The sequence below is a fragment of the Methylomonas sp. LW13 genome, from assembly GCF_016865255.1.
Taxonomy (GTDB): domain Bacteria; phylum Pseudomonadota; class Gammaproteobacteria; order Methylococcales; family Methylomonadaceae; genus Methylomonas.
The window spans coordinates 2,017,748-2,940,493 of record NZ_CP033381.1; the positions used below are offsets into that span (position 1 = coordinate 2,017,748).

General features: G+C 52.3%; 864 protein-coding genes, 3 tRNA genes, 7 pseudogenes and 3 riboswitches (2 of these 877 only partly in view). Of the genes and pseudogenes, 467 read left to right on the forward strand and 407 right to left on the reverse strand.

The annotated features are described in order from the left end of the window. The 5 genes from JL719_RS09065 to JL719_RS09085 form a co-directional block, all read left to right on the forward strand. Window positions 1–963, forward strand: the 3' portion of a protein-coding gene (locus tag JL719_RS09065) for an ATP-binding protein (protein ID WP_033156715.1). It extends 891 nt beyond the left edge of the window; 963 of the gene's 1,854 nt are visible here — the last part of the coding sequence; its start codon lies off the left edge, out of view; the stop codon is at window positions 961–963. 17 nt (window positions 964–980) lie between these two features. Next, entirely contained in the window at window positions 981–3,161 is a 2,181-nt protein-coding gene (locus JL719_RS09070; RefSeq protein ID WP_165385941.1) for an EAL domain-containing response regulator, read from the forward strand. Window positions 3,162–3,404: 243 nt separating this feature from the next. Next, window positions 3,405–5,708, forward strand: a complete 2,304-nt coding sequence (locus JL719_RS09075; protein WP_051669987.1) for a PAS domain S-box protein — start codon at window positions 3,405–3,407, stop codon at window positions 5,706–5,708. A gap of 16 nt (window positions 5,709–5,724) precedes the next feature. Beyond that, window positions 5,725–8,223 (forward strand): GGDEF domain-containing response regulator, encoded by a 2,499-nt coding sequence (locus JL719_RS09080; RefSeq protein WP_033156714.1) that lies wholly within the window; start codon window positions 5,725–5,727, stop codon window positions 8,221–8,223. A 174-nt stretch (window positions 8,224–8,397) separates the two neighbouring features. Next, window positions 8,398–8,598, forward strand: coding sequence for a hypothetical protein (locus JL719_RS09085; RefSeq protein WP_033156713.1), 201 nt, complete (start codon window positions 8,398–8,400; stop codon window positions 8,596–8,598). Between the two features lie 3 nt (window positions 8,599–8,601). Here JL719_RS09085 and JL719_RS09090 read toward each other — a convergent pair whose 3' ends face one another. The 15 genes from JL719_RS09090 to JL719_RS09160 all read right to left on the reverse strand — a co-directional run bounded on the left by JL719_RS09090 (window position 8,602) and on the right by JL719_RS09160 (window position 22,375). Further along, window positions 8,602–9,543, reverse strand: a complete 942-nt coding sequence (locus tag JL719_RS09090; RefSeq protein WP_033156712.1) for a YbgA family protein — start codon at window positions 9,541–9,543, stop codon at window positions 8,602–8,604. Window positions 9,544–9,554: 11 nt separating this feature from the next. Continuing rightward, a complete protein-coding gene (locus JL719_RS09095; RefSeq protein ID WP_033156711.1) occupies window positions 9,555–10,073 on the reverse strand; it encodes a lipocalin family protein in 519 nt (172 codons plus the stop codon). Between the two features lie 3 nt (window positions 10,074–10,076). After that, entirely contained in the window at window positions 10,077–11,468 is a 1,392-nt protein-coding gene (locus JL719_RS09100; protein ID WP_033156710.1) for a cryptochrome/photolyase family protein, read from the reverse strand. Window positions 11,469–11,472: 4 nt separating this feature from the next. Next, window positions 11,473–11,982 carry a hypothetical protein gene (locus JL719_RS09105; protein ID WP_033156709.1) on the reverse strand — a complete coding sequence of 170 codons (510 nt, stop codon included), beginning with the start codon at window positions 11,980–11,982 and terminating at the stop codon, window positions 11,473–11,475. Between the two features lie 20 nt (window positions 11,983–12,002). Further along, window positions 12,003–12,914, reverse strand: a complete 912-nt coding sequence (locus JL719_RS09110; RefSeq protein WP_033156708.1) for a TIGR01777 family oxidoreductase — start codon at window positions 12,912–12,914, stop codon at window positions 12,003–12,005. A gap of 59 nt (window positions 12,915–12,973) precedes the next feature. Then, complete coding sequence (msrQ, locus tag JL719_RS09115; RefSeq protein WP_225893073.1) at window positions 12,974–13,609, reverse strand: protein-methionine-sulfoxide reductase heme-binding subunit MsrQ; 636 nt, start codon at window positions 13,607–13,609, stop codon at window positions 12,974–12,976. A gap of 5 nt (window positions 13,610–13,614) precedes the next feature. Next, complete coding sequence (msrP, locus tag JL719_RS09120; protein WP_033156706.1) at window positions 13,615–14,571, reverse strand: protein-methionine-sulfoxide reductase catalytic subunit MsrP; 957 nt, start codon at window positions 14,569–14,571, stop codon at window positions 13,615–13,617. 35 nt (window positions 14,572–14,606) lie between these two features. Continuing rightward, the gene (locus tag JL719_RS09125) at window positions 14,607–15,437 is read right to left on the reverse strand and encodes a sterol desaturase family protein (protein ID WP_033156705.1); all 831 of its coding nucleotides are present in this window, start codon (window positions 15,435–15,437) and stop codon (window positions 14,607–14,609) included. Window positions 15,438–15,475: 38 nt separating this feature from the next. Beyond that, window positions 15,476–15,931 (reverse strand): PAS domain-containing protein, encoded by a 456-nt coding sequence (locus JL719_RS09130; protein WP_033156704.1) that lies wholly within the window; start codon window positions 15,929–15,931, stop codon window positions 15,476–15,478. A gap of 42 nt (window positions 15,932–15,973) precedes the next feature. Beyond that, window positions 15,974–16,459: an SRPBCC family protein gene (locus tag JL719_RS09135; RefSeq protein WP_033156703.1), complete on the reverse strand. Its 486-nt coding sequence runs from the start codon at window positions 16,457–16,459 to the stop codon at window positions 15,974–15,976. Between the two features lie 169 nt (window positions 16,460–16,628). Next, entirely contained in the window at window positions 16,629–17,018 is a 390-nt protein-coding gene (locus tag JL719_RS09140) for a hypothetical protein (protein WP_084153285.1), read from the reverse strand. Between the two features lie 98 nt (window positions 17,019–17,116). Next, window positions 17,117–19,021 carry an ATP-dependent zinc metalloprotease FtsH gene (ftsH, locus tag JL719_RS09145; RefSeq protein ID WP_033156701.1) on the reverse strand — a complete coding sequence of 635 codons (1,905 nt, stop codon included), beginning with the start codon at window positions 19,019–19,021 and terminating at the stop codon, window positions 17,117–17,119. Between the two features lie 17 nt (window positions 19,022–19,038). Next, window positions 19,039–19,905 carry a protease modulator HflC gene (gene hflC, locus JL719_RS09150; protein WP_033156700.1) on the reverse strand — a complete coding sequence of 289 codons (867 nt, stop codon included), beginning with the start codon at window positions 19,903–19,905 and terminating at the stop codon, window positions 19,039–19,041. After that, entirely contained in the window at window positions 19,902–21,065 is a 1,164-nt protein-coding gene (hflK, locus tag JL719_RS09155; RefSeq protein ID WP_033156699.1) for an FtsH protease activity modulator HflK, read from the reverse strand. The genes hflC and hflK overlap by 4 nt, the downstream gene beginning before the upstream one ends. A 50-nt stretch (window positions 21,066–21,115) precedes the next feature. Next, window positions 21,116–22,375 (reverse strand): sigma-70 family RNA polymerase sigma factor, encoded by a 1,260-nt coding sequence (locus JL719_RS09160; RefSeq protein ID WP_033156698.1) that lies wholly within the window; start codon window positions 22,373–22,375, stop codon window positions 21,116–21,118. A 91-nt stretch (window positions 22,376–22,466) separates the two neighbouring features. Between JL719_RS09160 and JL719_RS09165 the strand changes: the two genes are divergently transcribed. Together JL719_RS09165 and JL719_RS09170 are read left to right on the forward strand one after the other, a co-directional pair. After that, the gene (locus JL719_RS09165) at window positions 22,467–23,369 is read left to right on the forward strand and encodes a MerR family transcriptional regulator (RefSeq protein ID WP_033156697.1); all 903 of its coding nucleotides are present in this window, start codon (window positions 22,467–22,469) and stop codon (window positions 23,367–23,369) included. A gap of 296 nt (window positions 23,370–23,665) precedes the next feature. Continuing rightward, window positions 23,666–24,475, forward strand: coding sequence for a bestrophin-like domain (locus JL719_RS09170; protein WP_033156696.1), 810 nt, complete (start codon window positions 23,666–23,668; stop codon window positions 24,473–24,475). A gap of 35 nt (window positions 24,476–24,510) precedes the next feature. Here JL719_RS09170 and JL719_RS09175 read toward each other — a convergent pair whose 3' ends face one another. Further along, complete coding sequence (locus tag JL719_RS09175) at window positions 24,511–24,738, reverse strand: hypothetical protein (protein WP_033156695.1); 228 nt, start codon at window positions 24,736–24,738, stop codon at window positions 24,511–24,513. 166 nt (window positions 24,739–24,904) lie between these two features. Here JL719_RS09175 and JL719_RS09180 point away from each other — a divergent pair, with 166 nt between their 5' ends. Next, window positions 24,905–25,153, forward strand: coding sequence for a hypothetical protein (locus JL719_RS09180; RefSeq protein ID WP_033156694.1), 249 nt, complete (start codon window positions 24,905–24,907; stop codon window positions 25,151–25,153). Between the two features lie 3 nt (window positions 25,154–25,156). Then, window positions 25,157–25,633, forward strand: a complete 477-nt coding sequence (locus JL719_RS09185; RefSeq protein ID WP_033156693.1) for a hypothetical protein — start codon at window positions 25,157–25,159, stop codon at window positions 25,631–25,633. Window positions 25,634–25,670: 37 nt separating this feature from the next. Here the strand turns inward: JL719_RS09185 and JL719_RS09190 are convergent, their stop codons facing one another. Together JL719_RS09190 and JL719_RS09195 are read right to left on the reverse strand one after the other, a co-directional pair. Then, window positions 25,671–25,904, reverse strand: a complete 234-nt coding sequence (locus JL719_RS09190; RefSeq protein WP_033156692.1) for a VF530 family protein — start codon at window positions 25,902–25,904, stop codon at window positions 25,671–25,673. After that, window positions 25,897–26,160 carry an RNA recognition motif domain-containing protein gene (locus JL719_RS09195; protein ID WP_033156691.1) on the reverse strand — a complete coding sequence of 88 codons (264 nt, stop codon included), beginning with the start codon at window positions 26,158–26,160 and terminating at the stop codon, window positions 25,897–25,899. Before JL719_RS09195 ends, JL719_RS09190 begins: the two co-directional genes overlap by 8 nt. Before the next feature lie 255 nt (window positions 26,161–26,415). Between JL719_RS09195 and JL719_RS09200 the strand changes: the two genes are divergently transcribed. The 6 genes from JL719_RS09200 (at window position 26,416) to JL719_RS09225 (ending at window position 31,776) form a co-directional block, all read left to right on the forward strand. Continuing rightward, a complete protein-coding gene (locus JL719_RS09200; protein ID WP_225893075.1) occupies window positions 26,416–26,823 on the forward strand; it encodes a DUF2750 domain-containing protein in 408 nt (135 codons plus the stop codon). A gap of 161 nt (window positions 26,824–26,984) precedes the next feature. Next, a complete protein-coding gene (locus JL719_RS09205) occupies window positions 26,985–28,685 on the forward strand; it encodes a copper resistance system multicopper oxidase (protein ID WP_051669985.1) in 1,701 nt (566 codons plus the stop codon). Next, window positions 28,672–29,367 carry a copper resistance protein B gene (locus tag JL719_RS09210; protein WP_225893077.1) on the forward strand — a complete coding sequence of 232 codons (696 nt, stop codon included), beginning with the start codon at window positions 28,672–28,674 and terminating at the stop codon, window positions 29,365–29,367. The genes JL719_RS09205 and JL719_RS09210 overlap by 14 nt, the downstream gene beginning before the upstream one ends. A 66-nt stretch (window positions 29,368–29,433) precedes the next feature. Next, a complete protein-coding gene (rlmN, locus tag JL719_RS09215; RefSeq protein WP_225893079.1) occupies window positions 29,434–30,495 on the forward strand; it encodes a dual-specificity RNA methyltransferase RlmN in 1,062 nt (353 codons plus the stop codon). 37 nt (window positions 30,496–30,532) lie between these two features. Further along, window positions 30,533–31,087 (forward strand): cyclin-dependent kinase inhibitor 3 family protein, encoded by a 555-nt coding sequence (locus JL719_RS09220; RefSeq protein ID WP_033156690.1) that lies wholly within the window; start codon window positions 30,533–30,535, stop codon window positions 31,085–31,087. Window positions 31,088–31,101: 14 nt separating this feature from the next. Further along, entirely contained in the window at window positions 31,102–31,776 is a 675-nt protein-coding gene (locus JL719_RS09225; RefSeq protein WP_033156689.1) for a hypothetical protein, read from the forward strand. Window positions 31,777–31,865: 89 nt separating this feature from the next. Here JL719_RS09225 and JL719_RS09230 read toward each other — a convergent pair whose 3' ends face one another. The 12 genes from JL719_RS09230 to JL719_RS09285 all read right to left on the reverse strand — a co-directional run bounded on the left by JL719_RS09230 (window position 31,866) and on the right by JL719_RS09285 (window position 45,445). After that, on the reverse strand, window positions 31,866–33,326 hold the full coding sequence (locus tag JL719_RS09230) for an aminotransferase-like domain-containing protein (RefSeq protein ID WP_084153280.1): 1,461 nt from the start codon (window positions 33,324–33,326) through the stop codon (window positions 31,866–31,868). A gap of 117 nt (window positions 33,327–33,443) precedes the next feature. Then, the gene (locus JL719_RS09235) at window positions 33,444–34,715 is read right to left on the reverse strand and encodes an MSMEG_0569 family flavin-dependent oxidoreductase (protein WP_033156688.1); all 1,272 of its coding nucleotides are present in this window, start codon (window positions 34,713–34,715) and stop codon (window positions 33,444–33,446) included. A 35-nt stretch (window positions 34,716–34,750) separates the two neighbouring features. Continuing rightward, complete coding sequence (locus JL719_RS09240; RefSeq protein WP_033156687.1) at window positions 34,751–35,038, reverse strand: MSMEG_0570 family nitrogen starvation response protein; 288 nt, start codon at window positions 35,036–35,038, stop codon at window positions 34,751–34,753. Next, the gene (locus tag JL719_RS09245; protein WP_033156686.1) at window positions 35,031–36,206 is read right to left on the reverse strand and encodes an MSMEG_0565 family glycosyltransferase; all 1,176 of its coding nucleotides are present in this window, start codon (window positions 36,204–36,206) and stop codon (window positions 35,031–35,033) included. Before JL719_RS09245 ends, JL719_RS09240 begins: the two co-directional genes overlap by 8 nt. A gap of 2 nt (window positions 36,207–36,208) precedes the next feature. Further along, a complete protein-coding gene (locus tag JL719_RS09250) occupies window positions 36,209–37,258 on the reverse strand; it encodes a sll0787 family AIR synthase-like protein (protein ID WP_033156685.1) in 1,050 nt (349 codons plus the stop codon). Then, on the reverse strand, window positions 37,255–37,797 hold the full coding sequence (locus JL719_RS09255; protein WP_033156684.1) for an MSMEG_0567/Sll0786 family nitrogen starvation N-acetyltransferase: 543 nt from the start codon (window positions 37,795–37,797) through the stop codon (window positions 37,255–37,257). The genes JL719_RS09250 and JL719_RS09255 overlap by 4 nt, the downstream gene beginning before the upstream one ends. A gap of 1 nt (window position 37,798) precedes the next feature. Further along, the gene (locus JL719_RS09260) at window positions 37,799–38,911 is read right to left on the reverse strand and encodes an MSMEG_0568 family radical SAM protein (protein ID WP_174843450.1); all 1,113 of its coding nucleotides are present in this window, start codon (window positions 38,909–38,911) and stop codon (window positions 37,799–37,801) included. Next, window positions 38,889–39,884: a Nit6803 family nitrilase gene (locus tag JL719_RS09265; protein WP_033156683.1), complete on the reverse strand. Its 996-nt coding sequence runs from the start codon at window positions 39,882–39,884 to the stop codon at window positions 38,889–38,891. Before JL719_RS09265 ends, JL719_RS09260 begins: the two co-directional genes overlap by 23 nt. 155 nt (window positions 39,885–40,039) lie before the next feature. After that, window positions 40,040–40,522 carry an MSMEG_0572/Sll0783 family nitrogen starvation response protein gene (locus JL719_RS09270; RefSeq protein WP_033156682.1) on the reverse strand — a complete coding sequence of 161 codons (483 nt, stop codon included), beginning with the start codon at window positions 40,520–40,522 and terminating at the stop codon, window positions 40,040–40,042. A gap of 358 nt (window positions 40,523–40,880) precedes the next feature. After that, window positions 40,881–41,405, reverse strand: a complete 525-nt coding sequence (locus tag JL719_RS09275) for a hypothetical protein (protein ID WP_033156681.1) — start codon at window positions 41,403–41,405, stop codon at window positions 40,881–40,883. 192 nt (window positions 41,406–41,597) lie between these two features. Continuing rightward, on the reverse strand, window positions 41,598–43,094 hold the full coding sequence (locus tag JL719_RS09280) for a PepSY domain-containing protein (protein WP_033156680.1): 1,497 nt from the start codon (window positions 43,092–43,094) through the stop codon (window positions 41,598–41,600). After that, the gene (locus JL719_RS09285; protein ID WP_033156679.1) at window positions 43,094–45,445 is read right to left on the reverse strand and encodes a TonB-dependent receptor; all 2,352 of its coding nucleotides are present in this window, start codon (window positions 45,443–45,445) and stop codon (window positions 43,094–43,096) included. The genes JL719_RS09280 and JL719_RS09285 overlap by 1 nt, the downstream gene beginning before the upstream one ends. 298 nt (window positions 45,446–45,743) lie before the next feature. Between JL719_RS09285 and JL719_RS09290 the strand changes: the two genes are divergently transcribed. Next, a complete protein-coding gene (locus JL719_RS09290; RefSeq protein WP_033156678.1) occupies window positions 45,744–47,138 on the forward strand; it encodes an L-lactate MFS transporter in 1,395 nt (464 codons plus the stop codon). Window positions 47,139–47,157: 19 nt separating this feature from the next. Further along, a complete protein-coding gene (locus JL719_RS24285; RefSeq protein WP_256438971.1) occupies window positions 47,158–47,286 on the forward strand; it encodes an MFS transporter small subunit in 129 nt (42 codons plus the stop codon). 3 nt (window positions 47,287–47,289) lie between these two features. Here JL719_RS24285 and JL719_RS09295 read toward each other — a convergent pair whose 3' ends face one another. Further along, window positions 47,290–48,459, reverse strand: coding sequence for a right-handed parallel beta-helix repeat-containing protein (locus tag JL719_RS09295; RefSeq protein WP_033156677.1), 1,170 nt, complete (start codon window positions 48,457–48,459; stop codon window positions 47,290–47,292). A 208-nt stretch (window positions 48,460–48,667) separates the two neighbouring features. Between JL719_RS09295 and JL719_RS09300 the strand changes: the two genes are divergently transcribed. Further along, entirely contained in the window at window positions 48,668–49,024 is a 357-nt protein-coding gene (locus tag JL719_RS09300; RefSeq protein WP_020481539.1) for a hypothetical protein, read from the forward strand. 30 nt (window positions 49,025–49,054) lie between these two features. On the opposite strand, the gene JL719_RS09305 is transcribed toward JL719_RS09300, so the two are convergent. After that, entirely contained in the window at window positions 49,055–51,085 is a 2,031-nt protein-coding gene (locus JL719_RS09305) for a methyl-accepting chemotaxis protein (RefSeq protein WP_051669983.1), read from the reverse strand. Between the two features lie 411 nt (window positions 51,086–51,496). Between JL719_RS09305 and JL719_RS09310 the strand changes: the two genes are divergently transcribed. Further along, window positions 51,497–51,892, forward strand: coding sequence for a CBS domain-containing protein (locus tag JL719_RS09310; RefSeq protein ID WP_033156676.1), 396 nt, complete (start codon window positions 51,497–51,499; stop codon window positions 51,890–51,892). A gap of 62 nt (window positions 51,893–51,954) precedes the next feature. On the opposite strand, the gene JL719_RS09315 is transcribed toward JL719_RS09310, so the two are convergent. The 7 genes from JL719_RS09315 to JL719_RS23995 form a co-directional block, all read right to left on the reverse strand. After that, window positions 51,955–52,467: a hypothetical protein gene (locus JL719_RS09315; protein ID WP_033156675.1), complete on the reverse strand. Its 513-nt coding sequence runs from the start codon at window positions 52,465–52,467 to the stop codon at window positions 51,955–51,957. Between the two features lie 260 nt (window positions 52,468–52,727). Next, the gene (locus tag JL719_RS09320) at window positions 52,728–53,297 is read right to left on the reverse strand and encodes a hypothetical protein (protein ID WP_051669981.1); all 570 of its coding nucleotides are present in this window, start codon (window positions 53,295–53,297) and stop codon (window positions 52,728–52,730) included. Window positions 53,298–53,610: 313 nt separating this feature from the next. Continuing rightward, window positions 53,611–54,057 (reverse strand): D-aminoacyl-tRNA deacylase, encoded by a 447-nt coding sequence (dtd, locus tag JL719_RS09325; protein ID WP_033156673.1) that lies wholly within the window; start codon window positions 54,055–54,057, stop codon window positions 53,611–53,613. Then, entirely contained in the window at window positions 54,054–54,464 is a 411-nt protein-coding gene (locus JL719_RS09330) for a gamma-glutamylcyclotransferase family protein (RefSeq protein WP_033156672.1), read from the reverse strand. Before JL719_RS09330 ends, dtd begins: the two co-directional genes overlap by 4 nt. Further along, window positions 54,461–54,625: a hypothetical protein gene (locus JL719_RS09335; RefSeq protein ID WP_165385942.1), complete on the reverse strand. Its 165-nt coding sequence runs from the start codon at window positions 54,623–54,625 to the stop codon at window positions 54,461–54,463. Before JL719_RS09335 ends, JL719_RS09330 begins: the two co-directional genes overlap by 4 nt. Window position 54,626: 1 nt before the next feature. Further along, window positions 54,627–54,872 (reverse strand): GreA/GreB family elongation factor, encoded by a 246-nt coding sequence (locus tag JL719_RS23990; protein WP_225893080.1) that lies wholly within the window; start codon window positions 54,870–54,872, stop codon window positions 54,627–54,629. Between the two features lie 5 nt (window positions 54,873–54,877). After that, a complete protein-coding gene (locus JL719_RS23995) occupies window positions 54,878–55,114 on the reverse strand; it encodes a hypothetical protein (protein ID WP_225893081.1) in 237 nt (78 codons plus the stop codon). 57 nt (window positions 55,115–55,171) lie between these two features. On the opposite strand from JL719_RS23995, the gene JL719_RS09345 reads away from it, so the two are divergent. Next, window positions 55,172–55,648: an FKBP-type peptidyl-prolyl cis-trans isomerase gene (locus JL719_RS09345; protein ID WP_033156671.1), complete on the forward strand. Its 477-nt coding sequence runs from the start codon at window positions 55,172–55,174 to the stop codon at window positions 55,646–55,648. A gap of 75 nt (window positions 55,649–55,723) precedes the next feature. Here the strand turns inward: JL719_RS09345 and JL719_RS09350 are convergent, their stop codons facing one another. From JL719_RS09350 to ppc, 5 genes are all read right to left on the reverse strand, one after another. Then, the gene (locus JL719_RS09350) at window positions 55,724–57,535 is read right to left on the reverse strand and encodes a TolC family protein (protein WP_225893082.1); all 1,812 of its coding nucleotides are present in this window, start codon (window positions 57,533–57,535) and stop codon (window positions 55,724–55,726) included. 6 nt (window positions 57,536–57,541) lie between these two features. Beyond that, window positions 57,542–58,852: an HlyD family secretion protein gene (locus JL719_RS09355; RefSeq protein WP_033156670.1), complete on the reverse strand. Its 1,311-nt coding sequence runs from the start codon at window positions 58,850–58,852 to the stop codon at window positions 57,542–57,544. Then, the gene (locus tag JL719_RS09360; protein ID WP_033156669.1) at window positions 58,845–60,938 is read right to left on the reverse strand and encodes a peptidase domain-containing ABC transporter; all 2,094 of its coding nucleotides are present in this window, start codon (window positions 60,936–60,938) and stop codon (window positions 58,845–58,847) included. Before JL719_RS09360 ends, JL719_RS09355 begins: the two co-directional genes overlap by 8 nt. A gap of 21 nt (window positions 60,939–60,959) precedes the next feature. After that, window positions 60,960–61,400, reverse strand: a complete 441-nt coding sequence (locus JL719_RS09365) for a hypothetical protein (protein WP_033156668.1) — start codon at window positions 61,398–61,400, stop codon at window positions 60,960–60,962. A 109-nt stretch (window positions 61,401–61,509) separates the two neighbouring features. Next, entirely contained in the window at window positions 61,510–64,431 is a 2,922-nt protein-coding gene (gene ppc / locus JL719_RS09370) for a phosphoenolpyruvate carboxylase (RefSeq protein ID WP_033156667.1), read from the reverse strand. A 112-nt stretch (window positions 64,432–64,543) separates the two neighbouring features. On the opposite strand from ppc, the gene nhaR reads away from it, so the two are divergent. The 3 genes from nhaR (at window position 64,544) to fucP (ending at window position 69,265) form a co-directional block, all read left to right on the forward strand. Further along, complete coding sequence (gene nhaR / locus JL719_RS09375; RefSeq protein ID WP_033156666.1) at window positions 64,544–65,446, forward strand: transcriptional activator NhaR; 903 nt, start codon at window positions 64,544–64,546, stop codon at window positions 65,444–65,446. A 348-nt stretch (window positions 65,447–65,794) separates the two neighbouring features. Then, window positions 65,795–67,987, forward strand: a complete 2,193-nt coding sequence (locus JL719_RS09380) for a glycoside hydrolase family 3 N-terminal domain-containing protein (RefSeq protein WP_225893083.1) — start codon at window positions 65,795–65,797, stop codon at window positions 67,985–67,987. Window positions 67,988–68,008: 21 nt separating this feature from the next. Further along, entirely contained in the window at window positions 68,009–69,265 is a 1,257-nt protein-coding gene (fucP, locus tag JL719_RS09385) for an L-fucose:H+ symporter permease (protein WP_033156664.1), read from the forward strand. Between the two features lie 13 nt (window positions 69,266–69,278). Here the strand turns inward: fucP and cheB are convergent, their stop codons facing one another. From cheB to JL719_RS09400, 3 genes are read right to left on the reverse strand one after another with little or no spacing between them, the layout of a single operon-like run. After that, on the reverse strand, window positions 69,279–70,373 hold the full coding sequence (gene cheB / locus JL719_RS09390) for a protein-glutamate methylesterase/protein-glutamine glutaminase (RefSeq protein ID WP_033156663.1): 1,095 nt from the start codon (window positions 70,371–70,373) through the stop codon (window positions 69,279–69,281). A 29-nt stretch (window positions 70,374–70,402) separates the two neighbouring features. Continuing rightward, window positions 70,403–70,999 carry a chemotaxis protein CheD gene (locus JL719_RS09395; RefSeq protein WP_033156662.1) on the reverse strand — a complete coding sequence of 199 codons (597 nt, stop codon included), beginning with the start codon at window positions 70,997–70,999 and terminating at the stop codon, window positions 70,403–70,405. Further along, entirely contained in the window at window positions 70,996–71,841 is an 846-nt protein-coding gene (locus JL719_RS09400; protein WP_308441645.1) for a CheR family methyltransferase, read from the reverse strand. The genes JL719_RS09395 and JL719_RS09400 overlap by 4 nt, the downstream gene beginning before the upstream one ends. Before the next feature lie 512 nt (window positions 71,842–72,353). On the opposite strand from JL719_RS09400, the gene JL719_RS24340 reads away from it, so the two are divergent. From JL719_RS24340 to JL719_RS09430, 6 genes are all read left to right on the forward strand, one after another. Continuing rightward, window positions 72,354–73,178, forward strand: a complete 825-nt coding sequence (locus JL719_RS24340; RefSeq protein WP_373276521.1) for a methyl-accepting chemotaxis protein — start codon at window positions 72,354–72,356, stop codon at window positions 73,176–73,178. 20 nt (window positions 73,179–73,198) lie between these two features. Continuing rightward, the gene (locus tag JL719_RS09410) at window positions 73,199–73,567 is read left to right on the forward strand and encodes a response regulator (RefSeq protein ID WP_033156659.1); all 369 of its coding nucleotides are present in this window, start codon (window positions 73,199–73,201) and stop codon (window positions 73,565–73,567) included. 31 nt (window positions 73,568–73,598) lie between these two features. Further along, window positions 73,599–73,931, forward strand: coding sequence for an STAS domain-containing protein (locus JL719_RS09415; protein ID WP_033156658.1), 333 nt, complete (start codon window positions 73,599–73,601; stop codon window positions 73,929–73,931). Further along, window positions 73,928–76,120, forward strand: a complete 2,193-nt coding sequence (locus JL719_RS09420; RefSeq protein WP_033156657.1) for a chemotaxis protein CheA — start codon at window positions 73,928–73,930, stop codon at window positions 76,118–76,120. The genes JL719_RS09415 and JL719_RS09420 overlap by 4 nt, the downstream gene beginning before the upstream one ends. A gap of 120 nt (window positions 76,121–76,240) precedes the next feature. Continuing rightward, entirely contained in the window at window positions 76,241–77,881 is a 1,641-nt protein-coding gene (locus JL719_RS09425) for a methyl-accepting chemotaxis protein (RefSeq protein WP_033156656.1), read from the forward strand. A gap of 17 nt (window positions 77,882–77,898) precedes the next feature. Next, window positions 77,899–78,444 carry a chemotaxis protein CheW gene (locus JL719_RS09430; RefSeq protein WP_033156655.1) on the forward strand — a complete coding sequence of 182 codons (546 nt, stop codon included), beginning with the start codon at window positions 77,899–77,901 and terminating at the stop codon, window positions 78,442–78,444. A 110-nt stretch (window positions 78,445–78,554) separates the two neighbouring features. Here the strand turns inward: JL719_RS09430 and JL719_RS09435 are convergent, their stop codons facing one another. The 4 genes from JL719_RS09435 to rpiA form a co-directional block, all read right to left on the reverse strand. Beyond that, on the reverse strand, window positions 78,555–78,938 hold the full coding sequence (locus JL719_RS09435) for a bacteriohemerythrin (protein WP_033156654.1): 384 nt from the start codon (window positions 78,936–78,938) through the stop codon (window positions 78,555–78,557). 24 nt (window positions 78,939–78,962) lie between these two features. Further along, window positions 78,963–80,837, reverse strand: a complete 1,875-nt coding sequence (locus JL719_RS09440) for a methyl-accepting chemotaxis protein (protein WP_051669979.1) — start codon at window positions 80,835–80,837, stop codon at window positions 78,963–78,965. A gap of 134 nt (window positions 80,838–80,971) precedes the next feature. Continuing rightward, entirely contained in the window at window positions 80,972–82,645 is a 1,674-nt protein-coding gene (locus JL719_RS09445; protein WP_033156653.1) for a formate--tetrahydrofolate ligase, read from the reverse strand. Between the two features lie 206 nt (window positions 82,646–82,851). Further along, on the reverse strand, window positions 82,852–83,529 hold the full coding sequence (gene rpiA, locus JL719_RS09450) for a ribose-5-phosphate isomerase RpiA (RefSeq protein WP_033156755.1): 678 nt from the start codon (window positions 83,527–83,529) through the stop codon (window positions 82,852–82,854). A gap of 196 nt (window positions 83,530–83,725) precedes the next feature. On the opposite strand from rpiA, the gene ilvA reads away from it, so the two are divergent. The 13 genes from ilvA (at window position 83,726) to JL719_RS09515 (ending at window position 100,057) form a co-directional block, all read left to right on the forward strand. Further along, complete coding sequence (gene ilvA, locus JL719_RS09455; protein ID WP_201799027.1) at window positions 83,726–85,264, forward strand: threonine ammonia-lyase, biosynthetic; 1,539 nt, start codon at window positions 83,726–83,728, stop codon at window positions 85,262–85,264. 584 nt (window positions 85,265–85,848) lie between these two features. Next, the gene (locus tag JL719_RS09460) at window positions 85,849–87,720 is read left to right on the forward strand and encodes a secretin GspD/PilQ domain-containing protein (protein WP_129871377.1); all 1,872 of its coding nucleotides are present in this window, start codon (window positions 85,849–85,851) and stop codon (window positions 87,718–87,720) included. 116 nt (window positions 87,721–87,836) lie between these two features. Beyond that, complete coding sequence (locus JL719_RS09465) at window positions 87,837–88,268, forward strand: tetratricopeptide repeat protein (protein ID WP_165385944.1); 432 nt, start codon at window positions 87,837–87,839, stop codon at window positions 88,266–88,268. Between the two features lie 32 nt (window positions 88,269–88,300). Continuing rightward, the gene (locus tag JL719_RS09470; protein WP_201799028.1) at window positions 88,301–88,504 is read left to right on the forward strand and encodes a hypothetical protein; all 204 of its coding nucleotides are present in this window, start codon (window positions 88,301–88,303) and stop codon (window positions 88,502–88,504) included. A gap of 282 nt (window positions 88,505–88,786) precedes the next feature. Continuing rightward, window positions 88,787–89,719 (forward strand): type II secretion system protein, encoded by a 933-nt coding sequence (locus JL719_RS09475; RefSeq protein WP_033156650.1) that lies wholly within the window; start codon window positions 88,787–88,789, stop codon window positions 89,717–89,719. 455 nt (window positions 89,720–90,174) lie between these two features. Then, complete coding sequence (locus JL719_RS09480; protein ID WP_165385945.1) at window positions 90,175–91,917, forward strand: PglL family O-oligosaccharyltransferase; 1,743 nt, start codon at window positions 90,175–90,177, stop codon at window positions 91,915–91,917. A 134-nt stretch (window positions 91,918–92,051) separates the two neighbouring features. After that, entirely contained in the window at window positions 92,052–92,729 is a 678-nt protein-coding gene (locus tag JL719_RS09485; protein ID WP_033156648.1) for a type II secretion system protein, read from the forward strand. Further along, a complete protein-coding gene (locus tag JL719_RS09490) occupies window positions 92,726–93,919 on the forward strand; it encodes a type II secretion system protein (protein ID WP_033156647.1) in 1,194 nt (397 codons plus the stop codon). The genes JL719_RS09485 and JL719_RS09490 overlap by 4 nt, the downstream gene beginning before the upstream one ends. Window positions 93,920–94,207: 288 nt before the next feature. Continuing rightward, complete coding sequence (locus JL719_RS09495) at window positions 94,208–96,022, forward strand: hypothetical protein (protein ID WP_033156646.1); 1,815 nt, start codon at window positions 94,208–94,210, stop codon at window positions 96,020–96,022. Continuing rightward, the gene (locus tag JL719_RS09500; protein WP_033156645.1) at window positions 96,000–96,725 is read left to right on the forward strand and encodes a hypothetical protein; all 726 of its coding nucleotides are present in this window, start codon (window positions 96,000–96,002) and stop codon (window positions 96,723–96,725) included. Before JL719_RS09495 ends, JL719_RS09500 begins: the two co-directional genes overlap by 23 nt. 4 nt (window positions 96,726–96,729) lie before the next feature. Then, window positions 96,730–98,382 carry a GspE/PulE family protein gene (locus JL719_RS09505; protein ID WP_033156644.1) on the forward strand — a complete coding sequence of 551 codons (1,653 nt, stop codon included), beginning with the start codon at window positions 96,730–96,732 and terminating at the stop codon, window positions 98,380–98,382. Window position 98,383: 1 nt separating this feature from the next. Beyond that, on the forward strand, window positions 98,384–99,607 hold the full coding sequence (locus tag JL719_RS09510) for a type II secretion system F family protein (RefSeq protein WP_033156643.1): 1,224 nt from the start codon (window positions 98,384–98,386) through the stop codon (window positions 99,605–99,607). Next, the gene (locus JL719_RS09515) at window positions 99,608–100,057 is read left to right on the forward strand and encodes a hypothetical protein (protein WP_033156642.1); all 450 of its coding nucleotides are present in this window, start codon (window positions 99,608–99,610) and stop codon (window positions 100,055–100,057) included. A 17-nt stretch (window positions 100,058–100,074) separates the two neighbouring features. Here the strand turns inward: JL719_RS09515 and JL719_RS09520 are convergent, their stop codons facing one another. From JL719_RS09520 to JL719_RS09530, 3 genes are all read right to left on the reverse strand, one after another. Further along, entirely contained in the window at window positions 100,075–100,719 is a 645-nt protein-coding gene (locus JL719_RS09520) for a response regulator transcription factor (protein ID WP_033156641.1), read from the reverse strand. A gap of 215 nt (window positions 100,720–100,934) precedes the next feature. Next, window positions 100,935–101,819, reverse strand: coding sequence for a fructosamine kinase family protein (locus JL719_RS09525; protein ID WP_033156640.1), 885 nt, complete (start codon window positions 101,817–101,819; stop codon window positions 100,935–100,937). Window positions 101,820–101,833: 14 nt separating this feature from the next. Then, on the reverse strand, window positions 101,834–103,495 hold the full coding sequence (locus JL719_RS09530) for a glutamine--tRNA ligase/YqeY domain fusion protein (RefSeq protein ID WP_033156639.1): 1,662 nt from the start codon (window positions 103,493–103,495) through the stop codon (window positions 101,834–101,836). Window positions 103,496–103,737: 242 nt separating this feature from the next. On the opposite strand from JL719_RS09530, the gene rpoH reads away from it, so the two are divergent. From rpoH to JL719_RS09545, 3 genes are all read left to right on the forward strand, one after another. Continuing rightward, window positions 103,738–104,592 carry an RNA polymerase sigma factor RpoH gene (gene rpoH / locus JL719_RS09535; protein ID WP_033156638.1) on the forward strand — a complete coding sequence of 285 codons (855 nt, stop codon included), beginning with the start codon at window positions 103,738–103,740 and terminating at the stop codon, window positions 104,590–104,592. A 47-nt stretch (window positions 104,593–104,639) separates the two neighbouring features. Then, window positions 104,640–104,724, forward strand: a tRNA-Leu gene (locus tag JL719_RS09540). A gap of 176 nt (window positions 104,725–104,900) precedes the next feature. Continuing rightward, on the forward strand, window positions 104,901–106,154 hold the full coding sequence (locus JL719_RS09545) for a tyrosine-type recombinase/integrase (RefSeq protein ID WP_033156637.1): 1,254 nt from the start codon (window positions 104,901–104,903) through the stop codon (window positions 106,152–106,154). Between the two features lie 129 nt (window positions 106,155–106,283). Here the strand turns inward: JL719_RS09545 and JL719_RS09550 are convergent, their stop codons facing one another. Then, window positions 106,284–106,571, reverse strand: a complete 288-nt coding sequence (locus JL719_RS09550; protein WP_051669975.1) for an ogr/Delta-like zinc finger family protein — start codon at window positions 106,569–106,571, stop codon at window positions 106,284–106,286. 151 nt (window positions 106,572–106,722) lie between these two features. Between JL719_RS09550 and JL719_RS09555 the strand changes: the two genes are divergently transcribed. The 23 genes from JL719_RS09555 to JL719_RS09660 all read left to right on the forward strand — a co-directional run bounded on the left by JL719_RS09555 (window position 106,723) and on the right by JL719_RS09660 (window position 121,528). After that, window positions 106,723–107,610 (forward strand): DUF6387 family protein, encoded by an 888-nt coding sequence (locus tag JL719_RS09555; RefSeq protein WP_033156636.1) that lies wholly within the window; start codon window positions 106,723–106,725, stop codon window positions 107,608–107,610. 109 nt (window positions 107,611–107,719) lie between these two features. Next, the gene (locus tag JL719_RS09560; protein WP_051669974.1) at window positions 107,720–107,965 is read left to right on the forward strand and encodes a helix-turn-helix transcriptional regulator; all 246 of its coding nucleotides are present in this window, start codon (window positions 107,720–107,722) and stop codon (window positions 107,963–107,965) included. Continuing rightward, window positions 107,962–109,758, forward strand: coding sequence for a phage tail tape measure protein (locus JL719_RS09565; protein ID WP_051669972.1), 1,797 nt, complete (start codon window positions 107,962–107,964; stop codon window positions 109,756–109,758). Before JL719_RS09560 ends, JL719_RS09565 begins: the two co-directional genes overlap by 4 nt. Before the next feature lie 2 nt (window positions 109,759–109,760). Next, window positions 109,761–110,060, forward strand: coding sequence for a hypothetical protein (locus JL719_RS09570; protein WP_033156635.1), 300 nt, complete (start codon window positions 109,761–109,763; stop codon window positions 110,058–110,060). Next, window positions 110,057–110,443: a DUF7673 family protein gene (locus JL719_RS09575; protein ID WP_033156634.1), complete on the forward strand. Its 387-nt coding sequence runs from the start codon at window positions 110,057–110,059 to the stop codon at window positions 110,441–110,443. Before JL719_RS09570 ends, JL719_RS09575 begins: the two co-directional genes overlap by 4 nt. Beyond that, complete coding sequence (locus JL719_RS09580; RefSeq protein ID WP_033156633.1) at window positions 110,440–110,826, forward strand: hypothetical protein; 387 nt, start codon at window positions 110,440–110,442, stop codon at window positions 110,824–110,826. The genes JL719_RS09575 and JL719_RS09580 overlap by 4 nt, the downstream gene beginning before the upstream one ends. Further along, entirely contained in the window at window positions 110,823–111,623 is an 801-nt protein-coding gene (locus tag JL719_RS09585) for a hypothetical protein (protein WP_033156632.1), read from the forward strand. The genes JL719_RS09580 and JL719_RS09585 overlap by 4 nt, the downstream gene beginning before the upstream one ends. Before the next feature lie 111 nt (window positions 111,624–111,734). Further along, window positions 111,735–112,175 carry a hypothetical protein gene (locus JL719_RS09590; RefSeq protein ID WP_174843451.1) on the forward strand — a complete coding sequence of 147 codons (441 nt, stop codon included), beginning with the start codon at window positions 111,735–111,737 and terminating at the stop codon, window positions 112,173–112,175. Next, on the forward strand, window positions 112,162–114,009 hold the full coding sequence (locus JL719_RS09595; RefSeq protein ID WP_051669969.1) for a DNA primase family protein: 1,848 nt from the start codon (window positions 112,162–112,164) through the stop codon (window positions 114,007–114,009). The genes JL719_RS09590 and JL719_RS09595 overlap by 14 nt, the downstream gene beginning before the upstream one ends. A gap of 258 nt (window positions 114,010–114,267) precedes the next feature. Further along, on the forward strand, window positions 114,268–114,582 hold the full coding sequence (locus JL719_RS09600; protein WP_033156631.1) for a hypothetical protein: 315 nt from the start codon (window positions 114,268–114,270) through the stop codon (window positions 114,580–114,582). Window positions 114,583–114,689: 107 nt separating this feature from the next. After that, window positions 114,690–115,064: a hypothetical protein gene (locus JL719_RS09605; protein WP_033156630.1), complete on the forward strand. Its 375-nt coding sequence runs from the start codon at window positions 114,690–114,692 to the stop codon at window positions 115,062–115,064. Between the two features lie 72 nt (window positions 115,065–115,136). Then, the gene (locus JL719_RS09610; protein ID WP_033156629.1) at window positions 115,137–115,499 is read left to right on the forward strand and encodes a hypothetical protein; all 363 of its coding nucleotides are present in this window, start codon (window positions 115,137–115,139) and stop codon (window positions 115,497–115,499) included. Window positions 115,500–115,576: 77 nt separating this feature from the next. After that, window positions 115,577–115,852, forward strand: coding sequence for a hypothetical protein (locus JL719_RS09615; protein ID WP_033156628.1), 276 nt, complete (start codon window positions 115,577–115,579; stop codon window positions 115,850–115,852). Window positions 115,853–115,919: 67 nt separating this feature from the next. Beyond that, complete coding sequence (locus JL719_RS09620) at window positions 115,920–116,564, forward strand: hypothetical protein (RefSeq protein WP_033156627.1); 645 nt, start codon at window positions 115,920–115,922, stop codon at window positions 116,562–116,564. A gap of 74 nt (window positions 116,565–116,638) precedes the next feature. Continuing rightward, window positions 116,639–116,869, forward strand: coding sequence for a hypothetical protein (locus JL719_RS09625; protein ID WP_129871378.1), 231 nt, complete (start codon window positions 116,639–116,641; stop codon window positions 116,867–116,869). A gap of 16 nt (window positions 116,870–116,885) precedes the next feature. Continuing rightward, window positions 116,886–117,923 (forward strand): phage integrase, encoded by a 1,038-nt coding sequence (locus JL719_RS09630; protein WP_033156625.1) that lies wholly within the window; start codon window positions 116,886–116,888, stop codon window positions 117,921–117,923. Then, window positions 117,913–118,266: a hypothetical protein gene (locus JL719_RS09635; protein WP_033156624.1), complete on the forward strand. Its 354-nt coding sequence runs from the start codon at window positions 117,913–117,915 to the stop codon at window positions 118,264–118,266. Before JL719_RS09630 ends, JL719_RS09635 begins: the two co-directional genes overlap by 11 nt. A 920-nt stretch (window positions 118,267–119,186) precedes the next feature. After that, the gene (locus JL719_RS09640) at window positions 119,187–120,023 is read left to right on the forward strand and encodes a tyrosine-type recombinase/integrase (RefSeq protein ID WP_051669967.1); all 837 of its coding nucleotides are present in this window, start codon (window positions 119,187–119,189) and stop codon (window positions 120,021–120,023) included. Then, on the forward strand, window positions 119,947–120,327 hold the full coding sequence (locus JL719_RS24005; RefSeq protein WP_230410264.1) for a tyrosine-type recombinase/integrase: 381 nt from the start codon (window positions 119,947–119,949) through the stop codon (window positions 120,325–120,327). The genes JL719_RS09640 and JL719_RS24005 overlap by 77 nt, the downstream gene beginning before the upstream one ends. Window positions 120,328–120,396: 69 nt before the next feature. Then, complete coding sequence (locus tag JL719_RS09645) at window positions 120,397–120,561, forward strand: hypothetical protein (protein ID WP_165385946.1); 165 nt, start codon at window positions 120,397–120,399, stop codon at window positions 120,559–120,561. Window positions 120,562–120,608: 47 nt separating this feature from the next. Next, window positions 120,609–120,839: a hypothetical protein gene (locus tag JL719_RS09650; RefSeq protein ID WP_033156622.1), complete on the forward strand. Its 231-nt coding sequence runs from the start codon at window positions 120,609–120,611 to the stop codon at window positions 120,837–120,839. 119 nt (window positions 120,840–120,958) lie between these two features. Beyond that, a complete protein-coding gene (locus tag JL719_RS24355; protein WP_308441640.1) occupies window positions 120,959–121,087 on the forward strand; it encodes a type II toxin-antitoxin system RelE family toxin in 129 nt (42 codons plus the stop codon). 246 nt (window positions 121,088–121,333) lie between these two features. Further along, window positions 121,334–121,528: a hypothetical protein gene (locus JL719_RS09660; RefSeq protein ID WP_033156621.1), complete on the forward strand. Its 195-nt coding sequence runs from the start codon at window positions 121,334–121,336 to the stop codon at window positions 121,526–121,528. A 91-nt stretch (window positions 121,529–121,619) separates the two neighbouring features. On the opposite strand, the gene JL719_RS09665 is transcribed toward JL719_RS09660, so the two are convergent. Genes JL719_RS09665 through JL719_RS09675 form a run of 3 tightly spaced genes read right to left on the reverse strand, consistent with a single transcriptional unit; the run spans window position 121,620 to window position 124,062 of the window. Then, window positions 121,620–123,125, reverse strand: coding sequence for a cbb3-type cytochrome c oxidase subunit I (locus JL719_RS09665; protein WP_174843452.1), 1,506 nt, complete (start codon window positions 123,123–123,125; stop codon window positions 121,620–121,622). After that, entirely contained in the window at window positions 123,126–123,731 is a 606-nt protein-coding gene (locus JL719_RS09670; RefSeq protein ID WP_033156620.1) for a c-type cytochrome, read from the reverse strand. Then, window positions 123,724–124,062 carry a hypothetical protein gene (locus JL719_RS09675; protein WP_051669963.1) on the reverse strand — a complete coding sequence of 113 codons (339 nt, stop codon included), beginning with the start codon at window positions 124,060–124,062 and terminating at the stop codon, window positions 123,724–123,726. The genes JL719_RS09670 and JL719_RS09675 overlap by 8 nt, the downstream gene beginning before the upstream one ends. Window positions 124,063–124,173: 111 nt before the next feature. Here JL719_RS09675 and JL719_RS09680 point away from each other — a divergent pair, with 111 nt between their 5' ends. Then, window positions 124,174–124,620 (forward strand): Rrf2 family transcriptional regulator, encoded by a 447-nt coding sequence (locus JL719_RS09680; protein WP_033156619.1) that lies wholly within the window; start codon window positions 124,174–124,176, stop codon window positions 124,618–124,620. Window positions 124,621–124,802: 182 nt separating this feature from the next. On the opposite strand, the gene JL719_RS09685 is transcribed toward JL719_RS09680, so the two are convergent. Genes JL719_RS09685 through JL719_RS09695 form a run of 3 tightly spaced genes read right to left on the reverse strand, consistent with a single transcriptional unit; the run spans window position 124,803 to window position 129,518 of the window. Continuing rightward, entirely contained in the window at window positions 124,803–125,441 is a 639-nt protein-coding gene (locus JL719_RS09685; RefSeq protein ID WP_033156618.1) for an MBL fold metallo-hydrolase, read from the reverse strand. Window positions 125,442–125,500: 59 nt separating this feature from the next. Further along, window positions 125,501–126,685, reverse strand: coding sequence for a 2-oxoglutarate dehydrogenase complex dihydrolipoyllysine-residue succinyltransferase (gene odhB, locus JL719_RS09690; RefSeq protein ID WP_033156617.1), 1,185 nt, complete (start codon window positions 126,683–126,685; stop codon window positions 125,501–125,503). Next, complete coding sequence (locus JL719_RS09695) at window positions 126,675–129,518, reverse strand: 2-oxoglutarate dehydrogenase E1 component (protein ID WP_033156616.1); 2,844 nt, start codon at window positions 129,516–129,518, stop codon at window positions 126,675–126,677. The genes odhB and JL719_RS09695 overlap by 11 nt, the downstream gene beginning before the upstream one ends. 139 nt (window positions 129,519–129,657) lie before the next feature. Between JL719_RS09695 and JL719_RS09700 the strand changes: the two genes are divergently transcribed. Both JL719_RS09700 and JL719_RS09705 read left to right on the forward strand, forming a co-directional pair. After that, window positions 129,658–130,353, forward strand: a complete 696-nt coding sequence (locus JL719_RS09700; RefSeq protein ID WP_033156615.1) for a DUF2914 domain-containing protein — start codon at window positions 129,658–129,660, stop codon at window positions 130,351–130,353. Between the two features lie 62 nt (window positions 130,354–130,415). Next, window positions 130,416–130,733: an H-NS histone family protein gene (locus JL719_RS09705; RefSeq protein ID WP_033156614.1), complete on the forward strand. Its 318-nt coding sequence runs from the start codon at window positions 130,416–130,418 to the stop codon at window positions 130,731–130,733. 9 nt (window positions 130,734–130,742) lie between these two features. On the opposite strand, the gene JL719_RS09710 is transcribed toward JL719_RS09705, so the two are convergent. From JL719_RS09710 to nadB, 4 genes are all read right to left on the reverse strand, one after another. After that, window positions 130,743–131,519, reverse strand: a complete 777-nt coding sequence (locus tag JL719_RS09710; RefSeq protein WP_033156613.1) for an alpha/beta fold hydrolase — start codon at window positions 131,517–131,519, stop codon at window positions 130,743–130,745. Next, window positions 131,512–132,528, reverse strand: a complete 1,017-nt coding sequence (locus tag JL719_RS09715) for a M14 family zinc carboxypeptidase (protein ID WP_033156612.1) — start codon at window positions 132,526–132,528, stop codon at window positions 131,512–131,514. Before JL719_RS09715 ends, JL719_RS09710 begins: the two co-directional genes overlap by 8 nt. Window positions 132,529–132,542: 14 nt before the next feature. Continuing rightward, a complete protein-coding gene (gene olsF, locus JL719_RS09720; RefSeq protein ID WP_033156611.1) occupies window positions 132,543–134,264 on the reverse strand; it encodes a bifunctional ornithine lipid synthase OlsF in 1,722 nt (573 codons plus the stop codon). Between the two features lie 263 nt (window positions 134,265–134,527). Beyond that, complete coding sequence (nadB, locus tag JL719_RS09725) at window positions 134,528–136,183, reverse strand: L-aspartate oxidase (protein ID WP_051669961.1); 1,656 nt, start codon at window positions 136,181–136,183, stop codon at window positions 134,528–134,530. Window positions 136,184–136,310: 127 nt separating this feature from the next. Here nadB and rpoE point away from each other — a divergent pair, with 127 nt between their 5' ends. From rpoE to JL719_RS09780, 11 genes are all read left to right on the forward strand, one after another. Continuing rightward, entirely contained in the window at window positions 136,311–136,901 is a 591-nt protein-coding gene (gene rpoE, locus JL719_RS09730; protein ID WP_033156610.1) for an RNA polymerase sigma factor RpoE, read from the forward strand. A gap of 10 nt (window positions 136,902–136,911) precedes the next feature. Next, window positions 136,912–137,418 (forward strand): sigma-E factor negative regulatory protein, encoded by a 507-nt coding sequence (locus JL719_RS09735; protein ID WP_033156609.1) that lies wholly within the window; start codon window positions 136,912–136,914, stop codon window positions 137,416–137,418. Between the two features lie 4 nt (window positions 137,419–137,422). Then, on the forward strand, window positions 137,423–138,367 hold the full coding sequence (locus JL719_RS09740; protein WP_033156608.1) for a MucB/RseB family sigma factor regulatory protein: 945 nt from the start codon (window positions 137,423–137,425) through the stop codon (window positions 138,365–138,367). 43 nt (window positions 138,368–138,410) lie between these two features. Next, complete coding sequence (locus tag JL719_RS09745) at window positions 138,411–139,817, forward strand: DegQ family serine endoprotease (RefSeq protein ID WP_033156607.1); 1,407 nt, start codon at window positions 138,411–138,413, stop codon at window positions 139,815–139,817. Window positions 139,818–139,830: 13 nt separating this feature from the next. Further along, window positions 139,831–139,968 carry a hypothetical protein gene (locus JL719_RS09750; protein ID WP_165385947.1) on the forward strand — a complete coding sequence of 46 codons (138 nt, stop codon included), beginning with the start codon at window positions 139,831–139,833 and terminating at the stop codon, window positions 139,966–139,968. 315 nt (window positions 139,969–140,283) lie between these two features. Next, entirely contained in the window at window positions 140,284–141,540 is a 1,257-nt protein-coding gene (locus JL719_RS09755; RefSeq protein WP_033156606.1) for a hypothetical protein, read from the forward strand. Beyond that, window positions 141,533–142,597, forward strand: coding sequence for a hypothetical protein (locus tag JL719_RS09760; protein ID WP_033156605.1), 1,065 nt, complete (start codon window positions 141,533–141,535; stop codon window positions 142,595–142,597). Before JL719_RS09755 ends, JL719_RS09760 begins: the two co-directional genes overlap by 8 nt. Then, complete coding sequence (locus JL719_RS09765) at window positions 142,584–143,318, forward strand: hypothetical protein (RefSeq protein ID WP_033156604.1); 735 nt, start codon at window positions 142,584–142,586, stop codon at window positions 143,316–143,318. Before JL719_RS09760 ends, JL719_RS09765 begins: the two co-directional genes overlap by 14 nt. 185 nt (window positions 143,319–143,503) lie before the next feature. Further along, on the forward strand, window positions 143,504–144,031 hold the full coding sequence (locus JL719_RS09770) for a hypothetical protein (protein ID WP_225893085.1): 528 nt from the start codon (window positions 143,504–143,506) through the stop codon (window positions 144,029–144,031). 360 nt (window positions 144,032–144,391) lie between these two features. Further along, window positions 144,392–145,663, forward strand: coding sequence for a cyclic di-GMP phosphodiesterase (locus JL719_RS09775; RefSeq protein WP_033156601.1), 1,272 nt, complete (start codon window positions 144,392–144,394; stop codon window positions 145,661–145,663). Then, the gene (locus JL719_RS09780) at window positions 145,660–147,312 is read left to right on the forward strand and encodes a PAS domain-containing sensor histidine kinase (protein WP_033156600.1); all 1,653 of its coding nucleotides are present in this window, start codon (window positions 145,660–145,662) and stop codon (window positions 147,310–147,312) included. The genes JL719_RS09775 and JL719_RS09780 overlap by 4 nt, the downstream gene beginning before the upstream one ends. A 223-nt stretch (window positions 147,313–147,535) precedes the next feature. On the opposite strand, the gene JL719_RS09785 is transcribed toward JL719_RS09780, so the two are convergent. Both JL719_RS09785 and JL719_RS09790 read right to left on the reverse strand, forming a co-directional pair. Further along, the gene (locus JL719_RS09785) at window positions 147,536–147,958 is read right to left on the reverse strand and encodes a hypothetical protein (protein WP_033156599.1); all 423 of its coding nucleotides are present in this window, start codon (window positions 147,956–147,958) and stop codon (window positions 147,536–147,538) included. 9 nt (window positions 147,959–147,967) lie between these two features. Then, window positions 147,968–148,273 carry a hypothetical protein gene (locus JL719_RS09790; protein WP_033156744.1) on the reverse strand — a complete coding sequence of 102 codons (306 nt, stop codon included), beginning with the start codon at window positions 148,271–148,273 and terminating at the stop codon, window positions 147,968–147,970. 176 nt (window positions 148,274–148,449) lie between these two features. Between JL719_RS09790 and JL719_RS09795 the strand changes: the two genes are divergently transcribed. Further along, window positions 148,450–149,073 (forward strand): hypothetical protein, encoded by a 624-nt coding sequence (locus JL719_RS09795; RefSeq protein WP_033156598.1) that lies wholly within the window; start codon window positions 148,450–148,452, stop codon window positions 149,071–149,073. Between the two features lie 81 nt (window positions 149,074–149,154). Here JL719_RS09795 and pntB read toward each other — a convergent pair whose 3' ends face one another. Both pntB and JL719_RS09805 read right to left on the reverse strand, forming a co-directional pair. Next, on the reverse strand, window positions 149,155–150,543 hold the full coding sequence (gene pntB, locus JL719_RS09800) for a Re/Si-specific NAD(P)(+) transhydrogenase subunit beta (RefSeq protein ID WP_033156597.1): 1,389 nt from the start codon (window positions 150,541–150,543) through the stop codon (window positions 149,155–149,157). A 10-nt stretch (window positions 150,544–150,553) separates the two neighbouring features. Continuing rightward, entirely contained in the window at window positions 150,554–152,110 is a 1,557-nt protein-coding gene (locus JL719_RS09805; RefSeq protein WP_033156596.1) for a Re/Si-specific NAD(P)(+) transhydrogenase subunit alpha, read from the reverse strand. Between the two features lie 158 nt (window positions 152,111–152,268). Between JL719_RS09805 and JL719_RS09810 the strand changes: the two genes are divergently transcribed. The 4 genes from JL719_RS09810 to JL719_RS09825 are packed head-to-tail and all read left to right on the forward strand — an operon-like array spanning window position 152,269 to window position 155,794. Beyond that, complete coding sequence (locus JL719_RS09810; RefSeq protein WP_033156595.1) at window positions 152,269–153,195, forward strand: GGDEF domain-containing response regulator; 927 nt, start codon at window positions 152,269–152,271, stop codon at window positions 153,193–153,195. A gap of 4 nt (window positions 153,196–153,199) precedes the next feature. Continuing rightward, complete coding sequence (locus tag JL719_RS09815; RefSeq protein WP_033156594.1) at window positions 153,200–154,126, forward strand: hypothetical protein; 927 nt, start codon at window positions 153,200–153,202, stop codon at window positions 154,124–154,126. Beyond that, window positions 154,123–154,800: an HAD family hydrolase gene (locus JL719_RS09820; protein WP_033156593.1), complete on the forward strand. Its 678-nt coding sequence runs from the start codon at window positions 154,123–154,125 to the stop codon at window positions 154,798–154,800. Before JL719_RS09815 ends, JL719_RS09820 begins: the two co-directional genes overlap by 4 nt. A 55-nt stretch (window positions 154,801–154,855) precedes the next feature. After that, window positions 154,856–155,794 carry a beta-ribofuranosylaminobenzene 5'-phosphate synthase family protein gene (locus JL719_RS09825; RefSeq protein WP_256438972.1) on the forward strand — a complete coding sequence of 313 codons (939 nt, stop codon included), beginning with the start codon at window positions 154,856–154,858 and terminating at the stop codon, window positions 155,792–155,794. Window positions 155,795–155,802: 8 nt separating this feature from the next. On the opposite strand, the gene soxZ is transcribed toward JL719_RS09825, so the two are convergent. Beyond that, window positions 155,803–156,114, reverse strand: a complete 312-nt coding sequence (gene soxZ, locus JL719_RS09830) for a thiosulfate oxidation carrier complex protein SoxZ (protein ID WP_033156591.1) — start codon at window positions 156,112–156,114, stop codon at window positions 155,803–155,805. Between the two features lies 1 nt (window position 156,115). Beyond that, window positions 156,116–156,574, reverse strand: coding sequence for a thiosulfate oxidation carrier protein SoxY (locus JL719_RS09835; protein WP_129871379.1), 459 nt, complete (start codon window positions 156,572–156,574; stop codon window positions 156,116–156,118). A gap of 122 nt (window positions 156,575–156,696) precedes the next feature. On the opposite strand from JL719_RS09835, the gene JL719_RS09840 reads away from it, so the two are divergent. Further along, a complete protein-coding gene (locus JL719_RS09840; RefSeq protein WP_033156590.1) occupies window positions 156,697–156,891 on the forward strand; it encodes a hypothetical protein in 195 nt (64 codons plus the stop codon). 97 nt (window positions 156,892–156,988) lie between these two features. On the opposite strand, the gene JL719_RS09845 is transcribed toward JL719_RS09840, so the two are convergent. Genes JL719_RS09845 through nagZ form a run of 3 tightly spaced genes read right to left on the reverse strand, consistent with a single transcriptional unit; the run spans window position 156,989 to window position 159,280 of the window. Beyond that, window positions 156,989–157,729 carry an S-methyl-5'-thioinosine phosphorylase gene (locus JL719_RS09845; protein ID WP_033156589.1) on the reverse strand — a complete coding sequence of 247 codons (741 nt, stop codon included), beginning with the start codon at window positions 157,727–157,729 and terminating at the stop codon, window positions 156,989–156,991. After that, complete coding sequence (locus JL719_RS09850) at window positions 157,726–158,271, reverse strand: hypoxanthine-guanine phosphoribosyltransferase (protein ID WP_174843470.1); 546 nt, start codon at window positions 158,269–158,271, stop codon at window positions 157,726–157,728. Before JL719_RS09850 ends, JL719_RS09845 begins: the two co-directional genes overlap by 4 nt. Next, the gene (gene nagZ, locus JL719_RS09855; protein ID WP_033156587.1) at window positions 158,264–159,280 is read right to left on the reverse strand and encodes a beta-N-acetylhexosaminidase; all 1,017 of its coding nucleotides are present in this window, start codon (window positions 159,278–159,280) and stop codon (window positions 158,264–158,266) included. Before nagZ ends, JL719_RS09850 begins: the two co-directional genes overlap by 8 nt. A gap of 62 nt (window positions 159,281–159,342) precedes the next feature. Between nagZ and JL719_RS09860 the strand changes: the two genes are divergently transcribed. After that, window positions 159,343–159,750: a flagellar basal body-associated FliL family protein gene (locus JL719_RS09860; RefSeq protein ID WP_033156742.1), complete on the forward strand. Its 408-nt coding sequence runs from the start codon at window positions 159,343–159,345 to the stop codon at window positions 159,748–159,750. A 451-nt stretch (window positions 159,751–160,201) separates the two neighbouring features. Next, window positions 160,202–161,278 (forward strand): PA0069 family radical SAM protein, encoded by a 1,077-nt coding sequence (locus JL719_RS09865; RefSeq protein ID WP_051669991.1) that lies wholly within the window; start codon window positions 160,202–160,204, stop codon window positions 161,276–161,278. A gap of 7 nt (window positions 161,279–161,285) precedes the next feature. Here JL719_RS09865 and JL719_RS09870 read toward each other — a convergent pair whose 3' ends face one another. From JL719_RS09870 to JL719_RS09885, 4 genes are all read right to left on the reverse strand, one after another. Next, complete coding sequence (locus JL719_RS09870; protein WP_033156586.1) at window positions 161,286–161,657, reverse strand: hypothetical protein; 372 nt, start codon at window positions 161,655–161,657, stop codon at window positions 161,286–161,288. Beyond that, window positions 161,654–162,016 (reverse strand): NifB/NifX family molybdenum-iron cluster-binding protein, encoded by a 363-nt coding sequence (locus JL719_RS09875; protein WP_033156585.1) that lies wholly within the window; start codon window positions 162,014–162,016, stop codon window positions 161,654–161,656. Before JL719_RS09875 ends, JL719_RS09870 begins: the two co-directional genes overlap by 4 nt. A 156-nt stretch (window positions 162,017–162,172) precedes the next feature. Further along, complete coding sequence (locus JL719_RS09880) at window positions 162,173–163,567, reverse strand: DUF6513 domain-containing protein (protein WP_033156584.1); 1,395 nt, start codon at window positions 163,565–163,567, stop codon at window positions 162,173–162,175. Continuing rightward, window positions 163,564–164,100, reverse strand: a complete 537-nt coding sequence (locus JL719_RS09885; RefSeq protein ID WP_033156583.1) for a flavoprotein — start codon at window positions 164,098–164,100, stop codon at window positions 163,564–163,566. Before JL719_RS09885 ends, JL719_RS09880 begins: the two co-directional genes overlap by 4 nt. A gap of 226 nt (window positions 164,101–164,326) precedes the next feature. On the opposite strand from JL719_RS09885, the gene JL719_RS09890 reads away from it, so the two are divergent. Then, window positions 164,327–165,928, forward strand: a complete 1,602-nt coding sequence (locus JL719_RS09890; RefSeq protein ID WP_051669956.1) for a MinD/ParA family ATP-binding protein — start codon at window positions 164,327–164,329, stop codon at window positions 165,926–165,928. A 9-nt stretch (window positions 165,929–165,937) separates the two neighbouring features. Here the strand turns inward: JL719_RS09890 and JL719_RS09895 are convergent, their stop codons facing one another. Next, a complete protein-coding gene (locus tag JL719_RS09895) occupies window positions 165,938–166,639 on the reverse strand; it encodes a ComFC family protein (RefSeq protein ID WP_033156582.1) in 702 nt (233 codons plus the stop codon). Window positions 166,640–166,709: 70 nt separating this feature from the next. Between JL719_RS09895 and bioB the strand changes: the two genes are divergently transcribed. The 10 genes from bioB to JL719_RS09945 all read left to right on the forward strand — a co-directional run bounded on the left by bioB (window position 166,710) and on the right by JL719_RS09945 (window position 176,183). Next, on the forward strand, window positions 166,710–167,699 hold the full coding sequence (gene bioB, locus JL719_RS09900) for a biotin synthase BioB (protein ID WP_033156581.1): 990 nt from the start codon (window positions 166,710–166,712) through the stop codon (window positions 167,697–167,699). Beyond that, entirely contained in the window at window positions 167,699–168,859 is a 1,161-nt protein-coding gene (bioF, locus tag JL719_RS09905) for an 8-amino-7-oxononanoate synthase (protein WP_033156580.1), read from the forward strand. The genes bioB and bioF overlap by 1 nt, the downstream gene beginning before the upstream one ends. Then, window positions 168,856–169,617 carry a pimeloyl-ACP methyl ester esterase BioH gene (bioH, locus tag JL719_RS09910; protein ID WP_033156579.1) on the forward strand — a complete coding sequence of 254 codons (762 nt, stop codon included), beginning with the start codon at window positions 168,856–168,858 and terminating at the stop codon, window positions 169,615–169,617. The genes bioF and bioH overlap by 4 nt, the downstream gene beginning before the upstream one ends. Next, the gene (bioC, locus tag JL719_RS09915) at window positions 169,614–170,402 is read left to right on the forward strand and encodes a malonyl-ACP O-methyltransferase BioC (protein ID WP_033156578.1); all 789 of its coding nucleotides are present in this window, start codon (window positions 169,614–169,616) and stop codon (window positions 170,400–170,402) included. Before bioH ends, bioC begins: the two co-directional genes overlap by 4 nt. Next, window positions 170,399–171,094: a dethiobiotin synthase gene (bioD, locus tag JL719_RS09920; protein ID WP_033156577.1), complete on the forward strand. Its 696-nt coding sequence runs from the start codon at window positions 170,399–170,401 to the stop codon at window positions 171,092–171,094. Before bioC ends, bioD begins: the two co-directional genes overlap by 4 nt. 54 nt (window positions 171,095–171,148) lie before the next feature. Then, window positions 171,149–171,544: a bacteriohemerythrin gene (locus JL719_RS09925; protein ID WP_033156576.1), complete on the forward strand. Its 396-nt coding sequence runs from the start codon at window positions 171,149–171,151 to the stop codon at window positions 171,542–171,544. Between the two features lie 253 nt (window positions 171,545–171,797). Then, window positions 171,798–172,928 carry a cytochrome c oxidase subunit II gene (coxB, locus tag JL719_RS09930; RefSeq protein ID WP_033156575.1) on the forward strand — a complete coding sequence of 377 codons (1,131 nt, stop codon included), beginning with the start codon at window positions 171,798–171,800 and terminating at the stop codon, window positions 172,926–172,928. Window positions 172,929–172,981: 53 nt separating this feature from the next. After that, the gene (gene ctaD, locus JL719_RS09935; RefSeq protein ID WP_033156574.1) at window positions 172,982–174,598 is read left to right on the forward strand and encodes a cytochrome c oxidase subunit I; all 1,617 of its coding nucleotides are present in this window, start codon (window positions 172,982–172,984) and stop codon (window positions 174,596–174,598) included. 155 nt (window positions 174,599–174,753) lie between these two features. Beyond that, a complete protein-coding gene (locus tag JL719_RS09940) occupies window positions 174,754–175,296 on the forward strand; it encodes a cytochrome c oxidase assembly protein (RefSeq protein WP_033156573.1) in 543 nt (180 codons plus the stop codon). Between the two features lie 11 nt (window positions 175,297–175,307). Continuing rightward, window positions 175,308–176,183, forward strand: a complete 876-nt coding sequence (locus tag JL719_RS09945) for a cytochrome c oxidase subunit 3 (protein ID WP_033156572.1) — start codon at window positions 175,308–175,310, stop codon at window positions 176,181–176,183. A 63-nt stretch (window positions 176,184–176,246) separates the two neighbouring features. Here the strand turns inward: JL719_RS09945 and JL719_RS09950 are convergent, their stop codons facing one another. Next, window positions 176,247–176,600, reverse strand: coding sequence for a twin transmembrane helix small protein (locus tag JL719_RS09950; RefSeq protein ID WP_308441641.1), 354 nt, complete (start codon window positions 176,598–176,600; stop codon window positions 176,247–176,249). Here JL719_RS09950 and JL719_RS09955 point away from each other — a divergent pair. From JL719_RS09955 to JL719_RS24360, 7 genes are read left to right on the forward strand one after another with little or no spacing between them, the layout of a single operon-like run. After that, window positions 176,593–177,336, forward strand: a complete 744-nt coding sequence (locus JL719_RS09955) for an SURF1 family protein (protein ID WP_033156571.1) — start codon at window positions 176,593–176,595, stop codon at window positions 177,334–177,336. The genes JL719_RS09950 and JL719_RS09955 overlap by 8 nt on opposite strands. Continuing rightward, a complete protein-coding gene (locus JL719_RS09960; protein ID WP_033156570.1) occupies window positions 177,329–177,916 on the forward strand; it encodes a redox-active disulfide-containing membrane protein in 588 nt (195 codons plus the stop codon). Before JL719_RS09955 ends, JL719_RS09960 begins: the two co-directional genes overlap by 8 nt. 4 nt (window positions 177,917–177,920) lie before the next feature. Beyond that, entirely contained in the window at window positions 177,921–179,888 is a 1,968-nt protein-coding gene (ftsY, locus tag JL719_RS09965; protein WP_033156569.1) for a signal recognition particle-docking protein FtsY, read from the forward strand. Between the two features lie 19 nt (window positions 179,889–179,907). Beyond that, window positions 179,908–180,564 carry a cell division ATP-binding protein FtsE gene (gene ftsE, locus JL719_RS09970; protein WP_033156568.1) on the forward strand — a complete coding sequence of 219 codons (657 nt, stop codon included), beginning with the start codon at window positions 179,908–179,910 and terminating at the stop codon, window positions 180,562–180,564. A gap of 2 nt (window positions 180,565–180,566) precedes the next feature. Then, a complete protein-coding gene (ftsX, locus tag JL719_RS09975) occupies window positions 180,567–181,529 on the forward strand; it encodes a permease-like cell division protein FtsX (protein WP_033156567.1) in 963 nt (320 codons plus the stop codon). A 4-nt stretch (window positions 181,530–181,533) separates the two neighbouring features. Next, entirely contained in the window at window positions 181,534–181,965 is a 432-nt protein-coding gene (locus JL719_RS09980) for a YcgN family cysteine cluster protein (protein ID WP_033156566.1), read from the forward strand. Then, on the forward strand, window positions 181,950–182,372 hold the full coding sequence (locus JL719_RS24360) for a hypothetical protein (protein ID WP_165385948.1): 423 nt from the start codon (window positions 181,950–181,952) through the stop codon (window positions 182,370–182,372). Before JL719_RS09980 ends, JL719_RS24360 begins: the two co-directional genes overlap by 16 nt. A 46-nt stretch (window positions 182,373–182,418) precedes the next feature. On the opposite strand, the gene JL719_RS09990 is transcribed toward JL719_RS24360, so the two are convergent. Then, window positions 182,419–182,604 carry a hypothetical protein gene (locus tag JL719_RS09990; RefSeq protein WP_033156565.1) on the reverse strand — a complete coding sequence of 62 codons (186 nt, stop codon included), beginning with the start codon at window positions 182,602–182,604 and terminating at the stop codon, window positions 182,419–182,421. A gap of 576 nt (window positions 182,605–183,180) precedes the next feature. Between JL719_RS09990 and JL719_RS09995 the strand changes: the two genes are divergently transcribed. Beyond that, window positions 183,181–183,720 carry a copper resistance protein NlpE gene (locus tag JL719_RS09995; RefSeq protein WP_033156563.1) on the forward strand — a complete coding sequence of 180 codons (540 nt, stop codon included), beginning with the start codon at window positions 183,181–183,183 and terminating at the stop codon, window positions 183,718–183,720. A 100-nt stretch (window positions 183,721–183,820) separates the two neighbouring features. Here the strand turns inward: JL719_RS09995 and JL719_RS10000 are convergent, their stop codons facing one another. Next, complete coding sequence (locus JL719_RS10000; RefSeq protein WP_033156737.1) at window positions 183,821–184,357, reverse strand: gamma carbonic anhydrase family protein; 537 nt, start codon at window positions 184,355–184,357, stop codon at window positions 183,821–183,823. Between the two features lie 80 nt (window positions 184,358–184,437). On the opposite strand from JL719_RS10000, the gene JL719_RS10005 reads away from it, so the two are divergent. From JL719_RS10005 to JL719_RS10020, 4 genes are all read left to right on the forward strand, one after another. After that, window positions 184,438–185,448: an SPFH domain-containing protein gene (locus tag JL719_RS10005; protein ID WP_033156562.1), complete on the forward strand. Its 1,011-nt coding sequence runs from the start codon at window positions 184,438–184,440 to the stop codon at window positions 185,446–185,448. A 1-nt stretch (window position 185,449) separates the two neighbouring features. Next, complete coding sequence (locus JL719_RS10010) at window positions 185,450–186,121, forward strand: zf-TFIIB domain-containing protein (RefSeq protein WP_033156561.1); 672 nt, start codon at window positions 185,450–185,452, stop codon at window positions 186,119–186,121. Between the two features lie 297 nt (window positions 186,122–186,418). After that, window positions 186,419–187,369, forward strand: coding sequence for a glycosyltransferase (locus JL719_RS10015; protein WP_051669954.1), 951 nt, complete (start codon window positions 186,419–186,421; stop codon window positions 187,367–187,369). A gap of 12 nt (window positions 187,370–187,381) precedes the next feature. Continuing rightward, window positions 187,382–189,421, forward strand: a complete 2,040-nt coding sequence (locus tag JL719_RS10020; RefSeq protein WP_051669952.1) for a GtrA family protein — start codon at window positions 187,382–187,384, stop codon at window positions 189,419–189,421. Window positions 189,422–189,457: 36 nt separating this feature from the next. On the opposite strand, the gene JL719_RS10025 is transcribed toward JL719_RS10020, so the two are convergent. From JL719_RS10025 to JL719_RS10050, 6 genes are all read right to left on the reverse strand, one after another. After that, window positions 189,458–190,018 carry a chorismate--pyruvate lyase family protein gene (locus JL719_RS10025; RefSeq protein WP_051669950.1) on the reverse strand — a complete coding sequence of 187 codons (561 nt, stop codon included), beginning with the start codon at window positions 190,016–190,018 and terminating at the stop codon, window positions 189,458–189,460. A 3-nt stretch (window positions 190,019–190,021) separates the two neighbouring features. After that, window positions 190,022–192,109 carry an ATP-dependent DNA helicase RecG gene (gene recG / locus JL719_RS10030; RefSeq protein ID WP_033156560.1) on the reverse strand — a complete coding sequence of 696 codons (2,088 nt, stop codon included), beginning with the start codon at window positions 192,107–192,109 and terminating at the stop codon, window positions 190,022–190,024. A gap of 42 nt (window positions 192,110–192,151) precedes the next feature. Then, window positions 192,152–192,547, reverse strand: coding sequence for a deaminase RidA (ridA, locus tag JL719_RS10035; protein ID WP_033156559.1), 396 nt, complete (start codon window positions 192,545–192,547; stop codon window positions 192,152–192,154). A gap of 1 nt (window position 192,548) precedes the next feature. Beyond that, window positions 192,549–194,732, reverse strand: coding sequence for a RelA/SpoT family protein (locus tag JL719_RS10040; protein WP_020482114.1), 2,184 nt, complete (start codon window positions 194,730–194,732; stop codon window positions 192,549–192,551). Window positions 194,733–194,737: 5 nt separating this feature from the next. Beyond that, on the reverse strand, window positions 194,738–194,977 hold the full coding sequence (gene rpoZ / locus JL719_RS10045; RefSeq protein WP_033156558.1) for a DNA-directed RNA polymerase subunit omega: 240 nt from the start codon (window positions 194,975–194,977) through the stop codon (window positions 194,738–194,740). A 475-nt stretch (window positions 194,978–195,452) separates the two neighbouring features. Further along, complete coding sequence (locus JL719_RS10050) at window positions 195,453–196,904, reverse strand: M48 family metalloprotease (RefSeq protein WP_033156557.1); 1,452 nt, start codon at window positions 196,902–196,904, stop codon at window positions 195,453–195,455. 127 nt (window positions 196,905–197,031) lie between these two features. Between JL719_RS10050 and tusD the strand changes: the two genes are divergently transcribed. The 7 genes from tusD (at window position 197,032) to JL719_RS10085 (ending at window position 201,887) form a co-directional block, all read left to right on the forward strand. Continuing rightward, window positions 197,032–197,421: a sulfurtransferase complex subunit TusD gene (gene tusD / locus JL719_RS10055; protein WP_033156556.1), complete on the forward strand. Its 390-nt coding sequence runs from the start codon at window positions 197,032–197,034 to the stop codon at window positions 197,419–197,421. A 7-nt stretch (window positions 197,422–197,428) separates the two neighbouring features. Further along, complete coding sequence (gene tusC, locus JL719_RS10060; RefSeq protein ID WP_033156555.1) at window positions 197,429–197,785, forward strand: sulfurtransferase complex subunit TusC; 357 nt, start codon at window positions 197,429–197,431, stop codon at window positions 197,783–197,785. Window positions 197,786–197,876: 91 nt separating this feature from the next. Next, the gene (locus JL719_RS10065; protein ID WP_033156554.1) at window positions 197,877–198,461 is read left to right on the forward strand and encodes a PilZ domain-containing protein; all 585 of its coding nucleotides are present in this window, start codon (window positions 197,877–197,879) and stop codon (window positions 198,459–198,461) included. A 41-nt stretch (window positions 198,462–198,502) separates the two neighbouring features. Then, a complete protein-coding gene (birA, locus tag JL719_RS10070) occupies window positions 198,503–199,492 on the forward strand; it encodes a bifunctional biotin--[acetyl-CoA-carboxylase] ligase/biotin operon repressor BirA (protein WP_033156553.1) in 990 nt (329 codons plus the stop codon). Beyond that, window positions 199,489–200,229 (forward strand): type III pantothenate kinase, encoded by a 741-nt coding sequence (locus JL719_RS10075; protein ID WP_033156552.1) that lies wholly within the window; start codon window positions 199,489–199,491, stop codon window positions 200,227–200,229. Before birA ends, JL719_RS10075 begins: the two co-directional genes overlap by 4 nt. Next, window positions 200,226–200,981: a hypothetical protein gene (locus tag JL719_RS10080; protein ID WP_033156551.1), complete on the forward strand. Its 756-nt coding sequence runs from the start codon at window positions 200,226–200,228 to the stop codon at window positions 200,979–200,981. The genes JL719_RS10075 and JL719_RS10080 overlap by 4 nt, the downstream gene beginning before the upstream one ends. 393 nt (window positions 200,982–201,374) lie before the next feature. Beyond that, window positions 201,375–201,887 carry a hypothetical protein gene (locus JL719_RS10085; RefSeq protein ID WP_033156550.1) on the forward strand — a complete coding sequence of 171 codons (513 nt, stop codon included), beginning with the start codon at window positions 201,375–201,377 and terminating at the stop codon, window positions 201,885–201,887. A 181-nt stretch (window positions 201,888–202,068) separates the two neighbouring features. Here JL719_RS10085 and JL719_RS10090 read toward each other — a convergent pair whose 3' ends face one another. The 5 genes from JL719_RS10090 to JL719_RS10110 all read right to left on the reverse strand — a co-directional run bounded on the left by JL719_RS10090 (window position 202,069) and on the right by JL719_RS10110 (window position 209,266). Then, window positions 202,069–202,704: a hypothetical protein gene (locus JL719_RS10090; RefSeq protein WP_033156549.1), complete on the reverse strand. Its 636-nt coding sequence runs from the start codon at window positions 202,702–202,704 to the stop codon at window positions 202,069–202,071. Between the two features lie 238 nt (window positions 202,705–202,942). Further along, the gene (locus JL719_RS10095; protein ID WP_129871380.1) at window positions 202,943–205,093 is read right to left on the reverse strand and encodes a hypothetical protein; all 2,151 of its coding nucleotides are present in this window, start codon (window positions 205,091–205,093) and stop codon (window positions 202,943–202,945) included. Between the two features lie 688 nt (window positions 205,094–205,781). Beyond that, window positions 205,782–207,311: a tetratricopeptide repeat-containing sulfotransferase family protein gene (locus tag JL719_RS10100; RefSeq protein ID WP_225893086.1), complete on the reverse strand. Its 1,530-nt coding sequence runs from the start codon at window positions 207,309–207,311 to the stop codon at window positions 205,782–205,784. Between the two features lie 219 nt (window positions 207,312–207,530). Beyond that, a complete protein-coding gene (locus JL719_RS10105; protein WP_033156547.1) occupies window positions 207,531–208,346 on the reverse strand; it encodes a VPLPA-CTERM sorting domain-containing protein in 816 nt (271 codons plus the stop codon). A gap of 62 nt (window positions 208,347–208,408) precedes the next feature. After that, entirely contained in the window at window positions 208,409–209,266 is an 858-nt protein-coding gene (locus JL719_RS10110; protein WP_033156546.1) for a hypothetical protein, read from the reverse strand. A 974-nt stretch (window positions 209,267–210,240) separates the two neighbouring features. Here JL719_RS10110 and JL719_RS10115 point away from each other — a divergent pair. The 7 genes from JL719_RS10115 (at window position 210,241) to JL719_RS10140 (ending at window position 220,214) form a co-directional block, all read left to right on the forward strand. Continuing rightward, entirely contained in the window at window positions 210,241–210,684 is a 444-nt protein-coding gene (locus tag JL719_RS10115) for a TlpA family protein disulfide reductase (RefSeq protein WP_225893110.1), read from the forward strand. Window positions 210,685–210,811: 127 nt separating this feature from the next. Further along, window positions 210,812–210,925, forward strand: coding sequence for a DUF4266 domain-containing protein (locus tag JL719_RS24230; protein WP_230410270.1), 114 nt, complete (start codon window positions 210,812–210,814; stop codon window positions 210,923–210,925). Then, entirely contained in the window at window positions 210,912–214,247 is a 3,336-nt protein-coding gene (locus JL719_RS10120) for a DUF3570 domain-containing protein (RefSeq protein ID WP_051669946.1), read from the forward strand. Before JL719_RS24230 ends, JL719_RS10120 begins: the two co-directional genes overlap by 14 nt. Window positions 214,248–214,668: 421 nt before the next feature. After that, on the forward strand, window positions 214,669–215,466 hold the full coding sequence (locus JL719_RS10125; RefSeq protein ID WP_033156544.1) for a hypothetical protein: 798 nt from the start codon (window positions 214,669–214,671) through the stop codon (window positions 215,464–215,466). Window positions 215,467–216,089: 623 nt separating this feature from the next. Then, the gene (locus JL719_RS10130; protein WP_129871381.1) at window positions 216,090–217,007 is read left to right on the forward strand and encodes a hypothetical protein; all 918 of its coding nucleotides are present in this window, start codon (window positions 216,090–216,092) and stop codon (window positions 217,005–217,007) included. Between the two features lie 270 nt (window positions 217,008–217,277). Then, window positions 217,278–219,395, forward strand: a complete 2,118-nt coding sequence (locus JL719_RS24345; RefSeq protein WP_269468524.1) for a cytochrome c peroxidase — start codon at window positions 217,278–217,280, stop codon at window positions 219,393–219,395. A gap of 96 nt (window positions 219,396–219,491) precedes the next feature. Further along, window positions 219,492–220,214 carry a hypothetical protein gene (locus JL719_RS10140; protein WP_033156541.1) on the forward strand — a complete coding sequence of 241 codons (723 nt, stop codon included), beginning with the start codon at window positions 219,492–219,494 and terminating at the stop codon, window positions 220,212–220,214. A 4-nt stretch (window positions 220,215–220,218) separates the two neighbouring features. Here JL719_RS10140 and JL719_RS10145 read toward each other — a convergent pair whose 3' ends face one another. Continuing rightward, entirely contained in the window at window positions 220,219–220,392 is a 174-nt protein-coding gene (locus JL719_RS10145; protein WP_225893087.1) for a hypothetical protein, read from the reverse strand. Between the two features lie 204 nt (window positions 220,393–220,596). Here JL719_RS10145 and JL719_RS10150 point away from each other — a divergent pair, with 204 nt between their 5' ends. Next, window positions 220,597–220,914 (forward strand): hypothetical protein, encoded by a 318-nt coding sequence (locus JL719_RS10150; protein ID WP_033156540.1) that lies wholly within the window; start codon window positions 220,597–220,599, stop codon window positions 220,912–220,914. Window positions 220,915–221,656: 742 nt separating this feature from the next. Continuing rightward, window positions 221,657–222,766, forward strand: a complete 1,110-nt coding sequence (locus tag JL719_RS10155) for a hypothetical protein (protein ID WP_033156539.1) — start codon at window positions 221,657–221,659, stop codon at window positions 222,764–222,766. A 118-nt stretch (window positions 222,767–222,884) separates the two neighbouring features. On the opposite strand, the gene JL719_RS10160 is transcribed toward JL719_RS10155, so the two are convergent. From JL719_RS10160 to JL719_RS10175, 4 genes are all read right to left on the reverse strand, one after another. Next, window positions 222,885–223,856 carry a 2-hydroxyacid dehydrogenase gene (locus JL719_RS10160; protein WP_033156538.1) on the reverse strand — a complete coding sequence of 324 codons (972 nt, stop codon included), beginning with the start codon at window positions 223,854–223,856 and terminating at the stop codon, window positions 222,885–222,887. 57 nt (window positions 223,857–223,913) lie between these two features. Then, window positions 223,914–224,762 carry a hypothetical protein gene (locus JL719_RS10165; RefSeq protein ID WP_033156537.1) on the reverse strand — a complete coding sequence of 283 codons (849 nt, stop codon included), beginning with the start codon at window positions 224,760–224,762 and terminating at the stop codon, window positions 223,914–223,916. Window positions 224,763–224,900: 138 nt separating this feature from the next. Then, window positions 224,901–225,437 carry a hypothetical protein gene (locus JL719_RS10170; protein WP_033156536.1) on the reverse strand — a complete coding sequence of 179 codons (537 nt, stop codon included), beginning with the start codon at window positions 225,435–225,437 and terminating at the stop codon, window positions 224,901–224,903. Window positions 225,438–225,776: 339 nt separating this feature from the next. After that, window positions 225,777–226,943, reverse strand: a complete 1,167-nt coding sequence (locus JL719_RS10175; RefSeq protein WP_033156535.1) for an aminotransferase class V-fold PLP-dependent enzyme — start codon at window positions 226,941–226,943, stop codon at window positions 225,777–225,779. A 207-nt stretch (window positions 226,944–227,150) separates the two neighbouring features. On the opposite strand from JL719_RS10175, the gene JL719_RS10180 reads away from it, so the two are divergent. The 4 genes from JL719_RS10180 to JL719_RS10195 all read left to right on the forward strand — a co-directional run bounded on the left by JL719_RS10180 (window position 227,151) and on the right by JL719_RS10195 (window position 234,615). After that, a complete protein-coding gene (locus JL719_RS10180; protein ID WP_033156534.1) occupies window positions 227,151–228,104 on the forward strand; it encodes an HpcH/HpaI aldolase/citrate lyase family protein in 954 nt (317 codons plus the stop codon). 91 nt (window positions 228,105–228,195) lie between these two features. Further along, window positions 228,196–229,377, forward strand: coding sequence for a malate--CoA ligase subunit beta (locus tag JL719_RS10185; protein WP_033156533.1), 1,182 nt, complete (start codon window positions 228,196–228,198; stop codon window positions 229,375–229,377). Window positions 229,378–229,386: 9 nt separating this feature from the next. After that, window positions 229,387–230,274 carry a succinate--CoA ligase subunit alpha gene (sucD, locus tag JL719_RS10190; RefSeq protein ID WP_033156532.1) on the forward strand — a complete coding sequence of 296 codons (888 nt, stop codon included), beginning with the start codon at window positions 229,387–229,389 and terminating at the stop codon, window positions 230,272–230,274. A gap of 120 nt (window positions 230,275–230,394) precedes the next feature. Next, window positions 230,395–234,615, forward strand: a complete 4,221-nt coding sequence (locus JL719_RS10195; RefSeq protein ID WP_033156531.1) for a DEAD/DEAH box helicase — start codon at window positions 230,395–230,397, stop codon at window positions 234,613–234,615. A 139-nt stretch (window positions 234,616–234,754) separates the two neighbouring features. Here JL719_RS10195 and JL719_RS10200 read toward each other — a convergent pair whose 3' ends face one another. Further along, window positions 234,755–235,084 (reverse strand): hypothetical protein, encoded by a 330-nt coding sequence (locus tag JL719_RS10200; RefSeq protein ID WP_033156530.1) that lies wholly within the window; start codon window positions 235,082–235,084, stop codon window positions 234,755–234,757. Between the two features lie 174 nt (window positions 235,085–235,258). Then, window positions 235,259–236,539: an NAD(P)/FAD-dependent oxidoreductase gene (locus tag JL719_RS10205; protein ID WP_051669944.1), complete on the reverse strand. Its 1,281-nt coding sequence runs from the start codon at window positions 236,537–236,539 to the stop codon at window positions 235,259–235,261. A 152-nt stretch (window positions 236,540–236,691) separates the two neighbouring features. Here JL719_RS10205 and JL719_RS10210 point away from each other — a divergent pair, with 152 nt between their 5' ends. Further along, on the forward strand, window positions 236,692–237,891 hold the full coding sequence (locus tag JL719_RS10210) for a cation:proton antiporter (protein ID WP_033156529.1): 1,200 nt from the start codon (window positions 236,692–236,694) through the stop codon (window positions 237,889–237,891). 13 nt (window positions 237,892–237,904) lie between these two features. Here the strand turns inward: JL719_RS10210 and JL719_RS10215 are convergent, their stop codons facing one another. The 7 genes from JL719_RS10215 to JL719_RS10245 form a co-directional block, all read right to left on the reverse strand. Then, window positions 237,905–239,458 (reverse strand): phytoene desaturase family protein, encoded by a 1,554-nt coding sequence (locus JL719_RS10215; protein ID WP_033156528.1) that lies wholly within the window; start codon window positions 239,456–239,458, stop codon window positions 237,905–237,907. A 266-nt stretch (window positions 239,459–239,724) separates the two neighbouring features. Continuing rightward, window positions 239,725–240,258 carry an REP-associated tyrosine transposase gene (locus JL719_RS10220; RefSeq protein ID WP_033156527.1) on the reverse strand — a complete coding sequence of 178 codons (534 nt, stop codon included), beginning with the start codon at window positions 240,256–240,258 and terminating at the stop codon, window positions 239,725–239,727. Window positions 240,259–240,366: 108 nt separating this feature from the next. Continuing rightward, a complete protein-coding gene (locus JL719_RS10225; protein WP_033156526.1) occupies window positions 240,367–241,992 on the reverse strand; it encodes a P-loop ATPase, Sll1717 family in 1,626 nt (541 codons plus the stop codon). A 205-nt stretch (window positions 241,993–242,197) separates the two neighbouring features. Beyond that, window positions 242,198–242,587 carry a type II toxin-antitoxin system PemK/MazF family toxin gene (locus JL719_RS10230; RefSeq protein ID WP_033156525.1) on the reverse strand — a complete coding sequence of 130 codons (390 nt, stop codon included), beginning with the start codon at window positions 242,585–242,587 and terminating at the stop codon, window positions 242,198–242,200. Next, entirely contained in the window at window positions 242,581–242,835 is a 255-nt protein-coding gene (locus tag JL719_RS10235) for an AbrB/MazE/SpoVT family DNA-binding domain-containing protein (RefSeq protein ID WP_033156524.1), read from the reverse strand. Before JL719_RS10235 ends, JL719_RS10230 begins: the two co-directional genes overlap by 7 nt. A 229-nt stretch (window positions 242,836–243,064) precedes the next feature. Continuing rightward, the gene (locus JL719_RS10240; RefSeq protein WP_033156523.1) at window positions 243,065–244,348 is read right to left on the reverse strand and encodes a DUF2130 domain-containing protein; all 1,284 of its coding nucleotides are present in this window, start codon (window positions 244,346–244,348) and stop codon (window positions 243,065–243,067) included. A gap of 127 nt (window positions 244,349–244,475) precedes the next feature. Continuing rightward, complete coding sequence (locus JL719_RS10245) at window positions 244,476–246,068, reverse strand: SulP family inorganic anion transporter (protein WP_033156522.1); 1,593 nt, start codon at window positions 246,066–246,068, stop codon at window positions 244,476–244,478. A gap of 343 nt (window positions 246,069–246,411) precedes the next feature. Here JL719_RS10245 and pgaB point away from each other — a divergent pair, with 343 nt between their 5' ends. From pgaB to JL719_RS10340, 19 genes are all read left to right on the forward strand, one after another. Continuing rightward, a complete protein-coding gene (pgaB, locus tag JL719_RS10250) occupies window positions 246,412–248,325 on the forward strand; it encodes a poly-beta-1,6-N-acetyl-D-glucosamine N-deacetylase PgaB (RefSeq protein WP_225893088.1) in 1,914 nt (637 codons plus the stop codon). Window positions 248,326–248,332: 7 nt separating this feature from the next. Next, on the forward strand, window positions 248,333–249,679 hold the full coding sequence (gene pgaC / locus JL719_RS10255) for a poly-beta-1,6-N-acetyl-D-glucosamine synthase (RefSeq protein WP_174843453.1): 1,347 nt from the start codon (window positions 248,333–248,335) through the stop codon (window positions 249,677–249,679). Then, window positions 249,676–250,110, forward strand: a complete 435-nt coding sequence (gene pgaD, locus JL719_RS10260; protein WP_033156520.1) for a poly-beta-1,6-N-acetyl-D-glucosamine biosynthesis protein PgaD — start codon at window positions 249,676–249,678, stop codon at window positions 250,108–250,110. Before pgaC ends, pgaD begins: the two co-directional genes overlap by 4 nt. 81 nt (window positions 250,111–250,191) lie before the next feature. Then, window positions 250,192–250,716 (forward strand): glycine cleavage system transcriptional repressor, encoded by a 525-nt coding sequence (locus tag JL719_RS10265; RefSeq protein WP_033156519.1) that lies wholly within the window; start codon window positions 250,192–250,194, stop codon window positions 250,714–250,716. A 4-nt stretch (window positions 250,717–250,720) separates the two neighbouring features. After that, window positions 250,721–251,191, forward strand: coding sequence for a peroxiredoxin (locus tag JL719_RS10270; RefSeq protein ID WP_033156518.1), 471 nt, complete (start codon window positions 250,721–250,723; stop codon window positions 251,189–251,191). 191 nt (window positions 251,192–251,382) lie between these two features. Further along, window positions 251,383–251,622 (forward strand): OadG family protein, encoded by a 240-nt coding sequence (locus tag JL719_RS10275; protein WP_033156517.1) that lies wholly within the window; start codon window positions 251,383–251,385, stop codon window positions 251,620–251,622. Between the two features lie 53 nt (window positions 251,623–251,675). Continuing rightward, the gene (gene oadA / locus JL719_RS10280) at window positions 251,676–253,481 is read left to right on the forward strand and encodes a sodium-extruding oxaloacetate decarboxylase subunit alpha (protein WP_033156516.1); all 1,806 of its coding nucleotides are present in this window, start codon (window positions 251,676–251,678) and stop codon (window positions 253,479–253,481) included. A gap of 142 nt (window positions 253,482–253,623) precedes the next feature. Beyond that, window positions 253,624–254,751 (forward strand): sodium ion-translocating decarboxylase subunit beta, encoded by a 1,128-nt coding sequence (locus JL719_RS10285; RefSeq protein ID WP_033156515.1) that lies wholly within the window; start codon window positions 253,624–253,626, stop codon window positions 254,749–254,751. Between the two features lie 14 nt (window positions 254,752–254,765). Then, window positions 254,766–255,992, forward strand: coding sequence for a glycosyltransferase (locus JL719_RS10290; protein ID WP_033156514.1), 1,227 nt, complete (start codon window positions 254,766–254,768; stop codon window positions 255,990–255,992). Window positions 255,993–256,007: 15 nt separating this feature from the next. Continuing rightward, window positions 256,008–257,081 (forward strand): glycosyltransferase, encoded by a 1,074-nt coding sequence (locus JL719_RS10295; protein ID WP_033156513.1) that lies wholly within the window; start codon window positions 256,008–256,010, stop codon window positions 257,079–257,081. Continuing rightward, window positions 257,078–257,956, forward strand: a complete 879-nt coding sequence (locus tag JL719_RS10300; RefSeq protein ID WP_033156512.1) for a glycosyltransferase family 2 protein — start codon at window positions 257,078–257,080, stop codon at window positions 257,954–257,956. Before JL719_RS10295 ends, JL719_RS10300 begins: the two co-directional genes overlap by 4 nt. Before the next feature lie 88 nt (window positions 257,957–258,044). Next, the gene (locus JL719_RS10305) at window positions 258,045–259,334 is read left to right on the forward strand and encodes a lipopolysaccharide biosynthesis protein (RefSeq protein WP_033156511.1); all 1,290 of its coding nucleotides are present in this window, start codon (window positions 258,045–258,047) and stop codon (window positions 259,332–259,334) included. A 177-nt stretch (window positions 259,335–259,511) separates the two neighbouring features. Beyond that, window positions 259,512–260,378, forward strand: a complete 867-nt coding sequence (locus tag JL719_RS10310; protein WP_033156510.1) for an FkbM family methyltransferase — start codon at window positions 259,512–259,514, stop codon at window positions 260,376–260,378. 16 nt (window positions 260,379–260,394) lie between these two features. Further along, on the forward strand, window positions 260,395–261,594 hold the full coding sequence (locus JL719_RS10315) for a glycosyltransferase family 4 protein (RefSeq protein WP_033156509.1): 1,200 nt from the start codon (window positions 260,395–260,397) through the stop codon (window positions 261,592–261,594). Next, window positions 261,579–262,418, forward strand: a complete 840-nt coding sequence (locus tag JL719_RS10320; protein WP_051669943.1) for a methyltransferase, TIGR04325 family — start codon at window positions 261,579–261,581, stop codon at window positions 262,416–262,418. Before JL719_RS10315 ends, JL719_RS10320 begins: the two co-directional genes overlap by 16 nt. Next, a complete protein-coding gene (locus tag JL719_RS10325; protein WP_201799029.1) occupies window positions 262,415–263,134 on the forward strand; it encodes a class I SAM-dependent methyltransferase in 720 nt (239 codons plus the stop codon). Before JL719_RS10320 ends, JL719_RS10325 begins: the two co-directional genes overlap by 4 nt. Next, a complete protein-coding gene (locus JL719_RS10330; protein ID WP_033156508.1) occupies window positions 263,131–264,126 on the forward strand; it encodes an NAD-dependent epimerase/dehydratase family protein in 996 nt (331 codons plus the stop codon). Before JL719_RS10325 ends, JL719_RS10330 begins: the two co-directional genes overlap by 4 nt. Continuing rightward, entirely contained in the window at window positions 264,123–265,226 is a 1,104-nt protein-coding gene (locus tag JL719_RS10335) for a DegT/DnrJ/EryC1/StrS family aminotransferase (RefSeq protein ID WP_033156507.1), read from the forward strand. The genes JL719_RS10330 and JL719_RS10335 overlap by 4 nt, the downstream gene beginning before the upstream one ends. Further along, a complete protein-coding gene (locus JL719_RS10340) occupies window positions 265,223–266,173 on the forward strand; it encodes a hypothetical protein (RefSeq protein ID WP_051669942.1) in 951 nt (316 codons plus the stop codon). Before JL719_RS10335 ends, JL719_RS10340 begins: the two co-directional genes overlap by 4 nt. 17 nt (window positions 266,174–266,190) lie before the next feature. On the opposite strand, the gene JL719_RS10345 is transcribed toward JL719_RS10340, so the two are convergent. The 6 genes from JL719_RS10345 to JL719_RS10370 all read right to left on the reverse strand — a co-directional run bounded on the left by JL719_RS10345 (window position 266,191) and on the right by JL719_RS10370 (window position 272,519). Further along, window positions 266,191–268,362, reverse strand: a complete 2,172-nt coding sequence (locus JL719_RS10345) for a YgiQ family radical SAM protein (RefSeq protein WP_033156506.1) — start codon at window positions 268,360–268,362, stop codon at window positions 266,191–266,193. Beyond that, window positions 268,359–269,162, reverse strand: coding sequence for a spermine/spermidine synthase domain-containing protein (locus JL719_RS10350; protein WP_033156505.1), 804 nt, complete (start codon window positions 269,160–269,162; stop codon window positions 268,359–268,361). The genes JL719_RS10345 and JL719_RS10350 overlap by 4 nt, the downstream gene beginning before the upstream one ends. Before the next feature lie 209 nt (window positions 269,163–269,371). Next, the gene (locus JL719_RS10355) at window positions 269,372–269,992 is read right to left on the reverse strand and encodes a glutathione S-transferase family protein (protein ID WP_033156504.1); all 621 of its coding nucleotides are present in this window, start codon (window positions 269,990–269,992) and stop codon (window positions 269,372–269,374) included. A gap of 26 nt (window positions 269,993–270,018) precedes the next feature. Continuing rightward, the gene (locus tag JL719_RS10360; protein ID WP_033156503.1) at window positions 270,019–270,480 is read right to left on the reverse strand and encodes a hypothetical protein; all 462 of its coding nucleotides are present in this window, start codon (window positions 270,478–270,480) and stop codon (window positions 270,019–270,021) included. Window positions 270,481–270,495: 15 nt separating this feature from the next. Next, a complete protein-coding gene (locus JL719_RS10365; protein WP_225893111.1) occupies window positions 270,496–271,584 on the reverse strand; it encodes a flavin monoamine oxidase family protein in 1,089 nt (362 codons plus the stop codon). Continuing rightward, entirely contained in the window at window positions 271,584–272,519 is a 936-nt protein-coding gene (locus JL719_RS10370) for a hypothetical protein (protein WP_033156724.1), read from the reverse strand. The genes JL719_RS10365 and JL719_RS10370 overlap by 1 nt, the downstream gene beginning before the upstream one ends. A gap of 255 nt (window positions 272,520–272,774) precedes the next feature. On the opposite strand from JL719_RS10370, the gene JL719_RS10375 reads away from it, so the two are divergent. From JL719_RS10375 to JL719_RS10390, 4 genes are all read left to right on the forward strand, one after another. Next, window positions 272,775–273,173 (forward strand): hypothetical protein, encoded by a 399-nt coding sequence (locus JL719_RS10375; protein WP_033156502.1) that lies wholly within the window; start codon window positions 272,775–272,777, stop codon window positions 273,171–273,173. Between the two features lie 308 nt (window positions 273,174–273,481). Then, window positions 273,482–273,868, forward strand: coding sequence for a hypothetical protein (locus tag JL719_RS10380; RefSeq protein WP_033156500.1), 387 nt, complete (start codon window positions 273,482–273,484; stop codon window positions 273,866–273,868). 113 nt (window positions 273,869–273,981) lie between these two features. Then, entirely contained in the window at window positions 273,982–274,632 is a 651-nt protein-coding gene (locus JL719_RS10385) for a DUF2760 domain-containing protein (RefSeq protein ID WP_033156499.1), read from the forward strand. Next, window positions 274,629–276,464, forward strand: coding sequence for an Hsp70 family protein (locus tag JL719_RS10390; RefSeq protein WP_033156498.1), 1,836 nt, complete (start codon window positions 274,629–274,631; stop codon window positions 276,462–276,464). Before JL719_RS10385 ends, JL719_RS10390 begins: the two co-directional genes overlap by 4 nt. A 115-nt stretch (window positions 276,465–276,579) precedes the next feature. Here JL719_RS10390 and JL719_RS10395 read toward each other — a convergent pair whose 3' ends face one another. From JL719_RS10395 to JL719_RS10415, 5 genes are all read right to left on the reverse strand, one after another. Beyond that, the gene (locus tag JL719_RS10395; RefSeq protein WP_033156497.1) at window positions 276,580–277,530 is read right to left on the reverse strand and encodes a YiaD family glycine zipper/OmpA-like lipoprotein; all 951 of its coding nucleotides are present in this window, start codon (window positions 277,528–277,530) and stop codon (window positions 276,580–276,582) included. Window positions 277,531–277,796: 266 nt separating this feature from the next. Then, window positions 277,797–279,110 carry a PepSY-associated TM helix domain-containing protein gene (locus tag JL719_RS10400; RefSeq protein WP_051669941.1) on the reverse strand — a complete coding sequence of 438 codons (1,314 nt, stop codon included), beginning with the start codon at window positions 279,108–279,110 and terminating at the stop codon, window positions 277,797–277,799. 194 nt (window positions 279,111–279,304) lie between these two features. Beyond that, window positions 279,305–281,698, reverse strand: a complete 2,394-nt coding sequence (locus JL719_RS10405; RefSeq protein WP_051669939.1) for a TonB-dependent siderophore receptor — start codon at window positions 281,696–281,698, stop codon at window positions 279,305–279,307. A gap of 291 nt (window positions 281,699–281,989) precedes the next feature. After that, on the reverse strand, window positions 281,990–282,967 hold the full coding sequence (locus tag JL719_RS10410; protein WP_051669937.1) for a FecR family protein: 978 nt from the start codon (window positions 282,965–282,967) through the stop codon (window positions 281,990–281,992). Window positions 282,968–283,025: 58 nt separating this feature from the next. Further along, on the reverse strand, window positions 283,026–283,538 hold the full coding sequence (locus JL719_RS10415) for an RNA polymerase sigma factor (protein WP_033156720.1): 513 nt from the start codon (window positions 283,536–283,538) through the stop codon (window positions 283,026–283,028). A 26-nt stretch (window positions 283,539–283,564) separates the two neighbouring features. On the opposite strand from JL719_RS10415, the gene JL719_RS10420 reads away from it, so the two are divergent. The 3 genes from JL719_RS10420 (at window position 283,565) to JL719_RS10430 (ending at window position 284,591) form a co-directional block, all read left to right on the forward strand. After that, window positions 283,565–283,840, forward strand: a complete 276-nt coding sequence (locus tag JL719_RS10420; RefSeq protein WP_033156496.1) for a hypothetical protein — start codon at window positions 283,565–283,567, stop codon at window positions 283,838–283,840. A 157-nt stretch (window positions 283,841–283,997) separates the two neighbouring features. Beyond that, window positions 283,998–284,288 carry a type II toxin-antitoxin system RelE/ParE family toxin gene (locus JL719_RS10425; RefSeq protein WP_033156495.1) on the forward strand — a complete coding sequence of 97 codons (291 nt, stop codon included), beginning with the start codon at window positions 283,998–284,000 and terminating at the stop codon, window positions 284,286–284,288. Between the two features lie 9 nt (window positions 284,289–284,297). Beyond that, complete coding sequence (locus JL719_RS10430) at window positions 284,298–284,591, forward strand: addiction module antidote protein (protein WP_033156494.1); 294 nt, start codon at window positions 284,298–284,300, stop codon at window positions 284,589–284,591. 215 nt (window positions 284,592–284,806) lie between these two features. On the opposite strand, the gene JL719_RS10435 is transcribed toward JL719_RS10430, so the two are convergent. The 3 genes and pseudogenes from JL719_RS10435 to JL719_RS10445 form a co-directional block, all read right to left on the reverse strand. After that, the gene (locus JL719_RS10435) at window positions 284,807–286,222 is read right to left on the reverse strand and encodes an SEL1-like repeat protein (RefSeq protein ID WP_051669935.1); all 1,416 of its coding nucleotides are present in this window, start codon (window positions 286,220–286,222) and stop codon (window positions 284,807–284,809) included. Between the two features lie 88 nt (window positions 286,223–286,310). After that, window positions 286,311–287,078, reverse strand: coding sequence for a hypothetical protein (locus JL719_RS10440; protein ID WP_033156493.1), 768 nt, complete (start codon window positions 287,076–287,078; stop codon window positions 286,311–286,313). Window positions 287,079–287,830: 752 nt separating this feature from the next. Continuing rightward, window positions 287,831–288,936: pseudogene (locus JL719_RS10445) on the reverse strand (IS5 family transposase). Window positions 288,937–289,068: 132 nt separating this feature from the next. On the opposite strand from JL719_RS10445, the pseudogene JL719_RS10450 reads away from it, so the two are divergent. Then, window positions 289,069–289,671 (forward strand): annotated as a pseudogene (locus JL719_RS10450) (Tn3 family transposase); the annotation flags it as partial. A 2-nt stretch (window positions 289,672–289,673) separates the two neighbouring features. Here JL719_RS10450 and JL719_RS10455 read toward each other — a convergent pair. From JL719_RS10455 to JL719_RS10470, 4 genes are all read right to left on the reverse strand, one after another. Beyond that, the gene (locus JL719_RS10455; RefSeq protein ID WP_129871382.1) at window positions 289,674–290,060 is read right to left on the reverse strand and encodes a PepSY domain-containing protein; all 387 of its coding nucleotides are present in this window, start codon (window positions 290,058–290,060) and stop codon (window positions 289,674–289,676) included. Beyond that, window positions 290,057–292,501 carry a TonB-dependent siderophore receptor gene (locus JL719_RS10460; protein ID WP_033156425.1) on the reverse strand — a complete coding sequence of 815 codons (2,445 nt, stop codon included), beginning with the start codon at window positions 292,499–292,501 and terminating at the stop codon, window positions 290,057–290,059. Before JL719_RS10460 ends, JL719_RS10455 begins: the two co-directional genes overlap by 4 nt. 187 nt (window positions 292,502–292,688) lie before the next feature. Beyond that, on the reverse strand, window positions 292,689–293,651 hold the full coding sequence (locus JL719_RS10465) for a FecR family protein (protein ID WP_033156424.1): 963 nt from the start codon (window positions 293,649–293,651) through the stop codon (window positions 292,689–292,691). Between the two features lie 84 nt (window positions 293,652–293,735). Continuing rightward, a complete protein-coding gene (locus JL719_RS10470) occupies window positions 293,736–294,263 on the reverse strand; it encodes an RNA polymerase sigma factor (protein ID WP_033156492.1) in 528 nt (175 codons plus the stop codon). 267 nt (window positions 294,264–294,530) lie between these two features. Between JL719_RS10470 and JL719_RS10475 the strand changes: the two genes are divergently transcribed. Beyond that, complete coding sequence (locus JL719_RS10475; RefSeq protein WP_033156491.1) at window positions 294,531–295,652, forward strand: sensor domain-containing diguanylate cyclase; 1,122 nt, start codon at window positions 294,531–294,533, stop codon at window positions 295,650–295,652. Here the strand turns inward: JL719_RS10475 and galE are convergent. The 5 genes from galE to JL719_RS10500 all read right to left on the reverse strand — a co-directional run bounded on the left by galE (window position 295,649) and on the right by JL719_RS10500 (window position 301,354). Then, entirely contained in the window at window positions 295,649–296,695 is a 1,047-nt protein-coding gene (galE, locus tag JL719_RS10480) for a UDP-glucose 4-epimerase GalE (RefSeq protein ID WP_033156423.1), read from the reverse strand. The two genes, JL719_RS10475 and galE, sit on opposite strands and share 4 nt — an antisense overlap. Window positions 296,696–296,710: 15 nt before the next feature. Continuing rightward, a complete protein-coding gene (ttcA, locus tag JL719_RS10485) occupies window positions 296,711–297,568 on the reverse strand; it encodes a tRNA 2-thiocytidine(32) synthetase TtcA (protein WP_033156422.1) in 858 nt (285 codons plus the stop codon). A gap of 46 nt (window positions 297,569–297,614) precedes the next feature. After that, the gene (fabB, locus tag JL719_RS10490; protein ID WP_033156421.1) at window positions 297,615–298,835 is read right to left on the reverse strand and encodes a beta-ketoacyl-ACP synthase I; all 1,221 of its coding nucleotides are present in this window, start codon (window positions 298,833–298,835) and stop codon (window positions 297,615–297,617) included. Window positions 298,836–298,845: 10 nt separating this feature from the next. After that, window positions 298,846–299,361 carry a 3-hydroxyacyl-[acyl-carrier-protein] dehydratase FabA gene (gene fabA / locus JL719_RS10495; protein ID WP_033156420.1) on the reverse strand — a complete coding sequence of 172 codons (516 nt, stop codon included), beginning with the start codon at window positions 299,359–299,361 and terminating at the stop codon, window positions 298,846–298,848. A 76-nt stretch (window positions 299,362–299,437) separates the two neighbouring features. Next, window positions 299,438–301,354: a transglycosylase SLT domain-containing protein gene (locus tag JL719_RS10500; protein ID WP_033156419.1), complete on the reverse strand. Its 1,917-nt coding sequence runs from the start codon at window positions 301,352–301,354 to the stop codon at window positions 299,438–299,440. Window positions 301,355–301,457: 103 nt separating this feature from the next. Between JL719_RS10500 and JL719_RS10505 the strand changes: the two genes are divergently transcribed. Both JL719_RS10505 and JL719_RS10510 read left to right on the forward strand, forming a co-directional pair. Further along, the gene (locus JL719_RS10505; RefSeq protein ID WP_033156490.1) at window positions 301,458–303,254 is read left to right on the forward strand and encodes an ABC transporter ATP-binding protein; all 1,797 of its coding nucleotides are present in this window, start codon (window positions 301,458–301,460) and stop codon (window positions 303,252–303,254) included. Next, window positions 303,254–304,084, forward strand: coding sequence for a PHP domain-containing protein (locus JL719_RS10510; RefSeq protein ID WP_033156418.1), 831 nt, complete (start codon window positions 303,254–303,256; stop codon window positions 304,082–304,084). Before JL719_RS10505 ends, JL719_RS10510 begins: the two co-directional genes overlap by 1 nt. Here the strand turns inward: JL719_RS10510 and JL719_RS10515 are convergent. The 8 genes from JL719_RS10515 to leuA all read right to left on the reverse strand — a co-directional run bounded on the left by JL719_RS10515 (window position 304,081) and on the right by leuA (window position 319,695). Next, the gene (locus JL719_RS10515; protein ID WP_033156417.1) at window positions 304,081–306,921 is read right to left on the reverse strand and encodes an EAL domain-containing protein; all 2,841 of its coding nucleotides are present in this window, start codon (window positions 306,919–306,921) and stop codon (window positions 304,081–304,083) included. The two genes, JL719_RS10510 and JL719_RS10515, sit on opposite strands and share 4 nt — an antisense overlap. 1 nt (window position 306,922) lies before the next feature. Then, window positions 306,923–309,067 (reverse strand): two-component system response regulator, encoded by a 2,145-nt coding sequence (locus JL719_RS10520; RefSeq protein ID WP_033156416.1) that lies wholly within the window; start codon window positions 309,065–309,067, stop codon window positions 306,923–306,925. Next, window positions 309,067–311,811: a response regulator gene (locus JL719_RS10525; protein ID WP_033156415.1), complete on the reverse strand. Its 2,745-nt coding sequence runs from the start codon at window positions 311,809–311,811 to the stop codon at window positions 309,067–309,069. The genes JL719_RS10520 and JL719_RS10525 overlap by 1 nt, the downstream gene beginning before the upstream one ends. A gap of 32 nt (window positions 311,812–311,843) precedes the next feature. Beyond that, window positions 311,844–312,464, reverse strand: a complete 621-nt coding sequence (locus JL719_RS10530; RefSeq protein WP_225893090.1) for a YfiR family protein — start codon at window positions 312,462–312,464, stop codon at window positions 311,844–311,846. A gap of 42 nt (window positions 312,465–312,506) precedes the next feature. Further along, a complete protein-coding gene (locus tag JL719_RS10535; protein ID WP_033156413.1) occupies window positions 312,507–314,576 on the reverse strand; it encodes a TonB-dependent receptor plug domain-containing protein in 2,070 nt (689 codons plus the stop codon). Between the two features lie 15 nt (window positions 314,577–314,591). Further along, window positions 314,592–316,559: a TonB-dependent receptor plug domain-containing protein gene (locus JL719_RS10540; protein WP_033156412.1), complete on the reverse strand. Its 1,968-nt coding sequence runs from the start codon at window positions 316,557–316,559 to the stop codon at window positions 314,592–314,594. A 456-nt stretch (window positions 316,560–317,015) separates the two neighbouring features. Next, entirely contained in the window at window positions 317,016–317,276 is a 261-nt protein-coding gene (locus JL719_RS10545; RefSeq protein ID WP_033156411.1) for a DUF2024 family protein, read from the reverse strand. A 697-nt stretch (window positions 317,277–317,973) separates the two neighbouring features. Next, window positions 317,974–319,695, reverse strand: a complete 1,722-nt coding sequence (gene leuA / locus JL719_RS10550) for a 2-isopropylmalate synthase (protein WP_084153271.1) — start codon at window positions 319,693–319,695, stop codon at window positions 317,974–317,976. A 160-nt stretch (window positions 319,696–319,855) separates the two neighbouring features. Between leuA and JL719_RS10555 the strand changes: the two genes are divergently transcribed. The 4 genes from JL719_RS10555 (at window position 319,856) to JL719_RS10570 (ending at window position 323,458) form a co-directional block, all read left to right on the forward strand. After that, the gene (locus JL719_RS10555; protein WP_033156410.1) at window positions 319,856–320,329 is read left to right on the forward strand and encodes an Lrp/AsnC family transcriptional regulator; all 474 of its coding nucleotides are present in this window, start codon (window positions 319,856–319,858) and stop codon (window positions 320,327–320,329) included. A 323-nt stretch (window positions 320,330–320,652) separates the two neighbouring features. Then, the gene (locus JL719_RS10560; RefSeq protein WP_033156409.1) at window positions 320,653–321,573 is read left to right on the forward strand and encodes an EamA family transporter; all 921 of its coding nucleotides are present in this window, start codon (window positions 320,653–320,655) and stop codon (window positions 321,571–321,573) included. 278 nt (window positions 321,574–321,851) lie between these two features. Further along, window positions 321,852–322,961: an NAD(P)H-dependent oxidoreductase gene (locus JL719_RS10565; RefSeq protein WP_084153262.1), complete on the forward strand. Its 1,110-nt coding sequence runs from the start codon at window positions 321,852–321,854 to the stop codon at window positions 322,959–322,961. Next, window positions 322,958–323,458 (forward strand): GNAT family N-acetyltransferase, encoded by a 501-nt coding sequence (locus tag JL719_RS10570; protein WP_051669919.1) that lies wholly within the window; start codon window positions 322,958–322,960, stop codon window positions 323,456–323,458. The genes JL719_RS10565 and JL719_RS10570 overlap by 4 nt, the downstream gene beginning before the upstream one ends. 51 nt (window positions 323,459–323,509) lie before the next feature. Here the strand turns inward: JL719_RS10570 and JL719_RS10575 are convergent, their stop codons facing one another. From JL719_RS10575 to tatA, 3 genes are all read right to left on the reverse strand, one after another. Continuing rightward, window positions 323,510–324,727, reverse strand: a complete 1,218-nt coding sequence (locus tag JL719_RS10575; protein ID WP_033156408.1) for an efflux RND transporter periplasmic adaptor subunit — start codon at window positions 324,725–324,727, stop codon at window positions 323,510–323,512. A 6-nt stretch (window positions 324,728–324,733) separates the two neighbouring features. Beyond that, entirely contained in the window at window positions 324,734–327,910 is a 3,177-nt protein-coding gene (locus JL719_RS10580) for an efflux RND transporter permease subunit (RefSeq protein ID WP_033156407.1), read from the reverse strand. Between the two features lie 298 nt (window positions 327,911–328,208). After that, window positions 328,209–328,436, reverse strand: coding sequence for a twin-arginine translocase TatA/TatE family subunit (gene tatA, locus JL719_RS10585; RefSeq protein WP_033156406.1), 228 nt, complete (start codon window positions 328,434–328,436; stop codon window positions 328,209–328,211). Window positions 328,437–329,255: 819 nt separating this feature from the next. On the opposite strand from tatA, the gene JL719_RS10590 reads away from it, so the two are divergent. Beyond that, complete coding sequence (locus JL719_RS10590; RefSeq protein WP_051669917.1) at window positions 329,256–330,332, forward strand: sigma-54 interaction domain-containing protein; 1,077 nt, start codon at window positions 329,256–329,258, stop codon at window positions 330,330–330,332. 58 nt (window positions 330,333–330,390) lie between these two features. Here the strand turns inward: JL719_RS10590 and JL719_RS10595 are convergent, their stop codons facing one another. Both JL719_RS10595 and JL719_RS10600 read right to left on the reverse strand, forming a co-directional pair. Beyond that, the gene (locus JL719_RS10595) at window positions 330,391–330,858 is read right to left on the reverse strand and encodes a cupin domain-containing protein (protein WP_033156405.1); all 468 of its coding nucleotides are present in this window, start codon (window positions 330,856–330,858) and stop codon (window positions 330,391–330,393) included. A 175-nt stretch (window positions 330,859–331,033) separates the two neighbouring features. Continuing rightward, window positions 331,034–332,473, reverse strand: coding sequence for an aryl-sulfate sulfotransferase (locus JL719_RS10600; RefSeq protein WP_201799030.1), 1,440 nt, complete (start codon window positions 332,471–332,473; stop codon window positions 331,034–331,036). Between the two features lie 142 nt (window positions 332,474–332,615). Between JL719_RS10600 and JL719_RS10605 the strand changes: the two genes are divergently transcribed. The 12 genes from JL719_RS10605 to JL719_RS10660 all read left to right on the forward strand — a co-directional run bounded on the left by JL719_RS10605 (window position 332,616) and on the right by JL719_RS10660 (window position 349,786). Then, window positions 332,616–332,759 carry a hypothetical protein gene (locus JL719_RS10605; RefSeq protein ID WP_165385950.1) on the forward strand — a complete coding sequence of 48 codons (144 nt, stop codon included), beginning with the start codon at window positions 332,616–332,618 and terminating at the stop codon, window positions 332,757–332,759. 342 nt (window positions 332,760–333,101) lie between these two features. After that, window positions 333,102–336,218, forward strand: a complete 3,117-nt coding sequence (locus tag JL719_RS10610) for a TonB-dependent receptor (protein WP_225893091.1) — start codon at window positions 333,102–333,104, stop codon at window positions 336,216–336,218. A 330-nt stretch (window positions 336,219–336,548) separates the two neighbouring features. Continuing rightward, the gene (locus JL719_RS10615; protein ID WP_225893092.1) at window positions 336,549–339,305 is read left to right on the forward strand and encodes a TonB-dependent receptor; all 2,757 of its coding nucleotides are present in this window, start codon (window positions 336,549–336,551) and stop codon (window positions 339,303–339,305) included. Between the two features lie 74 nt (window positions 339,306–339,379). After that, window positions 339,380–340,339, forward strand: coding sequence for an SMP-30/gluconolactonase/LRE family protein (locus JL719_RS10620; protein WP_033156403.1), 960 nt, complete (start codon window positions 339,380–339,382; stop codon window positions 340,337–340,339). 533 nt (window positions 340,340–340,872) lie between these two features. Continuing rightward, window positions 340,873–341,379, forward strand: a complete 507-nt coding sequence (locus tag JL719_RS10625; RefSeq protein WP_051669915.1) for a rhodanese-like domain-containing protein — start codon at window positions 340,873–340,875, stop codon at window positions 341,377–341,379. A 65-nt stretch (window positions 341,380–341,444) separates the two neighbouring features. Beyond that, entirely contained in the window at window positions 341,445–343,781 is a 2,337-nt protein-coding gene (locus tag JL719_RS10630) for a DUF1549 and DUF1553 domain-containing protein (RefSeq protein ID WP_129871384.1), read from the forward strand. A gap of 104 nt (window positions 343,782–343,885) precedes the next feature. Further along, on the forward strand, window positions 343,886–345,349 hold the full coding sequence (locus JL719_RS10635) for a DUF1501 domain-containing protein (protein WP_033156402.1): 1,464 nt from the start codon (window positions 343,886–343,888) through the stop codon (window positions 345,347–345,349). A 354-nt stretch (window positions 345,350–345,703) separates the two neighbouring features. Continuing rightward, complete coding sequence (locus JL719_RS10640) at window positions 345,704–346,090, forward strand: hypothetical protein (RefSeq protein WP_033156401.1); 387 nt, start codon at window positions 345,704–345,706, stop codon at window positions 346,088–346,090. A gap of 10 nt (window positions 346,091–346,100) precedes the next feature. Beyond that, window positions 346,101–346,691 (forward strand): peroxiredoxin, encoded by a 591-nt coding sequence (locus JL719_RS10645; RefSeq protein ID WP_033156400.1) that lies wholly within the window; start codon window positions 346,101–346,103, stop codon window positions 346,689–346,691. 2 nt (window positions 346,692–346,693) lie between these two features. Beyond that, a complete protein-coding gene (locus JL719_RS10650) occupies window positions 346,694–347,416 on the forward strand; it encodes a c-type cytochrome (RefSeq protein WP_051669914.1) in 723 nt (240 codons plus the stop codon). A 52-nt stretch (window positions 347,417–347,468) separates the two neighbouring features. After that, window positions 347,469–348,098, forward strand: coding sequence for a peroxiredoxin (locus tag JL719_RS10655; RefSeq protein ID WP_051669912.1), 630 nt, complete (start codon window positions 347,469–347,471; stop codon window positions 348,096–348,098). 47 nt (window positions 348,099–348,145) lie between these two features. Further along, window positions 348,146–349,786 carry a PepSY domain-containing protein gene (locus tag JL719_RS10660; protein WP_033156399.1) on the forward strand — a complete coding sequence of 547 codons (1,641 nt, stop codon included), beginning with the start codon at window positions 348,146–348,148 and terminating at the stop codon, window positions 349,784–349,786. 193 nt (window positions 349,787–349,979) lie between these two features. Here JL719_RS10660 and JL719_RS10665 read toward each other — a convergent pair whose 3' ends face one another. From JL719_RS10665 to cysT, 8 genes are all read right to left on the reverse strand, one after another. Continuing rightward, the gene (locus tag JL719_RS10665; protein ID WP_033156398.1) at window positions 349,980–351,623 is read right to left on the reverse strand and encodes a family 2A encapsulin nanocompartment cargo protein cysteine desulfurase; all 1,644 of its coding nucleotides are present in this window, start codon (window positions 351,621–351,623) and stop codon (window positions 349,980–349,982) included. Further along, window positions 351,610–352,527, reverse strand: a complete 918-nt coding sequence (locus JL719_RS10670) for a family 2A encapsulin nanocompartment shell protein (protein WP_020481377.1) — start codon at window positions 352,525–352,527, stop codon at window positions 351,610–351,612. The genes JL719_RS10665 and JL719_RS10670 overlap by 14 nt, the downstream gene beginning before the upstream one ends. 99 nt (window positions 352,528–352,626) lie before the next feature. After that, window positions 352,627–353,556, reverse strand: coding sequence for a serine O-acetyltransferase EpsC (gene epsC / locus JL719_RS10675; protein WP_033156397.1), 930 nt, complete (start codon window positions 353,554–353,556; stop codon window positions 352,627–352,629). After that, window positions 353,553–354,530, reverse strand: coding sequence for a cysteine synthase A (gene cysK, locus JL719_RS10680; RefSeq protein WP_033156396.1), 978 nt, complete (start codon window positions 354,528–354,530; stop codon window positions 353,553–353,555). The genes epsC and cysK overlap by 4 nt, the downstream gene beginning before the upstream one ends. Window positions 354,531–354,872: 342 nt before the next feature. After that, the gene (locus JL719_RS10685) at window positions 354,873–355,775 is read right to left on the reverse strand and encodes a LysR substrate-binding domain-containing protein (protein ID WP_033156395.1); all 903 of its coding nucleotides are present in this window, start codon (window positions 355,773–355,775) and stop codon (window positions 354,873–354,875) included. 106 nt (window positions 355,776–355,881) lie between these two features. Next, entirely contained in the window at window positions 355,882–356,925 is a 1,044-nt protein-coding gene (locus JL719_RS10690; RefSeq protein WP_033156394.1) for a sulfate/molybdate ABC transporter ATP-binding protein, read from the reverse strand. Window positions 356,926–356,981: 56 nt separating this feature from the next. Continuing rightward, the gene (cysW, locus tag JL719_RS10695) at window positions 356,982–357,845 is read right to left on the reverse strand and encodes a sulfate ABC transporter permease subunit CysW (RefSeq protein ID WP_033156393.1); all 864 of its coding nucleotides are present in this window, start codon (window positions 357,843–357,845) and stop codon (window positions 356,982–356,984) included. A gap of 8 nt (window positions 357,846–357,853) precedes the next feature. After that, window positions 357,854–358,681: a sulfate ABC transporter permease subunit CysT gene (gene cysT / locus JL719_RS10700; RefSeq protein WP_033156392.1), complete on the reverse strand. Its 828-nt coding sequence runs from the start codon at window positions 358,679–358,681 to the stop codon at window positions 357,854–357,856. 309 nt (window positions 358,682–358,990) lie between these two features. Here cysT and JL719_RS10705 point away from each other — a divergent pair, with 309 nt between their 5' ends. The 12 genes from JL719_RS10705 (at window position 358,991) to JL719_RS10760 (ending at window position 381,749) form a co-directional block, all read left to right on the forward strand. Then, window positions 358,991–359,176, forward strand: a complete 186-nt coding sequence (locus JL719_RS10705) for a YezD family protein (RefSeq protein WP_033156391.1) — start codon at window positions 358,991–358,993, stop codon at window positions 359,174–359,176. 134 nt (window positions 359,177–359,310) lie between these two features. Next, window positions 359,311–360,819: an alginate export family protein gene (locus tag JL719_RS10710; RefSeq protein ID WP_084153261.1), complete on the forward strand. Its 1,509-nt coding sequence runs from the start codon at window positions 359,311–359,313 to the stop codon at window positions 360,817–360,819. Between the two features lie 115 nt (window positions 360,820–360,934). Beyond that, window positions 360,935–366,022: a PAS domain S-box protein gene (locus JL719_RS10715; protein ID WP_051669908.1), complete on the forward strand. Its 5,088-nt coding sequence runs from the start codon at window positions 360,935–360,937 to the stop codon at window positions 366,020–366,022. A gap of 1 nt (window position 366,023) precedes the next feature. After that, entirely contained in the window at window positions 366,024–370,295 is a 4,272-nt protein-coding gene (locus JL719_RS10720; protein WP_051669906.1) for a response regulator, read from the forward strand. A 306-nt stretch (window positions 370,296–370,601) separates the two neighbouring features. Continuing rightward, window positions 370,602–370,702, forward strand: a riboswitch (guanidine-I (ykkC/yxkD leader). 62 nt (window positions 370,703–370,764) lie between these two features. Continuing rightward, entirely contained in the window at window positions 370,765–371,760 is a 996-nt protein-coding gene (locus tag JL719_RS10725) for an ABC transporter substrate-binding protein (protein ID WP_033156390.1), read from the forward strand. 15 nt (window positions 371,761–371,775) lie between these two features. Further along, window positions 371,776–372,585, forward strand: coding sequence for an ABC transporter permease (locus JL719_RS10730; RefSeq protein ID WP_033156389.1), 810 nt, complete (start codon window positions 371,776–371,778; stop codon window positions 372,583–372,585). A gap of 5 nt (window positions 372,586–372,590) precedes the next feature. Next, on the forward strand, window positions 372,591–373,430 hold the full coding sequence (locus JL719_RS10735; protein WP_033156388.1) for an ABC transporter ATP-binding protein: 840 nt from the start codon (window positions 372,591–372,593) through the stop codon (window positions 373,428–373,430). An 18-nt stretch (window positions 373,431–373,448) separates the two neighbouring features. Then, window positions 373,449–374,180, forward strand: coding sequence for an urea amidolyase associated protein UAAP1 (locus JL719_RS10740; RefSeq protein WP_033156387.1), 732 nt, complete (start codon window positions 373,449–373,451; stop codon window positions 374,178–374,180). A gap of 25 nt (window positions 374,181–374,205) precedes the next feature. Beyond that, window positions 374,206–374,844 (forward strand): urea amidolyase associated protein UAAP2, encoded by a 639-nt coding sequence (locus JL719_RS10745; RefSeq protein WP_033156386.1) that lies wholly within the window; start codon window positions 374,206–374,208, stop codon window positions 374,842–374,844. A 69-nt stretch (window positions 374,845–374,913) separates the two neighbouring features. Continuing rightward, window positions 374,914–378,522 (forward strand): urea carboxylase, encoded by a 3,609-nt coding sequence (uca, locus tag JL719_RS10750; RefSeq protein WP_033156385.1) that lies wholly within the window; start codon window positions 374,914–374,916, stop codon window positions 378,520–378,522. Then, window positions 378,519–380,327 carry an allophanate hydrolase gene (gene atzF / locus JL719_RS10755; protein ID WP_033156384.1) on the forward strand — a complete coding sequence of 603 codons (1,809 nt, stop codon included), beginning with the start codon at window positions 378,519–378,521 and terminating at the stop codon, window positions 380,325–380,327. The genes uca and atzF overlap by 4 nt, the downstream gene beginning before the upstream one ends. A gap of 120 nt (window positions 380,328–380,447) precedes the next feature. Continuing rightward, on the forward strand, window positions 380,448–381,749 hold the full coding sequence (locus JL719_RS10760) for a porin (protein WP_033156383.1): 1,302 nt from the start codon (window positions 380,448–380,450) through the stop codon (window positions 381,747–381,749). Between the two features lie 190 nt (window positions 381,750–381,939). Here the strand turns inward: JL719_RS10760 and JL719_RS10765 are convergent, their stop codons facing one another. From JL719_RS10765 to JL719_RS10800, 8 genes are all read right to left on the reverse strand, one after another. Beyond that, window positions 381,940–382,653: a rhomboid family intramembrane serine protease gene (locus tag JL719_RS10765; RefSeq protein WP_033156382.1), complete on the reverse strand. Its 714-nt coding sequence runs from the start codon at window positions 382,651–382,653 to the stop codon at window positions 381,940–381,942. Continuing rightward, window positions 382,650–383,057: a hypothetical protein gene (locus tag JL719_RS10770; protein ID WP_033156381.1), complete on the reverse strand. Its 408-nt coding sequence runs from the start codon at window positions 383,055–383,057 to the stop codon at window positions 382,650–382,652. Before JL719_RS10770 ends, JL719_RS10765 begins: the two co-directional genes overlap by 4 nt. A 221-nt stretch (window positions 383,058–383,278) precedes the next feature. Then, entirely contained in the window at window positions 383,279–384,760 is a 1,482-nt protein-coding gene (locus JL719_RS10775; protein ID WP_033156380.1) for an efflux transporter outer membrane subunit, read from the reverse strand. Window positions 384,761–384,770: 10 nt separating this feature from the next. Then, complete coding sequence (locus tag JL719_RS10780) at window positions 384,771–387,896, reverse strand: efflux RND transporter permease subunit (RefSeq protein WP_033156379.1); 3,126 nt, start codon at window positions 387,894–387,896, stop codon at window positions 384,771–384,773. Then, window positions 387,893–391,033, reverse strand: coding sequence for an MdtB/MuxB family multidrug efflux RND transporter permease subunit (locus JL719_RS10785; protein ID WP_033156378.1), 3,141 nt, complete (start codon window positions 391,031–391,033; stop codon window positions 387,893–387,895). Before JL719_RS10785 ends, JL719_RS10780 begins: the two co-directional genes overlap by 4 nt. 3 nt (window positions 391,034–391,036) lie before the next feature. Continuing rightward, on the reverse strand, window positions 391,037–392,308 hold the full coding sequence (locus JL719_RS10790) for an MdtA/MuxA family multidrug efflux RND transporter periplasmic adaptor subunit (RefSeq protein WP_033156377.1): 1,272 nt from the start codon (window positions 392,306–392,308) through the stop codon (window positions 391,037–391,039). Continuing rightward, entirely contained in the window at window positions 392,305–392,964 is a 660-nt protein-coding gene (locus JL719_RS10795; RefSeq protein ID WP_033156376.1) for a TetR/AcrR family transcriptional regulator, read from the reverse strand. The genes JL719_RS10790 and JL719_RS10795 overlap by 4 nt, the downstream gene beginning before the upstream one ends. Before the next feature lie 304 nt (window positions 392,965–393,268). Further along, on the reverse strand, window positions 393,269–394,741 hold the full coding sequence (locus JL719_RS10800) for an MBL fold metallo-hydrolase (RefSeq protein WP_033156476.1): 1,473 nt from the start codon (window positions 394,739–394,741) through the stop codon (window positions 393,269–393,271). 431 nt (window positions 394,742–395,172) lie between these two features. Between JL719_RS10800 and JL719_RS10805 the strand changes: the two genes are divergently transcribed. The 7 genes from JL719_RS10805 (at window position 395,173) to JL719_RS10835 (ending at window position 401,934) form a co-directional block, all read left to right on the forward strand. Further along, window positions 395,173–396,444 (forward strand): OmpP1/FadL family transporter, encoded by a 1,272-nt coding sequence (locus tag JL719_RS10805; protein WP_033156375.1) that lies wholly within the window; start codon window positions 395,173–395,175, stop codon window positions 396,442–396,444. Between the two features lie 74 nt (window positions 396,445–396,518). Then, window positions 396,519–397,676 (forward strand): pyridoxal phosphate-dependent aminotransferase, encoded by a 1,158-nt coding sequence (locus tag JL719_RS10810; protein ID WP_033156475.1) that lies wholly within the window; start codon window positions 396,519–396,521, stop codon window positions 397,674–397,676. 201 nt (window positions 397,677–397,877) lie between these two features. Further along, window positions 397,878–398,534, forward strand: a complete 657-nt coding sequence (ribA, locus tag JL719_RS10815) for a GTP cyclohydrolase II (RefSeq protein WP_084153270.1) — start codon at window positions 397,878–397,880, stop codon at window positions 398,532–398,534. Beyond that, window positions 398,512–399,228 (forward strand): RibD family protein, encoded by a 717-nt coding sequence (locus JL719_RS10820; protein ID WP_033156374.1) that lies wholly within the window; start codon window positions 398,512–398,514, stop codon window positions 399,226–399,228. The genes ribA and JL719_RS10820 overlap by 23 nt, the downstream gene beginning before the upstream one ends. Further along, window positions 399,225–400,265: a zinc-binding dehydrogenase gene (locus JL719_RS10825; protein ID WP_033156373.1), complete on the forward strand. Its 1,041-nt coding sequence runs from the start codon at window positions 399,225–399,227 to the stop codon at window positions 400,263–400,265. Before JL719_RS10820 ends, JL719_RS10825 begins: the two co-directional genes overlap by 4 nt. Window positions 400,266–400,446: 181 nt before the next feature. Next, on the forward strand, window positions 400,447–400,824 hold the full coding sequence (locus tag JL719_RS10830; RefSeq protein ID WP_033156372.1) for a 6-pyruvoyl trahydropterin synthase family protein: 378 nt from the start codon (window positions 400,447–400,449) through the stop codon (window positions 400,822–400,824). A gap of 12 nt (window positions 400,825–400,836) precedes the next feature. Further along, window positions 400,837–401,934: a glycosyltransferase family 4 protein gene (locus JL719_RS10835; RefSeq protein ID WP_203531408.1), complete on the forward strand. Its 1,098-nt coding sequence runs from the start codon at window positions 400,837–400,839 to the stop codon at window positions 401,932–401,934. 4 nt (window positions 401,935–401,938) lie between these two features. Here JL719_RS10835 and JL719_RS24410 read toward each other — a convergent pair whose 3' ends face one another. Further along, window positions 401,939–402,136 (reverse strand): DUF6316 family protein, encoded by a 198-nt coding sequence (locus JL719_RS24410; RefSeq protein WP_101052248.1) that lies wholly within the window; start codon window positions 402,134–402,136, stop codon window positions 401,939–401,941. A gap of 272 nt (window positions 402,137–402,408) precedes the next feature. Here JL719_RS24410 and JL719_RS10840 point away from each other — a divergent pair, with 272 nt between their 5' ends. Next, window positions 402,409–402,939, forward strand: coding sequence for an REP-associated tyrosine transposase (locus tag JL719_RS10840; RefSeq protein WP_033156370.1), 531 nt, complete (start codon window positions 402,409–402,411; stop codon window positions 402,937–402,939). A gap of 78 nt (window positions 402,940–403,017) precedes the next feature. Continuing rightward, complete coding sequence (locus tag JL719_RS10845) at window positions 403,018–403,677, forward strand: hypothetical protein (protein WP_033156369.1); 660 nt, start codon at window positions 403,018–403,020, stop codon at window positions 403,675–403,677. Window positions 403,678–403,795: 118 nt separating this feature from the next. On the opposite strand, the gene JL719_RS10850 is transcribed toward JL719_RS10845, so the two are convergent. The 3 genes from JL719_RS10850 to JL719_RS10860 all read right to left on the reverse strand — a co-directional run bounded on the left by JL719_RS10850 (window position 403,796) and on the right by JL719_RS10860 (window position 406,760). After that, window positions 403,796–404,485 carry a hypothetical protein gene (locus JL719_RS10850; RefSeq protein WP_033156368.1) on the reverse strand — a complete coding sequence of 230 codons (690 nt, stop codon included), beginning with the start codon at window positions 404,483–404,485 and terminating at the stop codon, window positions 403,796–403,798. A 185-nt stretch (window positions 404,486–404,670) separates the two neighbouring features. Next, a complete protein-coding gene (locus JL719_RS10855) occupies window positions 404,671–405,654 on the reverse strand; it encodes a lysylphosphatidylglycerol synthase transmembrane domain-containing protein (protein WP_033156367.1) in 984 nt (327 codons plus the stop codon). Then, window positions 405,654–406,760, reverse strand: coding sequence for a CDP-alcohol phosphatidyltransferase family protein (locus JL719_RS10860; RefSeq protein ID WP_051669905.1), 1,107 nt, complete (start codon window positions 406,758–406,760; stop codon window positions 405,654–405,656). Before JL719_RS10860 ends, JL719_RS10855 begins: the two co-directional genes overlap by 1 nt. A 199-nt stretch (window positions 406,761–406,959) precedes the next feature. On the opposite strand from JL719_RS10860, the gene JL719_RS10865 reads away from it, so the two are divergent. Continuing rightward, window positions 406,960–408,576 (forward strand): sulfatase-like hydrolase/transferase, encoded by a 1,617-nt coding sequence (locus tag JL719_RS10865; protein WP_033156366.1) that lies wholly within the window; start codon window positions 406,960–406,962, stop codon window positions 408,574–408,576. Window positions 408,577–408,773: 197 nt separating this feature from the next. Here the strand turns inward: JL719_RS10865 and JL719_RS10870 are convergent, their stop codons facing one another. Both JL719_RS10870 and JL719_RS10875 read right to left on the reverse strand, forming a co-directional pair. Continuing rightward, window positions 408,774–409,295 carry a hypothetical protein gene (locus JL719_RS10870; protein WP_033156365.1) on the reverse strand — a complete coding sequence of 174 codons (522 nt, stop codon included), beginning with the start codon at window positions 409,293–409,295 and terminating at the stop codon, window positions 408,774–408,776. Between the two features lie 300 nt (window positions 409,296–409,595). Continuing rightward, window positions 409,596–409,985 carry a hypothetical protein gene (locus JL719_RS10875; RefSeq protein WP_033156364.1) on the reverse strand — a complete coding sequence of 130 codons (390 nt, stop codon included), beginning with the start codon at window positions 409,983–409,985 and terminating at the stop codon, window positions 409,596–409,598. 281 nt (window positions 409,986–410,266) lie between these two features. On the opposite strand from JL719_RS10875, the gene JL719_RS10880 reads away from it, so the two are divergent. The 7 genes from JL719_RS10880 (at window position 410,267) to JL719_RS10910 (ending at window position 415,117) form a co-directional block, all read left to right on the forward strand. Then, window positions 410,267–410,698: a DUF6152 family protein gene (locus JL719_RS10880; RefSeq protein WP_051669903.1), complete on the forward strand. Its 432-nt coding sequence runs from the start codon at window positions 410,267–410,269 to the stop codon at window positions 410,696–410,698. 47 nt (window positions 410,699–410,745) lie between these two features. Further along, window positions 410,746–411,543: a hypothetical protein gene (locus JL719_RS10885; RefSeq protein ID WP_033156363.1), complete on the forward strand. Its 798-nt coding sequence runs from the start codon at window positions 410,746–410,748 to the stop codon at window positions 411,541–411,543. Window positions 411,544–411,567: 24 nt separating this feature from the next. Further along, a complete protein-coding gene (locus JL719_RS10890) occupies window positions 411,568–412,608 on the forward strand; it encodes a hypothetical protein (RefSeq protein ID WP_051669902.1) in 1,041 nt (346 codons plus the stop codon). A 7-nt stretch (window positions 412,609–412,615) separates the two neighbouring features. Further along, window positions 412,616–413,113 carry a DUF6644 family protein gene (locus tag JL719_RS10895; protein WP_033156362.1) on the forward strand — a complete coding sequence of 166 codons (498 nt, stop codon included), beginning with the start codon at window positions 412,616–412,618 and terminating at the stop codon, window positions 413,111–413,113. Window positions 413,114–413,117: 4 nt separating this feature from the next. Further along, window positions 413,118–413,594, forward strand: a complete 477-nt coding sequence (locus JL719_RS10900; RefSeq protein WP_033156361.1) for a DUF6644 family protein — start codon at window positions 413,118–413,120, stop codon at window positions 413,592–413,594. Between the two features lie 77 nt (window positions 413,595–413,671). Then, a complete protein-coding gene (locus JL719_RS10905) occupies window positions 413,672–414,247 on the forward strand; it encodes a cytochrome c (RefSeq protein WP_051669900.1) in 576 nt (191 codons plus the stop codon). 69 nt (window positions 414,248–414,316) lie between these two features. Then, window positions 414,317–415,117, forward strand: coding sequence for a phytanoyl-CoA dioxygenase family protein (locus JL719_RS10910; protein WP_033156360.1), 801 nt, complete (start codon window positions 414,317–414,319; stop codon window positions 415,115–415,117). Between the two features lie 69 nt (window positions 415,118–415,186). Here the strand turns inward: JL719_RS10910 and JL719_RS10915 are convergent, their stop codons facing one another. The 6 genes from JL719_RS10915 to smbP form a co-directional block, all read right to left on the reverse strand. Continuing rightward, complete coding sequence (locus tag JL719_RS10915; protein ID WP_033156359.1) at window positions 415,187–415,660, reverse strand: 2TM domain-containing protein; 474 nt, start codon at window positions 415,658–415,660, stop codon at window positions 415,187–415,189. Between the two features lie 196 nt (window positions 415,661–415,856). Beyond that, complete coding sequence (locus JL719_RS10920; RefSeq protein ID WP_033156358.1) at window positions 415,857–417,077, reverse strand: alpha/beta hydrolase family protein; 1,221 nt, start codon at window positions 417,075–417,077, stop codon at window positions 415,857–415,859. Between the two features lie 79 nt (window positions 417,078–417,156). After that, window positions 417,157–417,774, reverse strand: coding sequence for a redoxin domain-containing protein (locus JL719_RS10925; RefSeq protein ID WP_033156357.1), 618 nt, complete (start codon window positions 417,772–417,774; stop codon window positions 417,157–417,159). A gap of 20 nt (window positions 417,775–417,794) precedes the next feature. Further along, complete coding sequence (locus JL719_RS10930) at window positions 417,795–419,906, reverse strand: protein-disulfide reductase DsbD family protein (RefSeq protein WP_033156356.1); 2,112 nt, start codon at window positions 419,904–419,906, stop codon at window positions 417,795–417,797. Window positions 419,907–420,028: 122 nt separating this feature from the next. After that, window positions 420,029–420,544, reverse strand: coding sequence for a formaldehyde-activating enzyme (gene fae, locus JL719_RS10935; protein ID WP_033156355.1), 516 nt, complete (start codon window positions 420,542–420,544; stop codon window positions 420,029–420,031). 136 nt (window positions 420,545–420,680) lie between these two features. After that, window positions 420,681–421,016, reverse strand: coding sequence for a small metal-binding protein SmbP (gene smbP, locus JL719_RS10940; protein ID WP_033156354.1), 336 nt, complete (start codon window positions 421,014–421,016; stop codon window positions 420,681–420,683). 488 nt (window positions 421,017–421,504) lie between these two features. On the opposite strand from smbP, the gene JL719_RS10945 reads away from it, so the two are divergent. Genes JL719_RS10945 through JL719_RS10955 form a run of 3 tightly spaced genes read left to right on the forward strand, consistent with a single transcriptional unit; the run spans window position 421,505 to window position 425,401 of the window. Beyond that, window positions 421,505–421,978: a (2Fe-2S)-binding protein gene (locus JL719_RS10945; RefSeq protein WP_033156353.1), complete on the forward strand. Its 474-nt coding sequence runs from the start codon at window positions 421,505–421,507 to the stop codon at window positions 421,976–421,978. Further along, window positions 421,975–424,227 (forward strand): xanthine dehydrogenase family protein molybdopterin-binding subunit, encoded by a 2,253-nt coding sequence (locus JL719_RS10950; RefSeq protein ID WP_033156352.1) that lies wholly within the window; start codon window positions 421,975–421,977, stop codon window positions 424,225–424,227. Before JL719_RS10945 ends, JL719_RS10950 begins: the two co-directional genes overlap by 4 nt. A gap of 43 nt (window positions 424,228–424,270) precedes the next feature. Beyond that, window positions 424,271–425,401, forward strand: coding sequence for an XdhC family protein (locus JL719_RS10955; protein ID WP_033156351.1), 1,131 nt, complete (start codon window positions 424,271–424,273; stop codon window positions 425,399–425,401). A gap of 57 nt (window positions 425,402–425,458) precedes the next feature. On the opposite strand, the gene JL719_RS10960 is transcribed toward JL719_RS10955, so the two are convergent. Genes JL719_RS10960 through JL719_RS10980 form a run of 5 tightly spaced genes read right to left on the reverse strand, consistent with a single transcriptional unit; the run spans window position 425,459 to window position 432,430 of the window. Beyond that, the gene (locus JL719_RS10960; protein ID WP_033156350.1) at window positions 425,459–426,721 is read right to left on the reverse strand and encodes a condensation domain-containing protein; all 1,263 of its coding nucleotides are present in this window, start codon (window positions 426,719–426,721) and stop codon (window positions 425,459–425,461) included. Next, a complete protein-coding gene (locus JL719_RS10965; RefSeq protein ID WP_033156349.1) occupies window positions 426,718–427,596 on the reverse strand; it encodes an isochorismatase family protein in 879 nt (292 codons plus the stop codon). The genes JL719_RS10960 and JL719_RS10965 overlap by 4 nt, the downstream gene beginning before the upstream one ends. Beyond that, the gene (locus tag JL719_RS10970; protein ID WP_033156348.1) at window positions 427,593–429,230 is read right to left on the reverse strand and encodes a (2,3-dihydroxybenzoyl)adenylate synthase; all 1,638 of its coding nucleotides are present in this window, start codon (window positions 429,228–429,230) and stop codon (window positions 427,593–427,595) included. The genes JL719_RS10965 and JL719_RS10970 overlap by 4 nt, the downstream gene beginning before the upstream one ends. Further along, a complete protein-coding gene (locus tag JL719_RS10975) occupies window positions 429,227–430,450 on the reverse strand; it encodes an isochorismate synthase (RefSeq protein ID WP_201799031.1) in 1,224 nt (407 codons plus the stop codon). The genes JL719_RS10970 and JL719_RS10975 overlap by 4 nt, the downstream gene beginning before the upstream one ends. 6 nt (window positions 430,451–430,456) lie before the next feature. After that, window positions 430,457–432,430 (reverse strand): TonB-dependent receptor domain-containing protein, encoded by a 1,974-nt coding sequence (locus JL719_RS10980; protein ID WP_084153260.1) that lies wholly within the window; start codon window positions 432,428–432,430, stop codon window positions 430,457–430,459. Between the two features lie 157 nt (window positions 432,431–432,587). On the opposite strand from JL719_RS10980, the gene JL719_RS10985 reads away from it, so the two are divergent. From JL719_RS10985 to JL719_RS11020, 8 genes are all read left to right on the forward strand, one after another. Further along, window positions 432,588–433,568, forward strand: coding sequence for a helix-turn-helix domain-containing protein (locus tag JL719_RS10985; RefSeq protein ID WP_165385951.1), 981 nt, complete (start codon window positions 432,588–432,590; stop codon window positions 433,566–433,568). A 118-nt stretch (window positions 433,569–433,686) separates the two neighbouring features. Further along, window positions 433,687–434,487 (forward strand): siderophore-interacting protein, encoded by an 801-nt coding sequence (locus JL719_RS10990; RefSeq protein WP_033156347.1) that lies wholly within the window; start codon window positions 433,687–433,689, stop codon window positions 434,485–434,487. Then, the gene (locus JL719_RS10995) at window positions 434,484–435,422 is read left to right on the forward strand and encodes an ABC transporter substrate-binding protein (protein WP_033156346.1); all 939 of its coding nucleotides are present in this window, start codon (window positions 434,484–434,486) and stop codon (window positions 435,420–435,422) included. Before JL719_RS10990 ends, JL719_RS10995 begins: the two co-directional genes overlap by 4 nt. Continuing rightward, window positions 435,419–436,441, forward strand: a complete 1,023-nt coding sequence (locus tag JL719_RS11000) for a FecCD family ABC transporter permease (protein ID WP_201799032.1) — start codon at window positions 435,419–435,421, stop codon at window positions 436,439–436,441. Before JL719_RS10995 ends, JL719_RS11000 begins: the two co-directional genes overlap by 4 nt. Beyond that, the gene (locus tag JL719_RS11005) at window positions 436,438–437,421 is read left to right on the forward strand and encodes a FecCD family ABC transporter permease (RefSeq protein ID WP_051669892.1); all 984 of its coding nucleotides are present in this window, start codon (window positions 436,438–436,440) and stop codon (window positions 437,419–437,421) included. Before JL719_RS11000 ends, JL719_RS11005 begins: the two co-directional genes overlap by 4 nt. Beyond that, complete coding sequence (locus JL719_RS11010; protein ID WP_201799033.1) at window positions 437,421–439,484, forward strand: MFS transporter; 2,064 nt, start codon at window positions 437,421–437,423, stop codon at window positions 439,482–439,484. Before JL719_RS11005 ends, JL719_RS11010 begins: the two co-directional genes overlap by 1 nt. Continuing rightward, a complete protein-coding gene (locus tag JL719_RS11015) occupies window positions 439,481–440,281 on the forward strand; it encodes a 2,3-dihydro-2,3-dihydroxybenzoate dehydrogenase (RefSeq protein ID WP_051669890.1) in 801 nt (266 codons plus the stop codon). The genes JL719_RS11010 and JL719_RS11015 overlap by 4 nt, the downstream gene beginning before the upstream one ends. 294 nt (window positions 440,282–440,575) lie before the next feature. Then, window positions 440,576–441,697 carry an XdhC family protein gene (locus JL719_RS11020; RefSeq protein ID WP_033156345.1) on the forward strand — a complete coding sequence of 374 codons (1,122 nt, stop codon included), beginning with the start codon at window positions 440,576–440,578 and terminating at the stop codon, window positions 441,695–441,697. Window positions 441,698–441,951: 254 nt separating this feature from the next. On the opposite strand, the gene JL719_RS11025 is transcribed toward JL719_RS11020, so the two are convergent. The 3 genes from JL719_RS11025 to JL719_RS11035 form a co-directional block, all read right to left on the reverse strand. Next, complete coding sequence (locus tag JL719_RS11025; protein ID WP_033156344.1) at window positions 441,952–444,153, reverse strand: cytochrome-c peroxidase; 2,202 nt, start codon at window positions 444,151–444,153, stop codon at window positions 441,952–441,954. 193 nt (window positions 444,154–444,346) lie between these two features. After that, window positions 444,347–445,180 carry a hypothetical protein gene (locus JL719_RS11030; RefSeq protein WP_051669888.1) on the reverse strand — a complete coding sequence of 278 codons (834 nt, stop codon included), beginning with the start codon at window positions 445,178–445,180 and terminating at the stop codon, window positions 444,347–444,349. Window positions 445,181–445,376: 196 nt separating this feature from the next. After that, window positions 445,377–446,126: a hypothetical protein gene (locus JL719_RS11035; protein WP_033156343.1), complete on the reverse strand. Its 750-nt coding sequence runs from the start codon at window positions 446,124–446,126 to the stop codon at window positions 445,377–445,379. Window positions 446,127–446,552: 426 nt separating this feature from the next. After that, window positions 446,553–446,627: riboswitch (cyclic di-GMP riboswitch) on the reverse strand. A gap of 498 nt (window positions 446,628–447,125) precedes the next feature. Between JL719_RS11035 and JL719_RS24030 the strand changes: the two are divergent. The 5 genes and pseudogenes from JL719_RS24030 to JL719_RS11055 all read left to right on the forward strand — a co-directional run. Then, window positions 447,126–447,263, forward strand: a pseudogene (locus tag JL719_RS24030) (IS5/IS1182 family transposase); the annotation flags it as partial. A 79-nt stretch (window positions 447,264–447,342) separates the two neighbouring features. After that, a complete protein-coding gene (locus tag JL719_RS11040) occupies window positions 447,343–447,726 on the forward strand; it encodes a hypothetical protein (RefSeq protein WP_033156342.1) in 384 nt (127 codons plus the stop codon). 213 nt (window positions 447,727–447,939) lie between these two features. Then, window positions 447,940–448,326, forward strand: a complete 387-nt coding sequence (locus JL719_RS11045; RefSeq protein WP_033156341.1) for an XdhC family protein — start codon at window positions 447,940–447,942, stop codon at window positions 448,324–448,326. Continuing rightward, window positions 448,307–448,909: a nucleotidyltransferase family protein gene (locus JL719_RS11050; RefSeq protein ID WP_051669886.1), complete on the forward strand. Its 603-nt coding sequence runs from the start codon at window positions 448,307–448,309 to the stop codon at window positions 448,907–448,909. Before JL719_RS11045 ends, JL719_RS11050 begins: the two co-directional genes overlap by 20 nt. Window positions 448,910–448,912: 3 nt before the next feature. Beyond that, on the forward strand, window positions 448,913–449,458 hold the full coding sequence (locus JL719_RS11055) for a M15 family metallopeptidase (protein WP_033156339.1): 546 nt from the start codon (window positions 448,913–448,915) through the stop codon (window positions 449,456–449,458). A 636-nt stretch (window positions 449,459–450,094) separates the two neighbouring features. Here JL719_RS11055 and JL719_RS11060 read toward each other — a convergent pair. Beyond that, complete coding sequence (locus JL719_RS11060) at window positions 450,095–451,729, reverse strand: SulP family inorganic anion transporter (RefSeq protein ID WP_033156338.1); 1,635 nt, start codon at window positions 451,727–451,729, stop codon at window positions 450,095–450,097. A gap of 461 nt (window positions 451,730–452,190) precedes the next feature. Next, window positions 452,191–452,622 (reverse strand): desulfoferrodoxin family protein, encoded by a 432-nt coding sequence (locus JL719_RS11065; protein WP_033156337.1) that lies wholly within the window; start codon window positions 452,620–452,622, stop codon window positions 452,191–452,193. 469 nt (window positions 452,623–453,091) lie between these two features. Between JL719_RS11065 and JL719_RS11070 the strand changes: the two genes are divergently transcribed. The 11 genes from JL719_RS11070 (at window position 453,092) to JL719_RS11120 (ending at window position 465,467) form a co-directional block, all read left to right on the forward strand. Further along, a complete protein-coding gene (locus JL719_RS11070) occupies window positions 453,092–453,748 on the forward strand; it encodes a thiopurine S-methyltransferase (protein WP_033156460.1) in 657 nt (218 codons plus the stop codon). A gap of 428 nt (window positions 453,749–454,176) precedes the next feature. Further along, window positions 454,177–454,737: a cytochrome oxidase putative small subunit CydP gene (cydP, locus tag JL719_RS24035; RefSeq protein WP_225893093.1), complete on the forward strand. Its 561-nt coding sequence runs from the start codon at window positions 454,177–454,179 to the stop codon at window positions 454,735–454,737. Next, window positions 454,727–456,283: a cytochrome ubiquinol oxidase subunit I gene (locus JL719_RS11080; RefSeq protein WP_033156336.1), complete on the forward strand. Its 1,557-nt coding sequence runs from the start codon at window positions 454,727–454,729 to the stop codon at window positions 456,281–456,283. The genes cydP and JL719_RS11080 overlap by 11 nt, the downstream gene beginning before the upstream one ends. 24 nt (window positions 456,284–456,307) lie before the next feature. Beyond that, the gene (gene cydB, locus JL719_RS11085) at window positions 456,308–457,447 is read left to right on the forward strand and encodes a cytochrome d ubiquinol oxidase subunit II (RefSeq protein ID WP_033156335.1); all 1,140 of its coding nucleotides are present in this window, start codon (window positions 456,308–456,310) and stop codon (window positions 457,445–457,447) included. A gap of 11 nt (window positions 457,448–457,458) precedes the next feature. Beyond that, a complete protein-coding gene (cydX, locus tag JL719_RS24365; protein WP_020481307.1) occupies window positions 457,459–457,614 on the forward strand; it encodes a cytochrome bd-I oxidase subunit CydX in 156 nt (51 codons plus the stop codon). Next, window positions 457,611–457,823, forward strand: a complete 213-nt coding sequence (locus tag JL719_RS11095) for a YgaP family membrane protein (protein ID WP_033156334.1) — start codon at window positions 457,611–457,613, stop codon at window positions 457,821–457,823. Before cydX ends, JL719_RS11095 begins: the two co-directional genes overlap by 4 nt. 42 nt (window positions 457,824–457,865) lie before the next feature. Continuing rightward, window positions 457,866–459,137, forward strand: a complete 1,272-nt coding sequence (locus tag JL719_RS11100) for an NAD(P)/FAD-dependent oxidoreductase (RefSeq protein ID WP_033156333.1) — start codon at window positions 457,866–457,868, stop codon at window positions 459,135–459,137. Window positions 459,138–459,259: 122 nt separating this feature from the next. Beyond that, window positions 459,260–460,597, forward strand: coding sequence for a TolC family protein (locus JL719_RS11105; RefSeq protein WP_033156332.1), 1,338 nt, complete (start codon window positions 459,260–459,262; stop codon window positions 460,595–460,597). A gap of 10 nt (window positions 460,598–460,607) precedes the next feature. Beyond that, the gene (locus JL719_RS11110; RefSeq protein WP_033156331.1) at window positions 460,608–461,705 is read left to right on the forward strand and encodes an efflux RND transporter periplasmic adaptor subunit; all 1,098 of its coding nucleotides are present in this window, start codon (window positions 460,608–460,610) and stop codon (window positions 461,703–461,705) included. After that, the gene (locus tag JL719_RS11115) at window positions 461,702–464,977 is read left to right on the forward strand and encodes an efflux RND transporter permease subunit (RefSeq protein ID WP_129871386.1); all 3,276 of its coding nucleotides are present in this window, start codon (window positions 461,702–461,704) and stop codon (window positions 464,975–464,977) included. The genes JL719_RS11110 and JL719_RS11115 overlap by 4 nt, the downstream gene beginning before the upstream one ends. Before the next feature lie 91 nt (window positions 464,978–465,068). Continuing rightward, window positions 465,069–465,467: a cupin domain-containing protein gene (locus tag JL719_RS11120; RefSeq protein ID WP_033156330.1), complete on the forward strand. Its 399-nt coding sequence runs from the start codon at window positions 465,069–465,071 to the stop codon at window positions 465,465–465,467. 137 nt (window positions 465,468–465,604) lie between these two features. Here the strand turns inward: JL719_RS11120 and JL719_RS24045 are convergent, their stop codons facing one another. Next, window positions 465,605–465,808, reverse strand: coding sequence for a hypothetical protein (locus tag JL719_RS24045; protein ID WP_225893094.1), 204 nt, complete (start codon window positions 465,806–465,808; stop codon window positions 465,605–465,607). Here JL719_RS24045 and JL719_RS11130 point away from each other — a divergent pair. Then, complete coding sequence (locus JL719_RS11130; protein WP_033156329.1) at window positions 465,807–466,034, forward strand: DUF433 domain-containing protein; 228 nt, start codon at window positions 465,807–465,809, stop codon at window positions 466,032–466,034. The genes JL719_RS24045 and JL719_RS11130 overlap by 2 nt on opposite strands. Continuing rightward, window positions 466,034–466,369 (forward strand): DUF5615 family PIN-like protein, encoded by a 336-nt coding sequence (locus JL719_RS11135; protein ID WP_033156328.1) that lies wholly within the window; start codon window positions 466,034–466,036, stop codon window positions 466,367–466,369. Before JL719_RS11130 ends, JL719_RS11135 begins: the two co-directional genes overlap by 1 nt. 159 nt (window positions 466,370–466,528) lie before the next feature. Here JL719_RS11135 and JL719_RS24050 read toward each other — a convergent pair whose 3' ends face one another. Continuing rightward, complete coding sequence (locus JL719_RS24050) at window positions 466,529–466,759, reverse strand: hypothetical protein (protein WP_225893095.1); 231 nt, start codon at window positions 466,757–466,759, stop codon at window positions 466,529–466,531. A gap of 166 nt (window positions 466,760–466,925) precedes the next feature. On the opposite strand from JL719_RS24050, the gene JL719_RS11145 reads away from it, so the two are divergent. The 5 genes from JL719_RS11145 (at window position 466,926) to recD (ending at window position 478,329) form a co-directional block, all read left to right on the forward strand. After that, window positions 466,926–467,645, forward strand: a complete 720-nt coding sequence (locus JL719_RS11145) for a response regulator transcription factor (RefSeq protein ID WP_051669884.1) — start codon at window positions 466,926–466,928, stop codon at window positions 467,643–467,645. A gap of 71 nt (window positions 467,646–467,716) precedes the next feature. Next, window positions 467,717–469,093 carry a GGDEF domain-containing protein gene (locus JL719_RS11150; protein ID WP_129871387.1) on the forward strand — a complete coding sequence of 459 codons (1,377 nt, stop codon included), beginning with the start codon at window positions 467,717–467,719 and terminating at the stop codon, window positions 469,091–469,093. Window positions 469,094–469,199: 106 nt separating this feature from the next. Next, the gene (gene recC / locus JL719_RS11155) at window positions 469,200–472,691 is read left to right on the forward strand and encodes an exodeoxyribonuclease V subunit gamma (RefSeq protein WP_033156327.1); all 3,492 of its coding nucleotides are present in this window, start codon (window positions 469,200–469,202) and stop codon (window positions 472,689–472,691) included. Further along, complete coding sequence (recB, locus tag JL719_RS11160) at window positions 472,688–476,359, forward strand: exodeoxyribonuclease V subunit beta (RefSeq protein WP_033156326.1); 3,672 nt, start codon at window positions 472,688–472,690, stop codon at window positions 476,357–476,359. The genes recC and recB overlap by 4 nt, the downstream gene beginning before the upstream one ends. Further along, window positions 476,356–478,329 (forward strand): exodeoxyribonuclease V subunit alpha, encoded by a 1,974-nt coding sequence (recD, locus tag JL719_RS11165; protein ID WP_033156325.1) that lies wholly within the window; start codon window positions 476,356–476,358, stop codon window positions 478,327–478,329. The genes recB and recD overlap by 4 nt, the downstream gene beginning before the upstream one ends. 181 nt (window positions 478,330–478,510) lie before the next feature. Here recD and JL719_RS11170 read toward each other — a convergent pair whose 3' ends face one another. Both JL719_RS11170 and JL719_RS11175 read right to left on the reverse strand, forming a co-directional pair. Then, the gene (locus JL719_RS11170) at window positions 478,511–479,884 is read right to left on the reverse strand and encodes an ATP-dependent nuclease (RefSeq protein ID WP_033156324.1); all 1,374 of its coding nucleotides are present in this window, start codon (window positions 479,882–479,884) and stop codon (window positions 478,511–478,513) included. A gap of 2 nt (window positions 479,885–479,886) precedes the next feature. After that, window positions 479,887–480,834: a reverse transcriptase domain-containing protein gene (locus tag JL719_RS11175; RefSeq protein WP_033156455.1), complete on the reverse strand. Its 948-nt coding sequence runs from the start codon at window positions 480,832–480,834 to the stop codon at window positions 479,887–479,889. A gap of 488 nt (window positions 480,835–481,322) precedes the next feature. On the opposite strand from JL719_RS11175, the gene JL719_RS11180 reads away from it, so the two are divergent. Then, window positions 481,323–481,460 (forward strand): hypothetical protein, encoded by a 138-nt coding sequence (locus tag JL719_RS11180; RefSeq protein ID WP_165385952.1) that lies wholly within the window; start codon window positions 481,323–481,325, stop codon window positions 481,458–481,460. Between the two features lie 473 nt (window positions 481,461–481,933). Here JL719_RS11180 and JL719_RS11185 read toward each other — a convergent pair whose 3' ends face one another. After that, entirely contained in the window at window positions 481,934–483,253 is a 1,320-nt protein-coding gene (locus JL719_RS11185) for a TolC family outer membrane protein (protein WP_033156323.1), read from the reverse strand. Between the two features lie 333 nt (window positions 483,254–483,586). After that, entirely contained in the window at window positions 483,587–485,110 is a 1,524-nt protein-coding gene (locus JL719_RS11190; protein WP_101052280.1) for a DUF4301 family protein, read from the reverse strand. 358 nt (window positions 485,111–485,468) lie between these two features. On the opposite strand from JL719_RS11190, the gene JL719_RS24055 reads away from it, so the two are divergent. Continuing rightward, window positions 485,469–485,756 carry a hypothetical protein gene (locus tag JL719_RS24055; RefSeq protein WP_033156322.1) on the forward strand — a complete coding sequence of 96 codons (288 nt, stop codon included), beginning with the start codon at window positions 485,469–485,471 and terminating at the stop codon, window positions 485,754–485,756. 25 nt (window positions 485,757–485,781) lie between these two features. Here JL719_RS24055 and JL719_RS11200 read toward each other — a convergent pair whose 3' ends face one another. The 4 genes from JL719_RS11200 to dksA are packed head-to-tail and all read right to left on the reverse strand — an operon-like array spanning window position 485,782 to window position 489,968. Continuing rightward, window positions 485,782–486,672, reverse strand: coding sequence for a DMT family transporter (locus JL719_RS11200; protein ID WP_201799034.1), 891 nt, complete (start codon window positions 486,670–486,672; stop codon window positions 485,782–485,784). Between the two features lies 1 nt (window position 486,673). Beyond that, on the reverse strand, window positions 486,674–488,614 hold the full coding sequence (gene acs / locus JL719_RS11205) for an acetate--CoA ligase (protein ID WP_033156321.1): 1,941 nt from the start codon (window positions 488,612–488,614) through the stop codon (window positions 486,674–486,676). Between the two features lie 26 nt (window positions 488,615–488,640). Continuing rightward, a complete protein-coding gene (gene gluQRS, locus JL719_RS11210) occupies window positions 488,641–489,546 on the reverse strand; it encodes a tRNA glutamyl-Q(34) synthetase GluQRS (protein ID WP_174843471.1) in 906 nt (301 codons plus the stop codon). Further along, the gene (gene dksA, locus JL719_RS11215) at window positions 489,537–489,968 is read right to left on the reverse strand and encodes an RNA polymerase-binding protein DksA (protein WP_033156319.1); all 432 of its coding nucleotides are present in this window, start codon (window positions 489,966–489,968) and stop codon (window positions 489,537–489,539) included. The genes gluQRS and dksA overlap by 10 nt, the downstream gene beginning before the upstream one ends. A 110-nt stretch (window positions 489,969–490,078) precedes the next feature. On the opposite strand from dksA, the gene JL719_RS11220 reads away from it, so the two are divergent. The 3 genes from JL719_RS11220 to JL719_RS11230 are packed head-to-tail and all read left to right on the forward strand — an operon-like array spanning window position 490,079 to window position 492,300. Next, window positions 490,079–491,242, forward strand: a complete 1,164-nt coding sequence (locus JL719_RS11220; RefSeq protein WP_033156318.1) for a pyridoxal phosphate-dependent aminotransferase — start codon at window positions 490,079–490,081, stop codon at window positions 491,240–491,242. Next, window positions 491,233–491,556 (forward strand): rhodanese-like domain-containing protein, encoded by a 324-nt coding sequence (locus tag JL719_RS11225; protein ID WP_033156317.1) that lies wholly within the window; start codon window positions 491,233–491,235, stop codon window positions 491,554–491,556. Before JL719_RS11220 ends, JL719_RS11225 begins: the two co-directional genes overlap by 10 nt. Before the next feature lie 15 nt (window positions 491,557–491,571). Next, window positions 491,572–492,300 carry a DUF3581 domain-containing protein gene (locus tag JL719_RS11230; RefSeq protein WP_033156316.1) on the forward strand — a complete coding sequence of 243 codons (729 nt, stop codon included), beginning with the start codon at window positions 491,572–491,574 and terminating at the stop codon, window positions 492,298–492,300. Between the two features lie 113 nt (window positions 492,301–492,413). On the opposite strand, the gene moeA is transcribed toward JL719_RS11230, so the two are convergent. Beyond that, the gene (gene moeA, locus JL719_RS11235) at window positions 492,414–493,658 is read right to left on the reverse strand and encodes a molybdopterin molybdotransferase MoeA (protein WP_033156315.1); all 1,245 of its coding nucleotides are present in this window, start codon (window positions 493,656–493,658) and stop codon (window positions 492,414–492,416) included. After that, window positions 493,651–494,175 (reverse strand): molybdopterin-guanine dinucleotide biosynthesis protein B, encoded by a 525-nt coding sequence (gene mobB / locus JL719_RS11240; RefSeq protein WP_033156314.1) that lies wholly within the window; start codon window positions 494,173–494,175, stop codon window positions 493,651–493,653. Before mobB ends, moeA begins: the two co-directional genes overlap by 8 nt. Before the next feature lie 89 nt (window positions 494,176–494,264). On the opposite strand from mobB, the gene JL719_RS11245 reads away from it, so the two are divergent. Continuing rightward, window positions 494,265–494,744 (forward strand): DnaJ domain-containing protein, encoded by a 480-nt coding sequence (locus tag JL719_RS11245; RefSeq protein ID WP_225893096.1) that lies wholly within the window; start codon window positions 494,265–494,267, stop codon window positions 494,742–494,744. Between the two features lie 486 nt (window positions 494,745–495,230). Then, window positions 495,231–496,211, forward strand: coding sequence for an RNA polymerase sigma factor RpoS (rpoS, locus tag JL719_RS11250; protein ID WP_033156312.1), 981 nt, complete (start codon window positions 495,231–495,233; stop codon window positions 496,209–496,211). 75 nt (window positions 496,212–496,286) lie between these two features. On the opposite strand, the gene JL719_RS11255 is transcribed toward rpoS, so the two are convergent. Both JL719_RS11255 and ppx read right to left on the reverse strand, forming a co-directional pair. Further along, window positions 496,287–497,522 carry a hypothetical protein gene (locus JL719_RS11255; protein WP_033156311.1) on the reverse strand — a complete coding sequence of 412 codons (1,236 nt, stop codon included), beginning with the start codon at window positions 497,520–497,522 and terminating at the stop codon, window positions 496,287–496,289. Next, the gene (ppx, locus tag JL719_RS11260) at window positions 497,516–499,018 is read right to left on the reverse strand and encodes an exopolyphosphatase (protein ID WP_033156310.1); all 1,503 of its coding nucleotides are present in this window, start codon (window positions 499,016–499,018) and stop codon (window positions 497,516–497,518) included. The genes JL719_RS11255 and ppx overlap by 7 nt, the downstream gene beginning before the upstream one ends. A 118-nt stretch (window positions 499,019–499,136) precedes the next feature. On the opposite strand from ppx, the gene JL719_RS11265 reads away from it, so the two are divergent. Both JL719_RS11265 and JL719_RS11270 read left to right on the forward strand, forming a co-directional pair. Further along, window positions 499,137–500,042: an ABC transporter ATP-binding protein gene (locus tag JL719_RS11265; RefSeq protein WP_033156309.1), complete on the forward strand. Its 906-nt coding sequence runs from the start codon at window positions 499,137–499,139 to the stop codon at window positions 500,040–500,042. Beyond that, entirely contained in the window at window positions 500,039–500,803 is a 765-nt protein-coding gene (locus JL719_RS11270; RefSeq protein ID WP_033156308.1) for an ABC transporter permease, read from the forward strand. The genes JL719_RS11265 and JL719_RS11270 overlap by 4 nt, the downstream gene beginning before the upstream one ends. 4 nt (window positions 500,804–500,807) lie before the next feature. Here JL719_RS11270 and JL719_RS11275 read toward each other — a convergent pair whose 3' ends face one another. The 3 genes from JL719_RS11275 to JL719_RS11285 all read right to left on the reverse strand — a co-directional run bounded on the left by JL719_RS11275 (window position 500,808) and on the right by JL719_RS11285 (window position 504,254). Next, a complete protein-coding gene (locus JL719_RS11275) occupies window positions 500,808–501,542 on the reverse strand; it encodes a helix-turn-helix domain-containing protein (protein ID WP_051669878.1) in 735 nt (244 codons plus the stop codon). 62 nt (window positions 501,543–501,604) lie between these two features. Beyond that, the gene (locus JL719_RS11280) at window positions 501,605–502,609 is read right to left on the reverse strand and encodes a class 1 fructose-bisphosphatase (RefSeq protein WP_033156307.1); all 1,005 of its coding nucleotides are present in this window, start codon (window positions 502,607–502,609) and stop codon (window positions 501,605–501,607) included. Between the two features lie 139 nt (window positions 502,610–502,748). Then, window positions 502,749–504,254, reverse strand: a complete 1,506-nt coding sequence (locus JL719_RS11285) for a flagellar hook-length control protein FliK (RefSeq protein ID WP_033156306.1) — start codon at window positions 504,252–504,254, stop codon at window positions 502,749–502,751. A gap of 293 nt (window positions 504,255–504,547) precedes the next feature. On the opposite strand from JL719_RS11285, the gene JL719_RS11290 reads away from it, so the two are divergent. Further along, a complete protein-coding gene (locus tag JL719_RS11290; protein ID WP_033156305.1) occupies window positions 504,548–506,482 on the forward strand; it encodes a hypothetical protein in 1,935 nt (644 codons plus the stop codon). A gap of 279 nt (window positions 506,483–506,761) precedes the next feature. Here JL719_RS11290 and JL719_RS11295 read toward each other — a convergent pair whose 3' ends face one another. Both JL719_RS11295 and JL719_RS11300 read right to left on the reverse strand, forming a co-directional pair. Further along, the gene (locus tag JL719_RS11295) at window positions 506,762–507,343 is read right to left on the reverse strand and encodes an ANTAR domain-containing response regulator (RefSeq protein ID WP_033156304.1); all 582 of its coding nucleotides are present in this window, start codon (window positions 507,341–507,343) and stop codon (window positions 506,762–506,764) included. A 2-nt stretch (window positions 507,344–507,345) separates the two neighbouring features. Further along, complete coding sequence (locus tag JL719_RS11300; protein ID WP_033156303.1) at window positions 507,346–508,824, reverse strand: MFS transporter; 1,479 nt, start codon at window positions 508,822–508,824, stop codon at window positions 507,346–507,348. Between the two features lie 431 nt (window positions 508,825–509,255). Here JL719_RS11300 and nirB point away from each other — a divergent pair, with 431 nt between their 5' ends. The 3 genes from nirB to JL719_RS11315 are packed head-to-tail and all read left to right on the forward strand — an operon-like array spanning window position 509,256 to window position 513,097. Then, window positions 509,256–511,796: a nitrite reductase large subunit NirB gene (gene nirB, locus JL719_RS11305; RefSeq protein WP_033156302.1), complete on the forward strand. Its 2,541-nt coding sequence runs from the start codon at window positions 509,256–509,258 to the stop codon at window positions 511,794–511,796. Beyond that, window positions 511,796–512,176, forward strand: coding sequence for a nitrite reductase small subunit NirD (gene nirD / locus JL719_RS11310; protein ID WP_033156301.1), 381 nt, complete (start codon window positions 511,796–511,798; stop codon window positions 512,174–512,176). Before nirB ends, nirD begins: the two co-directional genes overlap by 1 nt. 3 nt (window positions 512,177–512,179) lie before the next feature. Further along, a complete protein-coding gene (locus JL719_RS11315; RefSeq protein ID WP_033156300.1) occupies window positions 512,180–513,097 on the forward strand; it encodes a PhzF family protein in 918 nt (305 codons plus the stop codon). 3 nt (window positions 513,098–513,100) lie between these two features. Here the strand turns inward: JL719_RS11315 and JL719_RS11320 are convergent, their stop codons facing one another. From JL719_RS11320 to JL719_RS11340, 5 genes are all read right to left on the reverse strand, one after another. Beyond that, window positions 513,101–513,616 (reverse strand): metal-dependent hydrolase, encoded by a 516-nt coding sequence (locus tag JL719_RS11320; protein ID WP_033156299.1) that lies wholly within the window; start codon window positions 513,614–513,616, stop codon window positions 513,101–513,103. 61 nt (window positions 513,617–513,677) lie between these two features. Next, window positions 513,678–515,042, reverse strand: a complete 1,365-nt coding sequence (creD, locus tag JL719_RS11325) for a cell envelope integrity protein CreD (RefSeq protein ID WP_033156298.1) — start codon at window positions 515,040–515,042, stop codon at window positions 513,678–513,680. Between the two features lie 161 nt (window positions 515,043–515,203). Beyond that, complete coding sequence (locus tag JL719_RS11330; protein ID WP_033156297.1) at window positions 515,204–516,451, reverse strand: hypothetical protein; 1,248 nt, start codon at window positions 516,449–516,451, stop codon at window positions 515,204–515,206. A 198-nt stretch (window positions 516,452–516,649) separates the two neighbouring features. Beyond that, the gene (locus tag JL719_RS11335) at window positions 516,650–516,997 is read right to left on the reverse strand and encodes a hypothetical protein (protein WP_033156296.1); all 348 of its coding nucleotides are present in this window, start codon (window positions 516,995–516,997) and stop codon (window positions 516,650–516,652) included. Window positions 516,998–517,124: 127 nt separating this feature from the next. Beyond that, on the reverse strand, window positions 517,125–518,003 hold the full coding sequence (locus tag JL719_RS11340; protein ID WP_033156295.1) for an HDOD domain-containing protein: 879 nt from the start codon (window positions 518,001–518,003) through the stop codon (window positions 517,125–517,127). Between the two features lie 88 nt (window positions 518,004–518,091). Between JL719_RS11340 and prmB the strand changes: the two genes are divergently transcribed. The 11 genes from prmB (at window position 518,092) to JL719_RS11395 (ending at window position 526,371) form a co-directional block, all read left to right on the forward strand. Then, window positions 518,092–519,021 (forward strand): 50S ribosomal protein L3 N(5)-glutamine methyltransferase, encoded by a 930-nt coding sequence (gene prmB / locus JL719_RS11345; RefSeq protein ID WP_033156294.1) that lies wholly within the window; start codon window positions 518,092–518,094, stop codon window positions 519,019–519,021. Window positions 519,022–519,023: 2 nt separating this feature from the next. Then, window positions 519,024–520,112, forward strand: coding sequence for a chorismate synthase (gene aroC, locus JL719_RS11350; protein ID WP_033156293.1), 1,089 nt, complete (start codon window positions 519,024–519,026; stop codon window positions 520,110–520,112). Continuing rightward, the gene (locus JL719_RS11355; RefSeq protein WP_033156292.1) at window positions 520,113–521,267 is read left to right on the forward strand and encodes an MFS transporter; all 1,155 of its coding nucleotides are present in this window, start codon (window positions 520,113–520,115) and stop codon (window positions 521,265–521,267) included. A 34-nt stretch (window positions 521,268–521,301) separates the two neighbouring features. Further along, window positions 521,302–521,916, forward strand: coding sequence for a MotA/TolQ/ExbB proton channel family protein (locus tag JL719_RS11360; RefSeq protein WP_020481246.1), 615 nt, complete (start codon window positions 521,302–521,304; stop codon window positions 521,914–521,916). Continuing rightward, window positions 521,916–522,347, forward strand: coding sequence for an ExbD/TolR family protein (locus JL719_RS11365; RefSeq protein WP_033156291.1), 432 nt, complete (start codon window positions 521,916–521,918; stop codon window positions 522,345–522,347). Before JL719_RS11360 ends, JL719_RS11365 begins: the two co-directional genes overlap by 1 nt. Next, the gene (gene lpxK / locus JL719_RS11370; protein ID WP_033156290.1) at window positions 522,347–523,348 is read left to right on the forward strand and encodes a tetraacyldisaccharide 4'-kinase; all 1,002 of its coding nucleotides are present in this window, start codon (window positions 522,347–522,349) and stop codon (window positions 523,346–523,348) included. The genes JL719_RS11365 and lpxK overlap by 1 nt, the downstream gene beginning before the upstream one ends. Beyond that, on the forward strand, window positions 523,341–523,532 hold the full coding sequence (locus tag JL719_RS11375; protein ID WP_033156289.1) for a Trm112 family protein: 192 nt from the start codon (window positions 523,341–523,343) through the stop codon (window positions 523,530–523,532). Before lpxK ends, JL719_RS11375 begins: the two co-directional genes overlap by 8 nt. Beyond that, window positions 523,529–524,311 carry a 3-deoxy-manno-octulosonate cytidylyltransferase gene (kdsB, locus tag JL719_RS11380; protein ID WP_033156288.1) on the forward strand — a complete coding sequence of 261 codons (783 nt, stop codon included), beginning with the start codon at window positions 523,529–523,531 and terminating at the stop codon, window positions 524,309–524,311. Before JL719_RS11375 ends, kdsB begins: the two co-directional genes overlap by 4 nt. A gap of 8 nt (window positions 524,312–524,319) precedes the next feature. Then, the gene (locus JL719_RS11385) at window positions 524,320–525,120 is read left to right on the forward strand and encodes a nuclease-related domain-containing protein (protein ID WP_033156287.1); all 801 of its coding nucleotides are present in this window, start codon (window positions 524,320–524,322) and stop codon (window positions 525,118–525,120) included. A 468-nt stretch (window positions 525,121–525,588) separates the two neighbouring features. After that, window positions 525,589–525,819, forward strand: a complete 231-nt coding sequence (locus tag JL719_RS11390) for a hypothetical protein (protein ID WP_129871388.1) — start codon at window positions 525,589–525,591, stop codon at window positions 525,817–525,819. Window positions 525,820–525,897: 78 nt separating this feature from the next. Beyond that, window positions 525,898–526,371, forward strand: a complete 474-nt coding sequence (locus JL719_RS11395) for a GNAT family N-acetyltransferase (RefSeq protein WP_033156284.1) — start codon at window positions 525,898–525,900, stop codon at window positions 526,369–526,371. A gap of 2 nt (window positions 526,372–526,373) precedes the next feature. Here JL719_RS11395 and JL719_RS11400 read toward each other — a convergent pair whose 3' ends face one another. Then, complete coding sequence (locus JL719_RS11400; RefSeq protein ID WP_033156283.1) at window positions 526,374–526,832, reverse strand: EVE domain-containing protein; 459 nt, start codon at window positions 526,830–526,832, stop codon at window positions 526,374–526,376. A 417-nt stretch (window positions 526,833–527,249) separates the two neighbouring features. On the opposite strand from JL719_RS11400, the gene JL719_RS11405 reads away from it, so the two are divergent. Next, complete coding sequence (locus JL719_RS11405) at window positions 527,250–531,065, forward strand: DUF1631 family protein (RefSeq protein WP_033156282.1); 3,816 nt, start codon at window positions 527,250–527,252, stop codon at window positions 531,063–531,065. A 27-nt stretch (window positions 531,066–531,092) separates the two neighbouring features. Here JL719_RS11405 and dnaQ read toward each other — a convergent pair whose 3' ends face one another. Together dnaQ and ppk1 are read right to left on the reverse strand one after the other, a co-directional pair. Continuing rightward, window positions 531,093–531,812: a DNA polymerase III subunit epsilon gene (dnaQ, locus tag JL719_RS11410; RefSeq protein ID WP_174843454.1), complete on the reverse strand. Its 720-nt coding sequence runs from the start codon at window positions 531,810–531,812 to the stop codon at window positions 531,093–531,095. Between the two features lie 8 nt (window positions 531,813–531,820). Further along, window positions 531,821–533,890: a polyphosphate kinase 1 gene (gene ppk1 / locus JL719_RS11415; RefSeq protein ID WP_033156281.1), complete on the reverse strand. Its 2,070-nt coding sequence runs from the start codon at window positions 533,888–533,890 to the stop codon at window positions 531,821–531,823. Between the two features lie 126 nt (window positions 533,891–534,016). Here ppk1 and cysM point away from each other — a divergent pair, with 126 nt between their 5' ends. Genes cysM through truA form a run of 4 tightly spaced genes read left to right on the forward strand, consistent with a single transcriptional unit; the run spans window position 534,017 to window position 537,622 of the window. Next, window positions 534,017–534,907: a cysteine synthase CysM gene (gene cysM / locus JL719_RS11420; RefSeq protein WP_033156280.1), complete on the forward strand. Its 891-nt coding sequence runs from the start codon at window positions 534,017–534,019 to the stop codon at window positions 534,905–534,907. Window positions 534,908–534,965: 58 nt separating this feature from the next. After that, window positions 534,966–536,288, forward strand: coding sequence for a 23S rRNA (uracil(1939)-C(5))-methyltransferase RlmD (gene rlmD, locus JL719_RS11425; RefSeq protein WP_033156279.1), 1,323 nt, complete (start codon window positions 534,966–534,968; stop codon window positions 536,286–536,288). Beyond that, entirely contained in the window at window positions 536,285–536,806 is a 522-nt protein-coding gene (locus tag JL719_RS11430; RefSeq protein ID WP_051669876.1) for a L,D-transpeptidase, read from the forward strand. Before rlmD ends, JL719_RS11430 begins: the two co-directional genes overlap by 4 nt. A gap of 12 nt (window positions 536,807–536,818) precedes the next feature. Beyond that, window positions 536,819–537,622: a tRNA pseudouridine(38-40) synthase TruA gene (gene truA / locus JL719_RS11435; protein WP_033156278.1), complete on the forward strand. Its 804-nt coding sequence runs from the start codon at window positions 536,819–536,821 to the stop codon at window positions 537,620–537,622. 31 nt (window positions 537,623–537,653) lie between these two features. Here the strand turns inward: truA and JL719_RS11440 are convergent, their stop codons facing one another. Beyond that, window positions 537,654–538,973 (reverse strand): AMP-binding protein, encoded by a 1,320-nt coding sequence (locus JL719_RS11440; RefSeq protein ID WP_033156277.1) that lies wholly within the window; start codon window positions 538,971–538,973, stop codon window positions 537,654–537,656. Between the two features lie 235 nt (window positions 538,974–539,208). Here JL719_RS11440 and JL719_RS11445 point away from each other — a divergent pair, with 235 nt between their 5' ends. The 13 genes from JL719_RS11445 (at window position 539,209) to JL719_RS11505 (ending at window position 549,085) form a co-directional block, all read left to right on the forward strand. Then, window positions 539,209–540,435 carry an NAD(P)/FAD-dependent oxidoreductase gene (locus JL719_RS11445; protein WP_033156276.1) on the forward strand — a complete coding sequence of 409 codons (1,227 nt, stop codon included), beginning with the start codon at window positions 539,209–539,211 and terminating at the stop codon, window positions 540,433–540,435. A 10-nt stretch (window positions 540,436–540,445) separates the two neighbouring features. Next, complete coding sequence (locus tag JL719_RS11450; protein ID WP_033156275.1) at window positions 540,446–541,615, forward strand: beta-ketoacyl-ACP synthase; 1,170 nt, start codon at window positions 540,446–540,448, stop codon at window positions 541,613–541,615. Continuing rightward, entirely contained in the window at window positions 541,587–542,078 is a 492-nt protein-coding gene (locus JL719_RS11455; protein WP_225893097.1) for a hotdog family protein, read from the forward strand. The genes JL719_RS11450 and JL719_RS11455 overlap by 29 nt, the downstream gene beginning before the upstream one ends. Then, complete coding sequence (gene fabG, locus JL719_RS11460) at window positions 542,075–542,803, forward strand: 3-oxoacyl-ACP reductase FabG (protein WP_033156274.1); 729 nt, start codon at window positions 542,075–542,077, stop codon at window positions 542,801–542,803. The genes JL719_RS11455 and fabG overlap by 4 nt, the downstream gene beginning before the upstream one ends. After that, on the forward strand, window positions 542,797–544,032 hold the full coding sequence (locus JL719_RS11465; RefSeq protein ID WP_033156273.1) for a beta-ketoacyl-ACP synthase: 1,236 nt from the start codon (window positions 542,797–542,799) through the stop codon (window positions 544,030–544,032). Before fabG ends, JL719_RS11465 begins: the two co-directional genes overlap by 7 nt. Before the next feature lies 1 nt (window position 544,033). Continuing rightward, entirely contained in the window at window positions 544,034–544,822 is a 789-nt protein-coding gene (locus tag JL719_RS11470; protein WP_051669872.1) for a beta-ketoacyl synthase chain length factor, read from the forward strand. A gap of 171 nt (window positions 544,823–544,993) precedes the next feature. Beyond that, window positions 544,994–545,242 carry an acyl carrier protein gene (locus JL719_RS11475; protein ID WP_033156272.1) on the forward strand — a complete coding sequence of 83 codons (249 nt, stop codon included), beginning with the start codon at window positions 544,994–544,996 and terminating at the stop codon, window positions 545,240–545,242. Between the two features lie 6 nt (window positions 545,243–545,248). Beyond that, entirely contained in the window at window positions 545,249–545,896 is a 648-nt protein-coding gene (locus JL719_RS11480) for a COG4648 family protein (RefSeq protein ID WP_051669870.1), read from the forward strand. A 2-nt stretch (window positions 545,897–545,898) separates the two neighbouring features. Then, window positions 545,899–546,276 (forward strand): ApeI family dehydratase, encoded by a 378-nt coding sequence (locus tag JL719_RS11485; protein ID WP_129871389.1) that lies wholly within the window; start codon window positions 545,899–545,901, stop codon window positions 546,274–546,276. Continuing rightward, entirely contained in the window at window positions 546,260–547,003 is a 744-nt protein-coding gene (locus JL719_RS11490) for a glycosyltransferase family 2 protein (RefSeq protein ID WP_033156270.1), read from the forward strand. The genes JL719_RS11485 and JL719_RS11490 overlap by 17 nt, the downstream gene beginning before the upstream one ends. After that, the gene (locus JL719_RS11495) at window positions 547,000–547,977 is read left to right on the forward strand and encodes a lysophospholipid acyltransferase family protein (protein WP_033156269.1); all 978 of its coding nucleotides are present in this window, start codon (window positions 547,000–547,002) and stop codon (window positions 547,975–547,977) included. Before JL719_RS11490 ends, JL719_RS11495 begins: the two co-directional genes overlap by 4 nt. 1 nt (window position 547,978) lies before the next feature. Beyond that, entirely contained in the window at window positions 547,979–548,395 is a 417-nt protein-coding gene (locus JL719_RS11500) for an acyl-CoA thioesterase (protein ID WP_033156268.1), read from the forward strand. Between the two features lie 123 nt (window positions 548,396–548,518). Further along, window positions 548,519–549,085, forward strand: a complete 567-nt coding sequence (locus JL719_RS11505; RefSeq protein WP_033156267.1) for a hypothetical protein — start codon at window positions 548,519–548,521, stop codon at window positions 549,083–549,085. Window positions 549,086–549,149: 64 nt separating this feature from the next. Here the strand turns inward: JL719_RS11505 and JL719_RS11510 are convergent, their stop codons facing one another. Genes JL719_RS11510 through JL719_RS11520 form a run of 3 tightly spaced genes read right to left on the reverse strand, consistent with a single transcriptional unit; the run spans window position 549,150 to window position 551,503 of the window. Then, complete coding sequence (locus JL719_RS11510) at window positions 549,150–549,527, reverse strand: rhodanese-like domain-containing protein (protein ID WP_033156266.1); 378 nt, start codon at window positions 549,525–549,527, stop codon at window positions 549,150–549,152. Between the two features lie 30 nt (window positions 549,528–549,557). Next, window positions 549,558–550,388, reverse strand: a complete 831-nt coding sequence (locus JL719_RS11515; protein WP_225893098.1) for a polysaccharide deacetylase family protein — start codon at window positions 550,386–550,388, stop codon at window positions 549,558–549,560. Beyond that, window positions 550,385–551,503 (reverse strand): acyl-CoA dehydrogenase family protein, encoded by a 1,119-nt coding sequence (locus JL719_RS11520; protein WP_033156264.1) that lies wholly within the window; start codon window positions 551,501–551,503, stop codon window positions 550,385–550,387. The genes JL719_RS11515 and JL719_RS11520 overlap by 4 nt, the downstream gene beginning before the upstream one ends. Window positions 551,504–551,731: 228 nt before the next feature. Between JL719_RS11520 and JL719_RS11525 the strand changes: the two genes are divergently transcribed. Then, entirely contained in the window at window positions 551,732–552,475 is a 744-nt protein-coding gene (locus JL719_RS11525; protein WP_051669868.1) for a YkgJ family cysteine cluster protein, read from the forward strand. 110 nt (window positions 552,476–552,585) lie between these two features. Here JL719_RS11525 and JL719_RS11530 read toward each other — a convergent pair whose 3' ends face one another. The 8 genes from JL719_RS11530 to JL719_RS11565 all read right to left on the reverse strand — a co-directional run bounded on the left by JL719_RS11530 (window position 552,586) and on the right by JL719_RS11565 (window position 558,095). Continuing rightward, a complete protein-coding gene (locus JL719_RS11530; protein WP_051669866.1) occupies window positions 552,586–553,020 on the reverse strand; it encodes a GNAT family N-acetyltransferase in 435 nt (144 codons plus the stop codon). 84 nt (window positions 553,021–553,104) lie between these two features. After that, window positions 553,105–553,635: an REP-associated tyrosine transposase gene (locus JL719_RS11535; RefSeq protein WP_033156263.1), complete on the reverse strand. Its 531-nt coding sequence runs from the start codon at window positions 553,633–553,635 to the stop codon at window positions 553,105–553,107. Then, window positions 553,584–553,919 (reverse strand): hypothetical protein, encoded by a 336-nt coding sequence (locus tag JL719_RS11540; protein WP_129871390.1) that lies wholly within the window; start codon window positions 553,917–553,919, stop codon window positions 553,584–553,586. The genes JL719_RS11535 and JL719_RS11540 overlap by 52 nt, the downstream gene beginning before the upstream one ends. Window positions 553,920–553,948: 29 nt before the next feature. Then, complete coding sequence (locus JL719_RS11545; protein WP_033156262.1) at window positions 553,949–554,299, reverse strand: hypothetical protein; 351 nt, start codon at window positions 554,297–554,299, stop codon at window positions 553,949–553,951. 104 nt (window positions 554,300–554,403) lie between these two features. Continuing rightward, window positions 554,404–555,837 carry an amino acid adenylation domain-containing protein gene (locus JL719_RS11550; RefSeq protein WP_033156261.1) on the reverse strand — a complete coding sequence of 478 codons (1,434 nt, stop codon included), beginning with the start codon at window positions 555,835–555,837 and terminating at the stop codon, window positions 554,404–554,406. A 172-nt stretch (window positions 555,838–556,009) separates the two neighbouring features. Continuing rightward, on the reverse strand, window positions 556,010–557,296 hold the full coding sequence (locus tag JL719_RS11555) for a hypothetical protein (protein WP_033156260.1): 1,287 nt from the start codon (window positions 557,294–557,296) through the stop codon (window positions 556,010–556,012). Beyond that, window positions 557,293–557,535 carry an acyl carrier protein gene (locus JL719_RS11560; protein WP_033156259.1) on the reverse strand — a complete coding sequence of 81 codons (243 nt, stop codon included), beginning with the start codon at window positions 557,533–557,535 and terminating at the stop codon, window positions 557,293–557,295. Before JL719_RS11560 ends, JL719_RS11555 begins: the two co-directional genes overlap by 4 nt. Before the next feature lie 56 nt (window positions 557,536–557,591). Continuing rightward, entirely contained in the window at window positions 557,592–558,095 is a 504-nt protein-coding gene (locus JL719_RS11565; RefSeq protein ID WP_051669864.1) for a methyltransferase family protein, read from the reverse strand. 142 nt (window positions 558,096–558,237) lie between these two features. Here JL719_RS11565 and apeE point away from each other — a divergent pair, with 142 nt between their 5' ends. From apeE to JL719_RS11625, 12 genes are all read left to right on the forward strand, one after another. Next, window positions 558,238–558,501: an ApeE family acyl carrier protein gene (gene apeE / locus JL719_RS11570; protein WP_033156258.1), complete on the forward strand. Its 264-nt coding sequence runs from the start codon at window positions 558,238–558,240 to the stop codon at window positions 558,499–558,501. Window positions 558,502–558,503: 2 nt separating this feature from the next. Further along, complete coding sequence (locus JL719_RS11575; RefSeq protein ID WP_033156257.1) at window positions 558,504–559,115, forward strand: COG4648 family protein; 612 nt, start codon at window positions 558,504–558,506, stop codon at window positions 559,113–559,115. Continuing rightward, complete coding sequence (locus JL719_RS11580) at window positions 559,112–559,744, forward strand: LolA family protein (protein WP_225893099.1); 633 nt, start codon at window positions 559,112–559,114, stop codon at window positions 559,742–559,744. Before JL719_RS11575 ends, JL719_RS11580 begins: the two co-directional genes overlap by 4 nt. Window positions 559,745–559,747: 3 nt before the next feature. Then, window positions 559,748–562,078: an MMPL family transporter gene (locus JL719_RS11585; RefSeq protein WP_033156256.1), complete on the forward strand. Its 2,331-nt coding sequence runs from the start codon at window positions 559,748–559,750 to the stop codon at window positions 562,076–562,078. Then, the gene (locus JL719_RS11590) at window positions 562,078–563,280 is read left to right on the forward strand and encodes a beta-ketoacyl-ACP synthase (protein WP_051669862.1); all 1,203 of its coding nucleotides are present in this window, start codon (window positions 562,078–562,080) and stop codon (window positions 563,278–563,280) included. The genes JL719_RS11585 and JL719_RS11590 overlap by 1 nt, the downstream gene beginning before the upstream one ends. Then, the gene (locus JL719_RS11595) at window positions 563,280–564,065 is read left to right on the forward strand and encodes a beta-ketoacyl synthase chain length factor (protein ID WP_051669860.1); all 786 of its coding nucleotides are present in this window, start codon (window positions 563,280–563,282) and stop codon (window positions 564,063–564,065) included. Before JL719_RS11590 ends, JL719_RS11595 begins: the two co-directional genes overlap by 1 nt. Before the next feature lie 46 nt (window positions 564,066–564,111). Next, window positions 564,112–564,522, forward strand: coding sequence for an outer membrane protein assembly factor BamE domain-containing protein (gene bamE / locus JL719_RS11600; protein WP_033156255.1), 411 nt, complete (start codon window positions 564,112–564,114; stop codon window positions 564,520–564,522). Between the two features lie 18 nt (window positions 564,523–564,540). Then, on the forward strand, window positions 564,541–565,746 hold the full coding sequence (locus tag JL719_RS11605) for an NAD(P)/FAD-dependent oxidoreductase (protein ID WP_033156439.1): 1,206 nt from the start codon (window positions 564,541–564,543) through the stop codon (window positions 565,744–565,746). Between the two features lie 219 nt (window positions 565,747–565,965). Beyond that, on the forward strand, window positions 565,966–566,811 hold the full coding sequence (locus JL719_RS11610) for a S26 family signal peptidase (protein ID WP_033156254.1): 846 nt from the start codon (window positions 565,966–565,968) through the stop codon (window positions 566,809–566,811). Between the two features lie 92 nt (window positions 566,812–566,903). Continuing rightward, window positions 566,904–567,821, forward strand: coding sequence for an AAA family ATPase (locus JL719_RS11615; protein WP_225893100.1), 918 nt, complete (start codon window positions 566,904–566,906; stop codon window positions 567,819–567,821). Window positions 567,822–567,834: 13 nt separating this feature from the next. Beyond that, the gene (locus JL719_RS11620) at window positions 567,835–569,091 is read left to right on the forward strand and encodes a DUF58 domain-containing protein (RefSeq protein WP_033156252.1); all 1,257 of its coding nucleotides are present in this window, start codon (window positions 567,835–567,837) and stop codon (window positions 569,089–569,091) included. Next, the gene (locus JL719_RS11625) at window positions 569,088–570,461 is read left to right on the forward strand and encodes a DUF4129 domain-containing protein (RefSeq protein ID WP_033156251.1); all 1,374 of its coding nucleotides are present in this window, start codon (window positions 569,088–569,090) and stop codon (window positions 570,459–570,461) included. The genes JL719_RS11620 and JL719_RS11625 overlap by 4 nt, the downstream gene beginning before the upstream one ends. Here JL719_RS11625 and JL719_RS11630 read toward each other — a convergent pair. Beyond that, entirely contained in the window at window positions 570,458–572,851 is a 2,394-nt protein-coding gene (locus tag JL719_RS11630) for a phosphoketolase family protein (protein WP_033156250.1), read from the reverse strand. The genes JL719_RS11625 and JL719_RS11630 overlap by 4 nt on opposite strands. 331 nt (window positions 572,852–573,182) lie before the next feature. On the opposite strand from JL719_RS11630, the gene JL719_RS11635 reads away from it, so the two are divergent. From JL719_RS11635 to JL719_RS11645, 3 genes are read left to right on the forward strand one after another with little or no spacing between them, the layout of a single operon-like run. Further along, window positions 573,183–573,416 carry a FeoA family protein gene (locus tag JL719_RS11635; RefSeq protein ID WP_033156249.1) on the forward strand — a complete coding sequence of 78 codons (234 nt, stop codon included), beginning with the start codon at window positions 573,183–573,185 and terminating at the stop codon, window positions 573,414–573,416. Further along, window positions 573,413–575,728 carry a Fe(2+) transporter permease subunit FeoB gene (gene feoB / locus JL719_RS11640; protein ID WP_033156248.1) on the forward strand — a complete coding sequence of 772 codons (2,316 nt, stop codon included), beginning with the start codon at window positions 573,413–573,415 and terminating at the stop codon, window positions 575,726–575,728. Before JL719_RS11635 ends, feoB begins: the two co-directional genes overlap by 4 nt. After that, the gene (locus JL719_RS11645; protein ID WP_033156247.1) at window positions 575,725–575,946 is read left to right on the forward strand and encodes a FeoC-like transcriptional regulator; all 222 of its coding nucleotides are present in this window, start codon (window positions 575,725–575,727) and stop codon (window positions 575,944–575,946) included. Before feoB ends, JL719_RS11645 begins: the two co-directional genes overlap by 4 nt. 38 nt (window positions 575,947–575,984) lie before the next feature. On the opposite strand, the gene JL719_RS11650 is transcribed toward JL719_RS11645, so the two are convergent. The 3 genes from JL719_RS11650 to JL719_RS11660 all read right to left on the reverse strand — a co-directional run bounded on the left by JL719_RS11650 (window position 575,985) and on the right by JL719_RS11660 (window position 577,962). Then, window positions 575,985–576,275 (reverse strand): hypothetical protein, encoded by a 291-nt coding sequence (locus JL719_RS11650; protein ID WP_033156438.1) that lies wholly within the window; start codon window positions 576,273–576,275, stop codon window positions 575,985–575,987. Between the two features lie 71 nt (window positions 576,276–576,346). Continuing rightward, window positions 576,347–577,300, reverse strand: coding sequence for a YVTN family beta-propeller repeat protein (locus JL719_RS11655; protein WP_033156246.1), 954 nt, complete (start codon window positions 577,298–577,300; stop codon window positions 576,347–576,349). A 68-nt stretch (window positions 577,301–577,368) separates the two neighbouring features. Next, entirely contained in the window at window positions 577,369–577,962 is a 594-nt protein-coding gene (locus JL719_RS11660) for an SRPBCC family protein (protein ID WP_033156245.1), read from the reverse strand. A 127-nt stretch (window positions 577,963–578,089) separates the two neighbouring features. On the opposite strand from JL719_RS11660, the gene sbcB reads away from it, so the two are divergent. The 3 genes from sbcB (at window position 578,090) to JL719_RS11675 (ending at window position 581,019) form a co-directional block, all read left to right on the forward strand. Beyond that, the gene (gene sbcB / locus JL719_RS11665) at window positions 578,090–579,523 is read left to right on the forward strand and encodes an exodeoxyribonuclease I (RefSeq protein ID WP_033156244.1); all 1,434 of its coding nucleotides are present in this window, start codon (window positions 578,090–578,092) and stop codon (window positions 579,521–579,523) included. Window positions 579,524–579,633: 110 nt separating this feature from the next. Beyond that, window positions 579,634–580,815, forward strand: coding sequence for a pyridoxal phosphate-dependent aminotransferase (locus tag JL719_RS11670; protein WP_033156243.1), 1,182 nt, complete (start codon window positions 579,634–579,636; stop codon window positions 580,813–580,815). 117 nt (window positions 580,816–580,932) lie between these two features. After that, window positions 580,933–581,019: transfer RNA gene (locus tag JL719_RS11675), tRNA-Leu, on the forward strand. A gap of 419 nt (window positions 581,020–581,438) precedes the next feature. Here the strand turns inward: JL719_RS11675 and JL719_RS11680 are convergent. Then, window positions 581,439–582,701 (reverse strand): type II toxin-antitoxin system HipA family toxin, encoded by a 1,263-nt coding sequence (locus JL719_RS11680; RefSeq protein ID WP_033156242.1) that lies wholly within the window; start codon window positions 582,699–582,701, stop codon window positions 581,439–581,441. Next, window positions 582,698–582,931: a type II toxin-antitoxin system RelB family anti-toxin gene (gene relB, locus JL719_RS11685; RefSeq protein ID WP_033156241.1), complete on the reverse strand. Its 234-nt coding sequence runs from the start codon at window positions 582,929–582,931 to the stop codon at window positions 582,698–582,700. The genes JL719_RS11680 and relB overlap by 4 nt, the downstream gene beginning before the upstream one ends. A 241-nt stretch (window positions 582,932–583,172) precedes the next feature. On the opposite strand from relB, the gene JL719_RS11690 reads away from it, so the two are divergent. Beyond that, window positions 583,173–583,724 (forward strand): hypothetical protein, encoded by a 552-nt coding sequence (locus tag JL719_RS11690; protein ID WP_033156240.1) that lies wholly within the window; start codon window positions 583,173–583,175, stop codon window positions 583,722–583,724. A gap of 234 nt (window positions 583,725–583,958) precedes the next feature. Here JL719_RS11690 and JL719_RS11695 read toward each other — a convergent pair whose 3' ends face one another. Next, window positions 583,959–584,132 (reverse strand): hypothetical protein, encoded by a 174-nt coding sequence (locus JL719_RS11695; protein WP_165385953.1) that lies wholly within the window; start codon window positions 584,130–584,132, stop codon window positions 583,959–583,961. Window positions 584,133–584,440: 308 nt separating this feature from the next. On the opposite strand from JL719_RS11695, the gene JL719_RS11700 reads away from it, so the two are divergent. The 5 genes from JL719_RS11700 (at window position 584,441) to JL719_RS11720 (ending at window position 590,732) form a co-directional block, all read left to right on the forward strand. Continuing rightward, window positions 584,441–587,377, forward strand: a complete 2,937-nt coding sequence (locus JL719_RS11700; RefSeq protein ID WP_051669858.1) for a UvrD-helicase domain-containing protein — start codon at window positions 584,441–584,443, stop codon at window positions 587,375–587,377. Between the two features lie 55 nt (window positions 587,378–587,432). Further along, a complete protein-coding gene (locus JL719_RS11705) occupies window positions 587,433–588,308 on the forward strand; it encodes a hypothetical protein (RefSeq protein ID WP_033156238.1) in 876 nt (291 codons plus the stop codon). A gap of 684 nt (window positions 588,309–588,992) precedes the next feature. Continuing rightward, complete coding sequence (locus JL719_RS11710) at window positions 588,993–589,748, forward strand: hypothetical protein (RefSeq protein ID WP_129871391.1); 756 nt, start codon at window positions 588,993–588,995, stop codon at window positions 589,746–589,748. Further along, window positions 589,748–590,260, forward strand: a complete 513-nt coding sequence (locus JL719_RS11715; RefSeq protein ID WP_033156236.1) for a hypothetical protein — start codon at window positions 589,748–589,750, stop codon at window positions 590,258–590,260. Before JL719_RS11710 ends, JL719_RS11715 begins: the two co-directional genes overlap by 1 nt. 25 nt (window positions 590,261–590,285) lie before the next feature. Beyond that, window positions 590,286–590,732 (forward strand): hypothetical protein, encoded by a 447-nt coding sequence (locus JL719_RS11720; RefSeq protein ID WP_033156235.1) that lies wholly within the window; start codon window positions 590,286–590,288, stop codon window positions 590,730–590,732. A gap of 300 nt (window positions 590,733–591,032) precedes the next feature. On the opposite strand, the gene JL719_RS11725 is transcribed toward JL719_RS11720, so the two are convergent. Further along, window positions 591,033–591,401 (reverse strand): type II toxin-antitoxin system VapC family toxin, encoded by a 369-nt coding sequence (locus JL719_RS11725; RefSeq protein WP_033156234.1) that lies wholly within the window; start codon window positions 591,399–591,401, stop codon window positions 591,033–591,035. Then, entirely contained in the window at window positions 591,398–591,607 is a 210-nt protein-coding gene (locus tag JL719_RS11730) for a type II toxin-antitoxin system VapB family antitoxin (protein WP_033156233.1), read from the reverse strand. The genes JL719_RS11725 and JL719_RS11730 overlap by 4 nt, the downstream gene beginning before the upstream one ends. Window positions 591,608–592,075: 468 nt before the next feature. Between JL719_RS11730 and dbpA the strand changes: the two genes are divergently transcribed. The 5 genes from dbpA (at window position 592,076) to JL719_RS11755 (ending at window position 596,986) form a co-directional block, all read left to right on the forward strand. Further along, window positions 592,076–593,464: an ATP-dependent RNA helicase DbpA gene (dbpA, locus tag JL719_RS11735; RefSeq protein WP_033156232.1), complete on the forward strand. Its 1,389-nt coding sequence runs from the start codon at window positions 592,076–592,078 to the stop codon at window positions 593,462–593,464. A gap of 212 nt (window positions 593,465–593,676) precedes the next feature. Further along, window positions 593,677–594,813 (forward strand): acyltransferase family protein, encoded by a 1,137-nt coding sequence (locus tag JL719_RS11740; protein WP_033156231.1) that lies wholly within the window; start codon window positions 593,677–593,679, stop codon window positions 594,811–594,813. A gap of 36 nt (window positions 594,814–594,849) precedes the next feature. Beyond that, the gene (gene mepA, locus JL719_RS11745; protein WP_033156230.1) at window positions 594,850–595,707 is read left to right on the forward strand and encodes a penicillin-insensitive murein endopeptidase; all 858 of its coding nucleotides are present in this window, start codon (window positions 594,850–594,852) and stop codon (window positions 595,705–595,707) included. Window positions 595,708–595,776: 69 nt separating this feature from the next. Then, complete coding sequence (locus JL719_RS11750) at window positions 595,777–596,199, forward strand: HIT domain-containing protein (protein WP_033156229.1); 423 nt, start codon at window positions 595,777–595,779, stop codon at window positions 596,197–596,199. Window positions 596,200–596,611: 412 nt separating this feature from the next. Beyond that, window positions 596,612–596,986 (forward strand): hypothetical protein, encoded by a 375-nt coding sequence (locus tag JL719_RS11755; RefSeq protein WP_225893101.1) that lies wholly within the window; start codon window positions 596,612–596,614, stop codon window positions 596,984–596,986. A 111-nt stretch (window positions 596,987–597,097) separates the two neighbouring features. Here JL719_RS11755 and acnB read toward each other — a convergent pair whose 3' ends face one another. The 3 genes from acnB to JL719_RS11770 are packed head-to-tail and all read right to left on the reverse strand — an operon-like array spanning window position 597,098 to window position 601,322. Further along, window positions 597,098–599,656 carry a bifunctional aconitate hydratase 2/2-methylisocitrate dehydratase gene (gene acnB, locus JL719_RS11760; RefSeq protein WP_033156227.1) on the reverse strand — a complete coding sequence of 853 codons (2,559 nt, stop codon included), beginning with the start codon at window positions 599,654–599,656 and terminating at the stop codon, window positions 597,098–597,100. A gap of 18 nt (window positions 599,657–599,674) precedes the next feature. After that, window positions 599,675–600,289, reverse strand: a complete 615-nt coding sequence (locus JL719_RS11765; RefSeq protein ID WP_033156226.1) for a Uma2 family endonuclease — start codon at window positions 600,287–600,289, stop codon at window positions 599,675–599,677. Window positions 600,290–600,311: 22 nt separating this feature from the next. Then, window positions 600,312–601,322, reverse strand: coding sequence for an isocitrate/isopropylmalate dehydrogenase family protein (locus JL719_RS11770; RefSeq protein ID WP_033156225.1), 1,011 nt, complete (start codon window positions 601,320–601,322; stop codon window positions 600,312–600,314). Between the two features lie 323 nt (window positions 601,323–601,645). Between JL719_RS11770 and JL719_RS11775 the strand changes: the two genes are divergently transcribed. The 5 genes from JL719_RS11775 (at window position 601,646) to JL719_RS24070 (ending at window position 605,855) form a co-directional block, all read left to right on the forward strand. Continuing rightward, window positions 601,646–602,560: an ABC transporter ATP-binding protein gene (locus JL719_RS11775; protein ID WP_033156224.1), complete on the forward strand. Its 915-nt coding sequence runs from the start codon at window positions 601,646–601,648 to the stop codon at window positions 602,558–602,560. Beyond that, entirely contained in the window at window positions 602,557–603,852 is a 1,296-nt protein-coding gene (locus tag JL719_RS11780; protein ID WP_033156223.1) for an ABC transporter permease, read from the forward strand. The genes JL719_RS11775 and JL719_RS11780 overlap by 4 nt, the downstream gene beginning before the upstream one ends. A gap of 141 nt (window positions 603,853–603,993) precedes the next feature. Beyond that, window positions 603,994–604,200, forward strand: coding sequence for a hypothetical protein (locus tag JL719_RS24060; protein WP_225892839.1), 207 nt, complete (start codon window positions 603,994–603,996; stop codon window positions 604,198–604,200). Between the two features lie 32 nt (window positions 604,201–604,232). Continuing rightward, on the forward strand, window positions 604,233–604,895 hold the full coding sequence (locus JL719_RS24065) for a hypothetical protein (RefSeq protein WP_225892841.1): 663 nt from the start codon (window positions 604,233–604,235) through the stop codon (window positions 604,893–604,895). Next, window positions 604,896–605,855, forward strand: a complete 960-nt coding sequence (locus JL719_RS24070) for a hybrid sensor histidine kinase/response regulator (RefSeq protein ID WP_225892843.1) — start codon at window positions 604,896–604,898, stop codon at window positions 605,853–605,855. A gap of 130 nt (window positions 605,856–605,985) precedes the next feature. Here the strand turns inward: JL719_RS24070 and JL719_RS11790 are convergent, their stop codons facing one another. Next, entirely contained in the window at window positions 605,986–606,660 is a 675-nt protein-coding gene (locus tag JL719_RS11790) for a response regulator (protein WP_033156222.1), read from the reverse strand. A 147-nt stretch (window positions 606,661–606,807) separates the two neighbouring features. Between JL719_RS11790 and JL719_RS11795 the strand changes: the two genes are divergently transcribed. The 4 genes from JL719_RS11795 (at window position 606,808) to JL719_RS11810 (ending at window position 611,598) form a co-directional block, all read left to right on the forward strand. Then, entirely contained in the window at window positions 606,808–608,094 is a 1,287-nt protein-coding gene (locus tag JL719_RS11795) for a hypothetical protein (RefSeq protein ID WP_033156221.1), read from the forward strand. A 366-nt stretch (window positions 608,095–608,460) separates the two neighbouring features. Beyond that, window positions 608,461–609,345: a hypothetical protein gene (locus JL719_RS11800; protein WP_033156220.1), complete on the forward strand. Its 885-nt coding sequence runs from the start codon at window positions 608,461–608,463 to the stop codon at window positions 609,343–609,345. A gap of 2 nt (window positions 609,346–609,347) precedes the next feature. Next, window positions 609,348–610,793, forward strand: coding sequence for an alkaline phosphatase D family protein (locus tag JL719_RS11805; protein WP_033156219.1), 1,446 nt, complete (start codon window positions 609,348–609,350; stop codon window positions 610,791–610,793). A gap of 52 nt (window positions 610,794–610,845) precedes the next feature. Next, window positions 610,846–611,598: a hypothetical protein gene (locus tag JL719_RS11810; protein ID WP_033156218.1), complete on the forward strand. Its 753-nt coding sequence runs from the start codon at window positions 610,846–610,848 to the stop codon at window positions 611,596–611,598. A 50-nt stretch (window positions 611,599–611,648) separates the two neighbouring features. Here JL719_RS11810 and ftsH (JL719_RS11815) read toward each other — a convergent pair whose 3' ends face one another. Next, window positions 611,649–613,580 carry an ATP-dependent zinc metalloprotease FtsH gene (ftsH, locus tag JL719_RS11815; RefSeq protein WP_033156217.1) on the reverse strand — a complete coding sequence of 644 codons (1,932 nt, stop codon included), beginning with the start codon at window positions 613,578–613,580 and terminating at the stop codon, window positions 611,649–611,651. Window positions 613,581–614,044: 464 nt separating this feature from the next. Between ftsH (JL719_RS11815) and JL719_RS11820 the strand changes: the two genes are divergently transcribed. The 7 genes from JL719_RS11820 (at window position 614,045) to JL719_RS11850 (ending at window position 623,194) form a co-directional block, all read left to right on the forward strand. Then, window positions 614,045–614,746, forward strand: coding sequence for a hypothetical protein (locus tag JL719_RS11820; protein ID WP_033156216.1), 702 nt, complete (start codon window positions 614,045–614,047; stop codon window positions 614,744–614,746). A 146-nt stretch (window positions 614,747–614,892) separates the two neighbouring features. After that, window positions 614,893–616,239: a hypothetical protein gene (locus JL719_RS11825; protein WP_033156215.1), complete on the forward strand. Its 1,347-nt coding sequence runs from the start codon at window positions 614,893–614,895 to the stop codon at window positions 616,237–616,239. After that, on the forward strand, window positions 616,236–616,904 hold the full coding sequence (locus tag JL719_RS11830) for a hypothetical protein (protein WP_033156214.1): 669 nt from the start codon (window positions 616,236–616,238) through the stop codon (window positions 616,902–616,904). Before JL719_RS11825 ends, JL719_RS11830 begins: the two co-directional genes overlap by 4 nt. Window positions 616,905–616,928: 24 nt before the next feature. Further along, window positions 616,929–617,867: a peptidoglycan-binding protein gene (locus JL719_RS11835; protein ID WP_084153255.1), complete on the forward strand. Its 939-nt coding sequence runs from the start codon at window positions 616,929–616,931 to the stop codon at window positions 617,865–617,867. Between the two features lie 281 nt (window positions 617,868–618,148). After that, window positions 618,149–621,826, forward strand: coding sequence for a PAS domain S-box protein (locus tag JL719_RS11840; protein WP_051669856.1), 3,678 nt, complete (start codon window positions 618,149–618,151; stop codon window positions 621,824–621,826). A gap of 3 nt (window positions 621,827–621,829) precedes the next feature. Then, entirely contained in the window at window positions 621,830–622,810 is a 981-nt protein-coding gene (locus JL719_RS11845; protein ID WP_033156213.1) for a response regulator, read from the forward strand. A gap of 207 nt (window positions 622,811–623,017) precedes the next feature. After that, the gene (locus JL719_RS11850; protein ID WP_165385954.1) at window positions 623,018–623,194 is read left to right on the forward strand and encodes a hypothetical protein; all 177 of its coding nucleotides are present in this window, start codon (window positions 623,018–623,020) and stop codon (window positions 623,192–623,194) included. 327 nt (window positions 623,195–623,521) lie between these two features. Here JL719_RS11850 and JL719_RS11855 read toward each other — a convergent pair whose 3' ends face one another. After that, window positions 623,522–624,064, reverse strand: a complete 543-nt coding sequence (locus tag JL719_RS11855) for a hypothetical protein (protein ID WP_033156212.1) — start codon at window positions 624,062–624,064, stop codon at window positions 623,522–623,524. 621 nt (window positions 624,065–624,685) lie between these two features. On the opposite strand from JL719_RS11855, the gene JL719_RS11860 reads away from it, so the two are divergent. From JL719_RS11860 to JL719_RS11890, 7 genes are all read left to right on the forward strand, one after another. After that, the gene (locus JL719_RS11860; RefSeq protein WP_033156211.1) at window positions 624,686–626,080 is read left to right on the forward strand and encodes a CmpA/NrtA family ABC transporter substrate-binding protein; all 1,395 of its coding nucleotides are present in this window, start codon (window positions 624,686–624,688) and stop codon (window positions 626,078–626,080) included. A 91-nt stretch (window positions 626,081–626,171) separates the two neighbouring features. Further along, a complete protein-coding gene (locus JL719_RS11865) occupies window positions 626,172–627,185 on the forward strand; it encodes an ABC transporter permease (RefSeq protein WP_033156210.1) in 1,014 nt (337 codons plus the stop codon). Window positions 627,186–627,195: 10 nt separating this feature from the next. Then, complete coding sequence (locus tag JL719_RS11870) at window positions 627,196–628,956, forward strand: ABC transporter ATP-binding protein (RefSeq protein ID WP_033156209.1); 1,761 nt, start codon at window positions 627,196–627,198, stop codon at window positions 628,954–628,956. 31 nt (window positions 628,957–628,987) lie between these two features. Continuing rightward, window positions 628,988–630,280, forward strand: a complete 1,293-nt coding sequence (locus JL719_RS11875; RefSeq protein ID WP_033156208.1) for an alginate export family protein — start codon at window positions 628,988–628,990, stop codon at window positions 630,278–630,280. Window positions 630,281–630,357: 77 nt separating this feature from the next. Further along, entirely contained in the window at window positions 630,358–631,581 is a 1,224-nt protein-coding gene (locus JL719_RS11880) for an NAD(P)/FAD-dependent oxidoreductase (protein WP_051669854.1), read from the forward strand. 12 nt (window positions 631,582–631,593) lie between these two features. Continuing rightward, window positions 631,594–634,272 (forward strand): nitrate reductase, encoded by a 2,679-nt coding sequence (locus JL719_RS11885; protein WP_033156207.1) that lies wholly within the window; start codon window positions 631,594–631,596, stop codon window positions 634,270–634,272. Between the two features lie 19 nt (window positions 634,273–634,291). Further along, entirely contained in the window at window positions 634,292–635,464 is a 1,173-nt protein-coding gene (locus JL719_RS11890; RefSeq protein ID WP_033156206.1) for an EAL domain-containing protein, read from the forward strand. Between the two features lies 1 nt (window position 635,465). Here JL719_RS11890 and JL719_RS11895 read toward each other — a convergent pair whose 3' ends face one another. From JL719_RS11895 to JL719_RS11945, 11 genes are all read right to left on the reverse strand, one after another. Further along, on the reverse strand, window positions 635,466–636,398 hold the full coding sequence (locus JL719_RS11895) for a vWA domain-containing protein (protein ID WP_051669852.1): 933 nt from the start codon (window positions 636,396–636,398) through the stop codon (window positions 635,466–635,468). A gap of 36 nt (window positions 636,399–636,434) precedes the next feature. Beyond that, entirely contained in the window at window positions 636,435–636,998 is a 564-nt protein-coding gene (locus JL719_RS11900; RefSeq protein ID WP_033156205.1) for an MxaK protein, read from the reverse strand. Then, window positions 636,995–637,978, reverse strand: a complete 984-nt coding sequence (locus JL719_RS11905) for a vWA domain-containing protein (protein ID WP_033156204.1) — start codon at window positions 637,976–637,978, stop codon at window positions 636,995–636,997. Before JL719_RS11905 ends, JL719_RS11900 begins: the two co-directional genes overlap by 4 nt. Continuing rightward, on the reverse strand, window positions 637,975–638,892 hold the full coding sequence (locus JL719_RS11910) for a hypothetical protein (protein WP_051669851.1): 918 nt from the start codon (window positions 638,890–638,892) through the stop codon (window positions 637,975–637,977). Before JL719_RS11910 ends, JL719_RS11905 begins: the two co-directional genes overlap by 4 nt. Further along, window positions 638,889–639,743, reverse strand: coding sequence for a DUF58 domain-containing protein (locus JL719_RS11915; protein ID WP_033156203.1), 855 nt, complete (start codon window positions 639,741–639,743; stop codon window positions 638,889–638,891). Before JL719_RS11915 ends, JL719_RS11910 begins: the two co-directional genes overlap by 4 nt. 16 nt (window positions 639,744–639,759) lie before the next feature. Then, on the reverse strand, window positions 639,760–640,386 hold the full coding sequence (locus JL719_RS11920; RefSeq protein WP_033156202.1) for a hypothetical protein: 627 nt from the start codon (window positions 640,384–640,386) through the stop codon (window positions 639,760–639,762). A 5-nt stretch (window positions 640,387–640,391) separates the two neighbouring features. Next, the gene (locus tag JL719_RS11925) at window positions 640,392–641,411 is read right to left on the reverse strand and encodes an AAA family ATPase (protein ID WP_033156431.1); all 1,020 of its coding nucleotides are present in this window, start codon (window positions 641,409–641,411) and stop codon (window positions 640,392–640,394) included. A gap of 371 nt (window positions 641,412–641,782) precedes the next feature. After that, window positions 641,783–642,064 carry a methanol dehydrogenase [cytochrome c] subunit gene (locus tag JL719_RS11930; RefSeq protein ID WP_033156200.1) on the reverse strand — a complete coding sequence of 94 codons (282 nt, stop codon included), beginning with the start codon at window positions 642,062–642,064 and terminating at the stop codon, window positions 641,783–641,785. 158 nt (window positions 642,065–642,222) lie between these two features. Then, window positions 642,223–642,699 carry a cytochrome c(L), periplasmic gene (moxG, locus tag JL719_RS11935; protein ID WP_033156199.1) on the reverse strand — a complete coding sequence of 159 codons (477 nt, stop codon included), beginning with the start codon at window positions 642,697–642,699 and terminating at the stop codon, window positions 642,223–642,225. A 14-nt stretch (window positions 642,700–642,713) separates the two neighbouring features. Further along, window positions 642,714–643,556 carry a methanol oxidation system protein MoxJ gene (moxJ, locus tag JL719_RS11940; protein WP_033156198.1) on the reverse strand — a complete coding sequence of 281 codons (843 nt, stop codon included), beginning with the start codon at window positions 643,554–643,556 and terminating at the stop codon, window positions 642,714–642,716. 146 nt (window positions 643,557–643,702) lie between these two features. Continuing rightward, on the reverse strand, window positions 643,703–645,511 hold the full coding sequence (locus JL719_RS11945; RefSeq protein ID WP_033156197.1) for a methanol/ethanol family PQQ-dependent dehydrogenase: 1,809 nt from the start codon (window positions 645,509–645,511) through the stop codon (window positions 643,703–643,705). Between the two features lie 506 nt (window positions 645,512–646,017). Here JL719_RS11945 and JL719_RS11950 point away from each other — a divergent pair. Both JL719_RS11950 and JL719_RS11955 read left to right on the forward strand, forming a co-directional pair. After that, window positions 646,018–646,689, forward strand: a complete 672-nt coding sequence (locus JL719_RS11950) for a response regulator (RefSeq protein WP_033156196.1) — start codon at window positions 646,018–646,020, stop codon at window positions 646,687–646,689. A 439-nt stretch (window positions 646,690–647,128) separates the two neighbouring features. Next, window positions 647,129–649,330, forward strand: coding sequence for a hypothetical protein (locus tag JL719_RS11955; RefSeq protein ID WP_033156195.1), 2,202 nt, complete (start codon window positions 647,129–647,131; stop codon window positions 649,328–649,330). A 139-nt stretch (window positions 649,331–649,469) separates the two neighbouring features. Here the strand turns inward: JL719_RS11955 and JL719_RS11960 are convergent, their stop codons facing one another. The 5 genes from JL719_RS11960 to JL719_RS11980 form a co-directional block, all read right to left on the reverse strand. Beyond that, a complete protein-coding gene (locus tag JL719_RS11960) occupies window positions 649,470–649,997 on the reverse strand; it encodes an SRPBCC family protein (protein ID WP_033156194.1) in 528 nt (175 codons plus the stop codon). A gap of 211 nt (window positions 649,998–650,208) precedes the next feature. Continuing rightward, window positions 650,209–660,618 (reverse strand): YDG domain-containing protein, encoded by a 10,410-nt coding sequence (locus JL719_RS11965; protein ID WP_129871392.1) that lies wholly within the window; start codon window positions 660,616–660,618, stop codon window positions 650,209–650,211. 26 nt (window positions 660,619–660,644) lie between these two features. Next, window positions 660,645–661,373, reverse strand: coding sequence for a SapC family protein (locus tag JL719_RS11970; protein ID WP_051669849.1), 729 nt, complete (start codon window positions 661,371–661,373; stop codon window positions 660,645–660,647). Between the two features lie 47 nt (window positions 661,374–661,420). Beyond that, window positions 661,421–663,142: a ShlB/FhaC/HecB family hemolysin secretion/activation protein gene (locus JL719_RS11975; RefSeq protein WP_033156191.1), complete on the reverse strand. Its 1,722-nt coding sequence runs from the start codon at window positions 663,140–663,142 to the stop codon at window positions 661,421–661,423. 554 nt (window positions 663,143–663,696) lie between these two features. Next, window positions 663,697–664,314: a TetR/AcrR family transcriptional regulator gene (locus JL719_RS11980; protein ID WP_033156190.1), complete on the reverse strand. Its 618-nt coding sequence runs from the start codon at window positions 664,312–664,314 to the stop codon at window positions 663,697–663,699. 109 nt (window positions 664,315–664,423) lie between these two features. Here JL719_RS11980 and JL719_RS11985 point away from each other — a divergent pair, with 109 nt between their 5' ends. Genes JL719_RS11985 through JL719_RS11995 form a run of 3 tightly spaced genes read left to right on the forward strand, consistent with a single transcriptional unit; the run spans window position 664,424 to window position 670,332 of the window. Beyond that, on the forward strand, window positions 664,424–665,671 hold the full coding sequence (locus tag JL719_RS11985; RefSeq protein ID WP_033156189.1) for an efflux RND transporter periplasmic adaptor subunit: 1,248 nt from the start codon (window positions 664,424–664,426) through the stop codon (window positions 665,669–665,671). A 3-nt stretch (window positions 665,672–665,674) separates the two neighbouring features. Continuing rightward, window positions 665,675–668,866 carry an efflux RND transporter permease subunit gene (locus JL719_RS11990; RefSeq protein WP_033156188.1) on the forward strand — a complete coding sequence of 1,064 codons (3,192 nt, stop codon included), beginning with the start codon at window positions 665,675–665,677 and terminating at the stop codon, window positions 668,864–668,866. After that, a complete protein-coding gene (locus JL719_RS11995; RefSeq protein ID WP_033156187.1) occupies window positions 668,863–670,332 on the forward strand; it encodes an efflux transporter outer membrane subunit in 1,470 nt (489 codons plus the stop codon). Before JL719_RS11990 ends, JL719_RS11995 begins: the two co-directional genes overlap by 4 nt. A gap of 374 nt (window positions 670,333–670,706) precedes the next feature. Here the strand turns inward: JL719_RS11995 and JL719_RS12000 are convergent, their stop codons facing one another. Both JL719_RS12000 and JL719_RS12005 read right to left on the reverse strand, forming a co-directional pair. Next, window positions 670,707–671,921: a PepSY-associated TM helix domain-containing protein gene (locus JL719_RS12000; protein WP_033156186.1), complete on the reverse strand. Its 1,215-nt coding sequence runs from the start codon at window positions 671,919–671,921 to the stop codon at window positions 670,707–670,709. A gap of 13 nt (window positions 671,922–671,934) precedes the next feature. Then, window positions 671,935–674,361 (reverse strand): TonB-dependent siderophore receptor, encoded by a 2,427-nt coding sequence (locus JL719_RS12005; protein WP_051669847.1) that lies wholly within the window; start codon window positions 674,359–674,361, stop codon window positions 671,935–671,937. 265 nt (window positions 674,362–674,626) lie between these two features. On the opposite strand from JL719_RS12005, the gene JL719_RS12010 reads away from it, so the two are divergent. Then, on the forward strand, window positions 674,627–674,821 hold the full coding sequence (locus tag JL719_RS12010; protein WP_033156185.1) for a type II toxin-antitoxin system VapB family antitoxin: 195 nt from the start codon (window positions 674,627–674,629) through the stop codon (window positions 674,819–674,821). Then, the gene (gene vapC, locus JL719_RS12015) at window positions 674,818–675,207 is read left to right on the forward strand and encodes a type II toxin-antitoxin system VapC family toxin (protein ID WP_033156184.1); all 390 of its coding nucleotides are present in this window, start codon (window positions 674,818–674,820) and stop codon (window positions 675,205–675,207) included. The genes JL719_RS12010 and vapC overlap by 4 nt, the downstream gene beginning before the upstream one ends. A 27-nt stretch (window positions 675,208–675,234) precedes the next feature. On the opposite strand, the gene JL719_RS12020 is transcribed toward vapC, so the two are convergent. Together JL719_RS12020 and JL719_RS12025 are read right to left on the reverse strand one after the other, a co-directional pair. Next, window positions 675,235–676,200 (reverse strand): FecR domain-containing protein, encoded by a 966-nt coding sequence (locus JL719_RS12020; RefSeq protein ID WP_051669844.1) that lies wholly within the window; start codon window positions 676,198–676,200, stop codon window positions 675,235–675,237. Window positions 676,201–676,206: 6 nt separating this feature from the next. Then, window positions 676,207–676,710, reverse strand: a complete 504-nt coding sequence (locus JL719_RS12025) for a sigma-70 family RNA polymerase sigma factor (RefSeq protein ID WP_084153253.1) — start codon at window positions 676,708–676,710, stop codon at window positions 676,207–676,209. A gap of 514 nt (window positions 676,711–677,224) precedes the next feature. Between JL719_RS12025 and JL719_RS12030 the strand changes: the two genes are divergently transcribed. Then, complete coding sequence (locus JL719_RS12030; protein WP_033156181.1) at window positions 677,225–680,392, forward strand: hypothetical protein; 3,168 nt, start codon at window positions 677,225–677,227, stop codon at window positions 680,390–680,392. 6 nt (window positions 680,393–680,398) lie between these two features. Here the strand turns inward: JL719_RS12030 and JL719_RS12035 are convergent, their stop codons facing one another. After that, a complete protein-coding gene (locus JL719_RS12035) occupies window positions 680,399–681,790 on the reverse strand; it encodes a glycoside hydrolase family 30 protein (RefSeq protein ID WP_033156180.1) in 1,392 nt (463 codons plus the stop codon). 238 nt (window positions 681,791–682,028) lie between these two features. Between JL719_RS12035 and JL719_RS12040 the strand changes: the two genes are divergently transcribed. Beyond that, the gene (locus tag JL719_RS12040; protein WP_033156179.1) at window positions 682,029–682,268 is read left to right on the forward strand and encodes a hypothetical protein; all 240 of its coding nucleotides are present in this window, start codon (window positions 682,029–682,031) and stop codon (window positions 682,266–682,268) included. 94 nt (window positions 682,269–682,362) lie between these two features. On the opposite strand, the gene JL719_RS12045 is transcribed toward JL719_RS12040, so the two are convergent. Next, window positions 682,363–682,647 carry a hypothetical protein gene (locus tag JL719_RS12045; protein WP_133120677.1) on the reverse strand — a complete coding sequence of 95 codons (285 nt, stop codon included), beginning with the start codon at window positions 682,645–682,647 and terminating at the stop codon, window positions 682,363–682,365. Window positions 682,648–682,877: 230 nt separating this feature from the next. Between JL719_RS12045 and JL719_RS12050 the strand changes: the two genes are divergently transcribed. Then, window positions 682,878–683,198, forward strand: coding sequence for a hypothetical protein (locus JL719_RS12050; protein WP_033156177.1), 321 nt, complete (start codon window positions 682,878–682,880; stop codon window positions 683,196–683,198). Window positions 683,199–683,391: 193 nt separating this feature from the next. On the opposite strand, the gene JL719_RS12055 is transcribed toward JL719_RS12050, so the two are convergent. Both JL719_RS12055 and JL719_RS12060 read right to left on the reverse strand, forming a co-directional pair. Further along, window positions 683,392–684,525, reverse strand: a complete 1,134-nt coding sequence (locus JL719_RS12055) for a methyltransferase (protein WP_033156176.1) — start codon at window positions 684,523–684,525, stop codon at window positions 683,392–683,394. Between the two features lies 1 nt (window position 684,526). Further along, entirely contained in the window at window positions 684,527–685,138 is a 612-nt protein-coding gene (locus JL719_RS12060) for a TetR/AcrR family transcriptional regulator (RefSeq protein ID WP_033156175.1), read from the reverse strand. Window positions 685,139–685,414: 276 nt separating this feature from the next. Here JL719_RS12060 and JL719_RS12065 point away from each other — a divergent pair, with 276 nt between their 5' ends. Together JL719_RS12065 and JL719_RS12070 are read left to right on the forward strand one after the other, a co-directional pair. Continuing rightward, entirely contained in the window at window positions 685,415–686,164 is a 750-nt protein-coding gene (locus tag JL719_RS12065; RefSeq protein WP_129871393.1) for an IS5 family transposase, read from the forward strand. Between the two features lie 164 nt (window positions 686,165–686,328). Further along, the gene (locus tag JL719_RS12070) at window positions 686,329–689,592 is read left to right on the forward strand and encodes a hypothetical protein (RefSeq protein WP_033158618.1); all 3,264 of its coding nucleotides are present in this window, start codon (window positions 686,329–686,331) and stop codon (window positions 689,590–689,592) included. Between the two features lie 143 nt (window positions 689,593–689,735). Here JL719_RS12070 and JL719_RS12075 read toward each other — a convergent pair whose 3' ends face one another. The 6 genes and pseudogenes from JL719_RS12075 to JL719_RS12100 all read right to left on the reverse strand — a co-directional run. Beyond that, window positions 689,736–690,605 carry an AraC family transcriptional regulator gene (locus tag JL719_RS12075; protein ID WP_225892844.1) on the reverse strand — a complete coding sequence of 290 codons (870 nt, stop codon included), beginning with the start codon at window positions 690,603–690,605 and terminating at the stop codon, window positions 689,736–689,738. Window positions 690,606–690,671: 66 nt separating this feature from the next. Continuing rightward, the gene (locus tag JL719_RS12080) at window positions 690,672–691,712 is read right to left on the reverse strand and encodes an alpha/beta fold hydrolase (RefSeq protein WP_084153415.1); all 1,041 of its coding nucleotides are present in this window, start codon (window positions 691,710–691,712) and stop codon (window positions 690,672–690,674) included. Window positions 691,713–691,752: 40 nt separating this feature from the next. Next, complete coding sequence (locus JL719_RS12085; protein ID WP_051670357.1) at window positions 691,753–692,232, reverse strand: flavodoxin domain-containing protein; 480 nt, start codon at window positions 692,230–692,232, stop codon at window positions 691,753–691,755. 418 nt (window positions 692,233–692,650) lie between these two features. Further along, window positions 692,651–694,300, reverse strand: a complete 1,650-nt coding sequence (locus JL719_RS12090) for a phage tail tape measure protein (RefSeq protein ID WP_033158620.1) — start codon at window positions 694,298–694,300, stop codon at window positions 692,651–692,653. A 17-nt stretch (window positions 694,301–694,317) separates the two neighbouring features. Continuing rightward, a complete protein-coding gene (locus tag JL719_RS12095; protein WP_033158621.1) occupies window positions 694,318–694,635 on the reverse strand; it encodes a hypothetical protein in 318 nt (105 codons plus the stop codon). A gap of 240 nt (window positions 694,636–694,875) precedes the next feature. Beyond that, a pseudogene (locus tag JL719_RS12100) lies at window positions 694,876–695,118 on the reverse strand (Tn3 family transposase); the annotation flags it as partial. A 152-nt stretch (window positions 695,119–695,270) separates the two neighbouring features. Here JL719_RS12100 and JL719_RS12105 point away from each other — a divergent pair. From JL719_RS12105 to JL719_RS12115, 3 genes are all read left to right on the forward strand, one after another. After that, on the forward strand, window positions 695,271–695,768 hold the full coding sequence (locus tag JL719_RS12105) for a helix-turn-helix domain-containing protein (protein ID WP_051670359.1): 498 nt from the start codon (window positions 695,271–695,273) through the stop codon (window positions 695,766–695,768). A 127-nt stretch (window positions 695,769–695,895) separates the two neighbouring features. Next, window positions 695,896–696,462: a glycine-rich domain-containing protein gene (locus tag JL719_RS12110; RefSeq protein ID WP_051670361.1), complete on the forward strand. Its 567-nt coding sequence runs from the start codon at window positions 695,896–695,898 to the stop codon at window positions 696,460–696,462. Between the two features lie 161 nt (window positions 696,463–696,623). Then, complete coding sequence (locus JL719_RS12115; RefSeq protein WP_165385955.1) at window positions 696,624–696,767, forward strand: hypothetical protein; 144 nt, start codon at window positions 696,624–696,626, stop codon at window positions 696,765–696,767. A gap of 110 nt (window positions 696,768–696,877) precedes the next feature. Here JL719_RS12115 and JL719_RS12120 read toward each other — a convergent pair whose 3' ends face one another. Next, window positions 696,878–697,312, reverse strand: coding sequence for a hypothetical protein (locus tag JL719_RS12120; protein ID WP_033158623.1), 435 nt, complete (start codon window positions 697,310–697,312; stop codon window positions 696,878–696,880). Between the two features lie 203 nt (window positions 697,313–697,515). On the opposite strand from JL719_RS12120, the gene JL719_RS12125 reads away from it, so the two are divergent. Together JL719_RS12125 and JL719_RS12130 are read left to right on the forward strand one after the other, a co-directional pair. Next, window positions 697,516–698,076, forward strand: coding sequence for a recombinase family protein (locus JL719_RS12125; RefSeq protein ID WP_033158624.1), 561 nt, complete (start codon window positions 697,516–697,518; stop codon window positions 698,074–698,076). A gap of 2 nt (window positions 698,077–698,078) precedes the next feature. Continuing rightward, the gene (locus JL719_RS12130; RefSeq protein WP_033158625.1) at window positions 698,079–701,045 is read left to right on the forward strand and encodes a Tn3 family transposase; all 2,967 of its coding nucleotides are present in this window, start codon (window positions 698,079–698,081) and stop codon (window positions 701,043–701,045) included. A 44-nt stretch (window positions 701,046–701,089) separates the two neighbouring features. Here the strand turns inward: JL719_RS12130 and JL719_RS12135 are convergent, their stop codons facing one another. The 26 genes from JL719_RS12135 to JL719_RS12260 form a co-directional block, all read right to left on the reverse strand. Beyond that, window positions 701,090–701,587 (reverse strand): hypothetical protein, encoded by a 498-nt coding sequence (locus JL719_RS12135; RefSeq protein WP_033158626.1) that lies wholly within the window; start codon window positions 701,585–701,587, stop codon window positions 701,090–701,092. A gap of 62 nt (window positions 701,588–701,649) precedes the next feature. Continuing rightward, window positions 701,650–702,996, reverse strand: coding sequence for a phage major capsid protein (locus tag JL719_RS12140; RefSeq protein ID WP_033158627.1), 1,347 nt, complete (start codon window positions 702,994–702,996; stop codon window positions 701,650–701,652). A 26-nt stretch (window positions 702,997–703,022) separates the two neighbouring features. Continuing rightward, on the reverse strand, window positions 703,023–703,808 hold the full coding sequence (locus tag JL719_RS12145; RefSeq protein ID WP_051670363.1) for a head maturation protease, ClpP-related: 786 nt from the start codon (window positions 703,806–703,808) through the stop codon (window positions 703,023–703,025). Window positions 703,809–704,551: 743 nt separating this feature from the next. Then, window positions 704,552–706,786 (reverse strand): bifunctional DNA primase/polymerase, encoded by a 2,235-nt coding sequence (locus tag JL719_RS12150; protein ID WP_051670365.1) that lies wholly within the window; start codon window positions 706,784–706,786, stop codon window positions 704,552–704,554. Then, on the reverse strand, window positions 706,773–706,949 hold the full coding sequence (locus tag JL719_RS12155) for a hypothetical protein (RefSeq protein WP_020485748.1): 177 nt from the start codon (window positions 706,947–706,949) through the stop codon (window positions 706,773–706,775). Before JL719_RS12155 ends, JL719_RS12150 begins: the two co-directional genes overlap by 14 nt. Before the next feature lie 82 nt (window positions 706,950–707,031). Next, window positions 707,032–707,283 (reverse strand): hypothetical protein, encoded by a 252-nt coding sequence (locus tag JL719_RS12160; protein ID WP_033158629.1) that lies wholly within the window; start codon window positions 707,281–707,283, stop codon window positions 707,032–707,034. A gap of 277 nt (window positions 707,284–707,560) precedes the next feature. After that, on the reverse strand, window positions 707,561–708,610 hold the full coding sequence (locus tag JL719_RS12165) for a hypothetical protein (protein ID WP_033158630.1): 1,050 nt from the start codon (window positions 708,608–708,610) through the stop codon (window positions 707,561–707,563). A 112-nt stretch (window positions 708,611–708,722) separates the two neighbouring features. Further along, window positions 708,723–709,022, reverse strand: coding sequence for a HigA family addiction module antitoxin (locus JL719_RS12170; RefSeq protein ID WP_033158631.1), 300 nt, complete (start codon window positions 709,020–709,022; stop codon window positions 708,723–708,725). Continuing rightward, complete coding sequence (locus tag JL719_RS12175) at window positions 709,019–709,333, reverse strand: addiction module antidote protein (protein WP_033158632.1); 315 nt, start codon at window positions 709,331–709,333, stop codon at window positions 709,019–709,021. Before JL719_RS12175 ends, JL719_RS12170 begins: the two co-directional genes overlap by 4 nt. After that, window positions 709,326–709,655: a type II toxin-antitoxin system RelE/ParE family toxin gene (locus JL719_RS12180; RefSeq protein ID WP_033158633.1), complete on the reverse strand. Its 330-nt coding sequence runs from the start codon at window positions 709,653–709,655 to the stop codon at window positions 709,326–709,328. Before JL719_RS12180 ends, JL719_RS12175 begins: the two co-directional genes overlap by 8 nt. A 44-nt stretch (window positions 709,656–709,699) precedes the next feature. Beyond that, complete coding sequence (locus JL719_RS12185) at window positions 709,700–710,152, reverse strand: hypothetical protein (RefSeq protein WP_033158634.1); 453 nt, start codon at window positions 710,150–710,152, stop codon at window positions 709,700–709,702. Window positions 710,153–710,154: 2 nt separating this feature from the next. Further along, window positions 710,155–711,228, reverse strand: a complete 1,074-nt coding sequence (locus JL719_RS12190; protein WP_033158635.1) for a tyrosine-type recombinase/integrase — start codon at window positions 711,226–711,228, stop codon at window positions 710,155–710,157. Then, entirely contained in the window at window positions 711,228–711,770 is a 543-nt protein-coding gene (locus JL719_RS12195) for a hypothetical protein (protein WP_084153417.1), read from the reverse strand. Before JL719_RS12195 ends, JL719_RS12190 begins: the two co-directional genes overlap by 1 nt. Window position 711,771: 1 nt before the next feature. After that, a complete protein-coding gene (locus JL719_RS12200) occupies window positions 711,772–712,128 on the reverse strand; it encodes a hypothetical protein (protein ID WP_084153419.1) in 357 nt (118 codons plus the stop codon). A 145-nt stretch (window positions 712,129–712,273) separates the two neighbouring features. Further along, window positions 712,274–712,350 (reverse strand) — tRNA-Met (locus tag JL719_RS12205). Window positions 712,351–712,469: 119 nt separating this feature from the next. Then, window positions 712,470–713,300, reverse strand: a complete 831-nt coding sequence (locus JL719_RS12210; RefSeq protein ID WP_033158637.1) for a heme-binding protein — start codon at window positions 713,298–713,300, stop codon at window positions 712,470–712,472. 177 nt (window positions 713,301–713,477) lie between these two features. Further along, complete coding sequence (locus JL719_RS12215; protein ID WP_033158638.1) at window positions 713,478–713,990, reverse strand: phosphatidylglycerophosphatase A family protein; 513 nt, start codon at window positions 713,988–713,990, stop codon at window positions 713,478–713,480. After that, a complete protein-coding gene (gene thiL, locus JL719_RS12220; RefSeq protein ID WP_033158639.1) occupies window positions 713,974–714,906 on the reverse strand; it encodes a thiamine-phosphate kinase in 933 nt (310 codons plus the stop codon). The genes JL719_RS12215 and thiL overlap by 17 nt, the downstream gene beginning before the upstream one ends. Next, the gene (gene nusB, locus JL719_RS12225) at window positions 714,906–715,349 is read right to left on the reverse strand and encodes a transcription antitermination factor NusB (RefSeq protein WP_033158640.1); all 444 of its coding nucleotides are present in this window, start codon (window positions 715,347–715,349) and stop codon (window positions 714,906–714,908) included. Before nusB ends, thiL begins: the two co-directional genes overlap by 1 nt. Continuing rightward, entirely contained in the window at window positions 715,349–715,825 is a 477-nt protein-coding gene (gene ribH, locus JL719_RS12230) for a 6,7-dimethyl-8-ribityllumazine synthase (RefSeq protein WP_033158641.1), read from the reverse strand. The genes nusB and ribH overlap by 1 nt, the downstream gene beginning before the upstream one ends. Before the next feature lie 62 nt (window positions 715,826–715,887). Continuing rightward, window positions 715,888–717,000 carry a bifunctional 3,4-dihydroxy-2-butanone-4-phosphate synthase/GTP cyclohydrolase II gene (gene ribBA / locus JL719_RS12235; RefSeq protein WP_033158642.1) on the reverse strand — a complete coding sequence of 371 codons (1,113 nt, stop codon included), beginning with the start codon at window positions 716,998–717,000 and terminating at the stop codon, window positions 715,888–715,890. Then, window positions 716,997–717,653: a riboflavin synthase gene (locus JL719_RS12240; RefSeq protein ID WP_033158643.1), complete on the reverse strand. Its 657-nt coding sequence runs from the start codon at window positions 717,651–717,653 to the stop codon at window positions 716,997–716,999. The genes ribBA and JL719_RS12240 overlap by 4 nt, the downstream gene beginning before the upstream one ends. A 36-nt stretch (window positions 717,654–717,689) precedes the next feature. Continuing rightward, on the reverse strand, window positions 717,690–717,932 hold the full coding sequence (locus tag JL719_RS12245) for a hypothetical protein (protein WP_033158644.1): 243 nt from the start codon (window positions 717,930–717,932) through the stop codon (window positions 717,690–717,692). A gap of 22 nt (window positions 717,933–717,954) precedes the next feature. Beyond that, window positions 717,955–719,046, reverse strand: a complete 1,092-nt coding sequence (gene ribD / locus JL719_RS12250) for a bifunctional diaminohydroxyphosphoribosylaminopyrimidine deaminase/5-amino-6-(5-phosphoribosylamino)uracil reductase RibD (protein ID WP_033158645.1) — start codon at window positions 719,044–719,046, stop codon at window positions 717,955–717,957. Further along, a complete protein-coding gene (gene nrdR, locus JL719_RS12255) occupies window positions 719,036–719,494 on the reverse strand; it encodes a transcriptional regulator NrdR (protein WP_033158646.1) in 459 nt (152 codons plus the stop codon). Before nrdR ends, ribD begins: the two co-directional genes overlap by 11 nt. An 83-nt stretch (window positions 719,495–719,577) precedes the next feature. Beyond that, on the reverse strand, window positions 719,578–722,949 hold the full coding sequence (locus tag JL719_RS12260; RefSeq protein ID WP_033158722.1) for a mechanosensitive ion channel domain-containing protein: 3,372 nt from the start codon (window positions 722,947–722,949) through the stop codon (window positions 719,578–719,580). A gap of 43 nt (window positions 722,950–722,992) precedes the next feature. Between JL719_RS12260 and JL719_RS12265 the strand changes: the two genes are divergently transcribed. Together JL719_RS12265 and grxC are read left to right on the forward strand one after the other, a co-directional pair. Beyond that, the gene (locus tag JL719_RS12265) at window positions 722,993–723,655 is read left to right on the forward strand and encodes a class II aldolase/adducin family protein (RefSeq protein ID WP_051670368.1); all 663 of its coding nucleotides are present in this window, start codon (window positions 722,993–722,995) and stop codon (window positions 723,653–723,655) included. 37 nt (window positions 723,656–723,692) lie between these two features. After that, window positions 723,693–723,947 (forward strand): glutaredoxin 3, encoded by a 255-nt coding sequence (gene grxC / locus JL719_RS12270; protein ID WP_033158647.1) that lies wholly within the window; start codon window positions 723,693–723,695, stop codon window positions 723,945–723,947. A 150-nt stretch (window positions 723,948–724,097) separates the two neighbouring features. Here the strand turns inward: grxC and JL719_RS12275 are convergent, their stop codons facing one another. The 14 genes from JL719_RS12275 to smpB form a co-directional block, all read right to left on the reverse strand. Beyond that, the gene (locus JL719_RS12275) at window positions 724,098–724,676 is read right to left on the reverse strand and encodes a PilZ domain-containing protein (RefSeq protein ID WP_033158648.1); all 579 of its coding nucleotides are present in this window, start codon (window positions 724,674–724,676) and stop codon (window positions 724,098–724,100) included. 86 nt (window positions 724,677–724,762) lie between these two features. Continuing rightward, window positions 724,763–725,953, reverse strand: a complete 1,191-nt coding sequence (locus tag JL719_RS12280) for an O-succinylhomoserine sulfhydrylase (RefSeq protein ID WP_033158649.1) — start codon at window positions 725,951–725,953, stop codon at window positions 724,763–724,765. Between the two features lie 11 nt (window positions 725,954–725,964). Further along, on the reverse strand, window positions 725,965–727,473 hold the full coding sequence (gene purF, locus JL719_RS12285) for an amidophosphoribosyltransferase (protein ID WP_033158650.1): 1,509 nt from the start codon (window positions 727,471–727,473) through the stop codon (window positions 725,965–725,967). Window positions 727,474–727,485: 12 nt separating this feature from the next. Further along, window positions 727,486–728,004, reverse strand: a complete 519-nt coding sequence (locus JL719_RS12290) for a CvpA family protein (RefSeq protein WP_033158651.1) — start codon at window positions 728,002–728,004, stop codon at window positions 727,486–727,488. Between the two features lie 28 nt (window positions 728,005–728,032). After that, the gene (locus JL719_RS12295) at window positions 728,033–728,869 is read right to left on the reverse strand and encodes an SPOR domain-containing protein (RefSeq protein ID WP_033158652.1); all 837 of its coding nucleotides are present in this window, start codon (window positions 728,867–728,869) and stop codon (window positions 728,033–728,035) included. 11 nt (window positions 728,870–728,880) lie between these two features. Continuing rightward, window positions 728,881–730,146 carry a bifunctional tetrahydrofolate synthase/dihydrofolate synthase gene (gene folC / locus JL719_RS12300; protein ID WP_033158653.1) on the reverse strand — a complete coding sequence of 422 codons (1,266 nt, stop codon included), beginning with the start codon at window positions 730,144–730,146 and terminating at the stop codon, window positions 728,881–728,883. Between the two features lie 11 nt (window positions 730,147–730,157). Next, window positions 730,158–731,096 (reverse strand): acetyl-CoA carboxylase, carboxyltransferase subunit beta, encoded by a 939-nt coding sequence (gene accD / locus JL719_RS12305; RefSeq protein ID WP_033158654.1) that lies wholly within the window; start codon window positions 731,094–731,096, stop codon window positions 730,158–730,160. Between the two features lie 24 nt (window positions 731,097–731,120). Then, window positions 731,121–731,924 carry a tryptophan synthase subunit alpha gene (gene trpA / locus JL719_RS12310; protein ID WP_033158655.1) on the reverse strand — a complete coding sequence of 268 codons (804 nt, stop codon included), beginning with the start codon at window positions 731,922–731,924 and terminating at the stop codon, window positions 731,121–731,123. Beyond that, the gene (gene trpB, locus JL719_RS12315) at window positions 731,921–733,123 is read right to left on the reverse strand and encodes a tryptophan synthase subunit beta (RefSeq protein ID WP_033158656.1); all 1,203 of its coding nucleotides are present in this window, start codon (window positions 733,121–733,123) and stop codon (window positions 731,921–731,923) included. The genes trpA and trpB overlap by 4 nt, the downstream gene beginning before the upstream one ends. 5 nt (window positions 733,124–733,128) lie before the next feature. Then, a complete protein-coding gene (locus JL719_RS12320; protein ID WP_033158657.1) occupies window positions 733,129–733,749 on the reverse strand; it encodes a phosphoribosylanthranilate isomerase in 621 nt (206 codons plus the stop codon). 119 nt (window positions 733,750–733,868) lie between these two features. Then, window positions 733,869–734,630: a DUF2231 domain-containing protein gene (locus tag JL719_RS12325; protein ID WP_033158658.1), complete on the reverse strand. Its 762-nt coding sequence runs from the start codon at window positions 734,628–734,630 to the stop codon at window positions 733,869–733,871. Window positions 734,631–734,682: 52 nt separating this feature from the next. Continuing rightward, entirely contained in the window at window positions 734,683–735,708 is a 1,026-nt protein-coding gene (locus JL719_RS12330) for an FAD:protein FMN transferase (protein ID WP_033158659.1), read from the reverse strand. A 15-nt stretch (window positions 735,709–735,723) separates the two neighbouring features. Next, window positions 735,724–736,290: a hydrolase gene (locus JL719_RS12335; RefSeq protein WP_033158660.1), complete on the reverse strand. Its 567-nt coding sequence runs from the start codon at window positions 736,288–736,290 to the stop codon at window positions 735,724–735,726. 5 nt (window positions 736,291–736,295) lie between these two features. Further along, the gene (smpB, locus tag JL719_RS12340; RefSeq protein WP_020481594.1) at window positions 736,296–736,781 is read right to left on the reverse strand and encodes an SsrA-binding protein SmpB; all 486 of its coding nucleotides are present in this window, start codon (window positions 736,779–736,781) and stop codon (window positions 736,296–736,298) included. A 100-nt stretch (window positions 736,782–736,881) separates the two neighbouring features. Between smpB and JL719_RS12345 the strand changes: the two genes are divergently transcribed. The 4 genes from JL719_RS12345 to JL719_RS12360 all read left to right on the forward strand — a co-directional run bounded on the left by JL719_RS12345 (window position 736,882) and on the right by JL719_RS12360 (window position 739,682). Next, window positions 736,882–738,240, forward strand: coding sequence for a sodium-dependent transporter (locus JL719_RS12345; RefSeq protein WP_033158661.1), 1,359 nt, complete (start codon window positions 736,882–736,884; stop codon window positions 738,238–738,240). Next, window positions 738,241–738,678, forward strand: a complete 438-nt coding sequence (locus JL719_RS12350) for a type II toxin-antitoxin system RatA family toxin (RefSeq protein ID WP_201798987.1) — start codon at window positions 738,241–738,243, stop codon at window positions 738,676–738,678. It abuts the gene before it with no gap. A gap of 4 nt (window positions 738,679–738,682) precedes the next feature. Next, window positions 738,683–738,949 (forward strand): RnfH family protein, encoded by a 267-nt coding sequence (locus JL719_RS12355; RefSeq protein WP_201799047.1) that lies wholly within the window; start codon window positions 738,683–738,685, stop codon window positions 738,947–738,949. Between the two features lie 211 nt (window positions 738,950–739,160). Continuing rightward, window positions 739,161–739,682, forward strand: a complete 522-nt coding sequence (locus tag JL719_RS12360; protein WP_033158663.1) for a hypothetical protein — start codon at window positions 739,161–739,163, stop codon at window positions 739,680–739,682. Window positions 739,683–739,828: 146 nt separating this feature from the next. Here the strand turns inward: JL719_RS12360 and JL719_RS12365 are convergent, their stop codons facing one another. The 3 genes from JL719_RS12365 to JL719_RS12375 all read right to left on the reverse strand — a co-directional run bounded on the left by JL719_RS12365 (window position 739,829) and on the right by JL719_RS12375 (window position 743,265). Beyond that, window positions 739,829–740,020: a hypothetical protein gene (locus JL719_RS12365; RefSeq protein WP_033158664.1), complete on the reverse strand. Its 192-nt coding sequence runs from the start codon at window positions 740,018–740,020 to the stop codon at window positions 739,829–739,831. Window positions 740,021–740,198: 178 nt separating this feature from the next. Beyond that, window positions 740,199–741,905 carry an AAA family ATPase gene (locus JL719_RS12370; protein WP_033158665.1) on the reverse strand — a complete coding sequence of 569 codons (1,707 nt, stop codon included), beginning with the start codon at window positions 741,903–741,905 and terminating at the stop codon, window positions 740,199–740,201. A gap of 4 nt (window positions 741,906–741,909) precedes the next feature. Beyond that, window positions 741,910–743,265, reverse strand: coding sequence for a (Fe-S)-binding protein (locus tag JL719_RS12375; protein ID WP_033158666.1), 1,356 nt, complete (start codon window positions 743,263–743,265; stop codon window positions 741,910–741,912). Window positions 743,266–743,544: 279 nt separating this feature from the next. Here JL719_RS12375 and JL719_RS12380 point away from each other — a divergent pair, with 279 nt between their 5' ends. The 3 genes from JL719_RS12380 (at window position 743,545) to JL719_RS12390 (ending at window position 745,425) form a co-directional block, all read left to right on the forward strand. Continuing rightward, window positions 743,545–743,853, forward strand: a complete 309-nt coding sequence (locus JL719_RS12380) for a DUF6156 family protein (RefSeq protein ID WP_033158667.1) — start codon at window positions 743,545–743,547, stop codon at window positions 743,851–743,853. 116 nt (window positions 743,854–743,969) lie between these two features. Beyond that, window positions 743,970–744,572, forward strand: a complete 603-nt coding sequence (locus JL719_RS12385) for a GNAT family N-acetyltransferase (RefSeq protein ID WP_033158668.1) — start codon at window positions 743,970–743,972, stop codon at window positions 744,570–744,572. Beyond that, entirely contained in the window at window positions 744,565–745,425 is an 861-nt protein-coding gene (locus JL719_RS12390) for a carbon-nitrogen hydrolase family protein (protein ID WP_033158669.1), read from the forward strand. The genes JL719_RS12385 and JL719_RS12390 overlap by 8 nt, the downstream gene beginning before the upstream one ends. Before the next feature lie 36 nt (window positions 745,426–745,461). Here JL719_RS12390 and JL719_RS12395 read toward each other — a convergent pair whose 3' ends face one another. The 5 genes from JL719_RS12395 to JL719_RS12415 form a co-directional block, all read right to left on the reverse strand. Next, window positions 745,462–746,313 (reverse strand): SIR2 family NAD-dependent protein deacylase, encoded by an 852-nt coding sequence (locus tag JL719_RS12395; RefSeq protein WP_051670369.1) that lies wholly within the window; start codon window positions 746,311–746,313, stop codon window positions 745,462–745,464. Between the two features lie 209 nt (window positions 746,314–746,522). After that, the gene (locus JL719_RS12400; protein ID WP_084153422.1) at window positions 746,523–746,675 is read right to left on the reverse strand and encodes a DnaA ATPase domain-containing protein; all 153 of its coding nucleotides are present in this window, start codon (window positions 746,673–746,675) and stop codon (window positions 746,523–746,525) included. Between the two features lie 47 nt (window positions 746,676–746,722). Beyond that, window positions 746,723–747,715 (reverse strand): helix-turn-helix transcriptional regulator, encoded by a 993-nt coding sequence (locus JL719_RS12405; protein ID WP_033158670.1) that lies wholly within the window; start codon window positions 747,713–747,715, stop codon window positions 746,723–746,725. After that, window positions 747,716–748,543: a Dag2 family anti-phage DNA glycosylase gene (dag2, locus tag JL719_RS12410; RefSeq protein ID WP_033158671.1), complete on the reverse strand. Its 828-nt coding sequence runs from the start codon at window positions 748,541–748,543 to the stop codon at window positions 747,716–747,718. It lies immediately after the preceding gene. A 28-nt stretch (window positions 748,544–748,571) separates the two neighbouring features. Then, window positions 748,572–750,473: an AAA family ATPase gene (locus tag JL719_RS12415; protein WP_051670371.1), complete on the reverse strand. Its 1,902-nt coding sequence runs from the start codon at window positions 750,471–750,473 to the stop codon at window positions 748,572–748,574. 643 nt (window positions 750,474–751,116) lie between these two features. On the opposite strand from JL719_RS12415, the gene JL719_RS12420 reads away from it, so the two are divergent. Then, complete coding sequence (locus JL719_RS12420; RefSeq protein WP_033158672.1) at window positions 751,117–751,716, forward strand: hypothetical protein; 600 nt, start codon at window positions 751,117–751,119, stop codon at window positions 751,714–751,716. Between the two features lie 46 nt (window positions 751,717–751,762). On the opposite strand, the gene JL719_RS12425 is transcribed toward JL719_RS12420, so the two are convergent. Beyond that, window positions 751,763–752,149, reverse strand: a complete 387-nt coding sequence (locus JL719_RS12425; RefSeq protein ID WP_033158673.1) for a hypothetical protein — start codon at window positions 752,147–752,149, stop codon at window positions 751,763–751,765. Between the two features lie 440 nt (window positions 752,150–752,589). On the opposite strand from JL719_RS12425, the gene chrA reads away from it, so the two are divergent. The 9 genes from chrA (at window position 752,590) to JL719_RS12470 (ending at window position 761,505) form a co-directional block, all read left to right on the forward strand. Beyond that, window positions 752,590–753,966, forward strand: coding sequence for a chromate efflux transporter (gene chrA / locus JL719_RS12430; RefSeq protein ID WP_033158674.1), 1,377 nt, complete (start codon window positions 752,590–752,592; stop codon window positions 753,964–753,966). Window positions 753,967–754,575: 609 nt separating this feature from the next. After that, window positions 754,576–755,385: an energy transducer TonB gene (locus tag JL719_RS12435; protein WP_033158675.1), complete on the forward strand. Its 810-nt coding sequence runs from the start codon at window positions 754,576–754,578 to the stop codon at window positions 755,383–755,385. A 20-nt stretch (window positions 755,386–755,405) separates the two neighbouring features. After that, window positions 755,406–756,173 (forward strand): MotA/TolQ/ExbB proton channel family protein, encoded by a 768-nt coding sequence (locus tag JL719_RS12440; protein WP_033158676.1) that lies wholly within the window; start codon window positions 755,406–755,408, stop codon window positions 756,171–756,173. Further along, complete coding sequence (locus JL719_RS12445) at window positions 756,173–756,583, forward strand: ExbD/TolR family protein (RefSeq protein ID WP_033158677.1); 411 nt, start codon at window positions 756,173–756,175, stop codon at window positions 756,581–756,583. Before JL719_RS12440 ends, JL719_RS12445 begins: the two co-directional genes overlap by 1 nt. Window positions 756,584–756,741: 158 nt before the next feature. After that, window positions 756,742–757,635 carry a dienelactone hydrolase family protein gene (locus JL719_RS12450; RefSeq protein ID WP_033158678.1) on the forward strand — a complete coding sequence of 298 codons (894 nt, stop codon included), beginning with the start codon at window positions 756,742–756,744 and terminating at the stop codon, window positions 757,633–757,635. Between the two features lie 18 nt (window positions 757,636–757,653). Continuing rightward, a complete protein-coding gene (locus tag JL719_RS12455) occupies window positions 757,654–758,364 on the forward strand; it encodes a cytochrome b/b6 domain-containing protein (protein WP_033158679.1) in 711 nt (236 codons plus the stop codon). Window positions 758,365–758,399: 35 nt separating this feature from the next. After that, window positions 758,400–758,861 carry a cytochrome c gene (locus JL719_RS12460; protein ID WP_033158680.1) on the forward strand — a complete coding sequence of 154 codons (462 nt, stop codon included), beginning with the start codon at window positions 758,400–758,402 and terminating at the stop codon, window positions 758,859–758,861. Between the two features lie 322 nt (window positions 758,862–759,183). Then, window positions 759,184–760,032: an EAL domain-containing protein gene (locus tag JL719_RS12465; RefSeq protein ID WP_033158681.1), complete on the forward strand. Its 849-nt coding sequence runs from the start codon at window positions 759,184–759,186 to the stop codon at window positions 760,030–760,032. A gap of 1,326 nt (window positions 760,033–761,358) precedes the next feature. Further along, entirely contained in the window at window positions 761,359–761,505 is a 147-nt protein-coding gene (locus tag JL719_RS12470; protein WP_165385956.1) for a hypothetical protein, read from the forward strand. A 218-nt stretch (window positions 761,506–761,723) separates the two neighbouring features. Here the strand turns inward: JL719_RS12470 and JL719_RS12475 are convergent, their stop codons facing one another. From JL719_RS12475 to JL719_RS12610, 28 genes are all read right to left on the reverse strand, one after another. Then, window positions 761,724–762,593, reverse strand: coding sequence for an AraC family transcriptional regulator (locus tag JL719_RS12475; protein WP_225892846.1), 870 nt, complete (start codon window positions 762,591–762,593; stop codon window positions 761,724–761,726). Between the two features lie 203 nt (window positions 762,594–762,796). Then, window positions 762,797–763,333, reverse strand: a complete 537-nt coding sequence (locus JL719_RS12480) for a methyltransferase family protein (RefSeq protein WP_174843455.1) — start codon at window positions 763,331–763,333, stop codon at window positions 762,797–762,799. Continuing rightward, complete coding sequence (locus JL719_RS12485) at window positions 763,330–763,947, reverse strand: TetR/AcrR family transcriptional regulator (RefSeq protein ID WP_033158683.1); 618 nt, start codon at window positions 763,945–763,947, stop codon at window positions 763,330–763,332. The genes JL719_RS12480 and JL719_RS12485 overlap by 4 nt, the downstream gene beginning before the upstream one ends. A 117-nt stretch (window positions 763,948–764,064) precedes the next feature. Continuing rightward, on the reverse strand, window positions 764,065–764,679 hold the full coding sequence (locus tag JL719_RS12490; RefSeq protein ID WP_033158684.1) for a hypothetical protein: 615 nt from the start codon (window positions 764,677–764,679) through the stop codon (window positions 764,065–764,067). Between the two features lie 100 nt (window positions 764,680–764,779). Beyond that, window positions 764,780–765,082 (reverse strand): antibiotic biosynthesis monooxygenase family protein, encoded by a 303-nt coding sequence (locus JL719_RS12495; RefSeq protein WP_033158685.1) that lies wholly within the window; start codon window positions 765,080–765,082, stop codon window positions 764,780–764,782. A 24-nt stretch (window positions 765,083–765,106) separates the two neighbouring features. Then, the gene (locus JL719_RS12500; protein WP_051670373.1) at window positions 765,107–765,751 is read right to left on the reverse strand and encodes a glutathione S-transferase family protein; all 645 of its coding nucleotides are present in this window, start codon (window positions 765,749–765,751) and stop codon (window positions 765,107–765,109) included. Between the two features lie 92 nt (window positions 765,752–765,843). Beyond that, entirely contained in the window at window positions 765,844–766,329 is a 486-nt protein-coding gene (locus JL719_RS12505) for a protein tyrosine phosphatase family protein (protein ID WP_033158686.1), read from the reverse strand. Between the two features lie 27 nt (window positions 766,330–766,356). After that, entirely contained in the window at window positions 766,357–766,761 is a 405-nt protein-coding gene (locus JL719_RS12510; protein ID WP_033158687.1) for a GFA family protein, read from the reverse strand. 97 nt (window positions 766,762–766,858) lie between these two features. Beyond that, window positions 766,859–767,530 (reverse strand): glutathione S-transferase family protein, encoded by a 672-nt coding sequence (locus JL719_RS12515; protein ID WP_033158688.1) that lies wholly within the window; start codon window positions 767,528–767,530, stop codon window positions 766,859–766,861. A gap of 86 nt (window positions 767,531–767,616) precedes the next feature. Beyond that, window positions 767,617–768,552, reverse strand: coding sequence for an alpha/beta fold hydrolase (locus JL719_RS12520; protein WP_225892847.1), 936 nt, complete (start codon window positions 768,550–768,552; stop codon window positions 767,617–767,619). A 166-nt stretch (window positions 768,553–768,718) separates the two neighbouring features. After that, window positions 768,719–769,324: a DUF6624 domain-containing protein gene (locus JL719_RS12525; protein WP_033158690.1), complete on the reverse strand. Its 606-nt coding sequence runs from the start codon at window positions 769,322–769,324 to the stop codon at window positions 768,719–768,721. Between the two features lie 112 nt (window positions 769,325–769,436). Next, window positions 769,437–769,592 carry a hypothetical protein gene (locus JL719_RS12530; RefSeq protein ID WP_165385957.1) on the reverse strand — a complete coding sequence of 52 codons (156 nt, stop codon included), beginning with the start codon at window positions 769,590–769,592 and terminating at the stop codon, window positions 769,437–769,439. 38 nt (window positions 769,593–769,630) lie between these two features. Beyond that, window positions 769,631–770,218 carry a phosphatase PAP2 family protein gene (locus JL719_RS12535; protein WP_051670375.1) on the reverse strand — a complete coding sequence of 196 codons (588 nt, stop codon included), beginning with the start codon at window positions 770,216–770,218 and terminating at the stop codon, window positions 769,631–769,633. Window positions 770,219–770,221: 3 nt separating this feature from the next. Beyond that, window positions 770,222–770,695 carry a GNAT family N-acetyltransferase gene (locus tag JL719_RS12540; protein ID WP_033158691.1) on the reverse strand — a complete coding sequence of 158 codons (474 nt, stop codon included), beginning with the start codon at window positions 770,693–770,695 and terminating at the stop codon, window positions 770,222–770,224. 24 nt (window positions 770,696–770,719) lie between these two features. Beyond that, window positions 770,720–771,352: an FMN-binding negative transcriptional regulator gene (locus JL719_RS12545; protein ID WP_033158692.1), complete on the reverse strand. Its 633-nt coding sequence runs from the start codon at window positions 771,350–771,352 to the stop codon at window positions 770,720–770,722. A gap of 40 nt (window positions 771,353–771,392) precedes the next feature. Next, a complete protein-coding gene (locus JL719_RS12550) occupies window positions 771,393–771,782 on the reverse strand; it encodes a tautomerase family protein (RefSeq protein ID WP_033158693.1) in 390 nt (129 codons plus the stop codon). 42 nt (window positions 771,783–771,824) lie between these two features. Beyond that, complete coding sequence (locus tag JL719_RS12555) at window positions 771,825–772,115, reverse strand: DUF1330 domain-containing protein (RefSeq protein ID WP_033158694.1); 291 nt, start codon at window positions 772,113–772,115, stop codon at window positions 771,825–771,827. Further along, the gene (locus tag JL719_RS12560; RefSeq protein ID WP_033158695.1) at window positions 772,112–772,801 is read right to left on the reverse strand and encodes a CTP synthase C-terminal region-related (seleno)protein; all 690 of its coding nucleotides are present in this window, start codon (window positions 772,799–772,801) and stop codon (window positions 772,112–772,114) included. The genes JL719_RS12555 and JL719_RS12560 overlap by 4 nt, the downstream gene beginning before the upstream one ends. Before the next feature lie 19 nt (window positions 772,802–772,820). Beyond that, window positions 772,821–773,645: an alpha/beta fold hydrolase gene (locus tag JL719_RS12565; protein ID WP_033158696.1), complete on the reverse strand. Its 825-nt coding sequence runs from the start codon at window positions 773,643–773,645 to the stop codon at window positions 772,821–772,823. Further along, window positions 773,633–775,123, reverse strand: a complete 1,491-nt coding sequence (locus JL719_RS12570; protein ID WP_033158697.1) for an amidase — start codon at window positions 775,121–775,123, stop codon at window positions 773,633–773,635. Before JL719_RS12570 ends, JL719_RS12565 begins: the two co-directional genes overlap by 13 nt. Beyond that, window positions 775,120–775,620: a signal peptidase II gene (lspA, locus tag JL719_RS12575; protein ID WP_051670377.1), complete on the reverse strand. Its 501-nt coding sequence runs from the start codon at window positions 775,618–775,620 to the stop codon at window positions 775,120–775,122. Before lspA ends, JL719_RS12570 begins: the two co-directional genes overlap by 4 nt. 17 nt (window positions 775,621–775,637) lie before the next feature. Beyond that, a complete protein-coding gene (locus JL719_RS12580) occupies window positions 775,638–776,039 on the reverse strand; it encodes a GFA family protein (protein WP_033158698.1) in 402 nt (133 codons plus the stop codon). Window positions 776,040–776,053: 14 nt separating this feature from the next. Next, window positions 776,054–776,779 (reverse strand): class I SAM-dependent methyltransferase, encoded by a 726-nt coding sequence (locus JL719_RS12585; protein ID WP_033158699.1) that lies wholly within the window; start codon window positions 776,777–776,779, stop codon window positions 776,054–776,056. Window positions 776,780–776,831: 52 nt separating this feature from the next. Then, the gene (locus tag JL719_RS12590) at window positions 776,832–777,491 is read right to left on the reverse strand and encodes an HAD-IA family hydrolase (protein WP_033158700.1); all 660 of its coding nucleotides are present in this window, start codon (window positions 777,489–777,491) and stop codon (window positions 776,832–776,834) included. A gap of 99 nt (window positions 777,492–777,590) precedes the next feature. Further along, window positions 777,591–778,157, reverse strand: coding sequence for a hypothetical protein (locus JL719_RS12595; RefSeq protein WP_051670379.1), 567 nt, complete (start codon window positions 778,155–778,157; stop codon window positions 777,591–777,593). A gap of 41 nt (window positions 778,158–778,198) precedes the next feature. Beyond that, entirely contained in the window at window positions 778,199–778,681 is a 483-nt protein-coding gene (locus JL719_RS12600) for a GNAT family N-acetyltransferase (protein ID WP_033158701.1), read from the reverse strand. 43 nt (window positions 778,682–778,724) lie between these two features. Next, entirely contained in the window at window positions 778,725–779,408 is a 684-nt protein-coding gene (locus JL719_RS12605; protein WP_033158702.1) for a class I SAM-dependent methyltransferase, read from the reverse strand. A 36-nt stretch (window positions 779,409–779,444) separates the two neighbouring features. Beyond that, on the reverse strand, window positions 779,445–779,846 hold the full coding sequence (locus JL719_RS12610) for a DUF4260 domain-containing protein (RefSeq protein WP_033158703.1): 402 nt from the start codon (window positions 779,844–779,846) through the stop codon (window positions 779,445–779,447). 191 nt (window positions 779,847–780,037) lie between these two features. Between JL719_RS12610 and JL719_RS12615 the strand changes: the two genes are divergently transcribed. Next, complete coding sequence (locus JL719_RS12615; protein WP_129871395.1) at window positions 780,038–780,229, forward strand: hypothetical protein; 192 nt, start codon at window positions 780,038–780,040, stop codon at window positions 780,227–780,229. A 17-nt stretch (window positions 780,230–780,246) separates the two neighbouring features. Here the strand turns inward: JL719_RS12615 and JL719_RS12620 are convergent, their stop codons facing one another. The 7 genes from JL719_RS12620 to JL719_RS24080 form a co-directional block, all read right to left on the reverse strand. Continuing rightward, a complete protein-coding gene (locus JL719_RS12620) occupies window positions 780,247–780,807 on the reverse strand; it encodes a histidine phosphatase family protein (protein ID WP_033158704.1) in 561 nt (186 codons plus the stop codon). 58 nt (window positions 780,808–780,865) lie between these two features. After that, window positions 780,866–781,207, reverse strand: coding sequence for a cupin domain-containing protein (locus tag JL719_RS12625; protein WP_033158732.1), 342 nt, complete (start codon window positions 781,205–781,207; stop codon window positions 780,866–780,868). Window positions 781,208–781,218: 11 nt separating this feature from the next. Next, window positions 781,219–781,644 carry a PaaI family thioesterase gene (locus JL719_RS12630; RefSeq protein WP_033158705.1) on the reverse strand — a complete coding sequence of 142 codons (426 nt, stop codon included), beginning with the start codon at window positions 781,642–781,644 and terminating at the stop codon, window positions 781,219–781,221. A gap of 125 nt (window positions 781,645–781,769) precedes the next feature. Next, window positions 781,770–782,111 carry a hypothetical protein gene (locus JL719_RS12635; RefSeq protein WP_051670381.1) on the reverse strand — a complete coding sequence of 114 codons (342 nt, stop codon included), beginning with the start codon at window positions 782,109–782,111 and terminating at the stop codon, window positions 781,770–781,772. Between the two features lie 29 nt (window positions 782,112–782,140). Then, on the reverse strand, window positions 782,141–782,683 hold the full coding sequence (locus JL719_RS12640) for a class IV adenylate cyclase (protein ID WP_033158706.1): 543 nt from the start codon (window positions 782,681–782,683) through the stop codon (window positions 782,141–782,143). Between the two features lie 11 nt (window positions 782,684–782,694). Next, window positions 782,695–783,210, reverse strand: coding sequence for a transglutaminase-like domain-containing protein (locus tag JL719_RS24075; protein WP_225892848.1), 516 nt, complete (start codon window positions 783,208–783,210; stop codon window positions 782,695–782,697). Between the two features lie 17 nt (window positions 783,211–783,227). Beyond that, window positions 783,228–783,809: an NADPH-dependent FMN reductase gene (locus JL719_RS24080; protein ID WP_051670383.1), complete on the reverse strand. Its 582-nt coding sequence runs from the start codon at window positions 783,807–783,809 to the stop codon at window positions 783,228–783,230. Between the two features lie 268 nt (window positions 783,810–784,077). On the opposite strand from JL719_RS24080, the gene JL719_RS12650 reads away from it, so the two are divergent. Continuing rightward, window positions 784,078–784,788 (forward strand): autoinducer binding domain-containing protein, encoded by a 711-nt coding sequence (locus JL719_RS12650; protein ID WP_033158707.1) that lies wholly within the window; start codon window positions 784,078–784,080, stop codon window positions 784,786–784,788. A gap of 28 nt (window positions 784,789–784,816) precedes the next feature. On the opposite strand, the gene JL719_RS12655 is transcribed toward JL719_RS12650, so the two are convergent. After that, on the reverse strand, window positions 784,817–785,215 hold the full coding sequence (locus JL719_RS12655) for an MAPEG family protein (protein WP_225892849.1): 399 nt from the start codon (window positions 785,213–785,215) through the stop codon (window positions 784,817–784,819). A 258-nt stretch (window positions 785,216–785,473) separates the two neighbouring features. Between JL719_RS12655 and JL719_RS12660 the strand changes: the two genes are divergently transcribed. Beyond that, window positions 785,474–785,890: a winged helix-turn-helix transcriptional regulator gene (locus tag JL719_RS12660; RefSeq protein WP_033158709.1), complete on the forward strand. Its 417-nt coding sequence runs from the start codon at window positions 785,474–785,476 to the stop codon at window positions 785,888–785,890. Window positions 785,891–786,178: 288 nt separating this feature from the next. Beyond that, window positions 786,179–787,006, forward strand: a complete 828-nt coding sequence (locus JL719_RS12665) for a spondin domain-containing protein (protein WP_051670385.1) — start codon at window positions 786,179–786,181, stop codon at window positions 787,004–787,006. A gap of 60 nt (window positions 787,007–787,066) precedes the next feature. Here the strand turns inward: JL719_RS12665 and JL719_RS12670 are convergent, their stop codons facing one another. The 5 genes from JL719_RS12670 to JL719_RS12690 all read right to left on the reverse strand — a co-directional run bounded on the left by JL719_RS12670 (window position 787,067) and on the right by JL719_RS12690 (window position 792,026). Further along, window positions 787,067–787,714 carry a methylamine utilization protein gene (locus JL719_RS12670; protein ID WP_051670387.1) on the reverse strand — a complete coding sequence of 216 codons (648 nt, stop codon included), beginning with the start codon at window positions 787,712–787,714 and terminating at the stop codon, window positions 787,067–787,069. Next, window positions 787,684–788,919, reverse strand: a complete 1,236-nt coding sequence (locus tag JL719_RS12675) for a hypothetical protein (protein ID WP_129871396.1) — start codon at window positions 788,917–788,919, stop codon at window positions 787,684–787,686. Before JL719_RS12675 ends, JL719_RS12670 begins: the two co-directional genes overlap by 31 nt. An 83-nt stretch (window positions 788,920–789,002) precedes the next feature. Next, window positions 789,003–790,760: an ATP-binding protein gene (locus JL719_RS12680; protein WP_051670389.1), complete on the reverse strand. Its 1,758-nt coding sequence runs from the start codon at window positions 790,758–790,760 to the stop codon at window positions 789,003–789,005. Next, on the reverse strand, window positions 790,757–791,479 hold the full coding sequence (locus tag JL719_RS12685; RefSeq protein WP_033158711.1) for a response regulator transcription factor: 723 nt from the start codon (window positions 791,477–791,479) through the stop codon (window positions 790,757–790,759). Before JL719_RS12685 ends, JL719_RS12680 begins: the two co-directional genes overlap by 4 nt. Window positions 791,480–791,885: 406 nt before the next feature. Next, the gene (locus tag JL719_RS12690) at window positions 791,886–792,026 is read right to left on the reverse strand and encodes a DUF1697 domain-containing protein (RefSeq protein WP_165385959.1); all 141 of its coding nucleotides are present in this window, start codon (window positions 792,024–792,026) and stop codon (window positions 791,886–791,888) included. Window positions 792,027–792,290: 264 nt separating this feature from the next. Here JL719_RS12690 and JL719_RS12695 point away from each other — a divergent pair, with 264 nt between their 5' ends. Further along, entirely contained in the window at window positions 792,291–792,689 is a 399-nt protein-coding gene (locus JL719_RS12695; RefSeq protein WP_033158712.1) for a YybH family protein, read from the forward strand. Window position 792,690: 1 nt separating this feature from the next. Continuing rightward, window positions 792,691–793,176, forward strand: coding sequence for a P-loop nucleotide/nucleoside kinase family protein (locus JL719_RS12700; RefSeq protein ID WP_033158713.1), 486 nt, complete (start codon window positions 792,691–792,693; stop codon window positions 793,174–793,176). Between the two features lie 10 nt (window positions 793,177–793,186). Here the strand turns inward: JL719_RS12700 and JL719_RS12705 are convergent, their stop codons facing one another. Both JL719_RS12705 and JL719_RS12710 read right to left on the reverse strand, forming a co-directional pair. Further along, on the reverse strand, window positions 793,187–793,558 hold the full coding sequence (locus JL719_RS12705; protein ID WP_033158739.1) for a TfoX/Sxy family protein: 372 nt from the start codon (window positions 793,556–793,558) through the stop codon (window positions 793,187–793,189). An 84-nt stretch (window positions 793,559–793,642) separates the two neighbouring features. After that, a complete protein-coding gene (locus JL719_RS12710; protein WP_033158714.1) occupies window positions 793,643–795,418 on the reverse strand; it encodes a serine hydrolase domain-containing protein in 1,776 nt (591 codons plus the stop codon). Window positions 795,419–795,710: 292 nt separating this feature from the next. Between JL719_RS12710 and JL719_RS24495 the strand changes: the two genes are divergently transcribed. From JL719_RS24495 to JL719_RS12735, 5 genes and pseudogenes are all read left to right on the forward strand, one after another. Next, window positions 795,711–796,073 carry a hypothetical protein gene (locus tag JL719_RS24495; protein WP_423246170.1) on the forward strand — a complete coding sequence of 121 codons (363 nt, stop codon included), beginning with the start codon at window positions 795,711–795,713 and terminating at the stop codon, window positions 796,071–796,073. A 165-nt stretch (window positions 796,074–796,238) separates the two neighbouring features. After that, a pseudogene (locus JL719_RS12720) lies at window positions 796,239–796,985 on the forward strand (IS5 family transposase); the annotation flags it as partial. A gap of 349 nt (window positions 796,986–797,334) precedes the next feature. After that, window positions 797,335–797,982 (forward strand): transglycosylase SLT domain-containing protein, encoded by a 648-nt coding sequence (locus JL719_RS12725; protein ID WP_084153573.1) that lies wholly within the window; start codon window positions 797,335–797,337, stop codon window positions 797,980–797,982. 18 nt (window positions 797,983–798,000) lie between these two features. Further along, window positions 798,001–798,312 (forward strand): flagellar transcriptional regulator FlhD, encoded by a 312-nt coding sequence (locus tag JL719_RS12730; protein WP_033159611.1) that lies wholly within the window; start codon window positions 798,001–798,003, stop codon window positions 798,310–798,312. Beyond that, the gene (locus JL719_RS12735; RefSeq protein WP_033159612.1) at window positions 798,309–798,860 is read left to right on the forward strand and encodes a FlhC family transcriptional regulator; all 552 of its coding nucleotides are present in this window, start codon (window positions 798,309–798,311) and stop codon (window positions 798,858–798,860) included. Before JL719_RS12730 ends, JL719_RS12735 begins: the two co-directional genes overlap by 4 nt. A 177-nt stretch (window positions 798,861–799,037) precedes the next feature. On the opposite strand, the gene JL719_RS12740 is transcribed toward JL719_RS12735, so the two are convergent. After that, complete coding sequence (locus JL719_RS12740; protein ID WP_033159613.1) at window positions 799,038–800,390, reverse strand: IS1182 family transposase; 1,353 nt, start codon at window positions 800,388–800,390, stop codon at window positions 799,038–799,040. Between the two features lie 210 nt (window positions 800,391–800,600). Here JL719_RS12740 and JL719_RS12745 point away from each other — a divergent pair, with 210 nt between their 5' ends. From JL719_RS12745 to JL719_RS12755, 3 genes are all read left to right on the forward strand, one after another. Further along, entirely contained in the window at window positions 800,601–800,945 is a 345-nt protein-coding gene (locus JL719_RS12745; RefSeq protein ID WP_033159614.1) for a UPF0175 family protein, read from the forward strand. 6 nt (window positions 800,946–800,951) lie between these two features. Continuing rightward, window positions 800,952–801,440, forward strand: coding sequence for a PIN domain-containing protein (locus tag JL719_RS12750; RefSeq protein ID WP_033159615.1), 489 nt, complete (start codon window positions 800,952–800,954; stop codon window positions 801,438–801,440). 122 nt (window positions 801,441–801,562) lie between these two features. After that, window positions 801,563–802,165: a hypothetical protein gene (locus JL719_RS12755; protein ID WP_129871397.1), complete on the forward strand. Its 603-nt coding sequence runs from the start codon at window positions 801,563–801,565 to the stop codon at window positions 802,163–802,165. Window positions 802,166–802,168: 3 nt separating this feature from the next. Here JL719_RS12755 and JL719_RS12760 read toward each other — a convergent pair whose 3' ends face one another. The 3 genes from JL719_RS12760 to traF all read right to left on the reverse strand — a co-directional run bounded on the left by JL719_RS12760 (window position 802,169) and on the right by traF (window position 807,891). Further along, window positions 802,169–805,366, reverse strand: a complete 3,198-nt coding sequence (locus JL719_RS12760) for a conjugal transfer protein TraG N-terminal domain-containing protein (protein ID WP_033159617.1) — start codon at window positions 805,364–805,366, stop codon at window positions 802,169–802,171. 63 nt (window positions 805,367–805,429) lie between these two features. Continuing rightward, the gene (locus JL719_RS12765; RefSeq protein ID WP_129871398.1) at window positions 805,430–806,881 is read right to left on the reverse strand and encodes a conjugal transfer protein TraH; all 1,452 of its coding nucleotides are present in this window, start codon (window positions 806,879–806,881) and stop codon (window positions 805,430–805,432) included. Continuing rightward, entirely contained in the window at window positions 806,878–807,891 is a 1,014-nt protein-coding gene (gene traF / locus JL719_RS12770) for a conjugal transfer protein TraF (protein WP_033159474.1), read from the reverse strand. Before traF ends, JL719_RS12765 begins: the two co-directional genes overlap by 4 nt. A 486-nt stretch (window positions 807,892–808,377) precedes the next feature. On the opposite strand from traF, the gene mobI reads away from it, so the two are divergent. Next, window positions 808,378–808,833, forward strand: a complete 456-nt coding sequence (gene mobI / locus JL719_RS12775; RefSeq protein ID WP_033159463.1) for a conjugative transfer protein MobI(A/C) — start codon at window positions 808,378–808,380, stop codon at window positions 808,831–808,833. Window positions 808,834–809,303: 470 nt separating this feature from the next. Further along, window positions 809,304–810,554 (forward strand): IS110 family RNA-guided transposase, encoded by a 1,251-nt coding sequence (locus JL719_RS12780; RefSeq protein ID WP_033159462.1) that lies wholly within the window; start codon window positions 809,304–809,306, stop codon window positions 810,552–810,554. Window positions 810,555–810,948: 394 nt separating this feature from the next. Here the strand turns inward: JL719_RS12780 and JL719_RS12785 are convergent, their stop codons facing one another. Genes JL719_RS12785 through JL719_RS12795 form a run of 3 tightly spaced genes read right to left on the reverse strand, consistent with a single transcriptional unit; the run spans window position 810,949 to window position 812,862 of the window. Continuing rightward, complete coding sequence (locus JL719_RS12785) at window positions 810,949–811,842, reverse strand: CE1 family esterase (protein ID WP_033159461.1); 894 nt, start codon at window positions 811,840–811,842, stop codon at window positions 810,949–810,951. 45 nt (window positions 811,843–811,887) lie between these two features. Next, window positions 811,888–812,493 carry a hypothetical protein gene (locus JL719_RS12790; protein ID WP_129871399.1) on the reverse strand — a complete coding sequence of 202 codons (606 nt, stop codon included), beginning with the start codon at window positions 812,491–812,493 and terminating at the stop codon, window positions 811,888–811,890. 42 nt (window positions 812,494–812,535) lie between these two features. After that, window positions 812,536–812,862, reverse strand: a complete 327-nt coding sequence (locus tag JL719_RS12795) for an EthD family reductase (protein ID WP_033159460.1) — start codon at window positions 812,860–812,862, stop codon at window positions 812,536–812,538. Window positions 812,863–812,979: 117 nt separating this feature from the next. Between JL719_RS12795 and JL719_RS12800 the strand changes: the two genes are divergently transcribed. Further along, entirely contained in the window at window positions 812,980–813,855 is an 876-nt protein-coding gene (locus tag JL719_RS12800; protein ID WP_033159459.1) for a LysR family transcriptional regulator, read from the forward strand. Window positions 813,856–814,200: 345 nt separating this feature from the next. Here the strand turns inward: JL719_RS12800 and JL719_RS12805 are convergent, their stop codons facing one another. The 3 genes from JL719_RS12805 to JL719_RS12815 form a co-directional block, all read right to left on the reverse strand. After that, window positions 814,201–814,713, reverse strand: coding sequence for a TMEM175 family protein (locus JL719_RS12805; RefSeq protein ID WP_051670539.1), 513 nt, complete (start codon window positions 814,711–814,713; stop codon window positions 814,201–814,203). 879 nt (window positions 814,714–815,592) lie between these two features. Next, window positions 815,593–816,462, reverse strand: a complete 870-nt coding sequence (gene trfA, locus JL719_RS12810) for a plasmid replication initiator TrfA (protein ID WP_033159458.1) — start codon at window positions 816,460–816,462, stop codon at window positions 815,593–815,595. A gap of 10 nt (window positions 816,463–816,472) precedes the next feature. Beyond that, a complete protein-coding gene (locus JL719_RS12815; protein WP_033159457.1) occupies window positions 816,473–816,937 on the reverse strand; it encodes a hypothetical protein in 465 nt (154 codons plus the stop codon). Between the two features lie 131 nt (window positions 816,938–817,068). Between JL719_RS12815 and mobH the strand changes: the two genes are divergently transcribed. The 14 genes from mobH (at window position 817,069) to JL719_RS24505 (ending at window position 832,247) form a co-directional block, all read left to right on the forward strand. Then, window positions 817,069–819,495, forward strand: a complete 2,427-nt coding sequence (gene mobH, locus JL719_RS12820) for a MobH family relaxase (protein WP_051670538.1) — start codon at window positions 817,069–817,071, stop codon at window positions 819,493–819,495. Continuing rightward, window positions 819,492–821,336: a conjugative transfer system coupling protein TraD gene (traD, locus tag JL719_RS12825; RefSeq protein WP_033159456.1), complete on the forward strand. Its 1,845-nt coding sequence runs from the start codon at window positions 819,492–819,494 to the stop codon at window positions 821,334–821,336. The genes mobH and traD overlap by 4 nt, the downstream gene beginning before the upstream one ends. Further along, window positions 821,333–821,965, forward strand: a complete 633-nt coding sequence (locus tag JL719_RS12830) for an IncC plasmid conjugative DNA transfer DtrJ family protein (protein WP_033159455.1) — start codon at window positions 821,333–821,335, stop codon at window positions 821,963–821,965. Before traD ends, JL719_RS12830 begins: the two co-directional genes overlap by 4 nt. Window positions 821,966–822,165: 200 nt before the next feature. Beyond that, window positions 822,166–823,287 carry an inorganic phosphate transporter gene (locus JL719_RS12835; protein WP_033159454.1) on the forward strand — a complete coding sequence of 374 codons (1,122 nt, stop codon included), beginning with the start codon at window positions 822,166–822,168 and terminating at the stop codon, window positions 823,285–823,287. A 19-nt stretch (window positions 823,288–823,306) separates the two neighbouring features. Next, window positions 823,307–824,350: a methyltransferase domain-containing protein gene (locus JL719_RS12840; protein WP_033159453.1), complete on the forward strand. Its 1,044-nt coding sequence runs from the start codon at window positions 823,307–823,309 to the stop codon at window positions 824,348–824,350. Continuing rightward, window positions 824,341–824,958 (forward strand): sigma-70 family RNA polymerase sigma factor, encoded by a 618-nt coding sequence (locus tag JL719_RS12845; protein WP_033159452.1) that lies wholly within the window; start codon window positions 824,341–824,343, stop codon window positions 824,956–824,958. The genes JL719_RS12840 and JL719_RS12845 overlap by 10 nt, the downstream gene beginning before the upstream one ends. Further along, window positions 824,951–825,151, forward strand: coding sequence for a zf-HC2 domain-containing protein (locus JL719_RS12850; protein ID WP_033159451.1), 201 nt, complete (start codon window positions 824,951–824,953; stop codon window positions 825,149–825,151). The genes JL719_RS12845 and JL719_RS12850 overlap by 8 nt, the downstream gene beginning before the upstream one ends. 299 nt (window positions 825,152–825,450) lie before the next feature. After that, window positions 825,451–825,768, forward strand: a complete 318-nt coding sequence (locus JL719_RS12855; RefSeq protein WP_033159450.1) for a hypothetical protein — start codon at window positions 825,451–825,453, stop codon at window positions 825,766–825,768. Window positions 825,769–825,793: 25 nt separating this feature from the next. Next, the gene (locus tag JL719_RS12860; protein ID WP_129871400.1) at window positions 825,794–826,642 is read left to right on the forward strand and encodes a transporter; all 849 of its coding nucleotides are present in this window, start codon (window positions 825,794–825,796) and stop codon (window positions 826,640–826,642) included. Window positions 826,643–826,654: 12 nt separating this feature from the next. Continuing rightward, on the forward strand, window positions 826,655–827,395 hold the full coding sequence (locus JL719_RS12865) for a glycosyltransferase family 2 protein (protein ID WP_033159448.1): 741 nt from the start codon (window positions 826,655–826,657) through the stop codon (window positions 827,393–827,395). A gap of 28 nt (window positions 827,396–827,423) precedes the next feature. Continuing rightward, window positions 827,424–829,703 carry an FAD-dependent oxidoreductase gene (locus tag JL719_RS12870; RefSeq protein WP_051670536.1) on the forward strand — a complete coding sequence of 760 codons (2,280 nt, stop codon included), beginning with the start codon at window positions 827,424–827,426 and terminating at the stop codon, window positions 829,701–829,703. After that, window positions 829,700–830,260, forward strand: a complete 561-nt coding sequence (locus JL719_RS12875) for a carboxymuconolactone decarboxylase family protein (protein WP_033159447.1) — start codon at window positions 829,700–829,702, stop codon at window positions 830,258–830,260. Before JL719_RS12870 ends, JL719_RS12875 begins: the two co-directional genes overlap by 4 nt. Next, the gene (locus JL719_RS12880; protein ID WP_133120690.1) at window positions 830,224–831,651 is read left to right on the forward strand and encodes an MptA/MptB family glycosyltransferase; all 1,428 of its coding nucleotides are present in this window, start codon (window positions 830,224–830,226) and stop codon (window positions 831,649–831,651) included. The genes JL719_RS12875 and JL719_RS12880 overlap by 37 nt, the downstream gene beginning before the upstream one ends. A 485-nt stretch (window positions 831,652–832,136) precedes the next feature. After that, window positions 832,137–832,247, forward strand: a complete 111-nt coding sequence (locus JL719_RS24505; protein ID WP_432205825.1) for a GDCCVxC domain-containing (seleno)protein — start codon at window positions 832,137–832,139, stop codon at window positions 832,245–832,247. A gap of 73 nt (window positions 832,248–832,320) precedes the next feature. Here JL719_RS24505 and JL719_RS12885 read toward each other — a convergent pair whose 3' ends face one another. Then, complete coding sequence (locus tag JL719_RS12885; RefSeq protein WP_033159446.1) at window positions 832,321–833,229, reverse strand: HD-GYP domain-containing protein; 909 nt, start codon at window positions 833,227–833,229, stop codon at window positions 832,321–832,323. A 207-nt stretch (window positions 833,230–833,436) separates the two neighbouring features. Between JL719_RS12885 and JL719_RS12890 the strand changes: the two genes are divergently transcribed. The 9 genes from JL719_RS12890 (at window position 833,437) to JL719_RS12930 (ending at window position 840,672) form a co-directional block, all read left to right on the forward strand. After that, window positions 833,437–834,738, forward strand: coding sequence for a tetratricopeptide repeat protein (locus tag JL719_RS12890; RefSeq protein ID WP_051670530.1), 1,302 nt, complete (start codon window positions 833,437–833,439; stop codon window positions 834,736–834,738). Window positions 834,739–834,853: 115 nt separating this feature from the next. Beyond that, a complete protein-coding gene (locus JL719_RS12895; protein ID WP_033159445.1) occupies window positions 834,854–835,177 on the forward strand; it encodes a hypothetical protein in 324 nt (107 codons plus the stop codon). A 15-nt stretch (window positions 835,178–835,192) separates the two neighbouring features. Beyond that, window positions 835,193–836,065 carry an HvfB family MNIO-type RiPP peptide maturase gene (locus tag JL719_RS12900; RefSeq protein WP_033159444.1) on the forward strand — a complete coding sequence of 291 codons (873 nt, stop codon included), beginning with the start codon at window positions 835,193–835,195 and terminating at the stop codon, window positions 836,063–836,065. Further along, the gene (locus JL719_RS12905) at window positions 836,062–836,823 is read left to right on the forward strand and encodes an HvfC family RiPP maturation protein (RefSeq protein ID WP_033159443.1); all 762 of its coding nucleotides are present in this window, start codon (window positions 836,062–836,064) and stop codon (window positions 836,821–836,823) included. Before JL719_RS12900 ends, JL719_RS12905 begins: the two co-directional genes overlap by 4 nt. Window positions 836,824–836,840: 17 nt before the next feature. Next, window positions 836,841–837,395 carry an HvfX family Cu-binding RiPP maturation protein gene (locus JL719_RS12910; protein WP_033159442.1) on the forward strand — a complete coding sequence of 185 codons (555 nt, stop codon included), beginning with the start codon at window positions 836,841–836,843 and terminating at the stop codon, window positions 837,393–837,395. Between the two features lie 2 nt (window positions 837,396–837,397). Next, entirely contained in the window at window positions 837,398–838,045 is a 648-nt protein-coding gene (locus JL719_RS12915; protein WP_033159441.1) for a DUF3047 domain-containing protein, read from the forward strand. Window positions 838,046–838,047: 2 nt separating this feature from the next. Then, on the forward strand, window positions 838,048–839,010 hold the full coding sequence (gene arsS / locus JL719_RS12920) for an arsenosugar biosynthesis radical SAM (seleno)protein ArsS (RefSeq protein ID WP_033159440.1): 963 nt from the start codon (window positions 838,048–838,050) through the stop codon (window positions 839,008–839,010). A 230-nt stretch (window positions 839,011–839,240) separates the two neighbouring features. Then, window positions 839,241–839,540, forward strand: a complete 300-nt coding sequence (gene nrtS / locus JL719_RS12925) for a nitrate/nitrite transporter NrtS (RefSeq protein ID WP_051670528.1) — start codon at window positions 839,241–839,243, stop codon at window positions 839,538–839,540. Window positions 839,541–839,607: 67 nt separating this feature from the next. Further along, window positions 839,608–840,672, forward strand: a complete 1,065-nt coding sequence (locus JL719_RS12930) for a cobalamin-independent methionine synthase II family protein (protein WP_033159439.1) — start codon at window positions 839,608–839,610, stop codon at window positions 840,670–840,672. A 166-nt stretch (window positions 840,673–840,838) separates the two neighbouring features. On the opposite strand, the gene JL719_RS12935 is transcribed toward JL719_RS12930, so the two are convergent. After that, complete coding sequence (locus JL719_RS12935) at window positions 840,839–841,333, reverse strand: MerR family transcriptional regulator (RefSeq protein ID WP_051670526.1); 495 nt, start codon at window positions 841,331–841,333, stop codon at window positions 840,839–840,841. 279 nt (window positions 841,334–841,612) lie between these two features. Here JL719_RS12935 and JL719_RS12940 point away from each other — a divergent pair, with 279 nt between their 5' ends. From JL719_RS12940 to JL719_RS12960, 5 genes and pseudogenes are all read left to right on the forward strand, one after another. After that, entirely contained in the window at window positions 841,613–843,766 is a 2,154-nt protein-coding gene (locus tag JL719_RS12940; RefSeq protein WP_033159438.1) for a dihydrolipoyl dehydrogenase family protein, read from the forward strand. Window positions 843,767–843,935: 169 nt separating this feature from the next. Beyond that, window positions 843,936–845,003, forward strand: a pseudogene (locus JL719_RS12945) (IS630 family transposase). A 15-nt stretch (window positions 845,004–845,018) separates the two neighbouring features. Continuing rightward, a pseudogene (locus JL719_RS12950) lies at window positions 845,019–845,585 on the forward strand (TIGR04283 family arsenosugar biosynthesis glycosyltransferase); the annotation flags it as partial. Continuing rightward, the gene (locus JL719_RS12955; RefSeq protein WP_033159437.1) at window positions 845,585–846,376 is read left to right on the forward strand and encodes a sterol desaturase family protein; all 792 of its coding nucleotides are present in this window, start codon (window positions 845,585–845,587) and stop codon (window positions 846,374–846,376) included. The pseudogene JL719_RS12950 and the gene JL719_RS12955, both read left to right, overlap by 1 nt. Before the next feature lie 3 nt (window positions 846,377–846,379). Next, on the forward strand, window positions 846,380–847,006 hold the full coding sequence (locus JL719_RS12960; RefSeq protein WP_033159436.1) for a TIGR04282 family arsenosugar biosynthesis glycosyltransferase: 627 nt from the start codon (window positions 846,380–846,382) through the stop codon (window positions 847,004–847,006). A gap of 36 nt (window positions 847,007–847,042) precedes the next feature. Here the strand turns inward: JL719_RS12960 and JL719_RS12965 are convergent, their stop codons facing one another. The 3 genes from JL719_RS12965 to JL719_RS12975 form a co-directional block, all read right to left on the reverse strand. Continuing rightward, window positions 847,043–847,264, reverse strand: a complete 222-nt coding sequence (locus JL719_RS12965) for a tautomerase family protein (RefSeq protein WP_033159435.1) — start codon at window positions 847,262–847,264, stop codon at window positions 847,043–847,045. Window positions 847,265–847,346: 82 nt separating this feature from the next. Then, window positions 847,347–847,949: a cysteine hydrolase family protein gene (locus tag JL719_RS12970; protein ID WP_033159434.1), complete on the reverse strand. Its 603-nt coding sequence runs from the start codon at window positions 847,947–847,949 to the stop codon at window positions 847,347–847,349. Window positions 847,950–847,977: 28 nt separating this feature from the next. Next, window positions 847,978–848,559 carry a carboxymuconolactone decarboxylase family protein gene (locus JL719_RS12975; protein ID WP_033159433.1) on the reverse strand — a complete coding sequence of 194 codons (582 nt, stop codon included), beginning with the start codon at window positions 848,557–848,559 and terminating at the stop codon, window positions 847,978–847,980. 139 nt (window positions 848,560–848,698) lie between these two features. On the opposite strand from JL719_RS12975, the gene JL719_RS12980 reads away from it, so the two are divergent. After that, entirely contained in the window at window positions 848,699–849,574 is an 876-nt protein-coding gene (locus JL719_RS12980) for a helix-turn-helix transcriptional regulator (RefSeq protein ID WP_033159432.1), read from the forward strand. Window positions 849,575–849,584: 10 nt separating this feature from the next. Here JL719_RS12980 and JL719_RS12985 read toward each other — a convergent pair whose 3' ends face one another. Beyond that, window positions 849,585–850,484 (reverse strand): LysR family transcriptional regulator, encoded by a 900-nt coding sequence (locus JL719_RS12985; protein ID WP_033159431.1) that lies wholly within the window; start codon window positions 850,482–850,484, stop codon window positions 849,585–849,587. A 136-nt stretch (window positions 850,485–850,620) separates the two neighbouring features. Here JL719_RS12985 and JL719_RS12990 point away from each other — a divergent pair, with 136 nt between their 5' ends. From JL719_RS12990 to traN, 18 genes are all read left to right on the forward strand, one after another. Next, window positions 850,621–851,166 carry a carboxymuconolactone decarboxylase family protein gene (locus JL719_RS12990; protein WP_033159430.1) on the forward strand — a complete coding sequence of 182 codons (546 nt, stop codon included), beginning with the start codon at window positions 850,621–850,623 and terminating at the stop codon, window positions 851,164–851,166. Window positions 851,167–851,314: 148 nt separating this feature from the next. Next, window positions 851,315–852,604 carry a pyridoxamine 5'-phosphate oxidase family protein gene (locus JL719_RS12995; protein WP_033159429.1) on the forward strand — a complete coding sequence of 430 codons (1,290 nt, stop codon included), beginning with the start codon at window positions 851,315–851,317 and terminating at the stop codon, window positions 852,602–852,604. A 15-nt stretch (window positions 852,605–852,619) separates the two neighbouring features. Continuing rightward, window positions 852,620–853,225, forward strand: a complete 606-nt coding sequence (locus JL719_RS13000) for a glutathione S-transferase family protein (RefSeq protein ID WP_033159428.1) — start codon at window positions 852,620–852,622, stop codon at window positions 853,223–853,225. A 31-nt stretch (window positions 853,226–853,256) separates the two neighbouring features. Continuing rightward, window positions 853,257–853,730: a nuclear transport factor 2 family protein gene (locus tag JL719_RS13005; RefSeq protein WP_033159427.1), complete on the forward strand. Its 474-nt coding sequence runs from the start codon at window positions 853,257–853,259 to the stop codon at window positions 853,728–853,730. Window positions 853,731–853,926: 196 nt separating this feature from the next. Then, the gene (gene traL, locus JL719_RS13010; RefSeq protein ID WP_033159426.1) at window positions 853,927–854,208 is read left to right on the forward strand and encodes a type IV conjugative transfer system protein TraL; all 282 of its coding nucleotides are present in this window, start codon (window positions 853,927–853,929) and stop codon (window positions 854,206–854,208) included. Further along, a complete protein-coding gene (locus tag JL719_RS13015) occupies window positions 854,205–854,816 on the forward strand; it encodes a TraE/TraK family type IV conjugative transfer system protein (RefSeq protein WP_033159425.1) in 612 nt (203 codons plus the stop codon). The genes traL and JL719_RS13015 overlap by 4 nt, the downstream gene beginning before the upstream one ends. Then, window positions 854,813–855,772, forward strand: coding sequence for a type-F conjugative transfer system secretin TraK (locus tag JL719_RS13020; protein WP_051670523.1), 960 nt, complete (start codon window positions 854,813–854,815; stop codon window positions 855,770–855,772). Before JL719_RS13015 ends, JL719_RS13020 begins: the two co-directional genes overlap by 4 nt. Further along, the gene (locus JL719_RS13025; RefSeq protein ID WP_129871402.1) at window positions 855,772–857,151 is read left to right on the forward strand and encodes a TraB/VirB10 family protein; all 1,380 of its coding nucleotides are present in this window, start codon (window positions 855,772–855,774) and stop codon (window positions 857,149–857,151) included. Before JL719_RS13020 ends, JL719_RS13025 begins: the two co-directional genes overlap by 1 nt. Window positions 857,152–857,178: 27 nt before the next feature. Then, the gene (locus JL719_RS13030) at window positions 857,179–858,003 is read left to right on the forward strand and encodes a DsbC family protein (RefSeq protein WP_129871403.1); all 825 of its coding nucleotides are present in this window, start codon (window positions 857,179–857,181) and stop codon (window positions 858,001–858,003) included. Further along, window positions 858,000–858,512: a TraV family lipoprotein gene (locus JL719_RS13035; protein WP_033159626.1), complete on the forward strand. Its 513-nt coding sequence runs from the start codon at window positions 858,000–858,002 to the stop codon at window positions 858,510–858,512. Before JL719_RS13030 ends, JL719_RS13035 begins: the two co-directional genes overlap by 4 nt. A 135-nt stretch (window positions 858,513–858,647) precedes the next feature. Continuing rightward, window positions 858,648–858,947, forward strand: a complete 300-nt coding sequence (traA, locus tag JL719_RS13040; protein WP_033159627.1) for a TraA family conjugative transfer protein — start codon at window positions 858,648–858,650, stop codon at window positions 858,945–858,947. Window positions 858,948–858,960: 13 nt separating this feature from the next. Further along, window positions 858,961–859,218: an RRXRR domain-containing protein gene (locus JL719_RS13045; protein ID WP_033159628.1), complete on the forward strand. Its 258-nt coding sequence runs from the start codon at window positions 858,961–858,963 to the stop codon at window positions 859,216–859,218. Further along, on the forward strand, window positions 859,215–861,629 hold the full coding sequence (gene traC / locus JL719_RS13050; protein WP_033159629.1) for a type IV secretion system protein TraC: 2,415 nt from the start codon (window positions 859,215–859,217) through the stop codon (window positions 861,627–861,629). Before JL719_RS13045 ends, traC begins: the two co-directional genes overlap by 4 nt. Continuing rightward, window positions 861,619–861,936: a hypothetical protein gene (locus JL719_RS13055; protein ID WP_033159630.1), complete on the forward strand. Its 318-nt coding sequence runs from the start codon at window positions 861,619–861,621 to the stop codon at window positions 861,934–861,936. The genes traC and JL719_RS13055 overlap by 11 nt, the downstream gene beginning before the upstream one ends. After that, window positions 861,914–862,480, forward strand: a complete 567-nt coding sequence (gene lepB, locus JL719_RS13060) for a signal peptidase I (RefSeq protein WP_033159631.1) — start codon at window positions 861,914–861,916, stop codon at window positions 862,478–862,480. Before JL719_RS13055 ends, lepB begins: the two co-directional genes overlap by 23 nt. After that, window positions 862,467–863,675, forward strand: a complete 1,209-nt coding sequence (locus JL719_RS13065; protein ID WP_165385960.1) for a TrbC family F-type conjugative pilus assembly protein — start codon at window positions 862,467–862,469, stop codon at window positions 863,673–863,675. The genes lepB and JL719_RS13065 overlap by 14 nt, the downstream gene beginning before the upstream one ends. Next, window positions 863,672–864,703 (forward strand): TraU family protein, encoded by a 1,032-nt coding sequence (locus JL719_RS13070; protein WP_129871404.1) that lies wholly within the window; start codon window positions 863,672–863,674, stop codon window positions 864,701–864,703. The genes JL719_RS13065 and JL719_RS13070 overlap by 4 nt, the downstream gene beginning before the upstream one ends. Beyond that, a complete protein-coding gene (gene traN, locus JL719_RS13075; protein ID WP_129871405.1) occupies window positions 864,703–867,486 on the forward strand; it encodes a conjugal transfer mating pair stabilization protein TraN in 2,784 nt (927 codons plus the stop codon). The genes JL719_RS13070 and traN overlap by 1 nt, the downstream gene beginning before the upstream one ends. 13 nt (window positions 867,487–867,499) lie before the next feature. Here the strand turns inward: traN and JL719_RS13080 are convergent, their stop codons facing one another. The 11 genes from JL719_RS13080 to JL719_RS24510 all read right to left on the reverse strand — a co-directional run bounded on the left by JL719_RS13080 (window position 867,500) and on the right by JL719_RS24510 (window position 877,481). Next, window positions 867,500–867,772 carry an HU family DNA-binding protein gene (locus tag JL719_RS13080; protein ID WP_033159592.1) on the reverse strand — a complete coding sequence of 91 codons (273 nt, stop codon included), beginning with the start codon at window positions 867,770–867,772 and terminating at the stop codon, window positions 867,500–867,502. A gap of 143 nt (window positions 867,773–867,915) precedes the next feature. Beyond that, window positions 867,916–868,686, reverse strand: a complete 771-nt coding sequence (qatD, locus tag JL719_RS13085) for a Qat anti-phage system TatD family nuclease QatD (RefSeq protein ID WP_033159591.1) — start codon at window positions 868,684–868,686, stop codon at window positions 867,916–867,918. A gap of 13 nt (window positions 868,687–868,699) precedes the next feature. Beyond that, the gene (gene qatC / locus JL719_RS13090; protein WP_033159590.1) at window positions 868,700–870,067 is read right to left on the reverse strand and encodes a Qat anti-phage system QueC-like protein QatC; all 1,368 of its coding nucleotides are present in this window, start codon (window positions 870,065–870,067) and stop codon (window positions 868,700–868,702) included. Beyond that, window positions 870,064–870,669: a Qat anti-phage system-associated protein QatB gene (gene qatB / locus JL719_RS13095; RefSeq protein ID WP_201798989.1), complete on the reverse strand. Its 606-nt coding sequence runs from the start codon at window positions 870,667–870,669 to the stop codon at window positions 870,064–870,066. The genes qatC and qatB overlap by 4 nt, the downstream gene beginning before the upstream one ends. 269 nt (window positions 870,670–870,938) lie before the next feature. After that, window positions 870,939–872,882: a Qat anti-phage system ATPase QatA gene (gene qatA, locus JL719_RS13100; protein ID WP_033159588.1), complete on the reverse strand. Its 1,944-nt coding sequence runs from the start codon at window positions 872,880–872,882 to the stop codon at window positions 870,939–870,941. 193 nt (window positions 872,883–873,075) lie between these two features. Continuing rightward, window positions 873,076–874,530: an ATP-binding protein gene (locus tag JL719_RS13105; protein ID WP_033159587.1), complete on the reverse strand. Its 1,455-nt coding sequence runs from the start codon at window positions 874,528–874,530 to the stop codon at window positions 873,076–873,078. A 230-nt stretch (window positions 874,531–874,760) separates the two neighbouring features. Continuing rightward, entirely contained in the window at window positions 874,761–875,870 is a 1,110-nt protein-coding gene (locus tag JL719_RS13110; RefSeq protein WP_033159586.1) for a helix-turn-helix domain-containing protein, read from the reverse strand. After that, window positions 875,867–876,466, reverse strand: a complete 600-nt coding sequence (locus JL719_RS13115; protein WP_033159585.1) for a hypothetical protein — start codon at window positions 876,464–876,466, stop codon at window positions 875,867–875,869. The genes JL719_RS13110 and JL719_RS13115 overlap by 4 nt, the downstream gene beginning before the upstream one ends. Before the next feature lie 148 nt (window positions 876,467–876,614). Continuing rightward, window positions 876,615–876,815, reverse strand: a complete 201-nt coding sequence (locus tag JL719_RS13120) for a DUF7706 family protein (protein WP_033159584.1) — start codon at window positions 876,813–876,815, stop codon at window positions 876,615–876,617. A 12-nt stretch (window positions 876,816–876,827) separates the two neighbouring features. Further along, a complete protein-coding gene (locus JL719_RS13125; RefSeq protein WP_225892850.1) occupies window positions 876,828–877,265 on the reverse strand; it encodes a hypothetical protein in 438 nt (145 codons plus the stop codon). Window positions 877,266–877,298: 33 nt separating this feature from the next. Continuing rightward, window positions 877,299–877,481 carry a hypothetical protein gene (locus JL719_RS24510; RefSeq protein ID WP_225892851.1) on the reverse strand — a complete coding sequence of 61 codons (183 nt, stop codon included), beginning with the start codon at window positions 877,479–877,481 and terminating at the stop codon, window positions 877,299–877,301. 14 nt (window positions 877,482–877,495) lie between these two features. On the opposite strand from JL719_RS24510, the gene JL719_RS13130 reads away from it, so the two are divergent. The 11 genes from JL719_RS13130 (at window position 877,496) to JL719_RS13180 (ending at window position 887,595) form a co-directional block, all read left to right on the forward strand. Continuing rightward, entirely contained in the window at window positions 877,496–877,759 is a 264-nt protein-coding gene (locus tag JL719_RS13130; protein ID WP_133120691.1) for a hypothetical protein, read from the forward strand. A 1-nt stretch (window position 877,760) separates the two neighbouring features. Beyond that, window positions 877,761–878,324: a single-stranded DNA-binding protein gene (locus tag JL719_RS13135; RefSeq protein ID WP_373276513.1), complete on the forward strand. Its 564-nt coding sequence runs from the start codon at window positions 877,761–877,763 to the stop codon at window positions 878,322–878,324. Between the two features lie 143 nt (window positions 878,325–878,467). Further along, entirely contained in the window at window positions 878,468–879,517 is a 1,050-nt protein-coding gene (gene bet / locus JL719_RS13140) for a phage recombination protein Bet (RefSeq protein WP_033159583.1), read from the forward strand. A gap of 94 nt (window positions 879,518–879,611) precedes the next feature. Next, complete coding sequence (locus JL719_RS13145) at window positions 879,612–879,947, forward strand: hypothetical protein (RefSeq protein WP_033159582.1); 336 nt, start codon at window positions 879,612–879,614, stop codon at window positions 879,945–879,947. Beyond that, entirely contained in the window at window positions 879,944–880,945 is a 1,002-nt protein-coding gene (locus JL719_RS13150; protein ID WP_033159581.1) for a YqaJ viral recombinase family nuclease, read from the forward strand. Before JL719_RS13145 ends, JL719_RS13150 begins: the two co-directional genes overlap by 4 nt. Before the next feature lie 351 nt (window positions 880,946–881,296). Continuing rightward, window positions 881,297–881,509, forward strand: coding sequence for a hypothetical protein (locus JL719_RS13155; protein ID WP_033159580.1), 213 nt, complete (start codon window positions 881,297–881,299; stop codon window positions 881,507–881,509). Between the two features lie 111 nt (window positions 881,510–881,620). Then, window positions 881,621–882,562, forward strand: a complete 942-nt coding sequence (locus tag JL719_RS13160; RefSeq protein ID WP_033159579.1) for an AAA family ATPase — start codon at window positions 881,621–881,623, stop codon at window positions 882,560–882,562. Window positions 882,563–882,564: 2 nt separating this feature from the next. Next, window positions 882,565–883,317 carry a hypothetical protein gene (locus tag JL719_RS13165; protein ID WP_033159578.1) on the forward strand — a complete coding sequence of 251 codons (753 nt, stop codon included), beginning with the start codon at window positions 882,565–882,567 and terminating at the stop codon, window positions 883,315–883,317. Between the two features lie 124 nt (window positions 883,318–883,441). Continuing rightward, window positions 883,442–884,632: a DUF3150 domain-containing protein gene (locus tag JL719_RS13170; protein ID WP_033158740.1), complete on the forward strand. Its 1,191-nt coding sequence runs from the start codon at window positions 883,442–883,444 to the stop codon at window positions 884,630–884,632. Window positions 884,633–884,717: 85 nt separating this feature from the next. After that, window positions 884,718–886,538 (forward strand): VWA domain-containing protein, encoded by a 1,821-nt coding sequence (locus JL719_RS13175; RefSeq protein ID WP_033158741.1) that lies wholly within the window; start codon window positions 884,718–884,720, stop codon window positions 886,536–886,538. A 520-nt stretch (window positions 886,539–887,058) separates the two neighbouring features. After that, window positions 887,059–887,595 carry a hypothetical protein gene (locus JL719_RS13180; protein WP_033158742.1) on the forward strand — a complete coding sequence of 179 codons (537 nt, stop codon included), beginning with the start codon at window positions 887,059–887,061 and terminating at the stop codon, window positions 887,593–887,595. Here the strand turns inward: JL719_RS13180 and JL719_RS13185 are convergent. Continuing rightward, window positions 887,573–887,950 (reverse strand): hypothetical protein, encoded by a 378-nt coding sequence (locus JL719_RS13185; RefSeq protein WP_033158743.1) that lies wholly within the window; start codon window positions 887,948–887,950, stop codon window positions 887,573–887,575. The genes JL719_RS13180 and JL719_RS13185 overlap by 23 nt on opposite strands. 164 nt (window positions 887,951–888,114) lie before the next feature. Here JL719_RS13185 and JL719_RS13190 point away from each other — a divergent pair, with 164 nt between their 5' ends. The 7 genes from JL719_RS13190 (at window position 888,115) to JL719_RS13225 (ending at window position 894,245) form a co-directional block, all read left to right on the forward strand. Further along, complete coding sequence (locus tag JL719_RS13190) at window positions 888,115–888,777, forward strand: hypothetical protein (RefSeq protein ID WP_033158810.1); 663 nt, start codon at window positions 888,115–888,117, stop codon at window positions 888,775–888,777. Between the two features lie 149 nt (window positions 888,778–888,926). Next, window positions 888,927–889,424, forward strand: a complete 498-nt coding sequence (locus JL719_RS13195; RefSeq protein ID WP_033158744.1) for a hypothetical protein — start codon at window positions 888,927–888,929, stop codon at window positions 889,422–889,424. Window positions 889,425–889,537: 113 nt separating this feature from the next. Continuing rightward, on the forward strand, window positions 889,538–891,301 hold the full coding sequence (locus JL719_RS13200; RefSeq protein ID WP_033158745.1) for a DUF4942 domain-containing protein: 1,764 nt from the start codon (window positions 889,538–889,540) through the stop codon (window positions 891,299–891,301). 134 nt (window positions 891,302–891,435) lie between these two features. Continuing rightward, window positions 891,436–893,088, forward strand: a complete 1,653-nt coding sequence (locus JL719_RS13210) for an ATP-binding protein (protein WP_033158746.1) — start codon at window positions 891,436–891,438, stop codon at window positions 893,086–893,088. Between the two features lie 286 nt (window positions 893,089–893,374). Further along, window positions 893,375–893,620: a hypothetical protein gene (locus JL719_RS13215; protein ID WP_033158747.1), complete on the forward strand. Its 246-nt coding sequence runs from the start codon at window positions 893,375–893,377 to the stop codon at window positions 893,618–893,620. 136 nt (window positions 893,621–893,756) lie between these two features. Continuing rightward, on the forward strand, window positions 893,757–893,969 hold the full coding sequence (locus JL719_RS13220; protein ID WP_129871407.1) for a hypothetical protein: 213 nt from the start codon (window positions 893,757–893,759) through the stop codon (window positions 893,967–893,969). A 156-nt stretch (window positions 893,970–894,125) separates the two neighbouring features. After that, window positions 894,126–894,245, forward strand: a complete 120-nt coding sequence (locus tag JL719_RS13225) for a transposase (RefSeq protein WP_117433616.1) — start codon at window positions 894,126–894,128, stop codon at window positions 894,243–894,245. Between the two features lie 159 nt (window positions 894,246–894,404). Here JL719_RS13225 and cysG read toward each other — a convergent pair whose 3' ends face one another. The 15 genes from cysG to JL719_RS13300 form a co-directional block, all read right to left on the reverse strand. Further along, a complete protein-coding gene (cysG, locus tag JL719_RS13230; protein WP_033158748.1) occupies window positions 894,405–895,793 on the reverse strand; it encodes a siroheme synthase CysG in 1,389 nt (462 codons plus the stop codon). Window positions 895,794–895,810: 17 nt separating this feature from the next. Next, window positions 895,811–896,170, reverse strand: a complete 360-nt coding sequence (locus JL719_RS13235) for a (2Fe-2S) ferredoxin domain-containing protein (protein ID WP_020481827.1) — start codon at window positions 896,168–896,170, stop codon at window positions 895,811–895,813. Continuing rightward, on the reverse strand, window positions 896,163–897,524 hold the full coding sequence (gene cobJ, locus JL719_RS13240; protein ID WP_033158749.1) for a precorrin-3B C(17)-methyltransferase: 1,362 nt from the start codon (window positions 897,522–897,524) through the stop codon (window positions 896,163–896,165). The genes JL719_RS13235 and cobJ overlap by 8 nt, the downstream gene beginning before the upstream one ends. Then, the gene (locus tag JL719_RS13245; protein ID WP_033158750.1) at window positions 897,521–897,913 is read right to left on the reverse strand and encodes a cobalamin biosynthesis protein; all 393 of its coding nucleotides are present in this window, start codon (window positions 897,911–897,913) and stop codon (window positions 897,521–897,523) included. Before JL719_RS13245 ends, cobJ begins: the two co-directional genes overlap by 4 nt. A 4-nt stretch (window positions 897,914–897,917) precedes the next feature. Then, the gene (locus JL719_RS13250; protein ID WP_033158751.1) at window positions 897,918–898,655 is read right to left on the reverse strand and encodes a cobalamin biosynthesis central domain-containing protein; all 738 of its coding nucleotides are present in this window, start codon (window positions 898,653–898,655) and stop codon (window positions 897,918–897,920) included. Beyond that, window positions 898,648–899,424 (reverse strand): precorrin-2 C(20)-methyltransferase, encoded by a 777-nt coding sequence (gene cobI, locus JL719_RS13255; RefSeq protein WP_033158752.1) that lies wholly within the window; start codon window positions 899,422–899,424, stop codon window positions 898,648–898,650. Before cobI ends, JL719_RS13250 begins: the two co-directional genes overlap by 8 nt. Continuing rightward, entirely contained in the window at window positions 899,414–900,721 is a 1,308-nt protein-coding gene (locus JL719_RS13260) for a bifunctional cobalt-precorrin-7 (C(5))-methyltransferase/cobalt-precorrin-6B (C(15))-methyltransferase (protein WP_033158753.1), read from the reverse strand. The genes cobI and JL719_RS13260 overlap by 11 nt, the downstream gene beginning before the upstream one ends. Before the next feature lie 2 nt (window positions 900,722–900,723). Continuing rightward, window positions 900,724–901,827 (reverse strand): cobalt-precorrin-5B (C(1))-methyltransferase, encoded by a 1,104-nt coding sequence (locus JL719_RS13265; RefSeq protein WP_225892853.1) that lies wholly within the window; start codon window positions 901,825–901,827, stop codon window positions 900,724–900,726. A 4-nt stretch (window positions 901,828–901,831) separates the two neighbouring features. Further along, the gene (locus JL719_RS13270) at window positions 901,832–902,500 is read right to left on the reverse strand and encodes a precorrin-8X methylmutase (protein ID WP_033158755.1); all 669 of its coding nucleotides are present in this window, start codon (window positions 902,498–902,500) and stop codon (window positions 901,832–901,834) included. 6 nt (window positions 902,501–902,506) lie between these two features. Further along, a complete protein-coding gene (locus JL719_RS13275) occupies window positions 902,507–903,328 on the reverse strand; it encodes a sirohydrochlorin chelatase (RefSeq protein WP_174843456.1) in 822 nt (273 codons plus the stop codon). Window positions 903,329–903,330: 2 nt separating this feature from the next. Further along, complete coding sequence (gene cobM, locus JL719_RS13280; RefSeq protein ID WP_033158757.1) at window positions 903,331–904,131, reverse strand: precorrin-4 C(11)-methyltransferase; 801 nt, start codon at window positions 904,129–904,131, stop codon at window positions 903,331–903,333. Continuing rightward, window positions 904,128–905,423 carry a cobyrinic acid a,c-diamide synthase CobB gene (locus JL719_RS13285; RefSeq protein ID WP_033158758.1) on the reverse strand — a complete coding sequence of 432 codons (1,296 nt, stop codon included), beginning with the start codon at window positions 905,421–905,423 and terminating at the stop codon, window positions 904,128–904,130. The genes cobM and JL719_RS13285 overlap by 4 nt, the downstream gene beginning before the upstream one ends. A 2-nt stretch (window positions 905,424–905,425) precedes the next feature. Beyond that, entirely contained in the window at window positions 905,426–906,073 is a 648-nt protein-coding gene (locus tag JL719_RS13290; protein ID WP_033158759.1) for a CbtA family protein, read from the reverse strand. 1 nt (window position 906,074) lies between these two features. Continuing rightward, window positions 906,075–906,251, reverse strand: coding sequence for a CbtB domain-containing protein (locus JL719_RS13295; protein WP_081607879.1), 177 nt, complete (start codon window positions 906,249–906,251; stop codon window positions 906,075–906,077). An 87-nt stretch (window positions 906,252–906,338) separates the two neighbouring features. Next, window positions 906,339–906,468: riboswitch (cobalamin riboswitch) on the reverse strand. 80 nt (window positions 906,469–906,548) lie between these two features. Continuing rightward, entirely contained in the window at window positions 906,549–907,532 is a 984-nt protein-coding gene (locus tag JL719_RS13300) for a hypothetical protein (RefSeq protein WP_033158760.1), read from the reverse strand. A gap of 86 nt (window positions 907,533–907,618) precedes the next feature. On the opposite strand from JL719_RS13300, the gene JL719_RS13305 reads away from it, so the two are divergent. From JL719_RS13305 to JL719_RS13330, 6 genes are all read left to right on the forward strand, one after another. Next, on the forward strand, window positions 907,619–907,960 hold the full coding sequence (locus JL719_RS13305) for a hypothetical protein (protein ID WP_129871408.1): 342 nt from the start codon (window positions 907,619–907,621) through the stop codon (window positions 907,958–907,960). 9 nt (window positions 907,961–907,969) lie between these two features. Next, a complete protein-coding gene (locus JL719_RS13310) occupies window positions 907,970–908,263 on the forward strand; it encodes a flagellar transcriptional regulator FlhD (RefSeq protein ID WP_033158761.1) in 294 nt (97 codons plus the stop codon). Then, the gene (locus JL719_RS13315) at window positions 908,253–908,861 is read left to right on the forward strand and encodes a FlhC family transcriptional regulator (protein ID WP_051670391.1); all 609 of its coding nucleotides are present in this window, start codon (window positions 908,253–908,255) and stop codon (window positions 908,859–908,861) included. Before JL719_RS13310 ends, JL719_RS13315 begins: the two co-directional genes overlap by 11 nt. Window positions 908,862–908,891: 30 nt before the next feature. Then, a complete protein-coding gene (locus JL719_RS13320) occupies window positions 908,892–909,485 on the forward strand; it encodes an STAS-like domain-containing protein (protein ID WP_033158762.1) in 594 nt (197 codons plus the stop codon). Window positions 909,486–909,497: 12 nt separating this feature from the next. Next, window positions 909,498–909,965, forward strand: a complete 468-nt coding sequence (locus JL719_RS13325) for a FlhC family transcriptional regulator (RefSeq protein WP_033158763.1) — start codon at window positions 909,498–909,500, stop codon at window positions 909,963–909,965. A 164-nt stretch (window positions 909,966–910,129) separates the two neighbouring features. Beyond that, window positions 910,130–910,390, forward strand: coding sequence for a helix-turn-helix transcriptional regulator (locus JL719_RS13330; RefSeq protein WP_203531396.1), 261 nt, complete (start codon window positions 910,130–910,132; stop codon window positions 910,388–910,390). Here JL719_RS13330 and JL719_RS13335 read toward each other — a convergent pair. Next, on the reverse strand, window positions 910,350–911,639 hold the full coding sequence (locus JL719_RS13335) for a tyrosine-type recombinase/integrase (RefSeq protein WP_033158764.1): 1,290 nt from the start codon (window positions 911,637–911,639) through the stop codon (window positions 910,350–910,352). The genes JL719_RS13330 and JL719_RS13335 overlap by 41 nt on opposite strands. 166 nt (window positions 911,640–911,805) lie before the next feature. Between JL719_RS13335 and mutS the strand changes: the two genes are divergently transcribed. The 4 genes from mutS (at window position 911,806) to JL719_RS13355 (ending at window position 918,138) form a co-directional block, all read left to right on the forward strand. Next, window positions 911,806–914,406, forward strand: coding sequence for a DNA mismatch repair protein MutS (gene mutS / locus JL719_RS13340; RefSeq protein WP_033158765.1), 2,601 nt, complete (start codon window positions 911,806–911,808; stop codon window positions 914,404–914,406). A gap of 138 nt (window positions 914,407–914,544) precedes the next feature. After that, a complete protein-coding gene (locus JL719_RS13345; protein ID WP_051670393.1) occupies window positions 914,545–916,806 on the forward strand; it encodes a CHASE2 domain-containing protein in 2,262 nt (753 codons plus the stop codon). A gap of 280 nt (window positions 916,807–917,086) precedes the next feature. Continuing rightward, window positions 917,087–917,533, forward strand: a complete 447-nt coding sequence (locus JL719_RS13350) for a FecR family protein (RefSeq protein WP_225892855.1) — start codon at window positions 917,087–917,089, stop codon at window positions 917,531–917,533. Between the two features lie 14 nt (window positions 917,534–917,547). Beyond that, the gene (locus JL719_RS13355) at window positions 917,548–918,138 is read left to right on the forward strand and encodes an OmpA family protein (RefSeq protein ID WP_051670395.1); all 591 of its coding nucleotides are present in this window, start codon (window positions 917,548–917,550) and stop codon (window positions 918,136–918,138) included. Window positions 918,139–918,191: 53 nt separating this feature from the next. Here the strand turns inward: JL719_RS13355 and JL719_RS13360 are convergent, their stop codons facing one another. From JL719_RS13360 to uppS, 5 genes are all read right to left on the reverse strand, one after another. Continuing rightward, window positions 918,192–918,902 (reverse strand): DsbC family protein, encoded by a 711-nt coding sequence (locus JL719_RS13360; RefSeq protein ID WP_033158767.1) that lies wholly within the window; start codon window positions 918,900–918,902, stop codon window positions 918,192–918,194. Window positions 918,903–918,965: 63 nt separating this feature from the next. Next, window positions 918,966–920,330, reverse strand: a complete 1,365-nt coding sequence (rseP, locus tag JL719_RS13365; RefSeq protein ID WP_033158768.1) for an RIP metalloprotease RseP — start codon at window positions 920,328–920,330, stop codon at window positions 918,966–918,968. Window positions 920,331–920,335: 5 nt separating this feature from the next. Beyond that, complete coding sequence (gene ispC / locus JL719_RS13370; RefSeq protein WP_033158769.1) at window positions 920,336–921,520, reverse strand: 1-deoxy-D-xylulose-5-phosphate reductoisomerase; 1,185 nt, start codon at window positions 921,518–921,520, stop codon at window positions 920,336–920,338. Beyond that, on the reverse strand, window positions 921,517–922,440 hold the full coding sequence (locus JL719_RS13375) for a phosphatidate cytidylyltransferase (RefSeq protein ID WP_033158770.1): 924 nt from the start codon (window positions 922,438–922,440) through the stop codon (window positions 921,517–921,519). Before JL719_RS13375 ends, ispC begins: the two co-directional genes overlap by 4 nt. A gap of 40 nt (window positions 922,441–922,480) precedes the next feature. Further along, window positions 922,481–922,746 carry the final stretch of an undecaprenyl pyrophosphate synthase gene (gene uppS, locus JL719_RS13380; protein ID WP_084153436.1) on the reverse strand. 499 nt of this gene lie beyond the right edge of the window, so 266 of the gene's 765 nt are visible here — the last part of the coding sequence; its start codon lies off the right edge, out of view; its stop codon occupies window positions 922,481–922,483.

Here is a 922,746-nt window from a genome sequence, read left to right on the forward strand (position 1 = left end):
TTGTTTCATCGCATGTGCGCCGTTTGCGATGATGCCGGCTCACCGGTACGCATCGACGGCATCACTGTGGATATTACCCAGCATAAAAATGCCGAAGACCTGCTGAAACAGCGCAATCAGGAATTACAGACAGCCCTCGACACCATACAAGAAGTCCAGCAGCAATTGGTACAGTCCGAAAAAATGTCTTCCATCGGCCAATTGGCGGCGGGTGTCGCGCATGAAATCAACAATCCTATCGGCTATATCAACTCCAATCTCACTTCATTGAAAACCTACGTGGAAGATTTGCTGGCGTTGGTGGAAAAATATGAAAAAACTGAGGGGGAATGCGCCGACGGCGAACAACTTCGGCAAATTCAGGATTTCAAGCAGCAAATCGATCTGGGTTTTTTAAAAACCGATGTGCTCGATTTATTGGTTGAGTCTCACGAGGGAGCGTCGCGCGTCAAAAAAATCGTTCAGGATCTCAAGGATTTTTCGCATGCTGGCGGTGCCGACGAGTGGCAATGGACGAATTTGCACGACTGCTTGGATAGCACACTGAATATCGTCAATAACGAAATCAAATACAAAGCCAGTGTCGTCAAAGTATACGGGGACATTCCGCGTGCCTGGTGTTTGCCGCATCAGTTGAATCAAGTATTTATGAATTTGCTGGTCAACGCCGCCCACGCCATTGAAAAGGAAGGTACGATCACCATCCGTACCGGCAGCGAAAACGGCAGCCTTTGGGTTGAGGTCAGCGATACGGGGCAAGGTATTTTGCCCGAGCACGCCAATAAAATTTTCGACCCTTTCTTTACCACCAAACCGGTGGGCAAAGGAACGGGGCTGGGACTGTCCGTTTCCTACAGCATCGTTAAAAAGCACCAGGGCGAAATTAAGGTAGACAGCCGGATCGGCGAAGGCACCACCTTTCGCGTGGTATTGCCAAAAAAAGAACAGCCGGTCGACTTATGAATTTGCCGCCATCACCAATGACCAACGATCGGCGGGCGGCTTTACTGTTTGTCGATGATGACACCAATGTGCTCAAAGCCTTGCATCGACTGTTTCGGAATGAAAATTACACGCTTTATCTTGCGGAGGGCGGTGCGGAGGGCTTGACGGTTTTGCGCGAGCATACCGTTGATATAATTGTTTGCGATATGCGGATGCCGACAATGAGCGGCGCCGAATTTTTCGCTCAAGCATTTGAGCGATGGCCCGATACCGTGCGTATCTTGTTAACAGGCTATGCCGATTTAGAATCGACTATCCAAGCGGTCAACAAAGGCCGGATTTACAGTTATTGCACGAAACCCTGGAATGGCGAAGAATTAAAACTATTGATTCATAACGCACTGCAAGAAAAACGTTTGCGTGAAGAACAGGAACGCTTATCGGCTATCATCCGGCAACAGAACGATGCACTGAAAGCCATCAACGAACATCTGGAAGAAAAAGTCGAACAACGTACAGCAGAGCTGGCGCAAGCCAATAAAACCTTGTTGCTCCACAATCAAGCCATTGAAGCCGCACGCAATGGCATCACCATTACCGATGCCAGACAAGCCGGCAATCCCCTGGTTTATGCCAACCCGGCGTTTCAACGCATTACCGGTTACGACAAAGCGGAAGTACTTGGCCGAAACCTTTCGTTTCTGCTGGGCGAGGATCATGATCAGCCTGGCTTGGAGAGTCTCCGAATTGCAATTCGCCGGAAGACAACCGGCTATGCCGTTATCCGTAATTATCGCAAGGATGGCTCGTTGTTCTGGAATGAACTGGCTATCGCGCCAATCAAAAACGCCAACGATGAAGTGACGCACTTTGTCGCCATCGTCGACGATATTACCGAATTCAAATCCAACCAGGCACAGTTGGAATATCGAGCCAACTATGATGATCTAACCGGGCTGGTCAATCGCAATCTTCTTAATGATCGTCTAAATAACGCCATCAGTACCGCGCAACGCGAGCACAAAGTATTCTGCCTGTTTTTTATGGATCTCGATGACTTTAAAGTCATCAATGACACGATGGGACATTCGGTGGGGGATGAGTTCCTAAAAATCATTGCCGGGCGACTGCTGAATTGCGTCCGAGCTTGCGATAGCGTAGCGCGATATGGCGGCGATGAATTTGTCTGTGTATGTCCAGGCATCGCTAAAACCGATGATGCTGCTTTGATCGCGGCGCGAATCATTACCGAAATCTCGCAGCCTCTACAGCTCAATGGGCATACCCTGCATGGGGGGGTAAGTATCGGCATCAGTTTTTATCCTGCAGACGGGGCGGACAAAGAGACCCTGCTTCAGCATGCGGATACCGCCATGTATGACGCTAAGGATAAGGGTAGGAATAGCTTTAGTTTTTATACTGAAGCGTTCAACCAACGCCTTATGCAGCGTTTGATGCTGGAGGAAGACTTGCGCCAAGCTTTACGATTGGAGCAATTTGTCGTCTATTATCAACCCAAGTTCGATTTGCATAGTGAACAAATTAGCGGTATGGAGGCTTTGCTGCGCTGGAACCATCCGGAAAAGGGCTTGATTCCCCCCGATCACTTCATTCCATTGACGGAAGATACTGGCTTGATTCTGCCGATAGGCGAATGGGTGTTGCATACGGCCTGTTTGCAAGCTAAAGCTTGGCAGTTGGCGGGATTACCCGCTATCAATATGGCGATCAATGTTTCACCCAAGCAGTTGCATAGTCCCACGTTTGATCAAACTATTACCCGTGTTTTACGGCAAAGTGGATTGGACGCGAGTTTTCTGGATTTGGAGATAACCGAAGGCGCGGTGATGCAAGACCCGGATAATGTAGCCATTACTTTGACCCGGCTAAAGAATATCGGCATTCGGATTTCCATGGACGATTTCGGTACGGGTTATTCAAGTTTGAGCTACTTAAAACGATTTCCCTTCGATAATCTTAAAATAGACAAGGCATTTATCAACGATATTCCGTTGGGAGAGGGCGATGTTACTTTAGTGTTGACCATTATTGCGATGGCGCACAACTTTAAACTTAAAGTGGTAGCAGAAGGGGTTGAAACACAGGCACAGATGGATTTTTTGGCGCGGAATGGCTGCGATGAAATTCAGGGTTATTTCTTTAGCCGACCGTTGCCGGCTTTGGAAGTGGAGCAACTGCTGAAAAAAACCAACTGACCGGGACAGCCAATTTCGCTTATTCGCGGATAACGGGATTTTTCATCTAATGATCATGAAATAAGCCGCGTAACTTTGGCAAATAAAAGTTTTTTGTAGCAGAAAAACCGATAATGAATGCCATTCGGCGGACTGCCCGCACGTTCCCCAGGAGACTATTTTTACCATACTGACATTAGCACCTGATTTTGAATTATAGATTATGATTAGCCCTAGTGGCTAAACCGAGGTGGGGTACTCGCTATGCTTGAATCGAAAGCTGAAACTCTGCGGATACAAAAGCTGCACGAATACTGCATCCTCGACACGCCCCCCGAATCAAACTTTGACGACATTGTCCGGCTGGCAGCACTAATGTGCGATACGCCTTTTGCGGTGATCACACTGGTCGATAGTGACCGCGAGTGGTTCAAAGCCAAAAAGGGCATAGCGGCCAACGAACAACCCAGAGACTGCGGATTCGGCACACCAACCCTATCACACCTGGATGTGTTGGTTGTAACGCATGTCGAGCATGACAGTCGCTTCGCGGCCAATCCCCTAGTGGTTTCCGAGCCGCATATCCGTTTCTATGCGGGCAGCCCGATTCTAGTTCCCACTGGTGAAGCATTAGGCGCACTTTGTGTGTTCGACGTCGTACAGCGCGAGTTAAGCGTCAATCAACTTGATGGCCTCAAGATGCTTGCCGGCCAAGTCGGTACAGCCTTGGCGCTTAGACAGAAGGAAAAAAGCCGGTCGGACATCCTGGAAAAACCCACGGCCCAAGCCTTGCCGGCTGACTTGGGCCGGCAAGATACAGCGCACAACGCCGAACATTTTAACGGCTCCATATTGGATTCCTTGTCAAAACAATACTGTGTGTTGGATGGAGCTGCCAATATCTTGAAAGTCAGCAGGCCTTGGCTTGATTTCGATCAGGCATACGCCGGGGATAAAGCAAGCCTTCAACCCGGACAGAATTATCTGGCCCTGCTGGACACCGGGCTGACCAACGATAGGGGCGGAAAGGCGTTCGCAGAGGGTATTAGGTCGGTTTTGAACGGCGCTTTATCCAGCTTTTCGCTTGAATATCCTTATTACACCGGTTCCGGTCAGTTATGGTTTGCAGGGAAAGTCATCCTGTTTCCCGACCAGAATTTAGCCCGGCTTATCGTAATCCATGACAATATTTCCGAACATAAACAACGTGAGGAGCGGTTGCGGCAAGCAGTGGAGTCGGCGCCGAATGCCATCGTGATGGTGAATGAGTCCGGCACCATTGTTATGGTGAATGCGCAAACGGAAGCCTCGTTCGGTTACGCGCGAACCGAACTGATCGGGCAGAGGGTGGAGATGTTGATTCCGGAACGTTTTCGCGGCGGGCATATCGGTTTCCGCCGGGCCTATCTTGCCGATCCGGTTTCGAGGCCTATGGGGGCCGGACGCGATTTGTACGGGCTACGCAAGGACGGCACCGAATTTCCGGTCGAAATCGGCCTGGGGCTGATCGAAAGCCATGAAGAAACCCTGGTGCTCAGTTCGATCGTCGACATTACCGAGCGCAAGCGCCTGGAACAACGATTCCGGCAAGCGGTGGAGTCGGCGCCGAATGCCATCGTGATGGTGAATGAGTCCGGCACCATCGTGATGGTGAATGCGCAAACGGAAGCATCCTTCGGTTACGCGCGAACCGAACTGATCGGGCAAATGGTGGAGATGTTGATTCCCGAGCGATTTCGCGACGGACATGTCGGTTTCCGCCGGGCCTACCTAGCCGATCCGGTTTCCAGGCCGATGGGAGCCGGACGCGATCTGTACGGGCTACGCAAGGACGGCACCGAATTTCCGGTCGAAATCGGCCTGGGTCTGATCGATGACGATAACGGCATCATCGTCCTCAGCTCCATCGTTGATATTACCGAGCGCCAGAGTGCCCACGATAAGCTGAAACAAACCCTCAACGAGAAAGAAATGCTGCTTAAGGAGGTCTATCACCGGGTCAAGAATAACCTACAGGTGGTGTCCAGCCTGATCAACCTCCAAGCCGGCAATGTAACGAGTCCGGAGACCGCCGATTTACTCAAACAAAGTGCTGATCGCATCAAAGCCATGGCCTTGTTACACGAAAAACTTTATCAATCCAAAGACTTGGCCAGGATAGATTTCAACGAATACATTCGTAGCCTATCCGACCATTTGCTGTTCGGCTACGGCGCGTATTCCGACAAGCTCAAGCTCAACATGAAGATAGACAATGTGTTTCTCGATGTCGATACCGCGATACCCTGCGGCTTGATCATCAACGAATTACTGTCCAATGCCATTAAGTACGCATTTCCCGGAGATCGGCGCGGCGAAATCGGCATCGCTTTCACACAGGAGCAAGGCGAATACATCCTGATAATCTCCGATAACGGCATCGGCCTTCCCAGCGAAATGGATTTCAAAAAAAGCAGCTCGCTGGGTCTGCAATTGGTTGATACCTTGACCAATCAACTCATGGGACAGATGAGCCTGGATCGGACAAACGGATCCACCTTTACTCTGCGTTTTACTAAAACTTGTTAAGCGGGAGGGGCTCCGCATGTTAGCCAGTAGAATTATGATCGTCGAGGATGAAGGCATTATTGCCATGGATATTCGTAGGCAGTTGGAAGGTTTCGGCTATGAGGTGGTCGCGACTGCTTTTTCGGGAGGCCAAGCCATTACGCTGGCCAATGAGCATAAGCCCGATTTAGTCATGATGGATATTGTGTTGAAAGGTGAGATGGACGGCATCAGCGCGGCGCATGCCATCACGGAGTCTCTGCATATTCCCGTGATTTTTCTGACGGCTTATAGCGACCCGGCTACCTTGTTGCGCGCGAAAGCCACAGGCGCATACGGCTATTTGATCAAGCCGTTCCGTCCGGATGAACTGCATGCTTCCATCGAAGTCGCGTTGTATAAGTATCAGCTGGAACGCAAGCTGAAGGAGAGCGAACAGTGGTTTGGCAAAACCCTGCACTGTATCAGTGACGCCGTGATTGCCACCGACGCTGAAGGGGTCATCCGATTCATGAATCCGGTGGCCGAAACGATAACGGAACACAGTCTGGAACAGGCCAAAGGTAAACGGGTCAGCGAACTCATGACGCTGATAGCTGAGTCGAGCCGCAGTGTCATTGAAAACCCGGTCCTCAGTACATTACAGAATCGGACCGTGACCGGCATTGACTGCCCCACTTTGTTCGTTAGTCAGTCAGGCTTGGAAATTCCGGTGGACGACGGCGCCGCCCCGATACTCGATGACGATGGAACCTTGTTGGGTGCTGTGATGGTATTTCGGGACATCACCGCCCGTCGGCAAATGGAACATTTACTGCGGGAAAGCGAAGAACGTTTCCATAGCTCATTCGAACTGGCCGCCATCGGCATGGCGCTGATAGCCCTCGACGGCAGTTTCCTGCAAGTCAATAATGCCCTCTGTGAAATTTTTGGTTACACGCGGGATGAGTTGTTGGGCTCCAATCTGCAAATACTCACGCATGCAGACCATCATGATAAAGTAATAAACCTTTACTTGCGGCAATTGGTAACCGATGTACTGCCGACGTTTCAGATTGAGGTGGAGTGCCTTCATAAAATGGTCGGCAAGACCATTTGGACTATGATCAGCGCCTCGCTGGTTCGCACTGCCGGCGGCGAGCCGCAGTATTTCATTGTGCAAATTCAGAATATTTCCAACCGTAAATACGCCGAACAGCAATTGATCTATCTGGCCAATCACGACCCCTTGACCGGGCTACTGAATCGCGACCAGTTTCATAACCGCCTTACTCAAGCATTATCCACCGGTCAAAGACATAACCGTAAATTGGCCGTGATGTATCTGGATTTGGATCGCTTCAAGTTGATCAACGATACGCTGGGCCATCGCTTGGGCGATTTATTGCTGCAAGCCGTCAGCGACCGCCTGAGAGCCTCGGTGCGCTCGAACGATATTCTGGCTCGGTTGGGCGGTGACGAGTTTATCGTGTTGTTGAGTGACATCAATCAAATCGACGATGTGGCCAGAATTGCCCAAAAGACCCTGGACATCCTCACCCAGCCGTTTACCTTGGAAGGCAATGATCTTGTGGTCACCGCCAGCATTGGTATCAGTATTCATCCAGACGACGGCAAAGACAGCCATTCGCTGTTAATGAACGCCGACACGGCCATGTATTTGGCCAAGGACCGTGGTAAAAACAACTTTCAGTTTTATACCCTGGAAATGACCGAAAAATCGATCGAACGCATGAAGGTGGAACGGGGTCTGAGGCATGCCTTAGCCCATGATGAATTACGGCTGCATTATCAGCCTCAGGTCTGTACCGGCAGCGGCGTGGTGGTCAGCGCGGAAGCGCTGGTGCGTTGGCAGCATCCGGAATGGGGCTTGGTTTATCCAGACCGCTTCATTACCGTGGCGGAAGAAACCGGACTGATCGTGCCTATTGGTGCCTGGGTCTTGCGTGAGGCCTGTTTACAAGCTAAAACCTGGATTGAAAATGATGGGCCGTTCGGCGGTGTAGCCGTGAACGTATCGGCGCGCCAATTCCTCGATACCAACCTGTTTCAAACAGTAAAACGAACCTTGGCCGAAACCGGCCTTAATCCCAGCGCCCTGGAACTCGAAATCACCGAATCGGCAATTATGCAGGATCCCGAGAACACTCTGCAGGTATTGCATCAATTTCAAGGGCTTGGAGTGCGGCTCAGCATCGACGATTTTGGTACAGGTTATTCCAGCTTGACCTACCTGCGCCGATTTCCGATACAAAGCGTCAAAATAGATCGATCCTTTGTGATTGATCTTCCTGGCGACGACGGCAGTAAAACCCTTGTCAGGGCCATCACCGCTCTGGCCCATGAGCTTAACTTGTCGGTCGTGGTCGAAGGGGTGGAAACCAAGGGTCAATTATCCTTTCTAACTGAGCAAAAATGCGATTCGCTGCAGGGTTACATGTTTAGCAGACCCGTGAGTGCGGAACAATTTCAACAGGATTTTATTAATTCCGGTTTTAAGACCTACCTTCCGAATATCTCAAACGATCAACCTTGAAATTAAAATTTAACAAAAACCGGTAACTTGTAAAGATGATTTAGGGGTACAGCTCTCTTGGGTGAGGCAGCAGTTCCAATATCTCGTCGATAACTGTTTGCTGACAGGCACCACCGTTTTTGCGGCAAGGATTAAACTAGGGGTCTTTTATACAGAGGACGTGGAGGCGGGATTATGCGAAGAATCAAAGCCATAAGCTGTGTGCCCTGGGTGTTGGGCTTGTGCAGCGCTTGCAGTGCGGATTGGCCGCAGCGGCTTGGTTATCATGTGCTGCAGAACGCCGGGCAATTGCAGTGCCAAAAAGCCATGGCCAACGATTGCGAACGGCGGCAAAGTTACGACGCCTATCAGCGCGAGCGGCAGCAACTCAAGTAGCCGCTAAATACTGTTCAGCAACGACAGTTCCGCCGGATGCGGCAGCATGTAATAGGAGTTGTCGATAAAGTCATCCGGCTCTCTGCGGAAATGATGGCGGAGCAGGGTGAGCGGCACAATCAGCGGCAATAAACCAATCCGATAGTTTTCGATGGTTTCCACCAGTTCCTGTTTGTCGTCACTGTCCAGCTTGTGCTTTAAATAGCCCTGGATGTGTTGCAAGACATTGACATGGTTGCCGCGGGTGGCGACGATTTTCAGACAAGTCATCAAGGCTCCGATATAGGCAGCGGCGGTGTTTTCAATGTCTGCGTTAGTGACGCCGGCAATAATTCTTCCCAGCTCGCGGGCCTGGTTTTGCTCGTGGCTCATCGCGATCAATTTATGTCGGCTATGAAAAGTGATCAAGCCATGCGCTGTTAAACCCTGTTCGCATAAGTCCTGCCAGCGCCGCATGACAAAGACGCGCTGGATAAAGTTTTCTCGCAGGCCGGGATCACCCAGTCGGCCTTCTTCTTCCACCGGCAAGCTAGGGAAAGTGCGCTGTAAATAGTCGGCAAAAATGCCGGTGCCTTGCCGCGCGGGGATGTCGTTTTTATAAATTTTGACGCGGGTCATGCCACAGCTGGGCGAATCTTTTTTCAGAATGTAGCCGCACAAGCCGCCCAGCCAATCGTGTTGCCGGGCGGAGGCCTGTTTCAAGCGTTCCGTCACGTCGAAACTATGATCCTTCACGCCGACGCAACGAATGCCGTCCGGGGTTTCCCGCAACTGTACGCAGGGGCGGGGGATGCCCAAACCGGCTTCGACTTCCGGACAGAACGCTCTAAATTCGAAGTATCGGCCCAGCGTGCGTTCGATGTAGCTGTGATATTTATGCGCGCCGTCGTAGCGCACTTCTTGGCCTAACAAACAGGCGCTGATGCCCACCGAAATTTTCTGCATACTTAATCCTGTTATTGCTTGGGGTGTTGGTCAAAAATCAGTTTGTCAGTGGCAAAACCCAGGGTTTTGGCTTGTTCAATTAAATCTTTTTGGATGCTCGGTTCCAACTCCGGGCTGCGGGCCAGTATCCATAAATAATCGCGATCCGGGCCGGCGATCATCACATAGCTGTAAGTGGTTTTATCCAATGCAATGATGTTATACGCCCCGTAAAACGGTCCAAAGAAAGACACTTTCAGGCGACCGATGTCCGGTTTGTCGATGAAGTAAGCTTTGCCTTCGGCGATTTTTCGTTGGCCTTGCTCGGCGTCGTAGCCGCTGTTTAACACTTTGACGCCGCCGTCATCGCGCAGGCTGTATTCCGCGCTGATGTCCGTCAGGCCGCGCTCGAAGCTGTGATCGAGGCGGGCGATTTCGTACCAGGTGCCCAGATAGCGGTTCAATTCGAAGCCGTCTATCACTTTCACGCCTTCCGGGATGTCGGTGCAGGCGCATAGCAAGCTCAATAATAATATGGGTAGATAACGCATGGTTTACTCCGCTGGCGCCGGGGTATTGCCCAGGGCTTTGAATTGGGCTTTGATTAGCTGGCTTTGTAAGCCGTGGTCAACTCTTGGCCGAGGGTAGTCGCCGGCTTGCGGATGCTTTTCCCATTTGTGGATGACTTCTGCCGGGAAGCGTTGCAACTCCGGAATCCAGGTCTTGATATACACACATTGCGGATCGAACTTTTTCTGCTGTAGCCAGGGATTGAATATCCGGAAATACGGTTGCGCGTCGCAGCCGGTGGACGCAGCCCATTGCCAGTTACCGTTGTTGACGCAAGGGTCGTAATCCAGCAAGCGTTGCGCGAAATAGCGTTCGCCCCAGCGCCAGGATACGTGTAAATCCTTGACCAAAAACGATGCAACTATCATCCGCAAGCGGTTATGCATCCAGCCGGTCCGGTTCAATTCGCGCATGGCCGCGTCCACAATCGGAAAGCCGGTTTGGCCGTTGGCCCAAGCCCAGAAATCCTCTTGGCCGTTGCGCCACAGCAAGCCGTCGTAACGCCTGTCAAAGGCGTGACCGAATACATGCGGAAAATGAAAGCCGATATGGGTGAAAAAATCCCGCCAATACAACTGCCGGATCAAGGGGTGGTCGGGATCGAGCTCGGCTTGGATGCTGTAAAAAGCCTCGCGTACCGAGCAACAGCCGAATTTTAAATAGGCCGAGAGCTGGCTGGTGGCGGCCATGGCCGGAAAATCGCGAACGGCAAGGTAGTTTTTGCAGTTGCCGATGATGGCTAATCGGGCCAATGCCGCTTGCCTGCCACCGGGCAAGGCGTTTTGGTGCGGCTGCTGCAGCTGCTGTATTACTTCCGGTTTGTGTCCGGCATAGGCTTTTGCCGATAGTTTACCCGCTGCCAAGCCTTGCGGAGCCGATACCGGCTGGATCCGGGCTTGCCGATGAAACGCGGTGAATACCTGATAAGGCTTGCCGTTGCTTCTTAAACCTTGCTCGGGTTCGGTCAGTAGCAGATCGGCTTGGCTGTGAAAAGCCAGATGCTGTGTTTCGCATTGTTCGCGCAGCTCGTTGTCCCGTTGCCGGCTGAACGGGCTGTAGTCGCGATTGACAAATACCGCTTCGATGCCTAAGTCCTGCTGCAAAGGCTGGAGCAGATGCGCCGGCTGAGCGTTGAAAATGTACAGCAGGGCGCCTTGCTGTTGCAGTTGTTGCTGCAAATCGCTCAGCGACTCCAGCATGAATTGCAAGCCCGGCGTGCTTTGGTAAGGATGGGTTTGGATTTGCCGGGGATCGAAGATAAAGCAGGCAATGACTTGCCCGGACTGGTTTAGTGCGGCGTTCAGAGCGGTGTTATCTTCCAGGCGTAAATCGCGGCGGAAAATGAACAGCGAGGTTTTGTAGGTTTTTTTTGCCATCGGCTCAACAGTCGCCCCAATGAATAATCATTTGTTGGCAATTAAACAGAATATTGGGGTAATACTGATAAATCACCCAGCGCAGCAGCAAATCGAAATATGCCGCTACCGTCATCAGGCGCGCCACGGCGGCCCAAACTCTGCTGGCGCCTTTGTCCGAGCAACGCCACACGGCGCCGGTCCAGTAAATCAGCGGCATCGCCATAATAATATGGATGGTCACCCAGCTGGCGACGGTGAAGTTGCCTTCGTTAATTCGGTAGTCGATGAAAAACAATACGGCGTTGTACAGGATAAAAAACGGGTAAAACGCATCTTTTAAGCGCAGATAACCCAGCCAGCTCCATTGCAGGTAAAAATACAGCGTGGCCGGCGTGCGTTCTTCCCATTCCTGGGCGGGTGAGGGCGTCAGATAAAATACCAGCGTGCCCAATGCCAGCGCGACCAACAGCGCTTCGTACCAGGTGACGAACGAGGTAAAGGCAAATAGCAGGGAAAGACTGTCGATCAACATAAGAATGCCCGTTTTTATATCTAGGGTTTATGCAAAATATCGCGCAATGCGGTATCCAGCTGTGAATATTTAAATGCAAAGCCCTGGGCCAGTAACCGCTCCGGCAGAACACGCTGGCTGCCCAAGACTAGCGCCGCCATTTCGCCCAGCAATAATTTAAGGGCCGCTTCCGGCAGCGGCAGGAGCAGTGGCCGCTGAAGCACGCTGGCTAGGCTGACGCTGAATTGTTGGTTGCTGACCGGTTCTGGAGCTGTGGCATTGTAGGGGCCGCGCATTGCCGGTTGATCTAGCATCGCTTCGACGATAGCCAGCCAGTCGTGCAGATGTATCCAGGACATCCATTGCTTGCCATTTCCCATGCGGCCGCCTAATCCCAAGCGAAACGGCAACAACATGCGTTTCAGTATGCCACCATTATCACCCAGCACCAAGCCGGTGCGTATCAGGCAGACCCGACTGCCGAATTTTTCCGCCGCTAAGGCTGCCGATTCCCAATCCGCGCACAACTGCTGGGAAAAATCGGCAATGCTCGCGCTACTTTCAGTCAGAAACTTATCGCCTTGATCGCCGTAAATGCCGATAGCGGAACCGCTTATCAGCACAGGCGCGGGCTGCGCGGAGGAGGCTATCCAGGCCACCAACTGCTCGGTCAGTTTAATCCGGCTATCGCGCAGCAACTGCTTGCGCGCCTCCGTCCAGCGTTGGTCGAAAATGCCGGCCCCCGCTAAATTGACTATCGCTTTAAACGTGGCGGCATCCGGTAAATCGGCTACGGAACTGACCGCTTGCACGCTGTTGCCGAAAGTAGCGGCGACTTTTTCGCGGCTACGACTCAGGACCGACACTGCGTAGCCTTTTTGTATAAGCTGTTTGGCCAGTGCACTGCCCAGGAAGCCGGTGCCGCCGCTGATTAAAATCGAATTTGTATTCATAAGTTCTGCTCCGGAAACTACTGACAACCAACTGCATCGCCGACTATGGGATTGCTGGCTTAATCGGCTTCGGTATCGATGGAAGTGCGGCCTTTTGGAATCATCATTTGACTTAATTGCTTGTTTTTAATCCAGATTACTGCGCGAAAACCCAGCAGCATAAATATCAGGAGCAAATAGAATAAAGGCTCTGCAAGGTTACCTTTAAGCTGCCAGAAATAATGAATCATTGCCGCACCGGCGGCGATATAAATAAATCGATGCAGTTTTTTCCAGCTCTTGCCCAAGAGTTTTTTGGATGCTTTGGAAGAGGTAATCCCCAATGAAAAAACAATGATATAGGCAATTAATCCAAACCAGATATACGAGCTTTCGAGAATATCGATACCGATCATTCGCCAGGCAAAAACCTGGTCTACCGCTAAATAAACTAGGACGTGCAGGCTGGCGTAAAAAAAAGCGAATAAACCGAATAGTTGCCGATACTCGGTCATGCCGCGCCATTTTGTGACAGTTTGCACGGGAGTAATGGCTAAGGTTATCCATAGAAATCGCAAGGCCCAATCGCCTAAACGAATATGCAATGCCTGCATTTGATTTGGGCCCAGATTATCGAAGGCAATATCGAACACTATCCAAAGCAGCGGGATAATGGAAACCGCGATGGTTAAAGGCCGCAAATTATTAATTGGCATAATCATTAGAAAAAATGCCTCAAATCCATGTCACGATACAGGTGAGCGACCTGTTCCCCGTAACCATTGAATAATTCGGTTTGCCGACGCGGGGTAAAAAAGCCGCTGCCCAATAATCGCTCGCTATTTTGGCTCCAACGCGGATGCGGTACATCAGGATTGACGTTGGCGTAAAAGCCGTATTCGTTGGGGGCAAACTTGTTCCAACTGCTAATCGGCGGTCTTCTCAGCAGTTCTATTTTGACGACGGCCTTGATGCTTTTAAAGCCGTATTTCCAGGGCACTACCAAACGCAGCGGCGCGCCGTTTTGCTTGGGTAAAATGTCGCCATACATACCCACCGCCAGTATGGTCAAGGGATGCATGGCTTCGTCGATACGCAAACCTTCGACATAGGGCCAATCCAGCATGGCCTTGCCGCGTTGCTTGGGCATGGTGTCCGGTTGTTGAATCGAGGTGAGCTTTACGAATTTGGCGTTTGATAAAGGCTTGGCGGCTTTCAGCAAATCGCCCAGCGCAAAGCCCACCCAGGGTACTACCATGGACCATGCTTCGACGCACCGGAAACGATAGATGTATTCCTGTAAGGTGTGCCGGCTCAGAATATCTTCCAACTGGTATGTGCCGGGTTTTTCCAATTCACCGCCGATCTCCACGGACCAGGGATCTATGCGCAGGCTTTGAGCCAGACTGGCGGGGTCTTCTTTGTTAAAGGCAAATTCGTAGTAGTTGTTGTAATTTTTTGCGGCTGCCGCCGGCGTCACCACTAACTCAGGCGCTGAGAACGGGCTTTTGGGTACGGCGCTCCAAAGTGGTTTTGAGTCGTCGGCCCAGCCGGTGCGGATGCTGGTGCCGGTCAGCATCATCGCCGCCATCGCTTTGATGAGGGTGCGGCGTTGCTGAAAAACCAGCGGATCGGTAATTTCACTGCCGGGGATATTTTTTATTGTTTTTATAATCATGGCTTGATTACCGGTAACTTATAGAAGAAGTTCCATTACTTTTTGCCTTTCGGAATCCAGCCCATCAATTGGCGGATTTTACGTTCGGTAATAAATGCCAGAGAAAACAATTGAATAAAATTCTCGGCCTCAATCAAATCCAATCCTATATTGGCGGGTACCAATTCCTTGCGGGTTCCAAACATCCGGTCCCAAATCGCCAGCACTATGCCGTAATTGCTGTCATGTTCCGAACGCAAAGTGGAATGGTGAGTGCGGTGCAGGGAAGGGGTGATAATAATTTGGGATATGGCGGTTTCGTTGGGGACGCGAATGTTGCCGTGATGAAAAAAGATGAAAAATAACTCGATAATTTCGATGGAAAGCACTAGATAAGCATCGACGCCGATTACTACCACGAATATACATTTGTAAATTATTTCCAGAAATAAATCGAAAACATGAAACCTAAAACCGGTGGAAACGTTAAAGCATTTATCGCTATGGTGGATTTTATGAAAGCGCCATAAGTACTCGGACCGATGGCTGGCGTAATGCCACAGGTAAATGGCCAGATCAAAAAAAGCAAACGCCAGAATCCATTTAAGCGGACCGTTACTCAGGCCGCTTAATAATCCGTAACTGGCGAATTGTTGCGCTACCAGAAATAAGGATGAGGCTCTGAGCGCGGTTAAAATTAAATTGTTGACCAAGAAAGCCGTAGTATTGGTGACAAACGACTCTTTATAGGTTTTGGCCGGGAATGGACGATAAGGTTTGGTTTTTTCTATGACCAGCAACAACACGAAAGCCAGTATCGCTAATCCGAATAAGGCTTCGTTAAAAAACAGGCTACTGTCGCCTTGGCTATTTGCAGTGGTGTTCATGGAAGTCCCCAATAATCATATATTTACTGATTGGTTTTTTAATTTCCTTGAATAGCATTTAATAAGGTAGTCAATTCCTTTATTTCGTTATTGGCATTTATTTGTTGGGTAATGTCGTATTGCACGCCCAGATAATAAATGACTCTATTTTTCTTATCCAATAGCGGGGTTATTTTCAAATGATTGTGGAATAAAGTGCCGTCTTTTTTATAGTTTCTTAAGGTGACTTCCACTGTTTCGTGGTTTTTCATGGCTTCCACAATTTTAAAACGCGCATCTTGCTCTCTGTCTTCACCTTGCAAAAACCGGCAGTTGTGGCCGATGATCTCGTCATGACTGTATCCGGTTAAACGTTCAAATGCCTTATTGGCATAGATAATCGGCGCGTCTTCAATGTCAGGGTCGGCTAGCGTCACGCCGTTTACACATTCGTCCAAAATAGCGGAAAGTACTTGCGGAATCAGTCCGCTATCTTTTTCAACAATAAAAGCCATGGTTAAACTCCGGGTTTTATAATAATTATGAGTTTGTAAATGCTAGTTGCATTCTACTAATATTAAATTCCTGATGTTTTCGACGGTGTTTTCCGCACCGTCTTCAATCGCGCAACGAATTAATTTTTCAAAAGGCCGCATGAACACCTCCAACTCCAAGAACTCAAAACGAAACGTCAAGCGGGTAGGTTGACGATCTTCCTGAACGGCTTCGAGCAGATAGCTGTGTTTGTAAGGTTGGGTCAACCCTTGAAAGATCAGCTTGGATTTGGGTTGATATTCAGTAATTTCAAAAACCGATTCTATTTCGCCGTTGTTGTCGTTACGAATTTGCTTGGCCTTGGCGCCGATGAATACTTCCTTGCCGTCGAGCGGTTCAAAATCGACTACTTCCACAGCCCATTTCGGATAGTTTTCAAAAAAATTTTCACCAACATAATGAAAAACATCGTCAACAGGTTTGTCTATATCGATGCAGGCCTCGCCGGCAATGGGCTTGTGTGAGTCAAACGGAAATTTGATGTGCATTTGATGTTCCCCCCTCGCGGAGCTTTCTTCTCAGCGTTGTTATTATTTTTCTGGACACGTAAAGCCAATAAAAAAACGGTATTTAAATCTGTGCAATTAAATCACCGTCAGGCGCTTCGGCTTTTTATGTCTAATTCTAGCCCGCTTTCTACCGGAAAATTACCAATCTCTAGTTTTGCTGGTGGCGCATGGCCGCGCAGCCGCCATAAAGCAGGTGCGATAAGCCCGAATAAATAAATAATTGCCGGTAGTTTTCGTCGATTTCAATTTGATTAATCGAGCAGTAAAACTCCAGGGAGCCAATTAATAGCAGCAGAAAAACCCCTAACGCCGCTAATGCTTCCGGGCTGTTGCTTAATTTATAAAAACTGTACGCTGCGATTTGGATTAAGCACAAATAAAACATCATTAACCGCATATTGTTTGCCAATGGACCGTACAAGTCGCTGTTATCTTCAAAAAACAGGGTATTGCCGAATATGGTGGCTGCACCGCTGATCAATAATAAAATCACCGCTACATTAAAATTAATCTGCAACAACAATTGCAGGAAATTCATGGTTTTTGTGGTTATCGATTGAGTATGCATATTGCTACCTCTGAAAAAAAGATACCCTCCAGGAGTACAGCGTTTGGAGGGTACATAGAGGAGGACTTTTAGGACGCCAATATTTGTCCTTGATCCAGGTGACCACCGGTTTCTTCGTTTATCGAGTCTTCAATCTCTTCAAACGATTTTGGTTCTTCTACTTCGGGTTCCGGTGGTGCAAGTTTTTTACCTTGTAACAGTTCGTCAATCTGATACTTATCGATGGTTTCCCAATCCATTAAGGCTTGAGCCATGTTGTGCAACACTTCGATGTTTTCTTTCAGAATAGCTTCGGCGCGGTTGTAGTTAGCATCGATCACCGCCCGAACTTCTTCATCAATAGTTTGGGCCATCTTTTCAGACATTGGTTTGGACTGCGGGCCCATGTAGCCGCCTTCGCTGTCGCCGTAATCCATCGGGCCTAAACGGTCTGATAAACCCCACTTGGTGACCATGTTTCTAGCCAATTGCGTAGCCCGCATGATGTCGTTGGACGCTCCAGTGGTGACCTTGTTTTTACCGTAAATCAAGGCTTCTGCTACCCGGCCACCGAACAAACTGGCGATCTGGCTTTCCAACTTATCCTTGGAAGCGCTGTACTGGTCGCGCTCCGGCAAGAACATGGTGATACCCAATGCGCCGCCGCGCGGCATGATGCTGACTTTGTAGACAGGATCATGCTCGGGCACGTTGCGGCCGACGATGGCGTGGCCGGCTTCGTGGTAAGCCGTCATCAACAAGTCTTCCTTAGTCATGACCATGGTGCGTTTTTCCACACCCATGATCATTTTGTCGCGGGCTTTATCCAAATCGTTCATGGTCACGACGCGCTTTTTGTTACGAGCAGCAAACAAAGCGCCTTCATTGATCAGGTTGGCCAATTCGGCACCGGAAAATCCGGGTGTGCCGCGGGCCAGATCGTTGATGTTCACGTCTTCGGCCAGCGGGACTTTGGCGCCGTGCACTCTTAAAATTTGCTCGCGGCCTTTGATGTCCGGTAAACCGACTTGAACTTGACGGTCGAAGCGGCCCGGTCTCAACAAAGCCTTATCGAGCACGTCAGCGCGGTTGGTCGCGGCGATGACGATGATGCCTTCGTTGCCGCTGAAACCGTCCATTTCCACCAGCAATTGGTTGAGCGTTTGTTCGCGTTCGTCGTTACCGCCGCCGATACCGCTGCCGCCCCGTTGCCGGCCCACAGCGTCGATCTCATCAATAAATATGATGCAGGGTGCGCGCTTTTTGGCTTGTTCGAACATGTCTCTGACCCTGGAGGCACCGACACCGACGAACATTTCCACGAAATCCGAACCCGAGATGGAGAAGAACGGCACGCCTGCTTCGCCGGCAATCGCTCTGGCTAACAAGGTTTTACCGGTACCCGGAGGGCCGACCATCAGCACGCCGCGCGGAATTTTGCCGCCCAAGGCTTCGTACTTGCCCGGATCTTTTAGAAAGTCGACCATTTCCACGACGTCTTCCTTGGCTTCTTCCACGCCAGCGACGTCGGTGAAGCGCACCTTGATCTGGTCTTCAGCCATCAATTTGGCGCGGCTTTTACCGAAACCCATCTGGCCGTCTCGCCCGCCCATCGCGGCCTGCTTGCGCATGAAATACACCAGCACCATGATCAGCAGCAGGGTAGGCGCCCAAGAGATCAGAATATTCATCAAAGTCGAGGGTTGTTGGGGCTTCTCAACTTTGATTTTCACGCCGTATTCCAGCAACTCGTCGATCATTCTTGAGTCGTTGGGGTTGTAGGTCGCAAAGCGCGTACCGTTCTGGCGTTGGCCGTCAACGTAGTTGCCGTCTATCACCACTTCCGTAACCACTTTGTTACGCACGTCTTCGATAAAGTCGGAGTACGAAATTTCATAATGCGGATCGTATTGCGGCATGTTGCGGTTCATCACCGCCGACACCACCAACCCTGCAACGATCAGGATGGAGAGAAAAATAAACATTTTTTTCATGATAGCTGTCTCCTAACTTACTTTTCGCTGGAGAAGTATTTGAAAAAGTCGGAGTTTGGTTTTAACACCAAAGTATCCTGAGTTTTTTCAAATGAGGTTTGGTATGCCTGCAAGCTGCGGTAGAACGCATAAAACTCGGGGTTTTTACCGTAGCTTTTTGCGTAAATTTCCGCGGATTGCGCATCACCGCGACCGCGAATGCTTTCCGCATCGCGCTGGGCATTGGCAACTATCACGTGTTTTTGCTTATCGGCTTCCGCACTTATTTGCTCGGCACTTTCGGCGCCTTGCGAACGGAATTCTCTGGCGACCCGCTCGCGTTCGGCGCGCATCCGTTGGTACACCGAGCTGCTGACTTCCGGCGGCAGATCGATGCGTTTGACGCGAATGTCGATCAATTCAATGCCGAACTTTTCGGCGGCCGGCGCTAATTTAGCCAGTAAGGTTTGCCTTAGTTCGTTGCGGTCTTCGGAGATCAATTGCTTGATGGTCCGTACACCGAACTCGCTACGCATAGCGTCTTTCATGATTTGGTCCAGGCGTAGATTGGCTTGAAACTCGTCGCCGCCGACCGTGGTGTAAAAGAGACCCACATCACCGATTCGCCATTTGACGAATGAGTCAACAATAACGTTCTTCTTCTCGGAGGTAAGAAAACGCTCGGATTTGGCATCCAAGGTCAGCACACGCGCATCAAATGTACTGACGTTATTGATGATGGGGGTCTTGAAATGTAGCCCGGGGGTGTAGTCGGACGTGACCATTTCCCCGAGGCGAAACAGAATGGCTTTTTCGTTTTCTTTGACGTAAAAAACCGACATATAGGCCAGTACACACAGGGTCAAACCGGCCGGAATTAAAACTTGGGTGGTTTTGCTGCTCATGGTTTGCTCCTGCTAGGACGTAATTCGTTGCCGGTTGATTTACGAACGCCGTTTTTGTCAGCGTTGTGTGGTTCTGCGCTAACTTCCGGTTCCGTATGGCTGGCAGCGGGCTGCGCATGTTGAGTCATGGTTTGCGGCAAGGGCATATACATCATCGGGCTGGATTGATCTTCGTTCAGCATGATTTTATTGGTGCTGCTGTACAGCTTTTCTTTGGCTTCCAGGTACAAACGCTTGCGGGTGATGGCTGGGCTTTTTTCGTATTCCACCAGTAATTGATCGAAACGCTCGGTTTCGCCTTTGGCTTTGGCGACTTTCTCGGCTTCGTAAGCTTCCGCTTCTTGAATAATCCGGGATGCGGCGCCGCGCGCTTTCGGAATCACTTCGTTAGCGTAGGCTTCGGCTTCGTTTATCAGGCGTTGCTTATCTTCCCTGGCCCGAATCGCGTCTTCAAAGGCGCCTTGCACTTCTTCGGGAGGTTGTGCATCCTGCAAATTGACACTGGCAATGCTGATGCCGGCTTTGTAAGCATCCATGGCTTCCTGGATTTGTTCTTTAATCTCGGCGACGATTTGGCTACGGCCTTCGGTTAACACGAAGTCCATATTGTTGCGGCCAATCACCGCCCGCTCCACGCTTTCAGTCAGTTGTTTCAACGTATTTTCGTTGTTTTTGACATTGAACAAGTAGTCTCGGGCGTTATTGATTTGATACTGCACAGCCAGACGCACGGTAATAATGTTTTCGTCGGCGGTCAGCATTAGCGATTCCTGCGGAATCACAGATGATTTGTTCACCCGGCTGGCGTCGGTGTAGCCCACTTCGATAAACCGTTGCTGCTCTACGTTGACATTGGCGACGCTTTCGATTGGCGCCGGAATATGCCAGTGTGGGCCAGGCATGGTGGTTTCCGAATAGGCGCCAAAGCGGCTTACCACGCCTCGATTGCCTTGGTCCACGATGTAAACCCCGCTGGCCAGCCAGACGACGGTCAATGTACCACCCACGGCGGCGGCGATGTTGGTTAACGAAAACATACTTTTATGATCGTTGAAGAAGTCGCCCGCTTTGCTAGAGACGTGCTTCCACTGCTTATCCAATTCCAACTTCCAGTCGGACTGCGGCGTTTGCTTACTGGTGTTTTGTTTTTCTGATGACATAATCACTCCTCTTGTAGTGTTAGCCTGACCTGGGTCAATGATTGTTATTGTTAGCCGTCCTTGGGTTCGAGAAATAGCATAAGGTCAAAGCCAAATTGTTGTTTCAGTTTTTTTAATGCTTCATTTTGAATTTGCCTGACTCTCTCCCGAGTAACATGCAGCTGATCCGCTACTGCCTGCAAGGTCATTTCCGTGTGATCGCGCAGACCGAAACGCATGGTTAAAATCGCCGCCTGTTTTTCAGGTAGCGAAGCAACTGCTTTGTCGACATATTGAGCCAGATCCTGATCAATTAGTTCATCGAGTGGCAGACTGAATTGATGCTGCTGCATTTTTGCCATCAATTCCAGGTTATCGTCATCATCTCCTATAGACGCATCCAAAGAATGCGTGGCCTGATAGTAGCTGCTGATGGTTTTAATCTCTTGCTCGGATAAATCGCAAGCCAGTTTTAATTCTGCGATGCTCGGCCAGCGCTCATATCTAAGGTAGCAACTACGCATAGCTTCGAATACGGTGGCGGCTTTTTCGGCCAAGGCGACCGGCAAACGCACAATTTTTTCTTGTTTGACGATCAGACGGGATATGGCCTGTCTTATCCAATAAATAGCGTAAGTGGAAAAGCAGATGCCGCGATCCGGGTCGAATCTGTCTACTGCTTTGATCAAGCCCACCAAGCCTTCCTGCATCAAATCTTCAAAGCTCAGGTTACTGGTTTTGTACTTGTGCGCCACGAACGCCACTAAGCCGGTGTTGGCGGAGATCATTTCCTGGCGCAAGCTTCTTAATTCCCGTTTGGCTTTGCCCAAGCGTTTTTTGAAATCTGCGCCGTCTTCTGTGTCCGTGGTCAATATGCTCTCTGCTTGCGCCGCACTGTCCAACAAAAATACCGGTAACAAGTGCAGGCTGTACAACAAGCGATTGACTGAACGGGCGATCAGGGATTGCTGGGCAAACTCCGAACCCATAAGTTGTACAACATTCTCGGCTTGTACAACTTTGCCCTGTCCGTTATTCTCACCCCAAGCAAGTTGATGGGGTCTGTTGGCTGTCTCGGTATTGACCAGTAACTGCAGTAGCCTTTTATAGTCTTCCGAGTTCTTGGCTAATATCAGATCCGAGGAGTCCACTCCCGAATCAAGGTCGTGCAAGAACCTGTTAATTATCAAGGCGTTGGTTTGCTTGTTCTCAAGCAATAACGCTAACAGATTCTGCCTGGCCTGTTCAACTTGAACGGCAAGTGAGTTAGGTTGGGATTCTGTTATCGAATCCATCTCGCTATCAATTGGCAATGCGGCTAAGTTGGACATAATCAATTCACTTGGTTATTTAAGTTGTTGGCAAATAACTTACTAGAATGTAGAATGTTTGTCAAAGTATTTTCTATACAAAAGTTGAACAATGTACTCAATTAAAGCGATTACCTCCTTAACCGGATTAACAGCGGAAACACTAAGAGCCTGGGAACGTCGCTACGCCTGCATCATGCCGGCGCGGAACAGCACGGGTCGGCGTTTCTATTCGCAACAGGATTTGGAAAAATTGACGCTATTGGTCAATCTGACCCGAAAGGGCCATCCTATCGGCAAGCTGGCGACCTTGGACAACCAGCAACTACAAGACTTTCAGAAGCAAGTCAGCGTACAACCGGCGAAAGAACAATCGCCGCTATTGGTGCAGATCATCGATTCGTTGAAGCAATACAGAATCGAACGCTGCGAACAGTTGCTGAAGAAGGCTCTGATTGCTGCCGAGCCCTTGGACTACGCCAGAGACATTTTGTTGCCTGCCTTGCAAACAGTGGGCGAACTTTGGCATGACGGAAAGTTGAACATCGCCCAGGAACACATGTTTTCCAGCTGTATCAAGCGGATTGTGTTGAGCATGGTCAACAATTTGCACCACCACTCAAAAAACAATCCGGGCATGCTGTTCGCCACGCCGAGCGGCGATCCGCACGAGTTTGGCATATTGGTGAGCTGCCTAATTGCCGCTAACCAGGGATACAACTGTTACTACTTGGGTGCCGATCTGCCAGCCAAAGATATTATCGAGGCTTGTCAGCATTTGAAGCCGGACGTCATAGTCATGGGCTTGGTCAAGACGCCGCCGGAGCAAGTGACCCTTGACGAACTACAGCTGATCATAGATTCGGTCAGCAGTGAGCCCACCCAGGTATGGTTGGGCGGCAGCGGCGCTTATTTTTATTACACGCAATTGCAAAATGATTTAAGCCACTGCGAGTTGATTACCGATATTGATCATTTCAACGCCAAGGCCCAGCAACAGCAGTTGTCCAACTGAATGACAGGTTAAACTCAGGCAGCGGACTCGCGAGGCTGCTTACCGAGCTTGGCTTGGGCCTTAATCTCTGAGTCCTTCGGCTGCGCTCAGGAGAGCCTTGTCGAAAGATATGCCAGATCAGGCGTCGACAGACTCAGCCCCAATGGTGTACCCGTGTTAAACAAGGCCGAATTAATAGCTGAAGGACTTTGCGCTTCCGGCAGATGCCGGAATGACAAATTTTCACCTGTCCTCCATAATCAAGCCACGGCAAGTTTGCCCAAATTTCCTGTCAGTTGCTTTTGCCAATTCAAATCATGAACGAGATTACTTACGACATCGATAGTTTACTGATCGCCTGTGTGTTGCTGGTATCCATGGCGCTCACTATCGAACTGGGTTATCGCTTGGGTTTACGGATTAAACCTAAGGTGGATGATAATTTCAAAGCCCATGTCAATTCGATCTCCGGGTCTTTACTAGGCATTCTGGCATTGCTGCTGGGGTTTACCTTCTCCTTGTCCTTACAGCGTTACGATAGTCGTAGCGAGGCGGTGGTCGACGAAGCCAACGCTATCGGCACCGCTTATTTGCGCGCGCAATTATTGCCGAAGCCGGTCAGTGCAGAAGTCAGCAGCTTAATACGCAACTACCTGGATTTGCGGGTAAGAACCGGCACTGTCGATCTCACTCAGCGTGGGCAGAGGGAAGCGCTGATCGCCGAGGCCGGACGCATGCAAGCGAAGCTTTGGGATTACGCCCGGCAAGTGAATGAACAGGCACCCAGTCCGGTGACCACCGGTTTGTTTATCCCCGCCTTGAACGATTTGATCGATAATTTTGGCAAACGCGATGCCGAGGTGAAGCGGCATGTACCCGAGTTGGTGCTGGCCCTGTTGTACGTCACCTTTGTCATGAGCGGAGCATTGGTGGGTTATACCAACGGTCTGGCCGGACATCGCACATCGTTCGTCACTTACATCATGGTCTGGTTGATTGTGGTCATGGTGTTCATTATTCTGGATTTGGACCGGCCGTATCGGGGCGTAATCCGGGTGAGTCAGCAGAGCATGATCGATTTACAGACTGCTGTTCACGCCACCGACAAGATCGACAACCCGCGTTGATTTGGCAGGTTGGACCTGGATAAGCTGCGCTTGGTCTAGGCTCGTTGTTTGAGCCAATACAGCGCATATATCCCGGCAATCAAGGAATATATGCTCAATTCGGTTTTCAGGTCGTCAAGCTGCTCGGAGGTCTTGCTATGCAGCACCGGCAAGGTATTCGCGGGAATTACGTTTTCTGAAAATGACTGCGGCTGAGCGTTAACGCCATTCGCACTAAGTAAATTCAACATCAAAATGCCGGTTATTATAATTATTTTGCGCATCGCTGACTCCTCTCGATAAATATTGTATCGATATAGTATCGATACAATATTTATTGTGCAAATAGTTTTTATGAGGGTGGTACGAGAACAAGCTTTGGCTGACTTTGGCTTGCCTAATCCTCCAAAATAGCCAAGCTGCCGAACATTTGGCCCTGGGTTTAGGAATATGGTTAACGACGGCTGCAAAGCAAAAATCGCGGTAGCAAGTTTGATGCTTTTGGTGGTATTTGCCGCCAATCTGCCGGCAAAAGAGCGCGCCGATGCCGGTCAGCATAAAAAGCCGGTACGCAATATGCCGGACATTGATGTTACCGATGTCGGGACTATCGATATAGAACAAGAGACTAATATCTTCAGCTCGGCAGCCGTTGCTAATCTGTCGGCAAATTACGGTTTGGCATCCGGTTGGGACTAGGGCTTGAGTTTGCTGAACGGGCAATTTGCGTCCACTGCCGCGTCTTCAGTGTCTTTTCAGCCTAACGTGATGCTGAACGTGGAAAAACATTGGCTGGCGCACGATATGCAACTCATCGCCGGTACCCAGAGCGGTCTTGGCTTGTTGACGCAAGCTACCGTATTTATGAATTTTTCCTACCTGGAATATCAGCGACATTTCCCGAATTGGGACACGGATCTGGATACAGGTCTTTATTATGCCAATGCGGCTTTGGCGGGCTTTCAGAGCGTAGGTCTGCATGTGAATATGGAAGCGCCGTTGTTCGACAAGTGGCGGATCAATGGCGATTATTTATCCGGCAGCAATGCTTTGGGGGCGGCGACGGTCAAATTGCTATATCCCGTCGTCGGCGACTGGCGTTTGGGTTTGGGCGTTCAGCGGCCTAATGTTTATGCCGGCGATCATTGGGTGGGATTGGTGGGTATTTATTGGCATTAAACAAATAGTGCCTGCAATTGCGGGGATGCAATTCTCCTTAACCCGTGTCTTTCTCCCACGAACTCTGCAAATAAAGCGCCTCAACCTTTTGCCTCGCCCACGGCGTTTTACGCAAAAACTTCAGACTGGAGCTAATACTGGGGTCTTTGGCAAAGCAGTTGATGTCGATGCGGTTGGCCAATTCCGCCCAGTCATATTTTTCTACCAAACGGGTCAGTAGCGTTTCCAGCGTGATGCCATGCAACGGATCTTGCTTGCCGGTTTTAGTCATCGGCAGCTTCGCCAGCGTTGGTTTCGGCCTTTTTCACGCGAATCCGGTTGCCGTCCATTTCCAGACCATTCAGGGTCTTGATGGCGGCCTTGGCTTCGCCGGCTTTGGGCATCTCTACAAATCCAAAGCCTTTCGAGCTGTGGGTGTCTTTATCCATCACCAGCGAACAGGACTGCACGCTGCCGTGTGCCGCGAACATGGCCCGCAATTCGGCTTCGGTCGTGGTGCGGGGAAGATTGCGTATCAGTAATTTCATGGGTTTACTTGTTTATGCTAAAGGCCCGCAACTATACAACTTATCGGATTAGGCTTTTATGCTAAATACGCCCTGTGCGGCAATTGCTTGAGGTTTTGTCGCTTACGCGACAATCAATTGCTTAGTCAACGCGCGGCGATAGGGCTTATTTGCGCGTAAACCCGACAATTCGCCGAGTTTGGCGGGCTAAATGGCGGCCGATTAGCGTGGTGCGATTATTGCTGCAAAGTGGTTTTCCATTTCCGGATCTTTACTATGCGCTACGAACCCTACCAAGAAGAATATGATGCGGCTCAATCCATGAGCGATGAAGATCTGTTGGAATATTTTATGTATCGCATCGTCGAAATGGACGAAGTCTGGGGCTTGAATGAAAGCCGGCAATGGATCTTGCGGGTGGTGGACGGCCACGAAACCTTGCCGGTCTGGCCGTACCGGCGTTACGCCGACGAGGCGGCGGTCGGCGAATGGGAAAACATGATAGGCGTGGCGGAAACGCTGGATTTTTTCATGTACCAAATCTTGAACAAGCTGACCGCACAGGGCGTATTAGTAGAAATCATGCCCCGAAAAGCGGCGGCCGGCTGTCTGATCAGTCCGCAACGCTTGTTTAGTTTTCTGGAAGGTATGCGCGATTCGCGCGACTTTGTGCTGGACGATTAACGCCGTAATCCAGAGCCTGACCGAGCTTGCGGCACGTGGGAGCACCGATATTGCGGCCGCGCTAATTAGTCACCAGCAAAACCCGCGTTGGCGTTCAGTAAAGTATCGATCCCTTTAAAAATGTTAGAGTAAACACCTGCTAATCGGTCTTTAGAGGTGTTATGCACTATTGGGATTTCTCCGGCGCTAGGTATTCGGCGGCTTGGCTATTGCTGGCTAGCTTGGTGTCCAGCGGGACCCAGGCCGATGTTTATCGTTTGTCGATCTCGGAAAAATCGATCAATCTAATCGGCGAAACCCAGCAGGCCGTGCTTGTGGACCAGGCTTTGCCGGCGCCCACCTTGCATTGGCGGGAAGGCGAGGACGTGACCTTAGAGGTTACTAATCTACTCAAAGAATCCACTTCAATTCACTGGCACGGCATCATTCTGCCTTATCAAATGGACGGCGTGCCGGGCATCAGTTTCGACGGCATTAAGCCCGGCCAGACCTTTACCTATCAATTTAAAATCAAGCAAAGCGGCACCTACTGGTATCACGGCCATTCCGGCATGCAGGAGCAACAGGGTTTGTTCGGTGCGCTGATCATCACCCCGCAACAGGAGCAGCCAACGGTAGATCGCGATTATGTGGCCATGCTGTCCGATTGGCCGCGTGCCGATCCGCAGCGGACCATGGCCCGCTTAAAAAAGCAAAGCGACTATTACAATTTTCAGCAGCGCACAGTGGGCGATTTCTTCGCCGATATTCAACGCTTGGGTTTTTGGGAGACCGTTAGTGATCGGCTGGCCTGGGGGGAAATGCGTATGGAGCCTACCGATCTGGCCGACGTGACCGGCGCCAATTACCGGTTTTTGATCAACGGCCAAACCGCCGAAGCGAAACCGCACTATCTGTTCAAGCCGGGCGAAACAGTGCGTTTGCGCTTTATCAACGCTTCGGCAATGACGCATTTTGATGTGCGTCTGCCGGGTCTGAAAATGACGGTGATTGCCGCCGACGGGCAACCGGTCGAGCCGGTCGATGTGGAGGAGTTTCGGATTGCCGTGGCGGAAACTTATGATGTATTGGTTCAGCCGCAAACCGAACAGGCTTACAGTATTTTTGCCGAAGCGATGGATCGCAGTGGTTATGCCAGCGCGACGCTGACACTTCGCGCAGACTTGCAAGCCACGTTGCCGACAATGCGCCCCATGACCTTGTTGACCTTGGCGGATATGGGCGGCGAGCATGCCGGCCACGCAGTTCATCAAGCATCGGTTCAGCCGACTGCCGACAAGGAACCTGGTCACGCGCATACGGAACACTCGGCGACACCCGTCCCGACCATGACTGAACACGCCGGCCATCAGCATGCCACTGCCGAGGCACCTCAGAATCCGCATGCCGGCCACGTCATGCCAGTGGCTGATGCCAGCGATACCGCCAAACCGTTGAGCTATAGCCAGTTAATCGCCGCGCAACCCAACCATGCGCTAATGGGGCCGCCGGATCGGGAAATCAAACTCAGGCTAACCGGCAATATGCAGCGCTATATCTGGTCGTTCGACGACACCAAGTTTGCGGATGCGGAGCCGATTCGGGTCAAATTCGGCGAGCGGATTCGCTTTACCTATGTCAACGAAACCATGATGAACCATCCCATCCATATCCACGGCCTGTGGCAGTACCTGGACAATGGCAATGGCATGTACAACCCGAAAAAACATGTGATCAACGTCAAGCCCGGCCAGACCGTCAGCGTCGATGTGCCGGCCGACGCGGAAGGCGAGTGGGCCTTTCACTGTCATCTGCTGTATCACATGGATACCGGCATGTTTCGTAAATTGATCGTGGAAAGGGCTGAGCATGAACATCGTTAAAGCCCTGTTCAGTGCTCGCAATTTGTGGGTTTGCTTGGCCTTATTCTGTTCCGTCGCTACTGCGCACGATAGCTCGATGATTTTTAATCATTTCAAGGCCGACAGATTGGAATACGAAGGTAATCAAGACTTGCATCTGTTCAAATGGGACGTGCAAAACTGGACCGGCACCGACGAAAATAAACTGTGGTTGAAATCAGAAGGCGATTATTCCGCCGATCAAAATATCTTCGGCCGCGCCGACTTGCAAGTGCTGTATAGCCGAAATATCGACACGTTTTGGGACTTTCAAATCGGTGCGCGGCGGGCGATAGAACCGGAACGTACTTTCGATGCGGTGATCGGCTTTCAAGGGCTGGCGCCGTATTTTATTGAAGTGGACAGTGCGATGTTCATTAACGAGAAAGGCAACGTGCTGGGGCGATTGACGCTGGGTTACGAAATGCTCTTGACCCAACGCCTGATTCTGCAACCGCGGGTGGAAGTGAATGTCGCTGCAGAAGATATAAAAAATCGCGGCGTCAAGGCCGGCATTACCGAGTTTGAAGCCGGCTTTCGCTTGCGTTACGAGATCGAACGCGAATTTGCGCCTTATCTGGGTATGGACTATGTTGAGGAAGAATCACTCCGCGAGCACCAACACAGTTTACGAGGTGTAGTGGGGGTGCGAGTGTGGTATTGAGGCGTTGCGGATCTGCGTACATTCGGAAAATAATACCCAATTTTCAAGCCTGCAGGGATAGGTAAAATGTCGGCATTGCCAGGAGAAGTTTTGAAACAATCTTTTTACGATTTGAATTATGCTGATTTAGAAGCCGTTATAAAGCAGAATGATTTAAATCAATCGGTAGCAGGTATTCTATTTAATTGGCATTATAAGAAAAAAGAAAGCATGCAATGCCGAGATAATATTTCAAAATCCTCATTGGCTTTTTTTGAAAAACATTTCGATTTTTCCTTGCCGGAAATCGATACCGTGCAACAGTCGTCAAAAGATCGAACAGTAAAATTTCTGTTTAAGCTCAAGGACAACCATAAAGTCGAAACTGTCCTTATTCCGTTTAACAACAAATATTCTATTTGCCTGTCATCGCAGGTTGGCTGCGCCATGAATTGCTCTTTTTGTTTTACCGGCGAACAAGGGCTTAAGCGGAATTTGACTACCAGTGAAATGGTTGGACAATTTCTGCAGGCTTGGCGTTGGTTGGCAAGCAACAGGCCAGGAGAAGAGCGGATTTTAAATATTGTTTTTATGGGGCAAGGCGAACCTTTACATAACTTTGACGCCGTTAAAAAAGCCTGTGAAATTTTTTTATCGCAACGTGGTACGTCAATTGGCGTGCAAAAGATTACGATTTCAACGGCCGGTTATATTCCCGGACTGAAAAGATGGCTCCAGGAAGTGCCCGGCGTGAACTTGGCCTTATCGCTGCATTCACCGTTCACTGAAAAAAGGAATGAACTTATTCCGATTAATAAAAAATATCCGCTCGCTGAGGTATTAACTTATATTGACGCCATACCTTTGCAAAAGAAACAATTTATTACTTATGAGTATATTCTGATAAAAGGTTTAAACGATACTGCGGATGATGCTAAAAAATTGGGCGCGTTACTGCAAGGCAAAAGGGCTTATATAAACTTAATTCCATTTAATGCTTTCCCTGGCTCACGTTACGAGAGTCCTGATCTGATTGAAGTCGAAAATTTTAAGGCAATTTTAGATACCTTTAGAATCCCGACCTTAATAAGAGGCACTAAAGGTGATGATGTATTAGCGGCATGCGGACAACTTAATTCTAAAAATTAAAAAACTCCTCCCTTCAATATTCCGGCAGGATAGCAATATGACAGCTGTACGGACCAGCCACACACATCCGCTGCAGATCGCAGAACTGCGTGCGAGTCCTGCGCATGGAAGGATCGGCATTACTTTCTGCCCCGGCAAGCACGACCACTTTGCTTACACGGGGGCCTGGGAGCGCGACCTCGGTATCGATTTGGATGCCATCGCTGCCTGGGGGGCAAAACTGGTGTTGACACTCGTCGAACCCGCAGAGCTTAAAGCCCTCAAGGTGCCGCAGATCGGGCATGAAATTCGCCGACGCGGCATCGAATGGCGCCATTTGCCGATTGCCGACTTTTCCGTGCCTACTCTGGCTTTCGAACAGCAGTGGGTCACACAAGGCCATGAGATCCGAGAGATGTTGCGCAGCGGCCAAGATGTGCTGGTACATTGCAAAGGCGGCTTGGGTCGGGCGGGCATGATCGCGGCGCGGCTGTTGGTGGAACTGGGCATGGACGCCGAAGAAGCGATCAATGCCGTTCGGCACGTGCGTAAGGGCGCCATCGAAACACCGGCGCAGCTTGCGCTGGTGCGTCGCACTAAACCCATCCCTTAAGCCGGCGCATAACGATGTGTGCCGATACTCCGACTATTGATACCACCACCCTGCAACGGATAGGCGGGCAATTGGGTAGCAATCCAGCAGGCATTTTTCAGGACAGTAACGGTCGACGCTACTACGTGAAAACACTGGAATCTGCGGCGCATGCGCGCAATGAGCTGATCGCAGCCGAGCTCTATCAACTGGCTGGAGCGCCCACTTTGACCTATGTGAGAACAATTGCGGCGGACCAGGTGGCGACAGAATGGGTCGAACTCACCAAAAAATGCATTGCTCATCTGAATGACAGCGAACGCAAACAGGCACGGTACTGGTTCGGTGTGCACGCCTGGACCGCCAACTGGGATGTCGCCGGCTACAATGGCGATAACCAAGGTGTTGCCGGTGGCAAAGTGCTGACATTGGATGTGGGCGGCGCATTGGCCTTTCGGGCTCAGGGCGATCCGAAAGGCAAAGCATTCGGTACCTGCGTCGACGAACTGGAGCTGTTGCGCCGCGATACCGATAACCCGCACGCCGTCAAACTCTTTGCCGAGATGAGCGCCGACGACATCAAGCAGGCCATAAACGTGGTGTTACGGATTCCGGACGAGAAAATCCGCCAAGTCATTCTTGACAGCGGCGGTACCCTGGCCTTGGCTGACAAAATGATTGCACGCAAAGCCGATATGGCAGGGCGCTAGTCTGTTTGTGCGGCAGCGCTAATGGATTGGTTACGAGCGGCAAAAACCCGCCGGTCGCGGTCAACATCCAATTTCATTAGCTAAGACAACTATACCCACGTTATCAAATTAACTGCAGTCACTGGATATTGTGCCAGCAAATCCCCGGCAATATCGCCCAACTTCTTCAACGCCTTTTCTACCCTGTCATTCCAAGGCACCGCGCAACTCAAGCGAATGAAATTGCCGTATTTCTTTTGCGTGGCCGAGAATAAGGGGCCGGGAGCGATGATGATATTTTCCTGGCTGGCCCGGCGGTGCAGTGCCATGGCATCGACGCCGGCCGGCAGTTCCACCCACAAGGCAAAGCCGCCTTCGGGCTGTGTTACTCGCGTGCCTTCCGGGAATAACAGGCTGACCGCGTTCACCGCCAACGCCACGTTGCGGGCATAGTCCTGACGCACATGCCGCAGGTAGCGGTCGTAACCGCCTTGCTCCAACATCTGCGCGACGATCAATTGATTCAGGGTCGGCACGGCCTGGTGTTTCATGTATTTCAAGTTTTCCACCCGTGCCAGGTAACGGCCCGGCACCAGCCAGCCCACCCGCAAGCCTGGCGACAGGGTTTTGGCGAAGGAGTTGCAATACAACACCTGGCCGTTTCGGCTCCAGGCTTTGCAAACCGAAGGCCTCCGCAAGCCAAAGCCCAGGTCGCCGTATACATCATCCTCGACCAGCGGAATCTGATGTTGTTCCAGCAAGGCCACCAAGGCTTGCTTGCGCTCGTCGCTCATGCACGAACCCAGCGGATTGTTGTAATTGGAGACAAGCAAACAGGCTTTGATCGGCCATTGCTCGATGGCCATTTGCAGCGCATCCAGCGACAAACCGTCACGCGGATGCGTAGGGATCTCCAGCGCTTCCATGCCGCAGGATTCGATGACTTGCAATAAGCCGTAAAAGGTCGGCGATTCGATAGCGATCAAGTCGCCGGGTTCGCAAATAGCCATTAACGCCAGCCTGACCGCTTCGCGCGCGCCGTGGGTCACCACAATGTCGTCCGGACTATCGGCGCATTGCAGTTCCACCATGCGCTTGGCGATTTGCCGGCGTAGTTCCTGACTACCCAGCAATTCGTCGGCGTCGAAACAGCGTTTACCAAAGCTGCGCGCCACCTTGCCGGTCGCTTGTTGCAGCGCATGAGTGGGTAAGAAATCGGCGTGCGGTACCGACGAACCCAGGTTGATCTGATACGGGTCCTTGGCGGCGCGGAGGATTTGCCGGGTCAGCGATTGGCCGGTGACCTTGGCTGGCGTCACCGGCGCATCGGAAACTTGCGGTTCCACAATCGCCTGCCGGCGAAAGCTGCTGACATAGTAACCGGAACGCGAGCGCGCCTGAATCCTGCCGCTGTCTTCCAACATCCGATAGGCTTCCAGTGCGGTTGAGATGCTGACATGCAATTGCTGACTCAACTTCCTGACACCGGGTAGCTTTTCGCCCGGCTTGTAAACACCCTGTTCGATATGCGCAATCACCGTATCCGCGACGGTTTCGTACAAGTGTTTCATGTTTTTATCCAGGTTAAGCCATGCATTTGCACTGAGCATCCACTCGTTTAAGTTCGATCAATAAGCCGTATTATAAAGCCCACTCTATGCTGGCCTTGCCGCACTGACGGCCAATTATTAAAGCTCAGCCACTGTCTTAACCGCCAATTTGCTCTTAATCACATCCGCCAAATACTCAGCATCGTCGGCAATCCCCAGGAACCGTCCGGAACCCCAAGTATGCAACCAGGGCAAGCCGATAAAATACAGACCGTCCACGTTGCTGACTCCACGATCGTATTGCGGGAAGCCGCGGCCATCGAATGCCGGCAGCTCTATCCAGCGATAGTTCGGTCTAAAACCAATGGCCCAGATGATGCTGGTGATGTTTTCGGCGTCGGCGTCGATGCGGGTGGGATCGAACTCGGGTTCCCATACTTTGCGGAACGGCGGTTCTACCGGAGCATCGATATTATGCTCGGCGATGTAACGGTCGATGTCATTGCGGATGTTGACGTAGATTTCGTCGGCATCGTCCAGGTTTTTGGTCAAATCCGGTAAAAACTCCAATAGGCTGCCGTTGATATTGGTCATGCTGCCGTAAAGTTTCACGCCTTCCAAGGCAAACTGGCGCAAATCAATTTCGTGACCACCGCTACGCCCGGTTAGATAGTGATTGGTTTTATGTTTGGCTTCGTCGCCCAGGGGATGGCGGTCTATGGTCAATTGATAAAAACCCAGGTCAAACAACCATTCCGTGGTCTCGCGGCCGCGATACATACGCGGCGAACGCGGGGCGCTACCAACTGCCAGATGCACCTTGCGGCCGGCCAAATGCAAGTCTTCCATTAACTGCACGCCGGATTGGCCGGTGCCCACCACCAGCACTTCACCTTCCGGCAGTTGCTCGGGGTTACGGTAATTGACCGAATGAATCTGGGTGATATGTTTAGGCAGGCTGTGGGCATAGTCGGGCACGATGGGAATGTCGTAGCCGCCGGTTGCTACCACCAGATGATCGGCGGAAAACTCGCCGACCGAGGTGCTGACATGCAATTGGCCTTGCTCGCCACGCCAGACCCGATTTACCGCCACGCCTTCCAGGATCGGCGGATTGACTTTTTTGGCAAATGCTTCGATGTAATCGACGATTTCGTCTTTCAGCATAAAGCCTTTGGGATCGTCGCCCTGATAAGGAAAGTCCGGCAGTTGGCATTGCCAGTTGGGGGTGACCAAACAAAAACTGTCCCAACGCTCGTTGCGCCAAGAATGGCCGATGCGGTTTTTTTCGAAGATGATATGGTTGATACCGTGTTTTTGCAGATTGTAACTGACGGACAAACCGGCCTGGCCGCCGCCGACGATAATCGTGTCATAGTGCAGGCGGGTATTTTCTGATTTTTCTTTCATGGCGTCCTCGTCTATTTGATTGGGGGTGTGTTGGTTTATTCGATGAATTCGGTCACGCTGACCATGGGGTTGTCGCTATCCAAAAATTGGCTGGCCTTGGCTTCGATTTCCGCCAGTTGGCTCATCGCGCTGGAACAGGTGTAGCCATATTTTTGCCGTACTCTTTCGCTGGCTATTTCCAACGCTTCGCGGCTGTACTCGACGAATGCCGGCAAGGGATAACTTTGTCCGGGTTGGAAATAATCCTTGATCACCAGTGACGGCGAATAACACAGGCTTTCGGTTTGGTCCGGCCAGCGGACGCGGAAGCGCATTTCAGGCATAGTGGGTTCCTTGGGCGTTGATGAGTGAACGGTAAATTTCAAGATGGGTATTGGCCGACTGCACCCAGGAAAACTCGCTGCTTAAACGCTGGGCGATTGTTGGCAAGCGAGCCTTGGGAAAATCATCGATGGCGGTTTTCATTGCAATCGAGATCGCGGCGCTATCTTCCGGATCAGTCCAGATGCAGTCCTGATCTTGCAAATAATCGGTAAACGGCGGCCGCAGCGAAACGATAGCCGGCGTGCCGGAGAGAATGGCCTCCAGCACCACTAGGCCAAAGCCTTCGGTCAATGATGGAAACACCAGTGCGTCAGCCAGACGAAACAAACTCGGCATGTCGGCATCGGGCAATGGACCGGTGATGATCAATGGTTGGCCGTGGCCCTCCTGAATAGCGCTCTCGGCGACAGCGGCGTTGAACTGTTGGCGGTAGTCGCTGTGGTCTAATAGGCTGGCGCCGCCGACGATGATCAACTGCGTATTGGGACGCTGCTGCAAAACCTCACGGAATGCCGCGAAGATACGCAAGGTGTTTTTGCGTGCCTCGATGCCGCCAACCGCCAGGAAAATCGGCCCGCCCCGCGACAAACCCAGCGATTGGCGCAGGGTTTCGTCATGGGCATGCGGTACGGGCGAATAGCGTTGCACATCAACGCCGTTATTGACTTGGGTGGCGGCAATCCGATGCTGCTTGTGCAACTTGTCCTGCCAATCGCGGCTGACGCACAAGACTCGTTGGGCGGCCACAAACGAGCGACTTTGCCAGGTCATCAACGAAACGTCGTCGAAACTATCCAGATGATGCACGGTGCGGACAAAGCCATCGATGATGCCGCGTTCGCTAAGTTCGGCCATCGCGCAACCGCTGATGGCATCCTGAGCGTGGTAAATATCGAATGTGGTGGTAGCGGATTGGCTGAAGTAATCGATATAAGCCTGGATGCGCTGGCCGACGGTGGCGACCAAATCGCCGCTCAATCTGGTTAGCGGTATCAGGGTTGTCCGGCAGCGTACGGCGCGAAAGAATTTTTTGCCGGGTTCCGCTGCGGCGATCAAGGTCACATCGTGTCCCAACTCCTGCAAGGCCTCCGCCAATTGCATCGCATGCACCACGCCGCCGCGCGGGTTAACGGAATGGGTCAGCATGGCAATGCGTAGTCTTGGCATGGCTAGTCCTGCCGGTTTGGGCCGCAGCCGATCAGGGCTTCGCTGTTTAAATCCCAGAGCAGTTGCTCTGCGTCGCCGGCTTTAAGCCGCAACCGGCCACTGTCGTCAGTCTTGCCGATGGCCGCGCAAGCGATGCCGCGCAGGCTAAACAGTTCGATCACGTCGCCGGTGTCATGGGTATCGACGCTCAGCACGAAGCCGTAGCTGGGAAAGCAGCGCAACCATCTTGCCAAATCGATGTGGCTTGGACGCGGTATGGCGTTAATATCGATCACGCCGCCCAAACCGGAGCACTCCAACAGCATCAATAAGGTGCCGATTACGCCGGCATTGCTGATGTCCTTGGCGGCATCGCATAGGCCGGTTTCGGCCAGTGTTGGCAGGATTTCCAAATCTTGGCGTAGACGTTCCGGTGGCGCGCCGGTGCTGGCGTCCCACCACAAATAGGGTTCGCGAAAATGGCCGCGCAAATCGATGGCTGCCAGCAGTTGTTGTTCCGGTTTGGCGGCGAAACTGCTCAACAGTTTTTGCGCCCGACCCAGGATAGCTACCGATAATTGCGGGCGGTCGTTACGCAAATTGCTGTGGCCGCCAACCACCGGTACGCCGTAAACTTGCGCGGCAGTGGCCAGGCCTTCCAGTATCGGCTTGGCTTGGCCAGCACCTTCGCTCCAGATCGCATCGACCACCGCGATTGGCCGGCCGCCCATCGCGTAAATGTCGCTGACGTTGACCATCACGCCGCAATAGCCGGCAAACCAGGGTTGGCTGGCGACGAAGTCATTCAAATAGCCTTCGCTTGCCAGCAACAGGAAGCCGTCGCCGTCGGGGATGGCCGCGCAGTCATCGCCCACGGGTACATCGTTCCCACGCTCCGCGTGGGAATGCAAGCTGAACCGCTCCGCGGTTCGGGACGCTGGAGCGTCCGGGGCTGGGTTCCCACGCTGAGCGTGGGAACCATAGAGTCTTCCCACCACCTCGGCGATGTCGCGCTTATGCGCCAGCCCCAAGCCTTGTTGGATGCTCTTGGTCAATTCAGTCAATGAACTCATGCCGCGATCCGACTGGTCGTTACAAAACCGATAGCGCCGTCGGCATAAGGCGGATACCAAGCCAGGTCCGCTTGCATCAGATAATGCGGCCGCCCGTGCATCGCGATTTCCTGCAAGGTTTTCCAGTGCAGTCGGCGGAACAGCAATTGGTTGCGGCTTTGCACCTGCGCCAGAAAGCGGGTGCAACCCTGGGCGTGGGCGCTGGTGACCGCCAGTTTGATTAAAGCGGCGCCCAGACTGCCTTGTTTGCGGTAGTCCTGATCCACCGCCAACCTCGATCCCCACCACACGCCGGGTTGTTCCTGATGAATACGCACAGTGCCGACAACGCGATCCGGCAGGCCGGCGACGCAGGCGATGGCGACGATAGGGGTGGCGATGTGGTCGATGTCGTCCAGATCGTCGCCGGCAAAAATACCTTGCTCCTCGCAAAACACCGCCTGGCGCAGCGACCGCATTTGTTTGCGTTCCCAATCCTCGGTGACGAATTTGATCAGGTAAGCGTTGGCAAAATACGGTTTAAAGTCGTTGCTCCACATCTCACACCTCATAACTGGCCAGTGCCGAGCAGGCTGCGCATTTGGCGCAACCGGCTTTCATGTCTAGGGATAGCAGGTTTGCTTGCTTCAGCATCGCACCCAGTTGCGGCAGGATTTTCGCCATAAAGGCAGGCGTCGGTGCCGGATGGTTTGCCAAGGGGGTGCCGCTAATCGGCACGAAAGGCACCACGAACGGGTAAACGCCTTTGGCGATCAACTGCTCGGAAATCGACAGAATCGCTTCCGGCGTATCGCCCAAGCCCGCCAGAATATAGGTACTTACCTGGCCGCGACCGAACACCGCCACCGCGGCGTCGAACGCATCCATGTAACGGTCCAGCGGCACGCTGGCCTTGCCGGGCATGATGCGTTCACGCACTGCCGGCGTCACCGCTTCCAGATGCATGCCCAAACTATCGATGCCGCAAGCCTTCATGCGCTCAAACCAGATGTCGTCATCCGGCGGCTCGCATTGGCCTTGAATCGGCAGATCGACGACTGCCTTAACGGCTTCGGCACTCTCGCAGAGCAATGCCGCGCCTCTGTCGGTGAGATTCGGCGTGCCGGTGGTCATGACCATGTGTTTGACCTGATCCAGTTCGACCGCGGCTTTCGCGACCTCGGCCAATTGTTCAGGCGTTTTACGCAAGATAGTTTTGCCCGCCGCCAGCGACTGGCCGATGGCACAGAACTGGCAGGATGTTTTGCGGTTGCCGTATCGAATACAGGATTGCAGTAGTGTGGTCGCCAACACATCGGACGAATGCAGCGTGGCGATCTGCGAATACGGAATGCCGTCGGCAGTCTGTAAACCGTAAAAACGTGGCTGGCGCGGGAATTGAACGTGGCTGACCACAGCGCCATCGCGGCGAATCTCGCTGATACCGTTGACATCGGGCCGACTGGCGATGAACGGCGATTCGCAAGCCGACACGGTGGCGATCGGTATCATCACGGTTCGGCCGGCCAAGTTAATGGCTTTGTGATCGGAAGGCCCTGCACCGCCACGCCGTCCTGTGATGCCGACTTCGCTGCCTTCCAGGCGTAAGCCTAAGGATTGCAAATCGGCGATCAGCTCTGCCACGCCGACTTTAGTGTGTGCTGATAGCGTCATCGCGGTCGCTCTCTTGGATGGGTTGAGACGAAACGGCTGGCAGGTCGCTGAACATCGGTACCGCCGGCCTGTCGGCTATGCGCAAACTAAGTAGTTCAGGACGGGCGTAATGGCCGACCGAATCCATCATCCGTTTACGTTTGGTGATTAAATTCATATCCAGATCGGCGATCAGCATGCCTTCGCCTTCGCGTAACGGTTCGACCACATGCTGGCCTTCCGGCGAAATGATGGCGGTACAGCAACCGCCGCGCAGGGCTTTTTGCAGGGTTGGCTCGGTAGTGACCGCGTCGATTTGCTCATCGTTGAGCCAGCCGGTGGCGTTGATGACAAAGCAACCGGATTCCAGCGCATGGTGGCGCATCGTTACTTCAATTTGCTCGGCAAAAATGGGCCCGACCAGGGAGCCGGGAAACTGGCTGCAATGGATTTGTTCGTGCTGGGCCATCAAGGCATAGCGAGCCAGCGGGTTGTAATGTTCCCAGCAGGCCAGCGCGCCGATACGGCCGATGCTGGTTTCGATGACTTTCAGACCCGCGCCGTCGCCTTGGCCCCAGACCATGCGTTCGTGGTAGGTCGGGGTGATCTTGCGGCGTTTCAGCGCCAGACGGCCGGTTTCGTCGAATATCAATTGAGTGTTGTACAGGCTGCCGTGGTCGCGCTCGTTGACGCCTAATACCACCACTACGCCGTGCGCCTTGGCTTGTGCGGCAACGGCATCGGTAACAGGTCCCGGCACCGTCGGCGCGTAATCGTAAAGCTTCAAATGCTCTCGGCCCTGGCTGACCGGTGGCAGCACGAAGGAAAAGTAGGGGTAATAAGGCACGAAGGTTTCCGGGAACACCACGATTTGCGCGCCTTTCGCGGCGGCGTCGCTGATGGCCTGGCAAACCTTGTCGCCGGTGGCGGTGGCGGATTCGAACACCGGCGCAATCTGTACCGCCGCCGCTCTGACGATGTTGGGATTGGTCACTTTTTTCTCCTGTGGATGATCAACAAGCTCAAAACGTAGGTTGGGCTGAATGCAATGAAGCCCAACAATTTGATTTTGTTGGGTTACGCTACGCTAACCCAACCTACATTTTGATTTTTACGACGCCCTCTCGATGAAGGGTTCGGCGTTACGGTTTATAAAGTCCAGGTATCCAGGATGAAGGCGTTGTCGCGCTGGTGCAGTAACACGATGTCTAACACATCCAATGGGCTGATCGGACGAATGCCCGGCAATAGGCTGGGCTCGCCATGGCCGTACAAAGCTTGCAGCGCAAAGCGGCAGGCATAGACTTTGCCGCCTTCCTCGATGAATTTGGCAATCTGATTAGCGTAGTTTTGGTGGCCGGGAAATGATTCGTCGCCCAAACGCGGAAAGCCACGTTGCAGACCTAAGGTGACTCCCGGACCATACAGCAGAATGGAGGTTTCGAAGCCTTTGCGTTGCAAACGGGTTGCTTGTAGCAGATTGACGAAGCCAATTGATCCTTCAAAAGCGACGGTATGGAATTTGACCAAAGCTTTCTGGCCTGGCTCGGCTTTGACGTCTTCAAATACTTTTTCTTCGAAATCGACAAAACAATCGCCTTTTTGATGTGCCGGTGAGGTGACTGCGGGCATGAAGTTCTCCTGGATGTTAGTAAAAAATGCCCTGCATCGGCGGGATGGATGCAGGGAAGTATTTTTGGCCGCCAGCGTTGTCTGGTCGACGGTGAATACTTTACTAACCTCGGAAAAAGCCAAACAGATTCAGTTACTCGCCTAATTTTTAAGTACAGATTTAGTGAAATGAAATCTGTATGGCTTGAAAAAGCGCATAACTGTTATGGTGGCATTTCGCCAAATCATTCAATTTGCGAGCGAGCCAATCAACTCAGATCATATTTTTAGATCACTAACACCGGATCAGGCTGTCTAATTGGAAATGCGGCCAGGGGCAGCGGCGCGAAGCCTGTCACTTTGCTGTTCTGCGCAAATATCAGTTAGCTGCCGGCGGAAGCGCCGGATTGCCGGTTCTCTTCGCGGTAAACTCAACAGGCACATGTGCCGAATAACCGCCTTCGGTTTGCATCACAAATTTAATTTCATCGCCGGCTATTTTGCCTTGATACCGATGGATAGCCTGTTGTGTGGGGCCTGATCCCAGCGATTCCGAGGTTTTGGTGATAAAACGCAAGGTGCCTCCGGCGATCTCGCCTTCCAAAATGCCGTTTGGGCTGCCGGTAAATGTAGCGCTGCCATATAGCTGCGTATCGCTACCGGCGAAATCGAATCGCTCTTGATAATTAGCGTTCGGCCAGTCATAGCTGACTTGGGCTTGCCATAATCCGTTGATTGCCGGCCGCTGTTCTGCGCCGCTTAACAGATCTATTAGATTCCGGGTGGCGTTGGTAAACGTCGAAAGGCCAATAACCAGCGTGCTGACCGCAATCAACAATGACAGCAGCGGGTGGTTTCTAATCCGGGTATTGATTCTGTCCAAGCGGGTTCTTGAGTCGTTCATGGTTTTAGTATCCGTAGCATTTTGGCGTTTCGGTAGAAGGGGACTACCCAGCGAGGTTAAACGTGCCGACAGAATAAGCGTTTTGGCTGACGTTTTCTAACGGTTATCGACTAAGCCGATCAGGCTTGGGGAGAGCTGATAAGGGATGGGTGGCTCCCGTCTGTTTGGAAACGACGGTATGCGTGGGTTGGCTTAATGAATAGCCAGCTTGCGCTTCGCACGCCGCCAGCCGATGACGATACCGCTCGCGCTAATCAACAAGCCGCCGGTGCTGAATACTATCAACACAATATCCCAGACCGGCCGATTGTTCAGTAAAGGCAGCCAGTCCCAACTGTGTAAAAAGGCAAATAGCCAGCGGCTGACGCGCCTACCGGCATCGAGTTTACTGAAGTGACCGGTGTAGGGGTCGAGATGCAGCCAGGTGCTGTCGGCGTCAGCAAATTCCAAACGCAGGATAGGCAAACGTTTGTCGATGTGCCCGGTCATGGTATGCGCGGCGCGGCTGTAGTAGTAAAAATCGTATTCGTTTAACACGCTTTGCCTGGCAATTTTATTCGGAGCCATGAGCCGTTCGGCTGCGGTTTGCAGGGCCGGCCACTCGAATTTCTCGAAAACCCGGCTATCAGTCTGCGCCGTCTGGATACGGCTGCGGCCCTGACCATCAAAAGCAATGTAAAAACCTTGGCAGTTCAGTACGCGCCATTCGATTTCCCGCGGCTGAAACCCGGTATTTTGAAAACGCGCCAAGGCTTCCGCTGCGGACAACGGGAAATACTGCGGCGAAATGTCTCCGCCCATGTAGGTCTGGAGCTTGGGTTTGGCGGCGGTGGAGTCGAATATTTTCCACGGATTCATCGAAAATAAGCCACTGAGTATCCAAGTGAAGGCGATTACGCCAAAGCCCAATCCCAGCAGGTGATGCCACCGCATCCAGGCCTCGCGGTATGGGGTTTTTGTGCCATGTTTGTAACGGCCCTGAAAACGCCAACGCAGTATGCCAACGATTAGGCCAAGCAAACTTAATACCGAACCGGCCAGCGCGGTGTAAATGACAATGTCCGCCGCGTAACGATCCAAAGCGCCGCCGCGAAACGGATATAGCCAATGAATCCAGGCGCCCAGCCAGTTCCAGGTGCGTTCGTGGCGAGTGGCATCGCGCACCACTTCGCCGGTAGTGTTGGAAATATAAAGCAGCGTGGCTTGCTCGTCGGCCATTTGCACGCGGTGCAGCGGCCGATGTTCGTCCAGCGCTTTGGAATGCGTCCAGGCGTCTTCGTCGATGCGATCCAGATAATAGCCGTCAGCCGTCGCCAGAAAGCTGCCGGCTGACGCTAAGGCCTGGGCCGGCGTCACCTGATCGACACGGTTCCCGGTTTCGGCATCCACGGCGATTTGGGTTTTGCCGTAAGCAAATACATAACGCGGCGCGCCGGCAACGCTGGTCAAGCGCACGCTATCGGGACTTTTGGCTTGAGCACTAGCTTCCAATGCTTGTGCAAGGTTGATGCGGCAGCGCTCAGCCGCCAAGCCAGGCAAGGCGCTCAGCTTTTCCTGTGGCGTCAGTTTGGGGTAGCCGACATACATCATCACGACGCCGGATACGAACCACATGGCCATGAAACAGCACAAGGCTATACCCAGCCAACGGTGAACCAGATATAGATTGCGCTTTAGCCCGTTGAGCATTAAAAGTCTACTTTCAATTCCATCATGAAGGTACGCGGTGCGGCGACGAAAAATAACGGGGCGTTACCGCCGCTACCCCATTCGACGTATTGCTCGTCGGACAGGTTTTTAACCCGCGCGGTGACAGTGGCTTTTGGATTAAATTTCCAGGACAGTTGGGTATCGAATACCGCATAAGCCGGGGTTTTGATCAAGTTGGCGGTATCGACGAAACGGTCGCCGACGTAGCGCGAGCCAAAACTCCATTGCCAGTCGGCATCGAAATCCCAGGTCAGCCAGGCATTAGCCACCCATTTTGCGACATTGGCCGGCCGATTGCCTTTTCTTGACACCGTGCTGGTGCCGACGGTTTCCAGGAATTTGTCGTACTGGGCATCGACGTAGGCCATGTTGCCTTGCACGCTCCATTCGTCGGTGAGTTGTACCCCAATATTGGCCTCTACACCGCCGGAGGACTGTGCGCCAATCGGTAACTGCCGATTTCGGTCCGTCGGATCGGTTATCGATAGATTTTTCCGTTCGATGTAATAGCCTGCCAGTGTCGCCGAGCCTTTGCCGTCCCAAAAGTCGAATTTGGTGCCTACTTCTGCTTGCCGGCCGGTGGTGAGATCGAAGTCTTGCAGCGCGGCGAAGGTGCCGGTGGTCAAAATCCCGGACGGCGGATCGGCTGCGGTGCTGTATTGCGCATAAACGTTAAAGGTGGAGGTGATGTCGTACATCAACGCTGCCCGCCAAGTCACAGCCGTCCAGCGGCGGCCGAAAGCGGCGGGGCTGGTGGCGGTCGGAGGCACAAAGGAAGTGCGTAGATTTTTCGCATCCAGACGAATATCGTCTACCCGCACGCCGGTGATCAAATTCAGATCGGGCACCAGGGTCAGGCGGTTTTCGGCATAACCGGCGACGGTATACAGTTCGTTGCGGGCGTTGGAGATTGGCCCGGTGGCCAGAGGGTTGTCGTAGTAGGTGCCGGTGCTGAAATTGTATGGGTTAACGATACTGACGGTGCCTGTCGAGCTTTCCATGCTGGGTGCGCGGGTTTGCTTGTTGTAGGCAATGTCGACCCCGGCCGAAATTTTCGAAGGCAGGCTGAACCAATTACTGCTATGCACGATTTCGAATCGGTTGCCGACCAAAGCCTGATCGTGATTTACCGCAAACGATTTATTGCGGGTAATCAGGGTATTCGTGCTGTTCCAGTCGTAACCTTCTACGTTTAAATACTGGCGATCCGCTTTGTAATAGTAAAAGGTGTTTTTGAATTGGGTGTTATCGGACAGTTGATAGTCGACAATGTCGCGTAACCAAAACACCTGCTGATCAAATACCGAACCACTGGCGTTATAGTTTTTAAAGCGGGTGCCGGGGTCTATTTGGCCTTCGGTGGGCCCTAAACCGGCGGTACCCCAGGGGACTATTCTACCGTTGACGACCGGATTCAGTACCGGCGTGCCCCAGTAAGAATCGCGGTCTTCCATCTGATGCTCGAAAGCGATGGTGTGCGACAGATTGGACGTAATGTCGCTTAACAAGGAAAACGACATCACGCCGGAATCGGCTTCCGTGTGGTCGATATAGCCTTCGGACCCCAAATAACTGATGTCGGCTTGCAGCCAGTTATCGGTATTGCCGAGTTGGCCGTTGAAACCGTAGGACGCCCGGCGATTTAAGTATTCTCCCAGCGAAACTAAGCCGTGATGTTCATCCGGGCCGCGATGCGCAATTTTGCTGACATAGTTGACCGAGCCGCCTACTGCACCTTGGCCGTATAAAAATGTGGACGGCCCACCCAAGACTTCGACGCGATCAGTGAGCCAACTATCGATGGGGCGGGCGGCCACGACATCATATTGCACGGTAATGCCGTTGAACAGCTGCGTGATTTGCGAACCGGTGAAACCCCGCATCGACACCGAGCCCGCCGAGCCGGGTTGCGACGATACGATTATGCCTGGGGCTCTTTCCAAGGCTTCCTGCGTAGTCTGCGCGCCGCGCTTTTCGAAAGTTGCCCGATCAATAATCGTGATCGAAGCCGGCGTTTCGCGAGGTGTCAGGCCCAGGCGGCTGCCGGTAGCGGCTTCGGTATCCAGTTGCGGTTTTTGGTTGGGTGGATTAAAGGGAGCCGTTCCCGCTACGGTGACTGTATCCAGTGTAGTGGTGGTGTCGCTGGTTTGGCTTTGGCTAGTGGTTCTGGCCGTTTTGGTTTTGCTGTTGGTCTCGCTGGTTTTTAGATCCTCGGTCGGCGATGGCTCGGCAGCGTGAGCGATGCCGTGCAGCGAAAACAGCAAGGCGGCGACGCCTGCTAGGTGGCCGGGTTGGGCAACTGGAAAATCCTGTAACTTGGTTTTTTTCATTGTTTTTATCAGGTATTTAGAAGTTAGAAGGCTTTTGGGTGGCAGCAATTAGTGTGCCGGGAACGGAAGTCCCAACACGGCGGGTGTTGCAGGGCATAAGGGCTGAGTTTTTTAATTAATCTATGTTAGATAAATGGACGGTTTCGCGGTATATGGCTTGTTTCGCCGGCTTGGTACTGATTTAGGTCCGCGGATATTGGACTTAAAGCCCACCGGCCGGCAATGCTAAAATGCCGCATGGGCCGGCGCTGCGGTAAAACGCCACTATCAAAAATTTAGTTAAACAATGGATTCAAGTATGTCGGGATTTTTTTCCAAACAACATAGCGTCGCGCAGCCCGGCTATAGCCGTTGGTTAGTGCCGCCGGCGGCTTTATCGGTGCATCTGTGCATCGGCCAAGCCTATGCGTTCAGTGTGTTCAACGATCCATTGACTCGGGTAATAGGCATCGGTACCTCCGCGCCGGAGGATTGGAAGCTGACGACGCTGGGCTGGATATTCAGCCTGGCGATTGTGTTTTTAGGGTTGTCGGCGGCGTTCGGCGGTAAATGGCTGGAAAAAGTCGGGCCACGCCTGACGATGTTCGTTGCGGCTTGCTGTTTTGGCGGTGGTTTTTTAATCTCCGCACTGGGCGTGCACCTGCATGAAATTTGGCTGATTTATCTGGGTTATGGGGTGATTGGCGGTATTGGTTTGGGTTTGGGCTATGTGTCGCCGGTATCGACGTTGATCAAATGGTTTCCCGACCGGCGCGGTATGGCGACCGGTATGGCTATCATGGGTTTCGGCGGCGGGGCGATGATAGGCGCGCCCTTATCGGTGTTGCTGATGGACCAGTTTAAATCGGCCGAATCGGTTGGCGTAGTGCAAACATTTTTGGTGATGGGCGGCCTGTATTTTTGTTCGATGCTGATAGGTGCATTGACCATCCGCATCCCGCCGCCTGATTGGCAGCCTGCGGGATGGACGCCGCCGCTGGTGCAAAACAAAATGATCACCGATAAGCACGTGCATATCGACCAAGCTTTAAAAACCCCGCAATTTTATTTGCTGTGGCTGGTACTGTGCCTGAATGTGACGGCCGGTATCGGTGTGCTGGGGCAAGCTTCGGTGATGATACAGGAGATGTTTAAAGGCTCGGTAACGCCGGCCTCGGCGGCCGGTTTCGTCGGTTTGCTGAGTTTGTTCAATATGGGCGGGCGGTTTTTTTGGTCGTCGGCGTCGGATTATCTCGGGCGTAAAAACACCTATTTTATTTTTTTCGCGGTGGGCGCTGGCTTGTATTCCACCATACCTACCATGGGTATGAGCGGCAATATGGCGCTGTTCGTGTTGCTGTACGCCTTGATCATGAGTATGTACGGCGGCGGTTTTTCGACGATTCCGGCTTATTTAGCGGATATTTTCGGCACGCGCTTTGTCGGCGGAATCCATGGCCGCTTATTAACCGCTTGGTCAACCGCTGGCGTGTTGGGGCCGGTGTTGGTGAATTACATTCGCGAATATCAAATAGGCCAGGGCGTGGCTAAGGCCGATGCCTACAACGTCACCATGTACATTATGGCCGGACTATTGGTGGTGGGTTTTATCGCCAATCTATCGATCCGCCCGGTGCATGAGAAACATCATATGAAACACGGCGATTTCGACGAGCTGGACGGTATTTATCCGGCTGACGAAGCCGAACATTAAGTAAGGCAGGGCACTTTTTATGAATAACTCCGAATCGGGCAAATCTTCCAGCCCCTGGCTGTTGGCGGTATTCTGGCTTTATGTACTGATCCCGCTCAGTTGGGGTGTGTGGTCAACGTTGAAAAAGGCCTTGGCTTTGTTCAGCTGAGGTTTAATCGGGCTGTTTGGCGATAAATTCGTAGGCGCCCACATCAAGCGGTCCTTGTTGGCGGCGTTTTTCGCTGCCGCGCGGATGGCGATAGACAAATTGGGGATTAAGCAGCATCCCGTTGGCGGCGAGTCCGGGGGAGATGCCCTGATCGATTGCCGGCGCATTAGGTTTCAGGCGGTAATCGTAACTTGCCGGATCAAGTAACACCTTGGCCTTAGCCTTGAGGTCGTGGTTTTCCTGGTTGGGGCCAATCATGGCGGTGGCTTCGCCTATCAACAGATTGTTGATTAACATCGCGGTGGCAATACTGTGATTATGCAGAAACGAGCCGCCGGGGTAATCGTTGACGAAAGTGTTGTTCACCAGATATAGCTGTTGATTCGGCTGAGTTTGGTTGTGTTCGGCGGCAAAAGCCAGCATCGCGGCATTTTCGGTGTTGGCGCTTTGATGAAACAGATTGCCAATCAAGTAGCCGGCACCGCCATCCGGTAAGTCCACCAAATAGCTGGAGCCGTTACGCTCGTCGGTGATGCGATTGTAAAGAATATAGTTTTCCCTGGCCCGCGATTTGACGTTATGGCCGGTGCTGGCATCGTGGATATAAGAATTTTGCAGGGTAAAACGGCGGATATTGCCAATGTAGATGTTATGGCCGAGTTTACCGTAGCGCGGATAATCGACGGTGTTGTCGTTAAACTCCGAATTTTCAATCAAGATGTCGCTGTCAGGGTTAACGCCGGTCAAGATACCCATCTGGTTATGATGAAAATGGCAATTCCTTAGAGTCAGATGAGTACCTTCGAAGCGGATGCCGGCACCGTTCAGCGCCGGTGCGCTGGCCCCGGAAAGTTCGATATTTTCAACGACCGTGTCATTGCCTTTTAGTACCCAAATCGCTTTGCCTTCCGCTGAATTGCCAAGTGCTTCCAGGTGGGCGCCGCCTGCCATTCCGCGTATGGTCAAGCGCTGCTGCGGCCAACTGGCGACGTCGCCCTGGTATAGCCCGGCATCGATGCTGACCACATCGCCGTCTTTGGCGAGTCTTGCAGCCGCGCTAGGCAGCTTAAGCGCGCGCTGCGGGCCGACTTGCCAATTGGTGCCGTGCGCCGGGAAGGCCAGCAGCCAACTAACCACACTGATCAAACATCCCGACAATATCAAGCGATGCATCCCGACTCCTGGTTGTGGGCAGCTGTAAAATTCACTAATCCCAAGCGCTATGTTCTGTCTGATCGGCAGCGCCTTACAAAGGCGTCGGACTGAACTTGCAATATTTAAAGTAATACTTGGGCCAGATAAGAGTATTATCCTGTCATCAGGCATATTTGCCAGACCTACGACTTGATTATAAGAATAGCGAGACGCTACTGGAGGAACTATGGCTTCACTTGATATGCAAGGGGCTTACGATTTGAGCAATGCCAAAATCAACGAATTAATTACGGAAAGCGCCGAAGGCAATTACGCCTTGGGCATTATTAATCAAAAAACCAATAAGTTTGTCGTCAAATACGTCGGCCGTTCGGAAACCGACCTAAACGCCCGCTTGAAGCAACATGTCGGCAGGTATCCCAAATTTAAGTTTAGCTATGCCGCATCGCCCAAGGCCGCATTCGAAAAAGTCTGCCAAAACTATCATGATTTCGGCGGCTCGAAAAAACTGCTGAATCATGTGCACCCGACGCGGCCAGCGGACGTCGATTGGAAATGCCCCTGCTGCAACGCGTTCGATTGAGTTTTTGAGCCGAGTATTTTCAGGCCGCGGCTAATAAGTTGCGGAGTGGTTGAAAAAGGCAAAACAGGCTTTTAAGCTCTGTGCGGATTCCGGTGACATGAATTCGTTGAATTTGACGCCGTAGTGGTGTTCGTCATCCACGGGTTTGTGCCAGACTAGGGTGCAGGTAAGCTCCAGTGGCAGTTGGGACTCGTATTGCTGAATATTGTCGTACGGAATGCGCAGTTGAATGGCAATCGAGCTGTTTAGCGGGCAGGGCAGTTCCACAGGCAGACGCAAACAGGCACCGGACATGCTGAAATCAGCAGTGACGCCGTCGAGAACCAAGTCGGCGATTTCGACATGGGCCAGCAAGTATTGGCTGCTGCGCGGAAATTTACGATTCTCGTTGGCGGCGGGGGTCGCCGTCCACTGCGCATCGAAGCTAAAGTGTTCCAGCATAGTGCGCATTTTTTCGGTCACCACGTAAAGGTCGTCACTGATGGTTCGAGTGATGTGCACTTTGGATTCGTTCTGTCCCAGCGCGTCGAATAAAGCTTCTACCCGGGTCTGCAATTGGTTGACGTTTTCCAGTTGATATTTGGACACCTGGGAGATTTGCTGCGCCGTACCCGCATTTTCTGCTATCTGACCTACAATCTCGTTGATGACTACACTGGTGGTTTCGGCTTTTTCCATGCCCTGTTTGGTGGTCTGGATGATGGAGCCCATCGCCAGAGTATTTTCTTCGATGATTTTGGTTAATTCGCCAATAATGCTGGCAATTTCGGCGGTAGCGCCGGAAGCGTTTTGCGCCAGCTTACGCACTTCATCGGCTACCACCGCAAAACCTCTGCCGTATTCACCGGCTCTGGCGGCTTCGATGGCCGCGTTTAAGGCCAGTAGATTGGTTTGCTCGGTGATGTTGCGGATGGTGGTGGTAATATCCTGAATTTGCCGATTAGCTTGGCGCAGTGCCACGGTTTTAGCTTCCGCGTTTTCCACTTCCTTCACAACTCTGCGCATTTCGTCGAGATTTTCGTTGACGGCGACAATGCCTTTTTGTGCCGTGTTTTGCGTTTGCTGGGTGCGGTGGCGAATCTCAACGGAAAAGCGTTCGACTTCTTCGGTGGTGTTACGTAATTGTTCGGTAGCGGTTTTTACCTCGGACGATCTGGCTTGTTCCGATCGGTTGGCATTGGAAATACCGCCGGAAATATTGGATATTTGGTAGGAAGACTGGCCGATTTGCTTGCTAACCGCATTGATCTCGCGCATATGGCGGGTTAGTTCCTGGCCCATGAGCTTCATGGTCGCCAATAGGCTGTTGGTATCGTTTTTCTCAGTGGCGACTTTGATGTCTAATTGGCCCTTGGCGATACTGCCGGCAATTTTCGACGCATAGCTGGGCTCGCCGCCCAACACGCTAAATAATTTTCGCGTCAGCCAGATATTGGCTGACACGATCAATAGTAAAGCCAGACCGGCAACCGTGGCGCTGACCGTAAACATCTGGCTTTGCATCTGATTTTGCTGCTGTGAGGCGGCGTTGGCTTGCTGTTCCACGCTGCCGGCAAGCTGATTGAGTTTGTCGGCCAGAATTTCCGAAGCCGCGTCGAAGCCATTTTCCGGCGCTTTCATGATCAGGTTGCCGGCTTCACGGCCTTGCTGAAAATAGGCGTTTGCCATGCGTTCGCCGGTGGCATAAAGCTCTGTCACGGCGTTATCGGCGTCCTTAATCGCCGGGTTCATGTCCGGCATCATCGCCAGTAAACTCGTCAGTTCCGCGTGAGCGGCATTTTTTTCCGCCAAGGCGTCGCTGTAATCGTCTTCGCCTACCGCTGATGCATCGGTGAGAAATTGCTGGATTTGTACGACGTGATAGCGAACATTTTTAAATGCCAGCGTCGCATTTATCAGACGTTGTTTTTCGGCTTCCGCTGTTTCCAGTTTGCCGTGGCTAAGCCACACAAACATATTGCCGACTATCAGCAATAAAGCCACCGTGGCGGTCAGTACGGTCAACAGTTTGCGTAAGGAAAAGTCCTGGGGTGCGGACTGATTACTATGGCGATCAAGCATAAGCGGTATCCATTTTCAGCAGAAACGTCAATGTGCGGTTTCACAAGTTTAGACTGATACGCGAGTTGCATAATCATTTTGCAACTTACAAAGCCCGCCGTTGAATGTCGTCGTATCCGCACGGCCGGGAACGCAAATCTCAACGGTCTGGCAGAAAATTCCTACATTACTGAAAATGGCCGTTACAAGGAGTTTGCGGGTGGGGGGGCAGCATTAATTCGTTAGCCCGGAATGGGTGGCCGACGCCGAAATCAACCGGTATTTCGGTGGCTGCTGCTTTGGAATAATAAAGCTAGCTAGTGTGGGGAATTTTTATAATAATCGCATAGGGCAGAAGTCAGCTGGTCGCCGAACCGGTCGGTCCCGAGGCTGTCCAAGTGTAGAATAAAAAATAATAACAGGAGGTACACCATGCTAGCCAAAATAGCTGTAGTCGATTACATGTCGACCAAAATCGTTACCGTTACCCCCGATACCGAAATTTCTCAGGCTGTTAAGATTTTGCTGGACCACAAAGTAACCAGCGTGCCGGTTGTGGACCAACACGGTAAGTTGGTGGGGATATTTTCCGAAAAAGACGGCATGAAGGTGTTTGTCGAATCCGCTTACAACCAAAGCATGGCTGGAAAAGTAGGTGAGTTCATGAGCAAAGACCCGCAATTTGTGAGTGCCGATGCCAGTCTGGTGGATGTCGCCAGCAAATTTCAGGAATCGCCGACCAGGAGTTTCCCGGTTTTTCAAAACGATCAGTTTGTCGGCATGATTAGCCGCGTTGATGTGTTAAGAGCACTGTTAGCCATTCGTTAGATGTGTTAGTTCAAGAGTAGACTGCCATTCCCCTGGGATGGTGGTCTGCCCCTTGTCCCGTCTTATTGCCGCACGCCTGCCGACACGTAGGTACCCATGATGGTATCGGTGCAGGTTGCGGTAATCTTCGCGCCGTTCGGCGTTACCGTGCCGGTGCAATTGCCCTTCGAAACCCAGCCGTTTTGGTACTGCGCGGTGTAATCGTAAGTCAGGGTTTGCCCGATCAGATTACCGCTGCCTTTTGATGTATAGCCCACGCCTTGCGCCAACATTCCCCAGCCCTGGAATTCAAAACTGTCGCTCTGTTGGTTGATGTGGGTGCCGCCTGCGGTAGGCGCGGCGGGGTTATACCAGTCGCCGCTGATGTTGATGACTGGCACAGGCTCCACTACTGCCGGTTTTGCCGGGGCAATCGGCGGAGAAATTGCCGTCACGGTTTGCTGTGCCGGCGGCGATTCTACGGCCTTTTGTTGTCCAGTCAATTTATCCCAGTTAGAGATAATAGCGACACTGATCGAGCCGATGACACCAATGATCGCGGCGGCGATAGCGGGATTTTGATTGGATTCGGCCATAAGTTCCTCTGTTGCTGCATAAAAATGTCCGGCCGCCTGAGGTGGCACAGTTTGAGAATTTAGCGCAGATGTAAACGATTCGGCAATCTAAAAGATGCGCTCGTCGGCTAAAGAATAAATGGGAGAGAGTTAAGAGGCTGGATCTAGCCGAGTGAAGAGGGCGGTAGGGGGCTTTTCGAGCGGGCTGGACTGGTTTGACTGGGCCTAACTGCGGTCACTACATCACCGCAGTGAGGCCCAATCGGATCTGAGGTTACAGATTATTTATCGCATTTATGCGCGGAGCCGCAGCAATCGGCCATGTCGCCGCCGTGCTTTTTGCAATGATCCGCACTGCAATCATGGGCTGCGCCGCCTTGATGATGGGCGCAATGGTGGCTGCTGCAATTGGCGGCAGCGGCGGCTTCGTGATGGGCACAATGCTCGGCACCGCATTGGTGGGCGCTGGCATGGGCATCTTGCGCGCAATGTTGGGCGCAGACTTTATCTTTAGCACCTGGGTGATCGGCGCAATGTTTCGCGCAATCGTGTTCGGCTGCGGCTTTGTCGGCACAATGTTTCAGGCAAGCTTTGCCTTTTTTACCTTTGTGTTTGGCGCAATGTTCAACGCAATTGTGCGCTGCGGCATCGGCTTTATGTTTAGCGCAATGTTCCGGAGACATGGCGGGTGCCGCCGCTGGCGCGGGGGCAGCAGTTTCAGCCGGTGCAGCGGTTACAGGCGTCACGACCGCAGGCTCAGCAGTTGCTTCGACCGGTTTTGCGGATTCGCAGCCTGTCAGGGTCAGCAAAGCCGGCAAGGTTAAGGCGATTAGCAAATGTTGAATTTTCATAAGTATTTCTCTGTGGGTGATAAAGGAGGCGCAATTGTAGGGGTAAGGTGCACGTTAGGCAAATAAAATTGTGTTATTTAACACAGAATAATTTATTGGCGAGCGCGCCTATCTGACAGTGACTGCCAAGCCGTTCCTCAATTTCCTTGGGTTTGTCACGCCCGCGAAGGCGGGAGCCGTTACATCTTACGGCGAATCCACTCTAGCGGCTGAGCTTGCGCCTTTGCGGGAGCGATAATATTTAAGGGCGGGTTGGTAATTCGACCGGGTGAGCGGTCAGGCAGTGATTCCCGAATCCAAACGGTATGCAAAATTACTTTTCCAGACAACGTAAGGTAAAAGTCACCGGGCCGTCGTTGATCAACGCTACTTTCATGTCGGCGCCGAATTCGCCGAACTGGCTGCTTGGGTAAATCTCCAGCGCGCGCTTTTGCAAATACGCGAATAATTCCCGGCCCATTGCCGGCGGCGCGGCCGAGGCAAAACTGGGCCGGTTGCCGGTATCGGTGTTGGCCGCCAAGGTAAATTGCGGTACCAGCAGCAGGCCGCCTTGAATATCGCGCAGACTCAGATTCATTTTGTCGTCCGCGTCCGCAAAGATGCGGTAATTCAAAATCCGCTCCAGCAAGCGGTCCGCTTGCTTGGGGGTGTCGGCTTTCTCGACAGCCACCAGCGCCATAATGCCGGTGCCGATCACGCCGATGTCGTTGCAGTTGACCGTGACTTTGGCTTGAGTCACGCGCTGGATAATGCTGATCATGTTTTGTCCTTGAGATGATGAAGATAGTCGCCGCTTAAGATCCGCTGCAAACCGGTCGTCGGACGGTTGTATAGGTAGGTCCAAGCGCAAACGCTTTGTCCGTCGGGCAGGTTTACTAAAAGTTGGCGGCGGATGTATTCATGCGGCTGCGGAAAATGCGTGGCGCATTCTTCGTAAATATCCAATACAGACAGTGTGTGTTCGGGGGTGCCAAGTAAGTACAGTTCGCCTTTGATCTGCGTTGTGCCGCGGGTTACGGCGCCTGGATAATTATCGATTTCATACAAATCGCCGTGCATAAACGCAGGGCCTATGTAATCGCAATCGTCTAGAAATGGGTGTTGAGTTTGATCGTCCGGGTTTCTGCGCAGCGTACCGTAGACAAACAGGTATTGCGCGCAGCTCATGAATAGATCTGATCGACCAACGCCTTGAACCAGCGTGGGCGGAACGCGATGACATACAGTAGCGTCAAACCCATCAGCGGAAAGGGGCCTATTTCGACGATGGTCAGCAGCAGAATGATCACGAACCACTTGAATCGGGTAAAGGCGGCTTGCGTACTCATCTTAATACTTGATCGCGGTAATGTAATACCGCGTTTCCTGCTCGGCATGGCGGATTGTCACTTCGTCGTCCAGCATCTTCTTCAATAAGGCTTTCGCCAGAGGTGAGTCCAGGCTGATCAAACCACCCGTAGTATCGATTTCGTCGGCACCGACGATGCGGTAGGTGATTTCCTCTCCATCCATCGTTTCCAAAGTCACCCAGGCACCGAAAAATACCTGATCGCGATTGCTCGGCTTCTCGGACACGACAGTCAACGACGGCAAGCGCTTTTGCAGATAATGAATACGCCGGTCGATTTCTCGTAGTTCTTTTTTGCGGTAACTTCTGCGTTCTCGGAACGATCACCTTCCGCAGCGGCGGCGGACAGGGCTATGGTTACGTGCTTGCGCCGTTCCCAAAGCTGTTTCAACTCGGTTTCCAGGGTCCGATAGCCTTCGGCGGTGATGTAAGGTGAAGATTTGGGGCGGGGCGGTCGCCAGCGTGACATGTTTTTTCGGGGAAAAGGTTATATGATGTCGGCTTTTTTCATCTAGCGAATACGCATATGCAAATCACAGACAAAACGGCTGTTTCCATACATTATACCTTAACCAACCAAGACGGTGAGCAGCTGGACAGTTCCAGAGGCGAGGAACCCTTGTTGTATTTGCATGGCGCGGGCAACATCATTGCGGGTTTGGAAGCCGCTTTAAACGGCAAGCAAGCGGGCGATAAATTCAACGTCACCATCGCTGCCGATCAAGCCTACGGCGAAGTCTCCGAAGAAATGATTCAAGTTGTTTCCAAGAAAATGTTCGACGGGATGGATATTGAAGTCGGGATGCAATTTCACGCCGATGTCAGCCATGGTCCGGGCATCATTACCATCGTGGAGATCGACGGCGACGATATTACCATCGACGGCAACCATCCATTGGCCGGTGAAGATTTGACGTTTGACGTGGAAGTCATGGATGTCAGACCGGCCACAGCCGACGAAGTGGCTCACGGCCATATCCACGGTTCAGGTTGCCATCACTAACCGTCGTTTTCCAACATCAGACCGGTAAGCGATAAACGCGCGGCTTTTATCGCTTACATTCACTCACTACAGTGCTTACTGAGCACTGGCGCTTAGGCCCAAATCGACTCGGCTATGTCCGAGTAAGGTGCCGGTGGCAAACGCCAGGTCTATCATCGACACTTGGTAATCACCGATGGCGCGCACTTCGCGTAATTGCGCTTCACCGAGCCGGGTTAGGGTTTCCAGTACTTCGGTCATGGTCCGCAAGCCTTCTTTAAATTGTTTCAGTTCTGCGTCGTAATTCAAACCGGCCAGTACCACGTTTTGCCGAGTGGCTAAAATGCGTTGCCAGTTCTGGCTCATTTGATCCAGCGAGTCGTAGATTTCTCGGCGCACACTCAATTCCCTGAGTTGTTGCGTCGTCAGACGTTGCATGCGTTCTTGCACGGCTCGATCCAGACGCGCACGGCGCAGCTCGTTGCTGAGTGGGATTTCCATGCGTACGCCCACCGACCAATCCGAATAATTGCCGCTCAAGGTCTGATCAAAAGCGCCACCGTAGGATGACGTGTCGCGGCCCAGTGCGGCGTAGTTGTAATCCAGCATGAACATTGGCAGGGTTTGATTGCTGAGGTAGTCGATCTTGGTCAAGTCAGCGGCCAGCTTTAATTCCAGTTCCAGCAATTCCAGGCGGCCGTCCAGCGCGCGTTGCGCCAATTGCTCGCGGTCCAGATTAAATTCCAGCAGGGTCGGCGAGGTCTCGGGAATCAGCAGCGTTTGTGAATCCAGATCCAGGTCCGGCGCGTTTAATAACAATTTCAGTTGGCGCTGGCGGGTTTTCAGGCTGGTTTCGGCGATGATCAAAGACTCCAGCCGCTCGGCCACGCCGATTTCGGCCCGGTTGATTTCCACGTTGGCTGTCAAGCCTTCCGCCACGCGCTTCCTGACCATGCTCAGATTGTTGGAGGCGTTTTCGTATTGCTGGCGGCGCACGTCCAATTCGCCCCAAGCCACATACAGACTCCAATAAGCGCGCTCAACCATGGCCAACACCCGAATCGCCTGCAGACGGGTTTTTACGTCGACGGCTTGTTGTTCGTAACGGGCGATGCGGATGCCGGCGACGTTATTGGAAATCCCGGCATCGCGCAGTAAGGGCTGGCTGATGGAAAACCGCAGCGCATTTTGATACTGGTCCGAAGCGACACCGCGAAACTGCCGTTTGCCGTCGAACGGTGAACTGACGGTAATTTTGGCGCCGGTACGCAACGGAATCACGATACCGGCTTCCATATCCAGCACCTCGGTTTCCTGCGGCACGGCGGTGAGTTTGTCGATTTCATTTTTCAGCGGCGAAGTGGGATCCACCGGCGTAAAGCTGACGACATCCAGATTTTGCGCCGGGGTGTTTTTCTTGCCGTATTTGGCCTTGGCGAAGATCAAATCGTCGAATTTGGCTTGCTCTTCGCTGACTGAAGTGGCGGCGATTTTTGGATCGGCCTGGGCGATTTTTAAATCCAGGTTATTTTCCAAAGCCATACTGCGCACCGCAGTGATGGACAATTGCTTGCTCGCTTCCGGTGCTGCCTTCGGTAATTCCGGCTTCGTCGCGCTGGGAGGCGGCAGGATAGTCGCCGACTTGGGCCGGCCTTCCTTAAACTTGGGCAAGGCCTGCTCCACAGTTTGCGGCGGCAGTTGCGAAATCGCCGGTAGCGGTAAACCCTCATCAGGTTTCAGGCGTTCTTCCACGCGCTTGACCAGTTTCCGGTCGGGGCTGGTGTCGAGATATTGTCCGCAACTGACCAGCAAAGGTATCAGCAAGAGTGCGCCGATACGCCGCCGGCAGGCTTGCAAGTGTTTGGCCGTAGCCCCTGATGGGTGTTGACGGGATGCGAAACGATTCATGAGCGCTTATTTCAGTTTTTGCCTGACCAAATCGGTCGCAGGCGCTTCCATAGTCATCTGCGGCGGAAAGGCATTCAGTTGCCGCCACAATTCGTAAGCCATCGTTACCCGGTTCAACAACACCCAGCCTTTTACTCTCACGCCTTGGCGGGCGAAGCGTTCTGTCGGCCAGGGGCGGTCGTTGGGATCGGGCACGATCAGCACCCTGAATTTACCCTTGCCGTCGTCAGTGGAGTCCACGAAGGCTACTAAGCCACCGAAGGTACCGACGGCTACTTCGGGCCAGCCGGCGAATTGCAAGGCCGGCCAGCCTTCGAATTGCAGACGTGCATGCCGGCCTGGGGTGATCAATACGGCATCGTTGCCGTCTACCCACAGTTCCACGGCTTTCACATCCATATCAGGCACCAACACCAGCAAGGGATCACCTTGTCTGACAATGTCGCTCTGCGGATTGGCCAGCAGCCTGAGGATGCTGCTGTCGCGCGGCGCTCTGATTTGTTGGGATTGCTGGCGGGAAACATCCACTTCGCTCTTTAACAGGCTGCTGCGGCTGTCTTCCAGTTCGCTTTGGGTTTTGTTGGCAGAGGCCGTCGCCGAGTCGATACGGGCTTGGGCATCGGCGCGAATTCGGCCGATTTCGGCTTCGGCGGCGCGTTGTTCGGCCAAAGCGCCTTCCAGACTGGCTTGGGCGCTGTTTAAGCTGCGTTGCGCGACGATACCGTCGCGTTGTGCCACTTCGTAATCGCGTTGGGATACCAGGCCGTCGCCGATCAATCTTTGCAGACGCTGGGTTTGCACGCTGGCCGTTTCCAGCGTGGCACGGGCGGAGGCAATGGCTTCACTGGCGGAGCGCGCACGTTGCCGTGCCACATCCAGCCGGTATTGCGCGGTAGCCACTTGTAAATCGCGGGTAGCAATCAAATTATCGATTTGCAGGCGATACGCCCGCAGCTCGTCTTCTTTGGCTGCCAATTTCGCTGCGGCTGCCGCGCGTTGTTGTTGTAAGCGTTCCAGCAATTCCGGATCGACATCGGTGATTTCCATCAGTAAATCGCCGGCCTTCACTTTGGCGCCTTCTTTGGCATGCCAACTGACGATACGGCCGGAAACCGGCGCATCCAAGTTCTGTTGGCGTTCCAGCGGCGCAAAGGCGGAGACCCGGCCGATACCGTTGATGTTTTGTTGCCACGGGGTGAGCAGCAAGGCTGGAGGGGTCAACAGAAATAACCAGACGCAAGCCCGCGCTAGACTACTGACCAGGCGAGGAGTATGGGCTGCCGATAGCGCGGACAGCCTGATCTGTAACTCAGTCATGGGCGGCTCCCGGCAAAATTATCTCGCGCCCGCAAAGTGCGGCCAATTCTTTGGATCCGGTCAGCAGCAGTAGGGTCCAGGGCGCGTCTGCGGCAAATAGTGCGGATGCCAACTGTTGCTGTAAACCGCTATCCAAGCCATCGAGTATGCCATCCACGATCAACAAAGTCGGCCGGGCGATGATGGCTCTAGCCAGCATGACTTGTATGGCTTGGCTGTGGGCAAGTGGCGAGCCGCCGGGACTCATGACGGTATCCAAATCCAAGCTAGTTAAGCCGACTTTGGCCAAGACCTCTTGGACATCGGCAACGCTCAGGTTCGCATCGCCAAGCCTGATATTTTCCAGCAGGCTATCGTGAAATATCTCCAGTCGGCTGACGACGGCGATGTTTTGCCGCAAAGTACTCAGGCGCAGCTCATCCAGTGTTTGGCCGTTGAATTGTATCCGGCCGGCTTGTGCTTGCCGCATCCCGCTGATTAGCGACACCAGCGCGGTTTTACCGCTGCCGGGACCGCCTGAAATCGCGACTTTTTCGCTAGGCTGAATGTGCAGCGCAAAATCCGAGAATAATGGCCGCTGCGCGCCGAAGCCGAATTTTAAGCCGCTGATTGTGAGTGACGCCGGACCGTTAAATTCTGCGTCCAACTCGGCCGAATCTTCTAAGGGCAAATCCAGCAAATGGCCGATCTTGTCCGTGCCGGCCATCAAGTCGTAAAAGCCTTCCAGGTGTTTGCCGAATTTGATCAAGGCTAGCAAAGCTGACGAGACGATCAGTTCCGCCGCCACCAATTGCCCCAAAGTTAAATGGCCGTCTATGACCAAGTAGCCGCCGATAGCCAACAAGGCCGTACTGGCGATGGCGTACAGCGCCACGGAGGCGATGACTTGGCCCAGCAGCACGCGGTAATGCTGGCGTTTGGCCGTTAAATAGTCCAGCGAGAGTTGGTCGGTGCGGTTGGCGGCCATCACTGCACCGTTACCGAATTTAAAGGTTTGAATATTCCCGGCAACGCTTTCCAGCCAGGCGACCAAGGCATATTTGCTGATCGATTCCTGAATCGCCGTGGTGACCGCGCCGCGGCCCAACAAAAATATTATTGCCGTGATAGATAACAGCAACACCACATCGAAGGCCAGCAGGAAGGGGTGATAGAAAGCCAGCATGATCAGGCCGACGCAAGTTTGCACCACGGTGCTCAAACCGTCCAAGAGCAGTGCAGAGCCGGCTTTCTGCAAGGTCAATACATCGAAAAAGCGATTGACCAGTTCCGCGCCGTGTTGGCTGTCGTAGGCATCGCTGCGCACCCTGGGCAAGCGATAGGCCAAGTCGGCGGCCAGCCGTACAAAAATCCGCCGCTGCACGATCTCCACCAGATAAGATTCCAGCACAAAAACCGCACCGCCGAAGCTTAGAAAGAAAAACAGTATGGTCGCCAATACGATCAAAGGTTGGCCCATACCGCCCATCGCTACGGTATTGACCAGCGCTTGCACCGCCACCGGCGAAGCCAGCGCCAACAATCCGGAGCCCAAAGCCAAACCCAACAATAACCAGAGATCGTGGCGATCAGCGCGTAACAGCTCCAGCAAGCGGCTAAATGGCGGCATGTGGTTGTGATGGTCTTGGCTGACGGCATTCTCCAGCGGCGCCTGGGCTTGCACTAAAAGCCACTCGCTGATGCCGGCGTCGCTTCGGCCCAGTAGTGCGGCGATGTCAGTCGGTTTGACGTAGCGCTCTTCGATCACCTCGCCTTGAGCAAGGGCCACTCTGACTTTGCCGCCGCGAAATCCGCACAACACTAGCCAGCCGCAGCCATCCGAGAGGCTGGTGAGCAGTGGCGTATGTGGGGATGAAGCGTTGGCGGCTGCAATGGGCGTAAGCAGCGTGCTCTCCATATTCAAACCCAAATGGTCACCGATGCGGCTCAGCGCTATCTGGCTGTCGTCACTGACTGAGTCCAGCCAATGCTCGCGGATGCCTTGGGCTTGGCCGGGGATTTCCAGCAGGTCGAATAAGAATCCCAGCAAGGTTTGCGTCGACTGCTTTCTGTGCGGGTGTTCCTTGTTTCCGGCGTTGATGCTCATACGTAACGAAATCCTATCGGTTTAAACGAATAACAGCATGGTCTTGCCGAGTATGCCCAGCAAAAGTGTAACCTTTAATGTGGTAAGTAATTTGGCCGGGCCGGCTTTGGCGCACCAGTTAAGCCAGGCAGTTTCGCATCCCTGGGCGATCACGAGGTAAGCTTTGCACGACAAGCGCCAAACGACGGTGCCGAGCAACGTTAGGCCGGACCAGAACACGATGAATTCGGCTTGGCGGGGCGTTACCCCGAACACGTGTTCCAAAAAATGCTCGAACAACATCTCGACCACCTCAATGGCCAAGTGCACAATGTGCCATAGAAAGGGTAGCAAGGTGTCGCCAAATTTATACAAAAATATCAGGGTCAAGATTGCCATGGCAGGCTTGTTTTCAAACAGCCAGCGCCCGGTGTTAATGATGATTACTCTAAACCAGTGTGCCAATGCGTAGGCGTATTGCATGGTTCTCCTCCCTTTTAGAGTCTGCCGAAAAGCCCTTTCCCCTTTTCAGGGGGGGGCGCGTCCTTCGACCCGTTCAGGACGCCGGAATTTCAGGGCCGGGCTAATAACATCAGCCGGTATTACGCATACCTGCGGCAATCGCATTGATACTGCGCAACAAGGGTTTCATCCACGGACTGTCCGCGGGATTCTCGGTATTCATTTCCCGCAGCCGCCGGATCAAAAAAACCTGGATATAGTTTAGCGGCCCCAGATAAGCATCGCGGCGGTGCAGGGAGGCGGCCAAAGCCGGATTTTCCGCCAGCAAATGGTCAGTGTTGGCTATCTCCAGTATCCACTCCACGCAGCGTTGATGCTCGCCGGCTATCAGGTTGTAAACCCGTTTGCCGGTTTCCGGGTCGTTGCACAATTGCGCGTATTCGCGGGCGATGTTCATGTCGGATTTACTCAAAGCCATTTGCGCGTTACTCAGCAGGTTGCGGAAAAACGGCCAGTCGCGATACATCCGCCGCAGGGTTTCCAGGCGCTCCGGCTTGCCGGCGCACCAGCTGGCCAGGCTGAAACCGATGCCGTACCAAGCCGGAAACGTCTGCCGCGATTGCGCCCAGGCGAATACCCAGGCTATCGCTCGCACCGAGTTTTTCGAGCGATCCAGTTTTTTGCGGTGCGAAGGCCGCGAACCGATGTTCAAGCCGCCAATTTCGCCGACCGGGGTGGCTTCGTAGAAATAATCCAAAAAGCCGGGAGTGCGCTCGGTCAGGTCGCGATAACTTTGCTCGCCGATCCGCGCCAATTCGTCCATCACTGCCAGATCTTCCGCATGATCCGCCGGGACGGCTTGCACCAGGCTGACGCTGGCTTTCAGCAAGCCGGTAACGCCCATGGTTAATTCGTAGACCGCCGTTTCCATATTGTTATACCGATAAAACAGCACTTCGCCTTGCTCGGTAAATTTGATCTGGCCGCGCACGGTGTCGGGCGGCTGGGCCAGAATCGCTTCGTGAGTCGGGCCGCCGCCGCGACCGACAGTGCCGCCGCGGCCATGGAATAATCGGCATTTCAAACCGTAACGCTCGCTGATTGCAATAATTTGCCGTTGCGCGCGCGATAAGCCCCAGGCCGACGCCAGGATGCCGCCGTCTTTGCAGGAGTCCGAATAGCCCAGCATGATTTCCTGGCGGTCATCGCTGACCCGCAACAATTCCCGATAGCACTCGGTATCGAATAGCTGGGTCAGTACCTCGGAGATGCGATTTAAATCGTCGATGGTTTCAAACAAGGGGCTGACGCCGATATGGCAATGCCAATGCCCGCCGATTTTGCCGACCAGGCCGGCTTGCGCCGCCAGCAGCAAGACTTCCAAGACATGACTGGCCGAGTGGGTCATGGAAATTACGTATTTACCAAAGCAGTTCGGGCCTATTTCCCGGCGCATTTTCGCCATCACGGTAAACAACTCCAGGGTTTCGCGGTTGGCCGGCGTCAGCGCGGCGGCGTCGAACATCAAACCACCCGGTGCGGCAATCGCCTCTGCTAACAATGCTATGCGTTGCGCTTCGTCCAGCGCCAGGTAGTCAATGTTCAATGCGGTTGCCAGAATTTCCGCGACTGCTTCGCTGTGGCGAGTCGATTCTTGCCGCACGTCGAGTTGCATCAAGTGAAAGTCGAACACGTCGGCCAAGCGGATCAGATCGGCTAATTCCAGCTCGGCGATATTGGCGTCGCCGTGGCTGCGCAAGGATGCATCAATCAAGCGCAGATCGTGTAAAAACTCGGCCACGCTGGCATAGGCAAGGCGATTGGCTTGTTCCGCTTGGCCCTGTAACTGTTGTTGCACGCGCTGCAAGGTGGATTGCATGCGATATTTCATCAATATCAGTTTGTGCCGGTAAGGTTCCTGCAAATAAGGCTTTTCCAAGTCCGTGACTGCCGCGCCCAGCAGGGCGCGGTCGGCGTGCAGGCTGTCAATAAATTCCGGCGTCAAGTCACAAAGTCCATAAGAATGCGACAACTGGCCGCGCAATTGATCCAGGCGCGCCAAATATTCCTGCATGATGGTTTGCGCCTGCATGCGCAAGGCCAGTTCGGTGGTTTCCGGCTTGACATTTGGATTGCCGTCGCGGTCGCCGCCTATCCATGAGCCAAAACGCAGGAAGCTGGGGATGCGGATTTGGCCGGCAACGTCGGCGCCGAATACATCGCTAAGCGCCCGTTGCAAGTTCCGGTAAACCAAGGTGGTAGCCTGAAATAGCGATAGCGAAAAATAAAACAAACCGGCGTCGATTTCGTCGGCTACGCCCAGTTTACGGGCGCGCACTTCGTCGGTTTTTAACAGCAATTGAATCTGTGCTTGCAGTTTGTCCAAGGCCTCGCTGCGTTGCTGGCTGCGTAGGCGTGGATCGTCCAAGGCCTCCTGGCTAAGGAAGACATTGCGCAACGCGCTTTTGACTGTGCGGCGTTTGGCTTCGGTGGGGTGAGCGGTCATCACCGGCAAATACAGCATTTCGTCCAATAACACCTGTAATTTATCGGCACTGACGCCGCTGTCGCGTAGTTTAATCAGCGTGTCATGAAACGAGCCGGGCCAATAGCGGCCGGTCTGATTTTGTCGGCGCAACGTTAGGTTATGCGATTCTTCGGCGATATTGAGCAGGCTGAAATAGCCGTTAAACACCCGCACCACTTCGCCTATTTCTTCCGCATCCAGGCCTTCCAGAATCTCCATAAACTGGCGGCGGCGGTTGGCGCTGCCCTCTCGGAGCAAGCTGGCAAACTTGCGTTGCAACTGCGCGACGGCGGTGGCCACCTCCGGTTTGGCTTGGGCGGTGAGCACTTTAGTCAAGATCGAACCGAGCAGGCGTATCGAACTGCGTAATTCTTTGTCGTCGCCGTGAGCATCCGATAAGCGATCACTGAGGATTTGGCTGGCGCCGAGGTTATCCAATTCAAACGCCGACTTGTCATACTCCGCTAATGCGGCTCCGGTACTTGGCGCGATGTCTTCGCTGTGCAGTGCTTTTAGCTTTTGCATGTGCAGTTCTCAGGGTAGGTTAGGGTTGCGTGATAGCCTAGCGCAGCATTTTGATATTGTTAAATAGAATGTTTAGAATTAATTCATCGTAAATTCCTATACATTGAGCGCTATGGAACGTATCAACTACCAACATTTGTTTTATTTCTGGAATGTCGCGCGTGAAGAAAGCATCACTCGCGCTTGCGAGAAACTGCATTTGGCGCAACCTACCATCAGCGGCCAATTAGCGGTGCTGGAACAGCAAATTGGCGAAAAACTCTTTTATAAACAAGGCCGTAAACTGGTGCTCACCGACACTGGGCGGGTGGTATTTAATTACGCGGAAGAAATCTTTTCGCTGGGCCGAGAGTTAACTAACACCTTAAAAGGCCGGCCGACCGGCAGGGCTCTGCGTCTGGTGGTGGGCGTGGCGGATGCGTTACCGAAAATGGTGGTTTATCGCTTGCTGGCGCCGGCATTCCGCTTACCAGAGTCGGTGCAGATTCTTTGTTACGAGGACAAAACCGAGCGGCTTTTGAGTGAGATGGTCATGCAAGGGATGGATATAGTCTTGTCCGATGCGCCGCTGACACCAACCAGTGGCGCCAAAGCGTTTAACCATCTGCTGGGCGAATGCGGGGTTACCGTGTTCGGCGCGCCGGCTTTGGCCGCGACCTATAGGCAAAATTTCCCACGCTGCTTGAGCGGCGCACCGTTCCTGCTGCCCACCGCCAACACTTCGCTGCGGCGCTCGCTGGATCAATGGTTCGACGCCGAAAGTATCAGCCCGGCTATCCAGGCCGAAATTGAAGACAGCGCGTTGATCAAAACCTTTGGCAGTGGTGGCGTGGGTTTGTTTGTCGCACCGAGTAATGTCGAAGCCGAAATCCAAAGCCAATACGGCGTGGAAGCCATCGGCCGTATCGACTCGGTGCATGAACGTTTTTACGCCATCACCATGCGCCGCAAACTCAAGCATCCGGCCGTGACCGCGATTTTGGAGAATGCGCGGGATAAGTTGTTTCCGGAATAACAATCCTGAGAAAACTTCATCCGGTGTGGCAGTTGCCACGAAAAACACCAAGCCAGGCTCTACGCCACCGCTGCTCTTAAAATATGAGACAGCATCTTCAGGTCTGGATAAACTATTCCGGGTCCCTGATGGGCACTTGCCGCTGACATGAGCGAATTATCGCCGGCTATGATGTGCCTATTTTTACCGATAACTACAAATGCCTTGCTATCGTTGATCGGATTTTTGCCGTGCGGCCGGCAGGTAGATAAAACGATTGAGCGGGCATCGATCAAACCTTAAATCAATCTCTTGAAAACAAAATTAGCTTTCTTAATTCTTTCCCTATTCGTGGCTTTGGAGTCCGGCGTGAGTGCAAAAGAAACAAACGACAATGTTGAAGCGCAGGTACAGGCCTTATTGGCGCAAATGAGCCTGGAAGAAAAAGTCGGACAGATGACGCAGATCGACTTTAGCGTGGTTTCGGTCGTGAATGGCGAGGTAGCCGACAATCCCATCGATCAGGCCAAACTGGAAGACGCCATTTTGAACCGGCATATCGGTTCGATACTCAACACGCCCACCACGCCGAATAATCAAACCCAGCCCATCGAAAAATGGCGGCGGATGACCCAAGCGATACGCGACGTGGCGGCAAAAAGCCGGCTGAAAATTCCGGTGCTGTACGGTATCGACGCGATTCATGGTGCAACTTACACCGAAAACGCAGTGCTGTTTCCGCAAGCCATCAGCATGGCGGCGACGTTTAATCCCGATTTGGCTTTCAAGGAAGGCGAAGTGACTGCGCGGGAAGCCAAGGCCTCGGGTTTGGATTGGAATTTCATGCCGGTGATGGACATCGGCCGGCAACCGCTGTGGCCGCGCTTGTGGGAAACTTACGGCGAGGACGTGCTTTTGGCGGTGACGATGGGCAGTGCCTATATTCAAGGTCATCAAGGCGATAATTTTGCGGACGCCGACAAAGCGCCAACTTGCTTGAAACATTACGTCGGCTACAGCTATCCCTTGAACGGCAAGGACCGCACCCCGGCCTGGATAGGCGAACGAGCTTTGCGCGAATATTTTCTGCCGGGCTTCGAAGCGGGCGTGAAAGCCGGAGCGCCGACGGTGATGGTCAATTCCGCCGAGGTGGATGGCATTCCCGGCCACGTCAATCATTACTACCTGAACACCATTTTGCGCGTTGAGATGGGTTTTAAAGGCTTTACCGTGTCCGATTGGGCCGACATCAGCCGCTTGTATACCCGCGATAAATTGGCATCCTCGCCGCGCGAAGCGGTAAAAATGGCGGTGATGGCCGGCATCGATATGAGCATGGTGCCGTTCGATTATTCGTTTTACGACTTATTGCTGGATTTAGCCAAAACCGGCGAAGTGCCGATGACCCGTATCGACGAAGCGGTGTCGCGTATTTTGCGGGTGAAATATCAAAGCGGTTTGTTTGACAGGCACGAGCCTGAGCTGGCCGTAAAAGGTAACTTTGTCACTGAGGATGCGGTGGCCGCTAACCGGCAAGCGGCGCGGGAAGCGATCATTCTGGCGAAAAATGACCAACATATTCTGCCCTTGAGCAAGCAGGCCAGCATCTTGGTCACCGGGCCGACCGCGAACTTGTTGAGCGTGATGAACGGCGGTTGGACGATTACCTGGCAGGGCGCCGCAGAGCATTTATATCCCAAAGACAAGCCCACTTTGATACAAGCCATTCAGCAGAAAACCACGGGCAAAGTGACGTACGTGGGCGGCAAAAATTTCAGCGACGAAATCAATATCGAGCAGGCGGTGACTCAAGCCAGGCAGCACGATGTGGTGATTTTGGCGCTGGGCGAAAAAACCTACACCGAAACCGAAGGCAATATCGAATCCCTGCATTTGGACCCGGTACAGTTGCAACTGGCTAGAGCGATTTTCGAAATCGGCAAGCCGGTGGTTTTAGTCACGTTCGGCGGCCGGCCGCGCATCATCACCGAAATTGCCAACAAGGCGCAGGCGGTGGTGTTGGGCTTTTTGCCGGGCATGGAAGGCGGGGCAGCGATGGCCGATATTTTGTTCGGCGACACCAATCCCAGCGGCAAGTTGCCGATTTCCTATCCGCGCGATGTTAGCGATATTGTGATGTACGATCACAAGCCGATAGAGGCTTTTGAGAGCAATCAGTATCGGCCTTTGTATCCATTTGGTCACGGTTTGAGTTACACCACCTTCCAGACCAGCGGCCTGCGTCTGAGCAAAGACAATATTGCCATGGGCGAGAATATCGACGTGACGGTTAAGGTGAAAAATACCGGCACGCTGACCGGCAAGGAGACCGTGATGGTTTACCTGCACGATGTCGCGGCCTCGGTTTCGCGGCCGGTGAAACAGCTAAAGGCGTTTAAAAAAGTTGAGTTAAAACCCGGCGCGGAGCAGACCTTGCAATTTAGCTTAACGCCGCAGGATATGTCTTTTATCGGCGTGGATATGCGGCGCATTGTCGAACCGGGCGAGTTTGAGGTGATGGTCGGTAACGAGATCGCACGTTTCCAGGTCCTCAAACCCTAAATCAATATGCAGGATTCACTCATGCCGGATCGACAAAACCTTGATAGACCCTCGCATGCAGGCTCGCTGACGGTTCTGACTTCGCTATTTTTTATTTGGGGATTTATCACCTGTCTTAACGACATCCTGATCCCGCATTTGAAGGCGGTGTTTACGCTGAGTTACACCCAGGCGATGCTGATCCAGTTTTGTTTCTTTACCGCTTACTTTCTGATGTCGGTGCCCAGCGGCTATCTGGTGGAAAAAATCGATTACAAGGGCGGCATCATCGTCGGTTTGGCGATTGCCGGTGGCGGTTGTTTGCTGTTTTATCCGGCGGCTGGCTTGCATTCTTATCCTTTGTTTTTGGCGGCGTTTTTTGTGTTGGCGTCCGGGATTACCTTGCTACAGGTTTCCGCCAATCCTTACGTGACGGTGTTGGGCGATCCGCACACTGCGTCCAGTCGTTTAACCTTGACGCAGGCGTTTAACTCCTTGGGTACCACGCTGGCGCCGTATTTTGGCGCATTGTTTATTTTGTCGAATGCGGTGAAAAGCGCCGAGGAAATAAAGCTGCTCGACGCCGAGCAATTGTCTGCGTATCAGGCCGCGGAAGCGGCGGCGGTGCAGAATCCGTATTTATGTCTCGCGGCAGTCTTGTTTTTCATGGCGGCAGTGTTTGCGATGTTGAAGTTGCCTAAGATTAACCAGCAAGCCGAGGCAACCGGCCCAAATGCAGTGGATGGCAGCGCCTGGCAATATTCGCACCTGGTATTGGGCGCCGTGGCGATTTTTGTGTACGTCGGCGGTGAAGTGTCGATTGGCAGCTTTCTGGTTAACTTTCTCGGCGAGCCGCATATAGCCGGTTTGGCTGAGCAAGAGGCCGGCAAATACGTGTCGTTTTATTGGGGCGGGGCGATGGTCGGCCGGTTTATTGGGTCGGCGGTGATGCAGAAAATCCATCCCGGCAAAGTGTTGGCCTTTAACGCCTTGGCGGCGGCTGGTTTGGTGTTGGCGACGATGTTGGGCAGCGGCATACTGGCTATGGTTACCATCCTGGCGGTAGGTTTGTGCAATTCCATCATGTTTCCCACCATCTTTTCGCTGGCTTTGACCGGCTTGGGCAGGCATACCGGCCAAGGCTCCGGCATACTCTGCGCCGCCATCGTCGGTGGGGCTATTTTACCTTTGCTGCAAGGGGCGTTTGCGGATCGTATTGGCATTCAGCAGGCTTTTTTCATCCCTTTACTCTGTTATTTATATATCGCCTATTACGGTTACCGCTGTCGCCGCTTGTAGATAAAACCGGCCTTTAACCTTTCAAGAATTTTGCCCGATTCGGCGATTGCATGATCAAATTCGGGATAGCTGATAAAGGCAATTCGCCGTCGGTGCCGCCCAGTTTTACTGCTTCCTTGGGCATGCCGTAGACCACGCAACTGGCTTCGTCTTGGGCCACGCAAAGTGCGCCGGTATCGTGTAATTCTTTCATTCCATGGGCGCCGTCGTCGCCCATGCCGGTCATGATTATGCCCAGTACGTTTTTGCCGGCAGCTTGCGCGGCCGAGCGGAACAACACATCCACCGATGGCCGATGGCGGCTTACCAAGGGGCCATCCTTGATTTCCACCCGGTATTGGGCGCCGCTGCGGCGCAACAGCATGTGTTTGCCGCCGGGCGCGATCAAAGCCAGGCCGGGAATGACCCGGTCGTTTTGCTCGGCCTCTTTAACTGTAATTTGGCACAGGCTGTCCAGCCGTTTGGCAAATGCGGCGGTAAATGCCTCCGGCATGTGCTGCACAATGACGATTCCCGGCGTGGTACGGGGTAATCGCGTCAATACGTATTCCAGAGCCTGGGTGCCGCCGGTTGATGTGCCAATGGCGACGACGCGATCGGTGGTTTCCGTCATCGAGATCAGGCTGGTCGGGGAAATGACGGCGTCGGCGGTTAATTTCGGGCTGCCATCCAGAGGTTTGCCGCTTGGGATAGCCGATTTTTTTAGTCTGGCATGCGCAGCACCTTTAATCGCATCCGCCAGCAGGGTTTTCGAATCTTGCAAAAAGCCCTTCAGGTTGACGGTCGGTTTGGTGATGATGTCGACGGCACCGGCACTCATGGCCTGCATCGTCACTTCCGCGCCTTTTGCCGTGAGCGTCGAACAGATCACGACCGGCGTGGGATGTTCGTGCATTAGCTTCTTAAGGAAGGTGATGCCGTCCATGCGCGGCATTTCAATGTCCAGGATGATGACATCCGGCCAGTCTTTTTCCATGCGGGTCAGGGCAAAGATGGGATCCGGCGCGGCGCCGATCACTTTGACGCCAGGCAGGCTATCGAGCAATCCGGTTAATACCTGCCGGACCACGGCGGAGTCGTCGACAATAAATACTTTTGTGTCTGTCATAGTGTTGCCTGTTAATGGTCTTGGATGATTTACCAGAATTCGGCACTGCTTCTGGATTTTTCATGTTCGTCGATATTTTTCTTCCAGTAGCGGCGCTCTTCATTTTCAAGAGACAGTTGCTGATTGTGGTCGATTTTTTTGATAAACACCGAATAATCAGTACCGACGAAATGGACGTTTCTGCCGATATTGCCGCCTAGACAGGCACTAAGCATAGGAATGTTTTCTTTTTTTAAAAACTCTTTGATGAATAAAACATTCACGTCGCCCACGGTTTCCTTGCGGTTTTTGTCCTCTCGCAGTTTTAATACGTTGCCGCCGCCGAAGCATTTGGCTTGTAGATTGAGCCGGTTGGCGCCCAGTTTCATCATTTCGTTGATCAGCAATTCCATCGCATAAATGCCGTAACGGCCCTCTTCGGATTCGATGATAGGCATGTTTTTGGAGTAGGAACGATAAGCCAGCAAAAAATGATTCATGCCAAATACCCGATTGATTGGGTCATATAGGCAGGCAGCCACGCACGAGCCCAATAGTGTTGAAATGACTTCCGGCTGGCGGGAGGCATAGAATTCGCCCGGATCGATGACGATACGCTGGGTATCTCGGAAGGGCAGGATTTTCATGGTTTCCGGTAGATAGAAGGCTTCAGCATTTGTAACTGTTCGGTGACCCGGTGCAGGCTTTCCGAATGACTGATGATGAAATGTCCGCCAGGCTTTAGCGCGGTAATCAGTCGTTCGACGACCTGCTTTTTGGTGTCTTGGTCAAAATAGATTAGAACATTACGCAGAAAAATTACGTCGAACCTCCCCAATGTATGCGGCAGTGAACTCATCAAATTAACCTGATCAAATTTGACGCGGCTGCGTAGTTTGTTGTCCACACGAAAAAAACCTTCCTGGCTGCGCACGCCGCGTAAACAATATTTTTCCAATAGGCGTTTGTCCATATGGTCCAGCCTATCCAGTGGATAGACGCCATGACGGGCAACTTCCAGCACTCGCGTGCTCAAATCGGAGCCGAAAATCTCCCAATTGCGCGTGCCTAGGTTCTCCGCTAATACCATTGCCAGAGTATAGGCTTCTTCTCCTGTCGAACTAGCCGCGCTCCAAACCCTAAAATGCTCGCCGCGCCAGGTCTTAAGAATGTGCTGTTGAAAAAATTCGAAGTGCTTTGGCTCCCGAAAAAAATACGTTTCATTGGTGGTCAGAATGTTGACCAGCGTTTGAAATTCATGGGGGTAATCGGGACTGACAGCCAGTTGGTAGTATTCCCCGTAATGTTCTAGCTGGTAATAATCGAGCCTTTTGGCCAGCCGGCTGGCTACCATGACTTTCTTTTCCGGCGTCAGAGCGATGCCGGCATGGTCGTAAATCAAACGTCTGAAGCGTTCGAATTCTTCGGTTGTGATCGGGGCAATAGTAATAAAACCGTCTCCGTTAGTAAGGATATGCGACGTAATTATGTCAGTAAATAATTACAGGAAGTGCTGAGAACTTAACATTAACGAAAAACCTAAGATGGTAGTGGGTTGAATGCAAATTTAAAACTCTCTACTATCTTTAACATACCCAAAACCCAGACGGAATTCCCATGCTTCGAAAACCTTATCCTGTAGCCAAGAGCCCCGGTCCACTTGGTTTTTATCTGTTAACGGTGGGGTTGGGTGTGACAGGTGGATTGTTGGCTTGCGTGCAAACCGGTTTCAGTTTGATCAGCTTGGGAGCTACTGCCGGGCTTGGTTTTGCCGGCGTCCTGATTGGGTCTACTTTGTACAATAAACAGCAAACCGCGCTGAATGAAGCTAATAACGCCTGGCGTGGCGACGAAGATTTAAAACTGCAAGAGCTTGAAGCATACGCCATTGAGCTGGAGCGGTTGTTTCTGCAAGTAGTGCCCATTTTGCTCAGACAAGTACAAACATCCAGAACGCATACCGAACAGGAAATCACCGTCCTGACCAGCCGTTTCGCCGCTATGGTTAATCAATTGGAGAGACTGATTTCCGGCGGTGCGCAGAATCGTCAAGGTCGTAGCGTGGATGTGTTATTCGGCGAAACCCGGGATGCTTTGACGGCGGTGTTAAAAGTTTTAAGTGAAATCCAGGACGTTGAGCATGCGGTAGTCGACGAGGTTCGTAAATTGTCCGCACATACCGGTCAACTGGACACGATGGCGCAGGAAGTGCGCAAGGTCGCTGAGCAAATCAATTTACTGGCTCTAAATGCGGCTATCGAAGCCGCTCGCGCAGGCGAAAATGGCCGGGGTTTTGCGGTTGTAGCCGACGAAGTCCGTAAACTGGCCGGATTTTCGTCTTCCACCGGGGAAAAAATCAGCCACGCCATTGCTGATATCAACAAAGCCATGGCCTCGACGTTGAAAATGTCCGAGGCATCCGGCTCTTCCGATGACAAAGCGATCCGAGATGCCGAACACGCCATCCGCACCGCTCTGGACGATTTGCGGGTGGCTTTGGATATGTTCAGAAACGATGCGGATCAGTTACGCGGCAACAGCGCGCAAATTCGCGACGAGATTTTCTCGGTGTTGACGGCGTTCCAGTTTCAGGATCGGGTCAGCCAAATGCTGTCGCATGTCGAACATAATCTAAACAGCCTGCAAACTGCGGTAGATGCCACGCGCAGCAGCGGCGAGCGCCAAGCAAATAGCTTGGATGTCGGCGCCACATTGTCGAGAATGGAGCTTAGTTACACGATGCCGGAAGAGTTGTTGAATCACTCTTCAAGTGCGGCGGTCAGTCACCAAAGCACTTCCGCCAACGATGAGATTACATTTTTCTAAATTTGATGAAGGATTGACTAATGGCTAAAACCATCATGATTGTTGATGACTCGGCATCCATTCGACAGGTTGTCGGCATTGCCCTAAAGGGTGCCGGCTACGATGTGATTGAGGCCTGCGACGGCAGGGATGCACTGAGTAAATTAACCGGACAAAAAATCAATTTGATCATTACCGATGTGAATATGCCGAATATGGATGGCATAACCTTTGTGACGGAAGCCAAAAAACTCCCGGCATACAAATTCACCCCGATGATGATGCTGACTACCGAAGCCGCCGACGATAAAAAACAGGCTGGCAAGGCCGCCGGCGCGAAAGCCTGGCTGACCAAACCGTTTCAAGCCCCCACTTTACTCGACGCGGTGTCCAAATTGGTGTTGCCTTAAAAACAACCCCATTGCACAAGGGGAGAAAACCTTGGCTATCCACCTAAAACAACAAAAAAAGGGTGTCACCCATCTAGCCATTCAGGGTGAATTGACCATCTACTCGGTGCTGGAACACAAACAAGCACTATCCCCGTATCTAAGCTCGGCTAAAGACGTGCAAATCGATCTTGCCGATGTCACTGAAATCGATAGCGCCGGTGTGCAACTGCTGATGTTTCTGAAGCAGGAAGCCGTCAGCCGCGATATCCGCTTTAGTCTTATTCAGCATAGCGAGGCGGTCGTTGAAGTGCTGGAACTGCTCAACCTGAGTAAGCATTTCGGCGACCCTATCGTAATCTCCGCAGATTGGAAAACATCATGAGCGAATTAGATGCGGCCTTAACGGTTTTCGCCCAAGAGGCTGAAGAGTTGTTAACTGATATGGAAGACGCTTTGTTGTCTCTGGAGAGTAAACCGGACGATAGCGAAACCATCAACAGTTTATTCAGGGCCATGCATACCATCAAAGGCTCTTCCGGATTGTTTGGTTTTAACGCCATTGTCGGCTTTACCCATGAAGCGGAGTCGGTCCTGGATAAAGTGCGTAACGGCGAACGCGGCATCGACGCGGAATTGATTTCTGTCTTGTTGGACAGCAAGGATCACACTGCTAAATTGATCGAACATTGTTTGACGCAGAAAGACTCCGAGTTACCGGCAAGCTTGGCGGCGGATGGAGAACGTTTGATTCGGCAATTGACCGGACGGCAAACGACCGACATGCAGCAAAGCGACGATAGCGTCCAGCTGGAAATTGAAGGCGGCGGTGAAATATCGGTGGACGATAACTGGCTAATTTCTCTAGAGTTTCAGAAAGATGCCTTCAGAAACGGCATGGACCCCTTGTCGTTTATTCGCTATCTGCGCACCTTGGGTGAGATTAAACAAATTCTTACTGTAGCCCCGGAAATGCCGGTCGGTGACGACATGGACCCGGAAAGCTGCTATTTGCATTTCAAAATTGCTTTTCAGAGCGATGCGAATAAACAGACGATAGAGGCGGTGTTTGATTTTGCCTCGGACGATTGCGATATCAAAATTTTGCCGCCTAATTCCAAGCTGGAGGAATATTTAAATCTGTTGAATGCCCAGGATGACAATCATGTCAACCGCTTGGGCGATATGTTGGTGCAGGTTGGGGCGCTGACTCAAAATGATGTCAACCATGCTTTGCAACGTCAGCAGGCCAATATTGATTCCGAACTGGTTATCGTCCCCGGCAAACCCTTGGGAGAGATACTGGTCGAGCAACATGTCGTACAGCAGCCATTAGTCGATCAAGCGCTGAAAAAACAGGAACAGACCAAACAAAAACTGGCAAGCGAAGCCAATTACATCCGGGTCGATGCTACCAAACTGGGCCATTTGATCAATTTGGTCGGTGAGCTGGTGATTTCCAGTGCGGCGATGAATTTGATCGTTGAGCGGCATGGCCTCAGCGATGCCGGCGACGTGGCCGCCAGCATGAATGCCTTAGTCGGCAGTATTCGCGATACCGCATTGGAATTGCGCATGGTGCAAATCGGCGAAACCTTTTCCCGGTTTAAACGGGTGGTGCGCGACGTTAGTAAAGAATTGAATAAAGACATCGAACTTTTTATCAGCGGCGGCGAAACCGAGTTGGATAAAACGGTCGTCGAAAAAATCAACGATCCGTTAACGCATTTGATCCGCAACGCCCTCGATCACGGCATTGAAAGTCCCGAGCAGCGGCTCGCCGTAGGTAAGCCGGCACAAGGTACCGTGCAACTCAATGCCTACCACGAATCCGGGCATATCGTGATTCAAATCGCCGATGACGGCGCTGGTTTAAATAGCGACAGAATACTCGCCAAAGCATTAGCTAACGGTTTGATTAAACCCGATCACGATTTGTCCCAACAAGACATTCACAATCTGATATTCGCCGCCGGACTTAGCACCAAGGATCAAGCCACCAATTTATCCGGGCGCGGTGTCGGCATGGATGTGGTGAAAAAAAATATCGAAGCCTTACGCGGCTCCGTCGAGATAGACAGCGTAGAAGGCGAGGGCACCACCATTTCCATACGCTTACCGCTGACCCTGGCAATTATCGATGGTTTTATGGTCGGCACCGGTCAGGACCGCTACATCATCCCGTTGAGTATGGTGGACGAATGCATCGAGATGAACGCCAACGAATGCGAGATTGATGAATTACAGCATTACATTAATTTACGCGGCCAGGTTTTACCGTATTTGCGTTTAGCGGATTACTTTCGGAACGGTTCCCATGACACCACTAGGAAGCGCGAGAGCGTGGTGGTGGTCAAATTCGGGCAAAGCAAAGCCGGGTTTGTTGTCGATGAATTGCATGGCGAGCATCAAACTGTCATCAAGCCTTTGGGCAGGGTTTTCGAAAAACTTAAAGGTATTACCGGCGCTACGGTGTTGGGCGACGGTAATGTAGCTTTAATTTTAGATGTGCAGGGTCTGATTGACTCGGCAACCAGTTTTAAGCACCGAAAAGTGCCAATGTATGAACAGTGAACTGTCCCCTTTAAGACCGTAGATTCTATTTTTGCCAGTGAAAGGCTGCACTTTTGTCGGGAGAATTCCCCGTTACTTGAAGGCACTCTGTTCCGGCTTTAATTTATAAGGAATAAGAAAATGAAAATGACCGTGGTAAGAAAAATGATTTTACTGGTCGTGGTGGCCATTATTGGTTTGGCGGCTGTCGCCTGGATAGGCCAACGCAGTATGACCAGTGTCTATGAAAAAACAAATTTTGCAAATTTGAAGACCGTACCGGCGCTCTCGGCCCTCGGTGATGCCGGCCAGCGACTGGGACGTTTGCGGGTTCGGGTCTATCGGCATGTATTGACCGAGGATATTGCTGAAAAGGCAAAAGTCGAAGCAACGATCAAGGATGCGCAGGATGGTATTGAGAAGGCGTTTGCACTGGTGGAAAAAACGGTCGACGAGGGCAAAGACCGCAAGTTGTTCGAGGAAATGACAAAAACCTATAAGGAGTATGGGTTGTCTATCGATAAAATTATCGAGGTCTCTCGAAAAAATAATGATGCCGATAGTCGAGCGGCGCTGACAGCGGGTGCGCCAATCGCTGAGGAGTTCAACAGCAAAATCGATAGTTTCCAAGAATATGTCATTGAAGAGGGCAAAAAGTCTGCTGACGAAGCGGCGGCTGAAAAGGAAAGCGCAACCTTTATAGTGAATGTGATCAGTGCATCGATCTTGATATTCACGGGGATTCTGGGCTGGGTAATTACTCGTGGCATTATTCTGCCCTTGAATGAACTGCAACGGGTAGTGGACGCACTGGCGCAAGGAGAATTTAGTACCGCCATTAATATCAATCGTGAAGACGAAATCGGCGTGGTTGCCAACGCCTTGAAAGATATGCGCGGGCATTTGGTCAGAGTGGTGCAGGAAGTGCGTTCCAATTCAGAGGCCTTGTTGAGCGCATCGCAGCAAGTTAGTGCCACGGCGCAATCGATGAGTCAAATGGCCACCGAGCAAGCAGCAAGCGTGGAAGAAACGACTTCGTCGATTGAACAACTTAATTCGTCGGTACAACAAAATACCGAAAATGCCCACATCACCGAACAAATGGCCACCAAATCTGCCAGCGAAGCCCGCGATGGCGGTAATGCCGTGAACGAAACGGTAACGGCCATGAAACACATCGCCAAAAAAATTGGTTTAATCGAAGACATTGCTTACAAAACAAACCTGCTATCGTTAAACGCCGCCATCGAGGCCGCGTCCGCCGGTGAGCACGGAAAAGGTTTTGCGGTGGTAGCGGCAGAAGTGCGTAAGTTGGCGGAAAGTAGTCGGGTCACCGCCGAAGAGATCAATGAATTGGCCACTAATAGCGTGGCGATAGCTGAGAAAGCCGGTGGTTTGATCAGCGCAGTGGTGCCTAATATCGCTAAAACCGCCGATTTGGTTCAAGAAATTAATGCCGCGTCGATCGAACAATCCAGTGGCATCAATCAGATCAACGAAGCCATGCGCCAATTGGATAAGGCTACCCAGCAAAACGCCGCCAGTTCAGAAGAATTAGCAGCGACCTCAGAAGAATTAAATGGCCAAGCGACCCAACTGCAGCACGCCGTGGCCTTCTTTAAATTGGAGGAGGACAAAAGAGCGCAAAATTACAGATCGACTCCGCCTGCACCTCGCCCAAATAGAGGTCCGGTAAGTCCCAGCTATGCTGCTAAGCCTGCGGCTCCGGCTTTAGCGGATGGGTCGATTAATTTTAACGACAAAGACTTTGAGCGCTTTTAATCTCTGGAGAACAGACCATGAGTAATCTGATTCGGAGAGAAACCGGCCAAGCTGTGGCGGTTCAGGAGCAGGTAGGCCAATACCTGACTTTTTTAGTGGGGACAGAAAGTTTTGCCGTCAGCATTCTGGATGTGAAGGAAATTATCGAAATTGCCAACGTGACCCGGGTGCCGTTGACGCCGGACTATATTCACGGCGTGATCAATTTGCGCGGCAGCGTGGTGCCGGTAATCGATTTATCGGCACGATTAAGCCGGCATTGCTCGGAAGTGAGCAAGCGCAGTTGTATTGTGTTGGTGGCGGTTGAAGCGGGCGAGGGTTCGCAACTGATCGGCATGTTGGTGGACGAAGTCCGGGAGATTTTGGAAATTCCGCCCGCCAATATCCAGCCGGCTCCGGATTTCGGTACCGATATTCGTACCGATTTTATTCAAGCCATGGCCCGTGTCGACGACGTATTTATTATACTTTTGGCGATTAGCCGGGTACTGTCGTTGGACGAGCTATCGTTACTAAACGACTTGGCGCAATCTCAAGACCATCTGCTCGCAAATGCGGACTAGGTTTTGATCTGGGAGCTATGCTGGAAGAATTTTCCGGCATTCTCCCAGCAGCTTGCCTTCTTCACGGCTAGGTAGCAGCACTCGTTGCTATCCTGTTAGGTGTTCTTCCGCTATTTCTGGGTTTTTAAATAAGTATTAATGGCAGCATCTTCCTCTGCCATATGAGTAATCCAGTCGCGCATGAAGCCGGACACGTCTATTTCCTGTCGTTTTTGCTGATGGATTCCAGCACTAAACGCGATCAGTTTCTCCAGCATCACATTATGCGTCTGCACATGATGTTGATATTCCGGATAGTCGTGCTGTTTCATAAAGGCTTCTTCAGCTTGAAAGTGCTCTCTAACGTGTTGATAAAGCAACATAATATTTTCGGCTAGCGCTTGCGTATCTTTCGAGCTCACCAATTGGTTTGCCAGATCGAAAATCTCTCTGTGCTGTTGGTCAACGGCTTCGTTTCCGAGCAGATATTGATTTTCCCAAACGAATTCGTTCATGTTATTTCCGTTATCTTTTGTCTGTTAGTGCATCTTAAAAAAGCCAACTTCTCGCATGAGCGTTTGGCTTTGATCGTTTAATTCTTCAGCAGTGGCGGCCAATTGCTCAGAAGCTGCCGCGTTATGCTGAATGGCCGTATCCAACTGTCCTACCGCTTGACTGATTTGCCGGACGCCGGCAGCCTGTTCGTCGGATGCGATGGCTATTTCCTGTACCAGCGTAGCGGTTTTTTGAATGCTGGGCAGCATTTGGCTGAAGATACGGCCGGCGTTTTCAGCGATGTCCAGGCCGGTATTGGCGAGTTCGCCGATTTCGTTGGCGGTATCCTGGCTGCGGGTTGCCAACTTCCGCACCTCGGTTGCTACGACCGAGAAGCCGGCACCGTGTTCGCCCGCTTTGGCGGCGACTATCGAAGCGTTTAATGACAGCAAGTTGGTTTGGTAGGCAATCGCTTCGATTAAGCCGATTTTCTCGGCGATTTTGTTCATCGCTTCCACGGTGTCTCTGATCGCCTGTTCACCGCTTTGCGCCGATTCGGCGGCGGTAAGGGCAATTTGTTCCGTAGTCTGCGCATTCTCATGGTTGTGTTCTACCGACCCGGTCAATTGTTCCAGTGCGGCGCTGGTTTGTTCAATGCTGGCCGCTTGTTCGCAACTGCTTTGACTGAGGGTTTGCGCCGCATTATTGACTTCGGTAGAGGCTTGAGCGATTTGCGCCGAACAACTGCCGATAGTGCCAATCACATCGGCCAGACGTTTTTGCATGGTCAGCATGGCGGCAAAAATGCCGACATGATGCTCTGCTTGCGGCATGCCCCGTCGTTCCAGTTTCCCGGCAGCGATATTGACTGCCAGATTATTGACCTGCAACGGTTCTCCGCCCAACTGAGCGGCTATGTCCTTACGCAGTATCCAAAATAGCGAAAAAGACAACCCCGCTACCACAATAATAAACACGCCGTTGAACAACAAACGGCGACTGGCGCTGTTTTCAATCGCCTTGGACGAGTCTATGGTGTCCTTGGCGATATAGTTTTCCACGTCTTTCAACAGATTGATCTTGCCGGTTTGCATCGCAAACCAGTGGGCGGGGTCTACCCCAAAACCGCCTTTATCGGTATTGCTAAGAGCTTTGCTGCGCATCGCCGCCGTTTCATCAATAAATTGGCCGCGCAGCGTGTGTTGTAAAAAATCCAGGTACTGCTGGGGGGCGACAGAGGCGAAAATATCCAGATAAGTATTCTGAAAAGCGATCAGCGTCACCAGTTTTTCATACATGCCGGGGCCAAAAGCGTCCTTGGCAAAAGTGTTCGCCAACACGGCCCGCTCCACGCCCGCTTGCTCCTTGCCTTTCAGAAAATTGGCATAGGCATCCAGCTTGTGATTGATTTCTACATTGGTGCTCAATTGAGGCAATTGGGCGATGATCGCCAGATAGGCGGCATTTAGATTGGAATAGTAATTGATGGTAACTTCGCCGCTGGCGCTTAAAGCGGTGACCGACTGGCGAGTCTCGTCGAGTTGGTCGATTTGCCGGTCTGCCGCCGCCAAACCAGCCGCCAGATTGGCGGCGGCTTTGGTGTCGAATGTTTTGAGAAAAGCATTCAGTTGTTTCAGTTTTTCGTCCGTGGTTAAGCGTTGTTGCCCCAGTTCTTGTTTAAATTTCTGGCCGCCACTACCCAAATGCCCGACCGACAAGCCGCGTTCTTTTTGTAATTCATGCACCAGATCGCTGGCGTACACGGAAAAGTTGGCTAAGGAGATAATCTTTGCCGCTGACCGCATCTCCACAATATGGGTGTAGACCACGAAGGAGGCCATTAGCAGTAAGCCTGCTAAGGGTATCAGCGATAGGGCCGCTATTTTGTGGTTGAATTTAACGGTTTTCAGGTCAAGCATGTCCACTCCCGGCGACTATTCATATGCTCAAGCATAGTCCAGGGTGCTTATACCTGCTACGTGTAAGGTTGAAGGAAACGGGCCGATTGCATTGCAAAAAATTCGAACAATCGACCCAATTTGCCTAGCGATATTTAGAACAAACCGCTGATCACGCCGTCGTCGCTAATATCGATACGCTCGGCGGCCGGTACTTTCGGTAAGCCGGGCATCGTCATCATGTCACCGGCAATCGCCACGATGAAGCCGGCGCCGTTAGCCAGACGTACTTCATTGATTTCCACAGTATGGTCGGATGGCGCGCCCTTGGCATTGGGGTTGGTGGAAAACGACATTTGGGTTTTCGCCATGCAGACCGGGAAATGACCGTAGTTGGCTTGCAGCGCCTTCAACTCGGCGCGAATTTTCGGGCTGGCGCTGATGTTTGCCGCGCCGTACAGCTTGGTGGCGATGGCTTCGATCTTATTCCACAGCGGTAGTTCGCTGTCGTAAACATAACTAAAACCGGGTTCGCGATGATCGACGATGTTCAGTATTTCTTGAGCCAATTGTTCCGCGCCGGCCCCACCGTGCGCCCAGTGTTTGGCGACTACGCATTTCACGCCCAAGGCTTCGCATTTCTGCTGTAGCAAGGCGATTTCGGCATCGGTGTCGAAAGTAAAGTGATTGATGCTGACCACGCAGGGCAGGCCGTAATGCTGGGTAATGTTATGCAGATGGCGTTCCAGATTGGCAAAACCTTGTTCCAGTGCCGCCAGATTTTCCTGGTTCAAATCGTCTTTAGCTACGCCGCCATGGAATTTCAACGCGCGTACTGTGGCGACCAATACCACCGCCGATGGCTTTAAGCCGGACATGCGGCATTTGATGTCCAGAAACTTTTCCGCGCCCAAGTCGGCGCCAAAGCCGGCTTCGGTGACCGCATAATCGGCCAGCTTCAACGCGGTTTTGGTGGCGGTGACGGTGTTGCAACCGTGGGCGATGTTGGCAAACGGGCCGCCATGAATAATCGCCAGATTGTTTTCCAGGGTTTGTACCAGGTTGGGTTTGATCGCATCTTTTAAGATCGCCGCCATCGCGCCATGCGCTTTCAGGTCGCTGGCGTAAACCGGCGTGACTTTGTCGGATTTGTAGCCGATGACGATGCGGCCCAAACGCTCCTTCAAATCTGCGCGGCTGGTGGCCAGACACAGAATCGCCATCACTTCCGAGGCGACGACGATGTCGAAGCCGTCCTCGCGCAAATAGCCGTTCGCCGGCCCGCCTTGGCCGATGGTGATTTTGCGCAGAGCCCGGTCGTTCATGTCGATTACCCGTTTCCATTGGATGCGGCGCGGGTCGATGTCCAGTTTGTTGCCGTGATTGATATGGTTGTCGATCAACGCCGACAACAAATTGTGCGCCACACCGATGGCGTGGAAGTCGCCGGTAAAATGAAGATTGATGTCTTCCATCGGCACTACTTGCGCGTACCCGCCGCCGGCCGCGCCGCCTTTTACACCGAAGCAAGGGCCCAGCGAAGGTTCGCGCAGGCAGATAATGGTTTTTTTACCCAACCTGTTCAAGGCATCACCCAAACCTACCGTGGTGGTAGTTTTACCTTCGCCGGCCGGGGTGGGGCTGATCGCGGTGACTAAAATCAGCTTGCCGTCGGTTTTATCGGTCAGGCTGTTGACATATTCCAGGGAAATCTTGGCTTTGTAATGACCGTAAGGGTCCAAATGTGCGGCGGGGATGCCGAATTTTTCGCCGGCCAAATCAATAATCGGGCGCATGCTTGCCTGTTGGGCAATTTCAATGTCAGACATGGTAGTTCCTAAAATACTCTGAGAAATGTTGCAAAAGCAGAGCAGCCGGCGGCTGCGATGGGCGGATATTGTAGAGTTCTAAGGCTGGGGCAGCCAGAAATTTAATGGGGAAAAGCCGGCAAGGCTTTATGGGTAAGGCGCTGCCGGCTTTTCGGCGACTGAGGTCGTCGCGTCGGACAACCTATCGCAATAGCGGGTAACGCTGTTTAGTAAGTAATGACTTCGCTGCCTTTACCGACCAACACCACATCCGCGTCGCGGATCGCAAACAAACCGTTGGTGATCACGCCGGGGATATTGTTGATGGTTTTTTCCAACTCGATAGGGTCCAGGATGCTCAAATTATGCACGTCCAGAATCTCGCAACCGTTGTCGGTGATGTAGCAGGCGCCGGTGTCTTTGTTCATGCGCAATTCGGGTTGGCCGCCCAGTTTAGCCAATTGGCGAGCCACGAAGCTGCGCGACAAGGGCAATACTTCGACGGGCAACGGAAACTTGCCCATCACGTCCACGCATTTGCTTTCGTCGACGATGCAGACAAATTTTTTGCTGGCGCCGGCGATGATTTTCTCGCGGGTCAACGCGCCGCCGCCGCCTTTCAACATTTTTTTATGCGGCGTGACTTCGTCCGCGCCGTCTACGTATATGTCCAGATCGCCGGATTGATTCAGTTCGATGACGCGAATGCCGATGGATTGCAAATGTTCGGTGGTTTTCGCCGAGCTGGATACAGCGCCTTCGATGTCTCTTTTGAAATCGCAGTCGGCCAACAGATTAATTAAATGGGTGACGGTGGAGCCGGTACCCATGCCGATGATGGGTACGTTTTTCAAATAGTGCAGCGCAGCCTGAGCGACTTGTTTTTTTAATTCGTCTTGAGTCATGGTCATGGTGATGGTCCTGATGGATTGCTCTTATAAATCTGACACGGCGTTTAACCCGTCATTGTGTGGGATAATAACCGATTGACGCTGATCTCTCAGCTGTTTTTACGCCGAACCGGCTCCAGGCAGCCTCGCCTAAACAACCCCGGAACCCACGCATGGACGGTAAGTGCGCCAGCAGTTGCCGAGGACAATAATGCAGACATACATAGAAAAGATATTGCGGGCAAAAGTCTACGACGTTGCCGAGGAAACCCCATTGGATTTTGCCGCTACGCTGTCGGAGAAAATCAACAACAAGGTGTATCTGAAACGCGAAGATTTACAGCCGGTATTCTCGTTTAAATTGCGCGGTGCCTATAACAAAATCGCCTCCCTGACACCGGAACAAACCGCTCACGGCGTCATCGCCGCATCCGCCGGCAATCATGCGCAAGGTGTGGCCTTGGCGGCAAGAAAACTGGGCATCAAAGCCCTGATCGTGATGCCGAAAACCACCCCGGAAATCAAGATCAAATCAGTAAAGGCACGCGGCGCGAAAATCGTGCTGCACGGAGACTCCTACGACGATGCTTATGCCCATGCCATGGAATTGGTCGCGGAAAAAGGCATGACGTTTATCCATCCTTACGACGACCCGGAAGTGATAGCCGGGCAGGGAACAGTAGGCATGGAAATTCTGCGCCAACACAACGGCGATATTCACGCGATATTCGTTCCGGTCGGCGGTGGCGGACTGGTGGCCGGTATCGCCGCTTACGTCAAATTCGTGCGCCCGGATATTAAAGTCATTGCAGTGGAGCCCGACGACGCCGATTGTTTGAATCAAGCTTTAAAAGCCGGCCAGCGGGTGATATTGGAGCAGGTCGGTTTGTTTGCCGACGGCGTGGCCGTCAAGCAGGTTGGCGAGGAACCGTTCCGCATCGCCCGTGAGCACGTCGATCAGGTCATCACCGTCAGTACCGACGAGATTTGCGCGGCGATTAAAGACATCTTTGACGATACCCGCTCGGTCGCCGAGCCGGCCGGCGCCCTGGCGGTGGCGGGTTTGAAAAAATACGCCGAACAACACCATCTACAACAACACACCCTGATTGCCATCGACAGCGGTGCCAATATCAATTTCGACCGCTTGCGCTATGTCGCCGAGCGCACGCTGGTAGGCGAGCATAGAGAAATTCTGCTGGCCGTCGAAATACCGGAAGTGCCGGGCAGTTTTTTGCGATTTTGCAAAGTCATCGGCAAGCGCAGCATCACCGAGTTCAATTATCGCTATTTCGACGCGCGCATGGCGCAAGTGTTTGTAGGGATCAGCAGCAGCGGCGCGGAAAATGACCGCCAGCATCTGATCGAGCAATTGACCGTAGACGGTTTTTCGGTCACCGATATGACCGGCAACGAACTGGCCAAGGATCATATCCGTTATATGGTTGGAGGGCATGCGCCATTCGAGTTGAAGGAGAGCGTCTACAGCATCCAGTTTCCCGAGCGTCCCGGCGCGCTGCTGAAGTTTTTGTTGTCGCTGGGTAGCCAGTGGAATATCAGCTTGTTTCATTACCGCAATCATGGCGCCGCCTTCGGCAAGGTGTTGATTGGCTTGCAGATTGACGGTGAGCAGCGTGGGCGTTTTGAACAATGTTTGTCGGCTTTGGGGCTGGCGTATCGAGACGAGACTGGTAATCCAGCCTATCGCCTGTTCGTCGGTGGTAGCGAATCTGCCGACGCCGGCAGCTAACATTTTTCGCTCCCGTTTAGCCTCCCAATCTTAGGAGCTATTTAAAAAATCTCCCCCAGTCTCTCGTTTCAAAGAGGGGCGCATTGTTTCGCCTTCGGTGCAATCAGAATCGCCGGAAGTTATTTTCAACTAAATCCTCAAACCAACCAACCAGGTGCTTAATGTCCTTAAGCGCTTCGGCACATTATTCCGCCAAAGTCCTTAACGCCCGGAATTATTGGCAAACATTTCGGGATTTCCTCCTAACGACAACTGGGAATTCGCCAACATACAATGCGCGCCATTTTGTGCTATGGCGATTTGAATATAAAGATGCTTCTGTCAGACCCAAAAAACCGTCGTTCCCGTCAGGATGCGGGTAGCCGGAGCCATGGAGGGCACGCTTCGACTTATCCATGCGGTTTGGGCTCGGCTAAGGACAGCTTGATCAACGGTTTTTCCAACGTGGCGGAAGCATCTTTATATTCAAATTTTAAACAGCCTGCTGATACGCAAACGACAAGCGGCTTGGGACTAATGCGTCCGGGCGCGCCAAAGTTTTCGATAAGTGCAAAACATGAATTATCAAGTTACTGAGGGTGTAATTGAAAATCGTCAAACCAAAGCACATCAGGGTGTTATGCATGCTCATGCTGCTGTCGGCAGGCTTTACCGTGCTTGCTGCCGCTAAGTCTTTCGAAATTCAGGAACTGGAGTTCAAAAACTCCCAGGTCTCCGACATCATCCGCGTCCTGTCCGAAGATGCCAATGTCAACATCGTTGCGACCCCGGAAGCCGGCAAAAAGAATGTGACGATTTTTCTGAAAAAAGTCAGCTTGGAAGACGCCATCCGCACGATTTGCCGCATCAGCGATCTTTGGTATCGCCAGGATAACGGCGATGCCGGTACCTTCAGACTGATGACCAAGGAAGAATACAGCAAAGATCTGGTGATGGGCCAAGACGACAACGTGCGCGTGTTTCAATTGCGCAACCCCAATGTCATGGCGGTGGCTATGGCTATCGAAAGTCTTTACGGCAATCGGGTGCGGGTATCTTACGGCAACGCGATGATGTTGAGCGGCATGGGCGGTATGAACGGACGCGGCGGCAATAACCGTGGCAGCGGTTTCGGCAATAACCGGGGTATGGGCAATACCGGCTTCGGTGGCGGTATGGGTGGTTTTGGCGGCGGCATGGGCGGCGGATTCGGAGGTTTTCAAGGCGGCTTTGGCGGTGGCAGCAGCGGCAATATGTACGGCGGACGTAACAACCGTTTTTCCGGCGGCATGGGCAATCAAGGCGCAGCCGGTGGTCGCTACGGCAACTTGCAACAAGGTTTTCGCGAAGAAGTACCCAAGGATTTAAGCGTCGAACAACTCGCGGAACTCGGCGCCGACGGCAAACGTGTCGATCCCGGCGAACTGTCCGAGGTGTCCGGCATCAACAAAGTGATATACGTCACCATCAACGCTGAACACAATCAATTGATCGTCAAGACCAGCGACAATGCCATTCTTAAATCCATTTCCAGCCTGGTCGAACAGCTCGACAAGCCGCAAAACCAGGTGATGCTGGAAATGAAGATTATCGACGTCAAGGTTGGCGAAGACTTTAGCTCTTTGTTCAACTTCGAAATCAAAAATACCAAGATTCAAGGCGATAGCCTCAATCCTTTGATCATGGGTGGTGCAGCGGCCATGACCGGCGGCGGCAGTTTTGTTTACGAATTTCTTAGTGATAAGGTTAAGGCCAATATCGAATTTTTGGAGAAGAACAACCGCGTCAACGTGGTTTCCAATCCCATGCTGGTGGCGTCCAATCATCGCCCGGCTAACCTGTTCATAGGAGAGGAACGCATCATGGTGCGTGGCTATTCCATCGACAACATCGATAACCTGAATACCACCCGCACCATTTCCACCCCGGAAACCGAGTTAAAGGAAATCGGCACCACCCTGGAAGTCACCCCGCACATCAATGCCGACGGTACCATCCACATCCAGCTCAGGCAGGAAAACTCAACACTAAACGAGAGAGCCGCATCCATTCCGGTAACAAATAGCACGGGTGGAGTCGTGGTTGAATTACCGGTGGATACCGTTACTACGGCCCGCATGGAAGGCGAAATCTTCGCCCGGCACGGCTATACCGTCGCGGTGGGTGGTTTGATTCGCGACAGATTTTCTCGTGAAAGACGTAAGGTACCCTACCTTGCTGACATACCGCTGCTCGGTAACATTTTTAGACAAACTACCGACGCCGACAGTAAATCGGAAATGGTGCTGTTGATTACGCCCTATGTGCTGAACCAAGGCAACGACAGCCACCAAGAATACGATCCCACAGACAAATACCACCGCTACGCGCCGGATACCGCCATGCAAGCCAAGCCGGTGCCCAAACCGGAAAATCCCGACGAGCCGGTGTGCGGCGAGTTTTGCGCGCCGCCGCGCTTAGGGGTGACAGAACAATGAGTCACAACCATGTTAAAACGCGGCGCGGAGTGACCATGCTAAGCCCCTTGTTGTTCTGGTCCCTACGGTCCTCCCTGGGAAGCCCTATTCGCCCGCATGCCTTCCCACGCAGGAGCATGGGAACGAGAGTATTCAGTCTGGCGCTGGCCGCAATGTGTTGCAGCGCGTGCCAGCCAGCTTTCATCGGCCATGACTCGGAAGCGACCGTAGCCAATGAAAACTGCTACGCCTACCGCAACGGCGACAAATTGCGCAAAATCAATTTTGCCCAGGCCTTCGATTGGTGCCATCGTGCCGCCAATTTTGGCGATGCGAACAGCGAAGCCCTGCTGGGAGAACTGTATTACCTGGGGCTGGGCGGCCCACAAGACATGACGCTGGCGGCGCGCTGGTTCGAAAAAGCCGCTCGTCAAGGCCACGCCCACGCCCAATACATGCTGTACCGGGTCTATGCCACCAGTCCCAATCTGGAACAACAGGAAAAAGCCGATTACTGGCTGAATCAGGCCCGCCATAGCGGTTACAAACTGGCCTTGCCGGCGCAATGAACACGCTTGAATTGAATGAGGGAGAAATAGAGATGATGAGAAACCATAAGCACATGCAAGCCCAACCCGTCAAAAGCAAGCTGATGGAATTGCTTGATGAAGTATTGCAGCACGACGGCTTCGGCGAAATCCGCGTCGAGGTCAAAATTCTCAAGCGTCAGCAAAAAGAAGTGATTCTGCACTGCGGCAAACAATACCGCTTTGTGGTGGATAGCAGCTTACCGGGCCAAGCTTGATGCTTCCGGTAGGCACGGTCCGAGTGGAAGGCGGGAGATTGGAATAAGGCCGCTTTAGCCTTATCAATTCCCCTCTTTAGCAAAGAGGGGCCGGGGGAGATTTTTTAAATAATCCCCCATCTTTTGCCCAGTGGGCGCGAGGAATATAGAGAATTCAGGACTAATCCGCGCACGGACGCGCATAACTAAACGAGTGTGATGGGGTCACATCAAAAAACCAAAAAATAAGATGACCAATAGGCTGCGCGAGGCAGTTGCGGCATTTAGATTTGAGAAAACAGTATGAAAGGCAAACAACTGAAAAGACTGCAACACAGACAAGCGGGTTTCACCTTACTGGAACTGCTGGTCGTTATCACGCTGATCGCGACGTTGGCGACGGCGGCATTGGTGGCGTATGACGGTATTGGCGACAGCGCGCAAGCAACTGCAGCGTCCAACAGTACCTCCACTGCTGACGGCGCGATTCGTAACTACCGTGCTGTTACGCAAAAATTCCCTGATCAATGGGATAACTTGGTAACAACCGCAGGTGCCAGCCCTGCATTCTTGTCTGATCGAACAGCTGCGCGGTTTGCCAACTGGGCGGTACCAGCATCCGCTTCTGCTTTTGGCATCGCATTGAACGACGCGATGGCGGCTGTCGGTATTACGGAAATACAGGAACGCACCATTGCAACAATAACTGCTGGTGTTGAGCCCAACCTACAACATAACGAAGGTGCGGTAAACCGCGTAAGTCCTGGTGACGCCGCCGAAAACGACTGGACGGCCGTCGCCAATGTCGCCATCCTGCCAACCTTTGGTACTGCGGCTTGCCAGGTCAACACAGTTGCACTGGGCGCTAAACTAGACGGTTCCGCTATGGCGGCTACGGACGGTGATCGTCAAAACGTCATCAACGATTCACTGGAAAGCGACCAATGCAACTTGGTAATTGCTCTGGGCTTTGGTCACGATGCCGCGCATAGCACCAGCAATTCTTCTGTGGCTATTTCGACCGCGCCGACTTTCGTGAGCCAAAACATCAATCCTGCAACCACTTATGCTCGTTACATCGCCTTGTTCCACGTCGGTCAAGATGGCGCGAATGGGGGGGCCGAGGATAACAACATCGTTGCTGGTGAGTTGTTCACCAAACCCCGTCTGCTGGCGGTGGTTGACACCGAAGGCCGTATGATCGACGAAAACATCGCCGCTCAAAATCCTAACTAAGTTTAGCTAGGTACGCCGGTTCCCACGGCCCGCCGTGGGAATCCCTGCTAGCTCTGGGCTTTGTTGCAGAGTTTAGAGCTAGCAGGTACCGGGCCTATCGCCATTTCGGACGGTCGCATTTGAATCAGGTTGGCAGTGCAAATGGCAGCCTTTAGGCATTGCCGGGTGTAAGCGTCACAGCCAATTATTAAACACCACCTCGGGAGAGATTGCCCGAGTCCGGAGGCACCGGATGGCGACGGCGTTTTACCGCTCGGCAATCTGGATTTCGCTAGTCGTAAGTGCTCGAAGTGCAGCCCTGGCGGAATGGCGGCCTATTTTCCGGCCCGTAATCCCGTTCGCCTCAATGCCCTTGAGGATACTGAGCAAGGCCGAAGGACGAATGCTTATGCCCAAGGACGTAAGAGCCGCTCATGCTTCGAAAAGCGCAACACAACCAAAACCGACAACAAACGATGAAATCGCTCGACTTCTCCAAATTTCCACCGCTCAGCCTGTTGCTATTGGGCTTGTTGCCGCTTTTGCCTTGGCTGGCGCCCTGGCATTTGCAGCCGGTAATCACCTTTCATCTGGAATGGCTGGCGCTAGCCGGCGGCTTGCTGGCTTGTGCGGCGGCATTGCCAAGCTTGTGGCGTAGCGAGCATTTGCAGCTACCGCGCACGCTGTGGTTGCCTTTAACGCTGGCTGCCTATCTGGCCTTACAAAGCAAACTGTTGCCGCAAGTTGTTGCCCCCCATGCCTATATGGGGATGGCTTACTTGGTTTGGGCTGCGCTGATGATGGTTTTGATGGCCTATTTACGGCAACAGTTTGGTGGCGAACGGGTCGGCGGCTGGCTGGCCGGCGGTTTGGTAACAGCGGCCGCTCTGGTGGCCTGGCGTGAGCTATGCGGGCGGCTATCCGGGGAAATCGGCGACTGGGGCGGCGTAGGCCAAGCCAACAACTACGGCGATTTCTTGGCCTTGGGCAGTGTGTCTTTACTGTACTGGCATGCGCTTGGTCGGCTACCTCGGTGGGTATTTGCTTTCTGCGGGTTTAGCCTGATGCTGGGCTTGAGCCTGACGCCTTCTCGCAGCGTTTTATTGTATTGGCTAGCCATCTTTGTCATCGCGTGGCGCTACCGTTCCGCCTGGTTGAAACCCATTAGTTTAGGCCTTTTCGGCTATCTGGCCTTGCAGGGTTTGTGGTCGCTGGGGGTGTTGCCAGATGCGCAACTCAGCTCGGCGGAACGCATGCTGCAACCAACCAGCGGCGCGTCGCCGCGCTGGCATATCTGGCAAGTGGCCTGGCACTTGTTTTTGCAGCAGCCCTTGCTGGGTCAGGGTTTCGGGCAATTCGACACCGCCTACTTTCAAGCTGGCCACTATATTCCGGCACTGCCTACCTATATCGAACACGCGCACAACCTGATTTTGCACTTGCTGGCCGAACTGGGTTTGTTACCGGTGTTGCTGCTGCTGTTGGCTATCAGCCGCTGGATTCGTCCGGTGTTGGCCGTGGGCGAGGGAACAACGCAGCAAGCGTTTAAGACTTGGCTGATGTTGTTGGCGGCAATTTTGGGCATTCACAGCATGTTGGAATACCCGCTGTGGTATGCGCCGTTTTTAGGGGTTGCCGCGATGGTACTGGGCTTGGGTGATGAGTTGAGCCGGCCGATAGCCTGGAAAAAAACCGGCACGGTTATCGCCGGCTTCTGCATTGCTGCCGCCGCGTCCGTGGCGGTTGTACATGAAGCTCATTATCTGCGCATGGAATTGGCCTTGTTAGCGACGGTGGCGCAACCCTCTCAGCAACGCTCCGATCATCTGGTGGATGTTTGTCAAAAAGCGGTGACGCAAGCGCCGCTGCTCGAACCTTATGTGCCGATGATTTTTACCTTTACCGGCCAACCCGATGATTTGGCGATGCGGCCGCAACTGACTGTATTGGCGGATGTTGCCGTGCGTTTTGTGCCGGCCAACAATTTAGTGTACCGGCTGGCGCTGATGCAAGCCCTGAACGGCGATCAGCAAGCATCCAAAAACACGCTGAGCCGGGCCTTGGCCGCTTATCCGAATGATGCCTCAAAGTTTATTGTCGACCTTTTCCATCTTAAAGGCCCGGACAGTGCCAAGGTTAATTTCATGTTGCCGATGCTGGCCTCCACGCTGGGTGCAAAAGTGGTCACCAGCAGCGGCGCGCCTGCCAAGCAACTTTAACTGAGACATATTTGATTGGGTGCCGATGCCGGCGTGACGCCAACTTAATGCCAGTGAATCGGAAACGAGGGCTGGCTAAGTTTTTAATTTTCACAAGCAAGTAAATGAGGTGTTTATTGTTTGTTTTTAGCGGGATGTTACGGTCCGTCGCCTGGCGCGATGTTGCCGCCGTGCGTTCCAAAACCGTGAAAATTCGGTCGCAAGCCGGTTTTACCCTGCTGGAACTATTGGCGGTGATTGCGCTGATGGCCGTGGTGGCTGGGATGGCGGTGCTGGCTTACGAAGGCGTGCAGGATCAAGGCCGCCAAGACGCTACCCGGTTTGAAATCGCGGAAATCCGCAATGCGTTGTTGCAGTTTCGCCGCGATAGCGGTAGCAACGATTTGCCGGGGCAGGGGGTTTATGTCTGCGAGGACCCGGCAAACGCCGGCAAAATCAACCCGGATTTAGTCAATTTACCTTCCGAAGCGGGCACTACCGACGCCGCAAAACTGGCCTGGTGCGAATCGCCGGCCAATTTCTGGATGCTGTTTGCCGATCCTTCCGGCAACGGCTGGAATCCGGACACCCATCGTGGTTGGAACGGCCCGTATTTGCAACGCAAAAGCGCTCTGATGAGTTATGCCGGTGTCGATAATTTGTGGGTGATTACCGATGCCTATCAAGCCAATTACCTCATGCTGGATTTGGATGACGCCGACAAAGCCCGGCTGGTCAGCCTGGGTCCGGATAAAACCGACGATAACCCAACGCCCGGCACTTGCCAGCTGGCCGGCGGTGGTGACGATACCGCGCTGTGTTTGTTGAGATGAACTTATTGATCGAAATCGCCAAAAACGCCAAAGCGCAGGCTATCACGCTCCGCCGTGGGAATCGATGCCAGCTTTTGGGCACAGCGAGTAGGGTGGATAAGCGCAGCGCATCCACCGCATGCAAACCTATCCCGGTGGATGCGCTGCGCTTATCCACCCTACCTGCGGTCGGTTCGATACATCACAAATCCGAGCGCGGCTTTACCCTGCTGGAAATGTTGCTGGTGATTTTTTTGATGGCACTGGTGGCGTCCACCGGTCTGATGCTGACCGAGGGCGTGGAAGATCAAGCTAAATACGACGAAACCAAACGCCGGATGGAACTGATCCGTAAAGCCATCGTCGGCGACCCGACTCGCACCGTGAACGGCGCGCCGGAGCTTAGCGGCTTCGTGGCCGATATGGGGCGCTTGCCCTTATGTTTGGCGGAGTTATTGAGGCTCGGTGACGAGGTGCTTCCCGCCACCGTTCCGAAAACCTTTGAATCGCCGTGCGACGACACCGAAATCGTTAGCGATTGGCATTTGGATCAAGACACCGGTGTCGGCATGGGCTGGCGCGGCCCCTATTTACAGGTTATCCCGGAATCCGGCGGCGGCCTGCGTTTTAGAGACGGCTATGGCAACGAGGGCGCGAATGCGGCCGCTGATGCGCTGGATTCAGGCTGGGATTACAGCGTAACCGCAGCGACCGCCAGTTTAGCTAGCGAAGGCATGGATTTAGCTGTTGCCACCGATGACGTGGCCGCGCCGCAACTGATTGTCAGCGCCGATTGGCAGGTGCCATTACCGGCGGCAGTGAGTGTGACGTTTGAGAATCAAAGTGGGGCACCATTGCCAACGCCCAACCCAGTTAATTTGGTGTTGCGCCTTTATTTATCCGATTTGACGGATTACATCGATTCGGACGAAGGAACCCCTGATTACTTGGTTTTGACAAAGGAATCAGTATTGGGGAGCAGTCAAAAAACCGAGAGCTTTAAGTTGAGCACGCCGCCACTTTTGCCTATCGGACAACGCGGGTATGCAATCATTTGCCACGAAGTACCGTCTGGTGACCCGGATAACTACCGAATTTTCGACGGCGATTGTGTGGCCGAAAATCCAGTTCCGGCTGTAAGCAACATCCGCAGTTTCAGTGTCTTACCCCGCCAGACACTGAATTTGGCCCTAAATTGGATCATTCCATGAGTCCACTTTGTCCGAATCGGTCCCGCCATGTGCTCTCATTGCGGGCCGTCACTGCCAATACGCTAAGGAAAAAGCCCCTTCTCCCCCTGGGAGAAGGTTGGGATGAGGGGATCAAAATATCGCTTCTTCCTTTATTTATTCCCCTCACCCTAACCCTCTCCCTGGGGGAGAGGGAATCTCCTGCTGTTAACTTAATGGCAGCGATCGAGGATCGTCGGGGCGCCAAGCGGCAGCGCCGAAAATGCCACAGTCCGGAAACCGCTAAAAAATCTCTAATGCCAAGCCTCCATGAAATTTAACCGTTTTATCCCTTTTGCTATCCCGTCGCAGTTATTAGTCTGCGAGACCGACGGTTTTTCCTTGCGCGCCGCCGTGCTGCGCCGTGCCGATCAGGATATGGAATTGCTGTATCAGGCAAACACCGAGCAGGTGGATATGGCCGAAGGCCTGAGCGATGTGTTGACTACGCTAAAAAGCCAGGGTTGGCAGGGCGGCGGTTCGGCGATTCTGTTGTCGCCGGCGGTGTTTTCCACGCTGGTGGAGTTACCGGTCAATCCTCGCAAACCCCGGCCGTTGTTGCAGATGTTGGAGCTGGCGCGCTGGGAAGCCGAGCCACTGTTGCTGCAGCACGTTACCCGCTGGTCGGTGGGGCATTTATTGGTGGGCCAAGGTTATATGACCGAGGAACAGGCCCGGGCGGTGATGGATTTGCAGCAAGGCAAATCCAGGGCCGGCGGTGGCTTGGCGTTGGCCGAGCAGTTTTCCTTGCGGCGTTTCGGCGATCTGGCGGTGGAGTTGGGCTACATCAAGCGCAGTCAGCTCAATGCTTGCTTGACTGGGCAGGAATGGCTGAAAGCCGCTGACGAAGCGATCGAAGTGGGCTGGGCGGCGCAGAGCGCGGTGGAAGATATACCCGGCACTTTCAATTGGCTGATTAGTTGCGTGCACCAAAGTTTGTTGCAGCGCTGGTCGGACGCTTTTGCGCGGCAGGGTTTGAAATTGCAAACCATGTATCCCTTGACCGGTTGCAGCGCGGCCTTATTGCCCCCGACAGAAACCCAAGCGGTGCTGCTGGAGACTCAACCCGGTTTGGGGTTTAGCACGCGGATAGCCGCTGACGGGATTACGGCCTTGCGCCACTATTTGAATCTGCACAAAGCGCCGCTGGATATTTGCCTGGAAAGCTACCACGCGCTGCATGCGCCGCCGCGCGAGCCGGTGTGGTTGGCTAGTTGGCCGCCGGCACCCGAGCTGGCCGCTAATTTGGAACACATGCTGGAACTGGACTTGCACCCGCTAACCCATGCTGTCGTTGGCGATAAGGTCTCGCCGGGCATGGCCGGAGCGGCTTACCACGCCCTGGGCTTGGCCGAAGCGGAGCGTTGCGTGGGGGTGCGCTTGGGCGGCCCGTTGCCGGCACTGCGTGATCGCTTGGAGGTGCGGGCCGCGGCGCTGGTGCTGCTGCTATTGGTGGTGGTCGGCGTGGCCGAGCTGTCGTTGTGGGCGCGCAAAAGCAGCGTTGAGAGCTACAAGCAGCAGGTGGATACCAGCTGGCAAAGTATCGATGAGGCTATTAAGCGCATCAATGCCCAAGCGGCTGAAATCGCCCAGATCAAGGACAAGATAAAGAGTTTGCGCACCGAACAGTCGCGTCTGGAAAATCTGGCCCGCTTCTACGACGAAGATATTCCGGAGCGCATGGATTTGGTCAAAGGTGTGTTGGGTATGCTGCAAACGCTGGTTGACAATGAGGTGGTGATCGAGCGTTTGGATGAGCCGGACAAGTCGGCATTAAAACCGGCCGCGGCGCCGAACGCGGCTCCGCCCAATCCTATCGACGCCAAACGCATCGAAGCGGAAAACCTGGTGCTGGAAGCCTGGGCGCTCAGCGACAGCGCGGCGCAGACCTTTATCAAACGGGTGGGTGATGCCGCCGCCCGCTGGGATTTGCAGGTTCGCGAGCCCAAAGTGACTTTCGGCAAAGGACCGCTGCAGAGCAACGGCTTCAGTATTTCCTTGCGGCTGGTCAAATTGGCCGAGCCGGACGGCAAAATCATTCGTTTATCCAATCCAAACCCCCATGAAACTACCCCCTTTGAGTAAGCGCGAACAATGGTTATCGGCCTTGGCTATCGGCGTGATCGTCATCGGCGGATACGCCGGGTTGCGCTGGGTGCCGGCCAACCGGGAAATCGGCCAATTGCAACAAACGGCGGAAGCCACCGATAAGCGCCTGCGTACCGCCGAGATCCCGGAAGAACCGGATGAGGACATCGAGCGTTTGAAGAGCCAATTAGCGGAACAAGAGCGTTTGCTGGCGGCTATCAAGGAGCAGTCGGACAGTGTGGAAAAACATCTGGCGCCGGACGACTCGCAGTTTCTGATCGTGAATATTTCCAAAGTGGCGCGCGATGCGCAGATTCATGTGCGCGCCAACGAGGTTTTCAAAGCGGCGGTAAGCAACAATGCCGCGCCGGTTGCGGCGGCACCGGCAACCACCAAGAAAAGCCGGAAAAACAAACCGGCGACGGTGACGCCGGCCGCTGCCGCTGCGCCCATCGCTGCGGTGATTCCGCCGTTGAGTGCTGGTTGGGTGGCGCGCATGTCGCCGGGGTCGTTGTTGGAAAGACCGTTGCGGCGCCTGGAGGTGGAGGGCACCTATCTGGCTTTGAACCGGTTTATTCACGATTTGGATCGGCTGCCGTTTCAAGTGGCGGTGCTGCGTATCAGCGTCGAGCGCATGCCGGCGTTGGCCATGCCCGGCTATCCGCAATCTTTGTTGGCCGAAGTGATTTTGGCGTTGTAAGCGTATGGCTATCAATGACGAACATCTCTTGGAAGCCGGTGTGCGCTGTGGCTTGATTGAAGCTGCGCAATTGGAACGCCTGCGTCTGGAAGCCCGCCGGCAACGCTTGAGTTTGCTAAGCATGGTTCAGGCCCATTATCGTTTTCCCTTATCGGCCTTGCACCGGGCGGTGGCCGAGCAATACGGTGTGCAGTATGTCGATCTGGATACGCTACAGGTGGAAAACACCTTGTTAAAAAAAATTCCGCCCAGTCTGGTACAGCGCAAATTGCTGTTGCCGGTGAGTGATGGTGAACAGGTGTTACTGATCTGCGGCGATCCGGGCGACCGGGGTGGCATCGATTCGGTGCAACGCTTGTTGGGGCAGGTATTGCCGCTGGCAATGGCCGATCTGGCTTTATTGCAATTAAAGGTAAAGCAGGCATTGGCCGGAAAATCGGCGCCGGAACAAAGCGGCGCTGTGACAGCGGAGACCGATACCGATTTGGTGGCGATGCTGGACGGTATTATCCGCGAAGCCTATTTTTACCGGGCCTCGGACATTCACTTATTGCCGGATGCGCAAGGTCTGCGGGTTCGTTTGCGGGTGGACGGCAAATTGCGCGACTTTCCGTTGGTCGCCAACGCCGGCGCGGCGGCTGCTTTGGTGTCGCGGGTCAAGGTGCTGGCCGGCTTGGATATAGCCGAACAGCGCATGCCGCAAGACGGCGGTTTTTCTTATCATTTGCCTAAGCCTATTGATAAGGGCTTTAACATTCGGGTGGCGACGGCGCCGACCCGGCTGGGCGAACGGATGACGCTGCGGCTGCTCGGCCAAGAGGCGTTCGGCTTGACGCTGGCCGATTTGGGCATGATGGAAGACGACTTACAGCATTTTCGCAAGGTGATCCACCGCCCCTATGGCATGGTGCTGCTGACCGGTCCGACCGGGAGTGGTAAATCGACCACCTTGTTCGCCGCGCTCCAGGAAATCAACCGCGCCGACATCAACATCATGACCGTGGAGAACCCGATCGAATATGTGATGCACGGGGTTTCTCAATTGCAGACCGGGCCGAAAGTCAGCTTTGCTGACGCCCTGCGCTCGTTTTTGCGGCACGATCCGGATGTGCTGATGGTAGGCGAGATTCGCGACCCGGAAACCGCCGATGTGGCGGTAAAAGCGGCCATGACCGGGCATTTGGTGTTTTCGACGCTGCACACCAACAACGCGGTGAGCGCTGTCACGCGCTTGATCGACATCGGTTGCGAACCGTTCCTGATCGGTTCCACGGTGGCGGCGGTTATTGCCCAGCGTTTGGTGCGCCGCTTATGCGGGCATTGCCGCAAATCACGCTTGGCGACGCCAGCCGAGCTGGCGGAACTGGGGCGGGATGACGATGCCGTGCAGATTTACGAACCGGGCGGTTGCGTGATCTGCCAGGGCAGCGGTTTTCGCGGCCGGCTGGGATTGTTCGAAACCCTGTGGCTGGATGAAACTCTGGCACGCTTGGTGGCGCGCGGTACCGATGAGGAAACCTTGGAAGCCAGTGCCGGCGAGCGGCTGAGTTTTATGTGGGAGGACGGCTGCCGTAAAGTGCTGTTGGGCATGACTACGTTGGACGAGTTACGCGATGTGGCGGTCCACAAAACCCGCGGTATGCGCGGCGTAAACTGAGATGGCTGAATTTGTTTACACCGCCTTGGATGAGCGCGGCAACGAGGTCGGCGGCCGCTTGCAAGCCGACGATATGGGTAATGCCGCATCACAATTGCGCCAGCGCGGTTTGCGAGTATTGGCGTTGCGGCAGGGGCGCGGCAGTAGCGGCTTTTTCGGGCAGGCCAATTTCTCGGACTGGTTGGCCTCGCAACGTTCGGTAACGAACACGGCGCTGATATTCTTTTTCAGGCAAATGAGTTTTATGCTGCGGGCTGGCTTGCCGGTGGCGCAGGCACTGGAGCTGGCCCAGGCGCAATTAACCAATCCGCGCTTGAATTTGACTTTACGCCTGATGCTGAAAGACATTCGGGTTGGCCAATCGCTGTCGTCGGCGATGAGTAAGCACAAGGCGGTGTTTCCGGAAATGGCAATCAATTTGGTGGTTGCCGGCGAAACCACGGGCGATTTGGACCAAATCATGGAAAGGCTGGCGATACATCTGGATAAAAGAGCCGCTTTGCGGGCGCAGACCATCAACGCGATGATTTATCCGGCGATTGTGGTGCTGGCGGCAATCGGCGTCGGCATTTTCATGGTGGTGAAAATCATCCCCAAATTCAGCAAGTTTTTGATGGGCAAAGGTAAAGCCTTGCCGCCGTCTACCCAGTTGCTGGTGGATATATCGGACTTCGTGCGCCAGCATGGCCTGTGGCTGGTCGGCGGTGCGGCGGCTTTGCTGCTGCTGGTGATATTGATTTATCAAACCCGTAACGGCCGTTTGTGGATAGACCGGCTGTTGCTGCGGCTGCCGGTGATCGGCTCGTTGCTGGTGACCGGTGCCATGGCGCAGATGAACTGGGCGCTGTCGATTTTGCTGCGTAGCGGTGTGACGGTGTTTGAAGCGTTGAAAATTACCGCTAATTTGCTGGGCAACCGGGTTTATGTCGATCAGTTGCTGGCCGCATCGAACCAGATTTTAGAGGGGCGGGATATTGCGCGCAGCATCGATCATCCACGCATTCCGCCGCTGGTGGTGCAGATGGTTGCAGTAGGCGAAGGGACCGGGGCGCTGGACGAGGTGTTACAGGAACTGGGGCTTTATTACGAAAAGCTGTTGGAAATTGCGATCAAGCGCCTGTCGGCCCTGATCGAGCCGGTGATGATTTTGGTCATAGGCTTGATGGTGGGCTTTGTCTATTACGCATTCTTTCAAGCCTTATTCTCTTTGGTATCGGGGCATTAAATGAGTTTGTCGAATTCAATCAAGCCGATTGCCGGCCTTGTTTTTTCAATGGCGGCACTAGCCGCGCAGGCTCTGGAAGCGCCGGCCACGCCGCTGCCGTTGACGCCTGCGGCGCCGAAGCAGTTGCGCGATCCGTTCACGCCCAGCGAACTGATGTACGAAACCGCTAGTGCGCAAGGGGGCTCAACGGCTGGCGCTTATGGGTTTATGCCGAATCAAGAAACCATGAAGGTGCCTAACCTTAAACTACGCGGCTTATTGAATCCGACCGGCAAGGCCTTTATTGCTCTTTTGGAAGTCAGCGGTGTCGGTACTTTTATGGTGCGCGAGGGCGATGAATTCAATTTCGACCCCTCGCAACCCAAGAACGCCATCCGCGTCAGTAAAATTACCCGGCTGAGTGTGACCGTTGAAACCGGTACCTTGGGTTCGATCAGAGTATTGCGCTGAGCGGTTTTAGATAGGGTTTACTGATTGAGTATGTTTAGGTTGACGGCAATGTGGGCCAATTCGGTGGTGGTCTGCACCTGCAGTTTTTTCTTGATTTGCGTCGCGTAGTTGGCGATGGTTTTATTGCCCAAACACAGGTGAATGGAAATTTTCGAGACCGTCAGGCCTTGGGCCAGTAGCCGGAAAATATCGAACTCGCGCGGCGAGAATGCATCGATCAGCGCTTGATACTGCGCATTGGCGGAAGGCTCGTCCGCGGGTTTAAGCAGGCCGGGTTCCGTATAACCTTTACCTTGCATAATGCTTTCTATCGCCGGTAACAATAGATTCGGCGCCATGTTTTTAGTGATGTAACCTTGCGCGCCGGCATCCAAGGCACGCCGTACGTAAACTTGCTCGTGATAGATGCTGTATACCAAAATCCGCGCATTAGCATCCCGCGCGACGATCCGGCGAATGGCTTCCAGACCGCCGATTCCCGGCATGGATAAATCCATGACCACCAGATCCGGCTTGGAGTCGCCATAAAGCTGAATGGCTTGTTCGCCGCGTTCCGCTTCGGCGATGACTTCGACATTGCCACTAACCGACAACAGCATGCGAAATCCTGCGCGTACCACAGCATGGTCGTCGACTAACAATATTTTTAGGGTGTTGCTCATGGCAGCGGTGGAATGGGTGGTGTCATAAATTTCGAAACGGGGCTCTGGATATAAGCTGCTGTTTCGGCCTTAAAATTGACGGCTATTATCCGGGAGGAAATTCCTGGATTGATGCGGGAAAAATTCTTTTTCTGAGCCGGGAAAATGCAGGAGTGGGAATTGCAACTGGCTATGTCAACCTATCGCTTCGGTTGGCCATTCGGCGCTGGACGCGATTAGTTTAATTCGGCCAATAACTGAGCGATCATGCCGTTGGCCTGGTTCAAATAACCGCTGCCGAACAGGTTGAGATGGTTGAGGATGTGGTAAAGGTTGTAAAGGGTTTTACGGGTTTTGTAGCCAGGGTCCAGCGGATATTCGGCTTGATAAGCCGCATAAAAATCGCGGCTGAAGCCGCCGAATAATTCGGTCATGGCCAGGTCCGCTTCGCGGTCGCCGTAATAGCAAGCCGGGTCGAAGATTATCGGTTGTCCTTGCTTATCCGAGGCAGCATTGCCGCCCCATAAGTCGCCGTGCAGTAAGGATGGGTGTGGGTGGTAGTCGCTGAAAAAAACGCCAATGTTCTCCAGCAGTTTAGAGCCTTGCGTTTGCAGCGTGCCGAGATAACCTTTGGCGGCGGCAAACCGTAATTGTTTGCCCAAACGTTGTTGTCGCCAAAACTCGACCCAATCGTCGTGTCTGGCGTTATGTTGCGGCGTGGAGCCTATGGTGTTATCGATGGGCCAGCCGAAATAGGCTTGTGGTCGCTGGTGCAGCAAGGCCAGTTGTTCTCCGAATAAGCTGGCGCTGCGGCTATGCAACGCGCCCAATTCGATGAATTCCAGCACCAGATAAGCGTGTTGTTGACATTCGCCAAAGCAAATCACCCTGGGCACGCGCACCGCGCCTATGTCGGCCAACTCGCGTAAGCCGGCCGCTTCCGCTACAAACATCTTCGCCAGGCTCGCCCGGTTTAGTTTGATAAACCAGTCGATATTGGCGGCTTGCAGCCGGTAGGCGCTATTGATGTCGCCACCGCCGATACTGCTTAGGCGGTGGTTACTTAGCGATTGGCCGGTTTGGGTTTGAAGATGGCTAACTAACGGTTGCAGCGCGACCATGGTTAATTACTTTGCTACTTTGCCCAACTGTCGCGCAAGGTCACGGTACGGTTAAACACCAGTTTTTCCGCTGTGCTGTCAGCATAGTCCAGGCAAAAATAACCGGTGCGCTCAAATTGATAACGGGTATCCGGCGTGGCATTGACCAGGCTGGCTTCCACCCGGCAATCAGTCAACACTTCCAGCGAATTGGGATTGATGCCGTCCAGGAAATTATCCAGCGTGTCCGGATTGGGGTGGCTGAACAAGCGGTCGTATAAACGCAGTTCGGCGGGCAGGGCGTGTTGTTCAGAAACCCAATGGATTACGCCTTTTACTTTGCGGCCTTCGGGGTTTTTGCCTAAGGTGGCCGGATCGTAGCTGCAACGCAGTTCGATGATATTGCCGGCGTCGTCTTTAATCGCCTCCTCGCATTTGATCACGTAAGAACCGCGCAAGCGCACTTCACCGCCCGGCACCAAACGTTTGAAGTCTTTAGGCGGGTTTTCCATGAAATCGTCTTGTTCGATCAGGATGGTTTTGGAAAAGCTGACTTCCCGGCTGCCCATTTTCGGTTTTTGCGGATGGTTGGCGATTTGATAAGTTTCGGTTTTACCGTCTTCCCAGTTGCCGATCACCACTTTTAAGGGTCTCAACACAGCCATCGCTCTGGGCGCGCGTTCGTTCAAGTCTTCGCGGATGCAGTTTTCCAAGACACCCATTTCGATCCAGGAATCGTTTTTGGTGACGCCGATGCGTTCGCAGAAATCGCGAATCGCTTCCGGCGTAAAACCGGCTCGGCGTAGGCCGGAAATGGTCGGCATGCGGGGATCGTCCCAGCCGTTGACGTGCTTTTCGGTGACCAGTTGCAGCAATTTACGCTTGCTGACGATGGTATATTCCAATTGCAGGCGCGCGAACTCAATTTGTTGCGGATGGCAAGGGGTTTGCAACTTGTCCAGCACCCAGTCGTATAAAGGGCGGTGATCTTCAAATTCCAGGGTGCAGATCGAGTGGGTGATGCCTTCCAAAGCATCGGAAATGCAATGGGTGTAGTCGTACATCGGATACAAACACCAGGCATCGCCGGTGCGTTGGTGATGGACGCGGCGGATGCGGTAGATGGTCGGGTCGCGCATATTGATGTTGGGTGAGGCCATATCGATTTTAGCGCGCAGCACATATTGGCCGTCGGCAAATTCGCCGGCGCGCATACGGGTGAACAAATCCAGGTTTTCTTCGATGGAGCGGCTACGGTCTGGGCTTTCTTTGCCGGGTTCGGTCAAGGTGCCGCGGTCGGCGCGCATTTGTTCAGGCGTCGAGCTATCCACATAGGCATCGCCTTGTTTAATCAACTGCACCGCGTAAGCGTAGAGTTGTTCGAAATAGTCGGAAGCGTGATATTTTCCGGCCCATTTAAACCCTAACCATTGCACGTCGCGTTCGATGGCTTCCATATATTCGACGCTTTCTTTTTCCGGGTTAGTGTCGTCGAAGCGCAAATTGCAAGTGCCGTTGTTTTCGGCTGCCAGCGTGAAATTGAGGCAAATCGATTTGGCGTGGCCGATGTGCAGATAACCATTGGGCTCGGGAGGAAAGCGGGTGGCGACTTTGCCGTTGTTTTTGTTGGCGGCTAGATCGGCGGCAATGATGTGTCTGATAAAGTTGGATGAAACTGGGCTATCGGAAGCTGACATGTTCGAGTAAATGGCTGTGGTTATTTATGAGGTGGGCGGCGAATATCGGGTCAGTCGCCATTTTAACGAGTTTGGTCGGAATTCGTAAAGGCGGCATCATCAGCCGATTTTGCATCAAAATTGACGCAGAATTCATCGTAAACAATTGTATTAAAAGATTTTTACTAAATTATTAGCACTCTTGTTGATCGAGTGCTAGAATTTGGTCATCGTTAATTTATTCCACCGGAAACGAGGGTGATATGAACAATAGCTTGGCTTTACCGATCAATTTATCGGTTGGGACGTTTGATTCTTATTTAAGCCTGATATCTCAAATGCCCAAACTCAGCGTTGAGCAGGAGCAAGACCTGGCGTTGCGTTACCGGGATGAAGGCGATCTGAACGCCGCGCGCGAGCTGGTGATGTCTAATCTGCGTTTTGTGGCGCATGTGGCCAGAGGCTATGCCGGTTACGGCTTGCCATTGGCGGACATTGTGCAGGAAGGCAACATCGGCTTGATGAAAGCGGTAAAACGTTTCGACCCGGACATGGGCGTGCGTCTGGTGTCTTTTGCCGTACATTGGATCAAAGCTGAAATCCACGAATATGTGATCAAAAACTGGCGCATTGTCAAAGTTGCGACGACCAAAGCGCAGCGCAAACTGTTTTTTAATCTGCGTAAATTCAAAAAGGACTTGAGCTATCTCTCGCAAGACGATGCGGAAGCGATTGCGGAAAACCTGGATGTCGATGTTAAAACCGTTTACGAAATGGAACGGCGGTTGGACGGTCGCGATGTAGGGCTTGAGCCGAGTGGCGACGACAGCGAAGATCATGTGCAAGCGCCTATCGCTTATCTGGAACAACACGGTGCCGATCCGGCTTTATTGCTGGAAAATAGTGACTGGGAAGACCGCAAAGAAGAATTGCTGATGGATGCGATGGATAGTTTGGACGACAGAAGTCGCGACATTCTGGCTAGCCGCTGGCTGGTGGAAGACAAAGCCACTTTGCACGAATTGGCGGATCGTTATCAAGTCTCGGCCGAGCGCATCAGGCAGTTGGAACAAAATGCCATGAAAAAGCTGAAAGCAGCGGTGAGCTTGGCGGCGTAAAAAATGTTTGGCATTTCTGAAAAACTGAGTATAATGCTGCTTTCTTTGCCGGGGTGGTGAAACTGGTAGACGCGCCGGATTCAAAATCCGGTTCCGAAAGGAGTGTCGGTTCGATTCCGACCCTCGGTACCATTGATTAATGCAATCAAATGCAAAGAGAAGTACAAACCCGCAAGCCGACTGGCTTAGCGGGTTTTTTATTGTGCAAAGAAATGCAGCGAAATGCAGGTGCATGCAACTAAAAGTGTGTCCTTCATTGTGTCCTTTTCTATAATGCCTCTTGCCGAGGACACAATAGAGGACACACTATGGCACTCCAACTCAATAAAGACACAGTCTACAGAGCGGCAAAAGCGCGCGATAAAGAATACTTTATCAACGACGGCGGCGGACTCTATCTCGTCGTCGGGAAAAACGGCACCAAGATATGGAAATTCATTTTCTCGTTTGAAGGGAAGCGGAAAAAACTCTCATTCGGCGTGTATCCGGATACCACCTTGGAAAACGCCAGGCGCAAAGCTGATGATGCTAGAAACAGCCTTGCCAACGGCATCGATCCCAGCGAAATCAGAAAGCAAGCCCGGGCGGAAATTACCCAAGCCGCCGAAGATCAAAGTCGAGTAAACGCCGGCCTTCCCATTGTCAACAGTTTCGAAGACATCGCCCGGCAATGGATGGACTCAGCATCCCATACAGTCCGCGCCGTGACCAACCAAAAGAAAATCCGCCGCTTCGAACTCTACGTATTTCCGGAAATCGGCAAAATACCCATAGGCGAAGTGAAATCGCCCGACATATTTGCGGTCGTCCGCCCACTCATCATCAAAAAGCAACTGGAAACCGCCCACCGCGTGCGTGCGGACATTAGCGCGGCTTTTGCCTATGCCATCGCTCACGGCTATACCGACTACGATCCAGCGCAAGCCGTTGGCGCCCAAATTCCGGCGCAAAAAGTCAAACACAACGCCGCAGTCACCGAGCCAAAGCAAGTTGGCCAATTACTGCGGGACATCTCCAACTACCAAGGCACCTTTGTCGTGCAATGCGCGTTAAGACTCTCGCCATACCTGTTCCAGCGGCCTGGCGAGATTCGACAGATGGAATGGAAAGACATCGATCTTGCGGCGATGGAGTGGCGTTACTTCGTCACCAAAACGGAAACACAACACATAGTCCCATTGTCGCGTCAGGCTATAGAGATTTTGGAAGCCATCAAGCCGTTAACCGGTATTGGCCAGTATGTTTTTCCCTCCAGCCGTGGCGATGGTAGGCCTATGTCAGATGGCACCATCCGCACCGCGCTTAAAACCCTTGGATACCAACGTGAAGAAATGAGTGCTCACGGTTTCAGAACCACCGCATCGACCTTGCTCAATGAACAAGGCTGGTCGCCGGATGCGATAGAACGCCAACTCTGCCACATGCCCAAGGACCAAGTCCGCGCTGCGTACAATCGCGCTCAATATCTGGAAGAACGCCGGCGGATGATGCAGAGCTGGGCTGATTACCTGGATGGACTAAAAGCCGGCGCTCAGATCATACCGTTTCAACGCCAGGCATAACCCCTTAACCAATGTTTTTCAAAAAAATTAAAATAGTTTTTAAAAAACCCAGCATACCCAGCACAGTCAGCACTATCAAGGCTTACAGAGGATATAACCCAGCATTCAACCCAGCACAAAAACAAAAAATCAGGGCGGAGAAATCCCGTTTAACAGTTTGTTGCGTTCGTCCTTGCTCAGCGTATTCAGCAAATTGGCCGCTAGTTGTAGCGTGGAGTTGGCCGGCGGGTTAATCCAGCGCGTGAACGACTTGGTTTCGACAAACCTTGCCTGGCATAGCGGGTTTTTGCATTCGCAATACAAGTCGACGACGGTTTTTCTTTCGGTGAGGTTGTTGCGGGAGGTGATCCGCGCTTTTTCTTGGCAATTCGGGCAATAAACGGACATGGCGGCCTGTTCCTGGATCGAAAGCGGCATTATGCCTTGTCATCCGGCAATATTGGACCCTTGCGGCGGTTTTTGATTATGATGCATTCAACCGGATAGCCCGACGGGGCGAAAAGCGGGTGTCGCTAGCCTGTTTCCGGTTTTCCCTTTTTAGCGGCTTTCACTTTAGCGGAGTGAATAAATGAAATCCAACAAACTGGATATTAGCTGGTTTGATTTAAAGAATTACGATGCCCTTTACTCAATGCAAATTGGCGGTTGGATTCATGTGATTCAGCAACGGATATTCGCTAGCAATCCACACATTGAGCTTTACACGAACGGATTTGTTGAACAGGTTAAATCAGGCCATCCGATAATAGACAGTTCGAAATATCAGGCATATTTACAGGAAGAAGTTTCAAAATCTGTCGCGTTTCAAAAACAGTATTCAACTGCTTCAGTAAACAGTATGTCGACTTACGATTTATGGCATTTAACTAGGGAATTACATCACCCAAACCCAAATGAAGAACATATCTCACAGCTTAGTTATCTATGTCAGCTAAAGTCAAAGATTGGCAGAACTCACGACAAGATGAACTTGGTGCTAAATCCTTATGAAGTCAACCTCCATGAGGCGTATTATCCAGATCAGCCGATTAACGAGGCGCATGTAAAAGTAAACCTAATGGCAACTGATGACCAGCTTAAACAAGACTTTGAAGCTTGGCTAAAAAACTATCGAAGCCAGGTTGGATCAACAGTTATTGAAACAAAGAATCAAAAGGCTAAAAAATTTAAGAAAGTGTTTGATAGCGTAGACTTCAAGAAATGGATAGATTATCGAGTTATTCCATTCATTGATTTAAAAATAGTTGAGTCATATGAAGGAAGTAAAATTAGTAAGGCAGAGTTGGCAAAGCTGTTTTTTTCTGATCAGGATACCGACAACGGAAATAAAAAATTGAATAAAACCATCGATATGTCTGAATTTATTTTAATAAATAGAGCGCATGAAACTCTAAAGGCGCAATTATTAATGGAAAAAATATCAGAAAGAAGGGCAGAAAAAATCAGCTATCAATAAAAGCTCTTGGAGTCAAGGAGTGTTTTAGCGGTAAATTTCATTCCTAAAAAATATTGCCTTCAACATCTAGCATTCAAGCCATGCATTAACTGGCGCTTGAGGGCAACAAATGGCAATAACAGAACAACAGTCAAACAATAAAAATCAATGTTTCTATCGCATTGACCAGATAGTCGGAAATCCCAAAAAATCGCCGCCAGTCGCGGCCATCATTCCAATCGGCAAGCGCACGTTTCTAAAGCGTGTCGCCGAAGGCAAATACCCAAAACCCGTGAAGGCCGGCCGCTGTTCGCTATGGCGTAAATCCGACATAGACCGGCTGGTGTCGGAAATCAGCGGTGAGGTGGCAGTATGAACGGTATGCAAAACCTTACCTTCATGGTTTCACTGCTGGACCGGGTTTCCGGTCCAACCGCCAAGATCATGTCGTCAATCGATAGCATGACCACCAAATTTCAAAACGGCACTAACAAAATTGCCTACGGTGCGGCCGGTTTGTGGGGTGTGGGTACCGCTCTTCAAGCCAACACCCAAAAGGCCATCGAATTCGAAAGCAAAATGGCCGACGTTGCCAAAATGGTCGATTTTCCGAGTCCAGCAGGAGTGAAAAATTTCGGAAACGAGCTTCTGAAAATGAGCCGGGTTATTCCGATCACTGCCAACGGACTCGCCGAAATAGCCGCCGCCGGCGGTGAGCAAGGTATTCAGTTGCCGGATTTGCCGCCCTTTATCGACACCGTCGCAAAGATGTCTACCGCGTTCGATATGGGTACATCGGCGGCCGGGGAAAGCATCGGCAAGTTAGCCAATATTTTCAACATCCCCATCAGCAATATTTCGAATTTAGGGGATCAAATCAACCACCTGTCCAACAACACCAATGCCAAAGCGTCGGACATGGTTAATTTACTGGGCAGAACCGGCGGTATAGCCAAGCAGATAGGTTTAACCACTGCGCAAACGGCGGCTTTGTCGGCTGCAATGTTGTCGCTTGGACAGCCGGTTGACGTGGCCGGCACGTCGATCAATGCCTTTCTGCAAAAACTCTACACCGCCAGAAATCAAGGCGACGGTTTTAACGATGCTTTGGCGACTATCGGCTTATCGGCTAAGAAACTGGAAAGTAATTTCCAATCCGGACCGCAGCAAGCGATTGATGATTTTCTGCAGCGGATTAGTGGCCTATCCAAACATTCTCAGGCTTTAGTCTTGGGCGATTTATTCGGTCAAGAATATTCGGACAATATCACGCTGCTGGTCGGCAATTTAGGTGTGTACCAAAAAACGCTTGGCTTGGTGTCCGACGCGACCAAGTATCAAGGCTCGATGCAAAACGAGTTCAACATCAAAGCCTTGACGACGGCCAACCGCTTGCAGCTGCTCAGTAATCATTGGGATAACGTCTTAATCTCGGCAGGCACAATATTCTTGCCGAAGATCGTGGAGTGGGTGGGCAAACTCAATAACAACCTTGCCCATGTGGCCGACAAAATTACCCGGTGGTCAACGCTTTTCCCTGAACTTACTGGCTTGGTATCCACTTTGGCGGGCGGCATTGTGGGCATTATTGCCGGGCTGGCCGGACTATCTATTCTGTCCGGTGTTGGGACGCTATTGGGTGCTGGTTTTGCACTGGCCACGGCGCCGGCCGTGGCGACGGCGGTTGCCATTGGCTCAATCGGCTGGGCTGTCTACAAGCTGCTGGATACGTGGTCGCAATGGACATACGGCTTAGGCATATTCGATACCATTGCAGCCGGCTACCAAGCCGCGATACGCGACACTACCGCGTTCATCGAAAAAACGGCATCCGCCATTGATTTCGTGATGACGGGGTTTGAAGGGCTAAAAAATTGGTTTAAAAATTTCAACTTGTGGGAATTTTTGTTGTCCGGCGTGGACGCGCTGATCGGCAAAATCAATATGATTCCCGGCATTGACATCGACTTGGGCGGCATGCCGAAACCGATAGCCGCGCCGGTCGGCTTGAATAGCGGCGGCGGCAAAGGCGGACTGATGAACAAATTCAGCACGCTGAACGACAACAAAAATCAATCGCGCAGCATCGGCACGGTGCAGATCAATAACTACGAGTCTAAACGCAGCCTGTCGCAATTGGTGGACGACGTGATGATGGCGGGTGGCTGATTATGTTGTTGACACCGAATATTCCCAGCGCTATTCTGGCCCCGCTTTCGAAAAAAACGAAAGTCGGGCGTGAGAAACCCGTGTTCAACTGGCGAAAAGTCGCCGCATTCATTCGCGGCTTTTTTATGCCTGTCATTCAGCGCGGCCTTGTGCCGTATGCAATCTGTTATGGCGGGCTGTTTTGGGAGGCCTTCGGGCCGATCGCTCCAGTTGGCGGTTTTCTCACCCCATTTCAGCCCGCCACCCATGCCGTGAGAAGCATCGGCGGCGGTTACTCAAATCAACTGGAGTCACCGTTATGAACATTCAAGTTACGGGCAAAATCCGCCCAATAACCACCAAACACCCCGACGCCGTTAACGACTTCTTGTCGCAAATCCTCGATTTGGACCGCGAGCGCCAAGCCGCCACCGATGCCGGTATTCCCGCGCTAATCCGCCTGGCCGCAATTGCCGACCGCGACACCGGCCAGGCCGATACCGTGCGCAGTTTCCTCCTTGGTCTATGGAATGGCTACCGATTCCCGTTCAATCTGGTCCGGCTCAGAGGCTTGGACAAAGGCTTATTCGATGATTGCATGGCAGTTTTGACGCTAGATGCCAGGGCAACAGCCAAGGAAGTGCATCACTACTTGGACAACGGCGACGAGCTGTTCGAGCGCTGGGCGCAAGGCGGTGTCAAATGACATTCATATTACCCGATCAATCACAGACAGAGCCTTCGCAGCTGCCACCCTTGCAGCCAATTACCCGCCAGGACAAGGCGGCACTATCTAATTTATTGTGCAAAAAATGCCGGCGCGGCCCGCTAAAGCTGGAAGCCGACTTGCTGATTCAGCGCATTAAACAGCTGGACGGTTCCGGTCACTATCTGGCTACTGCCTTTTTAAGCGCCTACCGCAATCTGCCGTTTACCGAGAGCCTTTTTTACCTGGTGAATCTGGACGCGGAAGCCTTGCGCTTGTTTCAACAAATCATCTATATGCGACACGTCCCAAGCTGGGACGACAAGGCGCTGTTCAGCTTAGAACGGCAGATTATCAGCATAGTGAAAGGGGAATTATTATGAAAAGCCAACAGGTAACGCCGGCCACAAGCGTCAGCCAAACAACCAAAGAATCGGACCCGACAAAGTCCGCTATTGATCCCCACGCCGATAAACGGCGTTGGTGGCGGTTGTCGGACCGAGATTTCAAAATCATTGTTGGATCCTTTCAACCTGTAAAAAATTGTTATCAGGAAGCGATCGATGCCGAACGTCGCGGCGAGTTGACCGAGGAAATACTGAACGCGCTTTGTGATTCGGCCTACCACTTCGACCGGATAGCGCATTTGGTGTTCCAGTTTAACCTTGGATTCGACCAGGAAATGACCCACTTTAGAACTGACTTGCCTCAGGTTTGTATTACGGATTTGGCGGACAGTTTCGATGCGCTGTCGGGGCATGTTGACTTATTGATTGAACATCAACCGACAGGCAAGGCGACACCTCACTCATTGGAAAAACTCCACCAACTATCGGGAGTTATGGCCTGCGGCGCATTGCATTGCATCGACGACTTTTACCCAAAGGATTGGATCCCGGATGGGAACATGGCCGAAACGCCGGCTGTTTCCGATCACCGCTTGTCGCCACTGGGCGGCGTGGATAGCGCCATGGCGTTGGCCGACACGGTGAACATGATGACCAACAAAGCCTTATCAGTCGTGTCTATGTTGGGCAATGCCGTTGCCGGAGACGATGACCAAATAAGGCCAAGTGACGATGACATGTATTACGCGTTGCGCTCAGTTGGCGATGAACTTACCGACATCAAAGCCGTGGTGAGTGCTTTTCACCAAGCAACGAAAAGCCAGCACGCATAAAAAAAGGCCGGCGGTTTGAGGAGGCCGCCGGCCTATTTAAAGCAAAGCACTGTTCTTTCTTTCACCGAGAACAGTTTATGGCTAATTAAATAGACACGCAAGCCTAAACTTATGAAAAGAAAACGAAAACTTCCTCCTTATGGAACCATTCTTGCCGAGCGGCAAAAATTCTTAAACCTGCCGTTCCTGGCAGTCGTTTGCATGGGGCAAGATGCCTGGAATAGCGCCAAACGATGGAACGCCCGCGGCGAAAATTGCGCTATGGTCTTACCACCCGACATAAATCCGGAGCAAGTCATTTGGCCGGTGAATGGTTGCAGTTGCGTCATTGAATGGAGCTCCGGTCCCGATTCAAAGCGGGTTGTTGCCTTAGCCAGATGCCTGTTAACTGCCGAAGCCGAGCTTGTTGTGGTATGGCCGCGCTTTGTCGATCCCAACTCGCCCGCTTTCAGCTACGACGCCACCCGTCCGCTCGGTGAACGCTGGGTGCAGTGCCGGGAAATGACCAGAGTTTATCATCGTCAAACAGGTGGTAACCATGTTGCGGCCTGAAGAGTTCTTACCTGATGAAATCAGCTCAAAACCACTAGAACGGGATGAAGAGGCCAGGCTACTGATTGAGAATGCCGCCGAAGGCGAAGCAGAACAAAGCCTGAAGCAGGCGCTTGCAATTGTTGATGCCTTTATCCAGATCGACGGGCAAAAGGCAACATCTGAGGCGCTCGACAAGGATAAAGCGGCTTGGGACACTCCGGAGATAATTGGCGCTCTGGCTACAATCAGCCGCGACGACAGGCAGTCATACACGCGCATCAAGCTTGCCTTAAAGGCTTGGAAAATATCAACCGAGGTTGATAGAAGAGTGCAGGCAGCTATTCGTACATCCGCGCCAAAATTAAACCCAATCGCCGCCATTCTGGAAAACATCCCGACATCGAGCAGTAATGAGCCGGCGTTAGAGGCTAGTGCGCTTCTCATGGCTGATAGCGATGGCCGCTTGAAGCGCAGGATAGAATCGGAAGCGGCTGTTTTAGTTGCGGTCGCGCTGAAAGGGTATGCGGCGTTTAATCCTGAATTGGGCGTTTGGTACATTTTTAACGGCTTATTCTGGAACGTGCAAGACGCCAAACAGACGATTCAGCGCGTGCTGATAAAAATGCTGTATTTGGGTTGCCATGGGATCGGCTTTCGCTCTGCTTTCCTGAGTGGTATTCGTTCTATTTTGGAAAGCGGCTATTTGCTGTCGGCACCCAATGAATCGGCAGGCTTTCTGCCGTTCGAAAACGGTTTGTTGAACATCGAGACGCGGGCGTTAGCGGGGATTACACACCAAACCGCACTAACGTGGTGTCTGCCATACGCATACAACCGGCGAGCGGATTGCCCACGCATTAAGGCCTGGCTGAAATGGGCAGTTGATGATGACTTGGACACTGTTGAACTGATTCGCGCCTTTATGGCGGCGATACTGCACCGCCGTTATGACCTGCAAAAATTCTTGCACCTAATCGGGCCAGGTGGAACCGGAAAAACCACACTATTGAATTTGATTGGTGCTTTAGTTGGAGCCGCTAATACCGTGTCCACTTCATTCAATGCGTTGGAAACCGATAAGTTTGAGCTGGCCAGGCTGTTTTCAAAAATGCTGGCCATCATTGCCGATTCCGAGCGTAACGGCGGCAGCCTGCAAAACTTCAAGGCGGCGACTGGTGGCGATCCGCTGCGCTACGAAGTTAAGCACCAACAATCGACCGGGAGCTTTGTATTCAAAGGTCTGTTCATTCTGATCAGCAACGAACATGTGCAGAACTCTGACAACTCGTCAGGCCTAGAGCGCCGGCGAATCACGGTTCATCTTAAGCGGCGCGTTACCGAGGAGCAAAAGCTTGATTGGCAAGCGCGAGGCGGTGAAGTGGCCGTGTTGCATGCTGAATTACCTGGCTTGGTGAATTGGTTGCTTGAACTGTCTCAGGACGACATTTCCCGCATTATCCGGAACCCACCAGCACGAACCAAACAGGCCAACTTTGAAGCAATGACCGAAAGCAATTCGGTTGCCGGTTGGTTGGTTGAATGCTGTATGCCGGATAAGGACGCGGAAACGCAAATAGGCGACGGTCGAAAAATAAACGAGCCGGGCTCAGAGGTTGAATTCCAAAACGCAAAAACTCAACTTTATCCGAGCTATTTGCAATGGTCTATTCGTAACGGTAAGCGCGACGTTTCGTCTACACGTTTCAAGAATTTGGTTATCGATACGGTCCAAACGCTTGGATTTGAGGCCGCACAACGCCGCGCTGCTTCCGGTCGATTCATTCGCGGGATCCGGCTTCGCAAGGATTGGGAAAATCCGGAATCAAGTTGGCTAAAGGCTGGAAAAAAATGAGGCGCTTTTTTTTCAGTGCTGGGTTTGTGTCGGGTTTAGTGCTGGGTTTGTGCTGGGTTTGTGCTGGGCTGAATGCTAGGTTAAACCCGCGCCGTTGCTGGGCTGTGCTGGGTGTGCTGGGTATGACGGCTAATAAATAGTTTTGAGGAAAAATTAAAAAATTGAATTTATAAAAAAACCGCGTTGCTGGCCAGGGCTTGAGGAGACATCGACCGCTGTGTAGTGGTCGCTGATTAACCATCAACGAGGATTATAGATATGACAACGTTTAACCCATTAGCCGAGCTTCGGCGGAAAGGCTTCGATGCCGAATTACATCAACAGCGCGTGCGCGTTTGGCCGAGGCACAAAATGACTAAATCGCTGGCCCAATTCGTAACGGCGAATTTGTCGGCCATTTCCGGCCAACTTATCGCCGAAGCCAACATGAAAGGCATCGACAACGTGTTCCTTTGGGATTTGCCGGCGCCGCAGCGCACCGAGGCCGGCAATCCAGAAGACACGACGGCCAATGAGATACCCGAGTACATGAATGGCGAAAGCTTTGCCGGTTTTAAAGCGGCGAGCGTATGACTAACACCCACACGGAGGCAATAGCGGAAACACCGAATGCAAGGCCAGGCTTGAGGAGCAGTTCCGGCTGTAAACCGGTTTCTTAATGATCTTTTTGGAGAACGAACATGGCTTTAACCGTATTACCCGTGAATTCGCCTTTGACCCAGTTGCGGGCGCAAGGGATTGACGTGAAATTTAAACGCTGCCTCTTAATGGTGTTTCCGAGACCCAAGGTTACTAATTCGATTCGGGATTTCATCACTGCCAACACTGAATCGATTGCAAACGAATTATATCAAGAGGCGTACTACACCAAGAGCAAAGACCCGCTGGGTTATCAAGAACTAGATGCGCATGACTCGCGTATCTCGTTAGGCGTGTTGTTTTGGGGCTGGTACGTTGACAGCCCTATCCGTATAGCATTGGGCGGGTTGCCTACCGACTTTCGCGACGACATTCCTGACGAGCTTTTGGGCGTGAAATTCAATCCGGGCTTTTGATTGTTTTAACTGGGCTTGAGGAGCTGTTCCGGTCGCAACCGGATTATTAATAATCTTTTTGGAGAAAGAAAAATGTCAATTACACCATGGCCTATAAATACCCCGCTGACCCAGTTGAGGGCACAAGGTTTTGATGCGGAATTCATGACGGCGCATCTGATTGTTTACCCGAAACCCAAAATAACCAATACGATCCGTCAGTTTGTCGTGGATAACCTGGAATCAATTGTGGATGAAGTGAACCTTGAGGGGTATTACCGCAAAAATCCGGACCGGTTGGGATACCAGGCTAAAAGTGGCGGCAACTCGTTGCGGTTGCAGGGCGTCTTAATTTGGCAACTGAACAGCACAATGCGCACGCATATTGGTGCGAAGCCGTTTGATGCAGTGACCGAAAGTTTTCCGGATAGCTTTAACGGCAATCTGGCTATTTAGCGTTTGGGCTGGGCTTGAGGAAAACTAGGCCGGACATTTAGCCGGCCTTAATTAACACTGATTACAAGGACACCAACATGAACCAACTAAGTGCACATCAAAAGCAGTATCTTAAAGAAACCTTCCAAAAGGTTGTGGACATATCGAGAAAAATCAAATTAGGCCGTTCTATGTCATCCGAGGAAGTCGACACCATTCAGAAGGAAATTGACGACGTGAAAGGAACGCTTTTCATGTTTAGCGACATCCATGGCAATGTCGAACACATTGAGCTTTACAAGGAAGCAACGGACATATTGGAAAATGTGCTCAATCTGACGTCCGGCGCCCGTCGATACGACCATTTGGTTTAACCCAGCGAAGCGCTACGCGGTGCATGCCGTGTAGCGCCATCAAGCATTCAATATTTTGGAGAATAACATGTTAAACGAAGAACACATCGCGACTTATCGCCAGGCAAAAACCGACATCGACTCATTGAACGGAAGACTGATAGAGAAACGCCAGGCGGTTGTCGGTGCTCAACGGCAAATCGCCGAGTATCAGCAAACGATCGGTGAGATTGGCGAACAGTTGCGGATCGAGGATTTAGCGTTGGAAAGCCCTTCGCGGTTACGCCAGCCAACCTTAACAGAAGAACAGTACGAGGCACAGCGGCAAACGGCGGTGGAATTGGAAGCGAAGTTGCCGGCCCTGCAAAGTCAAATCGACCAGGCTAATCGGGAGATACGGCGACTGGATCTAGAACTGTCCGGCCTGCATAACACGATGAATTACGCTCAAGCGCAAATCGCTGTCGGCATGGTGAATCAGTCTGTCGACCAACTGATCGAAACGGCGAACGACTCGTTCAAGAATCTGGTGATGGCGTTGATCGCCAGGGAGGGTAGAAGCCAAGGCTATACCCTTGAAGAAAAGGATTTCTTTAAACGGGAAACCTCGCACTTGCTATGCGAGCTGTTGTATCAACGGGCTTTCGGCGTGGGGCCGAACGGTTACGAGATGCCCGACCTACACCACGCCACGGCGCACGTCATCGGCGTGATCGAGACAGCGCCCCATTAGAGCCAGCCTCGGCAAGCCGGCGCCGTTCGGCTTGCTTTTTTCACCCACTTACCGGGAACCTGGAGGACTACAGAATGGATAGAGAACACAAAACAATGAGGCTCGTCGCCGGTAACCATGCCAGGGACAACGCCCAGTTGAACCAATTGCTGAACGACATGCAAGATTTTTTAATGAAGTTGCCGGGCGACGATAGCGACGTGAATCGGTTATTGGTCCAACTAAGCGAGTATAAACAGACGCATTTGACCGCCATCGCTTCCGGCCGGCATTCGCCGTTAGCCGGCAACACGGGCTATTTTTAATTGCCAAGGTTGAGCTATGACGGTTAAACAAGATCAAGACGGCACCTGGCGCGTGCAGGTAGACCGTAAAGGCATACCGCGCACGCGGCGCAGCGGCTTTGAAACAAGGGAGGCCGCCGAACTGTTCGAGCGCGATTATCTTGCTAAGTATCGCACCAACTATGAACAGGCGATGGATGAACGCAGCCTGAAAGAGTTGATTGAGGCGTGGTACATATACCACGGCATAAACTTGGCCGATGCTGAGCGCCGGCGCCGGGTTTTGTTGCAGATGGCCGTCGATTTAAAAAATCCGATAGCTAGCCAGATTACGGCTGAGCAATTTGTGATGTACCGCTTTCATGTCACGCAAAACGAAGGCGCTGTGTGCTTGAAAACCTTTAATAATCGGCACGGTTATCTAGCCGCCGTCTTCAACCGCTTAAAAAAATTGAAGGTGATTACGTATCAGTCGCCGATTTGCGAGGTGGAGTTTTTCAAGATCCAGGAACGGCAACTCAGTTATTTCAGCCGGTCGCAGATCGATGAGTTGCTGGAGTCGATCAAGATGTATTCCACAAATCTGAGCACTTGGTGGGTTACGCAAATCTGTTTGCGAACTGGAGCCCGATGGGGTGAGGCCGAGAAGTTAAAGCGTAAGCAGGTACACAACGGCCGGATTACTTTCGAATTCACCAAGTCCAGGAAAACTAGAACCGTGCCGCTTGATCCGGCGTTCTTCCATGCTCTTGACCAGTTCGCCGGCTACAAAAATCCGGACGATAGGTTGTTCACCAACTGTTTGGGTTCATTCAGGCGGGCAGCCAAGCGCAGCGAGCTGGATTTTCCTCGCGGGCAAAAGTCCCATATTTTGCGCCATTCCTTCGCCAGTCACTTTGTCATGAACGGCGGGAACATCCTGAGCCTGCAAAAGATACTTGGTCACGCCGATATCGGTATGACGATGCGCTATGCGCACCTGGCGCCGGACCATTTGAAGGACGCTGTTATGTTAAATCCGTTATCAGAAAAAACTATCAACATTCAACATCGAGGCTTATCCCATGCAGCGTGATTACATTGACTACCAAAAACCAAATGTCGTTTACATCGACGTGGACGGCACCTTGCTGGTTGATGATCGAATCAATCATCAGTTAGTCGCCTGGGCCCGGCGACAATTTGCAGACGGTAAACAAATTATTGTTTGGAGTGCCCGAGGTGCCGACAACGCCAAGCGGGCGGTCGAACTGTGCGGCATAGGCGACATTGTGTCTCACGCTTTATCAAAGCCGGGTTATGTAGTCGATGATCTTGGCATAGGGTTCACGCGGTTCATGGACATTATCCATGTTGCCGATATTGATCGACCTGTCCAGGATAAAGCCAATTCAGGAGTCAGAGTCTCTATGATTTAGCCTACATCAGCAGTAAAAGCCTTTGTAGAAGCCGGCCACAGCGCCGGCTTTTTTATGCCTTACAAACACCTGAATTTAGGTGAAATACCCAGGGTTTACGGGCTATAAGTCAGCGATAATATTGCTGCAAATTGGTGCAATGTATTAATTTTTTGAACCAAAATGGTTCAGTTATTGTTTTTGAATAATTGATGCAAATTGGTAACCTGTAGACCTTATTATTCAAGGGGGGATATGGCTTTCACTCATCCTCACCCGCGCGATTTTGGTGCAAAAATCACACGCTGCAAATGGTTTTTGCACTATTGTTGTGCAATGGGGTGATAGAAAACCACCTAAAATCAGGTGTTTAGGTGGTCAATGTGACGAAAATTAGCGTGAATTCGAAAATTCGCAGATGGAAATCAATTTCCTCTTTTTGCCATTTTCATAACTGAAATACTAGCCATAAAAAGCCGGTGTTTTATGTATGTAATTGATATTAAATAATTTAATATTCAATTCAATTTTTTGCGGTTTGCCTGTTGAATTATGCTGGTGGGCTGTAGCCCATGTTATTAGCCAATCTGCCAAAAAATGATTGGCGGATAGTGGCAAGTTGCCTATCAAATGACTTGCCACCATCCGCGAAAATAGTAGGTAGAATGCCTGTAATTGGCCGGCAGGTTTTGTAATTGTGTCCTTGGTTGTGTCCTTACTCAGCCTTTTAAAATCTTATGGTAAATAAAACAAATACTTATGAATTTTTCGATTCCGACCCTCGTGCCACCTACCTATCTTAGGTAGTCCAAAGAAATTTAAAAACCCGCTAGCCGTAAGGCTTAGCGGGTTTTTTATTGTCCAAAGACATCTCATGAAATGCCGGGACATCAGGCTAATTTAGTGACACGGGTTAAAGTGACACCAAATCGTGTCACTTTATGGTTGAAAAACTCAACACCGACAAGACCTACAGGGCGGCAAAGCCAAAAGACAAAGACCACACCGTCAACGATGGTGGCGGGCTTACGCTGCTGGTCAAAACCAACGGCTCTAAACTGTGGCGCTTCATCTATCGCTTCGATCGCAAACAAAACCGGTTAAGCTTTGGAGTCTATCCCGAAGTATCGCTTGAACAGGCCCGACGCAAAGCCGAAGAGGCTAGGAGTCAAATCGCCAACGGCATCGATCCCAGCGAGACCAGAAAGCAGGCCAAAATCGAAAGGCAGCAGGCCGCAGATAACCAAAAACGCATTGAGGCCGGCATACCTATCGTCAACAGCTGTGAGCATGTCTGCCGCGAATGGCCGGCCAGGACAGACCACACGGTTCAAGCAATCACCCAGCAAAAGAAAATCAGACGTTTTGAGCTGTATGTTTTCCCTGTCATCGGCGGCAAACCTATTGCTGAAATCAAATCGCCGGATATATTCGGCATCATCAAGCCGCTGAGTGGCAAAAACCAGCTGGAGACGGCCCATAGGATCAACAGCGAGATCAGCGCCGCTTTTTCCTACGCCATTGCCCACGGTTTTACCGATTATGATCCCGCCCAGCCGGTAGCCAAACAAATACCCGCGCAAAAAGTCAAACACAATGCCGCAGTAACCGAGCCTAAAGAGGTCGCCCAGCTGCGTCTTGCTGGCATCTATCCAGCCGCTCACCGGTGTGTTTCCGTCCAGCCGGGGCGATTGCCGGTCCATGTCGGATGGCACCATCCGGAGGGCGCTGAAAACCTTGGGATACGAAAGCGACGTGATGAGCGCCCACGGCTTTAGAGCCACGGCGTCAACGCTGCTGAATGAGCAAGGCTGGTCGCCGGATGCCATACAGCGGCAACTGTGCCACATGCCCAAGGATGCTGTCAGAGCGGCCTACAATCGCGCTCAGTACCTGGATGAACGCCGGCGGATGATGCAGGCTTGGGCGGACTATCTGGACGGCCTAAAGGCCGGCGCCGAGGTGATACCGTTTCGGCGGGCTGGTGTTCTGGGGTGCCAATATCGGGTTCTGGATCGGCGTGGTGTTGTTCGTAATCGTCGGGCTGATAGTTGCGGCTTGGACGACCAGACTATGAGGTAAATCGATGACCGAGCAAATAAACCCAAAGCCGGCGATTTTTGCGAAGGGGATTTAGGCGATGGCGGCATATTGATCGACATCAATGAGCCGCCGTTGCCCGACGCTTTGCGAGCAATGGCCAACACCTATGAACCACCGGCGCGATTCGTCGTCAAACAAGGCCAAGGCCAAGGCGAATACGACTTGTTTTCCGAAGATGGCGAAGAGCTAGACTTGGTTTGGGACTGTTATTGAAAACGCTATAATCCAACCCTATACCCATCCATTCCAATGGTGCCAGCATGATTACCATAGACGCCATCAATACTACCGAAGAGCAAGAAATACTCAGCATTGCCCAAAAGCACGGCCAAAACGCCGGCCAGCTTATAGCGGCCATCGTTCGCGGCTACCTGGAAAACCGACACGACGCCCAACAAGCAGAAGCCGTATTGGCCGGTATCGAAAGCGGGGAAAGCGCGTTATTGGATTGGGACGACGTAAAAGCCGGGCTTTATGACCTGAAAGATTAAGATCGACGGCAAAGCGGCCAAATACTTGCGAGGCTTGGACAAACCCGCCAAGCAAAGAATCGAGCAATTCATCGATCAGTTGGCGGAATTCGGATAACCCGCGCAGCACCGGCAAAGCCTTGCAAGGTAATCTGTCGAGTCTATGGCGTTACCGGGTTGGCGACTACCGTTTGCTCTGTCGCATCTTGGATGGTGAATTGCTGATTTTGATTGTCGAAATCGGCCGCCGAAAAGAAATTTACCGTTAAGGAACCTCTGATTAACAAATGCCCAAACAAGGTGTCGCTTAACGGGGAATGAGCAGGGCTAATCTACCGGTGGTTCTGGTTTATTTCTTGCTGTCAGTTAGCTGAGCCGCAAAATGGCCTGAATTAGCGGTTATTCATGTCGTTTTCATAACATCGCTCAGGCCGAATGTTCGATGGCCTACAGAGGTTCGATCATTCACGCGGTTCGATCTGTATTTATAAAACCTATATCAAGAGGAACAAACAATGGCAGAGTTTTTTATTGAGATAAGCGCGCAGGAAAATGGTGACCACCTGATTCATAAATCCAGCTGCTCTTTGCTGCCGGCTAAAGAGGCGATTTATTATCTGGGTTCAATCAGCAACGTGGTCAGTGCGGCGAAGAAGGCCAGTGAGAGATTTGCTAAGCCAACCGCTTGTTCGCAATGTTCTCCGGTTTGAGATAAAACCTTTACAAGGCGAATACGCCAGCGTATTCGCCTTAAGCGTTTGAAAAATCGGTGGATGCCCAAGCGGTAAGCACACCGTTGATTTATTGGGCTACTGCTTCGCTGTCAATCACTGCCGCGGGCCGTTGCTCACCCTTGCCGATTTCCAATAAATCCCAGAACAACAAACCGCCGCCCGCCGCCGTCATCAAGCCAAATACCATGCGCCAGACCATTGCTTGCATGAACCAGGGATGATTTTGTGCGGCAAAATAGCCGGCCCAAGTGGAGCCTTCCACCGCGCGTTCGATAAACGATTGTTCGTAGCCGGCGATCAATAAAGCCACCGTCATGCCCATCACGCCCAGGTTTAACAGTATCGAGGCGGTTTTCCAGCGCCAGCCATTGGCAAGCTCGCCACCCATCCAGACCTTACCACGCGCTTGCTGCGCCGCTAGGTAGAAGAAGGCAATGTTGATGGTGGCATAAGCCCCGAAGAACGCTAAATGGCCATGTGAAGCCGACCATTGTGTGCCGTGAGTGTATAGATTGATCTGCGGCAAGGTGTGCATGAAACCCCAAACGCCGGCACCGAGAAAATTGCCGAAGGCATGGGCGATGATCCAGGCCAGGGCAGGGTGGTTGCTGTTTTTGAAACGATGTGCACCGGCGTCGTAGATGGAATGCACTACCATCGCTACCAGCGGAATCGGTTCTAGCGCCGAAAAGAAGCCGCCGATGGTAAACCAGTATTCCGGTGTGCCTATCCAGAAGTAGTGATGGCCCAGGCCCAAGATGCCGGAACCGAACATCAAGGCCACTTCGATATACAGCCAGGTTTGTACGACTTTGCGGCGCACGCCCAGCAACTTCATCAAGCTCCAGGCCATGATGCAACCGACCAATACTTCCCAGGTGGCTTCCACCCACAAGTGAATCACCCACCACCACCAGTATTGGTCGACGGAAATATTGGTGACGTAAAACATGCCGGCCAGATACAAACCGGCCAGCGCGACCAGGTCCAAAGTCAACACGCCGGCGATGCCCGACCATTTGCCCTTGGCAAAAGTGGCGGCGACGTTATAGAAGAAGGTTAATACTACGACGACGATACCGATGTCGGCCCAGCGCGGTGCTTCGATGTATTCGCGGCCTTCGTTGATCAACCACAGTGAGGTATCGGTACCGCTGCCGATTTGAATCAGCAAGTACACCAAGACCACGACGGTGACGGCGCCGGTCAATACCCAGAACGCCAATTGTCCCCATTTCAGGCCGACGATTTCGACGCCGCTTTCATCTTCCAGAAACCAGTACACCGAGCCGAGGAAACCGTACAGCATCCATACCACCATGGCGTTGATGTGCACCATGCGGTTGACGTTGAAATCCAGGATTTCATAGAGAAAGCTGGGGAAGATGAATTGCAGACCGGCCAACAGGCCGAACAGCAATTGCGCCATAAACAACACCATCGCCACGGTAAAGTAATGTACCGCCAGTTTTTGGCCGCCGCTCAGATGGGGGTTGGTCATGAGCTCGGTATGGCGTTGCTTGCAACCGGCCCAGCAGTTCGCCGCTTTTTCTTGATAAGCTTGTAAGGTCATTTATTGTTCCTCTTCGCCCAGCGCGATGAAATTATGCGGAAAGCCATTGGTGTCGATAGACGACATCCATTTCAGGAAAGCAACGATGGCTTCCGCTTCGGGTGGTGTGATGTCCAGATTGGGCATCTTGCGGTTGGAGCCGTAGGTGCGGGCATTTTTTTCCGGATCGAGCAGGAAATTCACCATCATTTGTTCGCGCGATTCTTTAGCCCCCCAGCCTTGGTCCAGCCAGGCTTTGGTCAAGTCCGGCGCGTAGTAGGCGCCGTTGCCGAGCAGGGTGTGGCAATTCATGCAGTTCTTGGCTTGTACGGTTTTTTTGCCGTGATCGATCAGTTTTTCTGCTTCTTCTTCGCTCAAAGTTTTGCCGAACAACGGCGCGTCCTCGCCTATGGTGGGTTGGTAGCGCTGCTTGGCTTTGTCGAAACGATAGCTGATGTCTTTGTTTATCACGCTGTAGGCGGGTACGCGCGGGCCGCCGGCACTGATTTGTTTCATCGAATCGAAGCTTAAAATAACCAGCAGTACAAAAGATCCGCCGGTCACCCAGATCGCGGTTTTTTTCCAGAATGTTTCCGACGCCCAGCGGGGCGGACTTTGCTCAGTCATGATGATCTCCAGATTGATGAGAGTGGTGAGTATCTGCATCGTGCGTCGCGGCGCACAACTTCCAGATAAAACGCGGCATCCAGCCGTAGCCGAGTACCATTAACAAGGACAGCAGCAGCCAATAATCGTTAAAATGATTGACGTAGCTGAACACCCCGACGCAAATCAACAAAGCAGCGTAGATTAACCAGGCGGCGAGCTCGAATTTGCGGCGGCCGCTGATCTTGGACCAGGCATACAACGCCGCATACACGGTAGCCAGCAAGATGATCAACGCCGCACTGAAAAAGCTCAGGAAAAAATCGGATAGGGCAACGGGTTCGATCAACATTAAATTTTACCGCCGGACAGTTTTATAACATGCGTTTAAAATGCAACTTTCGGGCAAGTGTAAGCGTCATTAACATTTATTTCAAATACGGCTTTTACCAAATTCACCGACATGCAATTGACTGCACATACCGATTACGCGCTGCGCGTACTGATTTATCTGGCTATCAACACTGAAAAACGGGTAACAATTACTGAATTAGCCGATTTTTTCGGCATCTCCAGAAACCACTTGGTCAAGGTGGTACACAAACTGGGCGTAAAAGGTTTTGTGCTGACGGTACGCGGCAAAGGGGGCGGCATTTGTTTGTCGCGGCCGGCGCGGGAGATCAGTGTCGGCAATGTGGTAAGGGAAGTGGAGGGGCACTTTCAGATGGCAGAATGTTTTAATCCCAAAAAGCAGGGTAGTTGTGCGCTGGAGAAAGGGTGCGGGCTGATAGGATTGTTAGGCGGCGCTGTCGAGCAGTTTTTACAGACTTTGGACAAGGCGGTTTTGAGCGATTTGGTACCAGGGCCCCGGCCGAGTGGCTTGGATGGCGTACCGCTAAAACAGGGTTGAGGCATTGCAATGTTTAGGATGGGTAGAGCGAAGCGAAACCCATCAAGTGTCCTCAAACTGATGCGATGGGTTTCGGCTATCGCCCCTACCCATCCACCATTGTCAATAAAATCCGCTGGCAGCTATTTATCCAGAATGCTAGTTCCTCCGTTTTAACCTGTCCTTGGGCTGGTTTTTTTCGGTTAGCGGTAGGCTCCAACAAAGGGATTGCTGCGCATTTCCGCGCCAAAAGTAGACATAGGGCCGTGACCGGGGATGAATTTCACGTCCTCTCCTAAGGGCCAGAGTTTTAATTCAATCGAGTTGATTAAAGTTTGATGGTCGCCTTTTGGAAAGTCGGTGCGACCGATCGAGCCCTTGAATAGTACATCGCCGACCAGCGCCAGGCGCTCGTCCTCGCTGAAATACACCACATGGCCAGGTGTGTGTCCGGGGCAATGAATTACCAGTAACACTTCATTACCCACCTTAACCGTATCGCCGTCGTTCAGCCAACGCTGTGGGGTAAAACTCACCGATTCAGGAAAACCGAACATCCGGCATTGCTGCGCCAAGGCCTCGATCCAGAAGTTATCTTCAATTTGCGGGCCGATGATCGGCAACGAGAGTTTTTCCGCCAACTCCGCCACGCCGCCAACATGGTCGAGATGGCCGTGGGTGACCAGAATCGATTCCAGCTCCACGCCTCGCTTTTTGACTTCCTTCAGCAATACATCAAGGTCGCCGCCAGGGTCGACCAGAGCGGCTTTATTGGTTTGTTCGCAGACCAGTAAGGTGCAGTTTTGTTGATAGGCGGTGACCGGAATAATGGTGTAGCGCATGAAATTGATGTTGGCTGGAGGTTGGACTCCCGCTCGCGCGGGAGTGATAGATCAGTATCTTAGATATTTAGTAATAAATGTGCCGGCGCTTCCAGACACTCTTTGATGATACCCAAAAATTGCACCGCTTCCTTGCCGTCTATCAAGCGATGGTCGTAGGACAAGGCTAAGTACATGATAGGCCGAATCACGATTTCTCCGTTTTCCACCACCGGCCGGTCCTTGATGGCGTGCATACCCAAAATTGCACATTGCGGCGGATTCAGAATGGGCGTGGACAACATGGAGCCGAAGATGCCGCCGTTGGTGATGGTAAAGGTGCCGCCGCTGAGGTCTTCGACGCTGATCGAGCCGTTGCGGGCTTTATTGCCGAAATCGTGTATGCCTTTTTCGATGCCGGCGAAATCCAGTTGGTCAGCATCGCGCAAAATCGGCACGATTAGGCCGCGCGGTGTAGTCACGGCGATGCCGATGTCGTAGTAGCCGTGGTAAATGATGTCGCTGCCGTCAATGGAAGCGTTAATGGCCGGGAAGCGTTTTAAGCCTTCAATCGATGCCTTGACGAAGAACGACATGAAGCCCAGCTTGATGCTGTGTTTGGTTTCGAAACGATCTTTGTAGTGATTGCGCAGATCGATGACGGCACTGAGATTGACTTCGTTGAAGGTGGTCAGCATCGCCGCGTTTTGCTGGGCTTGCAGCAAGCGTTCGGCCACTTTGGCACGTAAGCGGGTCATCGGCACCCGCTGCTCCGGTCTCAAGCTGGCGACAGCTGTGGCGGACAACGGCGAGTGGGTTTCCGCTGCCGGCGCGGGAGTAGGAGCAGGTGGCGCGTCTTTCGCTTGCGTGTTTAAGAAATCCAAGACGTCGGTTTTCAGAATCCTGCCATGTTTGCCGGAGCCGGCGATGGCTTGCGGATCAAGATCCTTTTCGGCAACCAGTTTGCGAACGGAAGGGCTAAGCACGGCTTCTTCGGTTTTTTCGGTTACCTGGGCCGGTTTGGCTTGCTGGGCGTCGAGTTTGGCGAGTAGTTGGCCGCCGACCACGGTTTCGCCGTCTTGTACCACCAGTTCCAGCAGAGTTCCGGATTTGGGGGCCGGTACTTCCAGGATGACTTTGTCGGTTTCGAGATCAGCCAGATTGTCGCCTTCGTTTACCCATTCGCCCGCCTGTTTGTGCCATGCGACTAAGGTGGCATCGGATACGGATTCGGGAAGGCTGGGGACCAGTATTTCAAAGCTCATGTGTATTTCCTTCGTTGCTGCCATAGAGCGCGGCGTTTACCACGGCGCGTTGTTCATTGAGATGGGTTTTGTAATTGCCGACCGCCGGAGAAGCCGACGCGACCCGGCCGGCATAACTGATCGGGATATTCTTGTCTAGCAAATCGAAAAAATGGTGCTTGCTTTGGTACCAGGCGCCTTGGTTTTTAGGCTCTTCCTGACACCAGACAATATGTTCGACATTGGGATATTTGTCGATTTCGCGTTTGAATTGTTCGTTCGGAAACGGGTAGAGCTGCTCGATACGAATAATCGCGACATGGCGCAGTTGCTCCTGATCCAGGCGGCGGGCCTCCAACAAATCGAAATAGACTTTGCCGGCGCATAAGACTATGCGCGTGACGTGGTAGGGATCGATATCGTCTTGTTCGCCTATCACGTTCAAAAATTCGCCGTCGGTTAAATCGCTGAGTGTCGATACCGCCAGCTTGTGTCGTAGCAAGCTTTTCGGGCTCATGACGATCAGCGGCTTACGATATTGGCGCAACATTTGCCGGCGCAGCAAATGAAAAATTTGCGCCGGGGTGGTGGGTACGCAGACTTGGATATTGTGGTCGGCACACAACTGTAAATAGCGCTCCAGGCGAGCCGAGGAATGTTCGGGGCCTTGGCCTTCAAAACCGTGCGGCAGCAGCATCACCAAGCCGCTGAGTTTGCCCCATTTGGTTTCACCGGAGGAAATGAATTGGTCGATGACCACTTGCGCGCCGTTGGCGAAATCACCGAATTGCGCTTCCCAGATCACCAATTTATTCGGTTCGGTGGAACTGTAGCCGTATTCGAAACCCAAGACGCCGGCTTCCGAGAGCAGGGAGTTAAAGATTTGGGCGCGGCCCTGGTTTTCGCTCAAATGTTTCAGCGGGATGTAGTTTTCACCGTTGGCCTGATTCAGCAAAATAGCATGGCGATGCGAGAAAGTACCGCGGCCGATGTCCTGGCCGGTCAAGCGCATATTGTATTTTTCCAGTAGCAGCGTTGCATAAGCCAGGTTTTCCGCAAAGCCCCAATCCATAGGGATTTCGCCGGCCGCCATTTTATTACGGTCTTCCATTACCTTGGCGACTCTAGGATGTAATTCAAAACCTTCCGGTAAGCTTTGCAGGCGTTGGTTGCAGAACTGGAGATGATCGAGAGTTATCGAGGTGTCGGCGGGCGTGTCCCAATGTTTGTTTTGATACGGCACCCAGCGCGCCGAGTATGAATAAACGTTGTTTTCGATTATTGGCCGCGATACCGGTTGGCCTTCGTTGAGCAGTTGTTGGTAATCCTGCTCCATTTTTTGCACCATGTCTTCCGTGACCACGCCTTCCGCGATTAATTTCTGCGCGTAGATTTGCGGTGGGGTCTGGTGATCGCGGATGGATTTGTACATCATCGGCTGGGTAGCGGCCGGTTCGTCCGCTTCGTTGTGGCCGTGGCGGCGATAGCAAATCAAGTCGATCACCACATCTTTATGAAAGGTGTTCCGGTAATCCAGCGCCAGTTGCGTAACGAAAATCACCGCTTCCGGGTCGTCACCGTTGACGTGAAATACCGGTGCTTGAATCATGTTGGCAACGTCGGTGCAATACAGCGTGGAACGCGCGTCGAACGGGTTGCTGGTGGTAAAACCAATTTGATTGTTGATGACGATATGCACGGTGCCGCCGGTGGAGAAAGCGCGCGTTTCCGACATATTCAAGGTTTCCATCACAATACCCTGGCCGGCAAACGCGGCGTCGCCGTGAATTAATATCGGCAAAATTGCGTCAAAACCATCCGGGCCATGGCGATCTTGGCGGGCTTTTACTGAACCTTCCACCACCGGATTGATGATTTCCAAATGCGAGGGGTTGAAGGCCAGCGTCAAATGAATCGGGCCACCCGGTGTGGCGATATTGGACGAAAAGCCTTGGTGGTATTTGACGTCGCCGGTCAATACGCCGGGCGAGGACGTGTGAGTGCCCTCGAATTCGCCGAACAATACCGCCGGGCTTTTGCCCAATATATTAATGAGTACGTTCAAACGACCACGATGGGCCATGCCGATGACGATTTCCTTGCCTTTGTGTTCGCCGGCGCGCTGGATTAATTCGTCCAGTATCGGAATCAAAGACTCGCCACCTTCCAGCGAAAAGCGTTTTTGGCCGACATATTTGCGGTGCAGGAAGCGCTCCAGGCCTTCGGCCGCAATCAACAACTTTAAAAGCCATTGGCGCTTTTCCGGATGGCTACTGAAATCCGGTTTTGCGCCTTCCAGTTTATCCTTGATCCAACGCTTCTTCTCGTCATCGACGATGTGCATGTATTCGCTGCCGATGCTGCCGCAGTAAATTTCGTTAAGCGTTTGAATAATCGCTTTTAGAGGCAAGCGATCAACGCCGCACAGGCCGCCGGTATCGAACAGGGTGCTCATGTCCGCATCCGTCAGACCATAATATATAGGTTCCAAGTCTGCGGGGATGCTTTGCGATTGGCCAAGCGGGTTGTTAGAGGCTATCTGATGGCCTTTGACCCGGTAATGATTGATCAAACGGGCTACCGCCGATTGCTTCTTGACGCTTTGCTCGGTAAAACCCTGCATTCTGGCCAGTCTGCCTGGTTCTGCAATCGCCAATTTTTCGAAGCGTTCCACAATCACGCTGTGCGGCGTGTCTTCGGTGGCGCCACTGCGAATGTGGTCGAAGCGCTGTCGCCAGCTTGGGCTGATGGATTCCGGATTGCTCAAGTACTGTTCGTACAAGTACTCGATGAAATGGGCGTTGCCTCCGTACAATGAGGAGGACTCTTCAAATTGTTTAAGCAGGCTACTCATGCAAACATCCAGGTTTTCGGCAAGTTCAGCCGATTATGTTAGAACTAAAATGTTATATTACCAAGGACAATGTGTTGTAACGGGCTAGTGCATCAAGTGATTCCAGTTTCATTTGGTTGATTCAATATCGGGAAAAAACATGGCTGATAATAAAGTAGTTATCAAAATTAATTATGATAGGAAACACCCAAGCATAAACGCGGAGCCGCAAACGGTAACGGTTTGGCATATTCGCAGGATACTGGTTGCGGTTCTGGTGTTAGTTTTGATGCTAATAGTATTATTTTCATGGTTTGGTGGCGGCGATGAAGATACCGATACTCAGATCGATACCACGGAAAAAGTTCAAAAATTAAATACACCGGATGTTGAAATGGTTGAACGGCAGGAGCCTGCGCTATTGGAAAAGCCAGTGCCGCCGATAGTACAGCAGGCATCAGCTAACTCAGAAAGTGTTAAAAAAATAGACAGTGTTAAAAAGCCGGCGGCGATTATATTGGACCGCAAGGTTATCAGAGCCTCTTTAAATACCGAACCCAAGGATGATGAGCCCGGCGAACCGATTAAGTCGCCGCTGAGAGTTATTCCTAACCAATCCCGGGAAGTTTTTTATTTTAGTGAGATAAAAAACATGAAGGGTAGATCTTTGTTTCATCGATGGTCGCGTAACGGTCAAATCGTGCATCAAAAACAATTGGATATGAAAGATAAAATAACCAAGGTATGGTCTAGTAAAATCTTGTCTGCCAAAGATAAAGGCGAATGGCAAGTACAGTTGACGGATAAGAAAGGTAAGGTATATTCCGAGGTCAATTTTTCAGTTAACCCTGAATAATAGTTTTATTTATAAACGCCGGGTGATAGAATTGCTTGCGTTTTTTGATTAACGAGGAAAATATGACTGACTTTAATAAACTATCCGAAGCCGAATTACAGGCTGTTATTGATAATGCCGAAAAAGCATTAAAAGAAAGACAATCCAGTAAACGTAAGGAAGTTATTGCGCAAATTAAGGAATTAGCGGCTTCTATCGGTGTAACGGTCGATATTCAAGACGGCGAAAAAAAATCCGAAAGAAAAACCGGCAAAGTTGCGGCTAGATACCGTAGTCCTAACGATGCGTCCTTAACTTGGTCTGGCCGTGGATTGGCGCCGAAATGGATGCAGGAACTACTGGCCTCAGGTCGCAATAAAGCCGAGTTCGAAATTAAATAATCTTCGGATTCAAACCGTAGTCTGGTTTATCCAGTCTTTTAAACGGTTTGCTACCCAGGCTCCATCGTCCAAACATAGATCATGGCCCGCCCACGGGTGCTTGAAGATGTCGATTTGCCATTTATTATGAACGGCGTCGGAACAAGCCGGTGCGACTAAACGGTCGCCCCGGCCGTTCAATATCAGCAAGGGTGTCTCGGGTTTTTTCTGACTAGGCCGATAGCGTGCCGCTGCTTTTAGCTGTCTGATTCCATTAGCAAGGCTGATAGGCCGAACTTGCTGTATGGCGGTCCAGGCCTTGGCCGTTTCCGCGTAGAGATTTGGCCGGTTACTAACCAGCCGAAGGATTGCCAGTTCTCTGTGATACAAATCCCTTTCCAGTAATAACTGAAAAAACTGCGGATAACTCTGCCAACGCATGCGCCGATAAAACGGGCTTAAGCCTGCAAAGCTGGTGTTGACCAGGGCGGCAGCGGCGATGTCGTGCGGATAGCGCTGTAACCACTCCCAGGCTACCATGCCGCCGAGCGATAGTGCGAGTAACGTTACCGGCTTTGCCAGCAAGCCATAGTCTAAAGCCTGGCCGCGGACTTGTGCCGTTATCGCTTCGATGCTGCCCGGGCTAGGTTCTTGGTAATACCGGCCGGTGCCCGGCAAATCGATAGTACTGACGGTTGATCGCGGAAAAGCCTGTTGCAACATATCCGGAAAATTTCCCCAATGTGCAGCCTCTCGGCACAGACCACGCAGTAATAACCAATGTTGTCCGGCTGCTGCTTCAGGCATACCAGAAATCCATCGCTTGTTGCCGATTATGTTCTTGCTGTTGGCTGGTCAATGTCGCCCATTTTTGCGGATAGAGCAGGCTGCGATACAGGAAATCGAATAAGGTCAGATGCCGACGCATGATGCGCTGTTGGCGATGCGGCAACAAGGGGTGAAACAAGCCGTGACGTTGAAACAAATGCGTCGGGCTTTTACGCAGCCACAGCCAAGAGCCCATCTCCAGCGTCAACGGCAGAAACACGCGCTGTCTACCGTGCCGGTCGATAAAGTCGTCATATAGATAATCCCATAAATCGCCGCTGATGACGTATTCCTGGCTCATAGGCTCTATTTTATAAAAATGATGCGGGTAGCAGCGATCAAACAGTTGTTTTAAGCCGTACGCTTCGGCGATGCCTGGAAACGGCGTCTGGCAGGACGCATAGGGAAACCATAATCTATCGTGGATGCCAAACCCAGAATGCAGATCGATAGCAATCGATAACGGGGCATTGAACAGATGTTTATGCACCACCCGGCATAGGGCTTGGGCTTCCTTTTCCATTTTCGATTCATCGCCGCGATACCAGGGCAGTTTGGCGCTGAAACGCTGGCCGCTGTATAGACGGGTATTGCCGCTACTTTCGATAGGCGAATTGCGCATCAAATCCACGCCATGGCCGTTGCAACGGGTTCCCCGATAGACGCCTACCGGGTTGACGATGGGCACAAATACCAATCGCGAATGCTGCAAACGAGCGTTAAATTCCTGATCCCAATCCAATAATTGCAGTATGGTTTGCAAGTAGGCCAATATGACTTCCGAGCCGATTTTCTCCAGGCCATGCACGCCGCCGAAAAAAGCCAATACCGGGACGTCCGGGCTGTTTGAACCCAGGCTGAGGCAATGGATGGGAAATTGCGTGTCTTTGTAGCTTATTTGCTCGACGATCTCGCAATGGGCGCGGTCGCCGAATTGCCGGATCAGTGCTTCGAGCTGATCCAACTCCGGGAATGAACGATTTTCCATGAATTCGCGCCAATCTACCCCGCCAGTGATTTTTCGATGTAGCGCTGTCTTTTTTTGGGTGCGATTTTATCGACCTCCACCATGATCAGGCCGTCGATACAATTGTTAAAGTCCGGGTCGATATTGAAGGCGACGAAATGGCAGCCTTTATCGACACATAATTCCACGTATTGTTTATAAAGCGTAGGGACTTTGACGCCCAGTTTTTTTAGTTCGCTATTCAATATTTTGAAACTGGTGGAGTAGTCGGCACTGAATTCGGTGGCGGCAAATGCCTTGCCTTGTTGCGAAATTACGAACGGTGTTCTGGCTTTGGTGTGCTGTAAATCGGAGGCGAATTGTTGTTGATAAAAACCGATAATCAGTTCTTTGGCGGCCTGTGGATAGGCGTTGCTGATACTAACCGGGCCGAATAGGTATTTGATGTCCGGCCGTTCGCGCAAATACGCGCCGATGCCATACCAAAGATAATCCAGGCTGTGTTGCCCCCAATAACGCGGTTGCACAAAGCTGCGGCCCAATTCAATGCTGTAGGGCAGATAAGTTTCAAATTCGCTACGCAAATCGAACAGGGTTTGCGTATAAAAGCCGTCCACGCCGTGGCTGGCCATAATAGCCGAGCCTTCGCCGACTCGATATGCGCCGACGATTTCCAGATCGTTGTCGTCCCACAGCACGATATGGCTGTAGTAAATATCGAATTTGTCCAGATCCAAAGCCAGGCCGGTGCCTTCCTCGACCGTTCTGAAGGTCAGCTCGCGCAAGCGGGCGATCTCCCGCATCACCGGGCAATCGTCTTGAAACTGGTATAAAAAGATCTTTTTGCCGTCGCGAGTTTCGCCAAGCAGACGCGATTGGTACAAGGCCTTCTTCACCGCTTTGGTGTCAGAAGGATGCACTACGGTGGCGACGGTTTCGAATAGTGCCGGTTTGTTTTTCCTGCCCAGGTTTTGCACGTGCTTGCGAAAGCGTTGACTAAGCTGTTTGTTGCTTTCCTCGCTATCGGCAATAACTTGGTAAGGTACGGGTGCGCCGACCATGAATTTAATTTCCTGGCCCTTTTTGTTGAACATCTCCTTGACTAGTAGCATCGTGCCCAGCGGTTTGTATAGCGTCGAGGCGCTATAAAACAAGGCGGAGTTTTTGGCTTTGATAAAGATCGGCAGGATTGGACATTGCGCCCTGCGGGCCAGCTTGATAAAACCGGATTGCCAGGCACCGTCGCGGATGCCTTTAGGGGTGATGCGCGAGACTTCGCCGGCCGGAAAGAAAATGATCGCTTCTTCATGCTCCAGCGCATCCAGCATCACTTTATAGACGTCTTTCAGTTTTTTCTTCTCGGATAACACATCAACCGGGAGGAAGATTGATTGCAAAGGCTCCATGTGCGACAAGACCCGGTTGGCGACGATGCGCACGTCGGGTCTTACTGATCGAATCAATTTCACCAGGGCTAAGCCATCCAATGTGCCGATCGGGTGATTGGCGACGATCAGCAAGCGACCTTCGGAGGGGATATTGTTGTAACAATCGTTGCTGACTTGATAATTAAACTTGAAATAATTCAGTAGTTTGTCGAGAAACGCGAAGCCGCGTAGATGTTGGTTTTTACGGATAACGTCGTTGAAATCGTCTTCGTGGATCAGTTTTTTTAAAGCTTGTACGACCAGCTTATTGTCTTTGCCAAATTTAAAGTCGGGATAGGTTTCTTGCAGAATGCGTTCAGCATCGATCATCGCTCAGTGTCCTGGAAAAAGGAGTATGGCGGGGGATTCTAGTGAGCGAATATGTCAGAAATATGTCAGTCGTGGGCTTATATAAAAGCTGATCAATCAATGGTTGGCTGGCGCGTAACAAATTGCGCCATCTCGGGAGAGGGTAATGTCGCTGGCGTGTATTCGAAGCTGGAATTATAGTTCGGGCTATCTGATGTATGCGGGTCGGAACAGCGCGTCCGGCCCGCGTTTCATTCTTGTTTTTTACAACCTGATAACGACAATTAGTGAGCTTTCCGGCCGGATTTTTCCGGTGTCAACACGGTGTTTTGCGGTGGCTGGCTGTTGTCCAGATCCGGATAATCCTTGGTGTAATGCAGGCCCCGGCTTTCCTTGCGCTGTTGCGCGCAGCGGATGATCAGCTCGGCGACGATAACCAGATTGCGCAGTTCCAACAAATCGCTGGTGATGCGGAATTGGCCGTAGTATTCGGCGATTTCGTCTTTCAGCAACACCAGGCGGTTCATGGCGCGTTCCAGGCGTTTATTGGTGCGAACGATGCCGACGTAATCCCACATGAAACGGCGTAATTCATCCCAATTGTGAGCGATTACCACTTCCTCATCCGAGTCCCCAACTTTGGATTCGTCCCAATCCGGCAGCGGCAGAGGTTCCGGCAATTGTGCGAAATTGCGGCGAATGTCCTGATTGGCCTGCTCGGCGAACACCAAACATTCCAACAGAGAATTGCTGGCCATGCGGTTGGCGCCGTGCAGCCCGGTGCAGGCGACTTCGCCGATGGCGTAAAGGCCGGGGATGTCGGTGCGGGCGTTGGCGTCGGTTAATACGCCGCCGCAGGTATAATGCGCCGCCGGCACCACGGGGATCGGTTGCTGACTGATGTCGATATCCAGTTCCAGACATTGCATATAAATAGTGGGGAAGTGCTTTTGGATGAACTCTCGCGATTTGTGGCTGATGTCCAGGTAGACGCATTCGATACCGTGTTTCTTAATTTCGCTATCGATGGCGCGGGCGACAATGTCGCGCGGCGCCAGTTCCATGCGCTCGTCGTAACGGCGCATGAAACGCTCGCCGTCGGGCAGGATCAAATGTGCGCCTTCGCCGCGCACCGCTTCGCTGATTAAAAAAGAACGCGCGGTCGGGTGATACAGGCAGGTGGGATGAAATTGCATGAATTCCATGTTGCTGATCCGGCAGCCGGCCCTCCAGGCCAACGCAATGCCGTCGCCGCTGGAAATGTGCGGATTGGTCGAATACAGATAAACCTTGTTGGCGCCGCCGGTCGCCAGCACCACCACTTTGGCGGCAATCGATTTGATGCTGCCGGATTTGCTGTCCAATACATAGGCGCCGCATATGCGTTGCTCGCTTGCCCCCAGCTTGGTGGCGGTGATCAGTTCGACGACGTTGTGGTATTCCAGTAGGGTGATATTCGGGTGTGCCTGGGCGCGTTCGATCAACGACAGCGAGACTGCTTTGCCGGTGGCGTCGTCGGTATGCACAATTCGGCGATGTGAATGGCCGCCTTCGCGATTTAAATGCAATTGTTTGGCGCCGTCGGCGTTACGCTCTTCGGTAAAATTCACGCCTTGTTGACGTAGCCACTCTATGCTTTGTCGACCCTGCGCGACGGTGAGTCTGACTATCTCCGGATCGCATAAGCCGGCGCCGGCGATCAAGGTGTCTTCGATATGCGATTCTATCGAATCGTATTCTTCGTCAAATACGGCAGAGATACCGCCTTGGGCGTAATAAGTGCTGCATTCGGTCAATGCAAATTTGGCGAGCACTGCCACCTTATAGGTGTCGGCAAGATGCAACGCAAGACTCAGCCCTGCACCGCCACTGCCGGCGATAAGGATGTCGTAATGGGAATCAGCGGTATGGTTGGGTTGGTTTGCTGTCAGTGTGGTCAACTTTGCGGCCGGATGAATAGTTATAGCGTTTTTGAATAATATCTGGTTTTAATCTTGCGGTAATTTTTTTTGTGTTGCCAGAACTAATGAGGTTTAATTCTGTCCACTTCAATATCAAAATAGCGCAGTGAACGAACAAGAAACGAATACCGAAGATCTGGATCAAGAGCTGGTGCGCCGTGTGCAGCAAGGCGATAAATCCGGCTTCGATCTTTTGGTGATCAAATACCAGCACAAGATCGTCCACTTGGTGAACCGGTACGTCAAGGATCCGAGCGAAGCTCAAGATGTGGCTCAGGATACCTTTATCAAGGCTTACCGGGCTTTGGGAGATTTTCGCGGTGACAGCGCCTTTTACACTTGGTTGTATCGTATAGCGATTAACACCGCCAAAAACTATTTGTTGTCGCGTTCGCGCCGTCATTTTGACTACGAAATCGATGTTCAAGATGCCGAACAAGTAGAAAACGCGCCACAACTAAAAGATATAGAAACGCCGGAAAATTTGTTGATGAACGAACAAATTGTGGCGGTCATTAAATCGGCTATCGAGAGGTTACCAGAAGAGATGCGGATTGCAATTACGCTCAGGGAGTTTGAAGGGATGAGTTACGAAGAAATTGCGGAAGCAATGGATTGCCCCATCGGGACGGTACGCTCGCGGATTTTTAGGGCTCGCGAAGCCATAGACCAAAAATTAAACCCATTGCTCGACTAAAGGTGTATCGATGCAAGAACAACTTAACGAAAAACTTTCTCAACTGATAGACGACGAACTGGATAGCCAACAGGCGCTGTCGCTATTGCAGACTTTGCAGAACGACGGCTTGCTGAAAGACAAGTTGCGCCGCTATCAAATTGCCAGTCAAGTCATGAAGACTGGCGAATATTCTCACGTTACCAGCGATTTTGTGGACAAGATTCACGAACAGATTCGGCAAGAACCTACCTACTTCTTACCCCGTAAAAAATCGGCGATAAATTGGCAAAAGGCGGCTTTCGCGATTGCCGCGTCGGTGGCACTGGCCGTCGTGTGGGTCAGCAGTAAAGTGGATAAGCAAATGCATAACCCGCTTGGCTCGGTCGAGATGGTGGCTCAGGGTAAAGACGTATCAACCGAGGAAATGCATGCTCGATTCAAGGATTATCTGGAAGCCCATGACAACGCGATGTATGTCAATAGCGTGCAAGCGGGACAACCCTACGCACGGGTGGTGGGCTATCGGCAGGAATAAGCGCGTGAGAGTTTTAAAAGCTTTTTTGCTGTGCGTTGTTTGTCAAAGCGCTTTTGCCGATAAGGATCAAGTGACGGCCCGACAATGGCTGGATAATATGAACCGGGCGATGAAAACCCTCAACTACCGGGGTACCGTGATCTTCATGAAAAACGGTCAGCTCGATACGATGAAATATCAGCATAGTGTAGAAAACGGCGTCGAACAGGAGCGTTTGGCGTCTTTGAATTCGCCGATGCGGGAAGTGACACGTAAATCCAACGAAGTGACTTGTACATTTAAGGAAACCAGTCAAAAAGTGGTGAATCATCATCCGTTGGATAGTTCGTTTATCGTCAATTTGCCGCAGAACACCGCTAACCTGGAAAAAAATTATCAATTAGTTTTGTCGGGTCAGGAATCCATCGCGATGTTGCCTACGCAAATCGTCAGTGTCGAGCCTACCGATCCGCTGCGCTACCCGAGAAAAATCTGGGTGGATACCCAGCATTTTTTGCCGCTGAAAGTCGAAGTGTACAATTTGGACGGTAGTATCCTTGAGCAAGTAGTTTTCACCGATTTAATGACCGACTCATTAGCCGAGCCCCACGCCGGCAATGTCGACGACAACAGCTTTCATGTCAAACATATCCACTCCGCTCAAGCCGAACCGTTTGAAAACGCTACATTCGTATTGAAGAATTGGCCGTCTGGGTTTGAGCCGGTATTTTTTATTCGCAATTCCATCCAGCAATCTCAGAAAGCCGTAGATCATCTATTGATTAGCGACGGTTTTTCTACAGTGTCGGTGTATCTGGAAGCCAAAGAATCGCAAGGTATGAATGGTTTGCATAGTCTGGGTTCTGTCAATTCGTTCAGTAAGGTGATTGGCGATACCCAGTTCACCGTATTGGGTGAAGTACCCGCCAAAACAGTCGAGCTAATTGCTGACGGCATAGCGCTACGTTAGCGTGTCATTTTTGTAACAAATCAAATGTATGAGTGGAGATTACATGCTTAATAAGCTGTTTTATGGAGTTTTGATATTTTTATTGGCGATTGATGCAAGCTATGCGCAATTGCCCGATTTTACCGAAATGGTTAAAACCAATGGGGATGCGGTGGTCAATATCAGCACGACCCAAAAGGCTGCAGATCCGCAAGCGGGCGTCGATCAACAGCAAATGCCTGAGGATATGCCGCCGGAAATGGAAGAGTTTTTTCGGCGGTTTTTCCAGGGCCCTGGGCGTGGAGGTAATTCACCACGAGAAACCAACTCCTTGGGCTCAGGGTTTGTGATTTCCAAAGACGGATATGTCTTGACCAACCACCATGTGGTGAACAACGCCTCCGAGATTGTCGTTAAATTGAAAGATCGCCGGGAGTTGATTGCCAAATTGATCGGCTCCGACGAAAGCACCGATGTGGCCCTATTAAAAGTAGAAGCTAAGGACCTGCCGGTAGTGGAAGTCGGCTCGCCGGAGCAATTACAAGTGGGTGAGTGGGTACTGGCCATCGGTACCCCGTTCGGTTTCGATCAATCGGTTACCGCTGGTATTGTCAGCGCCAAGGGACGGAGCCTGCCGGATGGCAATTATGTGCCTTTCATTCAAACCGACGTTGCCATCAATCCAGGCAATTCAGGTGGCCCCTTATTCAATATGCAAGGCAAGGTGGTCGGAATTAACTCGCAAATCTACAGCCGTTCCGGTGGCTATATGGGCTTATCGTTTGCCATACCTATCGATGTGGCGATGAACGTGGTCGACCAAATCAAAAGTAAAGGTAAAGTCTCGCGGGGCTGGTTGGGTGTACAAATCCAGGATGTAACCCGGCAGTTGGCGGAGTCGTTTGGTATGGACCGGCCGCACGGTGCCTTGGTTTCTAAAGTGATACCCGGCGGACCGGCCGAAAAAGCCGGCATTCAAATTGGCGACATCATTGTCGAGTTTAACGGCCAAGTCATCGAAACGTCCGGTGAATTGCCGCCTAGAGTGGGCATGACGCCCATCGATGAAAAAGCCAAGGTAAAAATCATTCGCCAAGGCGATAAGCAGGATCTTAGTGTGAAAATCGGTTTGCTGCCTGCGCAACCCTCCTCTTTGGCTAACGGGCCTGCGGCTGCCCCTGAAGTGGCCGTGAACCGTCTGGGCTTGGCCGTGGCAGATTTAACCGCCGAACAACGTCAACAATCACAGGTGGAAAAGAACGGCGTAATAGTACAAAAAGTTAACAAAGGCATAGCAATGGACGCCGGCATTCAGCCAGGGGATATTATTTTGCGCATTCAAAATAATGTGGTGCGTGATGCCGCCGAGTTTAACGCTATCGTCGCGAAATTACCGGTTGAAAAATCGATAGCACTTTTGGTACAACGTAATGGCAGCCCGGTGTTTTTAGCGTTTAAAATCGAGAAATAATAGGGGTAGCTCAATGCCTATCGCCAGCGATGTAATGCAATTGATCGGCAATACCCCGGTAGTGAAATTACATAAAGTCGTGTTGGAAAACTCCGCGACTGTGCTGGCAAAGGTGGCATCGCAAAACCCCAGCGGCTCGGTTATGGACTGAATCGGTCTGGCTATGATTCAAGTCGCGGAGAAAGCGGGGCGCTTGCTAAATAGGGCGCTTTTGTCAAGGTCCAGCAAATCGTCAGGCAGTCCTGGGCGCTATGTCCAGGGTTGCCGACATGATCAAAAACCGTAAGCTTCGGATTTTGATTTGGCGGTGGAGCTAGTCGAAACTTCGGTCATCTCGGGCGGTGCGCGCACCGCATTGATGGGCGTGGAGAAAACCGTGGTGGCCATTGTTCATGACACCGGCGAGCGCTTTTAAGTATGAGCTGACGCCGTTTTATCCCGCATTCTGCTGGAGCAAAAAATAATAATGACAAATCCCAGCATCAAAATCCGTTCTACCGGACTCGGTTATTTTATTAACCGCATTCAGACCCTGTTTGTCAGCATGTTGCGTATCTGGACGATACCCATCGTCCTAATGCTCAGCCTGTCCTCCGGCTTTACGACCTATTACGGTTTATCGCATTTCATCACGCCCTGGATTGCGTTGGTGATTACCGTCGCCATTCAATCCATCATCGTTATCTGTTCTTTGGAAATGGCCGGCATTCATTGGAAGGCCAACAGGATGCGCTACTTTACCGTGGTGGCGTCTTTGGCGGTGGCGATTGCTGCTTCAGTGACTTTTTCCTATTTCAAGTTTTACGAAATATCCGAGCAGGAAACGCTGCATATCAATAGGCTGAACGAGTTAAGACAGCAAACCAAAAATTATCTGGACAGTATTCTGCAAGTTAAAAGCCAGATGCTGCACCAACAAAAACAGGATCTGGAAAAAGCCTCGCTGGATGCCCGCCAAGCCTATTTCGGCACGCATAATGAAATCGGCCCCGGCTATAAAAATCAGGTAGGCGAGGGGCCGTTCTGGCGCCATTACAATCAGATATATCAGGAAAAAAAGCAGGCCTTACAACAGCAGGAACAAGCTTTTCAGGCCTTGGACAGCAATATCCGGCTGCTGCAAAGCAATTTGAATCAGCTGGATGTAACCAACGACAAGGAAGCCACCTATACACAATTCTTAAAAAATTATCAGGATATACAGCTTGGGGTGAACCAACTTGCCAGCAGCATGGGTATGTCTTTACCCGATGCACCCTTGCTGATGACCTATAAACAGTTTGTTGAGGAAGTTAAACCCTCGTTTGCGATGTGGCGCGGGTTTTCCTGGTTTGCATTTGCCTGCGCGGCAATGGTGGATTTTTTTACGGTGTTATTGTCTTACCGTTTGGAGTTTACCGCACCGGGACCGTTGACGATCCAGGAAGAAGAACTGGTGTTTGAATGCCTGCGACAATTCACCGAGTTTCGGATCAACGAGAACGACGAACTGGAAATGGTCATCGAAAAATCCGACTTGGAAAAAGCCCGCCGTTACTCGGATTGGTCGCGGATGTTCGTGGTCGGCTTGCTGCTCAGCCGCGGTTTCTTGCGTAAAGTCGATGATAGAACCGTGGAGTTTGCGCCGAATCTTTACCCGCTGATTGCCGAAAAAATGTCCGACAAAATCGCCGCGCTTAAACAAAAAGCCGCTGCCGCAGCCGGTAGTGTTAGCCATGAATAGCCCCGGCACCGAATTAGAAGTCTGGCTGGCTGGCGGCGATTTATTTGAAGAGTCGCTGGCCGATTCAGCGGAGCAATGGATCGCTGGTTTTGACGCCGACCGGCAAGTGGTGCAGCTAAAACTTGGGCCGTATAAAAAACTCTTTTTGCGGCCAAAGAAATTCGTCAAACGCTTTTATCATCATATCCACCCACTGACGATAGAAACCTGGCAATACCGGCGCCAGGTGAGTATGTTCGACGATTTTTGCACTGTAGACTTGGCGCTGGATTTGCGCTTTCAGGCCACATTGGCTTACGTGCTGAAAAACAGCGAAATGCTGCCCACGATTAACCAACACATCAAGCAGTTGTATGCCGACATTATCGACGATGTGGTCAATCTTGAGTTGCAAAAGCTGTCTGATGGCAACTGGATTCAAACCGGTCTAATTGACACCGAGAAACGCATTGCGCTGGCTATTAACCAAGTATTAATGCAACAGCATATTCAATCGCAAGCGCTGTGTAGTCTCACTGCCAGCTTTAACGAATTTCCGAACGTGCAGTTGGGGCGAGATAGCGTTTATCTGAACGTGTTGAAAAAGACTTTTGAATTGAATGAAGAACGCACCCGCGAACTCTCCCGGCAGCAGCGGTTGCAGGAGGAAGAGGAAATACACGAAAAACGCCTGCAACTGGAACATTTGCGCCGCATATCCGAGCTGGAATTACTGATGCAGGCTCAGGAAGCCGAAAAACAGCGGCGCTTGTTGGAAGACAAACAAGATCAGCTTACTCAGCAGTTGGAACTTGAGAAGCGTTTGTATGCCGAACAGCTACGCCACGAAAACGAATTAAAGGCCATGCGTCTGGAAGCGGAGTTGCTGGCCCAGGAAACCCAGCAGGCTAGGCAAAGGCTTGCGGAAAGTCAGCAGCTCTCGGAACAATTAGCCCACCAGGCGGAATTGCACGATAAAAAGGTACTTGCCGATATTCGCTTGCAGCAACGCACGCAAAGCTTATGGCAAGAGAATGCTTCAACGAACGAAACAGGGAGTGACCATGCACAGCAATAAATTCATAGGCGTAAGTTATCGATTGTTGGTTTTATTAATGACTGCATTATTGGCGGCTTGTAGCACTACACCGCGTCCTCTGCAATTCCGCACGGAAATCGATTCGTTAGTCGCCGTTAGCGCTCCGCAAAGCAATATGCGATTCGTGGTATTGCCGGGGAATGCCGGTGCAAACGAACAGGATTTGCAGTTTATCGAGTTTAAAACCTATATCGAAAAAGTCCTGGCTAACCGCGGTTACAGCAAGGCCAACAGTCTGCAGGACAGCAACTTGGTGATGTTCTTGAGTTACGGGGTCGGTGCGCCGGAAGTCCACCAGTATAGCTACGAAGTACCATTGTGGAACGACATGGGTTATTACTATCCGTACCGCATGTCCCGATTTTACAATGGCTATTATCCCGGTTTTGGTTGGGGTTACGGCGGCTATTCGCAACGCACCGAATCCTACACGACGTTCCGGCGCTATCTGGTGTTGGAAGCCTGCGATAAAGAAGCCTATTTGCAACAGCAGCAACGCAAACAGTTATGGAAAACCAGCGTACAAAGTAACGGTTCCAGTAACGACTTACGTCTGGTGTTCCCGTATATGGCAGCAGCAATGCAGCCCTATCTAGGCACTAACACCGGGCATATGATCACTGTGGATATAGACGAAACCAATACCTTGGTACGTAGTCTGCTGGGTCCATATCAACCCAGCACACCGCAACCGCGATAAAGAAGGGATTGGGTTGTCCGCCTGCTGCTGAGCTGCATTGTAGGCAACATATTGACAACGCTTGGTGGCGGATACAGACTGAGGGTACACCCGCCAAGCTGGGGGAGGAATTTGATCTCCAGTATCCGGTTGGCCGAGCCGTAAGTTTAGGGATGAAAGTAAACAATAATAATCAGGAGAGCAGCATGAAAACAATCGTTTTGGGACTTGTCTTGGCTTTCAACAGCCTGACTGCACACGCTGCAAAATACGGTCTGGAGCCGGGCGATGCGGTACTGACCAATTGCCACGAAATTTATACCCGGGGGGTGGTTAAAGCCAAAGTCGATGACGGCTATACCGTGCATTTTCCCAAGAACGCCGGACCTATCCAGTGTCCGCCGTTTCGTTGGCATGCAGAGTTCGTGTTGCCGTTTCAATCGGTTTCGGAGTATAGCCTGAAGTTTTTGGGCGGCTTAAAACGCGACATCTTGTTTCAAGTGGGCGAACCGGTGACTTTTCGGGTCGATACCGACAGGCGCGTCGTCAAAACCAAAGCCAGCATTGATATTGACGCACAGATTACCGACATCAGCAGCAACGGCGCGATAGCCGTGAAGTTAATCAGCACTGACCCGGAAGCGGCGGCGACATTTTGGCAATGGATAGGCGGCAATTATGTCGATTTGCGGCATAAATATTTGGAACTGGAACGGGATAAAAGATCTCGCTAAGCTAAACACCTTCAGGTAATTGCCAACGCAAGCACCGGCACTCTTAGCTAACTTCTAATGGATCATCGTCCGGATGCAGAAGGAGGGAAACACATGGCTCAATTGCTAAGGGGGTATGAGGAGAATGAGTTGCTATTCAGTTCCCAAGCTTTTGATTGGCATAGGGTCCAACTGGATTTGACCACTGGTTTGCTTATTTTCCTTATTTCCCCTACGCTTCCGGTCAAACTTCACTGAAGCGGCGTCTTCCGTATGAAGATGATCGCAAAACCGGGAGTGGTCTGGGGCGGCGTATGAGTAGAGACGGTATGAATTCGACATTTTTCCATCTGACAAAAGTTGATCGAACTGCCAATCCCTATGCAAGATGACCTCAACATCACCATGGATCAGCTGCGGGTCGGGTTGTATATCCACCTCAATCTCAAGTGGTTTGATCACCCATTCTCGTTCAGCCATTTCAAGATTAAAAACGAGGCGCAGATCAAGACCCTGCAGGGTCTTGGGCTGAAATCGATTCGTTACGATCCGGCCCTCAGCGATGTCCATCCGCTGCCTAAAAAAACACAGCAGGTAGAGCAACCACAGGTTGCCGCCAAGCCGGATATTTCGCCGGCGTTGGCAGCCAAACTGGCGCTGGTCGAGCGGATCCAGCAGCAGCGCGAGGTGGCGGCGCGGATTGAAAATGCCTTTATCGATACCGCTAAAACGATACACGGCATTGAGAAAAGCCTGTTTACCATGCCGGCGGAAACCGTGCGCAAGGCTGGGCAATTGGTGGACCAAATTGTCGACTCGCTGCTTTGCGCACCGGAACTTGCTATACATGTCATGATCGGCAAAGCGGGTGCCGAGGAAATGTATTACCACTCTTTGAACGTCACCATGCTGTCCCTGATGATGGCTCGCGACATCCAGCTTCCGCAAGAACTGGTCGGCAGCCTGGGTATAGGCGCGCTGTTTCACGATATTGGCCATAAGGAAATTCCGACAAAAATTCTGATGAAAAAGGAGCCGCTTAATGAGGCTGAGCGGCATTTGTTTGAAATGCATTGCCAGTACGGCGCGGATATTGGCCAGCGGCTGGGATTGGCGCCGGCCGTGGTGACCATCATCCGCGAACACCACGAATGGTTCGATGGGACTGGCTACCCTAATAAACTAAAGGGTGAGGCTATCGGTTTGCTTTCCCGGATTGTTGTCATTGCCAACCACTACGATGAATTATGCAATCCGGTGAATATTAACGATGCGCTGACGCCCCACGAGGCGCTGTCGACCATGTTCGCCAAGTTGCGCAACAAATTCGATCAGAAACTGCTCCAGGTCTTCATCCGTTGTCTTGGCGTTTATCCGCCCGGCACCATCGTGCAGTTTTCCAATGGCGTGATCGGCATGGTCGTCACCGTCAATACCGCCAAGCCGATGAAACCGCTGGTGCTGATTTACGACGCGGATATTCCCAGGGATGAGGCGATTCTGGTGGACACGGCGTGCGAAGCGGATGCGAATATCGCAAAGGCGATCAGGCCGGCGCAGGTCCCGCGGGAGATATACAACTATCTCAGTCCGCGCAAACGGGTCAATTACTATTTCGATCCGAATACGCCTGGGCAGGAGCGAGCCGGATGATAAGCCTCGAACATCTGATGCTTGATTACAGCCGGTATATGATGTTGTTGGTTGAACCCGGTGAGTTGCGGATCATCGTTGCCAACAAGATTGTCGAGAAAATGCTGGGCTATTCGGAAGCCGAATTGCTGGCCATGCCGATCACCAACATCGAAAGTTCATTGCAAGACGTGTTTTATTGGGAGGACGTCCGTAACGGCCAATACCAGGATATCGAGACCCAGGACGGACTTTACCAATGCGCCGACGGTTCGATGCTGACGGTGACCAAATCCGTCAAAGTCATTGATCACGCAGGAAGCCCTTTGATTCTGGTGCAGGCCAGGGATGTACAGAACGAGCACAAGGCCGAGGATGCTCTGGCCCAAATATTGTCTCAATTGCGGGCGACGTTGGAATCGACAGGCAATGGCATTCTAGTCATCGATTGGCATGGCAAGATTGCCAACATGAACCGCCAGTTCAGCAGCATGTGGGGCATTTCCGACGAGTTGCTGCTGGAGGGGGAGGAAGCGGATATTCTCGAGTTTATTGCCGGGTTGGTTGCCGAGCCGGAAATATTTCGTATGCGCCTACAGGAGCTAGTCGGCAACAGCGAAACCGAAGATATTCTGAGCCTCAATGATGGCCGGATTTTCGAATGTAGATCCCGGCCGCAGTATCTAGGCGAGCACATCATCGGCCGCGTCTTCGGCTTTAACGATATTACCGAACGCAAACGGGCCGAGGAAGCATTGCGCGATTCCCGAGACGAGCTCGAAGAACAGGTGCGAAAGCGCACTGAATCCCTGCAAATGGCCAATACGCAATTGCTGGCCGAGAAGGCGCGTCAAGAGGAACTGATCAGGCAGCTTGAAGAAACCCAGATGCAACTGCTGCAATCCGAAAAAATGGCTTCGATTGGTCAGCTCGCGGCCGGCGTGGCTCACGAAATCAATAATCCCATTGGCTTCGTCAACTCCAATTTGAGCACCTTGCAAGAGTATGTCGATGGCATGCTGGCACTGCTGGCGGCTTACGAACGGATTGAAGGGTCGTTGGTAAATGAGGCCTTGCAAAATATCACGCATCTGAAGCAGGAAATCAATATCGGCTATCTACGCGAAGATATTGGCGATCTTCTCGCGGAATCCCTCGACGGCCTGCAGCGAGTGCGGCGCATCGTTAAGGATCTGAAGGATTTCTCTCACGTCGGCGAACTGGAACAGCAATCGGCGAATCTTGAGGCCGGTCTTGACAGTACGCTTAACGTGGTGTGGAACGAGATTAAGTACAAGGCCGACGTCGTCAAGGAATACGGCGGAATCCCCGAGATTAACTGCATCGCGTCCCAGCTCAACCAAGTGTTTATGAACCTTTTGATCAACGCCGTGCAAGCCATCGAGGATCACGGCCGAATTACGATTCGTACCGCGTATGACGAGCAAAATGTTTGGGTTGAGGTGGAGGACACCGGCAAGGGCATCAAGCCCGAACAGCTTGGAAAAATCTTCGATCCGTTTTTTACCACCAAATCAGTTGGCATGGGCACAGGCCTGGGCCTGTCCTTATCCTATGGGATCGTTAAAAAGCACAATGGGCGAATAGAGGTGAAGAGCGAACTGGGGAAGGGCACGTGCTTTCGCGTATGTTTGCCGCGGACTGGCTGACAGGCGCTTCAGCATTTTGCCATTATGAGGGCGTAAATATTTTTGCCAATTCCCCCCGATAAATAGCGGTGCCCATGCTACCAGACTGATTTAAGTGATAGATCAGAAGCAAGGCTGCTTTCAGAGCAATAACAGACCTTGGTGCTAAAGGTCGTGGAAGGCAGGTCTTTATCGCTTTCGTCTCAACTAGTCCTAACTAAAGCTAGAAGAATTCGGGTCAGCGTTACGGCAAAGCCCTGATGATGCGTGAGCATATCGCACAATATTCGCCGCCTTCCCAGGCGAGGGTAACCAAGCTAACCGCCTTGCTATCGGTATCATTCGTTGGATCGGTAATGAGCGATAGTTGTGTTTGCCAGTACCAATTGACCGACTCGACCGATTTCGTGCAATCACCGAACGGCGATACGACATCACCGAACAAGGTTTCCGCTTTTGCCCGCAGCGATTTCAGCAATTCCGAGAGTTCTTCCCGCTTTAAATTACTTTTTAACACCATGCCGTCTCGGGTCATATCTTGAGCATCGGTAAAGGCATTCAGCCAAGTTTCCGCATCGGCTTTATTCGGTGCTTTAAACGATAAATAGTTGTCAGCATAGGTGGGGGCACAAAAGGCCAGCGTTGATCCCAATAGCAGTCTTTTCATAATGTCTCGTTAATAGCTTGATGATTTAGTTTGGGTTGCCGTTTGCATTTGGTTGAAAACCTCTAACAGCTGAGCAATCTCTTCTTCCGTTGACCGAGAGGCGATTTGTGGCTTGCCCCGGATTTTCGCTTCGGTCCAGTCGATAGCTTCGCCTGATCCCCAGGATAGCAGCGAGGCCAAGGTAAACACCAGCAAGCTGCGTGTCGTGCCACGGGGCAAATCTTGCTTATCCAGCAAAGTTTGGGCACGTTTGGCTACCCAGATGAATACGAGGGTGGTAATGATCAGGTTCCAGATTGATGGTAAGGTAAACAAATTCACTCCAACTTTTTAACTTGTGGCAAAACCAGCCTCTGCTCTATTTAGTCAGGGTTTAGGCTACTAGCGCTTATTACTACCGGAGGCTTGGTCGTAATGCTTTTGGGCAATATGATCGATAACGACCAAGTGATAACCTTACGCTACTCACATAACTTAAAGGTATCTGAAAAATGAAAAAACTGACTTCGGCTCTTATTCTGGCTGGCTCAATATCAGGCGCGCAAGCATCGACTTTACTTACCAGCACTTTTACTGCCGATAACGCCTTTGAAGCGTACGTCAGCTCCAGCGCAAACTCTATTAGTAGCGCTGCTATCCTAAGCGGCAACAATTGGGGCAGCACGTATTCTTCGGTAGACAGCTTAACTCTCACGTCTGTCTCCTATCTGATTTTAAAAGTCACCAATCAAGGTGGCCCGGGTGCAGCATTGGGTACTTTTACGCTGTCGAATAACGAATACTTATTCGGCAATGGCGCAAATACTATTTCAACTGGCGGTACCGGTTGGAGTATGTACGTAGATTCGCTGGCGAATCCGGCATCCCCGATTGTCGCAGAAGGTGCAAACGGAGTATCGCCCTGGGGCTACCACTCCGGTATCGATTCCAGCGCGCAATGGGTCTGGTACTATAACAGTATCAATACCAATGGCGCAGGAGCATGGGGCAGTGATAATAGTACCGTTTATTTGGTCACTTCAATTACGCCAGCCGCTGTACCAGTGCCTGGTGCGATCTGGTTTATGGGTACCGGATTACTGGGTTTCCTGGGCCTGAAACGTAAACAGGCTTAATCTTCTTTGTCCTTTGCGGCTCCCCAGTTTGAGGTGACCGCCAATTATCTAAATTGGCGGTCACCGATGGGATTACTTAGGTCACCCCTGCAAAGCCTTCAACAAGCCCTGCAATTTATCGTTAGCATCTCCGAATAGCATGCGGGTGTTGTCATGCACGAACAGGGGATTGCCGACGCCGGCGTAACCTGAAGCCATCGAACGTTTCAGGACGATAGTGGCAGCACTTTTCCAGCATTCCAGCACCGGCATGCCGGCTATCGGGCTGTTGGGGTCGTCCAAAGCAGAGGGGTTGACGATGTCGTTGGCGCCAATGACGATGGAGACATCCACATGTGGAAAGTCTTCGTTGATTTCATCCATTTCAAACACGATGTCATACGGCACTTTCGCTTCAGCCAACAAGACGTTCATATGCCCCGGCATACGGCCAGCCACTGGATGGATGGCAAACCGAACTTTTTTGCCGCGACCGGTCAGCAATTTGGTGATTTCGTTGACCGTGTGCTGTGCTTGCGCTACGGCCATGCCATAGCCGGGAATGATCACGATGTCTTTGGCATCCAGCAATAATTGGGCTGTTTCTTCCACTTCAATGGGTTGTACCTCACCGACCACTTCTGCCGCTTCACCACCCGCGCTACCGAACCCGCCGGCAATCACGCTGAGAAAGTGTCGATTCATCGCCCGGCACATGATGTAACTCAAAATCGCACCGCTGGAGCCGACCAAGGCGCCGGTGACGATCAGTAAGTCATTGCTGAGCATGAAGCCGGTAGCCGCTGCCGCCCAACCGGAATAGCTGTTCAGCATCGATACCACCACCGGCATGTCGGCGCCGCCGATGGCCATCACCATGTGTACCCCAAATACCAAAGCAATCACCGTCATAATCGCCAGCGGCAGCATACCGCCACCGCTTTCTGCCGCGCTCAGAAAGCTGCCGCCCAAAATCACGGTAACGACCAGCATGGCCAGGTTTAGCCAATGCCGTGCTGGCAACAACACCGGCTTGCCGCTGATGCGACCGCAGAGCTTGCCGAAGGCGATCACCGAACCGGAAAAGGTCACCGCACCAATAAATATACCGATGTAGGTTTCCACTTCGTGGATGGTTTTTTCGGCGCCGACCAAACTGTTGGAGTGATCCATGGCGTTGGCGTAGCCGACCAATACCGCCGCCATCCCAACCAAGCTGTGCATCAGTGCCACCAGCTCCGGCATTTGCGTCATTTCCACTTTGGCGGCGGCTTTGGTGCCGATGAAGCCACCGATCAGCAAGGCAATCGTGAGTATGACGTAGGCGGTCACACTGCCGCCGAATACCGTGGCTGCAATCGCAATCGCCATCCCGGTCATGCCGTAATAATTGCCGCGCCGCGCTGTGTCCTGCTTGCTCAAGCCGCTGAGGCTGAGAATGAATAGAATCGAGGCTGCGATGTATGCCATCGTAACTAGACCGTTTGACATGTAGCTCTCCTTATTTTCTAAACATTTCAAGCATGCGGCGTGTCACGAGAAAGCCGCCGGCAATATTGATGGATGCGATCAGAATGGCCACCGCCGACAAAATTCCGATTATGGAGTCAGGCGAGGACACCTGCACCAGAGCACCGATCACGATGATGCCACTGATGGCGTTGGTCACACTCATTAACGGTGTGTGTAGCGACGGTGAGACGTTCCAAATCACCTGGTAGCCTACAAAGCAAGCCAATACAAACACCGTGAAGTGCGACAAAAACGACGTAGGTGCCGTCGCTCCGACCGCAAAGAACACCAGAGCAGCCAAGGCAATCGGCAACCATTGCTTTATCGGTTCCGGTATCAAAGATTTGGTTTCCACTGCGGCGGCTGCTTCGGCGGCTGCCGCTTGTTTGGGGGCAGCGGACAGTTTGGGCGGTGGCGGCGGCCAAGTGATATTGCCTTCCTTAATCACGGTCGCGCCGCGTATCACCTCGTCTTCCATGTTGATGACAGTGTTGCCGTCTTTGCCAGGGGTAAGGTCGGTGAGCAGATGCCGCAGATTAGTGGCGTAAAGCTGGCTGGATTGATTAGCCAAGCGACTGGGCAAATTGGTGTAACCGATAATGGTCACATCGTGCTTTACCACCACCTGGTTTTTCTCGGTGAGCGCGCAGTTACCGCCTTGTTCGGCAGCCAAATCCACGATCACACTGCCGGGCTTCATTGACGCCACCATTTCGGCAGTAATCAGCTCGGGGGCCGGTTTGCCGGGGATCAAGGCGGTGGTGACGATGATGTCCACTTCCTTGGCTTGTTGGGCAAACAAAGCCATCTCGGCTTCAATAAATTCCTTGGACATGGTTTTGGCGTAACCGCCGGTGCCGGAGCCGTCTTCCTGAAAGTCCAGCATCAGGAACTCGGCGTCCATACTCTCGATTTGTTCTTTCACTTCCGGCCGGGTGTCGAAGGCGCGGACAATGGCACCCATGCCTTTCGCAGCGCCAATCGCGGCCAGACCTGCGACGCCGGCACCGATCACTAACACTTTGGCGGGCGGGATTTTTCCGGCAGCGGTGATTTGACCGGTGAAGAAGCGGCCAAAATGTTGCGCGGCTTCTACGATGGCCCGATAACCGGCGATATTGGCCATGGAACTCAGGGCGTCCATTTTTTGGGCGCGGGACATACGCGGCACGCTGTCCATGGCCAACACAGAGACTTTTTTGGCGGCCAATTTTTGCATTAGTGCTTCGTTTTGCGCCGGCCAGATAAAGCTGATCAATTGCTGGCCTTCGCGCAGCAAGTCGGCTTCGTCGATAGCCAGTTGCGGATGAAATTCGGGAGCGCGGACTTTCATGACAATATCGCTCTGTTGCCATAATTCCTGCGCCGAGGCGACCACTTGCACGCCGGCCGCCCGATAAGCGTCATCGGAAATATTGGCATTGTCGCCGGCGCCGCTTTCCACCAGTACTTCAAAACCTAGTTTGATGATTTTTTCAGCGGCCTCGGGCGTGGTAGCGACGCGCTTTTCGCCGTCGTGAACTTCTTTTGGAACACCGATCTTCATGATTTCTCCTAAGGTTTGGAGGGGAATAACGGATTGTTGGTAGGCTGAAAAGCCAGCGGGCGAGGATAGGGGATTGACTCGGTTTTATCAATTGTTTTCTGTGAGTTCAATTAATTACGCTAGAATCCTAGAGTCTGCTTAAGCCAACTAAAAGAACAATGAAAATATTGGTGGTCGATGATAGTAAAGTGATCAGGCAGCTGGTTGCGGAATGCCTGAAAGAAATGGGGCATGCGGTGTCCTATGCGGAAAACGGTTCCGAAGCCTTGCAATATGTCGGCGACCAAGACGTGGATTTAATTTTGATGGATGTGGAAATGCCCTTGCTGAGCGGTTTCGAGGCCACGAAAGCCATCCGCGAGCTAAAAAAGGCCGATTGGTTTCCCATCATTTTTTTTACGATGCACGACGATGATGAGTCGTTCGTTAACGGTATTTTGGCCGGCGGCGACGCCTATCTGCCTAAGCCGCTGAATCCTACCCGTTTGCGATTGACAGTGATCGCGATGGAGCGGATTTATGTGATGCGGCAAAAGCTGCAAACCACTCAGCGGGAATTGCAGGCCGCCAATCGGGAATTGGAGCGTTTATCACTGCGCGATCAATTAACCGGCTTGGGCAATCGCCGCCATTTCGATAGCAATCTTGCCATGCAGTTTGCGCTGTCTCGCCGCAATAAAGCGCCGTTGTCTTTGATTATTTGCGATATCGATCACTTTAAGAAATATAACGACACCTTGGGGCACCCGCAAGGCGATGGGTGTTTGATTGCGGTGGCGAAAGTTCTCACGGAGCAATTGGAGCGTAGCAGTGATCTCATTTGTCGCTACGGTGGCGAGGAGTTCGTGGCGATCCTGCCCGATACGGCTTTGCAAGATGCCCTTAAGCTTGCTGAAAATATTCGCCGGCAAGTTTTTGAAAAAAACATCGTTTACGGCGACACCGAGACTCAGTGCGTTAGCCTGAGTTTGGGCGTGGCAACCTATGTCGGCCAATATAGAACCGCGCTGGAGATGCTGGAGGCGGCAGACGCCGCTTTGTACAAGGCCAAGCAAGGCGGCCGTAACCGGGTGGAGTTCAATTAAAACCGTGTATCGAGCCAAAGATTTTATAGAAACTGCGGAAGGATTGATTTTCGCGGTCGTTGTGCAGGGCCAGGAAAATGGGAAGGTCCTATGTTTTCTGCGTTACCTCTGTCTGGAGGGCGTTTGGCGCAAGGTCGACACCGCATTGGCGAACCAACATCTTGAGCAATATTGCCCTCAGTATCTGCATTATTCGGCACTGCTTGATGCGCATTTACACGCCGTGCCCAGTGCCGCTATTGTTCGGCATTATCAGCCTCAAAAATTATTGCAACGTTTGTTGGCTGAGGAGCCCGGCGATCCGGTATTGGCCGATTTGCATAAACTGTGCGGCTTGTTGCGGTCCAATGGCTTGGACCTTAGCCGTTTCGGCGTGACCGGCTCGCTGCTGGTGGCTATGCAAAAACACAGTTCCGATATTGATCTGGTGTGCTACGAGCGTGGCGAGTTTCATCGTGCGCGCAATATCGTCCAAGCCTTGATTGCCGAAGATCGTTGCCAGGCATTAAACGATGAAGACTGGTTGGAGGCTTACCAGCGGCGAGCCTGCGATTTTGCCTTTGACGAATATGTCTGGCACGAGCAGCGCAAGTACAACAAGGGCATGATCAATGGGCGCAAATTCGATTTGTCGCTGGCGGTCGCCGATCCGGAAGCACAGGATAAAAGTTATCGTAAACTGGGCTTCATCACTATCGACGCCGAAGTGTGTGAAGACCAATTCAGTTTCGATTATCCCGCTCGGTTTGCCATCAAACATCCCCAAGTTGATAGCGTGGTGTGTTTTACTGCGACTTACAATGGTCAGGCACAAATCGGTGAACGGATTCGCGTGGCCGGGCAGTTGGAAGTCGATCAAGACGGTGTTCAGCGCATAGTAGTCGGTTCGAATCGGGAAGCCATAGGCGAGTTTATTAAGGTCATCCGGTGACAGATCGGCATTGGCGGGCGGTCATTTTCGATATGGACGGTCTGGTTTTGGATAGCGAACCGACTTATGTTCAGGCTTGGCAGGCCGGGGCAGATGAGCTTGGTTTTGCGCTGCCGGCTGAATTTTGGGATAGCTTGTCCGGTTGTTCCGGAAAAATAGTGACTCAGCGTTTGCAGGTGCAGTGTGGTCCGGGTTTCAATCTGCACAAGTTTCAACAATTGAGTAGCGATTATTGGCTTGCGCATGTGCAGCAACACGGTATCGCCGTAAAACCGGGTTTTTTCGCCGTGTTGGAGGTATTGTCTCTGTATCGTTTGCCGTTCTGTCTGGCAACGAATAGCGCACTGGCGGCAGCGCAACAATGCCTGGCCTGGGCCGGATTGACGGATGTTTTTTCTTATATCGTTGCCGGCGATATGGTCGCCGCGGCAAAGCCGGCGCCAGATATCTTTTTGCGCGCTGCCGCGGAGCTGGCACAACCGGTCGAGGACTGTTTGGTGCTGGAAGATTCGCCGACAGGCGTCAGTGCTGCTCTGGCCGCTGGAGCGTCTTGCGTCTTCGTGCCGTCATTACAGCCGGCGGACACCTGGGCTGTCGAACACGCCGATTTTCTCATGGCCGATCTACACCAAGTGGCTGATTTTATCTCGGTCCGCCAACATCATCCGCTATAATGCCGGCTCTTTAGTATTTGACGGAATCCAGGTGGTGAAAGCGCGGTACCAATCAGTGACGGTCATAGCACCGGCTCGCTTGCATATGGGCTTTATCGATTTAAGCGGGGCTTTGGGGCGGCATTTCGGTAGCATCGGTTTGGCGCTGAACGAAATCAATACCCAGCTCAGCATAACCGCCGCGGATAATTTGCAAGTCAGCGGTCCGTCCGCCGAGCGCGCGCTGAAATGTACCCGGCAATTTTGTCAGCTGCTGGACGTTTCCGATGCACTCAATATCACTATCGACCATGCCATTCCTGAACATATTGGCTTAGGATCGGGTACGCAAATGGCTCTGGCTGTTGGTGCAGCGTTGAATGCTTTTTACGGTTTGGATCTGTCGGTGCGGGAAATAGCGCAACTCTCTGATCGCGGTGCGCGTTCCGGTATTGGTATTGGTATCTTCGAAACAGGCGGCTTGGTGGTGGACGGCGGTCGCGGACCGGACACAAAAACCCCGCCCATGATCGCGCAAATAGCGGTGCCGGAGGACTGGCGATTTATTTTGGTGTTTGATCAACGCGGCCAAGGTTTGCATGGCGAACAGGAGGTCAATGCTTTTCAGCAATTACCGCCGTTTCCGCAAGCTCAGGCCGAGCGCTTGTGTTACTTACTATTGATGCAGGGTTTGCCGGCGTTGGCTGAAGGCAATCTTAATAAATTCGGCGAAGTGATTACTGCGTTGCAGCAGGCGGTGGGCGAACACTTCGCGCCGGTGCAGGGTGGGGTGTTTACCAGTCCGGATGTTGCGGCAGCGATGGCTAGTCTGGCTGAGCACGGCGCGGTGGCGATAGGTCAAACTTCGTGGGGGCCGACCGGATTTTGCGCGGTTGCCAACCCGCAACGGGCTGAGGAACTGCTGGCGCAGTTGGAACGGCAATTTGCTGCATCGCCGTTGAGTTTTCTGGTGGCTAGCGCCCGAAATCAGACCGCCGAAATTATTCTTAACTAGCCTATGCTTCAGTCGAGCACGTGCTCGGCGTGATCTTGGTTTTGTCTATTGTCAGTCCATTCGGCACTGAGTCTATCGCCGCTATTTCCTGCTTTTAATCTAAACGTAAAAAACGGATTTTTGGATAGGCTGCCGGCCATATTGGTGGTTAGGATTAGTTGATCGTTTAATTTAACCAGTAACCGCTCGATAAAATGCGCCGGAATCAATTCGCCGTTGGCGTCGCGATTGCGGCCGTTTTCCATTGGGTGCGTGATCAGCAATTTAACTTCCGTATAGCCGTCGCGCCGTTGGCTTCTGATTTTTATACTGTTGGTCATATCAACCTGTTCCGCAGCCGCCGCGCATCACATTAACCCAGCGGCTGGTGCGCAGTAGCGCTCCGTTGTGTTCCGCAAGCAAAATCACGTTGCAAGATTCCGCTAATTTAATCCGCGCCGTGAGCTGGGGTGCGATGAGTGGTGTGAGTTCGAATTCCGCCAGCAGCGGCGTGGGATTTTTATCGGCGAATAGATACAGTTTCTCGATGCCTTCCAGCTCGCTGGTAATGCTGACCGGTACCACCGCGCCATCTTCAGCAATCTCGGGCAGGATCAAATTGAGTTGGTTGCTGCTTGTCACCGTTCGCTTATCGATAAGTTGCGTGTAAAGGGTGATGAAGTCGTCGGCGGCAAAATGCGTTGCCAACCTCTCGGCAAGGACGTTTGCGAATTTGCCGGTCAATAAAGCCGCGGTCAGCAAAATACCGGAATGCTTTAGAAATAGGCGGCGACTAGGCATAAAATTCAACAACCATAAAAAGTTTGATGTATATCAAAAAATATAAGCTTCCGTTTGTTATCTTTTGCCCCGTTGAAATTTTTTCAGCACCACCATCACAAACAACAAAAGGAAGGTACAAAATGAGTGAAGTACAAGAAAAAGATAATTTCTGGCTCTATATCGTCATTGCTGTCGTACTGGCGGCTGGCGCCGTACTGATGGTAAAAAATGCCGAGCATGATAAATATGCTACTGCGGCAAAAAATATCGCCGAAGACTCCGCCAACTCAGCTTACCGCAATGATGTACTTCACAGCGGTGGCACGAAAAGATAAGCGCTTTGCAAAGGTTCGGGAAATGTAATCTACGTTTCCCAAATTCTCGGATTTTGGCGGGGCATCCGGGCTTCGTCAAAATCCGTTTCCGTTTCTGCTAGTCGTTGAACAATACCGTTGCTTTCAGCAAGGCGATGGCATTGGCCATGCCAACTTCCAAGTTTTTCTCGATCTCGGCCATGGTGATTTCACCCTCCACCACACCAGCCGCCCAATTCGCAACCACCGAGATGTTGGCATAAGCCAAACCCAGTTCCCGTGCCAACGCGGCTTCCGGCATGCCCGTCATGCCCACCAAATCGCAACCGTCGTTAGCCATGCGTTTGATTTCGGCAACCGTTTCCAGCCTTGGCCCCTGGGTGCAGCCGTAAGTGCCTGATGGGGTGAGGGAAATATTTGCCTGTTGCGCGGCTTGAATAATTCTGGCACGTAAGGAGGGTGTATACGGTTCGGTGAAATCGATATGCGTGACATGCTCCAGATCGTCTGCAAAAAACGTATGCTCGCGGCCGTAGCTGTAGTCTATCAATTGATCAGGAATGGCAATAACGGCCGGTGCCATCTTAGTGCCGATACCGCCGACCGCCGCGACGCCGATAATCTCAGTAACGCCTAGCTGTTTTAAACCCCAGATATTGGCCCGGTAGTTGATCTTGTGCGGCGGGATTCGATGCGGATTACCGTGTCTGGCTAGGAACACCAATTTCTTCCCATTTAGCTCACCCAGCAAATAAGGCGCAGAAGGTTCGCCGAAAGGCGTGGTCAGGCGTTCTTCACCGGTGATGGTGAGTGCGTCGATTTGGGTGAGGCCGGTGCCGCCGATGATAGCCAATGTCATAGTACTTCCTTGCAGGCAAATACGCCTGGTGCATTTCTAAGATAACCCTTGTAATCCATACCGTAACCGAACAAGTAATGATTGGCGACAGTGAGGCCGATAAAGTCGGGCTTGATAGGTTTGGTGATTTGCAGGTCTTTGTCGAACAGCGCAGCGGTATAAACGGTGCTGGCGCCTTCTTCCCGGCAATATTCGACTATCGCTTGTAAGGTATGGCCTTCGTCGAGAATATCGTCCACTACCAATACCGTGCGGCCGGCCAATGGTGTGGTCGGTTTGAACAGCCAATGTATATCGCTGCCCGAGGTGGCGTTGCGGTAACGGCTGGCGTGGACGCTATCCAGATTCAACGGAAAGTCCAGACGCGGCAGTAACTTGCCGGTGGCGATGATGCCGCCGTTGATGACGCATAACACCAAGGGGTTACTGTCTTGCAGTTTGTCGGTGATCGCCGCCGCCATGCTATCCAACGCCGCTTCGACTTCGTCGGCGCTGTGCAGCAAAAGTGCTTGCTGTTTAACAATGCCGATTTCTTCAAGCATGGGATTCATAAAACTCCGTGATTTGTTTGGAAATGGTTTGCCATTTGTCGCTTTTTGCCAGGGCGTCTTTATCGAGCTGGCATTTGCCGCGCATCGCTTGCAGGCGTTGCTCGCGTTTGCTGTTTTGGCTGACAGGCAGTTTATCCAGCACTTGTTCGGCGGCTGCCGAATTATTGCAAACCAGCAGCATATCGCAGCCGGCTTGCTGGGCAAGGCCGGCGCGTTCGGTGAAATCGCCTATGCTGGCCGCGCCTTCCATACTTAAATCGTCGCTGAAGATCGCGCCATCGAAACCCAGTTCGCCGCGCAAAATGGTCTGTAACCAGAAGCTGGAAAAACCGGCCGGATAGCGGTCTGCTTGCGGATAAACCACATGAGCCGGCATGATGGCCTCCAGGCCTTGCACTATCAATTGTTTGAATGGCAGTAAATCTTGTCGGCGGATGGTTTCCAGATCGCGTTCGTCGACGGGTAGCGTCAAATGCGAATCCAGTGCCACCGCGCCGTGACCGGGGAAGTGTTTGCCGGTGGCAGCCATGCCGGCGTTACGCATGCCTTGCCGAAATGCGCCGGCCAGTTCTGCGGCTAATTTTGCGTCTTGGGAAAACGAGCGGTTACCGATGATCTCGCTGACTCCGCAATCCACATCCAATACCGGTGCGAAGCTGAAATCCACATCCACGGCCAGCAGTTCGCTGGCCATCAGCCAGCCGGCAGCTTCTGCCAACTCAGGTTGCTCGGCGTAAAAAGCCGCCGCCGGCAGGCGGGTAAAGCCATTTTGAAAGCGTTGCACGCGGCCACCTTCCTGATCGACCGCGATCAGGATGTCACCGTTGCGTGCAGCGCGGATCTGTTTGATTAAGTCAGCGACTTGTCGAGGATTGTCGTAGTTTCGGGAAAATAGGATTAAGGCGCCGGTATTGGGATGAGCGATTTTTTCTTTGTCCAGCGCACTGAGGCTGTGGGCCTCGATGTCGATCATGACCGGGCCGATAGCTTGTGGTTTCATGGTGTCAAATGGCGAAATTGGAATATACTTTTGGTGTAGTCACTACATTATATGAGGAATCCGTGCGAACATTTATTTTGTTGATCAGTTTGATGCTGTTGCCGGCGATGACCTGGGCGAACTCCGGCGAGAAAAAAGCCGACGAAAGCGCCGGGCCGGTCATTGAGTATCTGGAGATGAAACCCAAGTTTACCGTCAATCTGGCCGAGCCCAAAAAATACCTGATGTTGAACGTGCAGTTACTGGTGGAAGGTGCCGATCATTTGGAAGTCATTAAAAAGCACATGCCGGTTCTGCGTCATGAAATGATAATGATGCTTAGCGGCATGAAAAGTGCCGACCTGCAAAGCATGGAACAGCGCGAAGCCTTACGCTTGAAAACCAAACAAGTGATAACTGATCTGTTGAGCAAAATTCAAAATAGCGACGGTTTTCGTGATGTGTTTTTCTCGGAGTTTTTAATTAACTAGACGCCGCGGTCATTATTGTCCCAAACAAAACTAAGGCTTGCAGCGATGTGAGCTTTTTTTTGCGCTGTGATTTTTCCCGTTGTTTAAATGCCGTTCGCCTTCATGTTCTTGACGGTTATGAAGCTTGGATTTTTCTCGCGGTTGGCGCTCCCATTTCAATAGATAGCTCCTTGCCAGAATGAGTGTGCCAGTGAGGCCGTTTTGATAGCAACCGCCGTTACCGTCGATTTGGCAGCAGATAAATTTAGTTTAACCCGGTGGTATATTTAATCAGCGGCTTTTTCATCGTTTGTCTGGTCTTCGTCTGATGAGCGTTCAAGAGCGGATGTAAGATTAGACGCTGAACCGGTAAAGCCAATGTCGGTTGGCAAAATCTGTGCGACTATCTGGAGATTGGCGCGTGCTGGGTATAATCCCTTTGCCCAGTTATCAATTGCTTGAAGATGATGCTATGCCTAAGCCATTAATTTACAAAGGTCGCGCCAGTATCAGTAATGCAGTCGGTCGGTTTGAAAAATTGAACAGGCAGGCTGAAGACGACGGCTGGGGCAGTTTGGATGCAGCGTTGCCGCCGTTGCCCACCGAAGTCATTATCGATAGCAGCAAATCGGTGATTACCTATAACGATTCGCCGGATATTCCGTTTGATCGGTCGATAAACCCGTATCGCGGTTGCGAGCATGCTTGTATTTATTGCTTTGCCAGGCCGACCCATGCCTACTTGGGCTATTCTGCCGGTCTGGATTTCGAGAGCAAAATTCTGGTTAAGCCTGACGCTGCACGTTTGTTGCGCGAAGAGTTGGCCAAACGCAGTTATCGTTGCGCGCCGCTGGCCTTGGGAACCAACACCGATCCTTACCAACCGCTGGAACGGCAGCAGCGCATCATGCGGCAGATTTTGGAAGTGCTATCAGAGACCCGGCATCCAGTCAGTATCGTCACCAAATCGGCCTTGATCGAACGCGACATCGATATTTTAGCGCCGATGGCCGGGCAGGGTTTGGTTGGCGTCTACCTGTCGATTACCACGCTGGATAGAACGCTTGCCAGGACGCTGGAGCCGCGCGCCGCTGCGCCGCAACGTCGTTTGGAGGCATTAGCGCGCTTACGGGAAGCCGGGATTCCGGTTGGCGTGATGCTGGCGCCTTTAATCCCTGTTCTCACCGATTACGAACTGGAAAGCATCGTCAGCGCGGCTCATACGGCCGGCGCGCAAAGCGTGCAATACATTCTGTTGCGCTTGCCCTTGGAAACGGCGGATTTATTTGCAGAATGGCTGCAACAAAACTACCCGCTGAAAGCCGAGCACGTGATGAATCGAGTCAGAGACAGCCGCGGCGGCAAAGCTTACGAAGCGGCGTTTCATCAACGCCAAACGGGTAGTGGTAGTTACGCCGATTTGCTGGCGCAGCGTTTCAAGCTGATTACCAGAAAGCTGGAACTAACGGGTTCTCTACCGGCATTGCGCAGCGATTTGTTTCGTCCACCAAGCTTGGGCGGACAGCTGAGTTTCGATTTTTTCGATTGAACGCGACTTAGGCTTCCGTTTCTTCTACATCCCGGCGCTCCAGCAAGCCTTGCTCGCGGATCATCGCTTTAAAACCTTTCATCACCGGCCGGGAAATCGCGGTTTCCGCCATCAGACGTTTTTCGTAAATCAGATTTTTCAGGGCTTCGTCGTCTTCACGAGTGCGGGCGGTCGCAATCAAAGGATGTAGATCGGCTGGCAGCAGTTGCCCAGGCAAGTGTTTGACGCAGTCGTACAGCAGCGCCATCACCACTTTTTCAGTCGGCCGCATCTTGCATTTGCCGTCGATGATTTTCAGCATCACCGTCACCGCGCAATCGACGTGAATCGGACTGATGGGGTGATCTTTTACCCATTGCTGCACATGCTCAGGGGTCATCCGATCTCCTCGCCGGCTGCGGTGCGCTTGGCATAGTCCAGCAAGGATTCTTCAACCGCCGCATAGGCGTATTCAGAAACCGCGCGCACACCGATGGCATGGACTTTGGCGGTGGGACCGTCGCCGATACGCGCCACGAACACTGCGTAGCAGTCTTTAATGGTTGCCAAAATGCCGGGCATTGCGGACTCGTCGGCATGCTGGCCCAGGCAGTAATTGGCCACTTCGCGGGTTTCTAATAATTCGCAACTGGCTTCGGAGACGCTATACACGGAAAACTTCGTGGCATGGCCGAAATGTTCGTTGATGGAAATGTTGTCCTTGGTGGCGACCGCCAGTTTTAACGGAAACTCGGGCATGTGCGAGGGCTCGTTCGGGTGAATGGGATTTAGCCAAGAAACAAGCAAGACCAATACCAAATGAACTGAGGCCGAAATAGCGGGGGTTTGGCGAGACTAACGCAAAGCCGGATTGAGGCTTTGTCGAGTTTACGACAAGCGCAACCGACAAACGGCTTAGTCTTCGTGCTTTTTTAAGGTGTTGCCGGCGGGTTTGAAGGTATGTAAATCCACCGTCGGCTCGGTGCCTTGCGCGGCACAGCCCCAACTCAATTGCTGATCCTGGGTGAAGCGCTTGCCCAACTGCCAGGCTATCTCGGCTCGGGCCAGTTCCACACCCAAATAAAAGGCGTGGCCGCCGTCGGTTTCGACGTGCAGTTTGGGGTATAAATCAAATGGGTCTTGTGCGGTGTGCAGGCCATCGCGGTTAAATACATGAATGCCGTCGCTGCTGACTTGGATGCGGTAACTGGGGTCTTTAATTTCCGCAGCCAAACTTTCGATTTCCTCGCGGCTGTTCAAAAACGGCGAGCTGTCATGCACGGTCAGCAAATCCGGCGCGATATGCTTGGGCAGGGTATTGTGCCGCTTGGCGGTGTACATGATGCGGCGGGCGCTGTCGGCTTCCTTGATGGCGCGGCGCGCGTGTTTACTCACTTCCGTTGCCAGAATATGGTTAATATTCAACTCCGAACAAATCCCCAACAAAATCGCGTTGACGCCGGAGGTGTCGGCGTGGGTCAGTTCGGTGAGATTGCCGACGCCCATCATCATTTCCACGTCCGGATAGCGGCGGCGGAATTCATGATTGCGGACGATGGAGTCGGTGAAACCAAAGTGGATTGGATCGAGGATGGGATCGACGATGAAAGCGCGGTTTTTACGCTGTAAGATCGCGATGGCCTCGTCCAACGTGTCCAAGTCGCCGTGCGTTTCCGGAATCAGAATCGGCGTTGTCGCCACCTCCTCGGCAATCCACAGACTTTTGGTGGTCAGGCTCAGCATGTAATCGGCACCCGCTTGGCCGCCTGCGAGCAGATCGGCGTCTTCCAGCGAGTCGATGCTGACGGTAAAGCCTTCTTGTTTCAAGGTGAGGATGCACTCAGCCAGATGTGGAAACGGCGTGCCGGGCAGGCAGCCAATATCGATCACATCCGCGCCGTTGGCTTTGTAATAATAAGCGCGCTCAATCGCCGCCTCGACGCTGATGCTAGGCGCGTCGGTGATTTCCGCGAAAATTTTGGTTTGGTATTGGCTGAGGTCGTAATGCTGAGCGGCCAGGCCAAAATGCTGCGGCAAGTCCTTGATTTCCTCCGGACCGCGTTCGAATGGCACACCAAAGTGTTGTGCTAATGCGTAAAGATCGCCGCGGCAGCGGCCCGGTAAAATCACCCGGTCAGCGCCTTGCGCGTCCGGCAAGCGGCGGATGATCATGTCGCTGGTAATCAACGCCGCCACCGTTACGCCCATCACATACACCTTGTATTGAAAGTCGGGCTGCATTTTTTCCAATACTTGCCGGACTTGTTTCTCCGCCAGCCGGCCGGTGATGAACAGGATGCGTTCGGTCATAGACTGGCCAATCGCGTGTTGACGGCAACGATTAGCTGCTCGACATCATCAACCACTTGGGTGTAAGGAAAGCTGCGGATTTTGTCGGTGGCTTCCAGGTCGATTGGGCGCGGATAGACCATGAATTTTTTCTTGCCGGGCGCGGTGGTTTCAATCTCCGGCTGGGTGTCGCAAGGGTAAACGATGCTGGGCACGCGGCATTTGCCGGCCTGGGAATACAGGTTAGTGATCAACGAATCGGCGATGCCCAACACGCATTTGGCGATGGTATTGGAGGTAGTGGGGGCCATCACAAAGGTGTGGTAATGACCTTTGTAGAACAAACCGACCGGTGGCGCCGAGGCGGCTTTATCCCGATACACCGGCATCTTGGCGCGGATGTCGTCCAGGCGAATACCGTACATTTTCAAAACTTCCTCGCCGGCCTGACTCAAATACAAATCAACATTATCCAGCGTTAGCATGTATTCAAGACATTCTTCTATATAGTGTCCGGAGCCGGTAATAGCCCAGGCGAGACGCGGTGTGGTCATAGCATGTGTAGTCGTTTTGTGGACGGGGCATTATACGTGAAGACGGTGGTTAATCGACCATTCGCCGGCGATACGGTCCGGGCTGTCGCTTATGTGCCGACATTTACAATTTGGTTTGTTGTATGAATTCATGAATTTATAAGTTTGGGCTTACAATATTGCCCGAATTCGGCTGGTTTGGTTTGCCGATCTGTACGCGACCTAAACAGCCTATTTCATTGCCATCATGGACAGTTTATATATCTCAGAACAGGGCCCATCAAAACCGCACCTTATCGTGTTTGCCGGTGCCAAGAGCGGCGTCGGTAAAACCAGTGTGGTGGCTAATGTAGCGGCGGCAATGGCTTTGCGCGGCAAGCGGGTCTGCGTAGTCGATGTCGATACCGGCTTGTCCAATATCAATGCATTGCTCGGGCTGCGGCCGGCACATCGCCTGGAGCAGGTGTTACGCGGTGAAAAGGCCATTGCTGAGGTGTTGCTGAAAACCGGCGACGGTGTTGGCGTCGTGTCAGCTGCGCATCTAATGGGTGGTGCGCCGGTCTCCGCCGAGCAGACACATAGGCTGGCGGCTGCGTTGGCGGATCTGGAAACGCAATTCGATTATTTTTTGATCGACACGGCTGCGACGCATACCGAAACGCTGTTGCGCTTTATCGAATTGGCGCAATCAACTTTTTTAGTGGTCAGCGGTGATCCTGCGGCGCTAACCGATGCCTTTGCGCTGCTGAAGTCTTTGAATACCCGCCAGTATACGGGCAGCCTGCGCGTCTTGGTCAATCAGGCCGTGGATTACCCGGCTGCGACCGATACCTATCGGCGGTTTGCCGCCGTGGCGGAAAAATGCTTGAAATTGAAAGTGGAGTACGGCGGCTTTGTGATTCGCGACGAGAATCTGCCCAAAGCCGTGGCTTTACAGATGTCGGTTGTGGATTTGGCTGTCAATTCCCCGGCCAGTCGCTGTTTGTTGGCCTTGGCGGACAATATTATCAAGCACATCGGGTGCGAAACCGCAGGTACCGGGTTGGTGGAGTACTGGCAAAGGCTGTTAAGTGCTACGCCGACCAGGCAAATTGTGGGTGATGATGCCGATGCTGAGCCGGTTAACGCGCTAAGTCCTGCTGATAGAGCGGAAATGAGTATCAGTGAGTTGAGTCGGAGGTTGTTGTTGGCGATGAAGCGGCAACTGCTCGATCAACCGGCGCTGGAACGCTTTATCGGCGAATTTGTAGAAACCTACTGCGAGCAATTCGGCCGTTTTCCGAATGCCTTCAAGCCGCTGTTTTATCGCTGGCTGGAAACCGAAAATTATGCCGAGCCCAGATTGATTGAATTGGTGGCGACGCTGGAGGCTTTGCATGCGATGCGTTATCAACGGCCAATGTTCAGCCTGGAAGAAAATGCGGCGCGATTGGTGGCGCAACTGCAAGGACAGCAAGAACAGCATAAAAATTTGGTGGAACAATTATGCGCGGCTTATCGGCAGGCTTTTCACACCGAGGTATTCGATGCCGAGCAGATGTTGCTGGAACGCATGCAGGCCGACGATTTCACCGAACAGCATTTCGAAGAATTGCTGCAAAAATTGCGGGACGGCTTTCAGACCCGCTTTAAACGGCCTTACCAAAGTCGGCACGAGTTGGCGCTGGCGTCGGCGGTCGAGGCTTTAAATGTCATGGGCGTCGATCAACACAATTTGCAGGATGAAATCACGATGCTGATGCACGGTTTTCAGCTGTTGGGTTCGCGGCGTGAAAAGTTGCTGACCACTCTTAATGCCTTGCAAAATTCCGGTTTACCGCTGGCCGCCTCGGCCGTCCGGGATAATTAAGACGGTATTTTAGGCTCGCGCGCAAACCCATACATCGACTTTACCGACTCCGGCTTGTTTTAGCGTGGCGGCCAGCGCCGAGGCAGTGGCGCCGGTGGTCATGACATCGTCAATGATTGCAATATGTTGAAACGTCAGTGGCTTAACAATCTTGAAAGCCAGGCGCATGTTTTTCCGGCGTTGCTTGGCAGGTAAGCCGGTTTGGTGGCCGGTATCGCGCTGGCGAACGCAGCTATACAAATCCAGCGGAATGCGGAGCTGCCGGGATAAATGCCGGGCAATTTCTATCGATTGATTGAAGCCGCGTTCGCGGTAACGCTTGGGATGTAACGGTACGGGTAACAGACAATCCGGCAGCTCCGCGCTATCGGCAATATGCTCGGCCAGCAGGGCCGCGATTAAGCGGGCGTTTTTGTAATCGTTGGCAAACTTTAATTGGCCGATCAAATAGCGCATCTGGCTTTGGTATAAAAACGGCGCATAGGTCTCGTCGAAGGCCGGCGATTTTTTCAGGCAGCGGCCACAGAGTTGCGGCATATCAATCGCGGTCTCGAAATGTTCTCCGCAACGGTAGCAGCACGAAAGATTGCGCGGCAGGTCGGTCAAGCAGCCCAGGCACAAATCTAAATCGCCGCATCCCGGGCTTGCGCATAACACGCAACGTGGCGGCAGCAATTTCTTCTGTATAATGTTCAGCCAGTTGTTTACCATAATTTTAAATACAGGTTGATGAGTCGGTGTCCGACGCCGGTTTTGTCCTCACTTTTCGGAGATTATCAGAATGTCTGCAAGCCAGAAACCCTTGGAATCAAAGGCCACCATCCGTCACGATTGGCAATTACACGAAGTCGAAGCTTTGCTGGCGCTACCGTTTAACGATTTGATTTTTCAGGCGCAAAGCGTGCACAGGGTGTATTTCGATCCCAACGAGATCCAGGTGAGCAGTTTGTTGAGCATCAAAACCGGTTCCTGCTCCGAGGATTGCGGCTATTGCCCGCAAAGTGCGCGCTACGACTCCGATTTAAATCCGGAAGCTTTGATGCCGGTTGACGCCGTCTTAAAAGCCGCGCAGCAAGCCAAGGAGCAGGGCGCGTCGCGGTTTTGCATGGGTGCGGCTTGGCGTAGTCCGAAGGACAGAGACATCGAAAGAGTCGTGGAAATGGTGCAGGGCGTGAAAGCGCTGGGTATGGAAACTTGCGTAACGCTAGGTATGCTCAGCGATAAACAAACGCAAGCTTTGAAGGACGGCGGCCTGGATTATTACAACCACAATCTGGACACCTCCGAAGATTACTATTCCGAAATCATCACTACTCGCACTTATCAGGATCGCCTGGATACTTTGGAACGGGTACGCGACGCCGGCATCAATGTGTGTTGCGGCGGGATTGTCGGGATGGGCGAGTCGGCAACCGACCGCGCCAAATTGTTGTTGCAACTGGCGAATATGCCCAAGCATCCGGAAAGCGTCCCTATCAATATGTTGGTGCAGGTGGAAGGTACGCCTCTGCACGGCACCGAAGCGCTGGATCCTATCGTGTTTGTGCGTACCATCGCCGTGGCCAGAATTCTAATGCCGCAGTCGCGGGTACGCTTGTCGGCGGGACGGAAAGCGATGAGCGACGAGATGCAGGCTTTGTGTTTCCTGGCCGGCGCCAACTCGATTTTCTATGGCGATAAACTGCTGACCACCGATAACCCGATGACTAACCACGACCAGCAGTTGTTTGAGCGCTTGGGCGTTAAAATGGGCGGTTCCACCTACGCCTAATGGCCAATAATTTCTACGATTTTGCCGGCCAACTGCGGCAACTGGAGCGCGATAACCTGTATCGGCGCCGCCGGGTAGTCGATGGTCCGCAAGGCATTACGCTGAATGTCGATGGCCGGCAGCTGATCAATTTTTGCAGTAACGATTATCTGGGGCTGGCCAATCATCCCGAGGTTGCTGCAGCGTTTAAAGCTGGTGTCGATCACTTCGGAGTTGGCAGCGGTTCCGCGCATCTGATTTGCGGTCACAGTAGCGCGCATCATGGTTTGGAAGAAGAATTGGCGGCATTTACCGGAAGGGAACGAGCCTTGCTATTTTCGACCGGTTATATGGCCAATCTCGGCGTGATTTCGGCATTGTTGGGTCGCGGCGATACAGTGCTGGAGGACCGTTTGAATCACGCTTCTCTGTTGGACGGCGGTCTGTTGTCACGGGCGCGTTTTCAGCGCTATCGACACGTGGAGGTCGAGGACTTACGAGCCAAGTTGTCTACTGCCGCCGGCAAGGCTTTGGTGGTCAGCGACGGTGTATTCAGTATGGACGGCGATTTGGCGCCGCTGCCGGCGATGGTCGAGTTGGCCGAACAACATCATGCCGGCTTACTGATCGACGATGCCCATGGTTTTGGCGTACTCGGTAAAAACGGCGGCGGCATTGTCGAGCATTTCGGTTTGAGTCAGGATGACGTACCCATTCTGATTGGGACTTTGGGCAAGGCATTTGGGACCTTCGGCGCCTTCGTGGCCGGTTCCGAGGATTTGATCGAGATGCTGATTCAAAAAGCTCGGAGTTATGTCTTCACCACCGCCTTGCCGGCGGCTGTTGCCGAGGCGACTCGCGCCAGTCTGCGTTTGCTGCAAGCTGAGTCCTGGCGCCGCGAACAGCTGCAAAATCTAATCTCCCGTTTCCGGCAAGGTGCGCAACAACAAGGCCTGCGACTAATGGACTCTTTTACCGCGATTCAACCTGTTCTGATTGGCGACAGCGGCCAAACCGTGGCGGCCAGCCAGCGCTTGCTGGAGCAAGGATTTTGGGTCAGTGCGATTCGGCCGCCGACCGTGCCGGCCGGCAGTGCGCGCTTGCGGATCACTTTTTCCGCCAATCACACAGAACAGAAGGTCGATGCGTTACTGTATGCATTGGCCAAGGCTTTGCCATGACCGGTATTCATAGAGAAATATACGGCCGGGGATTACCGTTGGTCATGCTGCACGGTTGGGCGATGCATAGCGGTATTTGGCGCGAGTTTGCCAGGCAACTGGCTCGGCATCGCCAGGTGATTTGCCTGGATTTACCCGGTCACGGCCGCAGTGCCGGTTTGGATGCATATGACCTGTCGGCTATTACGTCCGCTTTATTCGATGCGATTCCGGTCAATCGCTTTAGCGTGTTGGGTTGGTCGCTGGGCGCGACGGTGGCTTTGGATATGGCGGCGCGCCGTCCGGACCGAGTGCGGTCGTTGTTTTTGCTGTCCGGCAATCCTAAATTTGTCAAAACTGCCGATTGGCCGGGAGTGAGGCCGGAAGTGTTGGATGGTTTTGTCGCCCAGCTTAGCGATGACACGAAATTGACCTTGCAGCGCTTTTTGGGTTTGCAAGTTCAGGGCTTGCCGGAAAGCCGGCAGTTATTACAGCAATTGCGCTTGGCCGTGCAGGAGTGCGATGCGCCGGCGTGTGATGCGTTGCAGGGTGGTTTGCAAATTCTGAAAAATAGCGATTTGCGCAAGTCCGTGGTGGGCTTGCACTGTCCGACCACGGTCATGCAAGGCGATAAAGATACTTTGATTCCGGTACAAACCGGGCAAGCTGTAAAAACTTTAAATTCGCGCGTCAAACTGCATCTGCTGGCAAATGCCGGACATGTGCCTTTTTTATCGCACGCCCAGCAGTTATGCGACATCGTTGCTGCGGCTGAATGAGTTTTGCCGTGTTGGATAAAGCCAAAATTAGGCATTCGTTTGCGGCGGCGGCTGGGAGTTATGATTCGGCGGCGATGTTGCAACGCCAGGTGGGATTAGCCCTGCTGCAAAAATATCCGTTGCAATCCGCACCGGGCTGGGTGCTGGATATTGGGTGCGGCACCGGTTTTTTGACGCGATGTTTGCCGTTAGATGGGCTGAATCAGTCTTGTTTGGCATTGGATATTGCATTGCCCATGCTGCAAGCGTCGCGACGGAACAACGGTGCTGTATCGGTAGAATATGTTTGTGCCGATGCCGAAAAACTACCTTTTGCGGATAACAGTCTGCAACAAGTTTATTCGAATCTGGCCGTGCAGTGGTGTCAGGACTTGCCGGCGGTATTTGCCGATGTGCGGCGATTATTGCGTCAGGATGGGCAGCTGGTATTTTCAACCTTCGGTCCGGAAACCTTAAAAGAATTGAAAGCCGCTTGGACCGGTGTCGACGACTTTGTTCATGTTAACGATTTTTATAGTGCGGGGCAGATTGGCGGTTTTTTAAGGGCTGCTGGTTTTGGGCGGGTTGATGTGGATACTGTGATGTATCGTTTATCTTACCCCACGGTACTGGCTTTGATGCATGAGCTAAAAGACCTGGGGGCGCATAATGTTAGCGATGCCAGAAATCGGCGACCCACCACCCGTTCGCAATTGCAGCGCATGATTCGGCGCTACGAGAACAGTATGGTAGGCGGTGAAGTAGTGGCCAGCTATGAAATTATTGTCGTGCGGGCAAGGTTATGAAATCCGCGTTCTTCATTACCGGTACGGATACTAACGTCGGCAAAACCTGGGCGACGATTGCCTTGATGCGCTACCTGCAAATGCAAGGCTTGAGTACGGTGGGGATGAAGCCGGTGGCCGCCGGCTGTGAATGGCATAACGGAATGCTGAAAAATTCCGATGCGCTACTGATGCAGCAATACGCTTCGGTGTCACTGGAATACCGGCAAATCAACCCCTACGCTTTTGAAGCGGCAATATCTCCCCATTTGGCTTGCGGTGGTGTGGATGTTTCAGTGGATGTTATTTCGGATGGATTTACCCGCTTACAACAACGGGCTGATGTGGTGCTGGTCGAGGGTGCAGGCGGTTGGTATTCGCCAATGAGCGGGGTTTTGGACAACGCCGGTCTGGCGCAAGCCTTGCGTTTGCCGGTGATTCTGGTGGTGGGTGTCAGGCTGGGTTGTATCAATCACGCGCGCTTGACTATGTCGGCCATACATCAGGCCGGCTTGTCTTGTGCCGGTTGGGTGGCGGTGCAAATTGATCAGGCTATGCCGGGTTTTGACGGTAATCTAACGTATTTACGTGAGCGTCTGGATGCGCCTCTATTGGGGATTTTGCCGTTTTCGGCTGCCGGTGATTTTGAGTTGTTGGCGGCTAAATTGAGTTTGCCAAACTGGCAAAAAGTTGATGTAAATCAAAAAAAATGAAGAGCAGATGTTCAAAATGACGACTCCATTACAAAAACAACCAGGAGACGTTATATGGCTTTAATTACTTGGACTGCGGCTCAATATGGCACTAATGTCGGATTTGCCGACCAAGAGCACCAAACCTTGTTCGGTTTGCTGAATAAACTGTACGATGAAGCCACGGGCGGCGCCGCGCGCGCAACCGTTGGCGCTTCGCTGGATGCACTGATTGCCTATGTGGTTGATCACTTTGCTCACGAAGAAAAGGAAATGGTGGCAAAGGGCTTTGCTGGTTATGATAGGCACAAAGCCGAGCACGAAGCGTTGATCGGTATCTGCGCGGATTTACAGAAAAAATTTCATGCTGGCGAAGCCGAAGTCACCGAAGACGTGGGGCAATTGGTCAAAAGCTGGTTGGATAGCCATATTCCTAAATTCGACATGGCGTATTCTGAAGCATTGAAGTAATGACAGCATAAATCTGTCTCTATTACGCAACAAAAGGCTTGCGAGCAGCGATGTTCCCAAGCCTTTTTTATGTGTATTTTTTACAAACGGGAAAACCTCTTCTGGTTTGTGGGTGAGTCATGGGTTAAAATTGCCCAGTTAATTTATGATAATTATCAGTAAATGGAATTGTTCGCCGGTTAAAGGGTCTTGCGACGATATTACGAAGATATAACGCATACAAGTTTATAACTACCAATGGGGAGGCTGCTCCGTGAAGAAAACAAAGCAACTGCTCGCTTGTTTAGTCCTGATGGCTTTAGGCTTGGGGACTGCGCATGCGGACTATACACTCAACCTGATGAAGGGCGTGACGCAACTCAGTAACGAGCTCTACGATTTGCACATGCTGATTCTGTGGATCTGCGTGTTTATTGGGATCGCGGTGTTCGGCACTATGTTTTACTCGATTTATCATCATCGTAAATCAAAGGGCCATAAAGCCGAGCAGTTTCATGAGAATACGACTGTTGAGATCATCTGGACCATCATACCCACCCTGATTCTGGTGGGTATGGCGATTCCTGCCACCAAAGCCGTAATCGATTTGGACAAGGTGCAGGACTCAGAGATGAGCATTAAAGTCACCGGTAAACAATGGTATTGGGAGTATGAATACCTGGATAGCGGCGTGCATTTCGAAAGCCATTTAGACGAGGCCAGCGAAAAAACTCATAGGGTCAGTTCCATGGACCCGCGTAACGTGCCCAATTACTTGTTGAATGTGGACAAGCCGCTGGTGGTGCCGGTTGGTAAGAAAATCCGCTTTCTGTTTACTGCTGGCGACGTGATTCACTCCTGGTGGGTGCCTGATCTGGGCTGGAAAAAAGACGCCAACCCCGGTTTTATCAACGAAGCTTGGACTTCAGTTGATAAACCAGGCACTTACCGCGGCCAATGTACCGAGCTATGCGGTCGAGACCATGGCTTCATGCCTGTGGTGGTAGTGGCGATGGAGCAGGATCAATACGACGCCTGGGTGAAAGCGACTCTGGAGAAACAGAACCAAGCACCTGACTTGAGCGACCAAACCCGCAACACGCTGATGGCAAAAGGTGAGTCTGTTTATCTGAAAAACTGCGTGGCTTGCCACCAGATCGATGGTAACGGCATCTCCGGTTGGTTCCCCGCTTTGCGAGGCAGCGCGAAAGTCACCGGCAATATGGATCAGCTGATTGGTTTTATTCAGGCAGGTACGAGCAAAATGCCGGCCTTCAAAAAATTGCCGGATGACGAATTGGCCGAACTGATCACTTACATCAGAAACGCGCCGGCATTGGGTAACAACGTGGGTGATGAGATTCAGCCTAATAAAATCACACCTAAATGGGACGATGATGAGTAATTCACTGATTTTCGCAATGAACTCATTTTCTAATTTTTGCTGAGGTATAAAGTATGACTGCTGTCGTAGCTGAACATGATGATCATCACGATCACCACGATCACGGCCCTGAGAAGGGCGTTTTACGGTGGATATTTACCACCAACCACAAAGATATAGGCACCTTGTATCTGGTATTCGGTCTGGCAATGTTTTTTGTCGGTGGTGCCATGGCATTGGTTATACGCTCTGAATTATTCGAGCCTGGCCTGCAATTTGTCGATCCAAACTTCTTTAACTCCATGACCACCATGCATGCTTTGGTGATGGTGTTCGGCGCCGTCATGCCGGCGTTCGTTGGCTTGGCCAACTGGATGATTCCGATGATGATCGGTGCGCCGGATATGGCCTTGCCACGGATGAACAACATGAGCTTCTGGATGTTGGTGGCAGGCGTATTGTTGTTGGCCAGCACTTTGTTCATGGAAGGTGGCGCGCCATCGGGTGGTTGGACTTTTTATCCGCCCTTGGTTTTCCAAAACGGTAAATCCTTCCCGTTCGCTATTTTCTCTGTGCATTTGTTGGGTATCTCATCCATCATGGGTGCTATCAATGTGATCGCCACCATTTTTAATATGCGCGCGCCTGGCATGACCTTGATGAAAATGCCATTGTTCGTCTGGACTTGGTTGATCACTGCGTTTTTGTTGATCGCTATCATGCCGGTGTTTGCCGGTGCGGTAACTATGCTGTTGACCGACAAATTCTTCGACACCAGCTTCTTCGATGCAGCCGGCGGCGGTGATCCCGTGTTGTATCAGCATATCTTCTGGTTCTTCGGACATCCTGAAGTGTATGTGATGATTCTGCCGACCTTCGGTGTGGCGTCGACCATCATTCCGGTATTTGCCCGTAAGCCGCTGTTTGGATATGCCTCTATGGTGTATGCGACCGGTGCGATTGCCTTCTTGTCTTTCATCGTTTGGGCCCACCACATGTTTACCGTGGGTATGCCAGTTGCCGGTGAGTTGTACTTTATGTACGCCACCATGCTAATTGCGATTCCAACGGGAGTGAAAGTGTTCAACTGGACCGCAACCATGTGGAAGGGCTCTATGACCTTCGAAACGCCGATGCTGTTTTCGATTGCGTTTGTGGTGCTGTTTACGATGGGTGGTTTCACCGGTTTGATGATGTCGGTAGCGCCGGTGGATTTTCAATACCACGATACCTATTTCATCGTTGCCCACTTCCACTACACCTTGGTGCCTGCGTCTATTTTCATTCTGATGGCTGCCGGTTATTTCTGGTTACCTAAATGGACCGGCAATATGTACAACGAGAAAATCGGCAAGCTGCATTTTTGGTTGTCAGCGGTATCGGTAAACATCTTGTTCTTCCCGCAACATTTCCTGGGTTTGGCTGGCATGCCGCGTCGTATCCCCGATTATGCGATTCAATTCGCTGATTGGAATATGGTGTCCAGTATTGGTGCTTTCATCTACGGTTTTAGCCAGCTGTTGTTTGTTTACATCGTCATCGACACCATCCGCGGTGGAACCGGCGAAAAAGTGAGTGACGAGGTTTGGGAAGATGCCAGCAAACACAGTCTGGAATGGACCGTGCCTTCGCCTGCGCCTTATCACACCTTCAGCACACCGCCGGCGAGAATCCCTACCGAGCATTTTTAAGGCTTGAAATGAGTGACTGAAATAAGCCATGTCATTTGACATGGCTTATTGGGTAATGAAATGGATACAAAAAAGAAAAACATTTTGACCGCTTTGGTGTTGTTTGCGGTGGCCTTTACGATATACGTATTTGCGGTTATTAAGGCTATCTCGCAATGAGCGACGATATTGGGCAAAAAAATATCAAGTTGGTCCGTAAGCTGGCGCTTGTCGCAATTGCCATGTTTGGTTTTGGTTATGCTCTGGTGCCACTTTACGATGTGCTTTGCGATTTAACCGGTTTGAACGGTAAAGTTGAAGGTCAATTGGTTCAGGAGGCGGCGTATCAGGTGGATAAAAATAGGGAGGTGACTGTCGAGTTTCTCACGTCCTTAAACGAGTCCACTCCGATGTTGTTCCGTTCAGAAGTGAAAAGCATGAAAGTGCATCCCGGTGAATACTACACCGTTAATTTTTATGCCAAAAATACCACTAACAAGCCTATGATTGCCCAAGCGATACCTAGTATTACCCCCGGCTTGGCGGCAGAGTTTTTTAAAAAGACTCAGTGCTTTTGCTTTTCTGAACAAACTTTTGCAGCAAACGAAGAAAAAACCATGCCGGTTCGTTTCGTTGTGGAGCCGGCGTTACCCGAACGCTATAAAACCGTCACGCTTGCATACACTTTTTTTGATAACACTAACATCAGTAAAAAATAGAGGGGAAGGATATGTCTACACACGATAGTTATTACATACCGCATAAAGCCGTATGGCCGGTTTTGGCTACCGGCGGTTTGATGATGACGCTGGCGGGGTTTGCTAATCATCTGAACGGTTCGTCGATCGGTTCCGGCATGATGCTGACGGGTTTTGTGATATTTTTGGTGATGCTTGGTTTGTGGTTTGCGTTGCAGTCTACGGAGAGCGAATCCGGTATGTACAACCACGGTGTCGGTATTTCTTATCGTATGGGCATGATGTGGTTCATTTTTTCCGAAGTCATGTTCTTCGCCGTTTTCTTCGGTGCACTTTGGTACACACGTAATTTGTCCGTGTCTTGGCTGGGTGAAACCGGCTTTCCAAGCGGGCCGGGCCGTTCGACACACGATACTTTGTGGCCGGCTTTTCAATCAGTTTGGCCTACCAACGGTCCCGGTAAAGTAGGTGGTGATTTCGAACCGATGGGTGCGTTTGGTTTACCGTTTCTGAATACCTTGTTGCTGTTGTCCAGCGGTGTAACTTGTACTTGGGCGCATCACGGTTTGTTAGCAAAAAATCGCGATCAACTGATCAAAGGTTTGATCGCTACTGTTGGTTTGGGCTTTTTGTTCGTAGCATTCCAAGCGACCGAGTATTACGAAGCCTACCATGAAATGGGTTTGACTCTGGGTTCGGGCATCTACGGTTCAACCTTTTTTATGTTGACCGGTTTTCACGGTTTCCATGTCTGTGTCGGTGCAATTATTTTATCGGTCGTGTTGTTCAGAAGCTGGAAAGGTCATTTCACCCCGGAAAACCACTTTGCCTTTGAAGCAGCCGCTTGGTACTGGCATTTTGTCGACGTGGTCTGGTTGGGTCTGTTCGTGTTTGTTTACATGATGTAACAGCTGTTAATCAAACCGGAAAAAGCGCGGTCTTTACGGATCGCGCTTTTTTTTTGTCGATTTTTAAGGGTTTGACGTTGCAGTTGCTGGATTTTGGTTGGCATGCATGCGGGCACCGATGCCGTGGGGTTGAACCATGCCTGTGGCGTACGCGATGAACAGTAGGACGAATAAGGCCAGCGAGAGACCGATACGCATGGTTAAAGCCTTGGCGGTCTTGGCCGAATCGCTGTCTTCCTTGTGTTTGACAATATGAAACAGCGCGGACCCGAGGCTGATGACGATGGCCAGGAATGCGACGATAGTGAGCGTTTTGATGAGCATGGCGGCAATAATAAATAAAAACCTGCATTCTCGGCGATTCAGGTACGCTTGCCAATAGCACATATCCACCCAGGAGCAGTCACCGATGATCAAATTTAGTATGCGGGGTATCGAATTCCGTTGTTCATTACTCGCCTTAAGCGGATACCTGCTGTTATTCGGTTTGTTGTGCGGTTTGGGGGTTTGGCAATTGGGACGCGGCGAACAGAAGTCGGTTTTACTGGCGCAACAGCAAGATGCTGTCAATGCGGAAGCCTTGGATTTAACGCCTCAAACCGGAATAGATAAGGATGTTTTGCGCTATCGGCCGGTTTTAGTGACTGGGCACTACGATATTAACCATCAGGTTTTGATCGATAACCAAACGCTAAACGGCAAACCCGGCTACCTGGTTTTAACGCCGTTTTTGCCCGATAGCGGTCAGCCTGGCATATTAGTGAACCGTGGTTGGATTCCGTTAGGCGCTTCCCGCGAAGTTTTGCCGGACATTGGTATCAGCACTGTGACGCAGCAAGTACGTGGCAGAATTAACCGTTTTCCTGAGCCAGGTCTGAAATTAAAAGGTGCGGAAATTCCGGGGGAAACTTGGCCGGTCAGAGTACAAGTAATAGATGGCCAACTCTTGGCGGATAGGTTGGGATATGCGTTGGCCGATTATCAGATCGAACTCGACTCGGCGCAGCCCGATGGCTATCAACGGCAATGGAAGATTGCTGTGGCAATCCCACCTGAAAAACATAGGGCCTATGCAGTACAATGGTTCGGCTTAGCGCTGACCTTAACAGCCCTATTTATTTGGATTAGCAGTCGAAAAATACACCGTGGATAATCAATATAAAAAAAACCGCATCACCATCGTAGTGATATTCGCCATGTCCATCGTGCCCTTTGGGTTTGCGTGGTTTTTGGCGAAAAATCCGGACATCGTTAGGCTAGGCACCAACAATGGCGTGCTGATCACTCCACCGCAAGTAACCTCGGCTGATGAATTTTCCGGTTACGACACATTTTCTGCGCAAAATATGCAGGAGTTGAAAGGCCATTGGGTGTTGGTCAATCCTGTGCCGAGGGACTGCGGGGAAACCTGTCGCGATGCCTTGTATAAAACCCATCAACTGACATTGATGATGGGTAAGGATATTGCCCGGATTCGCCGCTTGGCGGTGTTGTTTGAAAAAACTTATCAGCTGCCGGCGGAATGGCGCGATGACGGTCGCTTATTAAAAGCCTTGCCAGCCGTCTCCTTAAAGGAAAAGTTAACACAATTAAACGCGCAGCCCTTGCCGGAAGGCATGCTGATCATCATGGACCCACTAGGAAATCTGATGATGCAATACGCTCCGGGCTACGATCCTTACCAAGTCAAAAGCGACTTAAGCAAGTTACTCAGAATTTCACAAATCGGTTAGAAATATGTTCAGAAAACTAACTCTGTGCTGCGCGTTGTTGGCGCTGCTAGTCATCATCGTCGGCGCGTATGTGCGCTTAACCCACGCCGGCTTGGGTTGCCCGGACTGGCCTGGCTGTTACGGCAAGGCTTTCGTCAGTGACAGCGCGGAATTTAAAGCCGATGCGGCTGCTGTCTTTCCGCAGTATGCCTTGGATACCGCAAAAGCTTGGAAAGAAATGGCCCACCGCTATTTGGCTGGCGGCTTGGCGCTATTGGTGTTGGTTTGGTTTGGATTGGCGTGGAGGGAAAAACCGCGTTCGCCTGCAGTCATGCTGACCACTCTGGTATTGCTGTTGATAGCCGGGCAAGCCGGTTTGGGCATGTGGACGGTGACATCCGGCACGCGACCCGGCGTCGTAACAGCGCATCTGTTGTTGGGTTTTTTTACGTTTTGGACTTTAGGTTGGAGCTATTTGCGGCTTAATCCGGCTGCCGAAGCAAGGCCGGTTCGTTCCGGCCCCATCCTATTTACCGGTTTGGCGATACTGGTCTTGCTTGCGCAGATTGTGCTGGGCGGGTGGGTCAGTAGCAACTATGCCGGCCTAGCGTGTAGCGATTTTCCGCGTTGTAACGGCGAATGGTTACCGGGCGGCAATTATCTGAGTATTTTGGATCTGTTTAGGGACAGCGGTCTTTCCGCCGATGCGAAAATGGCGATACAGGCATTGCATCGCGTTTTGGCTGCTTTCACTTTCCTGGTGCTCAGCGCTTTGATGTTGTCCGCAACTTCGGAACGCCATCCAAAACCGGTGCGGTTGGCGGGAAATATCCTCAGTATGCTGTTATTACTGCAGATCGCACTAGGGATTTTTAGCGTCAAGTACCAGCTGCCTCTGGCGTTGGCCGTTGCGCATAATGCGGTCGCTGCGTTGCTGATGTTGCCGTTGCTGGGGATTCTATTTTACAGCCGTTATCGCACGGGAACCGAGGACGAAAGTGTAGCCTTCGAAGCCTCTGAGACTGTTGCAACCGAACAGGTGCCCGCGGAAGTAACTCAGGTTAGCAGCGAAGATTCTTTATATTTGCGTTTAACCACTCAGCTGAAAAAAACCAGAACCGGCCTGGGCGGGGTACTGAGCAGCTTGGCATTCGGGCAAAAGGCGCTGACCAAGGAGTTATTGGCCGACATTGAAGCCCAATTATTGATGGCCGACTTGGGCATCGAAACCACCACGCAATTGATTAAACAGCTGACCGATAGTTTGGAGCGCGATCAACTCAGCGACGGCCAATTATTGAGCCAAACCTTGAAGCAAAATTTATTAGCGATGCTGGAACCTTGCAGCCTGCCGTTGCAAATTCCCAAACAAGATGGGCCGTTCGTAATTTTGGTGGTGGGTGTTAACGGTGCCGGCAAGACAACTTCGATCGGTAAACTGGCTAAACGCTTGCAGCAACAAGGCCATAGCGTCATGTTGGCGGCGGGCGATACTTTCAGGGCCGCCGCAGTCGAGCAATTGCAAACCTGGGGCGAGCGCAACGATATTCAAGTCGTGGCACAGCATACCGGCGCCGATTCCGCATCGGTGATTTTCGATGCCTTACAGTCAGCCAAAGCCAAAGGGGTGGATGTATTGATCGCCGATACCGCCGGACGTTTGCATACCAAGTCCAACTTGATGGACGAATTGAAAAAAATCAAACGGATCATGGGCAAACTGGACGAGTCAGCCCCGCACGAGGTATTGCTGATACTGGATGCGGGCACCGGGCAAAATGCTTTGTCGCAAGCTAAACTATTCAACGAAGCGGTAGAACTGACCGGCATTGCCTTGACCAAGCTGGACGGCACCGCCAAGGGTGGCATTATATTCGCGCTGGCTAATCAACTGCATATTCCGATTCGTTTTATCGGTGTGGGCGAGCAGATTGACGATTTGCAGGATTTCAATGCGCAAACCTTCGTCGATGCCCTGTTTGTTCAAGAGTGATGCGCAGTAGCCAGATACCATGTTGAGATTCGAACACGTAAGCAAACGCTATCCCGATGCCGGCGAAGCCTTGACCGATGTCAGCTTTCATTTGCATCGCGGCGAAATGGCATTTTTAACCGGCCGTTCCGGTGCCGGTAAAAGTACCTTGCTGAAGTTGATCGCGATGATGGAGCAATGCACGCGCGGCAGCGTGTTGCTGGATGGCCAGGATATTACGCGCATCGGCGAACGGAAGATTCCCTACATGCGTCGTAATCTGGGCCTTATTTTTCAGGATTACAAACTGCTGAACGATAGAACGGTATTCGATAACGTGGCCCTGCCATTGGTGGTCTCGGGTTATAACCATCAGGAAGTGGCGCGGCGGGTGCGGGCATCCTTGGATAAAGTGGGTCTGTTAGGCAAGGAAAGGAAACATCCCTTGGCTCTGTCCGGTGGGGAACAACAGCGCGTAGGTATCGCCCGAGCCATTGTCAATAAACCTAAATTAATTCTGGCCGACGAGCCGACGGGCAACTTGGACCCGGATCTGTCCGCCGAAGTGATGTTCATGTTCGAGCAATTCAAACAGGTCGGGGTGACGGTGTTGATAGCCAGCCACGATATAGAGTTGATTAATCATCTCGGCCATCGAGTATTGACGCTCGATAAAGGCCATTTGATAGCGAGTTGACGATGAAACGCAATCACCGCAGACAAACCGGTAGCAGGCTGCTGGAATTATTCCATGCCTATATGCTCAACCATGCCCATGGACTGTTCTCCAGTCTAGGCCGGCTGAGCCGCACGCCTTTTACTTCCACCATGACCATTCTGGTATTGGCCATCGCCATTTCCTTGGCCAGCAGTTTTTATATCGTGGTCGCTAACATCCAGCAATTGACCGGCAATCTGGAGTCCAGCAATCAGATGTCCTTGTTTTTGCACGACAACATTACCGACGCTGCCGGCCAGAAGCTCGCCGAGCAAATCCAGCAAAACGGTAGCGTCATGGAAGTTAAATTTATCAGCAAGAAACAGGCGCTGGAGGAGTTCAAAGCCAATAGCGGTTTCAGCGATGCGTTGAATGCGCTGGAACGCAATCCCTTGCCGAGCGTGATTCAAGTAGTGCCGAAAAATGCGCTGGAAAGCAACGAAGACATCGAGAAACTGATGTCCGATTTTAAACAATTCCCGCAAGTCGATTTCGTGCAGGTGGATATGCAATGGGTGGCGCGCTTGCAAACCATCATGCTGATTGCCAGCCGCGGTGTGATGTTAGTCAGTCTGCTACTGGGTTTCGCGGTAACCTTCATTACCGGCAATACCATTCGTCTGGAGTTGCAGAATCGCCAGGACGAAGTGTTTATTTCCAAACTGGTCGGCGCTACCCATGCTTTTATTCAACGGCCGTTTTTGTATACCGGCTTTTGGCTGGGTTTTATCTCGGGTTTTCTCGGCTGGCTGATCATGACGATCATGCTGTTGATCCTGGAAACGCCGGTGGAGAAACTATCGACCTTGTATAACAGTTCATTCGACTTACTGTTTTTGAGTTTCTCGGAGTTTATTTTGCTATTGATGATTTCGTCCATGCTGGCGGTACTTGGTTCCTGGGCGGTGTTGCACTATCAGTTGCGGCAACTAAAACCGCAATAAGCCTATGAATTTTTGGGAAACCAAGACCCTGGCGCAAATGAGCACGGAAGAGTGGGAGTCGCTGTGCGATAACTGCGGCAAGTGTTGTTTGAACAAGCTGGAAGACGAAGACACCGGAGAAATTGCTTTTACCAGCGTGGCGTGCGATTTGATCGATTTAGAAACCTGTCGTTGCACTCGTTATAGCGAGCGTTGCACGCTGGTGCCGGAATGCATCGACTTGAAGCAACATGACTTTGCCGAATACAACTGGTTGCCGTCAACCTGTGCATACCGCTTGTTAACCGACGGTGAATCGTTGCCTAGCTGGCATCCCTTGATCACCGGGACTCGCGAGTCGGTGAAAGAGGCGGGGGTGTCTATCAGCAGTTATGCGGTTAAAGAGTCGCAGGTTACCGATCTGGAAGATCATATTATCGAATGGTTGCAGCCCTGATTCAGGCTGGCTGGGCCGCCGGTCAACTTCGTTTTCCGGCGGCTTCAGGTGTGGAAAAGCCGGGATTACCGATCCCTTGGGTGGACTTTAGCTTATCCTTTGCCGGGCAACATACCTACCGTACCCGGTTTAATTCGTTTGCAACTCACTACGACATCTTCCTGACGGCATTTTGCTTCCTGTGGGTTGCTACAGGTGTCGCAAACTGTGTTACCAGTGCTTTTTACCTCGTCGACATGCCAGCCGTAACCTTGGGACTGGCAGAATTTTTTGCTGAATCTGTCGATATTGTAGTTTTTGGCAGCATTTTCCTTGGCTTTGCTCTCAACTTGGCAGTGCTCGGGGGCCAGAGTGTTCGCCATTATGTCTCGATAAATATATTCGGTAGCCTGGACGGGGCTAGCTAACAATAAAGAGGCTAACAAGGTGCCGATAAAAGTGGTTTTCATCATATTAATCCTCGCGGTTGCCGATGACTCGGATGTTCATTAAGCGATTCTCTTCGGCAATTTGATCCTTGATGGGGGCAAATTTTTCGTTTTCGCTCATTTTTACCGCCAGGATGGCGCCAACAACAACTGCGGTAGCCAGCACCAAATACAACACGAAGTTATCTTTTTCTTGTTTTACTTCTGTCATGGTTTTACCTCTTATAATAATAAATCGGCCAGTGCCGAACCGAATTTGTATTGAAAAACCTGTTCGCCCTTTAACGGGGCCGGCACTGATTTGACGTCAATCTTAGCGATTTCTCCGATACCTATAGCATGCTCGCGCCGTCGAGCCAGATCGAATATTTCGCTGAAAGCATTGAATGCATCAGCCAGGAATTGCGTTACACCTCCATGTAAGCAGCTACGGATTGAAAACACCTGATTTAGGCATTTCTGAGCTGCTTCATGGTAGCGAATCGAAACAATAAAAGAAATGCTCGGGCTTGTCAAACAAATATCGTATCAATATTATACGTTTGCCGTTGTTTTCGCAAAGACTGTCTGCAAGTGGTGTTTGGATTTTGCACTATTATCTGCTCTCCCCAATCTGATCAGGCGCGATTTGGCGTAAAAAGCCGACGGCGCTTTATTTGAAAAGTCTGGAAAAAGCAGCATCTACCGGCGATAAAATATTCGCGAAGTTGAAATTGGCGATTATCCTGGTAGTCTTCGATGCTGTTCTTGTCTAATTACTTTACTCACAGAAATAGAAAAATCTCATATGCAAACATTGACTAGAAAAATTAAAAAATATGTGACGGTGATTTTTTTAGGTGCATTGCTTCCGGCGCTAAACCCGGCTTGGGCGGAATCCGATAAGCAACTCCAGGAAAAAACGCTTAAAGCGCGGGAATTGATTCATCAGAAAGACATGGATCATTCCGCCCATGCGGAACTCGCGGACAAAACCGAGGGATTTCGCGGCGTGTTTTACGGTTATTTGCCCTGCAAGGAAAAAGATTGTGATGGTTTCAAAATGACCTTGTCTTTGAAACAAAAGAACAATTACTTATTGGTCACTCAATACGCAAAAGCCTCTTCCAGAGAGTTTTACGAGAAAGGCAAGTACGACTGGGATGACAAAACTCACATACTGTCGTTAACCTCCAATAAAGGCGATCTGAATCGCAAATTCAGCATCAAAGACGAAGGAACGTTGATACACCTGAATAGCGACGGTACGCCCATGCTCGGCGACCAGGACGATTACACGCTGGCAAGAAGCGATAAATCAAAATCTCGGGAAGTGCATATTCATTAAGCTCTTCCCTGAAGGGTCTAGCCGGTTTTAGATGACGCCGGCTATTTAAACGATAGGCTGTCGGATGCAAAGCGCCGATACAGCCTAGAGAGTATGAAATTTACGCTAATTCAGCTAAATAGTCGTTTTTCAACTTCACATAATGTTTGGCCGAATATTCCAGAAAAGCTTTTTCTTCATCGGTCAAAGCCCGCATTTGTTTGGCGGGTGTACCGACATATAAATAACCGCCTTCCAGCTTCTTGCCGGGCGGCACTAAAGCACCAGCACCCAGCATCACATAATCCCCCAGCTCGGCATCATCCATCACAATTGCACCTATGCCGATGAGACAATAATCGCCTATCGTACAGGCATGCACCACGGCGCGATGACCGATAGTGACGCCCTTACCGATTGTCAACGGATGGCCTTGCGGCGAATAGTCGCCAGCGTGGGAAACATGCAACACCGAGCCATCCTGAACGTTGGTGCCTTCGCCTATGGTAATAGCTTCGACGTCTCCGCGTATCACCGTGGTCGGCCACACCGATACATCGTCGCCTATTCTCACATCGCCGATCACGACCGCTGCTTCGTCGATGTACACGTTTTTGCCGACCTTGGGTTGTTTGCCTTTATATATTCTGATTGCCACCGCAACTCCCATTTTTTGCCATACTTAAACCGCGATGTTACGCAATTAATCGATTCTTCTCCAGTCCAGCGAGGCTAGTAATGGCATTTATAGACGGTATCAAACGGCAACTACGTTCGGTGATCGAATGGGAAAACCCCGATCCAGATCTGTTGTTGGCACAATGGACTGAAAACGGCGACGAAATCAAAAATGCCTCCAAATTAATCGTCGGTCCGGGGCAGGGCTGTATTTTCGTGTATCAGGGCCAGGTCAAAGCGGTGATCGAAGAACAATGCATGATCAATTTAGAAACCGATAACGTGCCGTTTTGGACTACGATCAAGAAATTCATGCAGTTTTTCGAGAGCGAACATAAGGTGGGAATTTATTTCTTCCGTAAAACCAAGATTCTCGATCAGAAATGGGGCACCACTTCGCCAATTAAATATCAGGACCCGAAATATCATTTCCCGGTCGCTTTAAAAGCTTACGGCAACTACAGCTACCAAATAGCCGATGCCAACGATTTTTTCGTCAATATCGTCGGCAGCCATAACCAGATGCGCATTGACGATTTCCGCAACATTCTTTCGGCGCGGATCATTAATCCCATTTCCGATTATCTGGCGGAATGTCAGTATAGCTTTGCCGACATCGACGCCAACCGCGACGAAATAGCCCGTGGCATAGCCATTAAGCTGGCCATCGTGTTTCGCAAGCTGGGTTTTAGCATTAGTGATTTTCGTATCGAAGGTACAGATTTTGATGAAGACACTTTGCGCCGCATTAACCGTATTGCCGACCTGACCGCTGAAGCGCAAGCCGCGCAAGCGGTGGGTTTGGATTACGCCAAGGTGCAGCAGTTGGACGCTTTGCGCGATGCAGCCCGTAACGAAGGCGGCGGCGCCGGGCTTGGGATGGGGATGGGCGCGGGCATCGGCTTGGGGCAAGGTATGGCCCAGTCGCTGGGCGCGACGACTAATCAGGTTGCTGCCGATAGCAATCAAACCGTCGCCAAGTTGACCGAATTGAAGCAGCTATTCGAAGCGCAGCTAATAACCGAGACCGAATACGCCGCCAAGAAACAACAAATATTGGATAAGTTTTAGCATGGCCAACTGCACGAGTTGTTCCGCACCCTTGCCTGCCAACACACAGTATTGCAGTTATTGCGGCGTCCGCAACGACATCGATTTGCTAGGCAAGCACGACTATCAAGTCATCGATGCCACCAGCGAGCGAGTTTGCCCGAAATGCGCGCAAAGTCTGCAAACCATTAGTCTGGATGCCGCCGGTTCCCTACATATCGAGCGGTGCGCCAACTGCTATGGCTTATTTTTCGATCCCGGTGAAATAGAAACCTTGCTGGATAGCGCAGTGGCGCCTGTGGTTACCGTCAACCTGGAACTACTGGGCAATATTAATAAGGACCGCTACCCGAAAAATGCCACCGTGAAATATCTTAAATGCCCGGTGTGCCAAGTGTTAATGAATCGGGTGATCTACGGCTATCGCAGCGGAGTGATTATCGACCAATGCAGAAGCCATGGCATCTGGTTGGATGGTGGACAAATCAGTCATCTGCTGGAATGGAAAAAAGCCGGCGGCCAGATTTTGAATCAGCAAAAAATCACTGCCAAACAAGAAAAAGCCAGCTCCGAGCAATTCAAAAAGGCCTTTCGGAAAGACTATTCCCGCCCGCAACAAAGCTATGGCGAACAAAGCATCGACGGCGATTTAGTGGCGTCGGTCGCCGAAGTGATATTCAAGATTTTTGAGTAACTTTAGTGTCGCCGGTTGTACTTGGGCTGTGATTTTTTTGAATAACGCCGAAGCAGGTCGGTTTTGCGCTATTTTCAATCGGGATTTCTGTGTGAGTGCTTTGCCTTGCTAAAATCGCCGTGCCGCCATATTCTTATTCGATAAGTCGGGCCCTAAAATGCCTCGATTGAGGTTGGGTTTCGAATTCGCGTTAAAAAACCAAAAGACACCCATCCGCGGTGTTGCAATAACAAAAATGTCCGGCTCTGACAGCTCGGAAAATGCCCAAAAACAATATTTAGCGAGTAAGGATGGTTGATGAATAGTTATGCTCAGGACGGTTCCAAAATCGGCAAAATTGCCGTACTTTTGCCTTGTTATAACGAGGGGCTGTCGATCAGAAAAGTGGTTGACGATTTTCGTAAAGAGCTTCCGGATGCTACCGTCTACGTTTACGACAATCGTTCTTCCGATAACACAATTGCAGAGGCCACTCTAGCGGGCGCGGTGGTGAGATCAGAACCGTGGCCGGGGAAAGGCAACGTCGTCAGGCGCATGTTTTCGGATGTCGATGCCGATATCTACATCATGGCCGACGGCGACGGCACTTACGATTCTAAAGTTGCCGGGCAAATGATACAGCGTTTGGTGGACGAACATTTGGATATGGTTGTAGGTACCCGGCGTAACGTATTCGAAAATGCCCATAGGGCCGGCCATGGTTTTGGTAATCGGCTGTTTAATGCGATGTACCGCAGTCTATTCGGGCCGCTGTTTACGGACATTTTTTCCGGCTATCGAGTTTTTTCGCGGCGCTTCGTAAAAAGTTTTCCGGCGATATCCAGCGGTTTCGAGATAGAAACCGAAATGTCCGTTCATGCCAGTCAATTGCGCATGCCCATCGCGGAAATGCCCACCGATTACGGCGCGCGCCTAGAGGGCTCCGCCAGCAAACTGCGTACGGTTCGGGATGCGTTCAGAATACTGTTTACCTTTCTGATATTGTTCAAAGAAATTCGTCCGGCGCGTTTTTTTGGCGTGCTTGCGATGGGCCTGATTCTGATTGCGCTGGTTCTGGCTCTGCCGCTATTGCTGACATATTTAGATACTGGCTTGGTACCGAGATTTCCCACCGCTATTCTGGCAACAGGCATAGTGCTATTGGCTGGCATATTCACGGTTTGCGGTTTGATTCTGGATAGCGTCGCCCGCGGCCGCCTCGAACAAAAGCGCATGTGGTATATGACAAACAGCAGAAGTCAGGCATAGGTTGTAATCCGGATGTTTATTCGCTTCCTGCTCGTCGGCGGAGCCGGCTTTTGTATCGATGCCGGTCTGACTTTTTTGCTGACACAGCTTAGCTTGGCGCCTTGGTTGGCGCGTATTCCGGCTATTTTTTCCGCAATGCTATTTACGTGGTTGGCCAATCGGTGTTTTACCTACCAAGTCGAACATTCCCGTTCTATCCGCGAAGGCGGGCGCTATATGCTGGTGGCATTGAGCATGGCTTTAATCAATTACCTGATTTACTTGGTTTTGGTTAGTTATGGCTTGTTGCCGATGTTGGCGGTGACCTTGGCAACCGCTTGTCAGACCATTCTCAGTTTTCACGCCTATCGTTATTTCGTATTCAGTGATGCCGCCGCCGGTAATACAAACAGCGATTTGCGGCAGAAATTATCTAGCGGAACAAGTTTGGAGGGCTTTGTTAGGGCAAGCTCTTGGTATCCGGATTTGGCTGTATTTGGTATTGCCACCGCGATTCTCGCGGCGGCAATGATAGTTTTGCGCGGCTTGGACAGTGGCTTGACCGGCAGCGACGAGGGGTCTCATTTTTTGAATGCGTATCTGATCTGGTCGTATGTCACCACAGCATTCGGGCAGAATCCCATGCAGTACGCCACCGATTTTTACGTGCATTACCCCAAGATTTCGATTGGGCATTGGCCGCCGCTGTACTATGCGTTTCTGTCATTATTCTTCTTCATCCTGCCGCATGCTACCTTTCCGTTCATGCTGGTCAATTTGCTGATAGGGGCGCTACCAGCTTTATTGGTGGCACGTATTACCAGGCAAGTTCTGGGTATGCCTTGGGCGCTTTTGGCGGCGATTGCTTATGTCTGCATGCCCGTCACCATTAATAACACCTTGCGATTAATGTTGGATCAGGCTTTGGTTGGCTTGTGCGTGTTGGCGGCCATGCAGTGGAGTGGTTACACCCAACAGCCCACCTTACGCAGAGGTTTGACCTACGCGGCTTTAACGTCAGCCGCTATCCTGGTAAAAGGCAACGGCTGGTTAATGGGCGTATTCCCATTTTTCCATATTGCTCTGACGGGACGTTGGCAGATACTGCTGAATTGGCGTACATACGTATCGGGTTTCGCGGCGTTGGCTGTCGTGGGGGCCTGGACGGTAGTCACCTACAAAATATCCAGCGATGGTTTCAATTACGCTTGGGGTATGGATTACTTTGTTTTGGCTTTATCGGCGTTCCTTCCAGCCATATACGCCAATATCGGGCCGATAGGGACAATCGCGGCGCTAGTCGGGGTAGTCGTCAGTGTGAGCGGCAGGGCGGATCCTGCTATAAGGGAGGCGGGGCTTACCGGCCTGGCCATGGTGCTTGCCACTATTATCTTTCATGCCATCGTGCCGGTGGATTTGGATCAGCGGTATATGTCGTCCGCCATGCCTTATATGGCGATTTTTATCAGCATGGGTGCCGCAGCCGCAGTACGGCGTTGGCAGTGGGCATTTGCTAGGCCTTGGCTGGTGGCAACAGTCTTGATCTTTGTGTTTTGCGCTCCCGGCTGGTTTTTTCTTGTCGACCGCGCGCCAAGGTTTGATTTGCGCATGGATTTGGTAGCCGAACAAATTATCAGCCAGGCGCCGGGTACGGTGACGATTGTCGACGGGCATGCGGGTACGGAGGGTGCGTTCGCTGCCGAATTGGCGTTACGCGACAAGTTTTTGCAGTGCTACGTGGTGCGAAGTTCGCAGTTGTTGGCAAAATCGGACTTCATGGGTAAACGCTACGCCCTAAGAACGGAGTCGCCGCAAGCCGTGTTGGATTTGCTGGATCAGGTTTCGGCAAGTGCTGTGGTAGTTGCTGAAGGCCCGTTAATCGAACCGCATTTTGCCCACTCTGATTTGTTGCTTTCGGCATTGAAACAGCCGAATTCGCCGTTTCGATTAGCGCAAACTTATCAGCACTACCGGCACGATGGCCGAACCTATTTGTATCTGCGCGACACGCCGATACGATTGGATCGGGAAGCGGTCAAGCGTGTCAATTTTCCCGAAAAAGCGCCACTATGACGCATGGTAGAAAAGGCGGCTTGAGCCGGTTCTCGATTACACATTCAGCACCCCCGGCAGAAAAAACTCCGCGACCAACAACGGTTGCCGATGGATCGCATAAACCGTTCGCCGCCCCCAAATAGCATCGTCTACACCAACCGCCGTTTGCAAACCTGGCGACCAAATGCCTGTATCAGCCCGACTGAACTGTCTCTGGCGGCGCTCCAAATCCGGATAGGCGAAAATCACTTCACCCAAGGGCCTGGTGCCGAGATGGGATAAATTACGGTGGGCGATTTCGATGGTCGGCTCCGGTAGGATGGTGCGGGCCAGTACCAAGGGCTCGCCATCGGCATGCAGTAACACTTCCCGGATCAATTGGTAGCGGCAGGGCGGCAAGCCCAATAGTCGGCATTCGTCTATGAAAGCCGGCTTCCAGCGGTGGAATAACACTTTTACGCCGAAGCGGCTGCCGTGGATGCCGCGCAGACGTTTGGTCAGCGAGCCGGTTTCATTGAGCCAGGATTGCAGATCGTTCGGCAGTTGCCGTTGGCTGCTTGGTTCGTGGCTTTTCCAGATGGGCGGGCGGCTGAATAGAAAACTTTTGTCGGGCAAGCGTTAAACCTCGGCGTAATGGCGGCTATGGCCGATCCAGCGTTGGATCAGCGGTTGAATGACATTGGGGTGTTGGCTGTGGATCAATTGCGCGGCGGCTGGGATCAGTTCCAGCAGGTCTCTGTCGCGCTCTAGGTCGGCGATTTTGAACTGTATCTGCCCGGTTTGGCGGGTGCCCATCACTTCGCCGGGGCCGCGCAATTCCAAGTCTTTCTCGGCTATGACGAAGCCGTCGTTGCTTTCTTTCAGGATAGCCAGGCGTTGCTTGCCGGCTTGCGAGAGCGGTGATTGATACAGCAGCAGGCAATAGCTGTCCTGGTCGCCGCGGCCGACGCGGCCGCGCAATTGGTGGAGCTGCGACAAGCCCAAACGCTCCGGATTTTCGATGATCATCAGGCCGGCGTTGGGTACGTCCACACCCACTTCTATCACCGTGGTGGCGACCAATAAATCGCAATCGCGATTTTTAAAGGCTTGCATCACCGCGTCTTTTTCCGCGGCTTTCATCCGGCCATGCACCAGGCCGACACGCACGTTCGGCAAGGCTTGGCATAGATAGGCTGCGGTTTTCTCGGCAGCCTCGCATTGTAGAGCCTCGGATTCCTCGATCAAGGTGCAGACCCAATACGCTTGGCGTTGCTGCGCCACCCAATGTTCGATACGGCCGATGACTTCTTCGCGGCGTTCCGAGGAAATTACGCTGGTGGCGATGGGTTTACGGCCGGGCGGCAGCTCGTCGATGATGGAAATGTCCAGGTCGGAATATTGCAACATCGCCAGGGTGCGCGGAATGGGCGTGGCGGTCATGATCAATTGATGGGGCCTTAAGCCGCCGTGCTGGCCTTTCTCGCGCAAGGCCAGGCGCTGATGAACCCCGAAGCGGTGTTGTTCGTCGATGACGATCAAACCCAGCTTGTGAAAATGCACGCTGTCTTGAAATAGCGCGTGCGTACCAATCACTATATTGGCGGAGCCGTCGGCGAGCGCACCCAATGTGGCTTGCCGGGCTTTACCTTTCAATTGGCCGGTCAGAAATAAGACTTGGTGGCCGGTTTCGGCAAACCATATGCTGAAGTTACGAAAGTGTTGTTCGGCCAATAATTCCGTGGGGGCCATGATCGCGACTTGATAACCCGAGTTCAGCGCCAACAAGCTTGCCAGAGCGGCTACCACGGTCTTGCCGGAGCCAACGTCGCCTTGCACGAGGCGCAGCATGGGTTGCGCTTGACGGCAATCGCTTTCGATTTCAGAACTAACTCGCTGTTGCGCACCTGTCAGTCGAAACGGCAAGCCTTCCAGGAAGGCCTGTTTGGCAGCCTGGTTTATGTCAAAAACCGGCGACTGCCAGCTTTTATAAGCTAACTTGCCTTGCAATAGTGCCAAATGGTGGGCCAGAAACTCCTCAAAAACCAGGCGTTTTAAGGCGGGCAAGGAGCCACCGTTGATGATCTCCGCCGACAAATGCGGCGGTGGATTATGCAGGGTTTGTAGAGCGTCGTTCAGCGAAGGGTAACCATGCTCGGTCAACAAATTAGCCGGTAGCCAGTCCGTAATCGCGCTGTCGCTGGTTAAACATAGGGTTAACGCCTGTTTGATAGCTTTGCGGAGCGCGGATTGGGAAATACCTTCGGTTAACGGATAGACCGGCGTCAACGTGGTTTCCAGTAGTTGCTCGGCGGCGGAAACGATTTTGTATTCCGGATGCACCATTTCCAGGCCGTTGTAACCGTAACGGATTTCGCCGAAACAGCCGAGTAGGGTGCCCGGCTTTAGCTGCTGACTTTGTTGCACGGTGAAATGGAAAAACCGGATCGACAAGCTGCCGCTGGCGTCGGCGATGCGGCAAATTACGCTGGGACGTCCGCGCTGGATGCTGTCTGTAAATTCGACGGTGCCGCAAACCAAGGTGGTCATACCCGGCATCAACTGGGAAATGGGTACGATACGGCTGCGATCCTGGTATCGCAAGGGTAGGTGGAACAACAGGTCTTGGAGGGTATGGATGCCCAGTTTTTCCAGGCGGGCGGCGGATTGGGAACCGATGCCTGTCAAGGTGGTGACAGGCTGTTTATGCGGTTCCAGATGACTCATGAATCAACAGATAAGGCGAAATAAAACGCCTCGTTGTTTTGATCAGTAGTATTCGTTGCGCAATACCATCACGCCGTCCATTTCCACGCCAACGCCTTTGGGTAATGCCGCCACGCCTACTGCCGCACGAGCGGGGTAGGGTTGGCTGAAGTATTCGGCCATGATTTCGTTGACGATAGGGAAGTTGCTTAAATCGGTCAGAAAGACATTGAGTTTGACGATGTCGTTGAAGTCGCCGCCAGCGGCTTCGGTGACGGCTTTCAGGTTATCGAATACCCGGCGGATATGTACGGCGATGTCGCCATCCACGACTTGCATTGTTTCGGGGTCAAGCGGGATTTGTCCGGATAAATAAACCGTCTCGCCGACTTTGACGGCTTGCGAATAAGTGCCGATTGCTTGCGGGGCCAGAGGTGTCGAGATGATTTCCTTGTTCATGCTATGCCTTGATGCGGGTAATTTTTAAAACGATGGAAAGTTTTTTCAGCTTACGGATGATATTGGCCAAATGCACGCGGTCCTTCACGGCCAGGGTTAATAAATCCACCGAGACCCGGTCGTCCTGGCTGACCACGGTAATGTTTTCGATATTGGAATCCATGCTGGAGATGGTCGAGGCGATGGTGGCCAGCGAACCGCGTTGGTTTAACAATTCGATACGGATTTCGGCGGGGAATTCGCCGCTGGCTTCCGGGCTCCATTCCACATCCAGCCAGGTAGTCTGTTTTTTTCTGACTTCATTGCTGTTACGGCATTCGTGATGATGAACGACGATGCCCTTGCCGGGGTTGAAGAAGCCGATAATCGAGTCGCCGGGAATCGGCCGGCAGCATTTGGCAAGGCTGACGACGATGCCTTCGGTGCCTTTGATAATTAAAGGCGTTTTATGCGTCGATTCGTTGTCGTCGAGTTTGACGGCGGCGTTCACGTCGGTTTGGCTGATGCGTTTGGCCACCAGGAAGGGCATGCGGTTACCCAAGCCGATGTCTTCCAGCAACTCGTTCATCGAGTGCTTTTTCAAGACCTGTAACACCTGGATGATGCGGGTGTTATCGACATTTTCCAGTTGAATACCCAGGCTCTGCAGTTCTTTTTCCAGCAGGCGGCGGCCCAGATTGATCGCTTCCTGCTGGTTGAAGTTTTTCAAATAGGCGCGGATGCAGCTGCGTGCCTTGGCGGTGGTGACGTAGTTCAGCCAAAGGGGATTCGGTCTGGCCCAAGTGGCGGTGATGACTTCCACCGTCATACCGTTTTCTAGTTTGGTTTGCAGCGGCACCAGTTTCTTGTCGATGCGTGCCGAAATGCAGGCGTTGCCGACATCGGTATGTACCAGGTAGGCGAAATCGACGATGGTCGCGCCGCGCGGCAATTTGATGATTTTGCCTTTGGGGGTAAATACGAAAACTTCTTGCGGGAACAGATCGACTTTTAAGTTATCGATGAATTCCAGCGAATCGCCGGCGGATTTTTGGATTTCCAGTAAATCGCGCAGCCACTCGTTAGCGCGCGCCTGGATGGTCTCACTTTTATCGTTGTCGGATTTATATAGCCAATGCGCGGCAATCCCCGATTCCGAAAGGCGGTGCATTTCGTGGGTGCGAATCTGAATTTCGATAGGTACGCCGTAAGGGCCTATCAATATCGTGTGCAGCGACTGATAGCCGTTGGCTTTCGGCAGCGCGATGTAGTCCTTGAAGCGGCCGGGAACGGGTTTATATAAATTGTGCACGCAGCCTAAAGCCCGGTAACAGTCGTCGACCTGATGGCAATAAATGCGGAAAGCGTAGACATCAAAAACGTCGGTAAAGGAAATCCGTTTGCTGAGCATTTTTTGATAAATGCTGGCGATGTTTTTTTCGCGGCCCGCCACTGCACCGTCCAAGTTGGATTCGTTTAGACGATTTTGGATGGCATTCTGGATGGTGTCGATGATTTCCTTGCGGTTGCCGCGCGATTTTTTCACGGCATTATTGATGGCCGTGTAGCGGTTGGGGTAGAGCGCTTTAAAGCCCAACGATTCCAGCTGATGCCTGACATCGTTCATGCCCAGCCGATTGGCTATAGGGGCGTAAATTTCCAGCGTTTCCTTGGCGATGCGGCGTTTTTTATCGACCGGCATATTGCCCATGGTTTGCATATTGTGCAAACGGTCGGCGAGTTTTACCACGATTACGCGCAGATCTTGCGCCATGGCTAGGAACATTTTTCTGACGTTTTCCGCTTGCGCTTCGGCGCGGGAACGGCTGTCGATCTTGGAGAGTTTGGTCACGCCATCAACCAGTTCAGCCACTTCGACGCCAAACTGTTCCCCCAGTTGTTCCTTGCTGATAGGGGTGTCTTCGATGACATCGTGCAGAATGGCCGCCATGATGCCATGGTGATCCATGTGCATGCTGGCCAGTGTGATCGCCACGGATACCGGATGACAGATATAGGCTTCGCCGCTCCTGCGGAATTGCCCGGAATGCGCGGCCGCACCGAAATGGTAGGCGCGGATCACATCGTTGATTTGTTCTTGGTCGAGATAGCTGCGCAGGATCTCGCAGAGCTGGTGAAGAAGTTTTTCTTCAGGATGCTCGATAGCAGGTAGCGCTGGTGCGGGTTTGACAGCTATCTCGGGCATGGGTGTTAGATTTCCAGATGGGTTTCCGAAACGTAACCTGCGCGATGCAAACGGTCGATATTTTCTTCGTTGACAAAGCCTGCGGCTATTTCACGAAGTGCCAGCACAGTGTCTTTATCTTTGCCGCGTGGAACGAATTCATCGGCGCCTTTTTCCAACTGCCGTGCTCTTTTGCTGGCGAGTAACACCAATTTGAAACGGTTTTCAACATTTTCCAAACAATCTTCAACGGTAACGCGTGCCATTATTAAACCTTATCTGAGTTTGCGGGGGATCTTTGCCCGGTAGACTGTAACAGTATCGAGCGGACAAGGCTGAATTATAAGATAAATGGCGCACTTAGGCCAATCGAGGCTGCAAGCGGCTAGGTGGAGAAAGTAAAACGACAGGCAATAAAAAGCCCGCTATACGCGGGCCCGTCCTGTTTGTTGTAATTATTATTGTTATTGTGTTGGACGCCTGCCTTAGGGCAGTTTAGTCAAGCAATTACTATTTTATAGTTATTATTATCAGCCGTTTTACAGGCTGTTTCCCTCCCCCCTCAAAGATGCAACCCGTTAAGGTTGAATGCACTCCGTATTCAAGGTGGGCGCAGTGTATTTTAAAAAAAACCGGGTGTCCAACAAAAAAATCAGTTTTATTTCGGGAAATGGTTTTGCCCCGAAATTAATTTTCTTAAACAAAAACTTAGCTCGTATCAGGTTTTTCTAATGTTTGAAATTAGCGTTCCATTCGGCGCGATTCTTCCTCGCTGAGAAAGAAATTTAGCCGTTCGTTGAGGATGGCTTGTAGCTGAAAGCTGAGATCAGTCTGTTGTTTTGCCAATCTGATTTGCATGATCGCCGCTTCGGTTTCGCCGCTAGCGTAATAGTACTCGGCCATGTAGCGATGCGATTCCCCGGGCTGTTTGAGGTCGGCGAAAATCTGTGCGAGTAGTTCGTAATAATACGCCTGGTCTTTCTCGCTATCCGACAAGCTTTGTAACACTTGTTTTGCGCGTTGCGGTTGAGCGTTCTTGACCAGGCTGCGGGTATATTGAATTTTTAAGGCGTCATTGCTGGGGAAGGTGTTAATTGCTTTCTCAAATAATTTGCCGGCTTTTTCGTAGTCGTGCGCATCCATCGCTGTGCGGGCCAGCGCGGAGATATATTGCGGTTGCGACGGATATTGCTCGGTGAGTTTTTGAAAAATTTCGCTGGCTGCGGCGTATTGTTGATTTTCCAAATATACCAAGCCCATGCCATAGCGGGCGACAGCTCTTTGTTCCGGCGTGCCTTGCATTTCGAGCGTGGTGAAATGCTGTAGCGCGGTGCGTTTGTCCTGCGCAGTCAGCACGGTAAGCTTGGCCTTCGTCAACAAATACGCTAATGAATCCGGATATTGCCGGTAGGGATAGATTTCCGCTCTGCCGCGGGTGTCGGCCACCCGATTTTCCGATACCGGGTGGGTTCTTAAAAATTCAGGTACGCCTTTGCCGTAATAACGGGTGGATTGCTGTAAGCGTTCGAAAAAAGTCGGCATGCTGCGCGGGTCGTAATTGGCGCCTGCCAGGGTTTGCATGCCCACCCGGTCAGCTTCTTTTTCGTGGTCGCGGGTAAAGTCGATTTGAAACTGAATATTGCCGGCTTGGATTGCCATTAAAGCCGCTTGACCCATATTGGGTGACTGGGTGCCGATTAAAATGGCCGCTAACGTGGCGGCGACGGTTGGGATCGACAATTTACTGGCTTTTTCAATCGATCTGTATAAGTGGCGTTGAGTAACGTGGGCAATCTCGTGAGCCATTACAGACGCCAGTTCGCTCTCCGCTTCGGTCAACAGAATCAAGCCGGAATTGACCCCGATGTATCCGCCCGGGCCGGCGAAGGCGTTGATATTGGGGTCCATCACGACAAAAAAGTGGAAGGGATTGGACGGCGTGTCGCTATGTGATGCTAATTGCCGACCTATGCTTTGGATATATTGCTGAATTTCCACATCCTGATTAATCTCGGCTTGTTGATGCAAATTACGAAAAAATGCTTCGCCGAATTCCTTTTCCTGAGCGGGTGAAATGATGGCCCCTGCCGAATCGCCCATGTCCGGCAGTTGGATTTTTTCGATGTCCAAGGCTCGCGGCGACGGACAGAACAGGATCAGGCCAAGGCTGAAAATAAGAGGCTTAATTGTCATGGAATCTCGGACTGGAAGCAGTAAGTTTGGTTCAATGGCGAAACAATGCGCGGCAAAAACGGGCAGCTTGAACGTGCTCGTATTAAAATAGGCCGAATATTGAATTTAACGATTATTTTACAGCGCGATGAAATATGCCGTACAAGTTAATGCCAGTCCTTACGCCAGCAATGCCGGCCTGAACGCCTATCGGTTCATTCAAGCGGCGTTGGCGGTCGAGCACCAAATTCTGCGAGTATTTTTTTACAAGGAGGGTATCTATCATGCTTTCCGTTATGCCCAGCCGCCTGAGGATGAATTTTCGATTTCTCGACATTGGTCGGCTTTGGCTGAGCAATATGGCGTGGATTTAGTGGTATGCATCTCCGCGGCGCAGCGCCGGGGGTTATTGTGCCTTGATGAGGCGGCGCGGCAGGGTAAGCGGGATGACGACACGGCGCCGGGGTTTCGGATAGCCGGTTTAGGACAGTGGCTGGAGGCGACTCTGCTGGCTGATCGCAGTATTGTCTTCGGTTAACTGTGCCATGAAACGCTATCTATTCATCATGCGCCGCTTGCCTTACAGCGGGGGGCATCTGCAAGAAACTCTGGATGCCATTTTGACTGCTGCGGCCTTTGATCAGCACGTCGCCTTGCTTTTTGTCGACGATGCCGTGTGGCAATTAAAAAATCAGCAGCAACCTGGCGGATTAGATTTAAAGGATACCTCGGCAATTTTTCGGGCCTTGCAAATATACGACGTTAACGATTTGTACGTAGAGGAAGAATCCTTGCAACTGGCCGGACTCACATCCACCGATCTAATCTTGCCTGTCGTCAGTCTGCCGCGTGTCGAAGTTAGCCGCTTGATGCATCGTTACGACCTTATTATTTCCGATTAACGCTGCGGAGTTAAACAGTTGAAGCCGCTTAAGCTAAAATTCTTTATTCGTAATATTTACCCCACTTAAGTAGACCGAGGACGAGCACACCATGGCGGATGAAATTGAAGAAAAAAGGCGTTATTTTCGAGTCAACGACACGATAAATCTGCTGCACAAAGTCATCGACAAAAAAAATGTCGACGCCTTGAGTCATGTCTCTAATGATGTATTGGGCAATTGTTCATTGACCTCTGCCTTGGACGTGTTGGCGCAGGAAGCTCGCATGTTGTCGCCGCGCCTGGAAAGGCGCGATCCGGAAATGTTTGAATATCTGAAGATCATCGACACCAAAATCAACTTGATTGCACAGGCGATCAGCGCACAGAGCGAAGAGTTTTCCGAACACGATACCCGAGACGTCAGTCTCAGCGCCACTGGGTTAGCTTTTAGCAATGAAACACCTATAGCGGTTGGCGAACTGCTGGAATTGCGGATGCTGCTGACCTCGTGTATGGCGGTGATCGTGGCCTACGCGAATGTCGTCCAGTGCAAGGATATTTCCGGCGAAAGCCCGGAGCGGCCGTTCTTTATCTGTGTTGAGTACGTCAATCTCAAAGAAGACGATAGAGAGCTGTTAATCAAGCATGTCGTCAAGAAACAATTGCAACAATTGCGTGATAAAAACGAGTTTTAGCGGCGTAGTCCGGCTGTACTGCGCGTTCGACAGGTTGGCGATTGATCTCTCCTAAACTTAAACAACTTTTACATGTCCTGGCGGACGGCCAATTTCACTCGGGGACCGAATTGGCGGGCTTTCTGGGCGTGAGTCGTTCGGCGGTATGGAAACACTTAAGTGCGTTGTCCGAATTCGGTATCGAGTTACTAGCGGTATCGGGCAAAGGTTACCGTTTGCAAAGCCCTTTACAGTTGTTGGACGAGCAACAGATTGATCAGCACTTGGGTGGCCATGCTCGATCCTTGCTGGGTGAACTGGAAATTCACGACGAGATTCACTCTACCAATACTTATTTATTGGATAGGGCGCGGCTGGGTGCCGGCATCGGCTCGGTCTGTTTGGCCGAACGGCAAACCGCGGGGAAAGGGCGGCGCGGTAGGTATTGGGTTTCGCCGTTTGGTCACAATATTTATTTATCAATTTTGTGGCGTTTCCAGGGTGGGCCGGCTGCGATCAGCGGATTGAGCCTGGCGGTTGGGGTAGCGGTAATTCGCGCGTTGCGAGGTTTCGGGATTGTTGATGTGGGTTTGAAGTGGCCGAACGATATTTATTGGCGACAACGTAAATTGGCGGGGATTTTGATTGAGGTGTCCGGGGAAAGTAGCGGGCCTTGCCATGCGGTGATAGGTTTGGGTTTAAATGTGTATTTGCCGGTGCATGAAGGTCAGGCCATCGAACAGGATTGGGTCGATTTGCACGGTATTTTGGCCGAGTCGGTTCATGGTCAGCGCAATCGGCTGGTGGGCGAGTTATTGAATCAGTTGCTACCGGTGCTGGCGGATTACGAGACCCGTGCACTGGGGCATTATCTCGACGAATGGCGTAGCTACGATTGCATGCAAGGCAAACAGGTCGATATTTTTATGCACGAGCAGAGCTTTAGCGGCGTGGTGGCGGGCATCGACGATCAAGGTCTGTTGTTGCTGGAACTCGCCGACGGCGAAACCCGAGTGTTTGCGTCCGGCGAAGTCAGTTTTCGGCGCTTATGATTTTACTGGTCGATATTGGCAACTCACGTCTGAAATGGACCCAGGCAGAGGCCGGTGTGCTGAAACCGACGATGTTTATGGATTATCGCCAAGCGGATTTTCCGGAACGTTTGCGTGAGTTTTGGCTGAGTATCCCCGCACCCAAGCAAGTGGCTATGGCGTCGGTATCGGAAAATGCTCTGACCGTTTTATTGGGCGACATGGCGCGGGGACTATGGCCCGGTGTAGAGCTGATCATGCCGCAGTCTTCGCAAACAGCTTTTAACGTCAAAAATGCATACGCTGAGCCGGAGAAGTTGGGGGTGGACCGCTGGTTGGCATTGCAGGCTGCGCATCGTTATTATCCTGGGGATACCTGTGTTGTCGATTGTGGCACCGCCATCACAATAGATTTCATCGAGAGCGATGGCAGGCATCTGGGCGGCTTAATCAGTCCGGGGTTGTTGCTGATGAAAAAATCCTTGGCAAACAATACCGCTGCGCTGCCGTTTAGCGAAGACCAGGCAGAGACAAGTTTGGCGGTTGTCACGGCGGCGGCTATCAATAACGGTACCTTGTTAGCCGCGGCTGGTCTGATAGAGGCGGCCTTGGCGCGTCAGCCCAAAGCCTATCAGTTAGTGTTGAGTGGCGGCGATGGGGAGATGTTAGCGCGGCATCTGGCCGTTCCAAGCATTGTAGACGGCGATTTGGTCTTTAAAGGCTTGCTCAATTATTGCCAAAACGACAAAGCCTTATGAAGGTGCTGTTTTTTTTGTTATGTCTGCTGAATGTGTTGTTTTTTTTCTGGAAGCTACATTTTGGTGCGCTGACGCCATCAGTCGAGCCGGTCACTAATATTCCGGCCTTGCTAACGGTCAGAGAGAGACAATTGGCACGGCGTGGAGCACAAATTTCTGCTTATCTGGACAATGCTGCCGCTGAATTGCAAGCCAAGCAAGTGGCGGATATTTTGCAGCGCTTAAACCCGCCTCAAGTTGTTTTAGTTTTTAAAACAAGCCCTCATACGCCTAAGCCAACTGGTTCAGACAGGCAGAAAACCGCGATCCATCATTGCTATGAGGCAGGGCCGTTCAGCGATCAGGACGCATTGCGGCGATGGGCCAATACTGCGCGTTTAACTGAGTTCAAAGCCGTAAACAAGTCAACTATGGTTTCTTCGGACTTTCAGGTTTATTACCCGGCTGGAAAAGATGCCGAACAAACCCGTATCAATAAAATGATGCTAAAGGCCAAAGGATTTAACGATGTCTGGCCGGTAACCGATGGTGATATCAAAGGGGCAATATCGCTCGGCGTGTTCAATGAGCGGCAGCGCGCTATGCTATTTAAAAACCAGTTGGCCGAGCAAGGCGTCAAAGCGGAAATTAGGCAGCGCAATAAACTCCGGGATGAATTGTTTATTCGGTTCGTCGGGGGGCAGAGCGCTATTTTCAAGAATGTTGGCTATACACGAGTGGCCGATATAGACTGTGGCAATGCATTGAAATAGGCGCCAGACGCTGGCCGCATTTGCTACAGACGCTATGACGGTCGTTGCGCCGGATGAGGCTAATTTAGTTTCATCCGGCTTTTTTATGTCCGAAAAAATTACTTTAACGCAGTTCAAAAGGTGTAACGCACCGATTTGGTGACTTTTTTAGGCAAAAGGCAAAAATCACTCGTAACGTGTCGGTAATATTTACACTTTGCAATTTTTGCTCTTATAACTTATTGAAAAAAAACATAATTAATTGTGGCATTGTATTTGCTTTATTCTGTATGGGTGGGTGTTTATATATATCCACCCCCCTTCTTAGTTGGGATTGAGGAACAATTTTGACTAAGGAGTAAGGTGGTCAAAAGGATGACCAATTGTTAACGTTAATTTAAATGGGGAATATCCATGAAAACGCTTTTATCTTTAAAACTTTGGCTTGCTGTTTGCCTATTTGCGGTTTCGACTGTAAGTTCGGCAGGCATCATTTGGGAATCTACTGACGGCGATAGCAATTTTATCTCCTTCGGTTCTAGTTCATTCCCATTTACTTCAAGTGACACCTTCGGTATCTTTTCTGCTACCGCTGATCTGGCTATTGATGCACCTGTTTACACCTTTAACGGTGTAGGCACGTTTGCTTCTGCTAGCCCTTTCAAATTGGGTCTGTTGACAGCGAGCGGTTGGGTTAGCGAAGCTGGTAACTATGAATTGGGTGCCCCTAATACGTTCTTGTTGACCTTTGTAAAACCAGGCGTAGTCACCAGCAACTTGAGCTTTCTGTTTGGATTCGATCTGAAAGCTGCTGCGAATCAAAACCCTGTCACTAGTGTACCTCTCCCTGCATCGGTATGGTTTATGACAAGTGCTTTGATGGGCTTCCTGTATACCGGTCGTCGTAAAGCGGCCGTTCAAGCTTAAAAATTTTTGAGCTTTTTAAACCGGATGGAGTCGTTCTCCATCCGGTTTTTTTACGTCTGTTGAAAATCTCCGAGTACCTTTAGTTTCCCGCATGGCGGGAGCTTTTAAATCGCTTAGTGAATCATTATGGCCGTTGAGCTCCCGCTTTCCCGGGAGCGACGATTGATAAACAAGTGAGCAATTAATGGTCTTTCTTCACTGCTTTTCTGCTTAAGAACACGCCGACAGCGCTACCGAATAACCAAATTGGTGCGGGCAGCGGAACTGGCTGAACAGAGCCTGACACGGGTTTAAACGACACTAATTTCAACAAATCGCCATTCAGAAAATCGTTGTTCGCCGCCAAGGTAAAGTAGCCGGAGCTGGTCGGCGCGGAGGAGCCGGCTTTGGCGTAAAGGTTAAACTCACCCGCGCCGCCGTCCCATCTAGCGCTTTTCCCCCAACCGCCACCTTGCGTCCACTGGCCTATCAATTGTTGGTTAAAGTCCAGTGTTTCGCCTGCGCTATCCCAGGTGGCAAAATCGAAATCCGTCATCTGAAATGTGCCGTTTCCCAAGCCTCCCGTGGCGTTGGACACAGTTAATGTGAAAGCCTTGATTGCGTCATTGTTGCTGAAATCGAGAAAAGCCGAGCCTGGATTGGGAATGAGTTGCTCATCCAGGCTGATAAGGCCTTGCGCAGTGGCGGCGTTTCCGAATGCTAAGCCGCTGTAATCGAGACTAAAAGTAACTATTGCGGCCTCGGCGTTGCCGGCCGCACATAATGGGATAAGTACGGTCAGGCCGGTTTTTAAAAGTTTGTTGAGTTGCTTATTCATCGTTGTTCTGGTTTATATTGAAAAAGAGACTACGCCGGCCCGGCGGGTAGGGCGTTGCCGGGCGAGTGGATTTTGCTAATCCAGCCTTTAAATTCCCTGGCGTTGCTACGCCCGTAAAAACGGGAATCCGGTTCCTCTCCTGTGCGTCGGCTAGCGCAGGAGAGGCTTTGTTTAAAGCTTAGGCGAACAGCTTGCTGAAATGCCGGGATTGGAACATGTCCGTCCCGGCCCGCAGATGCTAACCGCCGCTGACTATCATGCTTCGTGCCTGATTCTTTAGGTTTATCGCGTTTTGCATGAGCGTTGTGCGGTTTGGATAAAGCTTGTTCGTTGCCTGTGTTTCGTAATAGAGCGCTTGCTGCAGTTTGTCTAACGCATCCGGATAGGGATTAATGACAGCTTCCTTAAGTACGTCGATAGCGTCCTGAGTATCGGCAATTGCCAATTTCAAGGTTTTGACGCTTTGGTCACCGTTCAACGTAATCGCTTTTTGATCCAAAAGATTGGAGCTGCGGATGTTTTCCAGCACGTTGATGGAGCGCAGGAACAAGGCAACGGCAATCACTTGCGACGAATCCAGTTTGCCTTGGCGGTTGGCTTTGCTGGAGGTGAATGCACCCGGAGAACTGTTAAATGCATCCGAGCTGTAAAACGCTACGGTCTCTTCCAGCGTGGTCACGCTGTTGTTGTGAAAGAACGGCGCGGTATCGGCAGCTTCTATCAGCGATGGCGTGTTAAAACGATTCAATCCCTGATGTCCCGCTGGGCGCGTCGTGGTGCCGGCCGGTGCGACACTGCCGTCGCTGTAACAGGTTTCGTTAAAGTTCGGGCCGCAATCGGTTTGTAGCGTTTGTCCGAAACCGCCATCGTAGGCCAGATTTGGATCGGCTAGATGATGCAACTGGTCGCGCATGCGCTCGACGCCGGTGTCGCGCGTTGGATTGGCATTGGTGGTGGAGCTGATGCCGCCGGCGTTGGAGTGGCAGCCGTTGCAGTTGCCGGTAGTGCCGAATAACACCGTACCATCCGCAAGTTTGGGATTGTTTTTGGTGTTGAACAACAGCAAGCCGTTTTGCACCAGCGGCGACTTGAAATACATATTGGCAAGATTGATTTCTTCGCTGCGGCCCAGGGACAGCATATAAGCTTCCAACGCATCCAGCTCGGCTTCGGTAGGCATTCTAAAGTCGATGTTTTCAGCGCGAATCAGGGTTTTGGGCAAATGCTGTTTGATAGCCCCCTTGGCAAAATCTCGCAGCGATCCGCCGTCGGGTGCGCCGTCTCCCGACCAACCGATAGCATGCGTATGTGTACCGGATTGCTGTGCTTCGGGGTCGTGAGCGTTGAAATAATCCGTATCCTGAGTGAATTCGCCGTTGCCGTAGCCTGGGTTGATGGTTTTTTCAAAGGTTAAGGTGTTGGCTATACCCAGCAGATGCGACGAGCTACGCAGTACCGGTGGTCTATCGAAGCCATCGACATTGGCCACGAATAAGCCAAACTGTCTGAGCAGCGCAGGTTTTTCCAGATCGGCTAATACCGGATTGGTTTCGGCTACAAACAGCGGATCGGTTTTCGGCAGCTTGGCGATGTAACTGGGATCGATGGTATGGTTGTTGTCCGGCCTGTGGCAGGTGGCGCAGGTACGACCGTTGCCGTTAAAGGTTTGTTCGGTAAACAGCTGTTGCCCGGCGGCGATCAGTTGTGTCAGTTGTTCTGGAGAGGTGGCAGCCGAGGCAGTCACAGCCGCTTGCGCGGTTTTGGGTAATAAAAATTCGAACGCCGCTTGTGCGGGACGGGCGTTCTTTTCTGTCGTTACGGAGCCAATCGTTGCCGCCGGCCAATAGCGCTCGGTGTAATATAGCCGTTGCAGTAAGCTTGGCGAGCCGAATAACAGGCCGCCGGTTTGCGGTGTCTCTCCGGCCTTGGCAATCGCGACGGCATCCATCGTAAAGCCGGTGAAGCGGTCGCGGTCCAGTTGGGTTGTCAGTAAGTGTTTATTTTCATGGGCTGACAATGGGCCAATTTTGACCGCTTTGTCGTTTAGGTTATTGCCGGATTTGTGATTATCCAGCAGCCAAACATCGTATTCTTCTTGATTGGATAAGCCGCTGACCGCCACTCTTAATTGGCCATTCACCAGATTCAATGCCGCTTCACCATTGGCAACGGTAAATTGCCTGGATTGCGCTCGCGAAAAACCCAAGCCGACACGCAAAACCTCTAAGTTTCCTTGTTGTTCGTGCGCACTTTTCCAGCGCTCGTAGACTTTACTTAACGCATCGACATTGCCGTGGCCGGTGAAAGGGGCTTCCGGTTTGGGGGTGAGAGCGTAGCCCAAGGCGATTGCGGCGACAAAAGCCAAAGGAATTTTTAATTGTTTTTTCATGCTTATAATCCTGGGTTGAGCTAAATAAGGCTGATGCGGCGGACAACGACGGGATTTGATAGAAAGCACGGTTCCGGATGTTTCTGATCATGGTAACCAATTAAATTGTGTTCCAGCGCGGCATCCCCCAGGCAAAAGCAATAGCTATGCCTGATTGTGTTTTATAGTTAGCCGATAGAAAAAATCCATATAAAACAATGATATGAGCTTGTTGAGTTCTGGTTTTATCAGACGTGAACAAGCATGAGCGGGTCGCTAGATGATTTTTTCGATATGTCAAACTTCTAGCTTTCGGATAAATGGGTCATATGCCTTATATCTGTGTTATATGACACAGTCATTTAGATTGTCGACGCTGAAAGTACTTTAAGCTTTCGCTAAACAGTATGTTTTAGAGGCTTTTGACAGGAAATATTTTTTTGTATTGCAAATTCCAGCATGATTCCTCCGGTTTTTTGGTGTGGACTCCTCCGGTAGGCGCGTTTTGGCTATTTAGCGTGTCGGAAAATGGGTTATTTACCTTAAATTACAGATGCTGGAAGTTCTGCGGTCGGACTGAGTGGCTTGCGGCGCAACTGTGTTCAGTGGACGTGGATCGGCTGTTCCCGATTAATGGCTGGAAAATTAATCGCTTTGAGTAGGCCGGGGTTTCGGGACATGAATCCCGTTTCCCAGCCCTTAATTTAAGCTAGTTTTCGTAGCCAAACTCGTTTATGAATGGTTGCAGCTCAGGCAGGATGGTGGTGTATTCCGCTCGATAATGCTGCCAACGGCCAACTGATGATGAATATAAAGGTTGCGCGACCTGGCTAAAACTGGGGCTGGCGATGTACTTGCCGCCTGCTTTTTTATGGAATTCGGCGACTGCCGGATCCCACTCCAAACCAATAAAATCAAACACCTTTCGGAATGCCGGTTCGAAATCAAATACCGCGTCTTCGTATCGGAACTCGATAAAACGCATCGTTAATTTCGGTCTGATAGTCAGCCACCAGTCCATGACTTGCGCATAAAACCGGGCAGTACTTTCCCAGCTTAGTAATTGCACCGTTGATGGCGTCGGCAACATGGTTTGCATGAAGCAGCTCAAGCAAACGTCGCGCGGATCGCGCAGCAAAAATACCAGTTTGGCGTCCGGAAAAATGCAGTTGATCAAGCCCAGATCGATGGTGTTCATCGTCGTCTTATCCAGCAATAATCGGGTGCCGATCTTATCGCCGTACAAGGCGCGGGCTCGGTGCCAGTAAAACGCACGTAAGTGTTCTACGCCTGCTAAATCAAGTTTGCGCAGTTGCTCGGCGACGTGACCTTGTCCATTCGACATTCGCTTAAGTTCCTTCGCCATCGAGATAACCAGATCGGTTTCGTCCGCGACAAAAATTTCCGGATGGGCGGCCAGCACTTCCTGGGTTAGGGTAGTGCCGGTACGCATAAAGCCCAACAGAAAAACCGGCGCGGGTTGGTCGGCTGGAAACTCGGTATGGGTCCAGCGTCCCAGTAGTTCGCTATCAAATTCCGTCTTATGTGTTTCCAGCATTTTTGGAACTAAGCTGGCGTCTTGGCGTTTTACTTCCGGTAGGCGCGGCGCCTGTTCGGCGGCTGCATGCAAATGCGGGAAAACCTGATCATATTGTCCAAGCTTGTCCAGAATCCGAGCCAGCTCTTTATTGGCTCGGAATCTTTCTTCGGTGGTCAATAAAGAGTTTTGCAATACCTTTTCCAAACGTTGTTTGGCTTCTTGGTTCAGGCCATCGGCAGCTTCCAGAGTGGCGAGTAAAATCGACAGTACTGCGCTGTTCGGCGCCAATTTCAATGCCTGTCTACCGGCTGCGAGGGCGGGTTTTTTCTGATTTAGACGAGAGTAGGTCAAAGCCAGCAATTGATAGCCGCGCAATTGCCCCGGATTAATTTGCACGGCTTGTTTGCATAGCGCCAGTGCACCGGGAAAATCGTTCCAATACTGCAATTGGTCGACCATATCCAGAGCCAGGCCAATGTCGCGGCTTTTACGGGATTTTTTTAACAGCAGCTGCCCGGACTGATGAAGGTGCGCCAAGCCTTCCTCGCGCTGCCCGAGCCAGCATAGCGATTGTCCCAAGCAGGCCTTGATTTGCGGATCTTTAGGGCTTTCCGCCGCTGCCTTGGTAAACCATACCACCGCTTCGCTGAAATTTTTTTGTTGGACGGCGGCCTGGCCGAGTTGCATGAATGGGGGCATGGTGTTTATCGCTATAAAATCGAATGACAGTTGTCTGAGGGGGCGTTTTTATTGTTAAGCGAAGTTGCAAAACTCGCTTAAATCAATTACGTGAGGTGCTTTAGGGGATTGCGGTTTGCTGTAATTTGTCTTGGCCTCCTGCCGCTGGGGTTTCAATACGTTATTGACGCTGATTATATCTTAGCCGCGCCAGCTATTATCACCTGGTTGTGAGCATACTTAGCGTGATGTTGGCTGCCGGTTTTTTCTGGCAATCGAAATCAAGCCTAACAGTCCGCTGCCGAGTATCCAACTCGCGGCGGGAAGGGGGACTGCTGTTGGTGTATCTACGGCAATATCGTCAATTTGCACTTTGAATTCCGCGCCGATTTCGATTATATCCTCAACGCTTTGCGCGCCATGGAAATGTATCCAGACCGCCGCGACATTCGCAAAGTCTTGATTCAGTGCCAGCGTTCCGGAAAAGCCATTTTCAACTGTCTGATAGGCTACTCGGTTGCTATAGTGGGTGCCGTCGCCATTGGTCAAATCCGGGTTCAAGGCGCTGCTAAACCCTATGATTTCGTAAAAATGAATTGCCGGATCAAAATTTTCCGGTATTGGCGTTCCGCCGGCATAAGGATTTCCTTCGGCGGCGTAAGGTGCTTTGAATTGTATGCTGTGCAGACTAAACGCGGTCGAGTCTAGGGCTCTTATATAGATACCCGGTGCATCAGCATGGTAAGACAACTCGGAATCCGTCACGGAATTCAGTGCATGTAGATGCCCCCCGGTATTGATTGCTTCCGACAATGTGCCGACGACAAGACCATTCTGATAAATGCATGCCGTGGTATTGCAAGTGCCATCGGCGCCGGGGGCGGTGTTGGCGTGGCCGTAATAGGCGCCAACCGGTAGTACCGGGTTCGGCGAAGCTCTATCGGGTTTTACGCCGAAGTCGACGAAGGTTGGGGCGGTAATCGCCGCGTCGGCATGGCTACTTGCTGCAAGCATTGCTAACCAAATTACCGCTAAAGCCGGTTTTGCTTTATTCATAAATATCTTCAGGTTGGGGGAAGAGGGAGTTGTAAAAGATTTCACAAATGCCGATAGCCTACTTAAGCCTCACTTCGGTCACGGAGTTTTCCGGCAGCAGTCCATATGCCTGCGAGGCCGGTGATAAGTAGCCAAGCTGCGCTTGGAATCGGCACTGCCGTGGAAATATTGACGTTGTCTAATTGCATGCCGAAGCTGATTCCGATGTCCGGAACGCGGGGAAAGTCGTGGTAATGGATCCAGAAGGCATTGATATTTCGAAAGTCTTCGTTGAGCAGCAAATTGCCTTGGAAGCCATTAGCGACAGTTTGATACGCCACGCGCGTCGAGTAATTGGTGCCGTCGCTGGTCGCGCCGGCAAGGCCTGGATGCGCAGCGCTATTAAAACCCAGAATTTCCCAATATTCGTTGTCGCCTAGCAAGGCTGTGTCGTCGGGGCTAGAAGAAATTGGCTCGGGTACCAAGTACTGCCCGCCATTGCCGTTATCGTAGGCGGTATAAGTTGGATTATCGCCGTAAATAGGGTTGCCGGCATTAATCGGGGCAAAGAAGTCCATGCTATCTAGGCTAAAGGCGGAACTGTCTTTAGCCCTGATATATATGCCGGTGGAATCGGCATGATATTGAGCGCGTTTGTTCCCGCTAACTGTCGCGCTATGAATATGTTCGCCGCCTCCCTCGTAAACCACTCCCACCAGAAAACCGTCCTCCTGGTAGCATGTGCCGTAAATAGCCGAGGGGCCTGGGCAGCCGCCTGTTGCAGGGTTTGCCGGAAGATCGGGTTTGCCGGCAGTTGCAGTACCTAAGGCGCTGAATCCAATCACGGTTGGTAAGGTGGGCGGCGCAATTGCTGCCAAGGACTGCGAACTCGCCAGAATAAGGCTGCTGGTAGTCAGGCAGCGAAATATCGATTTCTTCATAGTGATTTTTTCCTTGAAAAGTTTTAGAGGCATGTAAATCAAAGAACATGCCTGTCCTTGATGTGTTTTAAGGCTAGAGCTCAGTGGAATCAAACAGTGGGTCATAGGTCGCAACGTAGGATAGGCAATACGTCAAAAGCTGCCGCAATATCCGTACCATGTTCGTTAGACATTTCGTCGGCCACAATCTTATAAAGGGCTGAATCAGGGGTCGGCTGAGGGCGTGAGGTGATTCAGTCAGCAAAGGTTTGAAAGGATAATAATTAAACTATGTTATATAGCTACGTATCGACGTAATTGCGGGTGATTACTGGTATTTTAGGCTTTTCGTCTAACGTATAAACCAGTATGCCAAGCAAGTTTAAACTAGAACCCAAATAATCCATTCGCCAGAAATACACCGAATTCTGACGATTTCTAATGGATGCCATTAGAGTAACTTGTTGATATTAGTGCGATTCAGCCTCTAATGGACAATCTGGGTTGAATGCAGAGCTCAATGTCTGCAAATGAACGTTATTCGAATTGCTGATTGCGCCTATTCGAACGTATTAAAACCGTACAGCATCTAGGAGGCGGTTCCGATAGGAACACCGCAACGCTTTGATTTTGCTGGTTTACTGGGCAGATTGTTACGGTTTTTAACGAACTTCGATATGCGTATTTGTAACATGTTCACGTGCCGCAACCGGACCGGTTGCCTGGTTTTTAGAGTTTTATAATGCGCAATATTATTTGTGGCATATTACTTGCTGTAAATTGGGTGTAGCAGCAAGCATGAGCTTGGCTTATCTTGAAAGATGTCGATTGTGTATTGCTTGCAAAAGTAGTCCGTAGTCTTTTCCTGGGCCGGGAGGCGTAGGTTGTGACTGCAGATTCAAAAAACTAAACTGCAATAACAGCAACATTATAGACATACCCAGACCATGAAATTAAAAGTTGTAGCAGCGTTTTGCCTCATAGCCCATTGCAGTATGGTGTTATCCGCAGAGATAGGAAGTTCGGTGCCGAGTTGCCCCGCAACTAGCGCATATAGGACTAATCGGCTAGATATTTCCGCTTACAAGGGCAAAGTGTTATTGATAGATTTTTGGGCGACCTGGTGCGGCCCGTGCCGAAAAGCGATGCCATTTTTGAACGGATTACGTAATGAACAACTCAAGGACGGCTTTGAAGTGATAGGAATTAATGTCGATGAAGACATCGAGGCTGCGCAAGAATACTTGAAGTCCGCCGCAGTCGACTATCCGATGTCGTTTAATCCAGAAGGCGACTGTCCGCGCATTTTCGGAGTAACAGCCATGCCGTCATCATTTATCGTCGATAAACAAGGCAGAATTCGGATGATTCATTTGGGATTTCGCGACGAAGACAAAGAAGGGTTGCGCAAGCAGATTACCCAGTTATTGAGCGAATAAGATGTTGTTGGATAACAATCGGATTGTTTCGCTTATATGCAAAGGGCTGGCTCTGATTGTATTGACTCAATGTTTTGGCTGTAGCGCCGTGTCTCCTTGGGAAAGAGGTAATCTTGCCAAAGACGAAATGGCGATCACGCCGTATCCAAACAGGGAAGCTTTTCGAGATCATATTTTTACCAGCAAGGAAGCCTCGCAGGGTGGACACGGCGGTTCGGGAGGCGGCTGTGGCTGCAACTAAGCTCGAAAAAAACAAGGTTTTAGCTGCGCTGACATCTGCAGCGTTAGGATTGCCCGGGCTGGATAGTCATGCGGCAACGCCGACGACTCAGGCCGAGGCCAACGCGCAGTACGGCTATTATCAGGAAAGCGATAACCGAATGCGCGTAGAGGTATATCACGGCGATTTTGTGATTCCAATGTCGGATCGCGTGGAGTTTACCTTCAGCGTGGATCGGGATACATACAGTGGGGCGACACCGTCGTTCAGTATGCCCGAGGTGATGGCGAACCAAACGAAAATAGATCAAAACCAGAATCGTGCCGATGTGATTTCGGCTGCCTCGGGCGGAGTAGATCCGACCAAGTTGGCCGGATATCAAGGTGTAATGTCATTTAAAGAACCATTCGAAGCCTATACTGCCATAGGATCCCAAAGCCAACAGCTCGAATTGAATTTAATCCAGCAGGGTACCGCTGCTATAACGGCGAATACCGATCAACTGCTTACCCAGTATCAAGCTGCTAATCCAGCACCCGGTTTTCCGGCGGGTTGGGGGCAGACTATTTCCAGCGCAGTTACTATCGATTTTCAGGGAGTAAACGCGGCTGTTTACGGTAAGGCTGATACCAATACTGGCGGGTTCTGCCCGGGTGGAGCGGGGTGTTATCAACAAAATGGCATTGTAGTCGGCACAATTTCCGATCCTCTAAATCCCGACGGGCATCTCCATCGACAAGGCACAATTGCAGATCGTGAAATCCAATACCATGCCGACTCATCGGGCATTTATATCCGCGAATTGGATGGTAAGGCTTTTCGCGCTGCAAATATGTTTTTTAACAGTCTGCAAGCAAATGGCTCAGGCGTTAATGATGTCTGGGAAATCCTCGGTTTTAATTCGGCAGTGAATCAAAACTTGAGCACGGGTGATGGCGCAAATTACGCGAATCGAGTGGCTTATCAACAAGTTGCCACCAACCATACCGGCATTTTGGCTCTTGATTCATCGTTCTCGAATATTAATGCGCTGTGGATTCATTACAAGGGTTATATACAAGATGTGACAAATTCAGGCGCTGATTTTGAGCTGAGGGTTGACGACATCAATCTTGCGCCAGCGCAATTTGCCAACGCAACACCGGAACAAATTGCATGGCTGCAGGCCTATAGTGCATATCAGAGCAGTCTTGAAACGGCGTCTGCATCTCAGCGACAAGCTATTATTGATAATGCGGCTGCACAAAAGGCGGCATTCGAAAAGAGCGCCTTAATCAGTATATACCGCAATTTTCTGAACCAAGTTGTCCCGCCCAACACTCGGGTCAAGCAAACGTTCCAGACTCAGCCGCAAGAAACCCGCACGCAACCCGTATTCGGCGCCAAATATTATTTCGATGACGCTACTTTGGGGGTTTCCGGCGGTCAATCGAACGAGCCCGATTTCAACTCAAACTTCGGTTCGGTTAATTTCTCGCAGGAGTTTAATAACAAACTTACCACTGTTTCGGCTGGTTATAGTTACACCCATAATGATGTTACGCGAAGCGGTGGTGGGCACAGCGATCATCATTCACAAGATCCGGGTCACAATCCGGCGATTTATCCTGAGCTTGATGAGTCTAGTGAGTCCAATGGGTTCAATCTTGGTCTGTCCCAAGTGCTTAATAAGAATGCATTATTGCAACTTTCGGCCAACTACACCCGGCAAAGCGGATACCTTAGCAACCCTTATAAATATGTGTACGTACGTGGCGAAGTTACTGCCGAAGAATATTATGAGATGTTTAATTCGCCGGAAACCGTAAACTGGAGTGGCATTACAAATCTGGAAATTGTCGGTATCGATTTATTCCGAGAAGTTCGTCCAAATCTGAGGAATCAATTTTCTTTCTCTACCCGGCTGAATCAATATATCCCGGCGGTCGACGCCGCTTTGCACATGGATTATCGTTATTTTCGGGATGACTGGGGCATTGATTCCCACACTATGGAAATGAAGTGGCTGCAAAAACTGCCTTTCGGTCTCACTGTTACGCCTAGTCTGCGCTATTACTCGCAATCCCAGGCCGATTTTTTCGCGCCGTATTTTTTGGCGCCACGCGCCGACGGGATGTATTCCAGCGATTTCCGCCTTTCCGGCTATGGAGCCCTGAGCGGCGGTGTTACCGTAGCCAAGCAGTTCAATCGTGGTATCAAACTGGAATTGGGCATGGAGTATTACACCCATCAAGGTAATCTGAAATTGGGTGGGGGTGGCGAAAGTGATTACGCCGATTTTAGTTATTGGATGGCGCATGCAGGACTCAATATCGCGCTATCGGCACCGGGACAAATTTTCGGCGGTGGCGCCGGCGATCACCATCATCACCATAATCACGGCGCATCGGCCCCGGCTGGCGTGATGTTCGCGCATATGATGAATAGTGCGGACGACATCATGGTAGGTTACCGATACATGTACGCCAATCAGTCCGGTGGTATGTATCAAGGCTCGCATGCCGCCGGTGACAGCGCTGTGTTGAATTATGCTTGCGGTACAACCAGCTGTATCTCGAGGCCGACCGAAATGGGTATGCACATGCATATGCTTGATTTGATGTACGCACCTACTGATTGGCTGAATCTGATGCTGATGCCGCAGTTGATGGATATGAACATGAGCCTGGAACAATTGCCGGGAGCGGTTGCAGAGACTGCACACGGGTCCGGGCACGAAAGTCACGGTTTAGGTGACACGCTGATGGTGGCGATGGTCAAGGTGTTCGATGCGCCCGGTCATCATGTGCATGCCGGCGTGGGCGTTAGTGCGCCTAGCGGCGATGTGGACGTGACGCTGGATGGTAGAGACGAGCCGGACAGCGAGTTACAAGATTACGGCATGCAACTTGGTAGCGGTACCTGGGACTTCAAGCCGAGTTTAACTTATACCGGTCAAATTGGCGATTGGAGTTGGGGTGCTCAACTTAGCGGTACCAAGCGTTTACAGGACCGAAATCCATCGGGTTACGCCTTGGGTGACATGTTTCAGGCCACAGCTTGGGGTGGCTATAGCGTGTCCACTTGGCTCTCGGCCACGTTGCGCGGTATTTATACCGACCAGGGCAAAATACGCGGTGCGTTTAATCGAATAAGCTCTTCGGGTGCGACGGTTGACAGTCCAGCCAACTACGGCGGTAAATTCTGGGATGTTGGCTTCGGTCTAAATCTGAACGTGCCGGATGGTGCGATGGCAGGTCACAACTTTAGTGTGGAATGGCAGCAGCCTGTGGCCGACAAATTTAACGGTTTCCAGCTGGAGCGCGAAGGTGTGTTGTCGGCTACTTGGAATTATGCGTTTTAGAAAGGCCTGGTATTTTGCCACTCAGCAAATATGTAAGTGCTTTGCCTCGGTTTTTCAGAAAATAAGTGATATGGCTCAATTATTCGATTTTTTCGCCAGAGCGAAAGCCGTGGAGCCCACAGAACATATGATTTCCTAAGGATGGCATGATAACTGCTGTAGCTTTGTCGGGAAATCTGTTAGCTAAGCCCGCTTTCTAGGCGGAATTCCCTGATGCAAGTGCTGAACAAATCGTCGTACACCTCAAGAATTCGGTAAGCCAGGTTTTAGCCTCCCATGGATTGCCGTTGGTGGAGTGGAAAATAGATTTGACCAGCGCTTTTGAATGTAAATGTCCAATCCCCCGAAATCCGGACATTCAAACTGAATGACAGGCCATCGGTCTGTTGCGTAATGATTTTATCTGATGGAGATTTTATCGATGATGAACAAAGCTTTTACACTCAAGACCTTGGGTGGTTTATTTTTGGTTGGCACGGCGGCATTAGCGACTAATGCTGAAGCGGCGACTGTCGATTTCCAAGGAATGACAGCGGCTACTTATGGTAACGCCAATGAAACAACTGGCGCTTTTATCGGTGGCTGTCCAGATGCCAATTGCTTCGCTCAAAACGGTATCGTAGTGGGTACTGTGGGCGATCCTACTGATTCCGGCGCTCATTATCATCGTCAAGGTACTTCAGGTGATCGCGAAGCGCAGTACCATCCGGATTCCACAGGTCTCTATGTGCGTATGGCTGATCTTTCCAACTTCAGCCTGCAAAATATTTACCTGAACGTAACCAATGGCGAGGCGGGTGGCAATTTCGTGCTGTACGGTTACAGCAATGCTATCAACAACGGCTTGTTGACTGTTGCCGGCGGAACGAGTGGCGGTGCCGGTTCAAGCAGTGACCCGGAAGGCGGTAATACTGCACCTATCGCTAGCTATGTCGTAGCTAACGATGGTACTTTCGATCAGAACGTCACTTTAAGTGACCTGTTGGCTGCCGATTCCGATTGGGGTGATATAGGTGCGTTCTGGCTGACTTTCCAGGGCTTTAATCATAGCCCAACTGTAAACTATGCTTTGGGCAGTTATCCGGACTGGGATATTCGTATTGACGATATCACTCTGGATGCGCCTGTTTCAAGTGTGCCGGTGCCTGGCGCGGTATGGTTGTTCGGTTCCGCTTTGTTGGGCATGATTGCGCAAGGCCGCAGAAAAGCCATGATTTAAGCTGGTTATTTGAAATTCTGCTTGAACTGAAGGGCAAGGCGAGTTCGTCTTGCCCTTCTTTGTTTGTAGCGGAATGGAAGTGGTGGCTATAAATTAGTCCCTGAAAATGGCTTGCTCGCCATTACCTGAATAGCTCGAAAATAGGGTAAATGCCAGTAAATCTATGCTGTATATAACATAGATTAATTTATGGAACATTTACGACCAACAACGCGCCTGTTGGTAAAAAGTAAATTAGACCAAAGTCTTATAATTGTCGCGTCGACTGTGAAAAATATGAAGTCTAATTCGCAAAGGACGTTTTTGGGTCCGCTATCGATCTAACCAAAAACGGCATTATTTTGTTCACAAGTGACTGACCATACTTTCGGTGTTGGTCTTGCGTTCGCACCGGCGCTCTTTGGCGCCAATTCCCGTATTTAAATAAGTGATTTAACCTGTTTTTTCTTCCTGGGGTCTGATTATTGTTGGTTAAGGCGAGGCTTTATAAGGCTTTTCGCTATGGCATCGTTTTTGCTAATTCTCGGTTGATGCTTAGCGTAAGGGATCAACAATGACCTTTTTGTAATTAGCAGTCTAGTTCAGTAGTAACTTTTTAGGACATATTTTTTAGGATAAATCTGATGATAAGAAACACACTTGCCAAAGCTATTTCTTTAGCTATCGCTGGCGGCGCAATAACCCTCGCTGGCGTATCAAATGCTTCAGCCTCCACCACGATGTATAACACCAATAAGCCCATTACCAATGGTAATCCTACCGATGCGGCGGCCTTATCTACCGACGGCTGGACTCGCAATAACAATAGTACTAATACCGGAACCCCTTTGCCTTGGTTGGGAACAGTTGGTGCGGTAAGGCCGTTTGGCTACGAAGGCTTGTCGATTGCGAACTGGGCGGCGCATGTTACGGCTGCGGGAGATTCTTTGGAGATTTCGCAAGCCGATGCCGCGACGCGCTACGGGACTGCATGGGGTCCAGTGGCGGGTACAACGTACTTGGCTAATATCGATACAGCTAAAGGCGCTTGGTTCGATGGCTCTACCGGCTGGGCGCACAATACCGATATAGGCTTGTTCAAATCCGACGTTACCACCGAAGTATCCATCAGGTTAACGCCACTGTTTAATGTTTCCGAGCCCGATAAGTCGTGGAGCAATTTTGGTGTTACGGTTTTTACCGGCATGGATACGGATACATCCAAGGCTACAACCCCCAACTATAGTCACCATGCGGGTTGGAACGAGACCAGTTTTACTGCGGACAACCCCATGGGCACCACCGGCCTAACCTATTTGACGCATGACGCGACCGTAGACGCTACGAACGCATTGGTGTTTACCGCAGTTGCCGGACAGGTTTATTCAATATATCTGGGTGGTAACTCGGGAGAAGGTAACTTTAACCCGCACGCTGGGTATCGATTGAATCTTAGCACTGCCGCTCCCGTCCCGTTGCCTGGTGCTGTTTGGCTATTTGGTAGTGCTTTAGTCGGTTTGCTGGGCTTTGGTAAGCGCAATTCGAGTAAGTTTTCACGGTAAACGCTACTGTTGCAAGAGTGAATTCGCCGCTCTTGCAACGAGACTTGGCGACTTGGCGAGTTGGCTGTTGGTGGCAATGTTGCGGCATACTTGATCAAGCGACGGATAGGATTAATTTAGAGGCAAAAAATGAGATTAACCGATATTGTTATTATGTGTTGTTTGCTCGTGTCGCAGGCAGCAGTTGCCCATGGGCCTATGCCTATGCCGCTGCAACGTGTGCCGGTTCCGCCCGTGCCGGGACTTACCGATGGTCCAAATCCAATTGTTGTGGACAAGAATAAAGCGATCGCTTTAGGTAAAGCGTTATTTTGGGATGTCAATGTCGGCAGCGATGGCATGGCTTGCGGCTCTTGTCATTTCCATGCCGGCGCGGATAGCCGCGTCAAAAATCAAATCAATCCTGGTCAAAAAAGTACTCAGCCCAGCGGGCAGACCTTCGAAGCGTTGCCAACCGGCTTGGGTGGTCCCAATCACGAACTCAGCGTTGCCGACTTTCCGCTACGTCGATATAGCGATCCGCTAAATTCAGCGAGTCAGGTCACCTTTAATTCCGACGATGTAGTGTCTTCGGCAGGTACTTTTAGCGGAACCTTCATTAGTGCACCACAGTTTAGTGGCAATAACGATCAATGCGGCAGAGGCGCTGATCCGGTGTTTCACGTGAATGGTATTGGGACGCGGCGGGTTGAGCCGCGTAACGCGCCAACCGTGATCAACGCGGTTTTTAATCATCGCAATTTTTGGGACGGCAGAGCCAATAACGTGTTTAACGGCAGTAGTCCATGGGGCGACCGTGACCCAACGGCCGGTGTCTGGGAGAAAGTCAATGCGCGGAATGTTCAAAAATCACGTTTACATTTGGTCAATTCTTCATTGGCCTCTCTTGCGGTTGCTCCGCCTTTGAGTGATTCGGAAATGGGATGCCGGCAGCGAGTTTGGCCCGATATCGGAAGAAAACTATTGTTAAGGCAGCCGCTGCAGAACCAAAAGGTTCACAACGAAGATAGCGTGCTTGGTCCGTATAGTTTAAGCAGCGCTGGAAATTTGCGGCCCGGCCTAAATACCACTTATAAAGCACTAATCAAGCAAGCTTTTAATCAGAAATACTGGTCCTACAGCGGTATCGGTCCTTTCGGGGGGCGTCAGGGACAAGTACCTTACGACCAAATGGAAGCCAATTTTTCGATGTTTTTCGGTATCGCATTACAGTTATACCAAGGCACGTTAATTTCGGACCAGGCCCCAATCGATTTGACCGCACGCGATCCCGATAGCTTGGAGCCTATTTGGACTAACTTAGGGTACGATCAGGAAAAAATTGATACCCTGACACGCGGGTTTGAGGCTTTTACCGGCAACCATTGTCAACTGTGCCATGGGGGGCCGACCTTAAGCATTGCCGCGGTAGCTACCAATGCCAGTTTGGTGACGCCTACGCCGGGCATGAATTACGGACCGCTTAGTCAACCCATTCCTTACGGTCCGAATGCTATCGGTGACGGTGACGGCGGCAGAATCGGCGGTATCACACCAGCCGCGAATGTTGTGACTCGGGACACTACTCGAAATGGCGCTACCAGCTATTACAAATTGATGGACTTAGGTTTTGCCAACACTGGCGTAGCGGACCCGGACTCTGATGTGGGTGTTGATGGCGTGGACGATTTTGGTAATCCTTTGTCATTTACCAAGCAATATGTCCAATACTTGCTCGATAATCCAGCTGGTGTGCTGGATTCGGGAGTCTCGACTTTGCAAGCCTGTGACTTCATTAAAGCTTTGGCGGATAACGCGATACCGTTTTCTCGTTGGTTTGGCGTAGCTGATGGAATTATCGCAGATGGTAGCAAAGAAGGGCTGCTGCGAAACCAAAACTGTACCGTTGCCAGCTCGGCCTACATTCCCACAGCCGCTGCGGCTTTAGCGAACTTGACGACAGAAAAAATGAGTATTGCCACCAAGGCTGCGTTTAAAGTCCCAACTTTACGTAACATTGAATTGACTGGGCCCTATATGCACAACGGCAGTATGTCTACTTTGGAGCAAGTCCTTGAGTTTTATTCCAGAAAGGGTAACTTCAACAATGATAACAAGCATATCGTTGTCAATCAGATCGCTCTGTCCGGCCAGCCCGCATCGATACGAGCCGATTTGATTGAGTTTCTGAAAACGCTCACCGATGAACGAGTTCGCTACGACAAAGCACCGTTCGATCATCCTGAAATTGTCGTGCCGCACGGACATGCCGGGGACAATGTCGCCGTGACTCCAGGTAATCCATTGAACAGCAATCTGGCGATAGAAGAAACCATGACCATACCGGCAGTGGGGGCGAATGGTTTGCAAGACCCGATTCGGCCTTTCGATACTTACTTGGCACCTTAGCTGTATGTAAACAAGGTGTTAAAGATGTGGGCTGGGGCGATCAGATTTTGCGCTAGCCCACATTCAATTTGAACTTTAGATTTTAGGATTCTCAACATGGGATTTGCAAATAACGGAAGCGCTAGATTTTTTTACCCGACGGTAGTCGCAATATTGTCGGTGTTTTACGGGCAGCAGGCTCATGCGGTAAGCGTATTTAGTAATTATGCCACGCTCACTTACAGTCTTTCTTCGAGCGCTGACGGACTCGATATCGACGGATCTTTTGAAATGTTGGGTAGTCCGGACTCTTTCTTGATCGCCGACAATGGTACGGTTACGCCAAGCCACGGTGCCGGTTTGTTTCCTTTAACTCTGGACACACCCTTAAGCTTTTCTGTGAGCGGTCAAGACAATGCCGGTGAGTTTAAGTCGCAGCATTACGGTGTATTCAGTTTGAATTTTTTTAATTCCAGCACGGCTGTAATCAATGTGGATTTAACGCTGAACTATATACTTCATGCCGCAGTTGCCGGTGAGGCTGCCGACAGCGATGTCTATCTTGATTATTACAACTCAGACTACACTTTTAATGGTTTCGATAGCCTTAACGCCACGCTTTCAGTGCCTTTTTCCGAGCAGTTTACGGTCAATGGCAGTTCCGGAGTATTTAGTTTTTCACTCAATCCCGGTGAATCGGAAACGCTTTCGGCTGACGTTAAAATTGCGAGTACTATGCTGGCTGCACCAGTGCCATTACCCGCTGCGGTTTGGTCGTTTTTAGTAGGCTTGCTAGGAATTTTGGGTTTTAAAAAACGTAAACAGCCCACGATTGCTTAAAGCGTTAGGGATAAGCCGATTCATGGTTTGTTGTGCCGGATTGGATCACTCTATCCGGAAGTTCCTCGCCTGAAAAATAAGCCTGCAAATTCGCCAATACTTTTTCCCCCATCGCGGTGCGCGTTGCAATCGTGGCGCTGCCCAGATGGGGCAGATGTGACGCATTGTCCAGCGTCAATTAGCCGGTATCAAGGGCTGCCTGGATGTGCCGGCATTTACCACTTCGATCTGGCGATTTCGTCGCATGACGCCGGTATTCCCGAGATGTGGGGCAATCCCTAGGCCTCGCAACACTTTACCAAGGTATTAGTGAAAAACAGTAAACCGATGCTGTCGATGCCAATACCCTGATGAAATATGTGGAGCGCATGGGTTTTGTCGCTTGGGCACGACCATCAATCAACGCCTGACTTTACGTGGGTTTGTTGGTCGCATTGATGCTCTGCCCGGTCAGAAAAAACATCTGCACGCGCTGAGTGCGACGCAAAAAAAACCGAAGGCGTTGCTGCGCGATGCCAAGCTGGCGATTAGTAAATTGGAAAAACGCATTACTGCGTTGGCTGCGGAAGTGATGATTGGGGGCAAGGCTCACTCGGAGCTATCGCGTATTTTGAATTTGTTACCAGCAACAGGCATTAACCAAACCAGCGCCATTGCTTTGATGGGCGAGCTGTTGTTACTACCGGCCAACCTGTCCTAGCGCGAGTGGGTCAGTTTGCCGGGCTAGATCCCAAGGCCTTTGAACCGGGCAAAAGTATGCACAAGAAAATGCCGCCATCCAAAGTGGGTAACAGGCATATTGGTTAGGCATGCATATGCCGGCTCTGAGCGCCAAACAAGATGATCCCTAGGTCAAGCTTATTTCCAGCACTTGGTCGACAATGGCAGGAAGCCGTTACAAGTCGCCTGCGCTATCATGCGTAAACTACTGCATGCGATTTCACGGCATTTTAAAACACGATCAGCCATTCAATAACACACGGTTTTTACGCCACTCCGATACCGATCATCAGTGAGTAAAAAGCGATGGAATTTTGTTGACTTGGAATTGAGTATTTACACACCTAGTAACCCTTTCTATCTCTAAGGCATTTGCCGCACTTTGGGGCATTACCCGCACCTAAAGTTGATGATGTTGTCTTGCATTTGGATGGCAACGCTCTCTAAGTATGTTTGAAGGAAGCAAGTTTGCACAGCCAAGAACTTATAACGGAATAGGCCTGAATATTGCTTTAACTTAGTGGCAAACTTCTGCTGACCAGTTGTATCTGCGTCTTATTCATTTATCAAGTTTGTAGCAAAGAAAAAAGTTTCGTTGCGAAATCCAACAATACCTAAATTTCACAAGCCTTTAAACTGCCACTGTAAGTGGATGCACATTTAGTCATAACTATGCATCCCCCATCAAGAGCTGAGCTTAATCAATAAATAAGGAAAATTTAATGAAAAAATCAAAACATTTAAATGACAATATAAAATCAATGTTAATAATTGCGAATTTAATATTGTCCGGCAGCCAAGCTCTTGCATCACCGTATACTATTGAAGCCAATCAAACCATAACTGGTTTATCAAGCCCAGGCTTTGATAATATAATAAATCGTGGACTAGTAATTGGTGAAACTGATGATTACTTACCTTTATTACTAGAAAACTATGGAAGTATTTATTTGCCGTCAAAAATAACTTGTCCTGGGCAAAAATTGGTCAACTATGCCAAGGGATATATTGCTATCGGCGGATATTTTGATTGTTACAAACAGGGAGCCCAAGCGCTGATCGAAAACTCCGGTACCATTGCTGTAACTAACGCTGTTGGTGAAAATATCGCCTTAGATCCACGAACAATTGGTGGACAACTTCGCCCAGCAAAGGACTATATGCCTTGGACATATATATTCTGGGGCAAAATTGATAACAAGGTTACCGGCAAATTCATAATAGACCGCAATAATGGAGTAAATCTATGCCAATCGCAGGGTTCTGAGGCGCCTGAGATAGAAAATCGTGGATATTTTGAGATTGCTCAGGGTAGCACATGCAATTTCATATCTACCAAATCTGGCAGTTACAAGCAATTTGAAGGCGAAACTAAGGTAAACGGTACTTTCGGATCACGTTTACTTGACTTCCAGGGAGGAATTCTGACCGGAACAGGTACGATATTGAAGTTTCCTGAACAATTATGGAACGCCAGTTTTAGTATATCGCCCGGCAATTCCACATCACCTTTCGGTGAATTGACGCTAACCCCTGAAATGGGTTATTCAGTATTCGGTGACGGTACACTGAACTTTGTAATTGGTGGCTTGAACAATAACAGCAAGCTGCACGTTAACGGCGAGGCTTATATTGTTGGTAGCGCCAAAATCGCCATCAGCCTGAAAAATGGCTTTATGCCTAATATAGGCAACAGTTTCACCATAATCACCGCTAACGACATTCGCACGGATGATTTTAACCAAGCCAACCTGATTTTGCCTCAACTACCAACAGGTCGACAATGGCGTTTTGATAATGACGGCACCAGCCTAAAATTGAGTGTGATTTGATGCTTTCATATACTCGCGAGGGAAACCTACCTCTGAGCACCGCTTTTAGCCGTTCACAACAGCCCCCACGGGCGCTTTCCCGGAGGATACTTTACTTTCGAGAATAAATAATTTGATTCTAAGCTATACGATCCGGTATGTCTTTGCCGGAGAAATAAGCCTTAAGATTTTCCAGCACCTTTTCCCCCATCGCGGTGCGCGTTGCAATCGTGGCGCTGCCCAAGTGGGGGAGCAGTGTGGCGTTTTCCAGCGCCAAAAAGCCCTGATCTATGTTGGGTTCGCCTTCGTAAACATCCAGGCCGGCGCCGGCGATGCGTTTTTCTTGCAAGGCTTTGATCAAGGCCTTGCTATCTACCACATCGCCGCGCGCGGTATTGATCAAATGCGCAGTGGGTTTCATTAAATTCAAGGTTTTTTCATTGATTAAATGCCGAGTCTCGTTGCCGCCCGGACAATGCAGCGACACGTAATCGCATCGCGGTAATAGTGCTTCCAGCGTATCGCAACGCTCCGCCTTTAGTTCGTCAACGACGGCGGGGTCTGCCGGACTGGGCTTGAGATACAAAATTTTCATACCAAAGCCGTGATGGGCTTTGCGCGCCATGGCTTGGGCGATGCGGCCGAAGCCGACTAGTCCGAGCGTGGCGCCGGTCACGTCACTGCTCATCATATGCGTTGGGCACCAGCCGGCCCATGCGCCGGCGCGCACTAGTCTGTCGCCTTCGGCGCCGCGCCGTGCAGACATCAGTAACAAAGTCATCGCAATATCAGCCGTGCTTTGTGTCAACACGCCCGGGGTATTGGTGACGATTAGCCCCTGTTGTTTGGCGGCGGCAATATCGATATGGTTATAACCCACGCCAAAATTACCCAGGATTTTGCAGCGCTTGTTCGCGACATTCAGCACCTCGGCCGGCAGGGAATCGCAAACACTGGGGCACACCGCATCGTAATTTTGTAAAGCTAACCTAAATTCGTCAGCACTCAAGGGGTGGTCGTCGAGATTCAGTGTGACGTCGTAAAGCGCTTGCAATTTGGCTTCAACACTTGCCGGCCACCGGCGGCTAAGCAGGACTTTGGGTTTGTTCATGGGATTTCCTATCGTAAAACTTCAGGTACTTTCAGGTTAGAATCGGTGGTGAGGTGGTTAAGGATCGACGGCCGGGTTGGAGGTCATTATGCCGCCATTACCGTGATCACGGTCGTAGGCTTTTAAGCGTGCTGCCCGCAGGCTATTGATGCTGGCTATGTTTTCATCGTGTTGCTTTAGGGATCTTTGCCGCTGCAGGGCCAAATGTTGGTCTTTTTGCTCTTGCAAGGCCATCGCCATCGCCGGTTTTTGGTATTGCAGTTCGGCTTGGCGTTCGGCGATGTTTTGTTCTTGTGCACGCGCGTCCGTGTTCAGACGTTTCTCCATTAAATCCAGGCCGCTAGCTTGGTTTTGCAGCTGTTGCTCGGTCAGTATTCTGGCGTCATCCAGCTGCTGTTGCCTGAGCCTTAATTCCATTTCCGCGCGTTTGGCTGCCTGTTCGTCTTGGTATTGAGCGCTAATCTGTTGATTTTCGCGTAACGCTTGCTCCCGCTGGTTTTTTAGCAATTCGGCAGCCTCAATAGCTTTGTCATTTTGGATGCGCTCTAGTTCGGCTTGTTGTTTGGTTTGCTGATGATCGTGATAAAGCCAAGAGCCAATTGGAAATAGCAGCAGTGCGGCAATCGCTACTCGTTGCAACCATGGTGATACGGGATGGCGGTTGATAGTGGCGGGTGGCGATAGATCCTGCGGCAAGCGGCTGGCTGCCAATTTACGATCATAGGCGATGCGCCGATTGGCGTCGGACAGGATTACAAATGCTTCTCGGGTTCGGTTCAGTGTATCGATGCCGGCGTCGTCTTCGCGTTTTAGCAAATGGCGTTCAATATCCTTGAATGCGCGATGGATTTGTTCGTCGTCGGCGGACTCGGGTATGTTTAACAGTTGATATAGAGTTTTTGCCATATTCGCATCTCCCAACGCTTTGTCGTCTGATGATCGGTAGATAGCGGACTAGCCCCAGACAATGCCGGTGCTGAACAAAGCACCGGCAGATGGGACTATAAAGAATTGAAATTAACAGTGCAAACGTCCGCTAAAAATTTAATCGGTGACGATTGCCAGCTTTTCTTGGTTCCTACGCAGCAACGCTAAAGAACCCAGCATGCAGCCCAATACGAACCAAGTTAGCGTGGCGAGGGGCATAGATGACAAGGATTTTTCACTAAGCACCGCAACGTCTGGCTGGCCGGGTTGGGCATCTGCGGTTTTCTCCATTAGAAACTGGTAACCAATGTCGGGGATAAATGACCAGGCTCCGCTACTGATGGCGGGATAGTTCATCACGGACCAGTTCACTGCGCCAATTTCGCGCGCTTCTATGGTATTTCCGCGATTTAATCCTGAGGTGTAAATGGCTTCCATAACGCAAGTGTTGATCTGGTCGATGCTATGGTTGCCGGTTAAGCTGCTGGGTAGCCAGCATAGGCCGGGTGCTAAAAAGTCGGAATTTGGCGCCAAGCTATTTTGAGTGGCGTTTTTTAGCAATTCTTGATGGTGAACTTCAGTGGGCTCGTGTTCATGAATTTCCGCATGAGCAGGAGCGATCAGTGCTGCTAACAACAATAGGCGGTGTCTCATGATTTTCTCCTTTGGTTTTGGAGTCAGAAGATAACTCAAAAAAATATCAAGCAATAGCAATGCCCTTATTTAAAAAGTCTTTTATTTTAAATAATTACTGATGTTTTCATTGTTTTTGATGTGAAAAATCAGGTGTTTTTGGTGTGGAATGGTGCAAAAGATGGTTAGTTTTGGTGCTTAAAGCACAAAACACAGCTGCTTGTCTCGTGTTCTAAAGTACAGGGAAGTGCTATATCCGCCTGTTTTGGGCTGTGATGGGGGGCTAGGGCGGAGGGAATAACAAGCTGATCGAATGACGGGTGGCTGGTTAAGCAGGCCACCCGCCAAATCTAGGGAATGTTATTTAGCCGTTGAGCGGTAATACTCGATGGCTGCAGCTACGCCGCTGCCGGCTTTGATGTCAAAGCCATGGTCCAGCATAGCCATTTCCACGCCGGCAATCGCACCCAACAAGGAAACATCGTTCATATCGCCAACGTGGCCGATGCGGAACACTTTACCGGCTACTTCGCTAAGGCCTGCGCCCAATGAAATGTTGTATTTGTTGTACGCGGTGCTGATGACGTGGCGGGCATCTTTATCGGCCGGTACCACGATGGCAGTGACGGTGTCGGAGTCCCAACCTGCTTGCGCGCAAGTTTGCAAGCCCCAGGCCGCGACTGCACGGCGCACGCCTTCACCCAAGCGGTGATGACGGGCGTAGACGTTTTCCATACCTTCTTCCAGCAACAATTCCAGCGCTTTACGCAGGCCGTACAACATTGGTGTGGATGGCGTGTAAGGGGTGTAGCCGTCTTTATTGGAGGCTGCCATGTCTTTCAATGAGAAGAAAGACCGCGGGAAGTTGCTGTTGTCAATCGCGGCCAGGGCTTTTTGGCTGAAGCCCAGAATTGCCAGGCCGGCAGGTAACATAAAGCCTTTTTGCGAGCCGGCGATGCTGGCGTCCACGCCCCATTCGTCTTGACGGAAATCCAGGCTGCCTATCGAGCTGACACCGTCGACGAACAGCAACGCAGGATGGCTTGCCGTATCCAGCGCTTTGCGCACGCCAGGGATGTCGCTGGTGACGCCGGTAGAAGTTTCGTTATGTGTCGCCAGAATCGCTTTGATTTCGTGGTTTTTATCTTCGTTAAGACGCGCCTGCAAATGATCCAAAGGAATGCCTTTGCCCCATTCAACCTGATGAATTTCCACGTCAAAGCCCAGTTTTTTTGAAGCTTCCGCCCACAAATGACCGAACTGACCAAAGCGGTAAATCAATACCTTATCGCCTTGGTTCAGGCAGTTGGTCATCGCCACTTCCCAGCCGGCGGTGCCGGTGGCGGGGAATACGAAGCATTGGCCGGTTTCGGTGCGGAACACTTTTTTCAGGTCTTCCAAAATCGGCGCCAGCAATTTAGGGAAGATAGGCGAACGGTGATCTTCCATCGGCACATGCATCGCGCTCAGAATTTCATGTGGGGTATTGGTTGGCCCTGGAACAAATAGGTGATTGCGACCTGCCATCTGGTGTCTCCTTGGAATTTTGGAAGCTTAGAAAATCGCGGGATGTTGCCACAGAAGCCGTGATTCGGCAAGTCGTTTACTGGCGCAAACCTGCACCGAAGCTGACAAGCGCAATTGACATTGCAGGCCCTGAAAGTAAAATGTCACGTTCTTCAACCCATACATGGCGCGGTTTTTTAGCCGGCCAACCAACCGTAGGAAACATACATGAGTCACACTCTTTACGAAGCTAATGCCCAGCGCGTGCAACGTTGCGAATTGGCGGTACCGGGTTCCAGTCCGGAAATGTTTGAAAAAGCCTTAAAAAGTGGTGTGGACTTTGTGTTTCTCGATCTGGAAGACGCCGTTGCGCCTGACGATAAACTGCAAGCGCGGAAAAACGTCATCCAGGCCATCAACGATTTGGATTGGAAAGGTAACGGCATCACGCTGTCCGTACGTATCAACGGTCTGGATACGCAATATATGGTGCGCGACCTGGTTGACTTGGTCGAACAAGCCGGCGCTAAAATCGATACGCTGTTGATTCCCAAAGTCGGCGTCTACGGCGATGTCTATATGGTCGACGCGATGCTGTCGCAGCTGGAAATGCAGGAAGGCCTGAAAAACAAAATCGGCATCGAGTGCCTGATCGAAACGGCACTGGGCATGGCCAACGTCGAAGATATTGCCAAACAAGGTGCGCTTAGCGGTCGGGTGGAAGCCCTGCATTTTGGCGTCGCCGATTACGCGGCCAGCAACCGTGCCCGTACCGTCAATATCGGCGGTTTGAATCCCGATTACCCAGGCGACCAATGGCACGCAGCGATCAGCCGAATGACGGTAGCCTGCCGCGCCTACGGCCTGCGGCCTATCGACGGCCCATTCGGCGACATCAAAGACCCCGAGGGCTACAAAGCCGGTGCCCGCCGCGCGGCTGCTTTGGGTTGCGAGGGCAAGTGGGCCATTCATCCTTCACAAATCGCTTTGGCCAACGAAGTATTCACGCCGCCCGCTGCGGAAGTGGAAAAAGCCAAGCGCATCCTGGCGGCTTTGCAAGAAGCGGCCGCGCAAGGCAAAGGCGCTGCGGCCCTGGACGGTCGTTTGATCGATGCTGCTTCCGAACGGATGGCCAATAACATCGTCCGTGCCGCCGACGCGATTGCCGCCAAAACCAAATAGTCAAACCTAGGCTGGGTGGAACCCGGCTTGAAAGCGTTGCTGGGTGTATCCACCCAGCCTACGAGATTCCTATCATATCAAGAGAGATACCATGGACATTCATGAGTACCAAGCAAAACAGCTATTGGCCGATTACGGCGTGAAAATAGCGGACGGCGGTCTGGCCTATAGCCCGGAAGATGCGGTGCAACGTGCCCGCGACATCGGCGGTCACGTATGGGTGGTTAAAGCCCAGATTCATTCCGGCGCCCGTGGCAAGGCCGGCGGCATCAAAGTTTGCAAAACCCACGACGAAGTCAGCGATGCCGCCGAATCCTTGTTGGGTAAAAAACTGGTGACCCATCAAACCGGTCCGGCCGGCAAACAATGCTTGCGTCTCTATGTCGAAGCCGGCACCGATATTGCCAAGGAACTATATTTCAGCCTGCTGATTGATCGCGCCCAGGAACGGATCGTCATGGTTGGCTCCGCGCAAGGCGGCATGGAGATCGAGGAACTGGCGGAAAACAATCCGGATGCGATCAAAAAAATCTACATCGAGCCAGCCGTTGGTTTGCAGGATTTCCAGGCGCGGGAAATGGCCTTTGCGCTGGGCTTGAACGCCGATCTGATTCCGCAAGCAGTGAAATTGATTCAAGGCTGCTACCGTGCCATGCGCGAACTGGACGCCAATATGGTGGAAATCAATCCTTTGGTCATTACCGGCCACGACGAATTGATCGCCCTAGATGCCAAAATGGGCTTCGACGACAACGCCTTGTTCCGTCGGCAAAAAATCTCCGAATTGCGCGACAAAACGCAAGAAGACCCACGGGAAATGGCTGCGGCTGATAGAGGTTTGAGCTACGTCGGTCTGGACGGCGACATCGGCTGCATGATCAACGGTGCCGGCTTGGCGATGGCGACGATGGACATGATCAAACTGGCGGGCGGCGAGCCGGCGAATTTCCTGGACGTCGGCGGTGGCGCCTCGGCCGAACGCACCGAAAAAGCCTTTCGTATGGTGTTGCAGGATAAAAACGTCAAAGCCATGCTGGTCAACATTTTTGCCGGTATCAACCGTTGCGACTGGATTGCCGAAGGCGTGGTGCATGCGGTGAAAAAAATCGACATGCAGGTGCCGCTGGTGGTCCGTCTGTCCGGTACCAACGTCGAGGAAGGCCGCAGAATCATCGAAGAAAGCGGTTTGCCGATCATCACGGCAAATACCTTGGCGGAAGCCGCCGAGAAAGCGGTCGAAGCCCGTAACAAAGTTGTAGCCGCGCAAGCTTAAGGAACAAACATGGCAATTTTTATCGATCAAAACACTCGCATCATCGTTCAAGGCTTTACCGGTAAGATTGGTACTTTTCATGCCCAGGAGATGATCGATTACGGCTCCAACGTGGTCGGCGGCGTCACGCCGGGTAAGGGTGGGCAAAAACATCTGGACCGCCCGGTGTTCAATACCGTCAAGGACGCTGTCGAACAAGCCGGCGCCGAAGCCAGCATCGTGTTCGTGCCGCCGGCTTATGCCGCGGACTCGATCATGGAAGCCGCCGAAGCCGGCATCAAATACTGTGTATCTATCACTGATGGCATTCCGACTCAGGACATGATGAAGGTCAAAATCTTCCTGAGCAAATTTCCCAAGGAAAAACGCATGGTGCTGACCGGCCCTAACTGTGCCGGCACCATCAGTCCGGGCAAAGCCATGCTGGGCATCATGCCGGGGCATATTTATATACCTGGTAACGTCGGCATCGTCGGTCGTTCCGGTACCCTGGGTTACGAAGCGGCCGATCAAATGAAAGCGCTAGGCATCGGCGTGTCGACTTCAGTCGGTATCGGTGGCGACCCGATCAACGGTAGCTCGCACCGCGATATTCTGGAAAAATTCGAGCAAGATCCGGAAACCAAAGTCGTGGTGATGATCGGCGAAATCGGCGGACCGCAAGAAGTGGAAGCCGGTATGTTTGCCAAAGAACATATGACAAAGCCCGTTGTGGCCTACATCGCCGGTTTAACCGCTCCGAAAGGCCGCCGTATGGGCCACGCTGGAGCGATTATCTCCTCGGTTGGCGAGTCGGCGGCGGAGAAAGTTGAGATGCTCAAAGAGTTGGGAGTGATTATTGCCCCAACTCCTGCGGCGATGGGTGAGACAGTGGCTAAGGTATTGGCAAAGCTGTAAGTTACCCACCGCTAAAATAAAGCCCGCTTCGGCGGGCTTTTTTGTTTGTGTTGACTTGAGGTTCTTTAGCTTGCCCTGCCAAGCTGGTAACATCCCCTCTTTTGCCGTTTTGCCGGAATCATGCAATCTTCTCGTTTAGTCGAACGCCTTAAAACTTTTCGAACATTAACCCCAGAGCAACAGGTTATTATGAAGTTGCTGGCGGTTTATTACGGCTATAGTTCGCTGATCAATTTGGCGAAATGCCTGGGCAGTTTGGGTATCAGGGAGGGTGAGAAAACACTTAAGTCGGAAGCTGTCAAAGCCCGGCTAAAGCCGCTGATCAAAGCCGGTTTGCTGGAAGAAAACCTCAAATCCGGCGGCACCCGGTGCTGCCGAACCCTAGCGGAAGTGTTGACCCGCCAAGCGGTCGAAGACAAAGAGTTTGATTTGTTTGCCGGCGCCGTACAAATGAACAATCCGCCCGGCCATGGCTACTATCGTTACAGCACCGTGGACGACTGCATTCGCGAAGCGCGGATCCAATTTTATCGCGGCGATTACGCCAAAGTAGACGAGTGCCTGGAATCCGGTGCCCACTACCTCGGTAAACTGCCGCCGGTTAACGAACTGTATCTTTCCTGGTTTTTAAACCCGCTGGATGTCGCGTGGTTTACTACGCATCATCCGCAATTATTGCTGGGGCTGGCCGGGTTTTCGGGCTTACATCAACTGCTGTATCTGTATGCCGACGAAAAATTGGATGGCTTTTTAGAGCAGTTATTGTTCGTTAGCCAGGGTGTGCAGCAGGAATTGTTGAACCGCGTCGCTTTGGAGTTACGCTTGCTGCGGGGTGACTGGGATGCAGTCGAGCAACGGGTCGCAGATCAAAATGATCCTGAGCTGCAAGCGCTCGCGGCGACATTGATTTTTCTGCGCGGCGATTACGCGGCAGCGGTCAGCCGTTTCGAGGGCGCTTTGGCACAGCTACGCAAGGTTTCCGGACAACGCACTGCCTATTTTTACGGCTTGGCAGGCGTGTTTTACCCGCTGGCTATCCTGAAAAACAATGACGCCAAACAACGCGCCAAACTCAGCACACTGATCAATCAAGCGATCAAAGCCGACAATTATTGGTTGGGCATTTATCATCAGTTGGCCTTGTTTCAGCGTTTTTTACAAGGCGATTTGTCATTGCGGGAGCAACTGTTAAACACCGATTTGACCTATAAAATCAGTAGCGGCTATCGGGAAAGCGGCTACCCGGACACCTTGCTCACTCCGCCATTACTGCTGCATGTGTTTTTAACCCTGATCAAATTTTGGGTTAAAGCCGATCAATTCAATCATGTCACGCCACTGAGTCAAAAGCTGTACCGGCATCTGGTGGACAACGGTTATCGTTGGCCGGCCGCCGAATTAGCCAAGATCTTTACCCATATAGAGCCGCCGCGTTCCCTGCAATGGGATTGCAGCTTTTTCGATGCCAGGCCGGCGTTGGCGGATTTATTTGCCAGCCGCCCGGATTGGGACTTGGCACTGGATGCCTTATTAAATTTGCCCAAGGCCGAAAAAAAAGCCGATACCGCCGCGCTTATCGACAAGCCAACGCGCTTGGTCTGGTTGTTGAGTTACGATGACATTAGCCATCATCTGGACATCGAGCCGCGCGAACAAAAACAACAAGCCAAAGGCGGCTGGAGTAAGGGCAGGGCGATTGCCTTGAAACGGTTGGCGCACGAAACCAACAAGTTTGACTATTTAACCGAACAGGACATTAAGCTGTGCGCGCATATCAAGGAATACCGCGATAGCGGCTGGTACGGCAGCGGCACTTATTTTGAGTTCGACAATAGCATGCCGCAGGCCTTGCTGGGACACCCGCTGTTGTTTTGGGCCGATGCGCCCGAAGTACGGGTGGATGTGGTCAAGGGCGAAGCCGAACTGCGGGTGAAAAAACTGGCTGGTAGCGACAAGATCAAAATCAGCCTGGAACCCGTGCCCGGACACGAACAAAAATTCTATGTCGCCAAGGAAACACCCACGCGCTTGCGCGTGCTGGAGTTCACCGCCGACCATCATAAAATCCTCGCGGTATTGGGCGCCAAGGGCCTGGAGGTGCCGGTATCGGCGCAAGACCGAGTCTTGCAAACTCTGACCAGTATTTCCGGCTTGTTGACCGTACATTCGGATATAGGCGGCAGTTCCAGTAGCGCCGAGCAAGTCCAGGCCGACGCCACCCCGCGCGTGCATTTATTACCCTGGGGCGAAGGTCTGCGCGTGGCGATGCTGATCCGGCCGTTCGCCAGCGGCGGCGCCTATTATCAACCTGGGCATGGCGGCGAAAGCGTGTTAGCCGAAATCGACGGCAGCCATTGCCAGACCAAACGCGATCTGGCTTTGGAAAAACAGCGCGCGCAAGCCGTTTTGCAGGCTTGCGATGTGTTGGAGCAGGCGGAACGCGATGGTGCCGGTGATTATTTGTTGGATCAACCTGAACAATGTCTGGAGCTGCTGTTGCAATTACAGGCGTTGCCGGCCGAACAAGCCGTATTGGAATGGCCGGAAGGCGTCAGATTTCGGTTGTTGGGGCAAACCAACGGCAGCGGCTTTAGCATGCAAATCAAGCGCGACAACGATTGGTTTGCCCTGCAGGGCGAGTTGCAGGTCAATGAAGATACCGTCATCGAAATTCAGCAATTGCTGGGTTTATTGAACAATCGCGAAGGCCGCTTCTTGAAATTGCAGGACGGTCAATTCATTGCTTTGACCGAAGAGTTTCGCCGCCGCCTCGACGATTTACGCGCCTACGCGGATCTGCACGGCAAGAAAGTCCGGATCAATCCGTTGGCTGCCCTGACGCTGGAAGACTGGCAGGACGAGGCTGGCTTCAAAGCCGATAAACATTGGCAAGCGCACATGCAGCGTCTGAAGGATTCGCGAGACTATCAGCCTAAAGTACCGTCTACTTTTCAAGCCGAATTGCGCGACTATCAAATGGACGGTTATCGCTGGTTGGCGCGCCTGGCTCGCTGGGGTGTCGGCGCGTGTCTGGCGGATGATATGGGCTTGGGCAAGACGGTGCAAGGCTTGGCCCTGCTGGTTGACCGTGCCCCGAACGGCCCCAGCCTGATCGTCGCACCGACTTCGGTGTGCATGAATTGGGAAAACGAAGCCAGCCGTTTTGCGCCGACTCTGCATCCGCAAATTCTCGGTAGCGGTGATCGCCAGCGCTTGCTGGATAACCTGGGGCCTTACGATTTACTGATTTGCAGTTACGGCTTGTTGCAACAGGAACAAGTCGCCGAAATGTTGGCGAAAATCCAGTTCCAGACTGTGATTCTCGACGAGGCGCAGTGGATCAAAAACATCGCCACCCGCCGCTCGCAGGGGGCGATGAATCTGCAAGCCGAGTTTAAACTGATCATGACCGGCACGCCTTTGGAAAATCATTTGGGCGAACTGTGGAATTTGTTCAGGTTTATCAATCCCGGTTTATTGGGTTCATTGGAACAGTTCAATCAACGCTTTGCCGGCCCTATCGAACGCGACCGCAGTGCCGAGGCCCGTTTCCAATTGAAGAAACTGATCCAGCCTTTTATTCTGCGCCGCACCAAAACCCAGGTATTGCAGGAGCTGCCACCCCGCACAGAAATCCCGATTTATGTCGAGCTGAGCAGTGAGGAAATGGCCTTCTACGAAGCCTTGCGCCGGGATAGTCTGGCGGCATTGACTAGCGCCGATGCACCGGCCGGGCAAAAACAATTACAGATTCTGGCGGCCATCAGCAAATTGCGCCGTAGTTGCTGCAATACCTTGTTGGCCAACGCCGCGGTGGCTTTGCCCAGCAGCAAGCTGGCGGCGTTCGGTGACATCGTCGACGAATTGCTGGATAACAAACACAAGGCTCTGGTGTTCAGCCAGTTTGTCGACCATTTGCAATTGATTAAAAACTACATTGAACAGCGCGGCATTCGTTATCAATATCTGGACGGCAGTACGCCGGCCAAAGAGCGCCAGCAACGGGTAGACGCCTTTCAGCGCGGCGACGGCGAATTGTTCCTGATCAGCTTGAAGGCCGGCGGCGTGGGTTTAAATTTAACCGCCGCCGACTATGTGATTCATATGGACCCTTGGTGGAATCCGGCGGTGGAAGACCAAGCCTCAGACCGCGCGCACCGCATGGGCCAACAGCGGCCGGTGACGATCTATAGGATGATTGCAAAAAATACCATTGAGGAAAAAATCGTCGCGCTGCACAGCCATAAACGCGATTTGGCCGACAGCTTGTTGGATGGCGCGGATATTAGCGGCAAAGTGTCGGCTGATGAACTGCTGAATTTGATGAAAGGCGAAGCTTAAACAGGCAACGAATCCGGCTATTAGGTGTGGTTTTTACGTAGTCCATTTTAAAGCGCACCGAGATACTGGGTTCCTGGTTTTTGATTTTACGGCGCTCCCGCATTCGCGGGAACGCCGAACCGGGCTGAATTGCGCTGGCTTAATCCCGTCTTAAATTATGCTTTTTACGAGCGATATTGCGGCTGGCTTTGTTTTGTTGATGGGTCAATCGGGCTCGTTCGCCGGCAGTGACCACACCATCAGCTTTCGCTGCGGCTTCTTGGTGTTCTATGCGCATTTGTTGGTGTTCCAAACGGTTGGCTTCGCGGTCGGTCAAGGCGCCGGAAGCCTCGCCCTGCTCAATGCGTCTTTCCTGATTTTCCTGGCGCTGGTCGATGCGCGGGGTTTCGATGCCGGCGAAGCAGGGTTGCGCCAAGCCAAAAAATGCCAGCAACGCGCCCGATAGTAAAAATGTGTTGATGTTGTTCATGTGTGCCTCGGTAGTGTCGTTATTAGGTTGCCAACGTTTTAAAACCGTCGGCGAAGTCATTTTAGCCGGCAATATTAAGATCGCCTTAACGTTACGCGGCTAGCTGCACGGAGCTTAGTAAGCTTTGGATATTTGGGCGTCTTTTAATTGGCTGACTTAAAACGCCAATCAAGTTCAAGAAATCAAATAAGTAGAACTCGGTTCCTGACCGGCCTCCAGAATTTGTTTCATGCTGACCATGTCATAACCACCGGACAGCAAGACAATAAAGCGTTCGCGCAGCATGGGGCTTTGCCGGGAACGTAAGATGATATTGTTGGCGTCTTTTTGTTCCAGGATTCGGTACCAGTTGTAGATCATTTGAAAGATCCGCCCCATCGGTTCGCGGATGCGGGCTTCGTAATGACTGAAACGCGCGGCACTGAAATCGTCGCAGTTGGCAAAACCTTCCAGCGCCGCGTCGGCCGCGTAAACCCCACTGCGCATCGCCAGCGTTACCCCGGCGGAAAATACCGGATCGACAAACATCGACGCATCGCCCACCAGCATAAAGCCGTCGCCGTGAAAACGTTCGTTCATATAGCCAATGGATGAAATGGTTTTGATGTCCATGGCTTGCTCTGCGTCTGCCAGCCACTCTTGCACGCAGTCGCAGCTTTGAATGGCGGCGTCAAAGCGCTGTTGCGGCGAATCGCCCAAGTTTTTCGCAAAGCGGGTATCCAAGACCGCACCGACGCTGACGATGTCGTCGCGTAACGGAATGTACCAAATCCAGCCGCCATCAATGGTATGAATGTCGGTGGTGACCGAACCGTCTATCACGTCTCCAAAATTGATAAAACCGTGCGGGTCGCGGCGAAAGCCACCTTTGAAATGGGCAAAATGGGCGATTTTATTCAATTCCGGTAAGGGGCGTCGCCAGTTTAACTTACGGGCGATCAGGGACTCACGCCCTGAAGCGTCGATGACCACTGAAGCATGAATGGGCGCGGGGTCAGAATCATTCGGGCCGGCGCTCACGCCAATCGCTCGTTTGCCGTCGAATAATACGTCGGCCACCGCCCACTCCCGCCGCACATCAACGCCGCATTCGGCGGCATGCTCCAGCAAAATTTCATCGAAACGGGCGCGCTCCACGTGATAGGTATAGGGTCGTTCGAAATACCCCGGATATTCCGCTGTCAGCAGCAATACATCGGGTTTTTGATTGAACATGCCGAAGTTTGCGCCTTGCTTGACGGTAAAACCTTCGGCTTCGATTTTTTCCGTCACGCCCAGCCGCCGCCAAAGCTCCCAGCAAGCCGGCAACAAGGATTCGCCGATTTGAAAGCGTGGAAAGCGTGAGCGCTCGAACAACACCACGTGCTTGCCGGCTTTGGCCAAGATGATCGCCGCGCTGGTACCGGCGGGACCGCCGCCGATGACGGCGGCATCGAAACGTTCAGATTGTGACATGCTGTTTTGCCTGTGTAAGAAAAATCGGGACTAGGGGCGGTGGATTTAATTTTGTTCGAGCCACTGTACTAAGCAATGGCTTGCATCGGTTCATCGGCGGTAAATTTGCCATAATACCTGCCTTACGCGACTGACTCCAAACGATTGGCACTATGAACACGACTGAAATATTTCTGATCGCCCTGACCATTATCTACAGCTTGCCGTACCTAATTTGGCGAATCGGCCGGACCGATTACTTCGCGCCCTTGGTGGTGGTGCAAATCATCACCGGGATTTTGTTGGGGCCGGGTATCTTGGGCAGCGCATTTCCCGATTACTATGCTTTTGTTTTCAATACCCAGGTCATACAGGCACTGAACGGCATCGCCTGGTGGTCGGTGATGTTGTTTGTCTGGGTCGCCGGCATTGAGTTGGATTTGCGCCAAGCCTGGCAACACCGGCTGGAAACCAGTATTACGGCTGGCTTGGCCTTGGGTGTACCCTTGGGCTTGGGGTGTGTTGCCGCTTTGGGGATGCTGCTATTTCCGGGCTGGATGGGTGCCAAGGCCATGTCTTGGCAATTTGTGGTCGGTATCGGTATGTCGTGCGCAGTGACGGCGTTGCCGATACTGATTTTGCTGATGGAAAAATTGGCAGTGCTGCGGCAACCTATCGGTCAACGCATCTTGCGTTACGCCAGCATGGACGATATAGCGATTTGGGCGGTGCTGGCCTTGATTCTGTTGGATTGGGACCGGGTAGGCCGGCAGGGTGCGTTTTTGTTAGGTTTTGCGATCAGTGCCTACGGGATTCGCAAACTAATGGCCTGGCTGCCGGAGCTTGACCGCTGGTATGTCGGCATCATCGCTCTGGCGGCGACGGGCTTTGCCGCGGACTGGGCCGGCTTGCATTTTATGGTGGGGGCATTTTTGGCCGGTGCTATCTTGGATGGCCATTGGTTCAATCAAGCCCAGATGGACTTGTTACGCCACCATCTATTACTGACGGTGATGCCAGTGTTTTTCCTGAGCACCGGCTTGAAAACCAATTGGGCCATGGGCGGGGCGGCGGTGTTGGTGGTCGCCGGCCTATTGCTATTGGTGTCGGTGTTCGGCAAATTGCTGGGCATTCATGTCGCTGGAAAAATCCTGAAATGGCAGCGCGGCGAGGCGTCTGTAATAGGTTGGCTGCTGCAAACCAAAGCCTTGATCATGATTATCTTTGCCAACGTGTTGCTGGATAAACAAATAATAAGCAGCGAGACTTTCACTGCCTTGTTGTTGATGGCCGTGCTCAGTACCATGCTGACGGTACCGGTGGTATCGCCGAAACTGGCGCGGATGCAGGCGCTTCTTTCCCGTGCAAAATAAGTGTCTAAGGTCCTTAGTTGTCCAGCCCTAAGGTTTTCCAAAAATCCGCTTGCGTAGCGATACCCAGTACCGCCTGCGCGGCGAGTAAGGCGGACACGCTGACGCCAGCTACCCCGCCGCCTGGCCGAGTCCAATGGCCGGTGTGGAACAAGCCGGGCAGGGCGCCGACTACGCTGGGGCGATTCGGGCCGATCTGCTCCGGGGTGGGCGCAAAACCATAGGCTGCGCCTTGGCGGTTTAGGGTGTAGCGCTCCAGGGTGCGCGGGGAGCCGGACTCCACGACCAACAAATGGTCGTTCAGGCCGGGAAAATGCCGTTCGGCTTTTTCCAGCAAACGCTGCTGAAAACCGCTCTTGGCGATGCGCCAGGATTCGCCCACGTCAAACGGACACAAGGTGGTCAGCATCATGATGCTTTGTCCGGGCGGCGCCAATGAGGAGTCCGCGAAGGAGGGTAGGGTTGCCGAAAACCAGTTGCTCTGGCCGGATTGGCTGCAGGCATAACTGGCTTCGTGGTCGAACGTTTCAAAGAAAAAGCCCTCATGGGCATGATCTTGCTCAGAGATCGGCAGGTCGGTGGCGATGTAGCAGGCGAAAATCGACAAGGACGGCGAAAGCTTTGCCAAGCCCTCGCCATACCCGCTTGGCAAGTGCTCCGGGCCGATCAACAATTCGGCGGTTTGCCGGATGTCGATATTGGAAACCACCGTTTCGGCCCGGATTACCTGGCCGTTTTCCAAAACAATGCCGCAAGCTTTACCGGCTTCGACACAAATCCGCCGCACGCTAGCATTCAGCAAAACTTCGCCGCCTTGGTTTTCGATGGCGGCGGCCAGTTGATTGGCGTAATTCTGGAAACTGCCCCGGCAGTAATAGCCGCCTTCGTAGGTGTATCCGGCCATCATCGACGCCCAATAAAGGAAAGACAGTTGCGACGGCGGTAAACCCAAATAAGGCCAGAGCATCGCGCAAGCGCTTTTCAGGCGGGCATCCACCAAAAACTCGTCCAGTGCCTCCGCCAGCGTGGTGCGCCGGTAGCGGAATAAATTGCCCAGCATTTGCATCGGCGAAACCCGCGTTGCCTTACTTTGGGACAACACTTCCTCGGCCAGCATGGCTTCTTCCGCCAGGACTTTGCACAGGCGGATCAACGCCAGCAGACCTTCCTTTTCTGCCGGAAAATTTTCGGTTAAGCCGGCTACGAACGCCGCTTCGCCGGCTCGCAACGGGACTTCGAAATCCGGAAAAACCGCGCGGGCGTAAGAAGGGACAGGGATAAACAAGCTCTGTGGATCAATGCCTACCGCCCGGCAAATCTTATTCATAGTGCTGCCGTTGCCGTAGCCTTCCGGACTGCAACCACTGACCAGATGCACACCGGCATCGAAATGAAAGTGGCGGCGCTTGAAGCCATGGGCATAACCGCCCGGCCTGTCGTGCCTTTCCACCAGCAATACCGATTTGCCGGTTTTCGCCAGCAATGCGCCGGTACTCAGGCCACCAATCCCCGCGCCGATAACGACGACGTCGTAAACTTCTTTTTTCGATTCCGTGTGTATGCCGCGCATTGGCTGTCTTCTATGGAGATAAATAGCCGGCTAGCTTAGGAATAAACCAAGTGGAAAACAAGTGCTTGGCTTTACCTCAGCCGTTGCGCCATCGCGCAGAAGCTCTCGACCACTGACACTGGCTGGTCTCCAGAGAGTGCTACTCATGGCTAGAATACTGTAGTTTTGTTGCTTTAAACTGCTGAATGTAATCCGATCCTTAGGCCTCTGGTTCCCAAGCTCCAGGTTGGGAACCCAGCCATCGGAAGCTCCAGCTTCCCAAATCCTCACCAGTCTTTAACCACCTCGATCAAGCCCGCCATTCCCGCATAATTACGCGCACTGGAATAGCGCCAATGCTCAGGTAAATCCACATAACCGCGCTTGACCGGATTAAGGTGAATATAATCCAGCTTCTGCCGCATCGCTGCCTCGGATTCGATCAGCTGCGGATGGCTACCTTCCTCCCAAACCTGGTACTCGCTCTCGATCTTATGCGGCCGCTTCAACAACGCCAACAATTCCAGTACCCGCGCCTCACCGCTTTGCTGCAAATGACCAATGATTTGCTTGGCGGTATAAGCCTTAAAGCGCTGCATATCCCGGCTCAAATCCGGCGAAGCGGCGATCAGGTGCAAGTGGTTTTCCAGGATCACGTAACCGTACAACTGAAACCCGCTATCACGCTGCAAAAACCGCCAGGAATCCAGGACGATATTCACCGTCGCTGGACGGGTAAACAGAGGCAGCCAATGGTTTATCGTCACAGTCAGGAAGTGCGGACTAGGGTTTTGCAGGACTCGGTAGCGGCTGCGTGTCATGGGCTATGGTGAGTGGGGATGGAGGTTGAAGTTTGGTAAATATTAAACAGCACCAATGCGATTGATGCGGTGCACATTGTTTACCGCATCGAGCTCCTCCGACACCGGCTACAATCTTACGCCCAAAGCGCGAAAGAACATTGGGTGAATAAATACAGTTGATGTTGGACGTATTTGGCCGGCTTCAAGTCTTGTAAGATTGTTTGTGCGAGTCCAGCTCGTGGAGTCAGTTGGTCCTGTCTTTATACCTATAAGGCCTATTGCGTAAAATTCCCGCAAAATATAGTTTCGTACAGAGTCAAAATTAGCGCTTTTAGCCGAGTATAAGCTATAAAGGGATTTTGTGATTGGGTCCGTGCTTTGTTCATTTAGAGAAAAAACAATTTCTTCAAACTTTCCCGCTAAAAAATCTTGGGTGATTATACGAACTTCAAAATGGTCTTTTAATCCATAAAGAAGCCGAGATGTATGCATTAGGTCTGGCAATATTATGCTCCATTCATTTGACAACGATTGTAATCTTTCGGCTGAATAGTTATTTTCAGCTTCTTTAATTATGGTTGCAGTAATTCTTGGTTTTCCAGTACATAACTCTAAACACTCATTCACAAATACAATAATATCTCTTGGACGGAAAAATGTTCGTTCTAGCATATAATCAAAAGTATCTTTTGTATCTACATGAGCAGGGAAAACATCTTTGAATGATACGTCGCCTTTTGTGTAATGATGCTTAATTAATTTATTGATTCTATATTGTACTATTTTTTCAAGCTCTGATTTTTCCCATTTTAAGTTTAGGTAAAGTGCTTTGTATTTTTCTTCTTGAAATCCTGCTATTGTCTCTAGGTGAAGTACTTTATATAGAAGGTCGTGTCGAATTGCTAAAACTACTTTGACATTTGATAATTGTTTAAATCGATTGACAACATCAATTAAGGATCTAATCAGTTTGAACTTGATCCGGTCATCGGCCCAATCTTCGTCTAGCATGTCTATTGTTACGTAGTAAGGCCTTTTTTCATCATCAAAGATGTTATCCTCTAAAACTGTAAGCATATTCTCAAGTTCACGTATTTGTACTTTTGAAACGGCATCCAGCCCATGTTCTTTGACTTCGGCACGTTGTTCAACGGATAATTTTTTAGCTCCTTCGGCGTTAAAGGTGATATTAGAGAATTTTCCATTAACACCAGCAGTCAGGCTCTGTTCAACTCGACTAGTTAATTCATGAATCCGTTGTTCAGTGGTTAACCAAAATTTATTGCCCCAAGTTTCAAAGTAGTCAATCGCTAATTCTTTATTTCTATCTTTTTTCCTTATAATTGAACTGATTGTTCTCATAAAAGTTTTATAGGACGCTTCGTCCTTAATTTTAAATTTTGCTTTTATAAGTTCTACAACAAGTAAGTGTTTCCATAGGAGAACGTAGAATGGAGATAAATTAACACCTGCTTCTTCGAAGAACGCCAATACTTTATTGGTTGCAATGAAATTAAGTGATAAATCATGGGGTGATAATTCAACTACATTGTTATTTGAATGTGCTAAGTGATACAATAGCGCAGTTTTTCCTGCTCCAGTTCTGCCAACTATAATTCTTTTCGGGTTTTTTCTGTCAAATAGAAACTTAATGTCTCCAGTATCTACAAAACAGTCGTCAAGAAACTGAGAGTCATGTTCTGCAGCTGCTGCACCAACATTGTCGTGTTTACGAAAAACAAAGTTATCCATTCGTTTTCTTCCTAATTTAGTGTTTTTTATGCTAGGTTTTCGCTAGTTCCCAAGCTCCAGCTTGGGAATGCTATCTTGGAAGCTCTAGCTTCCTATCTACAGCCAGACTGGAAGCCGGAGCTTCCAAGACCGGGGTTCCCAAGCTGGAGCTTGGGAACCAGAGCCACCAGAGCCAGATCACCGCTCAATCCGGCACATCGGTAGATCAGCCGGGGCCGACTTGAATAATCTGATTCAGTTGCTCGCAAACCTGAGTGAACAAATCGCCCGGCAAGACCTTGAGCGGATGCGGTTTGGCTTTGCGCAAGCGCCAGTCAAAGGATTTGGGTTGGTGGCAGAGCACATAGCTGGTTTGTTCGGCTTTGCGGCCGCCGGCTTTGCCGACAGCGACCGCAAATGGATTGTCAGCGTTATAGGCGGCAGTTGTCATTGGCAGGCCGATCACCAGCGAGGTTTTTTCGTTGAAAATGCTTGGTGAAAGCACTAAAAACGGATGGATGTCGCGCATTTCCTGGCCGACTTGCGGATTGCAATCGATCCAGATGATGTCTTGCCTTTCCGGCACCCAGGCCGCTGTTTGCTTGTGGCTTACCAACGTTCGGCACCGATTGCTTCCGCGGTTGCCATGGCTTCGCCGCTGTGCCGCTCGGGATCGAAACGGGCCAAACGTTGTTCCAACGTTAAAGCTTCGTCGGCTAACGGGGTGATAATCACCTTGTCATCTTCAACGGATACCCGTACTCGTTGATGGTTGTGCAAATGGGCTGCTTTGGCAATAGCCGCCGGTAGGCGCACGCCCAGGTTATTACCCCATTGTTTGATGTCGAGTATGGCTTCGGTCATGATGTTTCTCTGGAATGTTTAAACGTGAGTATAAACATGGTTTTATATTCGGGTCAATTTTGTGAATATATCTAGTCCTCTAGTTCCCAAGCTCCAGCTTGGGAATGTGATCTCGGAAGCTCTAGCTTCCTATCCCCAGTCAGATTGGAAGCTGGAGCTTCCAAGGCCTGAGTTCCCAAGCGGGAGCTTGGGAACCAGACGAAACCAGATCGACCGGCTGGTCGATAGGTCACTCCAATTCCCCATCCATCTCTAACGCCCGCATCTCCAAGCCTTCGATTTCTTGTAACGATTTGCCGGCAATCCCTTGCAAGTCGCCGTACATGCCGACTGTGGCGTTCATCACCCGCTCAATTTGCGCTTCGCGTTTGGCCCATTGTTTCAGGATGGCTTTGCGCTCTTTGTCCAAGTCTTCCTGCATGGTGGAGAAGGCTTCGACGATGGCTTCGACCCGTTGCCGAAAGCGCGGGCCGGTTAAATATTCGTAGACCAAAGCAGTTTTGCCGTGCTGGCCTTCGGCGGCGAGGCGGGCCAAACCGATTTCCAGCAGGGTGTGGCGCAGGATAGTGGCGACCGGCAGGGCGGCGCGGGGGCTAGTGACCCAAACGCCGTCGATGACGTCGAAGGTTTCCACGTCCTTGGGCAAGGCATGGCTGACGATGACCGCCAATTCGGCTTTGGCGGCGCGCTGGTCTTCGCGCAGCTTCACCAGCCAGCCGTCGCTCCAGTTTTTGGTGCGCTTGGATTCCCACAAAATGTTGCCGGCCGGGGTGCCGTTCGGGCCGTTGACCCGTTGCAACACGTCGCCGCCGAATTCGCCCTTGGCAACCGGTTCGATATTGTCGAACGGAAACTTGGCGCGCAGCAGGTTTTCCAATTCCAGTTCCTGCACTTCGCCTTGCAGTTGCTGCGAGCCTTGTTCGGCTTTTTGTTTCAGTTCCTCGATTTTTTGCTGCATCGAGGCGATGGTTTGGTCCTTTTCCATCACCCGCAGTTTCAGGCCTTCCTCGGCTTCGCGTTTAGCTTGGCTGCGCACTTCAGCCAGATTGGTTTGCACGCGCTTTTCGATGGTCAGTTCCAGCTCGCGTTTGGCGTCGTCCAGTTCGCGCTGCTTTTTAATCAACTCGGCTTGGGCTTGCTGGGCTTCGGCCAGTTTGGCGTCGCGAACTTTCAACACTTCGTGCAAGTCGGCTAATTCGCGGTTCTTGCGTTCCAGTTCGGCGGCAGCGGCTTGTTTGGCTTTACGGGTTTCTTCCTCGATCACCCGCTGGCGCTCGGCTTGCAGTTGCTTGGCAACTTGCTCTGCGACTTGATCGTCCAGGCCGCGCTTGGCTTCGGCCAGTTGTTTTTCCTGATCTTTGATACCCTGTTCGCGCAAGGCAATCGCTTGGTCTTTTTGTTGTAGCTGTTGCTCAAACTGTTTACGGGTGGCAGCAATTAGCGGCGCGGCCAGCGATTCGGTCAACGGTACTTGCGTGCTGCAATTGGGGCAGGTGATGGTGGCTTCGGTCATGTTTAGGGGCTTTATATAGAGATTCGGAATACGCAGGTATTGGCGCCGGACACACTTGGCATTTTGACCCCGGCATCCGTGCCGGGTCAGGATTTACTGGGTTTGATGGATGGGCGCAAGCCGATATTTATCTACGCTGTCTAGCGGCTAAAGCATGGTCGCCCAAGGATTTCAGGTCGGCCAGCCCATGAATTTCGCAGCGTCCGCCGCGAGCGATATAGTCTTCCCGGTAATGGGCGATAAACTCCATCACGGTGTGGTCGATCAAGTCGGTGGCGCTTAAATCGAAGATCACGGTTTGGCCGTCGGCCAGGCTGGCTACCTGGCTTTTTAAGGCCAGAAAGTTGGAGAACAAAGCCGCACCGCTGACTTTAACAATCCAGCTGTTTGGTCCGTTGGCTTGCAGTTTAAAAGATATAGACAGCAAATTACCCAAGGGCACGCCGCGGCCGATGTGCAGCAACAATTTGGCGGCGATGCCGATCAGCACGCCGACTAACAGATTGGTGGCCAGAATCGCGAGAATGGTAATCACGAACAAAGCCAGTTGTTCCTTGCCCAGATCCATGCTTTTGGCAAAGGCTTGCGGCGAAGCCAAGCGATAGCCGGTATAAACCAGTAGCGCGGCCAGCGAAGCCAACGGTATGGTCGAGATCAAGTCTGGAAACAGCAACACAAACAGCAAGACGAAGCCGCCGTGAAAAAAATTAGCCCAGCTGCTGCGGCCGCCGGCGTCTATGTTGGCTGAGCTGCGGACGATTTCCGCAATCATCGGTAAACCGCCGATCATGCCGGAAACAACGTTGCCGATACCGACCGCACGTAATTCCTTGTTCAAGTCAGAGTAGCGTTTTTCCGGGTCGAGCTTGTCAACAGCTGCAGCGCTGAGCAAGCTTTCCAGGCTGCCCACCAGGCAGATTGAAATCACGCTTTCCCAAAACGCCAAGGCACTCAGTTTGCCAAAATCCGGCAGGTAAAAACTGGCCAACAGACTGTCCGGGAAAGTCACCAGAAAATGCGATGCAAACAAAACATCTTTAGGAACGATGAATGCTTCGCCCGGCTGCAATTGGTCGAGCTGGAATAGATGGCCGAGCAGGATGCCGGAGGCGATGACGATAATCGGCGCCGGAATCTTGCGCAGCAAAGGCTGGTGAATCTGCGGCCAGCCGATCAACACCACCATGCCGGCCAGTGCAATCAGGCCGATTTGCGGCATGAAGTAAATCAGGCTGTGCGGCAAGGCGGCGATGCCGGACAGGATGCTGGCACCTTGGCTTTGCACGCCGGCCATCACCGGCAATTGTTTGCTGATGATGATAATGCCAATCGCCGCCAGCATGCCGTGTACCACCGAAGCCGGAAAAAATGCCGCCAAGCGGCCGGCTTTGAAGTAACCCAGCACGGTTTGCAAGGCGCCGGCAATGACGATTGCCGCCAAGGTGTAGCGGTAGCCGGCCATTGCATCGCCGTCGCCGAGGGTTTGCACCGAGGTCAGAATCACTACGATCAAGCCGGCCGCCGGGCCGGTAATAGTGAGTTGCGCGCCGCCGATGCGCGATACCAGCAAGCCACCGACGATGGCGGAAATGATGCCGGCCATCGGTGGAAAGCCGGAGGCGACGGCGATACCCAGGCACAAGGGCAAGGCGATCAGGAATACCAAAAAGCCGGCGGTAAGGTCTTGCCGCCAATAATTTGCTAGCGAGGGTTTTTGCATGAATTCTCCGGGTAGGTCGCATGGCCCGATACGCACGCAGTTAAACGGGCAATGAATTGGATGAGGTTTTTATTCAATCATAACCAGTTTTTTCCGAACGTTATGAAGTTTGTGGGCGGATGCCCGTTCCGGCTTTTTGTTACGGGTATGGCTAAGCGGGTATTGAAGGCCGCAGTGGCAGGTTGGTTTTAACGTTTGCCTAGGCCTGCGACAGTACGTCGCACGGACAAATAAAACGGGCCTAGCCTGATGATTCGGGTAAAATGCGCCGGCCAATTCTGGTCTTTTTTTAACACTGAGAACTAGCTGTTTCCAGTTTCTTTTCCCGCTTAAATTAATAAATATGCACATTGTTGCTCGTGTAATTTTTGTCTTTTTCTGTTTGTTTGCCCAGCCCTTGCTGGCCGCCGATTCGGGTAACTCCAGCTTTCTGGTATTAAATTATCACGACATTCTCGAAGAAGAAGAGCGGGTGCCGCCATTTGATCGGATCGCGGTCAACAAAGACCATTTGGCCGATCATTTTGCCTGGTTGAAGCAGAATAACTATCACGTTATCAGCGTCCAGGATTTGCTGGATTGCATGAAGGGCGACAAGGTGTTGCCGACTAAAGCCGTGATGTTGACCTTTGACGACGGCTACCTGAGTTTTTATACCCGGGCCATGCCTTTGCTGAAAAAATACAAGTATCCGGCCACCTTGGCGGTAGTCGGTTCTTGGCTGGAGCAGCAGAATGTGCCCGGCGTTAAACCGTTAATGACGCCGGCGCAGATTCGCGAAGTGGCGGACAGCGGTCTGGTCGAGATTGCGTCGCACACCTATGATTTACATCACGGCATCGTCGCCAATCCGCAAGGCAATCAGCAAAGCGCAGTGACTTCGCGTTTGTACAGCAACGAATACGACGAATACGAGAAAGACGAGGACTATCGCAAACGGATTTTCCAGGAAGTGGATAAAAGCTCCGAGCGTTTGTTTCAGATATTGGGCAAGCGGCCGCGGGTGATGGTGTGGCCTTACGGCGAATATAACGCGATTGCGCTGGAAGCCACGAAATTGGCTGGCATGCGATTGACCATGGGGCTAAACGACGGCGCCAATACCCTGGCCGATGCGTATGTGATGAAGCGGATGATGATCACCGACGACGTCAACGCCAAACAGTTCGGTGAAATCGTCAAAAATCAGCGCGTGGGCCAGGAATTGCGGGTCGCGCACGTGGATATGGATTACATCTACGACGATGACGAAGAGCAGACCGAGAAGAATTTGGCCTTGGTGGTGGAGAGAATTAAAGCCAGCGGCGCCAATACGGTTTATCTGCAAGCCTATTCCGACCCGGACGGCGACGGTAATGCCGACAAGCTGTATTTCCCTAATCGGCATCTGCCGGTGCGCCGGGACATGTTTAATCATGTGACCTTGCAATTGCGCACGCGGGCAGGCGTGAGAGTGTATGCCTGGATGCCGATCATGGCCTATAAAGCCGATGTGCCGCTGAAATGGTACGTGAAAGAATGGCGCGACGGCGAGCCGCAGCTATCCCGGCATATCTACACGCGGTTGTCGCCGTTTAACCCGGAAGCGCGGCAGTTTGTCGGCGAGATATATGAAGATCTGGCCAAGCATTGCGACTTTAACGGCATTCTGTTTCACGACGACGGGATTTTGTCGGATTTTGAAGACGTCTCGCCGTTGGCGATGGACTTCAGTCGTAACGTCTGGGGCATGCCGGCCGAGTTCGACAAGATCCACGCATCCAGCGAGTTACGCTTGCGTTGGGCGCAGCATAAAACCGAGTTGATCGGTCAGTTCACCGATTATTTGACCGACAAGGTCCGGTTCTACCGGCCTTACATCAAAACTGCCCGCAATTTTTATTCGTTGCCGCTGTTAAAGCCTTATAGCGAAGAATGGTATGCGCAATCGTTCCCGGCATTTTTAAAGCATTACGACTACGTGGCGGTAGAAGCGATGCCTTTCATGGAAGAGGCGGAAAATCCCAAACAATGGTTGATAGAGTTGGTGGAAAAGACCGCGCAATATCCGGACGGATTGGACAAGATGGTGTTCGAGTTGCAGGCGGTTAATTGGAAAACCAAGCAGGATATTGCGATGCCGGTGTTTACCGAGCAATTCGAGTTATTGAAAAAGCACGGCGCCAAGCATATCGGTTATTACCCGGATAATGTGTTTAACGATCAGCCGAAGTTGGCCGAGCTGAAAAAATTCTTCCCGGTTTCGAGAAAGGATTAAACGATACATGGAAAACTTGCTAGACCAAGCCTGGGTGCAGCAGTTTATCGACTGGTGGTTGATTACCCTGGAATATTTGCAGGAAGTGCCGTGGTGGCAGTTCAACGAATGGCTGTCGCGCTTTGTGTTTTATTATCCGCTGCTAATGGCCTATGTCTGGATGTTGGGCGGCATGATTTATTACGTGCGTTGGGAGCGGAATCGCGGGAATGTGTTGTCCGATCTGCCGCAGTTACCCGAATACCCGTCCGTGTCGATTCTGATTCCTTGCTACAACGAAGGTGAGAATGTCCGGGAGACCATCGAATATCTGCTGCATCAGGAATATCCCAACTACGAAATCATTGCGATCAACGACGGTAGTAAGGACAACACGCTGGACATTTTGCACGAACTGGCCGACCAGCACCCACAAATTCGGGTGGTCAATTTAGCCAGCAATCAAGGCAAGGCGGTGGGTTTACGCACCGCGGCATTATTAGCCAATAGCGAAATTTTGATCGGGATTGACGGCGATGCCTTGCTGGCGCCGAATGCGACGGCCTGGATCGTCCGGCATTTCCTGGAAGATCCGCATGTCGGCGCGGTGACCGGTAATCCGCGTATCCGCAACCGTTCCACTTTGCTGGGCAAAATTCAGGTTGGGGAGTTTTCCGCTATCGTTGGGATGATCAAGCGTGCGCAGCGTTCTTATGGGCATGTATTTACCATTTCCGGAGTGATTGCCGGTTTCCGGAAAACTGCCTTGCACGATGTGGGCTATTGGAGTCCGGACATGGTGACCGAAGACATCGACATTAGCTGGAAGCTACAGCTGGCCGGCTGGGCGATTCGTTTCGAGCCGAATGCCTTGTGTTGGGTGTTGATGCCGGAAACGCTAAACGGCTTGTGGAAACAGCGCAGCCGCTGGGCGCAAGGTGGAGTCGAGGTCTTGCTGCGTTATTTCCGGCCGCTGTTTAGCTGGCGTTCCCGTGGTATGTGGCCACTGTATCTGGAATGCTGCATCAGTTTGACCTGGGCGTTTCTGGTGGTAGCGATGCTGGCGCTGGTGCCGTTCGAGTGGCTTAGTAGCGAACCGCAGGAGGCGCTGGAAGATTTATCGCCGCATTGGACCAGTATGTTGTTATGCGTCACCTGTTTGATTCAGTTTGCCGTCAGTTTAACTATCGATTCCAGTTACGAGCGTAAGAGCGGCGGCTCCGCGCAGCATTATTACTGGATGATTTGGTATCCGATTGTCTATTGGCTAATCAATGTCGGTACCACGATTAACGGCTGCATCAAGGCTTTACGCAAAAAGCGCGGCCAGCGGGCGGTGTGGGTAACCTTGGATAGAGGCTTGAGGCAGAAATGAAAGACATCATCATCAACCAACCGCATCTACAAAGTTTCCGGCAAAAATGCGGTTCGGCGTTTATGTCGGTCTTGAGTTGGGTGCTTTGGTTGTACTTTTTGTGGCCCCTATTTACGCTCGGCGCCTGGTTGATGGGTTTGAAAAGCCTGTCCGACGAGATCCGCTGGTTCGGGGGTTATAAAACGCTGTTGGAATTGTTGCAGTTGTACGGCGAGATCGTGGTGATCATTGCCGGCATCTGGTTGTTTTGGACTTTGTATTTGTCCTGGTTGCATGCCAGCGTCGCTCCGAAGCGGACCGCGCCTGTCACTGATCAACAGTTGGCGGTGGCGTTTAAAGTCGATGAAGCCTTGGTATTGAAGGCTCGGGCCGGCAAAAAAGTAACCGTGCACTTCGATAATCACGCGGTGATTACCGAGATAGATTCATAGTAGTCCGGATTGCTGGGTTGCGGTTCTGCTTTTCGCGGCGTTGATGTTACACTGCGCTAGGCGTATTCAAGGACTTACATTATGCAACTTGCAATCACAGTGTTGGGCGGCAAGTCCAACGGTTTTATCGCGGAAATCCTCTCGGCCCTGAGTGCCTGTCAATGCAGTGTCGTGGAACTGCGCACGTCCAACCTGACCCAAATCACTGCGGCTTATCTGCTGATAGCCGGCAATTGGAATCATATCGCCAAGCTGGAAGGTATGCTGGAAGCGATAAAAGTTCGATTCGAAATTCAGATGAGTTTTTTACGGCCGGATGAAATCCCGCCAGTATTGGAGGGGGTGCCTTACACATTGGAAACCATTTCCATGGATAAAAACGACGTACTGTTCGCGGTGACTTCGTTTTTATTGGACAGAGGCATTTCTATCGAAGAAGTGACTGCCAGCCGCCATCAAGCGGCGTTTTTTAACACGCCGGTGTTCTCCACCAAATATGTATTGCTGGTGCCGCCGGAAGTGCGCATTTTATCGCTGCGTGAAGAATTTCTGGATTTTTGCGACAGCTTGAACATCGACGCTATTCTCGAACCCATCAAAAGGTGATCTGATGACCTTAGCTACTCTCGGCTCCGCCGTTCCCGATTTTGAAATTGCCGCAACCGGCGGAAAAACCGTCAAACTGAGCGACTATCGCGGCAAAAAAGTCGTTTTATATTTTTATCCTAAGGACAACACCCCCGGCTGTACCCAGGAAGGTCAAGGCTTTAGGGATAATATCGAACAGTTCAATCAATTAAATGCCGTTATCCTCGGTGTATCCCGTGATAGCGTGAAAATGCACGAGGGATTTAAATGTAAACAAGAGTTTCCGTTTGATTTGTTATCAGATCAGGACGAGAGCCTTTGCAATTTATTTGATGTCATCAAAATGAAAAACATGTACGGCAAGCAAGTGCGGGGTATAGAGCGCAGCACTTTCCTGATCGACGAAGCAGGTGTGTTGGTCAAGGAGTGGCGTAAGGTGCAGGTTAAAGCCCATATTGCCGAGGTGTTGAGCTATTTGCAATCGGCCGCTTAATAAATCGGCGCCAGTCCATCCTCATTGATGATCTTATTCAGTTAGCGTCAGACTACTTAAGACGACCGTCTAATAATCTTGTTTTGCCTTACGCCGGCTAGGGCAATTAAACCCTGCGCCCCGCTCAGGATTGTTTAATCCGGTGGTTTTGGCGATAATGAACACAGTTTTTAATCATTTGGACGAAACACATGAACGAAATGCTGTCCTCAGGGATTGAGCTGATGTTGATAGGCATGGGTATGGTTTACGCATTTTTGGCCATGTTGATCGTGGCTATCAATGTGATGTCCCGGCTGGTACGCCGCTATTTTCCGGAAATGCCTGCCAAGTTTTCGGATCAACCTGTCGTGGCAGGCAACGATAAAGCCGTTATCGCTGCTATTACCGCAGCTGTTCATCAGTACCGCAAAAAACATAAACACGGATAATCATACCCACAAGGTAGCAGTGCTCGGCCCAAAAACGTCATTAGGAGAAAAGAGTGGAAAAGGTAAATAAGCCCCTAGGAATTACTGAGGTGGTATTACGTGACGCCCATCAGTCAATTCTGGCGACCCGGCTACGTATCGAAGACATGTTGCCAATTTGCGAGCAGCTTGATCAAATCGGTTACTGGTCTATCGAATCCTGGGGGGGCGCCACCTTTGATGCGTGTATTCGCTATTTGGGCGAAGATCCTTGGGAGCGTTTACGGCTGTTAAAAAAAGCCATGCCCAATACCCCGCAACAAATGCTGTTCCGCGGGCAAAATATTTTGGGCTACCGGCATTATGCGGACGATGTGGTCGATAAATTCGTCGAGCGTTGCGTGGTCAACGGTATAGACGTATTTCGGATTTTCGATGCGATGAACGATATGCGCAATATCGACCGCGCCATCAAAGCCGTGCTACATACCGATGCCCATGCCCAAGGCACTATTTCCTACACCACCAGTCCGGTGCATACCATCAAGAAATGGGTTGAGCAGGGCAAGCAAATTGAGGACATGGGTGCGCACTCTATCTGTATCAAGGATATGGCCGGTTTGTTGACGCCTTACGATGCTTACGAGCTGATCAGCAAACTAAAAAAAGCCGTGGCGATTCCAATCCATATGCAATGCCACGCTACCACCGGTTTAAGTGTCGGTACATACATCAAGGCTGTTGAGGCAGGCGTCGACAATGTCGATACCGCCATCTCGTCGTTGAGCATGACCTACGGTCACAGCCCCACTGAAACCATAGTGGCGGCCATGGCCGGCCAAAAGCGCGAAACCGGTCTGGATTTAGCCAAGCTGGAAAAAATCGCCGCTTATTTCCGAGAAGTGCGCAAAAAATATGCGCAATTTGAAGGCAGCCTAAAAGGCGTGGATGGCCGGATTTTGGTCTCGCAAGTGCCGGGCGGCATGCTAACCAATATGGAAAGTCAATTGCGGGAGCAGGGCGCGGCAGATCGTTTCGATGCGGTGCTGCAGGAAATTCCGTTAGTGCGTAAAGACCTGGGTTACATCCCGCTGGTCACGCCCACTTCGCAAATTGTCGGTACTCAGGCCGTGTTGAATGTGCTAGCCGGCGAGCGCTACAAAACGATCAGCAAGGAAACCGCCGGTGTATTGAAAGGCGAATACGGCGCAACGCCAGCCCCAGTCGATAAAGAATTGCAGGCGCGCGTGCTGAACGGCGCCGAACCGATCACATGCCGACCGGCGGATTTGCTGGAAGCCGAGATGGACAAACTGGTGGCAGATGTAAAAGCCAAAGCCGCGGCGGAAGGCGTGAAACTGGCCGACAGTGTTGAAGAAGATGCGCTTATTGATGGTTTGTTTGCGCAAGTCGGCTGGAAATTCATTCAAAACCGCGGTAACCCGGAGGCTTTTGAACCTAAACCGGGAGCAGAGAGCGCGACAGCGTCAGTGCCCGCCGTTACCCAGAAAGCCGTGGTCGCAGAGACCTACACTGTTAACGTCGACGGCAAAAACTATCACGTAGCGGTGGCATCCGGCGGTGCCGACTTAGTCGTTAAACCGGTTACAGTACAGTCCGTTTTGGACAGCGGCCCCATGTTGGCAGCCACTGCGCCTATCGTCAGCGGCAGTGGTGTTGTGGAATCGCCGCTGGCTGGCGTGGTGCTTAAAGTCAATGTCAATGTAGGCTCTCATCTCTCCGAAGGCGATGTCGTTTTGATTATGGAAGCGATGAAAATGGAAACTGAGATCCGCGCCAAAGTAGCCGGTATCGTCAGCGCGGTAAACGTTCGTCAGGGGGATTCCGTGGCGGTCGGCGATGTATTGGTCACCTTGTAATATTTCTTATCGTTTAACGTGGTCTCGGGCCGTTAGCTTAGGCCCGGGATCTAAGTAATTCGCTGATCAGCGATTCGCGCCACGCTACTGGCGGGTGCGATGGCGGTGATTCTGATCAAACAACCGATTGAATACATAATCCATGGAAAATCTTAGACTGTTGTGGGAAAGCACGGGTATCTATAACGTTACCGGGCCGCAAGTCATTATGATGGCGGTGGGGTTTTTGCTGTTGTATCTGGCTATCAAAAAAGGCTTTGAACCTTTGCTGCTATTGCCGATAGGATTTGGCGCGGTGCTGAGCAACATTCCGGTGGCCGGCATGATAGACGAAGGCGGCATCCTTTATTACCTATATGGTGGTATCAAGGCAGGCATCTTTCCGCTACTGATTTTTATGGGCGTCGGGGCGATGACCGATTTCGGCCCGATGTTGGCTAACCCTAAAACTTTGTTTTTAGGGGCCGCCGCCCAATTCGGGATATTCGCGACTCTATTCGGCGCGTTGGCGTTGAATGCCGTTCCAGGTATGGATTTTACGCTTAAGCAGGCGGCGGCGATTGCCATCATCGGTGGTGCTGACGGCCCCACTGCGATCTATGTGGCTTCCAAATTGGCTCCGGAATTGTTGGGAGCGATTGCGGTGGCCGCGTATTCTTACATGGCATTAGTACCCTTGATTCAACCGCCCATTATGCGCGCGCTGACCAGCGAGCAAGAGCGGCGGATAGAAATGCAACAACTTAGAGTGGTTAGCAAGGCCGAGAAAATCGTATTTCCTTTGATGTTGCTGGTGTTGACCGCCATGTTGCTGCCTTCTGCTGCACCGCTGGTGGGCATGTTTTGTTTGGGTAACTTGATGAACGCCAGCGGCGTGGTCGAAAGACTGAGTAAAACCGCGCAAAACGAATTGATCAATATAGTCACGATATTCCTGGGTTTGTCGGTCGGCTCCAAGCTGAGTGCCGAGGCGTTTTTGAAAATGGAGACACTGGGTATTTTAGGCCTGGGCGCAGTCGCTTTTTCTATCGGTACTGCAAGTGGTGTGCTGATGGCCAAAGTCATGAACCGTTTCAGCAGTACGCCTATCAATCCGTTGATTGGTGCTGCCGGCGTTTCCGCCGTGCCCATGGCAGCGCGGGTGGCTAATAAAATTGGTTTGGAAAGTAACCCGCACAACTTTTTGTTAATGCACGCGATGGGACCGAATGTGGCTGGTGTGATCGGCTCAGCAGTCGCGGCGGGCGTGTTGTTGAGTTTGGTTCGTTAGCGCCAAAACTCTGTATGAGTGCCCTGTCAGCCAAGGACCAGCCGATTAAGGTGCTTTGGCTGACATCAAGTTATCCACGCAGTAAAGACGACAGTGCATCGGTTTTCTTGCGCTATTTGGCGGAAGCTCTGGCAAACCAGAAAGTTAATCTTTATATCCTCTCACCGGATCATCCGGAAGCAATCCCTACTACGCAGCCTGACGGCATAGTTTGTCGCCATTTTCGTTATTTTTGGCCGCGTAAGTGGCAAATGTTAGCTTACGGCTCAGGGATTTTACCCAACTTGCGAACCGCGCCTTGGTTGTTGTTGCAGGTGCCTTTTTTCATTCTGTCTATGTTTATTACTGCGGCCGCGATTATGGTTGCCCGCCGGCCGTCGTTGATACACGCCCACTGGATTTTCCCGCAAGGCACGGTAGCGGTATTGTTAGGCAAGCTGTTCAAAATCCCGGTGTTGGTGACCGCGCACGGTGGTGACGCTTTTGCGTTGCGAGGTAGCGTTTTAGGGGCTATCAAACGCTGGACCATAAAGCATTGCGCAGCTTGGACCAGCAACACCGAAGCCACTGCCGATGCCGTAGGCCCGGATTTGCCCAAGCCGCAGATTATTCCCATGGGCATAGACTATGAAAAATTTGCGGCCGGCAATGCAAAAGCTATTCTCAAGCCAAACAATCAGCAAAAAACAATTCTATTATTTGTCGGGCGCTTGGTTGAAAAAAAAGGCGTGGCCGATCTGATAGTGGCGGTTGCTGATTTGCCTAAAAACCTACTTGATCGCATTGAATTATGGATTATTGGCGATGGCATCGAGCGTGAACGTTTAAAAATGTTAGCGGTTGATTTAAAGATTGAAGATAAGGTGGTTTTTCACGGCAGATTTCCGAACGCCATCTTACCGGACTACTATGCGGCAGCTGATATTTTCATCGCCCCATCAATTGTCGACAGCAATGGCGATACGGAAGGCCAAGGTGTAATTTTATTGGAAGCGATGGCTAGCGGCACTGCTGTGATAAGTACGCGCACTGGTGGCGTTGCCGAAATAATTGAGCATGGAAAAACGGGGTTGTTAGTTGATCCTAAGCAAACAAAATCGCTTTCAAAGGCGATTGAGCAGCTATTGGTGGATGAAACTTTAAGAAAAGGACTGTGCGCATTTGGGAGGCTGGCTGCCGAACCTTATGATTGGAAAGAGATCGCCAGTAAGTTTGTCGCAATTTATAGCCGACAGTCATAGAGTAGTTAAGCGGTAATGAACATCTACTTCCTGTGTAAGCGGTATTACACCAACAAAGATCTAATTCATGATCGCTTTGGGCGGCTTTACCATTTGCCGAAACAATGGGTGACCCATGGTAGCGATGTTTTTGTTGATGCCATTGACTATCGAAATAACACAGAAATAAGCGTTAACGAAGCGGGTGTTTCTTTTCATACCATTCCAGCAACGGCAAGCAAGATACCTCGATTTCTTCTGGATGCCTATCGCAATGCTTGTATTGCCAAACCGGATGTTCTCATCGCAAGTGGCGACATTTACATTGGTTACCTAGGGCTTTGGATAGCAAGAAGACTTGGAGTGCCATTTGTCTACGATGTGTATGATTATTACCCGTCTTTTCGGATCAACCGATTTAAAGGACTCGCTTTGCTGTTTGATCATACGGTTAAGAAAGCCGATTTGGTTTTATGTGCAAGCCAACCTCTGTTACAAAAAGTCCTTACCCAACTTAACCAAAATGCCCTATTAATCGAAAATGGAGTTGATACGGCCTTATTCAATAAAGGTGATCATTTACGGGCCAGACTGGCGATGAAACTGGTGACCGATATTCCATTGGTTGGTTATTTCGGTTCAATTACGCCGTCCCGAGGACCGCTTCTGATCGAAGCCTGTCGACGAGCCAGATCGGCTCTGCCGAATTTGCGTCTTGTATTGGCCGGACGAGTAACGGATGTATGCTTTGACGAGCCGTGGATAGACTATTTTGGTGAGTTGGAACAATCAGACATACCAAAACTTATACAGGCTTGTGACGTGGTATGCGTGCCGTATGCCGATGATACATTCAATAGTATGTCCGGCGCATGCAAGATTGCGGAATACCTTGCTTGCGGAAAACCAGTTGTAGCTACACGGGTTTCCAATCACGAACAGATCTTTAAAGATGCACCGTCATCTATTTGCGATCCCGATACAGTCGATATGGCAAAAGCAATCCTCTCACAGCTTCAGACCCCAGAAATAGCTTTGTTTCCAGAAGAGTTAGCTTGGCGATTAATTGGTCAAAAACTTTATGAAGCTTTGACTAAACTTGCCGGATGAAAAATCTTTTTATCGTCATTACCGACTTTAATGGCTACACGCAAACCCGGCGTTGTTTGGAGGCCTTGGCCGCAAGCCAATATCGTACGTTTACTGTTTTGGTAGTCGATCATGGCACCAATGACACCACGCGGATTGGCCTGGCTAAGGATTTTCCAGATGTGATTCGCTTGGAAGGTTCATCCGAACTTTGGTGGACTGGCGCAACCAATTTGGGGATTCGTGCGGCTATAGAGCGTGGCGCGGACTATGTGATGTTGCTAAACGACGATTGCTATGTGGCGCCGGATACTGTGGGTTACCTGGTCCAATCAACTGAAGCATATCCCGAAGCCATTATTGCTCCAGTACAGCGCGATTGGCAAAGCGGACAAATCACGTCTATCAGTCCCAGTACCTGCTTTTTGTTGGGGTTTTCCACGATAACAGGCCCCAAGAAACTCAGCGCTAAGATGCTCACCCAAGATGTTATCCCCGTCAAACTAATCGTTGGCGGCAGAGGAGCGCTAGTTCCCGTTGCGGTATTTAACAAAATAGGCTTGTTCGACGAAAAACGCTTGCCACATTATGGTGCCGACCATGATTTTTATTTACGTGCCAGAAAGCAGCAAATTTCGCTTAATGTAGCGCCTCATGTATTCGTGGATATTGATTCGCATAGCACCAGTCAGGCTAGTAATCCAGCTAGGCTTAGCATTTTTGGATTTATGCATTCTTTGACCAGCACTAGATCCCATCGCAATCTGCGAGATGTTATTACTTTATTCAAGTTTCACTATCCTGTTTCATGGCTATGCCAGCTAGGAGTAGCGCTATATTTTGTCCGCTATTTTCTTGTATATTTATTTAATCGAGCGAGGTATGTTGTTTGGTAATTAAAAGCAATTAATTAATGTATTAAATATTATTCGCTTTAATTTTTTATTGTGTAAACCGGTATTAAAATAATAGCTGGCGAAAAAATTGAGAATTCTTAAAAAATTTATATTTGAGTATAAAGAGAGTATTGTTCTAAGGCGTTTTATAAAGTTATTTAGTGTTGATGGCTTTGTTAAAGCTTCAGGGATAATTTTTTTGCCGATATATCTGCATTTGATGACGCAAGAAGAATACGCTGTATTCAATTATATGTTGTCAGTTATAGGTACTTTTGGGCTAGTTCTTAATTTTGGATTATATGTTTCTCAGATAAAGCTATATCATAGTTTGCGTAGTGAAGAAAGGGCGTCTTTATTGTATACAATTAATGTTATTTTAATTGTTTTTTTAATAATATTTCTTGCTCCATTATACTTTTTTGGTTGGGATGATGTTCTTGTTAAGAGTTTATTTTCTAAATCTATTGCTTATCATCATTATAGATGGCTAATATTAATTGGCATGATAAGCTCAGTGTACTCATGCATGTTATTGTATTTTTTTATGGCGGAGGAGCTTGTTGCTGAGCAACAGTTATATAACCTATCTCGCTTTATAATCGGCACTGTAGTTGGAGTCTGTGCAATGTACTGGTTGTCAGGTGATAAGGCTGATATACGTGCAAAAGCATATTTATTCAGTGAAATATTCGCACTTACATTTTTTTTTCATTTTTATATTAATGTTATGTGTCCAAAGGTAAATTTAGGGTTGGCAGTAAAAGCTTTGAAAATAGGGTTGCCAATAATGGGCTCGGCTATATTGGGGGTTTTTGTTAATTTTTCTGATAAATATTTTATTGAGAAATATTGCTCGTTAGCTGATTTGTCGGTTTACTATTTGTCATTCACTTTAGCGAATATAATTACTATTGTTTTTTCGGCATTCCAAAATGTTTGGCTTCCTTTGTTCTTAAAGGAAAAAGATGTGTCTCTGAATCTGGCTAAAACGAAAAAAACATTTCTAGTTTTAGGTGGAGTGTTTGTTGCTATTGCGCTTTTTATATGGTTTGGTTTGTTTATGGCGATATTCTTTGAAATAATAGATGAAAAATACTCAGGTGTCTTGCGGATTCTACCTTATGCAATGATTACATGTATTATTTCAGGGCTTACCGGTTTATTAAGTAATTATGTTATATACTGGAATATGACTTTTCTGACTATTTTATTCGGTGTGTTTGTTGCGTGCATCAGTTTGCCGCTAAATTATTTTGGATCAAAGCTCTATGGTATTCTAGGGGTTTCAGTTGTTGGTGTGCTTGTAAGCGCAGTGCAGTTTAATTTATATTATATTTTTATTCTAATCAAAAAGAAACAGTACGTGAATATTTGAATATTCGGCTTCGTATTTTCGGTCGGCGTGTTTGTTTTATATAATGGAAAGTGACTTAAAGAAATTATGGTATGCTTTTCGTTATTATTATCGTGACTAGTCGATAAGCATCTGTTGCTGGGATATTACCATATAGCTTACATTTTACTGAGGCAACTTTTTTAAGAAAAAATAAATATGGTTAAAAGTTTTATAAAAGTAATGCTATCAATTTTTTTTAAGAAATATCGTGAGCCAGAAAAAGAAAGATTTATAAAGTTGTATGATCATGGTTCTGGTAAGTGTATTGAAATGTTTTGGAGAAAAGATAGCTTTATAGAATCTGAATTATATAAGTATGGTCTTTATGGTCGATGGGAAAGGCAGTCTCTTAAGATTTGGGCTGCTTTGTCAAAACGAGCTCATTTAATATTAGATGTCGGAGCGAATACTGGTGTATTTAGTCTAATTTCTCAAAGTAATAACAGTTCGGCGAAAATTATAGCGGTCGAGCCAATACAGATAAATTATGAGTTATTGGAATTAAATATAAAAAAAAATAATTTTCCTGTCAGTGTTGAACGGATAGCGTTGTCAAATTATGATGGAAACGCATCAATGTTCATGCTGAAAGATAGATTAAATTATATGACATCTATTAACGATAATAGATATAAACTACACCCTGAGGTTGCTGGAGATACTAAAATTATTGAGGTTGTCGTTGATGTTAAGCCCTATGAGTATTTACAAAATAAGTATTCGCTAAAAAATGTTGATTTAATTAAGATCGATGTTGAGGGGCATGAATTTTCAGTTCTGGAGTCGATGTATCCTGAATTAAAAGTGAGCTTGCCGTCAATCGTGGTGGAAATAATTAGTGATGATAGTGCAAATAAAATTAATAAGTTGCTTGAAGGTTTAAGTTATAGATATTTTTCTATAGATGAAGTTAAAAATAGTTTAACTTTGGTGTCTGGCCTTTGGAATAACGATCATCAGAACTTTTTAATATGCACTCAGGGTGTTGCGGATTATTTAAATAGTGTGGGACTGATGAGGTAATAGGCATTCTTTAGGTATGAAAATTTTAATAGTATCAGATTGGTATTCTGAGAGCATGGGCTATTCAGAAAATTTCTTGCCTATGGCTTTTGGGAAGCTAAATCAAGAAGTGCATTTGGTTACTTCTAATTTGCAAGTATATGCTACCTCGACTGACTACGATAAGGTATATAAAAATAAGCTCGGAAATTCTCAAACAAAAACAGGTGTATTCAAAAATTTATATTTCACGTTACATAGAAATTATTCTGAGGTTTCTCGCTACGGAATAAATATAATTGGTTTGGAAGAAAAAATAAAGAAGTTAAATCCAGATGTTATATACTGCTTTGAGATAAACCTGTTAACAACTGCGTTATTAGCAAAGTTAAAGCCAAAATACAATTTCTGTTTATTTTGTGAAAGCCGAATGCATTCTTCGGTTTTTTCCCCGCCGACTAATTTGATTAGTAAGGTTAAGTTCTGGATAAGCAATAGGCATTTTTGGCTGGAAGATGTTATCAATAATGTTGATATATTTTACCCTATAGCGCCGGACGTTTATTTTAATATTACAAATTATTTTTGTATACCTAGTGATAAGTGTAAGTTAGCTAGTCTTTCTGTCGAAACTGGTATTTTCAATTCTGAACGAAACGAAGTCTCAGTAACAAGGTTTAGAGAAAAGCTAGGGTTTGGTGATGCCGATATTGTTTGTGTTTATACGGGGCGCTTTACGGCAGATAAAGGACCACTCATACTGGGACAAGCAATAGATTATTTACACGAAATTGGTTACGTATTTATTAAAGGATTATTTATAGGCTGCGGTGATGCTGATTATCAGAGTCAGCTTCAGAATTGCAAAGGATGCACTACACTGCCGTTTGTAGAGCCAAAAGATTTGCCAAATATTTATCATAGCTCAGATATAGGTGTGTGGCCGTTGCAAGAATCTACTAGCCAGTTAGATGCTATGGCGTGTGGCCTGCCTATTATTGTGAACGACACGGTAGAAGATGTCGATAGATTTGAAGGGAATGGTATGAGATTCAAGAAGAACGACTTTAAGGATTTAGCAAAAAAAATATTGATTTTAGTTGAAACGGAACAAAGAGTCAATATGGGTGCTATCGGCGCGAACAGAATAAAACAGAAGTATTCTTGGGAAGTTTTTGCTCAACAAAGATTAGTGGAATTTTTCTATTTTATTAATAAAAAATGTACGTTGTTGTGAAAAATTTTAATTTTTTTTTAAAAAAAATCTTGCCTCTGATTCTAATTCGTAAATTTAACCGATATTTTGGTGGTGGTATAGTTTTTGATGATGCTGGTAGTACCTGGGATGAATCCGCTTTGTTGTGCATTGGTTACTCTGCGGACGATATACTTAAAAGAGTACTGGATGCCACACTAACAGTTAAGTGTGGCGATGCGCTTTTCGAGCGTGATTCCGTGCTCTTTTATAACGTTGATTTCGTTTGGCCAGGTTTGTCGGGATTGATGTGGGCAGCGGCTCTAGCTGGAGGCAGGTTAAATGTGCTGGATTTTGGCGGTGCTTTGGGGAGTGGCTATTTTCAGCACCGGATTATCCTCAGTACATTGTCCAATGTTCGATGGAATGTAGTCGAGCAAGCCCATTATGTAGAAGCCGGAAGAACTCATATTCAGGACGACATGTTGCGATTTTATTATTCGATTGATGAATGTTTAGCTGAGAATAAGCCAAATGTAATTCTTTTATCTAGCGTGTTACAGTATCTGGAATCCCCGTTTGACGTTATCAAAAAATTGCCGTTTATAGGGGCGTCAATTTTAATCATTGATCGTACGCCTTTTTCAAAACTTGCGCAAGATAGACTGTTAATCCAGCGTGTGCCACTTTCTATTTACAAGGCTAGTTACCCGATGTGGGTTTTTTCTGAGTCTGCATTTCTAAATAAAATAAATCAAGATTGGTGCTCGATAGGCAACATAAATTGTCCAGAAGGGACGGTTTATTCCAATAAAGGCTTTGAATTCTCTTTTCAAGGTATGTTATTGCAGCGGCGTGAATCGTGATTCTTTTTAAATCATATTATTTTAAAGAAATGTACACCCCCGGATGGCTAGGTGTTTTTGTAAATCCTTTTTATTTTTCACGTTTGGGTTTATACCGCGCTATGACAGAATTCGCTCCTAAATTGAGAGGAGTTTTACTTGATGTAGGTTGTGGTACTAAGCCCTATAAACAGCTTTTTAATGTTAGTGCCTACATCGGTTTAGAGATTGATAGTGTCTTTTCCAGGCAGAGGGATATTGCGGATTATTTTTATGATGGTAAAAAATTCCCATTTGATGATGCATCGTTCGACTCAGTCCTTTGTAATCAAGTTCTCGAGCACGTATTTAATCCTGATGAGTTTCTAGAGCAACTCAATCGGGTGCTAAAGCCTAATGGTAGCTTATTGCTTACGGTTCCATTTGTTTGGGACGAGCATGAGCAGCCTTACGATTTCGCGCGATATTCCAGTTTTGGATTACGCGCCCTGTTGGAAAAACATGGGTTTAGAATCATCGAGCATAGAAAAACTTGTGCCGATGCGTCTGTTTTGTTTCAACTGACAAACGCTTTCATTTTTAAGATTATCCAATCTTTTCCAAAAATCTGTAAGCTACTTTTAACGGTTTCCGTGATGGCAACAATTAATTTATGCGGTATTTTTTTTAGTCGAGTGTTGCCTGTAAACGCGGATCTATTTCTTGATAATATTGTGTTGGCGGAAAAAATTTCTTGAATACATATGAAGGTAAAAAAATATTAATTACGGGGGGGCTGGGTTTCATTGGCTCCAATCTTGCCCGGGTTTTAGTTGAGCTTGGTGCGAACGTTACGCTTGTAGATAGCCTCATACCACAATATGGCGGCAATCCATTTAACATTGCAGATATCCGTGACCGAGTTTCCGTAAATGTTTGTGACGTACGCGATTCATTTGCGCTTGCCTATTTGCTGCAAAATCAGCATTACCTTTTCAATTTGGCTGGGCAAACAAGTCATCTTGATTCTATGGTCGATCCACGCACAGACCTGGAAATCAATGCCACCGCGCAGCTTTCCATATTAGAGGCTTGCCGCAAAGTTAATCCCGGTGTCAAGATTGTTTTTGCCAGTACTCGACAACTTTATGGAAAGCCGGATTACCTGCCGGTGGATGAGAAACATCCAATTCGTCCAGTGGATGTCAATGGCATTAACAAATTGGCCGGTGAGTGGTATCACCTTCTCTATAACAATGTTTATGATATCCAGGCCTGCGCCTTACGCTTAACCAATACCTACGGTCCCGGCATGCGCGTGAAGGATGCTCGTCAAACATTTCTTGGAATTTGGGTGAGGCTATTGATTGAAGGTAATCCGATAAAGGTTTTTGGAGACGGGCTGCAACTAAGGGATTTTAATTATGTGGATGATTGCGTTAGCGCCCTATTACTGGCTGGTGCAAGCGAGCAAGCCAACGGCAAGGTATACAATTTGGGCAGTAAGGAAGTCATTGGCTTAAAAGATTTGGCGCAGATGATGATTGAACTTGGCCATGGCGGTGTATATGAACTGATACCGTTCCCGCCTGAACGCAAAGCGATTGATATAGGTGACTATTACAGTGATTTTTCGCTAATTTCCGCTGAATTAGGTTGGCAGCCAACAATTGGTTTGCGCGAAGGATTAGCAAATACAATGGCTTACTATTCTGAGCATCATCGCCACTATTGGGACGCTAACGCATGATTTTGATGAATGACTTTAAGGCCGAGACTCCGGAGTTACAAGAGGCCATGCTGGGGGCTGCGAAGCGCGTTATCGAGTCAGGTTGGTTTGTGTTAGGCAAGGAAGTTTCTGCTTTTGAGCAGCAATGGGCTTTAGCCTGCGGCTTAGGTTATGGTGTTGGGGTTGGTAATGGAATGGATGCCATAGAGATTGGCTTACGTGCGCTCGGAGTTGGGCTCGGTGATGAGGTTATCACTACGCCTATGACCGCATTTGCTACAGTATTAGCAATTATCAGAGCGGGAGCCACGCCGGTTTTGGCCGATATAGAACCTCAAAACGCGTTGCTGTCTTTGGAAAGTGCAAGTCGTTGTGTCTCATCCAAGACCAAGGCGGTAGTCTTGGTTCATCTATACGGACAGGTTCGTGCGATGGATTTGTGGACGGAATTTTGTGCAAATTATGGGATTGCGCTTATTGAGGATTGTGCGCAAGCACACTTGGCGTCATTAAATGATAAAGCAGCTGGTAGCTTTGGGATTATTGGGGCATATAGTTTTTATCCGACCAAGAATCTTGGTGCGTTAGGCGATGCCGGCATGATTGTGACAGATGATGAAAAATTGGCTGTAAGAGCAAGCCAATTGCGTAACTACGGACAAAGTGTGCGATATCAGCACCCGGAGTTAGGCTTGAATAGTCGGTTAGATGAAATGCAGGCTGCTATTTTGGCGGCGCGACTAAAGTGGTTGCCTGATTTTACGGAGCGCCGGCGGCAAATTGCGTCGGCTTACTTTGATGGTATCAAGAATCCCTATGTCACTTGCCCCGCACTCCCCGAATCCCGATCCGCGCATGTCTATCATTTATTCGTTGTGACTTGCCCTTGCCGTGACGCACTCCAAACATATTTGCAACAAAATCAGATCCAAACATTTATTCATTACCCCGTTCCCATTCATATGCAAGAACCTTGTCGTAATCTTCGCCATGATCCGTTTGGCTTGGTTAACAGCAAACGTCACGCCGACACTTGTCTTTCTTTGCCTTGTCATCCCCAAATGTCGGATGAGGACATAGCGGCTGTTATAGCCGCTGTAAATTCTTTTCAGGGCAAATGAACGAGCATTACGTAACCTTATTTGACAGCCTCTTTTTGCCGCAGGGGCTTGCTCTGCATTTATCCATGGAGAGACATGCAGGAACTTATACCCTATGGGTCTTGTGTATGGATGATGAGGTATTTGAGACGTTGGGGTGCCTTGATCTTCCAAATGTCCGATTACTGCAATTAAGCAAACTTGAGACGGATGAACTGATTCACGTTAAACAGCAACGCACAGTAGCGGAATATTGCTGGACGCTCACGCCATTTACCCCTCGTTTTGTTTTTGCAGCTGATTCATCTGTTCAGCGTGTGACTTATCTTGATGCGGATTTATGGTTTCGTGTAAATCCAAGGCAGATTTTTCGTGAGTTTGAAGAATCTGGCAAACAAGTGTTGATAACGGATCATGCTTACGCCCCGGAGTATGACCGATCAGCAACCTCCGGTCAGTATTGCGTTCAGTTTATGATTTTCAAAAGAGACGGTGGGGAAGCGGTTCGAAGTTGGTGGGAAGCCCGTTGTTTAGAGTGGTGTTATGCACGCGCGGAAGACGGTAAGTTCGGGGACCAAAAATATCTGGATGATTGGACAGAGCGATTTTCTGAAGAAGTCCATGTCTTGATCGACAAGGAGCTTTTGCTGGCCCCCTGGAACGCAACCCGTTTTCCTCATGGCCGAGCGGTCTGCTGGCACTTTCACGAATTACGTATTTTAAAAGGCTTATCCGCGACCGGGTATGCTGTTGATTGCGGTTCTTACCCATTACCATGGGTAACGAGGCGCCATATTTATCGCGAATACTTCATCGATCTGCGCAGGGCAATTAACACCATCACAACTTTTGGGTGGGAAGTGAAGGCACAGCGCAGGTGTACTCTAAACGACAAGTTTTTTGGGCTGCTTCTTGGTTTTTGGAGGCAAGTTTGGCGAATAACCATACATTGGCAGCAGCCTTTATAAGCTAAAAATGCAGTTTTTTATCTTTGTTTACGCTTCCTGTCTGTACCAGGAAATACGGTATGTTTGGTTCTAAAAACCTGAGTTTTTTTGGCATTTGTCATTGCTACACCATCACTTTTCGGCTGAAAACTCGGCACCAAATGCTGCTTACCATTCCCAATTAAATCGGCGCGGCCCATATCTTTTAATGCTTCTCGCAACAAAGGCCAGTTTTTAGGGTCGTGGTAGCGTAAAAATGCCTTGTGCAAGCGCCGTTGCTTGATGTTTTTCGGAATTGCTATGTCCGGGCTGTTTCGGGCGACTTTGTGCAAGGTGTCTTTCCCCGAATGATACATAGCCGTAGCAATCGACATCGGCGACGGTAAAAAGGCCTGGACTTGGTCGGCTCGGAAGCCGTTGCGTTTCAGCCATAGGGCCAGATTCAGCATGTCTTTATCTTCTGTACCCGGATGGGCGGCAATGAAGTAGGGGATTAGATACTGTTCCTTGCCGGCTTCCTTGGAGTACTTATCAAACATCGCTTTGAAGCGGTCGTAAGTGCCCATGCCGGGTTTCATCATCTTCGACAGCGGGCCTTGCTCGGTGTGCTCCGGGGCAATTTTCAGGTAACCGCCGACGTGGTGGGTCACCAACTCTTTCACGTAAGCCGGTGTCTCAACCGCGATGTCGTAACGCAATCCCGATGCGATGAAGATTTTTTTGATGCCCGGCAAGGCGCGAGCGCGCTGGTAGAGTTTGATCAGCGGTGTTTGATCGGTATTCAGGTTCTGGCAAATCCCCGGATAGACGCAGGAGGGTTTGCGGCACGATTCTTCAATCTTCGGGTCTTTGCACGCCAGCCGCCACATGTTGGCAGTGGGGCCACCCAAGTCCGAGATATGGCCGGTAAAATTCGGCGAGGTATCGCGGATGGCTTCAATCTCACGAATGATGGAATCTTCCGAACGGTTTTGAATGATACGCCCTTCGTGTTCGGTAATCGAACAAAAACTACAGCCGCCAAAGCAGCCGCGCATGATCAACACAGAATGCTGAATCATCTCAAACGCCGGTATGTTGGCTTTGCCATAAGCGGTATGCGGCAAGCGCGAGTAGGGTAGGTCGAATACGCCGTCCATTTCCGGCGTGGTTAGCGGCAGTGGCGGCGGATTGATCCACACTTCGCGGTTGCCGTGGCGTTGAATTAACGCGCGGGCGTTGCCGGGGTTGGTTTCGCCGTGCATCACCCGGGAAGCGTGCGCGTATAAAATTGGATCGTCTTTTACGGCTTCGTAGTCCGGCAAGCGAATCACGGTTTGCGTGCGCTGCTTGTTGGCGATAGGTTTGAATTGAATCACCTGCTCGTTTTCAGCCAGTGCCGGTTTATCCGCGGCGGCAAGGGTTTCCGACCCGTCGCCGCACTCCGACCGTCCCTGATCGTCGCACGCCGGTTGTTCTTGATAGGGATTCACGTGAGAAATCACCGCCCCCGGTTTATCGATGTCGGTCGAGTCTTTCTCCATCCAGCCCTGCGGAACCTGTTTCACAAAATGCACAGTGCCGCGTATGCCTTTCAAATCGGCGATGGTTTCGCCTTTTGCCAAGCGTTGGGCGATTTCCACCACTTGCCGCTCGGCGTTGCCGTACACCAGTAAATCGGCCTTTGAATCCAACAAAATGGATTTCCGCACTTTATCGGACCAATAATCGTAGTGAGCAATGCGGCGTAGGCTGGCCTCAATGCCGCCGATGACGATAGGTACGTTTTTAAAGGCTTCGCGGCAACGATGGGCGTAAACATTCACTGCTCGGTCCGGGCGTTTGCCGGCCGCCCCATCGGCGGTATAAGCGTCGTTGGAGCGGATTTTCTTATCCGAAGTATAGCGATTGACCATCGAATCCATGTTGCCGCCGGTCACCCCAAAAAACAGTTTGGGTTGGCCCAGTCGTCTAAAGTCCTCGGCGCTGTGCCAGTCCGGTTGCGAGATGATGCCGACCCGGAAGCCCTGCGCTTCCAACACTCGGCCAATTACGGCCATACCAAAACTGGGATGATCGACATAGGCATCGCCGGTCACCAAGATGACGTCGCAGGCGTCCCAGCCCAGCGCTTCCATTTCTGCGCGGCTCATCGGTAATTCCGGCGCCGGACCGAAGCGGTGCGCCCAGTATTTTTTGTAGCCGAAGATGTTGGGAGCGTTGTGTATCACGATTTTATAATCCGGTTGAAGACGTTGGGGTTGTGGCGTTTTAAATCCAGCAAATAGATGGGGAATTCCAGTTGATACATCTGTTCCAGCCGTTTGGCCTTGTCGATCAATTGTTTGATGCCTGGCTTTGCCATGGCTTCACCGAAGGCAAAGCCGATGACATTGCCGCGATTGCGTACCGGCAAAAACAGCATGCGCCTGTCGAACACGCGGCCCAGGTTCCAGGCCACTTGCTGGAACATGTCCTTATCAGTGCCCCATAAATTGATCACCAGCAGACCGTTTTTGGTCAGCAAGGTTCGGCAATTGTCGAAGAAAGTTTCGCTGCTTACTTCCGGGGCCATGCCGTCGTGGTCGTAAGCGTCTATGACGATCAAGTCGTGCTGTTCGCTCTGCACCTGGCTGGCTTGATGTACATGTTGCGCGCCGCAGCCAATCTTGATTTTCAGGCGCGGATCGAATGGCAGGCCAAAATGGCTGCGTGCGACTTTTAACACACTGCTACGAAATTCCACGACCTTGAGCCGGCAATCGGCAAACTGGCGCAGCATGAATTTGGCGATAGTGCCGCCGCCCAAACCTATCATCAGGATTTCGTTGGGAGTGTCGTGGAACAGCAGGCCGGCCATCATTGCTCTGGCATACAACGAATGTAGCCGGTCGGGTTCCATCAGCAGCATGCTGCTTTGCCGGGCATGCGAGCCAAAGTGCAAGGCCCTCACCCCTTCCTTATCAACGATTTCTATGATGCCTTCGTCGTCGTGGCTTTGGTGTACCACCAGGCCTTCATATTTGTACATGCGCTGTAGCGAATGGTAAAGAGGACGCTATTTTCCTTGAAAATCCAGCGCTTGTCTTGTGAATAGTGTGTGGATGACGATTTAGTCACCTTGTAAATGTGAAGGGATATTGGCTTAACTCGGGTGATTGATGGATATGAGTGTGAATGGCTTCACATCGCGAATCTCCGGACAGGAGAAGGCAACAACAGATAGTGCGGCGATAAAAGTCACTCCACGCGATAACCTTCCTCCCTCAGTACCCGTTTAACAACCGGCCGCGACAGCATCAAACGATAGTGTTTCAAGCAGTTTTCCGGGAGCGTAATGCCGATCTTATCCGCCCAAAATTCCACGTAAAACAAAGCGGCATCGGCGATGCTGAATGCGCTCAATGCATAGCCTTCGGCTGGTAGCAACTCGTTCAAGATTGCAAAAGCTTTATTGACTATATCCAAGCCTTGGGCCTTAACTGCGTCGTGATCGGCGGGATTGGGCGCGAATTTCTCCGTGGTAAAAATGCGGGCAAAGCCTTGACCATGCAGCGTGCCGACCGCATAGTCCATCAACTCGATAGCTTTCGCATCGCCATCTGCGTCTCCTGGCAATAGTTTTGCTTTGGGGTAGCTGCGCGCCAGCCAGTAGGCGATAGCTTGGAATTCGGTCAGGGCAGTACCGTCGTTACGGACCAGGGTAGGGATGCTGGCTTTGGGGTTGATTGCCAGATAATCGGCTTGATGTTGATCGCCGGCCATTAAATTGACCAGATGCGCTTCAAAAATCAGATCCAGCTCTTCCAGTAAAATATGGATACCGGTCGTGCAGGAGCCGGGTGTCATGTAGAGTTTCATAAATTATCCTATCGGAAAAGTTTTGTTTAGCGGCATTCCAGAAAGTAAGCATTAATGTCCAGCGCAAAATTCCGCCACAGTAAGGCGATATCGCTACGCACCGCGCTCAGGTAAACCTGATCGGGTTTATGCTCGTCTGGGAAATTGGATAAGGCGCAGGAAGTGCGATGTTTATCCACTACCATCAACAAAAACTCGTCGATAAAGCCATCAAATACCGCCAATACTGATTTGGTAAGATCCGCCAAGCCCTGATTGACGGTGCTGCCGGTGTGATCAAACGGCAAGGTCTTTAATTGAGCCAGGGCGTCTTGATAGGTTTTTTCCAAGACGATCAAGATATTGCGCTGAAAACAACCATCCCATTGTTGGTGTGATAGGTCATGGGCCAGTAATTGATCGTACTGCTTCTTCATATTGGCTTTCTGCTCGATTATGAATCGACTAAATTCGCCGATGCTGTTCGCGTTAAGCGTTGGATTGTTCATGTCAAAGTCCTTTAGTTAGAGTGTTAATGCGCTAAAAACCCGGTCGCTGGCTGCCAATGCGCCTTCCAAATAGCCGCCGGACCTACTGGCTGTTTCGGTTCCGCAGAAATACAGTTTGTCTTGCCAATGGTCCAATTGCAGCGCGCGATGGCCGTAGGCGGGATGTTCGAACACCGGTATGCGATCTACAGAAGTCGCGGTAAATGGTTCCCGGCTCCAATCCTGAATCATCACACTTAGTGGATTGGCGGCGGCAGGACCGAATAAGCCGACCATTTGCCGCACGATCAGGGCCGGCAGACTGTCTTGATACTGTTCGCGAATCTGGGCTGGCAAACCAAAGAAACCAAACAGGGCAGATGTTCCAGCATCGTCGGAGCAGGCGTCATAGACTTCGGCCAAAACCGCGCCGGGGTAGGATGAAATGGCGTTGCCGGAATAGCCTTGTTGGCGCCAGAAAGCTTGTTCGTAAACCAGAACCACCTTGGCGTGCCCGGCCATCCAGGTGGGCGTGTCTTGCATCAGTGATAGCAAACCGGGTGCTAGAGCCGGTTGAAAGGTAATGCTGTTAGCCAGTAATCGCGGCGGAGCAGCCAGCACAACTTGGCGAGCCTGTATGGTACTGACGATGCCATCGCATGCGAATGTTAAATCGACATAACTACCGTGATCGCTAAGTGATAGCAAATTGTATCCAAGGCGCAACACCCGTCCCGGTATCCGTTGCAATAAACGGTCAATTAATTGCTGGCAACCGCCGGCAATCCGTCTGGCTTCAGCGTGAGTCTGAGTATCGATGTAAGTCACCGGCCGGGAGTCTGCTTGCACGTGATATAAGCTTTGGCCGCAGTCCCATTGCGGAAATAGCGTCAATCCCAAGCGCTTTACTAATGCCGAAATACGCGGTTGCTCCGTAGGCCACAGCCAAGTGGGGCCCAAGTCTGCGGTAAAACCCAGGGTAGGGTCAGCTGCGGATAGAATCCTGCCGCCACAGCGTTCGCGGGCTTCAAATACGCCAATGTTAGGTTTGTATGTCAGCAGTTTTTCTGCCAAGGACAAACCGGACAGTCCGGCGCCAACAATCGCCACGTCCAGCATGGTCATCACGCCATCTGCATCGTTTGGCGTAGCAAGGAGTTACTCTGCCATAGGGGTAATTTCGGCGCTTCGGTCGACGCGCTGGGCATGATCAATTTCTTGCGAAAAATATCCCAAACGCCGTCATAGCGTTGTTGTACCCGGATGCTCCATCCCCAAACGATAGGTAAATGTACGGGCACCCAAATATAAAGATCCGGCCTATCCGGTCCGGCGTTTTGCATGAAGTACACGGTATATTTTTCCAAAACGCTCATCGACGCAACGGTATTGCCGGCGATTTCGGACGGAATGGCTTGCGTCACGGCCTGACTGAACAGCAGTTTTTGCTGCTGGCCTTGCTGTTGAAACCCGCCAAGCGGTATGACCGGCAAAGGCCTGTCTTTCTCAGATAGATACAAAACCGGGTCGCCTTCTTCACTTTCGGTATCCAATAAAGTCATCGTTTTGCCGTCGGCGAAGTGTGCTGTTCGAGTAGACTCCAGCAACTGCAAGACGCCCAATTGGCTGCAAAAACCGGCGGTGTCCCATGCCAGTTCAAAATGAGGTGAGATACTTAGGGATGGCATACCGTCCGCCAAGCTTACGGTGGGCGCGGCCATGCCGGCGTCAAGCAAGGTCAAACGATTCTGCTTGGGTTGCTGCGGGTGGGCTGTGGTAAGGGCTAAGCAGTTTTTGAGCAGTGGGCTTAGTAAATCGCTGTTCCACACGAATGCGTGTATGGGTGTATGTTTCGTATCCACGGGCACTACCGCAGCCCGTTCGATGCTTAACGAGTAATCGCCGAGTAAGCCGTTTTGCAGATCATGCTCTACATCACCGAGTGGGTTATCCGCTAATTTTTGGGTGTCGATGCTGTAGCGATGGCCTGCTTGCAGCACTGGATGCTTGGGTTTGGGCGGTGCAAGCATCGGGCGGGGCAGAGGGAAAATGTGTTCCATCGTTGGGCTGCTAATGACGAAAGCCATCAAGCAATCAAGAATGATGCCAATTGAGCAAATCGCCGCATGCGTGTGTAGGTTGTAGATTGATAGGGATTATCGCTCTAAGGCAGCTTAGCAAACGATGTCGTGGATGCGACAAAATCGGACGATCCTGTCTGACAACACCATTAAGTCGGCGTTATCGTCCGCGCTTGCTATCCACGTAGAACACTTCTACAGTTCCCAGGTATGTTCATTATTTTGAGGAAAGTCATGCGAAATTTATTGATAACCCTGCTGTTACTACTCCCCATCACCGCTGCCGCTGAAAACGATGCGTTTAAAAATATGGATAAAGCGCAAATGCAGCAAGTGATGCAGAAAATGAAAGCCATGCAAGACTGCGTGAAGCACATTGATAAGACCGACATGCAGGCCTTTCAAGCGCAGGCCAAGCAAATGAGTGCCGAGGTGGAGCGCTTATGCACGGCGGGAAAACGCGATGAAGCGATGGCCAGAGCGATGGAGTTTGGTAAGGACGTATCGGCCAATAAAGCTATGCAGCAAATGAAACAATGCGGCGACGGAATAACCGAAGCCCTGCCTTTATTGCCTGATGCCACTCAAGGCCAAAATCAGGCCGGTTCGTCTCGGCACGTTTGCGATCACTAAGCTTTAGAGCACCAATTTGGGTGGATTTTTCGATACGGTCATTTCCAAGAGACCCGCGCCAGCCCTTATATGAGCAGCGCGTTCCTGCCGCCTTGGCGTGGCTTTTAGCTCACTGCCTGGTATCTTAGTGCTCTGGCGTTGAAAGGCGAGTTTGTCCTGAGCCTGTGTGAGTTTACAGCTGGCCGCAGTGAGCTGGCTGATCAGGCTAGGCCTGTTCTGACCGCCTGCCGCTGCCGACTGATTGTTCATTTCAGCTAGCATCGCGTAAAATCGCCAGCCATTATCACGCCCCCATTGGAGAGCAAAGCATGACATACCGTTTAGTAGTTGCATTGATGATGGTCGCAGGTTTGGCCTGTGCCGAGGAAGCCAAGGAAGAATGGAACGAAACCACTCTGAAAGATGAAACCATCCAGAAGATTCAGCAAGCTCAGTACACCTATAAAAAATGTGTAGTGGATACTATGCAAAAACCCGAGTTTGCCAAGATGGAAAGCCGCAACGCCACCGATGTGATTATTAAGTCTTGTGAGCCGACCTTGGCCGAAATGCGCAAAGTTTATACCGACGCCGAAGTGCCGGGCGTGGTGGCTGACCGGCATTTGAAGAAAATGCGTATCCAGGTAACGCGCAATTTGCTGCAGCAATTAATGTACGCGGAAGCCGCGAAGAAAGCCGGCATGCCTGGTAACTGACTCCCACTGTCCGCAATGGCATTGGCGTAAAAATTTAGCGTTATCTGTTGCGGCATGCTTGAAGATTAGACGCTATAGCCCTTGTTTCAATTAACAACCATCACTCGTTTTTCATGAATACCTACACCATCGATTTATCCTTGCGCCCGACCACCTTCGATTTGTGGCACGTGTGTTTGGCCGGTACCGCCGCACTGTTGGCTTTGATTCTGATTGTGGTTTTAGTCTCGGTATTGCTGGGCATGCGCCGCTGCAAATCCGCAGCTCCGGCAGTAGTCGCTCCCACTCCTGCGCCGCAACCGGAAGTCAAAATCGTCGAGAAGATCGTCGAAGTGGAAAAAATCGTCCAGGCCCCGGCGCCTGAGCCCGTGGTATTAAAGGAAGCGACTCCGGATGCCGCCTTGCAGTTATTAAGTTTGCTGCAAAAAGAAGCTCGGTTTATCGACTTCATCAAGGAAGATGTCAGCGCCTTTTCTGATGCCGAAATCGGTGCGGCGGCGCGCGTGGTGCATCAAGGTTGCAGCAAAGCGGTCAGCGAGCATTTCACCCTGGCCCCTGTCAGCAAAGATCCCGAAGGCAACCGGGTGACTCTAAACAAAGGCTTCGATGCCGCGTCATTTCGTTTGACCGGCAATATCGTCGGCGAGGCGCCGTTTACCGGCACTTTGGTGCATAAAGGTTGGCAAGTCACCGATCTGCGTTTGCCGAAATTGACCGAAGGCCATAACGCCAAAATCGTCGCGCCGGCCGAGGTGGAATTATGACCGCGCGTTATTCGGTCGGTATCGATTTGGGTACCACGCATTGCGTATTGTCTTATGTCGATCTGGAAGCCGGCGAGGATCAAGTGGTCCTGGATGTGTTGGCGATTCCGCAGTTGACCGGCCCCGGCACGATAGAAGACAAGGCGCAATTGCCGTCCTTCACCTATTTGGCTCATCCGGCCGAGATTGCCGAAGGCGCCACTGCGTTGCCGTGGACAGCTAAACCGGAATATCTGGTCGGCGAAATCGCCCGTAATCTGGGCAGCAAAACCCCCATCAGATTAGTGTCCAGCGCCAAGAGCTGGTTGTGCCATGCCGGTGTCGATTGCAAACAAGCGATTTTGCCGGTCGAGGCGCCGGAGGATGTGGAGCGGATTTCCCCGTTTGCCGCCAGCAAGGCCTATCTGCAACATTTGCGCGATGCCTGGAATCATCGATTCCCGGAGCACAATTTACAAGATCAAGATGTCACTATCACCGTGCCGGCCTCGTTTGACCCGGCCGCGCGTGAATTGACGGTCGAAGCGGCCCGCGCGGTGGGACTAGGGCAGGCCGTGTTGTTGGAAGAGCCGCAAGCTGCTTTGTACAGCTGGATCGAAAACAGCGAAGGCGATTGGCGCAATCATGTGCAAATCGGCGACGTGATTTTGGTCGCCGACATCGGCGGCGGCACTACCGACTTATCCTTGATTGCGGTCACCGAACAGGATGGCAACCTGCAATTGACCCGGGTGGCGGTGGGTGACCATATCTTGCTGGGCGGCGATAACATGGACTTGGCCTTGGCCTATACCGTTAAAGCCAAACTGGAACAAGACGGTGGCAAGCGCCTGGAATCCTGGCAACTACAAGCTTTGACCCACGCCTGTCGGGAAGCCAAAGAAAAACTATTCAACCAGCCCGAATTGGGCAGCATGCCTTTGGTCGTGGCGAGCCGAGGCTCATCCCTGATCGGCGGCACCTTGCGCACCGAACTGACTCGCGACGAACTGAACCGCGTCTTGGTCGAAGGCTTTTTACCGTGGGTACCGATCGAAGAAAGACCGGTGGTCAGACCGCGCAGTGGTTTGCGTACCGCGGGTTTGCCTTATGCGCAGGATGCCGGCATTACTCGCCATCTGGCTGCATTTTTGTCGCGGCAAAAAGAAGCGACCGGCGAGCTAGCCGATCATGTCTTGCCCGAACACGCCAGTTTCTTGCATCCGACCGCGGTATTGTTCAACGGCGGGGTGTTAAAAGCCGGCGTGATGGCCGAGCGCTTGATGCAAATATTAAATAGCTGGCTGCAAACCGAACAAGCGGCGCCGGCCAGACTGTTGCAAGGCGCCGACTTGGATTTGGCGGTCGCGCGTGGCGCTGCCTATTACGGATTTGTCCGCAAAGGCAAGGGCGTCAGAATTAAAGGCGGCACGGCGGCGGCTTATTACGTCGGTATTGAGAGCGCCATGCCGGCGGTTCCCGGATTGCCGGCGGAGATCGAAGCCTTGTGCATCGCGCCGTTTGGAATGGAAGAGGGCAGCGAACAGGAATTGCCTAATGACGAATTCGGTTTGATCATCGGCGAACCGGTACGCTTCCGCTTTTTTGGCTCAAAAACCCGCCGCGACGATGCGGTAGGGGTAAGGCTGGAATATTGGCAGGACGACGAATTGGAAGAACTGGACGAAATCGAAATCACCTTACCGGAAGAAGGCCGCCATGCCGGCGACATCGTCCCCGTGCATTTGTCTGTGGCAGTAACCGAAGTAGGGACTTTAGAGTTAAAAGCGGTTTCCAAACGCGATCAACAGCGCTGGAAAATTGAGTTTGATGTCAGGGCTGGCGACGCTTGATATTAACAATAGCTAGCGGCTAAACCAGAGCCGAATTTCCAAGGGCTTAACTGAAACCCGCTTTTTTCCCGGAAAGAAGCGGGTTTTTTATGATGGCTGGCTTGTATCTAAAGCTTTATTGTTGTTGGTAATAAGGCTGTGGATACTGCTGCTGGTATTGCTGGTTCTGTTGTGGGTAACTCTGTTGCGGATAAGTTTGCTGTGGATACCCCTGTTGCTGTGGGTAACCTTGGTATTGCTGATTCTGCTGAGGGTAACTTTGCTGTTGCGGGTAACCCTGCTGATACGGTTGGTTTTGCTGCGGATAACCTTGCTGCGGGTAGTTCTGCTGCGGATAACCGCCTTGTTGCTGATAAGGCTGGGTTTGCTGTTGCGGGTAGCCTTGCTGCGGTTGTTGCGCAGCACCGGCGTTTTGATTGGCGTTGATCGCCAGTTCCACCCGGCGATTGATTGCCCGATTGGCATCGCTACTGTTCGGTACTTTCGGCGAACTTTCGCCCATGCCCTGCTGGGAGATACGCATCCGGTTCACACCGCGTTGCGCCAAGAAGTTGGCCACGCTGGTAGCCCGTGCTTCAGATAAACGTTGATTGTCGGCATCGGAACCCACGTCATCGGTGTGGCCGGTGACGGAAATCGTCGACTCCGGGTAATTGGTCAACACTCTGGCGATGGGGTCGAGTGCGTGCTGGGCTTCCGGCGTCAAGTCGGCCTTGCCGAACGCAAACGTTACATCACTGGTGCTTGGCATGTTCAAGGTCAGCTGGTTTTGCGCGGTGCGCTGGACTTCAATCCCGGTGCCTTGCAGCGACTGCTGCATCTCTTCTTGTTGTTTGTCCATGTAATAACCGACCCCGGCGCCAACCGCGGCACCGGCTAATGCGCCCAGACCGGCGTTTTTCCAGTCGTTTCCGCCGAATAAAGTACCGGCGCCTGCTCCCACTGCCGCGCCGACACCGGCGCCCTTGCCTAGGTTGCTCATGCTGGACTGGCCGGTATAGGGGTTAGTGGTACAGGCTGTTAACAAGCTGGTACCGATGGCGATAGCAAGTAATTTTTTAGTCATTATTTTTCATCCTGGATGCTGTTCATAAATACGTTGAGTCGGGAGGCGTATAAATTCTATGGGTATTGCCAATAGAAGCCGGTCCCGGACCGCGTGGCGATTAAAACCTTAAAGGCTTAACTCGCACTTAAAATGGACCGGCAGGCGGGGGAATGGTTTCCTGAATGGCTTAGTAACCCTGCCCTATTTATCCCGGATGTGCCGCGGGCTAAGCGCATCGCAGCCCAAACGAGCGTGCCCTTCGACAGACCAAGCGCGAACGGGATTTAAGGGCGGGGGCAATAAATTGATTCAGCGGCCTGTGGCGGTTGTTTTTGGCTAAGTGACTTTAGAGGTTGTTTCGCCCGCCGTTTTTGCAGCCAACGCACGACGCCGGTGATATACAACACCGGGCAAGCCAAACCCGCCAGCAACACCAAAATTCGTCCCGGCCAGCCGAAAGCGTGGCCACTATGCAAAGGCCATTGCCAATCGTAAAAGACATCGGCGTTCGAGCCGGTGCCGGAATCGTAGACTTTCAGAATTTCGCCGCTGTATTGATCGACGGCAATATCCCGGTAGCCGACGAAGCGGCTTAATTCTGCGACGTCTCGTTTCATCACCCTAAACACATCCAGCCGGTCCTTCGGTGCGTTCAGCATCCATAGTCGGCCGGCAGGGTAGCTTTGCTGCACTATTGTTTCCACTTGCGCTAGGCTAATCGGCTGTTGTCCCGCTTTGGGTGGGGCGCTATCAATCGTTTCCGGAATGCCGTTGTACGCATTCGGGCGGGTGATAGTCGAGAACGGCTTGACTAAAACGTCTATTCGCTCCGGCTGCGTCATATAAATACCGGAAAACAATACCGGTATTAACACGATGCCGGAATAGAAACCGACTATTTTATGCAGATCGAAGTTGAACCTGACCGATCCCGAACGGCGCTTGAAGGTCAGCGCCTGCCTAAATTTACCGGTCAGCGGCCACCAGACGATCAAGCCGGTCAATACCGATAAAATGGAAAAGGCGCCGAGAATCGAGACGATAGTGGCGCCAGTCTTGCCCAGCAGCAAACACCAATGTAACTGCATGATGAAACTGACCAAAGGCCGGCCCCAATATCGATCTTTCGGATGCCAAAGCTGTAAACCCTTGACTTGCGCGGTATAAGGGTCGACGAAGATATAGTAGCCGTCGCCACTGTTCGTTTTACTGTCGTCCCTGACAAAATACAAAAATTTGTAAGCCACTTCGGCGTTTCGTGGGTAGTACACCTTAAAAAACAGACTATCTGGCGGTTTGGCGTTTTCCGCTGCGGCGACGATGTCGTCTAACGACCGCAAGTGTCGTTGTTCTGCGGCGGGTAAGGAAACGACGGACAACTCAGGGTTCAGTATTTCCTGCATTTCCAGATAAAACACCAGTATGCCGCCGGTCAGACCGACGACCGCCAACAGCAATCCGGCACTCAAACCTAAATAAAGGTGAACAGCCAGCCACCTTTTACGACGGGATTTAAGCTTCGTTAACCGGCTAGCACTGGCATTGGGTGCGGGAGGCTTTGCACTGCAGGACGTTAAATTCTCAAAAGCTGGTTTCATAACGATTTTTAAAAATGACTTCGGCTAAGGAACACAAGACGGTTTTCTGATTAAAAAGCGGTTTCAGCAATAACGTCATCTTGGCTGTAACTGCCGAGATGACGATACTTGACACCGCTCGCGCAACTTTATGGTCAGGAGGCGGTTCGGTCGCAAAGAACGGGAAGGACTACCGCTTTTTGCGACTTACCCGGTCAAAATTCAACCTTGACCGACCCCAAGAACGAACGGGGCGTACCCCAGGTCGCGCGCGTGCCGGACACTAACGCAAAACCGTCGTGGACATATTCCTTATCCAGTAAATTGGTAACATTCAGCTGTAAAGTAACGTTGGTTTTTGCCACTTTGCGGGTATAGCTAGCCAGCAGATCCACGACGCCATAGCCATCGAAGTTGAAATCATGAAAATCGAAGGTCGCCTTCCTGTCGCTTGCCAGTTCCAGGCCAGCACCGATTTTTAAACCACGCAAGTCTGCCTGCTGAAAGTCGTATGTGGTCCAAAAAGTGGCGGTATGATCCGGAATGCCTCTCAATCGGCTGCCGACCGGGATATTATTCGGATTGTTTTCCTTCAACACTTCGGTGTTGGTGTAAGCATAAGTGGCAATGGCATTCCATCCAGGCAGAATTTCCCCTTTGATATCCACTTCGACGCCCCGGCTACGGGCCTCGCCGGTGGCTACGCTAAAATTTATATTGGTTAAATCGGTGGTGGGAATGTTTTGTTTGGTTAAGTCATAGTAGGCGATAGTGCTGGTTAATCTGTCGTCGAAAAATGCGGTTTTAAATCCCACTTCCCACTGTTGCGCGGTCTGCGGCGGTAAAAAGGTATTGCCTTGTCCCATGCCATTGGTTGTGCCGAAATTCTCCACATAATTACCGTAAAGGCTCAGCCATTTTTCCGGTTGCCACAGCACACCCACCTGAGGTGTCACCGCATCGGCTCTTTGTCCGACCTGTTGAGACAACACATTGAATTGCTCGACATTTTGGTAACGAAAGCCGCCCATGACATGAACGTTATAAGGTAGTTTGATTTGATCCTGCAGATAGATGCCGTATAGGTCGGTAACGGTATGAAACGAATTGGCGGCTCGTGTTGTTAAGTTGATAGGCGGATTACCGGTATGGATGGGATTGTAGATGTCGATGGTGCTGGCAACGGTACTGCTGTAGCCGACGGTGTTTTCGTCTTGCAGATAATAATCACCGCCAATCAGCAGCGTGTGTTGCAAGCCCCAGGTGTTGAAATGGCCGGTCAGGTTGGTGGTCGTAAAATAACTTTCGTTGCTGTAAAAATCGCTGGTCACTAAACGCCGGTTCAGCGTGCGCTGGTCGGCTTGTAAGGTAGTGGGTAACAGTGCGGTTCTAGTTCTATCCAATAAGTTGATGCCTAGTTGCTCGCTGATCTCCCAGTTGTCGTTAAATTGGTGTTTCAGATTAAAGCCGACGAATTTATTTTCGACCGGATTCGGGTTAGCTTCCATCAAATTCCGTTCGCGCGGAATTTCCACCAAGCGTGGGTTGATCCAGCTACCGTCGGCACGGGTGCCGTCTATCATTAGGGGTCTGGAATGCAGGTCGTAATCATTGTTTTCGTGGCGGTATTCCATCTCCAACAATGCCGTGGTTCGCGGGCTGATGTTCCATTGCAGCACCGGGGCGACGAATACTTTTTCGTAGTCCACCAGCTCGCGAAACGAGCCGCTGTTTTCATAGGACACATTCATCCGGTACAACAGATCGCGATTTTCAGTCAACGGCCCGGTCGCATCGATGCTGGTACGGTATAAATCGTAAGAACCGAATTGTTGTTGCAGCGCGTAATACGCCGTATCCAGAGGCTTTTTGGTCACGACGTTAACCATACCGCCTGGCTCGACACGCCCATATAACATCGCGGCCGGCCCTTTCAGGACCTCAATGCTTTGCACATTGGCCATGGCTCGCGTGCCGTCCGCGCCACCAAAGGTATCTATCCGGAAACCGTTGCGGAAATAGTTGAAATTGAAAAATCCGCGAATTGTCACTTGGTCGCCCAAACCGCCAGCGCCCTGGCCGGTGGTCACGCCGCTGACGTATTTCACCGCTTGATCGAGTTTGATGGCTTGGCGATCATCCAATACCGCCTTCGGAATAACCTGGACGTTGAGCGGGGTTTCCATGATTGGCGTATCGGTTTTGGTGGCGAAACGGGTATTGGGTACTGAGTAGTCCTTGTTATAGGGGTCGGTGAGATCGTAACTGCGTTGTCCGGAGACGGTGACCGCCGGCAAACTGTTCACTTCTAGCGGCTTAATCGATACGGCATTATCAGCGGTGAAGGTGTAACTCAAGCTGGCGCCGCCGACCAGAATCGCTACCGCCTGCTTGGCGCTGTAAGTGCCTTGCAGCGCGGTACTGGTTTTACCGGCTAGGGTTTGCTCCGCGTAGAACAGATGCAAGCCGGTCTGCTGTTTGAGCGTTTCCAGCGCGCCGGACAGGGCTTGCGCGGGAATGTTCAACTGATAGCTTTGTTCCTGAGCCGTGGCAACCAGCGCGGTGCCGGTCAGCAGGCCGCCGACTAGCGTTCTCGAAAGTGAATACATTTGCCCTCCCGTGGTGTGTGATGATTTCACTACCCAGTAAGAGCGGTTTTCAAGGGCGAAGGCGCCACTTTTTTTTCGAGTGGTTAAAAATATTTTTCGGTAACGATTTCGCGCGCAGCGTAAATTCACTTATTTCCGTAAGACGTAAACCGCCGGCGGTATGCGGGAATGTTGCCATGGCCAGCGTTAGTGCCGGGGAAGCCAAGGGGGTGTGACGAACCGGCTTCCGACCTGAGCCCGCCGAGCGTCTTATGCGTATTTCGACCTGTTGCTGAACCGGCCCTCGCTTGCTTAGCGTTCGAATTCGATCAGTCGCTCGTTTTTTCGAACCGCCTTGATCGGCAGCGCGGCGCTGATGGCATTGAGGGCAAGGTTTAAGTCGTTGGTGGGAAAGTCGCCGCTGACTTTAAGGTTTTGCAATTGCGGGTCGGCGACGCGGAGTTCGATGTCGTGATAGCGGCTTAGTTGTGCCAGAACCTCGGCCAGCGCCGTCTTTTTAAATACCAGCATGCCTTCCCGCCAAGCGGCGACAGTAGTGGCGTCGAAACGGGTCGGCGCGGACGCCAGGCCGTGCGCATCGTATTTAATTTGCTGGCCCGCCAATAGATTTTGCGGGTCGGGCCGCCGCTCAGTGGCAACGGCGACTTCGCCTTCCAGAACGCTGACCGTGGCGGCGTTATTCAGCATGCACACGTTGAATTGGGTGCCTATATCGTGGATCTTGCCGTGGCCGGCGACGACGTCGAAGGGTTTGGTTTCATCGTGCGCCAAGCTGAATAACGCTTCGCCTCGATCCAGCACCGCTTCGCGGCCGCGCCAGCCGTAGCGGACTCGCACCTTACTGTTGCTGTTGAGTTCTATCGTCGAGCCATCGCGGAGCGCGATGTGTTGCCGTTGGCCTTTTAGTGTCGAGTAACAGTCGGTGTTTATCCAGTCCCAGGCTAGAGGAATGCCTATTGCCGCAATCAGTAACGAGGCGGCTATCGACAGCCGTAGGCCGCGGCGTGCCCGGCGGCGCGCCATTTGCGCGCGGCGTAAACCGTCCCTTGCTGCCATCAGCCGCGGGTCGGGTTGTACGTCGGCGCCGCTAAATTCCCGCCAAATCGCTTCGGCGTTTTGATAGCTCTGGCGATGGCGAGGGCTTAACGCCAGCCAATCCTGAAACGCCCGGCGTTCGCTAGCCGAACAATCGGGCGCGCTCAGTCTGACCACCCAATGACTGGCTTGTTCGTGCAACGACGGTGAAATTGGCGGGGTGATTCGGTTCATGGTGTTAGTGTATCGTATCCACAACCGGCTACGCTGGCCGGCGGAGAATTTGGCGGTATTAATCGATGTCCTGGCTGACGGATTTGCTACAGTGGGCCAAGGCCTTGATGCAATAGCGCTCGACGGTGCGCGGCGGGATCGCGAAAGCCTTGGCGATTTCGGGATAGGTCAGACCGTCGACGCGGTGTAACAGAAACACGGTACGAACAATTTCCGGCAGGCTGTCTAGCGCTTGCATGCAAATTCGCAGGCGTTCCCGGCTTTCGGCGACGGCATCGGGTTGCGGCATCGGGCAGGCTACAGCGTCCGTTTCCGATTCTTCGTCGTTGACGAAAGGGACGATTTGCTCGCGTCTGTGTAGATCGCCGCTCAGGTTGGCGGTAATGCGATACAGGTAGGCGCGGTGATTGTCGATGGCGTCGGTGTCGCCGTGCTGCAAGAGCCTGAGATAAGCATCCTGAACCAGATCCTCGGCATGTTGGCGGCCGGCCCGTTGTTCGGCGAACACCAGCAGCTCCTTGTTGTGTCGTTGGAACAGAAAGTCCAATAGGCGAATATGGCGATTGGGCATGTCGGCGTGAAGTTCAATGGTGCGCAATGGCAAGCCGAAATCGTGCCCGATTTGCGGGCGATGCGATTATTCAAGAGCTTAAGCGGTTTGACGAGCTTGAGCATACGGCCGATTTAATTGAACTGTGTTATATGCCAACGGCAAGCATCGGGAAATCGCCGACATTTCAAGCCGAAGGGCGTATCCGCCGCCAATGCTTCGGCGGCGGTGATTTAGCAGCGGACTTTATCGGGATTTTTCTGGGCCTGAATAAGGCTATTTTTGCCCATCCCCTCGAAAAGGTAAAAATTAGCAATATCTAATAAGCCGGCATGCACATGGCTTTATTTTCCACCATGTTATCTGGCATATAATCCACTCCCGCTATTACCCATTTCAACACGAGCCCTTACGTTTGCACGAGAACGCAAGCGGCAGTCAGTCTATTGACAAACGTAGCCTATCGGCTACACTTAATCCATGATCGATATAAAGAAAACCGATGTTTATGCCCAATGGCTGGACAATCTTCGCGACATTCGTGCTCGCGCACGAGTTTTGGCCAGGGTCGAACGTCTGGCTGCCGGCAATCCGGGTGACGTGAAGTCCATCGGCGAAGGTGTATCTGAAATGCGCATCGACTATGGCCCCGGCTATCGAGTGTATTTCACGCGGCGCGGCAACGAAATCGTCATTTTATTGGCCGGTGGCGATAAAAGCACGCAGACTGCCGATATCAAAACCGCTCAAGAACTTGCTCGTAACCTGTAGGACAACGCAATGACAAAAATTATTATCAGCCGCTACGATGTGGCGGAGCACTTGAGAACCACCGAAGAAATGGCGGCCTATCTGGATGCCTGCATTGAAGAAGCCGACGGCGATGCGGCCTTCATAGCCAAAGCGCTTGGCGATATTGCCCGCGCGCGTGGCATGTCGCAGATTGCCAAAGAGACCGGACTTTCCCGCGAAAGCCTGTATCGATCCCTGGACGGCGAGCATATCCCTAGTTTCGATACGATTCTCAAGGTAACAAAGGCACTAGGCATTCATCTGCATGCCGACCCGGCCTGATAAATTCAGCGGTACGAAAACGTACGTTAGCGGCTAATTTAATTCGCTTGCATGCTTTCTTAAGCAAACTGACGGACAACACCCGGCCACTCTCGTCGTCTGACGAGAGTGGCTCTACCAATAATCCGGTTTAATGGCCGATTTTCTCTTGGCTAGCCTTTTCTTTTAATCTTCCCTCGGTTGTCTGCTGGGGAAGATTAAGCTAATTCAAGGTCTTATTTAAGTGGACCTACCCCCATGCTATCTAGATATTGATTGTATTCATTCTTCCTTTGTTGTAAATCCTGCATGCGCTGATGCCGATCTTCGTATTCACGTCTTGCTGCTTCATTGCGCTGCTTAATAACTTGATCGCCAGGCAAATCAAACTCGAATGTTATAAATTGCGAATGAGGGTTTGGTAGTTTTACCCATTTTCGCATGGCTTCCTCAATGGCTGGCTTGAATAAATCTGGGTTCACATTATCGAAACGACGACCATATTCAAATTTCATTAATTTACCGGAATTTGTTTTGCCATCTGGTTTATATTCATATGTGTCGTTATCAACTATATAATGCACAGTACCTTCCATGTGACTATTCTTTGCGTTTTCTGGATATTTTGGAATAGCTAATCCGCTTTCAGTATCACATAGACAGTCCGGTGTGATATGTATTGTGTATTCAACATCATAGCCACCACCACCTGCTGGTTTTTCAATATAACGACAGTATTTTTCATTTGCGGCCAATGCTTTTTGACAGGATTCCTCTCTCGTTTTTTCTGCTTTCACCTTCTCTACTTCTGCGTTACTTTGCGCCAGAAGTTCCTTGCTTTGTTCATCACCTTGATCGGCGGATTTCTGCGCCCACTCTTTCGCTAAGGTTAGATTTTTCTCAACCCCATTTCCATTGAGATACGCATGCGCCAAACCACGCTGCGCCATTTTTTCACCTTGGTTGGCGGATAGTGTGAGTAAATCCACCGCCTTTTTGAAATCAACTGGCATGCCAGTGCCGTGGTAATACATAAAAGCCAACCAGAATTGTCCTTCTTTATTCCCTACAGCTGTTAATTTCTTGAATATATCCGCAGCCTTTTCATAATCTTTTGGAACGCCTTTACCCATAAGGTATGACAAGCCGAGATAATACTCTGCTGACGCACTACCATTTTGTGCGGCTTTTTTAAACCACTCAAATGCAACTTCGTCATCCACTTCTACACCAATACCATTAGAGTAAATATTACCCAAATACTCTTGTGAGTCCCTGTCGCCCTTCTCTGCTGCTTTCTTGAACCATTCAACGGCGTCTGGATATTTTTTGTAATTAAAATAAGCTTTACCAAGTACACGTTGCGCTTCTACATTGTCTTGTTCAGCTGCTGCTGTCAAAAGGGATATTGCTTTGTCTGGATTTTGTTCTACACCATCCCCTTTAAAATACATTTGACCCATAAATTCCTGGCCACATGAATTTCCCTGGTTGCTGGATTTCTCGCCCCATACAATAGCCTGTGCAACATTTTTTTCAATATCCTTACCAAAATAATATGCCTCTGCTAGCCTACATTGAGCATTGGCATCTCCATTTTCTGCTAATTGAGCGTCCTCAACTACCGTTGATGAATGTGCATAACTAGACACAAATAAGACAAAAAAACAATATTTTTACTTTTTGTATACATAAAATAAATGTTTTATTCAAAAATAATATGATAATCTTAATGCATTTCTAATGGTTTGTATTATACGTGGCGCATTTATTTGCTATGTCATTAATTAACTGGCTTCCAACTCCGTATGAAGATTGTATATTAATACTCCATCCAATAACAATAAACTCTCTACATTTGTCAGGTTCTTTGCAATTAATGTTTAAATTCCAAACAATAGAGTCATACGTTGCGCAATTGTTATTTATTTCAGATATTTTTATTTCCTTTAAGTTTTTATCAAATAAAGAAATAAATGCATTAATAACAGACCTTCCATTTAACAAAATTATTTTAATATTTTTGTTACAAACCTGCTCCTTGAAAAACCATGACTCATTTTCAAGAAGATTTTTCTTTTCATATGCGCTAAGCTTTGACCAATTTTTGTTTGTTGCGCTTTGCACTAAATCAAGGTGACAAGCTGTCCCATCATAATAGGAAACATCAAAGCTATTAAGAATTGGGTTGAATTTGTCAAACCATGATTTGTAAGGGTTTTTATGGAAATATTGCAAGCATCCACATTCAATAATCTGCAACTGGTGAGGTAGAGCATGTTGGATATCAGATATTCTCAAAGTTTTGTTAGTCTCTAAACGGTTATTTGGTCCCAACAATAATAATCGTTTTGAATCAAGAAATTCGCGATGACTTGGATTTAAGCCAACAGTAGCAACGGATGCGCAATAATAGTCACCAAAACCAAGAACCGGTGTCGAATCTTTTACGATCAGAGACGTATTTAAATTTTGTTTTTTTAGCCGAGTTAACAAATATTGTCTCATTTGTTAAATACTTATTCCGGTGTAAGTATTCACTTCCCCGCCTTGTAAAAGTGGAATTGATGGGGATTTATTCAATAAAATCTCCCATAACCACCTCTTTTTCTAAGAGGGGGACTGAACGGATACATTACGGTTTATCTAGCTGTGATGCAATTGAATCTAAAATTTCAGGAACACTAGAATATGATGATCTTGAATTTGGGCATGTTCCTTTTACTGCATTCAACATTTTACTGACACCTAATGCACCAGCCATTTCCTTCTGGCTTTGTGTTCGTAGACAGGTATCAATTTAGTTAGCTGCGCACGATGCGTCTTCATAACCAACTCTTATAGCATGTTTAACACAAGTAACTATCAATTCATTTTGTTCAGCTAATGCCGTAGTAGAGAAAAATCCAAATAATATTATGATATTTTTGATATAAAATAGCTTATTGTATAATGACTTCATCTTAATTTAACCTGAGTTCTGGATAAATAAACGCAGGCGGATGCTTTGTGTTTGGTACAAGATTTTTTCCTAAAACAAATGACCATAGAATAAAAAGCATCCATGGGCAGCTTAACATAAACATGCCACCTAACAGGCTGTTGAAATTTACCGATATACCTTCGGTTTCGGCGCCATTTCTCGAAGCGCCGGGTGGTCTGGAAGCCTGATTAGGCCTTAAAAACCGGTTTTGGCCGGTTATATTCGCCCCTAAGGGGGTTAAATTCCGCCTTTTGGCGGATTTTAGGCGCACGACCACCTAGGCGGTGCTGTAACGCCAACCGAAAATGGCGCCCATTCGCGTCAGGTTATAGGCGGCAAAGGTAAAAAACGTTTGTGCGGCGACTTTCTTCAAGCCCCGGAACTTGGTTTGCCGTAGCGGACCGACGGTCTTGGCCCAGCCGAAGACTTCTTCGATCCGCTTGCGGGTTTTGAGGCTTTTGCGGTAACCGTCGTGCCTCGTGGTACGGCCATCAATGGCCGAGCCTTTTTCTTTTCTGGCGACATGCGGGGTGACTTTGCGTCCGCGTAGCTTGCCCACGAAATCCGCTGTATCGTAGTTTTTGTCGGCGCCCAAGGTTGCGCCAGGTTTACTGATCGTGCGTTTGACCATGGTTTCGGCCGCCTCGCGTTCCGCGGTGCCGGTGGCCTGGGTGACTTCAACGTCGACGACTAAGCCATTGCGGTTCTCCATCAAGGCATGGCCGAGGAAAGCCAGCTGAGATTTGTCACCTTCGCTCTTTTTGTACAGCCGAGCATCGGGATCGGTGGTCGAGGCGTGGGTATCGTTGCTGCGTTTCTCGCCCTTGAAGTTGACGGTGGGATTGCGTCCACCGTCTTCCGGCGGCGGGGTCGAACCGTCCTTTTTGACGAAACTCTTGTGCGAAGCCCAGGCCTGGATCAACGTACCGTCCACGGAGAAATGTTCGTCGGAGAGTAGCTTTTTCCACTCCGCCAAGGCCAGTACCCGTTCGAAAAACAAACGGCTGATACCCAAAGGGCACAAGTGCGCTCGTTCAGCAAGCGGTCGCGGTTGGCGCTGAAGGTGGAGTGATCCCATACGGCGTCGTCCATGGTCAAGCCAACGAACCAGCGGTACAGCAGGTTGAAATCGATATGCTCCACCAACTGCCGCTCCGAGCGAATGGAGAACAGCACTTGCAGCAGACTGGCGCGCAGCAGGCGCTCCGGCGGAATCGAATCCCGGCCGCGACGGGCGTAGAGCGCGTCGAACTCGTCGTTCAATGTGGCGAGCAACAGATCGACTACTTTGCGTAGATTGCGGAGCGGATGTTTTTTCGGAATCCGCGCTTCCAGGGTTCGGTAGCTGAACAGGTCTTCTTGGGTGATGTCGGCGCCGCGCATGGGATCAATGCAGTATATTGGAGATGGTACTATTTTATCATGCAGAACAATGTCTTATGAATTACTCTCGCATCTGGTTCAACCAATCAATGCGGCTTGCGGGAGCGATAAAATCAACAGCCTGTTAAACCATCGCGTAAAGTCTTTGATACCTTAATCTGCAAGGAGTGGCCGAATATCCAGCGCATTCTGGCTTCGCTGGCACAAAAGGACGTTACTCAAGCGACCATCGTGCGTAAACTCGCCAGTTATAAGCGGCAAAACCAGACCAAGAAGGCACTATGGGAATTGGACAATATTTATCGGTCACTTCATATTCTTGATTCCATCGATGCCCCAATACTCAGGCAGCGCATTCAGAAGGCGCTTAATCGCGGCGAGGCGTATCACCGTATGCGACGAGCGATTTCCTATGTCAATGGCGGTAAATTCCGGGTAAAAACCGAAGCGGAGCAGCAAATCTGGAACGATTGTTCCCGACTTATTGCCAACGCCATCATCCACTACAACACGCTAATCTTGTCGCGGGTGTATGAGCAAAAACTGGCTGCCGGCGACCAGGATGCTATCGAGATCATCAAAGGCGCGTCGCCCGTCGCCTGGCAAAATGTGAATCTGATCGGTAAGTTTGAATTTACGGAAGAAAATGCCAAGGTTGACATCGAGGCGTTGGCCGCACGATATAACGACCCTGATTTTTGGCGAAAGTCTGTTGAGGGTTATAGCGATGCTTAATATTAGGTGTTGCTAATTTTTACCTTTTCGAGGGGATGGGCAAAAATAGCCAATAACGGCGGCGGCCGATTTTGCCGGGCGTTTTTGCCGCCAGCGTCGGCATGGCGCGGATAATATAGCTTGTCAAACCGGCTACCGGGCGGTTTGATGGTCTCCGCCGCCGCGAAGATGTCATCTAGCGGACAAAGCTGTCTTTGACTAGCCGGCGGCGCTTGGATTCGAATCTGCTCGGCATTCAGCACGTCCTGTAATTCCTCGTAAAACACCAGAATGCCGCCGGTAAAACCCACCACCGCCAATACCGCGCCCACGAACAATCCCAGGTATAAATGCACCCGCAACCAGATTTGCCGCCGGAATTTTAGCCGTCGTAAGCGTGCCGATGTCAAAATTCAACCTTGACCGAACCTAAAAAAGTCCGTGGCATGCCCGGTTGCGACCCGAAACTGCGGGTTTCCCAGGTCGAGGCCGAGTAATAGCGTTTATCGAGCAGGTTATCGACATTGAATTGCAGGCTGATTTTCGACGGTCCGGCGTTGAAGGCGTACCCCAGGGCGGCGTCGACGCGAGCGTAACCAGGCAGTTGAAAGCTGTTGGCGCGGTCGCCCTGGCGTTCGCCGGCCAGATAAACCCCGGCGCCCGTCCACAAGCCTTGCCAGCCGAGGCCGGAGAAATCGTACTTCGACCACAGGCTGGCGGCTTGCTCGGGCACGTTGGCGAACTGCTTGCCCTGAATGTCTGTGACGTCCTTGGTAAACATCGTGCGGGTAAACGAATAGCTGGCGATCAGGCTCCAGAAATCGGTAATGCGCCCGGATACATCCAATTCGATACCTTGACTGCGGCCTTCGCCGACCAGCACGTTGAAGCCCTGCGCCGCCAACGCGGCATCGGCGGCTGAGTGGCTTATGTTCTTCTTGGTCAGCTCGTAGTAAGTCAGGCCGGCATTCAACTTGCCTTCCCACCATTCGCCTTTTACGCCGGCTTCCCAGCCCTCCGACATTTCTGGACGGCGTTGCGAACCTGGAATCAGCCGGCTGGTATTGGCGGCGTTCATAGCTTTGACGTAGTTGGCGTATAGCGAGAGCCAATTTAGAGGCCGATAGAGCAGACCTACCCGTGGACTGAATTCGCCGTCGTCGGTGACATCCGCGCCGTCGCTACTGCTGTGGGCTTGGTCGTAACGAGTGCCGAACAATAGATGCCAATCCTCGGCGATAGTGACTTGATCCTGAATGTACAAGCCCCACCAAGAGGTACGACTGGTCGATACCGGGCTGGAGGCTTCCGCCGCCAGATTGATGCCGGGCCGGTCGTAGGTAATCGGCTGAAAAATATTGATGGGTGCTGGGAAACTGGTGCCGCAGGTGTCGCACAGGAAATAACTGCTGTTGGTGCGGCCGTCGGTCTTATAAAGATCGCCGCCGACGGTCAGGGTATGTTCCAGGCCGAACGTGTTGAAGTTGCCGGTGAGATTGATAATACCTTGGATGCTGTCCTCGTTGTAGTCGTAGTCGCTGTAGAACAGGGACGCGTCGCCGGTGGCTTCGTCCAGGGTATTGATGAAAGTGCCCGCCGAGAATTGGTGTTCGTAGTTGTAGCCGACTTTGGCGTTCAGTTTCCAGTTATCGAAAAAAGCGTGGGTCAGGCTCAGACCACCGTAAAGCAGGCTGGAATCGCCGTTGTCGGTGGCGCGCTCGCCTATGAAGCGGCTGATTGGCAGGTTGGCCGGTCTAGTGCCCACCGCTGGTACTCCGAAGGTGGTGGGACCATTGACGTCGTGGTAGCGAAAATCCAGATCGAGTTGGGTGCGTGGTGAAATTTTCCAGGCCAGGGACGGTGCGATAAAACCACGTTCCTTATTGACCACGTCGATATAGGAATTGCTGCTTAAGTACTCCATGTTCACCCGATACAACAAACTGCCGTCTTTGTTAATCGGCCCGCTGGCATCGGCAAGCGTGCGGTAGAGATCGAACGAGCCGAATTGCTGTTGCAACGAATAGTACGGCGTATCCAATGGCCGTTTAGTGACGTAGTTGATCAAGCCGCCTGGTTCCATGCGACCGTACAATGCACCGGCAGGACCTTTCAACACCTCAACCCGGTCGATCATCGCGAGGGAATGCGACTGCGGCAAGTCCCGAAGGCCGTCGATATATTGGCGGCTGTCGGTGGCAAAGCCACGTAAATAAGCGGTGTCATAGACATATTCTTCACCGCGCGAATCGAAATAGCCACTGACGTTGCGCAAGGCATCGCCGACCCGGATGGCTTGCTGGTCGTCGAGAACTGCTTTGGGAATCACCTGAATCGATAACGGCGTATCCATGATCGGCGTGTCGGTTTTAGTAGCCGAGCTGGCAATGGTCCGGTTATAGAAAGGATTTTGCGGGTCGTCGTCGACATAGCTGACTTTGCCGGTCACTGTGACTGGGGGTAAGGTGGCGGCGGATTGGGGTTCGGTAATTGCTTTCTTCTCCAACATTACATTGCCGGGACCGGTAAGCCGGTAACCAATGCCGGTACCTTGCAATAGATTGTCGAGCGCCTGTTGCGGCGAAAAATGGCCGTTCACCGCACTGGAACGTGCATTTTGGGCAATTTCCGCTGGAAAACCGACTTGCCAATCACTAGCGGCAATGAAGGCGTTCAATGCGTCGGTCAAGGCTTGGGCCGGGATGTTGAAGGTTCGCGTGGCGCCGGGAGTATCGGTTTGGCCGGTCTCGGCGGCATAAACTGGTAGCGGCCGAATAGCCGGCAAAGCCAAAGCGATTGCCATGGCGAGTTTGCGTAATGCGGCGGGTGGGATGGGTGGTAGCCGATGCATGAATACTCCTGGTCTGTGAACTTAATAGTCAGTGCAAAAAAGCACATGGCTACCGAGACGTTTCAGAAAAAGGAATACACAGTTGGCGAGAAAATTATTTTTTGACTGGCGAGTAGGGCGTCGGCCGGAGATTGTGGCATCGGGCGAATGATTGTCCCAATCAATACCTAATTGGTCGGGGGGCGATTTAGTTTTTCAATATCGTCAGGTAAGTGGAAATATTCACGATTTTGGCGCCGGTTATGTTCGCCAAGGTTCGCAGTAGGCTGTCGGTATCTTCCAGTTTGTAATTGCCGGTGATCCGGGTGTTTGCCAACTTGGCGTCGGCGATGGCGATGGTGCCGGGATGGTAGCGATCCAGTTCCGTTATCACGTCTGCCAAGGTTCGATCTTGAAAGATCAAGCGGCCTTTTAGCCAAGCAAAGGTTTTACCGGTATCTATGTTGCTGATTTCCGCAACGCTGTGGGTATCGATCTCGGTATGTTGGCCGGCGCTTAATTGCCGGTTTTGCCCTTGTTCGGCGCTACAAATCACTAAGCCGCTTTCGACATTCACTTGGGTAGTATCGCCGGTTTTGACGCTGAAGCGGGTGCCCACCACGCGCACTGTTCCCTGTTCTGTCGTCACAATAAACGGCCGGCTTTTGTCGGCTTGCACCTCAAAATAGGCTTCGCCGCTTAATAAGATTACGCCGCGCTGTTGACCGGCGTAATCCAGTTTTACCGCACTATCGGTATTTAGAACCAGCGCGGAACCGTCTGCCAGTATTACTCGGCGCTGTTCGCCGGTGGCGGTGGTAATGTCTGCTTGCCAGCGTTGCAAGCAGTCGGTTGAAGCCAGGAACCAGCCAACAATCAAGGTAATGCTGGCGGCTGCAGCCCAGCGCCGAACGGTCGATTTACGCTGCGCGGGCGGCCGAAGTGGGATGCTGGCGTATTGGCTTAGGGCGGCGTTCAATGCTGGCGATTGCCAGAGTTGCACCACTTTGTCGTAAGCGGTTTGATGCGTGGGGTCGGCGGCTAACCAGCAGGCAAACTCGGCTTGATCGGCCGCACCGGTTTTATGGTCTTGTAAGCGGGCAAACCAGGCAAGTGCTTGATCTTGGACATTACCCGGCGATGGAACTTCCTGATCAAAACGTAAAGGCATGGCGGTTGACGGGTTAGGCAATGGGGCGAATTTTATCAGTATTGGTGCTGTGTTCAGGAAAATCAGTATGGCCTAAGGTTACGGCTAGTCTTGCCGGCTGGCTAATAAATGAGTCAGAGCTGCCTGTACATTCTTCTCTACCGCGCTACGCGATATGTCGTAATAGGCGGCGATCCGCTCGTAATTCCAATGGTGAAATTTGTGCAACACCAGAATTTGCCTGCGCCGTTCGGATAATTGCTCAAGCGCTGCCAGCATCAATGCCAGTTCTTGTTGATCGGATGCTTGCTGCTCGGGCGTCGGGGTATCGTCCGGCAAATTGTCCAGCAGCGATATATCTTCGTCCGTATCGGCCGTTTTTGAGTCGTCGGCGCGTTGGCGAATACGTTCTTTACGCAGATGATCCAGTGCCAGGTTTTTTGCGATTTGGTATAGAAACGGCCGCGGGTAACTGATGTCTTGGATTTCCAGGGCGTGCAGCATTTTTATGTAAGCTTCATGCGCCAAGTCTTCCGCGGTTTGCGGGCAGCCGACGATGCCGAAAATAGTGTGAATCAACGAATCGCGATGGCTCAAAAATAAATCGTCGATGTTGAAGGTGAGGCTGTTCATGGCGAAGACGAGTTTGGCGTGCTTGGAACCCGATAGAGCCGATTTACAGCAATATTTGAACCAATAAACAAGTGTGTTGATTTTGAAAGACAAAATCACATGGCACCCGGCGGCAGGGTATGGCATATGCCGTTTTAATGGGTGAAATGCCTGATTTATTTGCAATCAGAGTGGACGGGAGATGTGTGCTGGAAGTGCCCACAACTACACACTTTTTCTGCGAAAACTGCTAGTCTTATCACCTCGATTAAGCGGGTGGGGCCGAGCTTGGAACAGGATATAACAACAGATCTGCGGGTGTTGGAAAGTCATTTGGACGGTATGCTCAACCGCGTCCAGCATAACAGTCTGACCTTAAAGCGATTGCAAAGCTTTGAAATGCGTTTACTGGGGCTTAGTTCGCTGGCGGAAATGATCGAGTTCATTCTCGGCGAAGCCAAGGCCTTGTTCGATTTGGACGTAATCAGTTTGTGTTTGATCGACCCGAAAAACGAAATCGCCGGTTACCTGGAAGTGGATAATTATAATTATCGGGACCGGGAAGGGCTGTTTTTAGCAAGTAGCGAATGGCAATTGCGGCATAGTTTTGGTCTGTCCGACCAGCCGTTTCTGGGGAGCTATCAAACCACGATTTGCGAGAAGTTTTTCTCCGAATCCAATCAACAAAAACCGGCGTCGGTAGTCATTGCGCCGCTGATTCGCCGGGATCGGTATTTGGGCTCGTTGAATCTGGGCAGTTATCACAACGAGCGTTTCATGCAAGGTATGGCGACCGATTTTGTCGAGCACATCGCCTCGGTCATCAGTATTTGCCTGGAAAACAATCTTAATGTCGAAACCATGCGGCGCACCAGTTTGGTCGATCCCTTGACCGGCGTGAACAATCGGCGGTTTTTGGAGCAGCGTATAGAGGAAGAGCTGGATCGCAGCCAACGCAATCGCGAACCTTTGTCCTGCCTATTTCTGGATATTGATTTTTTCAAGCGCATCAACGACGGTTTTGGACACCAGGCCGGGGATCATGTACTGGCTGTGGTGGCCGGTATCATCAAGAAATTGCTGCGCAATAACGATGTGCTGGCGCGTTACGGCGGGGAAGAGTTTGTGGCCTTGCTGTCGCAATCCGATGAAAGTACGGCCTCGGAAATTGCCGAGCGGATTCGTTTGAGTATTGCTAATTTGCAGGTGGAGTATGGCGACCAAGCCATCCCGGTGACTATTTCGATTGGTGTGGCGACTTACCAGCCTAACCGGGCGCAGAAAAAGCTTGTCGCCGAGATTGCGTTGCAATTGGTGCAAACCGCCGATGCTGCCTTGTACGAAGCCAAACGTAAAGGCAGAAACCGTATTGAGAATGGCGGGCTGGTGTTAGTAACCGAGCCTGCTTAGTGGTAACCGTTGGGATTGTTTTTCTGCCAGCGCCAGGTGTCGGTCATCATTTGTTTTAAATCCCGCTCGGCTTTCCAACCTATTTTTGCTTCGGCCAGGCTGGGATCAGCGTAGCAGGCCGCGACATCGCCGGCTCTGCGTGGTGCGATTTTGTAGGGTACCGCTTGGCCCGTCACCTCAATGAAGGTATTGACCATTTCCAATACGCTGTAGCCGTTGCCGGTTCCTAAATTAACCGCATCGCAAATAGCGGTATCGGCCGATTTACCGAGCAGGTATTGCAAGGCTTTGATATGACCTTGTGCCAGATCAACTACGTGGATGTAATCGCGGACGCCGGTGCCGTCCTTGGTGGGGTAGTCGTTGCCGAACACCGACAGGACCGGTAATTTGCCGATGGCAACTTGCGATAAAAACGGCATCAAATTATTGGGGATGCCGTTGGGATCTTCACCGATCAAACCGCTGCTGTGCGCGCCGATGGGGTTGAAATAGCGCAGTATTGCAAATTGCCAGGGCTGGCTGTTGCCGTTCAGGCTGTCGGCATTGCTGACATCGCGCAGGATCTCCTCGATAAACAGTTTGGTACGGCCGTAAGGATTGGTGGCTTGCAGCGGGAAGCTTTCCAGAATCGGTACGCTATGCGGATCGCCGTAAACCGTCGCCGACGAGCTGAATACCAATCTTTTCACTGCAAACTCGTCCATCGTTTCCAGTAACACTTGGGTGCCGTAGATGTTGTTGCGGTAATAGCTCAGGGGTTGCTGGCAGGATTCGCCGACGGCTTTCAGGCCGGCGAAATGAACCACCGCATCGATTTTATGTGCTTTAAAAATCTCGCGTAGCGCGGCTTGGTCGGTAATGTCGGCTTGATAGAAACCGGGTTTATGTCCGGTAATGGTTTCGATACGTTTCAGCGATTCGATTTTGCTGTTACTCAGGTTATCGACAACGATGACCTCGAAACCGTTATTCAGCAGTTCTACGCAGGTATGGCTGCCGATATAGCCGGCGCCGCCCGTCACTAAGATGGTGTGTTTCATCGTTGTAATTCCTGGTTAGCGCTCTAAGATGTCCAGTCCGGCTTCATCGGATACGACGCGCGGAATAGTGGATTCGGGGTCGCGGCGCAGGCCGGCAAAATCGAACAAGCTGGTATCGGCCATTTGCGACGGCGCGATATTTTGCAAACTGGCGAAAATCGTCTCGATGCGGCCGGGGAATTGTTTATCCCAAGCGTTGAGCATTTGTTTCATCGCCTTGCGCTGCAGGTTTTCTTGCGAGCCGCATAAATTGCAAGGAATGATCGGAAACTGTTTGAAAGCCGCGAAGCGGTTGATGTCTTTTTCCCGGCAATATGCTAACGGACGTATGACGATGTTTTGCTTATCGTCACTCAGCAGCTTCGGCGGCATGGCTTTCAGTTTGCCAGCGTAGAACATGTTCAGAAAAAAGGTTTCGATGATGTCGTCACGGTGATGGCCGAGGGCGATCTTAGTGATCTTATGTTCCTTGGCAAATCCGTACAGCGTGCCGCGGCGTAGCCTTGAACACAGACTACACGTCGTTTGTCCTTCCGGGATGATGCGTTTGACGATGCTGTAAGTGTCGTGCTCGATAATGTGGTAAGGCACGCCTATCGATTGTAGATATTCCGGCAGCACGTGTTCCGGAAAGCCTGGCTGCTTCTGATCCAGATTGACGGCAATAATCTCAAAATTGATTGGCGCGGTTTTCTGCAAGTTCAGCAGAATGTCCAGCATGGTGTAAGAATCTTTGCCGCCGGACAGACACACCATGACCTTATCATCGGGCTCTATCATGTTGAAATCGGCGATGGCTTCGCCAACGCAACGTCTCAGGCGTTTTTGCAGCTTGTTAAACTGGGTACGGGATTTGTGTTCTGGATCGGACATGGGTGCAGGGAAGGGCGGCTGAACCAAAGTTGCAGCCGCGCCAAAGTTAGCCGTTATAGCGTTGGAAAATCAGCGTGGCGTTGGTCCCGCCAAAGCCGAAGCTGTTGGACATAATGGTGTTCAGCGTGACGTTATCCCGATATTCTCTAACGATAGGAATGCCGGCCGCGCCTGGATCGAGTTGGTTGATATTGGCGGAGGCACTCAAGAAGTTTTCTTGCATCATCAGCAAGGAATAAATGGCTTCGTTGACGCCGGCCGCACCCAAGGCATGTCCGGTCAGGGATTTAGTCGAGCTGACCGCCGGCACGTTTTCTGCACCGAACACCTCGCGCATCGCTTCCAATTCTCGGGTGTCACCCACCGGGGTGCTGGTGCCGTGCGCATTGATGTAGTCTATTTTATCGGTGACGGTAGCCATTGCCTGCTGCATGCAGCGCACTGCGCCTTCGCCGGAGGGTTGTACCATGTCGTAGCCGTCAGATGTGGCGCCGTAGCCGACCAGTTCGGCGTAGATTTTGGCGCCGCGGGCTTTGGCGTGTTCCAATTCTTCGATGACTAACACGCCGCCGCCGCCGGAAATGACGAAGCCGTCGCGGGTTTCGTCGTAGGGACGAGAGGCCGTTTCTGGCGTGTCGTTATATTTTGAGGACAAGGCGCCCATCGCGTCGAACATCACCGACATGGTCCAGTGCAGTTCTTCACCGCCGCCGGCGAACACAACGTCTTGTTTGCCTAATTGAATCAATTCCATGGCGTGGCCGATGCAGTGGGCACTGGTGGCGCAAGCGGAGCTGATGGAGTAATTGACGCCTTTGATTTTAAAGGGCGTGGCCAAGCAGGCCGTGTTGGTGCTGGACATGGCGCGCGTCACCATGTAGGGTCCGACCTTTTTTACACCTTTGGAACGCAGAATGTCGGCGGAATCGACCAGATTGGACGTTGACGGCCCGCCGGAGCCCATCACTAAGCCGGTGCGGATATTGGACACTTGCGACTCTTCCAGGCCGGAGTCGGCAATAGCCTGTTCCATAGCCAGGTAGTTGTATGCGGCACCGTCGCCCATAAAGCGTTTAACTTTACGGTCTATCGCTTCATCCAGATCAATATTAACCGGGCCGTGTACATGGCTGCGAAAGCCCATTTCGGCATAGACCGGTGCGTGAACGATACCGGAACGGCCGGCGCGTAAAGAATCAACCACTTCGTCCCGGTTGTTGCCGATGCTGGAAACTATCCCTAAACCTGTTACAACGACGCGCTTCATGATGGTTTCCTTAGAAATCTTGGGTGGAAGTGAATAAACCGACTCGTAAATCGGTCGCCTCGTAGATTTGTTTGCCATCGACTTCCATCGTCGCATCGGCGATGCCCATGACCAATTTGCGTAGAATCACACGCTTCAAGTCGATTTTATAAGTCACTTTTTTGGCTGTCGGCAGCACTTGGCCGGTGAATTTAACTTCGCCGCAACCCAGCGCGCGGCCTTTGCCAGGGCCGCCTAGCCAGCATAAATAAAAACCGACCAATTGCCACATCGCGTCCAAACCTAGACAGCCTGGCATGACCGGGTCGCCTTGAAAGTGGCAATCAAAAAACCATAATTCGGGGGTAATATCCAGCTCGGCGATGATTTCGCCTTTGCCGTATTTGCCGCCTTCATCGGAAATATGGACGATGCGGTCCATCATCAGCATATTGGGAAGCGGTAGCTGCGCGTTGGTCGGACCGTATAATTCACCTCGGCCGGACATTAATAATTCTTCGCGCGTGAAACTGTGCTGCTTCTCCATCTTGATTTTTACCTGGTTGGTGGGTTCAAAAACTGCGGCATTATCTAATAACCGGCTTAAAAAATCAGCTCAATTTTTAGCCGGGCATGACCTCGCGCATTAGATCGTCGATCTTTAAGCTGTCGCGTTGCAGCCGCTGTTGGTAAATCAAGCTATACATTAACACCGATGCAACATACCCCCGAGTCTCCTTGTAAGGGATGTTTTCAATCCAGATGTCGGCCGGCAAAGCCCGGTTTTCCGGTAGCCAGCGCTTCACTTTATTGGCGCCGGCGTTATAGGCAGCCGTGGCTAGTGCGACGTGACCATTGAATTGGCGCAAGAGTTTTTTGAAATAAAACGTCCCGTATTTGACATTGAGTTCCGGCTTAAACAGGCTGTAATCGCTATCCCAACTATCGCGCAATTCGGCGGCAATTTGCCGGCCGGTGTTAGGCATAATCTGCATCAAACCTTTAGCGCCAGCCGGCGAGTCGGCCAATTCATCGAACGCGCTTTCCTGGCGGATCAATCCTAAAATTAAACCCGGATCCAATTGTTGTGCGGCAGCGTTACTTTGGATGGGTTGGATATAGGTCAGCGGAAAGCGCAAATTGACGTCGTCCCATTGATTAGCCTTGGCTATAGTGGCAATCGCCAAAGCCGGACAATTGGCTTGTTGGGCCAGTTTTGCGGCGACGGGTAGCTGGCGACTGTCGAGTTTGGCGATTGCGTACCACCATTGGCGTTTGGCTTCCGGTTTTCTGTCGATAGCGAGTAGCTCGGAAAATACCTGGAAATCCGGTCGATTTTGTAAAGTCTCGAGGTCGCTGCTTGATACCGTCAAAGGTCTGTCCACCAGTTCAATGGCTTGCCTTAATCTGCCGGCAGCCAGAAAACCGTAGAAACTGCGATTTTTTGCCAACTGTAGAAACAATGCATTGGCTGTTGCGCTCTGGCCGGTTTCCGCCAAGCCGCGGGCTTGCCAGTACTGCCATTTTTCCTGAGATTTTTCGTCGTCGTTAAGGCCGGTAATCGCCACAGCGACGTCTTGCCAGTTCTGCATATTCAATGCGGCTCTGACTCGCCATTCCCGGGCCGATTCGTCGCTGTTTTCCAGTTGCGACAAGCGGGCGTAAGCGCGACTGTCGTGTTTCAAGGCCAACGCGATAGCGATGCGTTTTTTGATAAAAGCGGCGGTCGCCGGCGCAATGGCGATTTGCGATTTATTGCTGTCCCAAGTCGTCATGGCCGTTTCGACATTGGTTTCCAGCCAGCGGTCAATCGCATGGGCAAACAGTTCTCCGGCTTGCTCAGGGTTCTCGCGCCAGCCTGTATCAGTAATAACGGTTTCCGGCTGTCGGTGCAGTTTTAACCAGATATTGGCCTGCTTGAGTTCTGCGTCGCTGAAAAACCGGGTCAAGTAGCTTGCCAGGCTTTGGTTGTCACGTTTGAGGGCGGCGTGAAATCGTTGGTTGATCAGCTCTTTATTAAAATACGGCGATGATTTATAAGCTTCGAACAGGACATCGCAATTATCCGGTTGCGATTTACCGCTTAACCATAAAGCGCGGGCTTGATTGAAGGCTTCCAAGGCTTGGCCGGTTTGCAATTGAGCCAGGCCGGCGTAGCATTGCAGCTCGGGATCGTCACTGCCTTGATAATTATTCAACAGCACTAGCCACTGCTGCTTTTTACCCAAAGCCAGCAACCACTTTTGCCGCAGCCCGGCCGCGTAACGGCTGGCAGCGTGCTCGTTTAAAAACTGTTTGATGTCGGCGTCGGCGTCCAAATGATTTTTTAACCATTGGTATTGCAGATAAGGATATAGCGGGTAGCCTCTTAGGCTTGAAGCCAGCGCGAAATATTCGGCATCGCGATTCTGGTCAAGTGCTTGCTCGGCACGCAAAAATAGCTGACGTTGGCTCACCAAAGAGATTTCATCCGCCTGGGCACTGTTCGGTAAAACGCCGGTCAGAGCGGCAAGCAGTAAAAAACACGGGATAACATGCATATCAATTTCCACGACAGCCGAGACTAAACCCTATGCAAGAAGTTTTTGCAAAGTGGGTCGGACCATTATAATCGTTAAACTTCATCGAATTTGTTTCATTACCTTGAAAACCTCACAGCGCGCGGCGCAAGCCGAATATTCCTGGCAGTACATCTACAGCATCGCTAAGCAGCATAAAAAACAACTGATCAACGGGCATTTGGTCGCCATCTTGGCAACAGTTGCCAGCGTACCGGTACCCTTATTGATGCCATTATTGGTGGACGAAGTCCTGCTTAACCATCCGGGTGTGGTGCTGAATAGCCTCAATCCGTGGCTGCCCGGCGAGTGGCAGCAACCTGCCATTTACATTGCCATTATTTTGCTGCTGAGCTTGCTGTTGCGCTTGTTTGCCTTGGCGCTAAACATTATGCAGACTCGGCAGTTTTCCAATATTGCCAAGGATGTGATTTTTCGCATTCGCGAAAGTTTGGTGAAACATTTGCAACACATCTCGATGTCCGAGTATGAAAGCCTGGGCAGCGGTACGGTTAGCTCGCACATGGTGACCGACCTCGATACGCTGGATAATTTTATCGGCACCACGATCAGTAAATTATTGGTGGCAGTTCTGACCGTGTTCGGTACCGCTTTAATTCTGCTGTGGATGCACTGGCAATTGGGTTTATTCATTATCTTTTTGAACCCGCTGGTAATTTACCTGGCGAGGGCCGTTGGTTCCAGGGTGAAGGAACTGAAGGCTAACGAAAACAAAGCCTACGCAATATTCCAGCAAGCTTTGAGCGAAACGCTGGAGGCGATTCATCAAATCCGCGCCAGCAACCGCGAGGAGCACTATTGTCGGCAGTTGATCGGCAGCGCACTGGCGGTTAAAAACCACTCGACCATCTATGCCTGGAAAAGCGATGCGACGGTGCGTTTGAGCTTTTTGACCTTTCTATTTGGCTTCGATATTTTCCGCGCAACAGCGATGCTGATGGTGCTGTATTCCAATCTGACCATAGGCGAAATGCTGGCGGTATTCGGTTATCTGTGGTTCATGATGGCGCCGGTGCAGGAGATATTAAGCATTCAGCAGTCTTTTTATGCCGCCAAAGCCGCGTTGGCCCGCGTCAACCAGCTGACCCTGTTGCAGCGCGAACCGTATTATCCGCATTTGCAAAACCCGTTTATCGGGCGTAAAACCGTGTCGGTCAGCGTCAAGAATCTGCATTTTAGTTACAAGGACGAACCGGTACTGAACGGTATTAATCTGACTATACCGGCCGGTGAGAAAATTGCCCTGGTCGGCGCCAGCGGCGGCGGCAAGTCGACGTTGGCGCAAACCTTGATCGGTTTATATCCGCCAGGCAGCGGCATGATTTATTTCGACGGCGTGCCGCTGAACCGGATAGGCTTGGATGTGGTGCGCGAACATGTCGCGACCGTTTTACAGCATCCCGCTTTGCTAAACGATACGATACGCGCCAATTTGACCTTGGGCCGGGAGATTGCCGATGCTGAATTGTGGCGAGCTTTGGAGATTGCGCAAATGAAGTCGACCGTTGAAGAACAGCCGCAGGGTTTGGACACCGTGGTGGGCAGGCAGGGTATGCGCTTATCCGGCGGCCAACGGCAACGGCTGGCCATCGCCCGGATGATAGTCAGCCAGCCGGCAGTGGTGATTCTCGACGAAGCCACATCGGCGCTGGACAGCGAAACCGAGTATAAACTGCACCAAGCCTTGAGCACCTTTCTGGAAGGCCGTACTACCATCATCATTGCGCATAGGCTCAGTGCGGTGAAACAGGCCGATCATGTGTATGTCTTTGAACAAGGCCAGATTTGCGAACAAGGCAAACACGATTCCTTGATTCAACAAAACGGCTTGTACGCCAAACTTTACGGTGATTATCAATAGTGTCGGAATTATACGATTTACACAGTCATTCCACCGCGTCCGACGGCGCGTTGTCGCCCACCGAACTGGTGTTGCGTGCTCAACAGCAGGGGGTTACTGCGCTGGCTTTGACCGACCACGATACAACTGCCGGCTTACAAGAAGCGACCGAAGCCGCCGCGCAAGCCGGCATCCGCTTGATTCCCGGCATCGAACTGTCGGCTAGTTTCGAAAGTCATTGTCTGCACATCGTAGGTTTAAATATCGATCCGCAGCATCCGGGATTACTCGAAGGTATTGCCAAGCAACAATCGATCCGCGACCAGCGCGCGCAAAAAATTGCCGAAAAACTGGCGAAGAAGGGCATAGCCGACGCCTATCCCACGTTAAGGCAAATCGCCGGTAACGGCGAAATCACCCGCCTGCATTTTGCCGATTTTCTGGTCAATCAAGGTGTGGTCGAAACTCAGCAGGATGCCTTTGACCGCTATTTGAGCAAGGGTAAGCCGGCTTATGTGCCGACGGTTTGGGCCGGTCTGGCCGATTGTGTCGGCTGGATTCGGGCCGCCGGCGGTGTGGCGGTGTTGGCGCATCCCTTGCGTTACAAACTCAGTACCAAATGGATTAACAAAGCATTGGTGGCATTCAAGGCGGCAGGCGGGCAGGGCATAGAAGTGGTGACGGGTCGGGCCAGCGTCGATGATATCCGCTTAAGTTATTTGCATGCCAGCAAACATCAATTGCATGCATCGATGGGCTCGGATTTTCATGCGCCGGGCAATCAATGGCTGGAGCTGGGGCGTCTGGCGGCCTTGCCGGACGGCGCGGCGCCGGTTTGGCAGTTATTTTAACCAGGCGTAAACAACCGGGCGAATTCGTCGGCGGGCAAGGGTTGATTCCAATAAAAACCCTGCGCTTTGCGGCAGCCGAGTTGATGCAGTTGCTCGGCTTGCTCCTTGGTTTCCACGCCTTCGGCCAAGGTCAGTAGGCCCAGTGTATCGCCCAATTGCAAGATGGCTTTGACGATAGCGGTGTCTTCGGCTTTGCCTGAGGTTAAATCCCGGATAAATGATTGATCGATTTTTAGTTTGTTCACCGCAAAGCGCTTCAAATAACTCAGTGAGGAATAACCGGTGCCGAAATCGTCGATGGCAAAGCTGACGCCCAAGGCGCGCAACTGGGCAATCGTATTGATGACGGCATTGGTATCGAACATCAGGACCGATTCGGTTAACTCCAGCTCTAAATAATGCGGTTCCAGTCCTGATTCCGCCAATGCGCTTTGCACCGACTCCAATAAGTTGCCGCGCTTGAACTGTAGGGCCGAGATGTTGACGGTAACCAGCAGTTTCATACCGGCGTCATGCCAAAGCTTGTTTTGCTTGCAGGCTTCACGTAACACCCAGTCGCCTATCGGGACGATCATGCCGTTGTCCTCGGCGATAGGAATGAACTTGGCCGGCGGGATCATCGGGCTGTTTTCCGGTTGCCAGCGCAGCAAGGCTTCCGCACCGATCACCGTATTGTTGTGTATGGAATATTGCGGCTGATAATGCAAGCGAAGTTCTTTGCGCTTCAAAGCCATGCGCAGGCCGTTCTCGATATTCATCCGCTCGATAGACGCCAGGTTCATATCGTTGGAAAAGAAGCGGAAGGTATTGCGGCCTTCGTTTTTCGCCGAATACATCGCCGTGTCGGCTTTGTTGAGTAAACCGTGAAAATTCAGGCCGTCATTGGGATACAAACTGACGCCTATGCTGAAGGAGGTGCAAAGCGTGACACCTTCAATGACAAAGGGTTGTGTCAGTTGATCGAGAATTTTCAGCACAATTTGCGTGATTGCGTCGATGTCGGGAATGTCGGTGAGGATAATGATGAATTCATCGCCGCCTTGCCGGCAAACCGTATCCACCTCGCGCACGCATTGCACCAGACGCTCCGCGATGCCTTGCAGTAAGCGGTCGCCGACGTCGTGTCCCATCGTATCGTTAATATTCTTAAAATGATCCAGGTCCAGAAACAGCAAACCGACCAGCGTGTTGTTACGCACGGCATGGGCCATGGCCTGGTCAAAGCGGTCGCGCAACAAGGTGCGATTGGGCAGGTTGGAGAGGGGATCGTGACGTGCCAGATATTCGATTTGGGCTTCGGCGGCCTTGCGCTCGGTAATGTCCGAAAAAATGCCGATGTAATGGCTGATCACGCCGTGGGTGTTGTACATCGCGGAAATACCCAGCCATGCGGGATAGGTCTCGCCGTTCTTGCGGGTATCCCAAATTTCGCCTTGCCAGTAGCCGTTTTCGCGCAAGGCCTGCCAGATACGTTGATAGTGGTTGAGGTCAAGATGACGCGCATCGAGAATGGAGGGCGTTTGCTGTAGCACCTCTTCGGCTCTGTAACCGGTAATCGTCGTGTAGGCCTGATTGCTGGACACGATGCGGGTATCCGGATCGCACAGGAAAATGGCCTCGCCGCTGTTTTCGAACACTTTGGCCAGCAAATTCAGGCGTTCGGCTGCCGTTTTACTGTCGGTGATGTCGGTGTGGGTGCCCAGCATGCGCACCGGCTGATTGTTGGCGTCGCGCTCGACGATACTGCCTATCGATAATATCCATTTCCAGCTATCGTCGGCGCAACGCTGCCGGTATTCCAGGCGATATTCTGCCAGTTCCCCGGCGATGTACTGCCGGTAGGCGTCGGAAACGCGCTGCCGGTCATCGGGATGCAAGCGCATGATCCAGCTGTCGATAGTGGCGTCGAAATCGGCTGGGTTGTAGCCGAGCATGCTGGCATATTCGGCGTTGATGATCATGGCCCCGGTTTGCGGATTGATGTCATAAAAACCTTGTTTGGCTGCCTGCATGGATAGCCGCAAGCGTTCCTCGCTATCGGCAAGGGCTTGCTGCGTGCTGCGCATTTCGGTGATGTCGTGCGCCAGGCCGTTCACCGCAACCACTCGGCCATGGTCGTCGAACATGGGCGACTCATTGAGGCTGAGTACACGCAGGCTGCCATCCTTGCTGCGTACTTCCACTTCGTAGTTCGGTGGTTTGATGCCTGCCAGGCATTGCTCGGTGTAGGTCCTGGCAAGCCGATTGATCGGGTTGTTGGTCGTTATATCGAAGCAGTCGCAATGTAGTTCGTCGGGTTTGTAGCCGAGGATATGCTCCACCGAAGGACCTAGATAAGTAAAAATACGCTCGGTATTGTGAGAATACAGGAAGTATTCGTTACCGATGCTTTCCACCAAATCCCGAAAGCGTTGCTCGCTTTGCTTGAGTAGCGTTTGTTGCTCTATAAGACGTTGTGTAGTGCGGTGCGAGCGCAGCACATAGCTGATGCGATGCGGCAACAGCGGCCATTGGATGGGTTTGCCGATAAAGTCGGTAGCCCCCAGCCGAAAGGCGTCTTCCACCGCTTGCGTATCCTCGATAGCCGTCATCATGACAATCGGCACCGATTTGTCGCTGGCGGCACGCATGCCTTGTAAACAACTGAAACCATCCATCTCCGGCATCATCACGTCCAGCAGAACCAAATCCGGCTCGGCGGCGATAAATTGTTCCAATCCGGTCCGGCCGTTGTCGGTTTCGATCAGTTCGTAGCCGTCGGCTTGCAAGATTTGCCTGACCAGCAGACGGACCATCGGATCGTCGTCGACTAACAGGATGCGTGGCTTGACGGACATGTCAGACTTTGTCGGCTAACAAGCGTTGCGCATTGAATGCACGGACAAATGCGGCAAATTCATTGGCGGGCATGGGCTTGTTGTACAAAAAGCCTTGCACTACCTCGCAACCGCTATCCAGCAGGAAGTTGGCTTGATCTTCATTCTCCACGCCCTCCGCGACCACTTCCAGGGACAGCGCGTCGGCCAAAGCCAATATTGCCGCGGTAATCGCCATGTCGTCTTCATTGTGCGGAAGATCGCGGACAAAGCAATGATCGACTTTCAATTCCGAGATAGGCAGTTTTTTCAAATAAGACAAGGATGAATAACCGGTGCCGAAATCGTCAATACTGATTTTGACGCCCAGGGCTTGTAATTCCCGCAAGGTCACTAAAGCGTCGTCGATATGGTCGAGCAAGATGGTTTCGGTCAGTTCCAGCTTGAGGTAGCGAGGTTCCAAGCCGATGCTGGTCAATACGTCGCGGACGTGATTACCAAAGCCGTATTGTCGGAATTGAGTCGCCGATACGTTCACTGCCATGATCAGCCCTTGGCTCAGTCCTGACTGTTGCCATTCCAAGGTTTGCCGGCTGGCATTTTCCAGCACCCAATCGCTGATTTGGGCAATCAGGCCGGAATCTTCGGCAATGGGAATAAATTGCGACGGGCCGATCAAACCCAGTTCCGGGTGCTGCCAGCGAATCAAGGCTTCGCAGCCGACGACTTGCTGGCGGCGGATATTAATTTTGGCTTGATAGTAAAGCTGCAATTCATGGCGTTCTATGGCGCGGCGCAGGCTGTTTTCCATCGCCAGTTTATGAAACGCGGCAACATTCAGCGATTTACTGAAAAACTGATAATTATTATGGCCGTGTTCGCTGGCATGGTTCATCGCAAACTCGCCGTTTTTGATGAAGCTGTCTTCATCCTGACCGTCGCCCGGATAGACGGCGATACCGATATTGATACCCAGAAACAGTTCGGTGTTCTCCACCGTAAAAGCGTGCTGCATCACCTGAAAAATCCGCTTAGCCACTTTGACGCTATCGCGCGTGTCCTCGATACGATTCAGCAACACGGTAAATTCGTTACCGCCCAGCCGGGAGACCGTCATGTCCGCCAAATCGTAATCGGCGTTGATGGAAATGTAGTCGCAATCCCGCACTTCGGCGAGCAAGCGCTCGGCGAACAATTTCAACACCTGGTCGCCGATTTTGGGGCCCAGGGTTTCGTTGATGCGTTTGAAACGATCAATACTGATAAATAAAGTGGAAATGACCGTACCGTAGCGTGTGCAATAGGCCATTGCTTGCGCCAGAACTTCCTTGAACAGCGTCCGGTTGGGCAGGCCGGTTAGCGGGTCGTAGTAAGATAAAAGCCTTACCCGTTCTTCTATGTGCCGGCGTTCGGTAATATCTTGCAGCGTACCGTGAATATGGCTTACCTGCCCATCGGCGATCACGGGTTTGCCTTGAATATGAATCACTTGGTTGGCGCCATCGCGACGAGTAATCGATAATTCCAGGCGAAAACTGCGTCGGTTTTTGACGCAAAGATCAATGGCTTGTTGCAGTTTGCCGACTTCCGATGGCTGCATGGATTTGTATAAGTCGCGGCATTTATGTTCGAACGATGAGCGATTCGTGCCGAGGATATTAAAGACTTCTTCCGACCATTGCATGTTGTCGTCGGCAATAGACCAGTACCAACTGCCCAGTTGCGCTATTTTTTGCGCTTGGCGCAGTGCCGCTTCGCTTCGGGCCAGTTCTTCTAACGTGGCGACCGAGCGCAGCAAGTAACGTAAGCGGTGCGGTAAGGTCGGCCAATTGAGCGGTTTGGAGATAAAGTCGGTCGCGCCCAATTGAAAGGCGCGATTGACCGATTCCAGGTCGTCCATGCCGGTCAGCATCACGACGGGCAGCAGGCTGTTGCCGGGCATGTTTTTGATGGCTTGCAGGCAGTCGAAGCCGTTAAGGTCCGGCAACATGACATCCAGCAATACCAGGTTGGGCCGTTCGCTGGCTGCTAATGCCAAGCCTTGCTTGCCGCTAGCCGCGCAAATGACATCAAACGCTTCTCTTTGCAGAATTTCTTGCAACATCAGACGCACCATATCGTCGTCGTCAATCGCTAAAATCAGGCTGCGGGCAGGTAATCGTTGCATTATGAGGGTTTGAGTTGCGAAAGCCGCTGGAGAATTTCTTTATATTCTGTTTGCAGGCTTTCGGCAACCCGGCTATCGAATTGCAAAGTGTTGTGCCGCGCTGCATGTTCAAGCGCACGGGCCAGTTCCGACAGGTTTAGTGCGCCGATGTTGGCCGCGGCCGATTTTAGACTATGCGCGGCATGCCGCACTGTTTCCGTATTGCGCTCCAACAGGCCGGAGCGGAGTGTGGCGATATGTTGCTCGGCATTTGTCCTAAACAAGGCCAAGACGTCGTCGACCAGCGCGCTGCCACCAATTTCCCGCAAGGTATTCAGTGCGGCCGGGTCTAGAGTAGCGGCAGTGGCTTTGATCTCGGGAGTGGCTGTATTGAGGGCGGTTGTGGGCAGAGGGGCTGCCAACGCCTGGATTTTGTCTTGCAAGGTTTTTTGTAAAAACGGTTTACTGAGATAATCATCCATACCGGCCTGCAAACAGCGTTCGCGATCACCTTCCATGGCGTTGGCGGTGAGGGCGATAATGGGGATTCGAGGCAAATTGCGGCTACTTTCCCGATTGCGGATGTATTGGGTTGCCGTGTAACCGTCCATGACCGGCATCATGCAATCCATCAGGATGAGATCGACCGGCTCGCGGTCGATAATATCGAGCACTTCCCGGCCGTTATTCGCCAGAGACAGGGTGTAGCCCAACTGGCGCAACATAGCGCTGCAAACTTTCTGGTTGACCGGATTGTCTTCGGCCAACAGGATTCGAATGGCGCCGGCAGCAGAAGCCGGCGCACTGAACGATTGCGGTTTTTGCGACATCAGCCCGAGCAGCGCATCGTGCAGGGTGCGTCTGTGCAGGGGCTTGTGAAGGTACAGATCGCAGGCGCTGCCGCGAATTTTGGCTAATACGTCCTCATCGTTGCTGGACGTAATAATGACGATGCGGATATTGGCAAATCGCCGGTCTATACGAATCCGTTGGGTTAATTCGACGCCGTTCATGCCCAGCATTTTCATGTCCAACACGGCAATATCGAAGAACAGGCCCAAGTGTGCCGACTGATCGAGAATTTCCAAGGCGTGAGCGCCATTTTTGGCGACGCGGGTAAACATGCCAAAAACAGTCAAATGATTTTCCAGGATTTTTGCATTGGTGGCATTATCTTCAACCAATAAGACCTGCTTGCCTTGCAGATCGTTGCCCGGCAAGCTTGCAGGCAGGGCTTGGCTAGCTTGGCGGAGCGGGATATGCAGGGTAAATACCGAGCCGCTGTTCGCACGGCTTTGCACTTGGATATTGCCGCCCATCAATTCGCTTAGTTCCTTGCTGATGGCCAATCCCAGACCGGTGCCTCCGTATTTGCGGGTGGTGGAGCCGTCGGCTTGACTAAAAGATTTGAATAGCCTGGCTTGCGTGTCCGGGCCGATGCCGATGCCGGTGTCGCTAATACAAAACTCCAGGCACATGCCGTCAGCGGATGGGCAGCGATCCGATTCGGCCACATTCACTTGCATTTTCACCGAGCCGGCTTCGGTAAATTTGATGGCGTTGGATAACAAGTTGGTGAGTATTTGCCGCAAGCGATAAGGATCGCCTCTGACGTCGCGCGGCACCCGCTTATCGACGGTGCACACCAGTTCGATGTTTTTGCTGCTGGCGCGTTCGAAGAACAAGGCAGCGAGTTGGTCGGTAAGATTGATCAAATTAAAATCGATTTCTTCCAGCTCCAGCTTGCCCGCTTCGATTTTGGAAAAGTCCAGAATATCGTTAATCACGGTCAGCAAAGAATCGGCGGAACTGAACACGGTTTCGGCGTATTGGCGTTGCGTGGTGTCCAGGTCGGTGCCCAACAGCAATTCGGTCATGCCCAGCACGCCGTTCATGGGGGTGCGGATTTCGTGGCTCATGGTTGCCAGAAATTGCGACTTGGCGATATTGGCGGCTTGGGCATCGACGACGGCCTGACGCAGGTCGGCGGTGCGCAGATCGACTTGTTTTTCCAGGTTGCCACGCTGATTTTCCAGTTCGGCATCGCGTTGTTGTACCCGCTCGATCATCTGGTTGAAGCTTCTTACCAGTTGGCCGATTTCATCTTCGCCTTCACCTTGGGCGCGCACCATATAGTTGTTGTCCCTGGATACCTGTTTGGCCAGTGAAGACAAACGGATCAGCGGTGCGGCAATCGATTCCGCGAGGCGTCGTCCGAAAAATACCGCCAGAATAAACGACACCACCATCACCAAAAAAATTTGGCCCAGACTGATAATCACCATCCGCCACATGGGCTTTAAGTCGAGCTGCAAGCGTAAGGTGCCGATCACGTCGCCGTTATCGTCGGGTAAGGGGTTTAAAATGACTTGGCTCAATATCCGCAAACCCTGGTTGCGTTGTTGTTGTTCCGCATCGCTCAAGGTGGCGGGGAAACTGTCCGGTGCAGCCTTGGCCGGGTAATGGGCGAAAATTTCGCCGTCATTTTTGTAGAGTTGCGCGGAGATGACTTCGGATTTGCCGCGTAAGGTGGCCAGAATCTCGGTGCCGGTTTTGGTGTCGCCAAACAGCAGCGCAGCGTTGGCGTTAAAACCGATCATTTTGCCGAGCGAACGCACTTCCATTGACAGTTCGCGCCGCTCCTGCCAGATATGCGTCATGCTGGTAATTAACAAGGTAAACAGCAGAGCCAATGCCAAAGTGATGGCTTGCAAGCGTTGCAGCTTGTAGGTCATCGGCAGATTGGCCAGTTTGTCGCGAATCATGGGTGGCGTTGAGATGTCGTCTGCATGCGGGTTTATTTACCGGCCAAAATGTTTTTAGCCAGTTTCAGCAGCTGGGCGCTGATGCGCGTGTTGCCGGCATTGGCGGTTTCTAAGTTAATCTCAAAGCTGAGCCGGTTGCCGTCCTGGATCAAACCTATGGTGCCGCCCTGGTTGATAAACCCGGCTTTGTCGCTGACGCTGACTACCGGCGAGCCTTTTAATTCGCGGGCGTAATCGCCCGGATTATCGGCGGTATCGATAAAGATCAGATGGCAGGATTTTATATCTTTGGGTGATATATTGCGGGCGATATCCAAGGGCTTGCCGTTCACCGTTTTGCCTTCCAACATCAATAAATGGTCGCCGAAATCGGTATGACTGCTCAGGCACAAGGTATAACGATTCGGTGCGGTTGCAGGCTCGGGCCATTCGATAAACTTAAAGAAATTGTATAAAAATGCCACTTTTACCGCTGCTTCGCTGGCCGCTTCGGCGTGGCATAGATGGCCGCTAAACAGCAAAGGCAGCAACAGCATTTTGCTGACTAGCGTGATGGCTGTGAATCTTGGTTTTTCCGGGGCGCACAGGTACGACGCATCGCAACTGCGATTTCGGCACAATCTTGCATAGCGATGGCGCAAGATTCGACTCATGTTCGACACCGGTTCTTCGCTGTATGCATAGTGTCCGGCCGCTTAGAAGTCCCAGCGCAAGGTGCCGTATACCTCGCGTTGCACGGCAGTGGCGGTGGAAAACATATCCGAGCCGTATTCGAAATGACTGCTGTTCAGCAAATTCCGGCCCACCAACGCCAGTTCCACGCCCGCGCCCAAGTCCCATCCCAAACGCGCATCCAGGTCTTGATAGGCTCTGGATTGCGCGCCGTTAAGGCCGGTTGCATCCGAATAACGCCAGTTCAGATCCAGCTTGAGTTGCGGGGAGAATTGGTACATAGACCAGAGCATGGCTTTATGGGCCGGGTAGCTGTCTCCGGAGATCAGCGTGGTGTTGGCAGGTGCCAGCGGAGACAGGCGGAAGCGTTCTTCTTCGTGGCTATAAGTGGCGCGCAGTTTCCAATTTTCAGTCGCTTGCCAATCGACACTGATTTCCCCGCCGTAGACTTGTACATGGCCGTAGTTGTTGTAATCCAGCGTCTGCAACATATAGCCGGCGAAGCGTTGGGTATTGGGGGTCAAGCTGGCGTAATCGTCGTAGCTGTAATGATACAAGGCTACATCAGTACTGAGTTGGCGACTCAGTTGGCCGCGCCAGCCCAGTTCGAAGCCGAGCATTTTTTCGGCGGTCAAGTCGGGGTTGCCGGTTAGGTTGCGCAGCACAGGCACAGTATTGCCACGTATCGTGTATGGCTGGGTTTGCAAGCCGTAGGAAATATTTTGCTCGACCCAATTGGGCGTGCGCACCGAGCGGGACACCGAGCCCCAAAACGAATGTTGGCCGTCGGGCGTCCACAGCAAGCGTGCGTTGGGTTGCACTTCGAATTGCGTGACCGGGTTGTGCTCCAGCTTGCTGCCCAAGGTCAAATGCCAACGATCAGGTACCAAGGTAATATCGTCCTGCCCAAACAGGCTGTAGATACGGTCGGTGCGATTGTTGGCGCTCATGGAGATTTGCGCGCTGTCCTCAAAATTATTCAGATTGAAACGCACGCCGCTGCCCCACACCAACATGTGGTTGTCGTTCAGCTTGTAGTTATGCTGAAAATCGACATCGATATTGTCGATTTGATATTCCGAATTCAAGTAAGGCGATTTCCGGCTGTGCCTGTCCCAATACATGCGCAGTACGGTATTCGAGTCCGAGCTTTGATGTTGTTCCCAGCGTGCTTGGATGTAATGGCCGGAGAACAATTGGTCCGTCGGTAATTCCCGAGAAAAGGGCGGCGCCAGCACCGGCGTCTGTTGGGATGTTAATGATGGGAAGTGTTGCAGTGCGCCATTGCTCTCGCCGAGGAATGCATCGCCCTGCAAGCTGAGTTTGTTGGTAAAGTCGATGGCTTTGTCGTAACGAAAACCGATTTTGCTCATCTCGCCTTCATCGCCGGCCTTAGTGCTGCTGCCCAGGGTTTTTGAGTCGCCGTAGTTAGTGTGGCGGCCGTAGACTTTTAGATAGGCGTCGCCGCCCAAATCGGCGCCATAGCGCAGACCGCCGCCGTAGCGTTGGCTGCCGACATGACTGGATAGCAAACCGCCTTGCGTGTCTTTGGCTGATTTAGTGATGATGTTGATGACGCCGTTGACCGCATTGGCGCCCCACAAGCTGGCGCCGGGGCCGCGGATGACCTCGATGCGTTCGATGTCTTCCATCATCACATCTTGTTGATCCCACCATACTCCGGAAAACAGCGGGTTATAGACGCTGCGGCCGTCCACTAACACCAACAATTTATTGACAAACTGGCTGCTGAAGCCGCGCATCGATACGGCCCATTTGTTGCCGTCCACTTTAGCCACGTGCATGCCCGGCACCACCCGCAAGGCTTCCGGTATCGTAGTAGCCCCGGTTCGGCGGATTTCTTCGTTGCTCAATACAAATAGGGCGGCGGGAACGTGTTTAATGTCTGTGGGCACCTTCATAACCGAGGTCACATCGAGATTCATCAATTGCTCGACGCTGAGGCCGGTCAAATCCGGTAAATTATCGCGTTCAGGCTCTTGATTGGCGGCGTGCGAGGTGGATTGTCCCAAACACAAAAGCGCTCCCAGGCCGATAGCCCAAGATTTCCGTCGATGAAACGCCTTTTTCATATGATCGGCCCTTTTTTAAAACGTCAACTGTAGTTTCAAACGAAATTCCCTGCCGTTCATCTGTAACAGGTCGAAGCGGTCGCTGTTGATCAGCATTTCATAGTGGCTGTCGAACAGGTTATAAACCCCGAAGGATACATCCAGGCCACGCATCAATCGATCCGTGCTCACATTCAGATTGACCAGATTGTAGGCATCGGCTTTGCCGCTCTGAAATGTCTTGCGGTCGCCGATGTAAATATTTTCGATGCCGAGCCGGACAAAATCGTCGAACAAAGGCTCAGCATAGTGTAATTTGAAAATATTTTGCGGCGAACCGTAAGCCCACACCCCTTGTCTGGCTTCGTTGGTAAACAAGCTGTAGGTGTAAGATGCCTTGAACATTCTGCCGCTGTCCCAGCGTTTTTCCGCTTCCCATTCCGCACCGTAGGCGTGGTATTTTCCAACATTGTCCAGCAGCGCTGTATCGGGGTTGGCTTTCAGTAACTCGGTGATGTCGTTGTAAAACAAGGAAACCAGCAGTTTCAGCCCGGCATGGGAATGCCATTCGGCAATCGCTTCGTAGCTTCTGATTTGCTCTTCTCTAAGTTCGGGGCTGACGCCGTAATAGTAGTTGTTGTAATCCAGGTTCCAGGCATGCGGGGCGCGAAATGTCGAGCTGTACAGCAGCTTGAAGGTGGTATTCTCCAAAGGGTTCCATATCAAGCCCAGACGCGGATTGAGTTGCAGGCGTTTGAGCATGTGGGTCTGATCCAGGCGCAGGCCGGCGCTGAAAACCAGATTGTCCAGTAACTGGATGTCGTCTTGAGCGTAGAGTTCGACGCGGTGGCCGCTGAGGTCGCTATCCTGATAAATCTGATAAGGGTCGGTAACATAGCCGAATTGGCGCTGGGTTTGGTCGTATTGATATTCCAAGCCGAAAAGTAGTCTATGTCCGTCGAATACGCTAGTCGTGAGTTGTGCTTCGCCGCCCCACCAGCGGCCGCTGGTTTGGTCGTGATAAACGTAATTACCGGCGTCATTGAACGGGTCTTCGGCCATGTAATCGTAGCCTTGATAAAAACCCTTAGCCATGAACGAGGTCTTCGCGTTCAAGGCTTTTTCATATTTCAGATTGGTGAAAAATTGTCTGTCGTAAGTATGCGAGGTGGGATCGTTGAAAACGGCACCGAAAGCCGCGGTCGGCACCCGCTTGTAACGATCAACAAAACCGCCGCTGAGGGTGAATTCTTCGAATTGCATCCGGCCGAACAAGCGGTCCGCGCGTTCGGTATCCATGTTATGCGCGATACCGTTGTTGGTACTTGGGTCGTCGAAAGCCGGGAAATATAAATCTTCCACGCCCTGGGTATCGAAATGCGATGCCGACACCAGCACATCGGCGCCGTTATCGAATTGCTTGCCGACACTGACGCGGCCTTTGTAGGTGTCAAAACTACCCACTTCACCGGCTATTTGCGCCCCGTTCAAGGCTTTGCCTTTTTTGGTGACCACGTTGATCAAGCCCAAAAACGCATTGGCGCCGTAAATGGTGGAGCCGGAACCGGGAATAAATTCGATACGTTCCACCAAGTCCATGTCCAGCATGAATTCCTGGCCGATATTGCCGGAGTCGAAGATGTTTTCGTTCATGCGCTGGCCGTCGATCATGAACAGCACTCGGGAATTGTAGTCGCCGGACTGAATAAAGCCGCGCACGCCGACAAAGCTATAGTTGCGATCATTGCTGGTGAACAAACCGCGCATGCTGTTCAGCGCGTCCGCCAGCGTGCGCCAGCCGAAAGTGCGTATGTCGTTTGCCGTTAAAATCGAAACCGAGCTGGGGGCTTGACTGGCTTTTTGACCCAGCCTGGAAGCGCTGATGATTTCCACATTCAGCAATTGCTCAATGGACAGTTCAGTTAAATCTTCCGATGCCTTGCCGGCCGCTTGCGCGGTAGCCAAAGGCATCAACAGCATACCTAGGACGATCAGCGCGCGCATTGAAAGTCTTGTCTAGTGGGGAGCGGGGACATGGATAATGATAAGACTCGGCTTAGTGCGCACAAACTGTCGATTAACGCGATATATAAAAACGATTATTTTACAATAGATTATTGTCGTTCAAGCTAGTTAGATTTTAATTCTGGTGTTTTTAGGCAGGGATTGGTTGGAGATGCTGGAAAAGGCCGACGTATCGTTTTGAGATAGTCTGATTGGTTTTGTTTGGGTGAACGCCATCGTTCTCCCGGGGTCGCATGGCAACGACAACCCTATTAGCTGAGGTCAGATCACCCTTTCGGCGCGTGTAATTTCGATGTTGGTAGCCGTGTCGCTGTTGACGAGGATGCCGGTGAGGTCGTTACTAATGCTTTTCGGAAAACAGGTGTTTCCTCCTACTTACGTTAAGGCCTTGCAAGGCAAGGCCTGGAATTTCTTGGCATGACAGCAATATTGCTATCAAGCCGGACAACCTTCCATTTTGTATATGAAGTAACCTTGGCGATTGATCGTGTCAATCACATTAGCCGGTGCTTGTTGAGTATGGCAAAACCGACATTCTTTGCTGGAGACTACCGCATCGCTTTCACCAATTGAAGATAGCCACTGTTTGGCATACTGAATGGCTTGCTCACTGTCCTTGCTGGCGGTAAATACATCAAAGTGCATGACGTGGTTGTCGTGTGCTTTTACATAGGTATCGTAAACGTGGATTTCCATCAAAAACTCCCGGATGAATAAAGTAAAAATTGCTCGATGCCATTAACAAAATGGCCAGATAAAAAACGTCCAATGCGGTTTTTCGGTTCGGCGTTGGTCAGGCATTCCCTGAATGTTTGGTGTTCGGAATTCTTTGACAACGTCATGAGAAAGATGCCGAGATGACGGATTTACATCCGTCATCGGCAGAGATCCGCAAAAAACGTTCCCCTTGGGGTGAAAACGCTTCAACGGATTCGGTAAAATTCTATAACAATATCGAATCGATATAAAAAAGGTTTTTCAATATCCCGATTTCAGGCATGCATTCATACCATCGCGAATGCAGTAACTGTCCATGCTCGCTGATGATATGCCTCAATATCGCCAATAATTGCGGAACTGGATGTACCTATACATGCGGCGCGTATGGTCGTCGAATGACTAGCGGCTTTACTGGAACTGAAACCGCAGCGCGACTTGAAACCGACTAATTGACGTAAAACAGCTGTTCGATAGCTAACGATGTTGGGTTTTTAAGACAGTTCTGGATCCCTATCCGTCCAAATTAAATCGAACCGGCTCGTCATAAATCTCCGATATTTTACGTGGCGGAGCGTCATAGTGCGCCGCACTTCGATACCGGCCGTTTAGTAATCGGGTACGCCGATTAGCAGCTAACGCGAGGAAATTGGCTTTGACGACCTGGAACGACAGTTTAGGATGCGGCATTTGCGGGTATCGTCGCTGGGGACGTGTTCAATTTTGTTAAATTGCATAAGCCCATATCGTCGGCCAAGCGATTGTAGCCGCTGAGCAACGCCTTGATCGATGCGCTGACGATGTTGGCGTCCATGCCGACGCCATAGGTCGTGGTCCCGTTCGCTGCCGCCAGTTCGACAAAGGCGCAGGCCTGGGCATCGCCGCCGCTGCCGACCGAGCGTTCTTCGTAACTGCGTACCGATACTGCGCCGCCGAGGCCATGCAAAGCCTGGACGGCGGCGGCTATCGGGCCGTTACCGACGCCGGTTAATGTGTGCGGTTCGCCGTCCGATTCGATTTGCAGTTGTATGCCTTGACCTTGCGCGTGCTCGAATAAATGATGGTCCCGGTAACGCAAAGGCTTTGCCGAATCCAGATAGGTCCGGGCAAACAATTGCCACAACGCTTCCGAACCGATTTCGCCGCCGTGGCGGTCGGCGTGTTGTTGAACCACCCGCGAGAACTCGATCTGCAAACGGCGCGGCAGCACCACGCCGTAATGGCTTTCCAGCAAGTGGGCGATGCCACCCTTGCCGGATTGGCTGTTGATGCGGATCACCGCGTCGTAACCGCGGCCGACGTCGGCTGGATCAAACGGCAGGTACGGCACGTTCCAGACGCTATCGGGTTGCCGGGCGGCAAAGCCTTTCTTGATGGCGTCCTGGTGTGAGCCGGAAAACGCGGTGAACACCAACTCGCCGGCATAGGGTTGGCGCGGCGGCACGCTCAAGCCGGTGCACGCCTCGAAATCGCCCACCACCTTCTGGATGTCTGAAAAATCCAAGCCCGGCGCCACACCCTGGGTGTACAGATTCAAGGCCAGCGTCACCAAGTCCACGTTGCCGGTGCGTTCGCCGTTGCCGAACAAGCAACCCTCGACGCGCTCGGCGCCGGCCATCAACGCCAATTCGGCCGCAGCGACTGCAGTGCCGCGGTCGTTGTGCGGATGCACGCTGAGGATGACGCTGTCGCGGCGGGCGATATGGCGGTGCATCCATTCGATCTGGTCGGCGTAGACGTTCGGCGTCGCCGTTTCCACCGACGACGGCAAATTGAGGATGATCTTGTTGTCCGGCGTCGCGCCCCAGGCGGCGCTGACCGCATCGCAAACCTCGACGGCGAAATCCGGCTCGGTGGCGGTGAAGGTTTCCAAGCTGTATTGCAAGCGCCAGTGGGTTTGCGGCTGGTCGGCGGTTAATTGCTTGACCAATCGCACCGCATCAATGGCCATCGCCAACACCTCGGCTCGGCTCATGCCCAACACCAGTTCGCGAAAAGGCTGGGAGGTGGCGTTGACGATATGGACGATGGCCGAGCGCGCGCCATGCAAGGCTTCGACGGTTCTGCGGAGCAACGGCTCACGGGCGTGGCTGAGCACTTCGATGGTGACGTCGTCGGGTATCAACGCCTCGTCTATCAAACGGCGCACGAAATCGAAATCGGTTTGCGAGGCCGACGGAAACGCCACTTCGATTTCCTTGAAACCGATGCCGCACAAGGTGCGAAACAGACGCAGCTTGCGTTCGGCGTCCATCGGCTCGAACAAGGCTTGGTTGCCGTCGCGCAAGTCGGTGCTCATCCAGATCGGCGCTTGGCTGATCGTGCGATTGGGCCATTGGCGGTCAGCCAATGCCGGTGGCGGGAAAGGGCGGTATTTGTGGGAAGGGTCTGTCAACATGGCTTTTAACTCCTCAAAATGGTAGCCGATAGGGTAGACCAAATCGTCCGCCAGCCGATTGCGTTTATGCGATGTAAAAGGCTGAATGTTGATAGAATATTGCTGTAAATATCGATAATATTTTATTTTATTGTTTTTTTAAATGAATAGCGGGCATTTTATGGAACTGGATCGATACGACCGGCAAATCTTGAACATCCTGCAAACCGACGGCCGCATCAGCAACCAGGAATTGGCCGACCGCATCGGACTGTCGCCGTCGCCGTGCTTGCGGCGGGTACGGGCCTTGGAGGAGGGTGGCCTGATCGTCGGCTACCGGGCGCTGCTGGATGCCAAAGCCTTGGGTTTGACGCTGATGGCCTTGATTCACATCTCGATGGACCAACACACGCCGGAACGTTTCAGCACCTTCGAAGCAGCGGTCGCCGGCATTCCGGAAGTCCTGGAATGCCTGCTGATCACCGGCCAAACCGCCGACTACCAGCTCAAGGTAGTGGTCAAAGACTTGGACGCCTACCAGGAGTTACTGCTGAAGCGCATCACCGGCATTGCCGGTGTCAGCGGGGTACATACCAGCTTTGTGTTGCGGCGGGTGGTGGATAAGACGGGGTTTTCGGTTGGGGAGGGGCTTTGACTATTCAGAACGGGTAGGCCGCTTCGTATAAACTGCGCCTAAACACGGCGACTGACAGCGGACCAGCTGTCTACACTTCGATAACTTTCGAGCAATTTTCCTACCGTTAGGCTTTCGCATGGTACCAACCTCAATCAGCGGCAACAAAAAGTATTCGCCCCGGCCGTTACGCCCGTGGCTGGCAGGGGCGCAAGTAGCAGCCGAAATTATGAATCCGGCCGTATTTAATATGGGTACACCGTTCGGGCTGAGCCTGTCGAAGCCTGATTTGGCGCGTCCCTCGACAACTCCAGGGCGAATGGTAAAAGCCAGGCGTTTTAAGAATGAAAGCTAAGGTCTGGGCCGCGTTGTTGGCCGTTTATCTGGTGTGGGGGTCAACTTATTTGATGATCCGCTTTGTCGTCGAGACGCTGCCGCCATTTTTGTCGGCCGGATTGCGTTTTGTGGTGTCCGGCTTCATTTTGCTGGCCTGGCGGCGTCTGGCCGGCGATGCCGCACCGACTTTTCGGCAGTGGCGTTCAGCTGCTGTTGTCGGTATTTTGTTATTGCTCGGCGGCAACGGCTTGGTTTGTTGGGCCGAACAAACTGTCCCATCCGGCGTCGCCGCGCTGATCATCGGTGCCGTGCCGATGTTTCTGGTAATGGCCGACGCACTCAGACCTAACGGCACCAGACCAACGCTGCGTGTACTGGTCGGATTGGTCATTGGCTTCATGGGGATTTACTTGCTGGTCGGTCCGACGGCGTTATCAGACGGTATCCCGGTAAATCTGCCCGGTGTGGCGGCGCTACTGCTCGCCAGTTTGCTTTGGGCCTTAGGTTCAATTTACAGCAAAACTGCGGATTTGCCGAAGACGGCACTGATGACAACCGGCGCGGAAATGCTGACCGGCGGCTTTGCCTTGTTGCTGGTCAGTGCGCTAAGCGAACAATGGGATGTTTTCAACCTGGCTCAGGTATCGGTTAACTCCTGGCTGGCCTTGGCGTATCTGATCGTGTTTGGCTCGATGATCGGTTTCGCCTCCTACGCCTGGTTGCTGCAAAACGCGCCGATCCCGTTGGTAGCCACCTACGCCTACGTCAATCCGCTGGTGGCGGTGTTTTTAGGCAGCTGGTTCGCGAACGAACCGCTCACGCCGCGCGTTCTGAGTGCGGCGGCGATCATCATCGGGGCTATCGTATTCATGAACAGCGCGCGCGGCTCACGGGCCAAGCCGGCAGCGGCGCGAGGAGCGAGCAAATGACGGATCTCACTTTTTAAGTCCTGGAGCGGAAGCAAACGCCGAAATGCATCCAGGCTGTTTTCCGATAAATCAATAGTATTCCGGGCACGCTTGGGTTTTGCTTTATGACGGTTTGGATTTGGCTAAGCTTGCAAGTAATCCAAGCAGGTCGATGATTTTTAGAAATGGCCCCGCCTCTTTGTATGGCATGCGAAAATCAACGTCATTATTAAGCCGTGCCAAGCGATCTATTATTGCTTGCCATTACTTTTCCCTGACATTCCACACCTAGCTTTGCCATGAAAATACTGGCTTTATCCGGCAGCTTACGGGCTGTGTCCATCAATTCCGCCGTGCTGAGGGTCGTAAAACAGTTGGCACCGGCTTCGATTGAAGTCGGTCTGTTTTCCGGGCTTGGCGACTTGCCCTTATACAATCCGGATTTGGAAAACGCGCCGCCGGCCGTTGCCCTGCAATTACGCAACGAAGTGGCCTCGGCGGATGCCTTGCTGATCGCCAGCCCGGAATATGCCCACGGCGTCACCGGCACCATCAAAAATGCGCTGGATTGGTTGGTGGCATTCGAGGGCTTTGTGGACAAACCGGTGGTGGTATTGAATGCATCGCCACGCGCCCATCACGCCGATGCCGCGCTCCGGGAAACCTTGGTCACCATGTCGGCCACGCTGATCGAAGTCGCCTCGATCGCCTTGCCGCTGCCGAGCGCCAACATTGGCGGAGCGGAGCTGTTGGCGATGCCGGAAATCGTTTCACTACTGACCGGCGTATTAACCAAAATCCAACGCAGGGTAAAGCTGTTACCGGATATGAAGTCCTTCCTGGGCTGCAGTGTTTATATCGACAGCCAACATCCGGCTATCGTCGCTCAAGCCGCCAAGTTGGCGGAGGGCTGCGCCGATGAGGAAGCCATCGCCAAACGCTGTTTCGAGTTCGTGCGCGACGAAATCAAACATAGTTGGGACTACCGGCTGAACCCAGTGACCTGCAAAGCCTCAGAGGTGTTGATCCACGGCACCGGCTACTGTTACGCCAAAAGCCATTTGCTGGCGGCACTGCTGCGCGCCAACGGCATCCCGGCCGCGCTGTGTTACCAACGCTTGACGCTAGACGGCGACCAGCCGCCTTATTGCCTGCACGGTTTGAACGCGGTTTACCTGCCGCAACACGGTTGGTACCGGATCGATGCGCGCGGCAATAAGCCCGGTGTGAACGCGGACTTTTGCCCGCCGCTGGAGAAATTGGCGTTTCCGATTGTGAATTCCTTTGAACAAGACTTGCCCGACATCCATGCGGAACCTCTAACGGCCGTCATTAAAGCCTTAACCGAACACCAAACCGTCGAGCAGGTTTATCAAAACTTGCCGGACGTTGCCGCTACCGAGCAATGACGACAAACTCGCCGTTGATCATCCGTACCGCCTTAGCGACCGATGCCGAATGCGTCAGCCAACTGATTGGCAGTGTTGCCAACCGTTGTACGATTTCCCCAACGGGCGACGGTGCCGAGTTGTTTTATTCGAGCATCAGCCCGCAAGCGATTGATTGTTACATCGCCGACGCTAATATCCTTTATCTCGTCGGTTTGCTAAACGGTAAGCTGGCCGGTGTGGTTGCAGTTCGCGATGCCCGGCATCTTTTTCATCTGTTTGTGGCGCCTGACTGCCAATACCAAGGTATCGGCACGGCATTGGCGTTGCGCGCCATCACCTTATCGTTGGCCGCATGCCCGTCGGAGACCTTCACGGTGAATGCCGCGCTATCCTCCGTGCCGTTTTATGCTCGGCTGGGATTTCAGCCGCTGGGGCCTAAGATAGAGGACAAAGGCGTGGCATTTGTGCCCATGCAATTGCCAAGCTCAGCGCTAAACGCCGCATCGTGGCGATGATAGCCATTTCTCTACCGGATGGCCCGTCCTGCCGCGGACTGCTGGAATATTTCATGATTTGCCGGCGGTTTTGTCCTTGGCTTTCTCCGCCTGTTTTTGTTGGGCTTCCACCACGCCCACGGTTTCGCCTTCCACTAACAGATCCGAGGGGCTGGCGACCAAGGTATCGCTGGCCGAGATGCCTTCCAATATTTCCAGCTCGCGGCCAAAATCGCGGCCCAATTTTACCGGACGAAACGCCACACGATGTTCCGCATCGACCACTACCACATGCGAGCCGGCTTGATCGATCACCAATACATTAGCCGGCACCACCAAGGGGCTGGATTTGCCGGCAACGTTGATGGAGATTTCCACGTAGGAACCGGGCAGTAACTTACCGTCCTTGTTGGGCAGAGTAATGTCCACCTGCCGGGAACGATTGACCGGGTCCAGAGCGCCGGCGACATGATCCACATGGGCGCTCACCGGCTTGCCTTGGGAATCCAGGACTCTTACCGAGACTTCCTGACCGGCCTTGATGTCGTCCGCGTAGACTTGCGGCACCCAAACCGTCAAGCGCAACGGGTCCGTTTGCGTCAAGGCAAATAACTCCTGACTGCCTGCGACGATCAAGCTGCCGACATCCACCCCCCGACGGGTAATCACGCCGGAAAACGGGGCAACGATGCGCCGGTAGCCTTCGATATTTTCCAGGCGCTTGACATTGGCTTGCGCGGCGGAGAAATCGGCTTCGGCTTGCAGGAACGCGCTGCGTTTTTCGTCAAATTCCTGTTGGGTGCCGCTGTCGGTGCCGTTCAATTGCGTCCAGCGTTGCAGGGTGGTGCGGGTCAGTTCCAATCGGGCTTTAACTTGAGCCAGCGCGGCGCGCGATTGTGCTAATTCCTGTTCCAGTTCGGGCACGTCGATGACCGCCAACAAGTCACCTTTCTTAACCTGATCGCCTATGGTCTTGTGCCAGACGCTTAAGTAGCCGTTGCTGCGCGCATAGAGTTGGGTTTCGGTGTTGCCACGCAAACTGGCAGGCAATACCAATTTGCGGGTCGCCTCGCCCGGCCTTGAATGAGCGGCGATGACGCTGCGCTGCTGACTCGCCGCTGTTTGCGCCTGCAAGGTTTCCGCTTGCTGCAGGTTTTGCGCCAGGCGCCAGGTGCCGGCCAGCAGGAGCAATAACAATAGCCCCAAACCCAGCCGTTTTACTACCAGCAGGGTGCGGTGCGTATGGTCGGTGGATGGTCGCGCAAAGGGTGATGAAGGGATGCTATTCATATGATTTTAGGGAGTTACAAAGGTTGTGCGATGCGAAAGTCGGTGCGCCAGCCAGCGATGAGTGCCGGCAAACACCAGCGGCACGAACAGTAAAGTAGACACGGTGGCAAAGGCCAGGCCGCCTATCACCGCGCGGCCCAGCGGTGCGTTTTGTTCGGCGCCTTCGCCCCAGCCGACGGCCATCGGCAACATGCCGACGATCATCGCAAAGGCGGTCATCAGCACCGGTCTGAGCCGGGTAGCCGCTGCTTCCAACGCTGCCGTCACCGGCGGTACACCTTCTGCCAGACGGGTGCGGGCAAACGACACCAATAAAATGCTATTGGCGGTGACCACGCCCATGGCCATGATGCTGCCGGTCAAGGCCGGGATACTCAAAGTGGTGCCGGTCAAAAACAAGGTCCAGGCGATGCCGGCCAGCGCGGCGGGCAGGGCGCTGACGATAATCAGCGGGTCCAGCCAGGATTGGAAATTGACTACCAGCAACAGATACAGCATCACAATTGCTACGGCCAAGCCGGCGCCCAAACCGGTAAACGAACTTTTCAGAGTTTCGATCTGGCCGCGCACGCTCAAATCGACGCCGCGCGGCAAATGGCTGCGGCTGTCGGCTACCAGCGTCTCGATTTTCCGGCTTACGGAACCCAGATCGCAGCCTTCAACGCTGGCGTAAATATCGAACACATTATTGGCGTTGTAATGCGTTACCGCGACCGGTAATACGGTGCGTTTCAATTTGACCAGATTGCCCAGTAATTGCGGTTGGCCGTTACCGCCGCCCACCGGCGTGCGCATCAAGGCGTCCAGATTGTCCAAGTCCAGCGGATTACCCATCACGCCGATATTCACCGAGTTACCGTTGGCCGGATTTAGCCAGAACGACGGCGCGGTCTGCATGCTGCCGCTCAGGGTCAGCAACAGGTTTTGCGCCAGATCGCGGGCCGACAAACCCAGTTGCTGTAATTGCTGGCGATTCATTTCCAAGTCCAATGCCGGCCGGTTCATGCGCTGGTAAATATGTGCATCGACGATGCCGGGAATTTGCCGCAAGCGATTTTGCAAGGCGATGACCTGCGGCATCACCTCGTCCGGCTTGCCGCCGATGAACTGGATGTCGATAGGCGCCGGTACACCGAAGTTCAGGGTCTGGCTAACCTGGTCGGCAGGTTGGAAGAAAAATTCCAGGCCGGGAAATTGTCCGGGCAGTTCTGCGCGCAGGCGCTTGATATAGTCGGCGCTGGGCGCGTGGTCGCCCGGACGCAGTGAAATCATGATCTCGGTGTCGGCGGTTTCCACGGTGCCGGAATTGCCGAACAAGGTGTTACGGGTGCTGTAGGGGCCGCCGATGATGTCGAGCAGATCGGCGATTTCTTCGGCGGGAATGATGCCGCGAATGACTTTTTCCACCGCATCGATGTGTTGCGGCATCTCCTCAATGCGGGTGCCGGAAGGCGCACGGACATGCAGGCGAATCTGCCCGGCGTCCACCGCCGGAAACAAATCTTCTCCCAATAGCGGCACTAAACCCAGCGATGCCAGGCAAAAGCCTAAAATCGCCGAGCTGTAACGCAAACGGTGTTTCAGCAAGTGGCTGGCCAGGATCAGATAGTGGCCGCGAAACTGTTCGAAGCCGCGCTCGAAGGCGTGATGCAGACGTTGAAAGCCCCGTGCTAGCGCGTTGGTCGGCGGTGCATCGGTATGGCCGTGATGGCCGGACATGACATACATCGCCAGCGTCGGCACCAAGGTCCGCGATAACACATAAGAGGCCAACATCGCGAACACCACCGCTTCCGCCATCGGCACAAACAGGCTACGGGCCACGCCGGACAGGAAAAACATCGGTACGAACACGATGCAGATGCAAAGCGTGGAGACCAGCGCCGGCATCGCGATTTCCGCGGCTCCGTCCAGGATGGCTTGATGGGGGTTCTTGCCCAGCAGCATTTGCCGCTCGATGTTTTCGATTTCCACGGTGGCGTCGTCCACCAAAATCCCCACCGCCAAGGCCAGGCCACCCATCGTCATTAGATTGATGGTTTCGCCGACAAGATACAAGGCAATTAGCGAGCACATGATAGACAACGGTATCGATACCGCGATGATGCAGGTGGTGCGCCAGTTGCCCAGAAACAGCAAGATCATTGCGGCGGTTAAGCCGGCGGCGATCAATGCTTCGTGCAGCACGTTGCCGATGGCGGCTTTCACGAACAGCGATTGGTCGAACATTAGCCGCGTGTTGATGCCTTCCGGCATTAGGTCGAGCATTTTCGGAATGGTTTGCCGGACGTGTTCAACCACTTCCAGCGTCGAGGTGCGACCGACCTTGAAGATCGAAGTCAATATGCCACGCTCGCCGTTTTGCCGGGCAATGGTCGTAACCGGTGCGGCGCCGTCGCGCACCGTTGCCACGTCGCGGACCAGCGTTGTTACGCCGTTCACGGTGCGGACCGGCAGGTCGGCGAGCCGGGGTATCGCCGCCACCGCGCCATTCAGGCTGACGTCGTATTCGTTGGTGCCGATTTTTACGGTGCCGGTGGGCAGGATCAGGTTTTGCGCGGCCAGGGTATCGTTTAAATCGGCGGGCGACAGGCCGCGCGCCAACAGGGCCGCGGCGTCGACATCCAGCGTAATCTGCCGGCTTTTCGCGCCGAACGGATTCGTCATCGCTACGCCGGGTTTGGATTGCAATGCGGTTCTGGCGATATTATTCACCAGATCGTTGACATCGGTTTCCGGGACGACGCTACTGGAAATGCCCAACTGCACCAACGGCAGATCGGCCGCCGAATATTGAATGACTTGCGGCGGTGCCACATTGGTCGGCAGCGAGCGGTAAACCGAGTTGCTGCTGGACATCACCTGGGCGATGGCGGTGCGGATGTCCGTGCCGGGGTGGAAAAATACTTTAACCACCGCCGCCCCGCCGTAAGACAAAGATTCACTGTGTTCAATGCCGTCGATCAAGGCCATGGAGCGCTCGACCGTGGTGGTTAAGCGGTCGGCTATTTCCTTGGCGGTCATCCCGTTGTATTGCCAGAGCATCGCTACCACCGGAATATCGATGGTTGGGAAAATATCGGTGGGCATTTTCCGCAACACATAGGGTGTAGACAATAGAATCAACAGCGCCGCCACAATAAAGGTATAGGGGCGGCGTAAAGCAATATTAACGATCCACATGGATTTCTCGGGAGATCCGATTGGTTAGCGAGGTCTGGCCGGTTTTAAAACTAGCGTTTATCCGGCAAAGGCAATTTAGTGCTTGTCCTAAGCAAGTGCTGTTCCAAACAATCTCCACCGGTTTTTCCAAGCATAGTGTCCTGCATGGGCTTGAGCTTACGTGAGAATCAGCAGCATAATTTTTGCCGGGCAAATGTTCCAAGCTGTTGGTGTGCAAACAGGCGGCGATCAATAGCTGTTGCTATGGCAGCAGGGCGCGGGTCTAAGCGCGTTCGCCTGAGAACAGCAAGCCGGCGTATCAGGCTTTGGTGCGGTCAGCTTTGCCTATCAAATCACCGGATAATTCTTCCTGATAGAGTTGGGTAATCGCCTTGGCCTCTTCAGCTTCTTCACTTTCCTTTACCGCTGTACGAAATCCCTTGATCGCATCGCCCAAGTCGGCGCCGACATTCTTCAAGCGCTTGGTGCCGAACACCAAGACCACAATCGCTAAAACTACTAATAGGTGGGGAATGCTCAAGCCCATGTTTTGCTCCAAAGTTGAAAGTTGCGGATATTAGATTAAGTCGCTTAATGAGTTTGACTTAGCCTTCTCACGGCGGTCTTCAGCAAGATAAGGGCCAATCTGCCGAGTGAGCACTGGAATAAGCCTAAGTGCCGCTGTGTTCCTGGCATATCAACAACACTGGTTTTAGTTACCGAGTATGGAGGCAGGCGGGTCAACGGCAACTATCCCAAAAAATGCTGATCTACCAGCATTGAATCAGCAAATGCTGCTGGTATACGAACAGGCTGCAACATAGTGGGCATGTTTAAGCAGCGATTTTGGCTGACCGGGCTTGTTGAAAAAGCCCAAGTTCATTGGATTAGCGCGAAAAAACGCAATGTCCGGCCAGTAAAATGCAGGCCTATGAAAATATGTTGAAATATCAACACTAAATCAGCAGATTATGTTGCTGTGGCAACATTTGGGTTTCGCAAAAACCTGTAATCCTTTATGATGTGCTGAAAACACGAAGTGGCATGAACCATGCTTAGAGCCTGGTATCTCGCTGTTATTATCCGAGCATTTTGTCTCCATAACATCCACTTCTGCTGACCGGACCGCCGGAAGCCAGTTTGTCCCCAAAGGACTGCTGGCTTTTTTTTGGCCTGTGCTCAGCGAAAGCGCCGGTTTGTGGACTGACTTTGGACACGGTAAGGCTGATTTTTGTTTGGTGTTTGCGTTTCGGCAGTTAACTTGTGATGCCGCGACGAATCACTATTTTTGACATCTTAGGAAAAGATCTTTCATGGATATATTTTTGAGTAACGGCATCGTTGCTCACAGTACAGGGGAAACCGTATGACATTATTGGCATTTGACGAATTGCAATTACGACAGCTGTCGCACACAGTGCGGGCCACGGCGATGGTGTTCGAGGATCCGGTTTCACGAAAACTGTTGGAGCACATCGAGCGGATCGCGCCCAGCGATGCGACAGTGCTGATCATCGGCGAGACCGGCACCGGCAAGGAATTGGTCGCCAGGCATGTTCATGCACTTAGTAAGCGCGCCAAAGGACCTTTCGGTGCTTTAAATTGCGCGGCACTCAGTGAAAACCTCATCGAAAGCGAATTGTTCGGCCACGAAAAAGGCGCTTTCACCGGCGCCTTGAATACAAAAGAAGGTTGGTTCGAAACCGCCAATAAAGGCAGTTTGTTTCTGGACGAAGTCGGCGATTTACCGCTGGGCTTGCAAGCGAAATTATTGCGGGTATTGCAGGAAAGGGAAGTGGTCAAGGTGGGTTCGCGCACGCCGTCGCCGGTGGATGTCCGAGTCATCGCCGCTACCAATGTTAATTTGGAAGAAGCGGTGGCGGCGTCGCATTTTCGCGCCGACCTGTATTACCGTTTTAACGTGGCGGCGATTCACTTGGCGCCGTTGCGGGAACGGCCGGGCGATATTTTGCCTTTGGCCAGGCACTTTCTGAAAGTCTATGGCGACCGCTTGGGCTATGGTGAAATCAAATTATCGCCTTCCACCGAGCTGGCCTTGTTAAATTACGATTGGCCCGGCAATATTCGCGAGTTGGAAAATGCGGTGCATAGGGCCTTGTTGGTCTGCCCAGGCAATCGTTTGCGTCCGGAGGACTTTAAGTTGTCGGGGGTACGAGTCTCACAGAGCGGGCCCATGGTTTCAACCTCCTCGCTGGAAAGTTCGCTACTGCGCTTGTGCGAACAAGCCCCGCCTAAGTTGTTCGACATTATCGAAGAGACCGTGATTCGCACGGCGTTCGAGTTTTGCGAAGAAAACCAGGTGCAAACCGCGCGCTTGCTGGATATTAGCCGTAATGTCTTGCGGCATAAGCTGGGGTTGTACGGCATGTTGGCTAATGGCCAGCGGAAATTGGCCGTCGCTTATCAAGAAGGCGAAGAGTAATCTTCGCCAAGTTCCTTCCGGCACCTTAGCTGTAGCGGGGTGCCGGCATCGCAATACCTTACTTTGCAGGTGCCGGGGTCGATGTAGCCGGACCGATGCCGACAATCTGTAAAACCGTGTCTTCGTCCTTCGCGCCGTCGTAATGGATTTCGTTACCGTAATGGGTGACGAAGCTGCCCGCCGGTACCGGTTGCAAATGCTCGGGGTCGTAATCGCTGCCGGTGCCAACCCACCAAGTGCCTGAAATCACAGTGATGAAGCGGTCGTTTGGGTGCGAATGCGGCTTGCTGTTGTGATGAGCCTTCCATTTATTCAGCACCACATACAGGCCGGGTTTGTTCGGATCGCCGACCAGTACCGCGCTTTCCGACCCGCTGGGATTTGCGACCCAATTAATTTGGTCCGGCAGCTTGATGGAAATGGCTTTGGGGTCAAGTTCCACGGCTGCCGCAGAGTTATAAGCTAAAGATAACGCGATTGCCAAAGCTGGTAGTGATAACTGCCGTCGAATACGTGCCTGTAACATTTTAATCTCCAAATTTAGGGTGTTAGTGCCATGGGCTTGGGGGTATCCGGTTGTGGAGTGCCAGTTCCTTTTAGCTTAATGGCAGTAACCCGTCTACCAAACATCACGACCGGATACCCCGAAACCCATGGTTTTAAAATTGCATACCGCGTGCCTGGGTTTTTACCAAGTTGTTTTAGGGCTTGTTACTGGCTACCGGTAGCCGAAACTTACTCAAATCAGGCGCACTGACCGGATTCTCACTATGCGGTGTGCCGGCCGGTACCCAGTCATAAGGTACCGGTTGGCCGCGATATAACGAGTTGTTGGCGGTGGCCCGGCCGGTCAAAGCATCCTTACCGGTACGAAAATACGGATTGATATATTCCCAGACTATGTCGCCGTCGGTTGTTACTTGAAATAAGCGTCCACTCTGGCCCTCGTCTATAAAAGTATTCCCGTTAGGCAAGCGGCGGGCAGCGCTGATATGGGTGCTACGAAACGACCAACTAGGGCCTCCGGAACTCTCCCCTGTGTATTGCCAGACAATTTCTTTCTTGATCGGATCGATTTCCAGCACCCGCGAACCGCCGGTGCGCGGCACCGGAGCCGGCGGATACCCGGCGATGCCTTGATTGTCGAATACCAGTAAATTACCGGCGCCGGGCAAGCCTTCCGGGATGATGTGCGCATCGTGCTGAGCACTGATTTGATCGACCGGGCGCGGTACCTTGCGGGCCAGTTGTTCTTCAATGGACGCGGCTGGGTAGTGCGGTCCCAGGTTCCAGACCACTTTGCCGGTCTTGCGGTCGATGATGATTATGAAATTAGCGTTGCGCGCGTCGATCAATAGATTATCGGGATGAAAACGCTGGTCGCCGGCCGCATACCAGGGGTTCGGGCCGACTACTTTTAGATTGTTGACATGCAGGTAATCGGCAATCTCGGCATTGCGGACCAATTTAAGTTCGGCCGGCGTAAAGCCAAATTCCTGCAAATGCTCCGAGGCAACCCATTTCCAAACCACTTCGCCCGCCGGATTGACTTCGTAAATCACGTCGTCCAACACTTGCGGCTGCTTAAAGCCTTTCACCGGATGCACGAGGTTAGCCAATACCACGGTATTGCCGTTGGGTAATCTGGCCCAGTCATGATGTTGTTGCGCGGCACCGCCAGGCGCTTTGTCGCCGAAGCTCCAGACGGTTTTGCCGTCCCCGTCCAGTTCGGCGATGGTTTTGGTGATCTTCTTGCTGATTTGGCCAGGCACTAGATCCGTACCTTTACCCTCAGTGGTTTCCTGCGTGATAAATACATGTCCAAGCTTGCCGCCGTTCACGGCTGGATTAATCAACGTGCTGTGGCTGGCGGCATCCGGCCATTCGTGAACGGAATTGCCGTTTAAATCGATCAGATGGGCGATGTTGTCGCCGCCGCTGAACAATACAAACGAGTTATACGCTTTGCCCGGGTCGTAGCGTGTGGTGCCGGTAGGCAACACGCTTGGTCCTGATAAGGCCGAGACGCTAAGCGCGGTACCCAGCACAATTAACGCCGCTTGCTGCCAGGTTTGGGATTTACGCAATGGCCGGTTTGGTTTGCGGCCGCGTGCGGTTACGGATGGTCTTATTTGGGTCATTGCTTATTCCTTTATGAATGGGCGGATGGCTGTGCTGGTGCTCAAGGATGGCTGTAAGCAATGATCAAGCCAACAATTTTTATTTAATCCATTTGCCTGCCGAAAACCTCCACCTAATAAACTCAAACCCGATAAAGGCCTCGTGAATCAAGGCCTTGCCATCAATGCACCGTTGCTGCCGGGAAATGTTTTCAAGCAAGCCCTGCTGCAAATTGATCCGGAATCTATCGGTTTCTGGCTGAGCTTGTTGAATGGCGGGCAGGCTGCCAGCAATTTGTATTTCTAATTCAACAGATGCCGATCAGGTGCTCAGCAAGGCTGATTCAGGCTAACAACAAAGGCTATTCATACTGTCAGCAGCTGCTGTTTGAGTTTCAGCAGTTTTACGTAAAAACGCTGAGTGATTTTTTGTTTGTTCTCGCTGATTAATAACTTGTAGAAAATTTAAAAAATAAATAAAAACATGTAGTTGTGAATTATTTTCCGAATGTAATTCGCCTGTTAGCGCTATTTGCTTACTGCTGGCATGCCTATTGCCAAATTGATATTAGAGCCGGTTTTATTTTGTTGCCGGCAGAGTTTTGATGTTGGTTCATATCGATTTTTTAACATTTGTTTAGGTGGAATAGTGAGCGATAAATTAGCAAGTGCTTTTTCAGTAAGCGCTACTCGACAGGATGGAGTTCCTCAAGCAATCAGTGCGCGCCGTAGGTTATCGACTTGCGTGGCAATGGCTATCGCCGGGGTGTCCCTGGTATCGGCATTTGACGTGGAAGCCGCACCGAAAAAAAACAGCAAAAGCAAAAGTGTAAATAGCAAAGCGGTTAGCGATTTGGAAGCGGAAAATCAGGCTTTGCGTCAGCAGCTTGCCGCCGCCAAACAACGTGAATTGGAATTTATCAAGCAAGGTGCAATAGGTGCTGCGCCAGCCGGAGCCGCGGTAACCTCTACAGAAACCACTGCCGCGCAGAATGAAGCGCCGGCTGAGGCTTTAGCCAAGAACGACGAAGACCAAAATGAGGATTTGGGTGAAGTGGTTGTGAAGGCCAAACCCAAATTGGCGAAATTACACGAAGTCGCGCAATCGGTATCGGTGGTATCCGGCACCGAACTTAATCGGGAACTGTCCAGGGACTTGGGCGACATCACCCGCCGCGCGTCCAACGTGCAATTCAATCAAAACAACACGCGCGGCGCCTCGCTATCGGTGCGCGGTTTGGGGAAAAGAAGTTTTACGGAAACCCAGGATCCCAGCGTCGGCGTGACGGTGGACGGTGTACCGTATGCCTTGACGCAGTTGGCTAACTTCAGTTTTTACGACGTGGAAGCGGTGGAAGTCACGCGCGGGCCGCGCGGTACCGAGGGCGGCTTGGCCGCAAGCTCGGGTAAAGTGAACGTCACCTCCAAATTGCCGACATTCGCGCCGACAGCGGAATTGTCCGCCGCTTATGGGCAACGGGAGTCCTTGATATTGCAAGGTGCTTTGGGCGGGACGGTGATCGATAATTTTCTGGCCTGGCGTGGATCATTCATCGTCGATAAGGCGCGGGGTTTTTATGAAAACGAATACGACAGAAACTACACACTATATAACCGCGATCGCCTGAGCGGGCGCGCGCAGTTGCTGTTTACCCCAACCTCAAACTTAACGGCACGCTTTATCGCCGACTTCGAGCCGAAGCAACCACAGGTACAAAACGGTTTGACCTTCTATCATGATCAGCCTTTTCGGTTTGCCGACGGTAGTCTCACGGATAGAAACGGCACATCCGCCTACTCCAAACTCAATGGCTATTTCAGTCATAGCAACCAATTTGCGCTGACCGATACCACCAGTCCGGGGGCGATCAGCGCCGTCGGTTCAAGAGCGGCGGCCGGCCAGTACTTTGCCAACAGAGGGTTTACCTATAACGATTATATCGGCGGCGAACAACGCGGCACCGTCTGGTTCGATCAAAACAAAGGCCAAACCGTCAATAACCAGGGCGCAGCGGCGTTAATCGACTGGGAAGTCGGCAATCATGTGTTGAGCTCCAGAACCGGGGTGCGCGAATATCGCTTTGATGCGCACAACGACGAAGGTACGCCGTTTGACATCAGCGTCGATGGCGGCGGCGGGGTTAAATACAATCAATGGACGCAGGAATTTAAAATCGTCAACAAACCGGGCGGCTTTTTGGATTACAAGGCCGGCGTGATCGGTTTGTGGACCAAGGATAATGTGGACTCGAAAGCCGGCTGGGGCGCCGACGCCGGGGCCTGGTTTGCCACCAACGGCCAGTACAATGCTTTATATAGAAACGCCGGCACCAATCGCGGCGCCGGCGAGGCTATCCTGAAAGACCTGTTGCAGGATGCGCGCACCTTCGAGTCTACCGAGATTCGTACCCAATCCGGTGCCATATACGGCGAATCGGATTTGCACTTTACCGACAATTTCACCCTTACCGCCGGGGTACGCGCCACGCATGAAGACCGTACGTCGCGCAACTTTAAGAACATTGCCAGAAATGGCGTTGGTGGCGCCTTTAATCCAGTGGCGGTGCGTGATGTGGCCACCGGCGGTTTTAATTCCGATACGGCGCAGTCGTTTACCGTCGATCAGGATGGCGACGGGGTGATCGACAAAAATCCCGATGGGTCCAATAAAACAGTGACCAACACCTTCTACGGATCGACAAGCAATTACGGAAAACTCAACGCTGCGCAAACCGGCGTGGTAGCCGGCGATACTGTGGTGAACAGCGCCGAGCAAACCGCGCTGGCCGACTCCTTGGCGGCTCGATACTTTGGCGGCTCCAGCTATTCGGCGTTGACCGCCGCGCAAAAAACCATGGTCGCCAATGCCAAAACCTTGCGTGCCTCGCAAATCGGCCGTTTGAATCAAACCGTCGAGGATAACTACCGGGATGTACTGTATACCGCGCAATTGACGCCCAGCTACAAAATCAATGAAGACCTGACGACGTATTTGTCCTGGCAATACGGCGAGAAATCGGGATCGATTGCGCCGGTCAACGGTCTGCCGTTCACCGTCAAACCGGAAGAAACTCATGCCCTAGAGCTCGGTTTTAAATCCTTTTGGCTGGATAAGTCGGTGGTGCTTAATGTCGATGCGTTTGTCATGGATATTAAGAACTACCAGCAAGCGGTTCAGGTGGTGGACCAATTCCAAACCGAAGTCAACCTGGCGCCCGGTGGTTCCGGCCTGACAGCCTACGCCACGACGCAAGGCAACGTCGGTCGGGTGCGGGTGCACGGCGTGGAGTTGGACAGCGTGATCAACACCATTCCCGATTTGTCGATCCGTTTCAACGGCGCCTATAACGTTGCCGAATATCTGGATTACAAAAATGCACCTAAACCCGATGAGCTGGGTTATCTGACCGGGGATTACGTCGATATGACCGGCCAGTATCTACCCGGTGCTTCCAAATGGAACTTTAACGTCGGTGCCGAATATTCCAAGCCGATTTTCGAGAGCAAATACATAGCGCACACCAGCTTTAATACCAACTACCAAACCGAGTTCAATAATAGCGATACCTTATCGGCCTACGGTTGGGTAGGGGATAGAGCCAGAACGGACGCGGCGATCGGTATCGGTACCCGCGACAAGCACTGGGACTTGAGCCTGATCGGTAAAAACATCTTCAACGATAGAAATCACGAAATTGGCTGGAATTCCTATGCGCCGGATCCTTATCCGCGTTGGTTCGGTATTCAGCTAAGCGGGAAAATTTAAGATGGTAGGTTGACCAAAAAACACGCTTGACACCAGTTCGTAACCTGGAAATGAAACTGTTGATTGGCGGGCAGTTAGTCAGCAAAGGCTGATGACCTTTCAACAGTTTTTCAGCTGGCGGCGTTCTCATGATGTTAGCAAGATAGATAAATTGGGTCTTAAAGTTAGTTATTAAATTCAATTGTTTAAATCTCATTAATGGATGGCTAGGCGGATGTTTATCATCCTGTGGCATGGTCGTTGCGTAGAGCGTTACAGAAAGTTCGAATGGCGGACGCCGTCTTGGCGTTGGCTCGAATTGGTTTTTGTAACATTCGCATAGGTGAGATCGTGAAGGAAAATTTAATTGGGAGTCTGTCGGCAGACAGCATTGAATCGGTGAAAGTGCCGCTGCACATTAGCAATCGGCGCGGTTTGTCGGTATGTGTGGCAATGGCTATAGCGGGTGGTTCAATGCTGATTGCTAGCGATGCGACCGCCCAAACGGCGCCGGTGAAAAAAAGCGCGAAAAAGGCCGGCAATAAAGCGGTTGCCGATACCAAAGTGAACGATTTACAAGCGCAGGTTGAACGCTTGAGCCGGGAATTGGAAGCCTCAAAACGGCGTGAGCAGGATTTACTTAAAAGAAGTGTGGCGGCCGCGCCGGCGCCAGGTATTACCGATCCGGCTGCGCAAACCAGTCAGGAGCCGGACAATGTCGTAGCCGCCGCTGAGCCGGAGCCGGAAGAGAAAGCCGACGAGCCGCAAAACCTGTCGGAAGTGGTCGTAACGTCTCGGCGTAAGGAAGAGAAGTTGCAGGAAGTGCCGATTCCGGTGGCGGTAATCAATCGGGAAACGCTGGAGCGGGATAACGTGGTGTCGGTACAAGATTTTTCCCGGCGTGCGCCTAACTTGGGTGTGACCTCGGCCAATGCCCGGCAAACCAGTATTGCTTTGCGGGGTTTGGGCAAAAACAGCGGTAACGAATCCATGGAGCCCAGTGTTGGCGTGATGGTGGATAACGTCTGGCGGGCGTGGGCGGGGGCGGCGTGGGCCAACTTTGCCGATTTGGATCAAGTGGAAGTGTTGCGCGGTCCGCAAGGTACGCTGCAAGGTAAAAACAGCAACCTGGGTTTGCTGAACATTACCACTAAAGCGCCTTCATTCAAGAACAGTTATTACGTGGATGGCTTTGCCGGGGATAGGGATACCCTGCAAGGCAAATTCGGCGCTACCGGTACCATCTTGCCGGGTTTGTTGGCGTATCGCGCTTCCGGGTTTATCGATAAGCGCGACGGCTTTGTGAAAAATTTGGATGTGCATCGCAGTGAGGGGGATTTAGGTGAAACCAATGCGTTGGGCGGGCGTTTGCAGTTTCTGTTTACGCCGAGCGAAGATTTGAGCGCGCGGTTGATTGTCGATAAAACTGCCTCGACTCAAACCATGAGCGTGCAACCCCTCATCGCCGATCCTACGCGCTTTGACGATGGCACTCTGCGAACCACTACCTTCAGCAGCCGGTTAGCCAGGGATTGGTTCAATACCCTGCGAACCAATGGTCAACCGGTGACCGTGATTGGTGATCCTAGAGCGATGGCGAACAACGAAAGGCGCCAATCGCGCGGTGATGGTTCGGGTGTGTCGGCGGAAATAAACTGGGATGTGGCGGGACATCGGTTGACCTCGATTTCCGCTTATCGGGATGCGTTGTTTGAACCTAATCATGATGGCGAGTCAAGTACCGCAGACGTTGAACGGATTTCCGGTTGGACGGTTAAAAATGAGCAATGGTCGCAGGAGCTCAGATTGGCGTCTAAAGACCCTGGACCCATCGATTACCAGTTCGGGGTGTTTGCGATGCGTGCTATCGCCAATACCTTTAATCAACGCCTTTTTGGGGTGGATGCCGGCGCGTTCCATGCCAGCAATAGCCAGTACGCGCTGTTGAATGCCAGCCCAGCGTCCCGGCAATTATTGGCGGCGTCCATGCGCGATACCATGTTGACGCAAAACGTGGTGCCTGCCACCGATAGCTATGCCGGCTACGGTCAGATCAACTGGCATGTCACCGATGATGCGACCTTGACCTTAGGCTTGCGCAATACCTTTGAACGTCGGGAAAACACCGGTTATAGCCGGAATTTGGGCGGTGTGGATTTAGATGCTTTGGGTGCCTCCGTGGGTGCCAATGCCGCGCAGATTGCTGCGGCCAAGGCTATTCGCAGTAACCGTCTGGGTCCGGAATGGGATGCTCCGCGGCAAGGTTTCGATCAGAATTCGCAAAACTGGTTGATTAACCCCAGTTACAAAGTGAATAAAGATTTGATGGTCTACGGTTCGGTGGCCGGCGGTCAAAAATCCGGGGCTGCGCAGTTCAACTTTAACACTGGGGCTACGGAAAACGTCAAACCGGAAGATGTGATGGACTACGAATTTGGTTTCAAGAGCACTTTGCTGGATCGCAAGCTGGTATTCAACGTCAACTTGTATCAAACCGACATTCAAAGTTATCAATCGCAGTTGGTGGCGCCCGATCCATTACGGGCCGGTCAATTCTTGACGCAACTGGGCAATATAGGCGGTATTCAATTACGCGGTATCGAGTTGGAAACCAATTGGGATATTACCCAAGGGTTGAATGTGTTCCTGAACGGTTCGTATAACAAAGCCATTTACACCGACTTTGCCAACGCGCCGTGCCCACCGGAAGCGAATAACAGCGGATATTGCGATCAAACCGGCAAAACCATCCCGAACGCACCGGCGTTTACTGCCAACTACGGGATAGATTACCGGGCGCCTTTAACCTTTGGTTACGGTAACGACTACGGTTTGCAGTGGCATGCGTATTTGATCGACAGCTTTAAATCCGCAGCCAACTACAACGCCAGTTTGTCGCGCTATGGCAAGCAGGACGCCTATCACGTCACCGATGGCGGGATTGGATTGGGTACTAAAAATGGCAAGTACAACCTGGACTTGGTCGGTAGAAACATCTTTGACACCATCTACTTTACCAATGCCAGTAACTTTTCCGGTACCGGCGCGGCGAGTGCTTCATTCGGCGATGCGCGTTACTACGGTGTGCACTTTAGAGCCAAATTCTAATTTGTATACTCGCCGGGCGGCCAGAATGCCGTCCGGCAAACCGATTTATCGAAACATTTGCAAAGGAAATACTTATGTTATCTAAACACTTATATTTACTTGGTTTTGGCGCGTTGATTTACGGGGCGGCCGCTCATGCCGACGACCCGGTTACGCCGGCTATTCCCGGCGTCTCCGCCGGTGGCGTGGTAGCCGAGCTAATCAAGGATGGTTTTAACGGTACGGAAGGGCCGATAGCTTACAGCGATGGCAGTTTATTGTTCACGGAAACCCAAGCCAACAAAATTATACGCATCGGCTTGGACGGTAAAGTATCGACATTTCTGGAAAGCTCCAATGGCGCTAACGGTTTGGCTTTGACGCCGGATGGCGACATCGTCGCGGTACAAACCGTAAAAACCAAAGTTGGCGTAGTTTATCCGGCCAACAAGAAAAATACCTTGGCCGAAAATTATCAAGGCACCGCATTTCAACGTCCCAACGATTTAGTGCGCGCCAGCAATGGCGGTATCTACTTTACCGATAGCGGCACCCGGCCTAGCAAGGAAAATCCCAATCCGCCACCGTCGCATCCCGGCGTGTTTTACATTTCGCCTGGCGGAGATCTTAAACAGCTGGCAACGGACATCGAGCGTCCCAACGGTATTCAATTGAGCAAAGACGAAAAGGTGTTGTACGTCGCCAATACCCAAGGCGAACATATTCTGGCTTACGACATTGCCGCGGACGGTTCGATCCAGAATCGCCGCAATTTTGCCAAACTGGACGGTTGGAAAAAAGGCGAGGACGGTACGTGGTCCAGCGGCGCCGATGGGCTTGCATTGGATAACGACGGCAGATTGTATGTCGCTTCCAATTCCGGCGTGGAAATCATCGGTGCCAAAGGTGAGTTATTGGGTGTGATTCCATTACCCAAAAAGCCGCAAAATCTGGCCTTTGCGGGTATCGATAAGAAAACCCTTTATGTCGTCGGTCGCGGCGCGGCCTACAAAATTCCGTTACTGACTACTGGTATTAGCAGCCGGCCGAAATAGCGCTGTTTGGGTGAAGTACGCAATCGCTTCAACCGGGTTCTTAACATAGCGTCGCCATAGCCAATTTAAGGTCCCACCGCAACCATTCATCAAGCTCTCGTGGTGATAACCTCTAACGGGCAAGGATTGATCCTTAGCCCGTTTTTTTTGTCCGGCGTTTTTGCCGGGCTTCAAGTTTCGCAGATCGGGAGGGTACAAAGTTCCTGCCTGGCCTATCCGCACACTACTTTTCTAAATACCAAACAACGTTAAATGGTTGGCGCGGTGCTAGCCCAGCAACAGCCCGTGTTGCGACCCTGCTGAATTTCCATCAGTTGCTTGGGCTGTGCTTGAATGTTCAGGGATTTATCAAGTGTTATCGAGAGTAGTTTGAAATAAATATCACGTGTTAAATCAATGATTAACAAGCTAGTGATGGTTTTTTATGGCGGATATATTTCGAGTGGCATGCTAGTTGCCTTTTACCAAATGAGGAACCTTATTCAAGCGCGATAAACCGTGCAGTTAGCAACTAATAACAGGAAGACATAGCAATGAAAAACACGACCACAGCGGCTCTTTTGGCTCTGATCTTGGCGGCTCCGGTAGCGTTTGCCGCCGACGCGGACGCCGGTAAAAAAACCGAGGCGCCGGCCGCGCGGCCTTATACCTATAAAACCCCAAAATTGAATCGCGCCGAAATCGATGCCTTGCTCGCCAAGCCTGAGCAAGTGTTGTTTATCGATGTGCGCCGTCCGGATGAAATCAGCAAGATCGGTACGTTTCCGGTGTATTTGAACGTGCAAATCGATCAGCTGGATAAGGTTTTGCCGTTTATTCCCAAGGAACGCTCGATAGTCACCGTTTCCAATCACGCCGGCCGGGCCGGCAAATCCGCCGACTTGCTGGCCGAAAAGGGTTTCAAGGTGGTTGGTGCGATAGGTTCGCAGAACTATGAAGAAGAGGGCGGCAAGATTACCAAAATCGTCCCGCCTGCGCCTAAGCCCGAAGAGCATGCCAAAGATCAAGAGCACAGCAAAGGCCATAAGCATAAAGGTTAATTTCCGAATGAGGTTGGGTTAAGCCCCGGCTTCGTTCCATCAAGCTGTCATTTTGGAGGAATTCAATGAAAATAAAACTATATTGCGCGGTGGTCTGGGGGTTGGCGCTGGCGCTTTCCGATGCAGCCCAGGCAGCAGAGGAAAAGCCGGCTACCGAAGCCGCTGCTCCAGCCGGACAACCGAAGTCCAAGCTCTGGTCATATCAACCGGTCAATGCGCCTGCCGTGCCTGACGTGCAGCAGAAAGATTGGGTCAGAACCCCTATCGATGCTTTTGTGCTGGCACCTTTGGAAGCCAAAGGCATCAAGCCTTCACAGGATACCGACCGCGCGTCGTTCATCCGCCGGGCTACGCTGGATGTGTGGGGTGTCATTCCCACCCCGGAAGAAGTCGATGCGTTTGTTAATGATAAATCGCCTGATGCCTACGAAAAATTGGCGGACCGCTTGTTGGCTTCGCCGAAATACGGCGAGCGCCAAGGCCGTAAATGGCTGGATTTGGCACGTTACGCCGACAGTACCGGTTTTCAAAACGATAACGACCGCTTGAACATGTGGCGTTACCGCGATTACGTGATCAACTCATTTAATCAGGACAAACCGTACAGCAGATTTATTCAGGAGCAATTGGCCGGCGACGAATTGTGGCCGGGCGACGAACAAGCCCTGGTGGCCACCGGCTTCATGGCGCAATTCCCGGACAACAGCAACTCCCGAGACTTGGTACAACGCAAATACCAAATCACCACGGACATTACCGATACCGTGGGCAAGGTGGTGCTGGGTCAAACCGTGGAGTGCGCGCGTTGCCATAACCATAAATTCGACAAGATCAGCCAGAAAGATTATTTCTCGCTACAGTCGTTCTTTGCCAACATCGCGCCGGTAGACAACATCCCTGCGAAGAAAGGCGAGGTGGAAAAAGCCTACGAACAACAGTACGCCAAATGGGAAGAGGCGACTAAAGAGATTCGCGCCAAGAAAAAAGCCATTATCGATACGCACAGGGAAGAGGCACTTAAATATCACAAGGAACGTTATTTGACCGACTCGCGGGAAGCGATCTTTAAACCTAAAGAGCAATGGAACGCTCGCGACCGTTGGGTTAACCACCGTTTGGCCAATGTGACCGACGAAGGTAGCTTGGAATCTTATTTCCGGGAAAAAGGCGAAAGTACCGATGCTAAAACGCGCGATCCAAAAATCGCCGAGCAATGGGCTGAGTTGGAAAAACTGGATAAAGAACTTAAAAAATTCAACGATCTGAAACCGACCACATCCTCCAACACCATTTCGGCGATGACCGAACTGGGTCATCCGGATGCGCCGCCTAGCTATGTATTTGCGGTGGGCGATCACGAAAAACCATTGGAAGAAGTGCAACCGGCGTTCCCGGAAGCGATTACCGATGAAAAACCGGACATCAAACCTTTACCGTTTTCATCCGGTCGCCGTTCGGCGCTGGCGAAATGGATTACCAGTCCGACCAATCCATTGACCGCTCGGGTATTTACCAACCGGATTTGGGACCAGTATTTCGGTAAAGGTATCGTGACCACCGTCAGCGATTTCGGTAAAGCCGGTCAAAAACCGACGCATCCCGAGTTGCTGGATTACCTGGCCTCCAAATTCGTCAACGACGGCTGGAGCGTGAAAAAACTGCATCGTGAGATTCTGCTGTCCAGCGTTTATCGCCAATCGTCGGATTATCGCGAAGACGTGGCCAAAGCCGACGCCGAAAACCAATGGCTGGCAGTGTTTCCACGCCAACGTTTGGAAGCGGAGCAGGTCAGGGATTCCTTGTTAGCCGCAGCTGGCAAGTTGGAAGAGAAAGTGGGCGGACCTAGCGTGTACCCGCCGTTGCCCAAAGCGATCAACACCGCCAGCGGTAACTTCCAAGGCGATCCGGCCTGGAAAACCTCGAAGGATGTGCATGATCAGAACCGCCGCAGTTTGTACATCTTTACCCGGCGCAGTATCCCTTATCCGATCCTGGATTCCTTCAACATGGCGTCGCCGCAGGAAGCGCACAGCAAACGCGAGGTTACCACCACGCCGTTGCAAGCCCTGACCCTGTACAACAGCGAACTGATATTCGACTGGTCTAAATCCTTGGCTGGTCGGGTGATCAACGAGGCGGGTGAAGATGAGGAAGATCGGATCAGCAGACTGTATCAAATCTTGTTTGCACGGCAACCGAAGGATGATGAAAAAGAGTCGCTGCAGGCCTTCTTGAATGAACAGGAAGCCATCATTCGCGCCAAGGCGGCGGATGGCAAGTTTGAAGTGAACGTACCGGCCGGCGTTAAGGACAAGCCGCTGGGTGACCCTGTGAGAGCCGCTGCATTCGTGGATTTGGTCCACGTGGTAGCTAACTCCAACGAGTTCATCTACCGGTTTTAACGATACATACGACTCGGTTTAAGTGGGCGTCTGCCAAATCGGTTGGCGCCTTACCGGACCCGAAGCAGTTGCCGACACAAAATACTATTCAAGAGGTTTAGATAATGAACAACAAATCACGTCGCGATTTTTTAATAAAAACCGGCTATGGCTTAGGCGGCTTGGCCGTCAGCGGCTTTCTGCCCGGTGGTGGCGTCATTGCCACTGCCCTGGCGGACGACCCAGCCCTGCAAGCCTTGGCCGGTGCCAATCCTTTAGCGCCGAAAGCGCCGCATTTTGCGCCTAAAGCCAAAACCGTCATCTGGCTGCACATGTCCGGTGCCCCCAGCACGCTGGACTTGTACGACTACAAACCGCAGTTGGTCAAACAAGCCGGTACCGGTATCCCTGCATCGTTTTTGCAAGGTATCAAAACCAGTACTCAAGGCGGTATCACCAAATTGATCGCCACCAAACGCGACTGGAAACAGCACGGTCAAAGCGGCGCCTGGTTTTCCGATTGGCTACCCAATCTGGCGGAACACGCCGACGACTTGGCGTTTATTAAATCCAGTGTGACTGTTGGTGCGACCCACGATATTTCCATCATGAAGTTGAACACCGGCGGCTTGAACCCTGGCCGGCCAACACTGGGTGCCTGGGTGCAATATGCTCTTGGTTCCGCGAACCCGAATCTGCCTGCTTACGTGGTGTTGTATAACGACAAACGCGAACCACGCGGCGGTGTGACCAACTGGGAATCCGGCTTTTTACCCGCGGTTTACCAAGGTACGCCGTTCCGTCCGGGCAATTCGCCGATTCTGCATTTGAACAACCCGGAATATCTGGCTAACGCGGAAAAACGCCATGCTCTGGACTTGTTGAAACAGATTAATCAACAACATGCGGCCAACTATCCGACCGATAGCGAACTGCAAGCCCGCACCGAGTCTTATGAGTTGGCTTACCGCATGCAGGAAACCGCACCGGAAGCGGTTGACTTTAGTAAGGAATCCGATGCAACCAAAGCGCTGTACGGTCTGAACGATGAAATCACCCGCCCTTACGGCGAGTTGCTGCTGCGTGCCAGACGCTTGACCGAACGCGGCGTGCGCTTCGTGCAAGTCGTATCCGGCCCGACCGACATCAAAGGCGACAGCCGCGATTGGGACGCGCACCAAAACATCGAAGACAACCACAGCAAACATTCGAAAATTATCGACAAACCGATTGCCGGCTTGTTGAAAGATTTGAAAGCCAAAGGTTTGTTGGATGAAACGCTGGTGGTGTGGACCTCCGAGTTCGGCCGCACGCCATGGAGCGAATCCGGCGACGGTCGCGACCACAACCCTTGGGGCTATACCCAATGGATGGCGGGCGGCGGCGTCAAAGCCGGCTACACCCATGGTGGTACTGACGAACTGGGCGTACAAGCCATCAAAGGTACCGAAGTGGATACCTATGACTTGCATGCGACGGTGCTGAACCAGTTGGGTCTGGATCACTTGAAACTGATTTACAAGTATCAAGGCCGTTCGGAACGTCCAACCGTGGTGTACGGCAAAGTGATCAAGGAATTGATTGCCTAAGGTCGGGCTTTAGAGTCTTACCCGAAGGCGTGGCGCTTTCGGGTAAGCGATTCGCCGAGCCGGCTATTAGCCTGGTGTAACGCGAATTTGAATCAATGTGGACATCTCTGAAATTCCTTCTTTATCAAACAGGGCGTTAGGACGACGCTGTCAGGTGAGCGTTTATCCCGGCAAGGAGGCTGGGGCCAATGGACGGCAGACCGGATATCTCCCGGTAATACGCGCAGCCGGGCCTTTGTGGGGGCCTTGGGTGACAGTGTTTCGTCTGAGTCCTGTTTGGAGAAGAGGGAATTTTAGAGATGTTCCGAGAACATTATTTAATGCGGCGGGTAATGCCGCGACAGGGTTAACGATATGCGAAAGACGATTTATCTTTTCGGAATTGGCTTGGTTCTTAGCAGCAGCGCGGTGATTGCCGAAAGCGAATTCGATTTCGAAGAGTTAATGAATGACGTGGAAACCAAAATTCAGGAAGTGCAAAACAATATTGCCGCCAAGGACGCCAACACCGCGGTAACCCAAGCCAAGCAATTACAGGACGAATTCAAACTGGTCGAAGGATTTTTTGCCAAGCGTGGCAATGCCGACGATGCCACGCATAACGCCAAGGAATATCAGGACAAGGCGGCGAATATTCAGAATGCGCTGACGGCCGGCGATTTCGATACCGCTGCCGTTGCCGCCAACGACTTTTCCAAACAATGCCGCGGCGCCTGCCACGACAAATACAAACCCCTCTAATTGAAGCATTATGAAAAACTTATTTTTGAAAAGCCTCCTGCCTGCCGTATTTGCTTTGCCGGTGTTGGCCGCGCTCCCGGAAGGCCATCCAGCTCCGGATTTTCAAGCGCAAGCTTCCTTGGCCGGCAAGGCTTTTAATTACACGCTGGAAGAGGCTTTGAAAAAAGGTCCGGTAGTGGTGTATTTCTATCCATCCGCTTATACCGGCGGCTGTAATGTGCAGGCGCATAGTTTTGCGGTCAATCACGAAAAATTCGCCGCCGCCGGCGCCAGTATCGTCGGTGTATCACTGGACAGCATCGAACGCCTGAACGACTTTTCCGCCGACCCCAATTACTGCGCCAGCAAGTTTCCGGTGGCATCGGATGCCGACGGCAAAATCTCCGGCAATTACGATATTGCCGTGAAAGCCGCCGCGCCGGGTAAAACCGATAGCCGGGGCGTGGAAATCAACCACGGCTTTGCCGAGCGCACGACCTTCGTGATCACGCCGAACGGCAAAATCGCCGCGACCTTGGGCGGCTTGAAGCCGGAAGAAAATGTCGCCAAAGCACTGGAAATCGTGGAAAAGCTCGCCGCTGAGCGACCGAAGGCGAACTAGGCATGGGGTTTTGCCGTTGGCTAAGTGCTGTGTCGCCCGAAACCAAACGCCGCAGAGCAAGGGTTCATTGGCGCCGCCGCAGTCCGTGGCTGGCAGTTAGTACCTTTGCCTTGTTGGCTTCGGCGAAAACCGTATTTGCAGAGCAGGGCGATGAACTTTCTTTGCAACGCATCGGCAACGGCAATCCGGTCGCCGGTAAACAAAAGTCGGCTGACGAACGTTGCCAGGAATGTCATGGTGAGGACGGCAACAGTGGCGATGTCAGAATTCCCAGCCACGCCGGTCAATACGCCGGCTATCTGGTTAAACAGCTCAGCGATTTTAAATCCGGCGCTCGCAATCACGAAATCATGAATGTGATGGCCGCCGATCTGACACAAGAAGACATGGCCGACATCGCCGCATATTTTGCCAGCCAAAAAGTCATGCGAGGCGAGCGGATCGCCGACAATCCGCTCGCTAAAAATTTGTTTGTAAACGGCGATGCGGCGCGGGATTTGCCGGCATGCGCCAGTTGTCACGGCGAAAACGGTAAAGGCAAGGTGGTGGATAACGTCATTTACCCGGTGATAGGTGGCCAGCGTCGGGTTTATCTGCGCAGTCAATTGACCAATTGGAAGCTGGGCGAACGCAAAAATAGCCCGGAAGCCGTGATGAACAAGGTCGCCAAGTCTTTAAACGACGACGAGCTGAATGCCTTGGTCGAATACCTATCGGGCTTGTAAGCAGAGGAGTGTGCCGCCGGAAGCTTATTCCCATCCTTTTTACGGAGTTGATATGAAACGTTTTTTCCTGGGTAGCGCACTATTGCTGTTAGTCGCGTTCTCGGCACTGGCCGGCTTGCAAGAAGGCGATGTGGCACCGGATTTCCAGACCCAAGCCTCGTTTGCCGGCAAGCCGTTTGCCTATTCCTTGAAGGAAGCGCGCGGCAAAGGTCCGGTGGTGGTGTATTTCTATCCGACCGCTTACGGGCGCGGCTGCAATATTCAGGCAAGAACCTTTGCGATCAATCACGACAAATTCGCCGCCGCCGGTGCGACGATTGTGGGCGTGTCTTTGGATAGCATCGAGCGGTTGAACGAGTTCTCGGCCGATCCTGATTACTGCGCCAGTAAATTTCCGGTGGCCTCGGATGCGGACGGCAAGATCGCCAATGCTTACGGCTTGAGCGTGGATGAATCGAAAACCGGGCGCTTGGACAGCCGCGGCGTACAAGTCAATCACGGCGCTATCGCCCGGACCACGTTTGTGGTGGCGGCGGACGGCAGGATCGTCGCCAGCGTCGGCGACTTGCAACCGGCCGAAAATGTCGAAAAGGCCCTGGAGATTGTGCAAGGTTTGGGTAAGTCCGCGCAGGCAGGTCAATATGGGTTTAAGGAAGGGTTTAGGGGGCGAAGTGCAAAGTAGTTTTCAACGGATAGTGTCATCAACAAAGGGCGTTTAGGAGGGCGGCAATGAAAAAGTCTTTGAATTGGTTGTTATATGAAACCCATCGCTGGCTGGGGGTGGTGTTGGCTTTGTTCATGTTTTTCTGGTTTTTTACCGGCATCGCGATTATTTATTCGACGCCGACCACACAAAGCCGCAGCCAGCAATTGGCGCACGCGGAAAGCCTAGCACCGGAAGTAGGCTGGTTGAGCCTTGGCGAAGCCTGGGACCGCAGTGCCGAACAACGCAAGCTGTTTGCCGTGCAACATCAATCCAAGCCGGCCAACATGGGCGAACATGGCGCGCAAGCAAAAGCCGAGATAGGTAATAGCGCCGAACAGACTGCCGGTATAGCCGATGCCCGCTTGGTAAGACGGAACGACGAGCCGTTTTGGCTGGTGGAAGATACCCAAGGCGCGCGTTTTGCGTTGTCCGCACTGGACGGCAGCTTGCGCGAAACTTCAGTGGAGCAGGCGTTACGCATCGCCGACGACTGGTTCAAGCGCGAGGGTATTAACCATAATTTGCAAGTAGTGGAAACGGTGGAAGCGCCGATTATTCTGCGCAATCAGGAGGCTTTGCGGCCGTTTCATCGGGTAGCTAGTGACGACGGCGACGAGTTGTTGATTTCGGCGCGTACCGGCGAAGTGCTGCATGCTTCGACCCGCGTCGATAGGGCGTTTTACTATGCCGGCAACTGGCTGCATTTATTCAAACCTCTGGAAGCTATCGGTCTGGGGCAATATCGCCACGATGTGCAATTATGGTCGGGCTTGGGCGCGACTATTGCGTGCATCACCGGTTTGATTATCGGTTGGTTGCGCTGGCGGCCGGGATTTAACGGCAAGCCCACTTACTCGCAAGGCCGCACGCAACCCTACCGCGAGTTTTGGTTTAAATGGCATTTCTGGAGCGGTTTGATCGGCGGGACCGTGGCGCTGTCTTGGGCGCTGAGCGGATTTATCGATACCAATCCCGGCAAATTATTTTCCGAAGCCAATCCGTCCCGGCAAGAGCTGAACCGTTATTTGGGCAAGGTGTTACCCGACGCGATGCGCAATTGGCAACCCGGCCCGCTGAATACGGCCGAGGGTAAGGACATCGTCGAGTTGGGTTGGCGGCGTTTGGGCGGCGAAGCGGTGTTATTGGCCTATGGTCGCGATGGTCAGCGATTGCCGCAAGCGGTGGATGGGGCGGTTCACCAATTCAATAAAATCTCGGTAACCGAGGCGATTCAGCGTGTGGCAGAAGATATGCCCATCGCCAGCCAGGAATTGCTGGACGATTACGATAGCTATTATTACCCGCGGCATTATCAAAGCTTGGTGGAAAAGCCCCTGCCGGTGGTAGCGGTACAGCTGGCGGACGCAGCCGGCACACGGTTTTATCTGGATCCGCAAGACGGTAGCTTGTTAGCTAAGCTGGATCGCAGTCGCCGGGTGTTTCGTTGGCTGTATTCGGGGTTGCATCATTGGGATTTCGGTTGGCTGTATCACCGGCCGATCTGGGATGCCTGGATGTTGACTTGGGTGGGTTTCGGTTTGGTATTGGGCGCCAGTTCGCTGGTGGTTGGATGGAAAAGACTGGTCAAAACCTTTAAGCCAAAAAAACGCAAGGCGGCCGGACCGCAGTCGGCGCTGGAACTGGCTACGGAAACCCGTAGTTAAGATAAATGCTCGGTAACGCCAGGATAATTGGCGTTACCGATACGTTTAGATATAAGGCCCGAGAACCAAGATGGTTTTATAGCGGCTTTTTCGCACTTCCTCACATTGAAAATGCTGTTAAAAATAGGTTGGCATGTCCAGCGCGAATATTTGAGGTCAAGACTGTATGCCGCCTTGACCCCAAAATGGTAGGCTAAAATCGCCGAGAAGTGCACTGCAACCGTTTTAGGGTTGCCGTTAACCTATCGATTTCCTCGTAAGTGTTATAAAACGCCAACGAGGGTCTTACGGTACTTTCCAAGCCAAAGCGGCGCAAAATGGGCTGTGCGCAATGATGGCCGGAGCGCACGGCGATGCCGGCCTCATTCAAGGCTTTACCAATATCTTGAGTGCTATGACCGTCTATCACGAACGACGCCACGCTGGTTTTTTCCGGCGCGGTGCCGATCAACCGCAGTCCGGGAATGGCCTGTAACGCATGCATGGCGTAAACCAGCAACTCATGCTCGTAGCGGGCTACATTTTCGATACCGATCTTGTTTAGGTATTCCAGCGCCGCACCCAAACCCACCGCATCGGCAATATTGCCGGTGCCGGCTTCAAATTTGGCGGGTGCCGGTTGGTAGACGGTTTTCTCGAAGGTGACGTCTTCGATCATATTCCCGCCGCCTTGCCAAGGTTGAGTAGCCTCCAGAACTTCCGCCTTGCCGTACAGCACGCCGATACCGGTCGGACCGAAGATCTTATGTCCGGAGAATGCCAGCCAATCGCAATCCAAGGACTGTACATCAACCTTTAAATGCGACACCGATTGCGCGCCGTCCAGCAATACTTTAGCGCCGGCCCTATGAGCCAGTTCGATCATTTCTTGCGCCGGCGTGACGGTGCCCAAGGCATTAGAGACCTGGGTAAACGACACCAGCTTGGTTTTGGCATTCAGCAGTTTTTGATATTCGGACAAAATCACTTGGCCGTTATCATCGACCGGAATGACTCTGAGTACCGCTCCGGTCTCCGCGCACAATTGCTGCCAGGGCACGATGTTGGCGTGATGTTCCAGCCAGCTGATGACAATTTCGTCACCCGCGCCAATGTTTTGCTTGCCCCAACTTTTGGCAACCAGGTTGATGGCTTCGGTAGCGCCACGCACGAACACCACTTCATCGGCGGACGAGGCATTGATAAAACGCGCGACGATTTGTCGTGCGCCTTCATAGGCATCGGTAGCTCGTGCCGCTAATTCATGCGCGGCCCGGTGGATGTTGGAGTTTTCGTGCTGATAAAACTCGGAAATCCGATCAATCACTACCTGCGGCTTTTGCGTGGTCGCGGCGTTATCCAGCCAGGCCAGCCGATAACCGTTTACGCGCTCTTGCAAAATCGGAAAGTCTCGCCGCACTGCATGCACATCAAATGGCGGATGCGCAGAACCTAAACCCGGTATTTGCGCCGCGCGAGCCAATGCCGATACGTCGTTTAAAAAATAAAACGATGAAGCGCTGGGCGTGGTGGGTTGGCTTTTACCAAACGGTGTGGCAAGGGCCGTTTGCAAATCCGCTGTACCAGGCAAAGCAAAACTGCGTTGCACCAGGGCTGAGATAGCCGTGTCGTCAATGCCGGGCCGGGAGTCGAAACCGGAGCTGACGTTATTAAACGGTACGGCAGTTGCCGCCGAGACCGGCACGGTATCGATGGCTTCGCCAGCATTAGGCACTTCCAGGAAAATCTGATTGGCCAAGCGCGTCAATTCGGCGGCATCCGGCAAGCCCGCGGGCACGGTGCCGCCGCTCAGCGCTTGTTGCGCCAGGCCAGCCAGATCACTGTTATTGGTAGTCATAGTAGTTGCCTATTTCGACGTTCTCCAATACGCCGATGGCGTCCTCGGTCAACACCGCCAGCGAGCAATACAGCGATACCAGATAGGAGGCGATAGCTTTGTGGTTGATGCCCATGAAACGCACGGACAGGCCCATGCTCAGTTCGTCGGTCAGATTGGGTTGATACAAACCGACTACGCCTTGACGGCTTTCGCCGGTGCGCAACAGCAGGATATTGGTTTTGCCGTTGGTGATTTTTAGCTTGTCGGTCGGAATCAAAGGCAGGCCGCGCCAAGTTAAAAATTGCGAACCGAACATGGAGATGGTTGGCGGTGGTGTGCCGCGGCGGGTAGCTTCGCGGCCGAAGGCGGCGATGGCGCGTGGGTGGGCCAGGAAGAAGGCGGGTTCTTTCCAGACTCGGGCAATCAACTCGTCCAGATCGTCAGGAGTTGGCGAGCCTTTACGGGTTTGTACTTTTTGCGCGGGCGCGACGTTGTTTAACAAGCCGTATTCGGCATTGTTGATCAGCTCGCTTTCTTGACGCTCTTTGACGGTTTCGATAGTCAAACGCAACTGTTCGTGGATTTGGTTGTAAGGGCTGCTGTACAAATCAGCGACGCGGGTGTGAACGTCCAGTACGGTGTTGACGGCGTTCAAGCGATATTCGCGGCCCCATTCTTCGTAATCCACATAGGTTTGCGGCAGCACTTTTTCATCGAGGCTGGAGCAGTCGACGGCGATGCTGGTTTCGCTTTTAACTTTGTTGACCCGGTAAATACCCGCTTCGACTGGTACCCAGTGCATCAAATGCACCAGCCAGCGAGGCGTGATCGTACCCATCATGGGCACGGTTTTGGTGGCGTTGGATAAGGTGCGCGCAGCGACGTCGCCTAACGCGGTATGGGCTTGATGAATGTCTGACATGGTGATTTTCCTTTCTTAGTGGGTGGTGGTTGGTTAAAGTGTTTTTAGTGACGGATTAATGAATGTTGGTTTGAAAAAGTGCCGATTTGCCGTTGAGTCTTAAATCCCGCCGCCGCCGGCAAATACTTCGGTCCGATACTGGCCCTGGCTTACCAGGCTGTCCGGCGGCACGCTGTGGGTGAGCCAGACGTTGCCGCCTATCGTCGAACCCCGGCCTATCGTGATGCGGCCCAAAATTGTGGCACCGGCATAAATCACCACGTCGTCTTCGACGATGGGGTGGCGGGCGTTACCCTTAACCAGAATGCCGTTGTCGTCCTTGTCAAAGCGTTTGGCGCCCAGCGTGACTGCTTGATATAAACGCACCCGCCGGCCAATGACCGCGGTTTCGCCGATTACCACGCCGGTGCCGTGATCGATAAAAAAGCTTTCGCCGATTTGCGCGCCCGGATGGATGTCGATCCCAGTGGCGGAATGCGCAACTTCGCTGATCACGCGCGCCACCAACGGCAGACCCAATTGGTACAGCACATGCGCTAGTCGGTGATGAATCACCGCGGTGATGCCTGGATAGCAAACCAACACTTCATCGGCGCAACGCGCGGCGGGGTCGCCCTCGTAGGCAGCTTGAATATCTGTGTCGATCAATTGCCGCACAGCAGGCAACTGGGCCGCAAACTGCCGGGTGATGTCTGTCGCTTGGCTGCGAGTATCCAGGGATAGGCCTTGCTGTTCGGCGACAAATTGCAATTCCAGGCCGATTTGCCGTTGCAATTGCCGTAGCAGACTATCCAGCGTGTGGCCGACGAAATAATCGATGCCTTCGTCAGTCAGGTCGGGCATTCCTAGTCGGTTTGGGAACAGCGCCGCGCCCAAGTTGTCGACGATTTGGCTCAAAATCTTACGGGAAGGCAATTTGGGCGGATGCTCGCGGCGATGCCGGTTTTCCAGGGATTGCAGGCGCAGTTCGCGCAGTTCTGCAACCAGAGCATCGATTTCCCAGCGTTGGCCGTGTTCGCTTAAGGTCATAGCGCTACACCTTGCGGGTCAAACAGGCCTTCGAACAAGGCCGAGCTCAAATAGCGCTCGCCGGAGTCCGGCAAAATGACCACAATGGTTTTGCCTTCGTGTTCCGGACGCTTTGCCACCCGTACCGCGGCGGCCACTGCCGCACCGCAGGAAATGCCGGCCAAGATGCCTTCCTCGCGCGCCAGACGGCGGGCATAGGCTATGGCATCGTCATTGCTCACCAGAGCGATTTCGTCAACCAGGGACAAATCCAGCACATCCGGCACGAAGCCGGCGCCTATGCCTTGAATCTTGTGTGGTGCCGGTTGTAGCGGTTCGCCGGCTCGGAATTGGCTCAGTACCGGGCTGGCCTCAGGTTCCACCGCAATGGAAACGATAGGTTTGCGCTGCTTGAATTTGATATAGCGCGAAACGCCGGTAATGGTGCCGCCGGTGCCGACGCCGGAGACTAAAATGTCGATGGCACCGTCACTGTCGGTCCAGATTTCCGGGCCAGTCGTGAGTTCGTGGATGCTGGGGTTGGCGGGATTTTTAAATTGTTGCAGCAGTACATAGCGGTCCGGATCGGACGCGGCAATTTCTTCGGCTTTGGCTATCGCGCCTTTCATGCCCTTGGCGCCTTCGGTGAGGACCAGTTTGGCGCCATAAGCCACCAATAATTTGCGCCGTTCCAGACTCATGGTTTCCGGCATGGTGAGCGTTAGTGGAATGCCGCGCGCGGCGGCTATGAAGGCTAGGGCGATGCCGGTATTGCCGCTGGTGGGTTCTATCAGTTCTTTGCCGTCGGTCAGCAAGCCGCGTTGCTGGGCGTCGTTAATCATCGCCGCGCCGATGCGGCATTTCACGGAATAGGCTGGATTGCGGCCTTCGATTTTAGCCAGCAAAGTCACCGGCGCGCCGTCGGTAATGCGGTTTAGCCGGACTAATGGGGTTTTGCCTATTGATTGCGAGTTATCTGGATACCAATGCGTCATGACGGTATTACTCCCTGTCGGATTTCTGCGGGCCAAAAAAAAAGCCAGCAGCCTGCTTATCAATTCAGGCGTACTGGCTTCCGGTGGTCCGGTCAGCGATTTTTTTTAAAGTACTTGGTTTAAACGAAGGCTGTCAATACAGGTTCGATTGGTTCGGTTATCTGTAATGCCTATTTGAGATATATAAATCTAAAAATATGATTTACCTCGGTGCAAGGAGCTTGCGGCGGTGGTTGGGCGGTTTGTAAGTCTTTGTTTTTGCGTGAAGGATCGCAAAGTCGAAATTTTTACGGCGGTTCTTATGATAAATATCGAAATCAAAACCGAAATTCGTGCCGGATTTTAATATTCATGCTCCTTGGCGGCTTTGGCAAGCAGCTCGTTAATGAAATATTGCAAATAAGTGGGTAGATATAATTGCTTCAAATAGGCGATTTTCGTCACCGAACGCGGGATCAGGTGCGATAAATCCCTGGCGACCAAATCATTGTCGTTGCGCGCTTCGTAAGACGTACCGGCGATAATCCCCACGCCTAAACCCAATCTGACATAGGTTTTGATAATGTCGGAATCGGCGGCGGACAGCGTTATGTCCAGTTCCTTGCCGGCGTTCTTAAAGGCTTTTTCGATGGTCGAACGGCCGGTATAGCCTTGCGAGTAAGTCAAAATCGGAAATGCGGCCAGCCGGCCCAAGGTCACATCGCCTTGCGCCAAGGGGTGATGGCGCGGCACTACGGCGATGTGTTGCCATTCGTAGCAGGATTTGACGACCAGTTTCTCGTCCTCGTCCAGCTTTTCGGTGCAGATGGCAATATCGGCCCGATGCTGATGGAGCTGCTCTATTAATTCTTGTGGCGAGGATTGCACCATGTAAATGGTGATGCCCGGATATTTCTCCCGGAATTTTTGCACCGGTTCCGGCAGCAAGTATTTTGCTTGAGTATGGGTGGTGGCGATATGCAAGGCGCCGTTGCGATTCTCCCGAAAGTCGTCGGCTATCGACAAGATGTTCTTTTTGGCTTGATTGATTCTGTCTACCTGCTCCATGACCTGCTCGCCCAGCGGTGTCAAACCCAGCAGTTTTTTGCCGTGGCGTTCGTAGAGCGGCGAGCCCAATTCCTCCTCCAATAATTGTAACTGTCGGCTGGCGGCCGACTGCACCACATGCATGATTTCCGCGGCTTTGGATTGGTTGAACTGGGTGTCTTTGAGGACGCGCAATAATTCAAGCTGATTTAGATTCATATCGGTCTTTCCATGGGGTGATTTGAGCGATGGGCAACAATCGCGAACCGGGTCAAATGCCGGTACCGGGCTATGTTTGGCATAGCCCGAACTATGAGGGGTGCTGTCAATTAAACCAATGCGCTTGTTTGATATGCACCGCCACGCGGTCGCCCTTGTTTAAATTCAGTTGTTTGAAGCGTTCGTTGGGCATCTCCGCAAACAGCGTCGCACCGGAACCGTTATGTTGCGGATTGAACAGTTCGATGCGTATCGTCGCGCCCAGATGTTGCCAGTCCTTCAAGGTTACCGGCGAGCCGGAGGCTTCTTCGGCTTTGACGATGTCGATATGATGCGGGCGGACGTGCGCGAAGATGCCTTGCGGTTTTTCCGCCAGAATCCCTGCACGTTGCAGCCAGTTGCTTTCGGTTTCCGATAGATCGAAGACGTTGGTTTGCCCGATGAATTTAGAGACAAAGGCATTGGCCGGGTGATCGTAAATATCCGCCGGGGCGCCTTGTTGCTCGATACGGCCTTGATTCAATACGACGACTTGGCTGGCCACTTCCATGGCTTCTTCCTGATCGTGGGTCACAAAAATACTGGTGACATGGAGTTCCTGATGCAGATTGCGCAGCCATTGCCGCAGATCTTTGCGCACGCTGGCATCCAATGCACCGAACGGTTCGTCCAGTAACAATACGCTGGGCTCTACCGCCAGGGCTCTAGCTAAAGCTATCCGCTGCCGTTGGCCACCTGACAATTGATCCGGGAAGCGGTCGGCCAGCCAATCCAGTTGTACCAACTCCAACAAAGAATGCACTTTTTTGCTGATAAAGGCTTCGGTAGGCCGTTCCTTGCGTGGCTTGACCCGCAAACCGAAGGCGATGTTGTCGAACACCGTCATATGCCGGAACAAGGCGTAATGTTGAAACACAAAACCAATCCCGCGCCGGCTGACATGTTGCTCGGTCTTATCTTCGCCGCTGAGCAGTACCCGGCCGAAATCCGGGGTTTCCAGGCCGGCGATGATCCGTAACAAGGTGGTTTTGCCGCAGCCGGATGGGCCCAGCAAGGCCACCAGCTCGCCTTCCGGAATTTCCAGGTTGACGTCGTATAAGGCGGCAAATTTGCCGAAGTTTTTGCTGATGTTGTTTAGCAGAATACTCATGTTTTTATCTCAATACCGGATGTTAAACGCCTCAGAATGTCGGCGTATTTTCGTCTTTAGGCTCTGGCCTGCTTCCATTCCAAAACGCTTTTCAAAACCAGCGTAACGATGGCCAGGCAGGCTAATATCGAGGCGCTGGAAAATGCGCCGATCACGTCGTAATCGTTGTAACTGACTTCCACATGCAAGGGCAGGGTGTTGGTCACGCCGCGAATATGGCCGGATACCACGGATACCGCGCCGAATTCGCCCATCGCCCTGGCATTGCAAAGCAACACGCCGTACAGCAAGGCCCATTTGATATTGGGTAAAGTCACTTTAAAGAATGTCTGCCAGCCGCTGGCACCCAGCGATAGCGCTGCTTCTTCTTCCTCGTTGCCCATTTCCTGCATCAGCGGAATCAGTTCGCGCGCCACAAAAGGAAAGGTGATAAAGATGGTTGCGAGCACGATGCCGGGCACCGCGAATATCACTTTAATGTCATGCTCGGAAAACCAATGTCCGAACCAGCCTTGGGCGCCGAACATCAGCACAAAAATCAGTCCCGAAATAACCGGCGATACCGAGAACGGCAAATCGATCAAGGTGGTCAATAAGCTTTTGCCCCAAAACTCGAAACGGGTGATGGCCCAGGCTGCGGCGACGCCGAATACGGTATTCAGCGGCACGGTGATCAATGCCACCAGCAAGGTCAGCTGCATCGCGGCGATGGCATCCGGTTGCGCCAGCGCTGTCCAATAGGCTTGCCAACCTTTGGAGAACGCCTGATACAACACCAAACCTAGCGGGACGCACAGAAACAACACAATAAAACCTACCGCGATGCCGACCAGGCCCCAGCGCACCCAAAATGGATCGTGCAGTGCTTTGAAGTGTGCTTGGCCGGTGGCGTCGCTAATCACATGAACATTGGCGTGCATGATGCCTCCTAAATTTGCCCGGAGCGGCGGCGCGCCCAGAGCTGCAATAAATTAACGATCAGTAGCAACAAAAACGACACTAGCAGCATCGTCAGTGCAATCGCCGTCGCCCCGGCATATTGGTACTGCTCCAGTTTGGTGATGATCAACAGCGGGACAATTTCCGAGACATAAGGCAGATTGCCGGCGATAAAGATCACCGAACCGTACTCGCCAACCCCGCGGGCAAACGCCAGCGATACGCCGGTCAACAGCGCCGGAAAAATGTTGGGAAAGATCACCTGCGCAAACACTTGCAAGCGAGTAGCGCCCAGACTGGATGCGGCTTCTTCCATTGTGGTATCAAATTCCTGCAATACCGGCTCGACGGTTCGCACTACGAAGGGGATGCCAATAAAAATTAACGCCACCACAATCCCCAGCGGCTTGTAAGCCACTTGCACGCCCAATGAGCTCATCAACCATTTACCTAGCATGCCGCTGGGCTGAAAGATGGTTGCCAGGATCACGCCGGCCACTGCCGTCGGTAAGGCAAACGGTAGGTCAATTAAAGCGTCTAAAAAGCGCTTGCCGGGAAAGGGATAGCGCACCAACACCCAGGCGATGACAAATCCGAATACGCCGGCCACCAAGGCGGCAATCAGCGACGTGCCGAAGCTGACCCGAAACGACGATACCACTCGATTATTGCTAATGATGTCCAGATACTCGCCCCAACCTAGTTGCAAGCTCTTAAATACCAGGGTGCTTAATGGGATCAGAACCACCAGTCCAAGGTAGAACAAGGTGTAGGCCAGTGCCGGTCGAAAGCCCGGCATGATATTGCTTTGGGTCATGGTGTTTCTCTGGAAACAGTCAGTAGGTGCTGACAGGATAGAGAAACTTAAATGCCAACGGAAATGATATAAATTGAATTGATAATCTTTTATTTAGATAACAAGCGGGCGAATTTTGGCTATTGCGGCCAGGATGGGAAGGTAAATATTCGCCATGTCATATATCCAATTAACAGATATATATTTCTGTTTATATCGTTTTCAATCGCTTTGTGGTTTTCTTACCATTTGTCCACGGTCATTGGCGCTAATGCTGCCAAGACAAGGATTCATCAAACCACGATAACCCACCATACCTCAGGAGGCTATATGGCGATTGAACTTAACGGCCATGCATTGAAGCAAGGCGATAACAAGGAGATTGCATTGCAAATTGCGACGATTGTGCAGGATATTCGGTTTGGCTCGGTTGAAGTCGTGATTCACGACGGCCGCATCGTCCAGATCGATAAGCGCGAACGTTTTCGGCTGGGCCAGCAAAAAGATTCTGTATAAGCGGGTTCCAACTAGACTAAGGCTAACGCCGCTAAATAGTTGTTCGCTTGTTGCCACTCAGCCAAAGGACGGCGAGATGAGCAGAATCTTTTTGTGTACCGGCCATTAACTACTCTAAACCCACAGTTACCCACATGAAACGACCTTTAATTTATACAGTACGGGCAGCAGGTGCACTTGGCTTGTTGCTGGCTTGGCCGGTCCTGGTCAACGCCGAAGATTATTATGTCCCGACCAAAGGCTATCGCGTCGAACCTGCGCCAACCGATCCGCCTTTGTACGTGCGCAATTTGAGTAAAACCCAGTTCGAGCAATTTCGCGATGTGAAATGGCTGGATGTCGGGCTGGATTTTCGGACCCGCTACGAATACCGCGAAAACGACTTCAGGCCGCAACGCTCAGGCACCTCAGAGTGGCGGCCCGATGCCGATAACCTGTGGCTGCTGAGGACCCGCGCCTACGTCGGCATCAAAGAAATCCTCGATCCGTTACGCTTTGCGGTCGAAATGGAGGATGCGCGCAGTTATAACGGTTTGTACCCGAAAACCGATGCCGATGTGAACGAGTTTGAGATGATCCAGGGCTATGGTGAGTTGTATTTCGCCAATGCCTTAGGCCATAACCGGCCCCTCAGTATTCGTGCCGGCCGTATGCACTTGGAATTGCTGGATAGGCGTTTGATTGGTAACAACGAGTTCCGTAACACCACCAACAACTTCGAAGGTTACCGAGTACACTTCGGCAAGAAGCAGAATGACTGGGATTTGGATACTTTTGCCTTGCAACCGGTGGAGCGCTACAAATACGAATTCGACCAACCGGATGAAGACACCTGGATCTACGGCGCCGTACTCAGCCTGAAACAATGGTCCGAGTTTGTCACCATCCAGCCTTATTTCTTGGGGCGCAAAACCGACGGTGATCCCGCCAACCGGGTGGCAGCCAATCGCAAGGCCAGTATGGATATTTATGCGCCGGGTCTTAGAGCTTACGGCTTTTTCGGCGGCGGCTTTGATTTCGATGCCGACATCAATAAGCAATTCGGGCGCTTCGGCTCCTTGTCCGGGACGCGGGAGACCTTACGCCAGCACGACGCCTTGGCCTACTCCTTGGAATTAGGTTACAGCTTCGACCACGATTGGAAACCCCGCGCCAGTCTCTATTACGGTTACGGCACGGGCGATAAAAACGCCGGCGACAACATCAATCAACGCTTCGATGCGTTCTACGGCTTTAACCAACCCTGGTCGCGGAATGATTATTTCTCCTGGGACAATATCATCGCGCCGAAGGCCAGACTGGAGTTTTCGCCTTACAAAGACGTGCGTATCGATACCGGCTACAACGCTTACTGGGAGGAAAGTGCGGCCGGTGGCTGGAACCGGGCCGGTTTGCGCGACACCACGGGCCGCAGCGGGACTTTCCTGGGACACGAGTTTGATATTCGCCTGCGCCATAAACTGAATGCCTATGTGGATTGGAGCATGAGCTATGCACGATTTACCCCTGGCGACTTTACCGAAGCCAGAGCCGTAGGCGTGTCGCAAGGCGGGCAGGGCTCTTATACCAACGAACCGAGTAATTTCTTCTACTTTGAAGTGTCTTTAAACGCCTTTGGCGATGGTAAGCCTACTTACAAATAAACACTCCCGCCGGCGCGGGTGCGACAACGTTTAAGAACCCGGCCAATAAGCAGCCGGGCTATTTAAATTAGAAATCCCCCAGGCAGTCGCTATACTCTCAGCACGAGGAGGGTTTATGCGTGAAGCAATGGCGCCTGCATGGCTGAGATGGATAGCTGCTGCCGGGCTTTATATCGTAACGGCCAGATTGGCTTTGTTGTATTTCGCGCCCAATGGCAGTGCCAGTGTGTTTTTTATTGCCAGCGGGCTGGCATTGGCGGCCATTTTGCTGGGCGGCCGCCACTATCTCTGGGCAATATTCATCGGGGCCTTGGCGCTTAATCTGTGGCAAGGCAAAGCGTTATTGAGCGCGACCAGCATATCAATCGGTAGTACCTTCGGCGCCTGGTCCGGCGCTTGGTTGCTGCAGCGCATCCGCGGCTTCGACCGTTCTCTGAAAACGCTGCGCGATTATCTGGTGCTGATAAGTGTAGGCGGCGTTGTCGCTTGTTCGTTGACTGCGGCAATCGGCACGTTGACTTTGTTTGCTGGCGGATTTATCGGCGAGGAAGCTGTGCTTTCCTCGCTGCTACATTGGTGGATGGGCGATACGCTGGGCGTGATATTGGTTACGCCGCTGATTTTGGTCTGGACTAACAGTGCCTGCAAGCTGCAGGGGGCTAAAGCGTTCAGCGAAGCCATGATGATTATTGCGCTGAACTTTTTGGTGGGGCAGTTGGTGTTTCTCGACTGGTTTCACGACAGCCTCGGCGCTTACGCGAAAAGTTACTGGATATTTCTATTTGTCAGTTGGGCGGCTGTTCGTCTTGGCAGCCGCGCTACCACGCTGATTTTGGTCGTTACCGCCACACAGGCCATGTTCGGCTTGGTTTGGCGACGTTCCGGCCTGACCGATCCCAGCTTGGGCGATAATCACGAAATCAACTATTGGTTTTTCATGGTGGTGCTATCGGTAGTGGGCATGGCGTTAGCCTGCTATTTTTCCGAGCGGCAAAGGGCCTTGGAAACCTTGGCCGAAAAAGAAGATTTGCTACGCACCTTGTTAAAGGCCATGCCCGACAAAATATGGCTGAAAGATCCCGACGGCGTTTACCTGCTGTGTAACCCGAGCTTCGAACCCCTGTACGGCAAGCCTGAACAGCTTATCGTCGGCAAGACCGATTACGATTTTGTCAGCCGCGAACAAGCCGATAAATACCGCGAACAGGATGCTAAAGCCATGGCCGCCGGCGAGCCTATCCGCAATCAGGACTGGATAAGCTATGCCGACGGCAAGCATAAAGCACTCTACGAAACCATTAAAACCCCGGTTAATTCCTGCGACGGCAAATTGATCGGCGTGCTGGGCATGGCCCGAGATATTAGCCAGCTGCATGCAACGCAGATCGCCTTAAATGAGCGCATCAAGGAACAAAAATGTCTGCACGCGGTTTTTCGCGCCACCGAGGATTTAGAAAAGCCTTTGCCGGAGGTGCTACAGCGCGTTGTTGACTTATTACCTGCCGGCTGGCTTTGTCCCGAAGCAACCGCTGCCCGCATGGAATGGGACGGCCAAAGCTATGTCAGCGGCGATTTCAAAAATTCCAGCAGCTTACTGACCGTACCCATTCAAATCGATGGTATAGCGTCCGGCAGTATCTCGATCGCTAATCTGCAACCGCAGCCCGAGCATCCGGACGATCAGTTTTTAGGCGAAGAACGACTCTTGCTCGATGCCGTGGCGGAACGGGTGAGTAGCTTTATAAAACGCCGGATCATCGAGGAAAAAGCCAGAAATCGCGAGCGGATTTTCAGCGCCATCGTCTCGCAGGCCACCGATGCGATTACGCTAATTGATGCCGAAACTTTCGAGTTCATCGAATTCAATGACGCCGCCTGCCAACACTTGGGGTATAGCCGCGAGGAATTCGCTGGCTTGCGCCTGCCGGATATTCAGGGCGAATTCGACGCTGCCCAGGTTCGCCAGATAGCGGATGATTTCATGCAAGCCGGCGGTGCACAATTCGATACCTTGCGCCGTCACAAGAACGGTACATTGTTGAATGTCCATGTCAGCATCAAAGTGATTGAAATCAGAGGCCGTAATTATTTGTCCCTGATTTGGTCGGACATTACGGAACGCAAGCAGATCGAGCAACAATTCCGCCACCTTTTTGATCACAACCCGGCGCCGATGTTGGTCTACGAGCGCGGCACGCTGGCCATGGTCGCGGTGAATGATGCGTTTATCCAGTTATATGGCTACAGCCAAACTGAAATCGTCGCACTCAAACTCACCGATCTGTTCCCGGAACAACAGCGACAAGCCATTGCAAGCTTGGCGGCCAGTCTGCGCGGTTTTGCCTATATCGGCGAGTGGCAGCATCTTCTTAAAGACGGCCGGGTAATCGACATCATCGTTCGCTCGCACGACATCCATTTTTCCGAGCGTGACTGTCGGGTAGCGGTGATTACCGACATTACCGAACTGAAACAGGCGGAAGCGGAACTGCGCAAACTGTGGCTTGCGGTGGAGCAAAGCCCCAACAGCATCGTCATCACCAATCTGCAAGCGGAAATCGAGTACGTCAATCAGCACTTTACGGCGGTCACCGGCTATAGCCGCGAGGAAGCCATCCGCCAAAATCCGCGGATCCTGCAATCCGGGCACACCGGTCAGGCCACTTACGACGAGATGTGGCATACCCTGACCCAAGGTAAAAGCTGGTCCGGTGAATTGATTAACCGCCGTAAAGACGGCAGCGAATACGTCGAATGGGCGCAGATCACGCCGGTAAGGCAAGCGGACGGTGCCGTCACTCACTATCTGGCCATTAAGGAAGACATTACCGAGAAAAAACGGGTGGAGAGCGAACTGGATTCTTATCGCCACCATCTGGAAGAGCTGGTGGCGGCGCGCACCGTAGAACTGGAACAAGCCCGGCAGGCTGCGGAAGCCGCTACGCTGGCGAAGAGCCAGTTTCTGGCCAATATGAGCCACGAAATCCGCACGCCGATGAATGCGATTCTGGGTATGTTGTATCTGGCGCTGAAGCAGGATTTACCCTCAACCTTGCACAACCATTTGACCAAGGCGCAGAGCGCCGCGCATTCGCTGTTGGGGATCATCAACGATATTCTGGACTTCTCTAAAATCGAAGCCGGTAAGCTGGAGTTTGAGTCTACCGAGTTTGCGCTGGACAGAGTGCTGGAGCAACTCACCGATGCTATCGGCCTACAGGCTGAGCAAAAAGGCGTGGAGTTTTTAATTCGCTACGATGTGAATATCCCCGCCACCTTAAGAGGCGATCCGCTACGCTTAAAACAGGTGCTGCTCAACCTGTGCGGCAATGCCATCAAATTCACCGAACGCGGGGAAGTGGAATTGGCGTTCCGGATGCTCAGCAAAAAGGCTGACGCGGTGATTTTGCAGATTTCGGTTCGCGATACCGGCATCGGCATGGATCGTGAGTTGCAAGGACGTTTATTTCAGAAATTTACCCAGGCCGATCAGTCCACTACCCGGAAGTTTGGCGGCACCGGCTTGGGATTGGCAATTAGCAAACACCTGGTGGAACTGATGGGCGGCAGGATCTGGCTGGAAGATTCGCAACCCGGCCAGGGCACGACTATTTGTTGCACGGTGCAACTGCAGATTGCCCAACAGGCCGAGGCGCGTCGCCGGGAATTGCTGGATCAGACCGGATCGTTACTGAAAGGCATCCGGGTGCTGGTGGTGGAGGACAACGACATTTCCCGAGAAATACTCGCGGAAATGTTGCGATTTTTTCAGTTGGACGTCAGCGTGGCCGGGGATGGCGCCACTGCGATTCGTTTACTGGAAACCGCCGCCGAGCATCCCTTCGATCTGGTGTTGATGGACTGGCGGATGCCCGGCATGAATGGCGACGAAGCCACTAGGCGGATTCATGCCGATGCGGCCATTGTGCTGCAACCTAAGGTGATCATGGTCACCGCATACGGCCGCGAAGACGTGATGTCGCTGGCTCACCAAGCCGGAGTAGACGGTTTTCTGATCAAGCCGGTTTCGCCGTCGTCGCTGTTGGATAGTATGCTGTCGGCATTGGGGCGGGGCGACGTCCTCGAAAGGCAGGAATCGCAGTATGCCGCCGCTCAGGCGCCGCCGAATTTGCTTGGCCGCCACGTTTTATTGGTAGAAGATAACGCCATCAATCGCGAATTTGCTGTCGAATTGTTGCGCAGTATGAATATCGCGGCGGATGAGGCGGTGAACGGGGAAGAAGCGTTGGCGATGGTGCAGCGGTATCAGTACGATTGCATATTGATGGACATCCAGATGCCGGTGATGGACGGTCTGGAGGCCACGCGGCGGATTCGCGCTTTGGCCGGGCAAGCGGGGGGAGAACGCTTCGCCAGTTTGCCGATTATCGCCATGACCGCGTTGGCAATGGCCCGCGATGCCGAAGAAAGCCGGGCGGCCGGCATGAACGACCACATTACTAAACCGGTGGAACCGCAAAGCTTGTTTTCCTGTTTGGCAAAATGGCTGCCTGCCGCTTCTAGCGATACGCAGGCCGAGACCTATGCGGTCAATGAAGCGCCGGCACGGGTGGTTTGTTCTCCCGAGTTATTGGGCCTGCAAAGTTTGCAAGTCAGCGAGGGTATTCGCCGCATCGGCGGAAAGGAAGCGGCTTACCGTAAACAACTCAGACGGTTTCGCGAACATTACGCCAACGCAGTAGACGAATTACAGCGTATATTGCAAACCGATAATCTCACGGCCGCTGAAAATTATTGTCATTCCTTGAAAGGCGTAGCCGGCAATATCGGCGCCAATGCATTTTACGAGTGCATTGCCGGCATTGATGCCGGGCTTAAACAACAGCAACGGCCTGCCGCGGAACACATTGAGCAGCTGCGCGACTTATTGCAACAAGTGATGACCGACATCGATAGTCTTACCCCGCCGCCGACGCCGGCCGCATTGCCGGCACAACCGCTATCGGTCGAGGCCATAAGCGCTAAAATTACCCGCTTAATGGCTGTGTTGGAAAGCGATTTAGGCGCAGCCGAAGCGTTAATCGGCGATTTACGCAAGGGTACGGCCGGAAGCGAGTTCGAAGCCGATTTCGAGGCGATTGCCGCCGAGGTCGATGCGTTTAACATAGATCAAGCCATCGCTATGTTGGTGGCGGTGCAACAACGCCTGCTGGCTGGGCCATCATTAGAGCAGCGAGATTAACATGTCCCAGACGAATAACAGCAAACCGAGTATTTTGATCGTCGATGACGTCAACGAAAATCTGCATGCTTTATTGAGCATTCTGCGCGAAGACTACGCCATTCTCGCCGCGACCAACGGCGAAAAAGCCCTGGAACTGGCGGTGCGCGCCCCAGGTCCGGACCTAGTATTGCTCGACATCAAAATGCCGGGCATGGACGGTTACGAAGTGTTGCGGCGGCTGAAGACCGATCCTATGACGGCCGATATTCCGGTCATCTTCGTCACGGCCCTGTCGGAATCGGCCGACGAGGCCGCCGGCCTTAAATTGGGTGCCGCCGATTACATCACCAAACCGATCAATCCCGATCTACTGAAACAGCGGATACTGACGCAACTGGAATTGCGCCAATATCGCCGCAAGCCACTAATTTCCTTGAACGAACAGATGTTGATCAGAGCGGAGCGGCCGGCACTGCTGCTGGTTGACGATATGCCGGAGAATATCCATGAATTGGCCGAGGCGCTGAAGGAGGAATACCGCATCCTGGTAGCCAACAACGGCCGCAAGGCGGTGGAAATAGTGTTGGGCTCCCATCCGCCCGACGTGGTGCTGCTGGACATCCTGATGCCGGAAATGGACGGGTATGAAGTGTGCCGGCGTATCAAGGCCACAGCCGTAGGCACCCGGATTCCGGTGTTATTCGTCAGCGTGGTGGACAAAACGGTGGACAAAGTGCGCGGCTTCTCGATTGGTGCCGCCGACTACATCACCAAGCCCTTTGACATCGACGAAGTGCGGGCGCGGATACGCACGCATTTGGAACTTAGCCGCTTGAATCATCATTTCGAGCAGTTGATTGAGCTGCACACCGCCGAGTTACAACACTTGGATTCCATCGTCTGCCGGTCTCCGGTGGTCGCGATAACCTGGCGCAACGCCGAGGATTGGCCGGTGAGTTACGTCAGTGCCAATATCGCGGATTGGGGTTATCGTCCGGAGGATTTGCGCTTGGGCAAAGTGAAGTATCTGGATTTGCTTCCGCCCGAAGACCGGTTTCGGGTCGAAGCCGAAGTCGCTCAACACATTGCCCATGGTCCGGACGAATATCATCAGGAATACCGCTTATTGCACGGCGACGGCCATTGGATATGGATTGATGAATTTACCCGGCTAAGCCGCAACGAGCAGGGCGAAGTGGAATCCTTCGACGGTTTGCTGAATAACATCACCGCCCGCGTCGAAGCCGAGCTGGCTTTGCGGGAGCGGGAGCATCAATTACGGGTGATGGGCGATAATCTGCCGGACGGCTATGTGTATCGTTACCGAATCTGGCAGGACGGGCGGACCGCTCTGCAATACATTAGCGCCGGGGTGGAGAAACTGCACGGGCTGAAGCCCGCGCAACTGATCGAAGACATCAATCCGTTCTTTGCGCAAATGGCGCCTGAGTCGCTTCAGCAATACCGGGAAGAGGAAGCCGAATGTCTCAGGGAATTAAAAGTCTATAAAGGCAGCGTGTTATTCAATCCGCCAAGCGGCCGCCAGTGCTGGATTGCATTTCGGTCCAGCCCAAAACGGCAAGCCGATGGCAGCGTGGTTTGGGATGGTGTGGGCGTTGATGTCACTCAGCGTATAGAGAACGAACAAAAGCTGATTTTACAGGCCCGGCGTGCGCAAGCTTTGTTGGAACTGCCAAAGGCGTCGGAAGACTTGAACGAGGCGGAATTCATCCGGCGCGGCATGCTTCTGGCGGAAGAGCTAACTGCCAGCCAAATGGCTTTTGTATACTTTATCAATCCTGACGAAGACTGTATGGAACCGGTGGCCGAGTCTCGAGCGCGGCAGGAACCACGTGGGAAAACCGTCGCGGACAGCCGTATTCTTCTCAGCCAAGCCGGTATCTTGGGTGAGTCCGTCAAAAACCGCCAACCGGCGGTTTTCAATAATATACCGGTCCATCTCCCTAAAGAGTTTGTCGTAACCGCCAATACAGAAGCCTTTCCCCGGCTTCCTGCTGCTGGTTTTTCCGATGCGCAGCCTGAATTGCGTCGGCTGATTTCCGTGCCGGTGATCGAGAATGGCAAAGTGGTGATGCTAACCGGTGTGGCGAACAAAGCGACCGACTATACCGAGCTGGATGTCGAAACCGTTCAGCTCATCTCGAACGCCCTGTGGCGCATCGTGCAACGCCAGCGCGTCGAGAAAAAAGCCGCCCGTTTCAGCCAGGTGTTGGCGCGATCCACCAATGAAATCCATATTTTCGATAGCCAGACCCTGCGGTTTATTGATGTGAACCAGGGTGGGCGGGACAATCTGGGTTATTCAACACAAGAGCTTGAACGGATGACGCCGTTGGATATTAACCCTGAGCTAAATGAGGAGGCCTTTGAACAGCTGTGCGCGCCTTTGCGGGCGGGTAGCAAGAGCCGCTGCGATTTCTCAACGATACACCGGCGTAAAGACGGTAGCGAGTATCCGGTTGAAGTTCATCTGGAATTAATCGATGACCAGCCCCCGTTATTTGTGGCCATCATTAACGATATGACGGAAACTCGGCAAATGCAGGAGCGCATCGTGCAATTATCGCGGTACGATCCGGTTACCGGTTTGCCGAATCAATTTTTCTTCGAAGACTTGCTGGCCGCCGCCATCGCGCAAGCCGAGCATCAGCAGCACGATATTGCCGTATTGCGTTTGGATATTGAAAATTTCCATACGATTGATGACACCTACGGTTACGAAATCGGCGATCAAACGCTGAAAATCATTGCCAACCGCTTGGTCAAGGCCGCCGGCAGCGAGGGCCTTGTCACCCGGATGGCCAAGGACAATTTTAATATTGCCTGTTCGGATATCGATAGCCCATCGGCAGCCGAACAATTTGCTGAAGCCCTGCGGGCGGCTGTGACGGAATCGGTGGTGCTGGCCCAGCATGAAATTCATCTGGAAGCCAAGATCGGTATCAGTTTTTATCCCTCAGATGCGAAAACAGCCAGCGAGTTGGTGCAGCGCGCCGGGATTGCTTTAAATCACGCCAAAGCCGACAAGGTGTCCAGTTTTCGTTTCTTCAAGCAAGACATGAATGAGCGGTTACTGGCCAGAATCGCACTAACCAACGACATGCGCCACGCTATCGAGCGTGAACAATTTGAGCTTTATTACCAGCCTCAAGTCGATCTTGCCAGCGGAAAAATCATTGGTTTGGAAGCCTTGGTACGCTGGAATCATCCCGTGCAAGGTTTTATGCCGCCGAATAAATTTATCCCTTTGGCGGAAGAGTCCGGCTTGATCGTGCCTTTGGGGGATTGGATTCTCAAACGCGCCGTATCGCAAGCCAAGGAATGGCGGGATGCCGGGCTAATCCCTGAAGGCTTTACCGTTGCTGTGAACGTCTCTGCCATACAAATGCAGGCGGGTGGCTTGGTCGATTTGCTAAAGCAGTTATTTGCTGATACCGATTTGCCGGCCCGTTATATTGAATTGGAACTCACCGAAAGTTTGTTGATGACGAATGTAAGCGAGACCCTGACGCTGCTGAAACAGCTGAAGGACCTGAGCATTCAGCTGTCGATTGACGATTTCGGCACCGGCTATTCGTCGCTTTCCTACCTCAAACAATTTTCGGTGGACAAGCTCAAGATAGACAAAAGCTTTATCGACAATGTGGTCACCGACTCGAACGATGCGGTGATTGTGCAAGCCACTATCGCCATGGCGCACAGCTTGGGCCTAGCCGTCATCGCAGAAGGAGTGGAAAGCCAGGGGCAAACCAGTTACCTGAGAAGGCTGCGCTGCGATCAGATACAGGGTTATTATTTCAGTCGGCCGTTGCCCGGCGCTGAGATTCGGCAGTTGTTGCAGGCCGGAACCCTACTGCGTTTACCTTCGGATGAACAAAAACCGCAAGTGCTTATCGTGGATGACGAACCGTATATCATGTCGGCGCTGAAGCGCTGCTTGTGGCGGGACGATTATGAAATTTTGACGGCCGGCAGTGGCCAAGAAGCACTGGAGTTGTTGGCCAATCATCCGGTTATGGTGATTATCTGCGATCAACGTATGCCGGAAATGACCGGTACGGAGTTTTTGTCGCGCGTTAAAATCATGCACCCGCGAACGGTGCGAATGATTATTTCCGGCTATGCCGATTTAAACACTATCACTGAGGCCGTTAACAAAGGCGAAATATACAAATTCCACAAAAAGCCTTGGGACGACGATGAATTACGCAACGACGTTCGGGAAGGCATCGCGCGTTATTACGCCTCTGAAAACATCCGGTCATTGTAGAGGCTTGCAATCGGCGATTTTGTGTCATCCGGCAAAGGGAAATACGACATCTTTGCTGGGCAAGATGTTGTTTAAAACAAGGCCTTTCGCAAACCGGCCAAAACGCCAATAAGCAAGCTTAATTAGAATTTTGTGCACCAAGTTGGATCTGATTTTATTTTTGCTTGCACCACTAAAACGCAAAACGCTGGATTTTGCAGGCGGTGCTGTTTTATATATTATTGATTTATATATAAATTTATGTATGGCATACAGCTTGCTGTATAGAACTACAACACGTGAGGCGCGATCATAAAAGCGCCTTAACAAAATGGTGACTAGGGTTCCGGCTCAATTTTGGGCGTCAGCGACCGAGAGTTGCCGGCTTCTTTCGGGGAGCTACACGGCGGGATAAAAGCCCGGGAGGTCAGACGGTTTTATAAACCGGTCCGCCTCTACGTGTAGCTTTTCAACCCGACTGGAGCTACTCATGACATCTACTTCCTCCCACTGCCTGTCCCGATTAATTGCGCTTGTCCTTGCTGCGGCATTGTTTTGCTTGTCTAAACCGGCTGCCGCTGAGGTAAAGGTTGGGGTCAGCGATTGGCCTGGCTGGGTGGCCTGGTACGTCGCCGAACACAAGGGCTACTTCAAAAAGTACGGCGCCAAGGTCAAACTGGTTTGGTTTGCCAATTACACCGATTCCATCTCGGCCTTGTCCGCCGGCCAGTTGGACGCCAACTGTCAGACCTGGTCCGACACCATGGCACCGCTGAGCAAAAACATACCGGTCAAAGCCATTCTGGTCAACGACAATTCCGACGGCAACGACGCCTTGATGGTCAATCCCGCCATCAAAAGCTTCGCCGACCTGAAAGGCAAAACCGTCGCCCTCGAACAATATTCGATTTCCCACTTCGTGCTCGCCACCGCGCTGAGCAAGAACGGCCTGAGTTTCGACGACATCAAAACGGTAAACCTGTCGGCCGGCGACGCGGCGGCGGCATTCTTGAGTGGCCGGGTCGATGCGACCGTGGTGTGGAATCCCTGGGTCAACAACATTCAGACCAGCGGCAAAGGTACGGCCTTATTCACCTCCAAAGACATGCCCGGCCTGATCCCGGATTTACTGGTGGCTAGGGTTAAAGCCATCGAAACCCACCGCGCCGAGCTTGTGGGCATGATCAAGGCTTGGCAGGATACCCAACGCTTTATCCGCGAGCAGCCGGATCAAGCCGTCACCGTCATGGCCAAAGTGGTCGGCATGAAACCGGAGGCCTACAAAGTGTTTCTGCCCGGCACCCGTTTCTTCACATTGGAAGACAACCTGAAAGCCTTGGGGCAGGTCAGCGAACCGGCGTCGTTGGCAGCGGTCGGCCCGACCATCGCCGCCTTTTTGAAAGACAACCGTTTGATCGACAGCGTGCCGGATTTGGCGGTCGGCGTCGATGCCTCGTTGGTGGCCGAAGCGCTCGCCGCTCACTAGCTCGGGGTGACGACGATGACTGGCAATTTAAATCCGCGGCGACCGCTATGGGCGATACGCGGCAGTTTGGAACGGCGTACGCATTGGCTGATTGCCATCAGCGGTTTGCTGTCGGCGCTGCTGGCTTGGTGGTGGGCCTCCGCCGGCGGCGCGATAGACCCGGTGTTTTTGCCGACCCCGCCGCTTGTGCTGGACAGCGCCTGGGCATGGCTGCGCGACGGCGATCTGCTCGGCGACGTGGCGATCAGCGTTTACCGGGTCGTGGCCGGGTTTTTATTGTCGGCGGTATTGGCCTTGCCCTTGGGCGTGCTGGTCGGCACCTATGCGCCGGTCAAGGCCCTGTTCGAACCGTTGACCGACTTCATCCGCTACATGCCGGCGGCGGCCTTCATCCCCTTGGTAATGCTGTGGGTCGGCATCGACGAGGGCGCCAAGATTGCGATTATCTTCATCGGTACCTTCTTTCAAATGCTGCTGATGATCGCCGAAGACGTGCGGCGGGTGCCGATGGAGCAAATCGAAGCGGCGCAGACCATGGGCGCCGACCGCGACGAAATCGTGATGCGGGTGATCATGCCGTCGGCCAAACCGGCCATTCTGGATACCTTGCGGGTGACGATGGGCTGGGCCTGGACTTATCTGGTAGTGGCCGAGCTGGTGGCGGCCAACTCCGGCCTGGGCTTTGCCGTGCTGAAGGCGCAACGCTTTTTACAGACCGACAAAATCTTCGCCGGCATCATTCTGATTGGGTTATTCGGCCTGGCTACCGACCAATGCTTCCGCTGGGCGCATCGCCGCAGCTTCCCTTGGCTGTACCGGAGATAGCGCCGATGACGAATCCCATCATTCAAATCCGCCAATTGCAAAAACGCTTTGCCGCCAACGGCGCGGACATCGTCGCCTTGCAGGATGCCGACCTCGACCTTGCGCCCGGCGAATTCGTCACGCTGGTCGGCGCCTCCGGTTGCGGTAAATCGACCTTGCTGCGCATCGTTGGCGGCTTGGAGCCGGCCAGCGGCGGCACGGTCAACGTCGACGGTTTGCCTATCGCCGGCCCCGGCATCGACCGGGCCATGGTGTTCCAGCATTACAGCCTGTATCCGTGGTTGAGCGTGACCGACAACATCAAGTTCTGCCGGCAATTGAAGGTACATCGAGACGTATCGACGCTGAGCGATGTCGAGTCCGCCGAAGGCCGGGCCGACGCCCTGATCCGTTTGATGGGCCTGAGCCACGTCGCTGACGCCTATCCGAATCAGTTGTCCGGCGGCATGCAGCAGCGGGTGGCGATTGCCAGGGCCTTGATGGCGCGGCCGCGCATCCTGCTGATGGACGAGCCGTTCGGCGCGCTGGACGCCCAGACCCGCGAGGTCATGCACGATCTGATCCTGCACGTTTCCATCCTGGAAAAGACCACGGTGCTGTTCGTTACCCACGACGTGGAAGAAGCGATTTATCTGGCGCACCGGGTGGTGCTGATGGCGCCGCGGCCGGGACGCATCGCCGCGGTCCACACCGTGCCGTTGCCGGACCACCGCGACCAGGACATGAAGCAGACCCCGGACTTCATTGCCTTAAAAAAACAAATTTTGGCCGGCATCCGCGACACGTCCGGCATGCAGACCGACTATGAACTGCTCGAGCGCCTGGGCCAGAATCCGGCGCCGTAAATCTATTAGGAGACCAACATGACTTTAGCGGCAATCAATCCTGCAGACCTGCTTTGGAGCGAGACCCTACCGGGCGGCGCCCACACTTCGTTTCGGATGCGGCGCGGCAACCGGCTGCGCCTGACCGACAGCGAAGGCGGCGCCAACTTGTCGGCCTTGTTCATCAACAATGACGAACGTAGCGAACGCTACAACATGGCCGACACTTTAAAAGCGCAACACACGTTTCATCTGACTGAAGGCTTTGTCTGCTACTCGGACATGGGCCGGGTGTTGTGCTCGCTTACCGCTGACACATTGGGCTGGCACGATACCGTATGCGGCGTGTCCGATGCCGCGCAAGTGTCGGCCAAATACGGCACGGCCAGCTACCAAAGCCATCGCAATGCGATGTACCGCAACGGCCGCGACAGCTTGTTGATCGAACTGGAGAAATGGGGGCTGGGCAAGCGCGACTTGGTCGGCAACGTCAATTTCTTCAGCAAGATAGCAGCCGACGCGGACGGCAACCTGCAATTTCAGGTGGGCCATTCCGCTCCAGGCAGCCAAGTCGAATTGCGCTTCGAAATGAACACGCTGGTGCTGCTGAGCAGTTGCCCGCATCCCTTGGACCCCAATCCGCATTACCAGCCCAAACCGGTGCTGTTAGAAGCCTATCGGGGCGCCTCGCCGGACCAACACGACAAATGCCGCAATTTCCGCCCGGAAAACGGCCGCGGCTTCAGCAATACCGAACGCTATTTTCTGTAATCACCGATCTAACGAGGACGAAACCATGCCCATCGTCGAGAGCACGCTCGATCCGAGCAACGCCATTTACGATTACACCTTGCCGGCCGGCGAGCCCTGGCTGCATACCATCAAGCACGGCCAGACCTTCCGCATCCTGGATTTGGAAGGCAACCAGGCGGTCGATACGCTGTTTTACAGTGCCGCCGACCATGAAGAACGCTATAGCGCCAGCGACACGATACGCCACCAGGGCAATCTGTACCTGAGCGCCGGCTCCAAATTGATGTCCGGCGAGGGTAACGTGCTGCTGACCATCGTCGCCGACACCTGCGGCCGCCACGACACCTTGGGCGGTGCCTGTGCCGCCGAAAGCAATACGGTGCGCTATGCCCTGGACAAAAAGCACATGCACAGCTGCCGCGACAGTTTTCTATTGGCCATCGGTCACGCCGACTGCGGTCTGGCCAAGCGCGACATCGCCAGCAACATCAATTTTTTTATGAACGTGCCGGTCACGGCCGACGGTCAGCTGACCTTTGCCGACGGCATTTCCGCGCCAGGCAAGTATGTGGAAATGCGGGCGGAGATGGACGTGATCGCGCTGATTTCCAATTGTCCGCAGTTGAACAACCCGTGTAACGCCTACAACCCGACGCCGGTGCGCCTGCTGATCTGGGATTGACCCTTAATCCGCGCCGGGACGGCCCGGCGCCGGTATGTCAAGGCGGGACGGCCCGCCAAACGAGGATTCATGTTTAACAAGGTATTGATCGCCAATCGCGGCGAAATCGCCTGCCGCATCATCCGGACTTTAAAGGAATTGGGTATAGCCAGTGTCGCGGTGTATTCCGAAGCCGACGCCCATGCCCGCCACGTCCAGGAAGCCGACGAAGCGGTATGTGTCGGCGGAGCGGCGGCGGCCGACAGCTATTTGCGCAGTGAGCGAATTCTTGAAGCAGCGGTGGCAACGGGTGCCCAGGCCATCCATCCCGGCTACGGTTTTCTGAGCGAAAACGCCGAGTTCGCCGAGCAATGCGCTGCGGCCGGCATTGTTTTCATCGGCCCGACGCCGGAACAATTGCGGCGCTTTGGTTTGAAGCACACTGCCCGCGAAATCGCCAAAACCTGCGGCGTGCCGTTACTACCGGGCACAGGCTTGCTGGCGGACATCGATCAGGCCGTAGCGTCGGCAGCCGCAATCGGCTACCCGTTGATGCTGAAAAGCACCGCCGGCGGCGGCGGTATCGGCATGCGCTTGTGCCGCAACGACACGGAACTGCAAGAGGCCTTTACCGTCGTGCAGCGCTTGAGCGCGGCCAATTTTAAAGACAGCGGCCTGTATCTGGAGAAGTTCATCGAACGCGCCCGCCATATCGAGGTGCAGATTTTCGGCGACGGCGCCGGGCGGGTGATCCATTTGGGCGAGCGCGATTGTTCGGTACAGCGCCGCAACCAGAAAGTAATCGAGGAAACCCCGGCGCCGGGCCTCAGCGAGGCGACGCGAGAAGCGCTTTATCGCCATGCCCTGGCGCTGGCCGAGGCGGTAAATTACCGTTCCGTCGGCACCGTCGAATTCGTTTACGACCAGGACAGCGGCGAATTTTATTTCCTGGAGGTCAACACTCGGCTGCAAGTCGAACACGGCGTGACCGAACAAGTCACCGGCACCGATCTGGTCGAGTGGATGCTGTGGCTGGCGGCCGGCGACAGCACGTTCCTGGATCAGTATCGGCACGCGCCGCAGGGTTGGGCTATGCAGGTCAGGGTGTACGCCGAAGACCCGAACAAGAACTTCCAGCCCTCGGCCGGCCTGTTGAGCGAGTGCCGTTTTCCGGTCGGCGTCCGGGTCGACCACTGGCTGGAGAACGGCCTGGAAGTCACGCCTTATTACGACCCTTTGCTGGCCAAAGTCATCGTTCACGCCGGCGACCGCGAACAGGCGCTGGCGCAAATGGATGCGGCCTTGGCCGAAACTCGCCTATACGGCATCGTAACCAATCTGGTCTATTTGCGGCAGATCGTCGCCGACGAGGTGTTCCGCAGCGGTCGCCAGATTACCGCTTATCTGGCCGGACTGACTTACCTTCCGCGCACCCTGGACGTGCTGGAAGCCGGCACGCAAAGCATGATCCAGGATTATCCTGGCCGCCTGGGTTATTGGGACGTCGGCGTGCCGCCGTCCGGGCCGATGGATATGCTGGCCTTTCGCTTGGCGAACCGGATTTTGGGCAACCCGGAACACGCGGCCGGGCTGGAAATGGCGATTAACGGCCCCAGCCTGCGCTTCAATTTCGCTACCCGCATCGTGTTGACCGGCGCGACGATGACGGCCGAATTGAACGGCCAGGCCGTCGCATTTTGGCAAGCCATAGCGGTATCCGCCGGTGACGTGTTGAAACTGGGCACTATCGCCGGCCAGGGTTGCCGCGCTTACCTGGCGATCCAAGGCGGCTTCGACGTGCCGGAATATCTGGGCAGCCGCGCCACATTCACGCTGGGCCAATTCGGCGGCCATGGCGGCCGGGTGCTGCGGGTCGGCGACGTGTTGCCGGTCGTAACGGAAGCTGCCATGACCGAGGAAGTTGTGCCGGATTCGGCCGCGCTACCGGTTTATTCGGAGCACTGGCAGATCGGCGTGCTGTACGGCCCGCACGGCGCGCCGGACTTTTTTACCGACGAGGACATAGACGAATTTTTCGCGACCGACTGGGAGGTGCATTACAACTCCAACCGCACCGGCATCCGTCTGATCGGCCCGAAACCGCGTTGGGCCCGTAGCGACGGCGGCGAGGCCGGTTTGCATCCGTCCAACATCCACGACAATGCCTATGCGATCGGTGCGGTGGATTTCACCGGCGACATGCCGGTGATACTCGGTCCGGACGGTCCGAGTCTGGGCGGCTTCGTCTGCCCTGCCACCGTGGTCGCGGCCGAACTGTGGAAACTGGGCCAATTAAAGCCCGGCAATACAGTGCGATTTATCCGCCTGACCCGCGAACAGGCGGCGAAGCTGGATGCCGAGCTCGAACGGGTCCTAGCCCATCCTGCCGCTGCGGCCTTGCCCCAATTGCCGGCGGAAACGGTTACCCTGGAAAGCTGCATCCTCGCTCAACTGCCGGCCGATGCCGAGCGGGTGGCCGTCAGCTACCGCCAAGCCGGCGACCGCAATCTGCTGGTCGAATACGGTCCGCTGGTACTGGACATCAATCTGCGCTTTCGAGTACATGCCTTGATGACCTGGCTGCAACAACGCAGCATCGCCGGCATCGTCGACCTGACGCCGGGCATACGTTCCTTGCAGGTGCATTACGACCGGCGCTTGAAGCTGGACAAACTGATGCGGATTTTGGCCCAGGCCGAAGCCGAACTGCCGGCCATCGAAGATATGGAAGTGCCGACCCGCATCGTCTATCTGCCGCTGTCCTGGGACGACCCGTCCACCCAATTGGCCATCGAAAAATACATGCAATCGGTGCGTAAGGATGCGCCGTGGTGCCCAAGCAATATCGAATTTATCCGCCGCATCAACGGTCTGGACTGCATAGAGCAGGTCAAGGACATCCTGTTCAACGCCAGCTACCTGGTGATGGGCTTGGGCGACGTCTACCTCGGCGCGCCGGTGGCCACGCCGATCGATCCGCGCCACCGTTTGGTGACGACCAAATATAACCCGGCCCGCACCTGGACCCCGGAGAACGCGGTCGGTATCGGCGGCGCTTACCTGTGCGTGTACGGCATGGAAGGTCCGGGCGGCTATCAGTTCGTCGGCCGCACCGTGCCGATGTGGAACCGTTACCGGCAAACCGCCGATTTTCGCGACGGCAAGCCGTGGCTGCTGCGCTTTTTCGATCAAATTCGCTTCTTCCCGGTATCCGCCGAGGAATTGCTGCGTTACCGGCAGGACGTGATCAGCGGCAAGCTCAAGCTGGACATCCGCGAGGAAACCTTCAGTTTGCGCCAGTACAACGACTTTCTGCGCCGGCACGCCGACGAGATCGCCGCGTGCAAACAGCGCCAGCAAGCGGCCTTCGACGCCGAACGCGAACGCTGGGCGCACGCCGGGCAAGTGTATGCGGACGACCAGGCCGTCGCGGCGGCGGCCATCGATACCGAACTGGATTTGCCGGCCGGTGCCAGGGCCGTTGCCAGCCATATCGCCGGCAACGTCTGGCAGGTTTTGGTCCAGGCCGGAGATAGCGTCAAACAAGGCGACACCTTGGTGGTGGTCGAATCGATGAAAATGGAATTCCCGGTAACGGCACCGGCAGACGGCACGGTCTGGAAAGTGTTTTGCAACGAAGGTGCTCAAATCAGCGCCGGCCAGGATTTGCTGGTGCTGCAGGCCGGGGAAGGCTTATGAATACCTGGAGCGAATTGCCGGAGGTACTCAGCATCGCCGGGCTCAGCCAGGCTTACCGGGAAGGCGCGCTGACGCCAACGGCTTTGGTGAACATGCTGTGGCAGCGGTTGGAATCAGCGCCGCAGCGTGGGGTCTGGATCAGCCGCTTGCCGTTCGAACGGCTGCTGGCTTATGCCGAGGTGCTGGCGGCCCAGGCGCCGGACGACTTGCCCTTGTACGGCATCCCGTTTGCGATCAAGGACAATATCGATTTGGCCGATTTGCCCACCACAGCAGCTTGTCCGGCTTACGCCTACCAGCCGCAGCAGTCGGCTTTCGTGGTGCGGCAATTGATCGCCGCCGGGGCGATTCCAGTCGGCAAGACCAATCTGGACCAATTCGCGACCGGTTTGGTCGGCACCCGCTCGCCCTATGGCGTGTGCCGCAACAGCTTCGATCCAGATTACATCGCCGGCGGCTCCAGCTCGGGTTCGGCGGTCGCGGTGGCGACCGGTCTGGCCAGTTTTGCGTTAGGCACCGACACCGCCGGCTCCGGCCGGGTGCCGGCCGCGTTCAATAACCTGGTCGGCGTCAAGCCGACGCGCGGATTGTTAAGCACGTCCGGTGTGGTGCCGGCCTGCCGCAGCCTGGATTGCGTGTCGATCTTCGCTTTGACCGCCGCCGACGCCGAGCGGGTGCTGCGGGTCGCCAACGTTTACGACTCAGAAGATGCCTATAACCGCCCCGACCAGCCCTTGCCGGTGCCGCCGGGCTTTGCCGGCCGTTTCCGTTTTGGTGTACCGAAACCGGAACAACTGCAATTTTTCGGCGACCATGCGGCGGAAGCCTTGTTTGCCGATGCCATTGAGCAACTGGTGGAACAAGGCGGCAGCGCCGTCGAAGTGGACATCCAGCCATTGCTGGATGCCGCCGGCTTGCTCTACGCCGGACCCTGGCTGGCCGAGCGTTATCTGGTGGCCGGCGAACTGTTGCAGACCAACCTCGAAGGCTTATTTCCGGTGACGCTAGGCATTCTTGCCAAAGGCGCAAACTTGTCGGCCGCCGACGCCTGGCGCGCGTTTTACCGCTTGCAGGAATTGAAGGTGCGAAGCGACGCGATCTGGAGCCAAATCGATGTATTGGTGACGCCGACCACAGGCACCATCTATCCGATTGCCGCCGTCGAAGCCGAACCGCTCGAATTGAACAGCCGCTTGGGCTATTACACCAATTTCATGAATCTGCTAGACCTAAGCGCCATTGCGTTGCCGGCGGGTTTTCGCGGCAATGGCCTGCCGTTCGGCATCACCTTGTGCGCGCCGGCCTTTGCCGACCGGGCTTTGCTGGCCTTGGCGAAACGGCGCGAGAAATCGGCGCCGCATACATTGGGTGTCTCCCAAATCTTAAGCGCCGAATTTCCGGAAGCGGACAGCGACGATTCGTCCAGCTTCGTCCGGGTCGCGGTGTGCGGCGCGCATCTGTCCGGTCTGCCGCTGAATCATCTGTTGACCGGCCGCGGCGGTATTTTGCTGCAACGGACTCACACCGCGCCGAGCTACCGGCTGTACGCATTGCCGGACGGCAAGCGGCCGGGCATGGTGCGCGACGAAACCGGCGCGGCGATTGCCGTCGAGGTGTGGGCTTTGCCGATTGGACGCTACGGGGAATTCGTTGCCGAAATCCCGTCGCCTTTGGGTATCGGCAGCGTGCAGTTGCAGGACGGCACTAGCGTACAGGGCTTCGTTTGCGAAGCTGCTGCTGTGCGTGAGGCGCTGGACATTACCGATTACGGCGGCTGGCGCGCCTATCTTGCGCGCCCCGACTAAACCGCCGGTTTTAGCCGTTTAAATTTTCATAACCCCAACCATTTAAGCCGGATTTTCCGGCTGGCGGGAACACTTGCGCCCGAAAAACTTCGACGATTCATTTTCCGACAGGAGAACACCATGCCACACTCATCTTTCCGAACCCGCGAATGGCTGTATGCCGCACCGTTACTGTTGGCGATGTCGCCGTTGCCGGCCGAGGAACGCGCCGGTTTATTGAACGGCTTGTCGTTAATCAACGATTTGCCCTGGATGAAAGCCGCCGGTTTGCGCGTCCACAGTTGGGCCGATGCCGGCATCGTTTACAACGCCAACGACCCCGGCGACGGCTACAACGGCACCGTGGTGTTTGCCGACCGGGCCAACGAGTTCAATCTGCACCAACTGGGCGGCGAATTAATCCGCGACGTCAACACCGGCGGCGACCATTGGGATGTCGGCGGCAAGCTGACCTTGATGTACGGCAGCGATGCCCGCTTCAACACCATCAATCCTTACGGCGGCGGCCATTGGGATAACCGCTTGATCGGTTCCGACGAACGTTTTTACAAACTGGCGATTCCGAACGCTTACCTGGATATTTTTACGCCGATAGGCAAGGGCCTGACCACGCGCATCGGCCGGTTTTACACGATCATGGGTTACGAAACCGGTTTGTCGCCGGACAATTTCTTCTACACCCATCCTTATACCTTTCAATACGGCGAGCCGTTTACCCATTTCGGTATGACTACTACCTATCCGGTCCATCAAAATCTGAGCGTGACACTGGGTGCGGTCACCGGCGGCCACACCAAACTCAACGGCGTGCTGGACGGCAACGGCGCCTGGGACGGGTTCGATAAAAACATGGAAAACTGGAACTTCCTGGGCGGTGCGACCTGGACCAGCGACGATGCGGCGACCTCGTTTACCGCGACGATGATCACCGGCGACGTCAACAGCGACAACAATTTGCGCGAATTCCAGAGCCAGACCGGTATCAATAAGCGCGACAACCGCACGTTTTACAGTCTGGTTCTCCAACATAACTTTACCGAGCGCTGGCATTACGTGATGCAACACGACCACGGCATCGAGCAACAACACCCGCTGAATAATTTCGCCGACGCCGAATGGTACGGTATCCATTCGCAATTGAAATACGATGTGTCCGATACGGTGGGCGTGGGCCTGCGCGGCGAATGGTTTAGGGATGACGACGGTGTTCGGGTGGGTCAAATGTGCCCCAGTTGTGCGGTGCTGGCGACTGGGCCGGCCAATTATTATGCGGCGACGCTAGGCGTGAACTGGAAACCGGCGAAATGGTTGATGTTGCGCCCGGAAGCGCGTTACGACTGGTCAGAAGGCGTCGATGCTTACGACGAACGGAACAAGGACAGCCAGTTTATTTTGGGTGCCGATGTGGTGGTTACTTTTTAGGGGCTGTTGCCGTTTTTCAAACAACAGCTAAGCAAACGATGCTACGACGGTTGTTTACGGAAGAATGTTGGAAGCAATTCAAAGCCAACCAGTGATTAACCCGGCCCTTGAGGGCATTATCGAAGGGCACACCACTCTGGGTTTCTGCGAACTCAGCCCTAACGGTGTAAGCTTGGTAAATAGGGTCGGGTTAATAATTTGCCAGCCTGGGCTTGTCGGCTGTTTTTTTAGGTCTCAAACGGCAATAAACGATAGCCCCCAGCGCGCCCAGGGCATGACCGTAGTAATCGATCTTAAATTGCATTTGCCCGTTTGCCTTCGATTCCATGCTGTGTCCGACGGACAGCCACACCAAAAATACGCTACAGATCAGTACCGCATATAGCCATTCTTTGCTGCTCAGACCCTCCTGGTCGGTGAAGTAAGCGGCAGCCAGACCGAATACGCCGCCGGAAATACCGCAGATCGCTATCGGCTCCGAGTAGAACAGGATTGAGGGGATAGAGGACAGGCTGGCTACCAGCAACACCATTAAAAATCGGCCAGAGCCGACTTGTCGTTCGTAAGCCGCAGCGATGCCCAAGCCGGCTACATTGGTCAGGACATGTGGAAAGTTAATGTGGATAAATAAATGCGTAATGGCTTGCAGCGGCCATAAAATCGCCGCTGCCGAAATATTGTTTAATGCCAATAAACGATAAAGCTGTTCATCAACCTCATTAAAACCAAAGTCGCTGGTCACTAGAAAAATACTAAAAAGCAACAAACCGGAAAACAACGACGCTTTAATTTGCTTAAAGTTTTCCAAGAAAGTCAGCGGGGCGTCTTTCAGGCTGCTCGGTGACGGTCTGTAAAACAACAGCAGCGCGGTGTAACTTGCCGTTACAAAAAGAAACAATATCATTTGATGGCGGCAATATTGCGTTCGATATGTTTTTGAGTGGCTTCGTCAAGCTTGGCTACTTTTTCCAAGCCTTTCAGTTGCGCTTTTATGTAGATATTTCGGCCGTTTTTAAATGTAAATTTCATCGGTCTTTGCAGCATGCCCTTGCCGATTTTCACGGTGGCAATTTCATTGAAGGCAAAAAAGTCGTCGCTGGCAAATTTTCCCAATAAGTTTAAACGATGAAAATGGATACCTTTTTGAGTAACGGCAATGAAGTACTGCTTCATGCTGAATACAGCCAGCGGGCCGATTATAAAAAACAGCCACAGCTTGAAAGGTTGCTGGGCGATGAAAAATCCGACTAGAGAATCGCCCGACATTAAATTTTTCAGAATATGCGCCTTCGCCGCTTCTTTGTTCATGAAGGTTCCTTGTGGTCAATGACATAAATATTTGCGTGCATTCGGCTGATGCCCGCCGCGGCGGGCTCTTAAAAAGCTTAACGGCTAAACCGAACTGCCGATAAATGTAGTTCAAGCAAGAAGGGTGTCAACGGATGGGCGGGTGTTTGGCGCAGGACGCGCCCCGCTTCGCCAGTTCAGCCCGAAGCGAGTACCCGTGTTAAATAAGGCCGGGTTGATAATTAATCCACCAGCGGCAAAATCAAATAGTCGGTCCATTTGCGGTCGCCATCAGCTTCATCTTCAGTGGGAACCAAGGTTTCATTCCAGCCGCCGCCCAGCGCTTTGACCAATAACACGGAGGCCGACAAACGCTGCCCGAGCAATTGCACTGCGGTTTGTTGATTGGACAGCGCCGCGGTTTGCGCCGTTATCACGTTGATGTAGCTAACTGTGCCGGCTTGATATTGATTGTTGGTCAAGGCTAAGGCCTGTTTCGCAGCGGCGACGGCTTTGTCTTGCACTTGGGTTTCTTCATCCAGGATACGCAGCGCGGCCAGGTTATCTTCCACCTCTTGAAAGCCGGTCAGTACGGTTTGCCGATAGGCGGCGACACTGGCGTCGTAGGCGTCTATCGCCTGTTTATACTGGGCATTCTTGGCACCGCCATCGAACAAGGTCAAAGCCAATCCGGCCGGTCCCAAGGACCAATAGCGGCGGGCCATCGTGAACAAGGTGTCTGCGGTAGGCGACTGAAAACCGTTGGTCGAAGCCAGATTCAGCGTCGGAAAATACGCCGCTTTGGCGACGCCGATCTGCGCATTAGCGGCGGCAATTTTACGTTCGGCGGCGGCGATGTCCGGGCGGCGCTCCAGCAATTCCGACGGCAGGCTGACTGGAATGCCCGGCGGTTGCGCGGTTAAAGGTGCCGGCGCCAGCGACAACTCGGCAGGGGTTTTGCCGATCAGCACCGCGATGGCATGTTCCAGCTTGGCGCGCTGCACGCCCAAGTCGATGGACTGAGCGCGCACGGTTTCCAATTGCGTTTCCGCTTGCACGACATCGGCCTTGGCCACCACGCCCACGGCATAGCGGTTTTTGGTGATTTCCAGGGTTTTCGCAAACGCCGTTACCGTTTCGTCAAGTAAGGCTTTCTGGGTGTCCAGGGTTTTCATTTGAAAGTAACTGTCCGCCAACGCCGATTGGCTGGACAGAATCAAGGCATGCAAGGTTGCGGCGCTGGCCTGGGCATTGCTGGTATTGGTTTCCACCTGGCGGCGTACGCTGCCCCATAAATCCGGTTCCCAGGCCACGCCGACTGCCTGACCAAACAGGTTGCGCACCCCGCCCACCGCGACGTTCTGGCCGGTGGCGGCGCGGAAGCGGTTGAAGGTGCCGGTCAATGTCGCCACCGGCAGCAAGGACGATTGCACCGATTGCACCAGATGCTGGGCTTGCCGGTATTGCGCTTCGGCCTGGATGATGGACTGGTTGGCGCCGGCAACCTGTTCTTCCAGTTCGTTCAGTTTGGGATCGTTAAAAATCTCCCACCATTTGCCGGGCAAACCGGTATCGCGCGGTTGGGCCTGTTTCCAGCCTTTCACTTCTTTAAACTCTTCGGATACATTGGCTTGCGGACGGACATAATCCGGGCCTACCGTGCAGGCAGCCAACGGCAAAGTCAGTAAGGAAGCAAGCAAAGGTGGGTTTATTCTTAAACGCATGACAATCGGTTTAGATGGAATGTGGCGCCGGGCTGGCGGCGCGGTTGGAAAAACGGCCGTGCAGCCACAGCCGGAACCGGTCGAGGTACAAATAAACGACCGGCGTCGTATACAAAGTCAAAAGCTGGCTGAAAATCAGGCCGCCGACGATGGAAATTCCCAGCGGTTGGCGCAGTTCCGCGCCGTAACCGCTCCCCAAAGCCAGCGGCAGGGCGCCGAACAGCGCGGCCAGCGTGGTCATCAGGATGGGCCGGAAGCGCAGCATGCAAGCCTGAAAGATCGATTCGCGCGAATCCAGGCCGCGCTCGCGCTCAGCCAGCAGCGCAAAGTCTATCATCATGATCGCATTTTTCTTGACGATGCCGATCAGCAAAATCACGCCGATCAGCGCGATGATGCTGAACTCCTTGTCGCAAGCCATCAAGGCCAGCAAGGCGCCGACGCCGGCCGAGGGCAGGGTGGATAGTATCGTCAACGGATGTATAAGGCTTTCGTATAACACGCCCAGCACGATGTAAATGCTGATCAACGCGGCCAAAACCAGCCAGGGCTGGCTGCGCAAGGCTTCCTGAAACGCCTTGCCCGAGCCTTGAAAGCTGCCGGTAATGGCAGCCGGCAGGCCAATGTCGCGCAACGCTTGATTTATTGCAGCATCGGCCGTGGACATCGAAATGCCCGGTTTTAAATTAAACGACAATTCGGTCACGGCAAACTGGCCTTGATGATGCACCGATAGCGGCGCATTGCTCGGCGCGAAGCCAGCCAAGGCGGATAGCGGCACTTGCTTAGGCTGCGCCGGCGTACCGTCGGTGCCGGTTCGGCCGGGTGCGCTGATATAGAGTTGTTTCAGGCTATCCGGCGATTGCCAGTACTGCGGCGCCAGTTCCATCACCACCCGGTATTGATTCAGCGGATTGTAAATCACCGACACCTGGCGCTGCCCAAAGGCACTGTTCAGGCTGTTGTCGATCAAGGCCTGGCTGACGCCATAACGCGCGGCCAGATCGCGGTTGACGGTCAGGCCGATTTGTTCGCCCTTGTCCTGCTGGCTGGTACTGACGTCGCTCAATTCCGGCAGCCGGGCCAGTGCCGCTTGCACCTTGGGCGTCCACTCCCGCAATAGATCCAGATCGTCGGCCTGCAAAGTGTAATCCAACATGCCAAACGACATGCGTCCGCCAATCCGCAGCTCCTGGGCCGGAAACATATGCAAACTGGCGCCGGGCACCCGGCCCGCAGCCTTGCGCAAGCGTTCCATCACCACCTCGACGCCGTCGCGCTGTTCATGCGGAATTAAGGTAACGAAAATCCGCGCGCTGTTGCTGCTTTGCGAACTGCCGGCAAAGCCGGCGACATTGGCGACCGCCGGATCTTTTTGCAAAATCTCGGAGATTTGCGCGAATTGCTTTTGCAGGGTTTGGAACGAGGTGTTTTGATCGGTTTGAATCTCGCCGAGCAAGCGGCCGCCGTCCTGGGTTGGGAAAAAACCTTTGTCGATAGCGCCGTATAAATAAATATTTAAAGCGATGGTCGCCAGCAACAAAGTCAGCATGATACGGCCGTGGCGCAAGGCCCAGCTCAGGCTGATCCGGTAGATGTTCTGTATCCAATCGAAAGCCGCGCCTATGCCGTGATAGACGGCGCCATGTTCCTTGGATTCCTTACCCAGCCAGCGCGCGCAGAGCATGGGGGTGGTAGTTAGCGAGATCACCAGCGAGACCAGCACCGCTGCCGACAAGGTCACTGCAAACTCCCGAAACAGCCTACCCGGCACGCCGCCCATCAACAAAATTGGCAGGAACACCGCTACCAGCGACACGCTCATCGCCAATACGGTGAAGCCCACTTCTTTGGCTGCCAATAGCGCCGCGCGGAATGGCAGCACGCCTTCTTCGATATGCCGGTTGGTGTTTTCCACCACCACAATTGCATCGTCCACTACAAAACCGGTGGCGATGGTCAAGGCCATCAAGGTTAGGTTGTTGATACTAAAACCGCAGAAATACATCACCGCACAAGACCCCAGTAAGGAAGCAGGCACCGCGACGATGGGCACCGCCGCCGAGCGTGGATTACGCAGAAATACCAGCACCACCAGAATCACCAGTAACACGGCGACGAACAAGCCGTGTTCGACTTCTGTAATCGAGGCACGGATGGATAAGGATCTATCCACCACCACCGAGAGTTCGATATTGCTGGGCAGCGCTGCCCGCAAAGCGGGCATTACCGCCAGCACTTGATCGACGGTCTGAATCACATTCGCCAAGGGTTGTTTGCGGATAATCAACAGCACTGAAGGCTTGCCGTTTTTGGCACCGGTATTGCGCAAATCCTCGACGGAATCGACCGCTTCGCCCAGATCGGCAATCGTCACCGGCGCGCCGTTGCGATACGCAACAATCAACGGCAGATATTCCTCGGCTTTACGGGCCTGGTCGTTGGCTTGAATCTGCCAGCGGGTGTTGGCGCTTTCCAGTACGCCCTTGGGCCGGGTGACGTTGGTTTGGGCGATGGTGTTGCGCACGTCTTCCAGGCCAATGCCGTATTTACTCAGCGCGTTGGGGTTCAGTTCCACACGCACCGCCGGTAATGCCGCGCCGCCGATCTGTACCTGGCCGATGCCGGGGATTTGCGAAATTTTTTGCAGCAAAATCGTCGACGCGGAGTCGTACATCTGGCCGCGCGTAAAACTGTCCGAGGTCAGAGCCAGGATCAGAATCGGCGAATCCGACGGGTTGTCGCGCCGGTAGCTGGGCCGATTGGGCATATTGCTGGGCAACATGCTGGCGGCTGCGTTGATCGCGGCCTGTACGTCGCGGCAGGCGCCGTCGATGTCGCGGTTTAAATCGAATTGCAAGGTAATCTGCGTAGAGCCTTGGGAACTGCTGGAGGTCATTTCCGTAACCCCGGCGATCCGGCCGAGCGCGCGTTCCAGCGGCGTGGCGACCGTCGCGGCCATCGTCTCGGCGCTGGCACCGGGTATCTGCGCCTGTACCGATACGGTGGGAAAGTCCACTTGCGGCAGCGAGGAAATGGGTAGATTTAAAAACGCCAGCACGCCGCATAAGGCAATGGCTATGGTCAATAAGGTAGTGGCGACCGGGCGGCGGATGAATAATTCGGACAGGTTCATGGTTGGCTTGGGTCCTCTGCCGCTTGTTCCACTTGATTCAGCCCCAGACCGGCGTTAACCTGCCGCGCCAACCTGTCCATGGCCAGATAAATTACCGGCGTGGTGTACAGCGTCAACAATTGGCTGAGCAGTAAGCCGCCGACCATCGTGATACCCAGCGGATGGCGCAACTCGGAGCCGACGCCGCTACCCAACATCAACGGTAGCGCACCCAATAGCGCAGCCAAGGTGGTCATCAAAATCGGCCGAAAGCGCAACAAACAAGCCTGAAAAATGGCTTGCTCGGGTGGCAGATGTTGCTTCCGTTCCGCTTCCAGCGCAAAGTCTATCATCATGATCGCGTTCTTCTTGACGATGCCGATCAACAAAATGATGCCGATGATGCCGATGATGCCCAGGTCGCCGCCGGAGACTTGTAGCGCCAACAACGCGCCAACGCCGGCCGAGGGCAGGGTGGACAAGATCGTGATCGGATGGATATAGCTTTCGTACAGCACGCCCAGCACGATATACACCGTGACGATGGCAGCCAGGATTAGCCACAGCGTATTGCCTAGAGAAGCCTTAAAGGCTTGCGCGGCGCCCTGGTATTCGCTGCGGATGGCTAGCGGCAATTCGATCTCGCTTTTAGCGGCATCGACGGCGGCGACCGCATCACCCAGCGCATAACCGGGTGCCAGATTGAAGGACACCGTCGTGACCGGGAACTGGTCCAGATGGCTGATCGCCAATGTGGTCGGCCGCTCCGACAGTTCGGCGATGGCCGACAACGGTACTTGGGTGCCGTTGGTGGATGGTATGCGCAATTCGTTCAAGGCTTGCGGACCGGTCTGCTCGGCCGGATCGACTTCCAATACCACCCGATACTGATTGGCCTGGGTGAAGATGGTCGAGACCAGACGTTGGCCGTAAGCGCTGTATAAGGCGTTGTCCACAGCTGCGGTACTGACACCAAGCCGGCTGGCGGTGGCGCGGTCGATCTTCACAAACACTTGGCGACCTTGGTCCTGCACGTCGCTGACCACGTCGGCAAATTCGGGCCGGCCGTGCAAGGCATCTACCAGCTTGCCGGTCCATCGGTTCAAATCATCGATGTCGGCGCCTTCCAGGGTAAATTGGTATTGGGTGCGGCTGACCCGGTTTTCCATCGTTAAATCCTGCACCGGTTGCAGGTATAACACGCTGCCGGGCGATTCGGCCAAACGGGTTTTCAAGCGGGCGATAATTTCGTTAGCCGATGGGCGTTGATCGTGCGGCTTTAAGTTGATCAAAAACCGGCCGCTATTGGGCGTGGCGTTGACGCCATCGACGCCGATAAATGACGACAGACTTTCCACGGCCGGATCTTCAAGTATCAATTTGGCCAGCTTTTGCTGTTGCTCGGCCATGGCCGGAAACGACACGTTTTGCGGCGCTTCGGAAAAGCCTTGAATGATGCCGGTATCCTGGCTGGGGAAAAAGCCTTTCGGTATCCAGATATACATCGCCGCGGTCAATGCCACAGTCACAAAAAACACCAGCAAGGTCGCCGTTTGCCGTTGCATCACCCAACTCAGGCTGCGGCCGTAGGTCTTGATCAAGCGGCCGAACCAGTCGTCGCCGATTTCGTCTTCGCTATGGTTGCCGGCGCCGGGGCGCAGCAGTTTGGCGCACATCATCGGCGTCAGGGTCAATGACACCACCGCCGAAATCAAGATCGCTACCGCCAGCGTAATCGCAAATTCTCGGAATAAACGGCCCACCACATCCGACATGAACAGCAGTGGAATCAATACCGCCACCAGCGAAAAAGTCAGCGAAATAATGGTAAAGCCAATCTGCGCCGAACCTTTCAATGCGGCTTGCAACGGCGCTTCGCCGCGCTCGATATAGCGGGAAATGTTTTCGATGACCACGATGGCATCGTCCACCACAAAGCCGGTGGCGATGGTCAGTGCCATCAGGGTTAAATTGTTGATGCTGAAATCGGCCAGATACATCGCCGCAAAGGTGCCTACTAAAGACAGCGGCACCGCAACGCCGGGAATGATGGTGGCCGGGATATTGCGCAGAAACAGGAAGATCACCATCACTACCAGCGCCACGGCCAGTAATAGTTCGAATTGCACGTCGTGTACCGAGGCGCGAATCGTTACGGTGCGGTCGGTTAATGGCGTGACCTCTATGCCGGGCGGCAGCGAGGCTTGCAGTTTGGGCAGCAGTTCCTGAATGCTATCCACCACCTCGATCACATTGGCGCCGGGCTGGCGCTGGATGTTGACGATAACGGCCGCATTGTCGTTGGCCCAGGCGGCCAGACGCACGTTCTCGGCACCATCGACCACTTCGGCGACGTCCGCCAATTTGACCGGCGCGGCATTTTTGTAAGCCACCACCAACTCGCGGTATTCGGCCGGTGAGCGCAATTGATCGTTGCTGTCTATCGTCGCGGCGCGGCTTGGGCCGTTGATCGAGCCTTTGGGTTGGTTGACGTTGGCGGCGGCAATCGCGCTGCGCAGGTCTTCCAGGCTGATGCCGTAAGCGGCCAGCGCTTTGTGGTTGGCCTGGATGCGTACCGCCGGCCGTTGGCCGCCGCTGATGCTGACCATGCCGACGCCGGGCAATTGGGCAATTTTTTGCGCCAGCCGGGTATCGACCAAATCTTCTACCTTAAATAGGGGCAGAGATTGGGCGCTGACCGCCAGCGTCATGATGGGGGTATCGGCCGGATTCACCTTGCTGTAGATGGGTGCTTGAGGCAAATCGTCGGGTAGAAAGTTGGCGGCGGCGTTGATCGCGGCTTGTACGGTTTGCTCGGCAACGTCCAGGTCCAAGTGCAAGTTAAACTGCAAGGTAATCACCGACGCGCCGCCGGAACTGGTGGAGCTCATTTGCGTCAAGCCCGGCATTTGTCCGAATTGGCGTTCCAGCGGCGCGGTAACGATGGAGGTCATCACTTCCGGGCTGGCGCCAGGGTACAGCGTGGTGACCTGGATGGTCGGATAATCGACCTGCGGCAGCGCCGAGACCGGTAATAGCCGATAAGCCAGTATCCCCACCAACAATAAAGCCACCATCAACAAGGAGGTGGCGACTGGCCGCAGAATGAATAGGCGCGAAGGATTGAAGCCGGCCTTGCCCGGATCGCTGAGACTCATGACTTATCCGCGCCGCCGGCGTCTGCCGGATTCGTCATTGGGTTTGGGTTGCAACTCGGGTTTGGCGGCGACTGCTTGGCCGTCTTTCTCGGCCACATCCACCACCGCGCCGTCCTTGACCCGGTCGATGCCAGTGAGGATGAGTTGTTCTCCCGGTGCCAGATTATGTTCGATAGCCACTTTTTCGCCTTCGCTGGGGCCGGGTTCGACGCGCCGCAGGTGGGCAATATTTTCGGCATCGACCACATACACAAACGCACCCTGGGTATCGTGTTGCAAGGCGCTGCTGGGTATCTGTGTAACGCCGTGCAAGGTATCCAGATGCATGCGCACGTTAACAAATTGATTAGCAAACAGGGTTTGCTCCTGATTGTCGAATTGCGCCTTTAGTTTGATGGTGCCGGTGGTCGGGTCGATCTGATTGTCCAGCGCGGTAAGCTTGCCTTCCGCCAGCTTCAGCTTGCCGCCTCGGTCGTAGGCCTCTATTTTAATAGCCTGACCGTCGCGATAGCGCTTTACTACCTCCGGCAATTTATCTTCCGGCAAGGTGAACACCACGCTGATCGGCTGTAATTGGGTGATTACCACCAAACCGTTGGCGTCGTTGGCGCGAACGATATTGCCTTGGTCGATCTGACGCAGGCCGGCCCGGCCGGAAATTGGCGCGGTCAGCTTGGCATAGCTCAATTGCAACTTGGCGCTATCGACCAAGGCCTGATCCATTTCCACGTTACCTTGATATTGTTTGACCTGTGATGCCTGGGTGACGGTTTGCTGGGCGGCGATGGAATCTTGAGCCAGCAAGGTTTCATAACGGGCATGATCCAGTTCGGCGTTTTTCAACAGCGCCTGGTCGCGCAGCAACTGGCCCTGGGCTTGTTGCAATTGCATCTGGAAGGGCCGCGGATCGATTTCGGCTAGTAAGTCGCCGGCTTTGACCATTTGGCCCTCGCTGAACGCCACTTTTACCAGTTCGCCGTCCACCCGCGGTTTGACGGTGACGGTGCGCAACGCGGTGACTGTGCCGAGCGCATTCAGATAAACCGGAAAATCGCCGCTGCTGGCTGACTGGGTAGCGACGACCGCAGGAGCATCTGGTTGTTCAAAAAAGCGCCGGCCTTTGCCGCCACCGCGCTCGGCTTTAGTATCCGGGGCGGCTTCGCTGTGCTGAAAATAGACGCCGGCGCTGGCCAGGCTCACCACTAATAGTGCGCCGGTCCACAACCAGGGCCGGCGCTTGCTCGACGAGGGTAAATCGGAAATTTGTGGGTTCATGCTTGGATGCGTTTAGGTAAGGTTTGCGAGCGGATGGCACGGATGCCGGCCAGCGAAAAGTCCACCACATGTTCGGCGAAGGCACCGATGTCGCTCATGTCATTGGGGAGGGCGCGCTGCGGCCGGGCTTGTTGCGTTTGTTTCAGGCGCAGCAATTGAAAACATTGGCCCATGATGCTGGCGTGGCAATATTGCAATTGTTGTTCGCTGGCGTCCTGGCCCAGGCATTCGCGCAGCAAACCGAACATTTGTTGGCGCTGCGGATTGATTTCCTTTTCCAGAATGTCGGCCAGCAAGCGGGTCGGCTGCGCCATTTCCTTGTGAATGATGGCAAACGAATAAGATTCGTCGTCGGCCAGGCGGCGGATTAGCGATTTTATGCGCCCGGCCAACCGTTGCTCTACCGGCGCCTGCCGAGGCACGCCTCCGTCGGGCGGATGCTGGCCTAACTCCTGATTGAAAGCATGCCGCCAAGCTTCCAGATAAAGGGTTTGCTTGTCGCCAAAGTGATAATTCACCGAGGCAATATTGGCTTGGGCCTGCTCGCAAATTTCGGCGATGGTCGCGTCCTGATAGCCTTTCTCGGCAAAGATGCGGCCGGCGGCATTCAACAATCGCTCGCGAGTTTTCTCCGACTTGGTTTTTAGGTCAGTCATGCGTAGTACTGGAACGATGAGAGGATAAATGTGAAATTGCTAATTCAAATACGCATTTAACAAAGCACGCTACATGCCAACTTTGGGAAGGTGGCGTTTTAGAGGGTCTAGCCGCGATTGCTGCGCAGGATTGCTTGAAATTCAGCAGCGATTGGCTGCGGGGTGTTGATGGCGGGGCAGAACCCACTTGTTGCTGAGGCGCCCGCCAGCAACGAAAGTTTATTGGGATTTCTAAGTCAGGCCTGTTTGCGCTGAGATTGAGGCGCCGGCATTCAGCCAGCCGGTGCCTCAATTGTTGATCTGCTTATCGCGAAGCTTTGGTGATGCCGATGGTTTTGCGCAGATCGCCTAAGGTCACCACACGCGGACCGTGCAAGGCAGCGATCTGTCCAACATCCAATTTAAGCCGTTGAATATTTTCATACAGATTCAGCGAATAAGGGTTCACGGATGTGGGCGCCGGCGCGTTAGCCGCTTGCGGCGTATAGGCGTCGGCCTCGATCAATATCTTTTCCTTGGGCAAATACACCGCAACAAAGGCGTCGTTGTGGCTATTCTCAGCCAAGGCATGAATTTCAATATTGCGTTTGCCGTCAGAAATCACCTGTTTGCCGGCAAAGCTGAGGAAGTTTGGCGCTTTTTTGGACTTCTCCAGATTGTCGGGGTAAATACTATGCGGTGCAGCCCAGACTTTTTCGTAATAAGCCTGATTGGGCTGATGGGTGACGATAGTGGCGCCGGCATCGACGAAGGTGCGCAAGCCGCCGCTGTGGTCAAAGTGCGCGTGAGTATTGATCACGTATTTGATCGGTTTATTGGGGATGGTTTCCTTGAGTTTTTCGATTAGCGCCAAGGAGCGTTCTTCGTTTTGCGGTGCTTCTACCAGCACGATATGGTTTAGCTGCTCGATAGCCACGCTATGGTGAGTACCGCCGGTCAAATAATACACGCCGTCCGCAAGTTTATTGGCTGCGACGATAATGTTCAGTTTCTTGGCGGCTTCGGCAGGTACCGCGATGTCTACCGGCGGGTTGGCTTTTACTGTGATGACGTTCAAATCCAATACCGGATAGCCGCCTTGCAGACGCACGATATGGCTGGGAAACAAGCCGCCGCCAAATTCCTTGTAGTCGCTGTATTGCGTTTCCAGTAAGGTGTAGCCAAGCACCGGATTGTCAATCCAGGTTTTGACCTTGGTTAATTGGTGGCGGGCATTCAATGTCCCCTGGTAGCGGTATTTGCCGTCCAAAGTAAAGCTGACTTCGGTATCGGTGCCCTTGTCTTCAGTTTTGGCCTGATGGCTCTGCGCTGCTCTTAAAAATCCTTGTGGCGTGGCCCAGATTTCGGCGGCGCGTTCTTCGCTAGCGGTGGGTTGCGTGGTGATGGCGGGGTTAGCGCTGGTGGCGCCGGCCGCAGGCGGGGCAATATTCCAGGCATAAGCGCCGCTGACGTATTGATCAACCTTTTGCTCGGTGGGTTGCGGCCGATTCCGCCCCGGCTCTATCTCTTGCAAACGGCTGATTTGCACGCGGGCGCTGGCGGTTTCGTAATTGATGTCGGCGGTGTAGTTTTTGACGGCAAACGGCGGCCAGGGCAGGTCGGGATTCGGCGCCTGACCGAATTGGTACCAACGGCCGGTGCCGCTAAATTCGATGGATTTGAGGTTCGTGACGCCCGCGGCATCGCTGGCTAATTGGATGCTGTTTTGCTGCAGCGAACTACAGCCGGTGAAAATAAGCGCGGTTAAACCGGCCGTTCGGTATAGCAATTTATACATGTTAACTCCTGTTGGTTTGAAATAGGTGTATGGATCGGTAAGGGTCAAATTAGGCTGTCTGCCGCTAATGCCGGCCGGTTGGACAGTGTCGCTACTGGGATTTTCGGCGCTGATTGATTTCAATTGGAGCTGAGCTCAGCAAGAGCTGTGCCGTTTAACGGTAGGCCGCAAACCCGGCGCAACCAGGGGGATGGCTTATGTTGATAGGAAGGGCGATATGCTGCTCAACTAGCAACGTTTGCTGCTTAGGTGTTTATGCAGAATCAGCTCGGTGTGCCGTGTCGGGCCCGATGATAAAAACAACATGCAGTGCGTCTTACGCATCTTGTCTTTATGCCAATATCTGAAATAGACATCGAAATATATCGTTTTTAAAGAGAGTCTGGCGCTGGATAGAATTTCCCTAAGCTTGTCACACAGGGAAACCTTTTATGTCGTTTGCAAAAATATCATGGGCCATGTTGGGATCTTTTACCGCGTTGGCTGTGTGCGTGCCCGCCGCGAACGCCACCAACGGCTATTTTGCCCACAGCTACGGCGCCCGGAGTAAAGCCTTGGCCGGGGCCAGTACCGGTTTTGCGCAGGATGCGATTGTCTCGGCGATAAACCCGGCGGGCCTAGCCTATGTGGGTGATCGTCTGGATTTGGAATTTGAATTATTCAGTCCGCATCGTGAATACCGCGTAAACGGCGGCGGCATGTTGGCGACCGGGTCGGTCGAAAGCGACAGCGAGTATTTTCCGGTGCCGACCCTGGGTTGGAGTTACAAATTGGATTCTGAGCAAACCCTTGGTGTAGCGATGTACGGCAATGGTGGGATGAACACCGATTACAAACCATTAGTTAACGGTAATGGCTTATTTACCGGCGCGAACGGCACGTTCGGCGCTGGCCGCACCGGTATCGATATGGCGCAAGCGTTTATCGTCGGCACCTACGCGCATTCGTTTGCTAAAGGCCGTTATGCGCTCGGAATATCGCCGATTTTTGCGGCGCAGACTTTCAAGGCCAGAGGCCTGAATACATTCGGTCAATTCGGTTTTTCCAGTGAACCGGATCATTTATCGGATCAGGGACGCGATTATTCTTTCGGTGCCGGCTTCCGGGTAGGCGGATTGGCCGAGTTAACGCCGGGTTTGCGATTGGGTGCGTCTTACAAAAGCCGCATCTATATGTCCAAGTTCGAACGCTACTCCGGCTTATTTGCCCAGGGCGGTGGTTTTGATATTCCGGACAGCTTTAATGTTGGATTGTCCTGGGATGTTAGCAAAGCGCTGACCGCCAATTTTGACGTCGAGCATATCCGCTACAGTGAAATTAAATCGGTCGGCAACACCTTTCAGGGCAATTTGCTGGGACACGCCGACGGCCGAGGTTTTGGCTGGAACGATATGACGATTTATAAAGCCGGGGTGCAGTGGCAGCAAAGCCCGGATTGGATTTGGCGCGGCGGCCTGAGTTATGGGCAGCAACCCATTGAAGGCTCCGAGGTGCTGTTCAATATTCTGGCGCCTGGGGTGCAGGAATGGCACTTGACCGGCGGCTTAAGTCACGCGCTTAGCAAACAAGACGAACTCAGTTTTGCGTTTATGTATTCGCCGCAGAAAACCATTACCGGCCCAAATCCATTGAGTCCGGGCCAATCCATCGATTTGTCGATGAGCCAGTTTTCGCTGCAATTTGGTTGGACTCGGCGGTTTTAATTCATTCAGGGCTCTCCTCCCTCTCAAGCGCCGTCAAGGCGCTTCTTTTTAAACGACTGTTACAACATATGCCGATGACTTTTCCCGCTGCTAACCGGATTGCCAATCTTAAACCGTCCGATATACGTCTGATGACCCGCGAGTGCGAACGCATCGGCGGGATCAATCTGGGTCAGGGCTTAGGCGATTTGCCGGCACCGGCCCTAGTGCGGGACGGTGCGATAAAGGCTATTCAAGACGGCCTCAATACCTACACTGCCTCGGAAGGTGTGCCGCCATTACGGCAGGCGATTGCCGCCAAGCTTAAGCGCGACAATGGTTTGGACGTCGATCCTGACAGTCAGATCGTGATTAGCGGCGGCACAACGGGGGCATTTGCAGCTACTTTGACGGCGCTATTAAACCCGGGCGACGGCATTTTGCTGATGGAGCCTTACTACGGCTACCATTTGAACACGATTTTGCTCAACGGCCTGGAGCCGCAGTTTTTAACCTTGGCGCCGCCGACTTTTGCGCTTGACGAAGCGGCGTTGCGTGCCGCCCTAAAACCCAATACCCGGGCAATCGTGGTTTGCACACCCAGTAATCCCAGCGGCAAACTCTTCAGTGCCGCCGAGTTGGCAATCATCGAGCGAGTAGCCGAGCAGCACAATTTGCTGGTTATTTCCGACGAAATCTACGAATACATCACCTACGACGGCGTGCCGCATATTTCCCCGGCCAGTGTCGGCAATCTGGCCAAGCGTACGGTCAGTATCATGGGCTTTTCCAAAACCTTTAGCATTACCGGTTGGCGGCTGGGTTATGCGGTCGCCGAACCGGCATTGGCACAGGCGATAAATTTGGTTAACGATTTACTCTATGTTTGTGCACCGTCGCCTTTGCAATACGGCGCGGCAGCCGGTTTGCAGGCGCCGCCGGACTATTTTCAGCAGCTCAGGGCGCAGTATCAACGCAAGCGCGACATCATTTGCGCCGGCTTGCATGCGGCTGGTTTGACGCCCTTAGTACCGCAAGGCGCCTACTACGTGTTAGCCGACATCGGCCACTTTGGGTATCCCACCGCCAAAGCCGCCGCATTAGCTATTCTGGAACAGACCGGTGTCGCCAGCATTCCGGGCGGTTCCTTTTATCAAAGCGCCGCCGGCGAGGGTTTGATTCGATTTTGCTTTGCTAAGGATGACGCGACCTTGCATGAAGCAGTTAAGCGTTTGAGTAACTTCCACCCTTGATCAATTTGCTAAAGGCTTTTAAGCAAAATAATGTGTGGCTTGTGCTTTCTGGTAGTTGTTTAAACAACAGGCAGTCAACAATTGCTGCGCGTGAGGCAGCAGTGTAGCGATGGCTAATTTGCTAAATACTATGTCAAACAAGCACTTGAAAGCTGGCACGCAAGTTGATTTATGAAAGGAATTAAGCATTTATCGAACACCATGTCCAAATCTACCGTTTCCCGACTCGCCAGCACCCGAATTCCCACGGCGTATGGCGACTTTCAACTCTGCTATTACAGCAACACCCTGGATAACAAAGAACATCTGGCGTTTGTGATGGGTAGCGTCAGCGATGCCGACAATGTCTTGGTGCGCATCCACTCCGAATGTTTTACCGGCGATGTGCTGGGTTCCAGACGTTGCGACTGTGGTGAACAACTGGATCGCTCGTTGCAATTGATCGCCAGCCAGGGTGCCGGCGTTTTAGTTTATCTGCGCCAGGAAGGCCGCGGTATCGGCCTGTTGCAAAAAATGCGCGCTTATAACTTGCAAGACCAAGGTTACGACACGGTGGACGCCAATTTGTTGCTGGGCCACGGTGCCGATGAACGAGATTACTCGTTGGCAGTCCGCATTCTGGAGGAGCTGGGTGTCAAGTCGATACGCCTGATGACCAACAATCCGTTAAAGATTCAAGCTTTGGAAAGCGAGGGCATGCTTGTCAAAGCTCGTATTCCTTTGGAAGCCGCGGTTAATGCCGACAATCAAGGCTATTTGCTGACTAAAGTTAGGCGTATGGATCATCTATTGTGGGTTAAACCTGCCGCTATCAGGGTAAGCGAGAGAGCCGCACATGCTTGTGAACCAGCAGATTGAGCGCTGGCTGATCGCCCAAACAGCGTTTTCCGAATCAGCGGAACGGCCGTTTGTCACGCTAAGTTATGCGCAAAGTTGGGATGGCAGCATTACCACGCGCGCCGGTGAAACCTTGGGCTTGAGCGGTTCCGAGTCGCGGCGTTTGACCCACCAACTCCGTAGTCTGCATGACGGCATCCTGGTTGGTATCGGCACGGTGCTGACCGATGACCCGCAATTAACGGTGCGCGAATGGGATGGGCACAACCCGCAACCCATCGTGCTGGATAGCGGTTTACGCACGCCGCCGACCGCTCGCCTCTGCCAACGCAAGGATAAAGACTGCTGGCTGCTAACCTGTTTAAAACCCGACGGGACATTCGGCGGCAACGCCGAAATCATCACTTTAGCCGGCGATGACGATGGGCGTGTTGACCTGTCGGCAGCCCTGCAACGACTTTGGGAAAAAGGCATCCGGACATTGATGGTGGAGGGCGGCAGTCAGGTCATCACCGCGTTTTTAAAAGCGCAATTGGCGGATGCCTTGGTATTGACCATTGCGCCGACTTTGGTCGGCGGTTACAAGGGCGTCGGCAATCTGGATTTAGGCTGTAAAAGCCAATTGCCGCAAATTCGTCCATTACATTCGCAAATGCTGGGACAAGATTTGATCATGTGGGGCAATCTGCATTACCGGGAGATGGCGGTAGCATGAGGGCCCGTCAGCTTTGGTTTATCAAGCCCGGAGAGGTTGAAATCCGCGAGCAGCGCTTGCCGCCGTTGCAGCCTGGGCAAATATTGGTGAAGAGTCTTTGCTCGGCGATAAGCGCCGGTACGGAAATGCTGGTTTACCGGGGACAATTGCCCACCGATATTGCGTTGGATGCCTCGCTGGCGGCCTTGCAGCAGCAAAACGCTTATCCCTTGCAATATGGTTATGCCTGCGTAGGCAACGTCGAACAAATCGGCGCTGGCGTCGATGCCTCTTGGTTAAATAAGCGCGTGTTTTCGTTTCAGCCGCACGCCAGTCATTTTATCGCTACACTGGATCAACTCATCGCGTTGCCGGATGATGTCGAACCCGAGGCGGCGGTGTTTTTAGCCAACATGGAAACGGCGGTCAATCTGATACTGGACGGCAGTCCGGGTTTAGGCGAACGAGTGACTGTTTTAGGGCAAGGCATCGTCGGCTTATTGCTATCCAGCTTACTGGCTCGTTTTCCCTTGGCGCAGTTGCTGGCTTTGGATGAAATCGGCAAACGCAGCAATTACGCCGAGTGGTTGGGTGTACACCGAACTTTCGACCCAAAGTCTGATAGGCAAATTGCCGAATTGAAAGATGCTTTACGATTGCCCGTGGAATTATCGGCAACACCGAACTCCGGCGCCGATCTGATCTACGAAGTCAGCGGCGCACCGGCAGCCTTGAATCTGGCTATCGACCTGTGCAGCTATTCCGGGCGCATCGTGATCGGCAGTTGGTACGGTAACAAATCCGCTTCCGTACAACTGGGTGGAGTGGCCCATCGCAATCGAATCAGATTCATTAGCAGCCAAGTCAGCAGTATTGCGCCGGAATTGACGGGGCGCTGGGATAAGGCCCGGCGTTTTCAACAGGCTTGGCGGATGATTCGGCAGGTGAAGCCGCAAGCACTGATCAGTCATCGCATTCCCATCGACCAAGCCGCAGACGTTTACCAGCTGCTGGATCAAGCGCCGGAACAAGTCTTACAAGCCGTTTTTATCTATTAATAGACCATAGCTTTAGCTAATCGCCGTGAATTTAGCCCCCTCTCCTCGTGGGAGAGGGCTGGGGTGAGGGGGATAAAACCCTAGTCTAACCTTCGCCTAAATGACATGTTAGTACCAGAGAAGGAACAAGGCATTGGCCGCCAGTAACAAAAATAGCCACCGAAACCCAAGGAAAACCAACATGTACAGCGTAGCCGTCAGCCGAGACTTTATCGCCAACCATTACTTAATCGGCGGCGATTGGGGCAGCGAAAACCAACCCCACGCCCATCATTACATCGCCGAAGTGCGTATCGACGGCGAGGAACTGGATCAGCACGGCTATCTGGTGGACATCGTTGCTATCGAAGCCGCGTTGGATGAAATAGTCGCCGGTTTTCGCGACCAAATGCTCAACGACAAACCGGAGTTTGCGGGCTTAAACCCCAGTATCGAGCACTTCAGCCGCATTATCTGCGAAAAAATCGCCGCAGCCATTAATCCACCGGGCACAGGCAGATTGCGGGTAAAACTCTGGGAAAACGCCACCTGTTGGGCGGCTTACCGCTTGGCGTTCTAAGCGCTAAACAACGTGCATGTCGGCTTGCTGATCGTTGGAGATATGGACAGCGTCAGCGGTGGCTATTTGTATAACCGCAAGTTGGTGGCTTACCTGCAAAGCCAAGGTGACCAGGTCAGCATTATCAGCTTGCCGCCGCATAATTATTGGCGGCTGTTGGCGGAAAATATTACCGGCGATTTGCTGGAGAAAATCGCCGCAGCCAAGCCGGATATTCTGATTCAAGACGCCATAGCGCATCCGGCCGTGTTTTATTTGAATCGGCGCATCAGTAAACAACTCGACATCCCGATAATTGCCCTGGTGCATCTGCTAGCCAGCATCGACCACTCGCCTTGGCACAGTGCCTGGCTCTATCGGATTATCGAGCGCCGCTATTTACAAACGGTGAACGGCATCATCGCCAACAGCCGGACCACGCTAAGCCAAATCCAACAGCTACTGGCCGGCGAATTACCTCCGCACTGTATTGCTGTGCCGGCCGGCGATAATTTTGCGGGCGTAAACATCGATCACACAGCCGTGTTAAACCGCGCGCTGGAGCCCGGACCGCTGAGAATATTGCTGGTAGGCAACGTCATCCGCCGCAAGGGTTTGCATGTGCTGCTCGAAGCCCTTAGCCAACTGCCTGCACCGGACTACCTGCTCAGAGTGGCCGGACGGCTGGATATGGAGCCGGGCTATGTCGCGTATATCAAAACCTTGATTCAAGATGCCGGATTGACCCAAAACATGTCCTTGCTCGGTTCCGTGCAAGGTGAAGCGTTGGCCGATTTGTACCGGCAACACCATCTATTAGTCATGCCGTCCGCTTACGAAAGCTATGGCATTGTCTATGTGGAATCTCAGCAATTCGGCTTGCCGGTGATCGGCACCATGGCGGGAGCTGCCTGGGAGATTATTCGTGAAGGAGATAACGGCTATTTGATCGAACCCGAAGGTCATGTCGCCTTAGGCAATTTGTTAAAAACCCTGCATCATGATCGGCAACTGCTGGCTCGATTGGGCGCTAACGCCCTGCAATTCTATGCCGACCATCCCAAATGGGAGACAAGTTGCGCCGGCATCCGCGCGTTTTTATCGGGTCAAGTAATCGGGCAAAACCGATAAACGCTCAGCCATTCGCCAACAATCGCGTGCGCCGGCTGGCAAGTCCCTGTCGAGCACAGCTATCGATGTAGTGGTGCAGCGCCACCTGCGCATTGGTTTTAGAGGAAAACGGCCCTTTGCGGCCTTCCCGAGTCAAAAAATACCAGGCGTGTAAGCCTGTACCAGGATTAACTACAGACAAAAATCGTTCCGTGCGAAACATAGACCACTCACTATCAAGGATTAAACAGGCGTGATGCCGATAATGTCGTATCACTATTTATGCCATGTTTATAAGCCTTGCCAAGTCTGGCCTTATTACACCGGATTAGAGAAAAATTGTTGCTGGAGATACTGATACTGTTGCTCGGGTGTATGGTAAACAATTTGGCGGGATGGCTCACAGGACTAAGCTAGGGCTAAACTCAATGGGCTTCGTAGGATGGGTAGAGCGAAGCGAAACCCATCGCTAACTTCAAACTTACGCTGAAAAAAATGACTGAATACCGTCGCCATCGTGTCCAGGGTGGCACTTACTTTTTTACGGTAAATCTGGCGGATAGAAGCCAAACACTACTGACGGATCATATTGAGATTTTGCGAGAATCCTTCCGTATGGTTAAACAAAAACATCCATTTACAATGGAAGCGATTGTAGTGTTGCCGGAACATCTGCACGCCATTTGGATATTACCCGATGGTGAAGATGATTTCAGTTTGCGCTGGCGACAAATCAAATCAGAATTTTCCAGGCATATTGAAATTGGTGAGAAAATTTCCCATAGCCGTATTCGTAAAAATGAAAGAGGAATCTGGCAAAGACGATTTTGGGAGCACCGAATAAAGGATGATAACGACTTTGCCAGACATGTGGATTACATTCATTTCAATCCAGTAAAACATGGTCACGTCACAACTGTCGCGGATTGGCCTTATTCATCGTTTCATCAGTATGTTAAGCGAGGGATTATTCCGGTTGATTGGGGCGGAGTAATGGGATTGGAAAATGATTTAAATTTGGAATAAGAATATTTATGAATTTTTACCTGATGGGTTTCGCTGGCGCTCTACCCATCCTACCGCTAAAAGAAAATTGGAAAGACAATGACAAATATAAATATTCAAAAATATAGTAGCCAAATTCAAGAAATGTCCTTGTGGGCTAAGAAGTTCACGAATTGGGATAAACTTCGCGCTATACAAAACAGCAAGATAATAAGTTCAACGTACGTATGGTTATTTGTTGTTCCACTTGTGGCAAAGTTATTGTCGAAAATAAATGAATCCATAAAAATAACTATCGACGGTAGTGTGTACGAATTTGTGATAGAGCTACCATTCTCCTGGGAGGTGTTCTTTTATTCGTCATTATGCTTTGTTATCGGTAATGTTATTTTTCTAGTTTTAGCTCCCGAGTTAATAAAAGATTTCAAAGATTATGGCGAGTACACTGGATCAAGAAGAAACATACATCATCTATCTAGGTATATGACAGAAAAATATAAGCTTCATCTAAATAATATTCGTGCTAAGGAGTTAGAAAGCTCTAAAGATTACGAAGATTTAAAGCGGCGTATTGGATTTAATGACAGTAGCAAAAATCAAAACCCTAAGGCAGAGGAAGATCAGTTCTGGTCGTTATACGACTATTTGAATATAGAATACCGTTATTTCAGATATATCTGCACTGCTTTTTATGCAATAGGTTTTGTGTTGTTTTCATGGGTGATTATAAGAAACATTTTTTGGGTACTAACTCATTAATTTGACTTATCAGGGCAGGGTGGAGAAATGCGAAACTCAACATGAAGACAGAACGAAGTGAATCGCATCACTCGCCACGGATGGGCTTCCTTTCGTCAGCCCACCCTCTCAAACCAACTTAATCCGCCGCAAAGCAATAAAAATAACCCGCGCCGCCGGTGCTGACCAGGTTTTCCTGGCTGCAGCCCTTGCTGTCGTGGGTGGAATTCCAGGAGACGTTGCCGCCGGTGGCGCCGCGGTTGGTGCGGTCGGAGTGGCCGACGCGAACGCTGCCTTCGCCGCTGCTGGTGTAGTTTTTACAGGTGTGGTCGGCAGCATCGGTGTAGGCGCGGCCGTCCGGTTTGGAGCCGGTGATTAGGTCGTGCTGGTTAGGTGTAGCGCCAACACCATTGATCTGCGCGCCTTTTTCGGTGAGGTTGGTGGTGCGATGCACGTTGTTGCCCAACTGGCCTAACTCCACGGTGTCGCCGTGCAGGTGTGCAACGTCGTTCGCGACAATCGCGCCGTTAGCGTTGGCCCAGGGGCCGTTGCCGATCCGGTCGCGGGCGTTGACGGCGGGTTGGTCGGCTGTGGCCTGGGTGCTCAAATAGGCGCGCCAGGTGCGGTTGCCGGCACCGACGTCGGTCGCCAGTTTCTGGCAATGCGCATCCGCGCCCGCCAGGCCGCCCAAATCCGCGCCTTTGCCGGAGCCAACACTGGTAACGAAAAAGCCTAGCGGTGGTTTGGGGGCGTCGCTGGGGGCTTGTTGAGCGAAGGCAGTGTTGGCGCTCAGAACGAGCAGGCCGGCAACAAAGCTAGTTTTTTTCATGCATTTTCTCTCTAGTTATGGGTTATCAAAACGGATTCCTTGAGCAAGGTTCCCGCTCCGAAAACAGCAGTAATCGTGCCGTATTTAATCGCCAGGAAATTCCGTTGTTGAACAGAGTTAATGCCCGCCAGCTGTTGCGATACAGACAGGGTTTGCTGGCTGACTGTCTTTAGAGAAGCACTTGGCTACCGACTTGCCTGTAACGCGCGCAAACAACCCAGGCCGCCGATGAGCATAATGGCATCGCGCAAACGCATTAACGCTATCAAGCCAACAGCTGTCTCGGCGGGCCAACTCAAATACTGAAACGCCCAAAACACCGCTGCTTCCAACGATCCGACGCCGCCCGGCAGCGGCAACAAAAACGACAGACGCATCGCCACCAACACCACCAGAAACGCCGAAACATCCAGGGCAAAGTCGAACACGCCGAGCAGCAGCCATAACTCCAATAGCAACCCGGCCCAGCCGCACAGAGAAAATATAAAGGCTTTGCATAAAACCGGCTTACCGGTAGTTACGGCAGCCTTTAAGTCACTACCCAGACGCTGCCAATGTGTTTCGATGTTTTGTAGGCGCGGATGATGCTGCCAACGCCGGGCCAGGCGCTTTAGCCAAGCCAATATCCGTTCCGGCTGCTTTAAAATAATCCAGCCAAATAGGGACAAGATCAGCAAGATAGCGATCAGACTTAGCAAGATTTCTCGCCAGTTGGCGACAGCGCCGGCCGGTGAAGCTAGCAGCAATAGCACGGCCAGAACCAAGATGCTGAAGTTGATCCACAGCTCATAAAATCTATCCAAGCCCAAACTCAGCAGCGCCCTGTGTAGCGGCAAATGGTAGCGCTTGTACAACCAGAAAATCTGCAAAGGCTCGCCGCCGAACTGCGGGCCGGGCGTGATGAAACTGACTGCTTGGCCGGCTTGGCGAATCAGCAATAACTGAGCAACACCAACCGGTAATTTCAGCAAATCACTGAGCACCCACCAACGCTGAGTCGCCATTAAGATAATGACCAGATTCAGACTTATCCAGCCTAGCCATTGGTTGAAAGAAAGTGTGCCAATAGTCAACGTGATAGTGGCGAGAGGCAATTGGCTAAACACCGCGCTAGCCAGCAGCAATCCAGGCAACCACAATAAAATCGGCAGCGCCTTAAACCAGTTCATCAGGCCCCGTCATAGCGTTGAATCCAGTCGTCGCCCCATCGCCACAGGCTATAACGGCCGGTGCCCAGCAGCAAAATCCAGCTGGCAGCGAAGATCAAACCATAAGACACAACTCGGTTGCTATCGTGCGGATAATGCCAACCCAAGGAGACGATCACGATCAAGGCTCCCAAGCGCCCGGCCAAGCCAAGCACAACCAGCGCAACGCCTAGCACCAGCAGTTTGTCCTCGGTGTCGATGGCATCCGGTATCAGCATAACCGCCAGCAACGGCACTAATAATCTCAGCCCTGGCTGAAAATACTGCGCGCTCCAATTTGCCAAGCACTCATAGTCCTGCTGCTTTAACCGACCGCACACCACCCACCAGTCCGCCGTAAATCCGAACAGCACCGGCAACATGAAGGCAATGCCGGCGATAGCGGTCAACTCGGGGTCAAGTAGCGGCCAGAGCGCCAAGGCAACAAACGCCATTTGAAAGCCCGCCAAAGTCCGACGCAAAGGATTTCCCGGCAAGTCGTATAAGGGCAAGCCCAGTAAACTACGTTGCTGCAAGCCCCAGCGATAAACATAGTAAGCCACGCTCAACAGCAGATAGGAGCCATGCAGTTTGCCCAAACCGATTGCCAATAGCGGTGCGATCACTAATCCCAGCGCATCGAAGCGAATGTCCAATTCATTACCCAACAGGCTCACCTGTTCGCTGCGGCGGGCCGCGAAGCCGTCCAACCTATCGAGGATAGCCGCCAGCGTGTAAAACAACGCCGGCAAGCATATAAATGTGACAAGAGTTTGCTGCATAAACAAAAAGCCGCCGGTCAGCGCGATGAATCCGCCGCGCAAGAGGGTTAAACGATTGCCCCAGCCGAGCCTGCCGTAAAGTGGCGCGTCCAAACTGGCGCGGTTCAACGGTAAACGCCGCCATGCGCATAGGCAGACATAAGCCCAGATTAGACTGGCGCGAAACAGCCAGAGGCCGGCAAGCTGGCAATCTTGGACAACGCTTAATACACCAAAACCGATTAGTAATACTCCCAAGCCCAATTGGGCGATTACGCGCAACTCCTGCTGCAGAAAATTTAAGGTGGCATTCTCGGTTGGTTGCATGTGTTTCCGTTACTGAGTCGGGTGACCGGTAAGCGCAAGCAGAAGCCGTGCCAATTTGGCGTTGTTTTTGCTTGCAAGCAGTATCAACCTTAAATATCTAACAGTACATTCGACTTAGCATGCCCGCCTCTGCAAACTTAAACTCACTTTATCGGCAACGATTTTGCCGGCCACATTTAACCGTCTTGCGGGAATATAGATGCTAGGCGATAACAGGATTTTTAATTCTCACCGGACTGATCACCTCGCAACCGGTTTGAATGGTTTTGCGGTGATTTATGTATTGACGGCGTTGCTTATTCCCAATCGCCTGAGCGCGATCTCGTTGGCGGCTTTTGCTTACCTGCCGTTGGAAGCGCTATTGCTTGGACTGGCGTTGCTGGTGCCGGGCCGGATCGGCTCACTGATTCGTCTGTGCGCTGCCGGTCTGCTGGCGACGGGGATCATTTTTAAAATGGCCGACCTCGCGGCATACCAGGTTTTTGATCGGCCGTTCAATCCGGTCCTGGATTCCCGCTTTCCGGCAGACGGCATGAATCTATTGCAAGGCGCCATTGGCCGGATTGGCGCCATCGTCGTCGCCGGTTTGCTCATCGCCTTGTTGCTGAGTATTTTTTGGCTGACCAACACCTTACTGCGCCGGCTACAAACGCTGTTGCAAAGTTCGGCGCAAATTAGCGGCACAGGTTTAATAGCCGGCCTTTTGGTGTGGAGCGCTTCCGCCTTCGCGGATTGGTCATACGCCGGCAAACCGTTTTACGACCTAATGGCCCAACACGTTGCCAGCATCCGTAGCGGCATGGCCGATCTGGAAAGTTTCAACAACATCGTCGATAGCGACCATTATGCCACCGTGCCGGACAACGCATTGTTCGAGAAATTGAAAGGCAAGGATGTGCTGGTGGTGTTCATCGAATCGTATGGCCGGACCGTGCTGGACAGGGCAGACTACGCCGCGCATATCCGGCCATTACTACAGCAAAGCAGCGCCGATCTGGCCACAAACGGTTTGTTGGCGCGTAGCGCTTACCTGACCTCGCCGACGTACGGCGGCATCAGCTGGTTGGCGCATGGCACCTTGATGTCCGGATTATGGATCAATAGCCAGACCCGCTACGACCGCTTGGTGATGAGCCAACGCCCGTCGTTGAATCGCCTGTTCCACCGGGCCGGCTGGCGCACTGTGGCGGTACAACCGGCACATACGATGGCCTGGCCACAAGGCGAATACTTCGGTTACGACCGCATCTATGCCGCACAGGATTTGGGCTACAAAGGCCAAACCTTCAACTGGATCACCATGCCGGACCAATACACGCTGTCGGCCCTGCAAGCCTTGGAGCGCAAACCCGGCGCTCGGCAACCGTTGATGGCCGAGCTGGCATTGATTTCGTCGCACGCCCCCTGGACGCCGTTGCCCGATCTGGTGGACTGGGACCAGGTCGGCGACGGCAGCATTTTCAATCAAGCCCGCGTCGGCGATACCCCGGAAGTGGTTTGGCAAAACACCGAGCGCATCCGTGAACAATATCGAAAATCCATCGAATATGCGCTGGCTAATATCGTCTCCTACGCGATTAAATATGGAGACGACAAGCTGGTACTGCTGGTGCTGGGAGATCACCAGCCGGCACCGTTTGTGACCGGCGAATCGGATAGCCATGACGTGCTGGTGCATCTGATTAGTCGCGACAGCAAGGTGATGGATGCAATAAAAGATTCGCAATGGACGGAGGGCATGCTGCCGTCAAGCGATGCGCCCGTGCTGGGCATGGATAAATTACGGGAGCGATTTATTGCGGCGTTTTCCCGGTAAATCTTGGTTCCTGGTTTTGCGCAAGGTTTCGAATAAGCGGTCGCGGGCATGTAAATATCCCAAGGTCCGAAAAGGATCAATTCGGCCAATTTCCAACCTTCGAGGTGTGGGCCGGTTTATGTCATAAATTGCTCGTCTACCGTGAAGGTAACCGGCCTTGCGCGGCTTTTCGCGCAAGGTCCGTGTTGACCGCAGGGTTAGGTTTCTTGGGCTGAGAAGAACGTGTCAATGTAGGCACCATATCGGTTCTCGATTTCCTCCAGATACGCTTGAAGGTCGGGGGTAGTGGGCGCATCGATGTTGGCTTGGACTTGCCATTTAGTTACGAGAGTAGCAAATATCTCATTCACCATGTGGGCTTGACGAAGAAGCAACACGACGAACTTGCGAGCAACCAAGGCGCCATCTTCGGTGCTGAGATTCCAGCCCGGAATCTTGTTTTGGTTGTGAACGAAATCATTCCGCTTCTGCAAGAACTCGCTAAGCAGTTCTTCAAAAGCAGGAAATAGCTGTGCTCGCTCTTTGACCTTCCCCAAGAAATAGCCGAGCGCCTTCTTCCTCTCTTGCCCCTCAATATGCTGAAGCCTTTCCCACGTTAGCTCGGTATCGCCTTGCAGCACGAACGTTGTGCAGAACTTGATGTTGCGTTCAACCGACTGGATATACGTCAGCGTGAACCCGATGAGCGAATAGATGTCGTGCTCGTTCGGTTGGTGCATGGCGTGAGAAACCTAACAAGATATTAAGCTGTTAACCGTATATCTACCCGATAATGCGCTTCGATAAGGTAATTTATTGATCTGCATATGATCTTCCTTTCTATATATCATTCGACGATGAAATAATGACCGGTAACAGCCTGACTGTTGCCATTGAATCATCTCAAGCGATAGTCCGCAACGGGTCGATTGTCACAGTTCGCCACTCTCTAAAGCCGACATTTTTTACCGGTTGAATCGTATCAGAACCAGCTAGTCGATGTCGCCAGCTCAGTTGCGGATATGCCGCTCATTCAGATCCTAAGAACCCAGCGCGCCAACTCGGAAATATCCTTGCCAGCCAAACCATCCGGATCGCCGCGATAATCCATTCGCGCGCCAATCCGGTAAATTCATTCGGGCCGGCGTTGGCGGCACCGTCCCGCCAAACAGGCGGGTGCTTAAACCTGGGGCGGACCAGTGGCCGAGTATCCGGGCGACACGCAAAACCCTCTCGTGGTTACCGCCGAGTGGTGCGTCGGCACATCCCAATCCCGTGTAGGTGTCGACGAAGCGTGCAGCGGTGCGCACCAGCGATTTGGGTGTACCACCGAGCACTTTGTGGATGCCCCTGTAGCCCGGCGGGATGCAGCCAAAGCTTTCGGCGGTGCCGCTGGGTATATTTTCGGTGCGCATGCGCGGCTTGGGCATATCGCCGGACAATTGCTCGAAGGATGTTGTTCCGCTGCTGCGTTAACAGCACGGCAGTTGTCCTCACCGATAAATCGTCCTCCTGTTTTTGATCGTCACTTGGTCGTTGTTCGCAAAGTAATTAACGCTAAAACAGTGGCTTAGCTAAATAAATACTCCTGATTATCGCGTTGTTATGGATTATGGGCCTGGTTTTTGCTGAATGCGGGCAACGACGTGGAAAGTTAAGCAAACCATTTTCCGCGATTGATTTTTTAGCGAATTAGCGCAGGACATATCGAATGAACACGAAAGGCAAACTGGTAAGCGGGATAGTTGTTGGCGGCTTACTTTCCCTGACCGCGCCGCCAGCCCATGCCCACCACGCCTTTTCCGCCGAGTTCGACGCCGAACAACCCATCGAGTTAAAAGGCGTGGTCACCAAACTGGAATTGGTCAACCCGCATAGCTGGCTGTATCTGGACGTGAAGCAAACCGACGGCAGCGCCAAGAATTGGGGATTCGAATTCGGCGCGCCGTTCAGCCTTAAACAAAAGGGCATAACCAAAGCCAGCCTGCCGGTCGGCAGCGAAGTCACCATCCAGGGTTATCGCGCGAAGAATGGCAAGGATTTTGGCTACGCGGTGACCACCGTGTTGTCTGATGGCCGTAGCGTTAAAACTGGCGGCGCTCAGGATGCTCCGGGGGCGCAAGCCAACGGCCAGGCGCAATAAACCGAATCGGATTTGTTTGAATATAAATATTACGGAATATACCCTCAATGCGTTCACCCAATAACGGTCCGTCATCGCTACAGATTGCGCTGATGCTGGCCAGCGGCTTGATTTTGCTGTTCCTGGCTACCGGCGACGCCGGTGCGGCCGGCCCTAAAATCCCCCGGCTTGCCAACGGCAAACCCGATTTTTCCGGCATCTGGCAAACTACCAGCGCCGCCGATTACGACCTGGAACCGCACAGCAACCGCAAGGACGCCCCGCCCGGCGCCGGCATCGTCGAAGGCCATTACCTGCCTTATTTACCCGCCGCACTGGAGCAAAAGAAGAAAAACTTCGCCGCTCGCGACACCCTGGACCCGGCGCTTAAAGGCTACACCTTGGGTGTACCGCGCGGCATTTATTACCCGGAGCCGTTTCAAATCTTCCAACGCAAACAAGACCTGACCTTGGTACACCAGTTCGGTCATTCGGTACGGACCATACATACCGACGAAACCGATCATCCGAAAGACCCTTACGATTGGTGGCTGGGCGACTCCCGCGCGCATTGGGAGGGCGATACGCTGGTGGTCGACGTCAAGCATTTCAACGACAAAACCTGGTTCGACCGGGCCGGCAATTATCACAGCGACGCGCTACATGTCGTCGAAAAATGGGCGTTTATCGACCCCAACACCGTCGAATATAAAGCCACCGTGGAAGACCCCAAGGTATTTAGCAAGCCCTGGAATCTATCGGTGATTTTGCACCGGCACCGGGAGAAGGATTTTCAGTTGATCGAGGACTACCGCTTTACGCTGGACTACGACGACGCTTATCCGCCCAAGCCGAATAAACCTTAAAGCCGGATACCAGACGAGGACGTTATGACACAAATTAACCCAGGTCGCTCGGCGCTATTTTCCGGGCTGGCCATCAGTATGATGCTTACCGCCGCGCCCAGCCTATACGCTGCGGACGACACAAAGAAACCGGACGCACCGGCTGCGAAATCGGCTCAGCCGGCCACCAAACCGCTGAAACTGGGCGGCCCCGGCATAGAACAGGAAAGAAGCTTTCCCAAGATCGTTTCCGGAAAATGGACCGGTCCGAAAACCGCCGACGGCCAACCGGACGTGCAAGGCCACTGGTCCAATACCATCGCCAACCATAACAACTTTACCGATCCGCAAGGCGGCATCCTAAACGACCCCAATCCCAACCGAGTAGCCAAAGGTCCACGCGAGGAACGCGCACCCAGCCGGGTCAGCGACCCCGCCGACGGCCAGGTGCCGTTTCAGCCTTGGGCGCTGGAGAAGGTCAAGGATTTTCAGGCGCATTTCCACGACCCGGTCAAACCGGAATACATCGAACCCTTGGCGCGTTGCGCACCAGGCGGCATTCCCAAATCCTTGTTTTGGCACGGTTACGAAATCAGCCAGTATCCGGGTTATGTGTTGTTTCAATTCAACTCGGGCACCCGCATCATTCACCTGGACGGCAAACCGCATTTGCCGGACAACATTAAACTGTGGAACGGCGACTCGCGCGGCCATTGGGAAGGCAACACGCTGGTGGTGGACGTCACCAATCAAAACGGCAAAGCCTTATTCGGCCGCTCCGGCGAGTTTATTAGCGAAAACGGCCATATCCAGGAGCGCTACATCTTTAGCAACGACGGCGACCGTTACACCTACGAAGCTGTGCTAACAGACCCGACCGTCTATACCCGGCCGTTTACCGTGACGGTGCCAGCCCGGAAATGGACCGCCAAAGATCAGCCTAACGGCTGGCACTTCGAGGTTGAGCCAGCCAATTACACCGGCAAGGTGGCCCTAAAAGAGCCTATCCTGGATCAATACGAACGTGTCTGCGCCGAGAACAATGGCGGCTTCGGACTGGTCGCCGCTGAAGAACCGAAAAAATAGGCTCATCATGTCATTAGTCGAATTTGCCCAACTGCTTAACGACTCCGAGTTCAGTACCGCGCTGCGCGAGTCGGTGTATATGTTTCCCTTGATCGAAGGCTTGCATTTGATCGGCCTGGCTTTGGCATTGGGATTACTGTTTTTTGTCGACCTGCGCCTGCTCGGCCTGTTTCTACCGCAGTTGCCGGTTGGGCAAGTTTTGCATCCGCTTCGGCCCTGGTTGTTGGGCGGATTTTTAATTATCTTCGCGACCGGGATTTTGCTGTTCGTGGCGACGGCGGCAAAAATCATCACGCTGCCGGTATTTTTTTACAAACTGGGTTTCATCGCCTTGGCCGGCATCAATGCCTTGTGGTTTGAGTTGAAATGGGGCCGCGAGGTCGGGCACTGGGGCAACGAGTCTACCTTACCAGCAGCGGTGCGTTTTGCCGGCTTCACGTCGCTGACTTTGTGGAGCCTGGTGGTCATCGCCGGGCGTTTGATCCCTTACTTGAGTTACCAATAACCTTATGTCTGTCCTCGAACTCTTCAAAGCTTTGCAATCCAGCGGGTTTGGCCGCTTCGTCGGCAGCCTGGATCATCTGTTCTGCGCCTTGTTGGAACTGGGCCATATCGCCGGCATGATTTTGTTGCTGGCGTCGGTGATATTAACCAGCCTGAATTTGCTGGGTTTGGGCCTAAGCAGCGTACCGTTGGCGCAAATCCAGCGCAGCACCGGCAAGTTGTTCTGGACCGGTTTGACGCTATTGGTGGTATCCGGCTTGCTGATCTTCATTCCGGCCGCCACCAGCTACTATCCCAACGATTTCTTTTGGGCCAAATTCATTCTGCTGGGCCTTGCCTTGCTGGTGTATTTCACGCTCTACCGGTGGGTTGCTAGGTCAGACTCACACCATACTTGGCTGGCAAAAGCCACCAGCGGCCTGGCATTGAGCCTGTGGCTGGGCGTGGCGTTCGCCGGGCGTTTTATCGGCTTTTTTGCTTAACGCCGACTCATCCATTTTCAGTTTAAGGACGCCCCGGCATAGAGCCGACGTCTTCTTTATTCGCAACGGGATTGCCCATGTTCAAACGATTTAATTCACGTTTAAAAATACTTGCCGGCAGCGTGGCATCTGCCAGTCTATTGATGGCCTGCAACCCTGCTACTACCGAACCTGCTGCGCCGCCCATTCCCTTCAAACCGGTCGCGACGTTGCAAGAGATCATGACCTCGATTATCGATCCGAATATCGATTTTATCTGGAACTCGGTATCCTCGGTCAGCACGGCCACCGGTACCGAAGAACGCCAGCCGCAAACCGACGAAGATTGGCGACTGCTAAGGCAACACGCCCTGGCCGTGACTGAAGCGGCGAATCTGTTGTTCATTGAAGACCGGCCCATCGCGGCTGCTAATGCCGTCACTTCTAGCGGCGGTGCGGAACTGACGCCGGCTGCGATCAAAACCTTGATCACCGAGCATCGTCTGGAATTTGTAAAACGCGCGCAAAACCTGCAAAACGCCGCACAAGGTTTACTGGTGGCGATAGACGCCAAAAACGTCGAGGAACTGGAAAAAGCCGGCGGCGAAGTCGAACAAGCCTGCGAGCAGTGTCATAGCCAATTTTGGTATCCGGGCGATGCCAGACCAAAATAGTAGGGGCGTTGGCACGTAGCCGGCCTAAGCTGCATACTGTAGGCCTTTTGACCTGGGCTATTGCCGCGCATGACCCACAATTTACCCGATCTCGATACCTACCAAACTCAAGGCTATCTAATCGCCAGGCAGTTATTTTGCCTGGAAGCCATGGCGGAATTACAGTCCATGGTCGAACGGATACACTGGCAATGGGCGGCGGAAATTGGCGATTTAATCCGCGCCAATCGCCTGTTGAACATGCACAGCCTGACCGATAGCCGGTATTTCAAGGAACAGGCCGCGGAACGTCTGGCTTTATTTGCTTGGATCACCCAGCCAGCGGTTACTGGTTGGCTGACGGATTTATTCGGCGACGAGCTGTATTTTCATAATAGCCAATTGTTTTTCAATCCGTTGGACCGCGAGCAATTGCCTTATTGGCACCGGGACCTGCAATACAGCACTATCACTGACGACGCACAGCAAAGCGCGCAAGGCAAATTGTTGGCACTGCATCTGCGGGTGCCGCTGTTACCCGAGTGCGGCATGGCCTTAATACCCGGCAGCCATCGCCGCTGGGACAACCCTCTGGAACGGGAGGTGCGCTTTGAATTGAATGGTCATCAAAAACACGAAGATTTGCCAGGCAGCGTGCTGATCGATTTGCAGCCGGGCGATGCGTTATTGTTCGATGCGCAAATGCTGCATCGGGGCCATTACCAAAGCAATTCGGCGCGGCTGGCCTTTGATATTTGTGTCGGCATCTACCACCCGTTTACGGCAGCGTTTCTAAACAAAGCCGTATTGCCTGTTCAGGCCGAGATGGCGCAATTGGCTAATAACGACTGGTATCGACGGGCTTGGCAAATCGCGGAAAGGCTTGGTTGAAATAGATTTGGAGATACTTCTACAGGAGTTACGGAGGCGCCGGATTCGACGCCTCCGAGTCTTGGCATATTACAGCGACCGCCACAAACGCTTCTCGACCTGCTTTTTCTCCCACTCCGCACCAAAGAACGGCAGGATGTCGAATACCGACGAGGCATGAATCAACAGCCCCACACCCCAGCCCAACGCCGGCCAGATCACCCAGAGATGGCGCGGGGTTTGCACCAGATTCAAGATCGCCAAAGCGCCGATGACGACCAGATATTGCAGCAAATGCGTATAAAACCGCCGCAGTTTGCGCACGTGTTCCAGCGCGAGGATTTCTTCTTTACTAATGCCCTGACTTAAAGTGCCGTTCATGTCCGACTCCGAATTTAACTGTGAAAAATCGATCTCAAAGACCGCCGCCAGTGACTTCAGGGATTCCACGCTTGCCGTTTGTCCGCGCTCGATGCGTTGAATGGTGCGGACGCTGATGCCGCTCAAATCGGCCAGTTGTTGTTGCGACCAGCCGTGTTGCAATCTCAGTTTTTGTATAAGCATTTGGAACTCCTTTTTAATCACTGGCCTTCAGTCTAGCGCTTGATTGGCTTGCTCCGTGACGACATTCCCCCGTCATCGGCACGACAGTTGCCCGTCACTTTCGTCGAAAGCGCGCCGACAAGAGAAAACATGGGCCTAGAATCGTTTAATCCGGTTCAAAATCAGGGTGTCGGCGAGATTTCTAAATACATGCGCTTCATCCATGACTGGCGGCAAGACTCAAAGCAGCTTCGATAAAACACCAGAACGGCTTTTGTGCCATGAAACCGTGATTCGGCAGCACAAATCTGTCGGTCTGCACCACCCATAATGGGTCGGCCATCCACGCCTCCTTTACCGGACGCAATTGCAAGCCGTCCGCCACTCGCAACACCGCAGCGCTAGCGATATTGCGGTCTGATCCAGTCGGCTTCGATGCTATGGCAGAATCGAGATGACAGGTTTGAGTTTTCAGTGCGGGATCTATCGCTTCCAAACGATGGGTGATAAAACCGCGATAATGCCCAACGGCGGTGGCGGCCAAATCCCATTGCGAAGCGCCCGGTATGTCCACCTGCTCAATCGGGTCCAATACCGACTCGAACCAGGCCGGCACGGCCCGGCTATAGGTAAACATGTTCTTGGTGATGGTATCGGCTTCCGAACTGGCAACCACTACCAGCGGGTTGGCATGCGCAAGGCGATTCGTTGCCGCGACTCGACGAACCGCGGTGCGCAGATCGGCAAAGCGTCTGGCTTCGATAGCCGGATTAACCAACAACACCAGATCGCCGAAGCGGGCTTGGTCGCCGCGTTCCTGTTGCAGGCGTTGCAACCAGACCGGTTGCAAGGCGTTTAACATCACGGACGCGCCCAGACTGTGGCCTATTGTGAGCAAGCGGTTATCCGGATTGGCGTCGTGTTTGACGACAGCTTCGACATTTAACAAGAAATCTAGAAATTGCTTTTGTCCTAGGCGTTCGCTTACCGACCGCCGCTCCCAAAAGGTCAAAGCCCGCAGCCAGGGCGTTTCCACCGTTTCGCCGCGCCACCCCAAGTAGATGCCGACTACCCGGTAATGTGGGTTACGCAGTTTGATGTCGCGCAAACTTTCCTTGAAACGGCGGACGTTGTTATCGCTGTCCTTGGCATTGTGGTGCCAGCCGTGGGTATAAAGCACCACATATTGCGGCTGTTGACTGGCTTGTAAGTTATTCAGCAATGCGTCGGCTTGGCGTTGATCGTAGAAACGGCCGTCGTCGTCGAATTCCACGAAACCCAAGGTGTAACCATCTTGCGGGTTGACGACTAAATTGGCGGCGCTGCAATCCGCACCGGCATTGGCTAGACAAGGTTTTACACTGATATTGGTACGGAAATATTCTTGGGGAGCGCAAGCTGATAACAGCATCAGCATGGCGAACAGCAATCTGCTCATAAGGCGGTGACTAGGACAGCGACACAAGGTTTTGCGTCACTGTCCCACTCATGAAAGCTAATTTCAGCTACTGCAGGCATTAACCGGCATATTTGACGGTACAGCCGTAAGGTTTGGTCACGGCTTTGCTGATGGGTTTACCGGCCGCCAGTTCTTTTAGTGCTGAAGAAATATAATTTTCAGCCGTCGCGATGTCGGCCTGGTCTGCCGAGGCAATGCTGTCTATGCCGCCTTTGTAAAGCAGAACGCCATTGGGATCGATGATGAACAAATGCGGGGTATTGGTGGCACCGTACAATTTACCCACGGCACCGTCCGCATCGAACAGGGTGTTGGCGGGTGTGGCGTTACGCTCTTGATTGAGTTTTTTTGCGGTTGCCGCGTCGACAAAGCCTTGTTTGCCGGGCGCGGAAGAAATGACTTGCAACCAAACAATGTTTTGGTTTTTGGCCTGTTTTTGTAAATTGGGAATATTGCCGGATTGGTAATGTTTTTGCACAAACGGACAGTCGGCATTGGTCCATTCCAGAATCACGGTTTTGCCGCGCAGCGCCGCCAAACTCAAAGCGCCGCCTTCTGCTGCCGCCGCCGAAAACGCCGGTGCCGGCTGGCCTACCACCGGCTCTGCTTTGGCAAGGGCCGGCATTAATAGCATTAAACTAACGGTCATCAATCCGAACAAACGCTGAGAAATCATAAATACTCCATTGCTGATGGTTAAAGACGGGCGCTTTGAATGGCGCCGATAACGAGATCAGGGGTCAGGATTTGCGGTAATACCATCGCCTCCTGCGCTCCCGGTCCGAAATACAAATACAAGGGCACGCCGCTGCGACCAAATTGGCTCAATACCTTGGCGATACCCGCATCACGGTTGGTCCAGTCGCCTTTCAGGTAAGTCACCTCGGCTTTGAGAAACGCGCCGCGAACCGATTCGCTACTCAAGGCAACACGTTCATTAACCAAACAGGTGATACACCAGTCGGCGGTGAAATTAACGAACACCGGTTTGCCTTCGCTGCGCAATTGGGCTAGTTTTTCAGCGCTGTAGGCTTGCCAGTGTTGATTGTTGCTGTCCGTTGCATAGCTTGCTTGCGACGAGGTTTGGATGCCTAGTTCGCCCGCCAGCAAGGCCAGCAGTAAAGTTACGCCGGCGCTGGTGTGGATGACGCGGCGCTTTATTTGGGTGGCGTTTCGGCTAATTTGCAATAACCAGACAGCGAGGGCAACCAACACACAGCCGCCCAAGGTACCGGCAACTGCTTCCGGGCCGGCCTGACGGGCAAGCACCCAAATCAGCCAAGCGGCGGTGGCGTACATTGGAAAAGCTAGCCCTTGTTTCAGGGTTTCCATCCATGCCCCGGGTTTGGGTAGCCAGCGCTGAAGTATCGGCCACTGACAAAGCAGCCAGTAAGGCAGGGCTAATCCGATGCCTAAACTCAGGAATACGGCGATCATTGTTGCCGGTGCTTGGGTGATGGCAAAGCCAATGGCTGCGCCCATGAAGGGGGCGGTGCAGGGGGTGGCCACGACTGCGGCCAACACGCCGGTGAAAAAACTGCCGGCATAACCATCCAGAGTGGCCAGCTTATGGCCCAAGCCGGTGATGCCGGTGCCGATATTGAAGACTCCGGATAAGCTTAAGCCCACCGCAAATATCAAGTAGGCCAGTATCGTGACGAACCACGGCGACTGAAACTGGAAACCCCAGCCAATGCCGGCGCCACCGGCCTTCAGCGCGACCAACACAGCGGCCAATGCGGTGAAACTAATCAATATCCCGGCCAGATAAGCCCAACCGTGTCTGCGAGTTTTACCGGGATCGTGAGCGGCTTGTTCTATTAATGCCAAGGCTTTTAACGACAATACCGGAAATACACAAGGCATTAGATTCAATATCAAACCACCGGCCAAGGCCAGTAACAGGGCGGTTGGCAAGGTTTGCTCGGCCAAGGCGCTGGCCGGCTCAGCCTGGACGGGATTTGCCGTGCCAGGCCACGCCGCGCTGATCTGATAAGCGCGCAAACTGTCGCCGCTAGCGACCGTCAGCACGCCGGTCAGTGTTTGTCCGGGGGATAATAGCTGGTCGCCGGATGGCAAGCGGATGTCCAGGCCATCGTCGGCTAAGCTTGTTATTTGCTCGCCAGCATGGGAAATCGGTCCCCATTGGTCGGGGTAGAAGGCCAGCGCGTGCTGGTCTGGCGCAGGTAGTTGCTCGCCAGTCAGGTGTAACCGGAGCGTGCCGGCCGGACCTTCAAGCAAGCTGGCTTGCCAGGGTAATACCGCAGGCAATGAATTTTGGGCGGCTGTGATCAAAGGATGGGTTGGGCCGACCGCTACTTCCTTGGCGACCACCGGCAACTGGATTGCTAATTCCACCACCTGGGGAATGCAGGCCTCCTCGCAAACTAACCATTTCACCTTCGCTGAGATGGGCCATTCTGTACCAGGTTTCGCGTCTTCGGCTACCCGCAGCGGAGAGAGTAGGGTGACCGCGTCGTGATAGCCGTAATTGACGACCGGCCCCAGTACGATTTTGCTGGGCGTAGGCCATTGGATCTCGCCCACCGACCAGCCGGCTGGTAGTTGGTATTGAATTTTGGTTGGTAGGCCTGAGTCGCCAGGATTTTTCCAGTAAGTGTGCCAATGCGGAATAATCTGCTGGTGCACGCCAATCAAGATCTCATCACCAGGATGCACGGCAGTATGCGAAGCAATCAGGCTGGCGCTTACCTGATCCGTGGCAGCTTCCGGACTGGGGTTGGCTTGGGTGCATGGCATCCCTAAAACCAGAATGATGCCGAGGATGACGCGATAGACAATTAGCACACTTGCACCCTAGCTTGGTTGAATTACAGGCATGTTAACGTTCGCTGGCGACTTGACTATGCATAACCGAAGCCTGGGTATTGCTAACCCCAGAAAGCCGCTGATCGCCGTCATTACCCGCCTTATACCTTATTGGCTGCGAAAGGATGTTTGGCATCCTGCTTCGCGGCAATCACTTCCTGAGCACTTGGAAAACCGGCGACAGCACGGGCAATCGCTTCCTTGGTGGCTTTGTAGTTGTATTCTTCGATTTTGGCGTCGTCTTCAGCCAGCCAGTGAATGAATACGCCCACGGAAATAAACAAATCGTCGGCTTCGTCGGCGGGAATAATGCCTTCTTCCACCGATTCCGCCACCGCAATGGCTACCGCGCGTTGTGCCGGTCCAAAAATTTGCACGGCTTGTTTCGAGCCTTTGATCGTGACTTTGTTGAACAAGATCGTGGCGGGTTTCACCAGCAAGTTGGGCGCTACCACCGCCAATAAAGTGGAAAAGCCGTCTTTGTTATTGGTTAATGCATTCGCGAAAGCGGTTTCCGCCGCTGAGCCGCGTGGGCCGATAATTAGATCGATATGAGCGATTTCATTGCCTTCGCCGACCAAGGATTCTCCAACCCGCAAATTGGTAATTTTTGCCATTTTAAGTAGTCCCTTTTTTGAAAAAAATGTAAGTAATATTTTTGAAATAATGAATATTTATAATCGGCTACTTCGGTATTTATCCGCAATAGCCGATTAGTTGCGTTTTGTCTGTTATATATTGCGTTACGGTAGTTTAAACATTACCTGCCTTGAAGTGGCCTACGGCTTCTTCGGCATGTTTGGTGGCTACTTCGGCATGGTTTTGTTTGCCGTGCGCAATGGTTTCTTCCAGTGATTTTTTACCTGCGCTGATGTGTGCTTTGGCTTCTCCGGTGGCGGCGCTTTCCGCTTTATCGACGTGAGCCAGGGCTTTTTCCGCATGCTCCACCAATTGATCCGCATGGCCGGCTTTGCCGTGGGTTACGGCATGCTCGGCATGTTTTAAGGATTCGGCAGCATGTTCCTCGGCAAATACGCCGCTGCTGGCAATTAATAAGGCGCTGGTAATCAATGCTACGGTCGTTTTCATAATATCCCCCTGGGAAATGGTTAGTTAATTTACTATTTAAAACCGAGTAATACCTCAATGGTTTATTTATGATTTGTAGGTCTGAATAAACTTAAGAATATAGCGGTTTTAACAATACGAGATAATCCAATATCTGCTGTATCGCCAAATTACTTACTCAATTTATATGCCAGTTTTCAACTTGTTGTTTGCAAAGAAAAAATGCTGATTTATAGGTAGTTTAGGTGTTTGCCTGTCAGCAAAAGTTGCTGACTTGGTGTTGATATATCAGCTATTTCCTGGCTCCTGAGAGGGTAAGTCTGATTGTGATAAGTGACTTGTGTTCTTTTAAAGACTCGAATTTGCTAATAAATGGCTTGGGATTCAACTGTTTACATGGTCTTTGTGTGTAAGGTGTATGCCAATCCTATATAGGTGCGAATTTTGCTTATCTGTGGGTTGCTACGAATGCGCGCCAGATAATTACAACCATCCAATCATCAATTTTTATGAGCAAATACACAGTCAACGTCAACGGGACACAACACACCGTGGATGTTAATCCCGACACGCCCTTGTTGTGGGTGCTGCGCGACCATCTCAATCTAGTCGGTACCAAATTTGGTTGCGGGATAGGCCAGTGTGGTGCCTGTACCGTGCATATCGACGGCCAGCCGACTCGGGCTTGTCTGACGCCGATTTCAAAAATCGGCCAAAGCCGGGTCACCACGATAGAAGGCCTACATCCGACTGGTGAACACCCCTTGCAAAAAGTCTGGCAAGAGCTGGATGTGCCGCAATGCGGGTATTGTCAGGCCGGGCAGATCATGACCGCCGCCGCGCTGCTGAAAAAAAATCCCCGTCCGACCGACGCCGAGATCGATGTCGAACTTGCCGGCAATCTCTGTCGTTGCGGGACTTATTTAAGGATACGTGCCGGCATTCACCGTGCCGCTGAACTCGGTGTCAAGGAGTCGATATGAACGAATACGAATTGGAAAATGCCAGCCGCCGCGATTTTTTGCGCAAGTCCACGCTGGCCGGCGGCGGCTTGGTGTTGGGTTTTTATCTGAATGTGGCCGATAGCGCCGCCAAGCGGGTTGCCAAGCCGGCCACCATTGCGGAAAGCAGCGTGTTTAAACCCAATGCCTTTATTCACATTGCCCCGACCGGCAAGGTGACCTTGATCAGCAAGCAGCCGGAAATAGGCCAGGGCATCAAGACCTCCTTGCCGATGATCATTGCCGAAGAACTTGAGGTTAATTGGCTGGATGTGCAAATCGTGCAGGGCGATTTAGATCCAATTTACGGTAGCCAAAGCGCCGGCGGTTCCCGCTCCACGCCGACCAATTATCAGGAGTTTCATAAACTCGGCGCAACGGCGCGGACGATGCTGATCTTGGCGGCTGCCGAAATCCTGCGGGTGCCCGACACAGAATTGTTCGCCAAAGATAGCGCCGTACATCATCCGGCGAGCGGTAGGCAGCTTATTTATGGGCAGTTGGTGGAAAAGGCGGTGTCGATTCCGGTGCCTGCGCCGGAATCGGTGAAGTTGAAAGACCCTAAAGACTATAAATTACTGGGTACCCGAATCGGCGGCGTGGATAATCCGGCCGTTGTCTCCGGTAAGCCTTTATTCGGCATAGATGTGCAATTGCCCGGTATGTTGTATGCGACCTATCAAAAATGTCCGGCTTTTGGCGGCAAGGTGGTCAGCGCCAACCTGGATAAAATCAAAACACTCCCCGGCGTAAAACATGCCTTTGTCGTTGAGGGCGGAAACAGCTTAAAAGGCTTGTTACCGGGTGTGGCGATTGTCGCCGACTCCACCTGGGCGGCGTTCACCGCCCGTAAGCAACTAGAAGTAGTGTGGGACGAAGGCCCGGCGGCCGCGCAAAGTTGGGCCGGCTTTAGCGCCAAGGCCAAGGAATTATCCGAGCAGGCCGGCAGCGAGGTGTTGCGTAACGACGGCAATGCCAAGCAAGCATTGGAAGACGCGGACAAAACCGTGGAAGCGGCCTACAGCTATCCGTTTATCTCCCACGCCAGCATCGAGCCGCAAAATTGTACGGCCTGGTTCAAGGACGGTGGCATCGAGATTTGGGCGCCGACGCAAAACCCGGAAGCCGGGCAGAAGATCGTCACCGAAACCTTGGGGATTCCGAAAGAGAAAATTACGCTACATATCACCCGTAGCGGCGGCGGTTTTGGCCGGCGTTTGATTCCAGATTACATCATCGAATCGGCGGCGATTGCCAAGCAAGTCGGCGTACCGGTCAAACTGACCTGGACTCGCGAAGACGATCTGCAACACGACCAATTCCGCGCCGGTGGCTTTCACTTTTTAAAAGGCGGCCTGGACGATAAAGGCAAGCTGATTGCCTGGCATAACCATTTCGTCACCTTTGCGCATAAAGTGGTGAAGGACGGCAAGGAAACCCTGGAACTGGGCAGCGGCGCCAACCTGTCCGGCGACGAATTTCCGGGACGCTGGGTGGAAAACTGTCTGCTGGAACAAACGCCGTTGGAATGCAATATCCCGATGGGGCCATGGCGGGCGCCCCGCAGTAATGTGTTCGCTTGGGTGTTTCATAGTTTTATCGACGAACTGGCGCATGCCGCCGGCCGCGATCCCTTGCAGTTTCGCTTGGAAATCCTGGGCGATAAGGGCTTTATTCCCGGCACCGGCCAGCAAGGCATCCCGTACGATGTGAATCGGATGAAGCATGTATTGCAGCACGTCGCGGAAAAATCCGAGTGGGGCAAGAAAACTTTCCCGCGCGGCCAAGGGCAGGGCATAGCCTTTCATTTCAGCCATCTGGGTTACATCGCCCAGGTTGCGGAAGTTACGGTCTCCAAAGACGGCAAGCTTAAAGTGGATAGAGTCGTGGTGGCTACCGACATCGGCGCGCAGATCGTCAATCTCAGTGGTGCGGAAAACCAGGTGCAGGGCTCGGTCATTGATGGTCTGGGAGCCTTGATGTTTCAGGAGTTGAATATCGAAAAAGGCCGGATCGTACAAAGCAATTTCGGCGAATATCCGATGATCCGTATTGCCGATACGCCGATGCGGGTGGATGTGCATTTTCTGAAAACCGACTATCCGGTCACCGGTCTGGGTGAACCAGCACTGCCGCCATTGGCGCCGGCAGTGTGCAATGCGATCTTCGCCGCTACCGGTGTGCGGGTCCGGCAATTGCCGTTATTGCGTACCGATTTGAGCTGGAGTTGATATGGCTAGTACAATCGCCGGCACACCCGCAAGCGAGTAAATCATGGCCAATAAAATCAATCATCTGCTCGAAGCCTATCGGCAACTGCAACGCGACCGGCAGGACAGCGTGCTGGCGACCATTATCGAAACCTTTGGATCGACTTACCAAAAGGCGGGGGCGCGGATGCTGATTACCCAGGCCGGCGAGTTGGTCGGTTTGCTGGGCGGCGGTTGTTTCGAACGGGATTTGGTGGAGCAGGCCGCTTCGGTGTTCGCAACCGGCGCAGCCAAAACCGTATTTTACGATATGCGTTCCGGCGAAGACGCGATCTGGGGTTTGGGCCTGGGTTGTAACGGCGCGGTTAGGGGGTTGCTGCAATTATTAAAAGCCGAGCAGGGTTTCAGTCCATTGAGTCAGTTGGTGGAAGCCGCCGAAGCTCAAGCGCATGGAGTATTGGTTACGGTGTTCGAGTCAGCGCATGCGGATTTTCCGGCAGGGCGCAGCCAGTTTTTGCCTGCGGCCTTCGTCGGCGAGCAGCCAATTTTACCTAGCGCGCCGTTTCCCTTTGCCACGGCGGCGCTGCAAACGGCCTTGCAGCAAAAACCGCGTATCGAAACCCATCTACTTGACGGCCAGGACATCAAAGTCTTTTACGACCCGGTGCAACCGCCTTGGCAGTTGCTGATATTCGGTGCCGGTGCCGACGCGATACCGCTGGTGAATTGCGCCAAATCCCTGGGGTGGCGCGTGACCTTAGTCGATCACCGGCCCGCGCATATCAAACCAGAGCGTTTTCCTTTAGCCGATCAATTATTGCATCTGATACCGGATCAGGTCGCGTCCCAACTGGATTTAAATCGCTTCAATGCCATTATGCTGATGACCCATAACGTCGAATACGACCAACGCTACTTGCAAGCCATCGTCCAGTGTCGGGCGGCGTTTATCGGTCTGCTGGGTCCGGCGCATCGCAAACAACGATTACTGCAAAGCCTGGGCGACGATGCCGCGCTGATGGCCGAACGGGTATTCGGTCCGGTCGGTTTGGACATCGGCGCGCAAACGCCGGAAGAAATTGCGTTGTCTATCGTGGCGGGCATCCATGCGCAGCTCAACGGCCGCAGCGGCTTGCAATTAGGCTATGACGTAGTCGCTATCAAGCATGAATGCAGCCATAGCCAAGCCCAGTAAATTCGGTGAGGCCGGAGTATAAGGCTAAATTTGGGTTATGCGAGCGGGGCCTGACGACTAAGACGACTCCAACGCTTGCGCCAGATAATCGGTTATGCCGAGCCAATGTTTGCGCAACGTTGGCTCGTCGTAATTTTCCTCGCGCCCATCCAGATCAAGGACAATAGCATCGCCTCGGGCCATGAACACCGCAGCCAGATCTTCCACCGGCCCCGCCGCCAAGGTATGAGTGAGGGCTCGGCAGGGTCCGAAACGCGACGGTGGCTCGAACGGCATGACATTGATTTCGGTGCCCAGTAGGCCGCGCGGATAACCGGCATCTTCCAGATCGAATTCCAAATGCTCGAAACGGTAACGTTGATGTGGTCTATGTCGGGCTAAATCCCGGCGCAGGCGGCGAGCCGCATTGGCTAGATCCAGTTCTTCGACCTGCCGGAGCGGCAAGGGCATGACGTTCATGGCGCTGCACGGAGTGCGGGCAACCGCCCCCGACGCGCGAAGCATCGTAGTCAGGCCGAGTACCGTGTCGCGACCGTAACCGTATCGGGCCAAATAGCCGGCAAAACCGGCAATCAATAACTCCGGCCAACTCAAATCCAGCTCCAGCGCACGGCGCTTAAGGCTTAGACACACTGCGTCCGGCAAGGCCCCTCCGATTCGGCGGCCGCGGCCGATTCCGGGCGTGGGATGGGGTGACAGGGACTTGGGTTGCAACCCGGCTAGTTCGGCGAGCCAATATCGGCGGTCGTCCTCACGATCAAACGAATTCTGATAGGCCTGATCGGCTTCCAAAATGGCGTCCAGGGTGCCAAAAGCAGCCGCTGCCAAAGGCTTGCCGGATAGCAGCGCCTCGTAGTAAACGGCAACTCGCCGTGCAATGAGCTGGAAGCCGTAGCCGTCCAGCAGTAGGTGGTGCGCGCGATGTAGCCAGACGTGGCGCTCAGCCCCCCGGCGATAGAGCTTATGCTCATAAAGATAGCCGGCGGCGGGATTGAAGGCTTGTTGTAGTTGCACGAACAGTTCGGCCATGAATGCCGTCTGGCTAAGCTGTTCGGCGGGCGCTACCGCCAAAGTCGGCGGGCTATGCTCGACGCGCTGCTGCCGATAAGTCCCGTCCATCTCGACGATGCGGACCTGCAGCGCGTCAGCTTCGCGCAACGTGGCCTGCAGGGCTTGTGTAAACAATTCGTAATCGAGTGGGCCGTCTAGTTCGGTGTATTCGGCGGCATAAAAGACGCTGGCTTCGCCGGCGAGTTGTTGGCCAAGCAGGACACCTGTCTGTGCTTGGGTTAAGGGCAGACCGGGTTGATCGCGTATCATCGTCTGTCTGCCTTCGCGGCGGCAGAGTCTTGCCACAAAGCGTGCCAGGCTCTCAGTGTCGGCAACGGCGCCAACTCTGCGAACTCGGCAGCGAATCCGCGTTGGCGCCAACGCTGCATCAATGTCATCAGCGCCAGCGAATCCAAGCCCATCAGCAATAGATCGTCGTCATCGCCCAATAGAGCCGGGTTGATTGCCATCGCTTCCGCAATTTCGCGACGTAATGCGTCCAGGCTGGGACTAAGCGATTCCAAAGCGACCATTGCATCGCGGCTGCTGAGAACGCATGCGCAACGCCCGGCGGCATAGCGCAAGGCTTGTTCGTGCTCTTCGCGTGAAAAATCGGCCAGCGCATCGCCAACCAAAAAGGCTTGGATATCCAGCATGAAGGCTTCCGCAGCCGTCATCAGACAGCCAATATGGGCATAGACGCCGCAAATCACCAGCTGATCGCGCCCCAGCGCGCGCAGGTGCGTCTCCAGGTCGCTGCGCTTGAAAGCGCTGTAGCGCGCTTTCGGGAACACCGTGTCTTCCGGGTTGGGTGCAACAGCATCGACAATACGTTCCAGCGCCGGATCGTTCGCTAAGCCGGGCCCCCAAAAATCGTTGAGCAGCCCGCGCTCGGTCGGCGCCTGTCCGCCGCGTTGCGCCGTGTACATAACCGGCATGCCGGCAGAGCGGCAGGCGGCGATCAGGTCGGTGCAATTGCGCAGCAGCGCCGGGATCGGCGGCTGGGATGGTTCGAAAAAATTCAGAAAATACTGTTGCATGTCGTGCACGAGTAATACGGCACGGCTTGGGTCCAAGCGCCAGTTCGCTTTTCCGGTGGGTAGTTGTTCTGGAAGGTCGTATGGCGGGATGCGGGGTATGCTCATGTCGGTGTTCGTGTCAGGTTAAGCGCCAGCGCCCGCAGCTGCGGTTTCGCAATTTTGCCTGGCGCGGTAAGCGGTAAGCGGTCAATGAATTCGATTCGGTCGGGAATTTTATGTGCGGCCAGTCCGCAGTGATCGCGTAAGTGCAATTTCAGCCCTAGAGCGATTCGCGCCGGCGCTTCCTCCGAGTCCGGCTCGGCCAATTCGACGAAGGCGTAACTGCGTTCGCCCAGGCGTGCGTCCGGTATAGCCACCAGCGCCGCGTTGCGTACGCGCGGATGGCTGAGCAAATGCTGCTCCACTTCTGCGGCGGCAATCTTTTCGCCCGCACGGTTGATTTGATCTTTGCTCCGGCCCATCACCTGTAAACTGCCATCGGCGCGGCGCCTGACCAAATCGCCGGTACGATAAAAACCGTCCACGGTAAATGCCTTGCGGTTATGCTCGTCGGCGCGCCAATAGCCTCGAATGGTATAGGGACCGCGGGTCAGCAGATGGCCGGTCTCGCCGTCGGCCAGCACTCGGTCCTGGTCGTCGACTATGCGGATCTCGTCGCCGGGCGACATAGGCCGGCCCTGGGTTTCCAGAATGACATCGGGATCGTCGTCCAGCCGAGTGTAAGTGACCAAACCCTCGGCCATGCCAAATACCTGCTGCAGTGCGCAACCGAACACCGGTTTAATGCGGGCGGCGACTTCCGCTGCCAGACTGGCGCCGCCCACCTGGACCAGGCGCAGACTGCCAAGCGGCGGACGCAGACTTGTAGCGCGCTCCAGCCACGCCAAAAGCAGCGACGGCACCAATGCTAAATGGCTGACCGCTTCGGCGGCGATCAGCATAAAAGCTGCGTCCGGCTCTGGTCGAGTCAACAACACGATGCGGCCACCGGAATATAAGGTGCCCAGCGTGCCGGGCGAACTTAACGGAAAGTTGTGTGCGACTGGCAAGGCCGCCAGATACACGGTAGCGGCGTCGAAACCGCAAATATCCACACTGGTCCTGACACTGTAAAGATAATCGTCGTGCGTGCGCGGAATCAGCTTGGGCGTTCCGGTACTGCCGCCGGAAAGTTGTAACAGCGCTACCGCTGCTGGGTCCTGGTCCGGCAGCGCCAACGGCTTCACATAAAGGCTTTGCAAAGGTACGAATTCCTCCGCCGCGCCGGCCACGATCACGTGGCGCAAACACGGTGCCAATGCCAGTGTTTCCCGCGCTAGCAAGCGGTAATCGTATCCGTCGTGGCGATCCGGTATCACGTAGGCGGCGGCTTCGGCCAGCTGGCAGAACGCGGCGATTTCGGCGCGACGATGCCCAGGCAGCGCCAGCACCGGGATCAGACCGAGGCGAAAACAGCCAAAACACACCGCAAAAAACTCGGCGATGTTGGGTAATTGCACCACTACACGTTCGCCGGTGCGCAAACCCAATTGCGCAAACCCGGTCGCCAACTGATCGGCCCGTTCGTCGAGCTCGCGGTACGACCAGCGCCGCGCGCCGCAGACCAATGCGATACGTTCACCGTAGCGCTGCGCCGATTCGCGTAACAAAGCGCCCAAGGTTTGGTTTTGCCACCAACCCTGTTCGCGATAGGACCTGACCAACTCGTCCGGCCACGGCGTGAAATCGGATGCCGTCATACGCCATCCCCCTGCAGTGCGTCCAGCAAGGTGCGAAATTTGGCCGAGGTTTCGGCCACTTCCCGCCAAGGTTCGGAATCCGCGACGATGCCGGCGCCGGCGAATAGCTTGGCGCGATTGGCTTCGATTTCCGCGCAACGTATCGTCACTGCCCATTCACCGTCGCCGTTGGCGTCGCACCAGCCCACCAGGCCGGTGAACAGGCCGCGATCAAAGTCTTCCAATTGCTCAATGGCTTGGCGAGCCAGATCGCGTGGTTCGCCGCATACGGCCGGTGTCGGGTGCAAGGCTAGGGCCAAGTCAAAGGAGCTGGGGGCATAGTGGCTTAATTCTCCGCAGATCCGAGTGGAAAGATGCCAGACGCGGGGCGTCGCAATCAACTCCGGAACCGGCGGCACCTCTAGGGTGCGGCAATAGGGCCGCAAGGTGTCCGCTACGGCAGCCACCACTAGCGCGTGTTCGTGGCGGTCCTTGGCAGAGTGCAACAAGCGGCGGGATCGCGCCAGATCCTCGCCAGGGTCGATGCTGCGCGGTTCGGTACCGGCAATTGGATTGGCCAATACCTGTGTGCCTTTGCGCCGCAACAATAGTTCAGGACTGGCACCTATCAAGCGGCGGACACCTCCCGATACAGTGGGCAAATCGACGGCAAAGGTGTAACCGGCTGCATTGCGCGCCGCCAGATTGCGTAACACGCCGGCCTGATCGACATCGCTCTCGCCCACCACTTCCAGCATTCGGGACAGCACGACTTTTTTTAAGGCCGATTGCCGTATCAAGTCCAACGCTTGTTGCACCTGTTGGGCATAGACCGCCGGTGTTGGCCGCTCTTGAGTTACAGAATTGCGTATGGTCGGTTTCGTCCTGGCTATTGCGTGGCGCGTGAGGCGGTCCGCCGTTGCCATTTGCTGGGGAATAAACAATATCGGATCGGCTTCGGGAGCAAACGGCAGTGCGCCCACCGCAATAGCCGGCGTATCGTCTTTTTGCCTGACATCGGCGAACAAACGTTGCAGAGCGGCGGCTGTCGGCTCTCCGGGATGGCGGGTTAACCTAGCCCGGATGCCGCTACCAAGCAGGGTACGCTCGGGAGAGCCCAAGAAAAAACTGGAGCCGGCGCCATAGCGATGCAGCAGCTCAATTGCCGTGGGCTGTTGGTCGCCCATCCGCTCGGTGGTGGCGGTGTTTACGGAAAATAACTGACTCGTGTCGGTATACATAGGGGTTCAGAACTCCAGTCTGGTTGAAACTAGTACGCTACGGCCGGGATTTTGCAGCGGCGTAATGAATCCGACTGCGGTACCGGCGGTGTAGCGATCGGTATAGTCTTCATCGGTGAGATTGTTGACTTCGGCGCGCAGCGTCAGGCCGCGGTAAAAATTCGGCTGCCATTGGGCAAATACGTTGTAGGTGTGATAGCCGTTGAGATCGCGATTACCCGAATCCTGTGCGAAGCGGTACTTCAGGGCGATTTCCGAACTTACCCCGGTTTTTATCCCTAGTTCCGGCCACGCATAGGCGGCGTGCAGCTTGATGATTTCGCCGACGGGCGAGCCTAAGTAGAACGCCAGTGTGCCGAGTTGAGAATGATCGTAGCTGACTTCGGTATTGGTGTAATGCGCGCCGAAATCGGCATTTGCGCGTTGATAGCCCACGCCTAGATTCAAGCCTTCGGTTTTGACTGCCGGGCCGTTAACCCGGACGAAACTGTCGTCGCCCTCTTGATACGCCGGCGTATTTTGGATTCGGGTCGAAAACACTTCGCCCTCAAACTTGACGCTTGCCAAGCGGTAACTGAGCCCGGCCTTGGCGTTGGTGGAGCGTTGCGCCGCAAGATCGGCGGAATAAGCCGAATACGGCATGGTGTGGAAGAGTGCTGCTTCGGCCAGTTGGATGCCGCCGAAGACATAGGAATAACTGCCGTTCAGCGTCAAGTCCGGCAAGGGTGTGATGCCGATAGACACGTTGGGGCTGGCACCGGTATTGTCGAACAGTTTCCGGTCTACCGATTCGAATTCTTGAGAATCAAGACGGACGCCGCCGGAAAATTTAAGCCAGTCGGCGGGCTCACCGCGTAATTGCGCGAATCCGCCTAAATTTCGGGCTGTTTCGGTCATCGAAGCATCGCGAAAGTTATCGGTTAGCGCCCGATCCTGATAAAAATCCATGCCGGCGCTGAGTTCGCCCAACGGCGTTTTAATGCGGTTCAACGCCGTCGCCCCGAAGCTTTCGATGGTGGAATCGAAATAGCCGGGACGAAATCCGCCGTTCGGATTCGGTCGGGAAAGCGACGTATCGTTATAGTAAAAGCGAACCTCCGGATCGTAAAACTTGCTCGGCTGCCGGGTGCTGTACTTGAAGTTCGCGGTATTGCGGTTGAAGATATTTTCCGACAATAAGGTCTGACCACGCACTGCGGCGAAATTGGCGCGGAACGGTCGAATTTCGTCGTCTGAAAGATGCTGAGCCGAGGCCTCGAAACGGTGTCCGCCCTCCGCGGTGTAGGCTAGTTTTCCTAAAGCGCTCAACAGGTTGGTGCCGGTGCCCTGGACTGGATCACCATTGCCGGCGTCGTAGTTGCCGCCTTCGGCGTGCGAGGCATAGCCCATGGCTTCGACATTGCGATACCGCCCGTAGGCAGCGCCGGATTTGGTAAAGGTGTCTAGGTTGCTGGCGAAGCCGCCGCTTAAAAACGCACCGTAATCCCGTCCGGGCTGCAACATGTCATCGACGTCTTTGGTTTCATAGCGCAAAGAGCCACCTAGCGCGCCGGGGCCGGCGTCCGCCGCTGCTACGCCGGCATCCACGCTGACCGCTTTTAGCACGCCGGGGTCGATCAGTAGGTTTGCGTTGTGATGCCATATATTGTTTACCTGCCGGGCACCGTCGATCTGTACGTTGAGATTGGTTTCCTCGATGCCGTTGACAAACACCTTTTGAGATGTCGCGGTAGGGCCGCCGACGCCGACCGAGATATTTTTTTCGAATACGTCCTTGATCGACGTCGAGGGTGTGTCTTCCACCGTTTCGGTGTCTGTATCAGTTTTGACCGCTTTACCGGTCACGTTAATCGTGTCCATGACGACAGTCTTATCCGTGTCCGTTTCATTTGAGCCGGCCACCGAGTATTCGGTTGCCGCGAGTAAAAAGAAAGTTAAGGGGAGGGTAAGTTTCGAACCGACAGGGGAGCTGGTTTTCATGATTGGTCTTCAAATAAGAATGATTTACATTAACATTAGTGGCTGCTATTATCCGACTCAAAGCAAATACGTGCGTTTGCGGGGGAACCGAATTCCTTTGCGGGCCGCGCAGATGACGGCTTGGAACATCATTTATGAATCACTCGGGCAAAATCCTATGAATCGGCTATCAACTATCACCTCATCCAAGATCGATTGCTCGGCCCTGTCGCGACCGGGTCTAAGCACCCCTGGAGGTGCGGCTGTATCCTTGGCTCCCAGTGGCTCCCCGATAGTCAGTGGTCGGCTGCGGGAGTTTCAGCTGCAGCCCGATTTGTCGCTGTACGCGTCAGATGTGCGGGACGAACTCGATATGGAAGTGACGGGAATGTTGCAGCCGGGGTTGTTGATCGTGTTGCCGCTGGCTGGCGAAGCGGATGTAAGCTACGGCGATCAACGTTTTCTGCTAGGCGCAGGCGGCGATCATCGCGGACTGGTCGTCGCTTTAAGTCGGCGCGAGTGCTTTTCCCGTCAGTTGCGGCGCGGCGCCCGGCGGAAGGTGGTGAGTTTGGCATTCGGTACCCGCTGGCTGGCCGAGCACGAACACGTACTATCCGCACACCCGGGGCTGAACCACTTGCGCGCTACCCATCTGGCGGCACAACAGTGGCGATTGTCTGCGCGCTTGCGGACTTTGGCGGCTAGCGTGTTCGAATTGTGCGCCTCCGGCACGCCGCTGATGAGCCTATGCTTGGAAAGTCGCTGCTTGGATATTGCCGCCGAGTCCTTGGGGGCGCTGACGGACGGCCGCCGGGAGCCGGAGTGCGTGCTTAGGCCGCGCGAACGGCGGCGATTGGCGGAATTTTGCGCCTTTCTCGATAGCGGAGAGGGCGACGGCTGGTCGATGCAGGCCTTGGCCGAGCACATCGGCATGAGTCCCAGTACCCTGCAGCGCTACTTTCGCCAATACACCGGCAGTAGTGTGTTCGCGTATCAGCGTCGCCGGCTGCTGGATCATGCGCGCCACGCATTGGAATGCGACGGTGTCTGCGTCAGCGAAGCGGCGCATTTGGCCGGTTACACCAACGCCGGCAACTTCGCAACGGCTTTCCGGCGCCAATTTGGCACTCCCCCTGGCAGCTTGCGCGCTCGTTGTTAAGCTATCTTTGCAAAAAATGCATGCTGTTTTGCCAGCCGTTCAATCCACGGCCCCGCGTCCCAGTTAGCCCGTGGCCGACCGTATAATCCCACGTCAGCTTAACCACTCGATTTTTTGCATGACGACCCTTAGTACGCATCGTAGCCGGTCTACCCGCATCCCTCAGCGCTTAACTGTACTGGAAACACTCAGTTTGGGTCCGCGTTTACGCCGAATCCGTTTTTACGGCGAGGCCTTGCAAGACATCGCGCATGCGGGGCCAGGCGCGCATCTCAAATTGCTGCTACCTGTTTCAGGCGCGAACTCGACCGGCGACGCGCAGTGGCCGGACGGCTTCCGGTCCGTAGCGCGTGCCTATAGCCTGCGCCGCGTCGATTTTGCCGAGAATTTGCTCGATGTCGATTTCGTGCTGCACGGCGACGACGGTCCCGGTTCGCGCTGGGCCATCCGTGCCGCAATCGGCGACATTATCGGTCTTGCGAGCGTGGGCGGTCCCCCGTTGTCGAGTGCCGCGGCCGATTTTCATTTGTTGGCCGGCGATTTAACCGCCCTGCCGGCTATCGCGGCGGTACTGGAAGCCCTACCGGCCACTGCAAGCGGAGCGGCCTTGATCGAAGTGACTGACGCGGCGGATCAACTGGTGTTGCAGCATCCGCCGGGCGTGCAGTTGCAGTGGCTGTATTCGCACGCTCCGAGCCCACTGACGGGCGCCGTCCGCCAAATCCGTTGGCCGGTGGAGGCACGGGTATTCGCGACGATAGCCGGCGAGAGTGCATCTGTGCTCGCCATTCGCCACTACCTGCTGCGCGAACGAGGTTTGCCCCCCGCGTCCCTGTACGCAGTGCCCTATTGGTGTCGGGGGTGGAGTGAAGAGGATTACCACGACGAGCGGCACCGCTGCATGGATGGGAATACATGAAAAGACCTATGTTCAGGGCAAGGATTTTGCTGATATTACTATTAGCAGCATGCGATGGCCCGCCGCCTGCTGTGCCGGAACAGGGGGCTCGTGAGTTAATCGATGCCATCGGCCGACCGGTAAGCGTGCCACAAGCGGCGCAACGTGTGGTGGCATTGAGCGAGTTGGATTTGGACGCCGCGCTGGCGCTTGGTCTGCGGCCCGTCGGTGCCAGCAACGGTCGCGGCAGCCAGCACCCGCCGCGCTATTTGGGGGGACGGGTGAATGGGATAGACAGCGTAGGCGATTTCGCCCAGCCGTCTTTGGACCGCATCGTCGCGCTACGCCCGGATTTAATCTTGGCCGGCGGTCAGAGCGATCCCGCATTCCTGGAGCAACTACGCGCGATTGCGCCGACCGTAGTCAGCTTTTATCCTGGTGAACACTGGCAAGACAGCGTGAGGCGTATTGCGGATGCGGTGGGTCGGCAGCAGGCCGGCTCGCAAGTACTCGAAGAGTATCGTACGCTGGCTGCCCGCCTGCGAGAGCAGCTGAAAGCGCACTGGGGTGAATCGGTGAGCATTGTTCGGCTTACGCCTAACGGACCCATGTATATGCTGGGCGATGCGTTTGCCGGGCGGGTTCTGACAGATTTGGGTTTGACTCGGCCTCCTGCCCAACGTCAACCCGGTGCCGGACATGGAGCGCCGTTAAGCCGGGAAGTGTTGGCCGACATCGACGGCGATTGGTTGTTCATAGGTAATTTTGCACCCGATCCGCACGGCGTCGCCGCCTTGCGAGACGAACCGGCTTTTGCGGAATTGCGGGCAGCGCGGCTGCATCGAGTGCGCGAAGTGGATGCGGCTTTATGGACTGTTATCGGTGGTCCGCTGGCTGCCAAAACGCTCCTTGAAGATGTGGTATCGGCATTTGACGGGGTGGAGAGCGGATCGTGAAGGCGCCTAAATCCGCTCTTTTAGGTGTTCTGTTGCCACTTTCCGTGCTGTTGTTGGCCTTCGCGTCGTTAAGCTTTGGCGCAGGTGGTGTCGGCTGGCAAGACAGTCTGCATTGGCTGCTAGGGGCGTCCGGCGATGCCCATGTCGATCTGGTACTGGGCGAATTGCGGCTGCCCCGCCTACTTAAGGCCTTGGCCCTGGGTGCGGCATTGGGCGCAGCCGGGGTTTTGTTGCAGACCGTCACGCGCAATCCACTCGCTGAAACCGGGTTGTTGGGTGTCAACAGTGGCGCCGCACTTGGGGTGGCACTCGGTATCGCTTGGTTTGCCGGGCAAAGTCCTGGTGCGCAGATCGGCTGGGCACTGGGTGGGGCAAGCTTGGGCAGTCTTTTGGTCTTGCTGTTGGCGCGTGCCGGCGGCGGCCAGTCATCGCCTTTACGGCTCGTGTTGGCCGGATTGGCGCTCACCGCCACCTGCCATAGTCTGACGGCGTGGCTGGCCTTGGTCAGCACCGCCAATCTAGATCGTTATCGGTTTTGGTTGCTGGGTTCCTTAGCCCATCCGCATGCCGGCTTACTTTGGCCCGGCTTGGTGCTGATAGGCGTCGGTCTGACTGCGGCCATGGCGCTGGTGCGCCCGTTATCGGCGCTGGCCTTGGGCGATGATCTGGCGCGCGCGCTTGGGCAGAGACCCGCTCCGGCTAGGGTGGGGGCGGTTGCGGTCGTGGCACTGTTGACCGGCACCAGCGTAGCACTCGCTGGCCCTATTCCGTTTTTGGGATTAATCGCTCCGTATTGCGCCAGGACGCTGGCCGGAGTGACGATCGCCTCCCAACTTCCCTATTCTATTTTGCTGGGGTCCGCGCTGATGCTGTCGGCTGATTTAAGCTCGCGCTTGTTGCTTGCCCCGTTCGAAGCGCCAGTTAGCGCCGTATTGGCCGGCATCGGCGCGCCCTTACTGATCTGGATGGTAAATCGCGACGCCACACTGGCTTTAATGCCGGCAGGAAGTGAGCGATGACCAAGGCTGCTCGCCGCCTAGCGCCCATACCGCTATTGCTGGTGCTGGCGTATGCCGCGCTGGTTGCCGGCACGCCACGCTTGTCGGCATCGCAAGTGTATGCCGGCTTGTTTGGCCCTGGGTCCGACTGGCTGTCCACGCTGGTGACGCAATTTCGCTTGCCGCGTTTATGTGCGGCACTCGTGGTTGGCATCGGGCTCGGCGCCGCCGGCGCCCTATTGCAAAACTTGACGCGCAATCGCTTGGCCAGTCCCGATGTTTTGGGAATCAACGATGGTGCGTTACTGGCGTTGGCCCTGAGTTTGATGCTAAACCCGTCCGGTTTGTTGGGCCCGTGGTGGTGTGCGGTGGCGGGTGCGCTGATCACCGCTGTATTCACTTTGCTGGCCGCTGGCGGCGTGGGTACGCGCGGTTACCGGGTCCTCGTGGTCGGGCTGGGCATTGCCAGTTTACTGCGCGCCGGCTTTGACATTGCCTTGGCGACATTGTCCATCTTCCATGCCACCGGTCTGTATGCGTTTAGTGTCGGAAGTTTAGCCGGGCGCGCCTGGCCTGTGGTCAAGGTGGCTGCGGCGCTGCTCGGCATCTTGCTGACTGCCTGTTGGGTCATCTCCCGCGCTTTGGTGCTGTTATGTCTGCACGACGACAGTATTCGCGGTTTGGGGGTCAATTTAGGTCAGCTGCGCTTTACCGTGCTGATGCTGGCCGCTGCGCTGGCGGGCGTCGCGGTGGGCGTCGGCGGGCCGATTGGTTTCGTCGCGCTCGCCGCGCCGATCCTGGCACAGCGATTGTCGCCGGACGGCGGCATACCGGTATGGTGTTCCGCCAGTATCGGCGCGGTACTGGTCACGGGTGCAGACTTGCTCGGGCGCATAGCGGCCGCGCCGGTCGAAGTGCCCGTCGGCGTCGTATCCGGTTTTTTGGGTGGTCCTTTTTTATTGTGGTTGCTGATGCGGCCAAAAGCTTACGGAGCCGGGTAATGTTGGCGTTTCGGGTTGACCAAGTAATCGCCGGCTATGGTGCGGAACCCGTATTGCGCGACCTCAGCCTGCAAATTCCGGCCGGACGGGTGACTGCCATTGTCGGCGCCAACGGCTGCGGCAAGAGCACCTTGCTGCGTTGCCTGGCTCGTCTGCATCAAGCCGATTCAGGATGTATCCAGCTGGGCGAAGACGATTTGCGACTATTCTCGACCGCCGACTTGGCACGTAGCGTGGGTTTTTTACCGCAGTTTCCGCAAGCGCCGGTCGGACTGAGGGTAAACGATTTGCTGGCGCTGGCACGCCACCCCCATCGGCATTGGATGGTGAGCTGGTCAGCAGAAGACGAGGCCGCCCGATGCGAGGCCTTGCGTCTTACCGACCTGACGGAATTGGCTGGACAACCGTTGGACAAGCTTTCCGGCGGGCAGCGGCAACGCGCGTGGATAGCGATGATGCTGACCCAGTCCACGCCGGTCCTGCTGCTGGACGAACCCGGCAGCATGCTTGATCCTGGGCACCAGCTGGAATTGATCGCCTTGTTGCGGGCGTTGGCGGATGCCGGTCGCACCGTGGTCGTGGTGATGCACGACCTGGTTGCCGCGCGCCATGCGGATTGGTTGGTGGCCCTGGATAACGGCCGACTAGCGGCCTGCGGTTCCCCGGTGGATGTATTGAATCCGGTTTTATTGCGGCAGCTTTACGGCATCGATAGCCATATCCTGACCGCACCCGACGGTACACCTGTCGTCGTGCCGGTAAGACAAGCCGATTTGCCGTTGCCGCAAGCGCAGCCTTTGCCTGTGAGCATGGCTTCGGTCGGTCCGTTCGCCGAAGTGTCGGCTAGCGTGGCGGAGCGTCGTTTAGTGCTGTTGTTTGCGGTACTTCAATTCACCCTTTTACTTGATTATATGGTGCTGATGCCGCTGGGCGCGGCGCTGATGCGCGATTTCGACATGGGTCCGGCGCGCTTCGGATCCCTGGTTGGTGTCTATACGCTGGCCTCGGCGCTGACCAGTCTGCTCGGTGGTCGATGGATTGATCGCGGCGACCGCAAGCGCACCTTGTTGGCCTTGTACGCCGGATTTGTGGTCGCCACGCTGGCTTGTGGTCTTGCGGGGCAATTCGGCGAATTGCTGGTCGCGCGGGCGTTGGCGGGTGCTTGCGCAGGGTTGATGAACGCAACCATGATGGCGATGATAGCCGACCGCATCGAGCCCGAGCGCCGCGGCCAGGCCATCGGTGCCATTATGTCGGCCTTCGGCGTGTGTGCCGTGATCGGTGTGCCTTCGGGCCTGGGATTGGCGGCGTTGGGCGGCTGGCGGCTTCCTTTTTTAGCGGTTGCGGCACTGTCTGCATTGTGGTGGCTAAGATTGTACCGGGCCTTACCCCGATCACCCGTTAGCGTCGGCGCCGGGCGCGGGAGTTTGCGTTCGCCGGCACTGGCCTTGGGTTGGGTGTTGAGCTTTTGCATCGTTTTTGCCGGTTTTCTGATCGTGCCTTATCTGGGCGCACACTTGAACGGCACATTGGGTGTTGATTTACGTGATTTGTCCTGGATTTATCTTTGCGCCGGATTGGCGACTTTCGTAGTGGCGCGCGGTATTGGCCGTGCGGTGGATCGTTTCGGTGCCGCCGGGATTCTGGCTGTATTGATGGTCGCCAGCATCATTCCGCATCTGTGGTTGACTCAGTTACAACCAGGGCCATTATGGCAAACGACGGCGGTGTTTGTGTTGTTTATGGCTTTAACCTCCACTCGGTCTATTCCGGCCTCGGTTTGGCTGATTGGCAGAGTGCCGCCACCGTTGCGGGGCCGCTACATGGCGGTGAATACCGCGAGCACCGAGGCCGCATCCGGTTTAGCAGCCGGGTGCGCGGGCTGGATGACTGGCGGGGATGGCGCCGTATTGCAGCATTTTGATCGCGTCGGCTGGCTGGCGGCAGGTGTCACCTGCGTGAGCTTGTGCTTGCTGGCCGGCTTACACCGTTTCGGCGCGTCGCAGGGGGCATCGACAACGACGGCGGATCGTCTTACGCCGGTTGCCACGGCCGAATCATGAAACTGGCAAGACAGTCGTCACCTAGCGCCGGATTCGGTTCGCGCCCCGGCGTTGCACTGGTAAGTGGTGCCGCACGAGGCATCGGCCAGGCGGTAGCCGCCGTGTTGGCCGGCGAAGGCTTGACCGTGGTTGCGGCAGACATCGATAGCGACGCTTTGCGTGAAGTTTGCCAGTCAATGCCCGGGCTATATCCGCTGGCGCTGGATTTACGCGATCGTGCCGGCCTGGAATCCGCAGTCGCTGGAGTCGAGGCCAAAATCGGCGAAATCGACTATCTGGTGAATGTCGCCGGTGTGCTGCTTCCCGGTCATGTAGTGGATGCCAGTGACGAGGACTGGCTGGAAAGCTTTGCCGTAAACTGTCATGGTGTATTTGCGCTAAGCCGCGCGGTAGCTCGTCGGATGCGCGAGCGGCGGCGCGGGGCTATCGTGACGGTTGGTTCCAATGCAGCATCGACGCCGCGGACCGGTATGGCGGCCTACGCTGCATCCAAGGCCGCCGCGGCGCAATTCACCCGCTGTTTAGGCTTGGAACTGGCGGAATACGGCATTCGTTGCAATCTGGTGTCGCCGGGCTCGACCGAAACCGACATGCAGCGCCGCTTCTGGCGCGCCGGTGCCGGTAGCGCCGCGCAAGTCATCAAGGGCTCCTTGGCGCAACATCGGCTGGGCATTCCGCTCGGCAAACTGGCCCAACCGGACGATATAGCTCACGCCGTGGCGTTTCTGTTGTCGGATCGGGCCGGACATATCACCCTTCAGGATTTAGTGGTTGACGGTGGAGCGACATTAGGTTAACGGCAAAATAGCCCGCGTGTGGCCACGATGAATTGCCCGTAAGAAGTTTGGAACTCGAGCGGTTCGTCTGCTCATAAAGTGGTATGGCGGTCCCGACGCTGATGGCTACGAATGTCCGATATGAGCGAAGCTGTTTAACCTAAATGTAAAACGAGAAAATGACGCCGGTGGTGTGCAATGCAATATTCGCCGCTACCGGTGTGCGGGTCAGGCAATTGCCGCTGTTGCGTACCGATTTGAGCTGGAGTTGATATGGCTAGTACAATCGCCTGCACACCCGCAAGCGAGTAAACCATGGCCCATAACATCAATCATCTGCTAGAAGCTTACCGGCAATTGCAAGGCGACGGCGAAGACTGCGTGCTGGCGACCATTATCGAAACCTTCGGCTCGACTTACCAAAAGGCCGGCGCGCGCATGCTGATTACCCAAGCCGGCGAGTTGGTCGGTTTATTGGGTGGCGGCTGCTTTGAAAGGGATTTGCTGGAGCAGGCCGCTTCGGTGTTCGAAACCGGCGCAGCCAAAACCGTATTTTACGATATGCGTTCCGGGGAAGACGCAATCTGGGGTTTGGGTCTGGGTTGTAACGGCGCTGTTCGGGTGTTGCTGCAATTATTAAAAGCCGAGCAGGGTTTCAGTCCATTGAGTCAGTTGGTGGAAGCCGCCGAAGCTCAAGCGCATGGAGTATTGGTTACGGTGTTCGAGTCCGCGCATGCGGATTTTCCGGTAGGGCGCAGCCAGTTCTTGCCGGCTGCCATTATCGGCGAACAACTGAACTTACCCAGCGTCCCGTTTCCCTTCGCCACAGCGGCGCTGCAAACGGCCTTGCAGCAAAAACCGCGTATCGAAACCCATCCGCTTGACGGCCAGGACATCAAAGCCTTTTACGATCCGGTGCAACCGCCTTGGCAGTTGCTGATATTCGGCGCCGGTGCCGACGCGATACCGCTGGTGAACTACGCCAAATCCTTGGGGTGGCGCGTGACCTTAGTCGATCATCGGCCCGCGCATATCAAGCCAGAGCGTTTTCCTTTAGCCGATCAATTATTGCATCTGACCCCTGAACAGGTGGCGGAGGAGCTGGATTTGCAACGCTTCAATGCCATCATGCTGATGACCCATAACGTCGAATACGATCAGCGCTACCTGCGAGCCATCGTGCATTGCCGGGTGCCGTTTATCGGATTGCTGGGTCCGGCGCATCGCAAGCAGCGGCTGTTGCACAGCTTGGGCGACGATGCCGCGCTGATAGCCGAACGGGTATTCGGCCCGGTCGGTTTGGACATCGGCGCGCAAACCCCGGAAGAGATTGCCTTGTCCATCGTGGCCGGCATTCAGGCCCAGCTTAACGGCCGTAGCGGCTTGCAACTGGGGAAAGAGCCGGTTGCGATCAAACACGCTTGCAGCCCTGGATAATGTGCATGCCGGCGACTGAGAATGACTCAGCGCTGAGCGTGGACAAATTACGGGAATGATTTATCGCGGCGTTTTGCCGATAAATTGGGGCTATTTTCTAGGAATCCCCCTTTTCAGGAGCCGGTGTTTGCTAGTTTTCTTGCCATGCATAACGGCGTGGCTTAGCTAAGGCGCTGTTATTACCTTTTTTAGCCTTGCATGGTTTGCAAGTCACCGGCCTTAGCCGGTGACTGTGGGCTGAAATTTAAACCGCCTTAGGGTGCCAAATACGCTTCGAAAGGCTGTATCGGTGATGAATTGCCTTGGGCGCCCACCGCTTCAATGGTCAGAAATTCATCTTTACCCAGAACGGCTCCCAGCGGATTACCGCCGCTTACTGTCTGCTCCACGCCAACGTGGCCGTGGGGTATTTTGATTTCGGGGTGATCAAAGGGGGCTTTTTCGTAGCGGACTCTGTCATCGGTCAAGGTTTTCAGGAAGGCGATCAGGTCGGCGCGGTTTTGCGCATCCAGTTGTAGATTGGGCTGCGGAAATACCCGAGTAACTTGTTTGCTGTCGTAGGCAAAATTTCCGCCTCGCGAATAAAATTCGATCGCTTGTTCCAGGGTGGCCATGCTGCCGTTGTGCATGTATGGTCCGGTTAACTCGATATTGCGTAGCGAGGGGATTTTAAATGTCGAGTCGACAGACGCTACCATTTTCCGGGTATTGGGCTTGTTCAACTCCGCTAAGGCGGCAGCGGTCGTGGGCAAAAAGGCATTGTTTGCGGGCAGGAAACAGTTCTCCGTGCTTTGTGGCTGGGGTCTTATGCCGTCGGTGATGGTAAACAAGCTCGGCAGCGAATAAGGCAGTTTGATATTTAGAGCAAGGGCTTCCTGAAAATCGCACGCTCTCACTTTAGTGACATCTTCATCCAGTACAGCGGCATTATTGCCCGCCAAATGCTGTAAATATTGCCGGCTGAACGATAGCGGGTTGCCAAAGTCGTCGACGCCGCCTGCGCCAATATCGGCCGTTTCTTCGGTGACGCCTGTGGAAGAAAAGCCGGTATCGAAAAATGCGGTAACCGGAGCGTTTTTGATAAGCAATGGTATGCGATTGACCACATTGGTGGATGCGCTGATGAAGAAAGTCGGTTCACCGAAGGCTTCCGGATGAGTTTTGGCAATGGCCGCATTGGCGTTAATCGACGCCGCGCTGAAGTTGGGTCCTAAATGGCAAAGCGCGCACTGATTTTTTCGGAATTGTTTTAAGCCGTTCAATTCCGAAGCGCTGAGTTCTATGGGTTGATTGCCAGTGTCGCGGGCGCTGTTGTCGAAGGGCGATTCGTCCGAAATCAATGTGCTTTCATAGAGTTGGATGGCCAGGCCAAAGAACATGCCAAAGTTGGCTTCGGTTTGATTATAGGGCGCAAACCCTTTGGGGGCCGGAATTGGCGGGTTACCGCTATACGACCAGTATTTGGGATTGAATGCCTGCATGATCAGCAGCTTATACAGAGTGTTCGTGCCGGGTTTGGTATTGAGGCTGTAAGGTCCCAGTACACTGTCTTCGGGATGTACTTTTTGGTTTTGCAACGGGCGGCGTAACAGCAACTTTCTACCGAGTTCCATCAAAGTCCGGTTGCGGCAGGCCATCTCGGTGGTGTTTTGCGGTGGAGCCACTGCTAATGACGCCAGCGAGGAATTGATTAAATGCAGGCGCTGCTTAATGAGCGTCGTGGCGTTCTGTTTTACCCAGACGCCGGCGTCGGGATCTCGGTCGCCCCAAGGACTGCTGCCGTTAAACACATTGTTGGCACGGCCATCCCAAAAATTGCGATGATTAAACACCGCATTGATCACGCTGGGCGCATTGCGCGGCGTGACTTTGCGGGTGCCGACCGCGCCGGCATGAAACAGGCTGTCGACGCTGCGGCTGCAGGTGTCGTTTGGCGCTGTGTAGCGGTCCACGGCTCTGAATTCACCACCGAAAGTACCGGACGAACCGACTACATTGTCGGTGTCGTAGAGGACCGCAGAATGTTCTTGGAATGGATCTTCCCTTTGATGTAACGGAAAGTCGCCAATGCTGAGGGTATGATTGGGTCCCAAAGACCCACCCGTCATGGCATTGCTGAATGTTTGATCGCTTAAGGGGCTGGATTGGCCGCCCGGAGCAAGCTGATTTTTTACTCTGCCGTCGGCGCCGGCGTGAAAGTGGCAGGACGCACAGGCCATGCCGTCGCTACCCACGTTAGTATCCCAGAACAGCGCTTTGCCCAAGGCAATCGCGGCATTCTTGTTGACGACAATAGGGTCCGGGCCGTCCAGTAGGCCGGGAACAGGCGGAACGGGCAAATGCTTCAGGCTTATCGGCATGGGCCCTAGTGCCAATTCGACCGCGGCGGCGCTGAAACTGAGCAGTACACCTCCGGCTAAAACAATCGCTAATTGGCTATGACGAAACAATGTCATGGTGAAACTCCACTGAGAAATGGTTGGTTGGCAACAAATACGGCCAAAACGCCCGCATCAGCGGGCTCAAACTATAAAAAAGGCCGATAAATCACAAAGCGTAATTTATCGGCCATCCTTTATTCCTTTGGCGAAGTCCCTCGCCAAGCTTCCTTTTTTTATAGGAACATCGGCTTATCTGCTGGGTGTTGGCTTACGCTTTAGCGTTGCGTTTGCCTCTGCCTATAAAGCCGGCCAGTGCCGTACCGAACAGCCAGACAGCGGAGGGTACTGGCACCGCCGCTGGTGTGTAGGTAGAAGGGGCGGCCGACGCGGAAATGTTCAAAGAGATGCCGGCACTGCTTCCGAGGATGTCTGCACCGCCGACGAACACGGCATACCAGCCAGCTTGCAAGTCGTTCAGCGTCAAGGTCGCGAATCTTTTGGTGTTGGCAAAAGCAGGGTTGCCGGTGACCCCTATAGTGCCGGATACGCCAGTTTCATACAGATTGTCGATACTGACATCGTGGGCGCCGGAGTCGATGACGCCGCCGAAAGAGTTAACGTAGTTTTTGCTTGAGGAGCTGACGTAGCCCAGGGTTTCGACAATGCCGTCCGCGCCGGTTGCCCACATAATGCCTGGATCGCCGGCTTGGCCCACCGAGTTAAATTTGTGAATTTGGCCGGTTAGCTCAGCCGGTGTATCGACGCCGACCGTTTCACCCGAATAAGCCACATTGGTTCTGAAAATTGAAAAGGCCGGAAAGTTTGCGGCGGACGAACGCGCGTCGACAGTCACGGATTGGGCTGATGAGCTCAAATAGAAGTTGGTAAATGCACCTTGCATGCCCCAACCATCATTGGACAGAGACGGATTGCCCGCGAAGCCCAAATTGCTGGAATTAAAACTAGGGTTTGAGATGCTGGTGCCCAGCTCGAGAGTGTTATCGGCGCCTGACCAAGCCGCCGTCGCAGGTTGAGCAACGGCAAGGGTTAGCGCGGCGGACGATAGGGTGATTTTAAAAATAGTTTGTAAATCGATGTTCATTTTTGAGTGTCTCCAATATCTACCACATCGTTGCTTACGATTGTGGTAGATTTAAGTTGCTGTTTAATTTGGATTTGTCTGAGTATTTCGGGCCTGGCAGCCAAAAGATAGACATCTCCAAAGGGTTTAGACATGCATTGCGAGGGGTGAGTCGACAGCTGATGTCGGCTGACCTTTTCGCTCTTGTTTGCTGGGGTTACGCGGTGCGGCGTTTGCCGAATACACCGAATCCCATTAATGCAGAACCGAATAACCAAACGGCCCCTGGCACCGGCACTGCGCTAACACCCTCGCCGGTGATGGTCAAAGGCAGGCTGGCGCCGGTGACGTAGTCCGTGGCGGTCAGGGTAATTTGATAATCGAAATGATCCTGACCGGTGGCGCCCGTTATCGGGTTGACGCCGGTCGCACCGGTGATGGTGTCGCCCTTGTTGAAGCCCAGTACGGCTTCTTCGATGGTCAGAGAGTAATCGCCAAAAGCAATAATGTAATTGCCCACGTCCAATGCAGTAGCCAGATAGGAGTCTCGGCTCAACAAGCTGCCATCGGCCCATCCGCCGGTATTGCCGGGTATGGTGTAGGCTGGACTGTCGTCGCCGCTGACGATTTCGGTAGTCAGTGAGACTGTGTCCTGAAAAATGCGGAATTGGCTATCTGCCAGTGTTAGTTCGCCGTCGCCGTTTATATCGACATACGCGCCGGGATGCGCGCCCCAGCCCGCTGCGTAGCCTTCATTCGCCAGGACATCGATTATCACATTGGCAGCTGATGACAAGGAGAACGAGTAGAAATCGATTGTGGTGCCGGCGCCGTGAACCGGGTCGACGGTTTTATAGATGGTGCCGTTTACGGTCTCGGCTTGTACATTGCCGAAGCCTAAAAGTGAAATAGCAAGTGTTGTAGCCACCTTTTTCAAGGCAGGCGCATGTTTCGTGTTAACAGACATATTTCAATTCCTTTCATAGTAAGACGAAGATTTTTACCGGTAGGTTTTACCGGCGACATTCAATGTTTCGCAATTCCCTTTGCGAGTCGTTGCCTAACGCACCTGCGCCGGATGCCGCGATGCCAGGCTCTTACTTTCCGGTCCTTTGCGTACGGTAAGTGCTGGGCCAATGGCTTCCCGCGCAATTTGAACAGCCTTAAAACCGCTATGTATTTCAATATTCCTGAATTGATCACGCTACGCTATGGTTGCGAGAGAGACAGTCCAAAGAGTTTTAAATACCGGGCTTGCTTGCGTAGTGAGTTAAACAACGGGTTTAGCTAATCAGGTGATATAACAAACTATTCCTGACCAGTGAGCGAGCGCTATGGGTAGTTGTCGGTGTATGAATCTCGACCGGCTAGACCCTTCTCTTACCCGCTCATAAGAGGCAGCTCGACTATCTGAATCAGATCCGCAGCTTTCCGGCCCCGCCTTGCGACGAGTGTGGCGACTTGGTGGCTGCGCCCAGGAGGGTGCAGCACTATTTGTACAGCAAAACATGCGCCAAAATATATTTGAGCAAGGGTTGCTAGTGTTTTTCTATGGTTATGTTCATATAAAACAATGCGATAGGCTGTTTTGTTTGATAGGGTGGAGTAGTAATAAGTGTGGCGGTTTTCTGGGGTTTTAGATGGCTATAACGCTATGCAGAGTGTGTTATTTCGCGTATTTTGGGTTATATCCCTTATTTTATTTAAGAGATTTTGGGCGGCGGCTTTGAGTTTGCGCCGTAAGGGTAAAAGTCATCAGTTCGGGTAGTGATATGCCAAGCTGACGATGCTTTAAAATCAGGGTGCTGGAACGAAGGTTTGGAACGAATTCCGAAATAATAATCCAACATTCTGATGCGTATCATGACTTCGTCGGCAATCGACGGCCGGCCCCTCCTGAGCTTTAGTCATCTGCCGATTGTCGATGGAAATCACTCAGCCCCAGAAAAAGGTTGATTCCTCTAATCGCCTTTGCCATCAGGTGGAGAAGGCTTTTTTGCATTTAAGGCGATGGCATGGCATAGCTACTGGTTAAGCTAAAAACATCGCTTGGTTCTTGGTAGCCTTGTACTTATGCGGTATTGCGCTTTGGGCGGCTGTGTAATGACGACACTATCCAATATTTCCAACACAAAATTTTCAAACTTAAATTAAGATGCCCGACACTTTCACCGAGGATAGATATGAATAAAACCGATGCCATTTTGAACAAGGGTCAGAAACTCTATGAAGACGATGCCTACATTTTGTTGTGGACGAAATTTTTTGGCCTGAGCCTGCTGGCGCTGACCTCTTACTATGTCTACGATAAACAAAAGCAGCGTCTGATCAAGCTCATGAGTAGAGAAAAAACCTATCTGATGAGCATCAGTTACTACCTCACCCACGATTATGGTTTTACCCCGACAATGGTGTTGGAAGGTATCAGTTTATTTAAGGATATTTCGGCGGCAATTGCCGACAGAGGCGGCGAGACCTGGAAGACCTTCTTTGCGGAAACCGCCAAAGATAAAGCCAGGACGTATGCGGTCCGGGGCATCCGTAAGGATAAAAAAGCCAAGGCTTGAGTTTCCAGACCTTATGCAATTTGTGCTAGGAGGCCGTCAATAAGTCGCGGACAAAACCCTAATCAGTTTTTAACTGCTCGAGCGGCAATCTCTTTATAGGAATAGTCAGTGCAGGAATCATCCACTAAAAAACGCACGCCAATTTTTGGCAACGATTTGAGCCGGCGCTGATAGGACTAGTACAATCGCCGGTACCCCTGCAAGCGAGTGATCATGACCAATCACATCAACCACCTGCTCCAAGCCTATCGGCAACAGCAACGCGACGGCGTCGATAGTGTGCTGGCGACCATCATCGAATCCTTTAGCTCGACCTACCAAAAGGCAGGGGCGCGGATGCTGATTACCCAAACCGGCGAGTTGGTCGGTTTGCTGGGTCCGGCGCATCGCAAGCAGCGGTTGTTGCACAGCTTGTGCGACGATGCCGCGCTGATAGCCGAACGGGTATTCGGACCGGTCGGTTTGGACATCGGCGCGCAAACCCCGGAAGAAATTGCCTTGTCCATCGTGGCGGGCATTCAGGCCCAGTTCAACGGCCGTAGCGGCTGGCAACTGGGGAATGAGCCGGTTGCGCTCACACATGCCTGCAGCCATGGATAATGTGCATGCCGTCATCCTGGCGGCCGGTGCCTCCAGCCGGATGGGCAGCCCCAAGCAATTACTGATTTGGCAGGAGCGTCCATTACTGGCGCATGCGCTTGCCAATGCGCAAGCCGTGTTGGCGGAGCGGACGGTGGTGGTATTGGGCGCAAATGCTGAGGCGATAAAAGCCGCAGTCGATTTGAGCGGTAGTGAGGTGGTATTGAATCCGAGTTGGGGGGACGGTATGGCCGGTTCGATTCGAGCTGGTATCCAGGCTGTGCCGGACACGGCTAGCGCGGTATTGTTGATGCTGTGCGATCAACCCTTGATTAGCGCCGCGCATCTGCAAAGTTTGCTTAGCGCTTGGCAAAACGCGCCGGAGCGCATCGTCGTCAGTCAGTATGCGGAGTCGTTTGGCGTGCCGGCGGTGTTTCCGGCTGCTTATTTTCCCCAGCTAGCCAGCTTGACCGGCGACCGGGGAGCCAAGCCCTTGTTGCTGCGCTTCGAGGACTCACTGGTAAAAGTGCCGTTGCTGGAAGCGGGACTGGATGTCGACACCACGAGCGATTACCAACGCTTGCATGAACTCAATGAGATGTAGCCCATGATTGCCCAACCGCTTGACGAATACTTGCAGCGTATTTATGAGCTATTCATCGAACTGGGCATTCCAGAAGAGCTGCCGGCAGCCAGGGGTTTGGCATTTTGCCGCGAGCCCGCCGAATTGATCGTCGCTGACACCACGCCGCAGGGCAGGGCGTTTTATCTCACAGCGGCTGCGGCAGCCGCTTGGCACGCATTGAAACAGGCCGCCGCCGAGGAGGGCATTACGCTAGTGATGGTGTCGGCCTTTCGCAGTGCGGATTATCAAGCCGACATTATTCGGCGTAAGCTCGGGATGGGCAAAACTATCGAGGAGATTCTGCGCGTCTTGGCCCCGCCCGGTTACAGCGAACACCACACCGGGCGTGCCATCGATATAGGCAGCGACGACTGCCCGGAACTGGGCGAGCGGTTCGAACAAACGGCTGCTTTTCAGTGGCTATCAAACAACGCAAAACGCTTTCAATTTTTTCTGTCATTCCCGCGCGATAACCGCTTCGGTTATGTTTACGAGCCTTGGCATTGGTGTTATCGGGGCGATTCGTAGCTACGTTTGGTAACTACTCAAGCCAAAATAGTGGGTCTTTTTGTTATCACCGAGTCTCCAAATTAGGCTTGCAAGCCTAGACGCTATTCGGTTATCGCTTATAGGGTTGCGCATAAGGTAATTAAGCTCTCGTCTTGGGTTTTTTGCTGTCGCCACAAGGCTTTTTGCCTCAGGACCGGTCCAAAAAGCCTTGCGACTTAAGCTAAGAGCCTTTAAGGCAACATGATTTCACCGATAAGAACGGCAAAACACCTTGGTAACAATCCAATTTGAGCTTGATCACGTGCGGTAACGCCAGCATCGCAAGGTTTTTACGTTGCGGACAAACTCCAAAGCCTTGCGGGCAAAGCAAACTTGTATAACCGGCTGGTAAAAAGCCTTACCCGCAATGCCTTCAAAGGACTAAAGCGCCTAGCCGCTTAAACCGGACATTCAAGATTAGCACTCGCGCCTCAGCTTCGCGTCGGTTGGACTCAGTGACGAATGCCCGCTTTCAGGTTTCGGAATTCACAGCTTTCCGGCGATGAATCTGAAGCGGTGACGGTATATGTCGCCATCCCAAACTTTTCCAGTCAGAGAAGGAGCGAATTTACCTTTTACGCAAGCCTCCTCTGGGTTGAGGGGTAAGCAGGGAAGTTATTTTTTAGTAATATCCATGGCGATCTGTTGTATTCGGTCCACCACATTTGACTTGCCGACTTGACCAACCAGGCCTGCGCGGCGGAGTTTTTCGAACACATTCGGTCTTGCGCCGCACAGGATCAGACGGGTTTTATGCCGTTTACAATTATCCAGCAAATCCCACAGCGATTGCAGGCCGGTTGCGTCGATGAAAGGCACTTTTTCCAGGCGCAAGACCAGAATTTCGGTATGGCCGTGAATCACTTCCAGCGCGGATTCCAATCTTGCTGCCGCGCCAAAAAAGAAAGGTCCTTCCATGGCAAAAACCACGGTATTGGCTGGCAGCGCAAAATCCGCGTCATCGAGCTCTTCCATGACGGCGTCGTGCGCTTGCCGTTCTATACCCACGGCTTCCGACATGCGTTTCATGAATAACAGCGCCGCCAGCATCACGCCGATATTGACGGCGATGACCAAATCGCTGAACACAGTGAGCAAAAAGGTAATCAGCAGCACCGCCACATCCGACTTCGGCGCCGTTCTGAGCATGTGGCCGAAACGGTGCAACTCACTCATGTTGTAGGCTACGACAAACAAAATGGCGGCCAACGCGCTTAGCGGAATCAACGACGCATAAGGGGCCAGCAACATGACGATGCCGATCAAGGTCAAGGTATGCACAATCCCAGCCAGTGGACTGTTGGCGCCATTGCGCACATTGGTCGCCGTGCGGGCAATCGCCCCGGTAGAGGCAAAGCCGCCGAACAACGGAGAGCATATGTTCGCAATCCCTTGACCGATCAATTCCTGATTGGCGTCATGTTTGGTGCCGGCCATGCTGTCGGCGACCACGGCGGACAGCAGCGACTCAATCGCGCCCAGCAAAGCAATCGTAAAAGCCGGTCCGATTAATTGCAGCACCTCCGATACCGACATTGCCGGCAGTTGAAATTGCGGCAACTGCTGCGGAATGCCGCCAAAGGCGCTGCCTATCGTCGCCACGCCGTCCCATTGCAATTGCCACTGCGTGCAGGTGGCAATCAACATGGCGACCAGCGGGGCGGGAATACGTTTCAGAATCCGGCCGGAAATCAGCAACACCGCCAAGGTCAAGCCACCTAACAAGGTGGTTTCAAGGTGCAGCCCAGGAAACGCCTGTGCCAACGCCCAAAATTTTTCATGAAAATTCTCGGCGCCGGCTGCGGGGCTCAAACCAAAAAAGTCTTTCCATTGCCCCACAAAAATGATGACCCCGATACCGCTGGTAAAGCCGACGATGACCGGATCGGGTATATATTTGATGACGCCGCCCAACTTGGTAAGCCCCATAAGCAATAATATGATGCCGGCCATCAAGGAAGCTATTTGCAAGCCGCCGATGCCGTATTTGCCGGTAATGCCGGCTAGAATCACGATAAAGGCGCCGGTTGGCCCCGCTATCTGCACGCGGCTGCCGCCAAACAAGGATGTCAGCCCACCGGCCACGATGGCCGTGTATAGCCCCTGCTCAGGTTTGGCGCCGGAGGCTATCGCAAAGGCCATGGCCAGAGGCAGCGCCACTACGCCGACAATCACGCCGGCCAACAGGTTATTCAGCCAATGCGCTCTGGACAATAAACCCGCGCGACTGGCTTCAAGAATTGCAATCATTGGAAAAATTTTAAATGTTTATCGATGGGACCCATGATAGCACCCGGGTTGTAGCGATTGCCGCAGGAAACAAGTCATGACAACCGAATCGATCATAGCCGCTTGAAAACATTGTGCAGTCTGGTTGGGTACACATCGCGTAACTTGTGTCAGTCGCCACCATGATGACCCTCTATGGATGCGCGAGCGTACCCTGCATCACAAGCCAAATCATGGTCGGAATACAGCCGGGTTGATGCCATTGGCCGGCACATACTCAATGGCTCAAATAGGCCGACTGCCGGAAACTAAAAAGTCCGCTTCGTAGAAGCGCAACCCGAAAAACGATGTTTGGACTTGTGGCCGCTTTGGAGCAAGATAAATGACGGGTGCGGGTCGATGACCGCCGATACCCAGGAGAGTTTGACGGAAATAAGTGGCGAAACGGCGATAACCTCCTTGTTATCGCCGATCTGATGGCTTTATACCTCGGCGCTATTCAACCAAAGATCGTGCTTGTTGCACAGGCTCAAGGCGTAAACGGTACCGCTGTATCCTGCCAGGCTGAATTCGGAAATGGCGACCGGGTCTTTGCTGGGATCGAACATCCGCTCATTCAGGAATTTATAGTCTTTATCCAGCAATACGTGTTTGACGATGTAATGTTCATAGCCTTTCATTTCGTGCGGGGTGGTGATTTTGACGGTGGTTTTATCGTCGGCTTTAACGACTTCAATCACCGGCAAATGCGTCGCGGCTTTGCCGGCCCAGCGGCCTTGCGCATCCTTGGTGTAAAACACATCGCCCGGCGGTGTAGGTTGTTTGCCGGCTTCCGCGGCTTGGGCCAGACTGGGGGCAATGGCGCTGATCGCCGCACCGGCGGCACTCAATCGAATAAAATCGCGACGTTCCATGAAAATTCCTTGTGATGGTTTAAAAATTGTCGACTACCGAGTTAAGCCCGTATGGCTTGCTCGGCAGCGTGTGTTGAACCGGTTCTTTATTCTGCCTATGCAGAAGAAGCGTTCGCAACGGCTCCGGCTCGCTTGACCGCGCGACGCATCGAAATGTATCACGATTTGCTGGATCTACGTCCATGGGTTCTTACGTTAGCTTATATTTATTACGCCGGTCCTTTTTACCCGTTCGGGCTGAGCTCTTCGAAGCCCAGGCTGGCGGCAGGTCAATGAGGCATTTAACAGCGGAAATTCAAGAGGATGTTCAGTATCGATAAGCCGCGCCAGCGGACATGAAGAGCTGATTGCTGTCAGCTATCGCCGCTGTTCGAAAAAGTCGGCTTTTTTGTTGCCAACAATGCCAAGCAGTAAACCGGCAAGTCAAATAGAATGGCTATTTCTGCAATATCAAATCAGAGGGCAGGCTATGGATCACGATTTTTGGCATCAGCGTTGGCAACAGAACCAAATCGGTTTTCACAAGCATGAGTTCAACCCCATTTTGCAAACGCATTGGCCGCGCTTGTCTATCCCCAAAAAAGCGCGGGTGTTTGTCCCGCTGTGCGGCAAGAGCAAGGACTTACTCTGGCTATTGGCTATGGGCTATCAGGTGGTGGGGGTGGAATTAAGTCCGCTGGCTGTCGAGTCGTTTTTCGCCGATAACAATTTGCAACCAACGGTGCGGCGCCAGGGCGATTTTTGGGTCAGCGAGGTGGACGGTTTGCAGATTTTCTGCGGGGATTTTTTTGCATTGCAAGCTGCCGACGTCGGTGAGTTTGATGCGGTTTACGATAGGGCGGCGCTGGTGGCTTTGCCGCCGGATATGCGCATTGATTACGTGATGAAATTGTCCTCGCTGTTACCCGCCAACGTGCAAATGTTGCTGATAGCATTCGATTATCCGCAACACGAAATGCCGGGGCCGCCGTTTAGCGTCCAAGCCGACGAGGTTGAGCGTTTGTACAGTCACTGGTGTGAAATCGAATTGCTGACCAGTGACGACGCCTTAGCGACCGAGCTGCATTTTAAAGAGCGCGGCTTAACTAAAATGGTGGAGCAAACCTATAAACTGTTGGTTCGGTGATAACAGAAGTACCGAATTGCCAGTCGCATAGCATTAACCCGGCGCTTAAATACCGTTTGGTGTGTCGATAGGCGCATCCGCTTGGGTTTCGACGCGCGCAATCCGCACGAAACACCAGTGATAAACAGCCCGGGTTGATCCTCTTTTGAATTTTTTGGAATCGTCGTTCCGGCGAGGAGCGGAGTCCCTTTAAGCCCTTGGGCTCCAATACTCAATGGAGCGGCAGCATTTAGGGCGTCGGTTTATCAAAGCGGGAGACTGTTGCAGAATCGGTGTGTCACGTTTCATTTTTGTTTCATCCTACTGTGTGTTGTTTCAATGTTTCATAATGAAACGTATTTTGCACCTCTAAATAGCTGATTGGCCCTTACCTACCTTGATTAATCGGAGAAATCACGTTTGGCACGCAAATTGATATAGAAATATTATTGATTAATGATATTTGTGAAGTGCGTATGTTTTTCGGTCAACTCTCAGAAACTGATACCTCAAGATACAACCATCCGCCGCTAGGCGGTCGTCGCCAAGATACGATGGCGATCAAAAACAGCGTTTCTGCGCTTTTGGTTTCTAACTGCCTAAGACAGGTGCCGAATTCAAAACCGAACTACACTACAAATAAAGAGGGATTGCCGGCCACTGCTAGCCAATATTGCCGAGCTATTCGGCAAACGTTGTTTTCCCTGAGTAAGCCGCACAAGGCCGATTTACCCGCAAGCATTTCCATGGCTCTAAACAAAGAGGTGGCTATGACAGATACTACCCATCCCGCCTTACCGAAATCCGGCTTGCTACGCTGGGAAATAGCCGCAGCGCTATTGATAAAAGTGATTCTACTTACAGGCCTCTGGTTTCTGATTTTCCGCTGGCAAGAGCGCCCAGTTTCTAAACCGGACATCGCCGCACACTTTGCCTTGCCCGCTGCACCTGTCCACATCAATTCCGATTTTTCCTCACAACCCACCCAGGAGTCTCGCCATGTTCGGTGACGATATAGTCATGCTGTCGCGCATGCAGTTCGGGCTAACCGCGCTGTATCATTTTCTCTTCGTGCCCTTGACCCTGGGCATGACCTTTATCCTCGGCATCATGGAGTCGGTGTATGTCATGACTGGCAAGGAAGTCTATAAGGACATGGTCAAATTTTGGGGCAAGCTGTTTGGAATCAACTTTGCCATGGGTGTCACCACCGGATTGACGCTAGAGTTTCAGTTCGGCACCAACTGGGCTTACTACTCGCATTACGTCGGCGACATCTTCGGGCCCTTATTGGCTGCGGAAGGTTGGATGGCGTTCTTTCTGGAATCGACCTTTGTGGGTCTGTTTTTCTTCGGTTGGGATCGGTTGAGCCGGGTGCAGCATTTGGTGGTGACGTGGCTGCTGGCAGTGGGCACCAGTCTGTCGGCGTTATGGATATTAATCGCCAACGGCTGGATGCAATACCCGGTCGGGGCTGAGTTTAACTACGAAACTCTACGTATGGAGATGACCAGCTTCGCTGACGTGTTCTTTAACCCAGTGGCCCAGGTCAAATTCGTACATACCGTCGCGGCTGGTTACGTGACGGGTTCCATGTTCGTGCTGGGCGTCAGTTCCTGGTACTTGCTCAACAAGCGCGATATTGGTTTTGCCAGGCGCTCATTTTCCATCGCGTCAGCTTTTGGCTTGGCCTCTATCTTATCGGTCATCGTCTTGGGCGACGAAAGCGGCTACACCTCCGGCGAAACTCAAAAAATGAAGCTGGCGGCTATCGAAGCAGAATGGGATACCCACCCGGCCCCGGCAGGATTTACCGTGTTCGGTTTGCCGGATCAGGACAATCAGAAAACCGATATGGCGTTGAAAGTCCCTTACGTTCTGGGTTTGATCGCTACCCGCTCCATCGATGAAGACGTCAAAGGTCTTAAAGATTTGCGTGAAGAGAGCGTGCTACGGATCGAAAGCGGCATGGTGGCTTACGACAATCTGCAAAAACTGCGCGCCGGCGACAACAGCCCCAGCGTCAAACAGCATTTTGATGACCACAAGGCGGACCTGGGTTACGGCTTATTGCTGAAAAAATACACCGATAAGGTCACCGATGCTGATGCAGCCACCATCCAAAAAGCCGCCAACGACACGATTCCCAAAGTCGCGCCGCTATTCTGGACCTTCCGGATCATGGTGGCTTGCGGCTTTATCATGCTGTTCATCTTTGCGATGACCTTTTATTACTGCGCCACTCGAGTAGCCGATCAAAAACGCTGGCTGTTGCGGATGGCGGTCTGGTGCATCCCGTTACCCTGGATTGCCGCCGAGACCGGTTGGTTCGTTGCCGAAGTCGGTCGCCAACCGTGGACGATCTCCGGTGTGTTGCCTACCCACATGAGCGTTTCCAGCCTCAGCGCCGGGCAATTGTGGTTCAGTATCGGCGGTTTTGCCTTGTTCTACACGATATTGCTGATTATCGAGATGTATCTGATGTTGAAGTACGTGCGCCTCGGACCCAGCAGCTTGCATACCGGACGTTATTGTCTCGAACAGCAACCCGCCTAACCCCTTTGTCAACAGGAGTTCATTATGTTTGATTATGAAACCATCCGCCTGATTTGGTGGGTCTTTATCGGTGTCGTCGGCATTGCCTTCGCATTGACCGAGGGTTTTGATTTCGGAGTTGGCACCTTGCTGCCGTTTATCGGTCAATCCGACGTGGAACGCCGGGTGATCATCAACACCGTCGGTGCCACTTGGGAAGGAAATCAGGTGTGGCTGGTGCTGTTGGGAGGGGCGATATTCGCGATTTGGCCAGCGGTGTATGCCACGTTGTTTTCAGGGCTGTATGCGGCGATGCTGTTGGTATTGTTTTCCTTGTTTTTTCGTCCGGCCGCGTTTGATTACCGCAGCAAGATCGAAGACCCGCGCTGGCGCAACAGTTGGGATTGGAGCCTGTTTATTGGCAGCAGCTTACCGCCGGTACTGCTCGGCGTATTGGTAGGCAATTTGATTCTGGGCCTGCCGTTTCATTTCGACCAAGATCTGCGCGCGTTTTACGACGGGTCGTTCTGGGCATTGTTGAGTCCGTTTGCTTTGTTGTGTGGATTTACCGGCCTGTTACTAACTACTTTCCATGGTGCGTTGTTTTTGAAATGGCGGAGTGAGGGCCTTATTCATGCTCGCGCTACAAATACCGTTAGTGCCTTGGGGCCGATGCTGCTGTTTGCATTAACTGCGCTCACCGTTTGGGTGTTCGTGGGGATTGATCGCCCGGAAATCACGCAAATGGCGGCTACCGATGCACCGTCCAACCCCCTGCATAAAACCGTCGTCGCCCATGGCGCAAGCTGGTTGCAACATTTCATGACCTATCCCTGGATGTGGCTGGCACCGCTGACCGCATTTGCGGGTATAGCGCTGGCTTGGTTGTTAGGCAAGGGCGAATCCAGGATGGGGGCATTCGTACTCAGTAGCCTAGGCATTACCGGTGTGGCGCTGACGGTTGGTTTTGGTTTGTTTCCCTTCCTGTTGATTTCCTCAACCGCTCCCGGCTCTAGTCTGACTTTATGGGACGGAACCTCCAGCCATAACACCTTATTGCTGGGGTTTTGGATCACCATCATCTTTCTGCCCATCGTGCTGCTCTACACCCGTTTTGTGTACCGGGTGATGTGGGGCAGCGTGACCGAAGCGGCTGTGCTTAAAGACAGTCACACACTTTATTAAGGAGACACATCATGTGGTATTTCGCTTGGATACTCGGCGTCGGTTTCGCGGCGTCCTTCGCCATCATCAACGCCATGTGGTTGGAGTCGGTGTGCGACATCGACCATCACGGCATCGATCAATCGTGCGAGAGCTTGGCGCAACGTAGCAAAGAGAGGTTGTCATGACCACCGAACGTATCGTCCGTATTGTCGCCGGCTTGTTTGTGTTGCTGTCGCTGAGTCTCGGCGTTGAAGGCAGCCCCTTATTTCAGTCTAGCAATTGGCTTTGGTTTACCGCATTTGTCGGGGCCAATTTGTTTCAAAGCGGTTTTACCCGATTCTGCCCGCTGGAAATGATTCTTAAAAAATTGGGCATCAAAGAAAGCTGCCAATAACAGCGGCAAAAGAATAATTATCTATCAATTTGGAGTAGTCTCATGGCAAAAATCGTAATCGTAGGCGCGGGCATCGGCGGTATCCCGATGGCATTGGAAATGAAAGAAAACGCTCGGAAAGAAGACGAGGTAGTGGTGATCGCCGATACGCCGACCTTTCACTTCGTCCCGTCCAACCCTTGGGTGGCGGTCAACTGGCGCAAGCCGGAAGATATCAAGGTCGAATTGGCACCGATGTTCAAGAAAAAGAAGATCGGCTTCATTCAACAAAAAGTCACCCGTTTTCACCCGGAAAACAATCAAGTGGAATTGGCCGATGGCTCGCAAGTCGATTACGATTTTTTAGTGATCGCCACCGGACCGAAACTGGCCTTTGACGAGGTGCCGGGTTTGGGGCCCAACGGCCATACCCAATCGGTGTGCCACGTCGATCATGCCGGCGAGTCCGGTGAATTTTGGGACAAGTTTGTCGAAGATCCGGGTCCGATTATCGTCGGTGCCGCCCAAGGGGCGTCTTGCTTTGGCCCGGCTTACGAATATATGTTCATCGCCGAAACCGACCTGCGGCAACGTAAAATCCGCGATAAGGTGAAAATGACCTATGTCACCTCGGAACCCTACATCGGCCATTTGGGCTTAGGCGGCGTGGGCGATACCAAAGGGATGCTGGAAGCCGAGATGCGGAACAAACATATCAATTGGATTTGCAATGCCAAAATCGACAAGATCGAAGCCGGCATGATGTATGTCACCGAAGTGGATGAAAACGGTCAGGAGAAAAAGAAACACGAGTTACCGTTCAAACACAGTATGATTCTGCCGGCTTTTAAAGGTGTCGATGCCTTGACCGGTATTGACAAGCTTGTGAATCCCCGCGGTTTTGTCATTGTTGACGAGAATCAACGTAATCCCACGTATAAGAATGTCTACTCCATTGGGGTTTGCATCGCCATTCCACCGCTTGAGCAAACTCCAGTGCCGACCGGCACGCCTAAGACCGGTTACATGATCGAGTCGATGGTTACTGCTACGGCTCATAACATACGGGCAGAACTGGATGGCAAGCAGCCTAAAGAAAAAGGTACCTGGAATGCACTATGTCTGGCGGACTTTGGCGATTCTGGCGTCGCTTTCCTGGCCATGCCGCAAATTCCGCCGCGTAACGTGCAGTGGGCTTCAAGTGGTAAATGGGTGCATTTGGCTAAAATTGGTTATGAAAAATACTTCATGCGTAAAGTTCGCAAGGGTATTAGCGAGCCTTACTATGAAAAACTGACCTTAAAAATGTTTGGCATTATGCGGTTGAAAGGCTGACACTGGTTTGCGCCGCGCTGATAGGGAATGACAAACGCAACAGTGCCGTTGGCCAACCAAGGGCGCTATGCGTCTAGACTTCCCTATCAATCCATTTGCCCTAATTGCATGCAGATTACTCAATGATACATCGAACTTTATGGCGGTTAGTTTTCGTGCTGATGCTGGTTTTGGAGACGGCCTTGGCCGATACCGAACCCAGTCAATATAGCCTGCAACAAGCCATTGACACCGCGCTGGCGAACAATCCCGAGCTGGGCATCATGCAAGCGCGTATTGAACAGGCCAATGCCCAGTTGGGCGAATCCTTGGCCAGTTTTTACCCGCAAATCAAAGCCAGTTTGTCGTATCAGCACAGCGATAATCCGGCGCAGGCCTTTGCGATGATCATTGCCCAGCGCCGGCTCAGCTTTGCCGGCAACGACTTCAATCATCCCGGCGGTGTCGATAACTATCGGCCGCAAGTGACAGCGACGTATTCGTTGTTTCGCGGTGGACAGGACTACTACCGCAAACAGGCGGCGGAACTGGGTATCGAAACCTCGGAACTGGAAAAAGCCGCAACCCGCAATCAGTTGGTGAATAACGTCACCGCGGCCTATTACGGGGAGTTGGCGGCGATGGAAGCCCACGAGATTAGTCGGCGCTCCATTACAGCAGTGCAAAGCGAGTTGGATCAGTCACGGATTCGCTTTGATGCCGGCACGGTATTAAAGTCCGATGTATTGTCCTTGGAAGTACAATTGGCCGAAGCCAAGGATGCGGAAATACAAGCTGCAAACGCCATCGAGCTGGCGCAGAGTATGTTGAAAACCTTGCTGGGCTTACCCGTTAACGCACCTTTTACCATCGATACAACTCGGCAAGCCGCATTACCGGCCAGTCCGGCGGTTTTCGACGAATTACTGAATCAGGCGCTGAGCAACCATCCGGAACTGCAAGCTGCGCAGAAGCGTGTGGCGATGGCCGAACGTCAGCTTGATGTCGCGCAAGCCGCGCACCTACCGCGCGCTGACGCCTTTGTCAGTTATGGTTCCGACAGCAAAGATCTGGCGTTCAGCAGCAACCGCGATAACGTCACTGCCGGGGTAATGGTGGAAGTGGATGTGTTTTCCGGTTTTGCGACGCAAGAAAAAATCAAGAAAGCCGAGCACGAACTGACGGCCGCCCAAGAGGCAGCCAGGCAGACCCGTTTGCGCATCGAGCAACAGCTGAAATCTGCCCAAATCAAACTACAAGACGCGCTAAGCCGCGCCGAAGTTAGCGCCGTTGCGGTTAAGGCCGCGGAAGAAGCCCTGCGTTTAGTCAATGAACAGCGCCAAGCCGGCGTCGTGACGGTGACCCGTTACATCGAAGCAGAAGTGGCGCGCGATAAGGCGCATACCCGACAAATCACTGCACGTTTCGATGCCTTGCGGGCCGAAGCGGAATTGAAACAAGCCACCGGTTACTGGCAATAAAGGAGTCACGATGACCGAACATTTTTCTGAATCACATGCGCCGAGATGGCTGATCCCTGCGGCAGCAATCACGGCGTTGTTGCTGGTGATTTTATTTGCCCTGGGCATTTTGGGCGGCGAGGATAAGACCGAACCCGGCAATACCAATCTGCCTGAGAGCAGTATACCCGCCGGCGCACAGACCTTAAAAGTAGGCACACAGACGGCGGAGAACGATTTGTCTTGGCAGGGCGTGGTCAAATCCCGCTTGGCGGCGAAAATTGCCCCGAAATTAAATGCGCGCATTCTGGAAATAGTCGTGAATCCGGGCGACAAAGTCAAAAAAGGCCAAGTCATCGCCCGTCTCGATGATCGCGATCTGCGGGCGGCGTACAGTGCCGCCAGCGCGGGGCAGGCGGCGGCTCAAGCCCAGGCGGCCCATGCCAATGCCGAAGAAAAACGCATTACCGATCTATACAATAAGCAAGCGGCCACCCGCCAAAACTACGAAGCAGTGCTGGCGCAAGCGCAAAGTGCCAGAGCCATGGCCAATCAAGCGGCCAGTTCCGCGCAACAGAGTAAAGTGATGCTCGGTGAAAACGTACTCTACGCGCCTTTCGACGGAGTAGTGGGTGAGCGTTTGCAAGAGCCGGGCGACATGGGCTTGCCCAATCAAGCGATCGTCACCTTGCACAAACCCGACGACTTGCGTTTGGAGGTAGCCATTGCCAGCCACTGTGCCGCAGCCATCAAGTTAGGCATGGAAGTAAAAGTGCGCTTCGATACGCCGCAGCAAACGCTAGCGGCGACGGTAGACGAAATAGCGCCGGAAATCGATCCGCAAACCCGCACCCTGGCAGTAAAAGTTAAATTACCTACCATGTCTGGTTTGCAACACGGCCAGTTCGGTTGGCTGGAGCTGGCTTGTGCCAGCGCACAACAAGCCGTGATGATCCCGTCTGCAGCTATTTTGCATTACGGGCAGTTGCAAGCCGTCAAAGTGTTGGACGGACAAAGACTGCTTACCCGACATATCCGCACCGGCAAACAGTATGGCGACCAGGTCGAAATACTCTCCGGACTGCGCGCAGGCGAAACCATTTTGAGTAACGCTGGGTTGGGGCAATGAGCGAAGTGAACAAAACCATGGAAGCGAAAAAGGACAGCCTGACGGTTGCCATCGTCCGCTTATTCACCACCTCGCATTTATCGCTGCTGTTTTTATTGATTTCCCTGTTGGCAGGTGCGGCGGCGCTGACTTTGACGCCACGCGAGGAAGATCCGCAAATCATCGTGCCGGTGATGGATGTGTTTGTGCATTATCCGGGAGCCAGCAGCGAAGAAGTGGAAAAGCGCGTGACTACGCCGCTGGAAGTATTGCTCAAGCAAATCCAGGGGGTGGAATACGTCTATTCGGCCTCCCGGCCCGGCGAAGCACTGGTGACGGTGCGCTATCGGGTGGGCGAGAGTATCGAAGACAGTTTGATCAAAACCCGCGATAAGCTGCAAGCCAATCTGGACGTCATCCCCCCCGGTGTCAACGATTGGGTCGTCAAGCCGGTGGAAATTGATGACGTGCCGATCTTGTTGCTGAGCTTATCGATGCCCAAGGCTGACGAGGACATTATGGCGGTACGCCGCATTGCCGAGGAACTGATCGAGCGCTTACGCGCCATCGACGACGTCGGTAAAAGTTGGGTCATCGGCGCAGCGCCACGGCAGATTTCGGTGTATCCCGATCCGGCCAAATTACAAGCGAGTGGCCTCAGCTTGCCGGAGTTGCATCAGGCTTTGGCGCAGAGCAATGTCAATCTGTCGGCCGGACATGTCAATCAGCACAACAAGGAAATTCTGCTGGAAGCCGGGCCTTACTATGAAACATCTGAGCAGCTCGGGGCCACGGTCCTGAAGAATGTGGACGGCCGGTTGGTGTACTTGCGCGATGTGGCGCAGATCGTCGATGGCCCGCAAGACACCGACTATTACACCCGCATCGGCTTCGGTCCCGGTGTGGAGCAAATGCAGACGGTAGGGCACAAAGGCGGTTCTCTACCGATGGTCGGCGAAGAACGGCAAATGGCTACAATCGCCATTGCCAAAAGGCGCGGCAGCAACGCCGTCGGCGTGGCCGAACAAGTGTTGGAACTGACCGAGCAATTGCACGGCACGCTGATTCCGGATGAAGTGCTGGTCACGGTCACCCGCAATTACGGCGAAACCGCCGATCACAAGGTCAACGAGTTGGTGATGCATCTGAGCATCGCGATTCTGACCATTATTGTTCTATTGGCGTTGGCGCTGGGTTTTAAAGAATCGCTGATCGTGTCGTTGGCGGTGCCGATGACCTTCGCGATTACCTTGCTCTGCGATTTGATCTTTGGTTACACCATCAATCGGGTAACGCTGTTTGCGTTGATTCTGTCTTTGGGTTTGCTGGTCGATGACCCGATTGTCGATGTCGAGAACATCCATCGCCACTACAAAATGCGCAAAGAGCCACCGTTACAAGCCTTGCTGACTGCGGTGAACGAAATTCGTCCTCCGACCATCCTGGCCACCTTCGCGGTGATCATGTCGTTCGTGCCGATGTTTTTTATTACCGGCATGATGGGACCGTATATGGCGCCGATGGCCTTTAACGTGCCGATAGCCATGTTAATGTCCTTGCTGATCGCCTTCACGGTGACGCCTTGGGCTAGTTATAAATTGTTAAAGGGCGATTACGGTAAAGATCATGGACCGGAATTTCGCTTACAGGAATCCCGCGGTTTCAAGCTGTATCAAGCCATTATGGCGCCGCTGCTGCAGCATAAAGCCAAAGCCTTGTGGTTTTTGCTGGCGGTGTTCGTGGCATTTGTCCTGTCCACTATGATGGCCGTGACCCGAGTCGTACCGTTGAAACTGCTGCCGTTTGATAATAAAAACGAGCTGCAATTGGTGATCGACATGCCGCGTGGTTCGTCTTTGGAAGCCACCAATGAAGTTGCCACGGCCCTGGGTCAATATCTGGCCACGGTAAACGAAGTTAGTAGTTATCAAATCTATGTCGGTCTGGCATCGCCCATGGATTTTAATGGCTTGGTGCGGCATTACTATTTGCGCCAGGGCGCCTATGTCGGCGACATACGTATCATCCTGGTGGATAAAACCCGCCGCGCCCAACAATCCCATGCTATTGCGCTTAGGATGCGTCCGGATATAGAACGCATCGGCCAAAAATACGGCGCGAATCTTAAAATCGTAGAAATGCCACCAGGGCCACCGGTGCTGTCTAGTGTGGTCGCGGAAATTTACGGGCCGCCGGAAGCCGGTTATCAGGACTTGGTGAAGGTGTCCAAACAAGTCCGTGAACATTTGCAAACGACCGAGGGTGTGGTGGATGTGGACGATTACGTGCAAGCCCCGCAAGACCAATGGCAATTTGTGTTAAACCAGGACAAAGCAGCGCTATTGGGTATTAGTAATCAGCAGGTGGCCAGCAGTCTGAAGTTGGCGGTAGAAGGTGGCGTAGCCGGCACTTTGCATATCGCCAGCGAACGCCAGCCCTTGCTGATCACACTGCAATACCCCAGAGCGGCGCGTTCTTCCGAGGCTGATTTGTTAAACCTATCGGTGAAGTCTGCAAAAGGCGATTTGATCCGCTTAAGCGAGATCGGGCGGTTCAGCCACGAGCTAGCGGATCAAACCATCTACCATAAAAACTTGCGCCAGGTGTCGTATGTGCTAGCTGAAATGGCCGGCCGCAGTCCGGTGGAAGCGGTGTGGGATCTGCAAGACGCCTTGGAACAGCAACCGCTACCAGCCGGATACAGCGCGGAAATGGCCGGGGAGGGCGAATGGAAAATCACCGTCGATGTATTCCGCGACTTGGGCTTAGCGTTCGCGGCGGCGATGGTGATGATTTATATCCTACTGGTCGGGCAGACCGGTTCTTTGGGTGTGCCGCTGATCATGATGATCGCTATTCCCCTGACGGTAATCGGCATCATGCCGGGTTTCTGGTTTATCAACCTGTTTGCGGCGGATGTGGGCCAATATGCCGATCCGGTGTATTTCACCGCCACGGCCATGATCGGCATGATCGCCTTGGCGGGTATCGTGGTGCGCAACTCCATCATCCTGATTGATTTTATCGAGAACATCTATCGCGGCAATCCGGATATTAGTTTGGCCGATGCCATCATCGAAGCCGGCGCCACCCGGTTGAACCCGATCTTTTTGACGGCGGCTTCGGCAGTGTTGGGCTCGGTGATGATCGTCCTCGATCCCATCTTTTCGGGCCTGGCCTGGAGCTTTATCTTCGGGATTATCGCCTCGACCTTGTTTTCTTTGGTGGTGATTCCCTTGGTGTATTTCTTGATCAACCGCGACATGCCCAAGCAAGTGCCAGTGGAAGACTAGCGTCTTAGCGCCCGCGATGGCAATTCAGCGGGCGCGGTAACTAGCGTTTTTGTATACTCGTTACCCATCCCTTAGCGTTGAGGCCTCCTTTATGAAACAATCAAACCGCGTTTGCTACTTACTTTCTGTGTTGGGATTATTGACGTGTGTGTCGCCACTGCTGCAAGCCGACGGGACCGCCAGCACATTCTCGCGCGAATTGTTAATGACCAAGCCGATAACTTTACCCAGCAAAGACGTCGAGAGCCATGTACTGCGGGTGCGCTTCCCCAAGGGGTATAAAACCCCCTTGCATACCCACGAAGGGCCCGGCCCAAGATATGTGGTGATGGGAAAACTGAAGGTTGTGGATGACGGCCAGACCAAAGTCTATAGCCAAGGCGAAGTGTTCTGGGAAACCGGCGCGGAAATGACCGTGGAAAATGTCGGTAAAGGCGAGGCGGAAATTATTATATTCGAGCTTGCGGCGGCTAAGTCGGCTAAGCATTGAGGCCTTAAGGAACCTCTGAAAAAAAACATTTTGAGAGGCAGTCACTGTCAAAGTGAGTCAAAAATTTCAATATTCGACCGTTTTATTATCAAAAAAGTGGTTTTTCATCGCAAACCCGCCCGTTTTCGGGCTTATTTTCAAATTTCGGACGCAATCAGGCTCCGGCGTTCATAAGCGTCACCGCGCAGCACATTGGCTATCGCCGTCAGGAAGGCCAAACACGCCGCATTTTTAGCCAAACCGCGATAACGTTCGCGAGCGTCCAACACCGACATGATCACGGATGACGTGTGAATCGCCTGGTGGTACTCTAAGTTAACTGTTATTTGGATGTAAGCCATGATCATAGATTATCGAAATATCATCACACTGGAACCAGGCAAACGCGGCGGGAAGCCCTGTGTCCGGGGGCTGCGGATTACCGTTTACGATGTCTTGTCTTGGTTAGCCGATGGCATGTCCGAGGATGAAATATTGGAGGATTATCCGGAACTGGAAACCAGCGACATTCGTGCCTGCTTGGCTTTTGCCGCAGATCGTGAGCGTAATGTATCCGCCATTGTTTGATGAAACTGTTATTAGACGAAAATCTATCCCGTCGGGCGGTGGAGTTTTTGCTGGATGCCTTTCCAGAAACGACACAAATAGCGTTGTTGGGTATGGAAAACGCCGATGATTTAACCGTTTGGCGTTACGCAAAGTCCAACGGCTTTGTCATTGTCACCAAAGACGCGGACTTTTTTGAGCTTTCGAATTTACTTGGTCAACCACCAAAAATTATCTGGCTAAAAACCGACAATCAATCCAAAGCGGCAACCATTAACTGCTTATTAGCCAATCAGAACGCTATACAAGCGGCATTGGTTGACGAAGACAAAGCCTGTATCGAAATTTATCGATAACAGCGAAATTCATATATCGCAAAGGGCGGTAGGCTGGGCAGAGCAACACGAAGCCCTGCAAATGTTTTGAAACGCTAGAGCTGATTCGTTGCAACGGTTCATTGGGTGAGAAAACTCATCAGCGAAATATTCAAAATCAATTTCCCTGCACCCCAAAATTCAACAAACCCTCGGCAAAATATCGTCCAGATTCAACACGTCCGTATCCGTTAATTCAATCAAATTGAAATTGTGCTTCTGATAAATGGCGAGTTTTTCCTGTTTTCGGGCTTGGTATTTGGCGTCGTTTTCGTAGCCTGGAAACACACGTGGATTGACTTTGCAGGCCAAAGATCGCCCGAAATTACCGTTTGAGTTAATGCGTACCAGCCTGGGCTTCGACCAGCCCAAATCACATACCAATGATAAGAACCCGGTTCAGTAAAAGCATAAATGAGCCTGAACAGCAGGGAAGCGGATGACGTATCTAAGACCTTAGCCCAATAGACAAAACTTAGGACTTACGTACACTTGACAAGCTTTGGAATGCGAAACTTTGTATCAACTTTTATAGACTATGGCGCTGCAGATTTTGGAAACCGATAGATTAATCTTGGTTGCTGACCGGGAGGTCTCGTCCTTTAAAGGTATCAATCGGGTCAGAGAGTGTCTGCAAGCCAACGTGGAATATGTTGCCAGTCGGGATGAGTTGGCTGGCTGGATCGTAGACAATAAGGCGAATTTAACCAGCAAAAATATTGCCTTTGTGATGGTGTTTGACCCGGACGTGGTCGAAATATCGCCGTCCGGTTCCGAGTTGGGCTTATTACTGGAATACCCGCGGATTTGCATTACCCGCTCAAGCGATCTCTCAACGACCTTGCGTTCGATAAAAACCGGTTTGTTTGATTTTATTGAAAAGCCTTTCAGTCTGGAGCAGATCCGGAAATGCCTTGAACTGGCGTTTTTTGAATATGAGTTCGCGACCACTATCAACAATCAATTCCGTAATCTGACCAAACGCGAAATTGAAACCTGCGAGTTGGTGGTACTGGGTCACACCAACAAGGAAATATCCGAAAAACTGGATATTTCCGTAAAAACCGTCAAAGTGCATCGTGCTAATTTGATGCGCAAAACCAACGCCAAAACGGTTACGGATCTTCTGAGGTTGCACGATACCTTCAAGTCAAATACTCGCCAAGGACCGACTGATTTGGTTACTATCCCGCCGCTAAAAATATTGAACACCCAACAAAGCAACAAGCGTGAGAAACGCCAAAAATCCCCGGCTTAGCCCCCATTGCTACCCAACAAACCCTTTTCGGCCAGCAATAACCGCAAGGCATAGCCAAATTTGAGACGCTCGTGACTGAATTTACAATTTTTCCAACGGTTGGGTCGATTGCGCAAAAACAACTTTTGCGCGCGACGTTAAATATGACTATTCGTTCGGTCTCGCAGTTGATAGACCAGCATAACGTCAGCAGCGTGGTGCTGGAGATCGGCGACGAATATTTTGTATTTTCCGTTGAAGACTTGCTGCGGCATCTGCACGCGGGCGGCAGCAGTGATGCCACCTTGGCTGAATTGACATTACGCAAGATGACCTGCGTTTTCGAAAATGAACGTATTCTGACCGCATTCGAAATCCTTGAAAACAATGGCGACCGGTATCTAGGTGTCGTGGATTCCGCGGAGAGCCTGGTCGGGATATTGACCGATACCGACATTTTATCGGCGGTCGATCCTACCGTTCTGGTGCAAAAGAAAACCATCGGCGAGTTGGTGACCAGAATAGAGCCTGTCACTTTTACCGCAGACTGGATTTTGGACGATGTGCTGAACCATCTGCAAAAAATGGAGGACTCCATCATTGTGGTCGAAGCCAAAATACCGATTGGCATCATTACCACCAAGGATATTTTTAAACTGATTTCCGCTGCGGATACCACCGACAGACCGCTCCTGGAGTACATGACGAGTCCGGTCATTACCACCCAGGTCAGTTCAACTATTCAAGACGCGCTCGCGCAGTTAAAAACCTGTCACATCAAACGCTCCATCGTGGTGAATCAGGAAAACCAGTTGGTAGGCGTCGTTACGCAGAGTGAACTGGTGGGATTTGCCTATGGCACCTGGATTGATTTAATCAAACATCATGCCGGTGAACTCAAAGAGCTGGTGGCTATTCTGGACGCCAAGGCCAAGGGCTTTGAAAAATCCTCGTTGACCGATCCCCTCACCGGACTTGGCAATAGACGGATGCTGGATAAAAGGCTGGCAGATGAAATCGGCCGCATGCGGCGTTACGATGCCCCGGCGTTTTCGCTGTTGCTATTGGACATCGATTTCTTCAAACACATTAACGATACACGCGGCCACTTGATCGGCGACGAAATCTTGAAAGCCATCAGTTTGAAACTGATGAGCGTGGTCAGATGCAGCGACGATGCCATTCGTTGGGGCGGGGAAGAATTTGCGATTTTGCTGCCGCATACACTTCTTCAGGATGCCGTCGAGTTTGCAAATCGCTTGCGTACCACGATAGAAGACCATTCCTTCGTCGAGCAGATACAAGTCACTATCAGCATAGGCGTCGGACAGTTTTCCATTACCGAGCACGAAAGCCAATTCCTTGATCGCGTCGACAAGGCGCTATACCTTGCCAAGCATCAAGGCCGCAATCGGGTGGTTGCCGATACCTCGTCTGGTCCGACCCAACATCTTGTCATGCCGATATGAAACGCATAGATAGCTAAGACTGTATTGCGGCTAATTCGCAAGGTCTCGATGGTCCGGTCAAAAGCGGCGATAATAGACGCACGCCCCCTAAACTATTTGAGCCTACATGCCCGCAGCAGGTCACGCCCACACCCTAGATAACGGCATAGCCGTCATCCACTCCAATCAACTGGAAGAGCTTCGCGATGTGGTTGAGTACTGGCTCAGACAGCATCCCTTGCAACCCTTGGAAAACGAGATTTTTCTGGTGCAGAGCAACGGCATGGGGCATTGGTTGAAGCAAAGTCTGGCGCAAAATTCCGCGCTGGGCATTGCCGCTGCGATGAAAATGCAATTGCCGTCCTTGTTTATCTGGAGTGTTTACCGAGCCGTATTGGGCGAGCAGATTCCCACCGAGCAACCCTTAGCCAAAGACCCGCTGATCTGGCGTTTATATCGACTGTTGCCGGGCTTGTTGCAACAACCCGGCTTCGAAACCCTCGCCAGTTTTTTGACTGACGACAGCCATTGCCGCAAACGACACCAACTTGCCGAACAACTGGCGGACCTGTTCGATCAATATCAAGTGTATCGCTCCGATTGGGTGTCGGATTGGGCGGCGGGGCAGGATGTGTTGCGCAACGGCCATGGTGAAAGCAAACCGTTACCCAGCGCGCAACTTTGGCAAGCCGCTTTGTGGCGGGCCGTGCTTGAAGATTTGGGCGAAGAGTCCTCGCCGTTCGCCAGTAGGGCAGCGGTGCATGCCCAGTTCATGGCTAGAATCGACACATTGACTGTCCGGCCTGCCGGCCTGCCGCGCCGCGTCGTGTTATTCGGTCTGTCTTCCCTACCGCAGCAATCGCTGGAAGTGCTGGCTAAATTGGGGCGGTTTTGTCAGATCGTGTTGTTTGTGCATAACCCGTGTCAGCACTATTGGGCCGACATCATCGAAGACAAGGAACTGCTGAAAGCCGAGCGCCGCCGTCAGACGTATAAATCGGGGATGAGCGCGGCATTAAGCGATGCGGAACTGCATCTACAGGCGCCGCCTTTACTGGCCGCCTGGGGTAAACAGGGCCGGGATTATATTCGTTTGCTGGATCATTTCGATGAAACCCAAGCCTATGCCAACTGGCATTGGCCCGATAGTAAAATCGACATGTTCAAGGACTACGGCGAAGCGGGGCAACGGAGTTTGCTGCAACATCTGCAACAGTCGATACTGGATATGGAGCCCTTGCCCGAGCAGCCGGTTTTACTGGCTAGCGCCGATACGTCTATCCAATTTCATATCGCCCATAGTCCGCAACGTGAAGTCGAAATTCTGCACGATCAACTGTTGGCGCGCTTCGATAGTGCGCAGCAAAATGGCAAGCCTTTATATCCGCGCAACATCATTGTCATGGTGCCGGACATCAATACCTATGCGCCGCATATCCACGCGGTGTTTGGGCAAATTCAAAGCGACGATCCACGTTATATTCCCTACAGTCTGGCCGATCAGCAACAGCGTGGGCAAAATCCGCTGCTGCTTGCGGTGGAAGCCTTGCTGAATTTACCGGAATCGCGGTTTGCGGTCAGCGAATTTCTAGGCTTGCTCGAACTGCCGGCCTTGCGATCGCGGTTTAAGATTGACGAAACCGCTATACCTAAACTGCATCAGTGGATCGAAGAATCCGGCATCCGCTGGGGCTTGAACGCCCGGCAGCGCACGGAACGGGTGAGTATGCCCGCAAACTTGCAGGCCAATACCTGGCAGTTCGGGCTGAGGCGCATGTTGTTGGGATATGCGGTTGGCGCCGGTGCCGCATTCGATGAGATTCAACCTTACGAAGAAATCGGCGGCCTGGATGCGCAATGGCTGGGCGGTCTGGCGTTTCTGTTGGAAACGTTGGAAAAATACGCTGAGCTGTTAAGGAAGGAACATGCGCCAAGTAGATGGCAGCAAATATTATCCGAGCTGCTGAGCGACTTTTTTCAGGCAAGCGACGAACGCGAACGAAAAACCCTGGATACCCTGACAAGTTCATTGGCCAATTGGTCCAGGTATTGCGAACAAGCCGGTTTAAACAGTGCGGATTTATTGCCCATTCATGTGGTATGCGAGGCCTGGCTGGCTGGCGTCGACGAACCGTCCTTGCATCAACGCTTTCTCAGCGGCCGGGTAAATTTCTGTACCTTGATGCCGATGCGCGCCATTCCGTTTCGGTTGATTTGTCTGTTGGGCATGAACGACGGCGACTATCCGCGCAATCAACAGGCCCGCAGTTTCGATTTGATGAGCCAGCGCGGGCAATACCGCCCCGGCGACCGCTCGCGCCGGCAAGACGATCAATACCTGTTCCTGGAAGCGTTGCTGTCGGCGCGCGAACAGCTGTATATCAGCTGGGTAGGGCGCAGTATCCGCGATAACAGCGAGCGGCCGCCTTCTGTGCTGATTAGTCAATTACGCGATGTACTGGCGCAGGGCTGGGCGCTTGCCGATAAGCCCGCGTTGTTGGAGAAAGTTACCCTCGCGCATCCCTTGCAACCGTTTAGCGCAGCCTATGTGCAAAAACACCGCGATCCCAGTCTATTTACCTATGCGAGGGAATGGTTTGTACCAGCCGCCGCTCAGCCGCTTAACGGGCAAATCGTCTCCAGCTCGGATGATAAAACCTACGCTTTGAGCCTGGAATCACTTGCGCGGTTTTTGCGCGCGCCGGTGAAAAGTTTTTGTAATCAAACCCTCAAATTTGGCTTTGATAGCCTGGCAGTTACCAGCGAAGACTGCGAGCCGTTTGGAGTCGATAATCTACAAGCCTATTTATTCAGCGATGAATTACTGCAAGATTTAACCGCAGAGCATCCGGACGACTTGGAAGAATACCTAAGCAGGCAGCAGGCCGTGATGACGCAGAAAGGCCAATTGCCCTTGGGTGGTTTTGCCCAGGCGAGTTTCGCCGCCTTAGCCGAGCCGGTCAAAACGGCTTGGGAGCGATATCGTGAGTTGGTTTCGGCATGGTCAGAGGTTTTAGAACCGCATGTGTTGCAACTTGCGCCGTTTGCATTGGCCGGCGACGTGACGGTGCAACTGACCGGCGATCTCAGTCAACTGCGCCAGCGCAACCAGCAAGCCGGTCTGTTGCATTTGACGGCGCAAACACTTTTGAATAAGGACAAATCCATCAAGTATCCGAATTTATTTTTGCAGTGGCTGCAGCATTTGGCGGCTTGCGCCGCTAGTTTGCCGGTAAACACCTTAGTTGTCGGTGCCGATACGGTGCTTGAAATGCCCGTTGTCGAGCAAGACGACGCTTACCGGCAGTTGCGAGACTTGGTTGCCGCTTATCACGACGGCATGCAAGCGCCGTTGCCGGTGGCTTGCCGCAGCGCATTTTGTTGGCTTGCCGCCTCGCCGGAAACTGCGCGGGAAAAAGCCCAAACCAGATATGAGGGCGACGACTGGAATGCCGGTGAAGTTGATTACGACGCTTATCTGGCGCGCTTCTTTCCAAACTTTGCCAGTTTGACTGAGTTTGACGCGGATAAGGGCTTTGCCTATTGGGCGGATAGCCTGTATCGGCCGATGTTGGCGCATATCCGCGAATTACCAGCGGCAGGGGAGGCGTCGGTATGACCACTGCTGTCCCACTCAACCCCCTCGCATTTCCGTTATCGGGTACGCGGCTGATCGAAGCCAGCGCCGGCACCGGTAAGACTTACACCATCGCAGCCTTATATGTGCGCTTAATTCTGGGACACCATCCTGATAGCGTCGAACCCAGCCGGTATCTATTGCCGCCGGATATTTTGGTGGTGACCTTCACCGAGGCCGCCACCAAGGAACTGCGGGAACGGATACGCGAGCGCTTGAGCCAGGCCGCACGGTTTTTTCGTCAGCAATTGCCGACGAAGGATAACTTCTTACAAGACATCCGCGCCGCTTATCCCGAAGCAGACTGGCCGGCCTGTGCCCGCCGCTTGGAGTTGGCGGCCAACTGGATGGACGAGGCGGCGGTTTATACCATCCACAGTTGGTGTAACCGCATGTTGCAACAACATGCTTTTGATAGCGGCAGTTTGTTTCGGCAGGAGGTCAATACCGACGACACCGAATTGTTGAATGAAGTGGTGCGGGATTATTGGCGCAGTTTCTATTACGACATGTCCAACGATGCCGATTTTGCTAGCCTGTATACGTTGTTCAAGCATCCGGACGAATTACTGCTGGCGGTGCGTTCGCTGCTGAGCAACGCCGAGCCGATACCGTCTAGCTTGGCCGACGGTCAGCCCATCAAGGCCTTGATTGCCGCAGTGGCGTCCATTCGGCAGACTGAACTACAGGCTTTAAAAGCGCCTTGGCTAAGTTGGCTGCCGGAAGTGCGCGACCTATTGGAGGCGGCTATCGAAAGCAAAGTGCTGCCGGCAAAAAATTACAATTCTACTAACCGCCGCAACTGGCTGGACAAAATCGAGGCATGGAGTTTGGATCCTTTGCAAGACACGCTGGACATCGGCAAGGGTTTTGAGAATCTGTCGCCGGCCGGCATGGCGCAATTAGCCAACCCCGGGCAAATCCCGCCGGATCATCCGGGTTTCGCGGCGATTGGTCGCTTGCCCGCGCAACTGGCGGCACTGCCGAGTTTAAAAGTCGAGCTGATCAAACACGCCGTGCACTGGATAAGGCAGCGTTACGATTTTGAAAAACAGCGCATCGCCAGGATGACCTTCGACGACATGCTGATTCGTTTGGATAACGCGCTGCAAGGCCGCAATCGCGACAGGCTAGCGCAGGTGATTCGCGAGCAGTATCCGATTGCTTTGATCGACGAGTTTCAGGATACCGACCCGCTGCAATACCGGATTTTTTCCACGCTCTACGCCACGCCAGCCGGCGGAGATTTTGCGTGTTTGATGATCGGCGACCCGAAACAAGCTATCTACTCGTTCCGCGGCGCGGATATTTACACTTATCTTAAAGCTCACCGCGACACCCAAGGCCGGCATTACACCCTGGGCACCAATTACCGTTCCACCCAGGCTTTAGTCGATGCGGTGAATCAGGTGTTTTTGCAAGCCGATCAGCAAGAACGGGGCGCATTCCGCTTTAAAACAGCACAAGATAATCCGTTACCTTTTCTGCCGGTCAAGGCCCAAGGCCGCAATGAAACCTGGGTTATCGATAATCAAGCTGCTCCGGCGCTGACCCTGTGGCATTGGGATAGTGAGGACGCAGTCGGCATGCCGGCTTATCGGGAAACACTGGCGGAGGTGACTGCCAGCCAGATTGTCAAATTGTTGAACGCGGCTGATGCGGGGCAGACCGGGTTTAGCTCGACATCCGGCATGCAGGCTTTGCAGCCTGGGGACATCGCCATCCTCGTTCGCAGCGGCACCGAAGCAACGGCGATACGCAACGCCTTGGCGCGCCGACGCTTGCGCAGTGTCTATCTGTCCGAACGCGATTCCATCTTTGCCAGCGGCGAAGCGGTCGACATGTTGCTTTGGTTAAATGCCCTGGCTGAGCCGCGTAATGAGCGCAAAGTGCGTGCGGCCTTAAGTTCGGCGACCTTCGCTTGGTCTTACCAAGCGCTGCACGCACTGGCCTTGGACGAACCCGGCTGGGAATTGCATCTGGAACGCTTTCTGACGTATCAACAACGCTGGCAACGCGACGGCATTTTGCCCGCGCTGCGGCAATTGATTAACGATTACGGCTTACACGCCCGCCTGGTTGACGACAGCGAAGGCGAACGCTCCATCACCAATCTGCTGCATCTGGCCGAATTGTTACAACGCGCCAGCACGCAGTTGGAAGGCGAGCAAGCCCTGATCAGGTATTTGGCTGAGGCGATAGAGGCGGGCGGTAGCCAAGCCGGCGATGACGGTATCATCAGGCTGGAGAGCGATGCCAATCTGATTAAAGTCGTCACGATTCATAAATCCAAGGGCCTGGAATATCCGCTGGTGTTTTTGCCGTTTATTTGCAGCTTTCGGGAAGTCGGCGGCCGCTTCAATGCCTATTATCGTTATCACGACGAAAACCAAGATTTACAAATCGACTTGCATAAACAAGAACGCATTAAAGCCATCAGCGACGAAGAGCGGTTGCAGGAAGATTTGCGTTTGCTGTATGTAGCAATGACCCGAGCTCGGCATGCTTGTTGGTTGGGTATTGCGCCGGTCAAATCCGGCAGTACCAAGGATTGCCAGTTGGAAAAATCGGCCATGGGCGCCTTGCTTAACTGGCAGGCCAAAATGCCCATCAGCGCCTTAGCGGAGCAATTAATTGAACTGAAAGGCAGCTGTGGCGCGATTTCGATAACGCCCTTACCGGAAATTGACGACGCGCGCTATAGCCCGGTCTTGGTTGAAAGGGGTGGCTTTGATGCGCGCGTGCCGCTCGGCAAAATATCCAGTAATTGGTGGATAGCCAGTTATAGCGCTTTGCACATCGCGGATCGCCTGACGCCTGCGGAAGATTCGTTTCAGCCCTTGCCGGAGTTTGAAACCGCCCACGACGATAAGCAAAACGACGAAGCCGAAATTGCTGCTGCGCTCAGTAAGCCATTGTCCGGTGTCCACGCTTTGCCCAGAGGCGCCGGTCCCGGCGTGTTGATTCACGATCTGCTGGAGGAGTGCGCGCAACGCGGTTTTGCCAGCGTCTCGGCAAATCCAGCCTTAAGACAAGAATTGATTCAAAAACGATTTGTCGGAGGCGAATGGGAGAACAAACATGCCGTCATCGGTTCCGCCTTGTCGCACTGGTTGAACATGCCCTTGCTGGAGGACGCCAATGTTAGTTTGGCTGCGTTAGAAGCTAATGCCTATCAAGCCGAGCTGGAATTTCTGCTGGGCGCCGATACCGTGGACACTGAGGAACTGGATCGCTTAGTCAGCCGCCACACCTTCGGCGGACAAGCCCGCCCGGGCTTACTGCCCGGCCAAGTAAACGGGCTGTTAAAAGGTTTTATCGACTTGGTGTTCGTGCATGATCAGCAGTACTACGTGGTCGATTATAAATTCAACAGTTTGGGTGCCGACGATGCGGCGTATACGCAGGAAGCCCTGACTGCGGCGATGTTAGCTAAACGTTACGATCTGCAATGCAGCTTGTATTTATTGGCCTTGCATCGTTTGCTGAAAGTCAGGCTGGGCAATGTTTACGACTACGAGACGCACATCGGTGGGGGGCTGTATTTGTTTTTAAGAGGCGCGCAAGGGCCAAGGGTAGGGTGTGTTTTCGATAAACCACCCAGGGCCTTGATCGAGCGCTTGGATGCCTTGTTTGGAGCATCATCATGATCCGGCAAGCGGCGGTAATAGACAGCATGCAACACTGGGTAGCGAAAGGCTGGTTGAGTCATTTGAATCGGGCCTTCGTCGGTTTTTTGCTGGATCTCGATCCGGCGGCGTCTGACCCGATGCTATGGGCAGGGGCCTTGGTCAGCCATCAGCTGGATAGAGGCGAAGTGTATTTGGACTTGGCAAAACTCTGTGAGCAGCCGGGGATGACGCTGGCTATCCCGGCCGATGACGCTTGGGCCATTGAGCGGGACACGGCGGCGGCCGAGTTGGCGCGCTTAAAAGTGTATAGTCTTGAAGTCTGGCAAGCGGCGTTATCGCAATCAAGACTCGTGTCATCAGGGGAAGGCGATACACCGTTGGTTTTAGCGGGCAATCGGCTGTATTTGCGGCGTTACTGGCGCTATGAACAAATACTGCAATCCCGCGTCGCGCAGCTCTTGCAACCGGTGCGGGACCAGCTGCCGGCGTCCTTGGCGGAACGCTTGCAAACGCTGTTTCCCGCGAGCTTGGAAAGCCCGGATTGGCAAAAAATTGCTTGCATCTTGGCGTTGCGGGCGCGCTTTGCCATTATCACCGGCGGGCCGGGTACCGGGAAAACCACCACCCTGACCAAATTGTTGGCCTTGTTGATTGAACTGGCGCAACAGGAGAGCGAGAAACCCAAAAATCTGAATATTTTACTGGCGGCGCCGACCGGGAAAGCGGCGGCCAGGGTTAGCGAGTCGATTGCTAAAGCACTCGACAAATTGGCTATCGACGACAATATCAAACAAGCTATTCCCCGAAAGGCCAGCACCTTGCACCGTTTACTGGGCAGCCGGCATGATTCGCGGCGCTTTTTGCATAATCGCCACCATCCTATCGTCGCCGACATCGTGATTGTCGATGAGGCGTCGATGATAGATCTGGAAATGATGGCGTCGCTGTTGGAAGCCTTACCGACAAACACTCAATTGATCTTATTGGGCGACAAGGATCAATTGGCATCCGTCGAGGCCGGTTCGGTGATGGGAGATTTATGTCGCGGTGCCGAACACGCCGCTTATGATGCGGAAACGCTAGCTTGGATTGGCGCTTATGCCAGCGAATCGCTCAAACCTGCGGCAGCGCCCGGTTCTGCCATCAATCAACAAACCGTCATGTTGCGGCACAGTCATCGTTTCGATGCACATAGCGGCATCGGCCAACTGGCTAAAGCCGTGAATCAGGGCGATGCTTTGCAGGCTCAGGCCATCTTAGCTGACACGGCACAGTACCCGGATTTGTTACCCGAACCACATGCAGAATATATCGCCTTACGGCAACACCCGAGCCCGGACGCCGCCAGTAGTTTGTTAAGAAAGCTGGTGATTAATAGCGGGGACGCAGCCCGCCGAGGTTATGGCTATTATTTGGCGCAAATCAGTAATGGCCGGCCGGACAGTGCGGAGCGGTACGACGAATGGGCCATGCAAGTGTTGACCGCCTTCGATGCGTTTCAAGTGTTGTCGGCATTGCGGAAAGGACCGTGGGGCGTGGAAGGCCTAAATCAGCGCATTGAAGAATGGTTGTTTGCCAAAGCCAAGCAGGCGCTGTGGTACGAAGGCCGGCCGGTGATGATCACCCGCAATGACTACAACCTGGGCTTAATGAACGGCGATATTGGCATTGCGCTGCGAGACAGTAACGGCAAACTTAAAGTGGCATTTCCCAGTGCCGACAACAGTAACGAGCCGTCGGCCAATCTGAAAATACGCTGGATCTCGCCAATGCGCCTGCCGGACGTGGAAACCGCTTTCGCCATCACCGTGCATAAGTCGCAAGGCTCTGAGTTTAATCACGTGGCCTTGGTCATGCCGGAAAACATCAGTCCGGTGCTCACCCGCGAATTAATTTACACCGGCATCACCCGCGCCAAGGAGCATTTTAGCTTGCTGGAAAGCAGTGACGGGGTGTTTGCTAAAGCTATATTGACTTGCCGTAAATAGCGGTAAAGCAACAACCTATGTTGGTGGTTTTTTTGGGGTAATAGTTTGGGCCATGGATTCAGAGAGACTTATGCCACTGCCGAATGATGGTTTTTGGAAATGGGGAATTGTTGAAACCGACCCAAAACAGACCTTAAATGTGTTCGATTCTACGACCGCTTTACTGATAGCAATACGGTGTCTAAGTGGGATTTCGTTGTAAAAAACCAATCAATTCTTTTTTAAATTGTTCAAACTCATTTTGTTTTCTTTCATTTATAAAATCAAAAATTTGAGTATTTGTCATAATTGCCGAACGTTGATAACTTTGATGTGTAAAATCTTCGTATAGCCTTTTTATTCTTTCTTTCTCTTTTGTGCCTTGATATGTTTCGGTAATTTTTGGCAAGCCATCTCTTTCAGTTTGTCTATAATGCTTTGAGAATTGTTTTTCAACACTATCAAATGGAATAAAAAAAACATTTTTATTGTTTTTACATTCTTCCTTTTTATCACCATCAAGGATGGTAATTACATTTTCTGGGGATGAAAAAAAGCTAGCCGTTTCATTGCGCTTCATTAAATCAATAACATTGCTAGCGCCGCCAATATAAATTATTTTATAGGTAAAAAATGGTGCTACTTCTAGCTGGCTAATTAAGTGAGAAAGATACTGCTCTAACACCTTATCCTCCACTAGAATATATTTATCCCATCGTCCATGGAAACAAAAAAGCTCACTTCTTATATAATTGTAAGGCACTTCTTTTAGGGAAACCTCGGCATTATTGTTTTCCATATAAAAAAGCTCAGAGTCTTTCAATGTTTTCATCAATGCTAGCGAGTGCGTAGTAAAAACAATATTAACTTTATCTTGCTCACAAAAGCATCTTAATTCAGAAATTAGATTAACTTGTGCCGAAGCATCTAATGATATATCAATTTCATCAATGACAATCAACTTGCAATTTCGCTTGATAATTCTATACAAGTTGATAATGAAGTGCTCACCAGAGCTTAGATAATCCTCTCTAATGTAAAAGCCGTCTGCCTTTAGAAAAAAATAGTATAATCTTCCCTTTATTTTTATCTCTTTTAAGTTTTTGAATCTATCAGAGTTATATATTTTTGAAAGAAATTCAATTAATTCACCAGGTGTGGAGTATTCTTTTAATGATATGCCTTTTCTCAGTTCTCCATCTATTTCAGATAATTTTTGAAAATGATTAAACCTTTCTCCGTGAGGAATAGGTAGTTCTGCGTAAATATTCCGTTTTATTTTTTCGCTTATAATTGCCTTAGTATCAATAACCTGAAGCTTTGGGTTGTACTGAAAATCATATGATTCGCCATCAATTACATAACGAATGCTGCTGGTATCTTTAAAGATATAGGGAGATGCTGTCTTTGCAAACGTATTTGTAGAAGTTAGATTTTTTATGGCACGAATTAATGTTGTTTTTCCTGTGCTATTTTTTCCAACAATGCACATTAATTTGTTTGATAATTCAATGCGAAAAAACAATTCCTTTATGTGTTGAACATCAAACAGTATACAAATGAACTCATTTCCCATTGTTAATCAATAGATTGATGATGAAAACTATCAACAATGAAATTACCGTATTTCTTTCTCAGTTTATCTAAATACGACTTGTCAATTGTATTGATATGATTTAGTTGGCCAGAAATCTTGCTAAAGTCGCCTTGGTAATGATTTTTTAAATAATCGGCAAACTTGTTTTTATCGTTGATATAAAAATGAAATAATATCTCAAGATGCTGCTTAAACTTAATATCAACTGAAATTTTTCCGGATGGCAAAACAACCATCCCGAGTATTTTAATTTTACTTCCTTTGTGAGTGTGCTTGGTTTTATATGTGTTTATTTCTATTCTTCCATCATAAATTTCTTTAAGATAATTAGAGATTACATCTTGAATATTAATTAAAGAATTCTTGTATTCTGATGATAAAATAACATCATCGGAATATCTGGTATAAATTATATTGTTTTTTATGCAATACCCTTCAAGAGTATCATCAAAAGATGATAAAAAACTATTGCTAATATTTGGAGAGGTTGGAAAGCCAACAGGCAAAACATCGTCGATCGTTGTTATATTTAATAACTCGGACTTATATCGATTAATGTCGTATATTGGAGCTTTATCTAAAGCAGTGTCTACTATTTTTTCGACATCTTGCTTTGAAATTTTATGAAAAAAATCTTTTATATCTGTTTGAAAAAAAAACTTGCTATGGCAGTGCGGAACTACAGCCGTGTAAGTGCTTTTTTCGTGTCTGTAAGAATGAACGACGTTTTCATTTATTTTGGCATAGTCAAAGACAAAACTATTCAAAAAACGCAGATATTTTTTTAATTTTAGAGACGGATTGACTTTTTCGTTTGAAAGTTGCTTGTATTCTTGAGAAATATTCAAACTTAAGAAGTCATCAAAATTAAATTTCTGATGAAAGGTAGAATCGAAAGCTTCTCGGAGGGAAATAGATGTTTTTTTCATTTGAACTATACCAAAAGGCATTGTTCCTCAAATTTCAACTTGCCCGTCTCTGAAAGAGTTCGGGCAAGATAAATTAGGCTAAACGCAGGTAGAGGCTAGTATTTATGACTGGAGATACTCCTAGTCACTAGCATGGTTCTGAGTATATCGTTTTTAAATTTAAAAGACAAAACAATTTAAATTTTTGCTTTCAGTGCCTTAGGGTGTGCTTCACGGTGTGAAGCGCATCGTTCGCGATTGGTGCGGTTCGTAAACTCACCACACCCTACGGCTGCTTTGGGCTGGACATTTGTCATTGGCACTTCTATTCCGTCAGACGGCTTTTGGCCGATGGCCGTCAAACCCCACCACAAATAATGTGATCGACTGTATCCAATTCCCGAACGGATGCCATAGTTTCCGCAGGGCGGTTAGCTGTTCCCCGTTAGTAAGCCTTGGAGCCAAACGAGAATCGCATTTTGCTAGTCGCGAAAGCCAAATTCTCTTGCATGCAAACCAAACTGCCTTGCGCGCAAGGCATTTTGCCGGGCGAGCAAATCAATTTGCTTTGCCTGCAAGGCTTGGTGGGTTGCGGGCAAACCCAAAAGCGTTGCGAGGATAGCAAAATAGCTTGTGCGCAAGCTTAATAGCCTTGCACGCTAGGCGTTGTGCCCGGCGAACAAATGATTTTGTGTTGCCCGCAAAGCTTTTAAGTGAGTCCGCAAGGCTTTTAGAATTGCGCGCAACCCAAAAAGCCTTGCGACGATAGCGAAAAGTCTCGTGCGAGAGCTTAAAAGGCTTGCGCGCAAGGCTAAAAGCGATGACGGGATGATTCCGAGGCTTGCATGAATCGATTAAGGCTCCGGCGGGCTGCTTGCCGCCGGATCTTGGCTGCATGCGGCCTTAGCCGTTGAGGATGCGCTAAACGTTAAAGCCGATTTATTTCCCGCAATAGCAAAGGTTTGGAAACTCAATAATCCTAAGCCTGCTTTCGGCTGGACATTTACCGCTTATAGCCGAAACCTGCATGGTAAGCACATGGTTGTGCCAATAACGGCCAGCATTGGGGGGGGCGAAACCGGTAATGTTAATGAGCGGCCTTGAGCACTCAACTGGTAGGCTAGTTCTTACTCAGCGTTCCCTGCAAAAATTGATTGATTTGCTCCAGGTCCTGTTCATTCAGGCTGCCGGCCGCTTCCTTGAGTTTGATGCCGTTAATCAGATAGTCGTAGCGGCTTCTGGCGTAATCGCTCTTGGCTTTGTATAAATTGCGCTGTTCGGTGAGCACGTCCACCATGGTGCGGGTGCCCACTTCAAAACCGGCTTCGGCAGCTTCCATGGCCATTTCGGCGGATTTGCTGGTCGCATCGAGTGCTTTGACTCTGCTGATGCTGGACACCACGCCGCGAAATGCGTCTTTGACGCCGCGATTGATGCTGCGTTTTACTTTAGTCAAATCTTCCTTGGCGGCTTCGTACTCGTAGGCCGCTTGGCGGCTGCGGGAAGAGGTGCCACCGCCTTCGTACAAAGGCAGGTTGAGTTGCAATCCGAAACTTTCATTGTCGCCGCGTAAACCGTAGCGGTTGCCGGTGTCCATTTCGCTGTATTGGGCGACGATGTCGAGGGTGGGCAGATGTTTGGATTGTTGTAATTCGATGTTTTTGCGGACGTATTCGGCTTGATTAATTTGGGCGACGATAGAGAAATTATTGTTTTCCGCCGTATTCGACCAGGACGCCAAGTCCTCGGGTGCTGGGGGGCTAAGCGGAATTTGCGGCTGTAAGCTGTTCAGATCGGCGGCGTTCTCGCCTATGATTTCCCGCAAGGCTTCCTTGCTGTTATCCAAAAGGTTTTGTGCTTCGATCTCGCTGGCCAGGGCTCTGTCATAACCGGCTTGGGCTTCGTAAACATCAGTGATGGCGATGATGCCGACATCGAACCGCTGTTTGGCCTGTTCCAATTGTTTTTCGATGGCTTTTTTTTCCGAGTTGGCGAATTCCAGATTATCTTGCGCGGCCAATATATTGAAGTACGCTTCGGCGGTTCTGCGGATCAGGCTTTGTTGTTTGGCCTGGAATTGCGCTTCCGCCTGAGCAATTTTGTTATCGGCTTGATCGAGCTGCACCCAATGGTCCCAATGAAACACCGGTTGTTTCAAATTAATACCCAATTTGCTGTCCCAGTAATGCTGCAATGTGGTTCCCAAAAAGCTGGTACTTTCCAGGCGATTGCGGCTGCTGTTGGCGCTGAAGGAAAGATTCGGCAACATCTGCGCGATGCTTTGCGACTTGATCTCGGCGGTAGCAAGCTTATTGATATCCGAGCTTTTAAACTCCGGGTCATTGGCTTTCGCTAGCTGATAGGTTTCCAGCAAATCCTGACTAAAAGCCAGTTTTACCGGTATCAATGCTACCAAAAAGGTGCATAACAGTCTTATCATTGCTATATCTCGTGCTGAGAGTTGGGAATAAACTTACATTATCGCCTAAAATAAAGACCTTACAGTGCTTATTTAATTTTGCCATAAGGTTAGGCACACATCACCCGTTCGTCAAAGTAAAACCTTAAGGAACTGATCATCCTAACCTATACGGAGTAGAAAATAGCAACTGCAGGTTAAAGAAAGATCGCGCACATCACTTTTAAATTCGCCATGTTTCCAAAGAAACTGCATCGAGAAAATAAGTATGCAGATAACAAAGCTCATTACAAAAAATGTGATAAACCTTTTGAATAAATATGATTCAATAATTTTAATTTAAAACAAATTATCTTATTTTTGATGTTCAGGACGAAGCAAATCGTTCACTGTTTTTACCGGATTAAATGTTTCGATAGGAACTTCAACAAAAATTGTATTCCAATCGCTCATGGCTCCATTCCAAAGTCCGGGCAACTCTAAAGCTTTCAATTCTTTACCACCCTTCGATTTCGATGAAATAAATCCGGTTTGGTTATCAACGTATTGTAAAAGATTGAATTTTTCGCCTTTATAGTTTTTCACTCCACATACTAAATCAACAGGATTAAAATGCGTTGAATTCATCATTTTAGCTTTTTCAGCAGGATTTGATAAATCAATTTGCGAACTTTCGAGAATTTGAGTGGACACTGTTCCATCTGCATTTACAGTAAGAAAAGGACCGCCACCAGGCTCTCCGGTATTTTTAACCATGCCACAAACCCTGATCGGACGATTTAGTTTTGACTTTAGATACTGTTTTAATTCACTTTCATTCAATTTGTTAATTTCAGGGTGAATATTATTAAGTTCCTTTTCGCAAAACAGAGCAATTTCATGTAAGCTTGAAATAGAAATATTCTCTTTATCCAATAATTGAAGATTTTCAAACGCTTTTTGTTGAAGTTTAATCAATAAACCTGCAATAGCTTTCTTATATTTAACTGTTTGGCTTTTGAGCGAATCAGGAACCACATTATCAATATTCTTAATAAAAATCACATCTGCATTCAAATCGTTCAGATTTTCAATAAGAGCGCCATGTCCTCCGGGACGAAAAACTAATTTTCCATTTTCGCGAAATGGTTGATTTTGTTCGTCGACAGCTATAGTGTCAGTCGATGGCTTTTGTTCTGAGAAACTGATGTTGAGTTTTTTACCCAGTACATTTTCGTATTCAGGAAGCGTATCATTTACATGTTTTTCAAACAGTTTCCGGTGTTCAGCTGAAACTGTGAAATGAATATTTACTTCATTCGATGCATTAGAAGCATACAATGCACCTTCCACCAAATGCTCCTGTAGCGAAGTACGTTTTTCGTTGTTATATGAGTGAAATAAAAGTAAGCCTTTAGGCAATGCACCATAATTCAAGCCATTACTGGTTAATAAATTAGACACAATGGCTTTCGTCTCTCCATTTTCGATCAAATCATCAATACTTTTATTATTATTTTTCAAACAACATTCGTTCAAAGCATCGTAAAAAGCGAAGTTTTTAATTTCGGTAATAAATTTAATTTCAGCAGGTTTTGTTGGTTCGGCATAATCGGCATCCAAAAACTCATATAAATCTTTAAACATACGACTGGCCGCACCCGATGCAGGAACAAATTTGAGTATTGAAGCATCGGTTTTTAAATAAGCATCCCATATTTCCAACAACTCATTAATTTGTGCATCCGAAGCAATGGTAATACCCTGCTCTGGTGATGCAGCATTAATAATTTTCAAAAACGGGAAACCCGTTTCAAAACTTTTAAGCTGATAAACAATTTGTGATTCTGAAATACATTTTTCGCTAATTTGCTGTAAATCGTTATTTGATAGCATCATATTGTAATTTTGATGTTGAAAGTTTTGTAATATTTATCTGCGCAGTTAATTATAGGACAAAAGTACAGCTACATTTGGGTGCCTCGAACAAATCATCAGATGAGAAAATAGCGGCAAGCCAATGCTGCAGATAACCGCCATGATCAAAGAAATCCTCTTTTCCGCTGAAGCAGGGCATTGATCTGTCCATAGTGGGGATTGTGGTTGTGGTATCCGACTCCGTAGCCTTTACCAAAATCGTCCCCAGGTTAGAAAACACTGATACCCGATTGATTCCCGTATGAGTTACCGTTCGGCATAACTCTTTATTATAATCATATGGTAACAATGCATCAGCTTTGGAGCTAAACAAAATGAAGTGGCGCCGTCTAACATCACTGTTGTTGGTCGTTATATTCTGACCCCGGCGATTTTTGAAAAAATCGAAAATACCGGCCGTTGCACAGGCGGCGAAATTCAATTGACCGATGCGATTGCCGAGTTGATGAAAGACGAGCAAGTGCTGTCTTACGAATTTGCAGGTAATCGCTACGATTACGGATCAAAATTCGGTTTCTTGTTGGCTAATGTTGAATACGGTTTGCTGCACCCGGAAATTAAATCAAAATTTGCCGCGTACATGCAGCAGCGCGTTAGCAAAATTTAGTTCGCCGACAACAACAGAATGGCGATTACCCGCCATTCCGTTGTTGTCGGCGATTGACGATTTCGTAAATCAATAGTGCGCACATAATCAGTGCGGTGCCGGCCATGGTTTTTATCGTCAACGGTTCCTGGTTGACGCTATAACCCAGCACCAGGGACATTACCGGGGTCATCAGATTCATCATCGCCACATTGGTGGCTTGCATGTTGGCCAACACAAAATAATACAAAGCAAAACCCAGGGTGGTGGCAATCACGCCAAGATAAGCAATGGAATACAGGGTTTGCTGTGGAATATTTTCCGGCAATAAGCCGCCATCCAACCAATACCAGGTGCCGAAATACAAGGGCACCGCGATTAACAATCCGCCCGTAACCAATTGTAAAGCCGGTAGACGTGCGTCAATCTGCTTGACCCACACCGCGCTAGCCGCGTGGATGAAGGTAGCCACCAGCACGCCGATCAGGCCTTGCAGAGCGAGTTCATCCAATTCCAGTGCCGAGCTGAACATGACCACCAGCCCACCCATACCCAAACAATAAGCGAATAACTTGCCCCAACCCAGGCTGCGTTCCTGCAAATATGTCGCCGCCATGAAAGCGGTCATGAACGGGCTTAATCCGAAAATTACCGAGATCCAGCCGGATGGCACGAATTGAGCGGACCAATAGGTAATCAGCATGCTGCCGTAAAGCTGTATCGCCACTGCCAGATAAGTGATCAAAGCAGGGCGGTTGAGCGGCAAACGCCGGCGCAAAAGCAACAATAACAGCAGCAGGCAAGCCAGTCCGGTGCTCATTCTTGCCATCGCCCCGAAGACGAAGCTGACGCCGATGCTGCTCCATTTGATTGCCAGCGGTGTGGTAGTCCAGACCAGAATGACACCGAAATAGGCTAAAGCCAGCCGTGTTTTCACCTTAAGGCAATTTCAGACGGTTGGCGATCAATTGCTCAACGACCGAAGGATCGGCCAAGGTTGAGGTATCACCAAGATCGTGAAATTCATTGGCGGCGATTTTGCGCAAGATGCGGCGCATGATTTTGCCGGAACGGGTCTTGGGTAGGCCGGGTGCCCATTGAATCAGATCGGGTAGGGCGATAGCGCTGATTTCCTCGCGTACCAAGTCTTTCAACTCGCCTTTCAGGCTGCTGTTGCCCTCGATACCCACGTTTAAAGTCACATACGCATAAATGCCCTGGCCTTTGATCGGATGCGGGAAGCCGACCACCGCAGCCTCGGCTACCAAGTCGTGTAATACTAACGCGCTTTCGATCTCTGCTGTGCCCAAGCGGTGGCCGCAGACGTTCAGCACGTCATCGATGCGGCCGGTAATCCAGTAATAGCCGTCTTTGTCGCGGCGGGCACCGTCACCGGCGAAATAATAGCCGGGGAACTTGGCGAAATAAGTGTCGATGAAGCGCGCATGGTCACCATAAACAGTGCGCGCTTGTCCTGGCCAGGGATAGGTCAACACCAGCACGCCTTCCGCTTCGCCTTCCAGGATATTGCCATCCGGATCGAGTATCGCCGGCTTTACGCCGAAAAACGGCAATGTGGCTGAGCCGGGTTTTAACGGTATCGCGCCCGGTAAGGGGGTGATGAGAATGCCGCCGGTTTCGGTTTGCCACCAGGTATCCACCAATGGGCAGCGTTTATTGCCGACTACTTGGTAATACCATTCCCAGGCTTCCGGATTGATCGGTTCGCCAACACTGCCGAGGATGCGGAGCGAACTGCGGTTGGTGCGGGTGACAAAATCGTCGCCCTGGGCCATCAGCGCTCTAATGGCCGTTGGCGCAGTGTAAAAAATATTGACCTGATGTTTGTCGATGACTTGCCAGAAGCGGTCGGGATGCGGGTAAGTCGGCACCCCCTCAAACATCAAGCTGGTGGCGCCATTGCATAATGGGCCGTAAAGCACGTAGGAATGGCCGGTGATCCAACCAATGTCGGCCGTGCACCAGTAAACATCGCCTTCCTGGTAATCGAACACGTATTTATGGGTCATGGCCGCATACAGCAAATAACCGCCGGTGGTGTGCAGCACACCCTTCGGTTGGCCGGTGGAACCAGAGGTATACAGGATAAATAACGGATCTTCGGCGTCCATCATCACCGGTTCGCAATCGGTCGATGCGGATTGCATCGCTTCGCGATAATCAATGTCGCGGCCTGTGGTCCAGGGGATGTCATGGCCGGTATGCTTGATCACTATCACTGTATTCAAGTTGGGGCATTGCTTGGCGGCTTTATCGACATTCAATTTAGAATGCACAATTTTGCCGCCGCGAAAGCTCTCGTCGGCGCAGATCAAGACCCGGCAATCGGCGTCGATGACGCGATCACGTAAGGCATCGGCCGAAAAACCGCCGAAGACGATGGAATGCACCGCGCCGATGCGCGCGCAGGCCAAAATCACCACGGCAGCTTCCGCGATCATTGGCAGATAGATACAGACTCTGTCGCCCTTTTGTACGCCATGGGCTTTCAGGACGTTGGCGAATTGGCAAACTTGGGTGTGTAATTCGCGGTAGGTCAGTTGACGATCATGCGCCGGATCGTCGCCTTCCCAAATGATCGCTACTTGGTCGCCGCGTTTTTCCAGGTGTCTGTCCAGGCAGTTGACGGTGACATTGAGCTCGCCACCCAGAAACCACTGTATTTCGCCCTTGGGGTAGTCGTATTGCAGTACCTGCTGCCAAGGCTGATGCCAGTCCAAAAATTCGGCGGCCTGTTCAGCCCAAAAAGTTTCCGGTTCGTTTATCGACTGCTGATATAGACGCTGGTACTCGGCACAGTCGATATGCGCGTTGGCGGCAATCTGCGGATTAACCGGATAAATTTTTTGGTCTGACATAACGTAACCTCCTTCTTTGAACGTTATTAACTGTGTTGTAAGGCAGAAACGGCTTGGGTGCTCGTCAAACGCTCGGCTTGCCAGTGTTCGATGGCCCATTCCAGGATACTGTCGATTGCGGCCAGCCGCAAATCGGGTGGTGGATTTTGCTTGAGTAAGGTTAGCAGCAGAAACAAGGTTGGTCCGGCTTGATTGGGATTGACGGCTTGCGCTCGGGTTTGCTTACTCAGCTTATGGCCTTCTTGGTCGACAATCAGCGGAATATGCATGTATTGCGGCGTCGGGTAACCTAGAAAATGCTGTAAATACAGCTGTTTAGGGGTAGAATCCAATAAATCGTAACCTCTCACCACCCGATTGACCTTTTGCCGGTGGTCGTCAACAACACAAGCTAATTGGTAAGCAATGATGCCGTCCTTACGCTTGACGATAAAATCGCCGTGCTCGCCTGCCAGGTTTTGGCTGATTTCCCCCTGTAAGTCATCAACAAAGCGCATTGAAATTTCGGCCGTTTTTACCCGTAGCGCATGGGGTGCATTAGTCGATTGCGGGTTTTTGCGGCAATAGCCCGGATAAATCAAAGTCGAATTCGCCAATAAGCTGCGACTACATGTGCAAGGATAAAGCACGTGCCGGTTTTGCAATTCAGCAATGGCTTGTTCGTATTGGTCGAGATGCTGGCTTTGGTAATCCACATCGCCGTCCCAATGCAATCCAAAACTTTGCAGGCAATTTAGGATCTCTTCGCTGGCGCCTGGCATATTGCGCGGCGTATCGAGATCGTCGATGCGTAACAGCCATAGCCCTTTATGCTGACGGGCATCCAGATAGCTGGCAAGTGCGGTGTATAGAGAACCGAGGTGAAGTGGGCCGGTAGGCGAGGGCGCAAACCGGCCGATATAAGATGTTGCCGTGGGCAGAGTTAACCCAATTGTTTTTCCCTGATTTCATCGAGTGTCTTGCAATCGATGCACAGGGTAGCAGTTGGACGGGCTTCCAGACGGCGAATACCAATCTCGATACCGCAGGTTTCGCAATAGCCGTAGTTTCCAGACTCAATTTCCTTCAATGATTCGTCGATCTTCTTGATCAGCTTACGTTCGCGGTCGCGGGTGCGCAGCTCCAGGCTGAATTCTGATTCCTGCGTGGCCCGGTCGTTGGGATCCGGGAAGTTGGCCGCTTCGTCCTGCATGTGGTGGACGGTGCGATCCACTTCCATCATTAACTCGGATTTCCATTTGTTTAAAATGGCGGAAAAATGGCTCAACTGCGCCTCGTTCATGTACTCTTCGCCTTCTTTTTCCTCATAAGGCTTAAAAGTAAATTCCGATGCGGCAGGGTTAGTATTGTTCATCCAATGACTCCTGGCGGTCTATAAAAAAATCGGGGCTTTTTAACAGAATAGCCGGGGCCAAGCAAGAAGTTTGTTATTATGAAGGTGCTTTCTACTAACGGAATTTGGACATGAAACACCACGTCGCCGAGCGAATGCGCGGCATCAGCTCATTTTATGTGATGGAATTATTACAGCGCGCCAAGCAACTGGAACAAGAAGGCCGGGATATTATTCACATGGAAATCGGCGAGCCGGATTTCGAAACACCACCGGCAATATTAGCCGCTGGAAATGCGTTTATGCAGGGTAGGGAAGTCAAGTACACCGCTGCAGCCGGATTGCCGGAATTGCGTCAAAGCATCGCCGATTATTACCAAGCGCAATATGGAGTAAATCTGGATCCGAAACGGGTTTTCATTACCCCCGGCGCGTCCGGCGCGTTTTTGCTGGCGTTTGGGATTAGTTTAAATCCGGGCGAACAAATCTTGATGGCCGATCCGTGTTATCCCTGTAACGATAATTTCGTGCAATTGTTCGACGGTAAGACTCAGTTCGTGAATGTTGGCGCCGAAACAGCTTATCAACTCAACGCCGAATTGATTCGACAGCACTGGCAGCCAGCCAGCAAAGGCGTATTAGTCGCTTCGCCTTCCAATCCTACCGGCACCGTCATCGGTAACGATGCGCTGCGCGCTGCGATTCAGCAGACGCATGCTTTAGGGGGCTGTTTTTACTCGGACGAGATTTACCACGGCTTGGTTTACGGCGAAACCGTCAGCAGCGCTTTGGCGTTCAGCGATGACGTATTTATCATCAACAGCTTTTCCAAGTTCTTTGGCATGACCGGCTGGCGTATCGGTTGGTTGATTGTGCCGGAAGATTTTATCGATGCGGTGGAAAAACTGGCGCAAAACATTTTTATCTCCACACCTACCCATTCACAATACGCGGCTTTGGCCTGTTTCAGCGCTGAAAATATGGCGGAATTGCATCGCCGTCGTGACGAGTTTGAGAAACGCCGGGATTTTCTTTACGACAACCTGTTACGGCTGGGTTTTAAAATTGCCTGCAAACCACAAGGGGCCTTTTATATTTACGCGGATTGCAGTGCGTTTACCGACGATAGTTTTGAGTTTGCCAAGCAGCTGCTCGAACAGGAAGGAGTGGCGGTAACGCCAGGCAAAGACTTTGGTCAGTATCTGGCTAACCAACACATTCGATTTGCATATACCGCCTCAATCGATAGAATGGCCGCCGCGCTTCTAAGACTGGAAAGATTCATATGCCCATAAACCAATACACGCCAGAGCAGCTAAAACAACATTTGCAAGACGATCCGTCGGTATTTTTACTGGACGTCAGGGAGCCCCACGAATTTGCCTATGCCAAGATAGCCGGTAGCGTGTTAATACCTCTGCAACAAATACCCGCGCGCTTCGACGAAGTGCCGGCTGACCGAGACGTGGTGGTGATTTGTCATCACGGTATGCGCAGCCAGCAAGCCTGCCATTTTTTGCAGCATTCCGGGCTACAAAGATTGTTCAACTTGAAGGGCGGCATCGACGCCTGGTCCGTGATTTGCGATCCGTCTGTTCCACGTTACTAAACAATAAATAAAGCTATGTTCCTAAAAGAATACTATGCCATTCAGGATGGCAGTGTGGCTATTAGCGCCGCGCAGGCCAGCATGTTTGCCAAGGAAGTCGCCCATGACTTCAACCCCTTGCACGACGAAGACGCAAAACGTTTTTGCGTGCCGGGCGATTTATTATTCTCGCTGGTTTTGGACAAATACGGCCTTAGCCAAAACATGCACTTCATTTTTTCCGGAATGGTCGGTCATGGTGTGTTGTTGAATTTTCCAGATGACGACGCCGAAAAAATCGATGTTACGGACAACCAAGGCAAGACTTATTTGCAGATCGAGCGCTCCGGCGATGTGATCCGCGATCCGGCTTTAATCGAAGCGTTAATTCGTGACTACGTGGCGTTTTCCGGGCAGAACTTTCCTTATGTGCTGGTACCTTTATTGGCCAAAGAGCAAGTCATGTTCAATATAGACCGGCCTTTGGTGATCTATGAAAGCATGACCTTGAGCTTAAACCGGATGGACTTTCACGAACCGCGTCTGGAAATGCTGGAACCGAAAATGGAAGTCAACGGCAAGCGCGCCACTGCGTATCTTTATTTCCAAATTAAATGCGGTGACGAAGTGGTTGGTTCCGGATTCAAGAAGCTAGCGGTCAGCGGTTTACGCGAATATGAAGCCGAACCGATGCAAGCCTTTGTAGACGAGTATCTGGCTAGAAAACATGGCTATTTAGGTAATCTTGCGGAAGCCACCGCGTAATCAGATATTCTGCCGTTCGCATGCATGGGCTGGCAATTTGTTTGAGTTTCGAGTTTTCCAACCGGAGCGCGCAGAACACTCCGGCTGTTACTTGGGTGGAGGGATTCAGCTGTTTATAACACCGCAGAAAATGGCTCTACTGTCACCATTTCTCCAGCATCTATACCCGTACTATCGGCATTCAGCACAATAAAACAGTTGGACTGACTGGCTACTTTTAGTTGATGAGAATCTTGTTGACCGGCAAGACGGACGGCTAATTCGCCTCCAGCCTGCTGGTAAAGGATGCCGCGTTGATATTCCTGCCGCCCTGGCGATTTTTTTAACCGGCTGTCGCATCGGACTCGCAAGCGCAATGCTTGTCTAGCTGGTAAGCCGGCAAGCTGTTCCAAACCCGGCTTTACGAATTTCTCGTAAGTGACCAATACGGCAACCGGATTGCCGGGCAAGCCGAAAAACCAGCAGCGGCCGATTTTGCCAAAAGCCAGCGGTTTGCCGGGTTTGATTGCCAGTTTCCAGAAGTTCACCTGCCCGCATTTTTCCAGCGTTTGTTTAACAAAATCCGCGTCGCCAACCGATGCGCCGCCGGTGGAAATGATGACGTCATAGTGCTGGGCTGCGTCCTTGAAAGTTTGTTCGAGTTTCAAAGGATCGTCTGCGACGATGCCCAAGTCCGAGACTGTGTGGTTTGGTTCGGATAGCAGTCCGGTTAATAAATAGCGGTTGCTGTCATAGATTTGGCCAACAGCTAGCGGTTCTCCGAGTGCGACCAATTCGTCACCAGTCGAAAAAAAGCCAATGTTGAGTTTGCGTTTGACGCTGATTTTTTCGATGCCGGCGGCGGCTAATAGACTTAGATCGCGAGCTGTCAGCTTTTTCGGTGCGGCAATTAATTCTTCATGTTGTTTAACGTCACTGCCGGCTGCACGAATATTTTTATACGGCTGCCAGTCGAGGGGAAGTGATACAGTGTCACCATCGATTTCAATTTGTTCTTGGGCAATAACGCTGTCCGCAAATTCCGGGACTACCGCTCCGGTGAATATTCTGACGCATTGGCCCGGCCTCTGCTGCGCCAAGAACGGCCGTCCGGCCCATGCGATGCCGATTACTTGCAATTTAGCCGCTTGCCCGGCAGCTACATCGCCAGCAGCAAATGCGTAACCGTCCATGGCCGCCGTGCGTTTAGGTGGAATGTCTATAGGAGACGCCACGCTGTCGGAAAGTACCCGGCCCAGTGCCTGCGGCAAATCGATATGCTCGCGGTCGTTGACGGTCTCGATAGTTTTGCGGATTTCCAATAGCGCCTGTTCGACGCTCAATAACTCGTGTTTGTTGGGGTAGCAGATATTAGTCACGTGGGCGCTTCAAAAAGATTTCGATAATGAATTTGGCTACGGCCTCTGCATCGTTTAGATCAAGGCACGGTAAGCCGGGTGGTGTTAATAGGGGGTGATCGCTTGCTATTGCGATAATCGAGGAGTCTCCAGGGTAAAGCAGCGGCTTGCCTAGGCTTGGTCTGCACAGCTCAATTTTGGGGTAGCTCTCGTGCCTGAATCCTTCCACTAAAATCAAATCCAGGCCTGCGTTGGGAAACAAGGCGAGCTGTTCAGTCAGCGAAATATCGCCGTTTGCCGACAATTCGCTAATTAACGCACGCCGATGTCGGGAAACCAGCATAACCGGACTGGCACCGGCTTCGCGCAGCCGAAAACTATCTTTACCGGGTTGATCGATCTCGAAGTCGTGATGACTGTGTTTGATTACACCGATTTGCAGATTATGTGCTTTCAGTATCGGGATAAGTTTTGTCAATAAACTGGTTTTGCCGGTGCCGCTGGCGGCCGCGAAGCCGAGGACTGAAGGGGTGGACATGGACTTCTCTACATTTGTCGAACTGGCCGTATTCTAAGTTATTATGGCGCTCGTCGGTTAAAGCGTTTGGAGTACGGGTGATACGAATAGTGATATTGTTGGCATTGGTACTGGCAGTTTTAATGCTGCCGGGATTTATGAAGCTACCAGCCGAATTGCGCAGCAAACGACTTAAACAACTGGCCTGGGTTGCGATTGCGCTGATTTTGCTTGTACTGATGCTGAGTGGAAAACTTAGCGGTCTGCTGGCGATATTTGGCGTAATATTCGCGTTTTTAGTGCGCTCGATGCCGCTAATATTGAGGTACGCGCCGCAGCTTCATAGCATTTGGTGGCGGTTCAAAGCCGGCAATCCGCAATATGGTAAGCCTGGTCCTGGGCCATCTCGACAAGCGGGTATGACAACAACGGAAGCTTTTGAGGTTTTGGGGCTTAATCCCGGCGCCACGGAAGAAGAAATTATTCAGGCCCACCGTAAACTCATTTCGCGCTTTCATCCTGATCGAGGCGGTTCAGATTATTTGGCGGCCCAAATTAATCAAGCCAAAAAAACATTGTTAGGTCGTTGAGAAGCACGATCAGAAAAAGCTCCTTTCAGAATTGTATGTTCTTGCAGTTCTTTTAAATATATGTGATGCGCATCACTTTCTTATTTTCATAATTTAGAAGTGGTTCGGATTTTAGTTTGATCTTGCTGATTTTAGTCGCAAAAATGACCTGAGAGGTCGCTGTGAATAAAAATCAAAAAAGAGATGTGGACCACAAAAATATCAGTAAATTCAATTTATAAGATAAATCTTTTAAAGTTATACTGGCACTCGCCGTTAAGGTTAGTGCCCTCGATTAGATCGGATCGGAAATACACGAAGAGGCATGATGTTGTTAAGAATGACCTATTGACTTAATTGGTTTTGGCAGTGAGCAATATCGGTTTCGTTGTTGGGTTTCAATCTTATCTGCATTTAAATAGTTTTAAGGGATTAATAGTTATCTGGCGAGACACGTACCAATAAAAATAAACGATTCCGCAAGCCAAAATACCTGGGAGATTAATCATGATGGAAGAAACGATAGATGTAATTAAAGATATGGATATTCCAGATTTCATTTCTTTTGATGATGTCGATGAAGAAGTTGTCGAAATCGATCCGAACGAAACCTTTAAGCTGGCCGAAATAGAAAGTAACGAATCGCAAAATGAGAGTACTTTCGATGCCACCCGAGCGTATCTGAATGAACTCAGTAAATCCCAACTGTTAACTGCGGATGAAGAAAAAATCTACGGCAGACGAACTCAACAGGGCGATCCACAAGCCCGAAAAATTATGATCGAAAGCAATTTACGCCTGGTTGTGAAAATTTCCAGGCGTTATTTAAATCGCGGGCTCCCTTTACTCGATTTAATCGAAGAAGGTAATTTGGGGCTGATCCGCGCAGTGGAAAAGTTTGATCCTGATCGTGGCTTCAGATTTTCTACCTATGCAACCTGGTGGATCAGGCAGACCATAGAGCGTGCAATCATGAATCAGACTAGAACTATTCGCCTGCCGATTCATATTGTTAAAGAAATGAACATTTATTTGAAAGCGCAGCGGAATTTAGCGCAACAGCTTGATCACGAGCCGACTGTCGACGAGATTGCGCGGCATCTTGATAAACCGGCTAAAACCGTCAGTAAAATGCTGAAACTCAACGAGCGTGTCACATCTGTTGATGTGTCATTCGGTAAGGACTTTGACAAACCCCTACTTGAGACAATTTCCGAAGAAGAAAGCCGTAATCCTGCTGAAATCTTGCAAGACGACTTTATCCAAAATAACGTCACCTACTGGGTCTATCAGCTTGCCGAAAAACAGCGCGAAGTCATATGCCGCAGATATGGTCTTTGCGGCTTCGAAAACGCAACTCTGGAACAGGTGGCGCTAGAATTGGGTGTCACTCGGGAAAGAGTTAGGCAGATACAAATGGACGGTTTGAAGCGTCTCAAAGAAATTCTTGAAAGTAGTGGCTATTCGTTCGAATCGATTTTTAGCTAATACTAAAATTTAACAGGCGGCAAACCAGAGTAGTGCGACTTTGTCAGATCTGGTTTGGGTGCCTTCTGTAGGTACTTATAATCGATACACCGGCAAGCCGTTAATCCTGTCGTCGATTAGTTGGATCAGTTCGTTGTATGCAGAACTTCCTACCGAATGAAACTTGCTAACAAATGTCGCTTCGTCCATATGTTCCGGTAAATCCTGTAATTCCGGGATAATAGACGAATAATCTTTAGTGCTAGACATTATTCTTTGTAATTCCCTCGCTTTCTCGGTTGATGCTACTGCTATTTGACCAAATCGAGTCCCGGCTCGATCAGCTGTCAAATCAATGAAACTGAAGCCGCTACCTTTTTGCGCATCTCCCAGTTCTTTATCTATGCCTATTTGCTCGCCGAGTAATGAGGAATCAAGAATTGCCAATAATGCCGAAGCAATAAAATGCTGCGGTATATCCACTCGCTTATAAGCAAATACAGGATATTCCTTGCTGTAAACCAAGCCAAGCGGCAGATAGCGGCGTAAGTCCTGTTTATAGATATAGCTGCCGACAGCAATGATGATCGCGCGATTTTCCTGAACGGCGTCCTCCGTCGGTGTTTGTTGATACGCCGTCAAAAATAAAGGTTGCAACAAATCAGTAATAGATAAGCGCCAGCTAGGATCATGTTGGCTGACGATTTCGTTGATTTGCTGTTGATAACGATGCAGGTTTGGGTAATCCCGATGCTTTTGGATAGCCAATTGCTTTGCCGCGTCGACGATGGATCCTAGATAACTGATTTCCAAAGCTTGCGGGCTAATGCGGACTTTCTTGACGTATAGGCTCAACAATTGCCAATGCTGCTCTAGCGGCGTGTTATGCACGATAGCGGGAATCAGGAGATTTGCGGCGGGATCGGGAATGGAAATTTCACCAATTTTCAAAGACTTGATAAAAATGGCGTCATCTACCTGTCGTAGATTAAAACTAAAGTCCAAATATCTGCCCCAGGGGCTTTTAGGGACAAATATCGCTATCTGAATCATCAATCTGTCATCTACAATCTGAATTTGCGTCGTATTTTCCGCAAAATGGTTTAATAGATAACTCACCGCAATATTCAAGTCCTTCTGGTCCAAACTAACGGTTTTAATTTGGCCTCTTTCCTCCGGTGCCACATGCAATAACTGCTTCGCGCGCTGTATGTCTTCGCGGTTCAAACCCTGATGGATTTTTAGCAACGGCGTATCGTCGATTGCGAAAAACAGTAAGCCTACGAACAATATTGCCAGCGAAAGGAGGATGTAAAGTAGAAATTTCAGCATTGATCGAAGATCAAATTAAAACGAGCCTCCTTGAGGTAATACATTTCTTGTTTGAGATCAGCATGCGTCAGGGGCGCTTGTTCCAGCCAATTTTCCGGAAAATCGATTTTTATATCGTGGCGATTAATCGTGATGCTAAAGTCCGGGCGTTTACTATTACGATTGCGGTGCAGCAAAGCGGCCAGCCGAAATACTACTGCCATGATCGGCGCATGTTGGCGCCAAGGAAACGGCAAATCCTCAAAACGGCTTAAATTAAGCTTCTTGCGGTGGCTGCGCACCAACTTAGACAGCAACAGTTGATCTTGTTTGGAAAACCCCGCCAAATCGCCATTTTCGATAATATAGGCGCTGTGCTTGTGATACTGGCTATGGGCAATCTCAAAGCCGATTTCATGGAGTTCCGCCGCCCATTCCAAAAACTGTAAACTGGCAGGATTGTCGTTAAAGCAAGGGTGGTCGTCTAATTGCTGAGCGATGTAACGTAAGGTTTCTTTGAGCTGTTGGCTGTGTGATGTGTCGGTGTGGTAACGTGCGGCAATGGTCTGGCTAGTCTGCGAACGAACGTCATCGTTGTAAATTCTACCGAGTAAATCCTGCACCAGACCTTCGCGCAATGCGCCATCCGAAACCGTCATTTGCTGAATATTCAAGGTCTTGAACGTGGCATAAACAATAGCGACCGCGCCGATAAACACCGGCCGCCGCTCGATACTCAAGGCTGGAAAGCTGATTTCGTCGATCCGATTCAGTTTTAAGAGGTGGGCGACCAACTGTTCCAAGCCTTCATTGGTGATGTCGTTATTGCTCCAGCCCATGGTTTGTAACACATTGCTGACCGCCTTCAGGCTGCCGGAAGCGCCAATGGCTTCCTCCCAGTTTTTGGCATTGAACATATTCTGAAAGGGTTCGAGATGTTGCTCGGCAAACAGCACTGCCTTACGAAAGGCCTTTTTGGTCAGTTCGCCGTTTTTGAAAAAGTTCTGGCTAACAGTGACGCAGCCCATGTTCAGGCTTTCTTTAGTGTGGGCAATATCATCCCGGCCGATAATGTACTCTGTGCTACTGCCGCCGATATCCATCACAAAGCGGTTGTTGGCATTGCTGCCCAGGCTGTGGGCCACGCCTTGGTAAATTAAGCGCGCTTCCTCAATGCCGGAAATGATATGAATCGGATGCCCCAGAGCTTTTTCGGCCTTGTTGATGAATTGTTGCGAGTTTCTGGCGATGCGTAGCGTATTGGTGCCGACTATGGAGACGCTGTTGGGTGCAAAATCCCGGATGCGGTGACCGAAGCGTTCCAGGCAGGCTAAGGCGCGTTCTTGCGTGATCTGGTCGAGATTTTTATGTTGATCCAATCCCGCAGCCAGACGCACCATTTCTTTCAAGCGGTCGATGGTTTGCAATTTGCCGTTGTGCAAGCTGCATATAATCATGTGAAAACTGTTGGAACCCAGATCGACGGCAGCAACACTGGTCGGTATTTGATGTGGCAAGAGTCTAATCCTGTTCAGGCTGCTGAGGAGCGGTGAATTCTGATAAAATCCGAAAGCTTTATTGGCGCATATTTAAATAGCGCGTCAATTTCTTTGCCCCGGATTATAACATCAGAGCATGACGGCTTTATCCATCCAAAACCTAAAAAAGACTTACAACAACGGCTTTGCAGCCTTGAAAGGCGTGGATCTCGAGGTCCAGCGCGGCGATTTTTTCGCGTTGTTGGGTCCTAATGGCGCCGGCAAATCGACCTTGATCGGCATCATCAGTTCGCTGGTCAACAAAACCAGCGGATCGGTCAGCATCTTCGGTCACGACTTGGATAAAGACAATGTCGCCGCCAAAACCTGCATTGGTGTGGTACCGCAGGAAGTTAACTTCAATCAATTTGAAACCAGCATGAGCGTGGTGATGAACCAGGCCGGCTATTACGGCATTCCACGTAAGCAAGCCTTACAGCGCACCGAACAATGCTTACGGCAAATGGAACTATGGGATAAACGCGACGTAGTTTCCCGACGTTTGTCCGGCGGCATGAAGCGGCGCTTGATGATAGCCAGAGCCATGGTGCATTCGCCGCGCTTGTTAATATTGGACGAACCCACCGCCGGCGTGGATATTGAAATCCGCCGCTCGATGTGGGAAATGATGCAAGACGTGAACAAACAAGGTACCACCATCATTTTAACTACCCATTATCTGGAAGAAGCCGAAAGCCTGTGCCGGAATATCGCCATCATCAATAACGGACAAATCATCGAGAAATCGGCGATGAGCAGTTTGTTGAGCCGCTTGCACACCGATCATTTTGTATTGGATATATCTCGCCCATTAACTCAAGCACCGACAATCGATGGCTGTGAAATTGTGCTGAGTGCCGATACTGTGTTAGACGTCGCTGTGCCGAAAAGTCTCGGTCTAAACCGTTTATTCCAGGCGCTATCTGAGCAACATATCGAAGTCCTCAGCCTGCGCAACAAGTCCAATCGACTGGAACAATTATTTTTGGATCTGGTGCAATGAACTACTCAGTCGCTTTTTTGACGATTTTGCTCAAAGAAATCCGCCGTTTCACTCGGATTTGGCCGCAAACGCTGCTGCCGCCGGCCATTACCACGGCACTGTATTTCCTCATCTTCGGCAAATTGATTGGCGACCGCATAGGCCTGGTGCATGGCGTCAGCTACATGGACTACATCGTGCCCGGCATTATTCTGATGTCGGTGATCAGCCATTCGTATTCCAATGTGGTGTCTTCGTTTTATTCCACTAAATTCCAGCGCCATATCGAAGAACTCTTGGTGGCACCGGTACCGAATTATGTGATTTTGGCCGGTTATGTCTGCGGCGGCATCGCGCGCGGGGTGTTGGTTGGCGTGGTGGTGGCGGGGATTTCGATGATGTTTACCCATACTACGATTTTGCATTGGGACATCGCCGCTGCGGTGTTTGTGCTGACTGCAACCTTGTTCGCACTGGCCGGCTTCATCAACGCGGTGTTTGCCGATAGTTTTGATGATATTTCCATCATTCCCAACTTTGTACTGACGCCGTTGAGTTACTTGGGCGGTGTATTTTATTCGGTAGCGATGTTGCCGGGAATATGGCAAAAAATCGCGCAAGCCAATCCGATTTTATACATGATCAATGCCTTTCGTTACGGCATGATCGGGGTCAGTGATGTCGAGATCGAACTGGCTTTCGCGATGACGGGTGGCTTTATCGTGTTTTTAACTGCCCTGAGCTTGCTGTTGTTGCACAAAGGTATCGGTATAAAAAATTAGTAGCTTATTCCAATGGCACCAACATATTGCGCAAGGCGGTAATATCTTTGATTGCGATAAAGCGGTTCTGCACCACGATCAAATTATCGTCCTGGAATTTTTTCAGCAGGCGGCTCACCGTTTCCAAGGCTAAGCCTAAGTGATTGCCGATTTCTTGGCGGGTGAGTGACAATTTAAATTCAGATGATGAAAATCCGCGCCGTTTCAACCTTTCAGATAAGCTGATCAGAAAATAAGCCAAACGCTCTTCCGCCGGTCGTTTGCTCAATACCAGCTGGTTTTTGTCCTCCAGCATTTTCTCGCCGGTATGCCGAAACAATTCGCGCGTCAGGCTGGGCATGTTCTTGAACAAATCTTCCATATTGTCGGCCGGTAGGATGCAAAAACTCATGGTTTCCAACGCAATCGCCGCGCAGCCGTGCTTTTCGGCGGAGAGACCGTCGAAGCCCAGTAGTTCGCCGGGCAACAGAATATTCAATATATGCTCGTTGCCATGGCTATCGTTAGCCACCAACTTGGCGCTACCGGACTTTATTGCCAGAATACCGCGGAAATTGTCGCCTTCGCGGTAGATAAAGTCGCCGCGTTGCAAGGTTTTACGGGCCTTGACGACTTGGCTGATGTTATTAATTTCGGCTTGCGATAAACCGCGCGGTAAACAAATATTATCCAGACTGCAATTAACGCAACTGACTTGATTTTTAATCGGCTCAGGGGCTTGAGTTTTCAATGAAAGCATAGTGTTGGGTTTGATAATTTGCCGCTTCTCAAGGAAGCGGCGACATAGCAACGGATTACCGGTTAATCTTGTTGGTGATAGGCAACTATCCGTTCTACTTCGGATTTAGAACCTAAAATCAACGGCACTCGTTGGTGAATACTGCTGGGTTTGAGATCTAAAATTCGTTCGCGACCGGTGGAACACAGCCCGCCGGCTTGTTCGATGATAAATGCCATAGGGTTGGCCTCATACATCAGTCGTAGTTTGCCGGGCTTGGAAGGATCGCGTAAATCGTGCGGATACAGGAATACCCCGCCGCGCGTGAGGATGCGATAGACTTCAGCGACCAGCGAAGCGACCCAACGCATATTGAAATCTTTGCCGCGCGACCCGTCGACGCCGGCGACACATTCGTCAATATAACGCTTCACCGGCGGCTCCCAGAAACGTTGGTTGGACATGTTGATGGCAAACTCGCTGCTGTCCTCGGGAATTTTCATATTGCAATGGGTCAGAATGAACTCGCCGATATCCTGATCCAGCGTAAAAGCGTTCACACCATTGCCCGTAGTTAGGACCAACATGGTGGAAGGACCGTACAACACAAAACCGGCGCACACTTGTTCGGTGCCTTTGCGTAAAAAATCCTCGGTTTCCGGCTCAACGCCTTCGCGGCAGCGCAGAATCGAAAAAATGGTGCCCACAGTCAGGTTAATATCGATATTCGACGAACCGTCCAAGGGATCGAACAACACCAGGTATTTGCCCTTTGGATATTGTTTGGGGATTTTGATCGGATCGTTGATTTCCTCCGATGCCATGCCGCCCAGTGAACCGCTCCAGTCCAAAGCCTTGACCATGATGTCGTTGGTAATAATATCCAGCTTTTTTTGCACTTCGCCCTGCACGTTTTCGGATTCAGCACTGCCCAATACGCCAATTAAAGCGCCGCAATTGACCCGGTGGGAGATCTGTTTGCACGCAGTCACAATGTTATTTAGCAGCAGCGTGAACGTACCGGATGCTTCCGGTAGCCCGCGCTGCTGCTCGATGATGAACTGGGTCAGGGTAACTTGGTGGGACATGCGTTAATTCTCCATAGCGTTGGCTAAAGTAAGAAGTTGTTTCGGCAGCCACGGCAGTCTAGTGCCTGGCTTGGTGAGTAAGTTGTTTGCCGGTTCGCGGCAGATTTGTTTATCCAATTGCTGTATTCCGGTCCCGGTATCAGACTTTTTCGCTCAACAGACTTTGCGGCGGGAGCGTTTGTGGATGGGTTTGCGAGGGTTTCCCTTGTTGAACATCCATAAATCCGGGTATTAATCCTTTTTGTTCGAACTGTTGTCTTAAATAGTCCAGACGCGCATTGATTTTGTCCACGGTGCTGGTGGACTCGCTCCAGAAACGGGTGTTAATACTGCCGTCGTAACAGGAGACCTTGCAGTGTATTGTAGCAAGTTCGGGAGGGGTAATGGTAATGCTCACTACCCAGTTCTTTTGGCCGTTCTCACTGTTGGCTTGTTTGTCTTGTTCCACTATCAGCTGCAATGTTTCCGGCTCGGCTTTGTTGAAGAACGGTAATTCCAGCATCCAAACCTGTTTTGGCGAATCGTCCCTGGGCAGCGAATTGAGTTGATCCAAGGTCAATTTGGCCAGATTGCCCTGGGCCTTTTGCAAGGTTTCTTTCAGTAGTTCGCTTGCTGTCTGCTGAGCCGCATTTTCATCCTTAGGCACAGCCAGCTCCAAGCCCAACTGCGCAATCAGCTTGCTCAGTTTTAATTTAAAATCGTCTGGCAACACGAATGACGCGGGTTTTGCCTCTGCCTCGACCAAATTGCGTTCCATAAACAAGCCGGATTGTGCGATGGCTTGCTTGAGAGTGGCCGGTTCGAACAGCTTGGTTTTGTCCGGAATATGCTGCAATATTTCGTGGGCCAGTTGCTTGAGTAATTGGCCTACGGCTTTATCGCTTTCGGCAGGCTTTATCAGAGGCGCCAGTTGCGCCAGAAATTGTTGCGGCGGCACTTGAACGGGCAATAACTGCTTGAACACCGTCGCTATCTGTTCGTCAATAGAGGGTGCCGGTAACGATGCGCTCAGCACTGGGCGCTCACCGCTCTTGAGAATTTGTAAATCTATGCGGCTACCGACGGTTAGCGTGGACTTAGCCGCCGGATCGCTCCATTGCAGTTGTTTGCTATCCAATACTGCTCGGCTTTCGCCGCCAGGCAACGCTGTGCTTTGGGTTTGCTTGGCATCACTCGGCTCCGGCGTCAGTTGCACCGTTAGCGTATGTTTGCCGATATTCAAAATTTGCGCCTGTACATGGTCACCGGGGTTTAATGTGGCTAGCGGGTTGCTGGCTAGAGGTGCTGTTGCAGGCGCTGGAGTGGTCGGGGAGGGCAGTAATTTGAGTAGTTGTGCTTCGGGCGGCGCTGAGTTTGAGGTATTGGGCGTTTGCGATGGTGGCGGGGCGATAATTTTTAGCTCCGGGGTCGGCAAAAGTTTCACCACTTGCAACTGCAAGGTCTGGCCGGGTGGCAAAGCCAATGCTTGTTGGCTCTGCAAAGTCATGGTTTTATCGGCGACGCTGACAGTCAGCGTGTTCAGCATGACTTGATTGGTAATGATTTTGGCGTCTAACACTTGATTCAATTTAAGCTCGGCAAGCGGCGCGCTCGACTTGTTCAAAGCCATCACAAGTTTCGCATCTAAAGGCAGCTTTATATCCATGACATCCTCACCTCGCCGCAACCGGGATTTACGCTTGTTCCGCGCAATGTTCGCGGTGTGGCTAGAGTACTATAAAAAACTCACCCTTACGATTCGCTGTGGTAAGCGTTTTGGCAAACTTTTTCGGTGTTCGCCCATAAAAACCTGATGCCACCGCTCAGGTAAGCATACATGTATCAGAAAATAAGCCATGTGTTAGGCCAGAGTCTGTAAATACTTTTATTTTTAAAGAACTTGACAAGCCACTTGCGCGCACTCTAGGCTCAGTTGACATTCAACTGGGGGAGTGAGCCATGAAAACGCTGCAATTGGGTTTTATCTTTACGGTTTTTTGGGTTAATGCCGCGCTGGCGGTTAGCGTGACGCAACGCGCCGGCAATAATTTTCGTACCGCGGCCAATAATCAAGAGTTCACGCTGAATAAAACTAACGTGAATACCGAGCAATTCGGGCTGCTGCGCACTTACGATTTCAACGCCAAAGTCGAAACCCAGCCCTTGGTGATTGAAAAGGGCGCCGGCGCCGATGATTTAGTGATCATCACCACCATGAAGAATGACGTCATCGGCATTAACGCCCGTACCAACGAAACCGTCTATAAAGTTAAACTCGGCCCGGAAATCAGCTCGCAAGACATGGATATGTGGAAACACACGCCCACCTGGGGTATTTCCGCCACGCCGATAATTGACCCTGCCACCAACACACTGTTTGTCGCTTCCTGGCAAAAGAAGAACAACGACAGCCGGTTCCGCGATTACTGGGTGTATGCCTTAAATCCGCTGAACGGCAGCCAAAAAAGTAAACCGGTGCGTATCTTCGGCAAGTCGCAGGAAGGCAACGGCTGCTGGTTTAACGACGCCGGCGCGACATATAAGCAAAATAATCAAACCAAGCAATATGTCTATCCCAAACTACGGGCCGGACTGGCGTTGACAGAGAACAACGGTTTGGTCATGGCATTCGCCGCCAATGGTGAATCGCTGATGGGCGGCCGGAAAAATCCGCATGGTTTCGTAGTGGCTTACGACACTAGGGCCTTGCTCGGCCAAGCCGGTTTTTCCAAACAAGCGGCGATATTTTGCGCCACCTCATTCAATTCCTGGGGCGCCGGCATCTGGCATGCCGGCGGTGCGCCGGTCACCGAAGACGACATGATTTATGTCGCCACCTCCAACGGCACTTCAAATAACGGCGATGTCGATCTGGCCGAAAGCATGATCAAACTCCGTTTCAAACCCAGCGTCGGTGGTGCGCGGCCCGAACTGGAAAAGGTGGATTTTTACAAAGCGTTTTTGGATGAGCGCGTTGCCGGCGACAAGTGTTTATGGAGCGACAATAACTCCGAAGTGTCCTGCGGCAGGGCACAAGCGCATGCCGCCGGCGCAGACTGGGATTTCGGTGCGGCCGGGCCGATGCTGGTGCCGGGTTCCCGGCTGCTGTTGCAAGGCACCAAAGACGGCATCATTTATTCCTTGGATAAACTGAATTTGGGCCGGAACGACCGCTTTAATCAATTGATGTCCAAACCGCCGTTGGTGGCCACCTACTTTGCGGGCGGTGTTCAGGAAAACTGGGACCGGGCTCAGCATCTGAATCGTAGCCTACCGTGCCCGGCATCCGGACATAGCGATCACGGCTGGTTCGTGCCATGCGGCGACCCGGAAAACAACAAAATGCACCACATCCATTCACTGGCCTTGGCGCAACGCGATCAGAGCGGCGGCATCGTCTATGTTTGGGGCGAAAACTCGCGTTTAAAAACCTATAACTTTTCCACCGTAGACGGTAATTTGCCGACCTTCCGCGCCGAAGCTGATGACCTGGCCTCGGTGGGTGTCGAATCGCCTGGCGGTATGCCCGGCGGCTTGTTGATGGTATCAGGCAAACCGTCCACAACTAATAATTTTGCGCACGCCATCGATTTCGATTCGGCCGTCGTTTGGGCGGTATTTTCCAAATTCGGCGATGCCAATAAGGAGTTCGCCGAAGGTCAGCTGATTGCTTACGATGCGACCACGATAGAGCCGGGCAACAAGTTGAAACGCTTATTTCGCACCGGCGACGACAATAACGGCGGCTTAGGCAAGATGTCGCGGATGATTCCGCCGGTGGTGGCGAATGGCCGGGTGTATGTGATGATTTATCGGGTCGGTACCTCAGACTGCACCGTGCCGGACAATCAATTACCGGTTTGCAGTCAGTTGAAGGTGTACGGCTTGAAGTAATAATGGGGACGATTTTTTCAGCGACTCAAGCACATTTCGGCATCATCTTCACCGAAATAGGGTGTTTGCAGACGCAGCGGTAAAATTTGGTATTGACGGCATCGTAGATCAAGCTGCGATGCCGGACTATTAACCCGCAGTTATCTGTCGCGGGTATTCCTTTCGGGCTGAGCGCTTCGAAGCCGAGGCTTGTGTATCATTCGACAGGCCCAGTACTCTCGAGGGCCGGGTAATAAATAATGACCTGATGTATAGCTGCCGCGACCGCTCTGCAAGTCGTCATTTGTTGAACAACTCCGCCATTGATATGACGTTCTTGGCCATTTCACCGATGGCGATGTTGCGGTCCATCGCCAGTTTGCGCAAGGCGTGATAGGCCTGGTCTTCCGTGTAACCTTGCGACTTGATTAAAATCGCTTTGGCACGATCTACTAGCTTGCGATCTTCCAATTGAGTCTTGGTCTTTTTTAATTCTTCTTTTAAAGCATGTTGTTCTTTGAAACGCGCTATGGCGATGTCGATGATGGCCTTGATGCGTTTCGGATCCAAGCCGTCGACTATATAAGCACTGACCCCGGCTTTGATGACCTTGTTGATGGTCTCGGTTTGCTGATCTTCGGCGAAAATGACGACCGGCAGCGAACAGTTATGATTGATGTCAACGATGGTGCGCAAGACGGCCTCGTTAGGGGCGTACAAATTCAAAACCACCACGTCGGGGTTCAGGGTCTGGACAATTTGCATCATGTCCAGTTCTTTAAGTTTCAAGGTTACCACCTCACAGCCGTGCTGGCGCAAGCTGGTTTCCAGCAAGGGTTCGCTGTCGAATTCATCGACGACCAAGACATTAAGCGCTGCCATGTTCAATCCAGGGCGATTTTCAGCAAAGAGCCGTCAGGCATGATTTCGGTGATGTAGTTTTTAGGTTCTTCCAGGTAGTAAATCAAACCCAACAACAGAAAACAGGACAGGCCCAGAATCAAGAAAAATTGCCCGGTGGAGACGAAGGTCAGCAAAATCAAATAAACGATGGCGCCTGCGTTACCGTAAGCGCCGACGATGCCGGCCACTTCGCCGGTGATGGCGCGTTTGATCAAGGGGACGAACGCGAATATCGCGCCTTCCGCCGCTTGCATGAATATAGAGCAAAGCAAGGTAACCGCCACCGTTGCCAGGATAGTCCATTGCGCAGAAATCATCGCCATCAAACAATATCCGCCGGCCAGGCCGGCCACGAATAAATACAGGGACAGTTTGCGGCCAATCTTGTCGCTAAGCCAGCCGCCGGCTGGCCGGGCGATGACGTTGGTTACCACGAAACTGGAGGCCAGAAACCCGGCATCCAACATACTGGTGCCTTGGGTTTCGTTGAATGTCTTAAAGAAAAACATCGGCAGCATCGATAAAACGGCCAGTTTGGAGCCGAAGGTAACCAGATAGGCTATCGCCAGAATGAATACCTGTCGGTATTGATAATGATGGATGCTGGCAATCGGTTGGCTGAGGCGGTCGGCGTTGTTGTTGACCAATTGAAACACGTGGATCAGGAACAGTAGCCAGACGACTGCATGAATAGTCAGATTCCAGCCGTCGGTTAGGACCGGCGTGGCCGGCGTGGACAGTTTCCAGGCTAATAAGGAGATGGTCGCGTACAGGGGCACCAGACTCAGCATGTATAAAAATAAGTCGCGGATGCTGGTGACTTCCATCGCCATGGGTCGGCGGGTTTTCAGGGCGGCAATTTCCGGCGGCAGGTTTTCCACGCTGAAATAATAAATCACCGAATAGATCAAAGCGATGACGCCGGTCAAGGCAATCGCCGAACGCCAGCCGTGTTCCGCGCCGAAATAAAATGCCAGTCCCGGCAGGAAAATCGCCGCAACCGCCGACCCGAAATTGCCCCAGCCGGCATAAATACCTTCTGCGGTGCCGACTTGGCTGGCCGGAAACCAGTCGCCGATGATGCGCACGCCCACCACGAAGCCGGCGCCGATAAAGCCCAGTAAAAACCGCGACCAGGCCAGTTCGGTGAAGTTTTCGGCCATCGCGAACATGAAGCAGGGAATGCTGCAAACGGCCAATAACACGCTGTAACTGATTTTCGCGCCAAATCTATCCACCAGCATACCGGTAATCACCCGAGCAGGAATGGTCAGCGCCACGTTCAGCAATAACAGGATTTCGATTTGGGTTTCGCTGATCCCCAGATCTTGCTGGATCAGTACTAACAAAGACGCATGATTGAACCAAATAACAAAGCTGATGAAAAACGCGATCCAGCTCATGTGCAGCACTTTGGTCTTGCCGCGCATGGATAGTAATTTAAAAGGCGTAAAAGACATGAATGATCCGTGGTTGTCGTTCCTTGGTCTTTTTTAGCAGTTTATATGCCAATGATTCAATAGCGACAAACCCGGCAATTCGCGATCAGATAGCCCCATAGTGGTGCAAGTAACCGGTTTTTTTGCCTTATTTGAGTGCGAATTTTGCGAAAAAAATAATGTCTGGCGGCGGGAAGCGGCGTTTTTAAAGGGTTTTTAATGTTGGCATAAATTTTGTTAAAGATTTAGCAAGTCTCGTCGTTAGACTTTACCCCCGTATTAAACCTGGACAAAGGCGTCCTGCTTGAATGAGTCAATCATTCGAACAGGATGCCTTTTTTTTTGGCTGCGAAAAAGGGCGGTAGCGACCAGACAGTAGCTCCTTGAATCGCCTTACCGCCACTAGGCCGTGTAGCGCGTTTGCATAAATTCTGAGTAAACAGAGGCCCCTGATGAATATGAAACAAACCCTGGTTGTTATCGGCAACGGTATGGTAGGCCAGAATTTTCTGGCTGGATTGGTCGCTAGCAATGCGAGAGTTCGCTATCGGATTGTCACATTCTGCGAAGAGCCAAGAGCGGCTTACGACAGGGTGCATTTGTCCGAGTATTTTTCCGGGAAAACCGCGGCCGATTTGTCTTTGGTGGAAGACGGCTTCTTTGCCGAGCACGGTATCGAGATTTATTTAGGCGACAAGGCGGCCAGTATCGACCGGGAGCGTAAGCAAGTCACCTCTGCCAAAGGTGTAATAGTCGATTATGACAAACTGGTATTGGCAACCGGCTCTTATCCTTTCGTACCGCCGGTGCCGGGGCATGAAAGACCGCAGTGCCTGGTGTATCGGACCATTGAAGATTTGGAAGCGATGAAAACCGCGGCAGCCAAATCCAAAGTTGGTGTAGTCATCGGCGGCGGTTTGTTGGGTTTGGAAGCGGCCAAGGCTTTGAAAGACTTAGGGCTGGATACGCACGTGGTCGAATTTGCGCCGCGCTTGATGGCGGTACAGCTCGACGAAGGCGGCGGGGCGATGTTGAAGCGCAAGATCGAAGCGCTGGATGTGAAAGTACATTTAAACAAAAACACCACACTGATCGACGACGGCACCGAATGCCTGCATAAAATGAATTTTGCCGATGGCGAAACGCTGGAAACCGACATCGTATTGTTCTCCGCCGGCATCAGACCGCGCGACGACATAGCCCGTGGCTGCGGCTTGGAAGTGGGGCCGCGCGGCGGCATAGTGATCGACAATCAGTGCCGTACCTCCGATGCAGATATTTATGCGATTGGCGAATGCGCACTGTGGAACGGGCAGATTTTCGGTTTGGTCGCACCGGGTTACGCGATGGCGCGTACCGTGGTTGCTGATTTGGCAGGCGAAGCAGGCAGTTTTACCGGTGCCGATATGAGCACAAAACTAAAGCTGATGGGCGTCGATGTGGCTAGCATCGGTGATGCGCACGCCAGGACCCAAGGCGCGATGGTGTATACCTATCAAAACGGTGCCAGTGAAATCTATAAACGCTTGGTGGTTAGTCAGGATCAGAAACGGCTGTTGGGCGCGGTTTTGGTCGGCGATGCGTCCGCTTACAGCACTTTGTTGCAATATTGCTTGAACGGCATCGAGCTGCCTGAGCATCCGGATTCTTTGATTTTGCCGCAACTTGCCGGTGAATCGGCCGGTCTCGGGCCGGATGCCTTACCCGCATCGGCGCAGATTTGCTCCTGTTACGATGTCAGCAAAGGCCAGATTTGCGGCGCAATCGAAGCCGGTTGCACCACGCTCGGCGGCCTGAAAGCCGAGACCAAGGCCGGCACCGGTTGCGGCGGGTGCTCCGCGCTGCTGAAGTCGGTATTGGATTGCGAATTGACCAAGCTGGGCGTGGAAGTCAGTACTGATATTTGCGAGCATTTTCCGCACACTCGCCAGGATTTGTATAACCTGGTGATGGTGGAAGAAATCAAAACCTTCGACGAATTGCTGGACAAACACGGCAAGGGTTTGGGCTGCGAAGTCTGCAAGCAAGCGGTCGGTTCCATCCTGGCTTCACACTGGAACGACTATATTCTGAAAAAAGAACATATCGGTTTGCAGGATACCAACGATATTTTCCTGGCCAATATGCAAAAAGACGGCACTTATTCGGTGGTGCCGCGCGTTGCCGGCGGGGAGATTACCCCGGATATGTTGATCGCAATAGGCCAAGTCGGCAAAAAATATCAGCTTTACACCAAAATCACCGGTGGCCAGCGTGTGGATTTGTTTGGCGCCCGCGTGGAGCAATTACCGGCGATTTGGCAAGAACTGATCGATGCAGGGTTTGAATCCGGCCATGCTTACGGTAAATCCTTGCGTACCGTCAAATCCTGTGTCGGCAGCACCTGGTGCCGGTTCGGTGTCGATGACAGCGTCGGCTTGGCGATAGAGTTGGAAAATCGCTATAAAGGCTTGCGCGCGCCGCATAAAATCAAGTTCGGCGTCTCGGGCTGTACCCGCGAATGCGCGGAAGCGCAAGGCAAGGACATCGGCGTGATTGCTACCGAGAACGGCTGGAATTTATATGTCTGCGGCAACGGTGGCATGAAACCGCGTCATGCCGATTTGTTTGCCACCAATCTGGATAAAGAAACGCTAATCAAATACATCGACCGGGTGTTGATTTTTTATGTCCGCACCGCCAACCGGATGCAAAGGACTTCGGTATGGATGGAAAATATGGAAGGCGGTTTGGACTATTTGAAATCGGTGGTTATCGAGGATCGGCTGGGTATAGGCGCACAATTGGAAGGGCAGATGCAGCACGTTATCGATACCTATCAGTGTGAATGGAAAACCACGCTGGCGGACGAGCAACGCCTGAAGCGCTTCCGGCATTTCGTCAACAGCGATCAAGCCGACGACAACGTGGTGTTTGTCGAGGAACGCGGCCAAGTGCGGCCAGCCAACGCGCAAGAACGTAAACATTTCAAATTGATCGAGGAGGCGGCATAATGAGTACGTGGATAGATGTGTGCGGCATCGACGATTTGCAAGCCGATTCTGGGGTGTGTGCCTTAGTAAAAGGCAAACAAGTCGCGATTTTTTACCTGCAACGCCGGCAGGAAGTCTATGCCATCGGTAACTTCGATCCGTTTAGCCACGCCAACGTTCTGTCGCGCGGTATGATAGGCGACATAAGCGGCGAACCGATGGTCGCGTCGCCGATGTATAAACAGCATTTCCATCTACGTACAGGTGTGTGCTTTGAAGATGCCGGCGTCAGTGTGCCGGCCTATCAAGTACGCCTGGAAAACGGCAGAGTCGCCGTGATGCCGGCGTCGTCGCCTGCGCAACAAAAATCGCCGTCTTTGGCTGTCTGTGAAATGGAGTAAGGTGTGAACTACCAATATTATATCGCTGATGTCTTTACCGACCAGATTTTCAACGGTGCGCAGATAGCGGTATTACCGAAGGCCGACGGCTTGAATGCCGAGCAAATGGCCAAGATTGCCAAAGAATTGAATCTGTCGGAAACGGTATTTCTTTTTCACAAAGCCGATGGCAATAAGCACCGGCGGATGCGCATATTTTCCCCTTTAGGCGAAATCAATTTTGCCGGGCATCCGATTATTGCCGCAGCCTACGTGTTGGCTATGTCCGGCGGTGTAGCGTTAACCGAACCGCTGACTAAACTCGAGTTCGAACAAAATATCGGCGTTATTCAAGTTAATCTGTCCAGTCAGGATGGCCAACCAAGCTTGGTGCAATTTAGCCGTAGCGTCGATTCGATAGTCGACCGCTTTGCGCCCAGCGACGATGAAATTTGCAGTTTCTTAGGCTTGCAGCTTGCGGAGCTGGATCATAAAAAATACTCGCCACGCCTGGTGTCTTGCGGGTTTCCTTATTTAGTAGTGCCGGTTTGGAATGTCGAATCGGTGCGCAAAGCCCGCTTTAATTACGCGGCTTGGGCGCAATCCACGGCACCGCAAACCGCGGCGCAGGAAATCTTGCTGTTTTGCCCGAAATCATCGAGCCCGGAAGCGGACTTCAATGCCCGCTTGCTGGGACCCAATATCGGCATCCATGCCGATCCGCCGGTCGGCAGCGCGATACCGGCGTTTTGTTGTTACCTGTGCTCGTTTGAACACACTCAGAAAGGCACCCACACTTTTGCGGTGGAACGCGGTGATCTAAGCACTCGCCGCAGCTTGATCCACTTGGAAATGGATAACAAAGGCCTGGAGAACTTGACCATCAGGGTCGGTGGTCAAGCCGTGTTGTTTGCCGAGGGAACGATCCATCTTCCGGATTAAGGTTTATTCGACCAATTCGAGCCTATTTAACCGACGCCTAAACCATAAACCGGTAGCCCAAATTACCAGCAAAATTTCCAGCACAAAGGATCTGTGCAGCAGAAAATTCAGCCACCAATCCTGGTAGACACTGGGCACCGTAATCAAGGCAAAAGGCTTGTTTACGAAGGGGGCCAGCCAGTAGATATTGGTTGAAATATAATCCAGCACCATATGCAACATACCGTTGCCGGTAAAAATCAGCGCCAACACCGGCAGCTTCTTGTGCCGGCAATGCTGAAAACACAGGATCGCCAGCGTTAATAACAGCAGCCAGACGCTGGGAAAGTGACTGAAATAACTGTGATGTGGGTGAGCGCGGTGGTCGAAACCATAAAAATAAATCATATCCAGATCGGGCGCGATGCTGCCGAGCATGCCGGCGCGCAGAAAATTTATCCCGGTGACCCCATATTTTGCAAATCGCCTAAACAGCAGCGTCGATACGATATAGCCGGCCGGAAGATGAGCAACAATCATAACTACCTCGATTTTGTTGCTCGGAACGCTGCTTAGAGCCAACGCCCCGAGCCGGTGGGATTTAAATGATTGCCGAGTTATCGGCAGCGGATTGACTCAGTCCATACCAATCCAGGCGCCGCGTGGTAACCATCGCCAGGGCTAACAAGACAAACATCAGTAAAGATCCGAGCATCAGCGCGTTATCCTCTGACTCCAACAAGCCATACAAACTTCCGAACAAGCCGCTCAGTAAGGCGCCGGCGCTAATACCGCGTTTGGCGCTGCGCAACACTGCACTGAGATAGAAGCCGATCAGTATTACGCAGGCAGCACTGGCGATTAAATACGCCAGCACAAAGTCCAAATGCTCCGACAAACTCAACAGCAGCAGAAAAAACATCGCCAACGCCAAACCCACCAAGGCGTATTGCGCCGGATGAATCGCCAGATTTTTCAGAATTTCGAACAGAAAGATGGCTGCAAAAGTCAGACAGACGAACAGGAAGCCGTATTTACTGGCTCTATCAGACAAGGAATAGACATTAATGGGTTCCATCAAACGTATACCAAAGCTGTCGTAACAACTGATAGCCTGGCACTTACCAAGACTTTCGGCGACGTTCGACGCCAGCGCATCAACCGACCATAACGCATGAAAACCGGCCTCGCCGACTTGCTGGGTTTGCGGATCAGGCAGAAATCGGCCGTAAAAGCTGGGGTGCTGCCAGGCTGAGGATAATTCCACGCGGGTTTGCTTGCCGGCCGGAATAAAATCCAGCGATTCGATGCCGCGTATTTTTAGCGTGAAAGCAAACGGTATGTTGATGGCGCCGAACTCGACCGGCGGTGCATCCAATGACACGTGCATGCCGTTGGCTTGGTGCATGGGTAACTCCGCGCCTTGTTCGAAGGCATATTGCTTGCCGCCCCATTCCATGCCCGGCGCTTCCAGTACCCCGCGCATATCTGCCAGCACGACGCTGGCGTAAGGGGTGCCGAAACTGATCTGGCCGTTATGTAGCGGCTTGGGATTGCCGTAAGCACCGGGCAGTTTCATATCGCCTTTGATGCTGACATTCAGTACATAAGAGCGCACTTTGAACAGGCCGCGCTGCTTGGTTTCCGTAGCAAGCTCGCCGGCTATATTCAGGTGCTCGGGAAGAAAATACAGCAGCCGATTATCGACACGTTCGATTTGTTCACGCTTGGGCAGTCCGTCCTGTTTGGTTTCGATAATCTCGGTCCAGCGCTCGGTGTAAGGTACAGTCAACAACGGGCCGAACAATTGCTGGGGACCGGCAGAACTGGCGGCAATGTCGCTCACCGCCTGTTGTTGGCGTTCGGCGCGTTCGCCCACCAGATTTTTTATCATGCCTATCGGTATCAGCAGCACCAAAGTCAGACCGAACATTATGCAGATCTTTTGCCAGAGTTTTTTTTGCATCGCGTTTATTCCGTGGAGTTAAAAGACGATGAACAGCATGCACCGGCAAGGTGAGCGGATGATGGTGGGAATGTGAAGCGAGGGTGAAGTGGGCAGGACTGCTGTGAGGGGTAATGCGAGGGGAAGGGCATGGCTAAGCCTTCAGCCATACCCTAAAAAGCTTAATCAATGGTTTCCACCCAGTGACAGCGCTCTTTGACGATAGGTGCGGTGTGTTCGTTAGCGATGCCTTTGGCGATCAAGGCAATCACCCGGTCGTCCGTATCGTAGCCGATATGGGCATCCATCGGATTCGCCAGTTTACCCAAGCCAAACGCATCATAAACCCTGGCGACGTTAATATTGATATTGGTGACATTCACGCATAATCGCGAATCCAGATATTTATTCACGAAATCGTGCGGAATGGCATAGCTGAGTAAATCGTTGGGGTCGCTAAACGCGATCACCGAAGTTTTCGCCATGATCCGTTCATTGTATTTGGCGCCGTCGGCTTGGCAATAAGTGTCGGCATGATTCGCCACTTCCGGTAGTGCCCGTCCCAATTGCAGCATGGGCAATTGGTTGGACATCATGTAAATAGGTATCTCTTTATTCTTTAAAACATTGGTTAATGCGGTGTAGTAGCTGGCCGTTTCGCCGTTGCCCAGCTTCGAGGCAATTTGTTGCAAGCCGTCGATAGTAATGCGGCTACCCAAACTGTGGGAGATGAAGGCGTAGCTGTCGTTGTAAAACGGTGTGACGTTCTTGGTGGAGCAGGTTTGCTTGACGTCGTCCGGCAGGTTGTTCCAGTCGCCGTGGATCATCCAGCAGAAGGATTGCGCGAATGCCGACAAAATATCCTCGCGTTTCTCTCCCAGATAAATGATAGGGTCCGGTCCGGTATCGTTAGAGAATTTTTTTAACAAATCGTTGACTTCGGCGCGGCGAAACGACTGCTCTCCGGAGTTATCGTAGGACAATACTTCTTTTTCCTTGGCACTAATCTCCGACCAGGTTAGCTCGTAAAACAGCATTTCCTGCGACTTATTAGCATCCAGATAACGGTGGATACGCAAATTGCCCAGTGGTCGCTCAAGGCCTTTTGCATCGGCCAAGCGGATATTTTTGACATTTTTGCTGGTGACGGTCAGATCAAGTTCCTTGGCCAGCTTTTCCATGAACTGGGTGGAGTAACCCGGCAAGTGGTTGCCGACTCCGTGCACCATCAGCAGCTTCATTTTCCGGTCATGCACTTCCAGCTGCGGTTTGATGCCTTCGAATTTATCGCCTTTGATTTCGCAAATGCGGGTGTCTTCCGCTTCCTGCTTTTCCAGAATGGCTTCGGTAATCCCTTTGCCGAGACTGGCGCAACCGTTTAACAGCACGCTGATCGCCAGTATCAGCAGCTTGATGTCGATTTTTTTCATGGCTTGGGTAGTGTTTATTGCTAGAGAGTGGTGGTATAGGAGCGCAGCCCCCGCGTTACGCGAATGGCTGCTGCATGTCATGCGGAGATTTTATGATAAATCCCAGTTGCTCGGGAGGCTTAATCGGGGCGCGAATTGTAAACGCTGGTAAAAATAACGTGTCGGCCGCAGCAACTGCAGCTTGCAGTGCGCGCCAGCTTATTCTTTATCGAGTTTTTTCTTGGCTGCCTCGGCTTGTGCGCCGATTTTTTCGACTGTTTCCCGATATTTGGCCTGAGCCTGATTGGCGTGGTCAGCAATGATGCCGTTATCGGTGTTGGCTTCTTTGATCAAGCATTCGAAATAATCGCGGGATTTTTGTTGCCAGGCGTTGATCGCCGCAATGCTTTTATTGTAGGCATCGATATTGCCGGCATCGATAGTAGGTGACTCGGGCACGGCGCCGCAACCGCTGGGTTGCCAACTGCCGTTGGCCAGGCTACCGGCTTGCGCGGGGTTTGCAAATAGGGTGGGCAGCAAGGCGGCGATTAATAATGTATGTTTCATCTAGCTAACTCCTTTGGTAAGAAAAAATCCAAGAATACTCAGGGTTACGAATTACAATTTGCGCAATTCAATCAGGGCCGAATTATTCCGCAACTCGAGTAGATTGCCAACGCTGGCGCTGAGCGGTTTAACTCAACATCTGCCGGATATGCTCGATCTCATCTTTAGCCTGGTCGAGAATATTGATACTTAAATCCGCATCCAGATTGCCTTTTGCCAATTTTTTATAAGCAGGCAATTCGTCCAGCTTGGGCATTTGTTTGATGTCTATCTTGCCGATGAAGCTATGCAATTGCGAAATCATGACTATGTCGCTGTAACTGGCGGTTTCGCCGCTGTCGCGGTGCCAGTTTTCAGCGTGGATGATCACGTCTTCAAAGTCGCTGGGAAAATCCCATTTGCGGATAATTTGCACGCCAATCGGGCTGCGCAATTCGCGCACCGCTTCAGCCAAGTCGCCCGGATTAGCCACAATCTCCGGTTGCCGGTCGGCGTAAGCCAGAATCGGCACCACGCCAATATCGTGAATCAAGCCGGCCAACATGGCCCGGTCCGGATCGAAGCCGGGCGTTTTATGGGCAAATACCGCACTGATCGCCGCCACGTAACTGCTATGCACCCAAAGCTCTTGCATCTTACGGCGAATCACCGGTGATTTGGCGTTGAACACCGCTTTTAACGCGAAGGCGGTAATAATGTCCTGCGCGGCTTTCAAGCCCAAACGGGTCAAGGCTTCCGGACAGCTTTCGATCTTGCGCCGGCCCCGGTATAGCGGGCTATTGGAGATTTTGACCAAGCGCGCAGTAATACTGGGGTCGATTTGCACGACTCGGGCGATTTTATTGCTGTTGGCGTTGGGTTCGTTAATTGCCCGGCGGATTTTTACCGAGACATCCGGGATGGTCGGTAACGCCAAGGAATCGGATTGCATATATTTAAAACAATCCTGATACAGACGATTTTTTGCCAGTTTGGCGGATAGCGCTTGAGAATGGGCCTCGGTCATTTACTGTGCTTTATTCGGGCAAGCGGCGGGGGATTGGTTTAAAATCCGCTGCTGCATTTTTAAACGTATTTTTAAGTATAGACACGCTATGAATATAACAGGCCCGGATGTTATCACAACCCTCAGCAGCATCAGAGACTATATTCGCTGGGCTGCCAGCCGGTTTGCCGAGCATCAGGTTTTTCTGGGTCACGGCACGGTCACGCCTTTGGATGAAGCCGCGGCGATTGTGTTGCATACCTTACATCAGCCTTACGATTTGGATCACGGCTATCTGGATTCGGTGTTGACCATGGCCGAACGCCAGGCGGTGGTGGCGTTGATCGAACGCCGTATCGTCGAGCGTAAGCCGTCTGCGTATTTAACCCACGAAGCGATTTTTGCCGGCCTTTCGTTTTATGTCGATGAACGGGTCTTGGTGCCGCGCTCGCCCATCGCCGAACTCATCGCCGAACGCTTCGAGCCTTGGGTGGAAGAAACCCAAGTGTTCAACATCCTGGATTTATGTACCGGTAGCGCCTGCATCGCTATCGCCTGCGCTTATGCCTTCCCGGATGCGCAAGTGGATGCAGTGGAATTGTCGGACGATGCGTTAGCGGTAGCCCAGGTCAACATTGAAAAACATGAACTGGAAGAGCAAGTCCAACTCTATCAATCCGATTTATTCAACGACTTGCCGGCCAAGCCTTACGACATCATCGTCAGCAATCCGCCCTATGTTGCTATCGCCGAATGGGAAAGCTTGCCTGCGGAATTTCATGCTGAGCCCGAGATGGGCTTTACCGGCGGCGAGCACGGCCTCGATCTGGTGTTGCGGATTCTGGTTGACGCCAAACGCTACCTGGCGGAGCAGGGCATCCTGATCATTGAGGTCGGTAGCAGCGCCGAAACCTTGCAGGAAATGTTCCCGGACGTGCCGTTCCAATGGTTGGAATTCGAGCGTGGCGGCGACGGCGTATTTCTGCTCACCGCAGCACAAGTCTCTCTTTATCACTCACACTTTGTTAGCGCTTTATAACCATGTCCGGAAACAGCATAGGAAAATTATTTACCGTCACCACCTCCGGCGAAAGCCACGGCCCGGCCTTGTTGGCTATCGTCGATGGCTGCCCTCCCGGTTTGGAACTGTCGGAAGCGGATTTGCAGATCGATTTGGATAGGCGCAAACCTGGCACGTCTAGGCATACCACGCAGCGCCGCGAAGCCGATGAAGTAAAAATCCTGTCCGGCGTATTCGAAGGCAAAACCACAGGTTGCCCGATTGGGCTGATGATCGAAAACACCGATCAACGCTCCAAGGATTATTCGAAAATTGCCGAGAGCTTCCGACCCGGCCACGCCGATTACACCTACCAGCACAAATACGGGTTTAGAGATTATCGCGGCGGCGGCCGCTCCTCGGCCCGCGAGACCGCAATGCGCGTTGCCGCCGGCGCGATTGCCAAGAAATATCTGTTCCAAGAACATTGCGTCTTGGTGCGCGGCTACTTGTCGCAACTGGGTCCGATCAAAATTGACGCATTCGACTGGAACGAAATTCCTAACAATCCGTTCTTCTGCCCCGATGCCGGCAAAGTTGAAGAAATGGAAAAATACATGGATGCACTGCGCAAGGAAGGCGAGTCGATAGGCGCGAAGATCGAAGTAATCGCCAGCAACGTGCCGCCCGGCCTAGGCGAACCGATTTTCGACCGCCTGGATGCCGAACTGGCTTATGCTTTGATGAGTATCAACGCCGTTAAAGGCGTGGAGATTGGTGACGGTTTTGAGTGCATCGATACCAAAGGCACGAAATTTCGTGACGAAATCACCCCGGAAGGCTTTTTAAGCAACCATGCCGGCGGCATTTTAGGTGGGATTTCCAGTGGCCAGGACATCATCGCCCGGATTGCCTTAAAACCCACCTCCAGCCTACGTTTGCCGGGCCGTAGCATCAACAGCAAAGGTGAAGTGATTGAAGTGGTCACCGAAGGCCGCCACGATCCTTGCGTCGGCATCCGCGCCACGCCTATCGCCGAAGCGATGGTCGCCATCGTCTTGATGGATCATTTGCTCCGGCATCGCGCGCAAAACCTGCATGTAAATTCAGGATTGCCGATTCTGCGCTGAATGAGCGTACCTTACTGGCGCTTATCCGGCTTTTACTTTTGCTATTTCGCCACGCTGGGCGCATTCCTGCCGTTTTGGAGTTTATACCTTAAACAAGTCGGTTTCGCCGCCACCGAAATCGGCGAGCTGACGGCTTTTTTGGTGGCTACCAAGATTATTGCGCCGAATTACTGGGGTTGGCTGGCCGACAAAACCGGACGTAGTTTACGTCTGATTCGCATCACCTCGCTGCTGTCGGTGCTGTGCTTTGCCGGTTTTTTGTACCGCAGCGATTATCTATGGTTTGCCGCGGTGACTGTGCTTTTCAGCTTTTTCTGGAATGCCACCTTGCCGCAGTTTGAAGCCGCGACCCTGTTTCATCTGCAAGTCGAACCGCAGCGCTACAGCCAAATCCGGCTATGGGGATCTATCGGCTTTATTGCCGCAGTTCTGGGCATAGGCCGGTTTCTGGATCAATTTAGCATTGCCTATTTGCCCTGGATTATCGGCAGCTTGATGCTGATGAATTGGCTGATGGCTTTAATCACGCCGGAAGCAAAGCCGCGCCTGACCCACAGCAATACTGGCGGCATCTGGCAAATTCTAATGAAACCGGAGCTGCTGGCATTTTTGCTGGTTTATATGCTGCTGCAAGTCGCGCATGGCCCTTACTATGTGTTTTATTCGGTTTACTTAAAGCAGCACGGCTATTCCGCGACCGAAACCGGTTTGTTGTGGGCCAGCGGTGTCGCGGCCGAGGTGTTGTTGTTCATGGCGATGCGGCAATTGTTGAAATGGCTCTCGCCGCGCACGCTATTGCTTTTTGCGGTATCACTCAGCGTAGTGCGTTGGCTGTTAATCGCTGATGGGGTGGATTCGCTGGCATTGACGATCATCGCGCAAATTCTGCACGCAGCCACGTTTGGGGTCGCGCATGTCGTGGCTATGCAATTGCTGTTTCAGTATTTCGGCGAACGCCATCAAAGCAAAGGGCAGGCGCTTTACAGCAGTATCAGTTTTGGCTTGGGCGGCATGATAGGCAGTCTTTACAGCGGTTATTTCTGGGACATGCTAGGTGGCCGCCTGGTGTATATCATCGCCGCCCTGGTGTGTTGCGTGGCTTTGCTGATTACCTATATCGGTGTGGCTCGGCAATCTCGCCTCGGATTGGGTTAAAATTGACAGGTTTCAGGAAAGAGGGATAGACAACGTGTTTGAAGTAATCAAAAACGGCGGCTGGATGATGGCGCCGATCATCTTGTGTTCCATCGTGGCGATGGCGATCATCGGCGAACGCTTTTGGTCCTTGCAACGCAAACGCATCATTCCCGTCGATTTGGTGCCGTACATTTGGCAATTGCATAGAGACAAGAAACTCGACGAACCGACCATCAGGCGCATTAAACTGAGTTCGCCGCTCGGGCGGATTCTGGCAGCCGGCTTATTGAATCGCAAACATGGCCGGGAAATCATGAAATCCAGTATCGAGGAAGTGGGCCGGCAGGTGACGCACGAGCTGGAGCGTTATTTAAATGCACTGGGCAGCATCGCTTCGATCACGCCTTTGTTAGGATTATTGGGCACAGTGGACGGCATTATCCGGGTGTTTTCCGACATCGCGATAGGCGGCATGGGCGATCCTGCGGTGTTGAGCGGCGGCATTTCCGAAGCCTTGATTTGTACCGCTTCGGGTTTGACCGTGGCGATTCCCAGCCTGTTTTTTCACCGTTATTTCGAACGTCTGGTTGATGATCACGTGGTGCGGATGGAAGAAGAGTCGCTGCGCCTGATCGACATCATGCAAGGCGCGCGCGAGGATATTTAATGCAATTCCGCCGCAAACGCCGTACGCAGGTCGATATCGGCTTAATCCCAATGATAGACGTGTTGCTGGTTTTACTATTTTTCTTCATGGTCGCTACCACGTTTCGTCATCACTCCGAATTGAAGATCAACCTGCCTGAAGCCCAAGGCAGCGACGCCACGGAGCAGGCTAAGACCATTAATTTATACGTCGATGCCAAAGGCACTTATGCCTTGGCCGGTGACGACAACCAGTTTCATGAGCTGGTGAATCAAAACCTGGATGGTTTGAAAGCCGCCCTGGCGCAAACCGCCGGCGAGTCCAGATTGTTACCGTTCATCATCAGCGCCGACGGCAAAGCCCCGCATCAAGCCGTAGTCAGCGCCTTGGATGTCGCCAATCAATTAGGCTTTCACCACATCACTTTTGCTATCAACCGCCCGGAAAAATAATGAACCCGAAATTAGTGAAATGGTTTGAGGACGCCTGGTACAAGGAGATGTACATCTCGGCTTGGCTGATGCCCTGGTCGATGTTGTATGTCGATGCCATCCGCTTGCGGCGCTTTTTGTACCGCATCGGCGTATTGAAAAAAACCAGGCTACCGGTGCCGGTAATCATCGTCGGTAACATTACCGTGGGCGGTACCGGCAAGACGCCCTTGGTGATCTGGATGGTCGAATTTCTGAAACAACACGGCTACAAACCGGGCGTGATCAGTCGCGGTTATGCCGGCGCGGCCAGCACCAGTCCGCAAGCAGTCACCGCCGACAGCGACCCGGCGCAAGTCGGTGACGAAGCGGTGTTGTTAGCCAAACGTTGCGATTGCCCGATTGTGGTAGGGGCGGAGCGAGTAGCGGCGGGTCGGCAATTGTTGTCTATTAACGCCTGTGATGTCTTAATCTCTGATGACGGTTTGCAGCATTACGCATTGGAGCGCGACATCGAAATCGTCGTGGTAGACGGTCAGCGCCGCTTCGGTAACGGTTATTGTCTGCCGGTTGGCCCGCTGCGCGAGCCGCAGGAACGAGTCAAACAAGTGGATTTGGTGGTGGTCAACGGCCCGGATGAACTGCTGGAAGGCGAACTGCCGATGCACTGCAAGGGCCAGCAACTGATCAACATGAAAACCGGCGAACGAAAACCGCTGGTCGAATTCAAAGGCATGGCTTGCCACGCCGTCGCTGCGATAGGCAATCCGGCACGCTTCTTTGCGCAATTGGCGGCTGCCGGACTGGATTGTCAAACCCACGCCTTGCCCGACCACCATCCGTTTACTGCCGAAGACTTGCAATTTAAAGAGCCTCGCCCGGTGCTTATGACCGAAAAGGACTCGGTGAAATGCGCCCGCTTCGCGACCGACCAGCACTGGTATTTACCTATCGATGCCGAATTGCCCGAGGCATTTTCTCAACAACTGTTAAAACTACTAAAAGACAAAGCTCATGGATAAAAAACTACTCGAGATTCTGGCCTGCCCGCTGTGTAAAAGCTCCCTGATTTACGACAAAGACAAGCAGGAATTGATTTGCAAAGCCGACAATTTAGCCTTCCCGATCCGCGATGATATTCCGGTAATGCTGGAAGACGAAGCCCGCGAACTGAGCTTCGAAGAAGCGGACGCTCTGCGTAAATGAGCGGCGGTTTCAAAGTCGTCATTCCGGCCCGCTACGGCTCCACCCGCTTGCCGGGTAAGCCCTTGTTGGACATCGCGGGCAAACCGATGATCGTGCATGTATGCGAACGCGCGCTGGAAGCCGACGCCGAGCAAGTGGTAGTGGCGACCGACGACCAACGCATCTTCGATGCGGTCAGCGACTTAGGTTTGCAAGCGGTAATGACCGATCCAAACCACCAGTCCGGCACCGAACGTATCGCCGAGGTAGCGCGGATCATGGGCTGGGCCGACGAACAGATCGTCGTGAATCTGCAAGGCGATGAACCGTTGATTCCACCGGCTTATATTCGCGATGCGGCCTTGGCGCTGGCTGGACAGGAACAGGCTGGGATTGCCACCTTGGCGGCTAAGATTTTGGACGTGGAGGAAATTTTCAATCCGAATGCGGTGAAGGTGGTGTTGGATAAAAATGGTTATGCCTTGTATTTTAGCCGGGCGGCGATTCCGTGGAACCGTTCGACTTTTCCTGACAAGCACGATATTGCGTCTGCTGCTTTGCCGCATTTGAGGCATATTGGTATGTATGCTTATACGGTGGGTTTTTTGCAGCGGTATTGCGGTTGGGCTGCGTCGCCGTTAGAGAGTGTTGAGTCGTTGGAGCAGCTTCGGATTCTTTGGCATGGGGAGCGGGTATTGGTTCGCGTAGTTGATAAGACGCCGGAGGCGGGGGTGGATACGGAGGAGGATTTGGTGAGGGTTTCAAAACAGATCATGTACTCAGCTAGTCAACCAAACTAAGCTCACAAATGAACACCTCAGCGGTTTTAGTACAAATTTTTGGGCCATTGATAAGCAATTTTTGGTGGTTGATACTACTCGCTATTGTTGTAAGTGTTCTTAAATCTCCAGTTATCAAAGGGGCGTTTGGCGAAGGACAAGTCAATTTGGCAGCGAAATTCTTGCTGGACAAAGACATATACAAACTGATTAAAAACGTAACCTTGGTTACGGAAAGTGGCAGTACACAAATAGACCATGTAATAGTGTCCCGTTATGGTGTATTTGTTATCGAAACCAAGAATATGAAGGGCTGGATATTCGGGGACGCTAATCAGAAAATTTGGACGCAAAAGATTTACCGTCACACAACTAAATTTCAAAATCAGTTACATCAGAATTACAAGCATACTCAGGCATTGCAACGATTTTTAGCGCTTGATCCAGAAAAGATATTTTCGCTCGTTGTATTTGTTGGAGATAGCTCTTTCAAAACGCCAATGCCAGCCAATGTTGTCTACGCCGGAGAATTTATTCGCTTCATAGAAAGTAAAACTCAGTTACTTTTTAGTGATAGTCAGGTTCACGAGATTTTTGCCAGATTACAATTTGGACGATTGGAACCAACTAACAGAACACATAGGCGCCACGTAGAGCACGTTAAAAATATTGTTCAGGCCAAACAGACTCGGCATCATGAAAACTCGTGTCCGAACTGTGGTAAATCTATGGTCATAAGAACAGCAGGAAACGGTGCCAATAAGGGCAAACAATTTTGGGGTTGTACTGGCTTCCCAAAATGTAGGGCGATCAAGCAAATCAATACCTAATTTTGGAAATGATCTCTAAGGTAAGGGTGTCGCTATCGCGAAGCTTGATTTAATCGGGTTCTCGCACCCGAAGGCGAGATACTTTCTTTTGCTCCGCCAAAAGAAAGTATCCAAAGAAAAGGCGGCCCGGATGCCGCTTTCATCCTGCGCGCCGAAGCTTTTATCGAGGGTCGGCAGAAGGGGCTTCCCAGCCCCTCCGCCGACGCACCGCATCCATGCGGTGCCCCTTCGGGCTGTTCTCGATAAAAGCTCCGGTGCTCGGCGCGGCATACGGGGAAACACCGTTGCTGTGTAGCAGGGGGATTAATGTATTCTCGTGGTCTTAACGCTCCCTATCCTTGCGGGAGAGGGTTGGGGTGAGGGGGAAAATTCTTGCAGCATTTGTTTGGACTCCCTCATCCTAACCTTCTCCCTGGGGGAGAAGGGATGGTTTTAATTATTACGACAGCTTTCCCGTAGGAGTGGGTTTTGGTCCCGTATTTCGAACCCGAGCATCGCAGTTTTTTGCAGGAACAGCCCGGAGGGGAGCGGCAGGGATGCCGCTCGTTGGCGAAGGGGCAGGAAGCCCCTTTTGCCAACCCCTGCAAAAAACGAGAAGCGCAGGATCAGGGCGAAATCCGGGTGTCTTTTCTTTTGGATACTTTTCTTTGGACAAGCAAAGAAAAGTATCTCGGCTGTCGGGCCGAGACCCGACATTAAATAAAGCCGTCGCGATAGCGACGCCTTGTAATTGTTATTCAAATTGGTTGAAAAACGTTCGTTCCGTAGACACAAACAATGACCATCATCAACCTCTCCCAAGAACCCCACCAAATCCCAACCCTAGCCCAATGGCACCACGCCGAATGGGCCGATCTGAATCCGGGCCAAGCCTTGGAACACCGCATCCAAAAAATGCAGGCTTATTTAAGCAACAAATTAATCCCGAGCACTTACATTTACAAACATGAAGACCAGTTGGCCGGCTCGGCAGCCATCATAGAAAGCGATATGGATACCCGCCCGGAACTGACGCCATGGTTAGCCAGTGTTTACGTGGCCCCCGAATTCCGCCGGCAGGGCATCGGCTCAGAGTTGGTAAAACATGTCATGTTGCAAGCTAAGACAGCCGGCGTTGCCAAGCTCTATCTGTTCACGCCGGATCAGGCCAATTTCTATGCAAAACTTGGCTGTACTGCAATGGCGGAGGAATATTATCGCGACCACTGCGTGACGGTTATGAGCGTGACTCTAAAAGATCCGAATGTTTAGACTTACTCCAAACCGAGAATAAATGCCCATTGCTCGGCATTCACCGGCATGATCGACAGACGGTTGCCGCGGCGCAGCAAGGCCAGATCGGTTAGTTCGGTTTTCAGTTTCAGTTCGCGCAGACTGATGTTACGCGATAGCTTTCTGACAAACTTTACATCGACCATGTACCAGGTAGGCTTGTCCGGATTACTTTTCGGGTCAAAATGCTTATCGTCCGGGTCGAACGCGGTAAAGTCTGGATAGGCTTCGCGCACCACTTGCATGATGCCGACGATACCCGGTTCGTCGCAGTTGGAATGGTAAAAAAACACCTGATCGCCGATTTTCATGTCGTCACGCATCATGTTTCGGGCTTGGTAGTTGCGGACACCGTCCCAATGCTCGGTTTGGCCGGGTCGATTAAACAAGTCGTCAATGCCGAAGGTGTCGGGTTCTGATTTCATCAGCCAGTAATTCATAGATGTCCACTTTGGGGGTTGTTGTCAGGTTTTTTTTATTTATCCCAAACTCAGACGCAATCGGCAAGCAAAATCGCGCAAAACATTGGCCGAAACTTGGGTTATGTCGTGAGTGCTTGAAGCTGTTGAACTATAGACCCCGGCGAGACTCAAGTAACCATTGAAACCGCGCTTTTTGTGCGCTAAATATTCGCCTGAACTGGTCTACACTTGACAACCAGCCGGGACCGCACTCAAGCCTATCGTGGTATAGTATCCGCACCAGTATTGTCGTTAGATAGATAGTGCTTAAATAAATACATTTCCGCTTCGTTAAATAATGTCAATTAGTCTATTTACGGAGTTTACACTGGCTTGGTTTAAACAACACGGTCGGCGTCTATTATTACGGTAGTTTTTTCCTATTTCATCTGATTTATGTCTGTTAGTATTAAAAAAAGCAAAAGACGTCGCTATATTAGATATGCGATTGATCTAAACGCTTTATTGATAATCGACCAAACTGATACACTGGAATGCCGTATTCTGGATTTTTGTAGCGGTGGATTTTATCTGGTTTTTGATAAAAGTCATCCGCAGATTGCATTGCATAAAAATATAAAAATTCGCTTTTCTATTCAATTGGAGTTCGAGCTAAAAACTTTTGAAGTAGATGCGCAAATAACGCATATTGGTTCGACGGGAGTAGGCCTTGTCACTGAACAGATGCCCGCCACCACGTTTAATGCGTTAAGAAAAATAGCAAATGTTGGATCGCTTTCCTCAACGAATGACAATTTAGATACTTCACCAGACAATTTAAATCAAGAAAATTATAAAAACACATTTAAACAATTTCTAATAGAAAGCTTGCCTTTATTAATCGATAGGTTTTTTGACTCGCTGAGCGATTGCATGGAAGCTGCGAACACGCATGCTGAGTTTTTTTCCAATCCATCGGCTTTTGACGACTTAATTACCACGCTAAAGCTGAATAGAGAGATTATTAGTAGCGAATTTTGTTGTTCTGTTATATATCAGGTTGATTATATTTCCAGTGACAACGAAAAAAACTCAGATGCTTTATATCATGATTCGCTTTCATTAATCGAAAAAGACGACTTTGAAGACTGGTTGAATATGTCGGCTACTATCAGAAAGCTTAAAAACTATTTTGACGACGAGCTTAATCTGTTAGTTAGAGAATTATGCAGGGTGTTTGGTATATTTGATAATACGGTCAATAATCCGATTGGTCCGGGGGTTTTATGTGACAGCTTTAGGGAAATATTCTTACAGCTAGAGCTGGGGAGTAATATAAAAAAGGCAATTTATAATTGCTTCGAAAAAATATTAATTATCGAGTTGCCGGGTTTTTATAAGCAAGCAGCTGCGACTTTAGCTAAGTTTGAATCCGCGCGATTGCAAATGCCCGTTCATAGTAAGCAGAGCGGCTCCGCTTTTCATACAAAAAATAGCGATAAACAGCAAGTTTATTTCAATGACTATTTGGATGCCGAACCGCTGGTCGTTCACAAAGCTATTCAACCTTTAAGCCAGGTTACAGGCAAATTACTGAACCTGTTAACTGAAACAATGGCCGTATCTACCGATACCCAGCGCAAGGAAAATACCCTGCCTCTCAATAATGTCCAGCAAGTATTTGACCCAGCGGAAGTTTTATCGGCGATTGCGAAAATCCAAAAGGATATTACCGCTAAATCTGGCCTGCATTTAGATACCACAACACTGCAAAAAAGCCTTGCCGATAAATTACAAGCTGATAATCCGGAGGCAAAATCGTTGGCCGCAAACGATGTTCAGCGCCTTGAACTGTATGGCAGGTTTTTTGATGCCTTGTTCGGTGAGCTTGAGTTTTCTAAAGATATTAAAGATTATTTGGAAAGTATTCATTTACCTCTATTGTCATTGCCCATGCAAGGTAATGATTTTCTGGATTCCGAGTCGCACCCTGCCCGAAAAATACTGAATCAACTAGCTGTTCTGGAACCTGCGATTAAAAGTAATCGGGTAATCAAAAATACGAATATAAAAAATACTGTAGAAAAAGCAATAGCTCGGATTTCCGCTGAGTCCATTAGCAATCCTAATGTTTTCACTGAAGTCGAGCATGAATTGGATAGCGTCACTAAGCAGTGGACAAAATCCAATGAAACCAACGTCAAACGTATAATAGAGCCTTACGAAGGCCAACAAAAATTGGAGGCGGCAAGGCTAACTATTCAGCAGGAAGTTGATAAGCGTATAGCCGGCCGTTCTGTACCATCGATTATTCCCACGCTACTTGGCGCTGGATGGCAAGACCTGTTAGTGATTGCCGAATTAAATAAGGAAGCTAAGCCTGAGGAAAAAGCCTCTTATCTGAAAGTAATTGACGATTTACTATTTTGGCTTTACGAACAGGATTCGTTTCTGAATATGCAATCGGTCAGCATTCATACCACACTCAAATTTATCGAAGAGAATCTAGGCACGGTTTGTCCTAACTTATTCAAACGCGATAATGTTATTGAAGAATTGTTTGCTTTACTGGTGGGTAGCGGTGTGCCAAAAGTTAGGAAGCCGATGGATACCGTCAGAATTCCCGCGCCTAGATCCATGCAGGACATTATAGAATCTGAATGGGCAGCGCAAGTTTCACAATTACAGGTGGGCGAATGGCTGATAATCTATAGAGGCTCCGAAGGTTTTGAACCGATGAAACTGGTGTGGATAGGCGATATTTTACCAATTTGCGTTTTTGTTAATCGCGATGGACTGACTAAGTTAGAGCTTAATAAAACCGAATTGGCATTACTTTTGGAAAATGGCGGAGCGAATAGAATAGAAAGCCTGGATGTGCCTTTAATGGATCGCGCGACTAACCAAATGTTGCAAAACATGCATAGCAAATTGATTTATAACGCTACGCATGACGCGGAAACCGATTTACTCACCAAAGACGAGTTTGTTAAACAGCTAAAAATCGAGCTCGTTAAACTCGATAGTACCGGCCATATCTTGGGTCATATAGAGGTTTTGGATTTTCGCGTCATTACTAATGTTTGCGGAGTCACTGGCGGCAAACAATTCTTAAAAACGCTCACGCATTTAATCAGCGAGCAGTTGCGTGATGGCGACTTATTCGCGCGAATCGGTGATAAATCGTTCGCAGTGCTGCTAAAAGATTGCGGAGCGCAAACTGCTTATGAATTATCCAAAAAGCTGTTAAAAGTCATTAGTGAATCGCGGTTTCAATGGCAAGATAAAAGCTATACCATCGGTGTGAGTATCGGTTTGGTGCCGTTCGAACAGAACAATTTTGACGTTAACGAGTTGTTGCAAAATGCCGATACCGCCAGCATGTCGGCAGAGCGTTCCGGTCCGAATAATGTTTTACTTTTTACGCATGATGACGAGAATTTAAAACGTCAAAATAAAATATACGAATGGATAGGCAATATTGACAAGGTGTTTTCCGAGAATAGATTGTTTTTACGTTGCCAAATGATTGCCGCTGTCGATGAAGCCAGTGCCAGTCATCAACATTACGAAATTTTGCTGGGTATTAAAGACGAAAACGATAATATTATTCCGCCCGATCATTTCATACCTGCCGTGGAACGCTGTAAGCGTATGCCGGAAATTGATCAATGGGTGATTACCAACGTGCTTATGTGGATTGAAAATAATAGACATTATTTCGATCATATTGATGGGTTTGCGATCAATTTGTCCGGACAATCTATTAACAGCGAAGAATTTTTAGGCTTTCTTAAAGGGATATTGGAATCAACCAGCGTGCCCACAAATAAACTGACGTTCGAAGTCACGGAAACGGTTGCAGCGGAAAGTTTTTATTTAACAAATAGTTTCATCAAGGCCATCAAACAGTTTAATTGCAAATTTTCTTTGGATGATTTCGGGTCAGGCTATTCGTCGTATTCCTACCTGAAGAACTTGAATATCGATTATCTGAAAATAGACGGGGCCTTTGTCAAAGACATATTAAATGACAAAGCCGATGTTGCCATCGTTAAATCCATGAATGAAATCGCTCATTCCCTGGGCTTGACGACCATCGCTGAATACGTCGAAAGCAATGAGATTAGAGAGGTTTTAAAAACCATAGGCGTCGACTATGCCCAAGGCTATGGCGTGCATAAACCAATGCCGCTCAGCGAGTTGGTCATCGAACCACCGCCGAGCGCACCGCTTTTTTCATTTGAAGACACTGAGTTCTGGGGCTTTTGAAAGCGGGGCGTTTAAAAGACGGCCACACTACTGTTGCCACAAACAATTGCCGCTGACTTTGGCGATTTTCGCCAAGCGCTGTTGGTGCGCCAGTTCTTCCTCGCTACTGCAAGCAATGATTTTTAATGGCGCTCTGTCGGCCGATAGTCTAACGATAGCCTGTTCGCCGCCATTGCCGGTGTGATCGCCTTCATCCAACAGGGAAGCCTGGCCTCCGGTCATCAATAAATAGACGTCCGCCAGGATTTCCGCGTCGAGTAAAGCGCCATGCAATTCGCGGTGACTGTTGTCTATGCCGTAGCGTTTACATAAGGCATCCAAACTGTTTCGTGCGCCGGGGTGTTTTTTTCGGGCGTAAGCCAGGGTATCGAACACGGTGCTATTGGTTTCGATACGGCGTTCTTCCCCGGCTAATAGCGCCAATTCGTGATTCAAAAAGCCGACGTCAAACGGTGCGTTGTGGATGATCAGCTCCGCACCCTGAGTAAAGCGCATAAAGTCTTCGACCACGTTGGCGAAGCGCGGCTTATCCTTTAAAAACTCATTCGTTATGCCATGGACTTCGATGGCGCCGGCATCAATTTCCCGGTCCGGATTCAGATAGACGTGAAAATGATTACGGGTCAAACGGCGGTTAATCAGTTCCACGCAGCCGATTTCGATAATCTTATGGCCTTCCTTGGGGTTGATGCCGGTGGTTTCGGTATCCAGCACCACTTGCCGGATTTGGCGGGGTTTTTGACTCATGGCTTATCCTATCCGCAAAACGCTTTGAGCAGTTCGCTCTGCACTTGATAAATGGCTTGATCGTCGGCGCGCAAATGCCGGTACTGGCCGTCGCTTTGCAATTGCCAGGCTTGGGCGTTATCTCTGAGATACGCATCCAGGTCGTTAAGAATTCGTTCGGCAATTCGCTTGTCGGCGATAGGGAAACAGACCTCCACGCGGCGGAACATGTTGCGGTTCATCAAGTCGGCGCTGGATGCGTAAACCGCCCAATCGCCGCCGTTGCAAAACGCATAGATGCGGGTATGTTCCAGAAAGCGGCCGACAATAGAGCGTACTTCGATATTCTCGGAAACCCCCGGCACGCCCGGCCGCAAGCAACAGACGCCACGCACGATCATTTTGATTTCCACGCCGGCTTGCGAGGCGCGGTACAGGGCTTGAATCGCCTGTTCCTCAACTACGGCATTGACCTTGATAATAATTCTGGCCGGCTTGCCTTTTTTGGCATGCTCGATTTCTCTATCAATCATCTTCAGGATGCCGTGGTGCAAAGTAAACGGAGATTGCAGCAGCTTATTCAGTTTGCTGACCTTGCCTAAACTGGTCAGTTGCATGAATACCCGGCGTACGTCTTCACCCAATTCTTTTTCGCAAGTAAACAAGCCGTAGTCGGTATAAAGCCGAGCAGTTTTAGGATGATAGTTGCCGGTGCCCAGATGTACGTAATTGCGCAAAGTGCTGCCTTCCTTGCGCAAAACCATGCACATTTTAGCGTGGGTTTTATATCCCACCACCCCGTACACCACGTGAGCCGCGGCTTCTTGCAGTTTTGCGGCCAGACCAATGTTGTCCTTTTCATCGAAACGCGCCCGCAGCTCGATGACGACCGTGACTTCCTTGCCGGCGCGTGCGGCTTTAATCAAGGCCGCGACGATAGGCGAGTCCACGCCGGTGCGGTACAAGGTTTGTTTGATGGCTAGTACATCCGGATCGGCAGCGGCCTGGCGAATGAAATCCACCACCGGCGAGAATGATTCGTACGGATGATGTAGCAAAATATCCTGCTTACGGATACTGGCAAAAATATCCTTGTTGCGCCCTAGCGCTGGCGGCACGCTGGATTTGAAGGGCGTAAATTTCAGGTCGGGGCGTTCGACCATGCTCAAGATGGTTTGCATCCGGCTTAAATTGACCGGACCGTTGGCTAAAAATAAGCGGTCCGGTTTTAAATCAAAGCGCGCCAACAAGAAATTCACGGTCTCTTCGGGACAATTACCGTCGATTTCCAGGCGTACTTCATCGCCGTAATTGCGCATCGCCAGTTCGCCTTCCACGGCCAGCATTAAGTCGTCGATCGCGTCGTCGTCGACGAAAAAATCGCTGTTGCGGGTGACCCGGAATTGATAACAGCCCTTGACCATCATGCCGTTGAACAACTCGTTGACGAACGCATGAATGATGGAGGACAGAAACACAAAATCGTAAGGCCCGCTATCGGTCTCGGTAACAGGTAATTGCACGATGCGGGGTAGGGCGCGCGGTGCCTGCAAAACCGCCCGGCCGCTGTTGCGGCCGAACGCATCTTTGCCGGTCAGAGAGATGATGAAATTTAAGCTTTTATTGAGAATGCGCGGAAACGGATGTGCCGAATCCAGCCCGACCGGGGTCAGAATCGGCAACAGCTCTTCGTTGAAATATTTTTCCAGCCAGGCTTTTTGTGCCGGGCTCCAGCGGTCGCGCCTTAAGAAACGAATATTTTCGGTTTCCAGGCAGGGGATCAGTACTTCGTTAAGTACCCGATATTGCTCTGCGACCAGTTCGTGGGCTTTGATCGAGATTTTGTCGAATTGCTCGTTAATGGTTAAGCCGTCGGAACTGACCAGATTGGGGTCCATTTCCGCCATTTGTATCAAGCTGGCGACACGTACTTCGTAAAACTCATCCAGATTGGAACAAGAAATGCATAAGTAATTCAGTCGTTCCAGTAGCGGCAGCGTTTCGTCCAGGGCTTGCGCGAGCACCCGAAAGTTGAACTCCAATAAGCTGTGTTCGCGGTTGATGTAAAGCTCGGGACTATTTAAATCGATGGATTCCATGTCGGCTGCTGGTTTGATTGGGGTCAGTCGATTATAAATGAAATTTTTTCGCCTTGGGTTACAGCGGCGCTTGAGGTCTGGAACTTGCTATAATCGCCGCCGTAAACTTAACCGGACGTTAAAGTCATGAACTTTCCAACCATAGAATCTTTTGTCGGAAATACGCCATTAGTGCGTTTGCAACGCCTGCCGGTCGCTGGCGGCAATACTATTTTGGTGAAGCTGGAAGGTAACAATCCGGCTGGTTCGGTTAAAGACCGGCCTGCCTTAAGCATGATTCAACACGCCGAAGCGCGTGGCGAGATCAAACCCGGCGACCGTTTAATCGAAGCCACTAGCGGCAATACCGGGATTGCTTTGGCGATGGCGGCGGCGATCAAGGGTTATAAGATGACCTTGATCATGCCGGACAATATGAGCGCCGAACGCATTGCGTCGATGAAAGCCTACGGCGCGGAGATTATCCTGACGCCGGCCAAAGGCAGCATGGAAGCAGCGATTGATCTGGCACGGGCCATGGAAGCGCGCGGCGAGGGACGGATTCTGGATCAATTCGCTAATCCCGATAATCCGTTGGCGCATTACGAAGGCACCGGTCCGGAAATCTGGCGCGACACACAGGGTAAGATTACGCATTTCGTCAGCTCCATGGGCACCACCGGCACCATCATGGGTACGTCAAGGTATTTGAAAGAGCAGAATCCCGAGATTCAAATCATCGGCGTGCAGCCGGAAGGCGAATCGAAAATCCCGGGTATTCGCCGCTGGCCTAAGGAATATTTACCTAAAATATACGACGCGGTGCGGGTGGATAGCATCATCGAAGTCAATCAGCTGAACGCGGAAAACACCACGCGCGCCTTGGCAGCACAAGAGGGTATTTTTGCCGGCGTATCCTCCGGCGGTGCGGTTTACGCGGCCTTGCAATTATCCCAACAAATTGAAAATGCCTTGATCGTGGCGATAGTCTGCGACCGGGGCGACCGCTATTTATCCACCGGCATTTTTCCAACCTAAACAACGCAGCGGCATATTGGGTTACACCACGCTAACCCAACCCACCCAATCGAGCACAATGGCCCACAAGAAAAAACTCCCGTTAGACCCCGTCACCGTTACCATAGAATCTTTGTCCCACGATGGCCGCGGCGTCAGCCACGTCAATGGCAAAGTCGTGTTTATCGACGAAGCCTTGCCCGGCGAAACGCTGGAATTTGTCTACACCGACAGTCGTAAAGACTATGCAGAAGGCAAAGTGGTCAATCTGATAAGCCGATCTGAGCATCGGGTCGAACCGGCTTGTCCGCATTTCGGCAGTTGCGGCGGTTGCAGTTTTCAACATGTCGATGACGCCGAACAGATCAATTTCAAAGAGGACTTGCTGCACGATCAGTTCCGCCGCATCGGTAAAGTCGAGATTCCGCAAATCTGGGAAGCTTTGACCGGCCCGCACTGGGGGTATCGCAGCAAGGCGCGGATGGGCGTGAAATGGGTGGCGAAAAAGAATAGGGTGTTAGTGGGTTTTCGCGAGCGGCGCAATCCGTTTTTAGCGGAAATCGATAGCTGTAAAGTGATGAACCCCATCGTCGGCGAGAAGCTGATCGCTTTGGGTGAGATGATCGCCGGGTTGACGGTGAAAGACAAAATTCCGCAAATCGAAGTGGCGATTGGCGATAAGGAATGCGTACTGGCGTTTCGAGTGCTGGAGCCACCGACCGATGCCGATAAACGACGGCTGCGCGAGTTTGCCCATCAACATCAGCTCAGCATTTGTCTGCAGCCGAAAGGTCCGGATACCATCGTGCCTTTGGACGGCGAGCCGGAAGTCATTCCGAGTTACGCCCTAGCCGAACAAGGCGTTAAGTTCAATTTCCGCCCGGCGATGTTTACCCAAGTCAATTATCAGATCAATCAAAAGATGGTGACGCGGGCCTTGGCAGCGCTGGAATTAAGCAAAGACGACAGGGTGCTGGATTTATTCTGCGGCTTGGGTAATTTCACCCTACCACTGGCGACCCAGGCGGGTCAGGTCGTCGGTGTGGAAGGCGACTTGCCGCTGGTCAAGCACGCTCGGGAAAATGCCAAGTTGAATAACCTGGATAATGTTGAATTTCATGTCGCCGATCTGACTAAGGATTTGAAAGACCAACCCTGGTCCAAGCAAAAATTTACCAAGGTGTTGCTGGACCCATCGCGGGCCGGCGCATCGGAAGTGTTACACAACTTGAAACACTGGCAACCGGAGCGGATTGTTTACGTATCTTGCAACCCATCCACCTTGGCCCGCGATGCCGGAATTTTGGTGAACGAGCTGGGTTACAAGTTGGTTAAGGCCGGGGTGATGGACATGTTCCCGCAAACCGCGCATGTCGAATCGATAGCCTTGTTTGTAAAATGATTCAGGGTTCTGCGGCAACGCAGCACTATCACTTTGCAGCGCCTTATTTGGACATCGCCATTGCCGAGCAGCGCCTGCACTTAGTACACGGCAGCGAGGTGTTGGCCCAATTTCCGGTCTCTACCGCTAAAAACGGCCCCGGCGAAAAAAAAGGCAGCTACTGCACGCCGACCGGCTGGCATAAGATCCGCGCCAAAATCGGTGCCGGCCTGCCGATCAACAGCGTACTGGCAGGCCGGCGGCCAACCGGCGAAATCTACACGCCAGAGCTGGCTGCGCAGCATCCGCAACGCGACTGGATTCTCAGCCGCATCCTGTGGCTGGGCGGCTTGGAACCGGGCAAAAACCGCTACGGCGATGTGGACACCACATGGCGTTATATCTATATCCACGGCACACCAGACGAATTGATGCAAGGTAAACCGGAGTCGCACGGCTGTATTCGCATGCTCAACGCCGATCTGATCAACTTATTCGAGCAGATTGCCGTGGGTTGCCGGGTGTGGATTCATGAATAAACAGCAACCGATATGCCGCGCATCGTTTTAGGCGTCGAATACGACGGCAGTGCTTACGCCGGCTGGCAATGGCAGGACGGTAAAGCGACCGTGCAAGGCCAGTTGGAAAAAGCCTTGAGTAAAATCGCCAATCAACCGATTACCGTACTTTGCGCGGGCCGCACCGATGCTGGCGTGCATGCGCTGGAACAAGTGGTGCATTTTGATTGCGACACAGAGCGCGATATGCGCGGCTGGTTGATGGGCGGCAACAGCCATTTGCCGGATGACATCCGTATTATCTGGGCACAAACGGCGCTGGGCGACTTTCATGCTCGCTACAGCGCCATCGCCCGCGCTTATCGGTATGTGATTTTGAATCGGCCGATGAAGTCGGCTTTGCTAAGAACTCAGGCTACCTGGTGTTACCAGCCGCTGGACGAGCAAGCCATGCATCAAGCCGCGCAGGTGCTACTGGGTGAACACGATTTTTCCTCGTTTCGCGCGCAGAGTTGTCAATCGGTCAGTCCCAACCGCTTGATGCATTTTATTGATGTATACCGCGACGATCAGCGGGTGATCATCGATCTCTGCGCCAATGCCTTTTTGCATCATATGGTCAGAAATATCGCCGGGGTATTGATGGAAATCGGTATGGGCCGGCGGCCGGTGGATTGGACTGCCGAACTTTTGGAGACTAAAGACCGCTCCCAAGCTGCGATGACCGCCCCCCCGCATGGTTTACATCTCGCGGCTGTGTATTACCCGGAGCATTATGCGATCGCCAAAAACCCCTTGTTCGATAAGCTGCCGGCAGACGCAAAGCGGCATGATTAATCTGGCCTGCGCATCGCGCCTGGCAAGTCGTCTAACTTAAACTTTCTAACAGATTTTCCAGTTCGGTTTTTGCCAGCTTACCTGTCCCGTTTCTCGGAATCTTAGTAACAAAATGAATTTTTCGCGGCAGAAACACCTCATCCAGATAGGGCTGTAGACCCCGCCGAATGGCTTGGCTGTCTAGTTTGCTGACCACGACAGCGGCCAGTCGGCCATTATCCTGGATGAAACAAACACCGTCGTCTACGCCGTCTATGTCCAGCAAGCGACGATTCAGTTCGGTCAGGGACGCGCGCTTGCCGCCGATTTTCACCATGTCTTGATCCCGGCCCAATACGGTAAAACAGCCGTCGGCTTGGATCTGCACAGTGTCTTGCAAAGGCACTGCTATCGGCAAATGCGCAGCTTGCAGACAGCTTTGCCCGCTTTCATATTGATGCAAGCGGCAGCCGTCGTAAGGTCGCCACGGGTTCTCAAGTAAGGTCTCGCGGCTGGCAAACGACAGGGTTTCGGTGCTGCCATAGATTTCGCGGGGGGATTGCCCTAAAATTGCCGCGGTTTCACCGGCCAGCTTTGCGGATAAAGTGTCGGTGGCAGAAATTATGCCGGCCAGATTGTCCCAAGCGCCGGTGGTTTTGATTAAGGAACGCAAATGGGTCGGTGTTGACGCCAGCACAACGGGCCAAGGCGCGGTATTCATCGTTTGCCGGATGTCTTCGGCGAAAAACGGCCGGCCGTCGTGCAGCACCAGTTGGGAAAACAGCGGCCAAAATACCGAGGTTTCCAGGCCGTACATATGTTGCGGCGGGGTGGTGGAGAGCATCAATAGTTGCTGCTTGGCTAATCCCAGGCTGCTGACCGCCATTTCGGCGGAGGTTTTAAAGGTATGCAGGCTATGCGGGCAGGGCTTGGGTTTGCCGGTGCTGCCGGAGGTGAAGGCAATCACGGCGGTGCGCTGCCAGTCGAAATCGGGTGGCGATGCTGCGCTTGCAGCGTTTGGCGCGATGACTTCGAACCAATCCAAACCCTTTTGCTGAGGCGCGTGTTCTCTGGCGATATACGCGCCTGGATAGTCGCGCAGAATTTCCAGAATAACCGCCATTTGCCCGGCGGGTGGCAGCAGGCAAATCTGCCCGCGTACCGCCGCCGCTAACAGGCACAGGCAAAACAGGTAGCGGTTTTCGCATAAATTAAATTGATAGGGCTGGTCCGGCAATTGCGCGGCCAGGGCCGCCACGTCCGCCCATAAATTGCCGCGGCTTACCACATGGTCGTTGTAGAGGGCAAACGGCGCTGTGTGGTTAGAATATAGTGGTGTCGGTGGGGCGGGGATTTTGTGGGATTCCTGCATGGAATGGGCTTTATTCTATTCGGTGCAATGCCGTTAAGTTATGCTTTGGCGTTGTTAATTCCCCTCTTTGAAAAAGAGGGGCAGGGGAGATTTCATAAATAAATCCCCCTCGAGCCCCTTCATGCCCATATGGGTACTTTTCCAACGGGGGAAGAACGTTAACTTAGCGGCATTGCCGCTGTTTCTGAATTTTGTACTGGAAGTATTTTAACCGGATAAGAGGGTTGGTAAGTAAATGGATGCAGATGTATTGATTATCGGGGCCGGCCCCTCCGGCAGCGTGGCTGCCAAGATGCTGAAACAACTCGGTCACCAAGTGGTGATTCTGGAAAAGGAACAGTTTCCGCGCTTTTCGATTGGCGAAAGCCTGCTACCGCAGTGCATGGCTTTCATGGAAGCCGCTGACATGCTGCCGGCCGTGACGGCGGAAGGTTTTCAATTCAAAAACGGCGCGGCATTTTCCAGAGCCGGCAAACTCACCGAATTCGATTTCACCCAGAAATTTAGCCCAGGCTGGGGCACCACCTTTCAAGTACCGCGCGCCCATTTCGATAAGGTGTTGGCCGATAGCGCCGAAGCGGCCGGCGTGCCTATTCATTATCAACAAACCATCCAGTCTGCCGATTTTAGTAATCCTGAGCAAGCCAGCCTGACCAGCGTGGATGCCAACGGTGTGCACAAGCAATGGCGGGCAAAGATGGTATTGGATGCCAGCGGTTTTGGCAGGGTCTTGCCAAGATTATTGGATCTGGAAACGCCTTCGTCATTGTCGCCGCGCCGCGCGCTGTTCACGCATATCGAGGATCGGATTACTGTATCCGATTACGACCGCAATAAAATTTTAATTGCCATTCATCCGAAATTTCATGAAATCTGGTACTGGCTGATTCCGTTCAGTAACGGCAGAAGCTCGCTCGGTGTGGTGACGCCCGCGGGTTTTCTGGACCAGCGCAGCGGAGAGCCGCTGGAAGTGTTAAAGGACATTGCCTTCGAAGAGCCACGTCTCGCCGAGCTGTTGACCAACGCCCGTTTCGATACCCCGGCTAACACCATCGGCGGCTACTCGGCCAACGTCAAGCAACTCTATGGACAGGGCTTTGCGTTACTCGGCAATGCCGGCGAATTTTTGGATCCGGTGTTTTCATCCGGCGTGACGATTGCGATGAAATCCGCCGCGTTGGCCGTACCCTTGGTTGACCGGCAATTACGCGGTGAGCCGGTAAACTGGTCTATCGAATACGAGCGGGCTTTGCGCAAGGGCATAGAGGTATTTCGGGCTTATGTGGAGGCTTGGTACGATGGCCGTTTTCAGCAAATTATTTTCGAGGAAAATCAGTTGGCCAGCGTCAAGGCCATGATTTGTTCCATTCTTGCTGGCTATGCCTGGGACGAGGAAAACCCCATGACGCAGCGCAGTGCTAAGAAAATCGAGGCCATCTTGGCAACTTATCAAACTGCCTGAGCGGTGTCATTTGTATTTACATGATTTAGGTCTGGTCTGTGCGCTGGGCGGCAGCAAGGCTGACATCTTAGCCGCATGGCTTGCCGGAGGTTCTGTTCAGCCTGTTCCACCGACCTGGCTGGATTCGGCTATTCCCGCATTCGGCGTGCTAACGGAATTACCGGCCATTCCCGCCAAACTTAAACAATACGATTGCCGCAATAACCGTTTGCTGTTGTCGGCGCTTTGCCAGATCGAGTCCGCTATCAGCACCGCCATAGTTCGTTACGGCGCAGATCGCGTTGGCATAGTGGTAGGCACTAGTACCTCGGGGATTGCCGAGGGTGAAAGTGCGGTGCAAGTGTTGCGGGCAAGCGGGAGCATGCCTGGTCACTATCACTACAAGCAGCAGGAATTGGGTGGCGTAGCGGAGTTTTTGGCGGCGTACCTGGACGTTCGCGGCCCGGCCTACACCGTCTCCACCACGTGTTCATCCAGTGCCAATGCCTTGGCTTCCGCGCGCCGCCTGCTGCGCTTGGGCGTCTGCGATGCGGTCGTAGTGGGCGGTGCCGACAGTTTATGCCACACCACGCTGGAAGGCTTTTTTGCATTGGGTGCCCTTAGCAAAACCACTTGCAATCCGTTCAGTAAAAACCGCGACGGCACGACGATAGGCGAAGGTGCGGCTTTATTTTTGATGACGCGCGAGCCTGGAGACATCGCGTTGCTGGGTGTTGGGGCCAGTGCCGATGCCTATCATATTTCTGCGCCGCGCCCTGACGGTAGCTGCGCGTTACTGGCAATGCAGGCGGCATTGGCCGATGCACAGCTAAAGCCTGAGCAAATCGATTACATCAACCTGCACGGCACGGCCACCTGGCAAAACGATGCGATGGAAAATCGGGCGGTTGCGCAGTTGTTCGGTAGCGATACGGCATGCAGCTCCAGCAAACCGTCCACCGGCCATTGTTTGGGTGCGGCCGGTGCGCTGGAAGCAGGTTTATGCTGGTTGCTACTGTCTGATTTACATCAAGAAAGGTGTTTACCTGCGCATCTTTGGGATGGCGAACCTGACCCGGACATGACTCGACTAAACTTGGTCGGGCTGGAAAACAAGCAGCCAAAGCCGCTACAATACTGCCTTAGCAACTCTTTTTCATTCGGCGGAAACAATGTGTCCCTGCTCATTGGACATCCCTGACAGTCCAGCGGCTTTTCCCTATGCCATCGAATCCCTAGTACCTCAGTCCGGGCGTATGGTGCTGTTGGACCGGGTCCTGGAAGTAAGTGACAGCCATATCGTGGTCGAATTGCAGGTGCGCGACGACGGCCTGTTTTCGTGTGGCGATCACAGCGTGCCGGCCTGGGTAGGTTTGGAATACATGGCGCAAACTATTGCCGCCTACTCCGGTTATCACCGCAAGTGCCGAGGCGAAGCGATTGGTTTGGGGTTTTTATTAGGCACTCGCTACTTCGAATGTTCAGTCGGCAGTTTTCCCTGTGGTGCCAAACTGACCGTCAGTGCGGAAAAAATTATCGAGGCCGCCAATGATATGTCCGTGTTTGACTGCACGATAACCGGGAAAAATATTAAGGCCCGCTCGAAGTTGAATGTGTTGCTGCCACAGGATTCGCAAAAATTTCTCGCCGGAAAAGGAATATGAACCAACCCACCATCCTGGTCACGGGATCCAGCCGAGGCATCGGCAAAGCCATCGCCCTGCGCCTTGCTCGCGAGGGCTACGATATTGTGCTGCATTGCCGTAGTCGGCTGAATGAAGCCGAGCAAGTGAAACAACAGATTGTCGAGATGGGCCGCCAGGCGCGCGTACTGAGCTTTGATTTAGCCGACCGCCATGCGGCCAAAGACAGTTTGGAAAACGATATTCAAGCCCATGGCGCCTACTATGGTGTGGTGTGCAATGCCGGCCTTTCCCGAGACAATGCCTTTCCAGCGCTGAGCGGCGAGGATTGGGACCAGGTGTTGCGCAGTAATCTGGATGGTTTTTACAACGTGCTTTATCCGCTGGTTATGCCGATGATACAACGCCGTAAACCGGGACGCATCGTCACGCTGTCTTCCGTGTCCGGTTTAGTCGGCAACCGCGGCCAAGTCAATTACAGCGCGGCCAAAGCCGGCATTATCGGCGCAACCAAAGCGCTGGCGGTGGAGTTGGCGAAACGCAAAATCACCGTCAATTGTGTGGCCCCCGGTTTAATCGAAACCGAGATGCTGGAAGGCTTGCCCCTTGAAGAAGCCCTTGCCGCCGTACCTGCCAAACGCTTAGGCACGCCGGAAGAAGTCGCGGCCTTGGTGGCGTTTTTGATGTCCGAAGATGCCGCTTACATTACCCGGCAAGTGATTTCGGTGAATGGAGGTTTGTGTTGACCCGCCGCGTCGTCGTGACCGGCATGGCCGGTTTTTCGCCAATTGGCAACGATTGGCAGGAAATACGCGGCAGCCTTTTAGCCAAGCAATCCGGCATTCGTTACATTCCGGAATGGGAAATTTATAACGGCCTGCTGACCCGTTTAGCGGGGGCAGTGGAAAATTTCACGCTGCCGGGCCATTACACCCGCAAAAACACCCGCAGCATGGGCCGAGTCTCGTTAATGGCAACTCGGGCTACGGAACTGGCTATGCTTGATGCCGGTTTGCTGGGTGATCCGATTATCAGCAGCGGCCGCACCGGTGTAGCCTACGGTTCGTCAGTCGGATCGACGCCGGCTATCGCCGATTTCGGCAGAATGCTGATTAATCACGACATTGGCAATCTGAATGCCACCACCTATTTAAAGATGATGGGCCACACCACCTGCGCCAACGTGGCCTTGTTTTTTCAGGTGCGCGGCCGGGTCATACCTTCTGTCAGTGCGTGTACCTCAGGCAGTCAGGGCATCGGTTACGCCTACGAAGCGATCAAATATGGTTTGCAGGACGTGATGCTGGCGGGCGGCGCGGAAGAGCTTTGCCCGACCGAAGCGGCGTTATTCGATGCGCTCTACGCCACCAGCACCCGTAACAGCGAACCAAATCTGACTCCGCGGCCTTTCGACCGCGACCGCGACGGTTTGGTGATAGGGGAGGGTGCTTGTACCTTGGTATTGGAGGAACGGGAACGCGCTGTGGCGCGCGGCGCGCGGATCTACGCCGAAGTTGCCGGGTTTGCCACCAATGCCGACGGTGTGCACGCCACGCAGCCCAATGCCGACACAATGCAGGTGGTGATGCGTCTGGCCTTACGGGATGCACAGCTTGAGCCGCAGCAAATTGCTTATATCAGTGCTCACGGCACTGCCACTGAGCAGGGCGACATTGCCGAAAGTCATGCAACGGCCGCAGTGTTTGGCGGCAACACCCCGATTAGCAGTTTGAAAAGTTTCACTGGTCATACCTTGGGTGCTTGTGGGGCCTTGGAAGCCATGGTGGCAATTCAGATGCTGAGGGAAGGCTGGTTTCATCCCAATTTGAACCTGGATAATCTCGATCCGCGTTGTGCCGAGCTGGATTATCTGACCAGCGACGGCCGTCATATCCACGCCGACTACATCGTTAGTAATAATTTTGCGTTTGGCGGCATCAACACATCTTTGGTTTTACAGCGCTGGGATAGCTGAGTTGACCGAGAACATGGCCGAGTCAGGCAGGGAAAGCCGTTTGGCTTTCACAGTAAAGCACTGGTGTTTCTGGCAATCCGCGCCGGAGCCCCAAACCACTAGCTGGCCCAACGGTGAAATATTGCCGTATAACCAAGGTAAGGCCGATGTGGGGTTTTTACCGGCGATGCAAAGGCGCAGATTATCACCTTTAGCCAGAGCGGCCTGCGCTGTGGCCTGGCGCAGTCGTAGCGAAAACGGCGATATGCCCTCGGTATTTTTCTCAAGCCATGGCGAAAGCCAGTATTATTTCGAGATGCTTGAAGAGTTGGCAGAGGGCGAACATGTTTCGCCCAGCCGCTTCAGCCAGTGCGTGCATAATGCCATCGCCGGCTTGTCCAGTTTCCATAGTACAAGCTATTTACCGTATGTAGCCTTGGCCGGCGGTACGGAAGGGCTGTATGCGGCTTTTATGGAAGCAGGCGGCATGTTGCTGGATGTTCCCCAGGTTTTGCTCGTCTGTTATGAACAGCCTTTGCCGGAGGCTTATTTGTCTTATCTGCCCGGCAGTCAAACGACCTGGGCTTTGGCAATGACGCTGGGGCGATCAGCCAGTGCCGGGCCGCAATTGCAGCTGACGCGCGAGCCGGCAAATGGCACGGCAATGCCGGAAAAGGGCTTGCCCAATTTCGTGCAAGCAGTCATATCCGGCCGGCAAAGCGGATCATGTCGGCAGGACAGGGCAATCTGGCATTGGCGTTTGGACGAGTTTCATAACTCGATTGCCAGCGGCCTAAGCGATCTGCCGTAACCCAGGGTATAATCCCTGTTTGGCGTAGTAATTTATCGCGCGGTTGGCACAGATACTTTGGCGCTTGGAGTGGTGCCAGAGGAACACAATAGCAAACCGATACTCGCTAAATCGAGGCTGTAGAGTGAGTTCCAGGCCGAGTTGAGTATCGCAACAGGAAACAACACCCGTATGAAGACCCAAGAAGACGTATTTGCCACCTTAAGAGAGTTGATGTCGGAAATGTTCGAGTTAACGCCCGAGGACATCACCTTGGAGGCTAACCTGCGGCAGGATTTGGACATCGACAGCATCGATGCGGTGGATTTGATGGTCAGGCTGCGCGAGATTACCGGTAAGCGCATCAATCCCGAGGATTTCAAAAACGCCCGTACCATCCAGGACGTCGTCGATACCGTGCATCGCATCAGTGCTGAATAGGGCTGGATGTTTAAAGATTTTTTCACCAATCGGGTCCCGACCAAGATTCAGGCAAATCCAGACACCCGCATTTGCCCAAAATCCCCAGCAGAGTCTCGGCAAATCATTCTGAATGTGATTATCGGGGCCGCGACGGTCAGCTATCCCTTTCTGATTTGGTTTTCCGCCGATTACTTTCAACCCCGTTCCATGGCTTTAGGGCTAGCTGGATTGTTCTTGCTGCGTTACTGGCTGCAAAAACAGCGTAAATCGGTGGCTGTAGCCGAGTCTAGGTTGATATTGGCCTGCGCGCTGTTTCTATTGCTGAGCGCACTGGTTAACGATGCCGACTGGCTGCTGGCTTATCCGGTGTTTGTTAGTCTGCTGTTTTTTGCGGTATTTGCCTTCAGTTTGATCCATCCGCCGACGGTAGTGGAACGCCTGGCCAGGCTGGAATTTCCGGATCTGCCCGCCCACGGCGTGCTGTATACCCGGAAAGTGACGCTGGTGTGGAGCGTTTTTTTTCTGGGCAACGCGGCAATTTCCTTGCTGACTATTTGGTATGGCGACCGCTGGTTGTGGAGCCTTTACAATGGTTGTATCTCGTATGTGCTGATGGGTTTGTTAATGGCAGCAGAAATGGCGGTACGCCGCAAAGTGAAGGCCAGCTTTTGAGTATGAAAAATCAGGGAAGCGCACCAGGCGTTTTGTTTCCGGAAACGCTAGGCGAACACATTCAGGCTGATGGTAGGGTGTTGGCTTTGCGCATTCCCAAAGATCTGACTTATTTCAACGGTCATTTCGACGAAATTGCGGTGGTGCCCGGAGTCGTGCAAATCCAATGGGCGGTGCATTATGCCCGGCAATACCTGGGTTTAACCCGCGACTTCAGTCATATGGAATCGGTAAAATTCAAAGAGCTATTGTTACCTGGACAGGAGCTGGAATTGGCATTGCACTATCTGCAACAAGCCGGCAAATTGACATTTTGTTACCGTTCGGCGACCTGCGAATACAGCTCGGGTAGAATTTACTTTCATGACCACCACCTTTAATCCCTGCATCTTGATTCCGGTTTATAACCACGAAAAGCCGCTCCTAGGCATTGTTGAGCGCTTGGCTACGCATCAACTGCCGTGCCTATTGGTGGATGACGGTAGCGATGCGGCCTGCGCCGAGGTGATTCGCGGCTTAGCCGAGCAATATGCCTGGGTGCAAAGTATCAGGCTGGAGGTTAACCAAGGCAAGGGTGCGGCGGTCAAGGCCGGCATTCTGGCGGCTCAAGCCCAAGGGTTTTCGCACGCGCTGCAAATCGATGCCGACGGCCAGCACGATTTAAACGATGTGAATAAATTTCTAAGCGCCGCCAAACAAGCGCCGGAAGCGGCAGTTATCGGTCGAGCGCTATTCGACGCATCGATTCCTAAACTGCGCTACTACGCCCGCTACCTGACCCATATTTGGGTACATATCAACACGCTGTCTTTCGCCATCCCCGACTCGATGTGCGGCTACCGGGTTTACCCGCTGGCGTCTTGCGCAAAGTTGATTCAAAGCCAAGCCATGGAAAATCGCATGGGTTTTGATACGGAGATTTTGGTGCGGCTTTATTGGCAAGGCGTGACAGTCATCTCCATTCCCACTCAGGTGCGCTACCCGCTGGACGGCTTATCGCATTTCCGGGCTTTGCAGGACAATCTGCTGCTCAGTCAGACTCATGCCCGTTTATTTTTCGGTATGTTGTTACGCTGGCCCAAACTGCTACTGAGGCATTTTCAATGAAGCCCGCGAACACCGCCGCCCGGCATTGGGCAGCCGTGGAGGAAAACAGCCTGCTTTTGGGTATACAGGCTCTGGTGTGGGTGTATCGGCTGTTCGGCCGCTGGGTATTTCGTCTGTTTTTGCGGCCGGTGGTCAGTTACTACTTTCTGGCCGGGCGTCTTGCCCGCGAGTCTTCCAGGGAATATTTGCGCCATTTGGCCGATTTTTACCCGGCGTTGGGTTTGGGCAGCGGACTCTGGCAAAGTTACCTGCATTTTTTGAGCTTTGGCGAAACCTTGCTGGATAAAATCGTGGTGTGGACCGGCAATATCACGCCGGAGCAAGTGGATTTTCCCAATCGCCAGCTCCTTTTGGATTTGATCGAACAAAAACGCGGCGCCATGCTGCTGTCCGGACACATCGGTAACCTGGAAATTTGCCAAGCCATCGCCACGATGCGCGGCCACATCCATCTGAATATCTTGGTACATACCAAACATGCCGAGAAGTTCAACCGCCTGCTCGGCAGTCGCGGCAGCGCCACCATCCAACTAATTCAAGTGACGGAGTTAAGTCCCGCCATCGCGATTAGCTTGCAGGAAAAGATCGAGCGCGGCGAATTTCTGGTGATGGTCGGTGACCGAATTCCGGTGCAAGGCGGCCGCACGGTGTCGGCCAGCTTTCTGGGAGAGGACGCCGAATTTCCGCAAGGCCCGTATCTGCTGGCTTCGCTGTTGCGTTGCCCGGTCTATACCTTGTTTTGCTTTCCGGTGAACGGTCGATTCAAGATCCATCTGGAACACTTCGCGGAATCTATTCGCATCCCGCGCGGTGAACCCAAAAGGCATGACATGCTGAAAAATCTGGCGCGACAATATGCCGAACGACTGGAAGCCTATTGCCGAATAGCGCCGCTACAATGGTTTAATTTTTACCCGTATTGGAGCAAGACAACTGCGGGCGATACCAGTCAGATAGCCGTCGAGGACAACTAATATGTTGCGCGCCGAAGTGGAATTGATCGTGCCTTTTCATGACATTGATCTGTTAAACATTGCCTGGCACGGCCACTATTGCAAATACATCGAGATCGCCCGTTGCGCGATGCTGGATAAAATCGGCTACGGTTATATGGCCATGAAAGAAACCGGTTACGTCTGGCCGATTGTGGATTTGCAGTTGCGTTATGTGCGTCCCGCCCAGTTCGAACAGCGGATCAAGGTATCAGCGGAGTTGGTGGAATGGGAATACCGGATGAAGATTAAATACCGGGTCGCCGACGCCGAAACCGGCGAAGTGTTGGCCAAGGGCCATACCATCCAGGCCGCAGTGGACGCGGACAGCCGCGAAATGTGTTTCGCTTCGCCTGCGGTGTTTTTGGAAAAGCTCGGGATTAAATCTGATTCGCCCTAGCTAGGCGCTTACTGTAGCGTTTGTGTTTTGGGCTGTTCCGGTTTGTCGTCTTTGTTTTACTGTCGCGTCGCCTGTTGCCTAGCGTCAGCCTGTTCTTAACCTTTTGCTCGAGGGATTTTGATTATGTTCAGAAAAAACTACATTGTGATGTTGCTCTGCTTGGCTGTGTTGGCGGTGGGCTGCAAGAAGGAGCTTAAGCCAGGTGAAGGTGCGGCAGCGGCTGTCCAGCCCGCGCAGGTTTACTATACGCAGTTCAGCCTGTTCCAAGAGCAGAACCGGTTCCGCACCACCAATTACCGTAAAGGCCAGTTGATTCCAATCAATACACCAGTAGCGCTGCTGAAACTGACCTCCGACGAGGCGGTGCTTAGAGTGGAATCCAGCGGCCAACTGATTACCATCGAAAACGTGCAAAAATTTACCAAAGACGATATGCCGATTGCTTTCAGTAAAATTGCCGGCACCAGTAAGGTAGACCTCAATCAATATACTCCCACCGAGCGCGAAAGTATTTTGGCAGGGCAGGTGAAGACAGGCATGAGCAAAAAAGCCGTGCTGGCCGCCATCGGCTACCCGCCGCAGCATGTCACGCCTTCGCTCGATAGCGACGACTGGACTTACTGGTCCAATCTATTCAACCGCTTTTTGGTGAAATTTAAAAACGGCAAAGTCGATAGCATTGTCGAATAAGCCCGGGGCTTTTGATGTACTGGAGCCGGCAGTTGCAGTTCCGGTTCCAGTAGCGATCATTGGACTATTCAAACCCAAATCCGGCTTTAGCCCAGGCTTTGGTTCCCCCTTCCAAATTGCGCAAATGCTCGTAACCTAGTTCGTGTAGCGTTCTAGCTGCGGCATTGCCCATCGGCCCACCTTCGCAATACAGATAAATCGGAGTGGTTTTATCTTGCGGCAGTTTATCCAGGTATTTCTCGACATTGTTGTAAGGAATAAACACATCGGTGCCTTTGATATGCCGCTGCTCCGGGGTATGCACGTCCACCAGAAAAATATCCTGCTGTTGCATCAGCTGATTTAGTTCCGGCGCGGTGACCATTTGTAAATAATCGGGTGCTTGAAACGCGCAGCCGCTCAAGAACAGGCTTAAAGCTGCACTGGCATAGGTTTTTTTCATGGCTTAATTCTCCGAAATCAGACAAATGCGTTAGGGATTTTGGCAACGATCCAAGCTTTCACTCAGCGTGACCGGTTGCAAATTCGCGACAGCAATGGCCTCCAGCAAGGGAGGAAGCACTTCTAGAATTACCGGCTGATTGTTGCTTGTGCGGGCAACATTACTGTCATGCAACAACAGAATGTCGCCAGCTTTCAGGTCTTTCAACAATTTCGCCAAGACGACTTGCGGATTGCCTTCAATCGTGTCAAAGCCGCGCTTGGTCCAACTAGCCAATTGCAAACCCAGGCGGCTGAGCACCGGATCAAGCAAAGGATTGCGCAAACCGACCGGCGGCCGAAAAAACCGGGGCCGAATGCCGGTCACCTCAGTCAGAGTATCCTGGGCCGCGTTTAGTTCGGCCATCCAGCCATTTAGCAGCAGAAACGGCAAATGATATTGGTGATGCATGCTGTGATTTTCGACCGCGTGGCCGCGTTTGACGATGTCCCGACACAAATCCGGGTAGCGTTGGGCTTTATCGGCGATGCAGAAAAACGTGGCTTTGGCGCCGAAGCGATCCAGCAGGTCCAGCACGGCGGGGGTGATTTCAGGATCGGGGCCATCGTCTATGGTAATGGCAATGTCGCCCCGCGCGGCGGCGGCAGGCGGCAGCGAGGTCCAGTTCGAGCCTACCCAAGAGCAACGCGGCCAAAGCCCGGCAAAGGTTAAAACCAACTGATCGGCAATAAAAGTCATCAAGGCCCAAGGCCAAATGCTTGGTTGAATAACTATCGCCAGCGGAGCGGCTATTGTTATTGCCAATGAAACCTTCATTAGCGGCGTAGGCTGCCAGTTGCGGTAAGCGGAAAAATTCATCATGAATGGGGGTGCGTGTTTAACCGGTAAGCGTCGCCGGTACCGAGCAGGGCGGCGATCAGATTTTTCTGCACTTCCGAGCTGCCAGAAAAAAGCCGCCCGGCTAGCGCATCCTGGACCAATTCAGCCATCGCGCCCCCCGATTCCAAGCCGGCCGCGCCCATGATCTGCACCGCATCCAGGCTGGATTGCAAGAAAGCCTCGGCCGCATACAACTTGGTTTGCGCCGACGCCATCGTCAGGCGTTGGCCGGCGTCGCACAATCGCGCGCATTCCCCCAGCCATAAATTGACGGTGTCCAGCCGTAACTTCATCTCGGCGATGCGATGGCTGACGGCCTGATGCTTACCCAAATGCACGCCGCCGGAGCGCCGCTCCCGGCTATAACGAACCACTTCCGCCAATTGCCAATCCATGAGCCCGGCGATGCCGGCGAACACGAAGGCCCGTTCGTACTCCAAAGCCTTTTGGATCATCTGGGTGCCGACGCCGATTTTTCCGAGCAGGCGATCGGCATCGATTCGACAATCTTGCAAACTCACGCTGCCGGTGGCGCTGCCCCTGCAGCCATCCAATGCACTTTCATTGCTGAAATGGCAGCCGTCATCTTCACGGGACACCAGGAAAGCGGAAATCTTGCCGTCCAATTTGGCGTAAATCACCAACCAGTCGGCCATTGGCACGTTAGTGATATAACGCTTTTCGCCGTTTAGTAGATAACCGTCGCCCGCTTGTTTGGCATGAGTAGTCATCGCTTGCACGTCGGAGCCGCAAGACGGCTCGGTGATGGCATGCCCGCCCAGCCAGTCTCCGCTCAACAAAGCCGGCAGAAATTTTTCTTTCTGCGCCTCGCAGCCGTACAACAAGATAGGGTATACAGAACCCCACAGATGGGCGTTGATCGCCAGCATCAGACCGGGATCGCGACAAGTTTCGCCAAGGCGGCGATGGGTTTCGACTAACGAGGCAAAGTTATCGCCAAAACCGCCGACGGCAGAGGGCAGGGCATGTCGAAATACACCAAGTTCAGCGACGGCACGCAAACGGACTTTGATTTGGGTTTCATTCGGTCGGCCTGCGTAAGCAAGGATCTCGGAAAAATCAGTGGCTATAGTCATGGTTTAGGATTTGAGCAAACGCAATGAATTTGCATTGTATTGTATCGTTCCCAAGCTCCGGCGTGGGAACGAAGGCATACAGCGTCGAGGCAAGCTTGCAAAGACAAAGTTTCTGTTTTTCGCAAAAGCTTCTATGCTGGTTAGGCTTGGAACGCCAGGTCCCACCGCTTGCGATTGGTCAACCAGAGTAAGCCTGGCTAGAAAATTATCAATAACTTAAAAGCACGTATGAGCAAAACCACACCCGCCAACGTCAAACTAACGCTTTACGGTAAGCCTATCGAGCTGAAATTCAGCGCGCCAACGGAAAAAGTGACGCCGGTAGCGATGCTGCCGGCACTGCATCGCATCAACAACACTTTTGTCGAAACCGCAGTGGCTGCCTTTGTTACGGACCAGGAGACCATCTCCTGCCAAGCCGGCTGCGGCGCCTGCTGCCGACAAGTGGTGCCGTTGGCGGAATTCGAAGCCTATCAAATCGCCGGTGTGGTCGAACAATTGCCCGAGCCCAGACGTTCCGCAGTCAAGCAACGCTTTGCCGATGCTTGCGAAAAATTGGATGCTATCCAGTGGCTGAGCCGGCTCGAACAGATGCTGGCTGAAGGCACCAGCCACGAAGCGGTAGAGCAACACGCGCTGACTTATTTTCAGCAAGGTGTGCCCTGTCCGTTTTTGGAAGCGGAAAGCTGCTCCATTCATCCGGTCCGGCCCTTGGCTTGCCGAGAATATCTGGTGACATCCCCGGCCGAACATTGCCAAAACCCGACACCGGAACATGTCAGGCACATCGAGTTAAAATTTCAGGTGTCCAAAATTGTCCGCAAACTTTGGCGCACCAGCCACATCAAAGATCTGGATTCGGTGCCGATGATTTACGCCTTGCAATGGGTCAAGAAACACCCCAACCAATTTCCAAAAAAGCGTGGCGAGGCTTGGCTGCGGGAATTTTTTAACTATATGGCGAATCCGTGACGGCCAGTTTTTCTTATCGTTCCCACGCTCCAGCGTGGGAACGAAGCCCCGGACGCTCCAGCGTCACGGCTACCAAAGTGCAACCATCCAGATCGACACAATTACAAGTATCAGCCTAATTCCATGTGAAATAGCGCCCGGTCTTCACCAATAACTCTGAAGCCCATCCGGTCGTAGAGACGTTTTGCCGGGTTGATCTTTATCACGTCCAGTACCAATTTCTTATTCAGGTTTTTGGCCCGCAAAGCTTCTTGTGCCAGCAAAGTGGAGCCTATTCCCAGTCTTTGAAATTCAGGTAGCAGAAACAGGGTGCGAACCCAATGACTTTGCTCGCTCTCCTGCACATAGATAGCGCCGGCAGATTCTTTGCCGATGCAAATCAGTTTGAAGTTTTGCACCTGTAGGTTTCTCCAGAAACCGGTATGTTGAAATTCTTCGTTCCAACCCCATGCCCAATCGATGTAATCGCGCATCGATAGCTTGAACGCATTAAATATGAAATGTTTGTCATGCTCTGCTGCGTCGATCAGGGTAAAGGAGGTCATAAAGTAAGCCAAATGTTGTGTATCGCATGTATCGTTCCCACGCTCCAGCGTGGGAATGCCGCCCCAGACGCTCCAGCGTCACGGCTACCAAGTATCAATTTCGATCAATCCACCCAATCCAGCATAATTCGCAGCACTTGAGTAGCGCCAATGCTCAGGCAAATTTACATAACCCCGCTTCACCGGATTGGCATGAATATAATCCAACTTCTCCCGCATCATCGCTTCATTAAGAATCAACTCCGCATGCACGCCTTCCTGCCAGAACTGAAACTCCCGGTCATGCTTATGCGCGCATTTGGCAAACCGCAATCTTTGCAATAACTGTTCGGCTCGTTTCGCTTGCAGATGATCGATAATCCGCCGCGCGGTATAGGCTTTGAAGCTGGCAACGCATTTATCCAGCGAGGTACTCTGAGCGATGAAATGCAAATGGTTTTCCAGAACCACATAGCCATACAGTTTCAAGCCGACCTGTTGCCGTTGATATTGCCAGCAGTCGAGCAGGATTTGCACGGTTTCCGGCCGGGTAAAGACCGGCAGCCATTCCACGACCGTGCAGGTCATGAAATGCGCTTGTTGGGGTTCAGTGATGGTGTAACGACTTCGGCCCATAGGCTGTTGGTGGGTTTAGGACGCTGGAGCGTCCGGGGCTGCGTTCCCACGCGGAGCGTGGGAACGATGAAAAACTTATCGATAGACTCTGCGACAAGGCCGACTTGGTTTGCTGCTACATCAAGAATATGAACCGTTCCGTTCTCTATATCTTGCAAGAAGGCGTCGCCTGATGCGGCAAGCAAAATTGGTTGTTTGCGTTTACCGATTAACCATTCCCAATCTTCAAGAATTGTTTCTCGGTTTAGGTGTTCGAAATTAACGGTAAGGTCGTCGAGAGTCATGGAATAGAGCGTCTAACAAAGGATTAAATTTATTTTGAAAGGACAATGCCACTAGCCAACGCAACAAAACTAGCTCCATAAATCAAAAATGAACAAAGAAGAGCAACAGACCATCCGCTTTTGTAAATATTGGTATGAATAGTCATCAATATAGCAATCCACGATACGGTAGCAACAATAAGTGGAATTGCTTGAGTGATGCCAAGATATAGAAAATACCAATTCGGCGCACTATGTATTGTTCCCGCAAATGCAGTAAATAACGCACCTCCAAAAATAATTGGAGCTGCAACCCATAAGCCCACCAAAACCAGGATGATTCGCCCAATTATAGAAAGGGGCTTTTCCTCTTCTTTATCATTGGGCCAAATAATTTTCATGCTAGGTAATTCCTAACGAGTAATTATAAAGTTTCTGTATATCATCCCTAATTGCCAGAATACAAACAAAAATCTTAAATACGGATCGTAACCTAATTCGATGTTCATACTTCAGTCTCCATCAAAATCATTAATCGCTGATAATCCATCTTCCCATTAGCCAATCGCGGCAATTCCTCCACAACCAGATAACGACAAGGCTGCATGTAAGCCGGCAATTGTTGGCTCAACGTCTTGCGGACATAAGTGATAGATAGCTCCGCTGCCAAAACCAATGCCAAAGCCGGACGCTGGCCGGCGGTGGGGTCATCCACGCCAATTACCGCGCAGCCTTTGACGCCGACAATGGCATTGACGACGGCTTCGATTTCTGCAGGCTCAACCCTGTAGCCGGAGCATTTCAGCATGCGTCCCAGGCGACCGTGAAAACGGTAATCGCCTTGTTCAAAGCTGGCGCGGTCGCCGGTGGGGTACCAAGCGTCGGCGTTTAGAAAGGACTGCACTTGGCCGTCGCGCCAGTAGCCGCTGGCTAGCGTCGGTCCGCGTACCCATAACTCGCCGGTGTCGGCGGCTATGTGCAGTTCGCAACCGGCGGCGGGCAGGCCGATGGGAATGGTTTGCTCGGCGATCAAACGCTCGCGTTGTACCTGCCAATAGCAGCAGACATTGGTTTCGGTGGGGCCGAAAAAATTGTACAAGGCTGTCCGCGGCAAACTGGCGGCCAGATCGATCAGGGCCGGGGTGGGGAATACTTCGCCGGCGAAAATAATGAAGCGCAAAGCCGCCAGCGGGGTTTGCGCCAGGTTGCCTTTGTAGGTGAGGAAGGCCAGTAACGAGGGCACGGTGTACCAACCGCTGATGGCGTGTTCGCTCAGCCACGCGCTCAACCTAGCCGGGGCCATAGTCAAGCCGGCCGGGATGAAATGCAGGCTGGCACCGCAGCCTAATACGGCGTAAAGATCAAAGGTGGATAGATCGAAGAAAAACGGTGCGCTGCTGGCGATGCGGTCGGCAGGGGTTAAGGCCAGCAAGTCTGCGGCCCAGGTTGTGAACGCCAAAATCGCCCGATGACTAAGCGCTACGCCGCGCGGTTGGCCGGTGGAGCCGGAGGTATACAAAATCGCCGCCAGCGCTTCGGCGGGAATGTCAACGGTTGCGGGGATTACAGCGGCACAAGCGTTGATGTCCATCCACAGGCTTTCATCCAGCCAAGCCGGCACTGCACCGGTCCCCAATACCGTATGCACCTGGGCGTCGGCGACAATAAAGCTCAATCTGGGTGCCGGATTCTTTAGATCTAAAGGCACATAGCAGGCTCCCGCCAACAAGACACCGAACAGCGTGCAGGCGGCATCTATGCCACGATCCAGATGCACCGCGACTGGCTGGCCGGGACGGACGCCTCTTGCTTGCAAGGCGGCGGCGATGGTTTGGGCCTGTTGCAGTAATTGCCGATAGCTGACTTGCCGGTCTTGCTCTTGCAAAGCCGGAGCGTCGGGTTGGAGTTGGCATTGGTGTAGAAAAGGCGCTAGCAACATCGGTTTAGGCTTCGCTAAAAAATGACGATTTTATGGTTCCCACGCTCCCGCGTACCCACGGGGCATAAATGGGAACCCGGTCAGGGACGCTCCCGCGTCCAGAACCGCTGGAGCGGTTCTAACTGCATTCCCACGCTGGAGCGTGGGAACGATGGGTGGAGATGAGCGAGTATCATGGGCTATCCAATAACTCAACATTCATCCGCGCGATCACCGCATCCAACCACGCTTCATCGATCGCCGGCGACAAGTAGCTATAGGACAAAACCAGCTTGCCGTCGAGTTGGCAGGCCAGCAGCGCCAAACCGGGCGGCAAGCTCATCCAGCACATTAAGGACAAATCAGTTACTGGGACGCCGAGAAAGCCTTGCTTGCGCCAGGACAGTTCGCCGATGTCGGAAAACCACAGCGAGCTCAACTCGCCGCCGCTGTGTTGTTTACGCAGCACTTTGGCATATTTTGCAGGTGTCAGCCATTGCCCCAGCCACATCAGCGGCAGGTAGGCCAGGTCCAGTTCATCGCGGACCACTTGCTTATGTTCGCTGACTAGATGCGCAAACAAACCTGTTCTATCTCGCACTTGCTCGCGCGTGGCGCGGGCGAACAAGCAGCCGATATGGTTGCCAAAAACCGGCGTCGGCGCATTCTGCCGGCGCAGGTTAAACGCATAAGGGATGCAATAACCGTCTTTTGCGGCTGGTGGGCCGACCCATTCCATGGCCCGCATGATGCAGCCCAGGTAGTACAAAGTGCGCCCGGTCAATCCGGTGGCCTGTTGCGCCAGTTTGGCGATGCGTTGCGACTGGTCGGCATCGAAGCGCTGCACTTTTAAGTGCAGGCGCTGCGGGCCTTGCTCAATTTGCGTGGGTAGGCAACTATCCAAGCTGTTGGCGGCGGTATTGTGGCGTTTGGCTTTGAAAAACAATTGCAGTTTTTTCCAGAAGTTCCATTGCGCCAGTTTGGCTTCGATTAAGGACGAAGATTCCTTGAAGCTGTCCGGCCGCTCGGACGACAGAAAATCCAGCAATATCTTGCAGCCGCGCGCATCCAATAGAGGATGCAACCAAATCAGCAGCAAAGTGCCGCCTTCCGCGCCGGCTATCCAGTGCACGGTCAGCGGCCGGGATTCCGGGCGATTGAAAATGTCCAATAGCAAACGCTGGGATTCGTCCGCCTCATCCGCACCGGGTTGGCACTGATGAAATTCCAGCGGTATCGGGTTGCCGGTGGCGACCCAAGCGAAACGCTTGCCGCGCGGCTCGATTTTGGCGGATGCTTGCGGAAAGCGTGCCACCAGCAGATCCAAGCGTTGTTGCAGCGCTGACAAATCCGGCGTCTCAGCCAATTGCAGCGCAAAGCCGCAATAGCCGCCAGGCATCCCGGCGTTGCGAATTTCCTGGTCGAGTACGTAGGTAAAATAATCGCCAGGATTGAACAGCTGTTCCTTTGTGTCCGTCATCCGGCGTAACCGCTACGGCGGATCCAGCTTTCCAGCGAGTTCAGACTGCCGACGTTATCCGGTTCGATTTCGGTGTCCGGCAGCGTCACGCCAAATTCTTTTTCGGCAAACATGATCAGGCGCATGATGCCCATGCTGTCCAGGCCGGCGTCCAACAGGTTGTCGTCGTCGCCGAATGCGGCCGGGTCTTCGTGATAAATCAGTTCGGCAAAGATGAAATGCTTGAGTATTTCCTTCATGGCAGCAAAAGGTGGGTGAGTTAAAAACAAATCCTAGTCAAAGCGCAGCACGTGCGTTAAATCGGCTCCGGGGAAAAGGCTTTTAACGCAAAACCCCAGCGCGGCACTTGCCGACAATAATGGCTGTAAGACGCGCCAAACCGGCTGGTCAAATCCGGTTCTTCGCGAAACACCACGGTAATATGAAAAAACAGCGCGATAGCACCAGCATAGACTATCAGGCCCGGATCGGCATATAGCAAACATTCCGCCAGCAGCACCAACAATATGCCTTGAAACATCGGATTGCGGGTCCGGCGATACAGGCCGCTCACCACCAGTTTCTGCGGGGGATCGATAGGCGCTGGCGTACCCAAACCGGCGATAGCAAAATCCCAGGCGCAGCGCAGGTAAATAGCTAGGCCCAGCATGATACACAAGCCGGCAGGTATCGCCCATGCCGCATTTACTGTCTGCAAGTTCTCCGGATCCGAAAGTAAGTAGTAAGGCAGGTAAATCAGCACCGCGCCGGGAACGAGCAGCGTGAATAGTAGGATTTTGAAGGCCAGGAAAGGACGCACGTATCGGTCTGTCGGGTTTGGAAGTTCGGGTGGGCTAAGCTTGCGGCAATTTTGGCATTCCCCGCGCCGCAATCCAAGTGATTTTGAACCGCTGCGGGAATTTGTGTAGAATCCGGCGTTTGTTAATGGAACTTGAACAGCCATGTCAGAAGACTTGATCAGCCAATTGAAAACCATGCTTATCGAGGGCTTGCTCCTGGAAGACATCGTCCCGGACGATCTGTCGCCGGATGATGCTTTGTTCGGCGGTGGACTGGGCTTGGACTCTATCGATGCGCTGGAAATCGGCGTGATGCTGGACCGCCAATACGGCATCAAGATCACCTCCGGCGACGAACGCAATAATCAGATCTTTCTCTCTCTCCGCTCGCTCGCCGAATTCGTCGCCGCTAATCGCACCCGTTAACCATGGGGCAGGTCGTTAAGCCGCTGATTATCGCCGGTATCGTCGTTGCTTATCCTTTTTTGAGTGCCTATCTGGCCGGTCTGGGATTTGCCAGCTTTGAACTCATCGTATTCGCCGCACTGACTTTGTGGCGCGGTTTTACCTCGTCCGGGCTAGTCGCGCGTTTGCTTAGTTTTTTACTGGCAGCGGTGTTGCTGGCCGGCGCCTATTTTGCCACGACCTATTTTGTCTGGCTGGTGCCGTCGTTTGCCTATTTGTGGCTGACCTTTTTATTCGGGCATACCCTGTGGTCGCCGCCTTCTTTTATCGAACGCTTGGTGCGTTTGCAGTTTCCCGAGTTAGTGCCGGGTATAGCCGAATATTGCCGGAACCTGACCTGGGTTTGGACCTTGTTCTTTGCCGTCAACATCGCGATCTGCGCCGCGCTGCCGGCTATCATGGGGCAGACCGCTTGGGCGCTTTACACCGGTGTGGTGGTGTATCTATTGATGGGCCTACTGGGAACCGGAGAATGGTTTTACCGGCATCGGCGCTTTCCCAATTTGGAAATTCCACCGGCTCTGGAAACCTTCAAATGCATCGCCATGAACGGCCATAGGGTATTCAAGGGATGACGATTAAACGCACGCTGTTTTTGCTTTTGGCCGTGTTGCCCATGTTTGGATGGGCTGATGACGCAGTGCTGAGCGAGTTATTGACTCGAATCCGCCAAACAGGTCAGGCGCAGTTTCAGTATGAGGAAACCCGCGTGCTGGAACTGGCAGACGCGCCATGGCACGGACAAGGTGTCATGCTGTCCGGCACCGACGGCAGCCTGGTCAAATTGCAACTGCAACCGGCGCGGGTGATTATGGCTATCGCCGAACAGCGCATGCTTTACTGGGACCCGCAGCAAAACCAGCGCCACAGCGCGGCTCTGGATTCGGCGGGGCCGGCGGGCGAGCAAATCAAAGTGTTTCGCAGCATCCTGCAAGGCCGCACGGAAGAATTGCAGCTTAACTATGCCATCGCCGCCGACAAGCAAGGCCCGCAATGGACGTTGCGGCTGACGCCGAAACCGGAGCTGAGCGGTGATGATCTCCCGTCTATTGAAATAGCCGGCGATGACCAAGACCAGCAACGGCGGATTTTAATCAAACAGCCGGACGGCGAATCCACCGAATACCGCATGCACAAAGCCACGGCAGCACAACAACAGGGCTATTCGCTCCCAAGTTTGTTGCGGGAAGCCAGCGGAGAATAGGGCGTGTCTTTTGTCTGGCGAAAGCGCTGGTTTGTGCTGCTGTTTCCTTTATTGTTGGCAATCACGTTCTGGCACATCAAGGTCGAGACAGACCTGAATGCTTTTTTTACCGCGACCGACGATGAAGACTCCCGGCTGTTGGCCGGCTTGTTGAAGTCAGGCGAACTGTCGCGGCGCTATTTGCTGGTGGTGGAAAAGTCCGATCACCCCCCAGTGACAGACGCCACGAATGGCGGCGAAACCCCAATGTCCGTGGCCGCATTCAGTGCCAGACTGCTTAGTCAGTTAGCTAAGCTGGATGACGTGGAGCAAGTGTGGCCGGCCGATCAGCCGCCCCGCGACTGGGTCGATGCCGTAGCTTCGTATGCGCCATACCACGCCCGGTTGTTCAGTCTAAACCCTGAACAAGACGCGCCGGCATTGTTCGATCCCAGCCAGTTGCCGACCAAAGCCGCAGGATTGAAGCAGGCCTTGCTGTCGCCGCAAGGTAGCTTTGTAAAAACCATTGCCAAGCAAGATCCGTTGTTGCTGTCACTCAATGGCTTCAAGGCGTTACAGGGACAATTTCAGCAGCAAGCCAAACGCAGTCAGGGTGGCGCGTTAATCATGCAAAGCCGGCCGGCGGCGCTGGATTCGGCAGCGCAGACGCGCCTGCAAGCGGCGATCCAAGCCAATTTTGCGGCGTTAAACGCTGCGGCGGGGGAGAGTTTCAAGTTGTCGATGGCCGGGGTGCCGGTGTTCAGCGTGGCCGCGCAAAGCGAGATTAGTCAGGATGTGACGCTGGTGTCGGTGGTGTCCAGTTTGGCGGTGGCGCTGGTATTTTTATTCCTGTTTCACTCGTTCTCGGCTTTGCATTGGGTGATGATGGTGCAGGGCGCGTCGTTTGTAATCGGCACCCTGGCAACGGCTTTAGTCTTCCCACAAGTCCACAGTTTGACGCTGGCCTTGGGCGCCAGTTTGATCGGCATCTCCTCGGATTACCCGATTCATGTGATGGTGCATTGCGCCAAGCATCGCAACACCCCACTATCAGCGGCCAATCTGTTGTGGCCCAGCCTGTTGATGGGCGGCTTGACCACGGTGATCGGCTACGGCGCTTTGGGCTTTACCGGCTTTCCAGGCTTCGAGCAAATTGCCGTGTTTGCCTTGGCCAGCGTGGTCGGCTCGCTGGGCTTGACCCGCTGGGTATTGCCGGCTTTGCTGGTCAATTCATCGCTGCACGCCGCGCATTTACCCGGCATCGGCGCTTGGGTGGACTTCTGCGGCCTGCACCGGAAAATCTTGCTGGGTCTGTTCGCCGCCAGCGTGGTCATGGCTGTGCTGTGTCTGCCGCAAATTCGTTGGATGAGCGATATGCAGCAACTAGCGGTCAATATGGATAGCTTAAAACAGCAGGATGCGGCAGTGCGCGCGCATTTTTCCAGTATCGAACCGGGCCGTTTTGTGTTGATACAAGCCGACGACTGGGAAACTGCGCTGCAACGGTCCGAAGCCGCCGAGCGCCGGTTACAGTCTTTAAAGCAAGCGGGAGTCATTAGCGAATATCACGGTCTGTTTCCCTGGTTGGTATCCAAGCAGTTGCAAACAGAGAACAGCCAGGTTTACCAACGTGGCCTGACGCCGGAATTTCAGCAAGCTTGGCAAACCGGCTTAGCCGAGGCGGGCTTGTCGGTCGAGAAGTTAGGGACGTTAGCGCCTGCGTCACCCGATGCACTGCAAGCTGAGTCGGTGATGGATTCGCCTGTCAGACATATTCTGTCCGGGCAAATAGTCAGCGGGCAATCCGGGGTGATGTTATCGCTGTGGTTGGGCGAGCACGATCCCGCCAAATTGACAGCCGGTTTGGCCGGCTTGGAAGGCACGCGGTACTTCAGCCAAAAAGATCAGCTGGATCAGTTGGCGGGGAAATATCGGGATCGGTCTTTAATGATGCTGGGCATAGGCATAATCGTGATGGCCTGGTTTATTTGGCTGCAACAACGCGACCTGCGCAAAGTGTGTTTGACCTTGCTGCCTTCGCTGGCTGGCGTGCTGTTCATTTTTGCCACGTGGGCGCTGATGGGCGAGGAAGTCAGTTTTCTGCATGTGATCGGCTTGTTGTTATCGGTGTCGCTGTGCTTGGATTACGGCATCTTTTTTATCGACAACCGCGGCCAAGATGCCGATGTGACTTACCACGCGATTGCCTCATCCACTCTGACTACGATTGCGTCCTTCGGTGCCATGGGCTTGGGCAAGACGCCCACCTTGCCAATTCTCGCACTGTCGGTAAGCTTGGGCGTGAGCTTGGGTTTTCTGCTTTGTCCCTTACTGATCCAAAAGCCAAAGAATTGATGCGTATTTCCCCACTGATTTCTCCAGTCGCCGTCACGGCCTACCAATGCGTCAGCGCCGGCGGTGACGATGTGGACGCTTTGTACGCCAGTCTGCTAGCCAATCGTCCTTGCCTGAAACCGCTAAACTTGTTCGATATTCCTTTTGATACCGTGGTGGGTGAGGTGACCTCAGCTTTACCGGACATTCGGCGTGATTTGCAAACCTACAATTCCCGCAATGCCCGCTTGGCACTAAAAGCTTTGGAGCAGGGCGGTTTTCGCGCCGAGGTGGAGAGGGCGGTCGCCCTTTACGGTGCAACCCGCGTCGGTTTAATACTCGGCACCAGTACCTCCGGTATCTACGACTCAGAGAACGCCTATGCGCGCTTGCAGCAAGACGGCGTGATGCCAGACAACTTTTATTTCACCAAGGTGCAAACCGCCCAAGCCACGGCCGAGTTTTTGCAGTTGGAACTGGGCTTGCAAGGGCCGTGCTATGCCATCTCCACTGCCTGCTCGTCCAGCGCCAAAGCCTTGGCCGCCGCGCAACGCTTGCTTGTCACCGATTGTTGTGACGCGGTGTTAGTCGCCGGCGTAGACAGTTTGTGCCGCCTAACCCTGCGCGGTTTCAACAGTTTGCAACTGATCTCGGCGGACGCTTGCCGGCCGATGGATGCGGGGCGCCAAGGGATTAACATAGGGGAGGGCGCGGCTTTACTGTTGTTGGAAAAACCCAGCGCTGACAATACCGATCGGCCCCGACTGTTGGCGGTGGGGGAATCGTCGGATGCCCACCATATGAGCGCCCCGCACCCGGAGGGGCTTGGGGCTGCTTCGGCAATGGCGCAGGCTTTACGTTTGGCTGGACGCGACGTGAGCGAGGTCGATTACATTAATTTGCATGCCACCGCCAGCACTTTAAACGATCTGGCCGAGGCCAGAGCGGTAGCCAGCGTGTTTGCCAATCCGCCGCCCTGCAGTGGCGTGAAAGGTTTGCTGGGTCATACTTTGGGGGCGGCCGGTGCCTTGGAAGTCGTGGTGAGCCTACTGGCTTTGGAGCGCGGATTTTTGCCCGGCACCTGCGGTTTGCAAATGCCCGACCCCGAATGCCGGTTTCCGCTGGTAACAGCGCCGGAACTGAACGTCAGCCCCCGACTGATATTGAGCAATGCGTTTGGCTTCGGCGGTAACAATGCCAGTGTCCTGCTGGAGGCTGCATAATGGATTGCATGAGCCTGCTTGGCGTGGGCGTTTGTGCGCCGGACCCCGATTTTCGGGCTAACCTGCCGTTTCCGGCTTTTGCTATCAATCGCGAGACCATCCCGCCGCTGTTGCGCCGGCGTAGCAGCCAAGCGATGCAGATGGCCTTCAGCGCGGCAAGCGCTGCCTGCGAGCAAGCCCAGCGTTCGCCATCCAGCTTACCGGCGATATTTGCCAGCGTGGCCGGAGAAATAAACACCACCGACCAGATTTGTAACCAACTGGTCAAAACGGACGGGGTGATGTCGCCCAGCGCTTTTCACAATTCCGTGCAAAATACCGCGGCGGGTTATTGGAGTATCGCTCAGCAATGTACCCAGCCAGCCACCGCTCTGGCGGCAGGATCGGATACCTTGGCAATGGCGTTGTTGGAAGCCTGGTGCCAGTTGGCTTGCCAGGGAGGTGAGCTGCTATTGGTTTGTTACGATGAGGCATGGCCGGGCTATCTGGTTCCCGGTTGCGGTAATCCGGCATTTGCCTACGCCTTGCTATTGGCGGCTGGAACAGTGGACGGACGACTGATGCAGATTAGCAGACCGCAAGTTGGCGAAAGCATTTTTCCGGCGGACTGGACTGATTCGGTTAATAGCATGCCCATTTTGGCCGCCATTCCTTTGCTTGAAGCGGCTTTAACCGGAAGAGTACCGCAAGCCATAGCATTAAGCCCGCATATGCCGGGTTGGCAAGTTCATGCAGGAGTGGCCTCTGCTTATCCGAAAACGGGCGATGGTGAAAAATGGCGGTAACTGAACTACTATTGACCGCTGACAAAACTAACCGGAAGGTATCTCTGTGAAGCACTATAAAACATTTGCATTCTTCGCCGCTTTAGCGCTGGCCGCCGGCTGCGCATCCAGCAATAAGGCGCCCGCGCAAGCAGGCGCACCGACCTCTCAATCAAGCACCGCCCCGGAATCGCGGATTGACGGTAATTTTCCGGCCAATAGCCCATTCGCCAAACTCAAGCTGGGCATGACCCAGGGCCAAGTCCACGAAATTCTGGGTCAACCCACCGACACCAAGTCTTACCAAACCGGTAAAGCCTGGATTCCGTTTTATTTCGGCCCGGACGTGATGCGCACCGATGAGTTTTACAAAGGTGTGGGCATCATTACTTACACCGGCGCCGGCATCGGCGGCGTGCATTGGACTGTGTTTCGGGCCATTTACAATGCAGCCGAAGACGGTTATCCGAACGATTAATCAATATATCTCTGAATGATGCTCGACAATAAGCAAAACGGTTTTGACTATGATGTTGCGGTCGTCGGTGGCGGTCCGGCCGGCTCGACGGCCGCGACCTTATTGGCGCAATATGGCCACAAGGTTTTGCTGTTGGAGAGCGGCAGGCATCCGCGTTTTCACATTGGCGAATCCATGCTGCCGTTCAGCGAACCGGTCATCCAACGCTTGGGGATAGATTGGAGCGCTGGCAACCTATCGAAAAGCGGAGCGGTGTTCATCGACGAAGCGACCGAACAACGCATGTATTTTCCGTTGGCAATCAATCGCAAGACCTACCAGATCGAACGCGCCCCATTCGATCAAATGCTGTTTGAAAACGCCGGCAAACACGGCGTAGATACCCATCAGGACGAAAAAGTACTGGACGTTGCCTGCCAACCGGCAGGGGTGGACATCGTGTCCGATAAAGGCCAATACCACTGCCGCTATTTGATCGATGCCACGGGCCGTAGCGCGTTAATGGGCAGGAAAGACAAAGCTATCAGACGTATCGACAATTTGGGCAAATTTGCGGTATACACCCACTTCGAGAACATTCAACCGGGCGAGGAGGCCGATGAATTGTTCCGTTCCGGCAATATATACGTGCCGGTCGTGGACATCGGCTGGATCTGGATCATTCCGCTGGCCGAGCGGCGCCTCAGTGTGGGCTTGGTGGTACAGAAAGAGCGCCCTAAGGACTGCGATGCGGAAGAATTGTTGCGCCGTTATCTGGCTGCATCGCCGCTCCTGAGTCGTTTGATAACAGGAGCGGCGCAATTCGCGCCGGTACGGGTCGAAGCGGATTTCAGTTACACCAACCAAAGCCGCTACGGCGTCCGCTATGCCTGCTGCGGCGATGCGGCTGGCTTCCTCGATCCGGTGTTTTCGTCCGGCGTATTTTTAGCCTTCACCAGCGCCGCCCGAGTTGCCGACCGCGTCCATGTCGGGCTAAGCGACGGGCGGGAAGCCGATCCGGAGCTGCATACCGAGGACGATGACCAGTACTTGCTGGGTTTTAATACGATGCGATTATTCGTCGAACGCTTTTATCAATCCAATATTGTCCATAACTTGTTTTTCGAAGCCGACCGCGATCCGGATTTGAAAGCTCAGATCGCGCAACTGCTGGCCGGCGATTTATGGGTAGACGACAACAAACTGCAACAAAGCCTGCTAGCTGGTCGCCGCAGTGTAAGTTAGTTTTTCCGGAAATTTCCAGCCTTTGCCGGCTAAGCAGCATTTTTTACCTCCCCAAACCATCTAAACCCATCACTAAAACATCAAATTTTACTCGGCGCAGTTGAGGCAATGCCAAACATTGGGCATATCCTAACCCGACCATCCATCTGTCCGCGTCGCCAACATGCACGGTTTTGAGGCTGTGCTAGTCTTTAGGGCTTTTGACTCGGACGAATCACTATGCGCGTTAATCGATCTTCATTGGTGCCAACGCTGCTCAGCCTGCTGGCGGTGGTCGTTTTCGGCTGTCCGATTATTTACACTGTTATGTACCACCCGATCAGCCGCATGGCATCGGCCAATCCCTTATACAAGGAGTTGTCCAAGAACGCTTTTATGGTAATGTCCGCTAAAGTGGATTTGGCAGCCGGACGCTTGATCAGCTTTGACGATGCGGCCGGCAAACTGCAGATCAGCAGAATCGTCGGGATGCCAGGTGATGAAATCGGTTTTACAGCCGGTGTATTGTCGGTTAACGGCAAACCGGCCGCAGAATATCCGCGGAATACCTTGCCCAACTCGACGCTAATCGTGCCGCAACAAGCCGTTTTCTTTTTCCCGGATTTTATTCCCGACACTGCGGAGTCCGCGAATCCCGGGACATTGGCAAACCATCTGCTGGCGCATAGCAACATAAATGCAAGCGTGCTTTATGTATTCGATCAAGCGACGTCGGCGGCCCAGCACCCGGAACTGTTCGTTTACGGTTCGGTTTTGATCGTGCTCTATGGCCTGGTATTTTTCGGACTGGGCAAGCGTAAGGAGCGTATCGTTAAACCGGTTTATTACTTGGCGCGAATTAGCGTTGGTTTGAATTTTGCGATCTGGTTATTGCTCGGAGTCATAGGCCTATCGCTTGGTTATAACGCTGTCATGCCGGCCATTTATTATGCGTTTGTTTCCTGGTTGACGTTTTTTGGCTTATCTGTCGCCGCAGCGGGCACGACACTGGTGGCGATTGTGATATTCGCGGTGTTAGCGCTATTTTCCGATACCGAATTCGCAGCCAAGCGCCTTAACTCGTAGTCTGGGATGACAAACGGCCAGGCTCTGCTAAGCTTGGCTCTCCCATTTCCCGCTCACATCTTTAACAGGACAATCCTCAGCTGATGGATGCCATGCTTTCTTTAATTGAAAACGTCGAAAAAGTCATTATCGGCAAACGGCCGGTCATCGAATTGGCCGTGGTCGCGATGCTGTGCCGCGGCCATGTGTTGTTGGAGGATGTGCCGGGTACGGGCAAGACCATGTTGGCCAGGGCATTGGCCCGTTCGGTGGCGGTGGACATGAAACGCCTGCAATGCACCTCGGATTTATTACCGTCCGACATTACCGGCGTCGCTATCTACAACCAAAAAACCGCCGATTTCGAATTCCGGCCGGGGCCGGTATTTACCCATCTGCTGCTAGCCGACGAAATCAACCGAGCCACACCGCGCGCGCAATCGGCGTTGTTGGAATGCATGGAAGAATTTCATGTCAGCGTTGACGGGTATACACATGAACTGCCCAAGCTGTTTATGGTGCTGGCCACCCAGAACCCAATCGATATGGCCGGCACCCACGCCTTGCCGGAAGCACAGCTGGACCGGTTTTTCATGCGCTTGCGGATGGAGTACCCCATTATCGAACAGGAAATGCGGATACTGGCGGCGCAAACCCAGACTCATCCTATCGACAGCTTGCCGGCTGTCACGTCCGAAGCCGATATTCTAGCGGCGCGGGCTCAGGTCAAGGCGGTGCATATTAGTATGGACGTGGCTAAGTATATGGTCGGTATCAGCGCCGCCAGCCGCCAGCATAGCGATTTGCGCTTGGGTATCAGTCCGCGCGGCACCTTGGCCTTGGCGCGCGGTGCGCAAGGCTTGGCTTATTTACGCGGCCGGGATTTCGTGTCGCCGGATTTGGTGAAAAGCATCGCGCCGGCTATTTTGGAACACCGCCTGATCGTCAAACCGCAGGCCGCGGTGCTGGGGCGCAACGCTGGCGAAATTCTCGCGGAAATTCTCGACCGGCTGCCACCGCCGGTAGTTTGATCGCTAGACCACAATGGCGCTGAGACTGAAATTTTTAATCTTGTGCGGCTTTACGCTGGCCGCTTATTTGGCGGCTATCAGCCGCGAACAGAGTCTGCCTTGGCTGCTCGCTGCATTGCTCAGTGCCGCCTTATTGACCGGCATGCTCTGGCCGCGTTGGTTGCTTCAACGCTTATCGGTGCGGCGGGTCGGGCCGCAACGGGCGTTGGAAGGAGAAACCATCGTGTTTCGGGTCGACGTACAAAATCGCGGCTGGCTGCCGCGCTTCATGGTGGAGTTGGTCGACCGCTTGCCTTTCGTCGATGCCGCCGAACACGGCGCCAACGACGGCGATAAATTGCTGGGTAGCGTCGCTTACGTGCCGGGCCGCGGTGCGCGTAGTTTCGACGTACCCTTGCTGTGCGAAAAACGCGGCTTTTATAAACTGGGGCCGATGGGTTTGGCGTCCAGTTTTCCGTTGGGCTTAGCCGAGGCGCGTAGCCGCGCCGACCATTCCCGGCAAACCCTGACCATTTACCCGAAGGTCTTTCCCATCCTATCGCTGTCGCTGTTCGGCGCGCCTAGCCAGATTCACCGGGGAGGTTATTGTCTACCGGATGGCGCCGGTGCGGCGGAATTCTCTGGATTACGCGAATACCGGCGCGGCGACAATCCCCGGCATATCCATTGGCCGACCACGGCGCGCTTGAATGAGTTGATGGTCAAGGAGTTCGAGCCGTTGGCGTCGGCCTGCATCTGCATCGCCCTGGATTTAGCCAAGGACGCCAATATCGGTCGCGGCAAGCACAGTACCCTGGAATACGCGATACGCATCGCCGCCTCCGTGGCGGCTTATGCCTGTGACCAGAACATGCACAGCCGCGTGTTGGCTGATGCCGCACAGCCGTTGCGGATTCTATCCGGCAAGGGCGATTTTCATTATCAAGCCATCCTGGATGCGCTGGCAATCGCGGAGGCCGACGGCGTAACGCCGTATGCCAAATTACTGACCGAGATTGCGTTGAATTGCGTGCGCGGCGAAACGGTCGTGCTGTTATTGGCCGAGCCGCCGCACCGCAATGCCGAAACCCTGCAGGCGCTGGCTTTGCTGCGGGCTAAGGGCGTGTATTTATTCGCGGTATTGTTTGAACGTGACAGCTTTCTAAACGCCGCCAGTTGGACCCGTCGCGACAGCAGCGACCGGACATTGAACGCCGGTTTACTGGAATTGGGCGCGCATTGCGTCACGGTACGACGAGGCGACGACTTAACGGCGCTGTTTAACCGATGACCGCCTCTCCGCTGAGTTTTCCAGTCTATGTGGGATTGTTTCTAGCGCAATGGCTGGCCGTCGCCTGTAATGCGTTTTTGGATATCCAATACGGCAGCTTTGCGCGGGAAATGCTGTTCTGGGCTATCGTATTCGGTGGCACGTCCATTGTCGGCTGGCGGCAAATCCACTGGCTTTCGGGAGCGGGCAAGGTTTGGCAAAAGGCCGTGTTGTTTATCGGTTTCTTGCTGTTCGTATTGGTATTTATGCCGATTTGGGGTATGCCGCGCGCCGGGTTGTATCTATTGGCGATGTTGCAGGCTTCCTACAATTGCGTTACCTCCGGCCGGCGCGAGATGAATCTGGGGTTGTTGGTGTCGTTGGCGATAGTATTGTTTGCCGCCTCGCATTACCGCGCCGACTGGACCATGTTGTTTTATCTAGCGCCTTATATCGTGACGGTGGTTTTTTGTCTGGTTGCCGAGCAAGTCCAGCGGCGCGGCGCGGACCTGCAGCGTTTGAGTCTAGGCCGGCCCAGCAGCCAAGGGCAGGGCGCCGCTATTTTGGCGGCCACCGCCGCCATCGTGCTGATCGGTGGCGGGCTTTATCTGATAACGCCGCAAATCAACTGGCCTTATCTGGAGTGGCGTTTCGGCCAGGTCAGCTTGCAAAATCCCGGCGGTGATATCGAACAAGCCGGCAGCGGCGGCCAAACCGGTTCAGGTCAGCCAGCCGAAAAAGCGCGTGGCGAGCAACAACAAGCTGCGGGTGGAGGAGAGGGCACGGGCCAACAATGGCAGGCCGGCAGCCGTTGGCCGAGCCCGGCGGACATGCGTGCCGCTGCTAAGCGAGTCAATATGCCGGCCTGGCAGGCGGCGGCGATCAACGGCATTGCCGACCTTAGCGAATCGGCGCAACAAGCTTTGGTACCAGCCGTTGCGGTGATTTTCGACTGGTGGGAGTGGTTGAAACAATGGCTGCGCGAGCACTGGTTGGCGGCCATATTGGGTTTGCTGGCTTTGATTTTACTAGCCATTTTACTGGCGTTCGGGGCTTTGTTGCGGGAAATCCCTTGGGTAATTTGGCTAATAACTCAATGGGACTATCTGCGTTTGGGTGTGATCGGCCGCCATGCTGGCGGCGAAACCGCTGCCCGCCAGTATTACCGGGCTATGTCTCGCTTGTTTGCATCGCACGACGTGCCACGCGCCGATACCGCCAACACCCGCGAATATCTGGCGCAAATCAGTCGTCGGCATCGCGATGCGCGGCGCAGTGCGGCGGAAATCACCGGTTTGTTCGAAGCGGCCCGTTACGGCGATAAACCGTTAGCGGACGCGCATATTCGGCGCATGCGGCAGTTGTACCGCACAATTTATCGTCAACTTTAATACGGCCAGTGCCATTGGTCGTCTTCCGGCCGGTCTATGCCGTGCTCGTAAGCGTAGTTGCGGCAATCGATTTGCCGGTCACGCAGCTTTTCCTTGACGTGGGCTCCGGATACTTGCAACGCCGGAATCCGATCTATCGCATCGATTGCCAGGCTGAAACGGTCGGTTTCGTTTTGAATCGCCAATTCCAGCGGGGTGTTGATGCTGCCTTTTTCCTTGTAGCCGCGAACATGCAGATTGGCATGATTGTGGCGCCTGTAAGCCAGTCTATGAATCAGCCAGGGATAACCGTGGAAGTTGAAAATCACCGGTTTATCGACGGTAAACAGGCTATCGAAATCCCGATCCGACAGGCCGTGCGGATGCTCACTGGCGGGCACTAGCTTGTACAAATCCACCACGTTGATGAAACGAATTTTCAATTGTGGAAAGTGCTCGCGCAACAAAACCACCGCAGCCAAGGCTTCCTTGGTGGGAATGTCGCCGGCGCTGGCCATCACCAAATCGGGCTCGGTACCATCATCGTTACTGGCCCATTCCCAAATACCGATGCCCTTGGTGCAATGTTTGATCGCCGCGTCCATATCCAGATACTGCAGATGTTTTTGTTTGTCGCAAACGATCACGTTAATGTAGTCGGTACTTTGCAAACAATGGTTGGCAACAGACAGCAGGCAGTTCACATCGGGCGGCAAATAGATGCGCGTTACCGACGGGCTTTTGTTGACGACCAAGTCCAAAAAGCCGGGGTCTTGATGCGTAAAGCCATTGTGATCCTGCCGCCAGACCGTAGAAGTAATCAGCAAATTCAATGATGACACCGGCGCCCGCCAGGACACGGCCTTGGACATTGCCAGCCACTTGGCGTGTTGATTGAACATGGAGTCGATCACATGTACAAAGGCTTCGTACGACGAAAAAAAGCCGTGGCGGCCGGTCAATAAATAGCCTTCCAGCCAGCCTTCCAGGGTATGTTCAGAGAGCATTTCCATCACCCGGCCATCGGTCGCTAGTTCGCCGCCGTCGGCATCTTCCGGCAGATAATCCGCCAGCCAGGTTTTCTTGCTGGCTTTGTAAACATCATCCAGTTTGTTGGAGCTGTTTTCGTCGGGGCCGAACACCCGAAAATTGTTCATATTGGCGTTCATGATGTCGCGCAAAAACTTGCCCAGAGGCCGGGTATTTTCCGCCGATACTTTGCCTGGGCCGTTCAACGCCAAGGCATAATCTTGAAAATCCGGCATCCGTAAAGCCTTGCGCAACAGACCACCGTTGGCATGTGGGTTCGCGCTCATCCGCCGGCTGCCTTGTGGAGCCAGGGCTTTTAATTCGGGAATCAGCTTGCCATTCTCATCGAACAATTCTTCCGGTTTGTAACTGTGCAGCCAGTCAGACAAGAGTTGCATATGCGCCGGATTGTCTTTCACGCCGGCCAACGGCACCTGGTGAGAACGCCAAAAGGCTTCCACTTTATGCCCATCCACGTCTTTCGGCCCGGTCCAGCCTTTCGGGCTGCGTAAGATAATCATCGGCCAATGCGGCCGGGTAGGGATGCCGCTTGCGCGGGCATCTTGCTGGATCCGCCGAATCTCCAGCACGCAAGTTTCCAGTACGCCAGCCATCAGTTGATGCATGGTGTCCGGATCGCTGCCTTCCACGAAATACGGCGTGTAGCCGTAGCCGCGAAACAGTTGTTCCAGCTCTTCATGAGGAATCCGTGATAATAAGGTCGGATTGTTGATCTTGTAGCCGTTTAGATGCAGGATCGGTAGCACCGCGCCATCGCGTATCGGATTCATGAATTTATTGGAATGCCACGATGTAGCGAGCGGCCCGGTTTCGGCTTCGCCGTCGCCGACCACCAACGCCACCAGCAAATCCGGATTGTCGTAAGCGGCGCCGTAAGCATGGGAAACGCTGTAACCCAACTCGCCGCCTTCATGGATAGAGCCCGGCGTCTCCGGAGTGCAGTGGCTGCCAATGCCACCAGGGAACGAAAATTCTTTAAAAAACTGCAGTAGGCCGTCTTCGTCTTCGCCTTTGTTCGGGTAGATTTCCGCGTAAGTGCCTTCCAAATACACTGGCGCCAACACCCCCGGCGCACCATGACCGGGGCCCGCCAGGAAAATCGCATTAAGATCGTAATGCTTGATCAGCCGGTTGAGATGTACGTAGATAAAGCTCAAACCGGGACTGGAACCCCAGTGGCCGAGCAGTCGGTTTTTGATGTGGTCCGGTTTCAGCGGTTCCTTTAATAAGGGGTTATCGCGCAGATAAATCATGCCGGCCGCCAAATAAGTGCAAGCTCGCCAATAGGCGTTGATGCCTTTTAGTTCTTCTTCGCTCAGTGGCGAGATAACCGCTGGTAAAGCTGTTTCCAGTGTCGTCATGCGCTAACTCCTTTGTTGACCAAAACGTGTTTCCGCGCTACCAGAACGGCGTGGAAATTCCTGGATTAGTGTAGTGTATGCTTGTGCAATTCAAAAATAGCGAATTACCGATAAAATTTGGCATTGCAGCATTGGTCGGATACAGCACTTAAACCGGAACAATGTTCGCCAATGATCGAAAAAGCGTGTTTTCGCAATCCATATTATTTAACATAATATACATTATGCGAATTTACTGAAATCTGTAGTTATTCGGTAAACTAATATTGTGATCCCTTTGGGATGATGTGCTATATTGCAACTTAATGAGAACAATTATTAATTAGTTTGCATGTCGACATATCTTAAAGCGCTGGCGACTGGCGATACAGGCCGTATAGTTGGATTTGATCAATCGGGTGGCGTTTATCGCAAGAAGTTGTTGGCCATGGGTTTAACGCCAGGCACTGAATTTACAATTACGCGATTTGCACCGATGGGCGATCCGGTTGAAATCAAAATTCGCGGCTTTTCGTTGTCGCTGCGTAAAAACGAGGCTTCCGTCTTACTTATAGAAAAAATATGAGTATGGATTTTACTGTTGGCGTGGTTGGTAACCCAAATTGCGGAAAAACCACACTGTTCAATGCACTGACCGGCTCCAGGCAACACGTCGGCAACTGGCCTGGTGTGACTGTTGAACAAAAAACCGGCGAATACGCGCACCAAGGCAAACAGATAAGCCTGGTCGATCTACCCGGCACTTATTCACTAGAAGCCGACGACGACAGTATCTCCCTTGACGAAAAAGTCGCGCGCGATTACGTCGCTTCCCGCCAAGCTGATTTAATTATTAACATCGTCGATGCCTCCAATATAGAACGAAACCTATATCTAACCTCGCAATTGATAGAAATGCGGGTGCCGATGATTTTGGTACTGAACATGATGGATGCGGTAAAAAAGCGCGGCATCAAGATCGACATCGAACTGCTTACCAAACAAATGGCTTGCCCGGTAGTACCGGTTACCGCCGCTACGGGTTCCGGCATTAAGGAATTACGCGACCTTATCAATAAAGCTAGCCTCAGCAAGCCCATTCCCGCATTACAAGTTAATTACCATCCAGCTATAGAACAAGCTGTCAGTCAATTGCAGGCTCTATTGGCTCAACAATCTGTCGATTTAGTTTGTGACAGCCGCTGGCTTGCCTTGCGCTTACTTGAAAATGATACCTTGGCAAAACAACTTGCCGGCCCTGAACTACAAAAAATTGCCGAACAATTCCGCGCCGATATCGAAACGCAAACTCAAGATGAAATCGACATACTCGCGGCCGACGCGCGCTACGGTTTGGTTAATCAACTGGTACAAACCAGCGTCTGCAAACTTAACGAGGTTTCCCGCAGCACCACCGATAAAATCGACAGCGTGGTGTTAAATCGATTTTTGGGGATTCCGATTTTCTTGTTGGTCATGTATGCCATGTTCATGTTTACCATCAACATCGGCAGTGCTTTCGTTGACTTTTTCGACAAAGCGGTCGGTGCGTTACTTGTGGACGGTTTAAGCGAACTATTAACTGGCATGAATTGGCCTGCTTGGCTGGTGGTGTTGATCAGCAGCGGCATCGGCGGCGGTATTCAAGTGGTGTCTACCTTTATCCCCATTGTCGGCTTTTTATTCATATTTTTATCGATGCTGGAAGATTCCGGCTACATGTCCAGAGCTGCATTTGTAATGGACCGGTTCATGTGCATCATCGGCCTGCCCGGCAAATCGTTTGTGCCGATGATCGTCGGTTTTGGCTGCAATGTACCGGCCATTATCGCGACCCGGACGCTGGATAATCAGCGTGACCGGGTATTGACCAATTTGATGAATCCGTTCATGTCCTGCGGCGCCCGCCTGCCCGTTTATGCCTTGTTTGCCGCGGCCTTTTTCCCGGTTGGCGGCCAGAATCTGGTGTTTGGTTTGTATTTGTTCGGTATTGTGGTGGCGGTGTTGACCGGTTTAATCATGCGTCACACCTTGCTGCGCGGCTCCCCTACTCCTTTTTTGATGGAACTACCCGCTTACCATTTGCCCACTTTGCAAGGTGTCTACACCAAAACCTGGGAACGCTTGAAAACCTTTATCTTCAACGCAGGCAAAGTCATCGTGCCTATGGTACTGGTGTTAAATGTATTAAATTCTTTGGGTACGGACGGTAGTTTCGGACAGGAAAATAGCGATAAATCAGTACTAAGCGAAATCGGCCGCGCATTGACACCTGTATTCCACCCCATGGGTATCGCCCACGATAACTGGCCGGCGACCGTCGGCATCTTTACCGGCGTGTTGGCTAAGGAAGCCGTAGTCGGTACGTTGGATGCGTTGTACAGTCAAATGGCTGTTTCCGATCATGCCGAAGAAGAAAAAAGCTTTGATTTACAGCAAGCCTTGTTAGAGGCTTGTCAAACGGTACCGGACAACCTGACGGCAATTGCCGACAAGCTGCTGGACCCATTGGGATTGGGCATAGCCAACATATCCGATCAGGCTGCGGCAGCGGAACAGCAGCAAGTCAAACTCGATACTTTCGGCGTCATGCAAGCCCATTTTGATGGTCAGATCGGTGCCTTCGCCTATTTGCTGTTTATATTATTGTATGCGCCCTGCGTAGCCGCCACTGCGGCAATATACAAAGAAACCAACGGCAGCTGGGCTTTGTTTGTGGTGTGCTGGACTACTTTTGTGGCTTACTTGACCGCTACCCTCTTCTACCAAGGCATGACTTATGCCCAGCACCCCGATTCAGCTGTCGTCTGGATATTGGCATTAACGCTTATCTTTGCCGGAGTACTATTCCTGTTGCGATTTTACGGCGTGCGCCAAGCCAGTGGCGTCCCGCAATGATATTGTCCGACTTACGCAGTTATTTGCAGGAAAAACGCCGAGTCACTTTGAGTGATCTTGTGTTGCACTTTCACATGGATGCCGACGCTTTACGCGGCATGCTGGGCAAGTGGATCAACAAAGGCAAAGTACGATTAAGTCCTGTCGGCGCTTCCTGCGGCACTAGTTGCTGCAAATGCGATCCGGCTTTGACAGAGATATATGAATGGGTGGATTAGCGTAGCAAGGCTGTAACATCTCGCTACGCTTCCGGTTGTTATTGGTCTTCCGCCAACCAACCCTGTAGCGCGTCGATTAACTCTTGCGCTTGTTTTTCGCTGGAAATATTGAATTTGGATTTTTGCTGATATTCGCCGTTGCGTTTTTGATAGCGGCGAATGCTAAATCTATCCTGGCTATATTGATTTTTAGCCGGCTCCCAATCCTGATAACGGTAAATGACCGTCGCCCAAGCGCCCTTGCTCAGGACTTTTTTGTCCAGTTCTTTGACAGTTTCAACGCCGCCGTCTTCGTAACTAATGGTTAAATCTTCAACGGTTTCAGCCATATATTTCTCAATGAGGTTAGCAACGGCGCGCAGTCTACCATACATGCGCGGCCATCAAAATGCCGAATCGCCTAGCGTGCAATGAACTCGCCAAAAGCACGGCTGCCCTCCCCAGTTTTAATCGTGTTCACCACTTTCAGGGTTTTAGCGTCGATGACGGACACATTATTGTCAAACCAGTTGGCAACATAGACGTTCTGGTCATCCGGATGCGTGCTGATGCCTTCCGGCTTATCGCCGACTGCGACCACGTCAATTTGCTTATATGTGGCGGTATCAACGACCGATACGGTGCTATCGTCCTGATTAGTAACAAACAGCAGGCTATCGTTCAACGCCAGTGCAACCGCATACGGTCTGGCGCCAACCTTGATGGTAGCCAAACGCTTTAGACTGCGGGCGTCCAAAACAGTCACATTGTCACTTTCCACATTAGCGGAATACAAACGCTTACCCTGACTATCCACCGCTATGCCAAACGGATGCGCGCCGACTTTGGTGGTATTACGGATAGTCAGTTTGCTTAAATCGATTTGCGAAATCGAATCGTCGATACGATTGGCAACATACAGCCAGCGATTATCCGGACTAACGGTCATGCCGGACGGCGATTTGCCGACCGTAAGCGTTTTAATTTTCGCGAAGTTTTTGGTATCAAAAACCGTCACAGAATTTTCATACCAATCAGCGACAAATACCTGCTCGCCCTTTCTGTCCGCGGTGATCCCTAGCGAAGCGCCGCCGACCTTAACATTGGTTAATTTAGTGAGTTTTTCGCTATCCAAAACCGCAAATCCGCCGCCTTCCGGGGTGCTGATATATACCTGTTTCTTCGGTTGATTCAGCGCAACGCCAGCCGGCTTACCTTCCACTTTGATCGTTTCAACGACCTGTTGGCTTTTGGTATCGATAACAGATACCGAATTGTCCAACTGATTGGTAATAAAAGCGCGCGAATCAGCGCTAACGCCAGATGAGAATGCACCGAGCAATGAAAAAGCCAACAACGAATATCTGATGCGCATGGTGAGAATAACAGGAATGGGGAGCGAGGGTTCTCGGCGCGAATGACCGAGAACCAGATAAGAACAACTTAGCGTTTAATGTCGATCTCAACCGCGGCGGAACCTGAGCCTACTTTTTTAGCAATCGCTTCCAGACCGGTTTTCAAAACATTGCTAACCGCTTTATCGGCAGTTTCTTCGTTCAACTCCGCTGGTGGGTTGTTGTTAACATAGGCACGGTAATAAGTGGCTACCCATTCGATTTCGGCTTTACCGCCTTTATCGTTCACGGACAATTCTGCCGCATAGTTACCCACTGGCAATACTGGCAGCGGCTCGTCTTGACCGGCGTGTTTAATGGTGCCGGTTGAGCTCATATCAGTGATTTTGTATTTGTAAGAGAATTTCGCGGCGTCATAGGCTTTTAATTCTTCTGTGATGGTACCGTTCGCCAAAGTCAACACGCGGATAGCGCCTTTATTATTGGTGCCGTCGCCTTTCACGCTTTTAATGCCTGGGTGCCAAGACATATCATCGTAGTTCTTGATCAAATCCCACACTTTGGCTGCTGGAGCATCAACAGTGATGGTGGCTGTCATTTTTGCTCTGACCGGACCATGAGCATGGGCAAAACCGGCGAACAAAAATAAAACGGTTGAAACGAGCAACGAGGTTTTTTTCATAACACTTTCCTATGATGGACACATAAAATGGAGCGGGCGATTATAAAATAAAATCCGTCCGCAAGTATTCGCAAAAGCATGTTTGCGGAAATTTTCCCGACTCCGCCATCCTACCCGCACGTATTTTATGACTACAGCTACTTTTTTCTGGCACGATTACGAAACCTTCGGCATCGATCCGCAACGCGACCGGCCTTGTCAGTTTGCCGGCATCCGCACGGATGTGGATTTCAACATCATCGGCCAGCCCATCATGGCCTACTGCCAGCCCGCCGACAATTACTTGCCACACCCCGAAGCCTGCCTGATAACCGGTATTACCCCGCAATTGGCCGCCGAAAAAGGCGTTTGCGAAGCGGAGTTTGCCGCCATTATCAATCAACAACTCGCCGAACCCGGTACCTGCGGCGTTGGTTACAACAGCATCCGTTTCGACGATGAAGTGACTCGCAACCTGCTTTACCGTAATTTTTACGATCCCTATGCGCGCGAATGGCAAAACGGCAACTCGCGCTGGGATATTATCGATGTAGTGCGCGCCGCCAAAGCCTTGAGACCGGAAGGCATCGAGTGGCCGGTTAATGCCGACGGTGTTGCCAGCTTTAAATTGGAAGAACTCACCAAGGCTAACGGTATCGCCCATGAAGCTGCCCATGATGCGTTATCGGATGTGTATGCAACCATCGCAATGGCTAAATTAATCAGGGAGCGGCAGCCAAAACTATTCAACTACTTATTGACCAATCGCTATAAAAACACCGCACTAAACCTACTGCAACTCGGCAGCTTTAAGCCCTTAATTCATGTCTCCGGCCGCTTTTCGGCCCGGAATAATAGCCTGGCCGTGATTCTGCCCTTAGCTCAGCATCCAAGCAATAACAACGAAGTCATCGTTTACGATCTTTCCGTCGATCCGGCACCTTTGCTTGAGTTAAGTGCAGAAGAAATTCAGCAGCGACTGTTTGTTGCCACCGAAGCACTGCCGGAAGGCATTGCCAGAATTCCCTTAAAAACCGTACATATCAACAAATCGCCGGTGTTGGCACCGTTGTCGGTGATACGCCCGGCCGATGCCGAACGCTTGCAACTCGACTTGGACTTGTGCCTATCCCATTTGCAGCGGATTCAGATTGCGCCATCTCTAGCGGAAAAGCTGTCGCACGTATTTACCCGGCAATATCAAGACTCATCTACCGATCCTGATTTGATGATTTACAGTGGGGGATTTTTCAGCAACAAAGACAAGGCGGCCATGGCCAGGATCAGGCAAGCCAAACCCAGCGAGCTATCCGAATTTGACACCGATTTCGACGATGTCCGTTTGCCGGAAATGCTGTTTCGCTATCGTGCCCGGAATTATCCGCATACCCTATCCAGGGAAGACGCCCAACTCTGGCAGCAATATTGCCGGGACAAGCTAAACGGCACACTGGCGACCGGGGGACTGACGCTGGAGCAGTTCAACGCCAAAATTAAACTATTGCGGGACGAGCCAAATGTAAATCAATCGATACTGAACGATTTGGCAGCCTATGCGGAAGATCGACGCTTAAAATTTTGAGTTGATGTTTTTTGCCGATTTAAAAGCCAGTAGATCGTTTCAGGAATAAGGCGCTTTTAGCGTTATGCCGTATAATGGTGACCATTTGAGTAAATTTCGACCGAGGCATCATGAGCATTAACCTGTCTAACCGCGTAAAAGCGGTCAAACCCTCCCCTACCCTGGCCATTACCGCCCGTGCCGCTGCGATGCGCGCCGCCGGCAAAGACATTATCGGCCTGGGCGCCGGCGAGCCGGATTTCGATACGCCGGAGCATATTAAAGCCGCCGCCATTAAAGCCATCAACTCCGGATTTACCAAATACACCGCCGTTGACGGTACGGCCGGCTTGAAAAAAGCCATCATTGCCAAGTTCAACCGCGATAACGGTTTGGATTATCAGCCCAATCAAATCCTGGTGTCCTGCGGCGGCAAACAAAGCTTTTTCAACTTGGCGCAAGCGCTGCTAAATCCCGGCGACGAAGTCATCATCCCCGCCCCATACTGGGTGTCCTACCCGGATATGGTCCTGCTGGCCGACGGCGTCCCGGTGATTTTAGAAGCCGGACAAATTCAAAACTTTAAGATCACCCCTGCACAATTGCGCACCGCGATTACTCCAAAAACCCGCCTATTGGTCATTAACAGTCCGTCCAACCCCACCGGAGCCGCTTATAGCCTGGAAGAATTAAAAGCACTGGGCGACGTGTTATTGGATTTTCCTGAGGTGTTGATCGCAACCGACGACATGTACGAATTGATCCTCTGGAATAAAGGCGAATTCGTCAATATCCTGAATGCCCACCCCGGCTTTTATGACCGCACTATCGTCTTAAACGGTGTATCCAAAGCGTATTCCATGACCGGTTGGCGGATCGGCTATGCTGCCGGCCCGGCACCGTTGATCGAAGCCATGTGCATCATCCAATCGCAAAGCACTTCTAACCCTACATCGATTTCCCAAGTGGCAGCGGAAGAAGCGCTGAACGGCGATCAAGGCTGCATCGACACGATGATGGTGGAATTTAAAAAGCGCCACGATTACGTGGTTGCCGAACTGAACAGCATCGATGGTATTGAATGCTTACCTACCGACGGCACCTTCTACGTGTTCCCGAATGTGGAAAAGCTGTTGAACAGACTGGACGGTATCAACGACGATCTGGAATTTGCCGAATACTTAATCGAAAAAGCCGGCGTGGCCCTGGTGCCAGGCTCCGCTTTCGGTTGCCCTGGCCACATTAGAATCTCCATTGCCACCAGCATGACCAATCTGGAAAATGCCTTACTCAGAATCAAACAAGCGGTTTAAGGCCTATTAGGATTTGTCATCGCGAACGGATAAACCGACATTAATTTGCCATTTTTCAATTGACAAATTTAATCAATGCTATAGAATTCGCGGCCTTCGCACTTCATCAGTAAGAAGGCCTCGGTGGCGAAATAGGTAGACGCACGAGACTTAAAATCTCGCGACCGAAAGGTCGTACCGGTTCGATTCCGGTCTGAGGCACCATAAAAATAAAGGACTTTGGTTACACCTGGTCCTTTTTTTATGCCTAATGATTGCCACGTTCCCTTTGAATAACGCCTCGGTAAAACTGGTTGAGCATGAAGAAAATATTTCACTTTAAACGCAGAAATCCGCCGCTGCTATGGCGCCTCAAGTGGTTTCTAGTTTTAGTCACTATCGGCTGCTTAGAAATACTCCCGGTCCCGGTCACCGACTCAATCCTGATATTTGTCTTAATCTACAGACCACTGTGGTTCAAAAATGTGGTCAACAAGCTCTATTCTCATCTGCCCTCTGCATCACCAGAAGAAACCGAGCTATCCTATTTTTCCAAATATCAATTAGATCACCCCAAGCATTTCAATAAGTGACAGTCACCGGCGTCCCTCTAGTCTGTGTCGAGTATCCAACAGCTTTAGAGTTTAATCAAACCCGGCGAACCGCCTGACCGTCAGCGCCGCGCGTTGCTCGATCAGCTGTACGAGTTGTTCAATCACTGGGTTTCCAGCAAATTCATGATCCGCCGATGTCTGCAACCTGCGAGCAACCACCGGTAGCCGTTGGCACAAACCAAGAATGCGTTTTCGGGTTTGCGCTACCGACAAGCCCGCCGCTTGGGCAAAGCGGTCCCAGTGTCTTGCCTGCACTTCGCTAAATTTATATTTGCCACCCAACTGCATTGCCATCTTGGGCGTCAGACTGGGATAAACGGCGGTTGACAGGACGTCATAAAGTGGCGCCAGAACGGCACCCTTGTCGGCATACAAGATAGAAAAGTTCTTGGCATGGGCGTCGTGGTTGCCAATCAAGGCATTGAAAATGACCGCATCCAGCAGTCGCAACACCTGCGTCGCACTCGGTCGGGTCACGCGGCGGACCAAATCGAAGCACCGTTCCAAACCCGGCCCACCCTCGTTCTGATATTTCAGTTCCGGTACCACGCCTAGTGCCTGGCAGAAATCTTCCTGATGCAGACGCACGCATTGGCCAATTGCAGTTTGAGTTCTGTCATAACGCTCAACCAGCAAAAATGAGCGGTCGCGAATGGCACAAATCCTCGACTGTGCGGTCTGGAATTGCATTGCACCTGCCAATGCCAGACAGAAACCTTCGTTGATTACACTGTCTTCCACGGCAGCGATGGCCGGTTTGAGAATATGGCTACTGGGCGTGCCATTGCGGGGCAGACCGATTCGTTGACCATCAAATACCACCGGCAACTTATCCTGAGCGCCCGCCAAGGACAGGCGCAAGCCATCTCGACCAGCCAGCATCGGCCGCTGTGGCAATTCATCCAGCAAGGCCACTACGTCAGAGTCGGATAACCAGTCGATCTCGTTCGCTGGTTCAGATACAGCGGGTAATCGGTCTGGCGGCAATAGCGAAACCGCACCAGCGCATTCGCCGCCGATATGATCGAGCAAGGCAAAGTCGTTCTGCTTCGAGACCTGAAACTGGCGAGCAATCAGTTGGCGTAATTTGCCTTCCGGTAACAATCCAGCAAAGAAAGGCCGCGTCTGTTGGTCGTTGAAAACCTCTACTTGCAACGGTAACGAGCAGGACAGCGGGACAGCGTCGGCATGTTGCAGCCAGTCGGCGCAGTAGCTAAATTGCAGTCTGCCTTCAACCAGGGCCAAATCCCCCACTCGACGATCAAATAAATAGACAGCAAGCAAATGGCTCATGGTGCTTCGGTTATGTCCGGCAGGCCATCGAGCATGACCTGCCCACCCAGTGCTTCAATCACGCGCATCACCGTTTCCAGACGCACGGTCGGCTTGCCTGCTTCGAGGTCGACGATAAAGCGAACGCCCACGCCTGCCGCCAACGCTAGTTCGGATTGAGTTAATTCGAGTTGTTTGCGGGCAGAGCGTAGCGCTTGGCCAAGTTGTTGGGTAGATTGGATGTTGATCATGAGGTTTTTCCCGTTCGGGAAATTATTAGGCGAAAACAACCAATATACAAGTTTAATTTCCCGAACGGGAAATTTAATTTAGAATTTACGATAGACAAGCATTGAAGTTCCCGTTCGGGAAAAATAACCCCTTTCAGTGTCAGCTCTATTCAGCTCAGTCTGACTGTGATGGTTAGCGTTGTATGCTGATGATATAACTTAGGCTAACTGCAAGTACGAACCAAACAATAACCGACAGCAAATGACTAGCAAACAGAAAAAAACCAAAGCAACCTGGAGCGACGTTAAATCCAAATTGGCTGACGTCGATCGAGTTGGTCTGATCGGGCTGATACAAGACCTATACTCAGCCAATAAAGATAATCAAACGTTTCTGCATGCCCGATTCGGGTTGGGTGAGGATATTCTCAAACCCTATAAGGACACGATTTCCCGCTGGATTTGCCCGGATGTGATGCGTAATCAACCTATTTCAGTGGCCAAAGCGAAGAAAGCGATTACCGATTACAAAAAAGCGGTCGGTCAACCTGAAGGACTGGCCGAACTGTCAATTTTCTATTGCGAAGAAGTATTTGTTTTCCTGGGCTACTGCGGCATGGACGATGAAGGGTATTTTGATGCCTTGGTGCGAATGTTCGAACAAGCGTTGAAATATGTCATGGCATTGCCGGAAGCCAAACGCTCGCCGTTTATAGACAGACTCGAGCAAGTTGCGCTGCAAGGCCGGAACGTCGGCTGGGGTGTTGGCGAGGATATGGCAATATTGTTATCCGGATATGACATTGATGACTAGTAATGCGCTTTTAGCCGATCTTCAAACTAAAAACGCAAGGCTGATTGCTTTACTCGAAGCACATAACACCGCGTGGAGGTTACCGCCAAGGCTTCCACCAAAAATAGATCCGATACCTGCTCCCGCACTTGGCAATTGAAACTGACTTCGTACGATCGCTTGTTTCCCAACACAACTCAACATTAGCCTGGACGCCTCTGAAGTATTAGATCAACACGCCCGCAGCATCCTGTCTCACGAGCGTCTGGAGGTGGTGCGTGTCAACACATCCAGGCCCTGGCCCACCAGTAAGCCCGCCAAGACGCCAAAGCCCATCGCCGCTTGCAGGTCGGCCGGATGATCAAGTTCGTCGAATTCATCAAGCAGACCGAACGACCGCACAACCTGCACGAAATCGGTAAACCTCATGTCATGACCTTCTGGAAGGCTCACCGCGACCTGGCGCCAAAAACCGCCCATGCCTATTGATTGGCATTATGCGTAATTTGGGAATGGACGGACAAACCAGGGCAGCCACCCAAACCGATGTGAATAGTCAAAACAATTTCAGATGGCACAGATGACTAAAACCACTATCAACAAAGTTCGGCAAAATCCGTTCTTGATGGCTTTTACTTTGCTTGCTCCGGCCTAAAAATGTTAATTTCCATGTTTTGGCCACTCGATTTACTTGGTAGTCCTGATTCGACATTGGGAATTTGATTTAGTAAGGACATATGCAGACACCAACCCCCACGCCGCTACCACGTTATCAACTCAGTCGTTGGGCCAAGTGGTTTGCAAAAGATCGCCGCTTTCACGCCTTTGTTCTCGAGCCAGAAACGCTGGTGTTAATCGATGAGCGCCAAAAGCAACTCAAGCTCCAAATCTTGAACCTTCAGCCTGGAATTGGCATCGACCCCGGTTGGTTTTGGGATACTTTGTTGTTTACGTTAAATGATGGCCAAACGCTACGCTTTGGCGGCGTCGACAAAAAGCAGTCGGCGTTGTTGCTGGCCACGATTAAACGCTATGTTAATCAACGCATTCAAAGGTTTTACCAGCAGTTAGTACCTGCACTGATACAAGCATCCCAAGAAGCCAGATTGCTGCTTTCCAATAAAAAATACATTCGCCGATCCATAGCTGAACAGTGGATAGGCAATCATTTGTGGTTGGCGGCGGGACTTAAAAGAACGGATTGTCTGCAGCGTTTGCCAGCCGAGCTTCATCAGGATTATCTCGCTATTCGGCCTCTATTGGACGACGCACACCAGCAGGTTGCCAAACTCAATCAAACCTTTATCGCTCGACAGGCTCAGCAATTCAAAGACTTCTTTGATCAGGTCGAAACCAATCCGCTGACCGAAGCGCAACGTAACGCTTGCATCATCGACGAGCAGCATAACTTGGTGCTGGCCGGCGCGGGTACCGGCAAGACCAGCACCATGATTGGCCGCGCGGGTTACCTGATCAACGCCGGTCTGGCAAAACCCGAACAGATTTTGATGCTGGCGTATGCCCGCAAAGCGGCGCAAGAAATGGAAGAGCGCATCCAGTCCAAACTGGGGATTCAAAACCTGACGGTTAAAACCTTTCATGGCCTGGGTTTAGACATCATTAGCCAGGTTGAAGGTACCAGGCCGGCCATCGACAAAATGGCCGAAGACGATACCTTGCGCGCCGCGTTTGTCGATAGCCACATTCAAAGCTTGCTGGAGGATGAACGTTATCGCTCGCGGCTGCTGACCTATTTTCTGCGCTTTGCCTACCCCTATAAAAGTCAATTCAATTTCAAGAGTTTGGGCGCCTACAATGCCTACATCCTTGAAAACGATATTCGTACGCTACAGGGCGAGCTCGTTAAAAGCTACGAGGAATGCGAGATTGCCAATTTCTTGTATCGACAAGGCATTGCCTACCAATACGAGGCCAATTATCAGGTCAACACCTCAGGCCCGGACTACCGCGTCTACCAACCGGATTTCTTCCTGCCGGCTTACGGCATTTACATCGAACACTTTGCGGTTAACGAACACAATCAAACACCGCCTTTTATCGAGCAAACCAACTATCTGGCCGGCATGGCCTGGAAAAGGGAGTTACATCAAAAATATCAAACCCCGTTGATCGAAACCTACAGCTACCTGAAACAACAAGGCCGATTGACCGAGGTACTCAGCGAAAAATTGCAGGCTGCTGGCGTTCAGTTCCAACCCTTACCGCAAAATGAACTACTAAACCAACTCAATCAGCTAGGCCAGGTATCGGAATTCAGCAAACTGATGGCGCAAATTCTCAGCTTGTTCAAAGCCGCTTATCTCAGCATCAAACAACTGGTCGAAAAGGCGGACAAGCATGAAGACCAGGAACGCATGCGTGCTGCCGCGCATTTGTTCGAACCGATCTACCAAGCCTACCAACAACAGTTGCGCGACAACGCCACCATCGACTTTGACGATATGATTGGCAGAGCCATCGAGTACGTCGAATCCGGACGTTTTAAGTCTCCGTACCAATACGTGTTGGTGGACGAGTTTCAGGATATTTCGGCCAGCCGGGCGCGCTTACTGAAAGCATTGATGGCCCAGCAACCGGAAGCCAGCCTGTTCAGCGTGGGCGATGATTGGCAATCCATCTACCGCTTTACCGGCAGCGACGTTGCACTGACCAAAGACTTTCAAACCCACTTCGGCGATACGGCGACCAGCGTGCTGGATCAAACCTTTCGCTTCAATAACAAAATTGGCGAAGTGGCCTCGCGCTTCGTCATCCAAAACCCCAGCCAGATCGACAAACAGATCCGTAGCCTGCGGCTTGTCGAGCAGGCTGCCGTATCCCTCATCAAAACCGATCAGGATTTAACGGGCATACAGGCGGCACTCGACGACGTCGCCGGCAAGGCCAACCCATCTGCCAGCGTGTTGCTATTAGCGCGCTTCAATTTCAAACGACCCGATGTCGCCGCCTTAAAGCGCCGTTATCCGCAACTGTCGCTGCAATTCATGACGGTACATGCCTCCAAGGGCAAAGAAGCCGATTACGTGGTCGTGTTCGGTTTGGAGAAGGGCGAACACGGCTTTCCGTCGGAAAAAGCCACTCACCCCTTGCTAGAACTGTTGTTGCCTCAAGCTGAGGCCTTTGCACACGCCGAAGAGCGTCGCCTGTTCTACGTGGCACTGACGCGGGCGCGGCATCACGTGTATTTGGTCACCAACGGCCTTAACCCGTCGCCATTCGTCAGAGAACTAATCGACGGCGACTACGCCGTTACGGTCGACGAATTTACCGGGCCCGGTTTTCAAGAGCAAATTGCCGATATTCCCTGTCCAGCATGCAAAACCGGCTGGATGGTACCGCGAGATAGCCAGTACGGCAGCTTTTTCGGCTGCAATCAATATCCATTGTGCAATCACACGCAACGGGCTTGTCAATGGTGTGGCGGCGGCTTGAAAACTCAAGGCCGCTTTCTCGTTTGTGAAAATCGCCGTTGCGACTTCGTCGAACCGATCTGCCCACATTGCCAAGGCGCCATGGTGCTGCGCAAAGGACCGCATGGCCAATTTTGGGGCTGCTCGCATTACCGAAAAAACACAGCGTTTTCCTGTTCGCACACCGAGCAATTTATCGATTTACAGGCCGCCAAGGTCAACTGCCCCGTCAATGCCACCTAAGAGCGGCTCCGGGCATGGTCTAAACTTGATCCGGTCTAACTAGAGAACTACAGCGATGAGTGACGAAAAACGCCTATCCACCACCCAACTGGCCAAATTACGCGGGGTGTCCCAAGAGCAAATGTTCGGGCAGTTGACTGCACTGGGCCTAATCGAAAAACAAGAAGACAAATGGCAGTTAACCGACGCAGGCAGTGCCGCCGGCGGTGTCTATCTAACCGGTAAATACGGCCAATACGTTGCCTGGCCGGAAGATTTTCAGTTGCCGAACGCGCCAAGCAAAGTCGATGCGCCGAAACTACTGACCGCCACTGTGCTCGGGCAACAATTCGAACTGCCGGCCAACAAAATGAACTACATCCTTTCAGAGCTCGGCTGGATCAAAAAAGGCTTGAAAGGCTGGCTGGTTACCGAGCAAGGCTTGGCGATGGGCGCCGAACAAGGCGAAGACAGCCGTTCCGGTATTCCTTACGTGCGCTGGCCGGAAAAGATCACCCGCAACCGCGCGCTGAAAGACAATGTCGATAACATGAAAGGCGTCGATAAACCCAAGACCGACACCGACAAAATGGACAGCTTCCGCCACAAATTCGAAGCCACCCACCGCACCACCGACGGCCACTTCGTGCGCTCCAAAGCAGAAATGTTGATCGACAATTGGCTGTACATGGCGGAAATCGTCCACGCCTACGAACGAAAACTGCCGATCGAAGAAGAAATGTACTGCGACTTCTACATCCCCACCGGCAAGGTCTATATCGAATTCTGGGGCTACGACAACGATGCTAAATACCAAGCCAGAAAACAGGAAAAACTCGCTATTTACCAGAAATACAATTTCAACTTGATTGAATTGACGGATAAGGACGTGTTGAATTTAGATGATATTTTGCCGAGGTTGTTGTTGAGGTTTGGGGTGCAGGCGTATTGATTTTAACTCAGTCGCTTAAAAAATAATTGGACGCGTAGGCTGGGTTGAGCGTTAGCGATACCCAGCATAAAATATCGTCAATGCTGGGTTTCATTGTATTCAACCCAGCCTACGGCCCTGCACAACCGCCGGATTTACGCCACTTCGCTTTGATCACGAGAGCTTCGCGGAATTATGACCGCTCGCCCTGCTACGCAGCGACCGCCTTCTATCCGATTCTTGTCCATCGGCTCGCAGCTTCGCTACGCGCTTCCTCCCCACAATCAGTCACCCTCATGCAGTTGCGCTTCGCTTCGTTCGCTGTGATCAACTTACGGTAGGACTTTCACCTACAACAGCCCGCCCGTGCGGTCGCACATAAAAAAACCGCTTGCGCGGCTATATGCCGGTAGATAATGAGTCCGCCAAGACCCTTGCCACCATGTGGGCGACGAATGCAGAATAAGGCCACTATCCTAAGTTGTCAAATGGGTTATATAATGCTGCTGAAAAAGGCGCTACATGTGTGTGCTGAATGAGATTTTTATTGCAATTCAGTTGTTTAAAAGTCTTTTGCCTCCACAATACAAATTTCATAGCTAGACTAGCTAGACAGAAGTCAGCTATCGTCTTTGCGAAACTTTCAATGTCTTCAAGCGTCCAATTGAGCTCTTTGAGCATTGATACAAAATAATGGATAAGGCTATGTTAAAACTGGAAAATAAATCGATTGCACAAGCCATTTTTGTGGCTGGCTATAAAAGAGATTTAGAAATAAGGACCAAACAATTTGAGATTGAAAAGGCTTTTAAATCTATCATTCCTGCCGTTTCTGTTAATACCAATATTGATGACAATGCTAATCCTCAAGCAGCTCGCGTAATACTATCAAATGGACTGATTTCTGCGCATTTTACTCAAGTATCCGCTCAGCTTAATTTAGACATAAACGATAAAGATTGGCCCGGCTTGGATGATATTAAAAAATATATTATTCATAATGTGACAATATTTCAGGAATGTTTGTGCAGCGTAGTTCCGCTAGCTTCTCAACTGGAGCGCGGGCTTGTTGTTGCTGTGAAGTATCCTGTAGATATTGAAAAATATAGTGATGTCGATATTTTCGGTTATATACAAGATAAATTTATTTCTTTACCGTCTTTTGGATTACCCGCTAGTGCTAGTTTAAATGTTGGCTATAAAACGGATGACAATTATTATATAAGCCTTGGGATATCACAGTATAAGATGGCATCAAGTGAGATTCCTATTGGATCAAGCGGTTTAATATTAGACTTTTCATCTCTTCCTATATCTGAAACAGGTATTGAGTTGAAGGTTGATATCAATAGCAGACCTTTACTGAATACTTCTAACACGAAAGATGTAACAGGTACTATTTTAAATAAAGTATTCGATTTTATATACGGCGATGCTGATAAAATAATGGGGATAAAGTAATGAAGCCAATGCGTGTTGAGAATGATTTTCGAACTACGTCAGATATTGGCAGCGGTATTCTTTCCGGTGGCTATCCTTCAGGAGATGTTCTTTTTCGAGTTGTAAGCACTGATGGCGCTCGATGGGAGCATGTAGCAGTAACACAGACACAATTCGTGAGGGATGGCCTCAATCAGTTATGTGATGATCATCAGAAAGACATTGCGATTCTATCGTCGGTAATCGTGTGGCAGAAAAGGACGATTGACTTTCAAGCACTGCATACTGCATATCTCTTAAATTCAATATCAGAAGAAGAGTTTGACACTGAGTCGGATAAATTTACGTTTCGACAACGTTCTGTTGATCCAGAGAAAATAGCATTTGTGGTTGAAAGAATGCACGAATTACTAGGTTTTAGCTTCGACACATCCGACTATGCCGATTATTTTAAATGCACGCAGAAAAATGTCATGGAAGGTTTAAGACTATTGCCCGGAAAACAATTTACCGAATTACTACCCTCCGAATAACATCTGGCGAAAAGGGATTGTTTTAATGGCAAAGAAGTCAAACATTTGTGCTTCGATTGAAGGGAAAAGAATTTCTTTCAACACACGACAGTTTTATCAATATACACCATATGTGCATGAACACCTCGGAGTTAAAGTATTCCCGTTTAAATTGGGTATTAATGGATATGCAGAGATAGAGTCTTCGCTGGAAGATTTATCAAAAGTAGTTTTCGAGACATCAATGCTTGAAGTAGGCGACAGTATCCAAGGCGGTTCTGTAGAAGGGTGGGCAACTAAGGCAATTGGAAAGACTGAAGTAATAAATCGTACGGCCACGCACAAAGCTGAAGCCGGTAATTTACGGGGCCATGCTTATGCTCATGTTCAATCCCCTCATAGAGATCATTTGCAAAGCGAAGATATAATGGCTAGACATCCCGAATTGCCGCAAGTTTTGAATCCAATTTACAAAACTGAACCTGGTGATTAGCCCGCGTAGGGTGTATTAGCGATAGCGTAATACGCCGGATGTGAAACCGTTTCATTCGGCGCAATACGGCTTCGCCTATTGTCGCCCTACCGGTTATCTCGCGCCTTGAAGGCAAATAATGTATTGAGGATTTTTCATCGTTCCCACGCTCCTTGTGGGAACGCCGCCCTAGACGCTCCAGGACAGCACCAAAGCTGGGTTTCATTGTATTCAACCCAGCCTACATTTGGTTTGGAAGCATTCTCTAATACCAAGCATCCCGTAGCGTGCGCTTAGGCAACGGAACGCGCAATAATCAATTTACGACCAGCAATCCACCCCAAACCGCTCGGCAAGTTTCGCCAACCGCTTGTCCAACGTCCACAGCTTGGCGCCGGGCGTAATCAAAACCGAGGCTAGCAACTGCAAATCGATTAGTCCGCAACCCAAGCCATATAGTGCTTCACGTTCGATAAAGTCTTCCACTTCCTGCAAACCGGCTTGATTGCAATACCTTAGCTGACGCAGGTTGTTCAGGGTTTGGGTTCTCGGCGCGGGCGGCGTACCGCAAGCCAATTCGGCAACGATCAGCGGGTGAATCAACGCCGAATCGGAAACAAGCAAACGCACCAGGTCTTCGTTGCACTTTTTGAAATGGTCAACCCAAACCGAGGTATCGACCAATATCATGCAGACGGTTCGGTTTGGCCGCGTTCTCGGGGAATATCGGCCATCTCCGGTAGGGTTCCGCCCAAGGCAGCCAAGCGTTTGGCGGCCTGGATTCGGACGAAGGTTTTCATCGCTTCCCGGAAAATTTCGGTCTTATCCATACCTGGATCAGCCATTTCCAGGGCCTTTTGGTACAACGCATCGTCTATGGTTACAGTGGTTCTCATAGGGTTTTCCAGGCGTCACTTGATGATCTACTGTATCAAAAAATGAGGTCAAGGGATTGTGCTAAAACATGCACCAAACGCCAATGTAATGTTCAACAAAAACCGGTCATTTGTTTCGCCAGCGCCTCTCGAAATTCCCGCTCGAGTGACCGGGTGTTGAACGGTTCTCATCTCCAAGTCAAACAACCTTCGCCTCCCCCACATTTGCGACACCAACTCAATCGTGTTTTTGGTCGTCGTTTGGAGCCAAGCTTTAATTGCGCTTGTCTGCCTTCGGCTTCAAGCGAATGATCGATATTTTTAATGTTTGAACGGCGGACAATTTTGTTTATCGGCCGATAAGTGAAAAATCGACCGCGAATGGCAAGCTGGCAGCCCGTTGATTCGGCAAGGACCCAATCTGCAACTCTGGTATCATGGCCTCCCGCATGTCGGCAAGCGCGCCGCATCATATCGATTAGAGCCTTTGTGAATACACCCGAATTTTCGTCCCTGCCATTAAAACCCGCCCTGCTGGAAAACATCGAATCGCTGGGTTACACCCACCTGACACCAATCCAGGCCGAAAGTCTGCCGCATATTCTGGAAGGCAAGGATGTGATCGCCCAAGCTAAGACCGGCAGCGGCAAGACGGCGGCGTTTGGCATTGGCTTGTTGTCGCGGCTGGATTTGAGCAGCTTTAAAGTGCAAGCCATGGTGATTTGCCCTACCCGCGAATTGGCCGATCAGGTCTGCAAAGAAATCCGCCAATTAGCCCGCTTCACGCAAAATATTAAAGTGCTGGCCTTGTGCGGCGGCACACCGTTCGCGCCGCAGCGCAGTTCGCTGGAACACGGCGTGCATGTGGTGGTGGGTACTCCGGGCCGATTGCAGGAACATCTGCAAAAAGCCAGCTTGCGCCTGGATCATTTAAAAGTATTGGTGCTGGACGAGGCCGACCGCATGCTGGACATGGGCTTTGCGGACATCATCTCCGACGTAATTGCCTACGCGCCGACACATCGGCAAACGCTGCTATTCTCCGCGACTTACGCCGAGCCGATTCGCGCCTTGAGCCAGAAATTTCAATTCAAACCGATCTCGGTCAGCGTCGAAACCAGCCATCTGGACAACCCTATCGAACAACGTTTTCATCAGCTAGACAAAGCCAAACGCCTGAATGCGCTCGGTTATTTGCTGGCTTATCATCGCCCGGAATCGACGGTGGTGTTTTGCAATACCAAGCGCGAATGCCAGGACGTGGCAGATACATTGACCAATTGCGGCTTTTCCGTGCAGGCCTTGCATGGCGATTTGGAACAAAAAGACCGCGATCAAGTGTTGGTGCGTTTTGCCAATAAAAGCTGTTCGATTCTGGTCGCTACCGATGTTGCCGCGCGCGGCCTGGACATCAAAGACATGCAAGCGGTGATCAATTACGAACTACCTTGGGACCCGGAAGTGTACGTGCACCGAATTGGCCGTACCGGCCGTGCCGGCGCGAAAGGCCTGGCACTGAGTTTAGTCAGCGAAGCGGAGTTAAACCGCGTGAAAGCCATCGAAGACTATATGGCAGGTTCCGTGAAATGGGACGAAATCGCGCCGTTTAAACTGAGCAGCGAACACCGCTTCGAGCCGCCGATGGTCACGCTATGGATAGACGGCGGCCGCAAGGACAAGATGCGGCCGGGCGATATTTTGGGCGCACTCACCGGCGCTAACGGCATAGCCGGCGGCGAAGTGGGCAAAATCGACATCTTCGATAAACACGCCTATGTAGCGGTGAAACGCGGCAGTGCGGATAAGGCTTTGACCTGCTTGCGGGCCGGCAAAATCAAGGGCCGCAATTTCAACGTGCGCAAATCGCAATGGAATTAGTTTAAAGCCTTGAGCAGCGGTTTTGCTTGGTTTTTCTGACGGCATTTCCTCATCCCTGCCGACGGGGGATGACGTCTGAAGACGGATGATCAGCATCTGAACAGCGTCTGCTTTCGTAACCCAGCAAATATAACAGCGCTCGATAGCCGAATCGCCAAAGCCTGCTATACCTATGCCAGCCGACACTGACTACTCCAAAATAAGATTCGCCTGTGGCACCTAAAACACATATCAGTTACCTGGACACCATTCGCGGCCTGGCGGCCTTGGCCGTTATCAGCGAACATTTCGTCATCGCCTATGGCCTACCCTGCGAAACGCCACTTTGCCAGCAACTATTGGATTTCTCGCCGCTACACATTTGGTGGGACGGCTCGGCGGCAGTATCGATGTTTTTCGTGCTCAGTGGCGTGGTGCTGTCTTTACGCTATTTTCGCGCCGGACACATGCCCGATCTGAGCGAATTTCATTTGGCGCGTTTTTTGATTAATCGGATGTTTCGGATCTGGTTGCCGTACTTGTTGGTTTTACTGATCAGCGCCGGCCTGTTTGTGAACACCTTCGACAGCGCGATACTGAAGACCAGTCTGCCGGCAACTGACTGGATAACCGGCATGTGGCATAAATTTCCGTTAACGCCCGCCGACATGCTGCGTGAGAGTTTTTTATTGAAATTGCCCGCCTTGATCGTACTACTGCCGCAAGCTTGGACTTTAAGTATCGAATTGGTCTTGTCTTTGCTGCTGCCGGTAGGCTTATTGCTGGCGGGACGCGGCAGTTCTTGGCTGGTATTTTTTGGCTTGCTGGCGACCAGCCTATTGGGTGTGTCGATTTTCTTGCTGCATTTTCTATTGGGCATGACCATTGCCAGACACTACACCGATCTGACCCATTACCTGTCCGGCCGACGCTGGCAACGGCGTTTGTTGCTATTGACCGGCTTAGCGTTTTATACCTGCGGCACTTTTGTGCCGTCCGACATATTTGGGGATACCGCAGTCTGGCTGGGTTCCGGTTTGGGAGCCGGCTTGATTTTGATGTTCGTGCTAGGTTCTAAAGATGCACAGCAGGTGCTATCGCAACCGATGTTACGGCAAATCGGCAAAGTGTCTTACAGCGCCTATCTCAGCCACATGGCGATTCTGATTTGTCTAACGCCGCTGGTTTTAAAATTTTTGGAAGGGTTTACCGAAAATCGGCTGGCACTTTGGTTTGGCGGCTGGCTTATCACTATCGGCTGCGTACAAGGGGTTTCTTTGTTGTTTTATCATTGGCTGGAAATCCCCAGCATGAGTTTGGGGCGGCGAGTGACCGATGCGATAGCCGCTATCGGCAAGCCAACGGTATAATCGCGGCCCGTTATTCCATTTCCTTGCCAATTGACCATGCGCCTAGCTAGCATTTCATCCATTTTAGTAAGCGTTGCCGCGTTGGGCGTTAACATCGACGCTACGGCCGGCTCGACCGCTCAAGACTGGGCCAAAATCACCACACCGACCCAGGAACCCAGCGAAAGCATCGGCACTTACACCAGCGGCTGCATCAGCGGCGCGGCCACCCTCCCCCTGGACGGCCAAGGCTATCAAGTCATGCGCTTATCGCGCCACCGCTATTATGGGCATCCTAACTTAATCGGCTTTATCCAGCATCTGGGCCAGTTCAGCGCCGAGCATAAATTGGGCTCGTTGTTGATCGGCGATTTGGGCCAACCGCGCGGCGGCCCGACCTTGAGCGGACATCGCAGCCATCAGTCGGGCTTGGATGTGGATATATGGTTTTTGTTATCCGAACCAGCCAGTAACCGGCAATTGACGGCCAACGAACGCGAAACTTGGAGCGCACCGTCAGTCGTGAATATGCAAAACGATAGTATGGATTACCGGCATTGGTCGCCGGACCTGGCAAAGGTACTGGAAGCCGCCGCACGCCAACCGGAGGTCGACAGGATTTTTGTAAACCCCAGCATCAAACAAGAATTGTGCACCACTAAAAGTCCCGGAGCCGGCGAATGGTTGCGCAAGATTCGCCCATGGTGGAAACATGACGATCATTTTCATGTGCGCTTGAAATGCCCCGCGCACAGCCCGCATTGCGACTCGCAAGAGCCATTGCCTGCCGGTGACGGTTGCGACGCCAGTTTGGCCTGGTGGTTTTCCGCGGAAGCCAAAGCACCGTCGAAAAGCGTGCCGCTACCACCGCCACCGTTACCGGCATTGTGCGAGCAGTTGTTGCGTCGTCCCTGATGGTTTTGGCACATCGGCTTTTACAGAACCACAGTCAGCTAAATATTTTATTCGTCATTTGAGATAACCATGCCCGATTTCGTACTTCATCAACAACTGGCGCAAGATTGTTTTAACGTAGGAAGCTTTGCGCTATCGGAATTGTTAATGATGAACGATAGCCAATACCCGTGGTTCATCCTGGTGCCCAGGCGCCACAATATCAGAGAAATTTATCAGCTTGGACAGGCGGATAGACAGGCTCTGCAAAGCGAGTCCTGTCTGCTTGCCGAGGCACTGGCGAGTATTTATCGCCCCGACAAACTCAATATTGCCGCAATCGGCAATCTCGTCCCGCAATTGCATCTGCACCATGTGGTGCGCTATCAAACCGATAAAGCCTGGCCGGCGCCGGTATGGGGAAAGTTCGCCAGCCTGCCGTATGCGGGTGATCAGGCCGAACAAAGGATCACCCAACTCCGTTCCGCTTTGCAGATGCATTTAATCAATTGAAAATTGAGTGAATCTTTAGCCAGGGATAGCAAGCGAGAATATGCAATAACTGAAATAACCCAATTATTGTGTGATTGACGCTCGGTGCAAAAGCACGTCACAATCAAAAAGGTCGCAACGTAAGGACAGGCGCTTGCAAATATCGTGACTCCAGTTTGAGCCCGCATCAGAAGCTCAGGAAATTTCGAGCCAGGTAAGCCGCTTATATCGATTGCTCAAATCCGTCGAGCTTATGGCAGACTGTGTAAAACTTAAAAAAGCCATTGTTACTACCATGCCTATTTTCATCGTCTGCTGTCTAATCTTAACTCCCCTAACCTTAACCCAAAATGCATTTTTACCCTTACTGAATATAGAGGCCGTATGGGGTGCGGGAGCGTGCCTTGCGGTGCTTTTTCTATTGAGTGGTTGTTTGAAATTAGTACCCAGCAAAATATGGCACGATGGTTTTGCCTCCACAGGCTTATGGACTTGGTACGGTTACTGGAGCCCGCAATTCAGCGACGGCTCACCGCAATTCAGCGTGTTTCCAGTTTATTTTGCTTTGCTTAGCAGTTGGATGCTACTGGCTTTAATCAACAAAAGTCCGCAGTTTGATTGGGAATCCCAAGAATCCTTGCGCTATATGCAAAAATATTTGGCCCGCTTCGATTCCTGCGCCGTTGCGGTATTGGTGCTGATTTGTCTGGCACTACCTGAGCACTATCTATCCTACCCGCTTGCAATGACCTTTTTCATCGTCCGTAGTGCTTTTCAGCGCTGCCTGGAGATTATTGATAGCCTGTAATTTTTTTTGCAAGTGGAAGACGTAAATATTTTCCCACTGGGTGCGACGCGGTAGCCCAGCTAAAACCGGGTTACCGCGCCTGCTACGGCACGATGCCTAAAATCCGCCGGGCTAAGCGACTTCCTTGGCCTTATCCTGATAACTATCAATTTGATCGAAGTTAAGATAACGATAGGTATCCGCGCTGGTTTGTTCGATGCTGGCGGCATATTGCATATACTCAGCAACCGTCGGAATCTTGCCCAATAGCGAGCACACCGCTGCCAATTCCGCTGAGGACAAATAGACGTTCGCACCATTGCCCAAACGGTTGGGGAAGTTGCGGGTCGATGTCGATACCACGGTCGAACCTTCCGCCACTCGCGCCTGGTTGCCCATGCACAAGGAGCAGCCGGGCATTTCGGTGCGTGCTCCGACCTTGCCGAAGGTGCCGTAATAGCCTTCTTCCACCAACTGGTTTTGATCCATTTTGGTCGGCGGTGCTACCCACAAACGTGTCGGCAAGGCCCCGGCTTTTTCCAGCAACTTGCCGGCGGCGCGGAAGTGGCCGATGTTGGTCATGCAGGAACCGATGAACACCTCGTCGATCTTGGTGCCCGCCACTTCCGACAAAGGCTTGATGTCATCCGGGTCGTTTGGGCAAGCTAACAATGGCTCGGTGATTTCATTTAGGTCAATTTCAATGATTTCCGCATATTCCGCGTCTTTATCCGCTTCCATCAATACCGGATTGGCTAACCAATCGTGCATCGCTTTGATGCGGCGCTGAATGGTTCTGGCATCGCCGTAACCTTCGGCGATCATCCATTTCAGCAAGGTGATGTTGGAATTCAAATACTCGCGAATCGGCGCTTCGTTGAGCTTGATCGTGCAGCCGCCTGCGGATCGCTCGGCCGAGGCGTCGGATAATTCGAACGCTTGCTCGACTTTCAAATCCGGCAAACCTTCGATTTCCAAAATCCGGCCGGAAAACACGTTCTTCTTACCTTGCTTGGCGACGGTCAATGAGCCGCTTTTCAATGCCGCATAAGGAATAGCGTTGACTAAATCGCGCAACGTAATGCCAGGTTGCATCTGGCCCTTGAAGCGCACCAATACCGATTCCGGCATATCCAAGGGCATAACGCCGGTCGCCGCAGCGAAGGCCACCAGGCCGGAACCGGCCGGGAAGGAAATACCGATGGGAAAACGGGTGTGCGAGTCTCCGCCGGTGCCGACGGTATCCGGCAACAACATGCGGTTCAACCAAGAGTGAATCACGCCGTCGCCGGGACGTAGAGATACCCCACCGCGGGTCATGATGAAGTCCGGCAATGTATGCTGCATCTGCACGTCCACCGGTTTCGGATAAGCGGCAGTGTGGCAGAACGATTGCATCACCAAGTCGGCTGAGAAGCCCAGGCAAGCCAAGTCTTTCAACTCGTCTCTGGTCATCGGGCCGGTAGTGTCTTGCGAACCGACCGTGGTCATTTTAGGCTCGCAATAACTACCCGGCCGCACGCCGGCCACGCCGCAAGCCTTGCCGACGATTTTTTGCGCCAGGGTAAAACCTTTGCCGGTGTCGGCGGCTTCGCACAAGCGGCGAAATACCGTGGAGGCAGGCAAGCCCAAGAATTGCCGGGCACGGTCGGTCAAGCCGCGACCAATGATCAACGGAATCCGGCCACCGGCGCGGACTTCGTCGAAGATCACTTCGGTTTTCAAAGCAAACTCGCAGACGACTTCGTCCGTATCATGCCGTTTGACGATACCTTGATAAGGATAAATATCGATCACGTCGCCCATCGCCATGCCAGTGACGTCGCATTCGATCGGCAGTGCGCCGGAATCTTCCATGGTATTGAAGAAAATCGGCGCGATCTTACCGCCGATACAAACACCGCCGCCGCGCTTGTTGGGGATATACGGAATATCGTCGCCCATGAACCACAACACCGAGTTGGTAGCGGATTTGCGCGACGAGCCGGTGCCGACCACGTCGCCGACATAGGCCACCGGGAAGCCCTTGGCTTTCAGTTCGGTGATTTGTTGCTCTGCATTGGTGATGCCGTCGCGCGGCATCTTCAGCATCGCCTTGGCGTGCAATGGAATATCCGGTCTGGACCAGGCATCCGGTGCCGGTGACAAATCGTCGGTATTGGTTTCACCGGTGACTTTGAACACTGTCACGGTGAGTTTTTCCGGCACTTCCGGCTTGGCGGTAAACCATTCGGCATCAGCCCAGGATTGCAGTACCTGTTTGGCGTAAGCGTTGCCGGCTTCGGCTTTTTCCTGCACATCGTGGAAGGCGTCGAAGATCAGCAAGATTTGCGACAGCGCTTTCGCGGCAATCGGCGCCAACGTGGCGTTGTCCAGCAATTCGATCAACGGTGCGACGTTGTAACCACCCAGCATCGTGCCGAGCAATTCGGTGGCTTTTTCAGCTGTTAATAGTGGCGATGTCGCCTCACCTTTAGCAATGGCGGTCAAAAAACCGGCTTTGACATACGCCGCTTCGTCGACGCCGGCTGGTATGCGGTTTTCCAACAAATCCAGCAGAAACGCTTCTTCGCCGGCAGGCAGCTGTTTCAATAATTCAACCAGCGCGGCGACTTGTTCGGCGTCCAGTGGTTTGGGAACGATGCCTTCGGCAGCGCGTTCGGCGACATGTTTTCGGTATTGTTCTAGCATGATGATTTCCGGTAAAAATTATTGGACTTGGGACGCTTGGTCTGCGGCGGCCTGTTCGGCGATAAAAGTACGCATGTCGTCGTTATCAACCCGCTGATAAATCTCGGCAACATCCAGCGTTAAATCCACTGACTCGAAGCGGGCTTGATCACCGAGAAAGTAATGATTGGAGACCCAGCCTTCGCTACGCCGGCAGACCTCGAAATCGACGATGTCCTGCTCGATCAGCACATATTCCAGCAAGCTGGGAATGGTTTGGTACAAGCGGCGCTTGATGGTTTCGTCGCGGCGGCGAGTGGATTTGGACAGCACTTCGACGATCAAGACTGGCGCTTCGGCATAATAGTCGTGGGTCGAGGTATCTTCGCAAACCACCATCGCATCGGGGTAGAACAGATACTGGCCGATCTTAACTTTGACATCGGAACTGAAGGGTTCACAAGGCTTGCCTTGTAAATGATTACCCAACAGTCGAGCCAAACTCATCTTGATGCGCTCATGATTCTTGCTGGCACTCGACATGGCCACCAGCTCGCCGGCGTCATACTCATGCTTTATGTCGCTGAGCAATTCCGCTGCCAGATAATCCTCAACAGACATCCAAGGCTTATCGAATTTAGGTTGCGCACTCATAACCGCCTCCGCCGCTGGTTAATCACTCCATCGCATCGACGATGGCTTGACCCATTTCCTGGGTGCCGTATTTGGTGTCCGGGTTCAAATCCGGGGTGACATAGACACCGCCGTTCACGACTTTTTCAATCGCGTTCAGCATTCGGGTAGCCGCGTCGTGTTCGCCCAAATGGTTCAGCATCATCACGCCACCCATCATCACCGCTGTAGGGTTGGCAATATTTTTGCCGACTATGTCCGGCGCACTGCCATGTACCGCTTCGAACAGCGCGGCGTCCGCACCTATGTTCGCACCAGGGATCAAGCCCAAGCCGCCTACCAAACCCGCAGTCAAATCCGACAAAATGTCACCAAACATATTGGTGGTAACAACCACGTCAAACTGTTCCGGCTTCATCACCATATGCATGCAAGCGGCATCGACGATTTTTTCGTCGAATTCGATGCCCGGATATTTGGCCGCCACTTCCCGTGCCGCTCTGAGGAACAAGCCCTGGGTGTATTTCAAAATATTGGCTTTGTGGCAGACCGTCACTTTCTTACGATTGTTATCGATAGCATACTTAAAGGCGTATTCCACGATACGTTCGGAACCGGCCTTGGTGACCACGGCCAAGCTTTCGGCAATGTCTTTAGCCGGGGTTAGATAATGTTCCAAACCGACATAGAGGCCTTCGGTGTTCTCACGCACGATGACAATATCGACGTCGTCGTAACGGGTTTTTACGCCTTTCCAGCTTTTCGCCGGCCGTACGTTGGCGTAGAGATCGTATTGTTTACGCAGTTCCACGTTGATGCTTCTAAACCCCTCGCCCACCATCGTGGTCAATGGTCCTTTAAACGCCACCCGAGTCTGGGCGATAGATTCCATCGTCGCATCCGGCAGCGGCGTGCCGGTTCTTTCATAAGCCGACATGCCGGCGTCCGCCTCATGCCAATGAATTTTCGCACCCGAAGCGTTGATCACCGCCACGGCGGCGTCCATGATCGAAGGGCCAATACCATCACCTTTAATCAACGTGACGTTATGCATTCATTTCTCCTACTTGATGTTTAAAAATAACCAGTCTTTGCGTGCACTCATCTGTATCGCGATTGAGTCGTTACTCATTCGCCTGATAAAGCACCGTTATTGCGAGTAATAATACACAGTTTCGCGCCCCGCCGCATGGTCAAGCGGGATTGGTGTAGGCCTTAATTTCGGGCGTACTCGGAGTTTATCAGCCAAACTCACCCCAGAAATGCAGCAAAATTCATACCCAAGCAGCCTAAGCCGATAATCGGCGTCCGGCAAACGAAAAAGCGGTATCATCGAACCCGCATCATTTTTTACCCAAGCCTTCATCAAAACTAAACATGGTCTCCGTCGATAAGCTGATTTTCGAATACCCTGGCCTGCGCGCATTGGACAATGTGTCGTTCGACATCGCTGCCGGCAGCATCACCGCGCTGGTCGGCCCCAACGGCGCCGGCAAAACCACGCTGCTGCGCTGCATGGCGGCGCTGGATCAACCGGTCAGCGGTGCGATCAACATCGCCGGCATCGACGTATTGGAACAACCGCGCGAGTGCCATCGCATCATCGGCTACTTATCGGATTTTTTTGGGCTTTATCAACGCTTGACGGTGCGGCAATGCCTGCATTTCGTGGCCCGCGCCCAGGGCATTTTTGCAACTGATTGCCCCGCCGCCATCGAAGCTGTCAGCCGGCGTTTACATATTCAAGATAGATTGGAAAACAGCCCAGCCGAGCTATCGCGCGGCCTACGTCAACGGGTAGCCATCGCCCAAGCCATCATCCACAAACCGCCGGTGGTGTTGCTGGACGAACCGGCATCCGGCTTGGACCCGGAAGCTCGCCATGAACTGGCCGAGCTATTTTTAGACCTGCAAGCCCAAGGCATGACACTGCTGGTGTCCTCGCATATCCTCGCCGAACTGGAAGCCTATTGCACCGATATGCTGGTGCTGCGTCACGGCAAAATCGTCGAACAAGTTGCGGTGAAAGCGCCGTCCTTGCTAAAACCCTTTAAATTACTGCTGGCACATCCAGTAGAAAACCTGCTGCAACGCCTGCAATCGCTACCCGATGTTAAGGTGTTGAACAGCGACGATAAACAACAAGCCGTATTGCAGCTGAACGGCGACGCGGCTCAACAACACCAAGTATTGAAAGCCCTCATCGCTTTGGATTTACCGGTCTGCGAATTCGCCCCGGTCGCCAGCAATCTGCAAGACGCTTACCTACAAACTATCCGCCACAGCTCATGAATCTGAATCCCGAATTTGAACGCCAGCTGATTTTGGAATGCTCGCCAGCTCGGATGGTAGGTGCGCCAATCGTGCTGGGCACGGTGTTTACCTTAAGCTATTTTTTGGACGACTACCGGCTGGGCAACATAACGGCGCAAGCCGCGCTGACGCTATTCATGCTGATCACGCTGCTATGGGGCACCCGGCAAAGCCTGGACAGCATCGTCGAAGAATACCGCGACCGGACCTGGGATACGCAACGCCTGTCAGCTCTCGGGCCGTGGGAAATGACCTGGGGTAAACTGCTGGGCAGCACCAGTATGGTTTGGTACTGCGCTGGTATCTGCTTGCTAGTCCATGCGCTGGCGACCGACAATCCGGCCGCCCTACCCTTGCTGTTTTTTTACGCCATCGGCACCGCGTTACTGGTACAAAGCGCCGGTCTTTTACTCGGTTTGCTGGCAGTGCAACGCGGCCAGCTAAAAACCGGTTCGATACTCATTTTGGTATTGGTGGGCTTCCTCGTTTTCATGCCGTCTTTGACTGATTTAACCGAAACGGCAAATTATTTGCCCGGTCATTTTCAAAGCAACACCTGGTATAACCTGACCGTTAACCCACAGACTTTGCACCAAATAAGCCTGCTTTTCGCCTTATTCTGGTGCGTCATGGGCAATTATCGCTTGCTGGCGCAAGACTTGAGTTTGCGAAATTTACCCTGGGCCTGGCTGGGTTTTACGCTGTTTTTGATTGTCTATTTGGGCGGCTTTATTCCCAATACCCACTATTCCTTTTCCCTGGCTGCTTTAGCCGTTTGCAGCGCTTTAACTTACATTGGCGTCATCGTCGAACGGCACGAGCCGATGCGCATCAAACGTTTACTGGATTATTGGCAACAAGGCAACTGGCGCCGAGTGGGTGAGGAACTACCCTTGAGCGCATTGAGTTTTGCGCTAAGCCTGCCGTTTGCGATATTTCTGAGCTTCCAAGAGCAACGCTTTGCCTGGCTGGACATCTCCCTGCATGCCTACCCACTGGCTGTCGCACTATTAGTACTACGCGATTGCGCCGTTTACCTGTTTTTTTGCTACGGCAAAAATCCGCAACGCGCGTTTAGCCTGAGTTTACTGTCCGCAGCGCTGCTGTACGGCATTCTCCCCGGCCTGTTCGGCGCAGTCGGCATGACCAGCGTTTCAGCGTTATTCTTTCCACTATGGGCGGATTCCGCATTCTCGGCGTTAGCTTTTGCCGCGCTGCAATGTGCGCTGATTTTACGCCTACTTTATCAACGCTGGCGGCAAAGTGTTTAAGGCCAATAGAATTTGTTGGTGCGTTAGCTAACTTTTCTTGCTTAGGCCTACCGGAATAGAGAAAATAAAGCCCAGCTACAAAAACAACAATAACTTGGCTATCGGAAAAACTGATGCGCTCTTTGCGCCGCATCGAGTACGATGGTTGCGACCAAGACCGGCGGCATGCGCGTACCAAATCCATTCATCGAACATCTTGCCGGCAAGGCTTTTTTTCGCGCCCCCACCCACCGTCCGCTCGGACTTTTTCTCGATACCAAACTATCGCTCAGCCTCACCAAACTGTTTGCCATCCCGCAGTTCAATGAAGATAGCGAACGGCAGTTTTGGGAAGAGAACGTTACCTAGTATTACTAAGCCCCCTCAAATGGGCGTTAGGCTTGGGAGCCGTCGCATTCCTGGTCTATATCCTGCTGGATCTGCATACAGGTAATACCTCAACCGCAGAAGCCATCTTAAGACTTCCCATAGTCCTGGTACTTTTGGGCTTATTCAGATACCTAAATGTCTGCGTAGAAGCAGCGGCAAAAATCAACACCATCGCCAAACTCAGCGCCGGACTGTCCGCAGCCAATTTAATCGCCATCTTGCTGTACGACGGTAATCCCCGCTACTACGCTGAAACCTGGCCGGCCCTATTGCCCATGTATTTTTTCAGTTACGGGCAAATGTTCATGTCGTTGCGGGCGACAATGAGTTTTGGCTGGAGTACTGCGCTGACCATGCCGCTGGCCGGCTATTGGCTTGGGCTGACTATGATTGACTTGATCCCGTCTATTCTGAACCTTTGCATCGTCAATATCTTCGGCGTCTGCACTCGTTGTCAATTGGAAGCTTACGCCCGCAAATCCTTCCGCGAAAAACGCAAAGCCCAGGTCAATGCGGAAGACAAAACCCGCTTTTTACAGCAAATGGGCCACAATCTGCGCCAACCACTTCAAGCGTTGGCCTGCTACGCCGCCGTATTGGACGCCGCGCAAACAAAGCCGGCCGGTAATAACGCGGCATTTATGCTCAACCGCATGGGCCTGGTGATAGACTAATTGAACGCCGCCTTTAACCATGTATTGGACATCGCCAACCTGGAAACCGGCCGGCAAATTCCGCAACCGGCCAATATCGATCTCAATACGCTGCTGACCAGCCTGGAAAATCAATATGCCCCGCAAGCCGCCAAGCGCGGCATCCGGCTTAAAGTAGTTTTACGCCGCCAGGAGCCTTACAACCTATGCAGCGACAGCAACATCCTGCGGCAAATTCTCGGCAATTTGCTGGATAACGCCATCAAATATACCGAGAGTGGCTGGATATTGGTCTCTGCTGTAAAAACCGGTAAGCACCGTCTGACGCTACATATCTGTGACAGCGGCCCCGGGATCGCCGAGGAAATGCGCGAAGAGGTATTCAAGGAATTTGTTCGTAACCAGCGTCGCCAGAACGACAACATAGTACCGGGCTTGGGCATAGGCTTGGCTTACGTGGCCGCAGCCGTTAAATGTTTACCCGAACACAGTCTGAGCTTGGTATGCGGTTCGCGTTTTGGCTGCGACTTTAAAATCCAACTACCGGTTGCCGAGCCGATGCTGGCTATATACATCGGATTAGATCAAAACGGCGACTTCTCCGGCTACTTTGTGATGGTGGTGGACGACGACGCCGAGGTATTGCAAGCCATCGCCAAGCAACTCAGAGCTTGGGGCTGCCTGGTACAGGAAGCAGCATCGCTCACGGAAACCGCAGCACTACTAGCCGAAAACGATAGAGATCCGGATTTATTGATCACCGACTTTTACCTGGGCAACCGCGAAACCGCCCACGACATTATCGCCGCAGTCCACAGCGCTTGTGGGCCGGTACCGGCCATGATCCTCTCCGCCCGCGCCATCTCGGACCACGAAAAAGCCCTGTTGCCGGCACACACCGCCATTCTGCGCAAACCTGCCGGCGCCAAAGCCCTGAGGGAAACCATGGTTAAAACGTTGCAGATAACCAAATCCGTGTGAAGGATAGTCAACAAAGAAAATCCGTTTATTAACCATTGGCGTTAAGTTAAGCTTTGGCGCTATTAATTCCCCTCTTAGAAAAAGAGGGGCTAGGGGAGATTCTATATAAATCCCCTCAACTTCAAAGCCGTCAATTCCCCACCCCCGGCTTCCCAAACACAATCCCCCGCTCAAAAATCTTCACCAACAACTCGGTACGTTTAGCGACACCGAATTTTTGGTAAATCGGCCGCAGATGATTGCGCACCGTTTGTTCTTCTATACCCAACTGCCGAGCAATCTGCTTATTGCCTATCCCCTGTGCTAACCAAGTCAGCACTTCGAACTCGCGCGCTGTCAGGCCTAAACTGGCCGAATCGGATACCTTAGGTATTTCTGTAACATGGCCGGCATATGAATCGACAGTTCGTTGCGGGCCCACCGCGGATGCCGGCAAATAAACCTTCCCGGCCAACACGTCCCGCAACGCATCGACAAACGCCTGCCGAGATACAGTTTTGACGATAAATCCCATAGCTCCCGCCCTTAGCGCCTTAAATACCAACTCCCTATCGTCCAGCCCGGAAAACATCACCACGCACAAATCCGGAAATGCCGCCTTCAATTCCACCAGCCCCGCCAACCCATCCTTGCCGGGCAACTGCACATCCAACATAACCAGATTCAACGGCGTTTGCTGAGCCAAGGTCAACCCCTCGTCGAAGCTCTCCGCTTCAAACACCTGTAATTCCGGAATGATTTGTTTCAACAAACAAGCCACACCCTCGCGGGCGCAGAAATGGTCGTCGATCAGGAGAATATTCATGGATAGAGCCGTCCAAATGTAATTTCATCCGATTGTAAATGTTGGTTAGCTTTAATGTCGCGCAGTACATTTGTACTAGTACAAATACACCGTAGACAATATCTAAAAAAAAACAGATTATTACTGAAAATATCCCAGGCCAATAAAATGAAAATAAAAATATTCCTATTTAGCCTTATATTCATAACAAATGGGTGCGCTTTTATTGATAAACACATATTTGATCCAGCAGCATCTCATGCGAGAGTAGCACCGCTATTTCGCAGTCCGGAATGTAAAAACTATAGTGCGCCAGATGGCAAACATTGGTTAAGCACTTTAAGCGAAGACACGTCAACAAAAAATTTTGGTAGCTTTATTGTTAAAGATGAATGTGAATATCAGACAATTTCTATAAACGACTCAAACAATAAAAATACAAATGCAGATAGATTATATTTTGAGCAATGCGAAAATAAAAATCCTAATGAAAACGCATTGAAATACAAAGAAAATATTATAGAAGATAAAAAAATAATTGAAACATTAAAGAAAGATTTAGAGAAATCAAACAAAATTGCACAAGAGCATGAGAAAGAAGCTTTAAGTGTTGAAAAACAGGCTAAAAAACAGATAAGTCTAGTGCCTATAGCTAACGAAAGTAGGATTTTAGCCAATGAATGGAAAGAAACAGCCGAAAACAAAAAATCCGAACTCGATTTGGCTATTGAAAAGTTAAAAATTAGCGAAGCACAACTCGCAAGCATTAATGCCTATTCATTGGGATGTCTTACTTATTTAATAAGTAGATCAGATGAAATTTGTGAAATACACAAATCACATATATACGGTAATAGAACCGCAATGAATACCATATTTCAAGTCATGGCAACTGGCGCAGGTATTGCTGGTAGTATGTCTGGCGTCGGCGCGGCACAAGCTCTTGCGGGTTCTGCTAGTTTCCTGACCGGCAGTCAGGCCATAATGAATGAAGAGGTTTTTCAAAATGTTGTTACACCAGCAATACTAATGGAAATCAATACTAACCGACAAAATTTTTTGAACGATAAACTAACAAGTTATAAAAACGCATCCCAAGCAATAGGACTCGGAGAAATACGTTTCGACGCAATGAATTATCACAATAAGTGCTCATTTTACGATGGACTCAGTTCACTTTTGGATAAAGCTGGAAAAAATCAGATAAAGCTAGAGACCTCCAATAAAGCAATAGAAAACCTGTTAAACCAGAAGAAGGCATTGGAAAATAAAATTAGCACACTACGCGAAACCTTAGATAACGAAAGAAAGGCATCAAATCGCGATGAGTCAAAAATTAAAGATATTGAAAAAGAACTGAAATATTTAGAAGCAAAACTAAATTCCACAGACGCGGCCATACTACAAATCAGTGTCGCAACTATTCCAGAAGAAAATTCAAAAGATAAGAAATAGCAACATATAAATATTAACTCGTAAGTTAATGATCGCCATGGACTATAATTCAAATTATTTATTCAATCTTATACCAAATAAACATTTCTACGATAATAATCTTAACCCTTAACCTAACTAAATAGGTTTAACGCCACATAAATTCAAATCACTAAATTAACACATATATAGTATAACGATGATGAAAACCCTATAAAACTTAACGGGAATACTTACCCAATAAATTCCGACTCAATAAAAAAATGACACGGGAGTGCTAACATGCTGTCTTTGGCAAGCATCAAAAACCAAATTACAATGAGTTTGAATAATGACGAGCACAATCTTAAATATACAATTAATTGAATTTATTCAATAGAGGTTGTCATGGCAATAAACTTCAACGAAATATACAGTGTAATTGAACTGACAGTGACATTTATTCCATTTCATCAAGGCATCATCGAGTTGTGGAAGCTATTTGGATCCAGAACCAGAAGATATTGGGAAGCATTAAACTATATAGTGTATGGCACAGAAAACGGATTAGACGATAAAGAAGAACTGAAACGCTCTGCATCAGATATTCTTAAAGGATTTGTGGTTGGAATACCGACAACTTTCCCTAAAAGAATTCGTGATCATTATAAGAAATCTGGCAAGCAAGTGCGGCTAATTCAGAGCTTTTTATTACGCTCAGTTGGAGACAGCCCAATTACAGAGGTGTCAGATGCCGATATTCGCAATGTTTCGGATATATCCAAATTAATGGCACCCTTGGGAGTCCAACAGACAGCTACGGCATTAGATGAACTGATTCGTTTGAATATACGCAATCCTAATGATGCACAAAATATATTAGATGCAGTTCTAACCAACTTAGACGACCATAAGGATCAAATCTTAAAAAATACCTTACGGAACTGGATTAATATCTTAAATACTGAAGGACAAGATGTAAGCCCTGCTCTATTTTATGTATGGAGGGTTCAGTTTATCGAATCTTTCCTACCTGGAGTAATCCGAGCCGAACGTGAACTCGCAAATGCGCTGAAGTCGGCTGAATTCCGCTATCACAGGCAACTTCGTTCCTTTTCGGCATTTCTTGCAATTACCGAGGCTTTTGCAATTAATTTTATTTTTATTAAATCAGATTCTCACATCCAAATTATTGGTTTTCTATTCGGATTTGGAGCTCTCACACTTGGGTCTGAAGCAGGTAAAAGTCTACTTCAAACTATAGTAGGAATTGGCGCCAGATTTAGGAGATAAATATGGCAGATCTGAAGTTGTATCCCGGAGCAATTAACGCTGAAGGCAATACATATTCGCTACGATTAAGAGTTGATGGCTGGCCTTCCCACTTACCATGCAAAGCAAGTAATCACCTAGAAATCACTCCAAATAGCAATAATGAAAATATAATTGGTCTTGACCCAATACCTGGTGCATTGGGATTAGATAGCCACATCGCTCTCATCACCGGTCTTAAGCCAAATGAGAAATATGTGATAAAGCCAAAATTTCAAGCTACCAATGATGATGAAACTATACTAATAAGAACCCCGCCAGTCTCTTTAGAGCATCCGGAAGACGAGTTAGTTATCGCTCTATCATCATGCTACTTTCCTTCTGACCAATTTGTTGAATATCCAATCAGGATGGAAAATTTCATAAAAAATAATATCCCTCATCTGAAAATATTTTCTGGTGACCAGATATATGCGGATGTTCCAGCAGCATTCAATTCTATTTCACCAAAAATGTTATACCAAGACCGCTACCAGAAGGCTTTTCAAGCGGACAGACTTGGAGGCCTTCTAAAAAAGGGAGCGAATGTGTTTACATGCGATGATCATGAATATTGGAACGGATATCCCGAATCAATGCCTTATTTAACAAGGAGTTGGAGTGAGAATAAATCAAATTGGGCAAAATGTGGACAAGAAGCGTTTTGGAGAAATCAAGGTGTAATGAATATGATAGGAGATTCTCCGCTTGAATTTGAGCGTTGCTGGGCTTCCTACAAATTAGCAGGTATAGACTTATTTATTTCAGATACCCGCACTGACCGTACGAATAGAGATGCCAACAAACCTCACACATTATCTGCGCCGCAAAAGTCCGCATTAATATCGTGGATTAACACAGTTGAACGAATTGGCTTGTTGGTCATTGGTCAACCATTGATGCAGGGACCAATTAAGCTCGTTAACACACTATTTGATAACGCACTAGAAGACTATAAGCGAGAATATCAAGAGCTACTTAGCAATCTCGTAAATAATATTAACGAGCGGGGCGTAAGCTTTATTATTCTCACAGGGGACATTCACTGGGGACGCTTAGTTTACTGGGTCCCGCCGAAAAATAGTCAAGCCAAGCTGATTGAATTTGTAGCATCCCCGCTAGCAAGAGTAGGTGGAATTAACAGCTTACTAAGCACCGAATATAATGTTGGGGTACCAGAAGATGTCTCATTGAGCTCAAGTGAATTCTATAAATTCACACAAAAACTACCTGGTTTCATGGGCGTAAAAGCATTTTCCACAAACGCCAATAATTTTGGAATATTAAAATTAAAAAAGCCTTATACAGATTTTATAACAGCTGGATTTGAGTTATTGAACCTTGCCTTTCCCGAGCCGGAAACCGCAATTGACAATTGGTGTATATCAAAAAACCAAAATAGATGCAAAATTGAAGATCTACCGGTTTAAAAATCACATAGAAAGAGTTTTATTTTACCAGTTTTTACCAGGATAGCCCCAGATGAAAACAACATTCCAATGCATTGCAACAGCTTTAAATATTAGATCCACGCCACGCGGTAGTATTATTGGTGAACTGAGGCTAGGAGATCTGTTTGAAATAGATGCTCAGAAATCGGATTTAACATGGGTTTCTGGAAACGTTTTGAGCGGGATTAACACGGGAAAATCCGGAGTAGTTAGACGCAAGTGGTTGATACAGTATTTTCAAAACTCTCCTGTCCTTTCCTCAGTTAATAGAGATAAAGCAGCCCAGATAATCGCGGATCGTACTCTTGAGTTCGATACCATTAAATATTCATTAGGGGACAAAGCAAAAACATGGAAAGATTTGCAGCAAAAAGAATATGTTGACTGTTCTGGTTGGATTTACCTTTTATCTAAAGAAATATTAAATGCCTATAGTCTTTCCACTAAGCCTAGTCAATTATTTACTTATTCAGACGAGCAGATTACTAACGTAGGCAAGATCACTAGTCAAATTATTTCAGCAAATTGGTTGACTGAGGATATGTTTAAACCGGGTTGTCTGGTAGGAATCGATTTTGCTGAATATTCATGGGATCGTGATCGCGCGTTGGACATTGATCATATTGTAATTGTTGGTGAAGATGCCAATGAACGGTTCATATCTCAAAGCTCGAGCAGCGGTGGCGGCGTAAATCGTGTTGCGCTTTCAAAATGGCTCGCTAGCAATAATGGATTGATAGCGCTTGGGCGAATGCACTTAGTTGACCTCCTGGCACTACCCTAGCTTGTCTTTACTCCCACCAGCTATTGTGGATTTTCCACAATAGCTGCCTCTTACTTACCGCCGCCAATCAACGCCACCATCTCCTCCCGCTGAATCACCTCTTTCTCCTGCAACAGCTCGGCCAACTTATCCAAATAACCGCGTTTCTCGCTTAATATCTTTTGCGCGCGGCGTTCTGCGTCTTCGATCAAGGCTTTGATTTCAGCATCGACGACTCGGGCAGTTTCCTCGCTGAAGTTGCGTTGCTCGTTGACGTCGCCGGGCAGGAATTGCAGTTGCTGGCGTTGTCCGTAGATTAGCGGCCCGAGTTTTTTACTCATGCCCAGGTAGCAAACCATGTTGCGGGCGATTTCGCTGGCTTTTTCCAGATCGTTTTGGGCACCGGTGGAAATGCTTTGTAGCGCCAATTGTTCAGCCACTCGGCCGCCAAGCAGGATGGCTAATTGGTCTTTCAGTTCGTTTTCGGTGGAAAGATATTTTTCCTCGACCGGCAACTGCAACGTAAAACCCAGCGCTGAGACACCGCGCGGGATGATGGAGATTTTATGTACCGGCTGGCCGGTGGGCACGTTTTCTGCGACGAGCGCGTGACCGGCTTCGTGATAAGCCACTCGGCGCTTTTCGTCCGGGCCGAGAATGCGGTTTTTCTTTTCCGGGCCGGCCATCACTCTATCTATGGCTGCTTCGAAATCTGCCATATTGACGGTGTCGCGGCCGCCGCGCGCAGCCAATATCGCCGCTTCGTTGGCGATGTTGGACAGATCGGCGCCGACGAAACCGGGTGTGCGTTTAGCAACCGTGTTTAAGTCGATATCTTTGTCCAATTGCATGGCTTTGCTGTGCAATTTCAGGATAGCCACCCGGTCGATCAGGTCGGGTTTATCCACCACAATTTGCCTGTCGAAGCGGCCGGCACGCAGCAAAGCTCTATCCAGGATTTCCGGCCTGTTGGTGGCTGCCATCACCACGACGCCGGAGGTGGCGTCGAAGCCGTCCATTTCGGTCAATAACTGGTTCAGGGTTTGCTCGCGTTCGTCGTTGCCACCCAGCATAGCCGGGCCGCCACGGGAACGGCCAATCGCGTCCAGTTCGTCTATAAAGATGATGCAAGGGGATTTTTGCCGGGCTTGTTCGAACAAGTCCCGCACCCGCGCCGCGCCGATACCGACAAACATTTCGATAAACTCGGAGGCGCTGATGTTAAAAAACGGCACCCCGGCTTCACCGGACACCGCGCGGGCCAACAGGGTCTTGCCGGTACCCGGCGAGCCGACCAACAACACGCCTTTGGGCATGCGGCCGCCCAACTTTTGCAGTTTTTCCGGGGATTTTAAAAACTCAATGGTTTCTTTTAATTCCTGCTTCGCGCTTTCCGCGCCGGCCACGTCATCAAAAGTGGTTTTAGAGGTTTCCTGCTGGATCCGGATTTTATTGCCCAAGTTCAAAAAGCCGCGCCCTGCTCCGCCGGTCATTTTCGGCAATAGCCACATCCATATGCCGGCAAAAATCGCCAGCGGAATTACCCAGTTAAACAGCAAATTGCTCAACCAGTTGTCACCGCTTCTGACCACATATTCCACTTTATGCTCTTGCAGATTTTTAACCAGCGACTCGTCCCATAGCGGCACGGTGAAGAAATGCTTGCCGATTTTCTTATCTTCTTCTTTTAATGTGCCGTTGATGAATCGCTGGGTAACCACGGCGTTTTCGACTTTATTGTCGTTAACCAGGGTTAAGAACTGGCTAAAGGGAATTTCCTGGCCCTGGATGCGTTCGCCGCCGGCGAATAGCGACATTACAAAAATCCCCAACAGCACGTATAACCATACCGGTGAACGCTTAGGCTCACTGCCGTCGGGCTGGTCGGTACCCGGTTTAGGTTTGGATAGGCTTTGCCACGTCGATTTGAGCCACGCCCAAAACACGCATAACCATTTAACAAAAGTCTGATAAAGCTCGGTTAGTCTTTGCTGGTCTATCATGACGCACTCCCCTCTTGTAGTTATCGAGGCCATTGCAGGGTCCCTAATCCGCCATTCCAGCCAAAATGGGGAACCTGTTTAGGCCTCTTTGTTCGTTCACTGTACGCCAGTTTTACCGGTTTTTAACGAGTAAGCAAATGTACTGTGCCGGAAACATTTTCTTGAATATACGGAAATCCAGTTTTTAACTATCTCCAGGCGCCTATCTTCGTGCGAACGACGCCATTTGAGGCGCGGGTTAATGATCTAAAGTCGGACGCACTATTTTTTGTCGCTAGGAAAGTGAAAAATGCATCCAAAGCTTGGGTATTTTCGTACATCCTCATACACGCCAGTGTCGGCATAATCGCTTTATCAATTGAGTTGCTGTTTCGTCGCGTTTGCTATCTAATGACCAACGGTCAAAGCAACCGGGCGCACCGCGTCCCGCAACTCATTTTTCCCAACTTAGAAGGAGGGACAAAATGTCAAACCCGCTTAGCACGCTGATCGGCAAACTATTCACAGACCCGATCGAACAAGTCGGCATCGCTCTGCCGTCCGCTACTTTGGTAGCAGTATTCTTTAATTATCGAGAACAGATTCACCCCGCATTGCAGCGTTTGCCTGACCCGTTTGCCGCCAGCACGGCAGGTGCATTGATTTTTCTGCTGCTGACACTGGCGATCTCCCTTATTGTCAAACGCTTGTCGCACGACATACTCAATACCACTTACGATTATTTATATCGGAACCGTAAACGCCTGAAAACGGATAGTTGGTACCGGCGCGCGCAAAATCTGGCTTTAACCACCAACGACCCGTTGTTGAGTCAATATCACGAAGCCTTGGATAGGCTTAGGGACAACGACAACCCCGTGGTGGCCAAGGTGGAGGCGTTGCAATTGCAATCCAAATTAGCGCGCAGCCTGACTTTGATATTGGCCATTTTTACTGTGGTCTTGTTTATTGAGAAGTTGCTATTACTGGGATGGGTATGCGGCGGGGTTTCAGGATTAATGCTTTCCAGTTTTTGCAAGGAACGTTGGGCCGCGTCCGAAATGGTTTATCAAGCGCTTTACGAAACCTATTACCGCCAGGAGCGCCGTCACCCCATATGGACTTCCCCGGTCACTCGTATCAAAAAACCGGCGCAGCAATTACCCGAGACCGAGTCTATAGAATAAAAAATCGTCATTGACACATCAAAAGACGGCAAGAGGCGCATAGAACGAATCCTAGACCGGCGGATAGAGCGGGTATATCATCCGCGCGGCAAGCCTAATTAGAGACCTTAATCGATCAACGAGATCGTTACCCAAAAGGCGGACTTATGCATAAACCGACATATCGACTTAAAACCCTGGGTTACGCCGCGCTGAGCCTGCTCCCGCTCTCCGTTGCCGCGCAAACTGCGGCCGTTAACGGCGAGGAAAAACCCATCGCCCTATCGATTCATTTTTTGATTACGTTGGGCATCTTGGCGTTGGTTGTGCTCGCTTTTTTACTGTATTTGCGGCATCTGCAAAAAACCTTTCTGGAAACCTGCACCCGCGAAAAACAACTGGCGCTGTTTTTTCAAAGTCCGGCCGGCCTGCCGGAGGGCACGATACGCGGTGTGATCGCGATGCTGATCGTCACGGCCTCAATGTTGTTTTTGGCCTTGCCGAACAATCAGTTTCCGGACGTATTGGGCGGCATCCTCGGCACCATCATCGGCTTTTACTTCGGCGCACGCGGCCAGAATCGAGATTCGGAAAGCGCCGCATTGCAGCAAGCCCATGAAGCAACCACGCAACGCGACGCAGCGGTCAGCCAACAACAGCAATCCAAAACCGGCTCCATGCTGGAAACCGTCAGCAGCGGCATCGACATGGCGCGCACGGTGGCCGGTTTGCTGCCCAAGGAAATTGGCGGCAAATACGTCGATCTGGCGAACAAAGTCGAAAAAGGCGTAAATGTCGCCAAGGGCCTGATGGGCGAAGGTAAAATCGAAGATGCGCTGCACGCGGTCACCGACACGCAAACCGCGCTGGACCAGGATGGGCCGTTGACAGACATCCTCGGCAGCGCGGTAAAAACCTTCGGCGCCACGCTGGGGACCTTCATGCCGCCTGCTGCGTTGATCGCCGCCGTGGTGGCCGGCACCGTGAAACTGACTGGTATTTATTATCAAAAATGGAAAGCCCGGATTTTACACATGCCCTTCTCACCGGCGGCCGGTTTGACGCTGGAGCCGGTCGATGACAACACCGGCTTTATGTTGCTGCGACAAAGCCCGTTATTTCGTGCCGCGTTTCAGGCGCAGATGGAAAATCCCAAGTTTATGAAAGACGCGGTCAACGACTTTATCGGCAATGCCGATTCGGCGGCATTATTCGAAAAATATGCCGAACTGGGCGGCTTTACGACGTTGCAGCAATTTGAAGAAGGCCTGGACGAATTCCATCGCACCGCTGCCGACCGGGAATTGAAGTCTTTGATCCTAGCCCGCGACCCGGCGATGTTCGGCAGCACCGGCGGTTACGAATCGGTGTTGCAAGCCGTGGACAAACTGCACCAAAACCCCGATGCATTAAAGGACCTGGATAGCTTGATTGTGGTGACCGAGAAGCTGCAAGCGGAGGACAAACCGGTCTCCGGCATGATTAACAAAATCCTCGAGGGCCAAGCGTCATGAGGCCGAATCTGAAAATAGTCATACCGCTATTAGCAACGGTTTTGTTAGCCTCCGGCTGCGCGACCCGGCAATTGAAAAACTTCAAAGAAGCCGCTGATGAAAATAATTGGCACGAAATAGCGGGGGCGGAAGTCGATTGCAAAGCCGACGACGAGACCTGTAACCAATTGCATCTGCTGAAAGGCGACGCCTGTTACCGGCTAGCTAAACAAAACACCGACAGCATCAAAAATTATCAATGCGCAGCAGAGCAACTCGAACAAGGCATACATTTGACAACGGATTGGGCTGCGGCCGAGGCTATCGTCGGGCAACGCGCCCAGTATTTCGAAAACTGGTGCGAGTCGTTGCGCTCACTGCGTAGCGAACAGACCAGCACAGCCGCTGCTAAGCCTTACAACCAAAAGTTACACGCTTGTGCCCGCGAATTTCTGCAAGCGCCCGGCGACTTAAAACCCGCCGCCACCTTTTTTCTGCATAACGCCGAGTTGGCAGCGATTCGTTTTCAAATCAACGATACCGGCAGTTGCCAAGCGCTGAAACAATTACAACAAAACGAGAACCAAGCTGCCGCGCAGGCTGGCCAAAGCCGCTACGCCGATTATCACCGGCGCTTGTTAAACGACATCGCCGGAATCAAAGCTTCGATTCCCGGCTGCCCATAAGCCTTTAGCGGATAGGAGCCGGTCATGGCATTCAGTCGCCCACTTAAATTTCAACTGCCTATGCTGCGCGGCCGCGATGTGTTGGAAGTACAGACGCGCTTAAAAAGCCTGCAAATAAACGGTGTCGGCCAGCCCGACGGATTATTCGGTGCCAAAACCTCCGCAGCCGTGGTGGCGTATCAAAGCAGCCACGGCTTGGACAGCGACGGCATCGTCGGCCCGCTAACCTGGAGCAGTTTATTCCAGGACGACAGTTCTCCGAATATGCAACGTCCCGCCGCTAACGATGCCGGCAGCACGGTTATCGGCCAAGATTTACTCGACGAGTTAAAAACCCGGCATGCTTATCAGGACAGCGTGACCTGGCAATTGACCGATCAAGGGTTATTGGTAGGCAGCGACGATACCCCAATAGGCACTGGCGGCGAGCCGAAAACGGTAGGCAAAGTCTGGAACCAGTTCGGCAGTGCCTTGACGCATTGGTCTACCGAGTTGAAAGTGCCGGTGGAGCTGATCATCGCCACCATTTGCACCGAGTCGTCAGGCAATCAAAACGCGGTGCGCGAAGAACCGGGCTTTATCGACGAAGTGCGCACACCGCATAAAATTTCGCCAGGCCTGATGCAGACTTTGATTTCCACCGCCCGCGCGGCTTTAAACAAAGATGACATCGATAAAGCCTGGCTATTAGTCCCCAGCAATTCGATTCAGGCCGGCACCGCCTACATCGCCGGACAATGGAAGCAAACCCATTTCGATCCTCCCAAGGTCGCATGCGCTTACAACGCCGGCGGCATCTATCGTAACGACTCGGCCCGCAATCGTTGGAAAATGCGTCAATACCCGATCGGCAGCGCCGAACACGCCGACCGTTTTGTGAAATGGTTTAACGATTGTTTTGTGTTTTTCGAGAGTAACGGCGGCGCGCCCGAGTGTAGTTTTTTTAATGCCCTCCGCAAATAAGCTGCGCAGCTTTCTCCGCAAAAGTTGGGGCCGGTAGGCGGCTAAGCAAATCCATTGCAAGCACTGAGCTCCCGCCTGCGCGGGAGCGGCGATTTTTAAGTTTAGATCAATCACTAGACAGACTCTGCGATTCCGAGACGTCCCTCCCACCGCAGTTTGACAATTACCTACCCCGAGGAATCTTAGCGGTATGAAGATGTCGATTGGCAGAAGGTATTGCCGCATCGCCACCATCCATGGCATAACGTCGGCTGACCTGCTTGCCGACATTGAGGCCCAACATGCTGCAAAAACGCCTGATTGCTCTGCTGTTGCTGCTGATCCTGTTGCCGACTTTATCGGTCGGTTACATGGCCTATCGGTTTGCCATCGACAATATCCGCACGGACCGCTTTAATATTGTCAGCCGCGTCGCGGATAACCGCCATGAACAACTCAAACTGGTACTGGCACGTGCCGACACGCGCGCCCACGCCTTCCTGGCCGAGGTGCTAATGAAATGCGTGGCGGCGGAGCAATTGAACCGCGCCTGTGCCACTGATTTCATAAACGACTATTTACTCACCGAAGGCGCTGCCGGCGCGGTGTTTTTCCGGCTCGACTCCGAATCGGGCACGGTCAGCGTCGGCGAGCAGCCGGTGGCACTTTCTGATCTAAAAAATTTTCAAGCCGGACAACTGGCCGACTTCAGCAAACCGGTTCCGGACCAGCCACGTTTTTATTATGTGATTGCCAAAGATGCCAAACTGCCCTGGCAATTGTTGATCAGCTATCCGGTTAGCCTGATTCAAAGTATTTTTACGGCTCACTCCGATTTGGGCAAATCCGGCGAATCTTTCCTGGCCGACAGCAGCGGCTTTTTCGTTACCCAGCCGCGCTATGCCAATAGCCACCCTATCGCTACGCAACCCATGCAAAGCTGCCTGGCCCGGCAAAACGCGGAAATGATGGCCAGCGATTACCGGGAGCGTGCCGTCATTCATGGTTTCCGCACGATTCCGGAAATCGGCGGCGGCTGCATCATGGCGCATATCGAACAGGCCGAGGCGCTGGCCCCCATTCAGCGCCTGGAAAAACAAATGCTGCTCATCGTGCTGGTCTTTGTCGGCTTGACGACGATAATCGCCAACGCCCTGGCCCGGCGTATCGTCCGGCCCATCTCGCGCCTGACCTGCACCGCCCGACGCATTCGCGACGGCGACTTGTCGGTGCGAGCCGAAGTCCGAGGTCTGGATGAAATCGCCGAATTGGCCAACTCCTTCAATCACATGACCGATGCACTGGCGGATGCCCAACATAATCTGGAAGCGAAAATCGCCGAACGCACCCACGCCCTGCGTACCAGCGAGGAACGCTATATGCTTGCCGAACGGGCCGTTAACGACGGTATCTGGGACTGGGATATCGTGCATCACGAATACTACTTATCACCGCGCTGGAACAAGATTCTGGGTTATGCCGACGGCGAATTGCCGAACGTGGAATCGATTTTCTTCGAATTAATCCACCCCGATGACAAAGCCCGCGCCAGTGAAGCGTTTCGCAAACACTTGGAACATAACGAGCGTTACACTACCGAACTGCGTCTTCGGCACAAGGACGGCAGCTACCGTTGGGTGCTGGATCGGGGGGATGCGTTGCGCGACGCCGAGGGCCGGCCGGTGCGGATGGTCGGTTCCATCACCGACATTACCGAACGCAAGGCGGCGGAAGCCGAATTGCTGAAATACCGCGAGCACTTGGAAGAACTGGTGGCGATGGCCACCACCGAGGTCAAAGCCATCGTGCAAACCGCCGTAAACGGTGTGATTTCCATCGACAGCAGCGGTCTGATTCGGATGTTCAATCCCGCCGCCGAAAAACTGTTCGGCTGGAGCAGCGCCGAGATCGTCGGTAAGAATGTCTCGCTACTGATGCCGGAACCGGATGCCTCTGCGCACGACAGTTACATTCAGCATTTTTTAGCCACCCATCAAGCCAAAATTCTCGGCATAGAGCGGGAAGTCATCGCCCAACGCAAAGACGGCAGCCGCTTTCCGGCCAATTTGGCGGTGGGTCACGGCATTATCTCGGAGGGCCGGCATCTATTTGTCGGCTTTATTTCTGACATCAGCTTGCAGAAACAAGCCGAGCAGGAATTGAGACTGGCTAAGGAAGCAGCCGAGGCCGCCGCCAAAGCCAAGGCCAATTTTCTGGCCAATATGAGCCACGAAATCCGTACGCCCATGAATACCGTGATTGGCTTTGCCGAAGTGGCCTTGCAAGATCAAAACCTGGCCGCCGATACGCGCGGCCACATCAAAACCATCCTCAGCTCCGGCCGGCATCTGCTGGGTGTGATTAACGATATTCTGGATTTTTCCAAAATCGAAGCCGGCAAAGTAGAGTTGGAATCGGTGTGCTTCAACCTGCCGTTTGCGGTGCAAGAAGCCTTGCAAATTATGGGACTGCGCGCCGCCGAAAAAGGCTTGCGCATCGATTTGGCTATAGAAGCCGGCTTGCCCACCCATTTCGTCGGCGACCCGAACCGTTTACGGCAAGTGATTTTGAATCTGGTCGGCAACTCGGTAAAGTTTACCGATACCGGCAGCATAGGCGTCACCATCACCCGCGCGGAAGGTGTGGAGATGTTGCATTTTGCCATCAGCGACACCGGCATCGGCATGACCCAGGAACAAACCGAACACATCTTCGAATCATTTTCGCAAGCGGATACCACCACCAGCCGTCGCTTCGGCGGCACCGGTCTGGGCACCACCATCAGCAAACAAATTGTCGAGTTGATGGGGGGCCGGATTTGGGTGGAAAGCCAGGTTGGCGTCGGCTCGGTGTTTCATTTTACTGTGCATATGCCGGAATCAGCCAGCGCGGAAAACTGCCTGTACGATGTGAGCTCGGTGCATAGCGTGGCTTATTTTTCGCCGCGCCGCTTCAAGGTATTGCTGGCGGAAGACATAGAAGCCAACGCCACTTTGGCGCGCTTGCGCCTGGAGCAGCAGGGCCATCAAGTCAGCTGGGTTAAAAACGGCCAGGAAGCGGTGGACGCCTTTCGAAGCGGTGACTACGACTTGATTCTGATGGACTTGCAAATGCCGGTGCTGGATGGCATAGCCGCCACCCGACAAATCCGCGAACTGGAACAAGCCGGCAGCAGCCACATCCCAATTCTGGCCCTGACCGCCAGCGTGTTGAGCCACGAACGCCGCGAGTCGCTGGATGCCGGTATAGACACCATCGTCGGCAAACCCATTGATGTCGACGATTTATTAACGCAGATGGAACGGCTGGTGCCCAAGGGGCATGGCATTGCCAACACCGGCGTAAACATTGCCGAGCCGGCGAAAATCGCCGTCGACTTTACGCCTTTGGCCGGCGTCGCCGATTACGAGAAAGGTTTGGCAACCTGGCTGGACCCGCTGATTTACGCCGATGCCTTACTAAATTTTGCCGAACAACACGGCGCGGACGGCAGCAAATTACTGCGCAATCTGCAGGAGCACCCGGAGAATCCGGAAGCGGTCCGGCGCATCGCTCATGCTTTAAAAGGTGTGGCCGGCAATCTGGCCTTACCCGTTATCGCCGGTCTGGCAACCGAGGTTGACGCGCAATTCAAAAGCGGCGACCTGCAAAATATCCAGGAATTGATCAAGACGCTGGACGCCGCGCTAAACACCGCTGTTGCAGCCATACACCAACTAAAACTGCCGAGCAAACCGCCAGCGGTTGCCGCAACAGCCTTCGATGCGGAACGGGTCAGCGATCTTTTACTGGAATTAAACACCGCGCTGGACAGTTTGAATCCTGACCACGTCGAACCGGTTTTACAAAGGCTTGGCGCGTTTCTCGGCGAAACCGAGCTGAAAGCCATCCGCTTTGAAGTGGATAGTTTCGATTTCGACGCCGCGAAAATCCAAGTTAACCGCTTGGCGGATAAATTAGCGATCACGTTTAAGGAATAAGCCATGAAAGACAGCTACAAAGTATTGCTGGTCGACGACGAACCGAACAATTTGAAAGTGTTACAGCAAATACTCAAGGACCACTTTCAACTGCTGTTTGCCATCAACGGCGAAAAAGCCCTGGCGGCCGCCCGGGAACATCAACCTGACATCATTCTGCTGGACATCATGATGCCGAATATGGACGGCTACCAAGTGTGTACGCAGTTAAAAGCCGATCCGTTGACTGAGAAAATCCCGGTAATTTTCGTCACGGCGATGGGCGAAATGGAAAACGAAGCGCGCGGTTTCGATGTCGGTGCGGTCGATTACATCCAAAAACCGGTCTCAGGCCCTATCGTGCTGCGCCGGGTACAAACCCATCTATCGCTGGTGCGGGTGGACGAGTTGGATCAACTCGCCCGCGCCGCCATCGAAATGCTCGGCGATGCCGGCCACTATAACGATCCGTACACCGGCGACCACATCTGGCGCATGGCAGCTTATTCTGCGGCGCTGGCTCGCGCCGCCGGTTGGACGCCATCGCAAGTGGCGATGATGGAATTGGCCGCGCCCACCCACGACACCGGCAAAATCGGCATTCCACATGCCATTTTAAAAGCGGCACGGGCGCTTAATGAAGAAGAATGGCCGATCATGCAGTCGCATTCGCAAATCGGCTACGACATCTTGAATAAAAGCGACAATCCGGTCTTCAAAATGGCTGCGGAAATCGCCCGCCATCACCACGAACAATGGGACGGCAGCGGCTATCCGATGGGTTTGGCCGGTGAGGCAATTCCGGAATCCGCCAGAATCGTGGCGATAGCCGATGTATTCGATGCCTTGACCACTAAACGTCCTTACAAAGAACCGTGGCAGCTGGAAGAGACTTTAAAATCGATGCAAAGCATGGCCGGCAGCCATTTCGATCCGCGCCTGCTGGCCTTGTTTATGGAAATAATGCCGGAAATCTTACGCCTGAAAGCGGCATGGGGCCAATAAGCTACTAAATATCGTATCGGTGACGATTTTCCGTAACGATTGCAGGCGGGAAGCCGGCTTTTCTGTATCAGGCCCTATCAGGCTCTTCGCACCCAGGCCACAGCCGGCAAGGCTTGGACGCCCACTACCCCAAACCCCGTTTAATTCGATAGTTTTGGCATTTTTTATGCTGCGTACTGCTTGTCATTAAATAACCAGGGGCGCGTCATGAAAACCTACGAAAAAATACAAATCGGCGATGTCATCCACAGTAACTGGTATGGCGATGGCACCGTCGCCGATCTGAATGAATCCGGGACAGGCAAAATCAAATTCGGCAGATTCTTCGTGCTGTTCCGGGAGTTTGAGATTTTTTATGCAAACGGCTGGATGTTGTCGGTGTAAAGGCAGAGCATACTAGCCAAACAGAACACTCGAACCGGTGAGGACAAGGCCACGCACAGTCAGCGGGTTGGCTGTTCCTCTCTGGTTTGATGGGGGTATTGGGTACTCCAAAGCGCAAAGCACTTGCTTAAACACGTTTCAATGGTGGCATTAACCCAGCTGCGGATCCCTCTCTAATCAATGCATCCGCAGTGAGTTTGTCTGGCGTTTTCAAAATACCGTTTTGGTCTTGTCAGCCGGAAATTGGCTTAGCAGTGTGATATGGCAGCTAAGCGCTGCCCCGTGAATGTCGGACTGCGTGGGAGCGACGATATTTAAAGGCCGGGCTTAGGATTTAGCCGCGCTTTTACTGCCCAGTAAAATCGTATGCCTTTGATAGCCGTCGTCCGCCGCCGCAGCCGCAGCCTCGGCTTTCCGCAATTGCTCGGCCCGGTCGTGTTCTAGCGCTTCTCTCAGTACATCGCGGTAAGACCGATTGATGCTGCTGGCATATTGCGTGTCTTTTTTCTCTTGGGTTTCGGCGATGGTCTTCGTGGGTTCCGGGTCGTAACGCTCTTCAAGTTCCTCAGCCAGTTTTTTTAGCTGTTGGCTGATTGCCAGGGCTGATTGAGATGAATGGGTTTTGTTGTCGTCCAAACTAAAAATTCGGATCATTTCATCCCGCAAATTAAACCCATACACCACAGGGTCGCCGTGCTTTTGCTGAAAATCGTAGGCAATAAAAAAATCCAGCGGATTGGTGGGATTTTTATCGAAGAAGATCGTAGCGCTTTCCATGGTGTAATTCAGCGCCTCGACAAACTGCTTCCTGGCCTGCTCCATTTCTTCAAAGATAAAATCATCGGCAATTTGTTTTACGATGTATTTCATAATCCGCCCCAGCTTAAATTCGATTGACTCGTCTACCTAAAACTCGCTGCATCCTATTCTGTTTCATAGACGGCGAGCATCATTGCTACGAATTGTATCAATTTGCTTCGCTGGTGCACCTAAATGAAATATTGCCATTATCCGGCAGGTTTACACCTGGCAAAATGCCTATCCAGCCACCGGGAAGCTCATATCGGCCCGGCCAATCCTACATCGCAGACCCGCGACCTTAGCAATACCGCTAATTCTTCCGCATGTCTCGGCGAGCCTCCCCATTCCGGTGCGCACCACGCATGTGCAAAAAAAGCACTTCCGAATCAATAGAGTGCATGATTTTTCTGCATGCCAAGATGCACCCGCAAATTTCTCTAAAAACAGACTCACCAAAAATAGGTGTAACACACTGTTTATAATGGTTTTTTACATATAGTTATCACAAGAGTCATTAAACTGGCATCAGCATTGCTTAGTAAGCAGCAATACTCCAGTGTAGGAGTGGTAAACCCAAACCCCGCTCACTGTTGAGCACTAAAGACAAAGGCGTCTACTGTCAGGCTTGCAAACAAGTCGGACATAGACGCCTTTTTTTTGGCCCGTTTTTCTCAATTGACAGGAACCGACATGAAACAGAACCGCATTTTCACCCCGAAGACACTTGCCGCCGCTTTCAGCTCGGTGGTTGCGCTGGGCATATTAGGCTTTTCCAACCACAGCTTCGCCGCCGGGAAACTGGAAAAAGAAGATTTGAAGTTCGGTTTTATCAAATTGACCGACATGGCCCCGCTGGCGGTGGCTGCGGAAAAAGGTTTTTTTGAAGAGGAAGGCCTGTTTGTGCAACTGGAAGCACAAGCCAATTGGAAAGTGGTGATGGACCGGGTTGTGAACGGCGAGCTGGACGGTTCGCACATGCTGGCGCCGGCACCGTTAGCGGCCAGCATCGGCTTCGGCACCAAGGCCGACATCGTGACTGCCTTCAGCATGGGCTTCAACGGCAATGCCATCACCGTATCCAACGACATCTGGAAACAAATGAAAGCCAATGTGCCAATGGAGGGCGGCAAACCGGTGCATCCGATTAAGGCTGATTATCTGAAACCGGTAGTGGACAAATATAAAGCCGAAGGCAAGCCATTCAATATGGCGATGACTTTTCCGGCCGGTTCCCACAACCTGAAACTGCGCTATTGGCTGGCGGCTGGCGGCATTAATCCCGGCTACTATGCGCCACCGCAAGACATTTCCGGCCAGATCAGCGCCGATGCTTTGTTGTCGGTCACGCCGCCGCCGCAAATGCCGGCGACGCTGGAATCCGGCACCATCTTCGGCTATTGCGTCGGCGAGCCGTGGAACCAGCAAGCGGTATTTAAAGGCATCGGTGTGCCGGTGATCACCGACGAGGAATTGTGGAAAGACACTCCGGAAAAAGTGTTCGGCGTGACCAGCTCTTGGGCCGAGAAATATCCCAACACCTATCTGGCAGTCACTAAAGCCTTGATCCGCGCTTCGATCTGGCTGGATGCCGAGAGCAACAAAAACCGTAAGGAAGCGATTGAAATGTTGTCGCAAAAACAATATGTGGGCGCCGACGTTGAAGTACTGGCGGCCAGCATGAACGGCACCTTTGAATACGAAAAAGGCGACAAACGCTCCCTGCCCGACTTCAACACCTTCTTCCGTCACGGCGCCAGCTATCCCTCTTACAGCAGTGCGGTTTGGTACCTGACGCAATTACGGCGCTGGGGCATGATCGCCGAGCAAAAACCGGATAACTGGTATCTCGACACCGCGAAAAAAGTTTATCGCCCCGATATCTATTTGGCTGCGGCGAAAGAATTGGTGGCCGAGGGTAAAGCCAAAGCGGAAGATTTTCCGGCCGACACCGGCATCAAGCCTTCACAAAACTTTTTCATCGACAAAATTCCGTTCGATGCCAACAAACCTAACGATTATCTAGCCAAATTTCCGATTGGCTTGAAAGGCAAACAAACCGTCTCCGGCGGCAAGATTGTCGACTAAGAAACTCTGGTGGGTGCTCTACACAAGGATCGTATGTTGATGCATGGACGCATCCTTTTTACCGACACCATTAAGACAAGCGAGCAAAGACATGACTAATACATTGATCAAATTTTTCAACATCACCGGCCTGACTTGGTTCGTACCCTTGGTCAAAATCGCCGCTGGCGAAAACCCTGCCCAACAAATGCGTCAATTATGGCTGGTCATGGGCGTCCCCATCATCGCTTTCATCTTGTTTTTAGGATTTTGGAGCGTCACTGCCGCACGCATCAACACCAGTTTGGGCGCCATTCCCGGCCCGGTCGCGGTATGGTCGGAAGTCAGCGGCTTGGTGACCGAACACTATGCGGAAAAAACCAAAATGGCCGAGTTTTACGAACGCCAGGAATTACGGAATAAAGAAAAACTGGCCGAAGACCCCAAAGCGGAAATCAAGCCCCGCCCCTACACCGGCAAACCGACTTATCTGGACCAAATATTTACCAGCCTGCGCACCGTATTCGCCGGCTTTATCATCGCTACGCTGATTGCCGTGCCTCTAGGTATCATCTGCGGCATGAGTCCGGTGTTGAATACCGCGTTTAACCCTTTGATTCAAATCTTCAAACCGGTATCGCCGCTAGCCTGGTTGCCCATCGTCACCTTGGTGGTGAGCGCCATCTATGTCACTGACGACGATTCCTGGTTCGCCAAATCGTTCGTCACCTCGGCCATCACCGTGACTTTATGCTCTTTATGGCCAACGCTGATCAACACCGCCGTGGGTGTGTCATCGATAGACCGCGACCTGGTCAACGTCGGCAAAGTGTTAAGACTGGATTGGGCCACGCAGATCAAACGCATCATTCTGCCTTCGGCATTGCCTTATATCTTTACCGGGATGCGCCTATCCTTGGGCGTGGGCTGGATGGTTTTGATCGCCGCCGAGATGCTGGCGCAAAACCCAGGACTGGGCAAATTCGTCTGGGATGAATTCCAAAACGGCAGTTCCAATTCCTTGAGCAGGATCATGGTGGCGGTATTTACCATCGGTATTATCGGCTTCATTCTCGACCGGGTAATGCACTCGTTACAAAACCTGTTCTCGTTCCAAAAAATCTGAGGATGCCGTCATGAGCGCCGCCCAAGCCAAAATCATCGAACTTTCCATGCACAAACAATCCGCTATGTCTTCCGTTCCCGCCAACGATGCGTATAAGCCGCTAGTAGAGTTAAAAAATGTCTGTAAATCCTACGGAGAAGGCAAAGACAAAACCTCCATCCTCAGAGACATTAATCTGGATATTCGCGAAGGCGAGTTTATCGCCATTGTCGGTTTTTCCGGCAGCGGCAAAACGACCTTGGTATCGATGATTGCGGGTTTAATCCATGCCGACAGCGGCGAACTATTGAAACAAGGCCAGCCCATCACCGAACCCGGCCCGGATCGCGGCGTGGTGTTTCAAAACTATTCCTTGATGCCCTGGCTAACCGTTTACGAAAACGTGGCGCTGGCGGTAGATGCGATCTTTAAGGACTGGACGCCGGAACAACGCCGCGCGCATACCGAGAAGTACGTCAAAATGGTGAACCTCGGCCGGGCGATGGACAAAAAACCCGCCGAGTTGTCAGGCGGTATGCGCCAGCGTGTTAACGTGGCCCGGGCGCTGGCCGCCAACCCGGATATTTTGCTGCTGGACGAACCGCTCAGCGCCCTGGATGCGTTGACCCGCGGCAACTTGCAAGACGAAATTCTGCAAATTTGGGAACAGGATAAAAAGACTGTCATCTTGATTACCAACGACGTCGATGAAGCCATTTACATGGCCGACCGGGTCATTCCACTCAATCCCGGCCCGGATGCCAGCTTTGGCCCGTCCTTTACGGTCAACCTGGAGCGGCCGCGCGACCGCACCGCTTTAAACCATAACGATGAATTCAAACGCCTGCGCGCGGAAATCACCCGCTATTTGATGAATATCGGCATGGAAAAAGCCCAAGCCGACGCTGGCGACAAGCTCAAGCTACCGGATGTCCGCCCCAATACCAGTAACGACTGGAAGCTGGATACCTCGGCGCTAAAACCCAGCGCCCGCGATCTGGGCAAGGCCCGCTATCTGGAATTCTCCAATCTGTCCAAAATCTACCCTACCCCGGACGGCAACAGTACCGTGAAAGTGGTGGACGGCTTCGATTTAAAAATGAAGAAAGGCGAATTCATTTCCATCATCGGCCACTCCGGTTGCGGGAAATCCACGGTGTTGTCGATGACCGCCGGCCTGAACGAAATATCCGAAGGCGGCATTATTTTGGATAACCGGGAAATCAGCGGCGCCGGTCCGGATCGCGGCGTGGTGTTTCAGGCTCCTAGCCTGTTTCCCTGGCTGACCGCCTTCGAAAACGTGATGCTGGGCGTGGATAAAGTCTACCCACATGCCTCGCAAGACGAACGCGAGGACATCGTCGAATACTACCTGACCCGGGTCGGTCTGGCCGATGCGATGTTTAAAAAAGCCGGGGACATGTCCAACGGCATGCGCCAGCGCGTCGGTATTGCCCGCGCCTTTGCCTTGTCGCCCAAATTACTGCTACTGGACGAACCGTTCGGTATGCTGGATTCGTTGACCCGCTGGGAATTGCAGGAAGTATTGATGGAAGTCTGGGAACGCACCCACGTCACCGCGATCGTCGTGACGCACGATGTCGACGAAGCCATTCTATTGGCTGACAGAGTGGTGATGATGACCAACGGCCCGCACGCCAAAATCGGCAAAATTCAAGAAATCGACCTGCCTCGGCCGCGTACTCGCAAGGCCCTGCTGGAGCATCCGGATTACTACAAGTACCGGGAGAGCTTGCTGACCTTCCTGTCCGAATGCGATCACACCCATTAATTTATAACCGCTTGTTTTCCTAGGGGGCCTTATGCCGCAAACACTCAAACGTCCAACCGGCACGTTACCGGCGACACTATTATCACTCACCTTCTTCAGCCTGCCGGCCGCCGCCGACATTACCAAAGAGGTGGAAGACGCCTTGAATTTCTACCATTACGGCAGCAACGGCGCAGTAAAAATGGATTTGAATTACCGCTGGGAGAATGTCGATAAAGACAACTCTGTTCGTAAACCCGCCAATATGGGCGGCCAGCCGGTGGAAACCGCCAACGCCAATACGGTGCGCCTGCGGCTGGGTTTCCTGACGCCGGTTTTTCACGATTTCCAAGGTTACGCGGAATACGAAGGCCTCTACGCGGCGCAAGCCGACTACGACCGCGGCGGTACTACCTCGAACCGTGACCGCAACTATGCCGTCATTGCCGATCCGGCCCGCAACGAGCTGAATCAATTCTGGATCAGCTACAAAGGCATCGCCGACACCCTGATCAAAGTCGGCCGGCAACGCATCAAATTGGACGACGACCGCTTCATCGGTAACGTCGGCTGGCGGCAGATGGAAATGACCTATGATTCGATTCTGATCACCCACAATAATCAGACCTTGTTCGGGCTGACAGCAAACGTCGGCTATATCGACCACATCCAAAACATATTCGGCGAAACGCATTCGATAAACGCGCCGTTTTTAAACCTGAATTACAAGATTAATGACTGGGGCAACCTGATCGGTTATGGATACTGGCTGGATTACCGCGAACGCGCTAACTACGCTAACTCCTCGCAAACCTACGGCTTGCGCTTCGACGGCAAATCGCCGCAGTTTTTTGACACTGTCAATGCCATCTACACGGCCGAATGGAGCAAACAATCGGACTACGGCGACAACCCCAACCACTACCAGGCCGACCGCTTCAATCTGATGGCGGGGGCCAGTGCTTACAACCTGACCGTATCAGGTGCCGTGGAGCAGCTAAACGGCTACGGAGCCGGCAAATCTTTCCAAACCCCGCTGGGCACCAATCACGCTTTCCAGGGGTGGGCGGATTTATTTTTGACTACACCGGCTAATGGTATCCGCGACGTCTTCGCCACCGCCAGCTACAAAGCGATGAACGACAGCTTGATCATTACCGGCGTCTATCACGACTTTAAAGACGATACCGGCAAAATTGAATACGGTAAGGAATGGGATTTTCAGGCCCTGAAAAAGTTTGGCAAACATTACTCGCTGTTAGCCAAGTACGCGAACTTTAACAGTGATAACCCGGCGTTCCCGGACACCCAAGTGATTTGGATGCAAGGCAACGTCAGCTTCTAGGCAACAGCGGCGCAAACTGTTTTGCACAGTTTGCGTCCGATTTCCCAACGATCTTCGCAAATAGTACCGACAACATCATGAAACTCAAATTGGTAGTGATAGGCAATGGCATGGCCGGCATGCGCACCGTTGACGAATTGATTCAAACCGTACCGGATCGCTACGACATTACCGTGTTCGGCGCCGAGCCGCACGGCAACTACAATCGCATCATGCTGACACCGGTGTTGTTCGGCGCCAAAAGCGTTGCCGACATCATGATTCACGATTTCGATTGGTATCTAAAAAACCGCGTGACCTTGTATTGCGGACCGGACAAAGCGGTTGTCGATGTGGATCGCGAACGCCGCTGTGTCATCGCCCACGACGGCACCTGTGCGTTTTACGACAAACTGTTGATCGCCACCGGTTCCTTGCCGCTGATGCTGGACATACCGGGCCGCGACGTCGAAGGCGTATTGGGCTTTAGAGACATCGCCGACGTGGAAACCATGATCGAAAAATCCGCCAGCAAACGCCATGCGGTCATTCTGGGCGGCGGTTTACTGGGTCTGGAAGCCGCCAACGGCTTATTGCAACGCGGTATGCAAGTCAGCGTCATCAACCGTGCCGACCATTTGTTGAACCGGCAATTGGATGGTAAAGCTGCGGCGTTTTTACAACGGCAATTGGCGGATAAAGGCATTCAATTTCATCTGGGTACCACCATCCAACGCATAGACAGTCAGGACGGGCATATCAGCGCGGTGACTTTAAGTAACGGCAGTGTTTTACCGGCCGACATGCTGATCATGTCCACCGGTATCAAACCCAATATCAGTCTGGCGAAACGCATTGGCCTGGCGTGTCAGCACGGCATCGTAGTCGACGACGGCATGCAGACTAGCGACCCGGCGATATTCTCGGTCGGCGAATGCGTGCAGCATCGGGGCGAACTGTTCGGTTTGGTCGCGCCGGTCTACGAACAAGCCAAAGTCTGCGCCCAACAACTGGCGGGTAAAGTCGACAGCCAATTTAAAACCTTATCGTCCGCCACCATGCTGAAAGTCACAGGCATCGATTTATTCTCGGTAGGCGATTTCGAAGGCGACAGCGAATGCCAGATTTTGCAGTTGATTGACCACGGCCTGGGCATCTATAAAAAAATCGTCCTGCGCGGCGACGTCGTCGTCGGCGTTATTTTGTACGGGGATACCAGCGACAGTGCCTGGTATCTGAATTTGGTTAAAGAAAGCACGCCGATTGCCGCGATCCGCGACCGCTTGATGTTCGGCAGAATCCCGCTCGCGCGCGCGGCTTAAATTCCTTTACCCATGAACACCATCAAAACCACTTGTCCTTATTGCGGCGTCGGCTGCGGCATCGAAGCCACGATAGAAGACCACGCGACACACCGGGTCTGTATCAAAGGCGACAGTAAGCACCCGGCCAATTTCGGCAGACTTTGCTCCAAAGGCGCGACGCTGGGCGATACCGTGTCGCTGGAAAATCGCCTGCTCTACCCCAGCATTCAAGGGAAACAAGTCGATTGGGCGTCAGCTTTAGATCATGTCGCGGAACGCTTCAATAACATTATTGCGCAGCACGGCCCCGAAGCGGTGGCGTTTTATGTCTCAGGCCAATTGCTGACCGAGGATTACTACGTCGCTAACAAATTGATGAAAGGCTTCATCGGCACCGCTAATATCGATACCAATTCCCGTTTGTGCATGTCCTCGGCGGTAGTGGGCTACAAACGCGCATTCGGCGCCGATACCGTGCCTTGCAATTACGAAGACCTGGAACTGGCCGAATTGATTTTACTGGTCGGCTCCAATGCCGCCTGGTGCCACCCGATTGCCTTTCAACGCATTCGCAAGGCTAAGGAAACCAATCCCCATTTAAAAATCGTGGTGATCGATCCGCGCAGCACGGCCAGTTGCGACATCGCCGATTTGCATCTGCCCGTTAAACCGGGCATGGATGCGCTATTGTTCAACGGCATTTTGGCTTATTTAGCGCAAAACGGCCGGATCGATCAGACTTATATAGACACGCATACCGAAGGTTTCGAGGCCGCATTGCAAGAAGCTGTGAAAACCGCCGGCAGTATCGAGCAGGTCGCCGCAGGCTGTGGCTTGCCTAGCGAAGCAGTCGCCACACTGTTCGACTGGTTTGCCGGCACCGAGAAAACCGTCACGGTCTATTCGCAAGGCATCAACCAATCCAGCTCAGGTTCGGATAAATGCAACGCTATCATCAACTGCCACCTCGCCAGCGGCCGCATCGGCAAGCCGGGTATGGGACCGTTCTCGTTTACCGGCCAACCCAACGCGATGGGCGGCCGTGAAGTGGGCGGTTTAGCCAACACCTTGGCTGCGCATATGGACCTGGAAAACCCGGAACACGTCGATAGAGTCGGCCGCTTTTGGGGCAGTGACAAAGTCGCCGACAAACAAGGTTTGAAGGCCGTGGCCATGTTCGACGCCATTGCCGCCGGTCAAATCAAGGCCGTATGGATCATGGCGACCAATCCGGTCGTATCGATGCCCGACGCCGACAAAGTGAAACGTGCTCTGCAGCAATGCGAATTGGTGGTGGTTTCCGATTGCATCGCCAACACCGATACCGCCAAGTTAGCCCATGTGCTGCTGCCGGCCACCGGCTGGAGCGAGAAAGACGGCACCGTCACCAATCTGGAGCGGCGCATCTCTCGACAACGGCCCTTGTTTCCGGCCTCCGGCGAAGCCAAACACGACTGGTGGATCATCAGCCAAGTCGCGCAACGCATGGGTTTTAGCGATGCGTTTAATTACCAATCCAGCGCCGATATTTTTCGTGAACACGCCGCGCTGTCGGCCTTCGAAAACGATGACGAGCATCAGTTACGCGATTTTAATTTATCGGCCTTTGTCCACTTGGATGGGCAAGGTTATGACGCGCTGCAACCGGTGCAATGGCCGGTCACCAACGAGCAAACCGCAGGCATAGCCAGAATGTTTACTGACGGCCAGTACTACACAAGCAATCGTAAAGCCCGCTTCATCCCGATTACCCCGCGTCCGCCGGTTAATGCGCCGGATAGCGATTATCCGTTTACGCTGAATACCGGCCGCCTGCGCGACCAATGGCACACGATGACCCGCACCAGTCTGGCCGCCAAATTAAACGCGCACCGCCCGGAACCTTTCGTCGAGATACACCCCGCCGACGCTGAACGCCTCGGCTTAAGCGCGCGCAGTCTGGCGCAGATAGAAAGCCGTTGGGGCAGTATGCTGGCCCGCGTCGATCTCAATCCGGGGCAACAAATCGGCAGTCTGTTCGTCCCTATGCACTGGACCGAACAACTCAGCAGCCACGGCCGCATGGGTGCCGTGGTCAATCCGGTGGTCGATCCCTATTCCGGGCAACCGGAAAGCAAGCAAACACCGGCCACAATCCATGCCTGGCCGGCACGTTGGTATGCCACTATTTTGTCGCGCCGTCCCTTGCAAATTAGCGGGGCCGAGTATCAAGTCAGTGTGCGCGGCGACCGCTATTTTCGTTACGAGTTAGCGTCTACTAAACCCGGCGAGGACTGGCGGGCCTGGAGCCGCGCGCTGCTCGCTGACACAAGACATATTGATGATGATAACTGCTGGCTGGAATACAGCGACCAACAAGCCGGCTATTACCGTACCGCTTATTTACCGGATCGCGAATTACAAGCCTGTTTGTTCGTCGGACCGGATTGCGAGCTGCCCGAGCCTGGCTGGCTGGGCAGTTTATTCGCTAAAAATGAGTTGAGCCGAGCCGAGCGCCTGAGCTTGCTGAGCGGACTGCCGCCAAAAGGTGAAGCCGATATTGGCCGAATCGTCTGTTCGTGTTTCAATGTGGGCGAAAAAGCCATCCGACACGCGGTACAAACCCAGCAACTGCAAAGCGTCGCCGACATCAGCGCCTGTTTGAGCGCCGGTAGCGGTTGCGGTTCCTGCGTCGCGGAGTTGAAGGAGTTTTTACCCAAACCCAGTTAAATTGATAGCCCAAGGGACGATGCAAGCTAAAACACAGTTATTTCCGTATTTCCAACCCATTATTTCGGTGGCCAGCGGCAAAATCGTCGGCTACGAAGCCCTGGCCCGCCAATACGACGACAAAGGCAAAGTGGTTTCCGCCGGTGCCCTCTTCTCTTCCGCCAAGGTCGATGCCAAAACCCGTATCGAACTAGACAGGCAGGTGCGCTGGCAAGCCCTGGAAAAGTTCTCGGCCTTGGCCGATACGCAAAGCTATCTGGCGCTGAATATTTCCGCGGCCTGGATAGAAAATCTGCGCCAATTAAACACGCTGCCCACGCTACGGATGTTGGACGAGTTGAATATCGACCGGCGGCGCATCATCGTGGAAATTTCCAATGCGCATGTCGATCCGCAGAAGTTAAAACAAATCGTGCAGCGCTACCGCAAACACGGCTTGAGTGTGGCTATCGGCGATTTCGGCGCCGGCGCCTCGCAACTGGAACGGGTGATCGCCATTCAACCCGACATCATCAAAATCGACATGCGGCTGTTCAAACTGGCCACCAAGGGCGGCATCGCCGGCGACATTATTCATATGATCTCGCGGCTGGGTAAGCGCACCGGCTGCCGGATTATTTGTGAAGGCGTGGAATCGGACGAAGCGTTTTTATTTAGTTTGAACTGCGGCGCGCAATTCATGCAGGGGTTTTTGTTTGCCAAAGCCGAAGCCGATTTTCAGCATGCCGAGCTTTACGAACAACACATCGCCTCATTGCGCACTAAATTTTTGAAAAACACACTGGTTAAAGTGCAAAAGAAAGTCAGCGCCATTAACACCACCAAAACCTTGATTTACAAGCTGGCCGAAACCTTGCAGGACGACTTTAACTTGAATGAACTGGTCAGCTGGAACTTTACCGATAGCGGCGTGATTCGTTTTTATTTGTGCAACAACCAGGGCGACCAGATTTCGCCGGATTTTAATTTCAAGGAAAACCAATGGTTCACCGATCCGCGCAAAATCGGTTTTAACTGGTCCTGGCGCCCTTATTTCTTTCAATTGCTGGCATTGGAAAACTGCGGCGACCGCAATCGGGTCGTCACTTCCGAGCGCTACATGGATTTTGAAACCAGCTTGCTGTGTAAAACCCTGTCTTTACGCCTAGATAGCGAGCGGATTTTGTTGGTGGATACCGTGGCGGGCGATTGAGCTACTTTAGATACACCATCACCAGAAACAACAAAGCCAGACCGGCATAGCGCCAGCTGCTATCGACGGTGTGCGTGCCAGGCTTGGCAAACTCGGCTTGTTGCAGCGCTTGATCCAGACTGTCGGTATCGCTCAGGCGTCGATACTGTAAACCACTCTCAGCAGCCAGCTGGCGGAGATAGCTTTCGTGCAGCCGGCTCATATGCTCGTCGCCGGTTGCCGCCTCGCTGCCGAAAGGTGCGTTACGGGCGTTGTAGCCCTGGATCTTCTCGGGATTTAGATCCGATTCACCAAAGGACGAACGATGCGGCACGTCTTCGGGTTTGTAAAAGCCCTGGCGTTGGCCTTTGGCGTCGAACTTTGGGATGGGGGCAAGTTGATCGCCGCCGACGCCGACGATCACACCTTTTACCTTATCTTTAACTGGCGACAGATCGGGTTTGTAACGCCGATTGGGCGGGGGTGCCTCCTGGCCGTCGCTAAAAAACACCAGGGTCTGATCTTTATCTTTCAACATTTCCAGCGTACTCAGCAAGCCACTGGCGATGCGGCTGTCGGCGGCCCAGGCCATGCGCCAATCCAGCGCCGCAATCGCTGCGTCTATCTCGGCAAATCCCGAACACACGTCTATCGGTTCGAACAGCAACGTCGAGTGGCGTTCGGTAAACACCCCCAAGCCGACTTGCGAACCACAAGGCAGTTTCAACAACTCTTGGCGCAACGCCTGTTTGACAAACTGCAAGCGGCTGACCGGCTGTTTATCCAGCTGATAGTCTTCGGTGTTCATGCTGCGGGTAATGTCGACAACAAACACCAGCCGGTACAGTGACACTTGCGCGCTGGTTTGCGGATGGAAAAACACTACCGACAAGGACAGCAAGGCCGCGGTCAGCAACCAGAAACGGTAATTCCTAAGATTGGGGGCGATAGTCATATAGCGAAATTATCGGTCGGGAAGATAAGCGCCAATTTAGGGCAAGCCACGCGGAAAGCCCGGCAAGGTGGTCCACAGTTGGGTCTGTTGATTAAGATCATCCTGCTCGTCGCCGCTGCTGATTCTGTCCATCTCCGGCAACAGCCGCATCGCCACTTCCAGATTGTACTTGGCATCCCAAAACTGACTGTCCAGCGTCAATGCATCGCGATAGGCTTGCTTGGCCAACCCCAGCAGCGGCATCGCTTCGTTGACATTGCCCGTTTCGGCTTTCTGCATCGCTTGCCTTAGATACAGATTACCCAGATTGTAACGGGTGTGCGCCTGTGCCTCTGCGCCGGCTTGCTGCAACAACAAATTCAGCGTTGCCAAGGCTTCGTCGTAGCGTTGGTGCCGGCTGAGATACACCGCTCTGGCCATACGTACTTCCGGCGCCGAGGTGGCCAATTCGTCTGCGCCGACATCCTGATCGGCCAGTAATTGGCCGATCAGCCGATTTTGGCCGGCTAGGCCATACAGTTGCAGCAATTGCGTCAGAGTCACTAATAAAGCTGCTGCCAATATGGCCCACAGCGCCCAGTGTTTTAACTTACGGATCACAGTCTGGCCTCGCAGAGTTTCACGCCCAACAATAACAACATCAGCGCCGCCGCAAAGGCATAACAGCGCGTGGATAAATCCTGCTTCGGAATCCGCTCGAAATAATGCAAAGGCCGATTCTCCAAGCGGTTGATGTCGTCAATGGCCTGCTGCAATGCACCGGGCGTTTCGGCTTCGTAGGCTTGATAGGGAATATGCAGACTGTTAAAGAACAGATGCAGATAACGTTCCGGCATGGCCTGAGCATTATCGTCGCGCGGGTCGTCGGGCACTTCAAACAAGCCAGGGCTGTTGGCGGTGCGCAGAAACACCCAATACAAACTGACTTGGCGTTGTTTGAACAACTCGCGCAAGGCCGCTTCGCTGTCCGGATCGATTACCGCCGCGCCGTCCGACACCAGCAACACGATGCGCGAACCGGTCACCGGCCGGCTATCGAAGAACTCCAAAGCCATGCTCAAGCCCTTGCTGACGTTGGTATAAGCCAAGGCCGGCAAGGCGGTGGCGTCTATCGCAGCATGAATCGCGGCTTTGTTTTCAGTGAGCGGTAGCACGAATAGCGGCGAAGTACTGTATTCGGCGATGCCGATCAAATCGTGCGCTCGGTGATCGACAAACTGATTCAACAAGCGGCGGGCGGCGTTGGCTTTGGATTCCTCGCCTTGGGTTTCCGGCGTCTTGCCGGCGAAGGTGTTGTCCATACTGTTACTGCGATCCAACAGCATAACGATGTGTGCGCCGTGGCCGATGCGCTCCACTTGCTGTTCTTGCTGATAGGCACCGGCCAAGCCCAGAATCAACCCGCCTATCGCCAGCACGCCCAGCAAGCGGATCAAGGCGCTGATAGCCAGCGATAGTGGGTCGACAGGCAATATCGCCAGCCAGGGATAGGGGTTGGCGACCATTCCCATTCTCCACATCGGCAACAGGCATAAGCCCAAACCGAGCAAGACCCAAGGATACTCAAAGCCCAAATTCATCGGCTGCCTCGCTCGATTTCCCGGCAATGCAGGCACAGGGTTTTGAGTTTTTGCAGATCGTGTTCTTGCGGCATTATCGAAGCGTCACCGAAAAAGTAACGATTGGAATAATCGAAAAACCAAGTCAATTCGTCAGCGATGCTGCGATATTCCGGGTGGCCCTGATAAAACTCGGCCAATTTGTGCAAAAACACCGGCTTACCGTGAAGACCGTTAAACGCCGTATGCACTGCGGCAAGTGCTTGCGGTAATTGTTGAAGGCCAAGGTTTTGCAACTGACGCTGCGCGCGCTTGAATACGCTGCGTTTCGGTAGTCCCGGTAAATAACCGTAAAGCCAAGCCAAACGCAAAGCGATGCCCAGCGCCACCGTCAGCGACACGCATAAGCGCCGGACAATTGCCGCGTCATCCAACAAGCTCGGCGCTTGGTCCGGGCGCATGTATTCGCCGTGTTCATCCTGCCTGACCACCAACTCCCGCAATGGCGAGGTCGTGAAGGTCCAGGCCGCGACCGGCTGTTCCAGAGTTTGCCCGTGCTGCTGAAAGCGCAAGGTAAAACCGGGTATGCTCAAGGCTTTCACTTCCAGCGGTGCGTAAAATTGCTGATATTGCAGATCGATTTGATAGCGCTTGCCGTCATTGCCGGCCGTTTCCTGCACAGTCACCGCGTTCAGTTGTAACCAGCGATTCAAACGGCCCGGCGCCGGCAGGCTATTGCGCTCCAAGATCATACCGGCGCGCGTTTCCAGCACAATCCGCTGCGGGATGGTATCGCCGATCACATAACCGAACGGCCGCGGCGTTTGCAGTTGAAAGTCGCGGAGTGCTTGGTTAGACGTGCCGGAGCACGCCGCCAGCAGCGTGACGCATACCCATACCCAAGCACAACCAAGCCGCTTTGCCGCCAACGTCACCCTGCTCTCCTTAAAAAATATTGCCCCAGCTGCTCGGCGCGGTAGCCGTTGTCGATAAACAGCGGCTCACAGCCCGAGGCCCGAAACTGCTGTTGCAATTGCTCCCGGCGCTGGGCAAATGCCTGTTCTATCTTGCGCTTCAAACCTGGACGCAACCACAGCGTGCTGCGCTTGCCGGATTCCAGATCCTGAATTTGAAACAGGCCCCAATCCGGTAAGCGGCTGTATTCGGTTTGGTCCCACAGCACCAGCGGTATCAGGTCGTGGCGACGCAAGTTCTGTAAAATGGCTTGCAGCTGCGGCAACGGAAAATGAAAATCCGACGCCAGAAACACCAAGGCTCGATGCTTGGGTAGATAGCGTTGGGCTTGCTGCAAACCGGCCGAACCGGGTTGCAGGTCGAGTGTTTCCAGGCGTTTTGCTGTCGATTGAATCCGACCTAGGTGTTTACCAGCCGGCAAATAACAGTCGGTGAGCACCTGCTGGTTAGCCGCAATAAACCCGATGTTGTCGCCGTATTCCAAGGCCGATGCGGCAATCGATAACAGCATATCGGCCATTACACGGCGCTTGTCGTTATTGCCGCCGAAACGCATGGAAGCAGACAAATCGGCCAGCAAATACACGTCGATAGCACTGTGTTGTTGCTGCACCCGCACTTGATAATTTCCGAACGGGTCGAGCAGGCTGGCCCGCAGATCGATGCGTCTGGGGTCCGGACGGGCGATCAAGGTGTCATGGCGCTTGAACAATTGGCCGTTGCCGACCATCTGTCCGGGGTGCGCGCCGGGAAATACACCGACTGCCGGGCGTGGCAGGCGGTATTGGAAAGGCTTTATCGTGGCCGACATCGTTTTAGCGAGTACCTTATTGGCTGACAACCAAATTCGCCAGCACGGCCGTCACGACCAGGTATCCGGGCAGGGAAAATCTCAGCGGCACCCTCATCAATAAGGCCACCACGCCTGAGTAAGTTTTCGGATTGCGGCTATGGATGGCTTCGCCGAACAGCCATAGCAGGGAGTTCAACAGGCATAAGGCCAGGATAGTGAAAAAACCGACATCGCTGAACAAAAACGATTTGTTAGCCAGCAGCGAAATGCGCTCGCTAGTATCGATAAAATTGGCGGTCAAAATCCCTATCATCAGGCCGCCCTCGTCGAAGGCCACCAAAAAAAACGTGTAGGTAAACCGCCGCAAGCGCCGGCTGAACTCCGTCAAGGCGGGAAAATGCAGCGATAGATATAACACCGGCAGGCTCAGACAAAACAGTAAAGTGCCGACCACCGCTAATAAAATCCAGAACTTAAAGCCCACCGCGTCGTTCAAGGCGCTGGTGTAATACGCGGCGTAAGGGACGTCGGCATGTTTATCCAAGCTACTGGCGATAAACGAGCAGATAAAGCCGACACCGGACCAAGTTAAATAGGTGTCCAATAAGTGGCCAAGGCCAGCATGCGGCAGCATGGCCTGCAGAATCGATTTAATGTTCATGACTGTTACGGTGCGGCGATTTGGTTGAGTATGCTGTCTATCAAGGTGGGAATAATGTCGTCTTGGCGATAGCTGTACATCGGATTCAGGAATATCCGGTGCGACATGGTGACGGCGAAAACCGCCTGCAAATCTTCCGGCAACAGGCTGTCGCGATTTTCCAGCCAGGCCCGGACTTTGGCGGCACGTATCATGTAGCTGACGCCGCGCGGACTGGCACCGGCCTGCAGCAGGTTATCCATGTCCACATCGGCTAAAGCGATGCCGAATGCGCCGGGATCGGCGGTGGCTTTCCATAAATCCAAGGCGTATTGGCGCAAAGCGGCGCTGGGCTGGATGCTGTCTTGAATCGCCGCCGCCCAGTCGTTGAGCTCGTAATAAGGTATTTGGCTGGCGGCCATTTCCCCGATCAAGGTATCGACATCGTGGTAACGCGGATTGAACAGCAAATCGTCCAACACCTTGTCGTCACTGGGTGCGGTGATGTTGATTTCCATAAAGAAGCGGTCGCGAGCGGCCGCCGGCAATTCAAAGGTTTCTTCTTTTTCCACCCGATTGCGATCGGCAAATACCTGAATGTGCGGTATCCGGTATTCGCGGTTGAACGCGCCGATACTGCGCTCGGCCATCACCCGCAACAGCAGCGAATGCACTTGCGGCCGAGCCCGGTTGATTTCGTTAAAAAAGAACACCGATAACTGTTCGCCCTGCTTCAACAAAGGGCCGGGATCGACGCAGGGCCGGCCTTCTTGATTTAAATAGGTGTAATAGATCAAGTCGGCAGGCATTAAGTCGATGGTGCCTTCGATACGCTGGTAGTGTCCGCCCAGACCTTGGGCGATGGCCCGCAATAAGGTGGTTTTGCCGACGCCGACTTGGCCTTCCAGCAACATATGGCCGCGGGCGAATACGGCTATCAGCAGATTTCTTACCGCCGCCTGCTGGCCGACGACGACATGGTTGATTTGTTGTTCCAACTGCAACGCACTGGCGCGCCAGTCGCTGAGGGTTTGCTTGCTTGTCATAGCTAATTGAGCGCTGTTGATTAAAGCCAATACCGCAAAAAGAACTCCGGTGCTCGGTTGCCATGCCGCCGATTGCTGACATACGCGCCGCTGATAACGGGCCGTCGTGATCTAAGCGGCATAGCAACGGCCCGGAGCCGTGAGGTTTCGTTTAGAAGCTGTTTAAAGGCTACTGCACTCGCGAAGTTCTTAAACAGCTTGCATGGGTTGAGCGTGCCGTTGCCCTGGGCATTCCCTGGTCTTCGCTTCGGCAGAATAATCTTCGATTCCCTCCGCATCATTAGTTACCGCCATCCCTGGCGGCGTCCTAAGGGTTCTATCCTCGTGGTCACTGTCGGCTTGCGCACTGCGCATCCCGACCCACCCGTTGCTTATTGGCCTTCGACGTCGTAAACAAACTTGCCGGTTTTCGCCAGCACTTCAGTACGTTTGGCGTTGCGGGCTTCCATTTCCTTGATCGATTGCGCTTGTTTGTTCAGCTCGTTGGGATCGTGTTTCGGGTCGTATTTGCTGCCCGCCACTTGCGCCGGATAACCCGGTTTCGGTTCCCAGCAGTTGCCGGCTTCTTTGCATTTGGTGCCGTCGTAGGCTTTTGCCGCGCCGGACAGGCCAAAAGCCAGCAGTACCGCGCCTAACATTACTAATTTGTTCATGTTGATCTCCTAATAAATTGTTGGATAACCCTCACCCTGCCCTCTCCCCTGGGGAGAGGGTTCAATACCTACTTCCAAGGCAAACTCAAGCCGCCTGGAGTTAGCTGTATAGTGGCTTTATGCCCTCTCCCTCCGGGAGAGGGCTAGGGTGAGGGCGTTTATTTCAACCACTCGGCTTTCTTCGGATCGCCTTTGTAAATGCTGCGCAAGAAAGCCATGATGTGCAGCATGTCGTCGGTGCTGAAGTTGACGTATTGCGGGCCCATCATGCCGTTGGCACCGCCGAACAGGATTTCGAACAAGCCCTGGTCGCTCAGGCCGCGCGGATAAGTCCAGTAGTCGTCGGCCAAACCGGGGCCAAGCTTGCCTTCCGCTTCATGGCCGTGGCAGCCCGAGCAACCGGTCATGTACAAGCTCTCGCCTTTCTTGGCTGCCTCGGCATCGCCGTTGTAAGGGTTTTTGCCGGTTTGCATAAATTGCTTGAATTTGTCGGTGTTACCGCCTTTTTTGGCAAAACTCAAATCCAGCGCTTCCCCGGTCAAGGCATGGCGCAGGGTGATGTCGGCCTGGACAGCACTTGCCGCCAGCGCTGACATTGACAGCACGGCGCCAGTCAAAAATGTTTTCAATTTCATTCAAGGTTTCCTGTTTAGTTCATGGACACGGCGGTTTCAGGTTGATCCAGCAACGGAATGCCTTCCGCTTCCAGCAACGCTTCGATATTGTCCTGCCCGTCTTTGATGATTTTGTTCAATTGCCCCAGCAAAGCGCTGTCGTTCTTACGCACGCCAATGGAAGTGCTGTAATGCAAACCCACTTTTTCGCCGTCGGCGCGCTTGGCGTTGTCCGGAATGACCGTCATCGTCAGCGGCGTGGCCGATGTCTTCACGTAGCGGGCCGCGGCGGGTCCCCACAAGATGGCGATTTCCGCTTTGCCGGAAGCAACTTCGTTGACCAATTTGTCGTTGTCGTACTTGACGTACTGGTTACGTTTGGACTTGAAGCCGGCCAACTCTTGTTGGTAATTGAACATATCGTTGTAACGGCCGATAGCCCGCAGCATGGTTTCGGCTGGAGAGCCCGGTGCGAAAGCAATCCGCTGGGCTTGCTTCAAGGCCGGGCTATCCCAGTTCTGCAAGTCCAACCCATCTTTTTCGCGGCTGATAAACACGTAGCCGGACCGGTAGTAAGGTGCCGTGGTCAACAAACGCGGGTCGCCGGCATCGACGCCCATTACCACGTCGCACAAGCCTTTATCCAGGTAATCGCGGATAAAGTAGCGCGGATCTGTCCAGCTGACGGTTTCCAATTTGCGGCCCAGTTGTTCGGCCACATACTGCGCCAATTTGTTTTCAAAGCCTTCGCCGTTTTTATTGGAGTAAGGCATTTCGTTTTCAGCCGTGCAGACTTTTAAAACCGGCTGTTCGGCTTGAACTGTGGAAAAACCAAAGCCCAATGCCAACGCAGCCACAATGCGTGTGCTTGTTTTCATAGTGATTCTAGGAATTAAGTAGACTCGTTGCCTCGTTCCCACGCGCTGCGCGGGAACGCCTTAGTAGCCGCGCTGCGGCAGATCATCGCCACCGCAGCGCGGTTAACCTGAATTCCCACGCAGCGCGTGGGAACCAGGAAAGCTTTCTACAACGCGAACACCATCACGCCGCCGCCCATTTGGGTGTAGTGCGCCAACTCTTTAAACGCACCCACTGCACCCAGACCGGCAGTCGGATCGGCCAAGTCGAATACCAGACCTACGCCAGGCCAGCCGCCGACACCGTAATAAATCGCAACGTACTGTTTGTTGTTGTGTTTATAAGTGATCGGATGGCCGATGACGCCGGAAGGCAGCTTAAACTTCCACAGCTCTTCGCCGGTTTTGGAATGACGGGCTTTGATGTAGCCGTCCAAAGTGCCGTAGAACACCAAGTCGCCGGCTGTGGCTGTGGTACCGCCCCAGACCGCGAATTTCTCCTGAACTTCCCATTCCATTTTGCCGGTGACGGCATTCATGGCTTTGACTTGACCCAAAGTGCCTTTCGGACCCGGATACATGTTCAAGGTCGCGCCGACGAAGAACTGGCCGGCCCGGTAAGGCAGCATGAACGGTTCCCAGTCCATGCAGATATGGTTGGTGCCCATGAAGAACAGTTTCTTATTCGGATCGTAAGACTCGATACCTTGGTTGTGGTAACCCATCGCCGACGGGCAGATACCGGTGGCTTGGTGGTCCATGTGTGTCGAATATTCCGGATCGCGGATCGGCAGACCGGTTTTCAGATCGACTTTTTTCACCCAGTTGACGGTGTCGTCGATTTTGAAGGCATTGACCAAGCTGCCGTTTTCGCGGTTCAAGGTATACACCAAACCGTTGCGGTCCGGATGCGTCAGCAGTTTGGTCATTTTGCCGTCGACCATTTGCTCGGACAGACCCATGTAGTTAACGCCGGCGTAGTCCCACTCGTCGTGCGGGGTTTTTTGGTAACCAAATTTGGCTTCACCGGTATTGACGTCGCGGCCCCAGATGGTCATGGTCCATTTGTTGTCGCCGGGACGCATGGTTTCGTTCCAAGGTGCTGGGTTGCCGGAACCGTAGTACAACATTTCCAGGTCGCTGTCATAGGCATACCAACCCCAGTTGGTGCCACCGCCGATTTTCCAGGCGTCGCCTTCCCAGGTTTTCAGACCCAAACCGAACTGACCGTAATGCGGGTTAGCGCTGTTGAAGTCTTTGGATAATTTGATGTCTTCATCCGGACCGGTGGCGTAAACGCGCCAGGCTTGCTTGCCATCCTTGATGTTATAAGCGGTGGCGTAACCGCGCACCCCCAACTCGGCACCGGAGGTGCCGACGATGACTTTGTCTTTCACCACGAACGGGGCGACGGTCAACGTCGAACCCATGGCGATGTCGGAGTTTTCCATTTTCCATAGTACTTCGCCGGTCTTGGCGTTAATCGCCACCACATGGCCATCCAGCTGGTTTAAGAAAATAGTAGCAGGGTAATCTTTGCCGGCCGGCGCATAGGCCAAGCCCCGATTGACCACGTCACAGCAGGCTACCGCGCGAGCCGCCGGATTTTGCTTGGGCTTGAACTGCCAGAGGATTTTATCGGGCTCATCCAGGCTGATGGCGAAGACGTTGTTAGGATATGGCGTATGGACGTACATAATGCCATCAACAACCAGAGGCCCACCTTCATGACCGTTGAGCACGCCCGTGGAAAACGACCACGCCACTTTCAGATTTTTGACGTTGTTGGCGTTGATGTCGATCATTTCGCTGAAATGAGTCGAACCGTAATCCTTGGTCTGCATCACCCAGTTGGTGTTTTGCTTGGCTAGTTGTTCCAGTTCTTTATTCGCTTGCGCCGATGACGACACGGCCAAGGCCGCAGCCGTGACTAAGGCCGTGGTCGATACCTGCTTGGCAAACCGTGAAATTTGCATGAATCCTCCTATGTTGTTTATTAGGTTGCATGGCCCGGCAAATCGGTTGGTTAGGGGAGCCTTCCGTTAAAAGCGGATAACGCCATCGGCATTTCCGGGCAAAATCAATCACACGCTGCGCTTAATTTTGGCGTCCATCCGTGACGCGAGATTTTGCTTTGCGGCAGAAATCTCCTTCACTTTTCACATCAGCAATCTCAATCAAGTCGCACACAATATTGACTTAGACCTACCGGGCCATGCTGGCGCAAATGGTAAAGAAGGCGGCCTATCGGGCGTTACGGAATAATCCATAAATAGCCTGGGAATTCCGCGAAAAAAGTCATGGAAGTTTTCCCGGTCGCACGCAGCCGCACGCCGCGGCAAAACGGGAAAAGCTCCCATGGTTTCCCGGCATAAAAATCGGCATCATGGCGGGGCAAGAAGCGCCAGCTAGGGATAGCACCGGTTCTGCCGGGGGCGTTTCTTGCTCATCCACACCAAAAACCAATCAGGACACGTAGTTAGTGGCGAATAAAATCAGCGTTTTATTAGTAGACGACCATGCAGTGGTCAGAGCCGGATACAAGACTTATTTATCCTTGTCGGAACGAATAGGCGCCGTCTATGAAGCCGATAGGGGCGAGACCGCTTGCCAGGTATATGACAAGCAGACGCCGGATGTGGTGGTGATGGATTTATCCATGCCCGGTCTGGGCGGTTTGGAATCGGTGCGGCGCTTATTGGTTCGCTATCCCAGTTGCAAGATATTGGTATTTTCGATTCATAACGAACTGGTCTACGTCACCCGCGCGATCAAGGCCGGCGCCAAAGGTTACATCACCAAAAATAATGAGCCGGACACGCTGGTGACCGCAGTCTGCACGCTAGCGGAAGGCGGCACGTATATCGAACCCGCTTTGGCACAGCAATTGGCGGTGAATATGGCTATCGGCCAGGATGAGGCATATAAAGTTAAATCGCTGTCGCCGCGCGAATTCGACATTTTTTGCCTGCTGGCCAATGGTTTGAGTACCCGTCAAGCAGCGGAAAAATTATGTTTGAGCTACAAAACCGTCTGCAACCACAGTACGGCGATCAAAGAAAAATTAAACGTCAAAACCATGTCGGAATTGACACTGCTGGCTGGTCGCCAGGGTATTATCAATACCGGCAGCGAACTGTATGAGCACAGCTAGCGCGGAACACCCCCTTCCCTATTAACCAGGCCCTATTTATCCCTGGCATGCCGTTCGGGCTGAGCGAGTCGAAGCCTAGGCCTGTGCGCGCTTCGATAGACTCAGAGCTAACCGGTTTAACAACGCTGTTAATGGGCGCTTGCGACCGGAACTCCCGGTTGTAAGCCTGCAAATCCCTCTCCCAAGCAACTGGCTCAAGACGCCCGATTAAAGCCTTCCCGGTCTAAAAGCTGCGCCAGTCTTAATCATTACTTCATTATATTTTCATCTTCAATTCATGTTGAATGGTTATTGTGCCGACTGAATAACCTTATTAAAAAAAGCAATAAAGCATCATCGAGAAGCGACGCGGTATCGGATGTTGGCCGTTTGCTTCCATTCATATGGGCAATTCATTAACGATTACCCATCCGATCAAAACGTATTCATGGGAGATATTATGAATGCACGTCTATTTATATTTCAGTTTCTGCTGATTTTTCTGGGTGTATGCGAATTTGGTAGCGTCCAGGCGCTTGAACTCAAACCTAATTCCGTCGAAATCTTCGTAGGTGAACTAGCCAAGATTGCGGTCACAAAATCATCAGGAAGCATCAGTGTAAAATCCAGTAATACCAGTGTGGCGACAGTCACTTACGCCAGCGGTATCGCTAGCATCAAGGGTGTAAAAGCCGGCTCTACGACGGTCACGGTGAGAGATCGTAAGAGCTCGAAGCGCGTGGAAGTCAAAGTCATCAGCGCCCCTTCTCCCGTCTTGACGATTTCGCCGGCCGTATTGGCGGTCAATGTGGGCGGCACTGCCACCGTCACGGTCACTAACGCCTCCGGCACAGTAAACATTCAATCGTCGGACAACTCAATTGCCAGCGTCGGCTATGCCAATAATCTCGCTACCATAAAAGGTCTTAAAGCCGGCTCGGCCACGGTGACCATCCGCGACAGCAAGACGTCCAAAACGGTCGCGGTGACGGTCTTAAATACCACGGCTGTCGGCGAATACACCCTGCTCGCCTGGAACGACTTAGGCATGCATTGCATGGACGGCCTGGATTTTTCCGTGTTCGCCATCTTGCCGCCCTACAACACTTTGCATGCGCAATTGAAAGACAAAAACGGCAAGCTGGTCAGCAGCAACGTGTTGCTGACTTATGAAGCGGTCGTCGACAGTAGCGGCTCTATCAATACCAGCAGCGCCAACAAAACCAATTTCTGGTCTTGGGTCGGTGAGTTGGTAGGCTTGAATCCGGCACCGGATGTCGGGGTTAACCTGGATGGACTCGCCAGCGGAAACCCCATGCCCGGCAATAAAACGCCATCCCTAACACCCGCGCCGATGACCTACAACACAGCGTTCGGCTGGTTCGAGGCCGAGGGTATTCCGGTGACGCCCTTCGACGACAAAGGTAACAAGAACTTCTATCCCACCGTTAAGGTCGTGGCTAAGGATGCGCTGAGCGGTAAGGTTCTGGCTAGCGCCACCACCGTGTTGCCGGTCAGCGACGAGATGACTTGCAAAGGCTGCCACGCATCCACTGACACCAATAACAATGCCGCACAAACTGCCGCCAAACCGGTGACGGGCTGGGTGTTCGATGCCGACCCTGACAAAGACTGGAAGCGTAACATTCTGCGTCTGCATGATGAAAAACAGGCCGCCAATCCATTATTCAAGGATGCGCTGACCACATTGAATAGCAAAGGTTACAAATCAACAGGCTTACTGGCGACGGCCGATGCTGGGCAACCGGTTCTTTGCGTGGCGTGCCATGCCAGCAATGCCTATTTCGATAAGGAAAACAAGACCACGGTGATGGGCGGCATGACCGGCATTGCGCCATTCACCCAGTCCTTGCATTTAAAACATGCCGATGTAAAAGACCCTGCCACCCAGTTAACCCTGGATAGTCTGGACAACCGCAGCGCTTGTTACCAATGTCATCCGGGATCGGTAACGCAATGTCTGCGCGGAGCAATGTCCACCGCCACCGACGCCAGCGGCGACCCGTCTATCAGTTGCCAAAGCTGTCACGGCAATATGAAAGCGGTCGGTAGTGCCACTCGGCAAGGCTGGTTCAACGAGCCGACCTGCGAGTCTTGCCACAATAGCGCCGCGCCCGGCAAACGCGCGATTTCAGGCATCGACGCCACCGGTAAAGCGATTGTGCCAACAGATCATACCTTTGCCACCAATGCCAATACGCCGGTTCCCGGATTGAACTTGTACCGCTTCAGTAAAGGACACGGCGGCTTGCAATGCGAGGCTTGTCACGGTGCGACACACGCGGAGTATCCCTCCACACATGCTGACGAAAACCTGCAAAGCATCGCCGTGCAAGGACACGCCGGTACGGTAGCCGAATGTAAGGCTTGCCATACCACGGTGCCGAATACGGTAAACGGCGGCCCGCACGGCATGCATACCACCGGTGACGCCTGGGTTAAGCAACACGAAGACGCCAATAAAAACGGCACAGCCACTACGCCAAGCTGTAGCTATTGCCACGGTACGACCAGCGCCGGCACTCCCTTGAGTGCGGTAAAGGTTGCGAAAACCATTGATGCCGATGAGTTTGGTATTAAGAATTGGCCGGCGGGTTATCAAGTGAGTTGTTTTAGCTGCCACAACGGACCCAATCCGTAAAACCTCAGACAACAGATCGCCCCGCAAGGGGCGATTTTTTTGTGGGTTGACTCCGCTCACTACAGGAGACGATTGAAATTCACATACAAAGGTCCCTGGCTCTGTCACTCCCACGTAAGCAGGAATGACGACATAAAACTTACTTCTCCAGCTTGGCCTTCAAGCCGTTCAAGCCGTTCTTGAAAAACTGGGTCATCGCTTTAACCGCCGCTTCGTCACTCAAATTCTCCGGTGGCGTGTTGCCGGTATCACCGCGGTAGAAGCGGCTTTTGATGGTGACCACGCTGCTGTCGGCGGTCTCACCTGCCGCGACTTTCACATCCACCGTGTGCGAACTGGTTGGAAGCGCTTTGGTGTTTTCGGTTTTCAGCCGGTAGCTGTATTCGTGTTCGGCTTCGTTGTAATAATCCAATTCTTCAGTGAGGGTTTCGTCGTTTTGAAAGGTTAACGTGCGTAAACCACCGGACTGATTCTTGCGGTCACCCGCACTCTTTTTCAAGTCGCTATGCCAATTGGCAATGTCGTCGAAATTTTTCAGCTCTGCCCATACCTTGGCGATAGGCGCTTGGATGGTCACAGACTCCTTGGCTTTTTGCGGCGTCGGGCCGTGAGCGTGAACTTGCCAGGAAAGGAGCAAAAAGCTGAATGAAAGCATGATGTGTCGCATAAGCAATCCCGAAGGGTGGTGAAAAACCCGGTATTATCCGGGCGCACCGCCAGCGTTCATCGGGAATAAACCCCGAATTGATCCGGGGAAACTTCATTTAGCCTGCTGCCGGCAACTGTCGAAAGGAGCGAAAAGGTAAGTGCATCGCGAAGCCGACGCGGTTAAACAGAGCAAAGGTTCGCCCGGTCGATCAGCTTTTATCGCCGCAGATTCAGATTGCTTGGTCTTGTTTTTCGATAGTCACCACAATCGATTTTTGTTGGCCGCTCGCGCTGGTCTGAGTGATTACGACTTGCAGCGGTAACTGCGCCGCACCGGCGCTGTCGGTACTGAAGCTTAACGACTGACTATTAAAACTCAGCCAAGCCGGTAACGGCTCGCCGTTACCCATTTTCGCCGAGACCGTGCTGTCTCCGGCCGTTGCAGGCAGTGCTCCGGCAGGCAGCGCAAAACTGAAGCCACTTGAATAATCATTAACCTCAACGTTGGCAACGATCTGCATCTGCCCTCCCGCCACCAAGGTTTGGGACGCCAATAAATGCACGGTATTGCCTGATTGCGACGGCCCGGTACCACCCGTCGTCAAGCCGGTAGCGCTACTACCACCGCCATTGATCCCCGAGTCGGCGATATTAAATTGTACGGTCCGGTTGCTATCGGCACCGCGTAACGCAGAAAGCGCCAAGCCGCCGGTTTTGGCGCCGCTGTTGGAACCGTTGTTGCCCACGCCGCCGTTTCCGCCGCTGTCCGGTACTACGGTACCGGCGTCGACGGTATCGGTTGGCGTATTGCCGGCGGAGCTTTGTAGGATGGTGACGACTGGATTGCCGCCGGCTAGCGTGTAATTGCCGGCCAAGCCGCCATTTCCGCCGTCGCTCAAGGCCAAGGTTCCAAGATCGACCGGTTTATCGATACCGGCGCTACTATCTAACATTTGGCCAGCCCCGCTCAGCAGCAGAGTTTCATTGCCAACCAAAGTGCCTAAATTGAATACATTAGCATTCACAAGGTTACTGCCGTCGAATGCCCTCGAACCGGTTAAATGGATGACGTAAGGCAAAATTGTGCTGGTCGTGTTATCGCTGTAACTGATTGCGTAGTTGTTGCCACCATTGCCGTCGGAAACGCTAATACCGCTAACTCTCACAGTGCTACCGCCGCTGGCATTCTTATCAATGAACGTGTACACACCGCCGGATAAACTGTCCGAGCCGAACAGTTGGCTAGCGCTGCCGGCTTTGACGATTGGCGTGCCCGAGGCGGACGTGGTGCCGTCGTACGTTTTGATGATGTCGCTGGTGGTCAAAACCAAATTGGCTTGGCTGATGTCCGCTCTAAGATCTCCTCCTATCAAGGTGTAATTGCTGGCCAAGCCGCCGTTGCTGCCGTCGGCCAAGGTCAAAGAGCCTAAGCTCACGCTTTTGCCGATGCCAACGTTTTTATCAGCGATGGAGCCCGCACCTGATAGGGTTAAAGTCTCGCTACCGACCAGACTTCCGATGTGCAAATCCGTGGCGGCGACGGCTGTGGTGCCGTCATAGCTCCTGCCGCCACTCAGGTTCACAACAAACGGGCTGATAGTGCTGGTTGTGTTGTTCAGATAGGACACCGAATAATTATTGCCGGCATTGCCATCGTTCACGGTGACCCCGGCAACCGTGACGGTCTTAGTGCCGATACCGACATTTTTATCGGTGAAGGCAAACGTGCCGCCAATCAGGCTGTCGCTACCATAGAGTGTGCCGCTTGAGACCATGGCGGCGCCTATCACCGACGTATTGCCATCGTAGGTTTTACTGACGTTTCCAGTGCTGACGGTCAAACTTGCCGTAGTGAGGGTCGCGTTATGTGTGCCGCCCGTCAGCGTGTAATTGCTAGCCAAACCGCCGTTGCTGCCGTCGGCCAGCGCTAGGCTGCCCAGCGTCACGGATTTACCGACCCCTACGTGTTTATCCGCTACCGTACCGGTACCGCTTAGGTTCAAGGTTTCGGTTCCAAGCAGCGCACTCATGGCAAAAATATTGGCAGCCACATCGGCACTGCCGTCGTAGCTGCGATTGCCTGTCAAACTGACTGTGTAAGCCGTAATATCGGCACTAAGCGTACCGCCAACCAAGGTGTAATTGCTGGCCAGACCGCCGTTGCCGCCATCATTCAAGGCCAAAGAGCCTAGCGAAAGCGTTTTACCGGTGCCGACATTTTTATCGGCGACCGTTCCGGCACCGCTCAGGCCCAGGGTTTCGCTACCGACCAGGGTAGAGGTCGCCAAACTAGCGGCAGTGATGGCGGTGGTGCCGTCGTAAGTGCGACTGCCGGTCAGGTCGACGACGTAGGCCGTAATATCGGCAGCATGCGTGCCGCCCGTCAGCGTGTAGTTGCTGGCCAAACCGCCGTTGCTGCCGTCGGCCAGGGCCAAAGTCCCCAAGGTCACCGCTTTGCCGGTGCCGACGTTTTTATCGGCGACCGTGCCGGTGCCGCTCACACTCAGGGTTTCGCTGCCAACCAAGCTGCCGGTGGAGAAAATGCCCGCCGCCACGTTGCTCGAACCGTTATAGGCCCGGTTGCCGGTCAGGCTGACCACGAACGGCGTGATGGTGCTGCTGGTGTTATTGGCGTAACTGATCGAATAGTTGGCACCGCTGTTGCCGTCGCTCACCGTCACGCCGCTGACGCTCACCGTTTTATTGCCGCTGCCGACGTTTTTGTCGGTGAAAGCGAATGTGCCGCCACTCAGACTATCGCTGCCGTACAGCGTACCGCCGGTCAGCGTGGCGGTGCCGGCCGCACTGGTGCCGCCGTCGTATGCCTTGCTGACGTCGCTGGTGCTGACGGTCAAGCCGGCGGCTGAAATATCGGCGCTATGCGTGCCGCCCGTCAGCGTGTAGTTGCTGGCCAAACCGCCGTTGCTGCCGTCGGCCAGGGCCAAAGTCCCCAAGGTCACCGCTTTGCCGGTGCCGACGTTTTTATCGGCGACCGTGCCGGTGCCGCTCACACTCAGGGTTTCGCTGCCAACCAAGCTGCCGGTCGAGAATATGCCCGCCGCCACGTTGCTCGAACCGTTATAGGCCCGGTTGCCGGTCAGGCTGACCACGAACGGCGTGATGGTGCTGCTGGTGTTATTGGCGTAACTGATCGAATAGTTGGCACCGCTGTTGCCGTCGCTCACCGTCACGCCGCTGACGCTCACCGTTTTATTGCCGCTGCCGACGTTTTTGTCGGTGAAAGCGAATGTGCCGCCACTCAGACTATCGCTGCCGTACAGCGTACCGCCGGTCAGCGTGGCGGTGCCGGCCGCACTGGTGCCGCCGTCGTATGCCTTGCTGACGTCGCTGGTGCTGACGGTCAAGCCGGCGGCTGAAATATCGGCGCTATGCGTGCCGCCGGTCAGCGTGTAGTTACTGGCCAAACCGCCGTTGCTGCCGTCGGCCAGCGCCAGGGTGCCTAAGGTAACTGTCTTGCCGGTGCCGGCGTTTTTGCTGGCGACCGTGCCGGTGCCGCTCACGCTCAGGGTTTCACTGCCAACCAAGCTGCCGGTCGAGAATATACCGGCCGCCACGTTGGTCGAACCATTAAAGGCCCGATTGCCGGTCAGGCTGACCACGAACGGCGTGATGGTGCTGCTGGTGTTATTAGCGTAACTGATCGAATAGTTGGCGCCGCTGTTGCCGTCGCTCACCGAAACGCCGCTGACGCTTACTGTTTTATTGCCGCTGCCGACGTTTTTGTCGGTGAAAGCGAATGTCCCACCGCTCAGACTATCGCTGCCGTACAGCGTACCGCCGGTCAGCGTGGCGGTGCCGGCCGCACTGGTGCCGCCGTCGTATGCCTTGCTGACGTCGCTGGTGCTGACGGTCAAGCCGGCGGCTGAAATATCGGCGCTATGCGTGCCGCCCGTCAGCGTATAGTTGCTGGCCAAACCGCCGTTGCTGCCGTCGGCCAGCGCCAGGGTGCCTAAGGTAACTGTCTTGCCGGTGCCGGCGTTTTTGCTGGCGACCGTACCGGTGCCGCTCAGGCTCAGGGTTTCGCTGCCGACCAAGCTGCCGGTCGAAAAGATGCCGGCCGCCACGTTGGTCGAACCGTTAAAGGCCCGATTGCCGGTCAGGCTGACGACATAAGGTGTGATGGTCAAAGTGCCGTTGACATAACTGAAATCGTAGTTGCTCGAAGTGTATCCGCTCCCGGTAATGGTGTAGCTACCCGCGTTGGTGGCGCCTTGCGACGTGCCGCCGTAACTGACGCTGCCGCCCAATACGCTTGATGTTTCGCTGTTAACGAAGCCGGTAATATTGACGCCATGGCCACCGCTGTAGCCCAAGCCGTTGTAGGCGCGGCTGTCGTCACTGGCGGTCACGGTCAGCGTTTTTTTGTTGACCGTTAAGGTTCCGCTGGCGCCTCCGGTGCCTATCGTCGTCGAATAACCGGCCCCGCCGCTGATCGCAGCCGAACCCACCGCGCCGTTGACGGTATAGCTGCCGACCGCGCGGGCAGTGCCGGCCGTGCCGCCGACGATGCTAAAACTCGGCGTGCCGCTTAAACCCGCGACGGTAGCCGAGTCCGTCACGCCGTCGTCGTTGACGTAGCCCGAAAATGCGCTGCTCGCGCTAGGGTCGGCGTCGCCGTAGGTTTTACTGATGTTGCCGACGTCGACGCTCAAGCTCGGCTGGTAGTCATAGATCAGGTGATTGCCCGCGACGATTGTTGCCGGCGCGTTGCCGTCGTAAGTTTTGTTGTATAGCCTGGGGAGCGCCGAACCGGCCACCCCGGTCAGGCCGCCCTCGGTCGAGCCCGATGGGCTGTGCATGTACACCAACCAGCGTCCGTTGCCCGCAGAGAGTACATTGCTACCCACATTGTTGATCAGCTCGCCGCCGCTGGCGGCCGCCAAAACCAGCGCATCCCCGCTGCCGTTGGCGGTCAAGCCTGCACCGCTGTTCAAAACGATATTTTTGCTGCCGCTCGCGCCGCCGGTACCGCGATGGATAATGCTGATCGTATCGGCCAATAATTGTCCCGCCAACGTGATATTGCCGCTGTCGTCTTCGGTGTTGCCGGTGCCGTCGCGTAATTCCATGGTGATGGAACCGGTGCCGGCGTTGATCGTAACACCGTTGGCAACTTCGATGACGGCATTACCGGCCGCACGATCAGCATCGACCACGCCGTTGGCGGCCAAATCGTTGGCATGCAAGACCAAATTGCCGCCGTCGGTGGTGATGTCGGCATTGAGGTAAATGCTGCGTCCCGCCTCCAACTTCAGGGTCGCTGACGAACTAAAAAGCCCGGCGACATTGAGCGCACTGTTAACGGTGATGTCGTTGCTGGCTTGTAGCGTGACGTTGGTACCCCAGCCGAGTAGATTGGTCAAAACGTCCGGGGCTATGGCCATGTCTTTGCCGACCGCCATCCCATAAGTAATGCGACTCGGATCGGTGGCGCCCGAGGTTACCCGGCCGCTATTTTCGTTGGCGAAGCTGACCACGAAGGTATCGCCGTGGTCATAAGCAAAGCCTGGCAGCAGGCTGAAATAGTTGGTGCCGGCATATTGATAGTAATCCACCCAAGGGCCGCCGGTATCGAAGCTGATGCCGCTGTTCGCCGTGGTGCCGACAACGCTGTTCGCGTCCGAAACCTCGCCGAAAATACCGTAGAAGGCATCGCCGTAGGTCACGGCGCCGGCGTTCGCCAATGCGCCGTTGCGCCAATCGGTATCGATGACCAGATAGTCGTAGTAATAGGTATTGTAGTTAACGGTTAATCTAACTTGGTTCAGGCCGACGTCCTGATTGCTGTAACTACCGATCAAGCTGTTGCTGGCCGACACCGCGCCGGCGACGCCGATGCTGGCGCGCGCCCAGGATAACGCCCCGGCATCCGCAGCGGAACCGTTATGCCAGTGCCGGCTACCGACTAAATAAGATACGCCCAAGTCTATGATCCCGTCGCTGCCGACCTGGTCGCCAGCCTGGCTGCCGACCAAGCTGTTACCGATCCCGACCACCGCGCCTTGGCTGCTCTCGCCGTAAGCGAAACCGGTTTTTTCCGCGACCCAGGTCACCGCGCCGGCATCGGCGTTGGCGCCGCTGTGCCAATGCGGACTTAACACCAGATAGTTATAACTCGAGACGCCGTTGATAGGATCGTAACCGTTCGTCAAAACCGTGACGCCGCCGCTGCCGACCTGATCGCCGGAGGTGGCGCCTATCAGGCTGTTGCTGCTGCTCACCGCCCCTAAAGCGCCGGTCAGGCGGCTGCCCCATGTCACCGCACCCAACTGCGTGTCGGTGCCGTTACCCCAGTTCGGGCTGATCACAACATAGCCCACCCGCGTCGCGTTGTTATATTCAGCCGGCAGTGCGACCACGCCGCCACTGCCGACGCGGTCGTTGGCGTGAGTACCGACCAAACTGTTGGCCGCGCTGGCATTGCCGGTCAACGGCGACGCCGCGCCGGCCGTCGTGGTGACGCTGCCCCAGGTCACCGCGCCGGCATCGGCCGTCGCGCCGTTGTCCCAATAAGGACTCGCAATCGAGTAATAATCCAGATGGTACTGTTTCTGACCTACTCCGCTACCCGTGGTCCAGTCGTACGGCAACAGCGTGACGCCGCCGCTGCCGATTTGATCGCCTGCGGTACCGCCGATCAAGCTGTTTGCCGAGCTAATACTTCCGGTTATGCCTGTGGCCGCCGCGGTTTTGGTAACGGCCCCAACGTTCGCGTTGCCGCCGTCGCTCCAATTGGGGCTAATAACCAAATAATAAGCAGTGCGGGTGCCTGACCAAGTGCTTCCGTTGTAAGTCAATTCGGTATATTGCCCGGCTTTGACACCGCCGCTGCCAACCTGATCAGCTGCGGTGTCGCCGACGAGGCTGTTACCAGAGCCAACGGTTCCTTGGATACCGCTGGCTTCGGCGCCGAATGTGACAGCCCCGCGATCACTGTCCCAATGCGGGCTGATCACGCCGTAAAAATAGGTGTAAGTCCAGTTGTTTGCGGTCTCCACACCGTTAAAAGCCGTTACGACGCCGCCGCTACCTACTCGGTCGTTGGTATGACTTCCAATCAAGCTGTTGCTGCTACTGATAGCGCCACTGACGCCGCTGCCGACACTACCCCAACTCGCGGCGCCCGCATCGGCATTACCGCCGTTATCCCAGGTGGGGGTTAGGACCACGTAATCGGCCACGCCCACATCGACGATATTGTTGACGTCGCTGCCGACACCGTCGTTGGCTGTACTGCCGACCAAGCTGTTTCCCGCGCCGACCGCGCCGCTGACGCCGCTCGTTTTGCTACCCCAGGTGACCGCCCCGGCATCAGTGGCTCCGCCGTTGTCCCAGTCAGGACTCAACACCAAATAGTAACCGTCCTTCATCAAAATTCCGCCCCCTCCGACATGATCGTTGGCGGTCGTACCGACCAGACTGTTGGCCGAGCCCAAGGTGCCGGTCTTGGTGGCTGTGGCGTTCCAGAAGGTCACCGCACCGGCGCTGCCATTCCATAACGGGCTGAGTACCATGTAACCCGGATCTTGCCCTAGGTAACTGGCGCCGCCGCTGCCGACCTGATCGCCGGCATGGCTGCCGACCAAGCTGTTGCCGCTGCCGATGACACCGGATACGCCGCCGTTGTTGGTGCTGGTTTCGGTCGGGATATTCGTTAGCGTGTTTCCGAATAAGTCCGTCGTCGTGACAGTGCCGTAGGTGATGGTGCGGCCGTCGCCCCAGGTGATCGCACCGGCGTCGGCGGTTGAGCCGCCATTGTTGAAATGGGGACTGAGTATCAAGTAATACGGATGGGTTGAAGTATAGCCGGTATCCGGGCTGCGGCTGGTGTAGTGGCTGAGTAACTGGATGCCGCCACTGCCGACCAAATCGCCGGCGGTGGCGCCGACCAGACTGTTGGCCGACGATACCGCGAAACCGGGCGTCGCCCCACCGGACGCATAACCGGTTGCGGCATTGAGCCAGGTGACCGCACCTTTATCGCCGTCCCAATGCGGGCTGGCGACTACATACGCGGCGTCGGTACGGTAAGTGTTGACGTGGCCGTGCGGCGGGGTATCGCTGGGTTGACTGGTGTAGTTGGTACTGTTGCTGTAATAAAGCACTTTGATGTCGCCGCTACCGATCTGGTCGTTGGCATTGCTGCCGACCAAACTATTCGCCGAAGAAACGGTGCCGGTCAATGCGGCCAAACCGCTGGCCCACGTGACCGCACCGGCGTCCGCGCTGGCGCCGTTCTGCCAGTGCGGGCTGGCTATCGCGAAATAATTGCGGTAATACTCGGTGGCAGTAATCAACGCGCCGCTACTGTTGTAGTCATGAAACTCGGTGACGAATTGCGTAATGCCGCTGCTGCCGATTCGGTCTCCAGACGCCGCACCGACCAGGCTGTTGGTGGATGAAATGACACCGGATATTCCGCTCAACGCACTACCCATCGTGACCGCACCGGTATTGCCATTCCATTGCGGGTTCAAGACTAAATATTTCAGGTAGCCGTTGTCGTTGCTCCAAGTGTGACCGGTCGCGCCGTAATAATTATCGACCAACACGATACTGCCGCTGCCCACGGCATCGCTTGCCGAGCTGCCGACCAAACTGTTGGCTGACGATACGGTGCCGCTTAATCCCGTGGTACCGCTTGACCAGGTCACCGCCCCCTTGCCGCCGTCCCAATGCGGACTGGAAATTAAAAAGTTGCCCAGCGAACTGAACGAGACGTTGACGTTGGTATTGGTGTTTTGGCTAACCAGCTGGGTGATCCCACCACTGCCGAGGCGATCATCGGCGTGGCTACCGGTGACGGTCGCGATCAGCGCCCCGGACCAGCCGTTGTACAAATAAACCGCGCCGGCATCCTGGCCGCCGAAGTCGTCATAGGGATTCGTGACCGCCACGTTGGTGCTCCACAGTACCGACGTGCCGGTGCCGAAGCCGGATGTGACGCCCAGTGTGTTGGTCGGATTGGGGTCTTCGAAATCGAATTGCGGGTACTGGCCGCTGCTGTCGATGGTGATGTTGCGCGGGTCGAGTAATAGACTGCCGTTGCGACCCTGACTGGCCAAGGTGGTAACAGTTCCGCCAAACAGCAGGGCCTCGTGAGACGAGACTTCCACGGTACCGCCGTCGCCGCCCGCCGAACCACCCTTGGCGGAGATCGTGCCGTAAAAATCGGTTTGCTGATCCGACCAAACCACGACCTCGCCGCCGTTGCCTATATCAATGGCGTCGGCTTGCAGTTGGGTGAAGGGATTGATTCGGGTTATCGCGGCATTGCGAACCGCCGTGTCATTGCCGTGAAAACCGCCGCCGATACTGATTTTGCCGCCACCCTTGGCACCGTTGGCGGTGATCGTCGCAGCAGCCAACGTGACGTCTTTGCCGCCGGTGACGGTGATATTGCCGCCGCGTCCGGCAACGCCGCCGGCATCCAGGGTGGCGGAACTGAATACGCCACCTTGGCTCCCGGCGGTCACGGCGATGTCGCCGCCGTTTTGACTTCCCTTAGTAGACAGTTTGGCGGATACAGTCTGGATGACTCGACTATCGGCGGCAATCGTAATTCGGCCGCCGTCGGAGACGGTACCTTCGGCACTGAGCGTTCCGGTTTGCAGCACGCGGTCGCCGGTCAGGCGAATATCCCCGCCGCTATCACCGTCGGCGCGGACGGTGCCGGTGTCGACGACCAGCCGGCCGTGCTCGACGACATTGCCGCCTTGAGTATTCTCGGCGGCGGACACGTCCAGTGTGCCGCTGTTACGCACTTCGTCGCCGATCAGTTCTATCGAACCGCCGCGATTAACCAGGGATTTGGCTTCAATCACGCCGCTGTTATTAATCGCGGCGCCGCGCAATTGGTCGGCGGCGCTGGCAGTCATGATGACCCGGCCGCCATCGGCGCGGATCAACTGTTTGTTCTCGATCAGTGAATTGACGGTGGCTGGATCGACTTGAACGTTGACCAGTTTACCTTCGTCTAATTCCAGTTTTACGCCATCGCCGCCGGCCAGCGCCACCGTGCCCAAACGGGCCTGGACCACACCTTCGTTGCTGACGTTGGGGGCCAGCAAGGCCACGTATCCGCCGTCCTTGGCACGGATGTCGCCCTGATTGACGACGCCGGCGTCGCTGCCGTCGCGCTTGAAATGGTAGTTGCCGGCACGGAAATCCGCATCGCTGATGTTCATCGTCGACGCCGCCATCGCGCCAACATCGACTTGAGCGCCCTTGGCAAACAGCACGCCGTTGGGATTCACCAGAAACACCTGACCGTTGGCGGTCAATCGGCCGGCAATGACCGATGCTTCGCCGGCTGCTACGCGGTTCAGCGCGATTGCGCTGGCGTTGGGCTGTTGATAATCCACGTGGGCATTGGCACCGATGTTGTAGCTCTGCCAGTTGATGATGGCTTTATCACTGCCTTGGACGACATCCATCCGTGCGCCATCTTGGTGGATTTGGGCCTGTCCCGACGCCACCTGGCCGCCGCTAGGCAGCGCATTGCCGGCCAATTCGGCCAAGGCCGGCTGCCAAGCACCAGCCAAGGCGATCTGTATCGCCAGCACCAGAGGATGACGGTTGAAGTGCGGCGTGCGACTTTGGTTAGCATATCGGTTCATAAGACTGTCCTCTCGAATCAGTGCGGTTATTCGGTGCTTACGGCGGCTTTACGCTCCAATAGGCGGGCAAAATTGCTCAACGACGCCAAGTGCAGATAGATCAATCCTAACCAGCCGGCTTGGAACAGGCTGTCCAACGCATCGCGGCCGATTTTTTGGAAACGCGCCTCATCCACTATCCAAAGGCCGGATAAGGAGTAACGCTCGCCGCTCGGTGATACTGCATCGGCCCTGCGTTCGGTTAAGAGGTCCAATTCGTGCAAGGTGGCTGCGAATTGCGCGGTCAGCTGCGATTCGGCGTGGAACTCCCGCAAAAAGGCGATGATTTGTTGTAGGTAAGCTGACGGTGCGCCGTCGACCAGCAAAGGCTCGCCGGCCGTTTCGTTAAAACGCGGGCAAGTGTCGTCAAAACAGACGACCAATTGCTTGTCTTCGGCCTGTTCGGCAGGTACGAACGGGTATCGGCGAACGAAGGCTGGTATGTAATGTCCGGTCCAACGGCCAGCAGCGTTGACGAACAGGTTTTCGCCGTCGTTCAAGCCCAGCACTACCACTGGAACGAAGTGGCCGTCGCCGGCTTTGGCGAAGGCGATCGGGTATTCCTTGCCGGCTTCGCTGAATTCGGGACCAATCAGCGGCACCGAGTTACTGACGCGCGCGTAACCGACGTCTTCGGACGGCGCAATATGCAACCGGCCGTGAGCGGCTGGGTTCAAACTGACGATGCGTTTATAAAACAGCAATTGGTTATCCACAGTGGTATCGCCGGTTGAGTGGGTGGAAAAATGGCGTCAAAAGACTTTTAAAACGCTTTGCTCAGGCTGACCCAAAAATGAGGCGTTTTGTAAGTGCCGTCCGAATCGTTGCCGTCTGCCGAACGGGCTGGGTTGGCGCCTATGCGTTGGGCAACGCTGCCGCGGATGACGAAATTACCGGGTACCACCCAGTTGATTCCGAAGCCGCCGCCGCTGAGCGTGTAATGATTAGGCCCGCCTTCGGTGGCATTCGGCCAGAGGTCGTTGTGCAGCGTGATGCCGCCGTGATCGATGAAGCCGACCAATTCGACATGCTCGTAAACTTCGTAGCGTAGTTCAAAATTCATCAGATAGCCTTCGTCGCCCAGGGCTTCGTTGACTGGATAAGCTCTGATGCCGAAAGGCCCGCCCAGACTGAATTTTTCGGAAGAATCCAGATTTTTCGTGGCCAGTTGTCCACTGACGCCGGCATAGAAGCGCAATTTGTCGGTCAGGCTTTGTAGACGGGAGGCGTTAAGCGAGAACTTTTGATAGGCGCCGCCGGCGCGGGCCGTGGCCCGGTTTTGAGTCTGGTCGGTCAAGCTTCCCGACAAATCCAGGTTGCCCGCCACCATTGTTGCGCCGAATAGCGTGACCGCGCCGCCTAGCAAGTCGTCCTGATGATCGCCGCTCAGACCGATGTAGCCGCTTTGTACCTCTTTATCGCTGACCACGCTCCCGAGGCTGGTGTTGTAATAGTGGCGATCGTCGAAACCGCTGGCCACGTAAAGATTAGTGCTCACCCCGCGAAGCAAGGGATAGGTGGCGAAGGTACCGCCGGTCCAGGCCGAACCTTGAGCGTCCAATGACTGAAAGGGTTCACCCAGGGTGTAGTCCAGCGCGGACGCGGCCAGACCAATCCGCAGCCCGGAGTAGCCTACCGGCAGCGAATAGGCAATTCTGCCGTAAACGTTACCGCTGCCGCCTTGAACCCGTAACGAGGCCAGATCGCCGAGGCGCAACGGATTATTCAGATTTAGCGATCCGCCGAATTGGTTCATGCCGACTGAGCGCACGCCGGTATTGCTGTAATCCACGGAGCCGCTGATTAAGTTGCTGGGATCGATTTTCAGCAGCAGGTCGGATTCGCCGGCTCTAGCACCGGCCTTCAGAGTGGAAGAAACCGTGCCGCCGGTCAGATCGTTCAACAGCAGGATGCCGCGTTGCATATCGGCCAATCGCAAAGCCTCCCCTGTGGGCTGAGCCGCCAACATGGTTTGTCGGGGAATATCGTTTCGGTAGACGGCGGCCGGGTCGTCGACCTCCACTTTGCCTAATTTCGCTTCGCGGATCAGGATTTCGACGATGCCGTCGCGAATTTGCTGAGCGGGCAATACCGCGCGGGCAAAAAAGCCACGTTGCTGGTAATACTCTGCTATATCGCGAGTGATCTTGCGCAGTTCGGCCAAGCTTAAGTCCTTGCCGATGTGGTCTTTCAGAAACGCCTGTAGTTCGGCTTCGCCGATCAACTCGGCGCCGCTGATTTTCCATCCCTTAACTTGAATACGGATGTCGCCTTCACCGGCAGGCGCCGGTTGCTCCGTGATTTCGAACGGGACGTTCGAATCACCCGGCAAAATCGGTTCGGGTTTGATATTTCGTAGAATCGACCCCGCCTCGGGAACCACTTCAGCGGCTTGACCGGGAACCGGACAACTGATTAGGAAAGCTAAGGCAGCGGCGCTGAGCCGAATCCGGATGAGTTTGCGATTTCGAAGGGTCGGTTGCATACGATTCCAATTGCTGACATGAATGGAAATGGTCGCCTGTCCGCTTTTTGTCTTAAGGCCGCTAGGTCAGTTACGACTAACGCGGCCCGTCTGGTAGTTACTCGATGCGGATTAGCGTGCTCAGACAAAATAGCTGCTCGATCATAACCGTTCGGCTCAGTTGCCGCAAAGGATAGTTTCCGACAGACCACAAGAACGGTATGGAAATAATATAGTCGATTTAAAATGAGTCGAACGCAAAAATTTGCCTAGCTTTAATTCAAGCGCGTTAATTAGGTTTCTAGTTTGAGCAAACCGCGGCTTTTCGCGCTGTGACCGACTATATTGTCAACTTCTCTAATATGCGGCGCTTGTCATTAGCCATGGGCTTACCTGCCGCCCTGTGGCTAGGAAATGAAAATAGCAGCCCAACGACCTGTCGCGGTGTCCGAAAAAAGTTGCCCACTACAACTCGACCTTGATGATCGTCACCGCCGCGAAATCCGGAACCCCGTTACCGGAATGGATTAACTGCGAGGTCTGACGGATGCCGCCACCGCGACACATGAAATGCCTTAACGGGTTACCAGACACCCTTGCAAAAACAAGCTGACAGACTGACGCACCCAAACGTCTATCTCCGCTTCGTCGGGCGTCGGCTCCAAACCCAGTTGTAAGCGCTGTAAGCGTTCGCCACGCACCGCACTGATGAATTGGTCGGCCAGGAAATACGGGTCCATATCTATCATTAAGCCGGCCTGTTGCTGGCGGATAAAAAACTGCGCTAACAATCCCAGCGTCCGGCGCGGTCCTTGTTCGTAAAATTGTGTCGCCAGATCAGGGAAACGAGGTGATTCGCCGATCAATATCGCCCGCATCCGCAATACATCCGGACGGGTAATCCGATACAAAAACTGCCGGGCAAAATTGGTCAACGCCTCTTCCAATTCGCAATCGTCGGACAGGCTACCGATAAATTGATCACTGCAACGCCGGATCAACGCGCCGAACAAGCCGGCTTTGCCGCCGAATTGGCTATAGATCGTCCGCAGCGATACCCGCGCATCGCGGGCGATGGTTTCCATACTCAGGTTTCCGTAACCGTTTTCAAGAAAAAGCTGTAAGGCTGCATCGAGTAATCGATCCCGACTTTGCTGTTCATCGCCCTTACAGGGACGTCCACATTTAACCATGCTGTGTGATTCGCGAAATGAATTGACTTGGATAAAGATGATAACCTAGACTAAACGGTAATAGATATTACCATTTTTAGTTAAACGACGACTAAGGCAGTACACGGCAATGGCAAAAAAACCGCGCATGACGCTTGCATCCCAACAGCCCCCTTCATCGCCGGTAGCGGCTGATTTTGCAGGGCAAACCCATCGCCAAGCACAGCGACATGTGGTAAAGCTCGGCGTGGTCGGCATCGCCCTGCAACTGACTTTGGCTGGCTGTGGCGATGCCGGAGCCCCTGCCGGCGCAACAGCCGCGCCACCGCCGCCCAATGTAAAAATCGCGCAGCCCTTAAACCGCGAAACGACGGAATGGGACGAATACACCGGCCGGATCGAAGCGATCAACTCGGTGGACATCCGCGCCCGGGTTGGCGGCTATTTGGACACCGTCAATTTCACTGCGGGCGCCAAGGTCAAGAAAGGCGATTTGCTGTTTCAAATCGACCCTAAACCGCTGAAAGCCCAGCTTAATTATGCGCAAGCCGAATTGGAGCGCGCCAAAACCAAACGCGAGCTGGCGAAAAACGATTTGACCCGCGCCGAAAACCTGTTCAAAGCCAAAGCCATTTCCGCCGAAGAATACGACATGCGCACCAAAGGCTTGCGCGAAGCGGCGGCGGCGGTCGAATCGGCGGAAGCCAACGTGTACACCGCAAAATTAAACCTGGAATACACCGAAATCCGCGCGCCCATCAGCGGGCGGGTTGGCCGCGAGATGATCACCGCCGGCAATCTGGTCAAAGCCGACGACACCGTGCTGACCAATATTGTGTCCACTGATCCGGTTTACGTGTACGTCGATGCCGACGAACAATCGGTGTTGCGTTACCGCCGGCATGCCCAGCAACACGGCCAAAGCACCGCCGATCTAAAAGGTACGCCGGTACAACTGGCGGTGGCCGATGAAACCGATTTTCCGCATCAAGGCAAACTGGACTACATCGCCCCGCGCGAGGATGCCGCCACCGGCACTCTGAGTTTGCGCGGCGTGTTCGCCAATCCGGACGAATTGCTCAGCCCCGGTTTTTTTGCGCGGTTGCGAGTGCAAGCCTCGGCATCGTACCCTGCCCTGTTAGTGCCCGACCGCGCCGTCGCCACCGATCAGGCGCAGCGGTTTGTCTGGGTCATCAACCAGGACAACCAAGCCGAGTACCGTCAAGTTACCCCAGGCTCGCGCATCGGCGAGATGCGGGTGATCCGCAGCGGCCTGCAAGCCGGTGACTGGGTGGTAGTAGAAGGCGTGCAAAAGCTCAAACCCGGCGCCAAAGTCAATCCGGAACGCATCGATTTGACCGCGCCGGGAGCACAATAAGCTATGGATAAATTCAGTCATTTTTTTATCGACCGGCCGATCTTTGCGGCGGTGTTGTCGATTGTCATCCTGTTGGTCGGCGGTTTGGCGCTGATCGGCCTGCCGATTGCCCAATACCCGGAAATTGCTCCGCCCACGGTCGTGGTTAGCACCAACTATCCCGGCGCCAATGCCAAAGTCGTCGCGGAAACGGTGGCAACGCCAATCGAGCAGGAAGTGAACGGCGTGGAAGACATGTTGTATATGTCTTCGCAGTCCACCAATAGCGGCGCGATGTCTTTGACCGTCACTTTCAAACCCGGTGCCAATCTGGATAAAGCCCAGGTTTTGGTGCAAAACCGGGTGGCGCTGGCCGAGCCGAAATTGCCGGAAGAAGTGCGTCGGCAGGGTTTGAGCGTGAAAAAGCGCAGCCCGGATTTGAGCCTAGTGGTTAACCTGGTCTCGCCGGATAAACGCTACGACAGTGTTTATATGAGTAACTACGCGCTGCTGCAAATCCGCGACACCTTGGCGCGCTTGCCCGGCGTGGGCGATATTCTGCTGTTCGGCGCCCGCGACTACAGCATGCGCCTGTGGCTGAATCCGCAAACCATCGCCGCCCGCAACCTGACCGCCGCCGAGGTAGTGAATGCGGTGCGCGAGCAAAACGTGCAAGTCGCGGCCGGCGTGGTCGGTCAGCAGCCCTCGCCGAACAGCGCCGAATACCAATACACCGTCAGCACCCTGGGCCGCCTCAGCACCCCCGAGCAATTTGGCGAGATTGTCATCAAGCAAGGCGACAACGGCCAAGTCACTCGTTTGAAAGACGTGGCGCGCATCGAACTGGGCGCCAAGGATTACAATTCCGGCTTGTATCTGGACGGCGACGAAACGGTCGGTCTGGCGATTTTCCAACTGCCCGGCTCCAACGCCATCGATACCAAAAAGGCGGTGATGGCAGCAATGGAGAAGCTGAAAACCCGTTTCCCCGAAGGCCTGGATTACAAACTGGTTTACGATACCGTGGTGTTCGTCGAGCAATCGATAGACGCGGTAGTCGAGACCCTGTTCGAAGCCTTACTGTTGGTGGTCTTGGTGGTGATCGTGTTCCTGCAAAACTGGCGGGCGGCGGTGATTCCGTTGCTGGCGGTGCCGGTGTCCTTGATCGGCACCTTTGCGGTAATGTCGGCTTTGGGGATTTCCTTAAACACCCTGTCGCTATTTGGCTTGGTGCTGGCTATCGGTATTGTGGTGGACGACGCCATCGTGGTGGTGGAAAACGTCGAGCGGCATATCGCCGAAGGCCTACATGCCCGAGAAGCCACGCGCCTGGCCATGTCCGAGGTGGTCGGGCCGGTGGTTGCCACGGCATTGGTGCTGGTAGCGGTATTCGTGCCCACCGCATTTATCACCGGCGTATCGGGCGCGTTTTACAAGCAGTTTGCCTTGACCATTGCGGTGTCCACCGTGATTTCGGCGTTTAACTCGTTGACACTGAGCCCCGCCTTGTGCGCGCTGCTGCTGGATCGCGCTCATGACAATAAAGACGCTTTCACCAAAGTATTCGACAAGCTGTTCGGCTGGTTTTTCGGCGCGTTTAACCGGTTTTTCGAGCGTTTCAGCCTGGGTTATTCGCGCCTGGTTGGCCGGTTGATTCGCGTGACCGCTGTCGTTCTGGTGCTGTATGTCGGCATGAACGGCTTGAATTTCCTGGCATTTGAGAAAGTACCGACCGGTTTTATTCCGCAGCAAGACCAAGGCTACCTGGTGTTGTACGCGCAATTGCCCGACGCCGCTTCGCTCGCTCGCACCCAGGACGTGGTACAACAAGCCAGCAAGATCATTCTGGATACCCAAGGCGTCCAACACGTCAACGCCTACGCCGGTTGGTCGGTGCTCAGCGGGGCTAACCAGTCCAATGTGGCCACCATGTTCGCCCGCTTAGGCGAATTTACCGACCGGGCCGGTCACCCCGAATTGCATGCCGACGAGATCGTCAAAAGCCTTACCCAGCGCCTGAGCGTGATTCCCAACGCCCGCATCGCCGTGTTCGCGCCGCCGCCGATTCGCGGCATGAGTTCGGTCGGCGGTTTTAAGCTGCAAATTGAGGACAGAAACAACGCCGGCGTGGACGAATTGCAGCGCGTCACCAATGAAATGTTGGGCAAGGGCAATCAACAGCCCGGTTTAGTGGGATTGTTCAGCACGTTTAGGTCCGGCGTGCCGCAATTGTTTGTGGACGTGGATAGAACGCGGGTGAAGGCGATGGACGTACCTTTGAAAGACGTGTTCGACACCTTGCAAATTTATCTGGGTTCTTTATACGTCAATGACTTCAACGCCTTTGGCCGCACCTACCAAGTCACCGCGCAGTCCGACGCCCCATTCAGAATGTTGCCGGGCGATATTGACCAATTAAAAACCAAAAACCGCCAAGGCGGCATGGTGCCCTTGGGTGCGGTCAGCGAGGTCAAAGAAATCGCCGGCCCCGACAAAATCACCCGTTACAACATGTATCCGGCGGCGGAAATCAACGGCGGTACCCTGCCCGGCATCAGTTCCGGCCAGGCCATCGACACCATGAGCAAACTGCTGTCCGCCGAGTTGCCACCCGGCTTTGATTTCGAATGGACCGAACTGAGCTTACAACAGGTATTGGCCGGTAATGTGGCGATGCTGGTGTTTCCGCTCAGCGTGATCTTCGTCTTTCTGGCCTTGGCCGCACAATACGAAAGCTGGTCGCTGCCATTCGCGGTGATTTTGATTGTACCCATGTGTATTTTATCGTCGATGACCGGGGTTTGGTTGAGCCATATGGACAACAATATCTTCACGCAAATCGGCTTCATCGTACTGGTGGGGCTGGCGAGTAAGAACGCGATTTTGATTGTGGAGTTTGCCAAACAACGGCAAGAAAGCGGTCTTAACCGCTTCGAAGCTGCTGTGGAAGCCTCGCGCATCCGCTTACGGCCCATTCTGATGACCTCTTTTGCCTTCATCATGGGCGTGTTTCCTTTGGTAATTGCCCAAGGTGCCGGCGCCGAATCCCGGCGTCTGCTGGGCACCGCGGTGTTTAGCGGCATGATCGGCGTGACGGTGTTCGGCTTGTTACTCACTCCGGTGTTTTATGTCGTAGTACAAGCCATCGCCCAACGCCTGCGGCCCACAGCCACCGACTTAACCACTCATCAACCTGCAATCGAGGCCCACAAATGAGTCTGCGCCCCTCCAAACGCCGGCATCAGGCCCTGAGTGCTGCCGGCCTGCTCGGCTTGCTGCTCGGCGGCTGCGCGGTCGGACCGGATTATGAATTGCCGGCCACTGCGGATTTACCCGCCAGTTTTGCCAACGCCCAAGAATTTTCTGATCGCGGTATCGAAGAACAATGGTGGCAACTGTTCAACGACCCGCAATTAAGCACGTTGATCGACAACACCATCAGCCACAACTACGAACTAAAAATCGCCCGTGCCAATCTGGCCGAGGCCCGCGCCTTGTATCTGGAAACCGGCCTGAACCTGTTACCGACCGTCACTTCGCATGCCAATTACACCGAGCAAAAGCGTAGTACCGGCTCATTCAATAACCGCACCGGGGTTTTTCCGCGCGAATTGAAGTTGTACAACACCGGTTTCGATGCCTCCTGGGAAATCGATTTCTTCGGCCGGGTGCGACGCAACGTCGAGGCCAGCAACGACGAAGTCGAAGCGCAAGAAGCCAGTCTGCGCGACATCGGCGTCAGCTTAATTGCCGAAGCGGCTCGTAACTATTTTGAATTGCGCGGTCTACAAAACCAATTAGCGGTCGCCCGCAAAAATGCCGACAACCAGGCGCAAACCCTGGCGCTGACCCAAGTCAAACTGGAAAACGGCCGCGGCACCGAGCTGGACACTTCAAGAGCGCTGGCACAATTGGAAAGCACCAAAGCAGGCATACCGCGCCTGGAAAGCGCCATCGCCCAAGCCATCCATAGGCTCAGCGTATTGACTGGGCAAATGCCGGACGCCTTGACAGCTACCCTTTCGCAGTCGGCGCCTCTACCAAAAGCCCCCGATACCATCCAAATCGGCAACCCGGAGCAACTCCTGCGCCGCCGGCCGGATATTCGGGTTGCCGAACGCAGCTTGGCCGCCGCCACTGCCCGCATCGGCGTGGCCACGGCCGACTTATTCCCGCGCGTGACGTTTGTTGGGAGTCTGTCGTTGGAAGCCAGCACCCTGTCCGGCTTGGTCGCTCCGGGCTCGGAAACCTATTCAGTTGGCCCGAAAATCAGCTGGGCAGCATTTGATTTAGGCCGGGTTTACGCCCGCATCAAAGCTGCCGACGCCCGCGCCGAAGCCAGCCTGGCTCAGTATGAACAAACCGTACTAAATGCCTTGGAAGAAACCGAAAACGCCCTGGTCAGCTACAGGCAAGAACGCGCCCGCCGCAGCTCGTTACTGGCTGCGGCGCAGGCCAGCGAAAAAGCCGCGGCACTGGCGCATCTGCGCTATCAGGAAGGTATAGCGGATTTTCTGACCGTGTTGGATAGCGAACTTCGCTTGTTGCAGGATCAAAGCCAGCTGGCGCAAAGCGAAACCGTCATGGCTACCGCCTTGACCGCTGTTTACAAGGCTTTGGGCGGCGGTTGGGCGGAGTCATCCGCCCCAGCGGGTAAGCTGGAGACTAGCCTTATCCAATAGGTTTCTAAGATTACAATAGTTAACCCTCTAGCGATTGTCGCGCCGCCTCTACCAAGTTTGTTGGCAGGGGCGTTTTTTTATCCCGCCCCCACCCGCCGAGCCAATCCAAATACGAGAGACTAAGCAATTAGCCGGCTACTTTGTGTAACGCTGTCCAAACCTACGCATGCCAATTAGCGCTGATCCGTATCAAAAACCGTTCGCCCTGAGTTTATCGTTGGGGTGAGGCACCAACCGCAACACGACAACCATAAAACCACCCGCAAACCATCAGCAACGCAACAATAAAGTGATTGATCACTTTTAGACCATCAATATTGGGATAGGCCATCATGTTGGGGTTCTTGCCTCACCCCTACGGCCCTGCGACAAGTTTAGTTAGGCTTTCGAATACGCGCTTGTTTTGCAGCCCTTCGCTTTTGTAGCCAGCGAATCAAACCGGTGACGAACAGCGCCGCGCAAACCAGCCCGCTGGCCAATACCAGCACACGGCCCGGTAGGCGCAGGAACTGGCCGGAATGCAACGGCCACTGCCACTGTAAAAACACGTTGCCGGCCCCGCCGGACAAGGGCGTGGCAACATGCAGAATTTTCCCGTCGGATTGGTCTAAGACTATTTGCCAACGGCCGCGAAACACACCGCCGAAATCAACGTGTTTGGTAAAAATGAACGTCCCATCGGCGGCATCGGGCAGTTTCAGCCAATACCACTGGCCGGCCGGCGTGGCTTGGTCGGCCAGCATCAAGGCTTGTTCTGCCGAGAGGGGCTTAGGGCCAGGGCGAGCGACGGAATGGAACTGTTCCAGCGGCTTGGTTGACGAGAAGCAATCGACCAACCAGCGAAATGGCTCGCCGAAATTGAAATACACCCCGGACAGCAACACCCCGAACAGAATCAAGCCGCTGTAAAAACCCAGGGCTTTGTGCAGATCGTGGTTGAAACGCTCGACACTGGCCCGCGGTTTGATTGTCAACGCGCTGCGCCAGCGTCCGGTCAACGGCCACCACAAAATCAAACCGGTCAGTACTGAAATGGCACTCAAAATGGCGACGGTACCGACGATCCAGCTGCCGTCGTCCCAATCCAGCAGTAAGGCATAATGCAGCTTGAATACAAAACCGATCAGGCTGCCGGCGAACAAATCGTCGGCGTGCTCCCACAAGCGGGTGCCTGTGACTCGGGCCGTGTAAGGGTCGACGAAGGCGTTCCAGGTATGCTGACGTGCCTCGCCGCCGGCCGGCTGCTCGTAAAACAGCCAGAAGGCTTGTTCGGCGTGGCGCGGGTAATAAATGTAGCCGCGTTTGGCGTCGGCCGGCATCGCCGCATCGGCGGCTGAGACAATCTCGTCGAGCGACCGGTAAGCAGCTTCGCCCCCTGCCACCGCCGAAACCTGGTGCATGGTCGGGTTCAACACCGCATCCAGCTCCTGCCAGAAGGTAATGATGCTACCAGTCAGGCCGGCAATCAATAAAACCGAACCGGCCAGCAAGCCCAGCCACAAATGAATTTGCAGCCAGAACTTGCGGCGGCGTTTTAGCTTAGTTAAGTGCCTAGCGGCGGGGAGAATCAGCGAGGCGGTGTTGGCCATCCACTTCCCTCACTCAATATTCCAAACGAATCGAACCAAAAGCCATCAACGGTTCCGCCGGGTTATTCGACCAAGTTGCGCGTTGGATGTAATACTGGGTCGAAGACACGTTGTTGATGTTAACCTGGGCAGTCAGGCGGGTCTTGCCGATATTCATACGATAAGCCGCCATTAAGTCCAGGCGGGCATATGCATCGTCATAAAAGCTGTTGTCCCGGTCGCCATAGCGCAAACCGGCGGCATAAATGCCGGCGCCGACGCTAAAGCCTTTTAAAAACGCCTGTTGAAAATCGTACTTCATCCACAAACTGCCGGAATGCAATGGCGCGTAGGGTAAACGGTTGCCTTGGACGCCGGAGTTGTCCTTGGTAATTTCGGTATCGGTATAGGCATAGGTCCCGATCATGCTCAGTGCATTCGTCAACTGGCCGCTGACATCCCATTCCAAGCCCTGGCTGCGCGCTTCGCCGATGGCAACGCTGAGGTTTGGCGTCACCGGGTCGGGCGTCAGCACGTTTTGCTTGGTCAAGTGGTAGTAAGCCAGGGTGCTGGTCAACTTGCCATCAAAAAACGAGGTCTTGATACCGCCCTCGAATTCCTCGGAAGTCTGCGGCGCAAACGGCTTGCCGGACGCCTGCCGGCCGTTGTTAGCACCGAATGACTCGACATAATGGCCGTACAACGACAACCAGTCGCTCGCCTCGTAGAGAATGCCGACGCGCGGGCTTAAATTGTTTTCCTCAATATCGTCGTATGCCGCGCTGGCCAGCGCCAAATTCTGATCGGAATAGCCGTAGCCGTAAGTCGAGATGTCGTAACGCAAACCGCCCATGAGATGGAGTTTATCCCCCAACGTGATCTCGTCCTGACCATAAACCCCAAACCACTCATTGTCTTCGATAGCGCTATAACCAAACGGTGGCTGCATGGCGGCTTGTACATCAAACAAGGGCATGCTCTGGAAAATGTTGACCGTATCTAGAGCACGCGCCGTCGCTTGGTTGCGCGTGCGCTGATGGTAATAATCGCCACCGATCAGCATGTTGTGGTCTATGCCAAAGGTATTGAATTTGCCGGTCAAATCCAGATACACGGTTTGAGTATCGTACCCCAAACCACCAAACCAGGCGCCGCGCGGCGTATCGCCGTTTACCGCCGCCTTGCCGTCGGCATAGGTTTCTCGCAAATTGGCGTCACCTTCGACAATGGCCATACCGTTTCTGATCTTCCAGTTATCGTTGAAACTGTGCGACCAATTGAAATCGACCAACCAGTAGGAGTCCTTGTCCGCCAGCCCTTGCTGGGCGAAGGTTCGGGAAATCGGTGCCGGCGCGACCCGGTTGCCGGTCACCGGCAGTCCCGAGTCGTAAGTTCTTTCGTCGTCCAGGTATTCCACCGAAAGATTCAGCTCGGTGCGATCTGTAGGCTTCCAGCTCAGACTGGGGGCGAAAAATATCCGGTCGTTAAAGACGTTGTCCCGAAACGAATTGCTATCGAGATACGACATGTCCAAGCGGTAGGCCAGCGATTTGTCGTCAGTGACCGGACCAGTGGCGGTGGCTTCGGTGCGGTAATAATCGTAGGAACCAAAGCGTTGTTCGATCGAATAATAAGGGTCGGCCAAGGGCTTTTTGGTCACCACGTTGATCAAACCGCCGGCTTCGATACGGCCGTACAAGCCGGAAGCCGGACCTTTGACGACTTCCACTCGGTCCAGGTTGGCAAAGTCGGCGCTGCTTTTTTGCATGCGGATGCCGTTGCGATAGTAGTTGCTTCTAAAGCCCAATTCAAAGCCGCGCACCACGTACGCATCGGCACCACCGGTGGTGCCGCCATTCGAAGACTTTTGCTGCACGCCGCTAACGTTTTTCAAGGCATCCTGCAAACGAAAGGCTTGTTGATCGCGAATGACTGCTTGCGGAATCACCTGTACGGACATCGGAGTTTCCATCAGTGCCGTGTCGATTTTAGTTGCAGTTGAAGCGTTTCTCCGATTGTAATCCGGGTTATAAGGATCAGCCGAATCATAAACCGCCTTTCCCTCCACCCTCACCGCCGGCAACGTCGATACGTCAGCAGGCGCTTCCGCCACTTTAATCGCCACCGCATCACCCGCCGTAAACGTGTAGGTCAAGCCAGTTCCCACCAACAACTTCTGTAAACCTCGCTCTACGGTAAATTCGCCCTCCAGCCCCTGGCTGGTTTTGCCATCGGTTAAACGGGCATCTGCCGAAAGCATAATCCCGGCGTTGCCGGCGAACTGGCTTAGCGCATGGCTCAAGGTGCCGCGGCTGATGTGATAGCTGCGCTCGGTACCGGCGGGTTCGGCGGCAAGCGCGGGCATGGCCGCCAGCGAGGTTGCCAGCACCAACCCGGTCAGGGCTTGTTGCACGCTGCTACTGGTTTTGTCGATGGGGTGCTTGGGTTTTCGCTTGGACATGGGGTCACTCCCTTGGTTTGTTTAGGTTTCAATTCACTTGCCAATCGAAACGCGAAAAAGGGAACCGCAAAGGTGAATTTTTTTCGATTATTTGCAATTATTTTTTTATGTTGTTAATAATCAAATAGTTACCAACCTATGCTTTTTATAGGCTTCTCCGTGCATCATTGTGCATATGCGCGGTTTGCCTGGTAAATAGTATGGGCGGAGACAAATCGCTAGTTGTGATGTATGATTTTCAAAAATCATACACACGGAGATTCCGATGCGGACCAATATCATGATTGATGAAGCACTAATGGCCGATGTTTTAAGCGTGACAGGCATTAAAACCAAGCGCGAAGCGGTCGAACAGGGCTTAAAAACTTTATTGATGCTAAAGCAGCAGGAAGCCATCAAAAAAATGAAAGGTCAATTAAAGTGGGAAGGCGATTTAGATCAAATGCGGGCTGAGCGGTGATTTTGGTCGATTCCAGCGTTTGGATCGATTATTTCAACGGCACGGAAACCATCGCTACCCAAAAATTGGACGATTTGCTAGGTGTAAAGCCTGTGTGCACGGGTGATTTGATTTTGGTGGAAGTGTTGCAGGGTTTTCGTAACGATCAGGATTACCAAACCGCAAAAGCGATGTTATGTGCTTTGCCCATGCACACCATGCTCGGTAGGGAGATTAGTTTAAAGAGTGCGGAAAATTTTAGAAGTCTACGCAAGCAAGGTATCACCATTCGCAAAACCATCGACACCCTGATTGCTACTTTCTGTATTGAAAAGCAGATGCCATTGTTGCATTCGGATAAGGATTTTCTGCCATTCCAACAGCTTTTGGGCTTGCAGGTTATCTGAGCCTGCCATGGGCCACCAGCGCAAAACTCAACGCCGCTCAATCCTCACCCACAATGGCGACACTTGCGAGACTTTGACCGGCAAGGTTTTTTCCAGCTCGGCCAGAATCCGATCGGTGTCGTGAATGGGGTAGGCACCAACGATGCGCAGTTCGGCAATCTCCGGCGCACAGGTGATGTAGCCATGGCGATAGCGATTGAGTTGCACCACAAATTCGCCGAGTGGCTGATTGTCGACCAACAAAAAGCCTTGGGTCCAGGCCGGTTGATTGAGTTCAGTGGCTTGAATGGGGGCGATGGCTTGGGCGTTAAACTGGGCTTGCTGTCCGGCGCTTAAGGTCTGGCGACTGGCACCGGGGCCGCTTGGGGTGATCTCCACGGCACCGGCGTAGACACTGGTTTGGCTTTCTTCATGTTGTTGGTGAACGCTGAAGCGGGTACCGATTGCCCTAACCCGACCTTCCGCACTATCGACGACGAACGGGCGATGCCGGCCGTTGCTGTCCGGTGCGGTTTCAATATAAATTTCGCCGCTTAGTAGGCGGATTCTGCGCAAGTCAGTTGAAAAGTCTACGTCGATAGCGCTAGCCGCATCCATCTCGATGCGACTGCCATCCGCCAAGCTAAGGCTGCGCGTGGTGCCTATGCCGGTTCGGTAATCAGCTCGCCACCCGCTGAGATAATCGGACCGCCACAACTCAAAGCCGGACAAGCCTACCGCAGCCAAAATCGCCAAGTTTTTAAGAGCCTGACGGCGCTGCATATCCGGCGAGCCTAAGGCCGCCGCTGCGGTTTGCGTGGGCAGACCGTCGAATTTATGGGTAAAAAACTCCACCCGAGACCAAGCCGCCCTATGCGCGGGATGCGACGCCAGCCAGGCCTGCCATTGTTGCTGTTCAGTTTGACTGGTAGCGCCTGATCCCAATACCGCAAACCATTCCGCCGCCTCTGCCAGGATGCGGGGGTGAATGTCCGGATGATGTCGTTTAGCCATGATTTTTTAGAAGGTGGCGGTGAGGCAATGCAACATCGCTCGGGCCATGTATTTTTTCACCATCCTATCGGAAACCCCCAAGCGTTGCCCTATCTGTACATAAGTTAAGCCATCCAGTTGCGACAGCAGAAATGCGCTACGGACTTTGGCGGGTAGTTCGTCCAGCAAGGCATCGATTTCCTGTAGGGTGGAGAGGATGATGGCATGCTCTTCGGGCGATGGCGCCAATGGCTCCGGGTGCGCCGCCACGGAATCCCAGTAGGCTTGTTCGATAGCAGCGCGGCGCCAATCATTGATCAACAAGCCTTTGGCAATCGTCGTCAGATAGGCGCGCGGCTCGCGAATGGCTTGCATATCCTGTGCGGTAAGGATGCGCATGAAGGTATCGTGCGCGTGGTCTTCGGCCTGCAAGCGGCATTGAACGCGGCGGTTTAGCCAACCGAGCAGCCAGGAATGATGCTCTTGATAGAACTCAGCCAACCCTTTGTCGGGCATTATTGTGGCTGTCATGATTTATGTCCTTCAGCGTGCAAAATGAGTGTGAATCCAATCAAGAATAAACAGGGGCGGACAGTGTGTTGTGTGCTCATGGAGGTTGCCACAATCAGGGTAAGGGCCAATTCAGACGCGCGATTTCTTATAAAAACCTATAAACAAAGCAAATTTAGGGCCGAATATAGGGCTTTGACTGCCCCTGTGCGTCGCTTGCGAGCTTATTATTTTATTTCAAAGGCTTACAGGAAGTTTTTCCGAAGTATTAACTGGGAACTAACTGTAGTTCAGCGATTTTCCTGGATAAATACGACGAGAAAAGACTGCTTAGGCGGGGATTTGACCGAATTGGTTTATGGTATATGACGCAGTTTAATTGTTTAAGCGCTCAGCAGGCTGTTAAACCATGCAGTCTGCACACATCAGCCTTCTTTTTTAAAGCGAACTGTCACCACGTAGGAACCATGCTGGCACTTAGTAAAACGCTTGCTAGAGTTGTAGTACTTTCAATCCCGAAAACAACGGTATCCCCATGAATCAGCCCCGCTATTTCTTCGCCGGTGACCAATGCTTTGTCATCGAACGGTATAACGACTGCGCCCCCTTCGCCAGCTTTCTGCCGGGGATTGCCGGCATGCATGGACGTCCGGCCTGGGCGTTTTATGTGAATCGCGGCCAGGCGATTGCCAGTTTTGGGGTGCGGAATAAGGACGGGGCATTTTTAGAGTTTTTCCCGGCGGACAAGGCCTACCAACTGACGCCGTCGCGCGGGTTTCGCACGTTTTTGAAAATTGACGACGGCCAGCATACTCGCCCATACGAGCCGTTTCAACGTGGTGCTGGGCTGGAGGTGAAGCAACGTCTTTACGTGACTCCGCATGAAGTAGGCGTGGAGGAAGTCAATCCCCCACTGGGTTTACGCTTGCGCGCCGACGTGTTCACGCTAGCCGAAGCGCCGGTTGCCGGGTTGCTGCGGCGGGTAGAGATTGCCAACACCATGGATAAAGCCCTACACCTCGAGATCGTCGATGGCTTGCCGCAAGTGCTGCCTTATGCGATGAATCAATGGATCCTCAAATTCATGAGCCGCACGTCCGAGGCCTTTATGCGGGTGGAGGGCGCGGCGGAAAATCGGCCGTTTTATCGCTTGAAAGTCTGGCCCACCGACAGCCCGCAGGTGGAGCCGGTGATTGCCGGCAATTTCTTCGTCGGCTTTTTGGATGGTCAGCACAATCAAGCTATTGTCGATCCGGAGCGGATTTTTGGTTTGGCCGGCGATTTTTCGCAAGCGGAGCGATTTTTTTCAGACCAGCCCTTGGACTTTGCCGAGCAAGTCTGCGGCAATCAAACGCCGGCGGCGTTTCAACATCTTAAGCTGTCTTTGCAGCCCGGTGAAAGCCGGGTGTTTTACGGCGTGTACGGTCACGCCGGCTCCCGTGGAATTTTCGATCAATTTCTGCTTGAAGCTCTGCAACCAGGCTATTTCGAGGCAAAGCGCGAGATCAATCGTAGCTTGGTTAATAACATCAGGCAACGCGCGTTCACCGCCACCGCCCAGCCGCTATTCGATGCTCACGCCCGCCAATGTTATCTGGACAACGGTTTGCGCGGCGGCTTTTCCATGCCGGTGCCGGGCGGCGCGCATTTGTATTTGTTTGGTCGCAAGCACGGCGATCTGGAACGCGATTACAACGATTTTTTATTGCAGGACACGCCCTATTCCGAAGGTAACGGCGATTTTCGCGATGTGTTGCAAAATCGGCGCATGGATTTGTTCTTCGACCCGGCCTTGGATGCCAAGAACATTCGCTATTTTTTCAATCTGATTCAGCCGGATGGCTATAACCCTTGTGCTTTGCGCAACTCGCGGTTTGTCGTGGATGCACCGGCAAATTTTGCGCACTTCTACAGGCGTTTTCCAGAACTGGAGCCCTTGCTACACAAAGAATTTAAGTATGCGGAACTGGTGGAAATCGTGGGAGCCGCGGACGATGCGGAAAACATCCTGACTACTGTTTTGTCCCACGCCCAAGAATTGGAAGATGCTGAATTCGACCGCGGTTATTGGTCGGATCACTGGACCTATCTGGTGGACTTATTGCTTAGTTACGCGGCGATTTTTCCGGATCGTTTGGCCGGTTTATTTCAGGACAAAACCTACAGCTTTTTCGACCCTACTCATAAGGTCGCGGCGCGCACACAAAAATATGTGGTCACGGCAAACGGCGTGCGCCAATACAATGCCGTGCGCTATTGCCCGGAGAAAAAGGCATTGATCGATGCGCGACAGCAGCGCCGTTACCAAGTACGTTCGCAAGCCGGCCACGGCGAGATTGTCTACACCAGTTTATTGGGGAAGATTCTGACCCTGGTCGCCAATAAGCTGGCGACGCTCGACCCCGCCGGCGTGGGCATTGAAATGGAGGCGGACCGGCCTGGCTGGTGTGATGCCTTAAACGGCCTGCCCGGCATTTTAGGCTCGTCGGTCAACGAAACCATCGAGTTGAAGCGCCTGGTGGATTTTACCTTCAGCGCGCTGATCCAATTGAAGGAAGCGTGCGCCGTACCCGTCGAATTGGCGGACTTTGTGACGGCGTTGCATAAGTTGTTAACTCGCGATGATTTGACGCCGGAACTGTTCTGGCAGGAAAGCGGCGCGTTGAAAGAAGTCTATCGGCAACAGGTATTCATGGGCTTTTCCGGTGCCGAACAGGCTCTGGCACTGTCTGACATTCAAGCCTTCCTGCGCTTGGTAGCCCACTACCTGGACGCCGCAATCGACAAAGCCCGCACGCCCCAAGGCATAGTTACCTATTTTGCGTACGAGGCAGAGCAATATCATGAGTTGGAAACCGGGGGCATCGCCGTCACCCGCTTTCAGCAAAAACCGCTGCCGTTATTCCTGGAAGGTTTTGTGCACGCCTTACGGATCGCCGACCCGATGCAGGCGCAGACCCTGTATCAAGCTGTGCGCAATTCGGATTTATACGATGCCAAACTGGGCATGTACCGGGTCAACGAACCCTTGGGTGACCGGGCGCTGGACTTGGGACGTATCGGGGTTTTTAACTACGGCTGGCTGGAGAACGGCTCGATCTTTTTACACATGCATTACAAGTTTGTACTGGAGATGGTGCGTGCCGGCTTGGTCGATGAGTTTTACGCCCACATCGAATCACTATTGGTGCCTTTTCACGACCCGGGCGAATACAAACGCAATCCCATCGAAAACTCCAGCTTTTTGGTCAGTAGCGGTTTTACAATCGATGCCCGCCAGCACGGCCGCGGCTGCGTGGCCCGATTATCCGGCGCGACCGTGGAGTTTTTGCATTTGTGGACGCACCTGTTCCTGGGGCCGGCACCGTTTACATGGGAAGCCGGCATCTTGGCATTTAAACCGACACCGCTGTTGGCTGCCGCGTTTTTTTCCGCTGAAGCACAAATTGCCACGCCGTTTGTCGAGCCTGAAACCTTGCCGGCCGCTAGTGCGACCTGCACGCTCTTCGGTTCGACGCTACTGGTTTACAGCAATCCGCAACGCCGCGATACGTTTGGCCCGGAGGCAGTCAAACCGATTGAGTACCGGTTGTATGGTCGAGACGGCACGACACAAACCCTAACCGCAGCCAGTGTCTCAGGCCCGGTAGCAGAAGCGTTACGTTTAGGGCAATTTCGCCGGGTCGATGTACTACTGGGCTAAATGCCGCTAGGCTGCCCACACATAGGTAGCCACTGCTCTGCCCGGTATCTCAACAAGCGCGTTTTTGCCTTGATAGTGGATAGCAAAGGCTTGAGGCTCGACTGCGTCGTTTAACACGATCAATACGATAAAACCCGCCGGCGTGCGGAAGGCCACGTTAGGCAAATAGTCGTTTTGCACGCCGGAAGCAATCCGCACGGAACCGGGCCGGACAAACTTGGCCGCGTGGGCAATCACGTAATACGCGACATTGCGAGTGACCTGATCGCCGTCTATTGTCAACGCGCCCACGCAGCGGGCTTCGCCGCCCGGCGTGTGCGGCCCGCAAAACGGATCGGAGGCCAAATTCCATTCCAACACCGCCCTGCTCCAGTGCCGCAACGAACCGATCAACACGTGGCGGGCGTGCCACATTAAATCGCCACCAAACTCGCCGTCCGAACCCACCCATTGTTCGGTGAAATACAGTTTCATGTCGGGGTAAGCTTGATGCACTTCCGATAATACCGAAATATCACCGCCATACAGATGCCAAGCGGAGCCGCTGAGATACTGGCGAGCGTCGGCGTCGGCGAAGACCGTCAACGGGTACTCTTTGACATCGCAATTGTGATCCCAGCAAAACACTTCCACATCAGCTAATCCCGCCTCGCGCAAGGCCGGTCCCAAATGATGTTTGATAAATGCAGCCTGCTCCGGCGCTTCCATCGCCATGCTGGGCTCGTTTTTTTGATTGAGCGGCTCGTTCTGCGGCGTGATACCATGAATCACGATGCCGCGTTCGCGCATCGCTTGCAGATATTTCACCAAATACGCCGCGTAGACGGCATAGCATTCGGGCTTAAGTTTGCCGCCGATAAACGCTTGGTTAGTCTTCATCCAACGCGGTGCCGACCACGCGGTGGCGATAATTCGAATAGTTGGATTGAGCGCCAGAATATCTTGGAGTAGCGGAATAACCTCGATATCGCCGGCATTCAAATCAAAATGCGCCAGTTCCATGTCAGTCTGACCATCGGGCATGTCGTCATAGCTAAAGCAACGCTCGCTTAAATCGGAAGCGCCGATACTAAGCCGCAAACAGCTGACGCCGATCCCGTCACCATCTGGCAAAAATAGTTCCTGCAACAAAGCTTGCCGTTCGACGTTGGGCAGTGCCGCAATCAGCATGGCGCTGCCGCCGGTCAAGGAGAAGCCAAAAGCTTCCACGGTTTGATAAACATCGCCGGTATCGACCGCTATTACCGGCACATCGCCGAGAGGGTTGTTAAAACCAAAACCACTGGTCTGTGGTTGTAACAAGGCTTGCTGGTCGGCAGTCGTCAGCCAAATCTCTATAGGCTCGCGCCCCGCGCTTTCGGAAAATAGTGATTGAAAAGCGTTGGTATGCTCAGACATGACAGCCCTCATGGTTAATGCGGAAGCGGTTCCGCCGGATTCAATACAAACAGCATGGCGCTATATTATCGACTTTGCTCAGGCTAGCCAGTTAATTTTCCCGCCTGTTTAATGCCATCGTGAAAACTGCACATTCCACACATTGTGCTCAGGGTCTCAGGCTTTTTGCTGGGCAATGTCATAAAACCGTCAAAATCACTTATACTGCGATTTCCGTTTTAACGTATGGAGATCGGATATGAAAAAATTGGTTTCAATTCGCGCGCTAACCACTCGGCTAAATCGTAAGCTGGCCAAGGAGTCGAAGAAGTTGTTGAAGTACAAGCCGAGGTTGCAGAACAACGATACGATTGTCGAATACGCCGTTGTGGATCTAAAGACGAACTCCATCATTAATTTTCATATGGCGAGCGAATTGCAAGAATTTGCCAGAGGCCTAGGCTGCTTAGCCAGCCTGGAAGAAGTTTCTTTCGAATAGCAGCCGTTTAGCGTTGCAGTTCCATAAAGCCGGGTACGCCCGGCTTTTTTGTGCGCCTAAATCGCGGCTTATCTATATTCAGAGCATCGGCTTTTTAGGTTTTTCCGTTTAACTGGTTACTCAAAGCGCGTTCCGAAATATCGTTGTACAAATTGGCCAATTCAGCGATCAACTTTTGATATTCAGGGTGGTGCTTCAATAGTGGCATCATAGTGCTGGCCTCTGAAAGCATTTGTTCAAAATGCATGATTTCAATCTCGTTCAGCGTATCGCCCTCTTCCACTCTTTTTTTAACGGCCAACGCGCGCGGAATGGACTGCTCTTCCAATTGCTCCACAAAGGCAGTGATAATGCCGATTTCATCATCTGACGAATACATTTGTATTTCCTGTTTGTTGCGACGAAAAGCCATCGCTGCTGAATTATCGCCTTGTCTCCCGGAAGTCTCTAACCTTCTGCCTGTCTCGGAGCATAGCGTTTCCTTTGGTTTTTAGAAGCTCCCTTCCCTGAGTTTTTGGTATTTTGCGGAAAAAATCAGATGTAAATTTTGACTTTGAACATGGTAAAGCCGAATATTGAAACTACTCTTTAGCATTTTTGGATAAAAAGATGACGTTTCTTAAAAAAATATCTGCCCTAGCCCTGTTATCTCTGACAACGAATACCGCCTGGTCCGAACCTGTTCACTTTTGCAAAGTGCAAAGAGTTTACGAAGACGATGTCAGCGTACAGCCAAAGATTGTCCATGAGGACTGCTCCGGCGTCGCCTTTCTTTGGTATGCCAAATTTTACGTCGAAGCATCCTGCTGGCCCGGCGCTATCGAATTATTGAAGGGTAAATGCGAACAAACTGAAGTCGATTCCAAAGACTATGCTCCAGAGCCAACGGCAACCGAAACCCAAGAAGAAAATCAGGAAAAAGGCCTTTAGGCAACAAACCCTATCAAGCAGAAACGCTTGGCCTGTGGTTTAGATTTTCCTTCCCTGCGTCGATTGCCTTCAGACTTGCCGGTAAGGCCCACGGCAACCATCCGCCGGACATGCTGTTGGCCGTCCGGCCGTGAAATGACCAAGCCTGCCGAAATTCATCCGTAGGCGAACTCGCGCCATTCGAATTCCGGAATCAGGCCTTGCCGGTGCTGTGAACCGCCCGCAGCACCAATATTTTCCCGAACGTTCGCAAGCTCACCACCTCTTGAAGTACCAATCCACTGGCATCGAACAGTCGCCGCCATTCGGCCAGCGTTCGCTCCCGGCCGCGGGTGTTGACGAACATTTGCATGTCGAATGAGGCTGCAGCGATGTCGGTCGGACTATCCGGCATCACCATCTCCATCACGGCGATGGTCGCGTCACAGTCTGCGGCAGCGCTCGCCACCCTGGATAAAGCGGCAATGCAAGTGTCGTCGTCGAAGCCATGCAGCACCGCGCTCAGCAGGTAAATATCCTTGTCGCTATGCGCCTTGGGCACGGCTTGCAGTAGGTCCCAGGCTTCGAAGTGCATACGTTGCAGTGCCGCACCCTCGCCTTTTTCCTGCCAGAACTGCGCCGCGCCTTGGATGACCTGTTCGCGGTCGGCCACCAACGCCGTAAGCTGCGGATGGCGTTTGAGGATGGCAAGCGATTTTGCACCCTTGGAGCCGCCGACGTCGAGGATGCGCTCGAAGCGCGACCAATCGAAATCGGTAACAAAGCTGTTCCCGGCCAAGGCTTCCACGCTATCCATCGCCTGCGCGAACAGCGCATCGAATTCCGGATTTCCGTCCATATAAGCGTAAAACGCCTGCCCGTGCGCCGATTCGAACGGTACGCCGCCGCTACGAATGCCCTGCTCCAATTCCTCGAACCATGGTCGGCTCATTTCCGGCGAGTTGTGCATCAGCACCATCGCCCGTACGCTGTTGGGATGATCCGGACGCAGGTAAGACGAAAGCTTGTTATTGCGGAAACGGCGCGGCGAGACTTCCTCGAACACGCCCATCGCCGCCAACATGCGCAGCAAGCGGTAGAGGGCATCGGCGTCGGCGCCGACCCGGTCGGCCAAAGTTTGGGCGCTAGCTTCGCTTTCGGCCAAAGCGCCGGCAATGTCCAACCGCGCGGCGACAGACAGCGCCCGCGATTGCCAATAGGCCGAACCGATCTGGATCAGGCGGAACGGCGCCGGCACAAGTTTGTTGCGCAGATTTTGCAACCAGGCGCCGAATCTGGCGAGTTTGGCGAAACGACACACCGCGCCGACATTCTTTTGTAACGTCATGTCATGCCCCCGGTTGCGCGGCAGCCATGCCCGCCGCCAATAGTTTGCCGTTGAGCGCAGCGAGTTCGTCGAGGAAGGCGTCGTCCATCTGCCCACCCATCTGCTCCTCGAAGATGTCTTTCAGCAGCATGGGCATCATCGCAAGGCTGACGAAAGCCATGCGCGCCACGTCGGGATTGATCGCCGCATCCACCTTCCCGGCTGTCTTGAGTTGTTCCAGCCGCCTTGCGCCACCGCTGCGGCCGCGCTCCAGCAACTGCAGGATAAAACGCCGGCCCGGCCCGTGGTTGAGGGCAAGCACCTTGAGGATGAGCTTGGGAAATTCGGGATGCCGGCGCATGGTGTCGTAATAGAGGCGCAGATAGTCGGCAAAGCCGCCGGCCTCGGACAGCGTATTGCTGTCGAGCATGTCCAGGAGGGGCTTGAGCGTCTCGCGGATCATTTCTTCGTAAAGGCCTTCCTTGTTACCGAAGTAATAGCGGATCATCGAGATATTGACGCCCGCCTGGTCGGCGATGGCGCGGGTGGTGACTTTGTGGTATTCGTCGGCGAGAAAACATTCCAGCGCCGCCTTGAGCAGGCGCTCGTAAACCGGGTCATTAATATCGTTCATCGTAAAAACTCCTGCAAGCCATGATGACGGCAGGTTAGCACCGGCGGCACAGCTGCCCTAGCGATTTCGCCAATCAAGATGAGGGGTTTGATTGAAGGTGATTCTGGCTTCCAAGCTTCAGCTTGGGAGCCAGAAAAATCGATAATATGCCGGTATTGGGTTTGCACGAGTAGAGTGGGTTGAATGATAGGGGCTGTTGCCATTTTGTCATAATCCCTTTGAAAATCGATTGGCGAGCCATATTGATTGAGTTTTCAATCAAACGATAACTAGCGAATGCCACGCCAACTGCTTACAGATACCCACTGGGAAAAGCTCAAAACGATTATGTTGAGTTTCAGCATTTACGACAAACCCGGTCTTCGGCAAACGGTCGAAGGGATTTTTTATCGCTTGCGTGTTGGCTGCCCTTGGCGAGACTTGCCCGTCGCTTTTGGCAAGTGGAATGCCGTGTACAAGCGCTTCAATGCCTGGTCACTGCAAGAAAAGCTGAGGGGTATCTTTCAGGCGCTAGTGATTGAGCCTGATTTGGAATGGCTATTTATTGATGGCAGCATTATTAAAGCCCATCAACACAGTAGCGGCGGCGCCCATGAAAATCCAACAGCCATCGGGAAATCGGTCGCAGGCAACACGACCAAAATCCATATGGCGGTTGATGCCGGTGGACTTCCCATCCAGTTCTCGATTACGGGGGGCGAAGTACATGACTGCAAAGAAGCGCCGGAATTTGTGGCCAAGCTCCCCCAGGCGGGCTACATGATTGCAGACAAAGGGTATGACAGCGAGCCGTTACGGATTCAAATTCGAGACCAAGGCACAGTCCCCATCATCCCAAGAAAACAAAATTCAATAGTCGGGAATGAGGAAATGGACTGGTGTCTCTATAAATATCGCCACCTCGTTGAAAACGTATTTGCGCGACTGAAACATTTTAGAGCTATTGCCACCCGATATGACAAACTAAAACGCAATTTTGAAGGTGCTATCGCCCTGGCTTGTGCATTTATATGGTTACCGATGTGAAACGGCAACAGCCCCTAATGAAACCCAGCTTAGAAGCGGATATGTTTTGTCACCCTGAGAGTATTTGTTGAATGTAAAGAACTCGTTTATTTCAAAGTATCTGCCGGGTTTCGCGTTGCTCTACCCAGCCTACGGCCATCGGCTTGTAATAGAATAAATATCATATGAAAAAAGCAAATTTTTCTCAACTAAATCACAAAACCTTTAAGCCTTCTGAATTTATGAAAGCTAGACGACCAGAACAATTTTCTGATTCACAAGTAAATTCAGAACCACTTATTCCAAAAGAACAATTTGATTATCATCTTGCAACGATGACAGAGCGTTGCCAAGAAAAGGATTTTGAGAATTTTTGCAGATTACTAGCACAAAAAGAAATTTGTCCGAATTTGACAATACAAACAGGTTCTACTGGCGGCGGCGACAGCAAAGCTGATACTGAAACCTATCCTGTTTCTGATGAAATTTCCTTAAAATGGTATGAATGTATTGATAGAAAGGCCGCAAATGAACGCTGGGCTTTTGCTATTAGTGTTCAAAAAACATGGAAGACAAAAATCAAAGGTGATGTTGAGAAAATTGTTTTAACAAACAGAGGTTATAAACGTATTTATTTTATGTCTAATCAGGCGATTCGTGATAAAGATAAATCAAAAATACAAGATGAATTGACAAAAAAATATGGATTACCTGTTTGGATTTTAGATAAGCAATGGATAGTTGACAAGGTATATTCTAATAATCGTTTTGACATTGCAATTTCAACTTTAAATATTTCATACATCGAAAATAAAAAGTTAATTGGATTTAATGATGCGGAAAAACTATCTGACTTAGCAACAGTTGAAAAACAAATTGATGGTTTTGATTCCTATATAAATTCAGGCTATCTATTTGTTGAAGATTGTTTGTATGCTGCTACCTTATCACGAGAATTAGAAAAACCTCAGTTTGAAGTATATGGGCGTTTTGAAAGAGCCAAGCGTGTTGCAGAAGAGTTTGGGGTTAACCAGCAAGTTATTAGAATCACATATCAACATGCTTGGACAGCTTATTGGTGGTTTAATGATTTTAAGCTTGCTAATAAACTATATGATGTACTTGAAGCTTTATCCATCAACAGCAATCAGGTGTGGGATTTAGAGAGGTTATGTAATTTATTCACAGTACTTCAAACAGCGACACACACTGAATGTTTAACATCTGACGAGGCAAAATTAGACAGCCGATATAGCGCTCTGCTTAATAAATTGTCTACCATTGCTAATGATAAATCAAGACCCAATACCTCAACTGCTGCCAAGTTTCATATATTGCTTTTAGAATTATCCAAAGCATTTATGGATAATAAGTCACTGTCTAATATATTTTATGAATTGCAACTATTGCTGGATGCAACTCATAATTTAATAGACGTTCCTATTGATCCATTAATAAAAATCATAAAAGAGTTAAATAACTTTATTGACGATAGTAATTTTGACAATTTGTTTGAAAAAATCATTGCGATAAGTTCTACGCAATTAAGTAATGAAGAAAAAGGGAGGCTACTGATTCAAAAAGGATTAAGAAAGCTACAGTCAAATAATGAACATGAAGCAATAAAGCTATTTGCTAGAGCAATAAGCCATTTGTTGCAATATGAACATAGGCATGACTTTATTCAAGCTCAAGCTCTTATTGCAAGCACTTATGAATCAATGGGATTATTTTGGGCAGCTCGTGGCTGTTATGCTATTGCTGTTCATCAAATAAATAAAGACTTTGACGAACATGGCACAATGCCTCAAGTAATGAGCAGTCTATTAAGTCATTTAGTTTGGATTGAAATTAGGCTAGGAAGAGTACCATGTGCACTTATGTGGTTAAACTTTAAAAATATAATTGACTTCCATATACTCGAATTAGTACCAGACCAGAAAAGCAACAGTAATAATGAACTTATAGATACAGTTTTAGGGATACTAATCCTTAAAACAAAATACACTGATTTAGACAATCTATCATTCCTTCCTGACTTACTCGATAGATTAGGTTTGTTTATGTCTGAATTTGCAGCATTATATGCGCTTGGACATGATAAAGTAATTAAAGCAGATTTTAAATTTGAAAATGATTTATATGAGTTTTGTACAAGCTGGCTTAATCAGCCTGCAAACACAGAATTACCAAAATACTCTGTTTGGAATGCAGATAAAATAATTTCGATTAGCTCTTTAGTTTTAGGTGTCAAATTTAATTTTGATTTACCTAATGACAAAGAGTTGCTCCTGTTTGCAGAGTCAATACTATCGGCGATAGAGTGTTTTTTAACAACTGGACTGACTCATAAATGGTTTCCTATTCAAGCTAATGTTAATTGCATATTAAAGACAGACAGCACATTAAGTTCAATTTATTATAAAGAAGTCGAAGATGATTGCGGTGAAATTGCAATACATATTTCAGCTCAGCCCGATATTTTATTTTTATTGCAAGATACAAAAGCCCATAAAGATATTTTCGAGCTTGTAATGAAAATTATTTGTGAGGCTGTAATATATCAAGATGATGATGGTATGAAAGCCATGATAGAAGAAGATTTAGCTTTGGATAGGATGAATCATTTGATTAACTTGCCAACAATTTTAGATAATATATTAGGTTCTCAGCTGAGATATTCTATAAACCAATGGAAGGCTTATGAAAGCGATAGAAAATTTGAGCTTATGAGAGATCAACCCTGGTCAAAAGACCTATATCATTCAAACACGACTTTCAATAAAAATACCTCTGAAATTGAACACAAAGATTCCATTTCTTATTTACAGGCCAAGCACAATAAAATTTGCTCGACTTCTATTATAAATGTGAGACTTTGGGATAAAGCAAAATGGTTTGGAACTCTATATGCATTTATACCTTACTCACCAATTCCGATACTAGGCTTAGGATTCAGAAACGTAACAGAGGGTTTAAAAATCTTTAACGGCTGGAGAAAAAGATTTGGTAATATTGACGCTAATGAAGAAATTAATATCTCCATCATTACAGGCATAGATAAAAATAATCCGCATAATTATAAAGTAATGGTAAGCCATAATATTGATATATTGGGAAATAAAAACTCAACATTACTCATGTGCGTGAACAGATTTCACACGATGACGCCCAATAACTCAATAAACTTAGATAATTTTAAAAAATACTTATCGAGAGGATTAGGTTATTTACTAATTCCTGCACAATATTCTGAAAACTCTCCACCAGAAATGGCAGAACAAAAATATTGGATTAAGAAAAACAAAATTAAGATAATTGAAGCTTGGAAAATAGGAAATCATGACATAGAAGCATCAGCGATTAATGAAAATGATATTCCTATTATTCCAGACAATGTAGCAAATCCCCCTGTATTTGAGATTCTTCATAAACGCGGTAAGGCGTAATAAATGATAAGGCCGTAGGGCGTCAATAGGTGTAGCCGTATTGCGCCGCATGTTGGTCATTAACGTTTCGGCGCGCTACTCTAAAGCTAATGCGCCCTGCGCGGCTGAGTTTTACCATGGATCAACTATTCGACCGCTTTCGTTTACACCAAAGGCAGATATACATCCGTAATCTGTTCGTGTTCGGGCGTTTCAGGCACCCGTTTGATGTAATGAAAAAACAGTGGAAATTCCCGCAATTCCTCTCCGCTTTCCGGCAGCCACTCCCGGTAAAGGTAATAAACACTGTCGCTAATCCGGTCGGTCGAACCGATATGGCGCACCACGGCGCAACGTCCTCCCGGAATCAATTTGTTAATCACCCCTTGCGAGTTTTCCGGCACGGGTTGCTTGACCTCGCCACATACATCGAATCGGAATGATTCAGCGGGCGTGACAGCCGGGTCGTCATACGCGATACCAAACGTCCGACTGCTGGCGATCGGCGACAAGCCGCTCTGCTTGCGCCAGTCTATGAAGCCTCTGACCGACTCCATTACCAGGCTGGGCGGGCCACGGTGCTCCAAGACGGCTATTGTGGTTTCTGAAAATTCGACGATGTTGACGTTCATCTGCGGACTCCTGATTCGTTGGGGTAATAGCATGCGCTCATTCCAAGGCTGCCATGCTGGGTGCTTTCGAAATTGAGTAGGCGTTTGTCCGAAGCATTTTTTGAATGCGCGGGAAAACGATTCCGCATTTAAGAAACCGGCCTCCAATCCAATATCGGTAATGCTGCGCTGCTCCTGAAACACTAGTTGGTAAGAAGCCTTACGCAAACGCAATAACTGGATGTAGCGTGTCGTGCTCAGCCCGGTGTAAGCGGAGAATTGCCGTTGAAAGTGAAAGCGGGAAAAATTGGCCTGTTTGCTCAGTTCATTGACCGACAGCGGCTGGAACAGATGCTTGTCAATGTAATCGAAAATCCTATCGAAGCGCATGGCATAGGCCGCGCTGGCCGTTTTATCGTCCACTTTCATACCTCCTCAATCGAGCGCTACTGTAACAAGCGCAGAATCATCTCGCCTGACTCAACGTGCTCAATTGACCGGAGGCATATCTAAAACAAATTCGCGCACTGCGGCGACGAATTCATCGGCCTGATCGTGCATGATGAAATGGCCGCTGTTGCCGACCACGATATGCCGCGAATGGCTGGACAGACGGGCCATATCATCCTGTTCGGCCAGTTGAATTTCGGCAAGCGCCTTTTCCGCTTCGACATCTTTACCCGCTCTCTCCGCTTCGCGCGCGACAATAGCCAAATCCACCAGATTGCTGGCGGTTAGCACCAATAACGGGAGATTGCCTAAGCTGCGTGGCGGCGGTGTCGTCGGATCAAGTCCTTGGCGCATGACGGCGATTTCATTGACCACCGCATGAGCGGTATCGGTGCGATTTTGTATCGCGGTTTTCGCGGCCAGGATTTCAGCCGGTAGCGGAGATGGCCGGCGGTCGGCATCGGCGATGCCCAGCAGCCTGACGATACCGAGCCGCGACAACGGTTCCGCAATTGCGATTTGCCGGGCTTGTTTCCGATAATCCCAAGCGGCATAAGGATAATGGTGCATGGGGCCTTGTTCGTGCGACGAATCGACTAGAACAATACCCTGTGTCTGTTCGGGAAACCGGTGATAGAAAGCACGCACGTAGATTCCGCCCCGCGAATGGCCAACCAGCACAAACGGCGGGGCAATGCCGGCTTTGTGCAATAAGGCCAGCAGGTTTTCAGCCACCGCTTCCGGCTGGATGGCGGCGGCTATGGGATCGCTCCAGCCCAAGCCTGGGCGGTCGTAGGCGCAAACGCGCATGGTCTGGGCCAGCTTGGCGTGAACCGGATACCAGCTCAACACGTTTTCGCCTAGGCCCGCTTCGAGAACCAACGTTGGCGAACCGGAACCCATGCAATACAGATGAAAATTCGCGCCGTTCACCGCAATCATCTGCCCGGGCGGCGGGAATGCGGCCAGGTCGGCTGCGGTTCTTTTGGCTTGATAAAAGGTGCCCGTTAGCGCGGCGAGACTGCCGATGGTCAAACTTAAGAGCAAGTAGCGCATACGCCGCGATAAAACGAATGTCATGTCAGCCAACGAAAGAATGAATTGCGAACAATGGAACCACCTACATAAAACAGATACGCGGTGCGAATGCATTCACACGCTCCCAATCGGTAAACTCAATCACTAGATTGGAATTGGTAGGCCTGTTAGTCATCCACATGATGCAACGGATGATATGTCTATCTAAGAAACGACAACTTGGATAGTCAATTTTTCCAGCAAAGACCGCCAACTCACAAGGCTGCCACGCGGATTCTTTCAGAAACTTTCTAATATAAGGATTGGTTTCCGGTCGATTTTTATCAGGCTTTCGTGCCGTCAGATTGACCGAAAAAAAAGCGCTGGGTTTGTTGATCAGGATCGCTAAATTTCGGCGCACCCATTCGTATTGTGTTTTTTGCCGATGCAACAAATTCGGCCGAATGACCTGTGACGTTGATTCGTTGACACTGCCTGCATTGGCATAAAAAGACAGACGCGGCTCGGATTTCACTGCGTATTGAACCGCTCCGCACATGCAGCCGCCTTCAAATTCGCTCATGCAATCTCTCGATGTTAGGCGTGGGGAAAAGCAAATGGCGCTGATTTGTATTCCATAAATTCGCTTACTATCTGCTTACCAGAAACTTACAAGCAACAAAAAAGGCCTAGGTCGTTAAACCTAAGCCTTTGATTTGTCTGGTAGCGGGGGCAGGATTTGAACCTACGACCTTCGGGTTATGAGCGCCAACCAATAACAGGCGAACACATCGGGACACGCTGAAACGTCCTATGGATCAAGAGGATAACAGAAATTGCCCGAAGGTCAAGCGTGTTTCGATGCGTTTGGTTTGTGTCTGAATGTGCCCTAATATGTGCCCTGCCTTGCGCCCTCGGGCAAAAAAACCGATGGTCTATAGTGCCAAAAAAAGCCGCCTGCATTACTGCCAGGCGGCTTTTGATCCGGCTAACCGATCAAGTTACGGCATGCCTAGATACATAGCATGGGTAAACCCATAGCCCACATCCACATTCGACCGAACCGGCCCACGGGTTTTACTCGGAGCCACTCGCATCGTTGCGGGTGAATTGTCGAACCGGACATTGACGTCAACCCCGCCTTTCACCGATCCAACAATATTTTTTTGGTAGCCCGGTGCCCGCATGCCTTCGCCGCTGGGTAATTGAACCCCCGAGAAATCAGGCAACAACGAGGCAACCGATTTACCCAAGAACATGGGCACGCTGCCAACCAGTTTTAACAGTGGATCGTTCGAAACCCAGTTACCGATATATTTGAACATATCGATTAGCGGCTGGAAAAAATCCTTGATCCTGCTGAATCCTTCCTTAAGCCGGTTGACGATGCTATCCCAGTTATCAATGATCAACGGTGCCGCGACGATGGCCGCTTGTGCCAGCAACATCAGTGGGTTTAACTTCATGGCCGCCGTTATTGCGCCGATACCGCCAGCCAAACCCCAGGCCGCAACTTTCAAGCCGACAAAGGCGCCGGCCATCTTCGCCGCTGTCATCACCGCCGGCCCATTTTGATCAATAAAGCCGGTGAGATTTTCCGATATACGGTTGACGGAGTCGGCAGCCGCTTTAAGTTCCGGCGCGTACTGGCTGCCGAATTTCGCCATGAAATTTGACCAGGTGCCGCCGGCTGTCTCCACCTTGTTAGTGAGCGTGCCGGCGGAGTTGGCGATTTTGTCCAGCAGACTGCCTTGGTTGGCCATCGCCTGCACTTGCCGGTTATAGCTTTCCAGGGTGATCAGCGCGGCTTTGCTGGCGTGCTCCTTGCCGAACAGGTTTTCCAATTTCGTAAAGCGTAGCTTGCTCGGTAGGTGGTTTATTTTGTCCAGGTCGGCAATCAGCTTTGGAATGCCGGAGAATTTATTCAGCTTGGTGGCCTGGTTGATAATCTCACGAATGCCGGTACCGGCCTCTTCACCTGAAATACCCGTGCTGGTAAAGACCGAGACCAACGGCAGCATTTGGTTTGCCGCCTTTAGGCCTTCTTCACCAGCGACTTTCAACGGGCCAGAGACACGGGACATAGCATATTGCAATTCATCCAGCTTGGTGCCGTTGAACAACACCCTTTGGATAGAATCGGCAAACGGCACCATATCACTGTCGGCAATGTTAAACGCCCGGCTGAGCTTACCCATTGATTCCGCCGCACTGTCATAAGTCACATAGATGTCTTTGCCAACGACGCCAAGGTATGCAGTGGCCCTCAATACGCCATTGGCAATAGAGTCCGCATTCACGCCAAAGGCTTTTAGTGTTGACGACATCGCGTTAAAGTCGGCTGTTGTTCCGGGTAACTGAGTTCCCAGCTTTATCGCTTCCTCGCTGATTTTCTGGAATACCGCCGGGATATTCCCGTTCTTATCCATCAAGGTGTTTTGCAGGTAGACTGCGGAATTCTCTAAATCTATAAACGCTTTGGCTGGTACCGCCATCGACGCGACAAAACCGGCGCCAAGCATCGGCGCACCATTGCCGACAGTTCTTAATTGTCTATGCAATATGTTTAGGTTTTTGGTGATTTGCTTCAAGCCTGGCGACATACGGTCAACCATACTTATCACGGCTTTTAAATCGAAGTCTTTTGACATGATAATTCTCCTGTCAGCTACTGGACGGAATACAAGCGGCCGTTCCGTTCGTGTTGGGTTTTAAACCAAGGTGGCGCGTCGCTCGTTGCCGACCGGCAGAACGCTTTGCCTTGATCTTTAAATAACTCGACCGCCCAAAGTTTTACTTCGGGATGAGCGGCTTCAAGTTTCTGCTTAATTTCAGCTAACTGTTTTAGCTTTGGCACGGTTACGCTTTTCACAACATTCTTTTCAAAGGATGTGTCCAGATAGATGCCTTGGCCTTCTTGCTTAAGCTCGCAGCGTGTCAAAAAATGCCCTTCGGCGGTGGTAATGGAAAATCCCATTTTTTTCATAACATAATCCTCGGTTAACGCTTAACCATTGGCTAAGCGTGGCTGACATGCCCGCCCTTGCGCGTGATTTAATGTCTTTAGCATTTGTGTGCTCAGCCAATAGTCGCCATAGGTAAAGAATCCGGCTCGCTGCCAGGGTGGCCTGTCAATAACGCCAAAGTGAATTAGCTCGCTTTTGATATGATCGCCAGCGAGTTTGTTGGACTGGGGGTAGTCACAGAATTCGGAAAAAATAGTACGCTAAGACTTTTCAGTGGTTCGTAGCGGTCTGAAATGCCCTTCTTCAATCTTTCGGTTCTGCCGCCAAATGTAATCTCCGGTCAAATTGATATGCTCCCAGCCCAACGGCGACAAGTATTGCAGTAGCGCATCGTCAACAGGCTTGTCTGACTCTCGCAGTTTTTCAACAGCCCTTTCCAGATAGACGGTGTTCCATAACACGATGGCTGCCGTCACTAAATTGAGGTCGCCGGCACGATAGCGATCAAACACATTAGAACAAAAATCGCTTTTGCCCGCACCATACGAAAAGCGTGGTATACGACTTCAAATGTTCATATCGACAGCTGAGGATTGCCTATTGGGAAATTGTAATGTACTATTAGGACATCATAACCTTCAATTTTTGGCATTAGATGAAAGACTATACAACTTGCTTTAATTCCTTGACGCTACTCGTTTTGAAGGAAATTCGACTCGAAAAAGGAATTCAGTCCTCTCAACTTGCGGAACAAACTGGTCGGAGCCCGAGTGCCTGGGCGAAAATTGAAACAGGTAAAAGCGCTTTTCCAATGGACTCGCTATTCCAAGCGTCTCGAGCGCTTTGGACGCCAGCATCCGCAGTTATAGCCACCGCCGAAAGATATGCTGCATTTCTTGGACAAAGTAATTGGGCAGTGCTTAATTCACCTTTGAGTTCGGAAGAAGACGACTTGCTTCAAATCGCTCAAAAATATTATGAGAGCCTAGGATTCAAGCGTAGGTTTCAACCTGCATTTGGTCATGTTGGATTCAACGGATTTGGGCTTAGCATTTTAAATAGCCCGATTTTTTACCCTGATGGCTCCGTTCAAATCGTTGATGTTTTCCGATTTGCACTTGATGAAGAGTTTCGTAAAACGCAAGAAGTCTAAAATCGGCGGCATCGCTTGTTACGCACATTTTTAAAATGTCGGCAATCACATATTTTTATTGGGAGTGGACAGGCCGGGATGCTAGTGTTTTCAAGGAAGAGGAATTTTCATTTAGTGGAGAATTATTATGGAATTCATTAATATTGATTTAGAACCAATTAAATTTAAACTAATGAGTGAAAAAACAGGACTTGGATGGTCTCTGGAATTTTGCGATAAAGTTGAGATTCAATACAAACGGTGGATGACATGTATCCAGAGATACCAGAATAAAAGATTTGTTCCAAGTCATTACATCGATACATTTTGGCATTATCATATTCTTGATACAGAAAAATATGCCGCCGATTGTTATGCTTGCTTCGGCTATTTTGTACATCATTACCCATATTTTGGAATGCAAGGAGATGATGATAGAAAAAAGGCCGATATTGCTTGGAGCGAAACAAAGAAAATCTTCAAATTAGAGTTTGGGTATGAAATTGATGATTTAGAAAGATCATATGGTATTAAAACTTCATCTGATTGCGTGAATTACCCAAAAGATTGCGGCCCAGGAGCATGTTATGGTCAAGAATGCAATACGCCAGGTGAGTGCGAGAATAAAATTGGAAAATTGGTGACCAAAGATGTGATTCTCATCAATGAGATGAGACCTCGTCCTATAAGAGATTCTGTGTTGATGCTTGCGTAGCAAGCAGCATGCGTTCGTTAGATGATTTATTGAATAGATATGCTACAAACTTGTCCTTAACAAGACTTGATCCTCAAAGTAGCGGGTTGCTCTTGTACTTTATTGGTTTATTGCTAGAATGTTCCGTGCAATAAAATTTTTTTCATCAAAAAAGGTTTGCTATGAAAAGATATAAATTTGCTGTGCACTTTAAAAATGGTACTGTAATGGAGCAAATTGTCCTTGGGGATAGTCCAGAAGATGCTGCAAAAGAATTTAGTTTACGTAATGATGTAGAGTCATTTGAGTACATTGGACCCGCATAATTAAAATTTAAAAAAGTATGGCGCTTAATTTCCGCCATACTTTTAATTTTTAATGGGTAGTTGCAGAGATCGGAAAAAAGTAAGCATTAATAGTTTTCTTTATCATTTCTTTACCCGTTCTTGGTTAGTTCATATCCTCTTACGATATCTCCAATTGTAGGTTGAGTCACACCATATTGATCGGCAAGTTGTTGCTGTGTGTATAAACCTGTCGCATATAACCCTCGAATTTCATTTTTTTCCTTTTCGGAGAGACGCGCAGTGCTTGTGCTGGGCATACAAGCAGCCATTTTTTCCTCTAATTTGGATAATTCTGAATTGACTTCATTTAGCTCTTGGCGATGTTTCCAAGCCTCTTCAAATGCATCTTTGTTGCAAGTCTGAGCTGAAGCAGCAATTTGAAACACTGTGTTGCTGAGCTTTTCAGCCTTGTCTTTCAGGTCCTGGAATGCTCGTTTAGTTGTTGCCACATCTGAGCGGGTGATTTGCTGTTGTTGGGCAACCTGGATAATGTTTTGTTGTGTTGAATCAGCAAAGGTAGGCATAAAATTCCCCGTTAAAAATTCAAATATAACACATAAATTAAAATATGTGTTTAATGTGTGTCAGTATGACGTATACCCTAACCTGATGTCAGGATGTGAATTACTTTAGCGTCAGAATAGGGTATATTTTTGAAAATATTGACACATGCCACCAAAGGCTATAGAGTTCATCCTGACACTTTTGGTTTTTTGGGGACAATTATTTGCAAGGGCATCGTATCGGTTACATCAGAGTCAGCTCGTTCGATCAAAATCCGGAACGGCAATTGGAACAGGTCGAGGTCAGTAAGGTTTTTACCGATAAGGCGTCTGGCAAAGATACCGAACGCCCGGCTTTGGACGAGCTACTTGCGTTTGTTCGAGAAGGCGATACAGTTGTCGTGCATAGCATGGACCGCTTGGCGAGAAATCTGGATGACTTACGACGCTTAGTGCAACAGTTAACCAAACGCGGCGTCCGTATCGAATTCGTCAAGGAGTGTCTGACGTTCACCGGCGAAGATTCGCCGATGGCCAATTTATTGCTGTCGGTCATGGGGGCGTTTGCCGAGTTCGAACGGGCGCTGATCCGTGAACGGCAGCGCGAAGGCATTGCGCTGGCTAAACAGCGTGGCGCTTACCGAGGGCGAAAGAAAGCACTATCGACTGAGCAGGTAGAAGAGTTACAAAGCCGGGCCAGTGCCGGTGAACAGAAAGCAAAGCTGGCTCGCGAGTATGGTATTAGTCGCGAAACACTATACCAATATCTGAAAGTCACTGAGTAATCATGGCTAGGCGCTCGGTTTTGTCTGCTACGGAACGGGCCAGTTTACTGGTTTTGCCCGACACTCAAGACGAACTGATCCGCCACTACACCTTCAACGAATCCGACTGGGCACTGATTCGGCAACGCCGGGGCGATGCCAACCGCCTTGGATTCGCTGTACAACTATGCCTGCTGCGCTACCCTGGCTATGCGCTTGCCCCTGATGGGGCAATAGCGGAATCGTTGATCCAATGGATCGCCGGCCAAATCAAGACCGATCCCGGCGTTTGGCGAAAATACGGCGAGCGCGATGAAACACGGCGCGAACATCTCCATGAACTGCGCGGCTATCTTGGATTATCGGCCTTCGGATTATCCGATTTCCGGTTTCTTGTGAAAACGCTGACCGATCTCGCCATGCAGACCGATAAGGGCGTGGTGTTAGCGGCTCATGCTTTGGAAGCACTACGCCAACGCAAAGTGATTCTGCCGACGCTTACCGTGATCGAGCGTACCTGTGCCGAAGCCATCACCCGCGCGAATCGCGGCATCTACCGGGCGTTGGCCCAGCCGCTCACGGCGCTGCATCGACAACGGCTCGACGAACTGCTGAAAATCAAGCCTGATTCCAACACGACTTGGCTGGTTTGGCTACGCCAGTCGCCTTTGAAACCTAATTCCCGCTACATGCTGGAGCACATTGAGCGGCTGAAAACATTTCAGGCAATTGCTTTGCCGGACAGCATGGGTCGGCACATTCATCAGAACCGGCTATTAAAAATCGCGCGCGAAGGCGGGCAAATGACGCCGCAGGACCTTGGCAAGTTTGAAAGCGAACGCCGATATGCCACGCTCGTGGCTGTGACCTTGGAAAGCACGGCTACCATTATCGACGAAATTATCGATCTACATGACCGCATCCTGTTGAAATTATTCAGCGCCGCCAAGCACAAGCATCAACATCAGTTCCAACAACAGGGCAAGGCGATCAACGAAAAGGTACGATTATTCTCAAAAATCGGCCACGCCTTATTGGATGCCAAGCAATCGGATAGCGATCCTTACGCCGCAATCGAATCTGTTATTTCCTGGGACGACTTCCAGCAAAGCATCATCGAAGCGGATCAACTGGCCAAACCCGCAGCATTCGATCACTTACACTTGGTTACCGAGCAGTTCAGCACTCTCCGCCGCTATACGCCGGATTTTCTGGACGTGCTGACGTTACGAGCGGCACCGGCGGCGCAGAATGTGCTGGATGCCATTGAGGTGATTCGCATGATGAACGGTTCCGGCAATCGCAAAGTACCGACTGATGCGCCGACAGCTTTTATCAAGCCGCGCTGGAAGTCGCTGGTACATACCGACCAAGGGCTTGACCGTCGCTTCTATGAAATCTGTACACTCACCGAACTGAAAAACGCGCTCCGTTCCGGCGACATCTGGGTACAGAGTTCCCGGCAATTTCGCGACTTCGACGAATACCTGTTGCCTTCCGTGAAATTCCAAGAACTCAAACAGGCAAAAGTATTGCCGGTCGCCGTCAATCCGGATTGCGAACAATACTTGCATGATCGGTTGCAGTTGCTCGAACGACAACTGAGCACGGTAAACCGTTTGGCATTGGCCAATGAACTTCCCGATGCCATAATTACCGATTCCGGTCTGAAAATCACCCCATTGGATGCAGTTGTCCCCGAAGCCGCGCAACAATTGATCAACCAGGCGAGCATGTTGCTGCCCCGCATCAAGATCACCGAATTATTGATGGACGTGGACGACTGGACCGGCTTCAGTCGGCATTTTGTGCATTTAAAGGATGGCGAGCCGGCTAAAGACCGTACGTTGTTGCTATCGGCAATCCTGGCCGACGCCATTAATCTGGGACTCACCAAAATGGCCGAGTTTTGCCCCGGCACAACTTACGCCAAACTGTCGTGGCTGCAAGCCTGGCATATCCGGGACGAAACCTATTCCGCCGGATTAGCCGAGTTAGTGAATGTCCAGTTCAATCATGCGTTTGCCGAAAACTGGGGCGATGGCTCGACGTCGTCTTCCGACGGTCAGCGTTTTCGGGCGGGCGGCAAGGCCGAGAGCTCAGGCCATGTCAACCCGAAGTATGGCAGCGAGCCGGGCCGATTGTTCTATACCCACATTTCCGACCAGTACGCCCCATATCACATCAAGGTCGTGAATGTAGGCATCCGCGATTCGACCTATGTACTCGATGGTTTGCTGTACCACGAATCGGATTTGCGGATCGAAGAGCATTACACCGATACAGCTGGCTTTACCGATCATGTCTTCGCGCTCATGCATTTGCTGGGATTTCGCTTTGCGCCCCGCATTCGCGATTTGAAGGATACCAAGCTGTATATTCCGAAGAACGGCCAAGAGTACCCAGCGTTGGATAGCATGATCGGCGGCTACTTGAACATCAAAAGCATCCAAACGCATTGGGACGAGATATTACGGCTTGCGGCGTCAATCAAACAAGGCACCGTTACCGCATCGCTAATGTTGAGAAAACTCGGCAGTTACCCACGGCAGAATGGTTTAGCCGTGGCCTTGCGTGAGTTGGGCCGTATCGAGCGCACCTTGTTCATTCTGGATTGGTTGCAAAACGTAGAACTGCGCAGACGTGTCCACGCAGGGCTGAATAAGGGCGAGGCCCGCAACGCCTTAGCCAGAGCGGTATTCTTTAATCGCTTGGGCGAAATCCGCGACCGCAGCTTCGAACAACAGCGCTATCGTGCCAGCGGGCTCAATTTGGTAACGGCAGCTATCGTGTTATGGAACACCGTCTATCTGGAAAGGGCTGTTGAAAAACTGCGAGAGTCAGACAAGCCTGTTGACGATGCGCTACTGCAATACTTGTCGCCGTTGGGCTGGGAGCATATCAATTTGACCGGAGATTACATTTGGCGGCAGAACCGAAAGATTGAAGAAGGGCATTTCAGACCGCTACGAACCACTGAAAAGTCTTAGCGTACTATTTTTTCCGAATTCTGCGGCCACCCCGACTGGCGCATTTAGCTAAAAATCGCTTGGATGCGGCCGTCAATATCGGCAATACATGAAAGCAATCGTTTGTCATCGACAACCAGGGGCAAGGCGCGCAATTCTTCATATATGCCGTTGAGCAGGCCCGTTTTATTGGGCGTTAACGGACCGGCAGACTGTACCCGTTCATGCAGATTATTGACGGCCTGCTGAATGATTAACGGTTTCAACTGCTGTAGTTTTTGTTCCTCGGCTTGAATAGCTGACAACAATTTGCGCCGTCTGCCTTCGATCTCCGTGGCCAGCTCGCTATATTTGCGCTGGGCTTGCGCTAGCTTAAGCGTCGAGTCGGCAACCTCTTTCTCGGCTTGTGCAAGCTGATCGGTTGGCAAATCGCGCAACGCTTTGGATAAACTCTGGATTTTTTCAGCACAAGCCTGTCTGTCGTCCGAGCGTTCTTGCAAATCGTTCTGAAACAGCTCATCGATAATTCGCGATTTTTTCAGGATACTTTCTAAGAATTTCATACTAGCTCTCCATCCATTAATGGCCGGGCTACGACCTAAGCCATAACCCGGTTGCGAGTTGATTACGCTGGGGTTAAATCACCGCCGCGAATTGCCCCTGTTTGCTCGATAGCAAGCGCCAGGCGGCGCTCGGCTTTCACAGTAAGCAAGCCCTTGGTGAAGTTGTCGCCATCGCTATCTGACACTTCAATCCCTACATCCTGCCGATCAAAGATCGACGCAGCGGCTAAGGCATCGAGAACCGCGAAGGTATCGATTGTCACCGAGCTTGTCTCGACGACCGGCACGCCGAACAAAATCTGCTGGAAGCCATTGGCGATATCACTTGAACTGACAGCCGCCGGCGTGGAGGACAACAGATCTAAATCAAACGCTAACCAGTCCGCCGGATTAAGCAATATGGCGCCCGGCGTATAGCCCGCTGAGCGCAAATCTGCTATCACCTTGCGGATTAAGCGATGCTTTGGCAACGGCGTGCCGACCTGTGCGGCGGTGTAGCCGTGCGCGCTGAAATTCCCGGTTTGCAGCAACCCGCTCATATTCGGCGCCACACCGTTACCGTTCACAATTTGTGCATCAACACGGCGTTGAACGCCGTACATCAGGCGGGCGTTGATGTACGCGGCCATGAGGGCGTTATCCGCCGCCAGTTGTTTGCTGACCTTCATAAAGTGCGTGACGATCGATACGGGTTGTTGAACCAGGGTGACAGTTAAGCTGGATTCACTCGAAGATCCCCCTTCCGCGGTCTCTGCAGCAGCATTGGTAAACACGTTCTCACGGCTGTATTCAATCAACGGCGAATCGGTCGGAAAATGCTGGAATAAATCCTCAACGCGCAGCGGCGAAAAGGCCCCCGGCACGATACCGGGGCGACGGTCGACGCCGCCAATATTACCGCTACCGGTTAACGTATTATTCTGAATATCGAATTTCGCCCGCGCCCGGCCCCCGCGCATCATCTCGTTGAAGGCCGCGTTGTTAACGATTTGACCACCCCAACCTTTAGAAAGCCCGCTAAAACTGCCGCCATCGCCACCAGCGACCGCTTTTTGTTGCAGTAACAAAACTGTGTCAGCCAATTCGCGCTGTTTCAATTGAACTGCTTCCAATGCGTTGCTGGTTTCGGTAGAGACCCGATTAGACTCCTGAAGCTCTCTCTGGGCTTTCATTTGGAAGTCGGCCAGTGATTTTTCCACGCCGTCCAGCAGTTTCATAACCGCGTCGGAGCTGCCAACCGTGCCCGCCATCAGCAGGCCAGTGAATAACTGACTGTGATCCAGTGCGGCCAGTCCGGACAGTCCGGACAGTCCGGCGGCGACCTCATGAGGTGCGGCGCCAACATTGAAAGCCAGGACCAGCAGCCCAAAGGAAGCCATGCAAAGGCCGATAAATTTAAAAGTCTTCATAAATATAATTCCTGTAAAAAATGTGTTTAGTTGAGGATCGATTTGGGTATTTTTAAATTTTCCAATCGTTCCATAATTTCGTCGTCGGCGTTGTCGACTGCGGGCCGATTGACCACGTTTTTCAATCTGCTCACAAAGGCGGTTGCTTCACGCTTAGTGAAATGCAAGTCTCGAAGCAGTCGCTCAAAGTCTCGCTCGTTCTCCACTTCATCGAAGTCCGGCTCACTCATGGGCGACATCTTGAAGCGGTGGTCAAAGGGCCGGGATTTGGCTGCCAAGCCAACACGACCTATAACCTCATCGCAAAACCCTAACGCCTTGGCTTCCGCCGCTGACATCCAGGTCTCTTTGCTCATCATGTCGACAATCGCTTGGCGGTCTAAGCCGGTACGCCGCACATAGATGTCGGCGGCGCTGCTTTGGATCTTATCCATCAGGTCCGCCATATCGCGCAGCTCTGCCGCATCGCCATAAGCCCCGCCTTGGGCGTTGTGGATCATCAGGAAAGCATCTTCCGGCATGCTGATCCGGTCAGCGGCCATCAGTATGATCGAGGCCGCGCTGGCCGCCAGGCCGTCGACATGTCCCAATATTTTGGCCGGATGGTTTTTCAGCGCGTTATAAATCGCCAAGCCATCCAACAGGCTGCCGCCAGGTGAATGAATGTTAAGCTCTAGCGTGGTAACGTTACCCAGCGCCCGTAATTCGGCAATGAATTCTGCCGCCGTAATGCCACCAAGCCCAATCTCGTTAAAGATGCTGATTTTGGCGATAGCTGCCGTTAGGTTTTTAATTTGATACCAGTTTTTCATTGGTTGTCTCGCACAAAAGACGACAGAAAGCCGTCGATTAAAATCGTGGTTTAAACAATACGATTGACATGTGCTGTTGCTGCATCTCGCAGCAGAAGGTTTGTCTGATCGCGGCCAGCATCTCACTGGTTCGCTAGCCTTACCGGAATCACTCCGGTAGAGGTTGATGCCAATCTAACACGCAGGATTGCCGATAACAGAAAGATATAGGCAAAATATGCACGATTATCTTTCCTTAATAATATCAATAACATAATGGGCTTTTTCTATTCAAAAAATCCTAAATAAAAATTTAGCTGGCTAACGGGTCACGGGTAACGAACCTCATGACTTTTCACCCCCCCCCATTGCTATACCCCCATCCCAAAACTCGCGCGCCTGCAAGAAACTAATTGCTATCGGTCTAGCCTGGGGTTGCGTTTGACTTTCCACCCGCCCCCTTGGACAGCAGCCCAAGATAACGGGACGGATCACCCGTATTTTTTCAACAAGGGGACGGCTACAAGCCGCGTCGTGCGTGGCTTTGGCGGCAATCCGTCCCCTTGTCCCCTGGTTTTTTTGATACTGCTTTCTTTCGTGTGTTTGCATAAGTGTCCTGTTATTACCGTTACTCTCTATATCTCTAACATGTGTGAAAAATAAGGGGACAAGGGGACACATGGCCCCTCAGCCCACGGATAGCAAGGTCTTAGCGCGTCCCGTTATCTGTCCCGTTGACAATAATAAATAGGGGCACATGGTGACTAATCTCTTCGTGCGTCATACTCATCCAGCCACTTGATGGCCGACTGCTGCCGCCACTCCTCAACATCCCGCACCGCAAATAAGGCAACCTTCTCGCGTTTGCCGGTCGAGCGCTTACACATCATCGGCAAACACCCCAACTCAGCCATCACCACCCCGATAGATTTGGCGCTGTATTTATCGCGCATGGCTTTGGCCACATCGATAGACCGCACACAATCAACGTTGAACGGATAATCGCCCGCAGCAATCATGTCCTCAATCTGGTGTTTGAGCGGTGACTGGCTTGTGCCGATCAGCTCTGATTTGAACCGGGTCAATGGTGCTGGTTGCTTGGGATTGAAGTCGCTAAGGTCTCGATCCAGCAACCAACGGACCACCAGACCATTGCCACCACCATCAAGCCAGACTCCTAATTGATCGTAATAGTCTTTTGGCATTGGTTTCGCGTCAGTCCACACCGCAAAGTATCGCCTATCGTTTTCAGATATATGCAGAGCATCTTTGTAGTTGCTCATAAAGATGGCCTGAACGATGTTTGGTGTTTCGTAAAAACCACGACCAAACAACCGAACCCTCAACATTTCGGGCGGCGATGCCAGCATGGGCTTTAATTTGTTTTCAAGGTTCAACCCCTCGAAAATCTGAATTTCTTGAAAAATAACCAACTTGGAATGGTGTAAATAATCGGTGAATGTCTCTTTCAATTCCCCCGCCGGCGGCTCACAGATATTGGCTTCCCCAAGCCCGTACCGCAGCGGGTTTAACAACATATCCTTACCCACTCCCATGTTCCCAGCGATTAAAATCGCATGATTAATCTTGGTCGACGGACGCTGCAACGTGCAAGCCATCCAATCTAGCAAATGATTCTGTTCCTCCCGATTCGGATACAGATAATTTAGGTGCTCAAGCCACAGCTCCACGTCCTCCCGCGTAGCCTCATCAGGTAAACTGACGCCAGGATCGCGCCAAATATTCCAAAGCACCGCACCGTCACGATGAACCGGGTTATCCGTTTCGCCAGGCAGATAAATCAGACCGTCAACCTTGATAGTGGCTGGATTTTTTAGAAAAACAGCCGATGGTTTGTGATCAGGAAAGACATGCAGAAACGCACCGTCGAAACCGTCTCGACTCAACTCGTTGCGCGTCACGGTATCGAATATCCGATTGTGATTTTTCAGAAATACAAAGCGCTGAAATTGCTCAGTATTGCCTGGCGGGGCCGCATTGGGTTTACGCTTTGATTTATTTGCCTGCGCTGGTTTTGATGTTTCTGTCTGAGTGGCTTCAGTCGCATAAACCGACAAAGGCGGCTCAGGTGGTCGAGATACTTCCGGCGGCGAATAACCGTTGCCTTTGGCAATACCAAACAAGGTAGCCAGGTTTACCCCGCCACCCGGCTTGAATGAATTCCAAACTCGCCGCTGATCAGCCAGGTTGAACTTGTCCGACTGCTGCGACCACTCACCCCACAACCCAAAAGCCTGATCACCTGCCCCGGTTGAGTGTAACGCCATGCCTATGGTGCGCCATTGGTCTCTGTCGTCAAAGTCTGGAATAAACCCCAGTGCCGCGCGGATTTTCTTAACTTCAACCGCCGCTAAAGGATTTGCGACCGCTGGTTCAGATTGCGGCAGGATCGCCCGCTTTTTAGCGCGTAACTTTGCTAGAAGGTTACTTGGCATATCCGGCAAAGATGCACCTTCCAAAGGCGAATCACCATCCCAATAATATTTGCCACCCGTCACATGATTGGATGGTTCGACAACAATAAACCCACCATCCCCGCGAAGATCGATCCCCGGGTAAAAGTTGGTTGTCGACACACACTCTTGACCGGCATATTTGAAACAAATATGACTACCACCTGAACCGGTCACCTGTACCACATCATCCGGGATTGGGCCGAGTTCACGCTTCATCTGCTCCAGCGCATCATCGCCACCATGGCGAGGATCAACATCGAGTACAAAAAAACCAGAGGCCGCGCCGGTTCGAATACCGATATTCGCCTTAGGCCATTTTTTAAACCAGGCATTTAATGTCTTTGTATCCGTAGCGGCATCAAGCAGCCCTTTCTGCAATAGCGGATGTTTGCCAGCAGACCGGCAATCAGTTTTGCCGCAGCTGCATATACCCCGCTCGGTAATCCAGTGCAACGGCAACACTGGCCAGCCCAGCGCCGCATACTTCAATGCGTACTCAAATCGGGATTCAATTGCTGGCATTGAGCGCCTTCTTGTAATGCTCGGTAACGAATGCCACCCGGTTACCCCGCAAGCACGTCACGCAATAGCCCTCACGCATTAAGCGCTTTTTGCAGGTGCCGCCGCATAGCCGGCATTGCCACATAGGTTCCTGCTTTTTGTAACAGTTTTTAAACTTCGTCATCAAAATCACCCATTCTCATTTGCCATCGGTCCGACTCGACCGCAATCCGCGCGGCCACGTTGATAAGTCGTCTGAAAGAGAATTAGGCTTTTTGACTAGCAAACCACTTCGTAAATAATCGCTCGTTGATGTAAAACTTTCTGGCCGACAAAATCACCGCGCCGGACTTTGACAATCCATTGCGCGCGCGATTACGCATGAACCAAGTCAATTGACCGGGTGTGAACTTGTCAGCGTACTTTTCCTGGAATTTTTCAAGAATAATAATCTCCCCTAGAGAAACATCATTCAAACCGGCGCAAGCGCCGGCAAAGTTGCCTTGTTGTTTTTCCATAGTTATTCCTCATTAATATTCATGGTGTTGAAATTTGAAAGCGACTCAAAGCGCCTGGACATATTGTCGCGCAGATCAAAGAATACAAAGGCAGTCAAGGAGTTTCAGGGTCCAAGCGAGGGAAAATCAAATGGTTTTGATTTGTTTGCATCAATGCCGCCTCTAGCGTGTGAAGTTCTGCCGCGTTTCGCAGCATTACGGACATTATGCGAATGGTTTGGAGCGATGTAAGAAAGATAATATGTCTGTTTTTACATATTATCTTTCCCCTTATTTATCAGATATTTGCTGGAGATTTTGCGGTATTTATTGCCTTATTTTTGCGTTTATCTTCCTTTTTCTGCTTGCGTTCATGTTCTTCAGCAGTTGTATCTATATCTTTCCGCCAATCCGAATCGACATATCTCTTAAATTCAACCACTGGAAAAGGAGGATTGAACAACCTATCGAAGTCAACCCGGCGGAGAGTTTTGATTTTCTCCGGCAACAGCCCATCATCAACCATACGGCTAAGCAACCCGAGAAACCCCCTGGCAAAAAATGCAGGGTTAAACTCCTTTCGTTTTGAAGCCTTCAGCGCATCCCGATAAGGCGAGTTACGACCAAAATCTTCAGCAACTTGTTGCCCATAGGCAAGCATCAAGCTTTCAAATGTCGGCATAGGAAAATCCGTGCCATAAAAAGCCCCAATATCACCACTAAATTTCTGGAATTTTTGCGCCAAGACACCGTCGGATGCGTCATAAGCGACCCAATCTGCCCACTGTCGAATAGGCTCAGGCAGCGAGTTTGATTGAATATCGACCGCGCGTTGTAGCAATGCAGCATAAATCGAGGATTGAGGGCCACTAATCCAATGAACGCCACCAATTTCAGCCAAACCATTGACTAACCCAACAATTTCCTCCGTTTTTTGTTTGATTTGCCCCCTGATCTCATCAGCTTTTTTACTCCGTGAACAGCCCTTTGCTAGGGGTGATAAGCCTAATTCACACGCACTTTTTTCTTTTCCGATTCCCCAAATCATCCAAGCTCTATGTAAACAGAAACAAAAAATCATCATGTGTTCGTCACTTTCTAAAAGCTCACAAATCTTTCGCAACGACTCGACACAGTGATTTTTTGAGGCAATAAACTGACTGATTATTTCAAGGTGGCCACCTTCGTGCGCAGCATAAACAGTGAATGTACGAATGATATCGTGAGCTTTTTTGAAATCCTGAAAATGAGGATTTTCGAAACCAAGAAACGGATACCGAAACAAATACCCCGCCCTAGGCGGCAAATTTTGGCTAGCGACCCATCTATCGATCTCGCGCTCAGTCATACTAACTATGACCACATCAACACCTCTCTAGTGTGATTCTCAAAAAAGATACCAAGCCAGGCGGGTGAGAAATCCGCTTTTCGCCCCGTCGGGCTAGGCTTGGTAAAACAGGTTAAGCCGCCTCTGGTCGAGCTGCCGGCGTGACATTGGGGCGTGGTTTCTGGCGGGCCTGCCATAGGTCATACTCGGCCTGCATACGCACCCAGGTTTCGGCAGCAGGGCCACTGGTCCAGGCTTCCAATCGAATCGCCATTTCCGCACTGATCGCAGCCTTGCCGTTAATGACCCGCGACAATGCCACGCGCGACACGCCCAATTGCGCGGCCGCCTCGGTAACGCCTATACCCAGCTCGGGCAAAATGTCCTCTTTCAAAATACTGCCTGGATGGGGCGGGTTAAATTGGGCGGTCATGCTGCCACCTGCCGATGTACCGACAGTTTCAGCCCGACCGCCTTAGTAACAGCCAGCAGGGTTTTGATGGTGGGGTTGCCTTTGGGGGACAAGGCCCGGTATAAGCTTTCGCGTTTAATACCGGCGCGCTCGGCAACTTCCGCCATACCTTGCGCTTCCGCAATCTGGCGTAGTGCTGCCAATAACGCTTCGCGGCCGCCGGGCTGGTCCACCTCTTCTAACGCTGCCGCTAGATATTCATTGGCAAAATCAGGATCTTCGCGTAATAGCTCGATAACCGTTTGGTCGTGTGGTTTTGATGCTTCACTCATGGTCTGTTCTCTGCTTCCAGTCTTTCCAATAGGCAACGGCTTTGTCGATGTCGCCCTGCTGTTTGCGCTTGTCGCCACCGACCAGTAACAGCAGCAGCTTGGCACCGGCCTGCGCGTAATACACGCGATAGCCGGGACCGTAATCAATGCGCAGTTCCCATACGCCATCTTGTATGGGCTTGCAGTCGCCAAGATTACCGGCGGCCATGCGTTGCACCCTGGTTAATACCCGGGCTTTCGCTTGTCTATCCGCCAAGGTTGACAGCCAATCCTTGAAGGGTAGGCGCCCATCGGCGGCCTGGTAGTCTTCAACATGATACATTGTGAATTATAAGTTACAAACAGGCAACCGCAAGGAATTTACCGTTATGCGCTGGCTTCGCTGCTAGACAACTCCGCCGCAATGCTTTGCATGTAAACATCGAGAATATCGGCAATGTCTTGTAAATCCGACACGATCGCTTGGAATATCACCGACGTTAGAGGCCGGGTTTCAAATTCACCATCCATGGCCCACAACACAGCGTTGGAGCGCTGCACTAAGCGTGTTACCTGATCGGCCATCGTTGCTTCAGCACCCTTTTCGGCGGCGGCGCGCTGATAAAAGTGGCCAACAACCTCATCGATCATAGACAAATCATCGATCACGCTGGCCAGTAACGTGGAACAGATTTTATGGCCTGATATTTCGGGGGCCAACAGACTGGATATCGCCTTGGATCGCTCCACGATAAGCCCAATGGCTTCGACACTTGCCGATTCAATATCGGCAGCATTTGAGGCGAACCTGTGTGAAAAAAGTGGTTTATTGGTTTTCATAATTAGCTCCCTTGCCGAATGGCGGCAGTCATAACACGCTCGACTAACTTCGATTTGTGCTCGGTGGATAGATGCGCGTAGCGTTTGGTGGTTTGAGTGGATTTGTGGCCTAACACTTCGCCGACTTCGTATAACGAAGCGCCGGCCATCGCCAGTAAACTGGCTGCACTGTGGCGTAAATCGTGGAACCGGAAGTTTTCTATTCCCGCTTCTCGCAACGCCTTATCCCAATGTTTTTTGAACTCGAACGGTCGTTCGGGCTTGTTCTCGCTGGCAAAGAGTAAGCCGGCACCCACCCGGCGCTGCGGGCGTAGATGATCCACTACAAAATCCGGCAACGGACACCAGCGGGGTTCGCCGTTTTTGCTGGTTGCCAACCTCGCCAGATTGTTCTCGAAGTCGATGTCACTCCAGCGGAGGTTAAGCAGCTCGGCTTTACGCATGCCGGAGGTCAGCGCCATCAACACCAACAAATGCAGCTTATCCCAGTCTGATTTTTGACACGCAGCCAGCAGCCGTACCCGTTCGCCTTCATCCAGGAATCGATTAATCTGGTTGTTCACCTTGCGAGCGGCCACCCGGGCGACCGGGTTGGCAACAACATAGCCCTCGAAAATCGCATATCTGAAAATCGCCGACAGCACGGTGCGATAACGATTGACGGTGGACGGCGAGCGGTCGCGATTAATTGCTTTGGTCTTGCCGGCGCCATCGCCACGCAGCACCTTGCCAGCCTCAAAAGCTTTTAGCCTTTGGCGAATCATATCTGCGCTGATGTCGACCAACTTATAATCGCCCAGGCAGGTTTGCCAATACTGGGCCCGCCTGGCTTGGTTGACTGCGTCTTTGCCTTGCCATTGCCGCATGTATTCGTCGACCAGATCAGCAAACCGCAAACCAGCACCGCGCGAGCCCAAGGCCTCCATCATTTCATGGTCTGACTCGATGCGCTTTACCCAGGTTTGCGCATCGCCTTTGCGGGTGAAGGTTTTGGATTTTATTGCAATGCCGCGCTGGGTGATGATCGCTTTATAGACGACACCTGACTGGCGTTCAATTTTTCGGATGGTGGCCATTAGGCGGGCCTCTCGTCGCTGAAAGCTGCCGAAAATTGCGGCAAAGCGTAGTCTCTCAGGTCGAGTGATAACGCAAGCTGCCGCAATGTTTCCGGATCAGAGTCTACCGGTAACGATTCAAGCAATCGCTCATATACGTCTCGGCCCCGTGACAGGGAATAAAGTATGCCTTTTCGTGGATCGTCATCACCCTCGCCAACATAAAAACAGCGCAGATCTTGAAGGCAATACCCTGTCAGGCCAAAAACGTTGCCAAAGCGCCGCGCCTCACCCTCTGTGGGAAAGCCGGGAGAGGCCAACAAATGATTGTCAGGATGATGAACAGTCCAAAGTCGAATGACTGGGTGGTCGTAGGCGCCGCATGTCGTGCACTGCACGCTGCCGCCGTCGGGAAAATACGGATAAACCTCAGCAGGCAAGAAAAACCCTTCAGGATCACCGCATGAAGGACAATGCGCAAACCGGTCAAATAGAAAATAATCTGAAATGACACAAGTAACGACCGGACCCGCGTTGTGTTGACTTTTAGGAATAGTGGTCATGTCATTCCACCCCGCGGCCAGTTAACGGCTCCACGGCCTGTGGAAACCTATCGAAGACCAAGTGGCTGCTTTCCGAATAATTGCAGCCAACATCCTCAGCCAAACAATTGATGGTGTTCTGTGCATCAACGGCAATTGAGTGTATTGCCTGGAGCGCATTACGTAAAAGGCGTGGGTTGGTATGAAATTTTGTACTTTCAGACGCGCAAATAAGCAAGTCTGAAATTAATTCGATTAAATCAAACGCTTCTTGCGAAGTTTGATCGATTTGAGTGATTGTTTGTTTGAACGTTTGGACATCAGCACCAGGTTCTGGTCGTGATGTTGATGGGGTTTGTTTTGAATTTATTGCGGACATAAAAAAAGCCCTCGATGTAACACAGGTTCTCTAGAACCTTTTTGAAAAAATCCACATGTGCCCTAAACGGTGCCCTGTGGCGTTTTTTTCAACGTGTTAAACCGATGGCTTTATGATTCTTATCCTTAAGAATCAATCAGTTATCTGGTAGCGGGGGCAGGATTTGAACCTACGACCTTCGGGTTATGAGCCCGACGAGCTACCAAGCTGCTCCACCCCGCGATTGATTTGACTTATTATACAGACCTTAAATTATTTAGCAAGCAATAAACATGCTATTTGTTAAATAATGTCACCAGATAAGTTCCTTATCTGCTTGCCGTTGCTTTTAAAGCGGATGATTAAGGTTGGCCGGCAGGCAAATCCGCTGTATTCAGATCGGTATTTAAACAGGTGGGATGGCCGAAACCTCCTGCGCTAATTCCGGTACCACCGTTCGGATTGGCGGTAATGTCGAAAATGATATTATCAGGACGCTGTGGATCGCCACTCACTCCCCCGACGCCGACAATGTGGTCAAGCCCCAGATTATGTCTGACTCTCCAAGCGATATTATGATCGGCACAAGAGGTGTCGCCGCTTAAACCGACGCCACCGACCAGCGTTTTTCCGACTGAGTACAAGCCCAGGCCACCACCGAATACATTAACACCACCAATTTTCGACCCTACCATAGGATCTTGAGGAGTACCATTTAAGCCTGGGTTTCCGCCGTAAGCAGCGCCCGTTTCAACGGGATTGCTCTCTTGAAGTCCAAACAAACTACCACCAGGTTGCACGGCTGAATATAAATTCGCTGTCGATAACGCCAAACCATTGGGTTTGCCGGAACCCGCGGAATCTGAGGAAGAATCGAGACTCAGCGAATTGGCGGTATTGGCTTTTTGCGCCGAGATAACTCGACTGGCCGGCCACTGTGCACCCCGATTGGTGCCGGAAAACGCTACGGCACAAACCACGCCGTCACGGTTGACTAAAGTGGCCCACATATGCAAATTAAGCCCGCTTTCCTCCGCACTCACTGCATCGTCAAGTGCTGCTTTCAATGTGGCGTGATTAGGCAAGCCCCTACAGGCTTGCCCCACTCCTTTATTGTTATCTTTATCGGCGATTGCCGCACCAGCGCTGGTCAGCATCACAAGTGAAGCAGCGAATAGCCATCTTGTATTCATAAAAAAGTCCTCCTAAGTGTTTGTATAGTTATTAGGTTTGAAGCTTAATATTTGCGGCATTCGCTGCACGCAACTAATCCCCCAAACCGGCATGGATTTTAGTCGCATGAATTATCATGGGTCAAATGAGAACAATGCCCCAAAACCACTGGCTTGTTGAATGAAAACAACACTCACTCAGTTCGCCGGAAAATCAAACCAGAAGTGCATAATCAAGCCGGCAAAAACCCCTGCCACCACGTCGTCCAGCATAATGCCGAAACCACCGTGGACATGCTTATCAAGCCATTTAATCGGCCATGGCTTGACGATGTCGAACAAGCGGAACAGCAGAAAACCGGCCAATAGACTCTGCCAGGAATAGGTTACGCCGGTCATCGTAATCAAAAATCCTGCGACTTCATCCCAAACAATACCGCCGAAGTCATGGACTTCCAATTTTTTAGCGGCTTGACCACAAATCCAGATGCCGATGCAAACGCTGATCAGCGTCACCGACAGATAAATCCACTCATTGGTTTGCAGTAAAGCAAGGTATAGCGGAATCGCGGCGAGCGTGCCCATCGTACCGGGCATTTTCTTAGCCAACCCAGAACCGAAACCAAACGCCAGAAGCAAGGTGGGATCTTTGACGATTTGTAACGCAGTCAAACGTGCGTTGCCGTAGTGCTCTCTAAGAAAAATGCTCAAAACCCTTCACCTCGAATGCCTCCACGCGCCCAGCCTTACGCATCCGCAAACCCGGCTCGGCTTCGATAATCCCCACGCAAGTAGCCCCCGGTAATGCGTGAGAACAATCTGCCGGCACCGTAAAACACAATTCGTAATCGTCCCCGGCAATCAAGGGCATACGCCAATCGCCGCTGTGATTGATGAACTCTGCCACTGAAGCGGATAGCGGCAAGTTGTCCCATTGCAAACACGCACCGACGCCGCTTTGCTGCAAAATGTGCCCCAAATCGGCGGCTAATCCGTCAGAAATATCGATACAGGCATTAGCGATGCCGCGCAGCGCCAAACCTTCCGACACTCGCGGTTGTGGCTGATTAAAGCAACGCAAAGCCAACTCCGGATCTGCGCAGACATAACCCTGTTTAATTTTTAAACCCAAGCCGGCGTTACCAAGCTGACCGGTAACGTATATCAAATCGCCAACCTGGGCACGGGAACGCAATAGCGCCCTACCCTGCGGCACCGCGCCCATCGCCTGCACCGTCAAAGTCAACGGTCCGGACGTCGTATCGCCGCCAATCAGGTCGACATTGTGCTGACGCGCCAGATTGATAAAACCTCGTGAGAACGCTTCCAGCCAGCTTTCATCGACTTTAGGCAAAGTCAAAGCCAAGGTGACCGCGAAAGGCTCGGCGCCCATGGCCGCCAAGTCACTAAGATTCACCGCCAGTAATTTATGCCCCAGCAATTCAGGATCGGCATCGGCAAAGAAATGCACATTCTCGACCATCGTGTCGGCGGTGACCGCCAATTGAAGGCCGGCCGGCAGGTTCAGTAACGCGCAATCATCGCCTATGCCCAATTGATTAAACGGATGCCTAGGAGCATGCACCGCAAAATAGCGGCGGATCAAATCGAACTCGGCGACTGCCATCAGTTTTGAGATTTCGCCTGCTTGGCGGCAATCTCGACGGCACGCTGTTTCTGTGCGACTTTATCTAGAATGCCGTTGACATATTTATGACTGCCGTCGGCGCCGAAATCCTTAGCCAGATTGACGCCTTCGTTGATGATGACTTTATACGGCGTTTCCAAGCGGTTCATCAGTTCGTAAGCGCCGATGCGCAGAATCGCCCGCTCCACCGGATCGATTTTTTCCACCGGCCTATCGACAAATTCGGCCAGGGCCGCGTCGATCACAGCCAATTGTTTCGGTACGCCATGAAACAATTCGCTGAAATAGGTTTTTTGCGCGCCTTTCAGATGCTCTTCTTCCAGAAAATACGTTTCGATACGGATCAGGCTCTCGCCGGACATTTGCCATTGATACAGCGCCTGTACCGCGCACTTTCTAGCGTTGGTTTTTGCTTGACTCATTAACGACCCAGGTTGTTGAACAGACTGACCATTTCGATCGCCGACAGCGCTGCTTCCGCGCCTTTGTTACCGGCTTTAGTGCCGGCACGTTCGATAGCCTGCTCGATGCTGTCTACGGTTAATACCCCAAAAGCCACCGGTACGTCGTATTGCAAGGCAACCTGAGCGATACCTTTCACGCATTCGCCTGCCACATACTCAAAATGCGGTGTACCGCCGCGAATCACTGCGCCCAAAGCGATAATCGCATCGTATTTTTTGGTAGCAGCAATACGTTGCACCACCATCGGCAATTCGAAAGCACCCGGCGCCTTGACTAGAGTGATGTCGTTTTTATCCGCGCCATGGCGCACCAAGGCATCGATCGCACCACCTTCCAATTGTTCGACGATAAAGCTGTTGAAGCGTGAAGAAACGAGGCAAAACTTGCCGCCTTGCGCGGAAAAGTTGCCTTCCAGAGTAGTGACTGCTGCCATGTGTTTACCTGTTGTTGAATGATTAAAATGCTGTAAAACGTGTCGAATGAATCGACCCTGCCTTAATGCGTTGAATCGATATGTTCGACGACTTCCAAATCGAAGCCGGACAGACCGATGTATTTTTTCTGAGCCCCCATCACCTTCAGGCGCCGCACACCCAAATCCGACAAGATACGTGAGCCGGCTCCCGTGGTGCGCCAATCCGAATCGGCACTTAAATCCTGACTGTTTTTGACGCCATGATCCTGCATTTGATAGGCGTGTATCAGTTCCACCAAATCCTTGTTGTTTTCTTTTTGGCGAATGATCACCAAAACCCCGCGCCCGGCTTCGGCGATATTTTTCAAGGCTTCCCGCACCGGCAAACTGCAATCGCTGCGTTTGGAAAACAATAAATCGTCGATCAGGTTGCGAGCATGAACCCGCACCAGCACCGGTTCGTCGCCAGCCACATCGCCCATCACTAAGGCTAGGTGCACATTGTCGTCGTTACAATCCTGGTAGGCATACAATCTGAAATCGCCGAATTCGGTGGGATAAACGCATTCGCTGATCCGCTCCAGGGTGTTTTCGTGTTTGATACGGTAGTGAATCAAATCGGCAATCGTGCCGATTTTCAGATTGTGCTGTTCGGCGAAGACTTCCAAATCCGGCCGCCGTGCCATCGAACCATCGTCGTTCAGAATTTCCACAATCACCGCCGCGGGTTCCACGCCTGCCAACCTGGCCAGATCGCACCCGGCTTCCGTGTGACCGGCCCGATTCAGTACGCCGCCGGCTTGTGCCATCAACGGGAAAATATGCCCCGGTTGCACCAGATCACTCGGCTGGGCGTTTTTTGCTACCGCAGCCTGCACGGTCAACGCGCGGTCGGCGGCGGAAATACCGGTGGTCACGCCTGTAGCCGCTTCAATCGACACCGTGAAATTGGTGGTGTACGGCGTATTGTTGTCGCTGACCATCAAAGGTAAACGCAACTGTTGACAGCGTTCGCGGGTCAAGGTCAGACAAATCAGGCCGCGGCCGTATTTAGCCATAAAATTAATATCTTCGGGCCGGGCAAAGGCCGCCGCCATCAACAAATCGCCTTCGTTTTCCCGGTCTTCGTCGTCCATGATGATGACCATCTTGCCTTGACGAAGGTCGGCTATGATTTCTTCTATGCTATTCATTTAATAAAGCCTGCGTTTTGTAATAAGGCCTCGGTGACGCCGCCTTGACTGTAAGCAGCAGCTTCCCCTTGCATCAGACGTTCCAAGTAGCGGGCCAGCAAATCGACTTCCAGATTTACCTCGCTGCCGGCTTCGGTTTGACCCAAGGTGGTTTCTTGTAAGGTATGCGGCACGATATTCACGGAAAAATAAGCGCCATCAACTGTGTTGACAGTCAGGCTGATGCCGTTAATGCAAATCGAGCCTTTTTCGGCGATGTATTTGGCCAGCGAATCCGGCGCCTTGAATTTGAAGCGAATCGAGCGGCCATCGGCCTGTTTCTCGACCACTTTACCAATACCATCGACATGACCACTGACAATATGCCCGCCCAACCGACTGGAAGGTGTCATCGCCAACTCCAGATTCACCGGCGTACCGGTACTTGCGGTCTTTAAAGTGGTACGCGACAAGGTCTCATTGGAAACGTCGGCGCAAAAATAATGTTCGCCCAACTCCACGGCAGTCAGGCAAACACCATTTACCGCGATGCTGTCGCCCAACGCGCATTCGCGCAGCGACAGCTTGCCGGTATCGATAATCAACCGGCAATCGCCGCCTTTAGGCTGAATGGCCTTGATTTTGCCGATGGCTAAAATAATCCCGGTAAACATGGTTATCACTCAAAAAAGTAAAAATGTCCGTTACGATCAGCGCGGAGCGGTCTCGGTGGATGGATTTGGGGTTTGGGGGGCCGTGTCTTTGTTTTGCGACTTGGCCGGCTTACGATAAACATCAAAGGTTTGATAGGTGCCGCTATGATAATCGTAGACTTCGATTTCGTGCTTTTCGCCGATCACTTTGCCGCCTTGAATCTGCAAGGTGCTGGTTTCCGGTTTATCGTCCTCATCCGCCGTCGCCCAAGCAGGCAGCAGGCTAATTAACAATGTCATTACAACAATACTTTTCATCGTTTCAATCAGTTTTTGCTTGATAGCGCAATCTCAAATCCGGTCCAATTTGCCGGGCTTCTAGCAGGCGCAGGCATTTTTTATCCTGCATGGTCAATATGCCCGACAGAGTGAACAGGCCGCGCGCTTGATCGCCCAATACACAGGGCGCCATGTAAATCAACCATTCATCGATCAGCCCACTATCGAGCAGCGCACCGTTTAGTGTGGCACCTGCCTCCACCCAAACCGTGTTGATTTGTAGCTCGGCCAACAACTTAAAAACCTGAACCAAGTCCGCACGCCCATTCCGCTCATCGACTTGAAAGACTTTGCAACCCACATCGCGTAATTTTTGCTGTTTAAGCGCATCGTCGCTACAGGTCATAATCCAGACGTCTACCGCATTGTCCAACAGCTTGGCGGACAAAGGCATGCGTAATTGCGAATCCAGCACCACTTTGACCGGCTGCACTGCATCGAAATCCACACGCGCGTTCAATTGTGGATCGTCGTACAACACCGTGTCGATGCCGGTGACAATGGCGCTGCTAGCCGCCCGCCAGATCTGCACATCTTGCCTGGCGGGGGCGGACGTAATCCATTGACTCTCGCCGGAGGCCAGCGCGGTACGGCCGTCCAGGCTCATGGCCAGCTTGCTGCGTATCCACGGCAAACCCAGCCGCATACGTTTAAAAAAGCCTTGGTTTAGCTTTTCCGCTTCTTGCTGCAAGACGCCGACCAGCACCTCAATGCCAGCTTCGCGGAGTTTTTGCAAACCGCGGCCAGCCACCAGTGGATTGGGATCCTGCATCGCCACGACGACTCGGCTGATGCCGGCAGCGATTAATGCCTCGCAGCACGGGCCGGTTTTACCATGATGGCTGCAAGGCTCCAATGTCACATAAGCTGTCGAGCCTCGTGCGTTGTCTGTTTTGGCCAGCGCATCAACTTCGGCATGGGCAAACCCGGCGCGTTGTGTCCAACCCTCGGCAATCACCTTGCCGTCTTTGACCAACACGCAGCCGACATGCGGATTGGGGTCGGTCGTGTATTTACCGTTCTGCGCCAATTTGACGGCACGCGCCATATAGGCAGCGTCTTGGCTAGACGTCATGCTTTTGCAGATTTTCGATCATCGCGGTAAATTCGGAGACATCCTGGAAGCTGCGATACACCGAGGCGAAGCGTACGAAAGCAACATGATCGAGTGTTTGCAATTCTTGCATCACCAGTTCACCCAATTCGCGAGCCGGAATCTCGCGCTCGCCTTTTGCCGTCAGGGCTTTCTTGATCCGGCTGAGTGCTGCCTCGACAGCGTCTACTTGTACCGGGCGTTTTTCCAAGGCTCGCTGCATGCCGGCCCGCAGTTTAGCTTCGTCAAAGCTCTGCCGAGCGCCGTTGCGTTTGATGATGCGCGGCAGGGTCAATTCAACCACTTCAAAGGTGGTAAACCGCTCTTTACAGGCCACGCATTCCCGGCGGCGTTTGACTTGATCGCCATCGTCGGCCAAGCGGGTATCGATTACCCGAGTATCTTGTGCTGAGCAAAACGGACAACGCATATTAAAGAGCCAAAGCCAGGTTCAAAGGGCGGCCATTTTATTACAGAATGGCTTTATATTGAAATCGGCTAATAAACCGCACCTCATTCGTTCAATATGCCTTTCGCGACCGAACGGATGTGTACATCGCGCTGCGGATAAGGTATCTCAATATGATGGGCCAGCAAGGCTTCGTAAATTTTCGTGTGCAGACGATGGGTAACCACCGTCCTATCGCTGAGTTCGCGGACAAATACGTTAATTTTGAACTGTAGGGCGCTATCACCAAAACCAATAAAGATTACCAACGGTTCCGGGTCACTCAGTACTTGTTCGATACTTTTTACCGCATCAGCCAGAATTTTCTCGACCATCTCCACGCTGGTGCCGTAGGCCACGCTGACCGGCACCACCACCCGGGTGACGGTATCCGATAACGTCCAGTTAATCAATCGATCGGTAATAAAGGTTTTATTCGGCACTACCAACTCTTTTCTATCCCAGTCGACAATATGCGTGGCCCGCATTTGAATGCGGCTGACCCGGCCGGTCACATCGCCGACCGTGACCGTATCACCCACACGAATCGGCCGCTCGAACAACAAAATAATGCCCGACACCATGTTCGCGAAAATCTCCTGCAAACCAAAACCTAAACCCACCGACAACGCCGCCACCAACCATTGCACTTGCGACCAACTGCCACCAAGCTCGTTGGCAATCGCCAGAAAGGCCACGGTAATCAGTGAATAGCGCACCAATTGAATCAGCGCGTAACGGCTACCGGCGGTCATCGCGAACTTGCCGGCGGTTATCAAATCGACCAGAGCCGGAAAATTACTGGCAAATATAAAAGCCAGTCCGCTATACACTAAACAAATCAATAGATTGATCAAGGTAATGGGCGCTAATATTTCCTTGCCGTCCACCATTTCACTATGCTGCCACAGCACCACCTGATCGAATACCGTCAAAGCCGGTAAAATATCGCTCCAGATCATCCAGAAACCGACCAACATGATCACCATGACCACCGTGGTCAACAACTTATGGCTTTGCTGATTAATTTTGGAAATATCCAGCAACTGCTCCTCGACAGGATACCCCCCTTCCAGATTGGCGCTGCTAACGGCGGCTTGCTCGACCTGCTTGCGTTTTTTTTCCGCATTCTTCAACGCCAGCTTGCGTTCGGTATTGCGCAACCAACGCAATAACAAGCCTTGGAACAATACGGTGAGAAATATCAAACGCAAGCTCATTATCAACTTGCCTTGCAGTTCCAGCGCACTTTGGTAATAACCCGTCACCCCAAAACCGATGATTACCAAGGGTACCAAAATCGCAATTGCGTACCACACATAGCGCAAGCGGCTAATCCAGCCTTCCGATTGCAAATACCAGTTTTTTGCCAATCCCGACTGCGGGTGCATCAGACGGTGAAACAAATAGGCCATCGTTGCCATCATCACGATCAACGCAGTTCGGCCCAATGCATAACTGTGTTCGGAGAACAGATCACTACCGGTCATTGAGATAAGAAACACGCAGGGCACCAGTATGAATCGGGCCCACTTCATTTGCGTGTACAACAACAAAATAGCGTGATCAGACCAATGGAACAGGGTATCCGCGACACCTCTCGGCCTAAATAATCGATAGAAGAATTGCACCAGGCACAATGACAAGGCCGAAGCGATTAAACCGGCGGCGAACGAGTGACTGAAAAAATCGGCTCGCGCGTTCAATATCAGCACGCCACCGATCCAGGCCATCAACAAGGCCCCGTAAAGAGACATCAATAACAGATAAAGCAGACTGGAAACAATATCGCCAAAATTGTGATTGATAGCTTTTTTTGCTAACAGCACGGCGAGTTGCTGCTTGATTCGAACCCGGAAACGCCAATGTAGTATTACGATACCCAAACCCACCAATACCAGGAGCGGGAAATGGTTGATGCCATCCCAAAAAGCCGTCGCCACACCTAGCCAATTGCTCGGACTCATGAACCATAGCAATGAGGAAAAAATTTCCTGGAAATAATGTTTGTCGATAACCGGCGCACTAGGCACCCACAATAAACGCTGATCCAGATAGCCGCTAAATTTATCGGCGATACTCAACATTTGCTGCAAACTGAAATCAACGTCACCCAAGAGCCGGCCGTAGTCGTTATACCCGCCCGCCAGTCTTGCCACCAGGTCTTTCTGGTCGTTCAACAACATGCGTAACTCGGTACGCACCCGTAGCCTTTCCGACTCGTCCGTCTCCGCCGGCAATTGGGCAATGCGCGTCAGCAACACCTGGTTAATATCGGCCAGACTTTTTTTGGCCTCGTCCAACTTGAACATTTCCAGACTGGTCAAGGCAATCTGGTTTTGAACCTCTTCACTCAAGGTGCCGTATTGTTTACGTTGGGGCAAGTTACGGCGCTGTTCGCGCAGTAAATTGCCCAAAGCAGGACTTAAGCCCGCCAGGCTGATTTTTTGCTCGGCGCTCTGAAAATCTTTCTCCAGCTGCTTATATCGAACGTCTATTTCATTTTTTTGGAGCGAGTACTGCTCCATGTTTTTATTGATTTCCTGCAAACTGCGGTTGAACTGCATGTTCTCTTTCGTGGCAGCCCGAATCAACGGATGTTTGCCCTCCGCGTCCTTTTCGGCCTGCAATAATGCTGCCTGCTCTTTATCAGTTTCCTGTTGGCGCCGCTCCAGCAAGAAATTATCGAGGTCAGCAATTAGTAAACTCTGCTGCTCCCGTTGCAGGGTCAACAGATGTACACGATCCTTGTTAGCTTGCAGTTGCAAGGGATTACTAAGATTTTCCAATTCCAGCGTTTTCAGCGTGCTGTTTAACAGACGAATCCGGCTATCTAGTTGTATCTGCCTGGCCTCTTTTTGATATAGATTGTCGTCAGCCCTGGATGCCAAACTCTGCTGTTCCTGCTGACTGGAAGTCTGTTTGCTCTTGATTTCGGAGACTTTTTCCCGAATCCATTGCGGCCGGCTGTTCAATTCGCCCAAAGTCGCTTCAATACGGCTGATTTCGGCGTCTAAATCGCTAAGCTTGGTTTTTTCGATAAGCAGGCGTTGCTCCAACTCATCCGTCGGAAAAATCACCAGCTTCTCAGACTTCCTATTTTTTAAATTGCTCTCGGCCTCAGCTATTTGCCTTGCCAATTGCTTCATTTCTATCGGTAGGCTGTTTAAAGCCTGCTTGAAGGATTCGGCTTGCGCGTCCTGTGCCTCCAATTCGTTGAGGTTATCTTCACTTTCGTGATACGCCGCCAAAATCCGGTTTTTCTGTTCTTCAGGCAGATTCTGCTTATCTTTGATGACTTGAATACGTTGCTGTATATCGGTATGCGACAGCGTTTTGTTGGGCGGGTTTTGATTTGCGGCGTGGGCAAGGTTTAAACTGATCAACAAAAACAGCAAACAAAAGGCAAAGCCGGGTCTTAAAAAATTTGGTTTCATGCGTTGGCTGGATAAAAAATAAATCTTAAAACACATTATAAGAATGGAAAACGGATTGAGCGAACTGGAAGGTGTTATTAAATATCGCCTTGATCATCAGCATGGCGAGTTCGCGGCAGACATTGATATCAGCGAACTCAACGCCTGGCGCAGCCTGTTTTATCGCTTGCGGCTGATTGGGCAAATCGCCGAAAAATACGCTGGGCTGGGATTTGGCAATATCAGTCGACGCTTGGCTCCCGGTGGTCAGGCGTTTTTGATCTCCGGCACACAAACCGGACACTTGCCGGTCCTTAACAAGCAACACTATGCGCTGATCGAAAGCGCATCGCCGGAACGTAATACCATCAAGTCGCGCGGCTTATCTCAACCGTCCTCGGAAGCACTCACCCACGCCAGCGTTTATCGTCAACACCCGGCAATTGGTGCCGTGATACATGTGCACTGCCCGGAGTTGTGGTTGCAGACCAACCGGCTGAATCTGGCTTTTACTGCGGCAGACGTGCCCTACGGCACCCCGGAAATGGCCAACGCCGTTGCCGAGTTATTTACCTCAGGTAGACTGCAACAAACTGGATTATTCAGCATGCTTGGTCACGCTGACGGGATTGTGGCATTTGGCGCGACCTTACCCGCAGCGTCCTGCTTATTAATCGAGGAACTCGCCAAGGCCATGACTATTGAGCAAAAGCAGCCGTCGCTTTAGAATACCTTCATTCATTAGCATTTATTAATTTTTTCTCATGCCGGAAATTATCATTTACACCGCGAAGCTCTGCCCGTATTGCACCATGGCAAAAAAACTTTTTGATCGCAAAGGCGTCGGCTATACGGAAATCAATGTGGATGCCGAACCTGGACTACGCCAGCAAATGATGGAAAAAACCAAACGTCGCACGGTACCGCAAATCTATATCGGTGAGCGGCATATTGGGGGGTTTGATGATTTGCATGCGCTGGATATGAGCCACGAACTGGATCCGCTATTAAACGCTTAAGCAGGTCAGCACGGGTTTTGACATGAATTTTTGGACTCGTTTCTAACTAAATGAGTCCAACTGCGATATACATATTCGTATTGTGCACGTTAACGTCTGACCCAAAACTCCCCAGAGCGAATGAACCGGCGCAAGCGGGTTAACCTGACTTTATTTAACGATGACCAGTTGCAGACCGAGGCGGGTGACCAGCTCGTTGCTCTCGACCCAAACCACTTTGCCCAAAGCGCTCAATCCCAGTTCAGCAGCCAACAACTTAACCGGAGCGTTGACCTTAATACAGGAATGATGACCGGTTAATTTCAGGCACATACCCTGTACCGAACGATTCACACCTTCCACGTTGAAGCGCTCCTTGTCGATAAACAATTCGGCTTTAAACGCTTCGAGTTTGCGGTAACCGCACCGCTTGCGCCAAAGTTTGTGGGCGTTATGCACGACATCCCGAAACTCCAGGCCCATCATGATGCGGTTGCGTTCCCTTTTAACCCAAACAATATCCACCTCGCCGGCCAACATTAATTCGGCGACAAATATTTCAGCTTGCCGGTCTTCGTTCAGCAACGCTTCGAAATCCTGGATAGTGGTGAGCAAATCGCCAGGACTGACTTCGACCATCGCGCCTTTCAGCGACACATCGTAGCAATTCAGTTGCAAGGTTTCGCCACCCACAAACAGTTGGCCTTCCGCGTTAAAGTTTTTTCGGTACTCTTTTCTATCCTGAAACATGATCGCAATCTCTCTATAACGTCGGTCAAAGATAGCTTAATTTTGGATTTGCGTGGCGCGACAGCAGGCTTGACCGACCCGCACCATCAACAATTTGTCAGTCCGTTAAGCAAATCGGCCTTGATGTCATCGACATTTTCCAAACCCACCGAAATTCTCACCAAGCTGTCTTTGATTCCCGCTTCGGCTCTGGCCTCCGGGCTCAAGCGGCCATGTGTAGTGGTCGCTGGGTGAGTGATGGTGGTTTTAACATCGCCCAAATTCGCCGTAATCGACAACATGCGTGTCGAATCAATCAGCTGCCAGGCATGATCTTTGCCACCTTGCAATTCGAAACTGACCACTGCGCCGAAATGCGTCTGCTGGCGCTTAGCCAACTCGTGCTGGGCATGCGATTCCAATCCGGGGTAATGCACCTTGGCTACGGCCGGTTGTTGCTCCAGCCATTTGGCCAGTTCAAAAGCATTGTCGCAGTGTGCTTTCATGCGCAAAGCCAGCGTTTCCAGTCCACCCAGAAACACCCAGGCATTGAACGGACTCATCGTCGCACCGCCGGTACGCAGATAGGGATACACGTATTTTTCGATCAATTCTTCATTAGCCACCACCGCACCGCCGACGCAACGCCCTTGGCCGTCAATGTATTTGGTCGTGGAATGCACCACCAAATCGGCGCCGAAGGTTAATGGCTGTTGCAAGATCGGCGTGCAGAACACGTTATCAACCACCAGGAGCGCACCATGCCGATGCGCTATATCGGCTATGGCCTGAATGTCGGCGATTTCGATTAACGGGTTTGAAGGCGTTTCCAGAAACAAAAACCGGGTATTAGGCTTAATCGCCGCTTCCCAGGCCGCCGGATCGGTCAAGCTGACGAAATCGGTCTCGACGCCAAATTTGCCGAAATAATTTTGGAAAGTCAGTACCGTGTTGCCAAACACACTGCGCGAACAGACTACATGGTCGCCGGCCTTCAGCAGAGCCATGCCGACCGCCATGATCGCGGCCATGCCCGACGCAAACGCCAGGCAGCGCTCGCCTTTTTCCAGATACGCTAAACGCTCTTGAAACGCGCTGACGGTCGGATTGGTGAAACGCGAGTAGATATTGCCGGGTTGCTTTCCGGTAAAGCGCAGCGCCGCTTCCTCAGCCGATTTGAACACATAGCTGGAGGTTGCAAATATAGGAATGCTATGTTCGTCTTCGTGAGTACGCTTGTGCCCAGTGCGGATGGCCTGAGTTTCTGGGGCATAATCTTGCCAATCAAATTCACTCATTTCGGGTCCTGTTACTTTGCAACCTGCATCTCTATGATAAAGCTGCTGCTGTTGCGCAATTCTTGCGCATTGTCATTGCGCAAGGCTTCGATGCGCGCCAGATAAGCATCGTCGATATCGCCGGTAATGTAATCGTGGCTGAAGCATGAGGTATCGAAATGCTTGATGTCCGGATTACCTCTACCGACCGCTTCGATCAGATCGTCCAAGCTTTGATAAATCAGCTTATCCGCGCCCAAGGCCTGGCAAATTTCCTCCTCGGTACGGTCGTGCGCTATTAACTCATGCGCGGCAGGCATATCAATGCCATAGACATTGGGATAACGAACCGGCGGCGCCGCAGACGCAAAATATACTTTCTTGGCACCGGCATCGCGGGCCATCTGGATGATCTGCTCGGAAGTCGTGCCGCGCACGATGGAATCGTCTACCAACAATACATTCTTACCGTCGAATTCCAGCGAAATGGCATTTAACTTTTGCTTGACCGATTTTTTTCGCATTTTTTGACCGGGCATGATAAAGGTCCGGCCGATATAGCGGTTTTTCATAAAGCCTTCGCGAAACTTCACACCCAGGTCGTGGGCAATCTGCGACGCAGCGGTACGGCTGGTATCCGGAATCGGAATCACCACGTCGATGTCGTGGTCCGGCCATTCCCGTTGAATTTTTTCTGCCAGTTTTCTGCCCATCCGCATTCTGGCTTTGTACACCGAAATATTGTCGATGATCGAATCCGGCCGGGCGAAATACACATATTCGAAAATACACGGGCAATGATCGACTAATTCGGTACATTGCCGGGTATGTAACTGACCATCCGCTTCGATAAACACGGCCTCGCCCGGCTCAATGTCGCGTATCAATTGAAAATCCAACACGTCCAGCGCCACGCTTTCGGAAGCGATCATGTAATCAGTGCCCTCCTCGGTTTTGCGTTTGCCGAACACAATGGGGCGAATACCGTGCGGGTCGCGGAAACCCAATACGCCGAAACCGGCAATCATCACCACTACCGCGTAAGCGCCGCGAATCCGCTTATGTACCGCGCTAACCGCTTGAAACACATCATCCACGGTTAGTTTGAGTTTGCCGAATTGCGCCAATTCATGCGCGAATACGTTCAACAATACTTCGGAATCTGAATCGGTATTGATGTGACGTTGGTCATCCATGAACACCTGGTATTTCAGTTCTTCGGTATTGGTCAGGTTGCCATTGTGCGCCAAGGTCAAACCAAACGGCGAGTTCACGTAAAAAGGCTGGGCTTCCGCAGAACTGGTGCAACCGGCGGTCGGATAGCGCACATGGGCTATGCCCATATTACCTTTCAGCTTCATCATTTGCTTGCTGGAAAATACATCCCGCGCCAAACCGTTATCCTTACGCAAATGCAAACGGCTACCGTCGCACGTGACAATACCGGCGGCATCCTGACCCCGGTGCTGAAGTACCGTCAGGGCGTCGTATAAATCCTGATTAACACTTTGATTGGAAACAATAGCGGCAATACCACACATAGCAGACCCAAGTTATCGATAATGGATGTAATCCGCCAAACCGGTCGGCATGTGGGTTTTCAACCACATCGCCAAGGCTTGGAACGGAGGAATGAGAAGGGATTGTTTCCACCAGGGATCTTCCGGCAACGGCGTTAGCCCGGCCAGCATCACCAACAAGGAAACCAGTACCGCCCCCCGGGCAATACCGAATAACATACCCAGCAGACGATCACTACCGGTCAAGCCGGTCTTCTCGATAAGCTGACTCAGCAAAAAACTGATTAAACTACCCAAAATTAAGGTGGCGAAAAAAAGCAACGCGAACGCGGCGGCGATTCTGGCCGAAGGATAGCTGATGGTCGATTGCAACAATACCGAAACTTCCCGGCAGTACTGCGTTGCCACCCATACCGCCACTATCCAAAGCACCAATGCAAACGCTTCTTTAACAAATCCGCGCATTAGGCCCATTATCGCCGAAATCAAGATAATGGAGATGACGACGTAATCCACCCACAGCAACTTGGCCCAGGGTACAAAATCCAACATGGTCTAGCCGGCTAAATCAAACAAACGACTATTCGTCCGCCGAAACAAAACTGTTGACGTTAATTTGCGCCAATTTGGCTTTAACTGCCTGGGCCTTGGCTTTATCGACGATAGGCCCTATGCGAACTTTAAACACAGTACCTTTATCGCTGGCTACCTCCCTGACCGATGCGGCGAAACCTTGTTGCTTCAGATTATCCTGCAAACTGACGGCGTTAGGTTTTTGACTGAACGTACCCACTTGCAAATACCAGCGATTGCTGTCCTCGGCCGCCGCCGGCGCTTTGCTGGCCGGTGTAGCCACCTGTGCAGGGGCCGCAACTGCCGCTACCTCTGCTTTGGGTTCAGGTAATTTGTTAACCGGTTTAAGCACTTTCGGAGTCGGACTCACCGCTTGTAAAGGCTGGACGGCAGGCGCCGGCGATTTACTTGGCTTGCTAAGGACTGCCGGCGGCACGTCTTCCGCTTCAGCGGGTTCTTCATCGACTTGCGCCACGGCTGCCGCCTGTGTAGCAGGTTTGGCGGCCGGCAGACTGCGTAGCGCCGGCGCGGTCTCTTTAGCGGTCAATTTAACTTGTGGCTTGGGCGCTTCCAACTCTGCTTCCGATTCGCCTTCTTCCAGCACTTTCATCGTTTGTTTGGGCGCAGTCTCGGCCGGCAGAGTTTCCGCCACCTCTTCAACTTTTTCCGGCAAAGGCATGATTTCCACATCTTGAGCCTTGGCAGGCAGCTCGGGAATTTTCAATTCATTGATGCTTTTGCCGGTTTCGTCTATCGGGTCGTCAAATAACATCGGCACGAAAATCGCCGCCAACGCGGTAATGACCGCCGCACCAATCAATCGCTGCTTTAACTCTTGATCCATTCTGATCACCTCTAAGAAAATTTCGATAAATATTCGGATACTAGAAAAAAAGAACCAAAAATCAAAAGCAAGTCGTCCTGTCCGGTATTTTGCCGGGCGGTTTGAAATGCCTCGGTAAAATCGGTAAAACCGCTACGGACGTTATCCAGGCCTTGTTGCTGAAAGATGGTTTCTAACATATCCGGAGTTGCAGCGCGAGGATTAGCAAGTGGCGCTAAATACCACGTGGTCACTCTGTCGCGCATCATGTTCAATACGCCGGCAATATCTTTATCCCGCATCATTGCAAAAACTGCATGTATTCTGATCTCGGGGAAGTATTCAGACAAATAGTTGATTAATGTTTGCACAGCCTGCGGGTTGTGCCCGACATCAAGCAAAATGCGCGGCGCGCCGGCAATCAACTGAAAACGTCCTGCTAGCCGGGCACTTTCCAAGCCTTGCCGAATTGCATCGTCACTGACCGCTAATAAAGGCTGTAGGGTGTTTATAGCCATAATCGCCGCGGAAGCATTTCGATATTGGTGTTCGCCCTTAAACGCCGGCGCCGGCAAGCGATCTATTTGCTTATCCGCAGAGCGCCATTCCCAGCTATCGCGCTGTTTTTGATAACTGAATTCGCTGTCCATTTGCAGCGCAATGGCTCCGACTTGCTCGGCTACTTCGACTACTGAGCGTGGCGCTTGCGCATCGCCGATTATAGCCGCCACACCGGCTCTAAAAATGCCGGCTTTTTCCCGACCGATGGCTTCTTCGGTATGCCCCAGCCAATCCACATGATCAAGTGCTATCGTCGTCACAATCGCTGCATCGGGGTCAATAATATTCACCGCATCAAGTCTGCCGCCTAAACCGACTTCCAGTAACTGAATATCCAGATCTGCCTCGGCGAAAATACCCAAGGCTGCCAACGTGCCAAACTCGAAATAGCTCAAACTGGTCTCGCCGCGCGCCGCATCAATGCGGGTAAAAGCATCGCAAATCAAGGCATCCTCGACCGGCACACCATCAATACGAATGCGTTCGTTATAGCGCAAAATATGCGGCGATGTGTAGGCGCCAACCCGGTAGCCCGCGGCCCGATAAATCGCTTCCAGAAACGCCACGCAGGAACCCTTGCCGTTGGTACCGGCAACGGTGATGGTTAGCGGTTTTTTTTGTTCGGGATTAAGCTGCCGATATACGCCGGCAACTCTTCCCAACCCTAAATCGATAGGCCGAGGATGTAGTTTTTCCTGCCAATCCAACCAGGCTTGCAGCGAATCAAAACGTGTCATTTCGACCGTATTTATTCCTGAGACTGCAGATTATCGCTCTCACCCTGATTGCTTAATGGCTCGCTGGTGGCAATCACTCCGACCACGTCGGCGCTGCTGCCGGCGCACATAATAGCCAGGATGCTGGCTATTTTATCGCGCATCTCGCGACGATCAACGATCATGTCTATGGCCCCGTGTTCCTGCAGAAATTCGCTACGTTGGAAGCCTTCCGGCAATTTTTCCCGCACCGTTTGTTCGATGACTCGCGGGCCGGCAAAGCCGATCAAAGCATCCGGTTCCGCGACGTTAATATCGCCCAACATCGCCAGACTGGCCGACACCCCCCCCATGGTGGGGTCGGTCATGAAGGAAATATACGGAATCCCGGCTTCGGCTAGTTTGGTCAAGGCCGCGCTGGTTTTGGTCATTTGAAACAGCGAGAACAAAGACTCCTGCATTCTGGCACCGCCACTGGCAGTAAAGACGATGAACGGCACACCCAAACGCAAACTTTCGTTGACGCCACGCACGAATCGCTCACCAACCACCGAACCCATCGAGCCGCCCATGAAACCAAAATCAAACGCCGCAGCAACGATACCGACACCTTTAAGTGTGCCCTTCATCACCACCAACGCATCGTTTTCGTTGCTTTGTTTTTGCGCCTGACTAATCCGGTCTTTATAGCGCTTGCTGTCCTTAAATTTCAAAGGATCGCTGGGCTTTAATCCAGCACCGATTTCTTGACATCCATCTTCATCCAAAAACATATTCAGGCGTTTGCGCGCCGAAATGCGTAAATGGTGATCGCATTTTGGGCAAACGCTTAAGTTTTTCTCCAGCTCGGCGTTAAACAAAATCGCATCGCAACGCGGACATTTATTCCACAAGCCTTCCGGCACGGTGGTTTTCTTCTGCGAGGATTCGGTTCTGATGGCAGAGGGAACCAGTTTTTCAAACCAACTCATTCGGTGTAGTCTCCGCTTGAAAGCTTAAACATCCATGGCTGCGCGCATGGATTTCAATAAAGTGATGATCTCATGCTTGGCTCGCTGAGGATCATCGAGATTCGCTTCTATTTTACTGATCAACGCGCTACCCACCACGACGCCGTCAGCAATCGCGGCGATGGTTTTCGCCGTATCGGCATCTTTAACACCAAAACCAACCCCAACCGGCAGTGCAGTATTCTGGCGAATGAGTTGCAACTTTTCTTCGACATCGGCGGTATCCAGATGGCCGGCACCCGTGACGCCTTTCAGAGACACGTAATACAAGTAACCGCTGCCCACTGCATCCATTTTCTGGATCCGTTCAGCATTGGTGTTCGGCGCTAATAAAAAAATTTGATCGATGCCGCGGTCGCGCAGCATGCGAACACAAGACTCGGATTCTTCCGGCGGCAAATCCACCGTCAATACGCCATCAACCTCAGCGCGCTGTACGGCATTCGCAAAGTCTTCGTAACCCATGATTTCAATAGGATTTAAATAGCCCATCAACACCAATGGGGTGTCCTGATCGGTTTTACGAAACTCCATGGCCATGCTCAATACTTTCCGCAAGCCAACATGATGAGATAAAGCCCGCTCGCTGGCGCGTTGTATCACTGGTCCATCAGCCATTGGATCGGAGAAAGGTACGCCTAGCTCGATCACGTCGGCACCGGCTGCCACCATTTCATGCAGCAGTGGTACGGTAAATTCCGGATAAGGATCGCCGGCTGTAATAAAAGGGATCAAGGCTTTGCGCCCGGAGGCTTTTAATTCAGCAAATTTATTGGCTAAACGGCTCATAGACTGATGCCCTCGCGTTGCATAATGGTGTGCATGTCTTTGTCGCCGCGTCCGGACAGGTTGACGATAATAATTTGATCCTTGCGCATGGTGGGCGCCAGTTTCATCGTGTAAGCCATCGCGTGGCTGGACTCCAACGCCGGGATAATGCCTTCCATTTTGGTCAGAGCATGGAAGCCTTGCAGCGCCTCATCGTCGGTAATATTCGGATATTGAGCGCGGCCGGTATCTTTCAACCAGGCGTGCTCCGGGCCGACACCGGGATAATCCAGACCGGCGGAAATCGAATGGGTTTCAATAATCTCACCGTCGTCGTCGGCCATCAGATAGGTGCGATTGCCGTGCAATACGCCGGGTCTGCCGGCCGATAACGGCGCGGAATGACGACCGGTTTCGATGCCGTCGCCGGCAGCCTCGACACCATACATCTTCACGTCGGCATCGTCGATAAACGGATAGAACAAGCCAATGGCATTGGAACCGCCACCAACGCAAGCGACTAAGGCGTCGGGCAATTTGCCGGCTTGATCCAGGCATTGTTGGCGCGCTTCTCGGCCTATCACGGCCTGGAAGTCACGGACCATGGCAGGATAAGGATGCGGACCGGCTACGGTACCAATAATGTAAAACGTATTATCGATATTGGTCACCCAATCGCGCAAAGCTTCGTTCAGCGCGTCTTTGAGAGTTTTGGAACCCGACTCGACCGGCACCACGGTGGCGCCCAACAACTTCATCCGGTAAACATTCAAGGCTTGGCGCGCGACATCGACAGCGCCCATATACACTACGCATTCCAAACCCAGGCGCGCAGCTACAGTGGCAGTTGCAACGCCGTGCTGGCCAGCGCCGGTTTCGGCGATGATACGAGTCTTGCCCATGCGCTTCGCCAGCAGAGCTTGCCCAACAGTGTTATTTACCTTGTGCGCGCCGGTGTGATTGAGATCTTCACGCTTCAGATAAATCTGCGCACCGCCCAGATGCTGGCTCCAGCGTTCGGCGTGATACAGCGGCGACGGCCGGCCAACATAATCGCGCAGATCCGCATCCAGCTCGGCAATAAACTCCGGATCCAGCATATAGCGCTGGTAGGCTTCGTTCAGTTCGGTTATGGCCGGCATCAGCGTTTCCGCAACAAAAATACCGCCGTAAGGCCCGAAATGGCCCCGGGTATCCGGCATATCGTATCTTTCTGTCATAGTTCTCAAGTCGCTTGATTAGTTATTCTTATGAAAGCAGCCATTTTCGCCGCATCCTTGATGCCTTTCCCGGCCTCAACACCGCTGCTGACATCCAGCGCATACGGTTTTACCGCTTTAATCGCTTCCCCGGCATTTTCCGGTATCAATCCACCCGCGAGAATGATCGGCAAACTGCGGGCCTTTGGAATCAAATCCCAGTCAAAACTGCTACCGCTGCCGCCCTGCACGCCCGGATGATAAGCATCCAACAGTAACCCGGCCGCATCGTGGTACTGCTGTTGCAATCCTACGACGTCGGTATCGGATTGCATGCGAATGGCTTTGATATACGACTTATCGTAAATCCGGCAATCCTCAGCAGGCTCGTCGCCATGAAATTGCAGGCAATCCACCCTTACTTTATTCAATACTTCGCGGATCAAAGCCGGCTCAGCATCGACGAACAAGGCTACCACGTTAACAAAAGCTGGCAACGCTCTACTGATGCTTGCGGCTTGTTCAATACTGACGTTTCTTGGACTAGGCGAATAAAACACCAACCCAATCGCGTCGACGCCCAAATTGGCCGCATAAAGCGCATCCTCCACCTGGGTAAAGCCGCAAATTTTAACGCGGGTACGCATCGAAAGCCTCATAAAAAATGGCGGCGTAGAATAACACAGGTATCCGATATGTCATGTCCGCGCCAATAAAAAAAGGCTGACCCTTGTCAGCCTTCGTCCGGTGGCTCCTCAGGTGGGCGTCAATGCGCATGATCATGGTCGTGATGATGACCGGCAGCGCCATGCGGCGTTTCATCCTGATGGCTATCTTCCGGATTCAAATCTTCAATTTCGGTTTCCTCAGACGTTGCAGGCACATTCAGCGGCGCAACGCCCTCGTGTTCATGGGCCAGTGCTGCCGCGCGATTGACCTGATCTGCCGCTTGCACGGACACACCATGCTTATAAACCATAAGCCCACCCAGATCGGCGGTAAAAGCCAGCAAAGCCGATAAAATCGCCGCCAGTAATAAAAACAGTGTGTTTGCCGGTCCGGCTATCAGCCCTTTACTCAGCAAGCGCCAAGCTGACAGCAGCGCGGCCAGACTCAATACCGAGATACCCAGATGTTCGTGATGCTCCATAATCTCGTGAACATCACCACCATGCGCCACACTCGCGGCAGCCACCAAACCCGCCGCCACGGTAAGCGCGGCAAACACAGTACCCAGATACAAAAATGCACCGGCAATCTGCCGCCATTCCGAGCGATTCGCCAAGCTGCCGATCAAATCCAATGTAAAGAACAAGGTCAGCAACGCAATCGGAAAATGCACCAACAAGGGATGAATATTTTCTAAAGCCGCAACGCCCGGTAACACACTATTAAAACTTTCCGACGGAGATTGGCGCACCAGCATTTCCAGGAAGGACAATAAGTTCTCCACCCCGCCGGCCACTCCGCCGCCGTTGTCGCCGCCACCATGCACGGCGAACGTCAAGTGATCGTTTAGACCCCACATAAAATCTCCCCCGATTTAGTTTTGCGCGGATACTACCACGATAGAACTAAGCCTAGTTAATCGTCACTTGGGTGGACATGGTCAAGGCTCTAGTTTTACTTTCCAAAAACTCGGTGCCTTGCTGCTGAATAAACATCACCTGCAATTTCTCGGCATCGGCAAGTTTCATCCCCTCTTCCTGCCCCAGGCATAACAAAGCGGTAGACCAGGCATCGGCGATAGTCGGACTTTCATTAAACACACTGACCGCCACTAAATCGTGGGTAACCGGCGCACCGTTGCGGGCATCAAGGATGTGGCTGTAACGTTTACCTTTGACATCGAAATAATGCCGATACGTGCCGGAAGTCATCACCGACATCGGGCTGTCTTTGGGCAAGGTCACGACCTTATGCATTTTTTGTTCGCCCGGCAGCGGTTTTTCTACCGCAATCCGCCAAGCCTTGCCGTCCGGTTTGCTACCCAGCGCTTTCAACTCGCCGCCTATTTCCACCAAGTAGTTTTGGATACCCATAGCCTGCAGCGCATTGCTGATTTTCTCTACGCTGTAACCCTGGGCTATCGACGACACATCGACACGCAAGCTCGGCAGTTTTTTTGATATATGGCTATCGTCCACCAACTGCAATTTGTCCATGCCGACATTCGCCAAAGCGGCCTGTAACGTTGCATCGTCGGGAATAGTCAAATCATCACCCATGAAGCCCCACAGCTCGAACAAAGGTTTGATCGTCAAATCGTAACACCCCTGGCTCAGGGCGCTGACGTTCTGCGCGATTTTAACCAAAGCCACGATTTCCTCGCCTACTGGCTGAGCTTCGGTCGAAACGTTGGCATTGAACTGCTCGATTAGCGAGTCAGGTCGGTAATTGGATAAGGTTTTATCCAAATCCAGGAAAACCTTTTCAACTTCAGCGGTGATTTGCGCCTCGTCCAGGGCTTGCGGCGCCCAATAGCTAATATGGTAAGTGGTCCCTTGCGCAAAACCGCTAAACGTATGCAGCGGCGGCAGCGGCTCCGCACAACCTTGTATCAGCAACAGTCCCAGTAAGACCGCGTTCCATCCCTTCCGTAGCATTGATCCCCCGTGGCACTAGCGCAAAAGCGCCGAAATAGTTTTGAAATGACTATGCCGAGCATCCCGCAACCATTCGAACAACACGGATTCGTGACAACTCAACGTAACACCTTGCTGCTGCATGCGCTGCAAGGCGTAATCTTTGTGCAGGACTTGGCGCGAGCAAACTACATCCGCCAACACATGCACTTGATAGTTTGCACTTAACAATTCAAGCGCGGTTTGCAACACGCACACATGCGCTTCCTGACCGATTATCACCACTTGCTGCCGACCGGTGTCAGCCAAGGCTTGCTTGAAACCGTCCGCAGCGCAACAAGAAAAACCGGTTTTATTGAAAATCCGGGCACTGCCGGGCAAACACTCACCAATATCTGCTTGAGTAGGCCCTAGCCCTTGCGGATACTGTTCTGTCAACAACACCGGCACATCCAGCAGTCCGGCCGCTCGCAATAAACGCTGGCCGTGTGTAAGCATCTGCTGCAAGTCTGTAACGGGCATCGCCGCCGACAAACGCTGTTGAATGTCCACCACCAGCAACACGCTGTTGTCTGCCTCCAGTAAATTAGGATGCGTCGCCATCGAGATTAGCCGTGTTTCATGATGCGGGCGCGGTCGCGTTGCCAATCTTTGTCTTTGGACGCCGCGCGTTTGTCGTGCAATTTTTTACCTTTCGCCAGACCGATTTTCAACTTGGCACGGCCCTTAATCCAATACATCGACAATGGAATCAAGGTGTAGCCCTTGCGCTCCACCGAGCCGATCAGCTTGTTCAATTCCCGCCGATGCAGCAATAATTTCTTCTTGCGCACGGCGTCGGGATTGACGTGCGTCGATGCCGACAATAAAGCCGACACATGCGCCCCGCTCAACCACGCCTCGCCGCGTCTGATCTCGACATAGCTCTCTTTCAACTGGATCCGTCCGTCGCGCAAGCTTTTCACTTCCCAGCCTTCCAACACCAAACCGGCTTCGAAAGTCTCGTCTATGGTGTACTCGTGGGAAGCCTGGCGATTAACCGCGATGGTGTTATCGGTGGCTTTGTTGTCCTTCTTGGATTTTTTGGCTGCCATTGCGTAGCGAAGATTTTTTAAACTGACTGAAAACGTGAATTTTGATATTTTACTCACACACCCGTTAAATAACGACATAAAAACACAAGGGCTCTCCAACATGACCGATAAAACCCCATCCATTCACGGCGAATGGTCCTCCCGTTTCGCCTTTATTCTGGCCGCCACCGGTTCGGCGGTTGGGTTGGGTAATATATGGAAATTTCCTTACATCACCGGCCAAAACGGTGGCGGCGCTTTTGTGATGGTCTATTTAATCTGCGTGGCAGCCATCGGCATACCCATCATGATCGCGGAAATCATGCTGGGCCGCCGCGGCCGGCAAAGCCCGATCAACACCATGCAAACCCTAGCTGCCGAAGCCAAAGTCGATCCGCGCTGGGGCTATTTGGGCTGGATGGGCATGATCGCCGGTTTTTTAATCCTGGCCTACTATAGCGTGATTGCCGGCTGGGCTATGGCTTACATCTTCAAAGCGTTTTTCGGTGGCTTTTTCGGTACCGACGGCGGCGAAGTTAAGGAGATATTCGACAATTTGATGGCCAGCCCTATCCAGCAAATTTTCTGGCACACCGTGTTTATGTTCATCACCATGCAAGTCGTAATGCGCGGTGTAAAAGGCGGCCTGGAAAAAGCCGTACGGTTTTTGATGCCTGCCTTGTTCGTGATCCTGATCATTTTAGTGGCTTATGCGATGGCATCAGGCTATTACGCGCAAGGCATCCACTTTCTATTCAGCCCCGATTTCAGCAAAATCACCGCTGACGCGGTGCTTACCGCCATGGGCCACGCCTTCTTCACGCTGAGCTTGGGCATGGGTGCCATTATGGTGTACGGTTCTTACCTGCCCGGTCATGTGTCGATTGCCAAAACCACATTTTTCATCGCCGGCGCGGATACCGCCGTAGCCTTGCTGGCCGGCATCGCCATTTTTCCCTTGGTGTTTGCCAACCAACTGGAAGTTGCCACCGGACCGGGCTTGATCTTTCAAACGCTGCCGTTAGCCTTTGGTCACATGAGTGGCGGTTGGTTATTCGGCGTCCTGTTTTTTGTACTGCTGTTTTTCGCCGCCCTCACCTCGTCCATTTCCTTGATCGAACCGACCGTAGCCTGGCTGGTGGAAAACAAAAATATCGATAGGCAAAAAGCCTGTGTCTGGTCCGGCACTGCCTGCTGGGGCTTGGGCGTGGCCGTGGTTTTTTCGTTTAATATTTGGTCCAACTTTAAAATCTTCGATAAAAATCTGTTCGAACTGCTGGATTACCTGACCGCCAACCTGATGCTGCCCTTGGGCGGTTTGTGCATCGCCGTGTTTGCCAGCTGGATGATGAAACAAGCCCATGCCGAACAAGAATTGGAGTTGCCGGCGCAAGGCTTTCAAGCTTGGCACTTCCTGATTAAATACGTGGCACCAGCTGCCGTATTCATCGTCTTCTTACATGTACTCGGGGTGCTGTAAATGATCACGGTTGTACAAAAAAGCGCCTTGGTCAAATTCTCTGCCAAACAAATGTTTGACCTAGTGGATGACATCGAGTCGTATCCCAAATTCTTACCCTGGTGCTCCGGCAGCAAAATATTGAAGCGTGAAGGCAATATCGTCGAAGGCCAAATCGACATCGCCAAGGCCGGCTTTCATAAATCCTTCACTACACGTAACAAAATCGATCAAGGCGGCAGAATCCAAATCAGTTTGCTGGACGGGCCGTTTTCCTCGCTAGAGGGCTTTTGGAGTTTCATGCCGCTGCGCGAAGACGCCAGCAAAATCTCGCTGGACCTGGAGTTTGAAATCTCCGGGATGCTGGCCAATTTGGCCTTTGGTCCGGTGTTCAACCAAATCTGCAACACCATGGTCACCTCCTTCACCCAACGTGCCAAAGCCTTGTATGGCGGATGATTTGATAGCGGTGGAAGTGGCTTATGCCACGCCGGAGCGACAACTGCTTATTCCCATTAGCCTGGCGGCGAATTCCACCGTCGAACTAGCCATAGAAGCTTCCGGCATCTTGCGGGAGTTTCCGGAAATTGATTTAAGTCAGCAGAAGGTCGGGATTTTTGGGGTGGTTTGTAATTTGGACAAAAATCTCAGCGCCGAAGATCGTGTCGAGATTTATCGACCTTTAAAGCAGAATCCGATGGATGCGCGGCGGGGGCGGTTGCAGAAGTAGTTTGGGTAATCTGTTGATGGTTAACCAATTTGATTTAGGCCATATCAAATAAAGCGATACAGTTGAAATGAAAAGATATTTCTGTTTTTCAAAAACTTGGACATCGTTTTGACGCAATGTTTTTCGTCATTTTTAAACCTACTGGTAGTCGGGCATCGCGAACTTAAAACTCAAAGAAATCCGAATTGCGGCATCTAAAAGGAAAATTTACATGACCACTTCAATGCTTACGGGAACTCTTGGAGTGCTAGGCTTCATTATTTCTTGCGTCAACCTGTGGCGATCAATTCAAAGCACAAGGCAAGCTCAAGTCTTAGCGCTCGCTCAAAAGAAGCATGAAGCCCTCTCCTTAGTCATGGAGGGCGAAATCGGTAACATGGCAGCCCGACGTCAGCTGCGTACTGTACGGTATGAAGCACTAAATGCGGATGCCGAAGATATCGCCCAGCAAGTCTCGGAGTTTATCGATGGTCATGATCGAGCTCTATCAAACCTCAGCCGTCTCCGGGAAGGGCTTTCCGCTATAGTGCCCGGTGCAGCGCGACACAAAGATCTCATTAAGATGATCGATGTCATAATTCCCCAGATAAAGCAAGTCACTGAAGCAAAATGGATTGCAGAAGGGGTTGGTGAATACGTCGATGAGGTGAAGGAAAACCTCTCATTGAGAAAACGAGTGCAGCAATTACAGCAGAGAGGAGAACAGCCAAATCCCGATGGGAGCGATGTCTAAACGCTCTCCTGTCGTCGACTCCCTCCTAGAGCAGCCGATAGACTGGGATAAACAACGTGAATCCCAGCATAAAAGCCGTAAAGCCGGGCATCGCTACCCATTAGTTTTCCTAAACTTCAAGCAATTGGCAAATATGCCAACCGGAATTAATGCCGATCAATTTCCTTCGCTTGTGCCCCGCTATCAATGGCTTTATCAATCAACATCACGCTACCACGCATCAATGCGGCAAAGAGCAATATGGAAAAGACCAATCCCATCGGTAATATGCCGAGCAAACCGGCAATGACAACGATCAGCATAGCTATGCCGGTATTTCCTATCTTAGCGATCTTCATTTTGCCTCCCGGACCGTTTATCGGTCGAAACGAAATCTCGCATTCACTATATCGGCTTATTTAAATTCAACAATACACGCAAGCGGTAATTTATTGTTTTACTTAATAAAACAGTAACAATATTAAGTGTATTTGTAATTCACCCCTATTCGAGGAAAACAGACACCCGCTTTTCAAACTAGGCGGCTTCGTCCAGCAACTCCAGGCCTCTAAACACCGAACAACGCTTGAACACCTCCAACTCCGGCGCCAGTTGTTTTTGCTGGCAGAATTTAGCGACCAGTTTGGTCAAGCCCTTGATGTCGCGCCCCGTAGCCCCAGGAAAGATGGCCGCCAGTTCGTCGATCAATTCTTCCCTGACCGGCAAGCTAAATTGCTCGGTCATGACCCGCCAGATTTTGCATCTGTCCGCATGATCCGGGGCGTGGTAGCGCAGCATGGCGATACAACGGGAAATGATGGCTTCGTCGATGTCGTCCACCCGATTGGTGGTCAGGAATAACAAGCCGTTAAAATATTCCAGCACCCGCAAGAACACACCGACCACGGCATTGGAGGCCAGGTTGTCGGCGCGGCTTTTGATGTAAACGTCGGCTTCGTCGATCAGCATCACCGCCCCCCAGCGCTGGGCGCGGATCAAAGTGTCCTTCAAGGTTTTTTCCATCTCCGCGACGTTTAAACCCAACTGCCCGGAATGCACCCGATACAAAGGCCGCTTGATGATTTCCGAATAGACTTCGGCGGTCAATGTCTTGCCCACGCCGGCCGGTCCGGCGCAAAGCACCGTGGTACCGCCGGATTTGCCGGCGACGATGTCGTCCATCAACATGTCCATTTCCGCCGTCAGGATATCGATCAGATCGGTTTGTTCGGGCGGCAGGATCAGCTTTTGTTTCAACTCCGGCTGATACACATAAGGCTGGGTATCATCGACATGCACCCAGACATGGTGATGCAATTCCAGATGAAACATAAGGATATAGCCATGCACCGGCATTTCTGTAAACATGCCCTTGGGTACCTCGGCTTTGGCGGCTTCCATGGCGCTTTCGGTTTTGCTGTCGTAGCGCATGCTTTTGCCGGCTTTGCGCAGATAAGTGCCAAGAATGTCGCCGGATGCGTCCAGGCTCAAAGCCCGTTCGCTGAGGATATTCTCGTCGTTGACCAAACGGCAGATCCCGCCGCCGGAGGACATGACTACCGTATTCTTGCGCGTCCAGTCGCTGCTGCGATGGCTGGCGGTTGGATCCTCGGCATATTCGCCGGTACCCCACCCGGAAAACTGTTCGCCATAGCGCGCCCGCCAGTCAAAATACCGCGCGGTAGCCTCATCGTAACTGGCGATTAATTCCGGGGTTTCTTTTAAATAACCTTTGGTGGCAAAAATCTCCGGGATGGTTTTGTTCGCCAGATCTTTGCTACGAATGATGAGGCTCTCAACCATGATTTTACCCTTGGTGTTGGCTTTTAATTCGATCAAGATCCGCCCGGCTTCTTCCTCCCCTGGTGGCGTGTAATCCAGGCGGGTGATCAGATAAGCCAAGGTTCTGCCGGAAGGCTGCACATGAAATAGCCAACCACGCAGCCCACCCTCCAATAAATAATTGGCAATAGCCGGCAACAACATTTCCAGTTGATCGACGTTGTAGCGATGGCTGTTGTCGGCCAGCGCCGCTTGCAAAGCTATCAATAGCGCCGCTTGCTGTTGTAAGGCTTCGCCTTGTTGCAAGTAGATGCCAGCCAGACTGGCTAATTCTGCCTCACTGAGTAAATCGTAAGGCACTTGCGCCTTGGTGCCAAAACGCAATTGCTCATTGATGCTTTGCAAGCGGGGGTGATCGTTAAGCAGTTGTTCGAGATGACGTTTGTCGATAGTTAGTTTCATAGCATCAATCCTGTGACGGTAAGGCTAAACAAAGTACTTCGGCTAAATGCAGCGGCTTGGCGAAACCGCCATTGCCGATCTGCTGCCGACAAGAGAAACCATTGCTGACCAGCAGTGCGTCAGGTTCGGCACGCAGTGCTGGAAATAAGGCCAACTCGGCCATGGCTTGGGCTTGGTCGTAATGCTCGGCTTCGACACCAAAATTGCCGGCCATGCCGCAGCAGGACGATTCGATCAGTTCGAATTTCAGATCGGGGAGTTGTTTCAGCAGTTTGCGCACCGACTTGATCGCACCAACGGCTTTTTGATGGCAGTGGCCGTGCAACAGCAAACTGTTAACGCCGGGGATGGCTTGAAACTCGATAGGCCAGCGTTTGCCGGCTTGTTCGCGGACGATAAACTCTTCCAGTAACAACACCTTTTCCGCCAGTTTTTGCGCCGGTTCGCCTAAACCCAGCTTTAGATATTCGTCGCGTAAACTCAGAATGCAGGATGGCTCCAGACCAATGATCGTGCGCCCCGCAGCGACATGCTCGGCGAGAGCCCCCAGCATGCGCTGCGCTTCGATGTGGGCCTTATCGATCAGACCATTGGAAAAATAAGTGCGGCCACAGCACAAGGGCCGATCCGCTTCATCGCCAGCCAAGGGTGTAGCGATATGCACATGATAACCGGCGGTATTCAGCAGCTTTTTAGCGGCTTCGGCGGCGGCCGGATTGAAGTAATAATTGAAGGTATCGACCAGCAGCACAACCTGTTTCTCGACTAACTCCGGATGCAAACTTAATTCGGATTGGGCCGGCACCTGAAACGCTTGCGCGGCAGGTTCCGGCAAGCGGACTTTGGCGCTGATGCCCAGCCAGGCTTCGCCTAAACGCGCCAGCAGCGGCATGCGATTGCGCCACTGGATTAAGGGTCGGAGCGCGCGCCAACGCAGTATTTTCGGTAACTCCGCCCACAGGCGCCGCCGCAGCGTCAAGCCATTGCGCTGCACTTGCTGCGCCAGAAACTCGGCCTTGATCAAGGCCATATCCACTTCGTTCTCACACTCGCGCTTACAACCCTTGCAACTGATACACAAGGCCATGGTTTCGGCCAGTTCCGGATTGAAAAAAGCCGCATCATTATCGGCGTTCAAAGCTGCCTTCAACGCCCTTACTCGTCCGCCCGGCGATAAACCAGCATTTTGCGTAACCCTATAGCTAGGGCACATCACCCCTTTAGCATCCCGTTCGCATTGCTTGCTGCCGATACACACCGCCACGGCCTTGGCGAAATCGGCGCCATGCTTGGGAATATCAGCATAGGCGTCGCCCATCCCGGCATTTTCATAAGACGACCAATCCAGAAACAGTTTCATAGGCACCAGGCTGATTAAAAACCTGGGTCAAGCAAAAACGAAGCCAGACTGTGCTTGACTGATGCGCTATGCGTATCGGCCCTGTCATTGGCGCAGTTGTGACATTTCCAAGCCTCCGTTACTTAACCCGCCATGTAGCAAATCCGACAATCAAGACCCGTAGCGGACGATTTACCACAGCGTTATCCGCTTAGACCGGCAAGAAACCCAGACAATTCGGCTCGCTTATTCCGACACAAATATTGCGGAAATTAGTTTCTTTGACTTGGGAAAATTGAAGTGGAATTAGAAAACTGCGATACCCGCTATTTCATTAGCTATAGCGGCGTAAAACTACCCTTGAAACTGGTCAACGAACTGGCAGACGAAAGCCATCTGGAAAACCGCAACACCTACTTCCGCGGCTGCTACGCTGCCGATGAACGTCTGATGCTGCTGGAAAAACTGGTCTATGGCGAAGTGGAATTACGCCATGTCTACACCTATCATGCTAACGGGGTTCTAGCCGAGGCGGAAATAACGGATGCGGATGGCGAGATCGACCTGTTACGCTTTGACGAAACGGGAGCTGCATTGAAATTTGATTAGCTGGCTGGTTCATAAACCTTTGCCATAGGCAATTCGCTACCGCCTACAATACAATATGTCTTTCGCGCCTTAAGCTTGGCGACCGACATTTTGTTTTCATTCAACCGCAAACCAGCATGAGCAAAGACATCCGCATCCAGCGCCTCAGCGGCGACGCCTTGATTCAATACATTCCGGAACTGGCGCGACTGCGCATCGAGGTGTTCCGGGATTTTCCGTATTTGTATGACGGCGATTACGAGTACGAGAAGAAATACCTGCAAACTTATATAAATTGCCCGGAAAGCGTCATCGTGCTGGCGTTCGATGGCGACGCCATCATCGGCGCGTCGACGGCGATCCCGTTGAAATATGAAACCGACGAGGTCAAAAAGCCGTTCATCGAACATTGCTACGATCCGAATCAAGTGTTTTATTGTGGTGAATCGGTGTTGAACAAGGCCTACCGTGGGCTCGGCATTGGCGTGAAGTTTTTCGAACAACGCGAAGCCCATGCCGAAGATTTGGGCGGTTTCAGACACATCACCTTTTGCTGCGTCGAGCGCCCGCTTGACCACCCGCGCCGGCCAGCCGATTACGTGCCACTGGATGCGTTCTGGAACAAGCGCGGCTACTTCAAACATCCCGAGTTGAAAACCACCTACACCTGGAAGGATCTCGACGACGTCGCCGAAACCGCCAAACCGATGACTTTTTGGTTGAGGGAAGACCGTGCCTAAAATTGCCAGCGCCCAATACGACATCAGCTTCCTGGAAACCTGGGAAAACTTTGAAATCAAGGCCCGCCGTTGGGTCAAAGAAGCCGCCGATAACAAAGCCGACATTCTTTTGTTCCCGGAATATGCCTGCATGGAACTGGCATCGCTGTTTCCCAAGGAAGTGTATTCCTCGTTGAACGGCCAGTTAGATGCTTTGCAAACCTTGCTGCCCGGCTATCTGGACCTATTTAAAGCGCTGGCCGCCGAATACCGAGTCTACATTCAAGCAGGGACTTACCCGGTCAAACACGCCAACGGCGAATTTCGCAATCACGCCTATTTCTTCACCCCGCAAGGCAACTTGGATTATCAAGAAAAGCTGACCATGACGCGCTTCGAGAACGAGCAATGGCATATTTCCCGTGGCTTGGACATCAAGTTATTTGATACCGTATTCGGCAAAGTCGCCATCAATATCTGCTACGACAGCGAATTTCCGCATTACGCCCGCCAACAAGCGGAACGCGGCGCCACCTTGATTCTGGTGCCTAGCTGCACCGATACCGAGGCCGGTTATTACCGGGTGCGCATCGGTTGCCAGGCCCGCGCCTTGGAAAATCAATGCTATGTCGTACAAGCCTCCTTGGTTGGCAACGCCGATTGGTCGGAAGCGGTGGACGTCAACTGCGGCGCGGCGGCAATCTACACGCCGGTGGATCGTGGTTTTCCGAACAACGGGATTTTAGCGATTGGTGAATACAACCAGGCGCAATGGGTGTATGCCGACCTGGATTTAGCGGCGGTGGATACTGTGCGCCAAGAAGGTCAGGTGTTCAATTATCGGGATTGGCCTAAGCAGTTCGATTGCCAATAATCGTTTCTTGGCAGTCAAACTCTTGGCTTACCTGTCTTACAGTTCTAGGTCTTGCGGTCCGTGCCCAGCGGAGAGAATCCGCTCGATAGCAGTCAGCGCCGCCAATGCCGACATGGCAAGCGAAATACTGCCTTTGGGGGCCTTCGATTCGCTCGGGTTGATACGAAGCAATGTACCGGGAAAATTTTCTCCGACCCAGCGAATTGGGCCTATTGCCGAGCCGACACCCAACTCAATGATCACAACTTGTTGATGCACGGCCCGTAAGCGCCAATCCAAGTATCGCTTTTGTTGTTGCCGGGCACGATGCTCTAACCAAAAGGCATCGTCAAACATCAAAATATTGGGACGGGCAAATCCGCCGCAATCGGGGCAAAAAGGCAAGGAGCCCTGGGCTATCATACTGTGGCTGTCCACCGTTAGCTGGAGTGTTTTAATAGGCCAAATCCTTTGGTTACAAGGCATGCAACATTGCAAGTAATGGATTGAACCGTGACATTCGTAAATGCTCTCTTCGGCAAACCCCGCCTTTTGAAAATGTCCGTCCACATTGCTGGTGTACACAAACCCCGGATTGGGCTTGCTGTCTAACCAGCTTTTCAACAGTTTAAAACCGGCATGCGGCTGCGTATTTCCATACGAATGGTAGCGAGAACCGTAAAAGCCCCAGGCGCGTCTCGGTTCGTTAAAAAACCATTGCGGATTCGCTAGATCCTGAAACGTCAACCCTTCGGCGGCATAGCTTGGATGTGCGCGCCAGAAGCCTTGCTTGCCGCGAAAATCCGGTAAGCCAGAATCGACACCCATGCCGGCACCGGCGGTAATCAACAGAGTGTCCGCATCGGCAATGGCTTGGGCGGCACGCAAAATCGCGTTTTGTTGGTTCACGCAGCATTTCCCGCTTGCTGTGGCCTCTTGCGGCGCAAGTAACGATTATCTGACATCTTATTAGCTCCAGTGATTGCAAATAGACAATCTACGGGAACCATGCGACAAAACCGGTCGTTTAATCTCGGCGTTTTCGCATTGCGCGCCTTAGTTTAAAAACAACAAAGCTTCCACTTGCGCAAGCGTCACTTTTTCTCCAAACATATTGGTTAGGCTTGCGACTTATGCAATGTAATCTCCAACTCCCTGACATCCGAGCAAATCCGCCTAGCGATAAAGCACGCGATGTCCATGTCCAACTCGAAACCGGCGTTCATAGCCTTACCGCGCAGCATTTCAATTCGAGCACCATAGTCTGGCATGACGATTTCCACGGATAGGCTATCGAGAGGTTGTTCATACTGGAAGCCTACATACCGTATATTTTGCCCAGCAATCGAACGGTTTCGGCAAACATTTGCCTTAGCGAATCTGGCTCCAGCACCTCAATATCCGCACCGAATCCTCGCAACCACCACCGCAGTTGCAAGGTGTCTTTTACCGAAGCCTGCAACCGGAAATAACCGTCCTGGAGCGCCGTAATCTGCTGATCAGGGCTCAGCGGGGTTTCCGACAAGTGCTTACGCACCCAGGGAGAAATTTTCACTACCAGCTGAATGTCGGCGTCAGGCGCAGTTGGGTAGTCGAACTCGCCTGAGGCTATGTAAACATCCGGATCGTAATCCACGGGTACGGTAACCGCCTTATCCAGCAATATAGCCTGTTCGAAACGATGCAACGCCAATTGTTTTACATCCTGATAATCCCACAACGTCGCCAGCAGGTAAGCCACATTGCCCCGGAACATCAAGCCCAAGGGGTTGACTTCGTACTGTTTGGCGGCTTCGTCCCGCCGCAGATAGCCTGCTGAAAAACGCCGGTTTTTCAACAGCGCTTCGTACACTACCTTCAATACCTCGACGTCGATTTGCGGTGGCAACAAGGTTTGATTGGCGGGAATCGTTCTAACTTTATCCGGCCAATGGGCCAAGGGAGAATGTTTCAGCGTACCATCGGCCAACGCGAAATAATCGGCCAAATGCGCTCTGACGGATAACGGCAACAACGGAATCAAAAACTGCTCAACTAGCTTGAATGTCAGCGCCTCATCCGCCGACATCAACGGAAATTGCATACGCGCGGATTGCTTCGGCCAGAACCAGCATAAGGGCTTGGTTTCATCCGAACTGGTGAAGGGAAACAAGCCTGATGAAGACAGCTTATTTAAATCCCGCTGCACCGTCCTGATGTCCACCTCGTAACCTAAGTCTTGCAGTTTTTTCAGCAAATCCGGAGTGGTAATGGACTCCGGTTCTTTGGGGATGAATCTGAGCATTTCGAAGTAGCGGAGGATGGTGTCCATTTAGTTATTAAATGAACTATTGAACTCATCTATAAAATCATTCTTTGATCTACCTATGTTATCGAGATTCGGGTGCTTATAAAGGACGCCACTTCCTATCAACCAAAATACCTTATCAACGTCAAAAGCGGTTACTTTTGCGGCTTTACTTATTTGAAATATAACCTTTTGAACTTGGTAATTACTTGGATTCTCCTCACATAGACCGATACCAACGAATATGTCTTTAATGTGTACATCAGGTTTGCCATAATCAACAAATCCTAAATCTTTCAAAAAATCACAAGCAAGCGGATAGCCAAGGCCATATATCTCTTCAGCAATTATCATCGGTAATGCTGACATTGACCTTTCATCTTGATAAAAATGATTAGCCCAATCATAAAACTCTTCACCATCTTTAAACTGGTTTAAAAAAGCAGCAGCCGAAAGTATTGTTTTGCAATATTTTGGCCAAATGCTTTTCGAATCATTTCTAATTTGTCCAGAAGGTTGAAGAACAACAATAATATGATCTAAAAGGCCTTCAGGGTTATTGAAAAATTCCGCTTCGACTTTACGTGGATTAAATGAAAAAAGAGCTTTTCCCAGATTGTCTATCCCATCTATCGATCCACCGACAACATTTTTCTTCATATTTGCATTTTGGGCTGATCTTAATAAACTTCTGAAAAGAACTTTTATATTGACAGACTCATCGCTTTTATCAGGCATATTAAGATAACTTTCAACAATATCTTTTGCCTTGGGATATGGTATCTGTTTAATTAAAAACTTTTTTGCGAACGAATAAGTTTTTCGCAATGATAATTGAGCGTTATTTTCCATAAATTTCTCCTTTGAAAAGCTTTTATTCTTATTGCACAAACCCAATCTGCGTAAACGTCTCCCCCTTCGCCTTGCACTCATGCTCCAGCACTTGAATCATTCTTTCCGGCTGTGGAATTACCCCTAACACCGCGACTTGCCGACTGACCACGGCAAAATCACCCGGTGTAAGCTTGGAAAGCCGCTGGACTTGCTGTTTGAGTATAGCCACGTTTTCCGGGTTGGACGGTAATTGTCCGCCAAGTCGTTGACATTCTTGCCGAAACAACGACCAACGCTGATCGAGAGTGAGGTAATCGAATTTCACCTTAAAATCGAAGCGGCGTAAGGATGCCGCATCCAGTTTATCCATCAGGTTAGTGGTACAAATGAAAATACCAGAGAAGGTTTCCATCTGGGTGAGCATTTCGTTAACCTGGGTAATTTCCCAGCTTCTTTGGGCATAGCTGCGGTCGCTTAACAAACTATCGGCTTCGTCCAATAACAGGATACCTCCCTGGGCTTCGGCTTCCTCAAACATCTTGGCAATGTTTTTCTCGCTTTCGCCGACATATTTATCGAGCAGGTCGGAAGCGCGTTTAATATGCAATGGCAGCCCGGTTATGTCCGCGATATGCAGTGCCAATGCGGTTTTGCCCGTACCCGGCGCACCGTAAAAACAGAAGTTGCCGCGCGCATTGCGTTTAAGCCCGGCGATTAAGGCATCCAAATCCAGGTCGGTATTGGTAAATGTCCTGTCAAACTGCGTCCAAACTGTCGCTGATTGAGAGCTGTACTTTTGCTTGAGCAAGCGCATACTCGCTTTCAACACTCGCTCAGCAATCTGCTCGGTCTGATCCGGCGCATGCTTTTGGGTGTTCCGCGCCACCCGCGTTGCCTTTTCGATTTGAGCGGGAGTCAGTTGGTCGAAATTAACCAGATTATCCCGCCACTGCGCACTGACCTTTAAGCCTTTGCTGTATTTGTTGACGATACGACGACGGATGTTGGTGGGCATTTTGTCGATTTCCACCGAATAGCTAAAGCGGCGCAAATAGGCTTTGTCCATTGTTGCAACACGGTTGGAAATCCAGATGACCGGTACAGGGTTGGTTTCAAGTTGCTTGTTGATCCAGGCTTTGTCGCCATGACCGTTAGTTTGCCCGTCGTCTGCATCATCGAAAAAGACGCTATGCCTGCCGGGGAAGACATCTTCGGCTTCATCAAACAATAGCAAGCCGGGCTTACGGCTTTTGCTCAATAACTTTTGACTGACATTGCACGCCGTAAAGCGGGCATTGCCGCGCAAGGCGTTACCTTCCTGGTCAGCACACAGGACTTCATACAACGGTGTGTCCAATGTTTGCGCCAACAGCTTGGCAAGCTCGGTTTTGCCGACGCCGGGCGGGCCGTAGATGAGGATGTTGACTCCTACTTGCTTTTCTTGGAGTGCCGTTGTCAGGTAAGGCAGCAGCACATCAATGTCGTGCTGCAAATGAGCATAATCGTCCATCTCCAGTTGGGTTCGATTGACCAATTGATAAAAGTTGGCAAACAATTCATCCCTACTGGCATGGTCGCGGAGCAAGATGTCCAACAAGCCATCGGCCGGGATCAATTTGTCTTCCAGGTCATTAAGTCCCGGCTGAATAGTGAGCCAACCCATTTGCAATAATGGACTAGCAGGCTGCAAGGCCTTGCGGATTTCCCCGGCGGAACGTACCGTCATTACGCTAAGATACTCCACCATGGACTGCAAGGTGCAACCTACGCAAAGATCAGTGACCTTATCCCGGAAAGGTTCTATCAAGGGCATCAAAAGACGCAGGATTAGTATTTCCTGCTCCGCGTTATTTAATTTTAAAGTCTGGCCGATCAGCTTGATGTTCGCGAATAATGGCATATTGGCATCAATACCCTCTGCCAATAAATAGTCCAGATGGCGGCGCATGCGCTTTCGTAACCCCGCTGTAGAACTATGTGCTAGGGTATTCTTTTTATCGCCTTCATTGTCTTCAAAATCACCTTCACTTATTTGACATTCAGATAACTCTATAAGACTGAGTATGTCGTTCATAATAAAACGCAATGAACGGATTTGTTTCAGGCTTCCCGACATATTTAATACAAGCCGCAATAGGTAGATTGCCGCCAAACGTTGATAAGCATCGAATTGTTGGCGTTTAGCACTGCGCCTGCGAGTGCTGCGTGTAGGGCGCATAAATGTAGGGAAAGAATTTTTAATCATGACTGACTCCAAAGCGACAACATTTTGATTGGAGCTAGAATAGGGGCATAAGCGACAAATACGGTCGCTATGGTGACGAATCTTCCTCAAAAAGCACACCACGAACGGAATCAATAAACCTGCGGGCACTGAGCCTGTCGAAGAACTTAATCGCGCTTCATCAACATGTCTCAGCCCAATCTAAAATCGTTTAAAACTGAAGCCACTTGCTTTAACAACGCTTACCTCCTTGGTTTTTGCGCCAATTCTCCTAAACTTGCGCAGTGCCGAAAAATCTGTGCCCGCAATAGCCAAAGCCCGGTTATTATTGGCCGTTGTCCCTTTACACGCCCCGGTGGAGATATGCATGCTTGACTCAATCGCTCTTGATATTCAGGCTCTGGTCAATCTGCTCAGCAGGTTAAGACCGGAATTGCTGGATCAAATTTGCGCGAAGCATCCCGGTTACACCGAAACCCTCAGGCCCGGAAAATTAATCGGGCAAGACAATTCGTCGCAATCCCAGTTACTGGTCGATTTAGCCATGAGCACCAAAGGCCTGGTCAGACAGGAGTGTTTGAGTATTTATAATTTGCTGAGCACACGTTTGCGAGGCTCGGTGCGCTTGCGTTTGATCGGCAGCACCATCGCCACCCTGTCGGCGGGCGCATTGATAGCGGCATTAACCCAGGGTGTGCCAAAATTGGTATTGGCTTTTGCAGTATTGACGGTGTTTGCGGCAGCATTCATGCTGGTGGGTGAGTGCCTGGAGGGTTATTTCGGCCGGCAGCGCGGCTTGCGAGAAATGCAGGATAGGTTGCTGAAAAACCTGCTGGAAGTAGCCGATATTGAAGCCGAACTGCGTCTGATGGAATTTCGTGGCAATTTCGACGGCATCGAACCGCAAATCCGCAAATTAAATACCGTCGCGATTACCAGTCAGCAAATCCAACATTTGGTCGGCTAAGCGCATTTCCAGACTTGAATCTTGTCCGACCAACAGATACCTGATTTCAGTAACGAAACTTCAAGTCGCATGCCCCAACCAATCGACTGGACAGGGAATTGTCTTCACTGGCGAATTGGTTTACATCGACACCGCAACCCAAGTTTACTGGTCGGCTTTTGCGTTTTTCAGTCGGATTAATGTTTGCCGTGCTGCGCCCGGCATTACTCAACAAAAGATTCGAGCTATCAGTGGCATCGGCTGTCAGTGCTTGATCCGAAGGAGTCAGAATTAACGCGGAAGGCGTTTCAAAACTTACCGGCGGCGCATCTGCGAGGACATTTAGCGCACAAATAACCAGCCAGCCGCCAATGACGGCGGAAATGGGTTTGGACTGCTTCAGAAACGAAAAATCATGGGCTTTCATGATTTCCTCCTGTTCCAAAGTTGGCATTATGAGCTCGGCGAACAAATCCTCCTGTTACAGACGCTTGTCCAACCCGCTCGGTCTAAGCTATCTGCCGGTAGCGGCCAAAATTACCCTGACGATTAACAATCCGCTATGGCAAATGCGTTCCTATCTAAGCATCGATCGCTTAACACATTTTTAATTCCGTACTGCGAACCAGGCCGCAAAAGCATTCCTAGAAACAGGACTAATAATAGTCCGATACCCGTTGCGTGGCGAATTTTAAAACGCTTAGTTGCAAAATTTTTCTTATGATAGTCAATTAGTTGACGAACAAATCTCATAATTTTTCGAGCATAATTGATGCCAAACAACAAAGACACGCACCAAACCAGGCAAAGTCATGGCAAGCCGCGTTTGCTTCGCAGATCGAAACCGGGAAATATTTTCGACACTTTTTGTAAAGCCCTCTCAGGAACAAACCGATGAACAACAATCAGGCATCCAGCAATCCACCGCCGCCCGTGAGTTTGAAACAGGCTTTTGGGTATTGGCTAAAACTGGGCTTTATCAGCTTCGGTGGTCCCGCCGGACAGATCGCCATCATGCATCAGGATCTGGTAGAAAATAAGCGCTGGATCTCCGAGCGCCGTTACCTGCATGCCTTAAATTACTGCATGCTGCTGCCCGGCCCGGAAGCCCAACAATTAGCAACCTATATCGGCTGGCTGATGCATCGAAGCTGGGGCGGCATCATGGCCGGCGGCTTGTTTGTATTGCCATCCTTGTTGATTCTAATCGGTTTGGGTTGGGTTTATATGGCTTACGGGCATTTACCAGCCGTGGCCGGGGTACTGTATGGCATAAAACCCGCCGTGACCGCGATTGTGCTGTTTGCCGCGTATCGAATTGGCTCCCGGACCCTGAAAAACGCTTGGTTGTGGGCAATCGCCGCCCTAGCGTTTCTGGCTATTTTTGCGTTGCGAATACCGTTTCCGCTAATCGTGTTCGTCGCCGGCTTGCTTGGCGCGCTCGGCGGTAAATGGGCCCCCCAATATTTTAATTTGGGCGGAGGTCACGGCAAATCTAACCCACATTTCGGCCCGGCATTGATAGACGACAACACGCCTCCCCCCGAGCACGCCCGCTTCAATACCGGTAAGCTGGTCAGGCTGGCCTTTATCGCTTTGGGATTATGGGGTGGTGCGCTCGGTTGGCTTTGCACTCAGTACGGCTGGGACGGCGCATTAACGCAGATGGGTTGGTTTTTTACCAAAGCGGCCCTGCTCACGTTCGGCGGGGCCTATGCGGTGCTGCCTTATGTGTACCAAGGCGCGGTGGAACATTACCACTGGCTGACACCAACGCAAATGATTGACGGTCTGGCCTTGGGCGAAACCACGCCCGGTCCGCTGATCATGGTCGTCACCTTCGTCGGCTTCGTCGCCGGCTGGAACCAAACACTATTCGGCGGCGAGCATTTATTTTTAGCGGGCGCGCTAGCCGCTACCGTGGTGACTTACTTCACCTTCCTGCCCAGCTTTCTGTTCATTTTGGCCGGCGGACCGCTCGTGGAATCGACTCACAACAATTTGAAATTCACCGCACCATTGACCGGCGTTACCGCCGCCGTGGTAGGTGTCATTCTGAATCTGGCTGTATTCTTTGCCTATCACGTCTTCTGGCCCCAAGGATTTGAAGGTGTGGCGGACAAGGTCGCTCTATTAATCGGGCTAGCCGCCATACTGGCTTTGTTTCGCTACAAAGCCGGGGTTATTCCGGTTATTGTCGGTAGCGGTACAGCCGGACTGTTATGGAGCTTTTTAAAGCCATGGCTAAGTCAACACGGCATAAACTTATAGCTGCCGGCAAACTATTAACCCCGCCCTTACATACTGTTAGCCTTTATGCCTTTTGCGGAACGGCAACAATTGCAATCCAAAACCGCCTAACAAAGCTTGCGGCAGGTATTGGAATTGCTGGCGGACAAAAGCTCCGACCAAACCCAAAGATTTTCTGTAGCTGTCGGCATTGGCGACCCAAGCCGACAGCAGCGCGTCCTCGCCGGCTTACTTAGGCCCATCCCACACTCAACGCATGTTGTCGTTTGCGGCTAAGACATCTCTTGCACTTAACAACTGTTGCCCTGCAAACACCCTTTAAACACAAGCTCCGGAAAATTGGTGCTCAGCAAGCAATACGGGATTGAATATCCGCTGAAATTCCTAGCTATCCGCTCGCGCATCGCCCGGCGTTTTCCCTGAAAAACAATCGATAAATAAACCACTTAGCTCTCTAACTCGCCATCCAAGCCAGATATAGCGACGCCATCCGACAATCTGGCACAGCTCGTGCTCTATTAGAAATCAATAGCAGCGATCAAAGCCTATTCACCATTTTAAACAATCGCTTACTTTACGCGGCACAACGGGGAATATGGCCTTTATATTTAAGAAATGGGGAACATTGGCATGAGCAGTCCTTTAGCAACTTTTAATAAACTGGTACCGGCGGGAGCCCCCGCAGATTGGAACGCGGCAGAGGTGGTTTCATTAAAATCGCCTGTTACTCAGTTGCCGGAAGGTTTGACGCATTCACGGGTTGCAGTAGCCTTGGGAGACTTTAAATACGTCACCGAAACTCGCGATCACAAATGGGTCGATTTTCTATTAATCGGCGCACTAACCATCTTTATCCATAACACGGTAGTCGATCACTTCAGCGGCGCGGCGTTTGAGCAAGAAATTGTGGAGCCAATCAAGCCTGAGACCAAAGTCCAAATCACACTGACCAGGCCGCAACCCAAACCGGTGCCGCCACCACCGCCAAAAGTTAAGCCACAACCGCCCAAACCTAAGGTCGTACCGCTAAAGCCGCCAAAAATCCAACCGGTGCCTAAAGTCGTTGAGGAAGCGCCCGCGCCGGCGCCTGTTGAAGGGCCGGTAGTAGACAACGCCCCACCGGCTCCGCCAGCGCCTCCCGCGCCGGTGGTTGAGGAAAAAATCACCGAGCCGGTAGCCGACGCGGCTTACCTGCACAACCCGTTGCCTGAATATCCGGAAGTTGCGCAAGAACGCGGCTGGGAAGGCAAAGTGGTGATGAAAGTACACGTGCTGCCCGACGGCACTACCGATAGCGTGACCGTCAGCAAATCCAGCGGCCAGAAAGTGCTGGACGATGCTGCCGTCAAAGCCGTTCTCAAGTGGTCTTTCGTGCCGGCCAAACGCGGCGATACCGCGATTGCCCGCTACACCACGGTTCCATTCACTTTTAAATTGTAATTATTTTTTGAGGATCAAAAATGTCTGAGATAGCAACCAACGTCATCGTCGATGGCACCCTGAACACTTTAATCGCCGCCTCGGTAGTCACCTGGGGCTTAATTCTGATCAAAGGCGTACAACACATCCGCATTTCCTATCACAACCGCCGCTATAACAAGGAATTTTGGAGCGCGCCCAACATCCAGGCTGCCGCACATTTGGAAAATCAGGATGGTCCGGCCGCCCGAGTCGCCGGCATTGGTTTCTCCACGCTGATCGAAACCGACGGCGGCGCCTCTACTCACGACCTGGAACACACCTGGGACAGGCAGGAGTTGCTGGACAGACGCTTGCGTCAACAAATGCAGAAAGAACGCGGCTCGTTGGAAAGCGGTTTGGCGGTGCTGGCCACCATCGGCAGTATCTCGCCGTTCGTGGGCTTGTTCGGTACCGTGTGGGGCATCATGGGGGCGTTGACCAATATCAGCAAAACCGGTTCTGCCAGCTTGGAAGTGGTCGCCGGCCCTATCGGTGAAGCTTTGATCGCCACCGCAGTGGGTATCGCGGTCGCGGTACCAGCGGTCGTGGGTTACAACTTTTTCATCCGCCGCAATAAAGTGGTTTGGGCATTCCTGGACGATTTTGCCATCGACTTTGTGCATTTGGCCCTGAAAAGCTCGTTCATCATCGAACGCGCCGGCAGCAAACCGGTAGCGTCCGCACGTTTGACCGATGTTAGCGGCGGCAAAAAATCCAACATCAAAGACACCCATGAAGAATTAATCGCGAAAGAGGCGCACGCATAATGGCATTTAATACAAAAGAAGACGGCTGCGATGAGGTAATGGGTGAAATCAACGTCACGCCCCTGGTGGATGTGATGTTGGTACTGCTGGTGGTGTTTATCGTCACCGCGCCCCTGTTAACCCAGGCGGTACACGTCAACCTGCCGAAAACCGCGGAAACCGCGCCGCCGGATGACAAACAGGCGTCTTACTTGAGTGTCGATGCGCAAGGCAAAATCTATATCGATAAACAGGAGTTTCCGCTGGAAATCATCGAAGGCGAATTGCGCAACCGCCTGGCGGCTAACCCGGAGTTTGCGTTAAATCTGAACGCGGACGACGCGGTGCAATACGGCATCGTTGCCAAGGTGATGTCATCCATCGAGCGAGCCGGCGTCACAAAGCTGTCGGTTCTGACGGTTCCGCAATAAATCATGAACTGGCCGGGTAACAAGTTTGCCCGGCTAGTTAATCGCGGCGCCAAACGCTGCCGCACAAGCACAATCCGAACCACGCCAAAACCAAGGATGCAGCCGCTGCGTCCAGGGTTTCGTTGCGTTTAGGAACAAACTTTTAGGAGAACTGTACGATGGCGCGCAAGACCGCTCAAGACTTTCATCCGGAAGCCTTACAAGCTTTTGACAAATATGTGCACGGCGATATTTCCCGGCGGGATTTTTTATCGTCGGTACCTAAATACGCCTTATTAGGCCTGACCGCCGAAGCGTTGCTGGAAGCGCTGAATCCGCGTTTTGCCGAAGCGAAGCAAGTCGCCGACGACGATCCGCGCATTAAAGCCACGTATGTGGAATATCCCTCCCCACATGGTAACGGCAGAATTCGTGGTTACCTGGTGCAACCGGCCAAAGCGGCAGGCAAACTGCCCGTGGTGTTGGTTATCCACGAAAACCCAGGTTTGAATCCGCATATCCAAGACATCGCCCGGCGCCTGGCGCTGGATAATTTCATTGCCTTCGCACCGGACGCACTGTTTACCTTGGGTGGTTATCCGGGCGACGAAGACAAAGCCCGCGAATTGTTCCAAAAACTGGATAAAGAAAAAACCCAGGCCGACTTTTTGGCGGCGGCGCAAGCCATCAAAATATTACCGCAAAGTAACGGTAAGCTCGGCGCGGTAGGATTTTGCTACGGCGGCGGCATCGTCAACTTCCTAGCCACCCGGCTACCGGATCTAGGCGCCGGCGTACCGTTTTACGGCGCCCAACCCGCCGCCGATCAGGCCGCAAAAATCAAGGCGCCGTTACTGATCCATTACGCCGGCGTCGACGACCGCATCAATGCCGGCTGGCCGGCCTATGAAGCGGCCTTGCAAAAAGCCGGCGTCAATTACGAAGCCCACACCTATCCAGGCGTGCAGCACGGCTTTAACAACGACACCACCCCACGCTACGACGCCGCCACCGCCAAGCTGGCTTGGGACAGAACCATCAGTTTCTTCAACGCTTATCTACGCGACAGTTAAATCATCGGGAGAATTTCAATGAAAGTGGAAGTGCATATTTGGGATTGGCCATTACGCCTGTTTCATTGGTTGTTGGTCATAGCTGTGGTCGGCGCTTACGCCACCGGCAAACTGGGCGGCAATCTGACCGATTGGCATGCCCGCTTCGGTAGTTTGATTCTGGGCTTGCTGGTATTTAGATTGATCTGGGGCTTCATCGGCACCACCCATGCCCGTTTCGCCAGTTTCTTTCCGACCTTTTCCAGACTGGTGGAATACGTTAAAGGCGAATGGCAAGGCGTCGGCCACAATCCCGCCGGTGCGATAGCGATTATTGCTTTGCTGGCAGTCTTAAGCTTTCTGGCCGTCACCGGCCTGTTCGCCAACGACGATATTGCTTTTGAAGGCCCGCTGTTTCATAGCATCGATAAAGAACTCAGCGACAAACTGAGCGGCTGGCACATTTACGCGGTGAATATCCTGCTGGGCTTGGTAGCCGTGCATGTCAGCGCGATTGTCCTGTACCAACGCCTGAAAAAAACCAATCTGGTCGGCGCCATGCTGACCGGCAAAAAGCAATTGCCCAGATCCCTGGCGCCCTCCCCGGTCAAACCGGTCGGGCCGTTCCGTTTCGTCATCACCTTGTTGATCGCGGTGACGGTAGTCTGGGGCGTTTGGAGCGGCGGCTTTGTGAATTATCTGGCGCCGTTGGCCAGCTTCCAAACGGCTACGGCCCATCCAAAAACTTAAACGTTACATTTTCTACAACCACAAGGAGTTAACCCATGAAATTGAAACTGATAGTCGCACTGGCGCTGGGCGCTGCCACGACGGCGGCCGTGGCCGGCGAAGTGGAAGACCAAATCCGCTTCCGCCAATCGGCCTACTCGTTTTTGGGCTGGAATACCGCGAAAATCAAAGCGCAGGCAGCCGACCATCCGGAAACCTTTAACAAGGATCAGGTAATCGCGGCCGCTAACGCCGTTGCTGCAGTCGCCAATTCCGGCCTGCTCAGCCTTTACGGGCAAGGCACCGATAAAGGCACCGGCTGGAAACCGACCCGTCTGAAACCTGAATTTTTCGAAAAACAGGACGAAGTAAAAGAAATCGAAGCGACTTTCATCAAGGAAGCCAACGAATTGCAAAAAGTGGCGGCCAATGGCGATGCGGCGGAAGTTAAAGCCCAATTCGGCAAAGTCGGCGCTACCTGCAAAAGCTGCCACGATCTGATCCGGGTTCGCGAATAATTCCATCGGCTCCAAACGCCAAACATCCAGCGTTAAGGCATTTCCAGCCGGCAACTCGGCTTGTCGGGACTTGTCCGAGCCCTACTCGGACGAGTTCCATTTCCAAACTACGAATAGAAACACCCGCTCGTTCAGATATACCTACACGTCATATCGCGTTTGACCACTTTCCTAAAAATCGGCATGCCTGGCTTTGCGGCTGCACTTCTAATTTAGGCATATTAATTTCAAATATTATCGTTTTATTTAATGAGTTAGTTTCGCTACCCTCTGCGTTTATTAGCAAACCATCAGTTATTAGGGATTTACTGGACAGATACTCATGCCTTTACAACAATTAGTCGAATATTTTAACGATAGACTGGAGCAGGAACACAATAACGGCTTACGGCCGTTTGTGCTGGATAACGGCGCGGTGCACGGGGCATTCGGCCCCATCTGCATCGGCAGCAGATTGTCGCCGCTGCGCCAGACTTTGCGCACGGCCAATGTTACCGGTCACATTGCGCAACTGAACGTGTCCACTATTCACAAACAAACGATACAAAGCAGCGAGCTGGAACAATATCTGGCCCAGCCCCAGGCCGAACAGGCTAATGTCGAGTCCATCATCAACTTCGACCGGATGTCGCGAGCCGTGCATATGCTGAACTATTTGCCGCAAGCGCATCTCGACGAATTATTGTTTCTGGAAGTCGACCCTCGGCACATTCTCGGTGTCAAGGAAGATCACGGCGCCTATTTTGAAGAGGTCATAGTGGCCTGCGGCCTGCAAACCGCCAACGTCACCATCACACTGACAGCAAACAACGCCTATGCCGGTTTTTATCAATTGCTGCTGCGCGGCCTGCAAAATTATCAACGCCGCGGTTACCAACTGGCATTGAAGTTTGATTATCACTCGCTGGAAAAATCGGCCTTCGAGTTAATTACTCGCGCTGCGCCCGACTTCGTCGGCATCTCGGCGCTGGAATTGGACCGCATCCGCGACAATAAACTCCTGGAAAAACTCCAACAATTAAGCAGTTTGGCAAGCTCGATCAACAGCCGAAGCTTCATACTGCAAATCGATGACAAACGCACAGCCGCATTGGCTCGTAACACCGGCTTTGATCTGGTACAGGGAGACTATTTCGAACGAAGCGTCGAGCTCTCTGCGGCCAACGGCTAATTCAAAGCAATCGGCACAAAAAAGCCCGCGTAAAGCGGGCTTAGCTTTTAGACACGGCTGGGTAAATGGGCTATTTGAGCTCATAAATCTTGTCGCAGACGCCAAAATTAAGCGCCACCAATCTACCGCGGCTTCAGGCAGTCTGCCTGCATCCATTGCATAATCCAACGCAGCGCCTAGCTCGCATCGTAATATCCCAGCCTGCACGAGCGATATTGCAGCGTACTTTTGAATCAAATCAAAAGCCATTGCTCGGCTAATTAAAGTGGATCATAAATCCGCCATGTCGCTTAGCATCGTGTAAAACATCCTCGCAATTTCAGTTGAAGCCTCTGAGGCACTATGGCGGTAAACATGTCCAGTTGGCTTCTAATACTGGATCACTGCGAGAATCACACTGGTTTTTCAAAGCCTCCCAGGCGACAATAGCCAATAGAAACGACACAGCCGGCCAATGACCAATCGATACCTGCCGAATACATCCATCAATACAGCTTCTATAGCGACAAAATCAGATTCTCACCTTCGCAGACAAACATATTCCAGGGTAACCATCAAACGCCATTCCCGCCCAGGTTGCAAAGCTGTTGCGGTGCAGGCGTAGAATTGCATTTGGTATAGGTTTTTTTTACGAATGAAGGCACATGTACAACCTGAAGGAACCCATACTAAAACCTACACTACCCGCTAAAGTGCAGATAAATTTTTATAAGTGTCGATAATATTTTAATAAAAAATATTACTTATATATCAAATATTTAAAAATGAATAACCAGAAAACACAAGGCGCCAAGCAAGACGAGAAAATGCAACACACGCCGATGATGCAGCAATGTATTACCCATGAAATATAAGGATTTTTTTATATTAAACTTAATTTACTATACTAAAACCTATACTGTCACTAATGAAACGCCTCATCGTCTCAATTCCTTGGCTTTTAGGTGCCAGATCTTCACAACACACTCTTTGTTGTCAGAAAATTTCACACTGAAATTATGATGTTTTTCTGCTGACTCCGCATCCCTGTGGCTCGCCACTAAAGTCCAAGTCGCTCACGTTGGCTTTGACTCATTATCGGATGGCATGGTTGGCAGCACCATTGATTCGATTCTGTTGACGGATCTGGCCGCCGTCGTTAGCAATCGCTACAACTATGACGTCTCGGAATGGCCCGTGGCTGTCTTTGTCCACGAGGCGACGTAAGTCTCATCAATGATCTCTTCATTCAGGTTTTGAACAAAGGCCGAGGCGCCAAGATTCACCCGTTCATCGCCACGGAAAGCAGTTGTTTAACTTGATTCTCTGATTATTGGATAGTGATGATTGGCTTTTTGGAATCTCAAATCCGCTACACCACACAACGCTGGTTTGATCGATCGATTGTTCGTTACTACCGGCTTTCTAGTCGATGTCGCCGGCCGGGAACACGTGGCTTATTCCGGCTATTTATTGCGGAAGAAATCGGCGTAGGTCGACCAAGCGCAGGTGTTTACCAAGGCGATCGCAGTTCTGATTTTTTTACACCGATGACACGCCTGCTTACTCACTCTTCTCCCTGGAGGCCATCGGAAAAGCTAAATCTTAGTCTTCCGCTTTTTCACAAGGGATGGCAAAGATTATCTTCACCCGGCCCTGCTCTCCACGCACCCCGAGTTTTACCCTAGCTCGGCAGTTAGACCGCTTTCCGCTTACACCAAAGGCAGATAAACATCGGTAACCTGTTCGTGTTCGGCCGTTTCAGACACGCGTTTGATGTAATGAAAAAATACCGGAAATTCCCGCAATTCCTCACCACTTTCCGGCAGCCACTCCCGGTAGAGGTAATAAACACTGTCGCTGATACGGTCGGTTGAACCGATATGGCGCACCACGGCGTATCGCCCTTCCGGAATCTGCTTGTTGACCACGCCGTGCAAATTGGCCGGCACGAGTTGCTTGACCTCCCCGCAGACATCGAATCGGAATGAGTCCGTGGGCGTGTTAGTCGGGTCGTCATACGCGATACCAAACGTCCGACTGCTGATGATCGGCGACAAGCCGCTTTGCTTACGCCAGGTTATGAATTTTCTGACCGTGTCCATAAGCAGGCTGGGTGATGCACGGTGCTCCAGCGCTGCGACTAGGGTTTCTGAAAAATCGACGATGGTAACGTTCATCCGGGGACTCCTTAGGCGTTTGGGTAATAGCATGCGCTCATTCCATGGCTGCCATGCCGGGTGCTTTCGAAATTGAGTAGGCGTTTGTCCAATGCATTTTTTGAACGCGCGGGAAAACGATTCCGCATTCTCGAAACCGGCGTCCAGGCCAATATCGGTAATGCTGCGCCGCTCCTGAAATACCAGTTGGTAAGACGCCTTGCGTAAGCGCAATAACCGAATGTAGCGCGTCGTGCTCAACCCGGTGTAAGCGGAGAACTGGCGTTGAAAGTGAAATCGGGAAAAATTGGCCTGTTTGCTCAGTTCGTCGACCGACAACGGCTTGAACAGATGTTGGTCTATGTAATCGAAAACCCTATCGAAACGCATGGCATAGGCCGCGCTGGCCGTTTTATCGTCCACTTTCATACCTCCTCAATCGAGCGCTACTGTAACAAGCGCCTAATCTTCGCGCCTTACTCAACGTGCTCAATTGATACCGGAAATGCGTAGAACAAATGGAATGCACTGGCGCGAGTGCGGCAGATCGTCGGACGCCACCGTTTTGCCGACCACACGGGAGGCGGGGCCTGCCAGGGATGCAAGCGTGACAGAAATATCGCCACTCAAGTTTCGGCGACACAATGGCCTGCTGTCCGCTGCGAGTGGCTGTCCATGTAGTCGTAAAAAGCCTGCCCGTGCGCCAATTCGAACGGCACGCCGCTGCGCACGCCCTGTTCCAATTGTTCGAACCACGGCCGGCTCATTTCCGGCGAATTGTGCATCAGCACCATCGCCCGCACGCTTTGGGGATGATCCGGGCGCAAACAAGACGAAAGCTTGTTGTTGCGGAAGCGACGCGGCGAGACTTCCTCGAACACCCCCACCGCCGCCAGCATGCGCAGCAAGCGGTAAAGTGCATCGGCGTCGGCGGCGACTCGTTCGGCCAGGGTTTCGGCGCTTAACGCGCCATCGGCCAGCGCGTCGGCGATATCTAGTCGCGCGGCGACATACAACGCCCGCGATTGCCAATAAGCCGAACCGATCTGGATCAGGCGGAACGGCGCCGGCACGAGTTTATTGGGCAGGTTTTGTAGCCAGGCGCCGAATCGAGCGAGTTTGGCGAAACGGCGCACCGCGCCGGCATTCTTTTGCAATCTCATGTCAATGCTCCCGGTTGTGCGATGGCCATGCCAGCCGCCAACAGTTTGCCGTTAAGCGCGGCGAGTTCGTCGAGGAAGGCTTCGTCCATCTGCCCGCCCATCTGTTCCTCGAAGATGTCTTTCAGCAGCATGGGCATCATTGCAAGGCTGACGAAAGCTATCCGCGCCACGTCGGGATTGATCGCCTGATCGACCTGACAGCTTGCCTTCAGTTGTTCCAGCCGCCGCGCGCCACCGCTGCGGCCACGTTCCAACAATTGCAGGATAAAACGTCGGCCCGGTCCGTGGTTGAGGGCAAGCACCTTGAGAATAAGCTTGGGAAACTCGGGATGCTTGCACATGGTGTCGTAATAGAAGCGCAGATATTCGGTGAAGCCGCCGACGTCGGACAGCGTATCGCTGTCGAGCATGTCCAGGATGGGCTTGAGCGTCTCACGTATCATCTCTTCATAGAGACCTTCCTTGTTGCCGAAGTAATAACGGATCATCGAGACGTTCACGCCTGCCTTGTCGGCAATTGCACGAGTGGTAACCTTGTGGTATTCGTCGGCAAGGAAACACTCCAGCGCCGCCTTGAGCAGTCGCGCGTAAACCGGATCGCGAATATCGTTCATCGTAAAATTCCTGCAAGCCAAGATGGCGGCAGATTAGCACCGGCGGCTCAGGGGCTCTAGCGTTTTCGCCAATCAAGATGCGCGGTTTGATTGAACTACGAAAGGAAGCCGTCGCAGTCAGCGTAGCAAGCGAACCCCAAGCAACATACAGCCCATGGCAAAGATGAAAATCCCAACGATAGACACGAATACCGAAATCGCAGGCCCTAGCGCGTAAACCAAAGCTCCGGTGAAGATCAATACCGCCGCGGGTTTGGGATAGATAGTCGAACGATAGATCGACAGACAAAACAACACGATGCCGATCAATATCGTCGCGGATGCCGAAATTCTAAACGCCAACACCGCCGGATCGTTTTTGATGACGGCGTCTCGTAACAGAAAAGCGGTTTCCGGATAGCGGGCGATCACTGGGTAAAGAAACAGCTCCCAAGTCACCTTGCAGGCCTGCAACAAATAAGCCGCCTCCACGAATAAAAAACCGACGGCACCGCGCAATCCAGCCGTGTCACGCATCTTGGCATAAACGGCATAAAACCCCACCAGCAACGCTAACACGCCAGCGAAGGCGACCAGCGCTAAAGGTACCCAGCCTGGGCAGCGCACCACCTCGGCATAGTCGAAAGCCCCCGTCCCTAACGGTAACAAGATCGGGAACAAGACCGCATAGGCGCTGAGCAATAAAGATCCCACGATGATGGCGATGCCGCCGAGTTTTTCGAAAATGTGCATGTTGTGTTCGCCTAAATATTGGGGCGTTGGTCGAAGTCGATAAAGACCATAGCCATTGTTATTAGGAGTACCGTTTTCCTCAGTAACACAGGAAGAAGTGTTAGAGGTGATTTTCCATCACCAGCGAGTAATGTTCTACCGTCGGAAACGGTTCATAGAAGTGATGCAGTAAGGCACGCCATTCGTCGTATTGGATTGAGCCGCGAAAGCCTTCGGTATGATCCTCCAGCGAATCCCAATTGACCAACAATACATATCGGTTGGGGTTTTCTATGCAGCGCTGTAATTGATGCGAAATATAGCCGTTCATTGAGGCGATAATGCCTGACGCCTTACGAAAGGCAGTCTCAAACTCCAGCTCCCGTCCGGCAATGACGTTGAGTATTGCAATTTCCAAAATCATTTTTTTCTCTACTTGCCAACGGCATTAAAACGTTTGTCGAGCGTACAACTCATCAAAGGTGGTCATGATATGTTCGCGGTAAGCTTTACGTTCGCAAAGCGCAGCGTACCATCTGCGAACATTAGGTATTTTCGGAGTGGGAATGCCCATTTCAAAATATCGATAAAGCGAGGTGGCGACGGGAATATCGCCCATACTGAACGCATCGCCCGCCAAAAAAGCCTGTTCGGCAAGATGCGCATCCAAGATGGCAAAATGTTTTTGGCAGCGCATAGCGGCATGCTGAATTTTCTGCTGATCCCGTAGTGCCTCCGGCGTGCGGTAAAATCCCCAAAACAAATCCAGAAAATCTGGTTGCAGTGTTGCCAGCTCCCAGTCCATCCAGCGCTCCGCCAACGAGCGTTTTGCCGGCGCTTCGGCCCACAAATGATCACGACTGTAATTGGCGCACAAATAGCGGACGATGCTGTTGGACTCCCAAACTGTCAGGTCGTCATCGACCAACACCGGAATACGGCCATGCGGATTCATGGCTTGAAAATCGGGCTGATCGAGACCGCCCGCACTGCCGCCGGCATCAATATGCTGATATGCCAAACCCAACTCACCAATAGTCCATAACACCTTCTGCACATTGTATGCGCTACGCCTTCCCCAAATTTTAATCATGTCGTGATGATTCCTTAGTACATTTAAAACGATATGCCATTCAAACCCCATCAGGTTGGCGCTTTGCAGAAACAACCAGCCCAGTGAATGAGCTAGAGCGCTGTACTCAGTACATTACGAATAAACGTTTGCCAGATGGGATTCGGCGCCCAGATTTCGCTCATCGGATACGATGCAATCACCTCCTCTTCCGCCAAGTACAGCCTGCGATAGAGATAAATGAACGAGGATGCTCGCATATTTTTTGCGCAATGCACCCAGACTTTATGTCCTTCGAATACCTTGATAACACCCAAGAACTGTTCCAACTGATTAAGTCTGGGGTGTTCCCACGCCACGGGAATTTGCATATATGCAATGCCTTGGGCTGCAACCAATTCTGCTTCGCCTGGCAATGCGTTGCTAGCCGTTGGCGGCGCCAAGTTAATCACCGCCTCTATGCCAAGCGCCGGAAGTTTGGCGATGTCCTTCTCAGTCAGTTGCGCGGAACACCAAAGCCAATCGAAAACCTGATATACGTTTTCAGCTTCCATGCCATGGTGTCTCGACTGCAGCGGAGCGTCTTGGAAATTAGACATAAAAAATCTTGACCGATAGCTCGCTGATCAACGCGACTGCCGGTCCGCCGGATGATTGATACCGTCACCGGTTCGCACTTCGCCCAAATCAAACGGATTAACACCTTCCAGGCAGCCGACGTTGTAGCCGTACTGGCTAGGCATCGAACGGCGTTGATGGTGGGTATAGATGCCGCAATTCGAACAAAAATAATGTTTGGCGCTCATGGTGTTGAATTGATAAAGCTTTAAGTGCTCTTGACCCTTAACGACCCTGATTCCCGATAGCGGAACCGATGCCATAATGGCGCCTTTGCGCCGGCATAGCGAACAATCGCAACGGCGTGGATCGACAATGCCGTCGAGAAGATCGAGTTCGAGTTCCACCGCGCCGCAATGGCAGGTGGCGCGGTGTTTGGCATTAATGATTGTGCTACCTACTTTTTTGATCATATCGTGGTTGTCGGTTAGGTTTAAGTCGATGGTTCTAATGCTTTCGGCTGGGGCGACTGGCGTATTTCATGACATTGTTTAAATTTTGCAGCGGAGGTTACAAGCCAACCTTACGATAGTCGTCTAGCCAAGTTCCGGCGTTTCTGGCCATCTGTTCGTGTTCTTCATCTCGCCAGGTCTCGCTTAGCGCAGCCGCATACCAGTCACGCATGGCGGGCAAGGCCAACAAACGATCGGCGTAGGTTCGGCAAGCCGGAGTCATTTCCAGTCCATAAGTTTGTACGCGAAACGCGACGGGCGCGAAGAAAGCGTCGACGGCGGTAAAAGCAGGTCCAGCCAGGTAGGGACCGCCAAAGCGAGTCAGGCCCTCATGCCATAGGTCATTCAGTCGCGCCAGATCCTTTTCCAAGGCCGGCGAAGGCGATGCAATTTGAATTCGTAATCCGCACCGCAGTACCTGAAACCCCGAATGCATTTCCGCAACCGCGCAACGCGCCCAGGTTCGTGCCAAGGCATCGGCCGGCCAAACCGCCGGCGTTCGCTCGGCTAAATATTCGGTAATCGCCAGCGAATCCCAGACCACTGTTTCGCCGTCGATCAGACAGGGTACCTTTCCGGTCGGCGAAAAACTGTGGAAGGCGTTAGTTTCATCGGTTTGGGCAAACGGGACGAGCTTTTCGACAAATGGTATGCCGAGCTCACGCATCAGTATCCAAGGTCTTAGCGACCATGATGAGTAGTTTTTATTGGCAATGTAGAGTTCGAACACGAGCGATATATCCCCTTGGTTTCTTAAACGTTGATTTTGGCACTTCGCGCAAGCCCGGCGGAAAAATTGGTCAGCCGTTCGCCATCCTATTTCTGAGCAAGAGGTTTCGCAAACTCGCTCACGGCGCCGACAAATTCATCGGCTTGATCCTGCATGATGAAATGGCCGCTGTTGCTGACGATGATAAGCCGTGAATGGCTGGACAGATGGACTAGTTCGTCCTGCTCGGCCTGTTGAATTTTGGCAAGTGCTTTTTCCGCTTCGACATCTTTGCCCGATCTCTCCGCTTCGCGCGCGACATAATCCAGGTCCACCAAGTTGCCGGCGGTTAGAACCAATAACACGAGATTGCCTAAGCTGCCCGGAGGCGGTGTGGCCGGATCGAGCCCTCGGCGCATGACGGCAATTTCATTGACCACCGCATGAGCGGTATCGGTGCGATTCTGTACCGCCGTTTTCGCTGCCAGGATTGCCGCCGGTAGCGGAGAAGGCTTGCGGTCGGCATCGGCAATCCCCAACAGCCTTACGAGACCAATTCGCGATAACGGCTCGGCCACTGCAATCTGTATGGCTTGTTTGCGGTAGTCCCACGAGGCATAGGGATACTGGTGCATCGGGCTTTGCTCATGCGTCGAATCGACAAGAACGATACCCTGCGTATCTTCGGGAAACTGGTGATAGAAAGCACGCACGTAGATTCCGCCACGAGAATGACCGACCAGCACAAAAGGCGGCGTAATACCGGCATCGTTGAGTAGCGTATGCAGGTTTTTAGCTACATCTTCCGGGTGGATGGCTGTGTCTACGGGATCGCTCCAGCCCAATCCGGGGCGGTCGTAGGCACAAACGCGCATGGTCTGTGCAAGCTTGGCTTGGACCGGATGCCAACTCAACACGTTTTCGCCAAGGCCCGCTTCGAGAACCAGCGTTGGCGAACCGGAACCGATGCGGTAAAGATGAAGCTTCACGCCATTCACCGAAATCATGCGCCCAGGTGGCGGGAATGCGGCAAGGTCGGCCACGGTTCTTTCGGCTTGATAAACGGCTCCCGATAGCGCGGCAAAACATGTGATTGCCAACCCGAAGCACAAGAAGCGAAAGCGCCGAGACCATACCAATTTCATGTCAGCCAACGGAGGGTTGGATGGTACGAGAAAATCGAACAATATCCGAACCGGTTGTCGGGCTTCAACTTGCGACCCTCCAGCCCACGGAATAAAGCCATTGTTGATATTGCGCGTCCAGGTCGGGCGGGGTTGAAATATTCTCGCGAGTGCTTTGCGCTGTTAATTCGGCGGTTCTTTCCTCGATGGTATTCAAACCGACCGCAAGCCGTCGATCGTTGACGGATTCCGGATTCTCGATTGGATACGGTTCCAGTTCGCCGTTCTTATTCGGCTGGAATTGAGTCCCGTAACATTGAGGTTTTCCCTCATACATGCGAATGCGGTCTTCCAGAAACGCAACTTGCCAAGACATCACGTCGTTGTTGGCAGCGGCTTGCTTCAGCAAAGATAGGCAATGCCGCATGAATGGGGGATTGCCGATAGCATGTTGCACGATCAACCAGGCCGCCCAAGCTCCCTCCTCGCCCACCAGACTGTTTCCGGGCCAACCATATTGGTCCATGATGGCCATCAGGCGAGCGGCATTGCTGATATGTACGGCTTCCATATGCGGGTGATAGAGAGCGTGGCCTAGAGAGCCATCGGCGACCAACGCCTCCCGTACTGAAAGGTCGTTTTTTGCCATCGCCACCAGTTCCTGGCTTAACATTTCGTTTGAATGGTGCATCGGGGCTCTGTTTTGGCAATTAGTAAGAGGCGCTTCAGCTTGTGCCCACCGGTGAACGATCTGCCGCGCGCCACGTACCCGGCTGCCAATCAGCGTCGAACACTAATCTGCTTTAAGCGGACGGACGTTTGATCAAGAGCCGAATCCAAAACCACGTCTCGAAGCCTGCGCCAACGATGAAGGCGGTTTTACCAACACCGGAATAGCCGGCCAGATAACAAGCCACGGCTACCGCTAAAATCATTACGGTGATGATGTGATGTTTCATATTCCCGTTCTCCTAAGCATTACACATCTACAGTATTTTCATCTTAGCCGACTCATAACGGCCTTATTGGCAAGCAAGCCGCCGACTATCCCACAGACATAACCCGCCAACACATCAGCCGGAAAGTGGGCTCCCACATTGATTCGCGATAGGCCTACCCATAGCGTCATAACGGCTAACAACAACCGATCGCGAATTGTTAATAACGGCCAAAACATCGTCATGATCAGCATCGCAAACGCAGAATGACCACTGGGGAAACTGTGTCTTGATTCCGGCAGAGCCAAAACGGTAACACGTCCTGAGGGCAGCACGGCACTAGGTCTAGGCATGTCGAACCCGATCTTCAACAGTGCCACAGTTCCCGCAGTCACCATATAACCGAGCATTAAACGCATTAGCAGCTGTTTCAAGCCTGGCAGCGATGGGAGCCGCTCCGCATTAAACGGAAATAGTTGCTGAAAGGCGATCGCAAGGAGTATTACACCAAGTATCCAAGGCATATTTCTGAAGTCACCAACCGCTGTACCAGTCAACATCAACGCATCAATCAAAGGTCCATGCCAGCCATTAACGGCGTAAAAAATTTCTTGGTTCATACCGAACCAATCATACAAAGCATTCATGATTTATTCGCTTAAAAGTTCAATGGCCGGGATCGGCAAATGGTAGACATAAAACTGTTCGTCGCGCGTCCAGCCTGTTGTTCGATAAAGCCCCTGCGCCTCGGTGTTGATTACTGCCGTTGACAAGGTCAGGCGAACAGCGCCCAAGCTGGCCGCATATTCGACTGCCGCAGCTATGAGCCGACCGGCAATGCCTTGCCTACGAAATCCGGCATCGACGAATAGATCGTTGAGAATGAAGGTTCGAGCCAGCGAGACGGACGAAAAGCTGGGGTATAGCTGGACAAAGCCGGTGGTTCTATTGTCCTGCTCGGCCAGGAACAGTACCGATTCGCCGTGTTCGAATCGATCCCGCAAAAATGATTTCGCCGCATTCGGATCGCTGGGTTTACCGTAAAACCGGCGGTAACTGTCGAATAACGGAATGAGTGCTTCCAGGTCGGACAGCGTAGCTTGGCGAACTGCAAATGGCTTCATGACGACTTCTCTCAATGGTCGGACTCAAGGCTTGGCTGCATCGGCGACCAAACTCGCCATGGCCGACTGGCCGGATTCTCGCAAAGCTTTGATCACGCTATTTTGGTTTTCCGGCGGCTGGTTTTGGCTGACTTTCCACTTGCCTTGCAGCCGCGTCACGCTGATTTCTATGCCGATAATCTGTGTGATCAAGCGTTCGGTAAAATCGGCAGGCGCGTCCGATACAGACCAGGGCTCGGGAAAACCAGCTTCGAACTCCCGCGTCATAGACTCCAATTGCCGGCGAATCCAAACTGAATCATCAATCACCCGTAGCCTGCCGTAAGCATGCACAGCGGCATAATTCCAGGTGGGCACCACCTTGCCGGTTTGGGGTTTGGTCGCATACCAGGATGGCGAGATGTAGGCGTTTTCTGCCTGAAACACCGCAAATACTTCGGTTTGCGGGTCGAAGTCCGTCCACAGCGGATTCGAGCGGGCGATATGACCTCGCAAGCTGCCGTAAGGTGAACCGCCCTCCTCTACCCAATGCAACGGAATGTGGTTTGCGTTCAAACCACTGGCGGATGAGGCGACCAATGTTGCTAGCGGATAATCGCGTATCAATGTCTGCATGACATCGATGCTGGGTTCTTCGAAATGCTTAGGTATATACATGTGTTCTTGCTGGATACTGGCCGCTTAAGTGTTGCTGGCACTAGACATTGATTTGGTAATTCAAGGTCACTTCGTCGCCGTGCATGCCGCGGAATCCCCAATTGCAGGCAGGACTTTCATATATGCAAATTTCGATGTCCTGGTGGGCAATGCCGATCTGTTCCTGAATGCGGTCGAACAGCAAACGGATGAGTTTTTTCTTGGTGGCGGTCTCCCGGCCGGTGATCATGCTGATTTCGATAATCGTGTAGGCGTCGGTCCTGCCGCATGGCGCGAACAGGTCGTCTTTTTCCATAGGAAAGAATCGATGCGCTCTCTTATCTTGCGGAAACTGCAGCGCTTCCACCACACACTCATGAATCACATCGGACAATGGCCGTTTGATGGGGTTGAGATGGTCTTTGATGCCGTATATTTTGATTTGCGCCATTTTGATGATCTAACCATTGATATGTTGGACTTTACGATTGCGTTACAAACATCCATCCACTAAAACGAGTTTGCTGGTAGTCGTTTGATGGCGCAATGAAAAAAGCGGTTGCGCTTCGGGGTCTTGAAGAAAGCCGTTAGCTTGTTCTCGTGATGGAAACTCGATGACAACAACCCTTTCAGGCGTCCAATCACCCTCTATAACGGTAGGCTGTTCGCCCCGGACCACGTACCTTCCGGAATGTTTTTCTATGACTGCCGGTATTTTCAAGATGTATTCTCGGAATCGATCAAAATCATGGATCGTTAGATCCAAAATGAGATAAGCATTCATAGGTTTTCCACGGCCCTTAAAAAAGCCGAAACCAAAGGGTGCGGTCGTTCCGGCGTGGATCGGGCTTGCGGCACGAACAGCGTACCGACGAAAAATGGATGTCCAGGCCACTCGATCACCCGGATATCACCTTCGGCATCGGCACCGCTAATTTGCATGGGACCTTGTTTCAGCGCATCGACATAGTCCGGGTTGATGCCGAAATTACAGTAATACTGCTCGGTAGCCGTCGTTGCACCGTAAATGGCTGCCACGCGAGAGTTGGGTTCGAAGCTCAGTTGCATCTCGCGTCCGGCCAGCGAACAAGCCAACTGCGAGATAAATAAATTCGAGGCATACGGATCGTACTCGGCATGCTGTGCGTCTTTAAATCCCAACACGTTGCGAGCATATTCGATAATCATATGTTGAAAGCCGCCGCAGGTACCGAAGCATGGGATGTTGTTTTCTCTGGCATGGCGAATTGCCGCCAATGTTTTGTCAATGTTCTTATATGGGCTGCCGGGGGCGATCCAGATACCGGAACAGCGCTCGAACAGCGTTTGGTCGATGTCGGCAGTTGAAACCCAGTCGGAGCTAATATCCAAACCGAACGCCGCCTTGACATGTTCGATGGCGGTATTGGTCGACAGATGCGGCGAAAATGTCGGAGTGTATTCGCCAAGCAGTGCGATTGATTTGGTCATGGGTGCGTAAATTCCTCGGCTAATTTAAGGTGTTGATCGACATACAGATCGTCGGCGCACTTCGATGCAGGCAGGAATAATGGGAAAGCCCGTCCAGTACCGTGATGTTCGAACAGTCAGGCAGCGCCGATGCCCAATAATCCGCCATCGCAACCGGCGACCAGTTGTCTTCCGCGCCGTGCCAGATATGAGTATCGGTGCTGACATCGGCCAGCGTCGCTTTCCAGGGCTGCACGTAGGCGATGATGTCGCGAGCATAGCCTAGCGAATCGCACTTGAAACAGGTTTTGAGCATTTTGGTCATGGTGGTCCGAAACGTCTTGTCCTCTGCTAAAACCTTGTCTTCGCCGGCCGCGCTGGAAAACAACATCCGCAACAACAGGCCGGGAAACCTACTCGCTAGCCATCCTTGTACTCGAGCCAGCCACATAAAAGCGGACGGATGATTTTGAGCCAATCGGAAAACGGCCTTTCCCGCCGCCGCGTCGATAAATTCGCCAGCCTCCAACGGTGCGGCGGCGGAAACCAAATGCAGGCTGCGAACCTTGCCGTTCATCACCCGGCAAACTTGCAAGGCAATGAAAGCGCCGATGGAAAAGCCGATAAAATCGACGGGCTTATCGTCAACCTTGTTGGCAATCTCATCGGCGATGTATTGGTAATAGGCGTCGCCTTGCAAGCTAGGAGCTCTGGTCGAGCGGTCGTAACAAATGATGGTCAGCCGATGTTGTTTGCCATGAAGGTCAAAAATTTCGCATTCGTCGGGCGAGCCCGGCGTACCGTGGAAATAGATCACCGGTTGGCCGTCGGCGGCACCGAATTGGCTGAATTCTATTGATGGCATAACGGCGGCATTTTGCGTTTCCAAGGTTCGGTCTGTTCGAACTGGGCGGCCAGTTGGAACAGTAACCGGTCGTTGCCGGTTGCCGCCATGAACTGCGCGCCATGCGGCAAACCATCATCGCTCCAATACAGCGGCACCGACATCGCCGGTTGGCCTGTGATGTTGGCAAGCGGGGTGAACGGCGTTTGCTGCACGGCTTTGGTGATGATCGCATCCAGCAAGCGGTTGCAGAATAGCTTGTCGGCCAAGCCGGTCGCCAGCAATCCGCGCATCAGCCATCGTTCCAAAATATTGGGATCGAGTGCGTCGGATGCCAACGGCGGCGTGGCGACCGTCGGCGTCAGGATCACGTCGTAGCGGTGATGAAAATCCGCCAACCGTCCGGCGATCCGCTGCCAGACAACCAAGGCCTGCTGCAGCTGTCCGTCGCTCACGCCTTTGCCGATGCCGGCCATCAGCCGGGTGTTCAACTCAATGGTCAGTTCGGACTCGGTCAGCTCCAACCACTGTGCCATGTTGGCGACATCCCGCGCGGTATAGTAAAAAATCACGGTCAGAAAGGCGCGCATCAATTCGCGACCGTCGAAATTCCAGGCCGCCTCCTCCACCACATGGCCGAGTGCTTCGCAGTATTTGGCGGCTTTAGCCACGGCAGAAAGACAGTCGCGGTGTATCGAGGTCTCGACAGGCGCTTGCTTGATCAGCGCAATTTTCAGCCGTTTCGGTGGCTGGGTGGAGGCGTGCAAGTAAGATGTGGGAGCCGGGTAGATCGCAGCAGGGTCGGTGTGGCCGGCCACTAAATCCAGATAGGCGGCGCTGTCGCGGACGCTGATCGTGCAAACGTGGCTGACCACCGCCCCGCCCCACGCCTTCGATAAATCCTCGAAGCGGTTCAATCCTCGGGACGGTTTGAAACCGAAGATGCCGCAATAGGACGCCGGCAATCTGATCGAACCGCCGCCATCGCTGGCATAAGCCATCGGCACGATGCGGGCGGCCACGGCTGCGGCACTGCCGCCGCTGGAGCCACCCGAATTGAGGCTTAGATTCCAGGGGTTGCGGGTGCTGCCGAATACGGCATTGTTGGCTAGCGACGATGCGCCCAGCTCCGAGGTATTGGTCTTACCGAAGGTAATTAGTCCGGCGGCATTGAGCCGAGCGGCCATCTCGCTATCGGCGGCGGGACGGTAATCCTTCATGGCCACACTGCCGTTCGACATAGGGATACCCGCGAAACGCAGCATCAAGTCCTTGACCAGAAACGGCACGCCGGTAAACGGTCCACGGTTGCCCAGGTTTTTCACCAGCGATTCCGCTAGATCATCCATCGGCGTGACGACGGCATTCAGCAACGGATTACACGCGGCCAAGCGCGCCCGAGCCGCCTTCAGCAATTCCCCTGCTGTAACTTCGCCGGATTGCACCAGTTGCGCCAGACCCAAGGCATCATATTGTGGATATTCGCTGAACGGATTCATCGCGCGGACAACCGTTTGCTAACACGGGGCATGCCGGTAAACAACATCAGTGCGCCAACGACCACGACCACGTCGGCGACATTGAACACGCCAGTGCGGATCGGCCCAATGCCTATGTTGATAAAATCCACCACATAACCGCTGTATATCAATCGATCAATCAGATTGCCCAAGCCACCCGCCAATAACAACGCATAGGCCAGGATCGAGGACGGCGAGGCCGACTTTGAAAACAGGATGTAACCCAGCAAAGCGATTAACATTCCGGCTACAGCAAACGAGAATAAACTTTCTCGGAGGTTTTCAGGAAGCGACGAACCCAGGCCCAAAAATGCGCCGTGGTTGTGAGCCAACTGCAAGCGCACGGTATCGCCCCAAAACGACCAGACTTCGGTCTCGGATAAAAACGATTGGGCTACCGACTTGGTAACCTGATCGCAACCGACGCAGGACACCAATACAATAAAGACCAGGAGTGCGCGTTTCATCATGCTCATTTCGGTGTTTCCTCAGATTAGACGTGTTCTTTTAATTCAAGACTTGGATCGACAAAGTCCCAAGGCTGATGGCTTGCGTGCCAAAAAACGGTTTGCGGCTTAAACAAACCGGGGTTGTCCAAAGTGGCGGCATGAAAAAACAGCATGCCCGGATAACCCGATGATTTCTTTAAAACCGGATTGCCGCAAGTCGGACAAAAGCCGCTCGTGACGGTATTGCTGCTATCGGCAGTCAGTTCGTAAAATTTCAGCGCTCCCGAAATCATCGTGTCGTTTGCCGATGCCACAAACTCCGCCGAATGGCCTGTACCGGTGATTCTTTGACACTGCCGGCATTGGCATAAAAAAGACAAACGCGGCGCGGATTTCACTGCGTATTGAACCGCTCCGCATATGCAACCGCCTTTAAATTCGCTCATGCCATCTCTCGAAGTTAGGGTTTAATCGCTATGATGTTCGTCATTCGGTTAACGACTTCGTTAAACGTCACCCTTAAGCCACAATCGGCAAGGATTTTCACGACCTCGTCTGGAGAGACACGGACTTTATAGTAGGAACTCACTTTTTGCTGCCAGCCGTTTTCCGTTTTAATCTGCAACAAATCCGTCACCCGAACCCGGTCTGCCTCACAATCCAGGCAGCAGGTCAGTATTTTAGTGTCGTCACTTTTTACCGGAATAAAGCGCTGATCGCCCGTGAGTGGCGTTGAATAGTCTCGAAAAGATAAAACCAGTTTTCCGCTTTCAATTAACGATTCGCAGCAATCGATAATGAATTGCCTAATTTCATCCAAACTTTCGAGATGCGTCAGTGTGTCGCCACAGCAAGCAATCAGTTCAGGTTTGGGATCGGCATATTCTTTGACCTGACGAATATCGTCATTAAAACAGGTAACGGAAAGTCTCTGCGCATTGTCGATCAATTCGGATAGGAGCTGTTGGTTAAAGTCGATTGCTTTTACCGTGTATCCCAGTTTGGCCAAGGATACGCTTTGGACACCATGCCCTGCCCCCAGGTCTAAGGCGATTGAGGTACTATTTGGATAAAGGTCGTTTGCCACCAAGAATTGTTGAAATTCTTTTCGCCTGGCATCGAAGTCTCCAACCATCCATGCATAAATGTCGGCAAGATGCCGATCATAGTGTTCTTTTGCGGTCATACTTCTTTCCTGTGGTCTTTAATACGGGCGAACATTTTGCATGATTGAACGGCTAACGGTTGAACTGGATTGTATTCGCAAATTGCTCGAGCAGTTGCGGCAGCTTAGCCATGTCATCGAATACAACATGGCCTTCGGTCCTATATGAAGTAGTCAGGCTGGTAGGTACATAGTAAAGCGGCGTCATCCCTGCTGCTAAGGCAGCCATTACCCCCACTTCGCTATCTTCTATCACCACGCACTGACCAGGCACAAAGCCCATCGCACGGGCGGCATATTGGAATAGCCCTGGATCGGGTTTCCACGAACCGATCTGATACGAACTGAATAGATTGTCACCAAAATAAACAGCCAGGCCGCTAACTTCCAAGGCCTGACGGATTTTCGCAAGCGGTCCGCTGGAGGCAATGCATTTCGGCGCGTTCAGGGTTGCGAGCATTTCCAAAACGCCTGGCATGGGTTGCAAATCACGGGCGAAAAGTTCTGCAACCCGCTGGCGATAGCGCTGTTCAAACGAATCTTGCAGCGTTAGGCCAAGACGGTTTTCAAGATCAATCATAATCGAGCTTAGTTTTTGGCCGCGATAACGCTCGATCAAGGCTTCCAGTGAATCATGCAATTGTGGAAGTAGGTCAAGAAAAGCCTGATTGCCCAGTCCCTCGCTGTCGACCAGCGTACCGTCCAAATCGAAGATGACACAAATATTGTTCATAGCGAGAAGCCTCTTACGCACGGCAAACAGCCCATGACTGACCACATAGTTGATGTTGGCGGTATGGACGGATTGGATGACCTAAGCCTCGACGCCATTTTATAGAAACCCGCCCAGCGATTCCTCAAGTGGAATATCGGCATGGCGTTTATGCCAGTCATTGAACTGTTGCCGGTAGGATTCAAAGGGCTCATGCAGTTCACTACGCGGATCCTTGCTCAGCGCGTAGGCCATGCCTTCGATTAGCCATTGCTCACCGCTTAGCAGCACTAGGCTACCAAATTGATCGGCCTGCCAATGATGAATGAGTTCATGCGCTACGTAGTGTTGCTGCCAACCTCTCGGCGCGATGACGATAGCGAAACTGCCCAAGGTGAATCCGGCTTTGTTGGATAGGCCGAATGCAGATCGGCATTGCTCCGTGCTGCAAAAGATGATCTTCGGCTCGCCAATGGACAAGCCCCATTGTGTTTCAAGATAATTTTTGGAGCCGTTGAGCAATAACTCAGCGGTTGCAAGCTGAGAGACATCATCCACGCATAGTTTTTGTTGGTTGCAATGGACGCCGAATGCTTCAGGGATCAGTACCCGGACCGGTTTGAAAAAAGCCAACGCGGAAATCGGCACCAACAGGAAAATCACGGCTAGCCATCTAATGTATTTCATCAACCTTTCTCCATGGCAACTAACGCAAAGCGCATGCGTGTTTAGTGATTGCTAGCTAAATTCTGTCTCATTTTCCGACCGCCGACCGGCATAAGACCGTTATGCTGATAAAAACGTAATGTCCGTTCAAACTCCGGGAGCGGCGGCGTGCATAGCTCCAGGCACGACCAACCGCGCCGCTGCCCATAAATTCTCACCTGCTCCATCAACAGCGCGCCGACACCCGAACAGCGAAACTCGGGAATTACATAAAACTCTTGAATCAGGCCGATTTTGCCGCCGGCGTATAAGGCATAGGTTTCGGTGATGGTCGAAACAGCAACCGGGCTATTATCCGACCAGCCAACAATAGCCGCGTAGTGGCCCGCCGATAACAGCTCGGCGCAGCGCCGGACCGTACTTTGCAAATCAATATCAAAATGCTGCGCATGCGTGCGCTCGCAGATTTCCTGCGTCAATTGGACGACCAGTGAACCTATAATATCTGCGTGGTCCGGCGTCGCTTGTATAAACTCCAATGTCATGCGCGTATTCACCTGCGATGGTTGCTTTATTAATCCATGTTCGCTATTGAGACTTGATGACCAGCATTTGATTTCCGCCGCGTTGAAATTCGTAATCAACCTTGACGATCTGTACGTCAAACCCTCGGCTGCCAAATTCTTCACAGACGAGGGAAAGATAAGGCGAAATTGCCCCATCCAGCGCCAGCAGCGGGAATATCCGCACCTCCCGGGCTACACGCAACATTTCCTGTAGCGCCTGAAAATGAAACTCCGCCGACAAGTGTGCGCTGTACAAAAACAAAAAATGCGATGACAAGGCCATATCGAATTGTCTGTCTTCAAAAGGCAGTACGGGTAACTCTCCGGCGACGTATCGGCCTTGTTGTTTGCCCAACTCGAAATCGGCAAGAAAAGAATCCATGGCCGACAGGCGGATTTCTCCGAGCGCCTCTATCGATGGAATGGCATCCCAGATGTAGTCGTTTTGATTGATACGCATCTGAGCCATGATGGTTTCATAGGTCTCGGCAATGCGGCTTTTGATCTGCTCGACATCAAACATGTAGACAGGGTCAAATGAAACGATATGCCCGCCACGTTTGGTCAATTCAACGTTGAATCCGGCAGGCCCGTCACCGCACCCCAAAATATGCCTGCCCAGATCGGCATCGGTCAGGCTAAACATGCTGACATATTCAGCGTATGAACGTCCCCAGGGTACGACCTTGTCGAGTGTAAAAGCCATCTTTTGTTCCTTACCTGTTTCGGGCCTTAAACCCGGTTATTGCGCTTCCGAGTGTTTGGCAGCCCATCGCCCGATGCGGCCAAGATGGGTAAAACCGAATCCCGCCGGATATTTGAGTCCGTAACCCAGCGCCCGGTCAAAACCGATATGGGCACACCAGATTAAACCGGCGCATTGCAGGGCCGACGACGGAACCGTAAAACCGATCACCAGACTGGCAACGGCACCGAGGTATGAATGCGCGGTGTTATAGCTAATAGCGCCAACTTTGGCGCCGGCGAAATAACCGAGCAACGAAATATCGGGGATCAGGAAATAGAGTGCAAAAGTACCCCAGTCCAGATCGAGTTTTGCGTAAGCGATGCAGGCGGCAAGCAGCACGCACAATCCCTCCAGTCGCAATAACACCCGAACGGCACCTGTGGTTTCACCTAGCATTTGGACTCCGGCAGTCTCTAAATAGAAACGGATTATTTTGGGTTAATTACAACTCAGGATCAGGTCTTGCAACAACTGTCAGTATTGACAGGGTTATGGTGTGAAACTTGTAACCTGTGGCATACAGCTCGCTTATGATCCGCCATCGCTGCAGCCGCAGTCTAGGATTTAATCTATATTGACAAGCGCTCTTGGCCTATTGCATCTCACTCGGCTCCCATGAAAGCCAGCATCAGATGCATTTGCGCGGCCAACATCGGAACGCCGGTGTGGATGACTTTCCCTTGGCCGGCGTTCCGGCTTGGCTGACCGGGTGGGCGATGACGCCGAGTATTTTGGTGTTGCCGGTAATCGATGCAAGCATATTGTTGAATGTGGCTTAAATTGTTCCCTTTGCGGATCATGTTGCACGATAGCGATATACCCCATATTCCCAATAGCCGCCGCCCGGCTTCGCGGGACCAACCCAATTTCTGGCTAACAACGCCTGGGCAATGAAATAATTAACGAAACCATGCCCCACCAACAAGACGCTTTGATGCTCATGCGCCAGGTCTATTAATAACGATGCCGCGACTTGCGCCCGCTGTTTCGCCATGGCGAGCGACTCGCCGTTTCGCGAGAATCCCATCGTCGACAGACAGCGTAACAATAAGCCCCAGGCACCAACCGACATCGTCAACCCACCCTGTTTGAAATGAGGGACAGCAATTTCCCGAAACACCGGGTCACTCAGCAAAACATCGGCAAATCCCAATGCCTTGGCCGATTCCAGAGAACGGATAAAGTCGCTACAAACGGCGATATGGCATGCCGAAGCGCGTTGCTTGGCGTGTTCCGGCGGTTCGTCAGCTATGCCGGATAAATCATAACAGCTGACAATTTCGCCGATGTCCCGCGCTTTGACTTTGCCTTTCAGCTCGAACGCCGGCTTACCGTGTCGGATTAAAGTAATTTCCATCACTTAACTTGCAATATGACCGGGAACTAAGGCGCTGGCGTTACATTTGAGCATCATGTTAAACCTCTAAACGGTCACCTAGTGTAGCCGGATGAGAAATCACCAAGAACCGGACGTCCGCGCTGGATTCATTGAGGAATTGGTGTGGTGTCCCGGGATCAACTTCAATGCCTTGTCCTTCGGATAATGGGATGCGTTTGCCGTTTATTTCCAGAATGGCGCAACCTTCCAAAATATAGAAAAACTGGCGAGCGCTGGCGTGAAAATGACGTACTTCACTTGCGCCGGGCGGTACGCGTTCGGAGATCACCGACATGTCGGCTCGTTTTACGAGATGCCAGCCATCACAGCCGTTTCCCCATGTGTAGTGCTCAGCGGATGAGCGGTCGATTGCTTGCATAAATTTTTCCATTAATTGGTTGCACCTTGAACGATAAACCACTCGACGACGGCCGACATGACCACCACTCCCGCCCCATCGACAACCTCAACGGGAATTGCGGCCACTACCCGGCCTCGGGATGTCAGCTCAGTAGACCATCGCTCAGTCTCTTCAGCGGGGACATTGCATCTGGCCGACACCTGCCCTAATGCCGGCTTGCGAAACTTGGCCTCAAGCTTTCTGACCACCGGAACGATGCCTGAGGTACCGGAAAACTGCTGTGAAAGAAACGCACCGGACCCCGCCTCGGCAACCGCCAATAAGGCGCTGCCGTGAACGGTGCCGAGATGATTGGCGTATTGAGGGTTTTCCGGTAAGCAAACTAAAAAGCCGCTATCCGGGTTGGCTAGCTCTAAACCGAGCAACTGATTGAAAGGTAATTGCGAGACATCCATGGCTGATTCTCTCCGATCGATGTTCAAATTAAGTGGGCTGCCGATGTTGGCAAGCTCTGTTCAACTACCATGCTAGATAAAGGGGTAGTGTACAAAAACAGGTTTTGGCCTCAAAGAACAGCATGTTATAAGTCGCTGTGTAGCAGTAACTTAATTTTCGTGCCTATTTGAATGGGATCCGCATCTGGTTCTATGCGCACCGATATATGACCCAAGCTGATAGGGCACACAAACTGGAAAAAATTTCCATAGCGCACAAGCAGGTATTCCAAACCGCCGCAGTCGATGTTGCCTCGTTGCGAGGCCAATTTAAGCAAGGTAGGATTGACCAACAGCTCTTCATATCTATCGCTCTCCGAACTGCTGGCGCCCAACATATTCGATTTTGCTTTCGATTCTAGCTGACCATTTCTATAGATGGCGACGTAGCGAACACTCTCTGACAGCTTGAATATTTTTTCAATCATAATTTCTCAACAAAGAACAAATAGCGTTGTTAGTTTCCGACAGTTTGCCTTGTCGTGCTAGGCAATTTTGCAAGCAAATCAACGTAGGCATCTTCTATTAGCTGATGATGGGAGACACCTAACTTTTCCAGCAATGCGTGCGCAATGGACACACCGGCTTCGTTAGGTTCACCCTCGCCAAGCACCACTTCCAATTCCAGAAAATCACCCAGTCCTTCGACTCTATCCAAATGCACTCGGGTTTTGCCGACCATAAACAATGTGCGGTGTTTTTGCACCCTACCGCGTTCACCATAAGCAAGCGTCAAGCTTTGCCGGAGTGTATCCGGCGATGCGGTGGGCGAAATCACATAAAAAGACTGTTTGGGATCTGCGCTGTCGGGGCGTTGATAGAAAATCAGCTGTCCGCCATGATCGGAGAAGGCGCGAAGTTTCAGCCTGCCATTAGAGCAAGGAAAAAAGGTATCGTCTTGGATGATTTCGATGGGCCCTTCATCGGCAATATTGACCACCAGCGGCCATAGTGATTCGATGCTGTCGATTCGCGCTTTGATTTCAATATTTCTGGCCATATTCGCTTCAGTTAGACAGTATGATTTTGACGGTCAACGTCCGGCAAGTTGTTATAAACCTGCTCGACGGTTTGGTGTTCGGTTAAGGCCCTGATGACGATCGGCAAGGGTTCCTCCCGGATGCCGGGTAAATCTTGTTCCAAAGCATTCACAATCGGGAACGCCAATTTTTCCAGCGGGGGGCAAAAGTCCGCGTTCACGCCGGGCTTATTGCCGCGCGCATCGATCCGGTACCAGCCGTATTGTTGCAGGTAAACCGCGTTCAAACCGTGCAGACAATAAGGAGGCTGGTCGCCGTCTATCGTCAACCGTTGGTAACACAGCCCGGCCGGAATACCGTTGGCGCGCAACAGCGCCGCCAGCAAATGGCTTTTGGCGTAACAGTAGCCGGTGCCGTGGATTAATACCTCGGAGGCTTTGCTGGTCACTGGATTCAGCCGGTAGTCCCAACTGTGTTTGATAACATCGCGAACGAATTCGAAACAGTGTTTGGCGATTTCTTCCTCATTGCCACAACCGTCCGCCAACTTTGCGGCTTGCGCGATTATCGCGGGATGTTGGCTATCGATATAAAGGCTGCGTCCAGGTATGGTTTCATCGCCGGTGATGGATTCACCGCGCGTTCGATTTCCGTTAATACGTCGGTAAGTAAAGAGAGTATTTCCGGCATAGCCAGCAGGTCTGCTTCGCCGATGTTCGCGCTCGGCAACGGTAAAGTGATTGATGCCGCTTCGATCAGCGTTGCCGACATCGTGATCAAGGTTTCCCGGATCGCGGCATCGGCATGATGGGCGCGGGGCATCGCGTTCAATACCGCCACCGGTTTGTAAGCAAAGCCCTCGAATGCCACCAACCAATCCAGCGCATTTTTGATGGTACCGGTAACGCCGTGGGCATATTCCGGGCTGGCGATCAGCAAGGCATCCGCAGTGGCGACTTCAATGCGTAATTGCGCCGCGATGGCCGGAGGCGCGGTTTCCAAATCCGGATTGTATAAGGGCAAGTCGCCAAGCCCGGAAAACAGACTGACATCAATCGAAGCCGGCGCCAAATGCCTTACAGTGCGTAGCACGGCGGAATTGACGGACGCCGCCCGCAAGCTGCCGGATAAAGCCAGTATTTTCATTGCAACGCTAAGTATTGAACATCAAGGATAAAATGGTGACTGTTTAGTTTTCATCGGTTACTACTGAACAATCAAAAAAACGCTGCTGAAATACAGGGTAAATCTGAAACTCCTTGGATTAGACGCTATTTTCAAAGCTCCAACAACTGTCAATATTGACAGCTTATATCGCCATTCTGCTTTGTAGGTAAAAACTCTGGACATATTGAGTTTCGGCGATTTCGCTCTTTAGGTTAAGCTTTCGAACAGTTCTAACGACGGTAAACCCATGAAAGCCTGGCAAGAAATTCAACTTCAAGCGTTGCAGACGAGCGATAGCGAGCATCAGCTTATCCAAACCATTGTTTCATTGGGCGCGGAATTGGGTTTTGATTACTGTGCCTATGGACTTAGGTTGGCGCTGCCGCTGAGCAATCCGAAGATCGTGAAAATAAGTAATTATCCATCGGCTTGGCAAGCGCAATATCAAACAAAAAACTATTGTGCGATCGATCCCACCGTCAAACACGCTCTGTACTCGCCTTTGCCTATCCTTTGGACGGACGGTTTGTTCGCTTCAACGGCGGCGTTTTGGGAGGAAGCGCGTTCCTTCGGATTGCGTTATGGTTGGGCGCAATCCATCCGGGATGTCCATGGCGCCACCGGCATGCTGACGTTGGCGCGATCCGATGAGCCGCTGACCGAAACCGAGCTTGCGGACAAGGCTTTTAAAATGGCTTGGTTGACCCAAAATGCGCATATTGCCCTATCGCGCCGCTTGTTGCCCAAATTGCTGCCGGAAGCGGATGCGAAACTGTCGAACCGAGAGATTGCGGTATTACGCTGGACTGCCGATGGGAAAACCGCCGGCGAAATCGGCGGCATCATGAAAATAACCGAGCGGACTGTTAATTTTCATATCAGCAATGCTGCGGCGAAATTAAATGCCAGCAACAAAACCGCAGCGGCCGTTAAAGCGGCGCTGCTCGGTTTTTTGTAACAACCATCCAACTGGAGTCCATTCAAGCTTATCCCAACCCAACCGCCGTCACAAAGCGAAACCAAAGCACGCCCAGAATGATGCAGCTTGAAGCCCAAGTCGCAAAGCGATACGGCACCCAGTTTACCGCCATATAAATGACGGCATGGACATACCTGAGTACAACAAAAGCCCAGGCAAGCGCGATTTGAACGGTGTCCACTTCTTTCTCGACAAGCATCAATAGGCAAATCACATAAAAAAGCGCGGGTACTTGCATTAGATTATTGAACGTTCGAGCCGGACGCTCGAATCGATCGTCGGCTGGAACATCCGCCTTGTAATCCGCGAAATACCTGATCGACGCATGTCCTCGAATAACGGCAACATTGCGTGCGACGACCATCGTCAGCCATACCAAAGCCGTCAGCGTAAAGAGCGTGGCCATGGGAGACACAAGCAGCTCCGGTGGAACAGCCCGATGTTCACCGGCTAATAGCCAAAATAACCATGCTGCGACTGATCCGACTATGATGCAAGGAGCCGTGTAAATCCGAGGCAACGAGATATTGGTGGCAGTAGAATTTATTGGCGACATATACGATCTCCTGATGAATGTGGTTTGCGGAATAAGCTTCGATTGATATACTTGCAATATGCAACTAATTATCCCATTTCAATTGCAAAACGCAAGTAAATAAGCCAAATGTCCGACTCGAAACTCGAAACTAGATGCCCAATTGATTATGCCCTTGAAGTGTTCGGAGACCGGTGGACGCTGATCGTACTCCGCGATCTGATGCTAAGTGGCAAACGGCACTACCGGGAGTTGATGACTTCGAAAGAAGGAATCGCAACCAATATTTTGGCTTCGCGACTGAAAAAAATGGAAGCGGACGGACTCGTCATCCGTAAACACAAGCCTGAAGACAAACGCCAAGTGTTTTATGAGCTAACGGAAAAAGCGCTCGATCTGGTGCCTGTGCTACTCGAAATTAGCCGTTGGAGTGTCATTTACGACCAGCATACGGCAGCTCCTCCGGAACTCATGCGCCGCTATCGAGAAGAGCCGCAGCAGCTGATAGCCGATTTGCAGGAAGCGGCACGAATTCGGCAATCCTGATCGTTTTGCAACAAAAACGAAAATCCGGAGGGCCATGGATAATCTGAACAGTGTGAAGCACATCGTTCGTGATCGGTGTGGTTCGTGAATTCAACGCTCCCAATGCCTTCCATCTAAGACTGGTAATTCTGTTCCGTCTGGCTGTTTTTGACCGAACTGATACCTTCTGGCATTTGACCCAATGACAGCTCACATCTCACGTGCATTTGACCTCCCCGTGAAGATTTCGTGACTTTTCCGATTGCACAATGGCCGCGCCATTTGGCATTCATATTAAGGAGAATCACGATGCAAAAAAACCATGCTTTTACGCTGTCGGCGCTGTTGTTAGCGGCCAGTGCGGCACCTTTAAGTTCGGCAGAGGCCGCGCAGGTCACGCTGAGTTTCAGCAATTTATCTGCTGCCAACGGGCCGGCCTTGAGTCCGTTTTTCATCGCCTTGCACGACGGTTCGTTCGACGCGTTCGATGTCGGCACCACTGCGTCGTCGGCCATCGAAGCGATTGCCGAATTAGGCAGCGGCGCCGGTTTGTCGTCGGCATTCGCGGCCAGCAGCGCGGCAGCGGCCGGCGGTTCCAGCGCGACGGTGACCGCGTCGGTCAACGCCTTCGGCCCTGGCATTTTCCTGCCCGGCGCCAAAGGCAGCGTCACCCTGGATCTGGACCCGGTGAAAAACCGTTATCTGAGTTATTTCGCGATGGTGGTGCCGTCCAACGACCGTTTCGTCGGTAACGATTCGCCGACCGAAATCGAATTGTTCGACGCCCAAGGCCATTTCACCGGCGGCACCTTCGTCGAGAACGGCAGCAGCATTTGGGACGCCGGCACCGAACTGGACGGCACCACTGGCGCGGCGTTCCTGGTCGGGTCTAACGCGGCGGATAGCCCGGCGCAAAACGGCACGATTCAGGCCAACCACGACTTCGCGGTCTATGCCGGATTAGGAACGCCGGCCGGTTACAACTTTACCGACCTGCCCGGCGCCAATACGCCGCTGCTGCAAATCAGCGCGGTGTCGCAAGTGCCGGCTCCGGCGGCGGCATGGTTGTTCGGCAGCGCGTTGCCGTTGTTCGGTTGGTTCCGGAAGCGCGCGCCGGTGTCGGCTTTGCCGGCTTGAGGCGGTCGCTTCAACGCAGTGGAGTGCAAAACTAGATTTGTACTCCAGCTTCGCACCGCATCAAAACCCGTCGCCGTAACCCTGATTTTGCAAGCTGGCTGGCGGCTTGCCGGTGGGGAAGCGGGCTTTCAATTCCACCGTCACCGCGAGTTCACCGGCCGGTACGCTGACGATTTGCTCGGCCGTTTGTTCGGCTGCGTCCGGATGCCAAAAGCTCAGGCGGTAGCGGCCCTCCGGCAAATCCAGCGTCCAGCGGCCCTCGGCGTCGGAAACCGCAAGGTAATCGGCATCGCTGACGTAGACGTAACCCAGCATCCAATCGTGAATGTTACAACCCAGCGCGACGATGCCGGGCTGGTCGAAGCGCACCGGTTCGCGCGGCACGCCGCTATAGAGCTTGATCTCAAATCGCTTGGCTGCGGAAAACGAATAGACGTGGTGCTTGATCGCGTCGCTGTTCGGAAAATACACCGGTGTGCCGCTGCGCACCGCCAACACGTGCGGGACAAACTCGCGGCTTTTCTGGTCCAAGGCCATGGCCGCCGGCGCCGGCGGCGCTTTGACCCGGCCGGCGGCATCCAAGGCTTGGGCGGCGACCACCAGATCGGCCAACGGCCGGCCGCCGGCTAAGGCTTTACCCGCCAATTCCGCAGCCGGCGCGACGGCGGCCCAGGCCGTTAAAAAAACAGCCGGTAAGCGACTTGCCACAGTGTGTCCTCCTGATAAGCGGCTTCGCCGCGTTCCTGGCGCGCCGGACGGGCGCTGAAAATGCGGCTGAATTCGACATTCAATTGATGGTGCTGGGCAAAGGTCAGATTGTAATTGACGGTCCAGGCTTGGCCGTGTTCGCCGTTGCGGTCTTGCGGCAGGTAATCGCGTTCGTCGCTACCGAAGCGTTCGTAGCGCACGCTGAAACGGCCATCGCCCAGCGGCCGGCTCAGCAACCAGGATGCCGACCAAAAGCCGACGTCGACCGCGCGCAAATCGCCAAGCAATTCGCCCATGCTGGTTCGCCCGGTCATTGCTTGTGAAATCAAAGTGGTTTCCCAGGGCAATTCGGCTTTGGCGCCCAAACTCCAGAAGCGGGTGTGCCAGCCGTACTGGCCGGCGGACAGCGCGGCCGGATCGGCGTTGTTGTCGTAATACAGCGCGCGCAAGGTGTAACGCTGGGGCCGTTCGGCGGCGATGCCGGCGTAAAAGCCGGGGCGGCCGTCCACTTCGACGAAGGTCTGGCTGGCCTTGGCCTGCTTCGGAAACAGCGCCGGTATGGCGATGCCTTCCGGCAGACGCAGGCGGCCGGTCAACGTGGATTCGAAGTCGTGCAAACTCCAGCCGCGCCAGGCCAACATCAGGCCGGCGGTATCATTGTTGGCCAAACCGGCGCCGAACACGCCGAGTTTGTCGCCGGCTTCGGTCTGGTAATCCACACGTAACTCGCCGCCGAAAGTACGCAATTCCTCGCTGACCCAGGCGTTGATCGTCGACGAACTTAGCGTGTACGGGCTGCTCCAGGCGGTGCCGGTGTTTTCCAACGAAATCGGCGGAAAGAACATGCCCAAGCGCCCGGCCAGACGCCAGCCGGCGGCACCGACCGGCCGGTAGGCCAGATAGGCTTCGGTCAAGTCCAGCGGTGTCGATTGACGGTCGGCGTATTTGACGGTGGCGTTCAGCATCGAATCCCAGTCCAACCGCACCTGCAACGTGGCGGCAGCTTCGTTTACCCTCCAGCGGTCGCGTTCGCCGCCGGCGCGCAGTTTGCCAAGACCGTTCTCCAGCTCGCCCGGCGCGGCGTCGCTGTGTTGGTAGCGCAGGTCCAGCAGGCCGTGCCAGGTCACTTCCGGAAATTGGCCGTCGTCGGCTCGGCAGATCTGCATCATCAAACCGAAAAGCGTCAGCAGAAGAAGCGACTGCATTAGGCAGGGTGGCTTCCAGCTTTGCCGCTGCTGCGGGAACGAGCTTGGCGGGACCGGGAATCGAGCGGCCAATAACAGCATGTTTACGATTTGCCTGTCGCGGTGCGTGTGGAATCAGCCAGCGGTAAGTCGAAGCGAAATTCGCTGCCGACACCCAGGGTGCTATCCACTTGCAAGCGGCCGCCATGCAACTGGGCGATCTTGCCAACTACGATTAGCCCGAAGCCGCCGCCGTCGGCGCGGGCACGGCGGGCCAGCGGTGAGTCCCAATCGCACAAAGTCGGCAGATATTCCGGCGCGATGCCGATGCCGGTATCGCGGACGGCCACCGTTATCCGGCCGCGCGCCGGCCAGGCGTCCAGCCGCACTCGGCCGCCGGGTGGGGTGTGGCGTAAGGCGTTGTCGATCAGATTGGTCAGCAGGCGCTCGATCAGGCCAATGTCGGCGCTGACGAGAGGTAAGTCCGGGCGCAGTTCGGCTTGCAAGCTGACACCGCGCTGCTCGGCTTGCAGCCGGTATTTTTGGGCGACGTCCTGCAGCAATTCGGCGAGATTGAAGGGCTCGGGACTCAGGCTGGCGTCGTCGCATTCCAGCTTGGCCAGTTCGAACAGTTCCTGCGCCAGCCGGCTGACTTTTTCGGTCTGGCGCAGCGCGGTGTCCAGAAAATGCTGCTGTTCGGTGGCCGGCAAGGTATCGGCCTTGCGCTGCATGGTTTCGAGAAAAGCGCGTAACGCAGCCAACGGCGTGCGTAAATCGTGCGACATCGAAGCCACCAACTCGCGGCGTTCCTGGTCTTTTTGGCGCAGTTCGCCCAGTTGGCCGGCCAGTTGGGCGGCGCGAACGAAGGTATCGGCCAGTCTGCCCAATTCGTCGTTGCGGCCGGTCAGCGGCGAGGCAGCGAAATCGCCGTTGACCGCTCGTTCGCCGGCACCGGCCAAGGCCCGTAGCGGCCGCGACAGATTGCGGGCGATGACCACGCTGCCAGCCAGCGTCGTCAACAGGCCGAGCAGCAACACCCCGGCCGCCAGTAACAGCATATGGCGGTAGCCGGCGAAGGCATCGGTGAACTTGATTTGCAGCAATGCGGCGACGCCTTGATCGCCGCCGGCCGCCGGCAACGTCAGTATGCGGCCGAGGTAGCGGCCTTGCGCGGTATCGACCGTGGCCGCCAGCGCCCGGTTGGTCGAGCTGTGCAGCAAGGCCAGGGCCGCGTCCGGTGCCGACGCGGCCAGCAGGCGGCCGCCGTCGGCACTGAGTTCGGCCAAACCGATGTGCAGCGGCAATAGCGAGTTTTGCCGAAATCGGGCGATACGCTGCTCGTCGACAGCCTGCGCCACCGCCACCCAGCCCACCGGCAGCGGCGCCGACACCGGCACCAGCGCCCATTCCTGCAAGCGGCCGTCCAACACGCCGAACCAGACCAGTGAGCGGGTGGCGTCGGTGTTTGCCAAGGCTTGCGCATACGGAAACGGCTGGCCTTGCCACTGGCCGGCGCTATCGGCGAGCACCTGAAATTGTGGATCGATAAACAAGCCGCGTTGGGCGTGGATGCGCAGCAGCAGGTTTTCCAAGGCCGAGGCGATGGTGGCCGGGTCGCCGCCGGTGACGGTGCTGCGAAACCCAAAATCGGCGACCAGCAAGCCGGCCTCGCCGGCGACTCGTTCGGCGCGTTCGACCAGCAGTTGCCGGAAGGCTTGCTCGGCGTAGCGCAAGTCCTGGTCGAGTTGGTGCAACAGGTTGTCTCGCACCGCCACGTAAATGCACGCCACCGTCAGCGCCTGCACCGCGACGAACAGCGCCGCGAACAATAGAGCGATGCGGCTTTGGAAGCTCAGCGTCATGCGTCGGCGGTGTCCGCTTCGGCAAACTTGTAACCAACGCCCCACACCGTCAGTATTCGCGCCGGTTTGGCCGGATCGGCTTCGATTTTGGCGCGTAAGCGATTGATGTGGGAGTTGACGGTATGTTCGTAGCCGTCGTGGTTGTAGCCCCAGACCTGGTTCAACAGTTCCAGCCGGGTGAACATACGGCCCGGATGGCGAGCGAAGAAATGCAGCAAGTCGAATTCGCGGGCGGTCAGCGCCAGCGTTTGGCCGTCCAAAACCACCGTGCGGCTTTGCACATCGATCCGCAAACCGTGAGCGACCAGAACGGCATCTGCTTGAATGGCGATGGGTTCACTCAACGCCGCCACCCGCCGCAACAGCGCCCGTACTCTAGCGACCACCTCGGCCAATGCAAACGGTTTGACGATGTAGTCGTCGGCGCCCATTTCCAAACCCACCACCCGTTGCACGTCGCTGGATTTGGAACTGACGATGATGATGGGGGTATAAACCGGCCCAGCCCGCACCCGCCGGCAAATTTCCAAGCCGTCCACACCGGGCAGCATGACGTCCAGCAGCAACAAGTCGTAACGATTGCCGGCAATCGCGGCCAGCGCGGCCTCGCCGTCGGCCGCCCAATCCACACTGTAGCCTTCCTCGCGCAAATTGGCGGCCAGCAGGCCGGCAATGTCGGGATCGTCTTCGACCAGGAGCAGGTGTTTCGTAGGCGGCATGGTTGGCGGTTTTAGACAAAATAAAGCTGATTATCGGCCAAGCGGAGCCGTAAATCTAATCACGAAATTATCACGGCGGCATCAGTTCTCGACAAATTCGCCGAATTTGCCAACCAAACGTTAAGAAATGGGAACGAGCCCGAGCGGCCGCATGCACTGGGCAAGCACATGACGAATGCGCGGGTAAACCAAATGCCGTCTCGCACTTGGCTTATCGATCCGCGGCGTTTGGGAGTGTCATGCTTCTCGCCAGTTCGACGAGCTTGCAAACCGTTCGCCAATTGCGGCCGATCATCGCCACACCAAGGCGCTTTTCGGCCTGGGCCGCCAGTTTCGAGCGGCCGATTCCTTCCGGTGCATGCAGGTAGAAAACTAGATCGATCAGACTAAACCGTTCGCTGTCTTTCTAGATGGCAGCCAGCGCGGCCAGGTCGGGGTTGGCCGGTGCGGACAGCAAAAAATTCAGGTGCAATGTATCGGGCTGGGTTTCCGCGTCGGGAAAGGGATAGGTCCGCACGGCCTGTTCCAGTTCCGCTAGTTCCAGCAATACTAACTGCGGCTCGATCTGTTAGCGTTGTTTTATTGCACGCAGATTCGAATTACTAAAAATGCTCAGCTAGTTTATCGTTTGATCGGCACTATAGCTTCTGTTAGCATCCCATCATGATTAACGTCCTCCCAACCCTGCTGGCTATTATTACCACCATTTCAACAATGGTGGGTTAGCACGTTTACTTTCTACTGCAACCCGCCCTGAGGCGGGTTCAATATTGCCTGTCTCTTGGTGCCTTAACCTACCAAGGAGATCGATATGGCTTACCATCCACTTAAACAAATTATCGAAGCTGCTGACAAAGCAATCACTGAAGAGGACTTCGTTACCTTGATGGCTTTCTACGCAGACAATGCAACGCTCGTCATCAAGCCAGGCTTGATTGCTACAGGCAAGGAACAAATCCATAAGGCGTTCCTCGCGATCACCGAATATTTCAACCATAGTCTTGTGGTCAAACAAGGCGCGATGCATGTCATTCAGAGCGGAAATACGGCTCTAGTGATCATGGAAACCGTTCTGGAAACGGCGGATGCTGCCGGTGTAGCGAATTGCATGTCAAGGCGCGCCACCTATGTCTTTCGGGAAGACCCTGTCGGCAAGTGGCTTTGTGTTATCGATAATTCGTATGGCACTGACTTACTGGGAGCCATATAAAATGCCAAAGCTACTGCCAACATTGCATCTGCTCTGCGGAAAAATCGCCTCTGGCAAATCGACATTGGCAAAGGAACTGGCCAAGACGCCGGACACGGTGATCCTCAGCGAGGACACTTGGCTTGTACATCTATATCCAGACGACATCAAGACTGTGGCGGACTATGTTCGATGTGCTTCGAATTTGCGTGACGCGATCGGTCCACACGTGACCGATTTGCTTCGAATAGGTGTGTCCGTGGTATTGGATTTTCCAGCCAACACCGTCGCAAACCGAAAATGGATGAGATCTCTTATCGACAGAGCCGAATCAAGGCATGTGTTGCATTTTCTTGATGTATCGGACGACAAATGCTTGACACGTTTACGTGCGAGAAACGCGTCTGGCACTCACGCTTTTGTAGTGGCTGATACCGAATTTGACCTAATCACAAGTTTCTTCGTCGCCCCTCAGCAGGAAGAGGGGTTCAACATTATTCGATATTAGGTGTTCTGAATCAGTCTAAATGACGTATCACTGTCGTGTCCGTTTTGCTTTTGCGTTTTTTACGTTGGGCTCTACGCGCGGCGTCGTACGAGCGCCGCGCCCACAGAACGGCCTGCTCCCGGTCTTCCATAAACTCGGCCGGCGCTTGGTAATATGACATTTTCGTCATTTTGCCTTCCCGCTGATATTCGAATGGCGCAAGCCCCTGTTCCTCGAAAAATTTGGCATTCTCGGCATCCGCCTTGAGATACAGAGTATCGTCCGCCACCAGCGCGAACATCAAGCCATCGTGGTAGACACCATAGCCCCCAAACATCTTACGGATCTGAATGGTGCCGAACAGTTCGAACATTTCGGGCAGATAGGCGATAAATTCACTCATCGGCATACCTTATTGCTGGATGATGGCAAGCTTGAGAACACTCATTAAACCCTAACTGGCAACTGTTAATCCTAAAGGTTTTGCTCATTTCTTCCGCAATAAATACCCGGAATAAGCCACAAATTCTTGACCATTAATCGTCTCCAGCCGCACGGTTTCCTGCATGCCCCGCCCCAGCCCAAGAATGACGGCGGCGTTTTCCGATACCGGTGCAATCGGGAGGGTCAGATTATTCAGGTCGAATGTGGGAATGGAATACTCCAGCATCAAAAAACCGTCCCGCTCGCGTAGCGCGCATTTTTCCGGAACCATCGCCTCGCCTTCGGCAAGATTCACAATCTCGTATTCACCCAGACGGCTACGCATGGCGGCGGGAATCGGTACGGGTTGGATTTTCTCGCCCAATACAAAGGTTTGGCCGTGCCAATGGGCCAACGCCAGATCATGGCCGTCGACATGCCGTATCGACAAGCCAACCTCGGCCAGCTGCTTTGGTTGTATTGGAATCAAGCCCAGCAGTTTGTAGCGAATGCCGAATTTGCCATCGTCCCTGCCGACCAAATCCATACTGCTGCCGTTCAGTTCGGTGACCAAGGTGTCGCCATCGGCTGTTAACTTGATGTAGCCTAACGCGGTTGCATACTGCCCTGCCCCCAATTGTTGCTCTTGCGCGGTTAAGCCGCGTGTTTCGATTTCAGGCGTTTCGGCGTCCTCCAGCAGCGGCTGGCCGGTTTTTATCGCAACCGCCAGTTTTAGTGCCTTATCGGTGACTTTGTCGATCGAGTCGCCGGTGGGCGGGGAATTCGCCAGCACGACCACGCCTAGCTTGTGTTCCGGCAGCACCGTCAGCAGGCTACGGTGAAAAAGCGTTGCTCCGCCGTGTGCGGCCACATCGCCGATACCGGGCTTGCTGGTCAAGAACCAGCCCAAACCGATTTTATTGCCCACATCCAGCGCCACATCCTGGTTTTGCTGGCGCAGCATTTCATTTAGGGTTTCCGGCTTCAATAGTTGCCGGCCATTGGCTTTGCCGTCCGCCAAGACCATGGCGATAAAACGGCTTAGATCCAAAACATCGGCATTCAAGCCGCCGGCCGGCATATCGCGCAGTGCCACTTCGGCCTTTTCCTGATCACTCTTATAGGCTTTGGAAGTCAGTTCTCCCGATATGCCCGGCGCAAATGCCGCATTGGTCATACCAAGCGGTTTTAACAGCTGCCGGTCGGCATAACGGCTGAAATCCTCGCCGGTCAGCCGTTCCAACATCGTCCCTAATAAAGTGATGCCCAGATTCGAATAGGCCCAGATGCGATTGGGCGGATAGGCGGCGTATTCGTCTTTCAGCGTGTCGACCAGCTGACTGAACGGCGCCGGGTTGTTAGTCCACATGCCATTGCCTCTATCACCCGGCAAACCGGAATGATGGGTCATGATGTTGCGCGGCGTTATCGGTCCGGCATCCTGGAAGCGACTTTTGATGGCAAAATTCGGCAGATAGGTTTGTAGCGGCTGATCAATATCCAGCTTGCCCTGCTCCGCCAGTTGCATGACCAGCGTATCGGTGAAGAGCTTGGAGATGGAGCCGGTTCGATAAACCGTTTCCGGTGTGGCGACAATCCGGTTGTCTTGATCGGCATAACCAAAACCTTGCGCCCAAACGACCTGCTGATCGTCGACCACGGCAATACTCAAACCTTCCACGTCCTGTTCGGACATTTCCTGTTCAATCAACCATGTTAGATGAGTCTTGAGGTAGCTGTAATCGCCGCGTGCTACGTTATTCGATTTTAGCGGCGGCGAACCGGCGCAAGCGCTGAGCAAAAGCAATATCGCGCTTAAACAAGTCAAATAGGTTTTCATCTGATCCTTGAAGGGGTGGTCATCAATTAGTCGGCCAGCAAGATTACAAGCCGTGTGTTTGCTGCTTTGAGGCTGTTACCGGAGCTGATTTTAGTGGGTGGATGGTATTAGGCGAGCCGATTGCAGTCAAACGTTTTGACAGAGCTGCCTTGAGCCTACGCGAAGGCAGACTCTTGCATTGGAAGTAGTTGCGCGTTGAATGATAATTGCGGCGTTCATTTTTTGTGTAACGGTTTGAGTCAGTGATTTGCCATGTTTGCAAACTCTGCCCAGCAGTGGATTCGGAATGATCATGGCCCACCCCCCACCGGAAACGCCGTCTTATCCACGACCCGCCGTAACAAGAAGCTACGGTCGCGCCGGGAATGCCGGCAACCACCGCCTCGAATGTGTTGAAACGTTCCGACGTGTGTTGGTCTATCGGAATGTGGCTCAAGGCCATCAGTGTCAGACCCAAGGCTTTGGCATCCAACAAGGCCCGATAGCCGACGCTCAGGCGCCCTCCTCCACCGCTCGCACCCGCCGCAGGCAGGGTGATGCCGACAGGCCTATGCGGTCGGCCAGTTCCTGTTTGCTGATGAGGCCGTCGGCTTGCAGTCTGACCGCGTCGCCCGGCGCACTGTTTAGCGGCGTCAATCGCTTATCGGTCGACTAAAAACAGCCCCCCGTCACTACGGTTTTCGGTTAGCGACAGACAATATCAACGACTTTGCTCATCTCTGCAATTTCATTGGGGGCTGTTGCCATTTTGTCATAATCCCTTTGAAAATCGATTGGCGAGCCATATTGATTGAGTTTTCAATCAAACGATAGCTAGCGAATGCCACGCCAACTGCTTACAGATACCCACTGGGAAAAGCTAAAAACGATTATGTTGAGTTTCAGCATTTACGACAAACCCGGTCTTCGGCAAACGGTCGAAGGGATTTTTTATCGCTTGCGTGTTGGCTGCCCTTGGCGAGACTTGCCCGTCGCTTTTGGCAAGTGGAATGCCGTGTACAAGCGCTTCAATGCCTGGTCACTGCAAGAAAAGCTGAGGGGTATCTTTCAGGCGCTAGTGATTGAGCCTGATTTGGAATGGCTATTTATTGATGGCAGCATTATTAAAGCCCATCAACACAGTAGCGGCGGCGCCCATGAAAATCCAACAGCCATCGGGAAATCGGTCGCAGGCAACACGACCAAAATCCATATGGCGGTTGATGCCGGTGGACTTCCCATCCAGTTCTCGATTACGGGGGGCGAAGTACATGACTGCAAAGAAGCGCCGGAATTTGTGGCCAAGCTCCCCCAGGCGGGCTACATGATTGCAGACAAAGGGTATGACAGCGAGCCGTTACGGATTCAAATTCGAGACCAAGGCACAGTCCCCATCATCCCAAGAAAACAAAATTCAATAGTCGGGAATGAGGAAATGGACTGGTGTCTCTATAAATATCGCCACCTCGTTGAAAACGTATTTGCGCGACTGAAACATTTTAGAGCTATTGCCACCCGATATGACAAACTAAAACGCAATTTTGAAGGTGCTATCGCCCTGGCTTGTGCATTTATCTGGGTGTCCATTTTTATTAGACCACTACATGGTTACCGATGTAAAAAGGCAACAGCCCCTATCATTCAACCTAACCATCTCCCGCAACCTACCCGCCAAAAACCGCCGTTCCTATTCCTGTCTGGTCAATATCGAGGCTTGCTTGGGTTGTAGAACGATGGTTTGTCTTTCACCTATTTGACGGTCAGTATGATAGGGGCGCTCCGGGTAACAAGGATTCCTTCCGTTCATAAGATTAAGTAAAAAAACAAGGCCAAATTCAGAGGATGGGCGAAAAACAGCTTAAAGAGTGGTTTTTCGAACATATAGAATTTTTGGCATCGTCGTAAACTCGCCTCAAGACCATTATGGCGAGCTTGCGATGTTCATTGTTCCTTCAAAAAATCTTAAGCATAAGTTTCCATTTCAAAACGTTGTTAAGCATCTTCGGATTGGCATGATGGGCGGCTTTTGCATCATCAGCCAACCCATGGAATCAATGGCTGCTGATTCCATTCAAGCGAATGGCAACAACCAACAGTCCCTGGCATCAAACACTAAATTACAAAACACGCTGTGGGGGCAAGTAGGTCGTAGGCATCGCATTGATCCCTATATTCTGTATGCCGTTGCGCTCACGGAATCGCGAAAAAACGGCGCACAGAATCGAGTCATACCCTGGCCCTGGGCCATCAATAACGCAGGCAACGTCTTTATTCCCGGCAGTCAGCAGGAGGCAGAAGCCTTACTCAATCAAATGTTGGAGCAAGGCAAGCGCAATATCGACGTCGGCATTATGCAGGTGAATCTGCGATGGCATGGCCACCGTGTTGCGAAACCAGAGCAACTCTTGATACCAGGCACCAATCTCGAAATCGGCGCAAGCATACTCTCCGAGGCCATCCAATCAGTGCTTGACAATCTTGCACATGGCATAGGCCGATATTACAGTTGGAAAAACGAGCCGGCCGCCATCCAGTATGGGCAAAAAGTGATTGCCTTGGCTGATCAGATCCGAGCGATTCTTTAGTCCATCAAGGATTCCTGAATGGACGAAAATCTCTACAAACTCAATCTCGACTACCTCATCGTCGCTCAATCCTTAATTTTTTCCGGCAGCGAACAGAAAGCCATGTTCTGCTTAGGTCTCACGACCGAAGCGGTGTCGTTGCTCAGAAAGATGCCACTCGAACAGTTGAAGAGCCTGGCTCGAAGTGATTGCCTAACCTTTGCCCCCCGTTTCAACACCCACAAATGGAGCAAATTCCTAGACGTCCAAAAAACCGAAGACCCCGAAGCACTTGCCGCGCGGACTGTCGAACTCCTAACGCTTTTGTCCCCCCATTCACCAGAGTCATGAGCAACCATTGCTCTTTTGCTGCTCGACTCAAAGATCAGTATTGGGCCTATCAATTACTGAAACGAAAGTTGCGTACCAAATTGGCCAGCCGGGTCATCAAAACCCTGCGCCCCAAAGAATTGTGTAACCTTTACTTTTCGCTGCACCGCGAAAGCCCAGTGGCGGGACTGATCCCCAGCATTACGTCAATGCCGCAGTCACGCGAGTCGTTTCTTTACATGGCCCTATTTGCTTCAATCTATCGAAGCGCTTGCTCAGGCGCTATCAGAGCGGAAATAGACCTGAATGCCATGGTATTTGCCTGGGACACTTTTTGTAAATTCTACCCAAACCATATTCAGGAACGCCGGCCGTTTGGCCGCATACGGCCTGCAAATTTCGATGAAGCCTGGATTATCGTCGAAGCCCTGAGAGACGGACTCGCTGAATTACCTTGCTGTACGACCTGCCATACGCCCTATTTGGTCATTCATGGCTGTAAGTACCCGCAAGTCTGCCAAATGTGCATGCTAAGCCAAATCCCTAAAACCAGAATCATCACCGATTAATTGATCCTAGGAGCCCGTCGGACTTAAGTTTTTTTAAGCCGAAAATTTGGCGTCAGCCAAATGATCGAAGCCCTCAAGCTGTCGTAAAGTTACTCAGCCGGTCTTGAGAATTGATGTAGACGTGCTCCCCTTGGGTTATTCGACGGCATGCAACCCTATCATTGAGTTCGGCGGGGCTTATGCCCCGGCCAGCGCATACATCCGTTTCAGGTTAAACGCCATCGCCACCAGCTTCCATTCCCCGGTTACCGCGTCCAGTCCGCGTAGCGAGAACTGGCGAAAGCCCAGTACCTGCTTGATGATCCCGAATACGGGTTCCACCGTGCATTTGCGCTTGGCATAGCGGGCCTTGCCTTCGCGGGTTTTCAGGTACCAGGCCATGTTTTCCACCGGGTCGCCGGTGTTGGGTTTCGGCGCGTCGGCCGCCAGATATTCAGCCAGGGGCACAGGGTGGCTGTCGCGGCCCATGGCGATCAAAGGTTTGATGCCGCTTCGTTCGCAAGCCTGAACGTTGGCGGCGCTGAAGTAGCCCGTGTCGGCCAGCAGGGCATCGACTTGGCCCAACGTCTCGGGGAGTTTTTTCAGCTCGGCCAACATCGGTTCGACTTGTTGCTGATCGTTGGTCTGTTGCGTGACGCGGGTGGCGACGATCAGCATCGTGTCGGCGTCGACGGCGGCTTGGCTGTTATAGCCTTGCACGAAGCCTTCATGACTGGGCATGATGCGAGATTCTTCGTCGGTCAGGTTGATTTGGTCGTCAGGCTTGGGGCCTATTTCCGGGGTCTTGGGCTCCGGCCCTCTGGGCTTTTTGCCGGCCTGCCGCCCGGTTTCCCGGCGGGCAATCTTCGCCTCATACTCCTTTTGTGCCTGCTCATCGCGCGGCTTGACCCGCTCGGCGATCTGGGTTTTGGCATCGCGCAGGGCTTTCAATCGGTCTTCACGCCGCGCCAGTTCGGCCGGCAAGTCCAGACCGTCGCGGTCGTCCGCCGCATCGGTTTCGGCGGCCTTTTGTAATAAGACCTGGACCTCGTTCCGCAGCTGCGCTTCCAGCTTTTCGATGTGACCGTGGGACAAGGTTTTATGCCTGGAGGCGTTCGCCTTCACTTTCGTACCGTCCAGCGCAATTTGCCCCAGTTTCACCAACTTCATCGCTTGGGACAGGCTGAGGACCTGGACGAACAGATCTTCCAGCTTGATCAGGAAGGTTTTGCGGAAATGGGCCAGCGTATCGTGGTCGGGATGCGTATCCGCGGACAGGAAACGGAACGCCACCGAATCGTAGGTCGCTCGTTCGATCTTACGGCTGGAAAACACGCCGGTGGCGTAACCGTACACCAGGAGCGCCAGCAACACCGAGGGATGATAGGCCGCACTGCCGCGTCCCTGGTAACGGCTGGTTAATTGGCTCAGATCCAGTTGCTCGATGACTTCGACAACAAAACGGGCCAGATGAGCCTCCGGCAGCCATTCGTCCACCGAAGGCGGTAGCACGTAAAGTTGATGGCGGTTGACGGGAATGAATCGACTCATCACAGGCTCCGTATATCTGATCTTTTGACCCTCCTTATTTTACCAAACCGATGTCGCGGTTAGATCTACTGCGCTAAAGTCCGACAGGCTCCTAGGAGCAACGTTGTCTTGGCCACATAGGAGATCATTGTCCAGGGAGAAAACTTTATGCAGCAATTTTCATTTAGAGGATTATAATCCACCTATCCAATCTTCCTATGTAATCAGACTATGAAAACGGTCAATGTCAGCGGTCTAAAGAACAACCCCAGCGAAGCTCTGCGCATGGCTCACGAGGATATGGTCTTGGTTATGAATCGAAACGAACCAGACGCGGTGATGGTCGGCCTCAAAGCCGCCAAAATCATTGGAATGCCGGGCGTGCGTAAAGCCTTGGCAACGGCACTTTTCAAGGACGGTAACCTGTCCCTTGCCCGCTCCGCTAAACTGGCCGATATGCCGTTGGCAAACTTTATTGCGCACGTCTCGCGCCTGGGTATTTCCGTCATCGAGCAAACGGCTGATGAAGTCGAGGATGATTTGGACACTCTGGACCAGTGGCTCAACCAAGCCTGATCGCGGATGACCAAAAAAGTAATTGTCGATGCCAGTCCATTGATCGGACTGGCGTTGGTGGAGGGTTTAATCTGGCTGCCCCAGTTATTTGGCCAGGTTTTCGTACCTGAATCGGTGAAACAAGAAGTGTTACCCGGCAAATCGGCACCTGGTGAACAATCGCTGGCTCACGCATTCGATTCAGGTTGGTTAACGGTATGGCATGAATCCATCACACCTTGTTTGGACATTGATCTGGACGCTGGTGAAACGGATTGCATCAACATCGCGCTATCGTCACCCGAAAACTATTTGCTGATCATGGACGAACGTGCCGGTCGGGCTGTGGCCAAAGAATATCAACTGCAGGTCGTCGGTACGGCCGCCGTCATCGGACAGGCCAAAAAGCAAGGTTTGATTTCGTCTGCTCGAGCCACTTTTGAAATTTTGCATCGATCGGATTTTCGGATTTCGGCTACCGTGATCAACAAAATTCTGGCAAGTGTCGGCGAGTAAACCGTTCGATATGCAGGTCATCTTTCTTTGCCTTGTTGAAATAGTTTTGATTTAAAAAACCGACTTGGAACGTTAGCTCAATCGCGGTAGGATTTCCCAACCGCTTAAGCATGGAGAATACAATGTCTTCACAGTCATCACTCTCAGATCGGTTCAAACGGCCCAGCCAATCGATTCAAACTCGATCAAATCACTCAATGTTTAATGGCCATCATGCAACTGTCGATTGTCCCGAATGCAACCGATCCATGGTGCCGAGAGTGGTCGTTTACTATGGCCGACCAGTGAAGTCAGTTTGCCCTTTCTGCGGCGCTACGTTTGCACGGTTTCCGAGCGGAGTTAGACAATTTTTACAGCGTTTTTCACAAAAGTCCCTTTCATTCGATGCTTTTAAACGAATAGCTTTGGTAACCGTTGGCTTTGGTTTGATTTGGCTCCTTGCAACGATGGAAATATTGCCTAACGAAATGGAAGCCCTTGGGATATTCGGTAGCATCATTTTCAGCGCTTTCGGCCTAGCTGAACTTTTTTATCAAACGATCGAGTTCATTGCGAAACAGTTATCGCACAACAGTAGCCATTATTGGTCCGCTATAGGTTTGATCGCAATTCTGATTCCGTATGTTAGAGATGATCTAACCCGTTACGTCATGACGGCTTCCTTTCTGATGATAGCTCGATGGATACTGGCCGGTTTTGCAGCCGCCAAAAGTCTCTCTCATTGAAAGTTAATAGTTTATGCGGCCTCGCGCCCGATTGTAATTCCCAATCTGATCAATAAGGTCCACGCGGCCTTGACCAGCCGCACTTTTAAGTAGCTTGGCGATATCATTACCTTCGACACTGCCTTCCTCTTCTATCAACTGGCTTCTAGCGATACCAAGGTTGCCGCCATACTCGCCAGCAACAGCAATCCCCGCAAACGCCTCAAACATCGCGGCACGATAATAAGTTTGCTGAGTCGGAGTTAATTTATCTGTAACCTCATTTACTCTTTGATTTGCCCATACTTGAGAAGCCTCCTTAAATCCAGAATACGATTGGTTTGAAGCAAATTTTATTGAATCCCAAATTCCCATTCCTTGCGCTTGAGATTGTTGAACATATTCTGCAAACTCCTTGATATGTTGGTTACTAACCGATCCTAATGCTTCCAAATTTTTCGCGGAGTTATAAAGACTACCCCCCAGATAATTGTACGAAGCCTCTGCAACTGAAGGTGTTTCATTAGCCGCTGCCGCAATCGATTGTCTAAAGTGCTCCGCTTTGACATTCGCCAATTGACCAAAGCCTTCTCTTGAATTTTGTTCACGCTCGGCCAGGTTACGATCGTGTTGGGTTTCGACACGGGCTTCGCCACCGGCAATTTTTCCCGTCGCTGAACGAATCTGCGACTGTGCACGTTGATTCAGCGATTCGGTTTCGTCGCGTGGATCGTTGAGATGGGCCTGTTCGACGGAGGCTTGAACCTTACCAGTTTCCGGCGCATTGGTTTTCAGGGATCCGTTTCGGTTGGCATTCCAGGTTTGATCGGCTTGCGGCGCATTAAAGGCATCACCGAGCAGTTGGTAACCCGAGATATGCGCCTGATGCGATTGTTGATAATCCAGCGTGCGGTAACTAGGTGACGAGAATCCGGTCAATAACGACATGCCGGCGGCCGCGTAGGCTTGGTCAGCATCGCTGATCCAACCCGCCACTTTCCACTGCGATGCCAACCGCTGCGTATCGCCGCGCAAACCGTATTGATCGAGTGTACGATCCAGACGCTCCATCAAGCCTGGGTAATGTGCGATTTTGTATCCCGTCTCCGCCGCACCGAAACTGGCTTGTGTCCCGAAGCGTTGTTGGGCCGATAGGGTTTGTTGATAGGATTCGCTAGCGGATACCGCATCGGTTGCGCTGTGTTGCGAGGAGGACAACGACTGATTTTGCAGTCCCATTGAGGCGACGTTTCGGGTGCCGGTTTGCGCATCCATTGCCAGGCTTTTAGCTAAACCGGCCTGATAGCCCTGACTGTCATTGACGGTTTGACTGATGTCAGCGGCGATGGCATCTGACTTGTCCTGACTGACTTTGAAGTCGTTTTGCAAGCGGCCAGAAATTGCGCCGCTGAGTTGGTCGTTACCGAGCTTGGCGCCGGCATTGGCGCTGCCGGCCACCAACGCCGAGAACTGATCCGCGGAAATACCGGTGTCTGCATGCTTCTTGGCAAAGGCCTCTCCGAACTGACGGTTATAGGCATCGGTATAACTGGAACTACTGGCAATCTGATTACCCAGCGAACGGCTATCAAATGCATCACTGGCGATACTCGCCGACTTCGACGCGGTTGATGACACGCTATTCATGAAACTGCTGGTCGCCTGTTCGGAAGCGCTGTAAGCCGACGAAACCGCCGCACTCATGTCCTTGCCGGCAGTAAAGGTAGGCAGCACTTTGTCGACACCGGTTTGGGTAACTGCTGAAAGTGGACTGTATTGATGTTGCGCCTGGGCATTCAATACCGGTGCCGGGCTGATCACATCCGGCGTGGCGATTTTCTCGTTCACGTAATCGCCACCATCCATGCGTCCCAGGAAATGGGTGGCGGTGACCGCCCCGCGATAGATCAGCATCAACGTGATCGCCGGCGTCGACGCCGCCAGCATGCCGCCGATTGACAGCCATTGCTGCAACTCCATATCCAGCTGGTAAATGCCCATCATTGACGGCAAGTTGTAGGTGGCGGTGGTCAGCGCCGCCATTTTGCCAGCGGCCGACATCTGGATGAACAGATTGATGACCGCCAGTATCGGCATCCACAACTGGATCCACAGCAACATTGAGAAGTAGGCGATATTCATCCGAATGCCAACATTGCCCAGCATCACCACAAAGGCCATTATCGGCGCAATGGCGTAACTCAAACCTTCGATGAAGGCCATCATCGGTCGTACGATCTTCGCAAACAAAGTTTGTTCGGCTGCCCATTGGGTATTACGTTGCTGAATGGCTTGTTCGACCATCGCCGCCTTGTTCCAATGCAAGCCGTCCTCATGCCGACCGATCACGCCTTTCTCGAACATCGGCATGATAGCTGACATCAGCATGTAATCGGCGGCATCGACTACTCCTGGCCCGGCCAGCGCATCGAAGGCCTCCTGAATTTTCGGTACCGTGTCGGCTGCCGACGGCACACCCAAGGTCGGTTGTAACAATCCTTCCAGCGCCGTCGCAAAATTGCCATTAGCGACCACACTCAAATCGGCCCAGGCATCGGTACAGGTTTTGGTTTGCGGTTGGCCGCCGACATAGATTTGGGTCATGTAAATATCGGAATCAAACCTGATCGCATTCAATGGATCGGCATCGCGCAAGATGGCATCTACCGATTTTTGATTCAAATCGACACCGGTCAAGGTGCATTCGCGCACGTAATTGGCGAACGAGGTTTCCATGTCGCTGCCGGCGTTCGGCACATTGGCGACGCCTAAATTCACCCGCGACAGCAGATTCTTCCGCACCGCCGTCAAAGTCTGCAAACTGTCCGCAAAACCATTGCCGGTCATCGACGGTGTGCCAAAGCCTTGTTCGAACAAACGCGTGGTGCGATAACCCATGTTCGACATCACGCTTCCCACCACCGCCGGCCCCAGCGGTACGTTGTCGATCACCACTACACTGCCAGTATAGGCATCCTCGATCGACACCCGAACCGAAGGCGCATACAGCATCAACCACAACACATACGCTAACAGCAAATCCTGATAGCGTATGCCGCGGCCGTCCCATTGCAACAAGGCCCGAAGCATGACGATGATGACGCCGATCAAACCGCCGACGGCCGCTGCTGTGCGGTAATCGCCGGTACAGGAGATCATCGCGATGGCATTGAGTATGGCTTGCAAATAGGCGGAATCGCCCACGGAGAAAATTTCAAACATGGGCGACCTGCCTTTTAATGAAAGAGGGAGAAATGCATCGTGGGGAGGACGGGGAATGAGCGTTTAAGGACTTGGCCACGCCATCCCGGACGCCGGCAACTGTGCCACGGTACCGTAGTGTTTCGGCTTCACGGTGGTCATCAACTGCTGGTAAAACGCCATCAAGGTTTGCGGATTGCCGTAGCGTCCGGCGATGGTGACGTACTCGTCTTGAATCTGCTCGCGGGCGTCTTTCAAGGCATCCATCAGCAATTTGGCGTAGGCATGGTCGTTCATGTGCGCCGCGGTTTGCACAGCATTGAGCAAATCGTTGACGATCAATTGCGCCAATTCCAGAGCAATCACCGGCGCGACTTCCTCGGCCCACAACTTTGCAATGCCGGCATCCTCCCTTGCCAAGTTATGGATCATGCCGCCGATGGCATCTGGCACAGTTTGCATGAAGGCTTTTTCGCTGTCGGTGATCTGGCCGCTGTTGGTCGAGAATTTGTAGATTAACCCGTTGCCGGTATTGGCAGAACCCAGCAGGATTTCCATCACCCGTTGCTTCAAGCCCACCAGATTGACGTTCTGGACAATGGGTTTGAGGCACTGATCGGCATCGTGTCCATCCGAACAGGTGTACATCCTGACGGTTTGATAACTATTGCCGACGTCATTGCCGTACATCAAATCCTTGATCCGCAGCACCGGTGGCGGCGCGCTGATGGCATTGTTCTCGCCTTTGCCATCGGGTGCGGCTTGCGGGGCATCGACGATCACGGTACCGGAAATACTCATCGCCGCTTCCAGCAAACTGTTGCCGCCAAAGCGGAACCAGCCGCCGGCATTTTGATTGACCAAGGCTCGCCAGACCAGATTACCCTGGATGATCTTGGTCATGTCGGTCGGGTCGTTCTGCTTGATTTGTTGTACCGGATCGCCCAGGGTGCTGGTATTGGTCCAGCTGGAAAACACATCCGATATGCCTTGGGTAAACGAGGCATTGGATAGATTGGTTTTACTTTGTAGATCGAAGGCTTTGACCGTGTCGTTGACCAAGCCTTGCGCCAAACGGCAGGAGTTACTGAACATCTGGTTCATCTCCTGAATCTTCTTTTGCAGATCGGTCATCACGGAGGCACACCAGGGACACATGGCGCCGACCGCCAGTTGAAAGGCATAGCCTGCCGCATTGCCGGCCACGTTGCGCATCAATTGCACGAACTGGTTGAAGTTGATGAAACTGAAACTACCTGCAAACAAATCGATACCCCCGCAGCCGGCGCTGAACGACGGCGGCACGAACGACACCAGATTGGTGTTAGTGATACCGTTGCGCGCCACCAGGCTGCCGCCGGTAATCACGCCACGGCGCTGTCCCAGATGCGCGGTGGGTGCCGTGAAGTTGGTCATGGTGCCGAACATGCTGTCCATTTCCTGTTGCAGGTCGGCATAGGCTGGATCAGCACTCTCGACCAACAAAATCAACACTACGATTTGACGATAGCGTAATCGAAACGTAAACGACGTCATGGCGTACTCCCCCTTTGCGCACTGCGTTGCAATGCCTGGATCAGTGACAGTGGATCTTGAGCAACCGCAGGACTGATACTGCCAACTGTTGGTAACAACATCGGCGTATTACGAATGCCCTGGGTGGTTTGGTATTGGGTGGCATCGATCCAACCGGCTTCCTTGGCGGCCAACAGAATCCGTCCGGTAACTTCCTCCAACGACAAGGCACCTTGCGCCAACGGTACTATTTGCTTGGGCGGTTTCATCAGGAACAGCGCCGGTGTCTGTTCAACGCCCAACATTGCCGCCTGCCCGTTATCGCGTTTGAACTGACTGAAAAAGCCATTCGGCATCGCCAAACCATCCAGCGATACCGGATAGATTTTGAAACCGTAGGCGTTTTCCAGCATCGCCAGAATCGGCGCCTGCACATGGCAATAAGGGCAATCGGACCGAAAGAAGAACAAAATACCGACTTGGGCGGCAATCGCTTTCAAGGCGCGCTCGGCCACTACGCTGGCTTGATGATTGGCTTCATTGGCCGCATAAGTTGCCACCGGCCGGCGCACCGTTTCATCGAGTTGCGGATCCGACATCACCACGTAACGCGCTGCATTGGTAAAACGCTCGGCTTTGTCCATCATCACCAGCTGCAGGTAATAAAACGCTGCGACATTCTCCTGAGTGGGATCATCAATGGCCTGGTTCAGGTAATGCTCCAGGTTTTGCTTCAACCAAGCAGAGGACAGGGGTTGGGGTTCTGCAGCTGGCTGGGCTTGAGTTTTGAGTTCCGTTTCAGCCTGATGAACGACGCTGGGCGGTTTGCTGTCAGGCTTCGGTGTGTGCTGATCAGCTTGAATATCGGGTTGGGCTTTTTTAACCGGCTCCGGCAACACCTCATACCAAAACCAGCCGCGCTGTTTGTCGACGAAATAGGAAACTTCGGACGTGTCGTCCTTACCCATCGCCAGAGAGGCTCTGAGACACAAGCTCAAGATGATCGGTAAAGAAATGGCATTTCGGTTCATCGCGCCATTGTCCGTCAGATTTTCCCAGCGACTTTTGCAGCTGACGACGAAAACGCCATCAGCTGCAAGATGGTTCAAAAGCGATCGCAGAATCCGACCGTAACTGCAGACGATCGCAAATTCGGCGTCAACTGCAATCGGCATCCCATGTCGGTTGCCTAAAATGCCGGCGTTATTGCGAACGGGCGATGGCCCGCAAATACTAATAGGAAATCGACTTTCGATTTGCCTACGCTAGTAGGGAAACGTGGCAACGGTAATCGACCTGAAAGCCGAAGTTATTTCCTAGGTAGGCATGAGTCACGCCGTTTTGACAAGGCAATGCCTAAATGAACCATTCAGAAAATGACAGTGATATGCCTACTTCGGTAGGCATTTAAGGTGCAAAACCTATGCACTAAGGCGCTTTCCAAGGCTCGCAATGAACAGAAAATCCCGTTAGGCATTGTCCATGTCTATCCCTACAGTTAAGTAATAGGAAAATTCATGTCCAGCGAACAACCTGTCAACAGTCAGCTCAATCTTACTGAACAAGACCTGCTGCATTGGATCGAAACCCGGTGCGATCATCTCCAGGCGCAAGCCAAAGTATTGGTCGATGATTATTGGCGCCAAATGAAAAGCCAGCGCCAGAAACACAGCAAAAGCGAATCGGGCCGAATCGGCGTCCGCATCCGCTGCCGGGAAAACCAACGCGCTTTCAGCATTGAGTGGTACCGCATGGCCACGTTGCGAAAAAACGGTCAAACCAAGCCCATTGCGCAGTACGTTAAGAAAGGCCGTGGCTATCGTTATCCGTTTGGCAACCTGCTGAAGGGCGAACCCGCCTGGGAGGCGGAATTAGTCGAAGAACTGGAAACCGAGTTTGCCCATATCCGGCAACAGCTCGATCGACTGGGAAAAATTCGAGATGCGGTGCAGCGTTATTGCAGGGTAATTTAAGCCGAAGCCAATAACAAATTCATCGGTTGAGATTGCAAGATTACGAGCATTGTTCCAATGGGCTTGCTTGAAAGATAGGCCCCGGTACGGCGATTACCTGTCGGTCGGGATGGCCATTAAATTCCAACGATTAACACATCCTGAAATCGATTCGAATGTCCGGAATTCGGCGAGCAAATTGAAATTATCACTGTGTCATAACGGCCAAATATAGTCTTTCCGTCCTGTTTTCAGTAATAGTAAGCAAACTGGCAGGTAGCTGCCAGTGAAAGCAGGACATGCACTTGCAAGCTACGAATAGTTCGGCCATAACATTCGATGTTCACCGGTTTTATTTCGAGCTCGCAGGTGCGCTTGTGATCGTTAACGAATACTCAGGGCTTGCCGTAGCATCGGCTCACCTATATTTCTTTCGCAGATCCCAAGCAGGCATGCCCCTTAGACTTTATTTGTTATGCCGGAGATCAGTTATGAAGAGTCCTACTAATCAACCTTTTACCGCCTTTATTGGTATTGACTGGGCAGACAGGAAACATGACGTTTGTGTCCAACCAGCAGACTGTGAGAGGCGGGAGTTCTTAGTCATTCCGCATAAAGTTGAAATGATCAATGACTGGGTGCAATCTTTAATCCAGCGCTTCGGCTCGCCCATCGCAGTGGCTGTTGAATTGTCGAAAGGCCCGATTGTGTCGGCACTGCAGAAATTTGATTGTTTTGTCATTTATCCAATAAACCCTTCAACCCTGGCCAAGTACAGACAAGCGTTTACGCCCAGCAGGGCAAAAGACGATCCGACAGATGCGGAATTTGCCGTTGATTTACTGTTGCGTCATTCCGGTCGTTTTAAACCCTTACAACCTCAAAGCATTGAAATACGGGCATTGTCATCTCTGGTAGAGCAACGCAGAAGCCTGGTTAACGATAAAATCCGTATTACCAATCGCTTGCGCTCTGCCTTCAAGCAGTATTATCCGCAGGTGTTGGACTGGTTTGACCATATCGACACCCCGTTATTTTGCGATTTTATCCGGCATTGGCCAACGCTAACGCAAGTCAAACGTGCCAGAAAGAACACGCTTGAAACATTTTTCAATCAGCATAACATGCGGTTTGCCCAACTGTTGGCAGATCGAGTAGAAGCTATAAAAACCGCGACACCTTTGACCTCCGACGACGCCATCATTATCCCTTATCGGCTTCAGGCGCTGGTATTAATTGAACAGTTAAGCGTTACCCTGGAAGGTATTAAGCAATTTGACCAAGAAATCGAGAATATCGCCCGCAAGCATTCTGATTACCCCTTGTTTAGCGCATTGCCTGGGGCTGGACCTTCGCTCGCACCCAGACTGTTAGTCGCATTTGGTGAACAAAGAGAACGATACCCGAGCGCGGCAGATTTACAAAAATACGCTGGCGTTGCTCCAGTGACAGAGCGCAGCGGTAAAAAGCATTGGGTGCATTGGCGCTGGCAGTGCCCGACTTTCCTACGACAGACGTTTACAGAATGGGCGGCACAGACGATCAACAAATCCTTCTGGGCAGGCCAATATTATCAGCAGCAGCGCGCAAAAGGCTGCACCTACCAAGCCGCAGTACGAGCTTTGGCATTTAAGTGGATTCGCATCCTTTACCGATGCTGGCAAACAGGCAAACCTTACAATGAATCCACCTATCTAAAAGCTCTCGAGCACCGCGGATCTCCATTGCTAAAACAGGCTTAAAAATAGTCAAAATATCTTGACGGACTAACTCAGGGCGTGAACCGGTCGGTCGGGGTAACTTTCCAATTTAGTAAATTAAGGCAACCCGTGACCCAACCGAATGTCAGGTATTCGGCAAGCAAATCGACTTTATGACTGCGTCACTAAGGCCAAACCCGCCGCTCGGAGTAGCTATCCGATTTTAATAATTAAGGCACCATGTAACCCAATCGGCTGTCCGGTATTCGGCTTCGTTTTGGGTCGTCGTTTGATGGCTCTAGGCTCAATACGTCCAGGTCGGTTGTCAACCAACTGTTCAGCCACTAAAAGGAGCAGGCAGACCCGAGAGGAATCCGGGTGACCGTTTGCTTTCGGGTTTACCTTTGCATCCATTACGATTCATATAGAGCCAATTTCACTTTGCCCGTGGGCTAACTTGAGTCGCTGACACAAAAAACTCGACGATATCCTGACTTCGCTCGGGCCAATGTGAATGGATGTTATCACCTTCACAGTACAACGTTTTTACGCCCCCGGCACACCCTGAATAAGAGGAGCAACCATTTGCGATTTTATCCGGAATAGGATCACATTTATTACAAGCCGCCCACCAACCCACCGCTTGCTGACCATAACCAGGGAACAGGCGATCCTTACTGCTGTGCATAACCATAACCGGCAAGGGTTCAGGGCATCTGCGGTCGCGTAAATCATCATATGCAACCCCTGCTGCGCTCGGCGCAATTGCACGTGGGATGTGTCGTGTGCCAGTCATAAACGCTAATGCCATCGCCGAAGTTCCTCCATCGGAATGCCCGGTAACATAGACTTGTTTTTCATCAATACACCACTTTTTGGCCATTAAACTGGGAATGGTGCCTAATTCTACGGTAGTGCTGGGCGATAATTCCGGATGATCCGCATAGGCCACGATGAAACCGGCTTGGGTGGCAGGAAAAGTGAACCCAGTTGTTTTTTCGGTTTTAGCCCGATTCGATCCCGCCGGAGAAAATACCAGTAATAGTGGGTGGGCAACGGATGCATCATAATTGGCTGGTGTGCGGACATTGTATTTGATGCCATTTTCGGTTTCTTCACCATAAGTCTCTCCAGCGTCTCCACTGAGTTGACCGGCTTTGCAAAGACGTTGCAGCATCTCAGGTCGATACACGGCCTGCCCCAATTCTACTGATTCGCCGCTATGATCCATCAAAAGCATGACAACCATTGCTAATATCGGTAAACCGAATAGCACTTTCTGCCAAGAATTGGTTCTTAAAAGATAAACCTTTAATTGAGCCATATTCATAGTCATATTCCCCCTAAGTACGTTTGACTCGCCTGTACCATTCGATCATGCCTCAGGCGAGTGATTGGGCGCTTCCTTATTCGCTAACTTCATTACAATATAAGCCAGCAACAACAAGCTTCCGATTATCACAATCTGCAGCATATAGCTTTTTCCGGGAACCGATTCCAGGCCAACAGAGAATGGAATATGAGTATCAAGACGCTTATCCTTGTCGACAATAGCGATGTGTGCCAAATAATTACCAGCGCCATATTGACTAAAATCGACCATACTATCGAAAGTACCGTTTTTAACTTTTTTCGGCTGCTGATAAAAAACCCTTTGCCCTTCAGGTTCTTTGGTGATTTCGAATTCCACGCTGACATTGCGCAGACTTTTACCTTCGTAGTCGAACACCAAATTAGTTGGGCCGATTTCGGGAATGATGCTGCAATATTCCCGATCCCCTGACAGAGTCGGGGTATAGGCCGTGAAATGGACTCGTTCAAAACCAACCCTCGTAACGCAAGCATCGGCCTCGTCAGGCGCACCTCGATGCGCTTGGGCAATAGTTGGCATTAATCCGACCCAAAAGACAACAGGCAGCAGACCCAGCCACCTAATGCGCTTATAAGCCACCTTTTTTAGTTTGTTGATTGAGTTAGACATTGATTTGCCTCCACTGTGATTATGTTAAATCCGATGGTCGGATTAGAAATCAAAGGTTTCCACCTCGGAGATCAGAAACAACGGCTCACCACCGCTAGAAATCTCAACGGCATGCTGAGCTGTTTCTTGACCGCCTGGTGAATTCAGACAAGCCTTTAATTCGGCGAGGGATGGAAAATAAACCTCGGCAATTCGATGAAACTGCGCTGCAGATTTGTCTACATTGGAAAGAATCAATGAGGCGACAAATCGTGTTTTGCCGGCTAGCTTTTCGACAGCCATCGGCACATGCTCATCAGCATAACGACGTTCAAAAGTTTTTAAATCTGTTGGCGTAGGGTACATTACGATTAATTTTGCAGTTTTCATAGGAATATTGAATATTTATTTGATTGGACGTTTATATTAAATAATGAGTTAGGAAAATAGTAAAATACCAATTTTCTATGAAACAATAGGTTTTTCCTATTCAAAAAGGGGCAAACTGTGGAAATGCAACAAATACGCTATTTTCTGGCCGTCTGCGATAAAGGTTCATTCACTCGCGCTGCACAAGCAACCTATGTGGCCCAACCCTCGCTGACCCAAGCAATTAAGAAATTGGAAGATGAACTTGGCGGTGAGCTATTTAGCCGAGACCGCAGCGGATGTCGGTTGACGGCTTTAGGACGTTTGGTCGAACCTTCTATACGTGAAATAGTGCGCAAGACGCAAGCTGTCAAAGCTGAGGCTGTGCATTTCAGCCGCTTAAATACTGTGCCACTTCGCATCGGCGTGATGACGACAATTGCCGCACACCATTTAAGTCCATTCTTCACTGACTTTCAGCAAGAACGACCCCATGTAGAACTGGAATTAGTCGTCGACAGTGAATGCAATCTATTGAATCAACTTGATGAAGAGGGCCTGGATTTAGTTATCAGCGCACCAACATCCTTACTGGCAGAGCGTTACCAGTCTTTAGAGCTTTACGAAGAACGCTATGTCGTTGTCTTCAACGACAAACACCGTTTCAATCAAATGCAACAAATTGATTTAGCGACCATACAAGCTGAACCTTACTTGGATCGCCTGAACTGTGAATTGCGTGAAACACTGAGGAGTGTGTGCCAGGGGCGGCAGGTCAATCTTTATGCTGCCTATAGAAGTAATAGCGAAGAATGGATACTGAGTATGGTACGCGCCGGAATCGGTGTTGCGCTAATGCCGGAATTCACCATCACCAAAAATGCAGATCAGATTCGAGTTCGTTATCTGTCAGATCCGGAAATTCGTCGCACCATCTGCGCTATATTCCCACCCACATCGGCCGCAAAACCCGAAGTGGCAGAAGTATTGAAAAGTCTGCGGATGGGTTTTTAAAAAATCACAGGTTAGGCAAAACTAAATCAAAAGTCCGATTATGGCGTTTAAAGGGGTTAGGAAACCTCTGATTATTGCAGTTTTTCAAGAAAAATTGACACGCAAACCATTGTTTTAATTGGTGCTGAACCAATCTGCCAGAAAGCCGCCATACATGTTTCTCAATAGCTGACCTTCAAATAGGCTTGAGCAGACCTTCACCAACTCAATTTATTGTTGAAGGTTACAATGAAAAGCCCAGTTTTATTTGGTCATTTGCTTGGCAAATCAAAAATCCTTTTAATATTCAGACATCACGTTCTCAATACGTCGATCTGGCACTAACCATAGCAATGCGACCAGCACTTAAAGCCCTTGAGCTAACCATGGCGACCAAAACGTGCTTAGTGTCGCTATTAAGTAAATCAATGGTGAGGATTTACCCTTCCAGTCGCTACCGACAGCTCTTTTTAATAGCGAATTTGCCCCTTGTGAAACGATGATGAGGTATTGTATTAATGTGTAAGCGATTGCTGCCATCAATAGAACCACTCCGTAAGCCATCGTTGGTATAGCCGCAAAGTGATTTTCCCCCATCCAGGCAGTTGTGAACGGAAATAACGATAACCAGAACAATAAATGCAGGTTTGCCCACAGTATCGAACCAGTGACTTTTTGGCATGTTTGCAGTAAATGGTGATGGTTATTCCAGTAAATGCCTACATAGACGAAGCTCAACACATAGCTTAAAAGCACAGGAATCAAAGGAATCAGCGCATTGATGTCCGCAGAATGGGGTACTTTCAATTCCAATACCATGATGGTGATAACGATGGCCAGTACCCCATCACTGAATGCCTCCAGCCGACCTTTACCCATGTCTTACCTCGTTAACGTTTTAGTGATGGGTAGCTATTATTACAGCCTATGGTTACGCACTGTTTTTTAAAATACAAAATTCAATTGGGTTCTTACATAATCGCTATCATGTCCACCTTCAGTAATCACTTGTCCCGCAAAAAATGGGTGTAAGTAAAACCGAAGGAAAGGTGTTTATTGATTTCTCACTCTGTGTTTGCCGAAATGGCGAGGGCTCGATATTGGCAGGCACCCTCTATATGTGGATGTCGCAAAATTGGCCGTTGGATGCGGTCGCCAATGGCCGCTTTGTAGATCTCCAGTTCCCAGGCGCTGGATTTAGCTGACTGACTGGTTTGGAGAAGTGCGACCGTCAAGTTTGGGTCGTTCTGATACGGTCGCCAAGGACTGCTTTGTAGCCCGCCCGTTCCAAGAATCTGGCTTTGGCCGACTGGCCGGTTTGGAGAAACGCTACAGTCAGATATGATCGTCACAAGACAACCAAGGCGATTCCATATAAGCCCAGTGACAAACTCCTCACTAGCATTCGTTTCAAAAAAGAAATCCTTGCTATCACCAGTCCCTATATATAGATTAAAAAAAGATTATATATAGATTAGCACCCTCAAATTTCAGCGCAAGAGAATTGCTGAAGCCCACGAATAGCATGGCCTGCGGCGATTTCACAACTTACTCGAAGCGTCGGTCTAATGCCGTGTTAAACGTCGGCCTAATGCCGTGCTTTCTGTCGGTCTAATGCCGTGCCCGTCGGTCTAATGCCGTTACCTTGTCGGCCGAATGCCGTGCCTCCGTCGGTCTAATGCCGTGTCCGCGTCGGCCTAATGCCGTATCGAGAGGCTTCGACCGACCTAAAATAGCGTCGGTCTAATGCCGTGCTTTTTAGTGCTGCTGGTCGTCGAGAAAACGCTGTTGACTGGGCGTCGGCTGGCGTTTGATTTTCACCATGTCATCAGCGAATTCAAAGCTAGCCAAAGTGCCAATACTCACCAAGGCCTCCAACGCTTTACCCAACCGATATTTGAAATCACGCAGGGTTTTCGCGCCACTGCCGCTGAGTCGGTGAATGGTGGTAATTTTCATCGGAAACGGCGCAGCATGAGACGACAAAAAACCGTGTAACCATAATGCCAAGGGTTGCTTGCGCAATTTCTGCCGCTGCTCGAATTCGATGTAGGTATAGCCCTCCTCGAACAGACGCAGCATGGATTCGGTCAATTCCACTACGTAACGCTGCGTCCGTTCATCACGGTAATAACGCAAGAAGCCTTTTTCACCGAAGGCATCCCGGCCGTGAAAGGTGATTTCGACAAAAGCGCCGCCCAACCGGGCCATCGATTCTTTCAACCATTCATGTTGGCTTTTGCCGCTACCGCGCCCCAATGCCGACAACAGGGCATGGGCGCTGAAGGTCACGCTAAATCCCGGTAATTGTTGCCGGGACAAATGCACGATCTGCATCCAGACATCGAGGTCCGATTGATTGAGCTGTATACCGAGGTAACGAACCTCAATGCCATCGACCGCAGCCAGCAGGGTGCGCTTTTTGTAGGCAATGCGCTCCTTGCCTTGGATGCCGGCGAACAATGCGCTCCGTAAACAGGCATTGGGCGTACCGCGAATTGCCGATGGCCAATTGGGTAGTGAAGTCATGGGTTCGACGACCCGCAATTTGGCCTTTTTCCGCTCCGTCAGAGATTGAAAACGTTCGGTGAGATTATCGAGCGAATGGTTGGTGGTATTTCTGTCCATGACGACCACCTCACTTCTTCAAGCTGCCTGGATGACAACCATGACTCAGAACGTTGTGCGGAATTGGCATGGTTTTGACTAACGCCTGCTCCTCCGATGTCATATCGAGCTGATGATGGCAATATTTTCGCCAGGCGCGTTCGATGACCTGTGCATCGTCATCCGGGCTATCTGGGATGTGGGACGTGCTGACATTAAGGACATGGCCCGCTGCGTCGTCACTTGCCACGTAAACGCCAAGCGGCTGATCGACTTGCCTGACAACGTGTTCAATCGATGCTGACCGAAATACCGAACCGCCCAATCCTCCTGGCTGCCAAGCATTATCCAGGCGCCAGGGTTGTTCAGATGGAACCGTCACAATCGATTCGATAACGGTCTCGCTTACGGCAGCATCGGGATGATTTAGCGAAGTACATGCCGTACCGCACACTGCGGACACAAGACACTGGATTACGAGCGATTTGGATTTCATGAGAGCTCCAGGGGTAATTAAAGGGAGCTCGTTACACTAAACACTCTTTTGCCAGGCCTGCTTGCAGCTGACGTCGAATTCGTCGCCAGCTGCAAGCGACGATTGAAAAATTCCCGGCAAGATGCGGCGTTATGGAAAATACGCCTTCGACTCTCATTACCCGCATCCGCCAACGTTTATTTGGCGTCGAGTCCGCGCCTGTCGGTCAGGTTGCGACAACGATTGATGAGGACGTGCCGCGTTATCCGCCGTTCATGAAGGGTCTGCCGGCTGCACCTGTGGAACGCATCCTGTCCAGTCAAACGGAGTTGATTGTGGCCATCGAACAGGCGCTGGCCCTGCCGGATAGCCTTTATCAGAGCATAGCCGCGCCGGTCATCCGTCGCTATGCCGCCTTCAGCCACTTGTTGCCTGCGTCGGAGTCACATCATCATCGCGGCGCCGGCGGCTTATTTCGGCACGGATTGGAAGTCGCCCATTGGGCCACTTTGGCTTCTCAAGGCAGTTTGTTTGCCACGTCAGCATCCCCCAAAGAACGAAAAGCACAAGAATTACGCTGGCGTCTGGCGGTCTGTTTTGCCGGGCTGTTGCATGACATCGGCAAACCGGTCGCCGATATCGCCGTGGTCAACGCACAGGGGCAACATACCTGGAACCCTTGCGATGAAAACATCACCGACTGGGCTTTGCGAAATGAGATCGACCGATACTTTCTGCGCTGGCGGGATAACCGCCATAAACGCCACGAACAGTTTTCGGCCTTGGTGATCGAGCGCGTCCTGACCCGCGAAGCCCGCACATTCATTCTGGAGTCCGGCCCCGACATCATGCAGGCCATGCTGGAAACCATTAACGGTTTGGACCGCGGCTCCAAAGTTTACGCACTGGTGATAACCGCCGACTGCAAAAGTGTGGAACGGGATTTAAAAGCGCATTATCAAAACATCGACTCGGCCTTGGGCATGCCGGTGGAAAAGTACTTGTTCGACGCCATGCGCCGATTGGTCAAGTCCGGACAATGGACCGTCAACGAAAAAGGCGCTCGGCTATGGCGTTTTGAGGATGGCCTTCATATCGTCTGGCGTGCCGGTGCGCAAGACATCGTTACCCTGTTGGCCAAGGACAAAGTACCCGGCATTCCGCGCGACGAAGATACCTTGGCGGACATCCTGATCGAACGCGGCTTGGCAATCCCTAAGTCCTGGCCGGATGGCCGGCAATACCGTTATTGGCAAATGCAGCCCGAAGGCTTGGAAAATACGCTGTATCTGTTGCGTCTGAAATCCGCAGAACTGATTTTCAGCGGCGAGCCGCCGCCCGTGGTTGAAGCGCGCGAAATTAGCGAACAGGATGCAACTGCGGTAAACCCCGAACCGGTTACCAATCCGGCACCGAAAACCAGTAAACCGGCAAAAACCAAGAACGTCGCGGCTCCGAATCAACCCAAACGCGCAGACAATCCTGCGTCAGTTTTGCCAGAAGCAACCTCACCAGAACCCGCATATGACCCAAGCGCCCTACCCGATTCGCGGCTAATCGAATCGGCACCACACACTTTGAATTCTCAAGGCGCGAAGGATCTAAATACCTTGCCATCAGATCCCGATCAACGACTGTCGCAAGCCAAATCAACCGATGACGCCCCTTCGTTGGATCAGACAGAACAACCGGAAAACGCAACGCCTGCCAAACCAACCCACTCAGAAAAAACGGCTTCAGCCGCAAAACCCGATCTCTCCACGACAGACACGAAAAGCATTTCTAATCCGGTCGATAGCGCCCGGTGCTGGTTACAAAACCACGGTGATGCCGGCCAATGGCTATTCGACATCTCTTCTATGCTTAATCAAGGCCAATGGAAGTTAGGCAGCGATCTATTGGAAGTTCAAGACAAATACTTGCTGCCGTTTCCGGCTACCCCTGAAAAACTCGCCATCGAGCCGCCCCAGTTCATCAAAATACTGGAGGAGACGGGGTGGCTGGTGACCGACGTTCTGTCACCGATGCGCAAGGTACAAACTATCCAATCCGTTCGCGGCGTCCTGCTGGCATTGGAACCGAGTTTGGCTTTGAAGGCATTATTTAAGTCTCAAGGCGAAACCACGCCAATAGAGTCATACGCGCAATCTCCAAGCAGCAATACTGACAAGACCGTAGATCAAGTTAAGTCTTCTCAGCCTCAAGATGCGGCGCCTCTGGAACCCAAGCCTGTCCGGCCCAAATCAAAAGCGACAGGCAAGCAAAAATCAATCAGCGGCAACGCGCCAGCCAGTTCGGTCAATTCAGAGCCTGATAAGGCAAGTGCTCCACTAACAACTCTACCGGTAAAACCCGGAACTATCGACTTGCTGATCACACATGTGCGGCAACAAAACATCCCGCCCGAGGAATCATCGCCAGACGGTCACTGGCACACAGTGTCCAATACCGCGCTGGAACAATTTCTAACGCAACATCCGACAATCAAGCGCACTCGCCTGATGCTCGATATCGCCAACCATCCGGATTGCCGCTCGGTCAGCGCCACGGAAGGCATCCAGGTTCGGTTACGCCCATGAAATCCGATTACGACTACCAGTTTCCCTGGCGGCCGATCTTCGAGGTGTATGCCATCTCGGGTTGGTTGGGCGGTGCCGGATTGGCATATTGGACCAATCGCTGGTCGGGCTTGCCGCGCGAACCCTTCGATTGGCTGATGACGGCGTGTGGAGTGATGGCGTGTTGGCGGCTGTCGCCGGCGTTGAGTCTCTGGTACCGCAAACACCGATTGCGGCAGTTTCGGTTCCAATACCTGGATGCCGAAAAACTGATAGCGATGGTGAAACAGCATCCCGAGACCTTGTGGTTTGGCTGGGGATTCGATTGGGTGCAAAAGCATGCGCAGTTGGCGTATGAGATTTTGAAACGCGATGTCTCGACACTGATTCCCAGCGATCATCAACGCATGGGGTCGGCCTGGATACACGGTTTGGAAGTGTCCGAAAGCAATATTCGCCAGCCTTTGCAGCATACCGCCGGTCATACGCTGTTGGTTGGTACCACGGGTGCCGGTAAAACCCGCGCCTTTGATGTGTTGGTCACTCAAGCCGTGTTGCGCGGTGAGGCGGTGATCATCATCGATCCCAAGGGCGATAAGGATTTGATGGCCTGCGCTAAACGCGCCTGTGCCTTGGCCCAGCGTCCAGATCGTTTCGTATATTTTCACCCGGCCTTTCCGGAAGACAGCGTGCGTCTGGATCCCTTGCACAACTTCAACCGGCCCTCGGAAATCGCTAGCCGCATCAGCGCCATTTCGCCCAGCGAAAGCAGTAACGATCCGTTCAAAGCCTTCGGTCAAAAATCGCTGGATAACGTGATTCAGGGTTTGATGGTGATCGAAGAACGGCCAACTCTGGTGAAACTGCGCCGTTACTTGGAAGGAGGCCCTTCCACGTTGGTGATTCAAGCGCTGGAACGCTATTTCGACAACAACCTGGGCCATTGGCGACACGAGGCGCGGCCTTACTTGAAGAATGCCAAAGACATCGATTCCAAAGCGCTGGGACTGGTCAAGTTTTACCGAGAGGTCGTGCAATATCAATTGCCGAATCTGGATTTGGAAGGCCTGTTGTCCTTATTCGAACATGACCGAGCACACTTCAGCAAGATGGTCGCCTCCTTGATACCGATCATGAACATGCTGACCTCCGGGTCCTTGGGGCCTTTGCTGTCACCCAATCCGCACGATGTGGATGACTTGCGGCCGATTACCAATACCGGCCATATCATCGAAAAAGCCCAGGTCGCTTACATCGGCCTGGATTCATTATCAGACGGCATGGTGGGCAGCGCCATTGGATCCATTTTGCTCGCCGATCTCGCGGCGGTTGCCGGCGACCGTTACAACTACGGTGTCTCGGACAGACCCGTGAATGTATTCGTCGACGAGGCGGCGGAAGTCATCAACGATCCCTTCATTCAGGTATTAAATAAAGGCCGGGGCGCCAAGATTCGGCTGTTCATCGCCACGCAAACCTTTGCCGATTTTGCCGCCCGCACCGGTTCCCAGGACAAAGCCCGCCAAGTACTGGGCAACGTCAACAACCTGATCGCGCTGCGGATCATGGACAGCGAGACCCAGCAATACATCACCGACAACCTGCCCAAAACCCGGCTCAAATACATCATGCGCACCCAAGGCGTAGCCACCAGTGCGACCAATCCCACGGTGTTCTCCGGCAATGTCGGCGAACGCCTGATGGAAGAAGAAGGCGATTTGTTTGCGCCGCAGTTACTCGGACAACTGCCGGACTTGCATTACATCGCCAAGTTATCCGGCGGCCGGATTGTCAAAGGCCGCTTGCCGATTCTGCGGTCGGAACTGGATCAACAACTGAACCGTCAAGGCGCACGCTCATGACACGCAATCTGTTGTTCAGCCTGATGCTTTGGCTACTGGAAGTGATCCTGGTGGCCAGTTTTGTGTCTGATCGCTGGACGCGCGAACTGCAGCGCGCTGAAGACCAGATGATGATCAGCTACTTTGGCGCCGCCAAAGAATCTCAGATCAGTCACACCGCGCAACGCTGGTTTGATCGCTTGTTCGTCAGTACCGGTATCCGAGAAAGCGTTTTCCGCTACTTCATTCCGACCGAGCGTGAACGCCAAATGTCCAAAGGCTTCGAGGATGTGGGGCGTAACGATTTGTTCCCCTTTATCGAAAGCCGACTCAACGTGCTGTGGGACACGATCTTTCAAATGATCAAGCGCCTGACCACGGCGTGTACCTGGTTACCGTACCTGGCAGCTGCCTTGCTGCCGTTTATCCTCGACGGACTGGTACGGCGCAAGATCAGCCAAACTAATTTCGATTACCCAAGCCCCATGGCGCATCGCTACAGTCTTTATCTGATTCTGGGCGCGCTGTATCTGTTGCTGGTCAGTTTGACCTTACCGTTTCCGATTCCGCCGCAAGCCGTCCCGGTAGGCGTCTTTGTCGTCGCCTACGCCGTCAACGTGCTGTTGGCCAATACGCAAAAGCGGGTTTAGCCATGTTCAACACAGCGTCATTACAGCTCCGTGATAGGCCTTTTCAAGCAATATTGGCCTATCTGAGATCCAGGGGTTGCAATATCTAATAACATCCTGTGGTTTACAACTTATTACACACCGCAAATTTTTTGTAAGGTTTCACGCTCCCCAGACGACTCATGGCCGTTAGAGTCGATTTCATCATAGGAGCGTTACCGATGTTGACAAGTTTGCTATTCCTCGGCGTTTGCTTTCTGGCCTATGCCAACGGCGCCAACGACAACTTCAAAGGGGTGGCCAGCTTATACGGCAGCGGCACCGTCAGTTTTCGACAGGCGTTGGCCTGGGCAACGCTGACGACCTTGGCGGGCTCGATGGCGGCGCTGTTTCTGGCCCAGACCTTGCTGATCAAATTTTCCGGCAAAGGTCTGGCACCCGACGATTTGATTCACACGCTGCCGTTCATGATTGCCGTTGCGGGCGGTGCGGGAATGACGGTGATTCTGGCCACCCGTCTCGGTTTTCCGATTTCCACGACCCATGCCTTGTTGGGCGCCATGGCGGGCAGTACCTTGTTGGCGACCTCCGGCAGCATCAGCCTAGCGCCTTTGCTGAGCAACTTTGTGTTGCCGTTGTTACTCAGTCCGTTCGTGGCGTTATTGTCGGCCGGGCTCCTGTATCGAAGCCTTAAGCTGTGGCTTGGCCGCCGGGCAAGCCATAACGACTGGTGTTTATGCGTTGAAAGGCCGGACAGTCTGGCGCTGGCCGGTAACGTCAATATGACCATGGCAATCGATTCGACATTGATTCCGTCGCCAAGCCTCGATCGTCAAGAGGCTTGCGCCGAGCGGCAAGCTAGCCAGATTTGGGGTTTCAGTCTTGAACGCCTGCGCGACGGCCTGCATGTTTGCAGCGCCGGCGCGGTTTGCTTTGCCCGCGGTTTGAACGACACGCCAAAAATTGCCGCGTTGTTGTTATTGGCGCCGGGTTTCGATCTGCACGGAATCATTGTCGTAGTAGCGATTGCGATGCTGTTGGGCGGGATATTCAATGCGAGACGCGTCGCCGAGACCATGAGCCACAAAATCACGTCTATCAGCCACGACCAGGGGCTTTCCGCCAATCTGGTGACGGCATTTTTGGTTATTTTTGCCAGCAAACTGGGCATGCCGGTTTCCACCACCCATGTATCGGTCGGCTCGCTGTTCGGCATTGGTCTGGTGAACGGCCAGGCCAATAGGTCTATGATTGCAGCCATTGCCTTATCGTGGCTATTGACGCTGCCCTGTGCGGCCATCTGTGCCGCTGCGGTGTATTACACAGCCAGCCATTTTCAATAATTTTTATTTAGGATCAGCCATGACCACCACCCTCGAAATCAGCGAATCTGTCCAGCACTATTACGGGCAGGTATTGCAGTCCAGTAGCGACCTGAAAACCAGCGCCTGCTGTAGTATCGACGCCATGCCGACTTATCTAAAAGCACTGCTGGCTGGCTTGCATCCGGAAGTGCTGGAACGCTTTTACGGCTGCGGTTCGCCGTTGCCGCCCGCATTGGCAGGCATGACGGTATTGGATTTGGGCTGCGGCACCGGGCGCGATTGTTATCTGCTGTCGACACTGGTCGGGCCGACAGGCCGAGTGATCGGCGTCGATATGACACCGGAGCAACTGGAAGTTGCTGTGCGGCATCGCGAATGGCATGCCGAACGCTTCGGCTTCGCCAACGTGGAATTTCTGCACGGCCATATCGAAAACCTGCACACCGTCGGCATTGCCGATAACAGCATCGACGTCGTGGTTTCAAACTGCGTAATCAACCTGTCCCCGGAAAAACCCAAGGTACTGGCGGAAATCTTCCGCGTACTGAAGCCGGGCGGCGAACTGTATTTCTCTGACGTATTTGCCGACCGCCGCATTCCCAGCGAATTGCGCCAAGACCCGGTTCTACTTGGGGAATGCCTGGGCGGCGCCTTGTATTGGGAGGACTTTCGGCGCATCTTGCAAGATTTGGGCTGCCCCGATGTTCGCAAGGTCAAACAGAACCCGATCAGCATTGACGATCCCGAGGTGTTCGGCAAAATCGGCATGGTCAAATTCGACTCGGTGACAGTGCGCGCTTTTAAAATGCCGTTGGAGGATCGCTGCGAAGACTTTGGCCAAGTCGCGGTCTATTTAGGCAGCATAGAGCAACACCCACACAGCTTCGAGCTGGATGACCATCATCATTTCGAAACCGGCCGTCCGCTCAGGGTTTGCGGCAACACTGCCGACATGCTGGCCGCCAGCCGTTACGGCCGGCATTTTCAAGTGTTGGGCGATAAATCCACGCACTTTGGTTTGTTCGATTGCGTGCCGGGGCCGCGCAACACCATCACCCAGGCGGACGGCGCATGTTGTTGAAAAGCGCGCCCGTTACGGCACCCAGCTTGAGCGAAGCCGTGCTGTCTGAACACCGTCCGGTGCTTTTTCGTTACGCCTTGCTAAAACTGCGCGATCACGAACTGGCCGACGATGCAGTGCAGGAAACCTTGCTGGCCGCTTGGCAAACAGCGGCAGCCTACCAAGGCAAAGCAGGCCTCAGAACCTGGCTAATCGGTATTTTGAAACACAAAATCGCCGACCACTGGCGGCACAGTGCCCGCGAAGTCGTCACGACTGAATTCGATCAACTCGATAACCCTGACGACGAAGCAGACGAAGACGTGTTTTTCATGAGCAATGGTCACTGGAACGGCGGCCCCACCACCTGGAACGATCCCGAAGCGGCGCTCAAGCAACAGGAATTCTGGGCCATTTACGAAACGTGCCAGAACAATCTACCGCCGAAAATGGCCAAGGTATTCATGTTGCGCGAGTTGGTCGGTCTGGAAGCCTCCGAAGTCTGCGGAGAAACCGGCTTAAGCGACGCCAATTATTGGGTTACTATGCATAGAGCCCGATTGCGGCTGCGTGAATGCCTGGAAGTTCGCTGGTTCAATCAGTCAAAAAAGGAGAATAATCATGCGTAGTTGTCGCGATATTACCGGCCTGGTGTCACAGGGTATGGACAAGCAACTTAGCTTAGGCGAACGTCTGGCGATTGGTGCGCATGTGATGATGTGTTCCCGCTGCAGAAACTTTCAAAGTCAAGCGCATTTCATCCGCACAACTGCTCAGACTTACTTGGAGCGGCTCCAAGATGAGTCAGAAAAAAAATCATAAATCGAGGCCAACTACTCTATGGCAGGGTTCGATAACTCTATCACTCTGCCACTTCAACCCATTCATTTATCCGAATAAATCCGCTCTATCGCAGATTTAAGTCGCATCCAAAAAATATATTTAATTTTTGTTGTAAGGAATAGCAATTTGCGGCGACTAATTTTCGGAGTCCGGCAGCTATTGATATCCGCAGTTTCAAATCACGCTAGGTCCTTTTCGAGGATTGATATTAATCCCGCAAGTACGCGCTCCGTTTACCCGTTCATCCACTGTAATTGACCTGCATAGGGAGATATTAAATGCAATCCTTCTTTTTTCGCACGATTTTTATCTTAATAACTTTGGTTGTCAGCAATGATCTTGCATTTGCATCTGGCTCGTATAGCACCGGCGGTGGTGGCGGTGATGCGAACCAGGCTTACAACTTGGGTAAGTCAGCGGTTTATAAAAAATTAGCCTGCTCAAGCTGCCCTTTGGCCGGTCAGGAAATCGATGCCGCCAAAGCGACAGAAGTCATTCAATCCTTAGCTAATAAACCGGAACTCGCTGAAAAGCTGTCTGAAGTCGAGCGCGAGGCGGTGACCGTATATCTAAAACGTCGTTACGAACTCGACTAATCCAATGGAATAAGGAATGTTAACTATGAATATTCATCGCCCGCTTAAGCTCGTTATTCTTACGTTGTCCAGCTCTGTTCATGCTGCAAGCAACCCCTGGCTACCTGAACCAGGTTCCCTAAACACTGTTCTTTCTTATGTGTTCCAAACCGCCGATGACTTTTATTTTGGCGATACGAAGGCCGAACTGCCAACAGACCTTGATCAGCATACGGCAAGTTTATATCTGGAATACGGACTTACCGACAATATTGCCATTGACGCACGGCTAGGTTACGCAGCCAGCGATTTTCTTAAAACAGGGGCGGATGGCCCCAGCCCTTTCGCAGATAGTTTGGACGGCCTGACCGACACCAACTTAGGGATTCGGTGGAGGGCATTGGATGAGCTGGTCGGGGATTGGGCAACAGTTACATTGCGTGCTGCGGGGATTGTAGAAGGCTCATACAAGACCGGCGCCATCAATGCAATTGGTGATGGTGCTTCGGGGGGTGAATTTTCAAGTTTGATCGGCCGTTATTTCGAAAATGGTCTCTCGCTTTCAGCCGAAATAGGTTATCGCACGCGCAATTCCCCAGTACCGAACGAATTCTTTGCAAATCTGCGGAGCGGGTATGCGATTACCTCCAAACTGGGTGTTGGTGTTTCGTACCAAGTAGCCGAGTCTCTCGGTGGCATCGATATTGGAGGCCCTGGCTTTACATTTGCCCGCTTTCCAGCGCTTAACGAGGACTCGCAGATATTTGGGCTTGATTTAAGTTATCGAGTAACACCAAAAGCATTTGTATCAGTTAATTATGGAACCACGCTCACTGGAAGAAATACCAGCAATCAGGACATCGTTGGGGTCAATTTTGGCTACAGTTTTTTCTAGGAAGCAAGATCCATGTATAACCAATTACATGTTACAGCTATTATCCCGGCATTGAATGAACAAGAGGCAATTGGCCAAGTTGTTAGTGCTTTAATTGCTCAGCAAGGCAATCACGGCCAACCCATAATTGATCAAATCATAGTCGCTGATAATGGCTCCATCGACCTCACGGCAACACTGGCTAATGTAGCGGGTGCAAATGTTGTCTTCGAACCAAAGCGTGGTTATGGAGCAGCTTGTTTAGCTGCTATTAACAGCATTGTTGCAACCGATGTGGTGCTGTTTATCGATGGCGATTGTTCAGTGCAAGTATCCCAGATAATCCTCTTACTTGATCCCGTGTCAAATGGTGCCGACATAGCCATAGGTTCGCGCTGCTTAGGTTACATCCAACCCGGCTCAATGAGCTTACCGCAACGGATAGGTAATGGATTGATTGCCAGGATTATTTCCTTGCTCTGGCAAGCCCAGGTAACGGATATTGGACCATTCCGCGCAATTCGTTACTCGGCGTTACAAGAGCTGGCGATGCAAGATCGTGCTTATGGTTGGACCGTCAAAATGCAAGTCAAGGCTCTGCAGCAAGGCTTGATCGTACGCGAGATTCCAGTCGATTGTTTAGTTAGAGTCGGGCGATCGAAAGTTAGCGGCACCGTGCGGGGTGTAGTCGGGGCAGCATTTGGGATGTTCGGCATGATAGTACGTTTGTGGTGGCAAGGCAGGCAGGCGGATAAAGCCAGTTTGCCAATTTAATTCAATCTTTGAACGAGTAAGGATCACCATGGATATCATCAATAAATTGAATAACCCGTTTATTGCCTATGCGAACTGGCTGCATTTGCGCTGGCCGGCTGAAGTACCGGAAGCACTTCCCGAGGTAGGTGTGGATGGCGCGACATCCATTCCGGGCATTCGGATTGCCGGCGATCTTTTGGGTGTGCCGCTACTAAAATTCGCCGCAGACTCCGGGGCAAGAGCGGTACGGGCGTTTATTGCGGAAAACGCGTTTATTGATAAAACTCAAGCGTCGGATCATTTAGATTTGGCTATAGTTGGCGGCGGGGTTGCCGGCCTTGCTGCTGCCTTGGAAGCTCAAAAAGCCGGACTCAAATTTGTGGTCTATGAAGCCAGTGAGCCATTTGCCACCATTGTTAATTTTACAAATGGCAAACCGATTTTCACCTATCCCCGAGAAATGCAGCCGCAAGGCGATGTCAAGCTGTCCGCATCGGTTAAAAAAGATTTGCTCGCAGAATTGCAAAATCAGGCACTACAAGCCGCTGTCCCTTTCGAAATTCGCCGTGTAGACCGTATCGTTCGTAAAGGTAAGATGTTGGAAGTGCAGTTCACCGAACCCAATACTGCTGTCCGCACAACGAGAGTCCTAATTTGCACCGGCAGAAGCGGTGACCACTACAAGCTAGACGTTTCCGGAGAAGATCTCGACAAGGTCCACAATCGATTATTTGATCCCAAAGACTATACGGGTAAAAAGGTCATGGTGGTGGGCGGTGGCGATTCTGCATTGGAAGCGGCTATCAGTCTAAGTGAAGCCGGAGCAGAGGTGACATTGAGTTATCGCGGCTCAAACTTTACTCGCCCAAAGCAGGAAAATATCGATCAAGCTCAAGCATTACTGGGCAGCCAGATACTGTACCAAACCCGCGTTACCCGCATCGAAACCGACAAGGTCTATTTACATGACGCCGAAAATACCCAAATCGAACTGCCAAATGATGCCGTTTTTGTGTTGATTGGCCGGGAAGCACCGGTGGATTTTTTTCATCGTACCGGCATCAGTATCCGGGGCCATTGGTCATTGCGAAAGACGATAGGCTTCGCTTTCACGCTGTTAGCAGTGCTATTCATCTATCGCTGGAAAACTGAAAATAGCGCAGTCGCCGATTTATTTCTGGAGAAAAACTGGTTCCCCAATAACATTGACGTGGCTATCGGGCCTACCGAAAATCCGCTGGTCAAAATCCTCCAACATGAAGTTAACTCACCAGGTTTCTATTACGAACTGCTCTACACGTTGGTCATTATCGTTTTTGGCATTCGAAGAATGCTCCGCACACCGACACCCTATGTCCGTTGGCAAACTACATCTTTGATTTTGGTGCAAACCATTCCCTTGTTTATATTGCCTTACTTTATTTTGCCATTGTTCGGGGAATGGGGGTTGTTTGAAACAGACGCAGGGGAATGGTTAGCCGACCAATTGTTTCCTGTCGGGGACGGTGGAGACCGAGAATACTGGCGCAGTGTGGGTTTTATTCTGGCTTGGCCATTATTTATTTGGAATGTATTTACACCGCAACCCAACCTGCTATGGCTGGTGATTGCCTTTCTGCAAACCTTTGTGTTAATCCCCTGGCTGGTGCGCCGATACGGTAAAGGGGTTTATTGTGGCTGGATTTGTTCCTGCGGAGCGTTAGCGGAAACCTTGGGTGACGCCCAGCGCGCTAAAATGCCCCACGGTCCGGTTTGGAATAAAGTAAATATGGCCGGGCAAGTCATTTTAGGCGGAGTGCTAGTATTACTGGGGCTTAGAGTGGTTTCCTGGCTATTGCACTCTCAACCAACAGGTGAAGCTGTCGGCGCATTGTTCACCCAACTAACTTTCGACTATACATTGCTTGGTATTCCGCTGAATTATTCAGCTGTGGTGGATTATTTTTTGTCTGGGCTAATTGGCCTCGGTCTTTATTTTCATTTTAGCGGCAGAACCTGGTGCCGCTTTTTTTGTCCGTTAGCGGCATTGATGAACATTTATGGCAGATTCAGCCAATTCAGGATCTTCGCCGAAAAAGAAAAATGCATTTCCTGCAATGTCTGTTCTTCGGTATGTCACCAAGGCATCGATGTAATGAATTTTGCCAATAAAGGCCTACCGATGGCAGATCCGCAATGCGTGCGCTGTTCCGCCTGTGTGAGTAGTTGTCCAACCGGCACATTGAGCTTTGGCCGTTTACAGTCCGATGGCAGCATAATGCTTGATCGGCTTCCTGCCTCACCGGTACAAATCCGAGAAGCGCTAGCTCAGTCGGAGCGATCATGAGTATTATCGACTCCCACCATTCCTATGCATGGTATATACGCCCGTTGCTGGCCCTAATGAGCAGACGCCGGAGCGGATTATCGGAGCCAGTACGTTTGTGGGCGCGTCAGCCCATGGCATTTTTTGGATTTTTACTGATGAACCGTGCCTTGGATCATGGGAATCCGTCATTAAGCAAAACGCTTCGCGCTTTAGTCCGAACGCGCGTTTCTCAACTCAATGGCTGCCGGTTTTGCATCGATTTAAATGCTGCCCGCGCCTTGGATTGCGGTCTCAGTCGTGAAAAGTTAGAAGCCCTCGCCTGGTTTTCCGACTCGTCATTGTATAGCGATGCCGAGAAAGTAGCTTTAGCCTATGCGGAGACTGTCACAACCCTTGGAAATGTGGCTGATGCAAGCCTAATTGAACAGCTGCGGCACACTTTTGATGATGACAGTATCGTAGCCTTAACCGCTCTCATCGCCCACCAAAACATGTCTGCAAAATTCAATGCTGCCTTAGGTGCATCGCCTCAAGAATTATGTATGACCCATTACGGATACCTTCCTTCGGATTGAGGGAAAAAACCATTTACCGCCTTTTAAACACCGAAAGTCCAATGCGATTGACGCGCCTGATCCATCCAAATAGCTTCGGCATTTGTCTATTAGGGTGCTGCGGCTTGCTCGCTTGGTTATCGCGTGCACCGCAATTTTTGAACTTGCCTACATTTGCGGGGACCATGGGGCTAATGTTTGCCTTTTATGTTATCGCATACCGAACGATTCAGCAGTCTGGTTCACATATGGCAAGAACGGTATTTTTCTGGGCTCTGCTGTTACGCCTATCCGGTTTGTTGGGCGAACCCATATTTGAGGATGATTATTTCCGTTATTTGTGGGATGGCTATCGCTTTGCCAGCGACGGAACACCTTTCGGTCGTCCTCCCGAATCATTTTTTAACGACCCCAGCGTTCCTAAGGCTTTTCGGACAATCCTGAGCCAGATTAATCATCCGGATATTCCAACTATCTATGCGCCCACTTTCCAATATTTTTTTCTGATTGCCAACTGGATAGCGCCTGGGCAATTGTGGGCCTTAAAGTTGTTATTGATTGCCGCTGATTTGTTGTTAATCCAGGGGCTATTTCGCTTCGCCGGCGCAAAGCAAACGCTGCTATATGCCTGGAATCCGCTGGTAATTAAAGAAATTGCCTTTACCGCTCATCCCGATGGCCTGATTCCGGCATTGCTTATCGGTAGTTGGTTATTCAGCTCACGAGGCCGACCAATCATTGCTGGTCTAATGCTGGTCGCCGCTGTGGCATCCAAGGCTTCTGCATGGCTATTGGTACCTTTTATTGCCATCAATATCGGGTGCTTGGGCATAGCTGCTTTTGTAGGTGGGTATCTGCTGCTTTATCTACCCTTTTGGGTTCAAGGCGCCACAGACATGACAGGACTCCGTGTTTTTGCTCAGGAATTTGAATTCAATTCCGCGCTGTACGGCTTGATAAGACTTGGGTTACCAGCAAATTGGACAAAAATGCTGTTAGGTATAGCTTTTATTGGTATGACCTCAGTTTATTTTTTCCGGTATTGGCGGCTTGGAAGCCAAAATTTGCCTCGCGGAGACTGGTTATTTGGCGGCTTATTGATCATATCCCCGGTTATTAATCCCTGGTATCTGCTGTGGCTAATGCCGTTTGCCTGTATTTACTCAGGCTTAGGGGTTTGGATTGCATCGGCTGCGCTAATTTTGTCTTATGTGACTGGCCTAAACCTGCAAGATTTCGTATTCGCCCCGTATGAGCATCCATCGTGGGTTAGGCCCTTGGAATTCGGAATAATTGCCCTCGGAATGGCGTTTGATAAGCGGCAATCGGTCAGAACACCCTCGCAAAGCAGGGGGCTTGACGAATATTTCCAGCCCTGTGAGCTGCCAGAGTTTAACCAACGAATGAATTAGTGAGCAGTCCCAACACATATTGAGTTCGATGCCCGCTTGCCAACCCGGCGAATCCTACTCACCATCGCCATAACGTCAACGGGGAGTCACTCGGTTTTGGGTGGTGTCGATGATTATTCTGTTGGCGCTGATTTTTTCCTTATCTGCTTTCCTGCTTTTATTAAGCCAATATCATGAATCGATACCTGGCTTTGTTCATGATGAGTTTCGCTGTTGCTCAACCGGCATCAGCCAAATCTCGCACCGCTGTAATTACGTTACCCGGCATGATCTGAGCGGTCTAAAAAATAGCTCTGAATCGGATCACGGGGGTCACAGACACGACGTTTAACCCCGATAGCCGTCAAGCGATTGTGCACTTCAATGCGGCTAAAACCACTTTCGAAGCCGTGCTGAGTGCTCTTGCGACGTCGAATATACTTCGACGCTAAAAGAGGTAACACCATGAAAAGTATTATTTTGGAATCCACACTGATCTGACCGGAATGCGGGTGCCGCAAAACCGAGACCATGCCCATGCCTGCCAATGGTTTTACGAGTGTCAGGGCTGTCATACCCTGTTAAAACCCAAGCCCGGCGATTGTTGCGTATTCTGATCCTATGGTAGCGTGCCCTGTCCGCCGATGCAGTTACACGGCAAACAGGCCGGGTGTTGCGGCGAAACCTGATTCACAGCCAGTCCCGCAGCTGCCGCAGCCAGCTTTTGCCGTTGCCACTACAGACCGGTAAATACGGCAGCGATTCCTCCAGCAATCTTGCCAGCAAGTCATGATCGATCAAGGCTTGTAAATCCGCTGCGCTGCCTTTTTGCATGGTTGGCTTAAGAGCCAATTTGCCTTGCTGCTTTTCCAAAGCAAAGCCGTTGCCACACACCCGGCAGAAGACCTTGTCGCCGGCTTTCTGGTGTTTATGCACCACCACAACCGGTCCGCACACCGGGCATTCGCGCATCGGAATGCCAGTGTCGCTATGTCCGATAATGCCATCCAGTTCACCGGATTGTGCCAACTCGATGAAACGGCGACCGAAATGCAGATCAAATTGCTTGTCCAGATTCACCTCGATTTGTTCAATCGCCGCAACCAGAGACATTCCTCGTCGATAAGGTCGGGTGCTGGTCATCGCGTCAAAGGCATCTGCAATGCCCACGATACGAGCCGATTCCGCAATCTTTCTGCCGCTTAAACCGGACGGATAGCCCCGGCCATCAACGCGCTCATGATGACTTAGCACCACATCCATTGCCAATGGCGCCAAAGGATGCCCCTCTAACACTTGAGCGCCCAAGGCCGGATGGGTTTTCATCACGGCATATTCCGCATCGGTAAGCTTGCCGGGATTATTAAGAATAGTGTCCGGCACGCCGACTTTGCCCAAATCATGTAAAAAGCCGCCCAACCCAGCAACCACAGCGTCCTGTTTGGAAAACCCACACGCCAATGCCAATCGCGTCGAATACAGCGACACCCGCCATAGATGCCCGCCGGTATAAGGATCGCGGGCTTCGACCAGAAACGCCATGCTGTACAAGGTGTGCAGCAAATTTTGAGTGTGACTTGCATTTTGTATTGATTTCATCGGCATCTCCTGTTTGGCAATACTGTATTCAGTACATTTTTCTTTGTCGTGAGAATGGATGATTTCCTTACACAGGTTTTTATACGACCTGTGTAAGGATTTTGACCGGGATGCGACTGATAGGTGCCCTGTTGCTAACTTAATCCCTCAACCCACCAGCGATAGGATTACTTCTCTTAATAACACATCAAACTTGGGTGAAGTCTCTTGAAAAATCAAACCGTCTTTGATTTAGCATCGGCAAAACACGTGGCCGGTGAGATTGTCGATGCCGCCATCGCTTACCGTGAAATGCTTGCCGCCGACCCGGATCATGTAGAGGCTTTGCACTATCTCGGCGTAGTCTTGCATCAGCAGGGAGATACAGCGGAATCTATCGAGATGATTTTACGTGCCCTGCAACTGGATGCATCCAGCCCGGAACGTTACAACGATCTGGGGAACATTCTCACGGAAAACGGACGTTTTGCCGAGGCACGCCAAGCGTTTTCCGCCGCGCTTGAATTGAACGCTACCGATGCCAATCTCTGGAACAATTTGGGGTCGGTACTGCATCGGCTAAATGAATTTCCCGAAGCGGAAACCGCCTATCGAAATGCAGTCAGTATTAGTCCGAATTTCGTGCCCGCGCTAAACAACTTGGCTGCGCTGCTGGCGGAACAAAACCAAGTGGAAGAGTCTTCTTTTTTTGCTTGCCGAGCATATGTGCAGCCACCTCTGACCGACAAACCCTTGAAGATGCTAGGCATTGCTTACTATCGGCTGGGACTTGTCGCCGAAGCCGCCGACTGTTATCGAAGCTGGTTGGATGCCGAACCCGACAATCCGTTGGCCAGACATCACCTTGTCGCATGCACCGGTCAAGACATCCCCGCTAAAGCCACGGATCGTTACCTGATAAGCCTATTTAACGACATGGCTGAAAATTTCGATACGAAACTGGTCGGTAAACTTGGTTATTGCGGCCCCGATATTGTCGGTAACTTGCTGAATGACTACTTGACGGCGAATGCAAATCTATCGGTACTCGACGGTGGTTGCGGTACGGGGCTGTGCGCGCCAGTATTAAAACCTTACGCACGTCTGCTTACGGGCGTAGATATTTCGTCGCGCATGCTTGGCAAGGCGGCGGAAAGAGCGCTTTACGACGTTTTGGTAGAATCGGAACTGACTAGTTATCTAAAAGGGAAACAGCAATCGTTTGATCTGATAACAATGGCCGACACACTGGTTTATTTTGGCAACCTAAGCGACATTTTCGCATTGGTCCGTCAAGCGTTGTTGCCGTTAGGGACATTTTGCTTCACTGTCGAATCCGCTAGTTCGGTTGAAGCCTCTCTGGGTTATCAACTCAATGCTAGTGGTCGGTACAGTCACAGTAAGAGCTATCTCACTGAGCTGCTAAATGCACACGACTTCATACTGCTACAAGAACACGAGGCAAACATAAGGCATGAGTTTGGTAAGCCTACGCTGGGTATGGGGTTCTTGACACAGATAGCACGCTAAGAAACATCAAAGCATCGAAAAAAATTTGTAAGGAATTCAAACTGACTCCGACTGATGGAGCAGGAAGGCATTGTTGCTTGTCCTGATCATTTATCTATCTATCGGAGAGAACACCATGAACAAAAAAACCTTGTCTTTAACACTAGGCAGCGCGTTGGCTTCAACCTTGATGGGCGCGGCGCCCGCCATTCAAGCGGGCGAAAATCCGTTTACGATGTCCAGCATCAATTCTGCGCAACAATTGGCGGCTGACGGCAAATCGGCTGAGGCCGGTTGCAGCGCCAAGATGAAAGAAGGTAAATGCGGCGAAGGCAAATGTGGTGCCAACAAAATGAAGGACATGAAAGGCGCCGAGGGCGGCTGTAGTGCAAAAATGCCTGAAGGAGGCTGTAGTGGCAAAATGCCGGAAGCAGGTTGCAGCGGTAAAACAGCGAAATAAGCCGGAGTCGCGCCGATGTCTATCACCCATCCTTTCCGTTTGAACGGCGCCGGTTTGGGCTTGCGCCGCAGCATGCTGTCGGCCTTGCAGGTTGAAGTGCCCCACTGCATCGATTTTTTCGAGGTATCACCGGAAAATTGGGTGGGCGTCGGCGGTCGTCTCGGCAAGCAATTTCGCCGCCTGACCGAGCGCCACCTGTTTGTGGCGCACGGTTTGGCCTTGTCGTTGGGCGGCCCCGCGCCGCTCGATACCGGGTTTTTAGGCGAACTGAAACAATTTCTCGATCATCACGATTTTGCCCTATACACCGAGCATTTCAGCTTTTGCAGCGATGAGGGACATTTCTATGACTTATACCCGATCCCGTTTACCGAACAGGCGGTCAAGCATGTCGCCAGCCGGATTCGCCAGACTCAGGATATTCTGGAACGGCCCATCGCCCTGGAAAACGCCTCTTACTATGTCCAGCCGCCACAGGCGGAGATGGACGAACTGACTTTTATCAATGCGGTATTGGCCGAAGCCGACTGTTACCTGCATCTGGATGTGAACAATATTTATGTCAACAGCGTTAACCACGGCTACGATCCGGTGGCGTTTTTACGCGGCTTGCCCGGCGAGCGCATCGTTTATGGGCATGTGGCCGGTCACGACCTGGAGCCATCCGGCTTGATCATCGACACCCACGGCCAGAATACCATAGCACCAGTTTGGGACTTGCTGGCCGAGGCTTATCGACGTTTTGGCGTGTTTCCGACCTTGGTGGAACGGGATAGCAATATTCCGCCCTTGGCCGAGTTATTGGTCGAAGTGGAACGGATCCGTGACTTGCAAAATGTTCATCGGCTCTACCGCAACCCCCATGACATCAGCGAGGTGGCGGCATGAACCCGACACCGGCCTTTCAACAACAGCAGCGGCAGTTTCTGAATTACTTGCGGCAACCGCAAACATCGCAGCTACCTGCAGGCTTCGCCCCTGAACGGCTGGCCGTGTATGTCGATCTACTCTATAACAAATTCGACGAGAGCCTGTCGGCCTGTTTTCCGGTCACCCGCAGTATATTATCTAAAGAAAAATGGCGGGCGTTGCTGCTGAATTTCATCGCAAAACATCGCTGCTTGACGCCGTATTACCGGCAGATTCCCGACGAATTTTTGCAGCATCTGCAACAGGAACGTGAGCATCTCGATGATTGGCCGTTTTTGGCCGAACTGGCGCAGTTCGAATGGATCGAATTACAGCTGTCAATTGCCGAGGCGGAGCCGGTCACGCGAAAGCAGTTGTCCGATGCCGAATTACTGGCCAATGTGCCTGTGTTTGCACCGGTCATGCAATTGTTGTGCTACCAATGGCCGGTGCAGGACATTGGACCAAACTTTTTGCCTAGTGAACCACAGACCACGGCGATTCATATCCTGGGTTTTCGCGATAGCGATGATCAAGTGCAGTTTGTAACCCTGAATATGGCCACGGCCAAGATGATCCTGTTGTTAAATAACGGCTTGACTGGGCAACAGGCCTTGCAAGCAATGAGTGGCGGCGAGCTCCCTGACGCGCAATTTTTAGAACTCACCCAATTCGGTCAGCAGATTCTGGCCGATCTACATAGCCAGGGCGCGATTATCGATATTCGCCCGGTTTGAACTTTGGAGCCTCACTGATGAACGACCTCGCTAAATCCGCCCAAGATCCTTGTACAGCTTGTCTGATTCCTTCCTGCATCGAGCGGCTATGCACTATGCCTAGCCTGCTTTCTCACTGTTTCGACAGAAACTTACAGGGCTTGGCGCCAATTTTTCTACGTCTGTTGTTGGCTTACGAGTTCGGCGAAGCCGGCCTGGAAAAACTCCATGGCGATAACTGGTTTGCCGATGTGAGCTTCCCATTTCCGTTCAGCTTATTGCCAACGGATTTTAGCTGGACCTTGGCCACCGGCTTGGAAATCATCGCCCCGATGGCGTTGATCTTGGGATTTATGACCCGCTTTTTTAGCGCGGCGCTAATGGTGTTGACCGTGGTGGCCATCGCGGCCGTACATTGGCCGGCCGAATGGCACACATTGGCCGAATTATGGAAAGGCTATGCCATCACCGATCAAGGTTATGGCAATTACAAATTGCCGTTGGTTTATTTGTTCATGCTCGGTTCGCTGCTGTTCAATGGCAGCGGCGGCTTGGCTATTGATACTTGGTTAAAACAACGCACAGCGGGTTAAACATGAAAAAATTCTGCTGGATATTTTTAACGATGCTATCGATGAATCACGGGGCGGTTGCCGATAACAAACTGCCTATCGGCGAGTTCAGCCAGAATCGCCTGGAAGGTTGGGAGCATAAAAGCTTCAAAGGCGAAACCGAATACAGTCTGCAAGCTATCGATGGCGTGACGGTATTGACGGCCGATAGTCGTGCCGCCGGTTCCGGCATGTTCAAAGAGCAGCATATCGATCTGGAACAAACCCCGTTCCTGAACTGGTCGTGGCGCATCGGCAAGCGTTTGAACGGATTGAATGAACAAAGCAAACCCGGCGACGATTACGCGGCGCGGGTATATGTGGTGGTCAAAGGCGGGCTGGCGTTTTGGCAAACCAAGGCCATCAATTATGTCTGGGCCGGCAATACGAAAAAGGATACCGTCTGGCCCAATGCCTTTGCCGGTGATCATGCGATGATGTTGGCTTTACGTGGACCGGAAGCCTCACTGAATGTTTGGCAAACCGAAAAACGCAATGTCCGGGCCGATTTCAAGAAACTATTCGGTGAAGACATCACCGCTATCGATGCCGTCGCCATCATGACCGATACCGACAACAATGGCGGTCAAGCCGCTGCCACTTATGGCGACATCTGGTTTTCCAAGGATTAAGCATGCACGACACCAAACCTCTGCTGATTAATAGTGACTTTCCGGCCCTATTCCGCAAGCCGCTGGAAGTGTTGCAAGTCAATCTCGGCTATTTGTGCAATCTGAGTTGCGTGCATTGCCATGTCAACGCCGGCCCCAAACGCACTGAGATGATGAGTCGGGAAACCATTGATCAGGTGCTGGATTTGGCTGAGGCCGCTAACATTGACACGCTGGATTTGACCGGCGGCGCGCCGGAAATGCATCCGCAGTTTTTGTATCTGGTTCGTACTGCACGCCGATTGGGTATTAAAGTCATAGACAGATGCAATCTGACCATTTTGGAAGATCCACGCTATCGATTTTTGGCCGATTTTCTAGCGGAACATGAGGTAGAGATCGTTGCTTCCTTACCGTGTTATTTGCAAGAAAATGTTGATAAGCAGCGCGGCAAAGGTGTGTTCAAAGACAGTCTGGCGGCCTTGCAACGCCTGAATCGGCTGGGTTATGGTCAGCCGGACAGCGGATTGGCCTTGAATTTGGTTTTCAACCCGCAAGACGCCGTGTTGCCGCCCAACCAACAGCAACTGGAACAAGCTTACAAACAGCACTTGCAGCACCATTACGGCATCGTCTTCAACCGCCTGTTTGCCATCGCCAATATGCCGATTCGGCGTTTTGGTAGCACCTTGATCAGTCATGGCCGCTTCGATTCTTACCTGGCGTTATTAAAAGGCAGTTTTCGCGCCGAAAATCTTGAAAACCTGATGTGCCTGAATACTCTCAGCATCGATTGGCGAGGCTATGTTTACGACTGCGATTTTAATCAGATGCTGGATTTGCCGTTAGGTGCCGCAGCTAAACCCAAACAACATATTAACGAATTGCACCTGGAACAACTGCAAGACGCACCGATAGCCACCGCAGCCCATTGTTACGGTTGCACCGCCGGCCAAGGTAGCAGCTGCGGCGGGGCTTTGCTCTGACTTTGGCCTTACCCGGACTTAAGCAAGCAATACAAAAGTGCTTGCTTGGAGGTCCTGCCTATTACATAAAACATGCAAGAATTTACATAATGTAACCTTGATGGTATATTTTGAACAAAGAGCATGGCTTATCATTTTTATCGTCAGCGCTTAAGTGCAGGGTTTTATGCGCATTGATTTTTGCCATACAGCGCGCTCCAAATCTACATTTTTGTTAGAGGTGATCCTGGATGGTTAAGTGGCTTGGTTGCAACGAAGCAGTCGGAAATTTCTTTGCAACATTACTGGATCTGCATTGCACGGCCGGTCGACTCGGCATATACCGCCGCTCCGGCAAGGTCGCTTTGGTAGTGGGAACCCTGTTGAATTTGATTAATCAGCCGCAAGCTGTGTTCGGCCTGCTGTCTTTGGATTACACGGCCATGCAACAACTCGATGTCTTCAAAGCGCTATTAACCTATGGAGTGCCATTTCTGGTGGCTTCCTACGGTGCTTTAACCACCATTGCTGAGCAGCGGACAGGGCCGTAATCCCAGCCATTCACTTGACCTAAAAACCTCTGCAACCCACTCCCTTAACGCCATACAGGAACGCCACATGTCCATACCCACCGAATCTATTGGCAGTATTCCCCGTCCGCCGCAATTGCTGGAAGCACTGCGGGAATTTCGCGCGGGCCGACTATCGCAACAACGACTCGATGCCTGCTACGACGAAGCGGTACGCGACACTTTACAACGTTTTGCAGACACCGGATCACCGGTGATCTCCGATGGCGAACAGACCAAGTCCAGCTTCGCCACCTACCCGTTGCTAGGTTTACACAATATCGCCGAAGACGGCATCGTGATTCCATTTGCCGATGGCCATACCAGGCAATTACCCCGATTAACCACGGGACCATTTCGCTACGGCGTCTATGCCGGCGCATTTGTGCAGGCCGCCAAACGCTATACCACGCGCCCGCTCAAACAGGCGGTGATTTCGGCTTCCGCCTTGAGCCTGCTTTATCCGCCAGAAGGCATAACCGGTTACTCACGAGAAGCGTTCATCGATGACTTGGTCAAGGAAACGGTAGCGGATATTCGCGGCTGTTTGGACCAAGGCGCACACCATGTGCAAATCGATTTCACCGAAGGGCGATTGTCGGTCAAACTCGATCCATCCAAGCAATTGCTGCGGCAGTTTATCGACCTGAACAACCGGGTATTGGCACACTTTACCCCGGAACAACGCCAACGCATCGGCGTGCATACCTGTCCCGGCGGCGACCATGATTCCACCCACAGCGCCGATGTCGATTACGCCGAGCTGCTACCGAATTTGTTCCAGCTCAACGCCGGTAATTTCTACATGCAGATGGCTAACGAAAAAGAGCCAGAGCGCGTGTTGGCTATCATCAAGGACAATATTCGTCCCGACCAACGAGTGTTTGTCGGCGTTATCGACGTGCTGAATCCCAACGTGGAAGAACCGGAATTGGTGCGAGATCGTGTATTGCGCGCAGCCGAATACATCCCGCTAAATCAGCTCGGCACCACCGACGACTGCGGCTTTTCGCCTTTCGAAGACGACACATCAACCGGGCGGGACACGGCATTCGCCAAAATCAAAGCCCGCGTCATCGGCACGGAAATGGCTGCTAAGGTGTTGAATTACTGAATGCGGGTTCGAACGGGCCACAACTCGCAATGTCTAACGGGTAATGCAACGAATGTTAAACAAATGCATACGCCGTAATAAGGCTATGACAATTGAGCTCCTTCGGATTACGCCCTACAGCAATAAATTACATTAACGTAATATTTGAAATGGCTCGACAACTCGGTCATGGACAACTCGGATCCCAAACCAGGCGACCAATATTGGTCAAATCAACGTTTTTGTTGACCGGACACTCCGGGCAATCCTGGCGATTGGGGCGATTTTGACAATTTACGCATTGGCGGATCAGCATATCCGCACGCTCCAGATCACTGTCCAGTTCCTGCAAATCTTCCAGCAATCCCCGAATTCTTTTACGCAAATCATGCAGGAGCGGCTGCATCGCGGCCGATGCTTCTTTGCCGGAAGCACATTTCTGCCGGGTTTGAGCGAGCTTTTGAACCGAGTCCAGTTCGATGCCGACACGACCAAGCTGCAACGCGATAGCCATACGTTTCAAATCTTTCCGAGCATAAAGACGTGTGCCGCCCTCGGTGCGGTCGGGGGCGATCAGTCCTAGTTCCTCGTACAGGCGAATCGTTCTTGGTGTAGTGCCGAGCTCTTCGGCCAATTCACCGATTTTGAGAACATTGCGCTGGTGTTTGGGCGGAAGGCGCATAATGAGTTACAAAATATAAGGTAGACGTCACATAGTGTAGGTATTGCATTAACCGAATACAAATTCCCCTTACAACACCGTCTGCCCGATACGGTGCCTACTAACTCGTGAAGATATTTATTCAGCCTGTTAAATTCAATTTGTTGAGATTTTTGTCAGGAATGACCGGCAAACACGACTAACAGGCAAGCCCAATAGTATTTAAGGAACACTGATGTTTAGCCTGACAACTTGCAAACACCCTCCGAAGCCTAGCCCACTCAGAATTGGTAGATCGGCATGAAAACATCCAGACTTTTGTTAATGCTGGGCATTGCCGCATTGATGGCGACGTTTTTAACCCTGGATTTGCAGCACTATTTGACGCTGGAAAATTTAAAAACCCGGCAGACCGGCATTGCTTATTACCGACAGGTTCACCCATTGCTGACGGCGGCACTGTATGCCATGTTGTATATTGCGGTTATTGCGTTGTCATTACCGGGAGCGACGATACTGACGCTCGCCGGCGGCGCAGTGTTCGGTTTGCTCTGGGGTACGCTGATCGTCTCGTTCGCCTCCAGCATCGGCGCGACCCTGGCATTTTTGGCGGCACGATTTCTACTGCGCGATTGGGTCAGAGCACGGTTCGGCCAGCGTTTACAGACCATCAATGCCGGTTTGCAGCGCGATGGCGCCTACTATCTGTTTACCTTGCGTTTGGTGCCGCTGTTCCCGTTTTTTCTGATCAATCTGGCCATGGGATTGACGCCGATGAAAACCTGGACTTTCTACTGGATCAGCCAAATCGGCATGCTGGCCGGCACCGTGGTTTACGTCAATGCCGGCACCCAATTGGCGAAAATCGACTCGCTGTCAGGGATACTGTCGCCAGGGCTATTGGCGTCGTTCGCCTTGCTTGGGCTATTCCCACTGCTGACCAAAAAGCTGTTGGCGGTTTGGCAAGCGCGCAAAATCTATGCGGGTTGGCAAACGCCCAAACGCTTCGACAACAACCTGATCGTAATCGGCGCCGGCGCCGGCGGTCTGGTGAGTGCCTATATCGCCGCCGCCTTGAAAGCCAAAGTCACGTTGATCGAAAAGCACAAGATGGGTGGCGATTGCCTGAACACCGGCTGCGTGCCGTCCAAGGCCTTGATTCGCTCGGCCAAGCTTCTCTCCCATATTCAACGCGCGCCGGAATTCGGCATTGCCACAGCCTCCGCCGATTTCGATTTTGCCGAGGTGATGGAACGGGTTCAACAGGTGATCAAAACGGTTGAACCACACGATTCGGTGGAGCGTTACACGGAACTGGGCGTCAAGGTGATCCAGGGCAACGCCAGAATCGTTTCGCCCTGGGAAGTCGAAGTCAGTACGCCTGAAGGCGGAAAAAAAACGCTGACCACGCGCTCGATCGTGATTGCCGCCGGCGCTCGGCCGTTCGTGCCGCCGATTCCCGGTATCGAGCAAATCGACTATCTGACCTCAGACAGCGTCTGGCAGCTGCGCGAGCAGCCCAAACGCTTGCTGGTACTGGGCGGCGGGCCGATAGGCTGCGAATTGACGCAAACCTTCGCCCGCCTGGGCAGCCAAGTCACGCAGGTGGAGATGGCGCCACGTATCATGGCGCGGGAAGATAGTGAGGTATCCGGGCTGGTAGAAGCGCGGTTTCGCCGGGAAGGCGTGGACGTACGAGTCAACCATACCGCCAAGGCATTCATCATCGAAAATGGCGAAAATATTTTGCTGGCCGAGCACGACGGACAAACGGTCAAAATTGCCTTCGACCAATTACTGGTGGCCATCGGCCGCGCCGCCAACATTAAAGGCTACGGTGTCGAAGAATTGGGCATTGCCTTGTCGCCGCGCAATACACTGGAGACCAACCCATTTCAGCAAACCAATTATCCGAATATTTTCGCGGTGGGCGATGTAGCCGGCCCCTATCAGTTCACCCATACCGCCGCGCATCAGGCCTGGTATGCGGCGGTCAACGCCTTGTTTGGGCAATTCAAGAAGTTTCGCACTGATTATTCGGTGATTCCCTGGTCGACCTTCACCGACCCGGAAGTGGCCCGCGTCGGTTTGAACGAGCAGGATGCGCAAGCACAGAATATCGCTTACGAAGTGTCTAGCTATGGCATTGACGATCTGGATCGGGCGATTGCCGACGGCGAAGCCCATGGTTTCGTCAAAGTGCTGACCGTGCCGGGCAAGGACAAGATTCTTGGCGTGACCATCGTCGGCGAACATGCCGGCGACTTAATCGCCGAATTCGTGCTGGCGATGAAACACGGTATCGGCTTGAATAAAATCCTCGGCACCATTCACATCTATCCCACCCTGGCGGAAGCCAATAAATATGCAGCGGGTGTCTGGAAGCACAATCACGCGCCCCAGCGCGTACTGGAATGGCTGGGCCGTTATCACGCCTGGCGGCGCAACGCTTGAGAGACAAGTTTCAAACATGACTTACCCAATTAGCATCATCATCCCGGTACTCAACGAAGCCGGACATCTCGCCGGCGAACTACAGGCTTTGCAGGGACTTCGTGACCGTTGCCAACTTGTGCTAGTGCTTAGTTGCGTTATTAAGCGCTAATAATGTAATCTTGTAGGGATGTCACGAGTAGCCCCAAAAATTGAGTGTTCCGCGGACGTGCGGGCAGAGTTAGAGCGACGCGCAGCGAGCCGTACGGAAGAAGCTCGAGTAGTCGAGCGAGCCCGGATGATTCTGGGCTGCCTGGATGGCGCGCAAGTCCAAGCGGTTGCAGCGCAATGCCGAATGCGGGCCAATACAGTCATCAAGTGACGAAACCGTTTCATGACTCAAGGGCTTTTGGGGCTGTCAGACGAACCTCGGCCGGGCGCACCGAAGACGTATGATGAGCATTTTCGACAGCGTGTCTTGGCAATCCTTGAGCTACCACCGCCAAAGGGACAAGCCGTCTGGGATGGTCCCGCTGTAGCTCAGGCCCTGGATAGTTCGGTTTACGCGGTTTGGCGCGTGCTCCGCAAGGAAGGGATTTGTCTGCAACGACAACGCTCCTGGTGCGTCAGTACCGACAAAGAATTTGCGGTAAAGGCGGCGGACATTGTTGGCTTGTATTTGAGTCCGCCCGAGAATGCCTTAGTCATCAGTGTCGACGAAAAACCCAGTATCCAAGCGCTGGAACGAATGACCGGGTACGTTGAAACCGACAGTGGCAAGATCGCGCGCGGATTCCAGAGCACCTATAAGCGTCATGGGACACTGAATTTGTTTGCAGCTCTGCAGGTCGCAACCGGTAACATCATCGCCCAGATAACCGAAACGAAGCGGCGTGAAGATTTTCTCGGGTTCATGGACACGATTGTTGCCGAGACGCCGGCTGGCCAAGAGTTGCATGTGATTCTGGACAATTACTGTACCCACAAAAAATGCGACGCCTGGCTGGCTCAGCATCCCAATGTCCATTTCCACTTTACGCCCACCTCAGCCAGTTGGCTGAATCAGGTGGAAATCTGGTTTGGCATCCTGTCGCGCAAAGCTTTACGCGGCGCCAGTTTCCAAAACATCGCAGCCCTGCGGCAAGCGATTGAAGACTTTATTGCCGCTTACAATCCAACGGCTACACCTTTTCGATGGCGGAAACGCGAGGTCCGCGGTGCGCAATTACGAAATACTATCGCTAACTTACGGAATTAAGCACTAGTTGACGGCGGCAGTCATGATGACAGCCCGGAGATTGCGAAATCTCTGGTCGATAAGATCATACTCGCTGCTCGCGGTCGGGCCATCCAAATGAATGTGGGTGCTTTACAAGCTGAGGCGGAGATTCTGCTGTTTTTACATGCCGATACCCGATTGCCGGATAATGCGATTGATTTGATAAGCCAGGCCGTGGCCGAAGGTTTCCACTGGGGACGTTTCGATGCGGCATTCGACAACCCCAAGCCCATCTTCAAACTGATAGCCTTCATGATGAATCAGCGCTCGCGACTGACCGGCATTGCCACCGGCGACCAAGCGTTGTTCATGACTCGGCAAGTATTTGCAACGGTGGGCGGCTTTCCGGCGATGGCGTTGATGGAAGATATTGCCATCAGCAGCAAGCTTAAAAAACTTGGTAAACCCTGTTGTTTAAACGCCAACGTGCAAACTTCGGCACGGCGCTGGCAACAGCACGGTATATTGAAAACCATCCTGCTGATGTGGCGACTGCGCTTAATGTACTTTTTCGGTGCCGATCCCGATGATCTGGCCATGCGTTATTACGGGAGACGATGATGGAAGTCATACTGCGCTTTGGCCTGTTTATCGGCATTTTGTTGTTGATGGCGATTTGGGAAGCGCTAAGTCCTACCCGGCATTTGAGCCTCCCGCGCAGCCAGCGCTGGGCTATCAATCTCGGTTTGGCGGCATTGAATGTCGGTGTGATGCGCATCAGCATCGGCGCGGCGGCCTGGTTGGCCGCGAACTGGGCAGTGGAACAACAGCTTGGCCTGTTCAACAACCTGCCCGTAGCCGATTGGCTGAACATTTCGCTCAGCCTGCTGTTACTGGATTTGGCGATTTACGCGCAGCATGTCGCGGCCCATCGTTGGCAATGGTTCTGGCGTCTGCATCAGGTGCATCACAGCGACCTTGATTTCGATACCACCACCGCGGTGCGCTTTCATCCCTTAGAGATCATGCTGTCCATGGCTTACAAAGTTTTGCTGGTGATTATACTCGGCGCCGCCCCGCTGGCCGTCATCGCGTTCGAAATCATCCTGAATGGCTGCGCGCTGTTCAATCACGGCAATGTCAGCCTGCCGCCGCTGGCCGAGCGGATACTGCGTTATCTATTGGTCACGCCGGACATGCACCGGATTCATCATTCCGCCCGGCAACAGGAAACAGACAGCAATTACGGCTTTTCCTTGTCGTGTTGGGACCGTCTGTTCAAGACCTACCGCCATCGATCACAGCAACCGCAAACCGCGATGGCTATTGGCTTGAACGGGTTTCGCGACCGACAAGAGTTGGCTTTCTTGCAGTTATTAGCCATGCCGTTTCGACCGTTGCGCAAGCGTTGAACCATGACCTATCCATTCACCGAATGCGTACTGCTGATTTTTTGCAAAGCGCCGGTTCCCGGTCAGGTCAAAACCCGGTTGCAACCGGCATTGACTGCGGAACAAGCCGCGCAAGCCCATCGGCAGCTAACCACTATGACGCTAGATCGGGCCTTTCGACAGCCGTTGTGTCCGGTCGAACTGCATTGCGCACCGGATACCAGCCATGACTATTTTCAGGATTGCGCGCACCGCTATCCGCTTACCCTAAAGTCACAGCAGGGCGACGATTTGGGCGAACGCATGCAGCACGCCTTCGATGATGCCTTGGGCCGATACCAACACGCCGTGCTGATGGGTTGCGACTGCCCCAGTCTTAGCGTCGATGATTTACATCAAGCATTGGTAAAGTTACACGCAGAGCATGACGCAGTCATCGCACCGGCCGACGATGGCGGTTACGTCATGATCGGCTTAAACGAGTTAAAACCGAGACTGTTTAGCGACATGACCTGGGGGCATGACCAGGTTATGTCGGTCACCCGCCGCCGAGCCAACGCCTTGGACTTGAAGGTTTACGAACTGGATAGTCAATGGGACGTGGATACCTATCAGGACTGGCAGCGCTATTTAGAGTTGGCAAACGGCTGAGGCGGCGAAGACTCCGCCGCACTCAAAACCCTGAATTTACGGGTTACCAACCCTCATTGACCGTAGATCGTCGGTAGTGACCGGTTGCCCGCCGACACCCCATTCGCCTGAAGCGACATCTTCGATCAATACCCAAGTGACCGGACGCAGACCTTCGCCTTCCACCGACACGATAGCATCAGTGACTTTGCTGATGATGTCCTGTTTTTGTTGTAGCGACAAATAGCCGCTGATGCCTTTGATTTGTACAAGTGGCATGGTGTTACTCCTGATTTAATGTTTAGGTATAAAAAAACTAAGATGCGCCAACGCGAAAGAAGTGACGCATCCTGGCATGCGCTTATGCTGCCGCTCGATCCAGGAATACGTTATGGGTCATCGGCTCGCTGAACATTGGCCAGTTGTGTTCGATGGAAGCGTCGTACTGCTCTAAGCCGATAGTGGCACTGGCATCGGTAATCCCGAACACGCGATACCCTTTGTCGTAAGCGGCGCGCATCGTGGATTCGATACAAATATTGGTTAGTTGTCCAGCCAGGGCAATGGCGGTAATGCCGTGCGATCGTAAAACGAAATCCAGATGCGTGCCGGCGAAGGCATCGATGCCTGATTTACCCTCAACGACAATATCGTCGGCTTGAATATCGACACCGTCGGCAATCGCGCTGCCCCAAGTATCCTTGATCAAGGCACCGGCATTTTTTACCGCTTGCAGAATACCGTATGGCGCATCGCCCATTTCCCGATAATCGGTCGAAAAGCTGATAGGCACATGCACGATCAGCATACCGCTAGCCCGTGCCGCCCGGATTAACTCGTTTTGGTTGGCTTTGACATCGTAGGTTTCCAATACCGGCTTCAATAACGGGTATAGTTTGCCGCCTTCAGTTAGAAAGTCGTTTTGCAGTTCCAATAAAACCACTGCGGTTTGTTTTACTTTCATGGTGTTTACCTATTTATAAGTCAAACAATCAAGCGCACTGCCGACTGCTGCATTGCGCGGGCTCTTCCCAGGCTTCGGCCTGAAAAGCGGTATCCAGCGGAGCATGGATAATATGGTTGGTGTAATTGCTCAAGGTTTTGAACGCCACGCCCAGCAACACTTCCAATACCTGCGCCCGGCTGTAGCCTGCCGTGATAAATTTGTCCAGGGTTTGCCCGCAAACTACGCCGCGGTTTTTCACCACTGCGCGGCTAAAACTGGCCAGAGCGTCCAATTTGGCATCCGATAGCGGTTTGCCGTTGCGCAGGGCTTCGACGATCGCCGGATCGGCCTTGGCCATGTGTTTGGCGATCATCGAGTGCGCGGCAACACAGTAGGTGCAATGGTTTTCGACGCTGATAGCCAGCAAAATGACTTGCTGTTCGGTCGGGCTAAACGATGTCTGATCAAACAAGGCCGTCAATTCGATGTAAGACTTCAAAGCCGCCGGCGCTTCGGCCAAACCGCCGTGCAGGTTGGGCACGAAGCCGTATTTTTTTAATGATCCTTCCAGCAGTGGTTGTGCAATGGCAGGCGCTGTCTGGATAGAATGTATTTTGAATTGGGACATGCTGTCTCTCCTTTAATTTAAAAACATGAGGTGTAATGCCGATGCGAATTCGTTTCGACGGGGATAGGTTAAGAAAAACCATTGCTTCATCCCATGCGCACACTTCCGGCGTACTTGTCCGATATTCCGGGAGTAAACGATGGATGCCTTGACCCCGTTGATTAATGGATTGAATCTGCACGCCAAATTGGTCTATTCCGGTGGGGTGTGCGGGCGTTGGTTGATGGACCATAACTCGGACACCTCGGTATGGTTTCACTTGGTCAGCAAGGGACGCGGCTTTGTCCACTCGCCGCGCTGGCCTGAGCCATTGCCACTGGATACCGGCGATTTGATTCTGTTTTTGCCGCATGCCGCGCGGCATTTTCTGTCGTATAGCGCCGAGGATTTACCGGATAACGATTGCGACACCCGAATGACCCCGTGGGCTGCAGGTGACGTGGGTTTCGTGTGCGGCGAAATCCAACTGGCTGCCCCAAAATCCCTGTTGTGGCAAGCGCTGCCTGCCGAAATCGTGATCCGGCAAAGCCAAGCTGGAATGATTCTGACGCGGTTACTCGAATTGGTGATTGGCGAAACCTCGGCGCCGCGTTTCGGCAGTGATTCAGTCGTGGAGCGCTTATGCGATAGTTTATTCGTCTTGGCGATTCGTCATTGCATCGAGCAAGATTTGGTGCGCGAGGGCGTGTTTGCCGCCATGCAGGACAAACGCCTGGCCAATGCGTTGACCCTGATCCATGAGTCTCCATGGCATGCCTGGACGCTCAGCGAACTATGCGCCAAGGCCGGCGTTTCCAAGTCGGTGTTATCGGAGAAATTTGCTGCCTTGATCGGCCATTCGCCCATCGGTTATCTGACACTATGGCGCTTGCAAATCGCTGCTCACTGGTTAATGGAGCCGAATATGACCGTGGAGCGCGTGGCGGAAAAATGCGGTTACGAGTCGGTGCCGGCATTCAGCAAAGCCTTTAAACGTCACTTTGGCGTATCGCCCGGAACGTTCCGGAAAAGCTAACAACCGTTCGTCAATTCAAGGCCAATTCTGCCCGCAGCCTTTTAGCCATTAAATCGACGAACGAACGGATTTTGGCAGAGGAATGACGGCCTTCGCGGTGCAGGATATGCACGGGAACCGGCGGGCTTTCGTAGTCGCCCAGCACGATTTTCAGTTGGTCGGTGCGCAGCGGTTCGGCGATTTGATAGTTCAGCAAACGGGTAATGCCCAGTCCAGCCATGGCGGCGCTGGCTGCCGAATCGTTGTCACTGACACTCAATACCGGTTGCAATTTGATCGTCTGCGCCTGCCCATCGTACTGAAAGCGTATTTCATTGTTCGGATTCAAGCCGCGCGCCAAGATGATTCGATGCTTGGCTAAATCTTCCGGCGTTTGCGGGATGCCATGTTCGGCCAGATACTCCGGCGAGGCACACGCTACCCGCCTAACCGAACCCACCCGCAATGCCCGGTACGACGAATCGGGCAAATCGCCGATGCGTATCGCCACATCCACACCTTCCTCCAGCATGTTGACTACCCGGTCGACGAACAAGGCGTTGACTTCCACCGTCGGATAGCGGCGTAAATACTCGACAATGCCCGGCATGATGAACAAACGCCCAAACAATACCGAGGCAGTCAGTGTGAGTTGGCCACGCGGTTCGGCGTTGATGCCCAGCGCCGCATCGTCGGCTTCGTCGGCCAAGGCGATGACGCGCTTGCTGTCTTCGTAATATTTCTGGCCGGCCTCGGTCATCCGCACATAGCGGGTGGTACGGTTCAGCAACTTAACCCCCAATCGCTCCTCCAAAGCCGCTACTGCCCGCGTCACGGCGGGTGGCGACATTTGTAGCTTGCGCGCGCCGCCGGCAAAGCCTTCGGCTTCGACTACTGCCACATACACGTTCATCAAATGCAATCTGTCCATCATTAATTCCACTTGTCGGAATAGTTAATTAAATATTTTAGATATTCTTTATTATTTCGCAATAGATCACACTGTACCCGCCTGTTGAATTTCATTCAGGCAAACGAAAACCCCTTTCATTTTTTGGAGAAATATCATGAGCCGTATTACCACCATCAGCAACGAAACAGCCAACATCGAACAACGTGCCCTGTTTGAAGCCATCCAGGATCAACTGGGTATGGTGCCTAATTTCTTACGGGTATTCGCCCACTCGCCGGATGCGCTGAAAGCTTTCCTCGGTTTGCATCACATCGCCAACCATGGCTCGCTGGACGCTACTACCCGTGAGCGCATCGCGCTGGCCTTGGCGCAGCAGAATCAATGTGAGTACTGCCTGTCCGCCCATACCGCCATCGGCCGCAAAGCCGGCTTGAACGGGGCGGAAATCGAGGCCAACCGCGCTGGTACCAGCCAGGATGCCAAGGCGGCGGTGGCGGTCAAATTCGCCCGCGCCCTGGTCGAACACAAAGGCGAAGTGACCAATACCGAACTGCAAGCGATGCGTGACGCCGGTTTCAATGAGGCTGACATCGTCGAGGTGATTACGCATGTCGGCATGAATATCTTGACCAATATCTTGGGCAAAGCTAGCCGAGTCGAGATTGACTTCCCGAAAGTGACCCTGAAACAGGCCGCGTAATCCTGATGCCGAACCAAGTTCAGGGACGAACTTGAGTCCGGATTCTTGCACTGAATGGAATAAGGTATTGCAAATTATGACTATTCAACTCGACTAATGAATATGTCAGAGTAACCCTAAACGTTTCACCTCATCCGGAGTAAAGGCTATGGCCCGTGCTTTTGCCAAAATCAGTTTCACACCCGATGTACAAGCGGTACAAGCCGAAATGGGCAGCCGCACGGCATATCGAGCAGCCGAACTCGGCGAAGCCGAAACGGTGGCGCTGAGCGACTTCGAACAGGCATTCATCACCGAACGCGACAGCTTTTATCAAGCCACCGTGAGTCAGAGCGGTTGGCCATACGTTCAGCACCGCGGCGGGCCGGCTGGGTTCTTGAAAGTGTTGGACGAACAAACCATCGGATATGCCGATTTCAGCGGCAACCGCCAATACCTTTCGGTCGGCAATTTACGCGGCGACGACCGGATGAGCCTGTTGCTGATGGACTACCCCGGACGGCAACGTCTGAAAATCTGGGGCCGAGCGCGAGTGGTCCACGAACTTAACGAGCCGGAATTATTGTCCAAGCTGGAATTACCCGACTTTCGCGCTCCAGTGGAACGCGGCATCGTGATTCGAGTCGAGGCCTTCGATTGGAATTGCCCGAAATACATTACCCCGCGTTACAGCCAACGCGAAGTCGAAGCACTGTTGGAGCAAACCCGGCGGCTGCAACAAACCTATACGGCAGCACCGCAAACACCCGTCGTGTTGGGAAATGGCACATTGCCCTTGACCATCAGCGGGATTCGTCAATTAACGCCAAGCATTCGCGCCTACGAATTGCGCCATGCCGATGGCGGGCCATTCCCCACTTACCAAGCCGGCGCCCATTTGCGCGTGCCGATCGCGCTGCCCGACGGTACGATCACCAGTCGGGCCTATTCGCTGACCGATGCACAGGACCAAAGGGATTGCTTCCGCATCGCGGTGCTGCGGGTAGGAGACGGAGACGGGGGATCGCGCGCCTTACATGATGGCTGGCAACTCGGAACTAGAATCAACACTGATCTTCCGGAAAACTATTTTCCACTCCATGACGACGAACGCCCGGCGCTGTTGATTGCCGGCGGCATCGGCATCACCCCCATCAAAGCCATGGCCGAAACCTTGGCCGCACGGGGTACGCCATTTCAACTGCATTACACCGGTCGAGCGCCGCAGGAAATGGCATTCATCAAAGACTTGCAACGATGGTTTTCCGAGCGATGCCGGTTTTATTTCAGCCAAGCGCAAACCCCGACCCGGTTGGACGTTCCAAACATACTCAGTCATGCAACGGCCGATACCGTCATCTACGTCTGCGGCCCAACCCGCCTGATCGAAAGCGTGCGCCAATCAGCCCGCCAACTCGGCATCGCCGACGAACGGGTGCAATTTGAGAGTTTCATTTAACCGAAGGAGTCCAGCATGATCACCCTTTACGATATGGCGCTATCCGGCAACTGCCACAAAGTTCGCCTATTGCTCAGTTTACTGGGCTTGCCCTATCAAACCCAGCCAGTAGATTTGCGCGGCGGAGAGCAGCACGGCGCCGCGCATTTGCAACGCAACCCGTTCGGCCAGGTGCCGGTGCTGGACGACGACGGTCTGATCGTGCGCGACAGCCAAGCCATTTTGGTCTATTTGGCCAAGCGCTACGGCGGTGAAACTTGGTGGCCGGACGATGCCTATCAACTTGCGCAGTTCGCCGCTTGGCTATCGACCGCCGCCAATGAAATCTTCCACGGCCCTGCCAAGCTACGGGTACACCACAAATTCGGGAGTCCTATCGATACGGCAACAGCCCGGCAAACCGCCGACAAGATTCTGGACATTATCGACCGCCATCTGCAAAACCAAGACTGGCTGGTCGGCGACTCGGTTTCCATCACCGACATTGCCGTCTATCCCTACTTGGCGCTGGCACCAGAAGGCGGTTTAGACATCGGCGCCTACCCCAACATCATCGCCTGGTTCCAACGCCTTCGCGCATTGCCTGGTTATGTGGCGATGCCCGGTATGTGGCAAGCGTAACTCAATCACCTTTTCATCACGGAGAAATACTATGACCCAAGAAATCAAAGCCCCCGTCCCGCCGTTTACCGGTGAAACCGCCGCGCAGAAAGTGCGCATGGCCGAAGACGCCTGGAACTCGCGCGACCCGGACCGCGTCGTGCTGGTCTATACCGAAGACACGCTCTGGCGTAACCGCGCGGAATTTCCGCAAGGCCGCGAACAAGTCCGCGAATTTTTGCAGCGAAAATGGGCCAGGGAACTGGATTATCGCTTGATCAAGGAATTGTGGGCGTTTACCGACCACCGCATCGCCGTGCGTTTTGCCTACGAATGGCGCGATGATTCCGGCCAGTGGTTCCGCAGTTACGGCAACGAGAACTGGGAATTCAATCCGCAAGGTTTCATGCAACGGCGCTTTGCCAGCATCAACGATTTGCCGATCAAGGAAGAGCAGCGTTTGTTTCACTGGCCGCTGGGCCGGCGTCCCGATGACCATGCCAGTTTGAGCGATTTGGGCTTGTAAATGGCCGATTGACGGTGCGGTTAAAGCAAGTTTAGCCTCCTGGAGTTTTGCATCCGCGATCAAACTGAGGGACGATTAAGTGTAGATCGCTCAACCGGCCGTCAATTTTTAAAGCTGAGCGTAAATTCGTCGTCAGCTGCAAAAGCCCTTCTCAAATTCCCCTTCACAATAATGACCATCCCAACCGGAGGTCATTATGGAACCCGTTGCCATCCCCCAATCGATCGACGATCCGATCCATATTTTATTGTGGAGCGCCGACGAGATCGTACCCTTCATGGTCAGCATGCTCACCGGCATGTTGATCGACCAGTTCATTCCCGGCCTGGCGCTGGGGTTGATTGCGGTCAAGTTTTACCGGCGTTTCCGCGATAACCGACCTGACGGTTACACCTTACATGCGTTGTATTGGCTGGGTTTGTTGCCCAGTCGCGCGCAGACCATCCCCAATCCTTATATCCGCCAGTTTCTGCCATGAAATGGGCGGAGTTTCTGCAAACCTGGGACGGGCACGAGACCGAGAACCGGTTTAGCCGCGTCGTCATCATTGGATTGCTCGTCGTTTGTGTGACTACCTCGCTGGCCGCCTGGCGCACCGAACGTAGCATCATCCTGGTGCCGCCGACCTTGACCCAGGAAGTCGAAGTCACCCGCAGCCAGGCATCCAGTGAGTTCAAAGAGTCCTGGGGTTTATTCCTGGCCGAACTCCTCGGCAACACCACGCCGGCCAATGCCGATTTTCTGAAAACTGCGGTTGAGCCACTATTGGCGCCGGATATTTACCGCAGTGTCCTGGATGCCATGAGCGATCAAATCAAGGCCATCAAGATGGATCGGGTGGCAATCAGCTTCACGCCTCGTCATGTCGATTACGAAGCCGAAACCAATAAAGTCTTCGTCAGCGGCGAACTGAAAAGCCAAGGTCCCAGTTCCAAACCGGACGTGAAGCCTCGTACTTACGAATTCATCATCGTCATTAAAAACTATCGGCCCCGATTGGAATACATCGATGTGTATCCGGATACCCCCAGAACGCTGGCTCGTTTGAAATCTACGCAAGGCCAACCGCATGAGGCTCAACCATGAAACGATTATTGCACCCCTGGTTATTTCTTTGCTTCGCCAATGGTGCCTTGGCCGCCGGTGAGTTACCGGTGACGATATTACCACCGGTCACCACCGTGGCCGAAGAGTCACCCGCATCGCCATCACAGCCCGACTTTGGCATTGAGTTACCGCCGGTTGATGCCAGCGTCTTGAAAGCCGCCAAACAGCAAGCGGCAGCGTCAAACGCAGCATCAACCACATCAATCGGTCCCCAGCATATTGCGGTTAAACCCGGCATCAACGAACTGATGCCGATTGCGGTCGGCCACTTGAATCGGCTGGTCACGCCGTTCGAACATCCAGTGGTCACGACAACCAGTCAGGCGACAACCAGCACTAAAGACAAAATCGTTTACGTCGCTACCGCCGACGAAACGCCGGTGACCTTATACATCACCCCCGGCGACAACCAGGACATCGCGCTGTCGCTCACCCTGATTCCCAAACGCATTCCGGCACGGGAAATTCACCTTGATCTGGACAAGGACAGCTATCAGTTGCTGAATCAATGGCAGCGCGCCGATAGCGCGAGTCGGACTTCCAGCCAACAGGAACAAGCTTACATCAGCCAACTGAAAACGCTGTTTCGGGATTTGGGGTTGCAAAAGACCCCAGCGGGTTATTCGTTACGCGAACCCAAGCCGCAGGAACAGATTCGCTGCCTGCAAGACCGTGTGCAGATCAAAACCGGTCAAGTACTGGAAGGTCAGGATCGGCTGATTCTGGTGGGACTCGCCAAGAATACCGGCGGCGACATGCTCGAATTCGACGAACGCAGTTGTGCAACGACACAACAAGACGTACTCGCCGTATCGGTCTGGCCCAACGTAGTGTTGAAGCCGCAGGAAGCCACCGAGTTGTATGTCGTGGTCCGCCAATCGCCTGAGGCATCGTCCACATTGCGGCCTTCGTTACTGAGCGGAGGACAGCCCTAATGGCCAGCGTCGATAACTGGTGGCTCCGATTGAGTCCGGTTGCCAAACGCAATCTGGCCGTCGGCGGCATTGGTACCGCGCTGTTAGCCCTTATCATCGCGCTGGCCACCATCACCCCGGAAGTCAGCAAACCGCTCAGCAAACAGGCTACCATCCAACACATCCTGACCGACAGCGATCCGCGCTCGCTGGGCATCGACGGCATTTCAGCGCAGTTGCGCGACCTGCTACAAAAGAATGAGGAACAAGCCCGCCGGCTGGCCGCCATCGAAGAACAGCAACGGCGCGAGCAGCTATCCGACGAAATCCGCTTCAAACAATGGACCAGCGCCGAGCGCGAGGCCTATGAAGCCAAGCTGCAAGCGGTCACCGGTGAAGTCGAGTCGTTGAAGAACAAAGCCTCCACACCGATTGTGGCCGGCACCCCAGGCAATGCCAGTCAACCGGCCATAGAGACTATGACGCTGGGAAGACCTTACAACCGCCGCCAAAGCAACACGCCATTCGACAACGGCCAGGACGATCTCAATCGCGTTTTCGAGCAAGCCGCTATTCCTGGACCGACACCCAGCAATACTGGCGTCTCGGGAGGACGAGCCAATAGCCAAGCGCCGGCGGCGATGCAGATTCGTGTCATCCGGGAAGGCGCCGAGCAGTCCAATGGTAAAGACAAAGACCCAGCTCCAAACTCTGAGCGAGGCCGTTCGAACCGCGATCATGCCAGCAGCGATGTTTTCATCCCGGCCGGCAGTATTTTAACCGGGGTATTGTTGAACGGTCTCGATGCCCCTACTGGCAAAAAAGCCAAGAAAGAACCCATGCCGGTACTGTTCCGGATCAAGAAGGAAGCCATTCTGCCCAACCGTTTCCACGCCGATGTGCGCGAGTGCTTTCTGCTGGCCGCGGGCTTCGGCGACCTGAGTGCCGAGCGCGCCTACTTTCGCGGCGAGACCTTTTCCTGCGTACGTCAGGATGGTGGCGTGATCGAAGTACCGATGAATGCGTATGCCACCGGCGAAGACGGCAAAAACGGTGTGCGCGGTCGCGTGGTTTCTAAGCAAGGTGCCCTACTCGCTCAATCCATGATGGCAGGCTTTTTACGCGGCTTTTCCGATGCCTTCGGTCGTAACCAAATTCCCGTATTGATGACTGGTGGCCTGGGGGCTCTATCCGGCACCACACCGTTCCAAAGCGCCTTTTCCTCGCAGTCGATGGAAGGCGGTGCCTTGAAAGGCGCGGGCTATGCAATGGAGCGTCTGTCGCACTTTTACATGGACATGGCCGAGGAGATTTACCCGGTCATCGAAGTCGACGCTACCCGCCAGGTCAACTTCATCGTGCAGAAAGGCACGGCCCTGAAGCTGAAGATGCCGAGCTGATTCTTTAACCCAAACCCAAAGGTCGTTATGACGCTACGCCACATTCCTTTATTACTGGCCATGCTATTCGGTACATCCATTGCCCTGGCTGCCAACCCTCAAAAGCCTGCGGTCTCGGATATTACCGCCGGCTTGCTATCGATCAAAATCGACGGCATGCAGGACTTGCCGATCTCGGGCCTGAAGATGGTCAAGTCCGGCGAGCAGACGTTGTTTATCTCCAGTAACGGCCGCTTTGCTTTTTACGGCGGCAAATTGATGGACATCTGGACCCAACAGGAAATCAAGGAATTGGCTGATATCGACAAAATCGCCAATCGCATCGACCTGTCGCGGATGAAACTCAAGTCCGACGATTTGGGCGCCGTGACCGTCGGCCACGGTAAAGCCCAGGTATTGGTGTTCATCGATCCGCGTTGCCCTTATTGCGGCAAAGTTATGAAAGAGCTGCAATCCTTGCAAGACCAGTACACCTTCAAACTGGTCATGGTCCCCATCCTCGGCCCCGAGTCGCAAAACCTCGTCGTGCAACTGGCGTGTCAGTTGGGAGCCAGCGATACCAAAGCCAAAGATGCCGTGCGCGACCGACTGTTGAAACAGGATTACGCCGGCTTGCCGACCGAACCGCCCGCTCAGTGCAACAAAGAGCCACTGCAGAAAGCCGTCGTCACCGCCAAGTTGTTCGATTTGAAAGGCGTGCCGTTTCTGATCGCTCCGGACGGTCGCACCCACAGTGGCGCACCCGAGGTGTTAGCCGATTGGTTAGCCGATAAACCGAAACGGTCGCCCAGTCTGGCAACAACGCCCGATACAAACGCACAAAACACAAACGCCACGGAGAAAAAGCCATGAAACGCTTTCATCAGTTTTCTATTTATAGACTCAGTGTACTGCTGATCGCCATCACCACCGGCTGCGCCACCGACTACGGCTGTAAAGGCATGCCGGACGAGCCCAGCTGTCTGTCGACGACGCAGGCCTACCAGGTCACCAATACAGCGATTTCGGAAACACCTCCGGAAAATAGCCAGGGTTCGGAATCATTAACTAAACCGGCACTCGTACCGCCGTTACAACAACCCGTGCCCAAGATCGACGATCCCACGCCGATTCGTACCCCATCGCAGGTCATGCGCATCTGGATTGCGCCTTGGGAAGATGCCGACGGAGATTTGATGGTGTCCAACTACGTCTACACCGAACTGGAACCCCGGCGTTGGATGATCGGCAAAGCAGCATCGACAGCCAGTTCGTCGTTGATTCCCTTACAAGTCGAACAACGCTTACCCGAGAAACGGCCGACCATTGACGCCAGTGATGACGACAACCCGTCATCCCGACTCGGCAAGCCATTGCCTTGATGGGTCACAACCCATTTAACCGCAGGTCCCACAACCCCTGCGAGAGTGAGCGGGCGACCGCTTAACAAGTGCCGGAATTGATCTTCCGAGATTCGACGGGCAACCGTCTATTTCTTAACACTCGAGGTCATTTGAATGAAGTCGTCCACTCGAACCGGGGTCTTGCTGGCCCTGGCATCGTTATTTTTTATGTTGATGGCATCCGACGCCATGGCCGGTGCCGGCGGTACCGAGTTCAACAACGTCTGGACCTTGCTGACCGGCTGGGTGGAAGGCTTGCTTGGCCGCATCATCGCTATCGTGTTCGTCATCGTCGGCCTGGTCGCCGGTGTCGTGCGCGGCAGCATCATGGGCTTTGTGCTGGGGATTGCCAGCGGGGTCGGCCTGTTTGCGGCACCGACCATTATCACCAACATCGTGACGGCCACGATTTAGGCCTGGAATAACGATGACCGGTTCAACTATTGATACCGAGAAAGCGGCGGGCAACCGCCGCCCTTGCACATTGGCGAAGGATAAGCGGACCGTCAAGGTCCAAGCAGCCAATGGTCAGCCGATCAACCCATGTCATCCGGCTAGAGCCCGGCAGTTGAAACGCAAAAAGCGTGCGGTTCGCGTTTGTCGACAGCCCTTTACGATTCGCCTGCGTGCCGAGCATCAAACCGAAGCCATGCAACACCTGTATTTCGAGGATCAGACCCCATGACCACCGCGCAACGCCAACGTGCCGATCAGTTATTCACGGTACTGGCTTATGAATATGACCATCATCTGTTTCTGATGGCTGATAGCAGCATTGGCTTTGGTTTTCTGTGCCGACCGCTGACCGGTGCCGATGCCAGCGTCTCCGCGCGCGTCAACGTGTTGCTAAACCAGGACTGGCCGACTGACACCTTGTTGCAGGTGAGCCTTTGGACTTCGCCGGACATCGAAGAATCGCTGGCCATCATGCAAACGCGGCGTCTGAAACAGCAAAAGCAGACCTATAAAACTATGACCCAAGCCAGTATCGATTTCTTGCGGCGCGGTACAACCAAAGCCCCGGAAGCGATATCGGGAGCACGCTTGCGGCGCAGCCATATTCTGGTCACGGTCAAACTGCCGATGGCCTATCCCAGACCAAGTGAACAAGACATCCGTCGAGCCAGCGAATTGCAAATGGCCACCCAGCAATCGCTGTCGACCATCGGCATGCATCCGGAACTATTGGGCGCCGATCAGTATGTGCGCATCCTGAATACGCTACTCAACTGGCAGCCCGATGCCGGCTGGAAAGATCGTGTGGTACCCGAGTGCGATCCGACCCAGTTGATCCGCGATCAATTGCTGGATTACGACAACGCCCTCGAACTCGATGAAAAAGGTCTGTGGCTGGGACATAAGCGCGTCAAGACCTTGTCCGCCAAACGCACCCCCGATCATTTTTACTTCGGCAGCGCCAAAAGTTATTTAGGCGACATTCTGTCTGGTACCCGTGGCATCCGCCAGAATACTTTGCTCAGTCTGACCTTGCATTACCCCGATGCCGAATCCACGCGAACCCGTCAGGAAGGCGTGCGGCAATTTATCACCAATCAGGTCAATACACCGATTGCCCGGTTTTTGCCAGTGTTGGTCCAACGCAAACACCATTTCGACGTGTTGTTCGATGCCTACCGCGACGGCGACCGGCCGATTCGGGCTTATTTTGGTGTACTGCTGTTTTGCGACGAAGCCGAAGAAGCGGCGGCCGTTTCGAATGCGCGGGTGTATTTCCGGGAGCTGGGTTTTCAACTGTTGGAAGACAAGTATTTTTGCCTGCCGTTTTTTCTGAATTGTTTGCCGTTTGGTCCTGAGCGCTCGGCCATTGCTGATTTGAAACGCTACCGCACGCTGGCTACCCGGCATGCCATTCCGTTATTGCCATTGTTCGGTGATTGGGCCGGCACCGGGACGCCGACCTTGAATTTCGTCTCCCGTAACGGCGAACACATGGCTGTGTCGCTGTTCGATACCACCGGCAACTACAACCTGTGTATCGCCGCCGAATCAGGTAAAGGCAAATCCTTCCTGACCAACGAAATCATCGTCAGCTACCTGACCGAAGGCGCGCAAATCTGGGCCATCGATGTCGGCCGCTCCTATGAAAACCTCTGCGAGGTGCTGGAAGGCGATTTCGTCAAATTCACCCACGGCTCCGGCATCTGCATGAACCCGTTTGAAATCGTGCAAAACTTCGAGGAAGAAGCCGACATGTTAGCCGGATTGGTGAGCCAGATGGCCGCACCAACCGAGAAATTGACCGATTTCCAGACGGCTGGTCTGAAGCGGATATTAAAACAACTCTGGACCGAAAAGGCTCAGGCCATGTCCGTCGACGACATTGCAAAATGCCTGTGTGCCGAAACCGATCAACGCTTGAAGGATGTCGGCGAGCAGCTTTTTCCATTCACCACTAAAGGCGAATACGGCCGCTACTTCAACGGCAAGAACAATGCCAAATTCGCCAACGACTTTACCGTACTGGAACTGGAGGAACTCAAGGGTCGCAAGCATCTGCAACAAGTCGTGTTGCTGCAACTGATCTACCAAATCCAGCAGGAAATGTATCTGGGCGAACGCAACCGGCCCAAGATCGTGATTATCGACGAAGCTTGGGATTTGCTCACCGAAGGCGATGTCGCCAAATTCATGGAACACGGGTACCGCCGGTTTCGGAAATACGGCGGTGCAGCAGTCACCATCACCCAATCGGTGAACGACTTATATCGTAATGCCGCAGGGCGAGCCATTGTCGAGAACTCCGCCAATATGTACTTGCTCGGTCAAAAAGCCGAAGTCATCGAAGGCATGAAGCAAGATCGGCGCTTGCCGTTGTCGGATGGCGGCTATGAACTCTTAAAAACTGTCCACACGCTGCCAGGTGCCTATTCGGAAATCTTCTTCATCACCGAGATGGGTTCCGGTATCGGACGGCTGATCGTCGATCCGTTCAAACGCATTCTTTTCTCGACCAAACCCGAAGACGTCAACGCCTTGAAGCAATTGCGCCGGCAAGGTTTGAGTCTGGGCGATGCCATTCAACAACTCATCGACAGCCGTAGAAGCAAACCGAGGGAGACTGGTTATGGATCTTAAATCGCAATGGCTCAGCACCGTTTTAATCGCGGCTTGTTTGGGCGGCATGGGCGGTTGGCTGGCTGCGCAACAGCAACTTCAACAGCCATTGGCACGCCTGAATCTGGTTACGCCGGTGTTCGTGCTCGACCGTGCCAAATTGATTCAATCGATACCGCCCAATGCCAGTCAGGAGCAGATGGCGAAAATCGTCGATGACTGGCAGGGTCAAGCCAAAAAGCTCAGTGACGCAGGCTATCTGGTGATAGATTCGACGGCGGTGGTGGCCGCACCGGAGGATGTCTATGTTCGACAAACCGGACGCTAAGCCTATGAATACCCCCGGGTTCCATTCGCCATCGTCGCCCCGCTTCACTCGCCCGCGTTTAGGCCGTTTTCTGCTCAAGGCGATACCGATTTTGTTGCTGGTGTTAGCCGTGGAACGTTACCTCGGCCAACGCTTTCTGATCGGCGGCGATGACCAGGTCGATCGCTGCCTGCCGGATAAATGGATATACCTGATCGACACGCACAACAAGGACATCTGGCGCGGCGATTTGATTGCCTTTCGCGCCGAGCGCATGGCGCCTTTTTTTAAGGACGGCCAGATCATTGTCAAAATCGCCGCCGGCGTCACGGGTGATAGCATTCACGTTGATCCGCAGCACACCATGATCAACGGTGAACGGATCATCGACGGTTTGCCGCTGACGGAGAAACTCAACAAGCCGGCTGCCCGTTTTAACCGCCATGAAACCATCCCACCGGCTGCCTATTGGGTGACCGGGCAAACCGACAAAAGCTTCGATTCACGTTACTGGGGCTATGTCTACGATCATCAAGTGATTGGACGGGCCTATGCGTTGTTTTGATTGGTCTCAACATCCTTGGTGTCAATCGACGATCTGTTTGCTCTGTTGGTTCAGTTTGCATACGGTTCAGGCAGAGGAAGCTTGGCTGCAACGTTCTCAGGCTATTTTGCAGACATTGGAAGGCCAGCCTCGTCCTGACTGGTTGAACGGTCAATCTGAACAGTTGGGCGTGAAACGCCAGGCGCAACAATTGTTGGAAGCCTCACAGGTGATCCAAACAGAGGCGCTATCGACACGATCGACAACAGTGGCAAGCGGTCTGCCAACAACCCGTTCGAACAAACCACTTACCTTGTTGTTTGTGTCCTTCTCGCTGGGTGACTCAGCACTGAAAAGCATCTTCGAAGAGGCGGCAGGCCGGGACGATGTGTTACTGGTGTTTCGCGGCCCCAAACCCGGCCAAAAGCTACCGGCCTTGATGGCAGACCTCAAACGCTTGCTGAAAGGTATTGATCCTCTGCCCAACATCATCATCGATCCCACCCGTTTTCAACGCTGGTCGGTTTCATCTGTGCCAGACATCGTCGTCGAACAGGACGATAAAGCCCGTTTACACGTTCGAGGTGTCAGCAGTCTGTCATGGTTGGACGAGCAAATCAAAGCCGGCAAACAAGGTGATTTGGGCGCCTTGGGCGATGTTGGCGAAATTACCGAAATCGACTTGCTTGAAGAGATCAAACGCCGGATGGCCGCCATCGATTGGAAGCAAAAGCAACAACAAGCCATCGCTCGGTTCTGGGAACAGCAGAAATTTGAAGACTTACCCACGGCTCAGGCCGATCGCGACCGCATCGTAGATTTGACCATCACCGCCTCACGCGATCTAGTTGCTCCCAACGGTCAGCTGATTATCCATGCCGGACAAACCGTCAATCCGTTGGACAAGATGCCGTTTGGCTTATGCCTGAAGGTATTCGATGCCACGGTGCCGGCTCAAGTCGAGTTGATTCAGTGTCAGTCCTGCCAGAATAAACAGGCTCGGGTGATGTATCTGGCCACGGCTCTGCCGCGCCAGTCCGGGTGGGATAGTTTGCAGCGTTTGGAAACTGCGCTTCAGGCACCGGTGTATTTATTGACACCGGATGTGCGCAGCCGCTTTCAATTACAGCAGGTACCGGCGATTGTCGAACAAGTCGGTAACCAGTTAGTGGTTCGTGAACGAAAACTGCCTGCCTCAACAGGAGAGCGGTCATGAATCTGTGGATTTTGCCTTGGACTTTGGGAGTGTTGGTGACGTTGGCTACCCCGGTCTATTCCGAAACCACCACCAATAGCGTCGACCCATTGTGCTCGGACGCCGAGCTGTGGTCCGGCAACCTGATTACCGATATTTGTTGGAGCTGCTTGTTTCCGATTCGTGCAGCCGGGGCATCGTTGGGCGGCGGCAACGTACCGAGCATCGCCACCGACGAGAAGTTCTGTTTTTGCACCGATCCGATGGGCATTCCGGAGCTGGGCATGACCATGGGCCTTTGGAACCCGGCCCGGCTGATTGAGATTGTCCGCAATCCCCGGTGTTCACCGTCGCTGGGCGGACATAAATTCAGCGCCTCGAATGTGCGCTTAATCGCCACTACCGGCAAAGCCGATTTCGATGCCAGCGAAATGTCCTTTTTTAACTACCACTACTTTGCGTTTCCATTGACCATTTTGCTGGACCTATTCTGGGATGGTCGCTGCAACACTGATGGCTACCGGGATTTTGATTTGCTATATGTCTCGGAACTGGACCCGACCTGGAACAACGATTTATTGGCGTTCTTCACCAGTCTGGAAACAGCGTTATTTGCCAATCCGGTGGCCATTTCGGCTTGTGTCGCCGATGCTGCTGCGGCGGCGGCCGGTAATCCTTTGGATGCTTTGTTCTGGTGTGCAGGCGCCTGGGGTCACATGTATCCCTTATCCGGCGTTTCGCCGACCAGTTATGGCACCGATCCGCGCATCACCAGTCTATTGGCTACGCGGGCGACCGCCTCCTTGCACCGGCGCGGGCTGGCCTGGAAGACCTCGGGCAACGATGCTTTATGCGGTGGCTATATCTATCCCTTCATCCCCAAGTCGCAATACCGGCTATCGATGTTTTATCCAGTTGCCGAAACCGAGTCCAATCACGCCATTGGCGAAACCACCTTCAAGTGGGGTGCGGGACGTACCTATCCGGGGCCGGGTGAAGACCATCTTTACCTGCTGTGGCGTTGGCAGGACTGCTGCGTGGGGCTGTGATGACTGTCAGTGAGTTATTCGAACCGCAACATTGCTTGACGCAGACATTGTCTGCGATTTTGTGCGTGACGCTGGCCTGGACGCCGTTTGGCGTATCTTGGGCAGATGCGATTCAGGCAGCTGGGCGCAATGGCCAACAACTAGGTGAGCAAATCCTCGGCGATTTTGCCTTTCCGATTGATACCGGCAATGGCTCGCTGACCTTGAATCCGGGGACGGGTCACGAAAGCGCCATTTCGATCGGCACATTGTTTCCGGATACGAATAACACATCAACAACGACCAGCGATTTTGCCAATCTTTATGGTAACAACCCCGGCACGCTAGCGGCGGGTCTGGATGCACAGACCGCCCTGAACGGCGAAACCAGCTTCACCGGCGAAGCCTATCGCACCTTGATCGACAATGCCCACCAGTCGCATCCGGATTTACAAGCCGATCCGATCTGGCACAACGGCGATCAGGTAATCAGCGACTTCACGCCTTGGGCACAGTCGTTCTCGGACTGTACCACTGTGACCACGCAAACGGCGACTAGCCATTCAGTACAAATACCTGATTATCAATTGTGTCTGCGGCAACCAACCGTGCCGCAGAGTTGCACGGCGACGCATCAGGTCAGTGTCGTACCGTTACTCAGTTTTGTATCCGGTGACGGCGGCATATCCAATTGCGGGCCGGGCTGCATGGATTTGTATGTCGGTCGGGTCGGCGACAACTATTGGTCGTCCGGATGCGCGGTGTTTACCTGGCAAGTGACCTATAACGTCCTGCATCCGGAAGCGATTGTCAGCGCTACATTGGAGGACGTGGAGTTCGACGACCATGCTCGGGTGTATTACGGCGGCAACCTGATTTATACCGGTTCCACCGGCTGGGGCGGCGCTTGCGAGCTCAGCAATAGCTGGGTCGATCATCCCAATCGCGACGTCACCTACGCCTTCAACAGCGCGGGCAATAAAGTCTTCAAACAAGACACGATGGTCGGCGGTAATGGCGAGGGCTATTCGCGAATACGACTGCGTTATGACTTGTCGAAACTGATCACCCAGGACGAATGGAGCTGGAGTGGGCCGAATTGCCAAAACTTGGCCAATGCGATCACCGACGGCATTTGCCAGGCTGGCAGCCAATTGAGTTGTACGAACGATCCCGCCAATACCTCGGGTTGTTACGTCGATCCCACTTCGCAAGTCATGGTCTGCGGTACGGATTTGTCACAAGCCCCGGTGGCAAGTTCGTCAGGGATTCGTAATACCTGTATGAATATCCAAGCCGCCGGAAACTGCGATTTGAATCAGTACGGCCAATGTTGGACCGATACCGCCGGCACCCATTGTCTGGAGCCGCCGGCGAACGGCGTGCCCCAAAAAACCTGCGTTTCGTTAGAAACCCGAGGCTGCTCGTTCATCAAAAGCCAATGTACCAGTGTACTCGCCTCAGGTACCTGTTGGGACAGCGTCGATACCTACGACTGCGGACAAACCGTTGGCATTCCCGGCATTCAAAGCAATACTCAACAGCAATGCGCCGGGCCGATCCGCTGCATGGGCGAAGACTGCATCAGCGTGAATCGCACGCAAAGCCAGGATTTCACCAAGGCGGTGGCCTTACTCAACAGCGCCCAGCAAATGGCGATGGATTTGCATTGCGATTACGCCAATGCCGATCTGCAGCAAAAGGATCCGACCACCTGCCAGGTATTCCAAGGCAAGCCGGCCAGTTGCAAAATGGTCGGTGGCGCACTCAGTCTGGTCGATTGCTGCGAAACGCCCTCGGGTGCGATGGGACTGGGACGTTACATTGATTTATTGATCGCCACCAGTCAGATGGACAGCGCGGTGATGGCCATGGACAGTACCTCGGCGATTCGAGGCGCCTGGGAAACCATGCGTACCCCGTTCACGTTGGCCGGCGATGCCTGGAACAGTTTTCAGGCGGATTTTGCCTCGACAGTGAATGACTTGGTCGGCACCGACATGCTCAGCACTAGCGACATTGCCTCGCAAGGCTTGCTCGACTCGCTCAAAGGCGAATTGATGAAGTCGGTGGCGGAATGGATAGGCCAGACCTTTGGTGAAGCGGCCGGCAATGCGCTGTTCAGTGCCGGCGGCCAGGCGGCCTTCGATTCGGCGGGTAATCTCACACCTGCTGCGGAATCCGGTGGTGTCGAATTGGGCGGCGGTGCCGCGGTTGCCGGCGAACTGCTCAGCACCTTGATGACAGCCTATACGGTGGTGATGATCATCATCATGATCATCCAGATCGTCTATTCCTGCGAGGAACCGGAGTATGAACTGGCTGCCAAGAAACAACTGAAAGTCTGCACGGACCTCGGTACCTATTGCGAAAGCAAGGTAGCTGGCGTGTGTTGGGTGCGCAAGGAGAGCTATTGCTGCTATAACTCGCCGTTAGCGCGCATCCTCAACGAACAGATCAAACCGCAACTGGGCATGGATTTCGGTACGCCGGAAAGTCCGAGTTGCACCGGCATCAAAGTATCGGATCTGGACCGAGTGGACTGGACCCAAGTCAATCTCGACGAATGGTTGGCCATTCTGGCACAGACAGGGCATTTGCCGTCCGCCGCCAATGCCGCGTCCATGCTGAATCTCGATCAACTCACCGGGTCGGGTAGCCGACTCAATCCGCAGAAATACGGCGCAGCATCCAGCGGCAGGCAGGATACCTTAACTCGTACCCAAGGCCGGATGACCGATTTGGATGTCCCCTCGGTCAAACGGCAGTCTGAACTGGAAGGCTGGGGTATGGGGCCGCAATAATGAGGTCTATCCCTTACTGAACCGCGTCTTTCAAGCCCTTGCCGGCTTTGAACGAAGGCAATTTGGCGGCGGCAATCGTAATGGCTTCGCCGGTTTGCGGGTTGCGGCCAGTGCGCTCGGCGCGTTCTTTTACTTCAAAGGTACCAAAGCCTACCAAAGCCACGGAATCGCCGGATTTCAACGCGGCTTGAATGGATTGAGTAATGCCATCCAATGCGCGACCGGCGCCGGATTTAGTCAGATTGGCGTGGCTGGCGATGGCGTCGATGAGGTCAGATTTGTTCATGTATGTTATTTCCTTTTTATGGAGACGGTTTATTTGAAGTTTTGTCAGCGAGCGCGATCCTAGACTCGGCAATTTTGCCCCTCGCTCTGAAATCGATTCAGTGAATAACGAGGATTAGCCATATTTTATGGCAAAAGACAGACTTAGTAGTCCGAGCTCCCTTTCGATGCCAACATCATACGCAGATTTTCACGTATAGTTGCCGTCAATAGTACAGTCGAAATTCCATAAAGCCGGCTTAATCTCTCAACTACACCTGTTACATCGGACGGTTTTGATATGCGATCACCAATTTTGGTAAATGGACCGTCAGTTTCCGTCAATAATCTATCGAGAGGGATGAGGGTAACGGTTGATGTATGTTTCTCATTTTCAAGCATTGCAGAATTGACCGAAAAATAACACCCCAACTCGATAGCGCGTCTGACTTCCGCCTTACTACCGGTGAACCAGTGCAATACGACTTTTCCTCTAGGGGGAGGCAAATACCTTTCAATATAATCCAGTACAGCCTTTGCGGAACGGGCACTGTGGACCGAAATAATTTTATCCCCTACCGCTGCACAACGTTGCAAAATATGCCGAAATACTTCCTTCTGTAATTCGAAAGACTTATAAAAACGCGGTCCCGCGTCTAGACCAACTTCTCCGACATAGCGAGTTTCGGGCAAATAGCGTTCCCACAATTCAATTTCACTCGCTCGCTCGGCTACTAACTGTGGATGCAAACCTAGAGCTGCTCGCACATGCCTCGTACACTGGGCAATCTCGTGGTTACGTGGCCATGCCTGTGGGGTTGTCGTGACCGTAAGTGTGTATACGCCAGCCTCTTCGGCCTCCCGCACGGCAGCTTGATGGTCCGGGTACAAATCAAGGTGACAATGGAAGTCCACGAGACCCGCTGTAGCGTTCATGAGCATTTTCCCCTCAGCTTGGTTTCGTCTTGACACCATCAATCAGACTCGCCACTTCGTCCAAGCCACGTCGGTAAACATCGGCAAAATGATCCAAGCGCGCAATCTCGTCGGTAAGCGAACCAGGTTTGTGGATAAGGAGATGTGCAAGCTGCGGATTTGCCCTGAGCCGCTCAATCGCATACTGAAAGGAACGGACTTGCTTACCAGTCGATTCCCGAGTATCCAGAGGCCGGGCGTGTAGGTCGGACACGGTATATGTCGTCCCATCACTCCCCTTACCCCAAGCAGTGTCCAATGCAGCGCGACGAATCAAACATGGAAGACAGTAGCCGCAATGCTCAATGCCTAGCCCGTGCCATCGCCCCTTAGTAGGTGATGAGCAAGATAACGAATCTGATGCCAGCTGCTTTAAAAGTTCAGGATTTCGACAATAGGCAGCCATCTCACCTTTTGTCTTATCCCAATAAGGGTTATCAATGCTGCCGTCAATTCCAAGCTCTCCTAAAAGCTCATTCCATCGCGCCATGTAGAAAGGATGCGTGGTGCGCGTGCTATTGGAGCCGAGTCGCAAGGGATCCAAGGGCACATTCAGTGCTATAAACCCGTTTTCCGGCACACGAAGAGTGAATCTCTTCCCAAGACCAGAGCCAGCAAACACGCCTAGGGCGAAGAACAGAAATGATCGACCACGGGTCGTGTTTTCTGACCCAACACCTTGCACAAGGCCATCCTCAAAAACCATCCCGACTCGCAATCTCTCGAACAGCGACTTGTCATAGTACTTCTTCAACCCAGAAAACAGCTTGCTTTGGGCATCGCTGGTCGCGCCTTCACCGAAATGACTAACCAGTAAAGGAGTCTCGCCAGTTTCCAGCAAGTCGATGGCGCCTATCAGGCTGTCCAAACCGCCAGAAAACAAGCTCACTGAATCGAAAGGTGGAGCCATCAAACTTAAAGAGGACTGCTGTGCGATCACCGCAAAACGGGACGGACGCGCCCTGAATCCGATAATCCACCTATCGCCCGTCAGAAAATCCAGCGCTTTCTTCAGCGTTGCTACTACTCCGCCCCATCGTTCCGGTTCACTGACCGGCACCACGAGGCGAATCTCTCGCGTCCAAGAGTCTTGCGACTGTTCGGTACGAGAGATTCGTGTATCTGCCGCATGCACATGAGCAGCAATCAAGAGCAGATCAATACCAATTTCCGATGGGAATACACCAAGCTTATTTAGATTGGTCAGTGCATCACCAATGCCGTGATCCAAGGATCGATTACCAGCAACGAGCTGAAGATAGGTCGTTTGCTCGTCGGCTTCTGAAGGAACTTCGAGGAGATCATCAGGGCCAAAACGGCCCACCAAAAGTTGCCTCTTCATTGGTTAGCCTCTGCTTCTCCCATTGCCTGCAGGATGCTAAATGCGGACTCATAAATCGAATCCACGAACGATTGGATCTTCTCTATGGTCAGATTTGGTGAATCCACGTAGGCTCGTGTTAGCGCGTCGCTTACCCCGCCACGGATGAAATCGCGTAATTGTTTTTCGACGCGAAGGGCGACCTTAGCATCTGCCGGCATTGTTACCACCTTGGTGCCGATGTCATTACATATCCGGGCTTCGATCGCATGCGTCGCATAAAGCTCGAAGACAGTCTGCATTTGATCCGGAGTGAACGTGGAAAGATCGGTTAGCCCTTCACTTGCCAACTCTACAATGGTTTCGATGTAAGCTTCGCGAGCAATGCCTTCATCGACCGTACCAGCTCCAGGGCAGATATAGTCAGCTAAGCCAACAAAAATTTCGGTGATCGGACGTCCCGCGAGAGACTCCAGATCAAGTGCACGCAATGCCTCACGAACACCCCGTGCCTGTACATCAGACAGGAAGCCTAGGAGCCGAGCACCAGCCGTTCGTGATGCGCCCATGCGCTGGGCGGCCAGGCGAGCACCACCGGTCGACGCAGAAACATATTTCGACACTGCCCGGCCTAGGCTGGCTCTATCACTACCACCAGAACCAGCGAATCGAGTAAAGTTATTACGGGCACCAGAAAAACGTTGTGGGTCAGCAGCTTCACCAATGGGTGGACGTTTTGGAGGTATTGGTGACCCCGCACTATCGGCAGGTGGCGGGCTATCCGTTCCAGCCGGAGGGGTTACGGGAGCCTCCCTACCATCTGCATCCCCGAGCCATGTTGGAACTAACGGCGTACCGCCGCCAGGACCGCCATACGACGTCGACGTTCCCATCAGCGCCCTCCCTTTATTTCCTTGAGCGCCGCGTCGGCAGCGGCCTTAAGTCCAGGGTTGTTGGTGACCTTGCTCCAATCTCCCAGTAGTTTTGACAGACGCAATTTGCACTCATCGTCTTTGATGACGCTTTGCCATCCACTAACGGCCCAAGGTCCGCATTTGCTACTCGGCAATGCCTCAAGGAAGTCCATTAAACGACCTTGCAAACCGAGTTGAGCTTTAACGAGAACGACGAGCCCATCGACACCAACCGGTTTCGTATCGAAGGTGCCTGTGCTCATGATCTTGGTACGCACTGCTTCAAATACCTTGTCTGCTTCGGGTTGAACGAGCTGCTTCAGTTCGGATTCGTAACCCTGGACAGTCATTTTGCCACCGAAAAGTTTTTCTACCACAACAGCCAAATAACCTAGAACTGATACCGGGCCAAAGTAATCTTTTTTGTCCTTTGTTACGAACAAGTAAGGGCGTAAATCGATGCCCGAAAGCTTTGGTGATAAGCATGCCCATTCACATACTGTTTCCAAAGACTTCCATTCAGCTAAGACACCAGAACCAGCACTAACCCCTGGATCGAAGGATTTCTGATCTTTCAATTCGTTCTCTGAGTTGTATTGTTCCTCAGAAGTCGCCAAGTCATTTTCAAGTGATTCGAGATCTTCGCATAATCCTTGAGGATGAACTGCCGCAACAAACGCTATCTGCTCAAACAGTCTCGGAATGAAGCGCTCTGCAAGCATGAGCTTAGCAAGCACTGGTAATTTAATGTCATCCCCGAAGCCACGTGCCTCAGCGGTGCGCTCACGTAAGAGAAGCGTATTGAGGAATCTTTTGATCTGCCGCGGATTGCCCTTGCTTCCGCTGGCCAGAACCGGACCAATCTGATCACTGAGGGCGAGCGCATTGTTGACTTTCTCTGCCTTCTGCCCAAGCGCATTTTTAACGGTCGCGGCATCGAGACCACCACTGGTCCAAGGACGCCTAAGCTGCTCCCGAGCCACACCAATGAGCTTCGCGTAGTCTGCATCTCCCTCGCCAATCTCCGCGCCGGCGAGCAACAACGTTACGTAAATTCGTGTTTCAGCCTCACCGAGTGCAGGAATGCGGAACGGAACCTGAATGAGCTTTTCTAGGTAGTTACGGGCATAGTCCCGAGGCCCAGTGCTATCAGGAAGGTCGGGAAAGTGCTTGCGTACCGCATACTCGATCATGGCTTCGTCAGCTGCGACTACAAATGCAGTTCGGGGCGTGAACACGAACAGCCTAATTGCTTCGAGGGTTTCGATCGCAGTATCAGGCAAGCAACGGTCAAGGTCGTCGATTAGGACTACAAGCTGCTCGATACCCGCATCCTTTAAAAGCTGCTCAAACGCCTTGCGGAACGCTTCTACCTCTTCAGGTACATTCTTGGTTTCGCAGGGCTTCAGCAGAGCTTTCACTTCACCGATAGTGGCCGAGATATTTTCTTTCGTTGCCAGTTTAGCAGGATCTTCCAACACCCCTTCGAGAGAGCCAATAATACCCGTTACCTGATCAGGCGTTGGAATTCCTGTAAAAGCCGTAACAGCCAAACCTCCCGCTCTCTTGGCAACCTTCAACCAATCTATGCGGTGGAACACCTCCTTGACACCGGATACAGCTTTGGTAAGCGCCGGACGTTTTTCGATCAAACCAGTTACGATTCCCTCAATTAGGGCGATTTTCGCATCCTCGAAACCCTGGAAGCGCCACCCGTTGAACTTGAGGCATAACACTTCTTCAGTCCCTTCGAAACCTGAGTCTATCATTTCAAGTACGCTAGACTTGCCCGCCCCCCAGTCGCCATGCACACCGATCGTCACAGGATGATCTGGATTTTTCCGAAGAAGGCCAATGATTGTCGTCGCTATGGCCTCGTTATTCAATAAATCGACTTTGGTCTCGTTATCGGTCAGGATCATTATTTTCCCTTACACATTGCGTCTGCTACCTTGGCTAAGTTTGACTGAATTCAAATTTACGATTGCGGCGCAGCGATTGGTTTGCCTCGGCTATACACGTCGCGCAGACGGTCATCGGCGATATTTCCAGATTAAGTCTGCAATCCATTTGAGTTGGCTTTGATGCATGGTTTCCTATCGCCGGTTGCCCGGCTTAATCGTTAAATTCGGGTTGATTCAATTCCGAAGCCCCCATCCAGTAGCACAGCAACGGTGCGGGTAGACGCATAATCTGGCTGGCAGTATCGCCAGTTTGCGGCAAACCGGTCATTAAGCCGAAGTCATCCAGCGATTTAGTGACAACGTAGCCGCGGGCAATTTTCTTTTGCTCACACAGTTCGATCAAACCTTTCAGTTCCCGTGCGCCGGTATGCTGGGCACGGTATTTCACTTCAAAGGGGATCAATTGGCCGCCGATTTCCGCGACTAAATCGACCTCGCGGTCTTTTTTCCCGTGCCAGTAGGTAAAACGCACATTTTGGGAATAATAGCGCGCAAAAAGATGTTTAAACACGGCGGTTTCGGTCGCTACGCCCAAGGCGGCGGGATCGTCGATGATACTTTTGCCCTTGAGTAAAACAGCGGGCGCGATCGCGGCATCGGCCAGATAAATTTTGAAGCGGCCCTTGAGCACGTCTTTGCCATAGCCAAACGGCGGCAAGCGATAAATCAGGTGGCAGGCTTCCAACAGCTCAATGAAATGCTGAGCCGTGGGACGTTTGACTTCCAGGTTGCTGGATAAGTCGGTGATATTCAGCAAACCGCCATCATGCATGCACAGATAGAGGAAGGTATGCTCAAGATCGAGAATCCGGCGCACACCAAACAGCGCGGTCATATCGCGCTTGAGCGCCTTATCGATAATGTCTTCACGCAGCAAGCGTTGCGCCTGAGTGATGCTTTCCACTTGGGCGGTTTGCGGGAAACCGCCGCGAATCAGATACTCGTGGAAATGGCCGACATAAGGCACGGCGATTTCCTGCGCCCGGTAAAATTGTGGCGGCGTCCAGTCGAACAGCTCGGTCAAGCTCTTTAATGGCGGTAACGGTGGCAGTTGCACTTGTTTGATTTGCAGGTACTCGTAGAACGACAGCGTAGTCAGCCGAATAGTGTGCCAGCGACCGACGCCGGACTCCTGGTCGGCTTCCACCAAGGGCATGGCCGAACCGGTAAAGACGATGCGACGCTGTTTGTTGAAATCGATCTGGTGTTTGACCCAGGTGCCCCAATCGCGAATAAACTGAGCTTCGTCGAGGAACAGATATTCAGGTCCATCGACCCGCGGCTCGCGTTCGCGCCAGGCTTCCAAAACCGCTTCGATGCCTGCCAACTTGAGCACCGGATGGTCAAAAGTGGCGTAAAGGATGTTGGCCGCCGGAACACCTTGCTTTAACAAAGCGTCGATCTGTTGCAGCAGCAATGTGGTCTTGCCGACCTGGCGTGCGCCGGACAGCAAAATGGCGCGATGGGCAGGCGGATGATTGATCCAGCGACTTAACTCACGCGAAGCGGCACGCTGCCAATCTGGCAAATCGGCAATCGGTTCGCTTCTCCACCAGGGATTGAATTGGGCCAATACGGCAATTAGTTCTTCTTTTGAGACTCTCATGAGTCAATCTTAGCACTATAATGATTTTATTGTCATGTATAGATAACAATAAATAGGTCATAATGCTAATACTGCCGAATTTTTTATGCCTTAGCGCATTCTTCTGTCAACCGAATGTCGTCACCCTTCGACAACAATTCCATTCATGAAGGCTTGCCAGAGCCAAAGCAAGTCTTAAAGAAAAGGCGATTGTCTAGCAAAAAAAACGACATCAAGTTACTTTTGAAAACCTAATTCAAACTACGATGATATTGCAGAATAACAATATTATTCTGAAACGATTCATCAGCTTTAACGCCAACCAACTGATCGAGAAGTTCAGGTTTTACAAACATCAAGTCGGCAATCATTTTTCTGGACATGCCGCATTGCTCGGCCAAAACTTTCATGCTGTCCAAAATAACTTCAGGCTTTTCCTGAACCATATCACGATCTTCATGCTCCTGAAGCGCTTCCCCGTGCCGACGCAATGAAATAACACCAGACCGATATTGCTCTTCCGAAAACGCGCCGAGCTGCCGACCACGATACAAAATCGCCGCTTTTGAGACCCCCCAGCGCATTTTGATGTCGGACAGTGCTTGCCAATTCAGCCGACTGCCGCGTAACGCTTTTTGGCACTCCTTAATAAAATATGCGCGCGGCATTAAAAACGCGCTCGCAAATCGGTTGGCTTGGGATTCTGTTGCTCTATCCCCCGTTTGGACGCCAACGTGAATGGTCAAGTGTCCAATTTCATGCGCGATTCCAAACCGGGTACGGCAAGTCGATTTCCCTCCAGCATTTAACGTAATAACCGGCCGCCGAGTAGCAAACGAAATGGCATCGATCTCGTCCGCTAGCCCACCCGTTTTTACCAATACCGCACCAGCATTTTCTGCAACGCGGCTCATATTAGCAATTGGCCCTAAACCCAACCCCCAATGAGACCGGCTTATTTCAGCAACGCGTTCAATCTCTTCGGGCGTTGATACCTCTTCATGTAGAAAATCGTAATTGGGAAAATCTAAGTTCTGGTCAAGAACGGACACCAGTCGCTTAAACATCTCGCCCTGTGCACGAGCGACCTGCTTAAGCGCAACTTTCGTGGTCAGCTGTTTACGAAAATGGCACTGCTCGTCGGAAATCGGCATCGGATCGACTTCCCTGAAAAATCGGGGCAGCACGTCCAGAGCTTCCGCCAACGCTGTTTCCAGGCTTTCATGCGGAGGCTCTAAGCCTGATTCCAACCGACTGAGATATTGCTTTGACTTATTGACTCTATCGGCCAAATCCTGCAAAGACAGCCCGTGAAATAACCGAGCAAGCCGAAGGTTTTGCCCAAGAAAATCGGCGGTCATAGCCGATTGGCCTCGTCTTTGGAACCCGCGACTGATTTTTTCGGTTTGACGGCAGGTTTGCCTATTTCAACAGCTTCAGGAACAACAACGGCATTAACACTTTGGAAAGTTCTAATCGCACCGGACTCCCATTGACACCGCACCACGCCCGTCGCGTCGAATCCGAGAAAAACAACTGAAGGCTCAGCATCATCATTGATGCCTTGATCAATGATGAAACAGTAACGGCATGGGTCCTGGTCGCTCTCAATATCATCGAAAAATGACGCTTGGTAGCGATTAACCGTCAAGACGGCTTTTTTCTTTGGGCTGTTTGGATCGTCACTGCTGAATCGACAAGGTACGCTACCAATTGTGAAGACCAAATCATTGGCGTTATTACTGACCTGTAACCAAGAATAAGTTTTTGCCAGAGCCAAGCCTTTAATCCGGTTTTTTTGCCGTCCGAATGTGGTGCAGCCACGCGTGTAGTTATCATCTGTTTCTGAGGAAAGATCGTCGAGCGTTTTATAGTGTTCATCCAGTAACAACTCTGCGACGACGGATAAACGTTCATGAGTCAAATCCGAGTGGTAATGTATAGGTTGAGGAAGCATTCGCCCTCCAAATTGTGCAAAAATAAAAAATCGTCAACCTAATAATTGTGCATTTTTAAGATTTTGTCAACTTAGCACTTCAGATTCACTCTAATCCTCAGCCGAATTTACGGTTAGCTTCTTTTCAACGAAATTGACGGGGTGTTTCCTAGCGTGGGTCGTAGCCAATGGCAACCAAGTTCCTTCTGACCTTTTCCGCAACAGCGCGCATGCGATAAGCCCCCTCATCATCGACAGCCTGACTGCAATAATCAGCAAATCCAGTTCGCTTTAGAAATTGCGCCAAATCCAAAGCCTCCTGTTCGGATAACGAAACACACAAGCATATTTCACTCGAATCAACGCTCATTGCGCACCTGCCTTAATTCGAGTCGGTCTCATCAACCAATGAGTCCTCATCCTTGGAAAGTTTCACTGGCTCACCCAACAGTCCAGATTGCTGTCGGGCCAATCGCACTTCCTCTCCATGCCCTTGTTCATAAGCTGCCTGATGCGCATGCCGTTCCATCGTCACAATTTTATTCGCTAGCCGCTGCAAGCGCTGCTGCCACTGAAGACGTGCATCAATGCAATGTTTGTTGGAAATGACCTGGCACAGCCACAAGGTGTCCATCACGATCATCAACTGGTCCAGCAAACGAATCAACTCGACGAACTGGGCAATCTGGGGCGAGGCAATCTTGGCCACAAATTCCCTGGGATGCGTGTACGTCGGCGTTTCAGTGATGCCGTTGTCGGCCTTGAGTTTTTCCAACCGACTCTTTTCCTGCTGCAGTTGCTCCGCACATTCGGCAATCATCTGACTGACGAGGCTTTCAATTTCATCGACCGTTTACTCTCTTCCAATGATGCGCAGAATCACGTCGATGGCGTACAGGGACACCATCAATCGATGATAGCTGTTACGAATCACCCGAATGGCTTGTTCGCTGTTGATGCTAAATGTACGTTCAAATATTGGCCGACTGATGGCACGGCGCGGGGCTGGTTTGGGCTGTGGAGCTGCTTCGGACATGACCGTTTCCTGATGTGAACGAATGGTTCATGATCGTAAGCCAGATTCTTTTTAGCCTTTCCGCAGCTGATGGCGAATTCGGCATCAGCTGCAAAAGCCCTTCAAAAAATCTCTGCTTCAATACCAGCCAACGGAATTGGTTGGCCATCAGCCTTCCGCTTCTCCCCAGACTTTCTCGGCTGGTCTTTCACGACCGCCTTGATCCGACCTCGGTCGGCGTTCCGTTTTTAAGCGGCGACGGTGGTGTTCCATCGGCGTGTCAGGTGCGTCAAGCCTGATGTGAGTATTAATTGTTTAACCCTGCCGGGCGTATCGATTCCCCCAGGGATTCGAGGCGTCGGCATGCCCATCGCCGCGCCGCTGGGTATTGTTATCGTTGAGTCGGGCGCGGCCGACAGGAGGAATGTCATCATGGCCAATCGCGGCGTGAACAAAGTCATCTTACTGGGCCGGCTCGGCGCCGATCCGGATGTTCGCTTTATGCCCAATAACGGCGGCAAAGTCGTCGCCGTTCGTCTGGCAACCAGCGAAGTCTGGAACGATCCCAAAAACGGCAAACAGGAGCGGACCGAATGGCATCGAGTGGTGTTTTTCAAAAAACTCGCTGATACCGCCGAAAAGTATTTGCACAAAGGCAGCCAGATCTACATCGAAGGCCGTTTGCGTACCCAGCAATGGGGTCAAGCGGGCGATAAGCGCTACCGTACCGAAATCGCCGCCTTTGAATTGCAGATGCTGGATCGCCCTAACGCATCGGCAGCCGCCAACAGTTCGTCATCATCGCCAGCGGCCCCTGAGGACGCCGATTGGGATGACGAATATAGCGATATGCCCATCCATTAACCCTAGTCGCGCCGATTATTGGCGTTCGTGTATTTAACGTTTACACCGCCGATCCTTTTCAGGCTTCGGTATTTCAACCCCAAGGGGAATTCCATTTCCCGGCGGGCAATGGCGTTCCCTTTTTTTATTGAAGGAGACCCACCATGAATCAAAACAACCGCAACACATTACCCAAAACTCGTGACTTGCCGATGCCGGCTGTTGTGCAACAAAGCTACGGCCTGTCGGAGCAGTCCTGGAAAGTACTGACGGAAGTCACCTTTCCCACGGCGAAGACCCCGGAAGCCATTCTAATGGCGCTGGATTATTGCAAGGCCCGCAAGCTCGACATCTTCAAAAAACCGGTGCATATCGTGCCGATGTGGAGTGCCTCGTTAGGTCGCAATGTCGAAACCGTCTGGCCGTCCATCATGGAAATCCAGACGACTGCGTCCCGAACCGGTGTTTGGGCTGGCATGGACAGACCCGTCTGGGGCCCGGATGTCACCAAAACATTTACCGGACGCTACAAGGACGACAACGAGCAATGGCAGGAATCCAGTGTCACCGTGACCTTTCCCGAATGCGTGGCGGTCACCGTGTATAGGATCGTCGGCAGCAAACGCTGTGCTTTTACCGAGGAAGTGTATTGGCTGGAAGCCTACAGCACGGCCGGCGGTAAAAACTCGCAAGTGCCGACTGCCATGTGGATCAAACGCCCCAAGGGGCAATTGGCCAAATGCGGTAAAGCGGCGTCTTTGCGTACTGCCTTTCCAGAGGAATGCGGCTATGCCGCGGAGGAGATGGATGGCAAAACGCTCGACGATGTTGTCGACGGTACCGTAATCGATGGCGAGGCGACGCATTGGGAAACCGATGTTGGTTCTGCTGATGATCGGTTTATAGGAGCATCCGAGCCTACACCGCACGTGATTGATTTGTCGCAAATCCATCCCAAGGTGCAAAAAGCGGTCGCAGAGCTGGTTAGACGGACTGCGGCGGCAGGTGCCTGGAAAGCAGCCTACGACTATGCCCACCAGAAGTTCAAAGGCATGGATCTGACCTTTGCGTTGGCCGAGTTGGACAAGGTATCGCAAGTTGAACCCAAGGCAACACAAGCCCTGGAGCAAACCGAAAACACTGGCATGCCACCCTTGTCAGCGAAAGACATGGCTATGAATCAGGCCCGTCAAACCTTGGGTAACGCCGCCTAATACGCTGCTACCCAAAATTCCCTAACCACCCACGAGGGCGTCATGTTTCGCCCACGGGGTTGGACATGACACCCTTCTTTTATTAGGAGAGGTCATGAACACAAACGATCAATCATTAAACCGCGTGCCCTGTCATACCGACTGGCAACGTTACGATTCACCCACGGTGTTACGCCGTCACGGTCGTGGCTTTCTGGAACGCCTGTGGCGACCCCAGGCCAACGAACCGAACCCGCAGCCCTTGAGCCAACCGGAACTGACGACATTAGCCGAGAGTTTTGGCGGTGTGTGTCTGCCGGCGCAAGACGAACTGCTGTTGCTGTTCGGCGATGGCCATTGGGCCCGGCGTTGCCAGACCCAGTTGCACAAGCTCGGTATCGAGTCGGTGCGCTTCGGTTGCCAAGTGCAGTTGACCGGATTTTCGCGATGAAGGTCATCGACGTTTCGCAGCGTTCCGCCGCCTGGCGGCAGTGGCGCTTACACGGCGTCAGTGCCAGCGAAGCGGCCATTGTCATGAACCGTTCGCCGTACAAAACCCCGTGGCGTCTCTGGGCCGAGAAAATCGGCCTGGTTTTGGAAGCCAGCCTGGACAACAACCCGTTGATCCGCGCCGGCATCCAGCAAGAGCCCGAGGCTTTGCAACGCTTCGAGGACAAACACGATCTGATGTTGTTGCCGCTGTGCGGCGAGTCGGAACAGTATCCCTTGATGCGCGCCTCGTTCGACGGCTTGTCCGAAGCGAATGAACCCGTGGAAATCAAATGTCCGCACGAGACCACGTTTCTGGATGTGCTGTTGAATGGGGAAGCTTCGGCGGCCTATCAGTTGTATTGGTGCCAGGTGCAACAGCAATTGCTGGTCGCCGAAGCGCAACGCGGCTTTTTGTTTTTCTACCAACAAGACCAGGATGTGGAATTCGAGATTCAGCGCGATGAGCACTTTCTCACGGCTCTGGTCGAGTCCGCGATGGATTTCTGGTCGGCGGTCAAATCGAAAAAGGAACCACCCAAGGATCCTGAGCGCGATTTGTACTTGCCCCACGGCGATGTGGAACGGCAATGGCAACAACTGGCGGCGACGTATCGGCAACGGGCGTTGACCATCCTGGATCTGAAAAGCCAACTTAACGGCTTGGAGGATGAGCAGTCGCGCATTGAAGACACGTTGGTAGCGTTGATGGGTGATTACGTGGCTGCGGAGCATTCCGGATTGCGGATCAGCCGATTTCAAAGCCAGGGTGCTATCGATTACAAGGCAGCATTGCAAGCCTTGCAACCGGGTGTTCAGGCCTCGGCGCTGGAAGTCTATCGAAAACCGTCGGCTACGCGTGTCCGCGTGACCTGTCGGGACGACGACGGCAAACATGCCGAAGTGCCGTTCGACGCCCAAACCCTGAAAGACCTGGCGGGCGTGGATTTTTGGTTTTGAGTTTTCGTCGTCTTTCCAAGACATCCTGTAACCCCTGTGGTTATGGGATGTTCTTTGATTGACGTCAACCGGCCAAGATAATTTACGCCGGCCATATGATCGAATCAGTTATTTCTGGCCTGTCGGTTTTAGGCTGGGCTTTCAACAGAAAAGTCCAACCCAAAACCCGCATCGTTCAGGCATTCCTTTCTGGAATCCCGAATCCGGTTTCGACCGGCGTTCCGTTGTTAAGCGGCATGAGCATTTGCCTCGTGTGCCAGGTGCGTCAAGCCTGGTGTGTTTAGTTTGTCCCGTTGGGGTTCATCACCCTTGCGGGACGGTGACCCCTTTTCACTTTTGAAGGAGGTCATTATGAATCACGACTTTTGGAAAACCTTGCACGGCTGGTTGAACGTTGCCCATAGCAACGATATCCAGGCCAAAAAGCGTTTGCTGCTGGAGATGCACCGTCAAATCTCGGAGCCCGGTTTGAGAAGCGACATTCAGCGCATCCTGCGTTTGATGGATCGGGAGCTGTTGGCCCGCGCCGAATGGGCGATGTACTGCGTCATGCAGCTACGTTGATTTTTTAATCCGTCCTGGCATGCCAGGGCTTTATTCACCCGCTGGGGCTCATCACCCCTCGGGGCGGCGTGCCCCTTGTTTTTTCTGAGGCTAGTCCTCGAGGAGCTCACCATGTACCAACAATATTCCATTACCGACTCCTTCGGCATTCAGGCACCGGCTTCCATGAAAGTGGAAGGCTTTGTTCCGGCAAATAACCTCTATGTACCGGCTATTAAGCCGTATGTGTTTCGCAAGGATCACTTACGGGATGTATTGGCGTTTTTAGGCGCGCATAACGGCGATGGCTTATACCTGACTGGCCCTACCGGCTCTGGAAAAACCTCGTTGTTGGAGCAAGTCGCGGCACGTCTGAATTGGGGCGTGCATTCGGTCACCGGTCACGGTCGACTGGAACTGAACGATCTGCTCGGTCAGTACATGCTGGTCGACGGCGGCGCGATGAAGTGGATCGATGGCCCGCTGACCCTGGCGGTTCGCTTAGGGCATGTGCTGTTGATCAACGAAATCGATGCCATCGACCCCGCTGAACTGATCGGTTTGAATGAAATCGTCGAAGGGAAACCTCTAACGATTCCACAGACTGGCGACGTAATTGCCCCGCATCCCAAGTTTCGTTTGGTGGCCACCGGCAATAGTGCCGGATCGGGTGATCAATCGGGAATGTATCAAGGGGTGTTGCGGCAGAACCTAGCGTTTCTGGACCGGTTTCGCTTGATGGAAGTCGGTTATCCCGACCCTGCAGATGAAATGAAGCTATTGGCCGATGTTGTGCCAACCATGCCGGAATCGGTAAGGGAAAGCATGATCAAAGTGGCCAATCAGATTCGTAAAGTCTTCATCGGCGGCGCGGATGGTGGCGGTATGTTGTCAGTCACGTTATCGACGCGCGGTTTAGTGCGTTGGGCATCGTTAGTGGCCACCTTCAAAAGTGCGCCCAATGCCTTGGCGTATTCCTTGGACCGGGCCTTGACCTTTAGAGCCGAACCAGCCGAACGCGAAGCGATTCATCGCATTGCCAAAGATGTGTTCGGAGACGATTGGGCGGTGTAGTCATGGCCGTGTGGAGTTTGTTCCGTTATCGCCACAGCGATGGCAGTTCCAAAGACTGGGCCATCACGACGAATGCCGACGGCTCGATCTCGACGCGTTGGGGTAAATCGGCTTCTCGTCTGCCGAGTATCAACACACGATCAGGAATACGCCAGCACGACATCGAACGGCAAAAACAGGCCAAGGGCTATGTATTTGTCGGCGAAGTCGAGATCGATAGCGAAGGCAACATCCGGTTACCCCGGCCCGTACCGATGGCTGATGCTTCACCTATGCCTAGTGAAAATCCGTCGGCTCCGATCAACAAACTGTATTGGCATGTCGATTGTCGCTCCGGGCGTAATACCCAGAGCGAAATGGGCATCGCACTACGGCGTTGGTTGGGCGATCTGGAAGCCTGGTCTCAGGCCCAAGGACTAACTGAAAGCGACTGGTCTGGTTGGCAACGGTTAATTGATGCCAGTCTGGGCGATGAGGCCTTTGACCTCAGCGGGCAAATTCACCTCCAACACGGGGTGTTGCCTTGGCTGTGGCTGATGGCCTTGAAGCATGCGGCATTTCCCGGCGTGTCGATGGGTATTGCCACCGAAAGCGGCCGTGATGTCTCGGCAGAGCTGAAAGCCGAAACGGAGGTCTTGGCATTATTCGACACCGACGTCGAGGCCATACGGCCTCTGGCAGAAAGCTTGGGGCTGTTGAAACCCCGGCTCGATCTGGCGTTGGCCATGGCCGATCAAACCGATCACTGGTTTTGATTCGCCGAATTTTTAACCCTTAACGCCTGTATCGAAGAGTTCGACCCAGGTATTTTTAACACTCACCCGGAAGGGGCCATTTGCCCCCATGGGGTCAGTGTGCCTTCTTCCCTAGGAGGTTCACATGACACAAACCCAACTCATTTTAGATCAAGTAGTCTTGGTCAAAGTCGACGCCACGATTTACGGCGCGCGCAAAAAACTCAACAAAGAAGATCTGGTACTGGCCGACGGTAGCAAGTTGCCGCCGGAGGATTTGGCCAGTTTAGGCTCGAAGCGCTTGCTCGATCCGGACCGTCTCTCGGTGTTCAACCGCCTGAAAAAGGAAGCCGAACGCATTTGTTTACGCGTCGGCACCCGCTTTCTGGGCGGTTTCATCGTACCGGTCGCGGCAGCACCACAAGTCACGGTGGAACTGGATCGAATCGCTGGGGATTTTGCTCAGGCACGGGCCGAGTTTTTGGATGGCTACGATACTGCGGTACAAGACTGGATGGTCAAACATCCGGAATTCGCCGGCATCATCGAAAAAGCCATTGACTCGGTGGCCTTGGTCGCCACCCGCTTGACCTTTGATTATCTGGTGGTGTCGGTGGCCTTACCCGAACAGTTGCCAAAAGTGGAGGTCGAACGCCTGGAAAGCAAAATCGGTTCGTTGAGCGAGCAGATGTTCCATGAAATTGCGGTGGACGCCAACTTGCTGGTCGAACAATCGTTGCTCGGCAAGGAACAAGTCACCCGCAACGCGCTCAGGCCGATCAAACGCATCCGCGACAAACTCGATGGCTTGAGTTTTTTGGATCATCGCGTAGCGCCGGTGGTAACCACCATTGACGACTTGCTCGGCAAAATTCCGACTCGGGGCTCAATCGAAGGCGGTTTGCTGCAGGAAATTCTCGCCATGGCGATGTTGCTGGCCGATCCGGATAAAACTCGGCGGCACGGAGAAGGATTGTTGGCGGCGCAAGCGCTCACACTAGAAACTGACGTTGATGCTGAAGAAACCCTCGATCAAGCGGAGGCCGAGCCATCTGTACTACCAGCATCAGCGCCTGTCATCGCTGTGACCGTTTCAGACAATCCGGATTTTACCAATCTGTTTGATGGCATCTTTGATGATGAACTCGAAGCGGAATTGGCATCGGATGACTGGGCGCTGGAGGTTTTGCTGGATAAGCATCAGTCTGAGCGAAAAACAGGACATGATGCCGATCAAGATCAAGCGCATGATTCGGACCAAGCGGCGGCACCGAGAACGGTGACGGCAGGCGTCGATGAGGAAGCGGACGACTCCGACCAGGACTACTGGTTCTGATCTGACGCCATTTAACTATTCACCCACTGGGGCAAAGTCATGTCCCGCTGGGGTCATGGTTTGCCCCTAATTTTTGGAGCACACCATGAAAAATAGAACCTTACACAACGCCTTCCCCATCGTGGCGGCCGCCATCGGCAATCGCTTTGGCGTCAAAGTCAGTGTCGGTGGGAATCAAGCCTATACCGATGGCAAATCCATTCAGTTGCCGGCTTATGACGGTGACGATGCGGAATATCAGGATGTGGCCTGGGGGCTGTTGGCCCACGAAGCGGCGCACATTCGTTATTCGGACTTTACGCTGCGCTACGGTAATTCAGTATTACGCCGTCGGCTTTGCAACGCGATTGAAGATGTCCGCATTGAGTATGAACTGGCCAAGGATTTTCCGGGAACTCGGCTGACGATTCGCACGGTAATTGAAAAGATGATTGCCAAAGGCGACTTTGTCGCCAGCAATATCACTGATCATCCGGCCAATATTCTGTATAGCTTCGTGTTGAAAAGCTTGCGTGCCAGGGTATTGGGTCAGTCGTCGTTACGGCCGTTGGTCGAAGAAACTGAAACCGCTTTGAAGGCAACGTTCCCCACCGGCGCTGTGACACGTTTGAAAGGCTTATTGTCCGAAGTCCCGGAGGGATTGCAATCCGAATCCGATTGCCTGCAATTGACTGATCGCATCCTGACCATGATTGAGCAGGAGTTCGAGCAACAACGGCAGCGCAATCAGACTCAGCCATCGGTTGATGAGGACACATCGTGTGAATCGGATGATACGGATCAGGCCGGTGAAACAGCTGACTTGGACAATTCGAACGCTTCGGATTCCGAGGATGATATGGAACACGATCAAGATTTACCTACGGATAATGACGACGAACAGTCTTCAGAATCCGGTGGTAACGATGATTCCAATCCGGAAAATCCTGACGATGAACCCAGTGCGCAGGCAGAAAGTTCTTCATCCAATCCGCAAGGTGATGACGAAGAGAGCACGGAGATTGCAGACCCGATGGGCGTCTTGCAAACCCTGTTGTCCGCCAGCGACGGTGACATCGAACAAGACCTGTTTGAATCCCTTAAATCAGCCTTGTCGTTGGCGGCGGAAAACGTGTCAGAACTGCTAATGCCCAGTGGCCACGAGCCACCTATGGACGATCAGGCCGGTGCGTTTTTTCTGCGTAAGGTACAAAGCGAATCGGGGAAAATCCGCGCCGCTTTACAAGGCCTGGTGCAGTCACAAACCCTCAACCGCTCGCAACATGCGTGTCGTGGACGGCGAATGGATGGTAAGCGTTTACACCGCTTACCACTCGGCGAAACCAAGGTGTTTCAGCGTAAGCAGGCCAAATCGGCGCCCAATACTGCGATTCATCTGCTACTCGATAAATCCGAAAGCATGGGTTATCAGGTGACCGATAGCCAAGGCCAACCCATCGGATCGCGTATGCCGATTGCGTTGGAAGCCACCTTGGCGCTGGCATTGGCCTTTGAAGGCATTCCGGGGGTTAATCCTGGCGTCACTGCGTTTCCCGGCATTCAAGATGACTCGGTATTTCGTCTGCTGGAGCATGGTCAACGTGTGAATGCCCGTACCGGTGCTTTTTCGCTGGCAGCCACTGGCAGTACGCCGATGACCGAAGCGATTTGGTTTGGTGCGGCGTCGCTATTAGGTTGCCGAGAACCTCGCAAAGTGTTGATGGTCATGACCGATGGTCAGCCCAACGATACCTTGAGCACGCTGGAACTGTTGCAGCGTTGCCGCGATAGTGGCATTGAAACGGTCGGTGTGGGATTGGGATTGGATGTCAGTCATCTATTCCCGATTGCGATCACCATTAACGATCTATCAGAGCTGAGAGCGCAATTGTTCGAACTCTCGAAAGCGGTGTTGTTGGCTGCCTAAGTCTCGGCCAGTCATTTATCCGTAGCCCAATCCTTGGCTTAATGCCTTGGATTGTGGCTATGGGTAGCTGATTGCAACCGTAGTTTGTCGAAGGCTATGTTCGCGTTAGTAGTTGAAAGGACATTGAAGCCGTCATCCCGGCATGGATTGCCGGAATCCAAGTCACAAGGATGTGAAGAAATCTTGCCATCCATGACTTCTGGGCCCCGGCAATCCATGCCGGGGCGACGTCAACTATTAACGCGAACATAGCCTTGTCGAATGCACTCACATCCTGGAGCCCATTCGACAAACAGACCTTTCATGCGTTCTTTTCGAAGAATGCTGAATCCGACCTTGGTCGGCGTTCCGTCATTAGGCGGCGAGCAAGGTGATCCCTTGATCGTGTCGGGTGCGTTAAGCCCGATGTAAATCGCAGTGGTGCTACCCACTGAAAATCAAAACCCGCTTCGGGCGACCATCGCCCGGCCGGGCGCTGCTCATTCGAAGTGTTTTCTTAAATCTTTAAAGGAGAACTTCAATGAACTTTATTTTCGGCGTCATCCTACTGGCTATGTTTATCCTCGCCTTGCGGGTGATTTGGGCAACAGCATTGCAACTGCTGAGCGCATTCAAACACACAGCTCAAACGTTTCACCGCTATCGTGCGCAGCGTTTGGCACGACACCGGCTACCGGTGATCATGCCCACCATCCGTCACGAGGTAGATTGGTTGGCCATGTCGGATTCCGTGCGTCAGGAAATTCATAGTCGCAACGCAGGTTCCAATCGGCAAGTTGATCGATTGGATGTGGAGTTGCAGATAAAATCCAAAACCATGGAACTGATTAAAGCCGATATTCAAATCGCCAAGTTACAACTGGAATTGGAAAAAGTCAGACCAATGGCAGCTTTAGATGAGCCGAAAGCCGGTAAACTGACAAAACGCTCGAAAAAAACTACTTCAGTGATGGATGAAGATTTATCCAAATCATCCCATCCAGTGCGTCAATTGAGGACTGCTCTCAAGTCTGGTAATGGCCTGGAGATTCAGGCTAATGAGCTTGCCCGCCATTGAAAACCGACCACTGAGCACCCGTTTGTGTTTTGAAGATACGAACGGGGTTTCTGTTGATTGGTTGATCAAATTGAGTCGGCAATAAGTTTGATGGCAACAAAGCCGAAAAATCGTGTTGGCTCTCTCGCCTGAGTTGGCGAATACGACTTAATAACGTCCAAGCGATTTCTGGATCGTCAATATCGTTCAAGACTTCCGCTTCGGCAGCGTCCAAATCAGCAAATAATTTTTTGCAGATTGGGGTGGCTTGATCGTTGGAATCCAACGGAATCGCCATCGGTTTTCGACTTGGATACGTCTCTTCCGTCTGCTTAGGACTGAGGAAATCAAAAATGCGCAAAATATCGTCAAACATGGCTATTTCTCTGCTTTTAATGAGTTTTAGTCACCATATACCGATTTTTGCGCGAATTCAACCCCGCTGCGCAAGCCGATTTTCGGCTTTATTCAGCGACTTTACCCTTGCAGGAACTTCATCCTGCCGGGTGGTCGTTCCTGCATTTTTTGGAGAACATGACCATGAAAACAATCAACCAACCCATCGTTGGCACAACCGCTGTCGAAAACAGCACGGTTCGCTATCTGAATCAGTACCGCTGTCCCTACTGCCAAACCGAATGGGAGGATGTATGGGATTGCGCCTGTAACGATCGCTGCCCGGACTGCAACAAGGAGATCGAGCCTTATGAAAGCGCATTGATCGAGGGTGAATCGGTGGAAACCGAATTGCCAGACGAAAAACCCGCCTCCGCCAATGTCACGGCGGCGGCTGTGAATCGGCTTTTCGTAGTTTCTTATGAAATCGACTATGTGCACCGGGTGTCGGTGGGTATCACCGCGGATAGTCCCGAAGCTGCACAACAGATTGCCGAGCAGGCATTCAACGATGCCACCATTTGGGATGACACAGCTAACGTGCCGCTATTATCCGACGAATACCTTGAGTCGGGCGATGAAAGTTTGGCCTGGGAATGCGTGGCCGTTGAACAATGGCCGGAACCGGATCATTCGGTTCGGCAATTGAAGAAAGAGCAAGCGGCCATGCAAGTTTGCCGCGGTTTGGTTGAAGCCTATCAACAAGGCGAAACCAATGGCGGCAGTATCGATTGGGAAAATTTAGATCAGTTAATCCCTCTGGCCTTACAAGCCTTGGGAAAGCCTGTACTGGAGATCCAATCCTGAAAAGTGCGCGCGGTGTTTAAGCGCGCAATTTGCAAAAACCTGAGTTAGCCACGTCATTCTATTCGGCACTCATTTTTGTCCATCCACACGGGAATGTCCTATTCCCGCTGGGGAATCGTGATGTTTCCGTATTTTTTGAGGACAACATCATGACACAAGTCTTTGAACACACCTTCGGCACGGGTCATTGCATCCAGTATCAGCGTTTGCCGTCCGGCACCTGTTATCACGCCGATACACCGGAACCGATGGTTGATTTGTTGGAACAACTTCGCCATAGCCGACGCAAAATTCGGGTTTATTACGGCGATACCCAAACCGGTCAGTCGTGGCTTGATGAACACGATGTCATCGGCTGGATTGGCCGTTCGACAGGCACCATCAAAGTGCCGTTATTGATCGAACCAGGTGACATCGGAGGTCCAGCGTTACTGGATCATTGTATCGTCCGTGTCGACAGTCCCCGCCAGGTACTTTACCAACATGATGATTTTCGAGTTGGCGAGGTAGAACTGGTGAAAGGCGAGCTTAACCGCTTGCCCTGGGAAATCTGGATCGACGGCAGCGTGCATGCCCGGTTCAAAGTAAAAACCGAAGCCCGGCAGTATCAGGACTTCATTCAAGGTAAGCGGTTCGCGTTGATATGACGCGCCGTTTAATTTCAACACTCGGTTAAACCGAGTCTTTCACACTACCCCTGCGGGATGATGCTATCCCGCCAGGGATAAATCGGTCGTCAGGGGCTTCTTTGGAGAAGATCATGACAGACCCCTATCAATATTACCCCACGCCAGAAGCACTGAGCCGTAAAGCCTGGGCGACGTTCAAGAACCAACAATTCACTCGGGTATTGGAGCCTTCAGCAGGCGAAGGCCATTTGCTTCGTTCAGTACCGTACCAGTATGGGAAACGTTTGCCGATCGATTGCATTGAAATCGATATCCGCAAGCACGCGGTTCTGCGCGATGAAGGCTTTGCCGTGGTGGGGATGGATTTTCTGCAGTTTCAAAGCGGCAGTGTCTATTCGCACATCATCATGAATCCGCCGTTTGCCGACGGGGCCAAACACGTGTTGAAGGCTTGGGAGATTTTGTTTGACGGTGAAATCGTCGCCATCCTCAACGCCGAAACCGTGCGCAATCCGTTTTCGAAGGAACGCCAGCTGTTATTGCGTTTGATCGAGCAGCACGGCGAAGTCGAGTTTCTGCCAGAAATGTTCGCCGGCGAGGATGCCGAACGCAAAACGCCGGTCGAGGTGGCCTTGGTCTGGTTGAGGAAAACCTCAACGTTTGAGCAGGACATCCTCGGCTGTATTCTGGATGATTTGCGCCAGGATAGGCGGGAGGCCGACGATTTAGCCGGTGAGTTTCAAATGCCCAACGAGTTGGCCTTACCAAACGCCTTCATCGACAATGCGGTACTGATGTTCAATGCCGCGGTCGAAGCCGCGCGCCAAGCCGTATTCAGTGAAGCCCGAGCCAGTCGTTATCGGGCCATGCTGGGTAAAACTCTCGGCGAACTGAGCGGTGGCGGTATCAGTAGTGAAGACGAGTCGTCTTCGGATGCGGTGAAGCGGACGCTGTTTAAACGCTATCACGATTTGAAGAATCGGGCCTGGGTCAGCATTTTACGCTCGACACAGGTCACGTCGCGTTTGTCGTCGGCGGCGCAAAAACGCTTGGAATCGGATTTCGAAACGGTGAAGTCCTTGGAATTTACCGTACCGAATATCTACGGCTTTTTGCAAGGCATCATCGATCAGCAAGGTGAAATTCAACTGAGCATGGTATGCGATGTATTCGATTTGATCACCCGCTATTACAGCGATAACGCGGTGTTTTACATGGGCTGGAAATCCAATGATAAACATCGCACGCTGGGTATGCGGATCAAAACCACGCGCTTCATTCTGCCGGGTCATGGCTCGAGTTCTTACCAGAATGGTTTGAACTGGGAATCGGAACGGCTGCTGGCCGACTTCGACAAGGTATTTGCCTTGCTCGACGGCAAGACCGAAGCGGAAGTAAGTTTGGTATCGGTGTTTCGGCAGCATTTTCACGCACTTCGGGTCGGCAAGCGGATTGGCGGTAGTTATTTTGACGTTCGCTATTATCCCGGCGTTGGCACCATTCACTTTTTTCCGAAAAGTAAAACCCTGATCGATCGGATGAACCGTTGGGTCGGCCGCCAGCGCCGCTGGTTGCCGCCGGTGGACATCCAAGCTGGAAAAGGTTTCTGGCATCAGTTCGAACAAGCGGAAGCGTTCGATAAGGCGTTTCACACCGAAGTGAACAAGCAGTGCAAATGCGATGGCCGACCTCTCCGATTCGATCCCTTCTGGGCTATCAAGCACGGCGGGGAGTCGGAACGGGAAAGAGGCCATGGCCTGTTGACACAAGCAATGAGCACGGTACTTGTCAGTCGGGGTATCGATCCCGATGCGGTATTGGAAAACGCCCAATCCAGCTTGCTGGAATGGGCGGGGTCTGTACCATCGGCTATTGATCTGGCTTTGGCATCGTAATCCGGTGTTATACAGGTCTTTAACTTAACCACTGGCCTAGCCAGTACTACCCGCCTCGGGGAGATGATCCGTTCTCCCCGTCGGGGTTGGACTATGTCATGTCCTTGGGGCATTTTTATACCCGGAGATAACACATGAACACACAAAACAACGAAGTCGCGATGAAAGTCAACCAAGCCAATTTGGTCAAAAGTCTACGCTTCAGTTTCACCAACAAAACCAAGGTCCTGGGCGAGCTGATCCAAAATGCTCGCCGGGCCAATGCGGCCATGGTGGTGATTAAATTTTGTCCTGAAACCAAAACGCTACAGGTTTTGGATGATGGCTGCGGCATCGACTCGATGGCAACACTACTAACAGTAGCCGAATCCGGCTGGAATGCGGATGTGGTTGCCCATGAGCATCCGTTCGGAATCGGCTTTTTATCGGCACTGTTTGCCTGTCGACACATCAGCGTCACCAGCAAAAGCGGTTCGATCGATGTCGAAACTGACCACATTCTGGCATTTAAGCCGGTGACGATCACACCCGTCCAAGACTGGAACGGTATTACCCGTATTACATTGCAGGATGTGGCGTTGGAGATGGGGCAAATTGCCACCACGCTGAAACGCTTGGTGCGCGGTTTTCCTATTCCCGTGCTGTTTAACGATCAATTGCTGGAACGTGCCTGCGCACTGGATAGCGGATTGACTTTTGTTGACACTGAGATTGGCGCGATTTATCTGCATGGCATGGAGCAACCCAATGGGGCGCAATATGAGTTCGATGTCTACCTGCAGGGTTTACCTTTACATTCCTCGCACAACTATACATCGCACCGCCATATCATTCATCTGGATTCTGCCCGTTTTCACGCCCGCTTGCCGGATCGTGACAAGCTGGTCGACGAGGCTGATGTGGTCAAGCGGGTTAAAGCCGTGCTGGCGCAAACCATCGAACAGCGCTTTATCCAGATGAAAGCCACGCTGTCTGCCGAAGAATTTGTCGGATTTTATGACATGCTGCGGCATTGGGAGCTTCTGCGGTTACTCAACGATGTGCCCGTAGTACCGCCCGAGGCCTTACGCGAAATCATCGCTTATCCGGTTTGCGATACCGAAGTTTTTGATAACTTCGAGCAGCGGCCGGAAAAAGCCATGCCCCGTGCAGACATAATGGCCCGCGGCATCGTCTCGATTGACGATGACATCAAACAGGACGGCGCTGCGCGATATTTGTTTGCCTGGAACCGTGATTATTTGCTGTACCACGGCAACCTGGATAACGGGCATTGGCTTCATTCACTGGTTCGGCATCTTAACGACGAAGAGCTAGCGATTGAAACGGTCAATGAAACGCACCAAGCTCAATTCCAAGGTGCTTGGTGTTGGGTTAGCGTACGTTTTTGCGATGCTTACCGTATCCGGCTTGGGCAGGATGTTGTTGAAATCAGGGATGAGGCTTGCTATCAAGGTCAGGAAAACGCTGATGACATCATTGTGCCCAAGGGCGATTGCTCGGCTCAGGTTTTGCAACAAATGGCCAGTTTCAGAAGCGAATACGATGAATTTCAGGAATCGACCTTTGAAAGTGATTCGGATGCCTTCATCGCCTTTGTGGTGGCCAATACCGCCAGCGATCCAGCCAATGCCATGCAGCAACTATTGCCAAACTTTTGCGGCTGTCCGGCGTTGTACGGCAAAGCCTTCGTGGTGGAGTTGGATCAGCAAGGTAAACTGGCTTCGGTAATGGCGTATCCAGCGGCTCAATCCGTTCAAGCACAAACACCTGCAGCTGATAGGTAGCTAAGTCACTTTTATATTAGCGCATTATCCAGCCGAATAATGCGCTCTCCTTAATCACCGCAAATGAAATCAAATTAAAGCTCCATTCATGGATAGTGAAAAATCAACTTTAGACATTCAGCCGCCAGATCCGTTAGGGTCGGCGGCTTTTTTGTGCATGGCTTTTTCACGTTGCGTAAAAAAGTAGTTAATATAATACCTAACCCGCGCGGCCGCCACTCGACAACCCATTGATAGATTGTCGAGTGGCGGCCCATGGAGCATTTATTTGCTCCGGGTTCACTTCATGTCCTTTTCTCTGCGTAGTGGCCATTTTCTGTCCCAATGGATTTCCGCCTTGCTTCCCGCCGTGCCGCCGCGTTCGCGGGCGACCTTCATCAGATTGCTGCGCGCCTGCCTAGTGTTGCCGGTGCAAACCCTGAACTTGGTGATCGACGATACACTGGCGATGCGCCACGATCATGAGCACAAAACCAGTCGCCCTGATTTCGTGCAGGCACAATGTTGGGCGACGCTTAGCGTCAGCGTCTAGGGTCACAACAAGGCTAAGTTGGTGCTGCAGATTTTTTCGCGTTTGGTGTCAGACACCGGCAATCGTAACAAGCTGCCCCTCGCATTAGCCTTGCGCGAGTCTTGGCAACAACACAGACGGTGCCGACACGGTTGTTATGCGACTCATGGTTCATGCGCGGCCGTTTGGTTTTGCCGTTGCTCAGCCGTGGCATCCAGGCCATTACCCAAGCCCGCATCGATCCGCCTTGTTTTTGCCGCCCGACATGTCCGGCAAGTCTGGTCGTGGCCGACCGCGGAAGTATGGCCAACGCCTGACGGCGGAGGCGATCACCACCTTGCCGGCGATTGAGTTGTCCCTGACCATCTAGGGCAAACGCGAATACGTTCGGCGCTAGCCTTGGCCCGCTTCCTGAAAGGAGCACCTGTGCGGGCCGGCTGGTGCGAGTTTTACGACGACAAAAAACTATCCTGGGCAAAGCCGCGCCTGTTGTTGGTGACTGAAACCGAACTGTCAGGTCGAAGCGATGGTCGAGTTTTACGCCCGTCGCTGGTGGATAGAACCCTTGTTCCACAATCTGAAACGCTCGTGGGGGATTTCCAATCTCTGGCAACAATCGCGAACCGCCCTGGAAACCTGGATGTAAATCCGCTCCACCGCCTCCGAGGTTGATTTTCGTCAGTTCTTGAACATAAACCCGCTATCGTCTGTTGATTGGCTCGTTTTTAAGAATCTCATATTGTTCCTAATGAGACCGTTTACCAAAAAGCCTCAGTTTCGGGCAATGCTAACCTCCACTTGTGATTTAGTCCGAACGCTGAAACCAGTCCAATTGTTGATGAAGTGTAACTACCGCACCGACAATAATCAGTGACGGCGGCTTGATCTCGGACTGTTCCATACGACTTGGCATATCCGCTAGTGTTCCGGTTAAAACCCGCTGGTTTCGGGTTGTACCTTCCTGAATGACGGCAATGGGGTGATTGGCCGGACAACCGTACTCGATCAGCGATCGGCAGATGGTTGCCAATCCAGCCAGTCCCATATAAATCACAATGGTTTGATTGGGACGAGATAATTGCTGCCAGTCGAGATTTATACTGCCGTCTTTTAAATGGCCGGTGACAAATGTGCAGGATTGAGCATGATCGCGATGGGTCAGCGGAATGCCCGCATAGCTGGCACAGCCTGCCGCTGCAGTAATGCCAGGCACAACCTGAAAGCTGATCCCTAGTTGTATAAAGGACTCGATTTCTTCACCCCCACGACCAAAGATAAAAGGATCGCCCCCCTTTAATCGGGCTACCCGTTTGCCGGCCAGGGCTAAATCAATTAACAGTTGATTAATCGACTCCTGCGGTAGGCTATGGTTATCCCTCTGTTTGCCGACATAGATTTTCTCGGCGTCTCGTCGGGCCATATCGAGCACTTCTATAGAAACCAGCCTGTCATAAACAATAACGTCTGCCTGCTGCAGCAGACGCAAGGCTTTAAACGTTAATAAATCGGGATCGCCAGGACCGGCACCTATTAAATACACTTCACCCTGATTTGCTGTAGGGTCAGCCTGCTGCAGTTGCGACCGCAGCAGTTCTTCCGCTTCGTTCTGCTTGCCTACAAAAACTAATTCAGCCACTGGCCCTTGTAAAATCTTTTCCCAGAAAACTCTACGCAGACTCGGTTGTGGAATGCGTTGTTTGACCAATAATTTGAATTTTTCAGCCAATTGCACCAACAGGCCAAACGATGCCGGAATGGCACTTTCCACCCTAGCCCGTAAAAGTCGCGTTAATACGGGAGATACACCACTTGAGGATATGGCGACAAGTAGGGGCGAACGATCAATAATGGCCGGGAATATAAAGGAACATAACGCCGGATCATCAACCACATTTACGGGGATTTTCCGCTGATTCGCCAGCTTGGATATCTCTACATTCGTGGAGCGGCAATTGGTAGCGGAAATCACGAGTCCCATACCGTCGATATCCTCATGCGTAAACGCTTTTTGGCGGATAACGATTTGATTCGAATGATTCATAGCAGCTACCGCGCTACCAATTTCCAAAGCAACGACTACGATGTTCGCTCCAGCCCGGAGCAGTAATTCAATTTTTCGCGCCGCAATTTCGCCAGCGCCTACCACCAAACACGTTTGGCTTTTAACTTTTAAGAAAAGAGGAAAATAATCCATAACGCTTTGTTTTACTGCTATGGAACCGAGCAAGTACTTTGATGATAAATCAGCGCTTCGACAGGTCGACCGCCCACCAAATGCTCATCAATGATGCGCTGTAAATTGGTTTCATTGACGTTGTAATACCAGACGCCATCGGGCTGTACACACATGATGGGGCCGGATTTGCAGGTGGCAAAACAGTGGGTGCGGGTGCGCTTAACCCTGAGTTCGCCTTTGTCGATGCCGGCCGCTTTGAACTTCTCGCCCAGGGTTTCGAATAAGGCCTGCGCTTCGCCATTTTCGGTGCAGCGGGGGCCGGTACACACCAGCAAGTGGCGTTTGTAGTCACCCATTTTGGGTTTTTCCGGCATGGGGATGGTGTTATCAGTCATGGTGGGTTGGTTCCAGAACAGTTGGGGCGCTAAATTGCGCTCGGTCATTGCGGTAGTGTTGTAGGGCTGTGCTGTCGAATCCTGCTTCGTCAGCGACTAACCATAAATTGAATAAGGCGTCGCCGTGTTGATCGAGTACCTGAATGCCATAGGTTTGATCATCACGGCTGACAAACCAAATCTGCTGCGTTTTGCGCCAGTCGATGTGCAAATGAAAGGCGTTGTTGACGATACTCACCCAGCCGTTTTTGCTTTGCAAATCAGCGGCGTTGATCAACAGTTCCGCCACGGCGCCCGCTTCGCTGCGCACGACGGCGCGTAATTTGCCCCACCCCTGGAGTGACACAAGTAAACGTTCATGACTGTCTGGGGTTGCCCGTTGCGCGCAGAACAGGCCGGCTTGATCGCCCGGCGTGGACTGGCTGACGGCATCGAGAATCTCCGCCAGCGGTTGCGCGAAGTATGCTGCCGCCTGTTGCCATGTCACCTTGGGCGTGTCGCGCAAATATTGCCGCACACAAGCTTTCCAGCCCTCCAGACCCATGCTCAGCGAACGCCCCGCCTGCTCGCCTGCGCGGGTTTCGCCGGTCATGGCGTCATATTTATTGGCATAGCCGCGCGGTGTTACCATCAACCCTGCACGGACGAAGGTGCTGCTATTGCCGACCAACACCGTGGTCAACATGCCGATGTCGCAATCGGCCATCTCCGCTAAGCGTACGAGCTGGATGTGTTGCCGAGCACGATAACCGGATTTAACGATGGCAACCGGCGTGTCCGGGCTCCGATGACGCAGCAATATAGTTTGCGCTTCGACGATATGCTGCGTGCGGCGACCGCTTTTCGGGTTATACAAAGCTACCACGAAATCCCCGCGCGCCGCGCTTTCCAGGCGGCGGGCGATCACCGGCCAAGGCGTCAACAAGTCGGACAGCGAGATCGAACAAAAATCATGGGTCAGCGGCGCTCCGACCAGGGATGCGCAACTCGACAACGCGGTACTACCGGGGACCACTTCCACCTGAATCGGATCATCCGGCGTCCAACCACTGTCCAGCAGCAGTTCGTAAGTAGGCCCGGCCATGCCGTAAACACCGATATCGCCGGACGACACCATAGCGACGATTTTGCCCTGCTTGGCATGTTCATACGCTTCGATACTGCGATCGAGTTCTTCGGTCATACCTTTTTTGATGACTTCCTTGCCATCGAGCAAGTCTTGCACCAGTTTGATGTAGGTGCTGTAACCAATCACCACGTCCGCTTCCGCAATCGCTTGGCGAGCGCGGGCAGTCATGTGCTCATGCGCGCCGGGGCCGATACCCACCAGTAAAATTTTGCCTGCTTTTTTCATTTGATTCTCGCTATCGAAACGGTGGCGTTCTTGCCGTCCGTGCCGCAATATTTATGTTTCTCGACCAGTAAATCCGACAATTCGGCATTGGCCGCTCTCAAAGCGGCCGCTTCCGCCACAGCCGGAGTACCCATGTATTTCATGACCACCTCGGATGGATTCGGTACCGGGATGGTGGCCAGAGCCTCAGCCGGATAAAAATACAGCGGCCAATCGTATATCTGGGCTAGTTGTAACAAGGCTGCTTCATCATTTTTTTTGTCGATGCTGGCCAAGCCGGCTACCGTAGATACATCGAGCCCGCAACGCCACAAGGCCTGGGCCAAGGCTTGCCGCAAGGTATCCAGGCTGGCATTGCGGTCGCAACCCATGCCAATCATGACTTTCATACACTTACGCTTGATCCGTGGGCGGCCTATACACCACCAATCGCTCAGCCAGTTGTTGCCAAACGGCCGGATCGATGGCCCGGTGTGTAACCCATAAAACCGACCGGTATTGTTCGGTATCAACGTCCTCGAAACGCTGGAACAGATGAATATTGGCCGGTAACGGCGATGGCCGCGTCCACCAATTTGAGCTGCCGGCTTCCTGCACGAAGGCAATCGGCAGTTGATTGACCACGTCCGCCGACACACGCGTGATGTTGACCTTAGGGGCTTCCACTTGCCAGCCCAGTTCACGGCCCAAGATATCCACCGGAATGGTTTTGCCCACGTCCGATGCGGTGGTCAGTACCGGCGTGGCATTTAGCAACGCGGCGACCTTTTCGGCATAAGCATTGGCACCGCCGACATGGCCGGATAGCACCGGGATCACGAATTCGGCGGCATCGTCGATCAACAGCACACCGGGATCCACATCCTTGGATTTAAGATGCGGCGCAATCAGCCGTACCACCGCACCGAGCGACACCAGAAAAATAATTTGGTCGTAGGATGCGAACAGATCGCCGATTTGCGCGCTCAATGCCCCCTGATAAACCCGGCGCGAATTAGCAAAATCACCCAAATGCTCGGCTTGTTTCTCCGACACCACCACCTCCGCTTCGGGGAGTTGTGGCGCCAGGCGAGTGGCAATCCCGGCGCCGTGTTTGGTAATCGCCACCAGGGCGACACGCACTTCATTCATCGATTGAGTCCTTTTTCTTGCGGCAACCGCGCTGCATTTCGCTGCGCTGACGGCCTGGGTTTTTGATGATCAGTAACGACAGATAATTGACCTTTTGCCCCTCGAGGCTGGCGATGTCGTGCACCATGCGTTCTTCCGGCGCCCCGGCTTTTTCGATAAACCAGCCTTGACCGAGCAAATCACGGCGGCGCAGCAAATCGATTACATCGTCCAGCAAAGGTTTGACCTTAAGCAGCACCAAGGTGTCGAAATCCTCGAGCAGGCGTTCAATCTGATCAATGCCGTATCCGGCGGGGATGATGGCGATAGTGTCATCAACATCAGCCAGCGGTTCGCCACTACGCGCCGCAGCGGCATGAAACGACGACACCCCCGGCACGACTTCCACGGTGACATCGGCTTGCAAAGCACGCACGCTGCGTTGCAAATGGCCGAAAGTGGAATAGGTCGAGGCGTCGCCCTCCACCAGAAACAACACATCCTCGCCGCGTTGTAATAGTGCCAACACGGTTTGTGCTGCTGCCAGCCAGTAACGGGCCAGAATCTCGGCATCGTGAGTCATTGGAAAATGCAGCTCGCTATGTTCGACAGGCAGTTTCAGGCCGGCGCGCAAGGCTATATTCAAGGCATAACTGTCGCTATTTTTCTTGCGTACCGGATAGGTCCAGTGCCGGGACCCCGATAGTAAGTCCCAGGCACGGCGGGTAATCAGGCCAGGGTCGCCGGGGCCGAGTGAGACGCCGTAGAGTGTGCCGAGTTTAGTGTTCATCGTGACCGAATAATATGGGCTGCAAAGAATGGGTGGCAGATACGATCCACACTGGATTTTCGGCCTGCATGCGATGCATATTGAGAATCGGGCTACTACGCGAGGCTTGAATCTGACAGACGTCCCAGTCTGCGCCGAGTTGTTTCAGGGTATCGACGGCGGTGGACAGGTTTTCCAGCGTGACGAAGTTCATCACCAGCCAACCCGCCGGGCGCAAACGCCCTAAACACAAGGCTATCAATTCCGCCAATTCGCCACCGGAACCGCCGATGAATACTGCATCCGGATCGGGCCAGGTGTCGAGAAATTGCGGCGCCTTGCCATGCACGAAGCTGTAATTGCTGATACCCCAGGCAGCCTGATTCTGTTCGACATTAGCCATGTCATCGGCGTTTTTTTCGATGGCAAAGACATGACCCTCCGAACACAGCCGCGCCGCCTCCAAACCCACCGATCCGGAGCCGGCGCCGATGTCCCAGACAATACTTCGACGCGCCAATTGCATCCTCGCCAACGATACCGCACGCACTTCGCGTTTAGTGATCAGGCCTTTTTCCGGCTTGCGCTGCTGAAAGCTGTCGTCGCTGACGCCAAACAATACCGGTGCGGACAAAGCCGTTTTACGTTTTAGAATGACGATGTTGGGATCGAGATAACGGCTTTGAGCGACCTCCGCGATACTCAGCCAGGCGTTGACTTGCTGTTGCGGCTGCTTTAGAGCTTCAGCAATCGCCATTTCGAACGCATCAGCCAAGCCTTCGATTTGCAATAAGCGGGCGATACGTGCTGGGGTGTTGTCCGGGCTGGTCAATATCGCCAGCAAATCGTGTTGGCGGCAGCGCTGGGCTAATTCGTACAAGCCATGTTCCGGCGTGGCCCCGCGCAGCCATTCACCGGCATCCTTACTGTGGATCGAAACGATAGCAGCGGCTTGCCAAGACAATTTCAACTCGGCAAAAGCCAATTGCAGGGTGCTCAGATTGGGCAGGATACTCACACGGCTGGATTCCAGTTTGCCGGCCAGAAACCCGGCGATGCCGTGACACAAGGGGTCACCAGTAGCCAGTACCGCGACCGCTTCATTTTGTGCCAACGCGGCATTGATCCAGTCCGGCACTTGTTTGATTTGCCCGGTTAAGTCGTAGTGTCTGGCTTCAATGATGTCATCAGCCAGCGTTGCCAGCAGACGGCTACCGGCAATGACATGTTTGGCTTCGCGCAATGCCTGCAAGGCCTCCTGGCTCAGGCTGGCGACGCCGTTGTCTAGTACGCCGATAAAACTGCACATCGCTTGCATGATCAATTCCTGCCGGCTTCGGCCAGTTTGTTGCCATCGAAATCGCACACCAGAACACTGATGTGAAAACCGCCGGGATAACGGTTTTCCAAGGTGGCGATGACTCGGTTAGCCAGTTCGACATGAAATTCGTATTCCAATCCCAGCTCGGCCATGCATTCGGAGGCGTAACGAGCGGTTTCCTGGGCGGCGATGGCGTCGCATACATCGTCCGGCGCTCCGATGCTGCGGGCAATGTCGGCCACCAGTTCCACATCGACTGGGGCGCGACCGGCATGCGTAATGGTTTCACCCTGAGCCATTTTGGTCAGCTTGCCGACCATACCGCCAATGATGATGTTTTGAATGCCGCAACGAGCGGCGGTGTCCAGTGCCGGTGTCAGAAAGTCACCCATTTGCACGAAACAGCTTTCATCCAGGTCGGGCAATTCGCGCATCACGAATTTCTCGGTGCGGCCGCCGGTGGTCAGCACCACGCTAGCCTGCCCCTGATTGGCCGCAACTTCCACGCCTTGCACCACGCTAGCCCGAAACGCCGCCGTGGAATACGGATGCACGATTCCGGTCGTACCTAGAATCGAAATACCGCCGATAATGCCCAAACGATAATTCAGGGTTTTTTTCGCCATCTCTTCGCCGCCCGGCACCGAGATCGTTACCTGTAGACCTCGGGTTTTTAGCGCTTCGGCGGCGATCAGACGGATGTTATCCTCGATATTTTTGCGCGGAACCGGATTGATGGCCGGACCGCCGACCGCCAGCCCCAAACCGGGCCGAGTGATCAGGCCTATGCCCGCGCCGCCTTGCAATACGATAGTATCCGGTTGTTCTATCCACATCACATCCGCCGTCAGCCGAGCGCGATGGGTGCAGTCCGGATCGTCGCCGGCGTCTTTTTCGATGACAGCATGTGCTCGGTCGTTCTGTACGAAGCTTTCTTCGACTTTGAATGCCACGTCTTGCCCATTGGGCAGCACGCAGTCGATAGTGTCCGGCACGCGCCCATTCAGCAAACCCTGCACTGCCGCCCGTGCCGCTGCCGCCGAACAGGCGCCGGTGGTGTAACCCTTGCGGGTACCTTTGGGTTTGCGTTCCGGCATTGCCATGCTATCAGCCGTTTTTCTGCCGGGTTTCCGCCAAGCTCAACAAGGCATGAATCGCCGCGACGACCAAGGTCGAGCCGCCTTTACGTCCACGGGTGATGATCCATGACACATCGGCTAATTCGGCGAGTAAATCCTTGGATTCCGCTGCAGAGACAAAACCGACTGGCATCCCGACGATCAGTGCCGGCTTGACGCCTTCTTCTTTGATCATCCGCAACACTTCCAACAGCGCGGTCGGTGCGTTGCCAACTGAGACGATACCGCCGGCGATTAAACCCAGGCGCTGCGCTTTACGCATGGCTTGTACCGCGCGGGTACTGTTGACCTGTTTGGCGGCGGCTATGACATCCGCATCGGCGATGAACTGGCGGGCGCTGATGCCAAAATGCGCCAGGCGCGGCTGCGATAAGCCGACGCAAATCATTTCCACGTCGGCAACGATCGGCGCACCATTTAAAATGGCTTGAGTACCATCTTCGACTGCATGCGCGGAAAACTCGGTCAGGCCATTAAACTCAAAATCCGCAGTGGCGTGGATCATGCGACGCACCACTTGCCATTGGCCGTGGGAATAATGGTGCTCGCCGACTTCGCGGTCGACGATGGCAAAGGAATCGTGTTCGATTTGTTGCCCAGCCTGGGTCAGTTGTTCGGTTTGAATGTTGTGGCTCATGGCTAATCAATGATGGTGGTGATGTTCGGCTTGCTCGCGATACTGACAGCCGTCGCATTCCAGCATTTTCGGCGCGAGCGGGTCCCAGGCTTCGGTAACCCGTTGATCAAGCAATTTAAAAATGGCCGGATCAAAACCAAAATAAGTGCCGGCACCGAAGACAATCTGCGGATATTGGCTTTGCAAGCGTTCGATTTGTTTGCCGATGCGCTCGATCAGCAAGCCGGTAAACAGGTAATAGGGCAAAATCGCAATCTGCGTCATGCCCAGTCGTACTTGACGTTGCACGGCGGTTTCCAAACGCGGATGGGTAATACCGGTGAAGGCAATGTCGACGAGTTCATGCTCGGTAGCTTCAAACAGCCAACGCGCTAATTTTGCCAATTCCCCGTTGGCGACTTTGTCGGAGGAGCCACGGCCTAAAATGATCACGCCGGTAGTTTTAGGATCCGGCATCGCCAGTGATTTAAGCGCTGAATTGAGCTGTTTTTGCAGTATGGCCAACAAGGTTTCGTTACTGCCTAGATGCGGCGCATAGATGAATTCGACGGTTGGAAATTTTTCGCGGGCTTCCTCGATATGCTCGGGGATCTCCATCTTCACATGCCCGGCGGCGCTGATGATCAGCGGTACGATTATCACGCGGCTAGATCCTTGCGCGGCGCGGCTCAATCCTTCTTCCAACAGCACCTCGGCGAGTTCGATATAGCACAACTCGATGCGCCAGTCAGGGTGTTGCGCCTGCCATTGTTGTTGAAATTCGCGAATTTCATCGTTGCCGGCCTGATTGCGCGATCCGTGGCCGACCAAGAGAACGGTGGTTGTCATGCTTATTCCTTAGGCTGAGGCCGCTCGGCGCGGCGAAAACGATGCGTAAAACCGGCATCATAAAGTTTGGATTTTTTTAACGATGGCCAGTGCCTCGCGCCCAAGGTGGGGCTAATCACGATCATGGCCTGACTGTTGATTTTGGCGGCCCGGCAGCGTTCGCGAATATCAGCCAGGGTGCCGCGAATAATCTGTTGTTCACCCGGCCAGCTGGCCTTATGAACCACCAATACCGGGGAATCATCAGCCCAGTTGGCGGCTTTTAATTCGCGCTCGATCAAGGGCAACAAGGTGATCGATAAAAACAGGCACAGCGTGGTGTGATGGCTGGCCAATTCTTGCAAGGATTCACCGTCCGGCATTGGTGTGCGGCCTTCAACGCGAGTCAAAATCACGGTCTGCGTGACTTCCGGCAAGGTCAGGCTTTCGACTGCGCAAGCCATCGCAGCAAATGCCGACGAGACGCCCGGCACTACTTCGACGGCAATGTTGGCCGCATCCAGTGGTTGCACCATTTCAATCAATGCACCGTACAAGCCAGGGTCGCCGGTTTGCAGGCGAATGACGGTTTTGCCCGGACCGGCTTGTTCGGTCAGCCAGTTGGTAATCTGCTCCAAAGTCATGTCTTTGGAATCTTTGATCACGCAAGCGCTTGGTGCCCATTGCGTCGCTGCGGCCTGTACCAGAGAGCCTGCGAACAAAATGGCATCCGCTTTGGCAATTAAGTCGCGACCTTTGACAGTGATTAAATCAGGATCACCGGGACCTGCGCCGACAAACCATACTTTAGGTTGAGTGCTCATAGAAAAAATCCAGCCGCGACCTGGGGGTTGAACGGAAAGTAGGTGTGCAGATAAGACGCTCGCAACGAACCCACCTGATAAAAGTTTTCGCTACGGCTACGATTGCGTTGAGGCTTCGATTCGGTGAACGGCTGCTGTATGGTTTCCAGTTGCGAGTGATGAAAGCTATGCCCGCGAATTTCGCCTTGTTCTAACTGCAAACTGTGCATGCCCAGATTCACCAAGCGTTTTTGCATCTGCGCGCTGCCGGGTAACAGACCAGCCATCGCTGCCGCATGGCCGTCTTTATCGATCAAGCGTTCCAGCAAATATAAAAAGCCGCCGCATTCTGCGTAAATCGGCTTACCGGCTTGATGATGTTGCTGCAAGGCTTGTTTCATGGCGACATTGTCGGCCAATGTTTGGAGATGCAGTTCCGGGTAACCGCCGGGCAGGTAGACACTGTCTGCCTCGGGAAATACGTGGTCTGCGAGCGGCGAGAAAAACGTCAGTTCAGCGCCCATGGCTTGCAAACAATCCAGATTGGCTTGATAGATAAACGAAAACGCCGCATCACGAGCCACAGCGATAAGCTTACCAGCCAGTAACGGTGGCGGCGGGGAGGTGGCGATCGGCGCGAAGGCAACCGGCTGCGGCAATCGGCACGGCGCATGGCTACTGAGTAATTCGGCTGCGCGCGCCAGGCGAAGGTCAAGGTCTGCAATTTCATCGGCCTGCACTAAGCCTAAGTGCCGCGACGGCAAGCCGACCGTTTCATCTTTCGCCATCGCCGCCAGTAGCGGCATGCTGTCCGGCAAGGCTTCTTCCAGCAATTTAGCATGACCCGGACTGCCGACTTTGTTGGCGATGACGCCGACAAACGGCAAGTTGGCTCTGTAATGGGCTAAGCCATAAGCCACAGCGGCAAAAGTTTGTGCCATGCCGCCCGCATCGATGACAACGGCCACCGGCACGTCTAGTGTTTGTGCCAAATCGACGCTGCTGCTATCGCCGTCGAACAAGCCCATGACACCTTCAATCAAGATGATGTCAGCGTCGGCGGCGTTATAAAGCATCTCACGGCAATGCGCTTCGCCCATCATCCATAAATCCAGCTGATAAACCGGTTGTCCGCAAGCAAAGCTCAATATTTGCGGATCGATAAAATCCGGGCCGGTTTTGAACACGCGTACCTTGCGGTTTTGCTGGCGATAGTAATAGGCCAAAGCCGCCGTAATGGTGGTTTTGCCTTGCCCGGAGGCAGGAGCGCTGATCAATATCGCCGGGCAATGGCGTGTTGCAGTAGCATTCACCACTAAAACGTTACTTTACGCAACAATCGGCCCGATATTGCGCCCAAGGTCAGCCAGAAAATAGCGTTGTTGATGGATGTCAACACCACAAAATGCTGTTGTAAGGCTTCGGGCGCTAAAGCCTGGGCAACCTCCGGATGCGGTGCGCCGATCAGATGCGGTAAGGCCAGTAAGCCAGCGCCGCCGATTTGCAACCAGCGCTGTTTGGTCAAAAAAAGACCAAACAAGCCAATCGCGGTAGCGGCGGCCGTAAAAAGCCACCACGCTTGGCGACTGTGCAATTCGGCGCTGTCGGTGCCGGGCAATTCCGGCGGCAAACCCAATGATGGCGCGACATAAAACACCCAATAACCGGCCAAACCCCAGCCGAGTCCATACAGATAACCGCGTTGGTCTCGCCAATACATGGAAGCACTGATCAATAAGGCAAAGCCGAAGCCGGTCAGGCCATTGAACAGCAAGGTAAAACCATTGCGTTGCCATCCATCCATCGGCTGCCAGTCATGCACATGCTCAGCCGATGGCGTTTCGAATTGTTCGGCGGCCAAAATCAAGGGCAAGGTTTGATAGTGTTGTAGCACGCTGAGTAACAAGCCGCCCAATAGTCCCGCCAGTAGCGAGACTGCGACCAGCTTACGAAAATCCGCCATGTTAATGGCAAGGAAAAGCTGCGCTGTGACGTCCGTCGTGGGCGGCGTTATGCAGGTAGTTGTTAGCGTCCTGCAAGAAACCCAAACCTAACACGACGGTCAGGCCCAAAACAATAGCACTCAGGCCGGGCAGGATTTTTGAGGAAGAAAGGGTGGTAGATGCCGCGAGTGTTTTCATGGTTGTCTGTTCCGAATAAGGTGGACGGAATAACAGAGGGAAAGACAAACCAAAAAAACCGATTTGACAGATCGCCCTCCGCAATACTGTTGACTACAGTTTTAGGCCTGTCTCCGGGCTCGTGACGAATCACCTACCGTTGCGGGGGCAGCGTCGGCATTTAACCGACTTCCAGTTTCACCCGCCAAGAGCGGGAACCTTAAAACCAGCGGCGATTGTATGCCGCAGCTAGTCGTAGGGCAAATGAAATGTATTGAAATAAGAATAAACGGTGCGGCAGCAGCTCCTCTCGACAAGTTATCGATCAACCAGTAATCGCCCGCAACGAGTGATTCTATCAAAACTAAACACATGCTCTCTCGGGCTTTCATAACACCGTCCCACTAACCTCCGTCGATAATCCGGTTCGCCTTTTTCGAGATAAATAGTGGCGCCACAAATGGGACATGGCGCCGAATACCGAACTAACCGAATTACTCTTAAATCTCCATCTCGAAGCAGTTCGAACTGCGCAGACTGTTCATAAAAATTTGTGAATAGTTCATGGGCTACGACAATTCGGTCATCCAACAATAATATCCAAGGCTTGATGATAGTTACCCAGGAACCATAGGGAATCGCGAAAATACTGACCAGTAATGTCAAATCTTGCGTTGTCACCGGCCTAGGCACGGATAACGATAGCCATCCGGCATAGGCAATTAACAATGCAAGTCCGCCTATTGTCGCCAACCAGCCCAGTACGCCCCATACATGCCATCGGCGTAATTCGATTTGTCCGTGCCGAAATAACCAACTCGCGATCCAACTGGGTTTGACTTCACCCAATTCTGTCAGTTGATAGCTGGCTTGCAAATCGGCTACGTTGCTCCCAGCCCGAACATCCTCGATTGCTTGGTCTTCTTCCAATATCACCGGAACCGTTTCAGCTTTGATATAAAACGTCGTGTGTCGTCCCGGCCCTCCCTTTGTGCTTTTACGCTCCGGCTTTGGATAATGCGAAAGCCTACGCTTACGGGCAAACTCCATGATTTGCGGTTCACGGATTTCGCAATATTTTTTTAACGAACCCGGCCAGTCGATCCATTTTTTAGGTTCGGCACTGTCTAAGGACTCACCAACAGCAGCGACGATTACATCGGCCGTGAAACGTCGCTCCGACTCTTCGAAATCCACTTTCTTTAACGATTCCTGAGCTAACGCGCGCAATATGCGGTGGCCTTTTTCATCGCTTGGCTCACTATCCAACCAATCGATCAAGCATTGAATTACCTCGCGCATAAACCACCCCAAACCAGGTAACCGGTAGTTGCGGTCTAGTTAGCGAATAGCCGATTCATAACAATGTCCTCCATAACGAATGCGAGATGAGCGAAGTAAAAATGATTTTGGAAAGCACTTATTCAGGTCAAACGCCAATTAAGACTCCACTTGTTGTGGGCAAAGCCTCTAATAAGCAGAACGAGGTTAGAAGAATTTCAGAATCATTCAATCCATCAAACCATGCAAATTGCCTGGCGTTATCAAATTGGCCGTCCATCACATGCGGAAAAACGCATTACCAGCTTAATAAGCCAATTATTTTCAACAACGCCAATTCATATCAACCGGGGTTTCCGGAGATTTGTGACCCAAAACAGGTCACTTTGCGACCGGGACATTTGCGTGCTGCCCTCATAGCATATCGACAACAGTCGTTAATCAACTAAGAGGCGTTTATGTCAACACTGGATGAAGACCTTGCCCGGGTAAATTTCGAATATCTCATGCTAGCCAGAGAATGCGCACGCAGTAATCCTGAAGAAACGGCCTGGCGCTTCGGATTAGATCGGGCTGGCATAGACCGTCTCGCCGGCATGACACAAGAGCAACTTCGTGAACACGCCGAAAGCAGTCGCGCAGTGATTCAGTTATTGCCTGTCTATGCCCCAAGCAACTTGCCCATGGTTGCCTATGTAGATCTTCTCCAACCTTGTATCACTAGAACTGCGGATGAAACCAATGCCCTTTAAAAGCAGATCAAACATAGGCGCAGACTTGCTCTTGGCGGAAAAACTAATTCAACTCGGCGCCCGCCCGCCAATTGTCAGCCAACTATGCCATTTAACCCGAAAACAAAGCATCGCATTTTTTAAAGCTGTAAAAGGACAATCGCCCAAACAAGGCATGCTGCCACATGATTATCAATGGGTCATCCGCTCAGCATTCAACAATATTCATGCTTCTTTATTTTTAAGCATTATTGAAGACATTCGGCACCGGCTTTCTACCCCAAACCTGAATGCAACCTTACTAGTTGCGGCCTACGAGATTTACAGCAATGTCGCTTCCAGAATTTTACCCAATCGACAATGTATCCAACCACTTTCCAGCCAATATTATCCGTTAGATATCAACCGGGCTTGGTATTTAATCGGCCTGCTCTCAGCGGGTGATTTGGTATTCATTTTTTGCGGGCGTTGCCACGCCCGTTACTTGGGAATGATTCATCCCGAGGTCGCATTTAGCCAATGCCCAATCTGCGATGTATGGACTGATCGCTCAGGTCGGCGGCGCTGGGTTTCCGCAAAATCAAAAATGCTCACATTGAACAAACCAAACGCTCGTTAGGCATTCCATCAGCTACTAAGGAGAAGTCGCATGCATATCGTTGTCGTCACAGCCACCAGTTCCCAAATTCCTCAGTCGGTTCATGGCAAAAATCTCGCGCGATTGGCTCGCGAATGCTTTGCCAATCAACAGTCGCTGACAATTGATTTTAGGGACGTTAAAAACATCACCCAGGGGTTCTTTCAGGAATTGTTTTTGCCATTGGTCGCTGAATTCGGATCCGATTTTCTGAAATCGAAACTGAAAATAGTCAATATGGCTGGGCACGTCGATAACATTATGCAGTCAGCATTCAAAAATCTGAAGGGCTACTTTGACAAATTGACGACGATCGATCAGCTGGGATGCGATGAAGAGATTTATACCATGAATCAGGCCTGGCTCATCAAAGCTAGGGAAATCGCTAGAGAAAATTCAGTATTGACGGAATTGGTGCTGGGAATTTCGGACGAATCCATGCGATCAGCCGTTGGGTGCTTATCCCTAGAAGACATCGATTTCATTGCCCGCTCCAACTGGCTATGTTTTACCCCTCGGTTTTCGAGTCAATTTATCCAAAGCATCAAGAAAGACTCTCCCCCAATGGCGGAAGCCATGCTCGGATTAAGTGGCACTATTGATTAAGGGAGGCAGCTAATGCTCATGAAATATCAACAACAAACCTTGGCGATAGAACTGCTCAATCTCCATGCGAAAGTCAAAATCGTGCATCAAGCAACGGGAGTACCAATAAAGTTACTGAGGCAGACATACCGTCAATTACATGGCCAATCGCCCAGTCGTGGATCGATCAAGTTTTCAACCCGAGGTTTGACCGGTAGTCGCCGTAAGTATAAAGATGTAACCATCTTCGCCGTGTGTTTTCAGGTTGCCACGGCCAAATCGAAAGAAGGCCAAATCCAGACGCTAATTACTGCCTTTAATGCGTATAAAAAATCATATCCCTTGGGACAACTCGAGTTTTCCGATGCTTGGGTGGTGGCACAGGACATCAAAGATAAACGAGTTCAACTTTCGAAGTGTCCACAATGTCAATCTTGGGTTTTGTTAAAAGCCCGTGAAGATCTCACTGATCGCTGCAGCATCTGCAAAATACATTTATGAGAAGGTTAACCAAAAATATTTGAATCCTGAATAAGATAAAATGGCAACCAATCCGGTCATTGCTTTATTTAAAACAAGGCCGGATCGAACGAGCGACCTATTTATTGGTAGACAACAAATACATGAGTAACGCCCATAAACATCAGTCGGTATTGAGACCCATCATGATTGATCTTGAGGCGGTTTCAGAAGTCACAGGGCTTTCTGAATCTACCATCCAATCATTGATTCGTGCCGATGAGTTCCCTAAGCCTCGTAAAGCATCTGCACGCCGTTCCTGCTGGTTACTACGCGAAATTGAAGAATGGGCTGAGTCGCGTCCTGTTTCCGATTTATTACCCCCTCCTAATACGGCAATAGGCGGACGCAACGGCAAACCTAAATCTAGAAATTTGCCAATGACTCAAGATGCTCTGACAGATTAAAGAGCCATAGGCGTTTTTCATCGTCATATTGATGCCGATTATAAGTTCCTACCACACCGGGTAACATATGACCGAGAATCGTTTCACCTACGGAATCTGGACATCCTAATTTTGCAAGCAAGGTGCGTGAAGTCCGTCGCAAATCATGCGGTGCCCAATGAGTCACCGTTAATCGAGGCCTCACCTGCTCAGGGCGTATCTGACTATAGGGCTGTCTATAAAACACCTGTTCAGTGACGTATTTTTGTTCGATGTGCCCCACTTTATGACGGGATGGAAATAGAAAACCGTCTCCATACAATTTTTTCCGCCGTAACACCACTGCCAAACCCCTACCGAATAAGGGCACCCTTTGATCTGTAGCAGTTTCATGTCGAGCATTTTTCGTTCTAATTTTCGGTATCGTCCACCAAACTTGACCGCCCTCTTCACTAATTTCAGTTCCTGACATGCCGACAATTTCTGAGCCGCGAGTTCCGGTCCAAAGATATAACATTAGAACGTCAGTAATTATCGGTGCGAAATTTGGAAGCCAAGCTATCAATTCTCCGATTTCGTCTTCAGTGAGTACGCGTTTGACCACGCCGATGTTCTTACCTTCTATGGTCTTTCCTTTTGATCTAATTTTTCCACGTAAAATTAAGCGCCACCAATTTACTGCAGCTTCAGGTAGTCTGCCGGCATCCATTGCATAATCCCATGCTGCTCCTAACTCACATCGTAATTTTCCGGCCTGCACGGGCGATATTGCGGCGTACTTTTGAATCAAATCAAAAGCCATTGAGCGGGTAATTGCAGTGGATGGTAAATCCGCCATATCACCCAGCATTGTGTTAAACATCCTAATAATTTCAGTAGAACCTTTTTTGGCTCTGTGGCGACAAACATGTCCAGCTAAATATTCATCACACAGCACTCTAACTGTATAAGCGTTTTCAGAATTTGCCGCCTCTTGTTTTAATATTAAAGCTTTTGCCTCTAACTTAGCTTGCTTTGCCTCTAATACAGGATCATTACCAGAATCACGCTGGTTTTTCAAAGCTTCCCAAGCGACAATAGCCACGGGAAATGACATAGATGGCCAATGACCAATTGACACCTGCCTAAGGCGTCCATCAACAGTGCTTCTATACCGATAAAACCAAGTTCTCACTTTTGCCATGGCAGACAAACGCAGTCCTGGGTAATCGTCAAAAGCCATATGCTGTCCTGGCTGCAAAGCTTTAGCGGTGCGGGCATCGAATTGCATTTTAGTATAGGTTTTTTATGTTGATCGATGACACGAGTATAACTCGAAAAAACCTATACTAAAACCTATACTAAACAGCAAAGTGCAGGGAAGTTTTGAAAAGTGTAGCTGGAGTGAACCCGGCTCACAACATAGACATATTATCTGTTATTTCATTAGCTTACGAATGAATATCCAAACAAAACAAGACAGCAGGCAAGGCAACAAAACACAGCACACCCCGATGATGCAACAATATATGCGCATCAAATCCGGCCAGCCTGACACGCTGTTGTTTTACCGAATGGGAGATTTCTACGAGCTGTTTTTCGATGATGCGAAAAAGGCCGCGCAGTTATTGGATATTACGCTGACCGCTCGCGGGCAGTCCGGCGGCCAACCCATCCCTATGGCCGGCATTCCTTATCATGCAGCGGAAAACTACATCGCCCGCCTGCTTAAACAAGGCGAATCGATTGCAATCTGTGAGCAGATCGGCGACCCGGCCAAATCCAAAGGTCCAGTAGAACGCAAGGTGGTGCGCATCGTCACGCCAGGCACTGTCACCGACGAAGCGTTGTTGGAGGATCGCAAGGACAACCTGCTGGTGGCTTTAGCCGTATTCGACAAGTTCTTCGGGCTGGCTTGCCTGGACTTAGGCAGCGGGAAATTTACACTACAGCAATTGGACAGCGAAACCCAGCTACTTAGCGAGATCGAGCGCTTGAACCCGGCTGAATTGTTGTATAGCGAGGATATTAAACTGCCGTCGGCCATCAAGGAACGCCGGGGCTTATGCAAACGGCCGCCCTGGCATTTTGACTTGGATAGTTGTCGGCTATTGATTTTAAAGCAGTTCAACAGCCACGATTTAAAAGGCTACGGCTGCGAACATTTACCGTCGGCCATTTGCGCGGCAGGTTGTTTGTTGCAATACATCCGCGATACCCAGCAAAGCGCCCTGCCCCATATTCAAGGCATCCGCGTCGAGAACAGCGACGACAGCATTAGCTTGGACGCCGCCAGCCGCCGTAATCTGGAGCTGGACAGCCATCCCAGCGGCCAAATGCAATACACCTTGTTGGGGGTGTTGGACAAAACCGCCACCGCGATGGGCAGCCGTTGCCTACGGCGTTGGATACACCGACCGCTACGCGATCATGCCGTTGTCAATGGCCGTTACGCCTGCATCGCCAGCCTGTTGCTGAATCATTTACATGAAGATCTACAAGCCAGCCTGCGTCAGGTGGGCGATATAGAACGGATTAGCTCTCGGATTGCTTTGAAGTCAGCGCGACCACGTGATTTACTGGTATTGCGACAGACCTTGGCGGTTTTGCCGCAACTGCAAAACCAACTGGCCGATAGCGACAATCCGCATCTGGAAAGCCTGCGAACGCAATTGCGCGAACAACCGCAATTACTGGCCCTGTTGCAACGCGCCATCATAGACAATCCGCCGGTGCTGATTCGCGACGGCGGTGTGATTGCCCCCGGTTATCATCCTGAGTTGGACGAGTTGCGTAATCTCAGTCAAAACGCCGACCAGTTTCTGATCGATATGGAACTGCGCGAACGAGCGGCTACAGGTATCGCTACACTCAAGGTCAATTACAACCGAGTGCACGGTTATTACATCGAGATTTCCAATGCCCAAGCCGACAAAGTCCCGGTGCATTACACCCGCAAACAAACGCTGAAAGGTGCGGAGCGCTACATCACGCCGGAGCTTAAATCTTTTGAAGACAAGGTGCTAAGTGCCCGCGAAAAATCCCTGTCCTTCGAGAAAGCCTTATACGATCAGTTGCTGGAAACGCTAGGCAATGCGTTACTCGATCTGCAGCAGTGCGCCAATGCCTTGGCCGAACTGGATGTGCTGGTCAATTTTGCCGAACGTGCCGAAACCTTAAACTTGTCCCAACCGATATTGGACCAACAGCCGGGCATCGACATTATCGCCGGCCGGCATCTGGTGGTGGAAACGCTATCCAGTATTCCCTTCGTCGCCAACGATCTTAATTTCTCAACAGAGCGGCGGATGCTGGTGATCACCGGTCCGAACATGGGCGGTAAATCGACTTATATGCGCCAAGCGGCATTGATTGTGCTGATGGCTCACATCGGCTGTTATGTGCCGGCGCAAGCACTGCGCTGCGGACCGATAGACAAGATATTCACCCGCATCGGTGCTTCCGACGATTTGGCCAGCGGCCGCTCGACTTTTATGGTGGAAATGTCGGAAACCGCCAATATTCTGCATAACGCCACCAGCAACAGCTTGATATTGATGGATGAAATCGGCCGCGGTACCAGCACCTTCGACGGCTTATCGTTGGCTTGGGCTTGCGCCGATTATTTGGCTCGCCACACTCAGGCATTCACGCTATTCGCGACCCATTATTTCGAATTAACCACGTTGGCCGAAGAACAAGGCAATATCCATAACATCCATTTGGACGCGATGGAACACGGCGACAAGATCGTATTTTTACATGCCGTGAAAGACGGTCCGGCCAGTCAAAGCTACGGTTTACAAGTGGCGGCACTGGCCGGCGTGCCGCAGAGTGTGATTGCCAACGCCAAAAACAAGTTGGCCCAACTGGAAAACACCGCCTATATCGAGCTGCAAAATCATAGCGAAATCAACCAGTTTGATTTATTCACCAGTCAGGAATGCCATCCGGCGGTCGTGCTGCTGGAAGAACTCGATCCCGATCATTTAAGTCCTCGGCAAGCATTGGACGCTTTATATCGATTGAAAGCGCTGCTAAAAGCTAACAAGCGTTGATAGTGGCGGGTTGCGGGTTCAAGACAATTTGCGCCCTGCTGTCAGGCCATTAACAGCGGAAAGCCTTGTTTTACATTAACTGTTTGCGGTTGCAACTAGTATACTTTTCCTAGTATTTCCACTTTCACAGTAAATTCCATGGCGACTTGCCGCTTCGAAAAATCATTGATCGTCTTGCTGCTGATACTATTTACAGTCGGCTTAAGCTATACGGATGCACTGTGGCGCTTTGATCGGTGGATTTATGATGCCCAACTAAAGCTGCTGGCTACACCGGCTTCAAAAGATATTGTCATTATCGAAGTCGATCAAAAAAGCCTGCAAAAACTGGGGCGCTGGCCTTGGTCAAGAGATATTCACGCTCGCCTACTGGAGACGCTAGCACCGGCAAAACCCAAGGCAATTGGGCTGGATTTTATTTTTTCCGAAGCGGATCGGCAACATCCTGAGTTGGACGCGCACTTAAGCCGTGCTCTAGCCAATTATGGACAGGTCGTACTGCCGGTAATTATCGAACAAAACGATAACAAGATGGTGGAAACGCTGCCCTTGCCGGACTATGCCAAACATGCAGTCCTGGGGCACGCCAATGTCGATTTGGACAAAGACGGCATCAGTAGAAGCATTTTATTGCGATTGTCCTTGGGCGACTCGCAGTGGTCGGCGATGCCACTGGCTATTTATGCGTTGAGCCATCCGGAGATACTTGCCGATTTACCGGGCTTACGGATCGAAACAACGCCAGAAAGCATTCATGGCGATTACCGGGTGTGGTTGCCGTTCTTTGCGCCGGATAGTGATTTCATTAGGGTTTCTTATTTGGACGTATTGTCGGGTAATGTGTCCGGACAATTATTCACCGATAAATACGTATTGGTCGGGCTCACCGCCAGCGGTATAGAACGTGACCTGCCGGCACCTCTGGCTATCGGTAGTCGGCCCATGAGCGGTGTGGATTTCGTCGCAGCCGGCTTGGATGGCCTGATTAAGCAAACGCTTTGGCAACCGCTACCGGGCCATTGGCAATTTCTGTTAAGCCTGGCCATAGCCGGGATCGCCATCAAGATCAGCACCTGTTTTTCACTGCGCTGGCTGGCGCTGGCGGTTTCTATGCTGTCCATGGCAATTTTACTGTTTTGCTTAGTCTTACTGCATACCAGCCACTATTGGTTTGCACCGTCCGTGGCATTACTGGTGTTAATAATCAGCTATCCACTGCGCAGCTGGCGGCATTTTGAGAAACTGATCCAATCCTTATTCGCAGAACGAAAGCGCGCCTATATCACCTTAAACGCTATCGTCGATGGGGTAATCACCACCGATAACAAAGGCTCGATTGAATACATGAATGCCGCCGCTCTGGACATCATCGGCAGCAAACGTCCCAAGACTAGCAGTCAAAATATCGACGACATTTTTAATTTGGAAATAGACGGCAAACCGCATCGAATCGCAGAATTGATACAACAAAGCGTCATCAATCAAGGACCGTTGAAAATCAGCAATACCCGCTTATCCATTTCCGACCATTATGCGATGAACGCGAATCTGACCATCGCCCCTTTGATAGGCAGTCGGGGCGCACTGATGGGCACGGTGTTGACCATCAACGATATTGGCGAGCGGATGCTCATGGCGAAAATGCTGCTGAAAAAAGCCGAAGAACAAACGGTAATGCGGGAATTGATTAACCGGACCGAACAAGTCAGCTTGGCCAAAAGCCAATTTCTGTCGCAAATGAGCCACGAATTACGTACCCCGCTAAATGCCATTATCGGTTTTGCGCAGCTGATGCAAATGGACGACCAGGAACATCCTTTGGCTGAAACTCACCTGGACTCGGTGAATGAAATACTCAAGGCCGGCCTGCACTTGCTCGGGCTGATTAACGAGCTTTTGGATCTGGCTAAAATCGAGTCCGGCAAAATCAGCGTGAATATCGGCAGCATCAATTTGGCGGAGCTGATCAAGGATTGCCAAACCCTGATCACACCCTTGGCGCAAAATAAAGGTCTGGCGTTGCTTGTCGATAATTGCTTACCCGAGAACATTGAGTTGCAAGCAGACCCGAAACGCGCCAAACAAATTTTATTGAATTTTTTGTCCAACGCCGTGAAATACAATCGCCCCCACGGTTCCATCAACTTGAGCAGCAGACGGGTGGACGATAACCGGGTGAGAATTTCTATCACCGATACCGGCAACGGTCTGGCGGAGCAACAACAACAATTGTTATTCCAATCGTTTCAGCGCCTGGGTGCGGATAATACCGAAATAGAAGGCACCGGTATTGGATTGGCTATTACCAAACAACTGGCGGAATTGATGAACGGTACCGTCGGGGTTAGCAGCACGCCGGGTGTGGGCAGCACGTTCTGGGTGGAATTGCTGACCCGTTAAGCCGCTTAGACTTTTATCTAATGCAGGTAACCCTTCTATGAGCGCTGGTTTCCGATAGTGAGCGCGCGCCAGAAAGCCAGACCACGAACCGAATCCCACATAGCCACCAGGCTCCCGCCTTCGCCGGTGAGACAATATATAAAAGCGGCGTACGAATAGCCCTAAAACAAATAAGCTCTTGAATCTGACAACAATTAAATGCTGTCTATACTTACACGCTGAATTTCGATACCGCCCGCGCGGCTATTGATGTCCCAAAACACCGTTTGTAGAGGCCATTATGAAACGTCTTTTCGCCTGTTGTAGCCTGGGGTTAGCCCTTTGCATGCCGAATGCGGCATCGGCCGATGAAACAGTCATCGGCTACATCAAAACCATCAACGATCAAACGACTATTGACGAGAGTAGCGGCCCAATCAAAGCCAGCCTTGGTTCGCCGATTCATGTCGGCAACGTTATCAAAACCGACCAAAACGGCGCAGCCGGGGTAACGCTGAAAGACAATACCATTTTGTCGATCGGCCCGAATACCGAATTCAAAATAGAAGCATATCAATTCGAACCACAACAGGACAAATTGCAATTAAACGCCAGCTTATTAAAAGGCACCCTGCACTATATTTCCGGCGTCATCGCCAAACTCAAACCGGAAGCGGTAACGGTAAAAACCCCCACCGGCGTGATTGCGGTAAGAGGCACACGTTTTTTAGTCAAAGTTGAAGATTAAACTGAGTATTTGCCATGACGACAATTTCCATACCCAAAACCTTAACATTCGCAGTCGCGCTGGCTTTAAGCGGTTGCGCCAAATCTTATTTGGTCTTACTGGAAGATCACGACGGCTCAACCGGAAAAGTGATTTTCAGCGGTGCCGGCAGCGAAACCGTGGTTGAACAAGCCGGTTTTGGTGCGGCTCTGGATAACTCTAAAACCGTATTCAAAGTAGAACAAGAGAAGATCAATAAGGACTTTGGTCGAGCCTTAGCTTCCGAGCCGGTATTACCGGAAACATTTTTATTGTATTTTGAAACCGGCGGCACCAAGCTGACCGCGGATTCTGCGGCCTTGATTCCGAAGATCATCGAAGCCGCCAGCAAACATCCGGCCGCCGATATTTCAGTGATAGGCCACACCGACACCGTGGGCGATGCCGGCAAAAACGAAAAGCTGGCTAATGAGCGCGCCGTTCAGGTCAGCAAGTTATTCGATGCCGGCAAAATGGATGTCAAAGAGGTCGCCGTGACATCGCACGGCGAAAAGAATTTGTTGATCAAGACCGGCGATGAAACGTCCGAACCGCGAAACCGTCGGGTAGAAGTGACGATCCGATAACTTTCTAACCCATCAAACCGCCAACTCGAAAGCTGGCGGTTTTTTGTATTTGCTTATTCGCTGGCCAGCACTTTTGCCAACTGCGCGGCAGGCACATAGCCGGGCAGGATATTACCTTTTTGCGTGACTATCATCGGTGTGCCATTCATACCGAACGCTTCACCCAAGGCCATATGTTCATCCACTGGATTTTCACAGGTTTTCGCGTCCAGATGTTCACCCTTCTTCGCGGTGGTTAATGCTTTGTTTTTGTCGGCGGCACACCAGACTGACACTGCTTTTTTATAGGAATCCGACCCTTTGCCGGCTCTAGGGAAGAACATGTAGCGTATCGTAATGCCCTGCGCCATGTATTGATCGATTTCAGAGTGCAACTTACGGCAATAACCGCAATCGATGTCGGTAAAGATAGACACGACATGTTTGCTGTTTTCCGGTTTGAAAATAATCATTTTTTGTTCGCCGACTTTATCCAGCGAGGCTTTACGCACCTCAGCCAGCTTAGATTCGGTGATATTTTTCTTTGCTTCGGCGTCAAATAATTGCCCTTGCAGTAAATATTTACCGTCTTCGGATGAATAAAAGATATTGCCGCCCATAGACACTTCGTACAGACCTTTGACTTCCGATGGTTTCACCGAGTCAACCTGCCCGCCCGGCATAAAGTTACTCAAGGCTTTTTTTATCGCGGCTTCGTCGGCAAATAATGCTGGACTAGTCAAAGCCAGTAGCGTCAGAGCCAGCGTGTATGTGATTTTTTTCATGTAATTACCAGGGAAGATTAGAAATGAATGTGGTTGACCACAACGCGACTGCTTTGTTCAGCGTTATTGAAATAATCTGCCTATATCCAGAAACATCGCCAGACCCATCAGCAGCATCAACAGCAACATGCCGGCCTGTTGAAAATACAGTTGTATTCTTTCCGGAATCGGGCTGCCTTTTACGGCCTCAACGGCGAAAAACAGCAAATGACCACCATCCAACACCGGGACAGGCAGCAAATTCAACACACCGAGACTGACGCTAACCAAGCCTAGAAACTTCAGAAACGCCGTAAATCCCATTTCAGCCGATTGACCGGCATATTGGGCGATACTGATGGGACCGCTCAAATTCTCGACGGAAGCCGAACCTACCACCATTTTTCCCATCATTTTTAATGTGGTCACCGCGTAAAACCAAACTCGCTTTCCGGCGACCGGAACCGCATCCCAGGGAGACAAAGCATGTGTCACCATCATGGAGTCCAGCAAGTCTTTCGGCGTATCCACACCGGCGCCGATTTTGCCGACAGCCTTGCCCTCACCCTGCTGTTCGCTACGCGGCGTTATGCTTAAGGATAATGGCGCGCCGCTACGCTCCAGCAATAACTTAATTTCAACATCCGGCCGGGCCTGCACATAATCTACCCATTGTTGCCAGTCGGTAATGGCGGTGCCGTCTGCGCTGATAATTAAATCACCGCTTTGTAAACCGGCTTGTTTGGCAACCCCATCCTCAAGCACCTTACCGATAACCGGTTTAATAGTGGGCACCCAAGGTTTCAGACCCAATCGCTTATGTAGCATTTCCGGGGTTTGTACGTCTTGTTCGGTCAAGTGAATCAAGCGTACTTGTTGACTATCGTCTATCGCTTTAGTCACTACGCTTATTTCGGTTTTACCGTCAATCGCCGAGGTCAACAAGGTGTCCAGAGCTTCTATCCAGGTAGGCGTGGCAGTCTCATCAACGCTGATTATTTCGTCCCCTGCCGCAAAACCGGCCTGCTCGGCCAGAGATCCGGCCTCCACTCCACCGATAACCGGTCTAACGCCCGCTTCACCGATGACCAACACCAACCAAAATAAAACCACGGCCAGCAGTAAATTGGCAATCGGTCCGGCTGCGACGACGGCGGTTCGGGCTAATAACGGCTGCCGATTGAAGGCGAAAGGTAAATCTTCCGCCTTTACGGCTTCTTCGCGTTCGTCGACCATTTTCACATAGCCGCCCAACGGGATGGCAGCGACGACGAATTGAGTATCGGCCGAGCTTTTTTGCCAGCTGATTAACGGCTTGCCGAAACCGATGGAAAAACGGATAACTTTGATGCCAACCTTGCGTGCCGCCCAAAAATGGCCGTACTCATGAAACGCCACCAGTACCGCGATGGCGACGGTGAAATAAAACAAAGTGTGCAAAGTATCCATCAAATCTATTGTTTGAGTTCGGCGATCACTTTATTCGCAACGTCTCTGGCCTGCTGGTCGGCTGCCAAGACGTGTTCGAGCGTATCGGCGCAATCGGCAGTAAATTGGGCCATGCTTCGCTCTATGATGCGCGCAATATCGGTAAAGCGTACCTGCTCGTTCAAAAAGGCTTCCACGGCAATCTCATTCGCGGCGTTCAAAACGGTCGGCATAATGCCGCCAGCTTTGATAGCTTCGTAGGCCAGCCGCAAACACGGGAAACGTTGCAAATCAGGTTGTTCGAAATCCATATGCTTGACTTCGAAAATATTCAGCGGCACCACGCCGGAGTCAAAGCGCTCCGGCCAAGCCATGGCGTGCGCGATAGGTGTGCGCATGTCGGGGTTGCCCATTTGCGCTAACACAGAGCCGTCGACATAATCCACCATGGAGTGAATGATACTTTGCGGATGAATCACTACTTGAATCGCATCCGGGTCCATATTGAACAACAGACAGGCCTCGATCAACTCCAAGCCTTTGTTCATCATCGTCGCGGAATCCACCGAAATTTTTCGGCCCATATCCCATTTCGGATGCGCGACCGCTTGTTCGGGGGTCACAGTATCCAAATCGGCAATTGGCGTTTGCCGAAACGGACCGCCGGATGCGGTCAACAAAATACGTCTGGCCTGTTTGGCAGTATGCCCGGTCGTATAGCCAGCAGGCATGCACTGAAATATTGCGTTGTGTTCGCTATCAATCGGTAACAAGGTCGCGCCGTTTTCGGCGACGGCTTGCATAAAGATTTGCCCGGACATGACCAAGGCTTCCTTGTTAGCCAACAATACCGTTTTGCCAGCTTTTGCTGCGGCCAAAGTTGGCAACAAACCTGCTGCGCCGACGATAGCGGCCATCACTGCGTCAACATTGTCCAAGGTTGCTACTTGCGTCAAGGCGTCCGCGCCGGCTAACACCTTAATATCGGCAAGAGGCGAACCGGCGATTTTGTCCTCGAATGCTTGAGCGTTATCCGGATTGGCAACTACTGCATACTCCGGACGATGGGCCAAACATTGTTCGTACAAGGCGTCGATATTACCGTTGGCGGTTAACGCTACCACTTTATATTGGTCGGGGTGGCGCGCAACCACATCTAAAGTGCTGACGCCAATCGAGCCGGTGGCTCCGAGTATGCAAAGACCTTTCATGCGTAAAACACCCTACCAATCAATAAAATCCCTGCATAGAAAAAAGGCGCGGCAGCAATGATGCTATCCACTCTGTCCAAAATGCCACCGTGACCGGGTAACAAGTTACCGCTGTCTTTAACACCTTTTTTGCGTTTTATCAGACTGAAAAACAAATCGCCGTAAATTGAGATCAACACGGTCATCACCGACAATATCAACATATCGGTCCACACCAATCCATTGAGGAAGCGCAACGTTCCGGAGTCAACATCTTCTGGCTGAGTCGCGGTAATCCAACCATAAATAGTAAAACCTATGCCGCAGACAGCCGCGGAAATTAAAGCACCATACATGCCTTGAATGGTTTTACCCGGACTTATTTCTGGCGCGAGTTTATCTTTACCCCAAGTTTTACCAGCAAAAAAGGCGGAAATATCCGCGGCCCAAATCAACAGCAAAAAGTAGATCACCATGCCAGGACCGTAATACGCTCTTAATTTGCTGAGAAACATCCAGGCAGAGAGCAATACCAACCAACCGCTGAAAGTCTTGAGCCGTGCCTTGAACTCGATATTCAACAACTGCGGACCGGCTTTTCTGATCAAAACCATCGTTAGCACCCAGAACAGCACCGGAGCGATAACAAACCACTCTAAAGCATCCGAATAGTCTTTGATTTCCGGCCATTCCATCGCCTCGCTAAGCAACTCCAGCAATACCGTCCAATAAGTAACGCCCAACATCGGCACAATTAAAAACAAGAGGAAAAGTATTTTGCGGATAAGCGTGTTTACGTCAGTCAAGGCCATCCATTCGAAGGCGGCGATCAGTGTAACCACAGCGATAAATAGGGAGAAATAAAGGGCTGGCAGCAGCATAACTGCCGTGATGACCACGGTAGCCAGTACTAGCGCGGTTAAGATGCGTTTTAATAACATGTGTGTGGTTTTTTAATTATTATGGTTATAGAAAAAATCCCTAGAGAACTCTGTTATCGATGACTTGTTCGCCAGTGTGCCCAAAACGTCTTTGCCGGCCTTTGAAGCTGCCGATAGCTTTTTCCAATGCTTGCTGATCGAAATCCGGCCAAAGCGCATCGGTAAAATAAAATTCGGTATAGGCCAGTTGCCACAGAAGAAAATTACTGATCCGTTCCTCTCCGCCGGAACGAATAAACAAATCAGGCTCGGGTAACTCAGCGGTCACCAGATATTGATTGACGAGTTGTTCGGAAATGGCTTGCT

Coding starts and splice junctions, on each gene's coding strand:
- JL719_RS11775 (WP_033156224.1), top strand. CDS start 601,646: ATGGTCTCCGTCGATAAGCTGATTTTCGAATACCCTGGCCTGCGCGCA.
- JL719_RS11440 (WP_033156277.1), bottom strand. CDS start 538,973: ATGCAGGAATCCCACAAAATCCCCGCCCCACCGACACCACTATATTCT.
- JL719_RS09660 (WP_033156621.1), top strand. CDS start 121,334: ATGGCAGAGTTTTTTATTGAGATAAGCGCGCAGGAAAATGGTGACCAC.
- uca (WP_033156385.1), top strand. CDS start 374,914: ATGTTTAACAAGGTATTGATCGCCAATCGCGGCGAAATCGCCTGCCGC.
- JL719_RS10085 (WP_033156550.1), top strand. CDS start 201,375: ATGAAAACGCTTTTATCTTTAAAACTTTGGCTTGCTGTTTGCCTATTT.
- JL719_RS12330 (WP_033158659.1), bottom strand. CDS start 735,708: ATGCTACGGAAGGGATGGAACGCGGTCTTACTGGGACTGTTGCTGATA.
- JL719_RS09410 (WP_033156659.1), top strand. CDS start 73,199: ATGGCTAAAACCATCATGATTGTTGATGACTCGGCATCCATTCGACAG.
- JL719_RS24505 (WP_432205825.1), top strand. CDS start 832,137: ATGCGGGTGCCGCAAAACCGAGACCATGCCCATGCCTGCCAATGGTTT.
- JL719_RS13350 (WP_225892855.1), top strand. CDS start 917,087: ATGAAACGTCTTTTCGCCTGTTGTAGCCTGGGGTTAGCCCTTTGCATG.
- JL719_RS13355 (WP_051670395.1), top strand. CDS start 917,548: ATGACGACAATTTCCATACCCAAAACCTTAACATTCGCAGTCGCGCTG.
- recD (WP_033156325.1), top strand. CDS start 476,356: ATGATCCGGCAAGCGGCGGTAATAGACAGCATGCAACACTGGGTAGCG.
- JL719_RS09420 (WP_033156657.1), top strand. CDS start 73,928: ATGAGCGAATTAGATGCGGCCTTAACGGTTTTCGCCCAAGAGGCTGAA.
- fabG (WP_033156274.1), top strand. CDS start 542,075: ATGAACCAACCCACCATCCTGGTCACGGGATCCAGCCGAGGCATCGGC.
- JL719_RS13120 (WP_033159584.1), bottom strand. CDS start 876,815: ATGAGCGTTGATTCGAGTGAAATATGCTTGTGTGTTTCGTTATCCGAA.
- JL719_RS10410 (WP_051669937.1), bottom strand. CDS start 282,967: ATGAACCGAATCACCCCGCCAATTTCACCGTCGTTGCACGAACAAGCC.
- JL719_RS12480 (WP_174843455.1), bottom strand. CDS start 763,333: ATGAGATTGCAAAAGAATGCCGGCGCGGTGCGCCGTTTCGCCAAACTC.
- JL719_RS12930 (WP_033159439.1), top strand. CDS start 839,608: ATGTCCATACCCACCGAATCTATTGGCAGTATTCCCCGTCCGCCGCAA.
- JL719_RS11595 (WP_051669860.1), top strand. CDS start 563,280: ATGGATTGCATGAGCCTGCTTGGCGTGGGCGTTTGTGCGCCGGACCCC.
- nirD (WP_033156301.1), top strand. CDS start 511,796: ATGAGTACGTGGATAGATGTGTGCGGCATCGACGATTTGCAAGCCGAT.
- JL719_RS10905 (WP_051669900.1), top strand. CDS start 413,672: ATGTTCAAACGATTTAATTCACGTTTAAAAATACTTGCCGGCAGCGTG.
- JL719_RS11330 (WP_033156297.1), bottom strand. CDS start 516,451: ATGAAAAAAATCGACATCAAGCTGCTGATACTGGCGATCAGCGTGCTG.
- JL719_RS11520 (WP_033156264.1), bottom strand. CDS start 551,503: ATGACTATAGCCACTGATTTTTCCGAGATCCTTGCTTACGCAGGCCGA.
- smpB (WP_020481594.1), bottom strand. CDS start 736,781: ATGGCAGCCAAAAAATCCAAGAAGGACAACAAAGCCACCGATAACACC.
- JL719_RS09330 (WP_033156672.1), bottom strand. CDS start 54,464: ATGAGCTGCGCGCAATACCTGTTTGTCTACGGTACGCTGCGCAGAAAC.
- JL719_RS12495 (WP_033158685.1), bottom strand. CDS start 765,082: ATGATTTTGGAAATTGCAATACTCAACGTCATTGCCGGACGGGAGCTG.
- JL719_RS11635 (WP_033156249.1), top strand. CDS start 573,183: ATGTCGACATATCTTAAAGCGCTGGCGACTGGCGATACAGGCCGTATA.
- JL719_RS13330 (WP_203531396.1), top strand. CDS start 910,130: ATGATTGATCTTGAGGCGGTTTCAGAAGTCACAGGGCTTTCTGAATCT.
- rseP (WP_033158768.1), bottom strand. CDS start 920,330: ATGGATACTTTGCACACTTTGTTTTATTTCACCGTCGCCATCGCGGTA.
- JL719_RS09845 (WP_033156589.1), bottom strand. CDS start 157,729: ATGACATTGGCTATCATCGGCGGCACCGGCCTCACCCAAATCGACGCA.
- JL719_RS12600 (WP_033158701.1), bottom strand. CDS start 778,681: ATGACATTGGAGTTTATACAAGCGACGCCGGACCACGCAGATATTATA.
- JL719_RS10875 (WP_033156364.1), bottom strand. CDS start 409,985: ATGCCCAAGCCGCGCATGCGCACCGAAAATATACCCAGCGGCACCGCC.
- JL719_RS12240 (WP_033158643.1), bottom strand. CDS start 717,653: ATGTTTACCGGGATTATTTTAGCCATCGGCAAAATCAAGGCCATTCAG.
- JL719_RS13190 (WP_033158810.1), top strand. CDS start 888,115: ATGAAAACAATCAACCAACCCATCGTTGGCACAACCGCTGTCGAAAAC.
- JL719_RS09205 (WP_051669985.1), top strand. CDS start 26,985: ATGCACTATTGGGATTTCTCCGGCGCTAGGTATTCGGCGGCTTGGCTA.
- JL719_RS09700 (WP_033156615.1), top strand. CDS start 129,658: ATGGCTGATAATAAAGTAGTTATCAAAATTAATTATGATAGGAAACAC.
- JL719_RS10130 (WP_129871381.1), top strand. CDS start 216,090: ATGATAAGAAACACACTTGCCAAAGCTATTTCTTTAGCTATCGCTGGC.
- JL719_RS11175 (WP_033156455.1), bottom strand. CDS start 480,834: ATGAAAAAAACATCTATTTCCCTCCGAGAAGCTTTCGATTCTACCTTT.
- JL719_RS12910 (WP_033159442.1), top strand. CDS start 836,841: ATGAACGACCTCGCTAAATCCGCCCAAGATCCTTGTACAGCTTGTCTG.
- JL719_RS13000 (WP_033159428.1), top strand. CDS start 852,620: ATGATCACCCTTTACGATATGGCGCTATCCGGCAACTGCCACAAAGTT.
- JL719_RS10995 (WP_033156346.1), top strand. CDS start 434,484: ATGAAAAGACCTATGTTCAGGGCAAGGATTTTGCTGATATTACTATTA.
- rpoH (WP_033156638.1), top strand. CDS start 103,738: ATGAACAATAGCTTGGCTTTACCGATCAATTTATCGGTTGGGACGTTT.
- JL719_RS09750 (WP_165385947.1), top strand. CDS start 139,831: ATGCCTATCGCCAGCGATGTAATGCAATTGATCGGCAATACCCCGGTA.
- JL719_RS10975 (WP_201799031.1), bottom strand. CDS start 430,450: ATGTATACCGACACGAGTCAGTTATTTTCCGTAAACACCGCCACCACC.
- JL719_RS12680 (WP_051670389.1), bottom strand. CDS start 790,760: ATGACGCTGAGCTTCCAAAGCCGCATCGCTCTATTGTTCGCGGCGCTG.
- JL719_RS10575 (WP_033156408.1), bottom strand. CDS start 324,727: ATGAATAGCATCCCTTCATCACCCTTTGCGCGACCATCCACCGACCAT.
- JL719_RS10530 (WP_225893090.1), bottom strand. CDS start 312,464: ATGAGTCGAATCTTGCGCCATCGCTATGCAAGATTGTGCCGAAATCGC.
- JL719_RS12640 (WP_033158706.1), bottom strand. CDS start 782,683: ATGGCCAGAAATATTGAAATCAAAGCGCGAATCGACAGCATCGAATCA.
- JL719_RS09780 (WP_033156600.1), top strand. CDS start 145,660: ATGATAAGCCTCGAACATCTGATGCTTGATTACAGCCGGTATATGATG.
- JL719_RS09995 (WP_033156563.1), top strand. CDS start 183,181: ATGCAAACATTGACTAGAAAAATTAAAAAATATGTGACGGTGATTTTT.
- JL719_RS10010 (WP_033156561.1), top strand. CDS start 185,450: ATGGCCAACTGCACGAGTTGTTCCGCACCCTTGCCTGCCAACACACAG.
- JL719_RS10355 (WP_033156504.1), bottom strand. CDS start 269,992: ATGAAACTCTACATGACACCCGGCTCCTGCACGACCGGTATCCATATT.
- JL719_RS10630 (WP_129871384.1), top strand. CDS start 341,445: ATGAAAATAAAACTATATTGCGCGGTGGTCTGGGGGTTGGCGCTGGCG.
- JL719_RS24495 (WP_423246170.1), top strand. CDS start 795,711: ATGGCCCACCCCCCACCGGAAACGCCGTCTTATCCACGACCCGCCGTA.
- JL719_RS12405 (WP_033158670.1), bottom strand. CDS start 747,715: ATGGACACCATCCTCCGCTACTTCGAAATGCTCAGATTCATCCCCAAA.
- JL719_RS10890 (WP_051669902.1), top strand. CDS start 411,568: ATGACACAAATTAACCCAGGTCGCTCGGCGCTATTTTCCGGGCTGGCC.
- JL719_RS09290 (WP_033156678.1), top strand. CDS start 45,744: ATGTCGGGATTTTTTTCCAAACAACATAGCGTCGCGCAGCCCGGCTAT.
- JL719_RS12610 (WP_033158703.1), bottom strand. CDS start 779,846: ATGCTAGGTGAAACCACAGGTGCCGTTCGGGTGTTATTGCGACTGGAG.
- JL719_RS09095 (WP_033156711.1), bottom strand. CDS start 10,073: ATGCGTTATCTACCCATATTATTATTGAGCTTGCTATGCGCCTGCACC.
- JL719_RS11100 (WP_033156333.1), top strand. CDS start 457,866: ATGGCAAAAATCGTAATCGTAGGCGCGGGCATCGGCGGTATCCCGATG.
- JL719_RS11820 (WP_033156216.1), top strand. CDS start 614,045: ATGTCAAACCCGCTTAGCACGCTGATCGGCAAACTATTCACAGACCCG.
- JL719_RS12045 (WP_133120677.1), bottom strand. CDS start 682,647: ATGTATTCGTCAGATGATGAAATCGGCATTATCACTGCCTTTGTGGAG.
- JL719_RS12135 (WP_033158626.1), bottom strand. CDS start 701,587: ATGAAATTCTTAGAAAGTATCCTGAAAAAATCGCGAATTATCGATGAG.
- JL719_RS11405 (WP_033156282.1), top strand. CDS start 527,250: ATGTCTGTTAGTATTAAAAAAAGCAAAAGACGTCGCTATATTAGATAT.
- JL719_RS09890 (WP_051669956.1), top strand. CDS start 164,327: ATGGACAGTTTATATATCTCAGAACAGGGCCCATCAAAACCGCACCTT.
- JL719_RS11590 (WP_051669862.1), top strand. CDS start 562,078: ATGCGTATTTCCCCACTGATTTCTCCAGTCGCCGTCACGGCCTACCAA.
- JL719_RS09395 (WP_033156662.1), bottom strand. CDS start 70,999: ATGAAAATCCTGCCCTTCCGAGATACCCAGCGTATCGTCATCGATCCG.
- JL719_RS09250 (WP_033156685.1), bottom strand. CDS start 37,258: ATGAGTTCATTGACTGAATTGACCAAGAGCATCCAACAAGGCTTGGGG.
- JL719_RS09220 (WP_033156690.1), top strand. CDS start 30,533: ATGACAGCTGTACGGACCAGCCACACACATCCGCTGCAGATCGCAGAA.
- JL719_RS09230 (WP_084153280.1), bottom strand. CDS start 33,326: ATGAAACACTTGTACGAAACCGTCGCGGATACGGTGATTGCGCATATC.
- JL719_RS13115 (WP_033159585.1), bottom strand. CDS start 876,466: ATGCTTCCTCAACCTATACATTACCACTCGGATTTGACTCATGAACGT.
- JL719_RS10515 (WP_033156417.1), bottom strand. CDS start 306,921: ATGTCCGTCAAGCCACGCATCCTGTTAGTCGACGACGATCCGATGGTC.
- JL719_RS09705 (WP_033156614.1), top strand. CDS start 130,416: ATGACTGACTTTAATAAACTATCCGAAGCCGAATTACAGGCTGTTATT.
- JL719_RS12085 (WP_051670357.1), bottom strand. CDS start 692,232: ATGAGCGAATTTGAAGGCGGCTGCATGTGCGGAGCGGTTCAATACGCA.
- JL719_RS12370 (WP_033158665.1), bottom strand. CDS start 741,905: ATGAAACTAACTATCGACAAACGTCATCTCGAACAACTGCTTAACGAT.
- JL719_RS09850 (WP_174843470.1), bottom strand. CDS start 158,271: ATGCTTGAAGAAATCGGCATTGTTAAACAGCAAGCACTTTTGCTGCAC.
- JL719_RS09310 (WP_033156676.1), top strand. CDS start 51,497: ATGCTAGCCAAAATAGCTGTAGTCGATTACATGTCGACCAAAATCGTT.
- JL719_RS09785 (WP_033156599.1), bottom strand. CDS start 147,958: ATGAAAAGACTGCTATTGGGATCAACGCTGGCCTTTTGTGCCCCCACC.
- JL719_RS10370 (WP_033156724.1), bottom strand. CDS start 272,519: ATGGAACACATTTTCCCTCTGCCCCGCCCGATGCTTGCACCGCCCAAA.
- JL719_RS11225 (WP_033156317.1), top strand. CDS start 491,233: ATGCCCATAAACCAATACACGCCAGAGCAGCTAAAACAACATTTGCAA.
- JL719_RS10950 (WP_033156352.1), top strand. CDS start 421,975: ATGAACGAATACGAATTGGAAAATGCCAGCCGCCGCGATTTTTTGCGC.
- JL719_RS10095 (WP_129871380.1), bottom strand. CDS start 205,093: ATGAAAAAACAATTAAAAATTCCTTTGGCTTTTGTCGCCGCAATCGCC.
- JL719_RS09530 (WP_033156639.1), bottom strand. CDS start 103,495: ATGTCAGCTTCCGATAGCCCAGTTTCATCCAACTTTATCAGACACATC.
- JL719_RS24510 (WP_225892851.1), bottom strand. CDS start 877,481: ATGTCCGAAGCAGCTCCACAGCCCAAACCAGCCCCGCGCCGTGCCATC.
- JL719_RS10090 (WP_033156549.1), bottom strand. CDS start 202,704: ATGAATAAGCAACTCAACAAACTTTTAAAAACCGGCCTGACCGTACTT.
- JL719_RS12140 (WP_033158627.1), bottom strand. CDS start 702,996: ATGAAGACTTTTAAATTTATCGGCCTTTGCATGGCTTCCTTTGGGCTG.
- JL719_RS12200 (WP_084153419.1), bottom strand. CDS start 712,128: ATGTCCGCAATAAATTCAAAACAAACCCCATCAACATCACGACCAGAA.
- JL719_RS11145 (WP_051669884.1), top strand. CDS start 466,926: ATGGCGCTGCAGATTTTGGAAACCGATAGATTAATCTTGGTTGCTGAC.
- JL719_RS10420 (WP_033156496.1), top strand. CDS start 283,565: ATGGCAAGCCGAAATCGTGCCCGATTTGCGGGCGATGCGATTATTCAA.
- JL719_RS13035 (WP_033159626.1), top strand. CDS start 858,000: ATGAAACGCTTTCATCAGTTTTCTATTTATAGACTCAGTGTACTGCTG.
- atzF (WP_033156384.1), top strand. CDS start 378,519: ATGAATACCTGGAGCGAATTGCCGGAGGTACTCAGCATCGCCGGGCTC.
- JL719_RS09465 (WP_165385944.1), top strand. CDS start 87,837: ATGGGAACGAGAGTATTCAGTCTGGCGCTGGCCGCAATGTGTTGCAGC.
- JL719_RS10590 (WP_051669917.1), top strand. CDS start 329,256: ATGACATTATTGGCATTTGACGAATTGCAATTACGACAGCTGTCGCAC.
- JL719_RS09715 (WP_033156612.1), bottom strand. CDS start 132,528: ATGGAAAATCGTTCATTCCCGGAGTTGGATCAGCTCGAAGCACTGATC.
- JL719_RS09195 (WP_033156691.1), bottom strand. CDS start 26,160: ATGAAATTACTGATACGCAATCTTCCCCGCACCACGACCGAAGCCGAA.
- recC (WP_033156327.1), top strand. CDS start 469,200: ATGCCCGCAGCAGGTCACGCCCACACCCTAGATAACGGCATAGCCGTC.
- JL719_RS12150 (WP_051670365.1), bottom strand. CDS start 706,786: ATGCCAGCAATTGAATCCCGATTTGAGTACGCATTGAAGTATGCGGCG.
- JL719_RS11045 (WP_033156341.1), top strand. CDS start 447,940: ATGACCAATCACATCAACCACCTGCTCCAAGCCTATCGGCAACAGCAA.
- JL719_RS09885 (WP_033156583.1), bottom strand. CDS start 164,100: ATGACCACACCGCGTCTCGCCTGGGCTATTACCGGCTCCGGACACTAT.
- JL719_RS10710 (WP_084153261.1), top strand. CDS start 359,311: ATGAAACGACCTTTAATTTATACAGTACGGGCAGCAGGTGCACTTGGC.
- JL719_RS12110 (WP_051670361.1), top strand. CDS start 695,896: ATGGAATTCATTAATATTGATTTAGAACCAATTAAATTTAAACTAATG.
- JL719_RS10740 (WP_033156387.1), top strand. CDS start 373,449: ATGACTTTAGCGGCAATCAATCCTGCAGACCTGCTTTGGAGCGAGACC.
- JL719_RS10825 (WP_033156373.1), top strand. CDS start 399,225: ATGAGGGCCCGTCAGCTTTGGTTTATCAAGCCCGGAGAGGTTGAAATC.
- creD (WP_033156298.1), bottom strand. CDS start 515,042: ATGCAAAAAAAACTCTGGCAAAAGATCTGCATAATGTTCGGTCTGACT.
- JL719_RS09755 (WP_033156606.1), top strand. CDS start 140,284: ATGACAAATCCCAGCATCAAAATCCGTTCTACCGGACTCGGTTATTTT.
- JL719_RS12760 (WP_033159617.1), bottom strand. CDS start 805,366: ATGTTTGAAATTTTCTCCGTGGGCGATTCCGCCTATTTGCAAGCCATA.
- JL719_RS10430 (WP_033156494.1), top strand. CDS start 284,298: ATGACAAAAATTATTATCAGCCGCTACGATGTGGCGGAGCACTTGAGA.
- JL719_RS11280 (WP_033156307.1), bottom strand. CDS start 502,609: ATGTCCCACCAAGTTACCCTGACCCAGTTCATCATCGAGCAGCAGCGC.
- prmB (WP_033156294.1), top strand. CDS start 518,092: ATGAATATAACAGGCCCGGATGTTATCACAACCCTCAGCAGCATCAGA.
- JL719_RS12105 (WP_051670359.1), top strand. CDS start 695,271: ATGAAAGACTATACAACTTGCTTTAATTCCTTGACGCTACTCGTTTTG.
- JL719_RS12850 (WP_033159451.1), top strand. CDS start 824,951: ATGCGTAGTTGTCGCGATATTACCGGCCTGGTGTCACAGGGTATGGAC.
- JL719_RS11485 (WP_129871389.1), top strand. CDS start 545,899: ATGAAAAATCAGGGAAGCGCACCAGGCGTTTTGTTTCCGGAAACGCTA.
- JL719_RS10290 (WP_033156514.1), top strand. CDS start 254,766: ATGAGTGCCCTGTCAGCCAAGGACCAGCCGATTAAGGTGCTTTGGCTG.
- JL719_RS09745 (WP_033156607.1), top strand. CDS start 138,411: ATGCTTAATAAGCTGTTTTATGGAGTTTTGATATTTTTATTGGCGATT.
- JL719_RS12740 (WP_033159613.1), bottom strand. CDS start 800,390: ATGAGTCGATTCATTCCCGTCAACCGCCATCAACTTTACGTGCTACCG.
- JL719_RS10925 (WP_033156357.1), bottom strand. CDS start 417,774: ATGATTTCTCAGCGTTTGTTCGGATTGATGACCGTTAGTTTAATGCTA.
- JL719_RS10380 (WP_033156500.1), top strand. CDS start 273,482: ATGACATACCGTTTAGTAGTTGCATTGATGATGGTCGCAGGTTTGGCC.
- JL719_RS11835 (WP_084153255.1), top strand. CDS start 616,929: ATGGCATTCAGTCGCCCACTTAAATTTCAACTGCCTATGCTGCGCGGC.
- JL719_RS11295 (WP_033156304.1), bottom strand. CDS start 507,343: ATGGCAGCGCTTAATGTCTTGGTCGTCGATGAATTCGACAGCGAACCC.
- JL719_RS11515 (WP_225893098.1), bottom strand. CDS start 550,388: ATGATGAATTTTTCCGCTTACCGCAACTGGCAGCCTACGCCGCTAATG.
- JL719_RS10965 (WP_033156349.1), bottom strand. CDS start 427,596: ATGAGCATACCCCGCATCCCGCCATACGACCTTCCAGAACAACTACCC.
- JL719_RS10300 (WP_033156512.1), top strand. CDS start 257,078: ATGAAAAATCTTTTTATCGTCATTACCGACTTTAATGGCTACACGCAA.
- ftsY (WP_033156569.1), top strand. CDS start 177,921: ATGTTCAGAAAACTAACTCTGTGCTGCGCGTTGTTGGCGCTGCTAGTC.
- JL719_RS12080 (WP_084153415.1), bottom strand. CDS start 691,712: ATGACATTCGTTTTATCGCGGCGTATGCGCTACTTGCTCTTAAGTTTG.
- JL719_RS11725 (WP_033156234.1), bottom strand. CDS start 591,401: ATGATATTGGTCGATACCTCGGTTTGGGTTGACCATTTCAAAAAGTGC.
- cobM (WP_033158757.1), bottom strand. CDS start 904,131: ATGAGCACTCAACCTAAAGTATGGTTTGTCGGCGCAGGTCCCGGTGAT.
- sucD (WP_033156532.1), top strand. CDS start 229,387: ATGGCAATTTTTATCGATCAAAACACTCGCATCATCGTTCAAGGCTTT.
- JL719_RS10245 (WP_033156522.1), bottom strand. CDS start 246,068: ATGCAAAAACCCTCGCTAGCAAATTATTGGCGGCAAGACCTTACCGCC.
- JL719_RS09495 (WP_033156646.1), top strand. CDS start 94,208: ATGAAATTTAACCGTTTTATCCCTTTTGCTATCCCGTCGCAGTTATTA.
- recG (WP_033156560.1), bottom strand. CDS start 192,109: ATGAGTCATCTGGAACCGCATAAACAGCCTGTCACCACCTTGACAGGC.
- JL719_RS12030 (WP_033156181.1), top strand. CDS start 677,225: ATGAATCAGCCCCGCTATTTCTTCGCCGGTGACCAATGCTTTGTCATC.
- cobI (WP_033158752.1), bottom strand. CDS start 899,424: ATGAACACTAAACTCGGCACACTCTACGGCGTCTCACTCGGCCCCGGC.
- JL719_RS09875 (WP_033156585.1), bottom strand. CDS start 162,016: ATGCCCGAGTTTCCGTTAAAACTGGCGGTCGCCACCAAGGACAACATT.
- JL719_RS12540 (WP_033158691.1), bottom strand. CDS start 770,695: ATGAAGCCATTTGCAGTTCGCCAAGCTACGCTGTCCGACCTGGAAGCA.
- JL719_RS12095 (WP_033158621.1), bottom strand. CDS start 694,635: ATGAAAAAAATGGGATTTTCCATTACCACCGCCGAAGGGCATTTTTTG.
- JL719_RS09315 (WP_033156675.1), bottom strand. CDS start 52,467: ATGGCCGAATCCAATCAAAATCCCGCTATCGCCGCCGCGATCATTGGT.
- rpoZ (WP_033156558.1), bottom strand. CDS start 194,977: ATGGCACGCGTTACCGTTGAAGATTGTTTGGAAAATGTTGAAAACCGT.
- JL719_RS10285 (WP_033156515.1), top strand. CDS start 253,624: ATGGAAAATCTTAGACTGTTGTGGGAAAGCACGGGTATCTATAACGTT.
- JL719_RS09760 (WP_033156605.1), top strand. CDS start 141,533: ATGAATAGCCCCGGCACCGAATTAGAAGTCTGGCTGGCTGGCGGCGAT.
- JL719_RS11695 (WP_165385953.1), bottom strand. CDS start 584,132: ATGAGGTTTACCGATTTCGTGCAGGTTGTGCGGTCGTTCGGTCTGCTT.
- JL719_RS09140 (WP_084153285.1), bottom strand. CDS start 17,018: ATGAATTTCCTGCAATTGTTGTTGCAGATTAATTTTAATGTAGCGGTG.
- JL719_RS11920 (WP_033156202.1), bottom strand. CDS start 640,386: ATGAACATTAAATCGATTCTGCAGGCCATGCTGCCGCATGCTGGCCTT.
- JL719_RS12655 (WP_225892849.1), bottom strand. CDS start 785,215: ATGGCCACGCTCTTTACGCTGACGGCTTTGGTATGGCTGACGATGGTC.
- aroC (WP_033156293.1), top strand. CDS start 519,024: ATGTCCGGAAACAGCATAGGAAAATTATTTACCGTCACCACCTCCGGC.
- JL719_RS13260 (WP_033158753.1), bottom strand. CDS start 900,721: ATGCAAGCGATGTGCAGTTTTATCGGCGTACTAGACAACGGCGTCGCC.
- JL719_RS10100 (WP_225893086.1), bottom strand. CDS start 207,311: ATGCCCCCATTCATGCAACTCGGCCAGGCCGCCGTCCAACAAAAAAAT.
- JL719_RS09180 (WP_033156694.1), top strand. CDS start 24,905: ATGGTTAACGACGGCTGCAAAGCAAAAATCGCGGTAGCAAGTTTGATG.
- JL719_RS10275 (WP_033156517.1), top strand. CDS start 251,383: ATGAACGAAATGCTGTCCTCAGGGATTGAGCTGATGTTGATAGGCATG.
- JL719_RS09445 (WP_033156653.1), bottom strand. CDS start 82,645: ATGTCTGACATTGAAATTGCCCAACAGGCAAGCATGCGCCCGATTATT.
- JL719_RS11795 (WP_033156221.1), top strand. CDS start 606,808: ATGAAAATAAAAATATTCCTATTTAGCCTTATATTCATAACAAATGGG.
- JL719_RS12785 (WP_033159461.1), bottom strand. CDS start 811,842: ATGAATATGGCTCAATTAAAGGTTTATCTTTTAAGAACCAATTCTTGG.
- JL719_RS12325 (WP_033158658.1), bottom strand. CDS start 734,630: ATGTGGGGTCTAAACGATCACTTGACGTTCGCCGTGCATGGTGGCGGC.
- JL719_RS12175 (WP_033158632.1), bottom strand. CDS start 709,333: ATGAGTGAAGCATCAAAACCACACGACCAAACGGTTATCGAGCTATTA.
- traL (WP_033159426.1), top strand. CDS start 853,927: ATGGAACCCGTTGCCATCCCCCAATCGATCGACGATCCGATCCATATT.
- feoB (WP_033156248.1), top strand. CDS start 573,413: ATGAGTATGGATTTTACTGTTGGCGTGGTTGGTAACCCAAATTGCGGA.
- JL719_RS12145 (WP_051670363.1), bottom strand. CDS start 703,808: ATGAAAAACTGGTATCAAATTAAAAACCTAACGGCAGCTATCGCCAAA.
- JL719_RS13325 (WP_033158763.1), top strand. CDS start 909,498: ATGCTCATGAAATATCAACAACAAACCTTGGCGATAGAACTGCTCAAT.
- JL719_RS09545 (WP_033156637.1), top strand. CDS start 104,901: ATGGCACTCCAACTCAATAAAGACACAGTCTACAGAGCGGCAAAAGCG.
- JL719_RS12905 (WP_033159443.1), top strand. CDS start 836,062: ATGAACCCGACACCGGCCTTTCAACAACAGCAGCGGCAGTTTCTGAAT.
- accD (WP_033158654.1), bottom strand. CDS start 731,096: ATGAGTTGGTTTGAAAAACTGGTTCCCTCTGCCATCAGAACCGAATCC.
- JL719_RS12000 (WP_033156186.1), bottom strand. CDS start 671,921: ATGGCCAACACCGCCTCGCTGATTCTCCCCGCCGCTAGGCACTTAACT.
- trfA (WP_033159458.1), bottom strand. CDS start 816,462: ATGGACAGAAATACCACCAACCATTCGCTCGATAATCTCACCGAACGT.
- JL719_RS11660 (WP_033156245.1), bottom strand. CDS start 577,962: ATGAAAAAAACCTCGTTGCTCGTTTCAACCGTTTTATTTTTGTTCGCC.
- JL719_RS11610 (WP_033156254.1), top strand. CDS start 565,966: ATGCGCGTTAATCGATCTTCATTGGTGCCAACGCTGCTCAGCCTGCTG.
- JL719_RS10015 (WP_051669954.1), top strand. CDS start 186,419: ATGAATAGTTATGCTCAGGACGGTTCCAAAATCGGCAAAATTGCCGTA.
- JL719_RS10440 (WP_033156493.1), bottom strand. CDS start 287,078: ATGAGACAATATTTGTTAACTCGGCTAAAAAAACAAAATTTAAATACG.
- moxJ (WP_033156198.1), bottom strand. CDS start 643,556: ATGAAAACAAGCACACGCATTGTGGCTGCGTTGGCATTGGGCTTTGGT.
- JL719_RS24360 (WP_165385948.1), top strand. CDS start 181,950: ATGGTTGCAGCCCTGATTCAGGCTGGCTGGGCCGCCGGTCAACTTCGT.
- JL719_RS10635 (WP_033156402.1), top strand. CDS start 343,886: ATGAACAACAAATCACGTCGCGATTTTTTAATAAAAACCGGCTATGGC.
- JL719_RS12975 (WP_033159433.1), bottom strand. CDS start 848,559: ATGTCCCAATTCAAAATACATTCTATCCAGACAGCGCCTGCCATTGCA.
- JL719_RS10735 (WP_033156388.1), top strand. CDS start 372,591: ATGACGAATCCCATCATTCAAATCCGCCAATTGCAAAAACGCTTTGCC.
- JL719_RS10650 (WP_051669914.1), top strand. CDS start 346,694: ATGGGGTTTTGCCGTTGGCTAAGTGCTGTGTCGCCCGAAACCAAACGC.
- JL719_RS12705 (WP_033158739.1), bottom strand. CDS start 793,558: ATGAGTGAATTTATCGCCTATCTGCCCGAAATGTTCGAACTGTTCGGC.
- cydX (WP_020481307.1), top strand. CDS start 457,459: ATGTGGTATTTCGCTTGGATACTCGGCGTCGGTTTCGCGGCGTCCTTC.
- JL719_RS12120 (WP_033158623.1), bottom strand. CDS start 697,312: ATGCCTACCTTTGCTGATTCAACACAACAAAACATTATCCAGGTTGCC.
- JL719_RS10820 (WP_033156374.1), top strand. CDS start 398,512: ATGCTTGTGAACCAGCAGATTGAGCGCTGGCTGATCGCCCAAACAGCG.
- JL719_RS09350 (WP_225893082.1), bottom strand. CDS start 57,535: ATGAATCGTTTCGCATCCCGTCAACACCCATCAGGGGCTACGGCCAAA.
- JL719_RS13245 (WP_033158750.1), bottom strand. CDS start 897,913: ATGAAAGTCATGATTGGCATGGGTTGCGACCGCAATGCCAGCCTGGAT.
- JL719_RS11850 (WP_165385954.1), top strand. CDS start 623,018: ATGAAAACCTACGAAAAAATACAAATCGGCGATGTCATCCACAGTAAC.
- JL719_RS10210 (WP_033156529.1), top strand. CDS start 236,692: ATGAACACGACTGAAATATTTCTGATCGCCCTGACCATTATCTACAGC.
- JL719_RS09590 (WP_174843451.1), top strand. CDS start 111,735: ATGAAAAGAAAACGAAAACTTCCTCCTTATGGAACCATTCTTGCCGAG.
- JL719_RS10540 (WP_033156412.1), bottom strand. CDS start 316,559: ATGCGCGCGCTGATCGTCCTAGGTATGCTGTTGATGCCTTTGGCTACC.
- JL719_RS10745 (WP_033156386.1), top strand. CDS start 374,206: ATGCCCATCGTCGAGAGCACGCTCGATCCGAGCAACGCCATTTACGAT.
- JL719_RS12635 (WP_051670381.1), bottom strand. CDS start 782,111: ATGATTGAAAAAATATTCAAGCTGTCAGAGAGTGTTCGCTACGTCGCC.
- dnaQ (WP_174843454.1), bottom strand. CDS start 531,812: ATGAGTCAAAAACCCCGCCAAATCCGGCAAGTGGTGCTGGATACCGAA.
- JL719_RS09135 (WP_033156703.1), bottom strand. CDS start 16,459: ATGCACATCAAATTTCCGTTTGACTCACACAAGCCCATTGCCGGCGAG.
- JL719_RS12980 (WP_033159432.1), top strand. CDS start 848,699: ATGGATGCCTTGACCCCGTTGATTAATGGATTGAATCTGCACGCCAAA.
- JL719_RS11895 (WP_051669852.1), bottom strand. CDS start 636,398: ATGACTATCGCCCCCAATCTTAGGAATTACCGTTTCTGGTTGCTGACC.
- JL719_RS13265 (WP_225892853.1), bottom strand. CDS start 901,827: ATGGCAATGCCGGAACGCAAACCCAAAGGTACCCGCAAGGGTTACACC.
- JL719_RS10805 (WP_033156375.1), top strand. CDS start 395,173: ATGTCGTTTGCAAAAATATCATGGGCCATGTTGGGATCTTTTACCGCG.
- JL719_RS10050 (WP_033156557.1), bottom strand. CDS start 196,904: ATGACAATTAAGCCTCTTATTTTCAGCCTTGGCCTGATCCTGTTCTGT.
- JL719_RS10595 (WP_033156405.1), bottom strand. CDS start 330,858: ATGTTACAGGCACGTATTCGACGGCAGTTATCACTACCAGCTTTGGCA.
- JL719_RS09620 (WP_033156627.1), top strand. CDS start 115,920: ATGTTAAACGAAGAACACATCGCGACTTATCGCCAGGCAAAAACCGAC.
- JL719_RS10845 (WP_033156369.1), top strand. CDS start 403,018: ATGACAAATATAAATATTCAAAAATATAGTAGCCAAATTCAAGAAATG.
- JL719_RS11005 (WP_051669892.1), top strand. CDS start 436,438: ATGACCAAGGCTGCTCGCCGCCTAGCGCCCATACCGCTATTGCTGGTG.
- JL719_RS11580 (WP_225893099.1), top strand. CDS start 559,112: ATGACGATTAAACGCACGCTGTTTTTGCTTTTGGCCGTGTTGCCCATG.
- rpoS (WP_033156312.1), top strand. CDS start 495,231: ATGATGGAAGAAACGATAGATGTAATTAAAGATATGGATATTCCAGAT.
- JL719_RS12260 (WP_033158722.1), bottom strand. CDS start 722,949: ATGAAACCAAATTTTTTAAGACCCGGCTTTGCCTTTTGTTTGCTGTTT.
- JL719_RS09355 (WP_033156670.1), bottom strand. CDS start 58,852: ATGACTGAGTTACAGATCAGGCTGTCCGCGCTATCGGCAGCCCATACT.
- JL719_RS12500 (WP_051670373.1), bottom strand. CDS start 765,751: ATGATTAAAATTTGGGGAAGGCGTAGCGCATACAATGTGCAGAAGGTG.
- JL719_RS11980 (WP_033156190.1), bottom strand. CDS start 664,314: ATGGTTAAATGTGGACGTCCCTGTAAGGGCGATGAACAGCAAAGTCGG.
- bioD (WP_033156577.1), top strand. CDS start 170,399: ATGAAATCCGCGTTCTTCATTACCGGTACGGATACTAACGTCGGCAAA.
- JL719_RS11050 (WP_051669886.1), top strand. CDS start 448,307: ATGCCTGCAGCCATGGATAATGTGCATGCCGTCATCCTGGCGGCCGGT.
- JL719_RS11720 (WP_033156235.1), top strand. CDS start 590,286: ATGGCAAAGAAGTCAAACATTTGTGCTTCGATTGAAGGGAAAAGAATT.
- JL719_RS10850 (WP_033156368.1), bottom strand. CDS start 404,485: ATGAAAAAAACTAGCTTTGTTGCCGGCCTGCTCGTTCTGAGCGCCAAC.
- JL719_RS10160 (WP_033156538.1), bottom strand. CDS start 223,856: ATGAACAAACCCAAAGTCCTGCTTAGCCGCCGGTGGCCGGCAAGTGTT.
- JL719_RS13375 (WP_033158770.1), bottom strand. CDS start 922,440: ATGTTATTAAAACGCATCTTAACCGCGCTAGTACTGGCTACCGTGGTC.
- cobJ (WP_033158749.1), bottom strand. CDS start 897,524: ATGAAAAAAGCAGGCAAAATTTTACTGGTGGGTATCGGCCCCGGCGCG.
- cysM (WP_033156280.1), top strand. CDS start 534,017: ATGAACTTTCCAACCATAGAATCTTTTGTCGGAAATACGCCATTAGTG.
- JL719_RS12245 (WP_033158644.1), bottom strand. CDS start 717,932: ATGACATTGTTAATTAGCCTGCTGCCTGCTTGGGCGACGGCGGATGAG.
- JL719_RS11550 (WP_033156261.1), bottom strand. CDS start 555,837: ATGTTGCTAGCGCCTTTTCTACACCAATGCCAACTCCAACCCGACGCT.
- JL719_RS09550 (WP_051669975.1), bottom strand. CDS start 106,571: ATGCCGCTTTCGATCCAGGAACAGGCCGCCATGTCCGTTTATTGCCCG.
- JL719_RS09305 (WP_051669983.1), bottom strand. CDS start 51,085: ATGCTTGATCGCCATAGTAATCAGTCCGCACCCCAGGACTTTTCCTTA.
- JL719_RS09335 (WP_165385942.1), bottom strand. CDS start 54,625: ATGAGTACGCAAGCCGCCTTTACCCGATTCAAGTGGTTCGTGATCATT.
- JL719_RS09770 (WP_225893085.1), top strand. CDS start 143,504: ATGAAAACAATCGTTTTGGGACTTGTCTTGGCTTTCAACAGCCTGACT.
- moxG (WP_033156199.1), bottom strand. CDS start 642,699: ATGAAATTGAAAACATTTTTGACTGGCGCCGTGCTGTCAATGTCAGCG.
- JL719_RS13125 (WP_225892850.1), bottom strand. CDS start 877,265: ATGATTGCCGAATGTGCGGAGCAACTGCAGCAGGAAAAGAGTCGGTTG.
- JL719_RS12835 (WP_033159454.1), top strand. CDS start 822,166: ATGTTGACAAGTTTGCTATTCCTCGGCGTTTGCTTTCTGGCCTATGCC.
- traA (WP_033159627.1), top strand. CDS start 858,648: ATGAAGTCGTCCACTCGAACCGGGGTCTTGCTGGCCCTGGCATCGTTA.
- ribD (WP_033158645.1), bottom strand. CDS start 719,046: ATGACGTCTAGCCAAGACGCTGCCTATATGGCGCGTGCCGTCAAATTG.
- JL719_RS12505 (WP_033158686.1), bottom strand. CDS start 766,329: ATGTCTAATTTCCAAGACGCTCCGCTGCAGTCGAGACACCATGGCATG.
- JL719_RS12730 (WP_033159611.1), top strand. CDS start 798,001: ATGGACGAAAATCTCTACAAACTCAATCTCGACTACCTCATCGTCGCT.
- JL719_RS11025 (WP_033156344.1), bottom strand. CDS start 444,153: ATGACATTGTTTCGTCATAGCCAATTAGCGATTGTTTTAGCCGGAGGT.
- JL719_RS11840 (WP_051669856.1), top strand. CDS start 618,149: ATGCTGCAAAAACGCCTGATTGCTCTGCTGTTGCTGCTGATCCTGTTG.
- JL719_RS11975 (WP_033156191.1), bottom strand. CDS start 663,142: ATGCAACCGACCCTTCGAAATCGCAAACTCATCCGGATTCGGCTCAGC.
- arsS (WP_033159440.1), top strand. CDS start 838,048: ATGCACGACACCAAACCTCTGCTGATTAATAGTGACTTTCCGGCCCTA.
- JL719_RS12025 (WP_084153253.1), bottom strand. CDS start 676,710: ATGACAGCCACAATAATGCCCGACAAAGGGTTGGCTGAGTTCTATCAA.
- JL719_RS11110 (WP_033156331.1), top strand. CDS start 460,608: ATGACCGAACATTTTTCTGAATCACATGCGCCGAGATGGCTGATCCCT.
- JL719_RS11285 (WP_033156306.1), bottom strand. CDS start 504,254: ATGGATATAAAGCTGCCTTTAGATGCGAAACTTGTGATGGCTTTGAAC.
- JL719_RS11535 (WP_033156263.1), bottom strand. CDS start 553,635: ATGGGCCGAAGTCGTTACACCATCACTGAACCCCAACAAGCGCATTTC.
- JL719_RS12965 (WP_033159435.1), bottom strand. CDS start 847,264: ATGCCACTTGTACAAATCAAAGGCATCAGCGGCTATTTGTCGCTACAA.
- JL719_RS10295 (WP_033156513.1), top strand. CDS start 256,008: ATGAACATCTACTTCCTGTGTAAGCGGTATTACACCAACAAAGATCTA.
- JL719_RS11870 (WP_033156209.1), top strand. CDS start 627,196: ATGAGCGCCGCCCAAGCCAAAATCATCGAACTTTCCATGCACAAACAA.
- JL719_RS11265 (WP_033156309.1), top strand. CDS start 499,137: ATGACGGCTTTATCCATCCAAAACCTAAAAAAGACTTACAACAACGGC.
- JL719_RS12960 (WP_033159436.1), top strand. CDS start 846,380: ATGACCTATCCATTCACCGAATGCGTACTGCTGATTTTTTGCAAAGCG.
- JL719_RS13105 (WP_033159587.1), bottom strand. CDS start 874,530: ATGAGAGTCTCAAAAGAAGAACTAATTGCCGTATTGGCCCAATTCAAT.
- JL719_RS10375 (WP_033156502.1), top strand. CDS start 272,775: ATGCGAAATTTATTGATAACCCTGCTGTTACTACTCCCCATCACCGCT.
- JL719_RS11015 (WP_051669890.1), top strand. CDS start 439,481: ATGAAACTGGCAAGACAGTCGTCACCTAGCGCCGGATTCGGTTCGCGC.
- JL719_RS12865 (WP_033159448.1), top strand. CDS start 826,655: ATGTATAACCAATTACATGTTACAGCTATTATCCCGGCATTGAATGAA.
- JL719_RS09525 (WP_033156640.1), bottom strand. CDS start 101,819: ATGGTCGCGCTGCAACCGTTAGTTAGCCATCTTCAAACCCAAACCGGC.
- JL719_RS10400 (WP_051669941.1), bottom strand. CDS start 279,110: ATGAAACCAGCTTTTGAGAATTTAACGTCCTGCAGTGCAAAGCCTCCC.
- JL719_RS12320 (WP_033158657.1), bottom strand. CDS start 733,749: ATGCGTACCCGCGTTAAAATTTGCGGCTTTACCCAGGTGGAGGATGCG.
- dag2 (WP_033158671.1), bottom strand. CDS start 748,543: ATGGAAAATAACGCTCAATTATCATTGCGAAAAACTTATTCGTTCGCA.
- JL719_RS12040 (WP_033156179.1), top strand. CDS start 682,029: ATGAAAAAATTGGTTTCAATTCGCGCGCTAACCACTCGGCTAAATCGT.
- JL719_RS09105 (WP_033156709.1), bottom strand. CDS start 11,982: ATGTTGATCGACAGTCTTTCCCTGCTATTTGCCTTTACCTCGTTCGTC.
- JL719_RS11170 (WP_033156324.1), bottom strand. CDS start 479,884: ATGGGAAATGAGTTCATTTGTATACTGTTTGATGTTCAACACATAAAG.
- JL719_RS09110 (WP_033156708.1), bottom strand. CDS start 12,914: ATGAATACAAATTCGATTTTAATCAGCGGCGGCACCGGCTTCCTGGGC.
- JL719_RS09835 (WP_129871379.1), bottom strand. CDS start 156,574: ATGCCTAGTCGCCGCCTATTTCTAAAGCATTCCGGTATTTTGCTGACC.
- JL719_RS12185 (WP_033158634.1), bottom strand. CDS start 710,152: ATGAAAACCAATAAACCACTTTTTTCACACAGGTTCGCCTCAAATGCT.
- JL719_RS12295 (WP_033158652.1), bottom strand. CDS start 728,869: ATGGATCAAGAGTTAAAGCAGCGATTGATTGGTGCGGCGGTCATTACC.
- JL719_RS11965 (WP_129871392.1), bottom strand. CDS start 660,618: ATGAACCGATATGCTAACCAAAGTCGCACGCCGCACTTCAACCGTCAT.
- JL719_RS09615 (WP_033156628.1), top strand. CDS start 115,577: ATGAACCAACTAAGTGCACATCAAAAGCAGTATCTTAAAGAAACCTTC.
- JL719_RS12065 (WP_129871393.1), top strand. CDS start 685,415: ATGCCACGCCAACTGCTTACAGATACCCACTGGGAAAAGCTCAAAACG.
- pntB (WP_033156597.1), bottom strand. CDS start 150,543: ATGTCAAACGGTCTAGTTACGATGGCATACATCGCAGCCTCGATTCTA.
- fucP (WP_033156664.1), top strand. CDS start 68,009: ATGCCGGATCGACAAAACCTTGATAGACCCTCGCATGCAGGCTCGCTG.
- epsC (WP_033156397.1), bottom strand. CDS start 353,556: ATGACCTTAAGCGAACACGGCCAACGCTGGGAAATCGATGCTCTGGTT.
- JL719_RS10425 (WP_033156495.1), top strand. CDS start 283,998: ATGATCGATATAAAGAAAACCGATGTTTATGCCCAATGGCTGGACAAT.
- nhaR (WP_033156666.1), top strand. CDS start 64,544: ATGGAACGTATCAACTACCAACATTTGTTTTATTTCTGGAATGTCGCG.
- JL719_RS11625 (WP_033156251.1), top strand. CDS start 569,088: ATGACCGCCTCTCCGCTGAGTTTTCCAGTCTATGTGGGATTGTTTCTA.
- JL719_RS11770 (WP_033156225.1), bottom strand. CDS start 601,322: ATGCATAACGTCACGTTGATTAAAGGTGATGGTATTGGCCCTTCGATC.
- JL719_RS09520 (WP_033156641.1), bottom strand. CDS start 100,719: ATGAGCAACACCCTAAAAATATTGTTAGTCGACGACCATGCTGTGGTA.
- JL719_RS11890 (WP_033156206.1), top strand. CDS start 634,292: ATGCAAGCTAAAACACAGTTATTTCCGTATTTCCAACCCATTATTTCG.
- msrQ (WP_225893073.1), bottom strand. CDS start 13,609: ATGCCAATTAATAATTTGCGGCCTTTAACCATCGCGGTTTCCATTATC.
- olsF (WP_033156611.1), bottom strand. CDS start 134,264: ATGATCGATGCTGAACGCATTCTGCAAGAAACCTATCCCGACTTTAAA.
- JL719_RS12420 (WP_033158672.1), top strand. CDS start 751,117: ATGCTTGACTCAATCGCTCTTGATATTCAGGCTCTGGTCAATCTGCTC.
- JL719_RS24005 (WP_230410264.1), top strand. CDS start 119,947: ATGTCGGATGGCACCATCCGGAGGGCGCTGAAAACCTTGGGATACGAA.
- JL719_RS09630 (WP_033156625.1), top strand. CDS start 116,886: ATGACGGTTAAACAAGATCAAGACGGCACCTGGCGCGTGCAGGTAGAC.
- JL719_RS13320 (WP_033158762.1), top strand. CDS start 908,892: ATGCATATCGTTGTCGTCACAGCCACCAGTTCCCAAATTCCTCAGTCG.
- JL719_RS09200 (WP_225893075.1), top strand. CDS start 26,416: ATGCGCTACGAACCCTACCAAGAAGAATATGATGCGGCTCAATCCATG.
- JL719_RS11750 (WP_033156229.1), top strand. CDS start 595,777: ATGCCCGATTTCGTACTTCATCAACAACTGGCGCAAGATTGTTTTAAC.
- JL719_RS11540 (WP_129871390.1), bottom strand. CDS start 553,919: ATGACTCTCGACGACCTTACCGTTAATTTCGAACACCTAAACCGAGAA.
- JL719_RS09870 (WP_033156586.1), bottom strand. CDS start 161,657: ATGACCCCTGAGCATGTGCAGCAATGGGTAAAAGATCACCCCATCAGT.
- bioC (WP_033156578.1), top strand. CDS start 169,614: ATGAGTTTTGCCGTGTTGGATAAAGCCAAAATTAGGCATTCGTTTGCG.
- JL719_RS12725 (WP_084153573.1), top strand. CDS start 797,335: ATGTTCATTGTTCCTTCAAAAAATCTTAAGCATAAGTTTCCATTTCAA.
- JL719_RS12115 (WP_165385955.1), top strand. CDS start 696,624: ATGAAAAGATATAAATTTGCTGTGCACTTTAAAAATGGTACTGTAATG.
- JL719_RS09515 (WP_033156642.1), top strand. CDS start 99,608: ATGAGTTTGTCGAATTCAATCAAGCCGATTGCCGGCCTTGTTTTTTCA.
- JL719_RS10565 (WP_084153262.1), top strand. CDS start 321,852: ATGAAAATACTGGCTTTATCCGGCAGCTTACGGGCTGTGTCCATCAAT.
- JL719_RS09670 (WP_033156620.1), bottom strand. CDS start 123,731: ATGACTGAGCAAAGTCCGCCCCGCTGGGCGTCGGAAACATTCTGGAAA.
- JL719_RS11710 (WP_129871391.1), top strand. CDS start 588,993: ATGTTAAAACTGGAAAATAAATCGATTGCACAAGCCATTTTTGTGGCT.
- JL719_RS10110 (WP_033156546.1), bottom strand. CDS start 209,266: ATGAAGAAATCGATATTTCGCTGCCTGACTACCAGCAGCCTTATTCTG.
- bet (WP_033159583.1), top strand. CDS start 878,468: ATGAATCAAAACAACCGCAACACATTACCCAAAACTCGTGACTTGCCG.
- JL719_RS10040 (WP_020482114.1), bottom strand. CDS start 194,732: ATGCCCGAGATAGCTGTCAAACCCGCACCAGCGCTACCTGCTATCGAG.
- JL719_RS11080 (WP_033156336.1), top strand. CDS start 454,727: ATGTTCGGTGACGATATAGTCATGCTGTCGCGCATGCAGTTCGGGCTA.
- JL719_RS09765 (WP_033156604.1), top strand. CDS start 142,584: ATGCACAGCAATAAATTCATAGGCGTAAGTTATCGATTGTTGGTTTTA.
- tusC (WP_033156555.1), top strand. CDS start 197,429: ATGAAACGCTATCTATTCATCATGCGCCGCTTGCCTTACAGCGGGGGG.
- JL719_RS09505 (WP_033156644.1), top strand. CDS start 96,730: ATGGCTATCAATGACGAACATCTCTTGGAAGCCGGTGTGCGCTGTGGC.
- JL719_RS13220 (WP_129871407.1), top strand. CDS start 893,757: ATGCGACTCATGGTTCATGCGCGGCCGTTTGGTTTTGCCGTTGCTCAG.
- JL719_RS12870 (WP_051670536.1), top strand. CDS start 827,424: ATGGATATCATCAATAAATTGAATAACCCGTTTATTGCCTATGCGAAC.
- JL719_RS09580 (WP_033156633.1), top strand. CDS start 110,440: ATGACATTCATATTACCCGATCAATCACAGACAGAGCCTTCGCAGCTG.
- JL719_RS09345 (WP_033156671.1), top strand. CDS start 55,172: ATGCAAATCACAGACAAAACGGCTGTTTCCATACATTATACCTTAACC.
- JL719_RS11505 (WP_033156267.1), top strand. CDS start 548,519: ATGTTCAGAAAAAACTACATTGTGATGTTGCTCTGCTTGGCTGTGTTG.
- JL719_RS09880 (WP_033156584.1), bottom strand. CDS start 163,567: ATGACCGAACGCATCCTGTTCATCACCGGCCGGCTGGCGGAGAAACAA.
- JL719_RS12765 (WP_129871398.1), bottom strand. CDS start 806,881: ATGACGTCGTTTACGTTTCGATTACGCTATCGTCAAATCGTAGTGTTG.
- JL719_RS13180 (WP_033158742.1), top strand. CDS start 887,059: ATGAACTTTATTTTCGGCGTCATCCTACTGGCTATGTTTATCCTCGCC.
- JL719_RS12935 (WP_051670526.1), bottom strand. CDS start 841,333: ATGCGCCTTCCGCCCAAACACCAGCGCAATGTTCTCAAAATCGGTGAA.
- JL719_RS11800 (WP_033156220.1), top strand. CDS start 608,461: ATGGCAATAAACTTCAACGAAATATACAGTGTAATTGAACTGACAGTG.
- JL719_RS12550 (WP_033158693.1), bottom strand. CDS start 771,782: ATGGCGCAAATCAAAATATACGGCATCAAAGACCATCTCAACCCCATC.
- JL719_RS12400 (WP_084153422.1), bottom strand. CDS start 746,675: ATGCCAGACTATGGTGCTCGAATTGAAATGCTGCGCGGTAAGGCTATG.
- JL719_RS10800 (WP_033156476.1), bottom strand. CDS start 394,741: ATGTATAAATTGCTATACCGAACGGCCGGTTTAACCGCGCTTATTTTC.
- JL719_RS24080 (WP_051670383.1), bottom strand. CDS start 783,809: ATGAAAATACTGGCTTTATCCGGCAGCTTGCGGGCGGCGTCCGTCAAT.
- JL719_RS12620 (WP_033158704.1), bottom strand. CDS start 780,807: ATGGAAATTACTTTAATCCGACACGGTAAGCCGGCGTTCGAGCTGAAA.
- JL719_RS12880 (WP_133120690.1), top strand. CDS start 830,224: ATGTATGACCCATTACGGATACCTTCCTTCGGATTGAGGGAAAAAACC.
- JL719_RS10685 (WP_033156395.1), bottom strand. CDS start 355,775: ATGAATCTAAATCAGCTTGAATTATTGCGCGTCCTCAAAGACACCCAG.
- ribBA (WP_033158642.1), bottom strand. CDS start 717,000: ATGAATAGCATAGAAGAAATCATAGCCGACCTTCGTCAAGGCAAGATG.
- JL719_RS10265 (WP_033156519.1), top strand. CDS start 250,192: ATGCAACTTGCAATCACAGTGTTGGGCGGCAAGTCCAACGGTTTTATC.
- JL719_RS13195 (WP_033158744.1), top strand. CDS start 888,927: ATGACACAAGTCTTTGAACACACCTTCGGCACGGGTCATTGCATCCAG.
- JL719_RS12525 (WP_033158690.1), bottom strand. CDS start 769,324: ATGCACCATTCAAACGAAATGTTAAGCCAGGAACTGGTGGCGATGGCA.
- rpiA (WP_033156755.1), bottom strand. CDS start 83,529: ATGACTCAAGACGAATTAAAAAAACAAGTCGCTCAGGCTGCGCTGCAC.
- trpA (WP_033158655.1), bottom strand. CDS start 731,924: ATGAGCCGTTTAGCCAATAAATTTGCTGAATTAAAAGCCTCCGGGCGC.
- msrP (WP_033156706.1), bottom strand. CDS start 14,571: ATGATTATAAAAACAATAAAAAATATCCCCGGCAGTGAAATTACCGAT.
- acnB (WP_033156227.1), bottom strand. CDS start 599,656: ATGCTAGAACAATACCGAAAACATGTCGCCGAACGCGCTGCCGAAGGC.
- JL719_RS12425 (WP_033158673.1), bottom strand. CDS start 752,149: ATGCCAACTTTGGAACAGGAGGAAATCATGAAAGCCCATGATTTTTCG.
- JL719_RS11180 (WP_165385952.1), top strand. CDS start 481,323: ATGCAAACCAAACTGCCTTGCGCGCAAGGCATTTTGCCGGGCGAGCAA.
- JL719_RS10465 (WP_033156424.1), bottom strand. CDS start 293,651: ATGCCTTTACGTTTTGATCAGGAAGTTCCATCGCCGGGTAATGTCCAA.
- JL719_RS13150 (WP_033159581.1), top strand. CDS start 879,944: ATGAAGGTCATCGACGTTTCGCAGCGTTCCGCCGCCTGGCGGCAGTGG.
- JL719_RS13270 (WP_033158755.1), bottom strand. CDS start 902,500: ATGAGCCACAACATTCAAACCGAACAACTGACCCAGGCTGGGCAACAA.
- JL719_RS09600 (WP_033156631.1), top strand. CDS start 114,268: ATGACAACGTTTAACCCATTAGCCGAGCTTCGGCGGAAAGGCTTCGAT.
- JL719_RS10770 (WP_033156381.1), bottom strand. CDS start 383,057: ATGAACAAAGAAGCGGCGAAGGCGCATATTCTGAAAAATTTAATGTCG.
- JL719_RS12180 (WP_033158633.1), bottom strand. CDS start 709,655: ATGTATCATGTTGAAGACTACCAGGCCGCCGATGGGCGCCTACCCTTC.
- tusD (WP_033156556.1), top strand. CDS start 197,032: ATGAAATATGCCGTACAAGTTAATGCCAGTCCTTACGCCAGCAATGCC.
- ctaD (WP_033156574.1), top strand. CDS start 172,982: ATGACTGCTGTCGTAGCTGAACATGATGATCATCACGATCACCACGAT.
- JL719_RS13055 (WP_033159630.1), top strand. CDS start 861,619: ATGGATCTTAAATCGCAATGGCTCAGCACCGTTTTAATCGCGGCTTGT.
- JL719_RS11855 (WP_033156212.1), bottom strand. CDS start 624,064: ATGAAATACATCGTAAAACAAATTGCCGATGATTTTATCTTTGAAGAA.
- JL719_RS11455 (WP_225893097.1), top strand. CDS start 541,587: ATGTGTCCCTGCTCATTGGACATCCCTGACAGTCCAGCGGCTTTTCCC.
- JL719_RS12010 (WP_033156185.1), top strand. CDS start 674,627: ATGCGGACCAATATCATGATTGATGAAGCACTAATGGCCGATGTTTTA.
- JL719_RS09255 (WP_033156684.1), bottom strand. CDS start 37,797: ATGTGGAGCAACGACTTTAAACCGTATTTTGCCAACGCTTACCTGATC.
- mobB (WP_033156314.1), bottom strand. CDS start 494,175: ATGTCCACCCCTTCAGTCCTCGGCTTCGCGGCCGCCAGCGGCACCGGC.
- JL719_RS12450 (WP_033158678.1), top strand. CDS start 756,742: ATGGCGCGCAAGACCGCTCAAGACTTTCATCCGGAAGCCTTACAAGCT.
- JL719_RS09510 (WP_033156643.1), top strand. CDS start 98,384: ATGGCTGAATTTGTTTACACCGCCTTGGATGAGCGCGGCAACGAGGTC.
- JL719_RS12845 (WP_033159452.1), top strand. CDS start 824,341: ATGTTGTTGAAAAGCGCGCCCGTTACGGCACCCAGCTTGAGCGAAGCC.
- JL719_RS10620 (WP_033156403.1), top strand. CDS start 339,380: ATGTTATCTAAACACTTATATTTACTTGGTTTTGGCGCGTTGATTTAC.
- JL719_RS12005 (WP_051669847.1), bottom strand. CDS start 674,361: ATGTCCAAGCGAAAACCCAAGCACCCCATCGACAAAACCAGTAGCAGC.
- JL719_RS12265 (WP_051670368.1), top strand. CDS start 722,993: ATGGAAAACGGATTGAGCGAACTGGAAGGTGTTATTAAATATCGCCTT.
- JL719_RS10320 (WP_051669943.1), top strand. CDS start 261,579: ATGTACGTTGTTGTGAAAAATTTTAATTTTTTTTTAAAAAAAATCTTG.
- JL719_RS11020 (WP_033156345.1), top strand. CDS start 440,576: ATGGCCCATAACATCAATCATCTGCTAGAAGCTTACCGGCAATTGCAA.
- JL719_RS10715 (WP_051669908.1), top strand. CDS start 360,935: ATGCGTGAAGCAATGGCGCCTGCATGGCTGAGATGGATAGCTGCTGCC.
- thiL (WP_033158639.1), bottom strand. CDS start 714,906: ATGGCAGTCGCCGAGTTCGATTTGATCCGCCGCTATTTTGCGGTGCAT.
- JL719_RS10205 (WP_051669944.1), bottom strand. CDS start 236,539: ATGTCACAATCTGAACGTTTCGATGCCGCCGTCATCGGCGGCGGTCCC.
- JL719_RS10790 (WP_033156377.1), bottom strand. CDS start 392,308: ATGAACCCACAAATTTCCGATTTACCCTCGTCGAGCAAGCGCCGGCCC.
- JL719_RS12995 (WP_033159429.1), top strand. CDS start 851,315: ATGGCCCGTGCTTTTGCCAAAATCAGTTTCACACCCGATGTACAAGCG.
- JL719_RS11375 (WP_033156289.1), top strand. CDS start 523,341: ATGGATAAAAAACTACTCGAGATTCTGGCCTGCCCGCTGTGTAAAAGC.
- JL719_RS12580 (WP_033158698.1), bottom strand. CDS start 776,039: ATGAGCGAATTTAAAGGCGGTTGCATATGCGGAGCGGTTCAATACGCA.
- JL719_RS09585 (WP_033156632.1), top strand. CDS start 110,823: ATGAAAAGCCAACAGGTAACGCCGGCCACAAGCGTCAGCCAAACAACC.
- nrtS (WP_051670528.1), top strand. CDS start 839,241: ATGGTTAAGTGGCTTGGTTGCAACGAAGCAGTCGGAAATTTCTTTGCA.
- JL719_RS11575 (WP_033156257.1), top strand. CDS start 558,504: ATGGGGCAGGTCGTTAAGCCGCTGATTATCGCCGGTATCGTCGTTGCT.
- JL719_RS12735 (WP_033159612.1), top strand. CDS start 798,309: ATGAGCAACCATTGCTCTTTTGCTGCTCGACTCAAAGATCAGTATTGG.
- JL719_RS13070 (WP_129871404.1), top strand. CDS start 863,672: ATGAATCTGTGGATTTTGCCTTGGACTTTGGGAGTGTTGGTGACGTTG.
- JL719_RS11115 (WP_129871386.1), top strand. CDS start 461,702: ATGAGCGAAGTGAACAAAACCATGGAAGCGAAAAAGGACAGCCTGACG.
- JL719_RS12895 (WP_033159445.1), top strand. CDS start 834,854: ATGAACAAAAAAACCTTGTCTTTAACACTAGGCAGCGCGTTGGCTTCA.
- JL719_RS12160 (WP_033158629.1), bottom strand. CDS start 707,283: ATGGAAAAACAACAAGGCAACTTTGCCGGCGCTTGCGCCGGTTTGAAT.
- JL719_RS11475 (WP_033156272.1), top strand. CDS start 544,994: ATGAAGACCCAAGAAGACGTATTTGCCACCTTAAGAGAGTTGATGTCG.
- JL719_RS11335 (WP_033156296.1), bottom strand. CDS start 516,997: ATGAAACATACATTATTAATCGCCGCCTTGCTGCCCACCCTATTTGCA.
- JL719_RS13250 (WP_033158751.1), bottom strand. CDS start 898,655: ATGAATGAAGTGCGTGTCGCCCTGGTGGCGATTACCAAACACGGCGCC.
- JL719_RS10220 (WP_033156527.1), bottom strand. CDS start 240,258: ATGACACGCAGCCGCTACCGAGTCCTGCAAAACCCTAGTCCGCACTTC.
- galE (WP_033156423.1), bottom strand. CDS start 296,695: ATGAAACACACCATCTTAGTGACGGGCGGCGCCGGCTATATCGGCAGC.
- JL719_RS12695 (WP_033158712.1), top strand. CDS start 792,291: ATGGCTTACCATCCACTTAAACAAATTATCGAAGCTGCTGACAAAGCA.
- JL719_RS09280 (WP_033156680.1), bottom strand. CDS start 43,094: ATGCTCAACGGGCTAAAGCGCAATCTATATCTGGTTCACCGTTGGCTG.
- JL719_RS09085 (WP_033156713.1), top strand. CDS start 8,398: ATGCGAAGAATCAAAGCCATAAGCTGTGTGCCCTGGGTGTTGGGCTTG.
- JL719_RS09990 (WP_033156565.1), bottom strand. CDS start 182,604: ATGACAGAAGTAAAACAAGAAAAAGATAACTTCGTGTTGTATTTGGTG.
- purF (WP_033158650.1), bottom strand. CDS start 727,473: ATGTGTGGTATTGCCGCTATTGTTTCCAATCAAAGTGTTAATCAGGAT.
- JL719_RS11320 (WP_033156299.1), bottom strand. CDS start 513,616: ATGATTGTTGCTCATCTTCCGGCCGGCTATATCGTATCGACGCTGCTG.
- JL719_RS09640 (WP_051669967.1), top strand. CDS start 119,187: ATGGTTGAAAAACTCAACACCGACAAGACCTACAGGGCGGCAAAGCCA.
- JL719_RS13030 (WP_129871403.1), top strand. CDS start 857,179: ATGACGCTACGCCACATTCCTTTATTACTGGCCATGCTATTCGGTACA.
- JL719_RS11865 (WP_033156210.1), top strand. CDS start 626,172: ATGACTAATACATTGATCAAATTTTTCAACATCACCGGCCTGACTTGG.
- JL719_RS13045 (WP_033159628.1), top strand. CDS start 858,961: ATGACCGGTTCAACTATTGATACCGAGAAAGCGGCGGGCAACCGCCGC.
- JL719_RS11650 (WP_033156438.1), bottom strand. CDS start 576,275: ATGGCTGAAACCGTTGAAGATTTAACCATTAGTTACGAAGACGGCGGC.
- JL719_RS12710 (WP_033158714.1), bottom strand. CDS start 795,418: ATGAAAACCTATTTGACTTGTTTAAGCGCGATATTGCTTTTGCTCAGC.
- soxZ (WP_033156591.1), bottom strand. CDS start 156,114: ATGACCAACAGTATAAAAATCAGAAGCCAACGGCGCGACGGCTATACG.
- JL719_RS09710 (WP_033156613.1), bottom strand. CDS start 131,519: ATGCCTGAAGCAGCAGCCGGACAACATTGGTTATTACTGCGTGGTCTG.
- JL719_RS12595 (WP_051670379.1), bottom strand. CDS start 778,157: ATGAAATACATTAGATGGCTAGCCGTGATTTTCCTGTTGGTGCCGATT.
- JL719_RS10460 (WP_033156425.1), bottom strand. CDS start 292,501: ATGCATCGGCTACCACCCATCCCACCCGCCGCATTACGCAAACTCGCC.
- JL719_RS11480 (WP_051669870.1), top strand. CDS start 545,249: ATGTTTAAAGATTTTTTCACCAATCGGGTCCCGACCAAGATTCAGGCA.
- JL719_RS12350 (WP_201798987.1), top strand. CDS start 738,241: ATGATCACGGTTGTACAAAAAAGCGCCTTGGTCAAATTCTCTGCCAAA.
- JL719_RS10725 (WP_033156390.1), top strand. CDS start 370,765: ATGACATCTACTTCCTCCCACTGCCTGTCCCGATTAATTGCGCTTGTC.
- JL719_RS09895 (WP_033156582.1), bottom strand. CDS start 166,639: ATGGTAAACAACTGGCTGAACATTATACAGAAGAAATTGCTGCCGCCA.
- JL719_RS09695 (WP_033156616.1), bottom strand. CDS start 129,518: ATGAGTAGCCTGCTTAAACAATTTGAAGAGTCCTCCTCATTGTACGGA.
- JL719_RS10340 (WP_051669942.1), top strand. CDS start 265,223: ATGAACGAGCATTACGTAACCTTATTTGACAGCCTCTTTTTGCCGCAG.
- cysG (WP_033158748.1), bottom strand. CDS start 895,793: ATGGATTATTTTCCTCTTTTCTTAAAAGTTAAAAGCCAAACGTGTTTG.
- JL719_RS10200 (WP_033156530.1), bottom strand. CDS start 235,084: ATGAACAACATCAACACATTTTTACTATCGGGCGCGTTGCTGGCATTT.
- cheB (WP_033156663.1), bottom strand. CDS start 70,373: ATGACAGACACAAAAGTATTTATTGTCGACGACTCCGCCGTGGTCCGG.
- JL719_RS12840 (WP_033159453.1), top strand. CDS start 823,307: ATGACCACCACCCTCGAAATCAGCGAATCTGTCCAGCACTATTACGGG.
- JL719_RS12190 (WP_033158635.1), bottom strand. CDS start 711,228: ATGGCCACCATCCGAAAAATTGAACGCCAGTCAGGTGTCGTCTATAAA.
- JL719_RS11040 (WP_033156342.1), top strand. CDS start 447,343: ATGAATAAAACCGATGCCATTTTGAACAAGGGTCAGAAACTCTATGAA.
- JL719_RS09365 (WP_033156668.1), bottom strand. CDS start 61,400: ATGCAATACGCCTACGCATTGGCACACTGGTTTAGAGTAATCATCATT.
- JL719_RS11860 (WP_033156211.1), top strand. CDS start 624,686: ATGAAACAGAACCGCATTTTCACCCCGAAGACACTTGCCGCCGCTTTC.
- JL719_RS11030 (WP_051669888.1), bottom strand. CDS start 445,180: ATGAACATCGATTTACAAACTATTTTTAAAATCACCCTATCGTCCGCC.
- pgaC (WP_174843453.1), top strand. CDS start 248,333: ATGGAAAACTTGCTAGACCAAGCCTGGGTGCAGCAGTTTATCGACTGG.
- JL719_RS12360 (WP_033158663.1), top strand. CDS start 739,161: ATGACCACTTCAATGCTTACGGGAACTCTTGGAGTGCTAGGCTTCATT.
- JL719_RS11805 (WP_033156219.1), top strand. CDS start 609,348: ATGGCAGATCTGAAGTTGTATCCCGGAGCAATTAACGCTGAAGGCAAT.
- JL719_RS12460 (WP_033158680.1), top strand. CDS start 758,400: ATGAAATTGAAACTGATAGTCGCACTGGCGCTGGGCGCTGCCACGACG.
- JL719_RS12685 (WP_033158711.1), bottom strand. CDS start 791,479: ATGCCGCCTACGAAACACCTGCTCCTGGTCGAAGACGATCCCGACATT.
- fabA (WP_033156420.1), bottom strand. CDS start 299,361: ATGGAGAAGCAGCACAGTTTCACGCGCGAAGAATTATTAATGTCCGGC.
- JL719_RS11355 (WP_033156292.1), top strand. CDS start 520,113: ATGAGCGTACCTTACTGGCGCTTATCCGGCTTTTACTTTTGCTATTTC.
- JL719_RS12170 (WP_033158631.1), bottom strand. CDS start 709,022: ATGACCGCCCAATTTAACCCGCCCCATCCAGGCAGTATTTTGAAAGAG.
- JL719_RS12875 (WP_033159447.1), top strand. CDS start 829,700: ATGAGTATTATCGACTCCCACCATTCCTATGCATGGTATATACGCCCG.
- dtd (WP_033156673.1), bottom strand. CDS start 54,057: ATGATCAGCATTATCCAGCGCGTGACTCAAGCCAAAGTCACGGTCAAC.
- JL719_RS10910 (WP_033156360.1), top strand. CDS start 414,317: ATGACCCACAATTTACCCGATCTCGATACCTACCAAACTCAAGGCTAT.
- ftsX (WP_033156567.1), top strand. CDS start 180,567: ATGAAACGCAATCACCGCAGACAAACCGGTAGCAGGCTGCTGGAATTA.
- JL719_RS11185 (WP_033156323.1), bottom strand. CDS start 483,253: ATGATAAGACTGTTATGCACCTTTTTGGTAGCATTGATACCGGTAAAA.
- bioB (WP_033156581.1), top strand. CDS start 166,710: ATGTCTGCAAGCCAGAAACCCTTGGAATCAAAGGCCACCATCCGTCAC.
- JL719_RS09165 (WP_033156697.1), top strand. CDS start 22,467: ATGTACTCAATTAAAGCGATTACCTCCTTAACCGGATTAACAGCGGAA.
- JL719_RS10855 (WP_033156367.1), bottom strand. CDS start 405,654: ATGAACTGGTTTAAGGCGCTGCCGATTTTATTGTGGTTGCCTGGATTG.
- JL719_RS10415 (WP_033156720.1), bottom strand. CDS start 283,538: ATGCCCAATCGCCATATTCGCCTATTGGACTTTCTGTTCCAACGACAC.
- JL719_RS09675 (WP_051669963.1), bottom strand. CDS start 124,062: ATGTTGATCGAACCCGTTGCCCTATCCGATTTTTTCCTGAGCTTTTTC.
- JL719_RS11605 (WP_033156439.1), top strand. CDS start 564,541: ATGCTCGACAATAAGCAAAACGGTTTTGACTATGATGTTGCGGTCGTC.
- ftsH (WP_033156701.1), bottom strand. CDS start 19,021: ATGAAAAAAATGTTTATTTTTCTCTCCATCCTGATCGTTGCAGGGTTG.
- JL719_RS10690 (WP_033156394.1), bottom strand. CDS start 356,925: ATGAGTATTCTGCTAAACAACATCAGCAAAAACTTCGGCAAATTTGCC.
- JL719_RS13345 (WP_051670393.1), top strand. CDS start 914,545: ATGGCGACTTGCCGCTTCGAAAAATCATTGATCGTCTTGCTGCTGATA.
- JL719_RS09360 (WP_033156669.1), bottom strand. CDS start 60,938: ATGAGCATCAACGCCGGAAACAAGGAACACCCGCACAGAAAGCAGTCG.
- JL719_RS13145 (WP_033159582.1), top strand. CDS start 879,612: ATGAACACAAACGATCAATCATTAAACCGCGTGCCCTGTCATACCGAC.
- JL719_RS10560 (WP_033156409.1), top strand. CDS start 320,653: ATGAAAGCTAAGGTCTGGGCCGCGTTGTTGGCCGTTTATCTGGTGTGG.
- JL719_RS10920 (WP_033156358.1), bottom strand. CDS start 417,077: ATGAGCAGATTGCTGTTCGCCATGCTGATGCTGTTATCAGCTTGCGCT.
- JL719_RS12280 (WP_033158649.1), bottom strand. CDS start 725,953: ATGAGTGAATTTGATTGGCAAGATTATGCCCCAGAAACTCAGGCCATC.
- JL719_RS10660 (WP_033156399.1), top strand. CDS start 348,146: ATGAAAAAGTCTTTGAATTGGTTGTTATATGAAACCCATCGCTGGCTG.
- JL719_RS12365 (WP_033158664.1), bottom strand. CDS start 740,020: ATGAAGATCGCTAAGATAGGAAATACCGGCATAGCTATGCTGATCGTT.
- JL719_RS12970 (WP_033159434.1), bottom strand. CDS start 847,949: ATGAAAGTAAAACAAACCGCAGTGGTTTTATTGGAACTGCAAAACGAC.
- JL719_RS09160 (WP_033156698.1), bottom strand. CDS start 22,375: ATGTCCAACTTAGCCGCATTGCCAATTGATAGCGAGATGGATTCGATA.
- JL719_RS09565 (WP_051669972.1), top strand. CDS start 107,962: ATGAACGGTATGCAAAACCTTACCTTCATGGTTTCACTGCTGGACCGG.
- JL719_RS09650 (WP_033156622.1), top strand. CDS start 120,609: ATGATTACCATAGACGCCATCAATACTACCGAAGAGCAAGAAATACTC.
- JL719_RS12985 (WP_033159431.1), bottom strand. CDS start 850,484: ATGGACAGATTGCATTTGATGAACGTGTATGTGGCAGTAGTCGAAGCC.
- cydB (WP_033156335.1), top strand. CDS start 456,308: ATGTTTGATTATGAAACCATCCGCCTGATTTGGTGGGTCTTTATCGGT.
- JL719_RS13360 (WP_033158767.1), bottom strand. CDS start 918,902: ATGAAAAAAATCACATACACGCTGGCTCTGACGCTACTGGCTTTGACT.
- JL719_RS10955 (WP_033156351.1), top strand. CDS start 424,271: ATGGCCAATAAAATCAATCATCTGCTCGAAGCCTATCGGCAACTGCAA.
- JL719_RS10980 (WP_084153260.1), bottom strand. CDS start 432,430: ATGAAAACCAGCTCCCCTGTCGGTTCGAAACTTACCCTCCCCTTAACT.
- JL719_RS12415 (WP_051670371.1), bottom strand. CDS start 750,473: ATGCGCCGCCATCTGGACTATTTATTGGCAGAGGGTATTGATGCCAAT.
- JL719_RS10235 (WP_033156524.1), bottom strand. CDS start 242,835: ATGACCGAAGCCATACTCGACATCAAACAATGGGGTAATAACCTGGGC.
- JL719_RS09560 (WP_051669974.1), top strand. CDS start 107,720: ATGGCAATAACAGAACAACAGTCAAACAATAAAAATCAATGTTTCTAT.
- JL719_RS11680 (WP_033156242.1), bottom strand. CDS start 582,701: ATGAGCCATTTGCTTGCTGTCTATTTATTTGATCGTCGAGTGGGGGAT.
- JL719_RS09980 (WP_033156566.1), top strand. CDS start 181,534: ATGAATTTTTGGGAAACCAAGACCCTGGCGCAAATGAGCACGGAAGAG.
- JL719_RS12900 (WP_033159444.1), top strand. CDS start 835,193: ATGTCTATCACCCATCCTTTCCGTTTGAACGGCGCCGGTTTGGGCTTG.
- JL719_RS12665 (WP_051670385.1), top strand. CDS start 786,179: ATGCAAAAAAACCATGCTTTTACGCTGTCGGCGCTGTTGTTAGCGGCC.
- JL719_RS10240 (WP_033156523.1), bottom strand. CDS start 244,348: ATGACCGAAGCCACCATCACCTGCCCCAATTGCAGCACGCAAGTACCG.
- JL719_RS10625 (WP_051669915.1), top strand. CDS start 340,873: ATGAAAAACACGACCACAGCGGCTCTTTTGGCTCTGATCTTGGCGGCT.
- JL719_RS10470 (WP_033156492.1), bottom strand. CDS start 294,263: ATGAACAGCCTCACCTTCAACATCGACGATTTATTTTTGAGCCATCGC.
- traC (WP_033159629.1), top strand. CDS start 859,215: ATGACCACCGCGCAACGCCAACGTGCCGATCAGTTATTCACGGTACTG.
- JL719_RS12290 (WP_033158651.1), bottom strand. CDS start 728,004: ATGTTGGATTTTGTACCCTGGGCCAAGTTGCTGTGGGTGGATTACGTC.
- JL719_RS11510 (WP_033156266.1), bottom strand. CDS start 549,527: ATGAAAAAAACCTATGCCAGTGCAGCTTTAAGCCTGTTCTTGAGCGGC.
- JL719_RS09490 (WP_033156647.1), top strand. CDS start 92,726: ATGAACTTATTGATCGAAATCGCCAAAAACGCCAAAGCGCAGGCTATC.
- JL719_RS10655 (WP_051669912.1), top strand. CDS start 347,469: ATGAAACGTTTTTTCCTGGGTAGCGCACTATTGCTGTTAGTCGCGTTC.
- JL719_RS09685 (WP_033156618.1), bottom strand. CDS start 125,441: ATGCGCTACACCATTATTCCGGTCACCGCCTATCAACAAAACTGCACC.
- JL719_RS09435 (WP_033156654.1), bottom strand. CDS start 78,938: ATGAACGAATTCGTTTGGGAAAATCAATATCTGCTCGGAAACGAAGCC.
- JL719_RS09575 (WP_033156634.1), top strand. CDS start 110,057: ATGAACATTCAAGTTACGGGCAAAATCCGCCCAATAACCACCAAACAC.
- JL719_RS11275 (WP_051669878.1), bottom strand. CDS start 501,542: ATGCTTTCATTGAAAACTCAAGCCCCTGAGCCGATTAAAAATCAAGTC.
- JL719_RS10075 (WP_033156552.1), top strand. CDS start 199,489: ATGATTTTACTGGTCGATATTGGCAACTCACGTCTGAAATGGACCCAG.
- JL719_RS11915 (WP_033156203.1), bottom strand. CDS start 639,743: ATGTCGGCCACGATAAAGCCTTTCCAATACCGCCTGCCACGCCCGGCA.
- JL719_RS11035 (WP_033156343.1), bottom strand. CDS start 446,126: ATGTCTGTTAACACGAAACATGCGCCTGCCTTGAAAAAGGTGGCTACA.
- JL719_RS09805 (WP_033156596.1), bottom strand. CDS start 152,110: ATGAAGATCGGTGTTCCAAAAGAAGTTCACGACGGCGAAAAGCGCGTC.
- JL719_RS10185 (WP_033156533.1), top strand. CDS start 228,196: ATGGACATTCATGAGTACCAAGCAAAACAGCTATTGGCCGATTACGGC.
- JL719_RS10105 (WP_033156547.1), bottom strand. CDS start 208,346: ATGAATAAAGCAAAACCGGCTTTAGCGGTAATTTGGTTAGCAATGCTT.
- JL719_RS13065 (WP_165385960.1), top strand. CDS start 862,467: ATGCGTTGTTTTGATTGGTCTCAACATCCTTGGTGTCAATCGACGATC.
- JL719_RS12055 (WP_033156176.1), bottom strand. CDS start 684,525: ATGACGTTACAAAAGAATGTCGGCGCGGTGTGTCGTTTCGCCAAACTC.
- JL719_RS09605 (WP_033156630.1), top strand. CDS start 114,690: ATGGCTTTAACCGTATTACCCGTGAATTCGCCTTTGACCCAGTTGCGG.
- JL719_RS12510 (WP_033158687.1), bottom strand. CDS start 766,761: ATGATCAAAAAAGTAGGTAGCACAATCATTAATGCCAAACACCGCGCC.
- ppk1 (WP_033156281.1), bottom strand. CDS start 533,890: ATGGAATCCATCGATTTAAATAGTCCCGAGCTTTACATCAACCGCGAA.
- JL719_RS12035 (WP_033156180.1), bottom strand. CDS start 681,790: ATGTCTGAGCATACCAACGCTTTTCAATCACTATTTTCCGAAAGCGCG.
- JL719_RS10500 (WP_033156419.1), bottom strand. CDS start 301,354: ATGCATGTTATCCCGTGTTTTTTACTGCTTGCCGCTCTGACCGGCGTT.
- JL719_RS09485 (WP_033156648.1), top strand. CDS start 92,052: ATGTTACGGTCCGTCGCCTGGCGCGATGTTGCCGCCGTGCGTTCCAAA.
- JL719_RS11105 (WP_033156332.1), top strand. CDS start 459,260: ATGATACATCGAACTTTATGGCGGTTAGTTTTCGTGCTGATGCTGGTT.
- JL719_RS13185 (WP_033158743.1), bottom strand. CDS start 887,950: ATGTTTGACGATATTTTGCGCATTTTTGATTTCCTCAGTCCTAAGCAG.
- JL719_RS12210 (WP_033158637.1), bottom strand. CDS start 713,300: ATGAATACAAGATGGCTATTCGCTGCTTCACTTGTGATGCTGACCAGC.
- JL719_RS12560 (WP_033158695.1), bottom strand. CDS start 772,801: ATGACCAAATCAATCGCACTGCTTGGCGAATACACTCCGACATTTTCG.
- JL719_RS10535 (WP_033156413.1), bottom strand. CDS start 314,576: ATGAAAAAGGCGTTTCATCGACGGAAATCTTGGGCTATCGGCCTGGGA.
- JL719_RS09810 (WP_033156595.1), top strand. CDS start 152,269: ATGAAAATATTGGTGGTCGATGATAGTAAAGTGATCAGGCAGCTGGTT.
- JL719_RS10405 (WP_051669939.1), bottom strand. CDS start 281,698: ATGTATTCACTTTCGAGAACGCTAGTCGGCGGCCTGCTGACCGGCACC.
- fabB (WP_033156421.1), bottom strand. CDS start 298,835: ATGAAGCGCGTCGTTGTAACAGGTTTAGGGATAGTTTCCAGCATCGGC.
- rlmN (WP_225893079.1), top strand. CDS start 29,434: ATGTCGGCATTGCCAGGAGAAGTTTTGAAACAATCTTTTTACGATTTG.
- JL719_RS13160 (WP_033159579.1), top strand. CDS start 881,621: ATGTACCAACAATATTCCATTACCGACTCCTTCGGCATTCAGGCACCG.
- JL719_RS11530 (WP_051669866.1), bottom strand. CDS start 553,020: ATGACCTCCTTTACCCTGATCGACGCAGCAGAGCATGACAAACATTTC.
- JL719_RS10945 (WP_033156353.1), top strand. CDS start 421,505: ATGAGCAAATACACAGTCAACGTCAACGGGACACAACACACCGTGGAT.
- JL719_RS09245 (WP_033156686.1), bottom strand. CDS start 36,206: ATGCCAAGACTACGCATTGCCATGCTGACCCATTCCGTTAACCCGCGC.
- JL719_RS12915 (WP_033159441.1), top strand. CDS start 837,398: ATGAAAAAATTCTGCTGGATATTTTTAACGATGCTATCGATGAATCAC.
- JL719_RS13335 (WP_033158764.1), bottom strand. CDS start 911,639: ATGCAATTCGATGCCCGCACCGCTAAAGCTTTGCAGCCAGGACAGCAT.
- JL719_RS13170 (WP_033158740.1), top strand. CDS start 883,442: ATGACACAAACCCAACTCATTTTAGATCAAGTAGTCTTGGTCAAAGTC.
- JL719_RS12020 (WP_051669844.1), bottom strand. CDS start 676,200: ATGGCTAAACGACATCATCCGGACATTCACCCCCGCATCCTGGCAGAG.
- JL719_RS11070 (WP_033156460.1), top strand. CDS start 453,092: ATGGATCACGATTTTTGGCATCAGCGTTGGCAACAGAACCAAATCGGT.
- JL719_RS12780 (WP_033159462.1), top strand. CDS start 809,304: ATGAAGAGTCCTACTAATCAACCTTTTACCGCCTTTATTGGTATTGAC.
- JL719_RS11220 (WP_033156318.1), top strand. CDS start 490,079: ATGAAACACCACGTCGCCGAGCGAATGCGCGGCATCAGCTCATTTTAT.
- hflK (WP_033156699.1), bottom strand. CDS start 21,065: ATGTCATCAGAAAAACAAAACACCAGTAAGCAAACGCCGCAGTCCGAC.
- JL719_RS10195 (WP_033156531.1), top strand. CDS start 230,395: ATGCAATCTTCTCGTTTAGTCGAACGCCTTAAAACTTTTCGAACATTA.
- ftsE (WP_033156568.1), top strand. CDS start 179,908: ATGTTGAGATTCGAACACGTAAGCAAACGCTATCCCGATGCCGGCGAA.
- JL719_RS11500 (WP_033156268.1), top strand. CDS start 547,979: ATGTTGCGCGCCGAAGTGGAATTGATCGTGCCTTTTCATGACATTGAT.
- JL719_RS13005 (WP_033159427.1), top strand. CDS start 853,257: ATGACCCAAGAAATCAAAGCCCCCGTCCCGCCGTTTACCGGTGAAACC.
- cysT (WP_033156392.1), bottom strand. CDS start 358,681: ATGACCCAAAGCAATATCATGCCGGGCTTTCGACCGGCACTGGCCTAC.
- JL719_RS09610 (WP_033156629.1), top strand. CDS start 115,137: ATGTCAATTACACCATGGCCTATAAATACCCCGCTGACCCAGTTGAGG.
- JL719_RS11655 (WP_033156246.1), bottom strand. CDS start 577,300: ATGCGCATCAGATATTCGTTGTTGGCTTTTTCATTGCTCGGTGCATTC.
- JL719_RS12795 (WP_033159460.1), bottom strand. CDS start 812,862: ATGAAAACTGCAAAATTAATCGTAATGTACCCTACGCCAACAGATTTA.
- JL719_RS12590 (WP_033158700.1), bottom strand. CDS start 777,491: ATGAACAATATTTGTGTCATCTTCGATTTGGACGGTACGCTGGTCGAC.
- JL719_RS09680 (WP_033156619.1), top strand. CDS start 124,174: ATGCAATTGACTGCACATACCGATTACGCGCTGCGCGTACTGATTTAT.
- JL719_RS09100 (WP_033156710.1), bottom strand. CDS start 11,468: ATGGCAAAAAAAACCTACAAAACCTCGCTGTTCATTTTCCGCCGCGAT.
- JL719_RS11705 (WP_033156238.1), top strand. CDS start 587,433: ATGAGTGACGAAAAACGCCTATCCACCACCCAACTGGCCAAATTACGC.
- pgaB (WP_225893088.1), top strand. CDS start 246,412: ATGCACATTGTTGCTCGTGTAATTTTTGTCTTTTTCTGTTTGTTTGCC.
- JL719_RS24230 (WP_230410270.1), top strand. CDS start 210,812: ATGGCGATCACGCCGTATCCAAACAGGGAAGCTTTTCGAGATCATATT.
- JL719_RS09170 (WP_033156696.1), top strand. CDS start 23,666: ATGAACGAGATTACTTACGACATCGATAGTTTACTGATCGCCTGTGTG.
- JL719_RS11715 (WP_033156236.1), top strand. CDS start 589,748: ATGAAGCCAATGCGTGTTGAGAATGATTTTCGAACTACGTCAGATATT.
- JL719_RS11400 (WP_033156283.1), bottom strand. CDS start 526,832: ATGAATTACTGGCTGATGAAATCAGAACCCGACACCTTCGGCATTGAC.
- JL719_RS12060 (WP_033156175.1), bottom strand. CDS start 685,138: ATGAACGATATTAATGACCCGGTTTACGAGCGCCTGCTCAAGGCGGCG.
- JL719_RS09130 (WP_033156704.1), bottom strand. CDS start 15,931: ATGGCTTTTATTGTTGAAAAAGATAGCGGACTGATTCCGCAAGTACTT.
- JL719_RS11830 (WP_033156214.1), top strand. CDS start 616,236: ATGAGGCCGAATCTGAAAATAGTCATACCGCTATTAGCAACGGTTTTG.
- JL719_RS10065 (WP_033156554.1), top strand. CDS start 197,877: ATGGCGGATGAAATTGAAGAAAAAAGGCGTTATTTTCGAGTCAACGAC.
- ilvA (WP_201799027.1), top strand. CDS start 83,726: ATGCAGACATACATAGAAAAGATATTGCGGGCAAAAGTCTACGACGTT.
- JL719_RS09625 (WP_129871378.1), top strand. CDS start 116,639: ATGGATAGAGAACACAAAACAATGAGGCTCGTCGCCGGTAACCATGCC.
- JL719_RS10900 (WP_033156361.1), top strand. CDS start 413,118: ATGTCTGTCCTCGAACTCTTCAAAGCTTTGCAATCCAGCGGGTTTGGC.
- JL719_RS12050 (WP_033156177.1), top strand. CDS start 682,878: ATGACGTTTCTTAAAAAAATATCTGCCCTAGCCCTGTTATCTCTGACA.
- JL719_RS10880 (WP_051669903.1), top strand. CDS start 410,267: ATGAACACGAAAGGCAAACTGGTAAGCGGGATAGTTGTTGGCGGCTTA.
- JL719_RS10670 (WP_020481377.1), bottom strand. CDS start 352,527: ATGTCAGACATTCATCAAGCCCATACCGCGTTAGGCGACGTCGCTGCG.
- JL719_RS12815 (WP_033159457.1), bottom strand. CDS start 816,937: ATGAAATCCAAATCGCTCGTAATCCAGTGTCTTGTGTCCGCAGTGTGC.
- grxC (WP_033158647.1), top strand. CDS start 723,693: ATGCCGGAAATTATCATTTACACCGCGAAGCTCTGCCCGTATTGCACC.
- JL719_RS09940 (WP_033156573.1), top strand. CDS start 174,754: ATGAGCGACGATATTGGGCAAAAAAATATCAAGTTGGTCCGTAAGCTG.
- JL719_RS11885 (WP_033156207.1), top strand. CDS start 631,594: ATGAACACCATCAAAACCACTTGTCCTTATTGCGGCGTCGGCTGCGGC.
- JL719_RS10990 (WP_033156347.1), top strand. CDS start 433,687: ATGACGACCCTTAGTACGCATCGTAGCCGGTCTACCCGCATCCCTCAG.
- traF (WP_033159474.1), bottom strand. CDS start 807,891: ATGAACCGAAATGCCATTTCTTTACCGATCATCTTGAGCTTGTGTCTC.
- pgaD (WP_033156520.1), top strand. CDS start 249,676: ATGAAAGACATCATCATCAACCAACCGCATCTACAAAGTTTCCGGCAA.
- JL719_RS13310 (WP_033158761.1), top strand. CDS start 907,970: ATGTCAACACTGGATGAAGACCTTGCCCGGGTAAATTTCGAATATCTC.
- JL719_RS09480 (WP_165385945.1), top strand. CDS start 90,175: ATGAAATCGCTCGACTTCTCCAAATTTCCACCGCTCAGCCTGTTGCTA.
- JL719_RS13165 (WP_033159578.1), top strand. CDS start 882,565: ATGGCCGTGTGGAGTTTGTTCCGTTATCGCCACAGCGATGGCAGTTCC.
- traN (WP_129871405.1), top strand. CDS start 864,703: ATGACTGTCAGTGAGTTATTCGAACCGCAACATTGCTTGACGCAGACA.
- hflC (WP_033156700.1), bottom strand. CDS start 19,905: ATGAGCAGCAAAACCACCCAAGTTTTAATTCCGGCCGGTTTGACCCTG.
- JL719_RS13020 (WP_051670523.1), top strand. CDS start 854,813: ATGAAACGATTATTGCACCCCTGGTTATTTCTTTGCTTCGCCAATGGT.
- JL719_RS09300 (WP_020481539.1), top strand. CDS start 48,668: ATGGCTTCACTTGATATGCAAGGGGCTTACGATTTGAGCAATGCCAAA.
- JL719_RS10780 (WP_033156379.1), bottom strand. CDS start 387,896: ATGAACCTGTCCGAATTATTCATCCGCCGCCCGGTCGCCACTACCTTA.
- JL719_RS12605 (WP_033158702.1), bottom strand. CDS start 779,408: ATGGCTTTTACACTCGACAAGGTCGTACCCTGGGGACGTTCATACGCT.
- JL719_RS11300 (WP_033156303.1), bottom strand. CDS start 508,824: ATGTCTTTTACGCCTTTTAAATTACTATCCATGCGCGGCAAGACCAAA.
- JL719_RS11445 (WP_033156276.1), top strand. CDS start 539,209: ATGGATGCAGATGTATTGATTATCGGGGCCGGCCCCTCCGGCAGCGTG.
- JL719_RS11120 (WP_033156330.1), top strand. CDS start 465,069: ATGAAACAATCAAACCGCGTTTGCTACTTACTTTCTGTGTTGGGATTA.
- nrdR (WP_033158646.1), bottom strand. CDS start 719,494: ATGCGTTGTCCGTTTTGCTCAGCACAAGATACTCGGGTAATCGATACC.
- rlmD (WP_033156279.1), top strand. CDS start 534,966: ATGGCCCACAAGAAAAAACTCCCGTTAGACCCCGTCACCGTTACCATA.
- JL719_RS10830 (WP_033156372.1), top strand. CDS start 400,447: ATGTACAGCGTAGCCGTCAGCCGAGACTTTATCGCCAACCATTACTTA.
- JL719_RS11780 (WP_033156223.1), top strand. CDS start 602,557: ATGAATCTGAATCCCGAATTTGAACGCCAGCTGATTTTGGAATGCTCG.
- JL719_RS11765 (WP_033156226.1), bottom strand. CDS start 600,289: ATGAGTGCGCAACCTAAATTCGATAAGCCTTGGATGTCTGTTGAGGAT.
- JL719_RS12335 (WP_033158660.1), bottom strand. CDS start 736,290: ATGGCGACGCATCCTAATTTACTGGAGGCAGACAACAGCGTGTTGCTG.
- folC (WP_033158653.1), bottom strand. CDS start 730,146: ATGACACGTTTTGATTCGCTGCAAGCCTGGTTGGATTGGCAGGAAAAA.
- ridA (WP_033156559.1), bottom strand. CDS start 192,547: ATGAACAAGGAAATCATCTCGACACCTCTGGCCCCGCAAGCAATCGGC.
- JL719_RS10310 (WP_033156510.1), top strand. CDS start 259,512: ATGGTTAAAAGTTTTATAAAAGTAATGCTATCAATTTTTTTTAAGAAA.
- JL719_RS10555 (WP_033156410.1), top strand. CDS start 319,856: ATGGAACTGGATCGATACGACCGGCAAATCTTGAACATCCTGCAAACC.
- JL719_RS11270 (WP_033156308.1), top strand. CDS start 500,039: ATGAACTACTCAGTCGCTTTTTTGACGATTTTGCTCAAAGAAATCCGC.
- JL719_RS12345 (WP_033158661.1), top strand. CDS start 736,882: ATGACCGATAAAACCCCATCCATTCACGGCGAATGGTCCTCCCGTTTC.
- JL719_RS09635 (WP_033156624.1), top strand. CDS start 117,913: ATGCAGCGTGATTACATTGACTACCAAAAACCAAATGTCGTTTACATC.
- JL719_RS11955 (WP_033156195.1), top strand. CDS start 647,129: ATGAATGCACGTCTATTTATATTTCAGTTTCTGCTGATTTTTCTGGGT.
- cysW (WP_033156393.1), bottom strand. CDS start 357,845: ATGCACGCCAATGTTCATGTGATTAGCGACGCCACCGGCCAAGCACAC.
- JL719_RS11790 (WP_033156222.1), bottom strand. CDS start 606,660: ATGAATATTCTCCTGATCGACGACCATTTCTGCGCCCGCGAGGGTGTG.
- nirB (WP_033156302.1), top strand. CDS start 509,256: ATGAATATGAAACAAACCCTGGTTGTTATCGGCAACGGTATGGTAGGC.
- JL719_RS11545 (WP_033156262.1), bottom strand. CDS start 554,299: ATGAAAATTATTTGGCCCAATGATAAAGAAGAGGAAAAGCCCCTTTCT.
- JL719_RS10600 (WP_201799030.1), bottom strand. CDS start 332,473: ATGACCCAAATAAGACCATCCGTAACCGCACGCGGCCGCAAACCAAAC.
- JL719_RS12940 (WP_033159438.1), top strand. CDS start 841,613: ATGAAAACATCCAGACTTTTGTTAATGCTGGGCATTGCCGCATTGATG.
- JL719_RS09175 (WP_033156695.1), bottom strand. CDS start 24,738: ATGCGCAAAATAATTATAATAACCGGCATTTTGATGTTGAATTTACTT.
- JL719_RS12885 (WP_033159446.1), bottom strand. CDS start 833,229: ATGAAATCAATACAAAATGCAAGTCACACTCAAAATTTGCTGCACACC.
- JL719_RS10570 (WP_051669919.1), top strand. CDS start 322,958: ATGACGACAAACTCGCCGTTGATCATCCGTACCGCCTTAGCGACCGAT.
- JL719_RS11990 (WP_033156188.1), top strand. CDS start 665,675: ATGGATAAATTCAGTCATTTTTTTATCGACCGGCCGATCTTTGCGGCG.
- JL719_RS10545 (WP_033156411.1), bottom strand. CDS start 317,276: ATGGAAATCCACGTTTACGATACCTATGTAAAAGCACACGACAACCAC.
- JL719_RS11095 (WP_033156334.1), top strand. CDS start 457,611: ATGACCACCGAACGTATCGTCCGTATTGTCGCCGGCTTGTTTGTGTTG.
- JL719_RS11560 (WP_033156259.1), bottom strand. CDS start 557,535: ATGAAGGAAATACTCAAGCATTTCATCTTTGCCGAACTGATTTATCAC.
- JL719_RS12750 (WP_033159615.1), top strand. CDS start 800,952: ATGACCAAAAAAGTAATTGTCGATGCCAGTCCATTGATCGGACTGGCG.
- JL719_RS10225 (WP_033156526.1), bottom strand. CDS start 241,992: ATGGATAACTTTGTTTTTCGTAAACACGACAATGTTGGTGCAGCAGCT.
- JL719_RS13235 (WP_020481827.1), bottom strand. CDS start 896,170: ATGACTGATAACACCATCCCCATGCCGGAAAAACCCAAAATGGGTGAC.
- JL719_RS23995 (WP_225893081.1), bottom strand. CDS start 55,114: ATGTCACGCTGGCGACCGCCCCGCCCCAAATCTTCACCTTACATCACC.
- JL719_RS12535 (WP_051670375.1), bottom strand. CDS start 770,218: ATGAATGCTTTGTATGATTGGTTCGGTATGAACCAAGAAATTTTTTAC.
- JL719_RS12625 (WP_033158732.1), bottom strand. CDS start 781,207: ATGCAAGCAATCGACCGCTCATCCGCTGAGCACTACACATGGGGAAAC.
- JL719_RS09235 (WP_033156688.1), bottom strand. CDS start 34,715: ATGAAAGAAAAATCAGAAAATACCCGCCTGCACTATGACACGATTATC.
- JL719_RS12275 (WP_033158648.1), bottom strand. CDS start 724,676: ATGTTTCAGGATAGAAAAGAGTACCGAAAAAACTTTAACGCGGAAGGC.
- mutS (WP_033158765.1), top strand. CDS start 911,806: ATGAATATCCAAACAAAACAAGACAGCAGGCAAGGCAACAAAACACAG.
- JL719_RS12440 (WP_033158676.1), top strand. CDS start 755,406: ATGTCTGAGATAGCAACCAACGTCATCGTCGATGGCACCCTGAACACT.
- JL719_RS10525 (WP_033156415.1), bottom strand. CDS start 311,811: ATGATTCGCGACAAACTGGCCAATCTGCCGATGACCTACAAGCTGCAA.
- JL719_RS13275 (WP_174843456.1), bottom strand. CDS start 903,328: ATGACAACCACCGTTCTCTTGGTCGGCCACGGATCGCGCAATCAGGCC.
- JL719_RS09595 (WP_051669969.1), top strand. CDS start 112,162: ATGTTGCGGCCTGAAGAGTTCTTACCTGATGAAATCAGCTCAAAACCA.
- JL719_RS12130 (WP_033158625.1), top strand. CDS start 698,079: ATGGCTAGGCGCTCGGTTTTGTCTGCTACGGAACGGGCCAGTTTACTG.
- JL719_RS10520 (WP_033156416.1), bottom strand. CDS start 309,067: ATGCAACGATTACCTGCCCGCAGCCTGATTTTAGCGATTGACGACGAC.
- JL719_RS13155 (WP_033159580.1), top strand. CDS start 881,297: ATGAATCACGACTTTTGGAAAACCTTGCACGGCTGGTTGAACGTTGCC.
- JL719_RS12630 (WP_033158705.1), bottom strand. CDS start 781,644: ATGGATGTCTCGCAATTACCTTTCAATCAGTTGCTCGGTTTAGAGCTA.
- JL719_RS24060 (WP_225892839.1), top strand. CDS start 603,994: ATGGTTGCGACCAAGACCGGCGGCATGCGCGTACCAAATCCATTCATC.
- JL719_RS11670 (WP_033156243.1), top strand. CDS start 579,634: ATGAGCATTAACCTGTCTAACCGCGTAAAAGCGGTCAAACCCTCCCCT.
- JL719_RS09270 (WP_033156682.1), bottom strand. CDS start 40,522: ATGCCCGCAGTCACCTCACCGGCACATCAAAAAGGCGATTGTTTTGTC.
- qatA (WP_033159588.1), bottom strand. CDS start 872,882: ATGATCCTGACCGATAACGAGACCAAAGTCGATTTATTGAATAACGAG.
- JL719_RS11060 (WP_033156338.1), bottom strand. CDS start 451,729: ATGATTGCAATTCTTGAAGCCAGTCGCGCGGGTTTATTGTCCAGAGCG.
- JL719_RS12545 (WP_033158692.1), bottom strand. CDS start 771,352: ATGTATATACCTAAGCATTTCGAAGAACCCAGCATCGATGTCATGCAG.
- JL719_RS09775 (WP_033156601.1), top strand. CDS start 144,392: ATGCAAGATGACCTCAACATCACCATGGATCAGCTGCGGGTCGGGTTG.
- JL719_RS12485 (WP_033158683.1), bottom strand. CDS start 763,947: ATGAACGATATTCGCGATCCGGTTTACGCGCGACTGCTCAAGGCGGCG.
- JL719_RS13290 (WP_033158759.1), bottom strand. CDS start 906,073: ATGGCGGATTTTCGTAAGCTGGTCGCAGTCTCGCTACTGGCGGGACTA.
- JL719_RS12385 (WP_033158668.1), top strand. CDS start 743,970: ATGAGCAAAGACATCCGCATCCAGCGCCTCAGCGGCGACGCCTTGATT.
- JL719_RS10870 (WP_033156365.1), bottom strand. CDS start 409,295: ATGCACCAACCGAACGAGCACGACATCTATTCGCTCATCGGGTTCACG.
- JL719_RS09260 (WP_174843450.1), bottom strand. CDS start 38,911: ATGACGCTATCAGCACACACTAAAGTCGGCGTGGCAGAGCTGATCGCC.
- JL719_RS09080 (WP_033156714.1), top strand. CDS start 5,725: ATGTTAGCCAGTAGAATTATGATCGTCGAGGATGAAGGCATTATTGCC.
- JL719_RS10775 (WP_033156380.1), bottom strand. CDS start 384,760: ATGCGTTTAAGAATAAACCCACCTTTGCTTGCTTCCTTACTGACTTTG.
- JL719_RS11340 (WP_033156295.1), bottom strand. CDS start 518,003: ATGACCGAGGCCCATTCTCAAGCGCTATCCGCCAAACTGGCAAAAAAT.
- JL719_RS12375 (WP_033158666.1), bottom strand. CDS start 743,265: ATGAAACTGTTTCTGGATTGGTCGTCTTATGAAAATGCCGGGATGGGC.
- JL719_RS10365 (WP_225893111.1), bottom strand. CDS start 271,584: ATGACCATGCTGGACGTGGCGATTGTTGGCGCCGGACTGTCCGGTTTG.
- JL719_RS09425 (WP_033156656.1), top strand. CDS start 76,241: ATGAAAATGACCGTGGTAAGAAAAATGATTTTACTGGTCGTGGTGGCC.
- JL719_RS10005 (WP_033156562.1), top strand. CDS start 184,438: ATGGCATTTATAGACGGTATCAAACGGCAACTACGTTCGGTGATCGAA.
- JL719_RS11880 (WP_051669854.1), top strand. CDS start 630,358: ATGAAACTCAAATTGGTAGTGATAGGCAATGGCATGGCCGGCATGCGC.
- JL719_RS10985 (WP_165385951.1), top strand. CDS start 432,588: ATGAATCGGCTATCAACTATCACCTCATCCAAGATCGATTGCTCGGCC.
- JL719_RS12435 (WP_033158675.1), top strand. CDS start 754,576: ATGAGCAGTCCTTTAGCAACTTTTAATAAACTGGTACCGGCGGGAGCC.
- JL719_RS12165 (WP_033158630.1), bottom strand. CDS start 708,610: ATGACTGAGCGCGAGATCGATAGATGGGTCGCTAGCCAAAATTTGCCG.
- sbcB (WP_033156244.1), top strand. CDS start 578,090: ATGACTACAGCTACTTTTTTCTGGCACGATTACGAAACCTTCGGCATC.
- JL719_RS10175 (WP_033156535.1), bottom strand. CDS start 226,943: ATGGCAGGTCGCAATCACCTATTTGTTCCAGGGCCAACCAATACCCCA.
- JL719_RS09865 (WP_051669991.1), top strand. CDS start 160,202: ATGCCTAAGCCATTAATTTACAAAGGTCGCGCCAGTATCAGTAATGCA.
- ttcA (WP_033156422.1), bottom strand. CDS start 297,568: ATGTCCGATCCAGAACACAAATCCCGTACCCAGTTTAACAAGCTGCAA.
- JL719_RS09320 (WP_051669981.1), bottom strand. CDS start 53,297: ATGAAAATTCAACATTTGCTAATCGCCTTAACCTTGCCGGCTTTGCTG.
- JL719_RS12790 (WP_129871399.1), bottom strand. CDS start 812,493: ATGTCTAACTCAATCAACAAACTAAAAAAGGTGGCTTATAAGCGCATT.
- JL719_RS10385 (WP_033156499.1), top strand. CDS start 273,982: ATGAATACCTACACCATCGATTTATCCTTGCGCCCGACCACCTTCGAT.
- JL719_RS09225 (WP_033156689.1), top strand. CDS start 31,102: ATGTGTGCCGATACTCCGACTATTGATACCACCACCCTGCAACGGATA.
- JL719_RS09210 (WP_225893077.1), top strand. CDS start 28,672: ATGAACATCGTTAAAGCCCTGTTCAGTGCTCGCAATTTGTGGGTTTGC.
- JL719_RS13210 (WP_033158746.1), top strand. CDS start 891,436: ATGAACACACAAAACAACGAAGTCGCGATGAAAGTCAACCAAGCCAAT.
- JL719_RS10170 (WP_033156536.1), bottom strand. CDS start 225,437: ATGAGACACCGCCTATTGTTGTTAGCAGCACTGATCGCTCCTGCTCAT.
- JL719_RS10080 (WP_033156551.1), top strand. CDS start 200,226: ATGAAGGTGCTGTTTTTTTTGTTATGTCTGCTGAATGTGTTGTTTTTT.
- truA (WP_033156278.1), top strand. CDS start 536,819: ATGCCGCGCATCGTTTTAGGCGTCGAATACGACGGCAGTGCTTACGCC.
- bioF (WP_033156580.1), top strand. CDS start 167,699: ATGGCCAATAATTTCTACGATTTTGCCGGCCAACTGCGGCAACTGGAG.
- JL719_RS10270 (WP_033156518.1), top strand. CDS start 250,721: ATGACCTTAGCTACTCTCGGCTCCGCCGTTCCCGATTTTGAAATTGCC.
- JL719_RS11385 (WP_033156287.1), top strand. CDS start 524,320: ATGAACACCTCAGCGGTTTTAGTACAAATTTTTGGGCCATTGATAAGC.
- JL719_RS10765 (WP_033156382.1), bottom strand. CDS start 382,653: ATGATATTGTTTCTTTTTGTAACGGCAAGTTACACCGCGCTGCTGTTG.
- JL719_RS12660 (WP_033158709.1), top strand. CDS start 785,474: ATGTCCGACTCGAAACTCGAAACTAGATGCCCAATTGATTATGCCCTT.
- ribA (WP_084153270.1), top strand. CDS start 397,878: ATGTCCAAATCTACCGTTTCCCGACTCGCCAGCACCCGAATTCCCACG.
- JL719_RS09795 (WP_033156598.1), top strand. CDS start 148,450: ATGAAAAAACTGACTTCGGCTCTTATTCTGGCTGGCTCAATATCAGGC.
- JL719_RS09430 (WP_033156655.1), top strand. CDS start 77,899: ATGAGTAATCTGATTCGGAGAGAAACCGGCCAAGCTGTGGCGGTTCAG.
- JL719_RS10640 (WP_033156401.1), top strand. CDS start 345,704: ATGCGAAAGACGATTTATCTTTTCGGAATTGGCTTGGTTCTTAGCAGC.
- JL719_RS11875 (WP_033156208.1), top strand. CDS start 628,988: ATGCCGCAAACACTCAAACGTCCAACCGGCACGTTACCGGCGACACTA.
- JL719_RS11495 (WP_033156269.1), top strand. CDS start 547,000: ATGAAGCCCGCGAACACCGCCGCCCGGCATTGGGCAGCCGTGGAGGAA.
- JL719_RS11620 (WP_033156252.1), top strand. CDS start 567,835: ATGGCGCTGAGACTGAAATTTTTAATCTTGTGCGGCTTTACGCTGGCC.
- chrA (WP_033158674.1), top strand. CDS start 752,590: ATGAACAACAATCAGGCATCCAGCAATCCACCGCCGCCCGTGAGTTTG.
- JL719_RS11985 (WP_033156189.1), top strand. CDS start 664,424: ATGGCAAAAAAACCGCGCATGACGCTTGCATCCCAACAGCCCCCTTCA.
- JL719_RS10840 (WP_033156370.1), top strand. CDS start 402,409: ATGACTGAATACCGTCGCCATCGTGTCCAGGGTGGCACTTACTTTTTT.
- JL719_RS09570 (WP_033156635.1), top strand. CDS start 109,761: ATGTTGTTGACACCGAATATTCCCAGCGCTATTCTGGCCCCGCTTTCG.
- JL719_RS11395 (WP_033156284.1), top strand. CDS start 525,898: ATGACCATCATCAACCTCTCCCAAGAACCCCACCAAATCCCAACCCTA.
- JL719_RS11190 (WP_101052280.1), bottom strand. CDS start 485,110: ATGATGCTATCAAATAACGATTTACAGCAAATTAGCGAAAAATGTATT.
- JL719_RS10705 (WP_033156391.1), top strand. CDS start 358,991: ATGGCGATTGAACTTAACGGCCATGCATTGAAGCAAGGCGATAACAAG.
- JL719_RS11130 (WP_033156329.1), top strand. CDS start 465,807: ATGATCATAGATTATCGAAATATCATCACACTGGAACCAGGCAAACGC.
- JL719_RS11930 (WP_033156200.1), bottom strand. CDS start 642,064: ATGAACAAATTAGTAATGTTAGGCGCGGTACTGCTGGCTTTTGGCCTG.
- JL719_RS10785 (WP_033156378.1), bottom strand. CDS start 391,033: ATGAGTCTCAGCGATCCGGGCAAGGCCGGCTTCAATCCTTCGCGCCTA.
- JL719_RS09840 (WP_033156590.1), top strand. CDS start 156,697: ATGAGTGAAGTACAAGAAAAAGATAATTTCTGGCTCTATATCGTCATT.
- JL719_RS12860 (WP_129871400.1), top strand. CDS start 825,794: ATGAATATTCATCGCCCGCTTAAGCTCGTTATTCTTACGTTGTCCAGC.
- JL719_RS12805 (WP_051670539.1), bottom strand. CDS start 814,713: ATGGGTAAAGGTCGGCTGGAGGCATTCAGTGATGGGGTACTGGCCATC.
- JL719_RS11630 (WP_033156250.1), bottom strand. CDS start 572,851: ATGACGACACTGGAAACAGCTTTACCAGCGGTTATCTCGCCACTGAGC.
- JL719_RS11055 (WP_033156339.1), top strand. CDS start 448,913: ATGATTGCCCAACCGCTTGACGAATACTTGCAGCGTATTTATGAGCTA.
- JL719_RS10760 (WP_033156383.1), top strand. CDS start 380,448: ATGCCACACTCATCTTTCCGAACCCGCGAATGGCTGTATGCCGCACCG.
- JL719_RS11825 (WP_033156215.1), top strand. CDS start 614,893: ATGCATAAACCGACATATCGACTTAAAACCCTGGGTTACGCCGCGCTG.
- JL719_RS11525 (WP_051669868.1), top strand. CDS start 551,732: ATGAGCAAAACCACACCCGCCAACGTCAAACTAACGCTTTACGGTAAG.
- JL719_RS13200 (WP_033158745.1), top strand. CDS start 889,538: ATGACAGACCCCTATCAATATTACCCCACGCCAGAAGCACTGAGCCGT.
- acs (WP_033156321.1), bottom strand. CDS start 488,614: ATGTCAGACCAAAAAATTTATCCGGTTAATCCGCAGATTGCCGCCAAC.
- JL719_RS09075 (WP_051669987.1), top strand. CDS start 3,405: ATGCTTGAATCGAAAGCTGAAACTCTGCGGATACAAAAGCTGCACGAA.
- JL719_RS11730 (WP_033156233.1), bottom strand. CDS start 591,607: ATGAGAACCACTGTAACCATAGACGATGCGTTGTACCAAAAGGCCCTG.
- nusB (WP_033158640.1), bottom strand. CDS start 715,349: ATGAGTCAAGCAAAAACCAACGCTAGAAAGTGCGCGGTACAGGCGCTG.
- JL719_RS10810 (WP_033156475.1), top strand. CDS start 396,519: ATGACTTTTCCCGCTGCTAACCGGATTGCCAATCTTAAACCGTCCGAT.
- JL719_RS10580 (WP_033156407.1), bottom strand. CDS start 327,910: ATGTGGATCGTTAATATTGCTTTACGCCGCCCCTATACCTTTATTGTG.
- JL719_RS12530 (WP_165385957.1), bottom strand. CDS start 769,592: ATGAAACATCACATCATCACCGTAATGATTTTAGCGGTAGCCGTGGCT.
- trpB (WP_033158656.1), bottom strand. CDS start 733,123: ATGACAGAAAGATACGATATGCCGGATACCCGGGGCCATTTCGGGCCT.
- JL719_RS12445 (WP_033158677.1), top strand. CDS start 756,173: ATGGCATTTAATACAAAAGAAGACGGCTGCGATGAGGTAATGGGTGAA.
- JL719_RS11700 (WP_051669858.1), top strand. CDS start 584,441: ATGCAGACACCAACCCCCACGCCGCTACCACGTTATCAACTCAGTCGT.
- JL719_RS10865 (WP_033156366.1), top strand. CDS start 406,960: ATGCTAGGCGATAACAGGATTTTTAATTCTCACCGGACTGATCACCTC.
- JL719_RS11925 (WP_033156431.1), bottom strand. CDS start 641,411: ATGACAAGCAAGCAAACCCTCAGCGACTGGCGCGCCAGTGCGTTGCAG.
- JL719_RS12675 (WP_129871396.1), bottom strand. CDS start 788,919: ATGCAGTCGCTTCTTCTGCTGACGCTTTTCGGTTTGATGATGCAGATC.
- JL719_RS11290 (WP_033156305.1), top strand. CDS start 504,548: ATGAAAACGCTGCAATTGGGTTTTATCTTTACGGTTTTTTGGGTTAAT.
- JL719_RS11065 (WP_033156337.1), bottom strand. CDS start 452,622: ATGGAACGTCGCGATTTTATTCGATTGAGTGCCGCCGGTGCGGCGATC.
- JL719_RS11905 (WP_033156204.1), bottom strand. CDS start 637,978: ATGAATTTGGGCTTTGAGTATCCTTGGGTCTTGCTCGGTTTGGGCTTA.
- JL719_RS11365 (WP_033156291.1), top strand. CDS start 521,916: ATGCAATTCCGCCGCAAACGCCGTACGCAGGTCGATATCGGCTTAATC.
- JL719_RS10915 (WP_033156359.1), bottom strand. CDS start 415,660: ATGCTTATACAAAAACTGAGATTGCAACACGGCTGGTCGCAACAACAA.
- JL719_RS12555 (WP_033158694.1), bottom strand. CDS start 772,115: ATGAATGCTTATCTCATTTTGGATCTAACGATCCATGATTTTGATCGA.
- JL719_RS09555 (WP_033156636.1), top strand. CDS start 106,723: ATGAAATCCAACAAACTGGATATTAGCTGGTTTGATTTAAAGAATTAC.
- JL719_RS10895 (WP_033156362.1), top strand. CDS start 412,616: ATGTCATTAGTCGAATTTGCCCAACTGCTTAACGACTCCGAGTTCAGT.
- JL719_RS24410 (WP_101052248.1), bottom strand. CDS start 402,136: ATGTTTCGCACGGAACGATTTTTGTCTGTAGTTAATCCTGGTACAGGC.
- JL719_RS10730 (WP_033156389.1), top strand. CDS start 371,776: ATGACTGGCAATTTAAATCCGCGGCGACCGCTATGGGCGATACGCGGC.
- JL719_RS11995 (WP_033156187.1), top strand. CDS start 668,863: ATGAGTCTGCGCCCCTCCAAACGCCGGCATCAGGCCCTGAGTGCTGCC.
- ribH (WP_033158641.1), bottom strand. CDS start 715,825: ATGGCAGCAGTCACTACTCTGGAAGGCAACTTTTCCGCGCAAGGCGGC.
- JL719_RS12830 (WP_033159455.1), top strand. CDS start 821,333: ATGACACGCAATCTGTTGTTCAGCCTGATGCTTTGGCTACTGGAAGTG.
- JL719_RS13025 (WP_129871402.1), top strand. CDS start 855,772: ATGGCCAGCGTCGATAACTGGTGGCTCCGATTGAGTCCGGTTGCCAAA.
- cysK (WP_033156396.1), bottom strand. CDS start 354,530: ATGACGCATTGGTATCCAGATAACTCGCAATCAATAGGCAAAACCCCA.
- mepA (WP_033156230.1), top strand. CDS start 594,850: ATGCGCCTAGCTAGCATTTCATCCATTTTAGTAAGCGTTGCCGCGTTG.
- JL719_RS10215 (WP_033156528.1), bottom strand. CDS start 239,458: ATGCGCGGCATACACACGGAATCGAAAAAAGAAGTTTACGACGTCGTC.
- JL719_RS12465 (WP_033158681.1), top strand. CDS start 759,184: ATGCCTTTACAACAATTAGTCGAATATTTTAACGATAGACTGGAGCAG.
- JL719_RS13315 (WP_051670391.1), top strand. CDS start 908,253: ATGCCCTTTAAAAGCAGATCAAACATAGGCGCAGACTTGCTCTTGGCG.
- ispC (WP_033158769.1), bottom strand. CDS start 921,520: ATGAAAGGTCTTTGCATACTCGGAGCCACCGGCTCGATTGGCGTCAGC.
- JL719_RS11135 (WP_033156328.1), top strand. CDS start 466,034: ATGAAACTGTTATTAGACGAAAATCTATCCCGTCGGGCGGTGGAGTTT.
- JL719_RS10960 (WP_033156350.1), bottom strand. CDS start 426,721: ATGATACGCGATCAACCCGGTCTGCCCTTAACCCAAGCACAGACAGGT.
- dksA (WP_033156319.1), bottom strand. CDS start 489,968: ATGAACAATACTAACCCTGCCGCATCGGAATTTACTTTTAAGCCTTAT.
- JL719_RS11010 (WP_201799033.1), top strand. CDS start 437,421: ATGTTGGCGTTTCGGGTTGACCAAGTAATCGCCGGCTATGGTGCGGAA.
- apeE (WP_033156258.1), top strand. CDS start 558,238: ATGTCAGAAGACTTGATCAGCCAATTGAAAACCATGCTTATCGAGGGC.
- JL719_RS11430 (WP_051669876.1), top strand. CDS start 536,285: ATGATTCAGGGTTCTGCGGCAACGCAGCACTATCACTTTGCAGCGCCT.
- fae (WP_033156355.1), bottom strand. CDS start 420,544: ATGGCAAAAATTACCAATTTGCGGGTTGGAGAATCCTTGGTCGGCGAA.
- JL719_RS13305 (WP_129871408.1), top strand. CDS start 907,619: ATGAGCGAAGTAAAAATGATTTTGGAAAGCACTTATTCAGGTCAAACG.
- JL719_RS09190 (WP_033156692.1), bottom strand. CDS start 25,904: ATGACTAAAACCGGCAAGCAAGATCCGTTGCATGGCATCACGCTGGAA.
- JL719_RS10350 (WP_033156505.1), bottom strand. CDS start 269,162: ATGTACAAATATGAAGGCCTGGTGGTACACCAAAGCCACGACGACGAA.
- JL719_RS11645 (WP_033156247.1), top strand. CDS start 575,725: ATGATATTGTCCGACTTACGCAGTTATTTGCAGGAAAAACGCCGAGTC.
- JL719_RS09500 (WP_033156645.1), top strand. CDS start 96,000: ATGAAACTACCCCCTTTGAGTAAGCGCGAACAATGGTTATCGGCCTTG.
- JL719_RS13175 (WP_033158741.1), top strand. CDS start 884,718: ATGAAAAATAGAACCTTACACAACGCCTTCCCCATCGTGGCGGCCGCC.
- JL719_RS12090 (WP_033158620.1), bottom strand. CDS start 694,300: ATGTCAAAAGACTTCGATTTAAAAGCCGTGATAAGTATGGTTGACCGT.
- JL719_RS12745 (WP_033159614.1), top strand. CDS start 800,601: ATGAAAACGGTCAATGTCAGCGGTCTAAAGAACAACCCCAGCGAAGCT.
- JL719_RS24340 (WP_373276521.1), top strand. CDS start 72,354: ATGGTTAATCAATTGGAGAGACTGATTTCCGGCGGTGCGCAGAATCGT.
- JL719_RS10335 (WP_033156507.1), top strand. CDS start 264,123: ATGATTTTGATGAATGACTTTAAGGCCGAGACTCCGGAGTTACAAGAG.
- ftsH (WP_033156217.1), bottom strand. CDS start 613,580: ATGATAGACCAGCAAAGACTAACCGAGCTTTATCAGACTTTTGTTAAA.
- JL719_RS11810 (WP_033156218.1), top strand. CDS start 610,846: ATGAAAACAACATTCCAATGCATTGCAACAGCTTTAAATATTAGATCC.
- JL719_RS10795 (WP_033156376.1), bottom strand. CDS start 392,964: ATGACTGACCTAAAAACCAAGTCGGAGAAAACTCGCGAGCGATTGTTG.
- JL719_RS13015 (WP_033159425.1), top strand. CDS start 854,205: ATGAAATGGGCGGAGTTTCTGCAAACCTGGGACGGGCACGAGACCGAG.
- bioH (WP_033156579.1), top strand. CDS start 168,856: ATGACCGGTATTCATAGAGAAATATACGGCCGGGGATTACCGTTGGTC.
- JL719_RS12195 (WP_084153417.1), bottom strand. CDS start 711,770: ATGACCACTATTCCTAAAAGTCAACACAACGCGGGTCCGGTCGTTACT.
- JL719_RS12700 (WP_033158713.1), top strand. CDS start 792,691: ATGCCAAAGCTACTGCCAACATTGCATCTGCTCTGCGGAAAAATCGCC.
- JL719_RS12570 (WP_033158697.1), bottom strand. CDS start 775,123: ATGAATCCGTTCAGCGAATATCCACAATATGATGCCTTGGGTCTGGCG.
- traD (WP_033159456.1), top strand. CDS start 819,492: ATGAAATCCGATTACGACTACCAGTTTCCCTGGCGGCCGATCTTCGAG.
- JL719_RS11845 (WP_033156213.1), top strand. CDS start 621,830: ATGAAAGACAGCTACAAAGTATTGCTGGTCGACGACGAACCGAACAAT.
- JL719_RS11255 (WP_033156311.1), bottom strand. CDS start 497,522: ATGCTGAAATTTCTACTTTACATCCTCCTTTCGCTGGCAATATTGTTC.
- tatA (WP_033156406.1), bottom strand. CDS start 328,436: ATGGGCTTGAGCATTCCCCACCTATTAGTAGTTTTAGCGATTGTGGTC.
- JL719_RS09240 (WP_033156687.1), bottom strand. CDS start 35,038: ATGCCTGAAATGCGCTTCCGCGTCCGCTGGCCGGACCAAACCGAAAGC.
- JL719_RS09735 (WP_033156609.1), top strand. CDS start 136,912: ATGCAAGAACAACTTAACGAAAAACTTTCTCAACTGATAGACGACGAA.
- JL719_RS10155 (WP_033156539.1), top strand. CDS start 221,657: ATGAAAAAATCAAAACATTTAAATGACAATATAAAATCAATGTTAATA.
- JL719_RS11230 (WP_033156316.1), top strand. CDS start 491,572: ATGTTCCTAAAAGAATACTATGCCATTCAGGATGGCAGTGTGGCTATT.
- JL719_RS11490 (WP_033156270.1), top strand. CDS start 546,260: ATGACCACCACCTTTAATCCCTGCATCTTGATTCCGGTTTATAACCAC.
- smbP (WP_033156354.1), bottom strand. CDS start 421,016: ATGAAAACGACCGTAGCATTGATTACCAGCGCCTTATTAATTGCCAGC.
- JL719_RS09945 (WP_033156572.1), top strand. CDS start 175,308: ATGTCTACACACGATAGTTATTACATACCGCATAAAGCCGTATGGCCG.
- JL719_RS10360 (WP_033156503.1), bottom strand. CDS start 270,480: ATGAACAATCCAACGCTTAACGCGAACAGCATCGGCGAATTTAGTCGA.
- JL719_RS12650 (WP_033158707.1), top strand. CDS start 784,078: ATGAAAGCCTGGCAAGAAATTCAACTTCAAGCGTTGCAGACGAGCGAT.
- JL719_RS09070 (WP_165385941.1), top strand. CDS start 981: ATGACCAACGATCGGCGGGCGGCTTTACTGTTTGTCGATGATGACACC.
- JL719_RS10860 (WP_051669905.1), bottom strand. CDS start 406,760: ATGCAACCAACCGAGAATGCCACCTTAAATTTTCTGCAGCAGGAGTTG.
- JL719_RS24285 (WP_256438971.1), top strand. CDS start 47,158: ATGAATAACTCCGAATCGGGCAAATCTTCCAGCCCCTGGCTGTTGGCG.
- JL719_RS12855 (WP_033159450.1), top strand. CDS start 825,451: ATGCAATCCTTCTTTTTTCGCACGATTTTTATCTTAATAACTTTGGTT.
- JL719_RS12070 (WP_033158618.1), top strand. CDS start 686,329: ATGAAAAAAGCAAATTTTTCTCAACTAAATCACAAAACCTTTAAGCCT.
- nagZ (WP_033156587.1), bottom strand. CDS start 159,280: ATGAAACCACAAGCTATCGGCCCGGTCATGATCGACATCGAGGCCCAC.
- JL719_RS12155 (WP_020485748.1), bottom strand. CDS start 706,949: ATGACGAAGTTTAAAAACTGTTACAAAAAGCAGGAACCTATGTGGCAA.
- JL719_RS12755 (WP_129871397.1), top strand. CDS start 801,563: ATGTCTTCACAGTCATCACTCTCAGATCGGTTCAAACGGCCCAGCCAA.
- JL719_RS13225 (WP_117433616.1), top strand. CDS start 894,126: ATGGTCGAGTTTTACGCCCGTCGCTGGTGGATAGAACCCTTGTTCCAC.
- JL719_RS10020 (WP_051669952.1), top strand. CDS start 187,382: ATGTTTATTCGCTTCCTGCTCGTCGGCGGAGCCGGCTTTTGTATCGAT.
- JL719_RS10390 (WP_033156498.1), top strand. CDS start 274,629: ATGACCGCGCGTTATTCGGTCGGTATCGATTTGGGTACCACGCATTGC.
- JL719_RS12455 (WP_033158679.1), top strand. CDS start 757,654: ATGAAAGTGGAAGTGCATATTTGGGATTGGCCATTACGCCTGTTTCAT.
- JL719_RS12955 (WP_033159437.1), top strand. CDS start 845,585: ATGGAAGTCATACTGCGCTTTGGCCTGTTTATCGGCATTTTGTTGTTG.
- JL719_RS10645 (WP_033156400.1), top strand. CDS start 346,101: ATGAAAAACTTATTTTTGAAAAGCCTCCTGCCTGCCGTATTTGCTTTG.
- JL719_RS09285 (WP_033156679.1), bottom strand. CDS start 45,445: ATGAAAAAAACCAAGTTACAGGATTTTCCAGTTGCCCAACCCGGCCAC.
- JL719_RS11945 (WP_033156197.1), bottom strand. CDS start 645,511: ATGCAAATTTCACGGTTTGCCAAGCAGGTATCGACCACGGCCTTAGTC.
- JL719_RS10970 (WP_033156348.1), bottom strand. CDS start 429,230: ATGACGGCATCCGATTTCACGCCGTGGCCGGACGAGTTGGTCAGGTCC.
- JL719_RS10395 (WP_033156497.1), bottom strand. CDS start 277,530: ATGACTAAAAAATTACTTGCTATCGCCATCGGTACCAGCTTGTTAACA.
- qatC (WP_033159590.1), bottom strand. CDS start 870,067: ATGAAGAGGCAACTTTTGGTGGGCCGTTTTGGCCCTGATGATCTCCTC.
- qatD (WP_033159591.1), bottom strand. CDS start 868,686: ATGAACGCTACAGCGGGTCTCGTGGACTTCCATTGTCACCTTGATTTG.
- JL719_RS09125 (WP_033156705.1), bottom strand. CDS start 15,437: ATGAACACCACTGCAAATAGCCAAGGCGACAGTAGCCTGTTTTTTAAC.
- JL719_RS09665 (WP_174843452.1), bottom strand. CDS start 123,125: ATGACCTTACAAGCTTATCAAGAAAAAGCGGCGAACTGCTGGGCCGGT.
- JL719_RS13295 (WP_081607879.1), bottom strand. CDS start 906,251: ATGAAAACACTCGCGGCATCTACCACCCTTTCTTCCTCAAAAATCCTG.
- JL719_RS10315 (WP_033156509.1), top strand. CDS start 260,395: ATGAAAATTTTAATAGTATCAGATTGGTATTCTGAGAGCATGGGCTAT.
- JL719_RS13110 (WP_033159586.1), bottom strand. CDS start 875,870: ATGACCGCCGATTTTCTTGGGCAAAACCTTCGGCTTGCTCGGTTATTT.
- JL719_RS11555 (WP_033156260.1), bottom strand. CDS start 557,296: ATGACGGACACAAAGGAACAGCTGTTCAATCCTGGCGATTATTTTACC.
- JL719_RS12565 (WP_033158696.1), bottom strand. CDS start 773,645: ATGCCATCAATAGAATTCAGCCAATTCGGTGCCGCCGACGGCCAACCG.
- relB (WP_033156241.1), bottom strand. CDS start 582,931: ATGATCAACATCCAATCTACCCAACAACTTGGCCAAGCGCTACGCTCT.
- JL719_RS11960 (WP_033156194.1), bottom strand. CDS start 649,997: ATGCGACACATCATGCTTTCATTCAGCTTTTTGCTCCTTTCCTGGCAA.
- JL719_RS09440 (WP_051669979.1), bottom strand. CDS start 80,837: ATGCTTGACCTGAAAACCGTTAAATTCAACCACAAAATAGCGGCCCTA.
- JL719_RS09475 (WP_033156650.1), top strand. CDS start 88,787: ATGAAAGGCAAACAACTGAAAAGACTGCAACACAGACAAGCGGGTTTC.
- JL719_RS12585 (WP_033158699.1), bottom strand. CDS start 776,779: ATGACCGCAAAAGAACACTATGATCGGCATCTTGCCGACATTTATGCA.
- odhB (WP_033156617.1), bottom strand. CDS start 126,685: ATGAGCTTTGAAATACTGGTCCCCAGCCTTCCCGAATCCGTATCCGAT.
- JL719_RS10125 (WP_033156544.1), top strand. CDS start 214,669: ATGATGAACAAAGCTTTTACACTCAAGACCTTGGGTGGTTTATTTTTG.
- JL719_RS24045 (WP_225893094.1), bottom strand. CDS start 465,808: ATGGCTTACATCCAAATAACAGTTAACTTAGAGTACCACCAGGCGATT.
- JL719_RS12490 (WP_033158684.1), bottom strand. CDS start 764,679: ATGCACATTTTCGAAAAACTCGGCGGCATCGCCATCATCGTGGGATCT.
- mobH (WP_051670538.1), top strand. CDS start 817,069: ATGGAAAATACGCCTTCGACTCTCATTACCCGCATCCGCCAACGTTTA.
- recB (WP_033156326.1), top strand. CDS start 472,688: ATGACCACTGCTGTCCCACTCAACCCCCTCGCATTTCCGTTATCGGGT.
- JL719_RS09955 (WP_033156571.1), top strand. CDS start 176,593: ATGATCAAATTTAGTATGCGGGGTATCGAATTCCGTTGTTCATTACTC.
- JL719_RS10165 (WP_033156537.1), bottom strand. CDS start 224,762: ATGGCAAAAACTCTATATCAACTGTTAAACATACCCGAGTCCGCCGAC.
- lepB (WP_033159631.1), top strand. CDS start 861,914: ATGTTCGACAAACCGGACGCTAAGCCTATGAATACCCCCGGGTTCCAT.
- JL719_RS09090 (WP_033156712.1), bottom strand. CDS start 9,543: ATGCAGAAAATTTCGGTGGGCATCAGCGCCTGTTTGTTAGGCCAAGAA.
- lpxK (WP_033156290.1), top strand. CDS start 522,347: ATGAACCCGAAATTAGTGAAATGGTTTGAGGACGCCTGGTACAAGGAG.
- JL719_RS13215 (WP_033158747.1), top strand. CDS start 893,375: ATGTCCTTTTCTCTGCGTAGTGGCCATTTTCTGTCCCAATGGATTTCC.
- ppc (WP_033156667.1), bottom strand. CDS start 64,431: ATGCAAAAGCTAAAAGCACTGCACAGCGAAGACATCGCGCCAAGTACC.
- JL719_RS10720 (WP_051669906.1), top strand. CDS start 366,024: ATGTCCCAGACGAATAACAGCAAACCGAGTATTTTGATCGTCGATGAC.
- JL719_RS11690 (WP_033156240.1), top strand. CDS start 583,173: ATGACTAGCAAACAGAAAAAAACCAAAGCAACCTGGAGCGACGTTAAA.
- JL719_RS10115 (WP_225893110.1), top strand. CDS start 210,241: ATGGTGTTATCCGCAGAGATAGGAAGTTCGGTGCCGAGTTGCCCCGCA.
- lspA (WP_051670377.1), bottom strand. CDS start 775,620: ATGAGCATGATGAAACGCGCACTCCTGGTCTTTATTGTATTGGTGTCC.
- kdsB (WP_033156288.1), top strand. CDS start 523,529: ATGAGCGGCGGTTTCAAAGTCGTCATTCCGGCCCGCTACGGCTCCACC.
- JL719_RS10140 (WP_033156541.1), top strand. CDS start 219,492: ATGGGATTTGCAAATAACGGAAGCGCTAGATTTTTTTACCCGACGGTA.
- JL719_RS09295 (WP_033156677.1), bottom strand. CDS start 48,459: ATGCATCGCTTGATATTGTCGGGATGTTTGATCAGTGTGGTTAGTTGG.
- JL719_RS09925 (WP_033156576.1), top strand. CDS start 171,149: ATGGCTTTAATTACTTGGACTGCGGCTCAATATGGCACTAATGTCGGA.
- mobI (WP_033159463.1), top strand. CDS start 808,378: ATGTCCAGCGAACAACCTGTCAACAGTCAGCTCAATCTTACTGAACAA.
- JL719_RS09275 (WP_033156681.1), bottom strand. CDS start 41,405: ATGAACGACTCAAGAACCCGCTTGGACAGAATCAATACCCGGATTAGA.
- JL719_RS10885 (WP_033156363.1), top strand. CDS start 410,746: ATGCGTTCACCCAATAACGGTCCGTCATCGCTACAGATTGCGCTGATG.
- JL719_RS10180 (WP_033156534.1), top strand. CDS start 227,151: ATGAGTCACACTCTTTACGAAGCTAATGCCCAGCGCGTGCAACGTTGC.
- JL719_RS12990 (WP_033159430.1), top strand. CDS start 850,621: ATGAGCCGTATTACCACCATCAGCAACGAAACAGCCAACATCGAACAA.
- JL719_RS13300 (WP_033158760.1), bottom strand. CDS start 907,532: ATGCGCGAGGTAATTCAATGCTTGATCGATTGGTTGGATAGTGAGCCA.
- JL719_RS10665 (WP_033156398.1), bottom strand. CDS start 351,623: ATGACTACCAATAACAGTGATCTGGCTGGCCTGGCGCAACAAGCGCTG.
- JL719_RS09470 (WP_201799028.1), top strand. CDS start 88,301: ATGATGAGAAACCATAAGCACATGCAAGCCCAACCCGTCAAAAGCAAG.
- leuA (WP_084153271.1), bottom strand. CDS start 319,695: ATGTTGACAGACCCTTCCCACAAATACCGCCCTTTCCCGCCACCGGCA.
- JL719_RS11615 (WP_225893100.1), top strand. CDS start 566,904: ATGCTTTCTTTAATTGAAAACGTCGAAAAAGTCATTATCGGCAAACGG.
- JL719_RS13080 (WP_033159592.1), bottom strand. CDS start 867,772: ATGAACAAATCTGACCTCATCGACGCCATCGCCAGCCACGCCAATCTG.